This is a genomic window from Pseudomonas sp. Pf153 (assembly GCF_001269775.1).
Classification (GTDB): domain Bacteria; phylum Pseudomonadota; class Gammaproteobacteria; order Pseudomonadales; family Pseudomonadaceae; genus Aquipseudomonas; species Aquipseudomonas uvaldensis.
On the sequence record NZ_LHVL01000030.1, the window covers coordinates 230,686 to 1,020,403 of the forward strand.

The window sequence follows — 789,718 nt, forward strand, 5'->3', positions numbered from 1 at the left end:
AGGCGCCGCAAGGCGACACCGAGATCGCCATTGCCGAGATCTGGAAAAACCTGCTGCACCTGGATCAGGTCGGCCGTCACGACGGCTTCCTCGAACTGGGCGGCCATTCGCTGCTGACCGTGCAACTGCAAGCCCGCCTGCATCAGGACCTCGGGGTCGAGATCGACCTGCGCACGCTGTTCGCCCAGACCTCGTTGAGCGAACTGGCCCGGCAGGTGGAGCAGGCCGGCACCTCGCAGCTCCAGGCCATTGCCGTGGTCCCCCGCGACCAACCGCTGCCGCTGTCCCTGGCCCAGCAACGCCTGTGGTTCCTCGACCAGCTGGACCACGCCGCCAGCGTCGCCTACCACATGCCTGCCGCCCTGCGCCTGCGCGGCCATCTGGATCGCATCGCCCTGCAACGGGCCCTGGACCGCATCGTCGCCCGTCACGAAAGCCTGCGCACCACGTTCCAGCACATGGACGGTGAAGCCCGCCAACGCTTCGCCCCGGCCGACATCGGCTTCACCCTGATCGAACACGACCTGCGCGCGCTGGACATCGACGCCCGGACCCACGCCGTCGAGCAGCTGACCCAGGACGAAGCCCGCGAAGCCTTCGACCTGAGCCAGGGTCCGCTGATTCGCGGACGCCTGCTGCGCCTGGCCGACGACGAACACATCCTGTTGGTGACCCAGCACCACATCGTCTCCGACGGCTGGTCGGTGGCGGTGTTGATCGGGGAGTTCAACGCCCTGTACGCCGCGTTCTGCCAGGGCCTGGACGATCCGCTGCCGCCCCTGGCGCTGCAATACGCCGACTACGCCGCCTGGCAACAGCAGCACCTGCAAGGCGAACGCCTGCAAGCCCAGACCCGTTTCTGGAAAGATCACCTCGACGGGGCGCCGGCCCTGCTGGAACTGCCCGCCGACCATCCACGACCCCAGGTGCAGAGCTATCGGGGCGCCGCCCTGGCGCTGCAACTGCCCGCGCCGTTGAGCGCCAGGCTGCGCCGCTTCAGCCAGGAACAGGGCCTGACCCCGTTCATGACCTTGCTCGGCGCCTGGTCGATCCTGCTCTCGCGCCTGAGCAACCAGCCGCAGGTCGTGGTCGGCACTCCGGTCGCCAACCGCACCCGCCAGGAAACCGAGGCGTTGATCGGCTTCTTCGTCAACACCCTGGCCCTGCGCATCGACGTCCAGGCCCACCGCCGCGTCGATGAACTGCTGCAACGGATCAAGGCCACCACCCTCGACGCCTACAGCCATCAGGACCTGCCCTTCGAACAGGTCGTCGAAGCCCTGCAACCGGAGCGCAGCCTCGGCCACAGCCCGCTGTTCCAGGCCATGCTGGTGCTCGGCAACACCCCACACGACCAGGCCCTGGCCCTGCCGGGACTGAACCTTACCCCACTGGCCCAGCCCACCGGCACCACCCAGTTCGATGTGAGCCTGTCGCTCAACGACGACGGCGACGTCATCAGTGGCCAGTTCGAGTACGCCACCGACCTGTTCGAGGAATCCACCATCGTCCGTTGGGGCCGGCATCTGCTGCACCTGCTCGAAGCGATGCTGGACGACGCCAGCCAACCGCTGGCGACCCTGCCGTTGCTGGATGATGCGCAACGTCGACAGTTGCTGGAGACATTCAACCCAGCCCCTCTCGCCCTGGACGAAAGCCCGAGCCGCTTCCCCCATGCCGTCTTCGAAGCACAGGCAAGCCGTACGCCGGACGCCGTGGCGCTGGTCGGTGATGGACAGACCCTGAGCTACGCCGAGCTGAACGCCCAGGCCAACCGCGTGGCCCACGGCCTGATCGCCTTGGGCGTGCGGCCCGACGACACCGTCGGCCTCTGTGCGCGCCGCAGTCCGGAGATGGTCATCGGCCTGTTGGGTATCCTGAAAGCCGGTGCGGCCTACGTGCCCCTCGATCCTCAATACCCGGCGCAACGCCTGACCCACATGCTGGCCGACAGCGCACCCAAGGCGCTGGTCCATCAGCGAGGCCTCGACGCATTGCCGCTGCCCCTTGGCCTGTCGACCCTTGAGCTGGGCAGCTCGGCGTTGCCGCAAAGCCCCACCCACAACCCAGAGGTGACGGACCTGAACTTCGGCCATCTGGCCTATGTGATCTACACCTCCGGCTCCACCGGGCTGCCCAAGGGCGTGATGGTCGAACATCGCGGCCTGCGCAACCTGCTGGACTGGTACCTCGACGACCTGGCGTTCCATGCCGGCGATGCGGTACTGCTGGCTTCGTCCTATAACTTCGACCTGACCCAGAAAAACATCCTCGCGCCACTGATGGTCGGTGCGTCCCTGCACCTGGCCGAAGAACCGTTCAACCCGACCGCCATCGTCGCGCAAATCACCGAGGCGGGCATCACGCACCTGAACATGTCCCCCAGCGCTTTCCACGCGCTGGTGGACGCCGACCGGCACGGGGCGATGGCCTGCCTGAAACGGGCGGTACTGGGAGGCGAACCGATCCAGGTCGCGATGCTGCAAAAAATGCCCGAGCCGCGGCCGGCGATCATCAACAGCTATGGCCCGACGGAGTGCAGCGACGTGGTCGCCTGGCATGCGCTGGAGGTCGATCCGGACACCTATCGGAACCGCTCGATCCCCATCGGCCGCCCCATCCGCAACATGCAACTGCATGTACTCGACAACCTCGGCCAATTGCTGCCGGTGGGCGTGCCCGGCGAGATCCACATTGGTGGCGTCGGCGTGGCGCGGGGTTATCTCAACCTGCCGCAACTCAGCGCCGAGCGCTTCATCGCCGACCCGTTCAATACCCAAGTCGATGGGCGCTTGTACAAGACCGGCGATATCGGCCGCTGGCTGGCCGACGGCACCCTGCAATACCTGGGACGTAACGACGACCAGGTGAAGATCCGCGGCTTGCGCGTGGAACTGGGCGAAATCGAAGCCGCCCTCGCCGCCCTCGACGGGGTCCGCGAAGCCGCCGTCATCGCCCGCGATCACCAGGCCGGCGGCAAACGCCTGGTGGCGTACCTGTGCGGCGAACCGGCGGCCGCTGAACAACTGCGCACCGAACTCCTGCGCCGACTGCCCGAGCACATGGTGCCCAGCGCCTTCGTGGTGCTGGATGCATTGCCGCTCACGCCCAATGGCAAGCTCGACCGCCGCGCCCTGCCCGAACCGGGCCAGGACGCCTACGCCAGCCGGACCTACGAGGCGCCGCAAGGCTCGGTGGAAGTGACCATCGCCGGGATCTGGCAGCAACTGCTGGGGCACGAGCGCATCGGGCGTCACGATGGTTTCTTCGAGCTCGGCGGACACTCGCTGATGGCGGTCAGCCTGATCGAGCGCCTGCGCGAACAGGGCCTCAACGCCGATGTGCGCAGCGTATTCAGCGCACCAACCCTGCGGGAGTTGGCCGTGGCCTTGAGCGATGCGAAGGATTCGGTGTTCCAGGCCCCGGCCAACCGCATTCCGGCCGATTGTCAGGCCCTGTCCCCGGACATGTTGCCCCTGGTGCACCTGACGTCGGAGCAACTCGAACGCCTCGTCGCCGCCGTACCCGGCGGTGCGGCCAACATCCAGGACATCTACCCCCTGGCTCCGCTCCAACAAGGCATCCTGTTCCACCATCTGCTGGGGCACGAAGGCGATGCCTACCTGGTGCGCTCGATGCTCGAATTCGATGACCGCCAGCGCCTCGATGCCTTTATCGATGCCCTGCAACAGGTGATCGACCGCCACGACATCCTGCGTACCTGTGTGCACTGGGATGGCCTGCCCCAGGCCGTCCAGGTGGTGCAGCGCCAGGCGCGGCTGCCGGTACACAGTGTCACCCTGGACGATCACCAGGATCCCCTCAGCCAGCTCCAGGCCCTGAGCGACCCACGACAGCTGCGCCTGGATCTGCGCCAGGCCCCGCTGATGCGTGCCTGCATCGCCCGTGATCCACACTCCGAACGTTGGCTGCTGGCGTTGCTCAATCACCATATGGCGAGCGACCACGTGACCCTGGAGATCGTCCTCGAAGAAATCCACGCGATGCTTCACGGACAAGGCGAAAGCCTCGGCACGCCGCAACCTTATCGCGACTTCATCGCCCAGACCCAGGCCGTTCCGACCCAGGTCCACGAGGCGTATTTCCGCCGCCGACTGGCCGACGTCGATGCGCCAACCGCGCCCTTCGATCTGCTTGAAGTACAAGGGGATGGCAACCACATCGAAGAAGCCAGTGTGCAACTGAGCGTCGAACTCAACCTGCGCCTGCGGGCCCAGGCCAGGGAACGGGGCATTACCCCGGCGACGCTGTGCCATGTGGCCTGGGCGCAAGTGCTGGCCCGTTGCACCGGGCGCGACGACGTCGTGTTCGGCACCGTGGTCGCCGGTCGCCTGCAAGGCTCGGCGGGCGCCGAACGGGCCCTGGGTGTGTTCATCAATACCTTGCCGGTACGCGTCCAACTGAATGCAGGCGGTGCCAATGAACAGGTGCTGGCCACCCACCGTGATCTGGTCGAACTGCTGAGCCATGAACAGGCGTCCCTGGCCCTGGCCCAACGTTGCAGTGGCGTGCCCAGTGCCTTGCCATTGTTCACCAGCCTGCTCAATTACAGGCACCAACGCGATGACAGCCAGTTGCAATGGCCGGGCCTGCGTATCCTGGGCAGCGCCGAGCGGACCAACTACCCGCTGACGCTGTCGGTGAATGATTATGGCGATGCCCTCGGGTTGACGGTGCAGAGTGTCCGGACAGTGGACCCGCAGCGCATCTGTGCGTTGATGCAACGCGCCCTGGAGCAACTGGCCCAGGCCTTGATGTACACGCCGCAGATTCCCCTCACGCACCTGGATGTCCTGCCTTCTCAGGAGCGCACCCTGCTGCTGGAGACTTTCAACCAGACCCAAGTGCATTACCCGACGCACCTGTGCATCCAGCAGTTGTTCGAGGACCAGGTGCGCAGGACTCCAGACGCCTGTGCGCTGCTCGACGGCCATCGACATCTGAGTTATGCCGAACTCAACGCCCAGGCCAATCGCGTGGCCCATCATCTGATGGCAGCGGGTGTGCAGCCGGGCGACCTGGTGGCGATATGCGTCGAACGCGGCGCGGCGATGATCAGCGGTCTGCTGGGCATCCTCAAGGCCGGCGGCGCCTATGTGCCGCTGGATCCGACCTATCCGGCCGAGCGCCTGGCCTCGATTCTCGAGGACGCCCGGCCACGCTTGTTGCTGGCCGACCTGGTCGGTCGCGCCGCAGTGGGCAGGTTGCAGGAGGGCACCCGTTACCTGGCCCTGGAGCAGGCCCTGATCACGTCGAACAGCCGTGACCCGCAGCTGGACGGCTCGGGGCTGACCCCGACGCACCTGGCCTATGTGATCTACACCTCCGGCTCCACGGGCAAACCCAAAGGGGTGATGATCGAGCATCACAACCTGGTGGCTTCGACGCTGGCCCGTGTCACGGTGTACGGCCCGGCGACCGACAAGCGCTTCCTGCTGCTGTCCTCGATTGCCTTCGACAGCTCGGTCGCCGGCATTTTCGGCACCCTGGTCAGCGGCGGTGCATTGTGCATCCCGGATGCCGAAACCGCCCGCGACCCCGAAGCCATCGCCCGCTTCATCGACGCACAGGCCGTGACCTCGCTGCTGTGCGTGCCTTCGCTGGGACGCCTGGTGCTGGCAAGCCTCGCCGCCGGAAACGGACATGGCAGCCTGAGGGAAATGATCGTCGCCGGGGAAGCCTGCCCTGCGCAGTTGGTGCAGGAATGCGCCGGCCTGGAACCGGCGATTACCCTGTACAACGAATACGGCCCCACCGAAGCCACCGTCTGGGCCACGGTGCACCGCTGCACCGCCCAGGACACCGGGACCGTGCCGATCGGGCGCGCTATTCCCAACAGTCGGCTGTACGTGCTCGACGAACAACGTCAACCGGTGCCGCTCGGCGTACCGGGCGAACTGTACGTAGGCGGCGCGGGTGTTGCCCGAGGCTACCTGGACCGCGCGCAACTCAACGCCGAACACTTCCTCGCCGATCCGTTCGGCCCAGGCGAAGAGGCGCGGATGTACCGCACCGGCGATCTGGTGCGCCTGCGCGCCGATGGCGTGCTCGAATTCCTGGGGCGCAACGACCAGCAAGTCAAGATCCGCGGTTTCCGTATCGAACCCGGTGAAATCGAAGCCTTGATGCTGACGTTGCCAGGTGTGCGCGAGGCCGCCGTCATCGCTCGCGAAGACACACCGGGGGCGGTACGCCTGGTGGCTTACCTGAGTGTCGAACCGCATCTGGCCGGTCGCAATGCCAGCAGCACGCTGCGCCCCTACCTGACCTCGCAGTTGCCGGACTACATGGTGCCCGCGGCGTTCGTGGTGCTCGAACGGTTGCCATTGAGCCCCAACGGCAAACTGGACCGCCGCGCCCTGCCCGCGCCCCGCAGCGAAGACTTCGCCTTGCGCCAGTACGAAGCCCCCAACGGCGAGACCGAAGAACTGTTGGCGCAGATCTGGGCCGACCTGCTGGGCCTGGAGCGGATCGGCCGGCATGACGACTTCTTCGAACTCGGCGGTCATTCGCTGCTGGCGGTGCAAGTCACGCTGCGGGCACGGGAGACCTTCGCCGTAGAGCTACCGCTCAGGAGCGTCTTCGAACACCCGTCGCTGCTGGCATTGGCCGACCTGGTCACCACCTTGCAACTGGCGCAGTTCGAGTCGGATGAATTGATGGACCTGCAACAAGAAATGGCTTCGCTGTCTGAAAGCGAACTGCTCGCTATCGTCTCCAAGGATGCTTAACAATTGAACGAACATAACGATAGTCTCGACCAGTTGAAACGTGCCGCGCTCCTGCGTCTGCTCAAGCAACGCGGCGCCACACGGGTCATCGAAACGCCCCAGGACGACATCGCCCCCACGGACCGCGAGGGTCCGCTGGCGCTGTCCTTCGCCCAGCAACGGCTCTGGTTTCTCGATCAACTGGACCCGACGGCCAGCGCCGCCTATCACATACCCGCCTCCCTGGTACTGCGCGGCACCCTCGACCGGAGCGCGCTCAAGGCGGCCCTCGACCGTCTCGTGGCGCGGCATGAAAGCCTGCGCACCACCTTCCGTCGCGAGGGTGAGCACCCGGTGCAAGTCATAGCCGCGGCCGATTGCGGCTTCCACCTGGAAGAACATGACCTGCGCCACCTGCCCGTGGAACAGGCCGGGCATGAAGCACAGCGCCTGGCCGACAGCGAGGCGGCACGGCCATTCGACCTGCTGCATGGCCCCCTGATCCGCGGCAGCCTGTTGCGCCTGGCCGACGATGAGCACCGGTTGCTGATCACCCAGCACCACATCATCTCTGACGGCTGGTCCATCGGCCTGCTGGTCAAGGAATTCGCCGCGCTCTATGAAGCCTTCAGCAATGGGCAGGACGATCCGCTGCCACCGCTTGACCTGCAATATGCCGATTACGCCGCCTGGCAACGTCGCCATCTGGAAGGCGAGCGGCTCGAACAACAGGTGGAATTCTGGCGTGCCCAACTGGCAGGCGCCCCGGCCCTGCTGTCGCTGCCGACCGATCGGCCGCGCCCGGCGGTCCAGAGCTACCGGGGCGAAACCCTGGCATTCGACCTGTCTGCATCACTGTCCAGCGCTATCGTCCGGTTCGCCCAATCCCGCGCCGCGACCCCGTTCATGACCCTGATGGCTGCCTGGGCGATCTTGCTGGCGCGTGTGAGCGGCCAGCAGGATCTGGTGATCGGCACCGTCGCCGCCAACCGTGACCGCCAGGATGTGCAGTCGCTGATCGGCTTCTTCGTCAACACCCTGGCCCTGCGCATTCGCCTGGACGCCAACCCGACCCTCGACCAGGTGCTGCAACAGGTCAAGCAATTGATGCTGGATGCCTCCAGCCGCCAGGACACGCCGTTCGAACTGGTGGTCGAGGCCCTCAAGCCGCCGCGCAGCGCCAGCTACAGCCCGGTGTTCCAGACCATGCTCTACACCAACGCCGGGGGAGCCGGCGGCCAGTTGCACCTGCCGGGCCTGGACCTGGAGTTCCTGCCGTCGCGCAAGGACAACACCCAACACGATCTATCCCTGCACATCGACGAAGGCGGCCCTGGCCTGTCGTGCAGCCTGTCGTATTCCACCGCGCTGTTCGATGCCTCCACCGTCGAACGCCTGGCGGCGCGTTTCGAACGCCTGCTGCGCTGCTTCACCGAAGCACCGGACACCCGCATCGGCGCATTGGAACTGGACCCGGCGCTGGCCTTGCCGCCCGTCACCGCATTGAAGCCTGTGCCGCAGCCCATGCCACTGTCCTACCACCAGGAACGGCTCTGGTTCGTCGACACCTTCGAAACCGGTTACCTATACGACGCCAACCCGGTCTACCACAACATTCCGTTGCTGCTGGAGCTGACAGGCGAGCTCAATCAATCGGCCTTGCAGACCGCTCTCGACGGCCTACTGGCCCGTCATGAGATCCTGCGCTGTCGGGTGTCGAGCGATGACGGCGCCACGGCCTGGCAACGTTTCGACACCCAGGCTCGCCTGGCTCTGGAAGTGATCCAGGATACGTCGAGCGAGCCGGCAACCCGAGCCCTGGCCGAGACACGGCGGCCCTTGACCATGGACGCGCTGGTACGCGCCACACTGGTGCGAGCCGATGAGCGCCACGCCGCCCTGGCGATTGCGGTGCATCACTTGCTGGCCGACCGTACCTCGATGCAGTTGCTCAAGCGTGACCTGCTGGCCCTCTACGAAGCCGCCTGCGCCGAACGCAGTGCCGAGTTGCCGGCGTTGCCGCTGGGCTACGCCGATTTCGCCGCCTGGCAACGCCAACTGCCTGCCGCAGTGCTGGAAAACCTGCGGGCCTATTGGACCTATCAGTTACGCGGCAAACTGCAAGCCTTGGAGCTGCCCCTCAACCGTCCACGGATGGCCGTGCATGTGTTCGCCGAAGCGACTCACGACTTCAGGATCGAACCGGCGCTGGCACGCCGTCTCGAAGCCCTGGCCCGGGACGTCGGCGTGAGCGCCGACAGTCTCGCCCTGAGTGCCTTCACCGCCCTGCTGCGCCGTTACGCCGGGCACGACGAACTGGTGATCGGCACCACGGCGGCCTGCCGTGAACCGGCCTTGGATGACGTCGTCGGTCCGCTGGACAACCTGCTGGTCATGCGCGGCTTCTGCGCTGGCGACACCACCCTGCAACAGCTCTGGGAACAGACCGCCGACAACCTGACCCAGGGCCTGCGCCATCGCCATATGCAGTTCGACCAGTTGGTGCTGGCTCTCAATCCAGCCAAGGACATGAGCCGCACCGCGCTGTTCGATGTGCTGTTCAACTTCCAGCGCAGCAGCGACACCCAGCCTCCGGTCGCCGGGCTGGCGATCAACACGCTGGAAACCAACCTGGGTTACGGCAAGAATGACCTGCACCTGCTGGTGTCGGCCGGTGAACAGCATTGGTCCGGGCACCTGGTCTACAACGCCGAATTCTTCGATGCCGGCTTCATCCAGCAACTGATGCGTCATTACGTGCGCCTGCTGCAAGCCTTTGTCGAAGATGCTCACCAGCGCGTCGATGACGTCCAACTGCTGGACGCGACCGAGCGCCAGCGGCAGATCATCGATTTCAACGACAGCGAAGCGGCCTGGCCCGACACCCTGACGTTGCAACAGATATTCGAGGAGCAGGCCCGCCAGGCGCCTGACCGCATTGCCGTCAACCTCGGCCAGGAGCAACTGAGCTATCGCCAGCTCAACGAACAGGCCAACCGCCTCGCGCACCGTTTGCGCGCCGCAGGGGTGCGTCCTCAGGAACTGGTGGCCATCACTCTCGAGCGCTCGATGCAGATGATCGTCGCCACCCTGGCGGTGCTCAAGGCCGGCGGCGCCTATGTGCCCATCGACCCGGCCTCGCCCCAGGAGCGCATCGCCTATGTGCTGCGCGACTGCGGCGCACGCAAGGCCATCGCGCGCCCGGGCATGGCCCCGGCGTTGCAGGCACTGGATATCGAGGTCTTCGATCCGACCCTCGGCAACGTTGACGCCAGCATCGTCAACCCACCCAACGTCAACGCCCCGGACCACCTCTGCTATGTGATCTACACCTCCGGTTCCACCGGTGAACCCAAGGGTGCGCTGCTCGAACACCGCAACGTGGTGCGACTGCTGCACAACAGCCGGCCGGATTTCCAGTTCGGTGCCGACGACGTCTGGTCGCTGTTCCACTCTAACGCCTTCGACTTCTCGGTCTGGGAGATCTTCGGTGCGCTGCTCTTCGGTGCACGCCTGACCCTGGTTCCCGACGCTCTGCGCCGTGATCCGACAGCCTTGCTGGGTTTCTTTGAACGCGAACAGGTGACGGTGCTGAACCAGACCCCATCGGCGTTCCATCAGCTCAGCGCCGCCGCCCTGGCGACACCGGATGTGCGCCTGGAACGGCTGCGGTACGTGATCTTCGGTGGCGAAAGCCTGGAGCTGGGCAAGCTCGACGCCTTCCATCGCGCCTTCGGCCATGTGGTGCTGGTGAACATGTACGGCATCACCGAAACCTGTGTCCACGTCACCTACAAGGCCATCGACGCAGCGGACATCGCCGCCGGCATTTCCAACGTCGGCCGGCCGATTCCCACCACCGTGGCCTATGTGCTCGATGCTCGCCAGCGCCTGCTGCCGGTGGGTGTGGCCGGGGAGATTTGCGTCGGCGGGCTGGGGGTCGGCCGTGGCTACCTGAACCGTCCGGCACTGACCGCCGAACGCTTCATTGCCGACCCGTTCCGTCCCGGCGAGCGCTTGTATCGCTCCGGCGACCTGGGCAAATTGCTGGACAACGGCGAGATCGTGCACCTGGGCCGTATGGACGCCCAAGTGAAGATCCGCGGCTTCCGCATCGAGCTGGGTGAGATCGAAGCCAAACTGCTGGCGTGCGAAGGTGTGCGTGAAGCGCGGGTGCTGACCCGCGATGACGCCAGCCAGGGCAAGCGCCTGATTGCCTACCTCATTCCTCGCCCGGGCGTCGTCCTGGAAGTGGCGGCCCTGCGCAAACAATTGGGCGCCACCCTGCCCGACTACATGATCCCGATGGCCTTCGTCAGCCTTCACGCGTATCCGCTGACGGCCAACGGCAAACTGGATCAGGATGCCCTGCCCGCACCGGACCTGGATGCCATGTCCGAGCGCGGCTATGTCGCTCCCGAAGGCGCCACCGAAATCGCCCTGGCACAGATCTACCAGGAGTTGTTGGGTCTTGAGCGCGTCGGCCGCCGCGACAGTTTCTTCGAGCTGGGCGGGCATTCGCTGCTGGCGGCGCAATTGGTTTCCCGGGTGCGTCAGCAGTTGGGCGGTGACCTGATGCTGCGCGAGCTGTTCAGCCATCCCACCGTGGAGGAACTGGCGCGGGTCGTGGGCAACCTGCATGTCGCCGAGACCGACATCATCGGTCTGGCCGACCGTAACAAACCGCTGGCGCTGTCTTTCGCCCAGCAACGGCTGTGGTTCCTCGACCAGCTCGACACCGGCGCGGGCAGCGCTTATCACATGCCGGCGGCATTGCTGCTGCGGGGCGACCTCGACCGTGTCGCTCTCAAGGCGGCGCTGGATCGCCTGGTGGCGCGGCACGAAAGCCTGCGCACCACCTTCGAGCGCCGTGGCGAACAGCCTGTGCAGATCATTGCCCCGGCAGACTGCGGCTTCGTACTGGCCGAACAGGATTTGCGGTCGCTGCCCTACGAGCAGGCCAGCCTCAGCGCGTCGCGCATCGGCAACAGCGAGGCCCTGGCCCCGTTCGACCTCAGCCGGGGCCCACTGATTCGCGGCCGCCTGCTGCGCCTGTCCGATGACGAACACATCCTGCTGATCACCCAGCACCACATCATCTCCGACGGCTGGTCGGTCGGCGTCCTGGTCAGGGAACTGGCCGCCCTTTATCGGGCGTTCAGCCAGCAGCAGCCCGATCCCCTGCCGGCGCTGCCGATCCAATACGCCGATTACGCGGCCTGGCAGCACCAGGCCCTCAAGGGCGAGCGTCTCGACCGCCAGGCCGACTTCTGGCGTGAGCACCTCAAGGGGGCGCCGGCGCTATTGTCCTTGCCAACCGACCGTCCACGTCCGGCGACGCAAAGCTACCGGGGTGGCGACGTTCCGGTGGAGATCCCTGCAGCGTTGCGCGAACGCCTGGAGCGCTTCTGCCAGGCCCACAATGTCACCCTGTTCATGGCGCTGCTCAGCGCCTGGTCGGTGCTCATGGCCCGTCTGGGCAACGAGCGCGACGTGGTCATCGGCGTGCCGACGGCCAACCGCAGCCGCACCGAGACAGAGAACCTGATCGGCTTCTTCGTCAACACCCTGGCCCTGCGGGTCGACCTGACGCAGGACCCGAGCGTAGTCCAACTGCTGGAACAGGTCCGGCAGACCACCCTGGCTGCTCACGAACATCAGGACATTCCGTTCGAGCAAGTCATCGAAGCCGTGCAGCCGCCCCGTTCCCTGAGCCATAACCCGCTCTGCCAGGTGGCCCTGTCCCTGGACAACACCCCTGGCGGCGGCGAGTTGAGCCTGCCCGGCCTGACCCTGGCACCAGTGGCCCAGGCTCATGAAACCTCGCAATTCGACCTGATGCTGACACTGGGCAACGACGGCGGCACGCTGGCCGGGGTGATCGAATACGCCAGCGACCTCTTCGATCGCGCCACCGTGGAGCGCTTCGCCCAGCATTTCCTGACGCTGCTGCAAGCCATGGTGGCGGATGCCGAACAATCGGTGCTGAGCTTGCCCTTGCTCACTCCTGCGCAGTGTCTGGCGTCGCCGGCGGCACTGGCACCCAAGGCGGTATTCAAGCCCGAACGCCTGGTTCATCAGCGCTTCGAACAAATCGCCGCGGCCCACCCCCAGCGCACGGCCCTGGTCTTCGACGAAACGGAGCTGAGCTACCAGGCCCTCAACCGTCGGGCCAACCGCATCGCCCGGACGCTGATCGCCGAAGGCGTAAGACCCGATGACCGGGTGGCAATCCTGGCCCGTCGCGGCGTGGAAATGGTCTGCGCCGTGTTGGCGGTGCTCAAGGCGGGCGCGGCCTACGTACCGCTGGACCCGGCCTACCCTGCCGAACGCCTCGGCTACTTGCTGGACGATAGTGCCCCGGTGGCCCTGCTGGCCCAGCCCGCCTGCCTCGACGCCCTGCCCGAACACCAAGTCCCGGTGGTGAGCCTGGAGGACTACACCGCGGCCGATGACCTCGACGATGCCCTGGACCTGGATCCGCAAGCCGACGCCCTTGGCCTGACCTCCCGGCACCTGGCCTACGTCATCTACACCTCGGGTTCCACCGGGCTGCCCAAAGGCGTGTTGGTAGAGCATGGCAACGTCGCCCGGCTGTTCGACGCCACCGCCGAGCTGTTCAGCTTCGGCAGCGACGACGTGTGGACGCTGTTCCATTCCTTTGCGTTCGATTTCTCGGTCTGGGAGATCTGGGGCGCGCTGACCTACGGCGGCAAGTTGGTGGTGGTGCCCAGCGACATCGCCCGTTCGCCGGATGACTTCTATGCGTTGGTCTGCCAGCAGCAGGTCACCGTGCTGAATCAGACGCCGAGCGCCTTCCGCCAGCTCATCGAGGCCCGTGAGCGCAGCGACCGGGAGCACGGCCTGCGGGAGGTGATTTTCGGTGGCGAAGCCCTGGATTTCCGCAGCCTGCGCCCCTGGACGGCCCGCACGCCGCTGTCCCGGACCCGCCTGGTCAACATGTACGGGATCACTGAGATCACCGTGCACGCCACGTATTACCCGGTCAGCCAACAGGAAATCGATACCGGCGCGCCAAGCCTGATCGGACCGCCACTGCCGGACTTGTGCCTGCGTATTCTCGATGACCACGGGCAACCGGTGCCGGTAGGCGTCAATGGCGAGATCTACATCGGCGGCGCCGGTGTGGCCCGGCATTACCTCAATCGCGACGAGCTCAATACCGAGCGGTTCATCCAGGATCCGTTCGCCGTCGAGCCGGGCGCGCGCCTGTATCGCACCGGCGATATTGCCCGTTATCGCGCCGACGGTGGCGTGGTGTACGTGGGTCGTAACGACTCGCAGATCAAGATCCGCGGTTTCCGCATCGAGCTGGGGGAAATCGAAGCCCAATTGCTGGCCTGTGCCGAAGTCCGCGAGGCGCTGGTGATCGTCCGCGAAGACTCGCCGGGCGACAAGCGCCTGGTGGCGTACCTGATTGCCCATGAAGGCGTCATCCCCGAGTCGTCGGCCCTGCGCAGCCAATTGGCGAGCGTGCTGGCCGAGCATATGCTGCCCAGCGCCTTCGTGACCCTGGCCGCCTGGCCGCTGACCACCAACGGCAAACTGGATCGCAACGCCTTGCCGGCGCCTGATGCGTCCGCCACCGCAAGCCACCACTACGAGGCCCCGCTGGGAGCCGTCGAGATGACACTGGCGAATGCCTGGCAGGAGTTGCTGGGGGTTGAACGGGTCGGTCGCCAGGACCATTTCTTCGAACTGGGCGGCCACTCGTTCCTGGTCATCAGTCTGATCGAGCGCCTGCGCCAGGCCGGCCTGCAACTGGACGTGCGCACGGTATTCTCCGCCCCGACACTCAAGGCCATGGCCGCCGTGCTCGCCGGCGGCGATAGCGCCCAGCGGGTCGTCCCGGCGAACCTGATTCCCGCAGACTGCACGGCCATCGAGCCGCAGATGCTGCCGCTGGTGACCCTCAGCCAGCAGGAAATCGAGCAGATCGTCGCCGATGTCCCAGGTGGCGCCAGCAATGTACAGGACATCTACCCGCTGTCGTCGTTGCAGGAAGGCATCCTGTTCCACCACCTCTTGCAGTCCGAAGGCGACGCCTACCTGATGCGCACCGTGGTGACCTTCAAGCGTCGCCAGTTGCTCGATGACTTCCTGGCCGCCGTGCAGGTGGTGATCGATCGCCACGATATCCTGCGCACGGCCCTGCGCTGGCAGGGGCTGCCGCAGCCGGTGCAGGTGGTCCATCGCCAGGCGCAATTACCCGTGGTGACCCTGGAGTGCTTGCCTGGCGAAGATGCCTTGCAGATCTTGCGTGACCATACGGACACCCATCACCTGCGACTCGATCTGCAACGGGCACCGCTGATCGCGGCCTACATCATCCATGACGCGCCTCGGGAACAGTGGTTGCTGGCACTGCTCGACCATCACCTGGTCAGCGATAACGTGACCCTGCGCCTGATCATGCTGGAGATCCAGGCGGTCCTGGCCGGCCAGGCCGACAGCCTGCCGCCGTCCCAGCCTTACCGTAATTTCATTGCCCAGGCCGCCAGCGTGTCCCAGGCGGAGCATGAGGCCTACTTCCGCCGCCTGCTGGCCGACGTCGACTCCACCACCGCGCCCTACGGTGTGCTGGACGTACGGGGCAACGGCGCCGGGATCAAGCGTGCGGTCCAACACCTGGGCGACGAACTCAGTGCCCGGGTGCATCGTACCGCGCGCCAGCAAGGGGTACCGACGTCGGTGCTGTTCCATGCCGCCTGGGGCCTGGTGGTGGCCGCGACCAGTGGCCGCGACGACGGAATTTTCGGTACGGTGCTGTCGGGCCGTTCCCAAGGCACCGCCGGTGCCGACCACGCCCTGGGGATGTTCATCAATACCCTGCCGATGCGCATTCGCTTGCAGCAGAACACCATTCGCGACATTGTCCAGGATGCCTACCAGCAACTCAGTGAACTGCTGACCCACGAACAGGCCTCCCTGGCCCTGGCTCAGCGTTGCAGCGCGGTGGACGCCTCGCTGCCGCTGTTCACGGTGATCCTCAACTGCCGGCATGGCGACCTGGTGAATGCATCCGGGGAAAACGTCGAGGACATGGGCGAGCATGAAGGCATGCACTTCATCGCGTCGGAAACCCGGACCAACTACCCGATCGAAATTGCCGTGGCGAACGTGGGCAACGGGTTTTCCCTGACCGCCCAGTCCATTACCGGCATCGACCCACAACGCATTGCCGCCTACCTCGACCAGGCCGTGGCTGCCCTGGTGGAGGCCCTGGAGCAGGCGCCGGAACGCCTCGCCAGCAGCCTGGAAGTGCTGCCCGACGCCGAACGGCAATTGCTGCTCAAGGACTTCAACCGCACCGCCACGGATTTCGGACCGGCCCAGCCGATCCATGCCCTGTTCGAAACCCAGGTGCAGCTCAACCCCGACGCCGTCGCCCTGGTTTGCGAAGACCGTCAGTTGAGCTATCGCCAGCTCAATCGTCGCGCCAACCACCTGGCCCGCCAGTTGCTCGACCTGGGCGTGCAGCCCGACCAACGCATCGCCCTTTGCGTCGAGCGCAGTCTGGAGATGATCGTCGGCCTGCTCGGCGTGCTCAAGGCCGGCGCGGCCTACGTACCCATCGACCCGGCCCACCCCACCGACCGCATGGCCTTCATGCTCCAGGACAGCCAGCCGCAGGCATTGCTGACCCAATCAGCGCTGTCCCTGCCAGCCGGCGATCTGCCGCTGTTGCTGCTCGACACCGACGCCTCCTTGCAGGCGGCGGACGATGCCGCGTTCGACGCCAACCCGCAGGTACCTGGGCTGACGCCGGAACACCTGGCCTACGTGATCTACACCTCCGGCTCCACCGGCCAGTCCAAGGGCGTGATGGTCGAGCACCGTTCGGTGTTCAACTTCTGGCAGGTGATGACCCGTACTACCCACCGGCATTGCCCGACCCCGGCCACCGTGGCCCTCAATGCCGGCTTCTTCTTCGACATGTCGATCAAGGGCATCGCCCAGCTGTTCTCCGGCCATCGCCTGGTGATCATCCCGCAACTGATCCGCGCCAGCGGCCAAGAATTGTTGGACTTCCTCGAACAGCACCAGGTCCATGCCTTCGACTCCACCCCGTCGCAGCTCGACACCCTGCTCGCCGCCGGCCTGCTGGAGCGCCAGCGCTACCAGCCGGTCAGCGTGCTGCTCGGTGGCGAAGCGATCAATGCCGCGACCTGGGAGAAGCTGCGCAACTGCCAGACCATCCGTTTCTACAACATGTACGGCCCCACCGAATGCACGGTGGACGCGACCATCGACCTGATCCGCGACCTTGGCGAGCGCCCAAGCATCGGCCGGCCGTTTGCCAACGTGCAGGTTCATGTGCTGGATGCGCGGGGTGAACCGGCGCCGCTGGGCGTGGCCGGGGAAATCCACATCGGCGGTGTCGGCGTGGCCCGGGGTTACCTGAACCGACCGGAACTGAGCGCCGAACGTTTCATTGCCGACCCGTTCAGCAGTGACCCGAATGCACGCCTGTACAAGACCGGCGACCTGGGTCGCTGGCTGGCCGACGGCACGCTGGAGTACCTGGGCCGCAATGACTTCCAGGTGAAGATCCGTGGCTTCCGTATCGAATTGGGTGAGATCGAAAGCGCCCTGCTGGCCTGTCCGGGGATCCGGGAAGCCGTGGTCATCGCCCGCGAAGACAGCCAGGGCGATTCGGAGAACAAACGCCTGGTGGCCTATGTCTGCGGCGAGCCGGTCCCGGCCGAGCAACTGCGCAGTGCCTTGTTGAACGGATTGCCCGAGTACATGGTACCCAGCGCCTTCGTTCACCTGGACCGCCTGCCCCTGACCGCCAATGGCAAGCTCGACCGCCGCGCATTACCGGAACCGGGCCAGGATGCGCTCGCCAGCAAGGCCTACGAGGCGCCGCAGGGCGACACCGAGGTCGCCATTGCCGAAATCTGGAAAGGCTTGTTGCACCTGGACCAAGTCGGCCGTCATGACGGTTTCCTCGAACTGGGCGGGCACTCGCTGCTGGCTGTACAGCTGCTCTCGCGGCTGCGACGCAAGCTCGGCGCGCGGGTCACCCTGCGCGAGCTGTTCGACGCACCGACCGTGCGCGGCCTCGCCGCGCTGGTCCAAGCCGCGTCGCCCACCGAGGCGGCATCGATTCCCCTGGCCAATCGCTCGGGACGACTGCCCTTGTCCTTCTCCCAGCAACGGTTGTGGTTCCTCGACCACCTGGACCACGCGGCCGGCGCCGCCTACCACTTGCCATTGGCCTTGCGCCTGAAGGGGCCGCTGGACAAGACCGCCCTGCAGGCAACCCTCGATCGCCTGGTGGCGCGCCATGAAACCCTGCGTACCCGCTTCGAGCTTGTGGACGGCGAACCGGTGCAGAAAATCGCCCCGGCCGACTACCGCTTCCCGCTGGAACACCAGGACCTGCGCCAGATGTTCGCCGACGAACGCAGCGCCACGCTGGAACGCCTCGGCCAGGCCAACGCAACGCAGCTGTTCGATTTGAGCCGGGGTCCGCTGATGCGCGGTCATCTGGTGCAGTTGGCGGACGAAGAGCATGTGTTGTTCATGACGTTGCACCACATCGTCTCCGATGGCTGGTCCAACAGCGTACTCGCCCGTGAAGTCAGCGTGCTCTACAGCGCCTTCGCCCAAGGCGAGAAAGACCCGCTGCCACCGTTGGCGCTGCAATATGTGGACTACGCCGCCTGGCAGCGCAAGTCCCTGGAAGGCCCGGCGCTGCAAGCCCAGATCGACTTCTGGCGTCAGCATCTGGAGGGCGCCCCGGCCCTGCTGAACCTGCCGCTGGATCGCCCGCGCCCGGCGATACAAAGCTATGCCGGCGGGATCGTCGATTGTGTCTTCACCCCGTCCCTGAGCGCCGACCTGCGCGCATTCAGCCAGGCCCAGGGCACCACGTTGTTCATGGTGCTGTTGGCCGGCTGGTCGGTGTTGATGAGCCACCTGAGCGGACAGCACGATGTAGTGGTCGGTACGCCAGTGGCCAACCGTCAACGTCCGGAGCTGGAGGCCTTGATCGGTTTCTTCGCCAACACCCTGGCGTTGCGGGTCGACACCGGTCGCGACAGCCGCATCGAAACGCTGCTGGAGCGGATCAAGCATCTGACCCTGGCGGCATACAACCATCAGGACTTGCCCTTCGAGCAGGTGGTCAGCGCCTTGCAGCCGACCCGCAGCATGAGCCATAGCCCGTTGTTCCAAGTGATGTTGAGCCTGGACAATACGCCACCCTCACCGCTGCAATTACCGGGGCTGGAGGTACAGACCCTGGAAAGCCCCCACAACACCACGCAGTTCGATCTGTCGCTATCGCTGGTCGACAACGGCGAGCGCATCAGCGGCAGCCTGCAATACGCCAACGACCTCTTTGACACGGTGACCGTGCAAAACATTGCCCGACTGTTCGCCACGGTCCTGGAAAACCTGGTGGCCGACCCACAACAGTCTGTCGGACAGTTGTTGGAAAACACCCCGCCGCTGGTGCGCTCGGCCAACGCCGTGACGCAACCGGTCGATACCGCGGACACGGTCGAGGCCTTGCCGTACGAAGCGCCGCAGGGCGATACCGAACTCGCCATCGCTGCACTTTGGCAAGACTTGTTCAAACGGGAGCGAATCAGCCGACACGACGATTTCTTCAGTCTTGGCGGGATTTCGTTGATGGCCGTCCAGATGGCCTCGCGGCTGCGCAAAGTGCTGGGTAAACCCATTGCCGTGCGCGACCTGTTCGTCGAGCCTACCATCGCCGGTTTTGCCAGGACCCTCGACGGTCAAACCCGACCGGGCGCCCACGGCAACCTGGTACCGATCCGTCGTACCGGTTCCCAGCGGCCGCTGTTCCTCGTTCACCCCCTGGGCGGCGAAGTGCAATACGCCCGGGACCTGGCAACGGCGCTGGATCCCCAGACGCCCGTCTACGGTCTGGCCGCCAGCGGCCTGGTGGCCGGCGAGGCGCCGCTGTCGGACGTCGCGGCCATGGCGACGCGTTACCTGTCGGCCATCCGCCAGGTACAGCCGCAAGGACCGTACCGGATCGCCGGTTGGTCGGCCGGTGGCCTGATCGCCTATGAAATGGCCCGTCAGCTCCAGGCCAGTGGTGAAGCCTTGGAGTTCCTCGGCATCATCGATGCTTCGGCACGCCCTGATCCGGTATCGACCCCGGCGGTGAGCGAGGCGCAGTTTCTGATGGCCTGGCTCCCCGAGCAGATCGATCCGGACCTATCCCGGCAACTGACGGAGATGGCCCGGGACTCCGCCATCGAGGCAATGCTGGCGCTGTGCACGGCCCATCGCCTGCTGCCGGAGGAACTGCCTCATGACATCGACGCGGGCCTGCTGCGCACGCACCTGGCGGTGGCCTATGCCACACGACAAGCCATCGGCGCCTATGTCAGCCCACCGAGCCCACTCAAGGTGTCGCTGTTCACGGCCAGCGAACAGCAGCGCAGCGACCCGACTCTGGGCTGGCGCGCACTGCTCCAGGATCGGGTGAGCGTGACGGCCCTTCCCGGAACGCACAATACCGTGGTCAAGGCCCCCCATGTCGCCCGGCTGGGCGAGGCGATCAACCAGGAGCTGAGAACCGCCATGGCGTCATGAACCCACTGTCTCTGGGTGGAAGCGAAGCTTGCTCGCGGTCGTGGAAAGGCAGTCGGCGCAGAAGCGACTGTCCGGACGTCATCGCGAGCAGGCTCGCTCCCACAAGGATCAGTGGCGAACACAATCATCATGAACTCCAGGAAAACTGTGGGAGCGGGCCTGCTCGCGATAAAGCCCCAGATAGAGGGCGGGCCAGGTGTCCCTGTTTTCCGCCACAGACTTTTCCCACCCGGCACGGCTTAATACCTCCCTGGAAGCTGAATCGTTTTAGTGGATGGAGTCCACGGGCGATAGCCGGTTCATCACTCACCGCACGATCACTCTGGAGGGAACCTTATGCATGTGATCATTACGGCTGTCGGCTCAGCCGGCGATGTTCATCCTTTCGTTGGCATCGGTCGCACGCTCGCAGCCAGGGGGCACCGGATAACGTTTTGCGCCAGTGCCGCGTTCGCCCCGTTGATAGAGCGTTGTGGCTTCGAATTCCTGCCCCTGGGCACCCGCGAAGAGTATGACGAAGTCATGGCCGATCCCGCGCTATGGCATCCACGGACATCCCTTCCAACGCTATGGAAAACCATCGCCAGTACCCTGCACGAACAATACCGGCTGCTGGAACAGGCGTGTGATGATCAGACCGTCCTGCTGGGGTCCCTGTGGGCATTTTCTGCCCGGCTGCTACAGGAAAAAACCGGTATCCCACTGGTCACCGCACAGGTCTCGCCGTTCGGTTTCTGGTCCGCCGCCGCGCCCTCCACCCATCCACCGGGAACGAACCTGCCGGCGTTCGTGCCCTATCCGGTGAAACGGCTGCTGCTGGGGGTCATAGAACGCGCTTTCCTCGATCGGGTCATGGCGCCAGAGCTCAACAGCTTCCGCCGCGAACTGGGATTGCCGCCCATCAAACGCATTATCAGCCAATGGATTTCGTCCCCGGATCGGGTGCTGGGATTGTTTCCGGAGTGGTTCGCCCCCGTACAGCATGACTGGCCCGCCCAGACCGTGCTGACCGGCTTCCCGCTGTTCGATGAGTCGGGCTTCCAACCGATCGATACCGAACTGGACGACTTCCTGAACGAAACCTCGCCGGTGGTGTTTACCCCCGGCTCGACCATGGTCAACAGCGAGCAGTATTTCACGGCTGCCGTCCAGGCCTTGAAGTTGATCAATCGGCGTGGTGTGTTCCTGACCAGCCAACCCGTCGACCCGACGGTGTCCACCGAAGGCCGGATCCTGGTGCGCCGCTATGTGCCGATGAGTCGCATCCTGCCCCGGAGTTCGGCGCTGGTGCACCACGGAGGCGTCGGGACCACCGCCCTGGCGATGGCGGCTGGTGTGCCGCAGATCGCCACGCCATTTGCCCATGACCAATTCGACAACGCCGCACGAATGGAACGGTTGGGCTGCGGTGTGCGGGTGTTCCCGCCCGCCTCCGCCGAATCGTTGGCCACGGCACTGGACAACGTCCTGAACAGCCAGGAAATACGTGCCCATTGCGATCGCTATCGCGCGCTGATCCCGGACGGCGAGAGTGCCCGTGAAGCGGCGGCGTTGCAGATCGAAGCACTCGCCCGCACGGCCAGGCACCGTGCAGCATAAGCCCGCAGCCACGCGGCGGGTGCATGGATGAATCAGTCACCGACGGGAAGCGGCCATCCGTTTGCCGTCGGGCTTTGAAAAGGACGACGGACATGGACGTGCTTTACCCCCTTACTGCCCCACAACTGGACATCTGGCTGGACCAGGTCCTGCACGGAGATAGCCCGCTCTACAACATTGGCGGCTATGCACGCATCAACGGAGCGGTCGATGTCTCGCGGATGCGACTGGCCGTCCAGCAAGTGGTCGACCGTCATGACGCGTTGCGCATCCAGCTGGTACCCGGCTCGCCTGACCATCCCCTGCCGCGACAGCGCTTCCTGGCGTCTGTGAATGTTCCGCTGGCTCTGCACGATGTATCCGGACAGGCCGACCCTGAAGCCAGCGCACTGGCCTTGCTGCAAACCAACCTGCAAGCGCCGTTTTCCTTCGACAGTGGATTGCTGTTTCGCGCGGCCCTGCTCAAGGTGCGGGAAGACCTCTACTATTTTTTCGTCAACTGTCACCACCTGATCATCGATGGCTGGTCCTTCGCCATGATCGGCCGTGCCATCAGCCAGGCCTATACCGCCCTTTCGGACCCGGCACAAACGCGGCTGCCGGCGCCCACCTACCAGGCGTATGTCGAGCAGCAATCCGACACCGACAAGCACTCGCCGTCGGTGCGTCGCCAGCGCCAATACTGGCTGGATAAGTACCGCACCCTACCCGAGCCACTGCTCGCACCCCGCTATCAAGGTCGATTCGCCCAGCGCGTGGCCCCCAGCCGCAACCACGCCTGGCGCTTGCCCCGAGCGCTGTACGACCGCCTTGGTGAGCAGGCCAGGGCACGCGGCCAGGGGACGGTTTTTCACGCCATGGTGGGCCTGCTGTACACCTACTTTGTCCGCGTGACCCTGCGCGATGAAATCGTGATCGGCCTGCCGATCCTCAATCGCGCCAACGCCACGCACAAAGCCACGGTCGGCCTGTTCGTCGGCATGAGTCCGGTGCGCCTGAGCCTGGGCACCGACTTGGGCTTCAGTGAATTGGTTGCCAGGATTGCCCTGACGCTCAAGCAGGATTACCGCCATCAACGCTACCCGTTGAGCGAGCTGAACCGCGAGTTGGGCCTGCAGAACCTGGGCCGGCGGCAGTTGTTCGACCTGGTGGTGTCCTACGAGCAGGACCAGGACACCCGGTACGGTTCGGCCCTTGCACAACCGGTCAAGCTCAGCAACGGCTATGAACAGATGCCCTTGGCGATGCACATTCGTGAAGCCGCCCCAGAGGACGACGTGTGGATGCATTTCATCTACAACGAAGCCTACTTCGATGCGGCGCAGATCGAGGCATTGCAACAACGTTTCATGAGCCTCCTGGACCGGGTGCTCGCTGATTTCGACGCGCCGGTCAAGACGCTCGATCTCATGCCACCCGCGGAGCGTGAACAGGTATTGACCGGGTGGAACAGTACCCGCGTCGACTATCCCAGGGACGTGCTGCTACATCAGTTGATCGAAGCGCGGGTGGCCACACATCCCGAAGCGATAGCCGTCCGGTTCGAAGACCGGACGCTGACCTATGAGGAACTGAACCAACAGGCCAACCGGCTGGCCCATGCCTTGATAGAGATGGGTGTCCGCCCCGACGCCCGGATCGCCATCTGCCTGGAACGGAGCCTGGAGATGGTGGTGGGCCTGCTGGGGATCCTCAAGGCGGGCGGTGCCTATGTGCCCCTGGACCCTGGTTACCCGGCCGATCGCCTGGAACACATGCTGAGGGATTGCACCCCCAGCGCATTGATCACCACCCGTGCGCAACTGGCGAACCTGCCCGCCGTGATATCGCCAGTGCTGTGTCTGGACAGCGATTCCGAACACATGGTTCGTCAACCGGCGCACAACCCTGACGCCAGCGCACTGGGATTGACGCCGCGGCACCTGGCCTACGTGATCTACACCTCCGGTTCTACCGGTATGCCCAAGGGTGTCATGAACCAGCATGACGGGGTGGTGAACCGATTGCTCTGGGCTCGCGATACCTATCAGGTCGATGAGCACAGTCGCATCCTGCAGAAAACGCCGTTCAGCTTCGACGTCTCCGTCTGGGAGTTCTTCCTGCCGCTGCTGAGCGGCGCGCAACTGGTCGTGGCCGCCCCCGGTGGACATCAGGATCCTCGCTATCTGATGGAGATCATGGCGAGCACCGGCATCACCCTGCTGCATTTCGTACCGTCGATGCTGCAGGTCTTCCTCGATCAGGTCGTGCCACAGCGCTTGCCCGCACTCAAGCAGGTGCTGTGCAGTGGCGAAGCGTTGCCCCCTGCGTTGCAGGAGCGCTTTTTCCACCACCTGCCGCAGGTACAGTTGCATAACCTCTATGGCCCTACCGAGGCGGCCATCGACGTAACGGCCTGGCAATGCCGCCCCGATGTGCACCCGGGTATCGTTCCCATCGGTCATCCCATTGCCAATACCCGGCTCTATGTCCTTGATGAGCACCTGCAGCCGTTGCCGCCGGGTACCGCCGGCGAACTTCACATCGGCGGCATCGGCGTGGCGCGAGGCTATTTGAACCGTCCGCAGCTGACGGCCGAACGGTTCATCCGCGACCCGTTCCAGGCCGCCCCCGAAGCCCGCCTGTACAAAACCGGTGATCTCGGTCGCTGGCTGCCCGATGGCTGCCTCGAATACCTCGGACGCAACGACTTCCAGGTGAAGATCCGTGGCCTGCGTATCGAGCTCGGCGAGATCGAAGCGCACCTGGCGGCCTGCGAAGGGGTCAAGGAAGTGGCAGTGATCGCCCGCCAGGCAGTTGACGGGGACGCGTTCCTCAGCGCTTATCTGGTGAGCGAGACCGGCAGCACCCTTTGCCCACAAAGTCTGCGCGAGGCCTTGCGCAGGCAGGTGCCTGACTACATGGTGCCCCGCCACCTGATCCAGCTCGAGCAATTGCCCTTGAACGCCAATGGCAAGCTGGACCGAAAGGCCTTGCCCGAACCGGGGCACACCTCTGGCAGCACCGATACGACGGCGCCTCGCAATCCATTGGAACAGACGCTGGCCGAACTCTGGGCAGACAACCTGAATCGACCCGCGCCGGGCATTCACGACAACTACTTCATGTTGGGCGGCGACTCCCTGAAAGTCATCCACTTGCAGATCCAGGCCCGTGAACAAGGGATCGGGCTGACGCTGGCACAGGTCTACCAGCACCCGACCATCGCAGAGCTGGCGCAAAGCCTCCAGGCGCCGAACCTCACGCCGACGTCGCTGCTGCCCTCGACGCACGTCGTGCCTTTCGCCCAGGTTCCAGAGGCGATCCGCCAGGCCAGCGAGGGTGAATTCGATGATGTGTTCGCGGCCTCGCAGTTGCAGGTCGGGATGATTTACCACTCGATGATGCACCCGGACTCGGCGATCTATCACGACATCTTCCGCTACCGCCTGCGCTTGCATTGGGATCCGGTGGCCTGGGAACGTGCCTGCGACGCCTTGATCCGCCGCCACCCGGCATTGCGCATGTCGTTCGATATCGGACATGCCGAGATTCCCATGGCCCGCGTGCACGCCAGGGTCGAATCGCCTGTGCAGGTCATCGATACCCTGTCGCTGAGCGCGCAGGCCCGTGCACAGGTCATCGACGCCTACGTGGAGGAACGCAAGCGTCACCGCGAGGACTGGCAGCGAGCGCCGCTGTATCAGTTCTGCGTGTTCGTGGCGGCGGAGGAAATCGACCTGGTGTTGAGCTTCCACCATGCGATTCTCGACGGCTGGAGCGTTGCGACGCTCATGCGCGACCTGGTCACCCTCTACACCTCGGCGCCGGACACAGAGCCATTGCCCCGGCTGAGTACCACGCCCGCCGATTTCATCGTCCTGGAACGACAGGCCATGGCGAATGACGACCACCGCCGTTTCTGGGGTGCCTACCTCAGCAATGCACCCGCCGCGTCCATGACCAGCTGGGTGCCGGCGGTTGCGCCGGATCCGACGCCTCATCGCTCGGCCTACCGGGAAATTCCCGCGGCTGAACTGGCACGACTCGAAGCGTTCTGCCGCGACCACGACCTGCCGCTGCGTGCGGTATTACTGGCCGCCCACGGTTTCGCGCAAGCCATTCTGTCCAACCATAAAGAGGTATTGTGCGGCGTCATCAGTCATGGCCGGCCTGAGTTCGAAGACGCGGCCTCGGTCCTGGGCCTGTTCCTCAACACCCTGCCCGTACGCTTCAGTGCGCGGGGTTCGAGTTGGCTGGAGGTGATCCGCGCAACGGCCGCCGAGGAGCGAAAGGTCTTTGCACATCGACGCTATCCATTCGCCCTGATCCATCGCGATACCGCTGTCGCCCTGAATGTCGTGTTCAACTACGTCGATTTCTATGTGCTCAAGGACATGGTGGCCCGGGACGCAGAGATCCTCGTCGAATGGCAGACCACCGAAGCCAGCAACTACGACCTGCTGACCACCCTGGGTCGCCATCCTGGCAATGGTTCGCTGATGTTGAAGATGGATTACTGCACGGCGCGCGTCGCCACGTGTCAGGCCGAGGCTTACGCCGATTATCTGCTGCGCACCCTTGACCTGATGATCGCCGAGCCCGACGCCCCGCCTCGCATACCGGCCTGGCTCCCCGACCTCGGGCCAACCAACCCTGTGCCAGCGCCGTTGCCTCGGCACAATCTATCGACACTGCTGGAGCACAGCCTGTCGCGCCATGGCGAGCAAACGGCCCTGAGCTTCAACCAGACCCGCCTGTCCTATCGCCAATTGCGTGACCGTTGCGCACAGCTGGCCGATTGGCTGTCCCGGCACGGTATCGGCCAAGGGGATCGGGTAGCCATCATGATGCCCCGCTCCCCCGAGCTGATCGTTGCCCTGCTCGGTGTGGTCCAGGCCGGCGCGGCCTATGTGCCGATCGATCTGAGCTACCCCCATGACCGTATCAGGCTGATCCTGGAAGACTCACAGCCAGGCCTGGTGTTGTTCGCCGATGCGTCGCAAGATCTCGCGGCACTCGCCGGCAAGACGGTGCAGCGCCATTGGGATAGCGTGACGGCGGAGTTCGACGACGACCTGGCGCGCTGCCATGAACGGGTTGCCCTCGTGGCCGACACCATCGCCGGTGAAGATAACGCTTACGTGCTCTACACGTCGGGCTCCACAGGACGCCCCAAGGGCGTGGCGATGCCCCACCGTGCGCTGACCAACATGATCGTTTGGCAGATTCGCCAGCAGCCCCAGCACACCCCGGCGGCCGCACCGCTGAAGACTCTGCAGTATTCGCCCATTTCGTTCGATGTATCGTTCCAGGAAATTTTCTCCACGGTGTGCTGCGGCGGGGAACTGGTCTTGATCGACGAAGGGCTGCGCTATGACTTCATCCGGCTGCTGAAGTTGATTCGTGAACAGGGCATCAATCGCCTTTTCCTGCCCTACGTTGCCTTTCAGGGGTTGGCCGAAGTGGCGCTGCAACTCGGTATTCGACCTGTTTCGCTGCGCCAGATCAATGTGGCCGGCGAACAACTGAAAATCACCGGTGAAATCCGCAACCTGATCGATAGCCTCGAAGATTGCCGGGTTGAAAACCATTATGGTCCCACCGAAGCCCACGTGGTCACGAGCCTGACACTCGAAGATGCCGCGGCGGCCTGGCCGAGCATGCCGCCCATCGGCACGCCCATCGAAGGGGTGCGCATGCATGTGCTGGACGCAGCGGGCGAGGCCTGCCCTGTGGGCGTCATGGGAGATCTTTATATCGAAGGCACCTGCCTGGCGAACGGTTACTGGAACCGTCCCGACCTGACTGACGAACGCTTCGTCTATCGCCAGCTGGAAGGCAAGGCCCGTCGCCTGTACGAAACCGGCGACGTAGGGTTCTATCTGCCTTCGGGCGATCTGGTCTATCAGGGCCGCAGCGACGCCCAGGTCAAGATCCGCGGCTATCGCGTCGAGCTGGGTGAAATCGAACTGGCCATCCTCGGCTCCACCCGGTTCGGCGCGGAGATTCAACAGGTGGCCGTCATCGACAAGCCAGCGGCGGACGGCAGCCGTTACCTGGTGGGCTTCATCCAGGCCATCCCGGGCCGTCAGCCGGACCTGGACCAACTCAAGGCCGAAATGCGCCTGGCGCTGCCCGACTACATGGTACCGACCACGCTGGCCGGCATCGTCCGGATCCCACTGGGCCCGACCGGCAAGATCGACCGTCGACGCTTGCAGGAAGTCGAGGTCGAGAACACCTCGATACGCCCCTTTACCGGCCCGAGGAATGTCACCGAGGACCTGCTGCAGGCCTATTGGCAGGAAACCCTGGACCTGGAGAACATCAGCGTCCACGACAACTTCTTCGAGCTGGGCGGCAACTCCCTCAAGGCCGTGCAACTGGTTGCCATGCTGACCCGGCACCAGGGCTTCGAACCGTCGCTCTCCGACTTCATCCAGGCACCGACCATCGCCGAGTTTGCCCAGGTGCTGCAACGGACCGAAGCCATGCCCCGGGACACCGGCGCGCTGGTGGATTTCAAGAACGCCAGCCAGGCACCTGCGCTGTTCCTGGTTCATCCCATCGGCGGCCATGTCTTGTGTTACGCCGCATTGGCCCGCGTTCTCAAAGACCAGGTCCATCTCTATGCCTTGCAGGCACCGGGGACCTGGGATGAACGCGGACCGCTGCAATCCGTGCAGGCCCAGGCGATCCATTATGCCGATGCCATCGAACAGGTCGCGCCACGAGGTCCCCTGAATATCGGTGGCTGGTCATATGGCGGCGTCGTTGCGTACGAGCTGGCAAGCGAGCTGCGCCGCCGTGGGCGACGCCTGCACAACGTGTTCCTGCTGGACACCATCGTGCGCATCAAGCAGGGCGAGGTGCAGATAGAACGCAGTGAATTCATGAACTGGTTCATGTGGGAGCTGCTCAGCGGCGACGGTCAGAAGGATTACGACTACCAGGCACTCGACTTCTCGTCCCTGGACGACCCGGATGCCTTCGATGCCATCAGGCAACACGGGATCGACCGTGGCCTGTTCGACGAAACCCTGACCCGGGCCACCCTGAACCAACTGTTCCAGGTCTTCCACGCCAACTGGCAATCCTTGCTGGACTACCGCTTCCCGCCGTTGGACCTGCCCATCACGTTGTTCGCTGCGGATGTCCAGCTACCCGATGTGCTGCAAGCCCCCCATGAATTGGTGGGGACCGCCTTCGCCGATCCCTACCGAGGCTGGCGTTCGATTGCGCCGCAGGTGCAGCGCATCGCCGTAGAGGGTGACCACCTGACGATGATGCGCGAACCGCACATCCGGCGAGTGGCCGAATTCATCAGATTACGCATGGACGCCGCACGGGCTGAGAACGCCAGCGCCAGGACGGCGTTCGTTTGAATCACCCCCCATTCGAAAAAAGGTGAACGACATGACTGAACCCAGGAAAGCCATCGTGGCAGGCGCCGGCATCGGTGGGCTGACCGCGGCCATCGCCCTGCAACGAGCAGGTTGGCAGGTCAGGGTCTTCGAAGCGGCCCAGACGCTCCGAACCGGCGGCACCGGATTGTCCATCATGGCCAATGCGATGGCGGCGCTGCACGCCATCGATGCCCACCTGCCCGTGGAACAGGCTGGCCAGGCAATCCGCCAGTTCTGCTTCAAGAGACAAAACGGCACGCCCATCACCCGCATGCCGATCCATGAGATCGGCGAACAACTGGGCCACCCCAGCGTGAATATCCAGCGCCCACTGTTGCTGCGCGCCCTCGCCGCGCAGCTCGCACCCGACACGCTGATCACCGGATTGCGTTGTGTGGGCTACGCCCATCGCCCGGACGGCGTGACAGTGCGGTTCGAGGATGGCAGCAGCCACGAGGCGGACCTGCTGATCGGCGCCGACGGCCTCAATTCGGTTGTCCGCCAGCAGATGCTCGGCGAGACGCCCACACGCGCCTCTGGCTATATCGCGTGGCTGGCGGTAACGCCCTTCAGCCATCCAGTGATGAGCGAAGGCTATGTGGCGCATTACTGGGGCCGTGGCAAACGCTTCGGGTTGTGTGACGTAGGGGGCGGCCAGGCGTACTGGTGGGGAACCTGCAACCACGATAATGCCGCGCACGCCGCCTTGAACGTCAATAAACAAGAGGTCCGGGCGACTTATGCCGGCTGGGCGCCGGAAGTCATGGCAGCCATCGAGGCCACCCCCGAGAATGCATTACTGAAAATGCACGCCCGGGATCGTCCTCCGGTCAAACAGTTCTGCGACGGGCACGTGGTGCTGCTGGGCGATGCAGCCCATCCGATGTTGCCCAGCCTGGGCCAAGGCGCGGCACAAGCGATCGAAGACGCGGTGGTACTGGCCGACCGGCTGGCGCAAACGCCGGACTTGCGCACCGCGCTGGCCCTCTACCAGGCGTATCGACTGCCCCGGGCCAACGGGATCGTCAACGCCGCTCGCTTCATGAGCGGTATCGAACAGGCCGAATCGGCGGTTGCCTGCTGGGTCAGGGAACTGTATTTCCGCCTGGTCCCGCAAAGCAGCTGGCGCAAGAAAAACCTCGACATCCTGTCATTCAAGGGCGGCTTACAGCCGATCCCTGACTACGTCAATGACTGAAATTGACTCACGCATAGACAAAAAATGAAAAAAAAATTCAAAATCCGACGGAGCCCTCCATAATTGGAACTCAGATTCCGGCCCCTGCTGTCCGGAACGATCCGCCGCAACACCGCCAAAAAACGGACAGGACGTCACTCGAATGAGCCCGATAGCTGCGCAGTTCATTGGTTTAATAAGGATTTTCGAATCGCAAAAAGCCTCTGCCAAACCGCCAGTGCGGAAACTGATTTCCGCACTGGCGGAATCTGGTCTGGTGTCGTCGGTCAGACAACGCCCCTCCCGCTCCACACGATGTCCCTGTTTTCCCTTACAGATTTTTCCTACATGAGAATGCTTAATAGTCCCACCAGCTGAATCGTTTTTCATGCGAATGGATTCACAGGTGATATTGATCAACAGGTATTAATCCAGAAAGGCTTCAGCATTTTGGGAAGCGGTCGGATTTTCCTCCGTCAACGATCACTGAAATGCAAAGCAGTTTCGATATGCAGGATAAGCATATGAATCGACATGCGGTTTTTGGAGGTGCGCAAAACACGCACATCTACGCAGAGCTAGGAAGGCTGATTTCAAGTGTCGGACACGAGAGTTTCTTGACCAACATGCACCAGCTGATCGAAGCATCGGTGCCTGTCAGTCGACTCGAACTGAGCGAATGGACAGTTGACGATACTCAGACGAGCGTTCTCGATGTGCAGTTGCTAGGGGACGCGGGCCTGCAAAAAAGCCCCGAGATGCAATCCGTCTGTCCCACCACCGCGGTCCAGCGCAACGACCACCCCCTGGTGAAACGGGTGCTGGAAGTAGACGACGCCCTGCTGATCCACCTGGGCGCCAGGATGAAGGACGAAAGGGGTAACACCTGCCTCGGTACGTCCCACCAATGCAGCCTGATTTCCCGTAAAGGCAACCGCCGTTGCGTGATCTCGCTGCACCGACCGCAACTGCACCGTGACTTTTCCCTTCAGGAACTGTCCTTTCTGAAATACCTCTCCGAAACCTTGCTGCCACTGGCGGAGCGCCATGCCCATCTCAATCGCCAGTCAAGCGTCAAGGCCCCCGGCGGTGCTTCGGGTCACTCGCTCAATGCCGCGGAGCAAACGCAACTGCAGCGTGATTTCGATGAACGGTTGAGCCCGTGCGACGTCACCCTGTCGGTGCGGGAAAAAGAAGTCTGCCTGGGGCTTCTGGCCGGTGGCACGGTTCCGGAGATCGCGGAAAAACTCCAGGTCAAGAACAGCTCCATCGAAACCTACCTCAAGCGTGCCGCAGCCAAGCTTGGCGTCAGCGGGCGGCACGGGCTGGCGAAATGGATGATCGGATCATGACGAACCGGCGCGCAAGGCCGCTGCCCCGACAGACCCCGCCTGCCCGTGCCAACGGGGCTTGAGCAGGCACTATTGAGACAGGTCGATGCATAAATTCTTGAGCCCTCTGACAGCCGCCACCTTGCTGCTCGGCGGCTGTTCGCTGATTCCGGACTACCAGCGCCCCGCGGCCCCTGTCGCCGCGCAGTATCCGCAAACGTCGGCCTATGCTCCGGCACTATCAGGACCTGTCGCGGCCGACCAGGGCTGGCGCGACCTGTTTCGTGATCCGGCGCTGCAACAACTCATCGAGAGCGCACTGCGCAACAACCGCGACTTGCGCGTGGCGGCCCTGAACGTCCAGGCCTACCAGGCGCAATACCGGATCCAGCGTGCAGATCTGTTCCCGGCAGTCAGTGCCACCGGCGCCGGTTCGCGCCAGCGGGTGCCCGCCAGCATCACACAGACCGGCGATTCCGCAATCAGCAGTTCGTACTCCGCCACGCTGGGCATCAGCGCTTATGAACTCGACCTGTTCGGACGCATCCGCAGCCTCAGCGACCAGGCCTCGCTCGTCTACCTGTCCAGTGAAGAAGCCCGTCGCAGCACCCAGCTGAGCCTGGTAGCCAGTGTCGCCAGCGCCTACCTGACCTGGCGTGCCGATCAGGAATTGCTGGCGCTGACCCGCGACACCCTCCAATCCTTCGAACAGAGCCTGCGCCTGACAGAGCGCAGCAATCAGGTCGGCACCGCCTCGGCCCTGGACCTGAGCCAGTCGCGAACCTCGGTGGAAAGCGCCAGGGCCAGCCTCGCCAAGTTCCAGCGCCAGGTGGCCCAGGACTTCAACAACCTCACCCTGCTGGTCGGCGCATCGGTCGCCGATGACCTGCCTGCCCGGGCATTGTCGGAGGACTTGCTGGCCGAAGTCCCAGCGGGCCTGCCTTCGGACTTGCTGCAACGGCGACCGGATATCCTCGAGGCCGAATACCTGCTGCAATCGGCCAACGCCAACATCGGGGCCGCCCGTGCCGCGTTCTTCCCGAGCATCAGCCTGACCGCCAACGCCGGCAGTTCGAGCAACGAGTTGTCGGGATTGTTCAAGGGGGGATCGGGCACTTGGCTGTTCCAACCCCAGATCAACCTGCCGATTTTCAATGCGGGCAGCCTGCGGGCGAGCCTGGATTATTCGAAGATCCAGAAAGACATTCGTGTATCGCAGTATGAAAAATCGATCCAGACCGCCTTCCAGGAAGTATCCGATGGCCTGGCGGCCCGCAAGACCTATAAGGACCAGCTGATCGCACAGAACGATCTAGTACAGGCCAACCAGGACTATTACAGGCTGGCGGAGCGCCGGTACCGTATCGGCGTCGACAGCAGCCTGACGTTTCTCGATGCACAACGTTCGCTGTTCAGCGCCCGCCAGACGCTTATCGTCGATCGTTTGGCCCAGTTGCTCGCCGAAGTCAACCTGTACAAGGCGCTGGGTGGGGGTTGGCTCGAACGCACACAGACACTGACTGCGAGGTGACTGATGATGGGTACATTCGAACCCGGAACGCTGGTTCGCTTACGCTCGGGAGGCAAGACCATGGTGGTCAAGCACGCCTCGTCCATCTCCCAACTGCCCGACACCCTGCTACTCCTGTGCGAGTACCGGGCCAAGAAACGCCTGGTACAGGGATTCTATGCGATACGCGACCTGATCCCGGCCTCCGTGGACCCTGGCGGCGAAAACACCTGAGGGAATTAGAGACCCTCCCCCGCACGGCTTGTGGTCAGACCGTTCGCGAATACTGGACCGTCGGGGCCACCTCCAGATAGGCATCGAAGGCCATCGCGACGCTGCGCATCATCAACTGCCCCTGGGGCAGCAGCACCAGTGTGTCGGGATGGATCTGCACCAGTTGGTCGCGTACCTGCTCTTGAAGCCGGACCAGCGCATCGGCGAAGTAGTCGGTGAAACGAACGCCATGGACGGCCTCGATGCGGGCGAAGTCGATCCTCCCATGACACATCAACTCACTGATGACTTCGCGCCGCACACAGTCGTCGGCGCTCAGGCGATAGCCACGCTGCACCGGCAGCAGCCCCTGCTCCAGGCGCGCGTAGTATTGGGAAAGCTCCTTGACGTTCTGGTTATAGCTGTCGTCGACCTTGCCGATTGAAGAGACCCCGAGACCGATCAGGTCACAATCGGCATGGGTCGAGTAGCCCTGGAAATTGCGCTGCAAGGTGCCTTCGGCTCGTGCACGCACCAGTTCATCGTCCGGCAGGGCGAAGTGGTCCATGCCGATGTAGACGTAACCGGCCTCGGTCAGGCGATTGATGGTCAGCTCCAGCAGCTCCAGCTTGCGCTCCGGTGGCGGCATGTCTTCCGGCCGGATCATCCGTTGCGCCCTCACCCGCTGCGGCAGGTGCGCGTAGCTGTAGGCGGCGATCCGGTCGGGACGCAGCGCGATGATCTTGCTCAGGGTAACGTCGAAACTGGCGACGGTTTGCAATGGCAGGCCGTAGATCAAATCGACACTGACCGACTTGAAGCGCGCCAGACGGGCGGCCTCCACCAATTGCGCAACCTGCGCTTCGCTTTGCACCCGATTCACCGCGGCCTGCACCTGGGCATCGAAATCCTGAACACCGAAGCTCAGACGGTTGAACCCCAATTGCCGCAAGCCCCGCACCCGTTCGGCACCGATGGTGCGCGGGTCGACCTCGATGGAGAATTCATGGGCGTCGCTGTCATCCATGTCGAAGGCCTGGCGCAGGCAGCCCATCAGATCGGCCAGTTGTTCATGGGACAGGTAGGTCGGAGTACCACCGCCCAGGTGAAGTTGGGTCAGCTTGCGCGAGCGGTCGAACAACGCTGCCTGCAAGGCGATTTCCCGCTTGAGGTACGTCAGGTATTCGGCCGCGCGGTGGGTCTTGCGGGTAATGATCTTGTTGCACGCGCAGTAATAGCAAAGGCTTTGGCAGAACGGGATATGGATGTACACCGATAACGGCTTGGGGATCGGTGCCTGGTTGCTGCGCTGGGCCGCCTGGCGATACTCATCCATGGCAAATGCCTGATGGAACTGCGGCGCGGTGGGATAGGACGTGTAGCGTGGCCCCGGACGGTCGTATTTCTCGACCAGGGCGCGGTTGAAACCGGAGGGGGCATTCATGGTGGATTCAGTTCTCGAAAAGTCGGGTCAAGTATCGGGTCGAAGGGCGCCGTTCCGGCCTCGTCCGGACGGGGGTCGAACAGTTCGCAGATCGCGTCCACGTCCAGTCGTCCGGCCGGCAGGATGCCGATGAAGCGGCTCGACAATTCGATCGATCCCTTGGCATGCAAGGTTTGCAGTTGCGGCCAGATCGAGGCGAAGTGTTCGCGAAAATCCAGCCCGAAACGTGCCTCGATGGCGGGGATATCCAGCTCCAGGTCACAGGCCAGGTGTTCGGTCACCGTCGCGCGGATCCGGTCCTGGGCTTCGCAACGCCAGCCACGCCAGACCGGTAGCTGTCCGGCGTCCAGTTGCTGGCGGTACTGCAGCAGGTCCTCGGTGTTCTGTACGTAAAGATGTTCGATCTGAGAGACGGCCGCCAGCCCGAACCCCACATGATCGCAACAACCGTGTCGGGTAAACCCTTGGCAATTGCGATGCAGCCGTCCATGTTCCTGGGCAACCGCCAGGTCATCGTCGGCCCTGACGAACTGCCCTTGGCCGATGTAGTGATAACCCGCTTCGAGCAACTGTTCGCAGCAGATCCGCGCCATGGCGTCCTTGTCGGACTGGCTACAAAAGGCTTCCACCGCTCCGGCGTTGACCGAACGGTAGCGCCAGGGCGCTCTGGCGTAATCGAACACATGCAAGCGATCCGGCTCCAGTTCGATCAACGTCGCCAATTTCACGGCAAAACTGCGGGGCGTTTGCCAGGCATGACCATAGCCGAGGTCGATGTTGACCGAGCGAAAACCGAAGGTTCGCGCCGCGTCGATCAGCGAATGGATCGGGGCCGGGTTCTGATAGCAGTCCACCGCCATGTCCCGGTCGACGCCCATGTCGGGCACACCGATGCTGACATGGGTGAAACCCTGGTCGCGTATCAAACCCATGGTTGCCCAGTCGGTGTGGTGCAGGTCCACTTCGATGCTATGGTCGCCGCTCTCGGAAAAGTCAAAGCGCTTGCGCAGATCGCCCATCAGTTGCTGCAAATGAGCGATCACCGGCGTCCCTCCGGTCAGCCAGAACTGCTCGACCCTGCGGCCTGCCCCCAGATGACAGCCGACCAGGCCCATCTCGTACTTCAGGCGTTGCAGATAAACGTCGATTTCGGCGCATCGGCAGACGCTGGCCAGTGGCGAGCAGGACGCCAGCCTCAAACGCGACGGCAGGTGCACCGACAGCGACAACGGCCGGCACTTGCGACGACTGTCGCGCAACCCTCGGAGCAGGTCGAGGGAGCCGACACCTCCGTGGAATTTATGAAACAGGTCGAACATGACAATCTCCGAGTGGTTGCCGGGACATTGTCCGTCTTGAGCCAGCCCCTCACCTTGACCTGTATCAAGCGCCCGGAACCCCACACCATCGGCTTACCAGGCGACGTAGAACATGGCCTTGGCCAGCAGCACGATTGCCACCAGATGCAGGAACACGCGGGTATGGATGATCCGGACATAACGGGCATTCATCCGACCGCGCCTGAACAGCCACATGGCCCAGAGAAAATGTCCCAGTACGCTGCCTGCCAGAAGAATCTTCAGCCCCAGCAACAAACCGAACGATGAGTGCATGGGCGATATCAGCGCGGGCCAGTAGCGCAGCCAGACCATTGCAACGCCCGCCCCGAACAGCACCAGCAACACCCAAGGCATCAATTGCCGCGCTCGCTGGCTGATACCCTGTTCCAACAGCACCATGACCTTGGCGGGCAGTTGCTTGCGGATGCTCTCCAGGAACAGCACTTCGAAAAACACCGTGCCGACGAAGACCAGCGCGGCGAACAGGTGCAACGTCAGAAACAGCGGATAACTCATGGGGGATTCTTCACCGGCGGAGGGTTTATCCCGAGGCTACCGCGTGCCCCCGTCATCCCCATTTGATGCCAGTCAACAAAGTCCTGAATACCTGCTCCCACAGGTCATGCGTCAACAGAACGTTATTTTCCAATCCGTAGTTCCCGACCGCTGATCCGTTAGTTCAGCTTTTTGACACTTCTCCCGATGTGCGGTCACAACTTTCCCGCTCCGCCGGGTCCTAACTCCGTGGTCGCCGATGGAATATTGGCATTTACCGTGGTTCCAGCCCGATACGGAGATAAGCTCATGATTTTCAACGTACAAAATTTTGGCGCCAAAGGAGACGGTATTACCGATGACACCGCAGCCATCCAGGCTGCGATCGATGCGGCGGCCGCCGCCGGCGGGGGCCAGGTGTATATGCCCACCGGGACCTACATTGTTTCGGGAGGCGAGGAACCGTCCGACGGTTGCCTGATGCTCAAGAGCAACGTCTATCTGTACGGCGACGGCATGGGCGACACCACGGTCAAGCTGGCCGATGGCTCCGACACCAAGATCACCGGCATCATCCGCTCGGCCTATGGCGAGGAAACCCACGATTTCGGCGTCAGCAATCTCACCATCGACGGCAACCGCGACAGCACCACCGGCAAGGTCGACGGTTGGTTCAATGGATACATACCAGGCGAAGAAGGCTATGACTCCAACGTCACGATCGACAGCGTCGAGATCAAGGACTGCTCCGGATACGGCTTCGACCCCCACGAGCAGACCGTCAACATGGTCATCAAGAACAGCGTGTCCCATGGCAACGGCCTGGACGGCTTCGTGGCGGATTTCCTCAGCGACAGCACCTTCGAAAACAACGTCGCCTACAACAACGACCGCCACGGATTCAACGTCGTCACCAGCACCCATGATTTCACCCTGACCAACAACATCGCCTACGACAACGGCGGCAACGGCATCGTGGTCCAGCGCGGCAGCGAGGACATCCCCTCCCCCAGCAACATCACCATCACGGGGGGCGAGGTCTATGGCAACGGTGCCGAAGGCGTGCTGATCAAGCTGTCCAGCGAAGTCGACGTCACCGGCGTGGACATCCATGACAACGCCAGCGCCGGGATCCGCATATACGGCAGCAACCACGTCGACATTATCGACAACACCCTGAACAACAACGCCCTCGGCGGCGCCGTACCGGAAATCATCATCCAGTCCTACGACGACACCCTGGGCGTCTCCGGCAAATACTTCAACGGCAGCGACAACCTCATCCAGGGCAACCTCATCAGCGGCAGTGACCTGTCGACCTACGGGGTAGCCGAACGCAACGAGGACGGCACGGATCGCAACGCCATCATCGCCAACACCATCAGCCACACCAGCAAGGGCGCCACGCTGGTCTATGGTGATGGCAGCTACGTCAGCGCCACGGTGCCGATGACCACCGTGCAAGGCACGGCCGGCAACGATACCCTGCTGGGCAGCAGCGCCAGCGAGATTTTCTACGGCGGCGCGGGCAATGACACCATCAATGGCGGCGCCGGCGGCGACATCCTGGTGGGCGGCGCGGGCGTCGATAAACTCACCGGTGGTACCGGCGCCGATACCTTCCGCTTCGCCAGCCAGTCAGACAGCTACCGTAACGCCACGTCCAGCTTCGATGACACGATCACCGATTTCGACGTCACCCAGGACAAGATCGACCTCGCCGACCTGGGCTTCACCGGCCTGGGCAATGGCCGTGGCGGCACCCTGCAGGTCAGCTACAGCGCCACCAGCGACCGCACCTACATCAAGGACTACGATGCCGATGCCAGTGGCAATCGCTTCGAACTGATTCTGTCCGGCAACCTGGCCAGCACCCTGACCGCCAGCAATTTCATCTTCAATCGCGTGGTCACCGGCACCAGCGGCAACGACTCGCTGACGGGCAGCGATGCGGCCGACACCCTGCTCGGCCTGGCGGGCAACGACAGCCTCAGCGGCGTTGCGGGCGATGACAAGCTCGATGGCGGTGCCGGCATGGACACGTTGACTGGCGGTGCCGGAGCGGACACGTTCGTGTTCTCCAACCGCCTGGACAGCTACCGCAATTACAACACCGGAGGCGCCAACCTCGGCGACCTGATCACCGATTTCAACGTGGCCTCCGACAAGATCGACCTCTCTGCGATGGGCTTTACCGGGCTGGGTGACGGCAAGAACGACACCGTGTACCTGGTGCTCAACAGCGCCGGTACCAAAACCTATATCAAGTCCCTCACCGCCGATGCCAATGGCAACCGCTTCGAAGTGGCGTTGGACGGCAACTACCTCAACACGCTGACCAGCGCCAATTTCGTGTTCGCCACCTCGTCCCCGACCAACCAGGCCCCCGTGGTGGCGACGCCGCTGCTGGACCAGAACGCAACGGAAAAAACGCCATTCAGCTACGTGGTACCGGCTACCAGCTTCAGCGACCCGGACAACGACAGCCTCAGCTACACCGCCAAACTGGCCGATGGCAGCGCACTGCCCAGCTGGCTGGTGTTCGATGCGGCCACCCGCACTTTCAGCGGCACGCCCAGCGACACGGCATCGGGCACCTACGCCATCCAGGTCACCGCGACCGACGGCAGCAATGCCAGCGTCAGCGACAGTTTTACCCTGGCCGTGCAGGATGCGCCCGCCGCCCCCATCGTGATCAACGGCACGCCGAACAACGACACGCTTACCGGCACCGCGGCCAACGAGCAACTGTTCGGGGGCGCCGGCAACGACACGCTCAACGGCGGCGCTGGTAATGACATCCTGGTGGGTGGCACCGGCGTGGACAAACTCACCGGCGGCGCGGGCGCCGATGTATTCCGCTTCACCTCCAGACTCGACAGCTACCGCACCAGTTCGACCAGCGTCAGTGACCAGATCCTGGACTTCGATGTGGCCGCCGACAAGATCGACGTCTCGACACTTGGCTACACCGGTCTGGGCAACGGCCTCAATGGCACGTTGCAAGTGACCTACAGCTCCTCGACCAACCGGACCTACCTCAAGGACCTGACCGTCGATGCCAACGGCAACCGCTTCGAAGTCTCACTGGCGGGCAACCTGCTCAATAGCCTGACCGCCTCCCATTTCGTCTTCGCCGACCAGAACACGCCAAGCAACGTCGCGCCGGTGGTGACGATTCCATTGCTCGACCAGACGGCCAGTGAAAACACGCCGTTCAGCTACACCGTGGCCCATGACAGCTTCACCGACGCCAACCAGGATGTTCTGACCTACACCGCGACCCTCGCCGACGGCAGCGCCCTGCCCTCGTGGCTGAAATTCAACGCCACCAGCCTGAGCTTCAGCGGCACGCCCACCAGCACCGCCGCGGGCAGCTACGACGTGCTGGTGAAGGCCACCGACCCCTCGGGTGCCTCGGTCAGCGACAACTTCGCCCTGGTGGTGGCCGACGCCCCCGCCAACACCGTCACCGGAACCAACAACGCCGAAACCCTCAATGGCACGGCAGGCGCGGACTTGATACTCGGACTGGGTGGCAACGACACGATCAAGGCCGCTGCCGGCGCGGACATCGTCGATGGCGGTGCCGGACGGGATTCGCTGTACGGCGGCGATGGTGCCGACACCTTCCGCTACAGCAATGTGCTCGACAGCTACCGCGACTACGACACCGGCGGTGTCACGGCCACTGACACGGTCTATGACTTCACCGTGGGCATGGACAAGATCGACGTGTCCAGCCTGGGCTTCACCGGCCTCGGCGATGGCAGCAACGGCACGCTCTACATGACGTTGAACTCGGCGGGCGACAAAACCTACATCAAGTCCGCCGAGGCCGACGCCGACGGCAACCGCTTCGAAATCGCCCTCAACGGCAACTACCTCAACACCCTGACCGCCAACGACTTCGTCTTCGGCGAGCGCGCCCAGCAGGACATTCTCTATCTGCCGACCCTCGGCCAATCCAATGCGCGGCTACTGCGCATGACCGAGGACGACGATCAATCCGGCACGTCAATGCTGGTCAACGACCTGGACAGGTACACGACCTATGACGTGCGCAGCCAGTTCACCGATGCCGACGGCAATGGCATCGACATCGCGGTGGGTGGCAGCACAGTCAACGGCCTGTCGACCCTGGGCCCCGACGAACTGAAGCTGTGCTGGTGGCTGACCGATACCAACCAACCCGGACCGGCGCTGTTGCGTGCCGTGACGTTGTTGCGCGACCAGCTCACCGAACTCAAGGCCATCGACAACGTCACCATGGGCATCATCTGGGGCCAGGGCGAGGAAGCCGCCCAGGAAATCGCCCGCTCGACGGACAAAGCGGCAGCCGCCGCAGCCTACAAGGCGGCAACCCTGAAAGTGTTCGACTACTTGCATGCCCAGTTCGGCAATTTCAACGTGTACCTGATGGAGACCGGTCACTACGAGCAGGATGCGGCGCGTGCCCGGGGTTATTCCGAAGAGAAAATCGCCGCCATCGTCGACGGAGTGGGTTATGTCCGTGCCGCCCAGGAGGCCATCGCCGCCGAGCGCGCGGATGTCAAGCTGGCGGTGGACTACACCGACCTGCCCCTGCGCTACGAAGTCGATCCGCTGGTGTACCCGGATGATGTCTGGCATCTGCACGAGGAGTCGGCGGAAATCGTCGGCCAGCGCCTGGCGGACTACATTGCCGATGACCTGGGCTTCCAGGGCAACCCCAACGACAACAACAGTGTGCAGGACATTTTCGACAACGCCCAGAATGAAGGCGGGATGATTGTCGGCACCGACCAGGCGGATACCCTGGTGGGCAGTTCCGGCAACGATACGCTGGACGGTGACCTGGGTGCCGACACCCTGACCGGGGGCGATGGCAACGATATCTACATCGTCGATAACGCCTTCGACAGCGTGGTGGAGACCAACACTTCGACCTCGCAGATCGATACGGTACAGGCATCGGTCAGTTGGACCCTGGGCGCCAACCTCGAGAACCTGGTGCTCACCGGCGTCTCGGACATCGACGGCACCGGCAATGAGCGACGCAACTTCATCACCGGCAACGCCGCCAACAACGTGCTCGATGGCGCCGCCGGAGCCGACAGCACCAGTGGCGGCGACGGCGATGACACGTACTACGTGGACAATGCCAGCGACACCGTGATCGAGACCAACGCCAATGCGTTGACCGGCGGGGTCGATAGCGTCCACAGCAGCCTCGCGGCCTACACCCTCGCCAACAACGTCGAGAACCTGTACATCGCTGGCGCCGGCGCGGCCAATGGCACGGGCAACGCGCTGGACAACACCCTGTTCGCGGGTGCCGGCGACAATGTGCTGGACGGGCGTGACGGCAACGACACTGCATCATTCGAACGTGCCCTGGCGGGCGTCACCGTGACCCTTTCGACGTCCTCGCAACAGAACACCGTGGGCTCGGGCCTCGATACCTTGAAGTACATCGAGAACCTGACCGGCAGTGCCTACGCCGACACCCTGACCGGCAACAGCGCCGGGAACATCCTGAACGGTGGCGCGGGCAACGACGTGCTGGTGGGCGGCTCGGGGGATGACCGGCTGATCGGCGGCGCGGGCACCGACAACCTGAGCGGTGGCACCGGCGCCGATACCTATGCGTTTTCGGCGTTGTCGGAGATGGGCGTGGGTGCGTTGCGCGATGTGATCAGCGGCTTCAAGAGCACGGAGCTGGACCACCTGGACTTGACCGGCCTGGACGCCAACCCGCTGACCGCCACCGTCGACACTTTCACGTTCATCGGCAGCAATGCCTTCGACGCCACCAACGCCACCGGCCAACTGCGCTTTGTCGATGGCATCCTCTACGGCAGCGTCGACGCCGACGCCACGGCGGAGTTCGAGTTCGAACTGGTCGGCGTCAAGGAGTTGCATGCCAGTGACTTTACCGCCTGAGGAGGTTTGGACCGGCGAGGCCCGAGGCAGCTGACCCACCGCTATCGCGGGCGAGCCTTGCCCGCGATGGCGATAGCTGACTCAGAAAAGCGCTTGCACCTGTTCCAGTACAGCACGACTCATCTGCCCGGTGTGGGTGTGCAGGCTCACGTAGCTTTGCAGCATATCGAGCTTGGTGTTGAGCAGATCTCGACGGGCCTGGAAGACCCGTTGCTGAGCGTCGAGGATGTCGACAGTGGAGCGCACGCCACCCTGGAAGCCTTTTTCCGTCGAGGTCAGCGCCCGCTGGTTGGATTCCACCGCCCGTTGCATGGCCTTGCTCTTGGCAAACCCGGCCACCACGCCCTGGTAATCGGTTTCGATATCCTCCGCCAGTTGTTGGCGTTGCACGTCGTAGTCCGACTGGGCACCGGCCAGTTGCGCCTCGGCCTTGGCCACCGAAGCCCGTACCGCGCCGCCGCGGTACAGCGGAATATCCAGCTGCACTCCCACGTAGTAGGTATCCTGGCGTGGATCGAGCTCCTGGTACTGGCGGGTTTCCCGACGGGTCAATTGGGTGGTGAGGGACAAGGTCGGATAGTGCCCGGCACGCTGGCTGTCGGCCTGCGCCTCGGCCACTTTCACCGCCGCCAGCCGGGCTGCCAGCTCGGGGCTGGCTTCACGGGCGATGGCCGTCCAGTAACGCAGGTCCTGCTCCGGCGGGATCGGGCTGCTGGCGGCAAGCTCCTCGCGCATCGGCAGAATGTCATCGATAGGCACGCTGGCACGCCCCGACAACGCCCGCAACGCCGCCACCCGACGCGCCTGGGCCTCGGCTTCCTGGGCCTCCACCAGATCGAGCCGCGCCTGGGCCTCGTCGATGTCGGTGATCGCCCCCTGCCCTCCCTGGAACAGCTTTTTGCTCTGCGTGACCAATCCATTGATGGCGGCTTTCTGCTGGGCGATCAGCTTGATCTCGTTCTCGGCCCGGGCGACGTCGAAATAACCCTTGGCGACCCGGTCATACAGGGTCTGCCCGGCCACATCGAACACTTGGCTGCCCAGTCGCCCCCGTGCCTTGCCCTCCTGATAAGCGGCCCAGCGCCCCTTGTCATAGAGCGGTTGTTGCGCCACCAGGGACACGTTATTGGCCTGGTAGTCGTTGCTGTTGACATAACCGCTGTCGTCGCCGCCATCGGTACGTCCACCGTAGCCATAGCGTGAAGTCAGGGACACTTGCGGATAGAGCCCGCCTCGCCCGATGGCTTCTTCATGCCGGGAAGCCTCGAAAGCATGGGCCGCCGACTGCACGGTCGGATCGTTGAGCCGTGAAGCATCGTACGCGGCGGTCAGGCTCAGCCCTGCCTCGGCGCCCCAGGAGGGGCTGATCACCGCCCAACCGGTGCACAGACTCAACAACATCCGGGCGCGATAAAGACAACGGTGGGTCATGCTCATTCCTCTTTAAAAGCCGCCAGCAAGCGTTCGCGCAACGGTTTCATCAAGTAGTTCATCAGCGTGCGTTCCCCCGTCACCACCGTGACATCGGCCAGCATGCCGGGACGCACCAGCAACCCGGCGGACTGCAGCGCGGCAACGGTATCGGCGCCGATTTCCACCTTGGCCGAGAAATACGGCTGGTGCGTCTGCTCATCGATCAACTGATCCGCCGACACCGTACTCACCGTGCCCGTCACCGTTGGCGTATCGACACGTTGCAAGGCGGTGAAATGCACATGCACCGGCAGCCCCGGTCGCAACTTGTTGGCCATCAGCGGCTCGAAACGCGCCGTGATCGCCATGGGCGCATCCAGAGGCACCACTTGCATCAAGGTCTGGCCGGCCTGGACAACGCCGCCGACCGTGTGGATGTTCACGTCCATCACTTGCCCGGCCGCCGGCGCACGGATGGCACCGTTGTCGACTTCGAACTGCAAGGCGCGGATCTGCTCGGCATACCCCGCCGCCTCGGCGGACACCTCGCTGAGCTGGGTTTCGGCGTCACGCCGGAACTCCTGTTGTGCCTGCAACGCCTTGAGCCGGCTCTCGTTGATCGCCTGCCGGGTCCTGCCGATATCGCCGACCCCGGAGGCAATCTGGCCAGCCAGTTGCGCGGCATTGCGTTCAGCCTCGAAGAGTTTGTTGCGCGGTACATAACCCTCACGCGCCAGGTCCCGCAGTCCCTCCAGTTCCTGTTGCTGGAAGCGCATCTGCGCATCGTAGTTGCGCTTGACGCCTTCGTAGCCGAGCAACTGCTGCTGCAACGCCGCCACTTCATGCTCGATGATCTGCAAACGGCTGCCCAACTCAGCGCGGCGAGTCAGGAACAGTTGGCTCTGCAACGCCATGGCCGCCTTGACCCGCGGCTCGTCGGCGCGTTCGAGCAATTGCGCGGGCCACTGGATCTCGGCAGCGCCCAGGCGCTCGGCGATCAGTCGTGCCTCGATGCTACGGTCGTTGAGCAGCTTGCCCAGGGTCACGTCCAGCTGCGACTGCGCCTGCACGGTGTTGAGCTGCACCAGTAATTGCCCCTGGCTGACGCGGTCGCCATCGCTCACCAGCAGTTTCTCCACCACGCCGCCCACCAACGACTGCACCGCCTTGCGCTCGCCGGCCACCACCACGGTGCCGCTGCCGACGACGCCCTGGTCCAGCGGTGCCAGGCAGGCCCAAAGCAACGCACCGCCCAAAGCCAGGACCAGGAAGCCCACGCCATAACGGGCAGCCCCGCTCGCATCGGTGCTGGCGCCCGGCAGTGCCGCGACGTTGCGTACGCTCAGCCCCTGCTCGCTGAACGCTTGTGTATTCGGAGTCAAGTCACGCATCTTCGCCCGCTTCCCTCACTGCTGTCGGCCGCGGCCCAGGCATCAGCGCCTTGAGCACCCGGTCCCGGGGGCCGAACGCCTGTTGCATGCCGTCCTTGAGCACCAGGATGTGATCGACCACCGCCAGCACGGTCGGTCGATGGGTAATCAGCACCACGGTGCTGCCAGCGGCTTTCAGCGCATTGATGGCCTGCACCAGCGCCAGTTCGCCGGCTTCGTCGAGGTTGGAGTTGGGCTCGTCGAGCACGATCAGCGACGGGTGCCCATAAAGCGCGCGGGCCAGGCCGAGACGTTGTTTTTGCCCACCGGACAAACCAAGCCCGCCGGGACCCAGCGGCGTGTCATAACCCAGGGGGAACCTCAGGATCATTTCGTGGATACCGGCGTGACGGCTGGCGGCAATGATCTTGTCGGCGTCCTGCTCGCCGAAGCGGGCGATGTTGTCGGCCACGCTGCCATCGAACAGTTCGATGTCTTGAGGCAGGTAGCCCAGGTGCGGGCCGAGGGCATCGTGGGACCATTGGCTGATCTCGGCGTTGTCCAGGCGCACCGATCCCCCCAGGGGCGGCCATACGCCGACCAGCGCCCTGGCCAGGGTCGACTTGCCGCTGGCGCTGGGACCGACGACCGCCAGCACTTCACCCTTGTTCAGGCTGAAGTTGATCCCTCGCAATATCGGCTGTGTCGAACCGGGCGGGCCGACATACAGCTGCTCCAGGCGCACCGCGCCGGTGGGCGGCGGCAACGGCATGCGCAGGCGTTCGCGGGGATGCTGGGCCAGCAACTGGCTCAGACGCTGATAGCTCTGGCGGCCGGCATTGAATTGCTTCCACGAACCGATGGCGATTTCCACCGGCGCCAGGGCTCGTCCCAGCAGCAGCGACATGGCGATCATCATGCCCGCCGAAAGCTGGCCTTCGAGCACCAGCAACGCCCCCAGGCCCAGGGCCAGGGACTGCCCGGAGATACGTACGAAACGGGTTGTCGAGGTGATACGGGCACTGCGGTCGCTGGCATGGGCCTGGGCGGCAATGATGCGCTGCTGCAACAGGCTCCAGCGTTGGCGCAATGACCCGAGCATACCCAGGGCCTGGATGACCTCGGCATTGTGCAGCGTGCTGTTGACGTAAGCGGCCGACTGCACGCCCAGCCGGTTGGCTTCACCCAGGCGCCCCCGAGTCGCCAACTCACCCCACAACGCCAGACCGATGAGCACCAGCGCGAGCACCAGCGTCAACACACCGAACCAGGGATGGAAGATGAACGCCACCAACAGGAAAATCGGCAGCCACGGCGCATCGAGCAAGGCGATCAGGCCCTGGCCGGTAATCAATTGCCGCAGCGTGGCCAGATCCGTGAGCACCTGGGCCGGGTTGGCGTTGTGTTCGCGCAGGCTGCGGGCGAACGCGGCGTCGAAAATCCGCTCGCCCAAGGCCTCGTCCAACCCAGCGCTCATGCGGATCATCACCTCGCCGCGCACCCACTCGATCAGGGCACTGAACATGAACAGCCCCAGGGCGATCAGGGTCAGCATGAACAAGGTGGTTTCGTTGCGACTGGTCAGGACACGGTCATAGACCTGCATCATGTAGAGCGATGGCACCAGCACCAGCAGATTGATCACACCGCTGAACAGCGCCAGCGCCCAGAACACCTTGCGATAGCTCAACAAGGCGGCATCGATGTCATGACGCGGATCGAGTAGCAAAGCCATAGAGTGGCAACCCGCCAAAGGAATAGTCGGTCCAGGACGCAATCCATCGCGAGTTATTTGCCCGAAGGCGAGCACCACAGGCGCCCATTACTGACAACGCCGCCGCGAGTTAGTGCCGGTTCGACAGGTGGGGTTTCGAGGCGGGTGACAGGCGGATGCCAGACACCGGAGAAGCTGTTTCAGGCTTGAAACAGCAGGAAGGATCGAGACCCTGTCAGCACCTCGACAGGGCCCCTTGCAGCATGACTACGAACCCAGGGTAACCGCTCCCTTCACTGGGGAGTGCTGACGCGACGTCACCAGCCCGATGAAGGAAATGATCAGCGCCAGACCCAGGGTGGAACTCACTTCGCTACGGTGCTCGGGCGTGATCATCATGACCGCCAGAGCCGCCGAGATGAACGCGATCACCACCCAGGTCAACCAGGGAAACAGCCACATGCGAAAGGTCAGCTCAACGTTCTGGCGACGCAGCATCCGGCGCATGCGCAGTTGCGAGATAGCGATCACCAGATACACCAGCAAGGCGATGGCGCCGGAACTGGCGAGCAGAAACTGGAACAGCCCGGCGGGCATGAAATAGCTGAACAAGGTGATACCCGCCCCCAGCACAGTACTGGCGATCACGGCAGCCCTTGGCACGCCCGCCGACGATGTCACTTTCAACGATTTTGGTGCATCGCCACGTCGTGCGAGGGAATACAACATGCGCGAAGCAATGTAGATCGAGGAGTTCATGCAACTGGCCACTGCAATCAACACCACCGCATCCACCATGAACTTGGCGTGGGGAATGTTCATCAATTCCAGCGCACGCTGGTAGGAACCCACTGAAGCCAGGAGCGGATCGTTCCAGGGCACCACGGAAATGACCACGAAGATCGACAGCAGGTAGAACACGCCGATGCGCCAGATCACCGAGCGCGTTGCCTTGGCGATATTCTGGGCGGGGTTATCGGATTCCGCCGCCGCGATAGTCACGGCTTCTGTCCCGATGAAGCTGAACATGATGGTGATGAAGGCACCGACTACCGCCGACAAGCCATTGGGTGCGAAACCGCCATGCTCTTGCATCAGGCGACTCAGACCGCTGGCTTCCCGCTCGGGAATCCAGCCCATCAGGACCGCGAACCCCAGGGAAATGAAACCGATGATCGCCACGACCTTGGCCATGGCGAACCAGAATTCGAACTCACCGTACTTGGACACGCTGAACAGGTTGGTCACGGCCAGGGCAACAATCGATACCGAGGCGAAGAACCAGGCGTCGATGGAGGGAAACCATTGATTCAATACATGCCCGGCGGCCAGCGCCTCGATGGGTATCACCAGCACCCAGAACCACCAGTAGAGCCACCCGATGGTAAAGCCCGCCCAACGTCCGATGGCCTGGTCGGCGTAGGTGGAGAAAGAGCCGGTGTCCGGGCGGGCCACCGCCATTTCCCCGAGCATCCGCATCACCAGCACCACCAGCAGGCCGGAAAACAGATAGGCCAGCAGCACCGCCGGCCCCGCCGCCGCAATGGCATGCCCCGAGCCGACGAACAGACCGGCGCCGATAATCCCGGCGATGGACAACATGGTGACGTGTCGAGGCTTGAAGCCCTGTGCCAGATGGCCGTTCGAATCCTTGAAACTGGGGCTGGTCATTTTCTTATTCTCTTTTGTGATTGCTTGAAACGTACCGAGGCACCGACGCAGGGACGAAACCGTCCGCCACGTTACCCGCCTGACCGGTCGGTCGTGCTGCCTGTATGCGCTCTTTTTTTGCCTGATCTCGCCATTTCCGGCGTAGCATTTGGCCATGTGTGGGGCTGCCTCACCGCCATCGCGAGCAGGCGTGCTCCAACAGGTTATGTGAAAACGTTCAAGGCTTTAGTCGTGTCGCGCCCAAGGACTCGGCCATTCGCACCAGGTCCGCAAAAGACTTGGCATGCATTTTCTTCATTGCATGGGCTCGATGGATCTTCACGGTGATTTCGCTCAGGTTCATCTGCCCGGCAATCTGCTTGTTCATCAGGCCCTGGGCGGCGAACGCCATCACCTCTTTTTCGCGAGCGGTCAGTGTCTGGTAATGGGCGTGCAGGTCCGCCAATTGCTGCTCGGTTTCCCGACGCTTGATATCGGCCTGGAGCGCGGCGCTCACCGCATCCAACAGATCCTGTTCGCGGAACGGCTTGGCCAGGAAGTCCACGGCGCCAGCCTTCATCGCCTTGACGGACATTTCGATGTCACCGTGGCCGGTGATGAAAATAATGGGGATATTGGCGTCCGAGGCGGCCAATTGGTTCTGGAAATCCAGACCGCTGCTGCCTTGCAGCCGCACATCGAGAATCAGGCAACTGGCGCAGTCAGCCTTCGGTTGCCGGAGAAATTCCGCCGTGGAAGCAAACGTCTCGACGTGGTTCCCGACAGAGCGCAAGAGGTTACTCAGTGCATCGCGAATGGAGGCATCGTCATCCACCACGAACACAATGGAACCTTTGTTGCCCCGTTCATGGGATGAGACATTGCCGCTCATGCGCGATCCTCTTGGAATGGACAGGGAAAAAAGTGTAGCACAGGGGCCCGCCCGGAAAGCTTCATCCAAGACTACGCAATGAAGTAGGGCCGCAACGCCGCAATCAACGCCAACAATTCACCGGGACGATGGAACCAGGCGCTGACTTGCGCGCTGTAGCTTCTGCCACTGACGCACCAACTGCAGAAGTGCTCGCAGTTATTGGAAAACACGTGATAACGGTTTTCACCCAGCCTCGAGCGCGCCCGACGTGCCACCTCTTCGTTGGAATAGTTGCAGGGTTCCTGAAGGATCCAGACCGGCTTGCCGCTGGCGAAATGCTCAAGATCGATCACCTCGATCGGGCCCGACCTGAACGTACTGCTGAATCCCGAGTAATGGGCCACCTGTGCACCGCCCAGGTAGATCCCGTGGTGCAGGTAGAACCGCCGCGGGCTGACCAGGTGAGCGCCAATCGGCACCTGGTCTGCGGGCTGTTCGGGATTAACCGGTTTGAGTGAAACATCAGCCATGGAGGTCAAGTAATTCATGACAGGTACTCCGCAGTGCTTGCTACGGAATATATCGCCGGGTTCACCGCACTTCATTTGTACCTGCGCCTGTTTCGCATGATCGATTGATATGCGATTTTTAAACTTAAGTATTAAACAGGCATCCGGTACCTGTGGGAGCACATTCACCGTTGTGCGATAGGCAGCGTGAAGCGAACCGTGGCGCCGCGAGGTTGATTGGCGCCAGCACTCAGGCAGCCGCCGTGGGCCTCGATGATCGAGCGACAGATCGACAATCCCAACCCCAGGCCCGTGGGCTTGGTGGTGTAGAACGAGGTGAACACCAAATCGGTGCTTGGCGTCGCGAACCCAGGTCCCGAATCGCTGACGCTCACCAGGATACTGCCCTCCTCGCCTGGCATCGTACAGATGACCAGGTGCCGTTCGCCCTCGCCGACGCCAGCCATGGCTTCCAACGCGTTCATGATCAGGTTGAGCAGCACCTGTTGCAGCTCGACGCGGTCGCCCTCGATGAGGGGCAAACCTTCCATGAGTTGCACGTCGATGCGGGCGCCACTCTTGAGGATCTGACCCCGCGTGAACTCGATCATTTCAGCGATAGCTGCATTGATATCCACCGGCCCTTTTTCCGGCGGCGCCTTGCGAATATGGCCGCGAATCCGACCCAACACGTCCGCCGCCCGGTTGGCATCGTTGATTAGCCGGTCGAGCACCTGCCGGACCTCTTCGATTTCCGGCGGTTGGGCATTCAGCCAGCGCAACGCGGCGTTGGCATTGAGAATGGCCGCGGCAATCGGCTGGTTGACTTCATGGGCAATCGAAGCCACCAACTGGCCCATGGTCGCCACGCGGTTGGCATGGGCCAGTTCGGTTTGCACCTCGCGATACCGCCGTTCGCTCTCGCGGATTCTCTCTTCCGCCTGCCGGCGCTCGGTCAGATCCAGTACGAAAGCGACCCCTTCCCGGCTGCCGGCCTCGAACAGGGCCAAGCCCACGATGACCGGTAGGTGACTGCCGTCTTTCCTGAAATATTCCTTCTCATAGGGCCGGGCATGTCCGGTCAGCAGTGCCTGGGCCAGAGAGCGGTCGCTGAGTTCGCGGAACTCCGGCACCGTCAGGTCTCGCCAGCGCAGGCGGCCGCCGGCAAGGTCGGCGCGCTCGTAGCCCAACATGCGCAGGAATGCATCGTTGGCTTCGATGATGTCACCGTCGGCGCTCCAGACGAGGATCCCGATGATGTTGGCATCCACCAGGCGCCGAACCTTCGCTTCACGTTCGGCGACCTCGCGGTACAGCCGGGCGTTCTCCAGGGAAATGGCAGCCTGGGACGCCACCAGTTTCAGCACGGCGATCCGAGCCGGACTGAACACATGGGCGGCAAGATTGTTTTCAAGATAAAGCGCGCCCACCAGCTTGGCCTGGTTCATCAATGGCAGGCAGAGAATCGAACGGGCGCGCTGCTGACGGACATAGGGGTCCGTGGCGAACGCCTTTTCGGCCACGGCGTCATCAAGCACGACGCTCTCCCGGGTACGCAGGACATGGTAAAGAATCGACTCCGGCAGCCGCGCCGCGCTGATCGGCGTATCCCGCACTTGCGTTGCGTCGCCCCCCGAGCTCACCTGGGCGACGATCCGTGGTCCGCCGGCATCCGACAGGATCAACACCCCGCGCTCGGCACCGGCCTGTTCGATCGCCGTGCCCATGATGGTGTCGATGAGTCTGTCCAGCAGGATTTCCCCCGACACGGCCTGGGACACCTTCAGTACGGTCGCCAGGTCCAGGTGCTCGACCGGCGTCGTCATGGTGGTCGTCGGACCGAGCACCGGTTCCTCGGCCCTCAAGAACGGACACTCGTTCTCCAGCTGCCGTACCTTGCCGTCAGCGCCCCAACGCAGATAGCCATAACGGGCGTCCTGCATGTAGACGCGAGCGATCCTGGCAAAACCGCGCGCCGCGTAGAAACGAGAGGCGAGTTCATTGGCCAGCGCCTCGACATGAACAAAACCGCTCTGCCGGGCGCTATGCAAGGCTTCTTCATAGAGCATCTCAGCCTCGATGACCCGGCCCTCGACGCGAGCTATTTCAGCACCAACCAGAGCAGCGCGACAGGCGAAATTCTCGGGACATTGCTGCGCCCAGGTCTTGAGCCATTGGTGCGAAGCCGCCATTGCGCTCAAGTGCTGATCATGATCGCCCACCGGCAGGCCATCGCAGCGAGCAGCCCGTGCCAGCGCTCCATAAAAGTGATATTCGGCTTCTTCGCAGAAGGCCTGGCAGACCCAGAGCAACCCCTGGGCCCGAGTCGCTGCTTGCAGGGCCGCTTCAGGCTCACCGGCCAGGAAGCGCGCCTGCAACTTGCGAACCCAGTACAAGCATTCGGCCAGGACCAGATCCGGGTTGGCGGATAAATGCGCCTCGGTGGCCGACTCGTCAACCTCGCCGTCGTCCAGACGTCCAAAGGTGTGCGTCGTTCCCCGCAGCATACGGATCAGGGTCAATTGAGTGACGATGAAATCAGTCACCAACCCGAAGCGCACCTTCCTGGCATACGCCAGGCCGCGCTCGGCTTCCCCTTGAACATCGAGCAGAGGCTCGCCCGCCAGCAACAGGTCGGCGGTGAGGTTATTGCCCGCATAGGCGCCATAGGGCAGATCGCCGATCCGGTTCGCCGCCGCGAAGGAACGGCGTAACAAGTCGCGACATTGCGTCACCGGTTTCATCCAGCGCACGGCAAAACAGGAAAAACAAAGGTAGGTACTGGCCTCGAATCGTGTCAGGCCACGTTGTTCGACCAGGTCGCAACCGAGCTGGCCAAACCGGAACCCCATTTGGTAGTCGCCGAACCGCCGGCCGGCCACCCTGAAGAAATTGGCATAGAGCACACAGGAGGCATCGCAGTTACCCCGCTCCAGGCTCAGGTTGACCGCCTTGCAGATCAGCAAGTCCGCCAGGTTCGCGTCGCTCTGCAAGGCCGGTGCGAAAAGCTTGCCCAAGGCGTTGGCGGTCATGAGGGACGTCGGGTCCTCCATCAGCGGCAGATCGATGAGGTCTTCGATGGCCCGCCCGCCGAGCAACGAGCCGATGCGCTCGTATTCCTCGCGCACTTGGACGTCGCTCGGATGAGCCGACCACTCGATGCCCACGTGTCGCAGGTAATCCAGGCAAACCGCCACCGCGCCGTCGCTACGGTCCTGCAGCAGGTAGACATCCATCAACAGACAGGCAACGCTGGCCCGTTCGATCACGGTTTCGGCGCGATCCGCCAATACCGTCAGGCACTGGTCGGCGACGCTGAGCTGGCCGGTCAGGAGTTCGCACTCGGCCCGACTCAAGGCCAGCGCGAAGATCAGCCCATGCCGGCGGGTCCAGCAATCGTCGTCCAGCAAACGCATCCCGGCGGCAAGGTAGCTGAGCGCCGAAGCATAGGCCGTCGACGCCTTCGCCCGCTGGCCGGCAATCAGATTGAAGTGCGCCAGTTGCTCACGCTCGTCCGGGTCGCTGATCAAGGCGGCGCCGCGATTGAGCTGGCCGACGATTTCGAAGATCGCCTCCTCCCGCGCCTGCTCGGGCGTCTGCGCGGCGAGCAGGCGCCCGATACGCAGATGAGCCTCGGCGCGATCGTCCATGGGTATCAGCGAATAAGCCGCCTCATGGATACGGTCATGGACGAAGCGGTAGGTACCGTCCAACCGCTCGATCATTTCCTGGCGGATCGCCTCCCATAGCACCGCCTTGACCTCGGTCTTGAGGAGACCCAGCACCTTCGAAAGCGTTTTGGAACTGGCGACGTTTCCCAGGCACGCCAACTGCTGCAGGGCCTGTTGCGTCCGCGGCGGCAAGCGTACAAGTTTGCCGACCATCAGGTCGACGATGTTGTCGGTATAGCCCTTGGCGTGGATCCGATCCGGGTCCCACCACCATTGCCGAGCCCCATGATCGAAGGTCAGCAGTCGTTCCTCGGCGAGGGCCTGCAAGAACTGGATGACGAAGAACGGGTTGCCCGCGGTTTTATCCAGCACCAGCTGCGCCAGGGGTTCGATGCGGGCGAGGTCGTCGTGGAGCGCCTCGGCAATCAGTTGTTCGACATGCACCTTCGCCAGGGGCTTGAGGATGATTTCGCTGACCTTCCCTCCCGCGCTCCGGATGGCCCTGAGCTTGGAGGCCAACGGGTGACTGACGTCCACCTCGTTGCTGCGGTAGGCGCCGACCAGCATCAGGTGCCGCACGTCGGTGCTGGTCAACAGGTCTTCCAGCAGGTCGAGGGTCGCGGCGTCGAGCCATTGCAGGTCGTCGAGGAACAAGGCCAGCGGATGGTCTTCACGGGCGAACACGCCGATGAAACGGCGGAACACCAGCAGGAAGCGACGTTGCTCCTGTTGCGGGTCGAGTACCGGCACCACCGGCGGCTCGCCGATGATAAGTTTGAGCTCGGGAATAAGGTCGGTCATGAGCCGTGCGTTGGCGTCCAGCGCATGGAGCAGGGCCTCGCGCCAGCTCGCCAATTCTGTGTCACTTTTGCCCAGCAGGGTGCGAACCAGGCTCTGGAAGGCCTGTACCAGCGTCGAATACGGAACATCGCGGCGGTATTGATCGAACTTGCCACTGGCGAAGAGCCCGCGCGGCGGCACCAGCGATTTGTGCAGTTCGTTGACCACCGAAGACTTGCCGATGCCCGAATAACCGCTGACCAACACCAGCTCCGGTGCGCTGCTGTTGACGATCCGGGAAAACGCGCCGACCAGGGCCTCCACTTCCTGCTCACGGCCGTAGAGCTTTTCGGGGATCAGCAACCGGTCCGAGGTGCCCTGTTCGGCCAAGGCAAAGTCATTGATCTCGCAACGCTGCTGCCAGTCCTCCAGGCATCGGCGCAGATCATGCTCGACACTGGCGGCCGTCTGGTAGCGTTCCTCGGCGGTCTTGGCGAGCAGCTTCATGACCAGGCGTGACAGCACATCGGGCACGGTCCCGATCCGCTCGCGGGGCGACAGGGCCTTCTTGGCAATGTGGCAGTGCACCCACTCGATCGGGTCCGCCGCGTTGTACGGCAACGAGCCGGTCAGCATCTGGTAAAGCGTGACGCCGAAAGAATAAAGGTCGCTGCGTGAATCGATCGAGCGGTTCATCCTGCCGGTCTGCTCGGGCGCCATATAGGCGAGCGTGCCGGCCAGCGTCTCCGGCGCCTGGCGTTCCCGTGGCAACCGTGAAGCGAGGCCGAAACCGGTGAGCCGGGCCTGACCATCGCAACAATTCACCAGGATATGGCTGGGCTTGATGTCCTTGTGAACGAGACCGCTCTGATGCAGCTTGCCCAAGGCCACCGCGATGCTCACTGCAAGGCGCAGGAACGTGGCCGTTTCCATCGGCGCGATCAGTAACTGCGAAAGTGGGACGCCGCCGGGGTCCTCAAGCACCAACTGCACCTGGCCGCCTTCGCGCAACATTGCCACCGGCCGTACCGACCAGCTGCCGTCCAGTTCGTCCTTGAGGCCGAACTCGTGAGCCAGACGCCCGAGGCAGCCGGGGCGTGGTTGCTCGCCGGCAGGTCGGGCAACCAGGACCGGTCCCTGCCCGTCGGCACCCGAACGGGTTTGCCGACAGAAGATACGCTCGCCATCGTCCCAGAGTATTTGCATGTTGTTTCCACCGGTACGGTCGTGTGACCGCCTTGTAGATTATCCTTTGGTCAAAGCCCTTCCCAGCGATTTTATTGGGCGACCTCGAGCCCGAATCTTAGGTCTTAACAGGTTATACGCAGGTATACTTTTGCCTCTCGCGAGAGCGCGTATGGTGTAGTCACGACAGGCGCTGCCACGAGCGACCCCTATGCCAGGTACCCATATCCGCAAAACCAAGACCATTGCTGTCGTCGATGATGACGAATCCGTTCGGGCGGCCCTCAAGAGCTTGTTGCGGTCCAGCGGATATGAAGTGCTCACCTACTGCAACGCCTTGGAATTCCTCGACACACATTCTCCCGCCGTGACCCACTGCCTGGTGTCCGATGTGCAGATGCCGGGAATGAGCGGCGTGGAGCTGCATGAACATTTGGGTGCGATGGGCCTGCGCATCCCCACCATTCTCATCACCGCCTACCCGGGCAAAGTGGCTCACCTGGGCGCCGACACGCCAGGACTGGTCGCGTGCCTGCCCAAACCCTGTGACGCCGAACGGCTGTTGCGCTGCATCGAAACCGCCCTGGCCCAGGAACCTTGAGGCACTGTTTTTTCAGCCCCTCATACCTTCGTATAAATCCCCGCCACTGATGTATGGCTGCGCTGAACCGATGTAGAAGTGCGTACGAAAGGTCCCGCTCTTATCCTGAACCCATCGCCGAAACTGATGGGGAACGGGCTATGTCAGGCTGTTTCGAACGACCCCAGCGAGCCTGGAAAACCTTCAACCTGGTCATCATGGGCGTATTCTCCCTGGCCGGCTGCATGGTCGGACCCGACTTCACGGCTCCTGCAAGCGGTCTCGACGCGCTGCAACTGGCACCTCGGGCAGAACAGGTCAGTGCGATCCCCACATCCGACTCCTCGGTACCGGCCCACTGGTGGGCGTTATTCAACGACCCGACGCTGATCCAACTGCAATCGCGGGCGCAGAGCGGCAACCTCGATATTCAGATGGCTTCCGAGCGCATTGAGCAAAGCCGGGCGCAGTTGGGCATCGTAGCGTCACAACTACTGCCCACCGTGGGCGCCGAAGCCAGCTACACCCGTGAAGCCCTCAGCGAAAACGGCAAGTTTGCAGCGTTGGGCGCCCCCACGGCGCCGCAGAATTTCTGGCAATTCGGCTTTGACGCCAGTTGGGAGATCGACTTGTGGGGCCGCGCCCGACGTGAGCGCGAGGGCGCTGCCGCGGGCCTGGAAGCAACGGTGTATGACCGCGAAGCCGCACGGGTGGCGTTGTCGGCGGAGGTGGCGCGAACTTACCTGCAATTGCGCGGCACCCAGGCGCAACTGGACATTGCCCGACAAAATCTGGCGGTTGCCGAGCGCACCCTGGGCTTGGCCGAAAGTCGTGAACGCAACGGCGTGGCGACACGCTTCGAAACCGCCTCCGCTCGCGCACAACTGGCGACGGTCAAGGCCCTGCTGCCCGATTTGTCCCAGCGTCGCAACACCCGGATGAACGCGCTGGCATTGCTGCTGGGCGAACAGCCCCGTGCGCTCGACGCTCAACTGCGTGAAGTCCTGCCCTTGCCTTCGCTGCCCACTCGCGTGCCGCTCGGTGTCCCGTCCGAACTGGCACGCCGGCGTCCGGACATCCTGCGAGCCGAAGCACAACTGCATGCCGCCACGGCCGCCATCGGCGTTGCCAAGGCCGATTTTTACCCGCGCATCGGCCTGAAGGGACGCGTCGGTGTGGAGGCTTTCAACAGCGGCGACCTGAGCAGTTGGGATTCGCGTTTCTTTTCCATCGGCCCGACGGTTTACCTGCCGATTTTTCAGGGCGGTCGTTTGACCCAGCGCCTGGCCCTCAATGAGTCCCGGCAAAAGACCGCCGCGCTGGTCTATCGGCAAACGGTGCTGAGCGCCTGGCATGAAGTGGACAATGCCCTGGACGCCTGGGCCGCCCGACAGCGCGAGCATGAAGAATTGCAGGTGTCCTACGAACAGAATCAGCTGGCCCTGCGCGCGGCCGAGCGCGGCTACCAGCAAGGGGCAGCGGACTATCTGAGCGTGCTCACCGCCCAGCGCAACCTGTTGGCCAGCCAGACCCTTCTCAACAACAGTGCGACCGATGCCACGCTCACTGTGGTCAACCTCTACAAGTCCCTGGGTGGTGGCTGGGATCCGGAGATCCGGCGATGAACGTCGTCGCCGTGTCGCCAGCCGATGCAGCCGACCGTGTAGCGCCTCAGGCCCGGTCTGCGATCCGCCCACTGGTGGGCCTGCTCGGCATCTTCCTTGCGGCTATGATGGCGGGCTTGAACACCCGGGTCGGCGCCCTCGCGGCGGCGGATATCCGGGGCGCCATGGGGCTGGGTTTCGACGATGGCTCCTGGCTCAGCACCGCGTACAATGCCGGAGAGCTGATCGCCATGCCCTTTTCGGCCTGGTTCGCTATCACGCTCTCGGTGCGTCGCCTGGAACTGTGGATGCTCGCCGGTTGCAGTCTGCTCGCCTTGATCTTGCCCTTCATCCACATGCTGGAGCTGCTGCTGACGTTGCGCTTCGTACAGGGCATCGCCTGCGGCACGACCATTCCATTGCTGATGATGGCGGCATTGAAATTCCTGCCGCCGCCCATACGCCTTTACGGGCTGGCGCTGTATGCGATGACCGCAACGTTTGCCCCCAACCTGTCTATCTGGCTGGCCGGATACTGGACCGATGGGCTGCAGGATTGGCGCTGGGTCTATTGGCAAATCATCCCTCTTGCAACGCTGGCCGCCGGCTTGATCGCCTGGGGGCTGGAGCGGGAACCGATCCAGACACCACGTTTTAAGCAGGCAAATTGGACAGGCCTGTTTTTCGGGGTACCGGCGCTCGGCCTGATCACCGTCGCGCTGGATCAGGGCGTGCGGCTGGACTGGTTCCACTCGCCCTTGATCGCTTCGTCCCTGGTGGCGGGCCTGGCCCTGCTGGCGATCTATCTGCTGACCGAGTGGTATCACCCCACGCCGTTCATCAAGTTGCAGATTCTGAGACGCCGTAACCTGGGGCTGGGCTGCATCCTGTTCGTCTCGCTTTTGGTGGTGCTGATGTCCAGCTCGCTGTTGCCCGCCAGCTACCTCGCTCCGCTGCAGAACTACCGCCCTTTGCAGATGGCCTCCATCGGACTGATCGTGGCGCTGCCGCAGTTGCTGCTGGGGCCGTTGGTGGCACTGTTGCTCTACCGCAAATGGGTCGATGCGCGCCATGTGTTTTCGCTTGGTCTGGTGCTGATCGCCCTGGCGTGCCTTGGCGGTGCGCAGTTGACCGCCGACTGGAACCGCGACCAGTTCGTCATGGTGCAGACGCTACAGGCCTTCGGGCAGCCGATGGCCGTGGTGTCGATGCTGTTCCTGATCACCAGCGTGGTGCAGCCCCCCGAAGGCCCTTATGTGTCGGGCACCATCAACACCCTGCGCGCCTTCGGCTCGCTGCTCGGCGCAGCACTGGTCGGGCAGCTGATGACCATACGAGGCCGCTTCCAGGCAGAGATGTTGCTCGATCACGCGGCTCTGGCATCCGTACCCACGCCAGCAGGGCTGGCGGGCATCGTCAGCCAACAAGCGCTGGTGCTGTCCATTGCCGATGCCTATCGCGTGCTCGGCCTGCTCGCGCTGCTCCTGATCCCCCTCGTGCTGCGCCTGGCCTACATCCCAGCGCCCACGCCGCACGCGCCCTCCTCGTCCTCCCATGGGTGACCATCATGGCCTTACCGAAGAAAGCCCAGATCATCAGTGCCGTGCTGCTCGCAGTGGGCATCGGCGCCGTCGTCTATTTCAATCGCCCCGAATCCAGCGCGGCGGTCCAGTCCACGGACGATGCCTACGTCCTGGCGGACTTCACCACCGTAGCGCCGCAGGTGTCGGGCACGGTGCAGAACGTGCTGGTGGAAGATAACCAGCGAGTGCAGCAAGGCGACCTGCTCGCAACCCTCGATGATCGGGATTTCGTGGCGGCGGTGAACGCGGCGAAAGCCCAGGTCGCCAGCGCCCGGGCCAGCATCGCCAGCCTGCGAGCCCACCTCATCCAACAGAACACCGCCATCCGCCAGGCCCAGGCGGTGGTGGCCGCGGACGAGGCCGCGCTCAAGTTGGCCATGGTCAATCAGGCGCGCTATCGCAACCTCGCTGCCGACGGTTCAGGCACGGTGCAGGCTCGGCAACAGGCCGAAGCGCAGTTGAGCGTACAACTGGCCGGACGGGACCGGAGTCAGGCGGGTTTGCAAGCGGCCAGGCAGCACGTGGACATTCTCAAGGCCGATCTGGAAAAAGCCCAGGCGGGCCTGGCCCACGCCGAGGCCGCCCAAGCCATTGCCGAGCTGAAGCTCTCCTATACCCGCATCACGGCACCGATCAGCGGCACCGTCGGACAGAAAGCCGTGCGTGTCGGCGCGTTCGTCAACACCGGCAGCCCCTTGCTGGCGATCGTTCCCCTCGACGCGGTCTACGTCACCGCCAATTTCCGCGAAACCCAACTGGCGCGCGTAGCTGCCGGCCAACCCGTGAACATCGACGTCGACGCCCTGCCGGGTGCCACGTTCAAAGGCACCGTTCAAAGCCTCGGCCCGGCCAGCGGCGTAAGCTATTCCGCCATCGCTCCACACAACGCCACGGGCAACTTCACCAAGATCGTCCAGCGCCTGCCGGTGCGCATTCGCCTCGATGCTGATCAGCCGATGATGGAACGACTTCGGGTGGGCATGTCGGTAACGCCGCGGATTCGGGTGGGGGGATAACGACAGCAGGGCTTGCCCGCGATGGCATCCGTCCGTTGGATATTGATGCAAACTGACCCAACCGGCCCCTCCAAAGACTTAAGCAAATAACCCAAAGTTATTTGTTTTATGTTTTTTAGATCACTTAGATTAAACCTTAAGCCTGAGGGCTCTCACACCCAGCGAACTCATCCATAGGCCACCGTCATGCAGCTCCTTACCCTACCCCCATCTCCCGGCCTGGCCACTTCAATACGTGCAACGGCCCAGGTCTTCGAAGACGCATCGTCTCGTGCCCTGCTGGCCCATTTGCAACAAGTGGCGCCCAGCGATGCCAGCGTGCTGATTATCGGCCAGACCGGTACCGGAAAGGAATTGGTGGCGCGGCATGTGCACAACCTCAGCGCTCGCCGCGACAAACCGTTCATCGCGGTGAACTGCGGGGCGTTTTCCGAGACGCTGGTAGAGGCTGAGTTGTTCGGCCACGAGAAAGGCGCTTTCACAGGTGCGCTGACGGCCAAGGCTGGCTGGTTCGAGGAAGCCGACGGCGGCACGTTGTTCCTGGATGAAATCGGTGATTTGCCCCTGCCGATCCAGGTCAAACTGCTCAGGGTGTTGCAGGAACGTGAAGTGGTGCGACTGGGCTCGCGCAAGAGCATCAGGATCAACGTCCGCGTGCTGGCCGCCACCAACGTGCAACTGGAAAAAGCCATCAATGCCGGGCACTTTCGCGAAGACCTCTATTACCGTCTCAATGTGGTCAGCCTGGTGCTCAAGCCTCTTCGCGAGCGGCCCGGCGACATCCTGCCGCTGATCCGTCATTTCATCGCCGAATACAGCCGCAGGCTCGGCCACGGCGAAGTCACGCTGGATGCCCAGGCACAACGCAAATTGCTTGACTACTCCTGGCCGGGCAACATCCGCGAGCTGGAAAACGTCATCCATCACACCTTGCTGATCTGCCGCAACAACGTGATTGGCGTACAGGACCTGCACCTGTCCAACTTGCGCATCGACCGTCAACAGGATCCGCAATCCTGCGTCCCCCAGAACGCCGACGCCTTGCTGCAAAAAGCCTTCGAGCAGTTGCTCGAACGGGAGGACGGCGACTTGTATGAAAAAGTCGAGGCGCAGTTGCTGCGCGCCGCTTATCGCTACGCCAACTTCAACCAGGTGCACACCGCCAGCCTGCTGGGCCTGAGCCGCAATGTCACCCGCACGCTGCTGATCAGGATCGGCGAGCTGGTGGTGAACAAACGTCGGCCCGCGTTGAGCACACGGGACGGCCAGGTCATCAATCTTTCAACCTAGTCGCCACAGGGTTTAACCGCCCACCGCAACATTCTTCGCCCCCAGGTAAAAATCCTGGAGATCACCCCGGGCCGCCAGTTGCCCGGCGCTGCCCTCACTGACCACGCGACCGCTTTCCAACACATACCCGTAGTGGGCGTATCGCAGTGCAATGTTGATGTTCTGCTCGGCGATCAGGAAGCTGACGCCGTCGTGCCGATTGAGTTGGCGAACGATGTCGAAGATTTCCTCGACGATCTGCGGCGCCAAGCCCATCGACGGTTCGTCCAGCAATACCAAATGCGGCCGGGCCATCAGCGCACGGCCAATGGCGATCATCTGTTGTTCTCCCCCGGAGGTGTAGCCGGCCAGGCTCTTGCGCCGCAGTTTCAGGCGAGGGAAATACCCATAGACCACTTCCAGATCGGCCAATAGCTGACGCCGCGAAACCTGCCGTGCAAAGGCGCCAGTCAACAGGTTTTCCTCCACGGTCAACTGGGCGAAGCAGTGCCGGCCCTCCAGCACTTGCACCAACCCCCCGGCCGCCAAGGTATGGGGCGCACTGCGAGTAGCCTCCCTTCCCTGATAGAAAACCCGTCCCCTGACCACTTCACCCCGCTCGGCCCGAACGAGATTGGACGCCGCTTTTAACGTGGTGCTTTTGCCCGCGCCGTTGGCCCCCAACAGCACCACGACCTGCCCCCTCGCCACCTCCAGCGAAACGCCGCGTACAGCCAGGATTGTCTGCTCGTAGAGAACCTCGATATCGTCGATTTGCAGGATCGGCACATCCGTCATGCTGTCTCGCCTCTTAAGAGGGCGACCGGGACGCTTTCGCGCCCGGTTCACCCGGATGCCTCAGGATTCCCGGGTGCAGTCGCGCGGGACAATGCCTTTTTCCCGGGCGTACTGGTGGGAGGACGCTTCGATGATCGGTCGCAACAATGCGCGGTCGGCCTGTACCCAATCGCTGATCAGTTTCCACTGCGTGCCGTCCCATTGCTGGAAGCGCACCGCGCCACCGCCTTCATGGTCCGAGCATGATAACTGCAGCGGCTGCACCAGCCCCAAGGCGCCGAGCTCCTTGAGCCGGGCATCCTCGAGCTTGAGATGTTCGAAGCCCCAACGCACCTGCTCCCCGGTCAGCGGCTGTTTGCCGAACTTCTGCTGGGCAATGCGCACGGCTTCGACGTTGAGGATGCCGTTGACCACGCCGAGGTTGTAATACACGGTACCAAAGCGCTTGGGATCGGCCAGGTCGCCCTTGCCGGCATCGACCACCTGCTGCTTGATGCCTTGCAATACCGGGAAATCGGTGCCCGAAGGATGGGTGGTGATCGCGATGAATCCCTTGGCCGCCGCACCGGCCGGCGCGGCATCATCCTCGGAATTGCTCCAGATGTTGCCGATGATATGGTCTGCCGGGAAGCCGACTTTCTGTGCAGTCTTCAACGCCACCGGGTTCATTACGCCCCACCCTCGCAGGATGACCCAATCGGGTTTCTCCCGCCGGATATTCAACCATTGGGATTGCTGCTCGTTGCCCGGATGCGGGACCTCCAGCAAGGTCAGTGTGAAGCCGTACTTGTCGGCCAGGGTCTGCAGGACTTCATTGGTTTCCTTGCCATAGGGCGACCCATGATACAGGGTGACGATCTTCTGGCCCTTGAGCTTTTCCAGTCCGCCGGCGCGCTGGCCGATGTAGTTGATGATCGCCGACACCTCGGAATACGGGTTCAGTTGCAACGGGAAGACATAGGGAAACACGCTGCCGTCGGTGGAGTCGGTGCGACCGTGGTTGATGGTGATCAGCGGCAACTTGTCGGCCGTCGAACGCTCCAGCGTGGCGTAGGCGATACCTACCGACAACGGATTGGTGGCCGCTGCGGGGGCGCCGTTCAAACCTTTCTTCAGGCGCTCATAGCACTCGACGCCTTTTTCCACCACGTACTCGGTCTCGCACTCGCTCCAGGTCAGCTTGATGCCATTCACACCGCCATTGGCGTTGACGTACTTGAGATAGTCGATGAAACCACCGAAGAACCCCGTCCCGCCAGCTGCATAAGGGCCGACGCGATAGCTTTGCAAGGGGAAATACTGTTCATTGTCCGCCTGGACAGTAAAGGCTGCGACGGTCAGGCTGACCGCCAGCGCCAGACGGCTGGCGAATGATCGTTTAAACATCGGGTTTTTCCTTGTTCTGAAACCAGTGATAAGCCAACGCAATGGAAGTGCAACGCCGCATCGTGCGGTTCGCCCAGTAGCGCAGTGGCCATTGCCGTGCGCGCTCGCGAAATGTCTGCCAGAGGCGCGCCAGGCCCTCTGGCTCCTTGATCAGGAACAGAATGATCAGTGCGCCGAAAATGATCTTCTGCAGGTTCTCCACCTGGCCGGCGTCGAGTACCCCACCGGGCAGCAGGGACACCAGGTTCGAAAGCAGCACCGGAAACAGCACGATGAAAGCCGCCCCGAGGAAATTGCCCAGCAGACTGCCCAGGCCACCGATAATGATGATGAAGAGGATCTGGAACGACCGATTGAGATCGAAGCCATGGGGCTCCACCGTGCCCAGATAGGTAAAGGCCCACAGAGCGCCGGCCACACCGAGGAAAAAACCACTGATGGCGAAGGCCAGCAACTTGGTTTTCGCCAGCGGGATGCCGATGACCTCAGCCGCTGTGTCCATGTCGCGCACCGCCATCCAGTTGCGCCCCAACTCGCTGCGCACCAGATTCTTGCCCAGCCAGCACAACGCGGTGACCACCGTGAGCGTCAGCAGATAGCGCCCCACCGGCGAATCCAGGTTCACGCCGGCGATGTCCAGGCGCGGCGCACTGATCACGCCCGAAGCGCTGTCGTTTGAAAACCAGCTGAACCGGGTCAGCGTCCAAGTCACGAAGAACTGCGTCGCCAACGTGGACACCAGCAGATAGAAGCCCTTGATGCGCAGGCTTGGAAGGCCGGACAACAGCGACACCAGCGCCGCCGCCAGTCCGCCCAGGGTGATGCTGAGCAGCAGCGGCAACGCGGCAACCCGCACTTCGAGGTTGTAGGTGGCAAAAGCGCCCACCGCCATGAACGATGCCGAGCCGAGGGATAACTGCCCGGCATAACCGGTCAACAGATTCAGGCCCAATCCGGCTAGGGACAGCACCAGGAACGGGATCAGAATCGCACTGAACCAATAGTCGTTGCCCAGCCATGGGATCACGAAAAACGCCGCCACCCCTAGCGCCGTAAAGCCGTAGCGGTGCTGGCGCAGGGCGGAGATACGACGATCCTGAGCATGACGCGTAGTGAACTGATCCGCTTCACGATAAAACATGCCGGTCTCCCGAGTGGCTTGTACGATTGATTGAATGAGCCGAGGTCACTAGACGCGTTCGATGGCGCGCTCGCCAAACAGCCCTGCCGGACGCACCAGCAAAAACAGCAGTGCCAAGCCGTAGGGAAACCAGTTCTCGATACCACTGCCGATGACGGGGCCGAGATAGACCTCCGCCAGCTTCTCAGACGCGCCGATGATCAACCCGCCGACAATCGCCCCGCTGATGGAGGTGAAACCGCCGATAATCAGCACCGGCAATGCCTTGAGCACCACCAGCGACAGCGAGAACTGCACCCCCAGGCGTGCCCCCCAGAGCAAGCCGGCCACCAGCCCGACAAACCCCGCCACCGCCCATACCACCACCCACACCCGCTCCAAGCGGATGCCTACGGCCAGCGCCGCCAATGGATCATCGGCCACGGCGCGCAACGACAGTCCAAGCCGGGTCTTGTTGAACAGCCAGGACAACAGCAGTACCAGCGCAGCGGCCGTCAGTGCAGCAAAAATGTCGAACTGCGACAGCAGCATTCCGCCCAGTTCCAGCGGCTCGTCACTGATGCCCAGCTCCAGGCCGTGGACCTGGGCGCCCCACAGCGCCTGGGCGAAACCTTCGATCATGTAGGAAAGCCCCAGCGTTGCCATGAACAGGGTAATAGGTGAACGGTTGACCAACGGACGCAACACCATGCGCTCCACCGCCACGGCAATCAGCACCATCGCGGCAAGGCTGATGGCGAACGCCAGCCAGAACGGCACCCCGCGCTCAAGCAGGCTGACGAAGGTCAATGCCGAGAACAACACCATCGCCCCCTGGGCGAAATTGAACACACCCGAGGCTTTGTAGATCAGCACGAAACCAATGGCGACCAGGGCGTACATCACGCCGGCCAACAGTCCGCCTATCAATACTTCAAAGAAAAATGCCATGCCTGTTCCTGTTTTGCGGGCGCAACTTGCCTGCCTTCCCGGAGGGAAAAACGCGAATAATCGGGATCAGTGGCGGGTGCCGAGGTAGGCCGCAATGACCTCTGGATTTCGCCGTACCGCTTCGGGCGGGCCATCGCCAATCTTGCGACCGTAATCCAGCACCACCACATGGTTGCTGATGCCCATGACGACGCCGATGTCGTGCTCGATCAACACCACGGTGGTGTCCAGTTCGCGATTGACGTCCACGATGGAGCGGCTCATCTGCTGCTTCTCCTCGGCATTCATCCCGGCCATGGGTTCGTCCAGCAACAACAGTCGAGGCTCCGCCGCGAGGGCACGGGCCAGCTCCACCCGCTTCTGCAGGCCGTAGGGCAACTTGCCCACCAGCACGTCGCGCCAGGGCTGCAAGTGCAAGAATGCAATGACCCGTTCGGCGGCTTCGCGCTGACGGTCATCATCCCCCCGGGCCCGACCGATTTGCAGGGCTTGCTCGATCCAGCTGCTGCGGCGCTTGAGGTTGCGTCCGGTCAGCACGTTATCGAGCACGCTCATGCCCTTGAACAGCGCGATGTTCTGAAAGGTGCGAGCAATGCCGCCCACTGCGACGTCCCGGGCACGCATCCGGCGCCGCTCCTGCCGGTCGAAACGAATACGCCCCTCCTGCGGTTGGTACACGCCGCTGATGACATTCAACAGCGAGCTCTTGCCCGCACCGTTGGGGCCGATCAAGGCGCAAATCTCACCCGTCGCGACCGCAAAGCTGATATCCGTGATGGCCTTGACGCCTTTGAATGACAGCGAAATGTTGTCCAGTTCCAACAAATGGGCGGTGGGCTGTGTCATGGGCATTTCCTCTCAGGCAGGTAGCGACTGGCGCTCGAACCGGGCTACTTTGCCTTGCTCCAGCTCACGTACCAGCGGCAGGACCTTGCGGCCGAAGTATTCGACTTCTTCCTGAAAGTGCAGGAAGCCCGCCAGTATCAGGTCGACACCCACGGCCTTGAGCGCCACGATGCGTTCGGCGATCTGCTGAGGCGTGCCAATCAGGTTGGTCTTGAAGCCGTCGTTGTACTGCACCAGGTCTTCGAAGCTGGACTTGGCCCAGTTGCCCTCGCCCTCCGGGCTCGACTTGCCAGCCTGTTTCGCCGCGTCACCAAAGGCGTTGACGGCTTCGGGGTCGGCCTGATCGATGATCTGCGCCAGGACCGCACGAGCTTCTTCTTCCGTATCGCGGGCAATGACAAAGGCGTTGATGCCAACCTTGACCTTATGATTGTTGGCCGCCGCTTTCGCCCGGATATCATCGACCTGGGCCTTGACGCCTTCGACGGTATTGCCATTGGTGAAGTACCAGTCGGATACGCGAGCGGCCATGTCCCGGGCCACACGGGAACTGCCGCCCTGGAAGATTTCCGGGTGCTGTTGCAACGGTTTGGGTTTGAGGGTGTAGTCGTGGAAGCGGTAGAAGTCGCCGCGGAAAGTGAAGTTGTCGGTGGTCCAGATGCCCTTGAGCGCGGTGATGAATTCTTCGGAGCGGCGATAACGCTCATCATGCTCCAGCCACGGTTCGCCAATGGCCGTGAACTCCCCCTTGAACCACCCCGAGACGATGTTGACCGCCACGCGGCCACCCGTCAGTTGATCGATGGTTGCGATCTGCTTGGCCAGCACCGACGGTGTCCATGGTCCCGGCAACACCGCCGCGATGACCTTCAGGCGCGTGGTGGCGGCCAGCAAAGCGTGACTGAACGCCACCGATTCATGCTGGTACTCAGCACCGTAGCCGGCGGTAAAGCGGACCTGCGACAGGGCATAGTCGAAGCCCGCCGCCTCGGCGATCTGCGCCAGTTTGCGGTTGTAGTCAATGCCCCAATCGGTGCGCTGGGCAATCTTGCTGACCACCAGCCCGCCGCTGACGTTTGGCACCCAGTAGGCAAATTTGATCGTGTCCTGGCTCATTGCATATGCCCCGTGGCTCGTTGAAAAGTAAGTGGATCAAGCGGCGCTGGCGTTGCGCCGAGGGTCCGGGAAAAGGCTTTGCAGCGCCGACTCGACCGCGCGCTCGATGCGCTCCAAGACCTGGGCGCTGGAAATCCGGTAATCGGTGAAATCACTTTCGCTGGCGTAGACACCCACCGGCAGGCTCAGGGCCTGGAAGAATCCGAACAGCGGTCGCAGCTGGTGATCGATCACCAGGGCATGGCGTTCGGAGCCGCCTGTGGCGGCCAGCAGCACCGGCACGTCCTTGAGGGCGTCGTGATGCACAAAATCGAACAGGTGCTTGAACAGGCCGGTGTAGGACGCCCGATAAACCGGGGTGGCGGCAATCAGCAGGTCGGCGGTTTCGATGGCACGCAGGGACTGTTCCACGGCGGCAGGCAGTGCATGACGATGCAAGGTTCCGCCGAGTTGAGCACCGACCTGGGATAACTCGATCACCTGTACGTCGATCGGCACTTGCTGCCCGAGCCGCGCCACCAATGTCTTGAGCAGCACCAGCGTTCGCGAGGGTTGCTGCACGCTGCCTGACACCGCTACCACTTTGAGTTGCTTGCTCATCTCTCGCCCCATTCGATAGACGTCACGTCGGCGTCCGCACCAGGGGTAGAGCAGCAACCGTGCCACCTGAATATTTCCTTTGAATCCAATGAGTTACCGATTTTCATCGACGAACGATGTTGTCGTGCAACAAACAGGCTGTTGGTCCACTGTTGCCTGGGCAACACCTCGCGGATCGGCCTTCGCGGCCGCGACTGTTGCGCGCCACACAGTGACGCAACACATTGTCCGCAGGACGACAGCGCCTGCTTCGTAAAAACCGGCGCAGGCTCAGGTTTCATGGGCGTTTCGCCGCGGGCATGCTCCGTGCAACGACAGCCTGGACTGGCAGGCACACATTCCTGCCCATCCTCTCGTCACTCAGGAGCAGCATCCATGACCGCACAGCAACAACACCTGCCGCCAATCCTTTCCACCGGCACCGACTACGAAACCCTGGCCGAGCGTTTCCGTCCCCTCTTCGCCCGCATTCAGGCCGGTGCGCTGGAGCGTGAACAGAGCCGCAGCCTGCCCTTCGAGCAAGTGAAGTGGCTGAAGGAAGCCGGCTTCGGCGCCGTGCGTGTGCCGGTTGAATACGGAGGCGCTGGCGCCTCGCTACCGCAGTTGCTGCAACTGCTGATCGAACTGGCCGAAGCCGACTCCAACCTGCCCCAGGCCCTGCGCGGTCACTTCGCCTTTGTCGAGGATCGACTCAATGCTCACGCCACGCATCCGCAGGACGTCTGGTTCAAACGTTTCGTAGAGGGAGAACTGGTGGGCAATGCCTGGACCGAAATCGGCTCGGTGAAGATCGGCGAAGTCGGAACGCGAGTATCCCGTCAAGGCGAGCAATGGGTGGTCAATGGCACCAAGTACTACAGCACCGGCAGCATCTTCGCCGACTGGATCGACCTGTATGCCCAACGTGACGACAACGGCACCGATGTGATCGCCGCCGTCAACGTGCATCAGCCGGGCGTCCGGCAAAGCGATGATTGGGACGGATTCGGCCAGCGCACCACCGGCAGCGGCACGTCGGTGTTCGAGAATGCTGTGGTCGAGGCGGAAAACCTCATCGACTTTTCCACTCGGTTCAAATACCAGACCGCGTTCTACCAGCTGGTCCTGTTGGCCGTGCTGGCGGGCACTGGTCGTGCCGCTGTGCGCGACATAACCGAACAGGTACGGGCACGGACGCGAGTCTTCAGCACTGGCAACGCCGGTGAAGTGAGCCAGGATGTTCAGGTGCAGCAAGTGGTCGGCAAGGTTTCCGCCCAGGTCTACGCCGCCGAAGCCACCGCCTTGCGTGCCGCAAAGGCGTCCCAGCGCGCCTATGAAAGCCGCTTCGGCCAGGACGCCGAGACCGAACACACCGCCAACATCGCCGCGGAACTGGAGTCGGCCCAGGCGCAAGTGGTCATCTCGGACCTCGTGCTTCGCGCCACCAGCGATCTGTTCAACGCTCTCGGCGCCTCGGCCACCAGCACCGGCAAAGCCCTCGACCGCCACTGGCGCAACGCCCGCACCGCGGCGTCGCACAATCCGTTGATCTACAAGGAGCGCATCATTGGCGACTGGGAAATCAACGGAACGGAACCGCCCTATGTCTGGCAGATCGGCCGGGGTACTAAGAACGCCTAGCCGACCTGTGTAGGAGCGAGGCTTGCTCGCGGTGGGTTCTTCTGTTCGGCATCTGATGCAAGCTGTGCCGCCGCTTTCGCGAGCGAGCCCGTTCCCACACATTCGAGGTGTTGTCCGGGGAGATTTTCTCAAGCAGACTTCCGGCACAGGCTCAAGCCCTGCCCCACCGGAACCCGCGCCCCATGAACGAACGCCAGTCACTCATCAAAGCCAGGATCGAAGCGGCGATGATCGCCAGCCAATCCGACCGGATCGACTATCAGTCGGAGTGGCTTGGCTACATGCCCTTCGGGGTCTATCAGTGGGTGGAATGCCAGGGCGAAAACATTTCCAGCGACTTTCCCTTCGACTGGTCCCTGGAGGATCTTGCCGGCCTTGAGCAGATCGGGTTTCTGGAGACGCTTGAAACCTGCGAGAATCCCGAAGACCACTATGACCGACATATCCAGTACCGCGTGTGTGGCGCGGTGATGATCAGTTTCGACGCGTGAATCAGCGGATGTTACCCGCCCAGACAGCCGGACGACGCTCCGACCATGGCAATTCGCGCTCCAACTGCCCGGCCAGTTCGAACAACAGACCCTCCGTCCCAAACTTGCCCATGAACTGCATTCCCACGGGTAATCCAGTCAGCGGGTCGTGGCCCAGCGGCACCGACATGGCTGGGGCGCCGATGACGTTTGCCAACGCGGTGAACGGCGACTGATTGAACACCCGGTGCATCCAGCCCAATCCATCGAGTTGTTCCTGACCGGCGTTGTACGTGCCGATCTGTGGCGCCAGCCCTGGTAACGTCGGGGATAAAAGCACATCGTAACGCTCGAAGAAATCACCCAGTTTGCGGGCGACGATATTGCGCTCGAACAACGCGCCCAGCAGCTCGGTGGCGCGCAGGGCTTTCCCTTGCCGGTAGAGCGCCAGCGTAGCCGGCTCCAGGTTCTGGGCATCGATGGAGCGCCCGGTGGCGGCGGCGATGGCATCGATCCAGGCTGCGGTGTTGGATGACCAGAAGCAGCCATTGAGCGCGACGAACGCCTCCCAACTCAACCCGATATCAGGCTGCACTTCCTCGATCCGATGCCCGAGTCGTTCCAGATCGCGAGCCGTCTGCATGAGCGTTTGCGCCACGGCGGGGTCCACCGCCTTGCCGTTCAGAGGGCCGCCTTGCAAGCCGATCCGCAACGAGCGAGGTTGACGTTGCGCGTGTGCCAGGAAGCTGGTTTCAGGAGAAGGTATGCAGAACGGATCACCCACTGCAGCGCCGTGGATAGCATCGAGCAACGACGCGCTGTCGCGCACCGAGCGAGTCAGTACGCCATGAACGGCCAGGCCGCTCCAGACTTCATCGACCTGTGGCCCCATCGGCACTCGGCCGCGACTGGGTTTCAAACCGAACAGGCCGCACATCGAAGCTGGCACGCGAATGGAGCCACCACCATCGGTGGCATGGGCGACCGGCACCATCCCCGTCGCGACTGCGGCAGCCGAACCTCCGCTGGACCCGCCGGCACTGCGCTCGGTATCCCAAGGGTTACGGGTCGGCCCACACAAGCGACTTTCTGTGGTGGTGCTCGCGGCGAACTCGGGCGTGGTGGTCCGGCCCAACGGCAACAACCCGGCGAGGCGCAGGCGCTGCATCAGGTGCGAATCGCTGGGCGCCGCGCAGCCCAGCGCCAAAGCGCTGCCCAGTTCGTTGCGCCGTCCTGCCGCAGTGACACCCAGGTCCTTGAGCAATATCGGGACACCTTGAAAGGGGCCGGAGCCAGACAGCGGTTCATCCATCCAGGTTTCCACCACCGCATTGACCTGGGGGTCGAGGGTATCGACGGCCTGTAGGGCGGCGGCCCTGACTTCGTCGGCGCTGACCTGTCCGTCGCGGATCAGTTGAGCCAGGCCGGTTGCGTCCTGGATGGCATATTCGTAAAGGTGCATAGGATTCTCCAGATCGGTATGATCGATACCAGTGGGTATCAGGCGATACTCATTAGTATCATGCGATACCAACCAGTATTGCTGTCAAGTGGAGATTATTCATGCGCCCGGAACGTATCCCCCAACTGCCACCTCGGGAGCGTATCGTTGACGCCGCGCAGGCCCTGTTCACGGAACAGGGCATCACCCGCGTCAGCGTGGATGCCATCGCCGCGCGTGCGGCATCAACCAAGATGACCGTGTATCGCCATTTCGAGAACAAGGATTCGCTGGTGCTGGAATGGCTGGGCCGTTTGGCTGAAAGCTACAGCGATGTGCTCGACCGCTTGGCCGAGCAATATTCCGAATCCCCCCGTGAACAGTTACTGGGGTTCGTGACCTTTATCGTCGAGGACCTGGAGCAAGCCGGTTACCGCGGCTGTGCCTTCACCAACGCACTGGCCGAATTACCCGACGCCGACCACCCCGCTCGCGCATTGATACAGGCCCATAAGCAGCGACAGTTCCATCGATTGGCGACCCTATGCACCCGATTGCAACTCAACCAACCCGAGCAGGTTGCCGAGGAGCTGACCCTGTTGATGGAGGGCGCCCAGGTCGTGGCGCAGAACAAGGGTATCGAACGGGTCGGCGAACGCTTGATCCGGATCGCCCAGCGACTGTTGGAGGCCTGAATAATGTTCATCGAACCGTTCTGCATCGATGTGCCCGAATCCGCTCTAGATGACTTGCGCCGTCGCCTGCAACACACCCGACTGCCCGAGCCCCTGGCCGACCAGGGCTGGAGCGAAGGCATGGACATGAATGTGCTTCGGGAGCTGCTGGCTTATTGGTCGACCTCGTTCGATTGGCGAGCGCGGGAAGCGGAGCTCAATCGCTTGCCGCAGTTCGTCGCCCGCATCGGCGAGCAACGGATTCATTTCGTTCATCAGCGGGGTGTCGGGCCGGACCCGATGCCCCTGGTCCTGACTCACGGCTGGCCCGGCTCGTTCATCGAGATGCAGCGCATCATCCCGCTGCTGACGGACCCGGCCAGCCATGGCGGCGATCCGGCGGATGCCTTCGATGTGGTGGTGCCCTCGCTGCCGGGCTACACCTTTTCTGCGCCATTCCCGCAAACGGGCATGGGCCCTTATGAAATTGCCGGTCTGTGGCAGCAATTGATGGCCGGGCTGGGTTATGAGCGTTTCGCAGCGCAAGGCGGAGACATTGGCGCCGGCGTATCGACCTGGTTGGGCGTGCGCTTTCCCGAGCGGCTGACGGGTATTCATCTCAACTACATTCCCGGCTCTTATCGCCCTCCCCTTGGCGAAACCGAGCCGCCGCAGACGGAAGAAGAGAAGGCCTTCCTGCGACGCGCCGCTGCATTTGGCGAGGTCGAAGGCGCTTACGCGCACCTGCAACGGACCAAACCCCAGAGCCTGGCCGTGGGCCTGAATGACTCACCGGCCGGGTTGCTGGCCTGGATGGGTGAAAAGATCCTGTCCTGGTGCGACACCCGCCCGGCCATCGACCGCGACTGGCTGCTGACCAACGTGACACTGTATTGGCTGACGAACTGCATCGGCTCGTCGTTCCGGCAGTACGTGGAAGGCAGCAGGCGACCGCTGCAATTTGACAGCAAACAGCGCCTGAAGCCCCCCGTTGGGGTCGCGCTGTTCCCAAAGGAACTGCCCACGCCACCACGAAGCTGGGTCGAGCGTTGCTACAACGTGGAGCGCTGGACCCCCATGCCACGCGGTGGTCACTTTGCCGCGCTGGAGCAACCGGAGTTGCTGGCGCAAGACATCAGGGCATTCTTCCGGTCCCAGCGCCAGTCACTGTGGTGAACTGAAAATTGTATAGAGACTACAGCCTTTACCCAGAAAAGAGAGAGACCGCATGGAAGACCATAACCGGCTGCAACCCTCGGAATGCGCCAACATGCAAGACATCCGACGCGAGATCGATGCCCTCGATCAAGCCGTCATCAAGCTGCTCGGCAGACGTTTTCACTACGTACTGGCGGCTTCGAAATTCAAGACGTCCGCCACTTCGGTACGGGCGCCCGAGCGCTTCAAGGCGATGCTCGCCTCACGTCGCGAGTGGGCCGAGGCCGAAGGTCTTGATCCGGATGCAATCGAAAAAATGTATAGCGACCTGGTCACCCACTTCATTGCCGAAGAAATGAAACATTGGAAGGCTCACCCTTCCAAACCATGACGGTAGACATTGTCATTGGAATGCAAACAACCCCGGTCGGCTCACGTCATCATTGACGGGACGCCGGCCGGGGCTGTGTACAGGCTCTACAGGATTGCGCCCGTCATTACCGGGTGGTTTCTCCAGGTTCCGTCAATGCCGCCAGCACCAATGGGTGCAAGACCGCCCCCGAATGCTCTACCCGACAGGCTGCCAGTTGCCGGCGCATGACCGGGGTCCAGAAATTCTGGATGTGCTGGCGCACCCCCTTCACGGCCAGTTCGGTATCCGGTTCGCTAGCGAAGTACTGGCCGATCTGGTTGGCCATCTTGATCAGGCTTTCGGTGCTCATCGACGCACCTCGGCTTTCTCGGCATGACGGCGTTCGCGTAGCAGACGGCTCTGTTCATCGCTGAACGCCTGATAGCGTTTCTGCCATTCCGAAGGCTGGCTGACCCGCACGATTTCCACCGCCGTCACCTTGTATTCCGGGCAGTTGGTGGCCCAGTCGGAGTTGTCGGTAGTGATCACGTTAGCGCCCGATTCGGGGAAGTGGAAAGTGGTGTAGACCACCCCCGGCGCCACTCGCTCGGTGACTTTCGCCCGCAGTACCGTCTGCCCGGCGCGGCTGCCGATGCCGACCCAGTCGCCATCGACGATGCCGCGGTTCTCGGCGTCGGTCGGATGGATTTCCAGGCGGTCCTCCTCGTGCCAGGCCACGTTTTCGGTGCGTCGGGTCTGGGCGCCGACGTTGTATTGGCTCAGGATGCGCCCGGTGGTCAGCAATAGCGGATAGCGGTTGTTGACCTTCTCCTCGGTGGGCACGTAGCCGGTGAGCATGAAGCGCCCCTTGCCGCGCACGAACTTCTCGATGTGCATGATCGGCGTACCGTCCGGTGCGTCATCGTTGCAAGGCCATTGCAGGCTGCCATGGCGATCCAGTTCGGCATAGCTGACCCGGGTGAAGGTAGGCGTCAGACGGGCAATCTCATCCATGATTTCGGAAGGATGCTTGTAGTCCATTTTGTAGCCCAAGGCTTCGGACAGGGCCATGGTAGCCTCCCAGTCAGCCTTGCCGGCCAGGGGCTCCATCACCTTGCGTACCCGGGAAATGCGGCGCTCGGCATTGGTGAAAGTACCGTCCTTCTCCAGGAACGAACTGCCCGGCAGGAATACGTGGGCGAACTTGGCCGTCTCGTTGAGGAAGATGTCCTGCACCACGACACACTCCAGGGCACTCAGGGCCGCAGTCACGTGCTGGGTGTTCGGGTCACTCTGGGCAATGTCCTCACCCTGGCAATAAAGCGCCTTGAAGGAGCCATCCAGCGCCGCTTCAAACATGTTCGGAATGCGCAGCCCTGGATCGGGTTGCAGGGTCACGTTCCAGGCCTGTTCGAACTGGGCACGCACCGTTTCGTTGGAGACGTGTCGATAACCGGGCAACTCGTGGGGGAACGAGCCCATGTCGCAGGAGCCCTGCACGTTGTTCTGCCCGCGCAACGGGTTCACACCGACGCCTTCGCGACCGATGTTGCCGGTGGCCATGGCAAGGTTGGCGATCCCCATCACCGAGGTACTGCCCTGGCTGTGCTCGGTCACACCGAGACCGTAGTAGATGGCCGCGTTGCCGCCGGTGGCATAGAGCCGTGCGGCCGCGCGGATCTGCTCGGCGGGCACGCCGCAAACCGGGCCCAGGACCTCGGGAGCGTTTTCCGGCAGGCTGACAAAGTCACGCCAGCGGGCGAAATCCACCGCTTCGCAGCGTTCGTCGACGAAAGGCTGGTTGACCAACCCTTCGGTGACGATCACGTGGGCCAATGCGTTGAGCATCGCCACGTTGGTGCCTGGGCGAAGCTGCAGGTGCAAATCGGCGCGGGCGTGGGGCGAATCCACCAGGTCGATGCGCCGTGGGTCGATGACGATCAGCCGCGCGCCCTGGCGCAGACGACGCTTGAGCTGGGAACCGAACACCGGGTGGGCATCGGTAGGGTTGGCGCCCATCACCAGGATCACGTCGGCCAGCATCACCGAATCGAAGGTCTGGGTACCGGCGGACTCGCCCAGCGTCTGCTTGAGACCATAACCGGTCGGCGAATGGCAGACACGGGCGCAGGTGTCGACGTTGTTGTTGCCGAAGGCGGTGCGCACCAGTTTCTGCACCAGGTAGGTTTCTTCGTTGGTGCAACGGCTGGAGGTGATGCCGCCGATGGAATCGCGTCCATACTTCAATTGGATGCGCCGAAATTCACTGGCCGCGTAGTTGACGGCTTCATCCCAACTGACTTCCTGCCACGGATCGCTGATGTGCTTGCGGATCATCGGCTTGGTGATGCGATCCGGGTGGGTGGCGTAGCCCCAGGCGAAACGCCCCTTGACACAGGAGTGGCCGTGGTTGGCCTGGCCATTCTTGTCCGGGACCATGCGCACCAGTTGATCGCCTTTCATCTCGGCGCGGAAGGAGCATCCCACACCACAGTAGGCACAAGTAGTGACGACACTGCGTTCCGGCTGGCCGATCTCCACCACGCTTTTTTCCATCAGCGTGGCCGTCGGGCAAGCCTGCACACAGGCACCGCAGGAGACGCATTCGGAGTCGAGGAAGTTGTCACCGCCGGCAGCCGCCACCCGTGAGTCGAAACCGCGCCCGGTGATGGTCAACGCGAAGGTGCCCTGGGTTTCCTCACAGGCCCGTACGCAACGGTTGCAGACGATGCATTTGCTCGGGTCGTAGTCGAAATAAGGGTTGGAAACGTCCTTGGCCTCGGCCAAATGGTTGTCGCCCTCGTAGCCGTAGCGCACTTCACGCAAGCCGACCTGCCCCGCCACCGTCTGCAATTCACAGTTGCCGTTGGCCGAGCAGGTCAGGCAATCCAACGGGTGGTCGGAAATGTACAGTTCCATCACGTTACGCCGCAGACCGGCGAGCCGGGAGGTCTGGGTGCGCACCACCATACCTTCAGTGACCGGCGTGGTGCAGGAAGCCGGGTAGCCGCGCATGCCCTCGATCTCGACGAGACACATACGGCAGGAACCGAACGGCTCCAGGCTGTCGGTGGCACAAAGTTTGGGGATGGTCGTACCGAGCAGCGCCGCCGCGCGCATCACCGAGGTGCCGGACGGGACGCTGATTTCGCGGCCGTCGATGGTCAGGCTGACCTGCACCTCGCTTTCACGGGCCGGGGTGCCCAGGTCGATATCGCTGGCAGGGTCGAAGATAGTGATCATTGGTCGGCCTCCATGGTCGCCAGACCGAAATCGGCGGGAAAGTGCTTAAGGGCGCTGGCGACGGGGTAGGAGGTCATCCCACCGAGGGCACAGAGCGAACCGTATTGCAGGGTGTCGCACAAGTCTTGCAGCAGCAGAGCCTGTTCCTGTCGAGCATTGGCGTCGGTGCTGGCGATCAGACGGTCCACCACTTCCACGCCACGGGTCGAACCGATCCGGCACGGCGTGCATTTACCACAGGATTCCTCGGCGCAGAATTGCAAGGCGAACCGGGCCATGTGGGCCATGTCCAGGCTGTCATCCGCCACGACCACACCGCCGTGACCGAGCATCGCGCCCATGGCGGCGAACGCTTCGTAGTCCAGGGGCGTATCGAACTGCGAGGGCGGCACCCAGGCACCCAGCGGCCCGCCCACCTGCGCGGCCTTCAACGGCCGACCGCTGGCAGTGCCGCCGCCGTAGCCTTCCACCAATTCGCGCAGGCTCAGGCCAAAAGCACGCTCTACGAGGCCGCCCTGGCGGACATTGCCGGCCAGTTGGAACGGCATCGTGCCCATGGAACGGCCGATGCCGAAGTCGCGGTAGAACTGCGCGCCTTTCTCCAGAATCACCGGGACCGAGGCCAGGGTCACCACGTTGTGCACCAGGGTCGGCAAACCGAACAGACCTTGCAGCGCCGGCAACGGCGGTTTGGCGCGAACCTCGCCGCGCTTGCCTTCGAGCGATTGCAGCAGCGACGTTTCCTCGCCGCAAATGTAGGCTCCCGCCCCTACCCGGACTTCCAGCTCGAAGCGACGACCGCTACCGCCCACGTCCTCGCCGAGGTAACCGGCGCCACGGGCAATGCGCAGGGCTTCGTTCAGGGTGCTGACGGCGGCCGGGTATTCCGAGCGCACGTAGATGTAGCCCATGGTCGCGCCAACGGCGATGCCGGCAATGATCATGCCTTCGATCAGCAGGAACGGATCGCCTTCCATCAACATCCGGTCGGCGAACGTGCCGGAGTCGCCTTCATCGGCGTTGCACACCACATACTTCTGCGCCCCCACCGCGTCGCGCACGGTGCGCCACTTGATGCCCGCCGGAAACGCCGCGCCACCCCGACCACGCAGGCCGGAATCGAGGACGCTGGTGACCACATCCAGGCCATCCATCTGGATCGCCCGGGCCAGCCCCAGGAAGCCACCCTTGGCCCGGTATTCTTCCAGGGACAGCGGCTGAGTGATACCGGCACGGGCAAACAACAGGCGCTGCTGGCTCTTGAGATACGGGATCTCTTCCACCGGACCCAAGGCCAGCGGATGGCTGCCTGGGTCGCCCGCCAGGGCATCGAGCAGACTCGGCACGTCTTGCGGCGTGAGGGGACCGAAACCCAGGCGCACACCGGCGCTTTCAAATTCCAGCAGCGGTTCCAGCCAATAGAGGCCACGGGAACTGGTGCGACGCAGCTCCAGTGGCATTTGTCGACGTTCAGCTTCACTGACCAATGCCGCCGCCACTTTATCTGCGCCCACGGCACAGGCAACCGAATCACGGGGGATAAAGAGCGTCAGCATGAGCCCTCCTCCAGGCAATCATTGACCAATTGGCGCAGGCGCTCAGGGGTCAGCCGCGCATGCAGCTCACCGTCCAGCTCCAGGGCCGGCGAACACATGCAGGCCCCCAGGCAATACACCGGTCGCAGGCTGATGCTTCCATCGGCGCTGGTGCCGTGATCGTCCATGGACAGGTGTTCGCGCAACTGCGCAGCCAACGTCTCGGCCCCCCTGCTCTGGCAGGACTCGGCCCGGCACAGACGCAAGGTATGCCGCGCTGGCGGTGTGGTGCGGAAGTCGTGGTAGAAGCTGATCACCCCTCGCACTTCAGCCTGGCTGAGATTAAGGGCATGGGCGATTTCAGGGACGGCGGTGTCGGGCACATACCCGCAACCTTCCTGGATGGCATGCAGGATCGGCAGCAAGGCACCCGGGGTGGCCTTCTCGCGTTCCAGCACGCTGTGAATCAGAGGCAGGTGAAGCGTCTCATCGAGCATAAGTGACCTCGGCATCTCGAACACCACCGCCGCAAAGCGACAGCCGTCCGGAGTCTTGGCTGCGACGCCCGGCCCACGTCACGGTAGCGTGGTTGATCCAGACGCCATTCCTGCTCTCCGGCCAGGCGTCTTGGCGCGCCTGGTCCGGGGCATCTTTACAGCTTGCCACTCCCCCAAGGTGGCGATTGCACGTGGACGACAGAACGTGTTCTGAAAGCGACTTGGGGTGCGAGTCGCTCATGTCCGCAAGGCAGGACTTACAGGATTGTAGGCGACCCATGAACTAATGGCAGGAGTGGGTGCTGTGGGATGGTTGACTGATCTGAATTGCCCATAGCGGACGGCTCACTAAGGGAGGCCATTTGTCGAAGCCGGGACAAACACCAGTTCACGCCCTTTGCGCCCATCGGTCACGATGCGGTTCACCAGCTCATCCTGGATCTGGGCATATTCGGACAATGAAAGCCGCGGGCGAGCCGCGTTGATGAGCTGCGAGAAGATCCGGGTGCCGTTGAGCAGCACCTCCATGGTAATCAGGGTGCTGATCAATGTGCCGGAAAGGCAGTCTGCCTTGACGCTGTAGGTCAGGGGCCGTTTGCCATCGAATTGCTGGAGCACCATTTCAATGGCCGCCATTTCACTGTTGGCTCCGTGACTGCCGGCAACCAGATTACTGGGTTCTTCCCTGCCCCCGAGGCCATGGCCGCGCAAATGAAGCCATTCCTGGTCGTCACGGACGGCATATCGCGATGCCGACAGCGAGCCACCTTCGATCAATCCCACTGCTCTCCTCGCGTCCTCCACAGTGACATCGCTCAAGGGCGGTAGCAGTCCGGATGCCGTGCCGCTGGCGACAGCCGTAAAGAACTTCGCCATAACGCCGCCTTGGGATTTTCGCTTTGCAGCATTGCGGCCGGTACCCACCAGCGCTTGCTCCAGCGACATATTGCTGTATCCCGACTCATCGATCGACCATTGGCGATGGTTCCAGTCGGCAGCGATCTGGTGCATCGAAGGCTGTTCGCGCTCAAGGCGCATCGTCATGTGAAAGCCCCCGCCTTTCCTCTTGGCCCTGAAAATCTTGCGCCAATGGTAAAGGTTGGAATGAGGCCGATTTCTCATCAAATACCAGCCGCGTCCCCTCGAATCCACTAGCCGACCAAGTGCGCCAGTGCCGCCAGGTGACGGATCGAACCTGAACGGAGGGACTACGCCCTCCGGCGGGTCCATCTCGCCCACCCCTTCGATTCGGATCTTACCGATGGTGATTTTTGGCGTGGTACGTGCGACATGCTTGATCGTTGCGCTGCTGGGTGCAGAGGCGTCCGGCAGCGAGGCCGAGCCGTCGTCCAATAACGTATTGCAAAAAGGGCAGTACATGAAAAGATCACTGACCGAGTAACGGCACTTCTTGCAATTGGCCACGGCGCTCTCCTCCTTGGATACGTGGAAAAGGCTAGCATCTGAGTCGTCTTTAGGCAGATCAACCGGATGAACATGACATTCTTGATAGCAAACCGATGCAATCCACGGCGGTATTGGCTTTTGCTATGTCGCGCAGTCAACCTGGATAGGAAAGGAAAACTGAAAAAAGCTGCCCTGAGCAAACGCGGCTAGGCACGCCCATGCCGTTATAGGCGACTCTATTGCGACCGTACTTCCAAGAGCCCTTTCCTGATGCCCGACATACCGACCCACCGCGCCTATACCCGACGCTTCGACGCGGTGCTTGCCTACATCGAAGCCCATCTCGAAGAAGATCTGTCGGTGAGGAAGTTGAGTCAGGTGGCGAACTTTTCGGTGTACCACTTTCATCGCCAGTTCACCGCATTCGTTGGCGTGCCAGTCTCACGTTATGTGCAACTGATGCGGCTACGGCGCGCAGCCCATTGTCTGGCGTCTCGCACTGACCCCTCGATATTGGACGCCGCGCTCGGTGCCGGATTTGAAAGTCCCGAGTCATTCAGCCGGGCGTTCCGACGGGCATTGGGCATGACGCCGAGCGCGTTTCGCAAGGAGCCGAACTGGCAGGTCTGGAATGCGGCGTTCACCATCCCTCACTTTTCCAGGACTATTACCATGCAAGTACGAATTGTGGATTTCGCTGAAGTCAGGTTGGCAGCGCTGGAGCATTGCGGCCCGTCCAGCCTTGTCAACGAAAGTGTGCGCAGATTTATCGCGTGGCGCATACAGAGCGGGCAATCACCAGTGGCGTCGAGTCGCAGTTTCGGTATTCCCTATGGCAACCCCGATACGACGCCGTCGGAGGCATTTCGCTTCGCCATCTGTGGCGAGATACAGGAGGCCGTGGCGTCCAATAAATTCGGTGTGCGGGAGCTCGTTATTCCTGGTGGTCGGTGTGCCGTGGTGAGGCACACGGGATCACCGGATCATATTGGTGAAACGATCTACCCGGTCTACCGCGATTGGCTGCCTGCCAGCGGAGAAGAACTGCGTGACCATCCACTGTTCTTTCATTACCTGAGCGTCTATCCCGAGACACCGCAAGAACAGTGGCAGACGGATGTGTATGTTCCGCTGCGATAGTGGATCCTGGGGATGCTGCCCAGGATCGCGGCGAGGCAGTTTCGGTCAGGTTGAATGCCGCCGCCATCGCGAGCAAGCTTGCTCCCACAACGACTCTGCAGTGGTCTTGATACCCACAACTCCGCCAATCTTCTGTGGGCTTACCCTGCCCCCGCCACATCAAACCCTTGCTTCAGATCCGCGATCAACGCACCGGCATCCTCCAGTCCGATATGCAAGCGCACCACCGGATTCAAGGCTCGATCATCAGCACTGTCGCGGTCCTTTGTATCAGCAATGGTCACCAGACTTTCGTACCCACCCCATGAAGCACCCAGCCCGAACAACTGCAACGCATCGATGAATCGCTCCAGATAAGCATCGTCGGCGCGTTGAAGTTCGAAGGACAACAAGCCGTTGCTGCCTTGGAAGTCGCGCTTCCATAGGGCATGGCCCGGGTGATCGGTCAGTGCGGGGTGGAAGACTCGTTTGACCTGCGGCAGTGTCTGTAACCAACGGGCAATTTCCAACCCCTGGCGCGCGTGCACATCCAGGCGAGATGCCAGGGTGCGGGCGCCGCGCAGGACCAGATAAGCGTCGTCGGGACTGACGGTGGTGCCGAAGGTGTCGCTCATGGCCGCCAGCGCCGGCCAGACCTCCTCCCGGGTGCAGACACTGCCCATCATCACGTCGCTGTGGCCGCTGAGGTATTTGGTCAAAGCCATGATCGAGATGTCGGCGCCCAGGGCCAGCGGTCGATACAAAAGGCCCGAACCCCAGGTGTTGTCCACCGCCAGCAGAATTCCCCGCGGCCTGCACAGGGCGGCAATGGCAGGCAGGTCGCAAAGTTCGTACAACAGCGAACCGGGCACTTCCGCATAGACCATCCTGGTGTTGGCTTGCAACCGTGCAGGCAGGTCGCTGCCATCGGGGGCGAAGTAGCTGACTTCGATACCGAAGGCCTGAAGAAAGTCTCGCGCCACGCGGCGTACCGGAGAATAGACCGCATCGGTGATCAATACATGATCGCCGGGACGCAGGTAAGCCAGGAAGGTTTGCGCCACCGCAGCCAGCCCGGTGCCAAACAACCGGGTGCGATAGCCGCCCTCCAGTTCAGTAACAAGGTCTTCCAGGGCGAAGGCCGTAGGGTTGCCCTTGGCGCCATAACTCAGAAGCCGCTCGCTGTCGCGGCGCGAGCGGACGTCACGCATCTGCGCCAGATTGTCGAACAGCACCGTACTCAGGCGGCTGATGGGGACGTTGACCGCCCTGGCACCGCTGCCCTTCTCGGTCCGCGCAGCATGGACCAGACGGGTACGGACTCGCTCAATGACCGGCTGTGAGCGCAGCGGTTTCAGACTGGCGATTTCGTCTGCGCTCATCTGCGCCAACAGGCCGATTTCCCAAGCCAGGTACTGACGCGCCGCTTCCTTGTTGCCGGCATGACGGTCATGGGTGAAAAACAGGAAGTCGATGCACTGATCATCCGGTAGCGTCTCCACACCATGCTCCAGTGCCGGATCCGCCGAAGACCAGCCCTCGTCGAGCAAACGCACCTGCCCACGCTGCGCTTCAGGCAGTTCCAGCGCGGCCAGGGCAGCCAGCCGCGGATCATCGGCGACCAGCACCACCGGCCGCTTCTCACCGGCCACCGTGCCCGCCAACAACGGACGGATCGACCAGCGCGCCCCGGCGATATGACCTTTGCGGTAGGCCATGCTCGGGCGCAGATCGATCAACGCGACCGCATCATCCTTCAGCGCATCGACCAGGGCCTGCACGCTGATCGATGGCAGGGCTTCAGGCAGCACGACGTCCTGCGCCGGCAACGCCAAGCCACTGCTCAAGCCCTCGGCCAGCACGTAAGCCTCATGCCCCAACTGCCGCAGCCAAGCGGCGATGATCGGCGCGCGCACACCGTCGTTGTCGAACAGCAACACCCGCGCCCCTCGTACGCCCACATACAGGTCGGTGGATTGAATCAACTGCCCGCCCGGCGTGTGTTGCGCCCCCTTCAGCGTGCCGGCGGCAAATTCCTCGGCGGTGCGCACGTCACACAAAAACAGACTGCGGCCGCCCTCCTTCGCCCATTGCTGAACCTGCGCCGCCTCGACGGTCAGCGCACCGGCCCGTTCGGCCAGTCGTGCCGCCGCCAGCCGCCGGGCCGGCAGGGTCTCTGTCGACACCTCATCGGTATAGCGCCGGCCACTGCCATGCTCCAGGGGCAGGTCTGCCAGATCCCAGCCTTGAGTGCCGTTTTCCAAGGCGTAGACCGGATTTCTGATACCCAGGTCGATCAGCGTCTGGGTACCGATGATGCTGCGCGTCCGACCCGCGCAATTGACCACGATCGGCGTCCGCTCGTCCAGCACCAGATCTTGCACGCGGTAGCCCAGTTCGCCGTTCGGGCAACAGATCGAACCAGGAATGGTCATCTTGCGGTATTCCTCGAACGGACGGCCGTCCAGCACCACCAACGGTTCACCACGGGCCTGCCATTCGGCCAGTTGCCGGGCGCTGACATGCGGCGTGTGACGGGCCTCTTCGACCTTTTCGCCAAAGGCCTTGGAAGGCACATGCACCCCGGCGAACAGTTGGAACCCGGCACGCTGCCAGCCATCGGCGCCGCCTTCCAGAATGTGCACATTGGCGTAGCCCAGCGCGTGCAGACGTTGCGCCGAGCGTGCCGCCAATGTCCCGCCATCCTGGTCATAGATCACCAGCCGGACCTGAGAATTTGGCGCCAGACGCCGGGCTTCCAGCTCCAGGCGACTGTAGGGCAGGTTAACCCCGAAAAACAGATGAGCTTCGCCATACTGGCCGTGCTCGCGCACATCAAACAGGGCGGTTTCCTGCCCGTCGAACAACCATTGCTGCAATTGTCCGGAAGTTATGGTCTGGCTCATGAAAGTCCCGCTGGAGAAATATAGATGTCTGACATGCACGGAGATCAGTGGGCGTAGGCCTTGATCGACGGCGCCATTTGCGAGGCGTTGTAATTGAGGATGCGTCCGTCGGCTTCAACGCCATAACGCCCGTTGAGGGATTCCAGCGGCAAGCCATAGAGATGGAAGTGCAAGGTCGGTTGCTCACCCGCGACTCGGATACCGTGCAGGTCCTCACCGAGGAAGGCGATGGACGTGCCGGGCTGCACGATGATTTCTTTCTCCAGGTGCAACGTGGTGTAGCCCGGCTCGCGCCCTTCGTCATCGCGGCGGTAGACGTAGTTGATCTCCTGGCCTTGCACCGCGCTGATGATGGCCCAGGTCTCGTGGTTATGCGGGACCGTGCTTTTGCCCGGCAACAGCGAATTGAGGTACAGCGTCGGTGTATCGCCGTCGTCATTGAGGCGGTAGCGAAACGCGGTGCTGCCCTGCCCCGGCACTGGCGCCGGGAAGGCGTCGAAGTTGAACAGGTCGCGGCGCTCGGCCAACCCTTCCAACAGGGCAACGATTTCCACCAGGGCGGCACGGTCGACGCCACGCTGATGGACCACCCGCACTTTCTGCAGGAAGTCTTCGATGACATCGGGACGGCTAAAGATACTCATGAGGCAGGCTCCATTTTTGATCGATAGAAAATCAGACGGACAGGCTGTAACGACTGAGGTTTGTCAACAGGTACGGGTCGTTGGCAATCGACTGGCGACGCCCCGGATCGCCGAGGGCGTGCCGCAGGAACTCGCGGGTGCGTTCGCTGGTTGGGGCCTGGAAAATCTGCGCCGCGCTGCCGTGCTCGACGATCACGCCGTTCTCGGTGAAATAGACGACGTCGCTGATTTCTTCGGCGAAGCGCATTTCATGGGTGACCAGCACACAGGTCATGCCCTCCTCGGTCAGCTCACGGATCACCGTCAGCACCTCGCCGACCGTTTCCGGGTCCAGGGCCGAGGTCACTTCGTCGAACAGGATCAGCTCCGGGCGCATCGCCAAGGCACGGGCAATCGCCACCCGTTGCTGCTGCCCTCCGGACAGTTGGCCCGGATAGGCATCGGCCTTGTGTTTCATGCGCACCTTGGCCAGCAAGGCGCGGGCGTCCTTTTCAGCATCGACCCGGTTGCGCCCCAGCACCTTGCGCGGGGCGATCACCAGGTTTTCCAGCACCGACAGATGCGGGAACAGGTTGTACTGTTGGAACACGAACCCAACGCGTTTGCGCAACTCGATGCGCTGGGCTTCCCGGGCCAGGGCATGGACTTCGGTGGCACCGACGCGGATGCTGCCGCGTTGGGGCTGCAACAGGCCCGTAATGCAGCGCAGGATCGTCGACTTACCCGAGCCGGACGGGCCGATGATCGACACGGCCTGGCCTCGGAATACATCAAGATCAACGCCCTTGAGCACCGGGCTACTGCCAAACGACAGGTGCAGGTCACGCAGGCTGACCAGAGGCTCGGCGACGGTTTCAGTAGAAGGCATAGCGTCGCTCCAGGGATTGGGTCAGACGGGAAATCGGATAGCAGTAGGCAAAAAACAGCACCAGCAGGCTCAGGTAGATCACTACGGTGAAGCCGGTCAGGTTCACGGTGTTGCTGGCGATCTGCGCGGTGTCGATCACATCGTGCACACCCACCAGGGACGCCAGCGCCGTGCCCATGGTGATCACCGCATACAGGTTCATCCACGGCGGCAGCATGCGTTTGAAGCACTGCGGCAGGATGATCGAGCGAAAAATCTGCCCACGACTGAACGCCAGAGAGCGCGCGGCCTCCCACTGGGTGCTGGGGATGGAGGCGATGGCGCCACGGAAGATTTCCGCGACATTGGCGCTGGCCGGCAAGGCCAGGCCGAGGGTGACCTTGACCCAGTCGGGGAATGCGACGTAAGTGTTGCCAATCCGAATCTCGAACGGGAACACATAGGTGGTGAAATAGATCAGCACCAGCCAGGGCGCGTTACGGAACACCTGCACCCAGACCCGCGCCGGCCAGCGCAACAGGCGCAGCGGCGACACCACCATCGCACCGACCACCAGCCCCACCACAGAGCCCAGACCGATGGCCAGCAGACTGATGAGAATGTTCTGGCCGAAGCCTGCGATCAGCGCCGGCGACCACTGCAACAAGGCCTTGAACACTGGGCTATGAGGGGCGACATAGGCCAGCCAGACCAGCGCGATCGCCACCAGCAGCAATTTGCCGAGATGCCGACGCGGCCATGCCAGGGGCGCGCTTACCAACGAATCAATGGCCATAACCGGGCATCCTCAGGAGCGCTTCGAGGTAACGCCCCACACAGTTGACGGTAAAACTCAACAGGCCAAAAAACGACAGGATCAGGATCATCAGTTCCAGCACGTTATCGCTCTGGGTCCAGATCATGATCGCTGCGTAGGTGATATCCCCCACGGCGATGGCCGAGGCCACGGCAGTCATTTTCACCAGGTCGATCAGGTTGTTGATCAACGACGGCAAGGCAAAACGCAGGGCCAGGGGCAGTTGCACGTCCCATAGCAACTGGCGGCTGTTGAAGGCCAGGGAACTGGCCGCTTCCAGGGTCACCGCGGGCACCGCTTCGATCCCGGCTCGCAGCGCTTCGGCGTGAAACGCGCCCTTGTGCAGCGAGATCACGATCACCACCCAGGCAAACGGCGTCAGCGGATTGGCCGTGCCGACCGCCTGGGTCAGCAACATGTTCAGCACCAGGAATGCACAATAGAGCTGCACAAGCGTCGGTGTATTGCGCGTGACCTCGACGAATAGCCGCGCCGGCCTGGCCAGCCAGGGCCGGCCAGAGATCAACAACGCCGCCAGACCAACACCCGCGAGCAGGCTGCCGACAATAGTCAGCAGGCACAGCAGCACCGTAGTCAGCGCCCCCTGCTCCAGGGTGCCGCGCTGATACGCGTCCAGCAAAAAATTGTAGTTGAGGCCCAGTCCGGCGCTCCAATGGACGAATACTTCCAGCCAGTGGCTCATGGCTCGGTCCTCAGTTGGGCGCAGGCGTGTGCGATACGTCGCCCCGCTTCGCTGACGGTTTCGGTCGCGGCGGCAATGGACAAGCGAAACCACGGTGACAAGCCATAAGCGCTGCCAGCGACACCGGCGGCGCCCTCTTCCATCAGATAGGCAACGACATCGGCATCGCTGCTTAGGCGCTGTCCATCCGAACGATAACGTCCCAGCAATCCGGCGCAGCGCACGAACACGAAAAAACCGCCTTGCGGTTCAAGGACCTCAAGACCGTCAACATCGCGCAACGCACTCACCAACACATCGCGGCGCCGGCGATAGGCCGCGACCTGTTCCGGCAGGAAATCCAGGCCACCCTCGAATGCCGCCAATGCGGCCGCCTGACCGACCGAAGAAGCGCCGGAGGTCGATTGCGATTGCACCACACTCATGGCTTCGGTCAGCACTCGCGGGCCCGCCCCGAAACCGACGCGCCAGCCAGTCATGGCGTAGGTTTTCGACACCCCGCCCACCAGCAGGCAACGCGCCTGCAAATCCGGCGCAACGTTGAGCAGACTCTGGGTCGGGAAACCGTCGAAGCGAATGTGCTCATAGAGTTCATCCAGCAGGATCAGCACTTGGGGATGACACCGCAGAACCTCGGACAAGGCACGCAATTCGGCCTCGCTGTATACCGCGCCACTGGGGTTGCCCGGGCCGTTGAGAATCAGCCAGCGCGTGCGTTCGCCGATGTGTTGCGCCAGCTGCCCGGCAGTGAGTTTGCAACCCTGGGCCAATCCGCATTCGATGAACACCGGCTCGCCACCATTGAAGCGCACGCTGTCGGGGAAGGACGGCCAGTACGGTGTCGGTACCAGCACTTCATCGCCGTCATCCAGGGTCGCGGCGAAGGCGTTGAAGATGATCTGCTTGGCGCCGTTGGCGATCACGATGGATTCCAACGGATAGTTCAGGCGATTTTCGTTGTGCAGCTTGCGCTGGACGGCCACGCGCAGTGCCTTCACGCCGGGCGTCGGGGTGTACTTGGTGGCGCCGGCGGCAATGGCTGCATAAGCGGCCTGCTTGATGTGTTCAGGGGTGTCGAAATCCGGCTCGCCGGTGGTCAGGTCGAGAATATCCCGACCGCTATCGCGTAACGCAGTGACGCGGGATCTGGCGGCGGCGTTGGCAGACAGTGAGACACACTGCACGCGTTTGGAAAGGCGAAGACTCATGCTTGCCCTCCCGCCAGGACCTTGCCGGGATTGAGCAGATTGTGCGGATCCAGGGCTTGCTTGATGCGGCGCATCAGGTCCAGTTCCACCGGGCTTTTGTAGCGAGCCAGCACGTCTACCTTGCGCTGGCCGATCCCGTGCTCGGCGCTGATCGAACCGCCATGGGCATGGGCACTGTCATGCACCAGCTGACTGAGCTCAGCGTAATGGGCCATATGCGCCTCGACCGTGGAGCCCGGCGGATGGGCAACGTTGTAATGCAGGTTGCCGTCGCCCAAGTGACCGAAGGTGTAGTGCCGCACGCCTGGAAAATGCTGCTGCAACAGCGCATCGGTATCAGCCACGAACGCCACCACCCGGGAAATCGGCACCGAGATATCGTGTTTCATATTGCGCCCGGCGCGTTTCTGCGCCTCGCTCATGTTCTCGCGCAATTGCCAGAAGGCCTCGCTCTGGGACAGGCTTTCGGCGATCAGCGCATCGGCCAACAGGTTTTGCTCGAAGGCCTCCCCCAGCACGTGCTCGAAGGTTTCCCGGGCATGGGCTTCGCTGTGGTTGTCCGACAGTTCCAGAAGTGCGAACCAAGGCTGACGGGTACCTTTGAAGGGTCGCGGCCCCTCGGGAAACTGCTCCTGCAACAGCGCCAGGCACTCAGCGCTGAGCAACTCGAACGCCGTCAGCCCGGCGCCGAAACCGCTGCGGGCATGGGACAGCAACGCCACGGCTTGCGCCAGCGAGTCGAAAGCCAGCAGTGCAGTGACCTGCGCCCTGGGTCGAGGAAAGAGTTTCAGGGTCGCGGCGGTGATGATTCCCAGGGTGCCTTCGCTGCCAATGAACAGGTCTCGCAGGTCGTAGCCGGTGTTGTCCTTGCGCAAACCGCGCAGGCCGTCCCAGATTTCACCTTGGGCGGTGACGACTTCCAGGCCCAGGGTCAGTTCACGAGCATTGCCATAGCGCAGCACGGCGGTGCCGCCGGCGTTGGTCCCCAGGTTGCCGCCGAGGGTGCAACTGCCCTCGGCGCCGAGACTCAGGGGAAACAGCCGATCCGCCTCACGGGCCACCTGCTGTACGGTTTGCAGGATGCAACCCGCTTCGACGGTCAGGGTATCGTTATCGGTGTCCACTGCACGTATGCGGTTCATGCGGTCCAACAGCAACAATACGGCGCGGCCATCGGCGCTCGGGGTGGCACCGCCCATCAGTCCGGTGTTGCCGCCCTGCACCACCACCGGGGTTTGCGAGGCCGCGCAGGCTCGGACTACCGCGGCGACTTCCTCGGTATTGGCTGGATGTACGGCGGCGATCACTTGTCCGACATAGCGGCCCTGCCGATCGGTCAGGTACGCCACAGCCTCTTCGCTGTTCTGCACATGTTTCGCGCCGACCAAGGCCTGCAAGGTCAACCACAGCGCCTGGCTCATGGGAGCGCCGCCAACGGTTCGGCGTTGCGATATTTTTCATGCAGGTCGCGCAAGGCTTGAGACGGTGCCATGCCGGTGCGCTCGCCCAACTGGATCAGCCAACCACTGCGGTGCCAATCGCGCACCACGGCATCGAGCCTGGCCTGAAGGTCGTGCTCGCCCTTGCGCAGCCAGATCACCGAATTCGATGGAATCAGATCCCCCGGCAGCGGGATTTCATAACCTTCCCACTCCGCGTCGCTGAGCAACGCATGCAGGGTCGGGCTCACGTGCACCGCTGCGACACAACCGTTGCCGCGCAACGACAGTAACGATTCGGACTGGCTGCGAAACGCCTTGATCTGCGCGCCGTAGGTTTCCTGCAACGGCTTGATGAAGTTGCTGCCCTGGGACACGCACACCGGTTTGTCCTTCAGATCGGCCCATTGGGTCAGGCCCGAGCCCTTTCGAATCAACGCGGCGCCGCCGACTTCTTCATAAGGCGTCGGCACATAGTCGAGGATCTCGGCGCGCTCCTCGGTGAATTGCATGTTGGCGATCAGGATGTCGACTTTGCCCTGTTGTAGGAACTGCACGCGGTTCGGCGCCAACACCGAAACGGTTTGGGCCTCCACCCCCAACGCCTTACCGATGCCCTTGGCCAATTCAACGTTGTAGCCTTGGTGCTCGCCGGTCTTCGGATCGATGGTGCCGAAGGGCGCGCCACTGAGCATCACCCCGACACTGATGACATGGCGTTGCTGGATCTTATCCAGTGTTGCATCAGCCTGGACCAGGCTGGCAGCGCTCGCGGCGGACCACGCCAGGCATAGCGTGGTCAGGGTTCTGACGGAGAAAAACGAAATCATGGGCGGCTACCTTGAGCGACGGTCGAAGAAGAGGATGGAAAGTCCGGCAGCCGTCAGGCACCGCTGCCCTGGAACTTTTTCTGCAACTCCACCAAAGCCGGTGACGCAGGCGTGATGCGGTTGCGGGTCTGGGCTTCGATCAGCCAGCCGCTGCGGTGCAGTTGTTGAATGATCGGGTCGAGCCTGGCCTGGGTGTCGTTTTCACCCTTGCGGGTCCAGATCACCGACGGCGCGGGGTTGAGCTCCGGGCTTATGGCGCGATAGCCCTGCCATTCGGCGTTGTCGGTCACCAGCGGATTGATCAGCGTGGCGTCGTGTACCGCCGCCACGCAGTTGTTGCCACGCAGCGCCAGCAAGGACTCCGAGGAGCTTTTGAACGCCTTGATCTCGGCGCCCAGTTCGGTCAGCGGCTTGATGTAGCTGCTGCCCTGAGAGGTGCAGACCGGTTGATTCTTCAGGTCTTCCCAGCGGCCGATCTTGCTGTCCTTGAGCACTGCGGCAGTGCCGCCGACGCGGTAAAACGGTGTGGGCACGAAGCCGAGGAGTTCGCCACGCTCGGCGGTCCATTCCATGTTGGCGATCAGCAGATCCACCTTGCCCTGCTGTAGGAACTGCACGCGGTTGGCGGGCAACACCGGTACCAACTCCACCTTGGCGCCCAGTTGCCGGCCCAATTCTTCGGCCAGATCGACGTTCAAACCACGCGGTTTCTGCGTCGTAGGATCAATGCCGCCGAAAGGCCCGCCGGACAGCAGGACACCGACCACCAACTCATGGCGTTGCTCGATCTTGTCCAGGGTCGCATCGGCCTGGGCAACGGAGGCGCCCGCCAATGAAATCAAGGCGCCCAGCATCACAGGCAGTAATCGTTTTCTGGGTGAGCGCTTGAGCAACATGAATTTCCCCCTCATGAAATAGCCGGCGTCCCCCGGCCTGATGAGTGGGCATCCTAGGTATCGCGCGATGGCGAAGGAAATTCAAATATCGACTATCTTTATAACTCTTCAGGTTTGGTCGTCAGGCAAAAAATGAATAACCAAGTATTTACTGTTCTAAAACCCACGCCAACTTAAAATGCTCTACCTAATACATAAAAATACGTAATGTTTTGCATTGCACCCTTGATATGAGCACCGCCATGTCGACCCTCGATCTCGAATTGCTGCGCACCTTCATCGCCGTGGTCGACCACCACAGCTTTGCCGAGGCCGGCGCCCGGCTGGCCCGTACGCAATCGTCCGTCACCCAGCATATGCAGCGCCTGGAACAGCAGGTCGGCGTGAGCCTGTTTGAAAAGCGCGGCCGGCAAAAGCAACTCACCGAAGCCGGCCAACAGCTGCTGCGCCACGCACGGCAGATGCTCTCGCTCAACGATGACGTACTCAATTCCCTGCGCGAGAGCAGCCTGAGCGGTGTGTTGCGCATCGGTTCGCCCCATGACATCGCCGACACTATCCTGCCGCCGATCCTCAGCCACATCGCCCGCTCGGCGCCGCGCCTGCGTTTGGAAATCGACGTCGGTCGCAGCCCGTTCCTGATGGACGACCTGCACCGGGGCAAGGTCGACATGATCATCTCCACGCGCCAGGATCCGAACCTCGAAGGCTTCGCCCTGCGCACCTCGCCGGTGTGGTGGATCTGCTCGGCGCAATACCAGCACAACCCCGGCGAACCGTTACCGCTGATCCTGGTGGATGAGCCGAGTATCTATCGCCGCTACGCCTTGGAAGCCTTGGAACGCGCCAACATTCCCTGGCGCCAGGCCTACCTGGCATCGAACCTGATCGGTATCAAGGCCGCCACCCGCGCCGGCCTGGGGGTCACGGCGCGCAGCATGGAAATGCTCGGCCCGGACATGCGGGTGCTGGGGGAAAACGATGGTTTGCCACGAATGCCGGACGTGACTTATCACCTGTGGATTCGCGCCAATACGATCAATCCGCTGGTGCGTAGGACCTATGAATTGATCAGGACCAGCCAGGGCCATTAAGTATTTTTTTTCCAGCCGCCAACAGGACGTCAGCCATGCCCAGTATTCACTTCAGCCGGATCGTCGATCTCAGCCACCTGATCACCCCGGACATTCCTCTCTGGCCCAACGATCCACCCGTGGCGTTCAACACCGAGGCTTCGCTGGAAAAGGATGGCTACTACCTACGCAGCTTCAGCATGGGCGAGCACAGCGCTACCCACATGAATGCCCCGAATACTTTCGAGACTGGCGCCATGGGCATCGATGGTTATAGCCCCGACTCGTTGGTGCGCCCAGCGGTCGTCGTGGATCTGGCGAGCCGTGTTGGCGACAACGCTGACTACATCATCGACCTGCAAGACATCGAAAGTTGGGAGCAGGCGCACGGCCAGATTCCCGAAGGTTGCGTGGTGCTGTTCCACACGGGGTGGCAGTCGCGCTGGCCCGACCCGTGTCGATTCTTCAATCAGGATGAGAGAGGCCTGCGCTTCCCCGGTGTCGGTGCCGCCGCTACTCACTTCTTGCTGGAGCAGCGACATATCGCCGGGATCGGGATCGACACCCACGGCGTCGATCCGGGGCAGGAAACGTCCTTCGCGAGCAACCGACTGGTGCTGCAACGGCGCGGCATCATTCTCGAATGCTTGAATCAGCTCGATCAACTTCCCGCCACCGGCTGTACGCTGGTCATCGGCGTACTGCGCCTTCAGACCGGATCAGGTTCACCGGCCAGCGTGCTGGCCTTTATCCCTTGAGGCCCGCTCAGTAATTGAAATCGTGTCCCAGCTCCTTCGACATCCACTCCAGGAAACGTCGGACTCGGGGGAAGTTGGCGTGGGCCCGGGGAAACACCAGGTGGTGCGCGGTGATCGAGGCGCTCAAATCCGGTGCCACTTCAACCAGCGCCCCACGATCAAGGTAGTCCTGGGCCAACAACGTGCTTTCCAGGGCAAAGCCGAGGCCGTGGCTGGCAGCCTCCAGGGTCATGTAGGAACGGTCGAAGCTCAGGGTGTAAGGCTTCTCGGGCCGGGCCAGACCGTGCTGGGCGAACAACTGCGGCCATTTGATCAGGGTCGCCTCCGACAGAATCAGCTCGCGGTCGAGCAGATCCGCCACCGCTCGCACAGGCCGCTTCGCCAACAATTTCGGGGAGGCCATGACTGCAATCCGCTCGTTGCGCACGGTACGCACTTCGAAGCTGGGCCAATTGGGCATGCCGTGACGGATGTCGACGTCGATCTTGTCCCGACTGAAGTGCAACGATTCGTAGGAGCACGAGAGGTTGAGCTGGATATCCGGGTGACTCTCGCGAAACTGTTCCAGGCGCGGCATCAGCCACAACAGGCCGAAGCTGGGAGACGAGTGCAGGCGCAGGCAATCGAGGCTGACATCGCTGGTCGCACGTTCGGTGGCCACCGCCAGGCTGTGGAGGATGCCAGAGACTTCAGTCAGGTACTGCTCGCCCACCGGGGTGAGGGTCACGCCCCTGGCCGTGCGGAAAAACAGTTGGCGCCCGATCATCGCTTCGAGCTTGGCCAGTTGGTGACTCACCGCCGAGGGGGTCAGCTCCAGCAATTCGGCGGCGCGGGCGACATTGCCGAAACGCGCTGTCTGTTCAAAGGCCTGAATGGCTTTCAGGGGAGGCAGCACGGCAGGTGCATCGTCAGGTGAGCGCATGATTATTGTTATTCCGCTGCAAGTCATGTAATCCGGGCACCGGGCTATTCAACCACCCCGCTCACCGGCTGGCGAGTGCTGAATTTTTTTCAGCACCGAGTGACATTCGCGTTATTGCTCAGGTCATGGGCGCGGAACAAAGTGAGTCATCGGTTCATGGCCGAATGTCTCCCATAACAACAATCAGAGGTGCCCCATGCTTCTTCAAGGCAAAGTCGCGATTATCACCGGTGCTGCTTCGGCGCGCGGTATCGGTCGTGCCACTGCAACCACGTTTGCGCAGCACGGCGCACGGGTCGTGATACTCGACCTGGACGCATCCGCTGCCCGCGACGCCGCCGCCTCCCTGGGCGAAGGTCACCTGGGCCTGGCCGCGAACGTCGCGGATGAACGCCAGGTCCGCCAGGCCGTCGCCACCGTCCTCGAACAGTTCGGCCGCATCGATGTGCTGGTCAACAACGCCGGCATCACTCAACCGCTCAAGACCCTGGATATTCGCGGCTCGGACTATGACAAGGTGCTGGACGTCAGCCTGCGCGGCACCTTGCTCATGTCCCAGGCGGTGATTCCGGTAATGCGCGAGCAGCGCGCCGGAAGCATCGTCTGCATGTCGTCGGTTTCCGCCCAGCGCGGTGGCGGCATCTTCGGTGGCCCGCATTATAGCGCCGCCAAGGCGGGCGTGCTGGGCCTGGGCAAAGCCATGGCCCGGGAACTGGGGCCGGACAACGTGCGGGTCAACTCGATTGCTCCGGGGCTGATTCACACCGACATCACCGGCGGCCTGATGCAGGATGAACGCCGTCACACGATCATCGATGGCATTCCACTGGGGCGCCTGGGTGAAGCCCAGGATGTCGCCAACGCAGCGCTGTTCCTGGCCAGTGACCTGTCTTCCTATCTGACCGGCATCACCTTGGACGTGAACGGCGGGATGCTGATTCACTGATAACACTGGCGGGCCGCGAGGCCCGTACGGTTCTGGATCGAGACGCAGCCGGGCCCATGGCCTGGCGGTCAATAACAACAAGAGATCAGACCCCATGACCACTCTGTCGCTCGAAGCGGTTTCGACCGTGCGCACCAACGCCTATCGCAAGACTGCCTGGCGTCTGATGCCATTCCTGATGCTGTGCTACCTGTGCGCCTACCTTGACCGCGTCAATGTCGGCTTCGCCAAGCTACAGATGATGAACGACCTGGCCCTTAGCGAAACCGTCTACGGCCTGGGTGCCGGCATGTTCTTCATCGGCTATTTCCTCTGCGAAGTGCCCAGCAACATCATCCTGCACAAGGTCGGGGCGCGCGTCTGGATCGCTCGGATCATGATCACCTGGGGCATTATTTCCGCGCTGTTCGCCTTCGTCGAAACCGCGTGGCAGTTCTATGTCCTGCGCTTTCTGCTCGGCGTCGCCGAAGCCGGTCTGGCACCGGGCTTGTTGCTGTACCTGACCTACTGGTTCCCGTCCTATCGGCGCGCCCGCATGACGGTGTTGTGGTTCATCGCCATCCCACTGTCAGGCATGGTCGGCGGCCCGCTCTCCGGCTGGATCATGAATCACTTCGCCGGTCTGCACGGCTGGGCGGGATGGCAATGGATGTTCGTACTGGAAGCCATCCCTACCGTCGTGGTGGGCCTGCTGGTGCTGAGCTATCTCAAGGATGGCGTGCATCAGGCCAGTTGGCTGGACGAGGACGAAAAAGCCCTGATCAGCCGCGAATTGGCCGAAGACGAACAGAAAAAAGTGACCCACACCTCGGTGCGCGAATTCATCCATGACCGTCGGTTGTGGCTGTTGGCGGGGATCTATTTCTGCGTGGTGATGGGCCAGTACGCAATCACCTTCTGGCTGCCCACCCTGGTGCGTAACGCCGGGGTGACCGATCCGCTGCACATTGGCTTCCTGACCAGCCTGCCCTACCTCTGCGCCATTGCCGCCATGTTGCTGGTGGGACGCAGCGGCGACAAACATCGTGAGCGTCGCTGGCACTTGATCGGGCCGATGATCGCTGGCGCTCTGGGCCTGACCCTCGCCGCGCTGCTGGGCGGCAACGTTCTGCTGTCGATCCTGAGCCTGTGCCTGGCCGCCTCGGGGATTCTGTCCGCTTCGTCGATGTTCTGGATGTTGCCCACCACCTTGTTGGGTGGTGTCTCTGCCGCAGCCGGCATCGCCGCCGTCAACAGTTTCGCCAACCTCGCGGGCTTCTGCTCGCCCTACCTGATTGGCTGGATCACTACGCAGACCGGCTCCAGCGCCATCGGCATGTACCTGATCACCGGCGTGCTGTTGGGCGGTGCCTTGCTGGTGCTGCGCATCCCTGCCGCCCTGGTCAATCGTTGAGTTACCGGAGTCTTACCATGACTAACCTTGCTGCCCACACCGCGTCCACGTCGCTGGCTGAGCGCGCCCACAACATCCGTCATCATGCGTTGCGCATGGGACAAGTCCAGGGCCAGGGCTACGTTGGCCAGGCCCTCGGTGCCGCCGACCTGCTGGCGGTGTCGTACTTTCATGCCCTGAACTACCGACCCGACGAGCCTGAGTGGGAACAACGCGACCGCTTCTATCTGTCCATCGGTCACTACGCCATCGCACTGTACGCGGCGTTGATCGAAGCCCATGTCATCCCCCTGGATGAGCTGGAAACCTACGGCGCCGATGACAGCCGCTTGCCCATGTCGGGCATGGCCACCTACACCCCAGGCATGGAAATCACAGGCGGCTCGCTGGGTCAGGGGCTGGGTATTGCCGTCGGCGCCTGCCTGGGATTGAAACGCAAAGACTCGTCTTCCTTCGTCTACAACCTACTGTCCGACGGTGAGTTGAATGAAGGGTCGACCTGGGAAGCGGTGATGTCAGCCTCCCACTGGAAGCTCGACAACCTGATCGCCATCGTCGACGTCAACAACCAGCAGGCCGATGGCTATTCGAACGAAATCCTTTGCTTCGAACCCATTGTCGACCGCTGGCAGGCCTTCGGCTGGTTCACCCAGCGGGTCGATGGCAATGACCTGGACGCGCTGGTCGCCGCCTTCGATGCCGCCCGCAACCACCCCGGCGCGCAACCCAGGGTGATCATCTGCGACACCCGGATGGGCAAGGGCGTGCCGTTCCTGGAAAACCGCGAAAAAACCCATTTCATCCGCGTCGAAGAACATGAGTGGGACCTGGCGCTGAGCAATCTCGAAGAAGGAAAACAGCCATGAGCAACACCGCCAACACCTCGATTTCGACGAGCGAGCCGGCCAAGAAACGCCTCACCACCTCAGCGATGATTGCGTCGATTGCCGCCGAAGGCCAGGCCACGAAACCGGCGCCTTTCGGCCATGCGCTGGCGACGCTGGCCGAGCGGCGCAAGGACATCGTCGGGCTGTCCGCCGACCTGTCCAAATACACTGACCTGCACGTTTTCGCCAAGGCCCATCCCGATCGCTTCTATCAAATGGGCATGGCCGAACAATTGTTGATGAGCGCAGCGGCCGGCATGGCCCGCGAGGGTTTCGTACCGTTCGCCACGACTTATGCCGTGTTCGCCTCCCGGCGCGCCTATGACTTCATCTGCATGGCCATTGCCGAAGAGGACCTCAACGTCAAGATCGTCTGCGGCTTGCCGGGCCTGACTACTGGCTACGGTCCCAGCCACCAGGCCACCGATGACCTGGCGATCTTTCGCGCCATGCCTAACCTGATGGTCATCGACCCATGCGACGCCCTGGAGATCGAACAGGCCGTGCCGGCCATCGCCGCACACCAGGGCCCGGTCTACATGCGCCTGCTTCGCGGCAACGTGCCGTTGGTGCTGGACGAATACGGCTACCAATTCGAGATCGGCAAGGCCAAGACGCTGCGCACAGGCAACGATGTCCTGATCGTTTCCACCGGTCTGATGACCATGCGTGCGCTGGAAGCGGCCAAAGCGTTGCAGGCTGACGGTGTCGACGTTGCGGTGCTGCATGTACCGACAATCAAGCCACTGGACGAGCAGACCATTCTCGCCGAAGCCCGCAAGCCAGGACGGCTGGTGGTAACGGCGGAAAACAGCTCGGTGATCGGTGGGCTGGGCGAAGCCGTGGCCACGGTGCTGCTGCGCAATGGCGTGACGCCGACGTTCCGGCAGATCGGCCTGCCGGATGTCTTCCTCGACGCGGGCGCCCTGCCCACGTTGCATGACCGCTACGGTATTTCATCCCAGGCGGTTTGTACGCAGATCAAAACCTGGCTGTAATGAAAAAGCGCGGGGTGCCCTTGCCGGTGCCCCGTTGCCCGACGCATAGGACACAGCACTTTGAAACCAGAAGAACTGCTCGATCCAGCGTTTCACAGCTTCATGAGCCCGAGCCCGGAACGCTGGTCACTGGATACCCTGCCCGCTATTCGCACCCGTGTGCACTCGGCATTCAAACCAGCGCACCGCGTCCGGTGCACAGAGTCCTGGATTCCGGGCACGGACGGCGAGCGTTTGCGGCTGTGTTTCTACCGCCCCACGAACTGTGTCAGTAGAGCGCCCCCTCCGACAATTCTGTATGTCCATGGTGGCGGCTTCGTGCTCGGCAGGCCGGAAATGGCCGACGATTATCTGGCCGACCTGGCCGATGAGCTGCAGGTGCCGATCGTCGCGGTGGATTATCGGCTGGCGCCCGAATATGCCTTTCCTGCCCCGTTGGAGGATTGTTATACGGCCCTTGGCTGGATGCACGTCAACGCCAAGAGCCTGAACCTCGACCCACAGCGCATTGTGGTCATGGGTCATAGCGCCGGTGGTGGGTTGGCCGCGGCGTTGGCGATCATGGCGCGCGACAGGCAGCAATATCCGGTTGCCGCTCAGGTGCTGATTTACCCGATGCTCGACCATCGAACGGGTTCGTCGGATTCGCTTTACCTGAATCCCAGCACCGGTACGTTCAATTGGCTGCCGGCGCAGAATCAGTTCTGCTGGGAGTGTCTGCGCGGCGGCTATCGCCTGGACGATGGACGGGTTGGGTGGTTTTCTCCGGCGTTGGAGCAGGCGCTCGGTGGACTGCCACCCTGCTTCCTGTCAGTTGGGGCGTTGGATTTGTTTGTCGATGAGGATGTGGCTTACGCAATGGGGTTGTCACAGGCGGGCGTGGGGGTGGAGTTGCATGTCTACCCAGGCGCGCCGCATATGTTCGACCAAGTGCCCGGGCGCATCACGACGCAGTTGGCGATTGATGTTGTTCGAGCGCTAAGGCAGTTCCTGGGCTAAAGGTGCCCTGTGTCTCTCTCGGTTGTGCTCTGATCCCACAGGGGCAGGAGTGTTCTCAGGATCCAAGTCCACTACACATCGTTGTGCTTCCCTTCAACGCCAAGCCAATCTTGTGCTGCAACTCGCTTTCGGAAAACGGCTTGTGCAGGACCGGATAACCTGCGAACTCGGCCGGCACGCCGCTGGCGCCATAGCCGGTGCTGAACAGAAACGCGATGCCGCGATCGCGCAGGATCTGCGCCACCGGAAAAACCCGCTCGCCAGCCAGGTTGACATCGAGGATCGCCAAGTCGATGTGCGCCGTACTGGCCCGATCCTGGGCCGCCGTCAACCGGGCGACCGAGGCCACGACTTCGCAGCCAAGGTCTTCCAGTAACTCTTCGATCAACAGGGCGATTGCGCCTTCGTCCTCGACAACGAGCACCCTGACTCCGGCGAAGGGCGTCATGCCTAGGCTCCAATGAGGAACGAGAAGTGACAGGACACGCCCTGCGGGGCGAAGGTGAGGTCGAACGTGCCCCCCAGGTCACGCTCGATACAGCGCTTCATCAATCGCGACCCCAGCCCTTCCCGCTCCGGCCGGGACACCACCGGCCCTCCCGATTCGCGCCAGTCCAGGGTGAACAACGTTCCATGGGGTTGCGGCTGCAGTTCCCATTTGACCGACAGCGAGCCCGTTTCGACGGACATGGCGCCGTATTTAAGGGCGTTGATCGCCAATTCGTTGAGGGTCATCGTCAGGTTGAGCGCCACCCGAGTACCGACATCGATCGACGGTCCCTCGACGACCACGCGGTCAGGATCGCTGCCGAACACCGGCATCAATACTTCCTGGGCCAGGGAATCCAGCGGCGTATTGCCCCAGTGGCGCCGGGTCAGCAGATCATGCGCACGGGACAACGCCAAAAGCCTGGCTTCGAAGCGCTTGTAGCCGTCCTTCGCGTCCACCGCATCGCGCGCTGTCTGCACCGCCAGAGATTGCACGGTGGCCAGGGTGTTCTTGACCCGATGATTGAGCTCGTCGATCAGCGTTTTCTGTCTGTTCTCGGCCTGTTTGCGCTCGGTGATGTCCACCAGCATGTTGATCGCTCCCACCAGGTTGCCCTCGGCATCATGCAGAGGCGTGGGGTACGGGGTGAACGGCACGCGGCTGCCATCGGGTCGTTGGGCGATGGCCTCTACGCCGCGTATCGGCCGGTTTTCCTTCAGGGCCACCGCCATCGGGCACTGATCGTGAGGCAGCGGTGTTTCATCGGTGTTGAACAGCTTCCACGTCACGCACCACAGGTCACCCAACTGCGGCGTACGGCCCGACAGTTCCACCGCCGCCCGATTGTAAAAGGTGATACGGCCCTGCGCATCGGTGGTGTAGACCGCCGCGGGCAGCGCCTCGAGGAGATTGCGCATGTGCCGTTCGCTTTCACGGATCTGCTGCTCCATCCGCTGCGTCGCGGTGACGTCCTGAAGCACCCGCACGCCATAGCGAAAGCCACCGGCGGCGTCCCTGACCGATGAACTGTGCACATCCAGGTAAAGAATTTCGCCATCGGGTTTCACGGCGCGCTTACGAACCACATAGCTGTCCAGCTCGCCGGCCACCTGACGCGCATAAAGCGCCGCGTCCTCCCCGGCGCAGTCGCGATGGGTATAGTCCAGGAATGTCATGTCCAGGAGTTCTTCGCGAGAGCGGTCCAGCATGCGGCAAAGGGCATCGTTGACACGCAGCAGGTGCCCGTCGACGTCGGCCTCGGCAATACCGATGGTGGCCGCCTCGTAGGTGGCCGCCAGCCTCTCATCGCTCTCTTGGCGCGCCGCCTCGGCGGCATGCATGCAGGTCACATCGATGGTGAAGCAACGCGTGTTGAACAGCTTGCCTTCTTCGAACCGTCCGTTCGAGGTGATCGTCACATACTTGATCGAGCCATCCTTGGCCCGCAGGCGCGCCGGGTAGTCCTGCAGGCAATCACCACTGGCGAGTTTATGGAGGATTTCACCAATGACGGGGGCATCGACATGAAACTCGGTGATATGACGGCCGATGTATTCCTCCTCCGAATAGCCCAGGAGCGCCAGTTCTGCCTTGTTGGCGCGCAGGATGACCCCGTCGCCACTGACAATGTGCAGACCCACGGCGCTGTTTTCGAAGAAGTCTTCGAGGTCGGCACTTTTGCGCCGCAATTGCTCGGCCACGGCGTGGTGCGCCGAGATGTCCTGGAAGCAGTTGATCGCCCCCTGGATAACGCCCCGCCGGTCCCTCAGGGCCCGGATATTCACCAGTGCCACGAATCGCGAGCCATCCGGTCGTTGAATGATGACTTCCTGGTTGCGGGTCACGCTGCCTTCGTTGAGGGCCACGGCCATCGGGCAGTCCTCGGGCGCCAGGGGTGTTCCGTCAATCAGGAACAGCCGGTGGGAACCACAAAAGCGATCCCCGTTCTCACCCAGCACGGGCGTACGTCCCCAGAGTTCGGCGGCCTCGCTGTTGTACCTGACAAGCCATCCGTGCCGGTCGCACAGGTACACGGCACCAGGAATGGCTTCGAGCGCGTTTGCGCCAATCGAAACCAGGCTTTCGTATTCACTTGACGCCAGTGCTTCCCTGGAAAGCTCTTCAACATTCGACATCGGTCATCCTCGATCTTTTCGCACTGCCGCAATGGACTCTAGATTCCCATTGTTCTCACGAGTTCAGGAAAAACCGGGATCTATCGTCCTGGTCTCTCAAAAACCGAACAATACCCGAGGCGCCTGCACCATTAACACATGCATCAGCGGCGCTGGACACGCCAATGCGTTCAACTGCTCCAGCAGGGCCAGCGCGGCCCGGGCGAAGGCGATATTCTGCGGGTCCGTCCCCCATTCGATAGATGCCGGGCACCAGCACGCCGTGGCTAAGGCCAGGGACGTGCAATTGCGCCAGGTACTGTACCGGCGTGGCGTCGTAATCCGGTGTACCGCCGGCCAGGGACAAGCTGCAGTGAACGGCTGAACACATGGGCATGATGCTTGTCCTTATCCTTATAGGTGGAGCGAAAGGCAGCCGAGAGCGAACCGCGCCGCTGCGACTGGGGCCTCCTGTCAGCGTCGCCATCGAACATCCACACCCAAGGGGATGACGATATGACCACACCCTCGCAAGACGCACGGCAAGGCCCCCTCGGCTTCCCTTCTCCCGATGGGAAGACGATCATCGCCTCGGTCCTGCGGCGCTACGCCGAACCGCTGCCCGATCCGGACTCACCTGACTTCGCCCCGATGTTCGACCGTTACGCCGACGCACGGGTGGTGATGATCGGCGAGGCCAGCCATGGTACCAGCGACTTCTATCGACTCAGAGCGGCCATCACCCGACGCCTGATCGAGCGGCACGGCTTCAGCATCGTTGCCGTCGAAGCGGACTGGCCGGACGCGGGCCATCTGGACCGATACGTCCGGGGACAGGCACCCTCGGCGTGGAAACGGCACATCTTCAGCCGATTCCCGACCTGGATGTGGCGCAACACCGATGTCAAGACGTTTGCCCACTGGCTGCATCGCTACAACCAGCGACTGGCCCCGGACAACCGCGTCGAATTCCGCGGGCTGGATATCTATAGTCTGCGCAACTCCATCCATGAAGTGTTGGCCTATCTGGAACGGGTCGATCCCCGACTGGCCCAGGAAGCCCGACGGCGATATGGCTGCCTGACGCCCTGGCAGGATGAGCCTGCGTTGTACGGCCACTTCGTCGAACGCGATGGCTTGATGCCCTGTGAAAATGCGGTGGTCGAGCAACTCAATACCCTGTTGGCCGAACGGCTGGCGGGGCTGGTCAAGGACGACGAGGCGTTTTTCAATGCCGCGCAGAATGCACGGGTCGTCCAAGCGGCCGAGCATTATTACCGGGCGATTTATCGCGGATCGACCACCTCCTGGAACCTGCGCGACCAACACATGTTCGACACCTTGCAGGCTCTGCTGGAACATCGCGGCCCCCAAGCGAAAGCGGTGGTATGGGCACATAACTCCCACATCGGCAACGCGGCCGCCACGCAGATGGGTTGGAAGGGCCAATTCAATATCGGCCAGCTCTGCCGCAACACCCATGGCCACGACGCGGTGCTGATCGGCATGGGCACCGACCGCGGCCAGGTGGCAGCGGCCGACGACTGGGACGGCGACATGCTCATCAAGGACGTCCGCCCGTCCCGCCCTGACAGTTGGGAATATCAGTTCCTCAAGGCAGGCATCGCGGCGTCCCTGACCGACTGGCGAGACCCACGACGCACGGAGCTGCGCCACGCCCTCTCCAAGCCCCTGCTGGAAAGGGCCATCGGCGTGATCTACCGCCCCGAAACCGAACGCCACAGTCACTACTTCGAGGCCGTGCTGGCCGAGCAATTCGACGCCATGATCTGGGTCGAACAGACGCAACCGGTAACCGCACTGGCATTGCCCGAGGGCCAGGCAATCGAATCGGAAGACGAAACCTTTCCGTTCGGCGTGTAGCCGGCCGGCACAAGCCTGACCCTACGGATGGACGTCGCCCGTCGACTCTCGTTGCCAGGCACGCTGCAACAGATCGATGACGACTTCATCCGGGGTCTGGGAAAAGTCCTCGTACCAGTGACCGATCGAGATCATCCACTCAGGCACCAGCGGGCAAATCACCTCGTTTACCTCGCTGCGCAAGGCCTCCAAGGTTTCCAAGGGGGCAACCGGTACGGCGACGACGATGCGCGAAGGTGCCTGGGTCCGCACCGCGTGGATCGCCGCCATCATGGAAGCTCCCGTCGCCAGGCCATCGTCGATCAGAATCACCACCTGGTCCTTGAGCTGCAGCGGCGCGCGCGTCCCCCGGTACGCCTGTTCACGACGCATCAGCTCGCGTGACTCCTGCTCGACCACCGCGTCGAAGCGGTCCTGGTCGATCGGATGCGCACGCAGTACATCGTCATTGAGGATTCTGATCCCGCCACTGGCGATGGCGCCCATGGCGAACTCTGGATTCGACGCCATGCCAAGCTTGCGCACCAGCATCAGGTCCAGGCGCACTCGCAGGGCGGTGGCGACTTCATACGCCACAGGGACCCCGCCGCGAGGCAGGGCCAGCACGGCAACATCCGGTCGATGGGCGTACTTGAGCAAATGGTTCGCCAGCCCTTGTCCTGCGGCGCGCCGGTCCTTCAAGACGGTTTGCAGCGAGGGACTCTGACCCATTGGGAACCTCCCCAGGCGAAGACGCCTGCGTACGTGATGAATTTCAACGAAATCAACCCGCCGGGCGCGATCAATGCCCTGATAACGCCTCTACGGCATCATTAAGAATAGCCCGGTTCGACTGAGTGCCGGTTGGGTCACGAAGCCAGTTCGAGGCGATCAGGCGCTGGCCGCCGGATCGGCATGCCGAGGCAACCCCACCGACACCACGGCCGCCACCACCACGAACAGGCTGGAGATCCACAGGCACGCCTCCAGGCCATGCACCTGGTACACCCAACCGGACAGCAGCGTGCCGATCAACCGCCCCATGGCGTTGGACATGTAGTAGAACCCCACGTCCAACGAAACGCCGTCCTCCTTGGCGTAGGAAACAATCAGGTAGCTGTGCAGGGACGAGTTCACGGCGAACAGCACACCGAACACCATGAGCCCGCCGAGCAGCACCCCCTGCGACGGCCCGCCGCCCAGCCCCAGCGCGATGGCTGCCGGCAGGCCCGCCAGGGCAAGGGCCCAGAGAAACGCCGTGCGGCCATCCGGCACATGGCCCCGTTTCTTGCCGGTGATGCGCGGAGCGAAGGATTGCACGATGCCGTAGCCGATCACCCAGGCGGAGAGAAACCCGCCCACCTTCCAGAAGTCCCAGCCCAGGACGCTGCTCAGGTAGACCGGCAAGGCCACCACGAACCAGACGTCGCGTGCGCCGAACAGGAACATCCGCGCCGCCGAGAGCAGATTGATCGCCCGGCTCTTGGACAGCAGGTCGCGAAACCTGGGCTTGGCCCTGGACTTGCCCAGGTCCTTTTTCAGCAGGATCAGGCTACCCAGCCAGATCAGCCCCAGTACGCCAGCCATCGCCAGCAGCGAGCCCTTGAAACCGATCCATGCCAGCAAGGCCCCGCCGAGGAAGAAACCCACGCCCTTGAGGGCGTTTTTCGAACCGGTGAGGATCGCCACCCAACTGTAGAGCCGACCTTGCTGCCCATCCGGCACCAACAGTTTGATGGCGCTTTTGGCACTCATCTTGTTCAGGTCCTTGGCGACGCCGGACAGCGCCTGCGCGCTCATCACCCAGGGCACCGTCAGCCATGCGGCTGGAACGGTCAGCATCAGCAATGCAACGACCTGCATGCCCAGCCCGATGTTCATGGTCCGGTTCAACCCCAGCCGGGCGCCGAGATAGCCGCCCACGAGGTTGGTGACGACGCCAAAGAGTTCATAGAACAGAAACAACGCCGCGATCTGCAACGGGCTATAACCCAGTGCATGGAAATGCAGCACCACCAACATGCGCAAGGCACCATCGGTGAGGGTGAAGGCCCAGTAATTGCCCGTCACGAGCAGATATTGCCGCACCGGGCCGGGCAAGGTTTTCATGGTTGCTCCTCAGACCGCCAGGCCCACCATCCGGGCCAATTCGACGGTGCGATTGGCGTAGCCCCATTCGTTGTCGTACCAGGCGTAGAGCTTGACCTGGGTGCCATTGATGACCATGGTCGACAGCGCATCGATGATTGATGAGCGCGGGTCGGTACGATAGTCGATGGACACCAGCGGACGCTCTTCGAAACCGAGGATGTCCTTCAATTCGTTCTCGGAAGCGTCCTTGAGCAACCGGTTCACTTCCTCGACCGTGGTGGCTCGCTCGACCTCGAAGACGCAGTCAGTCAGCGAAGCGTTGGCCAGGGGCACGCGTACGGCGTGACCGTTCAGGCGCCCGCGCAATTCTGGAAAGATCTCCGCGATGGCCGTGGCCGAGCCGGTACTGGTGGGAATCAGGCTCATGCCCGAAGCACGGGCGCGGCGCAAGTCCTTGTGAGGTTGGTCGAGAATGCTCTGGGTGTTGGTCAGGTCATGGATAGTGGTGATCGAACCATGGCGGATGCCCAGTTTCTCGTGGATCACCTTGACCACCGGCGCCAGGCAATTGGTGGTACAGGATGCCGCCGTGACGATGGGGTGTTCGGCGGGCTTGAACAGCTGATGATTGACGCCCATGACGATGTTCAGCGCGCCCTTCTCCTTCACCGGGGCGCTGACCACTACACGCTTCACGCCTTGATCGAGGTATGCCTGGAGCACGGCGACCGTCTTCATCTTGCCGCTGGCCTCGATCACCAGATCGCAGGCCGACCAGTCGGTGTCGGCAATTGCCTTGTTGGCTGTGACCCTGATCTGTTTGCCGTCAATGACGATGCTGTCGCCCTGGGAATCGGCCCGATGATTCCAGCGGCCATGCACTGAATCGAAGTTCAGCAGGTGCGCGTGGGTGGCCGCGTCGCCGGCCGGATCGTTGATTTGCACGAACTCGAATTCCGGCCATTGCCACGCCGCCCGCAAAGCAAGACGACCGATACGCCCGAAACCGTTGATGCCCACTTTGATCGTCATGCTTGCCATCACCCATATGCGAAAAACCGAATATATGTTTTTCCGAATATAAAGAAAAGCCTTGCTCCGCTTGTCCCTGGTGGGGCGCTTGCGAGTGCTGCATGCAACGAGAACTCCTGCGCAGGTCGTTCAAATTTTGGCCCGACCTTGATTTGAAGAAACCTCAGCCTGCTTCCCGTAGTACAGTGCACGACATGAAAATCACCGGCCACTTCGAGGCATCTGAAATGGCCAGGATCCACCTACCGTCCCCAGCGATATCAGCATGATCGAAATCACCGAAGTTTCCATTGCCCAACTGCGCGCAGCGCTCGAATCCGGCCAGACGACGGCGGTTGAGCTTGTCCAGGCCTACCTCGCCAGGATCGATGCCTACGATGGCCCCGACACGCCCACCGCGCTCAACGCGGTCGTGGTTCGCAATCCCGAAGCGCTCGCCGAGGCGCAGGCATCGGATGCCCGTCGCGCCAGAGGCCAGACACTGGGGCCGCTCGACGGCATTCCCTACACGGCCAAGGACAGTTACCTGGTCAAGGGGCTCACCGCCGCTTCCGGCAGCCCGGCTTTCGCCAAGCTGATCGCCTATCGGGATGCGTTCACCATCGAACGGCTTCGTGCCGCCGGGGCGATCTGCCTGGGCAAGACCAACATGCCGCCCATGGCCAATGGCGGCATGCAGCGCGGGGTGTATGGCCGCGCGGAAAGCCCCTACAACCGCGACTATCTCACCGCCCCGTTCGCATCGGGCTCTTCCAATGGTGCGGGCACTGCAACGGCGGCCAGTTTCGCGGCGTTCGGCCTGGCTGAAGAAACCTGGTCGAGCGGGCGCGGCCCGGCATCGAACAATGGCTTGTGCGCCTATACCCCTTCCCGCGGGGTGATCTCGGTACGCGGCAACTGGCCACTGACGCCGACGATGGACGTGGTCGTGCCCTACGCCAGGACCATGGCCGATCTTCTGGAAGTGCTCGATGTCGTGGTGGCCAATGACCCGGACACCCGGGGAGACCTGTGGCGCCTGCAACCCTGGGTGCCGATCCCGAGTGTAGACGCCGTCCGGCCCGTTTCCTATCCGCAGCTGGCCGCCAACGCAAGCGCTCTGGCCGGCGTCCGCTTCGGCGTTCCCCGCATGTACATCAATGCCGATCCCGAAGCCGGTACGGCCGAAGCGCCGGGCATTGGCGGTCCGACAGGGCAACGCATCGTCACCCGTGCCTCAGTGATTGCCCTCTGGGAGCAGACTCGCCAGGCACTCGAAGCCTGCGGCGCGCAAGTGGTCGAGGTTGATTTCCCGCTGGTGTCCAACTGCGAAGGCGACCGCCCGGGCGCGCCGACCGTGTTCACCCGCGGCCTGGTGTCCAAGGCGTTCCTGCACCATGAGCTATGGGATCTGTCGGCCTGGGCGTTCGATGATTTCCTGCGGGCCAACGACGATCCGGCACTCAACCGCCTGGCCGACGTCGACGGCCCGCTGATTTTCCCTCACGATCCGGGCACCCTGCCCAACCGTGAGGACGACCTTGCCGCCGGCATGGACGAATACGTGAATATGGCCAAGCGCGGTATCACACCCTGGGACCAGATCCCCACCCTGCCCGATGGCCTGCGTGGGCTTGAAGCGACACGCAAGATCGATCTGGAAGACTGGATGGACCACCTCGGCCTCGATGCGGTGATCTTCCCCACCGTGGCCGATGTCGGGCCAGCGGACGCCGACGTCAACCCGGTGTCCGCCGATATCGCCTGGAGCAACGGGGTCTGGGTCGCCAACGGCAACCTGGCCATCCGGCACTTGGGCGTTCCCACTGTCACGGTGCCGATGGGCATCATGGCAGACATCGGCATGCCCGTCGGGCTGACATTTGCCGGCCGTGCCTATGACGATTCGACGCTGTTGCGCCTGGCCTCGGCGTATGAGTCCCTGGGATCGAAACGTCAGGTTCCACCCCGGACGCCGCCGCTGTCGGCCAGAGGGCGCTGAAACCCTCCCCGCCTACAATCGGAAGTGTCTCTGAAGGGTCCGCAAAAGCAGGCTCACCGCCTCATCGGCGTGTGAGGCCTGCGACCGCATGAACACCACCTCATGCTCTGCTATGACGGGCAGATCGTCGAGAATCTGCATGCGCTCCGTTACACGCGCCCGATCTATCAGACTGATCGCCAGCCCGGCCTCCACGCAGGCCTTCACCGCCTGGTTGGAGGGGCTTTCCAATACGATGCGCAACCGGCGGCCGCTCTGCCTGAGCGATTCCATCATGGCCTGCCGATAAGGGCACTGCGAAGCATGCACGGCCAACGGAAGCGGCTCCAACGCCGTCACCGCCGTGTTCATCGACGCGACCCAGACGGGCGTGGTGGTTTCCAGCACCGGGTCCTGCCCAACACCCTGACCTTTTGGCTGGGTCACGATTGCCGCCTGGATTTTCCCACGCTGTACCTGATCCCGTAGCGCATAGCTGGGTGCCGTCTTGAGCTCCAGTACGACGTTTGGCCACGCCCCGGCAAAGGTCGGGAGGACGTCACGGATGACATGGTCGGCATACTCATCCGGCACACCAAAGGTCACGCGCCCTGCCAGGCGGGTGCCCTGCAGGTCGGCCAGCACTCGATCATGGGTACTCAACAGCTCGCCCGTCGACATGAGCAAACGTTTGCCCAGCCCGGTCAGGGAGACGGATTGGTTATCCCGGTTGAGCAACCGTCCTCCGGCGATCGCTTCCAGCCGCTGTATATGGACGCTCACCGCCGCCGGGCTTTTGTGAAGCTGCTCGGCCGCTGCGCTGAATTTTTCCAGCCGTGCCACGGTGTGAAAGGTGCGGATCAATTCGATATCGAGAATGGAAGCCATGATTCAGTTTTCCTGAACGACTGCTACAGGACATTTTGATTTATTAGATTAGTCCGCTCTCGTAGTCTGTGGGCATGAACCGACCAAAAACACTGTCCCGCAGCCCCCTGACCAAGCCTGACTGGCGCTTGGCGATTCCATTGCCCATGCTCGAGGCTGCGCTGCTGCTGGCCTGGAGCTCGGGGTTTGTCGGTGCTCGGTTCTCGCTGGATTACGCACCCGTATGGCTGGTGGTGTTCTGGCGTTGCGTCCTGGTTTCGCTTGTCCTGTTTCCCTTCGTCATCAAAGCGTTGCTGCAGACCCCACGTACGGTGCTGCTGAAAAACGCAGGCATCGGGCTTCTGGCCATGGCGGGCTACCTGGCCGGTATTACTCAGGGAATCGCCCTCGGCGTACCCGCCGGCCTGGCTGCGCTGTTCGCCGACCTGCTGCCGATGGGCCTGGCATTGTTGAGCGCTGGCGTTCTCGGCCAGCGCCTGGCCTGGCCAGTCTGGGTCGGATTGGTGATCGGCCTGATCGGCGTTGCCCTGGTGACCCAGGGTGCACTGGCCTGGGGAAACGCCCCGATCTGGGCCTATGGCCTGCCGTTGTTGGGCATGTTTTCCCTCGCCGTCGCGACCCTCTGGCAAAAATCTCTGTGTCCTTCGCAGCGAATGGGCTTGCTGCCCAATCTCTGGTTGCAATGCGCGGTGTCGGGCCTTGCCTTCGCTATTGCCCAGGGCGCACAGGGTGGCCTTGCGCCGATACCCGGGACGGGATTCGCGCTCAGCGTGTTATGGACCGCGGGATTGTCGACGATAGGCGGCTATGGGCTCTATTGGATGTGCCTGCGTCGTGCGACCGCCACCCGCGTCACCAGCCTTTTGTACCTCAGCCCGCCCATTACGATGCTGTGGGCCTGGGCCATGTTCGACGAACCGCTGTCCTGGCAAATGGCAGTGGGCATGGCTGCATCCGGAATCGGCATCTGGATGGTGGTACGTACGGAAGCTCGGGACGCACTGCCAGGCGGTAGCCCTGCTACTTCGCCGCCGGGTACGTCAGCTTGAGCCCATGCACCTGCGCGACGGGATTCAACAAGGCCTTGCTCGCCTTGCCTTTGTCCATGATGTGAATGACTTCAACTTCCCGGACCAAAAGATAATCCGCAATGATCCTGCGATGGCAGCGCCACCAGACCGCTTCGGCACACATGATGGCGCAGCGTCGGGTTTCGCTCAGTGACAGAAGGCGTTCGAGGCCGACCTCGAACGTCTCCGTGAGTGCATGATCCGCGTAGTTATGAAAGCTCCGGTTGTTCCAAAAGCCGTTGGTTTGCTCGGGGATGGTCGTGGACTTCTTGCGCAACCCGCCGAGCTCCAGGATCCGGTCATGATGGATCCCGAACCCGGCCAACGAGTCGGGCAACGTATCCAGGTTGTACTGAGGATTTGTCCGGGATCGCGGGACCGTTCTGACATCGACAATCGTATCCACGCCGAAGCCCTGAACGATTTCCACGAACTGCTCGAGGGTCCGGGTCGAATGGCCGATCGTATAGACGGTGCCATGACTCATGGATGACCCTCGAGCAATTCTGTCATTGATCAACGGTTCCAGGACTTTGACCATATTTCTCCAGCAGCTTGAGTGTGACCCCGTTCGTCCAGCCGAAACCGTCCTGCAGCTCGTATTCGCCCCCACCCCCGCCTTGCCCGGCGCCAGATACATCGTACTTCTCCACCAGTTTGTCCTCGTCTCGGTAGAGATTCTGTACCTGCTGCAAGAAGCGCGTACCGATCTGCTGCGCGAGCTCGGTCTGCTGGTACCGGCTCAGCCCTTCCACCGCAACCCACTGCAACGGCGCCCAGCCATTGGGCTCGTCCCATTGCTGACCATTGCTGACCTGGGTGGTGGCAATTCCCCCGGGACGTACCAGGCCATCGCGTACCGCGTCAGCCGTGCGACGAGCACGCTCGGTGGAGGCAAGGCCGGTGTAGAGCGGGAACAGCGTCGCGGCGGTCAGTGCCGGGCGTTGCTGCTTCAGTTGCCAGTCGTAGTCCACGTAGTAGCCGCCCTCGGCGTTCCATAGATGCTTCTCGATGGCGCGCTGGCGCTGGTCCGCGCGCTGGCTGTACGCCTGGGTGCACGGCATGTTCCGGGTGGTGTCGCACGCCTTGGCGATGGTGCGCTCCAGGTGATACAGCAAACTGTTCAGGTCCACCGGCACGATGGCGGTGGTGCGTATGGTCGACAGGTTTTTCCCGTCACCCAGCCAGCGGGAGCTGAAGTCCCAGCCACTTTCGGCACCGGCCCGCAGGTCACGCCACACCTCCTGCCTGAGCCTGCCGGACGCCTGCTCAGCAGTCTTGACGTCCTGCAACCACGACTCCTGCCGAGGCGTCGGGCTGGCATCCCAATAACGATTGAGCACGCTGCCGTCGGCGAGCTTGACGACATGCTGGACGGCGGCTCCAGGCTCAAGCGTACGGGCACCTTCCATCCAATAGGCATATTCTCTTTGCAATTGTGGCAGGTACCGGCCGTAGGCCTGGTCCCCTTCAATGTGCGCCTGCAACTCCACCATATAGGCAAAGAACGGCGGCTGCGAGCGACTCAGGTAGTAAGTGCGGTTGCCATTGGGAATGTGGCCGTAGGTGTCGATCATGTAGGCAAAGTTATCGGTCATCTGGCGAACCTGGGCCCTGTCACCGCTTTGCTCCAGCCCCAGCATGGTGAAATAGGAATCCCAGTAATACATCTCGCGAAAGCGTCCGCCGGGCACTACATAGGGCTGCGGCAGTGGCAGCAGACTGCTGTACTGCGGCACTTCTCTGAATGTGCGGCTCAGTACGGGCCACAGATTGTCGATGTGTTCCTTGATCGGCGCGCCGGGTTTCGGCGCCGGGCTTTCGGCTTCGCCGGACTCGACGAAGTTATTCTTGACGAACGCTTTCAGGTCGAAGCCGGCGCTGCCACGACGGGCCAGATAATCGGCGCTGATCGTCGAGGGATCGCGGATGGGCAGCGCATCCACGAAGTGCTTCTGATCGGTGAACACCTGGTCGCGCTGCACCGCTTCGAACAGTTCGGGGTAGGCCTGGTCGGGCGGTAGCGGAGTGCGACCCTGGGCATCGCTGTAGCTCCAGGTTGCGGCGGGTTGGCTTGAACAGGCCGCGCACAGCACGGCGGCGAAGGACAGGCTGGTGAAATGCAATGGTCGCATCAGCGGCTCCGTGTATTGTCGTTCCTGACAAAACGAGTGACCTGACGCGATGGACCTCGGTTCATTTAAATGAACATCGGCCAAACCAGAGCGACCGAGCGCTTCGCCTCGACGAGTGACATTCAAGCCAGGATAGGCCCAGCCGATAACCATTGAGTAGATGGACTCCAAGGCCTCGCCGGGCCCTGCTGGTCATATAAGGTAAACAATCGATGGTCTTGCCGTTTAATCGCTTACTGGTGCTTGTCGTATTGATGTTTGTGACCGCAGGCGGGTTTTCGCCGAATGCTGCGGCAGAGTCTGCGTTGCGCATCGTCACGGAGGAGCTGCCTCCGTACAACATGACCCAGGATGGACGAGTGACCGGTATGAGCACCGAAGTGGTCGAGGCTGTCCTCAAGGAAGTCGGCGTGCACGCTTCGATCCAGCCCATGCCCTGGGCACGCGCCTACGAGCTGGCCCTCAATGAAAGCAACGTCCTGATCTATTCCATCGCCCGCACGCCTGCGCGTGAATCGTTGTTCCAGTGGGTAGGCGCCATCGCTCCGACCCGGTGGTACCTGTATTCGCTGGCTGAACGGCCGGTGAAGCTCAATTCGCTGGAGGATGCCAGAAGCTTCCAGATTGCCACCGTCAACCAGGACGTGGGCGAGCAATACCTGATCTCAAAGGGTTTCCGCATCGGCGAGCAATTGCAATCAAGCACCAAGTACGAACACAACTATCGCAAGCTCAAGGTCGACCATGTGGAGATGTGGATTTCCAACGAGCTCAACGCGCTGTACCTGACCCGTCAGAACGGCGAGGATCCGGAAAAGGTGTTGATTCGTTCGCTGCCGATTCCCGACCTGAGCAGCGATGAAGGCCTGAGCATGGCGTTCAGCCGCAATACGCCTGTCGAAACGGTGGAGAAATTCCGTGCGGGCCTGGCAACCATCCGTCGCAACGGCGTCTACGATGCCATACTGCGCAAATGGTTGTGATATGGCGCGTAATGGCGAGACGGCGTCCGCGCAACAGACAAAGATAAAGGTATTCAGGTCCCTTGGGCGACGCTTGGTACTGGCGACGCTGTTGTTCTGTTTGATCTTTACCCTGGCGATGGTCACCTTGCGGACCTGGCTCGCCTGGGAACACAACCTGGCGGAAATGAATTCGGAACTGGTCCTGATCGACCAGGTGTTCCAGAACACCCTGTCCCATGCCATCTGGGAAATGGACCGCGAATCATTGAACAAGCAGCTCGCCAGCGTCGCGAAGGCGGCACCGGTCGGACGCCTGTTACTCACGATCCCGCGTCCCGGCCAGTCGACCGAGGTCATCGAACTCAATCGATACAACACAGTGAACGCCGGCCCGGCGCCTGTGCTGCACCGCGAGCTGGTTGCCCAGCCCTATGCCGGCGCCCATGAAAAAGTCGGCGAACTGACGATCGAAGGCGATAACAATCTGCTCTGGGAACGCCTATGGGGCGAAGCTCGCAGCATCGTCATCACCCAGGTCATCCAGTCGCTGTTGCTGGCGGGCCTGGTCATGACCGTGTTCAACCGCCTGGTGACGGTGCACGTCGTCCACATTGCCCGGCACCTGGGGAACCTTACGCCGGGAACCCTCAAGCGACATTTCAAATTGCAGCGCACGGTGCATGGCCAGGACGAACTGAGCCTGCTCGAATCCCAGGTCAACGAGCTTCAGGACAACCTCCAGGCCCACCTGGAACGCCAGCACCAGGACGAACTGGCGATGGCCGCCAGCCGCGATCAATTGGCCGATCTGGTCGAGGCCCGGACCGCAGAACTCAAGGCCGCCAACCAGGCCCTTGAAGCGTTGTCACGCCACGATGCATTGACGGGTCTGCCCAACCGTCGCTATTTCGATGAGCTCAAGGAAGTCGAATTCCGTCGGGCAATCCGCCACAAGACGCCGCTGACAATACTTATGTGCGATGTCGACTTCTTCAAGGCCTACAACGACACCTACGGTCATCTCAAAGGCGATCAGTGCCTGCAACAAATTGCTGAAACCCTGCGTAGCGTCTTCGAACGTTCGGGCGAATTGACTGCTCGCGTGGGTGGCGAGGAATTCGTCGTGGTGCTGCCCAACGTCGACGCCAAACAAGCTCAAGAGGCGGCCCAACAAGTCCGTGCACGCCTGGCCGAACGCGAACTGCCCCACAGCGGTTCGGCGGTATCGACCTTCGTCACCTTGAGCATCGGCGTGGCCGAGCTGGACCCAATGACCATGAACCATTTCGATCAGTTGCTGCAACGCGCCGACCAGGCGCTTTACCGGGCCAAACACCAAGGGCGCAATCGCGTCGCCATCCAAGACCAGTGAGACCTGTATGCATTACTGCCTGACGTTCTGCCTGTATTGCATCCTCGTCTTGTTCCCTCAGGCGAGTCATGCCCTGGAGATCGAAGTGGTGACCGAGGACTCCCTGTATGCCTACCTCCGTGATGACAAACTCGTCGGACCAGGCACCCGCGTCGTCGAAGAAACCCTGAAAAAAGCAGGACTGACCGATCACCATATCCTGCTCTATCCCTGGGCCCGGGCTTATGAAAAGGCTCTGCACGAACCCAATGTACTGATCTATCCAATGGATCGCACCCCGCTGCGCGAGCCATTGTTCAAATGGGTGGGTGAACTGGAGCGGGTCACGATCAAGCTTTACAAGCTGCGCGAGCGCCACGACATCGTCCTGGCCAGCCTCGAAGACGCCAAGCGCTACAGCGTGGGGGTGGTGCGCAACGACTCCAAGCAGTTACTGCTGCAACAACAGGGATTCACCCGGCTGGTCGTCTCGGCCGATCGTCGCGACAACTTTCAAAAACTGCTCAACCACCAGGTCCAGCTGTTGCCGATGCCCGAGAATGCGGCGCGGGTGATCAGCGAAGACGAGCACGTGCCGTTTGACGCGCTTGAAGAAGCCTATTCCATCGACGAGCGCCCGGCCAGGGTCTCCATGGCCTTCAGCCTGGATACCTCGGATGAAATCGTCACCCGGGCACGGACCGCTTTCGAGCAGTTGAAGGCTTCTGGCGAAGTGGATCGGATCATGCGGGAGGAACGTTAGGCTTTGTACGAAAAGTCATCGAACGGCAATCAGGCAAGGCGAAAACAGGCGAGCAGGCACTGTTCTACAAAACCCAGGCTGAAAATGAAATAAGCTGCCCACGCCACGTTGGTACATCTCTGCTACGCTGGCCGGCTCGCAGGTAGCGTCATCGCGAGCAACCATCAAGTAAGGGAGGCTTAACGGACATGATTGTCGGCATTGACCTGGGCACCACCCATAGCCTGATCGCGGCATGGCGCGATGGCGCCGCGCAACGGGTGCCCAATGCGCTCGGCGAGTGGCTGACGCCCAGCGTGGTGGGGCTGGATGACGAAGGTCGAATGATGGTCGGCCGGCCCGCGCTGGAGCGCCTGCAAACCCATCCCCAGGCAACCGCCGCACTCTTCAAGCGCTACATGGGCAGCGCCCGCCTGACCACGCTGGGCAATCGTCAGTTCCGCGCCGAAGAGCTTTCGGCCATGGTCCTGCGCAGCCTGCGCGAGGATGCCGAGCGGCATTTCGGCGAACCGGTCGAGGAAGCCATCATCAGCGTGCCGGCCTATTTCAACGATGCCCAGCGCAAAGCCACGCGCATCGCCGGCGAACTGGCCGGCCTCAAGGTCGAACGGCTCATCAACGAACCCACTGCCGCCGCCCTCGCCTACGGCCTGCACCAGCACGATAACGCCAGCACCTTCCTGGTATTCGACCTCGGCGGCGGGACCTTCGACGTGTCGATCCTGGAGTTGTTCGAAGGTGTGATGGAGGTCCGGGCCAGCGCCGGCGACAACTACCTGGGCGGGGAAGACTTCGACACATTGCTGCTCCAGTCTTTCGTCGCCACCCAGGCCAAGGCTGCCGCTGGTCCCGTCCCCCTTGGTGACGCGCACCTGTTCAGCCGCTTGCGCCGTGAAGCCGAACGCGTTCGCAAATCGCTCGGTCATGACCCCAGCGCCACGTTTTCGGTGCGCCACGGCGACCGGGAATGGCACCATGAATACACCCAGGCGCAGATGGCCGAGCTCTATGGCCCGCTGTTCGCTCGCTTGCGCGCGCCCATCGAGACCGCCCTGCGCGATGCCCGCATCCGCGCCAGTGAACTTGACGAAGTGCTGCTGGTCGGTGGCACCACCCGAATGCCACTGGTACGCAAATTGACCGCCAGCCTGTTCGGGCGCTTCCCGTCCATCCAGCTCAACCCTGACGAAGCCGTGGCACTGGGTGCTGCCGTGCAGGCGGGATTGAAAAGCCGCGATGCGGCGCTTGAAGAAGTGGTGCTCACCGATGTCTGCCCTTATTCCATGGGCATCGAGATTTCGGTCGAGTACGGTGGCAGGCTCGAATCCGGCCATTACCTGCCGATCATCGAACGCAACTGCGTGGTGCCCGTGAGCAGGGTCAAGCGCGTGGTGACCCTGCGCGACCAGCAGAAAGTCGTTGTGCTGAAGGTCTATCAGGGCGAGAGCCGCCAGGTCAGCGAGAATATTCTCCTTGGCGAGCTGGAAATTCCCGTGCCGCCCATGCCAGCGGGGGAAGTGAGTATCGACGTACGTTTCACCTATGACACCAACGGCCTGCTGGAGGCCGATGCGCAAACTGTCCAGACCGGAGAACGGCACAATCTGGTGATTGCCAATAACGCCGGCGTGCTGGACGACGAAGAGATCGCCCAGCGCCTCAAAGCGCTGGAGGCGCTGAAGATCCACCCGCGCGACGAACAGCCCAATACCGTGCTGGTCGCACGGCTTGAACGCCTTTACCAGGAAAGCCGCGGTGAACTGCGTCAGCGGGTCGACGACCTGGCCACTCGTTTCGCCCAGATGCTCGAAACCCAGGAGCTTCATGATATCCGGGCGATGCGGATACAGATCTCGGAGCAGCTCGATGCGTTGGAACGGGATGTCTGGCGATGAGTTGCTGGGAAGTATTGGGTCTGTCGGAAGACGCAGACAAACGCAGCATCAAGCGCCAGTACGCCAGCCTGCTCAAGCGCCATCGGCCGGATGATGATCCCGAGGGTTTCCAGAAGTTGCGCCAAGCCTATGAACAGGCTTTGGAATGGGCGCAATGGCAACCTGAAGCACCCACCCTCAGCCAACTGCCTGCGCCTCTCGACGATGTTCAGGCACCACCGCCCGTTCCACCTCACCCACTCGAAAGGCCGTCCCCGGCCCAGCGCCTGGCCGAGCAATGCCTGGAGGGGGTCGACGCTGCCAACCTCGCTGACCGCCTGGCCCAGGCGCGCCTACAGGGTTGCGAGCGAGCGTTCGAGCACGGTCTGCTGCAACGCTGTCTGCCAGACGAGGACAACTACGCGCTGGCCGAAGCGGCTATCGAGCAGTTGCACTGGCTCACGCCTTGGCAGCGTGAAGACCTGCCCCATGCCGCCACCGAACACCTGCGCAGCAGGCTTATGGATCATGCCTGTTCCCGCTTGACCGAGGTCTTGCACGATACCCAGCGTTTCCTCGATCTGGCCCGACAGCTCGCAGCCAGTCCCTGGCTGCAAACACTGGATGCGCGCCAATGGCTGAACCAGAGCCTGGCGATGATCCTGTTGCAGGCACCGGACTGGTCGGAACGACTCTTCGAAGGCGTGTGTGCCCAACAGGGGTGGAGGCTGAGCGGCCACCACAGCGCCTGTCCCGAACCCTGGTGGAGCCAGCTGCTGGCTCAAAGTCAGTGCGCCACGTTCGTGCAAAACCAGGTCCGGCTCACGCAGTTCTACGACAGCAGCGCCTCCCAGGCAGCACGCATGTTGTTCGGATCCCTGGACGAAGACGCTCGCGTGCGCCTGAGCATTACGTTCAGCGCGGCCGACTGGGACGCCTGTGAGGAGCTGTATCGCACTGTCCAGCTTCGCCATCCGCAACTGTTGTACCAAATGCCCCAGCTGGCCCCCGACAACTGGCGCCCGTTGCGCCGGCGGCCTCCTGCGGTGGCCGTGCCCGCGGCCATCGTTGGCGCCAGCGCCTGCATGAGTTGGTTGCTGGAATATCGCCTCGGTGGCAGCTTCTACATCAGCGTGATCGATCTGCTCCTGCGCGCCCTGTTTCTGGGTGCTGTCGCCTGGGCACTCAACGCGGGCTGCAAGATGTTGAGCCGCGCATGGCGTCTCGACCAATGGCTCCACGAGCGATACGGGCATTGGCTCAGCTTTCGGCGTCCTGCCCCGCTACCGATCCGCGAGAGCCTGTGGGTCGGGCTGCTGGGTGGTGTCATCTACATGGCTGGGGGGCTTGCAGGGTCGGCGACGTATTTCGGCATCCTCGCCACGTCGGCCATCATGAGCCGGGGCGCGACTTCCAAACGCATCGCTTCACTGTATTCGCGGCTTTATGAACGATTGCCGGACGATGTCCTGGTCGGCCTTTTCCTGGGCATCCTCATTCCCCTGGTCCTGTTGGGCAATACCTTTGCAGGGAACGCGCCACTCGCCGCCAACGAGGGTCTGCAGGCCTGGCCGCAGCGAACCTGTGTCGCCCGCCAGCTCACCACTACGCCCTGCCCAGTGCAATTGTCCGCCCGCCAGTGGCATGTGCCCAAGACGTCCCAGGCAGATCAACCATGATCAGTAACCGAGCCTTTGCCATCGCCGTTATCGCACTGCTGGGCCTGACCTGGCTGGTCCTGCAATTGGAGGGCCCGAGGCACATCGATCAGCAAACCCGTTCGCGTTGGCTGGAAGTCCAACAGATCAACACTTGCCTTTTGAACGGCGCGGATCTTCTGGAACGTCGCTTTGCCGACTACCGCGACTTGATTGCGCCTGCCACCAAGACCAGCCCTTACCGCAGGTTGTTTTCCGGCTTCGGTATGGGCTCCGGCAACGTCATTCCTTCCGAGGACACCCAACCATCGCCCTGCTACCGATGGTTCGATGGAGAACCCGGCAGCTTGCAGTACTTCGCCAAAAACTACGTCAGAGCCTATGACAGCCTGCGACCGCACGCCGAAGCGACCGAGCGCTGGCTGACTATCCGGCCCAGCGATCGGGATCAATCGCGACTCGAACCACTCGACCGCGCCCTGCGCTCGGGTCTGCAAGAGGCTCGTGCCCAATCGATTCCCTTGCGCCAGGCCTTGGAACGGCCGCAACTGTTGGTTCGTGAGCAGCAGTTGGCATCCATCGAACAGCGCCTGGGGCAGGACCAGCATTGGCATACGCTGCGCTTCATGATCCATGCACGCGAAACCATCAACGCTCTGGACGCCATGACCAACGGGGCGGATTTGACGCCGCAACAGTTGCTCGACTTCTATCGACCGCTCACAACCAGCTGGACGGCCGCCCAAGCCTTCGTACAGGCGCGCCCCCGCTTACGCTCGTCAGACGGGAAGCAGCCCGTGTGGAGCTTGATCAGCCTGGCGGCCAAGCAATGGCTTGGTGCTGTCGAGCGCCTGCAGCAACACTGGGCATCGGGTGTTGACGCCATGACGTTGAACCAGGATCTCGCCGCGGTCCGAGCCGGCTACGATGAGTTACAGACGCGCTACAACGCTGCGGTGGTGCTGCAGTACTGAGGCACGTACGAGATGAAGAGCAGCCCGTCCACGCGCTCTCGGCCAGTCAAGCAAATCCGGGAACAAAGGAAGATTAGCGGTAGCCCTTTGGCTGCGATGGCAAGCGCCTGGGGAAACCCTACTCCTTGGCCGCATCCTTAGGAGGTTTCTCGCGCCGACTGGAAGCGCCCACCTTGTACTCTTCGGTAGTAGCCTCCGTCACTGCATGTGCGGCCAGAGGTTCACTGCGGGAATGATAATAAGCGGGGGCTTTCTTCACGGCGGGTCGAACCGTCTCAATGCCAGTCGCCTTGACCGGCGCCGTAGGCACGAAAGCACTTGGGTCCGTCGCGAACCGCTTTGCCAGTGCATAGGCCATCTTGTGACTGATAGGCCTGTCTCCACTGAGTACTTTCGACACCGCCGTCTTGTCACCGATCTCGGGAAGATCCGATCCGGTCAGCCCGAGGGTTTCCATCAGGTCCCTGATCAGTTGCACCGGGGTGCATGTCGCCTCGAAGGCGGCATTGGATTCGCGAAACTGGTCGGACTCGCGTTGGTAAGCGAGGATTTCATCCTCGAGCTCGATGAGAATCTTCTCCTCGACCTTGCTCAGTTCTCGTCCATCGGTGAGTTCATCGAGCAGGTCGGTCGCCCGTTCATAGTCGGCGGGCGTCTTGATTCCGTGCACGAACTCACCGCGCAGGCGCTCCAGTACTGCTTGCAGCTCACCGAGGGTTGCGATCACGGTCTGGAGGTGGTTTGGGGCTGCGCTCATCTCTTTGTCCCTTTGTTTCTTGCATACCAGACGTTCGCGACGTCGTAGTCGGCATGTGTGTAGATGTGTTTGACGTAAAACTTCTGCCGGATGTAGTTGATACCGCCTATCACCCTGAGGTTGTTGCCGCCTACGTCAATCACGACCCAGTTCACTGCGGCTCTCGGCTTGAACAGGTCGATACCGTGCGTACCGAAAAGTCTTTGCAGGTCCGCGAATGCTGTCGGACGGGCCATCTTCAAAAGGCGCAGGCAGCGATCGAGCCCGGCCTTATCGTTCGGGTATAGAACTGCTGCGTCGTCAAAACGTGATGGCTTGAGTATATCCATGGGCTTCCCTGTCCTTGAGCCGGATGCTACTCCAGTTGTGTTTTTTCACAACCTGAATTTATCGGCATCGGTAAAATTCAAAGCGCGCGCATTGGGGAATGGTCGCGCTCCCCTTGCTGATACTGCCTCGGCGTGCACCCAAACTCCCGACGAAATACTGTGTGCAGATATTGCGCCGACTTGAAGCCGCAGTTCCGGGCCACGTCCGCAATCGCCAGATCCGTCTTCTGCAACCCGCTGGCAGCCGCCGCCAATTTGAATCGCAGGATCTCGTCATGCACGCTTCGTCCTCGCTCTCTACGAAAATGCGCCTCCAGCGATGACCGCGAAACCCCGACATATCCCGCCACCTGGGCGGTCTTGATGCCCTGGCAAGCGTACTGGCGGATAAAGAGCAATGCTTGCATGACGTAAGGGTTACCCAGCGGCTGATGCAGGCTCGACGCCTGGACGTTGATTGCGTCCGGAGGGATCAGCACCTGAGTGCCCGAAGACGGCATGCCATGCAACATCTGGTGGAGCAGGCGCGCGGCGGTCCGCCCCATGGTTTCGGTGCCCTGGATGACTGAGCTCAGCGGCACCCGGGTCAAGCTTCGGGTCAGAGGGTCGTTGTCGATACCGATCAGCGCCACTTGCTCCGGTACGGCGATACCAGCCGTCAGGCAGGCTTGCAGCAATTGCCGGGCTCGCGCATCGCTGACGGCGATGATACCGATGGGTTTGGGCAAGCTCTGCAGCCAGGCGATCTGCTGTTCGACGGCGCTGTCCCAGAGCGGTGCGCTGGTACCCATGCCGCGATAGATCTCGGCCGGCAGGCCATCGCGTTGCACCAGCGAGCGAAAGGCCTTTTCCCGCTCCTGGGCCCAGCGATTGGCTTGCGATTCAGGCAGGCTGAAGCAAGCGAAGCGCGTCAACCCGGCTTCGATCAAGTGCTCGTACGCCAGCTTGATCAAGGCGAAGTTGTCGGTGGCGACATAGGGAATGCCCTTGGGATAAGCGCCCTCCTCCTGGTAGGACCCACCCACGGCCACCACGGGCATGCGGATCCCGGCCAGCGCCTCGCCGATCTGCGGATCATCGAAGTCGGCGATGATCCCGTCGCCCTGCCAGCGCTCGATGCCTCTCAATCGGCAGAGGAAATCCTCTTCCAGGAACAGGTCCCAGGAGGCGCGAGTACTGCTCAGGTAATTGCCGATACCGCTGATGATGCCGCGGTCATAGATCTTGCTGCCATTGAACAACAGCGCAATGCGGTGGACGGGAGGCACGTTTTTCATTGTCTGGACCCTGGGCCGGTAAACACCGAGACGTTCAGCGCAGATTACTACTCAAAATCGCACCACGCTTTGGTGATTTTCATAATCGGCAACCTCGGGGCCGTTGCTAGTATCGAGACACCGCCAAGAACAACAAGGAAATTGCAATGTCCTACTTTCCCGTTGTCGACAAGATTCGCTACGAGGGGCCTGCCAGCGACTCGCCCCTTGCCTTTCGCCACTACGACGCCAACAAACTCATCCTTGGCAAACCCATGCGCGAGCACCTGCGCATGGCGGTCTGCTACTGGCACTCGTTCGTCTGGCCGGGGTCGGACGTGTTCGGCGCCGGCACCTTCAAGCGCCCCTGGCACCAGGCCGGGGATCCGATGGCCGTGGCCATCGGGAAGGCCGAGGCAGCCTTCGAGTTTTTCTCCAAGCTGGGCATCGACTACTACTGCTTCCATGACACCGATGTCGCTCCGGAAGGCCATTCGTTGAAGGACTACCGCAACCACTTTGCCCAGATGATCGACCATCTGGAGCGCCATCAAGAGCAGACCGGGATCAAGTTGCTGTGGGGCACCGCCAACTGCTTCAGCCATCCGCGCTTTGCCGCTGGCGCCGCCACCAACCCGGACCCGGAAGTGTTCGCCTGCGCTGCCGCCCAGGTGTCCAGCGCCCTGAACGCCACCCAACGCCTCAAGGGCGCCAACTACGTGCTGTGGGGCGGGCGCGAAGGCTACGAGACCCTGCTCAACACCGACCTGAAACGCGAGCGCGAGCAGTTGGGTCGCTTCATGGGCATGGTGGTCGAGCACAAGCACAAGATCGGCTTCAAGGGCGACCTGCTGATCGAACCCAAGCCCCAGGAACCGACCAAGCACCAATACGACTATGACAGCGCCACGGTCTTCGGCTTCCTGCAACAGTTCGGCCTGGAGAAAGAAATCAAGGTCAACATCGAGGCCAACCACGCGACCCTGGCCGGTCACAGTTTCCATCACGAGATCGCCACGGCCGTTTCGCTGGGGATCTTCGGCAGCATCGACGCCAACCGCGGCGATCCGCAGAACGGATGGGACACCGACCAGTTTCCCAACAGCGTCGAGGAAATGACCCTGGCCGTTTATGAAATCCTCAAGGCCGGCGGCTTCAGCAATGGCGGCTTTAACTTCGACGCTAAGGTCCGGCGCCAGAGCGTGGACGAGATCGATCTGTTCTACGGCCACATCGCTGCCATGGACGTGCTTGCCCTATCCCTGGAACGCGCCGCCGCCATGGTGCGCAATGACCGGCTCCAGCAACTCAAGGATCAACGCTACGCCGGCTGGCAGCAGCCTTTCGGTCAGGCGGTACTGGCGGGCGAGTTCAGCCTTGCCTCGCTGGCCGAGCACGCCTTCGCCAACGAACTGAATCCCCAGGCCGTCAGCGGCCGGCAGGAGATGCTCGAAAACGTGGTCAACCGGTTCATCTACCCCTGACGACGAGAGGACCGGGGGCGCCGCGAGGCTGTTACATTCTCGCGACAATTCTCTGCTCGCGTCGCCCCGCGACTCTCTACAGTTCTACCGGCATCACGTTCATCGTCAGGCAGTGTCTTTCAAACAACAATAAAAGGACGCAACCCATGAAAACTTTCAAACGCACGTTGCTCGCCGGCGCCCTGGCCCTGCTGTCGCTTCCGGTCATGGCCGACGCCGCGCACCCGAAAATCGGCTTCTCCATCGATGACCTGCGACTGGAACGCTGGTCGCGAGACCGCGACTACTTCGTCGCGGCGGCGGAAAAACTCGACGCCAAGGTTTATGTGCAATCGGCCGATGCCAACGAGCAGAAGCAGATTTCGCAGATCGAAAACCTCATCTCCCGTGGCGTCGATGTGATCGTCATCGTGCCGTTCAACGCCACCGTACTGACCAACGCCGTCGCCGAAGCCAAGAAGGCCGGTATCAAGGTTGTGTCCTATGACCGATTGATCCTGAACGCCGATATCGACGCCTACATTTCCTTCGATAACGAAAAGGTCGGTGAAATGCAGGCCAGCGGCGTGTTGAAGGCGGCGCCCAAGGGCAACTATTTCCTGCTGGGTGGCGCGCCAACGGACAACAACGCCAAGGTCCTGCGCGAAGGCCAGATGAAGGTGCTGCAACCGGCCATCGACAAAGGCGACATCAAGATTGTCGGCCAGCAATGGGTAAAGGAATGGAACCCCACCGAGGCCTTGAGCATCGTTGAAAACGCCCTGACCCGGAACAACAATAAGATCGATGGCATCGTCGCCTCCAACGACGCCACCGCCGGCGGCGCCATCCAGGCCCTGGCCGCGCAGAAACTGGCCGGCAAGGTGCCGATCTCGGGCCAGGACGCCGACCTGGCGGCGGTCAAGCGGGTGATCGATGGCACCCAGACGATGACCGTCTACAAGCCACTGAAGCTGATCGCCTCGGAGGCCGCCAAACTCTCGGTGCAACTGGCGCGCAATGAGAAACCGGCCTTCAGCTCGCAGTACGACAATGGCAGCAAGAAAGTCGACACCATCCTGCTGACGCCTACACCGCTGACCAAGGACAACATCGACCTGCTGGAAAAGGATGGGTTCTATACCAAGGCGCAGCTCGCCGGGCAGTGACCGGGGCGCAATGCTATTGGACCTGTGGGAGCGGGCTTGCTCGCGAAGGCGGCGCAACATTCAGCCTTGATGTGCATGACACACCACTTTCGCGAGCAAGCCCGCTCCCACAGGACTGTCATACTCCTTCGAGTTCTCCCCATGTCCGACTACCTTCTGCAAATGAACGGCATCGTCAAGACTTTCGACGGCGTCAAGGCCCTCAACGGCATCGAGATCAAGGTCAGACCCGGTGAATGCGTTGGCCTGTGCGGCGAGAACGGTGCCGGCAAATCCACGCTGATGAAAGTGCTGTCGGCGGTCTACCCCTACGGCACCTGGGACGGTGAGATCCTCTGGGACGGCCAGCCGCTCCGGGCACAATCGATCAGCGAAACCGAAGCCGCCGGGATCGTCATCATTCACCAGGAACTGACGCTGGTGCCCGACCTGTCGGTGGCCGAGAACATCTTCATGGGCCACGAGCTGACGCTGCCCGGCGGACGCATGAACTACCCGGCGATGATCCATCGCGCCGAAGCCCTGATGCGCGAACTCAAGGTACCGGACATGAACGTCTCGCTGCCGGTGTCCCAGTACGGCGGTGGCTACCAGCAACTGGTGGAGATCGCCAAGGCGTTGAACAAACAGGCGCGTCTGCTGATTCTCGATGAGCCGTCATCGGCCCTGACCCGCTCGGAAATCGAAGTGCTGCTGGACATCATCCGCGACCTCAAGGCCAAGGGCGTGGCGTGTGTGTACATCTCTCACAAGCTCGATGAAGTCGCTGCCGTATGCGACACCATTTCAGTGATCCGCGATGGCAAACACATAGCCACCACCGCCATGGCCGAAATGGACATTCAGAAGATCATCACCCAGATGGTCGGGCGGGAAATGAGTAACCTCTACCCCACCGAACCCCATGACATCGGCGAGGTGATCTTCGAAGCGCGCCACATCACCTGTTACGACGTCGACAACCCCAGGCGAAAACGGGTTGACGACATTTCGTTCGTTCTCAAGCGCGGGGAAATCCTCGGTATCGCCGGGCTGGTGGGCGCTGGCCGCACCGAACTGGTGTCGGCACTGTTCGGCGCCTATCCCGGTCGCTACGAAGGCGAGGTCTGGCTCGACGGCCAACCGGTCGACACGGGCACGCCGCTCAAATCGATCCGCGCAGGCTTGTGCATGGTCCCCGAAGATCGCAAGCGCCAGGGCATCATTCCGGACCTGGGGGTGGGCCAGAACATCACTCTGGCCGTGCTGGAAAACTATTCGAAAATGACCCGCATCGACGCCGAAGCGGAGTTGGGCTGCGTCCACAGGGAAATCTCGCGCATGCACCTCAAGACGGCCAGTGCGTTCCTGCCGATCACCGGCCTTTCCGGCGGCAATCAACAGAAGGCCGTGCTGGCGAAGATGCTCCTGACCAAACCTCGCGTGCTGATTCTCGACGAGCCTACGCGAGGCGTCGACGTCGGGGCCAAGTACGAGATCTACAAACTGATGGGCGCGCTGGCGGCCGAAGGCGTGTCGATCATCATGGTGTCTTCGGAACTGGCCGAAGTGCTGGGCGTTTCCGATCGCGTGCTGGTGATTGGCGAAGGCCGGTTGCGTGGCGACTTCGTCAATCAGGGACTCACCCAGGAACAAGTGCTCGCCGCCGCGCTCAGCCATCCAGACAGTCATGACAACAAAGATCGGAAGTCCGCGTAGATGAATCAGGTCAAACAACTTTTCAGCCGCTACAAAATGCTCGCGCTGGTGATTGCCGTGGCTGTCATCTGGTTGTTCTTCAGTTGGCAGACCGACGGCGGGTTCCTGACGCCCCGCAACCTGTCCAACCTGCTGCGGCAAATGTCCATCACCGGCATCCTCGCCTGCGGCATGGTGCTGGTGATCATCAGCGGTGAGATTGACCTGTCGGTGGGCTCGTTGCTCGGGCTGCTGGGAGGCCTGGCGGCAATCCTCGATGTGGTCTATCACATCCCACTGCTGGCGAACCTGAGCCTGGTAGCTTTGTGCGGACTGATGATCGGCCTGGGCAACGGCTACATGACCGCCTACCTGCGAATTCCGTCGTTCATTGTCGGTCTGGGCGGCATGCTGGCCTTTCGCGGAATCCTGTTGGGCGTGACCGGCGGGACCACCATCGCCCCGGTATCACCGGAGCTGGTCTATGTCGGCCAGGGTTATTTACCCCACACCGTGGGGACCGGGCTGGGCGTGCTGTTGTTCGCCCTGACCCTGTTCCTGACCTGGAAACAGCGCCGCAACCGCGCCCTCCATGGCCTGGCTGCCCATTCATGGGTGCGTGACGTGTTGCGCGTGGTGCTGATCGGCGTGGTACTGGCCGGGTTCGTCTATACCCTGAACAGCTACGATGGTATCCCGGTGCCGGTGCTGCTCCTGCTGATCCTGCTAGGGCTATTCAGTTATGTCACCAGCCAGACCGTGTTCGGCCGACGGGTCTATTCAGTGGGCAGCAATATGGAAGCCACGCGGCTGTCCGGCATTAACGTGCAGGCGGTAAAACTGTGGATCTTCGGCATCATGGGCGTGATGTGCGCCCTCGCCGGCATGGTCAACACCGCCCGCCTCGCCGCGGGCTCGCCTTCGGCAGGCAACATGGGTGAACTCGACGCCATCGCTGCCTGCTTCATCGGCGGCACCTCCATGCGCGGCGGTTCCGGCACCGTCTACGGCGCCCTCCTCGGTGCGCTGGTGATCACCAGCCTGGACAATGGCATGTCCATGCTCGATGTCGACAGTTACTGGCAGATGATCGTCAAGGGCAGCATTCTGGTGTTGGCGGTGTGGGTGGATGTGAGTACGCGCACTGGACGGCGGTGATATCGCGGGCAGGCTGTGGGAGCTGAGCTTGCTCTCGATGACGGATGCTCAGCCATCTTCGCCTCAACTGCTCTGGCGAATTGTGACCATTGACTTTATTAGTCACCTGACTAAAACTGATTCTCCGTCGAATTGACTGGCGTATGAGCCGGGGCGATCCGACGGGCGCCGAATCAGTAGTGACGAGGGTCAAATGATTAATTCCAAAGGTCGCAAGCGAATTGTAGTCACGGGGGCCGGCATCGTCGGTCCCCTGGGGTGTGGCGTCGAAGAAGTATGGCGTCGTTTGCTTGACGGACGCTCGGGCATCCGTCGGCTTCCCGAGGAAATGGTCGAGGGTACGGGGATCGCGGTAGGCGGCCAGGTGCCGACGTTGGAGGAGGACGCCGTGGCCGGTTACACACCGGACCGGTTCATCCCGGCGAAAGAACGCAAGAAGATGGATCGCTTCATTGAATTCGCACTGGTCGCCGCCCACGAAGCGCTGGAGCAGGCAGGCTGGCATCCGACACAAGCGTCCCGGCAAGAGCGGACGGCTACGATCATCGCGTCGGGTGTCGGAGGTTTTGCAGCGATTGCCGAGGCCATTCGTATCACCGATACCCGCGGCCCTCGCCGGTTATCGCCGTTCACAGCCCCTTCCTTCCTGGCGAACATGGCGGCAGGACACGTCTCTATCCAGAACGGTTTCAAAGGCCCCCTCGGTGCGCCGGTGACGGCTTGCGCCGCCGGTGTCCAGGCCATTGGCGATGCGGCCCGTCTCATCGCCAACGATGAAGCAGACATCGCCATCTGCGGTGGCACGGAAGCGGCAATGGATCGTGTGACCTTGGGTTGCTTCGCCGCCGCCCGGGCGCTGTCCACGCATTCGGCCGAGCAACCTGAAACCGCCTCACGCCCGTTCGATCGCGACCGCGATGGTTTCGTCATGGCTGAAGGCGCCGGGCTGCTGGTCATCGAGTCACTGGAACATGCTCTTGCCCGAGGCGCCACGCCCCTGGCGGAACTGGTGGGTTATGGCACCAGCGCCGATGCCTACCACCTGACCGCCGGCCCCGAAGACGGCAACGGAGCACGACGCGCCATGGAACAGGCCCTGCGCCAGGCAGGCGTGGACGCCAGCGAGGTCCAGCACATCAATGCCCATGCCACGTCGACCCAGGTCGGCGACAAGGGCGAGCTGGCCGCGATCAAGTCGGTGTTCGGGCCCGGTTCAAACGTGGCGATCACCTCCACCAAGTCCGCCACTGGCCATTTACTCGGCGCCGCGGGAGGCATCGAGGCGATCTTTACGGTATTGGCGCTACGCGACCAGATCGTGCCTCCAACCCTGAACCTGTCCAGCCCCGATGAGGCTGCCGATGGATTGGACCTGGTTGGCCTCAGCGCCCGGAAAATGCCCATCACCTACGCCCTGTCCAATGGCTTTGGGTTTGGCGGGGTGAATGCCAGCGTATTGTTCCGTCGCTGGGAAGCTGCGTCGTGACGGCCGGACCGCAGGCACCTTCGCTGCAGCGAACCGAGGGCTTGAGCGCCGCTGCCCCCACTTCAGGGCAGTCGGCGCTGACCGGCAGGATCGTGGTGCTGTTGGCCGGCCTTGCCGCGATCAGCATTCTGTCCACCAACATCATCCTTCCGGCCTTTGCCGACATCGGGCGAGAGCTTGGCGTGCCGACGCGTGCGCTGGGCCTGACCCTTTCCAGTTTCTTTATCACGTTCGCCCTGGCCCAGCTTATCGTCGGCCCGCTGGCGGATCGGTATGGTCGCAAGAAACCGGTTCTCGGCGGCTTATCCATATTCGTGGTGGGCACGGCCGTCGCAGGCTTCGCCACCACCCTGGAAATGCTCCTGCTCGGACGGATTATCCAGGCATTGGGGGTCTGCGCGGCGGCGGTGCTTTCCCGCGCTATCGCTCGCGATCTATTCGAAGGCGAGAGTCTGGCCCGGGCCTTGTCGCTGACGATGATCGCCACGGCTGCCGCGCCGGGTTTTTCCCCGCTGATCGGTAGCCTGTTGACCTCGACGCTGGGTTGGCGGGCGATCTTCGGGCTGGTCGCCCTGGCGGCCTTCGCCATCGCGATCTTCTATGCCCGTGGGTTGGGGGAAACGCACCCGACCGAGCGCCGTGCCCCGCTTTCGCCACTGAGCGTTCTTTGGGCGTATGGCGGTTTGCTGCGCGACCGCCGCTTCGTGCTTCCAGCCGTGTCGGTGAGCCTGTTGATGAGCGGACTGTTCGCTTCTTTTGGCGCGGCTCCGGCCATCCTGATGAGCGGGATAGGCCTGACATCTCTGGAGGCCGGGTTGTATTTCGCCGCCACTGTCTTCGTCGTGTTCGCGGCGGGCATGGCGGCTCCACACCTGGCTCGACGCTATGGCAGTCGGCGGGTCGCCGCCTTGGGCTTCGCCACCGCACTGGCGGGCGGACTCGTGCTGATCGTCGGTCCCGCCGATCCGGGGCTGGCCTGGTATTCCCTGTCGATGGTCATTTTCCTGTGGGGCATGGGGCTTGCGAATCCGTTGGGAACGGCCATTACCCTGGGCCCCTTCGGTAAAGAAGCCGGTCTGGCGTCTGCGCTGCTTGGCTTTCTCACCATGGGTGCGGCAGCGATAACGACCTGGTTGGGCTCGGCATCGGACCTCGCACCGGCGACCACCCTGGGCGCCACACAGGCCAGCGTCTGCCTGGTGGCGATCATCCTGTTTCTGTTTACACGTCGTGCCTGAGCCACGGGAGGGCAATGTGGCGGCTCATTTATTCCAGTAGAGTCGAGCGCGACCCCGGCCTTTCCTCCCCCGGTTTTCGCCTTGCCTGACCTTCGTCTCAAGGCTTTTCAAACAGAGCCTAACGGCGCAGAGCCTGCTTGTGCGCATACATGGCCGCATCCGCGTCGGCCAACAGACTGTCGATCGACGCGTGGCGCTGCGGTTCATATTCGATCTGGCCCACGCTGAAGCGGATGTCATAGCCGCGCTGCAACGTTGCATTTCGTTCATCCAGGATTTCCTGGAGCCGTGCCATCACCGACGCTATCTCGACATGGGAAGCCCCCGTGAGCAACGCCACGAATTCATCCCCGCCCAAACGGCCAATCACGTCACTTTCGCGAAAGGCGATGCGCAGCACGTCGGCAAAGATTTTCAGCGCCTGGTCCCCCTCGGCGTGGCCAAAACGGTCGTTGACCGCCTTGAAACCGTTGAGGTCGAAGAACAGTAATGTCGCCGGGCGTCCCAAGCGATCACAGACGCCCAGCGCATGCTGAGCCAGGATCTTGAACCCACGCCGGTTGGACAGCAGTGTCAGTTCGTCCATGCTCGCCATCTGCACGGCAATCAGTTCCTGCTCGGCCATGCGCGCCAGATCGCGCAACAACTCGCGCTCCTCGCTGTCCAGTGTGCGGGGACGGGTGTCGATCAGGCACAGCGTGCCCAATTTGGTGCCGTCGTCCAGCCCGAGCGGCTGCCCGGCATAGAAGCGAATGCCCGGCTCGCTCACCACCAACGGATTGTCGCAGAACCGCTCGTCTTGCTCCGCATCGCAGATTTCCAGGATGTGATCCTGCAGAATCGCGTGCCCACAGAAAGAGGTATCGCGTGAAGATTCACTGGCGTCCAGGCCGGCATTGGATTTGAACCACTGTCGATCGGCGTCCACCAGGGACACCAACGCAATGGGCACGTCAAACAGGCGTCGGGCCAGCCGGGTCAGCCGATCAAAACGTTCCTCCGGCGCGGTGTCGAGCAGCTTGAGCGCTTGCAGATTCTTGAGGCGGGCCGCTTCATTGTCAGGTTTACCTGGCGCGAGCATCGTGAACTCCATTGACGGGACTTCTTGCAATCGGATCAGCTGGAGTCTAGCCCAGTGCTGCGCGCCTTCAACGCAGCATGATCGTCGCGCAGATACTTTTCGTACAAAGCCTAATACACTGCGACACAGGTTCAACATGAGGAAGCCACCCGATGAAGCCCGTCCACCAAGACGACGCGCCGCGCTTCTGGCGTGACGCCGCCCTGCCCTTCATCGAAGCCCGGGCCATCGCCGACGGGCGCAAGGTCTGTTATTCGCGTCACGCCCACGACCACTTCTCTATCGGAGCGATCACCGCCGGGTGCAGCACTTACCTTCACGAACAATCGACGTTCAAGGTTGAAAGCGGCACGGTCGTGTTGATGAACCCCGGCGACGTTCATGCCTGCAACCCCATCGACAATCAAGCCTGGTCCTATGTGATGTTGTATGTCGACACCCCGTGGCTAACGGACTTGCAACAGCGGATCGGCTTTGACGAAACCCCGGATTTCCAGGGCTTTGCCACCACCCATAGCCGCGACATCGAACTCTTCCGCGCCTTGCTGGAGCTGTATCGGCTCCTGGTGGATGAGCGGATCGACACCAGACGTAAACAGTCCGCCGCCGAGGCTTTCTTTACCGACCTGCAACAACGTCTCAACCCAGCGGGTCGTCCGGACCGAGGCAGCCATCCGGGCCTGATGCGAGCCGCGCAATTCATTCACGACCACTGCACCGAAGCCCTGAAGCTCGAAGACATCTGCGCCGCCGCGCAGCTCTCGCCGTCCTACCTGAGCCGGGCCTTCAAGCGCCATTACGGGATGACGCCGCATGCTTTTCTGGTCAATCGGCGGATCCAGTTCGCCCGCCGTCAACTGCGTGAAGGCAGGCTGATCGCCGATGTCGCGCTGAACAGTGGCTTTGCCGACCAGGCACATTTTCAACGAGCCTTCAAGCAGCACCTGGCGGCGACGCCTGGCCAGTATCGTGGTTGACGGCCTGGCAATCTCAAGGCAGTAGCAGATACACCGCGCTGGCAACCAGTAGTGCCGCCATGGTCCGATTGAACAGGCGCATGGTCGCCGGGTTGCCCAGCCAGGCCCGCAGAAAACTGCCGGCATAGGCCCAGCAACCCACCGAAACGTAGCAGATCACCAGGTAAATGGCCGCGAATTGCCAGACCAGCCGCGCTTCACCATCCGCCACGAATGCCCCCATCCCCGCCACGCAGGCCAACCAGGCCTTGGGGTTGAGCCATTGCATCAGTGCGCCATGGAACATCGAAGGCGCCCTTCCCGCCTCTGCGGCGCCGAGGTCTCCATCATCCAGCGCCAGTTTCCAGGCCATGAACAATAGAAACCCCACGCCCCCCAGCTGCACCACCCGCGTGAGGCCTGGCCAGTGCTGCAAGACTTCATGCAACCCCAGTCCCATCAGCACCAGTAACAATACAAATCCCAGGGTTGCACCGGCCACATGGCCCAGTGTGGCGCGAAAGCCGTAACGGGCTCCGGAACTGAGCGCCACGATATTGACCGGCCCCGGTGTAATGGAAGCGACCAGCGCAAAAGCCGCCATGGAAAATATCAGACTCATCGCCATTCCTTCTTCTTGTCTGTGAGGTGGCGATCAGGGTAAATGGCGTGCTACTTGAGGTATTGAACAAAACTGCCCAGCGAACGCCCGTGTTTCGGAAATACTGAGCGCTTCGTTCGCGAACGAATTCCCGGCCAAATAAAAAGCCGCGACACCTTGGCAAGAGGCATCACGGCTTTCTTATGGGCAATCAGCGGTCGTTCTTGGTCGACGAACTGGTCGCGTTGGTCAGGCCTTTGGTGTTGTGAGTACCGGGCGTTGTGGCGGAAATGGCCGACGCCTTGGTCAACCCGCGGGTATCACGATCCTTGGCGATGCTCGATGTCACGGAAGCATGGGCCTCGCGGGCGCGGTCGGTGCGCGTGGTGCCGGTGTGCTTGCCGCTCAAGCCGTGGTCGCGGGTACGGGTGCCGGAATGATCGCTGCTCAAGCCCAGACCATGACCGCTGGAATCGCCGGACTTGCCACTGCCATGGCCATTGCCGCCACCATGACCGCCGCCATTGCCGCCTCCGTTGCCACCTCCATTACCACCACCGCCGCCACCACCGTTACCGCCACCTGCGGCGTAACTTGCGCCAATGGGCGACAGGTCGGCCGGCAGCAAGGCAGAAGCACCGAGCATCAGGGCACAGACCGCAACGGCGATCATGGATTTCTTATGTTTGGACATGATGTCTCCGAAAGACAAAAACAACGGTTGAACCTCTAAGACTCGAAGGTTCAATTTTTGTTCGCGGCAATCCGATGGACGACTTACAAAATTCACTGTCGATTTTTCGGTGGAGCCCTTCCGAACTCGTCTTTATGCTCGACCCATGAACAGACAAGACTCGCTACTTCCGCCCCATGCCGAGATGGTCCGCGCCATGCTCGAACGAGACACCGCCTACGAAGGCGTGTTCTTCACTGCGGTCAAGACCACCGGCATTTTCTGTCGCCCCGCTTGCACGGCGCGCAAGCCGAAGCCAGAGAACGTGGAGTTCTTCGCCCATGCCGACGAAGCCATGTCGGCCGGCTACCGCGCCTGTCTGCGCTGCAAGCCCTTGGACGCCGCCGCTATCGCGCCGGATTGGATCCAGGCGCTGCTCAAGGCCGTGGACGCCGAACCCGACCTGCGTTGGACCGACGCCTTGTTGCTGGAGCAAGGCATCGAGCCGCTGAAACTGCGGCGCTGGTTCAAGCAGCATTTCGGCATGACCTTTCACGCGTATCTGCGTACCCGACGCCTGGGCATCGCCCTGGGAGGGATCAAGGAAGGTTCATCCATCGACAGCGCGGCATTCGATTCAGGTTATGAATCCCTGAGCGGGTTTCGCGATGCCTTCGTGAAGTCCTTCCACATCACCCCGGGCCGGGCCGCCCTCAGCGAGCCCTTGCTCTTTACCCGCCTGACCACGCCGCTGGGCCCCATGTTGGCGATGGCCGAGCGGCGCGGCCTGGTGCTGCTGGAGTTCCTGGATCGTCCGGCCCTGACCCGAGAAATCGAAGAGTTGCAACAATGCTATGGCTACACCGTTGCACCGGGGCATAACGCTCATCTGCAGCAAATCGAAGCCGAGCTGGCGGACTATTTCGCGGGTAATCTCACGGCATTCAAGGTCCCGCTGCATATGCCTGGCAGTGCATTCGCCATCCGTGTCTGGGCCGAACTGCAAAAGATCCCCTACGGTGAAACCCGTAGCTACGGCGCCATCGCGGCGATGCTCGGCAGCCCCGGCGCCAGCCGCGCCGTCGGCCTGGCCAATGGACAGAATCGGCTGGCAATCGTTATACCCTGCCATCGTGTGATCGGTGCGGACGGTTCGTTGACCGGCTATGGTGGCGGACAGCCGCGCAAAGCCTTTCTGCTGCGGCTGGAAAAAGCCGCGGTGCAGGTTTCGCTGCCCCTGGCGTTTTGACGGATCTGGAGAGACGAATCCCCGATGGCCGTGCCATACCGCGATGCCAGCGCCTTCCTGGCGAACCTCGACGAAGACTGGCGACGCCACGTCGAAACGGTCGGCCCGTGCCTGTTGCAACCCAAGCCGACCCGCGAGCCTTATGAAGCCCTGGTCCGGGCCATTGCCTACCAGCAATTGCATGCCAAGGCAGGCGATGCGATTTTTGGCCGGTTGTTGGCACTGTTTCCCGCGCAGGACTTTCCCACGCCCGAGCAGATCCTGGCGACGGACTTCGAACAGCTGCGTGCCTGCGGGTTCTCGGCCAGCAAAATCACGACTATCCAAGGCATCGCCCAAGCGGCCCTGAACGGCGTGGTGCCGGATTACCCGACAGCCCTGGCCATGGACGATGAAGCCTTGATCGAGCGCCTGGTCACCCTGCGTGGCGTCGGCCGCTGGACCGTGGAGATGCTGTTGATCTACAGCCTGCAACGGCCGGATATCCTGCCGGTCGACGATTTTGGCGTTCGCGAAGGATATCGTCGCCTCAAGCGGCTGGAACAACAGCCCAGTCGCAAGCAAATGATCGATATCGGCCTGGCGTGGAGCCCCCATCGGACCGTCGCGGCGTGGTATTTGTGGCGGGTGCCCAGCCGCAGCACGGCATAATCGCTCATCGTGAGCAGGCTCGCTCCTACAGGGATCGGCGGTGTCGCGCTTACTAATGAACACTCAAGATCTGCTGTGGGAGCGAGCCTGCTCGCGATGGCGCCCGCCCATTCAACGCAAATTCGCTTGAGCAACTCCCAAGCGTCTAAGCTGCCCCAAGTCCCCCATTTCCAACTGGAGATCCTCATGCACCTCGAAGGCTCCTGCCACTGCAGGGCGGTGTCGTTCAGTCTGGACTGCACCCATCCCTACCCTTACCAACGCTGCTATTGCTCGATCTGCCGCAAGACCCAGGGCGGTGGCGGTTATGCGATCAACCTGGGCGGGGATGCCCGCACCCTCAAGGTAAAAGGTCGCCAACACATCAGCATTTACCATGCGCGGCTCAAGGATGAAGGCGACAAACGTGCCCGCCGCAGCAGTGCCGAACGGCATTTCTGCTCGCTTTGCGGTTCGGGACTCTGGCTGTTCAGCCCCGAATGGCCGGAACTGATCCACCCCTTCGCCTCGGCGATCGACACACCGCTGCCCGTCCCGCCGGAACATACTCATCTAATGCTGGGGTCCAAGGCACCGTGGGTGGAAGTCGAAGCGCAGCCAGGCGACCAGCGGTTCGATGCCTACCCCGAGGAGTCGATTGCCCAGTGGCATGAACGCCTGGGCCTGGCCGATGGCTGATGCCCGCTCAGGAACTGCCGCTATAGCGTCGGCACGCCACTGTGGAAGCGAAATTCCACATCCGGCGATTCGATCAGCTCACGCTCAGCCTCGCGAACCTTGTCGATTACCCGTGCAATGTCATCGGCATCGCCGTACTGGTAGGCCAGCTTCAGGTAGCCCTGGAAATGCCGGGCCTCGCTTTTCAGCAGGCCGAAATAGAACTTGCCCAGTTCCTCGTCCAGATGTGGCACCAGGGCCTCGAAACGCTCGCAGCTACGGGCTTCGATGAAAGCGCCGACCACCAGGGTGTCCACCAACTTGACCGGCTCGTGGCTACGCACGACCTTGCGCAGGCCCGAGGCGTAACGCCCGGCGGAGAGCTGGCGCAAGCCGACCTTGCGCTTCTTCATCAGGCGCATGACTTGCTCATGGTGCACCAGCTCTTCCCGGGCCAGGCGCGACATCAGGTTGATCAGGTCGACGTGGGAATGGTACTTGGCGATCAGGCTCAGGGCAGTGCTGGCGGCCTTGAACTCACAGTTCTTGTGATCGATCAGCAGGGTTTCCTGATCGGCCAGCGCGGCCTGGACCCATGCATCGGGGGTACGGCAGCCAAGGAATTCATGGATTTCGGGAAGGATCATGGGGCTCACGGGAAAAGGTAGTCGAGCGAAGGGCGCCGATTATACCGGCCTGCCCCCAGACCACCAGCCACCGCCGTTGATATGCGTCAAGTCGACGACTCACCGCCAGCAACTATAGTTGAGCAACACCATGCCATTTATCGCTGGAGACGCCGATCATGCAAGCCATTCGCAGCATTCTGGTGGTCATCGAACCCGAACATTCGGAAAGCCTGGCGCTCAAGCGCGCCAAGCTGATCGCCGGGGTGACCCAGGCTCACCTGCACCTGCTGGTCTGCGACAAACGGCACGACCATGGCGGCATGCTCAGCGTACTCAAGGCCGGACTGGTGGCGGATGGGTACAGTGTCACCACGGAACAGGCCTGGAACGAAAGCCTCCACGAGACCATCATCGACGTGCAACAGGCCGAAGGTTGTGGCCTGGTCATCAAGCAACACTTTGCCGACAGCCCGCTGAAAAAAGCCTTGCTCACCCCGGCGGACTGGAAGCTGTTGCGCCATTGCCCGACCCCCGTGCTGCTGGTGAAAACTGCGGGCTCCTGGAAAGACAAGGTGATCCTGGCCGCCGTTGACGTGGGCAACACCGACGGGGAACACCGGCACCTGCACAACACCATCATCGATCATGGCTATGACATTGCCCTCCTGGCCAAGGCGCACCTTCACGTGATCAGCGCCCATCCCACCCCGATGCTGTCGTCAGCCGACCCGACGTTCCAGCTCAAGGAAACCATCGAGGCCCGTTATCGCGAACAATGCCGGGCATTCCAGGCCGAATTCGATATCGACGACCAGCACCTGCATATCGAGGAAGGGCCGGCGGATGTGCTGATTCCGTATATGGCGCGCAAGCTCCAGGCCGCCGTGACGGTGATCGGCACCGTGGCGCGTTCGGGTTTGTCGGGGGTCCTGATCGGCAACACCGCCGAAGCGGTGCTCGATACGCTGGAAAGCGATGTGCTGGTGCTCAAGCCTCAGGAGGTGGAGGACCACCTGGTGGAGCTGGCGGTCAAGGAATAGACAAGCTGTGGCGAGGGGATTTATCCCCTCGCCACGAAAGCACCCTGGCGCAAACGCTTCTTTGCACAAATGGCCGGGGATCAACGGCCCATCGCATCCTTCAGGAACCCCGGCGCGATGTAGCGCTGGTAATGCGCCTCGGACAGCAGGAAAAATTCCCGATCGATGGCATCGCGCAGGTCGGGCAGCTCCCAATCGCGAAACTCCGGCAGCAGCACCATGCCATAGGCTTCCAGATTATTGATCACCCGCGCCCCCCGGGCGATCAACTGGTAGGCCCAGCAATATTCCGACTGCTGGGGCACGAAACGGATCTGCCGGCTCACCAGTTGCTGGCGCAGCAGTTCGGGGTCGAAGACTTCCAGTTTGGCGACCATCACCTGCACCAACAGCTTTTCCAACCGCAGCCACACCGCCCGTTTCTCATCCTCGTTATAGCCGTTCCAGTGGATCACTTCATGGTGGAACCGCTTGCAGCCACGGCACACCAGGTCACCGTAGACAGTGGAGCAAAGGCCGACGCAAGGAGTCTTGATAAGCTGGTTGGGCATAAGAAACAAGGCACGTAAAAGCAGGACAGGCCGGCATGTTAGCCCTTTGTCTAAGATTGATCACCCCTCAAACCCCGCTCAAACTTCAGGAGCCAACTTACCTTTAATTTTTTTTTCCCGTAGAATCAGCCAGCCTTTTAAGGCGCCAAATGTCCGTTAGAAGCTGTTTTCAAAGCGTCACGAGCACAGTCGTTCCTTCAGAACGGTGTTGGCGAAGGGTCTTTCCAGCGGGGAAAGCCCGACGCCAACCCTCATCAGCTCCCGTTCTGCAGGCGTAAAACTTTGAAAGCAGCTTCTGTGAGGAACCCCGGTAACGCTGGCATGGTGGCTCAAAAAGCCTCCGACGCGCATGCGTACCGCGGGCTCCTGGATGAGCGTCCCGGACACCCATTTGGGACCACTGATGAGGGTAATACTGTGCTTGAAGCCTACCGCAAACATATCGAAGAGCGCGCAGCACTGGGTATCGTTCCCCAGCCGCTTAACGCCGAACAAACCGCAGGCCTGGTCGAGCTGCTGAAGAATCCCCCGGCTGGCGAAGAAGCTTTCCTCGTTGACCTGATCACCAATCGCGTTCCGCCTGGAGTCGACGAAGCCGCCTACGTCAAGGCCGGTTTCCTCTCCGCCCTGGCCAAGGGCCAGGCCCAATCCCCTCTGCTGGACAAGAAGCGTGCCGTCGAACTGCTTGGCACCATGCAGGGCGGCTACAACATCGTGACCCTGGTGGAACTGCTGGACGACGCCGAGCTGGCCCCGGTAGCCGCCCAAGAACTCAAGCACACCCTGCTGATGTTCGACGCCTTCCACGACGTGGCTGAAAAAGCCAAGAACGGCAATGTCCACGCCAAGGCCGTACTGCAATCCTGGGCCGACGGCGAGTGGTTCAAGAAGCGCCCTGTACTGGCCGACAAGATCAGCCTGCGCGTGTTCAAGGTCCCTGGCGAAACCAACACCGACGACCTGTCCCCTGCCCCGGACGCCTGGTCCCGCCCCGACATCCCGCTGCATGCCCTGGCCATGCTGAAAATGGCTCGCGACGGCATCGTGCCTGACGAGCAAGGCAAGACCGGCCCGATGAAGCAGATCGAAGAAATGCGCGGCCAGGGTTTCCCGATCGCCTACGTCGGTGACGTGGTCGGTACCGGTTCGTCGCGTAAATCGGCGACCAACTCGGTCCTGTGGTTCTTCGGCGACGACATTCCATACGTGCCGAACAAGCGTGCCGGCGGTTTCTGCTTCGGCAGCAAGATCGCTCCGATCTTCTACAACACCATGGAAGATGCCGGCGCCCTGCCGATCGAGTTCGACGTGTCGAACATGAACATGGGCGACGTGATCGACCTGTACCCGCATGCCGGCAAGGTCTGCAAGCACGGCACCGATGAAGTCCTGACCACCTTCGAAATGAAGACCCCGGTCCTGCTGGACGAAGTCCGCGCCGGCGGCCGTATCCCCCTGATCATCGGCCGTGGCCTGACCGAGAAGGCCCGCGCCGAACTCGGCCTGCCGCCGTCGGACCTGTTCAAGAAGCCTGAAGCACCGGCTGAAAGCACCAAGGGCTACACCCTGGCACAGAAAATGGTCGGCAAGGCCTGCGGCGTGAAGGGCGTGCGCCCTGGCACCTACTGCGAACCGAAGATGACCACCGTCGGCTCCCAGGACACCACTGGCCCAATGACCCGTGATGAACTGAAAGACCTGGCGTGCCTGGGCTTCTCCGCCGACCTGGTGATGCAGTCCTTCTGCCACACCGCGGCGTATCCGAAGCCGATCGACGTGACCACCCACCACACCCTGCCGGACTTCATCATGACCCGTGGCGGTGTGTCCCTGCGTCCGGGCGACGGCATCATCCACAGCTGGCTGAACCGCATGCTGCTGCCTGACACCGTCGGCACCGGTGGCGACTCCCACACCCGTTTCCCGATCGGCATCTCGTTCCCGGCCGGTTCCGGCCTGGTAGCCTTCGCTGCCGCCACCGGCGTCATGCCGCTGGACATGCCAGAGTCGATTCTGGTTCGTTTCAAGGGCAAGTTGCAACCAGGCGTCACCCTGCGTGACCTGGTTCATGCCATCCCTTACTACGCCATCCAGAAAGGCCTGCTGACGGTCGAGAAAAAAGGCAAGAAAAACGCCTTCTCCGGCCGCATCCTGGAAATCGAAGGCCTGGAAACCCTGACCGTCGAGCAAGCGTTCGAGCTGTCCGACGCCTCGGCCGAACGCTCGGCTGCCGGTTGCACCATCAAGCTGTCCAAGGAATCGATTGCCGAGTACCTGCAATCGAACATCACCCTGCTGCGCTGGATGATCGGCGAAGGCTACGGCGATGCCCGCACCCTGGAGCGTCGTGCCCAGGCGATGGAAGCCTGGCTGGCCAACCCTGAGCTGCTGGAAGCCGACAAGGACGCCGAGTACGCCGAAGTCATCGAGATCGACCTGGCCGACGTCAAGGAGCCTGTGCTCTGCGCACCGAACGACCCGGACGACGCTCGCCTGCTCTCCAGCGTTGCTGGCGAGAAGATCGACGAAGTGTTCATCGGTTCGTGCATGACCAACATCGGTCACTTCCGCGCGGCCGGCAAGTTGCTGGATCAGGTCAAGGGCCAGCTGCCAACTCGTCTGTGGCTGTCGCCGCCGACCAAGATGGACGCTCATCAGCTGACCGAGGAAGGCTACTACGGCATCTACGGCAAGGCCGGTGCACGGATGGAAATGCCAGGCTGCTCGCTGTGCATGGGTAATCAGGCACGCGTGGAGCCAAACTCCACCGTGGTTTCCACCTCGACCCGTAACTTCCCGAACCGTCTGGGTGACGGCGCGAACGTCTACCTGGCCTCGGCCGAGCTGGCATCCGTCGCGTCCATCCTGGGTCGCCTGCCGACCGTCGAGGAGTACATGGAATACGCCGGCAAGATCGACAGCATGGCAGCGGACGTGTACCGCTACCTGAGCTTCGACCAGATCGCCGAGTTCCGTGAAGCGGCTGCAAACGCCAACATCCCGGTCGTCCAGGCCTAAGGTTTCGACGCCCGACTAAAAACGCCGCCCTTCTTGCGAGGGGCGGCGTTTTTTTATGCCTGCCGTTTAGCTGCCGGGTACACCCGGAACCCGGTCAGGCCAGGAGGGAGTAGACCAGCGCCGTAATCGCCACCAACCCCACCATCACCACGAACACATTGGACGCCTGGCCACGGTAGCGGGCCATGGCCGGAACCTTGCGGATGGCATACATCGGCATCAGGAACAGGATCGCCGCGATCACCGGACCACCCAGGGTTTCGATCATGCCCAGGATGCTCGGGTTGAGCGTGGCGACGATCCAGCACACCACCAGCATGAACAGCGCCGTCAGACGATCCAGCGTCTTGGGGGCCGGACGACGACCGCTTTTGACGATCAGGCCCTTGAGACCTTCACTGGCACCGATGTAATGCCCCAAAAACGACTTGGAAATCGCCACGAACGCGATCAATGGCGCCGCAAAGGCAATGGTCGGGTTGCTGAAATGGTTGGCCAGGTACGACAGGATCGACAGATTCTGTGCCTTGGCTTCAACCAGTTGCGCCGGCGACAAGGTCAGCACGCAACTGAATACGAAGAACAGCACCATCACCACCATCAGCACATGAGCGCGGGACAGGACCTGCGAGCTGCGTTCCTCGGCATTGGCGCCGTAGCGACGTTTCTGATCCACCGCAAACGCCGAAATGATCGGGGAATGGTTGAAGGAGAACACCATCACCGGAATCGCCAGCCACAGGGTATGCAGCAACGCCGAAGGCTCCGGCACCGTGGACGCGGTGATCAGAATCCCACCGTTCCAGTGCGGGATCAGGAACACCGCCAGGAACAGCAACGCCACGATGAACGGATAGACCATCAGGCTCATCGCCTTGACGATCACCTGTTCGCCACACCGTACCACCGCCAGCAGCCCCAGAATCAATACCAGCGACAACACAGCCCGAGGCGGCGGCTGGATGTGCAACTGGTGCTCCAGGAAGCTGCCCACCGTGTTGGTCAGCGCCACGCTGTAGATCAGCAGGATCGGGAAGATGGCAAAGAAGTACAGCAAGGTAATCAGCGCGCCGGCCTTGATGCCGAAGTGCTCTTCCACCACCTCGGTAATGTCCGCACCGTCTCGACCGGACAACACGAAACGGGTCAGGCCCCGGTGCGCGTAGAACGTCATGGGAAACGCCAGCAGCGCCAGAATCAGCAACGGCCAGAAACCGCCCAGGCCAGCATTGATGGGTAGGAAGAGAGTGCCTGCACCGATGGCGGTGCCAAACAGGCCCAGCATCCAGGTAGTGTCATGGCGACTCCACTGGCCGAGGGTGGCTGGGACTGACGTTTCAAAGCGCTCTTCGACGCTATTGGCCTGATCATTCATCCGGTCGGATCTCCGTTTTCCGGTCACGTGCACCCGGCCAGGACGAGTCGGAAAAGCCCGACAGGCAGCGCCCTGGCCGAAACAGGGCCGCGATTGTCCGGGATTAGCGAGCAGAAGCAAAGACTTAGCTGAGGAACGGTTGCGCGGATCAGATCGGTCAATTGCATGTCCTGTGGGAGTGGTGCAAACCAGAAATGCGCATAAAAAGCCAAAACCCCCTGCCCTTGACTCCTACAATCAGGTTGAATACATGCGAACCGCCAAAGTGCCCACAGGAGCCCAGCATGACCGCCACCGTCCTGGTACTGGTTGAAACCGTCAACGACTACCTGCCGATTCTCGAGCGCCAGGGTTATCACCTGGAGCTGGCGCCCACACCCGCCGAACGCAAGGCGGCGATTTTCGAGCATGGCGAGCGGTTCAACGCGGTGCTGACCCGCGGCCCCCTGGGTCTGACGGCCGATGAGATCGCCGCCCTGCCCAACCTGCAAATCATTTGTGTGATCGGTGCCGGCTACGAGCAGGTGGACTTGTGCGCCGCCCGTGACCGCGGGATCGTGGTTACCAACGGTGCCGGAGTCAACGCGTCGTCGGTGGCCGACCATGCCATGGCGCTGCTGTTGGCGCTGGTACGTGATATCCCCCGGGCCGATGCCTGTGTGCGGCGGGGGGAATGGGCGAAGGTCATGCGCCCCTCCCTGGCCGGCAAGCGACTGGGAGTGCTGGGGCTTGGCGCGGTAGGCATGGCGATTGCCAAACGGGGGGCCCTGGGCTTTGACATGAACGTGAGCTACCACAGCCGCCGGGTGCGCAACGATGTGCCCTATACCTACTGCGCCACGCCCACGGAACTGGCCCGGGTGTCGGATTTCCTGATCATCGCCACACCCGGGGGTCTCGATACCCGGCAGTTGATCAACAAGCAGGCGCTCGACGCCCTGGGGCCGAACGGTTTTCTGGTGAACATCGCCCGGGCCAGCGTCGTCTCGACCGCCGAACTGATCAACGCCCTGGAACATCGGCGCATCGCCGGCGCGGCCCTGGACGTCTTCGACCACGAGCCTGAGGTGCCCGATGCGTTGAAGAACCTGCCCAACGTGGTCCTGACGCCCCACGTCGCCGGCCTTTCGCCGGAAGCGACCCGTGGCACGGTAGAGCTGGTGGGCCAGAACCTGAATGCCTTCTTTTCCGGCAAGCCGGTGCTGACGCCAGTGCCGTTACCCGTTCCACAACGTTAAAGCACACCCAGCAAGGTCCACACCCGACGGGATTCGGCATCGGCGTTGATCAACTCTCCCAGCAGCTCGCTCAACGGCTTGTTGCCCCATTCCACACCACGCCGGATCAAATAGGGCACCGGGCTATGGGGTTCGGTGCGTGCCAGGTATCCGGCGATGACCAGCAACTGTCGATAGGCTTCCTCTCGACTGGCCGGTTCCTGAAACACCGGGGACGATGCGACGGCCCCCTGGGGCTCCTGCGGCGCAGCCACGGAAAGCGCGGCCACTGGCGCGACGGTAGGTTGCTGTGGATGCATCGCGATGAACTCCTCTACCAATGCCAGCAGGGCCTGTATGACGTCTTGCAAAGCTTTGTAGCCCGGCGCCAGCGAGCCCAGGTAAGCGTCGCTCCAGGTGTCAAGCCGTTGCAGATGTTGCAGGCTCAGCATCAGACTGCCCTGACGATGCAGCCAGAACGACAACGGCGTGTTGCGGATCAGCTCGGTGAGTTTCTTTTGATCGTTGCGTGCGGTTTCCGCCGACGCCTTGGCGTTTTTGCTGTCGTTGGCCTGCACCTGCTGACGCTGCAAACGCTGCCAGTCATTCAGGCAAAAACTGTCGAAGGCCGGATCGCGGCCATCGAACAAGGCCACCCGCGTCAGCAGCACTTCGCTGTAGCGACGCGCCAACCATTCCAACGGAATCACACGCCATGACTGATCGCCCTCATCGGCCTGGGGATGCAGTTGCTCGGGGTAGCGCTCGCACAGGCCCACCACCAGCGCCAGGCTGCCCGGCAGGCCTTCCAGTCCACTCAAATGCAGCCAGGCCTCTCCCAGCCAGGCGCTGATCATCAGGTCCTTGCTGCGTTCGAGCAGCAGCGTCGTGGCGAGCCGTTCCAGCTCCGGCCACTGGGCTCGCTTGACCGACGCCTGCCACACCCCCGTTGGCAGACTGGTATCGTCTTCCCTGCGCAATTCGCGCAACTGGTCGTATTCCGGCTCATAGCGCAGGTCCAGGCCGCAGGGCGATTGAGCACTGATCGGCTCGAGCAATGCAGTGACCAGCTCAGGCAACGGGGATATCGGTACGCTCACAGGCCCTCCTCACGGGTCGCGATGGCGGGGCTCGATGAGGTCGCCATGAAAGGTGAACGGGGCGCCTGGGTTGGCAGCGGCGGGATCGACAAGGGCAGCTTCGACCCCTGACTCATCAGCGACAGACGCAGGAACATCAGGGTTTGCTGCGTCGTGCGCGCCTGGATCTGTGCCAGGGCCGGGGGCTGGGTAGCAATCTGGCCCGTGACCGGCAGTTGCAGGGTCAGCGGAAAATCGGTGTAGTCGACGTTCGGTTGGCGCTGCACCGACACCAGCGAGCGCATCAGGCGTAGCAACGACCACGGGCCCTCGTATTCCCAGCCAGCCTCCAGGTCGCGGACCACCAGGTTAGGTTGCAAGGGATCATTGGCCGGCCGCTGGTAACCGTTGCGGGCCCAGCGCAAGGTCAGCCGCACGGGTTGCCCGATCATCCAGCGCAGGTTCTGCCGGGCTTCGCCTGGATAACTGATCTGCTGGTTGCCGGCGTCGATTGCCCAAGCGATGACCTGGTCGGCACCACGCTCCTCATCGCGGTCGGTGCGCCAGCGTACATCCATCTCCACGCCGAGAATTCCGCTCTTGTCCCGCACGAACAACGGCCCCAGCCAGGCACCGGCCTGCTTCAAGCGATTGAGAAAATCCTCGGCTGCCAGCCGCTCCGGCGTCTGGCTCAACACGAGCCCCGCCTGGGCCAGGGGCAAGCGTGTATCGATCAACTCCAACAGCCGCTGAACCCGTGCCGGATCTGCATCACTGGCCCGCACGTCCTGGGAAAACGGAAAACGACCGGCCAGGTACTGATTGAAATAATTGGCCAAGTCGTTCCAGGCCGTCGCCGCCTGATGCTGTTGCAGATACAGGCAACGTTGCAAGGCGGTCTGCTGCAACGTGACGGCACGCTGCGCCAGGTCGCCGCGTCCGCCCGACAGATTGGAGGTCTGCAAAATCTGCGCACAGGACGCCGTGTCCATTTCGTTGAAGTCCCGGCTCACCAATTGCGCCAATTGCGCAGCCGAACTGGCCGGATTTTGATTCTTGTACTTGAGCAGCTCGTCGTTGATCGCCATGAACCGTGCCACCTGGTCGTGCTCCAGGGCCGACAGGTTGTCCTGCTGAACAATCAGCCACTCCAGTGCCGGCATGCGCTGCTCGGCGATTTGCAGCATGGCATCGAACTGCTGATTCAGACTCAGCTTCAAGCCCTGTGGATCGGCGGCACCGTACAGTTGCAAACCGAAGTTCTTCGAGCCGTCCCAGCGCTGGATGTCGGCTCGTTGGCTGAACAATGGCTGGGCATCGATTTCGCTGAGGCCGCTGCTGATCTGGGCCATTGCGCGACGATTGAGCAAACGCTGAAAACGCGTCGCCAGATCACTGCGATGCACGTCCATGAAGGCCTTTTGCAGCGCTACGGCCTGGGACGTCTGCACATTGAAGCCCATGCCCGGCAGTTGCTCATCGCTTTCATCCAGGCTTAGCCACATGGCCTGTGCAGCGGCGCTTTCTGCAGCCTGCATCAGCGCATCGCGGTAAGCCGGCGGAATGCGTGGCAGCTCTTCATTGGCGTAGCTCCTGTAGCTGGCGAAATAATTCAGGGCAACACTGAAATCATCGCTGCCATCGGCCTGCCCCATGGTGTCAGGCGCATTGACAGACGGTGCCTTTTGCAGGGCCAGGGCTACGAAATCGCGCTTGAACAGGGCCTGCACCGCATCGTCGAGGGCGGTGACATGTTCTTGTAGCACCAGCAAGCCACTGCCTTGCTGGACCAGCAGATTGTCCCGGGACCCGCTCTGCACGATCCACTGGTCGCGAAAGCTCTGCTGCAATTTCGCCGCCCGGCTTTCCAGGTCCTGTTCGAGTTCCGGCCCCAGCAGGGTGCTATGGCTGACCTTGTCCATCAACTGGGTGTAACCGGGAACCAGGTCCTGGCCCTTGCCCCGGCCCCAGGCTGCATTGGTCAGGCTGACCAGGCTCTGTAGATCATCGACCAGCGCCATCAGGTCTTCCAGCTCCCCCAACGAATTGCCACCGCCTGCCTCCAGCCTTTGCAGGTGCAACTTGAGGTAACCGGCCTGGCGCACGAAATTGTCGGCAAGGAAATAATGATCGAGCCAGCGCTGCATCAAGCCGGTGAAATTGTCGGAGACCAGTGGGCGCGCAGCGTTCAGGTCCAGCCCTTTGAGGTCGGTGTTCTGTGCGTCGAACAGCACCCGGTTGTAAAACCGTGCGCGGCTCAAGGTGCCGGCATTGAGGTTCAGTGAGAGCGCGTTGTTGCTCAATAGCACCAGTTCGTCCAGCGGCGCCTTGGGGTTACTGACCGCCTGGCTGAACATCTGGTTCTGCTGTTCGAGGCGCACCGCCCGCTCCACCAGGTCCCTAGCCTTCACGTAGCTTTGCCACTGGGCCGGGTCTTCGCTTTCCACGTTGCCGCGGCGTTCGGTGTTGCGGATGGCCTTGAGTTGTTCCAGATCCGATACCAGCAGGTCGCGCAGGGGCAGGATCCAATGATGCCGGGCAGTCTGGCGCAGCCCCTCCTCCAATTGCGTGTCCACCGAGGAAAACCACGAGGTGGGAAACACCACGGAAACGAAGCGCCAGCGCGGGGCTTGTTCCAGCACGCCCCAATAATTCTGCACGTTGTAGCGGGTCGGTTCCAGACGGGGTTGGTCAGGATCGACCACCAGATGATTCTTGTGAGCGCGCAGGACCAACTGTGACAGGCCCTCGGCTTGCTCCACCGAATCGTGCCAGACCCAGAGCATGCCTCCCAGCCAGATCAGCCCGACCACCAGCGCGGTGGCGCCGGCCAGTCGATGCCAACGCTGGCGCAGGCGCAACAGGCGCGGTACAGGCTGGGCCAGGCCCCGCTCGGCCACCAGCCGGCGTGACCACAACTGCCGGGCGAATACCATTTGCCGCAAAATGTTGTCATCGGCTGGAAAACCGTCCCCGTTGACAACAGGCGCCTGGCTCGCGGTGAAATACAAGCCGCGAAAGCGCGGTGCCTCGCCCTGGGCGTTGCCCTGGAATACCGGCTCCAGCAAAACCTGCAAGGCCCGTCGCAGCCCTTCGAAACGCTCAGGCAAACCATACAGGTCGCCGCTCAACTGCCCCGACAGTGCACCAATCTCGATGATCGACTGCGACAACGCCGCGTTGACCTGATCCAGCGCCTGATCGCTCCACTGCGATTGCCAGGCCGCCTCGGGTGCGTACGGCGATGACCAGCCCAACGTCGACTCACGGGCCTGGGCAGGCAGCGCGCTGACCAGCTCCTGGAAGCCGGGCAGTTCCTCCATCCCGGTGATGACCACGTACACCGGCAAGCTGAGACCAAAACGCTGCAACAAATCGATGAAGCAACGGCGGACCTTGAGGCTCAACTCGGTGGCGCGCTCGATATCATCGAGTTTGTCGAACGGCACGGTCCAGATCACCGCGTCCAACGGCCGCCGGCTGCGCAGGCGCAGAATCAAACCCAGCAAGCGCCACCAGTTGCCCCGTTGCCGGTTCATGCCTTCGCCGGGCAGGAACAGCGCCTGAGGCACCACCAGCACCGCGCCTTCGGCGTCCGACCACCAGCGCCCGAACCATGCCGCCTTGTCTGTTGGCTGCAAGCGCCATTGGCTGCACAGCTGGGCGCCTTCGGCTTCGTGGCCGAGCATCATCAGCCAGGGCATCTGGTAGCGGTCGCGGGTGCCCTGTTCCTGCTCCATGTGGCGAACCGCCCCATAGAAACTGCGAATGGCGGCGCCCCCCTGGGTCCGCAGCCACCAGACCAACGCTGCGACCAGCACCACCAGGACGACGGCCAACAGCACCAGGGCGAAGATGCTCAGGGGGTTCATGAATCCTGCTCCTGGACCACCGACTCGTTCAGTTGCAACACCGGCTCGAGTTCAGAGCGGATGTCACGCCAGAACACCTGCCCCAACCCCGTCAGCAGAAGGACCATCGCCAGGATCGCCAACCCCAGGCGAAAGCCGTCCGGCAACGAGGTCTGCGCCGGCATGCGTATCGGTGGCGCCGCCGCGGACATCGCCAGGCGCTGACTGACATCTTCGAAGTCCGGGTCGTGCTGCCAGGCAAACGCGAACAACGCCAGACGCCATTTTTCATGCTGGATCTGACCCGACTCGCCCCGCAGGCGCCCCTGAAAACCAAGAATCAGGCATTGCAGATAAACATTCGCCAGATCCCGAGTACCGGGCATCTGCTCGTCCAGCAGTTTCTTGATGGCCGCTGGCAGCCGTTCGCCGGCCTGGCGGCTGGAATACATGCGCGATTCCAGCGGGTGCTGTTGCCAGGCGAGTTGCCCCGGCCAGGGCGTGAACAACAGGGTTTCATCCACCAGCGCGACGAATGCGTAGACCAGCGCCTTGACCTGCTCGGTGGCAGAGTCCCCGACCGTGGCGAAGGCGGTCCGCCACAGGCGTTGGGCACTGCGTCCGGAAAACTCCACCACCCGGCTGACCAGTGCCGCACTGTCACTATCCTTGGGCAGGTCCTGCCACTCCTGGCACCACTTCAGCCAAGCTTGTCGGAAAGCGCTGCTCAGCGGCGCCTCATGCAGACCCCGAACCGCCCCGCCACTTCCGTCCGGCATACGACTCCCCTTCTGCGATCAGGCACTTTCACCGGTTTGCGCGACGAACAACACCACCTGCCAAGGACCGCTGGACTGGCCCGACGCCGGCGCGACAATGTACAACGGCAGTTGGCCGTCGAACCATTGTCCACTGGCACTCACCACGAACAATCGGGTGTCGTCGCCCACGCTATAGGCCACCTGTTCGTTGCGACTCATGGCTTGGTGAGGCAAGCCGCTCATGCGTTGGCGACTCAGCAACGGGACATGAGGCGCGGATGCGATGATTGCTCCGCGCAGCCAATCGGCAGCGGCCTGCTCACCGGCACCGTTGGGCATGCGCAGGCCGATGACCAGTCGCTGGCTTGGCTGGTCGTCGGGCAGTTGGATGGAAAAAACCGGGTCGTTGCGTTCGAAGGCCAGGGTGCGATATCCGGCACGGACCCGCTCCAGGGTGTCTTCCAGCCAGTCGAGCAGCGGTTCGTAGCCCCGTTGCAGCTCCACGAAATCCAGCGGGGCAAAAGCCGGGACGCCAGCCAAAGGATTAAGCGCCGACCAGGCTCCGGCCAGCCCCAGCAACAAACCGTAGAGCGCGTGGGGCGTGGCCACGCGCATGTTCAGAGCCCCTTCGACTTCGGGCAAGCGTGCCCATATCGCCGTCATTAGCCGGCGGATTTCCATCGCATCGTCCTGATTACCGGCCGCCTGGGCCTGACGCAACCGTCCGGCGAGGAACAGGCACTTCTCCCGCGCCCGTGCACACAGCCCGGCGATACGCCGCCCTAGCACCGACTCGGGTAACAACACGGGCGTGGGTGGTGTATAGGGCACGCGCAGAAAGCCGCCGCCTTCCTTGCGGATGCGCAGCAGCGGCAGGCAGATCGAGTCAGCTTTGCTCAGTTGCGTGCACAACCGTGGATTGGGTCGCCACACGGTGATGGATTCCGGGAATTCGCCGCTGGTGAGGTCCGGCAGGGCGTCGCCCACCACCGATTGCAACCGTCCCTTGAGCGGCAGCAACTGCCCGGCGCGCCAGAGTGGGCTGATCGCCAGGTAAACGGTCACGGTAGCGTCGTCGGTCTTGTCGACCGCCTCGGTGATATCCAGCTCCAGGGTCGGCCCGACGCCGGCTTGCAGATTGACGGGCAAGCCGTCCGGCAAGGTGCCTTGCAGTTGCAGCAGCCGGACCTGGCCGGCGCTGAGGGCCGAAGGGTCGACCTCCAACTGGCTGACACCCCAGAACCAGGGATTACAGGCGGCCGCGACATGCGCCGCCAGGGCCTCGGCGCGCAACCCTTGTAATTGAAAATGCTGGGGCAACAGTTGCATGCCCTCGTGCCAGCACACCGCGTCAGGTAACAGACTCATACGACTCCCTTCGACATTCCAGTGTCGCCGCACCTGGGCGGCCCGCGGTCATTCAAGGCTGACTGGCATCGAGCTGCCCATCGTTGACGAGGGTCATCTCGCGACTGTCGAACTTCAGCCAGGCCTTGCGTTGATCGTCCAGCCGAAGCCGGTGGGCTCCGGGAGTGTTATAGCTGGCGAAGACCAAAAGTCCAGCGGCGCGCCGGCCCTCCAGCGGGAAGGGTTGGCGGTCGATGAACTGTCCGGGGACCAGCTCCAGCCCCCATACCGACATGAGTTGACGATAGTCGCGCTGGAACTGTTCGCGCTCTGCAAACCACTGCCTGGCGGTAATTCCCGAGAGTTGCTTGAGCAGGTCCGGATCGTTCACGGCGACAAAATCCACGGCGATCGGAGTGTCGTCATTGGCACGGGGCGCGACGTCCAGGGTCAGGCTGTCCAGATCGACGCTGGGCGCAAACAGCGAGCAACCCGTTAGTGCCACGCTGAAAAAAAATCCTGAAAAAAACACACGCAAAATGAATCTTCCTTTTCGTCGCGGTCAAAAATTGTTTTTGCTTGCATTTTTATAGACCTGTTCTAGCGTCTTGGATAGTTCGGCCAACACGGTCGAATGGACCAGGTTCGTCAAGGGAATGACAGGTTTTCTGCCCTCCGTTTGCAACCTGCGGATCAGCAAGGGAATGCGATGAGCGGGCCTCCCGATGCATTGCTTCCACTCATGCATCGGAGTCGGCCGCCATGGCAGAAAGTACCCAGCACAAGCTCGACAGAGTCCGTCCTCCCCGCGTCCAGATCACCTATGACGTGGAAATCGGCAATGCCATCGAGAAGAAAGAACTGCCACTGGTGGTCGGCATTCTGGCCGACCTCTCGGGCAAGCCACTGGAGCCGCTGCCCAAGCTCAACGAGCGGCGCTTTACCGAAATCGATCGCGATAATTTCAACGAGGTGCTCGCCTCCATCGGCCCACGCGCCACGCTGCAGGTGAACAACACCCTCAGCGGCGACGACAGCAAACTCAATATCGCACTCAAGTTCCGTCACATCGATGACTTCGACCCGGTCAAGGTCGTGGAACAGATCACGCCACTGCGCAGGCTGTTCGAAGCCCGCCAGCGCCTGCGCGATCTTCTGACCAAGCTCGACGGTAACGATGACCTGGACAAACTGCTACGCGACGTGATCGCCAACACCGAGGGCTTGCAGGAGATCAAGTCGGCCCGACCACAGGATGTACCCATAGAGCTGCCGACCGTGGCCGCCAACGATGCCCCGGCCCCAACCGACGAACCACAGGCCTGATCGTGCTCATCACTCAAGGGAGATAAAGCCATGCCTGCTTCATCCAGCGCTCAAACCAGCGAGAGCACGACCCAGACCCTGTCCCTGCTGGACAAGATCATCGCCGAAGGCCGCATGGCCCATGACGACAGCCAGCAGGACTATGCCCGCGACATGCTCGCGGAATTCGCCACCCAGGTCCTCGACGAAGGCATGGCCATCGACAAGGACACCGTGGCGATGATCAACGACCGCATCAGCCAGATCGACCAGTTGATCAGCGCCCAGCTCAACGAAGTGCTGCACCACCCCGAGCTGCAGAAGCTCGAAGCGTCCTGGCGCGGCCTGCACCTGCTGGTGCAGAACACCGAGACTAGCACCCGGCTCAAGCTGCGCTTGCTCAACGTTACGCAGAAAGAGCTGCAGAGCGACTTGGAAAAAGCCGTCGAGTTCGACCAGAGCGCGCTGTTCAAGAAAATCTACGAGGAAGAATACGGTACCTTCGGCGGGCATCCGTTCAGCCTGTTGGTGGGCGACTACACCTTCGGCCGCCACCCGCAGGACATCGGTCTGCTGGAAAAACTGTCGAACGTGGCTGCCGCGGCCCACGCGCCGTTCATTGCTGCCGCCAGCCCGCGCCTGTTCGACATGACCAGCTTCACCGAGCTGGCAGTGCCCCGGGATCTGTCGAAGATTTTCGAAAGCCAGGAACTGATCAAGTGGCGCGCCTTCCGGGAGAGCGAAGACTCACGTTATGTGTCCCTGGTGCTGCCGCACTTCCTGCTGCGTCTGCCCTATGGCCCGGACACCCTGCCGGTGGAAGGTATTAACTACGTCGAGGACGTCAACGGCACCGACCACAGCAAATACCTATGGGGCAATGCCGCCTGGGCGCTGTCGCAACGCATTACCGAAGCCTTCGCCAAATATGGCTGGTGCGCCGCGATTCGCGGGGCCGAGGGTGGTGGCGCAGTCGAAGGCCTGCCGGCCCATACCTTCCGCACCAGCTCCGGGGACCTGTCGCTCAAATGCCCCACCGAAGTGGCGATCACCGACCGCCGCGAGAAGGAGCTCAACGACCTGGGCTTCATCGCTCTGTGCCACAAGAAAAACAGCGATATCGCCGTGTTCTTCGGTGGCCAGACCACCAACAAGGCCAAGGTCTACAACACCAACGAGGCCAACGCCAACGCGCGGATCTCGGCGATGTTGCCGTATGTCCTCGCGGCCTCGCGTTTTGCCCACTACCTGAAGGTGATCATGCGCGACAAGGTCGGCAGCTTCATGACCCGCGACAACGTACAGACCTACCTCAACAACTGGATCGCCGACTACGTACTGATCAACGACAACGCCCCCCAGGAGATCAAGGCGCAATACCCGCTGCGCGAAGCGCGGGTGGACGTGACCGAGGTGGCCGGCAAGCCCGGGGCCTACAAGGCCACGGTGTTCCTGCGGCCGCATTTCCAACTTGAGGAACTGACGGCGTCGATCCGGCTGGTGGCAACCCTGCCGCCACCGGTCGCTGCCTGACCCAAGAATCCTGTGGCGAGCGAGCTTTTGTGACGAGGGGATTTATCCCCTCGCCACAGGTTCGGCGTTCGTCTTAGCGGTATCGGGCACCACCCATTCGTCTTATTCAGGAGTTCCACACAATGGATGCGATCATTCTCGACCTCGGCGGCGACATCAAGGGCGACAGCCAGCTGGAGGGGTTCACGGACAAGATCGAGGTCATGTCCTACAGCCACAACGTGGCCATGCAAGTCACCAATGATGTCAGCAACTCGGAGCGTACTTCAGGCAAGCCCCATGTCGGCGAATTCACCCTGACCAAGTTCGTCGACAGTTCCACCCCTACCCTCAACGAGTACTGCTGCGCCGGCAAGCCGATCCCGGAAGCCATCATCACCATCGGGCGCAATGCCGCCGAAGGCAGCGGCCAGCTCATGCCTTTCATCGTCTACACCCTGAACAACGTCGTGCTGTCCAACGTCAGCGTCAGTGGTGGCACGGGGGGCAAGCCGGTGGAGACCCTTTCGCTGAACTTCACCAAGATCAAATGGGAACTCACCGCCCAGAAAGATGACGGCACCAAAGAAGGCACGGCGGGCACGACCTGGGACATGGCAGCCAACAAGATGACCAAGTGACGGAGCCGCGCCATGGCTGGCTTCGGGCTTCGACCTCCGCTGTTCGAACGCTTGGCCGACACGGCGGAGGACGCCAGTCGGGTGTTCGATCGGCAGGCATTGCAGGATTCGGTTCATGCCGAACTGCATCGCCTGTTCAATACCCGCCGCGGCCCCCTGGCGCTCACCGAACCGCCGAGCATCCTGGACTACGGCATCGCCGACTGGACCGCGTTGCAACAGCAGCGCAGCGATGACCGTCGTCAACTGATCCGCGAGATCCGCCAGGCCATCAATCATTTCGAGCCTCGCCTGCAACTGGGCGAGGTCCAGGTCGTTCCGGTTCCGGGTCATGCGCAACAACTGAGCATACGGCTGTCGGGTGTGCTGCGTGGGGACCCGCGCCCATGGCCCGTCGCATTTGTCATCGAGCACGCCGGCGACGGCCTTGAGGTACGCCATGAGCGACTCGATTGATCCGCAACTGCTGGATTATTATCAGCGCGAACTGACCTGGCTGCGACATGCCGGCAGCCAGTTCGCCGAGCGCTACCCCAAGGTCGCCCGACGCTTGGAGTTGTCTCCGGGAGAATGCCCCGATCCGCATGTCGAGCGCCTGCTGGAAGGATTCGCCCTGCTGGCGGCCCGATTGCAACGCCGGCTGGACGATGACTACGCCGAATTCAGCGACGCCCTGCTCGAACAACTCTACCCCTTGGCCATGCGCCCGTTACCTTCGTGCGCAATCGTGCAGTTCGAGCCCGACCCGGGCAAGGGCAACCTCGACGATGGCTATCCCCTCCCCAGGGATACGCCGCTGTTCGTCACCACGGACAAAGGCCAGAGCATCCACTTTCGCACCACGGCCGCGGTGCATTTGTGGCCGCTGCAAGTGGACGAAGCGGTATTGCTGGGCAGTGACGAAGCCCAGGCGCTGACCGGCGTGGTCCAAGCCCGCTCGGCCCTGCGCTTGAACCTGCGTTGCCTGGGCGAACGCCAGTGGTCGACATTGGGGATCGAGACGCTGCGGGTCCACCTGGCCGCCTCACCCATGATCAACGCCTGGCTGTACGACCTGCTCGGTGCCCATGCAATCAAGGTGCTGGCCGGCCCACCGGGCAGCGTACCGGAACCGCTCGCCGGCCTGCCCCGTGTCGTCGGTTTCGCCAGTGGCGAAGCCCTGTTGCCAGATGAGGACGGCGTGCACCCGGGCATGCGGTTGCTGGCGGAATATTTCGCCTTCCCCGACAAGTTCGACTTCTTCGACCTGCCCTTGGCGGGAGCAACCAGCGACAGCCCGTCGTTGTACCTCTACATCGTGTTCGACCGTGCCCCCGCCAGTCGCCTGCCCCTCCAGGCCAGCGACATCGCCCTGGGCTGTGCGCCAGTGATCAACCTGTTTCCCAGGACCAGCGAACCCCTGCGCCCGGACGGCACCCGTAGCGAGTACCGGCTGGTGGCCGACAGTCATCGGGAAAACAGCGTCGAGATCCATAGCATTCGCGGCATGCGAGCCAGTACCCGCGAGGGCGTGCGCCAGGTACCGGCTTATTACGGCAGCCAGCACGGCAGCGATCAGCCCTGTTATTGGTACGCACGACGGGTGAGCGGCATGAGCCCGAACCGCCTGGGTACCGACCTGATGGTCAGCCTGGTGGACACCCGGCTCGATCCCCTTGCCGATACTCGGGACTATAGCCTTACCGCCGAATTGCTCTGCACCAATCGGCACTTGGCCCAGAGCCTGCCTGCCGGCACGCCATTGGGCTTCGAGCGCCCGGGCCCGGTGGCCTGGGCCCGCCTGCGCAATCCGCCCAGCCCACAGAGCCTGCCGCGCCTGGACGGCGAATCGCGCTGGCGGCTTGTCTCACAGCTGACGCTCAATCACCTTTCGCTGGTGGAAGGTCCCCAGGCGCTGGACGCACTGCGCGAAATTCTCGAATTGCACAACCTGCGGGACGAAGCCAGTGCCCGGCGGCAGATCGAAGGCGTATCGGGCATGGGCTGCGAGCGAGTGATCGCCCATGTCGGCGAAGACGCCTGGCGCGGCTGGCGCAACGGCCTTGAAGTGCGCCTGCAACTGGATCCGCAGCACTTCGTCGGCAGCAGCGCCGTGCTGTTCTCCGGCGTGTTGGCACAATTCTTTTCGCTTTATGCCACCGCCAACCGTTTCGTGCGCACAGTGCTGGTTCAGTCCGACAAGGAGGTGAAGACATGGCAACCCCAAGCCGGCAAACCCCTGACGCTCTGAACCTGAGCCAACGACTGCGGCGCGATCCGCAGCGCTTCGAATGGCTCCAGGCACTGCTGTTGTTGGAGCGCGAACACCCACAGGCCGAACCCTTGGGCAGCGGTACCGCGCCCGACGCCGAAGCCCTGCGCCTGCGCGGCCCATTGACGCCGCTGTTTGCCGCCAGTGAAGTCGAAAGCCTGAGCCAGGAACCCGGCTCGCCGCCAGTGTTGACTACACCGATCTTCGGGCTCGGCGGCCCCGACGGTCCGCTGCCCTACGCCTATCAGGAATGGCTGCAACAACGGGCGCGGGCAAAGGATCATGCGCCGGCGGAATTTCTCGACCTGTTCCAGCATCGCCTGCTCAGCCTGCTCTACAAGGTCATGCGCAAGCATCGCATCGCCCTGGGCTTCACCGCCCCGGGGGCGTCCGCCGTACAAGCACAACTGCGGGCACTGACCGGCCTGCTGCCCAAGGCCCTGCAAGAACGCCAGGCTGTGCCCGACTCCGCCGTGCTCGCCTGCACCGCGCTGTACGCCGATGGCCGCCGCTCCCTGGCCGGGTTCGCGGCGGTTGTCCGCGAGCAGTTCGGATTGCCGGTGGAACTGACCGCCTATGAAGGTGGCTGGCGAGAAATCCCATCCGCCAGTCGCAGTCGTTTGCAACCGGGCGGCCGCAACCTGCGCCTGGGACGCAACGCGGTGGCCGGCACGCGGGTCTGGGATGAACATGCCGGCGTGCGCCTGACCCTGGGCCCGCTGAGCACCACCCAAGCCAGCGGATTGCTGCCCAACGGCGAGACCCATCCATTGCTCGCCAGTCTTTTTGCCCTGTATTTCGGTCCCGACCTGGACTGTACGCTGGTCCTGCTGATCCGCGGCGCCGGCCCGCTGCAACTGGGCCATCAGACACCGCCGCGGCTGAACTGGAACGGCGGTCTGCAACGCCAGTCCAGCTTGGCCGTACAACGGATCGAAACCCGCCTTCGTCAGCCGGAGATCGCCTGAAATGGAACTGGCCAGCCTGATCGGGCGCCTCAACCCGGACAACCGTCGTGCCCTGGAACGGGCCGCGCAACGTTGCATGCAGCGCAGCCACCACTACGTGGAAATCGAACACCTGTTGCTGGAACTGCTGGACATTGAAGGGGGCGACTTCGCCTGCCTGCTACCGCGTTTCGGGCTGGAGCGCGACGCGGTGGCGACAGAAACCAACAAGGCCCTGGACCTGTTCAAGTCCGGCAGCACCCGCACGCCCGCGCTGTCCGCGCAAACCATTGGCCTGTTGGAAGACGCTGTGGTCCAGGCCAGCGTGTTGGGGCTGGACAGCATCCGCTCCGGCCTGTTGCTGCTGGCCCTGCTGGACCGCGATGAGCGTCGCAGCCTGCTACTCAATAGCGCTTCGTCCCTGCTGCGCATTCCCCGGGACGCTTTGCGCGCGCATCTGCTGGAGTGGACCGAAAGTTCCCGGGAGCATGTCGGCGGCGCACGCCCGGTCAGATCCGGCGAGACGCCACAGAAACAGGACCCGGTACTCGACCAATACACCCAGGACCTGACCGCCGACGCCCGCAACGGCCGCATCGATCCTATCGTCGGGCGCGACGGTGAGATTCGCCAGTGCATCGATATCCTGCTCAGGCGTCGACAGAACAACCCGATCCTGGTGGGCGCACCCGGCGTCGGCAAGACCGCCGTGGTGGAGGGCCTGGCCCTGCGCATCGCCGCTGGGGATGTTCCGCCGTCGCTGCAGGAGGTCACGCTGCGGGTATTGGATCTGGGTCTGCTCCAGGCCGGCGCGGGGGTCAAGGGTGAGTTCGAGCAACGCCTCAAAGGGGTGATCGATGCGGTACGCAGCGCCGAAAAACCCATCATTCTGTTCATTGACGAAGCCCACACCCTGATCGGCGCTGGTGGCGCGGAAGGTGGCAGCGATGCCGCCAACCTGCTGAAACCGGCCCTGGCCCGGGGTGAACTGCGCACGCTGGCCGCCACCACCTGGCTGGAATACAAGAAATATTTCGAGAAAGACCCGGCCCTGGCTCGTCGCTTCCAACTGGTGCAGGTCGAGGAGCCGGATGAAGGGACCGCCGTGGAAATGCTCCGTGGCGTGGCCGCCAAGCTGGAACAGCACCACGGCGTGCAAGTACTCGATGCCGCCATTCACGAAGCCGTGAAACTGTCCCATCGTTATATTTCCGGACGGCAATTGCCGGACAAGGCCATCAGCGTGCTCGACACCGCGTGCGCCCGGGTCGCCCTCGGCCAGCATGACATACCGCCGCCCCTGGAAAGCCTGCGCCATCGGCAAAACAGCCTGAAGGACGAACTCGAACGCCTGCGCCGGGAACAGGCCACCGGACTGGACCACCGGGAACGCATTACGCTGCTGGAAAGCGAATCCACCGGCAACGTGCAGGCCATCCGCGAACTGGAGTCCCGCTGGGGCGAAGAGCGCGAAGCCGTGCGCGAACTGCTCGACACTCGCCGCGAACTGCTGGCCTTGAGCGAACGCGCCGACGCCGGAAAGCCCGACACCGAGATCGATAACCGCATCGACCACCTGGCCGCCGAGCTGCTGCGCCTGGAGGCTGGCCTGGATGCCATTCGCCAGGACGATCCCCTGGTTCCAGAACAGGTGGACAGCAAAACCGTCGCCGCCGTGATCGCCGGTTGGACCGGCATCCCGGTGGGCAAGATGCTCGCCGACGAAGCCCATGCCGTGCGTACCCTCGGCCAACGCATGGGCCTGCGGGTCATGGGCCAGGGCACGGCGCTGAATACCATCGCCCAGCGCCTGCAAGCCTACCGCGCCGGCCTCACCGACCCGCAGAAACCGGTCGGCGTATTCCTGCTGGTGGGCCCCACCGGCGTGGGCAAGACCGAAACCGCCTACGCCCTGGCCGATGCCTTGTACGGCGGCGAACGCAACCTGATCAGCATCAACCTCTCGGAGTACCAGGAAGCCCACACCGTCAGCCAACTCAAAGGCGCCCCGCCCGGTTACGTCGGCTATGGCAGTGGTGGTGTGCTCACTGAAGCAGTGCGACGCAAGCCCTACTCGGTGGTGTTGCTGGATGAAATCGAAAAAGCTCATCCCGATGTGCTCGAAGCGTTCTACAACGTCTTCGACAAAGGCCTGATGGAAGACGGCACCGGGCTGGTGGTGGATTTCAAGAACACTGTGATGCTCGCCACCAGCAACGTCGGCGCCGAACTGCTGCTCGACACCCCGACCGCGCAAGTGGGCAGCGACGGGTTCAACGAGGCCTTGCATAAGGTCCTGCTGAAGGCGTTTCGCCCGGCGTTCCTGGCGCGCATGACGGTGGTGGCGTACCGGCCGCTGGATGAAGCAACGCTGGAAGGGATTGTGCTGGCGAAGCTGGAAAAGTTGCGCGGACGCTATAAGGCCGCGACCGGCAAACAGTTCGAGTTCGATGCCGGAATCGTCAAGGCCGTGTTGGCCAAGTGCAGCGCGGCGGGCGCGCGGGATGTCGAGAATGTGTTGATGACGCAGGTGACGGGAAAGTTGGCAGAGTGGGTATTGGAGTGACCCTATCAATGGCATGAGGTGCAACATGAAACTAGCAAAGAACGTAATGCTATACGGGGCTCCAGAGACTCCCTACCTCGAGCCTGAAACCATCAACTGGGTGTATCAAAACACCCCCATAGTTCCCCAACAGAGTCTCAGTGGCCGGGTTCTTAATTATTACCGCTGCCCATACTGCGAAATGGATGCTCGAATCCAGACAAACTGGTCATGGGTATAGGCAACCTGCTTAACAAACAGTGACAAGGCCCCTTGATACGGGGGGAGTCGAATTCAATGAACGGCTGCGCAATGAGGGTGTTCAATGGCAAGAAGCGTCGACAGCAACACCACCTTCTCCCTCACCGCCACCGCATTGTCGGCGCTGTACCCTGATTCACTGTCCGGCGAAGAACGCCTCAATGCGCTGGGCTCGCACATCCTCAACGGCATCGTCGACGGCGCTCCGCTAACGCTTACCAGCGCCGTCGCCAGTCACGTCACCAACACACTGCATAAGGACGCTCTGCTGCGCCCAATGGACTGGCTCGTCGCCGAGATCCGCCAGCTCCCCGCCGACGCCACCGCCGAACGCTATCAGCTACTGCTCCGGCCCTGGCTCTGGTGGCTGAGCCTGGCCAGCAACAACCGGGTGTTCCAGAACCTCGCCACGTCGGACATCGTCACTTCGATCTTCCAGGCCCACGGTTTCACCGATTTCCAGCTCAAGCTCACTGGCAGCTACACGCCGAGGGAGTACTGCGTGCAGTACGGCGAAACCGATCTGGCCTTCGTTTCGCGCCTGATGGAAGAGGATGGGATCTTCTGGTTCTTCAGCCATGAAGACGGCAAGCACACCTTGGTCCTGGCTGACAGCAACGACGCCTTCCTCCCCATTCCCAATGGACCGACGGTGAATTACCTCGGGCAGAAACTGGGCGAGCGGGAACTGCACGGTATCCGCTCCGGACAGGTGTGCCTGCAAGCGGTAGCCGGGGTTTACCAGGCCACCGATTACGAGTTCACCACGCCGACGACTTCGCTCTTCAGCCAGGCCGAAGCCGTGGCCGGGCCGAGCTCGATGTACGAACATCCCGGTGGCTACACCGCCAAGGCCCGGGGCGATGCGCTGACCAAGCAGCGCGTGGATGGTTTGCGCAGCCAGCAGAAGCGTTTTGTCGGTGAAAGCGATTGCCGCTGGCTGATTCCGGGCTACTGGTTCACCCTCGCCGGCCATGAAGACTCGACGCTGAACATCGACTGGGTGGTGATTTCGGTCAGCCACGAAGCCAGCCACGACAGCTATCGCAACCGCTTCGAAGCCATCCCCAAGACCACGACGTATCGACCGGCACGCCTCACGCCGAAACCGCGCATGCACACCCAGACGGCGCTGGTGGTGGGCAAGGCCGGCGAAGAAATCTGGACCGATGAGTACGGTCGGATCAAGCTGCAATTCCCCTGGGACCGCACCGGCAAGAGCGACGAAACCTCGTCCTGCTGGGTGCGCGTCGTGCTGCCCTGGAGCGGCAAGGGGTTCGGCATGCAGTTCGTGCCGCGCATCGGCCAGGAAGTGATCGTGACCTTCATCGACGGCGATCCGGACCGTCCGCTGGTGACCGGTTGCGTCTACAACGGCGATAACACCTTGCCCTATGCGCTGCCGGCAAACCAGACCCAGTCCGGAATCAAGACCAACTCGTCCAAGGGTGGCGGCGGCTTCAACGAGTTGCGTTTCGAAGACAAGAAGGACGCCGAAGAGGTATTTCTCCAGGCCCAGAAAGACTTCAACATCAACGTGCTCAACGACACCACCGCCACCGTCGGCCATGACGAAACCCTCACGGTACAGAACGCCCGTACCCGCACCGTCAAGGATGGCGACGAGACCGTCACCCTGGAGAAAGGCAAGCGCAGCGTCACCATCCAGACCGGCAGCGACAGCCTGGATGTGAAGGACACCCGCACCGTGACCGTGGGCTCGGATCAGAACCACAGCACCGGCGGCAACTATGCACACAAGGTCACCGGGAATTACGACCTGACGGTGGACGGCAACCTGACCATCAAGGTCAGCGGCACCCTGACCCTGCAAAGCGGCGGCAGTTTCGCCATCAAGAGCGGCGCCGACCTGGCCGCCCAGGCCAGTACCTCCATCAGCCAGAAGGCCGGCACGGCCCTGAGCAACCAGGCCGGCACTTCGCTGGAAAACAAGGCCGGCACCACCCTGACCAACGACGCCGGCATCAGCCTGGTGAACAAGGCCGCCGCCGAACAGACCGTGGATGGCGGCGGCATGCTGACCATCAAGGGCGGCCTGGTGAAGGTCAACTGACGGGAGCGCAGCGATGGCCTCGAAGAAGCTCGACGTGGAACGCAACGACAGTCAGCTCAGTGGACAACTGGTGGACGGTCGGCTCGACGGCCCGTTGAAAATAGAGGACGCCGGGCGCCCGCAAGCGGTACTCAACTATCAGCACGGCGAGCTGCAAGGCAGCAGCACTTTGTATCATCCAAACGGAAAGGTCTCGGCGGTCTTGCCCTTCGTAGGCGGCAAGTTGCAGGGCGTGGCCAGCTTCTATGCCGCCGAAGGAGGATTGCAGCGCCAGGCCAGCTACCGCGCCGGATTGCTCCACGGCGAGGCGAACAACTACTTCCCGGACGGACAACTGGCCGAAGCCGAGTTCTATCGCAACGGCGTGCGCGACGGTCGCTACCGCCGCCTGCATCCCAACGGCAAGCCCGCGGTCGAGGCCCGCTACCTCAACGGCCAACTGCTGGAGCCTGCACAAGCCTATGCCGAAGACGGCCGGCCGCTGGATGCCGAAGGCAAACCCATCTCCCGGGTGCGCTGGTGGTTCAGGCGCTGGAACGACCCGGCGCAGGCCTGACTGCTTACCACAGATCCCCTGTGGGAGCGGGCTTGCTCGCGAATGCGGTGGGTCAGTTAACCTATCCTTCGCCTGATACACCGTTTTCGCGAGCAAGCCCGCTCCCACAGGGGGATGTGGACCCCGATTGGTCAGGGAATCAACATCTGCACCTGCCCCGGCACGACGATCTTGATCACTCCGGCCCAGGTGCACATCAAGGTGCTGTTGGCGTCGATGGCCGGCATGTTGCCCAGCAGCAGGGTCGGCGCGCCGCCGGGGATCCAGGGGGTTGCGGTGGCCGGGATGCAGGGCATGGGAGTCAGTACGCCCAGGGCTGCCGCGGTGGCTGCGGCCACGGTCGGGTTGGCCAGGCTCTGGCACATGCCGAACGTGGTGATGTTCACCAGCGGGATGTGATCCATGATGTTCGCCGCCGGCATCCCGCCGGTCAGCATTCGGTTGACCGGCAATACATTGAGTACCGCCGGAGCGACGCCGAAACTGCATTGCAGAGTGGCGGTACTGCAGACTTGCGGGCATCCCATCGCGACGACTCCTTTCAGGCGCTGCAGAAACCATAGCCCACCCAAGCACATCAGGCCCGCTGATTATCCGGCAACACGCTAACCTATAAGGCCCCGGCGTGCTTGTGACGCCTCCCACGCGCCATTAGATTAAGCAATGATCAATGGCCTCCAAAATAAGCAGAAGGGATAAGCATGGCGTTTACAGATCAGTCCAGCCGCGTACGCGACGGTGAAGAACTCGATGCCAGTCTGATCGACCCGTACCTCAAGGCCCATATTCCAGGCCTCACCGGCCTGCCCCGAATCAGCCAGTTTCCCGGGGGCGCGTCGAACCTGACCTACCTGCTGGAATACCCCGAACAGGAATTCGTCCTGCGTCGCCCGCCGTTCGGCCACAAGGCCAAGTCCGCCCATGACATGGGCCGTGAATTCCGCATTCTCAATCAATTGCGCGACGGATTCCCGTACTGCCCGAAAGCCTACGTGCATTGCACCGACGAAACGGTGATGGGCGCCGAGTTCTATGTCATGGAACGGGTCAAGGGCATCATCCTGCGCTCCGACCTGCCACCGGAACTGGGCTTTGACGCCGCCCGGACCGAGGCGTTGTGCAAAAGCTTCATCGACCGGCTGGTTGAACTGCACCGGGTCGATTACCGGGCCTGCGGCCTGGCCGACCTGGGCAAGCCCGAGGGCTATGTCGCCCGGCAGATTCGTGGCTGGAGCGACCGCTACGAAAAGGCCCTGACCCCCGACGCGCCAAAATGGGAAGCGGTCAAAGCCTGGCTTAATGACAAGATGCCCGCCGACCACCCCACGTCGAGCATCGTCCACAACGACTATCGCTTCGACAACGTGATCCTCGACCCCGACAACCCGATGCAGATCATCGGCGTGCTGGACTGGGAACTGACCACTATCGGCGACCCGTTGATGGACCTTGGCAACAGCCTCGCCTATTGGATCGAAGCCAACGACCCAGCCCCCGTCCAACTGATGCGCCGCCAACCGAGCCATGCCCCCGGCATGCTGACGCGTCGCGAGTTCGTGGATTACTACGCCGAGCGCGCCGGGATCCGCATCGACAATTTCGACTTCTACTACACCTACGGCCTGTTCCGCCTGGCCGGCATCGTCCAGCAGATCTACTACCGCTTCTTCCACGGTCAGACCCAGGACAAACGCTTCGCGCAGTTCGTTCAGATGAACAAACTGCTGGAGCAGATGAGCCTGCAGGTCATCGCCAAATCCACGCTCTGAACGCACCTACAACAAGGAAACAGCATGTCCAAGACCCAGTTGTTCGACCTCGACGGCAAAATCGCTTTCGTTTCCGGCGCCAGTCGCGGCATCGGCGAGGCCATCGCCAAACTGCTGGCCCAGCAAGGCGCCCATGTGATCGTTTCCAGTCGCAAGCTCGACGGCTGCCAGCACGTGGCCGACGCCATTATCGCCGCGGGCGGCAAAGCCACCGCGATCGCCTGCCACATCGGTGAAATGGAACAGATCAGCCAAGTGTTCGCTGGCATCCGCGAGCAGTTCGGACGGCTGGACATCCTGGTGAACAACGCGGCCACCAACCCGCAATTCTGCAACGTGCTGGACACCGACTTGGGCGCGTTCCAGAAAACCGTCGACGTGAACATTCGCGGCTACTTCTTCATGTCGGTGGAAGCCGGCAAGCTGATGCGCGAGCACGGCGGCGGCAGCATCATCAACGTGGCGTCGATCAATGGCATCTCGCCGGGGATTTTCCAGGGCATTTACTCGGTGACCAAGGCTGCCGTGATCAACATGACCAAGGTGTTCGCCAAAGAATGCGCGCAGTTCGGCATCCGCTGCAACGCCCTGCTGCCGGGCCTGACCGACACCAAGTTTGCCTCGGCCCTGGTCAAGAACGACGCCATCCTGAAAACCGCCCTGGCACAGATTCCGCTCAAGCGCGTGGCCGACCCGAGTGAAATGGCCGGCGCGGTGCTGTACCTGGCCAGCGATGCGTCGAGCTATACCACGGGTGTGGCCCTGAATGTGGATGGGGGCTTTCTCTCCTGATACCGCGCTCCCACAGGATTAGCGGCGCTCGCATAAATGAATTTTTATTCCACAATTTGCAATTAAGGAATTTTTATTCCATAAAGAGCCCTTCTGAACATAACCATTCAAAGGGCTTTTTCTCATGCAAGAACTCGGCATCGGCCTGATTGGCACCGGCTTCATGGGCCGTGCCCATGCCTTGGCATTCAATAATGCCAAAGCGGTGTTCGACCTTCCCCTGAATCTGAAACTGGCGGCTCTGGCCGATGCCGATCCGCAGCGCGCCCGGCAATGTGCCCAAAGCTGGGGCTTCGAGACGGCCCACACAGAATGGCAACAACTGGTCGACGACCCAAAGGTCAATCTGGTCGCCATCACCACTCCCAACCATCTGCATTACCCAATGGCCATGGCAGCGCTGGCGGCCGGCAAGGCGGTCTATTGCGAAAAACCCCTGGCGGTTTCCCTGGCGCAGGCCGAGCAAATGCGCCAGGCGGCCCGGATGGCTGGCGTAGTGACGCGGGTCGGCTACAACTACCAGCACAACCCGATCATCCAACTGGCGCGAGAGATGATCCGGCGCGGCGAACTGGGACAGGTCATCAGCTTCCAGGGTGAGTTCAGCGAAGACTTCATGGCCGATCCCGCTTCGCCGTGGTCATGGCGTTGCGAAGCGACCCACGCCGGTGGCGCACTGGCCGACCTGGGCAGCCATTTGTTGGCCATGGCCCGTCATCTGTTGGGGGATGTCGAAGCGGTATGTGCCGACATCCAGACCGTGCACCAGCAGCGTCCCGCCACCGTCGGCGCGACCGAGCAACGGAGCATCGCGGTGGACGATCAGGTCCACGCACTGCTGCGCTTTGCCAATGGCGCCCGGGGCACTGTGAGCAGCAGTTGGCTCAAGCATGGCTACAAGAATCACTTGAGTTTCGAAATCAGCGGCACTCTGGGCACATTGACGTTCGATCAGGAACGACTCAACGAACTGCGCCTGTGCCGCGCCGGCCAAGCCGGCTTCCAACGCCTGCTGGCCGGCCCGGAGCTGCCGGGGTACGCAGCGTTCAGCCCGGCGGCGGGTCACCAGCTCGGATACAACGAATTGAAAACCCTGGAAGTCCAGGAACTGGTCATGGCCCTCGCCGGCCAGGGTGGCACCGGGACGGACTTCGACGAGGCCTGGGAGGTGGAGCGGCTGGCGGGGGCGATTCGCATCGCCGCGCGGGAGGAGCGGTGGGTAAAGGTGAGTGAGCTATAACCGCTCACTTCAGCGAACCCCTTGTAGGAAAATATGCTTCATTTTCTTATTTCATTTAACGACTGGAGAACGAACACGAGTTGGCCATTTCATACCGATTATCGACACTGTCATTCCTGACAGTAGCCAGCGCTATGGATTGGGGAGTTACTGGACGGGAACCCCGCGAAGGCCTGAATCGTGTCGAGACTGACGGGCAGCATTCACACCCACACACCCACCCTGACGGTGGTGGACCCGCGCGGGCTCGATGTTCGTTCAGTCGCTTATTACCGTGCCGTCGAGACCGCAGCCCCCGAAGAACGAATCAACCGCAGCGCCTATGACGCAATGGGGCGTCTGATTGAACAATGGGACCCCAGACTATGGGCTCTCAGTGTGGAAAGTGCCGGAACTCCGGCCAACCTGAGCAATCGTCACTCGCTGTCAGGCAAGGTCCTGGGCTCGATGAGTGTCGATGCCGGTGAGCGGATCAGCTTGTTCGGTGATGGGGATCAACTGGTCCAGACCTGGGACAGCCGTGAGACTGAACGACGGGTTGAATACGACGATCTGCTGCGCCCGATGGCCGTTTTCGAACAAGGCAAAGGCGAAGCCGCTCGCTGCGCCGAGCGTTATGAATACGCTGATGGAGCCGCCGGCTTTGCCGCTCATAACCAGTGCGGACAATTGATCCGACACGACGATCCGGCGGGTACCCAGACGCTGGACGAGTATGCTTTGACCGACGGAGTACTTGAACAGACCCAGCGCTTTTTGCATGCGCTGGAATCACCGGATTGGCCGCAGGCACTACCTGAGCGCGAGACATTGTTGGAGCCCGTGGCGCAGGCGGCAACCAGTGCGACACGCTTCAACCCGCTGGGCGATGTGCTGGAGCAGATTGACGCCAAGGGCAATCGGCAGTTGTTCGATTACACCGTCGACGGCCAGTTGTTCGCGAGTCATCTGCAACTGAGCGGTCAAGCCACGCCTCAGACCCTGGTCAGCGCCCTCGCCTACAGCGCCTACGACCAGGTCGAGCAGGAAACCGCCGGCAATGGCGTGGTCAGTACGCTGGCGTACCGCCCTGAGGATGGACGCTTGACCCGGCTTGAAGCGCGGCGTGGATCGCAAACATTGCAGGATCAGCGCTACCACTACGATCCGGTAGGCAATGTGCTGAGCATCGAAGACGGCGCCCTGCCGATCCGCTACTTCGCCAACCAGCGGGTGGAGCCGATCAACCGCTATGACTATGACAGCCTCTATCAGTTGACCAAGGCAACCGGCTGGGAGGCCGGAAGTGCCGGTCGAGGTCCGGGCTTCAACCGCTTCGACGATCCGGGCGCAGTCGCCAACTATCAGCAAACGTACCAATACGACGCCGGTGGCAACTTGCTTGAACTGGTTCATGTCGGCCCACAAAACCACAGCCGCAAACTGACGGCGGCGCGCCACAGCAACCGTTGTCTAGCGGAACACAATGACCGGCCTCCGACTGAAGAGGACATCGCCGCCGCGTTTGATGGCAACGGCAATCTGCTGGCTTTGCAACCGGGACGAACGATGGCTTGGGATTTACGCAATCAACTGCGCGAGGTACGACCGGTTGAGCGTGAAAGCGCCGTGGATGATCGCGAGCAGTACCTCTACGGGGGTGATGGAATGCGACGGCGCAAGGTCCGCTCGACCCAAACCAATGCCCGCTCGCTGATTTCGGAAGTTCGTTATTTGCCGGGCCTGGAAATTCGTACCCACGCAGGCACGGGCGAAGTGTTGCAAGTGATCTGCGTGCAGGCCGGACGTAGCGCGATGCAGGTGCTGCACTGGGAAACGGCGCCGCCTGCCGGCATCGCCAACAACCAATACCGTTACAGCCTGACTGACCACCTGAGTTCCAGCAGCCTGGAATTGGATAACGAGGCCGAGGTGATTAGCCAGGAAACTTATCATCCGTATGGCGGTACGGCCTGGTTTGCCGGGCGCAGTGAGGTGGAGGCGAGTTACAAGACGGTGCGTTATTCGGGGAAAGAGCGGGATGCGACGGGGCTTTATTATTATGGGTTCAGGTATTACGCGACGTGGTTGCAGCGGTGGATTAATCCGGATCCGGCAGAAAGCGTAGACGGGCTCAATCGCTATCGGATGGTATCCAATAATCCACTCGCCCGGGTTGATGTCGAAGGGTTGATGGAGCGATCGCCGCCTATTCCTCCTCGACCCTCAGCAACATTGCACAACCCACCCAGTGTACCTCCTCGCCCCTCATCGGTAATGAGCCTCCCACCGGTCGCCCCTCCCAGGCCCTCCGTTGTTTCAGTCAGGGTCCCTCCAGAGCTAACGCGTCAATTACCAGAATTCACAGCGCCTGTTTCGGACACTGAGGTTGTATTGGTTAAGAAAACAACGGATGTCTACTTAGAAACCTTGGGAGCAAGTATCGAGGCTCTGCATGAAAAAGATATTAAGCCTTTATTTGACCCTTTGAGACGTTGGACATCGGCTCCGAGTATTTTTTCGCTATCGCAGGATAAGCAGCAGCCCATCAGCAACTATGACCTGATCGGCTTTCATGGTTCCAAAACGGAACACAGTGAGAGTCTGATGAAGGGGTTGGATAAGCGATATTTGGGTATTGCCAATGGTCTGGAAAATGGTCCCGGTTTCTACATCACGCCTAGCTACAATGACGCTGTCGCTTGGTCGAAAACCTCAAGAAGCAGCGATCCCACTACGCCGAGGGTCTATAGTGTCTATACGGAAAACGCTAGCGCTTTACAGCTGGGCAGAGACTACGTCTTCTCATCCGAACTAAACTCCGCAAGCGGAATATATAGAGACTACATAGAAATCAAAATAAATACGTCTGCTTATCAACAGATATTGATCAGGTACGCCAACGTGAGAAGCAATGTAGTTCTACCAAGAGCCAAAGAGGCGCCGTTTTAAAGCGGCTGCCCAACTCGGCGGGAGCAAGCTCCCTCGCCACAGGGAATGGTTTTTGTCGTCTCAATGTATGGTTTGCAATTCGACCAACCGCCCCGCCAACGCCTTGGCCTGACTCGCCACATCAGTCACGGCAGTACTTTCCCACCACATCCCCCGCAACGGCGGGCCCATGGCGAACAAGCGGTCGGCGGGTTCGCCTCGAGCATCCAGCACCGCACCATCGGCACGCGCGGCAATACCCAAGGCCAGCGGCCCCGGCTGGATCAGCCCTCGGGCCAACAGTTGTTGCGGCAACGGCCGTGCAACCCGACGCCAGTCATATTCAATGCCGCTGGAGTTGATCAACGCTGCGCCCTGCACCGCTGCCAGGCCGGCTTGTCCGCGGCGGCGGATGTGAATACCCACTGTGCCCTCGGGAGACGACGCCAGCCCCTTGAACGACGCCGCCTGGATCCGCAACCGCCCTTCCCCATGCAGACGCGCCACCAGCTCCGCGCTCAACGGTGGCGAGCGATGGTGATGACTCTCCCACCATGGACGCACATGCCGCACGAACTGTCGGCGCTGCACATCGCTGGCTTGGTTCCACAAGCGCCCGATGTGTGCGCGCACGGTGTCCAGCGGCGCTTGCCAATCGATCCCCAGGGCGTGGGCCTGGCGGCATTGCTCACGCAGGGCGCGCATCAGTTGGCGTGGCGAACGCAGGCTGTGATCTTCAGCGAGGAAATCCACCCAGGCCGGTGGCTGGCGGCGCACGTGGGGCAGCAGGCCATGGCGGGAAAACACTTCGATCGGCCCGCGGTGCCCGGCCTGCTCCAGGGACACCACGGCGTCGACCATGGTCAGTCCCGAGCCAATGATCAACACCGTGGACTGCGGGTCGAGCTGGCGCATCGCAGCCACATCCCAAGGGTCGAGGGCGGCGGCATTCAAGCCGCTGGATTCGGTCTGCGGGGTGCGCGCCGCCGGGAACATGCCGGTGGCGAGCACCGCGAAACGACCACGCAAGAGTTGGCCGTCGTCCAGCGTCACCATCACGGTATTGTCGGCAAGCCGCAGATCCACGGCCTCCCCGCGCACGTGCTCGGCGGTCGAACCGTTTTGTGCGCCCAACTCGCGAGCCTCGGCCAGACGTTGCTGCACATAGAGGCCGAATATCCCACGGGGTGGAAACAACTCGCTGACCGGCACGTGCTGCTGATCCGATTCGGGCCAGCCGCCGGCTTCGATGAACGCGGTGAGCCATTGGGTCAGGTCATCGGCATTGTCCGGATCGACACTCATCCGTGCGGCGTTGCCATTCAACGTATGGCCCAGTTCCACGGCGCTGTAGGCCTCGCCCCGGCCCAGCTCGCTGCGCGGTTCGACGATCAGGATTTCCCGTCTGCCGGGTAAACGCAGCAACTGCGCCGCCAGCATGGCACCGCTCAGGCCGCCGCCGATGATCAGGATATCCGCTGTGTCCATGCCGCTCTCCCGGTTCAAATCACCACGTTGCGTACGAATATCACCGCCACCGAGCCGTCGTTACGATAGGCATGGGGCTGGTTGCTGGCGAACATGAAAAACTCACCGGCGCCGATACGACGTTCTTCGTTGCCTAACAGTAGCGTCAGGCAGCCCTCGAACACATACAGTTGCTCGCTCCAGCCATCGGCATCGGGTTCGGAATGGTAATGCTCGCCGGGTTCGAGGCGCCATTCCCAGAGCTCGACCTCGCGGCTGGCCGTGGCCTTCGCCAGCAAGACGGCTTTGCTGCCGGGGATGGTCCCCGCCCAAGCCAGCTCGTTGATCCGGCTCGGGTCGCGTGCGTCAGAAGCCTGGATCAAGTCGCTGAAGGCCACGTTCAAAGCCTCCGCGATGCGGTCCAGGGTGGTCAGGCTCACGTTCGTCTCGCCCGCCTCGATCGCTACCAACATCCGCCGACTGACCCCGGACAGTTCCGCCAGCGCGCTTTGGCTGAGCTGCGCGGCATGACGCAGACGGCGGATGTTCTGGCTGACGTGTTGCAGGACGGAGGCCCGCGGGCCATTTTCTTTGTGCACTATATTGCTCATCTCATGGGGCTGCGCATTATACTGCCCAACTTCGGACGCATTGTGCGTCCGCCTCAAGTGACGCGCAAGGACATGGCATCCGTGAATTCTCCCCAGGCTTCTTCCCCTTTCCTGCGCCTCAGCAAAGCCGAGTGCGTGCTGGTGCTGATCACCATGATCTGGGGCGGGACCTTCCTGCTGGTTCAGCACGCCATGACGGTCAGCGGGCCTATGTTTTTCGTCGGCCTGCGCTTTGCTGCCGCGGCGGCGTTCGTGGCCTTGTTCTCCTGGCGCCATCTGCGGGACCTGACCCTGTTCGAGCTCAAGGCTGGGGCGTTCATCGGCGTGGCCATCATGCTCGGCTATGGCTTGCAGACCGTCGGCCTGCAGACCATCCCCAGCAGCCAGTCGGCGTTCATCACCGCGCTCTACGTCCCGTTCGTGCCATTATTGCAATGGCTGGTGCTGGGTCGTCGGCCAGGCTTGATGCCCAGCATTGGCATTATGCTGGCGTTCACTGGGTTGATGCTGCTGTCGGGACCTGCCGGCGCTTCGCTGAACTTCAGCGTCGGCGAAATCGCCACACTGATCAGCGCCATCGCGATTGCCGCCGAGATCATCCTGATCAGTACTTATGCCGGCCAGGTCGACGTGCGCCGGGTCACCGTGGTGCAGCTGGCAAGCACGGCGGTGCTGGCCTTCCTGATGGTGGTACCGACTCAGGAAACGATTCCGCACTTTTCCTGGTTCCTGCTGTTCAGCGCCGTGGGCCTGGGGGCCGCCAGCGCGGCGATCCAGGTGGCGATGAACTGGGCGCAGCGAAGCGTGTCGCCGACCCGCGCCACATTGATCTATGCCGGTGAGCCGGTGTGGGCCGGCATCGCCGGGCGCCTAGCTGGCGAACGCTTGCCGGCGATTGCCTTGTTCGGCGCGGCTCTGATCGTGGCGGCGGTGATTGTCAGTGAGTTGAAGATGCGGGGCAAAGAGATTGTCGAGGTGGATGGGGGGCTTGAGCGCGAGCAGTGACGCGGGTCACCTGCAATGATGATGGAACCTGTGGCGAGGGACCTAGCTTCCTCGCCAAGCGTCAGTATGTATGGCGTGCTATCTCCTGACTGGCCATTACCCAAGCGCCTTCAATCACGCGCTTCGACGTTCGTTGAACACAACATAGAGTGGCTCCAATCCCGAATCCTGGGGAAACACCACGACGTAATCATCGAATCGAACACCTTCGATGGAGTCAAAGGCTGCCAACATCGGCACCGGTGAAGCGTGAATAAAACCGGCAGAATCGAGTCGATTTCGCTCGGACGCAACCGGCGCCTCCAAGCTGTCCGCACCGGTCCACTCAATCACTCGGGGCTGCGGGCCGTCCGTAGTCAAGCGAAAAGCCCGTCCAGCCTCATCCCAAGCCGCGGGCCTTACGCGCACCTTGGACGGCAACATACCCGTAGCTGGCGTGATGTATATCTGAAAAAGCTCACGTATTTCTTTCAGGCCTCTGAAATGGCTGCCGGGTTTTGTCGCGACTGTTGCAGTGCTCATTCGCAACGGCAACGCCACCTCACCTTGCTGTGCGGCCAGGGTCTGCCAGTCCTGTTCAATGGCAGAGATCTCGGCCAACGCCACACACAGGCCGAAACGCACCTCTTTGGTTCGACTGACAAGATCAAAACTCAGAACCTCGGCATATTGCCCGGTGTGGCCCTGCTCCGAATGTGTCATCAACCAATTGAACTCGGCGACGGCTGAACGAATGGATTTTTGCAATTCCACCCGTTGACGGGTCTTGAGCGGCGGCGCGGCACTCAGCAACAGGTTCGGGTGCCTCATATCGTTGGCAGCGGACAAACGAAACAATGTCGGTCTGCCGGCCTGCCCACGCAACCGTATCAATTGCTCCATGGAACGCTCCAGTACAGCTTCAGCGGCAGCGTGAAGAACGGCATGCCGCTGGGCGATCGAGGAGAGACGCGCAAGATAACGACCATGATTGGCAGCGGCCTGCCGTGCATTCGCTTGCCAGAGCGCCTGATCGGATTTGTTATAAGCGAGATCACGTTGGGCTCCACTCAAAGCGAACTCGACACGCATTTTATGTCGCTCGAACGTACGAACGGCCATGACCACTTCGTGTTGTGCCTGCTCCAATCGCCGCATCCCCTGTTCGAGTGCGTCCAACGTCTGCTCTGCATCGTGCTGGTTTTGTCGTTGCCGCGTCGCAAGCTCCAGCTGGGTAAAGACTTTTTCAACCGTCTGCTCTGCGGCGGTGACATCCGAGGCCAACTGCTGTGCATTGGCAAGTTCGCGCTGGGCTCTTGCCGTCGCGTGTTGCGCCATGCTCAAGCGAGGCGCGGGCTTCGCCGGGGCAGGCAACACTCCGCCCTTGAAGGGAACAACGTTTTTGTTGAAATGCCACTGCTTTACGAAGTGGATAATCGTTTCCGGGGCATTGGTATACCCGGTGTCCTCAGGGTAAAACAGCAGGTCCGCACCTTCGGGGTGCCCGACGATTCGATCGAAGTGGTTGATTAGTCGGTCATGTTCTTCTTTGCCCATGCCGACATTCCAGATTCTCCCTACGAACGCCTGAAACTCGGTTTCAGTGTAATCCTGGAGTTTGGGTTTAAGTTCCATCTATGGTTTTCCTTGTTTGAGCATTCGTCCTCGGGAACGCACTTGCTTGGCAGATCGAACAGATGCGTTCGCCGGGGCTCATTTATTCGGGCTTGAAGCCGGGTTTGTCATTTCGGGCGCGCCATTCCTTGACTTCTTTCAGGATGCCGGCGGGGCTGTCTTCCTGGCCTTCCTTGGGATAATAAATCACATCGGACTTTGACGGATGTTGCGTAACACGTTCGAAGTGATCTGCCAGCAAGTCCCAATATTTACTCAGAGCACAACCTTGCAATTTGGTTTTATTGTCAAAAAACTCTTCAAGGAACAGCAGAAACTCCGCCTCAGTGTAATCTTCAATACTATTTTTCAAGTTGATCATTTTTCTTCGCTCCGTGTATTCCTATATGGCATCGAGGCGTCACCACCGAAAGATTGTCCATGCCGTACACGTCCCCACCATCCGTAACCCTAATGTGATGATGAAGTTCAAAGCTCTGTCGTCCTCCAGCAACGTCAGACGCTACTGCGCGTGGGGCCACTCCATTTCGCATTTTTACTAAATTCGAATTGTTAAATTGCCGGCTCAGTTCCGCATCCGCCGCCACCGCCATCCAAAACGCCTCCCTGAACCGATGAAAGTTCGCAAACTCTCTCCCCCTCAGTTGATCCGCAATCCGATCAGGAACAGGCACACCTGTCGTCCTGGCTGCCTCCCCCAACCAAAGACCCGACACTGGCTGCCCAAACCCGAGCGCCACGCCAGGATCATCCCGCCGGTCATAAAACAGCGCATCCGGCGAAGGCAACTCCATATCCGCCGGGAACCCCGGAATACTCGCACCGGTTGGCCCCGGATCAACAGCCGGAAACGTCTCGTTTTGCGGTAGGACGGGGATTACAGGGTTACCTGGATAAACCGGCGAAAGCGGCGGCGTAATCGGCGAGGTGGTCGGACCGAGCAGTTCAACACCCGGCGGCGCCAGGGGCGTTCGGGTGCCCGTGCCGATCGGTGGCGCCGGCCAAGGTATAACGGCCGGGACGATTCCCGGCCTGCCGTGCTCGCTGTCTGGCGTAGTGATGCTGATACGGTCGAGGTTGAACGGGTTTTCACCCCATTCCGCCCGCGCTTGATAACGCAGTTCGAACTCACGGCGTTCACCGACCCATGTGCTTTTCGGCGCATAGGGCGCAAAACCTCGTTCGATGCGCTTTTGGTTGATGTCGCCCGGGACTTTTAGGAAAAAGCCACCTATCTTGTACGATTCTGCGACACCCTCGCGGTTGGTGATCTGGAATACGCCACGTATGATCCCTGCTATCCACCCGCCGAATAGAAACCTATGTCCCTGATAGTTCTATTGCTTTTGCCCTTCCTCGGCAGTTGTGTCGCGGCGCTGTTGCCGCATAACGCCCGTAACGCCGAATCATTGCTGGCTGGCCTGGTCGCCTTGGCCGGCACGGTCCAGGTGGCCTTGCTGTACCCGCAGATCGCCGACGGCGGCGTGATCCGCGAGACCTATGCCTGGTTGCCCAGCCTGGGCCTGGATTTCGTGCTGCGCCTGGACGGCTTTGCCTGGCTGTTTTCGCTGCTGGTGCTGGGCATCGGCACGCTGGTTTCGCTGTATGCGCGCTACTACATGTCCCCGGATGATCCGGTGCCACGTTTCTTCGCATTTTTACTGGCGTTCATGGGCGCCATGCTGGGGCTGGTGATTTCCGGCAATCTGATCCAGATGGTGTTTTTCTGGGAGCTGACCAGCCTGTTCTCGTTCCTGCTGATCGGCTATTGGCACCACCGCGCCGATGCCCGACGCGGTGCCTATATGGCGTTGATGGTGACCGGGGCCGGTGGGCTGTGCCTGTTGGCCGGGGTGATGCTGCTCGGGCATGTGGTGGGCAGTTATGACTTGGATCGGGTCCTGGCCGCTGGCAATACCATTCGTGCCCACGCCCTCTACCCGGCCCTGCTTTCACTGATCCTGATCGGCGCGCTGAGCAAAAGCGCCCAGTTCCCTTTCCACTTCTGGCTGCCCCACGCCATGGCCGCGCCCACACCGGTATCGGCGTATCTGCACTCGGCCACCATGGTCAAGGCCGGGGTGTTCCTCCTGGCGCGGTTGTGGCCGTCGCTGTCGGGCAGCGAACAGTGGTTCTACATCGTTGGCGGCGCGGGTGCCTGTACGCTGATGCTGGGCGCCTACTGCGCGATGTTCCAGAACGACCTCAAGGGCCTGCTGGCCTACTCCACCATCAGCCACCTCGGCCTGATCACGCTGCTGTTGGGCCTCAACAGTCCGTTGGCGGCGGTGGCGGCGGTGTTCCATATCCTCAACCACGCCACCTTCAAGGCCTCGCTGTTCATGGCCGCCGGGATCATCGACCATGAGAGCGGCACCCGCGACATTCGCAAGCTCAGTGGACTGGTGCGGCTGATTCCGTTCACGGCAACGCTCGCCATGGTCGCCAGCGCGGCGATGGCCGGGGTGCCGTTGCTCAACGGCTTCCTGTCCAAGGAAATGTTTTTCGCCGAGACCGTCTTCATCTCCGCCACGACCTGGGTCGAACTGTCGCTGCCCATCATCGCCACCCTTGCCGGAACGTTCAGCGTCGCCTACTCCCTGCGCTTCACCGTGGACGTGTTCTTCGGCCCCACCGCCACCGACCTGCCCCTCACCCCCCACGAACCGCCGCGCTGGATGCGGGCACCGGTGGAGTTACTGGTGTTTGCCTGCCTGTTGGTGGGGATCTTCCCGGCCCAGGTAGTCGGTTCCCTGCTCGCCGCCGCTGCGTTGCCGGTAGTAGGCGGCCCCCTGCCTGATTACAGCCTGGCGATCTGGCATGGCCTGAACGCGCCGATGGTCATGAGCTTGGTGGCGATGTCCGGCGGCATCGTCCTGTACCTGCTGCTTCGCAAACGATTCAAGCGCGGGCAGATCTTGCAGCCACCGCTTATTGGCCGGCTCAGCGGCAAGCGGCTGTTCGAGCGCAGCCTGGTGTTGATGATGCGCCTGAGCCGTCGGCTGGAACGGCAAATCAGCACCCGACGTCTCCAGGCCCAACTGTTCCTGCTGGTGCTGGTCGCGGTCCTGGCCGGGCTGATTCCGATGTTGCACAGCACGCTGGTCTGGGGTGATCGACCGAAGATTCCTGGTTCCATCGTGTTCGTCATTCTCTGGCTGCTGGCAATCGCCTGCGCATTGGGCGCGGCCTGGCAGGCCAAGTATCACCGGCTCGCGGCCCTGACCATGGTCAGCGTCTGCGGCCTGATGACCTGCGTGACCTTCGTCTGGTTCTCCGCTCCCGACCTGGCCCTGACCCAGTTGGTGGTGGAAGTGGTGACCACTGTGCTGATCCTGCTGGGCCTGCGCTGGTTGCCACGGCGGATCGAGGACGCCTTGCCGCGCCCCAACAGCGAACGGCGTGCTCGCGTGCGTCGCCTGCGGGACTTGCTGCTGTCCTTCTCCGTGGGCGGCGGCATGGCGCTGCTGTCCTATGCGATGCTGACACGCCAGACCCCTAACGACATTTCCTCGTTCTACCTCAGCCGGGCCTTGCCCGAAGGCGGCGGTAGCAATGTGGTGAACGTGATGCTGGTGGACTTTCGCGGCTTCGACACCCTGGGAGAGATCACCGTGCTGGTCGCGGTCGCCCTGGCCGTGTTCGCCCTGTTGCGGCGTTTCCGGCCACCAAAGGAAAGCATGCAGCTCCCGGCGCAACAGCGACTGCTGGCACCTGACGTGGTCACTGACCTGGTCAACCCGCGTCACGCCAGTGACACAGCCCTGGGCTTCATGATGGTGCCGTCGGTGCTGGTGCGCCTGCTGTTGCCGATTGCCCTGGTGGTGTCGTTCTACCTGTTCATGCGCGGTCACAACCAACCGGGCGGCGGCTTCGTGGCCGGGCTGGTGATGTCGGTGGCGTTCATCCTGCAATACATGGTCGCCGGCACTCAGTGGGTCGAGGCGCAAATGAGCCTGCGTCCCCTGCGCTGGATGGGCACCGGGCTGCTCTTCGCCACGGTCACCGGTCTTGGCGCAATGGCCGTGGGTTATCCGTTCCTGACCACCCACACCTGGCACCTCGAGTTGCCGTTGCTGGGCGATATTCATGTGGCCAGTGCGCTGTTCTTCGACATCGGCGTGTATGCGGTAGTGGTCGGCTCGACCCTGCTGATCCTCACCGCCCTGGCCCACCAATCGGTGCGGGCCCACAAGCCGGGCCTGCAGGCCAAATCCACAGCCCCCGTCTCAGGAGCCGCCATCTGATGGAAGAAGTCATCGCAATTGCAATCGGTGTCCTGGCCGCCTCCGGTGTCTGGCTGGTGCTGCGGCCACGGACCTTCCAGGTGGTCATGGGCCTGTGCCTGCTGTCCTACGGCGTCAACCTGTTCATCTTCAGCATGGGCAGCCTGTTCATCGGCAAGGAACCGATCATCAAGGATGGCGTGCCCCAGAATCTGCTGCACTACACCGACCCGTTGCCCCAGGCCCTGGTGTTGACTGCCATCGTGATCAGCTTCGCCATGACCGCATTGTTCCTGGTGGTGCTGCTGGCCTCCCGGGGCTTGACCGGCACCGACCATGTGGACGGCCGGGAGCCCAAGGAATGATGTTGACGCCTCACCTGATCGCCGCCCCCATCCTGCTGCCGCTGCTGACCGCCGCCTTGATGCTGATGCTGGGCGAAAAGCACCGTACGCTCAAAGCACGGATCAACCTGTTCTCCACGCTACTGGGGCTGGGTATCGCGGTGTTGTTGCTGCGCTGGACCCAGGACCAGGCCTTGCCCGCCTCCATTGGCGTATACCTGCCGGGCAACTGGCAGGCGCCTTTCGGCATCGTGCTGGTGGTCGATCGCCTGTCGGCCCTGATGCTGGTACTGACCGGCATCATCGGTTTCAGCGCCCTGCTCTTCGCCACCGCCCGCTGGCACAGCGCCGGGGCGAGCTTCCATGCGCTGTTCCAGATCCAACTGATGGGTCTCTACGGTGCTTTCCTCACGGCGGACCTGTTCAACCTGTTCGTGTTTTTCGAGGTGCTGCTGGCGGCTTCCTACGGGTTGCTGCTGCATGGCTCGGGCCGGGCACGGGTGTCGTCGGGGCTGCATTACATTTCCATCAACCTGCTGGCCTCGTCGCTGTTCCTGATCGGCGCGGCGCTGATCTACGGGGTTACCGGCACCCTGAACATGGCCGACCTGGCATTGAAAGTGCCTCTCGTCCCCGAAGCCGACCGGGGCCTGCTGCACGCCGGAGCGGCCATTCTCGCCGTGGCGTTCCTGGCCAAGGCCGGCATGTGGCCGCTGAACTTCTGGCTGGTGCCGGCGTACAGCGCTGCCAGCGCGCCGGTGGCGGCATTGTTCGCGATCATGACCAAGGTGGGTGTCTACACGATCCTGCGCCTGTGGACGCTGCTGTTTTCCGGCCAGGCCGGTGCTTCGGCGTATTTCGGCGCAGACTGGCTGATCTATGGCGGCATGGCGACCATCGTCTGCGCCGCCATCGCCATCCTCGCGGCCCAGCGCCTGGAGCGTATGGCAAGCCTGAGCATCCTGGTATCCGCCGGTATCCTGTTGTCGGCCATCGGCTTCGCCCAGCCAAATCTTGTGGGCGCAGCGCTGTTTTACCTGGTGAGTTCAACCCTGGCGCTGTGTGCGCTGTTCCTGCTGGCGGAGTTGATCGAACGTTCACGCTCGGCCAACGAACTGCCACTGGATGACGATGTCGATGCGCTGCCCCGCCCTCTGGAATCCCTGGAACCGCCCAAGGGCACCAACCTCGATGATGAGCAGAAGGCCGTGGTCGGACAGGTCATCCCCTGGACACTGGCCTTTCTCGGCTTGAGTTTCATTGCCTGTTCGCTGCTGATTGTCGGTATGCCCCCCCTTTCCGGCTTCATCGGCAAGCTGGGCCTGTTGAATGCACTGCTCAACCCCCTGGGGCTTGGCGAGAGCGCTGGACAGTCCGTCTCCCCTCAGGCGTGGGGCCTGCTGGTCTTGCTGATCCTCTCCGGGCTGACCTCGCTGATCGCATTCTCGCGCTTGGGCATTCAACGCTTCTGGACCCCCAAGGAGCGACCATCGCCTTTGCTGCGATCGTTCGAATGCCTGCCGATCATCGTGTTGCTGGGCCTGGGTATCGTGCTGACCTTCAAGGCCGAGCCGCTGCTGCGCTACACCCAGGAGACCGCCGAGGCCCTGAACAACCCTGAGCATTACGTGATGTCGGTGCTCGCCACCGGCGCCATCCCAAGCCCCGATGCCCGCGCCGCGTTACAGGAGGTGCAGCCATGAAGCGCCTGTTCCCCGCACCGTGGCTGTCCCTGGCGCTCTGGATGCTATGGCTGGTCCTGAATCTGTCCGTCAGCGCAGGCCATGTGTTACTGGGGGCGGCGCTGGGCTTTCTGGCACCGTTGCTGATGCGCCCGCTGCGACCACGCCCCATTCGTATCCGTCGCCCATGGACGGTGCTTCGGCTGTTCCTGCGGGTGGGCTTTGACGTGTTGGTGTCCAACCTGGCCGTGGCCTGGGGCGTGGTGAGCGCCGGACGCCGCCCGCCTCGCTCGCGCTTCGTCAAAGTGCCGCTGGATCTGCACGACGCCAATGGCCTGGCGGCATTGTCGATGATCACTACGGTCATCCCCGGGACCGTGTGGTCGGAACTGGCGCTGGATCGCAGCATCCTTTTGATGCATGTGTTCGATCTGGACGACGAAGCTTCGTTCATCGCCCACTTCAAGGCTACCTACGAGCGCCCCTTGATGGAGATCTTCCAATGAGCCCGCTGCTGTCCAACGCGATCCTGTTGAGTCTGTTCCTGTTCTCCCTGGCGCTGGTACTGACCTTGTTGCGGCTGTTCAAGGGCCCCTCGGCACAGGATCGGGTATTGGCCCTGGACTATCTGTACATCGTGGCGATGCTGATGATGCTGGTGCTGGGTATTCGTTATGCCAGCGACACCTATTTCGAGGCGGCGTTGCTGATCGCCCTGTTTGGCTTTGTCGGCTCGTTCGCCCTGGCCAAGTTCCTGCTGCGTGGCGAGGTGATCGAATGAATGGGCAATTGTCGATGTGGATCGAAGGCGCAGTGGCAATCCTGCTGGTGCTCGGCAGCCTGCTCGCCCTGCTCGGGGCAATCGGTCTGGTACGGTTGAAAGACTACTTCCAGCGGATGCACCCGCCGGCCCTGGCCTCGACACTGGGCGCCTGGTGCGTGGCGCTGGCCTCGATCGTGTATTTTTCGGCGCTCAAGTCCGGGCCGGTACTGCACGCCTGGCTGATCCCGATCCTGCTGTCGATCACCGTACCGGTGACCACCCTGCTGCTGGCCCGGGCGGCGTTGTTTCGCAAGCGCATGGCAGGGGATGATGTGCCAGCGGAGGTCAGTAGTCGCAGGAGCGAATGAGGTATCTTCAGGCCCAGGCGACCGCCAGCAACCCCGCCCCGAGCACGACACACAACGGCGAATAAACCCAGGTGTCGAGCTTGGCAAACGTCGAGTCCTTGAACTCCTTGAAGAATCCCACCAGCTCCGATTCGCCGATGGCCCGGGCGAACATCAGCAAGGCAATCGCACTGATCACCCATTGCAAGGCCCGATGGGTGACCGGCGGTGCCAGCAGGCCGACCCGCAGGCATACCAGAACGGCAATCAACAGCAGCGCCAGGGCCACCAGCAAGGTCAACCAGCCCGACGGATCGAACGCCGGACGCAACGTGTCGCCCTGTCGCACCGGAACCTGGGGTACCACTGCCAGGACGGCCCATCGTCCGCCCAAGGCCCAATACAGATGAATCAAGCTGATGGCCGCGAACATCGCGACCAGCGACCGAGCCAATAACAGCGTCATTCGCCAGCCTCCTGGAAAAGGTTGAACATTCATCCTAGCTCGAATTTGATATTTCGCTGGACCGGCGCAGATTGCCAGCTTCCAGCGAAACACTCATTGCCCAGGATCAAGAGTTCAACCGACCGGCGGACGAACGCCTACAGCTGCGCAGACACTTTGTCCGCCACGTCCTTGGGCAGCCACGCCTGCCAGACTTGAGGATGGGCTTTGAGAAAGGCCTCGGCGGCTTCGCGCGGCGGCGTACGCTTTTCGCTCATGTCGGCCAGGGCCTTGTTCAACGGATCGATGGGCAAGTCGACCTTGCTGAAGAACTCGGCGATGTGCGGGTACTGCTTCTGGAACGGCGCTGATACGCCGATGGACAGTTTCGAGGCCAGTGACCGGGTCGGCTTCGGATTGGGGTTGTCGGCATCGGTCAGGGTTTTCCACGCCTGGGCATCAAATGGCGGTTCCTCCAGTTGCACCAGTTTGAAGCGCCCTAGCAAAGGCGTGGGCGACCAGTAATAAAACAGGATCGGTTTGCCCCGGCGGATCGACGAGGTGATTTCCGCATCCAGCGCGGCCCCCGAGCCGCTGCGGAAGTTCACGTAGCTGTCCGTCAGGCCATACGCCTTGAGTTTCTGCTTGTTGACCACCTCGGACGTCCAGCCAATCGGGCTGTTGAGGAAACGCCCCTTGTCGGGACTCTCCGGATCCTTGAACACGTGCTTGTAACGCGCCAGGTCGCTGACGCTGCGCAGGTCCGGCGCCAGAGGCTTGATTCCCTTGGCCGGGTCGCCCTTGATCACGTACTCCGGCACCCACCAGCCTTCGGTGGCGCCCTTGACCGTGTCACCCAGGGCAATCACCTTGCCCTCGGCTTCGGCCTTGACCCACACCGGACTGCGTCCGGCCCACTCTTCGCCGATGACCTGGATATCGTTATTGGCCAGAGCGGTTTCCAGGGTAATGGTGGTGCCTGGCAATGTATCGGTTTTCAGGCCATAACCCTTTTCGACGACGACCCGCAGGATCTCGGTAATCAGGCTGCCGCTTTCCCAGTTCAGATCGGCAAAGTGGATCGGCGCCGAAGCGGCCGCTGCCGGAAGTGGCGAAACCAACACCGCGAAGGCGGCCCAGGCAGCCAGCCACTGTCGAACTCGTTTCATCTGTTGTACCTCGTGCCAGACACAGCCATAGCTGAATGGCCCTGCGTAATTGAACGCGAGCCTACGAATAATTCAGTCAACTGACTGTAGCCGAGGTTCCAGCGAGTTCTGGTGAAAACTGTTGCCGGGTTTGGGGATTCGGAACGTGCGCGGCCTACTTCCTACATTTTTTCACGGAGCTTGCATCGATCATTCGCTGGCCTTGAACGTCACGAGTTCGCCCTTGCGCCACTTCGCGGCTTTAGCGGTAACGGCCTTCAGGGTTTTGGTGATGCCTTCCTGAAGTTGTTCGTTCGCCGCGAACACGGTGACCACGCTATGGCCTTCCTTGAAAAGGATCGCCTCGCCGCCCGACGTCGTTACAAACGCGTAATCCCCAAGGCCATAGGCCGTCAGCTTGATGTCGCGAAACCTGATTTCGAACTTGCCACCCTCGCGACTTGGCAATACCGCCGCACGAAAATGATCACCGACCTTGAGCTCGAGTCTGGGCTTGTCATCCACCACCAGCGCCGACTCGGTATCGATTTCAGCAACATAAATACCTTCGGCGGTCTGCTCGGTGATGTAGACGAAACGTGACTGAAAGAGCTTGACCAGCTTTGCCCGAAGGTCACCCAGTACAAATAACGCATGCATGTCGAGATTACTTACTGCCAAGGAAACATCCCCATCTTTTGAAATAAGGTCCGCTCTGCGCGATGGACGGACAACGAGAATCCGTGCCGACTGTATCGTCGCAATGAACCTGAAACTGAAATTCGAAGTGAACGGCGTACCCTGTCCCGGGCGAGAGAAGACTAAAGGATTGTCGCTCTCGCCGTCTTTCCCGGGGGTCGTCAGGGGCTGAAGGAAATCGCCACTCTGAACGCCGGAAAATGTCGGACTACTAACTTTAGGGAAATTTCACACTTAAAAAAGCATTTTTCTGACATCGAGCCTGAAAAAAATTGCTTTAGATAGGCACAACCGTCCATACGGTGCCGTCGATTCTAGAGCACCCGTACGCACGGAGACTACTCAAAACCCCCGGCAATTCGTCGGTAAGCCATAGAAAAGGAATTCACATGGACACCTTCACACCCTTGATCCAACCCGCCACGCCTTGCATCGTCGATACCCACGAACCCCCTGGCAGGGTCGAATGCCTCAAGGTTGCCCTGTTCCAACCGCGTTATCGGGTCGTCCTGGCCGGCAAGTGTTTTTTCCATATTGAAGAAACGTCGACTGGCCGTGTAAGGGGTTTCCGCGCAGATCATAACGAAGCCTGTTACCTCGCCAGGCACCTGGAACACAGCGCTTGAACATCGGCGTGCAAACAATAGAACTCTTGGCGTCCGCTTGCCTCAGATAAAGGAACGCAACCGAAGCGCCATGACGGCGCATGCCCCAAGGAGAATCCCATGGAACAGCCTTCCCACGAACTCAAGACCCTGTTCGACCAATTGGGCCTGCCCTCGGACGGCAAAGCCATCGACGACTTCATCATGGCGCATCCACTGGCGCCGGAAACCAAACTGGTGGAGGCCGACTTCTGGTCGGATCAGCAGAAAGACCTGCTTCGGGAATGGCTGCTCGCCGATGGCGAGGAGGCCGTGCTGGTGGATCAGTTGAATGTGCGATTGCACGACGGTAAATAGTGTCCGGGGGCATCCGTTGAACGTAAAACCGGCCTGTGTGGCAGGGAGATTGCTCCCTGGCCACAGGGTTCTGCGTTTTCCAGTGTTCGGTGCGTTATCGTGGTTTCTCGGGTTTGTAACCCAGTCGCAGCCCGCCCCAATGGCGTCCCTTGATCATGATCGGTACGGACAAATCGTGCATCAGCTCGCCGGTGTCACGGGTGTAGGTCTGCAATAAAACGGGCTGTTGGTGGCTGCCACACCGTATGCCGGTGCGGTCGGAAAACTTGCGCTTGGTGCGGTTGTTCAGCGTATCCACCTGGGGATCGCCGGTCAGCGGCTGGCTGAAAACCTTGTTGTGCGTCGGCACGTAGCCCTGTTGGGTGCAGGCGATGGCAAACACCAGGCCCTCGTGCCGTGCGAGCAGCGGCTCCTGGATGGCCGGCAGGACCTGATCGGTGTAACGGTCGAAACGGGTCTGGTATTTGGCCGGCTGGGTGTTGGGGATGGGCTGGTAATTACGATCGAACAGGTCGTCCAGGCTGATGCGGCCCTGGTCGATGTCCTCCTCGAATTGTGCGGCGATCTGGCCGGCTCCTTCCTTTGCCAGATCGTAGACCCGCTGGTGATAATCATCGAGCCCCACTTCGGCCAGGCGTTCGCTGATGGTTTCGGCCTGGCCTTCCATCTGCACCGCCGCCTCGGCCAGGCGCTGGGTTTGCTGGTCGCTGACGCAAAGGTCGCTGCGCATCTGCTCGATGGCATGGAACAGGCTGTCGAGTTGTTCGCGATTGGTGTCGGTGCCCTGGGCGATGGCGCCGACCTGATTCTCGACACCGGCGGCGAGCCGGGCGATGTTTTCCAGGTGCTGTCCGGTGTGCTCGACCTGCTGGACGCCACTGTCCAGATCACCGGCCAATTGACGGATCTGCTCGACCACCTGGGCGGTGCGTTGCTGGATATCCGCGACCATGACCCCGACTTCCCCGGTCGCCGCGGCTGTACGACCGGCAAGGCCCCGCACCTCATCGGCCACCACCGCGAATCCTCGGCCATGCTCGCCGGCCCGTGCGGCCTCGATGGCGGCGTTCAGCGCCAGCAGATTGGTCTGGCTGGCGATGGACTGGATCACCAGAGTAACTCGCTGGATCTCATCGCTGCGCACGCTCAACGCCTCGATTAGCTCGCGGCTGTCGTTTGCGCGCTGGCTGAGCTGGTGCATGCGGCTGATGGATTCCACCAACTCGCTACGACCCGCCACGCTGCTGCGATGGGCCTCGCTGGCGGCGCCCAGGGCCTGCTGACTGAGTTGCGAGGTGGCCTGCTCGGTGGCGATCATCGCTTCGGCGTTGCTGACAATTTGGGCGGCGGCATCGAGCTGCGACTGGACCCTGCCGGCCAGTTGCTTGACCGAATAGGCGACACCGGCCGCCGACAAGGCGTTGTGGCTGGTGGTATAGGACAGGTCACGGGTCAGCCCGGCCAGGGCATCGGCGTCAGCCACCGTTTCAGGCGCGGTGGTCAGACGCGAGCGCAGGCGCGGCAACCAGACGATCAGCATCACCAGCGGCAGGGCCAGGTACAGCGACCATCCGCCCAGCGCCATGCCGCACAGCAGCAGGGTCAACGCCAGACTTTGCAAGGTCGGCGTCAGCCAGCGCGCCGTACGTTGTGTCTCAGGCACCGAGGAAGGCACCGCACCCGCCAGAGATCCGTCTGTCGCCATGTTCGTCACCCACACTTCTCGTTGTTATGCCTGCATTAAACGCCACTACCGAGCCATTATCCATGGTCCATTAGTCGTGTTTTTTGCAGTAGATCAACGTTAGCCGGGAGAGAAAACACAAAAAGATCGCAATCTTGGGCAGCGGTTGCCCCAGGTTGCGATCTTTTTGCCGGAGAATCAGGCCTGACGCTGGTGCTTGTCGATCTGCTCGTGACGTTCCTGGGCTTCGATGCAGTACTTGGTGGTCGGGCTGATGAGCAGGCGCTTGAGGCCAATCGGCTCGCCGCTGTCGTCGCACCAGCCGAAGCTTTCGTCGTTGATGCGATCCAGGGCCTGCTCCAACTGGGGCAGCATGCGCTGGTCACGGTCGATGGCGTTGACCAGCCAGGTACGCTCTTCTTCTACGGATGCAGCGTCCGCGGGGTCGGCCGGGGAGTCCAGGCTTTCAATGGCGATTCGGTTCTGTTCGATGCGCTCGTGGGTTTCGACTTTCATGTTCTGCAACAGCTTGGTGAAGAAAGCCAGCTGCTCGGCGTTCATGTAGTCATCCGCCGGCATGGCCAGCAACTTTTCCTTTGTCATTGATTTCTCTATAAAAAACGTGCATTAAGGCGAATTATGGAGCGTCCCGCGACTTTTCATGCAAAGCCCAAGCTGCCACGCTCATCGGGAAAGGCGCCGTTTATTGCAGCGCCACCCGGCACTCAATTTACGAGGGGCGGCAGTCTAAGGCCGAGTGGAGGCCTCAGCAACTGAAAACATAGGGAAAATGTCCGACAACCCCTTTAAAAACCGTCTGACAGACGTCTGGCGATCATCGGAGTGCGTTTATAACAAGAAATTCGGTGCCGTGGCTGTATTAAGAAGACAAATGGCAACGCCACGCGGGTCAGGCGTGGCGCTTTGTCGCAACCCTTCGGGGATCAGCGCTTGAGTTTGCGTTTGTTGCGGTACTGGTCGATCACCACCGCCACGACAATGATCAGACCCTTGATGATGTCCTGGATGTAGGCATCGACACCGACGAAAGTGAAGCCGCTGGCCATGACGCCCAGGATCAGCGCCCCGATCACCGTACCGGTGATACGCCCCACCCCACCCGCCAGACTGGTGCCGCCGATAACCGCCGCGGCAATCGCATCCAGCTCATAGGACATGCCCATGCCAGCCTGTCCTGTGGCGGCCCGAGCCGAGGCGACCACACCGGCCAACCCCGCCAGCAGCCCGGCAATGCTGTAGACGATTACCAGGTGACGCTTGACGTTGATCCCCGAAGTCCGCGCCGCCTGCATGTTGCCGCCGATGGCGTAGGTGTATTTACCGTACTTGGTGTAGCGCAGGGCAATGTGAAAGATCACCGCCACCACCAGAAAGATGATCACCGGCATGGCGCCATGGCCGATGGCAGTGTAGGAATCCGACAGCATGCTCACCGGTTGGCCTTCGGTGTAGTAACGCGCCAGCCCGCGGGCCGAGACCATCATGCCAAGGGTGGCGATAAAAGGTGGAATGCCGGTGATCGCGATGATGCTGCCGTTGATTGCGCCAGCCAGCAACCCGACGCCCAACCCCGCCACAACCGGAATCCAGGCCGGCAGATCGGTCAGGGAAGGAAACACCGCCCGGGCAAAGTCCGACGTCTGGGCAAGGCTGGCGGCGATCATCGCCGACAGCGCCAGCACCGAGCCGGACGACAGGTCGATACCCGTGGTGATAATGACCTGGGTCACGCCGATGGCCAGCAGGCCGATGATCGACACTTGCAGGATCATCAATACCAGGCGCTGGGAATTCATCAGGAAGCTCTGGTCGCGCATGATCCAGCCAAACAGTTCGAACACCAGGCCGATGCCGATCAGCACCAGGAAGATACTCAGCTCCGTCGGCAACCGCCGGCGCGTCCTGGCCGGTGCCGCCGCAGGTTTGTTCTCCAGTATCGCGTTCATAGCCACTCACCTTTTTATTGCGTGTCGACGGCGCGGGGATCGCTGTCGATTCGTTTGATCGCGAGGGTTTGTACGAAAAGTCGCCGAGCGGCGATCAGGCAAGGCGAGCTGTTTTCAACGCAGCATGACCGTTGCGCAGGCACTTTTTGTACAAAGCCTAATGGACCACGGACAAACCCGAGGCCAGTTGCATGACCCGCTCCTGGGTCGCTTCGTCACGGTCGAGGATGCCCATCTGATCGCCTTCGTGCATGACCAGCACCCGATCGCTCATGCCCAGCACCTCGGGCAACTCCGAAGAAATCATGATGACCGCCATGCCCTCGCTGGCGAGGTAGGCAATGAGCCGATAGATCTCGGCCTTGGCGCCGACATCGATGCCGCGGGTCGGCTCATCGAGGATCAGAATGCGTGGGTTGGTCATCAGCCAGCGGGCCAGCAGCGCCTTCTGCTGGTTGCCGCCGGAGAGGGTATCGATGCATTGCTCCAGCGAGGGCGTCTTGACCCTCAACTTTTTGCACATGTCCTCGCACAGGGCGCGCAAGGCCTTCTGTTGGATGAAGCCGTTGCCGACGTAATGAGGCAACACCGCCATTTCCATGTTTTCCAGCACCGACAGGCACGGGAACAGGCCGCTGAGTTTGCGGTCCTCGGTCAACAGCGCGAACCCTTTCTCGATAGCCATGTGCGGGTCAGTAATGCGCACCGGTTGGCCGTCGAGCAGGATTTCACCACCGGTAGCGGGCGTCACACCGAAGATCGCCTCGGCCACGTTGGTCCGACCCGACCCCATCAACCCGGCGATCCCCAGGATTTCCCCGGCGTGCAAATCGAAGGACACGTCCTTGAAAACACCTTCCAGGCTCAGGTCGCGCACCGACAACAAGCGCTCGCCGATGGGTTTTTCCCGCTCCGGAAACAGTTGGCTCAGTTCACGCCCGACCATCATCGAGATCAGGCTGTCGCCGTCCATACTGTCGGCCCGTTGCAGGCCGATGTACGCGCCATCGCGGAACACCGCCACTTCATCGGCGATGGCGAACACTTCATTCATCTTGTGGGTGATGTAGATGATGCCCTTACCCTGGGCCTTGAGGTCGGCAATGATCGAGAACAAATGGGCGACTTCCGTTTCGGTGATGGCTGAGGTCGGTTCGTCCATGATCAGAATGTCGGAGTCGTAGGACACGGCCTTGGCAATTTCCACCATCTGCCGCTCGGCAATGCTCAGGTTGCCCACCTGTTCCTCGGGGTCGAGGTTGATGCGCAGGCGCTCCAGCAGCCTGGCAGTGCAGCGATGCATTTCCCTGTGATCGATCATGTGCAGGCCATTGAGCTGCTCGCGACCGATCCAGATGTTCTCGGCGATGCTCATGTGGGGCATGAGATTCAGTTCCTGGTGGATCATCGCGATGCCGGCCTGCAACGCGGCCAGGGGCGTGTCGAACGACACCGGCTTACCCCGCAGGCGCAACTCGCCGGCATCCGGCTGGTAAATACCGGCGATGATCTTCATCAGGGTGGATTTACCCGCGCCGTTTTCCCCCATCAAGGCCAGCACGGAGCCGGGACGCACCCGCAATTGCACGTCGGACAGGGCCACCACGCCGGGAAAGCCTTTGCTGACATTCACAACTTCCAACAGGTACGGCTCGTCGGGTGATGCGTCCGGTCGGGCTATCGGTGCCGGGGCGCTCGAAGCAGTCGCTGAGGCGAACATGATCAGGTACTCCCTCGGCAAGATCGGCGTGGCGACCTTGCCTGCTGATTATTGTGATTGGGCCTGGGCGTGGACGTTACTTGAACTGCTCGACGTTCTCCGGCGTGATCAAGCGATACGGCACCCAGACGGCCGGCTCCACCGGCTGCTTCTTGACCATTTTCACCGCTGTATCGATCGAGCCGTCGGCCTGGCCCTTGGCATCCTGAAACACCGAGACGGTCATGTCGCCCTTCTTGATCGCATTCAGGCCGTCCGGTGTGCCGTCAACACCAGCGATCAACACACTGCCCTTCTGGGTGCCCGCCTGTTTGAGGGCCATGGCCGCACCAATCGCCATCTCATCGTTATTAGCGACCACAGCCTGGAACTCACGTCCCTGGGTCAGCCAGTCGTTGACCAGGGTCATGCCCTTATCCCGCAACCAGGTGCCGGTCTGCTCCTGCTCGATCTTGATGTCGGGGTACTTGGCCAGCACCTCCTTGACGCCCTTGGTGCGGTTGGTGGTGGAGTTATTAGCCAGGTCGCCCAGCAGAATCACGATATCGCCCTTGCCGCCCATCTTGTCGGCCAGGTATTGCATCTGCATCCGGCCGGCTTCCAGGTCATCGGAGGCAACGGTCACCACGCCTGCGGGCAGTTTCAGGTCATCTGGCCGGCGGTTGACGTAGACCAGCGGAATACCGGCGGCCACGGCAGCCTTGGTTATGCGCGCAGTGGCGGCGGTGTCCACTGGGTTGACGATGATGGCGTCGACCTTCTGGCTGACGAAGCTTTCCACCTGACTCAGTTGCTTGACCACGTCGCTGCGGGCGTCCTCGAATTGCAGCGTGACACCATCCGGCATGGATTTGGCCTTCTTGTCCATGGATTCGCGCAGGTAGGTCAGCCAGGTGTCATCGAACTGGGACATGCTGACGCCGATCTTGAGGTCCGCCAGGGCTGCGCCGCTGGCAAGCATCAACGACAGGGCCAGCGAGGCGATACGGGTCTTGGTCTTCATGAACGGTCTTTCTCCACATTCTTGTTGGTTTTTATGGATAAGGCGTGGCGGTTCAGGAACGGGGCAAGCACACGATGGGCGCGCCGGGCATGCAACACACCACGGCACCCTTGCGTTGGATGCACAGGGACTCGAACAGAGGAAGGATCGCGGACAGGCGGAACAACTGAAAGGTAAAACGGCTGAAGGTTTTCATCGACGGTACCTGCAGTGTTTCTTGTTTTTGTTTAATTCCTTACCGTGGATGCAAGCTGGCACGGGAAGGAAAAGGATGTCGGTAACCTGGAAATGACTCTATTGGAAAATTTTTTCCATATCAACTTGTTTTAGAATTTTATTCGTTTTTCATTCCATGACCGACCGGTGCGGACAACACCACCACCTGGCCCTGTTCGGCGCTCTGTCGGGTGGCGTCGAGGATTCGGGTGGTCGCCAAAGCATCACGAGCCTCGACTGGCAGCGGGCCGGCGCCTTGCAATGCGGTTTGCAGGCGACGGTAGAACTCGATCCAGCAACCCCGCTCCGACGCCACTCGCTCACGCTCGGTGCCATGTTCGAACCAGCCCCAACGCCGATGTTCCTCAGCGCCCCAGCGTTCACCTTCCGTCGCCGGGCTCAACCCGGCCAACGCCTGGGCCTCCTGCCCGTCGAGACCTTCGACGGTATAGCAGCCCTCGCTGCCGCTGACCCGAAATCGCGGGCGCGGTGCGTTCTGCACGCAGCTGCCGCTCAAGTGGGACACCACACCGCTGACGTGGACCAATGACATGAAGAAGCCGTTGTCAAACACCTGGCCGGGTTCACGGTACTCCAGCTCGCCGTAAACCCGCACCACCGGTCCGAACAGTTGCAGCGCCTGATCCACCAAATGGCTGCCCAGATCGCGAAGGAATCCGCCACCGCTGCCCTTACCGACCGACGCGGGCGAATAGCGCTCGACGCTGGACTCGAATCGACTGATCTGCCCCAACACCCCGGAATCCAGGAGCTTGCGCACGGTCAGGAAGTCCGAGTCCCAGCGGCGATTCTGGTACACACTCAACGGAACATTGTTCCGCTCGGCCGCCACGACGAGGGCCTGGGCTTGCAGGGCATCGGCGGCGAACGGCTTGTCGCTGACCACCGCGACGCCACGTTCGATGGCCTCCATCACCACAGCCGGGCGCCCGTCCAAAGGGGTAGACACCACCACCGCATCGACGCCGGCCCCCACCAATTGTTCCAGTGTGTCAAACGCCTTTGCGCCCGGATGCTCCGCCGCCAATTGCCGGCGCCGCTCGACGGACCGGGTCACCACGCCCACGAACGTCGTCCCCGGCAAACTGCTGATCAGCGGCGCATGAAAAAACCGCCCGCCCTTGCCGTAGCCCACTAGTCCGATTCGCATGCAAGCTCCTTATGACTCACTGAATGAACACACCCCCTGTGGGCTAGTCGTAGAACCGCGGGCGTTCAGGCAGCTCGATCCTGACTATTTGCCCGCTCTGCTGTGCTTCAATGCAGGCATCGGCCGCCACCGCCGCGGCAAAGCCATCCCAGGCCGACGGGCCGCCTACCTGACCGGCGCGCACGCCGTCGATGAAGGCCTGCAACTCGACGTCATAGGCAGCGATGAACCGATCCTTCCAGTCCATCAGGATGGCGTTGGACAGCTTGGCACCGCTGCGCAGTTGGACCTGGGGAGGCTCCGGCAGCTTGGCGATGCCGGTTTCCCCCACCACTTCGCATTGGATGTCATAGCCGTACTGGCAGTTGACGAACACCTCGACGTCGATGCGCGTGCCCCTGGTGGTTTCCAGCAAGACGATCTGCGGGTCCCGCAGATGAGTCAGGGCCTTGCTGCTCTTGCGCGGGAACACCACTTGTACCGACACGTAGTCATCGGCCAGCAGCCAACGCAACACGTCCAGTTCATGGATCAAGGTGTCGGTGATCGCCATGTCGGTCTTGTAGTTTTCCCCTACGCGGGGATTGCGGTGGGCACAATGCAGCATCAACGGTTCGCCGATCTGGCCGCTGTCGATCACTGATTTGAGCGCCCGGTAGCCTTCATCGTACGGGCGCATGAAGCCGACCTGCACCAGCCGCTTGCCGTGAGCCACCTCAGCCTCGACGATCCGACGGCAGCCTTCGGCCGTAACCGCCAGGGGTTTTTCACAGAACACCGGTTTGCCGGCGGCGATCGCCGCCAGCACGAACGCCTCGTGGCTCGGCCCCCAGGACGTAACCAGAATCGCCTCCACCTCTGGCGCCTTGATCAAGGCGTGGCCGTCGGGATACACCTCGGCCGTCAGGTTCAGATCGGCCACCACCTTCGCCGCCTGAGCGAGGTTGATATCGGTCACTGCTACCACCTGGCTGTGGAGCAACGCCTGGCTGCAACGACGGATATGGTCCTGGCCAATGGCCCCGGTGCCAATGACGCCCAGCTTCAAAGACATGTGCAACTCCTTGTTCGTGTTGTTCGGTGGGGGCAATCAATACTGACGGGCCTGTGCCAGTCTTTCGTTCAGGGTTTTAGCGGCGGCATCGGTGCGAGCGCTGGTGGAGACTTGTGCCACGCCGACCCGCCACCACGACAGATAGCCGTGGATCATGGTTTTGGGCAGCACCTTGATGTCGATCAGGGTCGAGACCGTTTGCAGCCGCGCATCGGCCAGGGCCGCGTACAGTTCTTCCAGATTTTTCACCTTGTAGGTCTTGCAACCGTAGGCCGCCGCGCTCATGGCGAAATCCACCGGTACGAAAGCGCCATCCAGCTTGCCGCTGTCCGGGTTGCGGAAGCGGAACTCGGTGCCGAAGCTGTCCATGCCGTTGCCCATCTGCAGGTTGTTGATGCAGCCGAATGCCATGTTATCCAGCAGCACCACATTGATCTTGCGTCGCTCCTGGATCGAGGTCGCCAGCTCCGAGTGCAACATCATGTAGGAGCCATCGCCCACTAACGCATAGACCTCTTTGTCGGGCTCGGCGAGCTTCACGCCCAACGCTGCGTTCACCTCATAGCCCATGCACGAATAACCGTACTCCAGGTGATAGGTGTTCACGCCCTTGCTGCGCCAGCTACGTTGCAAGTCGCCGGGCAAGCTACCGGCGGCGGCGACGATGATCGCATCATCGGCCAGGACTTCATTGAGGGTACCCAGCACGCGGCTCTGGGTCAGGCATGAGCCGGTGAGCTCGATGAACTCACGGAACACCGCCGGGTCCATGCCGTCGTTGATTTCCGGAATGAAATCCTGGATTTGATAATCCGCCTGGAAGACCCGATCCACCTCGGCATCCAATTGCGCCTTGGCATCGGCGATCCCCCCGCCCCATTCGGCACGGTAGTCGCCCAGCGCGGCGGACAGCGCCTCCAGGCCCGCTCGGGCGTCGGCCAGCAGTTGCACGCCGTCCAGTTTCAAAGCATCGCACGGGCTGATATTCAGATTGAGAAACTGCACATCCGGATGCTGGAACAGCCACTTGGAACCGGTGGTGAAATCGCTGTAACGGGTGCCGATACCGATGATCAGGTCCGCTTCCTTGGCCAGCCGGTTCGCCGCCAGACAACCGGTTTCGCCGACGCCGCCCACGTTAAGCGGATGGCTGGACACCACCGCGCTCTTGCCGGCCTGGGTTTCGGCGAACGGAATGTCAAAACGCTCGGCAAAGGCTTGCAGCGCAGCATTGGCACCGGAGTAACGCACGCCGCCTCCACAGATGATCAAGGGCCGACGCTTGCCCTTGAGCAACGCCAGGGCATCACCGAGCATCGCTTCGGTGGCCGGACGTCGGTCGATGCGATGCACGCGTTTTTGCAAGAAGTAATCCGGGTAATCGTAGGCTTCGGCTTGCACATCCTGGGGCAGCGCCAGGGTCACCGCGCCGGTTTCGGCCGGATCGGTGAGCACGCGCATGGCATGGATCGCGGCGGTCATCAGTTGCTCGGGACGGTTGATGCGGTCCCAGTATTTGCTCACCGCCTTGAATGCGTCGTTGGTGCTGATGCTCAGGTCATGGAATTGCTCGATCTGTTGCAGCACCGGGTCCGGCTGGCGGCTGGCGTAGACATCGCCGGGCAACAGCAGCAAGGGGATGCGATTGGCCGTCGCGGTGGCCGCGGCAGTCAGCATGTTCGCCGCGCCAGGGCCGACCGATGAAGTACAGGCGTAAATCTTGCGGCGCAGGTGCTGCTTGGCGAAACCGATGGCCGCGTGGGCCATGCCCTGCTCGTTGCGGCCCTGATGCACCAACAGGTCGCCGCTGTCCTGCTCCAGCGCCTGTCCCAGGCCCAGCACATTGCCGTGGCCGAAAATGGTGAAGACCCCAGCGATAAACTTGCTCTGGACCCCATCGACCTCGACGTACTGGTTATCGAGGAATTTCACCAGGGCCTGGGCCATGGTCAGTCGTGTTGTGGACATGCGTGCACCTTGTCTGGAATGCAAATCTGGCTGCTGGCTGAATCCCACGGGGCCGTTCCCTCATCTTGATAGTGGTGTCATGCCTGCAGGTTCTGCAGGTGACTCATACTCGCCCCCAGCGCCTGGCGAATATCGGCCAGTTCATGAACGCTCTCGGCGAACGGTTCGAAGGACAAGTAGCCTTCATACCCACCGGCCCGCAACGCCTCGATCTGCTGGGCATTACCCAGGATGTCGCCCTCGCCCACCAGCACCCGATGGCCGTCGCGAATCGTTGCCAGGGGCGCCTGGGCATCTTCGACGCCGGAGATGTGCACCAGCCCGGTCAGTTCGGGAAAGAGCTCCCGCTCGCCCGCCAAGTGATGGTGAAAGGTGTCATGCACCAGGCGGAACACATCCAGCCCACCGATGGCCTCGATGGTGTCCACCGCTGTGCGCTTGAGCCGTAGCGAGCACTCCTCGAAACCCAGGGGCTCGATGAAACCATAGACACCAAAGGCCCGCAGAACAGGCGCCAGTTCACTGAGCGCCGTACGCAGCCCCGCCGCGCGCTCGGCCTCGCTGCGGGGATCGGCACGATCGTTGAGCGGACACATCACCACGGCCTCGGCACCGCATTCGCGGGCGTAGTCGGCCAGCCTCACGGCCTGGGCCCTGCGGTCTTCGTTCCACACATCGAAGGGGTACAGGGCGTTGATCGACAACACCTTGATGCCCCGGGCCCCGCACAATTCGCGCACGCGAGCGGGCGGCATGCCGTTCTCGATTTCCACGCCTTTGAGGTCGTTGCGGATTTCGATGGCATCGGTTTTCAAGGCCAGGGCCAGGTCGATGAAATCGGGCAGTGGCAAGCGTGGGGCAACCATTCGGTTCAGGGCAAAACGCAGGGGCTTGTTCATTGTTATTCCTCCGGCATTGTTGCAACAGGCTATGGAGCATCAGAGGTCCAGCAGCCAACTGTGCTGCGGGTCGTTATGGAACTGCCAGACGCGCTTCGGTCCGGCCATGACGTTCAGGTAATAGGACTCGTACCCATAGGGCACGCTGACCGGGTGATAGCCCTTGGGAACCACTACCAGATCGTTGTTCTCCACGGCCATGGCCTGGTCGATGCTGCGATCGTCGGTGTAGACCCGCTGGAACACGAAACCCTGGGACGGGTTGACCTGGTGATAATAGGTTTCTTCCAGGAAGCTCTGGTGCGGCAGGTCGTCGGTGTCGTGCTTGTGGGGCGGATAGCTTGAGGAATGGCCCGACGGGGTGCGCACCTCCACGACCAGCAGCGAATGGGCGGGCTCGCTGTCCGGCAAAATATCGCAGATGTATCGGGTGTTGGCGCCCTTGCCCCGCACGCTGCGCTTCATGCTGTCCGGGCGGATCAGCCGCGGGCCGTATTCGTTTTCACTGGAGCCCGGCGCCGCGCACACCGCCAGTTGCACGTCGCTCAAGGCGGTTACCTGGGCCTGGCTGCCGGGCGGAAGGTAAGCGGCGTACGGCGATTTGTCCTCGAACACCGACTGGCGATCACCAAGGTTGTCCCAATCGAAAGCTCCCTGCCCCGGCGCCTCCCCCTTGAGGCGGATGCGACCGCTGAGCAGCACCAGGCACAGCTCCTTGTCACCGGCCGCCACCGACAGGTTTTCACCGAGACTCAGGCGGTAGGCGCAAAATCCGACGTATTCCAGCTCTCCACGGGGCAGTTCGACCAGGGTCCGACCGCCGGATTGGCTCTTGATCAACAAGCTCATGCCATCGCCCTCTCTTGCAGCAAGGCACGCAGGGTGTCGTAGCCTTTCTTGGCGTAGACATAGCTCGGTGCGACGGCGGGATCCTGTTCGGCCTCCACCACCAGCCAGCCCTGATAATCAGCGGCCAGCAGGACGTCCAGCAACGCGGCGAAGTCGATATCGCCATCCCCCGGCACGGTGAAGGTGCCGTTGATGATGCAGTCCGGGAAACTCCAGAGATTGTTGCGCGCCAGTTGCACCACCGGTTTGCGCACGTCCTTGAAGTGCACATGGCAGACTCGCTCGATGTGCTTGCGCAACACCTGCAAGGGCTCGCCGCCCCCCATGTAGCAGTGGCCCGAATCGAACAGCAGGCCGACTTCGCTACCGGTCAGGGCCATGAGTTTGTCAATGTCCGAGGGCGATTCCACATAGGCCCCCATGTGGTGGTGATACGCCAGGCGCACGCCTCGGGACAACGTGAAGCGGGCCAGTTCGGTCAATTTGTCGGCGTAGGTCTGCCAGGCTTCGTCGGTGTGAAAACGCGGCCGCTCGACCAGAGCAATCCGCTGGCCCTGAATGGAATCGGCGACCTCGCCGTACACCAGCACGGTCGCCCCGTTCTGCGCCAGCAACTCGACATGGCTGGCGATGGCATCGATTTCCTCAGCCGCCGAACGCCGGGCCAGACGACTGGAATACCAGCCGGAAACGAGGGCAAGGTCGTAGGGCCGCAGCACATCGCCGACACCCTTGGCGTCCTTGGGAAACTTGCCGTTGAGTTCGAAACCTTCATAGCCGATGGCCTTGCCTTCGCTCAGCGCCGTGCTCAGGGGCGTCTCGCCACCCAACGATGGCAAGTCGTCATTGCTCCAGGAAATCGGGTTGATGCCAATTCGAATAGCGGGCATGGCTGCACCTTTTATTGTTTTTACAGATCAGTAAAACGACGCTGAGTCCTTGTGGGAGAGGGCTTGCTCGCGAAAGCGGTGTGTCAGGCGGTATCGAAGTTGACTGGTACCGCCGTCTTCGCGAGCAAGCCCGCTCCCACATCTGAATGTCATAGGCTGTCACGCCCGGGCCGCACGCCACGCATCGATCAACTCCACAAAAGTGCCCTGCACCTGCCCGATCAGCGTTTCGTCATCGATTTCCCCGGCGAGCCAAGCCCGGCTCGGTTCCTGGAAAATCGTGCGTCCGACCGCAAAACCCCGGCACGTCGTGCTCTGGCTGGCCTGGCGAAAACCTTCTGCCAGTGCCGCCGCCGGGGCATTGAGGCCCAGCAAGACCACGCCTCGGCAGTACGGGTCACGTTGCTGGATCAACTCATCGAGCTGCTTCCACTCCTGCGCGGTCTGGGCTTCGATTTTCCACCAGGCCGGGAAGATACCCAGGTTATAGAGGCGCTTGATGGCCCGATACAGCACATCCGGGTGCTGTGATGGATGATCCTTGGGTGGAATGACCTCCAGCAGCAATTCATGGCCGCTGACCTGGGATGCCTTGTACAGCCCCATCAACTGGGCCTCCTGCTCCAGGCGCAGCAGCGGTTCGTCGTCGGGGTGGTACTGCACCAGGCACTTGATGATCTGCTCGACAGGCCAGGCGATCAGGTTGCTGCCAATGGAACGCCCATGCTCGAACGCCAACGGTCGCGACCCCTGCACCTCCACCGGTCGCGCCACCCACCAGCCGCGGCCGGTGGCGGCATTGAGCGAGTCCTGGCCGAAACGCTGGTCGGCCAACAACCCGACATCGGCCTCGATGCCCTGGTGTCGCAGATCGGCTTCGACCCGCTCCACCGCCTGGATGAACAGTTGCTTGAGTTCGCCGATGCTGCTCAGGTCCCGATCACCCTTTTGAGCCAGCTCCACCAGTTGACCGCGATGGTCGAAGGCGAAGATGAACAGCTGCTTCCAGGTTTTGCGAGGCACGCTGACCTGATGCAAGCGCTGCAACGCAACGTCCTGGTCCGGCCGCGTGATCGGCACCGGACTGTTGAACAGGTAATCGAGCTCGGCCCGGGTCGGCATTGCCGGGGCACAGGCATGGCGCGACACCACCAGGCCCCCGCAGGCGTTGGCCAGTTGGCAGCAGCGCGCATCGTCAGCGTCCTCCAGCCAACCGGCGAGAAAGCCCGACATGAACGCGTCACCCGCGCCCAGGACGTTCAAGACTTCTACCCGGACCCCCGGATAAATCGCACCGTCTTCCAGTCGATCCGGGATGGCACCATGGATCACCGTACATCCCTGCGGGCCGAGCTTGACCACCAGGGTCGCGGTCGTCAGAGACCGTACGGTGCGCAGTGCTGCCAGCAGGTCCGTGCTGCCACCGGCAATCAGGAATTCTTCTTCGGTGCCGACGATCAGGTCGAAACGCGACAGGATGCCTTGCACATGGCGGCTGACGGTCTGGTCGGCGACGAAACGGGTTTGCCCATCGGCCTTGCCGGTCAGCCCCCAAAGCACTGGCCGATAGTCGATGTCCAGGATGCGTTTGACGTTGTGTTTTTCAGCATGGTCCAGCGCCTGGATGCTGGCCTTGTAGACGCTTTCGGTCGAGAAATGAGTGCCGGTGATCAACAGGGATTTGCTGGAGGCGATGAAGGCTTCGTCAATGTCTTCGGCGCGCAGCGCCATGTCGGCGCAGTTTTCCCGATAGAACACCAGGGGAAAGGTTTCGCGGTCCTTGATACCCAGCAGGACCATGGCGGTGAGACGTTCTGGGTCGACCTTGATGCCGCTGACATCGCAGCCCTCACGTGCCAGGGACTCCACCAGGAAGCGGCCCATGTGGTCGTCCCCCACGCGGCTCAGCATGGCTGACCTGAGCCCGAGCCGAGCGGTGCCGAACGCGATGTTGGCCGAAGACCCGCCCAGGTATTTGGCGAAGCTTGAGACATCTTCCAGCCGCGCCCCGACTTGCTGCGCGTACAGGTCGACACCCAGGCGTCCCAGACAAATCACATCCAATTGACGCCCACTGGCAAAACGAGTCTGGCCCATGCTGGCTCCTGTTATTTTTATCAGCCTGCGATCGCTGCCGAGAGCGGCGCCAACGCATTTGGTGAATGCAGACTAAAACGAGCCACGGGCTTGGATCAACAAATATTCTATAAATTTTTTATGTGGAATATTTTTTCCAATACACTGCGCGACGAACCGGGTCGGACGCAGTGCATCGTTTCAGCACGTAACGTGACTCGCCGCGCTCATTATTTTCCGTGCGCCTACGCTGTAGACTGCAACCAGCCAACCCGTTGCCGAGGGCCGGCCTGTTACCGGACCGCCCTACAAGAACAAGCCAGAAGGATTTCCTATGACCCGCCCCGATCTGACGGAGCCGTCCGAGCGCGCGTCCGCCCCCTCAAGCCCACCGATCAACGCCGAGCGTCTGTTGCAACTGATCACCGAAGAATACGAAAGCCTGCCGCGCCAACTCAAACGCATCGCCAGCTACATGAGCCAGCAGAGCGACCGGATCATGGTCGACCGCATCAGTGACATTGCCCGCGAGTGCGAAGTGCACCCCTCGGCCATCGTGCGCTTTTCCCAACGCTTCGGGTTCAGCGGTTTCAGTGAAATGCAGGCGTTGTTCCGCGAGGCCTACACCCACAAGGCCACTCCGGTACAGAACTACCAACAGCGCATCCGCAGCATGATCGCCAACAAGTCGCAAAAAGCCAGCGGCGGCGACCTGGCACGTGAATGCATCAGCGCCACGCTATCGGGCATCGAACGACTGGGGCTTGAACTGGATGACCAGGCGTTCGACAAGGCCGTGGACCTGGTGGTCAATGCCGACAACATTTATGTCGTGGGCGTACGGCGGTCTTTTGCGGTGGCCGATTATCTGGTCTACAACCTGCAACACACCAACAAACGCATTCACCTGGTGTCCGGGCTGGGGGGCAGTTATCGCGAGCAAATGCGCAGCGTACGGGCCAACGACCTGGTGATCGCCATCAGCTTTACGCCCTATGGCAAGGAAACCCAACACTGCCTGCGTATCGCCCAGCATTATCAGGCCAAGACGCTGATCATCACCGACAGCAACCTGTCCCCCCTGGCAAAACGGGCCAACACGGTGTTGCTGGTCAACGAAGGCAGCTCGTTCGCCTTCCGTTCGCTGAGCGCCACCCTTTGCCTGTGCCAGGCTCTGTTCATCGCCGTGGCCTACCGACTGGAGCTCAAGGTCGATGAGATCCATGAGCAAGCAGGATTCGAGGATTAATCTGCGCTTCATTAATTGCTGAAGGAAAAGCCATGAAACTGATCGGTATGCTGGACTCGCCTTATGTGCGACGCGTCGCCATTTCCGCCAAATGCCTGGGTATTTCTCTCGAACACGCGTCGGTTTCGGTGTTCAGGCATTTCGAGCAGTTCCACAGCATCAACCCGGTGGTCAAGGCGCCCACAATGGTGCTCGACGATGGCACGGTCCTGATGGATTCGACGTTGATCATCGACTATCTGGAGGCGCTGGCCGCACCGGGCAAAAGCCTGATGCCGAACGATCTCGGGCAACGGACACAGTCACTTCGCCTGATCGGACTGGCACTCGCGGCGTGCGAAAAATCGGTACAGATCTACTACGAACGCACTCTGCGGCCGGCGGACATTCAACACGCGCCGTGGCTCGAACGGGTTCAAGGCCAACTACTGGCGGCCTATACCGCGCTGGAGCAGGAACTACAGAAACAACCCCTGGCCTGCGATGGCTCGATCGATCAAGCCGGCATTACCGTAGCAGTGGCCTGGAGCTTCACAAATCTTGTGGTACCTGACCAGGTGCAGGGCAAGCCCTTCCCGTTGATCAGTGCGTTCACGGCGTATGCCGAGGGGCTGGAAGCGTTTGTCAGTACGCCGATGGAGTAGCGTTTGTTTCAGGATGACCGCAAACCTGTATTCACCATAGTCTCCCTGTGGGAGCAAGGCTTGCCCGCGATAGCGGTGGATCAGTTGGCGGTGTTGTTGTCCGCACCGCCGCTATCGCGGGCAAGCCTTGCTCCCACAGGTGTTCGAATGCCCCAGAAGGTGTAATCACCCCAAATCCCGGGACCGCTCAGGCCAACGCCATTTCCTTCGGTTCGTCAGCCGGCACCACCTCGAACCGATCCGCCAGGAACGGGGTGATGTCCAGCGGTAATGGCTCGTTGTTCACCAGTTTGTCCAGCAGCACCCCGGTGATCGCCGAGGTCAGGATGCCGGTGCGGAAATGTCCGCAGGCATTGAGGTATCCCTCCACGCCTCGCATCGGCCCCAGGATCGGCAACTCATCGGGAGAGCCAGAACGCAAACCGGCCCAGGTCCGCTTGAGATTGATGTCGGCCAGTTGCGGGATGCATCGCACGGCTCCCTGCACCAGCCCTTCGATCTCCGGGTAGGTGGTGGTCACGTCGAAGCCTTTGTCCTCGGTGGTGCTGCCGATCAGGATTTCGCCGTTGTCTTTCTGCGCCACATAGCAGTCGCTGGTGGTCAGGCAGCCGTTGAGAATTTTCGGCATGCGTTCGGTCAGCAGGATCTGGCCTTTGACCGGTTTGACCGGAATCCGCACGCCAGTAGCCTGCTCGCTCAGGTCTGCCGCCCAGGCGCCGGCGGCGTTGATCAGCGTCCTGCAGCCGAAAGTGCCCGCCTCGGCGGTTTTCACCCCCGTGACCCGCGCCCCCTTGCGCAGAACCTCGGTGACATTGGTATTGAAGAACATGTCGACGCCGTTCTGCCGGGCACCTTCGGTATAGGCATCCGCCAGGCGGAACGGACTGACCTGATGGTCGCACAGGAACTCCAACGCTCCCCTCGCCTCATGACTGACACTCGGTTCGGCCTCGCGCAGGGCGGCCTGGTCCAGCCAGCGCACTTGATCGGCCAGATGGGGAATACAGGCGACGATATGTTCGGCGTACAAGCGGTCCTCGTCGTCATAGATCACGAATTTGAGCCCGGTCTGCTCGAACTTGAAATCCATGCCGTGATTGTCGATCAGTTCCCTGTGCAGCTGGGGGTACATCGCGTTGGACTGCAAGGCGAAGTCGAAGAACGACTGGGGCAGGATGTGCGGCGTACTGGCGTCCACCGCCACGGCGGCGCCCTGGGCCTTACGCTTGCGATTGGCCGACATCATGCGAAAGAAAATCACCCCGCAACCCAGCCCCACGGATTCGCCGATGGCCCACAGGCCTCCGGCGGATGCCCGGGTGGCATTGCCCGGACGCTTGGCATCGATCAGGGCGATTTTCAGCTCCTTGCGCTTGGACAACTGATAGGCGCAGGAAGCCCCGATTACACCGCCGCCGGCGATGACGACGTCATATTCCTTGAGGTACTGATGCTCAATCATGCTGTACGCCCTCCTGGCCTACATTGACGAATGCGGAAAAAGGGACAGGATCGATGGGAAAGCGCGGTCGCAGCCAACCGACATCCGCGCGACCGGTGGCTTCGCGCAGCCGGTCGCTGCAATAACCGACGCACATCCGCCCCTGGCAGTCGCCCATGCTCACGCGGGTGCGCATTTTCAGGCTGGCCATGTCTTGCACGCCCTGCTCCAACGCCCGATCGATATCGGCACGGGTCGCATGCTCGCAACGGCAGATCACCGTATCGGCGGAGGGCAATGCGGTCTGCCCCGCACCGCGGCGGGTATAACGATCCACGGCGGCGCGGAAACGAACGATACGGTCCAACTGCGCCTGGTATCGCTCGCGGCGTTCGAGGGCGACGCGGGAATCGATCACGTTGCCCTGCATCAGAATCGACAGGGCGGCGATGCGTCCGCTCAGCATGGCGGCTTCACCGCCACGGATCCCGCCCATGTCGCCGGCCAGGTGGATATGGGCCTCGCTGCTCTGTTGCCAGGCGTCGGACACCGCCCTCAGATAGCCGTCGTCGCTGAAGCCATGCTCCAGGCCCATCTGCTGGCTCAACTGGGTGCGCGGAATGAAGCCGTAGCCGACCGCCAGTGTCTGGGCCGGTACCTGTTCGGCACGGGTCAGGTCGGGCTCCCAGTCGCTGGAATAGGGAGCGACGGTGACGCAGCTCAATTCATCCTCACCATCGGCCCGCACCACGCCCCAGCCATAATGCACGGCAATACGGTGCAGCTTGAGGTATCCCAGCATGCTCAAGCCGTCGAGAAACAGCTGTGGCTTGTTCAGCAGGGCCAGGCTTTCCCTGGCGATCCTGCCAAATGCACATGCCTCGTAGACGCCGGCCACCGCCACGCCCGCCGCATGCAGCTGACAGGCCACCAGCGGCAGCAACGGGCCGGTGCCCGCGATCACCACGGGGCTTGGCGGCTTGACTACACCACTCTTGATCTGCAGCTGCAGCCCCCCCAGCAGCATCACCCCGGGGAGTGTCCAGCCGGGAAACGGCACACTGCGCTCATGGCAACCGGCCGCCAGCACCAGGTGGGAATAGGTGATCTCCCGTACCCGCTCTTCGGCATCCAGCAGCATCAGCGCCCGAACCCCTTCGGTGCCAATGACCCGGCTCTCGAGCCGGACGTCGATCAGACCGGCATACCGATGGAACTCGCCATGGAGTTTACCCAAGGCTTCGCTATAGCGTGGCCCCAGGTAGTCCAGGCTCACGCCGTCGCGCAACGGCCCACGGTACACCACGCCACCCAGGCGCGGCGCCTCTTCGAGCAAGGTGCAGCGCACTCCATGGGCGGCCAGCTCGATGGCCGCGGCCATTCCCGCCGGTCCACCGCCAACGATCACGGGATCGAGACTCATGGCGCCTCCGTTTCGGCAATGCGGTTGGTCCGGGTTTCGATCTGCATGCCGGGACGCACCCGGGTCTGGCAGGCGCGGCGCTTGTGGCGCCCGTCGATCTTGACCAGGCAGCACTGGCACACACCCATGCCGCAATATGCGCCGCTGATCTGATGATGGTCGTTGCGAGCCACCTGGCGCTGGCCCAGGGACTGGATGACCGTGAGAACGGTTTCGCCATGGGCGGCGTCGACGGTCCGCCCATCCAGGCACACCGTCATGTCGGCCCTTGCCAACGGCTGGATATCGAATTTTCGACGTAGAGGGTCTTGAGGCTGCATGATGCTGCTCTTCCTTGATGTTTTCATTGAAGGACCCGTGAGGTCTCCGCTCCTTGCAGCACACCATCACCGGTGTGCGTCGGTGCCTGGATCAACGCGCCAAAGCAGGGCAACCGATGCAACATGATAGTGCGGGCGAAAATCATGTTATGGATTATTTGTGACCAAGTGTTGACCCAGGCCAGTGAAACCGCTTGCCGGCTCGATGAACTTTTTTTCAGAAAGCCGACAGGTAATATTTGGCAGAATGCTGCGCAATGGCATCAATTTCCAACCTGGTATCGCCCATGAACCGCATCCTGACCATCGAAGACGACGCCGTGACCGCCCGTGAAATCGTCGCCGAGCTGACCCGCAACGGCCTGAGTGTCGATTGGGTCGACAACGGCCGCGAGGGTCTGGAGCGTGCGGTAAGCGGCGACTACGACCTGATTACCCTTGACCGCATGCTGCCCGAGCTCGACGGCCTGGTCATCGTCACTACGTTGCGCGACATGGGCGTGGCGACGCCCATTCTCATGATCAGTGCCCTGTCCGATGTGGATGAGCGGGTACGTGGCCTGCGGGCCGGCGGTGACGACTACCTGACCAAACCCTTCGCCACCGACGAGATGGCTGCCCGTGTCGAAGTATTGCTGCGCCGTAGCAATAGCGCCCAGGAGACAGAAACCGCGTTGCGAGTGGCCGATCTGGAGCTGAACCTGATCAGCCGCGAAGCCAGTCGCAACGGGCAGTTGCTCAGCCTGTTGCCCACCGAATACAAGCTGTTGGAATTCCTGATGCGCAACAGCGGGCAGATCCTGTCGCGCATGATGATTTTCGAAGAAGTCTGGGGTTATCACTTCGATCCCGGCACCAATCTGATCGATGTCCACATCGGCCGTCTGCGCAAGAAAATCGACCCACCGGGCCTGGAACCCCTGATTCGCACGGTTCGAGGTTCCGGCTATGTCATTGCTGAACCCCGCTAAGGGCTGGCGCTCCTCCAGCAGTCGCCTGCTGGCGCTGTACAGTGCGCTGTTCGTGATATGGAGCGCCTTGCTGATGGGGGTGATGTACTACGAAGTGTTCGGCTACCTCGACAGCCTGGCCCGACATTCCATGATGCAGCGTCAGCATCTGTTCGCCCATATCCGAGCCGATCAGCTGGAAGATGCACTCATGGCCAGCCTGACCCTGGACGAGCGCGGGGTCGATGCCTATGGCCTGTTCGATCCGCAATTGCGGCATCTGAGCGGGCCGATCCAGCGGATTCCCGTCGACCTCCCCCTCGATGGCAAGATCCACATGCTGGGCAGCTGTGGCGACTACGATGCTCCGGACGTGCCTTCCGACAGTTGCGACGCAGTGGCGACCCGGACCCAGGACGGGCGCTGGCTAGTGTTGGCGCGGGACAACGGTTCGCTCTTCGCGGTCACGCACATCATTCTGCGTGCGCTGCTATGGGGGGTCTCGCTGACCATCCTGCCGGGTCTCGCCGGCTGGCATCTGTTGCGGCGCCGACCGCTGCAGCGTATCCGCAAGCTGCAAGCCAGTGCCGAGGCCATCGTGGCGGGCGACCTCACCCATCGTCTTCCGCTGTCGAGCCGACGCGATGAACTGGACATGCTGGCGGCGATCGTCAATGCCATGCTCGATCGCATCGAGCGCCTGATGAATGAGGTCAAGGGTGTATGCGACAACATCGCCCATGATCTGCGCACGCCGCTCACCCGTCTGCGCGCCCAGCTTTATCGCATACAGCAGGAAGCCGAGGAAGGCTCACCCGAAGCCATGCAGATGGATCAGGTGATTGCCGAGACCGATACCCTGATGGCTCGGTTTCGCGGGCTGCTGCGCATCTCCGAACTGGAAGACCAGCAGCGCCGCTCGGGATTCGTACGCCTCGATCCCTTGCAACTATTGCAGGAACTACACGATTTCTATTTGCCCGTGGCCGAAGAGCGGGAGTTGGCCTTCAGTCTAGAGGTGCCCGACAGCCTGCCCCTGCTCAATGGTGACCGAGCGTTGCTGTTCGAAGCCGTATCGAACCTGCTGAGCAACTCCATCAAGTTCACACCGCCAGGAGGTGTGGTGATCCTGCGCGGTGTCGACCAGGGCGACAGTACCCTCATCGAGGTACTCGACTCCGGCCCCGGTATCCCGGAGGCGGAGCGCCAGGCGGTGTTCCGTCGTTTCTACCGTGCCGAGGGCAGCAGCCAGCACGGTGGGTTCGGCCTGGGCCTGTCCATCGTCGCGGCGATTGTCAATTTGCATGGGTTTACACTGGAGGTGAACAGCAGCGAACAGGGCGGAGCGCGGTTGGCACTCGATTGCCGGGCTACGCTGCTGTAACGATCAGGCGGGATCGCCGCGATGCAGCGGAGTGTTCTCCAACTCATAACGCAACTCGTCGATGAGCTTTGCAATGCTCTCTTCCGATCGGACGCTATCGACACTCATCCCACTCACCACCAGGTCGACTTCACCGCTTTCCCGGTGGTAAAGGCGTACGGTGAGCGTGCCGTCGCCATTGAGACTGCATTCACAGGCCAGTGGCGAAAAGTTTTCTTCAAGGCGCAGGCGCAAGGGAGCCAGATGAGTCATGCGCTGCACCCTTCAGGCCTGGAGGCGTGACAGAACGGTATACAGAACTGGCCTTCCGCCCCCCTTGGACGTCCTGTCGATCCCGCTTTTGATTGGCTTGTTGCACATGTGCGTATTCCTTGACTGTTTCGTAGGGACGCGACGTCACCCGCGACGTCGCACGCAGAACAGCCTAAGGAACCCGGTGCACCGGTAAAACCCGTATTTGCACCAGCGCAACCGGTGCATTTGCACTGGCTATCATGGCGCCTTCATCCGCCATTCATTGGCAAACAGACCACGCTCCCGCGCCCAGACGATCGCCTCGCTGCGGCTGTGGACGTCCAGCTTCGAATATAGCGTCGCCACATGATTACGTACGGTATTGGGCGCCAATCTCAAGCGCGAGGCGATTTCCTTATCGGCCAGGCCCTGGCAGATCAACCCCAGCACATCACGCTCCCGAGCCGTCAGTTCGGTGAACGATACGCTGGGTACCGGTGCGTTAATGCTTTTCACATTCGCCAGTTTTTCAATCAGGGTCCGACTGAACCAGGAGGCGTCCTTCATGACCTCTTCAATGGCTGACACCAGTTCCAACTCCGAGCGCTTGCGTTCGGTGATATTCATCAGCACCAGCAGGTAGCAGGGCTTGTCCTGGATCTGCACCGTATCGGCGGCCACTTCACAATCGATGAGTTCACCGCCCTTCTTCTGCACCTTGACATCGAGCCTCGACACGGCAGCGGCGTCTTCCAGCCTGGCAAACAGCGTGGCGCTGGCTTCGTTGTCGATAAAGCCGATTTCCTCCACGGTCTTGCCCAGCAACTCCTCACTGGCGTAACCGGTGGTCCGTAGAAATGCCTCGTTGATTTCCAACAACTGTTGTTCAGCGCTGCATACCAGGGTAGGCACCGGGGACAGACGGAATGATTTGGCGAAGCGTTCTTCGCTCTGGCGTAACGCAGTCTCGGCCTTGCGGCGCGGCTCCATATCCATGAAGGAAAACAACATGCAGTTCTCGTCCTGCAAGTCCAATGGCTGGCCGGCGACGATCACCTGCTTGCTGCCGCCGTCGGGCAGCCTCAGTTCAGCCTGCATTTGCGGGATGGTCGCGCCCTGCCCCAGGCGCTCGATGGCCAGGTCACGTTTTTCCGCGGCTTCGAGCACGTCCAATTCGTACACGGAACGACCGATCACCTGGTCACGACTGTAGCCGGTCATCTCCAGGAAGCCCTGGTTGACCTTGATATAGCGCAGGTCACTGAGGCGGCAGATCACCGCCGGTGCCGGATTGGCAGCAAAGGTTTTTTCGAAACGTTGTTCGGCACTGGCCCAATCGGTGGCATCGCTGAGGATCAGCACCAGATATTCCGGCTCGCCGCCACGGTCGTTCAGGACCATGCTGCGGATGCGGTGGACCCAGGTGCGATCCGGCTCGGCCTCGGGCGTGACTTCAACCAGCACGTCGCTGAACTCATCGCCACGCGCCACCCGGGCGATGGGATAGTTGTCCTCGGGAAGCGGGTGGTTGTTGCGGTAGCGCAAGGCGAAGCGCCGGGCGTACTCCTTGGCATTGCCACCCAGTTCATCGAGTTCCTTGACCCCGTGCATAGTCAAAGCGGCCTCATTGGCCCAGGCAATCGTCTGGTCGACGCCGATCAGCATCACTCCGTCCGACAGCCCGGCGATGATCTGCAACAACTGACGACGATTGGTATCGGCGTTGGGGACTTCTTGGTTCATTGGGTCTCCATGTGATCAGCAACGCATGGTGGTTACGACCCTACCTGCCAGCGACGCGTTCCCTGCGGAGAACATCGGACGCGGTGTTCCAAAGTGACCTTCGACTAATGTATTAGACCGGTCATCGCATAACTTAAAAGCAATAGTTTCTTGTCCACCGTACCGGATGGCCTAAGCGCAGCGGCTTTACCGAGCCCCTCCCTCACGGCACTCGGGTAGCCTCCCGCTACCCGACGTAGCTATTCGTTTGAAAATCAAATAATGGCCAGTTGACAACGAGTCACCGGCCACAAATAATCTCGCCCATGTTGTACGACGACGTATGACAAATAAAAACAACAAAAAAGTAAGGGAGCGCCATAGTGAGTACACGTGTCCGTTTTTCGCCCGTCAACCGTCCACACCACCGTACTTTCTTCAAATCCACCCCCGCGCTGACCCTTCTCGGTTGCAGCAGTCTGGCTGCATTGCTGCCCCTGACCGCCCAGGCCGAAGGCTTCGTCGATGATGCCAAAGCTACGCTGAACTTGCGCAACGCTTACTTCAACCGCAACTTCACCAACCCGAACAATGCCCAGGGCAAGGCCGAGGAATGGACCCAGAGTTTCATCCTCGACGCCAAGTCCGGTTTCACCCAGGGCACGGTGGGTTTCGGCGTGGACGTGCTGGGCCTGTACTCGATCAAGCTCGACGGTGGTAAAGGCACGGCCGGCACTCAGTTGCTGCCAGTGCACGATGACGGCCGCCCGGCCGATGACTTCGGTCGCCTGGGCGTCGCCCTCAAGGCCAAGGTGTCGAAGACCGAACTGAAGGTCGGCGAATGGATGCCGGTACTGCCGATCCTGCGTTCCGACGATGGGCGCTCCCTGCCGCAGACCTTCCGCGGCGGCCAGATCACCTCCACCGAAATCAGCGGCCTGAGTCTGTATGGCGGTCAGTTCCGCGGCAACAGCCCGCGCAACGACGCGAGCATGGAAGACATGTTCATGAATGGCCGTCCGGCCGCCACCTCCGACCGCTTCAACTTCGGCGGCGGCGAATACGCCTTCAACGAGAAACGCACCCAGGTCGGCGTCTGGTACGCGGAACTGTCCGACATCTATCAACAGCAATATTTCAATCTGACCCACAGCCAGCCCATGGGCGACTGGACCCTGGGCGCCAACCTTGGCTACTTCATCGGCAAGGAAAACGGCAGCGCGCTGGCCGGTGACCTGGATAACAAAACCGCCTTCGCCATGCTCTCGGCCAAATACGGTGGCAACACCTTCTACGTCGGCCTGCAGAAAGTCGGTGGCGACGATGCCTGGATGCGCGTCAACGGCACCAGCGGCGGCACCCTGGCCAACGACAGCTACAACTCCAGCTACGACAACGCCAAGGAAAAATCCTGGCAGGTGCGCCACGACTTCAACTTCGCCGCCGTCGGCGTGCCGGGCCTGACCCTGATGAACCGCTACATCAGCGGCGACAACGTGCACACCGCCACGGTGGACGATGGCAAGGAATGGGGTCGCGAAAGCGAGCTGGCCTATACCGTGCAGAGCGGCGCGCTGAAGAACCTCAACGTGAAATGGCGCAACTCGTCACTACGTCGGGACTTCAGCACCAACGAGTTCGATGAGAACCGCATCTTTATCAGCTATCCGATTTCGCTTCTCTGAGCAAAAAGGGCTGGCGTCGTGACTGTCACATCGCGGTCATGACGCTGGCGTAACGAGTGGCAAGGAGGCCGGTTTAGAGCGATTCGTCGATCGGACGTTGACAAGGTAATGCAAGGATAAGGATATTCGCTCTCGGTCGTACGATAACCTATAACAAAACTGATACCTCTCACTGTTTGCTCAGGTAACTTCATGACTACGACAACCATTCGCCATCCCTTCAATCGCCTGCTGTTGACCGGCGCCGCCGGCGGCCTGGGCAAAGTGCTGCGCGAACGCCTCAAGCCTTACGCCCGGTGCATCCGGCTGTCGGACATCGCCAGCATGACCCCGGCCATCGACGAAAGCGAAGAAGTGGTGCTGTGCGACCTGGCCGACAAGCAGGCAGTGCATCAACTGGTCGAAGGCGTCGACGCCATCCTGCATTTCGGTGGCGTATCGGTGGAGCGCCCATTCGAAGAAATCCTCGGTCCCAACATCAGCGGCGTCTTCCACATTTATGAAGCGGCCCGCAAACATGGCGTCAAGCGCGTCATCTTCGCCAGCTCCAACCATGTCATCGGTTTCTACAAGCAGAACGAGCACCTCGATGCCCTCTCGCCTCGTCGCCCGGACGGTTACTACGGCCTGTCCAAGTCCTATGGCGAAGACGTCGCCAGCTTCTACTTCGATCGCTACGGCATCGAAACCGTGAGCATCCGTATTGGCTCATCGTTCCCCGAACCACAGAACCGCCGGATGATGAGCACCTGGCTGAGCTACGACGACCTTACCCAACTGATCGAGTGCTCGCTCTACACCGCGAACGTGGGGCACACCGTGGTGTACGGCATGTCTGCCAACCGCGACGTCTGGTGGAACAACAGCCAGGCCGCGCACTTGGGCTACCAGCCCAAGGACACCTCCGAAATCTTCCGCGCCAAGGTCGAGGCACAGCCGATGCCGGCTGCCGACGATCCGGCCAGGGTCTACCAGGGCGGTGCCTTTGTCGCCGCCGGCCCGTTCGACGACTGATTCGCCTGTCTTTTCATGGGATACGAACGCCACAAAGGAATCACCATGCAAGCCGAATTGATTGTCGATGCACGCAACGCCGTCGGGGAAAGCCCGGTCTGGGTTCCTGAAGAAAACGCCCTGTACTGGGTGGACATCCCCAGCGGCGGCCTGCAGTGCTGGAACGCAGGAACCGGGCAACTGAAGGGCTGGAACGCTCCGGAGATGCTCGCCTGTATTGCCCGTCACCAGGACGGCGGATGGGTGGCCGGCATGGAGAGCGGTTTCTTCCGCCTGCACCCCAACGACGATGGCACGCTGGACAGTGAGTTGTGCGCCAGCGTCGAGCACAGCCGCGTCGACATGCGCCTCAACGATGGCCGTTGCGACCGCCAGGGTCGCTTCTGGGCCGGCAGTATGGTGCTGAACATGGGCGCGAACGCCGTCGAAGGCCGGATGTACCGTTATCAGGCCGGGCAACGCAGCCCGGTCGAGGCGCAACTGAGCGGCTTCATCGTGCCCAACGGCCTGGGCTTCAGCCCGGACGGAAGCACGATGTACCTCTCCGACTCTCATCCGTTGGTGCAGCAGATCTGGGCCTTCGACTACGACATCGACAGCGGCACCCCGTCCAACCGGCGGCTGTTCGTCGACATGATGCCCCTGGCAGGACGCCCGGACGGCGCAGCGGTAGACGCCGATGGCTGCTACTGGATCTGCGCCAACGACGCCGGCCTCATTCACCGTTTCACCCCGGATGGCCGGCTGGATCGCTCGCTGCCAGTGCCCGTGAAGAAACCGACAATGTGCGCCTTTGGCGGCAGCCGCCTGGACACCCTCTTTGTCACCTCGATCCGCCCCGGCGACGACAACGACCCACAGTCCCTGGCCGGTGGGGTGTTCGCCCTCAAGCCCGGCGTCAAGGGTCTTGCTGAACCTGTATTCGGAGGATCGAACCACTTCGCGAGCTGAACCGCAGTGCCGCTTCACTGGATGAGCCCATAAAAAAAACAACACTGGAGATTGACCATGAACCTCAAACGCACGCTTCTGATCGCAGCCCTCCCCCTGGCCTTCCTGGCCCAGGCGGCCCATGCCCTTGAACTCAAGATCGCCGACATCCATCCCAAGGGCTACCCCACCGTGATGGCCGAAGAAAACATGGGCAAGACCCTGACCAAAGAGACCAACGGCGAACTGACCTTCAAATACTTCCCGGGGGGTGTACTGGGTTCCGAGAAAGAAGTCATCGAGCAGATGCAAGTCGGCGCGATCCAGATGTCTCGTGTCAGTCTGGGCATCGTCGGTCCTGTAGTGCCCGATGTGAACGTGTTCAACATGCCATTCATTTTCCGAGACCATGCTCACATGCGCGCCGTCATCGACGGAGAAGTGGGGGACGCGATTCTGGATCGAATCACCAATTCAGAGTTCGGCCTGGTAGCCCTGGCCTGGATGGACGGCGGTACGCGCAACATCTACACCAAGAAGCCGGTGCGCACGCTGGAAGACCTCAAGGGCATGAAGATCCGCGTACAAGGCAACCCGATGTTCATCGAGATGATGAATGCCATGGGCGCCAACGGTATCGCGATGGATACCGGTGAAATCTTCAGCGCCCTGCAGACCGGTGTGATCGACGGCGCGGAAAACAACCCGCCGACCCTGCTCGAACACAACCACTACCAAAACGCCAAGTACTACAGCCTCACCGGTCACCTGATCCTGCCAGAACCGATCGTGATGTCGAAAATCACTTGGGAAAAACTGACCCCGGATCAACAGGCGATGGTCAGAAAAGCCGCCAAGGCTGCCCAGGCTGAAGAACGCGTATTGTGGGACCAGAAATCCGCCGCCAGCGAAGAAAAACTCAAGGCTGCGGGTGTCGAGTTCATCACTGTCGACAAGAAACCTTTCTACGACGCCACCGCACCCGTTCGGGCCAAGTACGGCGAGCCCTATGCCGACCTGATCAAGCGTATCGAAGCCGTCCAGTAACGCCTCCCGTTCTGTATTCATGAAAAAGGCCCGGCGCGCCTGATGTCCAAGGCGTGCCCGGTTACGGTGGAACCCGATGAAGAATTTGCTGCTGCGTATCAACGATAAGATCTATATGACGTGCATCTGGGTCGCCGGCCTTTCCGTCCTGGCGATTTCCCTGATGATTCCCTGGGGTGTGTTCGCCCGCTACGTGCTGGGTTCCGGCTCGAGCTGGCCGGAGCCCACGGCGATCCTGCTGATGATGGTATTCACCTTCATTGGCGCCGCCGCCAGTTATCGCGCCGGTGCGCACATGGCCGTGGCCATGCTCACCGACCGTATGCCACCGCACCTGAAATCCGCGGCGTCGGTTTTTTCCCAGGTGCTCATGGGCCTGATCTGCATCTTCATGACGGTCTGGGGCTTCAAGCTGTGCATGTCCACCTGGAACCAGTTCATGGCTTCACTGCCCGGCCTGCGGGTTGGCATCACGTACTTGCCGATTCCCCTGGGGGGCTTGCTGACGCTGATTTTCGTCCTGGAAAAACTCTTGCTCGGTGACCAGAGCAAACGTCGGGTCGTGCAATTCGATCTGGTTGAAGAAAGTGAAGGTGCCGCTTAATGGACGCTCTGATTCTGCTGGGCAGTTTTATCGTGTTGATCCTGATCGGCATGCCGGTCGCCTACGCCTTGGGCGCTGCCGCCCTGATCGGTGCGTGGTGGATCGATATCCCGTTCCAGGCCGTGATGATCCAGGTGGCGGGTGGGGTGAACAAGTTCTCGCTGCTGGCCATTCCGTTCTTCGTGCTGGCCGGTGCGATCATGGCCGAGGGCGGCATGTCCCGCCGCTTGGTGGCGTGTGCCGGGGTGCTGGTGGGTTTCGTGCGTGGTGGCCTGTCACTGGTCAACATCGTCGCCTCGACCTTCTTCGGCGCGATCTCCGGCTCGTCGGTAGCCGACACCGCCTCGGTGGGCTCGGTGCTGATTCCGGAAATGGAACGCAAGGGCTATCCGCGGGACTTCTCCACCGCCGTAACGGTCAGCGGTTCGGTACAAGCCCTGCTCACCCCACCAAGCCATAACTCGGTGCTCTACTCCTTGGCCGCAGGCGGCACGGTCTCGATTGCCTCGCTGTTCATGGCGGGCATCGTACCGGGCTTGTTGATGAGCGCGTGCCTGATGGTGCTGTGCCTGATCTTCGCGAAAAAACGCAGCTACCCCAAGGGCGAAGTCATCCCCATGCGCCAGGCGTTGAAAATCGTCGGCGAAGCCCTTTGGGGTCTGATGGCGATGGTGATCATCCTTGGCGGTATCCTCTCGGGTATCTTCACCGCCACCGAATCGGCGGCCATCGCAGTGCTGTGGTCATTCTTCGTGACCATGTTCATCTACCGCGACTACAAGTGGCGTGAACTGCCGAAACTGATGCACCGCACCGTGCGCACCATCTCCATCGTGATGATCCTGATCGGCTTCGCCGCCAGCTTCGGCTACATCATGACGCTGATGCAGATTCCGGCGAAGATCACCACGATGTTCCTGACCCTGTCGGACAACCGCTACGTGATCCTGATGTGCATCAACGTAATGTTGCTGCTGCTGGGCACCGTGATGGACATGGCGCCGCTGATCCTGATCCTGACCCCCATCCTGATGCCAGTGATCGTAGGCATCGGAGTCGATCCGGTGCAGTTCGGCATGATCATGCTGGTGAACCTGGGTATCGGGCTGATAACGCCGCCAGTGGGTGCGGTGCTGTTCGTCGGTTCCGCCATCGGCAAGGTCAGCATCGAAAGCACCGTCAAGGCGCTGCTGCCGTTCTACGCCGTACTGTTCCTGGTGCTGATGCTGGTGACCTACGTTCCAGCGCTGTCGCTGTGGTTGCCGCATCTGGTGTTGTAAGAATGACAAGTCCCTGGTGATCAGGGGATTCACCTGGGGCAGAGAATGTTGTGGCGAGGGGATTTATCCCCTCGCCACAACAGCGTTCGCACAAAAAACTTCTGTCACACCATTTCCAGTTCAGCAGACCGACACCACCATGACCCCACCTCTTCTGCACCTCGAAGACGAACTGACCCACCTCACCCTCGCCCCCCATCTGGGCGCCAGCCTCGTCGAGTGGACCCTGCGCAGCAACGGTGCGCCGCTGCTTCGCCCGCCGGCCCCACAGGCCGTGGAGAACGGTCTGCCCGGCAAGCTTGGCGGATTTCCGTTGATCCCCTGGTCGAACCGGATCGCCAATGGCGGTTTCGACTGCCCGGCCGGTTGGCTTGCATTGGAAGCCAACAGCCCCAACGATCCGTTTCCGATCCATGGCAGCGCCTGGCAACAACCGTGGCAGGTGATCGAACAAAGTACGCAAGACGTGCTATTGCAACTCGACAGCCAACAACCCTTCGCCTACTGCGCCAGCCTGCGGATCCGCTTGAACGGCGGCCAGTTGCAAATCGCGATGCACGTCACCCACATGGCCGAACAGGCGGCGTGGCATGGGCTCGGTCTGCATCCGTACTTCCCGCGTACCGCCGGAACACGCCTGCAAACCCGTGCCCGTGAAGTGTGGCTGTGCAATGCCACGAAGCTGCCGACCGAACGGGTGGACGTTCCGATGCAATGGGATTTCCAGCAGCCCCGCTTGCTGCCGGATACGCTGGTGGACAATGGTTTCGGTGGTTGGGACGGACAGTGCCTGATCCAGCAACCGGACCTGGGTTATGAGCTGCATTGCCAGGCCAGCGGCAGCGATTACTTTTTACTGTACTGCCCGGTGGGCCTGGACTTTTTCTGCATCGAACCGGTCAGCCATCCGGTCAATGCGCACCACCTGCCAGGACGGCCAGGGTTGCGCCTGCTGGAGCAAGGCCAATCGGTGGCGTTGGGGTTTTCAATGCAATGCAGAAGGCGATAAAACCGCTCCCCCTATGGCGAGGGGATCGCCCGCACCACCATGAACACCGCCACCCCCAGGCACACCCCGGCAAATCCCACCTGCAACGCCCGGGCCGGGACCTTGGCGGACAATCGCCGGCCCAACACCATGCCGGCAATGCTCGCTGCGATGAATGTCGCCCCGCCCCGGTCGATGCTCACCCCGGCATGAAACGCACCCACCACGCCAATCAATGAAATCAGACTGATGACCATCAGCGACGTGGCGACGATCCCGCGCATCTGCACATCGGTCAGTTGCTTGAAGGCCGGCACGATCAGGAAACCACCACCCACGCCTAGCAGACCCGACACTAGGCCGGTCACCGCGCCCAGCGCCGACAGCGTGGCGGTGCAGCGAGCGGTCCAGGCCAGGCGCCCGGTCTTGTGGTCGAGCATGCAGTTTTTCTGCCCCCAGCTGGCCGCGCCATGGTCGCTGGGCCCAGGCTGCGGACGCTCCCCGCGCAACATGCGCGCCGCTACCAGCACCATCAGCAGGCTGAACAGAATCATCAGGATTTTCTCCGGCAACTGATGGGCGACGTAGATGCCCACCGGCGAAAACACTGCACCCAACAGCGCGATCAACATCGCCGCCCGGTAACGCACCAGACCGTGGCGCAACCCGTCGATAGCCCCCACCGCCGCCGCGCTGCCCACTGCGAACAACGCCACGGGAGCCGCCTGGGTCATGCTCCATCCCAACCCCAACACCAACGCCGGCACAGCCAGGATGCCGCCGCCGGCCCCGGTCAAACCCAGCACCAGGCCCATGATCACGCCAAAAAGACTTGCCAGTAACATAGAGCTCTCTCAAGCCGCGCACACCTGTTGGCAGGTGCGATCGCATTTGCAGGACGCCTTGGCCCTCACTAAGCTGCGGACCATATGTTGTAACCCTCAAGCGTTGCAACCGGTTCTTCCCGCACAGGTTCGTTGTCATGCCCGCGCAGATTCAAAGCTTTCTCGACCCCGCCTCCAAGACCTATACCTACGTCGTCTATGAACACGATGGCGGGCAATGCGCGGTGGTCGATCCGGTGCTCGACTACGACCCGGCCTCGGGACGCAGCGGCACCGCCCAGGCCAACCGGGTGATCGCCTTCGTGCGTGAACATCGGTTGACGGTGCAATGGCTGCTGGAAACCCACGCTCATGCCGATCACCTGTCCGCCGCGCCCTACTTGCGACGGGAACTGGGGGGCAAGATCGCCATCGGCCAATCCATCGGCCAGGTCCAGGGCGTCTTCAAGACACTGTTCAACCTTGAGCCGCAATTCGCGGTTGATGGTTCCCAGTTCGATCACCTGTTCGCGCCTGACGAATCGTTTTCCATCGGCAACCTCAAAGCCACGGCGCTACACGTGCCCGGCCATACGCCAGCGGACATGGCCTACCTGATCGATGGCGACGTGATCCTGGTGGGCGATACCCTGTTCATGCCGGACGTGGGCACCGCCCGTTGCGACTTCCCCGGCGGCAACGCCCATCACCTCTATGCCTCGATCCACAAATTGCTGGCCTTCCCCGCCGGGGTGCGACTCTATGTGTGCCACGATTACCCCCCCGATCATCGTGACCCTCAATGCATGAGCACCGTGGGCGAGCAACGCCAGCACAACATCCATATTCATGACGGCATCGACGAAGCCACATTTGTCGCCATGCGCACTCAGCGAGATTCGACGCTGGGCATGCCGACGCTGTTGCTGCCGGCGATCCAGGTGAATGTACGGGCGGGGAATCTGCCGCCGGCTGAAGACAATGGTGTGATCTATCTGAAGATTCCGATCAATAAACTTTAAGAAGCTTAGAAGCTCACTCCCACAGGAATTAATGGTGGCGGGCTATCAGGTGCCCAAGGTCAACCCATTGGCCGGCAACGGCAGCGCCGTCTTGTACCGCACCTGCTTGAGCGCAAAGCTGGAGCGAATGTTCGCCACGCCCGGGACCTTGGTCAGAAAGTCCATCATGAACCGCTCCAGGGCCTGGATCGTCGGCACCAGTACGCGGATGAGGTAATCCGGGTCGCCCGCCATCAGGTAGCATTCCATCACCTCGGGCCGGTCGGAAATGGCCTCCTCGAAATGCTGCAACGCCTCCTCCACCTGCTTCTCCAGGCTGACATGGATGAACACGTTGACATGCAGGCCTAGCAGGTCGGCATCCAGCAGCGTGACCTGCTCGCGGATGACCCCCAGCTCCTCCATGGCCCGGACCCGATTGAAGCACGGCGTCGGTGAAAGGTTGACCGAACGGGCCAGGTCGGCGTTGGTGATGCGGGCATTTTCCTGGAGGCTGTTCAGAATGCCGATGTCGGTGCGATCCAATTTACGCATGAGACAGATATTCCTGATTTTTATCGTTGTGCAGATTTTTTATCTGCAAATGACCTGAACAGCAACCCAACAGAGAAAAATATTCTTCTACGTCGAGCCTATGATTGTTGTAGGACAATTTTCCTTATCCAGGAGAGCTGTCAGCTAGCGCGCCCACTACAAGAAATTCACAAGATCGAGCGTAGAAAGCCATGAACCCAGCGTATGAACCGCTACGCCTGCACGTCCCCGAACCCTCGGGCCGTCCCGGCTGCAAGACCGACTTCTCCTATCTGCATCTGAGCGATGCCGGCACGGTGCGCAAACCGTCCATCGACGTAGAACCTTCCGACACTGCCGACCTGGCTCGCAGCCTCATCCGGGTGCTCGACGACCAGGGCAATGCCCATGGACCATGGGCCGAAGACGTGCCGCTGGAGATCCTGCGCAAGGGCATGCGCGCCATGCTCAAGACGCGGATCTACGACAACCGCATGGTGGTTGCCCAGCGTCAGAAGAAAATGTCCTTTTATATGCAGAGCCTCGGCGAAGAAGCCATCGGCAGCGGCCAGGCCCTGGCGCTGAACATCGATGACATGTGTTTCCCCACCTACCGCCAGCAAAGCATCCTGATGGCCCGTGAGGTACCGCTGGTGGGCATGATCTGCCAGTTGCTGTCCAACGAGCGCGATCCGCTCAAGGGCCGGCAATTGCCGATCATGTACTCGGTCAAGGACGCGGGCTTCTTCACCATCTCCGGCAACCTCGCCACCCAATTCATCCAGGGCGTGGGCTGGGGCATGGCGTCGGCGATCAAAGGCGACACCAAGATCGCCTCGGCCTGGATCGGCGACGGCGCTACCGCCGAGTCGGACTTCCACACCGCCCTCACCTTCGCCCATGTCTACCGGGCGCCGGTGATCCTCAACGTGGTCAACAACCAGTGGGCGATTTCCACTTTCCAGGCCATCGCCGGGGGTGAAGCCACGACTTTCGCCGGACGCGGCGTCGGTTGCGGCATCGCCTCTCTGCGGGTCGACGGCAACGACTTCATGGCCGTCTATGCCGCCTCGCGCTGGGCCGCCGAACGTGCCCGGCGCAACTGCGGCCCGGCGCTGATCGAATGGGTCACCTACCGCGCCGGTCCGCACTCCACCTCCGACGATCCGTCCAAGTACCGCCCCGCCGACGACTGGAGCCACTTCCCGCTGGGCGACCCGATTGCCCGCCTCAAGCAACACATGATCCGTATCGGCCAGTGGTCGGAGGAAGAACACGCCGCCGTCACCGCCGAGCTCGAAGCCGAGGTGATCGCCGCGCAGAAGGAAGCCGAGCAGTACGGCACCCTCGCCGGCGGGCAGATTCCAAGCGCCGCGACCATGTTCGAAGACGTCTACAAAGAGATGCCGGAGCACTTGAAGCGCCAGCGTCAGCAGTTGGGGATCTGACATGAACGATCACAACAACAATATTGCGTTGGATACCGCCATGACCACTACCACCATGACCATGATCCAGGCCCTGCGCTCGGCCATGGACGTGATGCTCGAACGTGACGATAACGTCGTGGTGTTCGGCCAGGACGTGGGCTACTTCGGCGGCGTGTTCCGCTGCACCGAAGGCCTGCAGAGCAAATACGGCACCTCGCGGGTGTTCGACGCGCCGATTTCCGAAAGCGGCATCGTCGGCGTGGCGGTGGGCATGGGCGCCTATGGCTTGCGTCCGGTGGCCGAGATCCAGTTCGCCGACTACGTCTACCCGGCCTCGGACCAGATCATTTCCGAAGCGGCGCGCCTGCGTTATCGCTCGGCCGGCGAGTTCACCGCGCCGATGACCCTGCGCATGCCCTGCGGCGGCGGCATCTATGGCGGCCAGACCCACAGCCAGAGCATCGAGGCAATGTTCACCCAGGTCTGCGGCTTGCGCACCGTCATGCCATCGAACCCCTACGACGCCAAGGGCCTGCTGATCGCCTCCATCGAAAACGATGACCCGGTGATCTTCCTCGAACCCAAGCGTCTCTATAACGGCCCGTTCGATGGCCACCACGACCGCCCGGTAACCCCGTGGTCGAAACACCCATCGGCCCAGGTCCCGGACGGTTACTACACCGTGCCGCTGGATGTGGCCGCCATCACCCGCCCTGGCAAGGACGTGACCATCCTCACCTACGGCACCACGGTCTATGTGTCCCTGGCCGCCGCCGAGGAAACCGGCATCGACGCCGAGGTCATCGACCTGCGCAGCCTCTGGCCGCTGGACCTGGAAACCATCACCAAATCGGTGAAGAAAACCGGCCGCTGCGTGATCGTCCACGAAGCCACCCGCACCTGCGGCTTCGGCGCCGAGTTGGTGTCGCTGGTGCAAGAGCACTGCTTCCACCACCTGGAAGCGCCTATCGAGCGTGTCACCGGTTGGGACACTCCCTACCCGCACGCGCAGGAGTGGGCGTATTTCCCAGGGCCGTCCCGTGTGGGCGCGGCGTTGAAACGGGTCATGGAGGTCTGAATGGGCACGCACGTTATCAAGATGCCGGACATCGGCGAAGGCATCGCGGAAGTCGAATTGTCGGTGTGGCACGTCAAGGTCGGCGACATGGTGGTCGAGGACCAGGTACTGGCCGATGTCATGACCGACAAAGCCATGGTGGATATTCCGTCGCCGGTGCATGGCCGGGTCATCGCCCTGGGCGGTGAGCCGGGCGAAGTCATGGCGGTGGGCAGCGAACTGATCCGCATCGAGGTGGAGGGTGCGGGCAACCTGAAAGAGTTGGCAGCACAACCCGCTGCACCGGTCCAGGCGCCGAAGCCTGAACCCGTCTCGGCGCCCGAGCCGGTCGTCGAGAAAGCCGCCGCGCCGCGTCCGGCGCCCGCCCCGCAAGCGCCGGTAGCCCGTGCGCCGGATGAGCGTCCGCTGGCCTCCCCGGCCGTGCGCAAACACGCCCTGGACCTGGGCATCCAATTGCGTCTGGTCCAGGGCACAGGCCCCGCCGGGCGGATCCTGCACGAAGACCTGGAAGCCTTTCTGACCCAAGGCCCGTCGACCCAGGCCAAGGGCGGCTCCAGCTACGCCGAACGCCACGACGAACAGCAAATACCGGTGATCGGTATGCGTCGCAAGATCGCCCAACGCATGCAGGAAGCGACCCAGCGCGCCGCGCATTTCAGCTACGTCGAGGAAATCGATGTCACCGCCTTGGAAGAGTTGCGGGTCCATCTGAATGAAAAACACGGCGCCACCCGCGGCAAGCTGACCTTGCTGCCGTTCCTGGTGCGGGCGCTGGTCGTGGCGCTGCGGGACTTTCCGCAGATGAACGCCCGTTACGACGACGAAGCCCAGGTCATCCACCGCTCGGGGGCGGTGCATGTGGGCGTCGCCACGCAAAGCGATGTCGGCCTGATGGTACCGGTGATGCGTCACGCCGAAGCCCGCAGCCTGTGGGACAGTGCGGCGGAAATCTCGCGCTTGGCAACCGCTGCCCGCAACGGTAAGGCCAGCCGCGATGAACTGTCCGGCTCGACCATCACCCTGACCAGCCTCGGCGCACTCGGCGGCATCGTCAGCACGCCGGTGTTGAACCTGCCGGAAGTAGCCATCGTCGGGGTCAACAAGATCGTCGAACGGCCCGTGGTGATCAAAGGCCAGATCGTCGTGCGCAAGATGATGAACCTCTCCAGCTCCTTCGATCACCGGGTGGTCGATGGCATGGATGCGGCGCAATTCATCCAGGCTCTGCGCGGCCTGCTCGAACAACCCGCTACGCTGTTTGTGGAGTAAGGAATGCAACAGACTCTGAACACCACGCTGCTGATCATCGGCGGCGGCCCTGGCGGTTACGTGGCAGCGATCCGCGCCGGTCAGCTAGGCATCCCGACCATCCTGGTGGAGGGCCAGGCACTGGGCGGGACCTGCCTGAACATCGGCTGCATTCCGTCCAAGGCATTGATCCATGTGGCCGAGCAGTTCCACCAGGCGCGCCACCACAGCCAGGGTTCGGCCCTGGGCATCACGGTATCGGCGCCGAGCCTGGACATCGGCAAGAGCGTGGAATGGAAGGACGGTATCGTCGACCGCCTGACCACTGGCGTCGCCGCGTTACTCAAGAAGCACAAGGTCCAGGTCATTCATGGTTGGGCCAAGGTGGTCGACGGCAAGACCGTGGAAGTCGGTGACACCCGCATTCAATGCGAACATCTGTTGCTGGCCACCGGTTCGAAAAGCGTCGACCTGCCGATGTTGCCGATTGGCGGGCCGATCATCTCCTCCACCGAAGCCCTCGCCCCCACCTCGGTGCCCAAGCATCTGGTAGTGGTCGGCGGCGGCTACATCGGCCTGGAATTGGGCATTGCCTATCGCAAGCTTGGCGCAGAGGTCAGCGTGGTCGAAGCCCAGGAACGGATCCTGCCGGCCTATGACGGCGAACTGACCCAACCGGTGCATGAGGCGCTCAAGCAACTGGGCGTGAAGCTCTACCTCAAGCACAGCGTCGAGGGTTTCGATGCCCAGGCCAGCACCTTGCAAGTGCGCACTCCGAATGGCGACACGCTCAACCTGGACACTGACCGGGTGCTGGTGGCGGTCGGGCGCAAGCCCAACACCCAAGGCTGGGGCCTCGAAGCGTTGAACCTGACGATGAACGGTTCGGCCGTGAAAATCGACAACCGCTGCCAGACCAGCATGCGCAACGTCTGGGCCATCGGCGACCTGAGCGGCGAGCCGATGCTTGCCCACCGGGCCATGGCCCAGGGTGAGATGGTCGCCGAACTGATCGCCGGCCAGCATCGCGAATTCAACCCGGCGGCCATTGCGGCGGTGTGCTTCACCGATCCGGAACTGGTAGTCGTCGGCAAGACGCCGGACGAAGCCAAGGCGGTCGGTCTGGACTGCATCGTGTCCAGTTTCCCGTTCGCGGCCAATGGCCGGGCGATGACCCTGGAGTCGAAAAGCGGTTTCGTGCGGGTCGTGGCGCGTCGTGACAATCACTTGATCGTGGGTTGGCAGGCAGTTGGCGTGGGTGTCTCGGAGTTGTCCACGGCGTTCGGCCAGTCCCTGGAAATGGGCGCGCGGCTGGAAGACATCGCCGGCACCATTCACGCCCACCCGACGTTGGGTGAGGCGGTGCAGGAAGCGGCGTTGCGTGCGCTGGGGCATGCGTTGCATGTGTGACAGTTGTGGGTGAATAACTTGTGGGAGCAAGGCTTGCCCGCGATGCAGGCGATGCGATCCTTCATAAACCGAGTCGCCTGTATCGCGGGCAAGCCTTGCTCCCACAATCCCTCACAACGACCGCAGGGCTATTTTCAGCTGCAGGAGCCATGTAACAGGCTGCGAAACACCCCTGGAATGAAGTATTGTTGTCCCCATCCAAAAAACGTCAGAAGCCTTGAACCGTTTCGACGGTTGTTAAGAAATAGAGGGTGTCATGGGTAACGAGAGCATCAATTGGGACAAACTGGGCTTTGACTACATCAAGACCGACAAACGCTACCTGTCGCACTGGCGCGATGGCGCCTGGGACGCCGGCACCCTGAGCGATGACAATGTGCTGCACATCAGCGAAGGCTCCACGGCGCTGCACTACGGCCAGCAATGTTTCGAAGGCCTGAAGGCCTATCGTTGCAAGGACGGCTCGATCAACCTGTTCCGCCCGGACCAGAACGCCGCCCGCATGCAGCGCAGCTGCGCCCGCCTGCTGATGCCGCAGGTCGAGACCGAGCAGTTCGTCGAAGCCTGCAAACAAGTGGTCCGCGCCAACGAGCGCTTCATTCCGCCTTATGGCACCGGCGGCGCGCTGTACCTGCGCCCATTCGTGATCGGCGTGGGTGACAACATCGGCGTGCGCACCGCCCCCGAGTTCATCTTCTCGATCTTCTGCATCCCGGTCGGCGCGTACTTCAAGGGCGGCCTGACCCCGCACAACTTCCTGATTTCCAGCTTCGACCGTGCGGCCCCGCAAGGCACCGGCGCAGCCAAGGTCGGTGGCAACTACGCCGCCAGCCTGATGCCGGGCTCCCAGGCCAAGAAAGCGAGCTTCGCCGACTGCATCTACCTCGACCCGCTGACCCATTCGAAAATCGAAGAAGTCGGCTCGGCGAACTTCTTTGGCATCACCCACGACAACAAATTCGTCACCCCCAACTCCCCTTCGGTCCTGCCGGGCATCACCCGCCTGTCGCTGATCGAGCTGGCGAAATCGCGCCTGGGCCTGGAAGTGGTCGAAGGCGACGTGTTCATCGACAAGCTGTCGGACTTCAAGGAAGCCGGCGCCTGCGGTACCGCCGCGGTGATCACGCCGATCGGCGGGATCAGCTACAAGGACAAGCTGCACGTCTTCCACAGCGAAACCGAAGTCGGCCCGATCACCCAGAAGCTCTACAAGGAACTGACGGGTGTGCAGACCGGCGACATCGAAGCGCCAGCGGGTTGGATCGTCAAGGTCTGATTCGGCTGTAGGCAGAGCTTGCTCTGCGATACGGGCGCCTCGGTCCCTGGTGAACCGAGGTGCACACATCGCGAGCAGGCTCGCTCCCACAAGGTTCTCGGTTGCTTCCGAATCTTGAGTTCACCGAAGATCCACTGTGGGAGCGAGCCGGCTCGCGATGGCGCCCGTAGGCTCCACCTCATTCTCGGCACTGACCCCGAACCGCCGCACTATCTCCTTGTGTCCAAGAGCCGTCACCGCCAACGCCCGGCTATCCAGGTCCTGAACCACCCACTTGCGCTTGATCGCCACCTGCAACAATGCCGCCCCCAACGCGCCTCCAAGATGCGGACGACGCATGCTCCAGTCCAGGCATGGACAGGCGAACCGGCGTCGCTGAGCGGCAAGAGTCTGGACATCGATGCCCAACCCCGCGAACAACACCTCGCCCAACTCGCTCAAGCGATAGCCCCGCCCTTCCACATCCTCTAGCAATCCGGCTTCGATCATACGGTCATGCAACCGCACCGCCAGCGTCCCAGCCATGTGGTCGTAGCAGGTACGGGCAAATTGCAGGCGATCCGGAGTACGTGGCGTAAAGGTCGGCGCGGCACTCTGGCCGATGACCATCAGCGCCTCGAGGGCCTGGGCCACGCGCTTGTCCGCCAGGCTGTAATAGCGATGACGGCCCTGGACATGCAGGCGCACCAGGGCCAGTTCCTTGAGCTTTGCCAGATGAGCGCTGGCGGTGGAGGCGCTGACGTCGGCGATGCTCGCCAGCTCGGTGCTGGTGCGCGCATGACCGTCCATCAACGAACAGAGCATGCGGGTGCGCGCCGGTTCGGCAATCGCCGCCGCCACCTGGGACACGCCAAGATCATGCTGCTCTGCACTCATATTTCGCTCCCGGACGAATCAAGCCATGACGCCGCAAGGGATATTAGCAGCACTTTCCCGATCATGAACAAGGCAGCGCTCCATGGACCCGATCACCGCCGCGACCCACTTTGATCCCTATCCTTACTATGCGAGCCTTCGAGCGGCTGGCGGAATGACCTTCGACGCGCACTTGAAGCTATGGATTGCCAGCAGCGCCGAAGCGGTGTGCGCCGTGCTCCGTCATGCCGACTGTCATGTGCGCCCACCCCACGAACCCGTGCCGCAAGCCATTGCCGAAGGTCCCGCCGGCCGGGTCTTCGGGCTGCTGATGCGCATGAACGAAGGCGAACGCCAGCGTTGCCCGAGGTCGGCGATTGCGCCGGGTTTGCAAGATGTCCCTCAACAACAGATCGAGGCCCTGGTCAGGGCCCGCTTTTTCAAGGACGGCGCCGAAGGCCTGCACCACGCTCAATTCATCGGACCGGCTGCCGTTGTGGCAGCCCTGCTGGGTTTCAGCCCGGCGGACAGCCGCCTGGTCAGCCAGCTGACAGGGGATTTCGTCGCCTGCCTGTCCCCCCTGAGCAATGCCACACAACTGCAGGCGGCGCACCGCGCCACCGAACAACTCGAGGCCCTGTTTCGCGAGCGGATCGAGACAAACGATCACGCCAGCCCCTTGCTCACCGGCATCTGCCAACGCTTCGAGGGCGCCAACCCGGACAACCTGATCGCCAACCTGGTTGGACTGCTTTCGCAGACTCATGACGCCACGGCGGGTCTGATCGGCAACGCGCTGCTGGCATTGCGGCACGACCCGGCACTGCTGCTCAGGCTCAAGGAAGATCCGACGCGCATCGGCCCGTTGCTGGCGGAAATCCAGCGCTTCGATCCTGGCGTGCAGAACACCCGCCGCTTCGTTGTCGCCCCCAGCGAGATCCTCGGCGTTTCGCTGGAACCCGGGGATGCCATCCTGGTATTGCTCGCCTCGGCCAACCGCGATCCGGCTCTCAACCCGCATCCGGACCTCTTGCTGATGGATCGCCCGAACCGTCGCAGCTTCACCTTCGGCGCAGGGCGCCACGAGTGTCCAGGACAGGCCCTGGCACTGGGTATCGGCCGTATCACGCTGGCGACACTCCTCGAGCGAGAGCCGCCGCTGGAGCGACTGGACTGGCGCTACCGCCCTTCGGTCAACGGTCGTATCCCGGTGTTCAGCAACCGACCCTGAAAGGCCCTGCCAAACAGGTTCAATCGTCGCGGGTCAGGACTTCCAGCAACTCGATTTCAAAGACCAGATTACTGTTGGGCTTGATATGCGCGCCCACAGAGCGCTCACCGTAGGCCAGGTGGGCCGGCACCAGCAGCTTGCGCTTGCCGCCGACCTGCATGTCCATCAGGCCGAGGTCCCAACCTTTGATGACACGACCGGTGCCGATCACGCATTGAAAGGGCTTGCCACGACTATAGGACGAATCGAATTCGGTGCCGTCTTCGAGCGTACCGCGATATTGGGTGGTGATCAGCGCGCCTTTGACTACGCTTTTACCGTCGCCCTGCTCCAGGTCGATAATCTGCAGTTCTTCGTTCATGGGTCATATCCGTGATTTCAAGGCGCGGTTTTTCGCAGAAATCGGTGCGCCTGGCAAACTTTTGTGGCAAGCGGTCTTCCAGTGGGAGGGAACCGCAATGGCCGCCTCGGTTCACATGGGTATCGACCCTGCATTTCAGATAAGGATGTTCTGATGATCGACTCTCGCCCACTCCACGGCTTCATTCCACCTTACATTCTCAATCGCATCATCGCCCACGGCTCCGAACAACAACGTTCCAGTGCCCTGGGCACACTGACCCACGTGCGCAACCTGCGACACAATCCTGGCCCACCCAACCATCCGCCCGCCGCAGCCGCCCTGCCCAAGCCTGGCAAGGCCGGCCGCCCACAGCGCAGCGTGCACGACGCCCAGAACACCATGGATCTGCCCGGCCAACCGGTGCGCCTCGAAGGTCAGCCGGCCAGCGGCGACCCGGCCGTCGACGAAGCCTACGACGCCCTGGGCGCCACTTACGATTTTTTCTGGAACATCCTGGGCCGTGACTCCATCGACAACAAGGGTTTCGCCCTGGTAGGCAGCGTGCATTATGGCCAAGGCTACGAGAACGCCTTCTGGAATGGCGCGCAAATGGTGTTCGGCGACGGCGATGGGGAAATTTTCCAGCGCTTCACCCGTTCCCTGGACGTGGTGGCCCACGAGCTTGCCCATGGCGTCACCGAAAGCGAAGCGGGTTTGATTTATGCCAACCAGTCCGGCGCGTTGAACGAGTCCATCTCCGATGTGTTCGGCGTTCTGGTCAAGCAGTTCGTCCTGGAGCAGACCGCCGACCAGGCAGACTGGTTGATCGGCGCCGACCTGCTCACCGACAAGATCAACGGCGACGGCCTGCGCAGCATGTCCAACCCGGGCACGGCCTACGACGACCCACTGTTGGGCAAGGACCCGCAACCGGCGCATATGCGCCAGTTCGTCATTACCCGCGAAGACAACGGCGGCGTGCACATCAACTCAGGCATTCCCAACCGCGCCTTTTATCTGGTCGCCACCGCGCTGGGCGGATTTGCCTGGGAAAAAGCCGGCCGGATCTGGTATGACACCTTATGCGATAGAAATCTGACCAACGACGCCACCTTCAGCGCCTTCGCCCACTTGACCGTCGAGCACGCCCGTCGGCGCTTTGGCGAACGAGAGGTTCGAGCGGTGCAGGACGGCTGGGCTCAAGTCGGCGTCAACCTGACCGAGGAGAGTTGATGAAGCACCTTCCAGACCTCGACGATAACGCCGTGGTACGCCTGTCCCGCCAGGGCGGCGTGGCGGCTATCCATGCCCTGACCCGGCCCCGGGAAATCGAGTTCGCCCAATGCGATATCGACCAGCGCACGCGCATCTGCTCGGTGCTGGAGGGCTGCGTGCCGCTGGCCTCGGCAGAATCGGGTCGTGGCGACCAGCGTTTTTTCCGTATCGAAGTACGCTATCGCGCCAATGACCAGGACGACGAAATGGTGCTGCAAGTGCCCGAGGACCGGGCACCTGGCGAGCTGGTTCATCTGTGGGACAAAGGTGAAGTGATCTGAGAGCCTGGGCTTTGTACGAGACGTCGCCCAGGCACTTTCCGTACAAAGCCTAACGCGTAGCTGGCACGATCTTGACGATGGCACCCGACACGGTTTCGATCAGCAGGTATTTGTCGTCGATTTGTACCCATTGCTGGTCGCTTGTCGGCTGCTCGAGTTGCTTCTGCTTCCAGTCCTTCACGGCCCTGTCGGCGCGCTGGTAGTCCGCTGGTACGCGGTCGTTCTCCACCAGCCTGCGGCCATTGCTCGGCGAGTGCTCCAAGGCATCGCCGGTCTTCTCGACTGCGTGCGTCGCAGGCCCAAGGACGGCGAGACCGGCGATCAGAAGCAGACTGGCGGTCAGGGTTGGTTTACGCATAGAAAAAACTCCAGTTTTCGAGGGACTGAAGCTGGGACTTCGCGGGCGGCGAATCATTCCGTTGACTGTGGCCGTGACGAGGGAAGCTTGCTCCCTCGCCACGGGATATAGTGAAACCCCCTTGGACGACGGCCCCCACCATGACAACCCCGACCACTGCCTCCCCTGCCCTCAAGGAAATCTTCAACACCGCACGCCTGGAACACATCGCCAGCGAAATGAGCGCGGTGTACCCGGCATTCGACGCCAAGGCCTTCCTGCGCATGGCCAACGACGGGCTGGCCGAGTTGTCGGTGATGCAACGCATGGCCCGGGTCAGCGAGTGCCTGCATGCCGTGCTGCCTCTGAGCTATGAAGCCTCGCTGGACGTGCTGCGCGATCTGGCCCCGCGACTGAACAGCATGTTCGTCAGCATGTTCCTGCCTCACTACGTTGCCTGCCATGGCCGGCACGCCTTCGACCTGTCCCTGGACGCGCTCAAGTATTTCACCCGGTTCGGTTCTTCGGAATTCGCGGTGCGGCACTTCCTGCGCGACGATCTGGAACGCAGCCTCAAGGTCATGCACACCTGGGCGCTGGATCCCGACGAGCACGTACGACGCCTGGCCAGCGAAGGCAGCCGTCCGCGGCTGCCGTGGTCGTTTCACCTGGAGCCGATCCAGGCCAACCCCGAACTCACCGCCACAATCCTGGAGACCCTAAAGGCCGACAGCAGCCTCTATGTGCGCAAGTCTGTGGCCAATCACCTCAACGATGTGACCAAGCAGCATCCCGACTGGGTGCTGGACCGGATCGAAGGCTGGCCGCTGCAAGACCGCCATACCGCCTGGATTGCCCGGCACGCGCTGCGCAGCCTGATCAAGCAGGGCGATCCCAGGGCGTTGGCCGTCATCGGGGTAGGCGGCAAGGCCCAGGTCCGGATTTCGGAATTGAAGGTGACACCTGCGGTGATTCGCCTCGGAGAGCAGATCACGCTGTCCTTCAAGGTGCAGTCCACCCTGGAAGAACCCCAGCGCCTGGTGGTCGACTATGCCATCGATTATGTGAAAGCCTCGGGCGGCACCTCGGCCAAGGTGTTCAAGCTAAAGACCTTCGATCTGCCGGCCCACGGCTGCATCGCCCTGAGTCGCTCCCAATCCATCCGCGAGCTGACCACTCGCCGGCACTACGCGGGCCGGCACGCGGTGCACCTGCTGGTCAATGGCGAGCGACTGGGGAGCACGGCGTTCGACATCCTTGCCTGACGCCCAATCAGACCGCCACCATCCGTGGCGCCTGGCGGATATTCTGCAGGAAACGCTCCGCCGGCAACGGATGCCCCAGCAGGTAGCCCTGTAAAGAATCGCAGCCCAGCTCGGTCAGGAAGCTCTGTTGCACATCCGTCTCCACACCTTCGGCGACAATGCGCAGACCAAGGGCCTGGCCGAGGGCGACAATGGCCGAGACGATGGCGGCGTCGTCGCTGTCATGCTCCAGGTCACGCACGAAACCACGATCGATCTTCAGTTCGTTGGCCGGTAGCCGCTTGAGGTACATCAGGCTCGAATAGCCGGTGCCGAAGTCGTCGATGGACAAGTCCACGCCCATGTCCGACAGCTGTTGCAGCACCGTCATGCTCGCATCCGCGTCGCTCATGGCCGTGGTTTCAGTGATTTCCAGGGTCAGGCTGTTGGCCGGCAGACAATGCGTCTCCAGCGCCTTGGCCACGCTTTGCACCAGGCCCGCGTGGCAGAACTGCAAGGCCGACAGGTTCACCGCGATGCGCCAGTCGGTATAGCCGAGCACGTACCATTCGCGCATCTGGCGGCAGGCCTCGTTCAGTACCCATTCACCGATGGCGATGATCAGGCCGGTCTTTTCCGCCAGGTCGATGAAAGTGTCGGGCATCAACAGGCCCTGGGTCGGATGGTTCCAGCGCAACAACGCCTCTGCGCCCACCGGACGGCCGTTGGCGGCGTCGAACTTGGGCTGGTAATGCAGGCTGAATTGCCGCTGTTCAACAGCGATACGCAAATCCTGGAGCAATTGCAGTTGCTTGCGAGCATTGCTGTTCATGGAGGCATCGAAGAAGCTGTAGCCGTTCTTGCCGGAACCCTTGGCGTGATACATCGCTGCATCGGCATTCATCAGCAACTCTTCGGCGTTCTGGCCATTTCCGGGGTACAGCGCGATGCCGACGCTGGCGGAGATCTGCAGGTCATGTTCGGCGACCCGGAACGTACGACCAATCAACCCGACCTGGCGTGCCGCCAGCCGCAAGGCGTCGTCGGGCTCGGCCAGTTGCACCAGCAGCACGAACTCATCGCCGCCAATCCGCGCCAGCGTGTCCTGGCTGCGCAGGTCTTCGCGCAGGCGCAGGGCCACGTCCCGCAACAACAAGTCACCCATGTGATGACCAAAGGCGTCGTTGACCGGTTTGAAGCCGTCCAGGTCGATGAACATCAAGGCGAAGCAGCCTCCCTGCTCCCGCACCCGGTGCATGGCCTGACCGATGCGGTCGGCCAGCAGTACACGGTTGGGCAACCCGGTGAGCGGGTCATGCAGGGCCAGTTGGGTCAGCTCACGGTTGGCCAGGGTCAACGATTGAGCCAGCTCTGCGGTACGGGCTTCCAGGCGTGCATCGAGAATCGACGTCAGCAGGGCAATGGCCAGCACCGCCAGGGTGGTGATCAACACGATGTTGTCCAACCCCTTGCCGCTGAGCCCATCCAGGGCGCCGCAAAAACTGCCTTCGCGAAACTGGGCCCCGGCCATGCCGGTGTAATGCATGCCAACAATGGCGCCCCCCATGATCACCGCTGCGCCGGCCCGGGCCAGTCGCACATGTGGGGTGTTCTGGCGCAGGCGAAAGGCTATCCACAAGGCCGCCGCAGAGGCTCCCACCGCGATCAGCAGCGAAGCACTGAACAGCGTCGGGTCATAGTCGATGCCCGGTTGCATCTGCAACGCCGCCATGCCGGTGTAATGCATGGCGCTGATGCCGGCGCCCATGATCAGTGCCCCAAACGCCAACTGCCACGCAGGCAACCGGGGCTGGCTGACCAGCCACAGGGCGAAACCGCAGGAAAGGACGGCGATGAGCAGCGACAGCGCGGTGATCGATACGTCGTAGCCCAGCTCCACCGGCAAGGTAAACGCCAACATGCCGATGAAGTGCATGGACCATACGCCCACCCCCATCGCCAGCGAGCCACCGGCCATCCATAAATACGCCGCGCGCCCGTGGGTGGTGGCGATACGTCCGGCCAAATCCAGCGCGGTGTAGGACGCCAGCACTGCAACCAACAGGGAAATCAAAACAAGGGCGGGGGAATAGCTGCCGATGAGCATGGAGTTTTCTCGTAACTGGAAAGCCGAACTGCCTCCATGCCCGGTTTAGGTAAGCGATTGTACACAACCGTATCGTGCGCGCACGAACCGAATATCAAAAAGCCATTATTTACGACGAAATACATGGGGCTTTCCACAAGGCTCCACCGATAAGGCAACATCAGGACCGGCATGCAGACGCCTTCATAAAAAACAGCTTCCTTGCAATGCGGGTTGGCTAAGCTGGGAAAAGCCACTTCAGGAGAAGCCATTCATGTCCCTTCCAGACACCAGGGCCACGACCACCGCGCTGCTGGTGATCGATGTTCAGAACGATTTCATCCCCGGCGGCCAACTGGCCGTTCCGGGGGGCGACGAGATTGTGCCGTTGATCAACCGCCTGGGCCGCTCCTTCGCACAGGTCGTCCTCGCACAGGACTGGCATCCGGCCGGACACGCCTCGTTTGCCTCCAGTCATCCCGGCAAACAGCCTTTCGACCTCATAGAGTTGCCGTACGGCGAGCAGAAGCTCTGGCCCGACCACTGCATACAAGGCACCCAGGGCGCCGCGCTGCACCCTGCACTGGACCTGCCCCACGCGCAACTGATCATTCGCAAGGGTTGCAATCCGGCCATCGACAGCTACTCGGCCTTCATGGAAGCCGACCGTCGAACCCCCACCGGGTTGGCGGGCTACCTCAAGGAGCGCGGCATCGATACCGTCTACCTGGTAGGCCTGGCGCTGGATTTCTGCGTCATGTTCTCGGCCCTGGATGCCCGGGCCGCCGGGTTCAACGCGTTCGTGGTGGTCGACGCCTGCCGTGGCATTGATATCGACGGTTCGATGACTACGGCGATCCGGCGCATGCAGGAAGCTAACGTGGCATTGATCCAATCCAGCGCCCTGGCGGGCTAGCGCCCATGTCTTTCCTCGCTCGCACCCATCCACGACTTTCCGCAGCCACGGTCCTTGGTTTGATCGCGGGATTTCTGCTGCCCGTGGACTCGGTCATCGGCAAGATCCTGGCCGGCTGGAACGTCGGGGTCTGGTCCTATCTGGCACTGATGTTCTGGCTGACGGTGCAAGCCAAGGCGCCCGATGTCAGGCGCATCGCCGAGATCGAAGACGAAAACGCGGGGCTGGTGTTGCTGATGGTCTGCATCGCGGCATTGGCCAGCCTGGCGACTATCACCTTCGAGCTGGCCGGCAGCCGTGAGTTGCAAACCGCCGGCAAGTTGCTGCATTACGGTTTCACCGCGCTCACGGTCATAGGGTCGTGGCTGCTGATCGGCGTGATCTTCAGCCTGCATTATGCGCGGCTGTTTTACACCTGGGACGGCAAGGAGCCGGCCCTGCGCTTCGCCGAGGGCTTGACTACCCCCAACTATTGGGACTTCCTTTACTTCTCGTTCACCATCGGAGTGGCGGTGCAGACATCGGACGTGGGCGTCGCCACCCGGCAGCTGCGCAAAATCGTACTGGCGCAATCGTTGATCGGGTTTGTGTTCAACACGGCGATCCTGGGGTTCTCGATCAATATCGCGGCGGGGTTGTTCGGCTGATCAGGGCGCCGGCAGCCACAACCTGAACCGCGCCCCACCCAGCGGCGAGGCCTCGACCGTCAACGTACCGCCCTGGGCCTCCAGAGCACGGCGGCTGATGGCCAGGCCGAGGCCGAAGCCGCCCGTGGCGCGGTCGCGGCTGCGGTCCAGACGGTAGAACGGCTCGAACACCCGCTCACGCTCGTCGTCGGGAATGCCGATACCGTCGTCGTCCACCCAGATCTCGCAACCTTGATCGCTGACCAGCACCCCGACCTGGATCCGCTTCTCGCAATAACGCATGGCGTTGCGCAACAGGTTCTGCAACGCCCGGGCGGTCAGGCGCGGGTCCAGCACGAAACGCTCCAGGGTGCCGTGCAGCAACACGTCGATCACCACGTCCGGCGCCGCCAGGTCCTCATCGACGCTGCCCAGGATGCTGTCGATGAACTCGTCCAGCGGCACTTCGACCCGCTCGGGCAGACGCGCCGGATTTTGCAAACGGCTATAGGACAGCAATTCCAGCACCAGCTCATCCAACTCGCGAATGTGCGCCACCAACCCCTGCAGGCGTTCGCGGCTGGCGGGTGGCAGGTCGTCGGACAACGCCAGGGCCAGGCCGAAATCGAGCCGGGTCAAGGGGGTGCGCAGTTCGTGGGAGACCGCGTTGAGCAAATCGCGCTGCTGGTTGAGCAACTTCTCGATGTCGCCGGCCATGGTATCGAACACATGGGCCAGGCTGCCGATGTTCGAGCTGGAGGCGATGTGGGTTCGTTCGCTCAAATGCCCCTTGCCGAAACGTTCGGCGGTGCGCTTGAGGCGCTCCAGATCGCGCCAGTGGGGGCGCAGCCAGAGCAACAGGCAGGCGAGCAGCGTCGCGCCGATCAGCACGTTGATGCTCCAGTACAACCAACTGACATCGGCCGGGTCCGGCGGGACAACCATCTTGACCGCCATCTGCCCATCCAACGGCGACACCGCCAGGGTCCGCCAACCCCATTCGCCGAGGCGCACCACGTTCTCACCGCGTTTGAGGCGCGCCTGCTCGTCGGTGCTGAAGCCATTGTCGTCGATGGGCACCAGTTCGATGCGCAACGGGTCGAATTCCTTATCCATTTGCGCCGCCAGCGCCGGCCACTGCGCCCCGGGCGCCGCATGGAACTGCTTGACCATCAGGGTTTGCAGGCCACGGGAATAGTCGAGGTTGTAGGTCAGGAAGCGCTCGTGGAACAGACGGATCACCAGTTCCGGCATCAGGTAGATCGCCGCGCTGTAGGACACAATGGTGACCAGGTAAAGACGGATCAGCAGCTTCCACATGGGCTCAGCATTCCCACTCGGAACGGCTGAACAGATACCCTTTGCCCCACACGGTCTTGATCTTGCGCGCCTCGCCAGCGTTGTCGTCGAACTTGCGCCGCAACTTGGAAATCGCCACGTCCACCGAACGGTCGGTGCCGTTGAACTCGATGCCCCGCAGGCGTTGCAGGATCTGGTCGCGACTCAGCACTTCGCCCGAATGCCGGGCCAGCACCACCAGCAGGTTGTACTCACCGCTGGACAGCTCCACCGGCTGGCCGCGCCAGGTCACGGTGCGCTCGGACAAGTCGATGCACAGGTTGCCCATCAGGATGCGGTCGTTGACCGTCTGGGGTTCGGTGAGGCTGCTGCGCCGCAGCAAGGTACGGACCCGCGCCAGCAAAACCCGGGGCTCGCACGGTTTGGTGACGTAGTCGTCGGCGCCCATCTCCAGGCCCAGCACCTGATCGTGACTGTCGTCCCGGGCAGTGAGCATCAGGATTGGCAAGGACGCCGAATCGGCCCGCAGCAAGCGGCAGACCTGCAAGCCGTCCAGGCCGGGCAGCATGAGGTCGAGGATCACCAGGTCCGGCGGATCGACCCGCGCCCGCTCACGCACATGATCACCACGGCTGAGCACGCTGACCTGATAACCATTGCGTTCCAGGTAACTGGCAATCAGTTCGCTGAGGGCGGTGTCGTCTTCCACCAGAAGGATGTTGGGCATGGGCGATTCCAGAAAAGTGCTGTGGCGCCTGATAGATCCTCTTCGCGAGCAAGCCCGCTCCCACAAGGTTCACGCAAACCCTGTGGGAGCGAGCCTGCTCGCGATGAGGCCCTGCCAGGCGCAGGAAATCTCAAGCTGCCAAGGATATACGCCCTCACCCACCCCCGAGCAAACCCCTTACACAATTTCACATACCGCCTACAAAGCTTTCCCGCTGTAGCCATTAGCAATCTTTGAGCGGTCAGTAAAAGCACAGGCGTATCGAGCGGCATACTGTCAACTCTTACAGTTTACAACCCCTCGGATAAGGCATTACATGAAGTCGATCTCACCTGTACCTCATTGGTGGGGCACCCTTTGTCACGACAATGGAGATTGATATCGATGAGCGCACTAATGAGAGAAATCACACAACCGGTCTTACTTGGATTTTGCCAGGGAGAGATCGGATCAGTGCCATTTAACGCCAACTTGGTGGAGCTGTCCGAGATTGACTATCCCAACTACCCCTCCCCCCATGACAAGGCCCGCGTCATGCTGGCAACGCAGCTGGCGCCAGGGCCAGATTACACTACCAAGGAACTGCAGGTTTCTTTTACCAAGGACTTGAATGGCGGCACATATCCGGTGGGTGAAGCAACCTTTCCTGTGGGGGTTACATTCATCGATCGCTCGGTTCCCAGTGCGCCTGTGATTTATAGACAACACAATGGCATCGCAAGGATTGAATACAATCCCACAAGCGCGTCACTCTCAGGTGAAATCAGTGTGGATCTCGAAAATCGTGATGATGGGACGATCACCCCGCTGAGCCTCAGAGTCATTTTTAGTGCCCATACCCCTGTACGCGTCCGAAGAAACCTGCGTCGCCCTTCACCCCGGGCAAGAAACTGCTGACCGGCCCTTACCGGACTCAGGCCAGTCCAATGCATAAAAAGGAGGCCGAAGCCTCCTTTTTAATTCAACAGGTTCTATTTATTAAAATGCGTAACGCAGACCCAACGTCAACCCAACCGGCTGCCGAAAGTTTTTCCCATCGCTGTATTCATAATCCGCGTGCAATTGCAGTTTCTCTGACATGGATGCAGCAATCCCCGCTCCCAGCCCCGTGCGTGAGCCGGACAGGTCATTATTGAACACATGATCATTGACTTGTACTTCATTGTTTTTTGCGAACTCATAAGCACCGGACACACGAACATAGGGTTGCAATTCAACATCATTGTTCACTTTAAAGTTTCGTCCGGCAGTCAGGCCAACCTCGCCCAGCAGGGATCGCGCACGGTCACCTTCAGCGTGCAGGCCGTTGTCCAGGGAGAAACTTTTTCCCTGAATGACCACCGCAGACCATTTGGTAAACGGCTCGATGAAATAGCCATCGTCGAGCTTGATATGCCGACCGAACTCGACAGATCCACCGACGCCGCTGTTGTCATAATCACCCTTGGCCCGGCTACCATCACTCAGGCTTGCCTTGGCTTTGTTACGAAACCGGTTAACTTTCAAGACAGCATCGGCGTAATACCCGCTGCTCGCATCGAGCCAGGTGGCATAAGTACCGAGGTAGTAACTGTCGACATCACCCGAGCTGCCCGCATCCAGATTCAGGTCGGAGGTACTATGGCCTCCCATTACACCCACCAGCCATTGACCATCCCCCAGCTCCAGTGCGGCGTCAGCACCAAGGGTAAATCCCTGTTGGCTTTGCCGATACGCCAGGCCGGAGCCGTTGGCAATTTCGTATTTATTGCCGTAAGTCCGTCCCCACGCTCCAGACTGGCCAGGGTTCATTCGCAACTCACCCATACGGGTGCGCAACGACGTCAACTCGCCATACCAGGTGGGCAATGGCGTGTTGAAAAGCGCCATCACCGAGCGGGTACCCGGACTGATGACACGAGTATCCGGGTCCAGAATCCAGTCATTGCCGCTCTTCGCCAGACTATACGAATAGGCACCTTGATCTACCACGTCATTGAACAGCGTGAACTGCGCGTCGCCCCCGCCGGTGGTCACGACCGTGATCGGCTGACCGGCGGCCGGTTCGGACCCGCTACTGGCGATCAGCAATTCATGCGTACCGCTAGCAGTACCGGTGACATTCAAAACATCCGTGCGACCCGTGGCGAAATCAGTGCCCATGATGAATCGCCCCTGGCCCGACAAACTCGCCACATCCAGCTGATAGAACGCACTGTCGGCGCCGAAACGGACTGAACCGCCATTGAGTACCAGGCTTTCAACCTGGCTATTGTCCACCAGCACCCACTCGGAGCTTCCATTGATAGTCGCACTGGCCACATTTTCCAATCGCCCGGTCAGTACGGAATTGTTCTGCAAGGTCAGATGGGTCGTGCTGCCGGACTCCGTCACGATATCCCCCGTCAATGAGCTGCCGTTTACCGTCATCGCCGTGGTGGCCCCACCCTTGACTTCCAGCAGCGTGCCATTGCCGGCTAACAGAATGGAGTTGGTCACGTTCAACGTGGCAGTTGCGGCCCCCTCATTATTGAAGTCGACCACGATCGCTGAGCCGTCCCTGCCCTGAACGGTGGTGTTTTCCAGGTTCAGGGTAGCCGGTGCAATACCCGTCACATCGAGCTCGATGAACACCCCATTTTGCCCGCCGACAATCGTACTGTTGTTGGCAACCGCAGTGGCGCTCTGAAGCCACAAGCCATAGCCGGTGGAGGCGGTACCTTCAAGCGTGGAGTCGGAAATGTTGAGCACGCTGTGGGACGAGGCAAATGCACCGGCGTCCGCTCCTGTAACAGTGCTGTTACCCGTTACATTGACGACAGAGCCATCCAGGCCGGTGGAAAACCGCACCGCCGATATCCCGAAAACATCACCGTTGATGTTGCTGTTGTTGATATTGCCCTGGCTGGAAACCAATTGAATACCCGCAAAGCCGGAACCCGAAACGTTGGCCCCGTTCACGTTGACAGTCGAACCGTTACTGCCTGTAATCGCCTGGGTACTGCTGCCCGCGTTGACATTGACCGTTGAAGCATCCGCGTCGATGCCAAGCGCTTGTGCATTATTGACATCCAACGTTGCGTTTTGACTCAAAAACCAACTTTCAGCCGTATCGCCACTATCTACAGTCGCACTTCCACCAATAAGCGACCCAGCCTCAGCACCAGCAGAAAGTAAAAATACAGGAAGGCACAGTATGGCCTTCAAAAAGGGCGGCGGAGACGCTATGGATTTGGAATGCATACTGGATACCTGCTTCGAGAAAATGGATTAAGTCCGGGGCCGGTCGCATAGAGATCCGCGACCACATTTTTCAAGGTCCGCAAGGCTATCGAGTAATGGCGAATTGTTATGTAGGACTTATCTATATGTATCATCAGAAAAATCCTGCAAATATTCATTGCAAAACATCCGAACCCTCACAGGCATGAGGACAACAAGCTCATGCCCAGCGCCGGATCGTTAATATGTCCTACGGTATTGGATTGGCAATCTCACAAAAATCGGCGTTATTATCCTTCAAAAATACAAAGTGGATAGCCGGATCAGACTCCGGTACGACATCGGTGACGGTATAGGTGAGCTTTCCAAAGCCGTCTGTCACCGGTTTGAAGTTAACGAAGTAATCGCCAATCTCCATCTCTATTCCTTCCGCAGGTACGGTACCGACAATCGTATGGGTGGCGGTGACCTCGGTTCCGGCGATAGGGATCGTCGCGTTCTCATCGCTGAACCCTCCCCATTTTAACGTCACGACTCGTGTATCGATAAGCGATGGGCTGAACGGGATCACGACTATTAAATTGCGACGAGACGTTCCATCATTTGGAGGTACAAAGTTCAAGGTTGGGCAAGCGATGGCATCATGCTCGAGCCCCTGTACTTCCGGCGGAGGCAAGTCGATTTTGGTGATGTCGACATTGACATCCTCATCCTCTGACCAGACCGGGTTATTACCCAACACCACCGACAGTTGATACTTTATTTTAATGATTTCATTCGGCTTTCTTGCAATCACATCCCACGGAACCGTCGCAGCCGGAATTTCCGTACCTTCTTCGCCCGGTGCCAGGAAATAAGCAGGGGTGAGCGGCACGTCATCGTACCAGACCGTTATACTTTGCCCGGACTCGGTGGCTGGAGCAGCCCACAATTGAATATAAATATCGGCAGGTTCACCATAGTCATTATCGTCCAGTACATTATTAACGTTCTGAGACGAAACCAGACGAGGTAAATTCAGAGCCGGATTCACTTCATCTGGATCGTCTGGATTTACAGGGCCAGGGTACGAAATATCGACTTGAATCGTTGTCTGATTTTGTGCAACGACATCGCCCGACCCCCGTAACATGACATAGCTGACCGTGGTATCGACCTCACCATCAGTCGCCCCATAAGCGGGTTTAATGATCGTCTCGTAGTCCACAGGGAGAACCAACAGGGTGTTGTTTTCCACGCGCACAGGAGGAAGATCCCTGCCCTGCCAAGTAGCCTGGATTATATCGTTATATACACTTGGCTGGGGCACTTCGATCTCTACCGTCACCCCCTGATTGCAATCTGCCAGATTAATCAATGTGTCACCATCCGTACCGTCCGCCAGCGGTACGACAGGCGGAACGGACACGGGCGGCGGCAAACGCCGGACAGTACGCTGTACCGCCTTGGACGGACGGCTGACGTTACCGGCCAGGTCCGTCATTATAAAGCGCAAGGTATTTACACCTTCCTGCGAGTTTTCAAAGATATCGATGGTCATTGTGATCTTGCCATCGGGCGGCACAGGAACATCGCTCATAATGGGTGTGGAAAAATAGGCCGGATCAGATACATCGCCCCAATAAATATCAACTTTGTCCGTCGCCTCTGCGTTGAATGGCGCTAATGTCAGCGTGATTTCAATTCCGTTGGGGTGATTGCTGATGTATTCGTCATCGATTTCTTGGGTCTGCGGTAGATCCGCGGGAAATGTGACGCCATCAGGAGAAAAATCAGAAGCTGGTGTTTTGACTTGATAAGGCTTCGTCTTGTCGATATGGAACTCAGCAACGGTCGGTGGAGTTGGATTGACGCCGGCGGCATACATTATATAAACCAGCTCGTACTGAGTAGGTGCTTCCGGCGTAGGCAACTCGACAAGATGGACGAGAGGGATACTCAATTCTTTCGGCCAAATACGATCAGCGACCGCCCCCAATGGCAAACGCGTTTCGAGGGGCGTCGTAGCTGTATCGCCTTTGACTCGCAAGAAAACGGTCAGCGTGTCCCGGTCATGTTGAGTGACGGGTTGGTTGATACGATATTTCAGCTCAGCGTTCAGAGCTGCCACTGGAATACGCAAGTCATTCGGCAAGGTTTGTTCGGGAAAGGTGGCTGGATCAAGCAGTATGCCACCGCCACTTGATAGGGAAACTTGCTTGCCTGCACCGATACGTCCAACTTTAGCATTCATGAAATAAACTCCATTTTTATACACGACGGCGCCGGATAATTAATGCTCTGAAAGTGGCGCGAATTTGACAATGCGTTGAATGACATCAATGAGCCTCAAGGACCGCAAGGTTGCGACTCTCCCGGAATAATTCGATCAATTTTCACTGCCCTCTTGACCGAAGCGCCTATCCTCCTGCTACCACGGTAGAGGGTGTAATTCGCCAAGGCGGACGCTTTGTCTATCATCGGTTCCAGATGCGGCCGGAAGGGCTCTATCGTTACCGAAAAACCCCGAGTTATCTCCAAAGCCGTTAACAGCGTATCGATTCTTTTGTAAGTAGCCGCGATGGGCGGGCCGCTGCCGTTCAGACTTTGATATCCAATCCATTCCACGGCACAAGTGTCTCCAGGTCGACAAAAACCAGGGAGCGGAGGAACCTTGACTTCCACGCCCTGCCAGATAGGCGGTTGCGTGGCGCAATTGAGATAACCGAATAAATTTGCCGCGGGAAACTCAACCTCAGTGAGATCCAACGGAATCGGCGTATGATCGATCGTCAGTGTTCTAGGAAACGATGGATGCGTATTTCCGAGATAATTTTTGGTCGTATAGGAAACCTCAACCACACCATCCGTAATGAGATACTGCGGACCAACAGAAATGAAAAATTCCGTTTCGCTGATCGGCGTTGGATGATAAGTCGTCGAGCTGAACTCCACGATACCATTACGTTTCATCTCAACAATGAGTGTATCGGTCTTACCAGGAGGAGATGGTAAAGGCCAGACAGGTATTCTGACCTCGATACCCGTCTGCAACAGATCGAGCGGGATATAGCCGTCCGGGTCGTTTTCGTCCACGCCGACGACAGTTGGCGAATCGTATTCCTGAACTTCAACAGGCGGCATGATGGGTTACCTCGACCTTTCACTGAAGCATCAAGTCGAAGCCAATTAAGCACCGTATCCACCTTATGAACTACTGTCAGATCTAACAGGTCTGACTACCGCTTGTCGGCTTTCATTGCGACATTGCTATCAGGCTCTGTCTGAAAAGTGCCTGCGCGACTCGCGCCAGGGCAACCTGCCCGTTACACAATTTCACACACCGCCTACAAAGCTTTACCGCTTCCGCCGATTGTCCCCCGTAGCATTGCCCCGTTCATTATTGGGGAAGCACCATGCCACAAAAAGCCTTCGCCACGCTCGGCCTGGTACTCGGCGTATCGCTACTGAGCGCCTGTGACACGTCATCGCCCCCCACGGATGAAGCCCCTTTGGCGACGGTTACCATCGAAACCATCGAAGCCAGGCCCCTTTCCATAAGCGCAGAACTGAGTGGGCGCATCGCCGCGCCCCGAACCGCCGAGGTCCGCGCCCGGGTGCCGGGGGTGGTGTTGCAACGGGTCTACCGCGAAGGCACTGACGTGAAGAAAGGTGATGTGCTGTTCCGCATCGACCCGGCACCGTTCAAGGCCGACCTGGACAGCGCCGAAGCCGCGCTACGCAAGGCCGAGGCCAACGCCTTCCAGGCCCGCTTGCAGGAACAGCGTTACGCCCGGTTGATCGAAGACAACGCCATCAGCGCCCAGGATTACGACAACGCCCGCGCCGCCGTGCGCCAAACCGCCGCCGACGTCTGCGCCAACAAGGCCGCCGTGGAACGGGCCAGGCTGAACCTCGGGTATGCCACCGTCACCGCGCCGATTGCCGGACGCATCGGCCGGGCGCTGGTGACCGAAGGCGCGCTGGTGGGCCAGAACGAAACCACGCCGTTGGCCCTTATCCAGCAACTGAACCCGATCCACGCCGACCTCATGCAATCGACCCGCGAACTCAACGAACTGCGCCGGGCCTTGCGCTCCGGGCAGTTGCAGCAGGTCGGCCAGGGCCAGGCCAAGGCCACGCTGATCCAGGACGACGGCAGCGCCTATCCGTTGCCGGGTAAGCTGCTGTTCACCGATATCAGCGTCGACCCGGGCACCGGCCAGATCACCCTGCGCAGCGAATTCCCCAATCCCGATCTCGACCTGTTGCCCGGCAGCTTCGTACGCGTGCGCCTTGAGCAAGCCTTCGACCGCCAGGGCATCAGCGTGCCGCAACGGGCCATCCAGCGGGACAGCGCTGGCGTCGCCCAGGTATTGCTGGTCGACGCCGAGCAGCAAGTCAGCCTGCAACCGGTGGAGTTGGGTGGCGTGCGGGACGACCGCTGGATCGTCACCCAGGGTCTGAAACCCGGTGACCGAATCGTGGTGCAAGGCCTGCAACATGCACGTCCCGGCGAAAAAGTCCGGGTCGAAGACTCTCCAATTGCCCAGCACCCGTAAGCAGGACATCGCTCATGCCGCAGTTCTTTATCGATCGTCCGGTGTTCGCCTGGGTGGTCGCCTTGTTCATTCTTCTGGCAGGCGCCCTCGCCATTCCTCAGTTGCCGGTGGCGCAATACCCGGATGTGGCGCCGCCGCAAATCGAGATCTCCATCACGTATCCGGGTGCTTCGGCGCAGGCCGTGGACGAAAGTGTGGTCAGCCTGATCGAGGAAGAGCTTAACGGCACCGATAACCTGCTGTATTTCGGCTCCCAGAGCAGCCTCGGCAGTGCCACCCTCACCGCGACCTTCAAGCCCGGCACGAACCCCGAGCTGGCCCAGGTCGACGTACAGAACCGCCTCAAGGCGGTGGAATCGCGACTGCCCCAGTCGGTCATCCAGCAAGGCTTGCAGGTGGAAAAGGTCTCGGCCGGTTTCCTGTTGCTGATCACCCTCACCTCCAATGACGGCAAGCTCGACGACGTCGCTCTCAGCGACTATCTGGCGCGCAACGTGATGAACGAGATCAAGCGCCTGGACGGTGTCGGCAAGGCGCAGCTGTACGGCGCCGAACGGGCAATGCGGATCTGGATCGACCCGCAGAAACTGCTGAGCTTCAACCTGACCCCGGCCGACGTCAACGCCGCCATCGTGGCACAGAACGCTCAGGTGTCGGCGGGCAGCATCGGTGACCTGCCGACCCGTACCACCCAGGAAATCACCGCGACGGTGTTGGTGAAAGGGCAACTGTCGACGCCCGAAGAATTCGCAGACATCGTCCTCAAGGCCAACTCCGACGGCTCCACCGTGCGCATCGCCGATGTGGCCCGAGTCGAGGTCGGCAGCCAGGAGTATCAATTTTCCACACGCTTGAACGGCAAGCCCTCCACCGCCGTCGGGGTACAGCTGTCACCGGGCGCCAATGCCTTGAACACGGCCACCCTGATACGGGAAAAAATGGACGAACTGGCGCGCTACTTCCCGGCCGGCGTGGAATACAAGATCCCCTACGACACCTCGCCCTTCGTCAAGGTCTCCATCACGAAAGTGGTCTACACCCTCGGCGAAGCCATGCTGCTGGTGTTTGCCGTGATGTTCCTGTTCCTGCAGAACATCCGCTACACCTTGATCCCGACGCTGGTGGTGCCGGTGGCGCTGATGGGAACGTTCGCCATCATGCTTGCCCTGGGTTTCTCCATCAATGTGCTGACCATGTTCGGCATGGTGCTCGCCATCGGCATCCTGGTGGACGACGCCATCGTCGTGGTGGAGAACGTCGAGCGGATCATGACCAGCGAAGGCTTGTCGCCCAAGGAAGCAACACGCAAGGCGATGCGGCAGATCACCGGTGCCATCGTCGGCATTACCCTGGTGCTGGTGGCAGTGTTCATCCCGATGGCGTTCATGCAGGGTTCGGTGGGGGTCATCTACCGACAGTTCTCGCTGTCCATGGCGACGTCGATCCTGTTCTCGGCGTTCCTCGCCTTGTCTCTGACACCGGCTCTGTGCAGCACTTTGCTGAAGCCGATCCGCCAGGGCGAGCACCACGCCAAGGGCGGGTTCTTCGGCTGGTTCAATCGGCGTTTCGATCAGCTGGGCGACCGCTACCAGGGCTGGGTCGGCTATGCCTTGAGGCGCAGCGGACGTTTCCTGCTGATCTATGGCGTGCTGCTGGTGGGCATGGGCCTGCTTTTCAGCCGTCTGCCCTCTTCGTTCCTGCCCGTGGAAGACCAGGGCTACACCATCACCGACATCCAGCTGCCGCCTGGCGCGAGCAAGCATCGCACGGTCCAGGTGGTCGAGCAGATCGAAGCCCATAACGCCGGCGAACCCGGGGTGGGCGACAGCACGGTGATCCTGGGTTTCAGCTTCTCCGGCAGCGGACAGAACGCTGCGCTGGCCTTCACCACCCTCAAGGACTGGTCAGAACGTGGTAGCGACGACTCAGCCAGCGCCATTGCCGACCGCGCCAACCTGGCCCTAGGCCAGATCAAGGACGCCATGGCCTTTGCCGTGCTACCTCCACCAGTGGATGGCCTCGGCACGTCCAGCGGGTTCGAATTCCGCTTGCAGGACCGTGGTGGCCTCGGCCACGCCACATTGATGCTGGCACGCGACGAACTGCTCGCCGCCGCCGAAAAAAGCCCAGTGCTGATGAACGTCCGTGAAAGTGCCTTGGCCGAAGCGCCGCAAGTGCAATTGGAAATCGACCGCAAGCAGGCCAATGCCCTGGGCGTTTCATTCGCCGATGTCGGCAGTGTGCTCGCCACGGCGGTGGGCTCTAGCTACATCAACGATTTCCCCAACCAGGGACGGATGCAGCGGGTGGTGGTCCAGGCCGAAGGCGATCAACGCAGCCAGGTGGCCGACCTGCTGAAGATCCATGTGCGCAACGACGCTGGAAAGATGGTGCCGCTGTCAGCCTTCGTCCAGGCCCGATGGACCCAGGGCCCGACACAACTGACCCGCTATAACGGCTACCCGGCCATCAGCATCTCCGGCGAACCGGCCCCCGGCCACAGCACAGGCGAAGCCATGGCGGAGATCGAACGCCTGGTCGCCCAGGGCCCCGCCGGCCTGGGCCAGGAATGGACCGGGCTGTCGTTGCAGGAGCGCCTGTCCGGCAGCCAGGCGCCAATTCTGCTGGGCCTGTCGCTGCTGGTGGTGTTTCTGTGCCTGGCGGCCCTGTACGAGAGCTGGTCGATCCCCACTTCGGTGCTGCTGGTGGTGCCATTGGGCGTACTCGGCGCGGTGCTGGCGGTGTCGTTGCGCGGCATGCCCAACGACGTCTTCTTCAAGGTCGGGCTGGTCACCATCATCGGCCTTTCGGCCAAGAACGCCATCCTGATCATCGAGTTCGCCAAGAGCCTGTACGACGAAGGTCATGACCTGGTCGACGCCACGCTTCAGGCCGCGCGCCTGCGCCTGCGGCCAATCATCATGACCTCTCTGGCGTTCATCCTTGGCGTGGTGCCATTGGCCATCGCCAGCGGCGCCAGCTCGGCGAGCCAGCAGGCCATCGGGACGGGGGTGATCGGGGGGATGATCACGGCGACATTGGCGGTCATATTTGTTCCGGTGTTTTTCGTCGGAGTGATGAGGCTTGTGGGCAGGACCAGCCAGCGAGACGCACACTGACACACCGCAATCATCGAATCGCCGCCCGAAACAGGCTCGCACCCATAGAATGCCTACGGTGAAACGCAGACATTGAAATCACCCAAATCATTGTGGGCGCGAGCCTGCTCGCGATGAAACCTTCAAGTCAGGCGCCGTCCCCTCAGGCTAGACGCTGCCGTAACACGCCCTTCGCGCACAAGACGATCCGCTGGCAGGCATCTGTCAGCTTCAGTCGATCGATCACCAACCCGATCCGAATATGCCCCGCCGCGCTGGGCCCGAACGCCTCGCCGGCCAACACCGACACCCCATAGCCGTCCAGCAGGCGCTCGGCAAAAGCCTGGGCGTCGAGCCCCGTCTGGCGCACGTCGGCCATCACGAACATGCCGCCGTCAGGCCGCACCGGCCTGAGGCCTGGACAGTCATCGAGCATGGCGCACACCAGATCCCTGCGCCGACGATACTCTTCGCGCATCTGCGTCACTTCAGGCAGATCCGCCTCCAGCGCGACCTGTGCGGCGCGCTGCACGAAATCCGGCAGACCGAACAGCATGCACAACGACAGATTCGCCAAGTGTTCTGCGAGAAGTTCGGGCCCGATAACCCAACCGATGCGCCAGCCGGTCATGGCGTGGGACTTGGACAGGCTGTTGATGGTCGCGGTGCGTTCGGCCATGCCCGGCAGGCTGGCCGGGCTGATGTGCGTGCCTTCGTACAACAGGTCGCTGTAGACCTCATCGCTGATCAGCCACAGATCATGTGCGATGCACAGCTGCGCCAGTTCTTGCCAAGTATGCAGCGGCAAGCTGGCGCCGGAGGGGTTGTTGGGGCTGTTGAGCAACAGCGCACGGGTTCGCGACGTGACCCGCCGGGCCACATCGGCCGGATCGACCCGAAAGCCGTTTTCCGGGCGCACCGGCACGGGCACGACCTTAGCCCCACAAGCGCCGAACACGGCTTCGTAGGTGACGTACATCGGCTCGGCGACGATGACTTCGTCGCCGGGATCGAGCAAGCATTGCGCGACCGCATACACGCCGCACTGCGCCCCTGGCAGCACCGTCACGTGGCCGGCCTCCACGGCCTGACCGCAGCGCTGGCGATGGCGCCGGGCAATGCTCTGGCGCAGCCCATGCAACCCGCGAATGTCGGAATAATGCGTGTCGCCGGCCCGCAGGCTATCCACGGCGGCGTCGACAATAGTGCGCGGCGTGTCGAAATCCGGGTCGCCCACCGACAACAGCAACACGTCCCTGCCCTGTTCACGCATGGCCAGCGCTCGATCGTGAATTTCCCAGGCGGCCGCACCGTCGCCGGTAATGCGTTGGGTCAAGGCTGAATAGCGCATGCACGTCTCCTGATTGCGCGGCGTCCAACCTCAACCCTATCTCAAATCACAAACCGCGCCACCATCGCATTCAACGCCACCGCCAGGCGCGACAGTTCATGGGTGGCGTCGCTGGTCTGCTGCGCGCCCGATGCCGATTGGGTGGCCAGGTCGCGGATGTTCACCAGGTTGCGATCCACTTCACGGGACACCTGGGCCTGTTCTTCCGAAGCGCTGGCGATCACCAGGTTGCGCTCGTTGATCTGGTGGATCGACTGGGTGATCTGCTCCAGGGCGACGCCGGCGGCACGGGCCATTTCCAGGGTGCTTTGGGTACGTTGATTGCTCTGTTGCATCGAGTGCACGGCCTCGCCGGTACCGTTCTGGATGCCGGCCACCATTTTTTCGATTTCCTGAGTCGATTGCGCGGTGCGATGGGCCAGGGCCCGGACTTCATCGGCCACCACCGCGAAACCGCGTCCGGCTTCCCCGGCGCGGGCGGCTTCGATGGCGGCGTTGAGGGCCAGCAGGTTGGTCTGCTCGGCAATGGCGCGAATCACGTCCAGCACCTTGCCGATGTCACGGCCCTGGATCGCCAGGCCTTCGATCATCGAGGCGGTGGCTTGTACATCCTGGGTCATGGTCTGGATCGCCTCGACCGTTTCCACCACCCGGCTGCGCCCTTCCTGGGCGGCCTGGGTCGACTGGTTCGAGGCCTCGGACGTGGACACGGCGTTGCGGGCGACCTCCTCCACGGCGGCGGTCATTTCGTTGACCGCCGTGGCGGCTTGTTCGATTTCGTTGTGTTGGCGTTGCAGGCCACGGGAAGACTCCTGGGTCACCGCGCTCAGCTCTTCGGCCGCCGTCCCCAGTTGGGTGGCTGAGCCGGCGATCTGCTCGATGGTCTTGCGCAAGCTGCCCTGCATGTCCGCCAGGGCCTTGAGCAAACGGGCGGGTTCATCCTTGCCATCGTCCGTGATGACCTGCACCAGATTCCCGCCGGCAATGGTCCGGGCGGCTTCCAGCGCACGATTGATCGGCGCGACGATGCTGCGGGTCAACAGCAACGCCAGCACCACAGTCGCCAGCGCAGCCACGATCGAGACGATGATGATGCCCATCAGCGCACTGTCATAGTGCTCGCCGGCCCTGGCCGAAGCCTCGCTGGCGCCCGCCACGTTGATCGCGATGAGTTTATTGAGTTGTTCGCCCATCAGATCGGTACCTTCCTTGATCCGCGTGTTGATGTGGGCGCGCAGCTCATCCATTTTGTTTTGCCGCGAGAGGTCGAGCATCTCTTTCTGCGCTTGCAGGTACTTTTCCAGCGTCGCGGAAAAGGTCTTGTACAGCTCGGTTTCCTCCGGCGTGGCCGGCAACGCAGCGTAGCTGTTGTTGGCCTTGTGCAGTTTTTCCACCAGCACGCCAATGCGGGTCTCGGCTTCCGCCAGGCTGGCCGGGTCCCGGTTCACCAGGATGCGAAACGAGAGGATGCGCATGCGCAAGGCGCTTTCCAGTACAGTGGCGAGGTGGGCAACACTGGGGACTTGGGTGTGCTCCATGTCCAGCGATGCCTGGCGGATCACGGACATGCGACTGGCGGCGAATACGCCGAGGAACACCACCAGCAATGCAATGAAAGCAAAGCCGAGAAAAGCACGGGGCGCGATATTCAGGCGACGTAAGGACATGGGAAGACCTCGAGGTTGGGTCGAGCGTCCATGCCGGAAAACGCATTGGTTAGCGTGTTTTGTAAATGCGCTTGATTCGTTATCGGCCGGGTTTGAGTCTCTTTACAGGGGAAACGCAAAAAAAATTCCGTAGAACATCCCTGGCCTGTGGCAGCAAGGTGATTATTGCGCGGCTACTCGCCAGAGCCGTGCAATATCCCGGGCACGCTCGCCCAGCAGACGCGGCGCGTCGGCGCAGGCCTCTTGCAACGTCATCGGCCCGCTGACCAGCGCAAAGGCCGCATCGATGCCATGTTCGTACAACGCCGGGTAGCCCTCCCCCAGCGTACCGGCAATGACCACCACCGGTACGCCGTGCCGGCGGGCGATACGCGCCACGCCAAACGGGGTCTTGCCACGTAGGGTCTGGGCGTCGAAACGGCCTTCGCCGGTGATCACCAGGTCGGCGCCTTCGATGGCTTCGGCCAGTCCGGTCAATTGGGCAACGACGTCCACGCCCGTGCGAAATTGTGCCCCCAGGAAGGCCTTGGCCGCGAAGCCCAGGCCACCGGCGGCGCCGCTGCCCGGTTCATCGCGCACATCTTTTTTCAACGCCTGGGCACAGTGCCCGGCGAAGTGCGCCAGCGCTCGGTCCAGTGCATGCACTTGCTCGGGGGAGGCACCCTTCTGCGGTCCGAAAATCGCTGAAGCGCCGTGGGGTCCGCACAGTGGATTATCAACATCGGCGGCGATTTCGAAACTGACCCGGGCCAGGCGCGGGTCCAGGCCGCCAAGGTCGATGCGCGAAAGGTTCGCCAAAGCCAGGCCTCCGGGGGCCACGGGTTGGTCTTGTTCGTCCAGCAACGCCACGCCCAGGGCTTGCATCGCACCGGCACCGCCATCATTGGTGGCACTGCCGCCGATCGCCAGGATGACCCGTACGGCCCCTTCATCCAGCGCCGCGCGGATCAGCTCGCCGGTGCCGTAGGTGCTGCTGGAACAGGCATCGCGCTGCCCCGGCGGAACGAGCTGTAAACCACTGGCCTCGGCCATCTCGATGATCGCGGTGCGGCTGTCGGCCAACCAGCCCCAACGAGCCTCGACGGCAGCGCCCATGGGGCCACGGACCGGGCTACGACGCCACTCGCCGTTGCAGGCGGCCAGTACCGACTCCACCGTCCCCTCGCCGCCATCGGCCATCGGGCACTTGACCAATTGGGCATCCGGCCAGACCTGGGCCAGCCCGAGCGCAATGGCGTCGGCCACGCCCTGGGCGCTGAGGCTGTCCTTGAACGAGTCGGGGGCGATGATTATTTTCATGTTGTTCTCCGGTTCCGATGCCCAGCATGCTGCCAGCTGACCGCAGACGTGACGCCGGTCCGCCGCACAAAAGACACCGGGCATTATTGTTCAAAACCACAAAGGCCGGTTTGCCGGAGGGGTTATTGTGGCTGGGGCCCTTCGCGAGCAGGCTCGCTCCCACAGGGTTATCCCTCTGCTTGAGGCAATAGCTGCACGCCAAGGTACAACGCCAGCATCCCATCCAGCCGCAGCGGGTCCACGCCGCTGAGTTCGGCGATGCGCTCCATGCGATAGCGCAGGCTGTTGCGGTGGATGCCCAGCGCGTCGGCGCAGGTCTGGCTCTGGCCGTCGTGTTCGCACCAGCAGCGCAAGGTGGCGAGCAGTTGGCCGTTGCCGTCCTTGGCCATCACCTTGCGCAGCGGGGTGAGCAGTTCGTCCAGGGCATCGTCGCTGCGATGCCGCCAGAGCATGACGGGCAGGCGATAGCGGTTGAGAACAAGCAGGCGATTGTGTGGCAACACATCCCGCCCGTAGGCCAGCAAATCCCCGACCCGCCGATAGCAGCGACGCAGGCCCGACAGCCCTTCGGCCTGGCCACCCACCGCCACCCGGAGGATGTTCCAGCCCAATCCGTCCAGCTTGCCCAGCAGCCGCTCGTTGTCCACTGACGCGCTGACCGGCCGGCACCAGAGCAACGACGATTTGGACGAGGTGAGACACCAACTGTCGGGATAGCGGGACATCAGCCAGGCACTCAGCGCCTCGACGGTCTGCCCGGGCCCATGCTCCAGACCCAACTCGAACAGATAAGGCACCCGCGACAATTGCGGCTTGAGCCCCATCTGCTGTGCCTCGTCCAACAAGCGCGGCGAATCCCCGCTGTCCCCCAGGAGCAATGCCAACAGGTCATCGCAACGCTGGCGGCGCCATTGCTGTTCGGCCTGCTGGTTGCGCTGGCCCAGCAGCATTTCGGCCGTCATGCGTACCAATTCGGCGTAGGTGCGCAACTGCTCCGGCTCACCGGTGATGCCCAGCACGCCGATCAGCCGCTGGTCGAGCATCAGCGGCAGGTTGATTCCCGGCTGTACGCCCTTGAGATGCACCGCCGTGTAGGCATCGATTTCCACCACCCGTCCATTGGCCAATACCAGTTGCGCGCCCTCGTGACGGGTATTGATCCGCTCGCGCTCGCCACTGCCGAGGATCAGGCCCTGGTTGTCCATGACATTGACGTTGTAGGGCAGGATCGCCATCGCCCGGTCGACGATGTCCTGCGCCAGGTCGTGATCGAGTTCGAACATGCACGGGGTTCCTTGCAAGGTGATTGGTCAGGCGCACAGGGTCCGCACTCAAACCCTGTGCTCAAGCACAAAGACACGGGGCCTTGGGCTGGCCGAGACTCAAGGGGCGGTCAACGTTACCCCTTGGCTCGCAAAAATCATAATAAAGAGAGACTCGCCATGTCCCAGAGCGCAGCAGCCGTCCTGGCTACTCCAGACGAAAAGAACATCGTCTACAAACGCATTACTCTGCGTTTGATTCCCTTCATCTTCATCTGCTACTTGTTCAATTACCTCGACCGGGTCAACGTCGGCTTCGCCAAGCTGCAGATGCTCGACGCGCTGAAGTTCAGCGAAAGCGTATATGGCCTCGGCGCCGGGATTTTTTTCATCGGCTATGTGCTGTGCGGCGTGCCAAGCAACCTGGCCCTGACCCGGTTCGGCCCGCGGCGCTGGATAGCGCTGATGATGATTACCTGGGGCACGCTGTCCACCTGCCTGTTGTTCGTCACGACGCCCACCCAGTTCTATACCTTGCGACTGTTCACCGGCGCGGCTGAAGCCGGCTTCTTCCCGGGCGTGGTGCTGTACCTCTCGCAATGGTTCCCGACGTTCCGGCGTGGCCGCATCATGGCGTTGTTCATGTCGGCCATCCCGGTGTCCGGCCTGCTGGGCAGCCCGTTCTCCGGCTGGATCCTCAACCACTTCGCTGCCGGCCAGGGTGGCCTCGCGGGCTGGCAATGGATGTTCCTGCTGCAGGGCATCCCCACGGTCGTCCTCGGCGCACTGGCGTTCTTCCTGCTCAGCGACACCTTCGCCAACGCCAAATGGCTGACCGTCGAGGAGCGCGCCGTGCTCGCCGCCGACCACGCCGAAGACCTGGCGAACAAACCGAAAACCACCAGCGACTCCTTGCTGGCCGTGTTCAGGAACCCGGCGATCTGGGCGTTCGGCCTGATCTACTTCTGCATCCAGAGCGGGGTCTATGCGATCAACTTCTGGCTGCCGTCGATCATCAAGAACCTGGGCTTCAGCGATAACCTGGTGATCGGCTGGCTGAGTGCGATTCCTTATCTACTGGCGGCGCTTTTCATGTTGCTGGTGGGTCGCTCGGCAGACCTGCGCAAGGAGCGCCGCTGGCACTTGGTAGTGCCGATGCTGATGGGCGCGGTCGGGCTGCTGATCGCGGTCAATTTCGCCGGCACCCCGGCCATTGCCATTATCGGCCTGTCCATCGCCACCATGGGCGCCCTCACCGGCCTGCCGATGTTCTGGCCGGTGCCCACCGCCCTGCTCAGCGCGGGCGCGGCGGCCGGCGGACTGGCGTTGATCAACTCCATGGGACAGATGGCGGGCTTCCTCAGCCCGTATCTGGTGGGCTGGGTGAAGGATGCCACCGGCTCGACCGATGCGGCGTTGTATGTGCTGGCCGGGGTGATTGTCGGCGGTAGCATGCTGGCGTTGCGTATGACGGTGCATTCCCACAGGAACGGCGGTATCTGATAAATCCGTTTGATCCACGCGGTGGTTCTGGGGTTTGATTGGGCCTTTCCCATCGATGAAAAGGATCTTGTCATGAGCTACCGCACGCTTGGCCATTCCGGGTTGCAAGTCTCGACCCTGACCTTGGGCACCATGATGTTCGGCGAACAGACCAGCACGGAGGATTCGCTGCGGATCATCGACAAGGCCTGGGACCAGGGCGTCAATTTCATTGACACCGCGGACGTCTACACCAATGGTCGCTCCGAAGAGATCGTTGGCGAGGCGATTGCCAGTCGCCGCCAGGAATGGGTACTCGCCACCAAGGTCGGTTTCGGCCCGGCGGACGGCGTGCCCAACCGCAGCGGCCTGAGCCGCAAGCACATCTTCAATGGCATCGACGCCAGCCTGACCCGCCTGGGCACCGATTACCTGGACATCTACTACCTGCATCGCGAGGATCACAACACGCCGCTGCACGTCACCGTGTCGGCCATTGGCGACCTGATTCGCCAGGGCAAGATCCGCTACTGGGGCCTGTCGAACTACCGTGGCTGGCGCATCGCCGAAGTCATCCGGATCGCCGACAGCCTGGGTATCGACCGGCCGGTGATCAGCCAGCCTTTGTACAACATCGTCAACCGCCAGGCGGAAACCGAGCAGATCACCGCCGCGCAGAACTACGGGCTGGGCGTGGTGCCCTTCAGCCCCCTCGCCCGCGGTGTCCTCAGCGGCAAATACGCACCGGACGTCGCGCCAGACGCCAACAGCCGCGCCGGTCGCCAGGACAAGCGCATCCTGGAAACCGAATGGCGGGTTGAATCCCTGCGCATTGCCCAGCAGATCCAGCAATACACCCAGGAGCGCGGCGTGGGCATCGTCGAGTTCGCCATCGCCTGGGTACTGAACAACCGCGCCGTCACTTCGGCCATTGTCGGGCCGCGCACCGAGGAACAGTGGGATGCGTACACCAAGGCACAGGCGGTAACGATCACGGCGGAAGATGAAGCCTTCATCGATTCACTGGTAACACCGGGGCATGCTTCGACACCCGGATTCAATGATGTGGGGCATTTCGTGTCAGGACGTGTGCCGCGTACGTCATAGCCAATATGAACTGAACCCCTGTGGCGAAGGGATTTATCCCCTCGCTACAACGTGCTAGTTGCTCGGCCCCCAGAGAATCCAAGTGTCCAAAGGCATCGCTCTATCGGTCACAGCCTCCGCGCTGTTCGCCGTCATGTACTACTACACCTCGCTACTCGCGCCATTGACTGGCGTGGAAATCTTCGGTTGGCGCATGCTGCTGACGATGCCATGCATGACGGTGTTCATGCTGGTGGCAAAAGAGTGGGGACTCGTCACCCGACTTGTCCGGCGACTGATCGCCACGCCGCGCCTGTTGCTCGGCGCAATGGTTTCCTCGTTGCTGATGGGGTTGCAGTTGTGGCTGTTCATGTGGGCGCCGCTCAACGGCTATAGCCTGGATGTGTCGCTGGGGTATTTCCTGTTGCCGCTGGCGATGGTCCTGACCGGCCGCGTCGTCTATGGCGAACGACTTTCTCGTTTCCAGAAAATCGCCGTCTCCTTCGCCACCCTTGGCGTGCTCAATGAGTTGTACCGCATGGGTGGCTTGTCCTGGGCGACGTTGCTGGTCGTGGTGGGTTATCCGATTTACTTCATCCTGCGCAAACGTCTTGGAACCGACAACCTGGGCGGACTCTGGATGGACATGACCCTGGTCCTGCCGGTGGCCCTGTGGTTCGTGCTCAGCGGCGGCCAGGGCCTTGCCGTTTTCGACCAGCAGCCGTGGTTGTCCCTGCTGATCCCGTTGCTCGGCGTAATCAGCACGTCGGCCCTGGTGACCTACATCATCGCCAGCCGGTTGTTGTCGTTCAGCCTGTTCGGGTTGTTGAGTTATGTCGAACCGGTGTTGCTGCTGGGGGTTGCTTTGCTATTGGGCGAAAGCATCCAGGCCGGCGAATGGTTGACCTACATCCCCATCTGGATGGCGGTAGCAGTGCTGGTGCTCGAAGGGTTCCGGCACCTGATGCGTCAACGGCGCCAATCCTGAAGCCATCCGTCCCGCAGGGGCTTGCATTGGCAGTAAAAAGCCCGCCCGACATCACTGCCGGGCGGGCTTTTTCAGGGTGCAAGCGTTATTCGGTAGCCAGCACTCCCCGACGCACCTGATCCCGCTCGATGGACTCGAACAAGGCCTTGAAATTGCCTTCGCCAAAGCCGTCATCGCCCTTGCGCTGGATAAATTCGAAGAACACCGGCCCCATCAGGGTTTCCGAGAAAATCTGCAGCAGCAGGCGCTTGTCGTCAGGGTTGGATGAGCCGTCCAGCAGAATGCCCCGCGATTGCAGCTCAGCGACCGGTTCGCCATGGTTCGGCAGGCGGCCTTCGAGCATTTCGTAGTAAGTGTCCGGCGGTGCGGTCATGAAACGCATGCCGATCTTCTTCAGTGCATCCCAGGTCTTGACCAGATCATCGGTCAGGAAGGCCACGTGCTGGATGCCCTCTCCGTTGAACTGCATCAGGAACTCTTCGATCTGCCCGGCACCCTTGGACGACTCTTCGTTCAACGGGATGCGGATCATACCGTCCGGGGCGGTCATCGCCTTGGACGTCAGGCCGGTGTATTCGCCCTTGATGTCGAAGTAGCGAATCTCGCGGAAGTTGAACAACTTCTCATAGAAGTTGGCCCAATAGGCCATGCGGCCGCGATATACGTTGTGGGTCAGGTGATCGATGATTTTCAGGCCCGCCCCCACCGGATGACGGTCGACCCCCTCGATGAACACAAAATCGATGTCGTAGATCGAGCTGCCTTCGCCAAACCGGTCGATCAGGTACAGCGGCGCACCGCCGATGCCCTTGATCGCCGGCAGGTTCAGCTCCATCGGACCGGTTTCGATGTGGATCGGCTGGGCGCCGAGCTCCAGGGCACGCTTGTAGGCCAGTTGCGAATCCTTGACGCGAAACGCCATGCCGCACACAGACGGGCCATGCTCGGCCGCGAAGTAGGACGCCACGCTGTGGGGTTCGTTGTTGAGGATCAGGTTGATCGCGCCCTGGCGATACAGGTGAACGTCCTTGGAACGGTGCGTGGCCACCTTGGTGAAGCCCATGATCTCGAAGATCGGCTCCAGGGTGTTGGGTGTCGGGGATGCGAACTCGATGAACTCGAAGCCCATCAGGCCCATCGGGTTTTCATATAGATCTGCCATGTCGGCGCCTCATCATGCTTATCAATTAACGGAACGTTAGTTGCTGGCGATGCTGAGGGCACAGGGTGGCGCGCAGGAGATACCGCGAACGCTGCGGGCGAGGAAATCGCCATAGATCAGTTGTAACCCGAGTATCTTCATTGTCGACCCAAGGCTCTTGCGGGCGAGGCTTCTGCTGCCAGAAGACGTTATTCTTATATGCGTAAACCGATTCTACACAGCGTAACCTGTTTTGTCCGCCTCCTGTATCAAATCGTCTTTTGCATCGATCGTGCAAGGGGCTTGTTGCACAGGAAAATGCCCGTCAGGATCAGCCCTCCCCCCAGCCCCATCAGCGTCGTGAGCCGTTCGTCCAGCAGCAGAGCCCCCGACAGCACCGCGGTCAGCGGATTGAGCGCAATGAATACTCCGCAACGGGTGGCGCCAATCCGACGAATCCCGTCGTACCAGGCTATGTAAGCCAGGGCCGAGCCCAATACACCGAGGTACAGCAGACTGAGCCATTGGCGGGTATCCAGTCCGCGCAGAGGTTCGAATTGGACCTCGCCTGCGATCATGCAAACCAACCACAACATCGCAGTGCCCAATAGAATCGACCAGGTAACGGTCTGTAACGGGCCGAGGCTGTCGTTCAGGCCCTTGGAAAACAGGGAATAAATCCCCCATCCCAGCACGCAGCCGAAAATCAACAGGTCGCCTCTCCACCCTTGCGCGGTGCTCTGAAGCAAGGATGGATCACGGCTTACGATCACCAGCGCGGCCCCGCCGATGCACAGCGCGATGCCCAGAACTTTCCACCGCCCCAGCCGCTCCTTGAACAAGCCCCAGGACGCCAGGCCGATGACTGCAGGGTTCAAGGCCACGATCAGCGAAGCACGCGACGCCTGGATGTATTGCAAGCCATAGAAAAAACACAGGTTATAGAAAAGGATGCCGAAGAACCCCAGAACGGCCAGTTGCAGCGCCTGTCTCAGGGAGGGCCTGACCAGGGGAATTCTGGCCAGGCCCAGAAACAGCAGCAACGCGATACTGGCCAACGAAAAGCGCAGGCTGGCGGCCAGCAAGGGTTCCAGAGCGCCGGACAGAATCCTGCCGGCCACAAACGTACCGCCCCAGACCATGGTGACCATGGACAGTTTCAGGTACACCGACACATCCGACGAGGTCGGGACAACATGTTCAAGGGTCTTCATGGTTCACCACATCCGTTCAATCGATACCGATATGGCGTATTCTCAGACTCATGTCTGATCATCGTAAAATGAGTAAATACTCATGACCCTCACCCAGCTCGAAATTTTCTCCCTGGTGGCCGAACTGCGAGGGTTCACCGCAGCGGCGATGCGACTGGGCATCAGCCAGTCAGCGGTATCCCATGCCATCAAATCGTTGGAGCAAGAGCTGGGTGTCGAACTGCTCAGGCGGCATCAATCGGCAGTGGAACTCAGTGACATCGGCCAACAACTGCTGTTACGGGCGCGGGCCATGCTCGGGCTGGCCAACACGTTGCGCCAGGAAGCCGCCGATGCCCAAGGCATGCGCCGAGGCACCTTGCGCATCGGCTCGTTTGGCCCGACTTCGTCAATGAAGTTGCTGCCGCCCCTCCTGCAGCGCTATCGCGCCCTGCATCCGGGGATCGAAGTACATATCGACGAAGGGCCGGACCGCCAGGTCATCCAATGGCTGGACGAGCGACGGATCGACGTCGGTTTCGTGGTATTGCCCGAAGAGCGTTTCGATACGGTCGCGCTGATGGAGGACCAAATGGTGGCCCTCCTTCCGGCCGCTCACCCTCTCGCCGCCCACCCAGGCCTGGCCCTCAAGGATCTGTGTCACGACCCTTTCGTACTCACCGAGGCCGGGTCATCGGAGCTGGTCACCCGCTTGTTCAACGCCGCGCAACTTACGCCCAACGTACGTTACCGCTGTTCGCAACTGCTCAGTACGCTGCATGTCGTCGGCCGGGGCGATGCTGTGTCCGTGGTCTCCGAAGGATCGCTGCCAGCGGGCGAGTATCCAGGTTTTGTGGTGCGGCCCCTGATGCCCCGGGTCCGGCGTCGGATCGGCCTGGCAGTGCTGGATAGCCGCCAGATTTCGCCCGCTACCCGGGCGTTCATCGACCTGGCTCGCCCGGCTTGAGTGCCTCTGCCGAGCGCAGGTGATAACGCAACGCAATTAAGAGACAGTCGGCCGGCAACTTCACAGCAAACTATCTATTGCCTGGTAGTTGCTCGCGCATTTGGCCCGGCGTGCCGGCCACGATTGAACTTGAGGAAAACGTTTGCCATTGTTACATGACGAAAAAGTTGCGATTTACACTGTCCGGTTTAACTACTACAATTTTTCTACCTGTGCTGATTGGCAAGGGGGAATCATTTATCACCGGGTCGCGTCAAGGCGCTTGGCTTATAGCTTTGTTTGCGGTTGGTATCAGCCACCTATTTGATTGGAGTAACGATAATTGTCCAGACTCGCTGAATTTCGTAAAGCCGAAAAGGACCTTCAAGCCCAGCTCAAACAGCTGGAAATGCTGAAGAACGACGCCGGGCTCAAGAAAGAAATCGAATTCGAAGAAAAGCTCCAGGGACTGATGAAAACCTATGGCAAGAGCTTGCGCGACATCATCGCGATTCTTGACCCGGGCCCGTCCAGGGCAGGTGTGGCATCGGCCAGGAAGACGCCCAAGACGCGCCGCGCCCGCGTGGTGAAGGTCTACCAGAACCCGCACACAGGCGAACTGATCGAAACCAAGGGCGGCAACCATCGCGGCCTGAAAGCCTGGAAAGAAAAGTACGGCGCCGAGACCGTTGACTCCTGGGTACGCACCTGACATCCAGCCTTGAATAAAAAAGCCCTGATCATCAGGGCTTTTTTATGGACTTGAACTTTTGGATTAAATCCTGAGTATCGGGCCGCCAGGCTTATAGTTTCAGACTATTTCGTACCGACTGTATTTCACCCTCGCTTTCGACAACCGCCTGCGCCTGCCCGGCATAGGACAATACATAAGCTCGCCCGGCATTTAGTGCGGCAACCAGTGTCTGAGACAACACATGCCGACCATTCTGCGTGATGGTGCAAGTGGTTTCCAGGGCGGTGACGCCACCCAAGCTGGAAGCATGGATCTTATTACAAACACTTTGATAACCGCCCTGGAAAAAGTCTTTCTGGACTGACTTGCGCATTTCCAGCAACACGCCTTGCAAGTTGACTTGATGATCCGGTTCCACGGGCGTTGCGGTCAGTTCCATGACCAATAATGCATTCCCCGCGGCATCGCTTTTGGTCCCACGCTGACGTGTGGTCCCCTGGCCGGCTGTCGTGGCGGAAGCATCGGAAGGCAGCGACTCGATGACCCAACCTTGGGGCCATACGACCTGCGGTTCGGCCGCCTGGACGCCGACACTCGCAACGAAGGCAAACGGCAGGACAAACAGCGAAAGGAGCGGTCGAATCATCAGGTTGCACTCAAGGACGGATTGGCAAGTCTGAAGCCGACCGCAAACCCAGGCAATAGCCACCTGCGGTTTGGCGTGGCCGCGTCCCTTGCGTATCATGCTGCAAGCCATTCAGCGCAGCCCGAGAACCGTCGCGACAAGCTCTGCGACGCCGTCTGCCTCATTTCTTTCCGGAGGGCCCATGAGCCTGCACGAACTCAATACTTTTCCGGGTGTCACCGCCCAACCCGATACCACCACTCACAACTTCGTGTTCAACCACACCATGCTGCGGGTCAAGGACATCACCAAGTCCCTGGATTTCTATACCCGTGTCCTGGGGTTCTCGCTGGTGGAAAAACGCGACTTCCCGGAAGCCGAATTCAGCCTGTATTTCCTGGCCCTGGTGGATAAGCGCCGGATTCCGGAAGACGCCGCGGCCCGCACCGAATGGATGAAATCGATCCCCGGCATCTTGGAGCTCACCCATAACCACGGCACCGAAAACGACCCGTCGTTCGCCTACCATAATGGCAACACCGACCCACGAGGATTCGGTCACATCTGCATCTCGGTACCGGACGTCGTCGCGGCCTGCGAACGCTTCGAAGCACTGGGCTGTGATTTCCAGAAACGCCTGAGCGACGGTCGCATGAAAAGCCTGGCGTTCATCAAGGACCCGGATGGCTACTGGGTGGAAATCATCCAGCCTGCGCCGCTCTGAAGACTGCCAGAGCCCATTGAGAGAGCTCCCCACAGGGTTCGACAGTGGATTGGAATCTCAATAAAAAAACCCCATGAGCCTGGCCCATGGGGTTTTGTTTTTGTGGCCTCCAGCGGCTTACGCCGGTGCAGTGGTGCGGATCAGGTGGTCGAAGGCACTCAGCGAGGCCTTGGCGCCCTCGCCTACGGCGATCACGATCTGTTTGTACGGCACGGTGGTCACGTCACCGGCGGCGAACACACCCGGGATCGAGGTTTCACCCCTGGCATCGACAATAATCTCGCCACGCGGCGACAGCTCGACGGTGCCCTTGAGCCAATCGGTGTTGGGCAACAGGCCGATCTGAACGAAAATACCTTCCAGCGCTACATCACGCACTTCACCGCTTGGACGGTCCTTGTAGCGCAAGCCATTGACCTTCTGACCGTCACCGGTCACTTCGGTGGTCTGGGCGTTGGTAATCACGGTCACGTTCGGCAAGCTGTGCAGCTTGCGCTGCAAGACCGCGTCGGCACGCAGTTGTACATCGAACTCCAGCAAGGTGACATGGGCCACGATACCAGCCAGGTCAATGGCCGCTTCGACACCCGAGTTGCCGCCGCCGATCACCGCTACGCGTTTGCCCTTGAACAGCGGGCCGTCGCAATGCGGGCAGTACGCCACGCCCTTGTTGCGGTACTGCTGCTCACCCGGCACGTTCATTTCGCGCCAGCGGGCACCGGTCGCCAGGATGACGGTCTTGGCCTTGAGGCTGGCACCACTGGCAAAGCGGACTTCGTGCAGCGCGCCGTCCTTGCCCGGCACCAAAGCATCGGCGCGTTGCAGGTTCATGATGTCAACGTCGTACTGCTTGACGTGCTCCTCCAGGGCGACGGCCAATTTGGGGCCTTCGGTTTCCTGTACCGAGATGAAGTTTTCAATGGCCATGGTGTCCAGCACCTGACCGCCGAAGCGCTCTGCCGCAACACCGGTACGGATGCCTTTACGGGCGGCGTAGATCGCCGCCGACGCACCGGCCGGGCCGCCGCCGACCACCAGCACATCGAAGGCATCCTTGGCGCTGATCTTCTCGGCCTGGCGCTCGATGCCGCTGGTGTCGATCTTGGCGAGGATTTCTTCCAGGCCCATGCGGCCCTGGCCGAAGTTCTCACCGTTCAAGTAGATGCTTGGCACCGCCATGATCTGGCGCTCGTCGACCTCGGCCTGGAACAGCGCGCCGTCAATGGCGACATGGCGGATGTTCGGGTTCAGCACCGCCATCAGGTTCAGCGCCTGGACCACGTCCGGGCAGTTCTGGCATGACAGCGAGAAATAAGTCTCGAAGTTGAACTCACCCTTGAGGGAGCGGATCTGTTCAATGACTTCGACACTGGCTTTCGATGGGTGGCCGCCGACTTGCAGCAAGGCCAGCACCAGCGAAGTGAATTCATGGCCCATGGGGATGCCGGCAAAACGCAGGCTGATATCGGCTCCCGGGCGATTCAACGAAAACGAAGGCTTGCGCGAATCGTTACCGTTGTCGAGCAAGGTGATCTGGTTGGAAAGACTGGCAACGTCTTTGAGTAAAGCGAGCATTTCCTGGGATTTCGCACCGTCGTCGAGGGATGCAACGATCTCGATCGGCTGGGTGACCCGTTCCAGATATGACTTCAACTGAGCTTTAAGATTGGCGTCCAACATACGGGCGATTTCCATTTTTGAATTTCAGAAAAAACAACGCCCGAGCGAATCTCGCCCGGGCGTTTTTTGTGGGCGGTGCGGCTTGCTTAAGTGCGGATGACCGCCCTCAAAGGACTCACGGTCTTAGATCTTGCCAACCAGGTCCAGGGACGGAGCCAGGGTGGCCTCGCCTTCTTTCCACTTGGCTGGGCAGACTTCGCCCGGGTGAGCGGCAACGTATTGAGCAGCCTTGACCTTGCGCAGCAGCTCGGAAGCGTCACGGCCTACACCGCCGTCGTTGATTTCAACGATCTTGATCTGGCCTTCAGGGTTGATCACGAAGGTGCCACGGTCAGCCAGGCCGACTTCTTCGATCAGTACGTCGAAGTTGCGGGAAATCACGTGGGTCGGGTCGCCGATCATGGTGTACTGGATCTTGCCGATGGCTGGCGAAGTGTTGTGCCAGGCAGCGTGGGCGAAATGAGTGTCGGTGGACACGCTATAGATCTCGACGCCCAGCTTCTGGAACTCGGCGTAGTTGTCGGCCAGGTCTTCCAGTTCGGTCGGGCAGACGAAGGTGAAGTCGGCTGGGTAGAAGAACACGACAGACCACTTGCCTTTCAGGTCGGCGTCCGAGACTTCAACGAAGTTGCCGTTTTTGTAAGCGGTAGCGGTGAACGGTTTGACTTGGCTGTTGATGATAGGCATCGATGTTTCTCCGTCAGGGTTGAAAAGTTGATGGAGTGAAGCTTACCCATTCATTCCCATGCTGGCTCATTGGCAAAGCTCATGCGAATAATTGGTTTTGGCTATCAGGAATCTCTATAGATAGAAGAATCCAAGCATAGATGCTGCCGATGGCCACGCTTGCCCAATCTCGCGTCAGACTGACGCGGGTCAAGAAAACGTGGCCTTCAGCCGTTGGAGCGTGCCATTGCCTCAGGCGGTGGGGGTACGCATGGTGACGAACTCTTCGGCAGCGGTCGGATGGACGCCGATGGTTTCGTCGAAATCGCGCTTGGTGGCGCCGGCCTTGAGGGCAATGGCCAGTCCCTGGACGATTTCCCCGGCATCCGGGCCAACCATGTGGCAACCCAGCACCTTGTCGGTGCGGGCATCCACCACCAGTTTCATCAGCGTGCGTTCCTGGCAGTCGGTAAGGCTCAGCTTCATCGGCCGGAAGCGGCTTTCGAAAATCTGCACCTCGTACCCCTCTTCCCGTGCCTGTTCTTCGGTCAGACCCACCGTGCCGATGTTGGGCAGGCTGAACACGGCGGTGGGAATCATCCGGTAATCCACCAGGCGGTACTGTTCGGGCTTGTACAGCCGTCGCGCCACTGCCATGCCTTCGGCCAAGGCCACGGGCGTGAGTTGCACACGACCGATCACGTCGCCGATGGCCAGAATGGACGATTCCTGGGTTTCATACTTTTCGTTGACCTGGACAAAGCCTTTCTCGTCCAGCGTGACCGCAGTGTTCTCCAGACCGAGGTTGTCGAGCATCGGTCGCCGGCCGGTGGCATAGAACACGCAATCGGTGAACAGGATGCGACCGTCCTTGAGGGTCACCTGCAGGCTGCCGTCAGCCTGTTTGTCGATACGCTGAATATCGGCATTGAACTGCAGCTCCAGCCCGCGCCGTGTCAGTTCCTCGGCCAAGTGTTTGCGGACCGCGCCGTCGAAGCCCCGCAGGAACAGCTCGCCGCGGTACAACAACGATGTCTGCGCGCCCATTCCATGGAAAATCCCCGCAAACTCCACGGCAATGTAGCCGCCGCCCACCACCAGCACGCGCTTGGGCAGTTCCTTGAGGAAAAAAGCCTCGTTGGAACTGATGGCATGCTCGCGCCCCGGTATATCCGGAATCACCGGCCAGCCCCCGGTGGCAATCAGAATATGTTCGGCGGTGTGACGCTGGCCGTTGATCTCGACTTCATGAGGACCGGTGACCTTCGCGTGGCCTTCATGCAGGGTCACCCCGCTGTTGACCAGCAAGTTGCGATAGATCCCGTTAAGACGATTGATCTCCCGGTTCTTGTTGGCGATCAGCGTAGCCCAGTCGAAACTCGCCTCGCCCGCCGACCAGCCATAGGCCGATGCCTGTTCGAAATCCTCGGCGTAATGAGCGCCATAGACCAGCAACTTCTTGGGCACGCAACCCACGTTAACGCACGTACCGCCCAGGTAGCGGCTTTCCGCCACAGCCACCCTGGCGCCAAAACCGGAAGCGAACCGCGCAGCCCGCACACCGCCAGAGCCGGCGCCAATCACATACAAGTCAAAATCGTAGGCCATCACTCTCTCCTTTGGCAGGCCATCAGCATACCCGCTGTTCTGCTGCGAGGCAGCGTTGCGATGGTTATGGTGGCAGAAAATGAAAAAGAAACACCGGGGGCAACATGGCTCTGGATTTCTGGCACAAATGAAAACGCCCCGAACCAGTCGGGGCGTTTTTCAAGGTACGGCGCGGGCTATCAGTAAGCCTTGCCAGTCTTGTAGAAGTTCTCGAAGCAGAAGTTGGTCGCGTCGATGTAGCCTTCGGCGCCACCGCAGTCGAAACGCTTGCCCTTGAACTTGTAGGCCATGACGCAGCCGTTCTGGGCCTGTTTCATCAGCGCGTCGGTGATCTGGATCTCACCGCCCTTGCCTGGCTCGGTCTGTTCGATCAGGTCGAAGATGTCCGGGGTCAGGATGTAGCGACCGATGATGGCCAGGTTCGACGGAGCATCTTCAGGCTTTGGCTTTTCAACCATGCTGTGGACGCGGTAGATGTCGTCGCGGATCATCTCGCCGGCGATCACACCGTACTTGTTGGTTTCCTGCGGATCGACTTCCTGGATCGCCACGATGGAGCAGCGGAACTGCTTGTACAGCTTGACCATCTGGGTCAGAACGCCGTCGCCTTCCAGGTTGACGCACAGGTCGTCCGCCAGGACCACGGCGAAAGGTTCGTCACCGATCAGTGGACGGCCGGTCAGAATGGCGTGGCCCAGGCCCTTCATTTCGGTCTGGCGGGTGTAGGAGAACGAACACTCGTCCAGCAGTTTGCGAATGCCGACCAGGTATTTTTCCTTATCGGTACCCTTGATCTGGTTTTCCAGCTCGTAGCTGATGTCGAAATGGTCTTCCAGCGCACGCTTGCCACGACCTGTGACGATGGAGATTTCATTCAGGCCCGCATCGAGGGCTTCTTCGACACCGTACTGGATCAGTGGCTTGTTCACCACCGGCAGCATTTCTTTGGGCATGGCTTTAGTCGCTGGCAGGAAGCGAGTACCGTAACCGGCTGCTGGGAACAAGCATTTCTTGATCATATGAATCCTTGTAAAGGCGGTGTGTACGACGAATTTCGGCGCAGTCTAATCAGGCTGCGGACACCTTACAATGCCCGCACTGGCTAACCGATGCCATCATAGAGAAATAAACCGGCGGATAGTTCAATCGCCCTTTCGTTTCGAGGGGCCGGCGGTCTCGTTAGAGGCCCGCAAGCCCTGTTTTCGTGCAGATGAAGTATCATGCGCCCCTTGATCACGCCAATGAGGCCACTCGATGTCTGCAACACGAAACGCAAACGGTTATTCGGTCAGCCAGGGAAAAGACGGACAGTGGTGGATCATCAACTACCACGGCGAGCAAGTGGCCGGCCCCCTGCCCAGCAAAGCGATGGCGGTGGAAGTCGCGGCAGTCTTCCACGACGAACGCCCAGCCCCGGCGGCCAAGACGCGTGAGCGGGCTCCCGCAGGTACCCCTCGCAAGAAGTGAGCGGACGGATCGCCTCGGTGCATCGAGGCCCTGGAGAAGCCGGCCGCTGGGCTCTCAACCGGAGATGCAGGCGTTGGCCGCGTCCTGCACATCGCCGGGCCGCACCGGGACATTGGACATACTTTCGTGCAGCTTGACGCTGCTGCCACTGGAACGTTCTTCAATGTCAAACACTGCTGCCGGAAGGGACGACAGCTTGCCGGGAATAATCAACCGGACCCCGCTCTTGTGCGGTTCCATCTGCAACGCACCACGGCTGCCGGCCAATTGATCGGCCACACACTTGGCATATTCGTGAGGTTTCTTTCCGGAGATGAAGCTCATGGTGGGCGGCGTCTGGTTGATGTCCGATACCGATGCACATCCACTCAAGGCCAACGCCAAAACCCACACACTGCGCTTCATATGTTTCCTCCAATAAAGACCCTCCGACAGTACAAACGGTGTTTTTCTCCGGCCCGCGTCGCTTTTTTTATCCGGCATCGTTGTGATAATGGACAAGGCACTGCAACACAGGTCGGCTATTCACCCACGGTGCTGATAAACTGCGCCTCTTATAGCAGTTCCTGCCGTTTTGTTTTGCCTAGAAATGCCCTTCTGGAGGCGCCATGAAATTCATCCACCAGCGCGAGCACCTCAACGAAGACGACATTGTTGTCATCGAGTGTTCCCAAATGTGCAACATCCGCCTGATGAGCGACGCCAACTTCCGCAGCTTCAAGAATGGCGGCCGACACACCTACCATGGCGGTGCGTTCGATAAGTTTCCGGCGAAAATCACCGCCCCGAGCACCGGTTTCTGGAACATCACCATCGACACCGTCAGTCGTCGCGCCATCAGCGTCACGCGCAAGCCCAACCTGACTCACAAAATCAAGATCATCCGACGCTCCAGCTCGAAGCTGGGCTGAGCATTACTCACTTTGAAGGCAGGTCGAACCGTGGCCCAGACGAGCAAATACGTCATCAAGTACAAACTCAACGGCGAGCGCCGCTTTGAATTCGCACAATTGCAAACCGGCACCGAGGAAGAAGCCCGGGCGGCGCTAGAGGCGTTGCATGGGCAGACCGATGATGTCATCAGCGAGGTCAGGGTCAGTAAGGCGCTGTAGCAGTCATCCCGACGATTGTCTGGTGAGATAGACCGCAAGATCCGGAGTGGCGCCCATCCAGGCGTTTGCCAGACTGACCAGTCCTTCTTCCAGGGATTGTATTCATGTCACCTGTCGCTCATCTGCCGTCGCTGCTCCTACCTATACAAACCCCCAACTGGCCGGACCTCGAACACAGTCTCGACCAGGACGGCAGTGCAATCATCCGCAACCTGTTGCCGTCTACTCTATGCCGGCGGCTCAGCAACCTGTACGCCGAGCCGGAGCATTTTCGCTCCCGGGTCATCATGGCCCGGCACGGCTTCGGACGTGGCGAATACCAGTATTTTCGTTACCCATTACCCGATATCGTTCAGCAGTTACGTCAGTCGTTGTACCCGGCGCTGGTGCCCATGGCCAACCGCTGGAACGAACGCATGGGCATCGAAATCCGATATCCCGATGATCATCGCGCTTTTCTTCAGCGCTGCCATGACGCCGGGCAATTGCGCCCCACTCCCCTGTTGCTGCAATACGGTCCGCAGGACTACAACTGCCTGCATCAGGATCTCTATGGGGAACAGGTCTTTCCCTTGCAGGTAGCGATCCTGTTGTCCGAGCCGGGCCTGGATTTCACCGGCGGCGAGTTCGTCCTCACCGAGCAACGCCCTCGTATGCAGTCGCGACCGCAGGTCATCGGTCTGAAACAGGGCGATGCGGTGGTGTTCGCCGTGCATCAGCGGCCCGTCAAGGGCGTTCGCGGCTATTATCGAGTGAACATGCGCCACGGTGTCAGCTGCGTGCACAGCGGCAGGCGACATACGTTAGGAATCATTTTTCATGATGCGCAGTGACAACACCCCGATCACGCTGGATCTGTTCGCCGACCAGGCACCCTCCACGCCCGGCCAGACCGAACGGATCGGCCAGCAGGCATTCGTGCTGCGCGGGTTCGCCCTGCCCTGGCTGGAGCGTTTGCTGCCGGACCTCGAATCGGTCTTGCAGGCCGCGCCGTTCCGGCAGATGGTTACGCCAGGCGGCTTTACCATGTCGGTGGCCTTGAGCAGTTGCGGGGCGCTGGGCTGGACCACCGACCGCAGCGGTTATCGCTATACGTCCCGTGACCCGCAGTCCGGCCAGCCCTGGCCAGAAATGCCGGCAGTGTTCCGGGAACTGGCCCAGACGGCCGCCCGAGCCGCGAACTTCGAGCATTTCGAGCCCGATGCCTGCCTGATCAACCGTTACGTGCCCGGCGCACGGATGTCGCTGCATCAGGACAAGAACGAGCGCTCACTCACCGCGCCCATCGTGTCGATATCCCTGGGCCTGCCGGCGGTGTTCCAGTTCGGTGGCTTCGAGCGCAGCGACAAGAGCCTGCGCATCCCATTGTTCCATGGCGACATTGTGGTCTGGGGTGGCGTGGACCGATTGCGTTATCACGGCGTGCTGCCGCTCAAGGATGGCGCGCATCCGCAACTGGGTGCCCAACGGATCAACCTGACATTCCGCACCGCCGGATAACGATGCACAATTCAACCGCAAGACCCGGAGTGTCGGCATTTTCCAGGCTGGCTACTGTAGCCAAAACGGGCCACCGGACATAACGACCATGAACAATCCTTCGAATACCCTTGCTCCTGAACTGGACCCACGCTGGGCCGCCGTGCTCGCCCGGGATCCGCGCGCCGACGGGCAATTCGTATACGGCGTGAAAACCACCGGTATCTATTGCCATCCCAGCAGCCTGTCGCGCCTGCCCAACCCGCGCAATGTCGAGTTCTTCGACACGCCGGAACAGGCCCAGGCGGCGGGGTATCGCCCCAGCAAGCGTACGGCCAGGGACCAGACCCAGATCGCCGCCCAACAAGCGGCACGGGTCGCGGCAGCCTGCCGGCAGATCGAGGCGGCTGACGAACTGCCAGGCCTGAATGAACTGGCGCGTCATGCCGGCTTGAGCCCTTTCCACTTTCATCGCGTATTCAAGGCGGTCACCGGACTGACCCCCAAGGGGTATGCCGCCGCCCACCGTTCACGCAAGGTACGCGAACGCCTGGCCGATGCCGGGACCATCACCGAAGCGCTGTACGACGCCGGTTTCAACTCCAACAGCCGTTTTTACGAAGCCGCCGATAAAGTGCTGGGTATGAAGCCCACTGACTACCGGGCCGCCGGGCAGAACACCGACATCCGCTTCGCCGTCGGGCAGTGCTCCCTCGGGGCGATCCTGGTGGCACAGAGCGAACGCGGCGTCTGCGCAATCCTGTTGGGGGACGACCCGGACGCGTTGGTGCGCGACCTGCAGGATAAATTCCGCCGCGCCAACCTCATCGGCGCCGACCGGGAATTCGAGCAACTGATTGCCCAGGTGATCGGCTTCATTGAAGCGCCGGCCTTGGGCCTGGACTTGCCGCTGGACCTGCGCGGTACGGCGTTCCAGGAACGGGTCTGGCAAGCCTTGCGGGACATCCCGCCGGGCAGCACTGCCAGCTATGCCGAAATCGCCCAGCGAATCGGCCTGCCCAAGGCCGTTCGCGCCGTCGCCCAGGCCTGCGGCGCCAACAGCCTGGCCGTGGCGATCCCCTGCCATCGGGTGGTGCGCAGCGACGGCAACCTGTCGGGCTATCGCTGGGGCGTAGAGCGAAAGCGTCAGTTGCTGGCGCTGGAACGCTCGTCCGAGGACTGAACGCCGATGTAGATCGCCACCGAATCGGGGCCACTATAGACCTCGAAATCGGTGGCGAAACGGCGCAGGGTCTGCGGGTTGTCGGCAAAGTACGCCCAGATCAGGCCCCAAGTCTGGATCACGCAGTCAGGCATAGGCCCGTTGGCCGAAAACACCAGGTAATCCCCGCCCTCGATGTCCACGGCGGGGTAGCCTGCGCTCGTTGCGTCCACCTGCACCCCGGCCGTCACGTCGAAATGCCCCGTGGCGTCGGACTCATAGTTGGAGTACACCCCATAGACAAACGATTCCGACTGCCGGGCCGGGATTTTGTCGAACAGTCCTTCGGTGAAAAACCGTTCCCACATCGGACCGATCCTGGCCGTGTCGGGTTGCTGCTCGTCGGAGTTGCGGGTGCGCACCTGCAAACCGGCCACGATGAAGGGTTCGACTGCCTTGAGTTTGACGTCCATGGGTGCAGACTCCTGAGAAAGTGAAGCACGCATGGTAATCCTCTCCACCGAAGGATCAAACGGTCGCTTTCGATTGAAAAACTCGACTGGCCCTGGCCGGGGCACACCTGTTAAAACGCTGTTTCCTTTCGCCTCCGGAGCTCCACACATGAGCCAATGGCCAGACACCCGCCTTCTCGATCTGCTTGGCATGGAACTTCCGATCATCCAGGGTCCCCTGGCCGGCGTGACTGGCCCGGCCATGGTGGTCGCCACCTGCAATGCCGGCGGATTGGGCTCGATGCCGGCGGCGATGCTGGATGTCGAGCAGTTGCGTCAGGCGCTGACAACCATCGGCGAACAGACCGACAAACCCTTCAACGTGAATTTTTTCAGCCACCAGCCGCCGGTGTTCGATGAGGAACGCGCCGAGGCCTGGAAGCACCGGCTCAAACCTTACTACGAGGAATTGGGTGCCGATTACGATGCGCCAACGCCCGTGTCCAATCGCACACCATTCGACGATGCGGCCTGCCGGGTGCTCGAGGAGCTGCGTCCGAAAGTGGTCAGCTTCCATTTCGGCCTGCCGGAGCAATCCCTGCTGGATCGGGTGAAAGCCACGGGGGCGAAGATTCTGTCGTCGGCGACCACGGTCGAGGAAGCCGTCTGGCTGGAGCAGCACGGTTGTGATGCGATCATCGCGATGGGCTACGAGGCCGGCGGCCATCGCGGGATGTTCCTCAGCGACGACATCAATACCCAGGTGGGTCTGTTCGCCTTGCTGCCCCAGGTCGTGGATGCAGTGAAGGTGCCGGTCATCGCTACCGGCGGCATTGGCGATGCGCGGGGTATCGTCGCCGCGTTTGCCCTTGGCGCATCGGCAGCGCAACTGGGCAGCGCCTATCTGTTCACGCCCGAGGCCAAGATCAGCGCGTCCCATCACCGGGCGTTGCGCACGGCCAAGGAAAGCCAGACCGCCGTCACCAACCTGTTCACTGGTCGGCCGGCCCGGGGCATCGTCAACCGGGTCATGCGCGAGGTGGGCCCGATGAGCCCGCTGGCCCCGGCCTTTCCTTTGGCCGGTGGCGCGTTGATGCCGTTGCGAGCCAAGGACGAAGCAGACTTCAGCAACCTCTGGGCCGGCCAGGCGTTTCCCATGGGCCGCGAGTTGCCCAGCGCCGAGTTGACCCGGCGACTGGCTGAGGAGGCGTTGGCGCTGCTGCGGGGGCGGGGTAAGGTCTGGGACAGTGATAGCTGATCCATCGCCATCGCCCCGACAAAATGCCGCGTTCCGTTTGTGGGGCATTCGCTATATATTTCCGTATATAGCGAACTTGCCCCTACGGAGCCTTGCCCATGCCCCCCCGTTTCTCGCTGTTGCCGCTTCCCTTTTTGATCATCGGCGCCGTCCAGGCCGATGAGGTGCAGGTGGCGGTCGCCGCCAATTTCACCGCGCCGATCCAGGCCATTGCCGCCGATTTCGAAAAAGACACCGGGCATAAATTGGTGGCAGCGTACGGCGCCACCGGGCAGTTCTACACGCAGATCAAGAACGGCGCGCCATTCGAGGTGTTCCTCGCCGCCGACGACACCACCCCGGCCAGACTCGAAAGCGAAGGCAACACCGTCAAGGGCTCGCGCTTCACCTACGCCATCGGCACGCTGGCGCTATGGTCGGCCAAGGACGGTTATGTCGACGACAAGGGTCAGGTACTCAAGGACAACGCCTACCACCACCTTTCCATCGCCAACCCGAAAGCAGCGCCCTACGGCCTGGCTGCAACCCAGGTGCTGGACAAGCTGGGGCTGACCTCGCAGGTCAAGAGCAAAATCGTTGAAGGCCAGAACATCACTCAGGCTTACCAGTTCGTCTCCACCGGCAACGCCGAGCTCGGCTTCGTCGCCTTGTCCCAGGTGTACAAGGACGGCAAGCTCAGCAGCGGTTCGGCATGGATCGTCCCGGCCGAACTGCACGACCCGATCAAGCAGGACGCGGTCGTCCTCGACAAAGGCCGGGACAACCCCGCCGCCATGGCATTGGTGGACTATCTCAAGGGCCCGAAAGCGGCTGCCATCATCCAGGCCTATGGGTATCAACGCTAAATGCCACTGACCAGCGCCGACTACGCCGCCATCTGGCTGACCCTGAAACTAGCCTCTGTAACCACAGTGATCCTGCTGCTCATCGGCACGCCCATCGCTCTGTGGCTGTCGCAGACCCGTTCCTGGCTACGCGGGCCGGTGGGTGCCGTGGTGGCGTTGCCGTTGGTGCTGCCGCCCACGGTCATCGGCTTCTATCTGTTGCTGGCGCTCGGGCCGAACGGCTGGCTCGGTCAGCTCACCCAGGGCCTCGGGTTAGGTAGCCTCACTTTCAGTTTCGCCGGGCTGGTGGTCGGCTCAGTGATCTATTCCATGCCGTTCGTGGTGCAACCGTTGCAAAACGCCTTCGCGGCCATCGGCAGCCGTCCGCTGGAGGTCGCCGCCACCTTGCGCGCTGACCCATGGGACACGTTTTTCAGTGTCATTGTGCCCCTGGCCCGGCCCGGCTTCATCACCGCCGCGATTCTTGGTTTCGCCCACACCGTCGGCGAGTTCGGCGTCGTGCTGATGATCGGCGGCAATATTCCGGAAAAAACGCGGGTCGTGTCGGTGCAGATCTACGACCATGTCGAAGCCTTGGAGTACGCCCAGGCTCACTGGCTGGCGGCGGCGATGCTGCTGTTCTCGTTTCTGGTGCTGCTGGCGCTGTATTCCAGTCGCAGAACCCGGTCCGGTTGGAGCTGACCGATGATTCAAGCGCGTTTTCAGCTCGACCGTGGAGATTTTTCCCTCGACCTGGATGTGCAGTTGCCGGGCCGTGGCGTGACCGCGTTATATGGTCAGTCCGGTTCCGGCAAGACCACCTGCCTGCGCTGCATGGCCGGACTGGAGCAGCCGAAGCAGGGTTTTATCGAGGTCAATGGCCAAATCTGGCAGGACACCGCGCGTGGCGTGTTCGTACCGCCTTATCAGCGGGCACTGGGCTATGTATTCCAGGAGGCGAGCCTGTTCGCCCACCTGTCGGTGCGGGCCAACCTGACGTTCGGCTTCAAGCGTATCGCGCCGGCACAACGGCGGGTGAGCCTGGATCAGGCGACCGAACTGCTGGGCATCGGGCACCTTCTGGCTCGACAGCCACACACCCTGTCCGGCGGCGAACGCCAACGGGTGGGTATCGCCCGAGCGCTGTTGACCAGCCCGCGGCTGCTGTTGATGGATGAACCCCTGGCCGCCCTCGATACCCGGCGCAAGAACGAAATCCTGCCCTACCTGCAACGTTTGCACGATGAACTGGATATCCCGGTGGTGTACGTCAGCCATTCCCAGGACGAAGTGGCGCGCCTGGCCGACCATATCGTGCTGCTCGATGCCGGTCGTGCCCTCGCCAGCGGACCGATTGGCGAAACCCTGGCCCGGCTCGACCTGCCGCTGGCGCTGGGGGACGACGCGGGCGTGGTCATCCAGGGTAAGGTCAGCGGTTACGACGCCGGCTATCAGTTGCTCACTCTCACACTCCCCGACAGTCGATTGGAGGTACGCGTCGCCCACACGCCGCTGGCCTGCGGACAATCACTGCGCTTCAAGGTGCAGGCACGGGACGTCAGCCTCAGCCTGGCGAACGACGCCCACACCAGCATACTCAACCGCCTGCCGGTCACGGTGATCAGCGAACTGGCCGCCGACAACGCCGCCCATGTGCTGATTCGCCTGGAAACGGCCGGTACCCCGCTGTTGGCGCGCATTACCCGATACTCGCGTGATCAGTTGCAATTGCATCCGGGGCAATCGTTGTGGGCACAGATCAAGGCAGTGGCAGTGTTGGCGTAAGCCCCAAGGCCTCTGTCCAACCCTGTGGGAGCCCAAAAAATCCGGCACGACCGCAACGGCCTGTGGTCAATGAATCCATAGGCTCCCCGGATCTGCAGCCAAGGATTCTTTCATGCCCGATAACCCGTCCCCGCAAGCATTGCCGCCCGACCTGCATTATGTCGACGACACCGGCCCCGGCATCACCCGCAAGAAGTTACGGGGCAAGTTCTGTTATTTCGACCCACAGGGCCAGCGCATCACCGACGCGGCTGCAATCCAGCGCATCAATGCCCTGGCGGTACCGCCGGCCTACACCGATGTCTGGATCTGTCCCGACCCGCGCGGCCATCTCCAGGCCACCGGTCGCGATGCCCGTGGGCGTAAGCAATATCGCTACCATGCGCGCTGGCGCGAGGTGCGCGACGCCGACAAATACTCGCGCATGCTGGAATTCGGCCGGGCCCTGCCACGCCTGCGCAAGCGCCTGGAAGCGATCCTCGCCACGCCCGGCTTCAGCCGCGACAAAGTCCTGGCCACAGTCATCACCTTGCTGGACGTGACGCTGATTCGCGTCGGCAATACTCAGTACGCCCGCGACAATCGCTCCTACGGCCTGACCACCCTGCGCAACAAGCATGTCGAGGTGAACGGTAGCGCCATCGCCTTCCAGTTCCGGGGCAAAAGCGGCGTCGAACACCAGATCACCGTCAAGGACCGGCGCCTGGCGCGGATCATCAAGCGCTGCCAGGAAATACCCGGCCAGAACCTGTTCCAGTACCTGGACGAGAACGGTGAGCGCCACAGCGTCACCTCATCGGACATCAACGCTTACCTCAAGACCCTCACCGGCGCTGACTTCACCGCCAAGGACTACCGCACCTGGGCCGGCAGCGCAGCGGCACTGGCCGGGCTGCGTACACTGAGCTGGGACACAGAGACGGAAGCCAGGAAACACGTCGTCGAAATGGTCCGCCAGGTCGCCCAGCAGTTGGGTAACACACCGACCGTCTGTCGTAAATGCTACATCCATCCCGCCGTCCTGGAGGGCTTTCTGCTCGGTGCTTTGAGGGAGTTACCCAAACCCCGGGTACGCAAGGGTCTCAGCGAAGAAGAAGTCGCGCTGGCGATGTTTTTGCAGAAGCTGGCGCAAGCCGCCGAAGCCTGTTGATCGAAGCGTTCGGCGCCCGAGACATCCGCCAATGCCCTGCTAGGCTATGTACGAAAGAGGAACATCCGACAGCCTGCGAACTCCCAACTGTACGGCACCGCCGATCCGCAGACACTTCAACGAATGAAGTCGACAGGAGCTTGAGATGTCCGAACATATCGTCCACTTTCATTGCCAGATCGATCAGGGAACCACGGAGCGCTTCCGGGACAATTGCCTGGAAGCCATCGAAAAAGGCGCAGATTCATTGATGCTCAACCTCTCTACGGTGGGCGGCAGCACCAATTTCGGCTTCACCCTCTACACCTTCATCAAGTCCCTGCCCGTGCCGGTGCGCGCCGTGAATGCCGGCAACATCGAGTCGATGGGCATCGTCATGTATCTGGCCGCCAGCGACCGCACCACCACGCCTCATTCGCGCTTTTTGATCCACCCGATGAACTGGTATTTCGGTCAGAAATCGGTGGACCATTCCCGCTTGCGCGAATACCTGTCCAGCCTGGACAACGACGTGGCGCGGTACGTGGAGATCTACGTCAAGGAAACCGCCGGCGCCGCCACTCAGTTGGATATTTTCAAATGCCTGTGCGCCGAGGAGCGGGTCATCCCGGCGGAAAACTCTCTGGCGTTCGGCATTGCGCATCGGGTCGAGCAGGTGGTGTTTTCAGCGGAGGCCAAGCATTGGAAAGTCAGCGGAGGCGACGATTGATCAGCGACAAGACATTGGCTCTTCAGACATCCTCTATATAGCCATTCAGTGCCCCGCAACTTTCAAGCGAAGCGGCTGTACAACTTCCAAGCGCAACGGCTGTATAACTTTTTTACCACTCGTCGCCAGCGAAACGATTTTTCTAAACTTCCGGTCGGCATTTTCTTTCACAGTAATGCGAGGCAGTTACTCGCTTAACCAAAATGAGGAATCTCGAAATGGCTAATAGCGGAAACAAGAACCCAGGTAACTTCGCAAACGACCGTGAGAAAGCTTCCGAAGCCGGTAAAAAAGGCGGACACGCTTCGGGCGGAAACTTTGCCAACGACCGGGAAAAAGCCTCCGAAGCCGGTAGGAAAGGTGGCGAACGCAGCCATGGCGGCGGCAGGAAATCGTAACCCGGAGGACCGTTGGGGCGCAGTCTGCTGCGCCCCGGCGCTTATTCTGTCGAGGTCAGCATGAGCCACCAGGACCGATTCATCGTCAGTTTTATCGCCAACGGCCAACCCGATAGCCGGGTGCTGGAGGCCGACACCGAGACGCTGAGCGTCAGCGAAGCCGAGGCCCTGCTGAGGATGTCTTTCAGCGAACTCAAGGCCGTCGAGCTCAGTGACATCCAAGTTCAGAAAAGAACTCGACCCTTAGAAGAAGAACATGGGGTGCCGGGGCATTTTAAACAGCCCTGACCCTTTACTTTTATCAGTGCATTAATTAAACCCAGCGCCCCTTCACTTCGCCTGGCTTACTCTTGCCGCGATAACGATCCGCTGGTGAGAGAACTTATACCCTCACCATGCGATTCCTTTCCAAACATCAATGGGCATGTTCACCTGTCGGATCCTTGATCTGCCACACCCGCCCTTTCTGCCAAGCATCCGCATCAGGATCCACCGCCGGGGTTTCGATACCGGACCGGGCGCGCTTCTTCGCTTCACTGTCCACCCCCATGCGGCTGTCGCGTTCGCGCACCCGTTGCGGGTCGATCTGCCCGTCCGCGGTAAACCCCATCATCAACTGCGGCACGCCGTAAGGCAGCGGGTTGCCCTGCTCGGGATGCCAGGTGTGCCAGGTCTTGCCGTAGGTGCCCACCAGCTTTTCCATTAGCCGGGTTTCCGCTACTTCAGGGATGCCGGGAGCGATCAGTTGTCCGGATTTCACTTCATGCACATGGCTGTGCCACAGTTGCTTCTCGCTGGCGGGCAAGCCTTCGAACAGCCGCTTGCTGATGATGTATTCCACGCCCATCAACTTGGCGCGGGAAGTGTTGCCGTCGAAGATGGCGCACTGGAAGACTTCCTCGTTCAGCGCCGTGCAGTAGTGATGGGCTTCCATTTGCCCGGACATCCGGCCGTTGTAGAAATGAAAGCCGTCGAGATACGTATTCAGTGCCTGCAGCGGGGGTTTGTCCTGCAGCACGCCGGCCCCTGCTTCCAGCGTGACGGTGCTCGGGGTCTTCACGGCCCCGGGTACGCTCACGGACGAATCGGTGTTGCCGCCCGCGCAACCGCTCAACCCCACCGCCGCAGCGCAAATCATCGCCCAACGGTCCTTACTGTTTTTTCCCTGCATGTCATCTCTCCTTTTTCCATGACTGTCCATGAGAAAGGGATCCTGCACAGCGGGTTTGATTTTCCTGCCAGCGAACCGACGGGCGGATCGTATCAGCGTGGGTCGTAAGCCCGTTTCACCGTCTCGATCCAGGCAGGGTCCAGGCGCGGCTGGTCGATGTCCAGCTGCAGCCGTTGCATGGCCGCCACATGCTCGGCAGCCTCTCGCTCCAGTGAACCCTGGGCGCTGGAGTTGGCGTCTAGTTGATGCATCTGGGCCAGCCCCAGGTGATAGAACCTCAGCACGTTCATGGCGACCGGATCCCGGACCTGCACGCCGGCTTTCACCTGATGCATCACGTTGGTGATACTCATCAGGCTGCGCTTGAGCTGCCAGCCGTACACCGCTGCGGCCATCCACGGCTGGGACCAGAAATACAGGCGCATCAGCACGACCATCGCCAGTACGGCTGCAATGACTCCCCCCAGGTTGAAACGAAAGTTATCGCCCCCAGGCGTGCCGAACAGCATCACGGCGAGGCTGGACAGCAACATCGCCAGCGCCAGGAACACCACCGCGACAATGAGCGTGCTGCGTCGTGTCTGCTGTCGGTAGAGAGCGGCGTCCCACGGTTTGATCTCGAACATCGCGGTGCTTTTTCCTCGTATGGGCGCAAAAAAGTGTCGCGCATTATCGCCTGATCGGTCGATTTAGCTATGCTGGGACTCATTTTGCGTTGCAACCGACCCGACGGGTCCGGATCAAAGTCCATGGCGGTACCGCAAGGATCATGCGATCTTCTGCGTGGACGGTTTTTACAAGATGCCGTCGTTGTGTGCATGGCATCGTTTTCAAGGAAAGCTGAATGACTCAAAGACATGTAATCAACGCCTCGGTCAGCCCCAAGGGTAGCCTGGAGACCCTGTCCCAGCGCGAAGTCCAGCAACTGAGCGAAGCCGGTTCCGGCAGTATCTATACCCTCTTCCGCCAGTGCGCCCTGGCCATCCTCAATACCGGCGCCCATGTCGATAACGCCAAGACCATCCTGGAAGCCTACAAGGACTTCGAGATCCGCATTCACCAGCAGGATCGGGGCGTGCGCCTGGAATTGCTGAACGCGCCGGCCGACGCCTTCGTCGACGGCGAGATGATCGCCAGCACCCGCGAAATGCTGTTCAGCGCCCTGCGCGACATCGTCTACACCGAAAACGAACTGGACAGCCAGCGCATCGACCTCAGCTCCTCCCAGGGCATCAGTGACTATGTGTTCCACCTGCTGCGCAACGCCCGTACGTTGCGTCCGGGCGTGGAGCCGAAGATCGTCGTGTGCTGGGGCGGTCATTCGATCAATACCGAAGAATACAAATACACCAAAAAGGTCGGCCACGAGCTGGGCCTGCGCAGCCTGGACATCTGCACCGGCTGCGGCCCGGGCGTGATGAAGGGCCCGATGAAAGGCGCCACCATTGCCCACGCCAAGCAGCGGATACATGGCGGTCGTTACCTGGGCCTGACGGAGCCGGGCATCATCGCCGCCGAGGCACCGAACCCGATCGTCAACGAGCTGGTGATCCTGCCGGACATCGAGAAACGCCTGGAAGCCTTCGTGCGCGTCGGCCACGGCATCATCATCTTCCCGGGCGGTGCCGGTACGGCGGAAGAGTTCTTGTACCTGCTGGGCATCCTGATGCACCCAGCCAACCAGGAACTGCCCTTCCCGGTGATCCTCACCGGGCCGAAAAGCGCCGCGCCGTACTTCGATCAACTGCATGCCTTTGTCGGCGCGACCCTGGGCGAGGCCGCCCAGAAACACTACCAGATCATCATCGACGACCCGGCCGAAGTGGCGCGCAAGATGACCCAGGGGCTCAAGGACGTGAAGCAGTTCCGCCGTGAGCGCAACGACGCCTTCCATTTCAACTGGCTGCTGAAAATCGACGAAGGCTTCCAGCGCCCCTTCGACCCGACGCACGCCAACATGGCCAGCCTGGGCCTGCGCCGCGACCTGCCCGCGCACGAACTGGCCGCCAATCTGCGCCGAGCGTTCTCGGGAATCGTGGCGGGTAACGTCAAGGACAAGGGCATCCGCCTGATCGAGGAACATGGTCCCTACGAAATCCACGGCGACGCCGCCATCATGGAGCCCCTCGACCGCCTGCTCCAGGCTTTCGTCGCCCAGCACCGCATGAAACTGCCGGGCGGCGCGGCGTATGTGCCCTGCTATCGCGTGGTGACCTGATTTACCGATCACCGCCACTGCCTGTGGGACTGAGGATCACCGCAGATCAAATGTGGGAGCGAGCCTGCTCGCTCCCACAGGGTCGGTGGTGGTTACGAAATGGTTTGAAGCCTCATCATCCCGACTTCATCTACCGTGACGCCAAGCCCACGGTAATCTTCGATCGAAGGGTGGCGGGTCAACAGCGGATGCGTATGGGTGGCCGTCACGACCATCACATCCGCTCCCGCCGCCTCACCGGCCTGGATACCGGCGTGGGCATCTTCGAACACCAGGCACGCCTGCGGCACCACCTGCAAGCGCTCGGCGGCCAGGCGATAGCAGGCGGGGTTGGGCTTGCCGTCGTTCACGTCTTCGGCGGTGACCATCACGTCAGGGCGCGGGATGCCGGCCGCTTCCATCCGACGCAAGGCCAATGCCATCGGCGCCGAGGTGACGATCGCCCATTGCTCGGGCGGCAGGCTTTGCAGCAATGCCCGCGCGCCGGCAACGGCTACCACCCCCTCTACGTCCTCGATTTCTTCGCGGGTAATCTGCCTGGCCTCGGCCTCGGCATCCACCCCCGGCAAATGCTGGCGAGCGATGGTGTCAACGGCACGCACGCCATGGATGGTCGGCAGGAATGTCGCCACGTCCACTCCGTGACGCAAGGCCCAACGTGTCCAGATGCGCTCGGCGGCGGCAATGGAATTGAGCAGCGTACCGTCCATGTCGAAGAGGAAGGCGCGGTAGGTGTTATTCGATGGAGGGCTGATCGGCATCGGATCCTCGGTGGCGGCGTGAGAATGCTGGTCACTGTAACATCACCCGACACCGCTCCCACAGGGATCTGTGGTGTGTCGCTGGGCTGCGATCTATACCAACCGCTCGATCGACTGATGCAGCCACACCCGTCGGTAATACACCGTCTGCAACAGCAGCATGCTCAGGTAAGCCACGGGAAACGCCATCCATACGCCTTGCAGGCCGAAGTGCGCGTCCAGTAGATACGCCGCGGGCACCTGGACACCCACGATGCAGAAAATGGAAATCGCCACCGTCGGGAGTACAGTGCCACTGGCGCGCATGATGCCGCTGACGATTGCCTGGAAGCCGAACACCAGCAAGCTCCAGAGCATGATATGCAGCAGGTGTTCGGCCTGGACCCGCGCCGCCGGGGCGGTGATGAATAAGCCCAACAGCCAGTGGGACAGCAGATAACCCAACAGCACCAGCCCACCGGTCAGGCAGACGTTGATCATCAGGCCCGTGTGCAGGATCGGCCCCAGGCGTTCCAGGCGTCCGGCGCCAATGGCCTGGGCGCCGAGGATCGACGCGGTAATGGCAATCGACAGCGCTGGAAATTGCACGTAATTGACGATCTGGCTCACCGCGCCATAGGCCGCCGTGGCCTCCGAACCGTGGCGATTGACCAGGCTGAGGATCACCAGTTCCGACAACGAAATCACCACCATCTGCAATCCCGTAGGCAGGCCGATGCGCAGGACCTTGGCGAGGATGTCCCTGTCCAGGCGCATCGCTGCGAAGAATGCCCGGTCCGGCGCCAGGGCATGCTCGCGGCGGTTGAGGCGCCAGACCAGCATCGCCATGGCCGCCGCCGTGCCCAGCAGCCCCGCCAGCGCCGCACTCTGAACCCCCATCTGCGGCAACCCCAGCCAACCACGAATCAACGCCGGCGTGAGCAGTAGCCCGACGCTGGTGGACACTAACAATGCCAACAGCGGCGAAAACGTATCACTCACTCCCCGCAGCAATTGGGTGAACAGCACAAACACCAGCAGTATCGGCAGGGTCCACATCATGACCCGGGCGTAGGACACGGCATCGTCCAGCACGTCCATCGGCGTGCCCAACCCTTGCAACGCCGGGCGGGCAAAGACGCTGCCAAGCACGGCCGCCGTCAGCCCGATGATCGCACCCAGAAGCAACGTAGTACCGGCAATGGCCTTCACCGTACCGGTTTCCCGTGCGCCGTAGGCCTGCCCGATCAACACCCCCGCCCCCGCACCCAAGCCGATCACCAGCGCGATGAAGAAGAACAGGATCGGAAACATCCCCGACACCGCCGCCAGTGCCTGAGTGCCCAGCATCTGGCCGATATAGATGCTGTTGAACGTGCCGGACATCGATTGCAGGAAATTGGACAAGACCATGGGGGCCAGGAACAGCAGATAGGTTTTCCAGAGAGGCTGGTCGGGCATGGGGGCTCTGATGGTGGATTCGACGATTCGGGTGTCAATAATCTAGCTCAATCAAGACACTTCATAGAATTGACTCGACCCGTTTTTGTGGCGAGGCGCGTGAACAATAGCTTCGTCAGTCCGATTCGACATTTCACGAACTGCGTCTAATCTGAAGTAGCACAGTGCCACTTACTGAGTCAGCTTCTGCCTACAGAGGTCGGAATCGGACGACCGGTCTTCAAGTCATATCCGGGATCGCAGATAACCAGTTATTCGCCAATAACCTGTTAGCAACACTGTTCAAGGACCGAACCATGACGTCGTACCCACACGGTCATTCTTTCGCCCCAACCCAACCCCGTATCCTCTGGAGCACCGTCCTCGTAGCCATTGTCGCCGCTGCCGGCGTGCTGCTGCTCAACGGCTCGAGTGCACAGAATCTGGGGTTGAGCGCAGTGCTGCTGGCCGTAGGCATCGGTGCCGGAGTCTGGGACGCACGCTCGCAACGTCGCCGGTTCGATAACGCTTTTGCCGCTGCCACTGCGCGCCACGACCTGCACAACATCGAGCAGGCCAACCACGCCGCCAGCGCACAGCTCAACGAAGTCATCCTCGGTGCCATGCCCATCTGGGCCAGGCAGGTGGAAAGCTCCCGTCAACAAACCGAAACCGCAATCGTCTCGCTGACCAGCCGTTTCACCGGCATTTCCTCGCGCCTGGAGGAAACCGTGCAGGCCTCGCAATTGGCCGCCGGCGAGTTGGCCGGACAAAGCAGCGGCGGTGCCGTGCAGGTGCTGGCTCAAAGTGAAGGCGAACTGGTACAGGTCATCAACTCCCTGAAGGCCACCCAGGCCAGCCGCGACGAAACCCTGGCCCAGGTGCGCAACCTCACCGCCTACACCGGCGAGCTGCGGACCATGGCCGCGGACGTCGCCGCGATTGCCGCGCAAACCAACCTGCTGGCCCTCAACGCCGCCATCGAAGCCGCCCGTGCGGGTGAAGCCGGGCGCGGATTCGCAGTGGTGGCCGACGCCGTGCGCAGCCTGTCGAGCAAGTCCAGCGAGACCGGCCAGCAGATGTCGGCCAAGGTCGACATCATCAATACCGCCATTACCCAACTGGTCCAGGCCGCCTCCAGCGGCGCGGACCAGGACAGCCATTCGGTCACCGCTTCCGAAGAGAGCATCCAGCGCGTGCTGGAGCGTTTCAAGAGCGTGACCGGACGGCTCGCCGAATCGGCGGACATGCTGCAGCAGGAAAGCTTCGGTATCCGTGACGAACTCACCGAAGTACTGGTCAGCCTGCAGTTCCAGGATCGGGTCAGCCAGATCCTCAGCCACGTGCGCGACAACATCGAGGACCTGCATGTGCACATGCAGCAGGCCAGCCAGTCGCCCGACCAGGCCGCCCCCATCGACGCCCGCCAATGGCTGGCGCGCATGGAAACCACTTATGCCACCGACGAGCAGCGCCGTAATCACCACGGCGACTCCGGTGCGCAACAGACTTCCCAGGAAATAACCTTCTTTTAGGAGAGCCGTTCATGGCTAAAAGTGTATTGGTTGTCGACGACTCCGCGAGCGTTCGGCAGGTCGTCGGCATCGCGTTGAAAAGTGCCGGCTACGACGTGATCGAGGCCAGCGATGGCAAGGATGCGTTGGGCAAGCTCACCGGCCAGAAGGTGCACCTGATCATCAGCGACGTGAACATGCCGAACATGGACGGCATCACCTTCGTCAAGGAGGTCAAGAAGCTGGCCAGCTACAAGTTCACGCCGATCATCATGCTCACCACCGAATCCCAGGAATCGAAAAAACAGGAAGGCCAGGCAGCAGGCGCCAAGGCGTGGGTGGTCAAGCCATTCCAGCCCGCGCAGATGCTCGCGGCGGTTTCCAAGCTGATTCTTCCTTGATCGATGGAGACTGCAATGCCGTTGCTGTACGAAACCCAGGATGACACCGCCCAGGTCAGCATCGACGGCGAACTGACGATCTACACCGCCGCCGAGCTGGCAGCTCAGTTGCTGCCTTGCCTGGGCAATATGCCGCGCATGACGCTGGACCTGTCGCAGGTCACCGAGATGGACGGCGCCGGGCTGCAACTGCTGTTGATGGCATTGCGCGAGGCGCCCAAGGCCGGTACCGAACTGACGCTGACCGGTCGCAGCAAAGCCGTCACCGAAACACTCGAGCTGTGCAATCTGCAGGCCTGAGCCTCTGCTGTATCGCGGCCCGACACGACAAAGGATATGAGCGTGAGCATCAATCTCGACCAGGCACAACAAACGTTCATCGTCGAGGCACGAGAACAGTTGCAAGCCATGGAGGAATCCCTGCTGCAATTGGAAAACGACCCAGGCGACGATGACGCCATCGGTGCGATCTTCCGTGCGGCCCACACCATCAAGGGGTCGGCAGGCCTGTTCGGCCTGGAGCCGATTGTCAGCTTCACCCATATCGTCGAAGACGTGCTCGATCGCCTGCGCAACGGCAGCGTCGAGGTGGATACAGGCTTGATCGCCGTGCTGCTCAAATCCAGCGACCACATGCTGGAACTGATCAATGTGGTCGCCAACCAGGGCGGCACGCTGACGCCACCGGCCCTCAAGCGCGAGATGGAACTGTGCCAGGTCCTGCAGGAGTACCAGGCGCCCCCGTCTGACGAGACGCCGAAGGCGGCAAACGAATCCGACAACGACGCCCCCTCCGAAACGCGCCTGTGGCACATCTCCCTGCGCTTCGGCCAGGACGTGTTCCGTAATGGCATGGACCCGCTGTCGTTCCTGCGCTACCTGCAAACCCTCGGGGAAATCATCCACATCGCCACACTGACGGACGCGATGCCATCGGTCGACCGCTGGGACGCCGAATCCTGCTACCTGGGGTTCGACATCGATTTCCGTTCGGACGCCAGCCATGCCGCCATCAATGAAGTATTCGATTTCGTCCGGGAAGATTGCCTGATCGAGATCGTTGCCACTGACGAAGCCGAAGCCCCGGTGAATACCGGTCTGGTTGCAACCGCAAAAGCGCAGCGCGACGAAAACACAGCGCTGGTGGCCACCGGCGAACTGCTGCCGGACCAGCGCAAGACCCCGCGGACACCTGCCCAGGCAACCCCCGACAGACAAGCCGTCACCACTGAAAGCAAAGCCAAGGACGGCGCCTATGTGCGGGTCAACGCCGACAAACTGGACGAGCTGATCAACCTGGTGGGCGAGTTGGTCATTGCCAGCGCCGGTACCAGCCTGCTGGCCCGTAACTGCCACGACGACTCATTGCAAGAATCCACCTCGCGGGTCTCCGGGCTGGTGGAGGAAATCCTCGACGGCGCCCTGCGACTGCGCATGATCCCCATCGGCGAAACCTTCAACCGGTTCCGGCGTGTGGTGCGCGATGTCAGCCAGGAACTGGGCAAGGACATCGACCTGATCATCAGCGGCGCGGAAACCGAGCTGGACAAGACCGTGGTGGAAAAAATCGGCGACCCGCTCATGCACCTGCTGCGCAACGCCATGGACCACGGCATCGAAACCGCCGAGGCACGACTGGCGGCCGGCAAGCCGGCCAAGGGACACCTGCACCTGAACGCGTACCACGACTCGGGCAGTATCGTGCTGGAGATCGCCGACGACGGCGCCGGCCTGAACCGCGACCGGATCCTGGAAAAAGCCCAGGAGCGTGGCCTCGTTGCTCCCGGTGCCAGCCCCACCGACCAGGAGATCTACAACCTGATCTTCGAGCCCGGCTTCTCCACCGCCCAGGCCGTTACCAGCCTGTCAGGGCGCGGCGTGGGTATGGACGTGGTCAAGCGCAACATCACCCTGCTGCGCGGCACGGTCGACCTGGATAGCCAACCGGGCCAGGGCACGGTGGTGCGCATTCGCCTGCCACTGACCCTGGCGATCATCAACGGTTTCCTGGTAGGTATCGATCAGTCCACCTACGTCATTCCGCTGGACATGGTCCAGGAATGCATCGAACTGAGCGAAGACGACGGCGTTGCCAGCCGTGAACAGGGCTATCTCGACCTGCGGGGCGAAGTGTTGCCCCTGGTGTACCTGCGCGACCACTTCAACCACGAAGGCCCTGCCGCACGCCGGCAGAACGTGGTGGTGGTGCGCTACGCCGACCTCAAGGCCGGGCTGGTGGTGGATGACCTGCTGGGGGAATTCCAAACCGTCATCAAGCCCCTGGGCAAGCTGTTCGGCGCGCTGCGCGGCATCAGTGGCTCGACCATCCTGGGCAGCGGCGCCGTGGCATTGATTCTCGACGTCCCGGCGTTGCTCACCCAGATCGCCCAGATCGAAAACCGCTACACCCCTACTCAATTACAAGCCAACGCTCGCTGATGCTTTAGCAATTCCATGGAGAGGTACTTCCCAATGAAATGGTTCTACGATCTTAGAATCGCCACCAAACTGATCACTTCATTTCTCGTGGTGTTGGCCCTCACTGCCATCATGGGGGTGTTCTCGATCATCCAACTGGGCCAGGTGAACGGCACCACCATCGAGATCCGCGAGAACTGGATGCCATCCATGCGGGCAGCCTCGGGGATGCGCTTCTTCGCGGCCAGCTATCGCCTGAAGGAAAACCGCCACATCGCGGCCGACTCCGAACAGGAGCGGACCACGCTGGAACAGGAAGCGGAAGAAGCCAAGAAGGCCTTTGAAACGCGCCTGGCAACCTATGAAAAACTGCTCTCCAATGCCGAGGATCGCCAACTGCTCGATGCCACTCGCACTGACTGGGTCGCTTACTTGGCAGTGAGCAAAGACCTGTTCGCGTTGTCCCGGCAGAACCTGACCCAGGAAGCCCAGGCGCTGCTCAAGGGTGAGTCCAAGCGCGTATTCGACCTGGTCACCGCCGATCTGCAGAAAATGGTTGAATTCAACGATGCTGGCGCCGCCAAGGCCAGTGAACACGGCACTGCACTGTTCGAAAAAGCGCGCCTGTCCATCATTGCCGTACTCGTCGCCGCCCTGCTGGTGGGCCTGGGCCTTGCGCTGTTCATTTCCCGGGTGATCTCCCGTCCGTTGAAGCAGGCCGCGTTGGTAGCCGAGCAACTGGCCGAAGGCAACCTGAACGCGAAGATCGAAGGCGGCGCCAAGGACGAAACCGGCCTGGTGCTCAACGCCATGAAGAACATGGTGGGCAAGCTGTCCCATATCATCGGCGAAGTGCGTAACGCGGCGGACAATCTGGCCAGTGCTTCCGAACAGGTCAGCGCCACCGCGCAATCCATGAGCCAGGCCACCAGCGAACAAGCGGCCAGCGTCGAGGAAACCAGCGCCTCCATCGAACAGATGAGTGCCAGCATCAACCAGAACACCGAGAACGCCAAGGTCACCGACGGCATGGCCAGCAAGGCCGCCAAGGAAGCCACCGATGGCGGCGAATCGGTACAGCAGACCGTAGTGGCGATGAAGAAAATCGCCCAGCGCATCAGCATCATCGACGACATCGCCTACCAGACCAACTTGCTGGCCCTCAACGCCGCCATCGAGGCCGCCCGTGCCGGCGAGCACGGCAAGGGCTTCGCCGTGGTCGCTGCCGAAGTGCGCAAGCTGGCCGAGCGCAGCCAGGTCGCGGCCCAGGAAATCGGCGAGCTGTCGTCCAGCAGCGTCGACATGGCCGAGAAGGCCGGCAACTTGCTCAACGAAATGGTGCCATCGATCAACAAGACCTCGGACCTGGTGCAGGAAATCAGCGCCGCCTCCGAAGAACAGGCCGCCGGCGTGGCACAGATCAACACCGCCATGACCCAGCTCAACCAGGTAACCCAACAGAACGCGTCCAGCAGCGAAGAACTGGCCGCCACTGCCGAGGAGATGAGCAGCCAGGCCGAACAACTGCAACAGGCCATGAGCTTCTTCACCCTGGACACGCCGCCCAAATCGGCCAGCCTGCCGGTAAAGATGGACAACACGCCTGGCCCCACCAGTCGCAAACCGGCCCGGGCCACGGTGACCGTGCTGCCCAAGGCCTTTGCCTACAACATGGCCAGCGCGCCGGACGAATCCGAGTTCACCCGGTTCTGACGGCTCGCCACACAGGCTCGATTAAAGGAGAACGGCATGGGCGCCATCGCGACCACACGTCAAACCGCCATGGCGGTCGAGGAAGAAGCACAATACCTGACATTCATGTTGGGCACGGAAATGTTCGCCATTGGCATCCTGTGCATCAAGGAAATCATCGAATACGGCAACCTGACCGTGGTACCGATGATGCCGTCGTTCGTGCGCGGCGTGATCAACCTGCGCGGCGCGGTCGTGCCGGTGGTGGATCTGTCGGCCCGTTTCGGCCGGCAGAACTCGTCGATCACCCGGCGCTCCTGCGTGGTGATCATCGAGGCCAACAACGCAGACGGCCTGGCCCAGGACATCGGCTTGCTGGTGGACACCGTGTCGGCGGTGCTGGAAATCCCGGCTTCGCAGATCGAGCCGCCACCGAGTTTCGGAGCGAAGATCCGCGCCGATTTCATCAGCGGCATGGCCAAGGTCGACGGTAAGTTCGTCATCGTGCTGGAAGTCGACCGGGTGCTGTCCATCGACGAGATGTCCCAACTCGCCGAGGCCGGCCCTGTCGCATTGGAGTTTGAAGGAAAGTGAACACCGACACCTGCAAGGAACGCACGGGGAATGCACAAGCGCTCAGTGACCGAGAGTTCAACCAGTTCCAGTCCTGGTTATACCAGGCCGCGGGCATCAACCTGTCACAGGCCAAGAAAGCCCTGGTGGCCGGGCGTTTGTTCAAGCGCCTCAAGCACTACGAGCTGAGCAGTTACGGCGAATATTTCAAGTTGATCATGAATGGCCAGCGCAGCGATGAATTGCAGGTGGCGCTGGACCTGCTCACCACCAACGAAACCTACTTTTTCCGGGAGCCCAAGCATTTCGACTTCCTGCGCCAGCACGTATTGCCCCATGCGACGCCGGGGAAAACCTTCCGCCTCTGGAGCGCGGCCAGTTCGTCGGGGGAAGAACCCTACAGCCTGGCCATGACCTTGGCCGAAGGCTTGGGCACCACGCCCTGGGAGGTCATCGGCTCGGACATCAGCACCCAGGTGCTGGCCAAGGCTCGCTCCGGACATTACCCGATGGAACGCGCCCGCACCCTGCCCCAGCCGTTGTTGGTGAAATACTGCCTCAAGGGCACCGGCAGCCAGCAAGGCACATTCCTGATCGACCGGGCATTGCGCAGCCGGGTCAACTTCATTCAGGTCAACCTCAACGACACGTTGCCGGATCTGGGGGAGTTCGATGTGATCTTCCTGCGCAATGTCATGATCTATTTCGACCAACCCACCAAAAGCAAAGTGGTCGCCCGCCTGGTCCCCCGGCTCAAGTCCGGCGGATATTTCATCGTGAGCCATTCCGAGAGCCTCAACGGGGTATCCGATGCGTTGAAGCTGGTGGCTCCTTCGATTTATCGCAAGCCATGAATACCGTGAGGAAAGCCGCGGCGGAAGTCTACCTGGCACCGGGGGATTTTCGCTTCGCCACCTGCCCGACCCGGCTGCGCACGATCCTCGGCTCCTGCGTGGCAATTACCTTGTGGCATCCCGAGCGCAAGATCGGCGCCATGTGTCACTTCATGTTGCCCAGTCGCCTGCGCTGCTCCACCGCGCTCAATGGCATGTACGCCGATGAAGCCATCGAACTCTTCGTGCGCGAGGCCCGGGCTCACCGTACCGACCCCGAGGATTATCAGCTCAAGCTGTTCGGCGGCGGCGAGATGTTCCCCGAGCTGCAACGGGAAGTCCCCTTCGGCGACGTGGCGCGCTTGAACATCAACGCAGCGCTGGAAATGGCCGCCCTCTATCGCCTCGATCTGATTGCCCAGGATCTGGGCAGCACGGGTTACCGAAGCATCATCTTCGACCTGTGCAACGGCGATGTATGGGTCAGGCACCAACCGATAAGGACCCGGCATTAACCATGTCAAAAAAGATCAATGTTTTACTGGTGGACGACTCCGCCGTGGTGCGCCAGGTGTTGCTGGCGATCCTCAGCGACACGCCGGATATCCACGTGATGGGCGCGGCTTCCGACCCTATTTTCGCCATGGACAAGCTGACCCGGGAGTGGCCGGACGTGATCGTGCTGGACGTGGAGATGCCCCGCATGGACGGCATCACCTTCCTGAAGAAAATCATGAGCGAGCGTCCCACGCCGGTAGTGATCTGTTCGTCACTGACCCCCAGGGGCGCGGAAACCACCTTGCAGGCCATGGCGGCCGGCGCGGTGGAAATCATCACCAAGCCCACTACCGGGCTGAAGAATTTTCTCCTGGAGTCGGCACCAGAACTGGTGGCGGCGATTCGCGCTGCGGCCCAGGTGAATGTCCGGAACCTGGGCAAGCGCCCGGCCCCGCTGGCACCGGCCATCAAACTCAGCGCCGACGCGATGCTGCCCGCCGCCAACGGCCATGCCATGGCGCAAACCACCGAGCGCATCGTCGCCCTGGGCACCTCCACCGGCGGCACCCAGGCCCTGGAAGCGGTGCTGACCGCCCTGCCGCGGGTCTCCCCGGGCATCGTCATCGTCCAGCACATGCCGGAAAAATTCACCGCCTCGTTCGCTGCCCGGCTCAACAGCCTGTGCCAGATCGAAGTGCGCGAAGCCCGCAACAACGATCGCATCCACCCCGGCCTGGCCCTGATCGCCCCCGGCGGCAAGCACATGATGGTGACCCGCAGCGGCGCGTTCTATCACGTACAAGTGGTGGACGGCCCGCTGGTCAACCGCCATCGCCCTTCCGTGGACGTGCTGTTCCGCTCGGTGGCCAAGTTCGCCGGTCGCAACGCCACCGGGGTCATCATGACCGGCATGGGTGACGACGGCGCCCGCGGCCTGAAGGAGATGCTCGACGCCGGCAGCGCCACCGTGGCCCAGGACGAAGCCAGCTGTGTGGTCTTCGGCATGCCCAAGGAAGCGATCAAGCTCAACGCCGCGCAACGGGTGATGGGGTTGCAGGAAATCGCGCAGGCGATCCTACACCGGTGAAATCGTCGCAAGAGCGCCGATCAGAAGCGTCAGCGCGAGAAAACCACCGAGAAAAATCGCCATCTTTGTCATGAGTCAGTCCTGATCGAGAATCTTGATCCTGTGGGAGCAAGGCTTGCCCGCGATGAACGATAACGCATACACCGCGTCGACCGCATCGCCAGCAAGCTGTGCTCCCACAGGGGTTGGGGTGATTTCATGTGCTCCCACAGAGGTTGGGGTGATTTCAGGTTTTTGTCGCCATTAATCCGCTGTGTAGTTTGGCCAGGGGATCGGGCTCATTACAGACGCACCTGACGGCGAAAAAAGCGGATCAGCGATATACCAACGTATATTTTCATGTCCCTAGTCTTTCTGGCCCTGTTCGGAGGCAATGCTTAATCTTGCCGGGCATTCAACCCAGCCCGTCAACGTGCTCCACAACCCATAGCGAGGTGATCGATGCGCTCTCCACTCCCCGCGCCGGCATTGACCACTTTCAACCCTGGCCAACAGACTTCCTGGCGGGCCGATCTCGTCCTGCTGGGTCTGATCGTCGGTCTGGCGGCCTTCATCGGCTACGGCCTGGAGCAGATGAACCAGCCACTCGGGGTCCTGGATGCATCACCACTGTCGCTGGATCTGGCTCGCTTGCCGGAGTATGCCTTGCGCACCACGCTGCGCATGTTCATCGCGCTGTTCGCTTCCTTTGTCTTTTCCCTGGTCATTGCCACGTTGGCAGCGAAGAGTCGCAAGGCCGCCATGGTCATACTGCCGGCACTGGATATCCTTCAATCCGTACCGGTACTGGGCTTTCTGACCTTCACTGTCGTGTTCTTCATGGGGCTTTTCCCGGGCAAGGAATCGGGCGTTGAATGCGCGGCCATCTTCGCCATCTTCACCAGCCAGGTCTGGAACATGACGTTCAGCGTCTATCAATCGCTGAGAACCGTGCCCAACGACCTCTACGACGTCAGCCGACAATTCGGCTTTTCGCCCTGGCAACGTTTCATCCGGCTGGAACTGCCGTTCGCCACGCCGGGCCTGGTGTGGAACATGATGATGTCGATGTCCGGCGGCTGGTTCTTCGTGGTGGCATGCGAGGCGATCACCGTCGGCGACACGACCGTGAGCCTGCCGGGCATCGGTTCCTGGCTGGCACTGGCCATCGAACAGAAGAACGTCGCCGCGACCGTGTGGGCAGTGCTGGCCATGGTCGCCGTGATCATACTTTACGACCTGCTGTTCTTCCGGCCCGTGGTGGCCTGGGCGGACAAGTTCCGCTTCGAACAGACCGCCGCCCAGAAACGCCCACGGTCGAGAATCTACGACCTGTTGCGCTCGACCCGCCTGGTGCCGTTGATGTTGACCGCGCTGGGTGACATCAAGGCCGCGCTGTACCTGCACAGGCTGCCCAGGCTCCCCCAGCTTCGCTTCAAGGTCAGCGAGGGTTTCAGTCGTGTCGCCGACCGGGTCTGGATCGCCCTGGTGGCCCTGGCCTGCCTGGCTGGCCTGCTTCAATTGGCAGGTTTCATCGCCAGCACGTTGGGCCTGGAGGATGTCGTCGGGGCCTTCAGCCTGGGACTTGTCACCCTGCTGCGGGTCGCGGTGCTCATCGTCCTCGCCAGCCTGGTCTGGGTGCCCATCGGCGTCTGGATCGGCCTGCATCCGCGCTGGGCCGAGCGTCTGCAGCCCGTTGCGCAGCTGCTGGCGGCCTTTCCGGCCAACGTGCTGTTTCCCTTTGCCGTGATCGCCATCGTCACCCTGAAACTCGATCCGGATATCTGGCTGTCGCCGCTGATGGTGCTGGGCACCCAGTGGTACATCCTGTTCAACGTGATCGCAGGCGCCAGCGCGCTGCCCAACGACTTGCGAGAAGCGGCGCGCAACTTTCGGATAGGCGGCTGGCAGTGGTGGCGCGTGGTCGCGCTGCCCGGGATCTTTCCGTATTACGTCACTGGCGCCCTCACCGCCGCCGGCGGTTCGTGGAACGCCAGCATCGTCGCCGAGGCCGTTTCCTGGGGCGACGAGCACCTTTACGCCTCAGGGCTGGGCGCCTTCATTGCCCAGGCCACGACCGCAGGAGACCTTCCGCGGGTGGCCCTGGGGGTGACGGTCATGTCGGTTTTCGTCGTGGGTTTCAACCGCCTGCTGTGGCGCCCGTTGTACGGTTTCGCCGAGCGTCGGCTTCGAATTGATTGAAGGAGGTGAGCCAATGCAAGCAGTCATGGGCAAACGCTGCCTGGTGGATGTGCAACAGCTTCGGCATGTCTACGGCACCACCGGCGGTGCCGAGCGACTGGTGCTGGACGACGTCTGCATGCGCTTGAACGATGGCGAGATCGTCGGCTTGCTGGGACGTTCGGGCTCCGGCAAGTCGACCTTGCTGCGGTCCATCGCTGGCCTGATCGCGCCCACGGCCGGCGTGGTCGATTTCCCTGCCGATGACCGCGGGCTGGCCAGTTCGGTGCGCATGGTCTTCCAGAGCTTCGCCCTCTTCCCCTGGCTGACGGTGCTGCAAAACGTGGAGGTCGGCTTGGAGGCGCTGGACGTGGCGGCGCCCGAGCGGCGCCGACGGGCCCTGGCCGCCATCGACATGATCGGCCTGGACGGTTTCGAAAGCGCTTTTCCCAAGGAACTGTCGGGCGGCATGCGCCAGCGCGTCGGCCTGGCCCGCGCGCTGGTGGTCGCTCCGGATGTGCTGCTGATGGACGAGCCGTTTTCCGCACTGGACGTGCTGACGGCCGAAACCCTGCGCACCGACCTGCTGGATCTGTGGTGCGAAGGCCGGATGCCGATCAAGTCGATCCTGATGGTCACCCACAACATCGAAGAAGCCGTGCTGATGTGCGACCGGATACTGATTTTCTCCTCCAATCCGGGACGGATCATGAAGGAAATCGTCGTCGACCTCAGCCAGCCGCGCAATCGCGCCGACCCGGCGTTCCAGGCGTTGGTGGAACATATCTATGTGCAGATGGCCGGCGGTGGCCGGGACGGTTCAGCCCATCCGAGTGCATTTGCAGGCACTGGCGTGGGCATGGTGTTGCCTTCGATTTCAACGAACGCCCTGGCCGGCCTGATCGAGGCGGTGCACGATCAGCCCTACGACGGTCAGGCGGACCTGCGCGAGCTGGCCGACACCTTGCGCTACAGCCCCAGCGATCTCTTCCCGGTGGCCGAGGTGCTGCAACTGATGCGCCTGGCCGACCTGCAGGATGGCCATATCGCGCTGCTGCCGGCCGGGCGACGCTATGCCCAATCGACGGTCGACGAGCGCAAGCAATTGTTCGCCCAGCAGCTGCTCAGGCACGTTCCCCTGGTGGGCCATGTGCGCAAGGTGCTGGATGACCGCCCGACCCGCACGGCACCCGCCAGGCGCTTCCGGGACCAACTGGAGGACTTCATGTCGGAGCACGACGCTGCGACTACCCTCGATTGCGTCACGCAATGGGGACGCTACGCGGAGCTGTTCGCCTACGACGAAGTGGCCGACCGGTTCAGCCTGGACAATCCTTCCTGAGCCAGGCGCACGGAGGCGATATACACTGCGTGCCTGGGCCGGCCATTTGTGCGATGCGAGATGATATCCAGTGAGAAGCACTCAATTGACCCTTCGCCTGCTGCTGTTGCTGGGATTGTCCCTCGGCATCGCGGCCATCGATACCGTCACCGACCTTGAAATCGCGGTGGGCGTCTTCCAGATTGCCGTGGTGCTGATCGCCGTGCGCATCCTGCCGACGCGCGCCGTCGCCGGCCTGGCGGTCGCCTGCATGCTCCTGACGATCCTCAGTTATCGGCTCACCCGCTTCGGCGATACGGAGGCCGGGCTGGTCAACGTCCTGATCAGCCTCGCCGCCATCGCCGGTACCACTTACCTGGCGCTGCGCCTGTCCGCCGCCATCGGCACGGTGCACAAAACCCGCGCGCACCTGGCGCACATCGCCCGCGTCAACATGCTGGGAGAGCTGGCCGCGTCCATCGCCCACGAAGTGAACCAGCCACTGGCCGCGATGGCCACCAGCAGCAGCGCGTGCCTGCGCTGGATGGCCAACGACCCGCCCAACCTGCCCAAGGCCCGCCAGGCCGTGGAGCGCATCATCGCCGACACCCATCGGGCCAGCGAAATCATCACCCGCCTGCGGGGCATGGCCCGACACCAGGCCCCCAGCAAGCGGTGGCTGAACGTCGCCGACACGCTCCATGCCGCGCTGCGGCTGCTGGCCGGCGAACTGAACGAACAAAACATCAATTTGCAGGTGCATGTGCAGGAAGGCCTGCCGCCGATGCTGGCGGATGAAGTACAGATCCAGCAGGTCATCCTGAACCTGGCGATGAACGGGATCGACGCGATGCGGCAGGTCGATGTCGAGCAGCGCAGCCTGGAGGTCAATGTCGTACTGGAATCGGCTCAGCGCTTGCTCTTTTCCGTGTCCGACCAGGGCAAGGGCCTCTGCGGCAACGACCACGAACGGATATTCGACGCGTTCTACAGCACCAAGCAAGACGGCATGGGCATGGGCCTGGCCATCAGTCGCTCCATCATCGAGGCCCATGACGGTCGGCTCTGGGTCTGCAGCAATCCACAGGCGGGCGTCACTTTCCACTTCACCCTGCCGGCCGTAACCCGAGAATCCGATGACTGCCCATGACCCCAACGAATCGATGATCTACATCGTCGATGACGACAGTTCCGTGCGCGCCTCACTGCAGGACCTCCTGGCCTCCGTCGGCCTGCCGAGCATGGCTTTCGGCTCGGCGCGGGAATTCATGGACGCCACGCTTGCCGATACCCCGGCGTGCCTGATCCTCGACGTGCGGATGCCGGGCTTGAGCGGCCTGGATTTCCAGCAGGAAATGGCCCGCTTGAACATTCAGATTCCGGTAGTCTTCATCACCGCCCATGGCGACATCCCCATGTCGGTGAAGGCCATGAAAGGCGGGGCACTGGAGTTCCTGACCAAACCGTTTCGTGAACAGGATTTGCTGGACGCCATCGGCCTGGGCTTGAGTCGTGATCGGGAGCGACGTCAGGTCGCGGAAAAGATGGATGAGCTGAAACGTCGTCACCTTACCCTCACCGACGGAGAGCGGGAGGTGATGGATCTGGTGGTCTCTGGTCTGCTGAACAAGCAGGTGGCCGGGCGGCTGGGGTTGAGCGAAGTGACGGTGAAGGTGCGACGCGGCGCCTTGATGCGCAAGATGGGCGCCGATTCGTTGGCCACGTTGGTGAAGATGTCGGAAAGACTCAAGGACGCAAGCTGATGCGCCGCTGAACGAAGCGCACCCTGTGGCAGTCGGAACAACAAATCCCTGCCAGAGAACACTGGTTCATGCCCGTACGATCCGCTGCCCTCGCCGCTTTGCTCACCCTGGCCACCCACACACTGGCTGCCGCGCAAGAGCCGCTGCGCCTGGAAACCCTGAAGCGCTGCGGCGACCTGCTGCAAAGCCAACGACAGGACTGGTGCCTGACCGTGCGCGGCCTGGGCCAGGAAACCCCGCAACTGAAGCTGGGTGACAAGGCGATACCGGCGCAGGCCGTCCAGCGCGACGGGGCCAACCTTCGGTTGAGCCTGGACAGCGCCGATTACCAGAGCGGACCGCTCTGGCTGCAGGAGGGGTCGCGCACCAGCAATGCAGCCTGGCTGACCCTGCGCAACAGTCACGTCCTGGCCGCCACAGCGGACGAAGTGGCGAAGAACATGGACGGCCTGACCACCTACGTCAATCTGGTCAGTGTGCTCATTGAGGAAGACCGCGAAGGCTTGCCGGAAGCCCAGCGTCTGGCCAGCAAGTACGGAGCGAAGGTGGTCGGCAGTATCGCGCCCCTGAACGTGTACCAGCTGCGCTTGCCCGCCGATGACCTCGTGCAGCGCGACGCACTGGTGCTGCGCCTGGGCAGCGAGACCAGCGTGGATGCCGTGGTGGTCGAAGAATCCGCCGCAGAAGAAACCGAGCAGGCCACCGCCCGCCCGGCAGAACCGAAGAAGCCCGCCCAGGACTCCGATGAATGGGCGGCGAACCGCTTTCTCGACGCGGTGAATTACTACCAGCGGCGCATCCCCGGCCAGCACGCGCCCATCCGACCGCAACCGGTGCGCATCGGTCTTATCGAGCGTGACGTGGACTTCGACACCGCGGATTTTGCCGATTACGTCGGGGCCTGCTCCGTGCCGCGCACGTGTGTCTATGCACGCGATGCGGATAAACCGGACAACCATGGCACCACCGTCGCCGGCATCCTCGCCGCGCGCTGGGACGACGGCGGCAACACTGGATTTCTCCGTGGCCTGGATAAAACCAGTGGTGGATTCGAGGTGATCGTCGAACGTAATTCCGATGCGGGGATCACGGCGAACATCGCTGCCTCGGTCAATCTCGTGGAAGACGGCGTTCGTGTGTTGAACTGGAGCTGGGGGATCCATCGCGTTGGTGCGAAGGACGTCAAAGGCGACGACGTGGATTCGTTGTTGCGCTCAGGGATCGCCATGGGGGGCTACGAGGAATTGCTGGAAGAGTTCTTCCTCTGGCTACGCAAGGCCCATCCCGACGTCGTGGTGGTGAACTCCGCCGGCAACGGGTCTTCGTTCTCGGGCACGGACGAATACCGTCTGCCCTCCTCCTTCATCACCGAGCAACTGCTGGTCGTTGGCGGCCACCAGCGCAGCGAACGCACCGGAGTCGCCGTCGAAGACCCGGCCTATGCGGTCAAGCGCGACTCCTCCAACATCGACATGCGTGTCGATATCACAGCCGCCGCCTGCGCCCACGCCTCGACGCCCCAGGCCGGCCAGGAAGGCGCGGTGCATTGTGGCACCTCCTATGCCACGCCCATGGTGGCGGGATTGGCGGCGGCGATGCTGTCCATCAATCCGCAACTGCAACCCGAACAGTTGCGCATGCTGCTGCGCCGCAGCGCCATGACCATTGGCGACAATCACGACTTCGAGGCCATGGACGGCGAGGATCTCACCGCGCCCATCCTGCCATCGGAGCGCCGTTATCAGCTCAACGACAAGGACGTGGGCCGCTCGGCGCGGCTGGACATGCAAAAGGCGCTGGATCTGGCGGCGCAGAGTCGCGATCGGGTGCGTTGAGTCTGGTGAGTTCGCGTCGTGACCAACCGCCGCAGGCCTCGTGCCGGGTCTATACTGATGTCACTTTTGCATTCAACCCTTGGACACCGGCCAGGCCATCAGGCAGGACACTTGAAACAATCCATATTCATTGTTGCGCTGCTCTGCCTACTGCTCGGCACGCCGGTCCGGGCGGAGTCGTATCTGGTCGTCACCGAAGAATGGGCGCCATACAACTACCTGGAAAACAATCGACTCACCGGCATGACCACGGAGATCGTCCAGGCCATCATGGCCTTGACCGGGGACGATTTTCCGATAGAGGTGCTTCCCAGCATGCGCAGTTCCCGGGTCTTGAAGACCCGGCCCAAGACCATTTTGTATTCCATGTTCCGCACAGCCGAGCGCGAACCGCTCTACAAGTGGGTCGGGCCGATCGTGGAAGAGTCCATTTACCCTTACCAGTTGGCCGATGCGCGACAACCGGTCAATTCGTTGGAGCAACTGATGCAGGTGCCCCAGATCACCACGCGAAATGCCGGTCTGATCCCCGATGTGCTGCAATCCCGTGGTTTCAAGAATCTGGATAAAAGCGCCACCGGAAGCCTGCAGCTTTATCGCATGCTCCTGGCCGGACGCACGGAGATCATCGTCGGTGATACTCCGGCGGGCATGGCTTACTACTGCCGCCAATTGAATATTGCGCCCGGCACGTTGCGCAAAGTACCCGTCGAACTCTATCGCTCATCGCTGTACATCGCCTTCAGCTCAGACTCGGAAGACCGCGTGATCGCCGCGTGGGCCCAAGCTCTGGAAAAACTGCGTCGCTCAGGCGAGCTGGAACGCATCCAGCGACGGTACGTCCAGCCGAAGCAATAGCCCACTTCATCCACACCATCGCGGGGACGCTGCAGTCCCATAGTAACCGGTCGCTGATCACGGCATCACCCTCGGCTTCAAGAGCAGCACCGACACCCAACTGCGCCTGATCAACCTTGGCCAGACCGGCGCCTTGCTCGCCATTGACCAGGCGGGCTACGCCAACCGGCTCACCGGATTCGAAAACCCGGATGAAGTCACCATCCCGCCGAAGACGGCCGTGCGGCAGAAGTTTGTGTTCGAGGGAATGAACGAGGCGATCAGTTCGGTACGGGTTTGGGGGCGGGATTATTCGGTTAAGAAGTAAGGTTACTTGATTATGGTGTTCGGAAGCCGCGTCATCGGGTAGTCGCGGCAGGGCCGATGGACGTGGGTGGGAAAGGTGAGCTGACGCTGAGTCCGGAGTCCACTCCTCGGTCAAGCACTCATTTAACCAATCGCGTATCCAGGCCAAACCGCTCCTGTGAGACAAGCCTGAACTGATTCGTCGCCAAATCGCAGCTTACCAACAGATTCCAAGAATGCTGGGTCACCGCAGAAGGAATCAGTATGAAGGGGTACTCAGCCAGCAGCTTGTCCGCAAACTGCTGTTGATTGGGTGAAGGTCTAGCCGGAATAAGCCAGTTCGGGTTCGGCAGGTCTTCGACCTGGACCACTTTGACGAGTGCCGGATCCAGCACTTCAAAACATGTCAGCAGATAAGGCATCATGTCCAACGCGTCGAACCCCAGATGGGACGCCACTTCCAAAATGGCCGTAGATGGGTCAGCGGAGGCGTAGATGACCCGCCGTCCAGGCGGATTCCAACGTCCACCGGTTCGTTGTGCCCCAATACCGCTGTCCCACGTATCTTTGTAGATCTCGCGGTCCAGTCGCCAAGCATGCCATCGACCGTCCCAGGGCAACGGAATCATTGATAAACCCCATACTCGATCCGAGTCAGGTAATCCTCCGCTACTTGAAAGCCCAGCGAGTTGTCGATCAGCTCCAATGGCACGTATCCATCCAGGTACTTACAGGGTTTTTTCAGCCAGTCCTCAGCCAATTGCTGACTGCCAAAGACATTGATTGCATGCTCCAGAATCTGGGCATACTGAAAAGCAACCGTGCTCTGTTGCTGGTTCAGACGTATGGGCTTGGTCTCTTTCGCCAGACGCTGGACGGTTCGGACGGATCTTCCTGTAATCCGCTGAACCAAGTCATGCTCCATGTACAGAGGGGACGTAGACAGCATGTCCTTGACGTCACTTAAGTAAAAGCCCTCCTGCGCGTACCGGATAATCAGCAAGCGCTCATCGCTTTTTCGACCCTGCAACAGAACCTCCGTGGGCTTTCTGGCAAGACTCCTCGCCCCCGCACCTGTTTTCCCTTTGGATTTGGTGACTCGCTTGTCTGCTTGCTTCACTGCGGACATAAGGCTAACCTCATTGCGACATTTGACGTAATCATAGCGCCAAATGTCGTTATGGCGGCAAGTCGGTTCGTCGGCCTTGACGCATAGGGTTTCAGGCATCGATTTGTCCTCACGATATGAAACGAAGCTGAGCGTGCTGGATGCCACGCGGGGCACCAAGGCAGTGCCAGATCGTAAGTGCAATACGTCCGAAGCCCAACCTTAAAAAGTTGTCGGACACTTCCTCAATTTTCCCCAAAGTGATCATTAGTCGTAGGACGCATTTCGTTGAGGGCTGGCTACGCCCGCTCGCCACAAGTTATCACCGGCCTCACCTGTAAGCGCACCGATTAAAAATGTTACAAAGTTAAAGAAATACACGACAGGGAGTCTGCTTTGAAATCAGCATCGCCGTTCATCGTCCATGAAACCAACCACTGGACAGTCAACCATCACATGGCGTCTTCCCTGCCCGGCTACGTCATGCTCGGCTCCAAGGCTCACGCTAACTCCTTGACCCAACTGCCCGCACCAGCGCTGGCGGAACTGGGTGGCTTGATGGCGGATATCCAGAGCGTTCTTGAAGCGCAACTGGACCCCAAATGGCTTTACATCAGCCGATTCGGCCACGATCCCCGCTACCCTATCCACTTCCATTTCATTCCAGTGTACGAATGGGTCGAGGAGCTGTTCTGGAACGATGCCCGGTACAGGCTGCTTGAAACTTTTGGCACTCAGGAAAATGCCCAGACACTGACCGATGGCGCGGAGCTGACGTTATTCATCTGGCGTGAATTCGGTGAAAGCCCGACGCCGCCCGCTATCCAGGGGCCATCGATTGACCATGTGATTGAACGATTGCGCCAGTCATTTGAAACGCGCGCTCGCCCCTGAACAAGGCCCACAACAAATGAAGATGCTGTACACCGCTTTGCTAGGGCTGTTGTCCATCGCTCCACCAACCCTGTCCTTCGCGGACAACGCCAATGGGAAGACTCTCTATCTTCAAAGATGCGCCGTTTGCCACGGGGCGGATATCAAGGGAACAGGGCCGTTGGCCAGGAAAAGCAATCCGCCAACCCCTGACCTCACGACGCCCGCCTTCAGAAAACGACTGGCTGATTACCCGGGCGTGATCGTGTCCTCGATCATCCTTCGTCCCAATGGAGACCTGATTCCGAGGACCTTGCAAGAGAACGGGGTGAAGATCCCGCCGCACGCCTGGAGCGTCAGGGATTTTCGCGACCTGCATCAATACATGAGTGGCGTCATTTCAAAAAAATGACCTTGTGCCCCAAGCAAGCGCGGAGCCCACGACGTATTCAGGTGACAGACCAGACCATTACACAGCGGCTGCCCGGAGCGTATCCGCGCTGGTATTCGCCACTCAATAGCGCCGCCAGTCGCGGCTCCAGGTGCTGGCTGGCTTGAACCTGGAAACCCATACGGGCATAAAACGGGGCGTTCCAGGGCACATCAATGAATGTCGTGAGGGTAACCTGACGCAGCCCGTTGGAGCGGGCATGGGCCTGCGCAACCTCGATCAGCCGCCGTCCCAAACCCTGGCCCTGCCAGAGAAGCGCGACGGACACCTCATGGATATGAAGAGCGTCACCGTAGCGCTCGGCACTGAGAAACCCTTGCGGCGCGCTTTCGTCATCGAGGGCAACCCAGCACGTCGATAGCGCAATGAGCTGGCGATGTCGCTCGACAGACATCGGCGGCGACTGCGCCACCCAGCTCAGCTCATCAATGCATCCGAACGCCAGGGCGGCGGACGCCTCGATGGCGGGCAGGTGTTGTGCATCGTCCGCAACGGCGACACGAACAGTCACAGGCATAGGTTCCCTCGGTTCTGTGAATGGACTGGCCCGATCAAGAGCCTGGCAGGCCGCGCCCATTCGATGGCGCAGCCTGCGCAAGCATCAGCGCAATGACCCTTGTGGTCAATGCGCCTCCCTCATCAACCCGGACACCGCTTTCTCCAGAAAGCCCAGGCAGTGCTCATCCAGCCAGGTGCCTTCGGCGAGGCTGGGCTCCTGTTGCATGGCATCGCGGATCTTCTGGTGGGTGCTCGGATCGTCCCCGGCATAACCCCGGAACAGGGCGAGCCAGCGCGCAGCCAGTGCCCGCCCCTGCTCTCCATCCGGCATGGCGCCGGCGTCCAGAGCATTGCGCAAGTCCATCAGCAACGGCGGCCACCCCTGCATCTGGCGTCCATAGTGCTGGCGCATGAAAGCGAACTCCTCGGCCGAGAGGTAACGGGCGAACACGCAAAGCTTGCTCTCGGCGAAGGCCTCCAGCAGATAAGCCACCACCTGCGGCGACACCCCCAATTGCTGCTGAAACAGAGGCTCCTGGGCGTGCATGCTGCTGAGCCTGAGCAGCCAGTCGGGATTGGCGTCGGTGTCACGCTCCAGGGTGCACATCCAGCGTCGGGCAAGCTGCTGGGCGGCTTCGCTGCTGGGCGGGGTACCAGCTTCATGAAACGCATTGGCCTCGGCGGCCAGTTCCAGCCACTGCGTGCGCAGGGCGCCATCGGCCTGATAGAACGGCAGGTGGTCGAGTTGGTCTTGGGTGAAATAGCGGTCGTACATGAACATCATCTCCAACGTGGTCAGCCAGTCGTCCAGCTCCGGCGCCTCCCCCGCCACGAGCCGCGTCTTGAGCAAGCTCAGCCGATTGCGCAAATGCGTCTGCTGCGCGATCAGGCGGTCGATGGCGCCGATCTGCCGCTCGAGGGTGGGAACGAGCGCGAGGTCCGGATCGTCGATTGCCGCGCCGATCTCTGCCAGCGACATGCCGAGCTCGCGCAGCGCCTGGATCTGGTGCAGGCGAGCAATGTCGTTACGGTTGTAGAGGCGGTAGCCGGCGTCGGTGCGGGTCGAAGGACGTAGCAGTCCGATGCTGTCGTAGTAATGAAGGGTCCGCACGGTCAATCCCGTGCGCCTGGCCAGTTCACCTACTCGAAGCAACATCGTTTCAACTCCTGTTTCCTTAGACGACGCCCATGCTGCGGCCTCACGTTGCGTGAGGGTCAAGCCCCGGGTGGACGACCCTCAGGGCTTGGAACGCATCCGGCCGCGGATCGCCATGTACGGGCAACCCCAGGCAATGAAGCCAATGACCACGCCTTCGACGATACCCACCAGCAGGTTCAAGGAAAAACTGAACGGCTGCTCAGCCCAGTGGAACGTCGTCGAGCCCGTTCGAAAACCACTGACGCGCAGCCGTCCGGTAAAAATGGCCGGCACCAAGGTCATGACGTTAGTCAGTTCTAGCACCGCAAAGAAGGCGCCCAACAGCATGAGCAAGGTTCGTGCGGGCAAGCCCAGTTTCTCGATTGGCTCAGGCGCACGACGGAAAACGGGACAGATTTATTATCAGAAAAATATATCCATCCCTTTTGTCCGGCAATAGTCTAGCTGGCTTGTGTCATGCGGTGTATGCGACGGCTTTTTTCAGACAGAGCCTAGTTATCATGTTTTATCCATGGTCCACTACCGTGGTCCACACGGGCTGCCCCAATGGCTTTATAACAAATGTTGTCAAAGTAACAGTGACGGGGTATTTGTTTTCATACATCCGTTTCACTGCTGCCACTGCCTCTTCTTTCGTTTCGCTTGTGATTTCTCCGAACTCGTTATTATGGCTGCCATCAGCCGCATGTGCGATATAACTATATTTAGTGCTCATTTTACTGGCCTGAATCATGGTTTAAGGGGTATCCAGAATGTCCGACGAATCGTGCCATGCCTACTGTCGAAACCGACAGCGCTTAAGATCCAAATGAAATAATTGCTACAGGGAATAGTATGCGGCATTATAAATCATGACGACGTCTAGTTCTGAAACAGGTATAAACCTAGACACTGCCGCCCATTCGCCGCAATGTGGTTGTTCAGAGAAAAGGGGACAGATTTATTATCAGAAAAAAAGTCTGTCCCGTTATTTCCTAGTGTAAGCGTCCGGGGAAGACACATTGCGATGCGCTAACCTGTAATCCTTTAGAATTGAGGTCTCAGCATGGAATGCCACGTTCGTCTCGCCACGAGCAGCGATGCAGCAGCGATAAGCCGCGTAGTTATAGCCGCCCTGCGTGAGTCAAATTCACAGGACTATCCGCCTGATGTGATCGCTCAGGTTGAGCAGAGCTTTTCTCCTGAAGCCATCAACACACAGCTTACAAAGCGTAGGGTTTTCGTAGCGTTGTTGGGCGAAAACATTATTGGCACTGCCGGTCTCGACGGTGATGTGGTCAGAAGTGTTTTCGTTGACCCGGCTCACCAGAAAGGCGGTATCGGGCGGCATTTGATGGATGTCATCCATACAACTGCTGCCAGCGTAGGAGTTGGAGCTGTACGTGTGCCCTCGTCGATTACAGCTGAAAGGTTTTATACCGCGTTGGGTTATCAGAAAATCCGAGACGAGTTTCATGGGGCGGAGCGCACCATCGTTATGGAGAAGCGGCTGTAGGATTCTCCCAGACTATTTACTCACTTATGCGGCAAGGGACGGACTTATTATCCGAAAAACAAGTCGAAAAATAAGTCTGTCCCGTTTTTCACCGTTTTTCAGTCCCGTTTTTCAAACTCAAACGTTTGAGTGGGCTGTCAAAATGCTCGTTCAGAGGTATTAACAACCGACCCACTGTGACCCGCGACTGCCGCTAAACCCCATACGCACTGTGGGCATGACCGTGCATGCTCGGGATGCCAAGCTTCTCAAAAAAGCTATCTACAAACGCAACCGCGCTTGCTATTGCCCAGCGAGCACAACCCGCCCCAAGCACCTTGTCCGGGTAAAAAGGATTGCCCGGACCGGTCAGCTTATTAGGCTCAAACCTTCCGCGTAGCTTCTTCTCGAACTTATGCTCCGCCCCTCTATTCTCATCGTCCTCGCTGAAGTTGAAGATGGTCTCGGGCTCATAGTGAACCAAAGCATTTCGGAGATCGACCAGCAGCTTCACGTCCTGATAGGGGCTAGCGTTTCTCGACAGTGCAGGCTTCCCGTTCAACTCAAGTGCCAGCTCAAATTTCTCAAGCATTGTTGATCGTTTGAGCGGTGACTTCCGCCATAAAGCGGCCATTACTTCACTGTTCTGAAGACCTTCGATCCGGGCTGGATCGAAACCTTCACTGCAGTCAGCCCATAGTTCGTTGATCGCCGCCTCTAAAAACGCAACTGACAGCATAACGCTGCTGACCACGCATGCCATGTGCTCACGAAGACCTTCATTCGAAGCAGAATCTCCAAGAGTCAGTACGGGCTCAAGCGCGGCCGCCCGCTGGGAGAAAAGTGCAGCCGCTGATAGATGCGATGTTGACAGATAGTGCCTAGAAGAAATGCTGATAGATGACGTGATGGCCACGACCACTTCCTTATGCTGAGACGTTGATTCAGGGACTTTTCCACGATGCCATTATGGCTTTGCGCTCTTCAAGATAATATGCCGAGTTACATCGGAAATCATGATGGCAAACAATGGCAATATGTTTGGTCCCTTCAAACATGACACTACTTTCGATGCCATGACCTAAGAGGAAAGTAAATCCTAGCTGTCCGCTTCTGGCCGACTCCTGCCTAGCAAAAGGCTCCAATCGATCAAGTCACAGCAATAACGACAGAGGCCGCAAATGCAGCCTCTCGGAGCGTCTGGCAAAACCGCCTTTCGCATAATCACACAACTTGCGACGGCGCCTCGTTAATCGCCGGCAACCTCAGAAATCCACAGTAGCCGACACCTTCAACGTACGCGGCGCCCCTTGGGTCAGATAACCACCATTGGCCGAGGCCCAGTAGTTTTCGTCGGCGACGTTCTCCAGCATCGCGTTGAAGGTCAGCGCGCGGCCATCCATCTTTGTTCGATAGCGTGCGCCCAGGTCGACACGGGTCCAGGCGGGGATGCTGTATTCGTTGGCGCTGTCTACGAACTGGCCGCCGGTGCGCAGTAGCAGGCCGTTCAGGCTCACCCCGGGCAAGCCGGGCACATCCCAGTCGGCGCCCAGATTGAACTGGAATTTCGGCACCCCCACCGCCTGGTTGCCATCGTCGCGCCCGCCAGCGGTGCCGCTGAGTTCGGCTTTGGTCCAGGTGGCGCCGCTCAGCAGGCGCAGGCCGTCCAGCGGCTCGCCGAACAGGCTCAGTTCCACGCCGCGATTGCGCTGCTCGGCATCCACCCGGTAGTAGCCGTCGCCGCCGAGCACGCCCTGCGGCTGCTCGATGCGGAACAGGCTGAGGCTGCCGCCGAAGGTGCCCCAGTCAAGCTTGGCACCCACCTCGGTCTGCTTGGAGCGATAAGGCGCGAACATCTCGCCGTTGTTGAGCGCGGCGGCCGGCGCGGTCGGGCCCTGTTGCAGAGACTCGACGCGGTTGGCATAGAGCGACAGGTACTCGGTGGGTTTGATCACCAGGCCATAGGCCGGCGTGGTGATACTTTCCTGATAGTTCGAAGTGCGGGCACCGCTGGCCGCGTTCCAGGCATCGGCGCCGATGGATTGGCGGCGCACGCCCAGGGTCAGCAGCACGCGGTCGTCGAGCAAGCCCAGGGTGTCGGACACCGCCAGGCTACGGTTCTGCACCTTGGCGGTGGTGTCCGGGTCGTGGATATCGCCGGAGACGCTGGTGGCCGGCGGCTCGGCCACGGGCTGGCCCTCATACAGGTTGCCGAAGCCACGACTGCCCGCCGCGGTGGTCTCGAACGCGTTGCGTTTCTCTTGCCAGATGCCGTTGGCGGCCAGGTTGATGCGATGGCTGACCGGCCCGGTGGCGAGTTCGCCGCGCAGCCCGGTGACAGCGCTGAGGGTTTCCTGGTCCAGCGGCGAATAGAGACGGCCGATACGGGCGTCCCCATTCGCGCCATAGACGTAGTTGGAGGCGTAGACCCCGTTCTCCCGCGTGTATTTGCCACCAGCGCTCAGGTAGGCGGTCCAACTGGGCGAGAGGTCATACTCGGCGCTGAACATGCCATAGGTGTCTTCGAGCTGCGACCAGCTCCAGGGTTGCGCGTAGTTGTGGTCGGAGTCCGGTGCCGACGGCGTCTTGCCATTGAGTGTGCTGGTAGGCCCCGTCGTGGTCAGGTAGACCACCGAGCGTCCCTCATTGACCCGTTGCTTCTGGTAACCGAGGTCCGCAGACAGGCGCAGACGGTCACCGCGGTAATCCAGACCGAGGGTGGCCAGGCTGAAGCGCGAGTGTTCATCGTCCACCGCGGTCTCGCCCTCGCGCTGGGCCAGGTTCACCCGCACGCCGAAGCGGTTGTCCTCGCCGAAGCGTTGGCCCAGATCGAGGTGCCCACCTACCCGGCTGTCGCTGGCATAGTCCAGGGTGGCGCTGCGCGTGGGGGTGTCCTCGGCACGCTTGGAAACCACGTTGATCGCCCCGCCGACACCGCTGCCCGACGGCGACACGCCATTGACGAAGGCGTTGGCCCCTTTGAACACCTCGACGCGCTCGACCGACTCGGTGGCGATGATCTGGCGCGGCAGAATGCCGTACAAGCCGTTGAAGGCAATGTCGTCGCTGAACAGCTGGAACCCACGCACGACGAACACCTGGGAGAAGTTGCCGAAGCCGAACGACTGACGCACGCCCGGATCGCTGGCCAGCACATCGGCCAGGGTCTGCGCCTGGCGCTTCTCGATCAGCTCGGAGGTGTAGCTGGAGAAAGCGAAGGGCACATCTTGCATGTCCTGGTTGCCCAGCACACCGATGCGCGCACCCCGCGCCGCCTCCCCGCCGGCGTACTCGGCCGGCAGGTCGACACGGCCTTCGGCGGCTCCATTGATGGTGGTCGAACCCAGCTCCAACACGCCCTGCTCGGGCACCGGCATCAGCGTGAAGGTGCCGTCATCGCCGCTCTGGAAGGTCAGGCCGCTGCCCTCCAGCAACCGCTGCAGGCCTTCGATCACCGAATAATCGCCCTTGAGTGCCGGCACCACGCCGCTGTCACGGGTCAGGCCGGCGTCATAGAGCAGACGCACATCAGCCTGCTCGGCGAAATCGATGAGCGCCGCGTCGAGGCGTTGGGCAGGCACGTCGAGCTCGACGGCTTGCGCCTGTGCGGCAGTAATGGCCAGAGGGAGAACGGCTAGCGCCGCGAGGAAGGAAGTCGACCGCATGCTGATGTCCTAGACTGTCAATACGAAGAAGTCGCATTTGCAGGAACGGAAGACGAAGGCGGCGATGATTTCTGAACCATCGCCGCCCAAATATTTTCTTTTTTTCTTGAAGGTACAGGCGCGGCGCGGCTCTCAGCGACGTGACGCGACCAGAATCAACCCCGGCAGGCGCACCAGGCGCACAGGCAAGGTGGTTTCCACAGCGCTCAACACCGCCTGCGGATCGTCAAGGGCGAACACGCCGGTCACCTGTAGGCGGCGAGCGGCGTCATCGACAAACAGCACCCGCGCAGACTGGCTGCGCTCGAGCTCGGCGAACACTTGCTCCAGCGGCTGGTCGCGGAACACCAGCTTGCCGCGCTGCCAGCCCAAGCGCTGGCGCGCATCCAGTGCTTGCGGCGCCTGCAGCGCCCCGCCGCGCCACTGCACTTGCTGCCCGCCGACCACGGGCAGCGGCTCGCCCCCCGCGCTGGAGGCCAGCACTCGACCCTCGCTGACTGCGAGGTCGACACCGCCCTCCTCCAGACGCACATCGAAGCGCGTGCCGGTGACGCGGATGCGCGCCTCGCCGGCACTGACCATGAACGGCCGGGCCGGGTCATGGGCCACCTGGAAATCCGCCTCGCCACGGTACAGCCTGACCTCGCGACGACCGTCGACAAACTGCCAGTCCAGCGCCGAATCGCCGTTGAGGGTCAACAACGAACCATCGGCCAGACGTACCTCGCGCACCTCGCCCGGTTGGGTGCTGATATCGGCATACAGGCCAATCCAGGTGCCGCGGGGCAACCACAGCGCGAGCAACAGCATCGCGGCGCAGGCCAGCGGAACCGCCCACAGTCGACGGCGACGCAGCACGCGCACCTGGGGCTGCTCGACCGGACGTTCAATCTGGCCGAGCAACGACCACAACCCTTCCACCTCCCGCAATGCCTGCTCGTGCTCGGGCGCCGCCTGGCGCCAGGCCTGTGCGGCAGCGTGATCGGCAGCGGTGGCGCGGCCAGAATGCAGCAAGACCTGCCATTGTCGGGCCTGATCGAGAAACGAAGAATGAGTCACGGCTGCGGGTCCATCTGCTGCTGGCAGTGTTCGAGGGCCTTCAGGATATAGCGTCCGGCCATGCTTTCCGAGACCCCCAGGCGCTCGCCGATCTCACGCTGGGTCAGCCCGTCCAGGCGATTCCACAACAACGCCTGGCGCAGGTGCGGGGGCAAACCCTCGACCACGCGCTGCAGTCGCTCCAGGCGCTGGGCGTCGCTTGCCGCTCGCTCCGGCCCCGGCTGGGCACTGACCAATTCGATGGATATCTCCTCCTCGACCGGGCGGGATTTTTGCTGGCGGCGGTAGTCGATGATCAGGTTGCGCGCGATGCGGTAGAGAAACGCGCGAAGATTGCCGATCTCCTCTGCGGACTCGCGCCGGCGAAAGCGCAGCCAAGTCTCCTGGCGCAGGTCGGCCGCCAGCTCTTCGCACTTCACCTGCCGGGTGAGGAAGCGCAGCAGCTCGCTCGAATGGCTCTCGAACTGGCCGTCGGCGGAATGAGGATCGGATGGCCTGGACACGCAAGCGACTCAAGCGAGGAAGAGTCGCGAGAATATATCAAATGATAATGACTTTCAATTAGTGAGGCGCTGCGCCATTTTGCCCTCGACATGATGTCGCCCGGGCCGCCCAAAAGCGGCCCAAGGCTAGAAATGAGCAGGCGCCCGCCAGCAGGATTTGCCGTCATCCTGAAAACGTCAGAATGCCTTTTCCTGCCTCGTCTCCATGACTTGGTTGATGACTTCATCCCAAGGCGGCGTTGAAGGGAACAGCTCGACCAGAAAGGCAACGAATGCCTTTACGTTCGGGCTACCTCGACGGCTCTCCGGCCATAAGGCGGTGATGGTGAACCGTTCTACGCTGAATTGTGGAAGGATCGGAACCAGTTCTGCCCGACGCACATACGGCGCGGCCACATAATGCGGCGAGATACCGATACCGCCTCCTGCAGCCAGAATCGCCGCTACCGCATCGCTGACATCAACGGTAAACGCTGAGTCTGGTGCCAGTTCAAGTTGCTTATCATCCGCTACATAAGGCCATCTCAAACTCTGCCCCGTGCTCTGATAGCGAAAATTCACGCATTCATGATCCGCAAGATCTTCAGCTGCTACCGGGATGCCTTTGCGCCGTAGGTAGTCAGGTGATGCAAACGCACCGATTCGGTGGGGCCCCAGAGGCCGTGAAACCAGACGCGTATCGGCAAGGTCGCCGACTCGGACTGCGACGTCGATTCCTTGCCCAATGATGTCCGAATACTGATCTCCGAGCCTCAGGTCGATTGCCAGATTCGGATATTGATCACGGAACCTGGGCAGCGCAGGCGCGAGAATGTTCAAACCGATCGGCAAAGGCGCAGTCACTTTCAGGACGCCGGAGGGCTCGGCTCGGGAAGCGACTGCTGCCTGATCGATGTCCTCGACTTCTCGCAGAATCCGCAGTGCACGTTCATACAGGTCGCGCCCCTCGGGTGTGAGGATCAACGACCGCGTCGTGCGGGTGAACAGCATTAGCCCAAAATGTTCCTCAAGCCTTTGCACACTTTTGCTGATCGCGGAAGGTGATACCGAGAGTGCTCGCGCAGCAGCCGTGTAGCTGCCCAGCGAGGCCGCTCGTGCAAAGGCGATAAGCCCGGTTAGACGATCCAATCCAATTTGTGCCTTCATGGCACTAGTAAAGCGACTTTTACCCTAATTATCAATCTTGATTCATAACAGTAGTCTTTCCCCATCGAACGCCACTCAGGTGTTCCAGACGGAGACTCATCATGAACATCAGCCAAACACTTCCCTCCTCCCTCGCCGACAAAATGGTGGTCATTTTCGGCGGCACCTCCGGCATCGGGCTGGCCGCTGCGGTACAAGCGAAAGCAGCTGGCGCCAAAGTCATCGTGGTCGGCTCAAACGCCCCGCGTGCCGAGCACGCAGCCATCGAGCATGGCCTGGACGGTTGGCGCGCCGCGGACGTGACCGACAGACAGGCTGTCGAAACCGCACTGGCGGATATTCCCCAGGTTGATCACCTCGTTCTGCTTGCCGGGACATTCGTTGCCGGCAGCGTGTTGACGGCTGATCTCGACTACCTGCACCGCGCTTTCGATGAACGCATCTGGGCATCGATCAATGCGATTCGTGTACTGGGTGACAAGTTGGCAAAAGATGGCTCGATCACGTTCATTTCCGGTTCCCTGGCAGATCGACCGAACGCTTACGGCACTGCCGTGCTTGCAGCTGCATCGGCGGCAATGGAAGCACTGGCTCGCGGTCTGTCGCTGGAACTGGCGCCGGTACGTGTCAACACGCTGTCTCCCGGCCCGATCAACACACCGATTCTCGGCAAGGCATTGGGCGAGGGGCGTGATGCATTCGTCGCGTCTCTGGAACAGATTCTACCGTTGCATCGCCTTGGCACATCCGATGAAGCAGGCGCGGCAGCAGTGTTCTTGATGAGCAACACCTTCATGAACGGCGCCGTACTCAACATCGATGGCGGCGCACGCCTGGTTTGATGCTACCCCCACCCGAGAGCTTAATCATGACCACATTATTTGATTCCCTGCGCCTCGGCGCGCTTGATCTGCCGAACCGAATCCTGATGGCGCCGATGACCCGGGCGCGTGGGACTCGCGAACACATTCCGACCGATATGATGGTTGAGTATTACCGACAGCGCGCCAGCGCCGGCCTGATCATCTCCGAAGCAATCGGCATCAGCCAACAAGGGCTGGGATGGCCCTACGCGACGGGGCTCTGGTTGGACGAACAGGTCGCCGGCTGGCGCAAGGTCACCGATGCGGTGCACGCAGCGGGTGGCCGAATCATTGCGCAGCTGTGGCACATGGGCCGGGTCGTGCATCCGAGTTTTCTTGGCGGAGGTCAGCCGGTCTCCGCATCTGTCACCACCGCGCCGGGACAGGCGCACACCTACGCCGGCAAGCAGCCGTATACCCCGGCGCGTGCTTTGCCCCTGGAGGAAATTCCCGCACTGCTGGAAGACTTTCGTCAGGCCACGCGTAATGCGATAAAGGCGGGTTTTGATGGTGTGCAAATCCACGCCGCCAACGGCTATCTGATCGACCAGTTTCTGCGTGACAGCGACAACTTTCGCACCGATGCCTATGGCGGCTCGGTTGATAACCGAATCCGCTTGTTGAAAGAAGTCACCCGGGCGGTGGCGCAGGTTATCGGCGCAGACCGTACCGGAGTGAGGTTGACCCCAAGCAGCTATGAACAGGGTGTGCGCGATAGTGACCCCGAGCGCTTGTTCAAGCGTGCGGCCGAGGTGCTGTCTTCGATTGGAATCGCCCATCTTGAAGTACGCGAGCCTCCGCTGGATGGCACATTCGGCAAGTCCGAGCGCCCCCCGCTTGCGGGAGTAATCCGCGAGGTATTCAGCGGTGTGCTGGTTCTCAATTCAGACTACGATTTCGCCCGGGCGCAAGCACAAGTAGAGGCTGGGCTCGCCGATGCGATTGCTTTTGGGCGGCCCTTTATTGCTAACCCAGATTTGCCTTTGAGATTAGCGAGGCAGGTGCCCCTTGCTCAAAGCGAGATGAGCACTTGGTTCACCCAAGGCAAGGAAGGTTATCTGGACTATCCGGCGTCAGGTAGCATTTGATGAGAAGCGGGCACAACCAGGCAAGTTGAGATAAGGGGAAACCCAGCAGTTAAAAACTGCAGGCCAAGTTGGCTTTCAGCCTTGAGATCGGCTAATGGGTGTCCCCTTTTTTCCAAGGCAAGGAATGATCAGGTTTGCGTCATACCCACAGGTCAGCCACTCCGATCAACTGAAAAACTTCATCTCCAGAAGGCTCGGCGAAGATGATGTCCAGGTTACGGTACCCGGAGTGGTCCCCTGCCAGGCTCAACTCGAATCGAGCTCCATTGGCGTCGGCTTCGTAGCTCTTCAAGTAGGTCAGGTTCTTGGCTTCATTGACAACCACGTCCAACGTGCCGTTGTAGCCATTTCCCAGTCGGGTAAAGCCCAAGGCGGACAAATCGATGGTGTCTTCACCCACGGTATAGTCGAGCAGGCGATCCGTGTGGTTTTCGGTGGCGGTACGGTAGCTGTCGCTCAGCGCGTCGAAGCGGAACACATCGTTATTACCACCACCCGCCAACAGATCCCGGCCTTCTCCGCCAACCAATACATCATTCCCCAGCGCGCCATAGAGGCGGTCATCGCCCGCGAACCCTTCGATGATTTCGCCTCGGGCGTTGCCCTGTAAACGATCGGCCTCTTCGGTGCCCGTCAACCTGGCTTGCTGGAACAGGATGTTGGTTTCATTCAGCGTTTGGCTCAAGTCACCGTCGAAGACCAATTCGAAGCGTTCCCCCTCCGCATTGGCATCGAAACTCTTGAGGTAGGTCCGCGTTCCGCTTTCATTGACTCGTATCGCCAGCGTTCCGTCATGTCCATTGCCCAGCCCGAGGAAGCCCAGGGATGAGAGATCGATCGTATCGGTGTTGGGGTCGAAGTCGGTGATTCGGTCGCTATAGGCGGTGGTTACGGTTCGGTAGCTGTCTGCGACTGACTCGTAACGGAACGTATCGGCCCCGACGCCGCCCGTCAGCAGGTCGCGACCTTGCTGGCCATCGAGCAGATCGTTACCGGCCCCGCCAACGATGGCATCGTCGAACGAGTCGGTACCCAGCAAGAAATCATCATTCTGGCTACCGTCAAGGTGGTAATAGCCGTCGTCGGGATTGCCAAAGCTGTGATCCAGGCTACCGTCGGGGTTCAACTGAACCAGGGCGGCCAGATAACCGTCCGCCTTCGTCCCCTGGCTTCCCCCAATCAACACCCTGCCGTCGGCCAACACCACCATGTCGGCGACTGCGAAAGGCGCACTTTGCGAGCCCCAGCTCACCTGCCCCTGATCACCGAACCCGGTGTCGAGCGAGCCGTCGGCGTTGAGCCGCATCACCGTCGCCACGCCGCCTGAGGCGCCCGCCAGCAGGATTTTGCCGTCCTCCTGGATAACGAGGGCATTTGCATGAACATCCAGGGCCAGGCTGCCGCCGTTGCCAAAGCCGCTATCCAGGGTACCGTCCTGGTTGAGGCGGGTCAGGGTATCTCGCCCGGTGACCAATACCTTCCCGTCCGCCTGCAGCGAAACGTCGATCGTGCCGCTGGGTTGAATGCCGACGGATGCTGGCAGGTGCAGGATCCCGCCCTCTGCGAAAGACGAAACCAGGGTCCCCGTCGCGTCGAAGCGGGCAATGTAGATCTCCCCGGTGGGATACGCAGCGCTCGCGAAAAAGCTGCCGTCGCGTTGCACGGAGAACGACGCTTGCTGGCCCAGGGACTCATTCCAGTAGAACGGCACGGTCGCGGTACCGCCGTTGCCGAAACTCGTATCGAGGCGGCCGTCAGCCAAGGTACGAGTTACGCCCGAAACCCAGGCATCGCCGACTTTCACATACTGAGTCACCAGGTAGCCCCCGCCCGGCTGCACCGCGGCATTACCGCCGTCCTCGATATCGAGCGACACCGGCAGGAGGGATTTGCCGTCTGCACTGTAGCTGCGGTCCAGGCTACCGTCGGCATTGAACCGGACGAGGCTGCCGGTAAAGCCCGAATCCTCTTCGCCTCCCAGGCCCAGGCGGCTGTAGGCGCCAAGCCAGATGGCACCGTCCGGATCGAACGTGATACCGCCGATCTTGTCCGAGCCCCATAAGGTCGTGGCGACCATGCCTGTGTTCCCCACAGCCGCAGCGGTGGGCGAAGTGCTATGACTCATGTCCATGCCTCCGATGGCAATCTATCGCCAAAGACAATAGACGCGGCTCGGTCTGGTTGCCACTTTACGGAACGAAGAGAACGGTAAGAGAAGTCCCTACTAACTCAACCTACTCAACCACCCCGTTATAGACAACAACCTCACCCCCCTCCTTTTTGACCCTCAATTCATTCCCCCGCGCCATCACGTCAACCGCCTCAGAACACCCGTCTACCGCCTTCGTCCCATCCACCCGCTCAGCCTTGGCATCAAAACTGAAAACATAAGTAGACGCTGGACAAGCATTGCCGCCTTCCCCGGTGGAAACGACCACCACATAGCGACTCGGGCCAAACGTGTAGACCCTTTCAATCGCCACATAACCCGTGTACTCAGGCTGCTCGACGATTGACTCCATGACGTTCATCAAGCCTGCGCGCGCCTGGTAATTCAGCGCGGTTCCCGTCTCCAGGGGTTGGGTCGTGAAAGGCCCTGCGCGCTCGGTGTCGACGGGCAAGGGTTCGTAGGCAACGCCCGGAGGCGCCGGAGGGGCTACTTTCGGGGTGGCGGCGGGCTTTGCGGCGGGGTTTTGCTGGGGCGTGGGCAGATCGCACAGGCCGTTCTTGCAGATCAAGTCACCTTGGCAGTCGATGTCTTGCGTGCATTGATTGGTTTCTTCGAAGGTGCTTTCTTCGGCGTTGACATAGCCGACGACCGCCAGTGCAAGGAGGGTACAGGCGAACAGACGCTTCATCGGTGAAGTCCTTTTCCGGATGGGGGCCTGATGATAACTGTCACACCGCGCAATTGTCCCATGGTGCGTGCGGTGATGTTGGATTTGCCGTGCGGGTGGCCCGGCTCGGGTTTGAAGGCTAGCCTTGCCGAAACCCTCACACTGAAGTCGAGACAACCATGACCGGCCGCGAGCAGCTCCAGCGCGATGGTTACGTACTGCTTCGTCAGGCGATCCCGACCGATTGGCTGGATGAGCTGCGGGCCGTGTTCGAGGCTGGGGTGAGGCCATCGGAGCAGTGGCCGGTGCCGCGCAATATGGATTGGCGTTATTCGATGCTGGACGATGCGGCGACGGTTCAGGCGGTGTGTCGTTTGCCCCAGGTGCTGGCGGCGGCAGGTGAGTTGATCGCTGAGCGGTTTTTCCTCTCGCAGGTGGAGGGACGCGAGCCGCTGGCCGGTGGCGGTCACCAACCGTTGCACCGGGACTTGTCGGCCCAGCGGCCCGGCGACGTCGCGGCTGCCCTGGCTTTTCTCGATGATTATGGCCCTTGGAACGGCGCGACTCGTCTCGTTCCAGGCAGCCATCGCCCCGGACCTGGCGAACCCGAATTCGACTTCCCTGACGAGTCACGCTCCGTACAGATTGCGGGCTGCGCCGGTGACATTCTGGTGTTCAATGTGGACTTGGTGCATGCAGGTAGTCTGAACGCCCTTGGCGCACGGCGGCGCTCCCTGTTGATCAGTTATTTTGCCGAGCCGCTGTACGCCTCACACCTGGAAACCGTGGGCCTGCGAAACGTACGCATGGACACCCGCGAGCGGTTCGAACCGTCGGACTTTGTCTTCGCAAGCCAGGCATTCAGCAACCCTGGCGCCTTGGTGTAGGATCTGCGCAGATCGGATCACGGCGTGCCTGCCCCGGCATACATCTCCACCCTTCCCCAGACGATCCCACCCTTATGAACCCAATCGATCTGCTGTCTTTTCAACGCATCACCACCGCTCACGGCGCACTCGAAGGTGCGGCGTATTTCGACGCTGAAGAAAGTCTTGTCCACGACGTATTTACGGACCGCATCCTGTTTCAGACCAATTATCTGGATCACACCAGCTACGAAGTCAGCTTCGCCGACGGCGCGGTACAGGTTCGCAAGACGCGGCTGGATAATTATCAGCGCGGCCACAAGGCACAGGTGATCGATGACGACATGGATGAAGAAGACTGGAGCGAGCTGGACAGCCTCTGGCAGCGCTTGAGCCAGGATCTGAACACTCAGGATCAAGGGCCGCGCCCCGATCTGGCCGATACGCTGGCCGACCTGTTCGATTGCCTGTTCGACGAGGCGCAGGCGCAAAAGCTCATTCAAGCCATTCCGGCCCCGACCGCGCAATGGGATTGGGCCTGGACGCAAGTCGAGTCCGCGCTCATCCAGGCCAATCAGTTGGCTGAGTTCGAATGGAAGGAATGGGCATCCTGTGGCGTCCATGCGGTAAATGCCCTGGCGCCGCTACAGCAGTTGGGCATCGAGATCGCGGTTCCTGATGCGAAAACCATCGCCGCCGTCAACAGCGCCAACGACTGGGAGCGAGCGCTTCTTCAGTACTTCAATACTCAGTTGGACGAGCGTGACCTGAAACTGCTGGCCATCGGCACCCATTTCGATGAGCACCAGGCGTTTGCCTGCCTGCCCATGAACGGCCTGAGCCTGGTGAATGCGTTGGAAATCATGGGTCGGCTGGGCATCGTCCATAAATACTGAGCGTCTTTATAAAAATTTGCGGAGAAACAGTGTGTGGCCAGGGGGGGTTATCTCCTCGCCACAAGGCCGTTATCCGCTCACCCATTCGCACGCAACCGAAGCGAAACGCAGCTATCCGATTTTCCCATAGTAGCTATCGATACCATGCAGTTCTCGGCGTCCGCCTCTCTCTCTAATCTGCCCACCAACGCGATCGATGACGGTCGCAGCCGTTCAAACCACCCTTATGGAGAGAGAACCGATGAACACCTTCAACCGCACCCTGGCTATCGCCACACTCGCCCTCGCCGCCCTCGGCGCTGAAGCCGCGACACCTGTCCAGACCGGCGCGGCCGTGTCCGCCGTTGGCAGCGTAATCCAGTCCGCCAGCTACATCACCACCAAGGATGGCGTACAGCTGTACTACAAGGATTGGGGCCCACGAAACGGCCAGGTCGTCACTTTCAGCCACGGCTGGCCGCTGGACTCCGACAGCTGGGAAGCGCAAATGATGTTCCTCGCCTCCAAAGGCTACCGGGTCGTGGCCCACGACCGTCGCGGTCACGGTCGCTCCAGCCAGCCGTGGGAAGGCAATGACATGGATCACTACGCCGACGATCTGGCAGCAGTGATCGAGGCGCTGGATCTCAAGAACGTGACGCTGGTGGGCTTCTCGACGGGAGGCGGTGAAGTGGCTCGCTACATCGGTCGTCACGGGACCGCGCGGGTGAGGAAAGCCGTGCTGGTGTCCTCGGTTCCACCGTTGATGCTCAAGACCGACACCAACCCCGGCGGCCTGCCGATCACAGTGTTCGACGGCCTGCGCAAGGCATCCCTGGAGAACCGTTCGCAGCTGTACCTGGACACCGCCTCGGGACCGTTCTATGGCTACAACCGCAAGGGCGCCAAGCCATCACAAGGGCTGATCCAGTCCTTCTGGGCACAGGGCATGCTGGGTGGTGCCAAGAACACTTATGACTCCATCGCGGCGTTTTCGGCCACCGACTTCCGCGGCGACCTGAAGAAGTTTGACGTGCCGACCCTGGTGATCCATGGCGACGACGATCAGATCGTGCCGATCGATGCCGCCGGCCGGGCTTCGGCTGCGCTGATCAAGGGCGCTCGGTTGATCGTCTACCCAGGCGCACCCCATGGCTTGACCGAAACGCACAAGGACCGTCTCAACCAGGACCTGCTGAAATTCCTCCAGGAATAAGGCAAGTCATTGTTCACACGAGCCCTTCATAGGAAGGGCTTTGGGGGATCGGGAGATAAACGAATCGCCCGATCCCCCCACACGTATCAGCGTGCGCAACGCGCCGACTGGCTCAAGTCTTCCTCTACTCCTCGACTCTCCCTTCGCCTTCACGATCACTCACGTAATGGCGCGCAAACGGAAACGGCGGCAACCAGGCTTCGCGACGCACCGTCCAGCATTCGTAGGTCGGCATCAACTGGTTGGGCGCATCCAGGATCCCCAGGTTCACCTCGACTTCGTCATCGGTACGGGCGAACACGGAGGAGCCGCATTGCGGGCAAAAATGCCGTCCGGCGTAATCCCGCGTCTCGCCCTCGATTTTCACCGCGTCCTGAGGAAACACCGCAGCCGCAAAGAACAACGCCCCGTGATGCTTGCGACAGTCGAGGCAGTGACAAAGGCCCACCCGGTAAGGGCGGCCCGAGGCTTCGATGCGGACGCTGCCGCACAGGCAACCGCCAATGAATCGGTCCATGTTGGCTCTCCTCTGTAGCACGCATTTGCGACATCTACCTTCGACCGCCTTGCCCTGCTCTTGGTTTAGTTCACGAATGCCCCACCATTGGCACGGCGATCAGCAATATCGCCGTCCCATGGGTGGCGGTCGACGCCACTACGCCGTAGCGCATGCGAACAAGACCGCATGCCAGGCCTTCAATCAAGGTGAAGAGCAAAACAGGCCAGCCAAGTTGGGTAACGCTCAGGGCCAGGAAACCGTGGCAGGCCGAGAACGCCGTCGCGCTGATCAATGCCGCCCGCAGCGCGCTGACGTGCTGTTCGAGGTAACCCTGCAGGAAGCCACGGAACAGCACCTCCTCCAGCGCGTTGGCGCCATACGCCAGCACCGCCATGCCGAACAACCATGTCCGGTAATCGGGGATCAGGATCGCTTCGGAATCCTGATAAAGCCGCAACGGCAAGCCAATCGCACATCCCGCGATAATACCTACCGCCAGACCACCCCATCGATTGCCCTTGAAGAAAATCACCAGTTGCCAAAGCTCTGGAAACAAGCGGGCGATCAGCACGACCAACGCCAGCGATGCAACACCCAACGTCGCCAGCACGAACGGGTTGTCCAGGAAGCCGATTTGCAAGTGTTCGTCGAGGGACCACATGTGCAAAGGCGTCATCGCGTCTCGCATCAGCACGAATGCCAACATCAGTATCAGGATACGCAGGCCCGGCAAGGACTTCGGCGTCAAGCCGAGCCAGACACCGAAGAGCCCGAGGCCTGGTAGCAAATAGGTGACGTAGTCCAGCAGAACACCCCATCCTTCGGCGATCATTCGGTTCCCTCGAGCATTGAAAGTGATGCGTAATGAAGCTGTGGAGTGCTATGGACCTGCAACCGGCGCATGCTGCGCCATCAGTTCGGCAACCCATTCGATGAACACTCTCAACCGCGCACTGATGTGCCGGTTGGGAGGATAGGCTACGTAGAGCGGCATCGGTTCGATACGCCATGTTTCGAAAAGCGGCACCAACTCGCCTGTCGCTTCGTGGGGCCTGGACATGTACTTGGGTAGCCACAGCACCCCCAGCCCCGCCAGCCCCGCCGCCAGGTAAGCGTTGCCGTCGTCGACCGCCAGGGCATAGCGCCCATTGATGTAGAGACGCTCGTTATCGTTGTACAGCGCATAGGGCACGGGCCTGCCGGTGCGTGCCCAGAGGAACGCGACGATGCGATGCAGGGAGCCTTCGAGTTCGCGCGGATGTGCCGGCATGCCGAGACGCGCCAGGTAGCTCGGCGCCGCGTAGACACCCAGGGCGAGATCGCCGATACGCCGGGCGATCAGCGATTGATCGGTCAACTCGCCGCCTCGCACCACGCAGTCGACGTTCTCGTCGATGATGTCGACGATGCGATCGCTGACGCCCAGGTCGATCTGGATGTCCGGGTATCGCTCGTAGAACGCCGGCAAGGCCGGTATCAGGATCAAGGCCGCCAGCGGGCTAGGGACATCGACTCGCAAACGGCCCCGGGGCAATGCCTGGGCGCCGGACAGGCTGGTTTCGGCATCGTCCATGTCGGCCAGCAGACGAAGCACCCGCTCGTAATAGACAGCCCCCTGAGCGGTGACATTGACTTTGCGCGTGGTGCGATTGAGCAACTTGACCCGCAACCGCGCCTCCAACTGTTGCACCAGTTGGGTCACGGTCGTCTTGCTCATGTGCAGGGTTTCCGCGGCCTTGGTAAAGCTGCCCGCTTCCACCACGCGTGCGAACGCGCGCATTGCATCAAACCGGTCCATGCTGCCCCACGTATCGATCGGATTGTTTGGATTTCACAAACAGTGTTCGCCAAGCTTGCCCGTTTATCGTCCGGACACAAGCCCCTAGAGTGTCTTCATCGTTGATTTCGGGTCAGTTCCGACCTTTTTGATGGAGGTATTTATGACACAGCGTGACGTCGTTTTCCCCCCAGGACGCCAGGCGCTTTACGAGCGCAACCGCTACTCTCCGGCCGTGCGCTCCAATGGTTTTCTGTTCGTGTCGGGACAAGTGGGCAGCCTGGAAGACGGTTCGCCGGAAGCCGACCTGCAAGCCCAGGTCCGGCGTGCCTTCAACAACCTGAACGCGATCCTGGCAGCCGCCGGTTGCACCTTTGACGATGTGGTGGACGTGACCGTTTTCATGGTCGATCCACAGTCGACATTCGAGACGATATGGGAAGTGGTGCCTGAGTTCTGGGGCAGCGCGCCGCACCCGACGGTGACGGCGGTTGGCGTGACCTGGTTGTATGGGTTTCAGTTCGAGATCAAGGTGATCGCTAAAGTGCCTGAAGCCGCTGGGGTGTAAGTGGTTCGGCGCAGGCCAGCGGTGGCGCCATCGCGAGCAGGCTCGCACAGGACTAGCAATATGCCCGGATGCTGGGGGTGCCACAGGTCCTATGTGGGAGCGGGCTTGCTCGCGAAAGCGGTGTATCAGTCAACATCAATATCAGCCGATCCATCGCTTTCGCGAGCAAGCCCGCTCCCACAGGTTCGGCGATGTGCCGGGCGTGTCAGCCTTTGACCGCCGCCTCGATCACCGCAATGTCGATCTTGCTCATCTGCATCATGGCTTCGAACGCGCGCTTGGCGGCGGCCCGGTCGGGGCTGGCGATCGCGTTACTCAGGACTCGCGGCGTGATCTGCCACGACAGCCCCCATTTATCCTTGCACCAGCCGCAGGCACTTTCCTGGCCGCCGTTATCGACAATGGCGCTCCACAAACGGTCCGTTTCGGCCTGGTCGTCGGTGGCGACCTGAAACGAGAACGACTCGTTGTGCTTGAACACCGGACCGCCGTTGAGCCCGATACAAGGGAGGCCCATCACCGTGAATTCAACGGTCAGTACATCGCCCTCCTTGCCCGACGGATAGTCGCCCGGGGCGTGATGCACGGCGTCGACCGTACTGTCCGGGAACGTCGCGGCGTAAAACCTGGCAGCGTCCAGCGCGGCGTATTCGTACCAGAGGCAGATCCTGTTCTTGTTATTCATCCGGGTTCTCCGAAAGGGATCGAGTCCGTGCAGTCTAACAGCGCTGTTTTCCTGCCCTCGACGGTGTGATGAACGGCCTTCTGCATCCGATCACCGCGCCGCCAGGCAGTCGCGATGATCGGGCCAGAACGCTCAGACCTCAGGTAAACAGATCGACGCCCAGCTGGAATGCAACCCACAACGCCAGACCCGTCGCAAAGGCCAAGGCGATGTTTTCAAACAGGTTGTTGCGATACTCCTTGCCCAGCAGAGATTTCTGGTTGGACATGATCAGTAGACCGAGGGAGATGACCGGCAAGCCGATGATATTCAAGGCGTTGACGCCGATGGTCAGCGTGACGAAGTCCGGCATGCCGGGCAACGACCACACCAATGGCGTCACCAGGATGAACAGCATGAACCACTTGTGCATCGGGTCGCGGTGGAACTCTTTGCCGTAACGCTCCCGGCGCTCGGGCCGCACGTGCTGGAAGGCGTCGGTGATGAGCATCGGGAACGCCGTGGTCTTACCCGAGATGCTGGCGAACAACGTGGCGAACACGCCGACGAAGAACACGTACCAGCCTATCGAGCCGAAGAACATTTCCAGCGCCTTGCCCAAATCGCCCAGGGTGTTCACCTCGATGCCATTGGGGCGCAGGATTTCCGCGCCGACGATCCAGATCGCCAGGTTGATGACAATCCCGACGAACACCGCAAACAGCAGATCGTTGCGCTGGATTCGCTTGTGTTCTGGTCCTGTCCAGCCCTTCTGGCGCATGACATAGGGATGCACGAAGTTGGCGATGGAGCCGGCGACCGCACCGATGACCGAAACCGCCACCAGCAACGCACCGTGGACACCTTCATCAGGTGGGATACTGAAGCCGATGGTGCCTCTGACGATTCCGGCGACATCCGGGCCGGACATGACAGCCAGCGCCAGAAATGCCAGTGTCATGATCGCCAAGAGCGCCTTCATCACCCCTTCGATCATCGAATAGATATTGCGGCCGACCAACAACCACACCGCCAGCACCACCGCCACCGAGCAGAGCAGCGGACGGTCGATCTTCAGCAACATGGCCAGGGCCTCGCCGGCGCCCTTGATCATGTAGGCATTCATCAGGTGCCCCATCAACAACGCGTACACCAGCAGGAACCAGGCGAAGAACGGGTTGAGCTGAGCATAGCCCTGCAGGATGGTCATGCCCTGGTTATTGCACAGCTGGAAGCGCGCGATGATGTTGACGATCAGGTATCGCAACAACAAGGACACCGCCAGCACCCACATCATGGCGTAGCCGTAATTGGCCCCGGCCACGGAAGAGGTGATCAGGTCACCTGCGCCCAGCCAGGACAGTACGGCAATGATGCCAGGCCCCAGAAGCTTGAGGATGCGCACGAAACGGCTCTGCGTGGACGCTGCGGCCTGACCTTCGACGGTAGGAATGCTCGTCATGGATGGAGTCTCCGTTATTTTTTTTGTAAGAAACGGAGACAGTCGAACACACTACATATGACATCGTACAACTGTTATTAGCGGGAAAATGTTTAAAAATGTTTCGAGTCGACTGGGCTACTGGCAAGGTCGGCACATGGAGGCTGGTTAAGCCCCCACCTGCTCCCCATGCTCCGTCATCCAGCGAATCAGGCGGGCCAACGACACCCGGTGATGCCGGCTGGCACATCCACTGTCCTGACCGTGGCGGTAGCGTTCAACGTAACGGCTGAGCAGTACATGGCAGCCATCCTCCGCCAGCCGCAGCTCGACTTCGCGGCATTGCATCGCCTCTTGACCGAGCCTCTTGAGGCGTCGCCGCAAAATCAATGCATCGTTATTCATCGTCGCCCTCTCCTTCCTGGCACTGCGGGGTGATCGCACCCAATTTGCCCTGCGCGACGAAATCGGCGCGCTGTTGCGCCACCGCATCGCGCAGCGCGGCGTAGTAATCCGGTTGGGTGCGCAACTCGTCTGTCAGCGGGAGCGCCTCTGCCCGACCATCGACGATGCCGCCCGCGGTATCGATCGTACCTAGGGTGTCGAGGGTGTCGCTGTCGCCTGCGAACGGATCAACGACAAAGCTCACCACCTTGCCCGTGGCATCCCTCAGGTTGGCGGTGCCCAGCAACGGCAACTCGACGGTCGGACCGGCGGCGATGTTCCAGACACCAAAAGTCTGGCCGAAATCCGCCTCGTGGCGCTCGATTCCCAGTTTGCCCGATACATCGATCAACCCGACGATACCCGCTGTCGAGTTGATGACGAAACGGCCCAGGGTGTTGACCGAACGTTGCGCGTTGCCTTGCAGCAAGTCGTTGATAAACACCTTGGGCTCGCCGAAGTTCGCCACGAAGTTGTGCACGCCGGTCTGCATGAAGGTCGGAAGCTTGCGATAACCACGGGCAACGGGGGTCAGTGCGTAGTCGTCGATAGTGCGGTTGAAAGCGAAGATGCCGCGGTTGACGGGCTCTGCTGGGTCAGCAACGGTATAGCTGGCGCTGGCGCAACTGCCTGGTGTCGCGGCGGGCGTGCTGGCACAGCCACTGGCGAGTGCCGCGAGCACAATGACCAGGGAGGATCGAACGCGGGGCAAAGCGGGATCGGTGAGCGACATACAGGCTATCTCGACAAGGAATGGGCGATGCCGATCAGTCAGGGGGAGGAAAACCCCGCACAATGGCTGGTGGTGTGCTCAATAGACCGGCAGTGGGCAATCCTGCCGCCGCTTTTTTGCCTGGAGATTTCCGTAACATTGCCGGACGGCAACTTTATTTCCAGAGTGAAATATATGACGCAGGCCGTGGATTGAACCTAGTATCGCTTCCTGTATTCATGACCCGACGTGCCCACCGTGAGCCACTTACTACTGGTGGACGATGACCTTGAAGTCCTCGCCCTCTTGCGCAAATTTCTCGAACAACACGGCTACAGCGTGGACGTGGCCGCCGACGGTCCCGCCCTGTGGCAGGCAGTGCAACGCCAGGTGCCGGACCTGATCATCCTGGACGTCATGCTCCCCGGCGACAGTGGCCTGGTGTTGTGCCAGAAGCTGCGGGCCACGCATACGGTCGGCATCATCATGCTGACCGCCATGGGCGAGTTGAGTGACCGGGTCGTTGGGCTGGAATTGGGAGCAGACGATTACCTGACCAAGCCTTTCGACGCGCGGGAACTCCTGGCCCGGGTGCGGGCCGTGCTCAGGCGCACCGGCGAAGCAAGAGGCGCACTGAGCGACTCCTCCAGCCCGGTTCTGGAGTTCGAGAATTGGCGACTGGATATCACCCGTCGCGAGCTACGCTCGCCGGAAAACGTCATGATTCCGCTGTCCACCGGCGAGTTCGAACTGTTGCTGGTCTTTGCTCAACACCCACGCCGGGTACTCAGCCGCCAGCAACTGCTGGACATGGCCCGCGGCGAGACTTACGACGCGTTCGACCGCAGCATCGACGTCCAGGTCAGTCGATTGCGACGCAAACTGGAAACGGATGTTTCGGGCACGTCCATGATCCGCACCGTTCGCAACAGCGGGTATCTCTTCAGTCCTCACGTGGTGAAACGATGAAACCGGGACACCCAGCCACTCCCCGCCCCAGGGATACCCTGGCGCGCTGGATCGCCCTGACCACCCTGGTCGCCATGTTGACGTTGCTGGCCCTTAACGCGCTGTTCAGCCAACTGGCCGGCGCCTGGGCCCGCCCTCCCCTGTTGGAGACCGGTTTGATCGAAAAGATCGCCGCCATCACCCGCATCATCGACTCCGTGGCACCCGAACAAAGGCCTGCCATCGCCAGCGCGGCCAGCGACCCGATTTTCAAGGCGCAGTGGCTACAGCGCTATGAAGACGCTCGTTTACCGGTGGTCAATGACCCGGAATACAGCGAAGGCGTGGCTCTGATGCGCCAACAGTTGGGCAGGCCCGACGCCAAAATGGAAGGCTATGAACCCAGTGACTGGCCCTTCGACCAACCTGGCGGCCACTACGCCGCGATGATCGAGCTGGCCGATCATTCGTGGGTGTTGTTTTCCCTGCCCTCGCGCAGTTGGGGGCTGGATGAATGGGAACGCAACCTGATCACCATCGCCCTCATGCTGCTATCGACCTTGATGGTGGCGCTGGTCGCCACGCGATACCTGGCCACGCCACTGGAGCGCTTCGCCGAAGGCGCCAGGCGTTTTGGCATGGATCACAAGGCGCCACCCATTCCTGTCATCGGCCCCTATGAAATCCGCCAGGCGATTCTCGCCTTCAACGCCATGCAGGCCCAGCTCAAACACTTCCTGCAGGATCGCACGCAAATGCTCGCCGCCATTTCCCATGACTTGCGTGCGCCCCTGACCCGCATGCGCCTGCGCGGCGAGTTCATCGAGGATCCCGAACAACAATCCCGATTGTTCAGAGACGTGGATGAGATGCAGACCATGGTCAATTCGGCCCTGGAATTCTTCCGTGATGATGCGCGGCTCGAGAACGCCACCGCGTTCGATCTGGCCGAGTTGCTGCACACCATCGTCGACGACCTCAAGGATGCCGGCTCCGAGGTGTCCTTTCAGGGTCCTCACCGCCTCGTCTACATGGGCCGGCCCATCGGTATCAAGCGCGCCTTGGTCAACCTGATCGACAACGCGATCAAATACGGCGGCGAAGCGTCCATCACACTCGAGACGGACGCCCATTGCGTGGAGATTCGCATCCTGGACCGGGGCCCGGGGATTGCCCCCGAATACATCGATCAGGTCTTTACGCCATTCTTTCGGATCGAAGGCTCACGCAACAAGAATACCGGTGGGGTCGGACTCGGGCTGCCGGCGGCGCGGGCGACCGTGCTCGAGCACGGTGGGATGTTGACGCTGAGCAATCGCCGTGATGGCGGCCTCGAGGCCAGGGTATCGTTGCCGTTGAGCTGAGCGCTACGGGCCGGCTGGCCAACAAAGCCTAAACATCCGGCGCCTTCCTCGGTAGGATGTGCGGCCTTCTGGCCCGGAACCGCCCTGGAACTACCGATGATCCTGATCGTTTACGCCCACCCCTACCCCGACCAGTCGCGGGTCAACCAGCAGATGCTCGAGCGGGTGTCCGGTCGCCCGGACGTGGCCGTGCGGTCCCTCTACGACCTGTACCCGAATTTTGACATTGATGTCGACGCTGAGCAGCGCGCCGTCGAGCAGGCAGAACTGGTCGTGCTCCAGCACCCGATGTACTGGTACAGCATGCCGCCCCTGCTGAAACTCTGGATCGACAAAGTATTTACCCATGGCTGGGCCTATGGCCGGGGCGCCACGGCCCTCAGCGGCAAAGGGCTGCTGTGGGCCGTCACGACGGGCGGGAATCAGGATCATTTCCAGATCGGCGCTCATCCTGGGTTTTCCGTGTTGGCCCAGCCCCTTCACGCGACGGCTGTCTATTGCCATATGCGCTGGCTGGACCCGGTCGTTGTCCACGGCGCCTACGCCGCCGACTCCGAAACCCAACGCGCACAAATCGAACATTACTGCGCCCGCCTGGCCTGCTGGAAGGAAGATTGATATGCAGACGCACAGCCTGATTGAACTGCTCATCTACCTGGGCTCGGCAGCGCTGATCGTGCCGATTGCCGTGAGGTTGGGGCTGGGCCCGGTGCTGGGCTACCTGCTGGCCGGGTGCGTCATCGGCCCTTGGGGGCTCAAGCTCATCACTGACGTGAAGGCCATTTTGGAGTTCGCCGAAATCGGCGTCGTGCTGATGCTGTTTATCATCGGGCTCGAGCTCGATCCCAAACGGCTGTGGGCACTGCGCCGGATGGTGTTCGGTGGCGGGGCCTTGCAGATGCTGGCCTGCGGTGCAGCGATCGCGGCTTTCTGCATGGTCCTGGACCTGAACTGGACGGCCGCTTTGTTGGTCGGCCTGACCCTGAGCCTTTCTTCCACGGCGATTGCCATGCAGGCGATGAGCGAACGCAACCTGACCGCCACCGCCGTAGGACGCAGCAGCTTTGCCGTCCTGCTGTTCCAGGACATTGCGGCCATTCCCCTGGTCGCCATGATTCCCTTGCTGTCGGCCCACGGTGAAACGCCGTCAGGCACGGCCCTGGTGCTGTCGATCGTCAAGATTGTCGCAGCCATCGGCATCGTCGTGCTGCTGGGGCGCTACGTGACACGACCGCTGCTGCGCTTCGCCGCACGCTCTGGTCTGCGGGAGATTTTCAGTGCTGTCGCCCTGTTCCTGGTGTTCGGCTTCGGTTTTCTCCTGGAGGAAGCCGGCCTGTCCATGGCCATGGGCGCCTTCCTCGCCGGGGTGCTGCTGGCCAGTTCCGAATACCGGCATGCCCTGGAAAGCGACATCGAACCGTTCAAAGGTTTGCTGCTCGGCCTGTTCTTCATTGGCGTAGGCATGTCGATCGATTTCGGCACCCTGATCAACGCCCCGCTGAAAGTCATCACACTGACCCTGGGTTTCATCCTGATCAAGCTGTTGGTGATCAAAGCCGTCAGCCGCTTCCTGAACGTACCCGCCGGCCAGCGTTCCTGGCAGGCGGTATTGCTCGGCCAGGGCAGCGAATTCGCCTTTGTGGTGTTCGGTGCCGCGACGCTGGCCGGCATCCTGACCGACCAGTGGGGCAAAAGCCTGACCCTGGCGGTGGCGCTGTCCATGTGCGTGACGCCCTTGCTGATCCTGCTGCTGGATCGACTGGAATCGGCGAGCAAAAAGGGCCGCCAGGAAACCGACCTGGTGGATCAGCAGAACCCACGCATCATCATTGCCGGGTTCGGGCGTTTCGGGCAGATCGCCGGACGCCTGCTGATGTCCTGTGGCGTCGAGGTGGTGGTGCTGGACCACGACCCCGACAACATCGAGACCTTGCGCAAATTCGGCGTGAAGGTGTTCTACGGCGACGCCACGCGCCTCGACCTGCTGCACGCCGCCGGCGCGGCCCAGGCCGCTGTGCTGATCAATGCGATTGACGATCAGCAGGACAACCTGACGCTGACCCGGCTGGTCCAGGAGCACTTCCCCACGCTGAAACTGATCGTACGGGCGCGGGACATGGGGCACCTGATCACCCTGCGCCAGATGGGCGTGGAGGTGGCCGAGCGGGAAACCTTCGAGAGCGCATTGTCGCTGGGCCGCCGGGCGCTGGTACAGATGGGCATCGGGGCGTACGAAGCGCGGGAGCGAGCGGATCAGTTCCGCCGCCTGAACCTGCAGATGCTGGAGGAGATCGTCGCCCAGCCGGAAGACGACCTCAAGTTCCGCCACGACGCCTACCGACGCGCCAACGCCCTGCTCACGGAAATGTTCAACGAAGACCGGGCCCACCCCGTCGACAGCTGGCCTGAACACCATCGAAACGAGACGGATGAGGCGCGCAGCTAAGCCATCTGCCGGCTCACACACGCCCGAACTGGCGCCGGTACTCCACCGGCGTCAGCCCCGTCAACGCCTTGAACATCCGTTGCAGATTGGAACTGCTGCTGAAACCCAGCTCGGCACCAATACTGGCAAGGGGCAACGACGTCAGCGTCAGGCGCTCGCCGACCTGGTTCAACTTGATGCAACGGGCGTAGGCGGCGACGGTCTGGCCCGTTTCGCCGCCGACCTTCCGAGCGAGGGTGCGCTCGGACATCGCGAGCCGATCCGCCAGCGCCTTGACCGTGATCTGCTCCGCCGGCATTCGCTCCACCAATCCATGCAACCGCCGCAACAACCCGTCGGGCTGCTGGATCAGCGCGATGCCCTGGAATGCCGCGTGGGGGACAGCCGGGCGCGGCAACACCATCAGCCGAGTGATGTCGCGCAGCGCATCGCGGCTGAGACTTTTCTCAATCAGGTTTTCCGCCAGCGGCAGATAGCCGTTCACCCCCGACGCAGTGGCGTTGCGCTCGTTGAACACGCAGTTGCGTTCGCTTTGCCAACGCACCTTGCGATACCGCGCTTGCATCGCCTGCGCCAGCCACCAGGTCACCGTGGCGTACTGCCCGTCCAGACGGCCGCACGCCGCCAGCAGGCAGACGCCGGTGCAGTAAGCCCAAAGCTGGCGATCCCGGGGCCCTTTCGACAGAGCCTTCACCAACAAGGCCTGCCCGGCAACGACCGCATTCACCTGTTCAGCCGATTCGGCCCAGAAGCCGGGAACCAGGACCGCGTCCAGATCGGTCTCGCCCAGGGCCGCCTGCGCCTGGAGGCTGACGCCATGGGCACAGTCCACCGGACCGGCCTGCAGCGCGACGTACGTCGCCTCGAACAGATCCCGGCCTTTGCGACGATTGGCCGCGTGCAGCAGATCGGCAAATGCGAACAGGCCGGCAGGCATGCAACCGGGGAACAGGAGTAGACCGACACGGATTGGCTGGGGCATGGCATGAAATGAATCAATGATGTCAGATCCGGCCATTATGCCCGTCCCCCCGGATCGGCACCATGAAGCGCTCGCCTTGAACAGGAAACCTTCATGAAAATCCAACAGATCCGCAACGCCACGCTCATCCTGGAGGCCGGCCCGTATCGCGTGCTCGTCGACCCGATGCTGGCCGGCAAGGGCACCCTGCCGCCGCTTCGCCTGTTCGGTACCACCCAGCGCAATCCGCTGGTGGAACTGCCGGCCTCTGCCGAGGAAGACCTCAAAAGCGTCACTCATTGCCTGATCACGCATTGTCAGAAAGGCCATTTCGATCATCTGGACCGAGCGGCGAAGCGCTGGCTGAGGGAGAAACAGATCCCGGTCATCTGTACCCCCCATGATGCCGGCTACCTCGCCAGGCGTGGCTTGAATGTCCAGCCGCTGGCCGAGGACCACGAGCGGCCCGTGCCCTTCCTGGGCGGCACTCTTCGCTCCGTCAGATGCACCCACGGCCGTGGCCTGGTGGGCAAACTGATGGAACATGGCTGCGGCTACCTGATCGAGCTGCCCGGCGAACCCAGCGTGTACCTCGCTGGCGACACCCTGCTCACCCCTACCGTGCGTGAGTTCGTCCTGCGCCATCAACCGCAGGTCAGCGTGATTCCGGCTGGCGGGGCACGGTTCGATTTAGGCGGCGATATCATCATGGGGATAGAGGAAGCCATCGAGTTCACCCGTTTGTCTCACACAGCCGTGATCGCCAATCACCTCGAAGCGATCAGCCACTGCCCGACCACGCGAAAGGCACTGCGCGACGCCGCCACGATGGCTGGGCTTGGAGCGCGATTGCACATCCCGGAAGATGGCCAGACGCTGGAGTTCCAGCCGGTCTAGTGGCCTGTAGGGCCACAGCCAAACAGACCATCAGGCCAGGGCGTCCAACTCGGCCAGCAACGGTGCCGGAATTTGCAGCTCGCTCGCCGAGAGGTTCTCCCGCAGGTGCGCCACCGACGACGTACCGGGAATCAGCAGGATATTCGGCGCACGTTGCAGCAGCCACGCCAGCGCCACGCACAGCGGTGAGGCGTCCAGGCGCGCCGCCACGGCCGAAAGGGTGTCCGATTGCAACGGCGTGAACCCACCCAACGGGAAGAACGGCACATAGGCGATACCCTGCCGGCCCAGATCGGCAATGAGTGACTCGTCACCGCGATGGGTCAGGTTGTAGTGGTTCTGCACGCAGACCACCTTGGCAATGCCCTGGGCCTGCTTGACCTGCGCCGCCGTGACGTTGCTCAACCCCAGGTGACGGATCAGGCCTTGACGCTGCAGTTCGGCCAGTGCGGTGAACGACTCTTCGATGGACGCCTCCGTGGGCGACTGCATGTCGCCCCAGGCCCGCAGGTTGACCACGTCCAATACGTCCACGTCCAGGTTGCGCAAATTGTCGTGGACGGCCTGGGTTAGCTCGGCCGGGCTCGCGGCGGGATTCCAGGAAGCGTCGGCGCCACGAACGGCACCCACCTTGGTGACGATCACCAGGTTCTCGGCGTAAGGGTGCAGCGCCTCACGGATCAGCCGGTTGGTGACGTGGGGCCCATAGAAGTCAGCGGTATCGATATGGTTGACCCCTGATGCGAGCGCCTCGCGCAGCACGGCGATGGCCGCCGCCGGATCTTTCGGCGGTCCGAACACGTGAGGCCCCGCCAGTTGCATGGCACCGTAGCCCATGCGGTTGACCGTACGGTCTCCCAGCGAAAAATGACCTGCCTTGTCTGCCTTGCTCATCTCGTACCCCTTGGATTGATTGCCTGGAGCCGACTATAGGCGTTGACCACTCCACTGATAATCAGGTGCAATCCGCACGGGCTGTACGGCGGAGAGAACAATGGCGACGGATATTCAGGACCTGCTGGCCTTCGTGGCCGTGGTCAATGCAGGAGGTTTCCGGGAAGGCTCGCGGGCCAGCGGCAAGTCCGCTTCCAGCCTCAGCGATGCCGTGCGCCGGATGGAAAGCCGGCTCGGCGTGCGCCTGCTCAACCGCACCACCCGCAGCGTGGTGCCGACCGAGGCCGGCGCCCGCTTGATGGAACGCATCGTGCCGGCCTTGGGCGAGGTCGAGTCCGCCCTGGATGTGGTCAACGATTTTCGCGACCGCCCTTCCGGCACCCTCAGGCTGAACGTACCGGTCAGTGCCGCACGCCTGGTGCTGCCGTCCATCATCACGCCGTTTCTGAAGAGTTATCCTGACATTCGCCTGGAAGTGATCACCGAAGAAAGCTTCGTCGACATGCTGGCGGCCGGGTGTGATGCGGGTATTCGCTACGACGAGCGCCTGGAACAGGACATGATCGCCCTGCCCATTGGCCCACGCTTGCAGCGCTTCGCGACCGCCGCCTCGCCGGCATACCTCGATGCCAGGGGGCGTCCCGAGCACCCAAGAGATTTGTTGGGACACGCCTGCCTGCGGGGCAAGTTCCCCAGCGGCGCCATGCCGTTGTGGGAGTACGAGCGTGACGGCGAAACCGTCAGCGTCGACCCGAGCGGCCCGTTGATCACCCGCATTGGCGGTGCGGTGGATCTGTCGGTGCAGGCGGCGGTAGACGGGCTGGGCATCGTCTATCTGTTCGAAGACTGGCTTCGACCGTACCTGGACAATGGCGTCCTGGAGCCGGTGCTCGAACCTTGGTGGCAGCGCTTTACCGGACCGTTTCTCTACTACCCCGGCCGCCGCTACCTGCCCTCGCCATTGCGGGCGTTCGTGGATTTCATCAATCAGAACCGGGGCCGCTGAGCGACCGCGAATAGAGCCGGTCGATCTCCGACCGGGCGTGACACACGAACGCCGCAACCTGCCGGGGTCGGCTGGCCAGGTCATCCCGGGCCTGCCCCCGGTAGACCGCACGGGCCGTTTCAAGTACAGGCCGATGGGCCACGGGCAAACGCTCGAGCAGCCATGTCGCTGCCTCGCCCTTGGGAACGATGTGGCCCGTGGCGAGGGTCAGCCAGATGCGAGCCAGGGCCAGTACCACATTGCATTGTTCATCCTGCCAATCGGCGTCTTCATTCCATTGCGTGGTGGTGTCATAGAGCGCCCGCAGCAAGTCGGCCTCGGGTATCGGCTGGATGATCGCGGTGGCCGCGGGCCCGAGCAGACAGACGCTGTGCTGCCTGGCCTTGGTCAGCAGGATCGCCAGATCGTGATCGGCCATGGGCGGTTCGAAACGCCCGGCCTGCAAGTCCTCGCGCAGCCATTCGCCGAACTGCAACTCGCGCACCGGCGGATAGCGCCACGGCACCAGCGCCGCTTGGGCGACCACCGTCACCTCCAGCGGCCGCAATGACTCGGTCGGCGGCCAGGCCGATACCGATAGCAGATCACTCATCAACCCATGCCGCAGCGATTGCGGCAGTGGCTGGTGGACGATCACCAGCAGGTCGATGTCGCTGCCGGGCTGCAACCCGCCGTCCACTGCGGAACCGAACAGGTAGACGGCTTGCAGTCCATCGCCGAGATGAGCCGCCAGCACCTGGAGAGCACGGGTGATTTGCTGGGAAATTTCAATTGGTGTGTCAGTCATGACTAGCTCGGTGGTTGGCAGAGACCTGCCAGTATTTTTCCATTGCCCGTGCCAGGGCAAGCCGTTACGCACTGAGACGGCGGGCATGCCCAGGAGGCACGGAACGCCGCTCGTCTCCCCGCGCCGAGGATTTTCGAACCAAGCACGGACCCCACGGCTCGGACCTACAGGGCACCACTGCAAGCAATGACGGCGCGCTTGGCCAATCGGGACTTGAACGGCAGGCGCATCGAGGGTCCTTTGCGTTTCACTTCAGGGAGTTTTCGCTATGTGTGATGGTTTTGTTCAGCACGTCTGCTCAAAGGACTCCCTGACGTATTTTGCCCAGCGAGACACTTCCGGAGGACGCATCGATCCCCACCTGACACGCATGGACCTGTTCAGGAGGACACCCGTCAGGCCACCAGAGCGCCACAGCCTGATCAAGCCGAACATGCAGGTCAGCGCCATTCGTCGTCGCGGCGGACACTTGGAGTCCATCAAGGTTCGCTGGGGCTGGTCACCCATCTGGTCAGTGGGAACGATGCCGCCCCTGACGCATCTGCCGCTGCACCTGGTGATGCGTTCCAAGGTCTTCGACGCGATCAAGCGCGAAGGCCGCGTGCTGGTTCCCGTGGAAGGCTGGTACGAGTCGCAGGTCCCCTCCTCAAACCAGGCACAACACCTCACGTACACGACGTCCCGGCATTCGGCCCCGATTTTCCTCGCGGCCCTGGCCCAGGCCAGTGAAACCTCCTTGGGCTGTGACGGCCTGACCCTGGTGACCTATGGCGATATCGCCAGCCAACAGCAGTGCGTACTGGCCTTGGGCGCCGAAGACGCGCTCGATTGGTTGGACCCGGAATTCGGTTGGGAGCACGCGCAACAATTGGCCGAGCGTCTGAACAGCGTGGAACCGCACCTTGAACCGCCGTTGACCACCCAGGTCCAGGGCAGCCTTTGACCCGGGCCGAAACGGTGGCGGTTCTCGAGATAAAGGAATCCGGGAACGACGCGGCATTGGACGGTAAACTGCGACGTCTATTTCTGTTCCCATGAGGCCCTGCATGACCCACCAAGACATCACGTTCACTCCCGACCCGGATGCAGATTCCATCTCTTCCGACGTCGCCGGCTTCGGCGGCCTGCTGGTGTCCACCCAGATTCCGACTCGCCCCGACGGCAGCCTGGAACTGGGGAGCATCACGCTGCAGAGCGAATGCACATTGCAGGCTCTCAAGGCCGCTCTGGAGCGCGCCGGCAGCTCCATGGACCGCGTGCTGCACCTGACCATCTACCTCACCGACATGGCCGACCGCGCGGCCTTCAACGAAGTCTACAAACGCTTTTTCGCCAAGCCATGGCCCGTTCGTGCGGCGGTGGGCGTGGCGGCGCTGGCGGTCGAGGGGATGCGGGTGGAAGTGACGGCGATGGCGGCCAAGGGCTGATTGCATCCGGCTGACAGGGACGTCGGCTGTACGGGCCTCATCGCGGGCAAGCCTTGCTCCCACAACGTGAGAGTCCATGTCCCAAATGCGCGACTTCAGGCAAAACAGTCATTTGCGCACCTAGCCCAGGCCCCACCGGCTGTTTAAAGTGCGCCGTTTCCCGCCTCGTGGAGTGTCCATGAATCTCTGGTTCCGACTGTTGCTGATGCTGTTTCGTCGTCCGTGGCGCAAACCCACGGCTCCCCTGGGCACCACGGTGGTGCGCATGCGCGTATGGCCGCTGGACCTGGACCTCAACCGCCACGTCACCAACGGACGTTACTTTACCCTGGCCGATGTGGGGCGCATGGATTACGTGCTGCGCAGCGGCGCCTACAAAGTGGCGTTGCGCAACCGGGCGGTGCCGATCGTGGGGGATGTCTGGGGCAAGTTCAGGCGGGAATTGAAACTGTTCGAGGCATTCGAGGTACACACCCGCATGCTCGGCTGGGACGAAAAATGGACCTTCATGGAGCACCGTTTCATCAGCCGGGGACGTGTGGTCGGAGTGGTGATCATGCGAGGCCTGTTCCGCTCGGCCAAGGGCACCCTGGCGCCGACAGAATTCGTCCGCGAGCTGGGCCTGGCCGAACAATCGCCGGCCCTGCCCGACTGGCTGGCCGCCTGGTCACAAAGCTGTGATGACTTAAGCCTCGGGCTTCGCCTGGAAGAAGGCGCACGCGCTGATCCACGCTAGCCCGCACACCATTGTTTGGCGAGGGTCTACCTGCCCCTCGCCATTGCGCCAATCCCCCCCGCCGGAACCCCTTCTATACTCTTCTGCCAATCCCCACGGGGCCTGCACTTCCAACAATAAAAAGCAGAGGTGGAACATGGTCTGGCAACAAGTCTACGATCCCTTCGGTAATGCAGTGCTGTCGACGCTTCTGGCGGCGGTTCCGGTGGTGGTGATGCTGGCGTCACTGGCGTTCTTTCGTATCAAGGCGCACCTGGCGGCGTTGTATGCCCTGGCCTCGGCCTTGCTGATCGCGATCTTTGCCTTCGGCATGCCGGCCGACATGGCCGGTTCGGCAGCGTTGTATGGGGCGGCCAACGGCCTGCTGCCCATTGGTTGGATCGTCCTCAACATCATCTTCCTGCACCGTCTGACCACCGAAAACGGGTCGTTCAAGGTCCTGCAGGATTCCCTGGCGCGCATTACCGACGACCGGCGCCTGCAACTGCTGCTGATCGCCTTTTGCTTCGGCGCGTTCTTCGAAGGCGCGGCGGGCTTCGGTACGCCGGTGGCGGTGACCGGGGCGATCCTGATCGGGCTGGGCTTCTCACCGTTGGCCGCGTCGGGCCTGGCGCTGATCGCCAACACCGCGCCGGTGGCCTTCGGTGCCCTGGGTACACCCATCATCACCCTGGCCAAAGTGACCGGTCTGGATGAAATGGAACTGTCGATGATGGTCGGTCGGCAGTTGCCCTTCTTTTCCGTGATCGTGCCGTTCTGGCTGATCTGGGCCTTTGCCGGATGGCGCAAGATGCTGGAGGTCTGGCCGGCGATCCTGGTGACCGGCATCAGCTTCGCCGTCCCGCAATTCGTGGTGTCGAACTACCACGGGCCGATGTTGGTGGATGTCATCGCCGCGCTGATTTCCATGGCCTGCCTCACCGGTTTTCTGAAAGTCTGGAAACCGGCGACGGTACACACCTCCGCCGCGTTATCCGGCCGGGTCGACGACTCGAAAATCGAAGCGAGCGAGGATGAAAAGCCGACCACCAGCAAGGTTTTTTCCAGCGACACCCGCCCCGCCGTGCTGCGGGCCTGGATGCCGTGGATCATCCTGACGGTATTCGTGTTCGCCTGGGGCACCCAGGGCTTCAAGAACCTGTTCGACACGCGCCCGGCGATAGACCCGCAAACCCAGTCGGCCAAGCTCGATCCCCAGGGCAAACCGATGCGCGAGGCGAACCCGATCTTCTCGCCCCTGGTGACCTTCACGACCTTGCATCAGCAGATCGAGAAGGTGCCGCCCGTGGTCCCTCAGCCTAAAACCGAGGAGGCGATCTACAAGTTCAACTGGTTCACCGCCACCGGCAGCGGCATTTTCCTGGCAGCCGTTCTCGGCGGGTTGCTGATGGGCTACTCCATCCCGCAACTGGTGCACCATTACTTGCGAACGTTGTGGGTGGTGCGGTATTCGCTGATCACCATCGTGGCGATGCTGGCGCTGGGGTTTCTCACGCGTTATTCGGGCCTGGACGCCACCATGGGCCTGGCCTTTGCCGCGACAGGCATCTTCTACCCGATGTTCGGCACGCTGTTGGGCTGGCTCGGTGTCGCGCTGACGGGCTCGGACACGGCGTCCAACGTGCTGTTCGGCGGCTTGCAACGGGTCACGTCCGAGCAGTTGGGGTTAAGCCCCGTGCTGATGGCCGCCGCCAACAGTTCCGGCGGGGTCATGGGCAAGATGGTCGATGCGCAGTCGATCGTGGTCGCCTCCACCGCAACCCGTTGGTACGGGCATGAAGGGGAAATCCTGCGTTATGTGTTTTTCCACTCGGTGGTGCTGGCGATTCTGGTGGGCGGGCTGGTGACGTTGCAAGCGTATGTGGCGCCGTTCAGTCATATGGTGGTGGGAGGACATTGAGCATCGAGCAGTGTGGCGAGGATAGCTCCTCGCCACAGCAACGCTTACTGAACGTTTTTCAGCTTGACCACGTCGCCGGATACCGAAGTGGTGTAACCGGTCAGGACCCAGGCCCAGAACCAGTTTTCCTGCACTTGGGTGTTGATCATGGCGTCGCCGCCCTTGGCCTTGATCGCCGCATCCTGGGCGCGCACGAAGCGGTTGTTCTGGCGAATCGGGATGAAACCGAACAACAGCAGGCCGGTGGCCTTGGCTTCACTGTGACCGACAACGGTGTACTGGCTGCTGTCGTACTGCTGGGTCTTCATTGCGGTACCGGTGCAACCCGCCAGGACCAGGCCCAACAATGCGCCGGCGATAACTTTGCTGAAATGCTTCATCAACTACTCCATGGGATAACGCCCGGGATCCATCTCTCGGGCGGCGCGTACTCTACCCCATCGACCTCAAATTGACATCAGTCACGCCAACCCGCAAAAACGCCGGCAAGGCTCGATGCAGAGCCATCCGTCAGGTGCCCCTCCAGCGAAACAGGCCTGGGTCGATAACATGGACACTGTGCCATGGAAGGCAAATTTGCCATTACGGTCGAGACCACGGCCGACTCCATGGGAGTACCCGATCATGATTGACCTGACTATCTGGAACATCACCCTTCCCGTGCAGACCCCGGCGCAAGTGGTGCACACCAAGGCCATGCCGAGCCTGCAGAACAAGTACTTCAACCGCAGCGGCGAACGCATCGTGTTCTGGGCGCCGGTGACCGGTTCCCATACCGGCAAGAGCGAATTCCCACGCTCCGAGCTGCGGGAAACCAGCAAGGATGGCAAGCTGCGCAACTGGCGCTACAACAGCGGCATCAATACCCTCAAGGGCACGCTGGCGGTGAACCAGGTGCCTTCCGAAGGGCGCGTGGTGGTGGCGCAGATCCACGCCAAGGATGCCCCTACGCCGCTCTTGAAACTGGTGTACCGCTACGCCAAGGGCAAAGGCAATGTCGATGTGGAATACCGGGTCAAACCCAAGGACAAGAAGAGCCCGGTGCTCTTCAGCGTGCCGAACGTGGCCCTGAACAAAGCCTTCAACTACTCGCTGCAGATGGACAAGCAAGGCAAGCTCACCGTACTGGTCAACAACGTCGGCAAGCAGGTGAAGCTGGACTCGTCCTGGCACCCCTATAACTTTTACTTCAAGGCCGGTGTCTACACCCTGGACAATGTCGGCAACTCCAATGAAGGCGGGAAAGTGACCTACACCAAGCTGGACGTCAGCCATAAATGACCGACGTCCCGCCCGGCCTCATGCCTTCGAGGTCGCCGTCAGCGCTTGCCGGCCACTGAAGGTCAGCAGGAAGAACACCAGCACCACCAGCGCAAAACCGGCCGGGAACAGCCAAATGCTGTTCCAATCGTGGCCCGCCTCCACGACGAAGCGATCGGTCACCTGCCCCGCCACCCAGAAGCCGATCAACATCCCCACCCCATAGGTCGCCAGGGTGATCAACCCCTGGGCCGAACTGCGCAGGTGCTTGGGCGCCTTGGCGTCGGTGTAGATCTGCCCCGAGACGAAAAAGAAGTCGTAGCAGATGCCATGCAGCGCGATGCCGGTGAACAGCATGAACGCCAGGTCCCCGTTGTTACCGTAGGCGAACAACACATAGCGCAACGTCCACGCCAGCATCCCCACCAACAGCGCCAGCTTGATGCCGAAACGTTGGATGAACAGCGGCAACAGCAGCATGAACAGCACTTCGGAGACCTGCCCGATGGCCATCTTCGCCGTCGGGTTGGACATGCCGGTTTCGGCCAGGAACGGATTGGCGTTCTGGTAGTAGAACGCCAGGGGAATGCAGATCAGGATCGAGGCGATGAAGAACACCAGGTAGCTGCGGTCCTTCAACAACCCCAACGCGTCCAGCCCCAGCAGTTGCCTGAAGCTGTCACCGCCGGTCTGCTTCTCCAGAGGCGCCGTGGCCGGCAGCGTGAAGCTGTAGAGTCCAAGGGCAAGCGATGCAACGGCCGCCATCAGGAAGGTGTTGCGCAAACCGCCCGCAGCGATGGATTCACGCGAGTCCCAGGCGAACACAAAGCTGATCACCACCCCCGCGACGATCCAGCCCAGGGTGCCCCAGACCCGGATACGCGAGAATTCCATCGCCGGGTCGCGCATCTGGCGGAACGCCACGGAATTGACCAGGGCCAGCGTTGGCATGTAGACCACCATGTAAGCCAGCACATACGGATAGAACGCGCTGAACTGCGCCGCCGAATACAGCTGGTACAACAACACCGCCCCGATCAGATGCAACACCGCCAGGATCCGCTCGGCATTGAAATAGCGGTCGGCGACCAGCCCGATCACCAACGGCGCGATGATCGCTCCCCAGGACTGGGTGGAAAATGCCATACCGATCTGCCCACCGTTGGCACCCAGGGTGCTGGACAGAAACGTTCCGAGGGTGACGAACCAACCACCCCAGATAAAAAACTGCAGGAACATCATCACGCTCAGGCGTGCATTCATCGTGGTCATGACCGTCACCGTTTTATTTGTTGTTCTTGTGATCCATTGGAAGCTGGCCTATCTGTGGAAGCGAAACCTGTGGGAGCAAAGCTTGCTCGCGATGAAGTCAATGCGGTTCTGCTGGAGACCAGGCTGCCCTTATCGCGAGCAAGCTTTGCTCCCACAGGTTCTGCTCCTACAGGTTTTGCTCCCATAAGCTTTGCTCGGTTACTGCGGCAACCCCAACAGCCGTCGATTGGAGGCCTCATCCGCCGTGACGCCGGCAAAATCGTCGAACGCCTTGCGGGTCTTGCTGATCATGTGCCGCTGGATGAATGCCGCGCCCTCTGCCGCACCCTGTTGCGAATCCTTCAGGCAGCACTCCCACTCCAGCACCGCCCAACCCTTGAAATCGTATTGCGTCAACTTGCTGAAGATCGATTTGAAATCGATCTGCCCATCACCCAGCGAACGGAACCGACCAGGGCGATCCACCCAGCCCTGATACCCGCCATACACGCCGGAACGGGCATCGGGACGGAACTCGGCGTCCTTGACGTGAAACATGCGGATGCGCGCATGGTAGCGATCGATGAATCCCAGATAGTCCATTTGTTGCAGCAACAGATGGCTCGGGTCATAGAGAATGGCCGCCCGTGGATGATGGTCCACCGCTTCCAGGAAGCGTTCGAACGAGGCGCCATCGTGCAGGTCTTCGCCGGGGTGGATCTCGTAGCACAGGTCGACGCCGGCCTCGTCGAAGCAGTCGAGAATCGGCAACCAGCGCCGGGCCAGTTCGGCAAAGCCTTGCTCCACCAGCCCTGATGGACGCTGTGGCCACGGGTACATATAGGGCCACAGCAGCGCACCGGAAAAAGTCGCGTGGGCCTGGAGGCCCAGGCGTTGGCTGGCGCGAGCGGCCAGCTTCAGTTGCTCGATGGCCCACTCGGTGCGCGCCTGGGGTTGGCCGCGCAAGTGAGCCGGGGCGAAGTCGTCGAACAGCGCGTCGAAAGCCGGGTGCACCGCCACCAATTGACCTTGCAGGTGCGTCGACAACTCGCTGATCTCGACGCCAGCCTGGGCGCAGATGGCTTTCAATTCATCGCAGTAATCCTGACTTTCGGCAGCCCGGGCCAAGTCGATATAACGCGAGCCCAGGGTCGGCAATTGAATGGCCCTGTAGCCCTGCGAGGCGGCCCACCCGGCGATGTTCGCCAACGTGTCGAACGGCGCCTCATCGGACATGAACTGGGCCAGGAAAATCGCCGGCCCGCGCAGGCCTTCCGGGGTTTGATCGACGATACTCACAACAGCGATTCTCCGGTGTTCAGCGCGGTCCACTTCGCCTCGCCACGATGGTTGATGACGGCGGCCTCGATAAACGCCATTGTGCGCAAACCCGTCTCGATGCCGGGTACTCCAGGCACGTCGGGCCCTTCGACATGTGCGCGAATGGCACGGGCGAAGTCACCATAGAGGTTGGCCATGGCTTCCAGGTAGCCCTCCGGGTGCCCGGCCGGCAGGCGCATGCGACGGGTCGCCGCTTCGCATAGCCAGGGCTGACCGACACCACTGCGCAGGATGCGCAGGGGCTGGTCGATGGCGCGATGGATCAGGCTTGTCGGCTCCTCCTGGCGCCATTCCAGGGCACCTTTATCGCCATAGACACGGACCTTCAGCGGGTTCTCTTCACCCGTGCAGACCTGGCTGGCAAGCAACACGCCGCTGGCGCCGTCCTGCATCCTGAACAGCATGGCGACGTCGTCATCGAGTTGCCGGCCCGGAACATGGGTGCCCAGCGTGGCGCAAAGCTCCTGGATCGGCTGGTCCGCGACGAACTCCGCCAGGGAAAACGCATGGGTGCCTATGTCACCGATGCATCCACCCAGCCCGGACCGTGCCGGATCGTCGCGCCACTGCGCCTGTTTGTTGCCTTGAGCGGCGAGGTCCTGGCTGAGCCAGCCTTGGGGATACTCGACGAATACTTTGCGCACCTTGCCGATCACGCCCGAGCGCACCATCTCACGGGCCTGCCAGACCATGGGATAGCCAAGGTAGGTGTGGGCCAGACCATAGAGGCAGCGGCTGCCTCGCAGATCGTCTTTGAGCGCCAGCAACTCCTTGAGGTCCAGCGCGGCGGGTTTCTCGCTGAAGACATGGAAGCCGGACTTCAATGCCTGGCTGGCAATCGGGGCATGGAGGTGATTGGGCGTGACGATCACCAGCAACTCCATGCGTTGATCCAGGGGCAACATCGCTTCGGCATCAAGCATCTGTTGCCAGTCCTGATAGCAACGGGACCCGGTCAACCCCAGGGAGGCGCCGGTCTGCCGGTTGTTATGGGCATCGCGGCTGAACGCACCGCACACCAGCTCGAAGCCGCCATCCAGGCCCGCGGCCTGGCGATGGGCCTGGCCAATGAATGCGCCCTCTCCACCGCCTACAAAGCCCATTCTTATTTTCCGTGCCACAGGGTTCATCGCGACGCGCTCATGTTGGAGTTGATGACATGTAACCGGTTACATCACGACGAATCTAGGCCCTGTTCTGCGCACTGTCAAACCCGATGCGTGCATGCATGGGCGTTTGTGAGGCGGGCAACCTGCGGTAAGCTCCTCAGCCGTGTGCCCCATTTGCGGCGCAGTATCGAGGTGCGATTGTCCAACATTCGTGAAGTGGCGCGGCTGGCCGGCGTTTCAGTGGCCACAGTGTCCAGAACGCTGAAATCCCCCGAGCGCGTCTTGCCCGAGACTCGGGAAAAGGTCAATGCGGCGGTGGAACAGGCCGGCTATCGACCGAACCTGATGGCCGTGCAGTTCCGTTCCCGGCGAACCGGAAACCTAGTGATCCTGGTGCCGAAGATCGCCAACACCTTTTTCGCCCGAGTGATCAGCGGTGCCCAACAGGCAGCGCAAGCGTCGGGTTATCGATTGCTGTTGTGCGACACCCAGGGTCGGGAAGATATCGAGCAGGAATTCGCCGCGCTGGTCTATGCACACCAGGCCGATGGGGTGATCCAGTTGCGGGCAAGCGACCCCTTCGTCTCGCTCCCTCCCGGCACCGATGCGCTGCCGCTGGTCAATGCCTGCGAGGTGGTCAAGGACGCCCCCTACCCGACCATCAGCCTGGACAATCGGGCCGCTGCCCGAGCCATGACCGAACACTTGCTCAGCCTGGGTCACCACCGTATCGGCATCATCAAGGGCCCACGTAGCAGTCCCCTGACCCTGGACCGCGTCGCCGGCTATGAAGACGCCTTGCGTCACGCCGGTATCGCCATCGACCCTGGCCTGATCTGCCACGGCGACTTCACCCTGAGTGCCGGTTACGAAGGCGCCGGGGTGATGCTGGGGCTGGCCGAGCGGCCCAGTGCGTTGTTTTGCGAGAACGATGAGATGGCCATCGGCGCCCTCAAGCGCATCAGGCAGATGGGCCTGCGAGTGCCCGAGGATATTTCGTTGGTGGGCTTCGATGACATCCCGTTCGCGGCCTATTGCGACCCGCCGTTGACCACCATTTCCCAACCGGCCGAGGCTTTTGGTCAGAAGGCGGTGGAGATGTTGATTGCGCGGATAGAGAACAAGCCTGTTGCGCAACGGCATGTGTTGTTGCCGTTCGAGTTGACGGTGAGGGGCAGCACGGCGCCAATGGCGAGCGAGCGAACTCCCCCGCCACCATGATCGGCGCAACCTGCAATCAGGCGAACGTCGCCCCTCGGGTATTCACGAACAGCGAATACAGCGAGTGACTGCCGGCCATAAACAACCGGTTACCCTCTCGCCCGCCGAAGCAGACGTTGGGGCAGCGCTCGGGCAGTGAGATGTGCCCGATGGCCTTGCCATCGGGGTTGAACACCCGCACACCATCGAGCTTTTCCAGGTCGGCCTTGGGGTCGCCGTTGCCGCCCCAGCCGCACCAGAGGTTGCCACTCTCGTCGCACTTGATCCCATCGATGGCGGCGTAATCCAGGCCTTCGATGTGCTTGCGCCGTTCGCCCAGGGAGCCGTCGTCCTTGACGGTAATCGCCCAGATCAAACGGTTGGGCTTGGCCCGCCCCTCCACCACATAAAGGGTCTTCTCGTCCGGAGAGAAACACAGGCCGTTCGGTCCCGCCAGGTCGTCGATCACCCGGCTGACCTTGCCGGTTTCGCCGTCGATGCGATACACCGCGTGGGGTTGGGCAGGCGTGACCTTGTGCCCTTCGTAATTGTTGCCGGTCTGGAACGGTGGGTCGGTGAACCAGACCGAACCGTCCCGCTTGCAGACGATGTCGTTGGGTGAGTTGAAGGGCTTGCCCTCGAAACTGTCCGCCAATACGGTGATGCTACCGTTGTGCTCGGTGCGGGTAACGCGCCGGCCCTCGCTCGACGTCGTAGAGCCCTCGCAAACCAACAGCCGCCCCTGGCGATCGCGGCACATGCCGTTGGAGAAATTGGCATGCTCGCGGTACACCGACAGGCCGCCGGTGACTTCATCCCAACGCACGATGCGGTTGTTGGGAATATCGCTGACCAGGAGATAGCGACCGTCGCCAATCCACACCGGCCCCTCCGCCCAGCGCAGGCCGGTGGCGAGTTTTTCCACGCTGGCGTTGAAAATGCGCAGGTCCATGAAGCTGGGGTCGAGGATGTTGACCAATGGATCCGGATAACGCTGGCTCAGCGGTTCTGCCTGGGCGAACCCCGGCAGATTGCCCAGAGTGGTGGCCGCCGCCGAAACCACCAGGGATTTTTTCAGGAATACCCGGCGGCCCTGATCGGCAGCGGTTGCAGTTTGCGAAGCATCCATCATGACTTTCTCCGTTAGTTATTATTGGACGGGGACGACAGTTTTACTCCGTGATAAGACATCGTACAAGAATATGTTTTCGGTACACTTTTGGAAGAAAGCGCACAGGACCAGTCCTGCCTTACGATCATGAAAAGCCCTTTATTCAGCGCTTTGCCTGACTTGTTCCTCTTCGCGGGATACGGTACAAACTCAGACAAGTTGTACGACCACAATATAAAAATATTTGATCGAAGCCCCTTTTGGCTTCGGCGACTTGTCTTGGGAACACTTGCCATGACCCGCTCCAGTGCCCTACCGGATACCCCCACTCCGCTTCCCCGCCATCTCGCGGTGCTTGTCCTGTTATGCATGGGCTGCGCCTTTGCCGGTAACCATGTCGCGGCACGGGTCGCATTCGACGACGGGGCCGGCGTGTTGCTGGCGATCCTGATGCGCTCGGGCGGAACGCTGTTGGTGCTGGCCATGATGGTGCTGTGGCAACGGCAGAACCTGCGTCTGCCAGCCGGAGCCTGGCGCTGGCAATTGACGCTGGGCCTGTTGATCGGCGCCCAGAGCCTGTGTCTTTATTCGGCGGTGGCGAGGGTGCCGGTGGCGCTGGCGCTGCTGGTGGCCAATGTCTTTCCGATCCTGCTGGCCTTATTGACTTGGGCACTGGGTGGGCCCCGCCCGACCGCACGCACCGCCGCGTTGATGGGGATGATCCTCGTGGGCCTGGTCTTCGTGCTGGAGGTGCCGACCCGGCTATCGTCCGAGCAAAGCGTCGGCCCGCAATGGCTGCTGGGGGTGTGCCTGGCGTTCTGCGCCGCCTGCGTATTCGCCTGCGCGCTGTGGATCACCGATCACAAGTTGTCCCAAGCGCACGGTTCCGTGCGCAGCCTGCTGACGATTGCCATCGTATTCAGCAGCGTCAACCTTGCCGGCCTGACCGGCGCCCTTCCCGGTGGTTTCGACCTGCCGGCCACCAGCACCGGTTGGTTCGCCCTGGCGACCCTGGTCGTACTCTATGGCACCGGCTTCATCGTGCTGTTCATCTCCATCCCCCGTCTGGACATGCCGCGCAATGCCCCGGTGATGAACATCGAACCGCTGGCGACCCTGCTGATCGGCTGGCTGGTGCTGGATCAGATGCTCAACCCGGGCCAGGTGCTCGGTGGCGCTATTGTGGTGACTGGAATCGTGATGTTGACTTATCGCAAGACCAAGCGTGTCGAGGCCGCGGTGGCTGATGCCACGGACTGAAGGCTGAAGCTGAATCCGTAGGAGCAAGGCTTGCCCGCGATGCTGACGAGGGGATTTCCCGGGAGACCGAGGTGTCTTCATCGCGGGCAAGCCTTGCTCCCACAGAGCCTTGTTCCAGCAGAGCCTTGCGCTTACAGGACCTTGTTCTCACAGTACTTTCAGCTCAGCAGCCTCTGCCGCTTTGAAACTTGTTTTCAAACCCAAAGTCCTAGCTCAGCCCTGAAACCTCGCCTGTCGATAGCGATGCGTTTTCCGGTGGGTCGGCGCCAGTCCTGGCGCCCAGGCATTTTCCTCCTGAGCCGTTCGCATCATGCGCCACACTGTTCGCTCCTGCCGTTTCGTTTCGCTCTGCTTCATCCCCTTGTTTGCGCTGTTCACCAACCCGGCCCATGCCCGAGGCGAAGGGCAATTGGTGGACGCCATCAATGACTACCGCAGCCAATCCCGTCGTTGTGAATGGCGCACCGTGCGTGCTTCCAGGCCACTGGTGCTGCGCTCGCGCCTGGCCTTGCCTATCGGCTTTCGCGGCGGCCTGCGCGAAGCCCTCAAGGACGCCGGCTATCAGGCCCAGACTGTGCGCAGCATCCGCCTGACCGATGCGCGGGATGCCGATGAAGCGTTCGAGATGCTGGCGGAAGAACATTGCTCGACGCTGCTGGACAGCCAGTATGCGGACATCGGCGTCAATCGGGTCGGCGATGAGTGGCGAGTGGTCCTGGCGCAGCCCATGGGTGGCGCTCCGGTAAGCGACGCCTCCTCGACGGGCAAGTCGTTGCTGGCCCAGGTCAATGCGGCGAGGGCCCAGTCCCGCTTGTGCGGGCGCCAACGCTTCGCCGCCGCCCGGCCCCTGAGTTGGAACGCGGCACTGGGAACCGCAGCCCAGGGACACAGCCGGGCAATGGCCCGCGGCAATTATTTCGCCCACCGCGACCCGGACGGCCGCTCCGTCGCCGACCGTGCCAAGAGTGCCGGTTATCGTGGTCGAAAATTTGGCGAAAACATCGCCGCCGGCCAAGGCTCACCGAACCAGGCCATGCGGGATTGGCTGGCGAGCCCAGGACATTGCGCCAACCTCATGAACCCGATGTTCACTCAGATGGGCGCCGCATACGCCACCGAGTCAGACAGCGACGCAGGGATCTACTGGACGATGGTGTTTGGCGCGCCGTGAAATGGTCTCCTCACAGTCCCGGGCTGGATCAGAAGTGAATCTCTCCCGCCGGCACCACATCGACCCGTGACACCGCGCCGCTGAGGCGGCCCAGACGGTTGTTGTGGTTGGCGATGATCTGCTCCGCCGCCAGGCTACCGTTGTCCACGGTGGAGTGGGCATCGGCAGCCAGGACCACGTCGTACCCCAAGGCATGGGCCTGGCGCACCGTCGCGTTGACGCAGTAGTCGGTCTGTAGGCCGCAGATCACCAGGCGATCGATACCCCGGGCTTGCAGCAACGGTTGCAGGTCGGTCTGGTAGAAGGCATCCGGCGTGGTCTTGCGCACGTTCAGGTCATCCGCCGCGGTCAGCAGGCCGTCGGCCAGTTGCCAGGCGGCGGAGCCATACAGCAGCGAGCCTTGCAGCTCCTCGTGCTGGATCAGGATCACCGGCACGCCAACGGCCCTGGCTTTGGCGCTGAGGTCGTTGATGGTCCGGATCACCCGTTGGCTTTCGAAGCATTCCTCCTCGCCGGCGCACAGTGCGCTCTGGACGTCGATGATCAGCAATGCGCTATTCATGGTGCTCCCTCTGCAACTCAATATCCCAACGATAACCCGGTGTTGCGGCGTGGGTCGTTGGCACCGTAGAAACGGTTCTTGCCCACCGGCTTGCCGCCCAGCGACGGAGCCCCCACCAGGATCGCGGCAATGTGGTTCGGATCCTGGGGACCGGCGAACTTATGCCCCCAGCTCTCAAGGATTTTACGAGTGTCGGGGCTCGCCGCGAAGGTTTCCAGATTGGTCTCCTCGGGCATCCACTGTTGATGGAAACGCGGGGCGTCAACCGCTTCCTGCAAGTTCATGCCGTAGTCGATCACGTTGAGGATGGTCAGCAATGTCGCAGTGATGATGCGGCTGCCGCCCGGTGTTCCCACCACCATCACGGTCTTGCCGTCCTTGGTGACGATGGTCGGGCTCATGGACGACAACGGCGCCTTGCCTGGGGCGATGGCGTTGGCTTCGCCTTGCACAAGACCGTACATGTTCGGCACGCCGACCTTGGCGGTGAAGTCGTCCATTTCGTCGTTGAGGATCACACCGGTCTTGCTCGCCATCACACCGGCGCCGAACCAGTCGTTGAGGGTGTAGGTGACCGAAACCGCGTTGCCCCACTGGTCGACGATGGAATAGTGAGTGGTATTGCTGCCCTCATGAGGCGCCACGCCGGGTTTGATCTTCTGCGAGTCCCCGGCCTTTTGCGGTTCGATGGCGGCGCGCAGTTTGGCGGCGTATTGCTTGTCCAGCAGATGATCGATGGGGTTCTGCACGAAGTCCGGGTCACCCAGGTAGCTGTTGCGATCCACGTAGGCGTGGCGCATGGCTTCGATCTGGTAGTGCATGGCCTGGGCCGAATGGAAGCCCAGGTCCTTCATCGGATAGCCGTCGAGGATATTCATGATCTGGCACAGCACCACCCCGCCGGAACTGGGAGGCGGGGCCGAAACGATGTGGTAGCCACGATAATCGCATTCCACTGGCGCCAGCTCGCGGGTCTTGTATTTGTCCAGGTCGGCCTGGGTAATGATGCCTTTGTTGGCCTGGCTGGAGGTGACCAGCGCATCGGCGACCCAGCCTTTGTAGAAGCCATCGGCGCCCTTGGCCGAGATCTCCCGAAGGGTCCGGGCGAGGTCCTTTTGCACCAGTTTCTGGCCGACCTGCATCGGCTCGCCGTTGTGCAGGAAGATCGCGCCGGAGTCGCGCATGTCTTTCTTGAACACATCGGTGGCGGTTTCCAGCAGGTCCACATCGCCCTGTTCCAGGGTGAAGCCTTCCTCGGCCAGACGGATCGCCGGGGCGATGAGTTCGGCGCGGGGCTTGCTGCCGTACTTCTTCAACGCCAGTTCCATGCCGGAAACGGTGCCGGGCACCCCGACCGCCAAGTGTCCGCGAGTGCTCAGATCAGGGATGACATTGCCATCCTTGTCCAGGTACATGTCGGCCGTGGCCGCCAGCGGCGCTTTTTCGCGGAAATCCAGGAATGTCTTGCGCCCATCGGCCAGTTGCAGGGTCATGAAACCACCACCGCCCAGGTTACCCGCGGCCGGATACACCACTGCCAGGGCATACCCCACCGCCACCGCCGCATCCACGGCATTGCCACCGTTCTTGAGCACGTCGACGCCCACGTGGGTGGCCAGATGCTGAGCCGTGACCACCATGCCGTTTTCGGCGGCGACCGGCGCCTGGGAGGCGGCTTGCACGTAGAAACAGCTGAGGGTCAGGGAGGTGGCCAGAAGGGTTCGGGCAAGGCATTCGAACTTCATGAGTCGGTCTCTTCTTGTTTTTAATAGGTCACGGATCGCATCAAGAGCATCAGGCAGTATGGCTTGGTTTACGTAATCCGCCCGTTCGCGGTTGATCGCATGACGCCACCCTAACCTTTGGGATAGGCTCTGGCGGATCACTTTCACGTATAAGGACATCACCGATGACGCTGCGAATCGAACGCACGGACGCCCCCACCGACGAGGAGCGCCAGGCCATCCTCGCCCCGCTACGGGCCTACAACACGGCAAAGACCGGGGGAACGTCACCGGAACTCGTCGCCTGGCTGGTGCGGGACGAACACAGCAACGACATCGTCGGCGGGCTCTACGGCCGGGTGTTTTTCAGTTGGCTGTATATCGAGCTGTTGGTGGTGCCGGAACAGGCACGCGGCCATGGCACGGGCTCGACCTTGATGCGAATGGCCGAAGAGCTGGCCAGGGAGAAAGGCTGCGTGGGTATCTGGTTGGACACCTTCGACTTCCAGGCGCCGGAATTCTACAAAAAGCACGGTTTCACCGAGTGCGGTCGGATCGACGATTACCCGTCGGGGCATCAGCGCTTCTTCTTCCAGAAGCGCCTGGCGCCCGCCGATTGAAACCGGCTCCCAAAGGGTTGATGTCAGCCTGGATATTCCAGCTGCAGATCAATCCTTGTGGGAGCGAGCCCTGCTCGCGATAGCGGGCGACCCGGTCATCCGCCTAGAGACAAGTCGCCAACGCCGCCAACCGGCGCTTGGCCACGAAATCATCGTGCCGTGCGTAATAGTTCAGCGTCGTGCCCTGCGCCCCGCTCTCCAGGTCGACAAACGATTCGGCGGAGCGGGTATACACCGTCGAGCCGCCTTTCTTGCCCGGTTGCAGGTAAGCTCCGGCATCCACGCCAAACACCGCTTCGTCCTGCCAGGAAAACTGCACACACTGGGCCACGACCTGTTCCGGTTTGTCCGAGGTCATCGTCTTGTAAGGGGCTTGAGTCCGGGCGTGTTCCATCGCCGAACCCGCGCAGCCGGCCAGCAGGGTGGTGGCCAGGACCACCGTCAACATTCGCATTGCGTTCACTCATCGAGAAAAAGCGGAATGTAGCACTTTGGCCCCCCTGCAATCGCCCCTGCGCCCATAAAGCTTTATCATGGCCGCAGTTTTGCTGATCGGGTCTGTCATGAAGTTCGCCATTGCGCTGTTTTCCGCCGCCCATGCGCCCTCCTCGCGCCGCGCCCTTCTGTTCGCCCAGGCCGCGTTGGCCGGCGGGCATGAAATCGTCCGACTGTTTTTCTATCAGGACGGCGTCCATAACGCCGACAGCGGCGTCGTCACGCCTCAGGACGAGGCAGACCTGCCCCGGCAATGGCGCACCTTTGTCACCGACAACCAGCTCGACGGCGTAGTCTGCATTGCGGCAGCCTTGCGACGCGGGGTACTCAACGATGAAGAAGCCCAGCGCTACCAGCGTTCAGCGGTCAGCGTCGAGGCCCCCTGGACACTGTCCGGGCTGGGCCAGTTGCACGATGCGATCCAGGACGCCGACCGCTTGATCTGTTTTGGAGGCGCATAATGGCCAAATCTCTATTGCTGATCAGCCGCCAGGCGCCCTGGTCGGGACCGGGCGCACGGGAAGCCCTGGACATCGTGCTGGCCGGCGGCGCATTCGACCTGCCCATCGGCCTGCTGTTTCTCGACGACGGGGTGTTCCAACTGCTCGCGGGCCAGAACGCCAAGGTTGTCCAGCAAAAAGACCTGAGCGCGAACTTGCAGGCGTTGCCGATGTTCGGTGTCGAAGCGCTTTTCGTCTGCGCCGACAGCGCCACCCAACGGGGCGTCGACACCGAGACCCTGGCCCTGGATGATCTGAAGGTGCTGACCGCTCAGGACATCACCGCCCTCATTGACCGTTACGACCAGGTGATCACCCTCTGATGTCGACTTTGCATGTGTTGTCTCATTCGCCCTTTGGCGACCAGCGCTTCACCAGTTGCCTGCGGATCCTGGGGGCGCAGGATGCACTGCTGCTATGCGGCGACGCGACCTATGCGTTGCAAGCTGGCAGCGCACCGTTCGAAAAGCTGCAAGGCAGCAACTTGAATCTGTTCGTGCTGGCCGAAGACCTCCAGGCCCGAGGCCTGCACCTTCCAGACTGGGCCGAAGCCGTTGATTACCCTGCCTTCGTCGAGCTGTCGATCCGGCATGACAAGGTCAACACGTGGTTATGAATGTACTGAACGTGGGCGACCGCGCCATCACGCTGGACAAAGACGGCTACCTGGCCGACCTGAACGACTGGTCGGCCGATGTTGCCAGTGCGCTGGCTACCGCCGAAGGCATCGAGTTGAGTCCCGAACACTGGGAGATTCTCGAACTGTTGCGCGGCTTCTACGACGAATTCCAGCTCTCCCCCGCGACCCGGCCCCTGATCAAGTACACCGCCCTGAAACTGGGGGCGGACAAAGGCAACAGCCTGCACCTGAACCGACTGTTCAAAGGCACCCCCGCCAAACTCGCCGCCAAGCTGGCGGGCCTGCCAAAACCGACGAACTGCCTATGACCGACTTCCCATCGCTGACCCTCCAGACCCCGGCCGAACATCCTTTCGCCCAGTTCGTACGCATCCTTGGCAAAGGCAAGCGCGGCGCCCGCAACCTGACACGTGAAGAAGCCCGCGAGGCCATGGGCATGGTGCTGGACGAGCAGGTCGAGGACACCCAACTGGGCGCCTTCCTGATGCTGTTGCGGCACAAGGAAGAAAGCGCCGAGGAAATGGCCGGTTTTACCGAAGCCCTGCGCGAGCGCCTGGTCGTCCCGGCACTGACGGTGGACCTCGACTGGCCCACCTATGCCGGCAAGAAGCGCCACTTGCCGTGGTACCTGCTGGCCGCCAAGTGCCTTGGGCAAAACGGCGTGCGGATTTTCATGCACGGCGGCGGCGCTCATACGGCGGGCCGTCTTTATACAGAACAGCTGTTGGGACTTCTGCAAATCCCCCTGTGCCGCGACTGGCAACAGGTGAGCGCCGCCCTGGACCACGGCGGCCTGGCCTTCATGCCCCTGTTGGACTGGGCGCCGCAAATGCAGCGCATGATCGACCTGCGCAACACCCTTGGCCTGCGTTCACCGATCCACTCCCTGGCGCGGATTCTCAACCCGCTGGGGGCTCGTTGCGGGCTGCAAAGTATCTTCCACCCTGGCTACCAGGCGGTGCATCGCGAGGCCAGCGGCTTGCTCGGCGACACCGCCATCGTCATCAAGGGCGACGGCGGCGAGATCGAAATCAACCCGGACGCCGACAGCTATCTGTACGGCACCACGGGCGGCGTGAGCTGGGACGAAGAATGGCCACGGCTTTCGGAGCAGCGCCACGTCAAGCCGGAAAGTCTTGATCCCGACCATTTGAAGGCGATCTGGCGTGGAGACGTTGAAGACAGCTACCCGCAACTGGCACTGATCGCCACGATGGCTTTGGCCCTGCGCGGCCTGGCCCTGACCCGCGAAGAAGCCTTCGACCGCGCCCGCCTGTACTGGAGTGCCCGCGATAGATCGATTTAATCGATCATCAACGCCCAACCTTTGCGCTTTTTGTTCGAACCTATCGGAATAGACTCGTCTCCAATGTTTATAGGTCGAGGAGATCGAGATGGGTTTGTTAGTCAAAGGTCGCTGGCAGGATCAGTGGTATGAAAGCAAGGACGGCACTTTCCAGCGCGAACAGGCGCAACGTCGCAACTGGATCACCGTCGATGGCAGCGCCGGCCCCACAGGGGACAGCGGGTTTGCCGCCGAATCGGGACGCTACCACCTGTATGTGTCTCTGGCCTGCCCCTGGGCCCACCGCACGCTGATTTATCGCAAGCTCAAGGGCCTGGAAGACTTGATCGATGTCTCGGTGGTCAGCTACCTGATGCTGGAAAACGGTTGGACCTTCGACAAGGCCCACGGCTCCACCGGCGACAAACTGGACGACCTGAGTTTCCTGCACCAGCGCTATACCAGCGACACGCCGGACTACACCGGCCGCGTCACCGTGCCCGCCCTGTGGGACACGCAGCGCAAACGCATCGTCAACAACGAATCGGCGGAAATCATCCGCATGTTCAACAGCGCCTTCGACGGCCTGACCGGCAACGATCTGGATTTCTACCCCGAACACCTGCGCAGCGATATCGATGCCCTGAACGAGCGCATCTACCCAGCCGTGAACAACGGTGTCTATCGCGCCGGGTTCGCCACCACCCAGCAAGCCTATGAAGACGCCTTCGATCACTTGTTTACCGAACTGGACCGACTGGACGGGTTACTGGGATCGAAACGCTACCTGACCGGTGAATACCTTACCGAAGCCGATATCCGCCTGTTCACGACACTGATCCGTTTCGATGCGGTGTATTTCGGCCATTTCAAATGCAACCTGCGCCGCATCGCCGACTACCCGAACCTGTCGAACTGGCTGCGGGAGCTGTACCAGTGGCCGGGCATTGCCGAGACCGTGGATTTCACTCATATCCAGCGTCATTACTACGGCAGCCACAAGACCATCAACCCGAATGGGATCGTGCCCAAGGGGCCGTTGCAGGATTTCACGGTTGCCCATGATCGGGGGCGGTTGAGTGGGAAAGGGATTTGGCGGGGTTGAGAACTGTTCCTGAAAATTTGTTGTAGCTGAGAGCCCTTTCGCGAGCAAGCCCGCTCCCACATTGGATTTCGTTCAGCCGGAATATCAAGGCCGACATCAATCCCCTGTGGGAGCGGGCTTGCTCGCGAAAAGCGCGACGCGGTCTTTCTAGACCTGCCCCTGCGCCCCCTCAAACCACGCCAGCTTCTCCCGCAACTGCACCACTTCCCCGACGATCACCAGTGTTGGCGCATGAACCTCATGCTCCGCCACCAGTTGTGGCAGGTTCGCCAGGGTGCCGGTGAAGACCCGCTGGTTGGACGTGGTGCCTTGCTGGATCAACGCCGCCGGCGTATCCGCCGCGCGACCGTGCTTGATCAGCTCGTTGCAGATCATCGGCAGGCCGACCAGGCCCATGTAGAACACCAGGGTCTGGGCCGGGGACACCAGGTCTGCCCACGGCAAGTCGCTGCTACCGTCCTTGAGATGGCCGGTGATGAAGCGCACCGATTGGGCATAGTCACGATGGGTCAGTGGAATCCCGGCATACGCCGCGCAGCCACTGGCGGCGGTAATGCCCGGAACGACCTGGAACGCGATGCCATGGGCCGCCAGCTCCTCGATCTCTTCGCCGCCCCGACCGAAAATGAACGGATCGCCGCCCTTGAGCCGCACCACGCGCTTGCCCTGGCGGGCCAGGTCCACCAGTTGCTGGTTGATCTGATCCTGGGGCACCGCGTGCTCGGAGCGGCGCTTGCCGACATAGACCCGCTCGGCGTCACGTCGGCACAACTCCAGGATCGCCGGCGCTACCAGGCGGTCGTAAAGCACCACGTCCGCCTGTTGCATCAGGCGCAAGGCGCGAAAGGTCAGCAGATCAGGGTCACCGGGCCCGGCACCCACCAGATAGACTTCGCCTCGGGCCTCCGGTGCCTGGCCGTCGATTTTCTCGCGCAACAAGCGTTCGGCCTCGGCGCCCTGCCCGGCCAGTTGCCGGTCGGCAATGGGACCCTGAAACACGTCTTCCCAGAATGCCCGTCGTTGCTGCACATCCGGAAACAACCGTTTGACCTGACTGCGAAAACGCGCCGCCAGCCCGGCCAGCTGACCATAGGTAGAGGGAATCCAGGTCTCCAGCTTGGCCCGGATCAACCGGGCCAGCACTGGCGCATCGCCGCCGCTGGATACCGCGATCACCAGGGGCGAGCGGTCGACAATGGCGGGGAAGATCACGCTGCACAGGGCCGGCGCGTCCACCACGTTGACGGGCACGCAACGCTTATGGGCATCGGCCGACACCTGGGCATTGAGCGGTTCGTCGTCGGTGGCGGCAATGATCAGGGCGCAGCCGTCCAGGTCCGTTTCGAGGTATCCACGCAGGACGCATTCACCCCCGCTGCCACGGACCAGCTCCTGCAACTGCGGCTCGATTTCGGGTGCGACCACCCGCAGCAACGCGCCGGCATCGGCCAGCAGCCGGGATTTGCGCAAGGCAATTTCCCCGCCGCCCACCACCAGCACGCGGTTACCGCGCAGGTTATGGAACAGTGGCAGATAATCCATTTAACCGATGACCTCGATGCCGCCCATGTAGGGCTTCAACACCTCAGGCACGCGGATCGAACCGTCGGCCTGCTGGTAGTTCTCCAGTACGGCCACCAGGGTGCGGCCCACCGCCAGGCCCGAGCCATTGAGGGTGTGGACCAGTTCCGGCTTACCGGTCTCCGGGTTACGGAAACGCGCCTGCATGCGGCGGGCCTGGAAATCCCCACAGTTGGAGCACGAGGAAATCTCGCGGTACTTGTCCTGGCTCGGGATCCACACTTCCAGATCGTAGGTCTTCACCGCGCTGAAGCCCATGTCGCCGGTGCACAGCGCCAGGGTGCGATACGGCAGTTCCAGCAGTTGCAGGACCTTCTCGGCGTTGGCGGTCAGGCTTTCCAGTGCTTCCATGGACTTCGAAGGTTCGACGATCTGCACCATCTCGACCTTGTCGAACTGGTGCTGGCGGATCATGCCGCGAGTATCACGACCTGACGCCCCGGCCTCGCTGCGGAAGCACGGCGTGTGGGCGACGAACTTGATCGGCAACTGCTTGGCGTCGATGATCTCGCCAGCAACGATGTTGGTCAGCGACACTTCGGCGGTCGGGATCAGGTACAGATCGGCTTCGCCATCGCGGCCGATCTTGAACAGGTCTTCTTCGAATTTCGGCAACTGACCAGTGCCCTGCAGGGCCGGCGCCTGGACCAGATAGGGCGTGTACGTCTCTTCGTAGCCGTGCTCGGTGACGTGCAGGTTGATCATGAACTGGGCCAGGGCGCGATGCAGGCGGGCAATCGGTCCGCGCAGCAACGCGAAACGGGCGCCGGACAGCTTGGCGGCGGTTTCGAAGTCCAGCCAGCCGAACTTCTCACCCAGGGCCACGTGTTCCTGCACCGGGAAATCGAAAGTCTTCGGCGTGCCCCAGCGACGCACTTCGACGTTGCCGTCTTCATCTTCGCCGACCGGCACAGACTCGTGAGGCAGGTTCGGAATGCCCAGCAGGATCGCATCCAGCTCGGTCTGGATCCGGTCCAGCTCGATCTTGCCGTTGTTGAGTTCGGTGCCCATGTTCTCGACGTTCGCCATCAACGGCGCAATGTCTTCGCCGCGTTGCTTGGCCTGGCCGATGCTCTTGGAGATCGCATTACGCTCGGCTTGCAGCCTTTCGGTCAGGGTCTGGACGCTCTTGCGCTGCTCTTCCAGCGCTTCGATGCGCGCGACGTCGAGGGCGAAGCCACGGGATGCCAGGCGGTCCGCTACGTCCTGAAGGTTGCTACGTAACAGTTTGGAATCGAGCATGTCGGTCTCTCGTTTAGATTAGTTTGGTCAGGGACAGGCCAGCCCAGGTCGCGAGCAGCCCGCCGAATACGCTGGCAGCCGCATAGCCCAGGGCCAGCGGCACCTGCCCGCTTTCCAGCAGGCGCACCGTATCCAGTGAAAAGGACGAAAAGGTCGTCAGGCCGCCAAGGAAGCCGACGATAAGCCCCGCGCGCACTTCGACAGGCACTTCGGGACGAATCAGAAACAGACCGTATAGAACGCCGATCAGCAGACAGCCCACGATATTAACGGTCAGCGTCGCGGTATAGAAGTGCCGTGGCCAATTTGCGTTGACCCAATTACCGGCGGCAAAGCGCGCCAAGGTGCCGACAATGCCACCAGCGGAAACTGCAAGTATCAGAGGGATCAAGGCTTTCTCCGCTGCCGTGGGCTCAGGCGATCCAATTGCGCCAGGTGGTTGAGTTTTTCACCGATCTTCAGCTCGAGGCCACGGGGCACCGGTTGATAGAACGACTGGGGTTCGAGTTCTTCGGGGAAATAGTCTTCGCCGGCGGCGTAGGCGTCCGGCTCGTCGTGGGCATAACGGTATTCTTCGCCATAGCCCAATTGCTTCATGAGCTTGGTTGGCGCGTTGCGCAGGTGCAGCGGTACCTCGAGGGAACCATGCTCGGTGGCGCTGCGCATCGCCGCCTTGAAGCCCATGTACACTGCGTTGCTTTTTGGCGCGCAGGCCAGGTAGGTGATGGCCTGGGCCACGGCGAGCTCACCTTCGGGGCTGCCGAGGCGCTCCTGCACGTCCCAGGCCGCCAGACAGAGGCTCAGGGCTCGCGGGTCGGCATTGCCGATGTCCTCGCTGGCCATGCGCACCACCCGTCGCGCCAGATACAACGGGTCGCAACCGCCGTCGATCATTCGCGCGAACCAGTACAGCGCTGCGTCGGGGTTGGAACCCCGTATGGATTTGTGCAGCGCGGAAATCTGGTCGTAGAACGCCTCGCCCCCCTTGTCGAAGCGCCGACGGGTATCGCCCAGCAGGCTTTGCAGCAGCTCGATACCGATCTCGCTGTCGTCTTCGGCCAGGTCCGAAGCGTTCTCCAACAAGTTGAGCAACCGACGGCCATCGCCATCGGCGGCGGACAGCAGCATCTGGAAACCTTCATCGCTCAAGCGCAGCTTGCGCTTGCCCAGGCCCCGCTCCTCGGTCAGCGCTCGCTGCACCAGCTTGCGCATGGCCGCCTCGTCGAGGCTCTTGAGGACATAGACCCGTGCTCGGGACAGCAAGGCGTTATTGAGCTCGAAAGAAGGGTTTTCAGTGGTGGCGCCAATGAAGATCAGCGTGCCATCCTCGACGTATGGCAGGAAGGCATCCTGTTGTGACTTGTTGAAACGGTGCACTTCGTCAACGAACAAAATGGTGCGCTTGCCGTACTGCCCGGCCTGTTGCTTGGCCACTTCCACCGCCTGGCGGATTTCCTTGACCCCAGCCAGCACCGCCGACACCGTTTCGAAATGAGCATCCGAGACTTCCGCCAGCAGCCGCGCCAGCGTGGTCTTGCCAACGCCCGGCGGCCCCCAGAAGATCATCGAATGCAAGGCCCCCTGCTCCAGCGCTTCGCGCAAGGGCTTGCCGCGAGCGAGCACATGCTCCTGGCCGACATACTCATCCAGATTGGTCGCCCGCAAGCGGGCGGCCAATGGCTGGGCAATCGGGGCGCTTCGAAACAGGTCCATCACTACCTACCAAACCTCCGCTGAATCCTGCTGCCAATCCTCTATGTCAGAGCAGATCTGTGGGAGCAAGGCTTGCCCGCGATTGCATCGCCTCGGTCTCCCAGATGCACCGAGGTGTCCGTATCGCGGGCAAGCCTTGCTCCCACAGGCCATCTCCCACAGGGGGCCGGTGTTTATTCCTGGATGACGTCGGCACCCTTCGGGATGTCGAACTTGAACTTGGACGCAGGAATACTCTCGTTGGCCTTGACCCCGGTGAACAGAATGTTGGTGCGCTGGCCGACACTGTCGATCAACTGCATGTCATTGACCAGGCCATTGCGGAACGACAGGCGCAGGCTGTCGAACAGGCTGTCCTTGGTCTTGGGCTTGAGGGTGAAGTCAATCACGCCGCCCGCTTCCCTGGCACTGATGTCGAAGCTCTGGCTGATCTTGGAAATGTCGCCCGAAAGCAGCAACGCCGGGGTCTGGGTCAGGCGTTGGTCGAGCGTCTTGATGGTGACCTGCTCCAGGTCCGGGTCCCACAGGGAGACTTTCTGGCCATCGGAGACCATCAGTTGCTCGGCCGGTGCATCGGTGTGCCAGTAGAACAGCCCCGGACGCTGCAGGGCCATGTCACCGGCAGTTTCCTGCAACTGAGTACCGCTGCCGTCGAGGGTCAACTGGGAGAAACGCGCGGTCAGGGTCTTGGACCCTTCCAGTAACTGGGTCAGGCGAGCTACATCCTTTTCAGCGGCATGAGCCGACAAGGTGGTCAGGGCCAGTACGGGCAACAGCAACATGCGAATCAGGCGCATGGGAGTCCTCATGAAGTCGTGGGGGGCGAGTGGCCTGCTGCCAGGCCGCTCAGGTCGTTAGTCGCGCATCGGGCCCGGCGCCAGTACTTCGCGCGAACCGTTGGTGTTCATGGCCGTCACGACCCCGGCCATTTCCATGGCTTCGATCATGCGCGCGGCGCGGTTGTAGCCGATCTTGAGTTTGCGCTGGACGGCAGAAATCGACGCCCGACGGCTTTCCAGGACGAACTGTACCGCTTCGTCATAGAGCGCATCGGTTTCCGCGTCCTCGTCACCACCGCCACCGCCGCCTTCGAAGCCGCTGCCAGCCTCTTCGACGCCGTTGAGGATGTCGTCGTTGTATTCAGGGGCGCCACGCAGCTTCCAGGCTTCCACCACCCGATGAACTTCATCATCGGACACGAACGCACCGTGCACCCGGATCGGCAGGCTGGTGCCCGGCGGCATGTAGAGCATGTCACCGTGACCGAGCAATTGCTCGGCGCCACCCTGATCGATGATGGTCCGTGAGTCGATCTTGCTCGACACCTGGAACGCCATGCGGGTCGGGATGTTGGCCTTGATCAGGCCGGTAATCACATCCACCGACGGCCGCTGGGTGGCGAGAATCAGGTGAATACCGGCCGCACGTGCCTTCTGGGCAATACGGGCGATCAGTTCTTCGACCTTCTTGCCGACGATCATCATCATGTCGGCAAATTCGTCCACCACTACCACGATGGTCGGCAACTTATGCAGCAACGGCGCTTCGTCGTGGATGCTTTCGCGGTGGTACAGCGGATCGGTCAGAGGCGTACCCGCCTCTTCGGCTTCCTTGACCTTGGCGTTGAAGCCCGACAGGTTACGCACGCCCAGCTTCGCCATCAGTTTGTAGCGCCGCTCCATCTCGGCGACGCTCCAACGCAAGGCGTTGGCGGCGTCCTTCATGTCGGTGACCACCGGGCACAGCAGGTGCGGGATGCCTTCGTAGATCGACAATTCGAGCATTTTCGGGTCGATCATGATCAGCTTGGCGTCTTCCGGGCCGGACTTGAACAGGATCGACAGGATCATGGCGTTCACGCCCACCGATTTACCGGAACCGGTAGTACCGGCCACCAGCAGGTGGGGCATCTTCGCCAGGTCGGTAATGACCGGTTTGCCGCCGATGTCGTGGCCCAGGGCCAGGGTGACCGGTGACTTGTGGTTGTCATACTCGGGCGTCGACAGCACTTCGGAGAACCGTACGATCTGGCGGTCTTCGTTGGGGATCTCGATACCGACGGTGGTCTTGCCCGGAATCACTTCCACCACCCGCACGCTGGTCACGGCCAAGGAGCGCGCCAGGTCCTTCGCCAGGTTGGCGATGCGGCTGACCTTCACGCCCGCGGCCGGCTGGATTTCGTAACGGGTGATGACCGGGCCCGGATGGATCGAATCCACCGACACCTCGACACCGAACTCCTTGAGCTTGATCTCCAGCAGGTGACCGACGGCGGCCAGGGACTCGGGGGAATAGTTGAGCTGCTTCTTCTCGGCGGGGTCCAGGATCGAAATCGGCGGCAAGGTGCCTTCCACCGCGCTGTCGACGAACAGCGGCACCTGTTTTTCCTTCTGCACGCGCTTGCTCGGCTCCGGGGCCTTGGCCGGCGCCGGGGTGATGACTGGCGGCACCTGTTTCTCGCGCTCGGACATGTGCTTGCTCAGGGCTTGCTCGCGCTCGATCAGACGTTCCTTGACCTTGGCCTGCTCGCGCTTGTCGGGCACGACCGGCGCCACGACGTCATGGACCCGATCATCCACTTCACGCAGTTGCGCCACCAGTTGCTTGCGCTCTGTACGCGCCGCCCACCAGCGGTTCACGGCGCCCTGGATCAGTTCGATCAGGTCGAGAGTGATCTTGCCGGTCACGTCCATGACCTTGAACCAGGAAAGATCGGTGAACACCGTCAGGCCGAACAGGAACAGGGCGATGAACAGCAGCGTGCTGCCCTGGATATTCAGTGCGTTCCTGGCCAGGTCGCCGAGGCTTTCCCCCAGCGCACCGCCCGCCCCGGCTGGCAGGCCGGTAGGGGCATGGAAATGGATATGGGCCAGCGCGGCCCCCGACAGCACCAGGAACACCAGGCCGATGAGGCGCCAGGAAAACAGCCAGCCGCTCCACTGCCATGGCTCGTGACGCTGGCGAAAGATCTGGTAGGCCTTGATCGCCAGCAGCAAGGGGAAGATATAGGCGAAATAGCCCAGCACCATGAACAGGATGTCGGCGCTGTAGGAACCGGCCGGCCCGCCAAAGTTCTGCACGTCCTCGATCTTGCTGTTGTGGCTCCAGCCCGGATCGTCCTTGCCATAGGTCAGCAGGGCCATCATCAGGAACAGGCACAAGGCTCCGATGGCGATCAATGCACCTTCCTTGAGCCGGTAGTGCAACTGCTGGCGCCAGAGCGGAACGACTGTCTTGGGTGCTGCGGTGGATTTCTTCAAAACGCTTCTTTTCCTGCGCCAATGGCGCGTCCATCTGTTGAATGACTGCAAAAAACTGCTCGAAACGAGCAGGTAAAAAAGTGAATGTGCACAATCGGTACTATTTTTACCACTGAGACGTGCATCCGGAAAACCGCAGGTGTTGCCGAAGATGTGGACCTTTGGCTCATCCTGCGTTCAAAACATGTGCATTGTACGGTTTTATCGGCCCCGAGGCATCGCATCGCCTCAGTTACAAGCATAGCCAGAATCAGGGGTATACCGGAGCCAATTTGAGCATGCATTCTCTTTTGTGACAAAGGCTTATGAAGTGTTTTTTATGAACGAAGCGAAGCATTCACGCCTGATCATTCTCGGCTCCGGCCCCGCCGGCTACAGCGCAGCCGTATACGCCGCCCGTGCCAACCTCAAGCCTGTTGTCATCACCGGCCTGCAGGCCGGAGGCCAGCTCACCACCACCGTCGAAGTCGATAACTGGCCCGGCGATGTCGAAGGCTTGACCGGCCCGGTGCTCATGGAACGCATGCAGCGGCACGCCGAGCGCTTCGATACACAGATTGTCTACGACCATATCCACACCGCCAAGTTGCAGCAGCGCCCGTTCGAGCTCGTCGGCGACAGCGGCACCTACACCTGCGATGCCTTGATCATCGCCACCGGCGCTTCGGCTCAATACCTGGGCTTGCCCTCGGAGGAAACCTTCGCCGGCAAGGGCGTTTCCGCCTGCGCCACCTGCGACGGGTTCTTTTACCGTAACCAGGTGGTGGCGGTGGTCGGCGGAGGGAACACAGCGGTGGAGGAAGCCCTGTACCTGTCCAACATCGCCAGGGAAGTGCACCTGATTCATCGCCGGGACAAGCTGCGCTCGGAAAAAATACTCCAGGACAAACTCTTCGAGAAAGCCGCCAACGGCAATATCCGCCTGCACTGGAACCAGAACCTGGACGAAGTGCTGGGCGACGCCAGTGGCGTGACCGGCGCCCGTCTGCGCAACAGCCAGAGCGGCGAGACCAGCACATTGCAATTGGCCGGCGTGTTCATCGCCATCGGCCATAAACCCAATACCGAACTGTTCCAGGGCCAGTTGAGCATGCGCGACGGCTATCTGCTGGTGCGCGGCGGCAGCGAAGGCAATGCCACCGCCACCGATATCGAAGGCGTGTTCGCGGCCGGCGACGTGGCCGATCATGTGTATCGCCAGGCCATTACCTCTGCCGGCGCCGGCTGCATGGCCGCGCTCGATGCGGAAAAGTATCTCGATGACATCCCTGCCGTTTGACGGTTAATCTCCTGTGGCGAGGCGTTGCCCCCTCCTCGCCCCCCTCCCCTTCCGCAATCCCGGACCACCATGCTGACTTGGTTACAACGCAACACCTTCGACTTTCCTCCTCTGGAAAAAGCCATGCGCGACCCCAACGGCTTGCTGGCCGCTGGCGGCGATCTGTCTGCCGACCGATTGATCCAGGCCTACCGCCATGGGTGCTTCCCATGGTTCTCCGAAGGCCAACCGATCCTGTGGTGGTCGCCTGACCCGCGCACCGTTCTGTTTCCCGACGAGCTGCACATCTCCCGCAGCCTGGGCAAGCTTTTGCGCAAGCAACGTTACCAAGTGACGTTCGACAAGGATTTCGCAGCCGTCATCAAGGCCTGCGCCGAGCCCCGCGCCTACGCCGACGGCACCTGGATCACCGAAGCCATGCAAACCGCCTACCTGCAATTGCATCGGCGCGGCTTCGCCCATTCGGTGGAGGTCTGGGACGAGGGCCAGTTGGTGGGCGGCCTGTACGGCCTGGCCATGGGGCAGCTGTTTTTTGGCGAGTCCATGTTCAGCCGGGCTGACAATGCCTCGAAATTCGGCTTTGCGACGCTGGTCAACCATCTCAAGACCGCAGATTTCGTGCTGATAGACTGTCAGATGCCCACCGAGCACCTGCACAGCCTGGGCGCCCGCTCAATTCCGCGGGCAATGTTTGCCGGTTATCTCAAGGCACATCTGGACCGCCCCAACCGGGCAACCTGGGTTTGCTGAGCGACATCGGCGCGCGTGGCTTACACTTAACCAAAGCTTATCCCCGAGGGTTGATCATGACCGAGTTGGCGCGTTTGAAGTTTTATGCCACTCAGCCCCACTCTTGCAGCTATCTGCCTGAGGAGCAGGCCACGACGCTGTTCCTCGACCCTAGCCAGCCCATGGACGTGCATGTCTACGCAGACCTGTCGGAGATGGGCTTTCGTCGTAGCGGCGATCACCTCTACAGGCCCCATTGCCAGCATTGCAATGCATGCGTGCCGGCGCGCATCCCCGTGGTGCAATTTGCACCCAATCGTCAGCAAAAACGTATTTTCAAGCGTAACGCCGACATCCAGGTCCGGCCTGCCAAGCCACAGTTCACCGAAGAGTATTTCGACCTGTACCAACGCTATATCGAGCAACGCCATGCCGACGGCGACATGTACCCGCCCAGCCGCGATCAGTTCTCCACCTTTCTGGTTCGCGACCTGCCCTTCTCCCGTTTTTATGAGTTCCGCCTCGAAGGACGACTGGTGGCCATTGCCGTGACGGACCTGCTGCCCAACGGCCTTTCCGCGGTGTACACCTTCTACGAGCCCAACGAGGAGCGCCGCAGCCTGGGACGGTTTGCCATTCTCTGGCAGATCGCCGAAGCCCGGCGCCTGGGCCTGGAAGCGGTATACCTGGGCTACTGGATCAAGAACTGCAAAAAAATGAACTACAAGACCCAATATCGGCCTATCGAATTGCTGATCAACCAGCGTTGGGTGGTTCTCAACTAGAGGACGCTCTCGATTGGCTTCCCCTCCGCGATAAAGAACAACAGAGAACGCCCCCAAGAACCCCTTGGCTTGCCCCCCCTTTTTCGGGCACAATGCACGCCGCTTTTGCCTGGCGCAGTTGCACCGGGCCATTCACTGGATACCGAGGGCTTTACTGCATGTCGAAAGAAGACAGCTTCGAAATGGAAGGCACTGTCGTCGACACCCTGCCCAACACCATGTTTCGTGTGGAGTTGGAAAATGGGCACGTCGTTACCGCGCATATCTCCGGCAAGATGCGCAAGAACTACATTCGTATTCTGACCGGTGACAAAGTGCGCGTCGAGCTGACGCCCTATGACTTGAGCAAAGGGCGCATCACCTACCGCGCTCGCTAACAGGTCGACACAAAACGCCCGGCTCATGCCGGGCGTTTTTGTTTGCCTGCGACTAAGCCTCACAAGTGCTGGCAATAACACCCAGTATTGAGGCCAACCCCATACCCTGTGGGAGCGGGCTTGCTCGCGAATGCGGTCGATCAGCTTGCATAGATGCCGAATGTGAAATCGCATTCGCGAGCAAGCCCGCTCCCACAGGGTTCGATGCGCTTCTCGAAAAAAGCAAAAAGGCGCCTCTCGGCGCCTTTTGCATTGTTGCGTATAAAGATCAAGCCATTTCGGCCGTGGTTTCGAACTCGAAGGTCAGTTCGCCATCCTTGATGTCGATATGGACCACACCGCCATGCTCGGCCAGTTCGCCAAAGAGAATCTCCTCCGCCAGCGGACGCTTGATCTTGTCCTGGATCAGGCGAGCCATCGGCCGCGCCCCCATGGTCACGTCGTAGCCACCCTCCGCCAGCCAGCTGCGGGCCGCGTCGGTGACTTCCAGCAACACACGCTTGTCTTCGAGCTGCGCCTGAAGTTCGGTAAGGAACTTGTCCACCACGCTCTTGATGACCTCATGGCTGAGGCGACCAAACTGGATGATGGTGTCCAGACGGTTGCGGAATTCAGGCGTGAAGCTCTTCTTGATCACTTCCATCGCATCGGACGAATGGTCCTGATGGGTGAAACCGATCGAAGCACGAGCCGCTGTCTCGGCACCGGCGTTCGTGGTCATGATAATGATCACGTTGCGGAAATCCGCTTTGCGCCCGTTGTTGTCGGTCAACGTACCGTGATCCATGACCTGCAGCAGCAGGTTGAAGACTTCCGGATGCGCCTTCTCGATTTCATCGAGCAACAATACGCAGTGTGGCTGCTTGGTAATGGCTTCGGTGAGCAGGCCGCCCTGGTCGAAACCGACATAACCCGGAGGCGCACCGATCAGACGCGAAACGGTATGGCGCTCCATGTACTCGGACATGTCGAAACGAACCAGTTCGATGCCCATCGCCTTGGCCAGTTGCCGCGCCGCTTCGGTCTTGCCCACCCCGGTGGGACCTGCGAACAGGAACGAACCCACCGGCTTGTCCGGAGATTTCAGGCCGGCACGAGACAGCTTGATGGCCGTGGACAGCGAATCGATGGCCGCATCCTGGCCAAACACCGTCAGCTTCAGGTCGCGCTCCAGGTTACGCAGCAGTTCCTTGTCGGAGCTGGTGACATGCTTGGGCGGAATCCGTGCGATTTTCGCGACGATGTCCTCGACCTGCGGTACGTCGATGCGCTTGACGCGGCTTTCGGCCGGTTGCAGGCGCTGGTAGGCACCCGCCTCGTCGATAACGTCGATGGCTTTGTCCGGCATATGCCGGTCATTGATATAGCGTGAAGCCAGCTCGGCGGCGGCGCGCAGCGCTTCATCGCTGTACTCGATGCTGTGGTGCAGCTCGAAACGCCCTTTCAGGCCGCGCAGGATGCCAATGGTGTCTTCCACCGACGGCTCCGATACGTCGACCTTCTGGAAACGCCGGGCCAAGGCACGATCCTTCTCGAAGATCCCGCGGAACTCCTGGAAGGTGGTCGAACCGATGCAGCGGATATCGCCCGACGAAAGCAGCGGTTTGAGCAGGTTCGAGGCATCCATGACACCACCGGATGCGGCGCCCGCACCAATGATGGTGTGGATCTCGTCAATGAACAGGATCGCCTGGGGACGCTTTTTAAGCTCGCCGAGCAACGCCTTGAAGCGCTTCTCGAAGTCGCCCCGGTACTTGGTACCGGCCAGCAAGGCACCCAGATCGAGGGAATAGACCACACTGTTGGCCAGCAGATCCGGCACCTGGCTGTCGACGATGCGCTTGGCCAGGCCCTCGGCGATGGCCGTTTTACCGACACCCGCCTCACCCACCAGCAGCGGGTTGTTCTTGCGACGCCGGGCCAGGATCTGAGCGACGCGCTCGACTTCGGCCTCGCGTCCCACCAACGGATCGATGCGCCCCTGGCGCGCCAGTTCGTTCAGGTTGCTGGCATAGGCATCCAATGGATTGCCCGAGGAAGAAGACTCACCGCCCTCGTCATCCTGCATATCCTGCTCACCTTCGGAGTGGTCGCCGTGCCCTGGCACCTTGGAAATGCCATGGGCGATGTAGTTGACGACATCGATACGCGCAACGCTCTGTTGCTTGAGCAGGAAAACCGCCTGGCTTTCCTGTTCGCTGAAAATGGCAACCAGCACATTGGCGCCGGTGACTTCGCGCTTGCCCGAGCTCTGTACATGAAAGACAGCACGCTGCAGAACGCGCTGGAAGCCCAGGGTTGGCTGGGTTTCGCGATCCTCGTCATGAACGGGGATCAATGGCGTGGTGGAGTCGATGAACTCCTGCAGATCGTGCTTGAGTTTATCGAGGTTCGCGCCGCAGGCACGCAAAACGGTGGCGGCAGCCTCGTTATCCAATAGGGCCAGCAGCAGGTGCTCGACCGTCATGAATTCATGACGCTTCGAACGGGCCTCCTTGAAGGCAAGATTGAGGGTGACTTCGAGCTCGCGGTTTAACATGGCTTCACCTCATACCCAAGTGGTCGGCGTTAACCGTCCTTCTCGATTTCACAGAGTAGCGGATGCTGGCTTTCCCGGGCGTACTGGTTGACCTGCATAGCCTTTGTCTCGGCGATGTCGCGGGTAAACACTCCGCACACTGCCCGTCCCTCTGTATGGACGGCCAGCATGACCTTGGTCGCCAGCTCGCGGTTCAGGTTAAAAAACACCTCGAGCACTTCGACGACGAAATCCATCGGTGTGTAGTCATCGTTGAACAAAACCACCTTGTACATCGGTGGCGCCTGTAACGCGGGCTTTGCTTCCTGGACAGCAATGCCGGCGGAATCGTCGTCATGCTGATCCGGGCGATCCTGATTGAATGTTAGTCGAATCTGGCTGATTGCATGCATGGAAAGAAAGGTTCGTTTAGTTGGCATTTACACTAATGGGGGTGCCGGCTGGCGATTTCAACCACGACCGCCGGGTCACCTTGACTATCGGCAAAACGGTGTTACAACCAATAGAGCCCATCGCGGGTTAAAAAGGTCCGCGGCATTGATCCTGACAACAAGATTAGACTGCGGATGAACCGGATGATACTCCAGTGATGGAGTGCGTTGCAGAGGGATATGGTTTATGTCGGTCGTCAAGATGAGTGGCAAGGTGAAATGGTTCAACAATGCCAAAGGCTACGGGTTCATCCTAGCGACTGGCAGGGAGGAAGACCTTTTCGCCCACTACTCGGCAATCAATATGGAAGGCTATAAAACCCTGAAAGCCGGGCAGCCTGTAAAATTCGATGTCATCCAGGGGCCCAAAGGCCTGCACGCAGTCAACATTACGCCCATCGAAGTTCAAAACACACCTGCCTCCGTGGAAATCAAGGTCACCGAGACCCATTGACCTGCGATAGCTTGCGGGCATGAAAAAAGCCCGGCTCGATCACTCGAGCCGGGCTTTTTCATGCCGATTGTCTTACATATGGGCGATCAGCGCATCGCCAAAGCCCGAAGACGACACCAGCTTCGCGCCCTCCATCAGGCGTTCGAAGTCATAGGTCACGGTCTTGGCCGAAATCGCGCCATTGGTGCCCTTGATGATCAGGTCGGCCGCTTCGGTCCAACCCATGTGGCGCAACATCATTTCAGCCGACAGGATCAGCGAGCCCGGGTTGACCTGGTCCTTGCCCGCGTACTTGGGCGCGGTGCCGTGGGTGGCTTCGAACATGGCGACGGTGTCCGACAGGTTGGCACCCGGGGCAATGCCGATGCCGCCCACTTCCGCCGCCAGGGCGTCGGAGAGATAGTCACCGTTGAGGTTCAGGGTCGCGATCACGTCATATTCAGCCGGACGCAGCAGGATCTGCTGGAGCATGGCGTCGGCGATGGCGTCCTTGACCACGACGTTCTTGCCGGTCTTGGGGTTCTTGAACTGCATCCAAGGCCCACCATCGAGCAGGGTCGCGCCGAATTCCTCGGCCGCCACTTCGTAGGCCCATTCCTTGAAGGCACCTTCGGTGAACTTCATGATGTTGCCTTTGTGTACGATGGTCAGCGAATCGCGGTCGTTATCGACTACATATTGCAATGCCTTGCGGGCCAGGCGCTTGGTGCCCTGCTTGGACACGGGCTTGACGCCGATACCACAGTCCTCGTCGAAACGGATCTTGGTAACGCCCATTTCCTCCTTGAGGAACTTGATCACCTTGGTGGCTTCGGCCGAGCCGGCCTTCCACTCGATGCCGGCATAGATGTCTTCGGAGTTCTCGCGGAAAATCGTCATGTCCACATCGCCAGGCTTCTTGACCGGGCTCGGCACACCTTCGAACCAGCGCACCGGACGCAGGCAGACATACAGGTCGAGCTGTTGACGCAGGGCCACGTTCAGCGAACGGATACCGCCACCGACCGGCGTGGTCAGGGGGCCCTTGATGGACACCACGTAATCCTTGACCGCATCCAGGGTTTCCTGGGGCAGCCATGTGTCCTGGTCGTAGACCTGGGTGGCTTTTTCACCGGCATAGACCTCCATCCAGGAAATCTTGCGCTTGCCGCCGTAGGCCTTCTGCACGGCAGCGTCCACGACCTTGATCATGACCGGGCTGATGTCGACACCAATGCCATCCCCTTCGATGAAAGGAATGATCGGATTGTCAGGAACATTAAGAGAATGGTCTGCATTGACGGTGATTTTGTCACCGACGGCCGGAACCTGAATCTTTTGATACCCCATGCTGAACTCCATTGCTTGGATTAAACATCTGGCTGCGTTCGAGCGTACCCCAGTTGAATCGGCGCGCAAACCCTACCAAGACCAAAGAGATACAGTTCGCCGCGTACAACCCTGAAAACCAAGGGAAAAGCGCCAAACATGAGCATAGACGCGTTCCGCCCACTGCGACGTTTAGACCAATGGACGAGCACTAAAGTCTATGAACCATCGGCAGATCGCCAGCTACCTATGTATAATGCCGCCGCTGACCACAGGGTCACGATGGCTGACTGCTCTGCGACAGGACTTTCCGCCCGTTAAAAGCCGGTCCGTTACCACGGCCCGACCGCTTGACGCTCGACTGATGCACCCAACATCACCGCGAAGAAACCTCGACATTCGGTTCACGGATGACTTTGAACGAACGCGCTTACCCGGCGCCCTCGAGTTTCTGCGCATGCTTTAGCAAAGAAGAGAGTTAATCCGAATATGCCCACCCGCTCGAAGATCATCTATACCTTCACCGACGAAGCGCCCGCCCTCGCCACCTATTCGCTGCTGCCGATCGTCGAAGCCTTTACCGCTTCGGCCGATATCGCCGTGGAAACCCGCGATATCTCTCTGGCAGGGCGCATCCTGGCCAGCTTCCCCGAGCAACTGGGTGACAAAGCCGTAGCCGACCACCTCGCCGAACTGGGCGAGCTGGCCGTGACACCTGAAGCCAACATCATCAAGCTGCCGAACATCAGCGCTTCGGTCCCGCAATTGCAGGCCGCGATCAAGGAACTGCAGGCCCAGGGCTATGCATTGCCGGACTACCCGGAAACCGTGACCACCGAGGCCGAGAAAGACGCTCGCGCCCGTTACGACAAGGTCAAGGGCAGCGCCGTGAACCCGGTGCTGCGCGAAGGCAACTCCGACCGCCGCGCACCGCTGTCGGTCAAGAACTATGCCCGCAAGCACCCACACAAGATGGGCGCCTGGGCTGCGGACTCCAAGTCCCATGTAGCCCACATGAGCTCCGGCGATTTCTACGGCAGCGAGAAAGCTGCCCTGATCGACGCCGCTGACGCCGTGAAAATCGAGTTTATTGCCCAGGACGGCACCACCACCGTCCTGAAAGAAAAAACCAGCGTCCAGGCCGGCGAGATCCTCGACTGCGCCGTGATGAGCAAGAACGCCCTGCGCGCCTTCATTGCCGCTGAAATCGAAAGCGCCAAGCAACAAGGCGTACTGTTGTCGGTCCACCTCAAAGCCACCATGATGAAGGTTTCCGACCCGATCATGTTCGGCCAGATCGTCGCCGAGTTCTATAAAGATGCCCTGGCCAAGCACGCTGACGTGCTGGCGCAGATCGGCTTCAACCTGAACAACGGCATCGGCGACCTGTACACTCGCATCAAGGCCCTGCCGGCCGAGCAGCAGGCGCAGATCGAAGCCGATATCCAGGCGGTCTATGCGTCGCGCCCTGCCCTGGCGATGGTCAACTCCGACAAAGGCATCACCAACCTGCACGTGCCGAGCGACGTCATCGTCGACGCCTCCATGCCGGCCATGATCCGTGACTCCGGCAAGATGTGGGGCACCGATGGCCAACTGCACGACACCAAGGCCGTGATCCCGGACCGCTGCTACGCCACCATCTACCAGGCGGTGATCGAAGATTGCAAGGCCAACGGTGCGTTCGATCCGACCACCATGGGCAGTGTGCCGAACGTAGGCTTGATGGCCAAGAAAGCCGAAGAGTACGGCTCCCACGACAAGACCTTCCAGATCAAGGCCGACGGCGTGGTGCGCGTCACCGACAGCAAGGGCACCCTGCTGATGGAACAGACTGTCGAAGCCGGCGACATCTTCCGCATGTGCCAGACCAAGGACGCGCCGATCCAGGATTGGGTCAAGCTGGCCGTCAACCGTGCCCGTGCAAGCAGCACCCCGGCCATTTTCTGGCTGGACCCGATGCGCGCCCACGACGGCGTGGTGATCGAGAAGGTCCAGGCTTACCTGAAGGACCACGACACCAACAGCCTGGACATCCAGATCATGTCGCCAGTCGACGCGATGAAATACACCCTGGCCCGCACCCGCGAAGGCAAGGACACCATCTCGGTGACCGGCAACGTGCTGCGCGACTACCTGACCGACCTGTTCCCGATCATGGAACTGGGCACCAGCGCCAAGATGCTGTCGATCGTGCCGCTGATGAACGGTGGCGGCCTGTTCGAAACCGGCGCTGGCGGTTCGGCACCCAAGCACGTCCAACAACTGCTGGAAGAAAACTTCCTGCGCTGGGATTCCCTGGGCGAATTCCTGGCCCTGGCCGCATCCCTCGAACACCTGGGCGTGACCTACAACAATCCGAAGGCACTGGTTCTGTCCAAGACCCTCGACCAGGCCACTGGTGAGTTCCTGGACCGCAACAAATCGCCTTCGCGCAAAGTCGGCGGCATCGACAACCGTGGCAGCCACTTCTACCTGACCCTGTTCTGGGCCCAGGCACTGGCCGCTCAAAACGACGACGCTGCCCTCAAGGCTCAGTTCGCGCCCCTGGCCAAGACCCTGACCGACAACGAAGAGAAGATCGTTGCCGAGCTCAACGCCGTCCAAGGCAAGCCAGTGGACATTGGCGGTTACTACTTCGCCAACCCAGAGCTGACCAGCAAGGCCATGCGCCCGAGCGCTACCTTCAATGCGGCGATTGCTGCGCTGGTGTAAGGTTGTAAGGGAACATCACAAACCCCGGCCTTGTGCCGGGGTTTGTGTTTCCAAACCCACCATCCCTATGGGAATCAGGATGAACGCCAGACTTGTGAACGCCCTAGCCCTTGTGGGAGCGAGCCTGCTCGCGATGGCGGTATAACATTCAATACTGATGCCGCCTGACACACCGCTATCGCGAGCAGGCTCGCACATAGACCGAATGCAGCTACTGGAATCGAGGAGACATCATGGACTGGCAACCCCACATTACCGTCGCCACCATCGTCGAAGACAACGGCCGCTTCCTGATGGTGGAAGAATCCAAGGGCGGACGATCGGTGCTCAACCAGCCGGCCGGCCACCTGGATCCAGACGAAACACTGATTGAAGCCGCTGTACGCGAAACCCTGGAAGAAACCGGCTGGGACGTCGAACCCACCGACGTGGTGGGCATTTACCTGTACACCGCGCCCAGCAACGGCGTGACTTACCAGCGCGTCTGTTTCGCCGCCAAGGTCTTGAACCATCGCCCCGACTATCAACTGGATGACGGCATCCTCGGCGCCAAATGGCTAAGCCGCGACGAACTGCTCGAACAGCGCGAGCACTGGCGCAGCGAGTTGATCATTCGTTGCATCGACGATTATCTGGCCGGCCATCGCCACAGCCTGTCATTGATCCGCCCTTCTCTTTAGCCTTGCGCGCCCGGGCCTGATAGAATCGCGTCCTTTTTCAAGACACTCATTGAATTCCTATGCGTGATCCAGCTCGTTCCGACACCACCAAACAGCGCGTCATTGTCGGCATGTCCGGCGGCGTTGACTCTTCCGTTTCCGCCCTTCTGCTGATGGAGCAGGGTTATGAAGTGGAAGGCCTGTTCATGAAGAACTGGGAAGAAGACGACGGAACCGAATATTGCACCGCCATGGATGACCTGGCGGACGCCCAGGCCGTGTGCGACAAGATCGGCATCAAGCTGCACACCGCCAATTTCGCCGCCGAGTACTGGGACAACGTGTTCGAGCATTTCCTGGCCGAGTACAAGGCCGGCCGCACGCCGAACCCGGACATCCTCTGCAACCGCGAGATCAAGTTCAAGGCATTCCTCGACTACGCCATGATGCTCGGCGCCGACCTGATCGCCACCGGCCACTACGTGCGTCGCCGTGATATCGACGGTCGAACCGAACTGCTCAAGGGCCTGGATCCGAACAAGGATCAAAGCTACTTCCTGCATGCCGTCGGCGGCGAGCAGATCGCCAAAACCCTGTTCCCGGTGGGGGAACTGGAAAAGCCGGAAGTACGGGCGATTGCCGAGAAGCACGCCCTTGCCACCGCCAAGAAAAAGGATTCCACCGGCATCTGCTTCATCGGCGAACGGCGTTTCAGTGATTTCCTCAAGCAATACCTGCCGGCCCAACCGGGCGAGATCAAAACCACCGAGGGCGAGGTCATCGGTCGCCACCATGGTTTGATGTACCACACCATCGGTCAGCGCCAGGGCCTGGGCATCGGCGGCCTGAAAGATGCCGGCGAAGAACCGTGGTACGTGCTGGTCAAGGACCTGGAGCACAACGAACTCATTGTCGGCCAGGGCAACGATCACCCATGGTTGTTCTCCGGCGCCCTGCTCGCCTCGGACATCTATTGGGTCAACCCGATCGACCTCAGCAAGCCACGTCGCCTGACAGCCAAGGTTCGCTATCGCCAGAGCGACCAGCCTTGCACCCTTGAAAAAACCGCCAACGGCTACCGCGCCACCTTCGATGATCCGCAACGTGCGGTCACCCCCGGCCAGTCCGTGGTGTTCTATGACGGCGAAATCTGCCTGGGCGGCGGCGTGATCGAAGTCGCAGAGCCATGGAGCAGCAAGGCATGAGCCCGATACAGGAGCAACTGACGGCATTGGGCGGCGTGTTTCTGGCCGCCGTGCTGGTGGACCGCATCGCCAAGACCGGCCAGGCCACCGAAGCGGGCCTGGCCTGCATGCTCGGCAGCCTGCTGGTTCGCGACCCCAAGGACACCCTGGAAGTCTATGGCGGCGATGACCTTAACCTGCGCGAAGGCTACCGGGCATTGATCGGCGCTCTGGAACGCGACCCCAGCGCCTTGCAACGCGAGCCGCTGCGCTATGCCCTGTCGATGCTGGGCCTGGAACGTCAACTGGCCAAGCGCGACGACCTGCTGGACACCATCGGCAAGCGTCTGCCGCAAATCCAGTCCCAGGTCGAGCACTTCGGCCCGTCCCATGAAAACGTGATCGCCGCTTGCGGTGCGTTGTATCAGGACACCCTCAGCACACTGCGTCAGCGCATCCAGGTGCATGGCGACATGCGCAACCTGCAGCAACCGAGCAACGCCTCGAAGATCCGCGCCCTGCTGTTGGCCGGCATCCGTTCGGCCCGGTTGTGGCGGCAGTTGGGCGGCCACCGCTGGCAACTGGTGATCAGCCGACGCAAATTGCTGAAAGAGCTTTACCCATTGATGCGCCACGAATAAATCGCCTCGACCCGTTTTGTACCTCGTTACGCGTAACACGCCGGTCAGTTGGCGACGGACCGGCGCTGGTTTTCATGTATGATACGCGCCCCATTTCGTTGCCCGACTGTCCGAGAACACCCCATGCAGCTCTCTTCGCTCACTGCGGTTTCCCCTGTTGACGGCCGCTACGCCGGCAAAACCCAGGCCCTGCGCCCGATTTTCAGCGAGTACGGCCTGATCCGTGCCCGCGTCCTGGTTGAAGTGCGCTGGCTCCAGCGCCTGGCCGCCCACCCCGCCATCGGCGAAGTCCCGGCGTTCTCCGCCGAAGCCAATGCGGTACTCAATGCCCTGGCCGATAACTTTGCGCTGGAGCACGCCGAGCGCGTCAAGGAAATCGAGCGCACCACCAACCACGACGTGAAGGCCATCGAATACCTGCTCAAGGAGCAGGCGGCCAAACTGCCGGAACTGGCCAAGGTCAGCGAGTTCATTCACTTCGCCTGCACCAGCGAGGACATCAACAACCTGTCCCACGCCCTGATGCTGCGCGAAGGCCGCGACGATGTGATGCTGCCGCTGATGCGCCAGGTCGCCCAGGCCATCCGCGAACTGGCGATCCGCTTCGCCGACGTACCGATGCTGTCGCGCACCCATGGTCAACCGGCTTCGCCGACCACCCTGGGCAAAGAGCTGGCCAACGTGGTGTATCGCCTGGAACGCCAGATCGCCCAGGTTGCCGCCGTGCCACTGCTGGGCAAGATCAACGGTGCCGTGGGCAACTACAACGCCCACCTGTCGGCCTACCCGGACATCGACTGGGAAGCCAACGCCCGCGCCTTCATCGAAGATGAGCTGGGCCTGAGCTTCAACCCGTACACCACCCAGATCGAACCGCACGACTACATCGCCGAACTGTTCGACGCCATTGCGCGCTTCAACACCATCCTGATCGATTTCGACCGTGACATCTGGGGCTACATCTCCCTGGGTTACTTCAAGCAGCGCACCATTGCCGGCGAAATCGGTTCTTCGACCATGCCGCACAAGGTCAACCCGATCGACTTCGAAAACTCCGAAGGCAACCTGGGCATCGCCAACGCGCTGTTCCAGCACCTGGCGAGCAAGCTGCCGATTTCCCGCTGGCAGCGCGACCTGACCGACTCCACCGTACTGCGCAACCTGGGCGTGGGCTTCGCCCATAGCGTCATCGCCTACGAAGCCAGCCTCAAGGGCATCGGCAAGCTGGAGTTGAACGAGCAGAAAATCGCCGCCGACCTGGACGCCTGCTGGGAAGTCCTGGCCGAGCCGATCCAGACCGTGATGCGTCGCTACAACATCGAAAACCCGTACGAAAAGCTGAAAGAACTGACCCGTGGCAAGGGCATCAGCCCTGAAGCGCTGCAGACTTTCATCGATAGCCTGGACATGCCCGCCGAGGCCCGCACCGAGCTGAAGAAGCTCACGCCGGCCAGCTACATCGGCAATGCGGCGGCACAAGCCAAGCGCATCTGATCATCGCTTTGCCCTGAGACGCCCGGCCGAGCGCCGGGCGTTTTTATTCGCGTCTGAAAAATACTTTTTTTCAATAGGTTACACATGAATCCTGATATTCCTCTGCAACTCCTGGGCGGCATCACGGCACGGGAGTTCATGCGCGACTACTGGCAGAAAAAACCACTGCTGATCCGCCAGGCGATCCCTGACTTCGAAAGCCCGATCGATGCCGACGAACTGGCCGGTCTGGCCCTGGAAGAAGAAGTCGAATCGCGCCTGGTGATCGAGCACGGCGAGCGCCCGTGGGAACTGCGTCGTGGCCCGTTTGCCGAAGACGAGTTCAGCAAGCTGCCGGAGCGCGAGTGGACGCTGCTGGTCCAAGCTGTCGATCAGTTCGTGCCGGAAGTCAGCGAGCTGCTGGAGCACTTCCGCTTCCTGCCGAGCTGGCGTATCGACGACGTGATGATCAGCTTTGCCGCCCCGGGTGGCAGCGTCGGTCCGCACTTCGACAACTACGATGTCTTCCTGCTGCAAGGTCATGGCAAGCGCAACTGGAAGATCGGCCAGATGTGCGACTCCGAAAGCCCACTGCTGCAACACGCCGACCTGCGCATCCTCGCCGAATTCGAAGCCACCGACGAATGGACCCTGGAACCGGGCGACATGCTCTACCTGCCGCCGCGCCTGGCCCACTGCGGCGTGGCCGTTGACGATTGCATGACCTACTCGGTGGGCTTCCGCGCGCCGAGCGCCGCTGAAGTGCTGACCCACTTCACCGACTTCCTCAGCCAGTTCCTGCCGGACGAAGAGCGCTACACCGACGCCGATGCGCGCCCCGTGAGCGATCCACACCAGATCCAGCACGACGCCCTCGACCGCCTCAAAGGCCTGCTGGCCGAGCACATGAGCGACGAGCGCCTGCTGCTGACCTGGTTCGGCCAGTTCATGACCGAGCCTCGCTACCCGGAGCTGGTGGCAGGTCCGGAACTGGAAGAAGAAGACCTGCTGGCCAGCCTGGAACAAGGCGCAGTGATCATCCGCAATCCGAGCGCCCGCCTGGCCTGGTCGGAAGTGGATGATGACCTGCTGTTGTTCGCCAGCGGCCAGAGTCGATATCTGCCGGGCAAGTTGCGCGAGCTGCTGAAAATGATCTGCGCCGCCGACGCACTGCACATCGAGAACCTCAGCCCGTGGCTGGCGGACGAAGACGGTCGCGGCCTGATCCACGAGTTGGTCAAACAAGGCAGCCTGGGGTTCGCCGATGAATAAAATTCACGTTCGTGTCGCAGACTGGCAAAAGGATAACGCCGAGATCCGGCGCATTCGTGAAAGCGTATTCATTGTCGAGCAGTCGGTTCCGCCGGAGCTGGAATGGGATGCCGACGACCAGGGCGCGGTGCATTTCCTGGCGTACGAAGGCGACTTCCCCATCGGCACCGCCCGTCTGCTGACTGACGGCCACATCGGCCGGGTTTCGGTGCTCAAGGACTGGCGCGGCTTGAAAGTGGGCGACGCATTGATGCATGCGGTAATCGCCGAGGCCGAGAAGCGCGAACTCAAGCAGCAGATGCTCAGCGCCCAGGTGCATGCCACGCCGTTCTATGAGCGACTGGGCTTTGCCGTGGTCAGCGAGGAATTCCTGGAAGCCGGGATTCCCCACGTGGACATGGTGCGGCGTTCGGCCTGAGACCGTGCCGCCGCCATCGCGAGCAGGCTCGCTCCCACAGGGTCCTGGGCCAAGCACGAACGCCGTGTGCTACACAGGCCTCATGTGGGAGCGAGCCTGCTTGCGATGAGGCCCTCCGAGCCCCCCCAAAACGCCCCGCCATCTACCGATGCCGGGGCGTTTTGCCGTCTATCATTCAACTTGCCCCACCCGGAGCCGACAAACTGGCAATATCAAGCCTTTGTCTCGCGGAGAAATGGAATGTCCTTACGCACCCTCCTGGCTACCCTGCTGCTTGGCTGCAGTCTGTCGGTGATGGCCGACACGCAGATCGTGCCACTGAACTACCGCACCAGCGCCGACCTGCTGCCAGTGGCGCAGAATTTCATCGGCAAGGACGGCCAGGTCAGCGCCTACGGCAACCAACTGATCGTTAACGCCGACCCGGGCAAAATCGAAGAACTGCGGCAATTCCTCGCCCAGTTGGACACCGCGCCCAAGCGCCTGCTGATTACCGTCGACACCAACGAAAACAACCTGCAGGGCGACCAGGGCTATTCCATCAACGGCGCCGCCCCGAGCCAGACCCGCATCATCAATCGCAGCACGGCCAGTCGTGACGGTGGCGTGCAACAGGTTCAAGCCAGTGAAGGCCAGCCGGCGCTGATCCAGGTCGGCCAGAGCGTGCCGTTCACCAGCAGCCAGACCGACAATTACGGGCGCATGCAAAGCCAGACCGAATACCGCAACGTCACCCAGGGTTTTTATGTCACCGCCAGCGTCACCGGCGAGACCGTTCATCTCAGTATCAGTACCAACCGTAACCGCATGAGCCAGGAACGTCCCGATGTAGTGAACGTGCAAAGTACCGACACAACTGTCAGCGGCCGGCTGGGCGAATGGATCACCCTGGCCGGCGTGAATCGCCAGACCCAAGCCGACAAACAGGGCCTGACCCGCAGCTACTCGACCCAAGGCCGCGATGACATGATTCTGCGGGTCAAGGTCGATACCCTGAACTGAAGCATCAAAAACTGACTGATGAGTCGTATTAGACCAAAGATGTAGTGCTTGAAAAATAGCACTACAAAATGTTTGACGAGCCAAAAAACCGAAGGCATGATGGCCTCGCTCCCGCTAATCAGGGGCCCTGGCAAGGGCCTTCGGGTCGACGCTTGCACCTACCCCGCGAGCCGATTCGTGTCTGTACCGCCCACAAGGTGTGTTTGACGAGGTTGCGACTGGAACGAAGTTGTCCCGAGGGACGGAAGCGTAACTAGGTAACCCGGCATCACTCTGAGTTCACATGAAGGCCCACGACGCCCGAATGCGCCCGCAGTTCGCCTGTACCTGCTCACTTTCTCCTCGAGCCCATCGTTCATCCCGTCGCCTCCCCGCCTGAACCGACTTGTGCGCCCGGCCCCCTGGCCAGCGAGCAGCCTTTTTCGCCAATGACTGGCGAAGCGGCAGGAGCAGGAATTTTTCCACCCCAGACCTATGCGACGAGGTTTATCTCCATGGCACTGACACGCGAACAGCAAATTGCAGCCCTTGAAAAAGACTGGGCTGAGAACCCACGCTGGAAAGGCGTGAAGCGCAATTATTCCGCTGCTGACGTCGTCCGTCTGCGTGGCTCGGTCCAACCCGAGCACACCTTTGCGAAGATGGGCGCCGAGAAGCTCTGGAACCTGGTGACCCAGGGCGCCAAGCCAGCCTTCCGTCCCGAGAAAGATTTCGTCAACTGCATGGGCGCCCTGACCGGCGGCCAGGCTGTACAGCAAGTCAAGGCCGGCATCCAGGCGATCTACCTGTCGGGCTGGCAAGTGGCCGCGGACAACAACTCCGCCGAGTCGATGTACCCCGACCAGTCGCTGTACCCGGTGGATTCGGTTCCTACCGTGGTCAAGCGCATCAACAACGCGTTCCGTCGCGCCGACCAGATCCAATGGAAAGCCGGCAAGAACCCGGGCGATGAAGGCTACATCGACTACTTCGCACCAATCGTGGCTGACGCCGAAGCCGGTTTCGGCGGCGTGCTGAACGCCTACGAACTGATGAAAAGCATGATCGAAGCAGGCGCCGCCGGCGTTCACTTCGAAGACCAACTGGCTTCGGTGAAGAAATGCGGTCACATGGGTGGCAAGGTATTGGTACCGACCCAGGAAGCCGTGCAGAAGCTGACCGCTGCCCGCCTGGCGGCCGACGTCGCTGGCGTTCCGACCATCATCCTGGCCCGCACCGACGCCAACGCCGCCGACCTGCTGACCTCCGACTGCGATCCGTACGACCAGCCGTTCGTGACCGGCACCCGCACCCAGGAAGGCTTCTATAAAGTGCGCGCCGGCCTCGACCAGGCCATCGCCCGCGGCCTGGCCTACGCGCCATACGCCGACCTGATCTGGTGCGAAACCGCCAAGCCGGACCTGGAGGAGGCGCGTCGCTTCGCCGAAGCGATCAAGAAGGAATACCCGGACCAGATCCTGTCGTACAACTGCTCGCCTTCCTTCAACTGGAAGAAAAACCTGGACGACGCGACCATCGCCAAGTTCCAGCGCGAACTGTCCGCCATGGGCTACAAGCATCAGTTCATCACCCTGGCTGGCATCCACAACATGTGGCACAGCATGTTCAACCTGGCGCACGACTACGCCCGCAACGACATGACCGCCTACGTGAAGCTGCAAGAGCAGGAATTCGCCGACGCCGCCAAAGGCTACACCTTCGTGGCTCACCAGCAGGAAGTGGGCACCGGTTACTTCGACGACATGACCACTGTGATCCAGGGTGGCGCTTCGTCGGTGACCGCGCTGACCGGCTCCACCGAAGAAGAGCAGTTCCACTGATCCATGGATAAACGGCTCTTGCGGACCGAATGAAAAAAGCTGACTGCAAGGCCGACGATCTGAAGCCCCGACTGGTTCGGGGCTTTTTTTCGCCTAGGCTTTGAAGGGCAACCTGAATCCTCTATGGGGGGCGGGCAAGCCTGCTCGCACCAGAATCGAAAGACCTTGAGAAAAATTGATCGAACGCAGTATCGGGTAGTCTGAAAAAGAGTAAAAAGGCCGGCGCTGACAACTGCAGCCTTTGTCATGTAAGGCAAGTTTCCGACTGTCGAAGGAAACAATCGGGAAAATGCCCTACAAACAATAATAATTATCATTTGAAAGGCATTTTCATTATTACCCGTCGCCTGGATATACCGATCAACAAATGGCCGGCGCCCCACAGGAGCAGGCCTTCGAGGCCCTTGGAGAGGTGTGATGTCCTTATTCCAATAAATAATTTCGCTATCGAATTTTACTTGCCCGGTGTTTAGCCATAAAATCACCGCGATTGATTGCTGCGACATATCGTCACTGCGTTATTTCTTTTCAAGCTCAGAGACCTTTGCTCTCTGTTAAGGATTTCCAGCATGCCCGAAGCGACAGGACTCATGGCCCACAACTGGGGCTTTGCCATTTTCCTTCTGGGTGTCGTCGGCCTGTGTGCCTTCATGCTCGGCGTCTCCAGCCTCCTCGGGTCACGAGCCTGGGGCCGCAGCAAAAACGAACCGTTCGAGTCCGGCATGCTACCTACCGGTGGCGCCCGCTTGCGGCTCTCAGCCAAATTCTATCTGGTCGCGATGCTTTTCGTGATCTTCGATATCGAAGCCCTCTTTCTCTTTGCCTGGTCTGTGTCCGTCCGCGAAAGCGGCTGGACCGGATTTGTCGAAGCTCTCGTTTTCATAGCAATTCTGTTGGCAGGTCTTGTCTACCTTTACCGGGTGGGGGCACTTGATTGGGCTCCGGAAGCTCGGCGCAAGCGGCAAGCGAAGCTGAAACAATGAGGCTTTGGCAATGCAATACAATCTCACCAGGATCGACCCGGATGCTCCTAACGAGCAGTACCCGATTGGCGAAAGGGAAACCGTCGCCGATCCGTTAGAGGATCAAGTCCACAAGAATATCTTCATGGGCAAGCTCGAAGACGTGCTGAACAGCACGGTCAACTGGGGTCGCAAGAACTCCCTGTGGCCGTACAACTTCGGCCTTTCGTGCTGCTACGTGGAAATGACCACCGCCTTCACGGCGCCCCACGACATCGCGCGCTTCGGCGCCGAAGTCATCCGGGCATCGCCGCGCCAGGCGGACTTCATGGTTATCGCCGGTACGCCGTTCCTGAAGATGGCCCCCATCATCCAGCGCCTGTATGAGCAGATGCTGGAACCCAAGTGGGTCATTTCCATGGGCGCCTGTGCCAACTCCGGTGGCATGTATGACATCTATTCCGTGGTCCAGGGCGTCGACAAGTTCCTGCCCGTGGATGTCTACGTGCCCGGCTGCCCACCTCGTCCCGAAGCGTTCCTGCAAGGCTTGATGCTGTTGCAGGAATCCATCGGACAGGAACGTCGCCCGCTTTCCTGGGTCGTCGGTGACCAAGGCGTCTATCGCGCCGACATGCCGTCGACAAAAGCCGAGCGCCGCGAACAGCGAATCGCAGTCACCAACCTGCGCAGCCCCGACGAAGTCTGATCCAGCTCTGTTCCGTCAAGAAACGAGAAACTGGCTTCATTCTTTACGTTGACCGAAAGCGATAAATAACCATGACTACAGGCAGTGCTCTGTACATCCCGCCTTACAAGGCAGACGACCAGGATGTGGTCGTCGAACTGAATAACCGTTTTGGCCCCGAGGCGTTCACCGCCCAGGCAACCCGCACCGGCATGCCGGTGCTTTGGGTCGCCCGCGAGAAGCTTGTCGAAGTCCTGACCTTCCTGCGCAACCTGCCCAAGCCCTACGTCATGCTCTATGACCTGCACGGCGTGGACGAGCGTTTGCGAACCAAGCGTCACGGGCTGCCAAGCGGCGTCGATTTCACCGTGTTCTACCACCTGCTGTCGGTGGAACGTAATAGTGACGTAATGATCAAGGTCGCCTTGTCCGAGAACGACCTCAGCGTGCCGTCCGTGACCAGCATCTGGCCGAACGCCAACTGGTACGAGCGTGAAGTCTGGGACATGTTCGGCATCGACTTCCCCGGCCACCCGCACCTGACGCGCATCATGATGCCGCCGACCTGGGAAGGTCACCCGCTGCGCAAGGACTTCCCTGCCCGCGCCACTGAATTCGACCCGTTCAGCCTGTCCCTGGCCAAGCAACAGCTCGAAGAGGAAGCCGCGCGCTTCAAGCCCGAAGACTGGGGCATGAAGCGCTCCGGAGCGAACGAGGACTACATGTTCCTCAACCTCGGCCCGAACCACCCTTCTGCCCACGGTGCGTTCCGGATCATCCTGCAACTGGACGGCGAAGAGATCGTCGACTGCGTCCCGGACATCGGCTACCACCACCGTGGCGCCGAGAAGATGGGCGAGCGTCAGTCCTGGCACAGCTACATCCCGTACACCGACCGTATCGACTACCTCGGCGGGGTGATGAACAACCTGCCGTACGTACTCTCGGTCGAGAAGCTGGCCGGTATCACCGTACCGGACCGGGTCAACGTGATCCGCATCATGATGGCCGAGTTCTTCCGTATCACCAGCCACCTGCTGTTCCTGGGTACCTATATCCAGGACGTCGGCGCCATGACCCCGGTGTTCTTCACGTTCACCGACCGCCAGCGGGCCTACACGGTGATCGAAGCCATTACCGGTTTCCGTCTGCATCCGGCCTGGTACCGCATCGGCGGCGTCGCCCACGACCTGCCACGCGGCTGGGAAAAACTGGTCAAGGACTTCGTCGAGTGGATGCCCAAGCGCCTGGACGAATATACCAAGGCTGCCCTGCAGAACAGCATCCTCAAGGGCCGGACCATCGGCGTGGCCGCCTACAACACCAAGGAAGCCCTGGAATGGGGCGTCACAGGTGCAGGCCTGCGTTCCACCGGCTGCGATTTCGACCTGCGCAAGGCGCGTCCTTACTCCGGCTACGAAAACTTCGAATTCGAAGTACCGCTGGCGGCCAACGGCGATGCCTATGACCGCTGCATGGTTCGCGTCGAGGAAATGCGCCAGAGCGTCAAGATCATCGAGCAGTGCATGCGCAACATGCCGGAAGGCCCGTACAAGGCGGACCACCCGCTGACCACGCCGCCGCCCAAGGAACGCACGCTGCAACACATCGAGACCCTGATCACGCACTTCCTGCAGGTTTCGTGGGGCCCGGTCATGCCGGCCAACGAATCCTTCCAGATGATCGAAGCGACCAAGGGCATCAACAGTTATTACCTGACGAGCGACGGCGGCACCATGAGCTACCGCACCCGGATCCGTACTCCAAGCTATCCGCACCTGCAGCAGATCCCTTCGGTGATCAAAGGCAGCATGGTCGCGGACTTGATTGCGTACCTGGGTAGTATCGATTTCGTTATGGCCGACGTGGACCGCTAAGCATGAACAGCACGCTTATCCAGACAGACCGTTTCGCCCTGAGCGAAACCGAGCGCTCGGCCATCGAGCACGAGCTGCATCACTACGAAGACCCGCGCGCGGCGTCGATCGAAGCCTTGAAAATCGTTCAGAAGGAACGTGGCTGGGTGCCAGATGGCGCGCTCTACGCCATCGGCGAAATTCTCGGCATCCCGGCGAGCGACGTCGAAGGCGTCGCAACCTTCTACAGCCAGATTTTCCGCCAACCAGTGGGCCGCCACATCATTCGCGTCTGCGACAGCATGGTCTGCTACATCGGTGGCCACGAGTCCGTGGTCAGTGAGATCCAGAGCAAGCTGGGCATCGGCCTCGGCCAGACCACCGCCGACGGCCGCTTCACCCTGCTGCCGGTGTGCTGCCTGGGCAACTGCGACAAGGCCCCGGCGCTGATGATCGACGACGACACCTTTGGTGACGTCAAGCCGGATGGCGTCGCCAAACTGCTGGAGGGCTACGTATGACCCTGACTTCCTTCGGGCCCGCCAACCGCATCCAGCGCTCGGCCGAAACCCATCCCCTGACCTGGCGTCTGCGTGACGACGGCGAACCGGTGTGGCTGGACGAGTACCAGGCCAAGAATGGCTACGCCGCTGCGCGCAAGGCGTTCACCCAGATGGCCCAGGACGATATCGTCCAGACCGTGAAGGACTCCGGCCTCAAGGGTCGCGGCGGTGCGGGCTTCCCCACTGGCGTGAAATGGGGCCTGATGCCCAAGGACGAGTCCATCAACATCCGCTATCTGCTGTGCAACGCGGACGAAATGGAGCCCAACACCTGGAAAGACCGGATGCTGATGGAGCAACTGCCCCATCTGCTGATCGAAGGCATGCTCATCAGTGCCCGTGCGCTGAAGACCTACCGTGGCTACATCTTCCTGCGCGGCGAATACACCACCGCTGCCCGGCACCTGAACCGTGCCGTGGAAGAAGCCAAGGCCGCCGGCCTTTTGGGCAAGAACATCCTCGGTTCGGGTTTTGATTTCGAACTGTTCGTGCACACCGGCGCCGGACGTTATATCTGCGGTGAAGAAACCGCACTGATCAACTCCCTGGAAGGCCGTCGCGCCAACCCGCGCTCCAAGCCGCCCTTCCCCGCTGCCGTCGGCGTGTGGGGCAAGCCGACTTGCGTGAACAACGTCGAGACCCTGTGCAACGTGCCGGCGATCATCGCCGACGGTGTTGACTGGTACAAATCCCTGGCCCGCGACGGCAGTGAAGACATGGGCACCAAGCTCATGGGCTTCTCCGGCAAGGTCAAGAATCCAGGCCTGTGGGAGCTGCCTTTCGGCGTCACCGGTCGCGAGCTGTTCGAAGACTATGCCGGCGGCATGCGCGACGGCTACAAGCTCAAGTGCTGGCAGCCTGGCGGCGCCGGTACCGGCTTCCTGTTGCCCGAACACCTCGACGCCCAGATGTACGCCGGCGGCATCGCCAAGGTCGGCACCCGTATGGGGACCGGCCTGGCGATGGCGGTGGACGACAGCATCAGCATGGTCTCGCTGCTGCGCAACATGGAAGAGTTTTTCGCCCGTGAGTCGTGTGGTTTCTGCACCCCTTGCCGCGATGGCCTGCCCTGGAGCGTCAAGCTGCTGCGGGCCCTCGAAAAAGGCGAAGGCCAGGCCGGCGACATCGAGACCCTGCTGGGTCTGGTGGGTTTCCTCGGCCCAGGCAAGACCTTCTGTGCTCACGCACCGGGTGCCGTGGAGCCATTGGGCAGCGCAATCAAATACTTCCGCCCTGAATTCGAGGCCGGCATCGCGCCCACCCGCGCGGGCGACCTCAATCAGGTGGTCACGCCGACCATGGTCGGCGCGTAACAACGCTTAAAAAAGGCGAAGGGTCCGTGCCCTTCGCCTTTCGTCCGATGACGCCTCAGAGGCTGTTTGGATTCGGACGAACCACAAGATTCCATTAGCCACGCCCGCTGACACCGGGCCAACGAAGAACTTTGAACCATGGCCACTATCCACGTAGACGGCAAAGCGCTCGAAGTCGATGGGGCAGACAACCTGTTACAGGCATGTCTGTCGCTAGGCCTCGACATTCCTTATTTCTGCTGGCACCCCGCGCTGGGTAGCGTCGGGGCCTGCCGCCAGTGCGCAGTCAAGCAATACACCGACGAGAACGACACCCGTGGTCGCATCGTCATGTCCTGCATGACCCCTGCCACCGACAACACCTGGATCTCCATCGACGATGAAGAGTCCAAGGCCTTCCGTGCCAGTGTCGTCGAATGGCTGATGACCAACCACCCGCACGACTGCCCGGTCTGCGAGGAAGGCGGTCACTGCCATCTGCAAGACATGACGGTGATGACCGGCCACAACGAGCGCCGTTATCGCTTCAAGAAGCGCACCCACCAGAACCAGCACCTGGGCCCGTTCATTTCCCACGAAATGAACCGCTGCATCGCCTGCTACCGCTGCGTGCGTTTCTACAAGGACTACGCCGGCGGCACCGACCTGGGCGTGTTCGGCGCCCACGACAACGTGTACTTCGGTCGCGTTGAAGACGGCACCCTGGAAAGCGAATTCTCCGGCAACCTCACCGAGGTCTGCCCGACCGGTGTGTTCACCGACAAGACCCACTCCGAGCGCTACAACCGCAAGTGGGACATGCAGTTTGCGCCAAGCATCTGCCATGGCTGCTCCAGCGGTTGCAACATTTCCCCAGGCGAGCGCTACGGTGAACTGCGTCGCATCGAAAACCGCTACAACGGCTCGGTCAACCAGTATTTCCTCTGCGACCGTGGCCGTTTCGGCTATGGCTACGTCAACCGCAAGGATCGCCCTCGCCAGCCGCTGCTGGCCAACGGCACCAAGTTGAGCCTGGACGAAGCCCTGGACAAGGCCGCAGATCTGCTGCGCGGTCGCAACATCGTCGGCATCGGCTCGCCCCGGGCCAGCCTGGAAAGCAACTACGCACTGCGTGAACTGGTGGGCGCCGAGCACTTCTACAGTGGCATCGAAGCCGGTGAGCTGGAACGCATCCGCCTGGTGCTGGACGTGCTCAATAACAGCCCGCTGCCCGTACCGACGATGCGTGACATCGAAGACCACGACGCGGTGTTCGTCCTTGGCGAAGACCTGACCCAGACCGCCGCCCGCATGGCCTTGGCCCTGCGCCAGTCGGTCAAGGGCAAGGCCGAAGACATGGCCGACGCGATGCGGGTCCAGCCGTGGCTCGACGCCGCCGTGAAAAACATCGGTCAACATGAGCTGAACCCGCTGTTCATCGCCAGCCTCGCCGAAACCAAGCTCGACGACGTGGCCGAGGAATGCGTCCACGCCGCTCCGGACGACCTGGCCCGTATCGGCTTTGCCGTGGCTCACGCCCTTGACGCCAGCGCCCCGGCCGTCGACGGCCTGGACAGCGAAGCGGCCGCCCTGGTGCAACGCATCGCCGACGCCCTGCTGGCGGCCAAGCGCCCATTGATCATCGCAGGCACCTCGTTGGGTTCCAAGGCGCTGATCGAAGCCGCCGCCAACATCGCCAAGGCCTTGAAGCTACGCGAGAAGAACGGTTCCATCAGCCTGGTCGTGCCGGAAGCCAACAGCCTTGGCCTGGCCATGCTCGGTGGCGAATCGGTCGATGCCGCGCTGCAAGCGGTGATCGACGGTAGCGCCGACGCCATCGTGGTACTGGAAAACGACCTGTACACCCGCACCGACAAGGCCCGCGTCGACGCGGCCCTGAGCGCGGCGAAAACCGTGATCGTCGCCGACCATCAGAAAACCGCTACCACCGACCGCGCCCACTTGGTGCTGCCAGCGGCGAGCTTCGCCGAAGGCGACGGTACCCTGGTCAGCCAGGAAGGTCGCGCCCAGCGCTTCTTCCAGGTCTTCGACCCGCAATATCTGGACGCCAGCATCCTGGTCCACGAAGGCTGGCGCTGGTTGCACGCCCTGCGCGCCACCCTGCTGAACCAGCCGATCGACTGGACGCAACTGGACCATGTCACCGCTGCCGTGGCCTCGAGCACCGCGCAACTGGCCGGCATCGTCGACGCGGCACCGTCCGCCGCGTTCCGCATCAAGGGCTTGAAGCTGGCCCGTGAACCGCTGCGCTACTCCGGTCGCACCGCGATGCGCGCCAACATCAGCGTTCACGAACCGCGCACCCCGCAAGACCAGGACACCGCGTTCGCCTTCTCCATGGAAGGCTACTCGGGCTCCGCCGAACCGCGCTCGCAAGTGCCGTTCGCCTGGTCGCCGGGCTGGAACTCGCCCCAGGCCTGGAACAAGTTCCAGGACGAAGTCGGTGGTCACCTGCGTGCTGGCGATCCGGGCACCCGTCTGATCGAAAGCCAGGGCGATGGCCTGAGCTGGTTCGCCAGCGTGCCGCGCGCCTTCAACCCGGCGCCGGGCACCTGGCAGGTCGTGCCGTTCCATCACCTGTTCGGCAGCGAAGAGAACTCTTCCAAGGCCGCGCCGGTACAGGAACGCATTCCGGCCGCCTATGTGTCGCTGGCCAAATCCGAAGCCGATCGCCTGGGCGTCAACGACGGTGCCCTGCTGAGCCTGAACGTGGCCGGCCAGACCCTGCGTCTGCCGCTGCGCATCAATGAGCAGTTGGGCGCTGGCCTGGTGGCCCTGCCGGCCGGCCTGGCGGGTATCCCGCCGGCGGTGTTCGGCAAAACCGTCGACGGTCTGCAGGAGGCAGCGCAATGAGTTGGTTCACCCCTGAAGTGATCGACGTGATCCTGACGGTCCTCAAGGCCATCGTGATCCTGCTGGCCGTGGTGGTCACAGGCGCCTTGCTGAGCTTCGTCGAACGGCGCCTGCTGGGCTGGTGGCAGGACCGCTACGGTCCGAACCGCGTGGGCCCGTACGGCATGTTCCAGATCGCCGCCGACATGGTCAAAATGTTCTTCAAGGAAGACTGGACGCCGCCGTTTGCCGACAAGGTGATCTTCACCCTGGCACCGGTCGTGGCCATGAGCGCCTTGCTGATCGCCTTCGCGATCATCCCGATCACCCCGACCTGGGGTGTGGCGGACCTGAACATCGGCCTACTGTTCTTCTTCGCCATGGCCGGCCTTTCGGTGTACGCGGTGCTGTTCGCCGGTTGGTCGAGCAACAACAAGTTCGCCCTGCTGGGCAGCCTGCGGGCCTCGGCCCAGACCGTGTCCTACGAAGTGTTCATGGGCCTGGCCCTGATGGGCGTCGTGATCCAGGCCGGTTCGTTCAACATGCGCGACATCGTCGAGTACCAGGCCCAGAACCTGTGGTTCATCATTCCGCAGTTCTTCGGCTTTTGTACCTTCTTCATCGCTGGCGTGGCCGTGACACACCGTCACCCCTTCGACCAGCCGGAAGCGGAGCAGGAACTGGCCGACGGCTACCACATCGAATATGCCGGCATGAAATGGGGCATGTTCTTCGTCGGTGAGTACATCGGTATCGTCCTGATCTCGGCACTGCTAGTCACGCTGTTCTTCGGCGGCTGGCACGGTCCGTTCGACATCCTGCCGCAACTGTCCTTCGTGTGGTTCGCCCTGAAAACCGCGTTCTTCATCATGCTGTTCGTCCTGCTGCGCGCTTCGATCCCGCGCCCACGCTACGACCAGGTGATGGACTTCAGTTGGAAATTCTGCCTGCCGCTGACCCTGATCAACATGCTGGTGACCGCTGCGATCGTGTTGTTGAACACGCCTGCGGCCGCGGTTCAGTGAGGATTTGACCCATGTTCAAATATATTGGCGACATCGTTAAGGGTACCGGTACCCAACTGCGAAGCCTGGTCATGATCTTCGGCCATGGCTTTCGCAAGCGCGACACCCTGCAATACCCGGAAGAGCCGGTCTACCTGGCGCCACGCTACCGCGGCCGCATCGTCCTGACCCGTGACCCCGACGGCGAAGAGCGCTGCGTGGCCTGCAACCTGTGCGCCGTGGCGTGCCCGGTGGGCTGCATCTCGCTGCAGAAAGCTGAAACCGAAGACGGTCGCTGGTACCCGGACTTCTTCCGCATCAACTTCTCGCGCTGCATTTTCTGCGGCCTCTGCGAGGAAGCCTGCCCGACCACCGCGATCCAGCTCACGCCGGATTTCGAAATGGCGGATTTCAAACGTCAGGACCTGGTGTACGAGAAAGAAGACTTGCTGATTTCCGGTCCCGGTAAAAACCCTGATTACAACTTCTATCGTGTTGCAGGTATGGCCATTGCCGGGAAGCCGAAAGGTGCCGCGCAAAACGAAGCCGAGCCGATCAACGTGAAGAGCTTGCTGCCTTAAGGAAGAAAGATGGAATTCGCTTTCTATTTCGCATCGGGTATTGCTGTGGTCTCCACGCTTCGCGTGGTCACCAACACCAACCCCATCCATGCCCTGCTCTACCTGATCATTTCGCTCATCGCCGTGGCCATGACCTTCTTCGCTCTCGGCGCGCCGTTTGCCGGTGCCCTGGAAGTGATCGCCTACGCTGGCGCCATCATGGTGCTGTTCGTGTTCGTGGTGATGATGCTGAACCTGGGCCCGGCCTCGGTCCAGCAGGAGCGCAACTGGCTCAAGCCCGGCATCTGGGCGGGACCGGTGATTCTCGCCGCCCTGCTGCTGGGTGAACTGCTGTATGTGCTGTTCGCTCACCAGAGCGGCCAGGGCATCGGCCAAACCACCGTAGGCGCCAAGGCCGTGGGCATCAGCCTGTTCGGTCCGTACCTGTTGGTGGTCGAACTCGCCTCGATGCTGCTGCTTGCCGCAGCCGTCACGGCGTTCCATTTGGGCCGTAACGAGGCGAAGGAGTAATCACATGCCTGCTATCCCTCTCGAGCATGGTCTGGCGGTTGCCGGCATCCTGTTCTGCCTCGGTCTGGTCGGCCTGATGGTCCGCCGCAACATTCTGTTCGTGCTGATGAGCCTGGAGGTCATGATGAATGCCTCCGCCCTGGCGTTCATCGTTGCGGGCGCCCGCTGGGCCCAGCCGGATGGACAGATCATGTTCATCCTGGTGATCAGCCTGGCAGCCGCCGAGGCCAGTATCGGCCTGGCGATCCTGTTGCAGCTGTATCGCCGCTTCCACACTCTCGATATCGACGCTGCCAGCGAGATGCGCGGATGAACCTACTCTTTCTGACTTTCGTATTTCCTCTCATCGGTTTCCTGCTGCTGTCGTTCTCCCGTGGACGCTGGTCGGAAAACCTCTCGGCGCTGGTTGGCGTCGGTTCCATCGGTCTGTCCGCCATTGTCGCGGCCTACGTGATCTGGCAATTCAACGTCGCGCCACCTGAAGGCGGCGCGTATGCCCAGGTGCTGTGGCAGTGGATGGCGGTGGAAGGCTTCAAGCCGAGCTTCACCCTGTACCTGGACGGCCTGTCGGTCACCATGCTGGGCGTGGTGGTCGGCGTGGGTTTCCTGATCCACCTGTTCGCTTCCTGGTACATGCGCGGCGAAGCCGGTTACTCGCGTTTCTTCGCCTACACCAACCTGTTCATCGCCAGCATGCTGTTCCTGGTGCTCGGCGATAACCTGTTGTTCGTGTACTTCGGCTGGGAAGGCGTGGGCCTGTGCTCGTACCTGTTGATCGGTTTCTACTACAGCAACCGCAACAACGGTAACGCGGCACTGAAAGCGTTCATCGTGACCCGGATCGGCGACGTGTTCATGGCCATCGGCCTGTTCATCCTGTTCCAGCAACTGGGCACGCTGAACATCCAGGAACTGCTGGTGCGTGCGCCCGAGCACTTCAAGGCCGGTGACTTCTGGATCGTCCTGGCGACCCTGATGCTGCTGGGCGGTGCCGTCGGTAAATCCGCGCAACTGCCGCTGCAGACCTGGTTGGCGGACGCAATGGCCGGTCCTACGCCGGTTTCGGCGCTGATCCACGCGGCCACCATGGTCACCGCGGGCGTCTACCTGATCGCCCGTACCCATGGCCTGTTCGCCCTGGCGCCGGACATCCTGCACCTGGTGGGCATCGTCGGTGGCGTGACCCTGGTACTGGCCGGCTTTGCCGCCCTGGTGCAGACCGACATCAAGCGGATCCTCGCCTACTCGACCATGAGCCAGATCGGCTACATGTTCCTGGCCTTGGGCGTCGGCGCCTGGGAAGGCGCGATCTTCCACCTGATGACCCACGCGTTCTTCAAGGCCCTGCTGTTCCTTGCCTCCGGTGCAGTGATCGTGGCCTGCCACCACGAACAGAACATCTTCAAGATGGGCGGCCTGTGGAAGAAGCTGCCACTGGCCTACGCCAGCTTCATCGTCGGCGGCGCGGCCCTGGCGGCCCTGCCACTGGTGACCGCCGGCTTCTACTCCAAGGACGAAATCCTCTGGGAAGCGTTTGCCAGCGGCAACCAGGGCCTGCTGTACGCCGGCCTGGTGGGTGCCTTCATGACTTCGCTGTACACCTTCCGCCTGATCTTCATCGCGTTCCATGGTGAAGCCAAGACCGAAGCCCACGCCGGCCACGGAATCGCCCATTGGCTGCCACTGTCGGTGCTGATCGTGCTGTCGACTTTCGTCGGCGCAATGATCACCCCACCGCTGCACGGCGTGCTGCCGCAAAGCGTCGGCCATGCCGGCGGCGAAGCCAAGCACAGCCTGGAAATCGCCTCGGGCGCCATCGCCCTGGCCGGTATCCTGCTGTCCGCCCTGCTGTTCCTGGGCAAGCGTCGTTTCGTCACCGCCATCGCCAACAGCGGCCTCGGCCGTGTCCTTTCGGCCTGGTGGTTCGCCGCCTGGGGCTTCGACTGGATCTACGACAAACTGTTCGTCAAGCCATACCTTGCGATCAGCCACATTCTGCGCAAAGACCCGCTCGACCAGACCATTGGCCTGATCCCGCGCATGGCCAAGGGCGGCCACACTGCCCTGAGCCGTACCGAGACCGGTCAATTGCGTTGGTATGCGGCTTCCATGGCGGCTGGCGCCGTGCTGGTTATCGGCGCCATCGTGCTGGTAGCGGTCTGATATGAACCTTGCGAACTTGCGAAAGGAAACGAGCCCGTCATGATTCTGCCCTGGCTAATCCTGATCCCCTTTATCGGCGGCCTGTTGTGCTGGATCGCGGAGCGCTCCAGCTCCACGCTCCCGCGCTGGATTGCGCTGCTGACCATGTCCCTGGAACTCGCACTCGGCCTCTGGCTGTGGGCGACCGGCGACTATTCGTTGGCCCCTGCCCCGGGTGCCAATCCGACCTGGGCGCTTGAATTCAAGCACCTGTGGATCGAGCGCTTCGGCATCAGCGTGCACCTGGCCCTCGACGGCCTATCGCTGCTGATGATCCTGCTGACCGGCCTGCTGGGTATCCTCTCGGTCCTCTGCTCCTGGAAAGAGATCCAGCGCCACGTCGGCTTCTTCCACCTGAACCTGATGTGGATCCTGGGCGGTGTCGTCGGCGTGTTCCTGGCGCTGGACCTGTTCATGTTCTTCTTCTTCTGGGAAATGATGCTGGTGCCGATGTACTTCCTCATCGCGCTCTGGGGTCACAGCTCGGCGGACGGCAAGAAAACCCGGATCTACGCGGCGACCAAGTTCTTCATCTTCACCCAGGCTTCCGGCCTGATCATGCTGGTGGCGATCCTCGGTCTGGTACTGGTCAACTTCAACAACACCGGCGTGATTACCTTCAACTACGCCGACCTGTTGAAAGTGCAGATGTCGCGCACCACCGAGTACGTGCTGATGCTGGGCTTCTTCATCGCCTTCGCGGTGAAGCTGCCGGTCGTGCCGCTGCACTCCTGGCTGCCGGACGCCCACGCCCAGGCACCGACCGCGGGTTCCGTGGACCTGGCCGGTATCCTGCTCAAGACCGCGGCCTATGGCCTGCTGCGCTTCGCCTTGCCGATGTTCCCCAACGCCTCGGCCGAGTTCGCGCCGATCGCCATGACCCTGGGCCTGATCGGGATCTTCTACGGTGCCTTCCTGGCGTTCGCCCAGACCGACATCAAGCGTCTGATCGCCTTCTCCAGCGTCTCGCACATGGGCTTCGTGCTGATCGGCATCTACTCCGGCAGCCAGTTGGCCCTGCAAGGCGCGGTGATCCAGATGCTGGCCCACGGCCTGTCGGCAGCGGCGCTGTTTATCCTCAGTGGCCAGTTGTACGAACGCCTGCACACCCGCGACATGCGTGAGATGGGTGGCGTGTGGTCGCGCATCGCTTACCTGCCGGCCATCAGCCTGTTCTTCGCAGCCGCTTCCCTGGGCTTGCCGGGTACCGGCAACTTCGTCGGCGAGTTCCTGATCCTGATCGGTACCTTCGTCAGTTCGCCATGGATCATCGCTATCGCCACCTCTGGCCTGGTGTTTGGTTCGGTCTACTCGCTGATCATGATCCACCGCGCCTACTTCGGCCCGTCCAAGTCGGACGAAGTGCTGCGTGGCATGGACGGTCGCGAACTGATCATGGTGCTCGGCCTTGCGGTGCTGCTGATTTACCTCGGCGTTTACCCGCAACCGTTCCTCGACACCTCTGCCGCCACGATGCATGGCGTGCAGCAGTGGCTCGGCACCGCCTTCTCTCAACTCGCTTCGGCCCGGTAAGAGCGCTATGGAATTCACGATTCAACACTTTATCGCGCTTGCGCCGCTGTTGATCACCAGCGCCACGATCCTCGTGGTGATGCTGGCGATCGCCTGGCGCCGCAATCACTCCCAGACTTTCCTGCTGTCGGTGGCGGGGTTGAACCTGGCCTTACTGTCAATCCTGCCGGCCCTGAAAGTCGCTCCATTGGCGGTCACCCCGCTGATCCAGATCGACAGTTTCGCCTGCCTGTACATGGCGCTGATCCTCGTCGCCACCCTCGCCTGCGTCACCCTCGCCCATGCCTACCTCGGTGATGGCGGTTCGGGTTACCCGGGCAACCGCGAAGAACTGTACCTGCTGATCCTGATGGCTGCCGCCGGTGGCCTGGTCCTGGTCGGCGCCCAGCACCTGGCGAGCCTGTTCATCGGTCTGGAACTGCTGTCGGTGCCGGTCTATGGCTTGGTGGCCTACGCCTTCTTCAACAAGCGCTCCCTGGAAGCCGGCATCAAATACATGGTGTTGTCGGCGGCCGGTTCCGCGTTCCTGTTGTTCGGTATGGCGTTGCTGTACGCAGAGGCCGGCACCCTGAACTTCGTCGGCATTGGCCAGGCCCTGGCGGCCACTGGCCTGCCTAGCCCGATTGCGCAACTGGGCCTGGGCATGATGCTGATCGGCCTGGCGTTCAAACTGTCGCTGGTGCCCTTCCACCTCTGGACCCCGGACGTCTACGAAGGCGCCCCGGCGCCGGTGGCGGCATTCCTCGCCACCGCGTCGAAAGTGGCAGTGTTCGCGGTGATGGTGCGACTGTTCCAGATCTCGCCAGTGGCCAGCAGCGGTGTGTTGAGCAACGTACTGACCCTCATCGCCATTGCGTCGATCCTGTTCGGTAACCTGCTGGCACTGACCCAGAGCAACCTCAAGCGTCTGTTGGGTTATTCGTCCATCGCCCACTTCGGTTACCTGCTGATTGCCCTGATCGCCAGCAAAGGCCTGGCCGTGGAAGCCATCGGCGTGTACCTGGTCACCTACGTGATCACCAGCCTCGGCGCCTTCGGCGTGATCACCCTGATGTCCTCGCCGTACAACGGCCGCGACGCCGATGCCCTGTATGAGTACCGTGGTCTGTTCTGGCGCCGTCCGTACCTGACTGCTGTGCTGACCGTGATGATGCTGTCCCTGGCCGGCATCCCGCTGACCGCCGGCTTCATCGGTAAGTTCTACATCATCGCCACCGGCGTCGAGGCCCACCAATGGTGGCTGGTCGGCTCCCTGGTGCTGGGCAGTGCCATCGGCGTGTTCTACTACCTGCGTGTCATGGTCACCCTGTACCTGATGGAACCGAACCTGCGTCGTCACGATGCCGAGCTGCACTGGGAACAAAAGGCAGGCGGCGTGATGCTGCTGGCCATCGCCGTACTGGCGTTCTTCCTCGGTGTGTATCCGCAGCCGTTGCTGACCCTGGTCCAACAGGCTGGCCTGACGGGCTGATTGCCCAAACGGTGTAGTTGAAAAACCCGTATCGCGAGATGCGGGTTTTTTTATGGCTGGATGTTTGGTCGTTCGCACATGAATTGCTGAGGGGCGAGAGTCCACTTGCTCCGGGTGGCGATCCGATGGAGGCTGCGGGTCAATTACATCCACTTGGTTGACACTCCGTCTTCGCGAGCAAGCCCGCTCCCACATAGGGGTCGGTGTATTCTTTCGAGAGCTGTTTGGGAGATCCGAGGAGAATGAGTTGAACGTCGATGTGGAATGCGTAGTGGTCGGCGCGGGCGTTGTCGGCCTTGCCGTGGCGCGGGAAATGGCCCTCGCCGGTCATGAAGTGCTGCTGATCGAAGCCGGCGCGGCCATTGGCACAGGGATCAGTTCACGTAACTCCGAGGTGATCCACGCGGGCATCTACTACCCACCGGGCAGCCTCAAGGCGCAGTTGTGCGTCGAGGGGCGGCGTAGGCTGTACGCTTATTGTGAAATCCACGGCGTAGAGACCCGCCGCCTCGGCAAGTTGATCGTCGCCCGGGATCAGGCACAAGTGGCAGGCCTGAAGGCATTGCTTGAACGCGGCTTGGCCAATGGAGTGGACGACCTGCGCCTGCTCGACCAGAAACAGGCGCAGGCTCTGGAACCGGCGCTGGCCTGCGTCGCCGCCGTGTATTCGCCCTCCACCGGGATCGTGGACTCTCATGCCCTGATGCTGGCCTTGCAGGGCGATGCCGAAGCGGCCGGAGCGAATGTCGCGTTCCACGCACCGTTGTTGCGGGCCAGCATCCACGTCGGGTACTTCATGCTGGAAGTGGGTGGCGCGGCACCGATGAGCTTGACCTGCCACCAACTGATCAACGCGACAGGCCTCCAGGCCCCGGCCCTTGCCCGCTGCATGGAAGGGTTGCCACCCTCATCGGTGCCCGATGACTATTTATGCAAGGGTAATTACTTCAGCCTTGCCGGACGCGCGCCCTTCCGGCACTTGATTTACCCTGCCCCGGAAGCCGCCGGCCTGGGCATTCACATGACGCTGGACCTGGCGGGCCAGGCTCGCTTCGGCCCTGACGTGGAATGGGTCGAGCGGGAGGATTACCGGGTTGATCCGGCCCGGGCCGAGTCTTTTTACCCGGCGATCCGCGACTACTGGCCCGGCCTGCCGGACCAGTGCCTGCAACCGGCCTATAGTGGAATCCGTCCGAAAATATCCGGCCCCGGCGATCCCGCCCGCGACTTCCTCATCAGCGCAGAAACCGAGCACCGGGTGCCCGGTCTGATCAACCTGTTCGGCATCGAATCGCCGGGGCTGACGTCTTGCCTGGCGATGGCTGGACGGGTGCGGCAATTACTCGACAACTGACACGGGGTCTTCACGAGCCTGCACACACCCTGAATCCTCTGTGGGAGCGGGCTTGCTCGCGAATGCAGACGGACATCCAACATCTTCGTCGACTGACACACCGCTTTCGCGAGCAAGCCCGCTCCCACAAAGGGGGTTGGTCGGGGCAGCGCAAAGTGCAAGGCGCTTTACCCCCTCTTCATGCAGGCTGCACGATGATGAAAATGGCATAGCTTTCAACTCATTGTTTTAAAAGGATTTAATAGCTCCGCCTGGCTGGCACGACCGATGCAATCCTTGGTTAACGCGACGTCGGCGCTTGAAGCCGGCTCGTAACCGTGAATTGCCGAGGAGCTGTATATGAACGCCATCGATCTGTTGAAAGCCGACCACGAACGCGTCAAGGGCATCCTTGCCCAGTTGAGCGAATCCACTGAACGCGGCATCAAGAAACGCACTGACCTGTTGGCGAAACTGGAAATGGAAGTGTCCATCCATACCCGTCTGGAGGAAGAAATCCTCTATCCGGCCTTCAAGCAGGTGGGTGGCAAGGATGAGGCCGAGATGTACTACGAGGCCAAGGAAGAGCATCGCACCGTCGATTCGCTGGTGCTGCCGGACCTGAAGGCCACCGACCCTTCCCAACCGGAATTCGCAGGTCGGGTGAAAGTGGTCAAGGAACTGCTTGAACACCATATCGAAGAAGAAGAAAAAGAAATGTTCCCTCAAGCGAAAAAACTGTTGGGCAAAGCCAGGCTGGACGCCTTGGGTGAACAGATGGAAACCATGAAAGCGCAGTACAAGAAAGAACTGAGCAGCGCAAACCTCGCTGCCTGATCGAGTACTGAGAATGCTTCAGCCGTCATTTGGACGGCTGAATGCGTTCCGGCTTGCTACTGCTGCATGTGTTCGCGCAGGAACTCAATCAACGCCTGCACAGGACGCGAACTTTGCCGATGCTGCGGATAAACCGCCGAGAGTGTCAGCGGCGCAGTTTCGAAGCCCTCGAGTACCTGGACCAATCGTCCCTCCTTCAATGCATCCCCCAGGATAAACGTCGGCAGGTAGGTAATGCCCATGCCGGCGATGGCCGCATCCCGGAGCAGTTCACCGTTGTTGGCACGCATACGGCCGCCGACTTCCAGCACCAGCGGCTTGCCCCCTCCTGCGAATCGCCACTGCACCTGACGGCCGTGACCGTAAGGCAGGCAATCGTGCCCGCCCAGGTCTTCGGGCCGTGTGGGGTGGCCGTGTTGGGCGAGGTACGCCGGGCTGGCGCAGAATATCCGCTCGATACTGGCAATGCGTCGGGCGATCAGCGTTGAGTCCTCCAGCACGCCGATTCGCAGCGCGAGGTCATAACCCTCGCCCAGCAAATCCACGGAGCGGTCGCTCAAGTCGACCTCCACGCTGACGTCCCGGTAGCGTTGCAGAAACAACGGCAACAGGCTCCCCAGGTGCGCCACGGCGAATGACAGTGGTGCGCTGAGGCGAAGGGTGCCACGGGGTTCGCTGGTCTGGCCGCTGATGCCCTGCTCCACTTGCTCGATCTCACTGAGCAGGCGCAATGCCGCTTCGTAATAGCGCTGGCCGAGGGGCGTCACGTCCAGTCGCCGCGTCGAGCGATTGAGCAGGCGTACACCGAGTCGTTGCTCCAACTCCATGAGCTTGCGGCTGACGAACTGCTTGGACAGCCCCAACTTGTCCGCTGCGGCCGTGAAACTGCCCGATTCCATGACCTGGGCAAAAATGCGCATTTCTTCGAAGGGATTCATTGGAGATCCGCGGGTGGACAGTCAGGAATTCTATAAATAGATTCAGGTTTTTCGCCAGGCAAAAAGATGCCCGCACAAAAGGCGGGCATCCATTCAGCCAGGCAGCACAGCTTACTTGGCAGTCAGTGCCGCATAGCTGTTCATCAGGTTGCGGTAGTTCGGAATGCGCTGGGACAGCAGGTTGCCCAGGCCTTCGATGTCGTTGCGCCAGTCGCGGTGCAGCTCACAGGCCACCGAGAACCAGTTCATCATCTGCGCGCCGGCAGCGGTCATCCGTACCCAGGCGGCTTGCTGCACGGTTTCGTTGAAGGTGCCCGAGGCATCGGTGACAACGAACACATCGAAACCTTCGGCCAGGGCCGACAGGGTCGGGAATGCCACGCAGACGTCTGTCACCACGCCAGCAATGATCAGTTGCTTGCGACCGGTAGCCTTGATCGCCTTGACGAAGTCTTCGTTGTCCCAGGCATTGATCTGGCCTGGACGCGGGATATACGGCGCGTCCGGGAACATTTCCTTGAGTTCCGGCACGATCGGGCCGTTGGGGCCTTGTTCGAAGCTGGTGGTCAGGATGGTCGGCAGTTCGAAGAACTTCGCCAGGTCGGCCAGGGCCAGCACGTTGTTCTTGAACTCGTTGGGCGAGAAGTCCTGGACCAGGGAAATCAGGCCAGTCTGGTGATCGACCAGCAGGACGACTGCATCATCTTTGTTCAGGCGGTTGTAGACAGGGGCGTTGCTCATGGGATGACTCCTCAGTGTGGACGTTGTAAAACTTTGTGGGAGCGAGCCTGCTCGCGATGGCGGCGTGTCAGGCGACGGCGAAGCTGAATGTTCAGCCGCTTTCGCGAGCAAGCCCGCTCCCACAGGGGGAAATGTGTGTGTTAGTTAAAAGGCAAAGCAGGAACAGCCAAACGCGCCCCAGAAGCCCTGGAAATCACTGACCGGGACATTCGACAGCCGCGCTCGCTCATGGCTGTGGGAGTGCACGGCGCAAGGGCCGCTGCACTGGTGAACCTGGGCCTGCAGCGGTGAGGTCGGGCGCCAGTGCCCCGGGACCTTGACCACCGGCGACCAGTCCGGCAACACGGGAACGCTGGCCGGGCCGAGTTTTTCGAAGTCGCCGGCGGCGTACACCACTTTGCCGTCGACCACCGTCAGCACGGACTCGATCCACTTGATGGCTTCTTCCTCGACGCTGAAGAAGTCCGCGCTCAGGGCGGCCAGGTCCGCCAGTTGGCCGACCTTGATCTGGCCCTTCTTGCCCTGCTCGGAGGAGAACCAGGCGCTGCCATGGGTGAACAGTTCCAGCGCGGTCAGGCGCGGCAGGCCTTCTTCGTACAGCGACAGGCCGCCGACGGTGCGTCCGCTGACCATCCAGTACAGCGAGGTCCACGGGTTGTAGCTCGACACGCGGGTGGCGTCGGTGCCGGCGCCCACCGGCACGCCCTCGGCCAGCATGCGCTTGATCGGCGGCGTGGCTTCGGCAGCCTTGGCGCCGTAGCGGTCGACGAAATACTCGCCCTGGAACGCCATGCGGTCCTGGATTGCGATGCCGCCGCCCAGGGCCCGGACTCGCTCGATGTTCTTGGGCGTGATGGTCTCGGCGTGATCGAAGAACCAGGGCAGGCCGTTGAACGGAATGTCCCGGTTGACCTTCTCGAACACATCGAGCATGCGGCTGATGGATTCGTCATAGGTGGCATGCAGGCGGAACGGCCAGCGTTGCTCCACCAGATGGCGCACCACCGGCTCCAGGTCCTGTTCCATGCCGGGCGGCAGGTCCGGACGTGGTTCGAGGAAGTCCTCGAAATCCGCCGCCGAAAACACCAGCATTTCACCGGCGCCGTTGTGCCGCAGGAAGTCATCGCCCTGGTGCAGCTTGACGCTGCCGGTCCAGTTCTTGAAGTCGGTGAGTTCTTCCTTGGGCTTCTGGGTGAACAGGTTGTAGGCGATGCGCACCGTCAGTTGCTGTTCACGGGCCAACTGCTCGATGACCGCGTAATCGTCCGGATAATTCTGGAAACCACCGCCGGCGTCGATGGCGCTGGTCAGGCCCAGGCGATTGAGTTCACGCATGAATTGGCGTGTGGAATTGACCTGGTACTCCAGTGGCAGCTTCGGCCCCTTGGCGAGGGTCGAATACAGGATCATCGCGTTGGGCCGCGCCACCAGCATGCCGGTCGGCTCGCCGTTGCTGTCGCGCACGATTTCGCCGCCCGGCGGGTTCGGGGTGTCGCGGGTATATCCGGCCACCCGCAGCGCGGCGCGATTGAGCAAGGCGCGGTCATACAAGTGCAGCACGAACACCGGGGTATCGGGGGCAGCCTGGTTGAGTTCTTCCAGGGTCGGCATGCGTTTTTCGGCAAACTGGAATTCGTTCCAGCCGCCCACCACCCGCACCCATTGCGGCGTCGGGGTGCGGTCGGCCTGGTCCTTGAGCATGCGCAAGGCATCGGCCAGGGACGGCACGCCTTCCCAGCGCAGTTCCAGGTTGTAGTTCAAACCACCACGGATCAGATGCAGGTGCGAGTCATTGAGGCCAGGGATGACCGTGCGGCCCTTGAGATCGATGACCTGGGTGCCGCTGCCACGCAACGCCATGGCCTCGGCATCGGTGCCCACGGCGACGAATTTGCCCTGGCTGATGGCAACGGCGCTGGCGCGAGGTTTCTCGCGGTCGACCGTATGGAATTGGCCATTGAACAGAATCAGATCGGCATTCATCGGATTTCCTTTTGAATGAGAAGAAGCAAGGGACAGGCGCGGCCAGAAAGCCGCCGCGGCACTGAGCAAGGACCCGGCGGCCAGTAACTGGCGGCGCAGCGGATCGGTCGGATCATCGTTATTGGCCATGGCCGGGCTCCAGGTGTTCATGGGCCTTCGACGCTTCCAGCCACGGCGCGAACAAACGGGTCGCCAGCGGCATGCACACGTAACAGACCGAGAGCACGATGGTCAGGGTGATCAGGAACGTGGCGACCACGTAGTTGGAGAGAAACGCATTGAGTTGCAGGACCGGCCCCCAGATCAGCGGCACCAGCAAGGTGTGGGGCAAGATCACCAGCAGCGTCACCACGGCCTGCTTCCAGCGCGGCGGTGGCGTGGAGGCATCGGCCAGCGGGGCGAACCAGAACTCCTTGTGGGCCCCGACTTCAGTCTGGTCACCGTCGGCCAGCAACGGCGCGGCTTCGTCGATCAGTTCACGGCGCACAGGCGAATCCAGCCAGCGTTGCATGGCCTCGGTGGAACGGAATCGCAGCACACAGGTGAACAGTGACAGCCCGCCCTGCTTGCCCCGGACCACATCCACGCCCAGATGTCCCGGCCAGCCACCCGCCACGGTCACGGTGCGACGCAACCAGGCCTCGTAGGCCGCGTCCTGACCGGCCTTGACCCGGTGCTTGACCACCAGGGTGACGACTTCATCGGCACCGGGTCTGGCGGTGGTTTCGAGGGTTTGAGATTCAGACATGGCGAAGCACTCCAGCAAAACGCGTGTTGATCGCCAGGCGCCCAGGCCCGGCAATGAATACGCTGGTAAACAGAATCAACAGCAGCCAGCCGAACTGCCCTTCTTCCAGGCTCCACTGTGGGTGAACCACCAGCAGCGCAACGGCCAGCAGGAACAGGATGGGCAGACAGGCCAGGCGCACCAGGACGCCGGCCATGATCAGCAACGGACAGAGCACCTCGGCGAAAATCGCCAGCACCAAGGTCGGTGCGGCGCCGAGGTGAAACGGGTCTTCGATACGGGTCAGCTCGACGCTGTAGTTCAACAGCTTCGGCAGCCCATGGACCCAGAGCAGGAACAGCGCGCCGCTCAAGCGCAGGAACAGCAAGCCCAGGTCCTGCAACGGACGTTCATCGGTGAGGTTCATCGGTGGTCTCCGACCGACTGCGCCGAAGCGGCCGCCGGCAACGGTTGGGACATATGTGTGGCGATGCGCGAGCGCAGCCAGCGCTCGGCGGGGTCGTTGTCGTGGACACCGCTCCAGACCATCGACAACTCGGCCGGGTTGATCTCGAACGGCGGGTCTTCTGCACGTAACCCGCAACCTTCCACCAGCGCACAGGCTGCGTAATCGGGCACGGTGGCGATCAGTTCAGTGCCGGCGAGCAATGCGCGCAACCCGCTGAACTGCGGCACCGCCAGCACCACTTTGCGGGTCCGGCCGATGCGAGCCAGATCCAGGTCGATGTTGCCGCTCAGATCACCCGAGAACGACACCATGGCATGGGGCCGCGAACAGTATTCGTCCAGGGTCAGCGGGCCCGGACGCTTGTCGCCACGCAACACCTTGCAGGGGATATCCCGTAGTTTCTTGCGCTTGGCATTGGCCGGCAGATCGGTGGTATAGCTGACCCCGACACTGATTTCGCCACTGGCCAGCAGCGACGACATCAGCAGGAAATTGGCCCGGCGCACCACCACGATGATGCCCGGCGCTTCTTCCCGCAGTTGGCTCAGCAGCGGCGGAAACAGGCCGAACTCGGCGTCGTCCGACAAGCCGATGCGAAACACGTCGCAACTGGTGGACGGATCGAACGCCTTGGCCCGGCTGACCGCGCCGGAAATAGTGTCCATGGCCGGTTGCAGCTCTTTGAGGATGGCCATCGCCCGCGGGGTCGGCTCCATGCCGCGCCCGTGGCGGATCAACAGCGGATCGTCGAACAGATCCCGCAACCGTCCCAGCGCCGCGCTCACCGCTGGCTGGCCCATGAACAGCTTTTCAGCGACGCGGGTCAGGTTCTTCTCGAACATCAACGCCTCGAAGATCACCAGCAGGTTCATGTCGAGGCGGCGTAAATCATTGCGGTTCATCGGCTAAGGTCCTGTTGAATACCGATCCCTGTGGGGGCGAGCTTGCTCCCACAGGGTTTGTAGCTTGATCAGCCCTGGATAAACGCCAGCAAATCAGCATTCAACCGGTCCTTGTGGGTATCGGTCAGGCCATGAGGCGCGCCGGGGTAGACCAGCAGTTGCGAGTTCTTGAGCAGTTTGGCGGCTGCGATACCGGCGGTTTCGATGGGGACCACCTGGTCGTCATCGCCATGGACCACCAGGGTCGGCACGTCGATGTTGCGCAGGTCTTCGGACAGATCGGTTTCCGAAAACGCCTTGATGCAGTCATAGGTGTTCTTGTGACCGGCGAGCATGCCCTGCATCCAGAACCAGTCGATCATGCCTTGGGACACCTTGGCGCCTGGACGGTTGGCGCCAAAAAATGCACTGGCCACATCTTTGTATAGCTGAGAACGGTCCGCGAGGGAGGCTTGGCGGAAACCGTCGAATACCGCGATCGGCAAGCCGCCAGGGTTGGACGCGGTCCGCACCATCAAGGGCGTCACTGCCGAGATCAGGCCTAGCTTGGCTACGCGGGCGGCACCATGCCGGCCGATGTAGCGCGCCACTTCGCCACCGCCCGTGGAAAAGCCCAGCAACACCGCGTCCTTGAGGTCCAATCGTTCGATCAATTGCGCCAGGTCATCGGCGTAGGTGTCCATGTCGTTGCCATTCCAGGGCTGGCTTGAGCGCCCATGTCCGCGACGGTCATGGGCAATCACCCGATAGCCGTTGGAGGCCAGGAACATCATCTGCGCTTCCCAACTGTCCGAGTTCAACGGCCAGCCGTGACTGAAGACCACCGGTTGACCACTGCCCCAATCCTTGTAGTAGATCTCGGTGCCATCGCGGGTGATGAAGGTGCTCATGACATGATTTCCTTGCAGTGGATGAAGGGCTACATGGTCGGTTCAGAAACGGCTCCTGCGTGAGTTAAACGTTGTTAATTTTTCCCTCTTTTTTGACGAGCAGATGTCTAGGTCGAGGGATCCGTAGCTCCTCGCCGTTGCGTTCAAAGCCAAACCTGAGGAATATAGTCGGATAAATCCCACATACCGGGACCCCGACATCGAGAACACCATGAACCACCCCCTCGACCTCGCCGTCGAACAGACCGTGCATTTCGGCCCCTATCAGGTCCACCCCCGCCAACGCTTGGTACTGGAAGCCGGGCAACCGTTGCGCCTGGGCCGGCGGGCGGTGGAGATCCTGCTGGTGCTGCTCGAACACGCCGGGCAGGTGGTCAGCAAACACCAGTTGATCGCCCGGGTCTGGCCCAAAAGCGTGGTGGAAGACACCAACCTGCGGGTGCACGTCGCCGCTCTGCGCAAGGCCCTGGGGGACGGTCAGGCCGGCCAGCGCTACATCGTCACCGTGGCCCAGCGGGGCTATAGTTTCGTGGCGCCGATTTCGTTCGCGCCGCTCGAAGAACAGACGCCCATCGCCCCTGCGTCAGTGGTCCATAACCTGCCACTGCCGAACACCCGGATGATCGGGCGCCAGGCAATCCTGGATGAGCTGGTGGCTCAACTGCCGCGCAAACGCTTCATCACCCTGGTGGGCGCGGGGGGCATCGGCAAGACCACCGTCGCCCTGCGCGTCGCCGAGCGGTTGATCGGCCGCTACCGCGACGGCACGTACCTGCTCGACCTGGCCTCGCTCAACGACCCGGCCATGATCGCGCCGAACCTGTCTGCCTTGCTGAAGCTGCCGCCTTATAACGGTGAACCGCTGGATGTCATCGTGCGCCAACTCAAGGACCAGCATCTGCTGCTGGTGATCGACAATTGCGAGCATCTGATCGATGCCGTCGCGCAATTCAGCGAAACCCTGTTGCGCGGTGCGCCCCACCTGCACATCCTGGCCACCAGTCGCGAAGACCTGCGAGCCGAAGGCGAACATATACAACGCCTGGATGCCTTGGCGTTTCCGCCCAGGGGAATGGCCATCGAAGGCTACCCCGCCCTGGAATACCCGGCACTGCAACTGTTCGCCGAACGGGCGATGGCCAGCCAGGAAAGCTTCGAGTTGACCGACCGCGAGGTTCCCCTCGTGCTCGATATCTGCCAGCGACTGGACGGCATTCCCCTGGCAATCGAGCTGGCCGCTGCGCAAATCGGCCGCTTCGGGCTTGAAGCCCTGCACCAGCAACTTCAGGACAGCGTCACCCTCCTCCACCAAGACTGCCGGGCCAGCGCACCGCGCCAACAGACCCTACAGGCCACCCTGGACTGGAGCTTCGCTCTGCTGACGCCCTGTGAGCAGGCCTGTCTGCGGCGGGTGGCGGTATTCATGGGCAGCTTCAACCTGGCATCGGCCGCGGCGGTGATCGTCGGCCCGCATATCGCGCCGGATCAGGTGCTGGTGTCTATCAGCCAGTTAGTCGCCAAATCATTGCTCAACGTGGAGCTTGGCGACGAAGAAGTGCGCTATCGCCTGTTGGACACGACCCGTAGCTATGCCCTGGAGAAACTGACCGAGGCCGGTGAGCTGTCCGCCAGCCAGGCGCGCCATGCCGAGCGCTGTCTGACACTGATGGAGCAAGCCGAGAGCGACTGGGAAAACACTCCCACTCAGCTCTGGACCGCCCGCTACGCCGACTATCGCGACGACATCCGCGCCGCGCTTGACCGGGGCCTGGCCCCACACGGCGCGCACGCCGTCGCCATTCGCCTGACCGCCCGGACTCTGCCTCTCTGGCAGGAGCTGTCCCTGCTCAAGGAGCACGGCCTGTACGTCAACAAAGCCCTGGCATTGCTGCGGGCCAGTCCCACGCCCTGCCCAAGGCTGACCCTTGCCCTGGAACTGGCCCGCGGCAGTTTCAGCTACCACACCGTAGGTGGCACATCGGCGACCATCAACGCATTCATCACCGCCCGCCAGCTTGCGCAGCAGTGCAAGGACCTGAACAGCGAGCTCCGGGCGGTCTCGGGCCACATGGCCGTCAATCTGAGTTGCGGTCATTACCAACAGGCTCTGGAGCAAAGCCGGGACTTCGACCGGTTGGGCACGCATGGCGACCCGACCCTGTCTCTGAGCACTCAGCGGCTGCGGGTACTGGCGCTGCATTTCGCCGGCAACCAGGACGCGGCCCGCCGTGACGCCGAGGAGGTGATCCAGCGCATGTCCCAAAGCGGCCATCTCAGCCGATTCACCCATGGCTTCGGCGTGCAGTACGACCAAAGCGTCGCCGCACTGACGATCCTGGCGCGAATTCTCTGGCTGCAGGGTTTTGCCGAGAAAGCCCGTCGCACTGCCAGCCTCGCGTTGCAAATCGCCTTGCAGATCAACCACGGCACCTCGATCTGCTACACCCTGGCCCTGGCCGGTTGTGTGATCGAGCATTACAACGGCAACCGTGCGATCGCCCATGAACGGCTCCAGATGCTGCGGCACCAGGCCAAGAAACATTCGGTGCTGCTGTTCGATGATTGGGCCGCTTGCTACGCCTGTGCCTTTGAGGGGGGCCCCTCGGGGGCGGATCAACTCACCACCGGTCTGATCCACGATATCGTCGTCACCCTGCGGGCTGATCTGGTCAGCCCGGAACAGATCGAACGGGCCCACCAGGGTCTGGCGGGCTGGTGCTCGGCGGAAATCCTGCGGGCCGAAGCCGAAGCACTGCTGGCAGGCAATGACCCGATACTCGAAACACGGGCTGAAGAACTACTGCACATGGCCTTGAGCATGGCCCGCGACCAGGGAGCCCTGGCCTGGGAGCTGCGCAGCGCCATGTCCCTGGCTCGGCTATGGCAACATCGGGGTCAGGAACAGGCGGCGCGGAACCTGCTCGAACCGGTTTTTCGCCGGTTCACGGAGGGCTTCGATACACCCGACCTAGTGGAGGCCGATGCGCTGCTCCAGTCCATGTCTCGGCGGCACGGGCCTTGACTGGGGCGCCCAGGCGTCCTGCAACACATAACGCCGATGATAAAGATGCCATTGGCCATTACGCTGCAGTTTTTCCAGGGCATAAGCCCGCGTGGTATGGAGCAGATAGAACCGAACCTCTTCGCCGCACGGGTCGCGCATCACCAAAGACTGCTTTACCAGTTGCGCCAACAGCGCAGGCAACTGCCCTGGGGTCAGTTCGGGACAACTGATCACCGCCATCGCCGCGTCCAGGCTGAAAGGCCCCTCGAACACCGCGAGGCGTGACAACACTGTCTGCCCGGCGGCCCCCAGGCGCTCGAAACTCCAATCCAGCGACGCTTCCAGGCTGCGGTGGCGAGCCAATGCGGTGCGCCGGCCATGGCTCAAGAGCGCCAGCCCGTCATCCAGTTGTTCAAGCACCCCCGCGACCCCTAGGACGCCCACCTGAACCGCGGCCAGCTCCAGGGCCAAAGGCAGACCATCAAGACGCTGGCACACCTGTGCAAGAGTTGCCCGCTCCCGGTCGTTGGGCTTGAACCCGTGCTGACGAGCACTCACCCGGTCAATCAGCAACTGCACCGCCGGACAGGCCAATAGCGCCTGCTGGGGCTCCAGGTCTTCGGCCACCGCCAGGCCGGGCAACTGCACGACATATTCATCGGCCAAGTCCAGGCATTCGCGACTGGTCACCAGTACCGACACTTCGGGTGCGGTCGTACGAAGCGCCAGAATCAGTTCCCGGCAGGCGTCGAGCAACCGGTCGCAGCCGTCGAGCACCAAGAGCATCCGACAGGATCCGGGCTGCAATGTCAGGGCGTCTGGCTCCAGGCCCAGCGTCTGAGCGACGTGCGCCCGCACCTGACCCGGATCCACGAGCGCATCCAGGTCAACCAACCAGACGCCGTCATGGAAATACCCCAGCAATAACTCCGCCGCCCGCAGCACGACGGTGGTCTTGCCGACACCGCCTGGCCCGATCACGGTGGTCAGGCCGTGGCGCGGCACGTCGACCAACAGCTGACCCAGTACTCTGTCCCGCCCCAGCACCGGGCTCAGGCGCGCAGGCAGGTTATGCCGTTCGCTGCGTGACGCTGAAACCGGCGAGGAAACAAAACAATAGCCACGCCGGGGATCGTTGCGAATGTACCGGCACCCGCCCGTGGTATCACGAAATGCCCGGCGCAGCGCCGCGATATGCACGCGCAGGTTGATGGCTTCGACGACACTGTCCGGCCAGACACGCGCAATCAGGGTCTGCTTGTCGACGTAGCTGCCGGCGTGTTCAGCCAAAACGTGGAGAATATCCAGGGCCCGTCCGCCCAGCGACAAGGGCCTGCCCTTGCAGGTGACCAGGCGCTGCTGCGGATGGAAGGTAAACGGACCGAAAACCACCGTCGTTTCGGTACCCGGCGTGGCGAAATTGTTCATGGGCGTTCCAGCGCCAGCAGCCAGTTTAGACATGACGCTGCACTCGACAACGTCTCCGCCCCGGCTCGAGCGCATCCTTTAAAGGGTTCACCGATTATCTTGGCAGCCACGAGCGACAGGACAATGCTGGCAAAGGACGCATCACGGACATCACGATGCCCAGGACGGACACCGTCGGCTCAACTGAACTGTTGGCGATACTGTGCCGGGGTCAAGCCAAGCTTTTCGCTGAATTGGGCGCGCATGTGCCGCACGCTGCCGAAGCCACTGCGAAAGGCCACGGTCTTGAGGGGCAAATCCGTGGCTTCCAATAGCTGACGCGCCCGGTCGATACGCGCGCCCTGGAGGAACTCCATGGGCGTCATCTTGACTTCACGGGCAAATACCCGGGCGAAGTGCCGCACACTCATGGCAGCCAGCTCGGCCATGCGCTCGACGGTGAAGGGCTCCTCCAAGTGCTCGATCACGTGGTGCTGTACCCGGGTGATGGCCGACTCCTGGGTCGCCACCGCCGCCACCAACGGGCTGAACTGCGCCTGCCCGCCCTGGCGCTTCATCACCACCAACAACACCTTGGCCACATCCAGGGCCACCTTGCGTCCGTAGTCTTGGGCGACGATAAACAAGGCCAGGTCGATACCGGCGGTGACGCCGCCGGAAGTCATCAGGCGCCGGTCCTGCAGGAAAATTCTGTCGGTTTCCACCAAGGCCTTGGGAAAACGCTGGATCAGGCGTTCGGTGTAGTGCCAGTGAGTGGTAACCCGGTACCCATCGAGCAATCCTGCGTTGCCGAGTACAAAGGCGCCGGTGCAGATGGAGCCATAGCGCGTGGCCCGTTGTGTCGCGGCCTTCAACCACGTCTGCAGCCCCGGATGCTGTTGGTTATAGGCGCCCGGCCCCCCCGGTACCAGCAACACGTCATAGGCCGCCCAGGCCTGGTCGATGTGGATATCGGCCTGCACCATCACGCCGTTTGACGCCCGCAGCGCGCCGCGCTCGGTACCCAGGGTCAGCAATTGATAACGCTGGTCCGGTTCGAGATAACGATTGGCGATGGAGAAGACTTCAAGCGGCCCCGCCATATCGAGCAGCAGAAAGTCCGGGAACAGCACCATTGCAACGGTTTTCATCAGAAAGAACGCCAGAGGATCGAAGGAAAAGCGGTAAGTTCAAATCGCTGTGATCAGAGCCTGAACACAGCGGAACCGTCGCATTATGGCGAAGCGAGGCGTAGGCTGGCGAGCTTACTTGATTGTCCACTGTAATGGGACAGTCTTTCGTTTTTGATCTACTTATTGGATTATCCGTTAACCATTAATCTTTTCCTGAACCCGGCGAACGGCCACGACCGCTCCGCCCAGAATCAGGAGAACCACCATGCTGACCCTTCGCAAAGCTTCGGACCGCGGCATCGCCCGTCACGGCTGGCTGACCTCGTTCCATACTTTTTCCTTCGCCAACTACCGTAACCTAAACGAACAGGGCTTCTCCGACCTTCTCGTCATCAACGACGACCGGGTTGCCGCAGCCAAAGGCTTTGGCCAGCATCCGCATCGGGACATGGAGATCTTTTCCTATGTGCTCGAAGGTGCGCTTGAGCACAAGGACACCCTGGGCACAGGCTCGGTCATCCGCCCGGGCGATGTGCAACTGATGAGCGCTGGCAGCGGCGTGGCCCACAGCGAGTTCAACCACAGCGATAGCGAACCGGTGCACTTCCTGCAAATCTGGATCGTGCCCGACGTCGCTGGCGCCACGCCGCGTTATCAGCAACAGCACTTCAGTACTGAGCAGAAATGCGGACGGCTGCAATTGATCATTTCGCCGGATGGAACCGACGGCTCGCTGCAGATTCGCCAGGATGCACGGGTGTATGCCGGACTGTTCGACGGCAAGCAAAGCGCCAGCCTGACACTGGCGCCCGACCGCTACGCCTATGTGCACGTGGCCCGGGGCAAGGTCGAGCTCAATGGCGTATCCCTGCAGGAAGGCGATGGCGTACGGGTTCGCGAGGAGCAGGTGCTGACATTGACCAATGGCGAGAACGCCGAGGTGTTGGTGTTCGATCTGCAACCCAGGGAATTGCCGCAGATGCCGTGACTACGGGTATAAGCCCTGGCCTTCATAATGATCAAAACATCTGAAAAAAGTCAGGCGGCCCGCTAAATTCCGGCTTTGCTAAGAGAAACATGGCGCATGGTCCAGCTTCCAGAAGCTGGACCATGCGCTTTGTCGCTTGTGCGGAGCAAGCGGGTATCCGAAGGTAGGCCAGGATTTCAGGAAAGTTCCAGGGAATTGAGTATTTCCGACCAGTGGTCAAATGTGACATCATTCTGTAGTGGTAACTTGATGTTGCAAACCACGCAAAACGATATCATTTAACTATCAGCCATCCTGTTCATTTCATGGAAGAAAACATGAAGACGGTTATGTCTCTCATTACCCTGTCCGTAGCGTGCTGCGCGACGGCGGATCCGCAACAAATCACTTATAGCTACGATGATTCGCAAGCTCAATATTTCATCGTTTCTTATGTCGAAAACGGTTCCGCCTTACGGGCCACCGTTCAGAGGCAGGGCACCTATTTCACCAACTACACCAAACTGGAACTTGATTGCGCCGAGCGCAATGTTCGCCACACAGGCATGTACAGCAGCCTTGAGGAGCTTGAAAAAGCCCAGTTTGACGAGATGCAGGGGCGGGTCGTCGATGGCTCGATCGCCGATGAGGTCGGTAAGGTGCTTTGCAAGGGCACAACCCTGACCGCCTCGCAGAGTGACGAACTGCCCGCTGCCGAACAGTCTGACGATAAAACCTGACCCCGACGCCAATAGCCTGCGGCGCTTCCCCTTCGCATTTGTTGCGGGAAGCTTCCTGACATGAATGCGGGGCCGAGACTTACCGCATCGCCTGTTTCCGCTCGAAGGTTGAACGATAACTGCCGGGCGGAACCCCGAAGAAATCCCGAAAACGTCGCTGGAAATGCGGAGAGCTGACGAAGCCCGTCGCAACGGCAATTTCCGTCACCGACCTGTTGGTTTGCTGGATCAACTGGCGAGCGCGCGTCAGGCGCAATTCCAGATAATAACGCGTCGGAGTCGCCCCGAGAAAACGACAGAAGCGCCGTTCGAGCTGGCGCTTCGAAATCTTCACACACGCAGCCAGCTCATCGATGGTCAAAGGCTCCTCGATGTTTTGCCACATCAACTCCAACGCCAGTTTCAGGCTCTCCGGCAGCGTCGGGTCGGTTTCGACGAACACCGGCGGCAAGTCGCTTTCATCGCCGGATTCATCGCAACGCAGGATCTCTTCGATGGCCCCCACCAACGCCTGCCCACCTGTCTGGCGGATCAACTGAAGCATCATGCGCAGGGAACTGTTCGCGCCCGCGCAACTGACTCGCTCCCGGTCGACGACGTAGGCCCGGCTGGACACTTTCACGCGGGGAAAGACTTCCAGCATCATCGCACGGCTTTCCGGGTGGACGGCGCACTCGAAATCATCCAATAGATTGGCGTCGGCGACGAAGAAAACGCCATTCCACAGTCCGCCCATGATCGCGCCTGACGCCGCGTTGGCCCGCAGTTTGCGCCGCAATAGGGGCACGCCTTGCAGCTTGACGCGAAAGCCCCCGGCGACGATCAGGATATCCAGGTCCTCCGGCAGTTGCGCCAGTTCGACATCGGTAGAAATGACGATGCCCAGGTCACTGGGCACCTGCCCGCCCGAAACCCCGACGGTCAGGACCTCGTAGAGGGGCCTGTCGCTCATCAGGTTGGCGGTGACCAGCGCGTCTACCGCACCGGTGAAGGACATCATCGAGAAGTTGTCCATCAAGACAAACGCGACACGAATCGGAGCCTGGTCGGTACCCGGTGAACCGAGTGGTCGATAGGCCATGTTCTTGTTTTTGAGTACGCTCTCGAATGCGCTTGGCATAGGGCCTCGTTAATGGAAGACAATCGGGCTTGCTTGACATTTGCGCCCTGGCACAGCAGTCGCAGCCGTCTTCCATACAGGAACACTGGCCACAATTACCCTGCTATTTTCCTGTGATGATGAGCAAAATCGCACCGCCGAGTAGCCCCAATGCGTCATTTTCAACACCTTCTGCGACATGACCTCGCCATACAGGAAAACCTCCCGTCCGCAAAGCCGGAGCCTGCCTAAAGTGCCTACCACTTTGGTCGATACGCTCCAGGTAGGCTCGGCGATTCCCTTGCGGGTAACTCGCGACACAGCCCATTGGTTCCGCCGAAACAACATCTATAAATACCCGCGGGAGAAGTCATGAATATCAAACAGAAGCTGACATGGGCGTTCGCGGCCATCGCCTGCCTCCCGGTCATTCTGGTAGCCGTGCTCGTCGTGCTGAACCTGCGCGACGCGGCGCAGACCAATTTCCTGGACAGCAGCAGTCGGGAAATCCGGCAGATCGATAATGGCATGAAGACTTTCTTCGATGGCATCAGCCAGAACGTGGAGTTCTTCGCCAAGGATCCGCGGATCGTCGGCGCCAAGGACCTGAAGAACTATTCCGGTGCCGACGCTGCGCAGATCCCCCTGACCGAGACCAACAAGCAGCTACTGGATATCTTCGACAGATTCGCCAAGAGCCACCCAACCACGGCTTATCTTTCCGTGGGGCTGGCCGACGGCGGCTATGCCAGTTGGCCTGACGATCCCAAGATTTCCAACTATGACCCCCGCGTGCGCCCTTGGTACAAGGCCGCCGTGGCCGCTCCAGGCACCACCGTGCGTACGGATGCCTATTACTGGGCGCCGGATGATGTGTCGCTGATCGGCATCGTGCACACCATCGCCGACGCCAGCGGCAAGCTGGTGGGCGTCGTCGGCCTGGACGTGTCGCTCAAGCAACTGACCGAACTGGTCAAGAACATCAAGCTGGGGGAAAGCGGCTATCTGATGCTGGTCGAGGCCAATGGCAACGTCCTGGTGGACGCTGGCGATGCCAAGCACAACTTCAAGCCGCTGGCCGACCTTGGCCCCAACTATGCTGCACTGGCCAAGAGCAGCGACGGCGTCACCCAGATCGAGATCGATGGCGTGCCTTACATGGCCAACGTAGTCAGCTCCAAAGGCTTGGGCTGGCGCTTCATCGGCCTGATCAAGCGTGATGAGGTGATGGCCCAGGCTTCTAGCCTGACCTGGTTGATCGCGCTCATTGCTGCCGTATTGGCCGTAGTCTTTGCTCTCGTGGGTGCAAGCTTCGCCCGCGTGATCGTGCGGCCGATTCGCGGCGTCGCCGATGGCCTGCAGGAAATCGCCGAAGGTGAAGGCGACCTCACCCGTCAGCTCAAAGTGCAAGGCAAGGATGAAACGGCCACCCTGGCGAGCTGGTTCAACCAATTCCTGGGCATGATCGCGCAGCTGGTGCAGCGCATCGGCAGCGCCTCGTCCGATTTGCAGAGTGCCGCCGCCGACACCAGCGAAGTGGCTTCGAACATGAACGAAGCCGCCGGGCGCCAGCGTCAGGCGGTGGAACTGGTGAGCACCGCCTTCAACGAGATGGTCGCGACCGCCAACGAAGTGGCCCGATCCTGCAGCCAGGCAGCCTCCAGCGCGGACACGGGCTACCGGGATGTACATGACGGCCAGCACCATATCGGCGAAGCCACTGGCAGCGTCCTGAAACTGAGCGAAGACTTGCAGCAGTCGACCCAGACCATGCAGGCACTCGAGCAAGACAGCAAGAATATCAACACGATTCTCGACACCATCCGCTCCATCGCCGAGCAGACCAACCTGCTGGCTCTCAACGCCGCCATCGAAGCCGCGCGTGCTGGGGACCAAGGGCGCGGGTTCGCCGTGGTGGCTGATGAGGTCCGGGCCCTGGCACGGCGCACCGCTGACTCCACCGGCGAGATCGACAGCCTGCTCGGCAACCTCGCCCGACGCACCCAGGAAGTGACCCAGCAGATGCAGACCAGCCTGCAAGTGTCGCAAACCAGTGTCGAGCGCATCCAACAGGCCCGCGACAGCTTCGACAAGATCCGCAACTCGGTGGACTCGATCCGCGACCAGAACACCCAGATCGCCACGGCGGCGGAGCAACAACACCAAGTGGCGGAGGACATCAACCGGCACATCGCACAGATCCATGCCGATGCACAACTGGTCGAAGAATTTGCCCACACCGCCCAAACCGGCTCCGGCCGCCTGACAGACATTTCCAGTCAGCTCAAGGGATTGGTAGGTCGGTTCAAGTTCTAAATACAGAGCCTGGAACAAGCCTGTGGGAGCCAAGCCTTCCTCCCACAGGACCGGGTCAATCCGCATGTTCTATCCTTGAACTCAAGCCCTCACGCTTGAGACTGCCAATGCCCGCCTCCGAATCCGCCCTCCTCCAGAGTTGGCAGCACAACGCGCAAGCCTGGATCGAAGCCGTCCGCACCGGCGCCATTGAAAGTCGTCGCGAAGTCACTGACCAAGCCATCCTGCTGGCGATACTCAGCCGCCAGCCCGAACGAGTGCTCGACCTCGGATGCGGTGAGGGCTGGCTATTGCGCGCCCTGGCCAAACGGGCCATCGAAGCCGTCGGCGTGGATGGCGACGCAACCTTGGTGGAGGCCTCACGGGCAGCCGGTTCTTCCCTCGTGTATCTGGCCAGCTATGACGCGCTGGTGCACACGCAGGTGGATATCGGCAGCGATTACGACCTGATCTGCGCCAACTTCGCCCTGCTGCACCAGGACATCATCCCCCTGCTCAGCGCCCTGAAAGCCCTGCTCGCTCCAAGTGGCGCCCTGGTGATCCAGACCTTGCATCCCTGGGCTACGGCAGCAGGCGATTATCAGGATGGCTGGCGGCAGGAAACCTTCAGCGGATTCAAAGGACAATGGCAACCCATGCCGTGGTATTTCCGCACGCTTTCCAGCTGGCTCAATGCGCTGGACATGGCAGGCTTTCGCTTGACTGGGTTGCAGGAGCCACAGCATCCGCAGAGCGCGGCGCCGCAGTCATTGTTGATCGTGGCCGAATAACGAACGGAAACTGAAATTGAACGGGCGTTGGCGTTGCTCCAGCAATCCGCCCCCTTGACCAGATGATTGACAATCCTGATCTCAAAAACTCAAACCTCCTGCCGATACCCATGACAAGAGTAACGATTGGACTACAGCATTGAGGCGGCAGTCATGACAGAGATTTATTTGCTGATAGCACACAGCACAGACCAAGGCGAACCTTATGTCCTCGGTTGGTTCGACGACCGACACAAAGCCAGGGAAGTCGCCGAGCAGAAAGAATGGGAGGCCTATCGCGCCAGCCTGAAGGCCGGGCATCTATGGTCAACCCAAAAACCGCTGGCACCCGATCAGACCGACTATCGCCGCTACTGGATCAAGACCATTTCGAAGTTTGATCATGTTCCAGTGCCGAGATCCTTGGCGCTGCATTGATCTTCCCTGGCGATAATTCAACGAAACGGGTTGTTTATTGCAGACATGAAAAAGCCCAATCTTTGCAGATTGGGCTAAGTCATTGAAAAATATGGTCGGGACGGAGTGATTCGAACACTCGACCCCTAGCACCCCATCTCGTTTTTCATACTTCTTGAAAGACTCCAAAATTTTACTCTGGATTTTTCTAAGCTAGTATTTACTTGAGCTCCAGCGGTGTTCTGCTCTACGAGAGTCCAGTAACGTCCATCAAGAGCCGACGTTTTTGTGGGGGCAAAAGTAGGGGGAACCCATCTTATGGCCAAAATCACCATCAAAGAACTCGAGTCGCTGACCGCCAATGATGCCGGCCGGATCCTCAGGGAGGATGGCAATCTCGCCGGTCGAATTTCAGTCCGTAAGGACGGCGTGTCGGTCAGCTTTTTCTATCGGTATCGCTGGGGCGACCAAAAAAAAGAGTACGCCTGCGGAACCTGGCCGCGCAAATCCCTGACGGACATCCGCAAGGCCCGTAACCAGGCCAGGGCGCTCATTGATGAGCAGATCAATCCCAATGAACACAAGAAAGCTGCCAAGGCACAAGCATACGCCGCGGCTAACATAGAGGCCGAACAAGCAAAAACCGCGAAGGTGAAAATGCTGACCGTCCAAGATCTGGCCCAGGCCTGGCTGTTGGATGGCGTGGCGCGAAAAGACGGCAATGCCGAGTTACAGCGTCGTTTTAACAAGGACCTTTTGCCAGCACTCGGCAAGACCGCAGTGAGCAGTGTCTCCGAACACGATGTTCGGGCTCTGATCCGGGCCGTGATCAACCGCGGCGCTCACCGGCAAGCCATCAGTTTCTTCGCCGACCTTACTCAGATGTTCGGTTGGGCCAGAAAGCGCCAACCTTGGCGGGCCTTATTGATCGAGGGTGATCCAACTGAGCTAGTCGACATCTCCCCCTTGATCCCGGCCGACTACGAGGCCGAAAGAAGCCGCGTCCTTTCATCGGCAGAGCTGTTGGAACTGCACAACCGTTTCCAACAAATGACAGCCGATTACAACGCCCTCCCCGCCGGTCAGAAATACGACGGCATTCGACCATTAAAAAAGGAAACCCAACTGGCGCTCTGGATTAGCCTGGGCACGCTGTGCCGGATTGGCGAGTTGCTGCAGGCCGAATGGAAAAATGTCGATCTGGACCGGCAGACTTGGTTCCTTCCCAGTGAAAACGTCAAAGGCACACGGGGCAAGAAGCAGGACCACCATGTCTTCCTCTCTCCCTTTGCCCTGCATTTTTTTCAGGAACTCAAGACCCTGACGGGGCATTCCCAGTGGTGCTTCCCCAACAAGCAGGATGATGGGCATGTGGACGTGAAAGTGGTGAGCAAACAGGTCGGCGATCGCCAGGCCCGATTCAAAAACCGCAAGGCCCTCTCACGACGGCGTCACGACGATACCCTGGTGCTCGCCGACGGCCAGAACGGCGACTGGACGCCACATGACCTGCGCCGTACCGGGGCGACCATGATGCAAGCCTTAGGCGTTAGTCTGGATGTCATCGATCGCTGCCAAAATCATGTCCTGGCCGGCTCTCGGGTGAGACGTCATTACTTGCATCACGACTATGCCGAAGAGAAGAAAAACGCCTGGAACCTGTTGGGCGATCGGCTCAGTGCGGTGTTGTCCTCGAACTACGAGCACACGCCAAACGAGTCGATGTTGTCTTTTCCAGTGTACGCGGCGCCAGAGACGCGAACACCGTCATAGGCAATTGCGTCCATAGCCTCCCGGAATTTAACATCCGCGACACACCGTGTTATGGCCTTAAATTCGCGACGAGCAAAGGTGACAGACCGCATGTACACATTCGTGAGCTTCACCGTCGCGGAACTGTTCGAAAAAGTATGGCAAACACCCATGGTCAAATTGGCCCACGAAATTGGTGTTTCCGACGTCGCCGTCGCCAAGGCTTGTCGCAAAGCCGGCATCCCTCTCCCGTGGCCACTGGGCCAAATCGGAAAAGCAGCGACAACGCAAACCCAAACCTCCTCGGGTCGAAGGCAATGTCCAGTTCCAAGTGCTCGACCGTGACAGTTCGCTCGTCACGGCTGGCACTGATTTGAAGTCACCTATAGTCCGGCGAACGATTGAAGCCTCCTACCAATTAACCGAGCCTCACGCGCTAGTAAGTCAATGGCTAAAGAGCGCAAAAACATCGAAGGTCAAGGGCGGCTAAATGATCTTTGGAGTCCAAAAGCAGGAGAACACTGGCCTTTTTTAAGATTTCGATATCCCGGTCTTTCTGCCTGAGCAGGGCCTTGAGTTCCTGGATGTGTCTTTGGTCAGCGGTAATGGCCTTTGTGCCAACTAGCGTCGAACCGGCGCGCTCTTTTCTGACTTGCTCAACCCAGCGGCGCAGGGCAGTCGGGCCGATATCGAAGTTGGCACAGACTCCAAGAATGGGCTGTTCTTCATCAAGCACCATGCTTGCAGCTTTGAGTTTGAACTCACTCGAATAGGACTTTCACATCATCATGCACACCTTAGATTTGGGCCCCATCATAGCGCCCTATTGATGTGTCCAAATTCATTAGGCCAGTTCAAACGGGCTCCTGAAAGGAATCGGGAGCACAGCATCCGACATCAGCTCAGTGCTTTGAATGTGGGGTTTATGGAGCGCTTACAAATTTTTCTTAGGATAGCAATCTGATTTCGTGTTGTGAGGATCATAACGAAGAGTCGATGGGGTCAGAAACCTCATTTGACCGTGATTGATGGTGTCGACGCGCAGACCGAAGGCCTCGACAGCGATACTCCTCTAAGAATGGAGGAGGCTGAGCTGGTGCTAGAGCTTGCTCCGATACGATGGCGCCGCCTTAGGCAAACGTTATGCTTAGGGGCGGGCCTGCACCTTTGTCATAGTGTGGATAACGTTGATCATCACATTCTCCTCGTGCAACCGCCGCTAGCAGCAGGCTCTTCTAGGATGAGATAACTGGGAAGATTGACTGTAGGTGAGTTCGCCGAGCGCTTACAATACAGCGTAACGCTTACAGAGCATCATCCCACATGCAAGCTTATGCCGAAACGGAGTCTGGAAGCTCTGCTCTGCATTAGAGAGTCCGCTGCGTAAGTCGTTTCCAACGCTACACTAATCAGCGTCGACCACTCATCTTGCCGAAGAATGGTCGACGCGTCACAATGCCCGGAGTGGATTGTTTAAATCAACACCATAGACGTGACGGTGTGCAATTACGTGTGCTTTATCATCACATGACGCACAGCGGTGTAGTCTTCCAATCCATAAATCGACAAATCCTTGCCATAACCAGATTGTTTCTGCCCGCCGTGTGGCATTTCATAGGTCAGGGTGAAATGGGTATTAACCCAGGTGCAACCGTATTGAAGGCGCGCGGACAAACGATGTGCACGGCCTACGTCGCCAGTCCAAACAGATGATGCCAAACCGTACTTAGAGTCGTTAGCCCAGTTCAAGACCTCGTCCTCGTGACTGAATTTGGTTACAGAGACAACTGGGCCAAATACTTCGCACTGGACAATTTCATCGTCTTGCTTGGCATCCGCGATTACGGTCGGTTGGAAGAAGAAACCAGGGCCTTCAACTGCTTTACCACCCGTCGTGATACGGATGTGTGGTTGCGCCGCCGCTCGCTCCACAAAACCTCTCACGTGATCGCGATGATGAGCAGTGATCAGTGGGCCTAACTCAACTCCCTCTTCGTCCTGAAGTCCCATACGGATCGTGCTAACAGCCTCAGTCAGCTTCTCCACGAATTGATCATAAACTCCCTCTTGGACATAAAGCCGCGTGGCAGCACAACAATCCTGGCCCGCGTTGTAGAAACCAAAAGTACGGATTCCCTCCACGACAGCATCGATGTCTGCATCGTCAAAAACAATAACAGGTGCTTTACCGCCCAGCTCCATGTGCATGCGCTTAACGTCGTTACTCGTATCCGAGATGATGCGGGAGCCTGTCGCGACTGAGCCCGTTAGAGAAACCATTCTCACCAAAGGGTGTGTGGTTAGAGGGGAGCCTACCGAAGCGCCACGACCAAAAACGACGTTTAAGACGCCCGCAGGAAGAATTTTGCAAACAAGCTCAGCCAACCGGAGGGCTGTCAGTGGGGTCTGCTCTGACGGCTTGAGCACTACAGTATTACCGGCCACCAATGCTGGAGCAATCTTCCAAGCCACCATCATCAACGGATAGTTCCAGGGAGCAATGGAAGCAATGACGCCAATCGCGTCACGACGAATCATCGATGTGTGGCCAGGCACATACTCACCTGCAGCGATACCCGTTAAACAACGTGCCGCGCCCGCGAAGTAACGGAAGACATCCGAAACGCCAGGGAGCTCATCGTTGAGCACCGTTTGATATGGCTTACCACAATTGATAGATTCAAGACGCGCCAGTTCTTCAGCGTTTTGATCAATCACGTCAGCTATCTGCAGTAATAGCGCCGAGCGATCTTTTGGGGACACCTGTGACCACTGACCAAAAGCCTGATTAGCCGCAACGACTGCGCTATTTACCTGCTCGGAAGTAGCTTCATGAATCATCACAACGAGCTCCCCGGTCGCAGGGTTCAACACCTTTTGCGAATCGCCTTGACCGGAAATCAATTCACCATTTACAAGAAGTTTAGTTTGCATTGTTCTCACCAATTTTAATGTTGTTTTTGCACACCTCAAACATCTTATTCACCGCCCCCTATAACAGCCTAGATGAGTTATATCATCAAAGAAAAGCGTCACCCCATAGCGAGATGTAGCAACTCTCTACGAGCTACCTGGCGTTCAAAATGTCAACCGCTTAGCAGTGAGGATACTCAGCCGAACCTCACTTTACCTCTGATTAACCTAGCAGAACCACCGAGACATAAAGTCGAGCTTTAATGGGTAGTCCAGCCTAAGAAACTCGATGATTCTCTACACTGTCGCTATGGCTCTATTATTCAGAGAAGTGGGCTGCCCCTTAACTGAAACTTGTCCCTCAGTTAGAGCTTTTCGGATTGCAATCTGTCGCGCGCGCTCCGCACGCCAACCGAAGTACCAGATCAATACGGTTACCATCGACACAGAAAGCAAAATCAAGCTGGCTACCGCGTTGATTTCAGGCTTCACACCCATACGCACAGCGGAAAATACTTCCATTGGCAGCGTCGTCGAGCCTGGGCCAGACACGAAGCTAGCAAGCACCAAGTCATCCAGCGACAGTGCGAAAGACATCATGCCCCCCGCCGCAAGTGACGGCGCAATCATCGGGATAGTGATCAGGAAAAATACCTTCCATGGCTTTGCTCCCAAGTCCATAGCGGCCTCCTCAATCGACAGATCTAGCTCACGTAGACGGGCCGACACCACTACCGCCACATAAGCCGCGCAGAACGTGGTGTGCGCGATCCAGATAGTGACGATGCCACGTTCTTGGGGCCAACCAATCAACTGAGCCATAGCGACGAAGAGGAGCAGCAGCGATAAACCAGTGATGACTTCGGGCATCACCAGAGGCGCGGTGACCAAACCACCAAATAGGGTTCGCCCCTTGAAGCGGGTGACCCGGGTCAGCACGAACGCCGCCAGGGTACCAAGCGCTACTGCCGCCACAGCCGTGTAGCAGGCGATTTCCAGCGAGCGCATCACCGACCCCATCAGTTGGGTGTTATCGAGCAGGCCAACGTACCACTTGATCGACCAGCCGCCCCAGACCGTCACCAGCTTGGAGGCGTTGAAAGAATAGATCACCAGGATCAGCATGGGCAGGTAAATGAACAACAAGCCAAATACCAGCACTAGCTTGGAAAATCCGAAACGTTTCATGCCCTGCCCTCCATCTCTTTTGCCTGGCTGCGGTTGAACAGCAGGATTGGCACGATCAGAATTGCCAGCATTACCACCGCGAGGGCAGACGCCACTGGCCAGTCACGGTTATTGAAGAACTCCTGCCACAGTACTTTACCGATCATCAGGGTTTCCGGGCCGCCCAGCAGCTCAGGAATTACGAACTCACCCACCACCGGGATGAACACCAGCATGCAGCCGGCGATGATGCCGTTCTTCGACAGCGGCACGGTGATCCTCCAGAAGCTGTTAACGGTGCTCGAACCTAGATCAGATGCGGCTTCGAGCAGACTCTGGTCGTGTTTCACCAAGTTAGCGAACAGCGGCAAGATCATAAATGGCAGGTACGAATAGACCACGCCGATGTACACCGCCAGGTTCGTGTTGAGGATCTGCAGCGGCTGTTCGATCAGCCCCAGCCACAGCAAGAAGCTGTTGAGCAGCCCGTTGTTGCTGAGGATGCCCATCCAGGCATACACCCGAATCAGAATCGCAGTCCAAGTCGGCATCATGATCAGCAACAGCAAAACTGTTTGGGTCTCTTTTTTGGCGTTGGCGATGGCGTAGGCCATCGGGTAGCCGATAAGCAAGCAAAGCAGGGTGCTGAAGAAGGCCATCTTCAGCGAGCCCAGATAGGCCGAGATGTAAAGCTCATCCTCGGTCAACAGGCCGTAGTTGGCGAGGTTGAGCACCAACTGGATCTTGTCTTCGACGTATGTGTAGATTTCGGTATACGGCGGGATCGTCACGGCGGCTTCGGCGAAGCTGATTTTCAACACAATGAAGAACGGCAGCATGAAGAACAGGAACAGCCAGATGAAAGGAACTCCGATCACCAGGTGCCGCCCCTCAGGGGTAATGCGCTGGAAGGCTCGCTTGAGCTTACGGATTTTCATGACCGCAGTACCACGCCGCTGTCGTCTTCCCACCACACGTACACCTGATCACCCCACGTCGGACGCGCGCCTTGGCGTTCGGCGTTAGCGACGAACGACTGGACGATTTTGCCGCTAGGCAGTTCGACGTAGAAAACTGAGTGGCCACCAAGGTAGGCAATATCATGGATTTTTCCGCGTGACCAATTGTGCTCGAACTCCGGCTGACGGGTCGTAACCATCAGCTTTTCGGGGCGGAGTGCGTAGGTAATGCGTTTATCCTCGACGGAGGTTGAAATACCATGACCGACATAGACTTTGCGCTCCAATTCCGAAGACGCAATCAGCGCATGCCCCTCGGCGTCGTCTACCACATCACCTTCAAAAAGGTTAACGTTACCGATGAACTCACAGACCAAGCGACTGGTGGGGGTCTCGTAAATGTCCACCGGCGAACCGATCTGGGCGATCCAGCCTAGGTGCATGATGGCGATGCGCTGGGCCATGGTCATGGCCTCTTCTTGATCGTGAGTCACCATCACGCAGGTCACGCCGACTCGCTCAATGATTTCCACCAGTTCCAGCTGCATCTGCGAACGCAGTTTCTTGTCCAGTGCGCCCATAGGCTCGTCAAGCAGCAGCAGCTTGGGACGTTTGGCGAGGGAGCGGGCCAGGGCCACGCGCTGACGCTGGCCACCAGAAAGCTGATGCGGCTTGCGCTTGGCGTACTGGGTCATATGAACCAGCTTGAGCATCTCGCCAACACGAGCTTCGATCTCCGCCTTAGACATCTTGTCCTGCTGCAGACCAAAGGCAATGTTCTGCGCCACGGTCATGTGCGGGAATAATGCGTAGGACTGGAACATCATGTTGATAGGTCGTTCGTACGGCGGGATGTCTGTGATATCGACGCCATCGAGGAAAATACGCCCTTCAGTCGGACGCTCGAAACCGGCCAGCATGCGAAGCAAGGTCGATTTACCCGAGCCAGACCCCCCAAGCAAAGCGAAGATTTCACCCTTCCGGATTTCCAGAGAAACATCATCTACAGCGATCGTCTCATCGAATTTCTTTGACACGCGATCCACTCTTACAAGAACACTTTTGCTCTGTAGAGGTGTTCCAAAATCTTCGCTAGGTTTATCGCAAGCAACATTCATATTATTATACTCCTGCATCACCGGCGGCACGCACTCTGACATACCTTAATTCGGCATCAGCCTAATGAAACTCAAAAACCATACTCGATAAGATGTGTTCCAGTGAGAAAACGAACACTAATTCCTGTCGTCGGAGACCACCGTTCAGATAGCCAAACCGACAACACACCTCGAACCCCAGGACTTTTCTGCATTAGAGCTTAGTCAGCAATTGTGATGTAATACTTTTTGATAGCCTTCTCAATCGCCCAAACAATATTTGACCCTTTGCACAGCAAGAACCCCTCCCCCGCTTCAAACCGCTCTATTCTCCCGGTTTTCTCGTCAGTAATAGACGCCACACCTTCTATCAGTACGCAAATTTCATTTGTGGTTTGACTGACCTTCAGGGTGCACGGGTCGCACTGCCATACGCCAGATCGGACACTAGCCTCCCCTTGGATGGCGTATTCAAAAACAAGCGAACCAGCATGAATTGGATTATCGCTAGTAACATCAGCTTCAAAATCGGGCCAGCGAACCAGGTCTTTGTTTTTGTCGATTCTAATTACGGCACTCATGGAAACCTCAACTAATATTTAGAATTTAAAGCCACATCACTCACACCAAGACTTTAAAGATACCAACGATACTCGCGCACACTGATGTCGTGCAAAAACGCAAGCGTATCCTGTCGTTTATTTTCACAATACACATCAACAAACTCTCCACCCAGAGCAGAACGCAGCGGAGCAGACTGCTGCATTTCCTTCAGTGAGGAGAAAATATCTAATGCAAATGGAATTCCGCTGTTACGATCTTCAGTCACAGGAGCGATCGGATCTCGTCCGCATTCAAGGCCGTACTCAATTCCCGACAGAATTGCTGCTAACACAAGATATGGATTTGCATCCGCGCCGGCGATACGATGCTCTATGCGCAAGTTTTTGGGGTCTGAGCTAGGAATTCTAAGAGAGGCATTTCGGCTCTCTAGCCCCCAACTAGCTTGGTTGGTGATGTTGACACTCCCGCCGAATCGCCGCAGCGCGTTAACATTGGGCGCGAACATCGGCATAGATGCTGGAAGAAGCTCCAAACAGCCCGCAACAGCGTGCTTCAGTAACCGAGCGTTGTCAGCGGCGAGAATATTATTGCCTGACTCATCATAAACGCTTACATGGACATGCATTCCGCTACCTGGGTGCTCCAAGTAAGGCTTAGCCATAAAGCTCGCACGGTAACCATGGTGGCGCGCTACACCCTGCGTGCTTCGGCAAAAAAGCGCAGCCCAATCAGCTGCAACCAATCCGTCATCAACATGCTCGAAATTAATCTCGAACTGACCAGGTCCATGCTCTGCTGTGATAACGGTGGCATCAACTCCCTGAGCGCGCGCAGCGTCCACCATGTCGGTCAAAACGGGTGCAAACCGGGAAATCCGATCAATGTGCATATTTGGTTGATCATCAGGATCGTCGCATAGCTTGCCTTGGGGAGGACGAGGCACCCCATCTTTTGAAGATTTGTCGAAAAGATAAAACTCCAGCTCAAATGCGACCGTTGGGTAAAACCCTTTGTCCTTGAGTCTTTTCAACACCAATGCGAGCACATTTCTCGGCTCAAACGGTATGGGCGATGGTGTGTCATCAGAAGTGATGAGCATCTGACCGACAGGTTGAGATTCCCACGTAACAAGCTTCAGCGTGCCCGGAACCAAGCGGCGTTCTGCATCTGGATCACCATCGTTAAAGAAATAATCCCCAATCTCATACACTCCACCTTGAAGTCCAAGCTGCACACAGTTTTGGGGAAGTTTTAGAGGTGAGCCTTTAGCAACTTTCTGGAGCAAGTCGATGGGGTAACGCTTGCCGTAAAACCTCCCAGGAATGTCAAGAGAGATCAAATCAACATAGCGAACCTCTGGATTAGCCAGCCTAAACTCACTGATTTCAGCCAACAACTTAAGATCTTCAGACATGATCATCTTCGCTTTGTTATTTAAATAGTCTACTGGTAAAACCAGAGCGCGCGAGTTACATATTTCGTAAGATTTCTATATATGAAGCACACACCAGGAACAAGCCGCAAGCAATCTCCAACATTCAACACTACCGATTTCTCACAAGCTTTAAGAGTGTTTTCCAACTTGCCCTAGAGAATATACCCCGCTTGTGGACTACTATCGCACAATGGTTGATCACCGCTGCTAGCACCGGGCTGAAGGGTGGTTTCGAGCATATTAAAATTCAGACGTGTACTCGATCTCAGTAGATGATCAATGATTCCATTTGCGTAGCTTAAACTACGTCGCTCATTAGGTTTCACGACCCAAGGCACACGCTGGGGGCATCGATCTTAAAAAAAGCCACGGAACCCACCGAAAACATACCACTCAATGACACCAGTTCTTGCAGTGTCGGTTTGGCCAAGCCAGCCTCTATGAGGCTTATGAAACCAGCGGGCTTTGATATCCGCCTGCCAAGGCTGGAAGGGGACAGGTTATTTTCCCGGCGTAGATCGCTAATGCACTGCTCCAAAGAGGAAGTGCAAGATGTACTAGTCATGATGACCGCTCCTACATCTCATACTAGATCTCTGAGTCGGTACCAAGTTTTTCCAACCGCCTCAATTGGCGCCGCACACAACTTTCCTCCAGGGAAATTTTTATTCTTAATACCCTCGTAAAGTTTCAGATCCTCCTCATCACCTAGAATTGAATTTGAGACGGCTCTCGCTGCCGCGAGTGTTGGAAGCACACCATGTCCAGAGTACCCTAACATCCAATAGAGCTGCCCCTTCCTAGATATGTCAGGCGTTCGATTAAGCGTGATATCGAGATGCCCGCCCCACGCGTAGTCAATCCCGACGCCTTCCAACTGAGGAAATACTCGTTCCAAATAAGGGCGAGTAGTCGCAGCGATATCCTTAGGCAGCCCCCCCATATAAGTAGTTCCGCCTCCAAACAGTAGACGATGATCCGGAGTCAATCTAAAGTAATCAAGAATAAATTGATTATCAGTAACGCATACGTTGGATGGAATGAGCGATTTAGCCACGTGTGGGCGCAACGGCGCTGTTGCGACTTGATAACTTCCTGCAGATAGCACTTTTCTTGACAATGGAGCGTATAAATCGTCTATATAAGCGTTGCAAGCGAGTACTAAAACGTCCGCGCGGACTTGACCTTTCTCTGTAACTACAGTAAAGCCGCTACCGCTCTCCCTGAAGCTAACGACCTTGGATTTTTCATAAATTTTACCTCCGGCCTTCTCGATTGAGTCAGCAAGGCCAAGAGATAACTTCAGCGGATTTAAATGCCCACCCTCTGGATCCAGTAACCCTGCCTTGTAGCGACCAGTGCCGACCCAATTTGGAAGCTCCTGTTCGGAGATAAATTGCAGCCCATGATGCCCCCAACGGTGACTAGCTTCGGCCTGCCATTCAGTTAGGGTTTTGATCCGGCGTTCCAAGACTGAAGTCCACAGGTGACCAGGCTTGTAGTCAATATCGAAGCCATGACGGATGGGCAACTGCCAGATTTCCTTTGCCGCCCACCGCATCGTCTCCCACAGCTGCCGGGCACGTTCATACCCCAACGCGGCCTCCAATGGCGGCATATCGCATGACCAGCCAAGAATTGCTTGCCCCCCGTTTCGACCAGAAGCGGCCCAAGCGACCCGACTCGCCTCCAACACCGTAACGCGCTTTCCCGCGAGGGCGAGCCTTAACGCCGTATGAAGGCCACTGAATCCAGCGCCCACCACCACAACCTCAGTGGCCTCTGAACCTTGAAGCTCTTCTCGGCTGGAGATTTGATCAGCGCAACTGTAGGAGTAGTAGCTAGGGACGTAATCACTCGAACGAAGAAACATTTTTGGCACCTGGAAGGCTCGTTTTCATGAAAATTTAGCCACTTTTGTTCATGAAAACAAGATATTTTTTTCACGATAACTGCGCTCGATTGCCTCTGCTTACGGACGGCGTAGGCCCACGACAGACAGGCTTTACCGAGCCGGCCGCGTAAAGTGACGCCAAAATATTGCTGAGCCTGGGGGTGCTTTTCCCTCCCCAATGGGTGAAAATCCTGGCGATCCGTCCCGCTCGAAAGACCGTCCGCTTCACTAGCCAAAGCCCGGGCTCTCGACTATTCAACAGCTGCTGCGGTCAGACTCGTCGGCACGAATAAATAAGCTATAAGTCTGGCTGTCGCCTTAAATTCTCGAATTCAAACAATATGGATAGTGGAAAAATTGTTATGACGGTAATGCCCTCACAAACCATGCCAAATATAATTCTTGAACTGCGAAAGAGGCGCAAAATGACAGTTCGCCAACTAGCTGATGCAATAGGCAGATCGGTTGGTTTTATCTCTCAAATCGAGCGTGGTCTATCTCAACCAACAGTGGAAGACCTAACAGCAATCGCCAATGCAGTAGGCGTTCCAATCGAAATATTTAGTCAACCTGCAGCCCCGCCGCTACAGCCGAACGTAACGAATCCTGGTGAACGTCGGTCGCTCAAATACGCTCGTGGTGTAACCGATTATGTCATTTCTCCGAACCTATCCGGGAAGATGATCATGTTCGAGACAATACTTGAGCCTGGAGCCACTTTCGGGGAGCGCGGAATCACTGAAGATTCTGAGCATTGTGGATATGTACTGGAAGGAGAGCTGACGATTTGGCTTGATGAAACACAACTTACAATTCCTACGGCAAGCGGGTTCCAAATTCCAATGGGTGTAGCATGTAAATACGCTAACTGCACTCGAAGTAGAACAAGAGTACTGCTAGTATATAGCTGATAAATCTGCTAGTGCGCCTTGCAAGCTTTCTTGACCAAGCACAACTTCCGGCCCTAAAGTGGTAATGCTGCTTGTTATGAAGCGGCCCTTCAGCTGGTAATGCGTACAAGGCAAAGCAAAAACCAGGAACATTAATTAAATTAATGATAGTTAATTGCAATAAGGTTACTTGAGCTAACGCTCGGGACTCTAAAGACATCAGTGCATAATTCGGCAGGCTGTGTTTCAAAGCGCCCGGAGTAACCAAGAAACGGATTTTTGATGTACTTCCGCCCGGAGGTCAGAGTGGAAACAGCAGGTGATGGTCACTGCCGAAGCGCTCTCCCTCGGTATGGGTTGATAGCAACGATCATCATGCTACTGCCTGCCCTTAGGGGTCATATCAATTTCTCCGGCCAGATACTAACTGGTGAATCTGGAAGCCGTGCGGAAGTAGACTTCGACGACCAGAGACCAGAAGGTGGCACCTGTTAGTGTAAGCCTACGCAAAAGGCTACCGTTCCAATGGCTAACGCCCTTAGCGGACGCATGCTCGAAGTTAAGCCAATGATGTGATCGTCGACAGGCCCGTGGAGCCGAGCCTTCGCTCTTGGGCCTTCTGAGGCCACCACCACCCCGATCTGGTTCGCAGTCATAAGAATGAAATGGCTATGAATCACATCTGGGCCCCAATAGCCACGCCACGCGCGACTAGCTGACACGCGGAAAACACGTGGCCACCGTCCCGCGTCTCGCCTTGTCTCAATCAAATCGTTCGGTGGCCAGCTTTCCCAAATTATGGAGGGGAGCTATGAGCGCCGCGATTCCTTGCCGCTACAAAACGCCTCCATCGAGCGCGTCCACGCTCAGCCAGACCAAGTTCTCGGGCAGCGCGAGAAGGAAACACCCGAGCGATGTCCGAGTGTTTCCACACCACCCAACCCTCCGCCCCCTGTCAGAGCAAAGGCCCTGCCAGACAGGCATGATCCAGCCAACCAGCAGAGGGCCGTCCAGGTAGGCAGAAAAAAATTTGCACCATGAACAAGAAGCGGATAATGTTCACGAAAGTGGATTTTTCCACACCCCTCAGACCATGCCAGCGAGACGTGGTTAAAAAAAATTGAGCTTGGGAAACCAAGTGCTCAGCTACTTACCTGTGCTTCGCTTATGAAAGTGAAACTGCGGCGTATCGCGATCAGCCGTGACCGATTTAATCACTTGAAAAAAGCTAAATAGATAGAGAAATCCGCATGACTGCTTTTTTTAATTACTATGAAACCACTGTAACGCGACAGGTCTTTCCTAAGGCACGGGGCATTCATGAAGCTGATGTTTGCATAGTCGGCGGGGGCATAGCCGGGATAACAACTGCCCTAGAGCTCAGTAAAGCTGGCATCTCTTGTGTAGTCCTCGAAGCTCGAAAATTTGGGGGGTGTGCCTCCGGAATGAATGGAGGCCAAGTCATAAGAGGCTTTGCCCCTCCAATCTCAGATGTGGAAAAGAACTACGGGATTGATCTTACCCGCCAATTATTTGAGCTGGCAACTAAAGGCGTGGATAAGGTATTTGAAAATATTCAAAAATATAGTATCTCATGCCAAATGGGACGAGGACAGATTACAGCCGCTGTACACCCTACCCACTTTGATGCTATGCGCCAAGAAGCTGAGACCCTCACTAAAGTTTATGGCTATAGCGAAGTGAAACCTCTGGAAAGAGAGGAGCTGTTGAAATATGTGACCTCGACTAAATACGCAGGCGGACTACGAGACCCTAGAGGCGGACAAATCAACCCACTCGCTTATACCCTCGGGATCGCAAGTGCCGCAACCGCCTGCGGCGCACGGCTATTCGAGTTGAGCCCGGTTGTAAAGATGCAGAAACAGGCAGAACGTTGGCAGGTTGAAACACCAGGTGGGAGCGTTCTCGCCAGTCGAGTAGTGGTGGCGTGTAATGCCTTTAACGGCGACTTAGAACGCCAGCTGGCACCAGGCGTGCTCAAGATAGGTACTTATCAACTTGCGACTCGCCCCCTTGAGTCTGACGAAACGATTCTTATTGGAAGCGAGCCTATTTTCGATACACACACATTCAATCACTATTTCCGTAAAACTGAAGATAACAGGCTACTCTTTGGTTGTTCAGTCGGGACTAGTCAGAACCCTAGTCAATCTGACCTTAGACATATCAAACTTGAAATTGCTAAAGTTTTTCCAAAGCTTGAAAACATAGAAATCGATTACGTCTGGGGCGGATGGCTAGACGTAACCGCAAACCAAATGCCTGATATTCGAGAAGTCAAAGACGGCAGAATAATCCTACAGGGTTTTAACGGACATGGAGTCAACTGTGCCAGCATGGCTGGCAGCCTTGCAGCGGAAAAGTTGCTGGGCATCAACCACTCATTTGATCTCTTCGCCAACATAAAACACCAGCGCCTGCCAGGACTACCGTGGACTAGATTACCATTGGCAATGGCGGGAAAATTCAAATACTACCTAGCCTCCAAACTAACAGGGCACTAGTAAACGCCTAGCCGGTCTGGCGTCGCGTCCGCCATAACATATAAGGGTAAAAACAATGATAACAAAAGAATTGATGTTGAGAACACTTTCCGCAGTGATGATTTCGGCGAGCATTCTTCAGCCAGTGCACGCGGAGTCTGTAATACACGTCTATAACTGGACTGACTACATTGGCGAGAAAACAATCGCAGAGTTCAGCAAAACGACCAAGACCAAAGTCGTGTACGACGTATTTGATTCTAATGACACTCTTGAGGCCAAGCTTCTCGCGGGCAACACCGGATACGATGTAGTAGTGCCATCAAACCATGTTCTAGAGAAACTGACGAACGCCGGATCATTCCAAAAGCTCGACAAGTCTCTCCTCCCAAACTTTGCGAACTTGGATCCCGCCCTCCTCAAGCGTCTAGAAGCAAACGATCCTGGCAATGAGTATGCGGTACCTTATCTTTGGGGAACCAGTGGTATTGCTTACAATGCCAAGAAGGTCAAAGCTGCACTCGGTGTAGATCACATCGATTCGTGGGCCGCCATTTTCGAGCCCGAGAATATGAAGAAGCTATCTCAGTGCGGCGTTGCCTTCTTGGACTCGGCTGATGAAATGATTCCATCCATGCTTCTATACCTCGGAATGAATCCTAACAGCAACAGTTCAGCTGACTACAAGAAGGCAGAGACCAAGTTTCTTTCCGTGCGCCCTTACATTACCTACTTCCACTCATCGAAAATCATCTCCGATCTCGCTAATGGAAACATATGCGTTGCGGCGGCCTTCTCCGGGGATGCCATTCAAGCTAAAGCCAGAGCTACTGAGGCTGGATTAGATACTGATATTGAATACGTGGTACCAAAAGAAGGTAGCAGTATTTGGTTTGACATGCTGGCGATTCCTTCTGATGCGAAAAATGTTAAGGATGCACACGCTTTTATCAATTACCTGATGAAGCCAAACGTAATCGCAGATGTAAGTAACTATGTCGGATATGCCAATTCAAACCCAGGTGCCGATGAATTTATGGATCCAGCCATCAGAAATAACCTGGCGGCATATCCCTCAGAGGCGACTCAGAAAAATCTCTTTGTAACGGCGGTACATCCGATGAAAGCTCAGCGCCAACTGACAAGGATTTGGAGCAATATTAAGTCGTCTAAGTGAAAACTCACGCCGACTCATTAACTCTTATGACGGCAGCGCTAATGCCCGAAGGTTAGATTGCGCTTGAGCGCTGAACGCAGATTACGCGTCACGTCAGTTTTTAGAACCTAGCTGACGTGACCCCTTGCACCTGCAGGCTGAAAGCACGCACCAGGCACCATCAATTCGAATATAAGGGTATTCCGGATGTTTCCGAAGCCACTCATCGGCGTCACTGCCTGCCGCCAAATGCTCGGCAGTCACTCATCGCACACTGTTGGCCATAAGTACCTAGAGGCAGCGTCTCATGCCGGCGCAGCTCTGGTGATACCAGCACTACCAGCTTCTGCAGACCTAGATACACTCTTGGAAAAATTAGATGGCATCCTGTTTACCGGTTCGCCATCTAACATTGAGCCACACCATTACGGTGAGAGCTCCAAAAATCTAGAGCAGAAACACGATCCAGACAGAGATGCTCTGACTCTAGCGCTAATTAAAAAAACCCTGGAAAAGGGAATACCAATTTTTTGCATTTGTCGGGGATTTCAAGAGCTGAATGTAGCTCTCGGTGGAACTCTGCACCAACTGGTGCATGAGGTTGAAGGCTTCGCTGATCATCGTGAGCCAGTGAACAGATCTGTAGCCGAGACATATGAACTGAGCCACAGCGTGTCCATCACATCTGGTGGTCAGTTGGAGAAATGGGGTTTCCCGGCACAGTTTGAAGTCAACTCGCTGCACGGGCAGGGAATCAATCGTCTTGCCGCGCCGCTACGTGTCGAAGCTTTTTCCCCAGATGGCTTAGTTGAAGCAGTATCTGCCATAGGCACAGAGGGCTTCGCATTTGGGGCTCAGTGGCACCCGGAATGGAAGTTTAAGGAAAACCCAATCTCTTTGCTTCTTTTCAACAAATTCAAAGCCGCGTGCGAAAAATATGCGAGACATAGAAACAACTTAGCTCTGATTCAAGCCAGCTTGTGAAAGCTTAACTATCGAGATTTGCAACCCAAGCAAGTAGCGGCGCACAAAAGCACCATCAACTCACCGTATTGGAGCAGAAAATGATAAAACTAAAATCTGTACCCACTGCCGCCATGGCCTTGCTCGGCGTATTAGCTGCGACCCCAGCACATGCAGCTGATGACTGCGAGACGTGCGCTAAAGTTGAGAGCGGAACTGTAAAAGGATTTCGTGAAGGTGACGTTGTTGCATTCAAAGGCATACCGTATGCGTCGGCGCCTGTTGGAGATCTTCGGTTCCAACCGCCACGCCCCGCTAAGCCTTGGAGTAATATACTAGAGACTAATGAATATAAGTCATCGTGCGCGCAGTTCAAAGACCCACTAGAAGAATACTCCACGCCAGCGCGTAAAGTAACATCCCGTACTGGAGACGAAATCGAAATTTATGACAACGAGGACTGTCTCTATCTGAACGTTTGGACACCCAAAGTAGACTCCAAAAAGCGCCCGGTAATGGTATTTATTCACGGCGGTGCGTTTGTCGTCGGTAGCTCTTCAAGTGATTTTTACAATGGTAAGAATCTCGCTAGTCACGACGCTGTGATTGTCAATTTTAATTACCGCTTGGGGCTATTTGGCTTCATGGAATTGGGAGAACTGGACAGCGCTTACAAGGGTAGCGGTAACAATGGCCTGAGGGATCAGATTGCTGCCATTTCTTGGGTTAAGAGAAACGCCTCAGCCTTTGGTGGTGACCCCGATAACATCACCGTCTTTGGCGAATCAGCTGGTAGTGCTTCTATCAATGCACTGATGGCAACTAAGCGTCCTGAAAATCTTTTCAAACGTGCAATCGCCCAGAGTGGTGGCGCTCAGATCATTCACTCTCCAAAGGTCGCCAGCCAAGCTGCTAAAGACATTTTTAAGGCCAGCGACATGAAGACATTCTCGGAATTCCGAGATGCGTCCACTCAAGCGCTATTGGAAATTCAGACTCTCGCATATGCACAGTCTGAAATCGGCGACCTTTTGTTTGCCCCCTTCATCGATGGAGACATAATCATTGGTGAGCCCAATAAGGTGATCAAGGCAGGGAACGCTAAAGCAATCGATTTGATGGCCGGCGCAACTCAAAACGAAATGAACTATTGGTCACTATACGATAGCGAACATCGAAACATGTTCACTGACGCTACCGACTTCGGCGACGCCAGCCCTCTAATGCCCGAAAAGTACCGAAAAGACCTTGAGCACAGGATTAAAGGCTCGCTGGATGACAAATATAAGGCCATCCTGAAAGAAGCAGATCTGTCAAAGGTTCGCCAGGCGCAGAACGATGACTTTGCGATGATTCAACCAATGCGAAAGATGGTCGAAAATCAGCAAACTAATAATCCAAATGTATACCTGTACCGCTTTAAATGGGCAGTGCCGGACAGCTACATTCCTAAGGGACAGAAAAACCTAGGATCGGTTCACGCAATGGAGCTTCCCTTTGTGTTTGGATCGCTCGATCTTGCCTGGGTGCCTGGTGGCGTTGAATTTAGCGCCGAGCCAAGCAATGAAGCGAAAGAACTCAGCAAACAGATGATGGCCGCGTGGACTAACTTTGCACGTACCGGCAATCCGAACGACAAGAATGTGCCTGAGTGGCAGACTTATGATGTATCGGCGAGGCAAACTATGATTTGGGACGATCAATCCTCCTCCAAGTCAGATCCCGAGCCTCAGCGTCGTGCTATTTGGCAAAATGAAGAGTTTACGTCGACTGAGCACGACTGAGCTCGACTGTGCATGCAACACCTGAAAAAATTAATAACAAGGGTGGCATATGAATAATCTTTCTCCAGCACTCGTCGTGGCAACACTTGCTATATCGGTACTCAGTGAAGCCCAAGCTCTACCTCTCGGACATGGATTCGATGCGGAAATCGAACTTAGTGCCGTGAGCGACTATCGATACCACGGTATATCGCAAACACTCGGGGATCCTGCTGTTCAGGGGGGAGTCACTTTAGCCTCCCCTATTGGTGCGTACATCGGCACATGGATGTCTAATGTCGACTACGGCCCCTCGACAGCAACCCGATTTGAGCAGGATTACTATGCCGGCTGGTACATCCCGATTGGCGAAGATTTCACCCTCGACGTGGGCTGGTGGAAGTATACCTATCAAAAGAACAGCGAGCTAAACGAACCTTCGTACTATGTCGTTGCCACATACAAAGCTATTGAGCTCACCCATCAGTGGGCGTCAGGAAGCCAAGCTGGTTCATACACATCCCTGGCTTATACATATCCCTTTACTGCTACAACAAGGGTCAAAGTTCGTTACGGATTAAATGACTTTAAAGATCCAGTCATTTTTTCAGCCGATGGGAACACCCGAGAACATTACCGGGAATGGGAGGCTAGAATTGATCATGATTTATTGGGAGCAACATTCAGTGCTAGTCTAGTAGATACAGACCTCTCCTCATCTGAGTGCGTCAGCGTATCTGGCTACGATGACCTTTGTAGTGCAAATCTAGTTGTAGGTGTTTCCAAAAAGTTCTAGTTAACTAGGGGCGATATCGCTGAGGATCTTTTACCCACCTTGGCGGTATTATTAAATCGCCGCATAGAATGCATCGTTAATAAGAATTATTTGGGGACAATACATAAAACCCAGTAGAAGCTAACTCCTTGCAAGAGCTAGATTCTGTAATGCACTGCCCCCCCCTACAAATCAGACTGTTATCACAAGCGCACTTAGCTTTTCAAAAACCTAATGAGAGTTAACGTTATGAGTAATAAATCGGTAAATGACGTAGTAGGTTTTTCACGTTCCGATGTCGAACCAACTGAAGACAAAATCAACCACCCCGATGTATTATCGGGGGAGTACACAGCAAAAACATGGCTGCACTTTTCTGACGAATCCCGAAGTTTCATCTCGGGGGTATGGGAAGCTGAGGCATGTGAAGAAAATTTTACTTCAGAGCAAACAGAGTTCTGCCACATACTTGATGGATATGTACGTTTAACTGATCGACGAGGAAGATCTGTTAATTACGGCCCAGGCGAATCTTTCGTTATACCAGCAGGGTTCAGTGGAACTTGGCAGAATGTCGGAACAGTTAGAAAACTGTTCGTCATCGCTTAATCGTAACGGGTCGCTCGGAGCGACCTCTCCAGGTCTGCTAAAGCCTAGCCAGCACCCTCATGCAAATCGCGACGGAGACTCAAATGATTCCAAACTTTGTAACTGAGCTTGCTCATCTCCACAAACTTATCAGTTTCCATTTAAGATCAGTCGCACCTGATTTTGAGGATCGATTTCAAGCTGCTGAATCCAACATAATGATCAGAAAACCAGTTCCGTTCAACACCAATGATCGAAGCTTTGAACTAGTAACGTCCTGCATTAGCAATGCAAAAAAAAATCTAGCATCTTTTCCTCTTAATCTTAAAGCAATGTCTGAGTGCATTTTCAACATTGCTCCGGCACTGAGGTGGTATACGATACCTGCAAGAACCACTCCCCCCGAGTTCCAAGAGGGCCATTTGAATGCAATGATATTTGGGCCTAATGGTTTAGCAACGTTTGGCAACCTGATGCTCGGTGTTACCGTTATGCGTCCGGGTCTCACGTATCCTGAACATCGACATCGCCCCGAAGAGCTCTATATCGCGTTGTCAGATAGCGAATGGTGGCGAGAGTCTGCTTTTTGGCATAGGCCTGGCATCGGTGGAACTGTTCACAACCCGGGAAATCATTTCCACTCGATGAGATCGGGTAACACACATCACCTCTCGTTATGGCTACTATTTGGCGATGAAAAATTCGTCCCTGGTGCAGAATAATCAAGCTGCACAACCGGAGCTATAATGAAAATAAGATCAATCCAGCATTCAATAGTTATTTTTGCAGGAATTAGTTTATTCCTGATTACGGCCACACTTGTAACTTATTCCCTTTATGCAAGCTTTAAAACTCAGAGTTTTGTACACTCCCAAACCGAGCATCTTTTAGAAAATACTCTTGAAGGCCGCTTAATGGCTCTGGCCTCATCAAAGGCCGCTAAGATTCAAGCTGAATTGGCTCAACCAATGCTTATTGCTAAAGCGATTGCGCTAACAAATACGACACTAGCGAGTTCGGAAGATCTTCCGGCCCATGAAATTCTTCTGCTAAGGAATGACATTCAAAATCTCACCAAAGCTTTTTTAGTCGAGAACTCTACCCTTGTAGACGTATATACAGCTTGGGAGCCTGAGGCATTCGCTTCAAAAGCTGAGTCAAAAACGGCCGCACCATCCGATGAATCAGGCAGGTTTACCCCATGGTGGTATCGAGATACCTCTAGTCAAGCGGTGCTCTCCACTTTAGGTGATGAACTTGAGAGTCAAACACTGCTTGCTACGGGAGTTCGAGAAGGAGAATACTATCTTTGCCCCAGAGAGAAAGGTAAACCGTGCACCGTTGACCCCGCGTCTTACGATGTTGATGGCACAATTGAATTGATATCCAGCTTTAATGCTCCTTTGATAAAAAACGGTCGCTTTCTTGGCGTTTCCGGAGTTAGTTTGTCACTAGATTTCATACAGAGCCTAGCTATCCAGGCGAATCAAGAGCTCTATGATGGTGCTGGACAAGTGGCATTATTATCGGCTAATGGCAGCATCGTGGGGTTTAGCAGTGATGAAAAGAAGCTTGGGGCCAAAAGCAAAGATACGCTTAGTGCCGAATTGCAAAGTCTTGTTGACAAAGTTACCGACTCACAACCTGTATTTCAAATCGACCATGACCACGGCAGGGTTTATTTGACATACCCCTTCACCGTTGAGGGGAGCATGCCATGGATGCTTACACTTGACCTGCCGATTGATGTAGCGATGGCTGAACTGCGAGATCTTGAGCAACAGCTTTCGGGTCGGCGTAACCAAGATATCTGGGGCATGCTACTGGTGGGGCTCATTGCCTCATTGGCCGGCCTCACAGGTATCTGGCTGATTAGCGTTCGAATTGCGCGACCGATGCGCCAGATGGTCTCCATGCTGGATGACATAGCGAAAGGTGAAGGCGATTTAACACAACGGCTGGTCTCGGACAGGAACGATGAAATCGGAGCCATGGCGACAGGCTTCAACGCCTTTCTCTCCAAGCTTCAAGCTACGATCCAGCAAGCGGTATCCTCAGTCGGTGGTCTGGCGAACTCATCTCAAAGAACTGCTGAAATCGCCTCGCACACCAGTATTGAAGTTAATCGGCAATTGGCAGAGATTGAGATGGTCGCTACGGCAGTTCAGCAGATGACCGCCACCGCGCAGGACGTTGCACGAAATGCTGCGCTTGCTGCAGATGCCGCCAGCCATGCCGACTCAGCCACCGAGGATGGCAAGCGAATTGTTCAAACTGCAGCGTCTGCAAGCCTGCACCTCACCCAGGAAATACAGCGGGCTGCGACTTCGGTTAGGTCATTGGCTGAAGAAAGCGAGGGAATCAGTGCCATTCTCGTCACCATCAGCGGGATCGCTCAACAAACGAACCTGCTTGCGCTGAATGCGGCAATTGAGGCCGCCCGAGCAGGAGAACAGGGGCGAGGATTTGCTGTGGTAGCAGATGAGGTAAGGCAGCTCGCCCAGCGCACCCAACAAGCGACTGACGAGATTCAGGTCATGATCTCTCAGCTACAGCATGGAACACAGCTGGTAGTCCGCGCCATGTTTCAAAGCGAAGAACGAACTCACGAAAGCTTCCGTCAATCTGAGGAAGCTCAAAAAGCCCTGGAAACCATTGCTCAAGCTGTAGCTGTCATCAGCGACATGAATACGCAAATCGCAAGCGCAGCAGAGGAACAAAGTTCAGTAGCAGAGGAAATAAGCAGTAATGTCAACAACATCGGATCAGCTTCTAATTATGTTGCCAAAAGAGCTGTAGATGTCTCTCAAGCCAGCATTGAACTATCGAACATGGCTGAAAATCAACATAGTTTGATGAGCACATTCAAAGTATGAATATCCAAATCATCAAACTACTATTCGAGCCTTATCGACTAACGCCATAAGCCTGGGCCTTGATGAAGAAGAATCTTTTCCAGTCACCCGCAACCTGATCTCCTTTACGAAAAACCCTAACAACGCCCAGCGCCTGAAATTGAAGTTTAGGTGCTGGGTATAGTGAATATCTAGCCGCCTGGATCATTGAGGGGGCCATCTAAGGCAATTTCCATAGAGCGCAGGGCAATCCAGAGAGCCACTACCCCTTCTGTGTCATCCAGAGACCGCCCTGTAATCTCCTCAATCCAGCGAATGCGGTAAACCAAAGTCTGCTTGTGCACACTCAGAACCTGCGCTGACTTTTGCCAAGAGCGATTTTGCTCCAGGAAGATATTCAGGGTACGAATCAGGTTACTACCATGCTGCGCATCGTAGTCAGCCAGACTCCCAATCACCCGGCGATACATCATCTTCGCCTGATCCAGATCGCTCGGCAACCAGAATGCTTCGTCCAAGGCATTCTCATAGTTCACGACCTTACGAGCCTTCGTCGAATGAGCCAACGCAAGGCGATCCTCTCGTAGCGCCTCAGGTACCCTCAGCCCCACGCCAAGCTGCGCGCTGACTCCGAGTGAACACCCTAGCGCGGTTTGAAGCGAAGTATAGGACGGCTGACTGGACACAAGAATCACCAGCTCCGCCCCTGCCTGCCTGGCCAGCACCTTTATGCTCTGACGCTCAAACTCCAGCTGCCAATTTTCTGGAGCCTCACGATCTAATCGAGCGACTATTAGGTGGGTCGCTCCAGGCGGGAATCCCATTTGCTGCAGACGCTCCATAGCAGCTTTATCAGTCAGTCTCTGGTTTAGCAGATCATCGACCAATTCAGAGCCTATGCGAAGCCTACGCTCGTGCTCACCCATGAGACGCTCAAGCTCGATTGCGAGCACGGAAGCGATATGGTGAAGGATGCCGTAATCCAGGAGCTGCCCCCCAGTGGCGAGGATGGCGCACTCTGGCGACCCGGGAAGTGCCATCACCCACGCTTCGCTTTCACCGTCATGACAACGAGCGAGATCAAAGGTGAGGCGCCCGCGCGAAGCAATTACCTCTTGCCAGCGCCGTGGTAGAGGCGCAAGCCCTTGCTGCCAAGGACACAAGCTACGCGTTTCAAAGAGGTAAAGTTCAGCTGCGACGTCTGCAGAAAGTCTGAGCAATAACGCGCTCAAACCGAGATGCCGCAGTCCAATCCGCGCACTCTCGTAGAGCCTTACCACGGCAAGTCGTCGTTGATCCTCCGCATGCTGCCGGGCATCGACAATTGCCCTCGTGACTGCAGAAAAAGGAACGGAGTAATGGGTGATTAAGACAGGAAATCCGAGCAACGATGCTTGATCGTTCAGGCCAGAGAGATCACTCGGCGCTTGCATGTTTTCGCCAATCATCATGCCGGCTACTTGCACATCGCATAAACGGGATACGTATGCCCGCTGCATCTTTATGTCTTGGGGGATGCCAATACCGGTGGTCATTAGCAGGTCGCCTTCCCCTAGCCATTCGCTGGGGTCGGCTAGTTCGCATACATGCGTCCAGCGCAAAGCCCGCTGTGCGCCTTGTACCCCGGTCAGTAACCGCGTACGTAGGGATGCATCATCGAGGATGTCCTGAATGGAAAAAGACATGGGTTTCATTGCCAGGCTTGAGATCCCAAAATACCCAACGGCTTTGGTGACTGATGGCCACTAACGTCGCTGGGTTTCACCCCCACCCTAGCAGCGACGCTTTAGAGGCGTCGAGCTAGACAGGCAGAAAAGGGCTTCAATTAGGTGGCCAAGCCAAGCGAGGCAGATTGTTGCAGAGACTTACCTTTGGTTTCCGGAGCCCAAGCGAGGCATACGAAGAACGCTACAAGGGTAATGCCGGCACCAATCAGCAAGGTCGCTTGCAGGCCAATGGATGCGATGCCGATCGGCATGAGGTAAGTGCCTGTTGCAGCACCGATACGGCTGATGCCAACAGCTACGCCCACGGCAGTCGCACGCACGGAAGTCGGGAACAATTCGTTGGGATAGATCCACTCCAGAATGCTCGGCCCGCCAGATACAAAAGCGTAGAACGCAAACGCACTGATGATGAACCATGCAGGTGCATCGGCCCACAGGCCCAGAGCGAACAACGGTATGGCCATGAGTGCAAATGGTACCAACACCATCGGCCGGCGCCCCCACGTTTCCACCAGCTTTAGGGCCGGAATCACACCAATCGCGAACAGCGTGGCGATCAGCAGCTCTCCTAATGTCGATGCGTTTACGCCTTCAATTCCCGCTGTGATCAGGATCATCCCACCAAACGTGTAGAGCACGTACTGTGGTGTGATCTGGGCGAAATAAAGCACGCCACACATGATCGTACGCTTGAGGTAGCCGCCCGACGAAATCATCTTCAGGTCTGCCATCATGGAGCGTGGACGCCCACCATCATGAAGCTGATTGATGTCGGCCTGGGTGATCTTAACCGACTTGCCATAGACCTTAAGGATGACCTCTTCTGCTTCCTTGATCCGTCCCTTACTGGCCAGCCAACGTGGCGACTCAGGAATGCCGCGACGCATGATAACGACGATCAGGCCGACAACGGCGCCGCTGAACAACATCCAACGCCACAGCGAATGGTCACCACTGAACTTGACGACCAGATAGCCAACAACAAATGCCGTCATCGCGCCTACAGACCAAGCCAGTCCAGAGAGGCCAATCATGAACCCACGTCGCTTGGAAGGAGTGAATTCAGTAAGCAGAGACGTCGCAATCGGATAATCCGCACCGACCGCTAGACCGATGATGAACCGCAGCAGGATCAGTTGCCAGGCATCAGTCACAAAGGCACTCAGGCCGCACGCGACGATGAGTACTGTCAGATCTAGCGCGTACATGGTTTCACGACCTATCCGGTCAGTGACCGCTCCGAACACAGTCGCGCCGAAGAAAATGCCCAGCAACGAAGCGGCACCGATGAGACCAGTCTCAACTGGCGATGCCGGAATGTCGTGGGCGAAACCGATAAGAGCAATACCGATCAAACTGAGGATGTAGCCATCCAAAAATGGGCCACCGCAGCAGGCAAGTAATAGTTTTCTATGAAATTTTGATACAGGCGAATTTTCGATGATATCGAAGACGCTCATATAATTACCCTTATTATTTAAATTGTGAGAGGTATTTAAGCTAGTCAGCCAACAATGAAGTAATGTTTGGTTACCGTATCCTTAATAGTCCACACTCCCGTCGTATTGGGTGCGAAATAGACGGCGTCACCTGCCTGGAAATGGATGACCTCGCCTTCATCTGGGCTAAAGGTGCCTTTGCCGCTGATGAAGTAGCTGTACTCAGCCTGTACAACTTGACGTCGCCAAGTACCTGGCGTGCACTCCCATACACCAAACGAGAAGCGAGGATCATCCACCACCTCTTCGAGGGCAAGGCGAGTCTGCGAAACGAGATCACCTAGCGGCTGGGCTACCGGTGTCAAAGCGGAAAAAGTTGTATCGGCAGTTAATCTTTTGATAATTGGGGTCACGTTGTTGGCTCCTGTATGGTCAGGCTTTGTCTTCAAGTCCAGCCGGAGCAAGCCCGGCTAGCATTCGGTCAATTGCAGATGGTCGAATACCACTCATTTCGGCTCGCTCTTTGCGAATGACGGCATTTCGAACGAGAGTGCCCCCCAGGTAGCGAAATGGCTCTGGAGAAAAAGTTTTGCAATTACGGCCGACCAGTGGGCAGGTGCTCCATTCATCCAAGCTGCCAAGTGCAAGACTGGCGAGAATTCGGCCACCAAGGCGGCTTGGGCCCACGCCATTTCCGCTCCAACCAATGCCGTAATGGATGTTTTGACTACCTGACAGCGTGCCGAAAACTGGGAGGCTGTCGTAGGTGCGATCAATCGGGCCCGACCAAGCATTGGTAAGCTGAGTCGACGCCAGCTCAGGATAGGTACGACGGAAATCAGCCTCGGTCAGCTCAATGCTCTGCGCATGCTCACTGAAAGTGCTGTTGATTTGAGAGTTGTAGGCCAGTGCCCCAGTCCCCTTACCGAAGGCAATCCGACCGTCCCGGGTGGTGCGGTAGTAATCCACCATAAGCTGCGAATCGGTGATCGACTCCTGCCCAGTCCAGCCCATTTTCTTCAGCTTTTCAGAAATCGGTTCAGTAATCACGATGGAGCTGTTTACAGGGACGATAAGCTTGGACAGTTCGGGGACCAATGCAGCCCAAGCATTGCTGGCGAGCACCACTGAAGTGGCGTTGACGTGCCCTTTAATGGAGGTCAGGCGTACCGATTTTCCTGGATCAATGGTGGTCACAGGCGTTTGCTCGAAGATCCGAATGCCTGCCTTCAGGGCCACGTCTCTCATGCCCCGAACCAGAGCGCCTGGCTGCACTGTTGCATTGCTGCGCTCATAAACACCCGCAAGGTGGACATCGGAACCGGTAGCTCTCGCCACCTCTTCCTGCGAGACACGAATGAAGAGCTCCACCCCCAGACGTGCACACATAGCTAACGTGCTATTCCAGCTGTCAATATGCGCCGGGGTGGTCGCTGTCCAGAACCAACCTTTACAGGCGTAATGCGCATCGATCTGATGCTGTTCACAGAATTCGCCCAACTCGCCGATGGCACACTCAGCGGCGTGGGCCAAGAACAGCGCTTGCTCCTTGGTACAAAAGCTCAACAATGAACCGATCTTCGGCCACCAGGACATCACGAAACCGCCATTGCGCCCCGATGCTCCACCACCGCAGATGTCCTGCTCCAATACAACCACGTTGATGTCGGGGTCACGCTCCTTGAGCGTGAGCGCCGTCCACAGGCCAACAAAACCACCACCGACGATTGCCACGTCAGCGTTGTACTCACCCTCAAGAGGCAGTGTGGGCTGAAGGTTTTCCTCCAGGCTCTGTAGCCAGTAGCTACGTGTCAGGGGGCGAGAAGAGGCCAGGCGCATTGGATTGTTTCCACTATGTTGTTTTCCATAGTTTCGCGTTCCTAAAGGCACGCAACTATTGGACAATCTTAAGAATATGGTTTGATATCTCCATATGATCGAACGACGCCAAATCATTGGAGACGTCAGTCAGCACCTGTTGGGGGCACAACCAAACGTCCCTGAGCCTTATTCAACGCCCACGAAACGGAGCTTCACACCGTACAACGACCAATGAGAACGGCTAGATCACGCAACACCTGCACCAAGGTGAATCAGCGTGGCATCGCAGATGCACGGATCTTTGCACACATGGAATACTGGATACCAAGAAGCCTAAAAATAAAATACTTACATTCGGCTATTGTCTTGAAAGAATGACTGGACAAGCCTATAAAGCCGCCAAAAACAAATTCCATCGCGCTTATAGTTGACTTTCTATCAAAACAATCAAACTCATTTAGCTCCAGCCCTCGCAAGAGAATGGAGTTAAGAGTCGAGGTGCGCCAAGAACGTAACCCTAATATCTCCTGCTTATGTAGCTCGCTTAAACTCCTAAACTCTGAGCGTGCTAGCTGAGCCGCCAGATGCTCAGCAAGCGCGAGATTCATATACGAATCCACGTAGTCTCCAAGCATCCGAACTGCGCTGCCCTCTTTAATCGAACCAAGGGCTAGATTCAAATCGGATTCGTAGTTCTCGATGATCTCATAAAGAATTTCCTCCTTACTAGCAAAGTGATAATAAATAGACCCAGGCTGAATCTCTAGCTCGTCCGCGAGATTCCTGATACTAACCCCATGAAAACCTTTGGACGAAAAAAAATGCCGAGCAACCTCAACAATTAGGCCACATCTACTCATGCCACTAGCTTGCGAATTGCAGGACGACTTCTTCATAGAGAAAATGACACATAGCACGGCTTGCAAAAATTTGACGCCGCGCCCAGAAGGGTAGACTTTTGGAAACAAAAGCTCTACCGAGCCAGGCGTAGCATGTTAATTTCTTAACCAAAACAGCTAAATTGACTAATAGACCTGCAGGCTAAATCTCCCAGCCAACCTTCATGCCCTCATATATCGCTTCTTCCACTGTACGAGCTGCGAGGCAATCACCAGCGCGCATGATGCGAATGCTTTTATCAAGATCAGCCGCAAGGGAGTCGACAGGTGTATGTCCACTGCAAAGCACAAGCGTGTCGACGTCTTCAAATATAATCGGTTCACCGCTTGCGGTATGCTGCATGTAGACGGTTTTGTCATCGCAACCATAGAGCCTTGCATAGGTTGTAATCGGTATTCCGAGCTTATGCATCTCGCCTACCATATTATCCCGAACATACAGTGGAAGAATTTCTCCTGCGTTCAGCCCGTTAACAGCAAGCTGGACACTGTGGCCTTCTCGCATCAAGATCTCAGCGATGCCAGGGCCAATCCAATCGCAGCGCCAATCGACGACTAGAGCGGAACGCCCAATGCGCACCTCTTTTCGGAGCACCTGCCAGGCATCCACCACTTGAATGTCACCACCGCCCTCATAAGCAGGTATATAGGGTTTGGCTCCCGTTGCGATCACAACGACGTCCGGCTTTTCCTGGTTGATCATCTCCGAAGTGACAACGACGCCTTTGCGGACGTTAACCCCGAAAATTTCCAGTTCTCTCTGCAGATTGGTACTAGCTCCGCCAAATTCGCTCCGGCGCGGCAGAAGCTGCGCCAGTAAAACTTGTCCACCTAACTGAGAGTTAGACTCGTAAAGCGTAACGTCGTGCCCCCGCTGCACAGCGGTAACAGCAGCCTTCATACCCGCTGGCCCGCCCCCGACAACCATGACCTTTCTGCGCGTTGCAGCAGGAACCATCTGGCCAAACTTCAGCTCGCGACCAGTTTCTGGTCGCTGAATGCAGGATATGGGGAAACCTTTGTGAAAGTGCCCAATACATGCTTGGTTGCAAGCGATGCAGGCCCGAACATCTTCGGCCTTTCCGTCATGAGTTTTGTTAGGCATCTCTGGGTCGCAGATCAATGCCCGGGTCATCCCACAAACATCTGCCTGGTTGCGCTCAATAATCAGCTCTGCTTCCTGAGGAGCATTAATTCGCCCGGTGACAAGGACGGGAATGGTCAACTGATCTTTGAACTTACCTGCCTCTTTTGCTAGGTAGGCTGGCTCGACAGCCATTGGCGGGACAATGTGGACTGAACCGCCGAGAGAGGCTGAGGTACCTGCGACTAGGTGCACGTAGTCGAGACGTTGCTGGAGAAGCTTCGCAGCTTCTAAGGACTCTTCTTCAGTAAGACCATGGATGTCGCGCTCGTCAGCGGATATTCGCATACCTACCACGAAGTTTTCTGAGGTTTTCGAGCGCACCGAGTCGATGATTTCATTGATGAATCGCAGCCGTCCCGTCACATCACCATTGTAATGGTCTGTGCGATGGTTGACCCTTGGGTTGAGGAACTGCGAGGGAAGGTAACCATGGCTCGCCACAATTTCTACACCGTCGAGACCTGCCGCTTCTAAACGTCGCGCCGCGTCGCCATACCCAGAAACGATTTCATCGATCATCTCCTGATCGAGTTCACGAGGCATTACATGGAATCGCTCGTTGGGCGTTGCAGATGCCGAATATGCGACGGCCAAAGGCCCATCGCTGGACTCCATGATCTCCCGCCCAGGATGGAAAATTTGCGAGAAGACCACCGTCTCGTTTCTATGGCACACATCCGCGATGCGACGGTACCCAGCGATACATTCGTCATCTGTGGCCATCAATACATGGGACGTATACCTCGCGCTTTCATGAACACCGGCGACCTGGAGAATGATCAAGCCGGCGCCACCTTCGGCTCGGGCTTGGTGATAAGCCACAAGTTGGTCATTTACGAGATTATCAGTGGGCATCGACGTGTCATGCCCGGTAGACATAATACGATTCTTGAGCTTCTTTCCGCCGATTTCAAAGGGCGAAAATAGATTCTTATAAGATTTATCTACATCAGGCATGGCACGGAATTCCTAGCATTTTTAAATTATTTTATTTTTGTGCCCAGTCAACCGGATAAAGCGCATAGAAAACCTTGGCCTTGTTGCCGGCGTAGATCAGAGGAGTTTTTTCGGGAATCCAAATCACATCACCTGGACGAGCAATGATTTTTTGGTCAGGCACTGTGAGATGAAATTCACCTTCAAGAACAACGATCAATTCGTCATACAACACGGCCCACTCAATTTCGGCGCCATCGAAGTAAGCGATGCCAGCACCCATTGTTTGACTCTCGCCAGTGCCAATAAGGCGACAAATAGCCGCTCTATCAATGGGTTCGCCACCATACGACTGAAGCTGGACAGTTGACTTTGCAAAGTGCAGAGTTTTAGACATGCAGGCACCCTCAACGCGAAATACACGTTATAAAAATTAGAACCTAAAGCATATATAAGCCGCCGACCTCAGCGACATTGCACCAGAGTCAAGCAAGAGGACGGCCAACCCACTTTCTTTTTGTCTTCAGTCAAATATGATTTTCCAACTCAGGCAGCACTTCGAAGAGGTCACCCACCAAACCGTAGTCGGCCACCTGGAAGATCGGCGCTTCTTCATCCTTGTTGATCGCAACGATCACCTTGGAGTCCTTCATGCCTGCCAGGTGCTGGATCGCGCCGGAGATACCGACGGCGATGTACAGCTGCGGGGCGACGATCTTGCCGGTCTGGCCAACCTGCATGTCGTTCGGCACGAAGCCTGCGTCGACCGCAGCGCGCGAGGCACCGACGGCAGCGTCGAGCTTGTCGGCCAGGCTGTACAGATGCTTGAAGTTGTCACCGTTGCCCATGCCACGGCCGCCGGAAACGACGACCTTGGCAGCGGTCAGCTCTGGGCGGTCGGACTTGGCCAGCTCTTCGCCAACGAAGGCTGAGATACCTGCATTGTACGCAGCAGCTACCCCTTCAACGGCAGCCGAGCCACCTTCGGCGGCCACGGCATCGAAGCCGGTGGTACGCACGGTAATGACTTTGACTGCAGCGCTCGATTGCACGGTGGCGATGGCGTTGCCAGCGTAGATCGGGCGTTTGAAGGTGTCGGAAGATTCCACCGAGATGATCTCGGAGATCTGATCAACGTCCAGCAACGCAGCAACGCGCGGCAGGATGTTCTTGCCGTTGGTGGTGGCCGGGGCCAGCACGTGGCTGTAGCTTTTGGCCAGCTCGACGATCAGCGGCGCGACGTTCTCCGGCAGGGCGTGAGCATAGGCCGCGTTATCGGCCACCAGCACCTTGGCCACGCAGGCAATCTTGGCGGCGGCTTCGGCCACGCCACCGACGTTAGCGCCTGCAACCAGCACGTGAATATCACCACCGATCTTGGCAGCAGCGGCGACAGTGTTCAGGGTGGCCGGGGCTACGGCACCGTTCTCGTGTTCAGCGACAATCAGGATAGTCATTTAGATTACCTTCGCTTCGCTCTTCAGCTTCTCGACCAGTTCGGCCACCGATTTGACCTTGATGCCAGCGCTGCGGGCAGCCGGGGCTTCAACCTTTACGGTCTTGCTGGTGGAGGCGAGGGAAACGCCCAGCGCGTCTGGGGTGACGGTTGCCAACAGCTTTTTCTTGGCCTTCATGATGTTCGGCAGCGACGCGTAGCGTGGCTCGTTCAGGCGCAGGTCGGTGGTGATGATCGCCGGCAGGTTCAGCGCGACGGTCTGCAGGCCGCCGTCGATTTCACGGGTGACGTTGACCTTGTCGCCGGCCAGCTCCACCTTGGAGGCGAAGGTACCTTGGGCGTAGCCGGTGAGCGCAGCCAGCATCTGGCCGGTTTGGTTGTTGTCGCTGTCGATCGCCTGCTTGCCGAGGATGACCAACTGCGGCTGCTCTTTATCGACAACGGCCTTGAGCGCCTTGGCCACGGCCAGGGAATTCAGCTCATCGGCGGCTTCGACCAGGATGGCGCGGTCGGCACCCAAGGCCAGGGCGGTACGCAATTGCTCCTGGGCAGTGGTCGGGCCGACGGAGACTACAACGATCTCGGTCGCGACGCCCTTTTCCTTCAGGCGCACGGCTTCCTCCACGGCGATTTCGCAGAAGGGGTTCATGGACATCTTGACGTTAGCAAGGTCGACGCCAGAGTTGTCCGCCTTGACGCGAACCTTGACGTTGTAGTCGACCACTCGTTTGACGGCTACCAGTATTTTCATTTTTGTTCCTGACTACCAACCGGAGGGACGGGATGGGTCGTGATTTGTTATGCGCCACGTTCCTCGCTCGCTGCGATGTCAGATGACGATTCAGCAGCGACGGAAGGCGTGTGAAAATTTACGCATTTTTTCACGAGCTTAGCAAGAGGAATAAAATGCCAACGAACAAAGAAAAATAACTCTTTAAAAATCAATTGTTTATATTGATTTAACGACAAGCGGGACTGAGGTAGGAGGGGCGTCCGTTGTAAAAGCGACGCCTTGAAGAGGCTGTTATGGACGAACGGTTATCTGACCGATACAATCCATACGAGCTTCGTGGGCTTGTTGGTCTTATTTTCGTAGCGGTGGGGGGTTGCTGAGGGAAACTGGAAGCTATCCCCCTTTCTGACGGTGAATACCTCATCGTTGATCGTCAGCTCAAGCTCGCCCTCCAACACGACCCCACCCTGCTCGCCGAACTCGTCCTTCAACTGATCGCTAGAACTGGCACCGGGCTCGATTTCTGTGTAAAGCATGTGGAAATTTCCAGCGATGCTGGGCGAAATCAGCTGGTCGTTGATGCCTGGCCTGTAGTCGAGCGACGCCCGATCCTCTAGCCGAACGATGATAGGGTGAGAAACAGCAGGCTTGGTGTCTGTGTAGAGCACTTCAAGATCAACATCGAGTAACACCGCTATGGCGGCAAGATCCTCGTCAGCGGGACTGGAGATGTTCCGTTCAATTTGGGAAATGAACCCCACGGAACGCCCCATGTGGTCAGCAACCTGCTGCAAGCTCAGCCCCTTTTTTTTCCTAAGATAGCGAATCCTTAGTCCAGCTACGCGATCACTCATTTGCTCCCCCTTCACACTTAAGCCCCGGAGTATGGGAGATGCGAAGCGGAAAAGAAACGCCTAGCTGGCCGTCCAACATTCGCGCACAGATCCCGACGTAGGAGCTGCCCTTCATTAATGCCCTATTTAAGCGCGCACCTCAGGATGCTGCGAACTCGCAAACCAAAACTAATACCCTCCTAAAAAACACTTGGCAATCGCAACACAATGAAATACCAAGATACGTAATCCGAGCCATCTAAAATAAAATACGAATCTATTGATGATTCTAATTATTTTATTCAGCCGCTCCTTTCAACACCACTTTACGAGAGCCCTCCATCAACAAAGATTTTCTTGAATTAGGGCGACTTACCCTCATAGCGATACTCAGGTTGTTTAGATCCGCTAAGTCTGCACACCAAAATTGGAAAATCAGCTCTACGCATCAGTACTTATTCATACCAAAAACCGGAACCTGGACAAGAGTTCAATAATGAAAATATGAATCGCCCTGGGTTTCATAGACACCTCCACGCCTTAAACTGAGACCAATCAGGAGGTGCCATGAGCAACCCACGTTAACCCAAAGAATTCAAAATCCAAGCGGTCAATCAAGTGACCGAAAAGAAGCTGCCTGTCGCTGATGTGGCGGCGCGTCTTGGCGTGTCGACGCATAGCCTTTATGCCTGGATAAAGCGCTACAGGAAGCCTCAGACAGAACGGCAGCAAGACGATGATCAGCACGTTGAACTGCGTCGTCTGCGAGCCGAACTCAAGCGGGTCACCGAAGAGCGAGACATCTTAAAAAGGCCGCCGCGTACTTTTCTAAGGAGTGCGGTTGAAGTACGCCTCTATTAAGCAGCGAGCGGGCAACTATTCCATTCGACGGCTTTGCCTGACGCTGAAAAGACCATCCCAGCGGTTATTACGCCTGGCTGGCTGAGCCGCAATCTGTACGCGCCAAAGACGCCCAGCGACTGCGGGGTTTGATCAAGCATGCATAGGTAGGTTTGAGTGGAGCACACCATGCCGTCAATCAGCACGGTGACTCTGGGACGAAAAGCCTAAGGATACGACCTTGGTCTTCAGTTATGCGAGCGAGCTCAAGACCAGTAATGGTGGACCGAGAGTTAGCATAACCCAGTTCAGCACTGCTTGAATTCCCAGCGGCCCACGACGTCAGATCGGGCGGTCTCGTCCCTACCCCCCTAGGGCTGAATATCTGCATCACATTGTCCAAAGAAGGTGTTTTCTCGACCAACAGTTTGGCATCGCGCTCAAGGCGTCGCTGGTCGCGGGGATCGATACCCTTTGCGACCTGCGCCCTGGCGATATCACGCAGAACGCGAGCATCGCGTAAACCAATTTCAGGATAGGTGCCGAGCGAAATACGGGACTGCTTGCCCGCCCAAGAAAAGCGAAAGTGCCAGCTCTTGGTGCCGTTCGTATTCACAAAAAGCGCGAGACCATCAAAATCAGGAAGGGTGTAGTGGCGCGAGGCTTGGCGTGTCGGACCGCCGTAATGGTAAGGACCATCGTACTAACTCCACCCATAAGAATGAAGGGGTGTTGTACGGTTTTCAGAGGGCCAAGCAGCTCTAAAAACTGATTTAGCAAGCGTCGATTTGATGTACTAAATAATGTACTAAAAAATCGTGGCTGTTGATGTATCAGAATGGACTTTACTGGAACGAAAAAAAAGGCCGAAGCCTCTTTTTTTGGATTTCTACCTACTTCAATGGAAGTCTATAGAAAATAATTGGAGCGGGAAACGAGACTCGCACCTGGCGTCCGACTCATTGAAATCTAAGGGGTTTCTTTTCTTGCCAGAGCAGGAAAAGACTTGATTCTGGACTTGTTTTTCGGGTGCATCAAGAGCAATTCCAAGGCGAGCTACCGACTTCCTTACCCTCTTCTGGAATCGCGCCCGCCCCAAAGGGTTATTAACCAGGCCTTGCTCGTATTTAGTGACCAGGGCCTGCCCAATCAGCATTCGCTGTTGCTAAAAATGTGACAACCAAAAGCGAGCCCCCATTAGCTACTTCGCTGCCCAGGCGTTGAAACGTTGCTCCAGCTGATCGCCATGGTCGGCCCAGAACGTCGCATCCATTGCCACTTGCCTGGCCAGGTTGGTCTCGTCGGTGGGCATGTTGCTACGGCGGACGGCATCCACCAACGGCACGGCGGCGCGGTTCACCGGCCCGTAGGCGATCTGTTGCGCGTAGGCTTTTTGCGCGTCGGTCTGCAAGATGAACTGAATAAAGCGCAGGCCCTCCTGGGCGTTGGTCGCGCCTTTAGGAATGGCAAAGGCATCCATGTCGTAGATACCGCCATTCCAGACCACGCGCAGGCTGCTCTCGTTCTGCACCGCCGCGATGCGACCATTGTAGGCCGAGCTCATCACGACATCGCCGGATGCCAGGTATTGCGGCGGCTGAGCGCCTGCTTCCCACCATTGAATGTTCGGCTTCAACTGGTCGAGTTTATGGAAGGCGCGATCCTGCCCTTCTCGAGTGCCGAGCACTTTGTAGACATCCTGAGGGGCGACACCATCAGCCATCAAGGCGAACTCCAGGGTGTACATAGCGCCCTTGCGCAAGCCACGCTTACCGGGAAACTTTTCGGTATCCCAGAAATCCACCCAGCCGGTCGGTGCTGTCTTGAGTTTTTCAGCGTTGTAGGCGAGCACTGTCGACCACACGAAGAAGCCCACCCCACACGGCTGCACAGCACCTTCCAGAAGATCAGGGACGAGTTTGGCGATCTCCGGTCGGGTGCCGATTTCCTCCAGCATGCCTTGGTCACAAGCGCGAGCCAGCTCGGGCATTTCCATCTCGACAACATCCCAGGAGACGCTGCCAGTATCGACCTGCACCTTGATTTTCGCCATTTCACCGTTGAATTCATCGGCGACGATACGGCTGCCGGTCTTCTGCATGTAAGGCTCGTAGAACGCCTTGACCTGCGCCATCTTGTTGGCACCACCGTGGGACGCAACGGTCAGGTCGGCATGCGCTTGTATGGCGGCAGCACAGCCCAGGGCAAGAATGAGTGTGGTACTCAGGATTTTCTGCATTGTTATTGTCTCCGATGAGCTTGGAAAGCCTCCCACGCAAGGAGGCAGCGCCGGGTGCGAGCCTGGTCGCTGACCCGGTACGCCGATGTCCAGTTTTGAAGACCTGGGCAGTGCCCGACAATTAGGCTGAACAATGATTTGAACGCCAACGCTCATACGTCCGTACAAGAGCCTCCACCAAACGGATGAAGGCATCCCGGCCGTCGTCTCACGGCATGATCACGAAACTCTTGCGCACGGTTTCGCGGATGTCCCAGACGCCGTGACAGTTCGCCGGGAACAACACCGCATCGCCAGCCCGAAGTTCAATGGGCTCGCCTTCGTCCGGAATGAAAACACAGTGACCGGCAACGAAATGACTGAACTCACGCGCCAGCACCTGGCGGCGCCAGCGCCCCGGTGAACACTCCCAGACACCGGTCAGCAGGCCGTCCGGTCCCTCCACGGCATGGGTGGCGGTGCTCGCCACGGGACTGTCGATGGGTTCGCGTACCGGGACAGCGGCAGGCAGGGCAAGATCGGCGGTACTCGCCAAGACAATCGGTTGCGGCATAACGGTCTCCATGGTTTATAGGTTCTTGTCTTCCAATCCCGCCGGCGCCAGGCCAGCGAGTGCACAGTCCAGCCAGGCAGGGCTGCGATTGTCCGCTTCGGCCGCTTCCTTACGCTGCACCGCACTGCGCACCATCAACCCGCCGACATATCGAAACGGCTCCGGGGGAAATAGCTTCGGCTTGCGCCCGACCAACCCACAGTGGCTCCATTCGTCATCCAGCCCCAGCGCCATGCTGGCGAGAATGCGGCCGCCCAGACGACTCGGCCCCACGCCATTACCGCTCCAGCCAATGCCGTACACGATGTTCGGAGCGTCCTCCAAGTGACCAAACACCGGAAGGCTATCGAACGTCCGGTCGATGGGACCGCACCAGGCATGCGTAACCGGTACGTCACTAAGATGCGGATAAGTGCGTCGGAAATCCTGCTCGGTGTCCTGGCTGAGTTGCGGGTTATCGTCGTAGCTGGCATCCACCCGGCTGCCGTAGCTGATCATCCCGGTGCCCTTGCCGAATGCGATGCGCCCGTCCTGGGTGGTGCGGTAGTAGTCGACCATCAATTGCGAATCAGTAATGGCCTCGCCGCCTGTCCAGCCAATCGACTCGAGGCGATCGGGAATCGGCGCGGTCGCGACAATCGTGCTGGTGACCGGCAAGATCGTGCGGCGTAGCTCCGGGATCGCCGCCGCCCATGCGTTGTTGGCCAGCACGACGCTCTGCGCAGCAATCCGCCCCTTCGGCACCTGCAACACCGCAGGCTTGCCACGCTCCAGGCCAATCATGGGGGTGTTCTCGAAGATCTTGATGCCCTTCTCCAACGCCACACGCCGCAGGCCGCGCACCAAGCGTGCCGGTTGCACGGTGGCGTTGCTGATCTCCAGCACGCCTTCCAGATGCATCGGCGAGCCGGTTCTACGGGCGACTTCGCGATTGGACAACGGCATGTACACCGCTTCGCCAAGTCGCTGGCAGGTCTGCAGGACATCGTTCCACGCACCCCGCTGAGCATCGCTGGTGGCCGTCCACAACCAACCGGCGCGGCGAAAATGAGCGTCGATCCCGTGGGCCTCGCAGAAGGCCTCGATCTCACCGATGGCCGCCGCCGAGGCTCGCGCCAGGCGCACCGCCTCATCCTTGCCACACTGGGCCGACAGCGAACTGATCTTCGGCCACCAGGACATGACGAAGCCCCCATTGCGACCGGAGGCGCCGCCACCACAGATATCCTGCTCGATGATCGCAATCCGGCAAACCGGATCTTTTTCCAGCAACTGCAAGGCTGTCCAAAGCCCAACGAAGCCACCGCCGACGATGGCGACATCCACGGACAGATTGCCTTCCAAGGCAGGCAGCGGAGTCAGCTCGGAGGCAATTTCCTCCAACCATAAGGAACGTTTCATTTACGAATTCCATTGACAGCGATTGATAGAGCTACATTCAGCCCTCGAACAGACGGAAACAATCGTCTGTTCAATTCAAATGTATGAGCTGCCTCGTACAAAGATATGAGTCAGCCGAAATGACCCGCTGTTGCGCCACCATCAATGGAATAGAGCGCACCATTGGTGTATGACGCCTCGTCCGAAGCCAAGTGGAAAATTGCCTTTGCTACTTCCGACGGCAGCGCAAAGCGGCCCAGCGGCACCTCTTTCGCATAAGCCTGCATTTCGGCCACCGGGTCTTCGGCTTCGGCAAACAAACTGTCCATCATCGGTGTCTGGACGAACCCCGGGCACACCAGGTTCGAACGAATGCCGTATGAGCCGTAGTCCAGGGCCAGACAGCGCACCAGGCCCAGCACGCCATGTTTGGAGGCGCAGTAAGCCGCATACCCGGAAGCCCCCCCGCACCGAAGCATCCGAGCCGACGGCAACAAAAGCGCCCTTGCGCTGTTCAAGGAAAATCGGCATGGCGTACTTCGCCGTCAGCCAGACTCCGGTGAGATTGATGCCAAGGGTGAAGTCCCATCCTTCCTGTTCCAGGTCATTTACCAACCCCGTGCGCGCGACACCTGCGCAGGCGGCGACGGCATGCAAGGGAATGCTCTTCTTTGCGACGAGTTCGAACGCATTGCGTACCTGCGCTTCATCGCGTACATCCACAACCTGGCCCTGGAATTTTTCAGCCCCTATCAGCGTTGCCGTGCCAACCAGACCTGCCTCGGAAACATCACAACCCACCACGTAGTAACCCTGGCGCGCGAACTCGGCAGCGGTGGCTTGGCCGATTCCTGAACCAGCACCGGTGACCAGAACAGCTGCAATAAAATTGCTCATCATCATCTCCTCGAAACCAACGGCGGCTCCAGGCCTTACGTGAGAGACCTCACCAGCACTGGAGCCTATGGGCATATTTACTTCCTGACGGCGTCCACTACGCTGAAGACGAGAAAGGCCAGGACGGTGAACAGCACCATGATGTAAGGCAGTGCGCCAAACACCCCGCCGGGATTGGCCGCGAAGTTGTAGATCAGCAACGCGATGAACACCGCGACACCCAGCCCGATGGCGACGACCGTACCTGGCCTGGAATGACCGTCGATCCTGATTTCCCTGATGGCGCCAAAGCCGAGCAGCACGTAGGGCGCAATCCAGAACAGCGAATAGAGGGTCGACAAATAGGCGGTCGATTGCAGCGGCGGCGTTGCAGCCAGAAACTGCAACGCGACGGGAATGCAGGCAGCCGCCAGCGTCATCAGCACCGTTGAACCGGTAGGTGAACCGAACCGGGGATGAATCCTGGAGAAAATCTGCGGGATGAAGCGGTCGACCGATGCCGTCGCGAACACTCGACTGCCGTAGTTCATGAAGGCCACGAGGCTTGCGAACGTAGCGGCGCCCAACAGGAAGTCGATGGGCAGTTGCAGGAACTCCATGCCGGCGGCCGTGGCCAGGATTTGCGTGGGTGACTCGCCGTTACTAAGTGCTTCAAGGTTTTGCCCCATCAAAGGTGCACTCAAAACCAGGATAGCGACGAATGCCAGACCGGTGATCAGCAACACGTTGCGCAGCAGCAGCGGTACATTCTTTTTCGGGTCGACCGTTTCGGCCGCGAGCGCTGCCAGGGCATCGCAGCCCACGAAATAGGCCAACGCAACAATGGTTCCCTCGGCCAGGCTCGACAGGGATGTTCCCTGCAAAGTCAGCTGCGCTTGCAGGTCTATTCCGGTTTTCGATGCAGCCATGACGGTCACGATGGCGAGCAGCGGCACCGGGAGAAACGACAACCAGGCCGTGATCGAAATCGAAGCGTCCAGCCCCCGCCAGGTCAAGACGCCGGCCAGGATCGAGATGACGATAGCCGTCGCAGCCTGGAACCAGCCTGACAGCGCAAACGTCACGCCGAGGCTGTGCAGAAAGCTGCTGCTGAACGTCACGAAGCAAGCGGACAGCGCCGCGCAGACCACCAGGAACCCCACCAGATAGGATGCCGCAACCACCCGCTGAGGTACCCGTCCCAGGGAGATCCCCACATAGGACAGCAGTGAGCCGGTCACCACGTATTTGCGGGCGAATACGTTCACCGCTGCCGTCATGCAAAGTGCGGCCAGCAACGCGAGCGCCATCGCCAGCCATGAGGCGTTGCCCGCATACAATGGCATCGATCCCGCCGCGATGGCGGCGCTTGGTCCCAGCTGTTGTCCGGAGAGTCCCAGGAGGGTCACGCGGGTTAACGATACCTTCTGTTCAGTGCCGGGCAGGCTCTCCCCGATAACGGGGTCGCCAGTGCCGAATGAAGTATCTGCCTGAGTCATTATTATTGTCCCGTCAGGTGAACGCCTGGGCTGATGCCCGTTGTGTGGCTAAACGATCGGAGCGGCATCGCGGTCAAGGTTGTCGTCGGCGGCGCTGATCACTTCAAACTCTGTCTTCAGGTCCAGGTTCAAACAGAACAGCCAATAGAGCATCGCGCCGACAGGAATGCCGACGAAAAAGGCGTAGTCGACACCACCGAAATATCGGGCGATGGGGCCTTGGTAGAACGACAGATACATGAATGGAATCATCGCGAGGAAAGACAGGACATAAGCGGCGATGCCCCGCCAGTTCCACTTTCCATAGATGCCCCGCACGTTGAAGATTTCCCTGACCGAGTAGCGGCCTTTTCGGACGATGAAATAGTCCACCAGGTTGATCGCCGTCCAGGGCGCCATCAGATAGGCCAACACCGCCAGGACCGTATAGAAGGTGGTATTCAGGAAGTCTGCGGGCAGCAGGACCCCGACTAATGTCGCAGTCACCCCGATCAGCGCAATGGCCTTGATTCTCAGCGCTCTGCTGGGAGACGTCGGCAGCACACTGTCCAACGCAGTGATCAACGTCAGCGCCCCTCCGTAGGCGCACATGCCATTGAAGATCAGCAGTGCAATACCACCGACCGTCAGCACAACGGCACCAAAGCCGGGATAGACCAGATCGCCCGATAGCTGTAAACCCAAGGTAATGGCTTCCTTCGGATACAACGCGGCGCTCATGGCACCGACCGCTTCCATGCCGAACACACCCAGCCCGGCGCCCAGGCCGGTGTAGGCAATAATGGATCGATGGCTGGTGGTGGGCGGCATGTAGCGCGAATAGTCAGAGACAAAGAACGCCCATGAAAGTTGATAGGCCAGCGCGGCGGAGGTAACCATCAGAAAGGGAGTGAACTGGAAACTGCCGGCAAGGCTGAACAGGCCATCTGGAATATGACCGCCGTACAAAAGCCCCGCAACGTAGATCAGCAATACCACGACCAGGACAAAGGTCGTGTAGCGTTGCCCCACGTGCAACAGGTTGTAGCCGAAGATCGCCACTGCAATCGATATCAGACCCAATACAACGCCGCCGATAGTCGCTGAGCTCAAACTCAATTGTTCCGCCGTGGCGCCCATCAGGTTCACGTTCAAGACGATGTAGCCCCAATAGACCAACACCGCCACGAGCCATATGAACAATGCGCCATAGCGACCGAATTGAGGTCGGGTCTGCACCATCTGCGGCAGCCCCAGGTGCGGACCCTGGCTCGCATGCGCGGCGACAGGCAGCGTGCCGAGGAAGGTCCCCAGGGCCAGGCCGAACAAGGTCCAGGCCAGGTTGAGTCCTAGGGCAATCCCGATGGCGCCGGTTGCCAGGCTGAGTAGCTGGGCACTGCCGGCGAACCAGATGGTGGCCTGATCTCCCAGGCGACCGTGCCGCTCACTCAAGGGTACATAATCGATGGATCTTGACTCCACCAGCGTCGCTCGGCTTTCAAGGCCGGTCGCACGCTCAGTCCCGATATTCTTGTTCATGATGCCAACGCTCCGCGATTTGCTTGCGCATAAAGTTCTTGTTGTTCGTGTGAGTTCACACGGGAAGGGAATTGCGCCAGACGTCAGGAACAGCGCAGCTCCCGTGCGCAGGGAAGGAAGGCTTCGATACCCTCCTCCCACCGCACAGCACTAATGAAACGTGGCTGACTCAGATGTCCGGGCGGGTGTACGGAAACCACCAACCCTGCGCGCTTGGCTTGAACTGCATATGCACGTGTTTCACGTCCGTGAAGGCATTGATGCCATCCAGGCCAAGCTCTCGGCCCAACCCCGACATTTTCTTGCCGCCGAATGGCGCGGCAACGTTGTCCTTCAACGGATCATTGATCCATACGTGGCCGCTGTCGATTTCGGTGGCGGCACGCATCGCCGACTCCAGGCTGGACGTGAAGATGCTCGAACCCAGACCAAAATCACTGTTGTTGGCGTGCTCGATGGCTTCATCCAGCGAACGGATCCTGCAGAACGTCGCCTGCGGCCCGAACAGTTCATGGCGCGGCTGCTGCTTGTTCGGGTCGGTGATTTCAACAATCGTTGGCTGGAAGAAATGACCCCGTGGGAAATCGACGCGCTTGCCGCCATGGCGAATTCTCGCGCCCAGACTCTGGAGGTGAGCCAAACCGCTTTCGACGCCATTGAGCGCGGCCTTGTTGATCAGCGGACCAATGTCCACATCGCCCATCGGATCACCAATGCGCAGCCTGGAAACCGACTGGACGAGTGCCTCCATGAAGTCATCGTAGATTTTTTCATGGATGAAGAAGCGCTCGGAGCCCGTGCACACCTGGCCGCAGTTCAGGAACGCCGCGAAAGTTGCGGCCTGCACGGCCATATCGAAATCGGCATCATCCAGGACGATGAACGGATCGGAGCTGCCCAATTCCAGCAGCAGCGGCTTCATCCGCGCGGTAGCGCCCTGCATGATTTTCTGACCGGTTGGCACCGAACCGGTGAATGCGATCATGTGCGTATCGGGGTGGGAAACCAGGTAAGCAGAGCCCTTGGCGCCGCAGGTCACGACGTTGAAAATGCCGGGTGGCAAATGGTCGAAGATCTTCGCCAACAGCAGCGCGGTCATCGGCGTGACTTCGGAAGGCTTGATGATGCAGGTGTTGCCGGCCGCCAACGCCGCCGCCACCTGCCACGTCATCAGCAGAACCGGGAAGTTGAATGGCAGGATGCTGACGATGACGCCCAGGGGCTCACGTAATACCAGGTTCATCTGGCCCGCCATGTTCGGCTGGACAACCTGACCGCCCTGGGTACGCGCAACCTCGGCCAGATGGCGGTAGGCATCGACACTCCACTCGACCTCATCTAGGCTTTCGCGCAAGGGCTTGCCACTTTCCTGGGTGAGCAGGCGCGCCAGCTCCGGTGCATGTTCCCTGAGGCGAACCGCGCAGGTGTGCAGCAGTTCGGCGCGTTCGCCCGCCCCTATGCGAGCCCATTTGCGTTGTGCAGACTTGGCAGAAGCAACGACGGCATCCAGTTCGCCGGTGGTTGCCTCGGCGACTTCGGCAAATATCTCCTCCGTCGCCGGGTTCTCTACTTGAATGGCGGCGCCTTGGCTTTTTACAAATTTGCCATCGTAATAAATGTTCATCTTCAACTCCTGCTTCTTTTCTAAGTTTTATTGCACTTGAATGTCGATTTACGAATACGCGGGGCGCACAGTGGCCACATGTTCACGGGCGAACAGAATGGCCATGATGTTCAATACGACCAGCGACACGGATGCGGCGATGAAGCCGTCGGTGTATTGCCCCGTTACGTCCTTGATCACCCCCAGGACCATCGGGTACACGACGCCACCGAGCAAAAAGCCCAGGCTCATGATGATGCCGTTCGCGGTGGCAGCCAGCTTGATGCCCACCGAGTCGGCGGCAAGGCAGTAGGCCAACGGGATGCCGCCATAAGCGAACAGGCCGGAGATGGGCAGCATGGCGGCGAGCAAGGGGTAATTTTTCATCGACAGCGCCGCAGCGCAGCCGAAGAAGGCTACGGTCATGCCCACGCCGGAAATCAGCATCAGGGGTTTGCGCCGACCCAGCCGGTCGGACATCAAGCCGAACGTCACCGCGCAAATCATGCCCACCAGTGGGTACAGGGCCCCGATCAGGCCGGCATCACTCTCGCTCCAGCCATTCTCTTCCATGAGGATGGTCGGGACCCAATAAATGGCCACCGCGTAGGAACCCCAGACGCCCACCAGAAATACCGCGGCAACCAGCACGTTGCGGTGAGTCAGGGCCGCAATGAAGACCCGGATGACAGATGACTTGCCGACCTCGGCCTGAGTCGCAGATGTCGCGAAATGCTTGGGTTCCTTCAGGAAGAACAGGCTGACGAGCATCGTCGCCACTAGCGCGATGGCCCCCAGGGCAGAACCGTCACGCCATCCATAGGCATTCAGCACATGGGAATAGGCATAGAGGGCGAGCAATGTGCCTATCCCGTCCGTTGCCAGCATGGCGCCCATGGCCGCGCCGGTTTTGCCGGACTGCTCGAACCAGCGCAGCGCGAGGGTGTAAGGCCCGATGAACAAGAGTGGGATGCCGGCACCGAGAAAGATGCGAGACATCAACATCGCTTCGAATGAAGGAACGTAGGCGAAGGCGACCTGCCCGATTGCTGAAATGAGCAGACCCAGAACGGTGATTTTCTTGGCACCCCAGCGGTCGACCAGAATGCCGGCAAATGGAAGGATGATCCCGCCGGCCACTGCAGAAGCCGAAGCCAGCGTCCCCACCATCGTATAAGTCATGTTCAGATCGGTCATCATGATGACGATCTGGGTTGAATAACCGACGTAAGGTATGAAAATGGCAACGGTGGCGAGGAAGCACAGGAACAGTGCCAGCCATTTTCCCTGATCATTGACGGGACTGTAGCGAGACATGGTTTTCTCCTTTATCTGAAGGGGCTGGGAGACACTCAAGGTCGAACTCCAATCCTTTGGGGCACGGCCCCAAAGGATCCACCTGAGCGTCTTGCTGTCCTTCGTTTTTTATTATGAGAAGCGCTGAATAAAATCTTACTCAGCGAACCGTTTTGGCTTTGCAAAGAAACGGAAATCGTCGTACTTCTGGCCGTAGATGTACGGCACATACGCATCACGGTTTGGCAATTCATCAAACCAGGGCACGGTCCAGGAAGAGGCGCCTTCGGCATAGAATGCTTCACCGACGGAAATCACCGGGATGGTGTCCAGAGGGTCCATGGTGGAGCCGGTCAGTTTGAGCGTGCCTTTACCCACGCGCGTTACGCGATAGGACTCTTCGGTCTTCATGCAGTTGAGAACGACGTCGTTCTGCAAGCCGATACCGGTAACGTGAGGTTGAGCCTTGATTTCAAAGTCGTAGTTGCTGGTATCGAGTGGCCCCAGGTCCGGGCCGAACTCAGCGCTGATCTCGATCAGGCGTACACCGTTGCGCTCGGTGTAGCCGTAGGCATCTTTACCGTCGAAGTACAATTGCGACGAGGCAAGTTTTTTACCCTCGCCCCACATCTCGCGCCCGATCGTGACCGGCATATCACCGCTGACGAAGAGGGTCAGCATGGTGGTGCCGGTGAATTCCTTGTAACGGCAATTCAGGTAGATAACGCCACAATCAAACTCGCCGCACAGGGCGCTCTGCCAGCGAGAGACATTGGCGATTGCAATCGGTTTTTCAGGGAGTTCGAAGCAAGGTGGGAGCACTGAGCGCAAGAATTCAAACGTGGTTTCGAATTCGATGGATACGGACTCTACTGTAAAGCGGCCCTTGGACAGCAAAGCCTGGATTTCTTTTACTTCTTCAGAAGTTTTAACAAAGCCCATGATTATTATCCTTGTGCAGTGGTCTGGTTATAGCGTCCGGGACTCTCGATCCAAGCCCGAACCCTGTAACTAGAGTTGCTCACTGACCAGCGCACCAACAATGGTGCGAACATAATAAATTGCAAAAATCAGCTGTATGATCGTATAGGTTTCAAAGTTGGCACGGACGCGTCCGTGTCATTTGTTACGAACAGCGATACATCCGCTCGATGACAGCGCAGGATTTATTATTCAGGGCTTGGAATTATAACAAGTACGCGACAGCCTACCCGCTGCCGGCATAAAAATATCTGCAAGACAAACACTCACTCATCTTGAATCAGTCACCTCCGAGGGCAACTTGCGGATATGGGGTTCTTTCTCTGTACTCGCGGCGCATGGATTTGAAATACCAGCGATATCCGCCGACTTGAGCGCAAACCATAATATGGCGACGTCATCCGTCGAATCCAAAGACCTGGCGGTAATCTCCTCGATCCTGCGCACTCGATAGACCAATGTTTGTTTATGTATATGCAGTTTGTTAGCTGTATTTATCCAGGATCGGTTGTTTTCCAGAAACGTACGCAGGGTATGCAACAGTTGGGCGCCTTGAACGGCGTCATAATCAGTCAACGGTCCCAGGACCCGGCGAAACGCCTCGGTTGCATCATGCAAGCTCTGTGGCAGCCAAGGAGAATTAACCCCAGTGTCCGAGTAGAAACTGAGCGGGCTATTCTCGGTGGCATGGGCCAGCGCCAGGCGTGCTTCGCGCAGCGCATTGGCACAATCGTCTACATGTTCAAGGAAATCGCTCACGCCCACTTTGATTAATAGATTGGACTGAAAATCGCGGACAGTTTCATCAGCCCAGAACAGCACAAAAACCTCCTCGCCCTGCACTCTTAATATGAGGTCGATGCCATGCCGCACCAGCGCCTCGTCAATCTCCTCGATCGACAGCACGCCCAAACGGGCGACTGCGAGCCTCAAGCGTGAAACATCCGCGCCACATGCTTCTAGCCGTTCTTCTACCTGCCGAGGCAACACACGCTTGTGCAGGAGGTCGTCGATCAGTTCGCTCCCTTGGCGCAACTTGGTTTCCCGATCGACCCTGAGTCGTTCGAGTTCAATGCCGATAACGGCGACGATGTGATGCAGCAGACCGTAGTCCAACGCTTGCGCACTGTGGGCAGCCAACAGGCAACCACGGTGAGAGGGCACGGACACCAGTACGGTCTCTCCGTCCGCCACCGCGCACCGCTGGACAATGGGTGTGCCGTGGGCGGCTCTCGGTCGTCGAAGTATGGCCTCGCGATGGAGCGCAGGAAGCTCAGCCAATCCGGCCATCCACGGGTTCAAGGAGCGTGGGTCGACCAGATGCAGCACCGCTCCTACGTCGGCCTCCAGGCGTTTGAGCAGCCCCGGCAGCCCCAAGCCCTGGATGCTGATGCGGGCGGTCTCATACACGTGGGTGATGGCGTTGCGCCGATTGTTCTCCAACTGCTTGTAGGCATTCACCACCGCCTTGGTAACGGCTGAAAACGGAACACCATACTCGGTCATCAACACCGGGAAATCCAACGCCTTGGCCGCCGCGAACAGTTCGTCAATATCCGCAGGCGCCTGCATGTTGTCACCAATCATCAGCCCTACGAGCCCACCGAGGTGCAGGCGCTCAACATACAACCGCTGTTCGCCTGGATCAGCCGGAATACCAATGCCGGTGGTCATCAGCAAATCCCCCTTCCCCAGCCATTCGGATGGGTCAGCGAGCTCGCAGACGTGTGCCCAGCTCACTGCTTCGTCACACCGCTGCGCACCGCATATGACACGGGTGCGCAGTTCTGGCGTCAGGATCAGATCGTTCAAGGTCAGGGGCATTGTCAGTACATAGAAGTGAGTGATAGGGCTGGCCCAGCGGGCCGGATCCGGTGAAAGTCTTCCAACGCAATAACCTTGCCATGAATAACAATGGCGCTGATAGGCGCATGGCCAGCGCCAATCGTGAGCCGCAACGGCTGGCCAGCTCTTCCTTGTTGAGTCAAATGTACCCAGATCATAGATCATTGGTGTGTAGAAAAGCACCAACATAGGTCGCATGACCTAATTTTAGGTTCATGACATGAATGTGCTTGCCTCACCCCGTGGGCGAGGTAGGCTAGCGGGGATAAATGGATAATTGGATAGGATCAGATATGCCCTCGCCTGCTGCCACCGAAGACCAAGAGATAGAGAGCCAGGTCAAATATGGTCGCACACAGAAAAGGTCGAGAAAGATCGAGGAAATAAATGATGCGGCAGCACAAGTGTTCATCCGTGACGGCTACGCGGAGTTTTCTGCTCGCAAGGTCGCGAAGGAAATGGGCATCAGCCTGAGCACCCTGCAGCATTACTGCGGGAATACCGAAAATCTTTGCTTGCAGATGATCAAGGCCAAACTTGAGTCTTTTGTGTTCCGCTTCCAGGAGATCTACACCGACAGCCATACGCCCTCCATGGAAAAGCTGGCCCTGGCGATTCGGGAAAATGTGGCGGCGACCCAGGATCATTACACGGGCAGGTTGTTTTTCCAGATGGGTGCACTGGCGACCCAGGATGAACGCATCAAGGAGGTCATGATCGAGCAGTATGAGTATTTTCTGACAGGCCTGAGATACCTCGTCCGCGAGATCAATCCCCAACTGAATCCGGAAGCTGTCGAAACCTACAGCGGGCTCATCGCAACGATGATTGAAGGTAACTTCTTTTACCAGTGGCAACCGAGCCTCACCCCTGAGATCCGGGCGCAGATGCTCGACACCTCGATAGCACTCTGGAGCAACACGCTGGTGAATCCACCTCGCCCGATGCTACTTACAGACGAGGTGTAGACGCCGGTTGTTATAGCTGCCCTTATCGACGGACATCCGGCCAGTCGTCGTACAGTCGCCCCATCAGATAGGGCGCGTAATCAACGCCATCCTTCGACAGATCCACCACCTGCTCGACAATGTAGGACGTCTCCCCGCCGAGATGGCCACCCTCTATAAAGTCTCCAACCGGCACCGTACCTACGCCGGTGTCGAATGGCGAGCCGATGAGCTCCAGTTGCGAGCGAGTGATCGGACGAAAGCGCTTGATCAATGTGGAATTCTTGAAGATCACCAGTTCGGGGTTGCGGATTGAGCGTGCATTCACTTCATAACCACAGCGCAGGTCGAAATAATACTCGGGCATTTCACGCATGCCGCCCTGTTCTTCACCCAAGGAAGCATTGAGCTGGATCAAGTCATGATTCTTCCTGCCGGCAATGCCATGAAAGTTTTCGCCGTCTTCGAAGTAATCAATGGTCCCCTGCTTTTTTGGCATCCCCCAGAACTCACGCCCGGTTACAATGTTCACTTCCTCTGTTTCGAGAACGGTCAAATAGTAACTACCTTCAACACCTTTATATTCGGCATTGACGCCAATAATGGCGGCACGGTCGCGTCCCATGCGATTCGGTACGCCATTCACCCACTCCATGAACGACAGGAACCCGACCGAGACTATCGGTTTCTCGCAAACACTCAGGCACGGAGGAAGCACGCTCCGCACGAACGCAGCGGTGGTGCAATAATTGACATAACTGTAACTGTGGTGAGTGCGGATATTATCGTAATAGCCCCGGTATTCATCCAACTGCTGTCGAGTCCAAACATAACTCATTACATTCCCCTTGTTTTTATCGTACGGTTTTTTATCGTACGGTGAGCCGTAATACAAATATCAGGCTGTTCCGAGAATGACCTGCATGCTGTACAAGCAGCAATTGTACGATCGAAAACAATGCCTATAGGCTTTTGTACGATACGACACGCACCGACGCCCTTCATAACTTCGAACAACCCGACTCGTGTAGGTCCGTACATGGGTCTGATTGAAAACAACATGAATCCATCGATACTGACGATTGCCATAAAAGAGCCTGCTTATGCCCCTCCACAATTTCTTTCCGAGACCTCACGATGACCTTCGATAGCTTTGACGCTGCCCTCTTTATCAACCCTGCCAACGGCGAACAGATCGGTCGTTACCCATGAGTCTGTCAGCGAAATGGAGGCGACCTTGGTTCGCATACAAGCTGGCTTTGAGAGATGGCGGGAGGTTGAGGTAGAAGTCAGGGCCGGAGTCTTGCTCAACCTCGCCTCGCAGCTTCGCACCCAGGCTGAAGGGATGGCTCAGCTGGCTGCGAACGAAATGGGCAAACCTGGCGTTCAGGGGCGTGCCGAGGTAGAAAAATGCGCCGCGTTATGTGAATGGTACGCCCAACATGGGCTACGAATGTAGAGCCTGAGCCTACGTTGGTTGAGGACGATAAAGCCTATGTCGCTTATCGACCGCTCGGGGCCGTCCTTGCGGTCATGCCCTGGAATTTTCCGTTCTGGCAGGTGATGAGGGGCGCGGTTCTTTCCGGCAACCCGTATGTCCTCAAGCATGCGCCCAACGTCATGGGCTGCGCTTACAAGCTTCAACAAGCCTGGCGGGATGCCGGGATACCCGACGGCGCTTTGAAATCATCAACGTTGTTCCATCAACGGTATCTAAGGCCATCGAAGATCCGCGCATCGCTACGGTGACTGTCACTGGCAGCGTCCGGACGGGTTCAGCCATTGCTGCACAAGCCGGCGCGTTGCTGAAAAAATGTGTCCTGGAACTGGGCGGGTCCGACCCGTTCGTGGTCCTGGCTGATGCGGATATTGATGAGGCCGTTAGCGCTGCCGTTGTCGGACGCTTTCAAAATAGCGGCCAGGTATGCATTGCCGCCAAACGCATCATCGTCGAACAAAGCATGGCTGAAGCATTTGAGAGCAAGTTCGTTGACGCGGTCACTGCACTCAAGCTCGGAGATCCACTTGAAAACAGCACTTACATTGGCCCAATGGCTCGTGCCGATCTGCTGGACGAGCTGGACGAGCAAGTCAAGGCAACCGTCGCCCAAGGCGCGGAGCTGCTGTTGGGTGGTAAAAAAAATAGAAGGGATCGGCAATTACTACGAGCCGACGATTCTGGCGGATGTCCGCCCCGGGATGACCTCGTTCGAGGAGGAACTGCTTGGTCCGGTCGCCTCGCTGATCGTTGCCAGGGACGCGATACAAGCACTGGAACTGGCAAACGACAGCGAGTTCGACCTGGCGGATAGTATCTGGACAGCTGATGTCGAAATGGCCAGGCGTTTTGCCGCACGCATGATTACGGGCGGCGTCTTTATCAATGGGTACGTCGCAACCGATCCGCGCGTCCCCATCGGCGGTATCAAGAAAAGCGGCTTCGGGCGGGGGCTCTCTCACTATGGACTCAGAGAGTTCTGTAACGCCCAAACGGTCTGGCTGACTTCAACCGTTACGCCGCGCCGCTCGAGCAGACGTATGGCTGGACGGTCAATCCAGAATTGATCCCGCACACCCTCGAAGTCTCTGTTACAGGGAATCGGAGACTCAGGAAGGGTACCGCGACCAGCCACACTGTATGCGGGCCGCAGCGGCTATAAATTCGAGACAACAGCATCCATCCCGGTTACATCATGACGCCCATGGTTGGGAATGATCTTGCTGAGCTGGAGCGTTTGGTAAAACCGCCCGCCATCGTTTTTTGGGCGAAGCCGTCGACATCGCCCATATAGCGTCTTTGCTGGCATCGGATGAGTCCAGGCTTGCCAGAGTTTTTGTTGACGGTGCATTCCTTGCACAGTAATCCTGCGTTCTGATGTAGTTGAAGAAGCCGACACCGGTTTCGGCGAGTTTTCGACGAAACCGGTTACTACCGGTGCCGGCATTTTAAGCGCTTTTTGAAAATGCCCAGGTACGGCGGTTATGATTTCTTCATCGCTAGACCAATCGCTTTCTGTGCCTGCTGAGGTGACAGGGTTCCATTTTTTGACAGCTTGTCCAACGAATTACTGGCCGTCATCAGGCTGGAGGTAAGCGTGGCAAGCTCGGACTGCAGTGACCCGACCTGAGCTTGCTTGGCTTCTGGGCTTAAGCTCTGGTTAGCCATGACTTCCTGCATTTCTTGCTGCTTTTCTTCAATCTTCTGCTTCAACTCACGGATCATCTTCAGAAGCTTTTGCGCCTGATCAGGTAGACCGCTTTCTTCAATATCCTGATTAGGATTAGAGCTTTTTTCATCTGAGGCCTTCCTAAGTCCCTCGCCGGACAGCGATACCTTGACACCTTCGACGGGTGTTGAAGTACCCGGAGCTGGGGGGGCTGCCTGCACGTCATCCGTGATTTTTCTTTCCGTGACCTGCGTCGGCGAATGACTGATAGCGGTGCTGAGTGTTCCTAGCGTAATCATATGCACTCCAAAAAATAGACAGACCGATGTATATCGGCTAGCGGATGAATTTCTTTAGTCTCCATAGACGCTCACCTGCTTAAAAAGGCCGCCCAAGAGGCGGCCAATGACGCCACATAGAGATACTGTTATCGCTTAACCGTCCAAGCATTAATGAGTTGCTCCAACTGCTCGTAATGATCAATCTCGAAAAAGGCGTTCACTGCCATCTGACCAGCCAAGCTAGCATCGTCCGCGGGGATGTCACTGCGATGGGTAGCCTCCATCAGCGACAACGCCGCCCTTGACCGGCTCTTAAACTATCTGTGGAGTTCAAGCAGTGTGAGCCCCCTTTGCAGGACAGATTGGATGCGAATCCCCTCCTATTTTCTTCAGATGCAACGAGCCTTGATCTAACCACAATTTCCCTATGTGCCATCAATATGCTTGACCCACTACTGATCGGCACCGTCATCGGCAGCGAGAATGATCGAGTGTATCACTAGGTAACATCTATAAAAATTTCCAAAAGCGCTGCTTCCGCTGTACACAAATTTTACATGCTTCTAAGTTAATCGCTTGAAAAAACGCACCAATGCAGTGCGAAATTTTATTGAAATAGGAAAAGGTGATGCCATTTCCAGCTGAAGCCTCGCCTTCTCATTTGAATTTTGGGTAACATCAGCGATCTCGGTATTTAAAATGACCGGAATTTCGTCGTGGATACGATATTTTCTAATTCCGGCCATCGAGTTGAGTGAGTGCATAACTCCTCCAGCGCTCCAACTATCAAAAGGACAAGACTTACAAAGCAAATACTGTACCAACCACCTCAGCTTTCCCTGCCGATGCGCAAAGGTCGATTAGGTATATAGACTTCAAATAAGTTTCTTTACACAGAGGCACTTTTATTCATAGAGATGCTTTGTCATCCGGACGCAGCAATAACTTAGCAACGACCATATCGAATCCCCCAAGCCCAAAATAGACCCGGCGGTAGTAGCTTGATGACTGGCCATGCTTGGACTACTGACTTATAGGCTAGCTCGCCTCCTAGGAGCATAACCATAGCCTTAAACTATAACCATTTTATCTAGTTTGCACTCACAAGCATGGCATCGATGTTTTCAAGACTTGCACAAGAAATTTAACTAGCACTGTGTAATTTTATTTTTCCTCAAATGCACCGATTACTTTTGCACCGTCGGCTTGATGAAAGTCACCAAAGGAAGAAATAAGAAATCTCAGAGACTCCTTTCGAACCCCAAGTTCAAGAAATTCTGCAACAACAAGCACTTCAATAAACAACCTATCGACCACCAATACTGAACCAGCGTTTATAGAGAAGTGTGTATTAGCAATTTTTCCACGAATTGAAGACGCCCTAGGAGAGCTGGGTTCCATCGCAAAAGAAGCAGGATAGAGTTGCTCCCCTAGAGTTCGCCAATGTGCTACGTAGCTATCGAAGGTATCCCAGACTCGCACGCAGTCGCGATTGCTATTGACCATAAAATCCGAATCTTGTGCTATATTTTGCGCGCTTAACATTTTGATCCCTCCTGCCTAAACAATAGTTCACTTCAACTGTAAGCTTTATCTACACCTAGCGTGAAAAACCAAGCTTTACAAGTCGAAACAATAGTCATATTGTACACTTTATTTTTTAGTCTAGTCATTCCCTTCGCGCTCAGCAATGAAAACTGACATGGTTTTGCCATGATTTTTCCGAGGCTTTGCCCCGCATACAACTGAAAGTAGACAAATGAAATTTGAGCTAGATAAATTCAATGGTGTGATCATCGACCCAACTTCGTTACCAACAACCACAGGGGAATTGAAAACCGACCTCGAGGATCTATTGGTGTATCTGAAGTTTCATGATAAATCCCTTTCTTGGATTTCCCTTCCTATCACCCTTGCCGAGAGCATCCCACTGTTTATCAAGGCTGGCTTTACATTCCACAGTTGTCTGCGTGAAGAATTAACTCTGGTTCGCCAACCATCAGTGAACGCGTTCATACCTTTCATCCCTACGCATACAATTGGGGCAGGCGCTATTGTTTTGAATGAGACGAACGAAATTCTTTTGATAAAAGAGCGAGGCACAACTGGCTTCAAGCTTCCGGGAGGATATGTAGAATTAGGAGAGCGAATTCAACATTCAATCCAACGAGAGGTATTTGAAGAGACCGGAATTGAATCAGTTTTCGAATCAATTGTCGGATTCACAACAAGGCACCCCCACCAGCTCGGTAAATCCAATTTGCACTTCATTTGTAGAATGAAAGCATTGACTCAAAAAATAAATATTTTGGATACCGCAGAGATTGAGGATGCTAAATGGATACCTTTGATTACATATATTTCGGAACCAAGCAACAGCCTCACAGATAGGCAAATGGTCGATGCAGTTGCTTACAGAGCTGGTCTAATAGCGACAGACTTCTCCGGAAATATAGAGCCCTATAAAAGAATGGAAATATTCATCCCAGCCTCAGAGCCAGACGGATACTGATCTTTCAGGCGAGCTAATTAGATTATCGACGGATGGCTCATTTTTTAGTTTGATAGAAGGACCAGCTCTGCTGCCTCGCGAAAATTGAACGACGATAGACGCCTGAAACATAATTCAAACAACCTAATCAATAATTACGCGATATTTATTTTCTTTATTTTCCAGATGTTGAGCTAGCCAGTAGATCAAGCATCCTACAAAAGCCATTGCAGCACCCACATAACCTGTCGATGTCCAGCCCCAGCCGGCATTAATCGCAAGCCCACCCAACCATGGACCAAGCGCATTAGCGAGGTTCAACGCAGCGTGATTGGAAGCTGCTACAAGGGACTGGCCACGTTTACTGACATCCATTAGTCGCATTTGTAATGCTGGCGCCAATGCAACCATACATCCAAGTAACACTGTAGCAAAAGAAATCCCGAGTAATGTCTGTGACAAAACTGGGAATGCGAATAAAGCAACAGAACTGAACAGCATTATAAACTTTACAGCTGAAAATTTTACCCGATCGTAAAGCCACCCGCCTGCAAGATTTCCAATCATTGTACCTACACCGAACAGTACAAGCATAGGTGCAATCCAGTAATCCGCCAATTTAGTCACATTCAAAACAATTGGGGCAAGATAACTATAAACTCCGAACATTCCACAAAAGCCGAATGCGCCGATAGCAAGAGCCAGCCATATTTGTAGATAAGTGAAAGCCCCCAACTCATCCTTAACGTTAAGGCGACGTTCATTCTCGACCTCAGGCGCATTGCGATAGAGAAGAATCAAACTCATCAGGCTAAATATAGTGATACCAGCAAAAACAGAGCGCCAGCCGCAAAGTTGACCAAGGTAAGTTGCACCTGGCGCCCCAATCAAAATCGCCGCCGTTACCCCCAGTAGAATCCTGCTAACCGCCTTGCCTCGCTTATTGAAGGGCGCCATAGATGCCGCAACCATTGCGGCGACACCAAAATAGGCTGCATGGGGAAACCCGGCCAGGAACCTAGATAACAAAAGTGCTTCGTAATTTGGGGCCAGCAAGCTTAGAGCATTCGCACAAGTATACAATCCGAGCAAAAAAAGAATAAGCTTTCTTTTTTTTAAATAAACGCCCACTAAAACCATCACAGGTGCACCGACTACAACACCAATCGCATATGCGCTGATTAGATGAGCGACACTCGTTTCTGGCTTCTGAAATGCGGCCGACAGATTCGAGATAAGTCCCATCATTGCAAACTCACCGGTGCAGAAGGAGAACACACCTACGATCAAGGCGAACTCAACGAGGAAACGCTTATCTCGAAAAAAAACCAAAGTAATGCCCTCATGATGAGCAAAAAAACACTCAGCACGATTTTCATACTGAGTGTAAAGCACGCGTTGTTCGGTCAAGGAGTTTTGAATCTTTTCTGTTCATCCACAGCCATCGTCTCCTACCTGGCCTGCGCGGGAGAAACACGCATATTGCTACCCTCCTCACGCGCCGATTGGAGGAAGATATAGTTACCCTCAGCACAACTAGCACAGATAGCTTGTTGCTCTGCCGAAGGGTCTCGATCCATCTCGATGGCGCTGTAGGATCGATTGCACACATGGCACTCGATGTGTGCAAGCCACACATCGACAACTTCGTCACGCGGGTCGGAGGATCGCGCAATCACTTCTCCGGCGACGCACTTGACGATCACCCAGTAGCTAAGCGCAGCCAAGCCCGAGATCAGGATTGACGCGATTTCCACGTACCAGCTGCCTTTGGTTCCACCTTCGACGACCGCGATGCCTACGACCGTTGAAATGATCATCGCCCAGGCGCCGGGCATGATGGCTTTTACCCTGCCCGGCCGAAACTCCAGCCCATGCTCAGCGTCCCGGTTCAACGCATAGTGAGTCATCAGGATCGCCACCCAGGACGTCACCGCAACGCCCTGCCATGCCAACGCCTTGAGCAGATAGCTGAACACGTTGGTGAGCATCAACAGATACACGCAGCAGCCTACGAACAGCACCCACACCCAGCGTGGCCAAGAGATACGCAAGCCTCGCGCGGCAAACCCGGCGAAGTTCAGCGACGCCACATAGTAGTTGGCCGTATTGATGCGTGTCTGGCTGATCAGAATGAAGATCAGCCCGAGCAAACCGGCTGCATTCAAAATGGCTTCGGCCACGCCGCGCTCGCTAGCCTGCAGGCCCGGAAAGACCGTATTCATGATGAAGACGCCTGCCAATCCGTTAACCACAAACAGCGCAAAGTAGAACACCGGACCAAAGGTGATCAGACTATGAAACCTTGCATCTGCCGGCTTGCCGAACCGTGAGAATTCGGCAGTGACCATCATGTTAACGCAGATGCCCATGTACACGATGAACGCCCACATCCATCCGGGAACCGCCGGATCAGTTGAAGCCGGGATGGACAGGAACGAAGTGGTGAAGCCATATTTGCTGCCGGCCATGAAAACGACCAGCACCAGGCCAATGATATACAGCGGCAACAGTGCACCGTTGAGCTTATCGAGCCACACCTGGACGCTGCCCATTACCAAGGGCAACGCATACAGCACCACCAGCAGATACCACCAGCGCATGTCGCTGTGCGGAGCAAAGTACTGCTGGAACGCGACGGCGATGATCGATCCCTCGAACACGGCGTAATAGGTCGCCGTCACCGCAAATAGCAGCGACGAAATGGTTGCCCCGGCGCCGCCGAAGATGCCTCGCGACAGCAACGCGACGGTCAATCCGTTTTTGATCGAACGCTGTGCAATCACATAGTTGATGCCGCCGTAGAACAACGCTGAGAGCGCGATACCGATCATCGCATTCTGGCTGCCCACGGACTGGGCGACGGCCACGCTGATGTACAAGTAGAACATCGCGCTGAGCACTGACCAAGAGGCCATCGCCAGGCTCCAGCGATTCGTTCTCGCTGACAGGGGTACCACATGCCTCGAGTAATCTTCCACTGATTGTTCAGCCAGCACTCGCGGGTCATCTGCATACGTGACTTTAAGTCTACTCAGTTCCGACATAACGGTTCTCTTTCTATACGCAATACCGGGCACACAGATAACAACGCCCGAGAACAGGCCCGGGCGTTGCAGGTCATATCCTTCGCATCACTTCACACTGGCAAAAAATGCAAGCAGTTCATTAACCAGACCGACAGGTTGCTCCTCTGGAATGTAATGACCGCTCTTGACCATGGTGCCCGAGACGTTGTCGGCTACTTTCTTCAACTCACTGACCAGATCAGGCATAGACCCCTGGTCTGCGCGAACCGCCAGGACCGGCATCTTCAGTGGTGTTTTAGCAAACTCACGATTCTGTTCAGCCGACTGCGTTATCGCCCGGTAGTACGCCAGGCCGCCCTTCCACCCGTTGAGACGGAACCCGCGCAGGTACTCGGCAAAATCCTCCTCGGTGAAGATCTGAGGATTGGCCGCCTTGCGTTGCAAGTACCACTCCAGGTAGATGTGCTCGCGACCTTCGAGCAACGCTTCCGGCAAGTCTGGAATGTTGTGGAACGCGACGTGCCATGTCCGCCACGCGACCTCGGACGTCCATGGCAGATTGTCTGGCAAGCTGATACCGGGAATGCCCGTGTCCAGAATAGCCAGCCCCGTGACGTTATCGCCATACTGCGCACAGTACGGGTAACCGACCCAGGCACCGATGTCGTGAACCACCAAGGAGTGCTTCTCAACACCGACCTGGGTCAGGAACTTCTTCAGCAAGCGCGACACATGACCTGTATCGCAATGCGATGGGCGATCCGAATCGCCCTGCCCCGGAAGATCCGGCGCTATCACATGGTAGTGCTTTCCCAGCAGGGGAAGCACTTTACGCCATGCATACCAACTCTGCGGAAATCCGCACACCAGCACCATGACCTCACCGTCCGGTATACCGCCGCTCACATAGTGAATACGCGAGCCGTCCACCGTTTCAAAACCGCGCTCGAACCCTTCAACACCACTGTCCGGCCATTCACGTGCACTAAACATTTTGTCCGTTACCTTTGCACAGAAAGAAAGATTGAGTTCATGGCTCTACAGCCTCGTCTTTAGAAGGGATCGCGCGCAGCGGCCAGCCAGCCACCGTCCATTACGTATTCGCTGCCATGGACAAAGTCTGCTTCATCGCCGCCAAGGAATGCAGCCAGCTTGGCGATTTCGCTAGGCTGACACCAACGTTGGGCAGGAAACTTCTTGATGGCCGCTTCCATATCTGGCGAGCTTGCAGTAACGGGGTCGGCCAGGGCCAGCGGCGTTGCCGTCGCGCCAGGGCAGATAGTGTTGACACGAATACCGCGCGCGCCGTATTCGAACGTCAACTGACGGGTCAGGCCGATAACGCCGTGCTTGGAAGCGGTATAGGCAGTGCCGCCGCCTGCGGCGCTGAAGCCGGAGGTCGACGAAGTGTTGATGATTGCACCTTTACCTTGCTTAAGCATTTGCGGGATAACGGCTCGGGCCATCAGGAAGGGGCCGGTCAGGTTGACGGCAATGACCTTGTCCCACTCTTCCAGGCTGACTTCATGGGCTGTGGCATGACCATCCAGGATGCCCGCGTTGTTGCACAGCAGGTCGATACGGCCCCAACGCTGGATAACGGCGTCAATGGCCGATTGGACACTTTTGGGGTTACTGACATCGACAGCGAGGGCTAGGGCGAGATCCGGTTGAGCGAGTTCGGAAACCGTTTCCTCCGCACGCTTGGGGTTGATATCCAACACCGCCACATTAGCGCCGCGAGCGGTAAACTCATGCACCATCGCGCGGCCCATGCCCGAGCCGCCTCCCGTTACTACCACTACGCGACCGTTATAATTATTCACGTCATCGACCTCGCCAAATCAGTATTGCCGGACAACGAACCGTGCTTCAGGCCAACGCCCCGTGAAAGCGGTTCGTAAAAAGAGGTTAGGTACTCAACAACAGGAACCGGTATCAAGCCCATGCCTTGGGCTCGATATTCCCCTGCCCCCCTGATAGGGTCAAATCCTCATTTATGATTGTCATCGATAGGTGTTGCTTATCAGTTAAAACCTGACGGCTGAGCGCCCGGGGCAACGAACAACGCTTGACGTTTCGACATGGGAGTCCCTTGGTCGCGCCTTCTGGCTGGTTCAAGTTGCAACTTTGGGCTCGATCATACGAACCGAAGAAGCATCGGGGCCATGTCGATAAACCTGCGGTTCCAGGGAGACCGGCAAGCCTGTCAAAGCTGAACGGTCGATGGCCAACAGAACCCTGAGATCCGCCAGCCCCTCTTGGCCATCATCAACAGGTCGGGCTCCATCGGCTATGCATTTGGAAAAGTAGGCGATTTGCCCTGCAAAATGATCGTAGTGGGCAAAGTCAGTTCGTTGCGGCCCCGTGGAATTCTCGATCGTCATGGACATTGGCGTCTCGAAGCGAAACCCCGGCTGCATGTTCAGAACACCTTCAGTCCCCACCACTTGGTAGGTGTCGGACGGATATGCGGCGAAACTGCAAAAAAATTGCGCGAGGCGCTGACCAGGAAAACGCAACGTCACGGCGATCGAGTCCGATATGTCCCTAAAGCGCGGGTCGTTATCATTCCTGCAACTGGCAGCGAACACTTCCACGGGCTCCGCAGCAAAAACGTGACGTGCCGCGTTGATGCAATAGATACCGATGTCTTGGAGCGGCCCCCCCCAGTGCTCCGGATTCAGGCGGTGATTATCCGCATCGGATTGGAACGTAAAGGTTGCGCCGAAGAATCGAGGATCACCAATAGCCCCAGAACGGATCGATTGCAGAGCCTCAATGGTACCGACGTCGTGATGCAGGCGGTAACTGGTCATCAACAAGGCACCACGGTGTTGCGCCACAGCGATCATGGCCTCAGCGTCGGCCTGTGAGGTGGCAATGGGCTTTTCAACCATCACATGTTTGCCGTGCTCTAAAGCCTTGAGGGCGAAGACGGCGTGAAGCGAATTCGGTACTGCTATGTACACCGCGTCAATCAGGTCACTGCTGACCAGTTCGTCATAGTCTTCGTAGGAGACAACTCGCTCGACGCCGTACCGCGCCGCAATCGCGCCTGCCTTCTCGATTGTTCCGCTCACAAGGGCGGTGACGACGGAGTTACCCGTCAGAAGCACCGCCGGTAAAAATGCTTGTCGAGAAATCCAACCCAGCCCTACCACGGCATATCTGATCATCAACTGCCTCCTCATTACTCACGGTTGAGTATTGGAATAATCGCGCGGTAAACCTTGGGCCGAGCAACCACTTCTATGCATAGAACGATGGGCACGAGAGCAAAGTCAGTTGGATCTCTCCAGTCTCCTTGCCTTCAATGATTTGTTCGGCCACTGCGGTAGTGACGTAACCGTCCCAGGCGCTTGCACCTTCGTAGGCTTGCCTTGTCTGGATCGTTTTTATCCACGACTTTGTCTGGGCCTTATAGGCCTCCATAAAGCGTGGCACCCAGTAAGTGGGATAGGCCAAGACTTGCTGCCCGGCTCTATGAATTACGGTCGATGGCATAGCAGGCAGGGACGCAACGCCGTTCTCGCCGACAATCTCGGAATGAACGTAATAGCCATATTGGCAGTTCATGTTGATTTCGTTCGTGATGACAGTGCCGCTTCGGGTGGTCATTTCGATAACCAGTGGATCGCCCTTCTGCAACGAGGTGACCCTTACCGTCGCAAGGTCCGTATCCAACAGCCAGCGCACCACGTCGATCTCATGGACGAAAGCGTTACTGATGGACATCGATCCCGTCATCCATTCCGGCGCCACCAGGTTGCGGTGAACATTGTGGACGATCAGCGGTTTGCCGATTTCACCGCTGTCGAAGCTCTGCTTGAGCAATCTGTAGGCTGGGTCGAACCTGCGCATATAGCCCACCTGCACCAGGCGTCGCCCCTTCGACATTTCCAATTCCACTATCGCGAGGGCTTGCGCGGCGGTGATCGCCAACGGCTTTTCGCAAAGCACAGGTTTCTCTGCCGCCATGCAGGCCATGACCAAGTCTGCATGGGTTGAGTCAGGCGAGGCGATCACTACTGCGTCAATCTCTCGAGAGTGAATCATTTCCAAGGGGTCGGAATAGACTTGCGCTCCGCAGCCTGCTATCGCTGCTTTTCGCGGATCCGCATCACACACGCCCGCGAGCCGAGCCCCCGGAGTATCCTCCCGCAGGATCCTCGCGTGTTCGCTACCCATGACTCCCGTACCCACCAATCCAACTGCGATACTCATTGTTTAGTCTCCTGGGAAACGAATGCGCTTTGTCAGATGTAAAAATGGGTGTGAACCTCACACCCATTTGTAGGACTAGCTATCAGGAGGCAGGTTGCTCGATTTGCTCCCAATTGCCACTTTCACCCGAGTTCAGGATCGCTTCGGCGATGCGCTCGATCTGCAAGCCGTCGTCGAAGTTGGGTGAAGCGGGCGCATTCTCAGCAATGGCCTTGAGGAAGTTGTACCACTCGATGGATTTCACATCGATGTAGCCTTGCCCCATACCGGCTACCGGCCACAGCTTGTCACCGAATGGTTGGTGCGGCCCCGAGTAAATAGTACGGAAGCCGAAGGTGTCAGCCGGGTCATCTGCGAAAGCCACGCGCAGTTCGTTCAAACGCTGGTAATCGAAAGCGATCGAGCCCTTGGTGCCGTGGATCTCAAAGCCCAGTTGGTTGTGATGCCCCCAGGCATTGCGAGTTACTTCGATAGTGCCATAGACGCCATTGGTGAAATGGATCATGGTCAGCGCGGCGTCATCGACATCCACCTGCCCCTTCTCCGATGAGGCCTGGCCAGCTGGTCCGAAAAATCGACCGGCAGGCAACGGACGCTCGGGAATGAATGTCTTCACGATGGAGTTTACGGAAGCGAATTCCCCCACCAGCAGGCGCGCCGCGTCGATCACGTGAGTGCCGATATCACCCAGTGTTCCAGAACCTGCTTTGGCCTTGTTGAAGCGCCACGACAAAGGCGTCGACGGATCTGCCCCCCAGTCCTGGAGGTAATAACCGCGAAAGCTCAGGATCTTGCCGATGCGACCTTCGTCGATCAGCTTCTTGGCCATCTGGATGGCGGGCGTATGACGATAATTGTAGGAAACCATGGTTACCACGCCGGTCTTCTGCGCGGCCTCCTGCATCTTTTCGGCATCGGCGACGGTCATGGCCATAGGTTTCTCGCACATGACGTGCTTGCCGGCCAGTGCGGCCGCAATGGCGATTTCAGCGTGAGTGTCGTTAGGGGTACAGATATCGACGATATCGACATCGGGACGATTGATCACATCGCGCCAATCGGTGGTGTACTCGGCAAAGCCATACTGCTTCGCAGCATCGCGGGCCAGTTCTTCATCGATGTCGACGATGACTTTGCGCTCGATTTCAACAGGGGCACCGAACAGGATCGGCACAACAGCGGTTGCGATCGAGTGCGCCTTGCCCATGAAGCCCGTACCGATTAATGCAACATTGTATTTTTTCACGATCAGCACTCCCTCCAGCCTGTATTGGCCGTTAATCAACAGTTGTTATCTATTTACTACCCAAAACCTGAACGGCAAGCTGCAGCGCAAACCCCACATGACGGGCTATCTCGATTACGGGAGAGCAATGTCCGCCAGGAGCTGACCGATGGACACCATGGTGCCCGCTGTCACCTTCTGCGTAATCACGCCATCGCTGGCGGCGACGACCCGCGTTTCCATCTTCATGGCTTCAATCAATGCAATCCCGTCACCCTTTTTGACGGCCTCACCGTCGCTCACCAGCCACTGCTGCAATGTGCCTGGAATCGGCGCGGTGACCGCGCCTTCGCTGTTGACGGCAGGCGAAACACTCGATGAAGAAGGCGCCGCCACTCCGTTGAACAATGACGACGGAATGCCCAGCTCGTGGCGCTTACCGTCGATCTCGATGAAGCATCGGTGCAAGCCCGCGTCCACCGCCTCGATGCGAGGACTGAGCGGTACGCCGTTGAATTCGGTTTCGATCCAATTGGTGTAGACGCCGAACAGCGCTTCACCGTTGAAACAGGGCTCTTCCAGCACTGCACGGTGAAATGGCAATACCGACGCCACCCCCTCAATGGTGAACTCCTTCAGCGCACGACGTGCGCGAGTGATCGCCTGCTCACGGGTAGCACCCGTGACGATCAGCTTCGCCATCATCGAGTCGTAAAGACCGGGAATGACAGAGCCCGACTCCACCCCCGAGTCGACGCGTACGCCGGGGCCCGATGGAACACGAAACACATTGATTCGCCCCGGCGTCGGCAAGAATCCCCTTCCTGGATCTTCAGCGTTGATACGAAACTCAAGTGCATGTCCACGCAGTTCCGGCGCCTGGCGGATCGACAAGGGTAAACCGTCTGCAATGCGCAGTTGCTCGACAACGATGTCCACGCCGGTGGTTTCTTCCGTGACTGGGTGTTCGACCTGCAGTCGGGTGTTCACTTCCAGGAAGGAAAGAGTGCCGTTCCGCGACAGCAAAAATTCGACGGTGCCGGCCCCCGTGTAGCCGGCATGGGCACAGATCGCTTGGGCCGCTTCATGGATCCGACGGTTCTGGTCGGCTGTTATGAACGGGGCGGGTGCCTCTTCCACCAGTTTCTGGTTACGGCGTTGTAATGAGCAATCGCGGGTTCCCAGCACCACGGTGTTGCCATGCTGGTCAGCGATGACCTGTGCTTCGATATGCCGCGGACGTTCAAGAAACTGCTCGGCGTAGCATTCGCCGCGACCGAATGCCTCGATGGCTTCGCGCACCGCCGAAGTGAACAGGTCACCCACCTCCTCCAGCTTATGGGCGACTTTCATTCCGCGCCCTCCGCCACCAAACGCAGCCTTGATTGCCAGCGGCAAACCCGACTCCTTCGCGAAAGCTACGGCCTCCGCAGCATTCGCCAATGGCCCTGGCGTCCCTTTGACCAAGGGTGCGCCGACAGCCTGGGCAATGCGTCGGGCCTCCACCTTGTCACCCAGCGCCATGATCACCGAAGGGGAAGGCCCGACCCAGATCAGTCCCGCATCGATAACGGCCTGGGCAAACTCGGCGCGCTCAGATAAAAAACCGTACCCCGGGTGAACAGCATCGGCACCGGCACGCCTGGCGACGGCGATGATCTTGGCAATGTCGAGATAAGTGTCAGCAGGCTTGCCCGGACCGAGACCATAGGCCTCTTCCGCCAGCTGGACGTGCAGGGACTCAGCATCCGCATCAGAGTAGATGGCCACCGATGCAACGCCATAATCGCGTGCGGCACGCATGATGCGAATGGCAATTTCACCGCGGTTGGCGATCAATAACTTTTTCATTGTTCTGGGTCCTTAGCAAAAACCTGGTGGTCCACTATTGCGTTGAAGCGGATCTTGCAGCCGATGGGTATCTGCGCAGCCAGACTCAGGTGGTGAGCGGCGACCACGGCGATGACTGGATAACCACCTGTCAACGGGTGATCCGCAAGGAACAACACCGGCTGGCCGCTCGCCGGCACCTGGATCGATCCGACACATGTCCCTTCAGAAGGCAGTTCGTCCTGACGAGCACGAACAAGTGCCTGCTCGCCCAGCAGCCGTACACCCACGCGGCTAGATTCGGCAGTGACGGCCCATGGCTGGTTAAAGAAAATCGAAAGGGATTGCGGGGTAAACCAATCCGTACGCGGCCCCATCACCACGTCGATGGTTACAAGGTCGCCCCCGCGCGGCAGCGCAGGGCCGGCCAGCGAATAAGGATAAATTGAGGCAATGGCCTTGTCGGCGGGAACCAGCGCATCGCCCACCCCGATCGGTGCAGGCCCGAGCTTTGCCAATGTGTCAGTGGATGCCGAACCCAACACGCGCTCGACATCGAATCCGCCCCGTATGGTCAGGTAGCTGCGCACGCCCGAAATCGGTGCACCCAACGTCAGGGTGTCACCGGCATCGAGCGCGAATGCAGTACCTATAGGCACGTCAAGGGTATGCCCTCGCTCCGTTTCGATACGGATGGAAACATCAGCCCCAGTTACGGCGCAGGTCGCGGATTCATCTGCTTGTAGCGTAAGCCCGCCATAGGTGATTTCGACAGCCGCCTCACCCGATTGATTGCCCACCAGCTCATTGACAGCACGCAGCGCAGCGAGATCGGCGGCCCCCGACCGAGAGACACCCTGGTTGCTGCACCCCTGGCGCCCTGTATCTTGATACAAAGCAGGTCGGTCGCTGGAAATGACACGCAAACCGCTGGCACCTGTGGCGTGTTGCCTGGAGAATGGCAGTGTCGACGGCACGGCAGTCACGCTGTCTCGCTTGTCGATTTCTCGAAAACGCACACGATCGCCCGGGGCAAGCAGCGCAGCCCGTTCGCGAGTCAAGTCCCACATCGTTGAAGGCGTTGTGCCCAGCAGTTGCCAACCACCAGGACTGTCTGTGGGATAAACACCGCAGAACGCTCCTGCCATGGCGACCGAGCCGGCGGGGATTCGCACTCGCGGAGTCTCTCGGCGCGGCACATTCAATTGCGGATCGTCGCAGGTCATGTAGGCAAAGCCTGGCGCAAATCCAGTGAACGCCACAGTAAACGTTGCCGCACTATGGCGACGGATAAGCTGATCAACCGAGCAGCCCAGGTAAGCAGCCACAAAACCGAGGTCTTCGCCGTCGTAGACAATGGGGATCTCGATCAACTGTCCTACGGATTGGGCGCCACAACTCGGCGTCAAACCAGCAATTTTTCCGACTAACTCGTCATGGCTTACCATCAGGGCGTCGAAATGAACAAGTAATGTCCTGGCGCCCGGGATGGTCTCCTCTATTCCGTCAAATGCAGCAGTAGTAATGGCTTCAAACCAGGCTACGGTGGCGTTCAGGTCCGGCAGTTCAATTAACAGCCCGTTGTCCCCAGCGCGTCGGAACTGCAAGACATTACTCACGGTGACCTCCGCTCGCTGCGCCGATAAAACTGACAATCTGCACGCCATTGGCGATCAACGCTTCTCTCAAAGCACGGGCCGTGACGACAGACGTCGCGTTGTCCCCATGTACGCAGATCGAGTCGGCCTCAATGGTGACGTCCAACCCGTCGATCGATTCGATGACGCCTTCGCTAACCAGCCGCAGCATGCGCCGTGCGATAAGTTCAGGATCGTGAATCACGGCACCTGCAAGGCGCCGATTCACCAACGAACCGTCTGCGTTGTAGGCCCTGTCGGCAAAGGCCTCGCAAACCACGCGAAGCCCTGCTTCGCGCGCCTGTTGAACAATCGGCGCGCCCGCCAAAGCAAGCAGGGTGAGACCGGAATCGATCGCTTTGATCGCCTCGATCACATCCGCCGCCTGCCGTGTATCGTTGGCGATCGTGTTATACAGCGCGCCATGGGGTTTTACGTAATGGATTGAAGTCCCCGCGGCTTTGGCTAAACCTTGAAGCGCCCCAATCTGATAGATCACATCCCCAATCAGCTCGGCACTTGAAGGCTCCATGGCCCGGCGACCGAAGCCGACAAGATCACGGTAGCCCACGTGAGCGCCGATAACCACGCCTCGATCAACTGCTTTGTGGATCACAGACAAAATTCCTGCGGGATCACCGGCGTGGAATCCACAGGCGATGTTGGCACTGGAGACCAGATCCAGCATTGCCGCGTCATCCCCCATCGGCCATGGGCCGAAGCTTTCACCGAGGTCGCTGTTGAGGTCGATACTCGCCATATTGTTTTTGTCTCAACGTTAGCCACAAAGCGCGGGAATCAATCGCTACAACTTATGAAACGCGCGTGAATTTGGTCAGGGTGGAGTTCTTGATCAGATGACCGTACTTTTCGCCAAAGGCCTTCGAGAACTCGCTGCTCGAATGCAGCTGCAAAGCCGCCTCATCGTCCCAGATCTCGTAAAACAGGAACTCCCCAGCATCGTCATTGGAAACATGCAGGTCATATTGCACAAACCCCTGTTCGGTTTTGGCGACGGGCACCAACGTTTGCAGCGCAGCCTTGAGTTCTACTGCCTTGCCCGGTTGGGCGGTAACCGTTGCAACCACCACCAATTTATTGCTCATGCGTCACCTCATAGATTGTTTGAGTAGCTATCGACTTCAACCTACTCGAATCGAAACCTTGGTTTTGATCGAGTTGGCAATGAAACATCCCTTGTGGGCGCGGTGATGCAGCCGCTCAAGCGCCTGCGCATCAGGGCGCTTTTCCGAGCTGAACACCACTTGTGGATTGAGGGTAATCTCCGATATCCAGAAACCGCCTTCATCACGCTTGCTAACCGTGCCCGCTGCATTGTCGGTGTAGGCGCCGACCTCATAACCCTGCCCCTCTGCGAGGGCCAGGAAATACAACATGTGGCAGCTGGCAAGCGCGCTGACCAGAAGCTGCTCGGGATCGGCTTTTTCGGCCGAGCCCAAATAATCCACCGCCGCCGACGCCGGGATCGTTACCTCGGGACTCACGCGCACCACCAGGTCGCGAGTGTAGGTTTGCGGTGTGGTCGGATGCGCCGCAGCGCGCCATTCCAGTTTTACGACATGCTCGGACATACAGCCTCCTTTGGTTCTCAACGGCTATGGATCTGGCCGCTTGGTATCAGGCCACAGATAATTGGTTGGCGTCGGCGGGCAGGTCTGTCACCAACATGTAGCCGGGCTCGTGGGTGATGGCGATGTCCACGTTGGCCTGTTGAATAGCCATCTGCGGCGTTACGCCGCACGCCCAAAATCCAAGAATGTCACCGTCTTGAATGACCGGGACATCACCAAAATCGGGTTTGTAGACGTCAGTGATGCCTATTTCGGAGGGATCGCCGATATGCACCGGGGCACCATGGGCGAGCGGGAAGCGCGCTGATAGCACGATCGCCTGGACCAGGTCGCTCGGGCTGAAGGCACGCATGGACACGACCATGTTTCCCTTGAACGGCCCATTCTGTACCGTTGGCAAATTCGTCTTGTACATCGGCACGTTGCGTTTGGCGGTGATGTGCCTGATCTCGATGCCGGCATTCAGGATTGCGTTTTCAAACGAGAAGGAGCAGCCGAGCGCGAAGATAACGAGGTCGTCTCGCCAGATCTCCAGGAGGTTGTCTACCGTGTCGACATGCACACCCTGGCGGTACACTCGATAACGCGCCACATCCGTCCTGATGTCGATATCGCCCGCCAATGGCAAGGACGGATCGCCTGGACTGCCCATGGCCACCAGTGGGCAGCTTTTTTGATTTTTTTCGCAAAAGCCCTTGAAATCCGCTGCATATTGCGCCGGCAGGATCATCAGATTTGCCTGCATGAACCCGTCAGCGTACCCGCTGGTTGGGGCGCGCAGTTCTCCATTACGGATCATCTGCCGCACTTGCTGCGCAGACCTCGCTTGCATCGCTTTAATCGGTTCCATCGACAGTCACCTGCTCGGCAGTATCAAGTTACGCACATTTATTGTTCTTGGATCGCCGAAACGATCGCGCTGGCAATCGCCTCATCCGCCTCGACCGGCCCGCCGGATACACCAACGCCGCCAATGACCGAGTGACCTTCAAAGACGGGCAAGCCGCCTCCAAACACCACGAACGGGCGAGCACAGGAGCGCTCGAGTCCGTATAACGCAGCACCGGGCTGAACGGCTTCCATCCATGCGGCAGTGGAGCGCCGGAATGCAGCGGCGGTGTAGGCCTTATTGTGGGCAATTTCGATGGTGCCGAAGGCGGCATCATCCACGCGCACAGAAGCGATCAGGTGACCACCGTCGTCGACGATGGAGAGCGTGGAGCGCTGGTTGAGTTCTTTCGCTTTGCGTACGCCGGCAGCCAACCCGAGAAGCGCTATCTCATGTGAAATTCTGTTAGCCATGAAGACCTACCTCACATCAGTTGTAAGCACCGCCACACACATTGATAGCCTGTGCAGTGACATAAGAGGACTCGTCGGACGCCAGATACACGAACAGCGGTGCGACTTCATCCGGCGTCGCCTGGCGACCCAATGGGATATTCGCCTGGACGACCGATTCCTGCTTACCCTTGCCGCCCATGAAATCAATGATCGGTTGATTGAACGGGGTATCGATCCATCCCGGACATACCGCGTTGACCCGCACCCCATCCTTGGCTAGTTCAATGGCAAGCGAGTTGGTCAGGCCGATGGTGGCAGCCTTCGATGCGGAGTAACAACTCAGGCCTGGGCCGCCGCGTTTACCCGCCAACGACGACATGAGAACGACCGACGACTTCCTGGCTTCACGTAAATAAGGCAGGGACTCCTTTATGAATAAGAAGTTGGCTCGCACATTGATGGAAAAAACTTTATCCCAAGCCTCAACGGCAAAGTCTTCGACGTTACCGGAGAGCTGAATACCGGCATTCAGGCACAAGGTGTTAATTCCACCCAGCCAACTTGCGGCGTTCTTTACAACTTCATGGATTTCGTCTTCCCGAGCCAAGTCAGCACGGAAAAACCTGACCGCCCCCAGATAACGATCTTGCACTTCCAAGCCGCGCTTCTCGTCAATATCAACGACTGCAACAGTGGCACCTTCAGCGACAAAAGAGTCGAGAATTGCCAACCCGATATTGGCGACTCCGCCTGTCAAAAGGACGTACTTATCCGTCAATCGATTGGCCATTTTATTTGCCTATACGAAAGTTATATTTCAAAAGCTCCTGAGGGCGTCCGTTGTTGGCAAGACGCCCAATCAGAGGTGAGCGTTATTTTGCTTTTGCGATGTTTTCCAGCACCAGACGGTTGACCTCTGTGGTCGACTCCATTTGCGGCATATGGCCAACGTCCGGCAGCGTGGTCAACGTGGCGTTCTGCGGAACTTCTGAGGACGTAGGCACAGGCACGACCTGATCGCGCTCGCCCCAGATCAGTTGCACCGGGCCGTGGAACTCACGCAACGTCGCACCAATCGATTGCACCTGCCCCTGCTCGTTGGCGATCAAGTCCTTGATGGCCTCAAGGGCCTGTGGGACACCTTCCAATCGCTTGAACTGCAATGTTGCCTCGACCATGTCGTTGCTGATTTTCGACGGATCGGCGAACAGTCGCTCCAACACTTCTTTCAGCGGACGGCGGCGTTCGGCTGCAACGAAATCATCGAGGAACGACTTGTTCATGCTCGCGCTCAAGCCCACAGGCGCCAACAGGCTGATCGACGCTACGGCGTGCCCCTTGCGTAGGGCAAGGGCAGCAGCCACAGCGCCTCCAAAGGAATGCGCAACAAGGTGCAGCTTGCCTTTGGCTAGGCTATCGATCGCCTTCTCGACCGCGTCAACCAAGGCATCCAGCACGTTCCCCTGACTGATGGGGGTAGATGCGCCATGTCCTGGAAGATCCAACACCACCACGCGATAATCGTTGGCAAACGCATCCTGGTTGAACATCCAGGTGGACAAATCCCCTCCAAAACCATGCAGCAAAACAACGGTACTGTCACTTTCCGGGCCGATAGCCAACGCGTTGACGACCTTGCCATCACCGACGTCGATTTTTCTGGACACCACGGCACCGGACTCTTCACCATCTTCCTGCTTGTTCGCGCTGGCAAATTGAGCAATGAACGCGTCGATTTCCTCGTCAGAAACACTGTCATCTGCAACGACAGCCACCAGCGCACCAACTGCAGCGGTATCCCCTTCGGGTACCACGATCCTGCGCACGATGCCGCTGACCGGAGACTCCACCGCGTTGGCCGTTTTGGTCGACTCGACTTCCATGATTTCCTGGCCACGCTCGATCCGATCACCGACCGCCACCAGCCATTCGGCCAACAGCCCCTCGGTCATGGTCATTCCCCACTTGGGAATGGTGATTGCTTCGATAGACATACACCCAACCTCTAAATGATGGACTTGACCGCTTTGATGACAGCGTCGGCATTCGGAACATAGGCATCTTCCAGGTTCGGCGCATACGGAACCGGCGTATGTGGGGCCGTCACCATCTTGATAGGCGCCTTGAGAGCGTGGAAGCATTTGTCGGCCAGCAGCGCCGAGATATCGGCAGCCATGCCGCAGCGTGGATTGGCTTCATCGATGATGACAACCCGGCCGATCTCTTCGGTGAACTCCAGCAGCGTGTCTTCGTCCAGCGGCGAAGTGGTACGCGGGTCGATCACGCAAGCGGACACACCTTCGGAGGCAAGCTTGCGGGCAGCTTCCTCGGCGACCTGGACCATCCGACCGAACGCAATCAGCAAGACATCGTTGCCATCACGCACTACGCGAGCCTCACCAAACGGTACGGTGTATGCGCCATCCGGCACTTCACCCACCATGTCGTACAGCATCTTGTTTTCCAGGAAGATCACCGGATCATCATCCCGGATCGCTTGCAGCAACAGCCCCTTGGCATCGTAAGGGTTCGAAGGAATCACCACCTTCAAACCCGGGAAATGGGTGAACACCGGATAGAAAGCCTGGGTGTGCTGCGCAGCCGAACGAGTACCGGCGCCGAAGGTTGCCCGAATCACCAACGGCGTACGGGCATGGCCGCCGAACATGTAGCGAAACTTCGCGATCTGGTTGACGATCTGGTCGAGACAGACCCCTGCGAAATCCACGAACATCAGTTCGGCAATCGGCCGCATACCCGTCAATGCGGCACCGGCGGCCGCACCGACAAAGGCGGTTTCACTGATCGGGGTGTCGCGTATGCGCTCCGGGCCAAAGGCCCCCAACAGACCGCGCGTCACCCCGAAAGGCCCGCCCCAGGCGTCCTTGACGCCGTTAGCACCGGCGCCGCCGGTCAGGTCCTCACCCATCATGATCACTTTCGGATCACGTGCCATTTCCAGGTGAAGGGCATCGTTAAGCGCCTGACGATAAGAAATTTTAGCCATTACGATGCTCCTTACAGATACTTCACGTAGACGTCAGAGGTGAGTGCCGAAAGCGGCGGGAACGGTGCAGCGCGAGCAGCCGAAACGGCTTCGTTCACCGCCTGCTCGACCTCCCCATCGACGGCTTTCAGTTCGTCCTGGAGCGAATACGACTCTACCGCTGCACGGAACTTGACCAGGCAATCCTGCTCAAGGCGCATCGTTTTCTTTTCATCAGGGGTACGGTAGCTATCCGGGTCCCCACTGTAGTGGCCGTAATAGCGTGGAACATGGATATGAAGCAGGGTAGGACCACCACCATTACGGGCGCGCTCAATCGCCTCCCCCGCTGCGGTGTAAACCTTGAACAGATCGGTGCCATCCACCTCAGCAGCTGGAATACCATAGCCTTCGGCACGGCCGGTGAACGTACCGGCCGAGACGAACTCATTCGCGGTCGCCTCACCGAACCCGTTGTCTTCAATGACGAAGACAATGGGGAGCATCCAGATCTTCGCCAGGTTGAGGCTCTCGGCCATTGCGCCTTCGTTCATTGCACCGTCGCCAGCGAACGCGATTGCCACTTGATTGGTGCCATTAAGCTTGGCTGTCAGCGCCGCACCGCAGGTGATGGGTGCCCCGCCGGCAACGATACCGTTGGCGCCGAGCATGCCTTTGCGTAAATCGGCGATATGCTGCGAGCCACCCTTGCCACCACAGGTGCCAGTGGCCTTACCGAAGATCTCCGCCATCATGCCGACGATATCGACGCCTTTCGCGATACAGTGCCCGTGGCCACGGTGCGTGGAGGAGATATAGTCCTCGTCGGAAAGGTGCAGGCAAACACCCACCGCGCTGGCTTCTTGACCGGCATACAGGTGAGTGTTGCCGGGAATATCACCGGTCCCCATTTCGATCATGATGCGCTCTTCGAAAACACGGATGGTCTGCATGGCCCGGTAGGCCTCGATCAACCGCTCACGGGGCAAATGTTGCGAGAACATTCCACTTCTCCTCATTCGAAACTTTGCTTTCGGATTTCTTGTAGTTAGCAAGTTGTGCTTCGGCCCGCGCTTGATGCTCAAGGGAAACGCTTCACCGCGTCGGGGTGGGACCTTGTCCTTGACTCATCCTCGCGCGTAGGACTGATAACGTCCAATTGCGATTCTGGATTGCTTCAGATAACGTCTGCTTATCGAAACAACGCATTCTGGCGACAACCTGGGCCCATTTGGCGAGATGTCGAATCGATAAACCCGTGACAAGAGAGACCGTGAATGATCGACTTGAGAAGCCTCCAGACCTTTTATGCAGTCGCTCAATCCGGGGGCTTCCACAAGGCTGCGGAAAAGCTCCACACCTCTCAACCCGCGGTATCGGCGCGTATCGCCCAACTGGAACTGCAACTCAAGTGTCGACTCCTGGAGCGAGACAAACGCGGTTGCTTCCTAACCCCTCAAGGCCGGGAACTGCTTACTTATGCAGAACGGATGTTTGCTCTTGAAAGCGAGATGATTGAGGCCGTGGCCGGGCGCGAAGGACTCAGGGGCACGGTGAGCCTGGGAGCCTCGGATACCATCGTGCATACCTGGCTGTCCGACCTGCTCAAGCACTTGAACCGGGAGTATCCGGAAATCACTCTGGAGGTCGTGGTGGACAGCACCGTCAACATGACCGCTGGCCTGGCCGACTTCAACCTCGATGTCGCACTCTTAATGGGACCAGTGAACATCGGCAACGCGGAAAACCTGCCGCTGTGCCAATATCCGATCTCCTGGATCAAATCACCTGACCTGGACCTCGGCGACGAAAACCCGAGCCTGGCGAAGCTGGCCGAATTTCCCATCATTACATTTGCACGTGCCACCCGCCCCTACTGGCAGTTCAAGGAAATGTTCGAGCGGGAAAACCTGCATCGCGTGAAAATCTTCGCCAACTCCTCGCTCTCGTCTATCGTGCGCATGACGCTCGACAGTATCGGCGTCGCAGCAATCCCCCAACACGTCGTTGTAGAAGAACTGGCAGCCGGTAAACTTGAAATCGTCAACACGCCACACGAAATGCCAATCATGTCATTTACCGCCAGCTTCATCGAGCGACCGGATATGCCGCTGAACCGTATCGTCGCCCAACTCGCGCAGAAGGTGGCGGCCAACTACTGGCGAGTCTGACCTAGCCCAGCATAAAAAAAAATGCCAGTCAGCTTGTCTGACTGGCATCCGGATTAGGTCCCGCGTCTTCGCTTTCCGTACTAAGCGTGGTGGGTACGACCCAGTCGCTCGAAGATCTCTGGACGCTTGAATTTATAGAACTGGGCAAGCGCCATTCCGGCCAACAGGATCGCGACCAGGCAATACAGCATCCAACGCCGCTCACCCGGCTCCCCGCCTACTAGCAAGTCGAAGTGATACGTGACGAGACCGACCAGCGCGACGAAAAACACCGTCGATATGGCTGGCGCTAGGCACGCTTTGAAGAAGCTCACACCTTCACGCTTGCCATGACGCACATACCAGACCAATGCAGACAGGTTGACGATGGTCATCAGGATGATGACGCCGGACGTACCCACCCCCGACAGCTGCCCATACAGGAACTCCGGGCGAACCCCCAAGACAATGAAGGGCAGCAGAATGAACAACACCATGATTGACACCGCCATCGATGCGGCAAACGGAGAGGAATGACGAGTATGGATGTTACTCAAAAAGCGCGGGATCGCACCGTCTGTACCGAGGTTGAACAGATAACGCGACAGCACGTTGTGGGTGGATAGACTTGCAGCGAACGCCGAGCTGAGCACCAGAACCGTGATGATTGTCTGGATGCGATTATCCACAAAAAGACCGAAAGCATTAGGGAACATGGTGGCCGGGCTATCGGTTGCTACCGCCTGCGCGACAGGACCGTAAGCCATGATCAATGCATAGGCACATAGGGTATAGAGCACGCCGATGAAGAGAATCGAACCGTAAGTCGCACGAGGGATTGTTCGATCCGGGTCCTTGCACTCGTCACGGAACAGCGCGGTTGCTTCAAAGCCCATGAAAAAGGACACCGCAAACAACATCCCGAACGGTATGTTTACACCATCCTTCGCCAACTCGCTCGGTGTGAAAGGAGCACTGGCCGCCAGCTCACCATTACCGCCGGCATTGAGTACGCCAAACGCAAACGCGAGACAGATGACAATTTCGGTCAGCATCACCCAAAAGAGAACCTTTGCCGACAATTCAACGTGCAAATAACCCAGGATCGCCACGACAGCCCAGCAACCCAAGGTAAACACATACCAGGGCAAGGCTGTTCCGGTCAGGCTTTTCTGCAGCTCGGCACAGGAAACGCCGAAGTAGGAGGTCACGCCAGCCAGCAACATGAAATAGGACACCGCCGCCGCGATACCCGAACCCAAACCGGCGGACTTACCCAAGCCGTAGCTGATGAAAGAGTAAAAATCCCCGGGGCGCTTGACTGCATTATTCAAGGTCACATAGCCGGTACCAAATAGCAGCATCATGATCCCGACAATGATAAACAACAGCGGCGAGCCTATACCACCGAACATCAAGGAAACAGGAATGTAGCCTGCCACCGTCGTCAACGGTGCCGAAAATGCCAAGACCGTCATGGCCAAACTTAACGCACCCATATTTCCTGACAGCTTGATCGGTGCATTTTTTGCACTTACTACGCTTTCAGCCTCTAGACTTACTGCCATTTCCTTTCTCCTTCGAAATTGTAGACGTGCAACTTTCGTAATAGACAGATTCAAGTATTACGCTTAGCTATACGCCACTTTTTTGTTATAGGGATACTCGGCTTAGTGCACACAACGCTGGATGTCCGTTCGTCCTTGATTTTGAACGTTAGATCCAGGTTCCGACATCGTGTGGAGCGTGCTCATCGCGCTAGGGCAATCGTTGCGCTCCGGACCGATAACGTCAAATTCTTATTGACGATTAAATCTGATCATAAAAAATGATCGAGATCGCGCTTTTAGGGAGAATGCGCGGCTACCGGTCGCTACCAATAGTCAGGTTGCTGATAAACAGCCTTCAGGTAATCAATGAAATGGCGGACTTTGGCAGGCAAATAACGCTGCTGCGGATAGACGGCCTGGATGTCATAGTCAGGCAGGGCAAATTCATCCAGCGCCGTCACGAGTTCCCCACTCTGTAGTTCACTGTGGATCTCCCATGTCGACCGCCAGCCGATGCCTACCCCCTGGCGCATCCACGCGAATAGTAGCTCCCCATCGTTACATGCCAGATTGCCGCCAACGCGCACGGCAACTGGCCGTCCATCGCGCTGGAAAGTCCACCCTCGCTGCTGGCCACCCTGGGCAGTGAACGCCAGACAGTTGTGCTCAGCCAACTGCTCAAGCCGCGTCGGTTTTCCATGCACCGCGAAGTAAGCGGGTGTCCCGCACACGACCCGGCGATTGGACCAGAGCTTGACGGCGACATAATTCGGATCTGTGACAGGACCGATTCGAATACTCATGTCGTAGCCCTCCCCCACCAGGTCCACCAAGCTGTCGGTGAGATTGAAGGATAGTTTTAAGTGGGGAAACAGCTGGTGAAAACCCAGAGCATGCGGCGCGACGTGCAGGCGTCCGAAGCCGGCGGGTGCGGAGATGAGTAAATGGCCGGTCACCTTTCTGGCACCGCTGCTGATATCCGCTTCCATGTCATCGAACTCTCGTATCAGCGACCTAGCCCTCTCAAGCAATTGCTCGCCCAGTTCAGTCAGGTGCAAGCCGCGCGTGGATCGATGCATCAACTTCACACCCAGGCGTTTTTCAAGAGCATCCAGCCGGCGTCCCAGCATGGCGGGCGTCACGCCCTCTTCGAGCGCGGCCGCCGCAAAGCTGCCCTTCTGGGCGATCTGGATGAAACTGCGAAGTTCTGAGTAGCGGGCCATTCGATACCTTTTATATCGACAGAAAGCAGTTCTGTGAGTGTTCTTCCCGCGCACAGGCTAATCCAGACTGTAGTCCTTCAACAAAAATATTGGATCAGCCGAGGACTACATCATGGCAAAAATGAGAGCAATCGAAGCCGCCGTTCTGGTGATGCGCCGTGAAGGCGTGGACACGGCCTTCGGCATCCCGGGCGCTGCGATCAACCCGCTGTACTCGGCCTTGCAGAAGGTGGGTGGCATCGATCACGTCCTCGCTCGCCACGTTGAAGGTGCCTCGCATATGGCCGAGGGCTACACCCGCACCAAGGCCGGCAACATCGGCGTGTGCATTGGCACCTCGGGGCCGGCCGGCACCGACATGGTCACCGGACTCTACAGTGCCTCGGCCGATTCGATCCCGATCCTGTGCATCACCGGCCAAGCGCCCCGCGCCCGTCTGCACAAGGAAGATTTCCAGGCTGTGGATATCACCAGCATCGTCAAACCGGTGACCAAATGGGCGACCACCGTCCTGGAGCCGGGCCAGGTGCCCTATGCGTTCCAGAAGGCGTTCTTTGAGATGCGCTCCGGCCGTCCAGGCCCGGTGCTGATCGACCTGCCCTTCGATGTGCAGATGGCCGAGATCGAATTCGACATCGAGGCCTACCAGCCATTGCCGCTGGCCAAGCCCGCCGCCAACCGCGTGCAGATCGAGAAAGCCCTGGCGCTGCTCAATCAGGCTGAACGCCCCTTGCTGGTGGCCGGCGGCGGGATCATCAACGCCGATGCGAGCGAACTTCTGGTGGAGTTCGCCGAACTCACCGGTATCCCGGTGATCCCCACATTGATGGGCTGGGGCACGATCCCGGACGATCATCCGCAGATGGTCGGCATGGTCGGCCTGCAAACCTCCCACCGCTACGGCAACGCCACGCTGCTCAAGTCGGACGTGGTGCTGGGTATCGGCAACCGTTGGGCCAACCGGCACACCGGTTCGGTGGAGGTCTACACCGAAGGCCGCACGTTCATTCACGTCGACATCGAACCGACCCAGATCGGCCGCGTGTTCACCCCCCACCTGGGCATCGTTTCCGACGCCGCCTCGGCCCTGACCGTGTTCATCGAAGTGGCCCGTGAATGGCAAGCCACCGGTAAGCTGAAGAATCGCAGCGCCTGGTTGCAGGACTGCCAGCAGCGCAAGGCCAGCTTGCAGCGCAAGACCCATTTCGACAACGTGCCGGTCAAGCCGCAACGCGTGTACGAAGAAATGAACCAGGTGTTCGGCAAGGACACCTGCTACGTCAGCACCATCGGCCTGTCGCAGATCGCCGGGGCGCAGTTCCTGCACGTCTACAAACCGCGCCACTGGATCAACTGCGGCCAGGCCGGCCCCTTGGGCTGGACCATCCCGGCGGCGCTGGGAGTGGTCAAGGCCGATCCGAGCCGCAAGGTCGTGGCGTTGTCGGGCGACTATGACTTCCAGTTCATGATCGAAGAACTGGCGGTGGGTGCACAGTTCAAGCTGCCGTACATCCATGTGGTGGTGAACAACTCTTACCTGGGGCTGATCCGCCAGGCCCAGCGCGGGTTCGACATGGATTACTGCGTGCAATTGTCCTTCGACAACCTCAACGCGCCGGAGCTCAACGGTTACGGCGTGGACCACATCGCCGTGGCCGAAGGCCTGGGGTGCAAGGCGCTGCGGGTGTTCGAACCGGCCGGCATCCAACCGGCGCTGCGCCAGGCCCAAGCGATGATCGAGGAGTTCAAGGTGCCGGTGATCGTCGAGATCATCCTGGAGCGGGTGACCAACATCTCCATGGGCACCGAGATCAATGCAGTGAATGAATTCGAAGAGCTAGCATTTGTCGCCAGTGACGCACCAACTTCGATTTTGTTGCTCGATTAATAGCCGTTATGGAGCGATCTTCTGGCTCCATATGAACCTCCCAAATTACGGAGACCACCATGCCGCGTTTCGCAGCCAACCTGTCCATGCTGTTCACCGAGCAGGATTTCCTCGCCCGTTTCGAAGCCGCCGCCAAGGCCGGTTTCAGGGGTGTCGAATACCTGTTCCCCTATGACTATAGCTCCGCCGAACTCAAGGCCTTGCTCGACGCCAACGGCCTGACCCAGGTGCTTTTCAACCTGCCGGCCGGCGACTGGGCCAAGGGCGAGCGGGGCATTGCCTGCCTGCCGGACCGGGTCGAGGAGTTCCGCGCCGGTGTCGACCTGGCCATCGCCTACGCCCAAGTGCTGGGCAACACGCAGGTCAACTGCCTGTCGGGGATTCGTCCGCAGAACTGCAGTGAAACCCTGGTGGAGAAAACCTTCGTCGCCAACCTGAAATACGCCGCCGAGAAGTTGCAGGCCAAAGGCATCAAGCTGGTGATGGAAGCCATCAATACCCGCGACATTCCTGGCTTCTACCTGAACAACACCGCCCAGGCCCTGTCGATCCGCGAGCAGGTAGGCAGCGCCAACCTGTTCCTGCAATACGACATCTACCACATGCAGATCATGGAAGGTGACCTGGCCCGGACCCTGTCGGCGCACCTGGGCGAAATCAACCATGTGCAATTGGCGGACAACCCGGGGCGCAACGAGCCAGGTACGGGCGAAATCAACTACCGCTTCGTGTTCGAACACCTGGACCGCATCGGCTATCAGGGTTGGGTCGGCTGTGAATACAAGCCGTTGACCACCACCGAAGCGGGCCTGAACTGGCTGAAGACCCATAACGCTATCTGAAATGCACTCCTGTGGGAGCGGGCCCGTGTAGGAGCAAGGCCTGCCCGCGATGCAGGCACCTCGGTTCATCCTGGTACCGAGGCGATGTTATCGCGGGCAAGCTTGCACCCACAGAAGCTCGCTCCCACCTAAAGCAGTTCTCCATATGCCTGAAGCAGCAACAAAACAAGAGGTTTTTCCCATGGCTAAAATCGGATTCATCGGCACCGGCATCATGGGCCACCCCATGGCACTGAACCTGCAAAAGGCCGGTCACGGCCTGTTCCTGTCCCAGCACCACGACGCGGCTCCGACCGACCTGCTGGCCGGCGGCGCGGTGGCGTTGGCCAACCCCAAGGAAGTGGCCCAGGAAGCCGAGTTCATCATCGTCATGGTCCCGGACACACCGCAGGTCGACGACGTACTGTTCCGCGCCGATGGCGTGGCGGCGGGCGTGGGCGGGGGCAAGGTGGTGATCGACATGAGTTCGATCTCCCCCACCGCCACCAAGGCGTTCGCGGCGAAGATCAATGAAAAAGGCGCGCAGTACCTCGATGCCCCGGTCTCCGGTGGTGAAGTCGGAGCCAAGGCTGCGACCCTGAGCATCATGGTCGGTGGCGACAGCGCCGCCTTCGAGCGCGCCCTGCCGCTGTTCCAGGCCATGGGCAAGAACATCACCCTGGTGGGCGGCAACGGCGATGGCCAGACCGCCAAAGTGGCGAACCAGATCATCGTCGCCCTGAACATCCAAGCGGTGGCCGAAGCGTTGTTGTTCGCCGCGAAAAACGGTGCCGACCCGGCCAAGGTCCGTGAAGCACTGATGGGCGGTTTCGCGTCGTCGAAGATCCTCGAAGTGCACGGCGAACGCATGATCAAGGGCACCTTCGACCCGGGCTTCCGCATCAGCCTGCACCAGAAGGACCTGAACCTGGCCCTGCAAGGCGCCAAGGAACTGAACATCAACCTGCCCAATACCGCCAACGCCCAACAAGTGTTCAGCACCTGCGCGGCCATTGGCGGCAGCAACTGGGATCACTCGGCGCTGATCAAGGGGTTGGAGCATATGGCCAATTTCTCGATTCGCGACAAATAAACCCTGCACCTTGTGGGAGCGAGCTTGCTCGCGATAACGGTAGCCCAGCCAACATCCTTGTTGAATGTAAAACCGCTATCGCGAGCAAGCTCGCTCCCACAGGGTCCGCGTCAACACCCATAATAAAAGCCGAGAGCCCGCCATGTCGGTCGATCCGCAACAACTGCTGCGCGAGCTGTTTGCCACAGCCATCGACGCGGCCCATCCGCACCACGTCCTTGAACACTACCTGCCCAGCGACCGCAGCGGCCGGGTGATCGTCATTGGTGCCGGCAAGGCTGCGGCGGCCATGGCGCAAGTGGTCGAACGCAGCTGGCAGGGTGAAGTGTCTGGCCTGGTGGTGACCCGCTACGGCCATGGCGCGCCCTGCCAGAAAATCGAAGTGGTGGAAGCCGCCCACCCGGTGCCTGACGCCGCAGGCCTGGCCGTGGCCCAGCGAGTCCTGGGGCTGGTGAGCAATCTCAGCGAAGACGACCGGGTGATCTTCCTCTTGTCCGGCGGCGGCTCCGCCCTGCTCGCCTTGCCCGCCGAAGGCATCACCCTGGCCGACAAGCAATCGATCAACAAAGCCTTGCTCAAGTCCGGCGCGACCATCGGCGAGATGAATTGCGTGCGCAAGCACCTCTCGGCGATCAAGGGCGGGCGCCTGGGCAAGGCCTGCTGGCCGGCGACGGTGTACACCTACGCGATTTCCGACGTACCGGGTGACCTGGCCACGGTCATCGCATCCGGCCCCACGGTGGCCGACCCCAGCACATCGGCCGAAGCCCTGGCGATTCTCCAGCGCTACCGCATCGATGTGCCAGCGTCGGTGCGCGACTGGCTGCACAATCCAGCCTCGGAAACCGTCAAGCCCGGCGACCCGAGCCTGGCCCGCAGCCACTTTCAATTGATCGCCCGTCCCCAACAATCCCTGGAAGCCGCAGCGGTCAAGGCTCGCCAAGCCGGTTTCAGCCCGTTGATTCTCGGCGACCTTGAAGGCGAATCCCGGGAGGTGGCGAAAGTCCACGCCGGCATCGCCCGGCAAATCGCCTTGCACGGCCAGCCACTGCCGGCACCGTGCGTGATTCTCTCCGGCGGAGAAACCACCGTTACCGTGCGCGGCGATGGCCGGGGCGGGCGCAATGCCGAATTCCTGCTGAGCCTGACCGACAGCCTCAAGGGCCACCCCGGCATTTATGCACTGGCTGGCGACACCGACGGCATCGACGGTTCCGAAGAAAATGCCGGCGCCTTCATGACCCCGGACAGCTATCGCCGCGCCGCCGAACGGGGCCTGTGCGCCAGCGACGAGTTGGATAACAACAATGGCTACGGCTACTTCGCCGCCCTGGATGCGCTGATCGTCACCGAACCGACCCGCACCAACGTCAACGACTTTCGCGCCATCCTGATCCTCGAGAACCCCAAACATGACGCCTAAAAAGGTCAAGATCCTCGCGACCTGCGGCACGGATGACATCCACGCGCTTATGGACGGGCCGGTATCGAGGCGTTCATAGAAGCATGACTGTATACATGCTAAGCCGAGGATTGAAACTCTTCCTCTCGCAACCTTCAAAGCCGCTCGCTATACAAATTAGAGCCTGTCAGTAATGCTGACTCATTACCACTCAATTCCATTGGACTTCAGTAATTTTCCGCACTAAGGAAGCAGCCCTCAAAAACATCTGTGCAGCGCCTATTATGCTGAGACATTTTGTACTGTACCAAGCTCAGTGTTCCACATAGGCAAAACGAAGTGATCCAAACAGGGTCATGCCCACCCTTCAAGTCGCAACGTCGCCCGAACCAAGCGTTGTTCTTCGCTTTCGATTTCCTTGAGGTTCTCGCAGATGCTCTGGATGTGGGCAATAGCTGCCCTGCGTGCCTGCTCCGGCAAGCGGCCGGTGACAGCGTTGTAGAGCCGCGCATGTTGACGGTCGATCTGTCGCTTTTGCGGTTCACGGTGATAAAGGTTATTGACCGAGGCAAACACCGAACTGAGCAGCAGATCCGTTAGCGAACGCAACGTTTGCACCAGCACCGGATTGTGCGAAGCCTCGCAAATCGCCAGGTGAAACGCATGATCGAGCCGGGCATGTTCGCTCGCCTCTAGAGCACGACTGTGGGCATCGAGCAACGCCTCGTAGCTACGGGTGACGAGGACGAAATCAGCCTCGGTCCCGCGCAAGGCCGCCAGGCGCGCGGACTCACCCTCCAGCAGGCTGCGGACCTCGAATAGATCATAGAGCGTGCGTGGCTGCGAGCTGAACAGGTGCATCAGGGGGGAGGCCAAGCCATGCCCCGACAGGTCCGCCACGAATGATCCCTTGCCTTGCTCGGTCTTGATAATCCCGCGCGCGCGCAGCACCTTCAGCCCCTCGCGAAGTGCAGTGCGGGAAACGCCAAGTTTTTCCGTCAGCCGCCGTTCCGAAGGCAACAGCTGCCCGGTCTTGAGCACACCATCGACGATAAGGCGCTCAATGCGCTCACACACCACGTCGGCAACGTGCGGGGGACGGCTCGTTTCTGCGTAATCCATCACATCTCCACTGGTATGACCAGATAAGTAATAGGAGTAAGAACCACCAAGGCACAGAAATAACTTGTTGTTTTAAAATCAATTTACCTAGCAGATAAAAAAATCAACATGAAAAAACTGGTTCGACCACTCCGCCAACCCATAGACAGTAGAACGCCTCAAGCCAATGATACAAGTCAGCTGTAGTTGAATAGACCTCTAATAAAAACAACTGAGCGTCGTCCACCGACTATGAACATTTTCTATGATGAACGCGTTGACGGTGTCCTGCCCGACGTCGACAAAAACGCCCTGCTGCAGGCCCTGCAAAGCCAGTGGCCCGATCTGGAAATCCTGCACCAGCGCGAAGCACTCAAACCGTACGAATGCGACGGGCTCTCCGCTTACCGCACCACGCCGATGCTGGTGGTGCTGCCGCGCCACATCGACCAGGTCCAGGGTGTGCTCCGACTCTGCCATGAACGGCAGGTGCCGGTCGTCGCCCGTGGTGCGGGCACGGGTTTGTCCGGCGGTGCATTGCCGCTGGAAAAAGGCGTGCTGCTGGTGATGGCGCGCTTCAACCACATCCTCCACATCGACCCCGCCGCCCGCACGGCCCGGGTCCAACCGGGCGTTCGTAACCTGGCGATTTCCCAGGCCGCCGCGCCGTTTGGCCTGTACTACGCGCCGGACCCCTCCTCCCAGATCGCCTGTTCGATCGGCGGTAACGTGGCGGAAAACGCCGGTGGCGTGCATTGCCTCAAGTACGGGCTGACCGTGCACAACCTGCTCAAAGTCGACATCCTCACCGTCGACGGCGAGCACCTGACGCTGGGGTCCCAGGCCCTCGACTCACCCGGTTTCGATCTGTTGGCCTTGTTCACCGGTTCCGAAGGCATGCTCGGGGTGATCACCGAAGTCACGGTCAAACTGCTGCCCAAGCCGCAAACCGCCAAAGTGCTGCTGGCGGCCTTCGATTCCGTCGAAAAGGCGGGGCGCGCGGTGGGAGACATCATTGCCGCGGGCATCATTCCGGGCGGCCTGGAGATGATGGACAACCTGGCCATTCGCGCCGCCGAAGACTTCATCCACGCCGGCTACCCGGTCGACGCCGAAGCGATTCTGTTGTGCGAACTCGATGGTGTAGAAGCCGACGTCCATGATGACTGCGACCGCGTACGCCAAGTGCTGGAACAGGCCGGCGCCACCGAAGTGCGCCAGGCTCGCGATGAGGCCGAGCGCGTGCGTTTCTGGGCCGGGCGCAAGAATGCCTTTCCAGCGGTGGGCCGTCTTTCACCGGATTATTACTGCATGGACGGGACGATCCCGCGCCGGGAACTGCCCGGAGTGCTGCAGGCGATCGCGGCGTTATCCGCCGAGTACGACCTGCGCGTGGCCAACGTTTTCCACGCCGGCGACGGCAACATGCATCCACTGATTCTGTTCGATGCCAATCAACCGGGTGAACTCGACCGCGCCGAAGCCCTGGGCGGCAAGATCCTCGAATTGTGCGTGAAGGTCGGCGGCAGCATTACCGGTGAACACGGTGTGGGCCGCGAGAAGATCAACCAGATGTGCGCGCAGTTCAATAGTGATGAGCTGACCGTGTTCCATGCCATCAAGGCTGCGTTCGATCCGAGCGGGTTGCTCAACCCGGGCAAGAACATTCCGACACTGCATCGCTGCGCCGAGTTTGGCGCCATGCACGTGCACATGGGTCAGATGCCCTTTCTTGAATTGGAGCGTTTCTGATGCGCAGCGAACACGATATGGATGACAGCGCGGCGCTGCTGGAGCAGGTCAACCAGGCGCTGCAAAACGCCACTCCGCTGCGCATCCAGGGTTCCAACAGCAAAGCGTTCCTGGGGCGCAGCGTGGCGGGTGAAGTCCTCGACACCCGCTCCCACCGGGGCATCGTCAGCTACGACCCGACCGAACTGGTGATCACCGCGCGCTGCGGTACGCCATTGGCACACGTGTCTGAAGTGCTGGACGCGGCGCAGCAGATGCTGCCTTGCGAACCGCCCTCCTTCGGCGAAGACGCCACGGTGGGCGGCATGATTGCCTGTGGACTCTCGGGACCGCGACGCCCCTGGTCAGGATCGGTCCGCGACTTCGTCCTCGGGACACGGGTCATCACCGGCCAGGGCAAGCATTTGCGCTTTGGCGGCGAGGTCCTGAAGAACGTCGCCGGCTACGATCTGTCGCGCTTGATGGCCGGCAGTTACGGCTCGCTGGGCGTGGTGACCGAAGTGTCCCTCAAGGTCCTGCCGAAACCTCGGCAAGCGTTAAGTATCAGCCTGGAGATGGACAGCGATCGCGCCTTGCTACGCTTGGCGGAATGGGGGCAACAACCGCTGCCGATCAGCGCCGCCTGTCACGACGGCCAGCGCCTGCACCTGCGGCTCGAGGGCGGTGAAGGCTCAGTGGCGGCGGCCCATGACCGTTTGGGCGGGGAGTTACTGGACGCTTCGTACTGGCAAGACCTGAACGAACATCGATTGGATTTCTTCGATGAGAGTCAACCGCTCTGGCGCCTTTCCCTGCCGCAGAACGCGCCCCCCCTGTCGCTGCCGGGCGTTCAATTGATCGATTGGGCCGGCGCCCAGCGCTGGCTCAAATCCGACGCCGAAGTGCCCCTCATTCGCGCGGTCGTCGAAGCGGTCGGCGGACATGCGACCTGCTACAGCCACGGCCTGATCGACAGTCCATTCCAACCGCTGCCCGACGCGCTGATGCGCTATCACCAGAACTTGAAACAACAACTCGATCCACGGGGCCTCTTCAACCCCGGTCGCCTGTACGCGGAGCTTTAAACCATGCAGACCACCTTGAGCGAAGAGGCCCGCCGACTGCCCCGTGCCGCAGAAGCCGAACGCATTCTGCGCAGTTGCGTGCACTGCGGTTTCTGCAACGCCACCTGCCCGACCTATCAACTGCTGGGCGATGAACTGGATGGCCCGAGGGGGCGCATCTACCTGATCAAGCAGGTGCTCGAAGGCAATGAAGTGACCCGCAAGACCCAGGAACACCTGGATCGTTGCCTGTCGTGCCGCAATTGTGAAACCACCTGCCCCTCCGGCGTCGACTATCACAACTTGCTGGACATCGGCCGGGCGGTGGTCGATGCGGCCGTCCCGCGCCCAGTCGGCCAACGCCTCTTGCGCGAGGGATTGCGCGGCGTCCTGCCCAATCCGGGGCTGTTCAAAGGGTTGCTGAGCAGTGGCCAGGTTTTCCGCGCCTTGCTGCCCAACACGCTGCAAGTCAAATTACCGCGCAACGTGTATCCGGCAAAACCACGCCCGACCACCCGCCATACCCGGCAAGTGCTCATGCTCGAAGGCTGCGTGCAACCAAGCCTGTCGCCCAATACCAACGCGGCCGCCGCCCGCGTACTGGATCGACTCGGGATCAGTGTCACCCCGATTCGCGAGGCCGGTTGCTGCGGTGCGCTGGACTATCACCTGGACGCCCAGGCCGCCGGCCTCGCTCGTGCCCGCCGCAACATCGACGCATGGTGGCCGAGCATTGAAAGCGGTGCCGAGGCCATTGTGCAAACCGCCAGCGGCTGCGGAGCCTTCATCAAAGACTATGGGCACCTGCTCAGCACCGACCCGGCGTATGCCGACAAGGCAAAAAGGGTCAGTGCCCTGGCCAAGGACCTGGTTGAAGTCCTGCGCGACGAGCCGCTGGATAAACTCGGCGTGCACAGCGACCAGCGCCTGGCGTTCCACTGCCCTTGCACTTTGCAGCATGCGCAAAAACTCGGCGGTGCCGTTGAAGCCATTCTGACAAGCCTGGGATTCAACCTCACCGCTGTTCCCGACAGCCACCTGTGCTGCGGCTCGGCGGGCACTTATTCGCTGACCCAACCCGAACTGTCTCGGCAACTGCGCGACAACAAGCTCAATGCCCTGGAAAGCGAGCACCCCGAAGTCATTGTCACCGCCAATATCGGCTGCCAGACCCACCTCGACGGCGCAGGCCGAACCCCTGTCAGGCATTGGATTGAACTGGTCGAAGCCGCGTTGCCTTGACCGAGCACTGGAGAATCCCCATGAAAAGCAAAGCCGTACTGAGCCAGACCGAAGTCAGCCAAATTCTCACAGCCGCACGCACCGAAGCACAAAACAATCAATGGGCCGTAACCATCGTGATTGTCGATGACGGCGGCCATCCCCTGGCCCTCGAACGCCTCGACGGTTGCGCCCCGATTGGCGCCTACATCGCCACTGAAAAAGCCCGCACCTCGGCACTGGGTCGGCGTGAGTCCAAAGAGTATGAAGAGATGGTCAATAGCGGACGCCACGCGTTTTTATCAGCCCCCTTGCTGACATCCCTTGAAGGGGGTGTGCCGATCATCGTCGACGGCCAGGTGATCGGTGCGGTCGGCGTATCCGGGGTCAAAGCCGAACAGGATGCACAAGTGGCCAAAGCCGGCGCGCAAAGCCTGAAATGAACTGAACGTGGAGCTATCAGAGCTCGACAAACACCGAGTAATAGAAAGACGAGGTCGCACCTGTCCTGCAACGCGTCGTTAATTTGGATGTGTCGCCGGGAGTTAGCGTGCTTCATAAACGCTGTGAACTAGTGTCGCCACGCGGGGTACGCGAACTGGCGCCGCGAAACCAGGCGCGGCTGGATGACTGTGATCGCCTGCAACCCTAGCTGCACTTTTTCCAAGCGATATGCAGCACCTAGTGACCTCGATAGCTATTAATCCATCCCATGCCGTCAAGGGTTCCGACAATGTGGCGTCGGCGCCTACGCATGCATAGACTTTCAGTCCACTTAAAAGCCCAAACCAGCGATGTCATCGATTATCTTTATGGAAATTCATCATTTCCAATGATCCATTGAGGAATTTAGTATCAGGTTACACAGCAGTTCCATGACCTACTAATAATAAAAGAGTCAAAAAATGAGCACCACGTCGAGTTCGCAGCATCATGCAGCGATTCCATCCCCCTCTGTTACAAGCCGGCTGGCACTGATTCTTTTGCCTGGAATGATATGTGATTCGGCAGCATGGGGGCCACAAGTCAAAGCTCTCTCAAAACTCGTCAACATCATAATCGCCGATTACAAAGGCGAAACTAATTTGGCCCGCATGGCTGAGGCCGTGCTGAAAATCGCACCAGCGACAGCACTGGTAGCGGGTCATTCAATGGGCGGTCGAGTTGCACTTGAACTTTATCGGATGGCGCCAGAGCGTGTTCTTGGTTTGTGCCTACTGGGAACAGAGTGCCATGCACGTCCTGAGGGTGAGGACGGCGAACGTGAAGATCAAACGCGCGCAGGGCTGTTAAACGTAGCTCGTAGCCAAGGTATGGATGCAGTAGCGAGAGCCTGGATACCAAACCTTCTCTCCTCCCATCACCTTGGGGACACGTCCTTAACTGATGCATTGACGTCAATGTTCCTGCGCCACTCCCCAGAGGTACTAAGCAATCATATCGAAGCGGGCCGCCATCGACCCGATTCAAGTGAAATGCTAGGGGATATTCAATGCCCCGTGCTGGTGATCGCAGGAGAGAATGACTCAATTCGTCCTGTGCCACCGCTTCTGGAAATGGCCAATAATATTAAAAACTCTAATTTTCATGTGATTAAAAATTGTGGCCACATGATGACAATGGAGGCTCCTGACACGGTAAACAGTCTCATGATGGAGTGGGTGTTGAGCGTAACGTCCACGCGAACTGATTAGACTGATGCATCACATATTAAAACAAAAAGGTGAACATGATGAGCAATAACACAGTGCCATTAATCCCCGCATCCATTCTGGAACGGCGCGCAAAAAACCGTGTAGGCCAGCTCCATCACCACGCTTTCATGGCGAAAAATATGGGAGAAACCAGACACTTCTACGAGGATATTTTGCAGTTGCCTCTTATCGGCACCTGGGTAGAACGAGTCAATCCCGTTACTGGCGCGGCAGATAACTATATCCATACATTCTTCGAACTTTCGGACGGCAGTTGCCTAGCGTTTTTTCAGTTCAAATCGCCAACCTCAAGCTTTGATCAGTCTGTTAATCGGTTTGAAAATATCAATCCTTTTTCGCATCATATAGCCCTGACTGTAGAGGGAAAAGAAACCATCATGTATTTCAAAGAGCGCCTTGCTCAAGAGGGCATTCAGGCGTTTGAAACGGATCATGGTTACTGTTACTCAATCTACTTCCATGACCCTAACGGAATGCAGGTGGAGCTCACGACTCTTGTACCAGCCACTCGGGAACTAATGGATGGGGCGATTGACACCGCGCGTGAAACTTTAGAAAGATGGCTGAAGGAAGATGATGTCTCGGGCAATAACAAAAAACGTGGCGCCGGCTGGGTACCTGCCAACCAGCAATAACCGCAACACAGCAAGATTATCAATTTATAATCCGGATTTTTAGAAGATTCGAGTGGAGCTAAACAATGAACACTCATGCTGATGTAATTATTGTCGGAGCTGGTCCAGTCGGCCTACTTACAGCTGTCGCTTTGGCACAAGAAAAAATTTCTGTTTTGGTGCTTGAAGCCGATGCTGTAATTTCGAATGCTCCACGGGCAGCAGTGTACTTTCCATCTACTTTGGCCGTCCTAGATGAGCTAGGAATGCTTGAAGATGTGGCAGCCCAATCAGTAAAGGGCATCAGTTTCGCCACTCGCGTACCGGAATTCAACTTCATTTCCGAAATTCGACACGAGGTTATGCGGGGCATCACTTATGACTACCAGTTACACTGTGGGCAAGATGAAATAGCAAAGATTGCTATGAGGCACGCTGAAGCTCTGGGTGTTGAAGTACGATTCAATAACAAAGTAACTGATTTACAACAAAGCCCTTCAGGCGTGACCCTCACTGTGGAAACACCTGAAGGCAGCAGTGACCTACGTGGCAGTTGGGTTATCGGTGCCGATGGCGCCCGCAGTACAGTGCGCCGGCTGCTAGGGCAGACTTTCGATGGACACACGTGGGAAAATCGATTCGTTGCAACCAACGTGTATTGCGATTTTACAAAACACGGTTACTGCCCCGCGAATATAATTGCAGATCCCTTGGATGCAGGCGTGGTAATGGCCATTGATAAGAAGGGCCTATGGCGGGTTACATACCAAGAGGATGCATCATTTCCTGCTGAGACCCATCGTGATCGCATTCCTGGCCGCTACGCCAATATCCTGCCGCCAGGAGAACCTTACGAAATCGTCTCATCGAACCCTTATACAATTCACCAACGAGCGGCCTCATCGTTTCGAGTGGGACGTACATTCCTTGCTGGCGACTCGGCTCATGCAACCAACCCACTAGGCGGACTAGGTCTGACTGGAGGAATTTGGGATGGAATGATCCTGGCAGACCTAATTGCAGCAGTCATGCGTAACGAGGCAAAAGATGAGGTATTCGACAGGTGGGCAGCAGAAAGACGTAGGGTTTTCTGGGAAGTCGCGTCCGCTGGTGCTTCCGAGAACAAAAGGATGGTGGAAGAAAAAGATCTGGCTAAGCGAAAAATCGATATGGAGAACATGCGCGCCACTGCTGAAAACCCTGAACTCAGCAGGCTGATGATGCTCTATCCATTCCGCTTGATCGGTGATGTCATCAGACCCGATTCGCGATGGGCTGATGCGGATCCGACGGGGAGAATCGGCCTCGACTTCTCTGAACGACGTTCTCAGTTCCTCTAATAAAGAAGCCAGATAGGACTGAACCGACTGAATGTTGATTCTCATTGGATCAGCATTCACTCCTTCCAGCGACTGGTGAAACTCAGCATTACGAAAAAATAGCCATCTACGTGTTCCCAAAAACAAAGGAAATCTAAATGAGCCATCTTTTGTTAGATCGCAGGATTCGCACTGACGGTTTCGAACGACTGGAAATAGACGTAAACGGAACTAAAACAGTGGTATACACTGCGGGCAGCGGCGCTCCTCTGGTCTACTTCCATGGAGCCTCAACATTTCATGGTTTTGAGTTCGCGCGCAACTGGACCAATAGCTTTCGTGTTTACCTCCCCTATCATCCAGGTTTCGGCGAGTCTCCTTACAGCAAAGAGATCACCTCGACCACTGACTACATCAATCATTACAATAACTTATTTGAAATGCTTGATCTTAGCACTTTAAATCTTGCTGGATGCTCCTTGGGCGGGAGATTAGCAGCAGAGTTTGCATTAACCCATCCTGAGAGACTCAGCAGCCTTACGTTAATCTGCCCAGCAGGTCTACACTGCCGCGAATACCCGATGACTGAGCTAAGCAATATTGCACCAGAAAACATCCCTAATTATCTTGTAAAAGATCTTAATATACTGACACCTTATCTGCCGAGCGAGTACGACGAAGATTTTGTATCAAAACGAAACTGGGAAAACTTCACGCTCGAAAGTATTTTGGACGGCGGCTCTTTTGAAAGCCCTTTGATTAACTCAAAACTATCAACACTACGTACTCGCACCTTGATTGTCTGGGGTGATAACGATAATTTGATTCCAATGCAGCAGGCTTACAGATGGCAAGGTAAAATAACCAACTCTCAACTAAAAATCATTAAAAATGTCGGCCATTTGGTACTGGATGAATCCATTGAAGCCCGAGATGTCATTCGAGATTTTCTGAAAAGCTGAAGCCCCCCTGCACTGCACCACCATTCATATCATCAGAACACCAACCACAATCAACTGTTTGCTCAATATAGAGCAGGAACCATCATGAAATCTATAAAAATAAAATCATTCATATTCCTCGCCCTGCTGACGCCACTGACTGGGCATGCATCTGAAAATGGGACTATAGTTTTTCCACTCGGTGTTCACACGGTGCTCAATGGCTTCACCGTAGAGCCTGGTCAAAATCGATTCTACAACTACACTATGTTTTACACCGCAAATCGGTTGAACGATAGCGACGGCAAGAAGATTCCTGTTGATGCTAAACTTGCAATTTTGGTAGACGCGATTCGAATTGACCATGGTTGGCAAGCTAAACTTGGTGACTTTACGTTATCTTCCGGCATTGTCGGAACTTTTGTAGATGCATCAGTTAAAATTAATGGCGACAAAAGCAAAACCGACGGATTCGGCAACTTGACTTTTAAACCCATAATTTTGGGTTCAGCTAACGAGAGCGGCACATTCTTTCAAGGCATTTATCCACTTGACTTCGAGATCCCGACTGGCTCCTATGACAAGAACCGTGGGGTTAACGCTGCCGTTCACTATTATTCTTGGGAACCTTCATATGGTTACACATGGTTCCCAAATAGCAAGATAGAAGTCAGCGGGACCTTATCTGCGTCTATCAGCTCAACAAATCGAGACACTGATTACCGATCGGGCAACAATATTCACTACGAGCAAATAGTTGGATATTCTTTGACACCCGATATTCAAATTGGCTTACAAGGCTATTATTTCAAACAAATAACCGATGACGAACTTGATGGTAGAAAATTTCAGGATGGCAACAGAGGTCAAGCAGCGGCATTTGGTCCTCAGATCCGCTATACAATTAAGCCAGGAACTGTGGTAGCCGCCAAGTATCAACATGAAGTAGCCGTCCAGAACCGCAGCGAAGGAGACAAATTCTGGGTCCAATTCTCCTTCCCATTCTGAGGATAAACCTTTTGGCGCAGCCGACACCGGATGCGCCTACAGTTAATCTTCCGCTCCGTTTGTCAGCTGTCTTTTCAATATTTTGGCGAAGTTGGCCCCCACCAAAGTTGACTGACTGCCCCTTAACCAAAGCAGCCCTGGTGTCCGAATAGGCGTTGGATGTTCTAACGCTACAAAGCTCAGTCCCCTAGTATCAAGAATACCTGTTTTGCCGACGATTCCAGCCAGTTGAGACTGACGTATCAACTCGACTATAGGGGTAATCGAGTTCATTTCAACTATAACTTGTGGTTCGGCACCTGCAGCCTGAAAGCACTCATCCAACATCAATCGAGTCGAGTAGACCGAGGACAATAAGACCATGCTGACACCGTGGAGCTCCACCATCCGAACTCGTTTCCGGCCTGCTAAAGGGTGTCGCTCAGACACCACTAACAACAGCTCTTCGTTGTAAAGAGGTTCGAACCATAGATCGTTTCGATCAAGAGGCCTGTAGGCAATACCCAGATCTAGGTGACCCGCCTCCAATTGCTGGACGATTAGAGCTTGGGAAAGCTCCTGCACGAAAATCTTTGTATCGGGAAAGCGCTCGTGAAAGAGCCCTACACATTGAGGTACCAATTGGCTGTTGAACGTATGAGTCGCACCAATCCGAAGCTCCCCGGAAACTGAACCTGGAGAAGCCTGTAGCCCCTTGATCGCCTTATCGATCTGGCGAAGAGCTGGTTGCAGCTCCATCAGCAAGGCGTCACCCGCTTCAGTGATAACCACCTTCTTGCCAATGCGCTCGAACAGACGTATCCCCAGCTCATCCTCCAATTGCTTGATCTGGTGAGAGAGCGTCGATTGTGTGACGTGGGATTTTTCCGCCGCTCTGGTGAAGCTCAGCGTCTCAGCGAGCGTTGAAAAATAGCGTAGATGCCTTAGTTCCATCGCACTGCTCCAGTGATGCCATCGATGATTTTTATATAAATTAATCACTTTTATCGACGCTTGTCACGTTTTACGCTGGAGACACTTCCAGCTGGGGGCTCATCCAATTTTTTGCGATTACTCCTGATTATCTAAAACTACAAAAACTGAAGGTGATCCAATGAAGATCGGAAAAGAAACACAGCCACGCACTTCAATCTGTACTTCCAACGCCGACGCTATCGTGGTCCGCGGACTGGATCTGTGCCAAGACGTGATCGGGAAGCTTTCCTTCACGGAGTATTTTTTCCTTTTGCTGACAGGGAAAAGGCCTGATGGCCCTACCTTGTCGGTGCTTGACGCTACTCTTGTTGCCATTACAGAGCACGGCCTGGTTCCCAGCGTTCAAGCTGCGCGCATGACTTACGCAGCATCTCCTGAGGCACTGCAGGGAGCAGTGGCAGCAGGCTTACTGGGTTGCGGTTCCGTAATTCTCGGAGCATCGGCTCAAGCGGGTGAGATGTATATCGAAATTGAGGCTGAGCAAAAAAATGAGGGGCTAACACTCAAGCAAGCAGCCGCATCCGTTTTACGCAAGTACAAGGATCTAAATAAACCAATTCCTGGGTATGGCCACCCCTTGCACAAGGCCAGGGATCCACGAGTAGCTGCGCTTTTCGACGTGTCACGTGCATCCGGAGCGGGCCAGTCCTATATCGAGATCGCAGAGGCCGTTGAACAGGTCATTCCTGAGGTCATAGGTAAGCATCTGAGCCTGAACGTTTCTGCAGCCATTCCATCAGTTCTACTTGGCGTCGGATTTCCGGTTGGAGCCCTCAGGGGCATTCCGATTCTCGCACGCAGTGCAGGTCTTATCGCTCATCTTCACGAAGAACGCGAAAATCCCATTGGTTTCGCCTTGTCGTATCAAGCGACCCGGGAACTTATATATGAAGGCGAAACACCGCCAAGTTTCAAATCTGAGTAACAACGGCGAATTCCAATTCAAATTTCAAGGTAAAAACGATGGCTAAGGTTCTAGCTGGTATTCGGGTTATTGAGCAGGGCACATTCATAACTGGTCCTAACGCAGGCATGCTCCTAGCTGATTTAGGAGCAGAAGTTATTAAGATTGAGCAACCGGAAACGGGTGACCCATTTCGTGCTTTTCAAGGCGGACTTTACAGCCCTCACTTTCAAACATACAACCGCAACAAACGAAGTGCGACACTTAACACCCGTGACTCTGACGACCAAGCGATATTCGATGAGCTCATCAAGACCGCAGATGTTTATATTCAGAACTTTCGGCCTGGCACTGCGGACAAGCTTGGCGTCGGCGAGAAACGGTTGCGCGCACTGAATCCACGCTTGATTTATTGCTCGATAAGCGGATTCGGGCCGGATGGACCAGCGGCTGGACGTCCCGCCTATGACACCGTCGCACAAGCAGCAAGCGGCTTTTTGAATCTGCTGATTAACCCGGCTAATCCACGAGTAGTGGGTCCAGCCATTGCTGATGCCTTGACAGGATTTTATGCAGCATATGGAATTTTGGGAGCACTTTTCGAGCGCAGCCAGGGTGGAAAAGGCAAAACTGTTGAAGTGTCAATGTTGGAATCCATGTGCCATTTCAACCTTGATGCCTTTACCCATTACTTTGCTGAAAACCAAGTGATGACTCCATACAGCAGACCTAGCGTATCTCAGTCCTACGTACTCGAATGTGCTGACGGTAAATGGGTCGCCCTACACATGTCATCGCCTGAAAAATTCTGGCAAGGACTTGCAGATGCCATTGAGCAGCCAGACATTTTCAACGACCCAAGATTCGCCACTCGCCAAGCGCGCATCCACAATCAAGAAGCGCTAATAGATTTTCTTGGCGAGCAGTTTAAATCACATACTAGGCAATATTGGTGTCTCAAACTAGAAAAAGCCGATGTACCTTACGCTCCAATGTACGACAGCAGTGAAGCTCTTCAGGACCCTCAAGCCAAACACTTGCAGCTACAGATCAGTACCAAACACCCTGAGAAAGGTGAATGGTTAACGGTCCGCTCCCCGGTTAGCTATGATGGACAGCGGTCACTTGATGTAACCGCCCCCCCCCTACTGGGAGAATTCAACAATGAACTTCGTGCCATGTTCCCGCTCGCATCAAAAACTTTCGCCTGAATAAATTATTTAGGATTTGAGGTAATCAACCATGATGCCAGAAACCCTATACGACAAGCTCTGGAGCAGCCACGCGCTAAAAACAAAAAGCGACGGAACGACGCTCCTATACATTGACCGACACTTAATTAATGAAGTAACCAGTCCGCAAGCTTTCAGTAGCTTGGAACAAGACAATCGCAGTGTTTGGCGGGCAAACAGTATAATTGCAACGGACGATCATAATGTTCCCACAGATGGGTTGCTGGTTCGTGACCAACTCGCAGCCAAACAATTAGCGAGACTAAAATCGAATATTGCGAACACTGGCGCTCTCGCATATTTCCCCCATGGAGATCCACAACAAGGCATCGTTCATGTAGTAGCGCCGGAAATGGGCGCTACCCAGCCAGGCATGGCGATTGTTTGCGGTGATTCACATACCTCTACACATGGAGCATTTGCTGCGCTCGCATTTGGAATCGGCACCTCAGAAATCGAACACGTACTTGCAACGCAGACATTGTTAATGTCGAAATCGAAAACACTGGAGGTGCGCCTAATAGGCCAATTGTCTAAGGGCGTCTACGCGAAAGATATAGCACTTAGTGTCATTGCAGCATTGGGTGCTTCTGGAGCCTCAGGTCATGTGCTCGAGTTTACCGGCAGCACACTGAAATTTCTGTCGATGGAAGCACGCATGACCCTGTGCAACATGGCAATAGAAGCAGGAGCCAGAGCAGGCCTTATTGGTGTGGATGATACAACAATCAGTTACCTCAAAGGCCGAACCTTCTCACCCCCGCCGCACCAAAGGGATTCGGCTGAAGCCTACTGGAGAACATTCACATCTGATACCGGCGCGAAATACGACAAACGTATTTCTATTTCCGTTGAAAAAATAAAACCGTGTGTGACGTGGGGGACGTCGCCAGACATGATGTCGGCAATTGATGGTTGCGTACCTTCGCCTTCCATGGAGACCGATTTCGGCCGACGTAGGGCTCTAGAACAGTCGTTAGTCTATATGGGCTTAGAACCGGGCCGCCGTCTTGATACTGTTGTTATTGACAAAGTGTTCATCGGGTCATGCACCAATGCCCGGATCGAAGACTTGCGAGAGGCGGCTAGTATCTTGCGTGGTCGTAAGATTTCGCGAACGATCAAGCTTGCTCTGGCAGTTCCCGGTTCCGGGGCAGTCAAACGTCAAGCTGAGACTGAGGGTATAGATAAAATTTTTATAGAGGCAGGCTTTCAGTGGCGACAACCTGGTTGTTCGATGTGCTTGGGTATGAACGAAGATAGACTCTCACCAGGGGAACGCTGCGCGTCTACTTCCAACAGAAATTTCGAAGGCCGACAGGGTGCAGGTGGCAGAAGTCACCTCCTCAGCCCAGCAATGGCCGCCGCGGCAAGCTTAACCGGCTATCTCTGTGATGTTAGGGAATTTCTTCAATGAAAATTTTTACACGTCATACTGGCACAATCGCAATACTCGATAAAAACAATGTTGATACAGACGCCATCATACCTAAGCAATTCATGCAATCATTGGAACGAACTGGGTATGGTCGCTTCATATTTGACGAATGGAGATATTTGGATCGCGGGAATCTCAACTCCTTACAGAAAAATAGAAAGCCTAATCCTTTATTTGAACTCAATGATCCACGTTACCAAGGTGCAACTGTGCTGTTAACACGTAAGAATTTTGGGTGCGGCTCTTCGCGTGAACATGCAGTTTGGGGGCTCCATGAATACGGCTTCAAGGTCATAATCGCTGAAGGCTTTGCAGATATTTTTTACAACAACTGTATAAAAAACGGCTTACTCCCAATCATCTTACAAACTAAAACCATAGACAAATTAATAAACGCAGTAAAATACAACACAACCAGCACCTCATTAAAAATAGACCTAAAACTTCAGGTGATAACAATTAAGAAATATCAAATAAAATTCTTCCTCCCTAGCTCTCACAAGAAGAAACTATTAACCGGAGCCGATGATATAACCGAAACCCTAGAACACAGAAAAGAAATTTCAAAGTTCGAGAACGTTCGCAGGACTAGCTATCCATGGCTATATCAGCAAGAAAAGCTTTAGTATCTTGCACTAAATAGGGAGATATATATGCACAAATCTCACTCACAACTTCTCCTCCTGACTTTTGCCGCAACCCTGCGCATAGACATACGTTAACGCCAATACAGCTTCAGGTTTGCTTTAGGCACCGGAGAGCAATTCATTTATTTAGAACGGAGTGACAAAAACTTTAGTTAAAGGTGTAAATATCGCAAGGAATGATACGGACCTCACCGTGCAGAAAAATCAGCAACCATCGTCATGATTGGTTTCATATTTATTTGAAAAAGACACTGCGGAGGGGCCTGTTTATTTGAATATGGAGGTCGTCGGCAGATGTTTGCTTTCAATCGTCACAGCAAAATTTTTTATCGACCTATAGAGGTAGCGCTGCGTTGGTGCCATCTGACAGAGTACGAAGCACAAATTCTCAAGGTAGAGTGGAGCGATCCAGCAATTCTTAGAAAGGCCTTCCCCCAATGGCCCTGTCTGCATGCGAATACCGAGAGAATTATCGATGCCGTCCAGCATGGTGAACTGACGTACGGCTGTCTCGGTGTGACAGTTTCTCGTGGTACTCCTGTCGATATAACCCAGCTAACCGTGCGCCACACCGATCTTAGAATGTGGATATCACGATACTACCCTGAACAAAAACCGCCCTTCCTTTTCGCCCGGCAACTCAATCAATCGGGCGATATAAATATTGGTACTTACCTAGCACTGCAAGCTGACAGAGAAGCCCTACAATTGCAGGTGAAAAATATAGAAACTGCTTATCAAAAGCTAATCTCTGAGCTTGAGGCTATCGGATTGGAAAAAGAGAATATACGGCTTTTGCTCAAAAGCAACAGTAAGGTCAGCGACCGCAGCGAAACTGTTTATCTTCACATAATTGGTGCGATGATCAGTCTATTTCTAGATCACTCACCCTCGGGGAAACCTCACTCAGTTTTCCGATCCCAAGCCGCCATTGTCGACGCACTGACCGCTTACCATAAAAACCTGCCTGGCATTTCCAAGCGTACCTTGGATGAAAAGTTTGCTGCCGCCAAACGCAGCCTGTCGAAGCGCTGAGTCGCATTGCACTGCAATCGCCCCAATTGCAGTGCAATGACGCTTCCCTCTTTTTTGCTATTCAATTTAGGTCACTTCCCACTACGCGCCAATCGGCGCCAGGAGTGACCATCATGTCCAGTCAATCCTTACCCACCGCTGAAGCACCTCAACCACAGGTCGAACGTCACATCATGCGACGCGAAGAAGTCGAACGAAAAACCGGCTTCAAGCGTGCGCACATCTACAACTTGATGAAAGAAGGGAAATTTCCTCAGGCTAAACGCATTGGATTACGGGCAGTCGGCTGGGACTCGCTGGAAATCGAGCAGTGGGTCGCGCAACGCTTAGACCAGCTGGTCTGATGTGATGCGTGTGGTATCGGTGGTTTCCACTAAAGGTGGGGTAGGCAAAACTACAGTAGCTGCCAACCTCGGTGGTCTGCTGGCGGATGCTGGTCTGCGCGTCCTGTTGCTCGATCTAGATAGCCAACCCACCCTCTCCAGCTATTACGCCCTGAGCCAGAAGGCTGAGGCAGGTGCGTACGAGTTCATCGCACTCAATCTAACAACTCCTGCACAGATTGTTTCCAAGACAGTGATCGCAGGGCTCGACCTGATCCTCTCCAACGACGATCAAGGCCGACTGAGCACCTTGCTGCTTCACGCTCCTGACGGGCGATTACGTCTGCTCAATTTGCTCGGCAATTTCCTTCCCAACTATGACGTGCTTTTGATCGACACCCAGGGCGCACGTAGCGTGCTGCTGGAGATGGCCATTCTGGCCTCCGATCTCGCCCTCTCTCCGATTACGCCGGAAATGCTCGCTGCCCGCGAGCTGCGGCGTGGCACCTTGAAGCTGCTCAGTGAGCTCGAACCGTTTCGCCACCTAGGCATTGCACCGCCGCCGTTGCGACTGCTACTGAACCAGGTGAATGCCATTCGGGTAGACACCCGGATGATCATCCGTGGACTGCGCGAGACCTTCGCTGGGGCGACCAACATCTCGGTTCTAGAAACCGTAGTTCCAGACCGAGTGGCGTATCTCAATGCCGCCTCCCTCGGTCTGCCAGTACACCGAATAGAGACGCGCAGGGCAAGTGAACGATGCTCGCCATCAGCGCTAGAAACCATGCAAGCGCTGGCCATCGAGTTATTTCCGGAATGGCGCGAGGCGATCTCTTCGGTGAGCCGATGCGCGGAGGTTCAATGAGACGTAACACCCAACCAGCATTTCTCGCCAAGTCATTTTTTATCGACCTTGATGTCAACAGCGTTTGGCAAGGAGTCTTTTGATGTTGGATCAGCTTCCCATCATCGTTCCACCCTCCATTCGACCACACCACTCACCTTGCGAGGAGTACTGCACCGTGGTCTTTCGCCTGCAGGGTGGGCGCTCGGCCATGGGGTGGTTCCTCGCAGAACTCTCCCGACATTTCGAAGGATCGGGCACTGCCGAGATCGTCAAGTTCAAGGTCGGTGACCATTTGCGTAACCGGCGTTAACTGAGGTTGTTCCGATGAAGAAGCTCAGTCAGCAAGAGATCACCGACAAGCTGCACCAGGACCACTTCCCTCGAGGGCCAGAACTGGAGCGGTTGTCCGATCCAGCTACTGACACGCCGATGTTGGTCACGCTGGAGCAGTTGCGGCCCTACGAACATAACCCGCGCTTCATCCGTAATCCGCTATACGACGATATCAAGGCTTCGATCCGTGAACGCGGATTGGACCAACCGCCACCGATTACCCGCCGCCCGGGTGAAACCTATTTCATCATCCGCAACGGCGGTAATACGCGTTTGGCAATTCTCGGCGAGCTGTGGCAGGAAACCCGCGACGAGCGCTTTTTTCGCATTCATTGCCTGTTCCGACCTTGGAGCAATGAAATCACTGCCCTGCTCGGCCATCTGGCCGAAAGCGATCTGCACGGCCAACTCACCTTCATCGAACGGGCTCTGGCGGTGGCCAAACTCAAAACCATGCTCGAAGCAGAGGGAGCTGTGCTCTCGCAACGTGAACTGGCACGACGTCTTGCCGCTGGGGGTTACCCTATTTCACAGTCGCACATCAGCCGGATGCTCGACACCCTCGAACACTTGTTGCCCGCCATTCCACAAACCCTGTATGCCGGTTTGGGCAAGCCCCAGATCGAACGCCTGATCGCTCTACGTAGTCAGGCTGAACGTACCTGGAACCGTTATCCAACCGCCCCCATCGCGTTCGCCGATTTTTGGCTCGACACCCTGGGCTACTTTGATGCCGAACCCGAGTCATTCGATCTTGAGCAGATCCAAGATGAACTACTCGAACGCATGAGCTGCTTACTCGGACAGTCCTACCGCATGCTGGCCCTGGAGCTGAGCGATACCCAACGGGTCATCTCGACGCCTGGTGTTGTCGTCACCACGCTCCCAGAGAACACCCCTCTGCCGAGCGTTGCTGAAGCCGCGGCAGGACCTCTCTCCTCCGAGTCCCGTCCCAAATCAACTGAGACCAGAACCCAGACTGAAACAGCACCAGAGGAACCGCTCACACCGCCCGAAACGAATGCCGTATCAGCGCTCAGCCCTCCCTCACGTGTTCAACAGATTCGCGAACAGATCGATCGTGAGACATCCGCCGAAGCAGCATCGACCATCGAAACCTGCACGATCGACGACATCTGGACCATCGCACCAGCACTGGATAGCCCCGAAGAACTGCGTTCGGCTATAGCCACACTCGCGCGGGAAATGGCGACCTATGCCGGATATCCTGAGAGCATCATCGATCAGCAGCTTGGCTTGGGCTTCGCCCTGAGTATCGAGCAAGTTGGTCTAACGACACCTCGCGCGACCGGCGTTCACCTAGTGCTCCTGGCCCTGTTGCGCGCTCAAGACGACGTGAACTGGGAGGATCGCAAGCAACTGCCCTCAGCCCTGTTCGGCCAGCTGTTGCTGGGGATCTATCAACTCCCTCTGACAGATCGTCCTGCCGTGGACGTAGGGCTGGAGCGACTGCCCGACAGTCTGTTAATCAAACTGTATCGTCTCATCCGCTTGGCCCGCCGCCTGATCGACTTAACGCTTACCCCTGAAGACAACTTACCGAAGGAGCTGCCATGAGCCTGTCCTTCAATGTGCTCAATCAGGCCATGCTGACTCAGGTGCTGCATGAGCTGCGCCTGGGTAACCTGCAACGCTGCAAGGCACTCGGACTGAGTGAGGAAGACATCTACTTGTTGCAATCCTTACCGCCCACCACGCTGTCGCGCCTGGCACATGCCACAGTGTCTTGGGTCGAGGTCAAGATTGACTCGCCGGTGCTGCATCGGTTGATCGAGCAAGCCGAACGCGACGAGCAGAACGAGCGCTTGATCAACCGAGCGCTCAAGCTGGGCGCCAGCAGCACCATCATGTACCAGTGCTTCGGCTTGGCGCATTCGGAAACCGCCCTGCGCCGACGTCTGCTCAAGATAGAAACCCGTAAGGGCCGCCCCCAGCATTTGAGCGAAGCGCAGGAACATGCGCTCTGGCAGCGTTGGTGCCAGCTACGCGTTCAGGACGGTACCGAGGATCAGCTCGACGCCATGATGATGCTGGCCGAGGAGCAACAGATCAGCTTGACCATCGTTTGGCAGCAGATCGACCAGTACAGCAACGGAACATGAACACTGCCCCGTCCAGTCGCTGGCAGCGTGTCCTGCAGCAATGCACCCAGCAGCTAAGTGAACGCTGGCCCGCACACCCCGCCACTGAACAACCCTCCAACCAGGCTCTGCAGGCGGGCTTACTGTTCAGTGGCCAATCACACGAAGTCGTGCCGCGGCGGCTGCTGTTGGATAATCGTCTGACGCCATTGGAACGCAATGCCTGGCAGGTGTTTCGACTCATGCTGCAAGGCCAGGGCGTGGTCACACCGCGTTATGAGGATTTGCAGCCTTACCTATCAAGCGTGCCCTACGGGGCGTCCGCCTCCCGTGAAACCATTGCTCGCGTCTTGACCATGCTCAGGCTCACGCGCTGGCTCAGCTTGGTGAGTCGCGGACGCGATCAGCTCAGCGGGCGTCTTCAAGGTTCTCTGTACGTTCTGCACGATGAGCCGTTAACCCCCGCCGAAGCCATGGAGCTGGATCAAGACTACCTAGAACTGGTCGGACATTGCCTCAGTCATAACACCAAGTCTGTGCGTATTGTCGCACAGCACATTTGGGAAGAAATCCGCCAAGACACGGATATAGATCAGGGTCGACTACCGACGCGGCTCGACAGCTGGGGCGAGCACTGGACGCAGCAAGGATTGGATCAGGCAACCGATGACGCTTTACACGATTCCGAACCGGGAGAAAATGCCCTCGTTCGGAATCGTGCAGGCCCTCGTTCGGATTCCGAACCGAGTCTGAACGCCAGTCTTTCCGGCACCGTTCGGAATCCGAACGCCGCCTGTACTGTATTAAAAGAAAGTATTTGTACAGTACCGCGCGCGACCCCAGCGGTGGATAACCTGCGCTGGCCCGCTGCGCTGCACCTGAGTCCAAACGAGCGTCAGGCCGTCGCCGTGGCGCTGAACAAGCTCAAACCAGTGGATCGGCAGGCGGTGCTCAACGAAGCGGGGGCACGCTGTGCGGCCGGTGGAATCCGCAAGCCAGCGGCGTATCTGATGGGCCTAATCCAGCGCGCACTGAATGGCGACTTTCGTCCTTGGGCAGGTCAGGCCGAACCGTCACCCATTGCAGAACCGCCCCCACCCCCACCCTCGCGGCCATCTCGACAACAGGGCGAACCAGCTTCTGCCCTGGCCCAAGCGTGCCTGAATGAGCTGCGCCAACTGCGCGGCAAACGCGGTGGGCGTCAGTAGATTTGATGCCACTGGCATCAAATCCATGGAGTTCCACTCTACGAACACGTCGGACCAAACTATGAAACTCTTAGGGAAAAGCCGGGGCACCCTTCCCACTGACGTCTCCATAGTTAGCCCTCTTAAACCAAACCGAACAGACTGCATTCAGCTTTTTGGCTGTCCTTGACCCTCATCTGTCGCAACGTTCCCGTCCAAGCTTATGCGAGGACAACACCGTGGCCGATCACTATCAACTCAACCTGGGTTCATTGCGTAGCAGCATCACTCTGACCCTGCACACTCACCACGCCGCCCGTATCTGGCAAGGTCGGACGGCACGCGAAGGCGTCCACTCGATCATGGGCATGGCCGGCTATATCAGTGTCACCAACCTGATCAAACAAACCGCGGCCCAGGACGACCCCTATGCCGACTGGGCCATCGTGCAACTCGAAGAAAAACTGACGAAGGCCAAGACCGGAATGCTGGAACTGACCCAGCAGCTGGACCGAATCAGACAGGACCTGCCGACACAGATCGACATGGGCGACAACCTCAACATCCACCCCGTCACCTTGCCGTTGTACATCGGCAGCCAGCTGGGTTTTCTGGCGGTTTACCTGCTGACCGACTACGACACCCTGGTGCGCCGGACCCTGTTGGCCCATCACACCGCCTTGATCGGCCGCATCGACATGGAAGCCTGGATCGACGACGGCGCCCATCTGCTGCGCAGCCTGTTCGGCCAGGCCCAGCGCTATCGGCATGCCGGCGTCACACGCGATGACATGGCGGCGAACAACGCCCGTGCAATAGCGGCCATCGAGAAGATGGGGTTACCCCCCATGGACATCCTTGAGGGTCATCGCCGCTCCCAGTTCGCGCCGCCAATCATTCGTCGTGGTGCTGTGCCAGTGGATGACGCTGACGCGTTGGCAGAGGAAGCGAGAGAGCCATCTGCGACGGTGGATGAGCCGGAGGACGAAGCATGAATCTCATGATCCCTGCTCAACCAATGCCCTTCGACGCGTTGACACAGGATGCCTATCGACAGCTCGAACACGCAGCCTCCCTAAAAGGCCTTTTAAAACCTTTTAAGGGTAAGGGGGAGTTGGAGCACCTGGCGCAGGTGGCGAGGGAAATCGAGGCGCAGTTATGTCACCTGATGGAGGCTGTGGTGCAGCAGGCCGGACAGCCTCCTTACTCAATGCTGGATATCCGATTGGTGTTGCAGAACACCAGCGCGGGCAGCACCTTTTTGCGTTGGCGCACCCGTGACTTTGTCCGTATGGGGGTTGCAGTCTGGGAACGCCAGATGAGCAACAAAACCCTGCCGCAGGTCGTGCGCGATGGACTGCACCAATTCGAATGCGATCGCATTGCACTGAACCTGCAGATGAGCGTGGTGCATTCGCTTTACCGCCAGGCCACGACCTGCGCGATCAAAATGGCCAGTGCCGAACGGCTGCTGCGCCAGTTCACACCAGCAGTGGAGATATCACGATGAGTACTTTTTTCGTCGGCGAAGGCAATATCGGCAGTGCGCCAGAGTTCCAGGAATTCGCCTCAGGCAATGACGAGCCACGGCGTTTACTGCGGCTGAATGTGTACTTCGACAACCCCGTGCCACGCGAAGGCAGCTATGAAGATCGAGGCGGCTATTGGGCGCCGGTAGAGCTCTGGCACCGCGAGGCTGAACACTGGAGCACGCTGTACCAGAAAGGCATGCGTGTACTGGTTGAGGGCCGCACAGTACGAGATGAGTGGGAAGACAGCGAAGACAACGCACGGGTCACCTTCAAGATCGAGGCCCGCCGCGTCGGCATCCTGCCTCATCGCGTGCACAGCGTGGTCATGCGGGAACGCTCCAGTGAACCGGCAGCATCTGCGACACCCGTCGGGCAAAACACAGAGCGCGCCAGTTCGCCTGCGTCGAAACCCAGAAAAAGCAGAAGGCAACCACCTACAGACTGACAGACTTCAGGCATAAAAATTGAGCCTTTGCGCGAAGTTGCTGAGCCGTTTTTTACTCTCTGCTCGTGAATATGCACACTGTCATCGGGCTGCGACGGGGTACTACCTCGTCCCATTCCCGGTTGCCCCGACTGACTAATATGAGGATCGTTCGATTCAGGTTTCTCATATCCACCACCTGCGGTTTCCAACAACGTTGCTCCGAACTCAATCCGGAGCAGTTCTATGCGTCTCTTTCTCTGCGAGAAACCCTCCCAAGGTAGGGACATCGCCAAGGTGCTCGGAGCCAGCCGACGTGGCGACGGTTGCCTGATCGGACCTGAAACAACCGTCACCTGGTGTATCGGCCACCTGCTGGAGACAGCAGCGCCTGAAGCTTATAGCGAGCAGTACAAGAACTGGTCGTTGGATCATCTGCCGATCATTCCTGCAAAGTGGCAGGTCGAGGTCAAACCCAAGACCGCGGCACAATTCAACGTCATAAAACGCCTGCTCAGCGAAGCCTCCACCGTCGTCATCGCGACCGACGCTGATCGAGAAGGTGAAATGATTGCCCGCGAACTGCTGGAGCGCTGCAACTACCTAGGCCCTGTTCTGCGCCTCTGGTTGTCCGCACTCAACGAGGCATCGATTCACAAGGCACTGTCCTCGCTAAAGTCTGATCAAGAAACCTTTCTGCTCTACCACTCCGCCCTCGCCCGCAGCCGCGCCGATTGGCTGATTGGCATGAACCTCAGCCGTTTGTTTACCCTTCTAGGACGGCGGGCGGGCTATGACGGCGTACTGTCGGTTGGACGCGTCCAAACGCCCACTTTGCGCTTGGTGGTTGATCGAGATCGCGCAATTGCCAGCTTCGTCTCAGTGCCGTACTGGGCGGTGGATGTGCACCTGTCCTCAATGGAGCAACCATTCATCACATCGTGGATACCACCAAACTCAGGACGTGACGAAGCTGGCCGCTGCCTGCAGCAAGCGCTTGCCAGTCAAGCCCTCCAAGCGATTTCTAGCAGCAAGACCGCCACCGTAGTCTCGCTGCAAACTGAGCATTGCCGCGAAGCGCCACCCCTTCCCGTCGACCTGAGCACACTGCAAGAAGTCTGTTCACGCAAGCTGGGAATCGGCGTTCAGGAAACCCTGAACATCGCCCAAGCCTTGTATGAAACCCACAAAGCCACCAGCTATCCGCGCAGCGATTGCCGTTATTTGCCAGAGAGTATGTTCAACGAGGTAGCCGCGGTATTCGATGCCCTGCTCAGAATGGATCCCGCGTTACGCCCAGCGCTCGCAAGCGTCGATCAATCATTGCGCTCACGAGCATGGAACGATGCCAAGATCACCGCGCACCACGCCATCATACCCACCACCGAAGCGGCGAACCTTGGGCGGATGTCTGAACAAGAGCGTCAAGTCTACGAACTGATTCGTAGCCACTACCTCGCGCAATTCCTGCCGCATCACGAATTTGATCGAACCGAGGTCGAACTGGAGTGCGGCGCCGAGCGTTTGACTGCGGTTGGCAAACAGATCGTCGTCCAAGGCTGGAAAGGCTTACTCTCCGACAACGCCGAAGACGATGAACCCAGTCAAAAGTCCCAGGTGTTGCCCGTCCTACAACAGGGTACGCAGTGCGCAGTGGACGACGTCGAACTCAAGTCCATGCGCACCGCCGCGCCCCAACCGCTCACCGAGGGCGATCTAATCAAGGCGATGAAAAACGTGGCCAAGCTGGTCAACGATCCACGCCTGAAACAAAAACTGCGAGACACCACCGGAATCGGTACCGAAGCCACGCGTGCCGGCATCATCAAGGGGTTGATTGATCGCGGTTACTTGCTGAAGAAAAAACGTGCCTTAATGGCCTCCGCCGCGGCCCATACCCTGATCGAGGCGGTACCCGCTGCAGTTGCAGATCCGGGTATGACAGCGATCTGGGAGCAAGCTCTGGATGAAATCGAAGCGGGACGCCTGACCCTGGATGCATTCGTTGCCAAGCAGGCGCACTGGATTACGCAGCTGATCGCAAACTGCGGAGCGCTTACCTTGTCGGTACCGGTCGAAGCCGGGCCTGTCTGCCCCATTTGCAACGCCTCAATGCGCAGGCGTAATGGTAAATCAGGGCCGTTCTGGTCATGCTCCCACTACCCGGACTGCAAAGGCACTCTGCCGATCAGCAAAGGTACGCGACACCCATGACGCGCCATTGGTGATCACCACAATCTTGGAGTGGATGTACAGGGTCAGTGCGTCATCAATGGAGGCTGATCTTTCTCCAAGTCACTTAGCGGTTGTCCGATTTCACGGGCCAAAGCGATGCCTGTCGCGATCCATATCTGCCCCAGTTCGTTGAACGCTTTCAGGTGAGCAGGATCTTCGTTGAGCCAATGAACAAGGCTGTCGAGGTGTGCGGGGTTATCAGGGCAATCATGGATCTTGATGAACAACTCCAGTGTTCGATCCCAGATCAGGTCCATGACGTCCTCGCGCTGCTCATCCATGCTCAACCTTGCCTCCGTTTGGCCCTATCAGACCGCTCAGTCTCACTGGTCACTTCGGGCTCTGATCCTTGGAGGAATAGATGTCACGTCGCGACAAACAGCAATTTCAGTCAATATAACAACCCCTTAAGTCGATACTCAACCGTTAAGGATGTTCATGTCAATGGGTCTTTGCTCAACCATTCGGGTTGAATCGGAGAACTCATCACTTGGCATATAAACATCCTACCCAAGCCCAAATCGGACGCATGATCGCGAAGCACCGCACTCAGCGTAATCTGACCCAGGAAGAAGTGGCTGAACGCTTGGGGATCGGCAGCGAAGCCATTTCGCGCCTTGAGCGGGGTGTGGTGGAGCTTTCCGTGGTCAAGCTGATGCAACTGGCGGACATCTTCGACTGCCGGATGGATGAACTGCTGACGGAGTCGAGCAATCGTCCCAACGACCAGGGCCAGATGATCGCGGGACTACTGAGCAGCCTTCAAGAAAGCGACCGTGCCTTCATCCTGTCGACCGTCGAACAGCTGGCCGCTCACCTCAGTAGCAAATAACCTCTGCGTCCACTGGCTTGACGCCGTCACACCCGCTCTGCTGTAGTGCCTCAGGATCATCGCTTACGGCGACCCAAGACCGATTCGCTCCGGGTAGCTCGGTCGGACTCCTTGAGTTCGGAGCCTTCTCTTCTGCGGAATTCCGTTCCCGTTTTGTGCTCGACCTGATCGTGGTGGCGGATGACCACTGTTGCCTCTGCCAGGCATCAGCGGTCATCCGCTACGGCGATCGCATTCAGTCCCGGAGCCCGCCGGGGAAACACTGGGCACCCTTTGTGCGCGGATGCGTGCCAGCGTGTTCCGACCCAGGCCACGACAAGGGTCGGTTGGCGGATCATGGCGCAGTTAAATCAAGTTTTGCGAGGAGCTTGTCGACTGCGTCAGACTGCCTAAGGTGGCTTTTCTATTCCTCGCCTGGCCCCCCGGCCGGGCCCACTCTTCACTTTCTGCAGTCCAGTAACTTCCACTGTATTCCGGCCATAAAAAACCGGCTTGCGGCGTCTTGACGCCCCCCCTATGACAGGCTTATACAAAGGGTGTGGTTCGCTGTCGTTGACAGCCCAGCCCAGGTAGCTTGAACCTTCAAGGCTACGCCACGCTTGTGGTGGTTTACCCAAGTGCGATCAGCGTTCGGAGGCTCGCACGATTGCCGCTTCAGCGGTGATGAATGCCTACTACCCCACGTCCGCAGACCGCTGCTGCGGATTCTCTTTTGCTGCACCGCTATTCCCACACTGCATTGTTCTGTTTGTCATTGGCTTGCCGGTGGCGTGTGGTCATCGCTTGCCTTCACCTTACCCACCCTGACGGGGCTCACTTCCCCGTCAGGGGTCGTGCGTCGCCGTTTTCCCCTGAAAGGAGAACCACCATGGCCCACGCCAACCAATCCCAAGAAGCGACCTCTTACTTCAATCTGCACACCATCGGTATCGGCTACCTGAACCGTGTTCGTGAAGTACAAGTCCGCCGTGGCCAGCCGTTCATGGCCTGCGATATCGCCGCCCTGCACGGTGCCACAGATGCGGTCGAGTACACTCGCTTCGACTGCAAAGTCGCTGGAGGCCAAGCTGAACGCTTGATTCGTCTCTATATGGACGCCGTCAAAGCCGAGAAAAAGGTCTTGCTGTCGTTCCGTATCGGCGACCTGTGGATCGACCCATTTCTCTATGAGAAAGGCGATAAACAAGGCCAACCGGGCGCTAGCCTGAAAGGTCGTCTGCTGTACATCGACTGGATCAAGGTCAACGGCACGTTCGAATACAAAGCGCCCGCCAGGCAGGAAGCAACAGCACCTGCTGAGCCAGCGTCAAACAGTGAGCCATCCCCAACGTCGGCTGATGCCAATGCTGAGGATACCGAAACCCCAACAGAGTCCAGGATTGAACCTGAATCTGCACCCACTCCCCGCACGGCTCGCCGTATCGCCACCCGTACTGTTCAGCCCGCCTGAACAATCCACGATGTTTACATCAAGGCGCTCAATCGAGCGCCTTTTTTTCAATCAGCACAGGAGAACCGATATGGAATCCTTCTGGCTTTGCGACGATTGCCTGTTCGCTGCGGCTTACGAGGACTACAGCACGTTATCGCTCTATTACACGATGGATGAGGTCGAGGAACGCATCGCCGGTCTCCATCGTAGACTGGCTCGGCTAATGCCCATCAGTGCCGATTTCGATCCCGAAACAGGCCGGGGGATAAGAACCTTCTCCCCAATACACTGCGACGGTTGTGGCTCACACCTGCACGGACAACGCCACCGATTCACTCGACTGTAAACAGCGCGTCATCGGCTAATAGCCGCGACTCTATATCCACCTTGGGGACACCACTCCTCTCGGGCGGGTGCCCCTGATTGTCCCTTCGGAGGTACTACCATGAGCACCCAACTCACACTGATTGAAAGCTCGGATATCGAGGCTGATCGTATCGCCCAAGAAAACCAGCTAATCGACGAAGCGCTACATATTCTAGATCGTCGACTGTTCACCCGCGGCCCCAACCTGACGTCACCTGACGCCGTGGCCTCATATCTAAAACTGCATGTTGCACCCCAAGAGCATGAGGTTTTCGGTGTGATTTTTCTCGATGTCCGCCATCGCGTTCTGGCATTCGAGATCCTCTTTCACGGGAGCATCGATGGCGCCAGTGTTTATCCCCGCCAAGTCGTCAAGCGCTCCCTAGCACATAACGCAGCAGCTGCCATTGTCGTTCACAACTACCCCTCAGGGTGTACAGAACCCAGCCTGGCGGATCGCGCCTTGACTGCACGCCTGACGGAGGCCTTGGCCTTGGTTGAAGTACGCGTACTGGATCATTTCATCGTGGGTGAAGGTCGTCCTCTCTCCCTTGCCGAGCATGGTTGGCTTTAACCCCCCCCATAGGCGTCTTCGGACGCCTTGTTCATCTCTTTTTGGAGCCCCCTCATGAACCCCACACCCCAAGCCCCAGCACCGCTGGAGGCCCCAAACCCATTTGTTCGCGGCTACGATAACTTGCATATCGAACGACTGCTTCTGATCACCTACGCAAATGACTGCCCTCCCTGCTTTCGCCCCGTTCACGACTCACAAGCCCGTTTGCCCGACGATGCGCTAGAACTGTTCCCCTGCTTGTTCAATGACGATTTCGCCTTGATCAGCGAGGGCCAATCCATTCCGGATGAATTAGACGAACGCTGCCAGTCCACTGGGCTGGTACGCCAAGTGATCTACGCCGTGATTGGCGAAATGCTAAATGAGCGGCATCACGTCGGAGACCTGTACTCCCTGGAAGAAGCCCAAGCCATGGTCAATCGCTTGAACTTCGAAACGGGACATTACAGTCGAGCCTGGGAGATCAGTACCGCACACCTCACTGAAGAAGCATTGCGCTACTTGGAAAGCCGGGCTGGCAATTTCGACTCAAGACCAACCGGTCTGCTGTTCGAACCCTTTGCCCTGACAGACTGCAATGGCACCGGATATAAGCTGATCGGGACGCCGTGGACCGACGATAACCTGATGAAGATCGAGGGCCGTTCTTACGCATCGCTGAGGCAGGAGCAACTCGACATTGGCACACCGGAATCCCTGGTCAACGTGCTGTATCTGGCGGCATTAGCGGACGTGCGATTGTTGATCTTCGACCCCGACGCTGCTGTCTTGGATGGACTCGCTATTTATGATGCATAGCAGCGCATGTAGCGTTAACACGACCCTCCATAAATCGACTTTCTCACTGAATCGCTCCTTCGCCTCATGTCAGGTTCTGCACTGAATCTGACATGAGGTTTTTTCCATGGAGCGTTTTTTCACACCTGTCTGCCTGCTGGGTTTGTTGAGCGCCTGCACCGCGCAAGTCCTCAACCCTTTGCCGCCCCATCCAGAGATCGACAGTGGCTCCAATCGCGCCCAGCACTCGAGGGGCATAGCCGAAGAAAGCCATCCGGCAGAGCTTCGTTATGGCCGCTACACGCTGGTCAGCACCGAGCCCACCACGGAACAACGCGATCTTCTTGCCCAAATCATTGACGTGAGCATCCCGTCCAGCCTGACCCCTTCGGTACAGGATGCGTTGCAGTACGTATTGCAGCGCTCGGGCTATTCGCTCTGTCCAGTTTCCGCGTCGGTGAAGGTGCTTTTTACCCGGCCCCTGCCGGCGGCCCATTACCGGCTTGGTCCAATCCCTTTGCGCAGCGCGCTGCAAGTGCTGGCTGGCCCCGCCTGGCAACTCACGACCGATGAAGTCAGTCGTTCGGTCTGCTTCGAACAGCAGAAAACGGCTGTCGGCGTCACGCTGATCGCACCCGTCTCGTCCTATCAGTCGGAGGCACGACCATGAAAGCCTCGACGTTTCAAACTCTGATTGTCGGCTTACTTTTCCTAGTGGTCGCCGGCCTGAGCGGTGGATTGTATAACCAGTATCAGCGCGTGGCTGAGCTACAGAGCACGAACACCCAACACCGACAAACCCTGGACACCCTGAAACGTGATTCAAACGTCCTCAAGGACGCCCAGGAAAAACTGCAGTACGCGCTGAAAGACCTGAAGCAGATGGTCGATTCCGGTGAGCAACAGGCCAATACCCTCGATCCGATGTTGGATCAATGGGCGCAAGAGATACAGGAACTACGCGATGGTCTCGCAGTCCGTGCCACCGTGGCAGACATGACAGCGCTACGCGCACGCCTTGAACAGGTGGAACAGCAACTCCTGAACCTCAGGCCCCAGCCATCACCGCCACCACCGACGCCTTCCGCAACCAAACCGAAAAAAGCCGCTCGCCCCAAGCCCGCCCCGCTCTCGCCGCCGTTCTCTGTGTTGGGGGTCGAATCCCGTGGTGGTGAGCGCTTTTTGGCAGTCGCACCTCATGACAGTCACGCTCTCGTGGATGTTCGGCTGCTGCACAGCGGCGAGCAGCTCGGCGCCTGGCACCTGAAAGTGCTGGAGCCGAACTCCGCCATCTTCGCGGTGGCCGCTCAGCCAGACCAGACCGTGCAACTCCCTTGAGAAGCGATCATGAACAGAGCGCCACTACTCCCCGTCGTGTGTCTGTTTTCGCTACTGACCACAAGTGCTGCGATGGGTAACCCCATCACGACACAGTCACAGGTCCAGGGCACGCAGTCCGCTCCGCTGGGGCGCTCTCACTCTGAACAGGCGGCGAGCTGGGGGCTGACGGAGCAGGAGTGGATGCGCTTCGAACAGATCCAAACCGGCCCGCGCGGGTTCTGGAGTCCGAACCTCGATCCGTTGACCGCACTCGGGGTTGAGGCCCAGACCGACCAAGAGCGCCAGCGCTATGCCGAATTACAGGTAGCGCTGGAAGCCAAGCGCGCCGAGCGCGAGTTGGCCTACCAAAACGCTTACACCGAGGCCTGGGCCAAGCTGTTTCCCGGGCTGCTGCCGATCCAGGGCATGGCATCCCCATCTCCTGCCAGCTCTTCGGCCATGCCGCGCCCGGCTTTGTTTGTGGAGGACCACTGCCCAGCATGTACCGCCGAAGCGCAACGTCTGCAAAACGGCGATACGGCGTTCGATATCTACCTGGTGGGCAGCCAAGGCGAGGATGAACGCGTCCGTCGCTGGGCCCGGCAAGCAGTTATTGATCCGGCCAAGGTCCAACGTCGGCAGATCACCTTGAACCATGATCGTGGACGCTGGTTCAGCCTGGGTGCCCCGGCGCCACTGCCTGCCACATTTCAACAGGTGAATGGACAATGGCAACGCCTCGACTGAGTGGTCTTGTACTTCTGCTGGCGGTGCTCGCCGTCAGGGCTGACGAACTTCCGCCTCCGGCCTACCAACTGGCGGCGCATGACGCCGACATCCCTTCTACGGTGCTGTTCGCGATTGCCCTGCAGGAGAGCGGTATCCGCGTCCGTGGTCGACTGCTGCCCTGGCCTTGGACCCTGAACATCGCCGGAACACCCTACCGCTTCGCCACTCACCAGGCCGCCTGTCACGCCTTGCTCCAGGCCCTCGCCCGCCATAACGCCAAGCGGGTCGATGCCGGGCTCGGACAAACCAACCTGGGTTACCACGGGCAACGTTTTTCCAGCCCTTGCGAAGCCCTTGATCCCTACCGAAATCTCGCTGTCACCGCCGCGCTGCTGCGGGAGCATCACGTCGCCGCCGGTAATTGGGTGCTGGCTGCCGGACGCTATCACCGCCCGGCAGGAGGAGCGCCGGCTGCGCGTTACCGAGCCGACTTTTCCCGGCAACTTGAACGGTTGCTGGTTTCCTTCAAACAGGGCACACCACCATGACGCGAATATTCCTTACCTGCTATTTCATCCTGTTCTTGGCACCTGTCGCCCAGGCGAAACCAACAGTAAGCAGGGATCCGGTTGGCGATGTCACCCAACCCCATTTCCAAGCCACGGGCCTGCCCATAAATAACAGAGCTCAGACTGATCGGGCCATGCATGCGGACCTGTCCACCTCTACCGACGTGGCCTGGATACTGCCGATCCGTAGTTCTCGGTTGAGCCCCGGCTCGGTCAAGCCTCGCTCCCTGAGTATGCCTGGTCTGCAACCCTTCTTTCTGGTGGGCGACGATCCCCAGTCGCTGGCTTGGCTGCGTCAACGTGCGGCTGAACTGAAGGAAATGGGCGCGGCTGGCCTAGCCGTCGAAGTGGCCGACAATGACGCCCTGGCCCGGATTCGAGCAGCCGCTCCGGACATCACCATCCTGCCGGTCAACGGCAACGACATCGCCACCCGCCTGCAGATTGAGCACTACCCCGTCTTGATCACCGCCAGCTCACTGGAACAGTGAGTCCACGTCATGGCCGAGCATGCGATGGAGTCCAAGCTCCGGCCAGCAGTGGAGCTGTACACCGTAGCGATCTGCATCGCCGCCGCGGTGTTGTGCGTGTACTCGCCCTGGGCTGTCGCCCTGTCACCCGAGATCGGTCTGGTTGCAGCGCTGGCCTATGCCCTGTTCGGCCTGATCCGGCTGCGACAAGCCTGGGAGGTGCTGCGCTATCGGCGAAATATCCGTCGGCTGCCCCGCTACGAGCTGACCAGTCGGCAGATTCCGGTCAGTCGCAGACGTCTGTTCATGGGGCGCGGCTTTCGCTGGAGCCGCCTGCACACCCAGCGCTTGGTCGAGGCGCAGGATTCGGCGGTCGCCCACTATGTCGACCAACCGACCAGCTACCGCCTGGTCCGTGGTCTCGAACGGCGCCTGGAGCATGCACCATTTCCGCTCTCGATACTGGCCGGTGTCACGGCCTGGGATAGCGCCTTCAATCCGTTGCGCCCTTTACCCCCAGTAGGTGGGTCGCCACTGTTGCATGGGGTCGAGCCCGATGAAACGGAAGTCAGTCTGCCGCTGGGCGAACGGGTCGGACACACCCTGGTGCTCGGCACTACCCGTGTCGGCAAAACGCGACTCGCCGAGGTATACATCACCCAGGACATTCATCGCATCGAACATGAGGTCGTCATCGTCTTCGACCCGAAGGGCGATGCCGACTTGCTTAAACGGATGTACGTCGAAGCCAAACGCGCCGGTCGGGAAAAGGAGTTTTATGTTTTCCATCTAGGCTGGCCGGAGATCTCCGCTCGCTACAACGCCGTGGGACGTTTCGGACGCATTTCTGAGGTGGCGTCTCGCATTGCTGGGCAGCTCAGCGGTGAAGGTAACTCTGCGGCCTTCCGTGAGTTCGCCTGGCGCTTCGTCAACATCATTGCCCGGGCTTTGATCGAGCTGGGTCGGCGTCCGGACTATCTGCAGATCCAACGCCATGTGGTCAACATCGACGCGCTGTTCATCGAATACGCCCAGCAGTTTTTCGCCAAAACCGATCCGAAAGCGTGGGAAGTGATCGTCCAGCTTGAAGGCAAGCTCACCGAGAAGAACATTCCCCGGCATATGGTGGGGCGCGAAAAGCGTGTGGTGGCCATCGAGCAGTACCTGGCGATGAAGCGGGTATTTGATCCTGTAATGGACGGACTGCGTTCGGCGGTACGATATGACCGTACTTACTTCGACAAAATCGTTGCCTCGCTACTGCCGCTGCTGGAGAAACTCACCACCGGCAAGACCGCCCAGTTACTGGCCCCCAGCTACACCGATTTAGATGACCCGCGGCCCATCTTCGACTGGATGCAGATCATCCGAAAACGCGGCATCGTCTACGTCGGTCTGGATGCGCTGACCGACGCCGAGGTGGCCGCCGCTGTGGGCAACTCCATGTTCGCGGATCTAGTTTCGGTGGCTGGACATATCTACAAGCATGGCATCGACCATGGCCTGCCCCAACCGGGTAACAACAGTGACAAATTGCCGATCAACCTGCACGCCGATGAGTTCAACGAATTGATGGGCGATGAGTTCATCCCGCTGATCAATAAGGGTGGCGGTGCCGGTATCCAGGTGACGGCCTACACCCAGACCCTGAGCGATATCGAAGCGCGAATCGGCAGCCGCGCCAAGGCCGGACAGGTGATCGGCAATTTCAACACCCTGCAGATGCTGCGGGTGCGAGAAACCGCCACCGCTGAACTGCTCACCCAACAGTTGCCCAAGGTTAACGTGCTGACCAAGACCCTAGTCTCGGGGGCCACCGACACCTCCGATCCAGAGGCCAATACAGACTTCACCTCGTCCTCACAGGACCGTGTCAGCAGCACCAGTGTGCCGCTGATCGAGCCTGCTCATATCGTCAGTTTGCCCAAGGGGCAAATGTTCTCCTTCCAGGCCGGTGGACAGCTCTGGAAAGTCCGCATGCCATTGCCTAAGCCCTCCAACGACGATGCCATGCCCAAGGACCTGCAGGAGCTTACCCAGCGGATGCGGGCCGCTTACAACGAACAGGCGGGCCAATGGTGGAGTGCGAGCGGTGGCGGCCCAACAACAAACTTCGATCTGGATCAGGTGGGGTAGCCCTACCCCACCACAGGTTTCGATTCAGCAGAGAACGATCTAGAAGACTTAGTGCCCACATCAACTCTGCAGCGCGCAATGGAGTGAACTATGGCGACTTCCGCCCAGAACACGCCGTCACTACCGATCCAACGTCCGGGATTGATCATCTCGGCGATCAGTCTAGTCCTGCGCATCATCGGTTTGCTGATTGCCTCGTTGCTGCTCTCGATTCTGATTGAGTTTGCTGGCCTGCTGCTGTTCTGGGGTGATCAGGGCTGGCGGCATAGTCAGGCCATGCTAACCAGTGAGTTAGGTTGGCTCAGCGACCACTTCAAATCCTCACTCATCATTCAACAACCCGGGCAAACGATGGTCCAGCTGCTGGATTTCCTCAATCAGTGGCTGCTGGTCAACACTGGCTTTGCGGACTTTGCCCAGCAGGCGCGGGTATCGAGCCAGGGTAATGGCTTCTGGAGCGGGATCAATCAGCTCTACGTAAGCATTGAGGATTTCGTGCTGGCGGCGGTGTATGTAACATTTACCTTCGTGGTGCGCCTGTTCATTCTGGTCCTGGCTACCCCCTTGTTTCTGCTCGCCACGCTCACCGGTTTTGTCGATGGATTAATGCGCCGCGACCTACGCAAATTTGGGGCTGGGCGGGAAAGCAGCTTTGTCTATCACAGGGCTAAACGGGCAGTTATGCCGCTACTGGTCGTGCCCTGGATCATTTACCTATCCCTCCCCATCACGCTCAATCCAATGGCCGTTTTTATACCCTGCGCCGTATTGCTTGGTGCGGTCATGACTATTACAGCAACAACATTTAAAAAGTATATTTAAAACAACAAGCACCACTATTATTTAAGCGAGAAGCTCACGTCACTTTTAGCTAAAGATGCGGCAAACCTGGTCTAATACCACCATTCATCTACCCCTTAATCTTAAAAAAAACCACAAATTAAAATACATCACTCTCGCCGCACCTAACAGCCAAGATCGGGACTTCATGTTACCCTCCCCAATTAATGATAGCGACGCAGTTGCTGCCTTACCTCCAGCAAGAAAAGAAATAATACAAAAGAGAAAATACTTCAAATTTTCATGCTCATGCGCCAATTTAACTTTATCAACCAGCTTTCCCAGCCTGTCATACAACCTACCTACACGCTCCCTGTGATCAGGTAGCGGAATGTAATCCTTACGCCCAAACTCCTGACTATTTACCATTAAATGCGAAGGTGTCTCACGACACGCTCCATTTAAATCAGCACGAGAGCAAAAATATGTATTTATTCTGGCGATATCACTGGGTTCTGGTAACGATTGCAACCAGGAACCCCCATATCGTCTTAACTCAGGCTCATCCCCTACAATGTTAAATGAGAGTATTGAAAATACCTTTGCGGCGGATTTACAGACCGCCTTTTCGTCCTTGGAAAACGAGGCATCAACCAGACAGTACTCTTTCAAATTCTGATAACGCCCTTTATAAAACTGCAAGTAATCCCCTAGCAGTTTATTCGTTTCTAACATTTGCTCTCGATCAGACTTCGCTTGAGAGTCAACAACCAAATACAAGCACCCCACGAGACTTAACATGCACCACAAATGGTCATACCCGTGTTTAAATTTTGGACTTTTAAAGCAATTAGCCAGTATCAATACAGCCGACCACCCAAAAACGAAGGCGATCAGAAAGTTTATTCCACTACTCCAGAAACCGCCTATGTATCCTGCCCCCAAATGAAATTCTTCAGGTATGAGCAACCACCAACTCGGAGAAAAACCGATTAAGGATAAAAACCCAGGTAAAAATACGACTAATAGGCTCGCCAGACCAGGCCTACGCCCCAGGACGAATGCTCCCCTAACAAACATCAAACTCATAAAAACAAAAGAAATGAAAAACAACAAAGAGATTGCTTTCACACCAGCGACGGGACTGAGATTCAACAACGGGTATGGTATACCCGGCTCATATATACTATTAAAATAACCAAACCACCCTATCCCTTCAAGATTCTGCGCCACACCGTAAGAGGCGATGAAAGACACCCAGTAATACGGTTTTATAAATACATAAAACCACTGCATCAAGCCACTCCCCAAAAAAGCCAGGCTCACGTTTAAAACTGAAAGGGTAGCCCCACCAGTTCGTCTTTCCCGTCAAAGCGGATGTAGGCCATACCAAACCAAAATACTCGACAAGGTCAATCGCCATTAAAAGCGATTGCCTCCGCCTCAGTTTACCTGCGGCTTTAGCTGGTCATTTTTACAATCCTACACGTATGAATCCAGAGCCAATCGCTATGCTTACGCCTTTCATCCATCGCCCTCTGATTTCCATATTGTTCCTAGCATCTGGTTGTGTCAGTGCAGCGCCCAGCCATGAGCAAATTGCGATGAGCCTAATCCAAAATCAACTTGAAATTACGGAGCGTCTTGCTGATCGCGAGAGTTTAACAAACACAACCGATGCACAAGAGCGCTATCGGTTCGATTATCACCAATTGATCCAAGACATCCAACGCATTCGCCAAGGTATACAGGGCTATCTATCCCCGTCCCGCGCTCAACCTAGGGATCCCGCCGAACTCGTCGGTGATTACCGCCTCGACACCCCGCCCACGGAGCCGTCGCCATGAGCATGACTGACGCTCAGACCGCTGCGTTCCAAAACGCCTCCGGCTTCTCACCGCAAAGCAGTTCGACGCTCTGGCTGTCCCTGGTTCTCGTCCTGGCACTGCTCTGGTGCGCCTGGGTGATGTGGACGGCTTACCGAGGGTGGGCGACTGGCAGTGTGCGCTTTGGAGCCTTCGGCGGCAGTGCCGCGCGCGTTTTGCTCGCCCTACTCGTCCTGATGTTCTTCACCTTGTCCTAATCCAGGAGATCGCCGTCATGCTCAAGTGCCTTGCCCCCCTGAAAAACAACCTGCGTGATAATGCGAGCCAGCGCTTGATCGGACTGATGCTGGTGCTCGGTCCAAGCCTGGCTTTTGCCGAACTCCCGACCATGGAAGCTCCTTCACGTGGCGAAGGTTCCGGGTTGATCGAGACGATCAAAAACTACGCCTACGACGGCGGCATCCTGCTCGGTCTGCTGATCGCTCTGCTCGCTTTTCTCGGCGTGGCCTGGCACTCCCTGACTGTCTACGCCGACGTGCAGAACCAGCGCAAGACTTGGAAGGATCTGGGCGCGGTGGTCGGTATCGGAGCTCTGCTGGTGGTGATCATCATCTGGTTCCTGACCAAGGCTGCCGCCATTCTGTGAGGTTGGCATGAACGACGCTATCGAACGCCTTGCCGACGGCACCCTGGTCTTTCTACCAGAGCGACTCAATCGTGATCCCGCCGTATTGCGCGGGTTAACCAATGATGAGATGTGGGTGGCGCTCGGCACCGGTGCCATCATTGGTCTGCTGCTGGGCGTTCCTCTGGCGATCGCCATCGCCTCCATTGCCGTGGCGCCGACCAGCATGATCGCAGGCATGACCGTGGTGTTATTTGCCAGTGGCACGCTACTGCGCCGGGCCAAACGGGCTCGCCCCGAGACCTGGTTGTACCGCAAGCTCGAATGGATACTCGCCAGCCGTTGGCGCCTAGGGCGCGGAAGTTTGATCCTGCACTCCGGCGCCTGGGCGGTTCGCCGTTCGCGTCGACTACGCCCTGCCCTGTCCCGGTGGCAACCATGAGTCGATTTCGGAACAAGGTCGATGCCCAACAGGCCCATATATTCAGCCTGCGTCTGGCGGTAATTATCCTTGCTCTAGTCTGTGCCGGGCTCTGGTACGGCTGGCGCTCGGCACCGACCGATCTGACCGTACATGTGCCACCGGATCTGCGCTCAGGCAGTACTCGTAAGTGGTGGGATATTCCCTCAGAGAATGTGTATGCCTTTGCCCTCTACATCTTTGGTCAACTCAACCGCTGGCCTTCGGATGGCGAGCAGGATTATCGCCGCGCTATCTATGGCTTGCAGTCCTACCTGACACCCGCCTGCAAGGCCTTCCTCGACGGCGACTACGAGTACCGCAAGGCCGCTGGTGAACTGCGCCAGCGGGTGCGTGGCGTCTACGAAATTCTGGGCCGAGGCTATAGCGAAGATCCGGAACTCAGGGTGAAGCAACTCGATCGCGACAGCTGGCTGGTCAAGCTCGACCTCAACGCCGATGAGTATTACGCCGCGGAACCGGTGAAACGGGTGGTGGTGCGATATCCATTACGCGTGGTGCGTTTTGATCTGGATCCCGAGCGCAACAAGTGGGGGCTGGCACTGGATTGTTATCAGGGCACTCCGCAAAAAATCGCCCTGCCTGGAGGTGAGCCATGAAGCGGATGTTTAATCTGGGACTCACCGTCGAACTGATGCTATGGGGAGCGACAGCGCAGGCTGTCGAGCTGATGCGCTGGGAACGCCTACCCCTCGCGGTCCCACTGGTGATCAATCAGGAGCGGGTGGTCTTTGTCGATGAGGATGTGCGAGTTGGCGTCCCCTCAACCCTGACGGGCAAGCTGCGCGTGCAATCCACCGGAGGCACACTGTACCTGCGCGCGTCGGAAGCCATTGCCCCGACCCGCCTGCAACTGCAATCGGTCGCGACGGGCGAGATCATCCTACTGGATATCGCGGCCACGCCTGGTGATCTACCGCTGGAGCCCGTGCGTATTCTCAAGAATGCTCCGGTGCAGGCTACCGAAACGGAATCTAGCACCGCCCTTGTTCCAGATCGTACGCCGATCCCAGTCGCCTTAACGCGCTACGCCGCACAGTGCCTGTACGCGCCGCTGCGCACTGTGGAGTCTCTGCCCGGTGTACGCCGCACCCCGCTGAAACTTCGCACCGAACTGTCGACTCTGCTGCCCACCGAAAACGTGTCCAGCACGCCCATCGCCGCCTGGCGACTCGGTGATTACTGGGTGACGGCGGTGAAGTTGCGCAATCGTGGTCCAGAAACGGTGCAACTCGATCCGCGTCGGCTTCAGGCCAAGCTATTCGCCGCGACCTTCCAGCACGCTTTCCTCGGACCTGCCGGCAGCGCTGAAGACACCACGATTGCCTACCTTGTCACCCGCGGTGGCGGCCTTGAACAAGCCGTGCTACTCCCGCCCGTTGCGCGAGGTGCTGACGATGAAGGCTAACGCCTTGCTCAAATGGCTGGTACCGGCGGCGCTACTGGCCGTGGTGTTGATCATCCTGAAAACTTGGGTCGCGGGTGGCAGCACGCCCTCTCCAGAGAACCCAGTTGATCAGGGCAACATTCAGTTATCCGCCGAGCAAGCCAAGTCGCTCGGCATTGCTGGCGATACCCCACGCGACACGGTTGCCACCCTGGTCGGGCAGGTGAAGGCCATGCGCAGCGACATGCTCGGATTGAAGAAACAAAACGATTCACTGCAGACGGAGAACTACCGCCTGCGCGAGCGGGAAAACAACGTCGATTCGCGTATCCAGACGGCGCTTGGCAGCGTGACCCAGCAGGTCGACGAAGGCCGCCGCCAATCCAACGAGGCCCGACTCAAAGCGGAACAGGACAGTCGTCAGGCTCGCGGTCTGCTGACGCAATTGCAGGAGCAGTTGTCGGGGTTGACCGGCAAAGGCAAGGATATGCCAATCGGATTGGGGCTTGAGCCGGGCGACGGTGCGCAGTTCGAAGGGCAGCATTCTGCCAATGATGCACTGCAGTGGATTGAACCTTCGGATGCTTCGCCCACCGACGCCCGAGGCAACACCAAGACCTCCTCTGCACTGAGTCTGCCTACCGCCTTCAACTCACTGGAAGGCTTGAAAGATAATGCTATTGATCGCAGCCAGAAACAGCTACATGCAGTCACCAAGGGGGAGCGTGACCTGACGCGATCCGTTGACCGTACTGAAGGCGCGAAGCCGGTCTACACCATTCCTGAAAACGCCACGCTGATGGGCTCGGTCGCCATGACCGCGCTGATCGGCCGAGTCCCGGTGGACGGCACAGTGAATGATCCCTACCCCTTCAAGGTGTTGGTCGGCCCCGAGAACCTGACCGCCAACGGCATCGACCTGCCGGACGTCGCGGGAGCCGTGATGAGCGGCACGGCGTCCGGTGACTGGACCCTGTCTTGCGTACGCGGACAGGTCGAGTCGATCACCTTTGTGTTTACCGATGGCACCATCCGCACGGTGCCTCAGCCGAAGGCGGTAGCCAGCCGCAATGCCTCCACCACCCAGAGCACGAACACCGACAAGATCCGCGGTGGACTCGGTTACTTGTCCGATCCGTATGGCATTCCGTGCATTGCCGGCGAGCGCCGCTCGAACGCCCAACAGTACCTCGGCAGCCAGAGCCTGATCACTGCGGCCGGCGCGGGTGTCGCCGCCTTGCTCGGGGATGAGCAGAACAACAGCAGCGTGATCAGTTCGGGCGGTAGTACGCTCGGGGTTACCAACAGCACGGGCAACAGCGCGCTGAATTCAATTCTCAGTGGTGGGGTCAGCGACATCCGCGAGTGGGTCAACAAACTGTATGGCGAGGCCTTTGCTGCCGTGTACGTGCCACCGGCCGCACAGGTCGCACTGCACCTCGACCAAGAGATCACCATCGACTACGAGCCCAAGGGCCGGAGCGTTCGCCATGAAAAAGACCATGCCTCCCTGCCTGATCTGGATTAGCGTGCTTTGCTTGCTCCTGACGGGGTGCGCCACCGACAAGGACACGCTTCTGCCCCATGGCGAGCAAACCATGCTGGACATCTGGAACGGCGCCGGTTCGCAAGGCACTCAGCAGCAACTGCTGGATGCTCGGCAGCAGTTACGCCGTCCGCTGGCCCAGGCGAATTTATCCGCCGCTCTCCAAGAACCGTACACGCGTACAGCGACGAACGAGATCCACAACTTGTTCCCTCGTCTGCCCAATCCCGATCTAGTGCTGTACGTGTATCCGCATTTGAGTGGTACCGAGCAGGCACCAGTGCCGGGTTACTCGACTGTCTTTCCGTTCTACCAACGTGTGCAGTACGCATTGCCGGGTGAACGTCAGGAAGACTTGTAGTGCGTAGCGGCGATTCGGGCAACCACACTTCTACGTGGAAAGCCTGGCGCAACCCATTACGCCCTCGTGCCACGTTGGCCGATGAAGCCGCACTCTATGCGCACCATCCCAGCTTCACCGATCATCTGCCTTGGGTCGAATACCTCGACACCGAGCAGTGTTTTCTGCTCGATGATAATCGCTCGGTGGGCGCGGTATTCGAGTTGCTGCCCATCGGCACTGAAGGGCGCGAACCTAATTGGCTGATGGCGGCCCGTGATGCCCTCGAAGATGCCCTGCAGGATAGCTTTGACGAGCTGCATCAAACGCCTTGGGTCGCGCAGTTTTTCTGCCAGGACGACAGCGACTTCACCCCCTACCTGACCCGGCTCACCGATTATATTCAGAACAGCGCGCGAGGCACGGTATTCACCGAAGCGTACCTGGAACTTACTCGCCGACATCTGAAGGCCATCGCCAAGCCCAGCGGTCTGTTCGAGGACAAGGCCGTCACGCGCCTGCCTTGGCGCGGAAACAACCGCCGGGTGCGCCTGGTGATCTATCGCTGGCTTGAGTCTGACGGCGAGGAGACGGGACTCACCCCGGTGCAATCCCTGCAACAGGCTTGCGAACGTATCGCGGCTTCGTTGCAGGCGTGCGGGGTGCAATCGACGCGAGTCGATGGCCGAGGTCTGTATGCCTGGCTGCTGCCCTGGTTCAATCCTGCGCCCACACTAACCAATGAGGCGCCCGAGGAGTTCTACCGCCGCGCGGCCTATCTGGAGTCGGGCGACGGTGAATCGCTGGAACTGCCCTTTGATCATGACTTCGCCGAGCGGCTGTTCTTCAACGAACCGCGTTCGGATGTGCAGCGCGGACTCTGGTTTTTCGACGATCAGCCCCACCGGGTGATTGTGGTGGACAAGCTGCGCCGGGCGCCCTTGATTGGTCAACTCACCGGAGAAACCCGCAAGGGCGACGCAGTGAATGCCCTGTTTGACCAGTTACCCGAAGGCACGGTGATGAGTCTGACCCTGGTGGTCAAACCTCAGGATGTGCTCGAAGACCAGTTGAACCGCCTGGCGCGCAAAGCCATCGGTGAAAACCTGGCCTCGACCCAGACCCGTCAGGATGTCGAAGAAGCTCGCGCGATCATCGGCCGCCAGCACAAGCTATACCGAGGTACCCTGGCGTTCTACGTACGCGGTCACGATGAACAGCAATTACACCAGCGCTCGGTCAGCCTGGCCAACGCGCTGTTGGGCGCGGGGCTGCAACCGGTACGCGAAGGCGATGAAGTCGCCGCCTGCAACAGCTACCTGCGTTGGTTGCCGATGGCTTATAACCCGGCCCGTGACACGCGCAACTGGTACACCCGCCTGATGTTCGCCCAGCACCTGGCGAACCTCGTTCCGGTGTGGGGCCGTAGCACCGGCACGGGGCATCCGGGTATCACCCTGTTCAACCGCGGCGGTTCGCCACTGAGCTTCGACCCTCTGTCACGCCTGGACCGGGCCATGAACGGTCATCTGCTGTTGTTTGGCCCCACCGGTGCTGGCAAGTCGGCCACCCTGGTCACCCTGCTGATGCAGGTCATGGCGGTGTACCGCCCTCGTCTGTTTATCGTCGAGGCCGGCAACTCATTCGGCTTGCAGGGCGACTACTTCGCGACACAGGGCCTGTCGGTCAACAAGGTCCAACTGAAACCTGGTGCCGCGGTCAGTCTCGCTCCCTTCGCCGATGCCTGGCGCCTGGTCGAGCAACCGGATCAGGTGGCGAGTCTGTCGATTGATGAGCTGGACGATGAGTCGGTAGCCAATCGCGAAGACCAGCGCGATGTTCTCGGTGAACTGGAAATCACCGCCCGGCTGATGATCACCGGCGGCGAGGCCAAGGAAGAAGCGCGCCTGAGTCGAGCTGATCGCAGCTTGATCCGCGAGTGCATTCTCGATGCGGCGCAGACCTGCGTCACGGCGGGCCGTCAGGTGCTGACCCGCGATGTGCGCGACGCCTTGCTGCGCGTCGCTGCCGATCCGCACTTGCCGGAAAAGCGTCGTGAGCGCGCCCAAGAAATGGGCGAGTCTATCGACCTGTTTTGCCAGGGTTTCGAGGGTGAACTGTTCGATCGCGAAGGCACACCTTGGCCCGAGAGCGATGTGACCATTGTCGATCTAGCCACTTACGCTCGCGAAGGTTACGAGGCCCAGATGTCCATCAGCTACATCAGCCTGATGAACGCCGTGAACAACCTCGCTGAGCGCGACCAGTACCTGGGCCGACCGATCATCATGGTCACCGACGAAGGCCATATCATCACCAAAAACCCGTTACTGGCGCCGTTTGTGGTCAAGGGCACGAAGATGTGGCGCAAGCTCGGCGCGTGGTTCTGGCTGGCGACGCAAAACCTTGCCGACTTCCCCACCGCGGCGCAGACCATGCTCAACATGATCGAGTGGTGGATTTGTTTGAATATGCCGCCGGCGGAAATCGAAGAAATCGCACGGTTCAAGAAACTCACGCCGGCACAGAAAGCCTTGCTGCTGTCCGCCAGTAAGGAACTAGGCAAATACACGGAAGGAGTGGTGCTGTCGAAGAAACTCGAAACATTGTTTCGAGCCGTGACGCCCAGTCTTTACCTTGCCCTGGCCATGACGGAGCCCGAGGAAAAAGCCGAGCGCTGGACACTGATGCAGAGCACTGGCTGCTCGGAATTGGAGGCGGCTTACCGGGTAGCTGAACGGATCGATAGGATGCGAGGAATTAAGTCAAACGGAACTGACTCTAGGTTTCGATCAGTCCGGTAACGAATCCTTGAACACCTTCTCCACGTAGGCCTGCATAAACCAGTCAGGGACCTCATCAGCCCTGAACTCAAGGTCAGTTCCGTCCGTTACTTCAGCGAGCAGCACCAGATCAGCACCGGAGTTATCAAAAATATAAGCCCGGTTCGAGGCCGCGACGGCCGATGGCAATAGGTTCAGGCAACGACCGTATCGCTGGACAATTTTCTCGGTGGGTACCGGGTGCCCACCTGCCGCGACACGGTTCTTGACCCGGTTGATATTGATATCTGGGTCTTCAGTGGCCACAAAATAGAGGTAGGTTCGATATCCCGACGCTTTTGCCTTAAGCATAAAAGCGACTTTGTCCTCGCTAGACATCACCGTTTCGAAGGTGAAAGACAACTGGGCTTCAAGGAGCTTGTGCCGCATGAAATCAGAGAGCACGGAAGCAAAATAGGAGTTCATCGCGACGGACTGGAAATTCAGGCCGTTATTGCTGAAGCCTATTTTGGATGCCTCTTCAACGAGCTGGGTCGACCGAATCAGTCGGTGCGCCTTGATAAAGCCGAGAACCTCGTCACCTTCGACTTCCAGTTGAAAATCGCTGAACTCCAGGCGTCCGCCCTCTTTGGCAGCCTTTTCGATTTCATCCGGGTTGATGTAGATCCCGATCAGGTGGGAAGGGACCGCGCTTTTCATTGTGCTTTTACCGGAACCATTAGGGCCGGCAAACACCCTCAGCCGAGGGACGGTCATGAGCAGCGATGCACCTTGATAATCCCGCCCAAGGTCACTTTATGCTTGGGCTTGGCCACTCGAATAACCTTGTGCTTACCGTCGGCAGTCGTCTCAACTAGCTTGCCGTCCATGATTTCCATTACGCTGCGTCCGGCCGCCAGCGCGTTGATATAGGCCGTATTGATCGCACCTTCAGCCATGGCTGGGATTTTACCCTCCAGTCGGCTCACCAGATCGTCACTCAACACTTGGTCGGCTTTCATATCGCGCTCCACGTTCTCAGAGCGTGCAGAATCTGCACTTATCAGAATCCTAGCTACGTAAATCTGTTTATCACAGACCAACGCCACTTCTGTCAGATCTCCATTCTAGAGGAATGGAACCTGGAACCATACCTTCCAGTAAATTTTCCCGTGTAGGCCATATCGTCAGGGTTGGAGCCGCACGGCTACGGTGAAACGCCTTGAAGCCGTTGCTGAATTCTCAATAAAAATCCTGCTTCGAAAGCATCCTGAGATTCTCCTGCCGGACAAGTCTTACGTGCCTGCGCCAGTTCCCACCACAGCGGTACGTCACCAGGTGTATTAAGCCAGGCCTGGGCGCATTGCACGCCACGTTCGATCATAGGCGCAAATTCGCTGCCCCACGGTGTCAGAAGACTCGGGCAGCCGTCCGCCGCCGGAATTGAAACGTAATTTTCGTCCATAGACACCTTAGCTTTCGATTATTTATTAATGCTCGGTCTGTTCTAAGCAGCATAGAAACAAAATTGACACTCGGCTTAAGCATCAAAAAAGCCCGAATCAGAGCCAATGTAGACTATATCCCGTGGATTGAGAGTCCCTCAAGGCGCAGTTTGCGCGCATGACTCAAGACTACGAACAGCTTCGTCTGCAACTGGCGGAAAACATCCGCTCTATGCGGCGTGTGAAGAACCTTACCCAGGAGCAATTGGCGCTCATGGCCGAGGTGGATCGTACCTATGTGAGTCAAATCGAACGGGGGGTAGGCAATCCGTCGTTATTGGTCCTCTGCAAACTCGCCAACATTTTCGAGATCAAAACGGATCAGCTGCTCATTGAGTCTGACGTGCTTGCTCGTACACTGAGCGCTGAATGACCATCTGCTGATCTAGAAGATCGTTATAAACCGACAATCCTGCGTTCGGCTTTCTCACTGACACCCCTCTCTCGATTATTGAACCTGTCCAGGCCATACACCCAGAGCCTGGATCATGTCTGCTGCCCGCCCGCACATTTCGCCCCAGAAACTACATCCGTTGGTGCTGAGCATTCTGCTGGCATCCGGGTCAAGCGTAGCGCTGGATACCGGCAACATTACCGCCTCCGTACTTTCTCCAGACTGCCTCGAGTACAGAGTCGTCGGCATCTGCTTTTGGTTGCTCTGCACACCCTTCGGCTGCACCGTAAAAACCTCAACCAAAGTTCGTCACTTCATTCCTGAGCTGGTGGTCTCCAGCTATGCCACCACCGGTGCCAATCCTTGGACCGAGATGGCCGCACTCTCCTCTCCCATCAGCGGTGCGGAAGGTGGTGGTAACCTGATCACGCCGAACACGCAACGCGACAACCTACCTCGTTTCAAAAATGTTGATGGCATCGGCCACCCCGGAGGCTGGGCCGCCACGCAACTGGCCTCGCAATCTGGTTACGCATGCGTCAGCGGCGCCACGGCATTCTTGCCCTACTACCTGAGCACTTGGGACTCACTGGCCTGGCGTCATGGCATCCCGGAAAGCCTCTACCCCGAGTCACTCGTGCCGGGAATCCGTGAAATCGGTCGTCAGCTCGCGGGAAACATGTGGGGCAACGTCTATCCCCGGCAAGGATTTTTGGTGCAACCCGACGACTTCAAAGCCGCTGCGGTGATGGCGCAGCGAGCGGGTGATGTTATTACCCGCAACTGGCAACCGCACGTGTATGTCCCGCTCACACCCGTACCACGCGATGGTTATTGGCCGCCTGGCCCAATCGTTGAAAACGACGCTTCGACCCACAAATGGCAATTGCTCTCCCCCGTGGTTCAACCCACATGTGCCATCTTCCCCAGCGATTCGGTGCAGAGCTCGGATGGCGGCTACGCGTGGTCGCTGTGGCGTCCCTACAGCTGCTGCAAGCGTGAGGGACAGACCTTCCTGTTCAGCATCGACTTCGAAGGTGGTGCTTCATGAGTCGGCTTCTTGCAGGACCATGGTTGGGCCCGATGAGTTTGTTGCTCTGCGGACTGCTCGCCGTGGCCACGCATGCCCACGCCGCCGAGGACGATTACCGTCTAGGCACTCAAGGCGAAGTGCTCGACGACCGGGTGATGTACACCATCGGTGGCGGCTCGGCAGCGGGCTCGCCGAGCTCGCTCTATCGCCCCAACGGGCTCGGTGTCGGCGGATCCTGGCAAGCGAACATGATGTGCGGAAACATGAGCCTCACCAATACCTTGCAAAACCAGTTGAATGGCGTCACCGAAGGGTTCCAGCAGATAATGGGCAACATTGTGCAGAACGCGACCCAAGCGGTGATGTCGCTGCCGGCGGTGATCATCCAGCGCGCCAACCCCGGGCTTTATGAGTTGTTGAGTAACGGAGTGATGCAAGGGCGCATCGACTTCGACCGTTCCAAGCTGACCTGCCAAGCCATGGCCGAGAAGATGGCGGACAAGGTCGGTCAAGCCGGCTGGGGCGCATTGGCCAAGAACCAGGAGATGCAGGGCAACCTCGAAAAAACCGGTGGTGATGCGGTGGCCGCGGTGAAAAACACCGAGGCCCGTAACGGCAACAATGGGGTGTCTTGGGTCGGCGGGCAGAAGGCTGGAGGTAGCGGACAAACACCCATCCGGGCAACCTCCGATGTGGTGCGCGCGGGCTACAACCTGCTACATAACCGGTCGGTGGATGACAGCGCCTCGATCAGTAGCAGTGATTGCCTGGGCGGCGCTATTTGCGAGACATGGAGCTCCCCCCAAGAGGAATCCGAATGGGCTGTTCGAGTGTTGGGCGAGACCGAAGTCGCGACCTGCGACACCTGTGAGACTCTGCGGGCTACCGCTGGCAGCGGACTGACGCCGCTGATCCAGGAGGCCTACAGTGAACACCTCAAGACCCTGCAAGGATTGCTGTCCGGCTCTCTGCCGCCTACCCCTGACAATCTGAGCAAAGCCTCCAGCCCGATGCTGCCGGTGACCCGTGGTGTGATCGAAGCCCTGCGCGACGATCCTGATCAGGAACTCCTGGCGCGGCGCCTGGCCAGTGAGACGGCCCTGTCCAGCGTGCTCGACAAAGCGCTCCTTCTATTGCGCACGCTGCTGGCAGGCAGCCACGAACCTAACATCGCTTCCGCCGAACCGGCCCAAACGGCCTTGACGAAAAACATCGACACGCTGGAGCGCGAAATACGCCTGCTGCAGACCGAGCTGCAAGTCCGGCAAATGTTGGCTACCAATACCGCCAGCCTGGTACTCGATCGACATACCGGAGGTGCCGATGCTTCGCGTACCGTCGAGCAAGGCGACCCTGAGCCGGGTCGATTCAATGACGCTGACGCCAGGCGCAAGTGAAGCCATGAAACGCTCACAGCTATTCACTCTGCTTTCAGGTCTGGGGATTGCCGCGGTGATGATTCTGACCGCCGCACTGGTCGCCTGGATCGGCCGCACTGCGCTGGTTAGTCTCGAGGTCTGGCAGCAGGCATTGGAATCCGTACGGCCTTATCTGCGGTGGTGGCGCGCCCTGCTCTACACCGCCCTCTTTGCGCTCTGGTGGGATCTGCTTCGGCGCTACCGACATCGACCACAGGATCGACTGCGCGTGAAGCACATCGGGGCATTAGGGCTCGTGCTCTTTACCTGCGTCGAACTCACCCGGTTGTGAGGTCGCCACTATGCTCATGAGCACCAACAGCTACCTGGAATTTTACCTATCCCTGCTGGCTTGGATCATCAACAACGGCCTCTGGAGCGTCCTGTCCGACACCGGACTGTTCGCCGCGCCCTTTGGTGCAATCATCGTGCAAGAGTGGTTGTCGGCCCGTCAGCAAGGCGCGGACGAAGGCAACAAAGGCCTGCTCTCGGTGCCTCGGATCGAGAACCGGTTGTGGCTGGCGTACATAGTCGTGTTGTTCGGTTGCGCGCCGGTCTTTCCGTTGAGCCTCGCCTCAATGGCGTTCGATGATGCGGCGAGTCAGCGCTGCGGCGTGAGTGTGGCCAAACCGACGGAAACCGCCTGGGGGACGACCTTCAATACTATCGGCGAACGCTCCGCCAACGTGCCGATCTGGTGGTTTCTGGTGCATGCCTTGAGCAAAGGTGTGACCGCGGCGGCCACCGCCTCCATCCCCTGCGCACCGGATATCCGGCAGATGCGCATGGAGATCGATAGCTCGCGCATCGACAGTCAGGTACTGCTGCAGGAAGTCGCCGACTTCACTCGCGACTGCTATGGCTATTCCCGTTCTCGGCTGTTCACCAACCGCCCGCAGTTGGACAAGGCACAAAGTCACGACGCGTCCTGGATCGGCTCAAGCTATTTCCTCGACACTCCGGGCTACTACAACACCGATCGCTCACGTACACCGCGGGTCAGCTGGCCGTATGACGAAAGCCGCGATGTTTCCTTACCGCGGCTGGAGAATGGCGCGGGCTACCCCACCTGCAAGCAGTGGTGGAGTGATAGCGGAGTCGGGCTGCGAGAGCGTTTGATCGAGCAAGTCGATCCTTCGCTACTGACTCAGTTGAAAGGTTGGTTGACTGGCCGCTCAAGCACCGAGATCGAAGATGCCACCCTTCGCGAACTGGTCAGCCCTCGCCAACAATCGATGTCCATGTCGCCCGGACAGGTGTACCAAGACTATGGCTCCAGTGCTCGCGGTGGGTCGATCAATCAGGGACTCAATAACTTGGCGACCAACACTGGGCTGGCCCTCGGCTCCTTCAGCAACTTTCCGGCAATGAATGCGCTACGCGCCGCCCTGCCCATGGTGCAGGCTTTCCTGATCATGGGCGTCATCATCAGCTTGCCGCTGATCCTGCTGGTCAGTACCTACCAGCTAAAGACTGTCATGACGGTGACGTTCGCACTGTTTACGTTGCACATGCTGACCTTCTGGTGGGAGTTGGCCCGCTGGGTCGACTCCAGCATGCTCGATACTTTGTACAACCAAGTGTCGGCCTCCAGTCAGATGCTTTTGTCGCTGCCGACATCCGGATTTATGGATGGGACCGTCACAGCGCAGGTGATTGAGTATGTGATGGGGGCGATGTTCTTGGTCCTGCCAGGTCTATTTCTAGTTGCTATGAGCTGGGCAGGCTATTCAATTGGCAGCGGCCTTGAAGGGATGCTAGGAAGTGCGAGCAAGGCCGCGCATGGTGCGGCAGGCAAAGGCACAGATCAGTTGATGGGAGCTACGAAAAGGATCATCTGACGTCACTACTCGATAATTTGGAATGCCCGATGTAATGGCCGTTGTCGTCGTAATTGCCTAGATAGGAGTTGGCCCCTAAAAAGTCTGGACCTGGATCATTGCCTTCAAGCTTCGCATCAATGACAGCCTTGGACACCAGAAGCCCAACTACAGCAATCATCGTCACCACAGAAGCGACCAACCAGAAACCGATAAAGAGCAACCCGAGGATGAGTGCCAGCTTCGTAACCAAAAAGCTCCCACGAACCAATAGCCCGCCAGCAGGCATACCTGTCGCCACTGCACGTTTAACCACACGAGATTCAAATCCTTTTAACCTGCGATAAACACGTTTTACCGACATACCGCAGGCATATGCCCAGCGATGCGCGCGGGAGATTTGAACTGGCTGCTGAGCCGGCATGATTGCGCCCTCTTCTGAGCGTATTCCTGTGGAAATCGTGATTACAGCCTACTACTGAAAACCGCCCATGCTTAACCGTTTATCAGCTTATTCGGTCGAAAACTCTTCACTGGAAGACAGAAGACACTCCTCGTACAACAGCGCCTCTAAGGCCGTTGACCCATCCAAATCATCCAGCTACATAGAGGACACGGATCGCTGTTTTCGACAGCACCTTCCCAGGTAGCCAGAGCCTTTAAGGCTACGTCACTCCGGTGATGGTTCCCCCAAGTGCGATTAGCGTTCGGTGGCTCGCACGGTCACGTTTCACAGTGATGAACGCCTACTTCTCTCCCGAGCGCCTTTCCGGTTCTGCTCGTCCCAACCCTCTTGTTTTTCTTAAACCCACTGCGGGGAATTCTTTTCCCTATGGGACAGGTTTCTTCGCTCTCAACGGAGGTACACCATGTCCGACTCACTCACTTCCGAAACACTGAATAGCCTGCGCTTGCCCGTTGTGTTTACTCCAGACGCATGGCAACGCGCAGTACTGCTCGACGGTTCAAATCATCCTGAAAAACTGCAACTCGATAGGCTGAGCAACGTGGTCCGCGCAGCCTTAAAAGCTCACCTGGCCGATCCAAATGCACCCTACGTGGTGTTCGAGGTAACCAAAATTGCCTCAGCGGGTGACACGAGTCATGAACCGTTGCTGCAACTGAGCCTCAGCCTGCTTCAGGCGCCGGACCAGCCTGATGCCTTATTGATAGCGCTTGCGGAAGAGCATCAACGCTGAACGCATACACACTCAGACTGCACGTAATCCTGCATCAATCCAACCCAACGCCCACCGGGGAACCCTTCCCCGACGGGCAAGGCGTTCCTCCGATTTCTCTCGAGGAAAATGCCATGCGTAATATCTACCAAGACGTGACTGACAAAATTGTTGCCGCGTTAGACCAAGGCGTAGCCCCCTGGATCAAACCGTGGTCCTCAAGTGACTCAGCTGCCGTCGATCATCACCAACCCTATCCCATTAACGCCATCACACAGCGCCCCTATTCGGGCATTAATTTACCGTTGCTCTGGGCCGAGGCCAGGCTGCAGGGGTTCGTTCAAGATCGCTGGTTGACCTTCAACCAAGCCAAAAAAGCCGGAGGGCACATCCGTAAGGGTGAGCACAGCACCCTGGCAGTGCTCTACAAGCCGATGGAGCGCGAGGAACAGACCGAGTCGGGTCAAGCCGTACTCGATGAAAACGGCCAGCCCAAGGTCATCCACTTTGGCATTCTCAGAACGCACTTCCTGTTCAACATCGAGCAAACAGAGGGGCTCGAAACGCTCAACGAAAACGTTCTTGAGATGGAACCGAGCGATCCCTTCTTCCCAAACAGCGCGGCGGAGGAACTGTTGTTAAGTTCAGGCGCAAACATCATTCATCGAGCTGCTGACGAAGCTTTTTATCACCCGATCAGGGACCTCATCCAACTGCCGACAAAAGCGCAATTTCACGATCAAGGTGGGTACTACGCCACCGCATTGCACGAGCTGACGCACTGGACCGGACATCACTCTCGATTAAAGCGCGAGGGCGTGACCTCTCCTTGCCCATTCGGCTCGCCAGGCTACGCATTTGAGGAATTGATCGCCGAAATGGGTGCCGCTTTTTTATGTGCCTACGCGGGTATACAGGGAGAGTTGCGCCACGAGGGCTACATCGACTCTTGGCTCGGCCTGCTCAAGGCTGATAATCGCGCGGTCTTCCGAGCCAGTGGTCAAGCCCGATATGCTTCGGAGTATGTGCTCGACCTGGGGCTGCAACGGAAACAGATGGTCATGGATCGCCCGCAACGCACGAACGACAGAGCTTGATCGTTACCTCACTGCAGCAAACTCTTCAAAGGGTCCAACATAAGTTGGGCCCTTTTTTTGTCCAGAAAAAGCCTCATGCCATAGGGCTCTGATGCAGAGAGCAGGCAAGTAAATACGCCCGCAGCATGTCATTCCGCATCTAGATTCTGTGCCAGATAATTAACCAGATCCAGCGGACTACGGCTGTCGATCACCTTGTAGATAAGATCGCGTTTGCTACGCGGAAGCTTCTTGACCACGCTCTTCGCCGAGGCCCTGACGGCTTCGTCTGTTCCATGGATACGCGCCGCGAGTAGCAGCACGAGCGTGGCGTCAGTGAGGTTCATAGCAAGACCCGATAAAATTCGCACCGCAGTGTAACGACACTTTCCGTTTTTTCACCAGCACACGCATCCAACAAAACGGTACCAGGACAAATCGATATTCCGATTGCCGCACAAAGGGACACCCGGCAAAAGGACGGGCAAGGGTTAGAAGGGGAATGGGGATTCAAGGGTAAGAGCCCTATCCGAAAAGGCTAAAAGGCCATTGACCCTACCATTTCTTGGGAGGCCACGATGCTCAGTCTGTTTCGCCGCAAAAGGCAGAAGCCCCCTCCGCAATCAACCATAAACGTCGCTGAAGGTTACCTGCCCGTCGAGCCGTCCCGTAACTTGTTAGCCGCGGAGCACCGCCGCCAGATGCTCGATCGCATCTGGCAGTACACCGCCCTCTCCTATTCGCAGTTCAGCCAGCTCTATTTAAATCCGATCCATCGCTACGCCGAGCTGGTCCAGCAGTTTCCAGCCAGCGAGACTCACCATCATGCTTATCTTGGCGGCATGCTCGACCATGGACTGGAATTGGTCGCCTGTAGCCTGAAACTGCGTCAGTCATATCTGCTTCCCTCCGGCGCCGCGCCCGAAGACCAAGCCGCCCAGACCGATGCCTGGTCGGCTGGCATCGCCTATGGCGCCCTGCTGCATGACATCGGCAAGATCGCCGTGGACCTGCTAGTAGAGCGCCAAGATGGCCATGTTTGGCATCCTTGGCAGGGTTCCTTGGATCAGCCGTATCGTTTTCGCTACCTCAAGGGTCGCGACTATCACCTGCACGGCGCGGCCGCAGGCTTGCTCTACGCGCAGATTCTTGACCAACCTATCCTGGACTGGCTCAGTGATTTTCCGCCGCTGTGGGCGAGTCTGCTGTATGTCCTTGCGGGTCAGTACGAACGCGCCGGCGTGCTCGGTGAGTTGGTGATGCAGGCCGACCGTGTTTCCGTCGCACAGAACATCGGCGGTAACCCGAGCAAGGCGCTGCAAGCGCCGGTTCATTCGCTGCAACATCACTTGATCAGCGGACTGCGTCATCTGGTTCAACACGAGCTGAAACTCAACCAGCCGGGTGCCGCGGGATGGCTGACCCAGGACGCACTCTGGCTGGTCAGCAAGACGGTCACGGACAAGCTGCGAGCCTATCTGCTGTCGCAATCGATTGAAGGCATTCCCTCGTCTAACCTCGCGGTGTTCGACGAGCTGCAATCGCATGGATTGGTTGAGTCCACTCCGGAAGGCAAAGCCATCTGGACCGCGCTCGTCGCCCAGGAGAACTGGGAGCAAATCTTTTCCTTTCTGCGCCTTCAACCAGCGTTGATTTGGGGGAGCGAAGAGCGCCCCGAGGCTTTCAACGGAACGGTAAGCGTTGCACGCGATGACAATCAGCCCAACACTCCGGCATCACCTGCAGCGCCCGAGACTGTCAGTACAGAATCTCGTCAAAGCCCATCGCAGCCCGAGCCACCGCAAATGGAGGATGCCGACTATCTCGGCACGCTGCTGGATATGTTCGAGTTGGAAGAGCCTGAGGCCAGTTATGCGCCATTAGAAAGCGCTCTCGAAACGTCAACCCCTCCTTCGGATAACGCTGGCCAGGCATTCTTGGATTGGGTCAAGGAAGGCATTCTCAGCCACAAGCTGATCATCAACGACAGCAAGGCTAAAATCCACACGGTGGGTGGGAGTGTGTTTCTCGTCACGCCTGGTCTCTTCCAACGCTACGCGCAGGAGTTTCCCGGTATCTCTCAGGGCGCCTGCCAAGAGATCGAAGAATGGCGTTGGGTGCAGAAGCAGTTTGAGAAACTGAAGATTCACAGAAAACGTGACGATGGCTTGAACATATGGATCTGTCAGATCGAGGGTCCTCGGAAGAAAGCAAATCTCAAAGGCTATTTGCTGGATACTCCAGCGTTGTTGTTCAACATTGTGCCTTCCGACAATCCCTTTCTTAAAATCGAAAAAAAATAATTTCAATGACATCCCGTGTTGGGAATCAGATCGCAGAGTTGGCTTTGGAGTTCACACACGCTGCGTTATCGTTCTATTAGCTATCCCGAGGCACTCCTCCTCTTTTCGTCAACAGCAACCTCGGATCGACCGCAGCCTTCGCAACAGGTAACAATCAGCCAAGAGCGACGTCTGGTTTGCCTCCTAATTGCAACTAGCCCACCAAGTTACGATGAATCTGATCATAAAAAATGCGGCGCAGTGTGCAGCCTTGCCTCTAAGTCGAGTATCAGTGCACTTGCAAGCGCTTTGGCTCCAAAACGCCATCGTGTGCCATTGCGTCGGCTTTATCGATACAGGACACCGATGATGGAAACAGCATCGAGCACCCTTCTCAGCCCAATATGTTCAGCGTCGACAGCAAGAACATCCGCTAAGCCCAGCCCACCAATAGATTCAAATTGGCGAAGATGTTGCAGCGGTGCAGGGAGCTTGGCCCCTACCCGCTTAAATAGGCTGCTGCCATCGTCGAGGTGCAACGCAACATATTCGTCGAGATGCGCATCGAACTCGTCCATGGCAATGGCTGCACCACCCAGTGCGATTTGATCAGGGAGTGCGAGGGGTACGGCGCTATCCTCTTTGATACGGTACGCAGACTGGATTTTCTGAATCTGAGGAACTGCAGGTACCTGCACGGCTTCATTTTTGGAGCTGGGCACGAAGTCTAGGCTACCGAAGAACATTCCCACAATCGGATGCAGCAGCAACTGGTTTTCGTGTAGCAACTGTGTCGGCGGGCTTTTGCGTGGATCAGGCGTTTCGGCGGCCAGAGCGACAAATTCTGAGTGCTGGGGCTTCAGCAACCGGCGAGCAAAAACATCTTTCCCCGTGCGTGCAATGACAATTTGTCGATCCGTTGGGGCAGAAGCCGCTATCTCTACAATCGCCACGCTGCCCTGTGGCCCCGCGAACCCTAATGCGTTCGACCTGATGTAGAAGAACGCTTTGGACTGGAACCAGTCGGAGGTAATTTCCTCAAACTCAACTTCCTGAGAGTCGCCCACCGTGGCACCTCGCACAAACGCTTTCAGAGAGGCTCTGATGGAAACTCGAAACTCTGATACTTCAGCAGGACATAAAGAGGCCATAGTGGTGGAAGGTATGGCTAATGGCTCGCGGCGGTTGAAGGTTCGAAACTCCTCATGCGCACGTTCTACGCCTTTACGTAGTCGCTCAAGATGCTCCTTGATATCAGACACATCCTGTGGGCGGATTCTTTCTTTATCTCTGTGATGGGATTTGTTGAGCAGCCCTAGAGTTGCAGAACCATCGTTCAGCGCGTGATCGTTGACAAAGCCCTTGATGATCGGGCTCTTGAACAACTCATTAGGCGGGTTCTTGATCAGGCCGCGCAGTCGGCTTAGATGGTCACCGAGTGTAGGCGCAAAGCTGACCGTCGCGGCTGCGGGGTACGCACGGTCATCAAACAGGTCCCCCATACGCCCCTCCAGAAATACACGACATTCTGCTAGATAGTCCTGCGCCGCCCCAGGATCGTCGGGGTGAGCCTTGAACTGTTCAAACGCCGTCTGAACTCTGGAAACGCTGGGTGTCAGGAAGATAGTGCCTCGGGTGGCTGTAGCAGGGTGTACATACTGATGGTTAAAGGGAACTGACTTGCCCTGCAGACGTCTGGCTACTGCTAGGGCGAAGCGCGTGTCATGTGTGGTGATGATCAATTGCGCACTAGCTTTGTATATTTCATATAAAGCTTCAGCAAGCCTATCGCGGTTATCCCCATCAAGCAGTTCTTGGGGGTCATCCAGCAGGAGCAACTGCAAGCCTCCGCGCTCGCTGAGCATGTACTGCCAGTAAGCAAGATAAAAGCCCAGAAGGCTTGCGCGTAGAGCTGACGCGTTCGACACGTGCTGCGCTGGTGCGGCGAGCCTGTTAGCACCGACTAGCAGTTGCAGTTCACCGTTGCTGCTCATTCGGGTGTCGACAAGCTCCAAGCTGGTTGAGGGAAAGGCACTGGAGTAAATCTTCTGGCGCCAAGCGGTAGCGCTGCTACGTAACCTCCGTTGCAGCAGCAGAACTTGCTGCTCCGCCAAATCACCTACCGTGACACACTCTTTCAGCGCCAAGCTTGCTTCGCCATAGGCTTTCAGCCGTTGTTCAAAACTCCGACGTTTCTTGAGCTCAGCCACCAGCCGCTTTTGCTTCACGGCGGCCTCGTCGACAGGGGCTATCGCTGCGACCACGGCTTGCAACTTTTGCAGTAGTCCCATGAGTGAACTTGGTACTGTCTCGCGCTCGGCAGTCGCCTCTTGGCCAACGACCTCCGACATGAAGCTGTTCCTCGCCAACGTGGCATGTTTGCGCCATGCGGGGTAGGCCAACGCGCGCTCAACCCGATAGATAAGTTGATTGAGCGTTTTGAGTTCAGCGCGTCCCCCTCCCAGTTCCGGCGAAGCAGTAAAATTAAATTTAGGAAAAGACGCTAAGCTATGATCGCAGGCTTCGGCAACGCTCTGTTTAAGCAGCGCTAGACTTCCGATAAAGGCTGTATCAAGAAACAGCTCGTCCACAACTGCTTGACGTAGTAGTGAAGTCGGACTTGCTGAAAGGTCGCGTCTTACCTCTGCTGCGATAGCAACCGGGAGTCGCGTCGTGATTTGACCGATGGCGTGATTCGCCCAAGCAGTGAAGGTTTGCCCTGCATAGTCCCCCTCCTTGGCCGCCCCATTTATGTGGTCTTTAATCTTTAGCCCTGTGATCTCATCCACGACGTCGATTAAACTGTGGCCACAGATCGCACAACTGTTCTCGTCCTGCAGGCCGGGGTGTTCCCGTATCCAAGTTGCAACCCGCGCATAGAGTCGTACACGCGCTGCCTTGTTTGGCTCGGCATCAATCTCAACAAGCTCCTCTGCTTCTTTACGCACTGCTGCGATGAAATCCCTAACGGGCGCCGCTTCATCATCCGATAGCTTGGTCAATCCACCCAGCCGCGCAATTGAGGGAAGCGTGCCGAGTTTGCCAACTGCATTCAGTGCCGGTGCGATGCTCTTCATCAAGTCGCTCCGTTGTCTCTCATCCTGAGCATCGAATGTGTCGCCTAATACCTGTTTCGCGTGATCAAGGCCGGACGTCTTGAGCATTTCGAGCTCAGAGGCAAGTTGATCGAGCTTGGTCTCAAGGCACGCATCGTCTGAAGGTAGTGGAACGGCTTCTTCGTCAATGGCCAACGTGTGTTGATGGATCAAATCCAATAGGTCGCTACGGGTGACGATATAGGCCTCATCAGAACCCTCTAGCTCGCTGCGTTTAATTTTTGTCAGGTCGCCATCAATTTTCTTTTTGGCTTTATTAGCGTGGTTAGCCAATTGTACCAGAGGTGCCATACCCGTGAGCTCTGATACCGCCTTGCCCAATGCGGAGGTAGAGCCAACCTGCACATAGGGAAGGATGCCGGGAATCGTCGTACCAACCCGCGTGCTGATTGGGTCGAGACCCATCTCGTCCAGACCAGAGACTTCTTCCTTCAAGGTATTGCGCGCGACGCGCCTCAGGCTCCTACGAACTCGGTAACGCTGCTTATCTTGATCTTCAAACACCAATTCCACCCAGGTATTGACCGGAATCGCCTGCGCGGTAAGCGACTCCAGCGTCGGGTCAGGCAGCGGTACTACTGGTGGAGCTGCATGAGTGGCGACTTCATCAACTTCAAAATCAAAATCCTTGCTGCCGGACTCTGGTGGTCGCTGTGGTCGTAACACCTCCCCCGTCAACGCCCAGATGATGGAATTGATCAGGGATGTCTTACCGCAGCCGTTGTAGCCTTCGAAGAGCGTCACACCACTTTCGATGTTAAAGGCGAAGTCGTTTGGTTTGGCTTGGGTGGTTCCAGCATGATGGAGACCGGCGAACTGATGCGCTTGGATCGAGGCGAGCGAAAATATGCGGGGAGAGTCTGGTCGGCTGACATGCGCAGCTGGGTGGTGGGAAGCGGGCAAAGCTAGAGCGGCGTCGACTATCGCCTCCACGTCGGTGGTTTGAACGTTGGCCGCCCATCGCGTTTTATTTTTGGTGTACCAAAAAAGCACGCCACGCGCCGTGCTGGATTTAAGCTGGAAGGTACTTCCATCATCGCCCACACCGACAGATAAACCTGCTATTAGGTCTGCGCAAAGGCTATCCAGGGTATGTAGGTGAAGTGGGCGAGTCGCCGTGGTGGTCATGTCCTATTCCCATTTTTTGGTGCGCTGAGAATAGACCTGATAGTAGCTATACGCCACTTCCTAATCCATCCGTGCAGGTGCAGTCGTCTGCCGCAACAGGGTCTTACCGGAGTAGCGCGGTCTATAGCACTCACACCTCAAAATATCGGTAGGAAGTTCGTCTGTCATTGAAGAAGGCGAACTTACAGTACCAACGGCTGTTTCTGCTCAACTTCTGCCGGTCAAGGTCAGCCAATGCTGATCAAATCCGACGCAAACGCCTCGTCAGTTCGAATGAAATTGACTGAGTGGCAATGCAAACGGGTGGTCAAGTGGAGTGCAGTTGCGCACCTGCGCTCAGTCGGTGTGGCGATACGGCCAATGAGCTAATCGGAGATTGCTGACAATGTACTGTTTGAGGTGCGCCCCCACCACCACTCAGGCTTGATCCAAGGTATCCTGCCCAATATTGCGGGCAGCTTGAGGGGAGCATCCGCCCTGACCGGAGAGAAACATGTACCTCCCAGAGATAGAGCTGTGGCTGGATCAATTCAACAAAGACCCTGCTGACCGCCCGCTGGCAGAACTATTGCTCTCTAAAGTCAATTACATGAATCACACCGACGTAAGAGTGACCTTGAAGAAAAGGATCACTCGTGTGTGCAAAAACAGCCCCTCCTCCGCTATCTACGTAGAGCGAGAGCTTCAGCGCACAAGACATAAAAAGGGTCTACCGCCTCCCATGTACAGGGAGGAGAAAGTACCGAGCAAGAAACCTAGAAGGCGAGTTGCCCTGAGAGCCGTAGGCGCGGCAAAACCTGCAGTACAGTCATTGAAGAACAAGCGCCAGGTGATTGGCAGCGAAGGTGTGTTGGCACAGGCCCTTTCTTCCTTGTGCGTCCAGCATGCTCATAAACTTATGTTCCATCCGTCAGCGGATGAGATACGGGACAATGGTGTGAGGAAGCTCATCATCGTGACTGATTTCATTGGCAGCGGTGACCGGGTCAAAAGGATGTTGAGTTCTTTCTGGCGAGTCAGGAGCATCCGTAGCTGGAGGTCGTATGGGCTTGCTGAGCTAGTCGTAGTCGCCGTCAGCGGCTCGAAGCCCGGCATTGAAGCGGTGAAGCGCCACCCCAGCAAGCCAACCGTCATAACTTGTTACCCTTGCCCCACGATTTTCGATTCATTCGACCCGAGTGAAAGCGATCAGATACTGACGCTCTGCGCTGACTACGGAAGCTTCTCTGGAGATCCTCTCGGTTACGGGGAGGTAGGGGCGCTGATGGCCTTTGAACATTCCGCTCCGAACAATATGCCCGCGATCTTTACGGAGCAAAACATTAGCAATGTCAGACCTTGGAGTCCTTTGTTTATCAATCGCTCTACAGAAGCGTTTTGGTTGAACCCACCGTACGATGAGAAATCAGTCGATCTGAAATTTGAGACACTGGGGTTGCCCACCATCCCCCAGTCAATGACTTACAGACAATTCAACAACGCACAACGCGCAGCTGTCTTGATTACTGCTGCGGTTTCTAAGGGCAGAAGAAGTCACATTGAATTGATTGCCGTCACAGATTTCCCCGTGAAAGTTCTGTTCCAGTCAATGGAGATGGCTGAAGAGCTCGGCTTGATCAACCACAGAGCACGCCTCACACAAAAAGGGCGTGCATTGCTCGACAGTTTGAGTCCACGCCGAAACAAGACGACCCTAGTCTATGGATCGAAAACCCACTACTATCCAACTCAGCTGAGAGCTCCGATTTAGCGGAATCTAGAATCCTCTGCAATTGGTAGAGGCTGTAGGAAGCAGGCTATGCTGTCCGATGGAAGAACATTCGCATTACAGGAGGTTGGGTACCTCGCATCTTCGCCGGCGGAGTCTTGCGGGCTTCGAGGCACCCATCCGCCAGAGCGGAATCTAAGGTAGATGAATCGCTGGAGCTCTCAGCACTACATTCGAATTGGCAACGATCAAGGCGTTGCCCCTGCCATCCTCAAAACGGCAGCCGAAACAGCTAAGCATTTGCATAAATGCAACCCGAATTTCCCCCCGGTTTTTACACTACGGCATTTGGCGCATTACACAGGTGTACCTTACGGTTTCCTGCGAATGGTAGTGGCGAGAAACAAGCAGGTAGAGCCTTACCGGGTCTTCAAGCTGAAGAAGCAGGTGAGGAGTTTTGGCCGTGAACGGTTTCGCTTCGTGTGCGCCCCTCACCCCTACCTCCTGAAAGCTCAGCGGTGGATTAACAGGGAGATCCTGGCAAAGATCCCTGGCCACGAAGCAAGCTATGCTTACAGCCCAGGGAGCAGTGTCTACGACGCTGCCAGCATGCACGCCGGCTGTAGATGGCTTATCAAGCTGGACGCCACGAACTTTTTTGAGTCAATTCTAGAGCCAAAGATTTACGAGATATTTAGAACCATTGGGTACCAGCCTTTAGTGGCTTTCGAACTGGCTAGGGTTTGCACGCGTACACGTCCTTCTGGCAATCCGGTGTACTCGAACCGGGCAGATCCAAACAAAAAAGGCTTGCCATACAACACTGTGCAGATAGGCCACCTGCCCCAGGGCGCGGCCACAAGCCCCCACCTGTCCAACCTGGCAGCCCGTGACCTAGATGAGAGTCTTAAAAACTTCGCGCTTCTCAACCAGCTCATATACACCAGGTATGCTGATGACCTTACGTTCTCTTCAACTGAAGAGTTTGTCAGAGAGGATGTTGTAAAAAAAATCCATGAGATCTATGGATTCATGCGGGCTAATGGCTTGTGGCCGAACAAAAGCAAAACGCAGATCGTGCCGCCAGGTGCACGGAAGATCGTTTTAGGACTCTTGGTCGACGGCGCCCAACCCAGGCTAACCAAGGAGTTCAAACAAGAAATTCGTACCCACCTCCATTTCCTACAAAGATCCGATATAGGTGTCCGAAAACATCTGAAAGCCCGAGGCTTCGATTCCTTTTGGGGATTGCGCAACTTCTTGGTCGGCAAACTCTCGTATGCAAAATCGGTTGAGCCGGAATGGGAATCTAAAATGAATAGGCTGTTCGTTAAAATCAACTGGGACACTTGAAGCATTCAGCGACCGCCTTTAGCGACCGATAAAAATGTTATGGCACAGCCACTCATGGTGGGCTGCAACGTGTCCTTTACCGACCTTAAGCATAGGCAGCAAGCGGCCAACAACTGCCGCGTATGGAGGTGACGCCCTTGTTGAATGGCGTCGGTCAGTCATTTGATACCTCCCGAAGTCTTCCGGCTTACACACCACCTTCAACAATGCGCCAAGGTTAGGGTGGCCCAAAGAAAATCCAGGTTCTGACCAGTTTCCTGCGAGAAGTTGACAAACCTAAAAACTCGGTCCATCTGATAACGAGTCATCGCGAGTTAGAAATCTCAATGCTCCTCGGATTTGGTTTGACCATGGATCGGGGATGAGTAATAGATCGCGTTTAATCTCTAAAATTCGCTGCCCTCCCCCAGCTTGTTCAGCGATGCGATGAAGTATCTTGTCGAGATCTCCTGCACGTGCGGCAGCCAGCGCTATGTCCGTAGCGCGCCAATTTGAATGCATAAACGCATCTACCAAATGATGGCGCGCAGTTTTGCACTTGTCCCAATCAACGAAAAGAAAAAACTTCAGGATGTCAGGTGCGTTATTTTCTTTCATCAACAACTTGTAAACTGGTGGAAATGCAGCCGCTATCAGTGGCGAAACAGGATCGTGTCTCGCTTGCAATAGGAATGGCATTAACGCCGCAGATGCGTCGAGAAATCCGCGCTGGTGGCGGGCACCAGAATCCCAAAGCAAGTTGGCCGCATCCAAGACCGCCGACTCCGGATAATCAATTCGTCCTCTCGCGATAATAGCTGTAGCAAGTTCGGGGATTGCAGACATTATTTGCTGGCGAACTTCACTAGATGAATGATTAAAGGCTGATAAATGCCCTGCAAATACATTAGCCGATGTCTTCTTGTTCAATCCAATGAAGATAGCCCTGCGCCCGTCCAAGCAATCACCGGCGGTCTGAAGTAACAATGCTAATGCAGTACTGTCAACCTCACCCGCTTCGCGCCCCAGAATGACCTCCACCGCGCGCGAAGCCAGCCTTGCGACATCATCACCAGCTGCATATGGCAGCAGATGCAGCGTCATATTGATCGTTGAAGACGCAGAAAGAACATTGGCGTTCAGGATCCGTTTAACAATATCGACGTTTTCACTAAGATCCTTCATCAATAGTTCTAACACGTCAGCTTCGTTCACACCTCCGAGCATAGATTTTAGTTGACCTAAACTGGCTGACTGCAACAATCGGGATACATGTTGAAGCCGTCGCTGATCCGTGATCAGACTAAGAGTCATTATCCATTCGAGGTCTTCCCTGACTGGCGCTATAAGATGAGTAAGGAGCGCATCTGCTCCCGCACTCTCTGGAAAACTAGCGGTCAGGGTGCGTAAAGGAGATAGTGCGCCTATTTCCTTTGCCCTTTCGGCCAAAGGTCGGTGCAGGCTCTCAGCAGCGAGACGGTTTGCCTCAAAGAGTAAGCTGGTTTCCGCCAACAGTTCTTCTTTATCAAGTTCAGCGATCAAGGACCGCGCGGCCGGAGCATATAGTTCTTCGACTAAGTATTTCAGAATACGCCGCGTCGCTAAATCACGAGTTGATTTCGATGCGTTAGCAATGGCCGTCGCAAGCGGTTCTGAGAGGCTCGGAAATTTTTTTAGGGCCACTTTAGAGAGCGGGGAGCTTAGCAATAAGAGTTGAAGTACATTCGCCGGCTGAAGCGCGGCTATCCCTTCAGCAACATCAGTGTCAAACCGCTGGGACAATCCGTCTCCAATCGCACCAATGAGCAGCTTACGACCTCGACTAGAAGCAAGCATTTCGACACTGCGAATAGCATCGTTTGGGGACTTCGCGGCTAAGTTCATCGCCGCATTGCGGATAGCCTTGGCCGATGAAAGCTTTAGCCGTACGCCATTCAGCTTTTCCGTAAGTGCTAATAAAAAGCGCCAAGCGTCGGTGGACGGGAGCGATTCAGCGGCACGTGTTGCCGCAATACCGAGTTCCGGCTCAAGTCGCTTAATTGCCCTGATATTACGAGGAGATCGGCTATTTGCAATGTCCAACAGTCCCAATGCTGCGTTGGGTGAAACTTCCAGCTTTTCGTACAGCTCGTTCCAAAGAAGAGATATCCTCAAATCCGCCTCGGTTCCACCTTGGGCTGTCGATAGCTCACCCAACACATCGTCGCTCAGCAGAACAGGCGGCTGATCCTGAAATACGCTCTGCACAATTTTTCGAGACCATCGGTGACGGCCTTCAGCAAAATTGCGCCCATCAATGCGACGACCCGGCCAATCACTGAAGCGAGACCTGGCATTCTTGGGCGCGAACACTAGGTCAAAGCTAATGCTGCCGATGGATCGAGGTGATAGAGCAAAAGTGGAGACAGCAAATCTTGTTCGCAAAGACGGCCATAGCGCTGTCAGAAGCCGAAGCGTAATTCCTTCCGGCTTAGAGGCATCGAAAACGACAATCGGTTTACGATCCTCAAGGAACAACGCTTCGACCAATTCGATGCATTCAGCGGCGTCAACTGACGCAAACGTACCAGTTTCTCGAGCAAGATGAATCCGCTTAGCGGGAGCGGTGGGTCCTTCGAGAGTAAGCGATTTAACCAATGCCAGAATGTCAACATTAGTGGTCCAATCCGGCACCGGAATGAAATAACTTCGGGTTCGAACACAACCCGCTCTCGGCGCATCCAAGTCCTGCCACGTTCGTGCAATGACGTAGTACGATCCCGATGGAAGTGGGTAGCAGGTGAGGTAGGAATCAAAATGCTCGCCAGGTCGAAGCGGTCCGGCCACGTCAGATAGGCGGTCAACCAAATCCTGATCGGCCTTGGACAGCTTGGCCGAAGAAGAGAGGAGCTGATGCCCATTACGGTAGCCATGTAGCTGCTGATCTAAAATTGTCATGATTTCATTGGGCGCCAATCGCCCAAGCTACAGGTATTGTGACATCAGCATCTTGATACCATGCGCCATCACGCTCGAGAGTAACGGAACCACTCTCAGCCATGATCATACTCTGATATTTTTCCTGAAAGTCAGGGTCGTACTGCAGATCTCCGCCCACGATGCTGACCCCGTAGACTCGCGCCTCGACTCGCCGAGCATCCTCCAGCGCCCCAGCAAATAATGGAAATTGCTTACGTAAATAGGCCTGCGGACCAGCTTCTTGGCTAGCAGCGTCTAACTTATCCCAAGCAGTCACAACAATGGCCACTCGTGGTTTTTTACCATCTGGTCTCACAGAGAGACGCTGCTGCAAGAGACGTAAGAGCTCACAAAGAATCACTTGAGTAGGCAGCTCCACCTCCTCGTTCCCCTCTCCGATGAAGCTAAGGACACTTCGTGTGGCCACCCAGTCGAGCGGTTGCACGTTCAGGGGTGAAAGTACTCGCACAAAGAGCAGCGCACCCTCAGCGCTCTCCAACGTGTCCAACCATTCACGTGGGATGTCTGAGTTTTTCACCGCGTCTCGCCAAAGCTCACCAGTGAAATCCGGGACGATTAATTCAGTCGGATTATTACTCTGCTCAAGTTTGAGCGGTACACAAAAATCCTGCCGCTCAGTATTGGTGTCCGTTCGACCAGCGAATTCGCCTTGCAGCAAGTTTTCGCAGATGCTCTCGACATACTCAATATTTTGCGGCATACCTGCGCGTTGCAGTTGCCCTTTTCCAGCTTTCAGCGCGGCCCAAAGCCTCCCTACGTAATTGCTCTTACCAGAGTCAGGCCCGCCTACAAGAATTATAGACTTCCGATTCATAAATTCTTTCCGAAGTTGAGAAACGCCCGATGCGAATTCGACGCTTGATCCATAGGCCATGGATCTGGAGCTTTCTCTGAGAGCTTAAGCGACAGACTAATTAGCTCAGCAAAACCAGAACCCGGTGCTACTTCGTGACTTTCAGAAAAAGATGCGATCGAAGCAAGCTCAATCTTGAAACCAAATTCTCCGCCCGAGTCCTGCACGCGCTTTAATACCTGCTCAGGGATGCTTCCGCTGTCTCGCCAACTGGCGACGAGAATAATTTTTGGCCGTGAGACTGGAAGCAGCAAAGAAAGACGCTCGAGGAGATTCGTCGTCCTATGGATTGCCAGTTCGCGAGTTTTAACGTCAAGAAAGTCTCGGCCGTTCACCATAATCCAAATAACCTCGGCGGCCTGGAGAAAGGTGAATCTCTCTGAATCGCCAGTATGAATCAGGCTCCGAGACCATTCGCCTGGGAGGTCAGGCATCAAAACATCGAATTTGTGAGCGTCTGAATGGCGTCGCAACCTCAGATGTAAAAAGCCCGCCTGCCTGTCATCGGGCAGTTCTGTATGGACCGTCATCTGTCTAGGAGGACGGCCATCATTCCAGCGTCGTGAACCGCGGGAAATCTCCTCCAACGCCATGAGCGTCATGCTATCTGCATAGCTGAAGCCCTCGAGGGAGTCATGAGCCAGTTGTAGATAAAGGCTTGCAATACAGGCTGTCTTACCGGCATCGGGTAGACCAACAATGCCGATCAGGTTGACGTATCTCTCGCTCATCAGTAGATCAGCCTCTGCTAATCCAAGTGTGCCACTGCGTGGCAACTGAGCCTTGTGCATGGGCGCATTTAGGACGGCCTCACCTAGACCAAGGTCTGCCTTAATTTCAGAGACCGTCTTCCCCTCATAATCGGTGCTCGTCTCATCCCTCAAGAGGTCCAAATCGTCAGTCACGGACAACAATGCGTGATGAGCAGGGCACTCCTCAAGCGTGGCATAGCTCTGCATGCATACCCCAGTCTGTGAGTATGTGCATTCCGGGACTGTACACACTGGCTCGGTCATAGTCCGTTGGCCGTCCCTTTACGCAAATGCTGAATTGCCCCCTCCAGTAACGCGCGGGCCCCCCATTCCCAAGCGGTCCTCTTTTCCTCCGATGCGCAAGCATCAGTACTCCCGGTTTTAATCGCCGCCATAAGCGGAAATACCGCAGATTCATCAGCCTTAATCGAATCAAAATTCGTGGCTAATTTAGTACGGCGTTCACCTAAAAGCTCGATAAGCTCCATGAGTGACAACGGTTCGCCATTCTCAATATTACGCAGAACGATGTTGCGGTGAGCGTCTGCTGGAAGTCTTCTCAATTTGAGCGCCCCATCCAATCCGGCGGCGACGGCGCGAACTGCACCCGGCAAGCTATCGAGCGGCTCGTCCAGCAACTCGCTCCGCCCGGAGAGGAGCCACCACATAAAGTCCAGCTCTTCACGGTCGAGTACAGCATTTTCACGCATCGCCGAGATCATTGGCTCTACGGCCTGGCTAAAGGCTTTATTGACCCTAGACGGCTGTGTTGAATCCTGGCTGATGGACACGAGACCGATTGATGGTACCGTCTGCCGCGCCCGCGCGGCATCGGCAATTTTCAGCACATGTGTGCGGCTGGCTGCCAGCAAGTCTTGACGAAGGCGTTCAACCTTCCCCAATTCAAGAGGGCGCTGAAACGCAAGGGCTGACCAGAAGGCCGCCGCCAGAGCATCCACCGAAGTTCCACCGCTTTTAGCAGTGACACTTTGAAAAACGTCGATTGCGGCGACTGCCAAAACCACCTTGATTTGCAGATCATCTGGATTAGCGGACCGAACAAATGAGACAGCATGCCGCTGAATTTTTTCTTCACCAATGACTGCAATTTCATCGGGAAGACATGCGCTGGTGCCGAATGAGGAAGAAATACGACTCGCGGTACTAATGGCCAAATCCGGGGTGAGACTTTCAAACCACGCTTTGATTTCGGCCACAGCTTTTAATCGTTTCTCCACCAATCCGTCGTCAGTACCAGTATCAAAAATACGAGCATATTCGGCCATGTTGCTCATTGATTGTCCTTGTTGGTTTTACGCTTGGTGAGGGCTTCTTCCACCTTTTCGCGCAGTTGATCGAAACGATTCATTTTAGCGATATTTCGGAGAAGTTTACTTTCCGTCTCGTGAGTAAAATGATCCATATTTTCATTAGGTACGGCGTCAAGCTCCACCAAAATACGAAGTCGTTCGCCCTCTGTAAGATCGCGGAAGAAACGCAAATGGAGATTCTGATACTCCGTCTCATCAACGCGCGAGTTGCCGCCCATCTCTTCCTCCGGCGGTAAGATAATCTCGACCGGCGCCGGCTCCATATCCTGGCCTGTTTTGACCCTGGTGCCGATGGAAGGCCTTGTTGCCTTAAGGAAATTGGGTGAACCTAAAACGGTTCGTTGCCCATGCCCACCAAGACGCACATCGTCCGACTCGAACCGTTTCATGTCGTCGTTCCATGCTCGGGCGTACAGTGTCACGGCAAGAGCATCGTCGTTCTCATCCCAGTCAAACTGGATAATGTTGTAAGCATAAGTGTAGGTGTCATCGAAGCTATCAGGTGTCGTAGCTCCAGCGGCAAGCATCATGAGGTCGCGCCCAGGTTCTACGTTTTGGACATCTACTGCTGCCAGGTGCTCATGGCCGGAAATGAAAACTCGAGCTCGGCTTCTTAAGAACCTCTTGGTCTCAGCCGAGTCGGCGTACCAATCAAGTGGATGATGAGTTAGCACCACCAGCTCTTCGCCGATCGCCTCATTCATAACTCGCTGGCGGGCTCCCAGAAGCAAATTTCCCTTTTCGTCTTTACGCCTCGAACAAATCAGAGCGGAGTTAAGTCGGACAAAGCGAATCGCTCGTCCATCGGCGAGCTCCACCCTACGCTCTGCACTGCTATTGCCGCTGCAGTCGAGCGGACACTGGTAAGCGTCGGCGAAGCGTCGGTACTCTTCAAAGCGAAGATAAAGGACCTCTCTTGCCACCGCCTCTTCAAGAAAATCATCCAGCTTCGCTTCACCTTCGTTACCGATCGCCGCGAGCATCATTTCAGTCAATCCTTTGATCTGATCTCGATCGACATCGTGATTTCCTGGGACCATTTGAATATCAGCTGCCGTACAACCAACGCGGGAGGCAAGTTCATCAAGCCACAATCCAGCTGCGTCATACTCATGACGTTTGCCAGCATATGCGATGTCTCCCGTCACTAAGATGCCCGAAGCTGTTCTGGTAGGTAGTGTAGCCACGTGTGCGGCCGCATCTTCGATTAACTGCCTGCGAGCGTCCTCGTTGACTATTCGAATGCTGCTAGCTTTTTCTTGTCCGAAGTGAATATCGGAGAGGTGGATAAATACGGCCGCCAAACTGAACTCCTTGTTTGCCTCATGCAACTGATGTGAAAGGGACTGGAAGACTGTCCTTGCGCGCGACCTCAACCCTAGGCGGTACTTGGTTGTACCCAACAGAGCTGTAAAACGGGTCAGTCGACGCCGAACAGGTCACCTAGGGAGTAACGGGCAATGAATCGAAGCTAGCAAAATGCTATACCCACGTCCACCCGTGGTTGCTGCTGATGGTTGCGGCTCGCTGAGTGGGACCATGCTTGATCAGCCCTCTCCACGTCACGCCGCTGAAACTGCGTGATACCTAATGCCTCTGCCGGCCTGAGAGATTGTCTGAATGGCCTCAGCAGCAACCGAGACTATCCGTCAATACCCATCCCCGGTGCTCGCCTCGCGGATCTCCGATATAGGCAATGCAGTAGACGAACGCACTTGCCACTTCAGAGCATTGCCTTGGCACGGAGAGCCTCCGGACACGAGATCAGAACACAATTGCGCCTTCGGGATGGCAACGCTATCCAGATCCAAAATATCCGTGGGAGTAAATGTGGGAGTATTTTTTAGACATGAAAAAGCCCAACCGGTGAAGATTGGGCTAAGTCATTGAATAATATGGTCGGGACGGAGTGATTCGAACACTCGACCCCTAGCACCCCATGCTAGTGCGCTACCGGACTGCGCTACGCCCCGACTAGGCGTGAATCTTGTTTCGCTTCTCAGCGGAACGCTCAGGAATATAACGCAAGCTTTTGAAAACTGGAAGTATTTAAAGCAGAATTTTATTTCTTGAGCACCACCAGCACATCTTCAAGCTCAGCGATCATCTGGCGGATCATCTGTTTGTACTGGGTTGTGTCGTCCTTGGCCTCGTCACCGGAGAGGCGCAGGCGTGCGCCACCGATGGTAAACCCCTGGTCATACAGCAGCGCGCGGATCTGCCGGATCATCAGCACGTCCTGGCGCTGATAATACCGGCGGTTTCCGCGGCGCTTGACCGGGTTGAGCTGAGGAAACTCCTGCTCCCAATAGCGCAGCACGTGCGGCTTGACCGCACACAGCTCGCTGACTTCACCAATGGTGAAGTAGCGTTTGCCCGGGATGACGGGTAGCTCGTCGTTATGACTTGGTTCCAGCATAAGCCTCAACTCGGGCCTTCAACTTCTGCCCTGGACGAAAGGTGACCACGCGGCGAGCGGTGATCGGGATTTCTTCACCCGTTTTCGGATTGCGGCCAGGCCGCTGGCGTTTGTCCCGAAGGTCAAAATTGCCGAAACCGGACAATTTGACCTGCTCGTTGTCTTCGAGAGCGTGGCGGATTTCCTCGAAAAACAGTTCCACCAATTCTTTGGCTTCCCGTTTATTCAGGCCCAGCTCTTCATACAGACGTTCCGCCATCTCAGCTTTCGTCAGAGCCCCCATACGTCACTTCCTTAACGTGGCGTTTAACCTGGTTTCTAGCGAGGTGAGGATATTCTGCGTTGCGGTATTCACCTCATCGTCATTAAGAGTGCGCGATGGATGCTGCCAGGTCAAGCCGACTGCAAGGCTTTTTCTATGCGGATCAATACCTTTACCCTGATACACGTCAAATAGCCTGAGGTCCGTCAGCCACTCGCCTGCATTTTCACGGATTACGTCCAGTACGGCGCTGGCGGCAACCTCGCGATCAGCCAGCAAGGCAAGGTCACGACGCACTTCAGGAAAGCGCGATAACTCCTGGAATTTCGGCATTTTCCCTTGGGCCACTTCGCTCAGAACCAGCTCGAAAACGAAGACCGGACGATCCAGCCCCAATGCTTTCGCCAGTTCCGGGTGAATCGCACCGACATAACCGACTTCACGCCCGTCTCGTTCGATACGCGCGGTTTGCCCCGGGTGCAGGGCAGGATGCTTGCCCGGCACGAAGGTGAACGCGTCGAGCGCACCGGCAAAGCCCAGCACTGCCTCCACGTCAGCCTTGACGTCGAAGAAGTCCACGCCATCGCGACCTTGCGCCCAACCTTCCGGAAGACGGCTGCCGCAGACGACGCCGGCCAGCATTGGCTCCTGCTTCAGGCCTTCCAGTTGACCGACAAAACGCAGGCCACTTTCGAACAGACGCACGCGATCCTGCTGGCGGTTCAGGTTGTGCTGGAGCACCTTGACCAGCCCTGGCCACAGGGACGAGCGCATGGCCGCCATGTCGTTGGAAATCGGGTTGGCCAGCAGCAGCGGCTCGACGCCCGGGTTGAACAGCTCGAACTGACGCGGATCGATGAAGCTATAGGTGATTGCTTCCTGGTAGCCACGAGCCACCAGCAAGCGACGCAGCTCGGGCAGCTCGCTACGGGCTTCGGCCTTGGCTTGCGGGGCCAGGCGAGCTTGCGGGTAGCGAACCGGCAGGCGGTTGTAGCCGTACAGACGGGCCAGTTCTTCGATCAGGTCGACTTCCAGGCTGATATCGAAGCGATGACTTGGCACTTCGACACGCCACTGCCCTGCCCCATCGGCGCTGATGTTCAGGCCCAGGGCGCCCAGCAGGCGTTCGACTTCGGCAGCGTCCATGTCCATGCCGAGCATCTGGGAAATACGTTGGGCACGCAGGGTGATCGGCTTCACCTTGGGCAGATGCTGCTCGTTGACGGTTTCGATGATCGGACCGGCTTCGCCACCGGTGATGTCCAGCAGCAGGCCAGTGGCGCGCTCCATGGCTTCACGGGCCAGTTGCCAGTCCACGCCACGCTCGTAGCGATGCGAAGCGTCGGTGTGCAGGCCGTACGAACGGGCCTTGCCTGCCACGGCGATCTGGTCGAAGAAGGCACTTTCAAGGAACACGTCGCGAGTCGAATCGGAGACACCGCTGTGCTCGCCACCCATCACGCCGGCAATGGCCAGTGCGCGGGAATGATCGGCGATCACCAGCGTATCGCTGCGCAGGGTGACTTCCTGCCCGTCGAGCAGGACCAGCTTCTCGCCCTCTTCGGCCATGCGTACGCGGATACCGCCGTTGATTTCGGCAAGGTCGAACGCGTGCAGCGGCTGACCCAACTCCAGCATGACGTAGTTGGTGATGTCGACGGCGGCATCGATGCTGCGTACGTCGGCGCGACGCAGGCGCTCGACCATCCACAGCGGCGTCGGCTTCGACAGATCGACATTACGGATCACCCGACCCAGGTACCGCGGGCATGCTGCTGGCGCCAACACTTCAACCGACCGTACCTCATCGTGCACGGCCGGGACCGGCGCGACCACAGGACGGCTTACCGGGGCGTCATACAGGGCGCCGACTTCACGGGCCAGACCGGCCAGGGACAGGCAGTCGCCACGGTTCGGTGTCAGGTCGACCTCGATGCTGGCGTCATTCAGGTTCAGGTATTCACGAATGTCCTGACCAACCGGCGCATCAGCCGGAAGCTCCATCAGGCCGTCGTTGCCTTCGCCGATCTGCAGTTCGGCCTGGGAGCACAACATACCGTTGGACTCGACGCCACGCAGCTTGGCTTTCTTGATCTTGAAGTCGCCCGGCAGCTCGGCGCCGATCATGGCGAACGGGATCTTCAGGCCCGGGCGCACGTTTGGCGCGCCGCACACCACCTGGAAGGTTTCCGTGCCATTGCTGACCTGGCAGACCCGCAGTTTATCGGCATCCGGATGCTGCTCGGTGCTCAGCACCTCGCCCACCACCACGCCGCTGAATTCACCCGCGACCGGCGTTACGCTATCGACCTCGAGACCGGCCATCGACAAGCGAGCCACCAGCTCGTCCTGGCTTACCTGCGGGCTTACCCAGCCGCGCAGCCATTGTTCACTGAATTTCATCCTGTTCTCCTAAAAAGTTCGTGACGGCTAGCGAAATTGCGCAAGGAACCGCAAGTCGTTGTCGAAGAACAGGCGCAAGTCATTCACACCGTAACGCAGCATCGCCAGGCGCTCGACGCCCATGCCGAAGGCAAAGCCCGAGAACTCTTCCGGATCGATCCCGGACATGCGCAGCACGTTCGGATGAACCATGCCGCAGCCCATGACTTCCAGCCAGCCGGTCTGCTTGCAGACGCGGCAGCCCTTGCCACTGCACATCACGCATTCCATGTCGACTTCCGCCGAAGGCTCGGTGAACGGGAAGTACGAAGGACGGAAACGCACCGCCAGCTCTTTCTCGAAGAACACCCGCAGGAACTCTTCGATGGTGCCTTTCAGGTCGGCGAAATTGATGTCGCGATCCACCAGCAGGCCCTCGACCTGGTGGAACATCGGCGAGTGAGTGATATCCGAGTCGCTACGGTACACACGGCCAGGGCAGACAATGCGTATCGGCGGCCGCTTCGACTCCATGGTGCGGACCTGTACCGGCGAGGTATGGGTGCGCAACAGCATGTTGGCGTTGAAATAGAAGGTGTCGTGCATCGACCGGGCCGGGTGATGGCCAGGGATGTTGAGCGCCTCGAAGTTGTGATAGTCGTCTTCGACCTCAGGGCCCTCGGCGATGCCGTAGCCAATGTGGGTGAAGAATTGCTCGATGCGTTCCAGGGTCCGGGTAACCGGATGCAGGCCGCCGGAAGTCTGGCCACGGCCAGGCAGGGTCACGTCAATGGACTCGGCGGCGAGCTTGGCGGCCAGATCCGCCTCCTCGAACAACGCCTTGCGCGCATTAAGGACCTCTGTGACACGCTCCTTGGCAACGTTGATCAGCGCACCGACCTGCGGACGCTCTTCGGCCGGCAGGTTCCCCAGGGTCTTCATCACCTGAGTCAACTCGCCCTTCTTGCCAAGGTAGTGAACCCGGATTTGCTCCAGGGCATTGATATCTTCAGCGCTTTGCACAGCCTCTAGTGCTTGAGAGACCAGCGCATCCAGGTTTTCCATGTACAGACTCCAGATACAAAATAGGGGAAGAGCTTTAAGGCTCTTCCCCTATTTAAGACGTTTGGCACCAGAGCCCACAGAGGTGGACCCAGGTGACTGTCGGGGGTACTTAAGCCAGGATGGCTTTAGCTTTCTCGACAATCGCAGCAAACGCCGCTTTTTCGTTCACTGCCAGATCAGCCAGAACCTTACGGTCGATCTCGATCGACGCTTTTTTCAGGCCAGCGATCAGACGGCTGTAGGACAGACCGTTGGTACGCGCACCAGCGTTGATACGAGCGATCCACAGAGCGCGGAACTGACGTTTTTTCTGACGACGGTCACGGTAGGCGTATTGGCCTGCCTTGATTACGGCTTGCTTGGCAACACGGAATACGCGGGAACGCGCACCGTAGTAGCCTTTAGCAAGTTTCATAATTTTCTTGTGACGCTTACGGGCAATGACGCCACGCTTTACACGAGCCATGAGTTACTTCCTCTATTCTTGATCCAAAAATTAACGAAGGCGCAGCATGCGCTCGACTTTTGCCACGTCAGACGGATGCAGCAAGCTGCTACCGCGCAGTTGACGCTTACGCTTGGTCGACATTTTGGTCAGGATGTGGCTCTTGAAAGCGTGCTTGTGCTTGATGCCGTTAGCAGTTTTCAGAAACCGCTTGGCAGCACCACTTTTGGTTTTCATCTTTGGCATGTTCGGATACTCCGCATTCAGTTGATAAACATAATCGCAAGGCCTGCCGTGCCCTGGTGATTACTTCTTCTTTTTCGGGGCGATGACCATGATCAGCTGGCGTCCTTCCATCTTAGGATGCTGTTCGACCGAACCGTACTCGAGCAGGTCTTGTTCAACCCGCTTGAGGAGTTCCATCCCCAGCTCCTGGTGGGCCATCTCACGGCCGCGGAATCGCAAGGATACCTTGGCCCTGTCCCCGTCACTCAGGAAACGTACCAGGTTGCGCAGTTTTACCTGGTAATCCCCTTCCTCCGTCCCTGGACGAAACTTGATTTCTTTTACCTGAATCTGCTTCTGGTTTTTCTTCGCCGCGGCAATCTGCTTCTTCTTCTCGAAGATCGACTTGCCGTAGTCCATCACCCGGCAAACCGGTGGGACCGCGTCTGCGGAAATTTCTACCAGATCAAGCTTGGCTTCTTCAGCAATTCGAAGCGCTTCATCAATCGAGACGATGCCAATCTGCTCGCCGTCAGCGCCAATTAACCGAACCTCGCGTGCCGAGATATTCTCGTTGATCGGGGCTTTCGGTGCAGCTCGTTTATCTTGTCTCATATCACGCTTAATAATAATTACTCCGAATCTGGGCGACCACGCCGGGAAACCGCTTGCGCGAGAAACTCGGCGAATTGGGCGACAGGCATCGAGCCCAGGTCAGCACCTTCACGAGTACGCACAGCGACAGTCTGCATCTCGACTTCCCGATCTCCAATAACCAGAAGATAGGGAACCTTGAGCAAGGTATGCTCGCGGATTTTAAAGCCGATCTTTTCATTTCTCAAGTCGGACTTGGCACGAAATCCGCTTTGGTTGAGAGTTTTTTCGACTTCAGCCGCAAAATCTGCCTGTTTATCAGTGATATTCATGATCACTGCCTGGGTCGGCGCCAGCCATGCGGGGAACGCGCCCTCGTAATGCTCGATCAGAATTCCGACGAAACGCTCGAAGGAACCGAGGATCGCACGGTGAAGCATGACCGGGTGCTTGCGGCTGTTGTCTTCGGACACGTATTCGGCGCCCAGACGGATCGGCAGGTTGAAATCGAGCTGCAAGGTACCACACTGCCAGACCCGACCGAGACAATCCTTCAACGAGAACTCGATCTTCGGACCGTAGAAAGCCCCTTCGCCTGGCTGCAAGTCGTACGCAAGGCCCGCGCTGTCAAGGGCAGCGGCCAACGCAGCTTCGGCGCGATCCCACAGCTCGTCGGAACCGACGCGTTTTTCCGGACGAGTGGACAGCTTCATCTCGACCTCGGTGAAGCCAAAGTCGCGATAGACGTCCATGGTCAGCTTGATGAACGCGGCGGATTCGGCCTGCATCTGCTCTTCGGTGCAGAAGATATGCGCGTCATCCTGGGTGAACGCACGCACGCGCATGATGCCATGCAAGGCCCCCGACGGCTCGTTACGATGGCATGCACCGAACTCGGCCAGGCGCATTGGCAGCTCGCGGTAGCTTTTCAAGCCCTGGTTGAACACCTGCACGTGGCAAGGGCAGTTCATGGGCTTGATGGCGTAGTCGCGGTTTTCCGACTGGGTGGTGAACATGTTGTCGGCGTAGTTGGCCCAGTGCCCGGATTTCTCCCACAGGCTGCGGTCCACCACTTGCGGTGTCTTGATTTCCAGGTAGCCGTTTTCACGCTGGACCTGACGCATGTACTGCTCGAGCACCTGGTACATCGTCCAGCCGTTCGGGTGCCAGAACACCATGCCCGGCGACTCTTCCTGGGTGTGGAACAGGCCCAGGCGCTTGCCGATCTTGCGGTGATCGCGCTTCTCGGCTTCTTCGATGCGCTGGATGTAAGCTGCCAGTTGCTTCTTGTCAGCCCAGGCGGTGCCGTAGACCCGCTGAAGCTGCTCGTTCTTCGCATCGCCACGCCAGTAGGCGCCGGACAGCTTGGTCAGCTTGAAGGACTTCAGGAAGCGGGTGTTCGGCACGTGCGGACCGCGGCACATGTCGACGTATTCTTCGTGATAATACAGGCCCATGGCCTGCTCGTCCGGCATGTCTTCCACCAGACGCAGCTTGTAATCTTCGCCACGGGCCTTGAAAACTTCGATGACTTCGGCGCGCGGGGTCACTTTCTTGATGACGTCGTAGTCTTTATCGATCAACTGCTGCATGCGCTGCTCGATGGCAGCCATGTCGTCCGGCGTGAAAGGACGCTCGAAGGCGATATCGTAATAGAAGCCTTCATCGATGACCGGCCCGATGACCATTTTCGCGCTCGGGTACAACTGTTTGACCGCGTGGCCGACCAGGTGCGCGCAAGAGTGGCGAATGATTTCCAGCCCCTCTTCGTCCTTGGGCGTGATGATTTGCAGCGTAGCATCGCCGTCGATGACATCGCTGGCGTCAACCAGCTTGCCGTTGACCTTGCCAGCCAGGGTGGCTTTCGCCAGGCCTGCGCCGATGGATGCGGCGACCTCGGCAACGGAGACCGGATGATCGAATGAGCGTTGACTGCCGTCGGGAAGAGTAATAGTTGGCATGGCGCCTCCTCTCCTAGTGGTGACCCCTACCAAAGGTCACGTGGGTTGGGATGAGCCAGTACAAGATCCAGTCCAGGCCATTCAACGATGAACGCCTGCCTTACAGCGGCAGGAGCCTTTCGGCCAACCGGGAAACCGAACCAGAGTGACTGGGATTCAAATCAGGGTTATTCGAACATTTGCCGCCACCGGAAGCTGCTGCCATCCGGCGCCTGAAAATACCCGAGCCCGGCATGCTAGCACAGATGAACGGTCGCCGCCGCGCCGGATTGCGGCGGGCGTAAATTCGGCGATTTTATGCCAGAGTGCTGAACTGAAGCGCTCAAAAACGCCTCAGATGACACGTTATCGACCGTAAAAGGAGCATCCCAGCATGCGTCTGAATACTTTATTCGCAGTAGTCGCCCCCCTCGCCCTTCTGCTTCCGTTGACCGCCCATGCCGACTGGCCCAAGGGTGAGCGTGAGAAATACATGGCCCAGTGCACCCAGGCCGCAACGCCACAGATCGGCGCGGCGGCAGCCAAATCCCACTGCGCCTGTGGCGCCGACGCTATCAAATCCTATCCGGCGAGAGACATCCAGGCACTGATGGACAACAAGGCGACTCCGGAACTGCAACAGAAAGCCCTTGGCCAGATCGCAAAATGCAAGGCCAATACGCCAGCAAAAAAATGACTGAACGAGTCCTTTGAAGCGTCCCGGCGACGTTAAAAAAGCTGGAAAACTCCCTTTTTCCGACGTTTTTTTCAGGTTTTACAGCTTTTTTTGTCGTCTTTACTTTCGGCTGAAAGCCTTTAAAACCGGGGCCTCCAGTCAATTCAAGGGAGAGTGAAAACGCGACTGATTGGCAAACCGTACGTCCGGGGGGCTCCCAAACCGAACATTTCGACTATGATACTCCGGTGTGCCCAGTTGGCCTGAGCAGCACAGCACTACTGAAAATATATGTTTCTTGGAGATACACCATGTCTAATCGCCAAACCGGCACCGTTAAATGGTTCAACGATGAAAAAGGCTTCGGCTTCATCACTCCTCAAGGTGGCGGTGACGACCTGTTCGTACACTTCAAAGCTATCGAAGCTGACGGTTTCAAAAGCCTGAAAGAAGGCCAGTCCGTTTCCTTCGTGGCTGAGAAAGGCCAAAAGGGTATGCAAGCTGCACAGGTTCGCCCAGAGTAATTTCTCGGCGCGCTAAAAAACCCCGTCCATGTGACGGGGTTTTTTATGGACAGTCGAAACCTGCCGCTCAGCCGCAATTCACCCGATTGACCACCAGGTTGGCGTCGGTATTGAGATTCAGCCGATCAGAGCGGTACTCGAGCGTTACCATGTCGTTGGGCTTGAGGATCCGGGCAATCTGCGCGCCGGAACGGGTGCGAGCCTGTTCCAGCAACTGCGGCGAGGCCTGTTTGCCAATGGCGAACTCGGCAGCCTTCGCTTCGCAGCGCCCATCCCCCGCCTCGCTTGCCACTGGTCCTGAGGTAGTTTCAGCGGTGCTGCTGCAACCACTCAACGATACGACAGCCAGTACAATGCACAATGAAGCGAGCTTCCAAGGCATGAAGCCTCCTTTTTTATGTTGAAGAGAGAGCGTGCGACAACCCAAACGAAACTTGGTTTCGCACGAGGAAGTTATCAGCATGCCTTCATCCGGGAACCGCAGTTTGCCTGAGCCGAAGGCCGCTGTTCAGAGATCAATCGTGACTGAATATGAACGGGTTCGGTCACGTCAATAGAGTCCAAGGGTGCCTGGGGCAAGTGTGGCACAGCCCTTTCCTGATGCCTAAGTCGCAGTGCAAAACCCGGCGTAAAAATGGTTAACTCAGTCTACCTGTCTCCCACCTCGCGGGCCCCATCATGAGCATCGTCAGCATCGAAGCCACCATCAATGCCAAATGGCTGGAGGGCCACAGCTCCTATAGCCCCGGCAGCCCCGAGGAACTGGCAATCATCGGCATCGAGTTACTGGTACGGGAACTGGGGACAGAGGTCGCCCGGAACTTCATCCAGCAGGCATTCGAGCGCTATCCGAGTCTTGTCGACAAGGTAGATTGAAGCGACGCAACGAATTGTAGGAGCCGGACTTGCTCGCGATAGCGGAGGCCCCGCCAGCATCATCGTTGACTGATGCTCTACCATCGCGAGCAAGCTCGATCCCCACATTGAATTATTTGAGGCGTGCCAGGCGCTCGGTCAGCAGGTCGAAGAAGCCCTGGGCATCGCCGTTTTCCACCCAGAATGCATTCTTGGGTGCCTTCAAGCCGTCATACCAGTCGACGATGGTCTGCCCGAACGTCGGGCCTTCGCGACTGTCCACCACCACATTGACCGAGCGGCCGGTAAATAACTGCGGCTTGAGCAGGTAGGCAATCACCGTAGCGTCATGCACCGGCCCGCCTGTCATGCCATAGTGCTCCATGTCGCCCTTGACGTACTCATTGAGAATATCGCCCACCAGCTTGCTGGCATTGTTGTTCACAGCCGCGATCTGCTTGAGTCGCGCTTCGCTGGTGAGGATCTTGTGGGTGACGTCCAGCGGCAGGTAAGTCAGCTTCACACCGCTTTTGGCCACTACCTCGGCCGCTTGCGGATCGGCGAACAGGTTGAATTCGGCCACCGGTGTGATGTTGCCGCCGTTGAAGTGCGCGCCACCCATGATCACCACTTCCTTGATGCCCTGGACGATGTCCGGCTCCTGGATCAGCGCCAGGGCCAGGTTGGTCTGCGGGCCCAGCATGGCGATGGTAATGCTGTGGGGCTTGGCGGCCTTGAGGGTATCGATCAGGTAGTTGACCGCATTGCCCTTGGCCAGCCCTTTCTTCGGCTCATGCACGGTGACACCCGACAGGCCTTCCTTGCCATGGATGTTTTCCGCATAGATGGGCGTGCGCATCATTGGCTTGGGCGCACCGGCGTAAACCGGCACGTCCTCGCGCCCTGCCCACTCCCGGGCCAGGCGAGCGTTGCGGGAGGTCTTGTCCAGGCGCACATTGCCCGCCACGGTGGTCAGGGCGCGGATGTTCAGCTCATCGGGGGACGCCAGGGCGAACAACAGGGCAACCACATCATCGGCCCCCGGATCGGTGTCGATGATCAGATCGATCTTTTCCGCCGCCTGGGCGCTCGTAGCAGTGATCAGTGACAACAGCAGCAGACTCCGAAGCAGTTGATGCATTTTTTGAGCATAGCGGTGCATGGCGCACTCCTTGTGCAGGGTTGACAGGTTAGAAGGTGACTCCAGCAATGAGCACAATGTTGCAGTACGGAGAACATTCTCCTGTGCGAATGATCGCCCGAGCCTGTCGGCTGAGGACTTTGAATTGTTCATGGCTGACCAACTCCCGCGCCCCCAGCGCATTCCGGGCATGAAGCGTCTCAAGGCTCGTCAGGGCCGACGGCTGTTTATCGAATATCTCCTCGGCCAGCACATGACTTTCCACCTGCATTTCACTGAGCACCGCGTTGAGCGTGCTGACGAAATCGGGGATGCCAGGGGTCAGGGCCAGGTCGATCAGTTCGACCTGTGGCGGTACGGGCAGGCCGGCATCGCCAATGACCACTTTGTCGCCATGACCAAGGGAAGCGATCAGTCGCGACAGGGCGATATTCAACAACGGAGTCTTCTTCATGATTTGAACGCCTGTACTTCAAGCAACGTGGGAATGGACGGCTGCGCCCCGACACGGGTGACCGACAACGCGGCAGCCACCTGACCGAAACGAATTGCCTCGACCTCGCTTTTTCCATTGGCCAGGGCCGCGGCAAACCCACCGACGAAGGTGTCCCCTGCCGCCGTGGTATCCACGGCCTTGACTCTGGGCGCCGGGAAATGCTCGAAGCTCGATCCGTTGGCGAACATCAACCCTTGGCTGCCCAACGTCACGATCACCTTGCCAGCGCCCGCGGCCATCAACTGTGCGGCAGCCGCTTCGGCGCTTTCCAGGGAGTCGACCGCCAGCCCGCTCAGCATCGCAGCTTCGCTTTCGTTGGGGATCAGGTAGTCGACGCTGGCGTACCAATCGGTCGGCAAGGCATGGGAAGCCGGCGCCGGATTCAGTATGACGGTTTTGCCCAGCTCGCGACCGCGCTTGAGCGCATGGCCGACGGTGGCATCCGGCACTTCGAGCTGGCAGATGATGACATCGGCGCTCTGCAGCACCTCGTCGACTCCGTCCAGGACATCAGGGGTGAGCACGCCATTGGCACCGGCCACGATAACGATCGCATTCTGGCTGTTGTCATCGACCACGATCAGGGCCACGCCGCTGGAGCCTTCCACGACGCTGACGGCCCGGCAATCGATGCCTTCGGCGAGCAGCGCGCCTCGCAACTGTTGACCATAGGCATCATTGCCCACGCACCCGACCATGGACACCTGCGCCCCGAGGCGTGCGACGGCCACGGCCTGGTTGGCTCCCTTGCCGCCCGGGATGGTGGAAAACGACTCACCGATCAGCGTTTCGCCGCCCCGGGGCAGGCGCGGTGCGCGAGTCACCAAGTCCATGTTCAGGCTGCCTATTACCACTACTTTTGCAGACATACGTCACTACTCATTCCATTCGGTTCAGCGGTATTGGGCGAAGGTACCGGACAGCGGCGCAGTCGACTCTCGCAGGACAATGCTCGGCGTGACGATCCGCTGGTCGGTGGCCAGCGTGGGCGTGGCGATCCGCCGCAACAACACCTCGGCCGCCATTTCACCAAGCTGCAGGATCGACTGCCCCACGGTGGTCAACGCCGGATAGACATACCGACTCATCTGGATATCGTCGAAGCCGATCACCGACAGCTCGCCGGGTACCCGCACATTGCGTTCGGCGGCGGCCCGCAGTACACCGATGCCGATCATATCGTTGGCCGCGAAGATCGCACTGGGTGGCTGATGCTCAAGCAGCGTGGCCGCAGCACGATAGCCACCGGTGCTGGTGAAATCGCTTTCGAGCATGCGCTCCACCGGCAGCTCGACACCCGCCTCCTCCAGCGCCCGGCAGTAACCGGCCAGACGCATCTGGGCCACGCTGGTGTCTGCAGGACCACCGATAAACGCAATGTCCCGATGCCCCAGCTCCAACAGGTGCCGGGTCGCCAGGTACGCGCCGTATTCGTGATCGATGCGCACCAGGTCCGCATCGACGCCGTCCAGGCCACGGTCGACGATGACCATGGGCGTACGCACGCCGGCCAACCCCTCGACCAGGCCGACGTCACCGCCGGCGGAAGCGACGATCAATCCATCGATGCGTTTTTCCAGCAGCACTCGCAGGTAGCTGCGCTGCTTGTCCGGGTTGTCGTCGGAGTTGCACAGGATCACGCAATAACCATTGCGTTCACAATAATCCTCGATTCCCCGGGCCAACTCGGCGAAGTACGGGTTGAGGCTGTTGGGCACCAACAGGCCGATGGTGGCCGTGGTCTTGGCCTTGAGCGAACGGGCCACGGCGCTGGGCACATAGTCGAGGCGTTCGATGGCTGCCTCGACCTTGCGCCGTACCTCTTCGCTGACCGGCCGGGTCTTGTTCACGACATGGGACACAGTGGTGTAGGAAATCCCCGCGAGCGCCGCGACATCTTTGATCGTCGCCATGGATCAGGTCCGCCGGCTGGCGCGCTGGCTGCGATAGGTATCCAGCACCACCGCAATCACGATCACCGCGCCAGTAATGATCCGCTTGGTCGGCTCGGTGGCGCCGATCTGCGCCAGGCCGGCGGCCAGCACGGAGATGATCAGCACGCCGAAGAACGTACTGATGACCGAACCGCGTCCGCCCATCAGGCTGGTGCCACCGATCACCACGGCGGCAATGACCTGCAATTCAAGGCCGGAGCCGGCGTTCGGATCGGCTGCTTCCAGGCGGGAAATCTGGAACAGCGCCGCCACACCGGCCAGCAACCCCATCAGGCTGAGCACCAGAATCTTGTAGGGTTTCGGATTGATCCCCGCCAGGCGCACCGCTTCCTCATTGGTGCCGATGCCGATCAGGTAACGACCGAACACAGTGCGGGTCAGCACGGCCTGGGCAATGAAGATCACCAGCAAGGCAATAATGAACGATGGTGAGATACCGAAGGCAATCGGATTGGACAACCAGGCGAAGGAGTCGCCGATGTAGGCCGTCCGGGAACCGGTCATCTGGTAGGCCAGGCCCCGGGCCATTTCCAGCACGCCCAGTGAGACGATGAACGATGGAATCCGCCAAGCCACGGTAATCGAACCCGTCACGCTCCCCGCCAGTGCCGCCACGGCCATGCCCAGCAATGCCGATGGCCAGACGCTCCAGCCCCAACCAAGCACCGCCACGCTTACCGTCGACGCCGCCAGCGCCAGCACTGAGCCCACCGACAGGTCGATGCCGCCGATGATCAGGATGAACGTCATGCCGACCGCCAGCACCATGAGGTCCGGAATCTGGTTCGCCAGGGTGCTGAAGGTGTCGTAGGAAAGGAAATGGCTGCTCAGGACCGAGAACAGCGCGATCATGGCCAGCAGCGCGCCAGCCAAGCCCAGGTAGGTGCCGAGCCCGAAGAAGTGTCCACTCGGTTTACCGACGGCAGATGCGGTTTTCATGAAAATTCCCTAGGCGCTGCTTCGTTGAGCAACGCATCACGTTTTTGATAGCCGGCGAATGCGGCAGCAAGCAAGTCATCCTGGGTCCAACTGTCGCGCTCGAATGTGTCGATCAGGCGCCCGGCGGACAACACACCGATCCGGTCACAGATCAGCATCAATTCCCGCAGATCGCTGGAGACCACCACCAGCGCCTTGCCTTGGCGGGTCAGCTCGCCAAGCAGCGCATAGATGTCGAACTTGGCGCCCACGTCGATGCCACGGGTCGGCTCATCGAACAGCAACACCGAACAATCGCGTTCGAGCCAGCGCCCGATCACGACCTTCTGCTGATTGCCGCCCGAAAGCTCGGACACCAACTGCGTCGGGCTGGAGCTACGAATTCGCATGGCGTCGATTTGTCGACGGGCCAGCGCATGTTCCTCTTTGCCATTGACGATGCCGGCACTGGAAATCTCAGGCATGTTGCCCAGGGCAATGTTGGCGGCGATCGACTGAGTCAGCAGCAGGCCTTCGCCCTTGCGGTCCTCGGTGATCAGCGCAATGCCATTGGCCACTGCATCGGCGGGTGAACGGATGTGAACAACCTTGGCCGGCGACCCCAGCGCCACGGTGCCGCTGTCGGGCGTATCGGCGCCGAAGATCAAGCGCATCAGCTCGGTGCGCCCTGCCCCGATCAGTCCGGAGATACCGAATATCTCGCCAGCGCGCACTTCGAAGGAAACGTCGCGAACCTTGTCGGAACGGGTCAGGCCCTTGACCGTCAACGCCGGCGCGCCGATCTGGCGCGGGCCCAGGTCGATGTGCTCGCCCAGCTCCCGGCCGACCATCAACGTCACCAGCTGGTCGCTGTTGTAGTTGGCCATCGGCTCGACGCAGACCAGATTGCCGTCGCGCAGTACCGCAATGCGCTGGGCCACCCGTGCCAGTTCTTCGAGGCGATGGGAAATGTAGATGATCGACACGCCCCGAGCCTGCAAGCGGGTGATCTGTTCGAAAAGCATCTCGACTTCACGAGCCGTCAGCATGGCGGTCGGCTCATCGAGGATCAGCACATGGCAATCGCCGATCAGGTTGCGGGCGATCTCGACCATCTGCTGGTGACCGATGCCCAGCTCGCCCACCAACGTGTCGGGATCAATCGCATCGAGCCCCACCTGGGCCATGGCTTCGATCGCCGCCTTGCGCAGTTGCTTGCGGTCGATCCAGCCGCAGCGGTTGGGCAGGTTGTCGAGAAACAGGTTCTCGGCCACGGACAGGGTCGGCAACAGGTTGAGTTCCTGCATCACCATGCGCACGCCAAGCTCTTCGGCCTGGGTACGGCTACCGGGGCGATAATCCTGCCCTTGGAACTGCATCTGTCCGGTGGTGGGCGTCACCAGCCCACCGATGATCTTGGACAGGGTGCTCTTACCGGCGCCATTCTCACCGGTCAGCGCCAACACTTCGCCGCGCATCAGCGTCAGGTCGATGCCGGCCAGCACCGGCTGGGCATAAGTCTTGCCGATACCGCTGACGGAAAGGACAGCGTTCGGGTCGAAAACGGACATAAAAAACTCTCCATGCGCCCGCCCGGATGGGCGAGCGCCGTTGTGTCGCCAGGATTACTGCTTGGTCACCAGCTCGACTGGAGTTTCGATAACGCCGTTGTCGCCGATCTCGACTTTTTCCTTCTTGAGGATTTTCAACGCAGTCTCGATGCCGAAGACTGCCTGCCTGGCCGCAAACTGGTCGGCGGTCGCCAGGACGCGGCCGTCCTTGAGCATCGGCTTGATGGCATTGATGTTGTCGTAGCCGACGACCTGCACTTTGCCTGCCTTGCCGGCTGCCCGTACCGCCGACACCGCTCCGACCGCCATGCTGTCGTTGCCGGCCAGCAGCGCCTTGATGTTCGGGTATTCGCTGAGCATCGACGCGGCAACCTGGTTGCCCTTGTTGATTTCCCAGTCACCGGACTGCAGAGACACCACCTTGATCTGCGCCGCCTCCATGGCATCCTTGAAACCGGCTGTACGGGCCTGGGCGTTGGTGGTGGTGGATACGCCTTCGATGATGCCGACTTCGTCACCGGCCTTGAGCTGCTTGGCCAGGTATTCACCTACCAGTCGCGCACCCTTGCGGTTGTCGGGACCTACGAACGGTACGTTGATGTTCTTGCTCTTGACCACAGCCGGATCGAGCTGGTTGTCGATGTTGACCACGGTGATGCCGGCATCGACGGCCTTCTTGATCACCGGCACCATGGCCTTGGAGTCGGCTGGCGCAATGATGAGGGCGTCGACCTTGGAGACGATCATCTGCTCGACGATACGGATCTGGTTGGCGGTGTCGGTTTCATCCTTGATTCCGTTGGAGATCAGGTCGAAATCGGCGGAGTGTTCCTTCTGATAGGCCTTGGCACCGTCTTCCATGGTCAGGAAGAACTCATTGGCCAGGGATTTCATCACCAGGGCGACCTTGGGTTTTTCGGCAGCCTGGGCGAGTGTCGAGGAGAAAGGCAGCGCAGCGGACGTGGCTGCGAGCATGGCGACAGCGAGAAAGCGTCCAGCAAAGGGCAGCTTCATGGATTCACTCCGATCTTATGATTATTGTGAGCAAAAGCATCGCGCGAAGGTCGCGCAAACGTTTGCGTGAAGTGAACTATGGTAATGCTTCGATGATTTGTCAACGTCCCGAATCACGGACTACCGCTCTTTTACACGGGTCGACAAAAAAGATCTTTTTTCCTACACCAAATTTGAAAAAGCGCTGTCAGACGATTTTCTTGAATTTTAAGCAGTTGCGTAAATGCCTACGGTTAAATACTGTATGCACGTACAGCTTAATAAGGATAATCCTGTGGCTACGCCTTCCGCTGCAACTACCCCCTTAGATTCCTATACGCGACTCGGCCTGCGGGTCTCGAAAATCATCAATTCCCCCATCGCGCAAAAAGCCAAGGCAGCGCTGATCTTTCGTCTTCCCGACGAACCCGTGGAGGAATGGGAGCGCCTGCTGGAAGAAATCGACGAGAACGACAACGTCACCCTCGCCTATCGCGACGACGGTGGCGTGCAGGTTTTCTGGGTTGTGCCAAAGGAAGATTGAGCCTGATGATCGTTCGCTGTCTTGCATTACTGCTTGTATTCATCGCCACAGGTGCCCAGGCCGCCGCCCCTCGCACCTTCAACGAAGCCAAGAAAATCGCCTGGAAACTCTACGCTCCGCAATCCACGGAGTTTTATTGCGGCTGCAAGTACACCGGCAATCGCGTGAATCTGTCGGCTTGCGGCTACGTACCTCGCAAGAATGCCAGTCGCGCCGCCCGGATCGAGTGGGAGCATATCGTTCCAGCGTGGCAGATCGGTCATCAACGCCAATGCTGGCAACAAGGCGGTCGCAAGAACTGCACCCGTTATGACCCGGTCTATCAGCGCGCCGAGGCCGACCTTCACAACCTGGTGCCCAGCATCGGGGAAGTGAACGGTGATCGGAGCAATTTCAGCTTCGGCTGGCTGCCTGTGCAGAAGGGCCAGTACGGCTCATGCCTGACCCAGGTGGACTTCCAGGCCAAGAAAGTCATGCCCCGCCCATCCATCCGAGGGATGATCGCCCGAACGTATTTCTACATGAGCAAACAATACGGCCTGCGCCTTTCGAAGCAGGACCGCCGCCTGTTCGAAGCCTGGGACAAGACCTACCCGGTAGAGAACTGGGAACGCCAGCGAAACCAGAGCGTGGCCTGTGTCATGGGGCGTGGCAACGAGTTCGTGGGACCGGTGGATCTGAAAGCCTGCGGCTGACCTCGCATTTGTGAGCAGCACAAATCAACTGTGGGAGCGAGCCCGCTCGCTTCCACAGGCTTTGCCCTACCGATCATTGAGCCGTTGGAAAATCCACCACCTGCGTCTCGATGTTGCGCTTTTTTGCACGGACCAGGGCGGCGGTAATTTTTTCCTGCCCGGCTTCGGCGTCGGCCTTGGAGCTGAAAGGTCCCACCAGGACCCGGTCCTTGCCACCCTCTTTGGTCACAGTGGACATGAAGCTGTGCTCGATGAGCCAGCCAGTCAGGTCGCTGACAGCCTGCGGCGTCTCACCTCGAACCTCCACACCCCACTGTGGCGCGGTGGCTGCTGCCGGTACGGAGGCCGCGGGCGGCTTTGGCTTCGGCGCTTGCGCGTCACGTCCCTCACCGCATCCTGCCAGCATCAATACCGCAATAACCCAAGCCAATTTGCGCACAACGTTTCCTCTGGAAGACATGAGGCGCGGATTTTAGCACCCGTGCGCACCAAGAACCCCGCAAACAGCACTCAAAACACGAGAATCCTGCCCGGCGTCTCTGTATAGTCGCACCCTGGGAATTAATGCAGCGTCTGCACGTCAGAAAGAGGCACCCACATTGTGACACTTAGCACTAATCTATAAGCAGTACCGACATCTGCACTGTCAATCAGGTGCCCTATAAAGCAATCAAGGAGAACACCATGCTGATACTCACCCGCAAAGTCGGTGAAAGCATAAACATTGGTGACGACATCACGATCACCATTCTGGGCGTTAGCGGCCAACAGGTCCGGATCGGCATCAATGCCCCGAAAAACGTTGCGGTGCATCGCGAAGAGATTTACCAGCGCATTCAGGCTGGCCTGACCGCCCCTGACAAGCCGCAAACTCCCTGAGCCTTGCAGCAGTCCGCAGCCAGCCCGTTTGCATCGCCGCAGTGGCTGGCTAAAGATTCACGCCCCCTGCTCCACCCCGCTTCTGATTTCCGTCCCGCCCCCTGAAAACCGATATTAATGCCATGACTCGTCGCATGGCTGTCGGACATTTCGTTTTAATGGCGACGAAGCGGGTGTTCGTGCCGGTCAGCTCCAGCTCAGCCCACGGGCCATGCCTGTGGCAGCGATCACCATCAACATCAATAACAAGGCTTCGATGTGGCTGATCCGGGCGAACCGGCCGGCTTTGGAAGGATCGATCGCAACCCCTTTGCCCAGTGCCATTCGCCATTTGATCAACGTGATCATGGGCGCGAGCTCAAGCAACAGGATCAGCAGGAACAAGGTCATCTTGAGATGAAACAGAGGCTGGTGCAGGTAATAGTCCGAGCCTTTTTCGTACCCGCCGAAAGCCCGCATCCCACCAGTCACCAGCAGGACCAGGGCCGACAGGCCCCACACATTATCGGCGATCAACACCCCGCGAACCGCATCCACACCGCCCGCCAACCGCCGCAAGGCCGAGCCCCGCGCCAGCACCGCCCAAAAACCGAGGGCAAAGGCCAGGAGATGAATTGCTGCCAGAGACCAATGAGCCAACATGGAAGATACCTGCCAGAGAGAACGTCGAATCGACCTGACAGTACTAGCTCATAAAAGAAGGATCGGTAGGATTGGAGTGTAAAAAACTGTGGGAGCGGGCTTGCCCGCTCCCACAGGGTGTTGTGCGTTGCTGGATCAGTCAGCCAAACGCCATGTCGTCCCGCCCTTGCCGTCTTCCAGCACCACGCCCATGGCGGTGAGCTGGTCGCGGATGCGGTCGGACTCGGCCCAGTCCTTGTTGGCGCGAGCTGTCAACCGCGCCTGGATCAGCGCTTCGACCTCGGCGGCGTCCACGCGACCTTCGGCACCGGCCTGAAGAAACTCATCCGCCTCGAGCTGCAATACTCCGAGCACTCCGGCCAGTTCCTTCAGGCGCGCCGCCAGGCCCGCCGCTGCATTGAGATCGCTCTCGCGCAGGCGGTTGATTTCGCGCACCATCTCGAACAGCACCGCGCATGCCTCAGGCGTGCCGAAGTCGTCGTTCATCACTTCGGTGAAGCGCGCCACGAACGCTTCGTCACCGGCGGCCGGTACAGTCGGTAACCCTTTCAACGCATGGTAGAAGCGCTCCAGGGCACCCTTGGCGTCCTTGAGGTTGTCTTCCGAATAGTTGATCGCGCTGCGATAGTGGCTCGACACCAACAGATAACGCACCACCTCGGGATGATATTTATCCAGCACGTCACGGATGGTGAAGAAGTTGTTCAAGGACTTGGACATCTTCTCGCCGTTGATCCGGATCATGCCGCAATGCATCCACGCATTGGCGTAGGTCTTGCCGGTGGCGGCTTCGCTCTGGGCGATTTCGTTTTCGTGGTGCGGGAATTCCAGGTCGCTACCGCCACCATGAATGTCGAAGGTCTCGCCCAGGCAGCAGGTGGACATCACCGAGCACTCGATGTGCCAGCCCGGACGGCCCTTGCCCCACGGCGAATCCCAGCTCGGCTCGCCCGGTTTGGCGGCTTTCCACAGGACGAAATCCAGCGGGTCCTGCTTCGATTCGCCGACCTCGATGCGCGCACCGATGCGCAGGTCTTCGATCTTCTTGCGCGACAGCTTGCCGTACCCCATGAACTTGCCGACGCGGTAATAAACATCGCCATTGCCTGGCGCGTAGGCATAGCCCTTGTCGATCAGGGTCTGAATCATCGCATGCATGCCGGGGATATGGTCGGTGGCCCGTGGCTCCATGTCCGGCTTGAGGATATTGAGGCGCGCCTCGTCCTCGTGCATCGCCGCGATCATGCGCTCGGTCAGGGCCTCGAACGACTCGCCGTTCTCGTTGGCGCGGTTGATGATCTTGTCGTCGATGTCGGTGATGTTGCGCACGTAGGTCAGGTCATAACCACTGAAACGCAACCAGCGGGTCACCAGGTCGAAGGCGACCATGCTGCGGCCATGACCCAGGTGGCAGTAGTCGTACACGGTCATGCCGCAGACGTACATGCGTACCTTGTTGCCATCCAGCGGCTTGAAGACTTCTTTGCTCTTGGTGAGCGTGTTGTAGATCGTAAGCACAGGGTTTCCCTTAAGACTTGATCACTGACCCCAGGAATCACGCAAGGTCACGGTACGGTTGAACACCGGAGCACCGGGTTTCGAGTCCTTGATATCCGCGCAGAAGTAGCCTTCGCGCTCGAACTGGAAACGGTCTTCCGGTTGTGCGTTGCCCAGCGAGGGTTCGGCACGACAACCAGTGAGCACTTGCAGGGAGTCAGGGTTGATGTTGTCCAGGAAGCTGGCGCTGTCTTCGGCCTTCTCCGGGTTCGGCGAACGGAACAGGCGATCGTACAGGCGCACTTCGCACTCGACGCTGGCGGCGGCCGGCACCCAGTGGATCACGCCCTTGACCTTGCGACCTTCCGGGTTCTTGCCCAAAGTGTCGGGGTCGTACGAGCAACGCAGCTCGACGATGTTGCCATCGGCGTCCTTGATGGCTTCGTCGGCGCGGATCACGTAACTGCCGCGCAGGCGCACTTCACCGGCAGGCTCCAGGCGCTTGTAGCCTTTGGGCGGCTCTTCCATGAAGTCGTCGCGGTCGATATAGATTTCCCGGGCGAATGGCAGGACGCGCACGCCCATGTCTTCCTTCGGGTGACGCGGCAGCTCAAGGTTCTCGACCTGCCCTTCCGGGTAGTTGGTGATGACCACTTTCAGCGGACGCAGCACGCACATGGCACGCGGGGCGCTCTGGTCGAGGTCGTCCCGGATGCTGAACTCCAGCATGCCGAAGTCCACCACGCCGTCGGAACGGTTGGTGCCGACCATCTCGCAGAAGTTGCGGATCGACTTAGGCGTGTAGCCACGGCGGCGGAAGCCCGACAGGGTCGACATGCGCGGGTCGTCCCAGCCATTGACGTGCTTCTCGTCCACCAGCTGCTTAAGCTTGCGCTTGCTGGTGATGGTGTAGTTCAGGTTCAGGCGGCTGAATTCGTACTGGCGCGGCCTGGCCGGTACCGGCAGGTGCTCCAGGAACCACTCATACAACGGACGGTGGCTTTCGAATTCCAGGGTGCAGATCGAGTGGGTGATGCCCTCGATGGCGTCCGACTGGCCGTGGGTGAAGTCATAGTTGGGGTAGATGCACCACTTGTCACCGGTCTGGTGGTGATGGGCGTGACGGATGCGGTACATGATCGGGTCGCGCAGGTTCATGTTCGGCGAGGCCATGTCGATCTTGGCCCGCAGCACCCGTGCGCCGTCCGGGAACTCACCGGCACGCATGCGGGCGAACAGGTCCAGGTTTTCCTCGACGCTGCGGTCACGGAACGGGCTGTTGCGACCTGGCTCGGTCAGGCTGCCGCGGTATTCCTTGGCTTGCTCGGGGGTCAGGTCGCAGACGTAGGCCTTGCCCGCCTTGATCAGTTCCACCGCCCAGTCGTGCAACTGGTCGAAATACTGCGAGGCGTAGCGCACCTCACCGGACCACTGGAAACCCAGCCACTTGACGTCGCTTTCGATCGCGTCGATGTATTCCTGGTCTTCCTTGGCCGGGTTGGTGTCGTCGAAACGCAGGTGCGTGACGCCGCCGAACTCCTCGGCCAGGCCGAAGTTCACACAGATCGACTTGGCATGGCCGATGTGCAGGTAGCCGTTGGGCTCTGGCGGGAAACGGGTGACGATCTGCGTGTGCTTACCCGAATCCAGGTCCGCCTGGATGATCGGGCGCAGGAAATTGACCGGCACGGCCGGGCCGGTCTTGGAATTCGAGGTAGGGTCGACAGTGGGCTTGCTCATAGGATCCTTGAACAGACAAGTGCGCGGCCGGGTGCGGCCTGATAAATCAAAACCCGTATCATAGCCGATGCTGTCAAGCACCTGACAGGCCAGGTCCGGCAAACGATTGAATTTAATCGACTGTCAGACGAAAAACAGCCTCGAATTTCGTGCCCGGCACGCTAAACTGCCCAGCCTGGCCGCTTGCAGCCAGATTGGTTGCGGGCCTCGCGCCCCGAAACCCACGAATTCCTTGAAAGAGTAGTAATCATGACCAAAGTCAAACTGACCACCAACCACGGTGAAATCGTTCTGCAACTGGACGACGCGAAAGCGCCGGGAACGGTAGAAAATTTCAAGAAGTACGTCCAAGACGGTCACTACACCAACACCATTTTCCACCGCGTCATCGGCAACTTCATGATCCAGGGCGGCGGTTTCGAGCCGGGCATGAAGGAAAAGAAAGACAAGCGCCCAAGCATCCAGAACGAAGCCGACAACGGCCTGCCGAACAAAAAGTACAGCATCGCCATGGCCCGCACCATGGAACCACATTCGGCTTCCGCGCAGTTCTTCATCAACGTGGCCGATAACAGCTTCCTGAACCACAGCGCCAAGACAGTCCAGGGCTGGGGCTACGCCGTGTTCGGTGAAGTGATCGAGGGCACCGATGTGGTCGACAGCATCAAAGGCGTCTCCACCACCTCCAAGGCCGGCCACCAGGACGTCCCGGCGGAAGACGTGATCATCGAGAAAGCCGAGATCGTTGAGTGATCCTACTGATTTCAGATTTGCATCTGGAAGAAGAGCGCCCGGACATCACCCGGGCGTTTCTGGATCTGCTCGCCACCCGCGCCCGTTCGGCGCAAGCGCTGTACATCCTGGGGGACTTTTTCGAAGCCTGGATCGGCGACGATGCCATGACCCCGTTCCAACGCTCCATCTGCCAGGCCCTGCGCGCCTTGAGCGACAGCGGCACGGCTATATTCCTGATGCACGGCAATCGCGACTTCATGTTGGGCCAGGCCTTCTGTAAAGCGGCCGGCTGCACCCTGATCAAGGACCCGAGCGTCGTGCAATTCAATGGCGAGCCGGTGCTGCTGATGCACGGCGACAGCCTCTGCACCCGCGATGAAGGCTACATGAAGCTTCGCCGTTGGCTGCGCAACCCGATCACGCTGTTCATCCTGCGCCACCTGCCATTGGGCAGCCGCCAGAAGCTGGCGCGCAAGCTGCGCAGCGAAAGCCGTGCGCAAACGCGGATGAAAGCCAACGACATCGTCGACGTCACCCCCGAGGAAGTGCCGCGGGTCATGCAACAGTACGGTGTAAAAACCCTGATCCACGGCCACACCCACCGCCCCGCCATCCACAAGCTGCAACTGGGCGATCACGCCGCCCGACGCATCGTGCTGGGGGATTGGGACAAGCAGGGATGGGCGTTGCAGGTGGATGAGCAAGGGTTTGCGCTGGCGCCGTTTGGGTTTGGCAATTCGCAATTAGCATTGCCAAGCACTTAAAGCATACGCCGCCCCTGTGGGAGCGGGCTTGCTCGCGAAGGCGGCCTGACAGTCACTTCGATATCGACTGACACACTGCTTTCGCGAGCAAGCCCGCTCCCACAGGGGATTGCATTTCAATGCTTGATCAGTGGCCGCTCGCCGCCGGCCCCGCCTTCGCCGCGAACGGCGGTTTGGCCAGCCACACCAACAGAATCAAGCCCATGAATGCCCATCCCAGCAGCGTGAAGTAATCCACGGTGGAGAGCATGTACGCCTGGCTGGTCAGAATATGGTCGAGCTGCGCATAGGCCGGCGCACTTGGACCGCCGAGTTGGTTGAGCGCTTCACGGGTGGCCGGGTCGAATGTGCTGATGTTTTCGCTCAGGTACGCATGGTGCTGGTCGGCCCGGCGGATCCAGATCCAGGTGGTCAGGGACGCGGCGAAGCTGCCGCCCAGGGTCCGCAGGAACGTTGCCAGCCCGGCGCCGTCAGCGATCTGCTGCGGCGGCAGGTCCGACATCAGGATGCTCAAGGTCGGCATGAAGAACAGCGCCACACCAATACCCATGAACAGCTGCACCAGGGCAATGTGCTGGAAATCCACTTCATTGGTGAACCCGGCGCGCATGAAGCAGCTCAGGCCGATGGCCAGGAACGCCAGCCCGGCCAGCAGGCGCAGGTCGAACTTGTGGGCGTATTTGCCGACGAAGGGCGACATCAGCACCGGCAGGATGCCGATGGGTGCCACGGCCAGCCCGGCCCAGGTGGCGGTGTAGCCCATCTGGGTCTGCAACCACTGCGGCAGGATCAGGTTGATGCCGAAGAACCCGGCGTAACCGCCCACCAGCACGATGGTGCCGATGCGAAAGTTGCGGTAGGCGAACAATCGCAGATTCACCACCGGATGCCGGTCGGTCATTTCCCAGATCACGAACACCGCCAGGGCGATGACGGAAATCAGCGCGCCAATGATGATGAAGTTGGATTCGAACCAGTCCAGGTCATTACCCTTGTCGAGGATCACCTGGAGCGCGCCGACGCCGATGATCAGCGTGATCAGACCGACGTAATCCATCGGCTGGTGGCTGGTCACTACCGGTCGTGCCTTGAGTTGCTGGCGCACCACCATCACCGCGAACACGCCAATGGGTACGTTGATGAAGAAGATCCACGGCCAGCTATAGCTGTCGGTGATCCAGCCGCCGAGGATCGGCCCGGCAATCGGCGCCACCACCGTGACCATCGCCAGCAACGCCAGGGCCATGCCTCGCCTCGCGGGTGGATACACGGCGATCAATAACGTCTGGGTCATCGGGTACAACGGTCCGGCCACCAGCCCCTGGAGCACGCGAAAACCGATCAGTTCCGGCATCGAGGTAGAGATGCCGCAGAGAAACGAAGCGAGCACGAACAGCATCGTCGCCCACAAGAACAGCTTCACCTCACCAAACCGACGGCTCAACCAGCCGGTCAGCGGGAGCGCGATGGCGTTGCTCACCGCGAATGAAGTAATGACCCAGGTGCCCTGCTCCGAACTGACCCCCAGGTTGCCGGAGATGGTCGGCAAGGCGACGTTGGCGATGGTGGTGTCGAGTACCTGCATGAACGTCGCCAGGGACAGCCCGATGGTGCTGAGCAACAGGCTGGGCGGCGTGAAGGACGCGTTATTGCTCATTGCGAAATCCTATGAAGCGAAGGAGGCAGAATCGTCCAGGTCAGGACACAAAACCTGTGGGAGCGAGCCTGCTCGCGATGGCGGTGTGTCAGGCGCCATCGATGCCGGCTTATCGCGAGCAGGCTCGCTCCCACAGGTTCACGCTGCAGCGGGCTAACGCTGTGCAGTCTTGCTGGTGGCGGCGCTGTTCTCATGGATCAGCCGGGTGATCATCGCGTCGGCATCAGCCAGTTGCCGGTCGTAGACCTGGGTGCTGAACGTAGCTTTCTGCGGTGGCTGCTGGGCCAGGACCGGGCCGCTCTGGTCCCGCAGGTTGACATTGACCTCGGTGGACAGCCCGACTCGCAGCGGATGCCTGACCAATTCCTCGGCGTTGACATGAATACGCACGGGCACCCGTTGGACGATCTTGATCCAGTTACCGGTGGCGTTCTGCGCCGGCAGCAAGGCAAACGCGCTGCCCGTGCCCGCGCCGAGGCTATCGACGGTGCCGCTGTATTTCACATCGCTGCCATAGAGGTCGGTCTCGATCTCCACCGGCTGGCCGATGCGCATGTCACGCAGTTGGGTTTCCTTGAAGTTGGCGTCGATCCACAGCTGATCCAGCGGGATCACCGCCATCAGCGCCGTGCCCGGTTGTACTCGCTGGCCCAACTGGACGGTGCGCTTGGCGACGTAACCGGTGACCGGCGCAATCAAAGTGCTGCGAGCATTGGCCAGGTAAGCCTGGCGCAGTTGCGCGGCCGCGGCCTGCACGTCGGGATGGGACGACACCACCGTATCGTCCACCAGGGCGCTGGTGGTCTTGAGCTGTTGGCGGGCGTTGGCGAGTGCGTTCTGTGCCGAGGTCAGGTCATCCCGGGCGTGGGACAGTTCTTCCTGGGAAATCGCCCCACCGGCGGCCAGGTTCCGGCGCCGGTTGTAGTTTTCCTGGGCTTTCTGCACCTCGGCCTCCTGGGCATTGACCTGCGCCCGCATACCGTCGACGTTGCTGTATAAGCCACGTACCTGGCGCACGGTACGCGCCAGATTGGCCTGGGCACTTTGCAAGCCGACTTCGGCATCGTTCGGGTCGAATTGCACCAGCACTTGGCCTTCGCGCACCAGATCGCCGTCATCAGCACCGATGCTCACCACCGTGCCGGTGACCTGCGGAGTGATTTCCACCACGTTGCCGTTCACATAGGCATCGTCGGTGCTCTCGTTCCACCGGCCATACAACTCGTGCCAGCCCCAGACGCCCAGGCCGCCGAGAATGACGATCACCGTCAGCGCCAGCAGCATCACCTTGCGCTTGCGCGGGTTGTTGTTCTGTGAATGTTCGGACGCTTGAGTATTTTCTGCAGTGGCCATGACAAATACCTCGAATCAGTTATTCAGCGTGGTGGAGGCCGGCGTGGCCGAAGCCAGGGTCTGGGCCTCGAAACCACCGCCCAGTGCCTGCATCAGCTGGATCGACAAGTCGATCTGCTCGGCATTCAGGTTCGCCAGTTGACGCTGGGCCTGGAGCAATTGCTGCTCGATGCTCAGCACGTCCAGGTAATTCCCGATGCCGGAGCCGTAGCGCTGGACCACGGTGTCGTAGGAGCTTTGCGCAATGTCGGTGGCATGTTGCTGGGCACCGATCTGCCGTGCGATGTCACGCAATTGATTGATGGTGTCGCTGACATCCCCAAGGGCCTTGACCAGGCTTTTGTTGTATTGCGCCACCGCCAGGTCGTAGTCAGCGTCGCGGGCGTCCAGGTCTGCCCGCAACCGCCCACCGTCGAAGATCGGCAGAGAAACCGTCGGCGCCACGTTGAAGAAGCGACTGGCCGAACCGAACATCGCGTCCCCCAGCAACGACTGCACCCCGGCCGCCGCGCTCAGGTTGAGGTTGGGGTAGAAGTTGGTCTTGCCGGCCTCGATGTCCTTGCTGGCCGCCTCCACTCGCCAACGTGCCGCCACCAGGTCCGGACGACGACCCAGCAGCTCCGCCGGCAGGTTCGACGGCAAGGCCACCGCGCTGGCTTTCAGCACATTGGGTCGGGCGATTTCATTGCCACGGTCCGGGCCCTTGCCCAGCAGTACCGCCAGGGCGATCCTGGCGCTTTGCAGGCGTTTCTCCGCATCGATCAGGGTGGCGTCGGCACTGGCTTCCAGGCTTTCGGTCTGCTGGAACTGATACTCGCTGTCGATCCCGGCGCTGAGACGGCGCTTGCTCAAGTCGAGCATTTGTCGGGTGCGCTTGAGGTCTTCCGAGGCCAGGTCATAAATGATGTGGGCCTGGCCGAGGTCGCTATAGGCCCGGGCCACATCGGCGGCCAGGGTCAGCTGCGCGGCCTGACGGTCGATTTCGGCCGCGCGGGCCTGGCCCAGGGCCGCTTCCCAGGCAGCACGCTGACCACCCCAGAGGTCGAAGTTGTAATTGAAATCGACGCTCAGCGAACGCAAGGTGCTGTAGGCACCGCCCTGCCCCGCCGGGTCCTGATCACGGGCCAGCCGCGAGCGACTGACGCTGCCGCTGGCATCCAGGGTGGGCATACGCGCCGCGTTGGCGGCGTAGGCGGCGGCGCTGGCCTGATGAACACGGGCACTGGCGATCTGCATGTCCGGGCTGTCACGCAAGGCCTCACGGATCAGACCGTCGAGTTGCGGATCACCCAGGCTTTTCCACCAGTCGCTTTTCGGCCACGCGGCGGGCGACAAGGTCACGCCGTTCAACGACTGCCCGACCTTGAGGCTCTGGGCATCGAGGCTGACGCCTTCGGTCTTGAGGCCGCTGTAGCTGGCACAACCGGCGATACTCATCGCCAGCAGCACCAGGCTCAGTCGGGTACGCAAGGTTTTACGCTTCATTTGTCCCCCAATCGCAGCACGGTGATGGGGTCACCGGCAGCGAGCAGAATTTTCTTGAGGATGTGTTCGAGGGTTTCCAGCTCCTCGCGGCTGATGGCGCCGGCCAACTGGTTCATGGCGTCGGCGCCGATATACGGCAGGCGATCGGCGAGGGCCTGGCCGGCTTCGGTGAGCACCAGTTGCACTTGCCTGCGGTCCTGCGCCGAACGTTGGCGGACCAGAAAGCCTTTCTGTTCCAGGCGATCGAGCATGCGTGTCATCGAACCGCTGTCCAGGGACAGGTAGCGACACAGCTCGGCCGGCGTGTCGATACCGTGCTGGGCCATGATGATCAACACCTTGAACTGCGCGGCGGTAATGCCGACGGGCTCCATGTGGGTGTCGATGATCCGGTCCTTGAGCAGCGCGGCACGGCCGAGCAGCATGCCGAGATGGCAGTTGTGGAAATCGTCAGGGGTGAAATGCTTCATCTGGACACCGATTGCTGCCTAGGCAGGGAATGTATGTCGAGATATTACTGCTTAGGCAGCTAATGTCAAACAAATAGTTAGTCAACTACACATAAGCGGACGAACGCGGATAAAAATGTGGGAGCGGGCTTGCTCGCGAAGGCGTTGGATCAGTCAACTTATCTGTTGAATGACACACAGCATTCGCGAGCAAGCCCGCTCCCACAATGATTGGGGGAAGGGTTAGAAATCGCGCTTGTAGAAGATATCCAGCGAACTGGCGACGCCGCTGGCGGCTTCGAGGTAGACCTTCTTGCTGAGTTTGTAGCGCAAGGCAATGGTATTGGCCGGTTCGAACACACCGACGCCGTAGCGCAGGCTGAGTTTTTCCGACAGATTGCCGCTGGCGACCACACTGGTCTCGTTGCCACTGCCCTGGGTGTCGAGCTGGAAGTCCTCGATGCCCAGGTTACTGGCAAGGCTGGTGGTCACCCCCGAGCTGCCCATCAAGCCCAGGCCCAGCGCCGCCTGGGCGAGCATGTTGTTGTCCTCGCCGGTGGTGCTCAGCGGACGGCCCAGCACCAGATACGACAGGGCCTGTTCCTGGCTCATGGCCGGCTCGGAGAAGATTTGCGTGGTCGGCTGTTCGGCACTGCCACTCAAGCGAATACCGGCGATGACGTCGTCGGTCTGGCGGATCGCCTCGATGTCCAGGTAAGGCTGGTCGATGGGGCCGGCGAACAACAGCCGCGCCCGGCGCACCGTCAGCCGTTGCCCGTAGGCCCGGTAACGGCCGTCGTTGAGCCAGAGTTCGCCCCGGGTGTCCATGTTGTCGCCGATGTGCACCTGGCCCTGCACATTGGCCGTCAGCCCGAACCCGGAGAACGCGAGTTTTTCCTGGCCCACGACCACGTCGATGTCCATCGTCATGGCAATCGGCGCTTTGCCCTCTTCGGTCTGGTGGCCGACGATCACCGTGTCATCCGACACCTTGACGGTGGACGGCGGCAATTCACGAATGGTGATTTCGCCCTTGGGCACCAGCACCTTGCCCGCTACGGAAAACCGCTCCCCTTGCAGGGTAATGTCGAGGTCCGGTGCCATCTCCAGCTGCGCATAGGGTTCGACGGTGACCGGCAATTGCGAGCCCTTGAGGGCCAGGTTCATGCTCAAGGCCTCTCCCCAGCCGATATCACCGCTGAGGCTGCCCCGGCCGTTCTTGCCACTTTTCCAATGGCCGTCCAGGCGCACCGTGTCACCGGCAATCATGGCCCGGACCTGCAAGGCCTCAAGGCTGACCGGCAGTTCCGGGCCGGACACTTCACCCTCGCTGAGCACCAGGTTGCCGTTCACCTGGGGCGCCAGCAAACCGCCCGACAACGTGCCGCTGCCGTTCAGGTGCCCGGTGAGCGTTTCGACCATTGGCACGAACGGTCGGGCCACCGACAGGTCCAGGCCGGTCAGGCGGAACGAGCCGCTGAGGGGCTTGTTGGCGGGCAACGGGTTGATCTGCGCCTGGAGCATCAGCTCACCGAGCCGGGCACCGGCGAAATTAAGCTCGGTGTCGATGCGCTTGGGGGTCAGGCGACTGTTCAGGCTCAAGGTCTGGTAGGGAAAATCAAGCCACTGTCCGTTGTCGCGGTCCTTGTCACGGATTCGCAGCGTGCCGCCACCGGCGTCGACTTGAATACGGCCGTTCGGGCCAGTGGCAGGCAAGTCCAACTGCAGGTCTGCGTTGAGCTGGCCCTGCCAAGCAAAGTCCTTGGGCATCCATTGGGCCAGACTTTCGATGGGGAATTGCTTGAGGTGATAGCGCAACTTCGGGTCCGGCATCAGGCGTTGGTCTTCGCCACACAGGCTGGCCTGCCCGGACCGCCAGCAATGGGCGCCGAAGTTGAGGGTGCCGTCGGCCAGTCGCTCCAGCTTCGCCGGGGCTTGCAGGCGCCAGGCCTGACCGCCGGCCTGAATGTCGCCGCTGAGCAGACGCCCACGCCAGTTGCCCTGGTCGAGCGCGCCGCTGAACGCCAGGGTCGTGTCGAGCTGCGGCCCTTGCAGGTCCAGATCGAGTTTCTGTTGCTTAATGTCGCCCTGGCCGCTGATCGTCAGCGCGCCCAGGGATGTCTCGCCAGCCCGGATGCCGCCGGCCTTGAGGTCGATCTTGCCCCGTTGCGCACTGTCCAGGGTCGCGTCCAGGCTCAGGCTTTGCAGGCGGTTGTCCTGAAAGGCCAGTTGTGTGCCTTGCAAACCAAGCTTGCCTTGAGGCGCCTTGAGGGTCCCCGCCACATCGACACGCCCCACGACCTCGCCGCGCAGGTGGGGCCAGAGCTGGGCCAGGCGCGACAGTTTGATGTCGATCTTGCCAACAAGTGTCTGTTGCAGGCTGCCACTGCCGTTGATGCGGTTGTCACCCAGGCGGATATCCAGCGCACTGAGGTTCCACTGCTCGCCACCGCCGCTGGCCTTGGCCTGGAATATCGCCGCTTGGCCGCGCAATTTGCCCTTGAGGTCCAGGTCTGCATCGAGGCTGAGATTGCCGTTGTTCATCGCGCCTTTGCTGCGCAACGGCCCGGCCAGGGTGCCGGGCAACTCGCCAAGCCAGTACGCCGGGTCGATAGCCGACAGTTCCAACGCCGTGTCCCATGCGATGCCCTCGGCAAACTGCAAGTCCAGGTGCCCTTCGGCCTTGCCCTGTCCGGCGGCGAGTTTGAGTTCGGGTAGATGGATTTGCGTCAGGTCGCCACTGAAGGGACTGCCCAGACTGAAGGCACCGGCGGGCCCATCCAGCGCCGCCTGGAAATTGCCCAGGTACTGGCCATCTGTGTAGGAGACTTCGCCATTGAAACTGCGCAGCGTCACCTGTGGTTCGTCGATCAGCGGATAGAGGCGATGCCAGGGGAAGTCCAGCCAGGCGACTTTCGCGTCGGCGCTCAGGCCTTCACGCCAGTCCAGTTGACCGGTGAGTGTCAGGCTTTGCTGTTCGCCGGCCTCCAGGTCCAGGGCGGCGATCTTCGCTCCGCGGGCATCGACGGTGCCTTGCAGTCGCAGCGCCACCGGGCCTTTCTCGGCGGGTAGCGTTGCATTGCCGAGCAGTTGATAACCGTTTTTCAGATCACCTTCGCCGGTCAGTTCCAGCTGGTTGAGCAACAGGGTGTCCGGCAGATCAGCGCTGGCCCGGAAGCCATCGGCAGTGATGCGCACCTTGGCCGGCAGGTTGTCGGCCAGAGGTTGCAACTCGCCGACCAACCGACCTTGCAGGTAACCGCTGCTGTCGGCGCTGAGGTTGAGGGTCTTGAGCAAATCGCCGTCGATGTTCAGGTCCAATGCCCAGGGCGTGGCGCCCGGCGCGGGCAGCGTCAGTCGGCCTTGGGCCTTCAACGGCCAGTCGCCGCCCGGCTTGAGCAGGCCGGACAGCTTCAGGCTCAGTTCGTCACGCTGCAATTGCACCGAATCGATCTGCAAGCCCTGGGCGGTCCAGTGGGCGGCCAGTTGCAGCCCCTTGAGCTGCTCACTGCCGTTGAACAGCAGACGACCGACCTGGACGTCGCCCAGCTCAATGGCAAACGGCACGTCCAGGTCCGGCAACGTCACCGGGCCATCGCTCGGCGCATCGGTGGAGGGTGGCAATTGCAGGCTGACCGTGTCGGCCTTGAGCTGTTCGATGCACAGGGTCATGCGCAGCAGGCAGGCGGGCGACCAACCGAAGATCACCCCATCGGCCTCCAACCGGCTGCTGTCCTGCTGCCACAGCAGATGATCGGCGCTCCACTGCCCCCCCAGGCGACCCTGGAAATTCTCCACGGTCAGCCCTGGCACCAGGCCCAGGGCCCAACGACTGCCGAACGCGGTACCCAGCACCGTACTCAACGCCAGCACGATCACCACCAGCAACCCGGCGAGCGTCAGCAGCGTTTTCTTCAAACCACGATTCACAGCTCGGGCCCCATGGAAAAGTGCAATCGAATACCGCCCTCGTCGTCCATGGCATGGGCCAGGTCGAGGCGGATCGGACCTACTGGCGACACCCAACGCACGCCGACGCCGACGCCCGTCTTGAGGCTGGGCAATTCAAGGTTGTTAAAGGCGTTGCCCTGGTCGACGAAGGTCGCCACCCGCCATTTCTCGGCAATGGAATACTGATACTCCAGACTGCCCGCCACCATGTAACGCCCACCGATGCGATCACCCTCGGAGTTTTCCGGCGACAGGCTCTGGTAGTCGTAGCCGCGCACACTCTGGTCGCCACCGGCAAAAAAGCGCAGGGACGGCGGAATGGATTTGTAGCCGTTGGTGGCGCTGCCGCCGACTTGGGCCCGGGCCAGGAAACGGTGCTTGTCGAACACGGTGGTCAGGCCTTTGACCATGGCAGTGCCATATAAAAGGTTGTTGTCCGAGCCCAGCCCCTCCTTCGCGACTCTGGTCTCGAACTGCAAGCGATAACCGTTGTGCGGATCGATGCGGTTGTCGCTGCGCAGGAAGGAATAACTGACCCCGGGCATCAGCAGCGTACTGAGGCCTTCATCGTCGCCGAGGCGATACTCCTCGCGCTGCCATTTGAGCGACACCACCCGCTGCCAGCCGCTGGGCAACTTGCTGTGCCATTCCGGGCCAACGGTCAGCAGTTTACTGAGGGTGTCGGTGCCCGCCAGTTCTTCGTATTGATAGCCGCCGGCATAACGCAACTTGTCGGTCAGCGGCGGATCCAGCGGCACGTCATACCACAAGCCGACGTTCTGCCGTGGCGCGGAGACTTCGGCTTCCCAACCGTAGCTGTGCCCCTGTGGGTTGACCCAGTGGCGCGTCCAGTTGGCCTTGGCCCGTGGGCCGACGTCCGTGGAAAACCCCAGGCCCAGACCCATGGTGCGCGGCTTGCGGGTGTCGAGCTTGACCGCCACCGGGATCACGTTGTCGATGGCTGCGGTGGGCGCGGCATCCACCCGAACGCCTTCGAAATAGCCACTCGATTGCAGGGCCTGGTTCAATTCGGCAATCAGTTCGGAATCGTAGGCGGTGCCGGCCTTGAACGGCACCATGCGCCGCAACAGGTCTTCGTCGAACGGCGTGTCGCCTTCAAAACTCACCGGACCCAGGCTGTAACGCGGGCCGCTGTCGTAGACCAACTCGATGTCGGCGACACCGGCCTGTGGGTCCACCGACAGTTTCTGACGGGTGAAACGTCCGCTGAAGAAACCATAGCGCGAAGCCTGGTTCTGGATCAGCCGCTTGGCATCCTCGTAGTGACCATGGTTGAGCACCGCACCCGGCTTGAGGGCATCGTCGGCCGGTACGCGAAAACGCTTGAGGGAGGCCGCCGGGCCATCGACGCGCACGGTGACATTGCGCAGATGCACGGGTTCGCCGGGGTCGATGGTCAGGATCAGGCGCGGGTCCTTGCCACCCTTGACCTCGCTGTCGATCTGCGGCTGGTAATAACCCAGCGCCTGGGCCGCCTTGCGGGCCTGCTCCTCGGCGCCACGACTGAAGCGCAGCAACGCCTCTTCGTCACGATCGCCCAGCCCACCGATATAACCTTCCACGTTGGCCTTGAGTGCGTCATTGGACGGTTTGATCCGTACATCCAATTCGCTTTGTGCCAGGGCCACGCAGCTGAGAGACAGCAAGAGCGCGCCGCTGGTCATTCTTCCTGGGAGTTTCATGGCGCGGATGCTATCACGAGCGTAGGTGCTTGATAGAGCCGGACATTTCCCAAAAGTTCGTCGGGCTACGCCGTTGCGCTTTGCAGGACCTGCGGGTTGGGGTGGAAAAACACATGCTCGCGGATCGGCCCTACCGCCACCTCGCCAATTTCCTGGTAGCCCTGGCGCTTGTAGAACTCGAGGTAACGTGGGTTGCCCGTATCCAGCACCACGCCCTGGGAATGTTCATCCACCGCGCACCAGTTATGCACGGCGGTCAGCAACTGTTCGCCAAAATGCTGGCCCTGGAACTGCGGGTGAATACCCAACAGCGGCAAAACATGCACCGAATCCGACGGCAGGCAGGCCGTCACCGCTGCGTGGTATTCCAGATACCGCCGGGTGCAACGAAACCCGGTACTCAGGACCATGCGCAGGCGCCAGGCCCAGCTTTCGGTGATTCCCAACCGTCGCTGAGGCGGAGCGACCAGAGCGATACCGATCAACCGGTCGTTGACCAACAGCCCGATGGCGGGCAACTCCTGGAGAAAATGCTGTTTGACCAATTCCCGCACTGTCGCCCGCACCCGTTGTTCATAACCGGGACGCTCGGACTCGAACAGGTAGCTGAACGTCGGTTCATGACGATATGCCTGGTACAACAATGAACGGGCTTCGCGGGAATAACCGCTGTCGAGCATATGGATATCGGCGATGGCGGTTTCAGGCATGGCGGAAAATCTCCTGGGCGGGCTTGGGAGGCCCTGCTCTTATTGAGTACGAACCCAATAGGGTTACGATCGTTCCTACATGCACAGGACATTAGCAGCGCATTTGTCCTACTGCCACGCTGGCCCGCGCCCTACATGTCAGCTAGCATCGCTGTTTTGCCAGGAAAGCCGACCATGAAGATCGTCTCCTTCAACATCAACGGGCTGCGCGCCCGCCCCCATCAGCTGGCGGCGCTGATCGAGAAGCATCAGCCGGACGTGATCGGCCTGCAGGAAACCAAGGTCCACGACGAACAGTTCCCGGTGGACGAAGTGCAAGCCTTGGGTTACCACGTGCATTACCACGGACAAAAAGGTCACTACGGTGTCGCCCTGCTCTCCCGCCAGGCGCCGTTGAGCTTGTACAAAGGCTTCGAAGGTGACGACGAAGACGCTCAGCGACGTTTTATCTGGGGCACTTTCGCCGATACCAACGGCGTGCCGGTGACCATCATGAACGGCTATTTCCCACAAGGTGAAAGCCGCGATCACCCGACCAAATTCCCGGCCAAGGAACGTTTCTACAGCGATTTGCAGCAACTGCTGGAAAGCCGCTTCAGCAACGATCAGCCTGTGGTGGTCATGGGCGACGTGAACATTTCCCCGGAAGACTGTGACATCGGCATCGGCCCGGACAACATGAAGCGCTGGCTGAAAACCGGCAAATGCAGCTTCCTGCCGGAAGAACGCGAATGGATGGCCCGCCTGAAGAACTGGGGCCTGGTGGACAGCTTCCGTCACCTGAACCCGCACGTCACCGACCGTTTCAGCTGGTTCGACTACCGCAGCCGCGGCTTCGAGGACGAACCCAAGCGCGGCCTGCGCATCGACCTGATCCTTACCTCCCATGGCCTGTTGCCACGGGTCAAGGATGCGGGGGTGGACTATGACCTGCGGGGTATGGAAAAACCGTCGGACCATGCGCCAATCTGGCTGGAACTGGCCTGATCGCTCCCACAGTTTCCCGAGTTGTTCGCCGATGCGGCATGCACCCTCAATCCTTTGCGGGAGCGGTGTCAGGTAGCACCCCTGTCATCTATCAGTCATCTGACTGACTTAATCTCCACGCACTTTCCTGGGTTCCAAAGGTGCCGCATGCGGCTGAGCGTTGGTTTATTCATAGGCCTCTGGCTGCCCCTCGCCGCCTGGGCCGGCACGCTGCCCCTGCCCGAACAGGGCCCGGCCCTGCGCCTGCAAGGCTCCAATACCATCGGTGCGGCGCTCGGCCCTGCCCTGGTCAAAGGGCTGCTGGAAGAACAGGGCTTGCTCAAGGTCAGCACTGAAATCACCGGGCGTGACAACGAGCAACGTGTCATCGGTCAGACCAGCGATGGACGGCGCGTGGAAATCGACATCGCGGCCCACGGCTCCAGCACCGGGTTTACCGCCCTCAAGCAGGCCGGCGCCGACCTGGCCGCCTCATCCCGACCGATCAAAGACAACGAGCTGAAGGAATTATCGTCCCTCGGTGATCTGAAAAGTCCCGCCGCCGAGCAGGTCATCGCCATCGATGGCCTAGCGATTATTCTTCATCCCCAGAACCCGTTGCGTCAGCTCGACACCGTGCAGCTCGCACGAATATTCAGCGGCGAGGCGAAAACCTGGGAAGCGCTGGGGGGCGTTGGCGGTCCGATTCATCTGTACGCCCGGGATGAACAATCCGGCACCTACGATACCTTCAAGGAATTGGTACTCAGCCGACAGGGCAAACGGCTGGATCCTGCAGCCCGGCGCTTCGAATCCAGCGAACAGTTGTCCGACGCCGTCAGCCAGGACCCGCAAGGCATCGGCTTCATTGGTTTGCCCTACGTTCGCCAGGCCAAGCCTGTGGCGATTGTCGATGGCGACTCCCAGCCCATGTTGCCGTTGAACAGCCTGATTGCCACCGAGGACTACCCCTTGTCGCGCCGGTTGTTCTTTTATCTTCCGCCCCGACAGGACAACCCTTGGGCCGAAGCGTTGGTGGCGTTTGCCCAAAGCGACAAGGGCCAAACCATCGTCGCCGCCAGCGGGTTCATCTCGCAAACGGTCCAGGCCATGGCCGTCACGCCCAATGCGCTGATGCCGGAGGGTTATCAGTCCCTGAGTCGCCATGCCCAGCGCCTGAGCGTGAATTTCCGCTTCGAAGAAGGCAGTGCAAACCTGGACAGCAAGGCCCATCAGGACCTGGGCCGTGTGCTCGCCTACATCAAGCAACACGGCAAGACCGACCGCCGCGTGACACTGGTAGGTTTCGGCGACGCCAAGGATGACCCGGCGCGGGCGGATCTGCTGTCCAAATTGCGGGCCATGGCGGTGCGGCGCGAGCTGGTCAAATACGGAGTCACGCTGCGGGAAGTGCGCGGCTTCGGCGCCCTGATGCCCGTGGCGGCCAACAGTGAGGATGAAGGACGGATCAAGAATCGGCGGGTAGAGGTTTGGGTGTACTGAAATCCGTTGGACGACACTCCCCTGTGGCGAGAGGATTTATCCCCGCTGGGCTGCGTAGCAGCCCCACCTGGCGTTCGGCCTGGAAGGCTCCAGGCGACATGTGTCGCCGGGCATCCAGCAACTGATCGAACTGGGCGGTTTGCTGGCGAACCGGGCACTGGATAACGTCGAAGTACGCTAGCCGACGCGCCACATACCCCTTGTGGGAGCGGGCTTGCTCGCGAAAGTTTTGTATCAATCAACCCTTGTTTAATTGACCCACCGCAATCGCGAGCAGGCTCGCTCCCACAGTTTGAACTGAGTTGTTCGCCGATCGAGCGTACACCCTCAATCCCTTGTGGGAGCGAGCCTGCTCGCGATTGCGGTGGGTCAGCCGACTCTTGTTTGGCTGACAGTCCGCCTTCGCGAGCAAGCCCGCTCCCACAGGGTATAGGGCCGATCATGCCATCGGGCGCAACCTAACGCCCTGCCAACTCCATGATCATCCGCGACAGCAGATAGATCCTGGGCACGACGCTCTCCACCTCGGCATATTCCTCTGGCGTGTGGATATTGCCGCCGACGATGCCGAAGCCATCCAGCGTCGGCGTGCCGACGCCGGCGGACAGGCTGGCGTCCGCCGCGCCGCCGCTGCCTTCTTCGGTCAGTTTGCGGCCCAGCTCGCCATAGATACCTTGGGCCATTGCCATCAAGCGATCCGACTCGGCCGTCTGCGGCATCGGCGGCAGGCCGCGTTTGAGGCTGGTGGTGACTTCGGTGTCGGCGATCAGTTTGTCCTGGGAGACGCGGGCCAGGTCTTTTTCGATACGGTCGAACTCTTCCGGCACCGCCGCCCGAACGTCGGCCTTGGCACTGGCCTTGTCGGGAATGACATTGGTCCGATCACCCGCGTTGAGCACCGTGAAATTGATGGTGGTCTTCTTTTCCGTATCGCCCAGCTTGCCCAATTGCAGAATCTGGTGCGCCGCTTCCATTGCCGCATTGCGCCCCAACTCCGGCGCTACGCCGGCGTGGGAGGCCTTGCCCTTGACCTCCACCAGCGCTGTGGCACTGCCCTTGCGCCATACCACCAGGCCATCTGCCGGGCGCCCCGGTTCAAGGTTCAGCGTCACGTCGTGGGCCTTGGCGGTTTTCTTGATCAGGTCGGTGGCGGCGTCCGAGCCGGTCTCTTCGCTGGCATCAAGCAGGAAAGTGATCTGCGCGTAGTTCTTGAAGTCGAGATTCTTCAGCACTTTCAGCGCATAAATCCCGGCGACGATGCCGCCCTTGTCATCCATCACCCCCGGCCCATAGGCGCGCCCGTCCTTGATGTGAAAAGGCCGCTCGGCGGCGGAGCCTTCCTTGAACACCGTGTCCATGTGAGCCATCAGCAGAATCTTCGCCTTGCCGGTGCCCTTGAGGGTTGCCAGAACATGCTGGGTGCCATCCGAATTCGGCACCTTTTCGACGCTGAAGCCGAGCTTCTTCAGCTCATCGATGGCGATGTCACCGACCTGAGTCAACCCTGGTACATAGCCGGAACCGGAATCGATGTTCACCAACCGTTCGAGCAATTTCAGGGCCTCGCCCTTGTACTGTTCGGCTTGAGTCAATACCGGTTGATGAGGCTGCGCGAAGGCAACGGGGGCGAAGGCGCCGAGGGCCAGGCTCAAGCCGAGACTGACGGCCAGACGGGAGCGAAGCGAGGTAATCGTCATGATTTCATCCTTGTTCCGTATCGAAAGCGTGCCCAGGCACCCTACCCGACTCTGCGCCGAGGCTCCAGACCGAAGGCTCCCAAGGTGCCGATAGTATTTATTCCTGCCTGACTGCGTAGATTGGCTATACATGACAAAGCAAACATCACCATGAAGGAGCCCCATGGGCAGTTATCGCGTGTTGATCATCGGCACTTGGTGCCGGGGTTCAGCTTCACTTATCACTTTCTGACCCGTCGGCTCAGGCTGGCCGATCACATTCTGTCGTGACTCATGGAGAGAAGACATGCTGTTGTTGTGGGTGATCCTTGCCGTATTTATCGTCTGGAGCTGGCTGACCTATCCCGGCATCGGTCAAGTGCTGTTCGACTTGAGCATGGCCCTGGAAACGCGTTTCTCCCGGTTGCGCAAGATCACGGTTCCCATCAGCGAGATGACGGTATCGACGCTGCAGGGCGGGCCCTACGAAGCGTCCAGCAGCATATTGATGCTGCATGGCTACAGTGCCGACAAGGGCCTCTGGCTGCGCATGGCCCGCCCCTTTGTCAATGATTACCGGGTGGTGATCCCGGACCTGGCCGGCCATGGCGAAACCGGTTTCAAGGCCGGTGGCGGCTACGACATCCCGACCCAGGCCCGACGGGTGATCGAGTTGCTCGACGCCTGCGGCCTGGACAAGGTCCATGTGATCGGCAATTCCATGGGCGGCTATCTTGCCGCATGGTTGGCGGCCACTTCGCCCGAGCGCGTCTTGACCCTGGCACTGCTCAATCCGGCCGGCGTCACCTCCCCCCAGCCCAGCGATATGGATCGCCTGGTGGCCGCGGGCAGGAATCCTTCCCTCATGCATTCACGCAGTGATTTCGCACCGTTCTATGCGTTGACCATGGCCTCGCCGCCCTGGGTGCCGGGGGTAGTATTGGCGGCGGTGGCGCAACAGTATGTACAGCGCCGCGATGAACTGGCGGAGATCTACAAAGACTTCACCAGCAGCCCGCCGATGGAGCCACGCCTGGTCGATATCCGTGCGCCATCCTTACTGCTCTGGGGCCGTCAGGACCGAATGATCGACGTCAGCAGCGTGCCGGTGTGGAGTAAGGGCATCGCGGATCTGCGGGTGGAAATCTGGGAAGGGGTCGGGCATCTGCCGCCGCTTGAAAAACCAGGAAAAACCGCGGCGCTGTATCGGGATTTCCTGAAGGGATTGGGACAGTGACCATCCTGCACGGAGTACTCCCTCGCCACGGCTTATCATCTGCCGAGGAACACATATGAACATCCTCTACGACGAACACCTCGACGGCCCCCTGCCCAAGGTGGACAAACAGGCCCTGCTCACGGCCATGCGGGCCGAGATCCCGAATCTGGAGATTCTCCATCGCCAGGAAGACCTCAAGCCCTACGAATGCGACGGGCTCTCGGCCTATCGCACCACGCCGATGCTGGTGGTGTTGCCACGGCGGGTCGAACAGGTCCAGGCGTTGCTCAAGCTGTGCCATGAGCGCCACGTTCCGGTGGTGGCCCGGGGCGCCGGGACCGGTTTGTCCGGCGGTGCCCTGCCCTTGGAAAGCGGCGTGCTGCTGGTCATGGCGCGTTTCAACCAGATCCTGCGCATCGACCCCGACGCCCGCACCGCGCGCCTGCAACCCGGCGTGCGCAACCTGGCGATCTCCCAGGCGGCGGCGCCGTTCGGGCTGTATTACGCGCCGGATCCGTCCTCGCAGATCGCTTGCTCCATCGGTGGAAACGTCGCGGAAAATGCCGGTGGCGTGCATTGCCTGAAATATGGTCTGACGGTGCACAACGTGCTACGGCTGGAAGTGCTCACCATGGAGGGCGAACGCCTCGTCTTGGGCAGCGAGGCGCTGGACTCGCCGGGCCTGGACCTGCTGGCTCTGTTCACCGGTTCCGAAGGCCTGCTCGGCGTGATCACCGAAGTCACGGTCAAACTGCTGCCACGGCCCCAGGTCGCCAGGGTGCTGCTGGCCAGTTTCGATTCGGTGGACAAGGCCGGGCGGGCAGTGGCCGAGATCATCGGCGCCGGCATCATCCCCGGCGGCCTGGAAATGATGGACAACCTGGCGATCCGCGCCGCCGAGGATTTCATCCACGCCGGTTACCCGGTGGACGCCGAGGCCATCCTGTTATGCGAACTGGACGGGGTCGAGGCCGATGTCCAGGACGACTGCGAACGGGTCCGCCAGGTGTTGCAACAGGCTGGCGCCATCGAGGTGCGCCAGGCGCAGGACGAAGCCGAACGCCTGCGGTTCTGGGCAGGCCGCAAGAACGCCTTTCCGGCGGTGGGTCGCCTGGCGCCGGACTATTACTGCATGGACGGCACTATTCCCCGTCGCGCCCTGCCCGAAGTGTTGCAACGCATTGCCAGTCTTGGCGCCGAATATGGCCTGCGCGTCGCCAACGTGTTTCATGCCGGCGATGGCAACATGCATCCGCTGATCCTGTTTGACGCCAACCAGCCCGGCGAGCTGGAGCGCGCCGAATCCCTGGGGGGCAAGATCCTGGAACTGTGTGTCCAGGTGGGTGGCAGCATCACCGGTGAACATGGCGTGGGCCGGGAAAAGATCAACCAGATGTGTGCCCAGTTCAACAGCGATGAGCTGAACTTGTTCCACGCCGTAAAAACAGCTTTCGATCCGGAGGGGCTACTGAACCCCGGCAAGAACATCCCCACCCTGCACCGCTGCGCCGAGTTCGGTGCGATGCACATCCATGGCGGGCAATTGCCTTTTCCTGAACTGGAGCGTTTCTGATGGGCGGCAGCCTCGATCTCGACCGCGACGCCAGCGACCGGCTCCTGGAACAGGTCAACCGCGCCCGGGCCAACGCCACGCCGCTGCGCATCCAGGGTTCCAATAGCAAGGCCTTCCTGGGGCGGGAAGTGGCCGGCGAGGTGCTGGATACCCGCGAACACCGCGGCATCGTCCACTACGACCCCACCGAACTGGTCATCACCGCCCGCGCCGGCACGCCGCTGCGGGAACTGCTCGCGACCCTGGACGCCGCCGGGCAGCATTTGCCGTGCGAACCACCGGCGTTCGGCGAGGACGCCACCGTCGGCGGGATGATCGCCGCTGGGCTGTCGGGCCCACGCCGCCCCTGGGCCGGCTCGGTGCGCGACTTCGTCCTCGGCACCCGCATGATCAGCGGCCACGGCACGCTGTTGCGGTTTGGCGGCGAGGTGATGAAAAACGTTGCCGGGTACGACCTGTCACGCCTGCTGGCCGGCAGCTTCGGGTGCCTTGGGGTGATCACCGAAGTGTCCCTCGGGGTGCTGCCCAAGCCCCGTCACAGCCTGAGCATCCGCCTGGAAATGACCAGCGCCGAAGCATTGGAGAAACTCGCCGAATGGGGGCGCCAGCCTTTGCCCATCAGTGCCGCCTGCCATGACGGCGATTGCCTTGGTTTGCGCCTCGAAGGTGGCGAAGGCTCCGTCAACGCGGCTCGACAGCGGTTCGGCGGCGAAGTGATCGACGGCCAGTATTGGTCGGATCTGAATGAACATCGCTTGGCGTTCTTCGATGAAGGCCAGCCCCTGTGGCGTCTGTCACTGCCCAACCACATCGGCCCGCTCGACCTGCCGGGTACGCAACTGATCGATTGGGCCGGCGCGCAACGCTGGTTGAAAACCGACGCCAAGACCCTGCAAGCCTTGGCCCATGAAGTGGGCGGCCATGCCACCTGCTACAGTCATGGCGTCATCGACACGCCGTTCCAGCCGCTGGCGCCGGCGCTGCTGCGCTACCATCGCCGGCTCAAGGCCCAGCTCGATCCACTCGGGCTGTTCAACCCCGGCCGGATGTACCCGGAGTTCTAATGCAAACCCGTTTCAGCGACGAAGCCAGACAACTGCCACGCGCCGAAGAAGCCGAACGGATCCTGCGCAGTTGCGTGCATTGCGGCTTTTGCAATGCCACCTGCCCCACCTACCAATTGCTGGGTGATGAATTGGATGGCCCACGCGGGCGCATCTACTTGATCAAGCAAGTGCTCGAAGGCCAACCGGCCACCGCCAGCACCCAATTGCACCTGGATCGCTGCCTGTCGTGTCGCAATTGCGAGAGCACCTGCCCGTCCGGCGTCGATTATCACAACCTGCTGGACATCGGTCGATCAGTGGTGGATCGAGCCGTACCGCGCCCGGCCAGCCAGCGCGCACTGCGCCTGGGGCTGCGAAGCCTGGCCGCCAGCCCCGAGCGTTTCAAGGCCTTGCTGAGCCTGGGCACGGTGTTCCGGCCATGGTTGCCGACGAACCTGGCCGCCAAGTTGCCCCGGGCATCAGCGGCGATCACCGTGCGCCCCGCCCCGCGTCACGCCCGCAAGGTACTGATGCTCGAAGGCTGCGTACAACCGGGTCTGTCGCCCAACACCAATGCGGCCGCCGCCCGCGTGCTGGACCGTCTTGGCATCAGTGTCATCCCTTGCGCCGAGGCCGGCTGCTGCGGCGCGCTGGATTACCACCTGGATGCACAGGCAGCCGGACTGGAGCGCGCCCGGCGCAACATCGATGCCTGGTGGCCGCACCTGGATAACGGCGTCGAAGCCATCGTCCAGACTGCCAGCGGCTGTGGTGCCTTCATCAAGGATTACGGACACCTGTTGGCACACGACCCCGCCTACGCTGCCAAGGCGAAGCGGGTGAGCGAACGGGCCCTGGACCTGGTACAAGTGCTCGGCAACGAACCACTGGAGCGCATCTGCGCCGCCAGGAACCAACGCATTGCGGTTCATTGCCCCTGCACGTTGCAGCATGGGCAGAAACTCGGCGGCGCCGTAGAGGCCCTGCTGACGCGGCTGGGTTTCAATCTCACCGAGGTGCCCGACGGCCATCTGTGCTGCGGCTCGGCCGGCACTTATTCCCTGACCCAACCGGCCCTGGCGCGACAACTGCGGGACAACCGCCTCAATGCGCTGGAAAGCGGCCAGCCGGAATTGATCGTCACTGCCAACGTCGGGTGCCAAAGCCACCTCGATAGCGCTGGTCGCACACCCGTGCGGCACTGGATCGAACTGGTGGATCAGTCGCTGGCAGAATGAAGTCCTGAAGATTCTTCGTTTGCGAGGGCCGATGAAGGCTGCGATCTTTCATTGCACTTCCCCTCCTCATTTTCACAGCCGAACCAGGAACTTTCACATGAGCTTCGTCAGTCCCGACCTGATCCGCCAACGCTTCTCCAGGGCGATGTCCGACATGTACCGCGACGAGGTGCCGTTGTACGGCGCGCTGATGAACCTGGTGGAGCAGACCAATGCCCAGGTGTTGCTCAACGATCCGCAGCTGGCCGAGCATTTGGACAGCACCGGCGAGCGCCAGCGCCTGGACCTGGAGCGCCATGGTGCGATCCGCGTCGGCACCGCCGCGGAGCTGGCGACCCTGTGCCGGCTTTTCGCGGTCATGGGTATGCAGCCGGTGGGCTATTACGACCTGACGCCAGCCGGGGTACCGGTGCACTCCACCGCGTTCCGCGCCGTGCATGAAGCCGCGTTGCAAGTCAGCCCGTTCCGGGTGTTCACCTCGTTGCTGCGCCTGGAACTGATCGAAGATTCCGAGCTGCGGGCCTTTGCCCAGGCGGTGCTGGATAAACGGCAGATTTTCACCCCGCAGGCGCTTCAACTCATCGACCTCGCCGAACGCCAGGGTGGCCTGACGGAACCACAGGCCGAAGATTTCGTCTCGCAGGCCCTGGAAACGTTTCGCTGGCACCACAACGCGACCGTCACGGCAGACCAATACCGACAACTCAGCGCCCAACATCGCTTGGTCGCCGACGTAGTCGCGTTCAAGGGCCCACACATCAACCACCTGACACCCCGTACCCTGGACATCGACATCGTCCAGGCACAGATGCCCGTCCACGGCATCACCCCCAAGGCCGTTATCGAAGGTCCACCCCGTCGCCAGTGTCCGATCCTGTTGCGCCAGACCAGTTTCAAGGCGCTGGACGAACCGGTTGCCTTCACCGACCAGCCCCAGGGCAGCCACAGCGCCCGCTTCGGTGAGATCGAACAACGGGGCGCCGCCCTCACACCCATGGGTCGTGCGCTCTATGACCAGTTGCTGAACGCGGCGCGGGACGCCCTGGGGGCGTTTCCCAATGAGGCCAATGCCGAGCGCTACAACACGCTGATGGCCGAACACTTTGTCCAGTTCCCGGACACTCAGGAGGAGCTGCGTCGGCAGGCACTGGCGTACTTCCGCTATTTCGTGACGCCAAAAGGCCTGGCCACCAAGGGTATGCTTGAGGAGTCGACGCCACTTGAACACTTGGTCGAGCAGCAATACCTGCGCGCCGAGCCGTTGGTGTACGAAGATTTCCTGCCGGTCAGCGCCGCCGGCATCTTCCAGTCGAACCTCGGCGACGATGCTCAGAGCCACTATGCCGGCCAGTCCAATCGCCAGGCCTTCGAGCAGGCCCTGGGACGCGCGACGATCGATGAGCTGCGCCTGTATGCCGAGACGCAACAGCGTTCCATCGACGAGTGCAAGGCTGCACTGGGCGTATGAAAAAATTGGCGGGGCGAACAATCGGCGCGGGCAAAAAGCTGCGCACTTCTTTGGCCACGGAACAGCTCAACTCGCAGGTCCGGCCCGTCCGCCGTGGCCTGCGCAACGAACTGCGCGGCACTGCGCAAGCCGTTGCGCATGCCACGGCCTGATTGGGTGAAAAAACCGCTCACGGCCTCTCAACAGAACCATAAATTATTGAAATATAAGGATTTTATTTATATGGCATAGCTCTTGATAACGCTCAGGCCACCTCGGAAAGATTTCTTACCGAGGCCCTTTCGTTATCCAGCAAGGAGAGCATCCATTGGCTACCCCCGCGTATATGTCCATCGAAGGCACCAAGCAAGGCCTGATCACCGCCGGCGCGTTTACTGCCGATTCGGTGGGCAACACCTATCAGGAAGGTCATGAAGACCAAGTCATGGTGCAGGGCTTCCAGCACCAGGTCATCATCCCGCGTGACCCTCAGTCCGGTCAGCCCACCGGCCAGCGCGTACACAAGCCCCTGGTCATCACCAAGGTCTTCGACAAGGCCTCGCCATTGCTGCTGGCAGCCCTGACCTGCGGCGAACGCCTGACCAAAGTCGAAATCCAGTGGTATCGCACGTCCGCGGCCGGTACCCAGGAGCACTACTACACCACCACACTGGAAGACGCGATCATCGTCGACATCAAGGACTACATGCTCAACTGCCAGGACCCGGCGAACGCGCACTTCACTCACTTGGAGGATGTGCACTTTACCTACCGCAAGATAACCTGGACCCACGAAGTCAGCGGTACTTCGGGCTCCGATGACTGGCGCTCGCCGGTGGCCGGTTAAACAACCGGCCCCGCATCGGCCAGTCACGCTGGCCGATGTGCGATAACAATAAACAAAAAGAAATCCGGACGGTGTTCGCCCAGTGCGACGGCCTCGGCATTCCATGCACTGGTAAAGAGCCAGACACTGGGCGAACGGGCGTAATAATAGAGGAACTGCGGAAAGATGTCCGGACGTTCGCTTAAATAATTATTTAACTTGTTTACTCATTCACAGACTTCCACTCTTTTTGTTATACAAACAGTTATACAAATAACCAGACTCAGTACAAATTCATTCGACTATTGCCCGATCCTGCCAAGTTGGAGCCGCAACTAGCGAATCAAATTTATTACGGGCGATGCCCTGGATCGTGCCGTCCGGTTTTCTGAGCATCGGTGTCTCCCGCGCCGGGCTCGCCCTGTTGCTCTTTGCGTTTGGCCGGGTCATTGGGGCGTAACGCGTCGTTATCGCGCTCCACTTCACCAGGCATCGCCGGTTCGTCGGGGTTCTGTGTCGTGTGGTTCATGGGATCTCCTATCTGCTCAGGCTTCGGGATCGGCGACTTCTTCGGCAACATTGGCATCTGGCGAGCGTTGGTGCAGTTGCTCGGCGCGGGCCTTGAGGTCTTGCCACTGCGCCAGGTCGATAGCCCCTTGGCCGAACAAGTCATTGGCCACTCGCATCAACTCGCTGAAATGCGCATCGGGGGACTGCTGCCAGTAGGCCTTGTCGTCGAACAGTCGCTGCCAATCAGCCACAGAAGGCGGTTTGAGGTCATCGCTCATGACGGGCTCCCGAGGGTGTCGTGTCTGCCACTCATAAGGGTATGAGGGCTGGCCTTCGCGAGGAGTTCCGGTGATTCTCAGTAACCGGTCATTTCCAGATAACCGTTGCCGCCATGGCTGCCGCTCAATTGAATCGGCCCCTCCCAGTAGGGAATGCGCAGGTTCATCCAGCCGTTGGGGTTCAGGGCGTGGGTGATGAGGTCGAGCTGCTTGCCGGGAATCCTGATCGACCAGCGCACCGGCATCGAACGCCCGGCGACCTTGGCGGTGTCCAGGGGCACCAGCTCGATTTCCCCGGCGTGCAGGGTTTGCGACTGGCCCCGGGCGTCGATCCAACTGCCCGTGAGGTACGGTGCCCCGTTTTTGTGGCGCATGCGATAAAGCATCACATGCTCGCCGCTGTCCAGGTGCAGGGAAAACCAGTCCCATCCGGTCTGGTTGGCGGTCAGCGGCTGGCTGCTCCACTCACGGTCGAGCCAGGCCGGGCCGCTGACCTGATAGCGCTGGCCATCGATTTCGAGCTGCCCGCTGGCCTGGAAAAAGGGCTGGCTGTAGTAATAGGACGCCTGGCCTTGTTCGGATTTCTGACTGAAACCCTGGTCGCCCTGCAACACCAGTGGGCGGGTCGATGTGAGCCGTAGCGCATAACCGAAGTTCGGCCCGCGGGCTGTCAATTGCATATCCGCCAATGGATCGGCTTGCGGAGCCTGGGTGCCGAAGCGCCAATCGTCGATCCAGGCCTCGAACGGTACGGTCCGAACGCCGGCCTGCCCTACTCCGCCTCGCGCATAGCGCTCCGCAGCATGATGCACAGTCGCCGATGTGACCGCCGCATGCCCGAGCCAGATGGTCTGGTTACGCCAGCCGCCGGCTTGGGACCCGGCGTCCAGGGCGCTACGAAACAACGTCCACTGCACACCGAAATCGCGGCCCTGGGCATCCTTGAGGTTGGCGGTGACGTACCACCATTCGATGCGAAACCCCTCATGGGCGCCATGGTCGGCCGGGAAACTGAATACCCGTCCCGGCACGACCGGCGTGAAGGCGACAGCCTGGTCGCCGAGGCCTGCAAAACCTTTTTGCGGCGGCTGGGCGTTATCGCAACCCGTGAGCACGGCCAGTAGCAACAGACCGGCTCCGATGTCTGTACGAAACATGCCTGCGCGACGTTTCGTACAAGACTTAGTCTTCATGGGCAAAGCTCCTGAGCAAATCCGCCGGTTGCGTGCGATGCAGCGCATACAACGGCCAGGCCGATGCGAGCAGCGTGGCGAACATCGCCAGGGCCAGCAACTGTGCCAGTTGCAGCGGAAACACCCGCAACGGCAGCCGCCAGCCGAACGCCTGCACGTTGATCACCGCGTCCAGGCACCAGGCCAGGGCGACGCCCAACGGCAAGGCCAGCACCAGTGTCAGCAACGCCAGCAGCCAGGTCTGGCCGAGGTTGAGCAACATCAGTTGCCGACGTGTGACGCCCAATGCCCACAGCGGCGCCAACTGACCCAGGCGACTCTGGCTCTGGGTCAGCAGGCTGATGAACAACGCCACCCCGGCCACGGCCAGCGTCAGGCCATTCAGCGCGGCAGTGGCGGCGAAGGTGCGTTCGAAAACCTGGGACGACCAGCCCTTGAGCCGCGCCTGGTCGACGATCCGACTCTCATCCAGGTTGAACCGACCTTGCAAGGCCGTCAGAAACACCCCAATCGCCGCCGGCTCGATGCGCAGGTTGAAGCGGTACGGTGTCAGCTGCGGCCAGTGCGCCAGCAAGTGCTCGGCATTGACCAGCATATGCCCCTTGGGATTGCCATAGTCAGCGTAGATACCGACGATTCTGGGCGTCCACGGCCCTTGTGGCGTTGCAAGCGTCAACCGGTCGCCTATGCTCACCTTGAGGCGTCGGGCCAATTGTTCACTGAGCATCAGCGTGTCGCCGGCCGCCAGTTGCTCCCAGGGTTTATCGCCGGCGGACGCCAGCAACGGCCAATGCTGGCGATAGGTGGGGTGATCGATAATGCCGAAAAGGTCCGCCGGCCAGCCTTGCAACGGAATCGATACCTGCCAGTTCGGCAGAACGGCGGTGATGGCCGGTTGCTGCTTGAGCCAGGCCTGCATCTCACCGGCCTGGGCCGGGGTCTGGGGACTGATGTACAGCTCGGCGGTCAGCCGCTGTTCGAGCCAGTCGCTGAACGTCTGGCGGAAACCGGAGGTCATGCTGCCGGCACCGATGTTCGCCGCAAGCGCCAACAGCAAGGCCATCAGCGCCAGGCTCAACGTCGGCAGTTGCTGGCGGCAATCCGCGAGAAACCACTGGCCGAGCACCGAGCGACTGCGCTGCAACAGCAGGTTCAATGCGCCGTTGAGCAACACTGGCAGGGCCAGGGCAGCGCCCAATAACAGGCCCGCCATCAGCACGAAACCGCTGGCCAGGCTGTCGCCCCAGATCAGCGCCGACACCGCCAGCAGCGCAGCCAATGTCGCCACGCCGCCTTGGCGCCTGAGCCATCGCGCATGAGCCTGGTGCCAGGCCTGGGGGTTGGCCAGGGCCAACAGCGGCAGGCGCGCCGCCCGCAGCAAACTGTCGGCTCCGGCCAACAACGCACCGAGCAGGCTCAGGCCCACACCGCTAAGCCACCACGCCGGGCTGAGGTTCAGTTGTCCGGCCACTTCGGCACCGTACAAGCCTCGCAGGCTCGCCGCGACGTCAGGCAACAAAAGGCTCGCCAGCCAATAGCCACTGAGTACGCCGGCGACTCCACCCAACAAGGCCAGCGCGCCCAACTCCAGGGCCAGGCCGGTGATCAGCAGGCGGGCGCTGACTCCGCAGGCCCGCAGGGTTCTCAGCAAGCCACGGCGCTGCTCCAGGGCCAGGCCGATGGCGGCGTGGACGATAAACAGTCCCACCACGAAGGAAAGGAAACCCAGGGCATCGAGGTTCAGGTGGAAGCTCTCGGTCAGGCGCGACAGGTTGTTTTCTTCATCGGCGTGCTTGAGCTGCAACCGGCCAATGAAAGCTTGCGGCAGCTCGACGCGGAACGTGGCGGGCAGCAGCAACCGCGACAGCTGGTCTGGCAAACCCAACACTTGCTGGGCAAACCCGATGTCCATCAGCAATACACCCGGCGCCATGTTCTCCTGGGTGTGCAGCGGGGGGAGCAGGCGTCCGTCAGTGGTTCGAGGCCGGTCACCTTCCGCCAATCCAAGGCTCTGCAGGGTTTGTGGAGCGATCCAGGTACGACCGGGCTCGGTAATGAACGCCACCACTTCGCTCATGTCCCGGGCCTGTCCCGCCACGGCTGCACCGGGCGGCAACGACACCGGATCGATGCCCATCAATTGCAGGCGCTGGTCCTCATGGCCGTCGAGCACGACCCGGCCTTGCAATACCGGCGACACCGGCCAGCCGTCACGACGCAAGTCGACGAACCATTGCTGGGGAAAGGTCCCGCCACCGGGAGCACTGAGGCTGGCCTGGGGCTCGCCGCCAATGAGCTGGCTGGCCCGCGCATAGCTGTCCCGCGCCTGACTGTTAAGGGCCTGGACACCGGTAAGCAGGCTGGTGGCGAGCCAGAGCCCGGTCAGCACGCTGAAGAACTGTACCGGATGCTGGCGCCAGTGGCTGAGCAAGGCCTTGAGGGTCTGGCGCAGAATCATCACCCTTGGGCCGCCTGCGCCAACCGCCCGCCCTGCAACACCACCCGATGAGCCAGCCGCGCCGCCACCCGGGGGCTGTGGGTGACCATCAGCAGGCTGGTGGAGCTGCCTTCCAGCAGTTCCAGGAGCAAGTGCAACACCTCATCGCTGGTGGCTTCGTCGAGGCTGCCAGTGGGTTCGTCGGCCAGCAACAGTGGTGGTCGCGAAGCCAGTGCCCTCCCCAGCGCGACGCGCTGTTGCTGCCCGCCGGACAGCTGCTCGGGGTAACGCCGCAGCAAATCCTGCAAACCCAGTCGTTGTACCAGATGCGCCTGCCAGCTCACGTCATGACGCCCGCACAGCCGCGCCTGGAATGCCAGGTTGTCCTCCACCGACAAACTGCTGATGAGGTTGAACTGCTGGAATACCAGACCGATTTCCGTGCGGCGCCAGTTCGCCAACTGGCTTTCGTTCATGCCATCCAGGCGATAGTCGCCGCTGCGAATGCTGCCACCATCCACTTTGTCCAGCCCGGCCACCAAGTGCAGCAAGGTGCTTTTGCCGCTGCCCGATTCTCCCATGAGCGCCAGGCTGCTGCCGGCGGGCAGCGTCAGGTCGACGCCCTGCAACACCGGCAGTGGCCCCTGAGGCGTTGCGTAGCTTTTGAATACATCGCGGACTTCAAGCATGAAGAAGCTCAATGGATAAACGTGGGGTCAGGATAGCGGAGTCGGGGAAGAGGCGTCGGCACATTCGGCGTCGATGTAAGCTGGCCCACCGCTATCGCGAGCAGGCTCGCTCCCACAGGGGATTGGTGGTGGACACAACAGCGATGAACACCCAGGGAGCAAGCGTTGCTCCTGTGTCGTTCAAGGCCCCGCCGCCATTTCAGTCCGGGCCGGCCTTGGTGTGACAATGCTGCCCAGATCGATGTGCTTCCACGCCGGTTTCGCGCCCAATCGTGCGTTGAAGCGGTAGTTGAAAGTGAAATCGTCTTCGGTCGGTTGGCTCAAAGGTTTTCCATACATCGCCTCGATCCCAGCCAGGTCATAACCCATCAACTGCAGCAGCGTCGGGAAGAGGTTGTAATGGCTTGAGCGGTCCTTGTTCTGCGCCAGCGTCCGACGCCAATCGAGGGTGTCCAACTGACTGCCCTGGATCACCACCAGCGGCACCAGGCCCTCCTCCTCCACCGGGTCGCCGCCGCAGTGGGTGTTGAGGCCAGGGTTGCCACGCTCATGCAGGTCCTGGCCGTGGTCGGAGGTGTAGATCAGCACGGCGCTGTCCAGGTTGGCCTTTTGGAAAATCCGTCGGAAAAACTCGCCGACATTCCACAGCAAGGTGTTCTGGTAGGCATTGCGATACAGCACCCAGTCATTCTCCTGACCGTTGAAGCCGTCACGCCGCCCCGTATCCGCCACCTCTTGGAACTGCCCCCGTGGCAACGCCGGTCGGTAGTTCATGAAGTCGTCGGGGTATTTGTCATGCACTGGAAAGTGCGCCCCCACCTTGTTGATCAAAATCAGTTCGGGCCGATCATTGCCCAGCAACCCGATCAATTTATCCGCGGCCGCCATGTCGCGGTCTCGCACCCGGGTCTGGTCGAACTGGACAAATTCATCGATGTCCTTTTTCTCAAGATCGGTCATCAGATTCTGCAGGTGCCCACCGGTGCGCTGGGCATCGACGTAGACGGTGCGCAGCCCTGCGGCCTTGGCGTACTGCCAGATCGATGGCTGTGTGCTGTTGATGCGCATGTAGTCGGCGCGGGTGCCGCCGTAGCGCAGGGTGACATTGGTGTCGGCACTGCAATTGGCGATGGAGGCCGCGTAGCCGTAATTGAAAATGTCGACGCCGGGAGGCGGCATTTTCAGTCCGGTGCGTACGCCCGACGGGGTGTTGATGTCCAGGTAGTTGCCTGAAACGCTTTCGTCGATGATCAGCACGATGTCATAGGCGATCTCCGGCGTTCGTCGCACCAGACGTACCGGTTCCCTGGGGCCGACGGTGTTGTGCAGAGTCTCGTAGACGAACAGGTTCAGATAGGCCAATGGCGTGTACATCGTCGGCAAGCCACGGGCGCCTTCGCCCGCCCGCATGAACAGCACCGCACTGAGCAGCAGCACGCCCGATACGGGTGCGGTGATGGGCAGGTAGCCGGGCAGCGAGAGCGGATGTCGCGGCTTGAGACCGATGCCCAGCAATAGCAACAAGCCCGCCGCCACCGAACTGACAATCACCTGGCGATACTGCCAGGCCGCTTCCTGGATGAAGCCACCGGAATACACCAGTGACACGAACTGGCTGTAGGTGAGGTAACTGTCGGTCACCCGCACGTACACCTCGAAGAACACCGCCGAAACGAACATCGCCAACGCGAACAGATGCCGCACCAGGGTCTGGCGGATGTACGCAGTCATCCACAGCGCCACCAACAACGCCACGAACATCAAGGCGAACAGCACCGTCGCCAGGCCAATGCCCAGCGCCGCCAGACGGTCCAGGTAATAGTCATACCCCCGGATCAGGTACAGCACCAGCAACAGCTCCTTGAGGTATCGCGCCATGTCTTCCTCGGCCTCGGAAAGGGGGTCCGTTCCTGCACACTAGCAGCGGTGCTTCAAAGCGCAAGAAAGGTGACGAACGGCGATCGCGTCAAAAAATAGTTACCCCAAAAATGACACCTAGAGACGCTAAAAAACATGAAAAACTATGGATAAATACCGTTCATCGCTTTCTTAAAACCCAATATCGGCCTTTAAAACCGGCACTTTCTCAAGACAGTCAATAACTTGATATCAAAAGGCCCGACTCTTTCGAGTTTTGCCAACAGTGACAACTGTCATTTTGCTGACACGCTTTTCTGAGGCTGCGCTATACCCCCTCTAACAGTTTCATCCGAGTTACATCATCCGGGTTACGAGGCGCGCCAAAGATGGACGTGAGCGTATTTGGAACGGGGTACGTTGGGCTGATTCAGGCGGCAGCGCTGGCCGACGTCGGGCACCGTGTGTTGTGCATCGACATTGACCCGAACAAGATCCGGCAACTGCAACAAGCAGTGCCTCCCATCAGCGAACCGGGGCTGTCCGGGTTGCTCGAGGACACCATCAAGGCCGGTCGCTTGTCGTTCAGTTCCCAGGCCAGCGACGCGGTCAATCACGGCGAACTGATTTTCATCGCCGTGGGTACCCCCGCCGATGAAGACGGCTCGGCCGACCTGAGCCATGTGCTGGCGGTTACCCGGCAAATCGCCGATTTCATGGACAGCGACCGCACCCTGATCATCAAGTCCACGGTACCGGTGGGCACGGCCGACAAAGTCGCCGAATGCGCCCGCCAGGCCCTGGCCCGACGCGGCCTGAAAACGCTCAACGTGCGCGTGGTGTCCAATCCCGAATTTCTCAAGGAAGGCAGCGCCCTGGCTGATTGCATGCGACCGGATCGCATCATCATCGGCACCGCCGACCCGCTGGCCCGCGATCAGATGAGCGAACTCTACGCGCCCTTCTGCCGCAACCACGAAAAGCTGATGTTCATGGACAACCGCAGCGCGGAGCTGACCAAGTACGCCGCCAACGCCATGCTTGCCACGCGTATCAGTTTCATGAATGAACTGGCCAACCTCACCGAGCGGCTGGGCGCCGACATCGAAGCGGTGCGCAAAGGCATCGGTTCGGACCCACGCATCGGCTATCACTTCATTTATCCCGGTTGCGGTTTCGGCGGCTCCTGCTTCCCCAAGGACCTGCGCGCCCTGCTGCACACTGCCGAGCAGAGCGGCATGCCCCTGCGTCTGCTGCGCAGTGTTACGGACGTCAATGACCGCCAGCGGCACATCCTGTTCGAGAAACTCGCCCAGCAGTTCCCCGACGGACTGGCGGGCAAGTCGATTGCCATTTGGGGACTGGCGTTCAAACCCAACACCGATGATATGCGTGAGGCGCCCAGCCGCTACCTGATGGAAGCGCTGTGGCGCGAAGGTGCCCGGGTCCAGGCCTATGACCCGGAAGCCATGGCCGAATGCCGGCGTCTCTACGGCTATCGCAAGGACCTGAACCTGTGCGCGACCCGTGACGATACCCTGGAAGACGCCGACGCCCTGGTGATCTGCACCGAATGGAAGAACTTCCGCGTGGTGGATTTCGACCTGCTGGCCAGCAAGTTGCGCGCCCGCGTCATCATCGACGGTCGCAACCTGTACAACCCGGAACAACTGGCCGCCGCCGGGCTGCTGTATCGCGGCATCGGCCTCAGGCACGCAGCGCCGATCACGGGGCCGCAAGCATGAATATCCTGGTGACCGGCGCGGCCGGTTTCATCGGTGCCCATTGCGTGCTGCGGCTGATGCGCGACGGCCATCGGGTGTGCGGGCTGGACAACTTCAATGACTACTACGACCCGCAGCTCAAGCATGACCGCGTGGCCTGGATAAAAGACGAGGCCGGCGAGTTTCCCCTGGCCCGGGTGGACCTGACGGACGCCGCCGGCATCGACGCATTGTTCCAGCACCGCCGCCCCGAGGTGGTCATCCACCTCGCCGCCCAGGCCGGCGTGCGTTATTCCCTGGAGCACCCCCAGGCGTACGTCGACAGCAACATCACCGGCTTCCTCAACATCCTTGAAAACTGCCGGCGCTACCCGGTCAAGCACCTGATCTACGCCTCGTCCAGTTCGGTATACGGCGCCAACGAGCGCACGCCTTATTCGGTGCAGGACGGCGTGGACCATCCGCTGTCGCTGTACGCGGCGAGCAAAAAGGCCAACGAGCTGATGGCCCACAGCTACAGCCACCTGTTCGGCATTCCCTGCACGGGCCTGCGCTTTTTTACCGTCTATGGTCCCTGGGGGCGGCCCGACATGTCGCCCATCCAGTTCGCCCGCGCCATTGCCGAGGGCCAGGTGCTGAAGCTGTTCAACCACGGTGAGCATCAGCGCGATTTCACCTACATCGACGACATCATCGAAAGCATCTCCCGGCTCATTGCACGTCCCCCTCACGTCACTCCCCAGTGGGATCACGCGCAGCCGGACCCGGCCACCAGCCGGGCTCCCTGGCGGATCTACAACATTGGCGGGCAGCACCCGGTGACGCTGCGCACCTATGTCGCGCTGCTGGAAAAACACCTGGGCCGAACCGCCCGCATCGAACTGCTGCCCTTGCAGGCGGGGGATGTGCTCAACACCTGCGCCGATGCCAGCGACCTGGCGCAAGCCACCGGTTTTCAGCCTGGCATCGAACTGGACGAAGGCCTGGGCCGCTTCGTCCGGTGGTTCCTCGATTACTACGCGCTGCCTGTTGCCCATGCGCCCGTTGTGGCCGAACTTCAGCGGAGGAGTCTATGACCCGACATGAGCAAGCCATTCTCATCACCCCCGATGACAAACGTGTCGACCCCGAGCATCGCCGGCGAATGGACGCCGCCATCCACCGGCAGGGCCGTGGCTGGCTGACCGGCCGCCCCGGCGGGCGGCCCTGGACCGTCTCGCGGACCAATCGGGTGGTGGCCTGCCTCGGCGCGCTGACCCTGCTGGTACTGTTATGCCCGTTGCTGCTTGGCCTGGCGGTGCTGGTCAAGGTTTCCAGTCCCGGCCCGGTGCTGTTCGTGCAAAAACGCACCGGCTACCGCGGCCGTGTCTTCGGCATGTACAAGTTTCGCACCATGATCGCTGACGCCGAGGCCCTCAAGGAGTCGCTGCGCCACCTCAACAAGCACGGTGCCGACGCCATCGACTTCAAGATCGACAACGATCCGCGCGTCACCCCCATCGGCCGGTTCCTGCGTCGCAGCAGCCTCGACGAACTGCCGAACCTGATCAATGTAGTGACCGGCGACATGCGTCTGGTGGGCCCACGGCCGACCTCGTTCAATGCCTATCGCTACAAGGACAACCATCTCGCTCGTCTGAGCATCTACCCCGGCCTCACTGGCCTCTGGCAGATCTCCGGACGCAGCAATATCGACTTCGACCAGCGCGTGGAACTGGACCTCAGCTACATCGCCGAGCAGAGCCTGTTGCTGGATTTGAAGATCCTGATGATTACCCCCTTCAAAGTGTTCAGCGGCCACGGAGCGAGTTAAATGGACGGTTCAACGAATATCCTGACCATCGCAAGCCCGAGCGAGACCAACCTGACCTCGACCGTGCTCGATCCTTCCTTGCGGATCCTGCTTCTGACGGCCGCCAACACCGGCACCGGAACCAGCACCAGTGCCATGGCGCTGGCGGCTCAACTGGCGCAGATGAGCAGCGGGCGCGTGCTGCTGGTGGATGCCAGCCAGTCCCCTCGCAACCTCAGCCAGCAACTGTCGCTGCACAAAGAGCGCGGCTTCAGCGACCTGCTGTTCAACACCCTCGCCCCGCCCTTGTTACAGGACTGCGTGGTGCAGGTGTCCAGCCTGCCGTTCGACGTGCTGCCCCTCGGCCGCCTCGGACGCAGTGCCGAACGCCTGAACCCCGAGCAACTGCGCCATTTGTTCAGGCACCTGGCGGCGCAGTACCGCTTCGTGGTGATCGACACCGACGCGGTGTATTCGGCCACCGACACCCTGGTCATGAGTGCCCAGGTCGACGGCGTGGTGCTGGTGGTCCGCGGCGAGGACACCCGCTGGGAGGTGGCCCAGGCCGCCCGCCAGCGCCTGGCCCAGGCCGGCGCGAAAGTGGTGGGCAGCGTCTTCAACCGCCGCAAGTACTACATGCCCAAGTGGCTCTACAACAACCTTTAAGCGTGCAGAAGGATGACGAGATGAACGCCAAGATGCTTGTCCTGCTGTTGCTGCCGCTGGCCGGTTGCTCCAGTACTTCCGATACCCGATCGATGCCGGTGCAGATCCTCACGGCCCCGCCGGCCAATGCCCAGGCCACCGACATGCCCAAGGTCGAACAGACCCTGCGGCCCCAGGACGTGCTGGATGTGATTTTCCACATCGGCACCACCGGCACCCAGGCCTATCGCGTACAACCGGGCGACCAGGTTGCGCTGAACTTCACCGCCGCCAGCCAGCTCAATGGTTCGCAACTGGTGATGCCCGACGGCACTATCGAACTGCCGGGAGCCAACACCTCGGTGAAGATCGCCGGACTGACCACCGACGAAGCCCGCCTGGCGGTGCAGCGTGCCTATGACCAGAAAATGCTGTTCCAGCCCAATCGCAACCAGTTGACCGTGATGGTGACCAACCCGCTGACCAGCGAGGTCAACCTCAAGAACACCCTGACCCACCCCGGTACCGGCATGAGCCGGGAAATCACCGTGGGCAGGGACGGCTATGCAAGCTTTCCGGAAATCGGCTCGGTGCCTCTGCAGGGCATGACGGTCAATCAACTGGAGACCTTTCTCAATGAGCGTTACGCCCAACTGCCGGGGCACATGACCGTCGATGTGCTGCTCAAGTCCACCGCCGGCAACGAGATCTACGTCCTCGGTGAAGTGGCCCAGCCCGGCTCCTACCCGATTCGCCGTCCGATCTCGGTGCTCGAGGCGCTGACCCTGGCCCGCGGAACGAACGTCAAGGCACGTCTCGATTCGGTGGTGATCATGCGCCGTAACGGTAATCAGGTCGAAGCCCGCCACTACGACGTGGAAAGAGCCCTGAGCGGGGATGCGACGCAAATCGCCTACCTGCAACCGGAGGACATGCTCTACGTGCCCAAGACCAAGCTGGCCAGCGCCGGCGAACTGGCCAGGCAACTGGCCGACGTGGTGCTGTTCCAGGGCGTGGGGTTCAGCTTCGGCTACCGCGTCGACAACAAAGGCAGCGACAACTGAATCGCAGGTGACCGATCATGAATCCCAAGGAAAACTATCTGCACGAGTTCTTCAGGATCTTCTTCGCCAACAAGCAGTGGGTGAAGCGCATTTTCCTGATTTTCGCCGTGATCGCCCTGGCGCTGCCACTGATGCTCAAGCAGAGCTTCGATATCACCGCTCAGGTGATTGTGCAGTCGAAAAAACTCTCCCAGGGCGATGCGACCACATCGCTGAACCAGGAAAACGCTACGTTCATTCCACCGTCCCTGGCGGACATGGAAACCGAGAGCAATATCCTGCGCTCGCCGGCCCTGATCCGGCAGACCATCAGCACCCTGCGCGACCGTGGCGAGTACACCCCCAGCCCAGGCATTTTCAACAAATGGGTGAGCGAGCCGTTCAAACGCTACATCACCACGCCACTGCGCGAACTCGTGGTCAACCCGTTGCGTGATGGCTTGGGTCTGGAAGTCGACCCGGTGCGCGACACCGTGCTCGACACGCTTACCGACGACGCCATCGAAAACCTGAAGATCGAAACCCTGCCCGGCTCCAACGTGATCTCCATCACTTACAGCTTCGGCGATCCGGCCGAGGGCACCCGGTTCGTCGCGCAACTGCTGCAAAACTACCTCAGCAGCCGCCAGGACCTGCAGTCGATCGAGCTGCCGCAAACCTTTTATGAACAGAAGAGAACTCAATACCAGACACGCCTCGACGGCCTGGAAGGCAACCGGTTGGCATTGCTGGAGAAAATCGGCTCGGCCGATCCCAAGGAGGAAATTACTTTCCGCCTGAACGCCATCAACACCGAAGAGCAGGCCCTGAACCTGTACCAGGACCGCTTGCTGCAAAGCCAACGCTGGCTCGATTACCTCAAGACCAGCCTGGCATCGGCCAACAGTTCGCGGTTCAACGACTACACGTTCCCGTTCACCTTCACCACCACCGTGGACAACATTGCCTTCGAAGACCGGGAAATCAAGCAACTGGGTGAGCAACTGACCGGCCAGGTCAGCCGCTACATGAATGACCTGGCGATCTTCCAGCCCGGCAGCGAACCGATGCTGCTGGCCCGGGAGCAGATCGTGCGGACCCGCCAGCAATTCCTGAAAGTGGTGAGCAACCGGATCCAGGAACGTACCACCGACCTGGCGGTGGTCAGCTCAGTGATCGACCAGAAGCAGGAGCGTATCGCCGCCTTCAAGGAGCGCATCCATCAGTTGCAGACAACCCAGACCAAGCTGCAGCAAATGGACACCGAGATCAACGCCCTGCATGCGGCGTTCTCCACCTACGCCCAGCGGTTTGCCGAGGCCAGCACCGCCCGCTCGCTGGACAACGACCTGTCCAACGCCCGGGTGCTGAGCCCACCGTTCGAACCGACCGCCCCGGCCTTCCCGAAACCGGCGCTGATCATTACCTTCGGCCTGTTCAGTGGACTGCTGCTGGCCATCGCCCTGGTCTATGTGCGTGAGTTCTTCGACCATCGGTTCAAACATCCGGCACAGATCAGCCAGCAACTGGACGTGCCCGTGCTGCTGGTGATCAACGAGCAATCCCCCGACCCGATCAATCCGCATCGCAACTGGAGCCTGCCCAGCCTCGTCCATTGGGTGCGCAATTGAACGCGCCCTTTGCACCGGCCCACCGCAGCGGCCCCCTGCCGATCATTCATTTGCTCGACAGCGGCGGCTTCTACGGGGCCGAGCGGATGCTGCTCGATCATTGCCTGGCCACGCCTGGGCAGCACCAGGTCGTGTTCCTGGCGGCGCCGCCGACCTTGATCACGCGCTTTCGCCAGGCCGGTGTCGATTGCCTCCAGTGCGGCTCCTGGGGCGAGCTGCTGCAGCATCTGCGTCAACGGCGCAGCGAACAGCCGCTGCTCAACACCCACAATTTCAAGGGGTTGTTGTTCGGCTGGGCCGCCGCCACGCTGTTGCGCCTGCCACTGGTGATCACCCAGCACGGGTTCACGCCGCGCAGTCCCAAGCAGCGCTTTTACACCTGGTTGAGTTTGCAACTGTGTCGCACCGCCTCGGTCAAGCGAGTGGTCTGCGTGGCCGAAAGCATCGCCACGCTGCACCGCGAGGCCAGCGTTCGGGCGGAAAAGCTCGACGTGATTCCCAACGGATTGCCGGCCGTCAGCGCGCCGCTGGCTCACCGCGACGACAGGCAGCGCTGGCGGGTCGGCTATGTGGGCCGCTTGAGCATCGAGAAAGGCCCGGACCTGTTCCTCGACGCCATGATCCCTCTGTGCCAGCGACATCCGTCATTGCACGCAGTGATGCTCGGCGACGGCCCGGAACGTCAGGCCCTGCTCAGGCGCATCACCGACGCCGGCCTGCCCAAACGCATCGAGCTGCCGGGCTATCAGACTGACATGAATACCTGGTGGAGTCGCCTCGACGCCCTGGTGATCAGTTCACGCACCGAAGGCACACCGATGATTCTGCTCGAAGCGATGCAGGCCGGTGTGCCAGTGGTGGCCTTCAGCGTTGGCGGCATTCCCGATGTACTGCAGGACCGCCACAACGGCCTGCTCGCCACACCCGCCGACAGCGCCGAACTGGCCCGACAGATCGAAACGTTGTACAGCGAGCCGCCATTGGCCCGGATTCTTGCTGACAACGCCCGTCGTACCCAACAGGACCGCTATGACCTGCGCACGCTGGCCGAACGCTGGTCACAGCTCTACGTCCGCACGGCACGGGAGGCTCGCTCATGATTGTCCCGCTTTCGATTGTCAGCCTGCTGGCCCTGGTTTGCCTGGCGTTGCTGGCCAGTCCCTATCCGTTCCTGGCGCCCGGCGCCGTGCTGGGTCTGGTGGGTGTCGCCGTGCTGTACCGCAGGCCCGTCTGGGGTTTGCTGGGCATCGCCGCACTGGTGCCGTTCGAAGGGCTGTTCAAGGACAACGCCTTTTCCGGCACCAAGTTCCTCGGCCTGGCGCTGGTGTTGATTCTGATGCTGCAATTGGCCCTGCGTCAGATTCCGGAGACGCGCCTGCGCAGCAATATCTGGCGGCCATTGGTCGGTTTCATGATGCTGTACGGCCTGAGCCTGTTGCTGTCGGAAAACATGGACCTGTCCCTGACGCATTTTCGCGACCTGGGGGTGGGTCTGGTCCTGTTCGTGATAACACTGTTGATTGGCCGCGAACTGAACCTGGACCTGTTCTGCCGGGTGGTGACCCTGAGCGTTGCCACGACCTGCGTGATGGCGATGTTTTCCGCCCGGTACCAGGAACAGGGTCGCGCCTCGGGGCTGCTGGCAGACCCGAACGTCTTTGCTCTGCTGATCGCCTTCACCGTGCCCCTGGCGTTGCTGCTGGTGATGCGCGGCCCGAGCCTGCTACATCGCTTGTTCTGGGGCGGCTGCTTCATCCTGTTACTGGGGGGCATGACCAAGACCGAGTCGCGCTCGGGGCTGGTGGTGTTGATGCTCAGCCTGATGATCGGCCTCTACCACTATCGCGCACAATTGCCACGCGTCCGCCCACGACACCTGGGGTTCGCCATGCTCGGGCTGGCCATTCTGATACCCGTGGCAATCGCCGTGATGCCGGACGGTTACGTGGCACGCATCCAGTCATTGAGCATCCTCAGTAACGGCGCCCGCGCCCACCAGGACGAATCCCTGGGGCGCCGCGCCTCGTACATCGTCGTCGGCAGTCAGATGATCCGGGAGAACCCCGTGCTGGGCTCGGGCCCCGGCACCTTCCCGCTGCATTACGCACCCACCGGCTACGCCAAGGCGTTCTCGGCCAACCGCAAGCTCGGTGACCTGTATCGCCGGGCCCATAACACCTATCTGGAGATCTTCAGCGAAATCGGCATTCCGGGCGGGTTGATGTTCGTCGGCATGCTCGGCCTGGGCCTGTACAACCTGTGGCACGCCCGCCGGCTCTGGCTGGCGCGCCGGGACTGGGCGCAGGCGGACTTGCTGACGCACCTGGGCACGAGCTTCCTGTCGCTGATGCTGTTCCTGATGTTCCTCAGCGCCCCGAACCATAAATTGCTGTGGATCATGCTCGCCCTCACCAGCGTGCTGCGCTACGACGCTGAACAGGCCCCGTCACGAGAGGCTCGCCCATGAGCCGGGTCAGCATCGTGATTCCGATGTACAACGAAGCCCGGCACATCGGGCGCACGCTATTGGCAGCCCGGGAAGCGGCTCGCCAGGCAGCGCTGGAGTGCGAATTGATCGTGGTGGACAACGGCTCCGACGACCATGGCCCGCGCATCGCCAACGAGCTGGGCGCGCGCGTGTTGATCGTGCCCGGCGTACACATCGGCGCGCTACGTAATCGCGGTGCCGCTGTTGCCAGCGGCGAGTGGCTGGCGTTCATCGACGCTGACATCGAGATGCCCGCCAACTGGCTCACGTCGTTGCTGGAACTGGAAAGCCGCCAGGGCGATGTGCTGGGACTGGACCTGGACACCCCACGCCAGGCGCCATGGTTTGCCGAAGCCTGGCAACGCCGCAGCCAGCGCCCCGGCGCCCATCGCCTGCATCGAGTGCAGTGGCTGCCCAGTGCCAACCTGTTGATGCGTCGTTCATGGTTCGAACGGGTCGATGGTTTCGATGAAACACTGCGCACCGGCGAGGACAAGGATTTCTCCTTGCGCCTGCGCCAGGCCGGCGCGCAGTTGTTACTGGTCAACGAAAGCGTGGCCCTGCACTGGGGCTATGAAGGCAGTTGGCGCGAGTGGATGAGCAAGGAACTCTGGCGCCAGGGCAGTCACGTGCAGCTGCTGCGCAGCCATGGCCCGAGTCTGCGCCTGCTGCGTTTCCCGGCCCTGTCCATCGGCATCTGGGGGCTGGATCTGCTGGCACTGGTCGCGCTGCTACAGGGCCAGCTGCGTCTGGCACTGATGATCCTGCTGGTTTCCTCGTTGCCGGCGCTGCTGCTCAGCCTGCGCCAGAGCCGCCGCGATCTGCGCCTGACGCTGCAGTTATGGGCCCTGCATGGCATACGCCTGCACCTCACCGGCGCCGCATTGCTGCTCAACCTGTGTCATTGGAACGCCAGGAGACCTGCCCGTGGCTGAACTCATTTACTGGACTTGTCTGTTGCTGCCGGTGTACGCCTACCTCGGCTATCCGCTGATGTTGAGCCTGCTGGTGCCACTGTTTCCTGTCCGCCACTACGGCCGGGCATTGCCGATGGATGTCAGCATCGTCATCGCCGCTCACAACGAAGCACGGCACATCGAAGACAAACTGCGCACCTTGCTGGCCCAGGATTATCGGGCGCATTCGCTGCGAATCATCCTCGTCAGCGACGGCTCCACCGACGACACCGTGGCCCGCGCGCATCGGGTCGTCGATCCGCGCATCAGCGTGCTCGACCTGCCACGCCAGGGCAAGGCCGCCGCCCTCAATGCCGGCGTGGCCCACAGCAGCGGCGAGATCCTGGTGTTCACCGATGCCGACAACCAATGGTCCTACGACACTCTCCGCCATTTGCTGGCGCCGCTGGGCGATCCGGAAGTCGGCGCCTGCGCCGGCCACATGGAAATCCCGATACCGGGCGCAGGCCTGAGCCTGGGCGACAGTCTGTACCGTCATTACGAAGGCTGGCTGCGCCGGGTGGAAAGTCGCACCGACTGCATGGTCTCGGCCGACGGCGCGCTGTTGGCCTTGCGTCGGGAACTGTTCGAGCCCATACCGGCCCAGGTCAACGACGATTTCTTCCTCAGTACCTGCGCACCGGCAGCCGGCAAGTCCATCGTCTACGTGCCCCAGGCGCGGGTGACCGACCAGGGCGTGGACGAGGCCGACAAGCAGTTTCGTCGGCGCCAGCGGGTCACCGTCGGCGGCCTGCTGAGCCTGGTCCATCGCCGGGCGTTGCTCAACCCGCTGCGTCATGGGCTCTACGCCATCGCACTGGTCAGCCACAAACTGATCCGACGCCTGGCCCCCGTGCTACTGCTGCCGCTGTTGCTCAGCAACGCCTGGCTGTGGGACGACCATCTGTTCTATCGCCTGACACTGGCGGGACAACTGTTCGGCTATGCCATGGCGATGATCGGCCTGTTGGACCGGCGTCATCGCTTGCCCCGGCCCTTTCGTCTGGCCGCGTTCGTGCTGGTGACAATGACGGGCATGAGCCTGGGCCTGTGGCAGTTCCTGCGAGGCCAACGCTATAGCCAATGGAACCCCGAGCAGAACCGCTGAGGAGCATGGCCGATGTCGATCAAACAAGTCTTCAAGCGCACCGGCGGCTGGCTGTACCTGAACACGTCCCTGGGACGCGGCCCGCTGCGGGGCGCCGGCGTGATCCTGATGCTGCACCGCGTGCTAAGCAATGATCGCGCCGCCGAACTGCCCCATCGCAACGAACTGTGCGTGGGACCGGAAGCCTTCGAACACCTGTTGATCTGGCTGCAACGATACTTCGAATGCGTGCCGCTGATGACTCTGCTACTGGCCGATCCCGCCAGCGTACCGGACCGTCCACGGGTCGCCCTGACCTTCGACGATGGCTGGCGCGACAACGCCATGAACGCCTTTCCCCTACTGCGCCAGTATCAGGTGCCGGCGAGTATTTTCCTGTCCACCGATTTCATCGGCAGTCGCCAGCATTTCTGGTGGGAAAGCATCGGCGAAACCTTGTGGGGCAGTCATGGGCAGGTGGCGCGGCATGTGCTGATTGAACACCTGCAGGATGTCGGCCGGCCCTTGCCGGTGATGCTCGATGACCTGGATGACGAACGCCGCAGCCTGTCGCTCATGCATTACCTGCAAAGCCTGAAGACCCTCGCCCCACGCGAACTGGACGCCCTTACCCAGGCCTGCCCGCAGGGTGCCCTGCCCCAGGCACTGGACTGGACGCAGGTGCGAATGCTCGAAGACTCCGGCCTGATCCGCTTCGGCCCCCATGGCGCCAGCCACGCGATCCTCACCGGACTGGACGACCAGCGCCTGCACGAAGAACTGTGCCGTAGCCGCATAGCCCTGGAAAACGGGTGTGCCCAGCCATTGCCGGTGTACTGCTATCCCAATGGCGATAACGATGAGCGAGTGCGCCGGCAGGTGGCGGCCCACGGCTTTGCATTCGGCCTGGGCACCGAGACCGGGCTGTATCGCCACGATGGCGATCCGTTGAATCTGCCGCGTTTTGGCGTCAGTCAGCGTAACGCTCATCATCCCGAACTGCTGGCCTGGCGTATCCGTCGAGGGGCTCGCTCATGAGCCGCGGCCATTACCTCAAGCATCTGGCGCTGAGCATGGGCACGCGCCTGGCGATGATCGGCCTGCGCCTGCTGCGCAACGTGTTGTTGGCCCGGATTCTGGGGCCCAGCGAACGCGGGCTGTTCGCCCTGCTCAGTACCCTGCCCGACCTGATCAGTGCAATCACCAGCGGTGGCTTGAATTCCGCCGTGGGCTATCAGGCGGCCCAGCAACGCTCGATAGGACTGCTGCTCAGTCAGGTGCTGGTATTCGGTTGCCTGCTGGCCGGGTTACTGACATTGCTGGTGGTGGCGCTGGTGCGCGAATTCGGCGGCGAACTGGACATCACCACGCAGTTGGGGCTGCTGGCATGGTTGCTGTTGCTGGCCGTGCCGTTGACCGTTCTGAAAAGCGGTTTGCTGACGTTGCACAACGCATCCGGTGGCGTGGGTGCCTTCAATGCCCTGCGCCTGACGGAATCCCTGGCGCCGCTGGTGCTGTTCTTGGTGTTGTTCTGGATGTGGCAGGACGCTGCCCTGGAAGCAGCCCTGATCAGCTGGCTGACGGGTCTGGGCCTGGTAGTGCTGGCTGGCTGGGTGTGGCTGCGACGGGATCACGACGTGTCGTTGCAATGGGACCGCGCCAGCCAGCACGAACTGTTGCGCTACGGCGCCCGCAGCCACCCGGACCTGCTGTTCCAGCAGGTGGTGTTGCGCTCGGATTTCCTGTTCATCGGCGCCCTGCTGGGCAGCACGGCCCTGGGGCATTACGCAATGGCCAGCGCTGCCGCCGAACTGCTGCTGATCGTGCCGGAAGCGGTGACCACGCCACTGATGAAACGCCTGCTGCAGCAGGACACCGACATGCAGCGCCTGACCCCCTTCGCCCTGCGCCTGACCGCCACCGTCATGCTCGGCGCCTGCCTGGGCATGGCATTGATTGGCCAATGGTTGATCGTCACCCTGTTCGGCGTCGCTTATCAGCCAGCTTATCCAGCCTTGCTGGCATTGCTGCCGGGGCTGTTCGGGCTGTGCTATGCGAGCATCCTGCGCCTGGACCTGCTGGGCAAGGACCGGCCTGGTACGGTTTCGCTGCTGATGGGGTTGGGCGCGGTGTTGAACCTGGCGCTGAACGTGGTGCTGATTCCGCACTATGGCATCGTCGGCGCGGCCGCCGCGTCGTCAATCGCCTACCTGGGCGTGACCTTGGCCCTGCTGGCGATGTACTGCCGCCTCAGCGGAGTAGCGTTGTGGCAGACCTTGCTCATCCTGCCCAGCGATTTGCTGCCGATGCGCCAGATGCTGATGGGGAAATCGGCATGAAATTCTTCGTCGCCTGCCAGTCCGCCATCGCGAGCAGGCTCGCGATGGGTTCGACACGGTGGTGGACGATCGGCCTCTGGGCCATGGCGCTATCGGCCCAGGGTGGATCCATGGAGTGGACCGGTATCCGCGACGGTAGCCTCTATTTGCAAACCGACCGCCCAACCCAGGTGACCGTCCGCTGGGTACCGGCGTGGCAGGCCGATGCCAACGAAGAACGTCTGTATCTGCTGGACGGCCAGGGCCGCCTGGCGGGCGAGCGACTGATCGAAGCGGCCCAGGAGCGTGGCGAGCAACAGTGGCCGTTGCGGCCGGGCGCCGCCAGTTATCGATTGGAAATCCCTGGCTACAGTTTTCGCCGTTATAACGTTGAACTCGATGGGCGCACACAGGCCCTGTTCGCCCCGGCCAAGGTGCATTTCAGCGCCGAAACCCACGATGGCGACGAGCTGTATTTCAAAGTCGCAGCCGGCGAGCAGGCAGTTCTGGCAGGCAAGTTCCACGGCGGCGTTCGTGGGCTGCAAGCCCGCCGCGCCGCAGACGGCAAGCAGCTGCAATTGAACCTCAAGCCGTACCGCGCCTATTGGCAGTTCGACCAGGTGGCACTGCCGATTGCCGATGTCGAACAGGTCTGGCGCCTGCACTTACAAGGCAACGGCAAGGCTGCGTTCTGGCTGGATGGCACCGCCAACCTGTTCGCCCAGAATCCGACGCACTTACAGCCGCTGCGTCAGAGTCCTGGGCAAACCCATCTGATGCTGCACCACGAAGCGCTCGGCCCAACCCCCAAGCTGGGCATGTATCTGCCCTACGTGTTGCCACCGCCGTCCAGCTACCCCTTGCTCAATGCGATCAAACCCCAAGCGGCCAGCTTCTACAGCCTGGTCGATGTCATGGCGGCCAAGGCCAGTCATGAAGACGCATTCCGGCGCCTGTATCAGGATCGCTTCGGCATCGACCGGGACATCACCTTGCTGGCCGGCAGCCAACGTCGGGCCGACCTGCAGGCCGACCGGACCAGTCAAAGCGGCTTGCAAGCCTGGCTCACCGCAACCCGCGCTTTGGGCGGCAAAGGCCTCCATTACCTCAGCTTTGCCGATGAGCCGAACCTCAACTACCCAGACTTCGCCAGCTTCCAGCAAGTTTTCCAGAGCATGGCGGCCCAGGTCCGCGCCGACCCCGCCAACGCACGCGCCGGTGTTCGCATCGCCATACCGGCCAGTTCACGCTTCACCAACGGTCCGCTGGCCGAGAACGCTGCCGACAAGCGTGGTCTCGACTGGGCACGACGCTTGCTGGATAAGTACGGCGACCAGGTAGATGCCCTGGCCTGGCACGAATGGATGATCCGCGACCTGCTGGCGACGCGGGCCTATCGCAACAGCGTACGCCAGGCTGCTCGTCTGGTGGGATTGGATAGCCAGGGGCGCCCGCGCAAAGCCTTGCTGTTGGACCAGACCAACATGTCCAGCGGCTCGAGCCTGAGCCCTTATGACCAGGAAACCCATTACGCCGCCCTGTGGTGGACATCCGTGGTCATCAACGCCTCGGCCGACGGCTGGCTGGACATGCTCAACTGGTTCATGCTCGCTGATGAACCCGAGTACCCCAAAGGCATGGTGCGGGTGCTGGACAACCAGCGCTTCGAACTCAAGCCAGTGGGGCTGGCCCAGCAGTTCATTCAGCAGCACTGGCTCGATCAGGTGCTGCGCCTGGATAACGACGCCTTCGAAGTCGACGCCCTGGCCATGGCCACAGGGAAGCAACGCAGCCTGCTGGGCGTGAACAAAAGCACACGCGCTCATCAGGTCAGCCTGGACGGCGTTACCTGTTCCCAGGCTAAAGCAGAACTGGCGTATTTCGGCCCCGACAGTCATATCCGCAGCGCCCCGTTCAATTGCGAGGCCGAGCAGATCCGGTTTCTCCTGCCAGCAGAAACCCTGTTCGCCCTGGGCTGGACTGCTTCCGCTCCCCCACCACCGGCCATCCATCAGGAGGCACCATGAGCGTTCTACAGAAATGTCGTCGTCACGTTCAGCAAAAGGGCCTGCGCGCAGTCTTTAAAAAACTGATCAAGCACTACGTGTATTTCCACACTCGGCTGGTGTGGCTGGAGCACGATGTGCGGACCCCGCTTCCTGCGCATAACCTCAAGCCCTACCCACCCATGCGCCTGGAGTTCATCACGGTCAGCAATGCCGATGCCTTTGCCCGGCACTTCGGCGACCGCGTCGAAACCATGCGCGAGCTGGCGGCCGAAGGCTACACCGGCTTGATGTACCTGGATGCTCAGGGCGACACCGTGGGTTTCGCCTGGGCCAGCACAAAAGACTATTTCGACCGCCATTTCTATCGGTGCAACTTTCCGATCAAGCCTGGCGAGTACTTTCAGTTCGGTGGCGAGATGATCCGCGCCTACTGGGGTTCCAATATGTCGGCGGACATGCAGTTGGAGGTATGGAAAGTCATGGCAGGCAAAGGTTGCCAAACGATGGTCGATGTCTGCGACTTGCAAAACATTCCGGCGATCAAGATGCACCTGCGCATGGGCTTTCAGGAGCGCGGCAAGATCACCCACGTGTATCGCCTGTTCGGTCGCTGGCGTTTTTTCCGCGACACGTTCTACCGCGGCTCGGCACTGGACGCCTTTCGTAAACCGGCCCCACCGCTTGCATCGACCGCGCCGGCCTGATGCCCATGGCGCTTCCCCCCATCGCGAGCAAGCTCGCGATGGGATTTACCCAAACCGGCTCCTCGCCAGGAGGCACCATGAACGTTCTGCAAAAACTGCGTGATCGCATTCGGACAAAAGGTCTGCGCGCCGTTCTGAAACAACTATGCAAACACTACGTGTACTTCCATGAACAACTGGTGTGGATGGAACGCGATCTGGTCAGCCCGATACGGCCCAACAACCTCAGGCCCTATGCACCGTTGCGCCGGGAAATCATTACTACCGTTAATGCCGATGCCTTCGCCACGTACTTTGGCGACCGTGTCGAGACCATGCGCGAACTGGCCGCCGAAGGCCACACCGGACTCATGTACCTGGACGACAAGGGCGACACCGTCGCTTTCATCTGGGGCAGTACACGGGACTATTTCGACCGCCATTTCTTTCGCTGCTGGTTCCCGGTCAAACCCGGTGAGTTTTTTCAGTTCTGCGGCGAGCTGTACCGCGCCTACTGGGGGACCCGGCTATCGGTGGATCTGCAACTGAGTCTGTGGAAAGTCATGGCCGGGCTGGGTTGTAGCAAAGCAGTTGCCGTCTTCGAACTGAGCAACGTTCCCGCCGCCAGGCTGCACCTGCGCATGGACTATCAAGAGCGCGGCCAGATCACTCATATGCATTGTTTGTTCGGCCGCTGGCGGTTTTTCCATGACACGTTCTACACCGGTTCGATCCTGGACTCTTTTCGTAAACCGGCCAAGCCGGTTGCATCCACTGCGGCGGCCTGACTTCCATGACGATCCGGTTCCAATGGTGTCGCTCCCTGGGCGCAGCGGATTTCCCCGCGACAGCTTATGAACAGCTGCGAACCCAGGTGGCCGACGCGACACCGTTCAATACCCTGGCCTGGCTGCAAGCGGCGGAATTCGCCCTATCGCCCGAGCAGCAACTGCATGTGCTGCTGGGCTGGCAGGATCAGACCTTGTGCCTTTGCCTGCCACTGATATCAGGGCTTGAGCGTATCGGCGGGCTGCGGTTCCGGGTGTTGCATCATTTGGGATATCCATTGGCTGACCGCATTGCGGTGCTGGTGCGCCTGGACGCCGAGGGCATGGGCCAGGCGCTGATGCAGATCCGTCAGCACTTACCTCATGCGTTGCTGCAGCTCAATGAAGTGATCGAGCCGGTCGGCGAACAAAGCGTCCTCAGTGCCTGGATGGCGCTGAGTTCCACCGGGGAGCGGCGGCTCAGTTGCCGGGTTCCGGTGCACCTGATCAGCGACAGTGATCATCAGGAAATCTCCGGTGATCCACGCTACAAGTTGCGCCGGGCGCGCAAGCGGATCGCCGCTTGCGGTGCCCAAATCCGTCGAGTGACACCGGATGCCATCAGCATGGGGCAGGTGTTGCGGGCAATTGCCAGTGTCGAGGATGCCAGTTGGAAAGGCGAGGAAGGTGTCGGCATCTTCGCTGACGCCATGGGTCGGCAATGGATGAATCATGCTTTCACCGCCCTTGCCGCCCAGGGCCTGGTGCGAGTGGTGATGCTGGAGCTGAACGGCGAGTGCATCAGCTATCGCCTCGGTCTGTTGGATCAAGGCCGGCTGTACGATTACAACCTGGCATTCCTGCCACAGTACTCGGACTTGGGCAGTGGCCGGGTATTGCTTGAAGAATGGATCCGCTGGGGGCTGGAGGAGAACTGGCGGTGGATCGATGCGTCACGGGTCAGTCTCGATAATTCAAGCCATCAACTGCACGAACGCATGACCGGACAACTGGAGCATTGGCGTTGGAGTTTTTATTCCTGGCAACCCGATGGCCTGATCCTCGGGCTGGCCTTGCGTCTCTGGAAAAGCCTCAAACCCTGGCTTCGTAAACACTCACCCCAAAAAACCAAAGCGACAGGTTCACCTTCCATTCCCAAGGAAAAGGAGATTCCCCATGCCCCGCCAAGTGATCGTCAACGCTGACGACTTCGGACTGTGCGCCAGCGAAAACGCGATAATCGTTCGAGCCTTCCAGGCAGGTCTGGTCAGTTCCGCTACCGTAATGGCCAATACGCCAGGCTTCAAACAGGCCTGTGTCATGTCCCGACAGCCCCGGCTCAAAGGACGCATCGGCCTGCACTTCAATCTCAGCCATGGGTGGCCGTTGAGCGAGGCCATAAAGTCGCGGCGGGCATTTTGCAATGTGCACGGCCAGTTCGATTTCAGCCTGTCCCGCTACTGCCTGCGCCTGCGCTCGAAAGACCTTGCCGCAATCGAGGACGAACTTCAGGCGCAATGGCAACGCTGCCTGGATCACGGCTTGCATCCAAGCCACCTGGACTCCCATCAGCACGTACACAACATTTGGCCCATCGGCGAATTGGTGGCGCGCTTCGCTGCGCGGCAAGAGGTGCCCATTCGCCTGGCGCGCAACCTCGGAGCAAACCTGAATGTACCCAAGCGCATCTTCAAGACCTTACTCAACCGCCGCCTGCGTCGTTTATGCGCAGCGACGGCTGACTATGTGTGCACACCAGCTGACTTGCAATACGCCGCGGCACCGGAACACGGCTTGTTGGAAGTGATCGCGCATCCGACGCAACTGGATGGGGATTTCGGCGATAGCTACCTGCCTCCTGGTTGCTCGTTGACCCAGGTGCTGCATCAGCGCCTGGCGGGGGTACCCAAGGTAGGGTATGGCAGAACTGAACGGTCGTTCGAACGGGTTCAGCTCGAAGATGCGTAGTGACACCTGCATACCCTTGTTATCGGTCGAGCTTTTTCTCTACGTCCGTGACCTTGTCTTGCAGTTTTTCAGCATCCTGCTCATGACTCTTGATCGACTTGGGGGTAATGACCTTATCGACCTTGTCAGTGTCCGGATCGGGCCGGCGGACATCCCGCTCCACCACCGGGACCGGCTCACCGCTCGCATCCTTGGCAGGCATGGCCCCCGCCTTTTTATCCGAATGTTGAGTCGTCATGAAATCGCCCTCGCTGTCTGTGGTATTGAGTTTTCGAGTAGGCGTGCGACGCAGGAGTTCGATTGGATTGAAAAGCTTCGACCTCTGAGCCAAAAGACCCTCCATCCCGTGGAGGAATCTGCTAAAACGCATCTTCTGTTCCCGGTAGCGAATCGCGTCGATGTCTTTATTTTCCCTTTCTGTTCTTAAACGGCGCTGGCTGGCATTTTCTTTCATGGCCGCGATGCTGATCGGTCTACCGGTGGGCTGCGGTGTGCTGCAGCACAAGGAACGCGAGCTGGTGTTTCGCATCGAACCGGGGACCGCGACCTGGTTCAGAGGCATTCCCAACGGCCTGCAAGAGTTCGATCTCAAGCCCGCGAATTTCAAGGCCGGGGAAAACATCCATGGGTGGTGGTGGCCGGCCACACGCAAAAACGCGCCAGCGATCCTGTATCTGCACGGGGTGCGCTGGAACCTGACCGGGCAGTTGTTTCGTATCCAGCAATTGAACGCGATGGGGTTTTCGGTGCTGGCCATCGATTACCGGGGCTTTGGCAAGAGTCATGGCGATCTACCCTCGGAGGCCAGCGTCTACGAAGATGCAAGAATCGCCTGGGAACGCCTTGAAGTGTTGCAACCGGACCCGGCGCTGCGGTTGATCTACGGGCATTCATTGGGTGGTGCCATCGCGGTGGATCTTGCGGCCGAGTTGGGGCAAAAGGCCGTCAGGGAAGGCCTTGTCGTGCCGGCCCGGGGCTTGATCATCGAGTCCACCTTCACCTCGCTGGGTGATGTGGCAACCGCCATGGCGGACACCTCCTTGCCGGTACGCTGGTTGCTGTCGCAGAAGTTCGACTCCATCGACAAGATTTCCGAGATCAACATGCCGTTGCTGGTCGTCCACGGCGCAGCCGACCGTTACGTGCCACCGCGCTTCAGCGAACAACTGTTCAACGCAGCCCGAGAGCCCAAGCGCCTGCTGATGGTGCCGGGGGCCACTCATAACAACAGCATGAGCCTGGCGGGCCGAAGCTATCGCCAGGCACTTGATGCACTGATGATTGCCAAACCGGCGCCCGTGGCGGTACAACCCCGAGCGACCTCAGCCAAGGCTGGCTAGTTCGCTCCCACAGTGCCCGCGCCAGCCGCGAGTCTCAAATCCCCCCCAAATCAACTGTGGGAGCGAGCCTGCTCGCGATGGCGGTGGGTCAGATTGCATGGATGTTGAATGTGCCGCCGTCATCGCGAGCAGGCTCGCTCCCACAGGGTTCTCGCCAGCTGCACGTCTCGCTGGATGAAAAAAAAACGGCACCTTTCGGTGCCGTTCGTATTTCGCTGCCAGAGGTTTACTTGCGGGCCGCCTCCCAGGACTTCAGCAGTTCGCTGTAGCTCACCGTTTCGCCTTTTGGCTTCTCGTTCGCCAGTTTCGGCTTCGGTGCGCCCGGCTGGTCGAACCAGTATTGCGCGTCGCGCTCGGGGTTCATTTTCGGGGCGCAGGTAGCTTGGGCCTTGGAGCGTTCCAGACGGGTCATGATCGCGTCCTGATCCTTGGCCAGACCGTCGAGTGCCTGCTGCGGAGTCTTCTCGCCACTGGCCGCTTCGGCGATGTGGCTCCACCACAGTTGCGCCAGACGCGGATAATCCGGCACGTTGGTCCCGGTCGGGGTCCACTGCACACGGGCCGGGCTGCGGTAGAACTCCACAAGGCCACCCAGCTTCGGCGCCAGGTCGGTCATCGCCTGGGAGTTGATGTCCGACTCACGAATCGGCGTCAGACCGACGATGGTCTTCTTCAGCGACACGGTTTTCGAAGTTACGAACTGCGCATACAGCCAGGCAGCGAGGCGCTGCTTCTCAGGCGTGGACTTCATGAAGGTCCAGGAACCCACGTCCTGATACCCCAGCTTCATGCCCTCTTCCCAGTACGGACCGCGCGGCGAAGGTGCCATGCGCCATTTCGGCGTGCCATCGGCATTCATCACCGGCAGGCCCGGCTTGGTCATGTCGGCGGTAAAAGCGGTGTACCAGAAAATCTGCTGGGCGATGTTGCCTTGGGACGGCACCGGGCCGGATTCGGAGAAGGTCATGCCCGCCGCTTCCGGTGGTGCGTATTTCTTCATCCAGTCCACGTACTTGGTCGTCGCGAACACGGCCGCCGGGCCGTTGGTATCACCGCCGCGGGTCACGCTGGAGCCGACCGGATGGCAGTTTTCGACGCGGATGCCCCACTCGTCCACCGGCAAGCCGTTGGGCAAGCCCTTGTCGCCGCCACCGGCCATGGAGAACCAGGCATCGGTGAAGCGCCAGCCCAGGGACGGGTCTTTCTTGCCGTAGTCCATGTGGCCGTAGACACGCTTGCCGTCGATTTCCTTGACGTCTTCGGAGAAGAACTTGGCAATGTCTTCATAAGCTGACCAGTTCACCGGTACGCCCAGCTCGTAGCCGTATATTTCCTTGAACTTGGCTTTCAGGTCCGGCCGCTCGAACCAGTCGGCGCGGAACCAGTACAGGTTGGCGAATTGCTGGTCGGGCAGTTGATAAAGCTTGCCGTCCGGCGCGGTGGTGAACGAGGTCCCGATGAAATCCTTCAGGTCCAGGGTCGGCGAGGTGAAGTTCTTGCCTTCGTTGGCCATCATGTCGGTGATCGCTTCGGTCTTGCCGTAGCGAAAGTGCGTACCGATCAGGTCCGAGTCGTTGACCCAGCCATCGTAGATGTTCTTGTCCGACTGCATCTGGGTCTGCAGCTTCTCCACCACGTCGCCTTCCTGCAGCAGGTCGTGGGTCAGCTGGATCCCGGTGATCTCGCTGAAGGCCTTGGCCAGTACCTTGGATTCATACTCGTGGGTGGCGATGGTTTCCGACACCACGTTGATCTTCATGCCACGAAACGGCTCGGACGCCTTGATGAACCACTTGAGCTCTTCAAGTTGTTGCTCGGCTGTCAGGGTTGACGGCTTGAATTCGCTGCCGATCCATTTTTTTGCGGCGTCTTCATAGGCGTCGGCCCAGGCCGCAGCACTCAGCCCGCTGAGTGCCAGCATGGCTGCCAATGAAACGCTATGTCGCAGCTTATTGTTTTTATCGAACATAGAGACCTCCTGTTTGGGTTTAAGAGCCACTTCAGCCCCACCGCATCACTGCCAACAGCCACACCAAAGACAACGCGAACGCTATCCAGATGCTCCAGTCGGTCGCGCCGATCACCATCAGGTGCAGGTAGGCGCTACCGAGAAGACCGATAAACAACCGATCGCCACGGGTGGTGGCAATCGGCAGGAAACCACGCCGGGGTACACTCGGCGAACGCATTTCCCACGTGGTCATGCCTGCCAGCAGCAAGGCAATGACACCAAAGAAGGCCGCCGTGGGGACGGTCCAGTTCATCCATTCCATCATCGACTCCTCAGACCCGGCCCAGGGCAAAGCCCTTGGCCACGTGGTTGCGAACGAACCAGATCACCAGCATGCCCGGCAGGATGGTCAACACCCCCGCCGCCGCCAGCACGCCCCAGTCAATACCGGAGGCCGACACCGTGCGGGTCATCACCGCCGCGATGGGCTTGGCATTCACCGAAGTCAGCGTACGGGCCAGCAACAGTTCGACCCAGGAAAACATGAAGCAGAAGAACGCCGTGACGCCGATGCCGGAGCCGATCAACGGAATGAAGATCTTGGCGAAGAACTTGGGGAAACTGTAGCCGTCAATGTAGGCCGTCTCGTCAATTTCTTTCGGCACCCCGGACATGAAGCCTTCGAGGATCCATACCGCCAGCGGCACGTTGAACAGGCAATGGGCCAAGGCCACCGCAATGTGGGTGTCGAACAGGCCGATGGACGAATACAGCTGGAAGAACGGCAACAGGAACACCGCCGGTGGCGCCATGCGGTTGGTGAGCAGCCAGAAAAACAGGTGCTTGTCCCCCAGAAACCGGTAGCGCGAGAACGCATAGGCGGCCGGCAACGCCACGCTCAGGGAGATCACCGTGTTCAGGCTAACGTAGTAGAGCGAGTTCAGGTAACCGGTGTACCAGCTCGGGTCGGTGAAGATCACCTTGTAGTTATGGAACGTGAAGTCCTGCGGCCAGAGGGTCAGGCTGCCGAGGATCTCGGTGTTGCTCTTGAACGACATGTTCAGCAGCCAGTAAATGGGCACCAGCAGGAACAGGATGTAGATCAGCAGTGCAATCAGCTTTCTCTTGTTCATGGAGCGGGCCTCAACGGTTGGCGTCGGAGTGAGTCATGGCGGTATAGAACAGCCACGACACCAACAGAATGATCAGGAAGTAGACCAGGGAAAACGCCGCCGCCGGGCCCAGGTCGAATTGGCCGATGGCCATTTGCGTCAAGGTCTGGCTGAGGAACGTGGTGGCGTTGCCCGGCCCGCCGCCAGTCAGCACGAAGGGCTCGGTGTAGATCATGAAGCTGTCCATGAAGCGCAGCATCACCGCGATCAGCAGCACGCTCTTCATCTTCGGCAACTGGATGTGCCGGAAGACCGCCCAGTTGGACGCCCGGTCGATCCGTGCGGCCTGGTAATACACGTCCGGAATCGCCCGCAACCCCGAATAGCACAGCAGCGCCACCAACGAGGTCCAGTGCCACACGTCCATCACCAGCACCGTGACCCAGGCGTCCATGGTGTTGGCCGCGTAGTTGTAGTTGATGCCCAGGTTATTGAGAGCGGAGCCCAGCAGACCGATGTCGGCCCGGCCGAAAATCTGCCAGATGGTGCCGACCACGTTCCACGGGATCAGCAACGGAATCGCCAGGATGATCAACACCAGCGAAGACCATTTGCCCTTGGTCGGCATCGTCAACGCGATGGCGATGCCCAGGGGAATTTCGATCAACAACACGCACGCCGAATAGATGAACTGGCGCAGCAGCGAGTCGTGCAGCCGAGGATCCATCAGCACCTGCTTGTACCAGTCGGCGCCGACGAAGTAGCGACTGGACTGGTCGAAGATGTCCTGCACCGAATAGTTGACCACGGTCATCATCGGGATCACGGCACTGAACGCCACCAGCAGGAACACCGGCAACACCAGCCACCAGGCCTTGTTGTTCTGCACCTTGTTCATGGCTGCACCTCGCTCATCGGTTCCAGCAGGTATTCATCGGCATAGACCATCAGCCATTGCGCCGGGAAACTGATGTACGCCGTGCCTTCCGGCACCGGTTTGTCTTCGGCCAGGCGCACTTTCAGCGGCGCGCCATCGAGGTTGAGGGTCAGGATCTTGTAGGTGCCGAGGTCTTCGACATGGACCACCTCGGCGCGCATGGCGTCGTCGTAGGGTCCGTCCCAGACATGGACGAATTCCGGGCGGATGCCGACTTTCAGGGATTTGCCTTGCGCCTCGGCGACACGTTGCTGCAGGGTGTCGGAGAGCGGCAAGTGGGTCGACGCGAACCCGACGCCACCGGGCTGCGCCGTGACGTCGATCAGGTTCATCCCCGGACTGCCTATGAAGTAGCCGACAAAGGTATGGCCGGGACGCTCGAACAACTCCCGAGGCGTGCCGAACTGCACGATCTGGCCGCCGTACATCACCGCGATCTTGTCGGCGAAGGTGGACGCCTCCAACTGATCGTGGGTGACGTAGACCATAGTGATGTTGAACTGCTCATGGATCTGCTTGAGCTTGCGCCGCAGCTTCCATTTCAGGTGCGGGTCGATCACCGTCAATGGTTCATCGAACAGGATCGCCGATACGTCGTCGCGCACCAGTCCGCGGCCCATGGAAACTTTCTGTTTCTCGTCGGCGGTGAGGTTGCGGGCCTTCTTGTTCAGCAGGTTCTGCAGATCGAGGACCTCGGCGATTTCCTGCACCTTGGTGTGGACTTTCGGCTCGGCCATGCCTTGGTTGCGCAGCGGGAACGCCAGGTTGTCGAACACCGTCATGGTGTCGTACACCACCGGGAACTGGAACACCTGGGCGATGTTGCGACGCTCAGGGCTCAGGTCGTTGACGACTTTGCCATCGAATTTCACCTGGCCCTCGGAGGGGCTGAGCAGTCCGGAAATGATGTTGAGCAAGGTGGATTTACCGCAACCCGATGGCCCCAGCAACGCATAGGCGCCGCCCTGCTCCCAGATGTGGTTCATCTCGCGGATCGCGTAGTCCTCGGGGCCCGCCGGGGTGCTGGTGTAGCTGTGGGCGAGGTTCTGCAAATGTATTTCAGCCATCAGGCAACCCTCGCAATACGCTGGCCCGGAGCCTGGACCAACTTGCCCTGGGCATCGAAGACAAACAGTTTGTGGGTCGGGATGTAGATGCGGATCGGCGCGTCCACGTCGTACTCGTGCACGCCGGGCAGGTGCAGCACTAACAGGAAGTGCTCGTTGCGCACATGCAGGAAGGTTTCCGAGCCACTGATCTCGGCCACCTCGACGGTCACCGCCAGTTCCAGGTCGTCGTCGTTGCTCGGCACCAGGGAAATGTGGCTAGGGCGCACGCCGAAGCGGAACTCGCCCTCGCCCACCGGACGTAGGTCGACGTTCAGCGGGAAGTGCACAAAATTGGCGAAGCTCACTTCATTGCCGGCAATGCGACCCGGCATGAGGTTGATCGGCGGTTCGGAGAACAGCTCGGCGGCCAGTACGCTTTGTGGTTGGTGATAGACCGAGGACGACTTGCCGCTCTGGATCACCCGCCCTTCGTGGAGAATCGTGGTCGTGCCCCCCAGGGCCAACGCTTCGTTGGGCTCGGTGGTGGCGTAGACGGCGATGGTGTGACGGGCCTGGAACAGTTCGCGCATCTCCTGGCGAAGCTCTTCGCGCAGCTTGTAGTCCAGGTTCACCAGGGGCTCGTCGAACAGGATCAGTTCGGCGTCCTTGACCAACGCGCGGGCCATGGCGGTGCGCTGCTGCTGGCCGCCGGACAACTCCAACGGATGGCGCTTGAGAAACTTCTCGATGCGCAACATCCTGGCGGTTTCCAGCACCTTCGCCTGGATCACTTCATCGGACACACCGGCCTGGCGCAGGGGCGAAGCGATGTTTTCGAAAACGGTCATGGTCGGGTAGTTGATGAACTGCTGATAAACCATCGACACATTGCGCAAGCGCACCGGGCGGTTGGTCACGTCGACGCCGTTCATCAGAATGCGACCGCTGTCGGGCTTGTCCAGGCCAGCCATCAAGCGCATGAGGCTGGTCTTGCCGGACAGCGTACGGCCCAACAGAACGTTGAAGGATCCGGGTTCGAAATTCAGGTTGGCATCGTCGATCCAGGTCTGGCCCTCGACGGTGCGACAGATGTGCTCAAGCGTTAATGACATGGCTCGGCCTTTTTTATTTTTGGAGTCAAGCGACTGGAGTTTAAAAGCGAAAGCCGTGCCAGAAATCGCAAGCCCTTGATCTGACTATGTTTGCTTGAAATTTTTCAGAAAAAGTGTTCGTTGATGAACGAAAGTGAACAATTCAGGTTGAACAACTGAACAGTCCGAGCGTTGACAATGAACAAATCTGAACAACACTGAAGGAATGCTATAACCGGGCCGGACGCGAATCTCCTGTGGTAGCAAGCAAGCCCGCTACCACAAATGGATGTGTATTAAGTGTCATCCAGACCTGCCCCAGCACAAGGAGGATGTGCGAGACTCACCCCAACAATAAAAACAGCTCCTGCGAGAGTGCCCCATGGCCGCACCTGCCCCAGCCTTGTCCCATGACGCCATCATCCAGGCCTCCTGGTCCCGTTGCCGCGCCTTTGGCCTTGACCATCAGAGCGTGCCCTCCTTCGACCCGCTGCCCGCCGAAGGCGTCGCCCAGTTACTGGAGAGCCAGCATTCACTGGTGCAGACCACCCACCAGGAAGTCCTGCCGTATTACGAGAACATCCTGAGCAATTCCAATTGCCTGATCATGCTGGCCGACAACCAGGGCCAGGTGCTCACTTCGTGGGGGACCCAGCGCTTCATCGAGCCGAAACTGGCCCACGGCTTCAGCGCCGGGGCGAGCTGGATGGAACGCTGCACCGGCACCAACGCCATCGGCACGGCGTTGGCCTGTGAACAGGCAGTACACATCGAGCACGATGAACATTTTCTCAAGGCCAACCGCTTCATGACCGGCTCCGCCGCCCCGATCTTCGACGCCGAGCGCAAGGTCATCGCCGTACTGGATGTCTCCAGTGACAGCTACCTGCCACCCTCCCACACGCTGGGCATGGTCAAGATGATGAGCCAGACCGTGGAGAACCGGTTGATCCTCAACCTGTTTCGCGGTGAACACTTCCAGCTGACCTTCAATACCGGATTGAACAACCTCGACAGCCAGTGGGCCGGACTGTTGATCTTCGATGAAACCGGCCAGGTATTGTCCGCCAATCGCCGGGCCGACAATCTGTTGGGCCTGAGCCTGTCGCGGGTCAGCATCGAAAGCCTGTTCAAGGTTTCGTTACTGGACCTTTTGAACCAACCCGATGGCTTGCCGTTCTCGTTGCAAGCAGCAGGACGCAACCGCTTCCAGTGCATGCTCAAGCGCCCCAGCCAGGTGTCGATCAAGCCTCGCGTGTTTGCCGAGCCGACACCCGCGCCAGCGCCGCCCCCCGCCAGTAGCGCCATTAGCCTCGATACCCTGCACTTCGGCGACAGCCGCGTGGAAAAAGCGGTACGCCAGGCCGAGCGTTTGCTGGAGAAAGACATCCCGCTGCTGATCCACGGCGAGACCGGCGTCGGCAAGGAGGTGTTCGTCAAAGCCTTGCACCAGGCCAGTTCCCGCAGCAAACAACCGTTCATTGCCGTGAACTGCGCGGCGATCCCCGCCGAGCTGGTGGAGTCGGAATTGTTCGGTTACGAAAAAGGCGCCTTTACCGGCGCCAACCAGAAGGGCAGCATCGGCCTGATCCGCAAAGCCGACCGCGGCACGCTGTTCCTCGACGAAATCGGCGACATGCCCCTGCCAACCCAGGCCCGCCTGCTACGGGTACTGCAAGAGCGTTGCGTTCAACCGGTGGGCAGCGCCGAGCTGTTCCCGGTGGACATCCGCATCATCTCCGCCACCAACCGCTCGCTGCGCGAACAGGTGCAACTGGGGCGCTTCCGCGAAGACCTTTATTACCGCATTGGCGGCCTGACCCTGGAACTGCCACCCCTGCGCGAACGCAGCGACAAACAAACGCTGTTCAAACGGATCTGGGAACACCACCGCGAGCCCGCCCAATGGGCCGGCTTGAGCCGCGAAGTCCTGGAACTGTTCGAGCGCCATCCCTGGCCGGGCAACCTGCGGCAGGTCAGCAGCGTGCTGCAAGTGGCGCTTGCCATGGCCGAAGAACAGCCCATCCGCCCGGAACACCTGCCGGATGACTTCTTCGTGGACTTGGAAATGGAACCGGTGGAAGCACCGGAGCCGCTGATGGTGGACTTGAACGATGCGGAGGACCTGAACAGACAGCTGCAAGCAGTGGGCGGCAATATCTCCCATCTGGCGCGACGGCTGGGGGTCAGCCGCAACACGTTATACAAGCGTCTGAGGCAATTGGAAAACTGATAAGCCAGCAGCCTGCGCGGAGGCTCAGGCTTTGTACGAATGCATACCTTTAGAACATCTTTGCTTGTTTTGAAGATTAATACGCTGACAAACCCACACCGCTCTTCAAATGGCTGAGTTTGTCACGACACGGTGACAAAAACCCTGCATCGGCCAGCACTCGCCAGCTTGACACTCAAACTTCAGGATGGAACTATCAGGGCAACTTCACGCTTAAGCTTCACCAGGGATTGCAATAAAAACAACAAGGAGATCAAGCTTATGTCGTTCTATTCTTTCTTGAAACGTCCCTCAGCCCTTCACAGGCGCGTCCTTCTTCTCGCCCGTTTCCCGCTCATATAGATGTCACCGCTCCGGTGAATTAACGATCTAACCGAAACATTAGGCAGTTAACGCAAGGGAACGCTGATGCCTCTTTTTCATCAATTCATTGAGAACAATGCCCGTCGTACGCCTGACAAGTCAGCGCTGGTCATCGACGGTGTCCACACACCGTATGATGTCCTGGAGACGCGTGCGACACAGATCGCCGCTTTGTTAATCAAGTGCGGCGTCAAATGTGGCGACCGTGTGGCCTTGTATTCCGGTATCAGCGCGGACTTGATCGCGGCTTTTCTGGCAGTATTGAAAGTCGGTGCAATCACTGCAGCGACGCACCCCACCTACAGCCGAAGCAAACTGCTTTATCAACTCAAGCACACCGATGCCCGGGTGTTATTCACCGATCGCTACGAGGATCCGGAGGCGCTGGTCTCGCAGACCAGTCTGGAGACGATCCTGGTCTTCAGCACAAAGCAAGACCTTCCGGCAGAAGCACCCAGCCTTGGAAAAGCCCTGGATACCCTGACGCCGCAAGACCTGGAAAGAGCCCTTCCCGACATCGACGAACACCTGCCAACTTCAATCTTCTACACCTCCGGATCCACCTTCAACCCCAAAGGCGTGGTGGTGAATCACCCCATCATGATTGCGGCCGCGACCAGCGTGATCGATTACCTGGGCAATACCGCCAGTGATGTCATCCTCAGCTATTCCACCCTGGCCTCCGATTACGGCGTCTACAACATCATGATGCCGTTGTTCTTTGGCGGTACTGCGGTGATCGAAAGCCGAACCGCAAATTGTGCCGACGATGTACTCGAAGTCATCAAGCGAGAACACGTGACCGGCCTGCATGTTTTTCCACCGGTATTTTTCCTCTTGGCAAGCATGGGCGAGCATTGGCAAGGACAATTACCTTCACTTCGTTATATATCCAGCAGTGGCCAACCGCTTTATCCACGGCACATCCAACAAATAAGAGAAGCACTGCCCAATGTCGATATCTTTTCCAACTACGGCCTTACCGAGTGCAAGCGAGTCAGTTATCTGCCGCCATCCGACATTGCACTGCGCCCGGGCTCGGTAGGAAAGCCACTCAAAGGCGTACACGCCTTGATTGTTAACGAACAGGACGAACCCATTACAGAACCGGAAGTCGTCGGCGAACTACTGGTGAGCAGCAACTATCTGATGCTGGAATATTGGAAGATGCCTGAAGAGACAACCAGGGCGTTCAAATACAACAGTTTCGGTCGCGACAGGTTTTACCGCACCGGCGACTTCTTTCGAAGGGATGCTCAAGGTTATCTCTATTACGTCTGCCGGAAAGACGATCTGTTTGCCCGTCATCTCTGGAAAGTGAATCCTCGAGAAATCGAACAATGCCTGGCCTCCCATCCTTCGGTAGCTCAGGTCGTGGTGGTCCCCGTTGCGGACGAGGCCGCCGGCTTCGTCCCCAAGGCCTGCGTCGTACTGGAAGCCGATTGCCAGGACACAACGGAGCAGATGCTGCTGGATCACTGCCAGGCCTTGCTGGATTGGCATATGGTGCCTGCCCAGTGGGCATTCATGGATACGTTGCCGAAAACCGACTCGGGAAAGATCACGGCCAAAGGACTGATTTGATATCAGGGAGCGATAAAATGGACACCGCACAACCGATCTCCTCGTTCAGCCCGGAACAGGACCTGAAAAGCAGCTCAATGCTGCAGCTCGCCGATCACTTCCACCGTTTGGCCACTGGCGCGACCCAGGTGCCGGCGCAATCGCTGACCAGCCATCTCAGGCACTCCATTGCCGATGCCGACGTAGTGGCCTATCACGACCGTCTGGTGGAGGACGCCGGCCCATTGTTCCTGCACTTCCTGGCCAGTGTCCCGTATATCCTCGAGGAGATGGCAAGAGTCGGCGTTGCCCTCTCACGACTCTCCCAGGCCCGGCAGGCCACCGAACCCCGAACCTTCGGTTTTTTCGAGATCGACGCGTTTGACGGCAGCAACGGACGCGCACTCGCCGCGCATTCGCAGGGCTTGATCAGCACCTTCACCACCTCACCCAACCAGGCGAATCAACCTCACTTCGACCGGCATGCCGACCCGGCGCGCTCGCTGTTCTACCCCCAGTCGTTCCTGACCCTGCACCCCAGACTGTTCGCTGAGGAGCCCTACGAACGGTTCAAGGAGGGGTTCGATTACGTCTATGAAACGGCGGCCTTCCAGTTTTATACCCGTGACCGCAAAGCTCAGATCAATCACATAAAGCCCTTGCTGAAACCCGGCGCCCTGGTGTTCTTTCTTGAAAAGCTCAACCACGAGGATCTCGGGCAATACCTGGAGCGTGAGCGGGTAAAGGACAGCGGCTTCAAGACACGCTATTTCTCTGAAGAGGAAATTGACTGGAAACGTCAACAGATGCTGGAGCAAATGCAAAACGGCCAAGTGTTGATGCACGAGCTCGTCGACGCGTTGTCCAGTCATTTCAAATACGTCTACCTGCTGTGGAACAGCACGAATTTTTACGAGTTCGTTGCCACGGACGATGGGCCCCGACTTGAGCAGTTCCTCAGCTTATTGGGCCCGATCAACCAGCCGGAAGGGTTCTGTTTCGAGGCTCGCGCCATCGGCTATGTGAGTCGCCCGCAACCGTGCGAAGAGGAACGCGCCAATGGGTGAAAACCACACGCATAGCCTCGATGCAGCGTTCCGGCCAACGCCAGTGGAACGGGTCCGGCAACGCTTGGCAGGCTGGCACCAGCGCGCGGCCGACGCCGAGAAGAACCGAAAGTTGAGCCAAGCCACCTTTGACGAATTATTCAGCGATGGGTTGCTTGAACTGGTCTCCCCTCGTCGTAAGCCCTTGGACGCTCCCGGCTGGCCCACGTTGATGGAAGCTTCACGACTTGCCGCCACTGCATGCGCCTCGACGGCCTGGATGATCAGCCTGGTGGGCGGACATGCTGCGATTGCGGGTCGTTTGAGCCACGCCTGCCAACACAGGTTGTATCAGGATGATCGGCCACAATTGTTTGCCTCCGCATCGGTCGGTCCCCACAGCCGGCTATGGGCTGACTCGGACGGTATTCGGGTTAACGGCACCTGGCGCTTCAGTTCAGGGATCGAGCAAGGCACCTGGCTATTGCTCAACGGCCCTGTGACCGATCACAGCGGTACTCCCGGCACAGAACGGATGCTGCTGGTGGTGTCGACCCGCGACGTGGAGATATTGGACACGTGGGACACCTGCGGCATGGCGGCCACGGGTTCGCACGATGTGTTGTTGCAGGATGTCCTGGTGCCCGCCGAACAGGTGTTCCGCCTGGAAGATGTTTTCGCGCATCGGGCGAACGAGTTGTCCGGCGACTATCTGTACAGCGTGCCCATCGTTCCTTTCATAACAACCTCCATTCTCGGGCCTGTGCTGGGCTGCGCCGAAGGGGCTTATGCCGCGTATGTCGAATCGCTGAGACAGCAGAAAGTGCCTGCGTCCGCCCCGGCAAAGGAACGGCTGGCTCACAGCGCCGCGCAACTGTCGGCGGCAACGACCTTGTACACGACACTGGTGACCCTGCTGCATGAATCCGGTCAGGCACGACGGTCGTTATCCATGGATGAGCTGCTGCGACTCAAGCGCGATCGCGCCTATGTGGCAAGGCTTTGCCTTCAAGCGATCCAGCGCCTGGTCGAACATGCGGGCGCCTCGTCCATGACCCGTGACAACACGCTCCATCGCCATTGGCGCGACCTGCAGGCCATGGTGGCACACCGAGACCTCCATTGGGACAGCGCCATGCAGGCCTTCGCCGATTTTGCCGTCGATACGCCGGCCTGTGCCCAGCCACTGAACACGCCGTAACACTCACCAAGGAGACAGGTATGTTTGTTCGCAATAAATCCGATATCGAAAAAACCGCTCACTTTGTCGAGTGGGGCGCCGGCACCAGCCATCGGTTGCTGACCGAAAAAGACGGCATGGGCTACACCGTGTGCCATACCGTCGTGCGCGCCGGGACAGAATCGTTGCTCCAGTATCGTAACCATCTCGAAGCGTGCTACTGCATTGCCGGTGAGGGTGAAGTCGAAGACATGGAGGGCAACGTGTACCCGATTCGCCCAGGCGACATCTACGTACTCGACCAGCATGACCGCCATTACCTGCGTGGCGGCAAAGACCAGGATCTGATCCTGGTCAGCGTCTTCAATCCGCCTCTCAAGGGCGACGAGCGACATAATCTCAATGACGCGTCCGGCTCTGCCTATTGAGCTGCAACCAGCTCCCCCGCTCCTCGACACGAGAACACCATGCGCAAGGATTACCTGGCCTTTTTCACCTCGATGTTCCTCTCCCGGCTGGCCGACCAGATACTGCTCTTCATCGTCCCGCTGATTGTGTTTCAGACCACCAACAGCGTCTCCTGGGCAGGCCTGGCTTTCTTTGTCGAATCCCTGCCGCGGTATCTGTCGTTCCCGATCTGCGGTGCCCTGTGCGACAAATTCCCACCCATCCGAATCCTGCACATCAGCCAGGTCTACCGCGCCGTGGCGTGTGTCGCGGCAGTGATTCTGTATGCGCTGTTGGGTGGCATCTACTGGATCGTGGCGCTTTCGGCGCTGTGCGGTGTACTCACGACCCAGGGCATCATGGCCCGCGAAGTGGTGATGCCCTACATATTCAAGCACTACACCTACACCAAGACCCTGTCCTATTCGCAAATCGCCGACCAGACGGGGCTGGTGCTGGGCCCGTTGCTCGCCGCGCTGATGCTTGAAGTGTGGGCATGGCACTGGGTGGTGCTGGCGATTGCCGGGCTGTTCCTGCTGGCGGACCTTGCCATGCTGTATTGGCAACGCAGCAGCTCGGTCACCCTGGAAACGTTCGAACAACATCACGATCTCTGGTGGAACCCGTTGCGCATCGCTTTCGGTCATATCCGCGATTTGGCGGAATTGAAGAAGGTCATCAGCCTCGCCGTGGGCGTCAACCTGATCATAGGCGTGACCCTCGCTACATCGGCGGCCATGGTCATCGGCCAGTACGATGCCGGCAAGGATTATTACGCCGGTGTGCAAGCGGCCGGTGCCCTGACCACCATCGTTATCCTGTTCTTTCTGGCACGGGTTACGCTGCCCTTGAAGGTACTGGGAGCCCTGTCGTACACGCTCATCGCCGCAGGCGCATTCGTCACGGCATTCAGCCCCAGCGCATGGGGCTATGTGGTGGGTTTCCTGCTAGTCGTCGGCTTCGACAAGATGTTCAACGTGTACATGCGCAGCATCCGCCAACAAGTCATTCCGCCCCAGGATTTCGGCAAGACCGTTGGCGTCATCACGCTGCTCAACAACCTGTCCCAACCGCTGGCGGGATTGTTGGTCGCCGTGCTGGCCGCCCCCATCGGTACACAACATGTGATCCTGCTACTGGCCTTCGCCACCAGCCTGATCGGCATGGCCGTGGTGGTCGCGTTTAAAAAAACGACACCCGCACCAGCGGCCTACGGCGTCGATCCGGAGTGACCGACGCCGGCCCACAGCGTATCAATCGAACGCGCCGTTGAGTACCTCGTAGATAATGCCGGTGGCGATCGCTACCAGGATCAGGTCAGTGCCCGCCTGCCGCCATTCGTAACCATCGTAATGCGGCAGGCGCCCCAGCAGCCGCCCGTCCAGCTTCTTGGCAATCCCCGGAGGCAGCGGCTTGCCCCGGGCGAGGTTTTTCTGGATACCCGGCGGCAGTGCCGGACCGGGGCTCCAATAATCACGGTAACCGCCGATCACGCCGATAATGCCGCTCCGGTCAATGCTGGGGCCGTTATGCCAATCGCCGCCCCCACCGCCACCACCTTTGCCGCCCTGGTTACCCTTGTTGCCGGGGTTACCCTGGCCACCCTTGTTGCCCGGTCCGCCCTTGCCTTGTCCTTGACCCGGCCCTTGGTCGAACTGAGCGTTTCCTTTGCCGTTACCCGGATCCGCTACAACCGTCTCGGCACCCACCACCAGGGCGAAGCAGGTAACCGCTGCAATCAACGAGCGCGATTTGAGCATGATGGTTCTCACTTAAAAAGGGGATATCCCCTGCTCATATAGAGGTCAAGAGTGATATTAGTTCCATATCACACTGCGCGCCGTGGGTGCATTTCAAGTCATGCACAAAGCGGCCGACACCACGACGGCCATGGACGGGTCGGTCTGTATTATCAGTGACTTATTGTTGAGGCATGGTTGACACGTTGCCGACGTCACGGACGCCGAATGAACGCCACGCGGACTTCGTTTCGCCATTCGTCACCTGCAGAACGTGGTGTTCATGGCGGCGCCACGCCTGGCTCAGGGTTTGCACCATTGATCCCTGTAGCCTCAGGACGACGTGATCCTGACGCGGCGGCACAATTATCAATGCTTGGTCAGCCACTGGAGATGTACCGTGTCAACCCTCAACGAAATCGCAGCGAACCACGCGAGACTGGCAAAGGCAAAGGAAGAGGAGTCGATTCGGTTGAGCGAGCTTCATGGACAAATTGTGGGTGGCTTTGAAATGCCGGCCAGTGAAGCGAGACAGGACCTATCGCTGCACTTCGACTTCATAGGATTGGTCGACGTCAGGGGAAGCCACCCAGCCCTCGCTCAAGAATTATGAACGTAGTGAACGCAGTCATCTGACGAAGCAACAACGATAATCATCGCCCCACTACAGCGGACAAGTGCCGATGACGGCGTAGTCGGGGCGGGATGAGACGATCTCGACCGCCCAGCCTTCGGTAAAAGCCAAGTCGTTCTGCTCGACAAGCGCGTTGATTTCCGGGCAGAGCTTTTCGGCATCCGTTGGCGCCCCGTCGATGACAATGTTGACGGTCCGGTTCTTTGTCGAAAACTCGCAAGCCTGGGTCAAGGCATCCAGGCCATCCAGTATTTTGCAGAGCGTCGAGGCACTCTCCTCGGACTCATCCGCTGCGCTGCCATAGGCGAATGGGGCAGCCAGGGCGATCAACAGACAACATGTACCCGCGACCACTTTACCTTTCACGTTCAGGCTCCTCGGATTTTCGAGTAAGGGTGTTCGCGCATGGGCATGTCAAGGATCAGTCCCGAACAGGCTCTGCGGCAAACGCGGTATAGGGCAGCAATAACGTATCGGCAACCAGACTGAATGGCAGGTCAATCACGGCTACAGGCACCAGGGCTCGCAAGATCCCGGCGTCTTCCTCCGTTGCCGCCTTGATCAGCTCAATGTCGCTGGCGGACCCACAATAGGGATGTGGGCCACAGCGCGGGTGATCGTCGAAGGTTTCGGAAAGCGTCGAACACCCTGTCAGCAGCACAACGGCCGATGCACCCAGGAAAAATTTCATGCAGTCACTCCAACACTACGGACAGGGGTCACGCAACGTTCGGCAAATTTACCCCAGCGCAACGAAACGGGCGACTCATCAGTCGCCCGTTTTCTACTCTGCCGCTTGTGTTCGAAATACTTCTTCACGCCTCAATGAAGTACCCTGCGGCTCTCCCCGATCCTGATTCTGTCGAGGGCTCTGTTCAACGCATCCAGGGCATCCAGCAAAGCTTTTGCCTCAGCTTCCCGACCGTCGCCCCAGAGGCGTTCAGCCATTTTGTTGAGTGCCAGGATAGAGCGCTCGATGTCAGCAGCCGTCACCGGTGCGCTTTCCTGGGGTTTGCTTGGCATTGACTGATCCAATTTCGATAGAGGCGCCGCAAGAGCGTGCACTACTCGGCTTTTGCGCGCTTGATATCACTGATGATTTGCTGAGAAATCGCCTGGACCTGCTTTTGGGTCATCGGCCGACAAGCCCCCCAGCGTACAGGTCAAACGCGAAGAATCTAGCATCATTCCTTTGCCACTACGAGCCGCGGATCAGGGGTCGCAACGACATGCCGGGTTGGGCGCAGAATTGGCAAAATGAGGCGTTCTGATCCTGGATAGCTTCCTTCGCGAGTAAGCTTCGCCCCCGCAATGAACAGAGAAGACACGCATTCTTTTGCGAATCCCGGGTTTTACCGTACCCTGCCGTGACACCGATAAAGCACCTGAATCACACACGGCCGCTGACTGTTTTCCTTATGCGCAAAGTTCTGTACCTGCTGTTTTCACTGGCCCTGATTGCCGCCCTGACCACCTACGCACTGTGGACGGCGGATCGTCCCGCAGGCCATTACCTGTCGGACCTGCGCATCAACCTGGCAGTTGACCAGGGCACGCCCGCCGACCAAGGCAACTTGCTGGGCATCCAGCCAGAATTGTTCCCCACTGACTACCAGAACGCGGACCGCCTGCATCGTAAACTGGCTGCCTACCTGCAAGCCGCCCGCGACCAGGGCTTTCTCAGTGATAAGACTGTCGTGGTCCTGCCCGAGCACATCGGCACCTGGTTGATGATCAGTGGTGAAAAAGATGAGCTGTATCAGGCCGGTACGCTGAAGGAGGCCATGAACTGGCTGGTCGTCAGCAACCCGCTGGCGTTTATTCGCGCCTTGGTCAGCGCACGGGGCGATAATCGACTGGACGATGCGTACCTGCGCATGAAAGCCGACACAATGGCCCATGACTACCAGGCTTTGTTCGGCGGGCTGGCAAAGGAGTTCGGCGTGACCCTGGTGGCCGGGTCCATCGTATTGCCCGAACCCAGCGTCAGCGAAGGCGAACTGAAGGTGGGCCCTGGCGCGCTGTACAACAGCAGCCTGGTATTCGGCCGTGATGGCCTCCCCCTCGGGCAGCCCCAGCGTCAACAGCACCCGGTATTCGGCCAGCACGACGTACTGGGGGCCGATCGCACTGGCACAACCCACGTCTTCGATACCCCGGCCGGACGCCTGGGCATCCTGATCGGCAGCGACAGCTGGTACCCGCTCTACTACCGCCAACTCAACGAACAGGGCGCGCAACTGATCGCCGTCCCCGCCTTCGTCCTCGGTCGAAACACCTGGAACGAACCCTGGGGCGGGTATAAAGGCCTGTCCACCCCCAGCGAGGTGAGTCTCAAGCCAGGTGAAGTGAGTGAAGGCCAGGCCTGGCATCGGCTGACACTGACGAGCCGGGCTCCCGTCAGCCAGGCCAAGGGCGGCGTCAGCGTGTTCTTGCGTGGACAGTTCTGGGATAACGGCAGCGCCGGCCAGAGTTTCATCAGCCACGACGGCCAGCACTACCCTGACGGCGAAGCCCGTGGTGCGCGCCTGCTGAACCTGTGGTTGTGACATGAAACCGCAGCCGATGCGCCTGGGCGATCTGTCCGTGGGCTTCGTCCATAGCCTGGCCGATGCGATTGCCAGCCACGGACAGGACCCCCAACCCTTGCTCGAACAATACGGCCTCGATGCCGCACGCCTGGCCGAACCCGGCGCCCGGTTGTCGATTCCACGCTACATGCGCCTGGGTCACGCAGCGATCCAACAGACCGGAGATCCGGCCCTGGGGTTGCGCATGGGGCGACTCAGCCGCCTGAGCCAGGCCGGACTAGCCGGCATCACCGCAGCCCAGGCACCGACCGTGCGCGAAGCCGCACGCTGCCTGGTTCGCTTCGAACCACTCTATGGCTCCAACTACCGAGGTCAATCGAGTTTTCACGAAGACGCCCAGGGGGCGTGGCTACGGTTCTATTCCATCAGCCCGTATAACGCCTATAACCGCTTCGTCGTGGATTCGATCATTGCCGGCTGGCTCCATCAATTATCCAGCGTAAGCGGCACCGTACTGCGAGCCGAGCGCATAGACATCGAGTTCGAGGAACCGGCCTACCCGGAAGACTACCGGACCCTGGGTGATTGCCCGATCCTGTTCGGCGCCGAACAGAATCAACTGCGCCTGGGACTGGGAAGCCTCGCCCAACGTAACCCGCAGCATTGTCCCAGCACCTGGCGGCACCTGCTGCAATTGTGTGAGCGGGAGCTGGAGCAACTCACCCGCACCCGTAGCCTGCGCGAGCGCATTATTCAGTTGCTGGGGCCATTGCTCAGCGGTGGCCGGGAGCCTGGCCTGGAGGAAGTAGCGGCACGCCTGAAACTACCGAGCTGGACGCTGCGGCGAAAACTGGCGGAAGAAGGCACGCAATTTCGCGCCATCCTGAACGACACTCGCCGCGACCTGGCGATGACCTACATTCGCGACACTGAACTGGCCTTCGGTGAAATAGCCTACTTGCTGGGGTTCGCTTCAGCCGAAGCGTTCCAACGTGCTTTCAAGCGGTGGAACGGCCAGACGCCGGGGGAGTTCCGTCGCGGTCACAGACACAAATGAGCCTCGAGCCCACCGCTGCCGCCCGCCCCTACAACTCGGTTGCGTCCTCGGCGGGTTCCAGCGGGTCCAGCTCGTATGCCTGGTATTCCAGCAGCTCTTCCTGATAATCATCCATTGCGAGTCCTTCCCCTATCGTTGAAACCGATGCCTGATGGCGCTGGTATCAGCATAAAGCTGCTTTATGAATAAAACATGAAGTAAAGACTTCATGTTTTAAACGTAGCACAGGGGCGGAAAATTAAAGACTGATCTGTGGCAAGGTATTTCCACCTCACCACACGATGCTCAGGAGGCAGGCAGTGGCTGGATGGGCGCAGTCGGGGCTGGCAGATCGCTGGGCGGAGGTGGCGTAATGATTTCCTGCACCGGTTCAGCCGTCGGCTCGGTCTCCCCTGACGGTGCCGGCTCACTGGGCGCAATCGGTGCCGGCTCCGCCGGTGGCACGACCGGCTCCGAGGCGGCGGGGGCAGTTTCGGCAGGCACTGGCGCCGTTTCCTGAGTGGGCGCGACAGGTGCAGGTGCCACGGGCTCCGGCGTTTGCATGGGCGTCAGCGTGGCCGGCTCGCCCTTGGTGTCCGGAACGCCCAGTTCAGTCTTGGGTTTATCGGCGCTCTCGGTGCCCGTCTTCGCTGGGGCTGGCAGGAATGCCTCCACCAAGGCGAAGAAACGCTCATAGAACTTGGCAGCCGACACGGTTTCGCTGGCGACCTTGACCATGGAATCGTCCGACGAACCGATCGGCATCGACACCGACCCCAACACGCCCACGCCAAGGCTGGCGGAGTTGTTGATTTTCTTCAGCGCATAACGGTCCTGAAGAGCGTTGGCGAACATCGTCGAACGGTGTCCGGTGCCGCTGTCCTCGGCGCAGACCAGATTGAAGCTGATCTCCATGTGGGTATCACCGGCCTGCTGGAAACTCTTGTGGCCACTGACCAGCTTCGGATCGCTACTGGTAATGATGTAGCCCTGGCTGAGCAAGGCACGGCGGCCGGCTTCGCAGGTCGCCACATCGCTCACGGGATACGTACGGGAAAACGTCCCGGAGTCGTCGAAGTTCTCATGCTCGTAAATGGCGGCTTTCTTCGACGAGCAACCGGCTGCGACGGCCAGCATCAGTACCAGCCCGACGGTGCGCATGTGAAATGATCTGAACATTGAACATCCTGAAGAAAACGGTCCGGGGCGCGTTGTGCAGCAGAACGCATTCCGGCAACGTAGGGATTGCTGTCTCAAAGGGGTTACAAGTCTACCGGGGGATGGTTGCCGGAAAAAGACGCAAACCAGGCAGATCGATGAACATCCTGTTAATCGCAATGCCCAGAAACAAAAGACCCCGACTTTGCGGTCGGGGTCCTTTGTTCGGCAAACGTCAAACCATCAATAACGCTTGATGTCCGCCGCGCTTTCCAGTTGTTTGCGATAGGCGGCGAAGTCCTGTTGCCCGGCACGGGACGCCAGGTAGCGACGGTATTCGGCCTTCTCTTCCTCAGTCGGCGCCGCACCTTCGTTCACACCGTTCAGGCGCACTACCATCAGGCTTCCGTCTGGCAAGGTCACACTGGTGAAGGTCGGTTTGTCTTTGGACTCTGGCTTGGGCATGCGGAAAATCGCCTGCAATACCGCCGGCTCGACACCTTCCTGGCTGCGCGTCGCCGCCTCGGTGGCCTTCCAGCTCTGGCCGTCGACAGGCTTGTCCAATTCAGTCTTGCCCTCGCGCAGGCTGGCGATCAACTCTTCGGCCCGGGTCTTGGCAGCCGCACTGGCGTGCTCCTTCGTCAACTGGGCACGAATGGCCGCAGACACGCTTTCCAGCGGCAATTGCTCAGGCTTGCGGTGTTCCTTGGCGCGCAGCACCACGACAGTTTCCGGATCCAGCTCGATGGCGGTGCTGTTGGCGCCTTCGTCCAGTACTTCCGGGCTGAACGCAGCCGTGACAACGGCACGGTTGGCCGCGATGCCCTCTCCACCCTCGCGACCGAACGGAGCCGACGTATGGACGGTCAGTTTCAGGTCCTGGGCAGGTTGTGCCAGGTCGGAAGCTTCGAAAGAGGCATCTTCCAGTTGCTTGGTCGCTTCTACGAAACGCTGTTCCACTTGCTGGGTCTTCAGCTCACGGGTCAGCTTGTCCTTGAGGCTGGCAAAAGTAGGCACCTCCGGCGCCTCGACACCCAGCAGCTTGATCAGGTGGAAGCCGAAATCGGTACGCACCGGTGTCGACACCTGATCCTTGTTCAAGGCGTACAGTGCCTTTTCGAAAGCCGGATCATAGACGCCTGGACCGGCGAAGCCGAGGTCACCGCCATTGTTCGCCGAACCTGGGTCCTGGGAAAACTCCTTCGCCAGGGCTTCGAACGACTCGCCCTTGGCCAGGCGAGCCTGGACTTCCTCGATCCTGGCCTTGGCCTGGGCCTCGGAGACCTTGTCGTTTACCTCGATCAGGATATGCGCTGCCCGTCGTTGTTCGGACAGGTTGGCGATTTCTTTCTGATACGCCGCCTGCAAGTCCTCATCCTTGACGCTGACCTGATCAAAGAAAGAGGCTTTTTTCAGCTCAAGGTAATCGATCACCACCTGATCCGGCGTCATGAACTCCTTGGCGTGCTTGTCGTAATAAGCCTTGACCTCGTCATCGGTCAGTTTCACTGCCGACGCATCGCTCTTGATGGTGAGGGTGGCAAAATCACGGGTCTGTTTTTCCAGGCGAGCAAACGCCAGGACCTGAGAATCGGTGACAAAGCCACTGCCGGCCAGGCCAGCGCGCAATTGGCCGATCAGCATTTCCTGGGCCAGCATCTGGCGGAACTGCATACGGCTGTAGCCCAGCTGGCGGATCACCTGGTCGAAGCGCTCGGGGCTGAACTTGCCATCGACCTGAAACTCAGGGGTTTGCAGGATGACCTGGTCCAGCGCGGCATCAGAAAAGGCGAACTTCGCATCCTGTGCGCCCTGCAACAGCAACTTGCGATCGATCAGGCCCTTGAGCGCCGAATCACGCAGCATCTTTTCGTCCAGCAAGGAGGCGTCGAAATCCTTGCCCAGCTGTTGCATGAGCTGGCGACGTTGCATATCGACTGCCTGACTCAGCTCGTTCTGGCTGATCTTCTCGCCGTTCACCTTGGCCGCTTCGTCGCTGTTCCTGGTGGCTTGAAAAATGGCATCGAAACCGGTCAACGCCATCAGTGCGACGATGACTCCGATGATGGTCTTGGCAATCCAGCCCTGTGAATTGTCCCTGATATTCTGCAGCATGCGTCCCCCAGAAACGGTTGAACTTCAAAAATTAGGCAACCGTGGAGCGTGGGTAGAATCCGGATAGAAGAAAGGCGCATCCGAGGATGCGCCTTCTCGTAACTGGCAGAGCGGACCGGGCTCGAACCCGCGAGCCCTGGCACGACAGGCCGGCTACAACCGGCCGTACTACCGCTCCGCTGCCAAGCCAGGCATGACCCCGACCCGGATAAACTCGATGAAACCTTAGTTGACGGCGTCTTTCAGTGCTTTACCGGCCTTGAAGTTCGGCTTCTTGGCGGCCTTGATTTGCAGCGCCTCGCCAGTTTGCGGGTTGCGACCGGTACGAGCCGGACGATCAGTCACGGAGAAGGTGCCGAAACCAACCAGAACAACGGAGTCGCCAGCCTTGAGAGCGCCAGTGACGGATTCGATTACAGCGTCCAGCGCACGGCCAGCAGCAGCTTTCGGGATATCAGCGGATGCAGCGATAGCATCAATCAGTTCCGACTTGTTCACTCTAAGTCCCCTTATATCTATTTGAGATGATTCTAAGTTTTTTTTGGTGAAAGCAAAAAACGAGTGCTGAATGGCCTACAGACACTTAAGAGCCGCTTTATAACAAGGGCTCTAAAAAACTGTCAAGGAAGCCCCCCAGGCAAATGCGTATTAATGCGTGCTAATTCTTTCCTTAGAGTCAGACTCTCGCTTTTCATCCTTCGCGACGATCTCCGGAGCCACATCCGGCAAGGGCTCCGGCGCGTATTGCAGCGCAATTTGCAGGACTTCGTCAATCCATTTAACCGGTTTGATCTGAAGATCCTGCTTAATGTTGTCGGGAATTTCCTTCAGGTCGCGCACATTCTCTTCGGGAATGATCACGATCTTGATCCCGCCACGATGAGCCGCCAGCAGTTTTTCCTTCAACCCACCGATGGCCAGTACCTGACCACGCAGGGTGATTTCGCCGGTCATGGCAACATCGGCTCGAACCGGGATGCCGGTCAATGCCGAAACCAGGGCCGTGCACATGCCTACGCCGGCGCTAGGGCCGTCCTTGGGCGTGGCCCCTTCCGGCATGTGGATATGCGTGTCGCGCTTCTCATGAAAGTCGGCGGGAATACCCAGGCTGCGGGCGCGGCTGCGCACGACCGTCTGGGCCGCGGTGATCGATTCGACCATCACATCGCCCAGCGAACCGGTCTTGATCAATTGCCCCTTACCCGGTACCACGGCGGCTTCGATGGTCAGCAGCTCGCCGCCGACCTGAGTCCATGCCAGACCAGTCACCTGGCCGATCTGATCCTGCTGCTCGGCCAGGCCATAGCGGAACTTGCGCACGCCCAGGAAGTGCTCCAGCAGGTCCGAAGTGACCTTGACCGAGAAGCGTTTTTCCAGCGCATGTTCCTTGACCGCTTTACGGCAGACCTTGGCAATCTGCCGCTCCAGGCCACGCACACCGGCTTCGCGGGTGTAGTAACGAATGATGTCGCGAATCGCTTCCTCGTCAAATTCCAGCTCGCCTTTTTTCAGGCCGTTGGCCTGGATCTGCTTGGGCGAAAGGTATTTCACGGCGATGTTGATCTTCTCGTCCTCGGTGTAACCGGGCAGACGAATCACCTCCATCCGATCCAGCAAGGCCGGTGGAATGTTCATGGAGTTGGAGGTGCACAGGAACATCACGTCCGAGAGGTCGTAGTCGACTTCCAGGTAGTGATCGTTGAAATTATGATTCTGCTCGGGATCGAGAACTTCGAGCAATGCGGAAGCTGGATCGCCTCGCATATCGCTGCCCATCTTGTCGATTTCGTCCAAAAGGAACAGTGGGTTGCGCACGCCAACTTTTGTCATCTTTTGAATCAATCTTCCTGGCATCGACCCGATGTAAGTACGGCGATGGCCACGGATTTCCGCCTCGTCACGCACGCCACCCAGCGCCATCCGGACGAACTTGCGATTGGTCGCATGGGCGATCGATTCAGCCAGAGACGTTTTACCGACACCAGGAGGCCCCACGAGGCACAACACCGGTCCACGGATTTTTTTCACGCGCTTCTGCACGGCGAGGTATTCGAGGATGCGCTCCTTGACCTCTTCCAGACCGTAATGGTCGGCATCGAGAATGTCTTCGGCACGAGCCAGGTCCAGACGCACCTTGCTCTGGGCTTTCCATGGCACCTGGACCAGCCAATCGATATAGGAACGCACCACGGTGGCCTCGGCGGACATCGGCGACATCTGCTTGAGCTTGTTGAGCTCGGCCTGAGCCTTGGCAAGCGCATCCTTCGGCAGGCCTGCGGCATCGATGCGCTTCTTCAGCTCTTCGATCTCGTTGTGGCCTTCGTCGCCGTCGCCCAGCTCTTTCTGAATGGCCTTCATTTGCTCATTCAGGTAGTACTCGCGCTGGCTGCGCTCCATCTGTTTCTTGACGCGGCCGCGGATGCGTTTTTCGACCTGCAGCAGGTCGATTTCGCCGTCGAGCAACGCCAACACGTGCTCGACACGGGCAGACAGGTCAATGATCTCGAGGATCTCCTGCTTCTGCTCGATCTTCAGCGCCATGTGCGCCGCCATGGTATCCACCAGGCGTCCAGGTTCATCGATGCTGTTAAGCGACGACAGGACCTCTGCGGGTACCTTTTTGCCCAATTGCACGTACTGCTCGAACTGAGACAGCAGACTGCGGACAAATACTTCGGATTCACGTTCGGGTACGTCGGCTTCGTCGATCAGCGATACCTCGGCCCGGCAATGACCGTTCACTTCGCTGAAGCGCTCGACCGCTCCGCGCTGCTCGCCTTCGACCAGAACCTTCACCGTGCCGTCAGGCAGCTTGAGCAGTTGCAGAACAGTTGCAATCGTACCTACGCGATAAAGTGCGTCTTCGCCGGGATCATCGTCAGCAGGATTTCTCTGAGCCAGCAGAAGGATCTGCTTGTCACCCGTCATCGCAGCCTCGAGGGCTTCGATGGACTTCTCGCGCCCCACGAACAGCGGGATAACCATGTGCGGATACACCACGACATCGCGCAATGGCAGGAGAGGCAATTCGATGGTTGTCTTCATGATTTCGCCTCTACGGCGGCACTAAGGCCGGAAACAGATGAATGTAAGCTTGAAACCAAGATGGGGGCAGCCTTGAAAAAAAACAAGCGCTAAGACACGTCTAAATCACGCTAAAAGCAAAGGGGCCCGAAGGCCCCTCCTTTATTCCGGCGACCGGACGCTCAGGCGTCCGGGGCAGCCTTGGCAGCCGGCTCACTGTTTTCGTAGATATACAGTGGCTTGGACTTGCCTTCTATAACGCTTTCATCGATCACGACTTTACTCACATCGGACTGCGAGGGAATCTCATACATCGTGTCGAGCAATACGCCTTCGAGAATCGAACGCAACCCACGAGCCCCCGTCTTACGCTCCAGGGCACGCTTGGCGACCGATTTCAGCGCGTCGGAACGGAACTCCAGGTCTACACCTTCCATTTCGAACAGCTTGGCATACTGCTTGGTCAGGGCGTTCTTCGGCTCGGTCAGGATCTGCACCAGTGCAGCCTCATCCAGTTCGTCAAGTGTCGCCAGAACCGGCAAACGACCGACGAATTCCGGGATCAGACCGAACTTGACCAGATCGTCAGGCTCGACTTCACGCAGGGATTCACCGACCTTCTTGCCCTCTTCCTTGCTGCGGACCTCGGCGTTGAAGCCGATGCCCCCGCGGGTAGAGCGATTCTGGATGACCTTTTCCAGGCCCGAGAACGCACCGCCACAGATGAACAGGATGTTACGGGTGTCGACCTGCAGGAATTCCTGCTGCGGATGCTTGCGACCACCCTGGGGTGGAACCGAAGCGACCGTGCCTTCGATCAACTTGAGCAAGGCCTGCTGCACGCCCTCGCCGGAAACATCCCGGGTGATGGACGGGTTGTCGGACTTGCGGGAAATCTTGTCGATTTCGTCGATGTAGACAATGCCCATCTGGGCCTTTTCCACATCGTAGTCGCACTTCTGCAACAACTTCTGAATAATGTTCTCGACATCCTCACCGACATAACCTGCCTCGGTCAGCGTGGTTGCGTCGGCGATGGTGAACGGAACGTTCAGCAAACGAGCCAGGGTTTCGGCAAGCAGGGTCTTACCCGAGCCTGTCGGGCCGATCAGCAGGATGTTGCTCTTGCCGAGTTCGACCTCGTCATTCTTTTTGTCACGCTGGTTCAGGCGCTTGTAGTGGTTGTATACCGCTACGGCCAGTACCTTTTTCGCACGCTCCTGACCAATTACATACTGGTCGAGGATGCCGCTGATTTCTTTAGGCGAAGGCAACTTATGCGCGCTGCTTTCGGCCTGGGCTTCCTGCACCTCCTCGCGGATGATGTCATTGCACAGGTCGACGCACTCGTCGCAAATGAAGACCGAGGGGCCGGCAATCAATTTGCGTACTTCATGCTGGCTTTTGCCACAGAAGGAGCAATAAAGCAGTTTGCCGTTGTCCTCGCCGTTGCGGGTGTCAGTCATTCGATCGATCCAAATCCGATAGGCTTGCAACACAAGATGAAGGCAATTGCGGGCTTTTTCAAGCCCGCAGGCGGCCGGTCATCCCAACCACCTGCATTTTGAGGGCCTCAGGCAGGCATTTGACGCTTGTTGATCACGGAGTCGATCAGGCCGTATTCGGCCGCACGCTCGGCGCTCATGAAGTTGTCACGCTCGGTGTCTCGCTCAATGGTTTCGAGGCTTTGACCGGTGTGATGGGCCAGCAGCGAGTTCAGGCGCGAACGAATATGCAGGATTTCCTTGGCATGGATGTCGATGTCCGACGCCTGGCCCTGGAAGCCGCCCAATGGCTGGTGGATCATCATGCGCGAGTTAGGCAGGCAGTGACGCTTGCCTGCGGCGCCACCGGCGAGCAGGAAGGCGCCCATGCTGCAGGCCTGGCCGATGCAGATGGTGGAAACGTCCGGCTTGATGAATTGCATGGTGTCGTAGATCGACATGCCTGCAGTCACCGAACCGCCAGGTGAGTTGATGTAAAGATGGATATCCTTGTCCGGGTTTTCCGCTTCAAGGAACAGCAGTTGTGCCGCCACGAGATTGGCCATGTAGTCTTCAACGGGGCCGATCAGGAAAATGACGCGTTCCTTGAGCAGACGCGAGTAGATGTCATAGGCACGCTCGCCACGAGCGGACTGCTCGATAACCATCGGGACCAGGCCGCCTGCGGCCTGGATGTCAGAGCTCTGCTGATAAAAAGAATTGCGGGACATGTCTCGCAGTCACTCCCAAATAGTTATGTCTTGAATACGCATAAGCCAGCGCGAAGGCTGGCTTATGGTGTGTATTTCTTACCGCAGAACAATCAATCGGCTTGTGGAGCTTCCACCGGCTTGACCGCTTCTTCGTAAGAGACCGCTTTATCGGTCACGCTAGCTTTCTGCAGAACAGTATCCACAACTTGTTCTTCAAGCACAACCGAACGGACTTCGTTCAGTTGCTGCTCGTTCTTGTAGTACCAGGACACGACTTGCTCGGGCTCCTGATAGGCCGAGGCCATTTCCTGGATCAGTTCGCGGACGCGGGCATCATCAGGCTTGAGCTCATACTGCTTGACCACTTCAGCCACGATCAGACCCAGCACGACACGGCGCTTGGCTTGCTCTTCGAACAGCTCGGCTGGCAGCTGGTCCGGCTTGATGTTACCGCCGAACTGCTGGACAGCCTGCACGCGCAGACGGTTCACTTCGTTGTCCAGCAGGGCCTTTGGCACTTCGATCGGGTTGGAGGCCAGCAGACCGTCCATGACCTGATTCTTGATCTTGGACTTGATGGCCTGACGCAGCTCGCGCTCCATGTTCTTGCGAACTTCGGCGCGGAAGCCTTCGAGACCGGTTTCCTTGATACCGAACTGGGCAAAGAACTCTTCGTTCAGCTCAGGCAGCTTCGGCTCGGAAACGCTGTTGACGGTCACGGTGAACTCGGCAGGCTTACCGGCCAGGTCCAGGTTCTGATAGTCCTCCGGGAAGGTCACGTTCAGGACGCGCTCTTCGCCGGCCTTGGCGCCGACCAGGCCATCTTCGAAACCTGGAATCATGCGACCGGAGCCCAGCACCAGCTGGGTAGCCTTGGCGGAACCGCCGGCGAACACTTCACCGTCAACCTTGCCAACGAAGTCGATGTTCAGTTGATCTTCGTTCTGGGCGGCGCGATCGGCCACTTCGAAACGGGTGTTCTGCTTGCGCAGGATGTCCAGCATCTTGTCCAGGTCGGCATCCGACACCTCGGCGCTCAGGCGCTCGACGGCGATGGACTCGAAGCCGGCAACGGTGAACTCAGGGAACACTTCGAACGTGGCGACGTATTCCAGGTCCTTGCCTTTTTCAAGTACTTTAGGCTCGACGGACGGTGCGCCGGCCGGGTTCAGTTTCTGCTCGACCACAGCTTCGTAGAACGAAGACTGGATAACGTCGCCCACGGCTTCCTGACGTGCGTCAGCCTCGTAACGCTGACGGATCACGCTCATTGGCACTTTGCCTGGGCGGAAACCTGGGATTTTGGCCTTCTGGGCAGTCTGCTGCAGACGCTTGTTGACCTGGGTCTCGATGAGCTCAGCCGGCACGGTGATGCTCATGCGGCGCTCAAGAGCAGAAGTATTTTCAACAGAAACTTGCATGGATATTCCTCGTTGCACAGACGTTGGCCGGCGTTTCCGACCCCAGAATCAAGGGCATGCATTCTAGTAGGTCAAACTCAAGAAGTCACCCTACTGAAAACAGCCGGAAAATAAGCGCCGAATTCAAAGGCAGGGCACATGGACCCGCCCCGTACCGGATTGCAAAAACAGTCGATCAACCCCAAGGCTCTGCATCAACGCTTCCTTATATAAGAAGCATCGTTTCCGAGCGCAGGACAGACGCACCCGCCAGGGGACAGACGGCATATCGCGCATCATCAAGAAACACAATGACGACGAAGCAACCGCCGCACCCCCTCCCACAAACGGAACGGGCAATTGCCGATCAAATAAAAACCTTGAAAACAAAAACGGCGCAGCCCCTTTCAGGTACTGCGCCGTTTTCTGCTATTTAAATAGCGACTTGTTTGGTGCGGACGGAGAGACTCGAACTCTCACACCTTGCGGCGCTGGAACCTAAATCCAGTGTGTCTACCAATTCCACCACATCCGCCAAGCTTTTAAAGCAAAGGCGCCAGACCGTTAAATCTGGCGCCTTTCTAGAATATGGGGTGGACGATGGGGATCGAACCCACGACAACGGGAGTCACAATCCCGTGCTCTACCAACTGAGCTACGCCCACCATATTGCCTTACTGCGTTACTTGTGCCAAAGCTGCCTAATGGCGCACCCGGCAGGACTCGAACCTGCGACCATCCGCTTAGAAGGCGGATGCTCTATCCAGCTGAGCTACGGGCGCCTTTTTAATCTGTATTCTTTGACGATTACAAACTAAGTGCTTTCAGTTTTGCCGAATTGAAACTGCCAACTCCGCTCAACCTTCTTAACCAGTGCTAGGCTGTGCCCGACAAGTGCGACGAATCTTATAGACGACCCGAAAGGCCGTCAACTCTTTTCTAAAAAAAATTCATTTAATTAAAGGGGTTAGGGGAATTTGCAGACCAAGCGCCTTTGCCCTCACGCCCTGGCATGCGAGAATGCGCTCTCTTTTTTTCCCCTCTCGATGGTTAACCACGCGCAATGACTGCACAACTTATCGACGGCAAATCGATCGCCGCCAGCCTGCGCCAGCAGATCGCCCAACGCGTCACCGAGCGTCGCCAGCAAGGCTTGCGCACGCCTGGTCTCGCGGTGATCCTGGTCGGCAGCGATCCTGCCTCTCAGGTTTATGTCTCGCACAAGCGTAAAGACTGTGAAGAGGTCGGCTTCCTCTCCCAAGCCTACGACCTGCCTTCCGAAACCACCCAGCAAGCGTTGGCCGATCTGATCGATCGCCTTAACGATGACCCGAACATCGACGGGGTCCTGCTTCAGTTACCCCTGCCTGAACACCTCGACGCCTCCCGCCTGCTGGAGCGCATCCGCCCGGACAAGGACGTCGACGGTTTCCACCCTTATAACGTCGGTCGCCTGGCCCAGCGCATCCCGCTGCTGCGCCCCTGCACGCCCAAAGGGATCATGACACTGCTGGAAAGCACTGGCGTTGACCTTTATGGCCTCGACGCGGTGGTGGTGGGTGCATCCAACATCGTTGGTCGGCCGATGGCCATGGAGCTGCTGCTGGCAGGCTGCACGGTCACTGTGACCCACCGGTTCACCAAGGACCTGGCTGGCCATGTCGGGCGCGCCGACCTGGTGGTTGTGGCTGCCGGCAAGCCCGGGCTGGTGAAGGGCGAATGGATCAAGGAAGGCGCAATCGTCATTGACGTGGGCATCAACCGCCAGGACGACGGCAAGCTGGTGGGCGATGTGGTGTACGAGACCGCCCTGCCCCGCGCGAGCTGGATCACTCCGGTACCAGGCGGTGTGGGCCCGATGACCCGCGCCTGCCTGCTGGAGAACACGCTGTACGCCGCAGAGACGCTGCATAGCTGATACGTTCACCCGCACCGCAAGTCATGCAAGCCCTGTGGGAGCGATCCTGCTCGCTCCCACAGGTGCATTTATCCCCCTGCATTAAACTTTATTTATGCACCCGTCCCCACGGCACAGGCATGTAGCGCCGTTGTCACCCATACTCCTAAAATGCAGCGCTTTTTTTAAAACCGTTGCTCAACGGTACCTTCAATACTATCGAGTCTACTCGCGTGAAAATCCGTCTTTCGATCCTCAGCCTGTTCTTCGCTTTCTCGGGCGCTCTTATCACGCAGGATGTCAACGCACAGGAAACCATCGCGACCCCACGAGACACGTCAAAACTGCAGGTGGCCTCGGGCAGCGCGATGCTGTTGGACCTGCAGACGGATAAAGTCGTTTATTCCAGCAACCCGGACGTCGTAGTGCCGATCGCTTCGGTCACGAAACTCATGACCGGGCTGATCGTGCTGGATGCCAAGCAGAACCTGAATGAGTACATCCCGATCACCATCGCCAATACGCCGGAGATGAAAGGTGTGTTTTCCAGGGTCAAGCTCAACAGCGAGCTGTCGCGCCGCGACGTGCTGCTGATTGCCCTGATGTCTTCGGAGAACCGCGCCGCCGCCACCCTCGCCCATCATTACCCGGGCGGTTACGCGGCCTTTATCGCCGCGATGAACGCCAAGGCCAAGGCGCTGGGGATGACCAGCACCCATTACGTCGAGCCTACCGGCCTGTCGATCCATAACGTGTCCACTGCCAGGGACCTGACGAAACTGCTGATCGCCGCGCGCAAGTACCCGTTGCTCAGTGAGCTGAGCACTACCAAGGAAAAGACCGTCACGTTCCGCAAACCGGTCTACAGCCTGGGCTTTCGCAATACCGATCATCTGATCCACAGGGGCAACTGGGATATTCAGCTGACCAAGACCGGCTTCACCAACCAGGCCGGACATTGCCTGGTGCTGGTAACCCGGATGGGCAATCGTCCGATGGCGCTGGTCATCCTGGACGCCTTCGGCAAATACACACATTTCGCTGATGCCAGCCGAATTCGCAGCTGGGTTGAAACCGGCAAGAGTACCCGTGCTCCGGCCGTGGCCCTGCAGTACAAGGCCGCGAAAAATCTCAAGAGCCGCCAGAGCGGCGTGGTGGAAGCCTCTCAATAAGCGCTCGTTAAATAAATCGACAGCCCCGATCATTCGGGGCTGTTTGCGTTCAGGGCTTGAGCTTGCCCAGCGGATCATAGGCCTTGGAAGATGGCGGATCCTGCTCGCGTTTCTCGTCCCGTGGGGCCTTGGCCGGCCCTATCGGGTCAACTTGCGGGTCATCGAGGTCCGGCGAATCCGGATCGAATCCCAAGTCGTCATCGGCGGACGAGTGCTCGGATGAATGGGGCCCCGTGGGTGTTTTCGACTGTGCCATACCTGCCTCCTCGAATCAGGGCCCGGACAATGGACCCTGACGATAAGAGCCTCGGGAGAGTCAGGTCGTGCCCGGCAAGTGACGAACGGGGCAGATCATCAATGCGCCGTATCCAGGGCCTTGATGGCCCGCGCCGCCGCCTGCTCCCGTCCTGCCCCGGCCAGTTCGTCGGCGGCCTTCAGCCAACGCTGCGAGTCGACGTTGGCAGGAAGCTGCGTCGGGCGCTGGAGCAATACGGCCCAGCCCCCCGCATCCTTGAAAGCCGATTCGAACCCACTGAAGCTCATCGACAGCCGCCGGTTCATGCCCGAGCGCAGCAAGACCGTCTGCTTCTGCCGGTCATAACCGGCAAGAATCGCGTATCGGGGCCCGGACCAGAAGGCGGCGCCTTCGGTGTAACGCAGCAACACCGGGTTACCCGCCCCGACCTGCGTCAGCAGCGCGTCCAGCCGGCTGTCGAGCGGATACACCACCAACCCGTATTCACGCGCCGCCGTCTGCATATTCTGCTGCAGTTTGGCTTCGCCGCCCGGTAGATGCAGTGGCTTCTCCAGCAACCCCGGCGTGATCACCGTACCTTGCAACGTCAGCAGGGCGGCCAGTGACTGCGGAGCGCCCTGGTAGAGATCTCCCCGATAGAACGGCACGCCGTTGAGCTCCACCCGTTCGGGCAGGCGCTGGATCTGCGGCGACACGCTGCCTGCGCAACCGACCAGGGCGACAAGGCAAGCAGTGGCCAATACCAGTGATCGAAAAGAGGGAATGACCGGCAACATGATGACTCTCTATTTCAGATACCCGATGTTCGGGTCGGGTTGGGGCCGTCGATCATAAAGCGCCCACCGGTCCGGGTATAGCCTGAACTGCAGTTGCGACGCCGCGATAGAACCAACTGTTGCGTGGCCGAGCGCCTCGATCGACTGCCTGCAACACTTGAACGACTAGACTGTCAATTGAACTGAGTGTGTTGCCCCGGACCGGGGCAGAGGGAGGCCCTGATGAGCCTGACGACGACTATTGTGATGCTGATATTCGGCTGGCTGAGTGTAGCGACCGCCATGCTCTGGGGGGTGCTGCGGATCACCCGCCGCCATCATCATGTGACACCGGCGCAAACGCAGAAAAACACAAAAACCACAAGGCGCCCCGCCACCGCGCACTGATTCCCCACCAAAAAAACCGCCCGGGCCTGAACCCGGGCGGCTTCTTCCTGCCTGTTATCAGGCCTCGTGACCCAACGCCTTTTGCCGGGCGCGACGGGCCATCATGTTCAGCACTTCAATCGCGGCAGAGAACGCCATGGCGGCGTAGACGTAGCCCTTGGGCACATGGGCACCGAAACCTTCAGCAATCAGCGTCATGCCGATCATGATCAGGAAGCCCAGGGCCAGCATGACCACCGTCGGGTTGTCATGGATGAACTTGGCCAGCGGCTCGGCTGCCAGCAGCATCACCAGTACCGAGACCACCACGGCAATGATCATGATCGGCAAGTGCTCGGTCATGCCCACAGCCGTGATAATGCTGTCGATGGAGAACACCAGGTCCAGCATCAGGATCTGACCGATCGCGGCGGCAAATCCGAGGGTCACGCCAGATGTGGCTGTCTTGGGATCATCCGGCGCGGGGTCCATGCTGTGATGGATCTCGGTCGTCGCCTTCCACAGCAGGAACAGACCACCGGCGATCAGGATCATGTCCTTCCAGGAGAACGCCTGGCCCAGGATCTCGATGACCGGCTCGGTCAACTGCACAATGAACGCGATAGTGCTCAGCAAGCCCAGGCGCAGGATCAACGCCATGCCGATACCGATCCGACGTGCCTTGGCACGATGTTGTTCGGGCAGCTTGTTGGTCAGGATCGAAATGAAGATCAGGTTATCGATGCCGAGCACGATTTCCATGACGACGAGGGTCGCCAGGGCGATCCAGGCGGTGGGGCTGGCGACAAGTTGTAAAAGATAATCCATGGGTCAGTCCTGACTCGATATGACGGGGTTAGAGGGTTTGGGTGGAAGGCTTGGATTCGTCGGCGTCGGGCGCCGGTTCTTTCTCGGGGCTGATCAAACCGCCCGTTGCCTCGCTCAACGCTTTCTCGGCAGCCTTGTGGGTGTCATCGATCGCTTTTTTGGCGGTTTCGACCGCTTGTTCCTTCAATTGCTCGGCCAAGTGCTGAGCGCTTTTTTCGGCCTGTTCGCAACCTGACAATGTCAGGACCGACACAGCCAGCAAGGCAGCAAGCCCCAAGGTTTTGTATGTCATGGATAAAATGCCTCTCGAAATGGACAGAGCGCGAAGATGGCTCACCAATGGCTCAGCATTCTAGGGACGTGGATACTTCAGGAAAATTCGTATTTTCAGCGGTTATACTTCGTTTTTTACGAACCGAAGTCATTCCATGCTCAATTACCGACAACTGCATTACTTTTGGGTAGTGGCCAAGACCGGCAGCATCGTGCGGGCCTGCGAGCAACTGAACCTGACCCCACAAACCATCAGCGGGCAGATCTCCCTGTTCGAGCAGACGTATAACATCAAATTGTTTCGTCGCGTCGGACGCCAACTGGAGCTGACGGAAGCCGGACGCCAGACGCTGCCCTACGCCGAACATATGTTTCAGTTGGGTGGCGAACTGGAGCTCATGCTGCGGGCCCAACCCAATGAACAACAGACACTGTTCCGGGTCGGCGTGGCAGATGTGGTGCCCAAATCCATCGTCTATCGGTTGCTGGCGCCCACCATGGAGCTGAGCGAGCCCCTGCGCATCACCTGCCGCGAAGACAAACTCGAACGGCTGCTGGCCGACCTGGCGATCCAACGCCTGGACCTGGTGATTTCCGACAGCCCGATGCCGACTCACCTGGACATCAAGGGCTACAGTCAGAAGCTGGGAGAATGCGGTATCAGTTTCTTCGCCACCGCCGCGCTGGCCGAGCATTACGGGCAGGATTTCCCCCGCAGCCTGCATGACGCGCCGCTGCTGATTCCCGGCCCGGAAACCGTGGTGCGCAGTCGCCTGCAACGCTGGTTCGCCGAACAGCAGATCCAGCCACGCATCGTCGGCGAGTTCGACGACAGCGCATTGATGCAGGCCTTCGGTCAGTCAGGCAGCGGGATCTTCATCGGCCCGAGCGTGATTGCCGATGAGGTCAAACGCCAGTACGGCGTGCGGGAAATCGGCCAGACCGACGCGGTGAGCGAGTCGTTCTATGCCATTTCCGTGGAACGCAAAGTCAGCCATCCGGGGATTGTCGCCATTGCCGAAGGGGCGCGGCGCGAGCTGTTCAGCGCTTAGGCTCTGTTTGAAAAGTCTTGAGACGAAGGTCAGGCAAGGCGAAAACCGGCGAGGAAGCGGAGTTTACTGGAGTAAATGAGCATTCCGAGCCGGTTTTCAACGCAGCATGAACGAGTATCAAGGCTTTTCAGACAGAGCCTAACGGCCTGCGCAAGTGGTGCGAGGCTTAAACGTCATCAACAGCATCGCCAGCAGGATCGACACCAGGATGAATCCGGCCGCCGCGAATCCGACACTGCCCAGGCCCAGGGTGTCGATGACCCGCCCGCCAATCATCGCCCCCAGGCCAATCCCCAGGTTGGCACCCGCGATGTTCAAAGAGGCAGCGAAAGCCGGCGCCTCGGGGGCGGCCTTCATCAGGCGCACATGGCTGACCAGGAACAGGGCAGCCTGGGTCACGCCCCAGATCCCCATCGCCGCAGCTAGGCCCAGGGCTGAATGAATGCTCGGCACCAGCGCCACCATGCCGCCGATCATGAACAGGCAGAACACCATCGACGCGATCAGCGGATGCCGGTCCACCGCACGACCACCCAGCGAGTTGCCCACCAATCCCACAGCGCCGAAGCCCATGAGGCACCAACCTACCAACGTGCCATCGAACCCGGCCAGACGCTCGAGGATATCGGCCAGATAGGTGTAGGCGGTGAACATGCCACTGAACACCAGGATCGACAACAGCACGTGTCCCTGCATCAACGGGCTGCGCAGGATCTTGAACTGCGAACGCAAACTCACCTGCTGCAGGTGCAGGGCGGTCTTTGGCAAGTAGATGAACAGTAACAACGCCTTGGCAAACGCAATGACTGCCAGGATCGCAAAAGCGCTGCGCCAGCCGAACGCATCAGAAATCAGCGTGCCCACCGGAATGCCGAACACCGTGGCGCAGACGATGCCGAAGCCGATCCGGGCAATGGCGCGCCCGGCGTATTGTGGCCCGACAATGTTCACCGCCGTTTCACTCGCCAACGCCCAGAACACTGGCAAGCCCAGCGCCGGAATCAACCGGGCAATGGCCATGACCCAGATATCCGGGGCAACGGCCGCCAATGTGTTGGCCAGGCCGAACATCATCAGTACGCTGATGAACAGCCTGCGCCGCTCGAAACGGGCGAACCAGGCTGTCAGGAACGGCCCGAACGCTGCCACCGTAAACGCGAACAACGTCACCAGTAACCCGGCTTGGGGGATGCTGACGTCCAGGTCACGGGCGATGGAAGGCAGCAAGCCGACGATGATGAATTCCGTGGTCAGTACCGTGAAGCCGGCGGCCGACAACAGGAAAATGGGTAACAACATGCATGACTCCGGCAAAACAACGACACCAGCGTGAACCCAAGGGCCCGCTGGAGGAATAGAGAAGTGAGAGGTTCAAAGCCTAACAGAATGTACGTGGCAGACAAACGCCGATTGAAACATGGGTGGCGGATCGTCACAGGTCCGTCAGATTCTTCAGCGGGCTGTGCTAAAGTCCGCGCCCCGCAACTGTTGTACCGCTTCCGGTCCCGCTCATGTGGCCTGCCCGCTTGTCGCCCTGATCGTCGACCGTTACTCAAAAAAACAAACGGATGGTCGTTATGACTGCTTTATCCCCTTCCCTGTTGCAACGCTTGAAACGCACCAGCCTGGTGACACAGATCATCATTGGTCTGATTGCCGGTATTGCCCTGGCCTGGCTCGCGCCCGACGTGGCGAAGTCCACGGCCTTCATTGGCAAGGTCTTCGTGTCCGCTCTCAAGGCGGTGGCTCCCATCCTAGTGTTCGTGCTGGTCATGGCGTCGATCGCCAACCACAAGCACGGCCAGGAAACCCATATCCGCCCGATCCTGTTCCTGTACCTGCTGGGGACCTTTGCGGCAGCCGTGGTGGCGGTCGTGGCCAGCACACTGTTTCCGTCCAGCCTGGTGCTGTCCACCCAGGACGTCGCTGTCACTGCTCCCGGCGGCATCGGCGAAGTGTTGCAGAGCCTGCTGCTCAGCGTCGTGGACAATCCCGTCCGGGCACTGATGGAGGGCAACTTCATCGGTATCCTGGCCTGGGCCATTGGCATGGGCATCGCCATTCGCCATGCCGGCCAGACCACCCGCAACGTGCTGGAGGATCTCTCCAATGGCGTAACGGTAATCGTGCGTCTGGTAATCAGCTTCGCACCGCTGGGGATCTTCGGCCTAGTGGCCTCGACCCTCGCCACCTCCGGCTTCAGTGCCCTGCTCGGCTACCTGCAACTGCTGACTGTGCTGATCGGTTGCATGTTGTTCGTCGCCCTGGTGGTCAACCCGCTCATCGTGTTCTGGAAACTGCGTCGCAACCCCTTCCCCCTGGTGTTTACCTGCCTGCGCGAGAGCGGCATCACCGCATTCTTCACCCGCAGCTCGGCGGCGAATATCCCGGTGAACCTGGAACTGAGCAAACGCCTGGGTCTGCACGAAGACACGTACTCGGTCTCGATCCCGCTGGGCGCCACCATCAACATGGCCGGCGCCGCCATCACCATTACCGTACTGACCCTGGCGGCGGTACATACCCTGGGTATCGTCGTGGACGTGCCGACTGCGGTACTGCTGAGCGTCGTCGCGGCCATTTGCGCCTGTGGCGCGTCTGGAGTGGCCGGCGGATCGCTGCTGCTGATTCCTCTGGCGTGCAGCCTGTTCGGCATTCCCAGCGAGATCGCCATGCAGGTGGTAGCCGTAGGCTTCATCATTGGCGTATTGCAGGACTCGGCGGAAACGGCGCTGAACTCGTCCACTGACGTGCTGTTCACGGCGGCGGCTTGTCTGGGTGAGGAAGAGAAGCTCGCGCGTACGGCATAAGACGCGGTCGGCTGTACGGGCCTCATCGCGAGCAGGCTCGCTCCCACATGGCTCTGGAGTGGTCCCAGGACATACATCCACCCTGGATCTTTGGGAGCGAGCCTGCTCGCGATAGCGGCGGCACGTTCAGCAACGATCCAACAGGCAAAAAAAGCCCGGAACGGCCCACACCGTCCCGGGCTTTTTTACATCGGCAGGTTTAGAACGCGCCCATGTAGTCGCGCTTGCCGATTTCCACGCCGTTGTGGCGCAGCAGCGCATAAGTGGTAGTGACATGGAAGAAGAACTGCGGCAGGCCGTAGGTCAGCAGGTAGTTCTGGCCGGTGAAACGCTTTTCCTTGGGCGTGCCCGGACGGGTCACGATTTCGATGTTTTCCTTGCCGTCGATCTGCTCGGGACGAATGCCGTCGATAAAGGCGAGGACCTTGGTGATCAAGGCTTGCAACTCGGCGAAAGTGGTTTCGCTGTCGTCATATTTCGGCACATCGATTTCGGCCAGCCGCGCGGAAACGCCTTTGGCGAAATCCACGGCGATCTGCACCTGGCGCACCAGCGGGAACATGTCTGGGTACAAGCGAGCTTGCAGGAAGGCGTTCGGGTCGATGCTTTTCGCGCTGGCGTGGGCTTCGGCCTTGTTCAGCACATCGCTCAGGGCGTTGAGCATCTGCTTGAAAACCGGGATGGAAGCGGCGTACAGGGAAATAGTCATGGCGATCTCATGCAGGTGATGGAAAAGAGGTTCATCGAACGTGGGCGATTATAGACACGGCGTTGAGCGGCTTGTCTTTTATCACGCAAGGATTACGCTAGGCGGCTTCATAGCATAGGGGACGCGCGATGGGCATCGAAGAACAAGGCCAGGCTGAAGAAGCACGGCTCAACAGCACGGAAATCCGCATCCTGGGATCACTGGTTGAAAAACAGGCGACCAACCCGGAAACCTATCCCCTGACACTCAACGCCCTGGTTCTGGCCTGCAATCAGAAGACCAGCCGCGAACCGGTGATGAACCTGACGCCCGGCCAGGTTGGTCAAAGCCTGCGGGCCCTTGAAGGCCGCGGTTTTACCCGGTTGGTGATGGGCAGCCGCGCCGACCGCTGGGAACACCGGGTCGACAAGGCTCTTGAACTGGTGCCGGCCCAGGTGGTCCTGATGGGGCTACTGTTCCTGCGTGGCCCTCAAACGATCAATGAGCTGCTGACCCGCAGCGGCCGGATGCACGACTTCGAAGACACCGAACAGGTGCTGCATCAACTGGAACGCCTGATCGCCCGCGGTCTGGCCCTGCTGGTGCCGCGTCAGGCCGGTCAGCGGGAAGACCGCTACGTCCATGCCCTGGGCGATCCGGCGGACATCGAGGCGATCCTCGCTGCCCGACAGCATCCGGTGGAACGCGGCACCGGCAGCGGCGTGTCGCTGGAGCGTATCGAAGAGCTCGAAGCCCGCATCGCGGCGCTGGAAGAGCGGCTGGCCCGATTGGAATAGCGCCCCTACACGGCCCGGGCGAAGGCCACGGCTTTCTCGAACTGTTCCAGGCTCGGTCGTACACCGGTGTAGAGCACGAATTGCTCCAGGGCCTGGATCGCAACGACTTCCAGCCCGGTGATGACACGCTTGCCTTCAGCCCGAGCCCGCACGATCAGTGGCGTTTCCGACGGGATCGCCACGACATCGAACACCGTCTGCGCCGCCTCGATGGCGTCCGGCGCGAACGCCAGCTCGCTGGCCTCCGGGCCGCCGGTCATGCCAATGGGCGTGACATTGATCAACATCCGGGGCCGTTGTTCGCCCAGTTCGCTTTGCCACTCATAGCCCAGGGACTCGGCCAGGGCGCGACCGGCGGCTTCATTGCGAGCGACGATCAGGCCCTTCTTGTAGCCGCCATCGCGCAGGGCGCTGGCCACTGCCTTGGCCATGCCCCCGCTGCCACGCAGTGCGAAGGTCGAGTCCTTCGGCACGGCATGGGTTTGCAGCAACTGGGCGATGGCAATGTAGTCGGTGTTATAGGCCTTCAGGTGACCGTCGGTGTTGACGATGGTGTTGATGGACTGGATCGCGGCAGCGGAAGCGTCCAGCTCATCGACCAAGGGAATACAGGCCTCTTTGAAAGGCATCGACACCCCGCACCCGCGAATGCCCAGCGCGCGGATTCCCCTGACCGCACCGGGCAGGTCCTGGCTGCTGAAAGCCTTGTAGTAAAAGTTCAGGCCCAACTGCTCGTACAGGTGATTATGAAAGCGCAGGCCGAAGTTTCCGGGACGTCCCGACAGGGACATGCATAGCTGGGTGTCTTTGTTGTGTTTGAATTGCATGTTGGTTCCTTGCGTTCACTTTCGGACAAACGGATGACCGTCTCGTTGGACCTTACACAATATTTACCCAACGGCGTTGCAGATCCTGAGAAAATCGTTGTCAGAGCAAGTATCCCGGCGACCAATCATCGGGTCTGCTACAGACCACAGTTGCCGGGGCCGAAACGAGGAACCACCATGAATCGTAAACTCCCCATCATCGCCCTGCTCATGGGGGCACTCGCGGTCACCGGCCAGGCATCCGCCCATGGTCGCGGTGGTTGGGAGGGGCCCGCAGTGTTTGGTGCAATCGTCGGCTCGGCGATTGTCGGCTCGGCGATCATCAACCGTGACCGGCCGGTCTATGTGCAGCAACCGGTCTACGTGCAGCCACAACCGGTCTATGTACAACAACCTCCGCCGGTTTATTACGCGCCACCGCCGGTGTACATCGAGCGACCTGTCTACTATCGCCCGGCGCCCGTGTATTACGGGCCACCACGGGGCTATTACTATGGCCCGCCCCGTGGTCACTACGGTCGCTGGTAAGCGATCCGGAACAAAAAACAGCCTGCCGTCAGTGACCGCAGGCTGTTTTTTTATGGGGCAAGCAACCGATATCAGACATGCTCGCTGCTTTTGAGCCTTGCTGTGCCATGTTCCGCAGTCGGATGGGCAGGCTCCGCCACCACCGGAATCTCGTTGCCATCGCAGTCATGCAACTTGCCGTCGCTGAAATAGTCCCCTTCGCGCAACGCCGCCAGGTCCTGGTAGCGCAACACCCGCTCGGTGCCGGCGGCGAAGACTGACTGCTGGTCGGAATTACCGGCGGTAAGGTGGTTGAACGCCAGGTTCAATACGATCGCCATGATGGCCGAGGAACTGATCCCTGAATGGAAAATGGTGGCGAACCAGCTCGGGAAGTGATCGTAGAAGTTTGGCGCGGCGATGGGAATCATGCCAAAGCCGATGGAGGTGGCGACAATGATCAGGTTCACGTTGTTGCGGTAATCGACCTTCGACAGGGTACGAATGCCACTGGCGGCGACGGTGCCGAACAGCACGATACCGGCACCGCCCAGCACCGAGGTCGGCACTGCAGCGATCACCCGTCCCATGAACGGCAACAGCCCGAGCACCACCAGAAACAGCCCGCCGGTCGCCACCACATAGCGGCTCTTGATTCCGGTGACTGCCACCAGCCCGACGTTCTGGGCAAAGGCGCTTTGGGTGAACGAGCCGAAAATCGGCGCGATCATGCTCGACAGCATGTCCGCCCTCAGGCCATTGCCCAGGCGCCGGGAATCGACCTTGGTGTCAATGATCTCGCCCACCGCCAGGATATCGGCGGAAGTTTCCACCAAAGTCACCATGATTACGATGCACATCGACAGAATCGCCGCGATGTGGAAGGTTGGCATGCCAAAGTGGAACGGCGTGGGGAAGCCAAACATCGGCCCTTCGTTGACGGCGGAAAAATCAGCCATGCCAAGGAACACCGCTATCACCGTACCAATCACCATGGCCAGCAGGATCGACAACCGGGAAATGGTCGCGCTGCCCATCTTGCTGAGCAACAGCACCAGCACCAGCGTGACGGCGGCCAGGCCGATGTTCGCCATGCTGCCGAAATCAGCCGCGTGACTGTTGCCGCCCATCGCCCAGCGTGCCGCCACCGGCATCAGTGTCAGGCCGATGGTGGTAATCACGATGCCTGTGACCAACGGCGGAAAGAACCGGGTGATTCGCGAAAATACCGGAGTAATCAGCAAGCCAATCAAGGATGCGGCGATCACCGCGCCCAGGATGGCCTGGAATCCGCCCTCCCCGCCGGTCCCGACGATCGCCACCATGGTCGCGACGCCGGAGAACGACACGCCTTGTACCAAGGGTAACTGGCAGCCAAAAAACGGCAGGCCCAGGGTCTGCAGCAAGGTCGCCAGCCCTCCCGCGAACAATGACGCCGCAATCAACAGACCGATGTCCGCCGACGACAGCCCGGCCGCCTGCCCGATGATCAAAGGCACGGCGACGATGCCACCGTACATGGTCAACACATGTTGCAGGCCATAAGCCATATTCGCGCCGACGCCAAGGTTTTCGTCCTCGGGCCGTGGGAGTGAAACATGGGGCGTTTTCATGATTCGGGGGTTCCCTGTTTTTTGTTATGGGCACACTGTATTCAAAACTCAGGACAAATGTCCAGATAGTTGTATACAACTTTTAAGCCGCATCATGACCAAAGGGTCATCGCATCCGCAAAAAACATCCACTCCGTTTTCAGAGAAGCCCCGCCAGTACAGGGCGCAACAGTTCTCGTGGCGGCACGCGCAGCCCGAATTCACTTTCCAGCACATCGATCAGTTCATCGGCATCGGTGATCTCCCGCCGCTCGCTCTCCTGCCCCAACCGATGCAAGGCGTAGCTGTTGCCATTGAGGGTCTTGCGCAGGCCATCACCGGTGCGGGACACCATTAATCGCCCCATGAATGGAGAGTCGGGGTGGCTACTGACATACCAATTGCCCACGATGTAGTCGATGTCTTCCTGGCGTTGCAGGTCGAACAGGTACATCGGTCGCCATTCCCCCGTCACGTTGGCCCGCAGGAGGTAGCCGTCTGGATGATCTTCAATACGGTACGGCTCGTGGGGAGTGGCCTGGATGTCGCGACTGTCCAGTAGCAAAGGGCCGGTAGGCACCATGCCGCCAAAGCCGACATCAGTGATATAGCGCACGCCATCCAGCGTCACCAGGCTGAGACGATGGGTGCGGGCGGGCCAGGCCCCTTCGGGAGCGGTCATCACCACCCGTCCGGTGATGCCGCGGGCATCGAAGCCCAGTGCCTGCAACAACGCCAGGAATAATTGATTGAGTTCGTAACAGTAACCGCCACGTCCTTGATCGAGGATTTTTCGCTCCACCGATTCGAGATCGATAGGCACCGGCTGACGCAGTAGCGTCGAGAGTGTTTCGAAGGGGAATTCGGCCGTGTGGCGCCATTGAAGCTTGCGCAAGGTGTCGAGGGTCGGCGCCGGGGGCGCGTCGAAGCCCAGGCGTTTGAGATAACGGCCCGTATCGCTCAGTCGTGGGGTGTCCATGAGGGTGTCCTTTCCTGGTCCAGCGCAGGCCTACAGTAAGCCAGCTGCTGTCGGCAGCAGGTATAAGGCATTGTTCCGGCGACGACAATAACCCGTTCAGCGCCGCTTGCGCGAAGCCAGCCGGATCCAGGTAGGCGCATGATCGCTGGGATGAGGCTGGTTCCTGACCCAGGCGTCCACGCCCGCCTCGCTCAAATAAGGGCTCGCCGCCGGGTTGAGCAGCAGGTGATCGATACGCAGCCCCGAATTTTTCTGCCAATGCTGACGGAAATAGTCCCAGAAGGTGTAGATCCGCTCCTGCGGATACAGATGACGCAACGCATCCGTCCATCCCTGATCGAGCAGCCGTTGATAGCACTCGCGGCTTTCGGGCTGCAACAGCGCATCCTTGAGCCAGGAGCGCGGGTTGTAAATGTCCATGTCGGTGGGCACCACATTGTAATCACCGGCGAGTACCACCGGATGTTCGCTGGCCTGTAAATCTTGGGCGTAGTCGATCAGCCGTTCGAACCATGCCAGCTTGTAGTCGAACTTCGGGCCTGGCTGCGGGTTGCCGTTGGGCAGGTAGAGGCACCCCACCAGGACGCCATGCACAGCGGCCTCCAGATAACGGCTGTGACTGTCGTCATCTGCGCCGGGCAGGCCACGACGGCTCTCCAGCGGCTGCGCATCACGGGCCAGGATCGCGACGCCATTCCACGACGCCTGGCCATGCCAGATCGATCCGTACCCCACCGACTCCAGCTCCGCCGCCGGGAAATCCTTGTCGGCTGCCTTGAGCTCCTGCAGACAGACAATGTCTGGGCCCTCTCGCTCCAGCCATTCCAGCAGGTTGGGCAACCGGGCCCGGATGCCGTTGATATTAAAGGTCGCGATACGCAGATTTTTCATGGACCGGAACTCGAAATGCCAGGACACTCACCTGTGACCGATAAAAAACCGCAGTGGTTGCAACGGCTTTCAGGAGCTCGATGAAGGTCGATCGCTATCCAGCAGGCGCGCGAACGCGGCCTTATCGATTGGACGACTGAGGAAATAACCCTGAACCTCATGGCATTGGTCCGATCCCAGCGAACCGAGCTGGGCCAGGGTTTCCACCCCTTCGGCCGTGACGGTCAGGCCCATCGCCTTGCCCAGATTGATGATCGCCTGCACCACCGCCCGATCGTTGCTGCTGTTGCTCATGGATGCAATGAAGCGCTTGTCGATCTTGATGCCGTCGAACGGATAAGTTCGCAGGTAACCGAGCGACGAATAACCGGTGCCGAAATCGTCCATGTTCAAACGTACGCCCAGTTCCTTCAGGGCGTTCATGACCTGGAGGGCTCCGTCCACATCGTTGAGCATCACGTTCTCGGTAATTTCGAGTTCCAGGCGACTGGCCGGGAAATGGGTTTCGATCAGCACCTGGCGCACGTCCTCGACGACGTTGCTGCGCTCGAATTGCGCGGGCGAGAGATTGACCGAGACCATCAGATCCCCCGGCCAGGTCAGCGCGGTTTCGCAAGCCTCGCGCAGCACCCAGCGCGAAAGCGGAACGATGAGGTCGGTTTGTTCGGCCAAGGGAATGAAGGCATCCGGGCCCAGCAAGCCCTGGGTCGGATGCTGCCAACGCACCAGCGACTCGACGGCAACGATTTCGCGACCATCGACCTTGTAGCGAGGCTGGAAATGCAGGACGAATTCGTTTTTCCTGAGAGCCTGGCGCAGATCGCTTTCCAACTGGCGTCGGTGCTGGATCTGATCGTTCATTTGTGGCGCAAAGTAGCACCAGGTTTTCTTGCCCTCGGACTTTGCCTGATACATGGCAATGTCAGCGCAACGGATCAATTCTCCGGGAATATAGCCTTGGCGACGGCTCACCGCGATGCCGATGCTGGCGCCGATGTGCAGGGCGTGGGTCTCGTAGTGGATCGGTTGCTGCAAGCTGTTGATCAGTCGCTCGCAGAATCGGTCGATCTCGGTGGTGTTTTCCATTCCGCTGAGCACCACGACGAACTCATCGCCTCCCAACCGTGCCACCAGGTCCTGGTCACGGGTGCTGTCGCGCAGCCGTTGCGCCACCTCCAGCAGCACCGCATCGCCCGCCGGGTGGCCGAGGGAGTCGTTGATCGGCTTGAAATTGTCCAGGTCCACCACCAGCAGGGTCAAGGGTGCGGAATGCTCCTTGGCGAGCAGCGCATCATCCAGGTACCGCGCCAGTTTGTTGCGGTTCGGCAGGCCGGTCAGCGCATCGTGCAATGACAAATGCTGGACCTGGGCATGAGCTGCCACCTCATCGGTGATGTCGCTGGCAGTACCTCGATACCCTGCCGTCTCTCCCTTGTCCAGGATCGGTCGCGCCGATACCCGACAAAAGCGCAATTGCCCGGAATGGTCGCGGTAGGAGCAACGCAGGTTGCTGACGTTATGTTCCTCCGTCAGATTGCTCAGCCATAGGGCAATCGGTGTCGTGTCGCAGAACAACAGCTGTTCGATGTCTTGCCCCAGCCACTGCCGGTCGGAAAACCCCGTGACCGCATTGAAGCGTCCCGATAAGTAAGTGATGCGGCGCTGGCTGTCGATCTCCCAAATCCAATCGGATGCCGCCTCGGCCACAGCGCGGAAACGTTCTTCACTGGCTTCCAGAGCCCGGGTCGACTTTTCCAGGCTGTCATGGCTGGCATCCACATGCCGGGCCGCGCGCATGGCATAGCGGAAAAACCAGGCGGTAAGCAGCGCCAGGATCAACAGTGCCCCACCCAGCGGCGGGATCAGGGACCAGAGCAATTGCCGGCCCGGCCGTTCGAGCCGGGACACCAGGCTGTAGCCGGTACTGTCCAGCGGCACCGCCGGCTGGCCTGGTTCAAGTGCCGTGTCCTGTTTGAGATTCAGATCGATGAGGCCATAGCTCTTGCCCAGTTTGCGCAGCTTGACGGGCGTCAGTTGATCGACAAATAACAGGATCGACGCTCCCCTGGGATCGATCCGTGGACGCTCGTCGTTGGGCACGATCACCGCCGCGGTGACGATGGCTGGCCAGCCTTCGAACAAGGTATAGCGGATCTGGGGCATGGTCAGGTCGGCTTGCCCCTGGAGCTGTTCCACCAGCTCCTTCAATGGCATTTCCATGTAAGCCGACACGTCGGCCTGGAGAGGCTGCCCTCGTATCAAGGCGTACTTGGTGCGCTCGCGATCAATGACGAACACGCCTTCGTATTCGTCATTGGTAAACAGTGTCCTGCCCATGTTCTGGTCGGCGTAGGCCCATTGCACATCCACCTCGCCATTGAGATGTTCATAGGCTGTGGTCCAAAAGGCATAGCTGGTGATGTAGTTTTTGGAGGCGGTGATGCGGTTCTGGACGGCGCGCTCGGTGTAGAAATGTGTTTTGCGCACATCCTCGGTGTCCAGATCGCCCGCGATCTCGAATAACGCCGCTGCCGTCAGCAGCACGCCGAGGACAAACAGTCCTGCCACCGCGGCCACCAGGCGACGGGTAATGGGGGTATGGCGCGTGGTGTTTGAAAGCGTATCGGCAGAAGTGTCCATTCATCTGTTCCTGGGCTTCGACGCTTGCTTCGATGTGCAGTTGACCGTTGCCCGCCGTCGATGACTCCCACGAACTCAACGATCGGAGCGCTCCAGCACATCTCGCCCGTCTTCCGTCGGCCACACCGCCACGCGATTGCGACCGCTGTGCTTGGCCTGGTAAAGGGCGGCATCCGCCCTCTGGATGAAGACCTCGGTGCTGTCGAGGCTGCTCGGCACAAAAGCATAGCAGCCCAGGCTCACCGTCAGGTAACCGGTCGGGGAACCAGCGTGTGTGATGTGCTTTTCGATCAGGTTGCTGCGGATTTGCTCGGCCAGCGTCACGGCGCCCTGCAGGTTGGTATCGGGAAGCAATACCGCGAACTCCTCTCCACCGTAGCGCACCGCCAGGTCCGCCTTGCGATGACAGCAACCCTTGAGCACTTGCGCCACCTCCGCCAGACAATGATCCCCGGCCACGTGCCCATAGGTATCGTTGTAACGTTTGAAGAAGTCGATATCGAGCAAAATCAGGCTGAGCGAACTGCGCTGGCGGGCGCCCCGGCCGAACTCGATGTCCAGGGCCCGCTCGAACAACCGCCGATTCGCCAGCCCCGTCAAGCTGTCGTGAGTAGCGATCAATCGCAAGGTTTCCTGGGCCTTGCGCAGATCGGCCTCAATCCGCTCGCTGTTACGCACCTGTCGTACGAAGACCCAACCGAACAGACAAATGCCGATCACCACCAGGGCCACGATCAGAGTGGATTGAAAGGCCTTGGCATACCAGCCCGCCAGGATCGACTGCTTGGACATCGCCACGGAGACCATCAACGGATAGGCCTGCAAATGTTGATGATCGTATAGCCGGACGACACCGTCGGTGGTGGAGCGGATCATCGCCCGGTGAGGCTCCTTTTCCTGCGGGTCATGCCGGAAAAGACGTTCCTGGGCCAGGAAACGGCCGATCATCGCCTCATCGAATGGCCGGCGGGCCAACAGCGTTCCATCGGACAAGGTGAGGACCATCTCGCCCTTGTCGTCGAGGTTGAAGCTTTTGAAGAATCTATCGAAGTACGACATCTTGATCCCAGCCATCAGCACGCCCTGGAAGTTGCCGTCCTGATCATTCAGGCGTCGGGATATGGGGATGATCCAATCGCCATTTTGCCGGCTGCGGATCGCCGGCCCGATATGGGCGATCAGGGAGGCATTCTGCTGATGGAAGGTGAAGTATTCCCGGTCCGCCACACCGTTTCCCCTCTTCAGATGATCGAAGGAGGTAACGACCCAGTGTCCGTGCTTGTCGAACAGAAACAGGCCATGCAACTGTTCCAGCGATAGCGCGCGCCGGGCAAAGACTTTCTGCAGACGCGGTTGCGTCGCCGGTCCGAATCCCTCGGCCTGGATCCAGTCCGTCAGGCTGTCCAACACCAGGTCGGCCTGCCGAAACGTATCCTGGGCCTGCTGGGCCATGGCCCAGGTCAGGTTGGCCGAGGCGATGCTTGCCGCTTCGAGGTCGTGCCGACGAGACTGCTCCAGTTGCAGGTACAGCAAACCGCACAGGCACAAGCAGACGGCCGCGATAAAGGCCACCGCTGCCTTTAGCAGCGGCAGACGCTTCAGGGCACCGCCAGGAGCATGGAGCGGATCATGGATGGGGATTGGCAAGCGAAGTCCTGGGGAGGGCAAAAACATGAGCAAATCGCTCAAAGCCCTCAATATCCGTGAGCTTAGCCTACCGCTTGTAGGGCGGCAATTTGCCGTCGTGACGAAGACGATGGATGGCCTGATTGGATCCAAACCAGACCCCGCGTCGACACGCAGCCCCCGCGGGAATCACCGTACCGGCGGTACGCGGATCTCCCCTGCCCGACATTGCGTCCTGACACCCTTGCCGCATGCGCTGAAACTCAGGTCCTTGTCCATGCACACCCGCACTTCCGACAATTGCGGGCCACTGCAAATAACGGCGATTCCTTTATCCGGGATACCTGGATTGCTCTGTCGAAACAACCGGGCAATCTCCTCGGCTTCAAAATAATAGGAGGAATTGAGTGGCTGCAATTGCGGTGGAATCTTCACCGCATCGAGTGCCTTGTCGGAGGCTTGCAGATAGCCCATGGCGCCCAGACCACTGCACGTGCCGTGCTTGGACCATTCATGCTCCAGCAGCTTTGGCGTAGGGAACAGTGTCAGTCCCTTTGCCCTCTCGGCGGCCGTCAACGACACCCTCGGCTCGCAGGATTGCGGCCATCCCCCCTTGGCATATTGCGGCCAGAGACCGTGGAGCACGAAGCCGTAGCCTTTGCCGGAGCATTGCGTATCGTTTTGGTGAGTCAGGCAGAAGGTCGGTGACCAGGACAACGACAGGACGTAGTAATCGAACACGCCCGCGACGGATTCCGCCCGTGCGTTGCGCGACTCACGGGCATTGCCCGTACCGATGAAACCTGACGTAAGCGCAAGTAATACAACAATCATTAAACGGTGTTTCATTGACCCACTCCTTGGGCTGCATTGGAAATAACCATGACGACGTTCCGGGCGGTGATTGTTCCAGGGCTGTGTTTCAACCCCATGAAGGGACGTGTTATTTACAGGTAAACCTCGCCTGGGGCTATCCAAATTGCGTTACGCCCCATAACGTAGTTCGTCCTTGGCCCTCAGGCATCCCAACGCCCATGAATAAACTGCCTAACCCCGTCGATGGTCCCTCGGCTGTCAGCCTGCGCGAAGCTTTCCGGTTCTGGCTCAAGCTGGGCTTTATCAGTTTTGGTGGGCCGGCGGGGCAGATTTCGATCATGCATCAGGAACTGGTGGAACGTCGGCGCTGGATTTCCGAGCGGCGTTTCCTGCATGCCCTGAATTACTGCATGCTGCTGCCGGGACCCGAGGCGCAACAATTGGCGACCTATCTGGGTTGGCTGATGCACCGCGGCTGGGGTGGGGTCATCGCCGGGGCACTGTTCGTGTTGCCTTCGCTGTTCATCCTCATCACCTTGTCCTGGTTGTATGTCGCCTTTGGCGAAGTCCCGGTGGTGGCGGGAATCTTCTACGGCATCAAGCCGGCCGTGACGGCGATCGTGGTGCATGCTGCCCACCGCATAGGCTCCCGCGCGCTCAAGAACAATTGGCTGTGGGCAATCGCCGCGGCGTCGTTTACCGCCATATTCGCGTTCAATCTGCCCTTCCCGCTGATTGTTCTGAGTGCCGCTGTGATCGGTTACCTGGGCGGTCGCTGGGTCCCGGAAAAATTCAGCCTGGGCGGTCACGACACGAGCCATCGCTCCTATGGCCCGGCCTTGATCGACGACGACACTCCGACCCCGGACCATGCACGGTTCAGCGCCCTCAGGCTCATTCGCCTGGCGGTCATCGGCGCCCTGCTATGGGCGTTACCGATGGGCCTGCTGACCGTGGTGTTCGGCTGGGAAGGCACGTTTACACAAATGGCCTGGTTCTTCACCAAGGCCGCGCTGCTAACCTTCGGCGGCGCCTACGCGGTTTTGCCCTATGTGTATCAGGGCGCTGTCGCACACTTCGGCTGGCTGACGCCGACCCAGATGATCGACGGCCTGGCGCTCGGGGAAACCACGCCCGGCCCGTTGATCATGGTGGTGGCGTTCGTCGGTTTCGTCGGTGGATACGTGATGCAGGTGTTTGGCCCCGAGCAGGCTTTCCTCGCCGGCGCCGTCGCGGCCACCCTGGTGACCTGGTTCACCTTCCTGCCTTCCTTCCTGTTTATCCTGGCCGGCGGTCCGCTGGTAGAGTCGACTCACAACGCGTTGAAATTTACCGCACCGCTGACGGCCATTACCGCGGCCGTGGTCGGCGTGATCCTTAACCTCGCCTGTTTCTTCGGTTATCACGTACTGTGGCCCAATGGATTTGCGGGGGCACTGGATTGGCCATCGGCAGTCATCGCCCTGGCGGCGGCCGTTGCCCTGTTTCGCTACAAGCGTGGGGTGATTCAGGTGTTGGTGGCGTGCGGGTTGGCCGGGATGGCGGTGCATTTGTTGCGCTAGGCCCTGCAGACGAGTTGGGGCCGCCGCCAATAAAATTGAACACCCTATCCTACCTGCGACCTAATCAGGTTCATGGCCCTGCCACGCCCTCTCGCAAAACGGCAAGGGCCCGAACCAGAACAGCAATGGCGCAACCGGACGAGCACAACGCCGCGCACGGTTCCATTGCCTGGCGCAGGTGAACGACCCCATGGATTCAAACGCCCTCCCGTTCTTTACCGACACCCAACTGCTGGGAATCTCCGTTGCCAACTGGCTGCTCGCCTTCGGGGTGATGACGGCGAGTTTCATCATCGCCAGGGCAGGCGTCGGCTTTCTGCTCAGAAACGTGCGGACCCGGGCGCAAAAGCCCAACGCCCACGTCAGTCACATTGCTGTCGAGGTGCTGTCCAGCACCAGTAATACCTTGTTGCTGTTGGCTTCGATACTCATCGGGGTCGGCGTCCTGGACCTGCCGGAGCGTTGGCTGGGCCGGGTCAGCAGCCTTTGGTTCGTGGTGGCGGCCCTACAGGTGGGGCTGTGGGCGAACCGCGCCATTGCGCTCACTCTGCTGCACTATTTCGCCCGCCACAGTCACAGCGAAATTCATCAGAAAAGTGCCTTGGCAACCCTGAGCCTGTGGGGCGCGAAAGTGTTTCTCTGGGCCGTGGTGCTGCTGGCCATGCTCTCCAACCTGGGCGTGAACATCACCGCGTTCGTCGCCAGCCTCGGGGTCGGCGGTATCGCGGTAGCGCTCGCCGTGCAAAACATCCTCGGCGACCTGTTCGCCTCGCTGTCGATTGCCGTGGACAAACCGTTCGAAGTCGGTGACTTCATCGTCGTCGGCACGCTGGCCGGCACCGTCGAGCATGTTGGTCTTAAAACCACCCGGATCCGCAGCCTGAGCGGCGAGCAGATCGTGATGGCCAACGCGCAGATGATCAATGTCACCATCCAGAACTACAAACGGCTTCAGGAACGACGCATCGTCTTCGAATTCGCCCTGCCCCACGACTGCTCCATCGACCAGATCAAGCAAGTGCCGGCCATTGTGGAACGCATCATCAAGGCCCAGGACAAAACCCGCTTCGACCGCTCTCACTTCCGCGGTTTTGGCGAAAGCGCACTGGAATTCGAAACGGTGTACATCGTGCTGGACCCCAGCTACAACGTCTACATGGACGTCCAGCAGGCGATCAACCTGGGCATGATGGAAGCCTTTGCCAAGATCGGCGTACGGTTTGCGCTGCCGGCGCGGACGGTGCATGTGGCTTCGTTGCCGGAGATGTCCGAGCGACTGCCTGGGAAAAACACCGACAGGACATCCATGCGAGCTGAACCTTCCTATCAGGCGCAACATTGATCTTGTCGGGCTCTCCATGATCCAGCGCAACGCGAGTTCAATCACTCATCAGCTAAGCTCACCCCATCACCACGACAGGGAATCGACATGAGCAAGGCAGACGAGCTAGCGGCCAAACTGAGGCAGACCCAGAGAACCCGCGCCGACACCGACACCTGCGCCGACCTGGCCATCGAGCACTGGCCCGCCCAGGTCTATGAGCTGTATCGCCAGATCGAAACCTGGCTGGCGCCGGTCTGCGAGGCCGGGCTGCATATCCGGCGCAACCCCACCCATGTGTTCGAAAGTCATCCCAACGGTTCGACGTACAACTACGCCATCGACCAACTGGTGATGGAAGGCAACCGACGTCGTATCGAACTCGACCCGATCGCCCGCTTTTCCAGCCGAGGCGAAGGTTGTATCGAGGTGCATATGAAGGGACAGGCTCGCTGCATCCTGCGAACCATCGGCGAGCATGGCGAATCGCTTTGGCACATGCAGATGACTCAACCGACCGGACAGCCACTCCCCGAGCCCCTGAAGCTGGATGAAGACGCCCTGCTCGCATTGGTAGAGGAAGGCTTGGGGCTTTAACGCACGAGGCGATCCGTCGAGGCCGCCTGCGTGGCACCGACCACCGATTCGAGCGGTTGCTCCATCTCTGGCGGCCTCAGATCCAACGCTCTCCGCCCCACCAGCAGGTTCAAGGCATTGTCGATTTCATCGGCAGCGCCTTGTGCGTGCTGGGCATGTGCCCAGCCCCAGTAGCGTTCAGACATCAAACCGCCAATTGCTTCGGCGCACAGCTTGTCGCTGCCAATACCCAACTTTCCGGCAGCGGCGATAACGGCCATGAGGGCTTGTTCCAGCTGGGCAATACGTTCGGTAGACACAACAGACAGCCTGAAGGTAGGGAGCCTGAGCTTAGCAAGATATCAATAGGCCACCAACCATAGGCGCTGAACGGTCGCTTCAGCCCCCTTGTTAACCCGTGTCAGGTCGTCTCCTTCGACGGTCAGGGCCCTGGCCTGGTCATTGAAGTCGAACGCAGCTCTGGAAGACGTTGTAGGGAGGCTTCAATGGGTAAGTCGACTATCGAGGCCCTCAGGACTTATCCCGGTAATACTCCGCCATGTAATCCACGAACACCCGGACCTTGGCCGGCAGGTTCCGGGCATGAGGGTACAGCGCATAGTAATGCCTCGAACCCAAAGTGTAGTCGGGCAGGATCCGGACGAGTCTTCCAGCCAGCAGGTCATCCTGCACCGTCGCCAGGGTAAACGCGGCAATGCCTCCGCCCGCCAAAGCGCAGGCGTGCAAGGCCGTGATGGTGTCGGTGTTGAATGAGCTGGCGCAATCCCAGGCCATCGACCCTCCTTCCTCACTGACCATCGTCCATTGGGTGGCCGATGCGTAAGTCAGGAGCCGATGCTCGTTGAGTTCAGCGACCTTTCGAGGCAGACCGTGTTTGAACACATAGGCCGGCGATGCAACCAACACCATCGCAGACACGCTGAGCAAGCGGGCCACCAGGCTGCTGTCGGCCAGCGGCCCGCAGATCCGTAAAGCCACGTCGACTCCCTCGGCCACCAGATCGACAAGCGGATCCGAGCAGGACAGGTCAACCTGGATGTCCGGATAACGCTGCTGGAAAGCCGGCAACCAGCGGGCCAGTTCCAGCGTGCCGATCACCAGCGGAGCGCTGATGCGAAGCAGTCCTGAAGGACGTTCCTGCTCCTGTGTAGCAACGCGGGACGCGGCCTCGACCCGGTCCAGGATATCCACGCATGCGGTGTAGTACCGTTCCCCGGCAGCGGTAAGACTCATGCGCCGGGTATTGCGATTGATCAGGCGCACGCCCAGCGCGGATTCCAATTGCTGCAACTGGCGCGACACCGAGGAATGCGTGGTGTCCAGCCGCTGGGCCGCCGCAGAAAACCCCCGGGCCTCCACAATGCAGCGGAAAACGCGCATGGCGAGCATCTGATTCATGGCTTTCAGCGCACCGGGAGCTGAAGAATCTGAGCGGTGGTCATGACATCACCGAATGTGTCTTCGACTTCGGCCAGTGCGGCCTTGTGCAAGGCATCCTTGTCGATGACATCGCCATTGGCCCGGGTAATGGCGCGGGTGGCCGATGCATCGGAAGCGACCAGCACGTTGAAATCCTGAGGCGCCGCGTCGCGGGCGGCCCCCGCTACACAGGCGTGGGTCATGAGGCCCGAGATGATCAGGCTTTTAATGCCGGCGTGCTTCAAACGCTTGTCCAGGTCGGTACTGCCAAAGACGCTGACAGTGGTTTTCTGCAACACCCCATCCTTGGCTCGGGGTTGCATGTCCGGGTGGAATTTCACGGTTTCGCCGTCCACGGCAAACACCGCCGAACCTGCGGGCGCGATGTGCTGGATGTGATAGACCGGCATTTTGTGTTCATCGGCGAATTCGATCAGCTCACGGGCTTTGCCCAGCGCCGCGGCGCCATCAGGAATCGGCATCTTACCGGTGAAGTATTCGTTCTGAAAATCGATGACCAGTAACGCGGTTTTACCGGCAGGCAACTGGCTGACCGGCCCCGCACCCGACATGGCACGGAGGGTGGGGTGGACTTCAGCCAGCGCACCGGCGCTGGCGACAATCCCGGAAAATGCACAGGCGCAGAGGAAAAGGCGGGTGAAACGTTGCATGGGGAATTCCTTCTGAATAGGTGAATGAAGGAATGCTAGGGGGTTGGTTCGTGGGGGAACACAGCGCGGACGGAACATAACTTGTTTGATATTCGCACAAACAAGTCATCAGATAGAGTCAAGAAGTCTGCGGCTTGATTGCCCGCCCACCAACGACCACCCGTTTACCAACCCTTTCCCCCACCTCCAACGCCTGCCCATCCCGCTGCTTTCCCTGCCGTGCCAAGCCCACCAGCCGGGGAATCAAATCCCCCTCCGGCAGGTGCTGCCAGAAGCGTCCTGGCATGTGCTGGCGCAGCGCCTGGGGATTGAGCCTCGCCGGGTTGAAGGTGTGCCGATAATAGGTGCGCCACAACTCGGCGCCCGGGTCTTCGGCGTGGCACGCCCATTGTTGCCACTGCTCAGGACAACGGCGCCGGTAGTCCAGCGCCTGGCCGTCGAAGCGGATGCCATCGCGTGGCGTTGCGATCAGCCAGCGCTGCTTGCCCAATCGCTCGGCAAAATGGCCGCTCGCGCTTTCGAGGATGTCATGGGCCGGCTCATGAAAGGACACCAGGTCCAGTTGCAAGTGCTCAGCCACGTCCTGCGGCAAGGGTATGAAGCGCACGAAGGCATGCAGGTGATGAGCCTCACGACTGACCTGCCTGATCCGCCTTTGCAGTTCGCTGCCCAAGCGGTCGCCAGCGAGCATGGCCGTGCGGTCGCCATGGGCGACACGCCAAAGCACTTCGTACAGCAAGCTCCAGCGTTGCTCGCCCCGGTAACGACCGGCTTGTTCGAGCTGGCTCAACAAGGCCGCGGGCACTCGCGTGCGGAACGGTCCGGGGCTCGACGGAAGCGGCGTCGGCACGGCCAGCAGGTCGGTGACGGGGCCTTGGGTCCAGCTTACTTCAGCGGGATCGATCCCATGGCCGAGCAGCGTCCGCGCCTGATCGCGCCACGTGCGAAAATCGTCGTCGCAATCCAGCGCGATCATGCCCACAACCCCATCTGCACGGGTCGCTGCGGTTCACGCAAACGTGCTCGCAGCAGGCCGCTGCGCATACTTGCTTCGGCAGGCCGGTAGTCGCTGGTGACAATGAACGGCCGCGCCTTTTCCAGTATGCAACGCAGTTGAACCAGGTCGTCATAGCGGACTCGTCTTTCTCGGCGAAGGGCCACCAATCGTTGCACGCTGCGCAGACCGATACCCGGAATTCGCGCCAACAGGGCTGGCTCGGCGCGGTTGATGTCCAGCGGGAAGACCTCGCGATTGGCCAGCGCCCAGGCCAGCTTGGGGTCGATGTCCAAGTCCAGATTGCCGGCGTCCCTCAGCAGTTCGCCGGCCTTGTAGCCATAACCGCGCATCAGGAAATCGGCCTGATAGAGCCTATGTTCACGCAGCAACGGAGGTGCGGCCAAAGGTACACTCGCCGGGCTGTCGGGGATCGGGCTGAACGCCGAATAATAGACCCGACGCAAGCCGTAGCCCTGGTAAAGCGACTCGGCATTGCTCAGGATGGCGCGGTCGTCAGTTGAATCGGCTCCGACAATCACTTGGGTACTCTGCCCGGCCGGGGCAAATCGAGGCGCCCGTGGCTCGTCGGCTACGGCCTGATGCCCCAAATGGATGGTGCCCATGGCCTGCCGGATCGTCTTCAATTGCTTTTCAGGCGCAAGGCGCTTGAGGCTCACCTCGGACGACAATTCGATGTTCACACTCAATCGATCGGCCAACCGCCCCGCCTCCTCGATCAACAGCGGATCGGCGTCGGGAATGGTCTTGAGATGGATATAACCTCGGAACTGGTGCTCTTCGCGCAACAAGCGCGCCACACGTACCAACTGCTCCATGGTGTAGTCGGCCGAACGGATGATGCCGGAACTCAGGAACAGGCCGCTGATGCAGTTGCGCCGATAGAAGTCCAAGGTCAGGCGCACCACCTCCTCCGGCGAAAAACGCGCCCTTGGTACATTGCTGGAACGGCGGTTGACGCAATACTGACAGTCGTACAGGCAGAAATTGGTCAGCAGCACTTTCAACAAGGAGACACAGCGCCCATCGGGCGTGTAGCTGTGACAAATGCCCATCCCGTCCGTGGCGCCCAGCCCATCACGGCCTCGCGAACTACGCTTGGGGGCACCGCTGCTGGCGCAGGAGGCATCATACTTGGCAGCATCAGCCAGAATGCCGAGCTTGGCGATCAGTTGCATGGGGAAACCTCTATACTGGATATAAACACAGTATTTGGCGCCGCACCGCAATGCAAGCGCCACCGATCACCTCAGCGCTCTGATTCGTTTTTGGGCCCCGCTTTCGGATGGGTTATAATCGGCTCATCCACGCGATTTGAGGTCCAGCCCAATGGGCGATATCAGCCTTGAAACCAAGAAGGCCTACGCGGCCAGAACCCGCAGGTCGAACTATGCGGCCAGCCTGCGCCTGGAAGGCTTCAAAGTGACCTTCACCGAAGGCGAGTACAAGATGCCAACCCGTGAAGAAGTCCTGAAGACCTACACCAAGACCCGCACCTGATGCCTGACAAATATGGAGTCGGCGAAGACGCCTACTGCTACCCCGGCTCCACTGTCCTGCGCAACAAACTCGATATCCGCGACGAAACCACCCTGAGCGAAGCCGAACAACAACTCACGGCCATCGCGGCGGACGATGTCGAATTCAACCCGCCCCCTTACGACCTCGCTTATCTTCAAAACATCCATCGACGACTGTTCTCGGACTTGTACGAATGGGCCGGGGAGTTACGGACCGTTGGGATGGCCAAGCAGGACACGCGCTTCTGCCAACCCGCCTTCATGGCCCAGGAGGCCAGCAAGATATTCAAGAGAATGGCCACGGCAAATTGGTTCGAAGGCATGAACCGAGCGGATCTGATCGTCGCCGTCGCCGATGCCTATTCCGATATCAATGTTATCCACCCCTTCCGCGAAGGCAACGGTCGCAGCCAGCGCATCCTTTTTGAACACCTGATCATGAACGCCGGATTTGAAATCAGTTGGTGGAACATTGAGAAGGACGAATGGCTCCTTGCAAATATCGCTGCTTACAACTGCGTGCTCGAGCCGATGGAAAAAGTGTTCAAAAAGTGCATTGGTCATGCAATCGTATGAATCGGGATCGCGTAGCCGCCTTCAGAAGCTCTTTCGAAGCGCAGCACAGTCCTTCGGCCCACAGCATGCGGAGCCGGGATGATCCGTTGAAAAAATAATGATTCTGAATCCAGGCTGGCGCCTATGAGGCAGGAAATAAAGGATGAGGAGCCAGCCCTAAATTGGCTACGCAACTGCTTTGTTGAGGCCATTCAGTGCATGCCTCAATGACCAAAAGTCAGCCTGAAAGGGATGGGCCTTTTAGTTCGACCTGATTGCCATCGGGGTCGAAGCAATAGATTGATGGTCCATTCCCCTCAGCGCCGTATCGGGTGACCGCCTTATCAGCCTTGATTCCAGCCGCATGCAAGAAACCAAGAATGCGGTCTTCATCGAACGGAGCAATTCGCAGACAGAAGTGATCAACGTTCCGGTGTTGGGGGTCTGCAAGACCGCCACCTTGAAGGCCCAGCACGCCTCGTGCATCCACCAAATCAATCATCGATGCGCCAGCGCCCAGATGGATCATGCCGAGGTCGTCCCGTCGCTTTTTAATCTGGCACCCCAACATTTGGCTATAAAAGTGCAGGCTCGCTTGCATGTCCTGGACACGCAAGACGATATGATCCAAGTGCTTTATTTCAAACGGAAGCATAGTCCTACCTCCTTTGGAGTGTTGGCCTCTTGTCGGCGAATTCGTAGGAAATCGATTGTTCTCACGAAGCTTATTCGTCAGACGAATTATGCAAATCTTAAGATATCAATTCTTGCCTTCCATGCGGTGCAGCAGCCCGGTGCCCATTACTGAGGCTGTCCCAGGTGTTTGATCCATGCCAGCTTACGGTCGAAGGTCTGGCTTTCCTGATAAACTGTCCTCCCGTCCGGAAACCCAGTAAAGCCCGTGAACATTAGTCCATCTCGTTCTGAACTATCTCGCCGCTTCAGTGTGGCCCCGATGATGGATTGGACCGACGCCCACTGTCGCTTCTTCCTACGCATCCTGTCCAAAAACGCCCTGCTCTACACCGAAATGGTCACCACCGGTGCGCTGCTCAACGGCGACCACGAGCGTTTTTTGCGTCACCATGAATCCGAGCACCCGTTAGCGCTTCAGTTGGGAGGCAGCGTTCCCGCCGATCTGGCGGCCTGCGCACGCATGGCCCAGGACCATGGCTATGACGAAGTGAACCTCAACGTCGGCTGTCCCAGCGACCGGGTGCAGAACAACATGATCGGCGCGTGCCTGATGGGGCATCCGGGGTTGGTGGCCGATTGCGTGAAGGCGATGCGCGATGCGGTGTCGATTCCGGTGACGGTCAAGCATCGGATCGGGATCAATGGGCGTGACAGCTATGAGCAGTTGTGCGAGTTCGTGGCAACGGTGCGTGACGCCGGCTGCACGAGCTTCACGGTGCATGCCCGGATCGCAATTCTGGAGGGGCTTTCACCGAAGGAGAACCGCGACATCCCGCCTTTGCGATACGACGTGGTGGCGCGACTGAAGGCGGACTTTCCAGAGTTGGAGATTGTGCTCAATGGCGGCATCAAGACGCTGGAGGCGTGTCATGAGCATTTGCAGACCTTCGACGGTGTGATGCTCGGGCGCGAGGCGTATCACAACCCTTATCTGTTGGCCGAGGTGGACAGCCAGCTGTTCGGCAGCACCGCGCCGATCATCAGCCGCGCCGAGGCATTGGCGCAGTTGCGACCCTACATCGCCAATCACTTGTCCCGCGGGGGGGCGATGCATCACGTCACCCGCCATGTACTGGGTCTGGGCACCGGTTTTCCGGGCGCACGGCGCTTCCGGCAGCTATTGTCGGTGGATATTCATAAGACCAAGGATCCGCTGGCGTTGCTGGATCAGGCGGGGCAGTTACTGGAAGGCCGTTAATACGCGCATCTGAGACGAATCGTTCCGAAAATCCCCTGAATTGCAGTTGCATTAATCGCCCGGCTCATCGCCTGCCGCAAGATATTGGATCCATTTGCTCGCGCCTGGCTTCGACAGTATGTAAAACTATTGTGCCATCACCGTTCAAGGACGAATATCACCATGCAAGGGCAGCATCCGCTTATTGAAAAGCTTTTTGAATTTGTCCATGCCGAGCGCGATGCGAACCTTCAGCAACTCTTGCAAACCTGGCAGCGCCCATTACATGAGAAGCTTGAAAAGGGTTTGACCCAAGGTTTCCTATGCCTTGAAAAAGCCGACAAATCCACCTGTCTCTGGGCTTACTTGGATGAGAGCGAATCGCGCTTTCGTGAAGGGGATATGCTGCGCTTGCACCTGGGTGATCCGTCTACCGGATTGTTATGCGCCCGGATGACCTTTGAACGCGAAGAAGAAGGTCGATGGTTACTGAGCGAGAAACTGGCTAATACGGTATGGGATAACTATCAGGGCGGACCTTGCTATGCGGATATGGACGCGCTGGACCTGACGCCTCGCTATGAAAAAGCCCTGGAAGACATCGCCGATTCAATCGATACCGACAATCTGATTATCCCGCTGCTCAGCGATACGCCAGTCATCACCTTCAACGACTCGGATCTGGATTACGCCGAAGATTTCGCCATCAAAAACAAGTGTAACGAGCTTCAAGTCCGGGCGGTTGCCATGGCGTTTGCCACCGAGCAAATTGCTTGCATTCAAGGCCCGCCGGGCACCGGCAAGACTCGGGCGCTGGCTCTGATTGCCCAACTACTGGTCGAGCGTCAGGAGCGGGTATTCGTCACCTCTCACACGCACATGGCCATTAACAATGCCCTGGCAAAAATTGCCGAGCGCAAGATACCGACAGTGAAGATTGGTGGCCGTCCTGAGGATGTAAGCAAAAACGTTGATTGGGCAAGAACACCCGCCGACTGGGAAAAGCTGCCTGTGGACGGAAGCGGCTATGTGATCGGCGCAACGCCGTTCGCCACCTACAGTCAGCTCGAACATTTCAAGTTCGATACAGTGATCTTCGACGAAGCCAGTCAAATCACCCTTCCCCTCGCGCTGATGGCCATGCGCAAAGGCAGACGGTTTATCTTCATTGGAGACCAGAAACAACTGCCACCGGTGCTGTTGTCCCAGTCGATTCTCTCTGGCGAATCGATGTCGATCTTCGGCCGCCTCACTTCGCAGACAGCCGACCATACGATCATGCTGGAAGAGACCTATCGGATGAACCAGTGGCTGACCGAATGGCCGAGCCACAGCTACTACAAAGGCAAGTTACGCGCAGCGGGCCCCAATAAAGAGCGACGCTTCAACTGTGTCGATATCGCGCCCCCGATGGATCGCGTATTTGATCCAGACGCAAGTGCCGTATTTATTCCCACCACTGACAGAACGGCAAAAACCCGCAATTATCGGGACGCCCAGCAGGTACTTGAACTCTGCAAAACCGCCCATGCCATGGGCGTCGAGCTATCGGATATTGGTATTGTCACACCTTACCGGGCTCAGGGCCGAGCGATTCGAACGTTGTTGACGCGTCATTTCGGACGCGAACTCGCCCGTACCATTGTCGCCGATACCGTTGAACGCATGCAGGGACAGGAACGCGAACTGATCATCGTATCATTGGCCACCGGCGACGAGGCGTTCCTGGGTGCTGTCGCAGAGTTTTTTTTCCAGCCTGAGCGCCTGAACGTGTCCATCACCCGGGCCATGACCAAACTGATCATTATCGGGCCCGAGCTGGCTCAGGGAATTGAATGCAGTAACAGCATCACGCAGCGGTGGGCCGATGAGTATTTGGATCTGATTGGTCGATGCCGCAAGGTGGCGCTGCCTCTATGACTCTTTTTATCCCTGAATGGCAGCGCAGCACTGGCGCATATGTTCACGTAAAACGTACGTTGCGCAAACTGGACGATAGCCACGTGGTACGCCAATGCCTCGCTCGCGAAGCCTGGGCACCCGACCTCTTCCTCCAGCATGCGCAACATCAATGGCTGGCCATTGTGTTGTGTGAAATCTCTTTTGAAGCACTGGACCCCGATCAACTGTTCGCTACTACCGAACAGCAGTCTTTTGCAGAGCTGGTTTCACGCCTCGAAGCGACCGAGCCCAACGAGATGCCGACCGGGCAGCGAATCGGCAAACTGATCATCATGTGGAACTGCACGCCCGAACAGACCAAACGCCTGTGGGAGCACTACTCAAGGTCAGGCGGCCCGCGGCTCATGTCCAAAAGCACTTTTCTGGAGTGCGGCCATGAACAACTGGCCAAGTTATTCGGCTCGCTGAGCCACGATGCCAGCGATACGCTCATGGGACATTACTTTCCAGAAGCCGAAATAGCCGGGATCTGCACAACTCGCCGGCATCGCTTGCGAGATAACTCAGCGAAGACCACACGTTATTTCCTGGACACTCAACAAGAATGGGCCAGTAAGTTGGATCTGGAACTGCCTGAGGAGCAAACGCAGACCTTGAATGACTTCTCGGTGCGGCTGGTCAACGGCGTTGCGGGAAGCGGCAAGACGCTGATTGCCGCTAACCGGGCGTTGATCCTGGCGAAGAAATTTCCAGATCAGAAGATATTGATGCTGATCCACAATGTGCCAGTGGTCAAAGACCTCAAGCACCGCCTGAAAAAGGCGAGTCCGGAGGGTTTGCCACGCAACCTGACCATCATGACCGCGCTGGCCTGGATACGGCAGCAATGGGTGAACCATTTCGAACCGCAACCAGAGATGGCATTCCCCAAAACGGTAACCAGCCAAATTGCCCATTATCGAACGTTTTTTCCGAACTTGAAGTCCGCAGATGAGCAACTGCTGGACGAGTTCGATTTCATCAATGAGTCGCTGATTTGCGACGAGCAAGGTTATCTGGATGCCGAACGCGCCGGTCAAGGGTTTGCCTTGCGCAAGGAAGAACGGGTACAAGTGTGGGCGCTCTACACGCAGGTCACTGATGCGCTGCGCAAGCAAGGCTCTCGCCTATGGAGCTCATTGTCCCGGGATTTGTGTCTGACGAAGCTCGACAAACTCGATAAATATCAGCACATCCTCATAGACGAAGCTCAGTTCTTCGCGCCGACCTGGTTCCAACTGGTCAAAAGCACCTTGCTCGACTCCGAGGGCAGCCTGTTTTTATGTGCCGACCCCAATCAGGGCTTTTTGAAAAGCCGACTCAGTTGGAAGCGTGTAGGCCTGGATGTGGCGGGTAAAACCAAGAAGCTTCATCATTCCTATCGAACCACCCAGGCGCTATTGCGGGCAGCAGGTCTTGTCCTGGCCGAATTTACTCAAACCGACCCGGACGATTATCTGCAGCCAGACTTCAATGGCATGGATGAAGGCATCGCCCCGCTATTGATCCAATCAGACACCCCCCAGGATGCGGTTATACAGGCCTGTAACGAAATAACGGAGTACTTGCAAACTGAGCAGATCAATCTTTCGAACATGCTTGTTCTATATGGCCGGGACACCAATAAGAAGCTGCTGTTCAAAGCGCTGAGCGATCGATTCGGCCCGCGTAAAGTCTGGGATCTGAACAGCATGGAGGCTGTCCATGTGGACGCCGATAACCTGCGTGTTTCCACTCTGGACACCGCTACCGGGCTTGAAGCCAGCGTGGTGTTGCTGTTGGGTCTGGAGAAACTCATGAAAGAGACGGCCCAGGCGGGCTTGCTGTCTGCCCAGGAGCGCGAACAGAACTCACGCAAACTCTATATGGCAATGACAAGAGCGGGTCAGCGATTGATCCTGATCTCGACGACGCGGCTGCCAACAAGTATCGCCAGCCTGTTCCTGAACACACAACAAGCATGACCGTCAGGCAATCGTGTTGAACCTGAGGACGGTTTTGGCATCGTATCTACCGGTACTTGCCCCGCCCTTTCAAACAGCCGTTTTTCAGGTTGTTGCCATCGGGGCTTTCGATACTCCTTCATGCCCTTGAGTGGCTGCCGGCCCTCGGGTAATGTCAACAGACCCATAGGACAGAGCACGCACATGACTTCCAAGCTGGAACAACTCAAGCAATTCACTACCGTCGTGGCCGATACCGGTGATTTCGAAGCTATTGCACGTATCAAGCCGGTGGATGCCACTACCAACCCTTCCCTGCTGCTCAAGGCTTCGGCGATGCACGGTTATGCCGAGCTGTTGAACGCCTGTGTGGCGGACTGCAAGGGCGATGTCGGCCTTGCCAGCGACCGTTTTGGCGTGGCGGTTGGCAAAGAGATCCTGAAAGTGATTCCTGGACGTATTTCCACTGAGGTGGACGCACGCCTGTCGTTCGATACCGATGCCATGTTGAAACGCGCCCATCGATTGGTCGATCTCTATGAAAAAGCCGGCGTTGGCCGTGATCGCGTCCTGATCAAGATCGCCTCCACATGGGAAGGCATCCGCGCAGCCGAACAATTGGAGCGCGAAGGCATCCAGTGCAACCTGACCCTGCTGTTTTCCTTCGCTCAGGCCGCTGCCTGCGCCGATGCCGGGGTGTTCCTGATTTCACCGTTCGTGGGTCGCATCTACGACTGGTACAAGAAGGCCAATGGCAACGACTACACCGGCGCCGATGACCCTGGCGTGCAGTCGGTAACCCGCATCTACAACTACTACAAGGCCAATGACTACAAGACCGTGGTCATGGGCGCCAGCTTCCGCAACCTCAACCAGATCGAGCAGTTGGCCGGTTGCGATCGCTTGACCGTCAGCCCGGAGTTGCTGGAAAAGCTGGCCACCGACGAGGGCAAGCTGGAACGCAAACTGGCGCCAGGACAAACCGGCGAAGCGCGCTTGAGCCTCAACGAAGCGCAGTTCCGTTGGCTGTCCAACGAAGACGCCATGGCGACCGAGAAACTGGCTGAAGGTATCCGCCAGTTTGCCCGGGACCAGGAGAAGCTGGAGGCGTTGTTGCAAGCCAAGCTTTGAGCTGATCCGGCGGCATGCAAAAGGGGCGAATCCTGAGGGATTCGCCCCTTTTGCTTTTTGTGGGAGTGGGCTTGCCCGCGAAGAGCCCATCACTCCAATGGATGATTGAGGATCGTCAGCCTCCAGGTCGCTCCAGCGCATTCACCAGATCATGGAAAGCTTCACGATTGGACTCGTTCAGCCCCATCAGGATCTTGTGGGCTTCGAGCACCTTGATCCGCACATCTTCCTCGGATTGGTCCTGATCTGGCAGATCGTCCAGGCACTCGGGGCATGGTATTGGGTCGCCGACGATGTTGAACACCTGATCGAAACCCATCGACTGCAGCAGGCGGGTAATGTCGCTGTGGGTGGTGACGACGGTCGGCAGCAGGCCGACCTTTTGCCGCGACAGGATCGACAATTTGGCCAGCAGGCCGAGGGTGGTGCTGTCGATACTGCGGGTTTCAGTCAGGTCGATCACGATGGCATTGAAGTTCAATGCAGTGAAGATCCGCTCAATAGTCGCATCCAGCGCCGAACACAGGGTCAGACGCACTTCACCGACGAACTTCAGGACAAATGTGCCGTCCTGCTCGGCGAACTGGATTCTACCGGTACTCATCAAAGGTTCCTGCTCAACACTAACAGGGCGATATCATCCGGCATCTCCCCTAGCGTAGCTAATCCAAACACTTGCCGCAGACCTTCCAGGCTGCCGCCCGCAGCACTTACCCGCTCGGGCAAGGCTGCTTCTTTCTCTTTGAGTGTAGGCTCAGACAAAAGATCCAGAATGCCATCAGACATCAGCGTCAAACTGAACACAGGTGGCAACTCCAGTACGTGATCCTCGTAGGTCGCCTCGTTGAACAGGCCTACCGGCAAACCACGTCCTTCCAGATAACGAACACTGTCGGGGGTGTACAACACAGGCAACGGCAGATGGCCGCCGATGCTATAAGTCAACAAACCCGTTTCCTCGTCGATGACTCCACCGACCATGGTGACATGTTTACCCAGCTTACAGCTGATCAGGCCCCGGTTGATATGCCCCAGGACCTCTGACGGCTTGAACTCCGGCAGCGTGCCATTGCGCTTGGACTCGAACAGCAGGCGCGTGGTCATGAACTTCAACAGCACTGTCACGAACGCCGACGAGGCGCCATGGCCGGAGACATCCGCCAGGTAGAACGCCACTCGTCGCTCATCGACCCGGAAATAATCCACGAAATCGCCCGACAGGTATAACGACGGGATGATTTGATGGGCGAAACGGAAGCCGTCCACGGCCCAGGGACTGACCGGCAACATGTTCATCTGCACCTGCCGCCCGGCGTTCTGGTCCTCCTGCAGCAGGTTCAAGCTGGCTTCCAACTCACGGTTGGCGGTTTCCAGTTTCTCGCGGTAGCGCTGGTTTTCCACCAACAGGCGCGAACGGTCCAGGGCCCGGCGCACGGAATGTTCGAGCACAGCCAGGTCTTCGAGGGGCTTGATCAAGTAATCCGCCGCGCCCAGGCGCAAGGCCTCGACCGCGTCGTTCATCACGCCCGCGCCCGAGACCACGATGACCGGTGTCTGTGCGGAAATCTCGGTAACCTGACGAATGAGTTCGAGTCCGCCCATCTGCGGCATACGTAGATCGCAGATGACCAGGTCGGGCTTGTCTTGCTCGAACACCTGGAGACCCTGTTGGCCGTTACTGGCCTGCAGGACGCTGAAACCACTGTCTTCCAAGTAGGCAGCGAGGCTGGCTCGCACCACTTCGTCATCATCGATTATCAGCAGCGTGGCACTGGTTTTTGGCATGTGGGCAAACGGCGCCAGAATTGGGTTGGCGTAGCAGGCTGGGCTGTCGGGCCGGGCACACACTACTGGATTCGCTTTCTAGCCTCTCTGTCGTACAGGTTTCAGGCCTTTGGCCTACACACCATTACATCAGAGGTGCCCTTCTAAGGCGCAGACGGTACTCCCATCCGCGGGGCGTTTCAAGCTCATGCAGATCGCCGCTCGCCCTCTTTATTTGTCAAAGTACAGAGAGTTATAAGAACCGAGCGAAGCGTAACTCAATGGAAGGACAAATCCCCAAAAACACGAAGGGCGGCCCGTCAAGCCGCCCTCAAACAGAGTCGAAGATCAGAAATCGTCTTCGACTTGGCCGTCCTTGACCTTGAATTCGCGGTTTTGCAAGAAAGCGTTGCGGATGAACACGTATTTGTCGCCGCTCACCAATTTTTCGGCCGACAGCAGGCTCGCGCGGGTGTCGACAATGTTCAGGCCGAAAATCGAATTACGCACCGAGACGTTATCGATATAGGGATAGGGGGTGGTGTAGCTGTCCACGAACCTGGCCGGCGCATCACGCAAGGTGCTGGGGCCCAGCAGCGGCAGCATCACGTATGGACCGCTACCAACGCCCCAGTAGCCCAGGGTCTGGCCGAAGTCTTCGTCATTGCGCTGCAGGCCCATCTTGGTGCCCACGTCGAAGAAGCCCAACAGGCCGAAGGTGGTGTTGAAGATCAATCGGGCAGTGTCGACTCCGGCGGCGGCCGGCTTGCCTTGCAGCACATCGTTGGCCAGGTTGCCCACGTCACCGATGTTGCGGAACATGTTATGGATGCCGTCTTCCAGGAATTGCGGCGTCACGTATTGATACCCCTGCGCCAGCGGCTTGAGCGCATAAGTATCGACAGTGTCGTTGAAGGTGAAGATCGGACGGTTGATGCTTTCCCAAGGGTCGTCTTCCGTAGCGGCCTGGGAGGCGAACGGTACCAGCAGGACACTCGCGGAAAGACACAGCTGAGCTAGACGATGGCTCCAGCGCATAGGGGAAAACTCCTTGGATGATTCAGGCTAGGGCGCCAAGCCCAGGCGGTGAGGCCGCTAGTATAAAGCGGAACGTGCCGATAGGCAGCATAGGAATAAGAACCTGCCCGTAGGACATTTCCTGCATCAAACGCGTTCATTTCAATGTCACCGGACTGTCATGGAGGGCCGGTAGGCTCCCGGTTATTTCAAGGACGTTCCCATGCCTCGCGCCGAAGCTCTGCCCCTCCCCGTCCTCGACCTCACCGCCGTATTGTTTGGCCTGAGCGGGTGCCTGGTAGATTTCGGGGCACGCGCTCGCCAGCCTGGAGCAACGTCGGCCGAGCATGCGCAACCGACACCCGGTGCGCTCGAAAGCCTGCATCGCTTGCAGCTTCAGGAGATCCCCTGCGCCTGGCTCGATGAACTGCCCCCCAGCGTCAGTCATGGCCTGGCGGCTTCGTTGCCAGCATGGATCAAGCCTCCGCAACTTCCTGCAACAAATAATCCGTGGCCTGCTCCTCACGCCTGCTGGCAAGCATTGATGGCGCTGAATGTCCAGCAATTGGACGGATGCGTACTGGTCAGCGGTGAACCCGGATTATTGCAGTCGGGGCTCAACGCCGGCTTGTGGACCATCGGACTCGCCTCCTGTGGCTCGCTGTGCGGCCTGACGCCCGGCGAGTGGCAAGCCCTGAGCGAGCAACAACGAGAAGCCAGGCGAGCCAAGGCAACGGTTCAGATGTTCAGCCTGGGTGTACATTCAGTGATCGACCATCTGGGAGAACTCGACACCTGCCTGGCCGATATCTGCCAACGTCGATTCAAAGGCGAGAAGCCCTGACCCTGATCATGCAGCAGGCGTGAGGGTGGATTACTCTTAAGGCAAGCCACGGACTTTTGACGCACCGTCGCGGTCCATGGCTGTGCCGATCAATAAGGAGTACGCCATGCCTGGCCGCGAAGAACTGCTAGAAAAGCTCAACAACCTGCGCGTTCAATTGGATCAGGACCCGCCACTTTCTGAACCGGACCGCGAGCACCTGCAACAGCTGATGAGCCAGATCGAGGCCGAAATTCCGCTGGAAAATACCCTTCAGGACACCAGCCTGGTCGACGGCGTGAACCTGGCCGTGGAACGATTCGAAATCAGTCACCCTGCCGTTGCCGGAACGCTGCGCAATATCATGCTGACGCTGGGCAATATGGGTATCTGATCAGTCTCACCAGCGGGACACGAACCTGCAATGACCTCTTGTGGGAGCAAGCCTGCTCGCGATTGCTCCCACACATTCAACATCGAGGCAAGCTGATCCGGCGCTTTCGCGGGCTGGCTCGCTCCCGCAGAATTCTTATTGACGAACCAGGCGATGGTTCGGCAACTGCACCGTTTCTGTGCTGCGATAGGGATTGATGTCCAGCCCACCCCGGCGTACATACCGCGCATACACCGTCAATTTCTCCGGCTTGAGCAAGCGCTGCAGGTCGAGAAAGATCCGCTCAACGCATTGTTCATGGAAATCCGAATGCTGGCGAAAGCTGACGATGTAGGCCAACAAGCTGGCGTGATCCAGAGCCGCGCCGCGATATTCCACCGCCACGCTGCCCCAGTCCGGCTGGCTGGTGACTGGGCAGTTGGATTTGAGCAAGTGGCTGTACAGGCTTTCCTCGACGATGCGCGACGCGTCGCAACGCAGCAATTCCGGACGCGGATGCGCGTAAGAATCGACGCTGATGTCCAGGTCATCGATGCACGTGCCGGGCAGTGCCACCACACCTTCACTTTCCACGTCCTCGAGGCTGCGAATCCGCACCTCCACCGGTTTGCCGGCCGCGGCCGACAAGTCCTCGCGCAAGGTCGCTTCCAGGCTTGCGTTATCGGCGAACGGAGTCTGGTTCAAGGAATTGAGGTACAGCTTGAAGGACTTGGACTCAATGATGTTGGGAGAGTCCGCCGGGATCGCGAATTCACCGATCGCCACCACTGGTTTGCCGGAGGGTAATAACCACGACAGCTCGAAACAGTTCCAGAAATCCACGCCCTTGTACGGCAGGGTTTCGGCCGTCAGGCCCAGCTCTGCCCATTTCGCGGTGCGCGGGATCGGGAACAACAGTGACGGCGTGTACGTGGCGATGTATTCGCTGGACTTGCCCAGCGGCGAGTGTTCGGCTGCGGGATGCATGACGGAAACCTGACTGAAGAATCAGCGGATTCTATCAGCCTTTACCGCAGCCTTTGAGTGCTTACTGTCTGACGGTCAGGCCCCCTTTCATTCCAGCCTGGTAATGGCCGGGGATATTGCAGGCAAACTCCAGGCGGGTGGCCTGGCTGAACGTCCATGTCAGTTCAGCCGTCTTGCCCGGCTCCACCAATACGCTGTTGGGGTCATCGTGGCGCATACCGGCCTGATCGTGTCCCATCGAGCCGTGAGTCATTGAGCCATGATCCATGGCCGGCGCCATCGCGGTGGGCGTCAATTGCCCGCTTTGTTGCATCTTCAGCATTTCTTGCTGGTGCTCGGCGTGCATCGTCACATCGCCCAGATTGAATTCATGCAACAACTGTCCTTTATTGATCAGCACGAACCGCACGGTTTCGCCAGTCTTGATGTCGAGTTCGCGGGGGTTGAAGGTCATGTCTCCCATGACCACCTCAATGCTGCGGCTCGCCTCGGCAGCCGATGCCGGACGGCCAAATTCAAAATGTCGGCCCGGTGACGCCCACGACGACGCACTGAAGGCCAGCGCACAAGCAGCCACGATCAAACGTTTCCCCATCAACATGTCCATACTCCAATCGGATTAGGTTCAGCCTGTGGGAAACTCTATCCTTACAGCGCTGCCAGTCGGCTGACAGCTCGATTACAACTTTGTCAGCTTGCGTCGCGACGGTACCTGCTGCGGTATAAAGCTGCGTCCAACAATGTCTGGGGCTGTGCATGAAACTGCTGATCGTCGAAGACCAAACGAAAACCGGTCAATACCTGCGCCAGGGCCTGAGCGAAGCCGGGTTCAATGCCGACCTGGTGGCCGATGGCATCACGGGCCAGCAACTGGCCCTGAGCGGCGATTACGCTCTGTTGATTCTCGATGTGATGCTGCCCGGCCGTGACGGCTGGCAGATTCTGCAGGCGGTCCGCGGCGCCGGGCTGGATACACCCGTGCTGTTTCTCACGGCACGAGACGCGGTTCAGGACCGGGTGCATGGCCTGGAGCTGGGCGCCGACGACTATCTGGTCAAGCCCTTCGCCTTTTCCGAATTGCTGGCGCGCGTGCGAAGCCTGTTGCGTCGGGGCAGTTCGACGCCTCTGGAAACCAGCCTGCAACTGGCGGATCTGCGTCTGGACCTGATCCGTCGCCGCGTCGAACGCAGTGGTCGGCGCATCGACCTTACCGCCAAGGAGTTCGCCTTGCTGGAAATGCTCCTGCGTCGACAGGGCGAAGTGCTGCCCAAGTCGCTGATCGCTTCGCAAGTCTGGGACATGAATTTCGACAGTGATACCAACGTCATCGAAGTCGCGATCCGGCGACTGAGGATCAAGATTGACGACGACTTTCCCTGCAAGCTCATTCACACCGTACGCGGCATGGGCTATGTGCTTGAAGAGCGCAGCCTGTGAAAAGCCAGTGGTCATTGAGCAGTCGCCTCGCGCTGTTGTTTGCCGCGTGTACCGCCGTGGTCTCGTTGTTTGCCGGATTGCTGTTCAGCCGCGGCAGCGAGGCGCACTTCATCGAGCTCGATCAACAGCTGCTGGAAGGCAGGCTGATCGGCCTGCGCCGAACCGTACAAGGTCTCGACGCCGAGCAGCTGCGCAGGCGCTTGGAGGACGAACTGAGTCGCCAGTCCGATCTGGCGTTGCGTATCAAGGACAGCAACGGCGTACGCTGGTATGACAGTTCGATCCGGATTCCGGCGCAACTACCGGAAAGACCCGGCCTGTCGACCCTCAGCGACGCGGACAGCGATTATCGGGTGCTCAATGCACCGCTCGATCCCGGTCGTCCAGGCTCGCCGCAACTGACACTGCTGCTGGACATCACGCATCATCAGCACTTCCTGCAACGCATGCAGCGCCTGATCTGGCTGACAGTAGGACTTTCCGCCCTGGCCACCGCCCTGCTCGGTGCCTGGGCCGCACGACGCGCCCTGCGACCTTTACGCCGCATGGGGACAATCGCCGGTAATGTCTCGGCCCGCTCCCTCAACGCCCGCCTGCCCCAGGAACAAATGCCTGCCGAACTGGCCGAACTGGCCCACAGCATCAACGCCATGCTCGCACGCCTCGACGACGCCTTTCAGCGGCTCTCGGCATTCTCCGCAGACATCGCTCATGAGCTGCGCACGCCACTGTCGAACCTGCTGACCCATACCCAGGTCACCCTCACCCGCGAACGCTCCCTGGAGGATTACCGCGAGGCGCTGCACAGCAACCTTGAAGAATTGCAATGGATGGCGCAAATGGTCAACGACATGCTATTCCTGGCCAAGGCCGACCACGGCCTGCTGGCACCCAACCGTGAGCGATTGGCCCTGGCAGAAGAAATCGATGTGCTGCTGGAATTCTTCGCGCCCTTGGCCGAGGACGTCGGTGTCCGGTTGAACCGGGAAGGCGATGGTCGTGTCGAGGGAGACCGCAGCATGCTCCGCCGGGCCTTTTCCAACCTGCTGGACAATGCCTTGCGCTTCACCCCCGCCGACGGCGAAGTGCGAATACGGATCATCGACGGCCCGCATGTGCTGAAAATCCATGTGGAGAACAGCGGCGAAGGCATCCCGGCGGACTTGCTGCCGCGCCTGTTCGATCGTTTCTACCGCGCCGACCCGGCCCGCCAGGAAGGCAGCAGCGAACACGCCGGGCTGGGCCTGGCCATCACCCGCTCGATCATTCGTGCTCACGGTGGGGACATCCATTGTGAATCAGTCGATGGCTGGACGCGGTTCATGATTGAGTTGCCAAAGGCTGATTGAGCACCCACCAACCTGTGGCGAGGGGATTCGTTCCTTCGCCACAGAAAGCTACGTCGACGTCAGGAATACCGCAACGCCTGCGCCGGCTCGGTCTTTGCCGCACGCCAGGCCGGGTAGATCGTGGCGAGGAAGCTCAGGATGAAACCTGCCGAACAGATCAACACCACGTCGCCACGCTGAAGCTCCGACGGCAGGTTGCTGACGAAATAAACGTCGGAACTGAAGATGTGCTGACCACTGACGCGCTCCAGCCAGCCCACCAGCTCACTGACATTCAACGCCGCGATCACACCCAGTACGCCGCCGATCACCGTGCCGACGATACCGATCACTGTGCCCTGGACCATGAAGATCGCCATGATCTGCCGTGGCGTGGCACCGATGGTTCGCAGGATCGCGATGTCCGCGCCCTTTTCGTTCACCACCATGATCAGGGTCGCGATGATGTTGAACGCCGCCACCGCGACGATCATCAGCAACAGCAGTCCGATCATGGTCTTTTCCATTTTCATTGCGCTGAACAGGCTGCCCTGGGTGTGGGTCCAGTCGTCGGCCTTGAACCCGGCGCCCAGACTCGCGGCGATGTCACCGGAAACCTTCGGCGCGGCGTACAGATCCTTCACCGCCAGGCGCACGCTCTGCACCTGGTCCGGCTGCCAGTGCTGCATTTGCGCGGCATCGGCCAGGTGAATCAGCGCCATGGAGCCATCCAGCTCGGCGCCCACCTTGAACACACCCACCACGTTCAGTCGCTGCATGCGTGGAGTGATTCCCCCCGGCGCGGTGCTGACTTCCGGCACGATCAAGGTCAGTTTGTCGCCGACGTTCAAACGGAAGCGCCGAGCCGTGATTTCACCGATCACCACACCATATTCGCCCGGCTTCAGGGCATCGAGACGCCCCTGGACGATATGCTGGGCCACGATGGAGACCTTGCCTTCCTGCGCAGGATCGATACCGCTGATCTGGATCGGCTGCATCGAACCTTTATGACTCAACATGCCTTCCATCTCGGTGAACGGCACGGCGGCCGTTACCTCGGGATTTTTCAGCGCCGCGGCGGCCACCGGCTGCCAATCGTCAATGGGATTGACCCCGACAATGGTGGCGTGGGGCACCATGCCCAGGATGCGCGAGCTCATTTCACGCTGAAAGCCGTTCATCACCGAGAGCACCACGATCATCGCCAGCACACCCAGGGCGAGGCCGATCATCGACGTCATGGAGATGAACGAAACGAAGCGATTGCGGCGCTTGGCACGGGTATAGCGCGTGCCGATAAAGATCGATAACGGTCTGAACATTCGGGGCACCGTAAAAGAATGAATGACCCGGTGCATGCATCCAGCGCCGGGTTCCGGTCGGTCAGATAGGCGTCAGGCAACCTTCCTGCAGATGCAGGACACGATCCATCTGCCGGGCCAGGTTCATGTCGTGGGTGACCACCAGGAAGGCGGTGCGCAACGAGGTACTGAGCTCCAGCATCAGATCCTGAATGCCTTGGGCAGTGTGGGAGTCGAGGTTGCCGGTCGGCTCATCGAGCATCACCAGCCCTGGCTTGTTGACCAGGGCCCGGGCAATCGCCACCCGCTGGCGCTCGCCGCCGGACAGTTCGGCCGGCTTGTGTTCCAGGCGATGCCCGAGACCGACCCTCTCCAGCAACGCGGTGGCGCGCTGACGGGCTTCGGGGATCGCGGTGCGACCGATCAACAGCGGCATGCAGACGTTTTCCAGCGCAGTGAATTCAGGCAGCAAATGGTGGAACTGGTAGACGAAGCCCAGGGAGCGGTTTCGCAGCAAGCCTCGGCCCTTCTCGTTCAACGCGGAAAGCTCCTCGCCCGCCAGCCAGACACTGCCGGCGGTCGGCGTGTCGAGCCCCCCCAACAAGTTGAGCAAGGTACTCTTGCCCGACCCGGAAGTACCGACAATCGCCACGCGCTCGCCGGGATGCAGCTCCAGTTGCAGGCCCGACAACACCACCACCGACTCCGGCCCTTCCTCGTAGGATTTGCTCAGATTGCGGCAGCTCAAGATTGCTTTTTCACTCATGCCCGACTCACTCATAACGTAACGCCTCCGCCGGCTGGGTGCGCGCGGCACGCCAGGCTGGATACAGGGTGGCGAGGAAACTCAGGACCAACGCGGCGCCGCACACCATCAACACATCATCGGCCTGCAATTGTGAAGGCAGGTAGTCGATGAAATAGACGTCGGCGTTGAGAAATTTGTGCCCGATCAGGCTTTCGAGGCCAGCAATCGCGGCGCTGACATTCAATGCCGCGAACATGCCGACCAGGGCGCCGACGAGCGTACCGATCACGCCGATGACCGTGCCCTGGACCATGAAGATCCGCATGATCTGACCCGGCGTGGCGCCCAATGTGCGCAGGATGGCGATGTCGCCCTTCTTGTCGTTCACCACCATCACCAGCGTGGAAATGATGTTGAACGCCGCAACGGCGACGATCAGCAGCAACAGCAGCCCGATCATGGCCTTTTCCATCCGGATCGCCTGGTACAGATTACCGTGGGTACGGGTCCAGTCACGGGCGTAGTAGCGGTCTTCGCCGAGTTGCTGGGCAATGGTCCACGCGACACGCGGCGCCTGGAACAGATCGTCGAACTTCAATCGCAGCCCCTGAACCTGATCCGGCTTCCAGCGATGCAGACGCGCCAGGTCCTGAAGGTTGGTGACGCCCAGGTAGCCGTCGAGTTCACCGGCGCCGACATGGAAAATGCCGACCACAGTAAAGCGCTTCATGCGCGGGAACATGCCGCCCGGGGTCACGGTGACTTCCGGGGCGACAAAGGTCAGCTTGTCGCCAATGGCTACGCCGAGCTTGGCCGCGGCCTTGTCGCCGATGACGATGCCGAAGCCGCCCGGCGCCAGGTCATCGAGTTTCCCCTGTTTCATGAAGTTGTCGATGATCGACACATTCCGCTCGAGCCCGGGGTCGATGCCGTTGAGCAAGACCTTGGACACCTTGCCATCGTTGGTCAGCAGCCCCTGCATCTGGGTGAACGGCGCCACGGCCAGCACCTGCGGGTTCCGCTTGACCTTGTCGGCCAGGGTCGGCCAGTCGCTGATGGCTTCGCCGGATTCCAGCGTCGCATGGGGCACCATGCCGAGCACGCGGGTGCGCATCTCATGGTCGAAGCCGTTCATCACCGACAGCACGACGATCATCACGACCACGCCAAGGGCCAGCCCGATGATGGACGTCAGGGAAATGAACGATACGAAATGATTACGACGTTTTGCACGGGTATAACGCGTGCCGATAAATACGAAGAGAGGTCTGAACATGTCGGGGCTTGTTCGGAGGGAAAAGAAACGTCCTTGTGGCGGGGGTCACAAACCAGCTTTACACTCAGACCACCGCCGCTACCATGGGTTCGCCATGTCGACATTAGATGAAGAAGATCGCCGCGAATACTACCGTATCGAGGACACGATCGCACTGGAAATTCGGCCCTTGTCCATTCCGGAAGCTGCCGGCCTGGATGTGTTGCAGGATGCGTCTCCATTATTCAACCTGCTCAGCGAACTGCACCTGAGCGAATTCGAGTCGCAACACCTGCTACGCCAGATCAGCGAGCGTGAACGCAGCATCGCGGCGTACCTCAAGGTGATGAACAAGCGCATCGACCTTCTCAGCCAGGTCATTGCCCTGACAGTACTGGGGGAAATCGGCGAACCGCAGCCGGTGATCATTTCCGAAGGCGGCATTGACTTCCAGCACCCCACCCCCATCGCCATCGGCGCGCACCTGTCGATCAAGATGGTGCTGATGCCCCAGGCCCTGGGCCTGTTGCTGCGGGCGCGGGTCACCCATTGCGATCCCAAGGGTGGGGGCTACGACGTCGGCACCGAATTCGAGCGCCCCACCGATGCCCAACGCCAGTTGCTGGCCCGCTACATCCTGCAGAAACAGGCACAAGAACGTCGCCTGGCGCGGGAACTGAACGAATCAGGTACCAATAAGGAACAACCGTGACCCTCATTTATGGCCACCGCGGCGCCAAGGGCGAAGCGCCGGAAAATACCCTGACCGGTTTTCAGGAATGTCTCAAGCACGGCGTGCGCCGTTGCGAACTGGACCTGCATCTGTCCATGGATGGCGAGTTGATGGTCATTCACGACCCGACCCTCAAGCGCACCACGGATCGCCGAGGCAAGGTGGTCGAACATACCGCCGCCGAGCTGGTGACCTACGATGCGCGCAAAGGCGGCCCGGGCTGGATCACACCCTGCCCGATTCCGCGCCTGGAAGAGCTGTTCGAGAAATGTGATTTCGAACATTGGCAACTGGAGGTCAAAAGCGCATCACGCACCCGTGCGGCAGCCACGGTGCTGGGTATTCGTGAAATGGCGCAGCGGTTCGGGCTACTGGACAAGATCACCATCACCTCCAGCTCCCGCGAAGTGCTCAAGGCCGCCCTGGAGCTGACACCGGATATTTCCCGTGGTCTGGTGGCGGAATACGCCTGGCTCGACCCACTGAAAGTCGCGCAGAGCTATGGCTGTGAGATTCTGGCGCTGAACTGGACGCTCTGTACGCCGGAACGCCTGATCAAGGCGCAGCGTCAAGGCCTGCATGTCTCGGTGTGGACCGTCAACGAGCCCGCGCTCATGCGCAGGCTCGCCGACTTTGGCGCTGACAGCCTGATTACAGACTTTCCCGGTTTGGCCACTGCCACGCTCGAGAATTGCTGAAATCGGTCTCCCCGGCCGGCTCAGGCCACCGGCCGGAGCCGCTCAAAAAAGCCGGTTGAGCCCGTCGTAGGCCGCTACCCGATAGGCTTCGGCCATGGTCGGGTAGTTGAACGTGGTGTTGACGAAGTACTTCAGCGTGTTCAACTCGCCCGGCTGGTTCATGATGGCCTGACCAATGTGGACGATCTCCGAAGCCTGGTAGCCGAAGCAGTGCACACCCAGCACTTCCAGTGTCTCGCGGTGGAAGAGAATCTTCAGCATGCCTTGCGGCTCGCCGGCGATCTGCGCCCGCGCCATGCTCTTGAAGAACGCCTTGCCCACTTCATACGGCACCTTGGCCTGGGTCAGTTCCTGCTCGTTCTTGCCGATCGAGCTGATCTCGGGAATGGTGTAGATGCCGGTCGGCACGTCGTTCACAAAGCGCCAGCTGCCGTTGTCGACGATGCTACCGGCGGCGGAACGCCCCTGGTCGTGGGCAGCGCTGGCCAGGCTCGGCCAGCCGATCACGTCACCGGCGCCGTAGATGTTCGGCACGCAGGTGCGATAGTTCTCGTCTACTTCGATCTGGCCGCGACTGTTGACCTTCACACCGATATTTTCCAGGCCCAGGGCGTCGGTGTTGCCGGTGCGACCGTTGCACCAGAGCAAGGCGTCGGCCTTGATCTTCTTGCCGGACTTGAGGTGCAGGATCACGCCGTTGTCCACGCCCTCGACGCGGTCGTACTCTTCGTTGTGGCGCACGGTGATGTTGTTGTTGCTGAAGTGATAGCTCAGGGCCTGGGAGATTTCCGAATCCAGGAAGCTGAGCAACTGACCGCGGTTGTCCACCAGTTCCACCAGCACACCCAGGCCGCTGAAGATCGAGGCATATTCGCATCCGATCACGCCGGCACCGTAGACAATCAGCTTACGCGGGGTATGGCCGAGGCTCAGGATGGTGTCGCTGTCGTAGATACGCGCATGGTTGAAGTCGATATCGGCCGGGCGATACGGGCGCGAGCCGGTGGCGATGATGATGTGCTTGGCCACCAGCTTTTCCACGACGCCGTTGCCACAGACCACTTCGACAGTCTGCTCATCGGCGAAGCTGCCGGTGCCGAAGAACACGTCCACGCGATTGCGGGCGTAGTAGCCCGTACGCGAAGCCACCTGCTTGGAAATGACTTTCTCGGCGCTCTTGAGTACGTCCGGGAAGGAGAACCAGCGCGGTTCGCCAATGGCCCGGAACATCGGGTTGGTGTTGAACTGCATGATCTGCCGGACCGAGTGACGCAAGGCCTTGGACGGGATGGTACCCAGGTGGGTGCAGTTGCCGCCGACCTGGCGACGGCTGTCGACCATTGCCACCTTGCGTCCTGCCTTGGCGGCGTTCATTGCCGCGCCTTCTCCCGCCGGGCCGGAACCCAGTACCACCACGTCGTAGTTGTAGACAGCCATGCGTACTCCTCAGAACAGGCCGCGGTACCCGGTATGGTACCGACGGCTAAATCACGTCGGGTTGCGACATGAAGGAACAATTTTGAGCCGGTTCACGGATCCGGCCGCAGTCTATAGAAGCTTCAACGCCGCGCACATTACCCCTTGGTCGCGTCAGAGGCTAGGGGGCGTTCTCAATTAGCTTCCCCACCGCGTTGTGCCTTAAAGCGGGCCAGGCAAGGCGCAGGCCGCTGGGAATGGTACTCCCTTTCCAAGGCCTGCAACGCAGCCTGGCCCGCTTTAAGGCACAACCCGGAGGGCCGGGCCTGCTGTTGTGCAGGGCCGCGTTGCTCGAAGCTTATTTGGAATAACCAAACCACGCTTCTCGCGCCTTGCCCTGCACAACAGCAGGCCCGGCGCGGAGGGGAAACTAATTGAGAACGCCCCCTTTGCCTGCGCTATTTCGCCACAGGTAAGCTTTCACAGCGCTGTCATCATTGGTTTTTTCCGCTGCTGATCCGTTCAAACGCATCATTGGTGCGCGTGACAAAACGCTCGCCGTCACGCATCACGAAAAATACCCCGATGCCATGCTTCTCGGCATAGTCCCAACCCCGTTCGGGACCGAGAATCAGCAACAGCGTCGATAGTCCATCGGCCATCAACGCCGAAGGATGAATCACCGTGACTGACGCCAGCTTATGTAGGACCGGAGCACCGGTACGCGCATCGAAGGTGTGGGAGTACCGCACTCCGTCCCGCTCGAAGTATCGGCGGTAGTCGCCGGAAGTTGAAACCCCGTAGCCATCCACCACTATCACACGCTCGGCCACTTGCCGGTCATCACGGGGCTCTTCCAGGGCCACTCGCCAGGCCGAGCCGTCAGGCTTGCGTCCGACGGCCTTCAGCTCGCCGGTGACTTCGGCCAGGTAACTGTCGATGCCCGACGCCTGAAGCCTCGCGGCGATCCGGTCGACGGCGTAGCCGGCGGCGATGCTGTTGAAGTCGACTTCCACCGCGGCATCCTTGCACAGCCGGTCGCCATCGATGCGCAAATGAGCGTGACCGACGCGCTGCCGTGCCGACGCCAGCGCTGCTGCACTCGGCACGTTCTCCTCTCGGGACTGCGGACCGAAGCCCCACAGATTCAGCAAGGGCTCCACCGTCAGATCGAAGGCGCCATCGCTTTGCAAGGACAATTGCTCGCCCACCCGGACCAGTTCAAGGACCGGGCCAGGCATGACCTGGCATGCACCTGCCGGCAGCGCATTGAAACGCTCGATGTCCGAATCGCTTCGATAGGTCGAGAACTGCCTGTCCACTTCGGCGAGAATGTTTTCCACCTCGGCTTGTACCGCTTTCGGACGCGGCGTGGCGGATTGCCTGACGTACTGGATAGAATAACGGCTGCCCATGGTCGGGCCATCGAAACGTTCGAGGGTGTCACCATTGCCGCAGCCGGACAACACACCGACCAGCATCACAAGCAGCCCCCATCGTCCAGTTAACAAATCTTCATCCCCCCTCAAAACCGCGCCCGCCATTATGGGTGTTAGAGCGACCCTGCGCTCCCACATCAGGGTGCCGCGCTTCCACATAAGGTTTACAGAGTGAGTACTCCAAATGCCCTCCAACACAAGCAATGGCAAGGCGATCTTTCGCGTTGTCAGCGGCAACTTCCTGGAGATGTTCGATTTCATGGTCTACGGCTTTTATGCCACGGCCATCGCCAAGACGTTCTTTCCCACCGACAGCGCCTTCGCCTCGCTGATGCTGTCCCTGGCCACCTTTGGTGCCGGGTTCCTGATGCGCCCCCTGGGGGCGATCTTCCTGGGCGCCTATATTGACCGCCACGGTCGTCGCAAGGGCCTGATCATCACTCTGGCAATGATGGCCGCCGGCACCCTGCTGATCGCCTGCGTGCCGGGCTATGCCACCCTGGGGGTGGTGGCGCCGCTGCTGGTGCTGCTGGGCCGCTTGCTGCAAGGCTTCTCCGCCGGTGTCGAGCTGGGCGGCGTCTCGGTGTACCTGGCGGAAATTTCCACGCCGGGCCGTAAGGGCTTCTTCGTCAGTTGGCAATCCGCCAGCCAGCAGGCTGCCGTGGTATTCGCCGGACTGCTGGGGGTTGGCCTCAATCATTGGCTGAGCCCTCAGGAGATGGGCGAATGGGGTTGGCGCGTACCTTTCCTGGTGGGCTGCATGATCGTGCCGGCCATTTTCGTGATCCGTCGCTCTCTGGAGGAGACGCCTGAATTCCAAGCAAGAAAACACCGCCCTACCCTGTCGGAAATCATCCGCTCCATCGGTCAGAACTTCGGCATCGTCCTGGCCGGCATGGCGATGGTGGTCATGACCACGGTGTCGTTCTACCTGATCACCGCCTATACCCCGACCTTCGGCAAGGCCGAATTGAACCTGTCGGATCTGGATGCCTTGCTGGTCACGGTATGCATCGGCCTGTCGAACTTCTTCTGGTTACCGGTGATGGGTGCGTTTTCCGACAAGATCGGACGCAAGCCCTTGCTGCTGGGAGCGACAATCCTGGCGATCCTAACGGCATATCCAGCGCTGTCATGGCTGGTGACGAACCCTAGCTTCAGCCACCTGCTGATGGTCGAACTGTGGTTTTCGTTTCTGTACGGATCCTACAACGGCGCCATGGTGGTGGCCTTGACGGAAATCATGCCGGTTGAGGTGCGCACCACCGGCTTTTCCCTGGCCTACAGCCTTGCCACCGCCACTTTCGGCGGCTTTACCCCGGCGGCCTGTACTTATCTGATCCATGAGCTGGGGAACAAGGCAGCGCCCGGCATATGGCTCAGTGGCGCGGCGGTGTTGGGGTTGGTGGCTACCCTGGTGCTGTTCAGAGGCAATCGTCATGAGTTGCGCACTGCACAGGCTTCGGTGGCGGGCGGCGCCAGATAAGTCCTGTCGCGAGCAGGCTTGTGAAGAGGCCTTGCGCAGGACATAAAGCCCAGACACAAAAACGCCCCGACAAGTCGGGGCGTTTTCATGAGCAGCTAAGGCTTAGCGCGGAAACGCTGGCGGGTTCACACCGGCCATGTCTTCCATCACGCGAACCACCTGGCAGCTGTAACCGAACTCGTTGTCGTACCACACATATAGGACAACGCGGTTGTCGTTGCAGATGGTGGCTTCAGCGTCGACCACACCGGCGTGGCGCGAGCCAACGAAGTCGGTAGACACCACTTCCTGCGAGTTAACGAAGTCGATCTGCTTGTGCAGTTCCGAGTGCAGCGCCACGTAGCGCAGGTACTCGTTCATCTCTTCGCGGCTGGTGGCTTTCTCCAGGTTCAGGTTGAGAATAGCCATCGACACGTTCGGCGTCGGTACACGGATCGCGTTACCGGTCAGCTTGCCGGCCAGTTCAGGCAGGGCCTTGGCAGCGGCGGTGGCGGCACCGGTCTCGGTGATGACCATGTTCAACGCGGCGCTGCGGCCACGGCGATCGCCCTTGTGGAAGTTGTCGATCAGGTTCTGGTCGTTGGTGTACGAGTGAACCGTTTCGACGTGACCGTTGACGATGCCAAACTTGTCGTTAACAGCCTTGAGCACCGGCACGATGGCGTTGGTGGTGCAGGAGGCAGCGGAAACGATCTTGTCGTCAGCGGTGATTTCGCCGTGGTTGATGCCGTGAACGATGTTCTTCAGCTTGCCCTTGCCGGGCGCGGTCAGCACGACGCGGTCGATACCCGGGCACGCCAGGTGCTGGCCCAGACCGTCCGCATCACGCCATACGCCGGTGTTGTCCACCAGCAGAGCGTCCTTGATGCCGTACTGGGTGTAGTCCACCTCGGTCGGGTTCTTCGCGTAGATCACCTGGATCAGGTTACCGTTGGCGCAGATGGTGTTGTTTTCTTCATCGATGATGATGGTGCCGTTGAACGAACCGTGGACCGAATCGCGGCGCAGCAGGCTGGCACGCTTGGTCAGGTCGTTTTCGGCGCCCTTGCGCACTACGATGGCCCGCAGGCGCAGGCCGTCGCCGCCACCGGTCTTCTCGATCAGGATGCGTGCCAGCAAGCGACCGATCCGACCGAAACCGTACAGCACTACGTCGGTGCCTTTACGGGCCGATGCGTTCTGTTGACCGACGACATCGGCCAGCTCTTCGCGAACGAATTGCTCGGCGGTGCGACCATTGCCCTGTGCCTTGAACTTGACGGCCAGCTTGCCCAGGTCCACCGAAGCGGCGCCGAGCTTGAGCTCGCTCATGGCTTTGAGCAGTGGGAAAGTTTCGTGCACGGACAATTCGCTGTCGTCGGACTGACGGTGGCGAGCAAAGCGGTGAGCCTTGAGAATCGCGATGACAGACTGGTTGATCAGGCTGCGGCCATAGATCGAGCTCACCACGTTGTTATTGCGGTAGAGCTGACCGATGAGAGGGATCATCGCTTCGGCGAGTGCTTCACGATCGATCCATTCACCAAGACACTGGTCGGGCTTCTGAGTCACGGGAACCTTCCACATGTAGGGGCTGAAAAAAGGGGCTACATTATGCCGCCGACTCCACTGCGGAGCAATGCGCGCCTGTCGCGCCGTGGTTTTCCCCTCTGCCGGGGTAGTCTGCGACTGACAGCCGCCCCTTTACCCCGCTACAATTGTCGACTTTGTCGCAACGCTTGGAGCTCAACCTTCCGTGCCCGTTCTGCGTCTCCCGCATCTCCCTGCCACCGCAGGTAAACAGCACTGGGGCAATCTGCCCGGTGCCGCCCTGAGCCTGGCCATCGCCGAGGCCGCCAGCGCTGCCAAGCGCTTCACCCTGTTGCTGACCGCCGACAGCCAGAGCGCCGAGCGGCTGGAACAGGCGCTGAGTTTCTTCGCCCCGGATTTGCCGGTGCTGCATTTTCCGGATTGGGAAACCCTGCCCTACGACCTGTTCTCCCCGCACCAGGACATTGTTTCCCAGCGGATCGCCAGCCTGTATCGACTGCCGGAGCTCAGTCATGGCGTTTTGGTAGTGCCAATCACCACGGCCCTACATCGCCTGGCACCGACGCAGTTCCTGCTCGGCAGCAGCCTGGTGCTGGACATCGGCCAGAAGCTCGACGTCGAGCAGATGCGTAGTCGTCTGGAAGCCAGTGGCTATCGTTGCGTCGATACGGTGTACGAGCACGGCGAGTTTGCGGTACGCGGGGCGTTGATCGACCTGTTCCCGATGGGTAGCAAGCTGCCTTACCGCATCGACCTGTTCGATGACGAAATCGAGACACTGCGCACGTTCGACCCGGAAAACCAACGCTCCATCGACAAGGTGCAATCTGTCCGCCTGCTGCCGGCCAAGGAGTTCCCGCTGCAGAAAGAAGCGGTGACCCGCTTCAAGGCACGCTTTCGCGAGCGTTTCGACGTGGATTTCCGTCGTTGCCCGATCTTCCAGGACCTGAGCAGCGGGATTACCCCGGCCGGTATCGAGTATTACCTGCCGCTGTTCTTCGAAGAAACCTCCACCCTGTTCGATTACCTGCCCCAGGACACCCAGGTCTTCTCCTTGCCGGGCATCGAACAGGCGGCGGAAAACTTTTGGAACGACGTACGCAACCGCTACGAAGAACGACGTGTCGACCCTTCTCGCCCCCTGCTGCCACCGGCCGAGCTGTTCCTGCCAGTGGAAGACTGTTTTGCCCGCCTCAAGAGCTGGCCACGGGTAGTGGCGAGCCAGCAGGACGTGGAAAGCGGCGCCGGCCGCGAACGCTTCCCCGCCAAGCCCCTGCCGGACCTGGCGATCGAAGCCAAGGCCCCGCAACCGCTGTGGGCGCTGGCGGGCTTTCTCGACGAATTCCCCGGACGTGTGCTGTTCACCGCCGAGTCCGCCGGGCGTCGCGAAGTGCTGCTGGAACTGCTCGAACGCCTGAAGCTGCGACCGAAGACCGTGGACAGCTGGCCGGACTTCGTCGCCGGCAAGGATCGCCTGGCCATCACCATCGCCCCGCTGGACGAAGGCCTGGTGCTCGACGATCCGGCGCTGGCACTGGTCGCCGAAAGCCCATTGTTCGGGCAACGCGTGATGCAACGCCGTCGCCGCGAAAAACGCGCCGACGCCAGCAATGAAGCCGTCATCAAGAACCTCACCGAGCTGCGCGAAGGCGCACCGGTGGTGCACATCGACCACGGTGTGGGCCGCTACCTGGGCCTGGCGACGCTGGAAGTGGACAACCAGACGGCCGAATTTCTGGCCCTGGAGTATGCCGAAGGCGCCAAGCTCTACGTGCCGGTGGCGAACCTGCACCTGATCGCCCGCTACACCGGCAGCGACGACGCACTGGCGCCGCTGCACCGCCTGGGCTCGGAAACCTGGCAGAAAGCCAAGCGCAAGGCCGCCGAACAAGTGCGTGACGTCGCCGCCGAGCTGCTGGACATCTATGCCCGCCGGGCCGCACGCGAAGGTTTTGCCTTCACCGATCCGAAGGCCGACTACGAAACCTTCAGCGCCGGTTTCCCGTTCGAAGAAACCGTCGACCAGCAGACCACCATCGAAGCCGTGCGCGCCGACATGCTCGCGCCCAAGCCGATGGACCGGCTGGTGTGCGGTGATGTGGGCTTCGGCAAGACCGAAGTGGCGATGCGCGCCGCGTTCATTGCGGTGCACAGCGGCAAGCAGGTGGCGATCCTGGTGCCAACCACCCTGCTCGCCCAACAGCACTACAACAGTTTCCGCGACCGCTTCGCCGACTGGCCGGTGACCGTAGAAGTGATGAGCCGCTTCAAGTCCGCCAAGGAAGTGAACGCTGCGGTGCAGGACCTGGCCGAAGGCAAGATCGACATCGTCATCGGCACGCATAAATTGCTGCAGGACGACGTAAAGATCAAAAACCTCGGGCTGGTGATCATCGATGAAGAGCACCGCTTCGGCGTACGCCAGAAAGAACAGCTCAAAGCCCTGCGCAGCGAGGTCGACATCCTCACCCTGACCGCCACGCCGATCCCTCGCACGTTGAACATGGCCGTGTCGGGCATGCGCGACCTGTCGATCATCGCCACGCCGCCAGCCCGTCGGCTGTCTGTGCGCACCTTCGTCATGGAGCAGAACAAAAGCACGGTCAAGGAAGCCTTGCTGCGGGAGCTGCTGCGCGGCGGCCAGGTCTACTACCTGCATAACGACGTCAAGACCATCGAGAAATGCGCCGCCGACCTGGCTGAGCTGGTACCGGAAGCACGGATCGGCATCGGCCACGGACAGATGCGCGAGCGCGAACTCGAACAGGTGATGAGCGACTTCTACCACAAGCGCTTCAACGTGCTGATCGCCTCGACCATCATCGAGACCGGCATCGACGTGCCCAGCGCCAACACCATCATCATCGAGCGCGCCGACAAGTTCGGTCTGGCCCAGTTGCATCAATTGCGCGGTCGGGTCGGACGCAGCCACCACCAGGCCTATGCCTACCTGCTGACGCCACCTCGGCAGCAGATCACCCCGGATGCGGAGAAACGCCTGGAAGCTATCGCCAATACCCAGGACCTGGGTGCGGGCTTCGTGCTGGCCACCAACGACCTGGAAATCCGCGGCGCCGGCGAATTGCTGGGCGATGGTCAGAGTGGCCAGATCCAGGCCGTCGGCTTTACCTTGTACATGGAAATGCTCGAACGTGCCGTCAAGTCGATCCGCAAGGGCGAACAGCCGAACCTCGACCAGCCTCTGGGCGGCGGGCCGGAAATCAACCTGCGAGTTCCGGCGCTGATTCCGGAAGATTACCTGCCGGATGTCCACGCGCGACTGATCCTCTACAAACGCATCGCTTCGGCCACCGATGAGGAAGGCCTCAAAGACTTGCAGGTGGAGATGATCGACCGTTTCGGCCTGTTGCCGGAGCCGACCAAGAACCTGGTGCGCACCACGCTGCTCAAGCTCAAGGCCGAGCAACTGGGCATCAAGAAAGTCGACGGCGGGCCCAACGGCGGTCGTATCGAATTCGAAGCCCAGACACCGGTCGATCCGCTGGTACTGATCAAGCTGATCCAGGGCCAGCCCAAGCGTTACAAATTCGAAGGCGCCACGATGTTCAAATTCATGGTGCCGATGGAACGCCCGGAAGAGCGTTTCAATACCGTAGAAGCGCTGTTCGAGCGCCTCACTCCGACCACTGCTTGAAGGACGCCCAATGCGCCTGTTTCGCTCACTGACCTTGTTGATGACCCTGGTCGCCCCCCTGGCATTTGCCGACGACCTGTATCAGGTTGAAATGATTCTGGTACGCCAGAATGCCGAGCCGGCGATTATCAGCCGAGCCGCGCCGGAAGACTGGGATGCCGGCGCCCAACGCCTGGCCGCCGATAGCCAGCGCACGCCGGCGATGGGCAACATCGTGGAAAAACTCAACACCAGCGGCCAGTACACGGTATTGATGCACAAAGCCTGGCAACAGACCCTCGGTGAACAAGGCAACAAGATCGCCATCAGCGACGGCGCCGAACAGTTCGGTCAGTTCCCCATCGAAGGCACATTGGAATTGAAGCTGGGTCGCTTCACCGATGTAGACGCCGACTTCTGGGTCAACCAGATCGACGGCAATGGCCTGGTCACCGCCAGCGAACGCCTGAAACAGAAAAGCCACACCAAGAATGGCCAGCTCAACTACCTGGACAATGGTCATCTTGCCTTGCTGATCAAGATCACCTCGCTCACCGCGCCCGCTCCACGGCAGGCACCTGACGTCATTCCGGACTGATCGGCGCGCCTATGCCCTCGCCCCTGAGCAAACCGTTGGCACCTTCCTGGGTCAATCGATTCAAGGAACAGAGCCTGGAGCGTGGGCGCCGCTACGCGCAGGAAAACCGCGTCAGGATTGTCGAGACCGGCGAAAGCATTATCACCGCCAGTTGCGAAGGTTCCGGCGGCAGCGTTTACCGTCAGACCATTCGCCTGAAAGAGTCAGCCAAGGGCACGCTCCTGTTGCTTGAAGCCGCCTGTTCCTGCCCGGTGCGCATCAACTGCAAGCACTGCGCCGCGGTGTTGCTGCAAGTCCAGGAAACCCTGGCCTACCCGGCTGCCGAAAAAGACGCACAGTTGCTGGAGAAACTCCAGGCGGTGCTGGACAACCGCAGCCCCAAGGCTCCTCCGCAGGTGCTGGTGGACAACGTTCAACCCGTCCCGCGCTTATGGCTGGCCAGCATCGAGTTCAGCGCCTTCGAGCCACGCAACGGCAAAATGCAACGCTACATCCAGCACCGCGCCGCTCTTTCGTTCAACTATCTGGACGAATACGTCAGCGGCCAGCGCAACACGGATGTGCTGATTCGCCAGGAAACCCAGACGCTACGGATAAAACGCCACACCGAGGTGGAACAGTCCTACCGCGAACAACTGCGAATTCTCGGCTTCAAGATCGCGACCAGACAAAGCAAGGCCCTGCCGGAAAGTGCCGGCGAGCTGTATGAAATGGTCAACGACAGCGCCTGGCTGACCTTCACTCTCAATGATCTGCCAAAACTGCGAGGCCAGGGCTGGGAATTGCAGATTGACGAGGATTTCGGCTTCGACCTGACCGCCGTGGATGACTGGTACGCCACCGTCGAGGAGACACCAGAGCGGGACTGGTTCGACCTGGAGCTGGGAATCATCGTCAACGGCGAACGACTGAGCCTGTTGCCAATCCTGTTGAACCTGATGCGCTCGCACATCGAACTGTTCAACCCGGAACGCCTGGCAAGGCGTCGCGATGACGAACTCATCCTGGTCAACTTGCCGAACCGCCCGAATTCGGAGTTCGGTCCGCAACAGGTGGCCCTGCCCTATGGTCGGTTGAAACCGGTACTGGCGACTCTGGGCGAGTTCTATCTGCAGGAACCCGGCACCACCAAGCTGCGTCTGAACACCGCGGACGCCCTGCGCCTCAACCCGCTGCAGGACCTGCCTCTGCGCTGGGAAGGTGGCGAGCACATTCGCAGCCTGGCCCAACGCCTGCGGGACATCAAGGACTACACCGCGACAGCGCCAGAGGGCCTTAACGCGACACTGCGGCCCTACCAGCTCGAAGGCTTGAGCTGGATGCAATCGCTGCGACAGCTGGAGGTCGGCGGCATCCTTGCGGATGACATGGGCCTGGGCAAGACCCTACAAACCCTGGCGCATATTCTCAGCGAAAAAAACGCCGGCCGCCTCGACCGGCCTTGCATGGTAGTGATGCCCACCAGCCTGATTCCCAACTGGCTCGACGAGGCTGCTCACTTCACACCGCAACTGAAGGTGCTCGCGCTGTATGGCGCCGGGCGCAAGAAGTATTTTGACCGGCTGGCCGATTACGATCTGGTACTGACGACATACGCGCTGTTGCCCAAGGATGTGGAGCGCCTGAAAAACCAGCCCCTGCATGTATTGATCCTCGATGAAGCTCAGTACATCAAGAACCCCACCAGCAAAGCCGCCCAGGCCGCACGGGAACTCGACGCCCGACAGCGCCTGTGCCTGTCCGGCACGCCGCTGGAGAATCATCTGGGCGAATTGTGGTCGTTGTTTCACTTCTTGCTGCCGGGTTGGCTTGGAGACGTTAAAAGCTTCAACCGCGATTACCGCGTGCCGATTGAGAAGCGCGGCAGCGATGCAAGACTCAAGCACCTCAATGGTCGGGTAAAACCCTTTTTGCTGCGCAGGACGAAAGAGCAAGTGGCGACGGAATTACCGCCCAAGACCGAGATCGTCCACTGGGTTGAACTCAGCGATGCGCAGCGAGATGTCTACGAAACCATGCGCCTGGCCATGGACAAGAAAGTTCGCGATGAAATCACCCGCAAAGGCGTCGCCCGTAGCCAGATCATCATCCTCGAGGCCTTGCTCAAGCTTCGCCAGGTCTGTTGCGACTTGCGCCTGATCAATGATGCTGCGTTGCCTGTCCGGGGCAGCACCTCGGGCAAACTCGACAGCCTGATGGAAATGCTCGAAGAACTGTTTGAAGAAGGTCGTAGGGTCCTGCTGTTTTCCCAGTTCACCTCGATGTTGTCGCTGATCGAGGATGAACTGAAAAAACGCAGTGTCGACTACGCCATCCTGACCGGCCAGACCCGGGATCGCCGCACGCCCGTCAAAGAGTTCCAGAATGGCAAGCGCCAGATCTTCCTGATCAGTCTGAAAGCAGGAGGCGTGGGGTTGAACCTGACTGAAGCCGATACCGTGATTCACTACGACCCATGGTGGAACCCCGCCACCGAAAACCAGGCAACCGACCGCGCCTATCGCATCGGTCAGGAAAAACCAGTGTTCGTCTACAAACTGATTGCCCGAGGCACGGTGGAAGAGAAGATCCAGCTACTGCAAAAGGAGAAATCCGACCTGGCGGCCGGCGTACTGGACGGCCGCGTGACAGGCGATTGGCAGTTGCAGAGCGATGATATCGAAGCACTGTTTGCGCCCCTGCCGGACAAGCTGGAAAAGCGCTGACAGGGTCCGCGCCCTCCTGGATCGCCAGTCAGTCCGTTATCGGCACTCGCGGCCTGCTTGTGCAACAGCCATCGAACAGCGCCCTAATCGATCAACTGCGCAGCTTTCAACGCACCGACGGCCTTTAGCCAGCGCGGATCCTGGCGGTACTCGGTGGTGGCGAACGCCTGGCCGCGCATTCGTGCGATCCGGGCCGACGGCTTGACCTTCAGGCGCTGGGCAGCGCTCAAGGCCAACTCCGCGGCAGCACGGTCGTTGCAGACCAGGCCCATGTCGCAACCAGCCGACAATGCAGCCTCGATACGACTGGCGGCATCGCCGACCACATGGGCACCGGCCATCGACAGGTCGTCACTGAAGATCACGCCGTCGAATTGCAATTCGCCCCGCAGGATGTCCTGCAACCAACGCCGGGAAAATCCCGCCGGATTCGCATCTACCTGCGGATAAATGACATGGGCAGGCATCACCGCAGCCAACTGCTTGCTCAACCTGGCGAAGGGCACCAGGTCATTGGCGCGAATCTGTTCGAGGCTGCGCTCGTCGTTGGGAATAGCCACATGGGAGTCGGCCTCTGCCCAGCCATGACCAGGAAAATGCTTGCCGGTCGCCGCCATACCAGCCCCGTTCATCCCGCGAATGAACGCGCCAGCCAACAACGCGGCGCGTTGCGGATCACTTTCGAAGGCACGGCTGCCCACCACTGCACTGCGCTGATAATCGAGGTCCAGCACCGGGGCAAAACTCAAGTCGAGACCAACGGCCAGCACCTCGGTCGCCATGATCCAGCCGCACTGCTCGGCCAGGTACTCGGCATTCGGATTGTCAGCAATAGCCCGCATGGCCGGCAAGCGGACAAACCCTTGGCGCAAGCGCTGGACACGTCCGCCCTCCTGGTCGACCGCCAGCAAAAGGTCGGGACGAATGGCGCGGATCGACGCGCTCAATTCGCGCACTTGCCGCGGATGCTCGATATTGCGAGCGAAAATGATCAGGCCGCCCACTTCCGGCTGACGCAACAGGTGGCGATCTTCGGCCGTCAGCCAGGTACCGGCGACGTCCACCATCAACGAGCCTTGCAGGCCAGCAGTCATAGCATTTCCTTAATAACGATGAACCCACGCGACCACGGTTGCACGGACCGGACTGACGGCTGTCGCGGTCGTGCGATGAAGGATGGAGTGGATTCGGAAGAAAGTGGGCATGGGCGGCTAGCTTAGCGGATGTAGACCGCCACGCCCACCCTCAGGCCTTGGCGAGCGCCGGGGCCGTTTTGCTGCGCGGACGCAACTGTGCGGCGGCCATGGCATCGTCGGTGACACCGCTTTCGGCACGCATGCCAGCGGCCAGGAACGGCACCATCAGGCGCATCACCTGCTCAATCGAGGTGTTTACGCCGAAATCGGTTTCAGCGATCGCCCTCAACGCCTTGATGCCGGACATGCTGAACGCGGCGGCGCCGAGCATGAAGTGCACGCGCCAGAACAGCTCGATCGGCGGGATACGCGGCGCCGCTTCGTTGACCAGCAACATATAGCGACGGAATACCTTGCCGTACATGTCTTCGAGGTAACGCCGCAGGTGGCCCTGGCTCTGGCTGAAAGCCAGACCCAGCAGGCGCATGAAAATGGAAAGATCGTTACCACTGCGGGGCTGCACGGCAAGCGCTTGCTCGACCAGCATCTCCAGTAGCTCTTCGAGGGTAGGCTTGACGTCGGGCTTGGCCTGGCGACGCTCCAGCTCGCGGTCGAGGCTGAGACAGAAAGGTCCGAGGAATCGCGAAAAGACCGCCTGGATCAGCGCTTTTTTCGAGCCGAAATGATAGTTCACCGCCGCCAGGTTTACCCCGGCCTTGCTGGTAATCAGACGCAACGAGGTTTCGGCGAAACCTTTTTCCGCGAACAACTGCTCGGCAGCATCGAGAATACGTTCAACGGTTTCCGACTGGGCCATGACTACTCCGCCTGACAAACACTTGTTTGAAACATACGTTTCGAGCCCTGGGGTTGTCAAGCCTGGCGGGACGTTTTGCGAACGACCGGTCAGCTATTTAACCACACCTTCGGCGGGCTGTAGCCATGCAGCAAGCAACCGTCCGATCGACCGTCCAGCGGCTCGCGAAAAAAGGAGGATTGCCAAGCGACGCCCACTGTATATAATCCCAGTCACTGTATAAAAAGACAGAGCGATCAATATGCTAAAGCTGACGCCACGCCAAGCCGAGATTCTGGCCTTCATCAAACGCTGCCTGGAAGACAACGGCTATCCACCGACCCGCGCGGAAATCGCTCAGGAACTGGGTTTCAAGTCGCCCAACGCGGCTGAAGAACACCTCAAGGCACTCGCTCGCAAGGGCGCAATCGAAATGACGCCGGGGGCCTCCCGCGGCATTCGCATCCCGGGCTTCGAAGCCAAAGCCGACGAAACCACCCTGCCGATCATCGGCCGCGTGGCGGCTGGAGCGCCGATTCTTGCCCAACAGCATGTTGAAGAATCCTGCAATATCAATCCTTCGTTTTTCCATCCACGAGCAGACTACCTCCTTCGCGTCCACGGCATGAGCATGAAGGACATCGGCATCTTCGATGGCGACCTGCTGGCTGTTCACACCACCCGTGAAGCCCGTAATGGCCAGATCGTCGTGGCGCGTATCGGTGACGAAGTCACCGTCAAACGTTTCAAGCGCGATGGCAGCAAGGTCTGGCTGATCGCCGAAAACCCCGAATTCGCCCCCATCGAAGTGAACCTGAAAGAACAGGACCTCGTCATCGAAGGCTTGAGCGTCGGCGTCATTCGCCGCTAAAAGGAGGCTTTATGCATTTCCCTCTCACACCACAGCACACGCAACTCCCGCTGTTCGAGGCATTCATGGCCCAGCCTTTGGCTCCAGTCCTGAAGGACGTGATCGAGTCCCCTTGGGGCGTTGAGCCCGAGGCCTTCAGTGAATTGTCGCTGCGTGGTGCGGCCGGGAACTGCCTGAATCTGCTGGCACCGATCCTACGAGAACTGAGCCAGGACCAGGACGCTCGCTGGCTGACGCTGATCGCGCCTCCGGCCAGCGTTACCCAAGCTTGGCTGCGGGACGCGGGCCTTAATCGCGAACGCATCCTGCTGCTGCAACCACGGGGCACCCAGAGCGCTCATCAATTGACGTGCGAAGCGTTGCGCCTGGGCCGCAGCCATACGGTGGTCAGCTGGCTCAACCCGTTAAGCGCGACAGCGCGGCAACAGCTGATCAGCGCCGCCCGCACCGGGGACGCACAAAGCTTGAATATTCGTTTGGGCTGAGACAAGCGCGGGCTTCTCGAGGATTGAGAAGCCGACCGAAAGCAATATTTATCAAAAAAACCGACAGACGGGATCAATGAAGAACCCGTGGTCCTTCTTCCTTGTTGAATTCGCCTTCAACCAGGCGGCCTGCCATCTGGACACCCACGCTTAACATCGCCTTGGCGACCTCGACATGCTGGCCTTGCAGGAACGCCTTGGCATCTTCGGAGAAACTCAGGGTAACCAGGGAACCCTCGTCCTCAGCCCTGCGCAGCTCGATGCGGCCATCAGGAAGTTCGACAATTTCTAGAAAGGACGTAGGCATAAAAGTCTGTTCTCCACGAAAGGCGAGGATTATATAGTCATCGGCCAGGCTTCGCTCAGGATCTTGACCAAGCGCTGTCGGTGAACGTGACGGCCGCAAGCGGTATTCAGCATTCGTTCAAGCTTTCACGGAAGCGAATCGCCAGGCTCTTGAGGTTCTGGCGCCAGCTCTCCAGCTCCTCCCGACTCAGCTCCTCCTCGGGCTCCTGTTCGTCCAGGTTGACCGCCATGATCAACGGCTGGGTCACGTCGCCCTTGGGCTTGCGCGGGGCCCGTGGAGGCTGGAACAGCGCCCCGTGCGCCGCCAGCAACTTGGCCAGCCAGGTTTCCGGGTTTTGAGCCAGCTCGATCATCTCGGCCAGTTCAGGAATGGCAATGTCTTGCAGCACTTCCCGAGTCAGCAGCAACTCTGCCCGCGAGGCATTAGCCTGCGGCAGTCGATAGAAGCCTGCAATTTCATGGCACAACCCCAATAACGCCCCATACAGATGAAATAATGCGGACTCGCGCCCGGCCTGAAGCAACGCCGGGGAATTGATTGCGCGCCCATCCTCTGCCCTGGCAAGCGCTTCAAGGGACAAGCCGGCGAAATAGATTTTCTGGTTGGTGCGGGTGTAGAGCTCGTGGGCCATGACGGCATCTCCCAACGACATGAAAGCTTCACGCAAGTGCGACAGTGTCGTGGATCAACCAAGACCTCTGCAAGCCAAATACGGCCAAAGGAACAAGCGGTGTGCTGTGGGAGCGAGCCTGCTCGCGATAACGGTGCAAACAGTCAGCATTGAGGTTGACTGACCCACCGCTTCGCGAGCAGGCTCGCTCCCACAGTTCTTTGTCTGGCTGACAGGCGCTGAACAAGCCCTGCCACCCTCGATCAACGCTTGTCTTCCACCGTCCATTTACCGCCATCGTAGTACGCCTTCCAACCGGTAGGCTTGCCATCGACTTCGGTCTGCACGTATTGCTCCTTGGTCTTGCGGCTGTAGCGAATCACCGCCGGACGCCCATCCGGATCCTTCTGCGGCGCTTCGCAGAGGAAATGGTACTTCGGATCGATTTCGTCCTTGTGGGGCAGCAGTTCCATCACCAGGGGCGCGCGGGTTTCGCGATTCTTCGGGAATTGGCTGGCCGCCAGGAACAGGCCAGATGCACCGTCACGCAGGATATAGGTGTCGTTGACCTTCTCGCACTTGAGCTCCGGCATCTTCACCGGATCCATTTTCGGTGGTGCGGCATCGCCGCTCCTGAGCAGCTTGCGGGTATTCTTGCAGGTCGGGTTGGTGCAACCGAAGAACTTGCCGAAACGGCCGGTCTTGAGCTGCATCTCGCTACCGCACTTATCGCATTCCAGGCTCGGGCCCTCATAACCTTTGATGCGATAAGTGCCCTCCTCAATCTCATACCCCGCGCAATCCGGGTTGTTACCGCAGATATGCAGCTTGCGCTTTTCGTCCAGCAGGTAGGCATCCATCGCAGTGCTGCAGATCGGGCAGCGATGCTTGCCGCGCAGCACCAGAGACTCCGACTCGCCCTCGTCGTCCGCCGCGATTTCATCGCCCGGCACCAGGTTGACCGTCGCCTTGCAGCGCTCCTTGGGCGGCAGGCTATAGCCCGAGCAGCCAAGGAAAACACCGGTCGATGCCGTGCGGATCTGCATTGGACGGCCGCAGGTCTGACACGGAATGTCGGTCATGACCGGCTGGTTGGCCCGCATGCCATTGTCAGCGCTTTCAGCCACCTCGAGCTTTTTCTTGAAGTCGCCGTAAAACTCGTCGAGCACGCTCTTCCAGTCCCGCTCGCCCTGGGCCACATCGTCGAGATTCTCTTCCATACCGGCGGTAAAGCCGTAGTCCATCAGGTTCGAGAAGCTTTCGGACAGACGCTCGGTCACGATGTCGCCCATTTTTTCCGAATAGAACCGACGGTTGTGCAACGCCACGTAGCCGCGATCCTGGATGGTGGAAATGATCGCCGCGTAAGTCGAAGGGCGACCGATACCGCGCTTTTCCATTTCCTTGACCAGACTGGCTTCCGAGTAACGGGCCGGCGGCTTGGTGAAGTGCTGCGTAGGATCGAGTTTGATGAGCTTAAGCACATCGCCCTGGGCCATGTCCGGCAAGACATCGTCATCCCCTGGCTTGGTAATTTGCGGCATGACGCGAGTGTAGCCGTCGAACTTGAGGATGCGGCCCTTGGCGCGCAGCTCGAAGTCACCGGCCCCCACACTGACGGTAGTCGACAGGTATTGCGCCGGCAGCATCTGGCAGGCCAGGAACTGGCGCCAGATCAGCTCATAGAGACGCTCCGCATCACGCTCCATGCCCGACAACTTGCTCGGCTCGGTGTTGGCATCGGACGGACGAATCGCTTCGTGAGCCTCTTGCGCGCCTTCCTTGCTGCTGTAGACATTTGGCGTGTCCGGCAGGTACTTCTTGCCGAACTCGCTTTCGATGTAAGTGCGCGCCATCGCCACGGCATCGGCCGACAGGTTGGTCGAGTCGGTACGCATGTAAGTGATGTAGCCCGCTTCGTACAGACGCTGGGCCATCATCATGGTTTTCTTCACGCCGAAGCCCAGGCGGTTGCTCGCGGCTTGTTGCAGCGTGGACGTAATGAACGGGGCCGAAGGCTTGCTGCTGGTCGGTTTGTCTTCACGCTTGACGATGCTGTAGGAAGAAGCCTTGAGCTTCTCCAGTGCGGCCATGGCCTGGGCTTCGTTGAGCGGCTTGAAGGCTTCGCCCTTTTCGCGAGCCACTTCGAAACGCACGGTCGCCCCCTTGGCAGTGCCAAGGTCCGCATGGACTTCCCAGTACTCTTCGGGGATGAACGCCCGGATCTCGCGCTCGCGCTCCACCACCAGCTTCACCGCAACCGACTGCACACGACCGGCCGACAGGCCACGGGCGATTTTTGCCCACAGCAGGGGCGAGACCATGTAACCCACCACGCGGTCGAGAAAGCGACGCGCCTGCTGAGCGTTGACACGAGCGATGTCCAGCTCGCCCGGCTCGGAGAACGCTTCCTGGATGGCCTTCTTGGTGATTTCGTTGAACACCACGCGCTTGTAGCGGCTGTCATCGCCACCGATGGCTTCGCGCAGGTGCCAGGCAATGGCTTCCCCTTCGCGGTCCAAGTCCGTTGCGAGATAGATGGTGTCGGCGTCCTTGGCGAGCCGACGCAGTTCTTCGATAACCTTTTCCTTGCCCGGAAGGATCTCGTACTTGGCTTTCCAACCGTGTTCCGGATCCACGCCCATGCGTGAGACCAGCTGCTTGCGCGCCTTTTCTTTCGGCGACAATGCCGGCGCTTCACCAGCCGTCTTGCCGCGCTTGGCGGCCGGCTCCTTGCTGGCGCTGGCCGAACCGCTGGTGGGCAGGTCTCGGATATGGCCGATACTCGACTTCACCACGTATTGGTTGCCCAGATACTTGTTGATGGTCTTGGCCTTAGCCGGGGATTCCACAATGACCAGCGATTTGCCCATGGATCGGAAAATTCCTGAATTCTAAAAAGTGAAAGGCGGTAGGCGCCTGACGCGGCACCGCTATATATAGTGGCTGCAAGGTGAGGTCAAGCGCAGGGTTTCCTGCATGCAGGCCTCATGGCTTTGAAAAAATGCTCTCCTCGGCCTGGACCAAAGCAAAGCGCGGCACCCGTTCGCCGTCAACCTCGACGGACTCCTGAAACATGCTCAAGGGGCGCACCCAAAAGCCGTAATCGCCATACAGGGCCTGGTAAAAGACCACTTCTTCCTCGGTCTCGGAATGCCGCGCAATGCTGAACACGCGGTACTGCGGACCTTTGTAATGCTGGTAGAGCCCTGGTTGTATCGGCATGCTTCGGCCCTCACTCAAGTCGTTTCAAAATAAAAACAAAATAAATCCACAAAAACAAAAACCGGGGCACTCGGCCCCGGCTTCCATCACCGCAACGCTTAGACGCGTTCGAAGACAGTGGCGATGCCTTGGCCGAGACCAATGCACATGGTGGACACCCCGAAAGTGCCGCCGTTCTGTTTCATGACGTTCAGCAACGTACCGGAGATACGCGCACCGGAACAACCGAACGGGTGACCCAGGGCGATCGCGCCGCCGTGAAGGTTAACCTTCTCGTCCATCTTGTCGAGCACTTTCAAATCTTTCAGCACGGGCAGGGCCTGTGCAGCGAACGCTTCGTTGAGCTCGATGAAGTCGATATCGGCCATGCTCAGGCCGGCACGCTTCAAGGCTTTTTGCGTGGCCGGTACTGGACCATAGCCCATGATCGCCGGGTCCACACCCGCCACCGCCATCGACCGGATCACCGCCATCGGCTGGATACCCAGGTCCTGGGCACGCTGGGCCGACATCACGATCATGCACGAAGCACCGTCGGTGATCTGCGACGAAGTACCGGCCGTCACGGTACCACCTTTGGGGTTGAAGGCCGGCTTGAGGGTCGCCAGGCTTTCGAGGGTGGTTTCCGGTCGGATGGTTTCGTCATAGTCGAACAGCTTCAGGAAGCCGTTCTCGTCGTAACCCTGCATCGGGATGATCTCGTCCTTGAATTTGCCTTCCACCGTCGCCTTGTGGGCGAGCTGGTGGGAACGCACCCCAAAGGCGTCCTGCTGCTCACGGGTGATGCCGTGCATCTTGCCCAGCATTTCCGCGGTGAGGCCCATCATGCCGGATGCTTTCGCCGCATACAGAGACATGTGCGGGTTCGGATCGACACCGTGCATCATGCTCACGTGGCCCATGTGCTCTACGCCGCCGACGACGAAAACGTCGCCGTTGCCGGTCATGATTGCCTGGGCGGCGGTGTGCAGCGCGCTCATCGACGAACCGCACAGGCGGCTGACGGTCTGGCCGGCCGACGTGTGGGGAATCTGGGTCATCAGCGAGGCCATGCGGGCAATGTTCCAGCCCTGCTCCAGGGTCTGGTTGACACAGCCCCAGATCACGTCCTCGACTTCATTCGGATCGACCTTGACGTTGCGCTCCAGCAGCTTGCTGATCAGGTGCGCCGACATGTCTTCGGCGCGGGTGTTGCGGTGCATGCCGCCCTTGGAGCGGCCCATCGGCGTACGACCGAAGTCGACGATCACGACGTCTCTAGGATTCAAGCTCATAAATGTTCTCTCGCTCTAGTCGTTGGGCGCTTAACCGAAGAAGCTCTGGCCGTTCTTGGCCATTTCACGCAGCTTCTCGGTGGGGTGGTACAGCGCGCCCAGATCAGCGTACTGGTCAGCCAGGGCAACGAACTGGGCAACACCGATCGAATCGATGTAGCGCAGCGCACCGCCACGGAATGGAGGGAAACCGATACCGTAGACCAGACCCATGTCCGCTTCAGCGGCGGTTTCGACAATGCCGTCTTCCAGGCAACGCACGGTTTCCAGGCACAACGGGATCATCATCCAGTTGATGATGTCCTCATCGGTGACTTCGCGCTGCTCGTAGACGATCGGCTTGAGCACTTCCAGTACCGACGGGTCGGCCACTTTCTTCTGCTTGCCGCGCTTATCGGTTTCGTAGGCGTAGAAGCCCTTGCCGTTCTTCTGGCCCAGGCGCTTGGCTTCGTAGAGCACGTCGACGGCCGAGCGACGGTCGTCCTTCATGCGGTCCGGGAAACCTTCGGCCATGACATCGCGACCATGGTGACCGGTGTCGATACCGACCACGTCCATCAGGTAGGCCGGCCCCATCGGCCAACCGAATTTTTCCATGATCTTGTCGATACGCACGAAGTCAACGCCAGCGCTGACCAACTTGGCGAAACCGCCGAAGTACGGGAACAGCACGCGATTGACCAAAAAGCCCGGGCAATCGTTGACGACGATCGGGTTCTTGCCCATTTTCTTGGCGTAGGCCACGGTGGTAGCGATGGCCTGTTCGCTGGACTTCTCGCCACGGATCACTTCCACCAGCGGCATCATGTGCACGGGGTTGAAGAAGTGCATGCCGACGAAGTTTTCCGGACGCTTGAGGGCCTTGGCCAGCAGCGAAATGGAAATGGTCGAGGTGTTGGAGGCCAGAATGGTGTCTTCCTTCACCTTGTCTTCGACTTCAGCCAATACCGCCTGCTTGACCTTCGGATTCTCGACGACCGCTTCGACCACCAGGTCGACATGGCCAAAGTCGCCATAGGACAGGGTCGGGCGAATGCCGTTGAGCACTTCGGCCATCTTCGCCGCGGTCATGCGACCTTTCTCGACGCGCCCCACCAGCAGCTTGGCGGCTTCGGCCAGCCCCTGCTCGATACCGTGTTCATTGATGTCTTTCATCAGGATCGGCGTGCCTTTGGACGCCGACTGATAAGCGATACCACCGCCCATGATGCCCGCGCCCAACACGGCGGCCTGCTTCACGTCACGGGCGATTTCGTCGTAGGCCTTGGCCTTTTTCTTCAGTTCCTGGTCATTGAGGAACAGACCGATCAGGCTTTGTGCCGCAGAGGTCTTGGCCAACTTGACGAAGCCGGCGGCCTCGGCTTCCAGGGCCTTGTCGCGACCAAAGTTCGCGGCTTTCTGGATAGTCTTGATCGCTTCGACCGGCGCCGGGTAGTTCGGGCCCGCCTGACCGGCCACGAAACCTTTGGCGGTTTCGAAGGCCATCATCTGTTCGATGGCGTTGAGCTTGAGCTTTTCCAGTTTTGGCTGGCGCTTGGCCTTGTGATCGAACTCACCGCTGATGGCACGCTTGATCAGTTCGAGGGCGGCGTCCTGGAGTTTGCCAGGCTCGACCACGGCATCCACGGCACCCACTTTGAGCGCGTCTTCGGCACGGTTTTCCTTGCCGGCGGCAATCCACTCAATGGCATTGTCGACACCAATCAGGCGTGGCAGGCGCACGGTGCCGCCGAAGCCGGGGTAGATCCCCAATTTGACTTCGGGCAGACCAATCTTGGCCGACGTCGACATGACGCGATAATCCGCCGCCAGGCACATTTCCAGCCCGCCCCCCAGGGCGATACCGTTGATGGCCGCCACGGTCGGAACGTTGAGGTCTTCGAAGTCGCTGAAGATACGGTTGGCTTCGAGGTTGCCAGCGATCAGTTCGGCATCGGGCAGCTTGAAGTTGTCGACGAACTCGGTGATGTCGGCGCCGACGATGAACACGTCCTTGCCACTGCTGACGATCACACCTTTGATCGAAGCATCTGCCTTGATAGTGTCCACGGCCTGACGCAATTCATTCAGGGTTAGACGGTTGAACTTGTTGACGGACTCACCCTTGAGGTCGAATTTCAGTTCGACGATGCCGCTTTCAAGAGCCTTAACCGTGATGGCTTTACCTTCGTAAATCATCAACTGATCTCCACGATATGGAAGCTGAACAGTACACGTTGGACGCTGACCACTGGTTCGGCATTGACGTTTACCGTCGATGCTACGCCAATCCGCCAGGCACACCCGTCAACGCGATAGTCGGGTTTCTGTAGGACCGTTCGGAAAATACAAACGCTCAATTCATACGCCCGTTTGATTTGGGTACGTCACCTTCACGGAAATTCCGACAATTGTCAATCGCCCTAAACAAGGGCTTGAGCGCGACTTTACGGTCATTTCCGTACCGCACGGATCCGCAACACGGCGCCGCATGAAAGGCCATTCATAAGATCAATAATTAGAAAAGTCGCCCTAATTCCGGGCGCAATGAATTCAACCGGCTATGCTGGCGACAGTGCTTTTGAAAAATCTTCGAGAAAGGCGTTACGAACGAACGCCCAAATAGCCCCTGGTTACCGGCCTGCCTGGCCAACCCGCCCGATGAGACTGTCGGGCTTTTTTATGGTTCGGATCAGGGTTCAGGCGCAAGCCTTGAGCACGTCGGAAATGTCCTGCAATACAGTGGCTTCGCCTTTTTCACCCCAGAACAAGGCAATCATCTGCCCGTCAGCCTCGATTTTGTAGACGTTGGCCGGCAACTTGCTCAGATGAACGAGCAGCGACTCATCCTGGCAGGCTTCCCGCCATTGGTTGACCCAGACCCCCGGTGCGCTTTGCCAGTAACTCCAGGTGTCCGGTTGCTTGCCACGCCGGGGCCGATAGTACTGCGCACAGGGGTTCGGCGGTTGCGGATCGAGCCAGTGCGGCCATTGCTGTGGAGCCAATTGCATGGCCAGGCCAAGGCGACGCGCCTCCATGCGCAAGGCCATGCGACCATTTTGTACACGGGACGGGCGCAACCATGCCAAGGGGCTCAACACCACCAGAATGATTGACACCACTATCCAGACCGTCATATCTGTACTCCCGAATTCTGATGGGCCATTGACCCATGTCGCCGTCAATGCGCTTGAAACCAGCCATACTTAACCGTATCGCAATTCTCTGGAGTGCTTTTCATGTACTACGAACACATCCTGGTCGCCGTCGACCTCACTGAAGAATGCGATCCCGTCATCAAACGCGCTCGCGCCCTGTGCGACGGTCGAAACACCAAGCTGTCGCTGGTGCATATCGTCGAGCCGATGGCCATGGCGTTTGGCGGTGATGTGCCAATGGACCTTTCCCAGCTGCAGCAGCAACAGTTCGACCAAGCCAAGGAACGTCTTGACCGCCTGATCGTGAAATACCCGGACCTGAAACGTGAAAACAGCCACCTGACCTACGGCCAGCCGCGCCAGGAAATTCATCACCTGGCCAAGGAACAGGGTTGCGACCTGATCGTCGTCGGCAGCCATGGCCGCCACGGCCTGGCGCTGCTGTTGGGCTCCACTGCCAATGACGTGCTGCATGGCGCGCCTTGCGACGTGCTGGCGGTCCACCTGGTCAAACGCGCATAAAAAACTTGTGCTAGCGGGCTTGCTCGCGAATGCGGTGTATCAGTTACACAACTATTGACTGACGCACTGCATTCGCGAGCAAGCCCGCTCCCACAGGAGATTGCGTTTCAGAACATCCTGGCGCGAACGATCAAGCGTCCAGCTCAGCCCAGCGCTCGACCAGGGCATCCAGCTCCGCCTGCAACTGCTCCAGATGGGCGATCACCCTGGCGGTTTCAGCAGGAGGACGCTGGTAGAAGCCGGCCTCGGCCATTTCGGCCTCCACCGCAGCGATTTGCGCTTCCTTGGCATCGATATCGCCTGGCAGGGCTTCCAGCTCGCGCTGCAACTTGTAGCTCAGTTTCTTCTTGGCCGGTGCGGGAGCCGCTGCCGCCACAACCGGAGCGGGCTCGGCCTTGACCACGGCCGAGTTCAGGTCGGCTTTGCCGGACTTGCTCTCGGTCACGCCCAGCAGACGCGGTGAACCGCCCTGGCGCAACCAGTCCTGATACCCACCGACGTATTCGCGGACACGCCCCTCACCTTCGAACACCAGCGTGCTGGTGACTACGTTGTCGAGGAAAGCCCGGTCGTGGCTGACCATCAGCACGGTGCCGCTGAACGTCAGCAGGACCTCTTCCAGCAACTCGAGGGTTTCTACGTCCAGGTCGTTGGTTGGCTCGTCGAGTACCAGCAGGTTCGCCGGCTTGCTGAACAGTTTCGCCAGCAACAGGCGGGCACGCTCGCCGCCAGACAAGGCCTTGACCGGGGTCCGGGCACGCTGGGGGCTGAACAGGAAATCGCCCAGGTAACTCAACACATGACGGCTCTGACCGTCGATCTCGATAAAATCACGACCTTCGGCGACGTTATCGATCACAGTCTTTTCCAGATCCAGTTGATGGCGCAACTGGTCGAAGTAGGCGACATCGATTTTCGTCCCTTCCTCCACCTTGCCGCTGGTCGGCGTCAAGCCGCCTAGCATCAGCTTGAGCAACGTGGTCTTGCCCGTACCGTTTGCCCCCAGCAAGCCGATGCGGTCGCCCCGCTGCAGGACCATGGAGAAATCCTTGATCAGGAACGGGCCATCCGGGTGAGCGAAGCTGACGTTTTCCAGCACCATCACCTGCTTTCCGGATTTTTCGGCGGTTTCCAGCTGGATGTTGGCCTTGCCGGTACGCTCGCGACGCTCGCTGCGCTCGACACGCAAGGCCTTGAGGGCGCGTACGCGGCCTTCGTTACGGGTACGACGGGCTTTGATTCCCTGGCGGATCCAGACTTCTTCCTGGGCCAGGCGCTTGTCGAACAGGGCATTGGCGGTTTCTTCCGCCGCCAGCGCTGCTTCCTTGTGCACCAGGAAACTGGCGTAGTCGCCGTTCCAGTCGATCAGGCCACCACGGTCCAGCTCCAGGATCCGGGTCGCGAGGTTTTGCAGGAACGAGCGGTCGTGGGTAATGAACAGCACGGCCCCCTGGAAGTCCTTCAAGGCTTCTTCAAGCCAGGCGATGGCGCCGATGTCCAAGTGGTTGGTCGGTTCGTCGAGCAGCAGCAGGTCTGGCTCGGACACCAGGGCCTGGGCCAGCAGGACACGGCGCCGCCAGCCACCGGACAAGTCGGCGAGGGTCTTGTCGGCCGGCAATTGCAGGCGACTCAGGGTGCTGTCCACCAGTTGCTGCAGGCGCCAGCCATCGCGGGCCTCCAGGTCATGCTGCACATGCATCAGTTTTTCCAGGTCGGCATCGGTAACGATGTTCTGGCTCAGATGATGATATTCAGCCAACAACGCGCCGACGCCATCCAGGCCCTCGGCGACCACATCGAACACCGTCCGCTCGTCGGCCACCGGCAGTTCCTGGGGCAATTCGCCGATCTTCAGGCCCGGTGCACGCCAGACCGAGCCGTCGTCGGGCTTCTGGTCGCCCTTGACGAGCTTCATCATGCTGGACTTGCCGGTGCCGTTGCGGCCGATGATGCACACCCGCTCGCCACGGGCGATCTGCCAGGACACCTTGTCCAACAACGGCATGGCGCCGAACGCAAGGGACACATCGCTGAATTTGAGCAGAGTCATGAGCTTCTCCAAAAACCGGGCGCGCATTCTACCTGAGATGGGACCTCGCAGGGCCGCCAATTTCGTCACCCAAAGGCTCTTTACATGTTCTGCACAACAAATACCGTGAACTTGCGTCGACAACCTTGCAAAGCTTTCGCCGCCTGCTGGCAAAAGGCTAAGCTACAGACAGTTACCCTGGGTTTTCCCTTGGGCTTGTCATGTTTTTTCTGCCCGGACGTATCATGCGCAGTCGCCTTTTTAGTGTCTTGTCTTGTCTTTTCGTGTGTGCCACTGCCGTCCAAACCGCCCAGGCGGTGGATATCTCCACTCAACGCCAGTATTACGATGAGGCCAAGCGTGCCCTGGCCAAGGGCGACTCCGGCCCGTATTTTCGCTACAGCCAGGCTCTGCGCGATTATCCGCTGGAACCGTACCTGGCCTATGACGAACTGACCGCACGCCTCAAGAGTGCCAGCAACGCCGAAATCGAGAAATTCCTCGCCGAACACGGTGACCTGCCCCAGGCCAACTGGATGAAGTTGCGCTGGTTGCGTTGGCTTAGCGAACGCGGTGACTGGCAGACCTTCGTCAAATACTACGATCCCAAGCTTAACTTCACCGAGCTGGATTGCCTCAATGCTCAGTACCAGCTCACCCATGGCCTGAAAGCCGAAGGCTACGCCAACACCGAGAAACTCTGGCTTACCGGCAAATCCCAGCCCCAGGCGTGCGATGCGCTGTTCGGCCTGTGGGCCTCACAGGGTCAGTTGACGGAACAGAGACGCTGGGAGCGGGCCAAGCTGGCCGCCCAGGCCCGCAATTATCCGCTGGCCAACAGCCTGGTCAGCGGTCTGACCACGCTCGCCTCCCGCGGCAAATTGCTGGTGGACGTGGCGCAGAAACCCGAGCTGCTCAACCAGCCATCGCGCTTCAGCCCGGCCGACGAGCCGATGTCCGATATCGTCAGCCTCGGCCTTCGCCGCCTCGCCCGCCAGGATCCAGACAAAGCCATGGCGTTGCTGGACGGCTACGCCAGCACCATGCATTTTTCCCGGGATGAAAAGGTCGCCATTGCCCGGGAAATCGGCCTGACCCTGGCCAAGCGTTTCGACAGCCGTGCCCTGGACGTAATGACCAAATATGATCCGGAGCTGCGCGACGATACCGTCTCGGAATGGCGCTTACGCCTGCTGCTGCGCCTGGGGCGTTGGAACGAGGCCTATGAATTGACCCGTCGCTTGCCCGAATCGCTGGCCAGCACCAACCGCTGGCGTTACTGGCAGGCACGCAGTCTGGAACTGGCGCAACCGCAAAACCCGGAAGTGCAGAATCTCTACAAGCATCTGGCGCGGGAGCGGGACTTCTATGGCTTCCTGGCCGCCGACCGCTCCCAGGCGCCCTACTCCCTTGTCAACAAGCCGCTGGTCATGAGCCAGGCGCTGATCAACAAAGTACGCAATACCCCGGGGGTACGCCGGGCGCTGGAGTTTCATGCCCGCGGGCAAATCGTCGATGGGCGCCGGGAGTGGTACCACGTCAGTCGGCATTTCAACCGCGACGAAATGGTCGCCCAGGCGAAGCTCGCCTATGACCTCAAATGGTATTTCCCGGCCATCCGCACCATCAGTCAGGCCAAGTATTGGGACGATCTGGACATCCGGTTCCCAATGGCCCACCGCGATACCCTCGTGCGCGAGGCCAAGGTCCGTGGCTTGCATTCAAGCTGGGTCTTCGCGATTACCCGCCAGGAAAGCGCCTTCATGGATGACGCCCGCTCCAGCGTCGGTGCCGCCGGCCTGATGCAATTGATGCCCGGCACCGCCAAGGAAACAGCGCGCAAGTTCAGCATCCCCCTGGCCTCGCCACAGCAGGTATTGAACCCGGACAAGAATATCCAGCTCGGCGCGGCCTACCTGAGCCAGGTCCACAGTCAGTTCAACGGCAACCGTGTACTGGCTTCGGCCGCCTACAATGCCGGCCCCGGGCGCGTGCGCCAGTGGCTGCGTGGCGCCGATCACCTGAGCTTCGACGTCTGGGTCGAGAGCATCCCGTTCGATGAAACCCGCCAATACGTGCAGAACGTGCTGTCCTACTCGGTGATCTACGGCCAGAAACTCAATTCACCACAGCCGCTGGTTGACTGGCATGAGCGGTATTTTGATGATCAGTGAGGGTTAGCGGCAGGCGTCGAGCTTCAAGCGGCAAGCTGTTCCTCAAAAGCAAAAAAATGCCCGTATCGAAAGCTACGGGCATTTTTTGTCGGTTACTGGACCTTACGAGAGCAGTTCTCAGTCAGTTGCCGACTCCCGACCAGCATTGAATTGCAATGCCGCCAACCGCGCATACAACGCATTGCTGACAACCAATTCCTGATGCGTGCCCACCGCAACCACCCTGCCCTGGTCCATCACCGCGATCCGGTCGGCGTTTTTCACCGTGGCCAGGCGGTGGGCAATGACCAGGGTGGTGCGGTTCTTCATCAGGCTGGGCAGGGCTTGCTGGATCAAGTGTTCACTTTGGGCATCGAGGGCGCTGGTGGCTTCGTCCAGCAGCAGGATTGGCGCGTCTACCAGCAACGCCCGTGCGATCGCAAGGCGCTGGCGCTGGCCGCCGGACAGCCCCAGGCCACCGTCGCCCAGATGGGTCTGATAGCCGTCGGGCATCCTTTCGATGAAGTCGTGGGCATGGGCGATCCGCGCCGCGTTGCGCACTTGCTCCAACGTCGCTTCAGGATTGCCATAGCGGATGTTTTCTTCGACGGTGCCGAAGAACAGCGCGGGACTTTGCGAAACCAGGGCGAAGTGCCGGCGCAGGTCCAGCGGGTCGAGCCGGGTGAGCGGTACCTCATCTATGAAAATCTGCCCTTGCGCCGGATCGTAGAAACGCAGCAACAAATCGTACACCGTCGATTTTCCTGCCCCGGACGGGCCGACCAAAGCGAGGGTTTCGCCGGCCTGGACAGTCAGATCCAAGCCGTCGAGGGCATAGCTTTCAGGTCGGGAGGGATAGGAGAAACGCACGCCTTCAAGGCGCAGATCCCCCCGCACCCGAGCAGGCAACTTCACCTGGCCAGAGATCGGTGGCTGGATGATGTTTTCCGAACGCAGCAGTTCGGCAATGCGCTCGGCCGCGCCAGCCGCCCGTTGAAGCTCACCGATTACCTCGCTCAGGGTGCCAAAGGCGCTGCCGACGATCAGGCTGTAGAACACGAAAGCCGCCAGCTCACCGCCGGATATCCGCCCCGCGATCACATCCATGCCACCGACCCAGAGCATCACCCCCACCGCCCCCAGCACCAGCACGATCACCAGGGTGATCAGCCAGGCCCGCTGGGCGATGCGCTTGCGCGCGGTGTTGAAGGCCTGCTCCACGGTGAGGGCGAAACGTCGCTCGTCCTGGACCTGATGATTGTAGGCCTGCACGGTCTTTATCTGGCCCAGGGTTTCGGAAACATAACTGCCGACATCGGCGATGCGGTCCTGACTTTCGCGGGACAAGCTGCGTACCCGCCGACCGAACACCAGGATCGGCGCCAACACCAGCGGCAACGCAATCACCACGATGCTGGTGAGCTTGGGGTTGGTAATGAACAGCAGCACGATGCCGCCGACCACCATCAAGGCATTACGCAAGAACAGCGACAGCGAAGAACCGATCACCGATTGCAGCAACGTGGTATCGGCTGTAAGCCGCGACTGGATTTCCGAACTGCGGTTGTTCTCGTAGAACCCCGGGTGCAGATACACCAGATGGTTGAACACCTGGCGGCGGATGTCGGCCACCACCCGCTCGCCAATCCACGACACCAGATAGAAACGGGAAAAGGTCCCGATTGCCAATCCGACCACCAGGACCATGAACAGCCCGATGGACTGGTTGAGCAAATGGGGAGATCGGGTCATGAAGCCTTGGTCCACGAGCAACCGGATCCCTTGGCCCATGGACAATGTGATGGCTGCCGTGACTATGAGGGCCAGCAAGGCGCCGGCGACCTGCTTGCGGTAGGGGGCGATAAAACCACTGGCCAAGCCAATGGCACGACGATGTCGGGAAGTAAGCATCAATGAATATCCGATAATGCGGAACCACGTTGAATCGGAATGAGTCAGGTTAAATATGACCACAACGACGAATGGCTAGATGTTATCGGTCTAAAGTCCGGGTGGAAACGCAACGATGTTTCTGTTTGAGTAATGGTGTCGCCATGGACCTACAAGGAGTGTCATGGCTCGGTCACCTGGCGACACTAAACTAGGCACACAACCTGATGAGGAGACAGGCCATGTCCTTGCAACACAGCAGCGACGACAAGATTCAAGTGATCCGAACGCAACCAGACCAGTCCCTGGGCTGCTCGTTCATCGATGCCCAAGGGCGCGAAGTACCGATCACTGAAGCGATGATCCAGAAAGCTTGCAGCGAGCTGGAAAAACGACTGGTCAAGCCTGCCGAACAAAAGTGATACAGCCCGTCTTCAACTGAACCCGACCTTGATGTCGGGTTTTTTGTGCGTGGCCGGATAGGCAGCTTATACAGCGATGGCGCCCAGCGCAGTGACGATCCGCTGCAGAGCCGGGGACTGCCCTTCGATACGCACCTTCAGGCTGTCGATCTCCCGACGAGGCGGGTAATGCTTGCGCAGAGCGTCGAAGGCCGCACGTTGCTCAGTGACCGTGCCCACCAGACTGCGACGAAAATCCGCATCATCGCGACGTGGGTCGTAGACGCTGCGACACAACGCCGCCAGCGCCCAGGCAGGATCGGTTGCGGCATCCAGGGTTACACCGCCCAACCAGGGCCTGGGCAGCAGGTCGGCAAGGCTGACTTGAGCCGGTCGTTGCAGGAAATCGCACAAGGCTTCGTAAATCTGCGCGGTGCCGCGTTGCCGACCGTCCAAGCTGTAGCCGGCAATGTGCGGCGTAGCGATCACGCATAAATCGGCCAGGTCTACATCCACCGTCGGCTCCTGCTCCCAGACATCCAGTACCGTTTGCAGGTCCTCGCGCTCCAGCAACACATTGCGTAGCGCAACGTTATCGATGACAGGCCCCCGTGCGGCGTTGATCAGCCAGGTGCCGGGCCGGAGGCGATTCAAGCGTTGCTCGTCGAACAAATGCCAGGTCGGCAGCTCCCCATCGCGGGTCAGCGGCGTGTGCAGGCTGATCACATCGCACTGTTCGATGATCTGCTCCAGGCTGAAATAATCTCCGCCTTCGGCGACCTGGCGAGGTGGATCGCAGACCTTCACGGCCCAGCCCAGCCCCTTGAGCACGTTGATCAAGCGCCCACCTACCTGACCTGCGCCAACGACACCAAAAGTACGTTGGCCGAGATCCGCACCTTCGATTTCGGCCAGGGTCATCAGGCTGCCCAGTACATAATCCACCACACCCCGGGCATTACAGCCCGGCGCGCTGGCCCAGCGGATCCCGGCCTGCGCAAGGTACTCCAGGTCCAGGTGATCGGTGCCGATGGTGCAGGTGCCGACAAAGCGCACACTGCTGCCTTCCAGCAGCGCCCGATTGACCTGACTGACGGAGCGCACCAACAACACGTCGGCCTGGGCGACCATCGCCCGATCGATGCCTCGCCCCGGTACCCGGCGAATTTCGCCGAAGCCGGCAAAGAATGCATCGAGCAGGGGAATATTTTCATCGGCGACTATCAGCATGGCGCGGCTCCTTTGGCGGGGTGGGCAGTGTAGGCGTTCCGGTGGGTCAGTGCATTACTCGAAGAGCAAGAGAATGCGGTTGTAGGAGCAAGGCTTGCCCGCGATTACAAATCCACTACACAGGTTTTTTCCTGACCGTTGTGTCAAGGCGTAGAATTCGCCGCCTTGCGCTTACCTTTCGGACGTTTTACCTGTGAATCCTGTCATCGACACCCCTGCCTCTCTTTCCCGCCCGGCCCGGCTTCGCCTGGAGCTCAAGACCCTGCTGGCCCTGGCGCTGCCCATCATGGTGGCGCAACTGGCGACCACAGCGATGGGCTTCGTCGATGCAGTGATGGCGGGACGCGTCGGTCCTCGGGACCTGGCGGCGGTGGCACTGGGCAATTCGATCTGGGTGCCGGTGTTCCTGTTGATGACCGGTACGTTGCTGGCCACCACCCCAAAAGTTGCCCAGCGCTTCGGGGCCGGGACCTTTGACGAGATCGGTCCCCTTGTGCGCCAGGCGCTGTGGCTGGCGCTGGCGGTAGGGTTGCTCGCAACGCTGGCATTGTTCAGCGCCGAACCGGTCCTGCACATCATGAAAGTGGACCCTGAGCTGATCGGACCGTGTATGGAGTATCTGCGGGGCATTGGCACGGGCCTGCCTGCAGTGGCGCTTTATCATGTGCTGCGCTGCTTCAGCGACGGCCTGGGCCGTACGCGACCGGCGATGGTATTAGGGTTGTGCGGGCTGGCTCTGAACATTCCGTTCAACTACATCTTTATCTATGGTCATTTGGGCGTACCGGCCATGGGCGGCGTCGGCTGCGGCTGGGCCACGGCCATCGTGATGTGGGCCATGGCCCTGGGCATGGCCGGTTGGGCGCGCTGGGCACCGGCCTATCAGTCGAGCCATTTGTTCAGTCGCTTCGATTGGCCACATTGGCCGGTGATCAAGCGACTGCTGGGCATCGGCCTGCCCATCGGTATTGCGGTGTTTGCCGAGTCGAGTATTTTTGCGGTGATTGCCCTGCTGATCGGCAGTCTGGGCGCCACGGTGGTGGCCGGGCACCAGATCGCGCTGAATTTCAGCTCCCTGGTGTTCATGATCCCCTATTCTCTGGGCATGGCCGTGACGGTTCGGGTCGGCCAGGCTCTCGGGCGACGCCAGCCCCGGGAGGCGCGGTTTGCCGCCGGCGTCGGCATGGGCACCGCCCTGGCTTACGCCTGCCTGTCAGCGAGCCTGATGTTCGGGTTGCGCGGCCCGATCGCCTCGATCTACACCGCCGATCCGGTGGTGATCGAAGTGGCATCCATGCTGATCGTGTACGCGGCATTGTTCCAGTTTTCAGACGGGATCCAGGTAACGGCCGCGGGCGCGTTGCGCGGCTATCAGGACACCCGGGTGACGATGATCCTGACGCTGTTCGCCTATTGGGGCATTGGCTTGCCGGTGGGTTACGCCCTGGGCCTGACCGACTGGCTGGGCGCGGCCAGCGGCCCGAGCGGATTGTGGCAAGGGTTGATCGTGGGCTTGAGCTGCGCAGCGCTGATGCTGTCGATCCGACTGGCCCGCAGCGCACGCAGGCAGATCCGCATCAGCCGCTCGATGGATTAAGCGAGCTTCTTGCGGATCCAGTAGCGGTAGGTGCCGTTCTCTTCGTCCTGGGCCACCAACTGGTGGTCGAGGAACACACAGAACTTGGGAATATCACGGCGGGTCGAGGGGTCGGTGGCAATCACCTTCAACAGCCCGCCAGGCACCAGGTCGCGGATGTGCTGGTGCAACATCATCACCGGCTCCGGGCAATTGAGACCGGAGGCATCCAGTGTGCCGTCGACCGGCGTATCGTTCATTTCACTCATGATCTACTCCTGAAACCGGGCGGTATTGTCGCGCAATGTCGGCGTGCGGTCACCTTTCGCTTAACGTGCCTGTAGGAGGCCTTGTGGGAGCAAGGCCTATTTGAGCAAGGCCTGTGGGAGCAAGGCTTGCCCGCGATGCAGGCGACTCGATCTGCACAAGGACCGCGTTATCGTTTATCGCGAGCAAGCTTTGCTCCCACAGGCTTCTTGCTCTCCAGCCGCCGCAGATGACACGTCACCTCTTCGCGATCGTGGTACAGCTGCTTGCAACCGATCTCGACCTTGATCCCCCTGGCCTTGAAGCCTTCTGCGATACGCTCGAGCAAGCGCTTCACTTCGGCGTATCGCTGCTTCATCGGCAGCTTGAGGTTGACTACCGCCTCGCGACAGTGCCCTTCGCCGATCCACTCTTCCAGCATCGCTGCGTTGCGTGCCGGCTTCTCGACGATGTCGCAGACCATCCAGTCCACCGGTTGTTTCGGCTTGAAGGTAAAGCCATCCGCCATGAGATGTTGCACCAGGCCGGTGTCCATCAGACTTTCGGCCATCGGGCCGTTGTCGATGGCGGTCACCAGCATCCCGCGGTTGACCAACTGCCAGGTCCAGCCACCCGGTGCGGCCCCGAGGTCGACGCCAGTCATATCGCTGTGCAGGCGCTCGTCCCACTGATCCCGAGGGATGAAGTGGTGCCAGGCTTCTTCAAGTTTGAGGGTGGAGCGACTTGGCGCTTCGCGAGGAAACTTCAGCCGTGGAATGCCCATCGGCCACATGGCGGAGTTCCCCGCCTCCGCCATCCCGAGGAACACTTCACGGCCGCTTTTGAAGGTCAGCAGCAGGCGCGGCTTATCCTTGTCATCGACGAGCTTGCCGGCACCGGTCAACGCCTTGCGCAACGGCCCTTCGAATTTTTTGCAGAAGTTCGACAGCTCCTTGCCATCATTGGTGTCCAGCACTTCCAGCCACAGGCTGCCGCAGGTCGGGAACGCGGCCAGATGAGACAGGATAACGCTGATGCGATCGGTTTCCGGCAGATCGATGAACAAGCCGCGTGCCCACTGGCGTGGAAAAATCAGCTCGGCGAAACGCTGGCCGCGCATCAGCCGTTCGGCACCGCCCTCTTCAGTGCAGACAAACTCGGCGCAGGCGCTGGCCGGCTTGGCCTTGGCGTATCCGGCCACATCGAGCCGGGCGGCGTGTTCGGCAATCTCCGAACAGACCTCGCCTTCGAAGCCCGGCCGGCAGTGCATGAAAAGCGTGTTCATTGAAACTCCGTAGCAAAGCCTGTCACGAAAATCGGCGCATGATAGCGGAGTTCGGAACCCCGAACCTGCCCGCACAGTCCAGTGATTGGTCAGAAGCTTAAAACAGGGCTAGGTTAAAGGCTCTGTCCGTCCCGTCAGTCCGTAGCCGTGCGGACCCAAAGGAGTGATTTCAATGCCCTCCCTCGATAGCCTGAAAACCCTCAAGACGCTGCAAATCGACGCCAGGACCTACCACTATTTCAGCCTGCCGGATGCCGCCCGAAGCCTGGGCGACCTGGACCGGCTGCCCATGTCCCTCAAGGTGTTGCTGGAAAACCTGTTGCGCTGGGAAGACGAAAAAACCGTTACCGGCGCCGATCTCAAGGCCTTGGCCGGTTGGCTCAAGGAACGCCGTTCCGACCGAGAGATCCAGTACCGCCCGGCACGCGTGCTGATGCAGGATTTTACCGGCGTCCCCGCCGTGGTCGACCTGGCCGCCATGCGCGCCGCCGTGGAGCAGGCCGGCGGCGACCCCCAGCGGATCAACCCGCTGTCGCCGGTGGACCTGGTGATCGACCACTCGGTGATGGTGGACAGGTTCGCCAGCCGTCAGGCGTTCGAACAGAACGTCGATATCGAAATGCAACGCAACGGTGAACGCTACGCCTTCCTGCGCTGGGGCCAGAGTGCCTTCGACAATTTCAGCGTGGTCCCGCCGGGCACCGGCATCTGCCATCAAGTCAACCTCGAATACCTGGGACGCACCGTGTGGACCCGCGAAGAAGACGGCCGCACCTATGCGTTCCCGGACACCCTCGTGGGTACGGACTCCCATACCACCATGATCAATGGCCTTGGCGTGTTGGGCTGGGGCGTAGGCGGGATCGAAGCAGAAGCGGCCATGCTCGGCCAGCCGGTGTCGATGCTGATTCCCGAAGTCATCGGCTTCAAGCTCACCGGTAAACTGCGCGAAGGCATCACCGCCACCGACCTGGTGCTGACCGTCACCCAGATGCTGCGCAAGAAAGGCGTGGTGGGAAAATTCGTCGAGTTCTATGGCGATGGCCTCGCCGACCTGCCCCTGGCCGACCGAGCCACTATCGCCAACATGGCCCCGGAATACGGCGCCACCTGCGGCTTCTTCCCGGTGGACGAGGTGACACTGGACTATCTGCGCCTGTCGGGACGACCGATAGAAACCGTGAAACTGGTAGAAGCCTATTGCAAGGCCCAGGGCTTGTGGCGACTGCCCGGCCAGGAACCGGTATTCACCGACGCCCTGGAGTTGGACATGGGCAGCGTCGAAGCCAGCCTGGCGGGACCGAAGCGTCCCCAGGACCGAGTCGCGTTGCCCAACGTCGGCCAGGCTTTCAGCGACTTCCTGGGCCTGCAGGTCAAACCTACCAGCAAGGAAGAAGGCCGCCTGGAAAGCGAAGGCGGCGGAGGCGTCGCGGTGGGTAATGCCGATCAGGTGGGGGAAGCCGAATATGAATTCGAAGGCCATACCTATCGCCTGAAGAACGGTGCGGTCGTCATCGCCGCCATCACTTCCTGTACCAACACCTCCAACCCGAGCGTGATGATGGCGGCCGGTCTGCTGGCGAAAAAAGCGGTGGAGAAAGGCCTGACGCGCAAGCCATGGGTCAAGAGTTCCCTGGCGCCAGGCTCCAAGGTCGTCACCGATTACTATCAGGCTGCCGGCCTGACTGAATACCTGGATCAACTGGGTTTTGCCCTGGTGGGCTACGGTTGCACGACCTGCATCGGTAACTCCGGGCCGTTGCCGGACCCGATCGAAAAGACTATCCAGAAAGCCGATCTGACTGTGGCATCGGTATTGTCCGGCAACCGCAACTTCGAAGGCCGCGTACACCCATTGGTCAAGACTAACTGGCTGGCCTCACCGCCGCTGGTAGTGGCCTATGCCCTGGCCGGCACGGTGCGCATCGACATCAGCAGTGAACCGTTGGGCAACGACCGGGACGGCAAGCCCGTGTATCTACGGGACATCTGGCCCAGCAGCCAGGAAGTGGCCGATGCCGTGGCGAAGGTGGACACCGGGATGTTCCACAAGGAATACGCCGCCGTGTTTGCCGGTGACGAGCAATGGCAGGCCATCGAGGTGCCGCAAGCGGCGACCTATGTCTGGCAGCCGGACTCGACCTACATCCAGCATCCGCCGTTCTTCGACGGCATCGGTGGCCCGCCTCCGACCATCCGGAACGTCGAAGGCGCCCGGGTACTGGCTCTGCTCGGAGACTCAGTCACCACCGACCACATCTCTCCCGCCGGCAACATCAAGGCCGACAGCCCGGCCGGCCGCTACCTGCGCGAACAGGGCGTGGAGCCTCGGGACTTCAACTCCTACGGCTCACGGCGCGGCAATCATGAGGTGATGATGCGCGGTACCTTCGCCAACATCCGCATCCGCAACGAGATGCTCGGTGGTGAAGAAGGCGGCAACACGATCTACATTCCCAGCGGCGAAAAGATGCCGATCTACGACGCCGCGATGCTGTACCAGGCCATGGGCACGCCGCTGGTGGTCATTGCCGGCCAGGAATATGGCACCGGCTCGAGTCGGGACTGGGCCGCCAAAGGCACCAATCTGCTGGGCGTCAAGGCTGTGATTGCCGAAAGTTTCGAGCGCATCCACCGTTCCAACCTGGTGGGCATGGGTGTGCTGCCGTTACAGTTCAAGCTCGATCAGAATCGCAAGAGCCTGAACCTGACCGGCCGGGAAACCCTCGACATCCTCGGCCTCAGCGACGTTGAACTGACGCCGCGGATGAATCTGCCACTGGTGATCACCCGCGAAGACGGTCGCCAGGAGCGCATCGAAGTGTTGTGCCGGATCGATACTTTGAACGAGGTGGAATATTTCAAGGCGGGAGGCATTCTTCACTATGTCCTACGGCAATTGATTGCAGCCTGAAAGGACCTGTCCTACCAAAACACCGCCTTTTTCGGGCGGTGTTTTCGTTTGGATCCTCTTATAATCCCCCCGCGGCCGGCGCTCAAGGACCTGAGTCCGGCAGCGACTTTTCCATTCCTACGCATAAATCCGTATGGATACAAATGTGCTCTTTGCACGAGATGGCAGCGTCGTAGACGCGGCGGCCATTCTCGCCGAAGCTTCACAGCCTAAAAGGACGTTTTATGCCCGCTCTACCCTGGCCCTATCTGGCCCTGCTTTCCATCGGTTACTGCCTGGCGCTGGCTTACGGCCAATTGGCCTGGACAGCCGCCATCTCGGTCGCGCTGCTGCTGTTCGCCGGGTATGCAGCTCGCCAGCAGCTGACGCCTGTGGGCCGGTTTCTGGGGCACGCCCTGTTCCTGATCATGGCCCTGGCGCTGGCACTGCATTGGATGCCCGGTTTTTTCAACGGTCGGGCCATCCCGGCGCAACGCCTGACCGATGACGCGGTGCCGTTCGCCATGTATTTCAATCAGGACAAGCCCTTGATTGGCTTCTGGTTGTTGCTGGCCTGCCCGTGGATCGTCGGACGACCTACGTTTCGCCTGTCTGTTTATGCAACCGCCCTCGGCCTGACGCTGAGCGCGGTATTGGCCCTGGGCGGAGCGATCCTGCTGGGGATGATCCAATGGGCGCCGAAGTGGCCGGATCACGCCTGGCTGTGGATGCTGAACAATCTTTTGTTGGTCACGGTGGTGGAGGAAGCGCTGTTTCGTGGCTACATTCAGGGAGGTCTGAGCCGTCGCTTCAGCCAGCTGGCCCATGGCGACAACCTGGCGTTGCTCCTGGCTTCGTTGCTGTTCGGCCTGGTACACGTCGGCGCGGGTTGGCAATGGGTACTGCTATCGGGCCTGGCGGGGGTCGGCTACGGCCTTGCGTATCGGTTCGGCGGCCTCGGCGCGGCGATTGCCACTCATTTCGGTCTGAACCTACTGCATTTCGCCCTGTTTACCTATCCGATGCTGGCTTAGGCTCTGTTTGAAAAGTCTTGAGACGAAGGTCAGGCAAGGCGAAAATCGGCGAGGGAGCGGAGTTTACTGGAGTAAATGAGCATTCCGAGCCGGTTTTCAACGCAGCATGAACGAGTATCAAGGCTTTTCAGACAGAGCCTAGGACCGCAGGGTAAAAATTACCTCAATTTAAAGCTGACTGCGCCGACAACCTCTCAAAGCCTTGCGGATCTACACACCATGCGTAACAACCAACCCATTACACAACGCGAAAGGACCTTCCCGGCCCAGCAACGATTGATCTCCACCACCAATGCCAAGGGAGTGATCACCTACTGCAACGATGCATTCGTCGAAATCAGTGGGTTTTCCAGGGAAGAACTGATCGGTTCGCCCCACAACCTGGTGCGCCACCCCGACGTCCCGTCGGCCGTGTTCGCCCATATGTGGAACACCCTGAAACAGGGCTTGCCATGGATGGGCATCGTCAAGAATCGCTGCAAGAGCGGAGACCATTACTGGGTCAACGCTTACGTCACGCCCGTATTCGAAGCCAACCAGGTGGTCGGTTACGAATCGGTGCGGGTCAAGCCCACCGCCGAACAGATCGCGCGGGCCGAAGCGCTTTATCGACGCATCAACCAGGGCAAGCCGGCGGTACCGCGCACCGATAAGTGGGTACCCGTGCTGCAGGACTGGCTGCCGTTCATCCTGGTCAGCCAATTGAGCTTCGTCGTGGGCGCGTTCCTCAATTCCTCCTGGGGCTTTGCCTTGGCCGCCCTGTTGTCGGTGCCCCTGGGCCTGATGGGCCTGCAATGGCAGCAACGCGGGATCAAACGCCTGCTCCGCCTGGCGGAACAGACCACTTCTGATCCGCTGATTGCCCAGATGTACACGGACAGCCGTGGCGTCCAGGCACGCCTGGAAATGTCGATCCTCAGCCAGGAAGCGCGCCTCAAGACCTGTCTGACCCGCCTTCAGGATACCGCCGAACACCTCAACGACCAGGCACGGCAGTCCAACACCCTGGCCCATGACAGCTCCAGCGGCCTTGAGCGTCAGCGGGTAGAGACCGAACAGGTAGCCACCGCGGTCAATCAGATGGCCGCCACCACCCAGGAAGTCGCCAGCCACGTGCAGCGCACCGCCGACGCCACCCAGGAAGCCAATCGCCTCACTGGCCGCGGACGTGACATCGCCGGGGAAACCCGCGAGGCCATCGAACGCCTGTCGAAGGTTGTCGGAGAAACTGGCGAGACCGTGACCCAGCTCGCCAAGGACAGCGACGAGATCGGGGGCGTGGTGGACGTGATCAAGGGCATTGCCGACCAGACCAACCTGCTGGCCCTCAATGCCGCCATCGAAGCCGCCCGTGCCGGCGAAATGGGCCGTGGCTTCGCCGTGGTGGCCGATGAAGTGCGGCAACTGGCACAACGTACCAGCGAATCCACTGGGCAAATCCACGCCTTGATCGCCAAGCTCCAGCAGACCGCCAACAATGCGGTACAGACCATGGACGCAGGTCACCGCCAGGCTGAAGAAGGCGTGGCGCGGGTCATGGAAGCAGACGAAGCGCTGGTGGGCATCAGTGAAGCGGTGGCCAACATTACCGACATGACTACCCAGATCGCCGCCGCCACCGAGGAGCAAAGCTCGGTAGCCGAGGAGATCAGTCGTAACATCAGCAATATTTCGGAACTGGCCGACCAGACCTCGGGACAGGCGCACAGCTCGGCGCTGCTGAGCGAAGAACTGACCCGCACGGCCAATACGCAGTATTCGTTGGTGGAGCGGTTTAACCGCTGACGTCAGTTGGCTTGCTAAAACCCGGACAGCGAGAGCCTCCGGGTTTTCTACTGTCAGGGATACCGCTATCGCGAGCAGGCTCGCTCCCACATTGGAATGCATTTCCCTGTGGGTGCGAGCCTGCTCGCGATGAGTGTGGTACAGACACCCTCAATTGCGCTGAAGAAACCCGGCCACTGCCTGGGCCGCCGTCTCCAGATGCTGCCCATGAGTAAACCCCGAAGCCTTCAGCGGCTTCAGATCATGATCCCCCGCTGCCAGCCACAACACTTCGATACTCGATGACAGTGCATAACCCTGCACCGCTTCACGATTGCCCAACGCATCGCGTTCGCCCTGGACGACCAAGGCCCGGGTCTTCAACCCCGCCAGATGCTCGACCCGCGGTTTCTCCGGCTTGCCCGCCGCGTAGAACGGATAGCCCAGGCATACCAGCGCGTCACAGCCCAGCTCATCGGCGACCAGGCTTGCCATGCGCCCGCCCATGGACTTGCCGCCAATGGCCAGTCGCCCCGCGACATAGGGCCGCACCATGGCGTACACCTCACGCCAGCACTCGAGCAGTTTCGGTGCTGGATTGGGCGGGCGCTTGCCCCCGTCCGCGCGTCGCTGGGCCATGTAGGGAAACTCGAAGCGCAACACGTTCACCCCATGTGCGGCAAGGCGCGTAGCCATCTCACCCATGAAACCGCTGTCCATCGGCGCGCCGGCGCCGTGGGCCAGGATCAGGGTCGGGGGCTCGACGCTGAAGCCCGGTTGCGCAACCGTCCATAGCCAGCCGTGTCGAGTCACACACTCCGCCCATTGATCCCCGTCAATACTGGCCTTGTGCTGTTTGTCCATGCTTGCCTCGCTTTCAGTCTGCCTATAACTCCAGGCGAAGAATGCCGTACTGCCTTGCGCGGGCGCGTTCTTCGGCTGAACCGTGGATGGGGAACCATGAACACTTCTATCAGTACCGCCTACAACTACAAGGTGGTCCGCCAATTCGCCATTATGACGGTGGTGTGGGGCATCGTCGGCATGGGGCTCGGGGTTTTTCTCGCTGCCCAATTGGTCTGGCCACAGCTCAACTTCGATCTACCGTGGACCAGCTTCGGCCGCCTGCGCCCGTTGCACACCAACGCGGTGATCTTCGCCTTCGGTGGCTGCGCCCTGTTCGCCAGCTCGTTCTATTCGGTGCAGCGCACCTGCCAGACCCAGCTGTTTGCGCCAAAGCTCGCTGCATTCTGCTTCTGGGGCTGGCAACTGGTGATCCTGCTGGCGGCCATCAGCCTGCCGCTGGGCTACACCAGCTCCAAGGAATATGCCGAACTGGAATGGCCGATCGACATCCTGATCACCATCGTCTGGGTCGCCTACGCCATCGTGTTTTTCGGCACCGTGGCCAAGCGCAACACCAAGCACATCTACGTGGGCAACTGGTTTTTCGGCGGCTTCATCCTGACCGTGGCGATCCTGCACATCGTCAATAACCTGGAACTGCCGGTGAGCCTCACCAAGTCCTACTCGGTATACGCCGGGGCCACTGACGCGATGGTGCAATGGTGGTACGGCCACAACGCCGTGGGCTTTTTCCTCACCGCGGGTTTCCTGGGAATGATGTACTACTTCGTGCCGAAACAGGCCGAGCGTCCGGTGTATTCCTATCGCTTGTCCATCGTGCACTTCTGGGCGCTGATCACTCTGTACATCTGGGCCGGTCCGCACCACCTGCACTACACCGCGCTGCCGGACTGGGCGCAGTCCCTGGGCATGGTGATGTCGCTGATCCTACTGGCACCGAGCTGGGGCGGCATGATCAACGGCATGATGACCCTCTCCGGCGCCTGGCATAAGCTGCGCAGCGACCCGATCTTGCGTTTCCTGGTGGTGTCCCTGGCGTTCTACGGCATGTCGACCTTCGAAGGCCCGATGATGGCGATCAAGACCGTCAACGCCCTCTCCCACTACACCGACTGGACCATCGGCCACGTACACGCCGGCGCCCTCGGCTGGGTGGCAATGATCTCCATCGGCGCGCTGTACCACATGATCCCGAAAGTCTTCGGCCGCACGCAGATGCACAGCATCGGCCTGATCAACGCGCACTTCTGGCTCGCCACCATCGGCACCGTGCTCTACATCGCCTCGATGTGGGTCAACGGGATCGCCCAGGGCCTGATGTGGCGCGCAGTGAACGAGGACGGCACCCTGACCTACTCCTTCGTCGAAACCCTGGTGGCCAGCCACCCAGGCTTCGTCGTGCGACTGGCGGGCGGTGCCATCTTCCTCGCCGGCATGTTGCTGATGGCCTACAACACCTGGCGCACCGTGCGGGCCTACCAGCCTGCCGAAGCTGCCGCTGCCGCGCAGATGGCCTGAGGAGTCCACCATGAAACACGAAACAATTGAAAAGAACGTCGGCCTGCTGATGCTGCTGATGGTCCTGGCCGTGAGCATCGGTGGCCTGACCCAGATCGTCCCCCTGTTCTTCCAGGACGTGACCAACAAGCCGGTGGACGGCATGAAGCCCTACACCGCCCTGCAACTGGAAGGCCGCGACATCTATATCCGTGAAGGCTGCGTCGGTTGCCATTCGCAGATGATCCGTCCGTTCCGCGCCGAGACCGAGCGCTACGGCCACTACTCGGTGGCCGGTGAAAGTGTCTGGGACCATCCGTTCCTGTGGGGCTCCAAGCGTACCGGACCGGATCTGGCCCGGGTCGGCGCGCGTTACTCCGACGATTGGCACCGCGCCCACTTGTACAACCCGCGCAACGTCGTGCCCGAGTCGAAAATGCCGGCCTATCCGTGGCTGGTGAACCAGGCGGTCGACAGCAGCCACACCGAAGGCAAGCTGCGCGCCATGCGCACCCTCGGCGTGCCGTACACCGACGACGACATCGCCAGCAGCGTGGCCTCCCTCAAGGGCAAGACCGAAATGGATGCACTGGTGGCCTACCTGCAAGTGCTCGGCACTGCCATCAAGAGCAAGAGGTGAGTCCCATGTTTCTTGAAATGAGCACTGGAATGATCCGAGGCCTGGGCACGGTCGTGGTCTTCGTCGCCTTCGTCGGCCTGATCCTGTGGGTCTTCAGCAGCAAGCGCGGCCCGGAATTCGCCCAGGCGCGCCTGCTGCCGTTCGCCGACGAGCCGTCAGCCGATATCGTCAATCCTCAAGACCCTGCAACAAGGAGTACCCGGCCATGACCACCTTCTGGAGTACGTGGATCTGCGTACTGACCCTTGGCAGCCTTATCGGCCTGACCTGGCTGCTGATCGGCACCCGTAAGGGCGAGACCAAGGGCAGCGTCGACCAGACCATGGGCCACAGCTTCGATGGCATCGAGGAATACGACAACCCATTGCCACAATGGTGGTTCCTGTTGTTTGCCGGCACCCTGGTATTTTCTGTTGGTTATCTGATCCTGTATCCGGGCCTGGGCAACTGGAAAGGCGTTCTGCCCGGCTACGAGAACGGCTGGACCGGCGCCCATGAATGGGAAAAGGAAATGGCCAAGGCCGATGCCAAATTCGGACCGATCTTCGCCAAATTTGCCGCGATGCCCGTTGAAGAAGTCGCCAAGGACCCGCAGGCCTTGAAAATGGGCGGTCGCCTGTTCGCTTCCAACTGCTCGGTCTGCCATGGTTCGGACGCCAAGGGGGCATTCGGCTTCCCGAACCTGGCCGACAGCAACTGGCGCTGGGGCGGCAATGCCGAAACCATCAAGGCCACCATCATGGGTGGTCGCATGGCGGCAATGCCGGCCTGGGGCGAGGTGCTGGGCGATGCCGGGGTCAAGAACGTAGCCGCCTATGTGCGTCATGACCTGGCCGGCCTGCCGTTGCCAGCGGACAGCGGCGCCGACCTGGAAGCCGGCAAGCAGGCCTTCAATAACACCTGTGTCGCCTGCCACGGCGCCAATGGCCAGGGTACCGAAGCCATGGGCGCGCCAAACCTGACGCAACCGGCGGGCTTCATCTACGGCACCAGCCTGGCGCAATTGCAGCAAACCATCCGCCACGGTCGTCAGGGTCACATGCCGGCCCAGAACGAACTGCTCGGCAACGACAAAGTGCAGTTGCTCGCAGCGTACGTCTACAGCCTGTCCCACCCTTCAGGTGCCGAGCGCCTGGCTGAACGCAAAAGCGAATAAATCCTGACCACACGAACAACCGCATTCACTCGGATGCGGTTGTTCGCTTGCCTGCGCGACCCATTGTCGCACCCTCCCATGGTCTTCCTTTCGGTTCACCGGAATCGGGTCTAAGCTTCCCTCTGCGTGTACTGGCGACTGCCGGTTTCAGGTCGACCCGACCCGATGTGTTCGACAATCGTTCGATAAAAATGCCGCAAAGACAGGCAGATACCGGCTATTTCCGAGATCGCCTCGTATCACCCGAACGCCTTGTGTAAACACACCCCGTTACAACCGACCCGACCCCCTCGCCTCTTTCCTTTGCAGCGACCGTTTGCCGGGACCGTATTTTGTCCCTACGCAAAACATGGAAAGGCCGCAGAATCAGCTTTTGAAAGCATTGACCCAGGTCATGGCGCGTTGCAATGACCCCCCGCTTTCTCCATACTTGCGGCCGATTTTTATCCTAATAAAACACCCAAACCGTGGAACCTTAGAATGAGCACAGCAATCAGTCCGACTGCTTATAACTATAAGGTAGTCCGCCAGTTCGCCATCATGACGGTGGTCTGGGGGATCCTTGGCATGGGGCTCGGTGTCTTCATCGCCTCGCAACTGGTCTGGCCGGAGTTGAACTTCGATCTGCCATGGACGACGTTTGGACGCCTGCGCCCGCTGCACACCAACCTGGTGATCTTCGCCTTCGGTGGTTGTGCATTGTTCGCCACTTCCTACTACGTCGTGCAGCGAACCTGCCAGACGCGACTGATCTCCGACAGCCTCGCTGCCTTCACCTTCTGGGGTTGGCAAGCCGTCATCGTCGGCGCGATCGTGACCTTGCCAATGGGTTTCACCACCACCAAGGAATACGCGGAACTGGAATGGCCCCTGGCTATCCTGCTGGCCATCGTCTGGGTGACCTACGGTCTGGTGTTCTTCGGCACTATCGTCAAGCGCAAGACCAAGCACATCTATGTCGGTAACTGGTTCTACGGCGCCTTCATCGTCGTAACGGCGATGCTGCACATCGTCAACCACATGTCGCTGCCGGTCAGTCTGTTCAAGTCGTACTCGGCCTACTCGGGCGCGACCGACGCGATGATCCAATGGTGGTACGGCCACAACGCCGTGGGTTTCTTCCTGACCACCGGCTTCTTGGGAATGATGTACTACTTCGTGCCGAAACAGGCCGAGCGTCCGATCTATTCCTATCGTCTGTCCATCGTACACTTCTGGGCGCTGATCACCCTGTACATCTGGGCCGGTCCGCACCACCTGCACTATACCGCGCTGCCAGACTGGGCGCAGTCCCTGGGCATGGCGATGTCGATCATCCTGCTGGCCCCAAGCTGGGGTGGCATGATCAACGGCATGATGACCCTGTCCGGCGCCTGGCATAAGCTGCGCACCGACCCGATCCTGCGCTTCCTCGTGGTGTCTCTGGCGTTCTACGGCATGTCGACCTTCGAAGGCCCGATGATGGCCATCAAGACCGTCAACTCCCTGAGCCACTACACCGACTGGACCATCGGCCACGTACACGCCGGCGCGCTGGGCTGGGTCGCGATGATCTCCATCGGCGCCATTTACCACATGATCCCGAAACTGTTCGGTCGTGCGCAGATGCACAGCACCGGCCTGATCAACGCGCACTTCTGGCTCGCGACCATCGGTACCGTGCTCTACATCGCCTCGATGTGGGTCAACGGCATCACCCAGGGCCTGATGTGGCGCGCAATCAACGACGACGGCACCCTGACCTACTCGTTCGTCGAAGCGCTGCAAGCCAGCCATCCTGGTTTCATCGTGCGTGCCCTGGGCGGCGCGTTCTTCGCCAGCGGCATGCTGCTCATGGCCTACAACGTGTACCGCACCGTTCGTGCTTCTGACCCGGCTGAAGCTGAAGCCGCCGCCAAGATCGCCGTAGTTGGAGCTCACTGATGAAGCACGAAGCAGTAGAGAAGAATATCGGCCTGCTGGCCTTCTTCATGGTCATCGCCGTCAGCGTCGGCGGCCTGACCCAGATCGTTCCGCTGTTTTTCCAGGACGTGACCAACAAGCCGGTCGAAGGCATGAAGCCGCGCACCGCCCTTGAACTGGAAGGCCGCGACGTCTATATCGCCAACGGCTGTGTCGGCTGCCATTCGCAGATGATCCGTCCGTTCCGCGCCGAGACCGAACGCTACGGCCACTACTCGGTTGCCGGCGAAAGCGTCTGGGACCACCCGTTCCTGTGGGGTTCCAAGCGCACCGGTCCGGACCTGGCCCGTGTTGGCGGTCGCTACTCCGACGATTGGCAGCGTGCGCACCTGTACAACCCGCGCAACGTGGTGCCGGAGTCGAAAATGCCGGCCTACCCGTTCCTCGTAGAAAACAAGCTCGACGGCAAAGACACCGCGAAAAAAATGGAAGTCCTGCGCAGCCTGGGCGTGCCTTACACCGACGAAGACATCGCCGGTGCCAGGGACGCCGTGAAAGGCAAGACTGAAATGGACGCGCTGGTGGCCTATCTGCAAGGCCTGGGCACCATCATCAAAAGCAAACGGTGATTTAGATGGATATCGGGATGATTCGTGGCCTGGGCACCGTCGTCGTGATGGTGGCCTTTATCGGTCTGGCCCTGTGGGTGTTCAGCCCCAAGCGCAAGTCGGAGTTTGACGACGCGACCTTGCTGCCGTTCGCGGATGATCCCGAAGCCATCAAGCACGTCGAGCAAGCTTCTAGGAGTAACAAAGAATGACTACGTTCTGGAGTCTGTACGTCACAGTCCTCAGTCTGGGAACGATCTTCTCCCTGACCTGGCTGTTGCTGTCGACCCGCAAGGGCCAGCGCGCCGAACAAACGGACGAGACCGTTGGCCACTCGTTCGATGGCATCGAGGAATATGACAACCCTCTGCCAAAGTGGTGGTTCATGCTGTTCGTGGGCACCATCGTGTTCGCCCTCGGTTACCTGGTGCTCTACCCGGGCCTGGGCAACTGGAAAGGCCTGCTGCCGGGCTATAACTACCTGGACACCGAAAAGCAGACCCCTTTCGCCAATGGCCAGACCGGCTGGACCGGCGTGCACGAATGGGAAAAGGAAATGGCTCGTTCGGACGCCAAGTTCGGTCCGATCTTCGCCAAATTCGCGTCCATGCCCATCGAAGAAGTCGCCAAGGACCCGCAAGCCCTGAAGATGGGTGGTCGCCTGTTCGCCTCCAACTGCTCGGTTTGCCACGGTTCCGACGCCAAGGGTGCCTACGGTTTCCCGAACCTGACCGACGCCGACTGGCGCTGGGGCGGTGAGCCGGAAACCATCAAGACCACCATCATGGGCGGTCGTCACGCGGTCATGCCGGGGTGGGCTGCCGTGGTGGGCGAGCAAGGCGTAGCCGACGTGGCCTCCTACGTGGTGACCAGCCTGCACGGTCGCAAGCTACCGGAAGGTGCCAAGGCTGATCCGGCCAACGGCCAGAAGCTGTTTGCAGCCAACTGCGTGGCGTGCCACGGCCCAGCCGGCAAAGGCACGCCTGCCATGGGCGCACCTGACCTGACGCATCCAGCCGGTTTCATCTACGGTTCGAGCTTCGCCCAACTGCAGCAGACCATCCGCTATGGTCGCCAGGGCCAGATGCCTGCCCAGGCTGACCTGCAAGGCAACGACAAGGTCCACCTGTTGGCCGCCTACGTCTACAGCCTGTCCCACGGCGAAAAGGCTCCGGCCGCTGACGCCCAGTAAGACAAGCACCTGATACACCGAAGGCCCCGTCAATGAATATTGGCGGGGCCTTTTGTTTGGCCCGATGGCTGGCTCATTTGTTTTACCTTGCGCGCTTCACATCCAGGTAGTAACGTGCCTACATTCAAGTTTCAGCGAGGGCAATTCCATGTCCATCACCACTATTTCCAGCCGCGAATTCAATCACGACACAAGTGGTGCCAAAAAAGCCACTCTTGAGGGGCCGGTGATCATCACCGACCGTGGCAAGCCGGCCCATGTGCTGCTAAGCATTGAGGAGTACCAAAAACTCACCGGCATCGGCACCAGCATTGTCGAGTTGCTGGTGATGCCCGATGCGCCGGATATCGATTTCGACACCGAGCGTGCCGTCATCTCTCCTCGATCGGTAGACCTGTCCTGATGTTTTTACTCGACACCAACGTCATCTCGGAACTGCGCAAACCGCAGGCAGACAAGAATGTACAATCCTGGGCGCGCAGCGTGCCCGCCCCCAGCCTTTACGTTTCGGCGATTACCGTATTGGAACTGGAAACCGGTGTGTTGCGCTTCGAACGCAAGGACCCGGTCCAAGGCAGCCGTTTGCGTGCATGGCTGGATAACCATGTCATGCCCGCGTTTGCAGGTAGAATCCTGACGGTCGACCGCGCCGTCGCCCTGCGCTGCGCCCGCCTGCACGTACCGGACCGCAGCAATGAATGTGATGCGCTGATTGCCGCAACCGCATTGGTCCATGGATTGACCGTGGTCACCCGCAACGTGAACGATTTCCAGAGCAGTGGCGTGGCGCTGCTCAACCCCTGGTCAAGCTGAAATAACGTTACAACGGACCCTCAATTCACCGCCAAGGAGACAGGCACAGTGGCAGGTATCAACCCCTTCAAGCAGATGGCCGGCAAACGTCCGGGGCTCCTGCATGTCTGACGCACTCTGGGCTGCCCGCCTGGGCGATGCGCTCGACCACACCTCGATGATGGCCGATATTCTTGGCGGCGTGCTGGAGGTAGCGGCCAACATCGCGATCACCGCGTTGGCGACCGCCGCCGTGGTCGCAGCCACGGGCATCACCGTGGCCACGGGCGGCCTGGGTTGCTTCCTGCTCGGCGCGGTGGTGGGCGCCGTGGTCGGCATCGCCATGAGCAAGACCGGGGCCGACAAGGGCCTGAGCAATATCTGCGAGGGCATTGGCAATGCCCTATTCCCCCCCACGGTGCAAGCCAACATCCTCACCGGCTCCACCGACACCCTGACCAACAACATTCCCGCCGCTCGTGCCGCCGGGGCCATCGAGTCCCATGTCGCGCCAGCCGGGACCGAACTCGAGACACCCGAGGCCGAGCCCGGCTACCTGGACATGGCCGAGAGCTTCTTCTCGCAGATGTGGCGCCCCACCGTCGCCACCCCCGCCCCCGGCGCCGTGCCCAAGCCGCTGGACATGATCACCTGCCTGAAGCACCCGCCGATGCCGCCGCAGTTTTTGGCCGAAGGCTCGGACAAGGTCACCATCAACGGCCAGCCCGCTGTGCGCAGCGGCGACCGCAGCACCTGCGACGGTAAGGTCGTCTCGTCCGGGCTGATTTCGTCCAATGTCACCATCGGTGGCGGTTCGGTGGTGGTGCGCGAGATTCGCAGCGGCAAGACACCGGGCGTGGGCCTGGCAGTGACCGCGCTGCTGATGCTCAAGGGCGGCAAGGGGAAGTTCTTCAGCAAATTGCCGTGCATGCTGGCTGGCGCTGCGGCGTCGATGGCGGTCAGCAGTGCGATGGGCGCGGCGGCCAATGCGGCCATGGGTTCGTCGAATCCGGTGCATGCCGCCACCGGGGCCAAGGTATTGGGCGGTGATCAAGAGCTGGACTTCGTCCTGCCCGGCATCCTGCCGATTGACTGGCAGCGCTTCTACAACAGCCGCGACGAGCGTGGCGACGGCTTGTTCGGCGTCGGCTGGAGCGTGAGCTACGAGGTACAGGTCGAGATTCGTCCCCATCCCGAAGGCGGCGAAACCCTGGTCTACACCGACGAACAGGGCCGCCCCATCGACATGGGCTCGATCCCCTTGGGCGGCGCGGTGTTCAGCGCCGGTGAAGGCCTAGCCGTGCGCCGGCACGTCAACGGCCAGTTGCTGATCGAAAGCGACGACGGCCTGTACCGCCTGTTCGAACCGACGCCGGGAAGTGCCTCGTTGCTGCGCCTGAGCCAATTGGGCGACCGCAACGACAACCGCATCCACCTCGACTACGACGAAGCCGGGCGTCTGGTGCGCCTGCGCGACACCTTCGATCTGGTGCAGGTGGAGCTGATTCGCGAACATGAGCGCGTCGTCCGGCTCGAGCGCCTCTACCCCGACCAACAGCGTGAAGTGCTGGTCAGCTACGCCTACGACGCCGCCAACAACCTCGCCGAAGTTCGCGACGCCACCGGCCAGGTGCAACGGCGCTTCAACTACGACGCCGGGCGGCGCATGGTGGAACACCAATTGCCCACCGGTCTGCGCTGCTTCTACGAATGGGCCTCGATCGAAAACCAGGAATGGCGCGTGACCCGCCACTGGACCGACGAAGGCGACGCCTACCAGTTCGACTATGACCTGATCGCCGGGACGACGCGCATCACCGACAGCTTGCAGCGCACCAGCACCCGCCACTGGAACGCCCAGCACCAGATCATCCGCTCCACCGACAACCTCGGTCAGACCTGGCTGTTCGAATGGAACGACGAGCGCCAGTTGCTCGGCGCCACCGACCCGCAAGGTGGTGGCTACACATTCAACTACGACGAAGCCGGCAACCTGATCAGCGAAACCGACCCGCTGGGCCGTAGCGATTCCACCCAGTGGCTCGAACACTGGGCCCTGCCATTGGTGGACACGGACGCCGCCGGCCAAAGCTGGCAGTATCGCTACGACCCACGGGGCAACTGCATCGCCGAGACCAATCCGCTGGGCCACGTCACCCGCTACCGCTACGACAGCCACGGGCAGGTCGTCGAAATCATCGATGCCACCGGCAAGAGCAAGAAGCTGCGCTGGAACCCGTTCGGGCAACTCGTCGAGCACATCGATTGCTCGGGTTACCCCACCCGCTTCAACTACGACTCGCGTGGCTATTTGCAGACCATCACCGATGCCCTCGGCGAGCGCATCCAGTTCAGCTACGACGCCCAAGGTCGCTTGCTCGGCAGCCAGTTGCCGGACGGCCGCAGCGAGCACTACCAGCGCGACGCCGCCGGCCAGCTCACCGGCTACACCGACCCGGCCGGGCACACCACGCGCTACCAGCACAACCGTCGCGGCCAGGTGCGCCAGCGCACCGACGCTCTGGGCCGGCAGGTGCAATTTGCCTATGACGGCTTTGGCCGGCTGCAAGCGCTGGTCAATGAGAATGGCGAGAGCTATCGGTTTGCCTGGGACGCCGGGGATCGATTGGTCGAGCAACGGGACCTGGATGGCAGCGCCAAACGCTACAGCTATGACGTGCTCGATAACGTCTCGGCCGTAACAGCCATTCCAGCGGCCTATGGCAACGGTCTCGCCGTGGTGCCCGAAACCCCACCGCAGCCCATCGTCCATCGCTTGGAACGCGACGCCGCAGGCCGGCTGATCGCCAAGAACACCGACGATGGCCGTACCGACTACAACTACGACCCGCTGGACCAGCTCACCGCCGTCACCTTCACCGACCGACAAGGCAACGTCCAGAACCTGAGCTTCGTCTACGACGCCCTCGGCCAGTTGCTGGAAGAACACAGCGCGGCCGGTCGCCTGCAGCACCACTACGACGAACTCGGCAACCTGATCCAGACCCAACTGCCCGATGGCCGCTGGGTCAATCGCCTGTACTACGGCAGCGGCCACCTGCACCAGATCAACCTCGACGGCCAGGTCATCAGCGACTTCGAGCGCGACCGCCTGCACCGCGAAGTGCTACGCACCCAGGGGCAGATCAGCACCCGCAGCGAATACGACCGCAGCGGCCGCCTGCGCGCGCGGCAACGCCGCCACAGCAGCCAGCCCACGTTGTCGCCGACGGCGGTGCAAAAGCACTTCGAGTACGACCCCGCCGATCACCTGATTGGCAAACACGACCAGCAACCCGCCGCGCAACACCACCAGTTGCTGCACTACGACGCCACCGGCCGCATCATCGCCAGCCAGGACAGCCTGCACGGCCAGCGCGAAACCTTCGCCTACGACGCCGCCGCCAATCTACTGGACGGCCCGCAGGCAGGCGCCGGGCTGGTGGTGCATAACAAACTGCTGACCTACCAGGACAAGCGCTACCGTTACGACGCCTTCGGCCGCATGATCGAAAAACGCAGCGCCGCCCGCGGCCTGCAACGCTTTGCCTACGACGCCGAAAGCCGCCTGATCGAGGTGCGCGATGAAAACGGTAGCGTCGTCAACATGATCTACGACCCGTTGGGCCGACGCATCGCCAAGACCGAACACGACACCAGCGGCTACCCGCTGGGCGAAACCCGCTTCACCTGGGACGGTCTGCGCCTGTTGCAGGAACACCGCCACCAACAGACCAGCCTCTACCTCTACGAAAACGACGGCTACGACCCTCTGGCCCGCGTCGACGGCAGCGGCGCGCTGCAAAAAGTGCGCTACTACCACAACGACCTCAACGGCCTGCCCGAACAACTCACCGAAACCGACGGGCACAGCGTCTGGCGGGCGACGTACCGGGTGTGGGGCAATACGCTGCAAGAAGTGCGCGAGCCATATTACATCGAAGAGCAGAACCTAAGGTTCCAGGGGCAGTACCTGGATCGAGAGACGGGGCTGCATTTCAATACGTTCAGGTTTTATGATCCGGATGTGGGGCGGTTTACGACGCCGGATCCGATTGGGTTGGCGGGAGGACTGAATACCTACGCTTACTCGCCCAATCCATTTATGTGGTCCGACCCATTGGGGCTGGCAGCCTGTTCGAAGAAAGTGGATGCCTTGCGCAACGGGCCGCAAAAAACAGTCGTAACGGTAAAAACCAAAAAAGAAGCCAATGAGTTGTTGGCCGAGGCGTTCCCCAAGGCTCAGAAAGTCAGGGGCATTGGATCGCAGGACGCTCAAGGCATCAGAAAGAAAAATAAAATGGATCAATTTAAAAAGCGGGATGGAAAAGTCCGATACAGAAAGGATTACCCTATCAACAAGGAAACAGGACGAGTTTATGGTCACGACGACCCGAAAGGTACAGGTCACGGAGAACTACCACACGTCAACATCAAGCGGGCCGACGGAACAATGGTTCGTATCGACATCACAGGCTAAAACATGAAAAAACTTACAGATGCACTTAACGAAGGAAAAAGACGTGGTTACGAAGAAACACGCTTGATTAACGGCATCCCACATCTCATCCAGTACGCCATAAAAAAACAAGAAAATTTCTACTACACTTATTACTTCTCGATCGAAGAGTCTCGCATGGATTTACTTGAAGATGACGAAAACGAAGAAATCAAGAAGTTTCCCGACCTGGATACCGCTCTCAACCATTTACTTACAAAAGGTGCCGAAATAGAAAAACTCTCGACCATAAAAAAAACCTTGCCTTTTTAATTTTAAAAATCGAGCCAGGCATTGAGCTCTTGTCGCTCAACGAGCAGAGCCAGCAATTCCAAGTCAGTACCGAGGCTGGTAATGCCGCCGCATTTCAGCACGTTCAGATTCCAGAATCCGGGACGTAGCGAGTTCGAGACTTGGAGACCCCATCTATCTTCAGACTATTACGTAGCTCATAAACTCCAAGGCGTCCTGAAGGGCTCGCGGAATGAGTCAGCAGACCGTTTCGTTTTTCCTCCAGCGCCATGAAATGTCTATAGTCAATTGATCTGGATCATGACTTGTTACATCTGCTACACCATTCAGACCTCGCGCCCAACGCGACCAAAGGTCGCACCCTTGGGCTAGAGCGACAGGCGTATCATTGCGCCACTGCAACACCCTTTCTGACCGTGGTCGGCACGCACTGGCCTCGGCATTTTCCACTGCCGTGGGATGCATTTGATGAGCAACCAGATTCCGGTACATGACGTTACCCCGCCTGCCAAGGACGCCAGTAAAAGCGTCGACCTGTATGCCTCTCGGGAAAAAATCTACACCCGTGCCTTCACTGGCCTGTTCCGCAACCTGCGGATGGTGGGCGGTGCGGTGCTGTTCCTGTTGTATTTCGGTACGGTCTGGTTGAACTGGGGCGGCCACCAGGCCGTCTGGTGGAACCTGCCGGAGCGCAAGTTCTTTATTTTCGGTGCGACTTTCTGGCCCCAGGATTTCATCCTGTTGTCCGGGCTGCTGATCATCGCGGCCTTTGGCCTGTTTTTCATTACGGTCTACGCCGGGCGGGTCTGGTGTGGTTACACCTGTCCGCAAAGCGTGTGGACCTGGATCTTCATGTGGTGTGAAAAAGTCACCGAAGGCGACCGCAACCAGCGCATCAAGTTGGACAAGGCGCCCATGAGCGCCAACAAGTTCCTGCGCAAGTTTGCCAAGCACAGCCTGTGGCTGTTGATCGGCTTCGTCACCGGCATGACCTTCGTGGGTTATTTCACGCCGATCCGCGAACTGGTGTTCGAATTCTTCACCGGCCAGGCCGATGGCTGGTCTTATTTCTGGGTCGGTTTCTTCACGCTTGCCACTTATGGCAACGCCGGCTGGCTACGGGAACAGGTGTGCATCTATATGTGCCCTTACGCCCGTTTCCAGAGCGTGATGTTCGACAAGGACACCCTGATCGTTTCCTACGATCCACGTCGCGGCGAAAGCCGTGGCCCACGCAAGAAAGGCATCGACTACAAGGCATTGGGCCTGGGGGATTGCATCGACTGCACCATGTGCGTCCAGGTCTGCCCCACCGGCATCGATATCCGCGACGGTTTGCAGATCGAGTGCATCGGCTGCGCCGCCTGTATCGACGCCTGCGACAACATCATGGACAAGATGGACTACCCGCGCGGCCTGATCAGCTACACCACTGAACACAACCTGTCGGGGCAGAAAACCCATAAACTGCGCCCACGCCTGATCGGCTATGCCCTGGTGTTGCTGGCGATGATCAGCTTGCTGGTGACAGCGTTCTTCATGCGCTCGCTGGTGGGCTTCGACGTCAGCAAGGACCGCGTGCTGTACCGTGAAAACGCCGAAGGCCGGATCGAGAACGTCTACAGCCTGAAGATCATGAACAAGGACCAGCGCGACCATACGTACGTCCTGCAAGCCACTGGCCTGCCCGATCTCAAGCTGCAAGGCCGGCGGGAATTCAAGGTCGCGGCGGGCGATATCGTCAGCCAGCCGGTCGAACTGTCCAGCGCACCGGAACAACTGCCGTCGAGCACCAACGAGGTGACCTTCATCCTCAAGGATGCCGATGACGACAGCGTACATGTCGAAGCCAAGAGCCGGTTCATCGGCCCACAAACCCGTTGAGAGAAATGCACATGCCTGCAGCAACCGCCACCAGCCCCTGGTACAAGCACCTCTGGCCGTGGATCATCATCGGGATCCTGGCCTGCTCGGTGACCCTGAGCCTGACGATGGTGACCATCGCCGTCAAAAACCCGGACAATCTGGTCAACGACAACTATTACGAAGCCGGCAAGGGCATCAACCGTTCGCTCGAGCGCGAACTGCTGGCCCAGACGCTGCAACTGCATGCCAACGTGCAGCTGGACGACGTCACCGGCGAGGTGAACCTGCGTCTGAACGGCAACAGTCGTCCCCAGACCGTGGAATTGAGCCTGATTTCGCCGACTCAGCCGGAGAAAGACCGCAAGATTGTCCTGACCCGCAACGACAGCGAGCCGGGACGGTACGTGGGCCAGTTGACGGACAAGATCGAAGGCCGGCGCTTTGTCGAATTGCTGGGGGTCGAGGGCGACAAGACCTGGCGCCTGTTCGAGGAGGAGCAGGTCAATCATGACCAGGCCATCTTGCTCGGGGATGAGCCCTTGCAAGGTGCTGAGGATCTGAGAAAGTAAACAACTGCGCTTCGCGCATTCGCGAGCAAGCCCGCTCCCACAGGGGATTGCGGTGGTTTGGCCGCCCGCGATCAACTGTGGGAGCGAGCCTGCTCGCGATGAGGCCCTCCCTGACAATACGGATTCAGCGGTACCAGTGAATACCTGATGACAACTCCCCAGCCCTGCTACCACTGCGCCCTGCCCGTCCCTCCCGGCAGTCGCTTCACCGCCGTCGTCCTCGGTGAAACCCGCGAGCTGTGCTGCCCGGGTTGCCAGGCGGTGGCCGAGGCCATCGTGGCTGGGGGGCTGGAGAGTTATTACCAGCATCGCAGCGAAGCATCGGCCAACCCGGAAACCCTGCCCGTTCAGTTGACCGACGAACTGACGCTTTATGACCGCCAGGACGTGCAGCAATCGTTCGTCCGCCACGAAGGCGAGTTGGCTGAAACCACTCTGCTGATGGAGGGCATCAGCTGTGCCGCCTGCGGCTGGCTGATCGAAAAACAACTGCGCAGCCTGCCTGCCGTGGCTGAGGCGCGACTGAATCTTTCCAATCATCGCCTGCATGTACGCTGGGCCGATGGAAAGTTGCCGCTGAGTACGTTGCTGGCCGAACTGCGCCGGATCGGCTACGCCGCCCACCCGTACCAGGCCGATCAGGCCAGCGAGCAACTCGCCGCGCAAAACCGCCTGGCCCTGCGCCAGCTCGGCGTCGCGGGACTGCTGTGGTTCCAGGCGATGATGGCAACCATGGCCACCTGGCCGGAATTCAACATCGACCTCAGCCCCGAGATGCACACCATCCTGCGCTGGGTGGCGCTGTTTCTCACCACGCCGATTGTGTTCTACAGCTGCGCGCCGTTCTTCAAGGGCGCAATGCGCGACCTGCGCACCCGCCACCTGACCATGGACGTTTCCGTGTCCCTGGCCATCGGCAGCGCCTACGTCGCCGGAATCTGGACCTCCATCACCGGCGTGGGAGAACTGTATTTCGATGCGGTGGGCATGTTCGCCCTGTTCCTGCTGGCGGGGCGTTACCTGGAGCGCCGTGCGCGAGAACGCACTGCAGCGGCTACCGCGCAACTGGTTAACCTGCTGCCCGCCTCGTGCCTGCGCCTGGAAGAAAACGGCCAGAGCGAACGCATCCTGCTCAGTGAATTGCGCACCGGCGACCGTGTGCTGGTGCATCCAGGCGCCGTCCTGCCGGCCGATGGCAGGATCCTCGATGGACAATCCAGCATCGACGAATCGCTGCTGACCGGCGAGTACCTGCCGCAACCTCGGCAAGCGGGCGACGCGGTCACCGCCGGCACACTCAACGTCGAAGGCGCCCTGACGGTGGAGGTGCTGGCTCTGGGGCAAGATACGCGATTGTCAGCCATCGTCCGGCTGCTGGAACGGGCCCAGGGCGAGAAGCCGCGACTGGCGGAAATCGCCGACCGGGCCGCGCAATGGTTCCTGCTGCTCTCTCTGGTTGCCGCTGCGGCCATCGGCCTGTTGTGGTGGCAACTGGACGCCTCCCGGGCATTCTGGATCGTGCTGGCAATGCTGGTCGCGACCTGTCCTTGCGCGCTGTCGCTGGCAACGCCCACGGCGCTCACCGCCGCTACTGGCACCCTGCACAAACTTGGGCTGCTGCTGACCCGTGGGCACGTGCTGGAAGGGTTGAATCAGATCGACACCGTCATCTTCGACAAGACCGGTACCCTGACCGAAGGGCGTCTGGCCTTGCGTGCCATTCGGCCATTGGCGGCACTCGACAGCGATCACTGCCTGAGCCTGGCCGCCGCCCTGGAAAACCGCTCCGAACACCCCATCGCCCGCGCCTTCGGCCGTGCCCCGCTGGCTGCCGAGCAGGTACAAAGCTTCCCAGGCCTGGGGCTGGAGGGTCTGGTGGGCACCCGGCGCCTGCGCATCGGTCAGCCCGGCTTTGCGTGTGAACTGAGCAGCGCGCCGGTTCCGCCGATGCCTGACGAACCCGGTCAATGGCTGCTGCTGAGTGACACCGACGGGCCATTGGCCTGGTTTGTCCTCGACGACCGCCTGCGCACCGATGCCCCGGCGCTGCTTGCAGCCTGTAAGGCGCGGGGTTGGCGCACGCTGCTGTTGTCGGGCGATAGTTCACCGATGGTTGCCAGCGTCGCCGCTGAACTGGGCATCGATGAAGCCCGGGGCGGTTTGCGCCCGGACGATAAACTGGTGGTGTTGCAACAGCTGCATCAACAAGGCCGCAAAGTACTTATGCTTGGGGATGGCGTAAACGACGTGCCGGTACTGGCGGCGGCGGACATCAGCGTCGCCATGGGCTCGGCCACCGACCTGGCCAAGACCAGCGCCGACGCGGTGCTGCTGTCCAACCGCCTCGATGCCCTGGTCCACGCTTTCACCCTGGCCCGACGCACCCGACGGGTGATCATCGAGAACCTGATATGGGCAGCGCTGTACAATGGCCTCATGTTGCCGTTCGCCGCCCTCGGCTGGATTACGCCGGTGTGGGCCGCGGTCGGCATGTCCATCAGTTCGTTGACCGTGGTGTTGAATGCGCTGAGGCTGACTCGCCAGCCCGGGGAGCACATTCACAACACCTCGCCCGACACCCGTCCGCTGCCGGCCTGAGCCGGGCGGTCATGGAGTTCCGACAATGCCAGCTCTTTACGTGATGATCCCGGCGGCGCTGCTGATCGTCGCCATTGCCGTCTACATTTTCTTCTGGGCCGTGGACAGCGGGCAGTACGACGACCTCGACGGTCCGGCCCACAGCATCCTGTTCGACGACCAGGACCCTAACCACAAAGCCGCGGTGGACGAAGCCGACGGACAACCCCGCGAGCCGGACGACAAGGCCCCGCCCCATGCTTGATCTGGTGCCACTCCTGGTCTCGGCGGTCATTCTCGGTTTATTGGGGGGTGGACACTGCCTGGGCATGTGCGGCGGTCTCATGGGGGCTCTTACCCTGGCAATTCCCAAGGAACAGCGCAGCCGGCGGTTTCGGCTGTTGCTGGCCTACAACCTGGGACGCATCCTGAGTTATGCCACCGCCGGCTTGCTGATCGGCCTGGCCGGCTGGGCCGTTGCCAACAGCCCGGCGGCCATGTTCATGCGCGTGCTGGCCGGTGTGCTGCTGATTGTCATGGGTCTGTACCTGGCTGGCTGGTGGAGCGGTCTGACCCGTATCGAAAGCGTCGGTCGCGGACTGTGGCGGCACATCCAGCCTGCTGCCAATCGCTTGCTGCCGGTGTCGAGCCTGCCTCGGGCGCTCCTGTTGGGCGCGTTATGGGGCTGGCTGCCGTGCGGCCTGGTCTACAGCACCCTGCTGTGGTCCGCCAGCCAGGGCAATGCGCTGGACAGCGCGATGCTGATGCTGGCCTTCGGACTCGGCACCTGGCCGGTGCTGCTCGCCACCGGCCTGGCAGCCGAGCGTATCACCGCCCTGCTGCGTAAACGCAGCGTGCGCGTGGCCGGTGGGTTGGTGGTCATCGTTTTTGGGATCTGGACACTGCCGGGGCCGCATCAGCATTGGTTGATGGGCCATTGACCGGGTCGTCCGCCATCGCGAGCAGGCTCGCTCCCACAAGGGTTTTGTGCCGGACATAGATTTGTCATCGCTGAAGATCCACT

The 789,718-nt window shown here is 60.0% G+C and carries 691 protein-coding genes, 4 tRNA genes and 9 pseudogenes (1 of these 704 cut by a window edge); 373 read left to right on the plus strand and 331 right to left on the minus strand.

Going from position 1 to position 789,718, the window contains the following annotated elements:
- From AD666_RS22300 to AD666_RS22320, 5 genes are all read left to right on the plus strand, one after another.
- On the plus strand, window positions 1–6,752 hold the 3' portion of the coding sequence (locus AD666_RS22300; RefSeq protein ID WP_053156907.1) for a non-ribosomal peptide synthetase. 9,361 nt of this gene lie to the left of the window's left edge; the window shows 6,752 of its 16,113 coding nt (coding positions 9,362–16,113); its start codon lies beyond the left edge, outside the window; its stop codon occupies window positions 6,750–6,752.
- Between the two features lie 3 nt (window positions 6,753–6,755).
- Complete coding sequence (locus AD666_RS22305) at window positions 6,756–20,336, plus strand: non-ribosomal peptide synthetase (RefSeq protein WP_053156910.1); 13,581 nt, start codon at window positions 6,756–6,758, stop codon at window positions 20,334–20,336.
- Window positions 20,337–20,672: 336 nt separating this feature from the next.
- The gene (locus AD666_RS22310; RefSeq protein ID WP_053156913.1) at window positions 20,673–21,935 is read left to right on the plus strand and encodes a glycosyltransferase; all 1,263 of its coding nucleotides are present in this window, start codon (window positions 20,673–20,675) and stop codon (window positions 21,933–21,935) included.
- A gap of 92 nt (window positions 21,936–22,027) precedes the next feature.
- On the plus strand, window positions 22,028–29,302 hold the full coding sequence (locus AD666_RS22315; protein WP_053156916.1) for a non-ribosomal peptide synthetase: 7,275 nt from the start codon (window positions 22,028–22,030) through the stop codon (window positions 29,300–29,302).
- 31 nt (window positions 29,303–29,333) lie between these two features.
- Window positions 29,334–30,521 (plus strand): FAD-dependent monooxygenase, encoded by a 1,188-nt coding sequence (locus tag AD666_RS22320; protein WP_053156919.1) that lies wholly within the window; start codon window positions 29,334–29,336, stop codon window positions 30,519–30,521.
- On the opposite strand, the gene AD666_RS26510 is transcribed toward AD666_RS22320, so the two are convergent.
- Entirely contained in the window at window positions 30,489–30,920 is a 432-nt protein-coding gene (locus AD666_RS26510; RefSeq protein ID WP_156315977.1) for a hypothetical protein, read from the minus strand. The genes AD666_RS22320 and AD666_RS26510 overlap by 33 nt on opposite strands.
- 104 nt (window positions 30,921–31,024) lie before the next feature.
- On the opposite strand from AD666_RS26510, the gene AD666_RS22325 reads away from it, so the two are divergent.
- The 3 genes from AD666_RS22325 to AD666_RS22335 all read left to right on the plus strand — a co-directional run bounded on the left by AD666_RS22325 (window position 31,025) and on the right by AD666_RS22335 (window position 33,575).
- Window positions 31,025–31,852, plus strand: coding sequence for a helix-turn-helix transcriptional regulator (locus AD666_RS22325; protein WP_053158812.1), 828 nt, complete (start codon window positions 31,025–31,027; stop codon window positions 31,850–31,852).
- A gap of 85 nt (window positions 31,853–31,937) precedes the next feature.
- A complete protein-coding gene (gene adeC / locus AD666_RS22330; RefSeq protein ID WP_053156922.1) occupies window positions 31,938–33,362 on the plus strand; it encodes an AdeC/AdeK/OprM family multidrug efflux complex outer membrane factor in 1,425 nt (474 codons plus the stop codon).
- A 6-nt stretch (window positions 33,363–33,368) separates the two neighbouring features.
- On the plus strand, window positions 33,369–33,575 hold the full coding sequence (locus AD666_RS22335; RefSeq protein ID WP_053156925.1) for a hypothetical protein: 207 nt from the start codon (window positions 33,369–33,371) through the stop codon (window positions 33,573–33,575).
- Between the two features lie 34 nt (window positions 33,576–33,609).
- On the opposite strand, the gene hemN is transcribed toward AD666_RS22335, so the two are convergent.
- From hemN to AD666_RS22350, 3 genes are all read right to left on the minus strand, one after another.
- Window positions 33,610–34,998, minus strand: a complete 1,389-nt coding sequence (gene hemN / locus AD666_RS22340) for an oxygen-independent coproporphyrinogen III oxidase (protein ID WP_053156927.1) — start codon at window positions 34,996–34,998, stop codon at window positions 33,610–33,612.
- Window positions 34,995–36,317 carry a coproporphyrinogen III oxidase gene (locus tag AD666_RS22345; RefSeq protein WP_156315978.1) on the minus strand — a complete coding sequence of 441 codons (1,323 nt, stop codon included), beginning with the start codon at window positions 36,315–36,317 and terminating at the stop codon, window positions 34,995–34,997. The genes hemN and AD666_RS22345 overlap by 4 nt, the downstream gene beginning before the upstream one ends.
- A 93-nt stretch (window positions 36,318–36,410) precedes the next feature.
- On the minus strand, window positions 36,411–36,854 hold the full coding sequence (locus tag AD666_RS22350; protein WP_053156931.1) for a CopD family copper resistance protein: 444 nt from the start codon (window positions 36,852–36,854) through the stop codon (window positions 36,411–36,413).
- A gap of 288 nt (window positions 36,855–37,142) precedes the next feature.
- Between AD666_RS22350 and AD666_RS22355 the strand changes: the two genes are divergently transcribed.
- Complete coding sequence (locus AD666_RS22355; protein WP_053156933.1) at window positions 37,143–42,758, plus strand: putative Ig domain-containing protein; 5,616 nt, start codon at window positions 37,143–37,145, stop codon at window positions 42,756–42,758.
- 81 nt (window positions 42,759–42,839) lie between these two features.
- On the opposite strand, the gene AD666_RS22360 is transcribed toward AD666_RS22355, so the two are convergent.
- The 7 genes from AD666_RS22360 to AD666_RS22390 form a co-directional block, all read right to left on the minus strand.
- A complete protein-coding gene (locus AD666_RS22360; RefSeq protein WP_053156937.1) occupies window positions 42,840–44,189 on the minus strand; it encodes a TolC family outer membrane protein in 1,350 nt (449 codons plus the stop codon).
- Between the two features lie 2 nt (window positions 44,190–44,191).
- On the minus strand, window positions 44,192–45,562 hold the full coding sequence (locus AD666_RS22365; protein ID WP_053156947.1) for an HlyD family type I secretion periplasmic adaptor subunit: 1,371 nt from the start codon (window positions 45,560–45,562) through the stop codon (window positions 44,192–44,194).
- A complete protein-coding gene (locus tag AD666_RS22370; protein WP_053156950.1) occupies window positions 45,555–47,276 on the minus strand; it encodes a type I secretion system permease/ATPase in 1,722 nt (573 codons plus the stop codon). The genes AD666_RS22365 and AD666_RS22370 overlap by 8 nt, the downstream gene beginning before the upstream one ends.
- Window positions 47,277–47,522: 246 nt before the next feature.
- Window positions 47,523–48,926: a GABA permease gene (gene gabP, locus AD666_RS22375; protein WP_053156953.1), complete on the minus strand. Its 1,404-nt coding sequence runs from the start codon at window positions 48,924–48,926 to the stop codon at window positions 47,523–47,525.
- Between the two features lie 217 nt (window positions 48,927–49,143).
- Window positions 49,144–49,797 (minus strand): response regulator transcription factor, encoded by a 654-nt coding sequence (locus tag AD666_RS22380; protein ID WP_053156956.1) that lies wholly within the window; start codon window positions 49,795–49,797, stop codon window positions 49,144–49,146.
- A gap of 71 nt (window positions 49,798–49,868) precedes the next feature.
- Window positions 49,869–50,327 (minus strand): lecithin retinol acyltransferase family protein, encoded by a 459-nt coding sequence (locus AD666_RS22385; RefSeq protein ID WP_371259617.1) that lies wholly within the window; start codon window positions 50,325–50,327, stop codon window positions 49,869–49,871.
- Window positions 50,328–50,473: 146 nt separating this feature from the next.
- Entirely contained in the window at window positions 50,474–55,945 is a 5,472-nt protein-coding gene (locus AD666_RS22390) for a trifunctional serine/threonine-protein kinase/ATP-binding protein/sensor histidine kinase (RefSeq protein ID WP_053156959.1), read from the minus strand.
- A gap of 190 nt (window positions 55,946–56,135) precedes the next feature.
- On the opposite strand from AD666_RS22390, the gene AD666_RS22395 reads away from it, so the two are divergent.
- The 5 genes from AD666_RS22395 to AD666_RS22415 all read left to right on the plus strand — a co-directional run bounded on the left by AD666_RS22395 (window position 56,136) and on the right by AD666_RS22415 (window position 61,997).
- Window positions 56,136–56,525: a response regulator transcription factor gene (locus AD666_RS22395; RefSeq protein ID WP_053156961.1), complete on the plus strand. Its 390-nt coding sequence runs from the start codon at window positions 56,136–56,138 to the stop codon at window positions 56,523–56,525.
- Window positions 56,526–56,665: 140 nt separating this feature from the next.
- On the plus strand, window positions 56,666–58,129 hold the full coding sequence (locus tag AD666_RS22400) for an efflux transporter outer membrane subunit (RefSeq protein WP_082339905.1): 1,464 nt from the start codon (window positions 56,666–56,668) through the stop codon (window positions 58,127–58,129).
- Window positions 58,126–59,670: an MFS transporter gene (locus AD666_RS22405; RefSeq protein WP_082339907.1), complete on the plus strand. Its 1,545-nt coding sequence runs from the start codon at window positions 58,126–58,128 to the stop codon at window positions 59,668–59,670. Before AD666_RS22400 ends, AD666_RS22405 begins: the two co-directional genes overlap by 4 nt.
- Before the next feature lie 5 nt (window positions 59,671–59,675).
- Window positions 59,676–60,707, plus strand: a complete 1,032-nt coding sequence (locus AD666_RS22410) for an HlyD family secretion protein (protein WP_053156966.1) — start codon at window positions 59,676–59,678, stop codon at window positions 60,705–60,707.
- Between the two features lie 186 nt (window positions 60,708–60,893).
- Window positions 60,894–61,997 (plus strand): sigma-54-dependent Fis family transcriptional regulator, encoded by a 1,104-nt coding sequence (locus tag AD666_RS22415; RefSeq protein ID WP_053156969.1) that lies wholly within the window; start codon window positions 60,894–60,896, stop codon window positions 61,995–61,997.
- A gap of 12 nt (window positions 61,998–62,009) precedes the next feature.
- On the opposite strand, the gene AD666_RS22420 is transcribed toward AD666_RS22415, so the two are convergent.
- The 7 genes and pseudogenes from AD666_RS22420 to msuE form a co-directional block, all read right to left on the minus strand.
- Window positions 62,010–62,774: an ABC transporter ATP-binding protein gene (locus AD666_RS22420; RefSeq protein WP_053156972.1), complete on the minus strand. Its 765-nt coding sequence runs from the start codon at window positions 62,772–62,774 to the stop codon at window positions 62,010–62,012.
- Between the two features lie 60 nt (window positions 62,775–62,834).
- A complete protein-coding gene (locus AD666_RS22425) occupies window positions 62,835–64,160 on the minus strand; it encodes an ABC transporter substrate-binding protein (protein ID WP_053156975.1) in 1,326 nt (441 codons plus the stop codon).
- A gap of 76 nt (window positions 64,161–64,236) precedes the next feature.
- Window positions 64,237–65,301 (minus strand): annotated as a pseudogene (locus AD666_RS22430) (branched-chain amino acid ABC transporter permease); the annotation flags it as partial.
- Window positions 65,302–65,349: 48 nt separating this feature from the next.
- Window positions 65,350–66,231 carry a branched-chain amino acid ABC transporter permease gene (locus AD666_RS22435; protein ID WP_053156976.1) on the minus strand — a complete coding sequence of 294 codons (882 nt, stop codon included), beginning with the start codon at window positions 66,229–66,231 and terminating at the stop codon, window positions 65,350–65,352.
- Between the two features lie 66 nt (window positions 66,232–66,297).
- Window positions 66,298–67,083 carry an ABC transporter ATP-binding protein gene (locus tag AD666_RS22440; RefSeq protein ID WP_371259618.1) on the minus strand — a complete coding sequence of 262 codons (786 nt, stop codon included), beginning with the start codon at window positions 67,081–67,083 and terminating at the stop codon, window positions 66,298–66,300.
- Window positions 67,084–67,089: 6 nt separating this feature from the next.
- Window positions 67,090–68,193 (minus strand): dimethylsulfone monooxygenase SfnG, encoded by a 1,104-nt coding sequence (gene sfnG / locus AD666_RS22445; protein ID WP_053156978.1) that lies wholly within the window; start codon window positions 68,191–68,193, stop codon window positions 67,090–67,092.
- 36 nt (window positions 68,194–68,229) lie between these two features.
- Window positions 68,230–68,793 (minus strand): FMN reductase, encoded by a 564-nt coding sequence (msuE, locus tag AD666_RS22450; RefSeq protein WP_053156981.1) that lies wholly within the window; start codon window positions 68,791–68,793, stop codon window positions 68,230–68,232.
- Between the two features lie 375 nt (window positions 68,794–69,168).
- On the opposite strand from msuE, the gene AD666_RS22455 reads away from it, so the two are divergent.
- The gene (locus tag AD666_RS22455) at window positions 69,169–70,413 is read left to right on the plus strand and encodes an acyl-CoA dehydrogenase family protein (protein WP_053156983.1); all 1,245 of its coding nucleotides are present in this window, start codon (window positions 69,169–69,171) and stop codon (window positions 70,411–70,413) included.
- Window positions 70,414–70,595: 182 nt separating this feature from the next.
- Window positions 70,596–70,904: a hypothetical protein gene (locus tag AD666_RS22460; RefSeq protein WP_053156986.1), complete on the plus strand. Its 309-nt coding sequence runs from the start codon at window positions 70,596–70,598 to the stop codon at window positions 70,902–70,904.
- 1 nt (window position 70,905) lies between these two features.
- Here the strand turns inward: AD666_RS22460 and AD666_RS22465 are convergent, their stop codons facing one another.
- Window positions 70,906–72,345, minus strand: a complete 1,440-nt coding sequence (locus AD666_RS22465; RefSeq protein WP_053156989.1) for an amidase — start codon at window positions 72,343–72,345, stop codon at window positions 70,906–70,908.
- Window positions 72,346–72,446: 101 nt separating this feature from the next.
- Between AD666_RS22465 and AD666_RS22470 the strand changes: the two genes are divergently transcribed.
- From AD666_RS22470 to AD666_RS22480, 3 genes are read left to right on the plus strand one after another with little or no spacing between them, the layout of a single operon-like run.
- Window positions 72,447–73,019 carry a TetR/AcrR family transcriptional regulator gene (locus AD666_RS22470; protein WP_053156992.1) on the plus strand — a complete coding sequence of 191 codons (573 nt, stop codon included), beginning with the start codon at window positions 72,447–72,449 and terminating at the stop codon, window positions 73,017–73,019.
- Window positions 73,020–73,022: 3 nt separating this feature from the next.
- On the plus strand, window positions 73,023–74,174 hold the full coding sequence (locus AD666_RS22475; RefSeq protein WP_053156995.1) for an epoxide hydrolase family protein: 1,152 nt from the start codon (window positions 73,023–73,025) through the stop codon (window positions 74,172–74,174).
- Window positions 74,175–74,226: 52 nt separating this feature from the next.
- The gene (locus AD666_RS22480) at window positions 74,227–74,547 is read left to right on the plus strand and encodes an isochorismate lyase (protein WP_053156998.1); all 321 of its coding nucleotides are present in this window, start codon (window positions 74,227–74,229) and stop codon (window positions 74,545–74,547) included.
- Between the two features lie 106 nt (window positions 74,548–74,653).
- Here AD666_RS22480 and AD666_RS22485 read toward each other — a convergent pair whose 3' ends face one another.
- From AD666_RS22485 to AD666_RS26515, 5 genes are all read right to left on the minus strand, one after another.
- Window positions 74,654–74,878, minus strand: coding sequence for a formate dehydrogenase subunit delta (locus AD666_RS22485; RefSeq protein WP_053157001.1), 225 nt, complete (start codon window positions 74,876–74,878; stop codon window positions 74,654–74,656).
- Window positions 74,875–77,751, minus strand: coding sequence for a formate dehydrogenase subunit alpha (fdhF, locus tag AD666_RS22490; protein ID WP_053157004.1), 2,877 nt, complete (start codon window positions 77,749–77,751; stop codon window positions 74,875–74,877). The genes AD666_RS22485 and fdhF overlap by 4 nt, the downstream gene beginning before the upstream one ends.
- A complete protein-coding gene (locus tag AD666_RS22495; protein ID WP_053157007.1) occupies window positions 77,748–79,307 on the minus strand; it encodes an NADH-quinone oxidoreductase subunit NuoF in 1,560 nt (519 codons plus the stop codon). Before AD666_RS22495 ends, fdhF begins: the two co-directional genes overlap by 4 nt.
- The gene (locus tag AD666_RS22500; protein ID WP_053157009.1) at window positions 79,301–79,783 is read right to left on the minus strand and encodes a formate dehydrogenase subunit gamma; all 483 of its coding nucleotides are present in this window, start codon (window positions 79,781–79,783) and stop codon (window positions 79,301–79,303) included. Before AD666_RS22500 ends, AD666_RS22495 begins: the two co-directional genes overlap by 7 nt.
- Window positions 79,784–80,131: 348 nt before the next feature.
- On the minus strand, window positions 80,132–81,208 hold the full coding sequence (locus AD666_RS26515) for a hypothetical protein (protein WP_156315979.1): 1,077 nt from the start codon (window positions 81,206–81,208) through the stop codon (window positions 80,132–80,134).
- A 252-nt stretch (window positions 81,209–81,460) separates the two neighbouring features.
- Here AD666_RS26515 and AD666_RS22510 point away from each other — a divergent pair, with 252 nt between their 5' ends.
- Entirely contained in the window at window positions 81,461–82,330 is an 870-nt protein-coding gene (locus tag AD666_RS22510; RefSeq protein ID WP_053157015.1) for a GyrI-like domain-containing protein, read from the plus strand.
- A gap of 140 nt (window positions 82,331–82,470) precedes the next feature.
- Here the strand turns inward: AD666_RS22510 and metC are convergent, their stop codons facing one another.
- Genes metC through AD666_RS22555 form a run of 9 tightly spaced genes read right to left on the minus strand, consistent with a single transcriptional unit; the run spans window position 82,471 to window position 92,599 of the window.
- On the minus strand, window positions 82,471–85,215 hold the full coding sequence (gene metC / locus AD666_RS22515; protein WP_053157018.1) for a cystathionine beta-lyase: 2,745 nt from the start codon (window positions 85,213–85,215) through the stop codon (window positions 82,471–82,473).
- A gap of 44 nt (window positions 85,216–85,259) precedes the next feature.
- Window positions 85,260–85,859: a cysteine dioxygenase gene (locus AD666_RS22520; protein WP_053157020.1), complete on the minus strand. Its 600-nt coding sequence runs from the start codon at window positions 85,857–85,859 to the stop codon at window positions 85,260–85,262.
- A 31-nt stretch (window positions 85,860–85,890) separates the two neighbouring features.
- Window positions 85,891–86,727 carry an amino acid ABC transporter ATP-binding protein gene (locus AD666_RS22525; RefSeq protein ID WP_053157023.1) on the minus strand — a complete coding sequence of 279 codons (837 nt, stop codon included), beginning with the start codon at window positions 86,725–86,727 and terminating at the stop codon, window positions 85,891–85,893.
- Window positions 86,714–87,502 carry an amino acid ABC transporter permease gene (locus AD666_RS22530; protein WP_053157026.1) on the minus strand — a complete coding sequence of 263 codons (789 nt, stop codon included), beginning with the start codon at window positions 87,500–87,502 and terminating at the stop codon, window positions 86,714–86,716. The genes AD666_RS22525 and AD666_RS22530 overlap by 14 nt, the downstream gene beginning before the upstream one ends.
- On the minus strand, window positions 87,492–88,226 hold the full coding sequence (locus tag AD666_RS22535; RefSeq protein WP_053157029.1) for an amino acid ABC transporter permease: 735 nt from the start codon (window positions 88,224–88,226) through the stop codon (window positions 87,492–87,494). The genes AD666_RS22530 and AD666_RS22535 overlap by 11 nt, the downstream gene beginning before the upstream one ends.
- Entirely contained in the window at window positions 88,223–89,434 is a 1,212-nt protein-coding gene (locus tag AD666_RS22540; RefSeq protein ID WP_053157032.1) for an aminotransferase class I/II-fold pyridoxal phosphate-dependent enzyme, read from the minus strand. The genes AD666_RS22535 and AD666_RS22540 overlap by 4 nt, the downstream gene beginning before the upstream one ends.
- Window positions 89,431–90,855, minus strand: coding sequence for an FAD-binding oxidoreductase (locus AD666_RS22545; protein ID WP_053157035.1), 1,425 nt, complete (start codon window positions 90,853–90,855; stop codon window positions 89,431–89,433). The genes AD666_RS22540 and AD666_RS22545 overlap by 4 nt, the downstream gene beginning before the upstream one ends.
- On the minus strand, window positions 90,852–91,703 hold the full coding sequence (locus AD666_RS22550; RefSeq protein WP_053157038.1) for a transporter substrate-binding domain-containing protein: 852 nt from the start codon (window positions 91,701–91,703) through the stop codon (window positions 90,852–90,854). The genes AD666_RS22545 and AD666_RS22550 overlap by 4 nt, the downstream gene beginning before the upstream one ends.
- 53 nt (window positions 91,704–91,756) lie before the next feature.
- The gene (locus AD666_RS22555) at window positions 91,757–92,599 is read right to left on the minus strand and encodes a transporter substrate-binding domain-containing protein (RefSeq protein WP_053157041.1); all 843 of its coding nucleotides are present in this window, start codon (window positions 92,597–92,599) and stop codon (window positions 91,757–91,759) included.
- 230 nt (window positions 92,600–92,829) lie between these two features.
- Here AD666_RS22555 and AD666_RS22560 point away from each other — a divergent pair, with 230 nt between their 5' ends.
- A complete protein-coding gene (locus AD666_RS22560) occupies window positions 92,830–93,693 on the plus strand; it encodes a LysR substrate-binding domain-containing protein (protein WP_053157043.1) in 864 nt (287 codons plus the stop codon).
- Window positions 93,694–93,728: 35 nt separating this feature from the next.
- Entirely contained in the window at window positions 93,729–94,430 is a 702-nt protein-coding gene (locus AD666_RS22565) for a cyclase family protein (RefSeq protein ID WP_053157044.1), read from the plus strand.
- A 7-nt stretch (window positions 94,431–94,437) separates the two neighbouring features.
- Here the strand turns inward: AD666_RS22565 and AD666_RS22570 are convergent, their stop codons facing one another.
- The gene (locus tag AD666_RS22570; RefSeq protein WP_053157047.1) at window positions 94,438–95,352 is read right to left on the minus strand and encodes a LysR substrate-binding domain-containing protein; all 915 of its coding nucleotides are present in this window, start codon (window positions 95,350–95,352) and stop codon (window positions 94,438–94,440) included.
- Between the two features lie 196 nt (window positions 95,353–95,548).
- On the opposite strand from AD666_RS22570, the gene AD666_RS22575 reads away from it, so the two are divergent.
- The 5 genes from AD666_RS22575 to AD666_RS22595 all read left to right on the plus strand — a co-directional run bounded on the left by AD666_RS22575 (window position 95,549) and on the right by AD666_RS22595 (window position 100,575).
- Window positions 95,549–96,298, plus strand: a complete 750-nt coding sequence (locus tag AD666_RS22575) for an SDR family NAD(P)-dependent oxidoreductase (RefSeq protein WP_053157050.1) — start codon at window positions 95,549–95,551, stop codon at window positions 96,296–96,298.
- Window positions 96,299–96,392: 94 nt separating this feature from the next.
- On the plus strand, window positions 96,393–97,691 hold the full coding sequence (locus tag AD666_RS22580; RefSeq protein WP_053157053.1) for an MFS transporter: 1,299 nt from the start codon (window positions 96,393–96,395) through the stop codon (window positions 97,689–97,691).
- Between the two features lie 17 nt (window positions 97,692–97,708).
- Complete coding sequence (locus AD666_RS22585) at window positions 97,709–98,557, plus strand: transketolase (protein WP_053157056.1); 849 nt, start codon at window positions 97,709–97,711, stop codon at window positions 98,555–98,557.
- On the plus strand, window positions 98,554–99,576 hold the full coding sequence (locus tag AD666_RS22590) for a transketolase family protein (RefSeq protein ID WP_053157059.1): 1,023 nt from the start codon (window positions 98,554–98,556) through the stop codon (window positions 99,574–99,576). Before AD666_RS22585 ends, AD666_RS22590 begins: the two co-directional genes overlap by 4 nt.
- 60 nt (window positions 99,577–99,636) lie before the next feature.
- A complete protein-coding gene (locus tag AD666_RS22595) occupies window positions 99,637–100,575 on the plus strand; it encodes an alpha/beta hydrolase (protein WP_156315980.1) in 939 nt (312 codons plus the stop codon).
- Between the two features lie 55 nt (window positions 100,576–100,630).
- Here AD666_RS22595 and AD666_RS22600 read toward each other — a convergent pair whose 3' ends face one another.
- Complete coding sequence (locus tag AD666_RS22600) at window positions 100,631–101,023, minus strand: response regulator (protein ID WP_053157062.1); 393 nt, start codon at window positions 101,021–101,023, stop codon at window positions 100,631–100,633.
- 2 nt (window positions 101,024–101,025) lie between these two features.
- Window positions 101,026–103,200, minus strand: coding sequence for a PAS domain S-box protein (locus tag AD666_RS22605; RefSeq protein ID WP_053157065.1), 2,175 nt, complete (start codon window positions 103,198–103,200; stop codon window positions 101,026–101,028).
- Window positions 103,201–103,695: 495 nt separating this feature from the next.
- Here AD666_RS22605 and AD666_RS22610 point away from each other — a divergent pair, with 495 nt between their 5' ends.
- Window positions 103,696–105,063: an erythromycin esterase family protein gene (locus AD666_RS22610; RefSeq protein WP_053157067.1), complete on the plus strand. Its 1,368-nt coding sequence runs from the start codon at window positions 103,696–103,698 to the stop codon at window positions 105,061–105,063.
- Between the two features lie 21 nt (window positions 105,064–105,084).
- Here the strand turns inward: AD666_RS22610 and AD666_RS22615 are convergent, their stop codons facing one another.
- The 3 genes from AD666_RS22615 to AD666_RS22625 form a co-directional block, all read right to left on the minus strand.
- Window positions 105,085–105,774 (minus strand): phosphoribosyltransferase, encoded by a 690-nt coding sequence (locus AD666_RS22615; protein WP_053157080.1) that lies wholly within the window; start codon window positions 105,772–105,774, stop codon window positions 105,085–105,087.
- A 159-nt stretch (window positions 105,775–105,933) separates the two neighbouring features.
- Window positions 105,934–107,151: an organoarsenical effux MFS transporter ArsJ gene (gene arsJ, locus AD666_RS22620; RefSeq protein WP_053157083.1), complete on the minus strand. Its 1,218-nt coding sequence runs from the start codon at window positions 107,149–107,151 to the stop codon at window positions 105,934–105,936.
- Between the two features lie 9 nt (window positions 107,152–107,160).
- Window positions 107,161–108,165 carry an ArsJ-associated glyceraldehyde-3-phosphate dehydrogenase gene (locus AD666_RS22625; RefSeq protein WP_053158828.1) on the minus strand — a complete coding sequence of 335 codons (1,005 nt, stop codon included), beginning with the start codon at window positions 108,163–108,165 and terminating at the stop codon, window positions 107,161–107,163.
- A gap of 265 nt (window positions 108,166–108,430) precedes the next feature.
- Between AD666_RS22625 and AD666_RS22630 the strand changes: the two genes are divergently transcribed.
- Window positions 108,431–110,146: an amidase gene (locus AD666_RS22630; RefSeq protein ID WP_053157086.1), complete on the plus strand. Its 1,716-nt coding sequence runs from the start codon at window positions 108,431–108,433 to the stop codon at window positions 110,144–110,146.
- A gap of 12 nt (window positions 110,147–110,158) precedes the next feature.
- Here AD666_RS22630 and AD666_RS22635 read toward each other — a convergent pair whose 3' ends face one another.
- Window positions 110,159–111,013, minus strand: a complete 855-nt coding sequence (locus AD666_RS22635) for a LysR family transcriptional regulator (RefSeq protein ID WP_053157089.1) — start codon at window positions 111,011–111,013, stop codon at window positions 110,159–110,161.
- A 74-nt stretch (window positions 111,014–111,087) separates the two neighbouring features.
- On the opposite strand from AD666_RS22635, the gene AD666_RS22640 reads away from it, so the two are divergent.
- Complete coding sequence (locus AD666_RS22640) at window positions 111,088–112,062, plus strand: DMT family transporter (RefSeq protein WP_053157092.1); 975 nt, start codon at window positions 111,088–111,090, stop codon at window positions 112,060–112,062.
- Here AD666_RS22640 and AD666_RS22645 read toward each other — a convergent pair.
- Both AD666_RS22645 and treA read right to left on the minus strand, forming a co-directional pair.
- Window positions 112,034–112,570, minus strand: coding sequence for a DUF488 family protein (locus AD666_RS22645; protein ID WP_053157095.1), 537 nt, complete (start codon window positions 112,568–112,570; stop codon window positions 112,034–112,036). The genes AD666_RS22640 and AD666_RS22645 overlap by 29 nt on opposite strands.
- Before the next feature lie 22 nt (window positions 112,571–112,592).
- A complete protein-coding gene (gene treA / locus AD666_RS22650; protein WP_053157097.1) occupies window positions 112,593–114,218 on the minus strand; it encodes an alpha,alpha-trehalase TreA in 1,626 nt (541 codons plus the stop codon).
- A gap of 212 nt (window positions 114,219–114,430) precedes the next feature.
- Here treA and AD666_RS22655 point away from each other — a divergent pair, with 212 nt between their 5' ends.
- The 6 genes from AD666_RS22655 to AD666_RS22680 all read left to right on the plus strand — a co-directional run bounded on the left by AD666_RS22655 (window position 114,431) and on the right by AD666_RS22680 (window position 121,803).
- The gene (locus tag AD666_RS22655) at window positions 114,431–115,201 is read left to right on the plus strand and encodes an ABC transporter substrate-binding protein (protein WP_053157099.1); all 771 of its coding nucleotides are present in this window, start codon (window positions 114,431–114,433) and stop codon (window positions 115,199–115,201) included.
- Between the two features lies 1 nt (window position 115,202).
- Window positions 115,203–116,555, plus strand: a complete 1,353-nt coding sequence (locus AD666_RS22660) for a diguanylate cyclase (protein ID WP_053157102.1) — start codon at window positions 115,203–115,205, stop codon at window positions 116,553–116,555.
- A gap of 7 nt (window positions 116,556–116,562) precedes the next feature.
- Window positions 116,563–117,297 carry an ABC transporter substrate-binding protein gene (locus tag AD666_RS22665; RefSeq protein ID WP_053157105.1) on the plus strand — a complete coding sequence of 245 codons (735 nt, stop codon included), beginning with the start codon at window positions 116,563–116,565 and terminating at the stop codon, window positions 117,295–117,297.
- 188 nt (window positions 117,298–117,485) lie between these two features.
- Entirely contained in the window at window positions 117,486–119,192 is a 1,707-nt protein-coding gene (locus AD666_RS22670) for a molecular chaperone HscC (RefSeq protein WP_053157110.1), read from the plus strand.
- Window positions 119,189–120,850: a J domain-containing protein gene (locus tag AD666_RS22675; protein ID WP_053157114.1), complete on the plus strand. Its 1,662-nt coding sequence runs from the start codon at window positions 119,189–119,191 to the stop codon at window positions 120,848–120,850. Before AD666_RS22670 ends, AD666_RS22675 begins: the two co-directional genes overlap by 4 nt.
- A complete protein-coding gene (locus AD666_RS22680) occupies window positions 120,847–121,803 on the plus strand; it encodes a DUF3829 domain-containing protein (protein ID WP_053157117.1) in 957 nt (318 codons plus the stop codon). Before AD666_RS22675 ends, AD666_RS22680 begins: the two co-directional genes overlap by 4 nt.
- Window positions 121,804–121,921: 118 nt before the next feature.
- Here AD666_RS22680 and AD666_RS22685 read toward each other — a convergent pair whose 3' ends face one another.
- From AD666_RS22685 to AD666_RS22695, 3 genes are all read right to left on the minus strand, one after another.
- Entirely contained in the window at window positions 121,922–122,560 is a 639-nt protein-coding gene (locus AD666_RS22685; protein ID WP_053157119.1) for a type II toxin-antitoxin system HigA family antitoxin, read from the minus strand.
- Entirely contained in the window at window positions 122,557–122,889 is a 333-nt protein-coding gene (locus AD666_RS22690) for a type II toxin-antitoxin system HigB family toxin (protein WP_053157129.1), read from the minus strand. Before AD666_RS22690 ends, AD666_RS22685 begins: the two co-directional genes overlap by 4 nt.
- 77 nt (window positions 122,890–122,966) lie before the next feature.
- Window positions 122,967–124,166 carry a XylR family transcriptional regulator gene (locus AD666_RS22695; RefSeq protein ID WP_053157132.1) on the minus strand — a complete coding sequence of 400 codons (1,200 nt, stop codon included), beginning with the start codon at window positions 124,164–124,166 and terminating at the stop codon, window positions 122,967–122,969.
- A gap of 146 nt (window positions 124,167–124,312) precedes the next feature.
- Here AD666_RS22695 and xylA point away from each other — a divergent pair, with 146 nt between their 5' ends.
- The 6 genes from xylA (at window position 124,313) to AD666_RS22725 (ending at window position 132,336) form a co-directional block, all read left to right on the plus strand.
- A complete protein-coding gene (gene xylA / locus AD666_RS22700) occupies window positions 124,313–125,629 on the plus strand; it encodes a xylose isomerase (RefSeq protein ID WP_053157135.1) in 1,317 nt (438 codons plus the stop codon).
- Between the two features lie 146 nt (window positions 125,630–125,775).
- Window positions 125,776–126,777, plus strand: coding sequence for a D-xylose ABC transporter substrate-binding protein (gene xylF, locus AD666_RS22705; protein ID WP_053157138.1), 1,002 nt, complete (start codon window positions 125,776–125,778; stop codon window positions 126,775–126,777).
- 141 nt (window positions 126,778–126,918) lie between these two features.
- A complete protein-coding gene (gene xylG, locus AD666_RS22710; RefSeq protein ID WP_053157141.1) occupies window positions 126,919–128,475 on the plus strand; it encodes a D-xylose ABC transporter ATP-binding protein in 1,557 nt (518 codons plus the stop codon).
- Window positions 128,476–129,612 carry a sugar ABC transporter permease gene (locus tag AD666_RS22715; RefSeq protein WP_053157144.1) on the plus strand — a complete coding sequence of 379 codons (1,137 nt, stop codon included), beginning with the start codon at window positions 128,476–128,478 and terminating at the stop codon, window positions 129,610–129,612.
- Between the two features lie 193 nt (window positions 129,613–129,805).
- The gene (gene fabF / locus AD666_RS22720) at window positions 129,806–131,098 is read left to right on the plus strand and encodes a beta-ketoacyl-ACP synthase II (RefSeq protein ID WP_053157147.1); all 1,293 of its coding nucleotides are present in this window, start codon (window positions 129,806–129,808) and stop codon (window positions 131,096–131,098) included.
- Window positions 131,099–131,121: 23 nt separating this feature from the next.
- Entirely contained in the window at window positions 131,122–132,336 is a 1,215-nt protein-coding gene (locus AD666_RS22725) for a multidrug effflux MFS transporter (RefSeq protein WP_053158831.1), read from the plus strand.
- Between the two features lie 118 nt (window positions 132,337–132,454).
- Here AD666_RS22725 and AD666_RS22730 read toward each other — a convergent pair whose 3' ends face one another.
- Window positions 132,455–133,417, minus strand: coding sequence for a sensor domain-containing diguanylate cyclase (locus AD666_RS22730; RefSeq protein WP_053157150.1), 963 nt, complete (start codon window positions 133,415–133,417; stop codon window positions 132,455–132,457).
- A gap of 152 nt (window positions 133,418–133,569) precedes the next feature.
- Between AD666_RS22730 and AD666_RS22735 the strand changes: the two genes are divergently transcribed.
- The gene (locus AD666_RS22735) at window positions 133,570–134,394 is read left to right on the plus strand and encodes an AraC family transcriptional regulator (RefSeq protein WP_053157153.1); all 825 of its coding nucleotides are present in this window, start codon (window positions 133,570–133,572) and stop codon (window positions 134,392–134,394) included.
- Window positions 134,395–134,407: 13 nt separating this feature from the next.
- Here the strand turns inward: AD666_RS22735 and AD666_RS22740 are convergent, their stop codons facing one another.
- Both AD666_RS22740 and AD666_RS26685 read right to left on the minus strand, forming a co-directional pair.
- A complete protein-coding gene (locus AD666_RS22740) occupies window positions 134,408–134,995 on the minus strand; it encodes a LysE family translocator (RefSeq protein ID WP_053157156.1) in 588 nt (195 codons plus the stop codon).
- 190 nt (window positions 134,996–135,185) lie between these two features.
- A complete protein-coding gene (locus AD666_RS26685; RefSeq protein ID WP_053157159.1) occupies window positions 135,186–135,668 on the minus strand; it encodes a hypothetical protein in 483 nt (160 codons plus the stop codon).
- Window positions 135,669–135,813: 145 nt separating this feature from the next.
- Between AD666_RS26685 and AD666_RS26900 the strand changes: the two genes are divergently transcribed.
- The 3 genes from AD666_RS26900 (at window position 135,814) to AD666_RS22760 (ending at window position 138,225) form a co-directional block, all read left to right on the plus strand.
- The gene (locus tag AD666_RS26900) at window positions 135,814–136,896 is read left to right on the plus strand and encodes a bifunctional transcriptional activator/DNA repair enzyme AdaA (RefSeq protein ID WP_053157163.1); all 1,083 of its coding nucleotides are present in this window, start codon (window positions 135,814–135,816) and stop codon (window positions 136,894–136,896) included.
- A gap of 24 nt (window positions 136,897–136,920) precedes the next feature.
- Window positions 136,921–137,547 carry a DNA-3-methyladenine glycosylase gene (locus tag AD666_RS22755; protein ID WP_053157166.1) on the plus strand — a complete coding sequence of 209 codons (627 nt, stop codon included), beginning with the start codon at window positions 136,921–136,923 and terminating at the stop codon, window positions 137,545–137,547.
- A gap of 186 nt (window positions 137,548–137,733) precedes the next feature.
- The gene (locus tag AD666_RS22760; RefSeq protein ID WP_053157168.1) at window positions 137,734–138,225 is read left to right on the plus strand and encodes a GFA family protein; all 492 of its coding nucleotides are present in this window, start codon (window positions 137,734–137,736) and stop codon (window positions 138,223–138,225) included.
- Between the two features lie 20 nt (window positions 138,226–138,245).
- On the opposite strand, the gene AD666_RS22765 is transcribed toward AD666_RS22760, so the two are convergent.
- On the minus strand, window positions 138,246–138,851 hold the full coding sequence (locus AD666_RS22765) for a tRNA-(ms[2]io[6]A)-hydroxylase (RefSeq protein ID WP_053157172.1): 606 nt from the start codon (window positions 138,849–138,851) through the stop codon (window positions 138,246–138,248).
- 158 nt (window positions 138,852–139,009) lie between these two features.
- Here AD666_RS22765 and AD666_RS22770 point away from each other — a divergent pair, with 158 nt between their 5' ends.
- On the plus strand, window positions 139,010–139,873 hold the full coding sequence (locus AD666_RS22770; protein ID WP_053157175.1) for a universal stress protein: 864 nt from the start codon (window positions 139,010–139,012) through the stop codon (window positions 139,871–139,873).
- A gap of 80 nt (window positions 139,874–139,953) precedes the next feature.
- Here the strand turns inward: AD666_RS22770 and AD666_RS22775 are convergent, their stop codons facing one another.
- Entirely contained in the window at window positions 139,954–140,424 is a 471-nt protein-coding gene (locus AD666_RS22775) for a DUF1289 domain-containing protein (RefSeq protein ID WP_053157179.1), read from the minus strand.
- A gap of 417 nt (window positions 140,425–140,841) precedes the next feature.
- On the opposite strand from AD666_RS22775, the gene acnB reads away from it, so the two are divergent.
- Window positions 140,842–143,442: a bifunctional aconitate hydratase 2/2-methylisocitrate dehydratase gene (acnB, locus tag AD666_RS22780; RefSeq protein WP_053158834.1), complete on the plus strand. Its 2,601-nt coding sequence runs from the start codon at window positions 140,842–140,844 to the stop codon at window positions 143,440–143,442.
- 94 nt (window positions 143,443–143,536) lie between these two features.
- Here acnB and AD666_RS22785 read toward each other — a convergent pair whose 3' ends face one another.
- On the minus strand, window positions 143,537–144,817 hold the full coding sequence (locus AD666_RS22785) for a serine/threonine transporter (RefSeq protein WP_053157182.1): 1,281 nt from the start codon (window positions 144,815–144,817) through the stop codon (window positions 143,537–143,539).
- 284 nt (window positions 144,818–145,101) lie between these two features.
- Between AD666_RS22785 and AD666_RS22790 the strand changes: the two genes are divergently transcribed.
- Entirely contained in the window at window positions 145,102–146,055 is a 954-nt protein-coding gene (locus AD666_RS22790; protein WP_053157187.1) for a 2-hydroxyacid dehydrogenase, read from the plus strand.
- On the opposite strand, the gene tssA is transcribed toward AD666_RS22790, so the two are convergent.
- From tssA to AD666_RS22815, 5 genes are read right to left on the minus strand one after another with little or no spacing between them, the layout of a single operon-like run.
- Window positions 146,052–147,134, minus strand: coding sequence for a type VI secretion system protein TssA (gene tssA / locus AD666_RS22795; RefSeq protein ID WP_053157189.1), 1,083 nt, complete (start codon window positions 147,132–147,134; stop codon window positions 146,052–146,054). The two genes, AD666_RS22790 and tssA, sit on opposite strands and share 4 nt — an antisense overlap.
- On the minus strand, window positions 147,131–150,985 hold the full coding sequence (locus tag AD666_RS22800; RefSeq protein WP_053157192.1) for a type VI secretion protein IcmF/TssM N-terminal domain-containing protein: 3,855 nt from the start codon (window positions 150,983–150,985) through the stop codon (window positions 147,131–147,133). The genes tssA and AD666_RS22800 overlap by 4 nt, the downstream gene beginning before the upstream one ends.
- On the minus strand, window positions 150,982–151,743 hold the full coding sequence (locus AD666_RS22805; protein ID WP_053157194.1) for a DotU family type IV/VI secretion system protein: 762 nt from the start codon (window positions 151,741–151,743) through the stop codon (window positions 150,982–150,984). The genes AD666_RS22800 and AD666_RS22805 overlap by 4 nt, the downstream gene beginning before the upstream one ends.
- 18 nt (window positions 151,744–151,761) lie before the next feature.
- Window positions 151,762–153,093, minus strand: a complete 1,332-nt coding sequence (gene tssK / locus AD666_RS22810) for a type VI secretion system baseplate subunit TssK (RefSeq protein WP_053157197.1) — start codon at window positions 153,091–153,093, stop codon at window positions 151,762–151,764.
- A 52-nt stretch (window positions 153,094–153,145) separates the two neighbouring features.
- Window positions 153,146–153,610 (minus strand): hypothetical protein, encoded by a 465-nt coding sequence (locus tag AD666_RS22815; protein ID WP_053157200.1) that lies wholly within the window; start codon window positions 153,608–153,610, stop codon window positions 153,146–153,148.
- A 224-nt stretch (window positions 153,611–153,834) separates the two neighbouring features.
- On the opposite strand from AD666_RS22815, the gene tssB reads away from it, so the two are divergent.
- The 9 genes from tssB (at window position 153,835) to AD666_RS22860 (ending at window position 165,164) form a co-directional block, all read left to right on the plus strand.
- Entirely contained in the window at window positions 153,835–154,398 is a 564-nt protein-coding gene (gene tssB, locus AD666_RS22820; RefSeq protein WP_053157203.1) for a type VI secretion system contractile sheath small subunit, read from the plus strand.
- A gap of 30 nt (window positions 154,399–154,428) precedes the next feature.
- The gene (gene tssC / locus AD666_RS22825) at window positions 154,429–155,910 is read left to right on the plus strand and encodes a type VI secretion system contractile sheath large subunit (RefSeq protein WP_053157206.1); all 1,482 of its coding nucleotides are present in this window, start codon (window positions 154,429–154,431) and stop codon (window positions 155,908–155,910) included.
- Between the two features lie 122 nt (window positions 155,911–156,032).
- Window positions 156,033–156,530 carry an Hcp family type VI secretion system effector gene (locus AD666_RS22830; RefSeq protein WP_053157209.1) on the plus strand — a complete coding sequence of 166 codons (498 nt, stop codon included), beginning with the start codon at window positions 156,033–156,035 and terminating at the stop codon, window positions 156,528–156,530.
- A gap of 12 nt (window positions 156,531–156,542) precedes the next feature.
- Entirely contained in the window at window positions 156,543–156,986 is a 444-nt protein-coding gene (gene tssE / locus AD666_RS22835; RefSeq protein ID WP_053157213.1) for a type VI secretion system baseplate subunit TssE, read from the plus strand.
- On the plus strand, window positions 156,970–158,760 hold the full coding sequence (gene tssF, locus AD666_RS22840; RefSeq protein WP_053157216.1) for a type VI secretion system baseplate subunit TssF: 1,791 nt from the start codon (window positions 156,970–156,972) through the stop codon (window positions 158,758–158,760). Before tssE ends, tssF begins: the two co-directional genes overlap by 17 nt.
- A complete protein-coding gene (gene tssG, locus AD666_RS22845; protein WP_053157220.1) occupies window positions 158,724–159,749 on the plus strand; it encodes a type VI secretion system baseplate subunit TssG in 1,026 nt (341 codons plus the stop codon). The genes tssF and tssG overlap by 37 nt, the downstream gene beginning before the upstream one ends.
- 1 nt (window position 159,750) lies before the next feature.
- Complete coding sequence (gene tssH, locus AD666_RS22850; protein WP_053157223.1) at window positions 159,751–162,294, plus strand: type VI secretion system ATPase TssH; 2,544 nt, start codon at window positions 159,751–159,753, stop codon at window positions 162,292–162,294.
- Window positions 162,295–162,598: 304 nt separating this feature from the next.
- Window positions 162,599–164,608, plus strand: a complete 2,010-nt coding sequence (gene tssI, locus AD666_RS22855) for a type VI secretion system tip protein TssI/VgrG (protein ID WP_053157226.1) — start codon at window positions 162,599–162,601, stop codon at window positions 164,606–164,608.
- Between the two features lie 13 nt (window positions 164,609–164,621).
- On the plus strand, window positions 164,622–165,164 hold the full coding sequence (locus tag AD666_RS22860; RefSeq protein WP_053157230.1) for a toxin-antitoxin system YwqK family antitoxin: 543 nt from the start codon (window positions 164,622–164,624) through the stop codon (window positions 165,162–165,164).
- Between the two features lie 131 nt (window positions 165,165–165,295).
- On the opposite strand, the gene AD666_RS22865 is transcribed toward AD666_RS22860, so the two are convergent.
- Complete coding sequence (locus tag AD666_RS22865) at window positions 165,296–165,691, minus strand: DUF4280 domain-containing protein (RefSeq protein WP_053157233.1); 396 nt, start codon at window positions 165,689–165,691, stop codon at window positions 165,296–165,298.
- Between the two features lie 174 nt (window positions 165,692–165,865).
- Here AD666_RS22865 and AD666_RS22870 point away from each other — a divergent pair, with 174 nt between their 5' ends.
- The 4 genes from AD666_RS22870 (at window position 165,866) to AD666_RS22885 (ending at window position 171,896) form a co-directional block, all read left to right on the plus strand.
- Complete coding sequence (locus AD666_RS22870) at window positions 165,866–166,933, plus strand: phosphotransferase family protein (protein ID WP_053157236.1); 1,068 nt, start codon at window positions 165,866–165,868, stop codon at window positions 166,931–166,933.
- Window positions 166,934–166,957: 24 nt separating this feature from the next.
- Window positions 166,958–167,725 (plus strand): SDR family oxidoreductase, encoded by a 768-nt coding sequence (locus tag AD666_RS22875; RefSeq protein WP_024780032.1) that lies wholly within the window; start codon window positions 166,958–166,960, stop codon window positions 167,723–167,725.
- A gap of 124 nt (window positions 167,726–167,849) precedes the next feature.
- Window positions 167,850–168,965, plus strand: coding sequence for a Gfo/Idh/MocA family protein (locus tag AD666_RS22880; protein ID WP_053157239.1), 1,116 nt, complete (start codon window positions 167,850–167,852; stop codon window positions 168,963–168,965).
- A 180-nt stretch (window positions 168,966–169,145) separates the two neighbouring features.
- Complete coding sequence (locus AD666_RS22885) at window positions 169,146–171,896, plus strand: RHS repeat-associated core domain-containing protein (protein ID WP_256222765.1); 2,751 nt, start codon at window positions 169,146–169,148, stop codon at window positions 171,894–171,896.
- Window positions 171,897–171,956: 60 nt separating this feature from the next.
- On the opposite strand, the gene AD666_RS22890 is transcribed toward AD666_RS22885, so the two are convergent.
- Together AD666_RS22890 and AD666_RS22895 are read right to left on the minus strand one after the other, a co-directional pair.
- A complete protein-coding gene (locus AD666_RS22890; protein WP_053157242.1) occupies window positions 171,957–173,363 on the minus strand; it encodes an FAD/NAD(P)-binding protein in 1,407 nt (468 codons plus the stop codon).
- Window positions 173,364–173,377: 14 nt separating this feature from the next.
- Window positions 173,378–173,941 (minus strand): helix-turn-helix domain-containing protein, encoded by a 564-nt coding sequence (locus tag AD666_RS22895; protein ID WP_053158837.1) that lies wholly within the window; start codon window positions 173,939–173,941, stop codon window positions 173,378–173,380.
- A gap of 15 nt (window positions 173,942–173,956) precedes the next feature.
- Between AD666_RS22895 and AD666_RS22900 the strand changes: the two genes are divergently transcribed.
- The gene (locus tag AD666_RS22900; protein ID WP_053157245.1) at window positions 173,957–174,958 is read left to right on the plus strand and encodes a DMT family transporter; all 1,002 of its coding nucleotides are present in this window, start codon (window positions 173,957–173,959) and stop codon (window positions 174,956–174,958) included.
- A gap of 114 nt (window positions 174,959–175,072) precedes the next feature.
- Here the strand turns inward: AD666_RS22900 and AD666_RS22905 are convergent, their stop codons facing one another.
- The 3 genes from AD666_RS22905 to AD666_RS27075 all read right to left on the minus strand — a co-directional run bounded on the left by AD666_RS22905 (window position 175,073) and on the right by AD666_RS27075 (window position 177,366).
- The gene (locus tag AD666_RS22905; RefSeq protein ID WP_053157247.1) at window positions 175,073–176,572 is read right to left on the minus strand and encodes a bacteriocin immunity protein; all 1,500 of its coding nucleotides are present in this window, start codon (window positions 176,570–176,572) and stop codon (window positions 175,073–175,075) included.
- 82 nt (window positions 176,573–176,654) lie between these two features.
- Complete coding sequence (locus AD666_RS22910; protein WP_053157251.1) at window positions 176,655–176,933, minus strand: bacteriocin immunity protein; 279 nt, start codon at window positions 176,931–176,933, stop codon at window positions 176,655–176,657.
- Window positions 176,914–177,366, minus strand: a complete 453-nt coding sequence (locus AD666_RS27075) for an HNH endonuclease signature motif containing protein (RefSeq protein WP_371259620.1) — start codon at window positions 177,364–177,366, stop codon at window positions 176,914–176,916. The genes AD666_RS22910 and AD666_RS27075 overlap by 20 nt, the downstream gene beginning before the upstream one ends.
- Before the next feature lie 528 nt (window positions 177,367–177,894).
- On the opposite strand from AD666_RS27075, the gene AD666_RS22915 reads away from it, so the two are divergent.
- Genes AD666_RS22915 through AD666_RS22940 form a run of 6 tightly spaced genes read left to right on the plus strand, consistent with a single transcriptional unit; the run spans window position 177,895 to window position 183,955 of the window.
- Window positions 177,895–180,819, plus strand: coding sequence for a monovalent cation/H+ antiporter subunit A (locus AD666_RS22915; RefSeq protein ID WP_053157254.1), 2,925 nt, complete (start codon window positions 177,895–177,897; stop codon window positions 180,817–180,819).
- Window positions 180,819–181,163: a Na+/H+ antiporter subunit C gene (locus AD666_RS22920; protein ID WP_053157256.1), complete on the plus strand. Its 345-nt coding sequence runs from the start codon at window positions 180,819–180,821 to the stop codon at window positions 181,161–181,163. Before AD666_RS22915 ends, AD666_RS22920 begins: the two co-directional genes overlap by 1 nt.
- Window positions 181,160–182,845 carry a monovalent cation/H+ antiporter subunit D gene (locus AD666_RS22925; RefSeq protein ID WP_053157259.1) on the plus strand — a complete coding sequence of 562 codons (1,686 nt, stop codon included), beginning with the start codon at window positions 181,160–181,162 and terminating at the stop codon, window positions 182,843–182,845. Before AD666_RS22920 ends, AD666_RS22925 begins: the two co-directional genes overlap by 4 nt.
- Entirely contained in the window at window positions 182,842–183,330 is a 489-nt protein-coding gene (locus AD666_RS22930) for a Na+/H+ antiporter subunit E (RefSeq protein WP_053157261.1), read from the plus strand. The genes AD666_RS22925 and AD666_RS22930 overlap by 4 nt, the downstream gene beginning before the upstream one ends.
- Entirely contained in the window at window positions 183,327–183,605 is a 279-nt protein-coding gene (locus AD666_RS22935; RefSeq protein WP_047700910.1) for a K+/H+ antiporter subunit F, read from the plus strand. The genes AD666_RS22930 and AD666_RS22935 overlap by 4 nt, the downstream gene beginning before the upstream one ends.
- Window positions 183,602–183,955: a Na+/H+ antiporter subunit G gene (locus AD666_RS22940; protein ID WP_053157264.1), complete on the plus strand. Its 354-nt coding sequence runs from the start codon at window positions 183,602–183,604 to the stop codon at window positions 183,953–183,955. Before AD666_RS22935 ends, AD666_RS22940 begins: the two co-directional genes overlap by 4 nt.
- 7 nt (window positions 183,956–183,962) lie before the next feature.
- Here the strand turns inward: AD666_RS22940 and AD666_RS22945 are convergent, their stop codons facing one another.
- The 3 genes from AD666_RS22945 to AD666_RS22955 all read right to left on the minus strand — a co-directional run bounded on the left by AD666_RS22945 (window position 183,963) and on the right by AD666_RS22955 (window position 186,187).
- The gene (locus AD666_RS22945; protein ID WP_053157268.1) at window positions 183,963–184,400 is read right to left on the minus strand and encodes a DUF3995 domain-containing protein; all 438 of its coding nucleotides are present in this window, start codon (window positions 184,398–184,400) and stop codon (window positions 183,963–183,965) included.
- Window positions 184,401–184,537: 137 nt separating this feature from the next.
- On the minus strand, window positions 184,538–185,548 hold the full coding sequence (locus AD666_RS22950) for an ABC transporter substrate-binding protein (RefSeq protein ID WP_053157271.1): 1,011 nt from the start codon (window positions 185,546–185,548) through the stop codon (window positions 184,538–184,540).
- Between the two features lie 189 nt (window positions 185,549–185,737).
- On the minus strand, window positions 185,738–186,187 hold the full coding sequence (locus AD666_RS22955; protein WP_053157274.1) for a hypothetical protein: 450 nt from the start codon (window positions 186,185–186,187) through the stop codon (window positions 185,738–185,740).
- A 428-nt stretch (window positions 186,188–186,615) separates the two neighbouring features.
- Between AD666_RS22955 and AD666_RS22960 the strand changes: the two genes are divergently transcribed.
- Entirely contained in the window at window positions 186,616–186,852 is a 237-nt protein-coding gene (locus AD666_RS22960) for a hypothetical protein (RefSeq protein WP_053157277.1), read from the plus strand.
- 99 nt (window positions 186,853–186,951) lie between these two features.
- A complete protein-coding gene (locus AD666_RS22965) occupies window positions 186,952–187,188 on the plus strand; it encodes a DUF2789 family protein (protein ID WP_053157280.1) in 237 nt (78 codons plus the stop codon).
- A 94-nt stretch (window positions 187,189–187,282) separates the two neighbouring features.
- On the opposite strand, the gene AD666_RS22970 is transcribed toward AD666_RS22965, so the two are convergent.
- From AD666_RS22970 to iolC, 13 genes are all read right to left on the minus strand, one after another.
- Complete coding sequence (locus AD666_RS22970) at window positions 187,283–188,893, minus strand: methyl-accepting chemotaxis protein (RefSeq protein ID WP_053157282.1); 1,611 nt, start codon at window positions 188,891–188,893, stop codon at window positions 187,283–187,285.
- 177 nt (window positions 188,894–189,070) lie between these two features.
- Window positions 189,071–189,475, minus strand: a complete 405-nt coding sequence (locus tag AD666_RS22975; protein ID WP_024780047.1) for a TraR/DksA family transcriptional regulator — start codon at window positions 189,473–189,475, stop codon at window positions 189,071–189,073.
- A 341-nt stretch (window positions 189,476–189,816) separates the two neighbouring features.
- Window positions 189,817–190,839 (minus strand): ABC transporter permease, encoded by a 1,023-nt coding sequence (locus AD666_RS22980; RefSeq protein ID WP_042731369.1) that lies wholly within the window; start codon window positions 190,837–190,839, stop codon window positions 189,817–189,819.
- Between the two features lie 157 nt (window positions 190,840–190,996).
- A complete protein-coding gene (locus tag AD666_RS22985; protein ID WP_053157285.1) occupies window positions 190,997–192,559 on the minus strand; it encodes a sugar ABC transporter ATP-binding protein in 1,563 nt (520 codons plus the stop codon).
- A 76-nt stretch (window positions 192,560–192,635) separates the two neighbouring features.
- Entirely contained in the window at window positions 192,636–193,562 is a 927-nt protein-coding gene (locus AD666_RS22990; protein WP_053157287.1) for a sugar ABC transporter substrate-binding protein, read from the minus strand.
- Window positions 193,563–193,614: 52 nt separating this feature from the next.
- On the minus strand, window positions 193,615–193,758 hold the full coding sequence (locus AD666_RS26655; protein ID WP_172679662.1) for a hypothetical protein: 144 nt from the start codon (window positions 193,756–193,758) through the stop codon (window positions 193,615–193,617).
- A gap of 138 nt (window positions 193,759–193,896) precedes the next feature.
- Window positions 193,897–194,949 (minus strand): Gfo/Idh/MocA family oxidoreductase, encoded by a 1,053-nt coding sequence (locus tag AD666_RS22995; RefSeq protein WP_053157290.1) that lies wholly within the window; start codon window positions 194,947–194,949, stop codon window positions 193,897–193,899.
- A gap of 43 nt (window positions 194,950–194,992) precedes the next feature.
- Window positions 194,993–196,003, minus strand: coding sequence for a Gfo/Idh/MocA family protein (locus AD666_RS23000; protein ID WP_053157293.1), 1,011 nt, complete (start codon window positions 196,001–196,003; stop codon window positions 194,993–194,995).
- A gap of 36 nt (window positions 196,004–196,039) precedes the next feature.
- Window positions 196,040–197,971: a 3D-(3,5/4)-trihydroxycyclohexane-1,2-dione acylhydrolase (decyclizing) gene (gene iolD, locus AD666_RS23005; protein ID WP_053157296.1), complete on the minus strand. Its 1,932-nt coding sequence runs from the start codon at window positions 197,969–197,971 to the stop codon at window positions 196,040–196,042.
- Between the two features lie 77 nt (window positions 197,972–198,048).
- Window positions 198,049–198,870, minus strand: a complete 822-nt coding sequence (locus AD666_RS23010; RefSeq protein WP_053157299.1) for a TIM barrel protein — start codon at window positions 198,868–198,870, stop codon at window positions 198,049–198,051.
- 39 nt (window positions 198,871–198,909) lie between these two features.
- The gene (iolB, locus tag AD666_RS23015) at window positions 198,910–199,719 is read right to left on the minus strand and encodes a 5-deoxy-glucuronate isomerase (RefSeq protein WP_053157302.1); all 810 of its coding nucleotides are present in this window, start codon (window positions 199,717–199,719) and stop codon (window positions 198,910–198,912) included.
- Window positions 199,716–200,609, minus strand: a complete 894-nt coding sequence (iolE, locus tag AD666_RS23020; protein WP_053157304.1) for a myo-inosose-2 dehydratase — start codon at window positions 200,607–200,609, stop codon at window positions 199,716–199,718. Before iolE ends, iolB begins: the two co-directional genes overlap by 4 nt.
- 159 nt (window positions 200,610–200,768) lie before the next feature.
- The gene (gene iolC, locus AD666_RS23025) at window positions 200,769–202,706 is read right to left on the minus strand and encodes a 5-dehydro-2-deoxygluconokinase (RefSeq protein WP_053157308.1); all 1,938 of its coding nucleotides are present in this window, start codon (window positions 202,704–202,706) and stop codon (window positions 200,769–200,771) included.
- Between the two features lie 313 nt (window positions 202,707–203,019).
- Between iolC and AD666_RS23030 the strand changes: the two genes are divergently transcribed.
- Entirely contained in the window at window positions 203,020–203,934 is a 915-nt protein-coding gene (locus AD666_RS23030; protein ID WP_053157310.1) for a MurR/RpiR family transcriptional regulator, read from the plus strand.
- A gap of 32 nt (window positions 203,935–203,966) precedes the next feature.
- The gene (locus AD666_RS23035) at window positions 203,967–204,578 is read left to right on the plus strand and encodes a glutathione S-transferase (RefSeq protein WP_053157313.1); all 612 of its coding nucleotides are present in this window, start codon (window positions 203,967–203,969) and stop codon (window positions 204,576–204,578) included.
- A gap of 187 nt (window positions 204,579–204,765) precedes the next feature.
- Here AD666_RS23035 and hcnC read toward each other — a convergent pair whose 3' ends face one another.
- Genes hcnC through hcnA form a run of 3 tightly spaced genes read right to left on the minus strand, consistent with a single transcriptional unit; the run spans window position 204,766 to window position 207,762 of the window.
- Entirely contained in the window at window positions 204,766–206,040 is a 1,275-nt protein-coding gene (hcnC, locus tag AD666_RS23040; RefSeq protein WP_053157316.1) for a cyanide-forming glycine dehydrogenase subunit HcnC, read from the minus strand.
- On the minus strand, window positions 206,033–207,442 hold the full coding sequence (gene hcnB, locus AD666_RS23045; RefSeq protein WP_053157319.1) for a cyanide-forming glycine dehydrogenase subunit HcnB: 1,410 nt from the start codon (window positions 207,440–207,442) through the stop codon (window positions 206,033–206,035). Before hcnB ends, hcnC begins: the two co-directional genes overlap by 8 nt.
- Window positions 207,439–207,762 carry a cyanide-forming glycine dehydrogenase subunit HcnA gene (hcnA, locus tag AD666_RS23050; protein WP_053157323.1) on the minus strand — a complete coding sequence of 108 codons (324 nt, stop codon included), beginning with the start codon at window positions 207,760–207,762 and terminating at the stop codon, window positions 207,439–207,441. The genes hcnB and hcnA overlap by 4 nt, the downstream gene beginning before the upstream one ends.
- A 287-nt stretch (window positions 207,763–208,049) precedes the next feature.
- Here hcnA and AD666_RS23055 point away from each other — a divergent pair, with 287 nt between their 5' ends.
- Both AD666_RS23055 and AD666_RS23060 read left to right on the plus strand, forming a co-directional pair.
- The gene (locus AD666_RS23055; RefSeq protein ID WP_053157325.1) at window positions 208,050–208,733 is read left to right on the plus strand and encodes a response regulator transcription factor; all 684 of its coding nucleotides are present in this window, start codon (window positions 208,050–208,052) and stop codon (window positions 208,731–208,733) included.
- Window positions 208,711–210,096 carry a HAMP domain-containing sensor histidine kinase gene (locus tag AD666_RS23060; protein ID WP_053157328.1) on the plus strand — a complete coding sequence of 462 codons (1,386 nt, stop codon included), beginning with the start codon at window positions 208,711–208,713 and terminating at the stop codon, window positions 210,094–210,096. Before AD666_RS23055 ends, AD666_RS23060 begins: the two co-directional genes overlap by 23 nt.
- 3 nt (window positions 210,097–210,099) lie before the next feature.
- On the opposite strand, the gene AD666_RS23065 is transcribed toward AD666_RS23060, so the two are convergent.
- Together AD666_RS23065 and AD666_RS23070 are read right to left on the minus strand one after the other, a co-directional pair.
- On the minus strand, window positions 210,100–210,348 hold the full coding sequence (locus AD666_RS23065) for a DUF1652 domain-containing protein (RefSeq protein ID WP_053157332.1): 249 nt from the start codon (window positions 210,346–210,348) through the stop codon (window positions 210,100–210,102).
- Window positions 210,349–210,588: 240 nt separating this feature from the next.
- Window positions 210,589–212,073, minus strand: coding sequence for a helix-turn-helix transcriptional regulator (locus tag AD666_RS23070; protein ID WP_053157335.1), 1,485 nt, complete (start codon window positions 212,071–212,073; stop codon window positions 210,589–210,591).
- A 434-nt stretch (window positions 212,074–212,507) separates the two neighbouring features.
- On the opposite strand from AD666_RS23070, the gene AD666_RS23075 reads away from it, so the two are divergent.
- From AD666_RS23075 to AD666_RS23105, 7 genes are all read left to right on the plus strand, one after another.
- Complete coding sequence (locus AD666_RS23075) at window positions 212,508–213,737, plus strand: OprD family porin (protein WP_256222839.1); 1,230 nt, start codon at window positions 212,508–212,510, stop codon at window positions 213,735–213,737.
- A gap of 192 nt (window positions 213,738–213,929) precedes the next feature.
- Window positions 213,930–214,751 carry an NAD(P)-dependent oxidoreductase gene (locus AD666_RS23080; protein WP_053157342.1) on the plus strand — a complete coding sequence of 274 codons (822 nt, stop codon included), beginning with the start codon at window positions 213,930–213,932 and terminating at the stop codon, window positions 214,749–214,751.
- A 45-nt stretch (window positions 214,752–214,796) separates the two neighbouring features.
- Window positions 214,797–215,702 (plus strand): SMP-30/gluconolactonase/LRE family protein, encoded by a 906-nt coding sequence (locus tag AD666_RS23085; protein WP_053157345.1) that lies wholly within the window; start codon window positions 214,797–214,799, stop codon window positions 215,700–215,702.
- Between the two features lie 57 nt (window positions 215,703–215,759).
- Entirely contained in the window at window positions 215,760–216,728 is a 969-nt protein-coding gene (locus tag AD666_RS23090) for a TRAP transporter substrate-binding protein (protein WP_053157348.1), read from the plus strand.
- 76 nt (window positions 216,729–216,804) lie between these two features.
- Entirely contained in the window at window positions 216,805–217,332 is a 528-nt protein-coding gene (locus AD666_RS23095) for a TRAP transporter small permease (protein ID WP_053157351.1), read from the plus strand.
- Window positions 217,332–218,612 carry a TRAP transporter large permease gene (locus tag AD666_RS23100; RefSeq protein WP_053157354.1) on the plus strand — a complete coding sequence of 427 codons (1,281 nt, stop codon included), beginning with the start codon at window positions 217,332–217,334 and terminating at the stop codon, window positions 218,610–218,612. The genes AD666_RS23095 and AD666_RS23100 overlap by 1 nt, the downstream gene beginning before the upstream one ends.
- Before the next feature lie 139 nt (window positions 218,613–218,751).
- The gene (locus tag AD666_RS23105) at window positions 218,752–219,621 is read left to right on the plus strand and encodes an aldose 1-epimerase (RefSeq protein WP_053157357.1); all 870 of its coding nucleotides are present in this window, start codon (window positions 218,752–218,754) and stop codon (window positions 219,619–219,621) included.
- 11 nt (window positions 219,622–219,632) lie between these two features.
- On the opposite strand, the gene AD666_RS23110 is transcribed toward AD666_RS23105, so the two are convergent.
- Complete coding sequence (locus AD666_RS23110; protein ID WP_053157360.1) at window positions 219,633–220,445, minus strand: sulfite exporter TauE/SafE family protein; 813 nt, start codon at window positions 220,443–220,445, stop codon at window positions 219,633–219,635.
- A gap of 137 nt (window positions 220,446–220,582) precedes the next feature.
- On the opposite strand from AD666_RS23110, the gene AD666_RS23115 reads away from it, so the two are divergent.
- On the plus strand, window positions 220,583–221,446 hold the full coding sequence (locus AD666_RS23115) for an MBL fold metallo-hydrolase (RefSeq protein ID WP_053157363.1): 864 nt from the start codon (window positions 220,583–220,585) through the stop codon (window positions 221,444–221,446).
- A 45-nt stretch (window positions 221,447–221,491) separates the two neighbouring features.
- Here AD666_RS23115 and bkdR read toward each other — a convergent pair whose 3' ends face one another.
- Window positions 221,492–221,980 (minus strand): Bkd operon transcriptional regulator BkdR, encoded by a 489-nt coding sequence (bkdR, locus tag AD666_RS23120; RefSeq protein ID WP_053157366.1) that lies wholly within the window; start codon window positions 221,978–221,980, stop codon window positions 221,492–221,494.
- Between the two features lie 191 nt (window positions 221,981–222,171).
- Here bkdR and AD666_RS23125 point away from each other — a divergent pair, with 191 nt between their 5' ends.
- The 5 genes from AD666_RS23125 to AD666_RS23145 all read left to right on the plus strand — a co-directional run bounded on the left by AD666_RS23125 (window position 222,172) and on the right by AD666_RS23145 (window position 228,401).
- The gene (locus AD666_RS23125) at window positions 222,172–223,407 is read left to right on the plus strand and encodes a 3-methyl-2-oxobutanoate dehydrogenase (2-methylpropanoyl-transferring) subunit alpha (protein ID WP_053157370.1); all 1,236 of its coding nucleotides are present in this window, start codon (window positions 222,172–222,174) and stop codon (window positions 223,405–223,407) included.
- Window position 223,408: 1 nt separating this feature from the next.
- Window positions 223,409–224,467 (plus strand): alpha-ketoacid dehydrogenase subunit beta, encoded by a 1,059-nt coding sequence (locus AD666_RS23130; RefSeq protein WP_053157373.1) that lies wholly within the window; start codon window positions 223,409–223,411, stop codon window positions 224,465–224,467.
- The gene (locus AD666_RS23135; RefSeq protein WP_053157376.1) at window positions 224,468–225,736 is read left to right on the plus strand and encodes a dihydrolipoamide acetyltransferase family protein; all 1,269 of its coding nucleotides are present in this window, start codon (window positions 224,468–224,470) and stop codon (window positions 225,734–225,736) included. It begins immediately after the preceding gene.
- 3 nt (window positions 225,737–225,739) lie between these two features.
- A complete protein-coding gene (lpdA, locus tag AD666_RS23140; RefSeq protein WP_053157379.1) occupies window positions 225,740–227,125 on the plus strand; it encodes a dihydrolipoyl dehydrogenase in 1,386 nt (461 codons plus the stop codon).
- 256 nt (window positions 227,126–227,381) lie between these two features.
- Complete coding sequence (locus tag AD666_RS23145; RefSeq protein ID WP_053157382.1) at window positions 227,382–228,401, plus strand: branched-chain amino acid aminotransferase; 1,020 nt, start codon at window positions 227,382–227,384, stop codon at window positions 228,399–228,401.
- Window positions 228,402–228,521: 120 nt separating this feature from the next.
- On the opposite strand, the gene AD666_RS23150 is transcribed toward AD666_RS23145, so the two are convergent.
- Complete coding sequence (locus AD666_RS23150; RefSeq protein ID WP_053157385.1) at window positions 228,522–229,277, minus strand: helix-turn-helix transcriptional regulator; 756 nt, start codon at window positions 229,275–229,277, stop codon at window positions 228,522–228,524.
- Between the two features lie 82 nt (window positions 229,278–229,359).
- Here AD666_RS23150 and AD666_RS23155 point away from each other — a divergent pair, with 82 nt between their 5' ends.
- Window positions 229,360–230,487, plus strand: coding sequence for a cytochrome P450 (locus tag AD666_RS23155; protein ID WP_053157388.1), 1,128 nt, complete (start codon window positions 229,360–229,362; stop codon window positions 230,485–230,487).
- A gap of 19 nt (window positions 230,488–230,506) precedes the next feature.
- On the opposite strand, the gene AD666_RS23160 is transcribed toward AD666_RS23155, so the two are convergent.
- Entirely contained in the window at window positions 230,507–230,848 is a 342-nt protein-coding gene (locus AD666_RS23160; RefSeq protein WP_053157391.1) for an FKBP-type peptidyl-prolyl cis-trans isomerase, read from the minus strand.
- A gap of 153 nt (window positions 230,849–231,001) precedes the next feature.
- Here AD666_RS23160 and AD666_RS23165 point away from each other — a divergent pair, with 153 nt between their 5' ends.
- Entirely contained in the window at window positions 231,002–232,063 is a 1,062-nt protein-coding gene (locus tag AD666_RS23165) for a M4 family metallopeptidase (protein WP_053157394.1), read from the plus strand.
- On the plus strand, window positions 232,063–232,386 hold the full coding sequence (locus AD666_RS23170) for a protealysin inhibitor emfourin (protein WP_053157396.1): 324 nt from the start codon (window positions 232,063–232,065) through the stop codon (window positions 232,384–232,386). Before AD666_RS23165 ends, AD666_RS23170 begins: the two co-directional genes overlap by 1 nt.
- Window positions 232,387–232,435: 49 nt before the next feature.
- Here AD666_RS23170 and AD666_RS23175 read toward each other — a convergent pair whose 3' ends face one another.
- On the minus strand, window positions 232,436–232,744 hold the full coding sequence (locus AD666_RS23175; protein ID WP_053157401.1) for an RcnB family protein: 309 nt from the start codon (window positions 232,742–232,744) through the stop codon (window positions 232,436–232,438).
- A gap of 140 nt (window positions 232,745–232,884) precedes the next feature.
- On the opposite strand from AD666_RS23175, the gene AD666_RS23180 reads away from it, so the two are divergent.
- The gene (locus AD666_RS23180; RefSeq protein WP_053157403.1) at window positions 232,885–233,988 is read left to right on the plus strand and encodes a DNA alkylation repair protein; all 1,104 of its coding nucleotides are present in this window, start codon (window positions 232,885–232,887) and stop codon (window positions 233,986–233,988) included.
- A gap of 7 nt (window positions 233,989–233,995) precedes the next feature.
- Here AD666_RS23180 and AD666_RS23185 read toward each other — a convergent pair whose 3' ends face one another.
- Together AD666_RS23185 and AD666_RS26660 are read right to left on the minus strand one after the other, a co-directional pair.
- Window positions 233,996–236,074: a bifunctional diguanylate cyclase/phosphodiesterase gene (locus AD666_RS23185; RefSeq protein WP_053157406.1), complete on the minus strand. Its 2,079-nt coding sequence runs from the start codon at window positions 236,072–236,074 to the stop codon at window positions 233,996–233,998.
- Window positions 236,038–236,325: a hypothetical protein gene (locus tag AD666_RS26660; protein WP_172679663.1), complete on the minus strand. Its 288-nt coding sequence runs from the start codon at window positions 236,323–236,325 to the stop codon at window positions 236,038–236,040. Before AD666_RS26660 ends, AD666_RS23185 begins: the two co-directional genes overlap by 37 nt.
- A 2-nt stretch (window positions 236,326–236,327) precedes the next feature.
- On the opposite strand from AD666_RS26660, the gene pncA reads away from it, so the two are divergent.
- Together pncA and AD666_RS23195 are read left to right on the plus strand one after the other, a co-directional pair.
- Entirely contained in the window at window positions 236,328–236,969 is a 642-nt protein-coding gene (gene pncA, locus AD666_RS23190) for a bifunctional nicotinamidase/pyrazinamidase (RefSeq protein ID WP_053157410.1), read from the plus strand.
- A 5-nt stretch (window positions 236,970–236,974) separates the two neighbouring features.
- A complete protein-coding gene (locus AD666_RS23195) occupies window positions 236,975–237,616 on the plus strand; it encodes a DUF1345 domain-containing protein (RefSeq protein ID WP_053157414.1) in 642 nt (213 codons plus the stop codon).
- Here the strand turns inward: AD666_RS23195 and AD666_RS23200 are convergent, their stop codons facing one another.
- Window positions 237,617–238,915 (minus strand): ATP-binding protein, encoded by a 1,299-nt coding sequence (locus AD666_RS23200; RefSeq protein ID WP_053157418.1) that lies wholly within the window; start codon window positions 238,913–238,915, stop codon window positions 237,617–237,619. It lies immediately after the preceding gene.
- 4 nt (window positions 238,916–238,919) lie between these two features.
- Entirely contained in the window at window positions 238,920–239,621 is a 702-nt protein-coding gene (locus AD666_RS23205; protein WP_053157422.1) for a response regulator transcription factor, read from the minus strand.
- Between the two features lie 384 nt (window positions 239,622–240,005).
- On the opposite strand from AD666_RS23205, the gene AD666_RS26530 reads away from it, so the two are divergent.
- Window positions 240,006–240,518 (plus strand): hypothetical protein, encoded by a 513-nt coding sequence (locus tag AD666_RS26530; RefSeq protein WP_156315982.1) that lies wholly within the window; start codon window positions 240,006–240,008, stop codon window positions 240,516–240,518.
- Window positions 240,519–240,599: 81 nt separating this feature from the next.
- On the opposite strand, the gene AD666_RS23210 is transcribed toward AD666_RS26530, so the two are convergent.
- The 3 genes from AD666_RS23210 to AD666_RS23220 form a co-directional block, all read right to left on the minus strand.
- The gene (locus AD666_RS23210; RefSeq protein WP_053157425.1) at window positions 240,600–242,843 is read right to left on the minus strand and encodes an autotransporter outer membrane beta-barrel domain-containing protein; all 2,244 of its coding nucleotides are present in this window, start codon (window positions 242,841–242,843) and stop codon (window positions 240,600–240,602) included.
- Between the two features lie 229 nt (window positions 242,844–243,072).
- On the minus strand, window positions 243,073–245,055 hold the full coding sequence (locus AD666_RS23215; protein WP_053157427.1) for a hypothetical protein: 1,983 nt from the start codon (window positions 245,053–245,055) through the stop codon (window positions 243,073–243,075).
- A 95-nt stretch (window positions 245,056–245,150) separates the two neighbouring features.
- The gene (locus AD666_RS23220) at window positions 245,151–245,945 is read right to left on the minus strand and encodes a hypothetical protein (RefSeq protein WP_053157430.1); all 795 of its coding nucleotides are present in this window, start codon (window positions 245,943–245,945) and stop codon (window positions 245,151–245,153) included.
- A gap of 272 nt (window positions 245,946–246,217) precedes the next feature.
- Here AD666_RS23220 and AD666_RS23225 point away from each other — a divergent pair, with 272 nt between their 5' ends.
- Both AD666_RS23225 and AD666_RS23230 read left to right on the plus strand, forming a co-directional pair.
- Window positions 246,218–247,363: an efflux RND transporter periplasmic adaptor subunit gene (locus AD666_RS23225; protein ID WP_053157433.1), complete on the plus strand. Its 1,146-nt coding sequence runs from the start codon at window positions 246,218–246,220 to the stop codon at window positions 247,361–247,363.
- A gap of 14 nt (window positions 247,364–247,377) precedes the next feature.
- Window positions 247,378–250,482, plus strand: coding sequence for an efflux RND transporter permease subunit (locus tag AD666_RS23230; RefSeq protein WP_053157436.1), 3,105 nt, complete (start codon window positions 247,378–247,380; stop codon window positions 250,480–250,482).
- A gap of 142 nt (window positions 250,483–250,624) precedes the next feature.
- Here the strand turns inward: AD666_RS23230 and AD666_RS23235 are convergent, their stop codons facing one another.
- The 4 genes from AD666_RS23235 to AD666_RS23250 form a co-directional block, all read right to left on the minus strand.
- Window positions 250,625–251,812 (minus strand): pyridoxal phosphate-dependent aminotransferase, encoded by a 1,188-nt coding sequence (locus AD666_RS23235; protein WP_053157439.1) that lies wholly within the window; start codon window positions 251,810–251,812, stop codon window positions 250,625–250,627.
- 41 nt (window positions 251,813–251,853) lie between these two features.
- Complete coding sequence (locus tag AD666_RS23240; protein WP_053157442.1) at window positions 251,854–253,479, minus strand: methyl-accepting chemotaxis protein; 1,626 nt, start codon at window positions 253,477–253,479, stop codon at window positions 251,854–251,856.
- A 162-nt stretch (window positions 253,480–253,641) separates the two neighbouring features.
- Window positions 253,642–254,778, minus strand: a complete 1,137-nt coding sequence (locus tag AD666_RS23245) for a glycerate kinase (RefSeq protein ID WP_053157445.1) — start codon at window positions 254,776–254,778, stop codon at window positions 253,642–253,644.
- A 167-nt stretch (window positions 254,779–254,945) separates the two neighbouring features.
- The gene (locus AD666_RS23250; RefSeq protein WP_053157448.1) at window positions 254,946–256,061 is read right to left on the minus strand and encodes a sugar diacid recognition domain-containing protein; all 1,116 of its coding nucleotides are present in this window, start codon (window positions 256,059–256,061) and stop codon (window positions 254,946–254,948) included.
- Between the two features lie 159 nt (window positions 256,062–256,220).
- On the opposite strand from AD666_RS23250, the gene AD666_RS23255 reads away from it, so the two are divergent.
- The 3 genes from AD666_RS23255 (at window position 256,221) to rarD (ending at window position 259,596) form a co-directional block, all read left to right on the plus strand.
- Window positions 256,221–257,543 (plus strand): MFS transporter, encoded by a 1,323-nt coding sequence (locus tag AD666_RS23255; protein WP_053157452.1) that lies wholly within the window; start codon window positions 256,221–256,223, stop codon window positions 257,541–257,543.
- Window positions 257,544–257,615: 72 nt separating this feature from the next.
- A complete protein-coding gene (locus AD666_RS23260; protein WP_053157455.1) occupies window positions 257,616–258,629 on the plus strand; it encodes an aldo/keto reductase in 1,014 nt (337 codons plus the stop codon).
- 82 nt (window positions 258,630–258,711) lie between these two features.
- The gene (gene rarD / locus AD666_RS23265; protein WP_053157458.1) at window positions 258,712–259,596 is read left to right on the plus strand and encodes an EamA family transporter RarD; all 885 of its coding nucleotides are present in this window, start codon (window positions 258,712–258,714) and stop codon (window positions 259,594–259,596) included.
- Window positions 259,597–259,681: 85 nt separating this feature from the next.
- Here rarD and hppD read toward each other — a convergent pair whose 3' ends face one another.
- Together hppD and AD666_RS23275 are read right to left on the minus strand one after the other, a co-directional pair.
- A complete protein-coding gene (hppD, locus tag AD666_RS23270; RefSeq protein WP_053157461.1) occupies window positions 259,682–260,758 on the minus strand; it encodes a 4-hydroxyphenylpyruvate dioxygenase in 1,077 nt (358 codons plus the stop codon).
- A gap of 248 nt (window positions 260,759–261,006) precedes the next feature.
- Entirely contained in the window at window positions 261,007–261,951 is a 945-nt protein-coding gene (locus tag AD666_RS23275; RefSeq protein WP_053157466.1) for a DMT family transporter, read from the minus strand.
- An 82-nt stretch (window positions 261,952–262,033) separates the two neighbouring features.
- Here AD666_RS23275 and AD666_RS23280 point away from each other — a divergent pair, with 82 nt between their 5' ends.
- Together AD666_RS23280 and AD666_RS23285 are read left to right on the plus strand one after the other, a co-directional pair.
- Window positions 262,034–262,897 carry a LysR family transcriptional regulator gene (locus tag AD666_RS23280; protein ID WP_053157470.1) on the plus strand — a complete coding sequence of 288 codons (864 nt, stop codon included), beginning with the start codon at window positions 262,034–262,036 and terminating at the stop codon, window positions 262,895–262,897.
- A 322-nt stretch (window positions 262,898–263,219) separates the two neighbouring features.
- Window positions 263,220–263,588, plus strand: a complete 369-nt coding sequence (locus tag AD666_RS23285) for a histone-like nucleoid-structuring protein, MvaT/MvaU family (protein ID WP_053157472.1) — start codon at window positions 263,220–263,222, stop codon at window positions 263,586–263,588.
- A 91-nt stretch (window positions 263,589–263,679) separates the two neighbouring features.
- Here the strand turns inward: AD666_RS23285 and AD666_RS23290 are convergent, their stop codons facing one another.
- A complete protein-coding gene (locus tag AD666_RS23290; RefSeq protein ID WP_053157475.1) occupies window positions 263,680–264,216 on the minus strand; it encodes a DUF4946 domain-containing protein in 537 nt (178 codons plus the stop codon).
- Between the two features lie 181 nt (window positions 264,217–264,397).
- On the opposite strand from AD666_RS23290, the gene gloA reads away from it, so the two are divergent.
- Window positions 264,398–264,919 (plus strand): lactoylglutathione lyase, encoded by a 522-nt coding sequence (gene gloA, locus AD666_RS23295; RefSeq protein ID WP_053157478.1) that lies wholly within the window; start codon window positions 264,398–264,400, stop codon window positions 264,917–264,919.
- Between the two features lie 117 nt (window positions 264,920–265,036).
- Here gloA and ahpF read toward each other — a convergent pair whose 3' ends face one another.
- The 4 genes from ahpF to galU all read right to left on the minus strand — a co-directional run bounded on the left by ahpF (window position 265,037) and on the right by galU (window position 269,892).
- A complete protein-coding gene (gene ahpF, locus AD666_RS23300; protein ID WP_053157481.1) occupies window positions 265,037–266,599 on the minus strand; it encodes an alkyl hydroperoxide reductase subunit F in 1,563 nt (520 codons plus the stop codon).
- A gap of 123 nt (window positions 266,600–266,722) precedes the next feature.
- A complete protein-coding gene (ahpC, locus tag AD666_RS23305; RefSeq protein ID WP_053157484.1) occupies window positions 266,723–267,286 on the minus strand; it encodes an alkyl hydroperoxide reductase subunit C in 564 nt (187 codons plus the stop codon).
- A 231-nt stretch (window positions 267,287–267,517) separates the two neighbouring features.
- Complete coding sequence (gene gorA, locus AD666_RS23310) at window positions 267,518–268,873, minus strand: glutathione-disulfide reductase (RefSeq protein WP_053157487.1); 1,356 nt, start codon at window positions 268,871–268,873, stop codon at window positions 267,518–267,520.
- 179 nt (window positions 268,874–269,052) lie between these two features.
- Window positions 269,053–269,892, minus strand: coding sequence for a UTP--glucose-1-phosphate uridylyltransferase GalU (galU, locus tag AD666_RS23315; protein ID WP_011061681.1), 840 nt, complete (start codon window positions 269,890–269,892; stop codon window positions 269,053–269,055).
- Window positions 269,893–270,127: 235 nt separating this feature from the next.
- Here galU and AD666_RS23320 point away from each other — a divergent pair, with 235 nt between their 5' ends.
- Window positions 270,128–270,340: a hypothetical protein gene (locus AD666_RS23320; RefSeq protein WP_053157491.1), complete on the plus strand. Its 213-nt coding sequence runs from the start codon at window positions 270,128–270,130 to the stop codon at window positions 270,338–270,340.
- Window positions 270,341–270,394: 54 nt separating this feature from the next.
- Here the strand turns inward: AD666_RS23320 and AD666_RS23325 are convergent, their stop codons facing one another.
- Window positions 270,395–270,745, minus strand: coding sequence for a hypothetical protein (locus tag AD666_RS23325; protein WP_053157495.1), 351 nt, complete (start codon window positions 270,743–270,745; stop codon window positions 270,395–270,397).
- A gap of 203 nt (window positions 270,746–270,948) precedes the next feature.
- Here AD666_RS23325 and AD666_RS23330 point away from each other — a divergent pair, with 203 nt between their 5' ends.
- The 5 genes from AD666_RS23330 (at window position 270,949) to ada (ending at window position 274,114) form a co-directional block, all read left to right on the plus strand.
- Window positions 270,949–271,251, plus strand: coding sequence for a DUF1883 domain-containing protein (locus AD666_RS23330; RefSeq protein WP_053157497.1), 303 nt, complete (start codon window positions 270,949–270,951; stop codon window positions 271,249–271,251).
- Window positions 271,252–271,281: 30 nt separating this feature from the next.
- On the plus strand, window positions 271,282–271,452 hold the full coding sequence (locus tag AD666_RS26665; RefSeq protein WP_172679664.1) for a hypothetical protein: 171 nt from the start codon (window positions 271,282–271,284) through the stop codon (window positions 271,450–271,452).
- A gap of 104 nt (window positions 271,453–271,556) precedes the next feature.
- On the plus strand, window positions 271,557–272,285 hold the full coding sequence (locus AD666_RS23335; RefSeq protein ID WP_053157500.1) for a 2OG-Fe(II) oxygenase: 729 nt from the start codon (window positions 271,557–271,559) through the stop codon (window positions 272,283–272,285).
- The gene (gene alkB / locus AD666_RS23340; RefSeq protein ID WP_082339915.1) at window positions 272,272–272,952 is read left to right on the plus strand and encodes a DNA oxidative demethylase AlkB; all 681 of its coding nucleotides are present in this window, start codon (window positions 272,272–272,274) and stop codon (window positions 272,950–272,952) included. Before AD666_RS23335 ends, alkB begins: the two co-directional genes overlap by 14 nt.
- 88 nt (window positions 272,953–273,040) lie before the next feature.
- Complete coding sequence (ada, locus tag AD666_RS23345) at window positions 273,041–274,114, plus strand: bifunctional DNA-binding transcriptional regulator/O6-methylguanine-DNA methyltransferase Ada (RefSeq protein ID WP_053157503.1); 1,074 nt, start codon at window positions 273,041–273,043, stop codon at window positions 274,112–274,114.
- Here ada and AD666_RS23350 read toward each other — a convergent pair.
- Window positions 274,078–274,566 (minus strand): GyrI-like domain-containing protein, encoded by a 489-nt coding sequence (locus AD666_RS23350; protein ID WP_053157505.1) that lies wholly within the window; start codon window positions 274,564–274,566, stop codon window positions 274,078–274,080. The genes ada and AD666_RS23350 overlap by 37 nt on opposite strands.
- A gap of 148 nt (window positions 274,567–274,714) precedes the next feature.
- On the opposite strand from AD666_RS23350, the gene AD666_RS23355 reads away from it, so the two are divergent.
- The 8 genes from AD666_RS23355 to AD666_RS23385 all read left to right on the plus strand — a co-directional run bounded on the left by AD666_RS23355 (window position 274,715) and on the right by AD666_RS23385 (window position 280,957).
- Window positions 274,715–275,803: a nitronate monooxygenase family protein gene (locus AD666_RS23355; protein WP_053157508.1), complete on the plus strand. Its 1,089-nt coding sequence runs from the start codon at window positions 274,715–274,717 to the stop codon at window positions 275,801–275,803.
- 98 nt (window positions 275,804–275,901) lie between these two features.
- The gene (modA, locus tag AD666_RS23360) at window positions 275,902–276,648 is read left to right on the plus strand and encodes a molybdate ABC transporter substrate-binding protein (protein ID WP_053157511.1); all 747 of its coding nucleotides are present in this window, start codon (window positions 275,902–275,904) and stop codon (window positions 276,646–276,648) included.
- Window positions 276,649–277,329 (plus strand): molybdate ABC transporter permease subunit, encoded by a 681-nt coding sequence (gene modB, locus AD666_RS23365; protein WP_053157514.1) that lies wholly within the window; start codon window positions 276,649–276,651, stop codon window positions 277,327–277,329. It abuts the gene before it with no gap.
- 3 nt (window positions 277,330–277,332) lie between these two features.
- On the plus strand, window positions 277,333–278,412 hold the full coding sequence (modC, locus tag AD666_RS23370; RefSeq protein WP_053157516.1) for a molybdenum ABC transporter ATP-binding protein: 1,080 nt from the start codon (window positions 277,333–277,335) through the stop codon (window positions 278,410–278,412).
- A gap of 112 nt (window positions 278,413–278,524) precedes the next feature.
- Entirely contained in the window at window positions 278,525–279,562 is a 1,038-nt protein-coding gene (locus AD666_RS23375) for a DNA topoisomerase IB (protein ID WP_053157519.1), read from the plus strand.
- 145 nt (window positions 279,563–279,707) lie between these two features.
- The gene (locus AD666_RS23380; RefSeq protein ID WP_053157522.1) at window positions 279,708–280,271 is read left to right on the plus strand and encodes an ATP-dependent Clp protease proteolytic subunit; all 564 of its coding nucleotides are present in this window, start codon (window positions 279,708–279,710) and stop codon (window positions 280,269–280,271) included.
- A gap of 218 nt (window positions 280,272–280,489) precedes the next feature.
- Window positions 280,490–280,669 carry a general stress protein gene (locus AD666_RS26270; protein ID WP_003182983.1) on the plus strand — a complete coding sequence of 60 codons (180 nt, stop codon included), beginning with the start codon at window positions 280,490–280,492 and terminating at the stop codon, window positions 280,667–280,669.
- A gap of 12 nt (window positions 280,670–280,681) precedes the next feature.
- Window positions 280,682–280,957, plus strand: a complete 276-nt coding sequence (locus tag AD666_RS23385) for a hypothetical protein (protein ID WP_232777676.1) — start codon at window positions 280,682–280,684, stop codon at window positions 280,955–280,957.
- Window positions 280,958–281,084: 127 nt separating this feature from the next.
- Here the strand turns inward: AD666_RS23385 and AD666_RS23390 are convergent, their stop codons facing one another.
- Together AD666_RS23390 and AD666_RS23395 are read right to left on the minus strand one after the other, a co-directional pair.
- Window positions 281,085–281,840: an OBAP family protein gene (locus tag AD666_RS23390; protein WP_053157525.1), complete on the minus strand. Its 756-nt coding sequence runs from the start codon at window positions 281,838–281,840 to the stop codon at window positions 281,085–281,087.
- 92 nt (window positions 281,841–281,932) lie between these two features.
- The gene (locus AD666_RS23395; protein WP_053157528.1) at window positions 281,933–282,466 is read right to left on the minus strand and encodes a DUF3087 family protein; all 534 of its coding nucleotides are present in this window, start codon (window positions 282,464–282,466) and stop codon (window positions 281,933–281,935) included.
- Between the two features lie 218 nt (window positions 282,467–282,684).
- Here AD666_RS23395 and ppnN point away from each other — a divergent pair, with 218 nt between their 5' ends.
- Window positions 282,685–284,058, plus strand: coding sequence for a nucleotide 5'-monophosphate nucleosidase PpnN (ppnN, locus tag AD666_RS23400; RefSeq protein ID WP_053157531.1), 1,374 nt, complete (start codon window positions 282,685–282,687; stop codon window positions 284,056–284,058).
- A gap of 92 nt (window positions 284,059–284,150) precedes the next feature.
- On the opposite strand, the gene AD666_RS23405 is transcribed toward ppnN, so the two are convergent.
- On the minus strand, window positions 284,151–284,819 hold the full coding sequence (locus AD666_RS23405; protein ID WP_053157534.1) for an HAD family hydrolase: 669 nt from the start codon (window positions 284,817–284,819) through the stop codon (window positions 284,151–284,153).
- A 93-nt stretch (window positions 284,820–284,912) separates the two neighbouring features.
- Entirely contained in the window at window positions 284,913–286,259 is a 1,347-nt protein-coding gene (locus tag AD666_RS23410; protein WP_156315984.1) for an MATE family efflux transporter, read from the minus strand.
- A gap of 296 nt (window positions 286,260–286,555) precedes the next feature.
- Between AD666_RS23410 and AD666_RS23415 the strand changes: the two genes are divergently transcribed.
- The 16 genes and pseudogenes from AD666_RS23415 to AD666_RS23490 all read left to right on the plus strand — a co-directional run.
- Window positions 286,556–287,773 (plus strand): methyl-accepting chemotaxis protein, encoded by a 1,218-nt coding sequence (locus AD666_RS23415; RefSeq protein WP_053157540.1) that lies wholly within the window; start codon window positions 286,556–286,558, stop codon window positions 287,771–287,773.
- Between the two features lie 11 nt (window positions 287,774–287,784).
- Window positions 287,785–288,153: a response regulator gene (locus AD666_RS23420; protein WP_042730627.1), complete on the plus strand. Its 369-nt coding sequence runs from the start codon at window positions 287,785–287,787 to the stop codon at window positions 288,151–288,153.
- A 15-nt stretch (window positions 288,154–288,168) separates the two neighbouring features.
- On the plus strand, window positions 288,169–288,453 hold the full coding sequence (locus tag AD666_RS23425) for a lipid asymmetry maintenance protein MlaB (protein WP_053157543.1): 285 nt from the start codon (window positions 288,169–288,171) through the stop codon (window positions 288,451–288,453).
- A 42-nt stretch (window positions 288,454–288,495) separates the two neighbouring features.
- The gene (locus tag AD666_RS23430) at window positions 288,496–290,592 is read left to right on the plus strand and encodes a chemotaxis protein CheA (protein WP_053158846.1); all 2,097 of its coding nucleotides are present in this window, start codon (window positions 288,496–288,498) and stop codon (window positions 290,590–290,592) included.
- A gap of 33 nt (window positions 290,593–290,625) precedes the next feature.
- Entirely contained in the window at window positions 290,626–292,284 is a 1,659-nt protein-coding gene (locus tag AD666_RS23435) for a methyl-accepting chemotaxis protein (RefSeq protein WP_053157546.1), read from the plus strand.
- Window positions 292,285–292,320: 36 nt separating this feature from the next.
- On the plus strand, window positions 292,321–292,857 hold the full coding sequence (locus AD666_RS23440) for a chemotaxis protein CheW (protein ID WP_053157549.1): 537 nt from the start codon (window positions 292,321–292,323) through the stop codon (window positions 292,855–292,857).
- Window positions 292,854–293,690, plus strand: coding sequence for a protein-glutamate O-methyltransferase CheR (locus AD666_RS23445; RefSeq protein WP_053157552.1), 837 nt, complete (start codon window positions 292,854–292,856; stop codon window positions 293,688–293,690). Before AD666_RS23440 ends, AD666_RS23445 begins: the two co-directional genes overlap by 4 nt.
- Window positions 293,687–294,184, plus strand: a complete 498-nt coding sequence (gene cheD / locus AD666_RS23450; RefSeq protein ID WP_053157555.1) for a chemoreceptor glutamine deamidase CheD — start codon at window positions 293,687–293,689, stop codon at window positions 294,182–294,184. Before AD666_RS23445 ends, cheD begins: the two co-directional genes overlap by 4 nt.
- 2 nt (window positions 294,185–294,186) lie before the next feature.
- On the plus strand, window positions 294,187–295,254 hold the full coding sequence (locus AD666_RS23455) for a chemotaxis response regulator protein-glutamate methylesterase (protein ID WP_053157558.1): 1,068 nt from the start codon (window positions 294,187–294,189) through the stop codon (window positions 295,252–295,254).
- 441 nt (window positions 295,255–295,695) lie between these two features.
- Complete coding sequence (locus AD666_RS23460; protein WP_053157562.1) at window positions 295,696–297,435, plus strand: ABC transporter permease subunit; 1,740 nt, start codon at window positions 295,696–295,698, stop codon at window positions 297,433–297,435.
- Window positions 297,436–297,448: 13 nt separating this feature from the next.
- Window positions 297,449–298,756 carry an AAA-associated domain-containing protein gene (locus AD666_RS23465; RefSeq protein ID WP_053157565.1) on the plus strand — a complete coding sequence of 436 codons (1,308 nt, stop codon included), beginning with the start codon at window positions 297,449–297,451 and terminating at the stop codon, window positions 298,754–298,756.
- A gap of 85 nt (window positions 298,757–298,841) precedes the next feature.
- The gene (locus tag AD666_RS23470; protein WP_053157568.1) at window positions 298,842–299,885 is read left to right on the plus strand and encodes a sensor histidine kinase; all 1,044 of its coding nucleotides are present in this window, start codon (window positions 298,842–298,844) and stop codon (window positions 299,883–299,885) included.
- Window positions 299,872–300,498, plus strand: a complete 627-nt coding sequence (locus AD666_RS23475) for a response regulator transcription factor (protein WP_053157571.1) — start codon at window positions 299,872–299,874, stop codon at window positions 300,496–300,498. The genes AD666_RS23470 and AD666_RS23475 overlap by 14 nt, the downstream gene beginning before the upstream one ends.
- A gap of 68 nt (window positions 300,499–300,566) precedes the next feature.
- Window positions 300,567–302,333 carry a S8/S53 family peptidase gene (locus AD666_RS23480; protein ID WP_053157573.1) on the plus strand — a complete coding sequence of 589 codons (1,767 nt, stop codon included), beginning with the start codon at window positions 300,567–300,569 and terminating at the stop codon, window positions 302,331–302,333.
- Window positions 302,334–302,444: 111 nt separating this feature from the next.
- On the plus strand, window positions 302,445–303,191 hold the full coding sequence (locus AD666_RS23485; RefSeq protein WP_053157575.1) for an ABC transporter substrate-binding protein: 747 nt from the start codon (window positions 302,445–302,447) through the stop codon (window positions 303,189–303,191).
- 64 nt (window positions 303,192–303,255) lie between these two features.
- Window positions 303,256–303,498, plus strand: a pseudogene (locus tag AD666_RS23490) (hypothetical protein); the annotation flags it as partial.
- Window positions 303,499–303,616: 118 nt separating this feature from the next.
- Here the strand turns inward: AD666_RS23490 and AD666_RS23495 are convergent.
- Window positions 303,617–304,105: an RES family NAD+ phosphorylase gene (locus AD666_RS23495; protein WP_053157578.1), complete on the minus strand. Its 489-nt coding sequence runs from the start codon at window positions 304,103–304,105 to the stop codon at window positions 303,617–303,619.
- Window positions 304,102–304,605, minus strand: coding sequence for an antitoxin Xre/MbcA/ParS toxin-binding domain-containing protein (locus AD666_RS23500; RefSeq protein ID WP_053157580.1), 504 nt, complete (start codon window positions 304,603–304,605; stop codon window positions 304,102–304,104). The genes AD666_RS23495 and AD666_RS23500 overlap by 4 nt, the downstream gene beginning before the upstream one ends.
- 435 nt (window positions 304,606–305,040) lie before the next feature.
- On the opposite strand from AD666_RS23500, the gene AD666_RS23505 reads away from it, so the two are divergent.
- On the plus strand, window positions 305,041–305,478 hold the full coding sequence (locus AD666_RS23505; protein WP_172679673.1) for an HIT family protein: 438 nt from the start codon (window positions 305,041–305,043) through the stop codon (window positions 305,476–305,478).
- A 16-nt stretch (window positions 305,479–305,494) separates the two neighbouring features.
- Complete coding sequence (locus AD666_RS23510) at window positions 305,495–305,869, plus strand: c-type cytochrome (protein ID WP_053157586.1); 375 nt, start codon at window positions 305,495–305,497, stop codon at window positions 305,867–305,869.
- Between the two features lie 37 nt (window positions 305,870–305,906).
- On the opposite strand, the gene AD666_RS23515 is transcribed toward AD666_RS23510, so the two are convergent.
- From AD666_RS23515 to AD666_RS23530, 4 genes are all read right to left on the minus strand, one after another.
- Window positions 305,907–306,425: a GNAT family N-acetyltransferase gene (locus AD666_RS23515; RefSeq protein WP_053157588.1), complete on the minus strand. Its 519-nt coding sequence runs from the start codon at window positions 306,423–306,425 to the stop codon at window positions 305,907–305,909.
- 105 nt (window positions 306,426–306,530) lie between these two features.
- On the minus strand, window positions 306,531–307,562 hold the full coding sequence (locus AD666_RS23520) for a MerR family transcriptional regulator (protein WP_053157590.1): 1,032 nt from the start codon (window positions 307,560–307,562) through the stop codon (window positions 306,531–306,533).
- Window positions 307,563–307,643: 81 nt separating this feature from the next.
- Window positions 307,644–307,913, minus strand: coding sequence for a hypothetical protein (locus AD666_RS23525; RefSeq protein ID WP_156315985.1), 270 nt, complete (start codon window positions 307,911–307,913; stop codon window positions 307,644–307,646).
- Between the two features lie 157 nt (window positions 307,914–308,070).
- Window positions 308,071–308,298, minus strand: coding sequence for a hypothetical protein (locus tag AD666_RS23530; RefSeq protein ID WP_053157596.1), 228 nt, complete (start codon window positions 308,296–308,298; stop codon window positions 308,071–308,073).
- A gap of 312 nt (window positions 308,299–308,610) precedes the next feature.
- On the opposite strand from AD666_RS23530, the gene AD666_RS23535 reads away from it, so the two are divergent.
- Complete coding sequence (locus AD666_RS23535) at window positions 308,611–309,060, plus strand: GNAT family N-acetyltransferase (RefSeq protein WP_053157599.1); 450 nt, start codon at window positions 308,611–308,613, stop codon at window positions 309,058–309,060.
- Between the two features lie 193 nt (window positions 309,061–309,253).
- Here the strand turns inward: AD666_RS23535 and AD666_RS23540 are convergent, their stop codons facing one another.
- The 5 genes from AD666_RS23540 to AD666_RS23560 form a co-directional block, all read right to left on the minus strand.
- Window positions 309,254–309,955, minus strand: coding sequence for a hypothetical protein (locus AD666_RS23540; RefSeq protein WP_232777692.1), 702 nt, complete (start codon window positions 309,953–309,955; stop codon window positions 309,254–309,256).
- A 349-nt stretch (window positions 309,956–310,304) separates the two neighbouring features.
- Window positions 310,305–312,704 (minus strand): TonB-dependent receptor, encoded by a 2,400-nt coding sequence (locus AD666_RS23545; protein ID WP_053157605.1) that lies wholly within the window; start codon window positions 312,702–312,704, stop codon window positions 310,305–310,307.
- 132 nt (window positions 312,705–312,836) lie between these two features.
- Complete coding sequence (locus AD666_RS23550; protein WP_053157608.1) at window positions 312,837–313,763, minus strand: FecR family protein; 927 nt, start codon at window positions 313,761–313,763, stop codon at window positions 312,837–312,839.
- Window positions 313,760–314,266, minus strand: a complete 507-nt coding sequence (locus tag AD666_RS23555) for an RNA polymerase sigma factor (protein ID WP_053157611.1) — start codon at window positions 314,264–314,266, stop codon at window positions 313,760–313,762. Before AD666_RS23555 ends, AD666_RS23550 begins: the two co-directional genes overlap by 4 nt.
- Before the next feature lie 177 nt (window positions 314,267–314,443).
- Window positions 314,444–315,394, minus strand: coding sequence for a LysR family transcriptional regulator (locus tag AD666_RS23560; protein ID WP_232777694.1), 951 nt, complete (start codon window positions 315,392–315,394; stop codon window positions 314,444–314,446).
- A 119-nt stretch (window positions 315,395–315,513) separates the two neighbouring features.
- Between AD666_RS23560 and AD666_RS23565 the strand changes: the two genes are divergently transcribed.
- Both AD666_RS23565 and AD666_RS23570 read left to right on the plus strand, forming a co-directional pair.
- Window positions 315,514–316,254, plus strand: a complete 741-nt coding sequence (locus AD666_RS23565; RefSeq protein ID WP_053157616.1) for an SDR family oxidoreductase — start codon at window positions 315,514–315,516, stop codon at window positions 316,252–316,254.
- A gap of 26 nt (window positions 316,255–316,280) precedes the next feature.
- Window positions 316,281–317,363 (plus strand): alkene reductase, encoded by a 1,083-nt coding sequence (locus AD666_RS23570; protein WP_053157619.1) that lies wholly within the window; start codon window positions 316,281–316,283, stop codon window positions 317,361–317,363.
- A 139-nt stretch (window positions 317,364–317,502) separates the two neighbouring features.
- Here the strand turns inward: AD666_RS23570 and AD666_RS23575 are convergent, their stop codons facing one another.
- The gene (locus AD666_RS23575) at window positions 317,503–319,488 is read right to left on the minus strand and encodes a M10 family metallopeptidase C-terminal domain-containing protein (RefSeq protein ID WP_053157622.1); all 1,986 of its coding nucleotides are present in this window, start codon (window positions 319,486–319,488) and stop codon (window positions 317,503–317,505) included.
- A 109-nt stretch (window positions 319,489–319,597) separates the two neighbouring features.
- Entirely contained in the window at window positions 319,598–320,221 is a 624-nt protein-coding gene (locus AD666_RS23580) for a hypothetical protein (protein WP_053157625.1), read from the minus strand.
- A gap of 158 nt (window positions 320,222–320,379) precedes the next feature.
- Here AD666_RS23580 and AD666_RS23585 point away from each other — a divergent pair, with 158 nt between their 5' ends.
- The 3 genes from AD666_RS23585 (at window position 320,380) to AD666_RS23595 (ending at window position 323,157) form a co-directional block, all read left to right on the plus strand.
- Complete coding sequence (locus AD666_RS23585) at window positions 320,380–321,087, plus strand: phytanoyl-CoA dioxygenase family protein (protein WP_053157628.1); 708 nt, start codon at window positions 320,380–320,382, stop codon at window positions 321,085–321,087.
- A gap of 74 nt (window positions 321,088–321,161) precedes the next feature.
- Window positions 321,162–321,962 (plus strand): hypothetical protein, encoded by an 801-nt coding sequence (locus AD666_RS23590; RefSeq protein ID WP_053157631.1) that lies wholly within the window; start codon window positions 321,162–321,164, stop codon window positions 321,960–321,962.
- Window positions 321,963–322,203: 241 nt separating this feature from the next.
- Window positions 322,204–323,157, plus strand: coding sequence for an alpha/beta fold hydrolase (locus AD666_RS23595; protein WP_053157634.1), 954 nt, complete (start codon window positions 322,204–322,206; stop codon window positions 323,155–323,157).
- A 124-nt stretch (window positions 323,158–323,281) separates the two neighbouring features.
- On the opposite strand, the gene AD666_RS23600 is transcribed toward AD666_RS23595, so the two are convergent.
- The 3 genes from AD666_RS23600 to AD666_RS23610 all read right to left on the minus strand — a co-directional run bounded on the left by AD666_RS23600 (window position 323,282) and on the right by AD666_RS23610 (window position 325,454).
- A complete protein-coding gene (locus tag AD666_RS23600) occupies window positions 323,282–323,674 on the minus strand; it encodes a GFA family protein (protein WP_053157637.1) in 393 nt (130 codons plus the stop codon).
- Between the two features lie 70 nt (window positions 323,675–323,744).
- Window positions 323,745–324,488 (minus strand): CPBP family intramembrane glutamic endopeptidase, encoded by a 744-nt coding sequence (locus AD666_RS23605; RefSeq protein WP_053157640.1) that lies wholly within the window; start codon window positions 324,486–324,488, stop codon window positions 323,745–323,747.
- Window positions 324,489–324,536: 48 nt separating this feature from the next.
- Entirely contained in the window at window positions 324,537–325,454 is a 918-nt protein-coding gene (locus tag AD666_RS23610; RefSeq protein WP_053157643.1) for a LysR family transcriptional regulator, read from the minus strand.
- A gap of 142 nt (window positions 325,455–325,596) precedes the next feature.
- Between AD666_RS23610 and AD666_RS23615 the strand changes: the two genes are divergently transcribed.
- Window positions 325,597–326,001, plus strand: a complete 405-nt coding sequence (locus tag AD666_RS23615; RefSeq protein WP_053157645.1) for a RidA family protein — start codon at window positions 325,597–325,599, stop codon at window positions 325,999–326,001.
- Window positions 326,002–326,206: 205 nt separating this feature from the next.
- Here AD666_RS23615 and AD666_RS23620 read toward each other — a convergent pair whose 3' ends face one another.
- From AD666_RS23620 to AD666_RS23635, 4 genes are all read right to left on the minus strand, one after another.
- Window positions 326,207–326,686, minus strand: a complete 480-nt coding sequence (locus AD666_RS23620) for a VOC family protein (protein WP_053157648.1) — start codon at window positions 326,684–326,686, stop codon at window positions 326,207–326,209.
- A 139-nt stretch (window positions 326,687–326,825) separates the two neighbouring features.
- Window positions 326,826–328,127, minus strand: coding sequence for an Nramp family divalent metal transporter (locus tag AD666_RS23625; protein ID WP_053157651.1), 1,302 nt, complete (start codon window positions 328,125–328,127; stop codon window positions 326,826–326,828).
- A gap of 147 nt (window positions 328,128–328,274) precedes the next feature.
- On the minus strand, window positions 328,275–328,511 hold the full coding sequence (locus AD666_RS23630; RefSeq protein WP_053157654.1) for a hypothetical protein: 237 nt from the start codon (window positions 328,509–328,511) through the stop codon (window positions 328,275–328,277).
- Window positions 328,504–329,283: a VacJ family lipoprotein gene (locus AD666_RS23635; RefSeq protein WP_053157657.1), complete on the minus strand. Its 780-nt coding sequence runs from the start codon at window positions 329,281–329,283 to the stop codon at window positions 328,504–328,506. The genes AD666_RS23630 and AD666_RS23635 overlap by 8 nt, the downstream gene beginning before the upstream one ends.
- Window positions 329,284–329,310: 27 nt before the next feature.
- Here AD666_RS23635 and AD666_RS26535 point away from each other — a divergent pair, with 27 nt between their 5' ends.
- The 5 genes from AD666_RS26535 (at window position 329,311) to kefC (ending at window position 334,020) form a co-directional block, all read left to right on the plus strand.
- Window positions 329,311–329,478 carry a hypothetical protein gene (locus AD666_RS26535; RefSeq protein WP_156315986.1) on the plus strand — a complete coding sequence of 56 codons (168 nt, stop codon included), beginning with the start codon at window positions 329,311–329,313 and terminating at the stop codon, window positions 329,476–329,478.
- Between the two features lie 42 nt (window positions 329,479–329,520).
- Window positions 329,521–330,231 carry a response regulator gene (locus tag AD666_RS23640; protein ID WP_053158849.1) on the plus strand — a complete coding sequence of 237 codons (711 nt, stop codon included), beginning with the start codon at window positions 329,521–329,523 and terminating at the stop codon, window positions 330,229–330,231.
- Window positions 330,228–331,574, plus strand: a complete 1,347-nt coding sequence (locus tag AD666_RS23645; protein ID WP_053157660.1) for an ATP-binding protein — start codon at window positions 330,228–330,230, stop codon at window positions 331,572–331,574. The genes AD666_RS23640 and AD666_RS23645 overlap by 4 nt, the downstream gene beginning before the upstream one ends.
- Before the next feature lie 96 nt (window positions 331,575–331,670).
- Window positions 331,671–332,192 carry a glutathione-regulated potassium-efflux system oxidoreductase KefF gene (gene kefF / locus AD666_RS23650; RefSeq protein WP_053157663.1) on the plus strand — a complete coding sequence of 174 codons (522 nt, stop codon included), beginning with the start codon at window positions 331,671–331,673 and terminating at the stop codon, window positions 332,190–332,192.
- 1 nt (window position 332,193) lies between these two features.
- Window positions 332,194–334,020: a glutathione-regulated potassium-efflux system protein KefC gene (gene kefC, locus AD666_RS23655; protein WP_053157666.1), complete on the plus strand. Its 1,827-nt coding sequence runs from the start codon at window positions 332,194–332,196 to the stop codon at window positions 334,018–334,020.
- A 13-nt stretch (window positions 334,021–334,033) separates the two neighbouring features.
- Here the strand turns inward: kefC and AD666_RS23660 are convergent, their stop codons facing one another.
- The gene (locus tag AD666_RS23660; RefSeq protein ID WP_256222783.1) at window positions 334,034–335,038 is read right to left on the minus strand and encodes a GlxA family transcriptional regulator; all 1,005 of its coding nucleotides are present in this window, start codon (window positions 335,036–335,038) and stop codon (window positions 334,034–334,036) included.
- Between the two features lie 57 nt (window positions 335,039–335,095).
- Between AD666_RS23660 and AD666_RS23665 the strand changes: the two genes are divergently transcribed.
- The gene (locus tag AD666_RS23665) at window positions 335,096–335,878 is read left to right on the plus strand and encodes an MBL fold metallo-hydrolase (RefSeq protein ID WP_053157669.1); all 783 of its coding nucleotides are present in this window, start codon (window positions 335,096–335,098) and stop codon (window positions 335,876–335,878) included.
- 30 nt (window positions 335,879–335,908) lie between these two features.
- Here AD666_RS23665 and AD666_RS23670 read toward each other — a convergent pair whose 3' ends face one another.
- Window positions 335,909–336,772: an aldo/keto reductase family oxidoreductase gene (locus AD666_RS23670; protein ID WP_053157672.1), complete on the minus strand. Its 864-nt coding sequence runs from the start codon at window positions 336,770–336,772 to the stop codon at window positions 335,909–335,911.
- Between the two features lie 100 nt (window positions 336,773–336,872).
- Here AD666_RS23670 and AD666_RS23675 point away from each other — a divergent pair, with 100 nt between their 5' ends.
- Entirely contained in the window at window positions 336,873–337,778 is a 906-nt protein-coding gene (locus tag AD666_RS23675; RefSeq protein ID WP_053157675.1) for a LysR family transcriptional regulator, read from the plus strand.
- Here the strand turns inward: AD666_RS23675 and AD666_RS23680 are convergent.
- Window positions 337,756–338,565 (minus strand): aminoglycoside adenylyltransferase family protein, encoded by an 810-nt coding sequence (locus tag AD666_RS23680; RefSeq protein ID WP_053157677.1) that lies wholly within the window; start codon window positions 338,563–338,565, stop codon window positions 337,756–337,758. The genes AD666_RS23675 and AD666_RS23680 overlap by 23 nt on opposite strands.
- A gap of 268 nt (window positions 338,566–338,833) precedes the next feature.
- On the opposite strand from AD666_RS23680, the gene AD666_RS23685 reads away from it, so the two are divergent.
- The 4 genes from AD666_RS23685 (at window position 338,834) to AD666_RS23700 (ending at window position 342,628) form a co-directional block, all read left to right on the plus strand.
- A complete protein-coding gene (locus AD666_RS23685; RefSeq protein WP_053157680.1) occupies window positions 338,834–339,508 on the plus strand; it encodes an SOS response-associated peptidase family protein in 675 nt (224 codons plus the stop codon).
- Window positions 339,509–339,611: 103 nt separating this feature from the next.
- Complete coding sequence (locus tag AD666_RS23690; protein ID WP_053157683.1) at window positions 339,612–339,992, plus strand: RidA family protein; 381 nt, start codon at window positions 339,612–339,614, stop codon at window positions 339,990–339,992.
- Between the two features lie 178 nt (window positions 339,993–340,170).
- On the plus strand, window positions 340,171–340,728 hold the full coding sequence (locus AD666_RS23695; protein WP_053157687.1) for a thioesterase family protein: 558 nt from the start codon (window positions 340,171–340,173) through the stop codon (window positions 340,726–340,728).
- A 136-nt stretch (window positions 340,729–340,864) separates the two neighbouring features.
- Window positions 340,865–342,628 carry an L-lactate permease gene (locus AD666_RS23700; protein ID WP_053157690.1) on the plus strand — a complete coding sequence of 588 codons (1,764 nt, stop codon included), beginning with the start codon at window positions 340,865–340,867 and terminating at the stop codon, window positions 342,626–342,628.
- 44 nt (window positions 342,629–342,672) lie between these two features.
- Here the strand turns inward: AD666_RS23700 and AD666_RS23705 are convergent, their stop codons facing one another.
- Window positions 342,673–343,008 carry a hypothetical protein gene (locus tag AD666_RS23705; protein ID WP_053157693.1) on the minus strand — a complete coding sequence of 112 codons (336 nt, stop codon included), beginning with the start codon at window positions 343,006–343,008 and terminating at the stop codon, window positions 342,673–342,675.
- A 244-nt stretch (window positions 343,009–343,252) separates the two neighbouring features.
- Between AD666_RS23705 and AD666_RS23710 the strand changes: the two genes are divergently transcribed.
- Window positions 343,253–343,909, plus strand: a complete 657-nt coding sequence (locus AD666_RS23710; protein ID WP_053157696.1) for a polysaccharide lyase family 7 protein — start codon at window positions 343,253–343,255, stop codon at window positions 343,907–343,909.
- An 18-nt stretch (window positions 343,910–343,927) separates the two neighbouring features.
- Here the strand turns inward: AD666_RS23710 and AD666_RS23715 are convergent, their stop codons facing one another.
- From AD666_RS23715 to AD666_RS23730, 3 genes are all read right to left on the minus strand, one after another.
- Window positions 343,928–345,160, minus strand: coding sequence for a nucleoside permease (locus AD666_RS23715; protein WP_053157699.1), 1,233 nt, complete (start codon window positions 345,158–345,160; stop codon window positions 343,928–343,930).
- Between the two features lie 198 nt (window positions 345,161–345,358).
- Window positions 345,359–346,375, minus strand: a complete 1,017-nt coding sequence (locus tag AD666_RS23725; protein ID WP_371259629.1) for a sugar phosphate isomerase/epimerase family protein — start codon at window positions 346,373–346,375, stop codon at window positions 345,359–345,361.
- Between the two features lie 59 nt (window positions 346,376–346,434).
- A complete protein-coding gene (locus tag AD666_RS23730; RefSeq protein ID WP_053157708.1) occupies window positions 346,435–347,610 on the minus strand; it encodes a Gfo/Idh/MocA family protein in 1,176 nt (391 codons plus the stop codon).
- A gap of 177 nt (window positions 347,611–347,787) precedes the next feature.
- Between AD666_RS23730 and AD666_RS23735 the strand changes: the two genes are divergently transcribed.
- A complete protein-coding gene (locus tag AD666_RS23735; RefSeq protein ID WP_053157711.1) occupies window positions 347,788–348,810 on the plus strand; it encodes a LacI family DNA-binding transcriptional regulator in 1,023 nt (340 codons plus the stop codon).
- A 16-nt stretch (window positions 348,811–348,826) separates the two neighbouring features.
- Here AD666_RS23735 and AD666_RS23740 read toward each other — a convergent pair whose 3' ends face one another.
- Window positions 348,827–349,918 (minus strand): SMP-30/gluconolactonase/LRE family protein, encoded by a 1,092-nt coding sequence (locus tag AD666_RS23740; protein WP_053158854.1) that lies wholly within the window; start codon window positions 349,916–349,918, stop codon window positions 348,827–348,829.
- A 276-nt stretch (window positions 349,919–350,194) separates the two neighbouring features.
- On the opposite strand from AD666_RS23740, the gene AD666_RS23745 reads away from it, so the two are divergent.
- Together AD666_RS23745 and AD666_RS23750 are read left to right on the plus strand one after the other, a co-directional pair.
- Complete coding sequence (locus AD666_RS23745) at window positions 350,195–351,160, plus strand: DMT family transporter (RefSeq protein WP_053157714.1); 966 nt, start codon at window positions 350,195–350,197, stop codon at window positions 351,158–351,160.
- 310 nt (window positions 351,161–351,470) lie between these two features.
- Window positions 351,471–352,331 carry a CAP domain-containing protein gene (locus AD666_RS23750; RefSeq protein ID WP_053157717.1) on the plus strand — a complete coding sequence of 287 codons (861 nt, stop codon included), beginning with the start codon at window positions 351,471–351,473 and terminating at the stop codon, window positions 352,329–352,331.
- A gap of 28 nt (window positions 352,332–352,359) precedes the next feature.
- Here the strand turns inward: AD666_RS23750 and AD666_RS23755 are convergent, their stop codons facing one another.
- Window positions 352,360–352,893, minus strand: a complete 534-nt coding sequence (locus tag AD666_RS23755) for a cysteine hydrolase family protein (protein WP_053157720.1) — start codon at window positions 352,891–352,893, stop codon at window positions 352,360–352,362.
- Between the two features lie 17 nt (window positions 352,894–352,910).
- Complete coding sequence (ggt, locus tag AD666_RS23760; protein ID WP_053157723.1) at window positions 352,911–354,638, minus strand: gamma-glutamyltransferase; 1,728 nt, start codon at window positions 354,636–354,638, stop codon at window positions 352,911–352,913.
- A 164-nt stretch (window positions 354,639–354,802) separates the two neighbouring features.
- On the opposite strand from ggt, the gene AD666_RS23765 reads away from it, so the two are divergent.
- Entirely contained in the window at window positions 354,803–355,237 is a 435-nt protein-coding gene (locus tag AD666_RS23765; protein WP_053157726.1) for an N-acetyltransferase, read from the plus strand.
- 103 nt (window positions 355,238–355,340) lie between these two features.
- On the opposite strand, the gene AD666_RS23770 is transcribed toward AD666_RS23765, so the two are convergent.
- On the minus strand, window positions 355,341–355,691 hold the full coding sequence (locus tag AD666_RS23770; RefSeq protein WP_053157728.1) for a hypothetical protein: 351 nt from the start codon (window positions 355,689–355,691) through the stop codon (window positions 355,341–355,343).
- A gap of 109 nt (window positions 355,692–355,800) precedes the next feature.
- Here AD666_RS23770 and tusD point away from each other — a divergent pair, with 109 nt between their 5' ends.
- The 6 genes from tusD to AD666_RS23800 all read left to right on the plus strand — a co-directional run bounded on the left by tusD (window position 355,801) and on the right by AD666_RS23800 (window position 359,262).
- A complete protein-coding gene (gene tusD / locus AD666_RS23775) occupies window positions 355,801–356,193 on the plus strand; it encodes a sulfurtransferase complex subunit TusD (protein WP_053158857.1) in 393 nt (130 codons plus the stop codon).
- The gene (gene tusC, locus AD666_RS23780; RefSeq protein ID WP_053157731.1) at window positions 356,193–356,555 is read left to right on the plus strand and encodes a sulfurtransferase complex subunit TusC; all 363 of its coding nucleotides are present in this window, start codon (window positions 356,193–356,195) and stop codon (window positions 356,553–356,555) included. Before tusD ends, tusC begins: the two co-directional genes overlap by 1 nt.
- Window positions 356,555–356,848: a sulfurtransferase complex subunit TusB gene (gene tusB, locus AD666_RS23785; RefSeq protein WP_053157734.1), complete on the plus strand. Its 294-nt coding sequence runs from the start codon at window positions 356,555–356,557 to the stop codon at window positions 356,846–356,848. Before tusC ends, tusB begins: the two co-directional genes overlap by 1 nt.
- Complete coding sequence (locus tag AD666_RS23790; RefSeq protein ID WP_053157737.1) at window positions 356,845–357,180, plus strand: TusE/DsrC/DsvC family sulfur relay protein; 336 nt, start codon at window positions 356,845–356,847, stop codon at window positions 357,178–357,180. The genes tusB and AD666_RS23790 overlap by 4 nt, the downstream gene beginning before the upstream one ends.
- The gene (locus AD666_RS23795; RefSeq protein ID WP_053157740.1) at window positions 357,177–358,178 is read left to right on the plus strand and encodes a glycosyl transferase family protein; all 1,002 of its coding nucleotides are present in this window, start codon (window positions 357,177–357,179) and stop codon (window positions 358,176–358,178) included. Before AD666_RS23790 ends, AD666_RS23795 begins: the two co-directional genes overlap by 4 nt.
- An 88-nt stretch (window positions 358,179–358,266) precedes the next feature.
- A complete protein-coding gene (locus tag AD666_RS23800) occupies window positions 358,267–359,262 on the plus strand; it encodes a glutathione S-transferase family protein (RefSeq protein WP_053157743.1) in 996 nt (331 codons plus the stop codon).
- Between the two features lie 147 nt (window positions 359,263–359,409).
- Here AD666_RS23800 and cysG read toward each other — a convergent pair whose 3' ends face one another.
- The 6 genes from cysG to ftsK all read right to left on the minus strand — a co-directional run bounded on the left by cysG (window position 359,410) and on the right by ftsK (window position 367,058).
- Window positions 359,410–360,804: a siroheme synthase CysG gene (cysG, locus tag AD666_RS23805; protein ID WP_053157746.1), complete on the minus strand. Its 1,395-nt coding sequence runs from the start codon at window positions 360,802–360,804 to the stop codon at window positions 359,410–359,412.
- Window positions 360,805–362,085, minus strand: a complete 1,281-nt coding sequence (gene serS / locus AD666_RS23810) for a serine--tRNA ligase (protein ID WP_053157749.1) — start codon at window positions 362,083–362,085, stop codon at window positions 360,805–360,807. It abuts the gene before it with no gap.
- A gap of 13 nt (window positions 362,086–362,098) precedes the next feature.
- Complete coding sequence (gene crcB / locus AD666_RS23815; protein ID WP_053157752.1) at window positions 362,099–362,476, minus strand: fluoride efflux transporter CrcB; 378 nt, start codon at window positions 362,474–362,476, stop codon at window positions 362,099–362,101.
- On the minus strand, window positions 362,473–363,798 hold the full coding sequence (locus AD666_RS23820) for a replication-associated recombination protein A (RefSeq protein ID WP_053157754.1): 1,326 nt from the start codon (window positions 363,796–363,798) through the stop codon (window positions 362,473–362,475). The genes crcB and AD666_RS23820 overlap by 4 nt, the downstream gene beginning before the upstream one ends.
- 173 nt (window positions 363,799–363,971) lie before the next feature.
- A complete protein-coding gene (lolA, locus tag AD666_RS23825; protein WP_053157757.1) occupies window positions 363,972–364,595 on the minus strand; it encodes an outer membrane lipoprotein chaperone LolA in 624 nt (207 codons plus the stop codon).
- A 57-nt stretch (window positions 364,596–364,652) separates the two neighbouring features.
- Window positions 364,653–367,058: a DNA translocase FtsK gene (gene ftsK / locus AD666_RS23830; protein WP_053157760.1), complete on the minus strand. Its 2,406-nt coding sequence runs from the start codon at window positions 367,056–367,058 to the stop codon at window positions 364,653–364,655.
- 319 nt (window positions 367,059–367,377) lie between these two features.
- On the opposite strand from ftsK, the gene trxB reads away from it, so the two are divergent.
- The 4 genes from trxB (at window position 367,378) to infA (ending at window position 370,228) form a co-directional block, all read left to right on the plus strand.
- Window positions 367,378–368,337, plus strand: coding sequence for a thioredoxin-disulfide reductase (gene trxB / locus AD666_RS23835; RefSeq protein WP_053157763.1), 960 nt, complete (start codon window positions 367,378–367,380; stop codon window positions 368,335–368,337).
- A gap of 69 nt (window positions 368,338–368,406) precedes the next feature.
- Window positions 368,407–369,087: a leucyl/phenylalanyl-tRNA--protein transferase gene (aat, locus tag AD666_RS23840; protein WP_053157766.1), complete on the plus strand. Its 681-nt coding sequence runs from the start codon at window positions 368,407–368,409 to the stop codon at window positions 369,085–369,087.
- A gap of 56 nt (window positions 369,088–369,143) precedes the next feature.
- On the plus strand, window positions 369,144–369,851 hold the full coding sequence (locus AD666_RS23845; protein WP_053157769.1) for an arginyltransferase: 708 nt from the start codon (window positions 369,144–369,146) through the stop codon (window positions 369,849–369,851).
- A gap of 158 nt (window positions 369,852–370,009) precedes the next feature.
- Window positions 370,010–370,228, plus strand: coding sequence for a translation initiation factor IF-1 (gene infA, locus AD666_RS23850; RefSeq protein WP_002553999.1), 219 nt, complete (start codon window positions 370,010–370,012; stop codon window positions 370,226–370,228).
- A gap of 268 nt (window positions 370,229–370,496) precedes the next feature.
- Here the strand turns inward: infA and clpA are convergent, their stop codons facing one another.
- Window positions 370,497–372,767: an ATP-dependent Clp protease ATP-binding subunit ClpA gene (gene clpA / locus AD666_RS23855; RefSeq protein ID WP_053157772.1), complete on the minus strand. Its 2,271-nt coding sequence runs from the start codon at window positions 372,765–372,767 to the stop codon at window positions 370,497–370,499.
- Window positions 372,768–372,796: 29 nt separating this feature from the next.
- Window positions 372,797–373,159: an ATP-dependent Clp protease adapter ClpS gene (gene clpS / locus AD666_RS23860; RefSeq protein WP_053157775.1), complete on the minus strand. Its 363-nt coding sequence runs from the start codon at window positions 373,157–373,159 to the stop codon at window positions 372,797–372,799.
- Between the two features lie 241 nt (window positions 373,160–373,400).
- Between clpS and cspD the strand changes: the two genes are divergently transcribed.
- Window positions 373,401–373,652, plus strand: coding sequence for a cold shock domain-containing protein CspD (gene cspD / locus AD666_RS23865; protein ID WP_172679674.1), 252 nt, complete (start codon window positions 373,401–373,403; stop codon window positions 373,650–373,652).
- 72 nt (window positions 373,653–373,724) lie between these two features.
- Here cspD and icd read toward each other — a convergent pair whose 3' ends face one another.
- Window positions 373,725–374,981 carry an NADP-dependent isocitrate dehydrogenase gene (gene icd, locus AD666_RS23870; RefSeq protein ID WP_053157781.1) on the minus strand — a complete coding sequence of 419 codons (1,257 nt, stop codon included), beginning with the start codon at window positions 374,979–374,981 and terminating at the stop codon, window positions 373,725–373,727.
- Window positions 374,982–375,449: 468 nt separating this feature from the next.
- On the opposite strand from icd, the gene AD666_RS23875 reads away from it, so the two are divergent.
- From AD666_RS23875 to AD666_RS23990, 24 genes are all read left to right on the plus strand, one after another.
- Window positions 375,450–377,675 carry an NADP-dependent isocitrate dehydrogenase gene (locus AD666_RS23875; protein WP_053157784.1) on the plus strand — a complete coding sequence of 742 codons (2,226 nt, stop codon included), beginning with the start codon at window positions 375,450–375,452 and terminating at the stop codon, window positions 377,673–377,675.
- A 233-nt stretch (window positions 377,676–377,908) separates the two neighbouring features.
- Window positions 377,909–378,355 carry an NUDIX hydrolase gene (locus AD666_RS23880; RefSeq protein WP_053157788.1) on the plus strand — a complete coding sequence of 149 codons (447 nt, stop codon included), beginning with the start codon at window positions 377,909–377,911 and terminating at the stop codon, window positions 378,353–378,355.
- 59 nt (window positions 378,356–378,414) lie between these two features.
- Window positions 378,415–379,539, plus strand: coding sequence for a tRNA 2-thiouridine(34) synthase MnmA (mnmA, locus tag AD666_RS23885; RefSeq protein ID WP_053157791.1), 1,125 nt, complete (start codon window positions 378,415–378,417; stop codon window positions 379,537–379,539).
- Window positions 379,536–380,159 carry a high frequency lysogenization protein HflD gene (hflD, locus tag AD666_RS23890; RefSeq protein WP_053157794.1) on the plus strand — a complete coding sequence of 208 codons (624 nt, stop codon included), beginning with the start codon at window positions 379,536–379,538 and terminating at the stop codon, window positions 380,157–380,159. Before mnmA ends, hflD begins: the two co-directional genes overlap by 4 nt.
- 123 nt (window positions 380,160–380,282) lie before the next feature.
- Entirely contained in the window at window positions 380,283–381,653 is a 1,371-nt protein-coding gene (gene purB / locus AD666_RS23895) for an adenylosuccinate lyase (protein ID WP_053157797.1), read from the plus strand.
- An 84-nt stretch (window positions 381,654–381,737) separates the two neighbouring features.
- Complete coding sequence (locus AD666_RS23900; protein WP_053157801.1) at window positions 381,738–382,904, plus strand: cupin domain-containing protein; 1,167 nt, start codon at window positions 381,738–381,740, stop codon at window positions 382,902–382,904.
- On the plus strand, window positions 382,897–383,322 hold the full coding sequence (locus AD666_RS23905) for a GNAT family N-acetyltransferase (RefSeq protein WP_053157811.1): 426 nt from the start codon (window positions 382,897–382,899) through the stop codon (window positions 383,320–383,322). Before AD666_RS23900 ends, AD666_RS23905 begins: the two co-directional genes overlap by 8 nt.
- A gap of 240 nt (window positions 383,323–383,562) precedes the next feature.
- Window positions 383,563–384,324, plus strand: coding sequence for a secretin N-terminal domain-containing protein (locus AD666_RS23910; protein ID WP_053157814.1), 762 nt, complete (start codon window positions 383,563–383,565; stop codon window positions 384,322–384,324).
- 494 nt (window positions 384,325–384,818) lie between these two features.
- A complete protein-coding gene (aceA, locus tag AD666_RS23915; protein ID WP_053157817.1) occupies window positions 384,819–386,144 on the plus strand; it encodes an isocitrate lyase in 1,326 nt (441 codons plus the stop codon).
- 569 nt (window positions 386,145–386,713) lie between these two features.
- A complete protein-coding gene (locus AD666_RS23920) occupies window positions 386,714–387,127 on the plus strand; it encodes an NADH-quinone oxidoreductase subunit A (protein WP_003180067.1) in 414 nt (137 codons plus the stop codon).
- 10 nt (window positions 387,128–387,137) lie between these two features.
- Entirely contained in the window at window positions 387,138–387,812 is a 675-nt protein-coding gene (locus AD666_RS23925; RefSeq protein ID WP_053157820.1) for an NADH-quinone oxidoreductase subunit B family protein, read from the plus strand.
- A 71-nt stretch (window positions 387,813–387,883) separates the two neighbouring features.
- Window positions 387,884–389,668, plus strand: a complete 1,785-nt coding sequence (gene nuoC, locus AD666_RS23930; RefSeq protein ID WP_053157823.1) for an NADH-quinone oxidoreductase subunit C/D — start codon at window positions 387,884–387,886, stop codon at window positions 389,666–389,668.
- A 2-nt stretch (window positions 389,669–389,670) separates the two neighbouring features.
- Window positions 389,671–390,168, plus strand: a complete 498-nt coding sequence (nuoE, locus tag AD666_RS23935; protein ID WP_053157826.1) for an NADH-quinone oxidoreductase subunit NuoE — start codon at window positions 389,671–389,673, stop codon at window positions 390,166–390,168.
- Window positions 390,165–391,523, plus strand: a complete 1,359-nt coding sequence (gene nuoF / locus AD666_RS23940; RefSeq protein ID WP_053157829.1) for an NADH-quinone oxidoreductase subunit NuoF — start codon at window positions 390,165–390,167, stop codon at window positions 391,521–391,523. Before nuoE ends, nuoF begins: the two co-directional genes overlap by 4 nt.
- A 138-nt stretch (window positions 391,524–391,661) precedes the next feature.
- Window positions 391,662–394,376, plus strand: coding sequence for an NADH-quinone oxidoreductase subunit NuoG (gene nuoG, locus AD666_RS23945; protein ID WP_053157832.1), 2,715 nt, complete (start codon window positions 391,662–391,664; stop codon window positions 394,374–394,376).
- A complete protein-coding gene (gene nuoH, locus AD666_RS23950) occupies window positions 394,373–395,380 on the plus strand; it encodes an NADH-quinone oxidoreductase subunit NuoH (RefSeq protein ID WP_053157834.1) in 1,008 nt (335 codons plus the stop codon). Before nuoG ends, nuoH begins: the two co-directional genes overlap by 4 nt.
- 11 nt (window positions 395,381–395,391) lie before the next feature.
- Window positions 395,392–395,940, plus strand: coding sequence for an NADH-quinone oxidoreductase subunit NuoI (nuoI, locus tag AD666_RS23955; protein WP_024779320.1), 549 nt, complete (start codon window positions 395,392–395,394; stop codon window positions 395,938–395,940).
- Between the two features lie 9 nt (window positions 395,941–395,949).
- Window positions 395,950–396,450, plus strand: coding sequence for an NADH-quinone oxidoreductase subunit J (gene nuoJ, locus AD666_RS23960; RefSeq protein WP_053157837.1), 501 nt, complete (start codon window positions 395,950–395,952; stop codon window positions 396,448–396,450).
- Between the two features lie 4 nt (window positions 396,451–396,454).
- Window positions 396,455–396,763 carry an NADH-quinone oxidoreductase subunit NuoK gene (gene nuoK, locus AD666_RS23965; protein WP_003180046.1) on the plus strand — a complete coding sequence of 103 codons (309 nt, stop codon included), beginning with the start codon at window positions 396,455–396,457 and terminating at the stop codon, window positions 396,761–396,763.
- Window positions 396,760–398,613, plus strand: a complete 1,854-nt coding sequence (gene nuoL, locus AD666_RS23970; RefSeq protein WP_053157840.1) for an NADH-quinone oxidoreductase subunit L — start codon at window positions 396,760–396,762, stop codon at window positions 398,611–398,613. The genes nuoK and nuoL overlap by 4 nt, the downstream gene beginning before the upstream one ends.
- A 39-nt stretch (window positions 398,614–398,652) precedes the next feature.
- The gene (gene nuoM / locus AD666_RS23975) at window positions 398,653–400,185 is read left to right on the plus strand and encodes an NADH-quinone oxidoreductase subunit M (RefSeq protein ID WP_053157843.1); all 1,533 of its coding nucleotides are present in this window, start codon (window positions 398,653–398,655) and stop codon (window positions 400,183–400,185) included.
- A 7-nt stretch (window positions 400,186–400,192) separates the two neighbouring features.
- Complete coding sequence (gene nuoN, locus AD666_RS23980) at window positions 400,193–401,656, plus strand: NADH-quinone oxidoreductase subunit NuoN (RefSeq protein WP_053157846.1); 1,464 nt, start codon at window positions 400,193–400,195, stop codon at window positions 401,654–401,656.
- A gap of 247 nt (window positions 401,657–401,903) precedes the next feature.
- The gene (locus AD666_RS23985) at window positions 401,904–403,010 is read left to right on the plus strand and encodes an NAD(P)/FAD-dependent oxidoreductase (protein WP_053157849.1); all 1,107 of its coding nucleotides are present in this window, start codon (window positions 401,904–401,906) and stop codon (window positions 403,008–403,010) included.
- Between the two features lie 339 nt (window positions 403,011–403,349).
- A complete protein-coding gene (locus AD666_RS23990) occupies window positions 403,350–403,826 on the plus strand; it encodes a hemerythrin domain-containing protein (RefSeq protein ID WP_053157852.1) in 477 nt (158 codons plus the stop codon).
- 56 nt (window positions 403,827–403,882) lie between these two features.
- Here the strand turns inward: AD666_RS23990 and AD666_RS23995 are convergent, their stop codons facing one another.
- The 7 genes from AD666_RS23995 to AD666_RS24025 form a co-directional block, all read right to left on the minus strand.
- Window positions 403,883–404,764 (minus strand): LysR family transcriptional regulator, encoded by an 882-nt coding sequence (locus tag AD666_RS23995; protein WP_053157855.1) that lies wholly within the window; start codon window positions 404,762–404,764, stop codon window positions 403,883–403,885.
- 111 nt (window positions 404,765–404,875) lie between these two features.
- Entirely contained in the window at window positions 404,876–405,505 is a 630-nt protein-coding gene (ycaC, locus tag AD666_RS24000; protein WP_053157858.1) for an isochorismate family cysteine hydrolase YcaC, read from the minus strand.
- A gap of 144 nt (window positions 405,506–405,649) precedes the next feature.
- Window positions 405,650–407,488, minus strand: coding sequence for an amidohydrolase (locus AD666_RS24005; RefSeq protein ID WP_053158860.1), 1,839 nt, complete (start codon window positions 407,486–407,488; stop codon window positions 405,650–405,652).
- A 118-nt stretch (window positions 407,489–407,606) separates the two neighbouring features.
- Entirely contained in the window at window positions 407,607–408,236 is a 630-nt protein-coding gene (locus AD666_RS24010; protein ID WP_053157861.1) for an antibiotic biosynthesis monooxygenase, read from the minus strand.
- Entirely contained in the window at window positions 408,229–408,642 is a 414-nt protein-coding gene (locus AD666_RS24015) for a DoxX family protein (RefSeq protein WP_053157864.1), read from the minus strand. The genes AD666_RS24010 and AD666_RS24015 overlap by 8 nt, the downstream gene beginning before the upstream one ends.
- Window positions 408,639–409,586 (minus strand): LysR family transcriptional regulator, encoded by a 948-nt coding sequence (locus tag AD666_RS24020; RefSeq protein ID WP_053157867.1) that lies wholly within the window; start codon window positions 409,584–409,586, stop codon window positions 408,639–408,641. Before AD666_RS24020 ends, AD666_RS24015 begins: the two co-directional genes overlap by 4 nt.
- 68 nt (window positions 409,587–409,654) lie before the next feature.
- On the minus strand, window positions 409,655–410,476 hold the full coding sequence (locus AD666_RS24025) for an alpha/beta fold hydrolase (protein ID WP_053157869.1): 822 nt from the start codon (window positions 410,474–410,476) through the stop codon (window positions 409,655–409,657).
- Between the two features lie 211 nt (window positions 410,477–410,687).
- Between AD666_RS24025 and AD666_RS24030 the strand changes: the two genes are divergently transcribed.
- On the plus strand, window positions 410,688–413,498 hold the full coding sequence (locus tag AD666_RS24030; RefSeq protein WP_053157873.1) for a winged helix-turn-helix domain-containing protein: 2,811 nt from the start codon (window positions 410,688–410,690) through the stop codon (window positions 413,496–413,498).
- Here AD666_RS24030 and AD666_RS24035 read toward each other — a convergent pair.
- Both AD666_RS24035 and AD666_RS24040 read right to left on the minus strand, forming a co-directional pair.
- Window positions 413,445–414,908, minus strand: coding sequence for a winged helix-turn-helix domain-containing protein (locus AD666_RS24035; protein ID WP_053157877.1), 1,464 nt, complete (start codon window positions 414,906–414,908; stop codon window positions 413,445–413,447). The two genes, AD666_RS24030 and AD666_RS24035, sit on opposite strands and share 54 nt — an antisense overlap.
- A 179-nt stretch (window positions 414,909–415,087) precedes the next feature.
- Window positions 415,088–416,038, minus strand: coding sequence for a GlxA family transcriptional regulator (locus tag AD666_RS24040; RefSeq protein WP_053157882.1), 951 nt, complete (start codon window positions 416,036–416,038; stop codon window positions 415,088–415,090).
- Window positions 416,039–416,285: 247 nt separating this feature from the next.
- Between AD666_RS24040 and AD666_RS24045 the strand changes: the two genes are divergently transcribed.
- Window positions 416,286–417,008, plus strand: coding sequence for a pirin family protein (locus AD666_RS24045; RefSeq protein ID WP_053157885.1), 723 nt, complete (start codon window positions 416,286–416,288; stop codon window positions 417,006–417,008).
- A 317-nt stretch (window positions 417,009–417,325) separates the two neighbouring features.
- Window positions 417,326–417,727 carry a hypothetical protein gene (locus AD666_RS24050; RefSeq protein ID WP_053157888.1) on the plus strand — a complete coding sequence of 134 codons (402 nt, stop codon included), beginning with the start codon at window positions 417,326–417,328 and terminating at the stop codon, window positions 417,725–417,727.
- A gap of 79 nt (window positions 417,728–417,806) precedes the next feature.
- Here the strand turns inward: AD666_RS24050 and AD666_RS24055 are convergent, their stop codons facing one another.
- Window positions 417,807–418,847 (minus strand): GlxA family transcriptional regulator, encoded by a 1,041-nt coding sequence (locus AD666_RS24055; RefSeq protein ID WP_053157890.1) that lies wholly within the window; start codon window positions 418,845–418,847, stop codon window positions 417,807–417,809.
- A gap of 351 nt (window positions 418,848–419,198) precedes the next feature.
- On the opposite strand from AD666_RS24055, the pseudogene AD666_RS27080 reads away from it, so the two are divergent.
- The 5 genes and pseudogenes from AD666_RS27080 to AD666_RS24075 all read left to right on the plus strand — a co-directional run.
- Window positions 419,199–420,281, plus strand: a pseudogene (locus AD666_RS27080) (cache domain-containing protein); the annotation flags it as partial.
- Between the two features lie 93 nt (window positions 420,282–420,374).
- Complete coding sequence (locus tag AD666_RS27085) at window positions 420,375–421,142, plus strand: methyl-accepting chemotaxis protein (protein ID WP_371259630.1); 768 nt, start codon at window positions 420,375–420,377, stop codon at window positions 421,140–421,142.
- Between the two features lie 107 nt (window positions 421,143–421,249).
- Window positions 421,250–421,912, plus strand: a complete 663-nt coding sequence (locus AD666_RS24065; protein ID WP_053157896.1) for a trans-aconitate 2-methyltransferase — start codon at window positions 421,250–421,252, stop codon at window positions 421,910–421,912.
- A gap of 153 nt (window positions 421,913–422,065) precedes the next feature.
- A complete protein-coding gene (locus AD666_RS24070; RefSeq protein ID WP_053158862.1) occupies window positions 422,066–422,329 on the plus strand; it encodes a hypothetical protein in 264 nt (87 codons plus the stop codon).
- A gap of 297 nt (window positions 422,330–422,626) precedes the next feature.
- Window positions 422,627–424,081: a site-specific integrase gene (locus AD666_RS24075; protein ID WP_053157898.1), complete on the plus strand. Its 1,455-nt coding sequence runs from the start codon at window positions 422,627–422,629 to the stop codon at window positions 424,079–424,081.
- Window positions 424,082–424,511: 430 nt separating this feature from the next.
- Here the strand turns inward: AD666_RS24075 and AD666_RS24080 are convergent, their stop codons facing one another.
- The 8 genes from AD666_RS24080 to AD666_RS24115 all read right to left on the minus strand — a co-directional run bounded on the left by AD666_RS24080 (window position 424,512) and on the right by AD666_RS24115 (window position 434,068).
- Window positions 424,512–424,799, minus strand: coding sequence for a hypothetical protein (locus tag AD666_RS24080; RefSeq protein ID WP_256222795.1), 288 nt, complete (start codon window positions 424,797–424,799; stop codon window positions 424,512–424,514).
- A gap of 767 nt (window positions 424,800–425,566) precedes the next feature.
- Entirely contained in the window at window positions 425,567–426,994 is a 1,428-nt protein-coding gene (locus AD666_RS24085) for a gamma-aminobutyraldehyde dehydrogenase (protein ID WP_053157901.1), read from the minus strand.
- Window positions 426,995–427,270: 276 nt separating this feature from the next.
- Window positions 427,271–428,161 (minus strand): ABC transporter permease subunit, encoded by an 891-nt coding sequence (locus tag AD666_RS24090; RefSeq protein WP_053157904.1) that lies wholly within the window; start codon window positions 428,159–428,161, stop codon window positions 427,271–427,273.
- On the minus strand, window positions 428,158–429,078 hold the full coding sequence (locus AD666_RS24095) for an ABC transporter permease subunit (RefSeq protein WP_053157907.1): 921 nt from the start codon (window positions 429,076–429,078) through the stop codon (window positions 428,158–428,160). Before AD666_RS24095 ends, AD666_RS24090 begins: the two co-directional genes overlap by 4 nt.
- Window positions 429,075–430,217, minus strand: a complete 1,143-nt coding sequence (locus AD666_RS24100; RefSeq protein ID WP_053157910.1) for an ABC transporter ATP-binding protein — start codon at window positions 430,215–430,217, stop codon at window positions 429,075–429,077. The genes AD666_RS24095 and AD666_RS24100 overlap by 4 nt, the downstream gene beginning before the upstream one ends.
- Window positions 430,218–430,417: 200 nt before the next feature.
- Window positions 430,418–430,777, minus strand: coding sequence for a cupin domain-containing protein (locus tag AD666_RS24105; RefSeq protein WP_053157912.1), 360 nt, complete (start codon window positions 430,775–430,777; stop codon window positions 430,418–430,420).
- A gap of 53 nt (window positions 430,778–430,830) precedes the next feature.
- A complete protein-coding gene (locus AD666_RS24110) occupies window positions 430,831–432,174 on the minus strand; it encodes a glutamine synthetase family protein (protein WP_156315987.1) in 1,344 nt (447 codons plus the stop codon).
- A 604-nt stretch (window positions 432,175–432,778) separates the two neighbouring features.
- Window positions 432,779–434,068: an FAD-binding oxidoreductase gene (locus AD666_RS24115; RefSeq protein WP_053157918.1), complete on the minus strand. Its 1,290-nt coding sequence runs from the start codon at window positions 434,066–434,068 to the stop codon at window positions 432,779–432,781.
- A 383-nt stretch (window positions 434,069–434,451) separates the two neighbouring features.
- Between AD666_RS24115 and AD666_RS26295 the strand changes: the two genes are divergently transcribed.
- The 10 genes and pseudogenes from AD666_RS26295 (at window position 434,452) to AD666_RS27095 (ending at window position 445,604) form a co-directional block, all read left to right on the plus strand.
- On the plus strand, window positions 434,452–435,000 hold the full coding sequence (locus AD666_RS26295; protein WP_082339921.1) for a helix-turn-helix domain-containing protein: 549 nt from the start codon (window positions 434,452–434,454) through the stop codon (window positions 434,998–435,000).
- A gap of 1,229 nt (window positions 435,001–436,229) precedes the next feature.
- Window positions 436,230–437,504, plus strand: coding sequence for an FAD-binding oxidoreductase (locus AD666_RS24120; protein ID WP_053157921.1), 1,275 nt, complete (start codon window positions 436,230–436,232; stop codon window positions 437,502–437,504).
- A 73-nt stretch (window positions 437,505–437,577) separates the two neighbouring features.
- Window positions 437,578–438,660: a polyamine ABC transporter substrate-binding protein gene (locus AD666_RS24125; RefSeq protein WP_053158867.1), complete on the plus strand. Its 1,083-nt coding sequence runs from the start codon at window positions 437,578–437,580 to the stop codon at window positions 438,658–438,660.
- Window positions 438,661–438,846: 186 nt separating this feature from the next.
- Window positions 438,847–439,623, plus strand: coding sequence for a gamma-glutamyl-gamma-aminobutyrate hydrolase family protein (locus AD666_RS26300; protein ID WP_082339923.1), 777 nt, complete (start codon window positions 438,847–438,849; stop codon window positions 439,621–439,623).
- Window positions 439,624–439,703: 80 nt separating this feature from the next.
- Complete coding sequence (locus AD666_RS24130) at window positions 439,704–441,386, plus strand: carboxylesterase/lipase family protein (RefSeq protein ID WP_082339925.1); 1,683 nt, start codon at window positions 439,704–439,706, stop codon at window positions 441,384–441,386.
- 49 nt (window positions 441,387–441,435) lie between these two features.
- Window positions 441,436–442,161, plus strand: a complete 726-nt coding sequence (locus AD666_RS26305) for a TorF family putative porin (RefSeq protein ID WP_082339927.1) — start codon at window positions 441,436–441,438, stop codon at window positions 442,159–442,161.
- A 228-nt stretch (window positions 442,162–442,389) separates the two neighbouring features.
- Entirely contained in the window at window positions 442,390–442,749 is a 360-nt protein-coding gene (locus AD666_RS26310; RefSeq protein WP_156315988.1) for a cupin domain-containing protein, read from the plus strand.
- 83 nt (window positions 442,750–442,832) lie between these two features.
- Window positions 442,833–443,450 (plus strand): dimethylsulfonioproprionate lyase family protein, encoded by a 618-nt coding sequence (locus AD666_RS26315; RefSeq protein ID WP_172679666.1) that lies wholly within the window; start codon window positions 442,833–442,835, stop codon window positions 443,448–443,450.
- A 1,095-nt stretch (window positions 443,451–444,545) separates the two neighbouring features.
- Window positions 444,546–444,749 (plus strand): annotated as a pseudogene (locus AD666_RS27090) (HAMP domain-containing protein); the annotation flags it as partial.
- Between the two features lie 126 nt (window positions 444,750–444,875).
- The gene (locus tag AD666_RS27095; protein ID WP_371259631.1) at window positions 444,876–445,604 is read left to right on the plus strand and encodes a methyl-accepting chemotaxis protein; all 729 of its coding nucleotides are present in this window, start codon (window positions 444,876–444,878) and stop codon (window positions 445,602–445,604) included.
- A gap of 170 nt (window positions 445,605–445,774) precedes the next feature.
- Here the strand turns inward: AD666_RS27095 and AD666_RS24140 are convergent, their stop codons facing one another.
- The 10 genes from AD666_RS24140 to AD666_RS24185 form a co-directional block, all read right to left on the minus strand.
- Entirely contained in the window at window positions 445,775–447,277 is a 1,503-nt protein-coding gene (locus AD666_RS24140) for a PucR family transcriptional regulator (RefSeq protein WP_256222798.1), read from the minus strand.
- Between the two features lie 131 nt (window positions 447,278–447,408).
- Window positions 447,409–448,770, minus strand: coding sequence for an MFS transporter (locus tag AD666_RS24145; protein ID WP_053157932.1), 1,362 nt, complete (start codon window positions 448,768–448,770; stop codon window positions 447,409–447,411).
- A 44-nt stretch (window positions 448,771–448,814) separates the two neighbouring features.
- Window positions 448,815–449,162: a cupin domain-containing protein gene (locus tag AD666_RS26320; RefSeq protein ID WP_082339932.1), complete on the minus strand. Its 348-nt coding sequence runs from the start codon at window positions 449,160–449,162 to the stop codon at window positions 448,815–448,817.
- 19 nt (window positions 449,163–449,181) lie between these two features.
- Window positions 449,182–450,588, minus strand: coding sequence for an FAD-binding oxidoreductase (locus tag AD666_RS24155; protein WP_053157939.1), 1,407 nt, complete (start codon window positions 450,586–450,588; stop codon window positions 449,182–449,184).
- Between the two features lie 254 nt (window positions 450,589–450,842).
- Entirely contained in the window at window positions 450,843–451,466 is a 624-nt protein-coding gene (locus AD666_RS24160; protein ID WP_082339935.1) for a TetR/AcrR family transcriptional regulator, read from the minus strand.
- Window positions 451,467–451,611: 145 nt separating this feature from the next.
- A complete protein-coding gene (locus tag AD666_RS24165; RefSeq protein ID WP_053157944.1) occupies window positions 451,612–453,573 on the minus strand; it encodes an FAD-dependent oxidoreductase in 1,962 nt (653 codons plus the stop codon).
- Window positions 453,574–453,604: 31 nt separating this feature from the next.
- Entirely contained in the window at window positions 453,605–453,949 is a 345-nt protein-coding gene (locus AD666_RS24170) for a cupin domain-containing protein (RefSeq protein WP_053157947.1), read from the minus strand.
- 130 nt (window positions 453,950–454,079) lie between these two features.
- Window positions 454,080–455,009 (minus strand): electron transfer flavoprotein subunit alpha/FixB family protein, encoded by a 930-nt coding sequence (locus AD666_RS24175; RefSeq protein WP_053157950.1) that lies wholly within the window; start codon window positions 455,007–455,009, stop codon window positions 454,080–454,082.
- The gene (locus AD666_RS24180) at window positions 455,010–455,759 is read right to left on the minus strand and encodes an electron transfer flavoprotein subunit beta/FixA family protein (protein ID WP_053157954.1); all 750 of its coding nucleotides are present in this window, start codon (window positions 455,757–455,759) and stop codon (window positions 455,010–455,012) included.
- Window positions 455,760–456,046: 287 nt separating this feature from the next.
- The gene (locus AD666_RS24185) at window positions 456,047–456,595 is read right to left on the minus strand and encodes a helix-turn-helix domain-containing protein (RefSeq protein ID WP_053157956.1); all 549 of its coding nucleotides are present in this window, start codon (window positions 456,593–456,595) and stop codon (window positions 456,047–456,049) included.
- Window positions 456,596–457,174: 579 nt separating this feature from the next.
- Here AD666_RS24185 and AD666_RS26325 point away from each other — a divergent pair.
- Window positions 457,175–457,578 (plus strand): annotated as a pseudogene (locus tag AD666_RS26325) (transposase); the annotation flags it as partial.
- 245 nt (window positions 457,579–457,823) lie between these two features.
- Here AD666_RS26325 and AD666_RS26330 read toward each other — a convergent pair.
- From AD666_RS26330 to AD666_RS24240, 12 genes and pseudogenes are all read right to left on the minus strand, one after another.
- Window positions 457,824–458,113, minus strand: a pseudogene (locus AD666_RS26330) (Arm DNA-binding domain-containing protein); the annotation flags it as partial.
- A 502-nt stretch (window positions 458,114–458,615) separates the two neighbouring features.
- Window positions 458,616–459,653 (minus strand): ABC transporter substrate-binding protein, encoded by a 1,038-nt coding sequence (locus tag AD666_RS24190; protein WP_053157957.1) that lies wholly within the window; start codon window positions 459,651–459,653, stop codon window positions 458,616–458,618.
- Window positions 459,654–459,861: 208 nt separating this feature from the next.
- Window positions 459,862–460,206, minus strand: a complete 345-nt coding sequence (locus AD666_RS24195) for a cupin domain-containing protein (RefSeq protein ID WP_053157960.1) — start codon at window positions 460,204–460,206, stop codon at window positions 459,862–459,864.
- Window positions 460,207–460,221: 15 nt separating this feature from the next.
- Window positions 460,222–461,607, minus strand: coding sequence for an FAD-binding oxidoreductase (locus AD666_RS24200; protein ID WP_053157963.1), 1,386 nt, complete (start codon window positions 461,605–461,607; stop codon window positions 460,222–460,224).
- A gap of 110 nt (window positions 461,608–461,717) precedes the next feature.
- The gene (locus AD666_RS26870) at window positions 461,718–462,065 is read right to left on the minus strand and encodes an SDR family oxidoreductase (RefSeq protein WP_053157966.1); all 348 of its coding nucleotides are present in this window, start codon (window positions 462,063–462,065) and stop codon (window positions 461,718–461,720) included.
- Window positions 462,066–462,102: 37 nt separating this feature from the next.
- Window positions 462,103–462,558, minus strand: a pseudogene (locus AD666_RS27100) (SDR family NAD(P)-dependent oxidoreductase); the annotation flags it as partial.
- Between the two features lie 2 nt (window positions 462,559–462,560).
- Window positions 462,561–463,961, minus strand: coding sequence for an APC family permease (locus AD666_RS24215; protein WP_053157972.1), 1,401 nt, complete (start codon window positions 463,959–463,961; stop codon window positions 462,561–462,563).
- A 48-nt stretch (window positions 463,962–464,009) separates the two neighbouring features.
- Window positions 464,010–465,479 (minus strand): cytosine permease, encoded by a 1,470-nt coding sequence (locus tag AD666_RS24220; RefSeq protein ID WP_053157975.1) that lies wholly within the window; start codon window positions 465,477–465,479, stop codon window positions 464,010–464,012.
- Window positions 465,480–465,648: 169 nt separating this feature from the next.
- Entirely contained in the window at window positions 465,649–467,103 is a 1,455-nt protein-coding gene (locus tag AD666_RS24225) for an aldehyde dehydrogenase (protein ID WP_053157979.1), read from the minus strand.
- 48 nt (window positions 467,104–467,151) lie between these two features.
- Entirely contained in the window at window positions 467,152–468,399 is a 1,248-nt protein-coding gene (locus AD666_RS24230) for a nitrate/nitrite transporter (protein WP_053157983.1), read from the minus strand.
- Between the two features lie 135 nt (window positions 468,400–468,534).
- Complete coding sequence (locus AD666_RS24235; RefSeq protein WP_053157987.1) at window positions 468,535–469,320, minus strand: acetoacetate decarboxylase family protein; 786 nt, start codon at window positions 469,318–469,320, stop codon at window positions 468,535–468,537.
- A gap of 309 nt (window positions 469,321–469,629) precedes the next feature.
- On the minus strand, window positions 469,630–471,171 hold the full coding sequence (locus AD666_RS24240) for a PucR family transcriptional regulator ligand-binding domain-containing protein (RefSeq protein WP_256222807.1): 1,542 nt from the start codon (window positions 471,169–471,171) through the stop codon (window positions 469,630–469,632).
- A gap of 326 nt (window positions 471,172–471,497) precedes the next feature.
- On the opposite strand from AD666_RS24240, the gene AD666_RS24245 reads away from it, so the two are divergent.
- Window positions 471,498–472,172: a TetR/AcrR family transcriptional regulator gene (locus AD666_RS24245; RefSeq protein WP_053157990.1), complete on the plus strand. Its 675-nt coding sequence runs from the start codon at window positions 471,498–471,500 to the stop codon at window positions 472,170–472,172.
- Between the two features lie 22 nt (window positions 472,173–472,194).
- Here the strand turns inward: AD666_RS24245 and AD666_RS24250 are convergent, their stop codons facing one another.
- Window positions 472,195–472,989, minus strand: coding sequence for an acetoacetate decarboxylase family protein (locus AD666_RS24250; RefSeq protein ID WP_082339942.1), 795 nt, complete (start codon window positions 472,987–472,989; stop codon window positions 472,195–472,197).
- Between the two features lie 299 nt (window positions 472,990–473,288).
- Between AD666_RS24250 and AD666_RS24255 the strand changes: the two are divergent.
- Window positions 473,289–474,716: pseudogene (locus tag AD666_RS24255) on the plus strand (aldehyde dehydrogenase family protein).
- A gap of 415 nt (window positions 474,717–475,131) precedes the next feature.
- Here the strand turns inward: AD666_RS24255 and AD666_RS24260 are convergent.
- Both AD666_RS24260 and AD666_RS26540 read right to left on the minus strand, forming a co-directional pair.
- Entirely contained in the window at window positions 475,132–475,617 is a 486-nt protein-coding gene (locus AD666_RS24260; protein WP_256222812.1) for a coiled-coil domain-containing protein 60, read from the minus strand.
- Window positions 475,618–476,763: 1,146 nt separating this feature from the next.
- Window positions 476,764–477,144, minus strand: coding sequence for a hypothetical protein (locus AD666_RS26540; protein WP_156315989.1), 381 nt, complete (start codon window positions 477,142–477,144; stop codon window positions 476,764–476,766).
- A gap of 214 nt (window positions 477,145–477,358) precedes the next feature.
- On the opposite strand from AD666_RS26540, the gene AD666_RS24265 reads away from it, so the two are divergent.
- A complete protein-coding gene (locus AD666_RS24265; protein ID WP_053157996.1) occupies window positions 477,359–478,111 on the plus strand; it encodes an NUDIX domain-containing protein in 753 nt (250 codons plus the stop codon).
- Window positions 478,112–478,234: 123 nt separating this feature from the next.
- Here AD666_RS24265 and AD666_RS24270 read toward each other — a convergent pair whose 3' ends face one another.
- The 18 genes from AD666_RS24270 to AD666_RS24355 form a co-directional block, all read right to left on the minus strand.
- Complete coding sequence (locus AD666_RS24270) at window positions 478,235–479,500, minus strand: MFS transporter (RefSeq protein ID WP_256222814.1); 1,266 nt, start codon at window positions 479,498–479,500, stop codon at window positions 478,235–478,237.
- A 41-nt stretch (window positions 479,501–479,541) separates the two neighbouring features.
- Entirely contained in the window at window positions 479,542–481,008 is a 1,467-nt protein-coding gene (locus AD666_RS24275; RefSeq protein WP_053157999.1) for a cytosine permease, read from the minus strand.
- Window positions 481,009–481,224: 216 nt separating this feature from the next.
- Complete coding sequence (locus tag AD666_RS24280; protein WP_053158001.1) at window positions 481,225–482,112, minus strand: alpha/beta fold hydrolase; 888 nt, start codon at window positions 482,110–482,112, stop codon at window positions 481,225–481,227.
- A 59-nt stretch (window positions 482,113–482,171) separates the two neighbouring features.
- The gene (locus AD666_RS24285) at window positions 482,172–482,945 is read right to left on the minus strand and encodes an SDR family NAD(P)-dependent oxidoreductase (RefSeq protein ID WP_053158004.1); all 774 of its coding nucleotides are present in this window, start codon (window positions 482,943–482,945) and stop codon (window positions 482,172–482,174) included.
- Between the two features lie 291 nt (window positions 482,946–483,236).
- Window positions 483,237–484,298 (minus strand): Gfo/Idh/MocA family protein, encoded by a 1,062-nt coding sequence (locus tag AD666_RS24290; RefSeq protein WP_053158007.1) that lies wholly within the window; start codon window positions 484,296–484,298, stop codon window positions 483,237–483,239.
- Between the two features lie 73 nt (window positions 484,299–484,371).
- Window positions 484,372–485,346 carry a Gfo/Idh/MocA family protein gene (locus AD666_RS24295; protein ID WP_053158011.1) on the minus strand — a complete coding sequence of 325 codons (975 nt, stop codon included), beginning with the start codon at window positions 485,344–485,346 and terminating at the stop codon, window positions 484,372–484,374.
- Between the two features lie 82 nt (window positions 485,347–485,428).
- On the minus strand, window positions 485,429–486,601 hold the full coding sequence (locus AD666_RS24300; RefSeq protein ID WP_218186711.1) for a Gfo/Idh/MocA family protein: 1,173 nt from the start codon (window positions 486,599–486,601) through the stop codon (window positions 485,429–485,431).
- Between the two features lie 105 nt (window positions 486,602–486,706).
- Window positions 486,707–488,422, minus strand: coding sequence for a biotin carboxylase N-terminal domain-containing protein (locus tag AD666_RS24305; RefSeq protein ID WP_053158014.1), 1,716 nt, complete (start codon window positions 488,420–488,422; stop codon window positions 486,707–486,709).
- The gene (locus tag AD666_RS24310; protein WP_053158017.1) at window positions 488,419–490,020 is read right to left on the minus strand and encodes an urea amidolyase family protein; all 1,602 of its coding nucleotides are present in this window, start codon (window positions 490,018–490,020) and stop codon (window positions 488,419–488,421) included. Before AD666_RS24310 ends, AD666_RS24305 begins: the two co-directional genes overlap by 4 nt.
- Complete coding sequence (locus AD666_RS24315; RefSeq protein ID WP_053158020.1) at window positions 490,013–490,798, minus strand: LamB/YcsF family protein; 786 nt, start codon at window positions 490,796–490,798, stop codon at window positions 490,013–490,015. The genes AD666_RS24310 and AD666_RS24315 overlap by 8 nt, the downstream gene beginning before the upstream one ends.
- A 52-nt stretch (window positions 490,799–490,850) precedes the next feature.
- On the minus strand, window positions 490,851–491,144 hold the full coding sequence (locus AD666_RS24320; RefSeq protein WP_053158024.1) for a putative quinol monooxygenase: 294 nt from the start codon (window positions 491,142–491,144) through the stop codon (window positions 490,851–490,853).
- A 36-nt stretch (window positions 491,145–491,180) separates the two neighbouring features.
- Complete coding sequence (locus AD666_RS24325; RefSeq protein ID WP_053158027.1) at window positions 491,181–491,630, minus strand: OsmC family protein; 450 nt, start codon at window positions 491,628–491,630, stop codon at window positions 491,181–491,183.
- A gap of 46 nt (window positions 491,631–491,676) precedes the next feature.
- Entirely contained in the window at window positions 491,677–492,480 is an 804-nt protein-coding gene (locus AD666_RS24330) for a putative hydro-lyase (protein ID WP_218186713.1), read from the minus strand.
- 38 nt (window positions 492,481–492,518) lie between these two features.
- Entirely contained in the window at window positions 492,519–492,932 is a 414-nt protein-coding gene (locus tag AD666_RS24335) for a heme-binding protein (RefSeq protein WP_053158029.1), read from the minus strand.
- 16 nt (window positions 492,933–492,948) lie between these two features.
- Window positions 492,949–493,704 carry an SDR family NAD(P)-dependent oxidoreductase gene (locus tag AD666_RS24340; protein WP_053158032.1) on the minus strand — a complete coding sequence of 252 codons (756 nt, stop codon included), beginning with the start codon at window positions 493,702–493,704 and terminating at the stop codon, window positions 492,949–492,951.
- 82 nt (window positions 493,705–493,786) lie between these two features.
- Window positions 493,787–494,908, minus strand: coding sequence for an acetoin dehydrogenase dihydrolipoyllysine-residue acetyltransferase subunit (locus AD666_RS24345; RefSeq protein WP_053158035.1), 1,122 nt, complete (start codon window positions 494,906–494,908; stop codon window positions 493,787–493,789).
- A gap of 11 nt (window positions 494,909–494,919) precedes the next feature.
- A complete protein-coding gene (locus tag AD666_RS24350; protein WP_053158038.1) occupies window positions 494,920–495,921 on the minus strand; it encodes an alpha-ketoacid dehydrogenase subunit beta in 1,002 nt (333 codons plus the stop codon).
- Between the two features lie 11 nt (window positions 495,922–495,932).
- Window positions 495,933–496,904 carry a thiamine pyrophosphate-dependent dehydrogenase E1 component subunit alpha gene (locus AD666_RS24355; protein ID WP_053158045.1) on the minus strand — a complete coding sequence of 324 codons (972 nt, stop codon included), beginning with the start codon at window positions 496,902–496,904 and terminating at the stop codon, window positions 495,933–495,935.
- A 273-nt stretch (window positions 496,905–497,177) separates the two neighbouring features.
- On the opposite strand from AD666_RS24355, the gene AD666_RS24360 reads away from it, so the two are divergent.
- A complete protein-coding gene (locus tag AD666_RS24360; RefSeq protein ID WP_038859204.1) occupies window positions 497,178–498,071 on the plus strand; it encodes a LysR family transcriptional regulator in 894 nt (297 codons plus the stop codon).
- An 80-nt stretch (window positions 498,072–498,151) separates the two neighbouring features.
- Here AD666_RS24360 and AD666_RS24365 read toward each other — a convergent pair whose 3' ends face one another.
- Both AD666_RS24365 and AD666_RS24370 read right to left on the minus strand, forming a co-directional pair.
- Window positions 498,152–499,618: an APC family permease gene (locus tag AD666_RS24365; RefSeq protein WP_082339944.1), complete on the minus strand. Its 1,467-nt coding sequence runs from the start codon at window positions 499,616–499,618 to the stop codon at window positions 498,152–498,154.
- Between the two features lie 305 nt (window positions 499,619–499,923).
- A complete protein-coding gene (locus AD666_RS24370; protein WP_053158060.1) occupies window positions 499,924–500,823 on the minus strand; it encodes a LysR family transcriptional regulator in 900 nt (299 codons plus the stop codon).
- A 112-nt stretch (window positions 500,824–500,935) separates the two neighbouring features.
- On the opposite strand from AD666_RS24370, the gene gcl reads away from it, so the two are divergent.
- The 4 genes from gcl to AD666_RS24390 all read left to right on the plus strand — a co-directional run bounded on the left by gcl (window position 500,936) and on the right by AD666_RS24390 (window position 506,048).
- Window positions 500,936–502,711, plus strand: coding sequence for a glyoxylate carboligase (gcl, locus tag AD666_RS24375; RefSeq protein WP_053158063.1), 1,776 nt, complete (start codon window positions 500,936–500,938; stop codon window positions 502,709–502,711).
- A 59-nt stretch (window positions 502,712–502,770) separates the two neighbouring features.
- Window positions 502,771–503,553 carry a hydroxypyruvate isomerase gene (gene hyi, locus AD666_RS24380; RefSeq protein ID WP_053158067.1) on the plus strand — a complete coding sequence of 261 codons (783 nt, stop codon included), beginning with the start codon at window positions 502,771–502,773 and terminating at the stop codon, window positions 503,551–503,553.
- A gap of 181 nt (window positions 503,554–503,734) precedes the next feature.
- Window positions 503,735–504,625, plus strand: a complete 891-nt coding sequence (locus AD666_RS24385; protein WP_053158070.1) for a 2-hydroxy-3-oxopropionate reductase — start codon at window positions 503,735–503,737, stop codon at window positions 504,623–504,625.
- A 142-nt stretch (window positions 504,626–504,767) separates the two neighbouring features.
- Window positions 504,768–506,048, plus strand: a complete 1,281-nt coding sequence (locus AD666_RS24390; RefSeq protein ID WP_053158072.1) for a glycerate kinase — start codon at window positions 504,768–504,770, stop codon at window positions 506,046–506,048.
- Between the two features lie 333 nt (window positions 506,049–506,381).
- On the opposite strand, the gene glcC is transcribed toward AD666_RS24390, so the two are convergent.
- Window positions 506,382–507,149, minus strand: coding sequence for a transcriptional regulator GlcC (glcC, locus tag AD666_RS24395; RefSeq protein WP_053158075.1), 768 nt, complete (start codon window positions 507,147–507,149; stop codon window positions 506,382–506,384).
- Window positions 507,150–507,380: 231 nt separating this feature from the next.
- On the opposite strand from glcC, the gene glcD (AD666_RS24400) reads away from it, so the two are divergent.
- The 9 genes from glcD (AD666_RS24400) (at window position 507,381) to AD666_RS24430 (ending at window position 516,741) form a co-directional block, all read left to right on the plus strand.
- Entirely contained in the window at window positions 507,381–508,880 is a 1,500-nt protein-coding gene (glcD, locus tag AD666_RS24400) for a glycolate oxidase subunit GlcD (protein WP_053158078.1), read from the plus strand.
- The gene (gene glcE, locus AD666_RS24405; RefSeq protein ID WP_053158081.1) at window positions 508,880–509,944 is read left to right on the plus strand and encodes a glycolate oxidase subunit GlcE; all 1,065 of its coding nucleotides are present in this window, start codon (window positions 508,880–508,882) and stop codon (window positions 509,942–509,944) included. Before glcD (AD666_RS24400) ends, glcE (AD666_RS24405) begins: the two co-directional genes overlap by 1 nt.
- 3 nt (window positions 509,945–509,947) lie before the next feature.
- A complete protein-coding gene (gene glcF, locus AD666_RS24410; protein ID WP_053158084.1) occupies window positions 509,948–511,165 on the plus strand; it encodes a glycolate oxidase subunit GlcF in 1,218 nt (405 codons plus the stop codon).
- A 20-nt stretch (window positions 511,166–511,185) separates the two neighbouring features.
- Window positions 511,186–511,587: a heme-binding protein gene (locus AD666_RS24415; protein ID WP_053158087.1), complete on the plus strand. Its 402-nt coding sequence runs from the start codon at window positions 511,186–511,188 to the stop codon at window positions 511,585–511,587.
- A gap of 462 nt (window positions 511,588–512,049) precedes the next feature.
- Window positions 512,050–512,838, plus strand: coding sequence for an alpha/beta fold hydrolase (locus AD666_RS26340; protein ID WP_082339946.1), 789 nt, complete (start codon window positions 512,050–512,052; stop codon window positions 512,836–512,838).
- A 38-nt stretch (window positions 512,839–512,876) separates the two neighbouring features.
- Window positions 512,877–513,494: a VOC family protein gene (locus AD666_RS24420; protein WP_256222817.1), complete on the plus strand. Its 618-nt coding sequence runs from the start codon at window positions 512,877–512,879 to the stop codon at window positions 513,492–513,494.
- A gap of 65 nt (window positions 513,495–513,559) precedes the next feature.
- Window positions 513,560–514,813 (plus strand): NAD(P)/FAD-dependent oxidoreductase, encoded by a 1,254-nt coding sequence (locus AD666_RS26345; RefSeq protein ID WP_082339948.1) that lies wholly within the window; start codon window positions 513,560–513,562, stop codon window positions 514,811–514,813.
- 137 nt (window positions 514,814–514,950) lie between these two features.
- On the plus strand, window positions 514,951–515,754 hold the full coding sequence (locus AD666_RS26350; RefSeq protein WP_082339950.1) for an alpha/beta fold hydrolase: 804 nt from the start codon (window positions 514,951–514,953) through the stop codon (window positions 515,752–515,754).
- A gap of 84 nt (window positions 515,755–515,838) precedes the next feature.
- Window positions 515,839–516,741 (plus strand): transporter, encoded by a 903-nt coding sequence (locus tag AD666_RS24430; RefSeq protein ID WP_053158097.1) that lies wholly within the window; start codon window positions 515,839–515,841, stop codon window positions 516,739–516,741.
- A gap of 42 nt (window positions 516,742–516,783) precedes the next feature.
- On the opposite strand, the gene AD666_RS24435 is transcribed toward AD666_RS24430, so the two are convergent.
- Window positions 516,784–517,674 (minus strand): LysR substrate-binding domain-containing protein, encoded by an 891-nt coding sequence (locus tag AD666_RS24435; RefSeq protein ID WP_053158100.1) that lies wholly within the window; start codon window positions 517,672–517,674, stop codon window positions 516,784–516,786.
- A gap of 160 nt (window positions 517,675–517,834) precedes the next feature.
- Between AD666_RS24435 and AD666_RS24440 the strand changes: the two genes are divergently transcribed.
- The 15 genes from AD666_RS24440 to AD666_RS24505 all read left to right on the plus strand — a co-directional run bounded on the left by AD666_RS24440 (window position 517,835) and on the right by AD666_RS24505 (window position 531,937).
- A complete protein-coding gene (locus AD666_RS24440) occupies window positions 517,835–518,641 on the plus strand; it encodes a citryl-CoA lyase (RefSeq protein WP_053158103.1) in 807 nt (268 codons plus the stop codon).
- 38 nt (window positions 518,642–518,679) lie between these two features.
- Complete coding sequence (locus tag AD666_RS24445; protein ID WP_053158106.1) at window positions 518,680–519,831, plus strand: CaiB/BaiF CoA-transferase family protein; 1,152 nt, start codon at window positions 518,680–518,682, stop codon at window positions 519,829–519,831.
- Between the two features lie 31 nt (window positions 519,832–519,862).
- Window positions 519,863–521,269, plus strand: a complete 1,407-nt coding sequence (gene leuC / locus AD666_RS26355) for a 3-isopropylmalate dehydratase large subunit (RefSeq protein WP_082339952.1) — start codon at window positions 519,863–519,865, stop codon at window positions 521,267–521,269.
- Window positions 521,266–521,916 (plus strand): 3-isopropylmalate dehydratase small subunit, encoded by a 651-nt coding sequence (gene leuD, locus AD666_RS24450; protein WP_053158109.1) that lies wholly within the window; start codon window positions 521,266–521,268, stop codon window positions 521,914–521,916. The genes leuC and leuD overlap by 4 nt, the downstream gene beginning before the upstream one ends.
- A gap of 315 nt (window positions 521,917–522,231) precedes the next feature.
- Window positions 522,232–522,972, plus strand: a complete 741-nt coding sequence (locus AD666_RS24455; protein ID WP_053158112.1) for a hypothetical protein — start codon at window positions 522,232–522,234, stop codon at window positions 522,970–522,972.
- Window positions 522,973–523,085: 113 nt separating this feature from the next.
- Window positions 523,086–523,316: an AlpA family transcriptional regulator gene (locus AD666_RS24460; RefSeq protein WP_053158114.1), complete on the plus strand. Its 231-nt coding sequence runs from the start codon at window positions 523,086–523,088 to the stop codon at window positions 523,314–523,316.
- 4 nt (window positions 523,317–523,320) lie between these two features.
- Window positions 523,321–524,163, plus strand: coding sequence for a ParA family protein (locus tag AD666_RS24465; protein WP_053158117.1), 843 nt, complete (start codon window positions 523,321–523,323; stop codon window positions 524,161–524,163).
- Window positions 524,164–524,245: 82 nt separating this feature from the next.
- The gene (locus tag AD666_RS24470) at window positions 524,246–524,455 is read left to right on the plus strand and encodes a hypothetical protein (RefSeq protein ID WP_053158120.1); all 210 of its coding nucleotides are present in this window, start codon (window positions 524,246–524,248) and stop codon (window positions 524,453–524,455) included.
- Window positions 524,456–524,469: 14 nt separating this feature from the next.
- On the plus strand, window positions 524,470–526,056 hold the full coding sequence (locus AD666_RS24475) for a ParB family protein (protein WP_053158123.1): 1,587 nt from the start codon (window positions 524,470–524,472) through the stop codon (window positions 526,054–526,056).
- Entirely contained in the window at window positions 526,053–526,601 is a 549-nt protein-coding gene (locus tag AD666_RS24480) for a DUF2857 domain-containing protein (RefSeq protein WP_053158126.1), read from the plus strand. The genes AD666_RS24475 and AD666_RS24480 overlap by 4 nt, the downstream gene beginning before the upstream one ends.
- A complete protein-coding gene (locus AD666_RS24485) occupies window positions 526,598–527,788 on the plus strand; it encodes an STY4528 family pathogenicity island replication protein (RefSeq protein WP_053158130.1) in 1,191 nt (396 codons plus the stop codon). Before AD666_RS24480 ends, AD666_RS24485 begins: the two co-directional genes overlap by 4 nt.
- 218 nt (window positions 527,789–528,006) lie before the next feature.
- Window positions 528,007–528,762 (plus strand): PFL_4669 family integrating conjugative element protein, encoded by a 756-nt coding sequence (locus AD666_RS24490; RefSeq protein WP_053158133.1) that lies wholly within the window; start codon window positions 528,007–528,009, stop codon window positions 528,760–528,762.
- Entirely contained in the window at window positions 528,759–529,277 is a 519-nt protein-coding gene (locus tag AD666_RS24495; RefSeq protein WP_053158137.1) for a DUF3158 family protein, read from the plus strand. Before AD666_RS24490 ends, AD666_RS24495 begins: the two co-directional genes overlap by 4 nt.
- On the plus strand, window positions 529,274–529,744 hold the full coding sequence (locus AD666_RS24500) for a single-stranded DNA-binding protein (protein WP_053158140.1): 471 nt from the start codon (window positions 529,274–529,276) through the stop codon (window positions 529,742–529,744). The genes AD666_RS24495 and AD666_RS24500 overlap by 4 nt, the downstream gene beginning before the upstream one ends.
- A 225-nt stretch (window positions 529,745–529,969) precedes the next feature.
- Complete coding sequence (locus tag AD666_RS24505; protein ID WP_053158141.1) at window positions 529,970–531,937, plus strand: DNA topoisomerase III; 1,968 nt, start codon at window positions 529,970–529,972, stop codon at window positions 531,935–531,937.
- A 44-nt stretch (window positions 531,938–531,981) separates the two neighbouring features.
- Here the strand turns inward: AD666_RS24505 and AD666_RS24510 are convergent, their stop codons facing one another.
- Window positions 531,982–532,239, minus strand: coding sequence for a hypothetical protein (locus AD666_RS24510; protein ID WP_053158143.1), 258 nt, complete (start codon window positions 532,237–532,239; stop codon window positions 531,982–531,984).
- 209 nt (window positions 532,240–532,448) lie between these two features.
- Here AD666_RS24510 and AD666_RS24515 point away from each other — a divergent pair, with 209 nt between their 5' ends.
- The 12 genes from AD666_RS24515 to AD666_RS24570 all read left to right on the plus strand — a co-directional run bounded on the left by AD666_RS24515 (window position 532,449) and on the right by AD666_RS24570 (window position 541,988).
- Window positions 532,449–532,790: a helix-turn-helix domain-containing protein gene (locus AD666_RS24515; protein ID WP_053158146.1), complete on the plus strand. Its 342-nt coding sequence runs from the start codon at window positions 532,449–532,451 to the stop codon at window positions 532,788–532,790.
- An 868-nt stretch (window positions 532,791–533,658) separates the two neighbouring features.
- Window positions 533,659–534,240 (plus strand): STY4534 family ICE replication protein, encoded by a 582-nt coding sequence (locus AD666_RS24520; protein ID WP_053158149.1) that lies wholly within the window; start codon window positions 533,659–533,661, stop codon window positions 534,238–534,240.
- A 70-nt stretch (window positions 534,241–534,310) separates the two neighbouring features.
- Complete coding sequence (locus tag AD666_RS26880; protein WP_053158152.1) at window positions 534,311–534,568, plus strand: hypothetical protein; 258 nt, start codon at window positions 534,311–534,313, stop codon at window positions 534,566–534,568.
- A 99-nt stretch (window positions 534,569–534,667) separates the two neighbouring features.
- Window positions 534,668–535,162 carry a JAB domain-containing protein gene (locus AD666_RS24530; RefSeq protein ID WP_053158155.1) on the plus strand — a complete coding sequence of 165 codons (495 nt, stop codon included), beginning with the start codon at window positions 534,668–534,670 and terminating at the stop codon, window positions 535,160–535,162.
- A gap of 54 nt (window positions 535,163–535,216) precedes the next feature.
- Window positions 535,217–535,963: a hypothetical protein gene (locus AD666_RS24535; RefSeq protein WP_053158157.1), complete on the plus strand. Its 747-nt coding sequence runs from the start codon at window positions 535,217–535,219 to the stop codon at window positions 535,961–535,963.
- A 106-nt stretch (window positions 535,964–536,069) separates the two neighbouring features.
- Complete coding sequence (locus AD666_RS24540) at window positions 536,070–536,612, plus strand: PilL N-terminal domain-containing protein (protein ID WP_053158159.1); 543 nt, start codon at window positions 536,070–536,072, stop codon at window positions 536,610–536,612.
- Window positions 536,609–537,280: a hypothetical protein gene (locus AD666_RS24545; protein WP_053158162.1), complete on the plus strand. Its 672-nt coding sequence runs from the start codon at window positions 536,609–536,611 to the stop codon at window positions 537,278–537,280. Before AD666_RS24540 ends, AD666_RS24545 begins: the two co-directional genes overlap by 4 nt.
- 9 nt (window positions 537,281–537,289) lie before the next feature.
- Complete coding sequence (locus AD666_RS24550; protein WP_053158166.1) at window positions 537,290–538,009, plus strand: TIGR03759 family integrating conjugative element protein; 720 nt, start codon at window positions 537,290–537,292, stop codon at window positions 538,007–538,009.
- Window positions 537,991–538,539, plus strand: a complete 549-nt coding sequence (locus tag AD666_RS24555) for a hypothetical protein (RefSeq protein ID WP_053158169.1) — start codon at window positions 537,991–537,993, stop codon at window positions 538,537–538,539. The genes AD666_RS24550 and AD666_RS24555 overlap by 19 nt, the downstream gene beginning before the upstream one ends.
- Entirely contained in the window at window positions 538,536–539,051 is a 516-nt protein-coding gene (locus AD666_RS24560; RefSeq protein WP_053158172.1) for an integrating conjugative element protein, read from the plus strand. Before AD666_RS24555 ends, AD666_RS24560 begins: the two co-directional genes overlap by 4 nt.
- 9 nt (window positions 539,052–539,060) lie before the next feature.
- On the plus strand, window positions 539,061–541,166 hold the full coding sequence (traD, locus tag AD666_RS24565) for a type IV conjugative transfer system coupling protein TraD (RefSeq protein WP_053158175.1): 2,106 nt from the start codon (window positions 539,061–539,063) through the stop codon (window positions 541,164–541,166).
- A gap of 90 nt (window positions 541,167–541,256) precedes the next feature.
- Window positions 541,257–541,988, plus strand: coding sequence for a TIGR03747 family integrating conjugative element membrane protein (locus AD666_RS24570; RefSeq protein ID WP_053158178.1), 732 nt, complete (start codon window positions 541,257–541,259; stop codon window positions 541,986–541,988).
- 84 nt (window positions 541,989–542,072) lie between these two features.
- On the opposite strand, the gene AD666_RS26545 is transcribed toward AD666_RS24570, so the two are convergent.
- On the minus strand, window positions 542,073–543,242 hold the full coding sequence (locus tag AD666_RS26545) for a hypothetical protein (protein ID WP_156315991.1): 1,170 nt from the start codon (window positions 543,240–543,242) through the stop codon (window positions 542,073–542,075).
- Window positions 543,243–543,457: 215 nt separating this feature from the next.
- On the opposite strand from AD666_RS26545, the gene AD666_RS24575 reads away from it, so the two are divergent.
- The 9 genes from AD666_RS24575 to AD666_RS24615 are packed head-to-tail and all read left to right on the plus strand — an operon-like array spanning window position 543,458 to window position 550,955.
- Window positions 543,458–543,793: an RAQPRD family integrative conjugative element protein gene (locus tag AD666_RS24575; RefSeq protein ID WP_053158181.1), complete on the plus strand. Its 336-nt coding sequence runs from the start codon at window positions 543,458–543,460 to the stop codon at window positions 543,791–543,793.
- Window positions 543,790–544,029: a TIGR03758 family integrating conjugative element protein gene (locus AD666_RS24580; protein ID WP_053158184.1), complete on the plus strand. Its 240-nt coding sequence runs from the start codon at window positions 543,790–543,792 to the stop codon at window positions 544,027–544,029. The genes AD666_RS24575 and AD666_RS24580 overlap by 4 nt, the downstream gene beginning before the upstream one ends.
- A gap of 17 nt (window positions 544,030–544,046) precedes the next feature.
- Entirely contained in the window at window positions 544,047–544,418 is a 372-nt protein-coding gene (locus AD666_RS24585; RefSeq protein WP_053158188.1) for a TIGR03745 family integrating conjugative element membrane protein, read from the plus strand.
- 7 nt (window positions 544,419–544,425) lie between these two features.
- The gene (locus AD666_RS24590; protein ID WP_053158191.1) at window positions 544,426–544,839 is read left to right on the plus strand and encodes a TIGR03750 family conjugal transfer protein; all 414 of its coding nucleotides are present in this window, start codon (window positions 544,426–544,428) and stop codon (window positions 544,837–544,839) included.
- On the plus strand, window positions 544,836–545,477 hold the full coding sequence (locus tag AD666_RS24595) for a PFL_4703 family integrating conjugative element protein (RefSeq protein WP_053158193.1): 642 nt from the start codon (window positions 544,836–544,838) through the stop codon (window positions 545,475–545,477). Before AD666_RS24590 ends, AD666_RS24595 begins: the two co-directional genes overlap by 4 nt.
- Window positions 545,474–546,286 (plus strand): TIGR03749 family integrating conjugative element protein, encoded by an 813-nt coding sequence (locus tag AD666_RS24600; RefSeq protein ID WP_053158196.1) that lies wholly within the window; start codon window positions 545,474–545,476, stop codon window positions 546,284–546,286. The genes AD666_RS24595 and AD666_RS24600 overlap by 4 nt, the downstream gene beginning before the upstream one ends.
- On the plus strand, window positions 546,276–547,793 hold the full coding sequence (locus tag AD666_RS24605) for a TIGR03752 family integrating conjugative element protein (RefSeq protein WP_053158199.1): 1,518 nt from the start codon (window positions 546,276–546,278) through the stop codon (window positions 547,791–547,793). Before AD666_RS24600 ends, AD666_RS24605 begins: the two co-directional genes overlap by 11 nt.
- A complete protein-coding gene (locus AD666_RS24610) occupies window positions 547,756–548,172 on the plus strand; it encodes a TIGR03751 family conjugal transfer lipoprotein (protein WP_053158202.1) in 417 nt (138 codons plus the stop codon). The genes AD666_RS24605 and AD666_RS24610 overlap by 38 nt, the downstream gene beginning before the upstream one ends.
- Entirely contained in the window at window positions 548,172–550,955 is a 2,784-nt protein-coding gene (locus AD666_RS24615) for a conjugative transfer ATPase (RefSeq protein ID WP_053158205.1), read from the plus strand. The genes AD666_RS24610 and AD666_RS24615 overlap by 1 nt, the downstream gene beginning before the upstream one ends.
- Here the strand turns inward: AD666_RS24615 and AD666_RS24620 are convergent.
- The 3 genes from AD666_RS24620 to AD666_RS26360 form a co-directional block, all read right to left on the minus strand.
- The gene (locus tag AD666_RS24620) at window positions 550,944–551,690 is read right to left on the minus strand and encodes a zeta toxin family protein (RefSeq protein WP_053158208.1); all 747 of its coding nucleotides are present in this window, start codon (window positions 551,688–551,690) and stop codon (window positions 550,944–550,946) included. The genes AD666_RS24615 and AD666_RS24620 overlap by 12 nt on opposite strands.
- Entirely contained in the window at window positions 551,687–551,935 is a 249-nt protein-coding gene (locus AD666_RS24625) for a hypothetical protein (RefSeq protein WP_053158211.1), read from the minus strand. Before AD666_RS24625 ends, AD666_RS24620 begins: the two co-directional genes overlap by 4 nt.
- Before the next feature lie 185 nt (window positions 551,936–552,120).
- Window positions 552,121–552,378 carry a LasR-specific antiactivator QslA gene (locus tag AD666_RS26360; protein ID WP_082339956.1) on the minus strand — a complete coding sequence of 86 codons (258 nt, stop codon included), beginning with the start codon at window positions 552,376–552,378 and terminating at the stop codon, window positions 552,121–552,123.
- Window positions 552,379–552,536: 158 nt separating this feature from the next.
- Between AD666_RS26360 and AD666_RS24630 the strand changes: the two genes are divergently transcribed.
- From AD666_RS24630 to AD666_RS24650, 5 genes are all read left to right on the plus strand, one after another.
- The gene (locus tag AD666_RS24630; protein ID WP_047703579.1) at window positions 552,537–552,791 is read left to right on the plus strand and encodes a helix-turn-helix domain-containing protein; all 255 of its coding nucleotides are present in this window, start codon (window positions 552,537–552,539) and stop codon (window positions 552,789–552,791) included.
- Between the two features lie 115 nt (window positions 552,792–552,906).
- The gene (locus tag AD666_RS24635) at window positions 552,907–553,863 is read left to right on the plus strand and encodes a TIGR03756 family integrating conjugative element protein (protein ID WP_053158215.1); all 957 of its coding nucleotides are present in this window, start codon (window positions 552,907–552,909) and stop codon (window positions 553,861–553,863) included.
- Window positions 553,860–555,242 (plus strand): integrating conjugative element protein, encoded by a 1,383-nt coding sequence (locus AD666_RS24640; protein ID WP_053158219.1) that lies wholly within the window; start codon window positions 553,860–553,862, stop codon window positions 555,240–555,242. The genes AD666_RS24635 and AD666_RS24640 overlap by 4 nt, the downstream gene beginning before the upstream one ends.
- Before the next feature lie 4 nt (window positions 555,243–555,246).
- Complete coding sequence (locus AD666_RS24645; RefSeq protein ID WP_053158222.1) at window positions 555,247–555,555, plus strand: hypothetical protein; 309 nt, start codon at window positions 555,247–555,249, stop codon at window positions 555,553–555,555.
- A 10-nt stretch (window positions 555,556–555,565) separates the two neighbouring features.
- Entirely contained in the window at window positions 555,566–557,104 is a 1,539-nt protein-coding gene (locus tag AD666_RS24650) for a conjugal transfer protein TraG N-terminal domain-containing protein (protein ID WP_053158225.1), read from the plus strand.
- On the opposite strand, the gene AD666_RS24655 is transcribed toward AD666_RS24650, so the two are convergent.
- Window positions 557,097–557,507, minus strand: a complete 411-nt coding sequence (locus AD666_RS24655) for a DUF3742 family protein (protein WP_053158229.1) — start codon at window positions 557,505–557,507, stop codon at window positions 557,097–557,099. The genes AD666_RS24650 and AD666_RS24655 overlap by 8 nt on opposite strands.
- Window positions 557,508–557,952: 445 nt before the next feature.
- Between AD666_RS24655 and AD666_RS24660 the strand changes: the two genes are divergently transcribed.
- Window positions 557,953–558,282, plus strand: coding sequence for a hypothetical protein (locus AD666_RS24660; RefSeq protein ID WP_047542309.1), 330 nt, complete (start codon window positions 557,953–557,955; stop codon window positions 558,280–558,282).
- A 113-nt stretch (window positions 558,283–558,395) separates the two neighbouring features.
- On the plus strand, window positions 558,396–559,358 hold the full coding sequence (locus AD666_RS24665) for an ArdC family protein (RefSeq protein ID WP_053158232.1): 963 nt from the start codon (window positions 558,396–558,398) through the stop codon (window positions 559,356–559,358).
- A 128-nt stretch (window positions 559,359–559,486) separates the two neighbouring features.
- Here AD666_RS24665 and AD666_RS24670 read toward each other — a convergent pair whose 3' ends face one another.
- Window positions 559,487–559,684: a hypothetical protein gene (locus tag AD666_RS24670; RefSeq protein ID WP_053158235.1), complete on the minus strand. Its 198-nt coding sequence runs from the start codon at window positions 559,682–559,684 to the stop codon at window positions 559,487–559,489.
- Window positions 559,685–559,915: 231 nt separating this feature from the next.
- Between AD666_RS24670 and mobH the strand changes: the two genes are divergently transcribed.
- Window positions 559,916–561,640, plus strand: coding sequence for a MobH family relaxase (gene mobH / locus AD666_RS24675; protein ID WP_053158238.1), 1,725 nt, complete (start codon window positions 559,916–559,918; stop codon window positions 561,638–561,640).
- A 326-nt stretch (window positions 561,641–561,966) separates the two neighbouring features.
- Here the strand turns inward: mobH and AD666_RS24680 are convergent, their stop codons facing one another.
- A complete protein-coding gene (locus AD666_RS24680) occupies window positions 561,967–565,863 on the minus strand; it encodes an ATP-binding protein (protein ID WP_053158240.1) in 3,897 nt (1,298 codons plus the stop codon).
- Window positions 565,864–566,356: 493 nt separating this feature from the next.
- Between AD666_RS24680 and AD666_RS24685 the strand changes: the two genes are divergently transcribed.
- Together AD666_RS24685 and AD666_RS26365 are read left to right on the plus strand one after the other, a co-directional pair.
- The gene (locus tag AD666_RS24685) at window positions 566,357–567,613 is read left to right on the plus strand and encodes a hypothetical protein (RefSeq protein WP_053158243.1); all 1,257 of its coding nucleotides are present in this window, start codon (window positions 566,357–566,359) and stop codon (window positions 567,611–567,613) included.
- A 162-nt stretch (window positions 567,614–567,775) separates the two neighbouring features.
- Window positions 567,776–568,924: a reverse transcriptase family protein gene (locus AD666_RS26365; RefSeq protein WP_082339959.1), complete on the plus strand. Its 1,149-nt coding sequence runs from the start codon at window positions 567,776–567,778 to the stop codon at window positions 568,922–568,924.
- A 276-nt stretch (window positions 568,925–569,200) separates the two neighbouring features.
- Here AD666_RS26365 and AD666_RS24695 read toward each other — a convergent pair whose 3' ends face one another.
- The 14 genes from AD666_RS24695 to thrS form a co-directional block, all read right to left on the minus strand.
- Window positions 569,201–571,840 (minus strand): hypothetical protein, encoded by a 2,640-nt coding sequence (locus AD666_RS24695; protein WP_256222829.1) that lies wholly within the window; start codon window positions 571,838–571,840, stop codon window positions 569,201–569,203.
- Between the two features lie 4 nt (window positions 571,841–571,844).
- The gene (locus AD666_RS24700; protein ID WP_053158249.1) at window positions 571,845–572,696 is read right to left on the minus strand and encodes a hypothetical protein; all 852 of its coding nucleotides are present in this window, start codon (window positions 572,694–572,696) and stop codon (window positions 571,845–571,847) included.
- On the minus strand, window positions 572,693–573,694 hold the full coding sequence (locus AD666_RS24705) for a hypothetical protein (RefSeq protein ID WP_047542318.1): 1,002 nt from the start codon (window positions 573,692–573,694) through the stop codon (window positions 572,693–572,695). The genes AD666_RS24700 and AD666_RS24705 overlap by 4 nt, the downstream gene beginning before the upstream one ends.
- Before the next feature lie 53 nt (window positions 573,695–573,747).
- Window positions 573,748–574,782: a GTPase-associated system all-helical protein GASH gene (locus tag AD666_RS24710; RefSeq protein WP_053158252.1), complete on the minus strand. Its 1,035-nt coding sequence runs from the start codon at window positions 574,780–574,782 to the stop codon at window positions 573,748–573,750.
- A complete protein-coding gene (locus AD666_RS24715) occupies window positions 574,779–576,122 on the minus strand; it encodes a metallophosphoesterase (RefSeq protein WP_172679668.1) in 1,344 nt (447 codons plus the stop codon). The genes AD666_RS24710 and AD666_RS24715 overlap by 4 nt, the downstream gene beginning before the upstream one ends.
- Window positions 576,123–576,714: 592 nt before the next feature.
- A tRNA-Pro gene (locus tag AD666_RS24720) sits at window positions 576,715–576,791 on the minus strand.
- An 89-nt stretch (window positions 576,792–576,880) separates the two neighbouring features.
- Window positions 576,881–577,237 carry a MerR family transcriptional regulator gene (locus AD666_RS24725; protein WP_003179985.1) on the minus strand — a complete coding sequence of 119 codons (357 nt, stop codon included), beginning with the start codon at window positions 577,235–577,237 and terminating at the stop codon, window positions 576,881–576,883.
- Window positions 577,218–577,520 carry an integration host factor subunit alpha gene (ihfA, locus tag AD666_RS24730; RefSeq protein WP_002553164.1) on the minus strand — a complete coding sequence of 101 codons (303 nt, stop codon included), beginning with the start codon at window positions 577,518–577,520 and terminating at the stop codon, window positions 577,218–577,220. The genes AD666_RS24725 and ihfA overlap by 20 nt, the downstream gene beginning before the upstream one ends.
- A gap of 3 nt (window positions 577,521–577,523) precedes the next feature.
- The gene (gene pheT, locus AD666_RS24735; RefSeq protein WP_053158258.1) at window positions 577,524–579,902 is read right to left on the minus strand and encodes a phenylalanine--tRNA ligase subunit beta; all 2,379 of its coding nucleotides are present in this window, start codon (window positions 579,900–579,902) and stop codon (window positions 577,524–577,526) included.
- 27 nt (window positions 579,903–579,929) lie between these two features.
- A complete protein-coding gene (gene pheS, locus AD666_RS24740; RefSeq protein ID WP_053158261.1) occupies window positions 579,930–580,946 on the minus strand; it encodes a phenylalanine--tRNA ligase subunit alpha in 1,017 nt (338 codons plus the stop codon).
- A 109-nt stretch (window positions 580,947–581,055) separates the two neighbouring features.
- Window positions 581,056–581,412, minus strand: a complete 357-nt coding sequence (rplT, locus tag AD666_RS24745) for a 50S ribosomal protein L20 (RefSeq protein WP_053158263.1) — start codon at window positions 581,410–581,412, stop codon at window positions 581,056–581,058.
- A gap of 30 nt (window positions 581,413–581,442) precedes the next feature.
- Window positions 581,443–581,637 carry a 50S ribosomal protein L35 gene (rpmI, locus tag AD666_RS24750; RefSeq protein ID WP_002553160.1) on the minus strand — a complete coding sequence of 65 codons (195 nt, stop codon included), beginning with the start codon at window positions 581,635–581,637 and terminating at the stop codon, window positions 581,443–581,445.
- 60 nt (window positions 581,638–581,697) lie between these two features.
- Entirely contained in the window at window positions 581,698–582,249 is a 552-nt protein-coding gene (infC, locus tag AD666_RS24755; RefSeq protein ID WP_172679675.1) for a translation initiation factor IF-3, read from the minus strand.
- Window positions 582,249–584,171: a threonine--tRNA ligase gene (thrS, locus tag AD666_RS24760; RefSeq protein WP_053158265.1), complete on the minus strand. Its 1,923-nt coding sequence runs from the start codon at window positions 584,169–584,171 to the stop codon at window positions 582,249–582,251. Before thrS ends, infC begins: the two co-directional genes overlap by 1 nt.
- 373 nt (window positions 584,172–584,544) lie before the next feature.
- Here thrS and AD666_RS24765 point away from each other — a divergent pair, with 373 nt between their 5' ends.
- Window positions 584,545–584,847: a hypothetical protein gene (locus AD666_RS24765; protein WP_053158268.1), complete on the plus strand. Its 303-nt coding sequence runs from the start codon at window positions 584,545–584,547 to the stop codon at window positions 584,845–584,847.
- 290 nt (window positions 584,848–585,137) lie between these two features.
- The gene (locus AD666_RS24770; protein ID WP_053158271.1) at window positions 585,138–585,350 is read left to right on the plus strand and encodes a cold-shock protein; all 213 of its coding nucleotides are present in this window, start codon (window positions 585,138–585,140) and stop codon (window positions 585,348–585,350) included.
- Window positions 585,351–585,417: 67 nt separating this feature from the next.
- Here the strand turns inward: AD666_RS24770 and AD666_RS24775 are convergent, their stop codons facing one another.
- Window positions 585,418–585,732 carry an I78 family peptidase inhibitor gene (locus AD666_RS24775; protein ID WP_053158274.1) on the minus strand — a complete coding sequence of 105 codons (315 nt, stop codon included), beginning with the start codon at window positions 585,730–585,732 and terminating at the stop codon, window positions 585,418–585,420.
- A gap of 296 nt (window positions 585,733–586,028) precedes the next feature.
- On the opposite strand from AD666_RS24775, the gene AD666_RS24780 reads away from it, so the two are divergent.
- Complete coding sequence (locus tag AD666_RS24780) at window positions 586,029–586,226, plus strand: hypothetical protein (RefSeq protein ID WP_053158277.1); 198 nt, start codon at window positions 586,029–586,031, stop codon at window positions 586,224–586,226.
- A gap of 112 nt (window positions 586,227–586,338) precedes the next feature.
- Here AD666_RS24780 and AD666_RS24785 read toward each other — a convergent pair whose 3' ends face one another.
- From AD666_RS24785 to AD666_RS24815, 7 genes are read right to left on the minus strand one after another with little or no spacing between them, the layout of a single operon-like run.
- Window positions 586,339–587,367, minus strand: a complete 1,029-nt coding sequence (locus AD666_RS24785) for a nucleoside hydrolase (RefSeq protein WP_053158279.1) — start codon at window positions 587,365–587,367, stop codon at window positions 586,339–586,341.
- A gap of 28 nt (window positions 587,368–587,395) precedes the next feature.
- Window positions 587,396–587,800 carry a D-ribose pyranase gene (gene rbsD / locus AD666_RS24790; protein ID WP_053158282.1) on the minus strand — a complete coding sequence of 135 codons (405 nt, stop codon included), beginning with the start codon at window positions 587,798–587,800 and terminating at the stop codon, window positions 587,396–587,398.
- Window positions 587,797–588,711: a ribokinase gene (gene rbsK, locus AD666_RS24795; RefSeq protein WP_053158285.1), complete on the minus strand. Its 915-nt coding sequence runs from the start codon at window positions 588,709–588,711 to the stop codon at window positions 587,797–587,799. Before rbsK ends, rbsD begins: the two co-directional genes overlap by 4 nt.
- Window positions 588,712–588,735: 24 nt before the next feature.
- Complete coding sequence (locus AD666_RS24800; RefSeq protein ID WP_053158288.1) at window positions 588,736–589,755, minus strand: LacI family DNA-binding transcriptional regulator; 1,020 nt, start codon at window positions 589,753–589,755, stop codon at window positions 588,736–588,738.
- A 3-nt stretch (window positions 589,756–589,758) separates the two neighbouring features.
- On the minus strand, window positions 589,759–590,736 hold the full coding sequence (locus tag AD666_RS24805; protein WP_053158291.1) for an ABC transporter permease: 978 nt from the start codon (window positions 590,734–590,736) through the stop codon (window positions 589,759–589,761).
- Window positions 590,733–592,286 (minus strand): sugar ABC transporter ATP-binding protein, encoded by a 1,554-nt coding sequence (locus tag AD666_RS24810; RefSeq protein ID WP_053158293.1) that lies wholly within the window; start codon window positions 592,284–592,286, stop codon window positions 590,733–590,735. Before AD666_RS24810 ends, AD666_RS24805 begins: the two co-directional genes overlap by 4 nt.
- Before the next feature lie 54 nt (window positions 592,287–592,340).
- Window positions 592,341–593,300 (minus strand): sugar ABC transporter substrate-binding protein, encoded by a 960-nt coding sequence (locus AD666_RS24815; RefSeq protein WP_053158296.1) that lies wholly within the window; start codon window positions 593,298–593,300, stop codon window positions 592,341–592,343.
- A gap of 223 nt (window positions 593,301–593,523) precedes the next feature.
- Here AD666_RS24815 and AD666_RS24820 point away from each other — a divergent pair, with 223 nt between their 5' ends.
- Both AD666_RS24820 and AD666_RS24825 read left to right on the plus strand, forming a co-directional pair.
- A complete protein-coding gene (locus AD666_RS24820) occupies window positions 593,524–593,823 on the plus strand; it encodes a DUF1654 domain-containing protein (protein WP_053158299.1) in 300 nt (99 codons plus the stop codon).
- Window positions 593,824–593,828: 5 nt separating this feature from the next.
- Window positions 593,829–594,518 carry an endonuclease gene (locus AD666_RS24825; protein ID WP_053158302.1) on the plus strand — a complete coding sequence of 230 codons (690 nt, stop codon included), beginning with the start codon at window positions 593,829–593,831 and terminating at the stop codon, window positions 594,516–594,518.
- A gap of 73 nt (window positions 594,519–594,591) precedes the next feature.
- Here the strand turns inward: AD666_RS24825 and AD666_RS24830 are convergent, their stop codons facing one another.
- Entirely contained in the window at window positions 594,592–594,957 is a 366-nt protein-coding gene (locus AD666_RS24830) for an SPOR domain-containing protein (protein WP_053158305.1), read from the minus strand.
- Window positions 594,958–595,202: 245 nt separating this feature from the next.
- Here AD666_RS24830 and csrA point away from each other — a divergent pair, with 245 nt between their 5' ends.
- Window positions 595,203–595,397, plus strand: a complete 195-nt coding sequence (gene csrA, locus AD666_RS24835; RefSeq protein WP_003179932.1) for a carbon storage regulator CsrA — start codon at window positions 595,203–595,205, stop codon at window positions 595,395–595,397.
- 186 nt (window positions 595,398–595,583) lie between these two features.
- On the opposite strand, the gene AD666_RS24840 is transcribed toward csrA, so the two are convergent.
- The 3 genes from AD666_RS24840 to AD666_RS24850 form a co-directional block, all read right to left on the minus strand.
- A complete protein-coding gene (locus AD666_RS24840) occupies window positions 595,584–596,039 on the minus strand; it encodes a DUF2214 family protein (RefSeq protein ID WP_053158307.1) in 456 nt (151 codons plus the stop codon).
- A gap of 135 nt (window positions 596,040–596,174) precedes the next feature.
- Complete coding sequence (gene cysS / locus AD666_RS24845; protein WP_053158310.1) at window positions 596,175–597,557, minus strand: cysteine--tRNA ligase; 1,383 nt, start codon at window positions 597,555–597,557, stop codon at window positions 596,175–596,177.
- A gap of 21 nt (window positions 597,558–597,578) precedes the next feature.
- Window positions 597,579–599,276 carry a glutamine--tRNA ligase/YqeY domain fusion protein gene (locus tag AD666_RS24850; RefSeq protein ID WP_053158313.1) on the minus strand — a complete coding sequence of 566 codons (1,698 nt, stop codon included), beginning with the start codon at window positions 599,274–599,276 and terminating at the stop codon, window positions 597,579–597,581.
- A 249-nt stretch (window positions 599,277–599,525) separates the two neighbouring features.
- Here AD666_RS24850 and AD666_RS24855 point away from each other — a divergent pair, with 249 nt between their 5' ends.
- Both AD666_RS24855 and lpxH read left to right on the plus strand, forming a co-directional pair.
- Window positions 599,526–600,029: a peptidylprolyl isomerase gene (locus AD666_RS24855; RefSeq protein ID WP_053158316.1), complete on the plus strand. Its 504-nt coding sequence runs from the start codon at window positions 599,526–599,528 to the stop codon at window positions 600,027–600,029.
- Window positions 600,026–600,775 (plus strand): UDP-2,3-diacylglucosamine diphosphatase, encoded by a 750-nt coding sequence (gene lpxH / locus AD666_RS24860; RefSeq protein WP_053158319.1) that lies wholly within the window; start codon window positions 600,026–600,028, stop codon window positions 600,773–600,775. The genes AD666_RS24855 and lpxH overlap by 4 nt, the downstream gene beginning before the upstream one ends.
- 127 nt (window positions 600,776–600,902) lie before the next feature.
- Here the strand turns inward: lpxH and AD666_RS24865 are convergent, their stop codons facing one another.
- The 7 genes from AD666_RS24865 to AD666_RS24895 form a co-directional block, all read right to left on the minus strand.
- Window positions 600,903–602,432 (minus strand): DHA2 family efflux MFS transporter permease subunit, encoded by a 1,530-nt coding sequence (locus AD666_RS24865; RefSeq protein ID WP_053158321.1) that lies wholly within the window; start codon window positions 602,430–602,432, stop codon window positions 600,903–600,905.
- A gap of 153 nt (window positions 602,433–602,585) precedes the next feature.
- Entirely contained in the window at window positions 602,586–603,785 is a 1,200-nt protein-coding gene (locus AD666_RS24870; RefSeq protein WP_053158324.1) for an efflux RND transporter periplasmic adaptor subunit, read from the minus strand.
- A 15-nt stretch (window positions 603,786–603,800) separates the two neighbouring features.
- Window positions 603,801–605,270, minus strand: a complete 1,470-nt coding sequence (locus tag AD666_RS24875) for an efflux transporter outer membrane subunit (protein ID WP_053158327.1) — start codon at window positions 605,268–605,270, stop codon at window positions 603,801–603,803.
- A complete protein-coding gene (locus AD666_RS24880) occupies window positions 605,267–605,740 on the minus strand; it encodes a MarR family winged helix-turn-helix transcriptional regulator (RefSeq protein ID WP_053158330.1) in 474 nt (157 codons plus the stop codon). Before AD666_RS24880 ends, AD666_RS24875 begins: the two co-directional genes overlap by 4 nt.
- 222 nt (window positions 605,741–605,962) lie before the next feature.
- Window positions 605,963–609,649, minus strand: a complete 3,687-nt coding sequence (locus AD666_RS24885) for a translocation/assembly module TamB domain-containing protein (RefSeq protein ID WP_053158337.1) — start codon at window positions 609,647–609,649, stop codon at window positions 605,963–605,965.
- Window positions 609,646–611,373: an autotransporter assembly complex family protein gene (locus tag AD666_RS24890; RefSeq protein WP_053158341.1), complete on the minus strand. Its 1,728-nt coding sequence runs from the start codon at window positions 611,371–611,373 to the stop codon at window positions 609,646–609,648. The genes AD666_RS24885 and AD666_RS24890 overlap by 4 nt, the downstream gene beginning before the upstream one ends.
- Before the next feature lie 65 nt (window positions 611,374–611,438).
- Window positions 611,439–612,083: an N-acetyltransferase gene (locus AD666_RS24895; RefSeq protein WP_053158344.1), complete on the minus strand. Its 645-nt coding sequence runs from the start codon at window positions 612,081–612,083 to the stop codon at window positions 611,439–611,441.
- Window positions 612,084–612,257: 174 nt separating this feature from the next.
- Here AD666_RS24895 and xthA point away from each other — a divergent pair, with 174 nt between their 5' ends.
- The 3 genes and pseudogenes from xthA to AD666_RS27105 form a co-directional block, all read left to right on the plus strand.
- A complete protein-coding gene (gene xthA, locus AD666_RS24900) occupies window positions 612,258–613,070 on the plus strand; it encodes an exodeoxyribonuclease III (RefSeq protein WP_053158347.1) in 813 nt (270 codons plus the stop codon).
- Between the two features lie 147 nt (window positions 613,071–613,217).
- On the plus strand, window positions 613,218–614,552 hold the full coding sequence (locus AD666_RS24905; RefSeq protein ID WP_053158351.1) for a substrate-binding domain-containing protein: 1,335 nt from the start codon (window positions 613,218–613,220) through the stop codon (window positions 614,550–614,552).
- A gap of 67 nt (window positions 614,553–614,619) precedes the next feature.
- Window positions 614,620–614,733 (plus strand): annotated as a pseudogene (locus AD666_RS27105) (DUF6124 family protein); the annotation flags it as partial.
- Between the two features lie 277 nt (window positions 614,734–615,010).
- Here AD666_RS27105 and AD666_RS24910 read toward each other — a convergent pair.
- The gene (locus tag AD666_RS24910) at window positions 615,011–616,249 is read right to left on the minus strand and encodes a M20/M25/M40 family metallo-hydrolase (RefSeq protein WP_053158353.1); all 1,239 of its coding nucleotides are present in this window, start codon (window positions 616,247–616,249) and stop codon (window positions 615,011–615,013) included.
- Window positions 616,250–616,535: 286 nt separating this feature from the next.
- Between AD666_RS24910 and AD666_RS24915 the strand changes: the two genes are divergently transcribed.
- From AD666_RS24915 to AD666_RS24940, 7 genes are all read left to right on the plus strand, one after another.
- Complete coding sequence (locus tag AD666_RS24915) at window positions 616,536–617,465, plus strand: alpha/beta fold hydrolase (RefSeq protein WP_053158356.1); 930 nt, start codon at window positions 616,536–616,538, stop codon at window positions 617,463–617,465.
- Between the two features lie 55 nt (window positions 617,466–617,520).
- Window positions 617,521–619,020, plus strand: coding sequence for a glycolate oxidase subunit GlcD (gene glcD, locus AD666_RS24920; protein WP_053158358.1), 1,500 nt, complete (start codon window positions 617,521–617,523; stop codon window positions 619,018–619,020).
- Window positions 619,020–620,084: a glycolate oxidase subunit GlcE gene (gene glcE / locus AD666_RS24925; RefSeq protein WP_053158361.1), complete on the plus strand. Its 1,065-nt coding sequence runs from the start codon at window positions 619,020–619,022 to the stop codon at window positions 620,082–620,084. Before glcD (AD666_RS24920) ends, glcE (AD666_RS24925) begins: the two co-directional genes overlap by 1 nt.
- Window positions 620,084–621,304, plus strand: a complete 1,221-nt coding sequence (gene glcF / locus AD666_RS24930) for a glycolate oxidase subunit GlcF (RefSeq protein ID WP_053158364.1) — start codon at window positions 620,084–620,086, stop codon at window positions 621,302–621,304. Before glcE (AD666_RS24925) ends, glcF (AD666_RS24930) begins: the two co-directional genes overlap by 1 nt.
- Window positions 621,305–621,401: 97 nt before the next feature.
- Window positions 621,402–622,772, plus strand: a complete 1,371-nt coding sequence (locus AD666_RS24935) for a VOC family protein (RefSeq protein WP_053158367.1) — start codon at window positions 621,402–621,404, stop codon at window positions 622,770–622,772.
- On the plus strand, window positions 622,769–622,924 hold the full coding sequence (locus AD666_RS26550) for a hypothetical protein (protein ID WP_156315992.1): 156 nt from the start codon (window positions 622,769–622,771) through the stop codon (window positions 622,922–622,924). Before AD666_RS24935 ends, AD666_RS26550 begins: the two co-directional genes overlap by 4 nt.
- 155 nt (window positions 622,925–623,079) lie before the next feature.
- Entirely contained in the window at window positions 623,080–623,598 is a 519-nt protein-coding gene (locus AD666_RS24940) for an Hcp family type VI secretion system effector (protein WP_041022074.1), read from the plus strand.
- A 331-nt stretch (window positions 623,599–623,929) separates the two neighbouring features.
- Here the strand turns inward: AD666_RS24940 and AD666_RS26670 are convergent, their stop codons facing one another.
- From AD666_RS26670 to AD666_RS24965, 6 genes are all read right to left on the minus strand, one after another.
- Window positions 623,930–624,106, minus strand: coding sequence for a hypothetical protein (locus AD666_RS26670; RefSeq protein WP_172679669.1), 177 nt, complete (start codon window positions 624,104–624,106; stop codon window positions 623,930–623,932).
- Between the two features lie 16 nt (window positions 624,107–624,122).
- The gene (locus AD666_RS24945) at window positions 624,123–624,365 is read right to left on the minus strand and encodes a hypothetical protein (RefSeq protein WP_053158370.1); all 243 of its coding nucleotides are present in this window, start codon (window positions 624,363–624,365) and stop codon (window positions 624,123–624,125) included.
- Window positions 624,366–624,442: 77 nt separating this feature from the next.
- Entirely contained in the window at window positions 624,443–625,522 is a 1,080-nt protein-coding gene (locus AD666_RS24950) for a lipocalin-like domain-containing protein (RefSeq protein ID WP_053158374.1), read from the minus strand.
- A gap of 25 nt (window positions 625,523–625,547) precedes the next feature.
- On the minus strand, window positions 625,548–628,016 hold the full coding sequence (locus tag AD666_RS24955) for an ABC transporter permease (RefSeq protein WP_371259625.1): 2,469 nt from the start codon (window positions 628,014–628,016) through the stop codon (window positions 625,548–625,550).
- Window positions 628,016–628,684 (minus strand): ABC transporter ATP-binding protein, encoded by a 669-nt coding sequence (locus tag AD666_RS24960; RefSeq protein ID WP_053158379.1) that lies wholly within the window; start codon window positions 628,682–628,684, stop codon window positions 628,016–628,018. The genes AD666_RS24955 and AD666_RS24960 overlap by 1 nt, the downstream gene beginning before the upstream one ends.
- A 180-nt stretch (window positions 628,685–628,864) precedes the next feature.
- Window positions 628,865–630,562, minus strand: coding sequence for a sulfatase-like hydrolase/transferase (locus AD666_RS24965; RefSeq protein WP_053158382.1), 1,698 nt, complete (start codon window positions 630,560–630,562; stop codon window positions 628,865–628,867).
- Window positions 630,563–630,930: 368 nt separating this feature from the next.
- Between AD666_RS24965 and AD666_RS24970 the strand changes: the two genes are divergently transcribed.
- The 17 genes from AD666_RS24970 (at window position 630,931) to AD666_RS25050 (ending at window position 649,652) form a co-directional block, all read left to right on the plus strand.
- The gene (locus AD666_RS24970; protein ID WP_053158386.1) at window positions 630,931–632,286 is read left to right on the plus strand and encodes a UDP-glucose/GDP-mannose dehydrogenase family protein; all 1,356 of its coding nucleotides are present in this window, start codon (window positions 630,931–630,933) and stop codon (window positions 632,284–632,286) included.
- The gene (locus AD666_RS24975; RefSeq protein ID WP_053158388.1) at window positions 632,283–633,341 is read left to right on the plus strand and encodes an NAD-dependent epimerase; all 1,059 of its coding nucleotides are present in this window, start codon (window positions 632,283–632,285) and stop codon (window positions 633,339–633,341) included. Before AD666_RS24970 ends, AD666_RS24975 begins: the two co-directional genes overlap by 4 nt.
- The gene (locus tag AD666_RS24980) at window positions 633,338–634,078 is read left to right on the plus strand and encodes a sugar transferase (RefSeq protein WP_053158393.1); all 741 of its coding nucleotides are present in this window, start codon (window positions 633,338–633,340) and stop codon (window positions 634,076–634,078) included. Before AD666_RS24975 ends, AD666_RS24980 begins: the two co-directional genes overlap by 4 nt.
- Entirely contained in the window at window positions 634,079–634,723 is a 645-nt protein-coding gene (locus AD666_RS24985; RefSeq protein ID WP_053158396.1) for a CpsD/CapB family tyrosine-protein kinase, read from the plus strand. It abuts the gene before it with no gap.
- A 20-nt stretch (window positions 634,724–634,743) separates the two neighbouring features.
- A complete protein-coding gene (locus tag AD666_RS24990) occupies window positions 634,744–635,766 on the plus strand; it encodes a polysaccharide biosynthesis/export family protein (protein WP_053158399.1) in 1,023 nt (340 codons plus the stop codon).
- A gap of 17 nt (window positions 635,767–635,783) precedes the next feature.
- Window positions 635,784–637,376 carry a Wzz/FepE/Etk N-terminal domain-containing protein gene (locus AD666_RS24995; RefSeq protein ID WP_053158402.1) on the plus strand — a complete coding sequence of 531 codons (1,593 nt, stop codon included), beginning with the start codon at window positions 635,784–635,786 and terminating at the stop codon, window positions 637,374–637,376.
- Window positions 637,373–638,476 (plus strand): glycosyltransferase family 4 protein, encoded by a 1,104-nt coding sequence (locus AD666_RS25000; RefSeq protein ID WP_053158885.1) that lies wholly within the window; start codon window positions 637,373–637,375, stop codon window positions 638,474–638,476. Before AD666_RS24995 ends, AD666_RS25000 begins: the two co-directional genes overlap by 4 nt.
- Window positions 638,473–639,843 (plus strand): O-antigen ligase, encoded by a 1,371-nt coding sequence (locus AD666_RS25005; protein ID WP_053158405.1) that lies wholly within the window; start codon window positions 638,473–638,475, stop codon window positions 639,841–639,843. The genes AD666_RS25000 and AD666_RS25005 overlap by 4 nt, the downstream gene beginning before the upstream one ends.
- The gene (locus tag AD666_RS25010; RefSeq protein ID WP_053158408.1) at window positions 639,840–640,799 is read left to right on the plus strand and encodes a glycosyltransferase; all 960 of its coding nucleotides are present in this window, start codon (window positions 639,840–639,842) and stop codon (window positions 640,797–640,799) included. The genes AD666_RS25005 and AD666_RS25010 overlap by 4 nt, the downstream gene beginning before the upstream one ends.
- Window positions 640,792–641,928, plus strand: a complete 1,137-nt coding sequence (locus AD666_RS25015; protein WP_053158411.1) for a glycosyltransferase family 2 protein — start codon at window positions 640,792–640,794, stop codon at window positions 641,926–641,928. Before AD666_RS25010 ends, AD666_RS25015 begins: the two co-directional genes overlap by 8 nt.
- Before the next feature lie 12 nt (window positions 641,929–641,940).
- Window positions 641,941–642,945 (plus strand): polysaccharide deacetylase family protein, encoded by a 1,005-nt coding sequence (locus AD666_RS25020; RefSeq protein WP_053158415.1) that lies wholly within the window; start codon window positions 641,941–641,943, stop codon window positions 642,943–642,945.
- Window positions 642,942–644,246, plus strand: coding sequence for an oligosaccharide flippase family protein (locus AD666_RS25025; RefSeq protein WP_053158418.1), 1,305 nt, complete (start codon window positions 642,942–642,944; stop codon window positions 644,244–644,246). The genes AD666_RS25020 and AD666_RS25025 overlap by 4 nt, the downstream gene beginning before the upstream one ends.
- Before the next feature lie 44 nt (window positions 644,247–644,290).
- Window positions 644,291–646,252 (plus strand): hypothetical protein, encoded by a 1,962-nt coding sequence (locus AD666_RS25030; RefSeq protein ID WP_053158889.1) that lies wholly within the window; start codon window positions 644,291–644,293, stop codon window positions 646,250–646,252.
- Complete coding sequence (locus AD666_RS25035) at window positions 646,249–646,938, plus strand: GNAT family N-acetyltransferase (RefSeq protein WP_053158421.1); 690 nt, start codon at window positions 646,249–646,251, stop codon at window positions 646,936–646,938. Before AD666_RS25030 ends, AD666_RS25035 begins: the two co-directional genes overlap by 4 nt.
- Before the next feature lie 77 nt (window positions 646,939–647,015).
- Window positions 647,016–647,705, plus strand: coding sequence for a hypothetical protein (locus tag AD666_RS25040; RefSeq protein ID WP_053158424.1), 690 nt, complete (start codon window positions 647,016–647,018; stop codon window positions 647,703–647,705).
- Between the two features lie 5 nt (window positions 647,706–647,710).
- Window positions 647,711–648,889, plus strand: a complete 1,179-nt coding sequence (locus tag AD666_RS25045; RefSeq protein ID WP_053158437.1) for a GNAT family N-acetyltransferase — start codon at window positions 647,711–647,713, stop codon at window positions 648,887–648,889.
- Window positions 648,861–649,652, plus strand: coding sequence for a carbohydrate deacetylase (locus tag AD666_RS25050; RefSeq protein ID WP_053158441.1), 792 nt, complete (start codon window positions 648,861–648,863; stop codon window positions 649,650–649,652). The genes AD666_RS25045 and AD666_RS25050 overlap by 29 nt, the downstream gene beginning before the upstream one ends.
- A gap of 19 nt (window positions 649,653–649,671) precedes the next feature.
- Here AD666_RS25050 and AD666_RS27110 read toward each other — a convergent pair whose 3' ends face one another.
- The gene (locus tag AD666_RS27110; protein WP_371259632.1) at window positions 649,672–650,106 is read right to left on the minus strand and encodes a hypothetical protein; all 435 of its coding nucleotides are present in this window, start codon (window positions 650,104–650,106) and stop codon (window positions 649,672–649,674) included.
- Here AD666_RS27110 and AD666_RS25060 point away from each other — a divergent pair.
- A complete protein-coding gene (locus tag AD666_RS25060; protein WP_053158444.1) occupies window positions 650,051–650,992 on the plus strand; it encodes an alpha/beta hydrolase in 942 nt (313 codons plus the stop codon). The two genes, AD666_RS27110 and AD666_RS25060, sit on opposite strands and share 56 nt — an antisense overlap.
- A 226-nt stretch (window positions 650,993–651,218) precedes the next feature.
- Here the strand turns inward: AD666_RS25060 and AD666_RS25065 are convergent, their stop codons facing one another.
- Genes AD666_RS25065 through AD666_RS25090 form a run of 6 tightly spaced genes read right to left on the minus strand, consistent with a single transcriptional unit; the run spans window position 651,219 to window position 657,153 of the window.
- A complete protein-coding gene (locus AD666_RS25065; protein ID WP_053158447.1) occupies window positions 651,219–652,961 on the minus strand; it encodes an ABC transporter substrate-binding protein in 1,743 nt (580 codons plus the stop codon).
- 31 nt (window positions 652,962–652,992) lie between these two features.
- Complete coding sequence (locus AD666_RS25070; protein ID WP_053158450.1) at window positions 652,993–653,265, minus strand: DUF2160 domain-containing protein; 273 nt, start codon at window positions 653,263–653,265, stop codon at window positions 652,993–652,995.
- 10 nt (window positions 653,266–653,275) lie between these two features.
- Window positions 653,276–654,076, minus strand: a complete 801-nt coding sequence (locus AD666_RS25075) for a carbohydrate ABC transporter permease (protein WP_053158453.1) — start codon at window positions 654,074–654,076, stop codon at window positions 653,276–653,278.
- Between the two features lie 10 nt (window positions 654,077–654,086).
- On the minus strand, window positions 654,087–654,953 hold the full coding sequence (locus AD666_RS25080; RefSeq protein WP_053158456.1) for a carbohydrate ABC transporter permease: 867 nt from the start codon (window positions 654,951–654,953) through the stop codon (window positions 654,087–654,089).
- Window positions 654,950–656,059 carry an ABC transporter ATP-binding protein gene (locus AD666_RS25085; protein WP_053158459.1) on the minus strand — a complete coding sequence of 370 codons (1,110 nt, stop codon included), beginning with the start codon at window positions 656,057–656,059 and terminating at the stop codon, window positions 654,950–654,952. Before AD666_RS25085 ends, AD666_RS25080 begins: the two co-directional genes overlap by 4 nt.
- Window positions 656,059–657,153 (minus strand): ABC transporter ATP-binding protein, encoded by a 1,095-nt coding sequence (locus AD666_RS25090; protein WP_053158462.1) that lies wholly within the window; start codon window positions 657,151–657,153, stop codon window positions 656,059–656,061. Before AD666_RS25090 ends, AD666_RS25085 begins: the two co-directional genes overlap by 1 nt.
- A 361-nt stretch (window positions 657,154–657,514) precedes the next feature.
- Here AD666_RS25090 and AD666_RS25095 point away from each other — a divergent pair, with 361 nt between their 5' ends.
- The 6 genes from AD666_RS25095 (at window position 657,515) to AD666_RS25120 (ending at window position 665,196) form a co-directional block, all read left to right on the plus strand.
- Window positions 657,515–659,365, plus strand: a complete 1,851-nt coding sequence (locus tag AD666_RS25095; protein ID WP_053158464.1) for a sigma-54-dependent Fis family transcriptional regulator — start codon at window positions 657,515–657,517, stop codon at window positions 659,363–659,365.
- A 408-nt stretch (window positions 659,366–659,773) separates the two neighbouring features.
- Window positions 659,774–661,312 carry a class I adenylate-forming enzyme family protein gene (locus AD666_RS26715; protein WP_218186715.1) on the plus strand — a complete coding sequence of 513 codons (1,539 nt, stop codon included), beginning with the start codon at window positions 659,774–659,776 and terminating at the stop codon, window positions 661,310–661,312.
- Between the two features lie 17 nt (window positions 661,313–661,329).
- Entirely contained in the window at window positions 661,330–662,358 is a 1,029-nt protein-coding gene (locus AD666_RS26720; protein WP_053158467.1) for a hypothetical protein, read from the plus strand.
- Window positions 662,351–663,538: a hypothetical protein gene (locus AD666_RS25110; RefSeq protein ID WP_053158470.1), complete on the plus strand. Its 1,188-nt coding sequence runs from the start codon at window positions 662,351–662,353 to the stop codon at window positions 663,536–663,538. Before AD666_RS26720 ends, AD666_RS25110 begins: the two co-directional genes overlap by 8 nt.
- A 20-nt stretch (window positions 663,539–663,558) precedes the next feature.
- Window positions 663,559–663,945: an ectoine synthase gene (locus AD666_RS25115; protein WP_053158473.1), complete on the plus strand. Its 387-nt coding sequence runs from the start codon at window positions 663,559–663,561 to the stop codon at window positions 663,943–663,945.
- 39 nt (window positions 663,946–663,984) lie between these two features.
- On the plus strand, window positions 663,985–665,196 hold the full coding sequence (locus AD666_RS25120; protein WP_053158476.1) for an MFS transporter: 1,212 nt from the start codon (window positions 663,985–663,987) through the stop codon (window positions 665,194–665,196).
- A 21-nt stretch (window positions 665,197–665,217) separates the two neighbouring features.
- Here the strand turns inward: AD666_RS25120 and AD666_RS25125 are convergent, their stop codons facing one another.
- Window positions 665,218–665,724 carry an anti-virulence regulator CigR family protein gene (locus AD666_RS25125; RefSeq protein WP_053158479.1) on the minus strand — a complete coding sequence of 169 codons (507 nt, stop codon included), beginning with the start codon at window positions 665,722–665,724 and terminating at the stop codon, window positions 665,218–665,220.
- A gap of 379 nt (window positions 665,725–666,103) precedes the next feature.
- Between AD666_RS25125 and AD666_RS25130 the strand changes: the two genes are divergently transcribed.
- Complete coding sequence (locus AD666_RS25130; protein ID WP_053158482.1) at window positions 666,104–666,316, plus strand: hypothetical protein; 213 nt, start codon at window positions 666,104–666,106, stop codon at window positions 666,314–666,316.
- A 51-nt stretch (window positions 666,317–666,367) separates the two neighbouring features.
- Here AD666_RS25130 and AD666_RS25135 read toward each other — a convergent pair whose 3' ends face one another.
- From AD666_RS25135 to AD666_RS25145, 3 genes are all read right to left on the minus strand, one after another.
- Window positions 666,368–666,703, minus strand: coding sequence for a hypothetical protein (locus AD666_RS25135; RefSeq protein WP_232775288.1), 336 nt, complete (start codon window positions 666,701–666,703; stop codon window positions 666,368–666,370).
- Between the two features lie 55 nt (window positions 666,704–666,758).
- Complete coding sequence (locus AD666_RS25140; RefSeq protein WP_053158487.1) at window positions 666,759–667,028, minus strand: YceK/YidQ family lipoprotein; 270 nt, start codon at window positions 667,026–667,028, stop codon at window positions 666,759–666,761.
- A 131-nt stretch (window positions 667,029–667,159) separates the two neighbouring features.
- Window positions 667,160–667,360, minus strand: a complete 201-nt coding sequence (locus AD666_RS25145; RefSeq protein WP_053158490.1) for a hypothetical protein — start codon at window positions 667,358–667,360, stop codon at window positions 667,160–667,162.
- A 395-nt stretch (window positions 667,361–667,755) separates the two neighbouring features.
- Between AD666_RS25145 and AD666_RS25150 the strand changes: the two genes are divergently transcribed.
- Both AD666_RS25150 and AD666_RS25155 read left to right on the plus strand, forming a co-directional pair.
- Window positions 667,756–668,886 (plus strand): carbon-nitrogen hydrolase family protein, encoded by a 1,131-nt coding sequence (locus AD666_RS25150; RefSeq protein WP_053158493.1) that lies wholly within the window; start codon window positions 667,756–667,758, stop codon window positions 668,884–668,886.
- 1 nt (window position 668,887) lies between these two features.
- On the plus strand, window positions 668,888–669,925 hold the full coding sequence (locus tag AD666_RS25155) for an AraC family transcriptional regulator (protein WP_053158496.1): 1,038 nt from the start codon (window positions 668,888–668,890) through the stop codon (window positions 669,923–669,925).
- Between the two features lie 285 nt (window positions 669,926–670,210).
- Here the strand turns inward: AD666_RS25155 and AD666_RS25160 are convergent, their stop codons facing one another.
- From AD666_RS25160 to AD666_RS25205, 10 genes are all read right to left on the minus strand, one after another.
- Window positions 670,211–671,083, minus strand: a complete 873-nt coding sequence (locus AD666_RS25160; RefSeq protein WP_053158499.1) for a DUF2242 domain-containing protein — start codon at window positions 671,081–671,083, stop codon at window positions 670,211–670,213.
- Between the two features lie 222 nt (window positions 671,084–671,305).
- Entirely contained in the window at window positions 671,306–673,177 is a 1,872-nt protein-coding gene (locus AD666_RS25165) for a SurA N-terminal domain-containing protein (RefSeq protein WP_053158503.1), read from the minus strand.
- A 225-nt stretch (window positions 673,178–673,402) separates the two neighbouring features.
- Entirely contained in the window at window positions 673,403–673,675 is a 273-nt protein-coding gene (locus AD666_RS25170; protein ID WP_053158505.1) for an HU family DNA-binding protein, read from the minus strand.
- Between the two features lie 150 nt (window positions 673,676–673,825).
- Window positions 673,826–676,222, minus strand: a complete 2,397-nt coding sequence (lon, locus tag AD666_RS25175) for an endopeptidase La (RefSeq protein ID WP_053158508.1) — start codon at window positions 676,220–676,222, stop codon at window positions 673,826–673,828.
- Window positions 676,223–676,383: 161 nt separating this feature from the next.
- On the minus strand, window positions 676,384–677,667 hold the full coding sequence (gene clpX, locus AD666_RS25180; RefSeq protein WP_053158511.1) for an ATP-dependent Clp protease ATP-binding subunit ClpX: 1,284 nt from the start codon (window positions 677,665–677,667) through the stop codon (window positions 676,384–676,386).
- Between the two features lie 107 nt (window positions 677,668–677,774).
- Window positions 677,775–678,416 carry an ATP-dependent Clp endopeptidase proteolytic subunit ClpP gene (gene clpP / locus AD666_RS25185; RefSeq protein ID WP_003183177.1) on the minus strand — a complete coding sequence of 214 codons (642 nt, stop codon included), beginning with the start codon at window positions 678,414–678,416 and terminating at the stop codon, window positions 677,775–677,777.
- A gap of 92 nt (window positions 678,417–678,508) precedes the next feature.
- Window positions 678,509–679,819, minus strand: a complete 1,311-nt coding sequence (tig, locus tag AD666_RS25190) for a trigger factor (RefSeq protein WP_053158514.1) — start codon at window positions 679,817–679,819, stop codon at window positions 678,509–678,511.
- A gap of 429 nt (window positions 679,820–680,248) precedes the next feature.
- A tRNA-Leu gene (locus tag AD666_RS25195) sits at window positions 680,249–680,333 on the minus strand.
- Between the two features lie 54 nt (window positions 680,334–680,387).
- Window positions 680,388–680,463: transfer RNA gene (locus AD666_RS25200), tRNA-His, on the minus strand.
- Between the two features lie 40 nt (window positions 680,464–680,503).
- Window positions 680,504–680,580, minus strand: a tRNA-Arg gene (locus tag AD666_RS25205).
- 281 nt (window positions 680,581–680,861) lie between these two features.
- Here AD666_RS25205 and folD point away from each other — a divergent pair.
- Both folD and pbpG read left to right on the plus strand, forming a co-directional pair.
- A complete protein-coding gene (folD, locus tag AD666_RS25210) occupies window positions 680,862–681,716 on the plus strand; it encodes a bifunctional methylenetetrahydrofolate dehydrogenase/methenyltetrahydrofolate cyclohydrolase FolD (RefSeq protein WP_053158517.1) in 855 nt (284 codons plus the stop codon).
- 212 nt (window positions 681,717–681,928) lie between these two features.
- The gene (gene pbpG, locus AD666_RS25215) at window positions 681,929–682,867 is read left to right on the plus strand and encodes a D-alanyl-D-alanine endopeptidase (protein WP_053158519.1); all 939 of its coding nucleotides are present in this window, start codon (window positions 681,929–681,931) and stop codon (window positions 682,865–682,867) included.
- A gap of 49 nt (window positions 682,868–682,916) precedes the next feature.
- On the opposite strand, the gene AD666_RS25220 is transcribed toward pbpG, so the two are convergent.
- Window positions 682,917–683,123: a DUF6021 family protein gene (locus AD666_RS25220; RefSeq protein ID WP_053158522.1), complete on the minus strand. Its 207-nt coding sequence runs from the start codon at window positions 683,121–683,123 to the stop codon at window positions 682,917–682,919.
- A gap of 98 nt (window positions 683,124–683,221) precedes the next feature.
- Complete coding sequence (locus AD666_RS25225; protein WP_053158525.1) at window positions 683,222–683,899, minus strand: peptidase C39 family protein; 678 nt, start codon at window positions 683,897–683,899, stop codon at window positions 683,222–683,224.
- A gap of 222 nt (window positions 683,900–684,121) precedes the next feature.
- Between AD666_RS25225 and AD666_RS26675 the strand changes: the two genes are divergently transcribed.
- Window positions 684,122–684,286, plus strand: a complete 165-nt coding sequence (locus tag AD666_RS26675; protein WP_172679670.1) for a hypothetical protein — start codon at window positions 684,122–684,124, stop codon at window positions 684,284–684,286.
- Between the two features lie 57 nt (window positions 684,287–684,343).
- Here the strand turns inward: AD666_RS26675 and AD666_RS25230 are convergent, their stop codons facing one another.
- Together AD666_RS25230 and AD666_RS25235 are read right to left on the minus strand one after the other, a co-directional pair.
- Window positions 684,344–685,093: a TerC family protein gene (locus AD666_RS25230; RefSeq protein WP_053158528.1), complete on the minus strand. Its 750-nt coding sequence runs from the start codon at window positions 685,091–685,093 to the stop codon at window positions 684,344–684,346.
- Window positions 685,094–685,121: 28 nt separating this feature from the next.
- Window positions 685,122–685,385, minus strand: a complete 264-nt coding sequence (locus tag AD666_RS25235) for a hypothetical protein (RefSeq protein WP_053158531.1) — start codon at window positions 685,383–685,385, stop codon at window positions 685,122–685,124.
- A gap of 136 nt (window positions 685,386–685,521) precedes the next feature.
- On the opposite strand from AD666_RS25235, the gene nhaR reads away from it, so the two are divergent.
- Complete coding sequence (nhaR, locus tag AD666_RS25240) at window positions 685,522–686,418, plus strand: transcriptional activator NhaR (RefSeq protein WP_053158534.1); 897 nt, start codon at window positions 685,522–685,524, stop codon at window positions 686,416–686,418.
- 138 nt (window positions 686,419–686,556) lie between these two features.
- On the opposite strand, the gene AD666_RS25245 is transcribed toward nhaR, so the two are convergent.
- Entirely contained in the window at window positions 686,557–687,717 is a 1,161-nt protein-coding gene (locus tag AD666_RS25245) for an MFS transporter (protein ID WP_053158537.1), read from the minus strand.
- Window positions 687,718–687,995: 278 nt separating this feature from the next.
- On the opposite strand from AD666_RS25245, the gene sstT reads away from it, so the two are divergent.
- Entirely contained in the window at window positions 687,996–689,228 is a 1,233-nt protein-coding gene (sstT, locus tag AD666_RS25250; RefSeq protein ID WP_053158540.1) for a serine/threonine transporter SstT, read from the plus strand.
- A gap of 199 nt (window positions 689,229–689,427) precedes the next feature.
- Here sstT and AD666_RS25255 read toward each other — a convergent pair whose 3' ends face one another.
- A complete protein-coding gene (locus tag AD666_RS25255; RefSeq protein ID WP_053158544.1) occupies window positions 689,428–689,937 on the minus strand; it encodes a DUF1993 family protein in 510 nt (169 codons plus the stop codon).
- A gap of 128 nt (window positions 689,938–690,065) precedes the next feature.
- Here AD666_RS25255 and AD666_RS25260 point away from each other — a divergent pair, with 128 nt between their 5' ends.
- The gene (locus AD666_RS25260; RefSeq protein WP_053158547.1) at window positions 690,066–690,713 is read left to right on the plus strand and encodes a YceH family protein; all 648 of its coding nucleotides are present in this window, start codon (window positions 690,066–690,068) and stop codon (window positions 690,711–690,713) included.
- Between the two features lie 5 nt (window positions 690,714–690,718).
- Here the strand turns inward: AD666_RS25260 and AD666_RS25265 are convergent, their stop codons facing one another.
- Window positions 690,719–691,540, minus strand: coding sequence for a shikimate 5-dehydrogenase (locus tag AD666_RS25265; RefSeq protein WP_053158550.1), 822 nt, complete (start codon window positions 691,538–691,540; stop codon window positions 690,719–690,721).
- 177 nt (window positions 691,541–691,717) lie between these two features.
- Between AD666_RS25265 and AD666_RS25270 the strand changes: the two genes are divergently transcribed.
- A complete protein-coding gene (locus tag AD666_RS25270; protein ID WP_053158553.1) occupies window positions 691,718–692,068 on the plus strand; it encodes a hypothetical protein in 351 nt (116 codons plus the stop codon).
- A gap of 71 nt (window positions 692,069–692,139) precedes the next feature.
- Here the strand turns inward: AD666_RS25270 and AD666_RS25275 are convergent, their stop codons facing one another.
- From AD666_RS25275 to AD666_RS25300, 6 genes are all read right to left on the minus strand, one after another.
- Window positions 692,140–693,660 (minus strand): nucleobase:cation symporter-2 family protein, encoded by a 1,521-nt coding sequence (locus tag AD666_RS25275; protein ID WP_053158556.1) that lies wholly within the window; start codon window positions 693,658–693,660, stop codon window positions 692,140–692,142.
- Between the two features lie 139 nt (window positions 693,661–693,799).
- Window positions 693,800–694,618 carry an arylamine N-acetyltransferase gene (locus AD666_RS25280; protein ID WP_053158559.1) on the minus strand — a complete coding sequence of 273 codons (819 nt, stop codon included), beginning with the start codon at window positions 694,616–694,618 and terminating at the stop codon, window positions 693,800–693,802.
- A 96-nt stretch (window positions 694,619–694,714) separates the two neighbouring features.
- Window positions 694,715–695,509 (minus strand): exodeoxyribonuclease III, encoded by a 795-nt coding sequence (gene xth, locus AD666_RS25285; RefSeq protein WP_053158562.1) that lies wholly within the window; start codon window positions 695,507–695,509, stop codon window positions 694,715–694,717.
- A 69-nt stretch (window positions 695,510–695,578) separates the two neighbouring features.
- Window positions 695,579–698,149: an EAL domain-containing protein gene (locus tag AD666_RS25290; RefSeq protein ID WP_053158565.1), complete on the minus strand. Its 2,571-nt coding sequence runs from the start codon at window positions 698,147–698,149 to the stop codon at window positions 695,579–695,581.
- Between the two features lie 75 nt (window positions 698,150–698,224).
- Entirely contained in the window at window positions 698,225–699,796 is a 1,572-nt protein-coding gene (locus AD666_RS25295; protein WP_053158568.1) for a GGDEF domain-containing protein, read from the minus strand.
- A gap of 168 nt (window positions 699,797–699,964) precedes the next feature.
- On the minus strand, window positions 699,965–700,624 hold the full coding sequence (locus tag AD666_RS25300; protein WP_053158571.1) for a ribonuclease T2: 660 nt from the start codon (window positions 700,622–700,624) through the stop codon (window positions 699,965–699,967).
- 185 nt (window positions 700,625–700,809) lie between these two features.
- On the opposite strand from AD666_RS25300, the gene chrA reads away from it, so the two are divergent.
- From chrA to AD666_RS25315, 3 genes are all read left to right on the plus strand, one after another.
- A complete protein-coding gene (gene chrA / locus AD666_RS25305; RefSeq protein WP_053158574.1) occupies window positions 700,810–702,153 on the plus strand; it encodes a chromate efflux transporter in 1,344 nt (447 codons plus the stop codon).
- 190 nt (window positions 702,154–702,343) lie between these two features.
- Complete coding sequence (locus AD666_RS25310; RefSeq protein WP_053158577.1) at window positions 702,344–703,495, plus strand: mechanosensitive ion channel family protein; 1,152 nt, start codon at window positions 702,344–702,346, stop codon at window positions 703,493–703,495.
- Window positions 703,496–703,582: 87 nt separating this feature from the next.
- Window positions 703,583–704,071, plus strand: a complete 489-nt coding sequence (locus AD666_RS25315; protein WP_053158580.1) for a hypothetical protein — start codon at window positions 703,583–703,585, stop codon at window positions 704,069–704,071.
- Here AD666_RS25315 and AD666_RS26690 read toward each other — a convergent pair.
- From AD666_RS26690 to AD666_RS25340, 5 genes are all read right to left on the minus strand, one after another.
- Window positions 704,068–704,331 carry a hypothetical protein gene (locus AD666_RS26690; protein ID WP_053158583.1) on the minus strand — a complete coding sequence of 88 codons (264 nt, stop codon included), beginning with the start codon at window positions 704,329–704,331 and terminating at the stop codon, window positions 704,068–704,070. The two genes, AD666_RS25315 and AD666_RS26690, sit on opposite strands and share 4 nt — an antisense overlap.
- A 250-nt stretch (window positions 704,332–704,581) precedes the next feature.
- On the minus strand, window positions 704,582–705,469 hold the full coding sequence (locus tag AD666_RS25325; protein WP_053158586.1) for a LysR family transcriptional regulator: 888 nt from the start codon (window positions 705,467–705,469) through the stop codon (window positions 704,582–704,584).
- 5 nt (window positions 705,470–705,474) lie between these two features.
- Window positions 705,475–706,161, minus strand: a complete 687-nt coding sequence (locus AD666_RS25330; RefSeq protein ID WP_053158589.1) for a cysteine hydrolase family protein — start codon at window positions 706,159–706,161, stop codon at window positions 705,475–705,477.
- A 118-nt stretch (window positions 706,162–706,279) separates the two neighbouring features.
- Window positions 706,280–707,143, minus strand: coding sequence for a TIGR03915 family putative DNA repair protein (locus tag AD666_RS25335; RefSeq protein WP_053158592.1), 864 nt, complete (start codon window positions 707,141–707,143; stop codon window positions 706,280–706,282).
- Window positions 707,134–708,354 carry a putative DNA modification/repair radical SAM protein gene (locus tag AD666_RS25340; protein ID WP_053158596.1) on the minus strand — a complete coding sequence of 407 codons (1,221 nt, stop codon included), beginning with the start codon at window positions 708,352–708,354 and terminating at the stop codon, window positions 707,134–707,136. The genes AD666_RS25335 and AD666_RS25340 overlap by 10 nt, the downstream gene beginning before the upstream one ends.
- 151 nt (window positions 708,355–708,505) lie before the next feature.
- Here AD666_RS25340 and AD666_RS26555 point away from each other — a divergent pair, with 151 nt between their 5' ends.
- Both AD666_RS26555 and AD666_RS25345 read left to right on the plus strand, forming a co-directional pair.
- Window positions 708,506–708,676, plus strand: coding sequence for a YhfG family protein (locus AD666_RS26555; protein ID WP_156315993.1), 171 nt, complete (start codon window positions 708,506–708,508; stop codon window positions 708,674–708,676).
- Window positions 708,676–709,272: a putative adenosine monophosphate-protein transferase Fic gene (locus tag AD666_RS25345; RefSeq protein WP_053158599.1), complete on the plus strand. Its 597-nt coding sequence runs from the start codon at window positions 708,676–708,678 to the stop codon at window positions 709,270–709,272. Before AD666_RS26555 ends, AD666_RS25345 begins: the two co-directional genes overlap by 1 nt.
- A 217-nt stretch (window positions 709,273–709,489) precedes the next feature.
- Here the strand turns inward: AD666_RS25345 and AD666_RS25350 are convergent, their stop codons facing one another.
- Complete coding sequence (locus AD666_RS25350; protein ID WP_053158602.1) at window positions 709,490–709,906, minus strand: VOC family protein; 417 nt, start codon at window positions 709,904–709,906, stop codon at window positions 709,490–709,492.
- Window positions 709,907–710,152: 246 nt separating this feature from the next.
- Between AD666_RS25350 and dusA the strand changes: the two genes are divergently transcribed.
- The 4 genes from dusA (at window position 710,153) to tal (ending at window position 716,139) form a co-directional block, all read left to right on the plus strand.
- Window positions 710,153–711,145 (plus strand): tRNA dihydrouridine(20/20a) synthase DusA, encoded by a 993-nt coding sequence (gene dusA, locus AD666_RS25355; protein ID WP_053158605.1) that lies wholly within the window; start codon window positions 710,153–710,155, stop codon window positions 711,143–711,145.
- A 162-nt stretch (window positions 711,146–711,307) separates the two neighbouring features.
- The gene (locus AD666_RS25360; RefSeq protein WP_053158607.1) at window positions 711,308–713,044 is read left to right on the plus strand and encodes an ATP-binding protein; all 1,737 of its coding nucleotides are present in this window, start codon (window positions 711,308–711,310) and stop codon (window positions 713,042–713,044) included.
- Window positions 713,041–715,029 (plus strand): UvrD-helicase domain-containing protein, encoded by a 1,989-nt coding sequence (locus AD666_RS25365; RefSeq protein ID WP_053158609.1) that lies wholly within the window; start codon window positions 713,041–713,043, stop codon window positions 715,027–715,029. Before AD666_RS25360 ends, AD666_RS25365 begins: the two co-directional genes overlap by 4 nt.
- A gap of 183 nt (window positions 715,030–715,212) precedes the next feature.
- Complete coding sequence (gene tal, locus AD666_RS25370) at window positions 715,213–716,139, plus strand: transaldolase (protein WP_053158612.1); 927 nt, start codon at window positions 715,213–715,215, stop codon at window positions 716,137–716,139.
- 115 nt (window positions 716,140–716,254) lie between these two features.
- Here the strand turns inward: tal and rssC are convergent, their stop codons facing one another.
- The 3 genes from rssC to AD666_RS25385 form a co-directional block, all read right to left on the minus strand.
- Window positions 716,255–716,743 carry an anti-sigma factor antagonist RssC gene (gene rssC, locus AD666_RS25375; protein WP_053158614.1) on the minus strand — a complete coding sequence of 163 codons (489 nt, stop codon included), beginning with the start codon at window positions 716,741–716,743 and terminating at the stop codon, window positions 716,255–716,257.
- Window positions 716,743–717,924, minus strand: a complete 1,182-nt coding sequence (rssB, locus tag AD666_RS25380) for a two-component system response regulator RssB (protein ID WP_053158617.1) — start codon at window positions 717,922–717,924, stop codon at window positions 716,743–716,745. The genes rssC and rssB overlap by 1 nt, the downstream gene beginning before the upstream one ends.
- Before the next feature lie 327 nt (window positions 717,925–718,251).
- The gene (locus AD666_RS25385) at window positions 718,252–718,941 is read right to left on the minus strand and encodes a VacJ family lipoprotein (protein ID WP_053158619.1); all 690 of its coding nucleotides are present in this window, start codon (window positions 718,939–718,941) and stop codon (window positions 718,252–718,254) included.
- Window positions 718,942–719,143: 202 nt separating this feature from the next.
- Between AD666_RS25385 and AD666_RS25390 the strand changes: the two genes are divergently transcribed.
- Complete coding sequence (locus AD666_RS25390) at window positions 719,144–719,764, plus strand: hypothetical protein (RefSeq protein WP_053158622.1); 621 nt, start codon at window positions 719,144–719,146, stop codon at window positions 719,762–719,764.
- Window positions 719,765–719,870: 106 nt separating this feature from the next.
- Window positions 719,871–720,137, plus strand: a complete 267-nt coding sequence (locus tag AD666_RS25395) for a DUF4404 family protein (protein WP_053158624.1) — start codon at window positions 719,871–719,873, stop codon at window positions 720,135–720,137.
- Window positions 720,138–720,272: 135 nt separating this feature from the next.
- Here AD666_RS25395 and queF read toward each other — a convergent pair whose 3' ends face one another.
- Window positions 720,273–721,103, minus strand: a complete 831-nt coding sequence (queF, locus tag AD666_RS25400; protein ID WP_053158627.1) for an NADPH-dependent 7-cyano-7-deazaguanine reductase QueF — start codon at window positions 721,101–721,103, stop codon at window positions 720,273–720,275.
- A gap of 61 nt (window positions 721,104–721,164) precedes the next feature.
- Window positions 721,165–721,704: a plastocyanin/azurin family copper-binding protein gene (locus AD666_RS25405; protein ID WP_053158630.1), complete on the minus strand. Its 540-nt coding sequence runs from the start codon at window positions 721,702–721,704 to the stop codon at window positions 721,165–721,167.
- Window positions 721,705–721,859: 155 nt separating this feature from the next.
- On the opposite strand from AD666_RS25405, the gene AD666_RS25410 reads away from it, so the two are divergent.
- Window positions 721,860–722,540 (plus strand): heavy metal response regulator transcription factor, encoded by a 681-nt coding sequence (locus AD666_RS25410; RefSeq protein WP_053158633.1) that lies wholly within the window; start codon window positions 721,860–721,862, stop codon window positions 722,538–722,540.
- Window positions 722,537–723,889, plus strand: coding sequence for a heavy metal sensor histidine kinase (locus AD666_RS25415; RefSeq protein ID WP_053158636.1), 1,353 nt, complete (start codon window positions 722,537–722,539; stop codon window positions 723,887–723,889). The genes AD666_RS25410 and AD666_RS25415 overlap by 4 nt, the downstream gene beginning before the upstream one ends.
- Before the next feature lie 59 nt (window positions 723,890–723,948).
- Here the strand turns inward: AD666_RS25415 and AD666_RS25420 are convergent, their stop codons facing one another.
- From AD666_RS25420 to AD666_RS25430, 3 genes are all read right to left on the minus strand, one after another.
- Window positions 723,949–725,193 (minus strand): lipoprotein-releasing ABC transporter permease subunit, encoded by a 1,245-nt coding sequence (locus AD666_RS25420; RefSeq protein ID WP_053158639.1) that lies wholly within the window; start codon window positions 725,191–725,193, stop codon window positions 723,949–723,951.
- A 61-nt stretch (window positions 725,194–725,254) separates the two neighbouring features.
- The gene (gene lolD / locus AD666_RS25425) at window positions 725,255–725,938 is read right to left on the minus strand and encodes a lipoprotein-releasing ABC transporter ATP-binding protein LolD (RefSeq protein ID WP_172679671.1); all 684 of its coding nucleotides are present in this window, start codon (window positions 725,936–725,938) and stop codon (window positions 725,255–725,257) included.
- A 7-nt stretch (window positions 725,939–725,945) separates the two neighbouring features.
- On the minus strand, window positions 725,946–727,196 hold the full coding sequence (locus AD666_RS25430) for a lipoprotein-releasing ABC transporter permease subunit (protein WP_053158644.1): 1,251 nt from the start codon (window positions 727,194–727,196) through the stop codon (window positions 725,946–725,948).
- Between the two features lie 94 nt (window positions 727,197–727,290).
- Between AD666_RS25430 and AD666_RS25435 the strand changes: the two genes are divergently transcribed.
- Together AD666_RS25435 and AD666_RS25440 are read left to right on the plus strand one after the other, a co-directional pair.
- On the plus strand, window positions 727,291–727,887 hold the full coding sequence (locus AD666_RS25435) for a PilZ domain-containing protein (protein WP_053158647.1): 597 nt from the start codon (window positions 727,291–727,293) through the stop codon (window positions 727,885–727,887).
- Window positions 727,884–728,606, plus strand: coding sequence for a glycerophosphodiester phosphodiesterase family protein (locus AD666_RS25440; RefSeq protein ID WP_053158650.1), 723 nt, complete (start codon window positions 727,884–727,886; stop codon window positions 728,604–728,606). Before AD666_RS25435 ends, AD666_RS25440 begins: the two co-directional genes overlap by 4 nt.
- Before the next feature lie 42 nt (window positions 728,607–728,648).
- Here the strand turns inward: AD666_RS25440 and sthA are convergent, their stop codons facing one another.
- Both sthA and AD666_RS25450 read right to left on the minus strand, forming a co-directional pair.
- Window positions 728,649–730,043: a Si-specific NAD(P)(+) transhydrogenase gene (sthA, locus tag AD666_RS25445; protein ID WP_053158653.1), complete on the minus strand. Its 1,395-nt coding sequence runs from the start codon at window positions 730,041–730,043 to the stop codon at window positions 728,649–728,651.
- Window positions 730,044–730,516: 473 nt separating this feature from the next.
- Window positions 730,517–731,503, minus strand: a complete 987-nt coding sequence (locus tag AD666_RS25450; RefSeq protein ID WP_053158656.1) for an FAD:protein FMN transferase — start codon at window positions 731,501–731,503, stop codon at window positions 730,517–730,519.
- Between the two features lie 142 nt (window positions 731,504–731,645).
- On the opposite strand from AD666_RS25450, the gene AD666_RS25455 reads away from it, so the two are divergent.
- Window positions 731,646–732,947: an MFS transporter gene (locus tag AD666_RS25455; RefSeq protein WP_053158659.1), complete on the plus strand. Its 1,302-nt coding sequence runs from the start codon at window positions 731,646–731,648 to the stop codon at window positions 732,945–732,947.
- Between the two features lie 102 nt (window positions 732,948–733,049).
- On the opposite strand, the gene AD666_RS25460 is transcribed toward AD666_RS25455, so the two are convergent.
- A complete protein-coding gene (locus tag AD666_RS25460) occupies window positions 733,050–734,513 on the minus strand; it encodes a glyceraldehyde-3-phosphate dehydrogenase (protein WP_053158662.1) in 1,464 nt (487 codons plus the stop codon).
- Window positions 734,514–734,682: 169 nt separating this feature from the next.
- Here AD666_RS25460 and mfd point away from each other — a divergent pair, with 169 nt between their 5' ends.
- Genes mfd through AD666_RS25475 form a run of 3 tightly spaced genes read left to right on the plus strand, consistent with a single transcriptional unit; the run spans window position 734,683 to window position 741,414 of the window.
- The gene (gene mfd / locus AD666_RS25465; RefSeq protein WP_053158665.1) at window positions 734,683–738,132 is read left to right on the plus strand and encodes a transcription-repair coupling factor; all 3,450 of its coding nucleotides are present in this window, start codon (window positions 734,683–734,685) and stop codon (window positions 738,130–738,132) included.
- Window positions 738,133–738,142: 10 nt separating this feature from the next.
- Window positions 738,143–738,709 carry a CsiV family protein gene (locus AD666_RS25470; RefSeq protein ID WP_053158668.1) on the plus strand — a complete coding sequence of 189 codons (567 nt, stop codon included), beginning with the start codon at window positions 738,143–738,145 and terminating at the stop codon, window positions 738,707–738,709.
- 11 nt (window positions 738,710–738,720) lie between these two features.
- Entirely contained in the window at window positions 738,721–741,414 is a 2,694-nt protein-coding gene (locus tag AD666_RS25475; RefSeq protein WP_053158671.1) for a DEAD/DEAH box helicase, read from the plus strand.
- Between the two features lie 83 nt (window positions 741,415–741,497).
- On the opposite strand, the gene nagZ is transcribed toward AD666_RS25475, so the two are convergent.
- On the minus strand, window positions 741,498–742,496 hold the full coding sequence (gene nagZ / locus AD666_RS25480) for a beta-N-acetylhexosaminidase (RefSeq protein WP_172679676.1): 999 nt from the start codon (window positions 742,494–742,496) through the stop codon (window positions 741,498–741,500).
- A gap of 163 nt (window positions 742,497–742,659) precedes the next feature.
- Window positions 742,660–743,367, minus strand: a complete 708-nt coding sequence (locus AD666_RS25485) for a TetR/AcrR family transcriptional regulator (RefSeq protein WP_053158676.1) — start codon at window positions 743,365–743,367, stop codon at window positions 742,660–742,662.
- A 241-nt stretch (window positions 743,368–743,608) separates the two neighbouring features.
- On the opposite strand from AD666_RS25485, the gene lexA reads away from it, so the two are divergent.
- Window positions 743,609–744,217: a transcriptional repressor LexA gene (gene lexA, locus AD666_RS25490; RefSeq protein ID WP_053158679.1), complete on the plus strand. Its 609-nt coding sequence runs from the start codon at window positions 743,609–743,611 to the stop codon at window positions 744,215–744,217.
- Between the two features lie 11 nt (window positions 744,218–744,228).
- Window positions 744,229–744,702 (plus strand): SOS-induced cell division inhibitor SulA, encoded by a 474-nt coding sequence (gene sulA, locus AD666_RS25495; protein ID WP_053158686.1) that lies wholly within the window; start codon window positions 744,229–744,231, stop codon window positions 744,700–744,702.
- A 73-nt stretch (window positions 744,703–744,775) separates the two neighbouring features.
- On the opposite strand, the gene AD666_RS25500 is transcribed toward sulA, so the two are convergent.
- From AD666_RS25500 to AD666_RS25530, 7 genes are all read right to left on the minus strand, one after another.
- Window positions 744,776–745,009 carry a hypothetical protein gene (locus tag AD666_RS25500; protein WP_053158690.1) on the minus strand — a complete coding sequence of 78 codons (234 nt, stop codon included), beginning with the start codon at window positions 745,007–745,009 and terminating at the stop codon, window positions 744,776–744,778.
- Between the two features lie 106 nt (window positions 745,010–745,115).
- Window positions 745,116–745,640 carry a DUF6586 family protein gene (locus tag AD666_RS25505; protein WP_053158895.1) on the minus strand — a complete coding sequence of 175 codons (525 nt, stop codon included), beginning with the start codon at window positions 745,638–745,640 and terminating at the stop codon, window positions 745,116–745,118.
- Between the two features lie 242 nt (window positions 745,641–745,882).
- Window positions 745,883–748,492 (minus strand): type I DNA topoisomerase, encoded by a 2,610-nt coding sequence (gene topA, locus AD666_RS25510; protein WP_053158694.1) that lies wholly within the window; start codon window positions 748,490–748,492, stop codon window positions 745,883–745,885.
- 115 nt (window positions 748,493–748,607) lie between these two features.
- The gene (locus AD666_RS25515) at window positions 748,608–748,844 is read right to left on the minus strand and encodes a DUF1653 domain-containing protein (protein WP_053158697.1); all 237 of its coding nucleotides are present in this window, start codon (window positions 748,842–748,844) and stop codon (window positions 748,608–748,610) included.
- A gap of 98 nt (window positions 748,845–748,942) precedes the next feature.
- Window positions 748,943–750,118 (minus strand): acetyl-CoA C-acyltransferase FadA, encoded by a 1,176-nt coding sequence (fadA, locus tag AD666_RS25520; protein ID WP_053158700.1) that lies wholly within the window; start codon window positions 750,116–750,118, stop codon window positions 748,943–748,945.
- A 30-nt stretch (window positions 750,119–750,148) separates the two neighbouring features.
- Window positions 750,149–752,296, minus strand: a complete 2,148-nt coding sequence (fadB, locus tag AD666_RS25525) for a fatty acid oxidation complex subunit alpha FadB (RefSeq protein ID WP_053158702.1) — start codon at window positions 752,294–752,296, stop codon at window positions 750,149–750,151.
- Between the two features lie 500 nt (window positions 752,297–752,796).
- Window positions 752,797–753,234, minus strand: a complete 438-nt coding sequence (locus AD666_RS25530) for a hypothetical protein (protein ID WP_053158705.1) — start codon at window positions 753,232–753,234, stop codon at window positions 752,797–752,799.
- 102 nt (window positions 753,235–753,336) lie between these two features.
- On the opposite strand from AD666_RS25530, the gene AD666_RS25535 reads away from it, so the two are divergent.
- Window positions 753,337–753,777, plus strand: coding sequence for a universal stress protein (locus tag AD666_RS25535; protein ID WP_053158708.1), 441 nt, complete (start codon window positions 753,337–753,339; stop codon window positions 753,775–753,777).
- A gap of 130 nt (window positions 753,778–753,907) precedes the next feature.
- Here AD666_RS25535 and AD666_RS25540 read toward each other — a convergent pair whose 3' ends face one another.
- Entirely contained in the window at window positions 753,908–755,827 is a 1,920-nt protein-coding gene (locus AD666_RS25540; RefSeq protein WP_053158711.1) for an ATP-binding cassette domain-containing protein, read from the minus strand.
- 224 nt (window positions 755,828–756,051) lie between these two features.
- On the opposite strand from AD666_RS25540, the gene AD666_RS25545 reads away from it, so the two are divergent.
- The gene (locus tag AD666_RS25545) at window positions 756,052–757,980 is read left to right on the plus strand and encodes a transglycosylase SLT domain-containing protein (RefSeq protein WP_053158714.1); all 1,929 of its coding nucleotides are present in this window, start codon (window positions 756,052–756,054) and stop codon (window positions 757,978–757,980) included.
- Between the two features lie 117 nt (window positions 757,981–758,097).
- On the opposite strand, the gene AD666_RS25550 is transcribed toward AD666_RS25545, so the two are convergent.
- Window positions 758,098–759,870 carry an ABC transporter transmembrane domain-containing protein gene (locus AD666_RS25550; RefSeq protein WP_053158717.1) on the minus strand — a complete coding sequence of 591 codons (1,773 nt, stop codon included), beginning with the start codon at window positions 759,868–759,870 and terminating at the stop codon, window positions 758,098–758,100.
- Between the two features lie 221 nt (window positions 759,871–760,091).
- Here AD666_RS25550 and AD666_RS25555 point away from each other — a divergent pair, with 221 nt between their 5' ends.
- A complete protein-coding gene (locus tag AD666_RS25555; protein ID WP_053158721.1) occupies window positions 760,092–760,271 on the plus strand; it encodes a PA1571 family protein in 180 nt (59 codons plus the stop codon).
- Window positions 760,272–760,337: 66 nt separating this feature from the next.
- Here AD666_RS25555 and pdxB read toward each other — a convergent pair whose 3' ends face one another.
- Entirely contained in the window at window positions 760,338–761,480 is a 1,143-nt protein-coding gene (gene pdxB / locus AD666_RS25560) for a 4-phosphoerythronate dehydrogenase PdxB (RefSeq protein WP_053158723.1), read from the minus strand.
- Window positions 761,481–761,673: 193 nt separating this feature from the next.
- Between pdxB and AD666_RS25565 the strand changes: the two genes are divergently transcribed.
- Window positions 761,674–763,077 (plus strand): MATE family efflux transporter, encoded by a 1,404-nt coding sequence (locus AD666_RS25565; RefSeq protein WP_053158726.1) that lies wholly within the window; start codon window positions 761,674–761,676, stop codon window positions 763,075–763,077.
- On the opposite strand, the gene tusA is transcribed toward AD666_RS25565, so the two are convergent.
- Together tusA and rlmM are read right to left on the minus strand one after the other, a co-directional pair.
- Complete coding sequence (tusA, locus tag AD666_RS25570) at window positions 763,074–763,325, minus strand: sulfurtransferase TusA (RefSeq protein ID WP_053158731.1); 252 nt, start codon at window positions 763,323–763,325, stop codon at window positions 763,074–763,076. The two genes, AD666_RS25565 and tusA, sit on opposite strands and share 4 nt — an antisense overlap.
- Before the next feature lie 167 nt (window positions 763,326–763,492).
- Window positions 763,493–764,587, minus strand: coding sequence for a 23S rRNA (cytidine(2498)-2'-O)-methyltransferase RlmM (gene rlmM, locus AD666_RS25575; RefSeq protein ID WP_053158734.1), 1,095 nt, complete (start codon window positions 764,585–764,587; stop codon window positions 763,493–763,495).
- Between the two features lie 172 nt (window positions 764,588–764,759).
- Between rlmM and acnA the strand changes: the two genes are divergently transcribed.
- From acnA to AD666_RS25590, 3 genes are all read left to right on the plus strand, one after another.
- Window positions 764,760–767,501 (plus strand): aconitate hydratase AcnA, encoded by a 2,742-nt coding sequence (gene acnA, locus AD666_RS25580; protein WP_053158736.1) that lies wholly within the window; start codon window positions 764,760–764,762, stop codon window positions 767,499–767,501.
- A 224-nt stretch (window positions 767,502–767,725) separates the two neighbouring features.
- Window positions 767,726–768,514, plus strand: a complete 789-nt coding sequence (locus AD666_RS25585) for a CPBP family intramembrane glutamic endopeptidase (RefSeq protein WP_053158739.1) — start codon at window positions 767,726–767,728, stop codon at window positions 768,512–768,514.
- A gap of 219 nt (window positions 768,515–768,733) precedes the next feature.
- The gene (locus AD666_RS25590; protein WP_053158742.1) at window positions 768,734–770,299 is read left to right on the plus strand and encodes a PAS domain-containing methyl-accepting chemotaxis protein; all 1,566 of its coding nucleotides are present in this window, start codon (window positions 768,734–768,736) and stop codon (window positions 770,297–770,299) included.
- Between the two features lie 150 nt (window positions 770,300–770,449).
- Here AD666_RS25590 and AD666_RS25595 read toward each other — a convergent pair whose 3' ends face one another.
- Complete coding sequence (locus tag AD666_RS25595) at window positions 770,450–771,142, minus strand: alpha/beta family hydrolase (protein ID WP_053158745.1); 693 nt, start codon at window positions 771,140–771,142, stop codon at window positions 770,450–770,452.
- A 96-nt stretch (window positions 771,143–771,238) separates the two neighbouring features.
- Here AD666_RS25595 and ccoN (AD666_RS25600) point away from each other — a divergent pair, with 96 nt between their 5' ends.
- From ccoN (AD666_RS25600) to AD666_RS25680, 17 genes are all read left to right on the plus strand, one after another.
- The gene (ccoN, locus tag AD666_RS25600; protein ID WP_053158748.1) at window positions 771,239–772,663 is read left to right on the plus strand and encodes a cytochrome-c oxidase, cbb3-type subunit I; all 1,425 of its coding nucleotides are present in this window, start codon (window positions 771,239–771,241) and stop codon (window positions 772,661–772,663) included.
- Between the two features lie 10 nt (window positions 772,664–772,673).
- On the plus strand, window positions 772,674–773,282 hold the full coding sequence (gene ccoO, locus AD666_RS25605) for a cytochrome-c oxidase, cbb3-type subunit II (protein WP_053158751.1): 609 nt from the start codon (window positions 772,674–772,676) through the stop codon (window positions 773,280–773,282).
- A 5-nt stretch (window positions 773,283–773,287) separates the two neighbouring features.
- Window positions 773,288–773,491 (plus strand): cbb3-type cytochrome c oxidase subunit 3, encoded by a 204-nt coding sequence (locus AD666_RS25610; RefSeq protein WP_053158754.1) that lies wholly within the window; start codon window positions 773,288–773,290, stop codon window positions 773,489–773,491.
- A complete protein-coding gene (gene ccoP, locus AD666_RS25615; protein WP_053158757.1) occupies window positions 773,488–774,438 on the plus strand; it encodes a cytochrome-c oxidase, cbb3-type subunit III in 951 nt (316 codons plus the stop codon). The genes AD666_RS25610 and ccoP (AD666_RS25615) overlap by 4 nt, the downstream gene beginning before the upstream one ends.
- A gap of 480 nt (window positions 774,439–774,918) precedes the next feature.
- Window positions 774,919–776,361 (plus strand): cytochrome-c oxidase, cbb3-type subunit I, encoded by a 1,443-nt coding sequence (ccoN, locus tag AD666_RS25620; protein ID WP_053158760.1) that lies wholly within the window; start codon window positions 774,919–774,921, stop codon window positions 776,359–776,361.
- Window positions 776,361–776,969 carry a cytochrome-c oxidase, cbb3-type subunit II gene (gene ccoO, locus AD666_RS25625; protein ID WP_053158763.1) on the plus strand — a complete coding sequence of 203 codons (609 nt, stop codon included), beginning with the start codon at window positions 776,361–776,363 and terminating at the stop codon, window positions 776,967–776,969. Before ccoN (AD666_RS25620) ends, ccoO (AD666_RS25625) begins: the two co-directional genes overlap by 1 nt.
- A gap of 5 nt (window positions 776,970–776,974) precedes the next feature.
- Window positions 776,975–777,160, plus strand: coding sequence for a CcoQ/FixQ family Cbb3-type cytochrome c oxidase assembly chaperone (locus AD666_RS25630; protein ID WP_003183474.1), 186 nt, complete (start codon window positions 776,975–776,977; stop codon window positions 777,158–777,160).
- Complete coding sequence (gene ccoP / locus AD666_RS25635; RefSeq protein ID WP_053158766.1) at window positions 777,157–778,140, plus strand: cytochrome-c oxidase, cbb3-type subunit III; 984 nt, start codon at window positions 777,157–777,159, stop codon at window positions 778,138–778,140. The genes AD666_RS25630 and ccoP (AD666_RS25635) overlap by 4 nt, the downstream gene beginning before the upstream one ends.
- A 148-nt stretch (window positions 778,141–778,288) precedes the next feature.
- Window positions 778,289–778,543: a type II toxin-antitoxin system Phd/YefM family antitoxin gene (locus AD666_RS25640; protein WP_053158769.1), complete on the plus strand. Its 255-nt coding sequence runs from the start codon at window positions 778,289–778,291 to the stop codon at window positions 778,541–778,543.
- Window positions 778,543–778,953, plus strand: a complete 411-nt coding sequence (locus AD666_RS25645) for a type II toxin-antitoxin system VapC family toxin (RefSeq protein ID WP_053158772.1) — start codon at window positions 778,543–778,545, stop codon at window positions 778,951–778,953. Before AD666_RS25640 ends, AD666_RS25645 begins: the two co-directional genes overlap by 1 nt.
- Before the next feature lie 103 nt (window positions 778,954–779,056).
- On the plus strand, window positions 779,057–783,412 hold the full coding sequence (locus AD666_RS25650; RefSeq protein ID WP_082339971.1) for an RHS repeat-associated core domain-containing protein: 4,356 nt from the start codon (window positions 779,057–779,059) through the stop codon (window positions 783,410–783,412).
- Window positions 783,413–783,415: 3 nt separating this feature from the next.
- The gene (locus tag AD666_RS25655; RefSeq protein WP_156315994.1) at window positions 783,416–783,703 is read left to right on the plus strand and encodes a hypothetical protein; all 288 of its coding nucleotides are present in this window, start codon (window positions 783,416–783,418) and stop codon (window positions 783,701–783,703) included.
- A 447-nt stretch (window positions 783,704–784,150) separates the two neighbouring features.
- Window positions 784,151–785,566 carry a cytochrome c oxidase accessory protein CcoG gene (ccoG, locus tag AD666_RS25660; RefSeq protein ID WP_053158778.1) on the plus strand — a complete coding sequence of 472 codons (1,416 nt, stop codon included), beginning with the start codon at window positions 784,151–784,153 and terminating at the stop codon, window positions 785,564–785,566.
- 11 nt (window positions 785,567–785,577) lie between these two features.
- Window positions 785,578–786,117, plus strand: coding sequence for a FixH family protein (locus AD666_RS25665; RefSeq protein ID WP_053158898.1), 540 nt, complete (start codon window positions 785,578–785,580; stop codon window positions 786,115–786,117).
- A gap of 147 nt (window positions 786,118–786,264) precedes the next feature.
- Window positions 786,265–788,715 (plus strand): heavy metal translocating P-type ATPase, encoded by a 2,451-nt coding sequence (locus AD666_RS25670; protein ID WP_053158781.1) that lies wholly within the window; start codon window positions 786,265–786,267, stop codon window positions 788,713–788,715.
- Window positions 788,716–788,740: 25 nt separating this feature from the next.
- Window positions 788,741–788,959, plus strand: coding sequence for a cbb3-type cytochrome oxidase assembly protein CcoS (gene ccoS / locus AD666_RS25675; protein ID WP_053158784.1), 219 nt, complete (start codon window positions 788,741–788,743; stop codon window positions 788,957–788,959).
- The gene (locus AD666_RS25680; RefSeq protein WP_053158787.1) at window positions 788,952–789,635 is read left to right on the plus strand and encodes a sulfite exporter TauE/SafE family protein; all 684 of its coding nucleotides are present in this window, start codon (window positions 788,952–788,954) and stop codon (window positions 789,633–789,635) included. Before ccoS ends, AD666_RS25680 begins: the two co-directional genes overlap by 8 nt.
- Window positions 789,636–789,718: the final 83 nt, after the last annotated feature.

Bases quoted from the DNA above. Each gene is read 5' to 3' on its own strand.
- AD666_RS22645 (WP_053157095.1), bottom strand. From the start codon at position 112,570: ATGAGTCATGGCACCGTCTATACGATCGGCCATTCGACCCGGACCCTC.
- tssC (WP_053157206.1), top strand. From the start codon at position 154,429: ATGCCTGCTTCATCCAGCGCTCAAACCAGCGAGAGCACGACCCAGACC.
- clpS (WP_053157775.1), bottom strand. From the start codon at position 373,159: ATGCATGCAATCAGCCAGATTCGACTAACATTCAATCAGGATCGCCCG.
- AD666_RS24085 (WP_053157901.1), bottom strand. From the start codon at position 426,994: ATGCAAACTAAACTTCTTGTAAATGGTGAATTGATTTCCGGTCAAGGC.
- AD666_RS24325 (WP_053158027.1), bottom strand. From the start codon at position 491,630: ATGTCCGAGCATGTCGTAAAACTGGAATGGCGCGCTGCGGCGCATCCG.
- AD666_RS24435 (WP_053158100.1), bottom strand. From the start codon at position 517,674: ATGGAACTAAGGCATCTACGCTATTTTTCAACGCTCGCTGAGACGCTG.
- fabF (WP_053157147.1), top strand. From the start codon at position 129,806: ATGATTAATTCCAAAGGTCGCAAGCGAATTGTAGTCACGGGGGCCGGC.
- AD666_RS22735 (WP_053157153.1), top strand. From the start codon at position 133,570: ATGAAGCCCGTCCACCAAGACGACGCGCCGCGCTTCTGGCGTGACGCC.
- AD666_RS22890 (WP_053157242.1), bottom strand. From the start codon at position 173,363: ATGGACACAGCGGATATCCTGATCATCGGCGGCGGCCTGAGCGGTGCC.
- AD666_RS22910 (WP_053157251.1), bottom strand. From the start codon at position 176,933: ATGATCAACTTGAAAAATAGTATTGAAGATTACACTGAGGCGGAGTTT.
- AD666_RS22675 (WP_053157114.1), top strand. From the start codon at position 119,189: ATGAGTTGCTGGGAAGTATTGGGTCTGTCGGAAGACGCAGACAAACGC.
- AD666_RS22865 (WP_053157233.1), bottom strand. From the start codon at position 165,691: ATGGGATGCCCGCAAGTCTGCAGTACCGCCACTCTGCAATGCAGTTTC.
- hcnA (WP_053157323.1), bottom strand. From the start codon at position 207,762: ATGCAGCCTCAAGACCCTCTACGTCGAAAATTCGATATCCAGCCGTTG.
- AD666_RS24280 (WP_053158001.1), bottom strand. From the start codon at position 482,112: ATGTTTAGTGCACGTGAATGGCCGGACAGTGGTGTTGAAGGGTTCGAG.
- AD666_RS25470 (WP_053158668.1), top strand. From the start codon at position 738,143: ATGCGCCTGTTTCGCTCACTGACCTTGTTGATGACCCTGGTCGCCCCC.
- AD666_RS22635 (WP_053157089.1), bottom strand. From the start codon at position 111,013: ATGGCTTCCATTCTCGATATCGAATTGATCCGCACCTTTCACACCGTG.
- AD666_RS24075 (WP_053157898.1), top strand. From the start codon at position 422,627: ATGGCCAAAATCACCATCAAAGAACTCGAGTCGCTGACCGCCAATGAT.
- AD666_RS24440 (WP_053158103.1), top strand. From the start codon at position 517,835: ATGAAGATCGGAAAAGAAACACAGCCACGCACTTCAATCTGTACTTCC.
- AD666_RS23080 (WP_053157342.1), top strand. From the start codon at position 213,930: ATGACTACGACAACCATTCGCCATCCCTTCAATCGCCTGCTGTTGACC.
- AD666_RS23170 (WP_053157396.1), top strand. From the start codon at position 232,063: ATGAAGCACCTTCCAGACCTCGACGATAACGCCGTGGTACGCCTGTCC.
- AD666_RS24680 (WP_053158240.1), bottom strand. From the start codon at position 565,863: ATGACCACCACGGCGACTCGCCCACTTCACCTACATACCCTGGATAGC.
- hflD (WP_053157794.1), top strand. From the start codon at position 379,536: ATGAGCCCGATACAGGAGCAACTGACGGCATTGGGCGGCGTGTTTCTG.
- nuoN (WP_053157846.1), top strand. From the start codon at position 400,193: ATGGAATTCACGATTCAACACTTTATCGCGCTTGCGCCGCTGTTGATC.
- AD666_RS22665 (WP_053157105.1), top strand. From the start codon at position 116,563: ATGCATTACTGCCTGACGTTCTGCCTGTATTGCATCCTCGTCTTGTTC.
- glcF (WP_053158084.1), top strand. From the start codon at position 509,948: ATGCAGACCACCTTGAGCGAAGAGGCCCGCCGACTGCCCCGTGCCGCA.
- AD666_RS23060 (WP_053157328.1), top strand. From the start codon at position 208,711: ATGTCATTGCTGAACCCCGCTAAGGGCTGGCGCTCCTCCAGCAGTCGC.
- AD666_RS22585 (WP_053157056.1), top strand. From the start codon at position 97,709: ATGACTAACCTTGCTGCCCACACCGCGTCCACGTCGCTGGCTGAGCGC.
- AD666_RS24385 (WP_053158070.1), top strand. From the start codon at position 503,735: ATGGCTAAAATCGGATTCATCGGCACCGGCATCATGGGCCACCCCATG.
- glcC (WP_053158075.1), bottom strand. From the start codon at position 507,149: ATGGATTACGCAGAAACGAGCCGTCCCCCGCACGTTGCCGACGTGGTG.
- AD666_RS22310 (WP_053156913.1), top strand. From the start codon at position 20,673: ATGCATGTGATCATTACGGCTGTCGGCTCAGCCGGCGATGTTCATCCT.
- AD666_RS22805 (WP_053157194.1), bottom strand. From the start codon at position 151,743: ATGCCGGACGGAAGTGGCGGGGCGGTTCGGGGTCTGCATGAGGCGCCG.
- folD (WP_053158517.1), top strand. From the start codon at position 680,862: ATGACTGCACAACTTATCGACGGCAAATCGATCGCCGCCAGCCTGCGC.
- AD666_RS26900 (WP_053157163.1), top strand. From the start codon at position 135,814: ATGAACAGACAAGACTCGCTACTTCCGCCCCATGCCGAGATGGTCCGC.
- AD666_RS24890 (WP_053158341.1), bottom strand. From the start codon at position 611,373: ATGAAACTCCCAGGAAGAATGACCAGCGGCGCGCTCTTGCTGTCTCTC.
- AD666_RS25655 (WP_156315994.1), top strand. From the start codon at position 783,416: ATGAAAAAACTTACAGATGCACTTAACGAAGGAAAAAGACGTGGTTAC.
- AD666_RS24185 (WP_053157956.1), bottom strand. From the start codon at position 456,595: ATGAGTGATCGCGTAGCTGGACTAAGGATTCGCTATCTTAGGAAAAAA.
- AD666_RS25430 (WP_053158644.1), bottom strand. From the start codon at position 727,196: ATGTTCAGACCTCTCTTCGTATTTATCGGCACGCGTTATACCCGTGCA.
- traD (WP_053158175.1), top strand. From the start codon at position 539,061: ATGGCCGAGCATGCGATGGAGTCCAAGCTCCGGCCAGCAGTGGAGCTG.
- AD666_RS24035 (WP_053157877.1), bottom strand. From the start codon at position 414,908: ATGAACAATTTCGCCACGCCGGGTACCGAAACGACGGTGGTTTTCGGT.
- AD666_RS23530 (WP_053157596.1), bottom strand. From the start codon at position 308,298: ATGATTCAGGCCAGTAAAATGAGCACTAAATATAGTTATATCGCACAT.
- nuoC (WP_053157823.1), top strand. From the start codon at position 387,884: ATGACTACAGGCAGTGCTCTGTACATCCCGCCTTACAAGGCAGACGAC.
- fdhF (WP_053157004.1), bottom strand. From the start codon at position 77,751: ATGATCACTATCTTCGACCCTGCCAGCGATATCGACCTGGGCACCCCG.
- AD666_RS25595 (WP_053158745.1), bottom strand. From the start codon at position 771,142: ATGGACAAACAGCACAAGGCCAGTATTGACGGGGATCAATGGGCGGAG.
- AD666_RS23500 (WP_053157580.1), bottom strand. From the start codon at position 304,605: ATGTCCGCAGTGAAGCAAGCAGACAAGCGAGTCACCAAATCCAAAGGG.
- AD666_RS26555 (WP_156315993.1), top strand. From the start codon at position 708,506: ATGGGCGATATCAGCCTTGAAACCAAGAAGGCCTACGCGGCCAGAACC.
- AD666_RS24545 (WP_053158162.1), top strand. From the start codon at position 536,609: ATGAAAGCCTCGACGTTTCAAACTCTGATTGTCGGCTTACTTTTCCTA.
- AD666_RS24555 (WP_053158169.1), top strand. From the start codon at position 537,991: ATGGCAACGCCTCGACTGAGTGGTCTTGTACTTCTGCTGGCGGTGCTC.
- AD666_RS22980 (WP_042731369.1), bottom strand. From the start codon at position 190,839: ATGAACGCGATACTGGAGAACAAACCTGCGGCGGCACCGGCCAGGACG.
- AD666_RS24815 (WP_053158296.1), bottom strand. From the start codon at position 593,300: ATGAAGCTGCCCTTTGCTGGACGCTTTCTCGCTGTCGCCATGCTCGCA.
- treA (WP_053157097.1), bottom strand. From the start codon at position 114,218: ATGCGACCATTGCATTTCACCAGCCTGTCCTTCGCCGCCGTGCTGTGC.
- AD666_RS22860 (WP_053157230.1), top strand. From the start codon at position 164,622: ATGGCCTCGAAGAAGCTCGACGTGGAACGCAACGACAGTCAGCTCAGT.
- AD666_RS22775 (WP_053157179.1), bottom strand. From the start codon at position 140,424: ATGCCCAACCAGCTTATCAAGACTCCTTGCGTCGGCCTTTGCTCCACT.
- hppD (WP_053157461.1), bottom strand. From the start codon at position 260,758: ATGGCAGATCTATATGAAAACCCGATGGGCCTGATGGGCTTCGAGTTC.
- AD666_RS25120 (WP_053158476.1), top strand. From the start codon at position 663,985: ATGCGCAAGGATTACCTGGCCTTTTTCACCTCGATGTTCCTCTCCCGG.
- ahpC (WP_053157484.1), bottom strand. From the start codon at position 267,286: ATGCCTATCATCAACAGCCAAGTCAAACCGTTCACCGCTACCGCTTAC.
- msuE (WP_053156981.1), bottom strand. From the start codon at position 68,793: ATGAGCAAGCAACTCAAAGTGGTAGCGGTGTCAGGCAGCGTGCAGCAA.
- AD666_RS23820 (WP_053157754.1), bottom strand. From the start codon at position 363,798: ATGGACCTGTTTCGAAGCGCCCCGATTGCCCAGCCATTGGCCGCCCGC.
- AD666_RS25140 (WP_053158487.1), bottom strand. From the start codon at position 667,028: ATGAAATTTTTCCTGGGTGCATCGGCCGTTGTGCTGCTGACAGGGTGT.
- AD666_RS23580 (WP_053157625.1), bottom strand. From the start codon at position 320,221: ATGAAGCGTCTGTTCGCCTGTACCCTCCTTGCACTGGCGGTCGTCGGC.
- AD666_RS24100 (WP_053157910.1), bottom strand. From the start codon at position 430,217: ATGAATGTTGCTTGCGATAAACCTAGCGAAGATTTTGGAACACCTCTA.
- AD666_RS25060 (WP_053158444.1), top strand. From the start codon at position 650,051: ATGTCTTTATTTTCCCTTTCTGTTCTTAAACGGCGCTGGCTGGCATTT.
- AD666_RS24315 (WP_053158020.1), bottom strand. From the start codon at position 490,798: ATGGCGAGTATCGACCTCAACAGCGACCTCGGTGAAAGCTTCGGCCCA.
- AD666_RS23210 (WP_053157425.1), bottom strand. From the start codon at position 242,843: ATGCATTCCAAATCCATAGCGTCTCCGCCGCCCTTTTTGAAGGCCATA.
- AD666_RS25070 (WP_053158450.1), bottom strand. From the start codon at position 653,265: ATGGAATGGATGAACTGGACCGTCCCCACGGCGGCCTTCTTTGGTGTC.
- AD666_RS24995 (WP_053158402.1), top strand. From the start codon at position 635,784: ATGAATCCCAAGGAAAACTATCTGCACGAGTTCTTCAGGATCTTCTTC.
- gorA (WP_053157487.1), bottom strand. From the start codon at position 268,873: ATGGCCTACGATTTTGACTTGTATGTGATTGGCGCCGGCTCTGGCGGT.
- AD666_RS23600 (WP_053157637.1), bottom strand. From the start codon at position 323,674: ATGGACCGATTCATTGGCGGTTGCCTGTGCGGCAGCGTCCGCATCGAA.
- AD666_RS22605 (WP_053157065.1), bottom strand. From the start codon at position 103,200: ATGTCGAATGTTGAAGAGCTTTCCAGGGAAGCACTGGCGTCAAGTGAA.
- nuoK (WP_003180046.1), top strand. From the start codon at position 396,455: ATGCCTGCTATCCCTCTCGAGCATGGTCTGGCGGTTGCCGGCATCCTG.
- AD666_RS26295 (WP_082339921.1), top strand. From the start codon at position 434,452: ATGACGGTAATGCCCTCACAAACCATGCCAAATATAATTCTTGAACTG.
- tig (WP_053158514.1), bottom strand. From the start codon at position 679,819: ATGCAAGTTTCTGTTGAAAATACTTCTGCTCTTGAGCGCCGCATGAGC.
- AD666_RS24610 (WP_053158202.1), top strand. From the start codon at position 547,756: ATGAAAAAGACCATGCCTCCCTGCCTGATCTGGATTAGCGTGCTTTGC.
- lpdA (WP_053157379.1), top strand. From the start codon at position 225,740: ATGCAACAGACTCTGAACACCACGCTGCTGATCATCGGCGGCGGCCCT.
- AD666_RS22640 (WP_053157092.1), top strand. From the start codon at position 111,088: ATGAACCGACCAAAAACACTGTCCCGCAGCCCCCTGACCAAGCCTGAC.
- AD666_RS22345 (WP_156315978.1), bottom strand. From the start codon at position 36,317: ATGTTCGACCTGTTTCATAAATTCCACGGAGGTGTCGGCTCCCTCGAC.
- AD666_RS22975 (WP_024780047.1), bottom strand. From the start codon at position 189,475: ATGACAAAGGAAAAGTTGCTGGCCATGCCGGCGGATGACTACATGAAC.
- tssE (WP_053157213.1), top strand. From the start codon at position 156,543: ATGGCTGGCTTCGGGCTTCGACCTCCGCTGTTCGAACGCTTGGCCGAC.
- AD666_RS23000 (WP_053157293.1), bottom strand. From the start codon at position 196,003: ATGTCTTTGAAGCTGGGCGTCATTGGCACCGGGGCCATTGGCCAGGAC.
- AD666_RS22565 (WP_053157044.1), top strand. From the start codon at position 93,729: ATGCCCAGTATTCACTTCAGCCGGATCGTCGATCTCAGCCACCTGATC.
- AD666_RS23380 (WP_053157522.1), top strand. From the start codon at position 279,708: ATGTCCGAACATATCGTCCACTTTCATTGCCAGATCGATCAGGGAACC.
- AD666_RS24965 (WP_053158382.1), bottom strand. From the start codon at position 630,562: ATGGCGCGATACCTCAAGGAGCTGTTGCTGGTGCTGTACCTGATCCGG.
- AD666_RS25530 (WP_053158705.1), bottom strand. From the start codon at position 753,234: ATGACGGTCTGGATAGTGGTGTCAATCATTCTGGTGGTGTTGAGCCCC.
- AD666_RS24105 (WP_053157912.1), bottom strand. From the start codon at position 430,777: ATGAGTGCCGTAATTAGAATCGACAAAAACAAAGACCTGGTTCGCTGG.
- tusD (WP_053158857.1), top strand. From the start codon at position 355,801: ATGAAGTTCGCCATTGCGCTGTTTTCCGCCGCCCATGCGCCCTCCTCG.
- AD666_RS24660 (WP_047542309.1), top strand. From the start codon at position 557,953: ATGTCCGACTCACTCACTTCCGAAACACTGAATAGCCTGCGCTTGCCC.
- AD666_RS23725 (WP_371259629.1), bottom strand. From the start codon at position 346,375: ATGTCCGATGAGGCGCCGTTCGACACGTTGGCGAACATCGCCGGGTGG.
- AD666_RS22350 (WP_053156931.1), bottom strand. From the start codon at position 36,854: ATGAGTTATCCGCTGTTTCTGACGTTGCACCTGTTCGCCGCGCTGGTC.
- AD666_RS24010 (WP_053157861.1), bottom strand. From the start codon at position 408,236: ATGTCTGAATCTCAAACCCTCGAAACCACCGCCAGACCCGGTGCCGAT.
- AD666_RS22995 (WP_053157290.1), bottom strand. From the start codon at position 194,949: ATGCGAATCGGACTAGTGGGCTACGGCAAGGGCGGGCGGTTTTTTCAT.
- AD666_RS25090 (WP_053158462.1), bottom strand. From the start codon at position 657,153: ATGTCATTAACGCTTGAGCACATCTGTCGCACCGTCGAGGGCCAGACC.
- AD666_RS23185 (WP_053157406.1), bottom strand. From the start codon at position 236,074: ATGCTCATCGGCAGCTATTCCCCCGCCCTTGTTTTGATTTCCCTGTTG.
- tssH (WP_053157223.1), top strand. From the start codon at position 159,751: ATGGAACTGGCCAGCCTGATCGGGCGCCTCAACCCGGACAACCGTCGT.
- tssK (WP_053157197.1), bottom strand. From the start codon at position 153,093: ATGAGTCTGTTACCTGACGCGGTGTGCTGGCACGAGGGCATGCAACTG.
- AD666_RS23740 (WP_053158854.1), bottom strand. From the start codon at position 349,918: ATGGATGCTTCGCAAACTGCAACCGCTGCCGATCAGGGCCGCCGGGTA.
- AD666_RS23590 (WP_053157631.1), top strand. From the start codon at position 321,162: ATGAACCCAATCGATCTGCTGTCTTTTCAACGCATCACCACCGCTCAC.
- AD666_RS24460 (WP_053158114.1), top strand. From the start codon at position 523,086: ATGTCCAGTCAATCCTTACCCACCGCTGAAGCACCTCAACCACAGGTC.
- AD666_RS24320 (WP_053158024.1), bottom strand. From the start codon at position 491,144: ATGAGCAATAAATTGGTGGTGGTTGCAACGGTTACCGCCCAACCGGGC.
- AD666_RS26660 (WP_172679663.1), bottom strand. From the start codon at position 236,325: ATGGCTTCTCCTGAAGTGGCTTTTCCCAGCTTAGCCAACCCGCATTGC.
- AD666_RS24370 (WP_053158060.1), bottom strand. From the start codon at position 500,823: ATGGCCCGCTACTCAGAACTTCGCAGTTTCATCCAGATCGCCCAGAAG.
- AD666_RS22590 (WP_053157059.1), top strand. From the start codon at position 98,554: ATGAGCAACACCGCCAACACCTCGATTTCGACGAGCGAGCCGGCCAAG.
- AD666_RS23995 (WP_053157855.1), bottom strand. From the start codon at position 404,764: ATGAATCCCTTCGAAGAAATGCGCATTTTTGCCCAGGTCATGGAATCG.
- AD666_RS24985 (WP_053158396.1), top strand. From the start codon at position 634,079: ATGGACGGTTCAACGAATATCCTGACCATCGCAAGCCCGAGCGAGACC.
- AD666_RS23280 (WP_053157470.1), top strand. From the start codon at position 262,034: ATGACCCTCACCCAGCTCGAAATTTTCTCCCTGGTGGCCGAACTGCGA.
- AD666_RS25085 (WP_053158459.1), bottom strand. From the start codon at position 656,059: ATGGCTGAAATACATTTGCAGAACCTCGCCCACAGCTACACCAGCACC.
- AD666_RS24130 (WP_082339925.1), top strand. From the start codon at position 439,704: ATGATAAAACTAAAATCTGTACCCACTGCCGCCATGGCCTTGCTCGGC.
- AD666_RS23245 (WP_053157445.1), bottom strand. From the start codon at position 254,778: ATGAAAATAATCATCGCCCCCGACTCGTTCAAGGACAGCCTCAGCGCC.
- AD666_RS24655 (WP_053158229.1), bottom strand. From the start codon at position 557,507: ATGCCGGCTCAGCAGCCAGTTCAAATCTCCCGCGCGCATCGCTGGGCA.
- AD666_RS23800 (WP_053157743.1), top strand. From the start codon at position 358,267: ATGGGTTTGTTAGTCAAAGGTCGCTGGCAGGATCAGTGGTATGAAAGC.
- AD666_RS23220 (WP_053157430.1), bottom strand. From the start codon at position 245,945: ATGCCGCCTGTTGAAGTTCAGGAATACGATTCGCCAACTGTCGTCGGC.
- AD666_RS23335 (WP_053157500.1), top strand. From the start codon at position 271,557: ATGTCACCTGTCGCTCATCTGCCGTCGCTGCTCCTACCTATACAAACC.
- AD666_RS22915 (WP_053157254.1), top strand. From the start codon at position 177,895: ATGTCCCTGATAGTTCTATTGCTTTTGCCCTTCCTCGGCAGTTGTGTC.
- AD666_RS22920 (WP_053157256.1), top strand. From the start codon at position 180,819: ATGGAAGAAGTCATCGCAATTGCAATCGGTGTCCTGGCCGCCTCCGGT.
- queF (WP_053158627.1), bottom strand. From the start codon at position 721,103: ATGCATCCCGCAGCCGAACACTCGCCGCTGGGCAAGTCCAGCGAATAC.
- AD666_RS22880 (WP_053157239.1), top strand. From the start codon at position 167,850: ATGCAAGAACTCGGCATCGGCCTGATTGGCACCGGCTTCATGGGCCGT.
- AD666_RS25030 (WP_053158889.1), top strand. From the start codon at position 644,291: ATGGGTTCGACACGGTGGTGGACGATCGGCCTCTGGGCCATGGCGCTA.
- lexA (WP_053158679.1), top strand. From the start codon at position 743,609: ATGCTAAAGCTGACGCCACGCCAAGCCGAGATTCTGGCCTTCATCAAA.
- AD666_RS22755 (WP_053157166.1), top strand. From the start codon at position 136,921: ATGGCCGTGCCATACCGCGATGCCAGCGCCTTCCTGGCGAACCTCGAC.
- AD666_RS25395 (WP_053158624.1), top strand. From the start codon at position 719,871: ATGCCTGGCCGCGAAGAACTGCTAGAAAAGCTCAACAACCTGCGCGTT.
- AD666_RS22950 (WP_053157271.1), bottom strand. From the start codon at position 185,548: ATGAAACGAGTTCGACAGTGGCTGGCTGCCTGGGCCGCCTTCGCGGTG.
- AD666_RS24345 (WP_053158035.1), bottom strand. From the start codon at position 494,908: ATGTCTATCGAAGCAATCACCATTCCCAAGTGGGGAATGACCATGACC.
- AD666_RS24090 (WP_053157904.1), bottom strand. From the start codon at position 428,161: ATGAAACGTTTCGGATTTTCCAAGCTAGTGCTGGTATTTGGCTTGTTG.
- AD666_RS26530 (WP_156315982.1), top strand. From the start codon at position 240,006: ATGAGCGCACTAATGAGAGAAATCACACAACCGGTCTTACTTGGATTT.
- AD666_RS24630 (WP_047703579.1), top strand. From the start codon at position 552,537: ATGACTCAAGACTACGAACAGCTTCGTCTGCAACTGGCGGAAAACATC.
- AD666_RS25365 (WP_053158609.1), top strand. From the start codon at position 713,041: ATGACTCTTTTTATCCCTGAATGGCAGCGCAGCACTGGCGCATATGTT.
- ggt (WP_053157723.1), bottom strand. From the start codon at position 354,638: ATGAAGTTCGAATGCCTTGCCCGAACCCTTCTGGCCACCTCCCTGACC.
- AD666_RS26350 (WP_082339950.1), top strand. From the start codon at position 514,951: ATGAGCCATCTTTTGTTAGATCGCAGGATTCGCACTGACGGTTTCGAA.
- AD666_RS25080 (WP_053158456.1), bottom strand. From the start codon at position 654,953: ATGAACAAGGTGCAGAACAACAAGGCCTGGTGGCTGGTGTTGCCGGTG.
- AD666_RS25045 (WP_053158437.1), top strand. From the start codon at position 647,711: ATGACGATCCGGTTCCAATGGTGTCGCTCCCTGGGCGCAGCGGATTTC.
- AD666_RS25405 (WP_053158630.1), bottom strand. From the start codon at position 721,704: ATGTTGATGGGGAAACGTTTGATCGTGGCTGCTTGTGCGCTGGCCTTC.
- AD666_RS25385 (WP_053158619.1), bottom strand. From the start codon at position 718,941: ATGCGCTGGAGCCATCGTCTAGCTCAGCTGTGTCTTTCCGCGAGTGTC.
- AD666_RS24935 (WP_053158367.1), top strand. From the start codon at position 621,402: ATGAGCTTCGTCAGTCCCGACCTGATCCGCCAACGCTTCTCCAGGGCG.
- AD666_RS24590 (WP_053158191.1), top strand. From the start codon at position 544,426: ATGAACGACGCTATCGAACGCCTTGCCGACGGCACCCTGGTCTTTCTA.
- AD666_RS25095 (WP_053158464.1), top strand. From the start codon at position 657,515: ATGGCCGCACCTGCCCCAGCCTTGTCCCATGACGCCATCATCCAGGCC.
- AD666_RS22765 (WP_053157172.1), bottom strand. From the start codon at position 138,851: ATGATCCTTCCCGAAATCCATGAATTCCTTGGCTGCCGTACCCCCGAT.
- AD666_RS24275 (WP_053157999.1), bottom strand. From the start codon at position 481,008: ATGGCCTCTTGGTCAGTGCTCAGCGCGATGTTCTACTTGTACATCAGC.
- rplT (WP_053158263.1), bottom strand. From the start codon at position 581,412: ATGGCTCGTGTAAAGCGTGGCGTCATTGCCCGTAAGCGTCACAAGAAA.
- ccoP (WP_053158757.1), top strand. From the start codon at position 773,488: ATGACCACCTTCTGGAGTACGTGGATCTGCGTACTGACCCTTGGCAGC.
- AD666_RS22600 (WP_053157062.1), bottom strand. From the start codon at position 101,023: ATGACGCCCTTCGCCGGAGTCAGGGTGCTCGTTGTCGAGGACGAAGGC.
- AD666_RS24050 (WP_053157888.1), top strand. From the start codon at position 417,326: ATGAAGACGGTTATGTCTCTCATTACCCTGTCCGTAGCGTGCTGCGCG.
- AD666_RS25270 (WP_053158553.1), top strand. From the start codon at position 691,718: ATGAATCGTAAACTCCCCATCATCGCCCTGCTCATGGGGGCACTCGCG.
- AD666_RS22905 (WP_053157247.1), bottom strand. From the start codon at position 176,572: ATGGAACTTAAACCCAAACTCCAGGATTACACTGAAACCGAGTTTCAG.
- nuoF (WP_053157829.1), top strand. From the start codon at position 390,165: ATGACCCTGACTTCCTTCGGGCCCGCCAACCGCATCCAGCGCTCGGCC.
- AD666_RS26300 (WP_082339923.1), top strand. From the start codon at position 438,847: ATGTTTCCGAAGCCACTCATCGGCGTCACTGCCTGCCGCCAAATGCTC.
- AD666_RS24465 (WP_053158117.1), top strand. From the start codon at position 523,321: ATGCGTGTGGTATCGGTGGTTTCCACTAAAGGTGGGGTAGGCAAAACT.
- AD666_RS23260 (WP_053157455.1), top strand. From the start codon at position 257,616: ATGAGCTACCGCACGCTTGGCCATTCCGGGTTGCAAGTCTCGACCCTG.
- AD666_RS23665 (WP_053157669.1), top strand. From the start codon at position 335,096: ATGAAAATCCAACAGATCCGCAACGCCACGCTCATCCTGGAGGCCGGC.
- AD666_RS24165 (WP_053157944.1), bottom strand. From the start codon at position 453,573: ATGCCTGATGTAGATAAATCTTATAAGAATCTATTTTCGCCCTTTGAA.
- AD666_RS23645 (WP_053157660.1), top strand. From the start codon at position 330,228: ATGAAACCGGGACACCCAGCCACTCCCCGCCCCAGGGATACCCTGGCG.
- AD666_RS23085 (WP_053157345.1), top strand. From the start codon at position 214,797: ATGCAAGCCGAATTGATTGTCGATGCACGCAACGCCGTCGGGGAAAGC.
- nuoJ (WP_053157837.1), top strand. From the start codon at position 395,950: ATGGAATTCGCTTTCTATTTCGCATCGGGTATTGCTGTGGTCTCCACG.
- AD666_RS24245 (WP_053157990.1), top strand. From the start codon at position 471,498: ATGCCCTCGCCTGCTGCCACCGAAGACCAAGAGATAGAGAGCCAGGTC.
- clpX (WP_053158511.1), bottom strand. From the start codon at position 677,667: ATGACTGACACCCGCAACGGCGAGGACAACGGCAAACTGCTTTATTGC.
- AD666_RS22320 (WP_053156919.1), top strand. From the start codon at position 29,334: ATGACTGAACCCAGGAAAGCCATCGTGGCAGGCGCCGGCATCGGTGGG.
- AD666_RS23175 (WP_053157401.1), bottom strand. From the start codon at position 232,744: ATGCGTAAACCAACCCTGACCGCCAGTCTGCTTCTGATCGCCGGTCTC.
- AD666_RS25235 (WP_053158531.1), bottom strand. From the start codon at position 685,385: ATGACATACAAAACCTTGGGGCTTGCTGCCTTGCTGGCTGTGTCGGTC.
- AD666_RS22630 (WP_053157086.1), top strand. From the start codon at position 108,431: ATGATCGAAATCACCGAAGTTTCCATTGCCCAACTGCGCGCAGCGCTC.
- AD666_RS22410 (WP_053156966.1), top strand. From the start codon at position 59,676: ATGGCCTTACCGAAGAAAGCCCAGATCATCAGTGCCGTGCTGCTCGCA.
- iolD (WP_053157296.1), bottom strand. From the start codon at position 197,971: ATGTCCACAACACGACTGACCATGGCCCAGGCCCTGGTGAAATTCCTC.
- fadB (WP_053158702.1), bottom strand. From the start codon at position 752,296: ATGATTTACGAAGGTAAAGCCATCACGGTTAAGGCTCTTGAAAGCGGC.
- rbsD (WP_053158282.1), bottom strand. From the start codon at position 587,800: ATGAAGAAGACTCCGTTGTTGAATATCGCCCTGTCGCGACTGATCGCT.
- AD666_RS25125 (WP_053158479.1), bottom strand. From the start codon at position 665,724: ATGCTCAAATCGCGCTCGTTGATTGCAGCGGTTACCTGCTTCGCCCTG.
- AD666_RS25550 (WP_053158717.1), bottom strand. From the start codon at position 759,870: ATGCTTACTTCCCGACATCGTCGTGCCATTGGCTTGGCCAGTGGTTTT.
- nuoH (WP_053157834.1), top strand. From the start codon at position 394,373: ATGAGTTGGTTCACCCCTGAAGTGATCGACGTGATCCTGACGGTCCTC.
- AD666_RS22420 (WP_053156972.1), bottom strand. From the start codon at position 62,774: ATGACGGATGTGCCGATCCTGCAAATCGACGATATCGAGGTTCTCTAC.
- AD666_RS25390 (WP_053158622.1), top strand. From the start codon at position 719,144: ATGCCTCGCGCCGAAGCTCTGCCCCTCCCCGTCCTCGACCTCACCGCC.
- AD666_RS25245 (WP_053158537.1), bottom strand. From the start codon at position 687,717: ATGTTGTTACCCATTTTCCTGTTGTCGGCCGCCGGCTTCACGGTACTG.
- tal (WP_053158612.1), top strand. From the start codon at position 715,213: ATGACTTCCAAGCTGGAACAACTCAAGCAATTCACTACCGTCGTGGCC.
- topA (WP_053158694.1), bottom strand. From the start codon at position 748,492: ATGGGCAAATCGCTGGTCATTGTGGAATCCCCGGCTAAGGCCAAGACC.
- AD666_RS23255 (WP_053157452.1), top strand. From the start codon at position 256,221: ATGTCCCAGAGCGCAGCAGCCGTCCTGGCTACTCCAGACGAAAAGAAC.
- AD666_RS24915 (WP_053158356.1), top strand. From the start codon at position 616,536: ATGCTGTTGTTGTGGGTGATCCTTGCCGTATTTATCGTCTGGAGCTGG.
- tssF (WP_053157216.1), top strand. From the start codon at position 156,970: ATGAGCGACTCGATTGATCCGCAACTGCTGGATTATTATCAGCGCGAA.
- AD666_RS23700 (WP_053157690.1), top strand. From the start codon at position 340,865: ATGGTCTGGCAACAAGTCTACGATCCCTTCGGTAATGCAGTGCTGTCG.
- cspD (WP_172679674.1), top strand. From the start codon at position 373,401: ATGAGTGGCAAGGTGAAATGGTTCAACAATGCCAAAGGCTACGGGTTC.
- AD666_RS22685 (WP_053157119.1), bottom strand. From the start codon at position 122,560: ATGAGCGCAGCCCCAAACCACCTCCAGACCGTGATCGCAACCCTCGGT.
- AD666_RS22660 (WP_053157102.1), top strand. From the start codon at position 115,203: ATGGCGCGTAATGGCGAGACGGCGTCCGCGCAACAGACAAAGATAAAG.
- AD666_RS24080 (WP_256222795.1), bottom strand. From the start codon at position 424,799: ATGGTGCTTGATGAAGAACAGCCCATTCTTGGAGTCTGTGCCAACTTC.
- AD666_RS24665 (WP_053158232.1), top strand. From the start codon at position 558,396: ATGCGTAATATCTACCAAGACGTGACTGACAAAATTGTTGCCGCGTTA.
- AD666_RS22325 (WP_053158812.1), top strand. From the start codon at position 31,025: ATGAATCGACATGCGGTTTTTGGAGGTGCGCAAAACACGCACATCTAC.
- AD666_RS24770 (WP_053158271.1), top strand. From the start codon at position 585,138: ATGTCTAATCGCCAAACCGGCACCGTTAAATGGTTCAACGATGAAAAA.
- AD666_RS27075 (WP_371259620.1), bottom strand. From the start codon at position 177,366: ATGGAGTTGCCTTCGCCGGATGCGCTGTTTTATGACCGGCGGGATGAT.
- AD666_RS22460 (WP_053156986.1), top strand. From the start codon at position 70,596: ATGAACGAACGCCAGTCACTCATCAAAGCCAGGATCGAAGCGGCGATG.
- gcl (WP_053158063.1), top strand. From the start codon at position 500,936: ATGGCAAAAATGAGAGCAATCGAAGCCGCCGTTCTGGTGATGCGCCGT.
- AD666_RS22500 (WP_053157009.1), bottom strand. From the start codon at position 79,783: ATGCTCGATGAGACGCTTCACCTGCCTCTGATTCACAGCGTGCTGGAA.
- AD666_RS24705 (WP_047542318.1), bottom strand. From the start codon at position 573,694: ATGCAGAGCTATGCCACGCTTGAGGAGTGCCCTGCTCATCACGCATTG.
- clpP (WP_003183177.1), bottom strand. From the start codon at position 678,416: ATGTCCCGCAATTCTTTTTATCAGCAGAGCTCTGACATCCAGGCCGCA.
- AD666_RS23515 (WP_053157588.1), bottom strand. From the start codon at position 306,425: ATGCCTGTGACTGTTCGTGTCGCCGTTGCGGACGATGCACAACACCTG.
- AD666_RS22550 (WP_053157038.1), bottom strand. From the start codon at position 91,703: ATGATTTCGTTTTTCTCCGTCAGAACCCTGACCACGCTATGCCTGGCG.
- modC (WP_053157516.1), top strand. From the start codon at position 277,333: ATGATTCAAGCGCGTTTTCAGCTCGACCGTGGAGATTTTTCCCTCGAC.
- AD666_RS26315 (WP_172679666.1), top strand. From the start codon at position 442,833: ATGATTCCAAACTTTGTAACTGAGCTTGCTCATCTCCACAAACTTATC.
- AD666_RS23240 (WP_053157442.1), bottom strand. From the start codon at position 253,479: ATGTCCTTACGTCGCCTGAATATCGCGCCCCGTGCTTTTCTCGGCTTT.
- AD666_RS25585 (WP_053158739.1), top strand. From the start codon at position 767,726: ATGCCCGCTCTACCCTGGCCCTATCTGGCCCTGCTTTCCATCGGTTAC.
- nhaR (WP_053158534.1), top strand. From the start codon at position 685,522: ATGCTCAATTACCGACAACTGCATTACTTTTGGGTAGTGGCCAAGACC.
- hcnB (WP_053157319.1), bottom strand. From the start codon at position 207,442: ATGAGTCTCGATCCCGTGATCGTTGGCGGTGGACCGGCGGGAATGGCC.
- AD666_RS26550 (WP_156315992.1), top strand. From the start codon at position 622,769: ATGAAAAAATTGGCGGGGCGAACAATCGGCGCGGGCAAAAAGCTGCGC.
- tssI (WP_053157226.1), top strand. From the start codon at position 162,599: ATGGCAAGAAGCGTCGACAGCAACACCACCTTCTCCCTCACCGCCACC.
- AD666_RS22875 (WP_024780032.1), top strand. From the start codon at position 166,958: ATGTCCAAGACCCAGTTGTTCGACCTCGACGGCAAAATCGCTTTCGTT.
- AD666_RS22760 (WP_053157168.1), top strand. From the start codon at position 137,734: ATGCACCTCGAAGGCTCCTGCCACTGCAGGGCGGTGTCGTTCAGTCTG.
- AD666_RS25155 (WP_053158496.1), top strand. From the start codon at position 668,888: ATGAAACCGCAGCCGATGCGCCTGGGCGATCTGTCCGTGGGCTTCGTC.
- AD666_RS24065 (WP_053157896.1), top strand. From the start codon at position 421,250: ATGCCCGCCTCCGAATCCGCCCTCCTCCAGAGTTGGCAGCACAACGCG.
- AD666_RS24620 (WP_053158208.1), bottom strand. From the start codon at position 551,690: ATGACCGTCCCTCGGCTGAGGGTGTTTGCCGGCCCTAATGGTTCCGGT.
- AD666_RS26670 (WP_172679669.1), bottom strand. From the start codon at position 624,106: ATGAACCACACGACACAGAACCCCGACGAACCGGCGATGCCTGGTGAA.
- AD666_RS23765 (WP_053157726.1), top strand. From the start codon at position 354,803: ATGACGCTGCGAATCGAACGCACGGACGCCCCCACCGACGAGGAGCGC.
- AD666_RS23575 (WP_053157622.1), bottom strand. From the start codon at position 319,488: ATGAGTCATAGCACTTCGCCCACCGCTGCGGCTGTGGGGAACACAGGC.
- AD666_RS23030 (WP_053157310.1), top strand. From the start codon at position 203,020: ATGACCCGCCCCGATCTGACGGAGCCGTCCGAGCGCGCGTCCGCCCCC.
- AD666_RS24820 (WP_053158299.1), top strand. From the start codon at position 593,524: ATGCCTACGGTTAAATACTGTATGCACGTACAGCTTAATAAGGATAAT.
- AD666_RS25350 (WP_053158602.1), bottom strand. From the start codon at position 709,906: ATGCTTCCGTTTGAAATAAAGCACTTGGATCATATCGTCTTGCGTGTC.
- AD666_RS24695 (WP_256222829.1), bottom strand. From the start codon at position 571,840: ATGACAATTTTAGATCAGCAGCTACATGGCTACCGTAATGGGCATCAG.
- AD666_RS24360 (WP_038859204.1), top strand. From the start codon at position 497,178: ATGATCGACTTGAGAAGCCTCCAGACCTTTTATGCAGTCGCTCAATCC.
- AD666_RS23545 (WP_053157605.1), bottom strand. From the start codon at position 312,704: ATGCGGTCGACTTCCTTCCTCGCGGCGCTAGCCGTTCTCCCTCTGGCC.
- AD666_RS24540 (WP_053158159.1), top strand. From the start codon at position 536,070: ATGGAGCGTTTTTTCACACCTGTCTGCCTGCTGGGTTTGTTGAGCGCC.
- nuoM (WP_053157843.1), top strand. From the start codon at position 398,653: ATGATTCTGCCCTGGCTAATCCTGATCCCCTTTATCGGCGGCCTGTTG.
- AD666_RS22525 (WP_053157023.1), bottom strand. From the start codon at position 86,727: ATGCCTTCTACTGAAACCGTCGCCGAGCCTCTGGTCAGCCTGCGTGAC.
- AD666_RS23570 (WP_053157619.1), top strand. From the start codon at position 316,281: ATGACCACATTATTTGATTCCCTGCGCCTCGGCGCGCTTGATCTGCCG.
- AD666_RS23195 (WP_053157414.1), top strand. From the start codon at position 236,975: ATGTCTTTCCTCGCTCGCACCCATCCACGACTTTCCGCAGCCACGGTC.
- ccoG (WP_053158778.1), top strand. From the start codon at position 784,151: ATGAGCAACCAGATTCCGGTACATGACGTTACCCCGCCTGCCAAGGAC.
- AD666_RS22965 (WP_053157280.1), top strand. From the start codon at position 186,952: ATGGAACAGCCTTCCCACGAACTCAAGACCCTGTTCGACCAATTGGGC.
- AD666_RS25555 (WP_053158721.1), top strand. From the start codon at position 760,092: ATGTCCTTGCAACACAGCAGCGACGACAAGATTCAAGTGATCCGAACG.
- AD666_RS24200 (WP_053157963.1), bottom strand. From the start codon at position 461,607: ATGAAACGTTCCTTATGGTTGGAGGAAATTGCCTCCGAGCTGACTCCG.
- AD666_RS25345 (WP_053158599.1), top strand. From the start codon at position 708,676: ATGCCTGACAAATATGGAGTCGGCGAAGACGCCTACTGCTACCCCGGC.
- AD666_RS23225 (WP_053157433.1), top strand. From the start codon at position 246,218: ATGCCACAAAAAGCCTTCGCCACGCTCGGCCTGGTACTCGGCGTATCG.
- AD666_RS25275 (WP_053158556.1), bottom strand. From the start codon at position 693,660: ATGAAAACGCCCCATGTTTCACTCCCACGGCCCGAGGACGAAAACCTT.
- AD666_RS24950 (WP_053158374.1), bottom strand. From the start codon at position 625,522: ATGTTTCGTACAGACATCGGAGCCGGTCTGTTGCTACTGGCCGTGCTC.
- AD666_RS23480 (WP_053157573.1), top strand. From the start codon at position 300,567: ATGCCCGTACGATCCGCTGCCCTCGCCGCTTTGCTCACCCTGGCCACC.
- AD666_RS23090 (WP_053157348.1), top strand. From the start codon at position 215,760: ATGAACCTCAAACGCACGCTTCTGATCGCAGCCCTCCCCCTGGCCTTC.
- AD666_RS25325 (WP_053158586.1), bottom strand. From the start codon at position 705,469: ATGAATCAGATGCTCGCCATGCGCGTTTTCCGCTGCATTGTGGAGGCC.
- AD666_RS24600 (WP_053158196.1), top strand. From the start codon at position 545,474: ATGAAGCGGATGTTTAATCTGGGACTCACCGTCGAACTGATGCTATGG.
- AD666_RS25450 (WP_053158656.1), bottom strand. From the start codon at position 731,503: ATGCTGGTCGGTGTGTTGTCCGGCTGCGGCAATGGTGACACCCTCGAA.
- AD666_RS22955 (WP_053157274.1), bottom strand. From the start codon at position 186,187: ATGCATGCGTTATTTGTACTGGGTGACCTTCGGGCAAAGCTGGTCAAG.
- AD666_RS24625 (WP_053158211.1), bottom strand. From the start codon at position 551,935: ATGAAAGCCGACCAAGTGTTGAGTGACGATCTGGTGAGCCGACTGGAG.
- AD666_RS24870 (WP_053158324.1), bottom strand. From the start codon at position 603,785: ATGGCCACTGCAGAAAATACTCAAGCGTCCGAACATTCACAGAACAAC.
- AD666_RS24780 (WP_053158277.1), top strand. From the start codon at position 586,029: ATGAGCATCGTCAGCATCGAAGCCACCATCAATGCCAAATGGCTGGAG.
- AD666_RS22830 (WP_053157209.1), top strand. From the start codon at position 156,033: ATGGATGCGATCATTCTCGACCTCGGCGGCGACATCAAGGGCGACAGC.
- AD666_RS24455 (WP_053158112.1), top strand. From the start codon at position 522,232: ATGTTTGCTTTCAATCGTCACAGCAAAATTTTTTATCGACCTATAGAG.
- AD666_RS25040 (WP_053158424.1), top strand. From the start codon at position 647,016: ATGAACGTTCTGCAAAAACTGCGTGATCGCATTCGGACAAAAGGTCTG.
- AD666_RS23535 (WP_053157599.1), top strand. From the start codon at position 308,611: ATGGAATGCCACGTTCGTCTCGCCACGAGCAGCGATGCAGCAGCGATA.
- AD666_RS25460 (WP_053158662.1), bottom strand. From the start codon at position 734,513: ATGTGGAAGGTTCCCGTGACTCAGAAGCCCGACCAGTGTCTTGGTGAA.
- AD666_RS23620 (WP_053157648.1), bottom strand. From the start codon at position 326,686: ATGAATAACAAGAACAGGATCTGCCTCTGGTACGAATACGCCGCGCTG.
- AD666_RS25485 (WP_053158676.1), bottom strand. From the start codon at position 743,367: ATGGCCCAGTCGGAAACCGTTGAACGTATTCTCGATGCTGCCGAGCAG.
- AD666_RS24350 (WP_053158038.1), bottom strand. From the start codon at position 495,921: ATGGCTAAAATTTCTTATCGTCAGGCGCTTAACGATGCCCTTCACCTG.
- AD666_RS27085 (WP_371259630.1), top strand. From the start codon at position 420,375: ATGAACGAAGCCGCCGGGCGCCAGCGTCAGGCGGTGGAACTGGTGAGC.
- ccoS (WP_053158784.1), top strand. From the start codon at position 788,741: ATGCCAGCTCTTTACGTGATGATCCCGGCGGCGCTGCTGATCGTCGCC.
- AD666_RS24725 (WP_003179985.1), bottom strand. From the start codon at position 577,237: ATGCTGGAACCAAGTCATAACGACGAGCTACCCGTCATCCCGGGCAAA.
- AD666_RS22475 (WP_053156995.1), top strand. From the start codon at position 73,023: ATGTTCATCGAACCGTTCTGCATCGATGTGCCCGAATCCGCTCTAGAT.
- AD666_RS25255 (WP_053158544.1), bottom strand. From the start codon at position 689,937: ATGACTATTTCCCTGTACGCCGCTTCCATCCCGGTTTTCAAGCAGATG.
- tssB (WP_053157203.1), top strand. From the start codon at position 153,835: ATGGCAGAAAGTACCCAGCACAAGCTCGACAGAGTCCGTCCTCCCCGC.
- AD666_RS26690 (WP_053158583.1), bottom strand. From the start codon at position 704,331: ATGGCCGTTATCGCCGCTGCCGGAAAGTTGGGTATTGGCAGCGACAAG.
- AD666_RS26870 (WP_053157966.1), bottom strand. From the start codon at position 462,065: ATGCTTCGGTGCGGGGGGGCTTCCGGGTATGCGGCTTACTGCGCCTCC.
- AD666_RS22960 (WP_053157277.1), top strand. From the start codon at position 186,616: ATGGACACCTTCACACCCTTGATCCAACCCGCCACGCCTTGCATCGTC.
- ahpF (WP_053157481.1), bottom strand. From the start codon at position 266,599: ATGTTGGACGCCAATCTTAAAGCTCAGTTGAAGTCATATCTGGAACGG.
- AD666_RS24220 (WP_053157975.1), bottom strand. From the start codon at position 465,479: ATGAACAAGAATATCGGGACTGAGCGTGCGACCGGCCTTGAAAGCCGA.
- sfnG (WP_053156978.1), bottom strand. From the start codon at position 68,193: ATGAGCCAGGACACGATCAAATTTGCCTACTGGGTGCCAAACGTCAGC.
- AD666_RS24535 (WP_053158157.1), top strand. From the start codon at position 535,217: ATGAACCCCACACCCCAAGCCCCAGCACCGCTGGAGGCCCCAAACCCA.
- arsJ (WP_053157083.1), bottom strand. From the start codon at position 107,151: ATGAAAACCTTGCCCGGCCCGGTGCGGCAATATCTGCTCGTGACGGGC.
- AD666_RS23465 (WP_053157565.1), top strand. From the start codon at position 297,449: ATGCAAGCAGTCATGGGCAAACGCTGCCTGGTGGATGTGCAACAGCTT.
- nuoE (WP_053157826.1), top strand. From the start codon at position 389,671: ATGAACAGCACGCTTATCCAGACAGACCGTTTCGCCCTGAGCGAAACC.
- AD666_RS24765 (WP_053158268.1), top strand. From the start codon at position 584,545: ATGCGTCTGAATACTTTATTCGCAGTAGTCGCCCCCCTCGCCCTTCTG.
- AD666_RS24045 (WP_053157885.1), top strand. From the start codon at position 416,286: ATGCTGACCCTTCGCAAAGCTTCGGACCGCGGCATCGCCCGTCACGGC.
- AD666_RS24775 (WP_053158274.1), bottom strand. From the start codon at position 585,732: ATGCCTTGGAAGCTCGCTTCATTGTGCATTGTACTGGCTGTCGTATCG.
- AD666_RS23510 (WP_053157586.1), top strand. From the start codon at position 305,495: ATGAAGATGCTGTACACCGCTTTGCTAGGGCTGTTGTCCATCGCTCCA.
- AD666_RS23770 (WP_053157728.1), bottom strand. From the start codon at position 355,691: ATGCGAATGTTGACGGTGGTCCTGGCCACCACCCTGCTGGCCGGCTGC.
- AD666_RS22455 (WP_053156983.1), top strand. From the start codon at position 69,169: ATGACCGCACAGCAACAACACCTGCCGCCAATCCTTTCCACCGGCACC.
- AD666_RS24975 (WP_053158388.1), top strand. From the start codon at position 632,283: ATGAATATCCTGGTGACCGGCGCGGCCGGTTTCATCGGTGCCCATTGC.
- xylA (WP_053157135.1), top strand. From the start codon at position 124,313: ATGTCCTACTTTCCCGTTGTCGACAAGATTCGCTACGAGGGGCCTGCC.
- AD666_RS25515 (WP_053158697.1), bottom strand. From the start codon at position 748,844: ATGCCGATACAACCAGGGCTCTACCAGCATTACAAAGGTCCGCAGTAC.
- AD666_RS25500 (WP_053158690.1), bottom strand. From the start codon at position 745,009: ATGCCTACGTCCTTTCTAGAAATTGTCGAACTTCCTGATGGCCGCATC.
- AD666_RS24700 (WP_053158249.1), bottom strand. From the start codon at position 572,696: ATGAATCGGAAGTCTATAATTCTTGTAGGCGGGCCTGACTCTGGTAAG.
- AD666_RS22435 (WP_053156976.1), bottom strand. From the start codon at position 66,231: ATGGCATTTTTCTTTGAAGTATTGATAGGCGGACTGTTGGCCGGCGTG.
- AD666_RS23125 (WP_053157370.1), top strand. From the start codon at position 222,172: ATGAACCCAGCGTATGAACCGCTACGCCTGCACGTCCCCGAACCCTCG.
- cheD (WP_053157555.1), top strand. From the start codon at position 293,687: ATGAATACCGTGAGGAAAGCCGCGGCGGAAGTCTACCTGGCACCGGGG.
- AD666_RS22945 (WP_053157268.1), bottom strand. From the start codon at position 184,400: ATGACGCTGTTATTGGCTCGGTCGCTGGTCGCGATGTTCGCGGCCATC.
- AD666_RS25020 (WP_053158415.1), top strand. From the start codon at position 641,941: ATGTCGATCAAACAAGTCTTCAAGCGCACCGGCGGCTGGCTGTACCTG.
- AD666_RS25265 (WP_053158550.1), bottom strand. From the start codon at position 691,540: ATGCAATTCAAACACAACAAAGACACCCAGCTATGCATGTCCCTGTCG.
- AD666_RS24390 (WP_053158072.1), top strand. From the start codon at position 504,768: ATGTCGGTCGATCCGCAACAACTGCTGCGCGAGCTGTTTGCCACAGCC.
- ppnN (WP_053157531.1), top strand. From the start codon at position 282,685: ATGACTCAAAGACATGTAATCAACGCCTCGGTCAGCCCCAAGGGTAGC.
- lolA (WP_053157757.1), bottom strand. From the start codon at position 364,595: ATGCGCCTGATTCGCATGTTGCTGTTGCCCGTACTGGCCCTGACCACC.
- AD666_RS22800 (WP_053157192.1), bottom strand. From the start codon at position 150,985: ATGAACCCCCTGAGCATCTTCGCCCTGGTGCTGTTGGCCGTCGTCCTG.
- AD666_RS24865 (WP_053158321.1), bottom strand. From the start codon at position 602,432: ATGAGCAATAACGCGTCCTTCACGCCGCCCAGCCTGTTGCTCAGCACC.
- AD666_RS25435 (WP_053158647.1), top strand. From the start codon at position 727,291: ATGTCGACATTAGATGAAGAAGATCGCCGCGAATACTACCGTATCGAG.
- AD666_RS22870 (WP_053157236.1), top strand. From the start codon at position 165,866: ATGGCGTTTACAGATCAGTCCAGCCGCGTACGCGACGGTGAAGAACTC.
- AD666_RS26305 (WP_082339927.1), top strand. From the start codon at position 441,436: ATGAATAATCTTTCTCCAGCACTCGTCGTGGCAACACTTGCTATATCG.
- AD666_RS24290 (WP_053158007.1), bottom strand. From the start codon at position 484,298: ATGATCAGATATGCCGTGGTAGGGCTGGGTTGGATTTCTCGACAAGCA.
- AD666_RS22480 (WP_053156998.1), top strand. From the start codon at position 74,227: ATGGAAGACCATAACCGGCTGCAACCCTCGGAATGCGCCAACATGCAA.
- AD666_RS25420 (WP_053158639.1), bottom strand. From the start codon at position 725,193: ATGTTCAGACCGTTATCGATCTTTATCGGCACGCGCTATACCCGTGCC.
- AD666_RS23330 (WP_053157497.1), top strand. From the start codon at position 270,949: ATGAAATTCATCCACCAGCGCGAGCACCTCAACGAAGACGACATTGTT.
- AD666_RS24265 (WP_053157996.1), top strand. From the start codon at position 477,359: ATGAAATTTGAGCTAGATAAATTCAATGGTGTGATCATCGACCCAACT.
- AD666_RS26365 (WP_082339959.1), top strand. From the start codon at position 567,776: ATGAATCGCTGGAGCTCTCAGCACTACATTCGAATTGGCAACGATCAA.
- AD666_RS24640 (WP_053158219.1), top strand. From the start codon at position 553,860: ATGAGTCGGCTTCTTGCAGGACCATGGTTGGGCCCGATGAGTTTGTTG.
- AD666_RS26685 (WP_053157159.1), bottom strand. From the start codon at position 135,668: ATGTCCAAACATAAGAAATCCATGATCGCCGTTGCGGTCTGTGCCCTG.
- AD666_RS22530 (WP_053157026.1), bottom strand. From the start codon at position 87,502: ATGGCCATTGATTCGTTGGTAAGCGCGCCCCTGGCATGGCCGCGTCGG.
- AD666_RS25630 (WP_003183474.1), top strand. From the start codon at position 776,975: ATGGATATCGGGATGATTCGTGGCCTGGGCACCGTCGTCGTGATGGTG.
- ccoN (WP_053158748.1), top strand. From the start codon at position 771,239: ATGAACACTTCTATCAGTACCGCCTACAACTACAAGGTGGTCCGCCAA.
- AD666_RS22365 (WP_053156947.1), bottom strand. From the start codon at position 45,562: ATGCGTGACTTGACTCCGAATACACAAGCGTTCAGCGAGCAGGGGCTG.
- glcE (WP_053158361.1), top strand. From the start codon at position 619,020: ATGGGCGGCAGCCTCGATCTCGACCGCGACGCCAGCGACCGGCTCCTG.
- AD666_RS23750 (WP_053157717.1), top strand. From the start codon at position 351,471: ATGCGCCACACTGTTCGCTCCTGCCGTTTCGTTTCGCTCTGCTTCATC.
- AD666_RS23440 (WP_053157549.1), top strand. From the start codon at position 292,321: ATGGGCGCCATCGCGACCACACGTCAAACCGCCATGGCGGTCGAGGAA.
- AD666_RS22610 (WP_053157067.1), top strand. From the start codon at position 103,696: ATGACCACACCCTCGCAAGACGCACGGCAAGGCCCCCTCGGCTTCCCT.
- AD666_RS23795 (WP_053157740.1), top strand. From the start codon at position 357,177: ATGACCGACTTCCCATCGCTGACCCTCCAGACCCCGGCCGAACATCCT.
- AD666_RS22555 (WP_053157041.1), bottom strand. From the start codon at position 92,599: ATGTTGCTCAAGCGCTCACCCAGAAAACGATTACTGCCTGTGATGCTG.
- AD666_RS23435 (WP_053157546.1), top strand. From the start codon at position 290,626: ATGAAATGGTTCTACGATCTTAGAATCGCCACCAAACTGATCACTTCA.
- AD666_RS22545 (WP_053157035.1), bottom strand. From the start codon at position 90,855: ATGAGCCAGGCGCTGTGGTTGACCTTGCAGGCCTTGGTCGGCGCGAAA.
- AD666_RS23065 (WP_053157332.1), bottom strand. From the start codon at position 210,348: ATGACTCATCTGGCTCCCTTGCGCCTGCGCCTTGAAGAAAACTTTTCG.
- AD666_RS23455 (WP_053157558.1), top strand. From the start codon at position 294,187: ATGTCAAAAAAGATCAATGTTTTACTGGTGGACGACTCCGCCGTGGTG.
- AD666_RS26345 (WP_082339948.1), top strand. From the start codon at position 513,560: ATGAACACTCATGCTGATGTAATTATTGTCGGAGCTGGTCCAGTCGGC.
- AD666_RS25145 (WP_053158490.1), bottom strand. From the start codon at position 667,360: ATGCCAAGCAAACCCCAGGAAAGCGCACCGGTGACGGCTGCTGACATC.
- AD666_RS23705 (WP_053157693.1), bottom strand. From the start codon at position 343,008: ATGAAGCATTTCAGCAAAGTTATCGCCGGCGCATTGTTGGGCCTGGTC.
- AD666_RS24645 (WP_053158222.1), top strand. From the start codon at position 555,247: ATGAAACGCTCACAGCTATTCACTCTGCTTTCAGGTCTGGGGATTGCC.
- AD666_RS22335 (WP_053156925.1), top strand. From the start codon at position 33,369: ATGGGTACATTCGAACCCGGAACGCTGGTTCGCTTACGCTCGGGAGGC.
- AD666_RS23095 (WP_053157351.1), top strand. From the start codon at position 216,805: ATGAAGAATTTGCTGCTGCGTATCAACGATAAGATCTATATGACGTGC.
- AD666_RS23900 (WP_053157801.1), top strand. From the start codon at position 381,738: ATGAATCCTGATATTCCTCTGCAACTCCTGGGCGGCATCACGGCACGG.
- AD666_RS24980 (WP_053158393.1), top strand. From the start codon at position 633,338: ATGACCCGACATGAGCAAGCCATTCTCATCACCCCCGATGACAAACGT.
- AD666_RS23325 (WP_053157495.1), bottom strand. From the start codon at position 270,745: ATGAAGCGCAGTGTGTGGGTTTTGGCGTTGGCCTTGAGTGGATGTGCA.
- AD666_RS23755 (WP_053157720.1), bottom strand. From the start codon at position 352,893: ATGAATAGCGCATTGCTGATCATCGACGTCCAGAGCGCACTGTGCGCC.
- AD666_RS24475 (WP_053158123.1), top strand. From the start codon at position 524,470: ATGAAGAAGCTCAGTCAGCAAGAGATCACCGACAAGCTGCACCAGGAC.
- AD666_RS26715 (WP_218186715.1), top strand. From the start codon at position 659,774: ATGCCTCTTTTTCATCAATTCATTGAGAACAATGCCCGTCGTACGCCT.
- AD666_RS23105 (WP_053157357.1), top strand. From the start codon at position 218,752: ATGACCCCACCTCTTCTGCACCTCGAAGACGAACTGACCCACCTCACC.
- tusA (WP_053158731.1), bottom strand. From the start codon at position 763,325: ATGAGTGAAATGAACGATACGCCGGTCGACGGCACACTGGATGCCTCC.
- AD666_RS26535 (WP_156315986.1), top strand. From the start codon at position 329,311: ATGCCGATCAGTCAGGGGGAGGAAAACCCCGCACAATGGCTGGTGGTG.
- AD666_RS23875 (WP_053157784.1), top strand. From the start codon at position 375,450: ATGCCCACCCGCTCGAAGATCATCTATACCTTCACCGACGAAGCGCCC.
- AD666_RS22790 (WP_053157187.1), top strand. From the start codon at position 145,102: ATGACCGCCACCGTCCTGGTACTGGTTGAAACCGTCAACGACTACCTG.
- AD666_RS26675 (WP_172679670.1), top strand. From the start codon at position 684,122: ATGAGCCTGACGACGACTATTGTGATGCTGATATTCGGCTGGCTGAGT.
- AD666_RS26880 (WP_053158152.1), top strand. From the start codon at position 534,311: ATGGAATCCTTCTGGCTTTGCGACGATTGCCTGTTCGCTGCGGCTTAC.
- AD666_RS24520 (WP_053158149.1), top strand. From the start codon at position 533,659: ATGGCCCACGCCAACCAATCCCAAGAAGCGACCTCTTACTTCAATCTG.
- AD666_RS24115 (WP_053157918.1), bottom strand. From the start codon at position 434,068: ATGTTTCTTCGTTCGAGTGATTACGTCCCTAGCTACTACTCCTACAGT.
- AD666_RS22625 (WP_053158828.1), bottom strand. From the start codon at position 108,165: ATGACGATCAAAGTGGGCATCAACGGTTTCGGGCGTATCGGTCGTCTT.
- AD666_RS23165 (WP_053157394.1), top strand. From the start codon at position 231,002: ATGATCGACTCTCGCCCACTCCACGGCTTCATTCCACCTTACATTCTC.
- AD666_RS25300 (WP_053158571.1), bottom strand. From the start codon at position 700,624: ATGAAACACCGTTTAATGATTGTTGTATTACTTGCGCTTACGTCAGGT.
- AD666_RS24125 (WP_053158867.1), top strand. From the start codon at position 437,578: ATGTTGAGAACACTTTCCGCAGTGATGATTTCGGCGAGCATTCTTCAG.
- AD666_RS23235 (WP_053157439.1), bottom strand. From the start codon at position 251,812: ATGCGCTATTCAGCCTTGACCCAACGCATTACCGGCGACGGTGCGGCC.
- AD666_RS22485 (WP_053157001.1), bottom strand. From the start codon at position 74,878: ATGAGCACCGAAAGCCTGATCAAGATGGCCAACCAGATCGGCCAGTAC.
- serS (WP_053157749.1), bottom strand. From the start codon at position 362,085: ATGCTCGATTCCAAACTGTTACGTAGCAACCTTCAGGACGTAGCGGAC.
- AD666_RS23680 (WP_053157677.1), bottom strand. From the start codon at position 338,565: ATGACTGACACACCAATTGAAATTTCCCAGCAAATCACCCGTGCTCTC.
- iolB (WP_053157302.1), bottom strand. From the start codon at position 199,719: ATGAGCTTGTTGATCAAGAGCCAATCCGGCGGTCGGACCCTGGTCGAA.
- AD666_RS23160 (WP_053157391.1), bottom strand. From the start codon at position 230,848: ATGAACGAAGAACTGCAGATTATCGACCTGGAGCAGGGCGACGGTAAA.
- AD666_RS22315 (WP_053156916.1), top strand. From the start codon at position 22,028: ATGGACGTGCTTTACCCCCTTACTGCCCCACAACTGGACATCTGGCTG.
- hcnC (WP_053157316.1), bottom strand. From the start codon at position 206,040: ATGATTGAGCATCAGTACCTCAAGGAATATGACGTCGTCATCGCCGGC.
- sulA (WP_053158686.1), top strand. From the start codon at position 744,229: ATGCATTTCCCTCTCACACCACAGCACACGCAACTCCCGCTGTTCGAG.
- AD666_RS25065 (WP_053158447.1), bottom strand. From the start codon at position 652,961: ATGTTCGATAAAAACAATAAGCTGCGACATAGCGTTTCATTGGCAGCC.
- AD666_RS22785 (WP_053157182.1), bottom strand. From the start codon at position 144,817: ATGAATGATCAGGCCAATAGCGTCGAAGAGCGCTTTGAAACGTCAGTC.
- AD666_RS23115 (WP_053157363.1), top strand. From the start codon at position 220,583: ATGCCCGCGCAGATTCAAAGCTTTCTCGACCCCGCCTCCAAGACCTAT.
- modA (WP_053157511.1), top strand. From the start codon at position 275,902: ATGCCCCCCCGTTTCTCGCTGTTGCCGCTTCCCTTTTTGATCATCGGC.
- AD666_RS23625 (WP_053157651.1), bottom strand. From the start codon at position 328,127: ATGACGAGCATTCCTACCGTCGAAGGTCAGGCCGCAGCGTCCACGCAG.
- ccoO (WP_053158763.1), top strand. From the start codon at position 776,361: ATGAAGCACGAAGCAGTAGAGAAGAATATCGGCCTGCTGGCCTTCTTC.
- AD666_RS22465 (WP_053156989.1), bottom strand. From the start codon at position 72,345: ATGCACCTTTACGAATATGCCATCCAGGACGCAACCGGCCTGGCTCAA.
- AD666_RS23010 (WP_053157299.1), bottom strand. From the start codon at position 198,870: ATGAACAAGCCCCTGCGTTTTGCCCTGAACCGAATGGTTGCCCCACGC.
- AD666_RS24355 (WP_053158045.1), bottom strand. From the start codon at position 496,904: ATGTTCTCGCAACATTTGCCCCGTGAGCGGTTGATCGAGGCCTACCGG.
- AD666_RS25025 (WP_053158418.1), top strand. From the start codon at position 642,942: ATGAGCCGCGGCCATTACCTCAAGCATCTGGCGCTGAGCATGGGCACG.
- AD666_RS25545 (WP_053158714.1), top strand. From the start codon at position 756,052: ATGCGCAGTCGCCTTTTTAGTGTCTTGTCTTGTCTTTTCGTGTGTGCC.
- AD666_RS24875 (WP_053158327.1), bottom strand. From the start codon at position 605,270: ATGAAGCGTAAAACCTTGCGTACCCGACTGAGCCTGGTGCTGCTGGCG.
- AD666_RS25610 (WP_053158754.1), top strand. From the start codon at position 773,288: ATGTTTCTTGAAATGAGCACTGGAATGATCCGAGGCCTGGGCACGGTC.
- AD666_RS26360 (WP_082339956.1), bottom strand. From the start codon at position 552,378: ATGGACGAAAATTACGTTTCAATTCCGGCGGCGGACGGCTGCCCGAGT.
- AD666_RS23200 (WP_053157418.1), bottom strand. From the start codon at position 238,915: ATGTGGAAGCTGCTGATCCGTCTTTACCTGGTCACCATTGTGTCCTAC.
- AD666_RS23460 (WP_053157562.1), top strand. From the start codon at position 295,696: ATGCGCTCTCCACTCCCCGCGCCGGCATTGACCACTTTCAACCCTGGC.
- hemN (WP_053156927.1), bottom strand. From the start codon at position 34,998: ATGAATGCCCCCTCCGGTTTCAACCGCGCCCTGGTCGAGAAATACGAC.
- AD666_RS24955 (WP_371259625.1), bottom strand. From the start codon at position 628,016: ATGATTCTGCGCCAGACCCTCAAGGCCTTGCTCAGCCACTGGCGCCAG.
- kefC (WP_053157666.1), top strand. From the start codon at position 332,194: ATGCAGACGCACAGCCTGATTGAACTGCTCATCTACCTGGGCTCGGCA.
- AD666_RS23730 (WP_053157708.1), bottom strand. From the start codon at position 347,610: ATGAACCCTGTGGCACGGAAAATAAGAATGGGCTTTGTAGGCGGTGGA.
- AD666_RS22425 (WP_053156975.1), bottom strand. From the start codon at position 64,160: ATGTTTAAACGATCATTCGCCAGCCGTCTGGCGCTGGCGGTCAGCCTG.
- AD666_RS23925 (WP_053157820.1), top strand. From the start codon at position 387,138: ATGCAATACAATCTCACCAGGATCGACCCGGATGCTCCTAACGAGCAG.
- AD666_RS23405 (WP_053157534.1), bottom strand. From the start codon at position 284,819: ATGCCGATCAGCCCTCCATCGAATAACACCTACCGCGCCTTCCTCTTC.
- AD666_RS23585 (WP_053157628.1), top strand. From the start codon at position 320,380: ATGACCGGCCGCGAGCAGCTCCAGCGCGATGGTTACGTACTGCTTCGT.
- AD666_RS25075 (WP_053158453.1), bottom strand. From the start codon at position 654,076: ATGAACAAGAGAAAGCTGATTGCACTGCTGATCTACATCCTGTTCCTG.
- AD666_RS25535 (WP_053158708.1), top strand. From the start codon at position 753,337: ATGTACTACGAACACATCCTGGTCGCCGTCGACCTCACTGAAGAATGC.
- AD666_RS26655 (WP_172679662.1), bottom strand. From the start codon at position 193,758: ATGAAAACCTTCAGCCGTTTTACCTTTCAGTTGTTCCGCCTGTCCGCG.
- AD666_RS23660 (WP_256222783.1), bottom strand. From the start codon at position 335,038: ATGGCCGGATCTGACATCATTGATTCATTTCATGCCATGCCCCAGCCA.
- AD666_RS22390 (WP_053156959.1), bottom strand. From the start codon at position 55,945: ATGCAAATACTCTGGGACGATGGCGAGCGTATCTTCTGTCGGCAAACC.
- aat (WP_053157766.1), top strand. From the start codon at position 368,407: ATGCTGACTTGGTTACAACGCAACACCTTCGACTTTCCTCCTCTGGAA.
- AD666_RS25670 (WP_053158781.1), top strand. From the start codon at position 786,265: ATGACAACTCCCCAGCCCTGCTACCACTGCGCCCTGCCCGTCCCTCCC.
- AD666_RS23275 (WP_053157466.1), bottom strand. From the start codon at position 261,951: ATGAAGACCCTTGAACATGTTGTCCCGACCTCGTCGGATGTGTCGGTG.
- AD666_RS25290 (WP_053158565.1), bottom strand. From the start codon at position 698,149: ATGGACACTTCTGCCGATACGCTTTCAAACACCACGCGCCATACCCCC.
- rssB (WP_053158617.1), bottom strand. From the start codon at position 717,924: ATGCCAAAAACCAGTGCCACGCTGCTGATAATCGATGATGACGAAGTG.
- AD666_RS22385 (WP_371259617.1), bottom strand. From the start codon at position 50,327: ATGAATTACTTGACCTCCATGGCTGATGTTTCACTCAAACCGGTTAAT.
- AD666_RS23035 (WP_053157313.1), top strand. From the start codon at position 203,967: ATGAAACTGATCGGTATGCTGGACTCGCCTTATGTGCGACGCGTCGCC.
- leuC (WP_082339952.1), top strand. From the start codon at position 519,863: ATGATGCCAGAAACCCTATACGACAAGCTCTGGAGCAGCCACGCGCTA.
- AD666_RS24215 (WP_053157972.1), bottom strand. From the start codon at position 463,961: ATGACTCAGGCAGATACTTCATTCGGCACTGGCGACCCCGTTATCGGG.
- AD666_RS24415 (WP_053158087.1), top strand. From the start codon at position 511,186: ATGAAAAGCAAAGCCGTACTGAGCCAGACCGAAGTCAGCCAAATTCTC.
- AD666_RS24550 (WP_053158166.1), top strand. From the start codon at position 537,290: ATGAACAGAGCGCCACTACTCCCCGTCGTGTGTCTGTTTTCGCTACTG.
- AD666_RS24905 (WP_053158351.1), top strand. From the start codon at position 613,218: ATGCGGCTGAGCGTTGGTTTATTCATAGGCCTCTGGCTGCCCCTCGCC.
- AD666_RS22990 (WP_053157287.1), bottom strand. From the start codon at position 193,562: ATGAAGACCAAGACCCGTATCGCCTCGCTGGCCCTGTCGTTGATGCTT.
- hyi (WP_053158067.1), top strand. From the start codon at position 502,771: ATGCCGCGTTTCGCAGCCAACCTGTCCATGCTGTTCACCGAGCAGGAT.
- AD666_RS24230 (WP_053157983.1), bottom strand. From the start codon at position 468,399: ATGTCTCGCTACAGTCCCGTCAATGATCAGGGAAAATGGCTGGCACTG.
- AD666_RS24800 (WP_053158288.1), bottom strand. From the start codon at position 589,755: ATGGCGACGATCAAAGATGTCGCGGCGCTCGCGGGGATTTCCTACACC.
- pdxB (WP_053158723.1), bottom strand. From the start codon at position 761,480: ATGCTGATAGTCGCCGATGAAAATATTCCCCTGCTCGATGCATTCTTT.
- csrA (WP_003179932.1), top strand. From the start codon at position 595,203: ATGCTGATACTCACCCGCAAAGTCGGTGAAAGCATAAACATTGGTGAC.
- AD666_RS24510 (WP_053158143.1), bottom strand. From the start codon at position 532,239: ATGGATGAGCAGCGCGAGGACGTCATGGACCTGATCTGGGATCGAACA.
- AD666_RS22360 (WP_053156937.1), bottom strand. From the start codon at position 44,189: ATGACCCACCGTTGTCTTTATCGCGCCCGGATGTTGTTGAGTCTGTGC.
- iolE (WP_053157304.1), bottom strand. From the start codon at position 200,609: ATGCCCGCTATTCGAATTGGCATCAACCCGATTTCCTGGAGCAATGAC.
- AD666_RS24190 (WP_053157957.1), bottom strand. From the start codon at position 459,653: ATGCAGAAAATCCTGAGTACCACACTCATTCTTGCCCTGGGCTGTGCT.
- AD666_RS24305 (WP_053158014.1), bottom strand. From the start codon at position 488,422: ATGAAAAAGTTATTGATCGCCAACCGCGGTGAAATTGCCATTCGCATC.
- AD666_RS23410 (WP_156315984.1), bottom strand. From the start codon at position 286,259: ATGCCCGACCAGCCTCTCTGGAAAACCTATCTGCTGTTCCTGGCCCCC.
- gabP (WP_053156953.1), bottom strand. From the start codon at position 48,926: ATGACCAGCCCCAGTTTCAAGGATTCGAACGGCCATCTGGCACAGGGC.
- AD666_RS24785 (WP_053158279.1), bottom strand. From the start codon at position 587,367: ATGCACCGCTATGCTCAAAAAATGCATCAACTGCTTCGGAGTCTGCTG.
- xylG (WP_053157141.1), top strand. From the start codon at position 126,919: ATGTCCGACTACCTTCTGCAAATGAACGGCATCGTCAAGACTTTCGAC.
- kefF (WP_053157663.1), top strand. From the start codon at position 331,671: ATGATCCTGATCGTTTACGCCCACCCCTACCCCGACCAGTCGCGGGTC.
- AD666_RS23355 (WP_053157508.1), top strand. From the start codon at position 274,715: ATGAGCCAATGGCCAGACACCCGCCTTCTCGATCTGCTTGGCATGGAA.
- AD666_RS24945 (WP_053158370.1), bottom strand. From the start codon at position 624,365: ATGAGCGATGACCTCAAACCGCCTTCTGTGGCTGATTGGCAGCGACTG.
- AD666_RS25665 (WP_053158898.1), top strand. From the start codon at position 785,578: ATGCCTGCAGCAACCGCCACCAGCCCCTGGTACAAGCACCTCTGGCCG.
- AD666_RS24155 (WP_053157939.1), bottom strand. From the start codon at position 450,588: ATGCGCCTGGCCTCTTCTCGCCCCCTGACACGTAGCTACTGGCTACAG.
- bkdR (WP_053157366.1), bottom strand. From the start codon at position 221,980: ATGCGTAAATTGGATCGCACCGACATCGGCATTCTGAACAGCCTCCAG.
- AD666_RS25455 (WP_053158659.1), top strand. From the start codon at position 731,646: ATGCCCTCCAACACAAGCAATGGCAAGGCGATCTTTCGCGTTGTCAGC.
- AD666_RS22925 (WP_053157259.1), top strand. From the start codon at position 181,160: ATGATGTTGACGCCTCACCTGATCGCCGCCCCCATCCTGCTGCCGCTG.
- AD666_RS22570 (WP_053157047.1), bottom strand. From the start codon at position 95,352: ATGCGCTCACCTGACGATGCACCTGCCGTGCTGCCTCCCCTGAAAGCC.
- xth (WP_053158562.1), bottom strand. From the start codon at position 695,509: ATGAAAAATCTGCGTATCGCGACCTTTAATATCAACGGCATCCGGGCC.
- AD666_RS24195 (WP_053157960.1), bottom strand. From the start codon at position 460,206: ATGCCGCAACCGATTGTCTTGGCGAGTACCGCCGATCTTGCCCTGCCT.
- AD666_RS24040 (WP_053157882.1), bottom strand. From the start codon at position 416,038: ATGAAAACCGTTGCAATGGTGCTGTTCCCGGACTTTCTGCTGCTCGAT.
- AD666_RS22575 (WP_053157050.1), top strand. From the start codon at position 95,549: ATGCTTCTTCAAGGCAAAGTCGCGATTATCACCGGTGCTGCTTCGGCG.
- AD666_RS22380 (WP_053156956.1), bottom strand. From the start codon at position 49,797: ATGAGCGGCAATGTCTCATCCCATGAACGGGGCAACAAAGGTTCCATT.
- glcE (WP_053158081.1), top strand. From the start codon at position 508,880: ATGCGCAGCGAACACGATATGGATGACAGCGCGGCGCTGCTGGAGCAG.
- xylF (WP_053157138.1), top strand. From the start codon at position 125,776: ATGAAAACTTTCAAACGCACGTTGCTCGCCGGCGCCCTGGCCCTGCTG.
- AD666_RS25650 (WP_082339971.1), top strand. From the start codon at position 779,057: ATGTCTGACGCACTCTGGGCTGCCCGCCTGGGCGATGCGCTCGACCAC.
- AD666_RS24710 (WP_053158252.1), bottom strand. From the start codon at position 574,782: ATGAGCAACATGGCCGAATATGCTCGTATTTTTGATACTGGTACTGAC.
- AD666_RS23615 (WP_053157645.1), top strand. From the start codon at position 325,597: ATGACACAGCGTGACGTCGTTTTCCCCCCAGGACGCCAGGCGCTTTAC.
- AD666_RS25010 (WP_053158408.1), top strand. From the start codon at position 639,840: ATGAGCCGGGTCAGCATCGTGATTCCGATGTACAACGAAGCCCGGCAC.
- AD666_RS25590 (WP_053158742.1), top strand. From the start codon at position 768,734: ATGCGTAACAACCAACCCATTACACAACGCGAAAGGACCTTCCCGGCC.
- AD666_RS25505 (WP_053158895.1), bottom strand. From the start codon at position 745,640: ATGGCCCACGAGCTCTACACCCGCACCAACCAGAAAATCTATTTCGCC.
- AD666_RS23495 (WP_053157578.1), bottom strand. From the start codon at position 304,105: ATGATTCCGTTGCCCTGGGACGGTCGATGGCATGCTTGGCGACTGGAC.
- AD666_RS24015 (WP_053157864.1), bottom strand. From the start codon at position 408,642: ATGAACCTCACCGATGAACGTCCGTTGCAGGACCTGGGCTTGCTGTTC.
- AD666_RS23595 (WP_053157634.1), top strand. From the start codon at position 322,204: ATGAACACCTTCAACCGCACCCTGGCTATCGCCACACTCGCCCTCGCC.
- nuoL (WP_053157840.1), top strand. From the start codon at position 396,760: ATGAACCTACTCTTTCTGACTTTCGTATTTCCTCTCATCGGTTTCCTG.
- AD666_RS24575 (WP_053158181.1), top strand. From the start codon at position 543,458: ATGCTTACGCCTTTCATCCATCGCCCTCTGATTTCCATATTGTTCCTA.
- AD666_RS25360 (WP_053158607.1), top strand. From the start codon at position 711,308: ATGCAAGGGCAGCATCCGCTTATTGAAAAGCTTTTTGAATTTGTCCAT.
- aceA (WP_053157817.1), top strand. From the start codon at position 384,819: ATGGCACTGACACGCGAACAGCAAATTGCAGCCCTTGAAAAAGACTGG.
- AD666_RS24585 (WP_053158188.1), top strand. From the start codon at position 544,047: ATGCTCAAGTGCCTTGCCCCCCTGAAAAACAACCTGCGTGATAATGCG.
- AD666_RS24340 (WP_053158032.1), bottom strand. From the start codon at position 493,704: ATGGCCAATCGATTGACGGATAAGTACGTCCTTTTGACAGGCGGAGTC.
- AD666_RS22440 (WP_371259618.1), bottom strand. From the start codon at position 67,083: ATGCCCATGACACAGCCCACCGCCCATTTGTTGGAACTGGACAACATT.
- AD666_RS23920 (WP_003180067.1), top strand. From the start codon at position 386,714: ATGCCCGAAGCGACAGGACTCATGGCCCACAACTGGGGCTTTGCCATT.
- modB (WP_053157514.1), top strand. From the start codon at position 276,649: ATGCCACTGACCAGCGCCGACTACGCCGCCATCTGGCTGACCCTGAAA.
- AD666_RS26310 (WP_156315988.1), top strand. From the start codon at position 442,390: ATGAGTAATAAATCGGTAAATGACGTAGTAGGTTTTTCACGTTCCGAT.
- AD666_RS24145 (WP_053157932.1), bottom strand. From the start codon at position 448,770: ATGAGCGTCTTCGATATCATCGAAAATTCGCCTGTATCAAAATTTCAT.
- AD666_RS25165 (WP_053158503.1), bottom strand. From the start codon at position 673,177: ATGCTGCAGAATATCAGGGACAATTCACAGGGCTGGATTGCCAAGACC.
- AD666_RS23910 (WP_053157814.1), top strand. From the start codon at position 383,563: ATGTCCTTACGCACCCTCCTGGCTACCCTGCTGCTTGGCTGCAGTCTG.
- AD666_RS25225 (WP_053158525.1), bottom strand. From the start codon at position 683,899: ATGTTGCCGGTCATTCCCTCTTTTCGATCACTGGTATTGGCCACTGCT.
- AD666_RS24880 (WP_053158330.1), bottom strand. From the start codon at position 605,740: ATGAAGCATTTCACCCCTGACGATTTCCACAACTGCCATCTCGGCATG.
- mnmA (WP_053157791.1), top strand. From the start codon at position 378,415: ATGCGTGATCCAGCTCGTTCCGACACCACCAAACAGCGCGTCATTGTC.
- AD666_RS25315 (WP_053158580.1), top strand. From the start codon at position 703,583: ATGAGCAAGGCAGACGAGCTAGCGGCCAAACTGAGGCAGACCCAGAGA.
- AD666_RS22615 (WP_053157080.1), bottom strand. From the start codon at position 105,774: ATGGGTCAGAGTCCCTCGCTGCAAACCGTCTTGAAGGACCGGCGCGCC.
- AD666_RS24110 (WP_156315987.1), bottom strand. From the start codon at position 432,174: ATGTCTGAAGATCTTAAGTTGTTGGCTGAAATCAGTGAGTTTAGGCTG.
- AD666_RS22560 (WP_053157043.1), top strand. From the start codon at position 92,830: ATGAGCACCGCCATGTCGACCCTCGATCTCGAATTGCTGCGCACCTTC.
- xthA (WP_053158347.1), top strand. From the start codon at position 612,258: ATGAAGATCGTCTCCTTCAACATCAACGGGCTGCGCGCCCGCCCCCAT.
- AD666_RS24505 (WP_053158141.1), top strand. From the start codon at position 529,970: ATGCGTCTCTTTCTCTGCGAGAAACCCTCCCAAGGTAGGGACATCGCC.
- AD666_RS23395 (WP_053157528.1), bottom strand. From the start codon at position 282,466: ATGTTCGAGATCAAACCGTGGGACGCCGCTCTCTACCGACAGCAGACA.
- AD666_RS24095 (WP_053157907.1), bottom strand. From the start codon at position 429,078: ATGAAAATCCGTAAGCTCAAGCGAGCCTTCCAGCGCATTACCCCTGAG.
- AD666_RS22770 (WP_053157175.1), top strand. From the start codon at position 139,010: ATGCAAGCCATTCGCAGCATTCTGGTGGTCATCGAACCCGAACATTCG.
- galU (WP_011061681.1), bottom strand. From the start codon at position 269,892: ATGATCAAGAAATGCTTGTTCCCAGCAGCCGGTTACGGTACTCGCTTC.
- AD666_RS23100 (WP_053157354.1), top strand. From the start codon at position 217,332: ATGGACGCTCTGATTCTGCTGGGCAGTTTTATCGTGTTGATCCTGATC.
- AD666_RS26720 (WP_053158467.1), top strand. From the start codon at position 661,330: ATGGACACCGCACAACCGATCTCCTCGTTCAGCCCGGAACAGGACCTG.
- rpmI (WP_002553160.1), bottom strand. From the start codon at position 581,637: ATGCCAAAGATGAAAACCAAAAGTGGTGCTGCCAAGCGGTTTCTGAAA.
- AD666_RS22510 (WP_053157015.1), top strand. From the start codon at position 81,461: ATGCCCGACATACCGACCCACCGCGCCTATACCCGACGCTTCGACGCG.
- AD666_RS22680 (WP_053157117.1), top strand. From the start codon at position 120,847: ATGATCAGTAACCGAGCCTTTGCCATCGCCGTTATCGCACTGCTGGGC.
- AD666_RS26545 (WP_156315991.1), bottom strand. From the start codon at position 543,242: ATGCAGTGGTTTTATGTATTTATAAAACCGTATTACTGGGTGTCTTTC.
- AD666_RS23745 (WP_053157714.1), top strand. From the start codon at position 350,195: ATGACCCGCTCCAGTGCCCTACCGGATACCCCCACTCCGCTTCCCCGC.
- fadA (WP_053158700.1), bottom strand. From the start codon at position 750,118: ATGAGCTTGAATCCTAGAGACGTCGTGATCGTCGACTTCGGTCGTACG.
- AD666_RS22535 (WP_053157029.1), bottom strand. From the start codon at position 88,226: ATGAGCCACTGGCTGGAAGTATTCGTCCATTGGAGCGCCGGACTGGGC.
- AD666_RS24805 (WP_053158291.1), bottom strand. From the start codon at position 590,736: ATGAAAACCGCATCTGCCGTCGGTAAACCGAGTGGACACTTCTTCGGG.
- AD666_RS23520 (WP_053157590.1), bottom strand. From the start codon at position 307,562: ATGTTGCTTCGAGTAGGTGAACTGGCCAGGCGCACGGGATTGACCGTG.
- AD666_RS23205 (WP_053157422.1), bottom strand. From the start codon at position 239,621: ATGCCCAACATCCTTCTGGTGGAAGACGACACCGCCCTCAGCGAACTG.
- AD666_RS23180 (WP_053157403.1), top strand. From the start codon at position 232,885: ATGACAACCCCGACCACTGCCTCCCCTGCCCTCAAGGAAATCTTCAAC.
- AD666_RS24970 (WP_053158386.1), top strand. From the start codon at position 630,931: ATGGACGTGAGCGTATTTGGAACGGGGTACGTTGGGCTGATTCAGGCG.
- AD666_RS24480 (WP_053158126.1), top strand. From the start codon at position 526,053: ATGAGCCTGTCCTTCAATGTGCTCAATCAGGCCATGCTGACTCAGGTG.
- AD666_RS25035 (WP_053158421.1), top strand. From the start codon at position 646,249: ATGAGCGTTCTACAGAAATGTCGTCGTCACGTTCAGCAAAAGGGCCTG.
- AD666_RS23790 (WP_053157737.1), top strand. From the start codon at position 356,845: ATGAATGTACTGAACGTGGGCGACCGCGCCATCACGCTGGACAAAGAC.
- AD666_RS24895 (WP_053158344.1), bottom strand. From the start codon at position 612,083: ATGCCTGAAACCGCCATCGCCGATATCCATATGCTCGACAGCGGTTAT.
- AD666_RS25110 (WP_053158470.1), top strand. From the start codon at position 662,351: ATGGGTGAAAACCACACGCATAGCCTCGATGCAGCGTTCCGGCCAACG.
- AD666_RS23350 (WP_053157505.1), bottom strand. From the start codon at position 274,566: ATGGACGTCAAACTCAAGGCAGTCGAACCCTTCATCGTGGCCGGTTTG.
- AD666_RS25160 (WP_053158499.1), bottom strand. From the start codon at position 671,083: ATGTTCAGATCATTTCACATGCGCACCGTCGGGCTGGTACTGATGCTG.
- AD666_RS23150 (WP_053157385.1), bottom strand. From the start codon at position 229,277: ATGAGTGCAGAGCAGCATGATCTTGGCGTGTCCCAGGTGGCGGCGGCG.
- AD666_RS25230 (WP_053158528.1), bottom strand. From the start codon at position 685,093: ATGGATTATCTTTTACAACTTGTCGCCAGCCCCACCGCCTGGATCGCC.
- AD666_RS22415 (WP_053156969.1), top strand. From the start codon at position 60,894: ATGCAGCTCCTTACCCTACCCCCATCTCCCGGCCTGGCCACTTCAATA.
- tusC (WP_053157731.1), top strand. From the start codon at position 356,193: ATGGCCAAATCTCTATTGCTGATCAGCCGCCAGGCGCCCTGGTCGGGA.
- AD666_RS24470 (WP_053158120.1), top strand. From the start codon at position 524,246: ATGTTGGATCAGCTTCCCATCATCGTTCCACCCTCCATTCGACCACAC.
- AD666_RS24850 (WP_053158313.1), bottom strand. From the start codon at position 599,276: ATGAGCAAGCCCACTGTCGACCCTACCTCGAATTCCAAGACCGGCCCG.
- AD666_RS23375 (WP_053157519.1), top strand. From the start codon at position 278,525: ATGCCCGATAACCCGTCCCCGCAAGCATTGCCGCCCGACCTGCATTAT.
- AD666_RS24855 (WP_053158316.1), top strand. From the start codon at position 599,526: ATGACCAAAGTCAAACTGACCACCAACCACGGTGAAATCGTTCTGCAA.
- alkB (WP_082339915.1), top strand. From the start codon at position 272,272: ATGATGCGCAGTGACAACACCCCGATCACGCTGGATCTGTTCGCCGAC.
- AD666_RS24020 (WP_053157867.1), bottom strand. From the start codon at position 409,586: ATGAACCGCAATGATTTACGCCGCCTCGACATGAACCTGCTGGTGATC.
- glcD (WP_053158078.1), top strand. From the start codon at position 507,381: ATGAACATTTTCTATGATGAACGCGTTGACGGTGTCCTGCCCGACGTC.
- AD666_RS24330 (WP_218186713.1), bottom strand. From the start codon at position 492,480: ATGGAACCGATTAAAGCGATGCAAGCGAGGTCTGCGCAGCAAGTGCGG.
- AD666_RS24840 (WP_053158307.1), bottom strand. From the start codon at position 596,039: ATGTTGGCTCATTGGTCTCTGGCAGCAATTCATCTCCTGGCCTTTGCC.
- AD666_RS25150 (WP_053158493.1), top strand. From the start codon at position 667,756: ATGCGCAAAGTTCTGTACCTGCTGTTTTCACTGGCCCTGATTGCCGCC.
- AD666_RS26340 (WP_082339946.1), top strand. From the start codon at position 512,050: ATGAGCACCACGTCGAGTTCGCAGCATCATGCAGCGATTCCATCCCCC.
- AD666_RS23505 (WP_172679673.1), top strand. From the start codon at position 305,041: ATGGCGTCTTCCCTGCCCGGCTACGTCATGCTCGGCTCCAAGGCTCAC.
- clpA (WP_053157772.1), bottom strand. From the start codon at position 372,767: ATGTTAAACCGCGAGCTCGAAGTCACCCTCAATCTTGCCTTCAAGGAG.
- sstT (WP_053158540.1), top strand. From the start codon at position 687,996: ATGACTGCTTTATCCCCTTCCCTGTTGCAACGCTTGAAACGCACCAGC.
- ycaC (WP_053157858.1), bottom strand. From the start codon at position 405,505: ATGAGCAACGCCCCTGTCTACAACCGCCTGAACAAAGATGATGCAGTC.
- AD666_RS24570 (WP_053158178.1), top strand. From the start codon at position 541,257: ATGGCGACTTCCGCCCAGAACACGCCGTCACTACCGATCCAACGTCCG.
- AD666_RS22580 (WP_053157053.1), top strand. From the start codon at position 96,393: ATGACCACTCTGTCGCTCGAAGCGGTTTCGACCGTGCGCACCAACGCC.
- AD666_RS24430 (WP_053158097.1), top strand. From the start codon at position 515,839: ATGAAATCTATAAAAATAAAATCATTCATATTCCTCGCCCTGCTGACG.
- AD666_RS23670 (WP_053157672.1), bottom strand. From the start codon at position 336,772: ATGAGCAAGGCAGACAAGGCAGGTCATTTTTCGCTGGGAGACCGTACG.
- AD666_RS24030 (WP_053157873.1), top strand. From the start codon at position 410,688: ATGAACCACCCCCTCGACCTCGCCGTCGAACAGACCGTGCATTTCGGC.
- AD666_RS25310 (WP_053158577.1), top strand. From the start codon at position 702,344: ATGGATTCAAACGCCCTCCCGTTCTTTACCGACACCCAACTGCTGGGA.
- gloA (WP_053157478.1), top strand. From the start codon at position 264,398: ATGAGCCTGCACGAACTCAATACTTTTCCGGGTGTCACCGCCCAACCC.
- AD666_RS22730 (WP_053157150.1), bottom strand. From the start codon at position 133,417: ATGCTCGCGCCAGGTAAACCTGACAATGAAGCGGCCCGCCTCAAGAAT.
- AD666_RS24530 (WP_053158155.1), top strand. From the start codon at position 534,668: ATGAGCACCCAACTCACACTGATTGAAAGCTCGGATATCGAGGCTGAT.
- rlmM (WP_053158734.1), bottom strand. From the start codon at position 764,587: ATGAACACGCTTTTCATGCACTGCCGGCCGGGCTTCGAAGGCGAGGTC.
- AD666_RS23250 (WP_053157448.1), bottom strand. From the start codon at position 256,061: ATGTTCGAACTCGATCACGACCTGGCGCAGGACATCGTCGACCGGGCG.
- AD666_RS24560 (WP_053158172.1), top strand. From the start codon at position 538,536: ATGACGCGAATATTCCTTACCTGCTATTTCATCCTGTTCTTGGCACCT.
- AD666_RS23415 (WP_053157540.1), top strand. From the start codon at position 286,556: ATGACGTCGTACCCACACGGTCATTCTTTCGCCCCAACCCAACCCCGT.
- ccoP (WP_053158766.1), top strand. From the start codon at position 777,157: ATGACTACGTTCTGGAGTCTGTACGTCACAGTCCTCAGTCTGGGAACG.
- AD666_RS24160 (WP_082339935.1), bottom strand. From the start codon at position 451,466: ATGAAGAAGTCGTCCTGCAATTCGCAAGCTAGTGGCATGAGTAGATGT.
- AD666_RS24055 (WP_053157890.1), bottom strand. From the start codon at position 418,847: ATGCCAAGCGCATTCGAGAGCGTACTCAAAAACAAGAACATGGCCTAT.
- AD666_RS26540 (WP_156315989.1), bottom strand. From the start codon at position 477,144: ATGTTAAGCGCGCAAAATATAGCACAAGATTCGGATTTTATGGTCAAT.
- AD666_RS22690 (WP_053157129.1), bottom strand. From the start codon at position 122,889: ATGGATATACTCAAGCCATCACGTTTTGACGACGCAGCAGTTCTATAC.
- AD666_RS22935 (WP_047700910.1), top strand. From the start codon at position 183,327: ATGAGCCCGCTGCTGTCCAACGCGATCCTGTTGAGTCTGTTCCTGTTC.
- AD666_RS24445 (WP_053158106.1), top strand. From the start codon at position 518,680: ATGGCTAAGGTTCTAGCTGGTATTCGGGTTATTGAGCAGGGCACATTC.
- AD666_RS23425 (WP_053157543.1), top strand. From the start codon at position 288,169: ATGCCGTTGCTGTACGAAACCCAGGATGACACCGCCCAGGTCAGCATC.
- ccoN (WP_053158760.1), top strand. From the start codon at position 774,919: ATGAGCACAGCAATCAGTCCGACTGCTTATAACTATAAGGTAGTCCGC.
- AD666_RS22400 (WP_082339905.1), top strand. From the start codon at position 56,666: ATGTCAGGCTGTTTCGAACGACCCCAGCGAGCCTGGAAAACCTTCAAC.
- AD666_RS22930 (WP_053157261.1), top strand. From the start codon at position 182,842: ATGAAGCGCCTGTTCCCCGCACCGTGGCTGTCCCTGGCGCTCTGGATG.
- sthA (WP_053158653.1), bottom strand. From the start codon at position 730,043: ATGGCTGTCTACAACTACGACGTGGTGGTACTGGGTTCCGGCCCGGCG.
- AD666_RS22370 (WP_053156950.1), bottom strand. From the start codon at position 47,276: ATGGCTTTGCTACTCGATCCGCGTCATGACATCGATGCCGCCTTGTTG.
- AD666_RS23420 (WP_042730627.1), top strand. From the start codon at position 287,785: ATGGCTAAAAGTGTATTGGTTGTCGACGACTCCGCGAGCGTTCGGCAG.
- nuoI (WP_024779320.1), top strand. From the start codon at position 395,392: ATGTTCAAATATATTGGCGACATCGTTAAGGGTACCGGTACCCAACTG.
- AD666_RS24260 (WP_256222812.1), bottom strand. From the start codon at position 475,617: ATGATTACGCTAGGAACACTCAGCACCGCTATCAGTCATTCGCCGACG.
- tusB (WP_053157734.1), top strand. From the start codon at position 356,555: ATGTCGACTTTGCATGTGTTGTCTCATTCGCCCTTTGGCGACCAGCGC.
- AD666_RS22695 (WP_053157132.1), bottom strand. From the start codon at position 124,166: ATGAAAAACGTGCCTCCCGTCCACCGCATTGCGCTGTTGTTCAATGGC.
- iolC (WP_053157308.1), bottom strand. From the start codon at position 202,706: ATGGGCCAGACTCGTTTTGCCAGTGGGCGTCAATTGGATGTGATTTGT.
- rssC (WP_053158614.1), bottom strand. From the start codon at position 716,743: ATGAGTACCGGTAGAATCCAGTTCGCCGAGCAGGACGGCACATTTGTC.
- icd (WP_053157781.1), bottom strand. From the start codon at position 374,981: ATGGGGTATCAAAAGATTCAGGTTCCGGCCGTCGGTGACAAAATCACC.
- AD666_RS25280 (WP_053158559.1), bottom strand. From the start codon at position 694,618: ATGGACACCCCACGACTGAGCGATACGGGCCGTTATCTCAAACGCCTG.
- AD666_RS22655 (WP_053157099.1), top strand. From the start codon at position 114,431: ATGGTCTTGCCGTTTAATCGCTTACTGGTGCTTGTCGTATTGATGTTT.
- AD666_RS23320 (WP_053157491.1), top strand. From the start codon at position 270,128: ATGTCTGCAACACGAAACGCAAACGGTTATTCGGTCAGCCAGGGAAAA.
- AD666_RS23905 (WP_053157811.1), top strand. From the start codon at position 382,897: ATGAATAAAATTCACGTTCGTGTCGCAGACTGGCAAAAGGATAACGCC.
- AD666_RS23685 (WP_053157680.1), top strand. From the start codon at position 338,834: ATGTGTGATGGTTTTGTTCAGCACGTCTGCTCAAAGGACTCCCTGACG.
- AD666_RS23110 (WP_053157360.1), bottom strand. From the start codon at position 220,445: ATGTTACTGGCAAGTCTTTTTGGCGTGATCATGGGCCTGGTGCTGGGT.
- AD666_RS22900 (WP_053157245.1), top strand. From the start codon at position 173,957: ATGGGGCTGCGCATTATACTGCCCAACTTCGGACGCATTGTGCGTCCG.
- AD666_RS23630 (WP_053157654.1), bottom strand. From the start codon at position 328,511: ATGAATAACGATGCATTGATTTTGCGGCGACGCCTCAAGAGGCTCGGT.
- purB (WP_053157797.1), top strand. From the start codon at position 380,283: ATGCAGCTCTCTTCGCTCACTGCGGTTTCCCCTGTTGACGGCCGCTAC.
- AD666_RS22495 (WP_053157007.1), bottom strand. From the start codon at position 79,307: ATGCTGACGCTCTTTATCCCCCGTGATTCGGTTGCCTGTGCCGTGGGC.
- pheT (WP_053158258.1), bottom strand. From the start codon at position 579,902: ATGAAATTCAGTGAACAATGGCTGCGCGGCTGGGTAAGCCCGCAGGTA.
- AD666_RS24670 (WP_053158235.1), bottom strand. From the start codon at position 559,684: ATGAACCTCACTGACGCCACGCTCGTGCTGCTACTCGCGGCGCGTATC.
- AD666_RS25115 (WP_053158473.1), top strand. From the start codon at position 663,559: ATGTTTGTTCGCAATAAATCCGATATCGAAAAAACCGCTCACTTTGTC.
- AD666_RS23695 (WP_053157687.1), top strand. From the start codon at position 340,171: ATGAATCTCTGGTTCCGACTGTTGCTGATGCTGTTTCGTCGTCCGTGG.
- AD666_RS25050 (WP_053158441.1), top strand. From the start codon at position 648,861: ATGCCCCGCCAAGTGATCGTCAACGCTGACGACTTCGGACTGTGCGCC.
- AD666_RS25645 (WP_053158772.1), top strand. From the start codon at position 778,543: ATGTTTTTACTCGACACCAACGTCATCTCGGAACTGCGCAAACCGCAG.
- pncA (WP_053157410.1), top strand. From the start codon at position 236,328: ATGTCCCTTCCAGACACCAGGGCCACGACCACCGCGCTGCTGGTGATC.
- AD666_RS22520 (WP_053157020.1), bottom strand. From the start codon at position 85,859: ATGAGTATCTTTAGCCGTCCCGATGTCATCGAAGACTTCCTGCAGAAA.
- infA (WP_002553999.1), top strand. From the start codon at position 370,010: ATGTCGAAAGAAGACAGCTTCGAAATGGAAGGCACTGTCGTCGACACC.
- AD666_RS24365 (WP_082339944.1), bottom strand. From the start codon at position 499,618: ATGGCAGTAAGTCTAGAGGCTGAAAGCGTAGTAAGTGCAAAAAATGCA.
- AD666_RS24825 (WP_053158302.1), top strand. From the start codon at position 593,829: ATGATCGTTCGCTGTCTTGCATTACTGCTTGTATTCATCGCCACAGGT.
- AD666_RS23690 (WP_053157683.1), top strand. From the start codon at position 339,612: ATGACCCACCAAGACATCACGTTCACTCCCGACCCGGATGCAGATTCC.
- AD666_RS23155 (WP_053157388.1), top strand. From the start codon at position 229,360: ATGGACCCGATCACCGCCGCGACCCACTTTGATCCCTATCCTTACTAT.
- AD666_RS22395 (WP_053156961.1), top strand. From the start codon at position 56,136: ATGCCAGGTACCCATATCCGCAAAACCAAGACCATTGCTGTCGTCGAT.
- AD666_RS25260 (WP_053158547.1), top strand. From the start codon at position 690,066: ATGGGCATCGAAGAACAAGGCCAGGCTGAAGAAGCACGGCTCAACAGC.
- AD666_RS27095 (WP_371259631.1), top strand. From the start codon at position 444,876: ATGGTCGCTACGGCAGTTCAGCAGATGACCGCCACCGCGCAGGACGTT.
- acnA (WP_053158736.1), top strand. From the start codon at position 764,760: ATGCCCTCCCTCGATAGCCTGAAAACCCTCAAGACGCTGCAAATCGAC.
- AD666_RS24175 (WP_053157950.1), bottom strand. From the start codon at position 455,009: ATGACTATCCTGATTGTCGCTGAACACGAGAACGGTGCCGTAGCCCCG.
- AD666_RS22540 (WP_053157032.1), bottom strand. From the start codon at position 89,434: ATGAGTCTTCGCCTTTCCAAACGCGTGCAGTGTGTCTCACTGTCTGCC.
- nuoG (WP_053157832.1), top strand. From the start codon at position 391,662: ATGGCCACTATCCACGTAGACGGCAAAGCGCTCGAAGTCGATGGGGCA.
- AD666_RS24810 (WP_053158293.1), bottom strand. From the start codon at position 592,286: ATGTCCGTTTTCGACCCGAACGCTGTCCTTTCCGTCAGCGGTATCGGC.
- thrS (WP_053158265.1), bottom strand. From the start codon at position 584,171: ATGCCAACTATTACTCTTCCCGACGGCAGTCAACGCTCATTCGATCAT.
- AD666_RS25680 (WP_053158787.1), top strand. From the start codon at position 788,952: ATGCTTGATCTGGTGCCACTCCTGGTCTCGGCGGTCATTCTCGGTTTA.
- AD666_RS23605 (WP_053157640.1), bottom strand. From the start codon at position 324,488: ATGATCGCCGAAGGATGGGGTGTTCTGCTGGACTACGTCACCTATTTG.
- ccoO (WP_053158751.1), top strand. From the start codon at position 772,674: ATGAAACACGAAACAATTGAAAAGAACGTCGGCCTGCTGATGCTGCTG.
- AD666_RS23565 (WP_053157616.1), top strand. From the start codon at position 315,514: ATGAACATCAGCCAAACACTTCCCTCCTCCCTCGCCGACAAAATGGTG.
- AD666_RS24180 (WP_053157954.1), bottom strand. From the start codon at position 455,759: ATGAAAATACTGGTAGCCGTCAAACGAGTGGTCGACTACAACGTCAAG.
- AD666_RS22405 (WP_082339907.1), top strand. From the start codon at position 58,126: ATGAACGTCGTCGCCGTGTCGCCAGCCGATGCAGCCGACCGTGTAGCG.
- ada (WP_053157503.1), top strand. From the start codon at position 273,041: ATGAACAATCCTTCGAATACCCTTGCTCCTGAACTGGACCCACGCTGG.
- AD666_RS23610 (WP_053157643.1), bottom strand. From the start codon at position 325,454: ATGGACCGGTTTGATGCAATGCGCGCGTTCGCACGCGTGGTGGAAGCG.
- AD666_RS25410 (WP_053158633.1), top strand. From the start codon at position 721,860: ATGAAACTGCTGATCGTCGAAGACCAAACGAAAACCGGTCAATACCTG.
- AD666_RS23710 (WP_053157696.1), top strand. From the start codon at position 343,253: ATGATTGACCTGACTATCTGGAACATCACCCTTCCCGTGCAGACCCCG.
- AD666_RS24605 (WP_053158199.1), top strand. From the start codon at position 546,276: ATGAAGGCTAACGCCTTGCTCAAATGGCTGGTACCGGCGGCGCTACTG.
- AD666_RS24595 (WP_053158193.1), top strand. From the start codon at position 544,836: ATGAGTCGATTTCGGAACAAGGTCGATGCCCAACAGGCCCATATATTC.
- AD666_RS24120 (WP_053157921.1), top strand. From the start codon at position 436,230: ATGACTGCTTTTTTTAATTACTATGAAACCACTGTAACGCGACAGGTC.
- AD666_RS24005 (WP_053158860.1), bottom strand. From the start codon at position 407,488: ATGAATGCCGATCTGATTCTGTTCAATGGCCAATTCCATACGGTCGAC.
- AD666_RS22470 (WP_053156992.1), top strand. From the start codon at position 72,447: ATGCGCCCGGAACGTATCCCCCAACTGCCACCTCGGGAGCGTATCGTT.
- AD666_RS23675 (WP_053157675.1), top strand. From the start codon at position 336,873: ATGGCGACGGATATTCAGGACCTGCTGGCCTTCGTGGCCGTGGTCAAT.
- AD666_RS24960 (WP_053158379.1), bottom strand. From the start codon at position 628,684: ATGCTTGAAGTCCGCGATGTATTCAAAAGCTACGCAACGCCTCAGGGG.
- AD666_RS24635 (WP_053158215.1), top strand. From the start codon at position 552,907: ATGTCTGCTGCCCGCCCGCACATTTCGCCCCAGAAACTACATCCGTTG.
- metC (WP_053157018.1), bottom strand. From the start codon at position 85,215: ATGAGCCAGACCATAACTTCCGGACAATTGCAGCAATGGTTGTTCGAC.
- AD666_RS25640 (WP_053158769.1), top strand. From the start codon at position 778,289: ATGTCCATCACCACTATTTCCAGCCGCGAATTCAATCACGACACAAGT.
- AD666_RS22740 (WP_053157156.1), bottom strand. From the start codon at position 134,995: ATGAGTCTGATATTTTCCATGGCGGCTTTTGCGCTGGTCGCTTCCATT.
- AD666_RS22355 (WP_053156933.1), top strand. From the start codon at position 37,143: ATGATTTTCAACGTACAAAATTTTGGCGCCAAAGGAGACGGTATTACC.
- AD666_RS22985 (WP_053157285.1), bottom strand. From the start codon at position 192,559: ATGTTCGCCTCAGCGACTGCTTCGAGCGCCCCGGCACCGATAGCCCGA.
- AD666_RS22940 (WP_053157264.1), top strand. From the start codon at position 183,602: ATGAATGGGCAATTGTCGATGTGGATCGAAGGCGCAGTGGCAATCCTG.
- AD666_RS25220 (WP_053158522.1), bottom strand. From the start codon at position 683,123: ATGGCACAGTCGAAAACACCCACGGGGCCCCATTCATCCGAGCACTCG.
- AD666_RS26270 (WP_003182983.1), top strand. From the start codon at position 280,490: ATGGCTAATAGCGGAAACAAGAACCCAGGTAACTTCGCAAACGACCGT.
- AD666_RS23990 (WP_053157852.1), top strand. From the start codon at position 403,350: ATGAACGCCATCGATCTGTTGAAAGCCGACCACGAACGCGTCAAGGGC.
- AD666_RS24250 (WP_082339942.1), bottom strand. From the start codon at position 472,989: ATGAGTTATGTTTGGACTCGACAGCAGTTGGATGAATACCGGGGCTAT.
- trxB (WP_053157763.1), top strand. From the start codon at position 367,378: ATGAACGAAGCGAAGCATTCACGCCTGATCATTCTCGGCTCCGGCCCC.
- AD666_RS23635 (WP_053157657.1), bottom strand. From the start codon at position 329,283: ATGTCGCTCACCGATCCCGCTTTGCCCCGCGTTCGATCCTCCCTGGTC.
- cysG (WP_053157746.1), bottom strand. From the start codon at position 360,804: ATGGATTATCTGCCACTGTTCCATAACCTGCGCGGTAACCGCGTGCTG.
- AD666_RS24235 (WP_053157987.1), bottom strand. From the start codon at position 469,320: ATGGGCTTTGTTAAAACTTCTGAAGAAGTAAAAGAAATCCAGGCTTTG.
- AD666_RS24485 (WP_053158130.1), top strand. From the start codon at position 526,598: ATGAACACTGCCCCGTCCAGTCGCTGGCAGCGTGTCCTGCAGCAATGC.
- AD666_RS23070 (WP_053157335.1), bottom strand. From the start codon at position 212,073: ATGAACCAAGAAGTCCCCAACGCCGATACCAATCGTCGTCAGTTGTTG.
- AD666_RS24170 (WP_053157947.1), bottom strand. From the start codon at position 453,949: ATGTCTAAAACTCTGCACTTTGCAAAGTCAACTGTCCAGCTTCAGTCG.
- AD666_RS23135 (WP_053157376.1), top strand. From the start codon at position 224,468: ATGGGCACGCACGTTATCAAGATGCCGGACATCGGCGAAGGCATCGCG.
- AD666_RS22670 (WP_053157110.1), top strand. From the start codon at position 117,486: ATGATTGTCGGCATTGACCTGGGCACCACCCATAGCCTGATCGCGGCA.
- glcD (WP_053158358.1), top strand. From the start codon at position 617,521: ATGAACATCCTCTACGACGAACACCTCGACGGCCCCCTGCCCAAGGTG.
- AD666_RS23055 (WP_053157325.1), top strand. From the start codon at position 208,050: ATGAACCGCATCCTGACCATCGAAGACGACGCCGTGACCGCCCGTGAA.
- AD666_RS25475 (WP_053158671.1), top strand. From the start codon at position 738,721: ATGCCCTCGCCCCTGAGCAAACCGTTGGCACCTTCCTGGGTCAATCGA.
- AD666_RS22970 (WP_053157282.1), bottom strand. From the start codon at position 188,893: ATGGCGACAGACGGATCTCTGGCGGGTGCGGTGCCTTCCTCGGTGCCT.
- AD666_RS27110 (WP_371259632.1), bottom strand. From the start codon at position 650,106: ATGAAAGAAAATGCCAGCCAGCGCCGTTTAAGAACAGAAAGGGAAAAT.
- chrA (WP_053158574.1), top strand. From the start codon at position 700,810: ATGAATAAACTGCCTAACCCCGTCGATGGTCCCTCGGCTGTCAGCCTG.
- AD666_RS23230 (WP_053157436.1), top strand. From the start codon at position 247,378: ATGCCGCAGTTCTTTATCGATCGTCCGGTGTTCGCCTGGGTGGTCGCC.
- AD666_RS25340 (WP_053158596.1), bottom strand. From the start codon at position 708,354: ATGCAACTGATCGCCAAGCTCGGCATTCTGGCTGATGCTGCCAAGTAT.
- leuD (WP_053158109.1), top strand. From the start codon at position 521,266: ATGAAAATTTTTACACGTCATACTGGCACAATCGCAATACTCGATAAA.
- AD666_RS24495 (WP_053158137.1), top strand. From the start codon at position 528,759: ATGAATCTCATGATCCCTGCTCAACCAATGCCCTTCGACGCGTTGACA.
- AD666_RS24295 (WP_053158011.1), bottom strand. From the start codon at position 485,346: ATGAGTATCGCAGTTGGATTGGTGGGTACGGGAGTCATGGGTAGCGAA.
- AD666_RS24685 (WP_053158243.1), top strand. From the start codon at position 566,357: ATGTACCTCCCAGAGATAGAGCTGTGGCTGGATCAATTCAACAAAGAC.
- AD666_RS23880 (WP_053157788.1), top strand. From the start codon at position 377,909: ATGGACTGGCAACCCCACATTACCGTCGCCACCATCGTCGAAGACAAC.
- tssG (WP_053157220.1), top strand. From the start codon at position 158,724: ATGGCAACCCCAAGCCGGCAAACCCCTGACGCTCTGAACCTGAGCCAA.
- AD666_RS24500 (WP_053158140.1), top strand. From the start codon at position 529,274: ATGAGTACTTTTTTCGTCGGCGAAGGCAATATCGGCAGTGCGCCAGAG.
- ihfA (WP_002553164.1), bottom strand. From the start codon at position 577,520: ATGGGGGCTCTGACGAAAGCTGAGATGGCGGAACGTCTGTATGAAGAG.
- AD666_RS24990 (WP_053158399.1), top strand. From the start codon at position 634,744: ATGAACGCCAAGATGCTTGTCCTGCTGTTGCTGCCGCTGGCCGGTTGC.
- AD666_RS23475 (WP_053157571.1), top strand. From the start codon at position 299,872: ATGACTGCCCATGACCCCAACGAATCGATGATCTACATCGTCGATGAC.
- AD666_RS23145 (WP_053157382.1), top strand. From the start codon at position 227,382: ATGGGTAACGAGAGCATCAATTGGGACAAACTGGGCTTTGACTACATC.
- AD666_RS24070 (WP_053158862.1), top strand. From the start codon at position 422,066: ATGACAGAGATTTATTTGCTGATAGCACACAGCACAGACCAAGGCGAA.
- rbsK (WP_053158285.1), bottom strand. From the start codon at position 588,711: ATGTCTGCAAAAGTAGTGGTAATAGGCAGCCTGAACATGGACTTGGTG.
- AD666_RS23130 (WP_053157373.1), top strand. From the start codon at position 223,409: ATGAACGATCACAACAACAATATTGCGTTGGATACCGCCATGACCACT.
- AD666_RS24335 (WP_053158029.1), bottom strand. From the start codon at position 492,932: ATGGCTAACAGAATTTCACATGAGATAGCGCTTCTCGGGTTGGCTGCC.
- mobH (WP_053158238.1), top strand. From the start codon at position 559,916: ATGCTCAGTCTGTTTCGCCGCAAAAGGCAGAAGCCCCCTCCGCAATCA.
- AD666_RS23290 (WP_053157475.1), bottom strand. From the start codon at position 264,216: ATGATTCGACCGCTCCTTTCGCTGTTTGTCCTGCCGTTTGCCTTCGTT.
- AD666_RS24650 (WP_053158225.1), top strand. From the start codon at position 555,566: ATGCTCATGAGCACCAACAGCTACCTGGAATTTTACCTATCCCTGCTG.
- lon (WP_053158508.1), bottom strand. From the start codon at position 676,222: ATGAAGACAACCATCGAATTGCCTCTCCTGCCATTGCGCGATGTCGTG.
- AD666_RS24140 (WP_256222798.1), bottom strand. From the start codon at position 447,277: ATGAAACCCATGTCTTTTTCCATTCAGGACATCCTCGATGATGCATCC.
- AD666_RS22715 (WP_053157144.1), top strand. From the start codon at position 128,476: ATGAATCAGGTCAAACAACTTTTCAGCCGCTACAAAATGCTCGCGCTG.
- AD666_RS24910 (WP_053158353.1), bottom strand. From the start codon at position 616,249: ATGACGATTACCTCGCTTCGCTCCCGTCTGGCCGTCAGTCTCGGCTTG.
- pheS (WP_053158261.1), bottom strand. From the start codon at position 580,946: ATGGAAAACCTGGATGCGCTGGTCTCTCAAGCACTAGAGGCTGTGCAA.
- AD666_RS25005 (WP_053158405.1), top strand. From the start codon at position 638,473: ATGATTGTCCCGCTTTCGATTGTCAGCCTGCTGGCCCTGGTTTGCCTG.
- AD666_RS23215 (WP_053157427.1), bottom strand. From the start codon at position 245,055: ATGAATGCTAAAGTTGGACGTATCGGTGCAGGCAAGCAAGTTTCCCTA.
- AD666_RS23390 (WP_053157525.1), bottom strand. From the start codon at position 281,840: ATGCAGGGAAAAAACAGTAAGGACCGTTGGGCGATGATTTGCGCTGCG.
- lolD (WP_172679671.1), bottom strand. From the start codon at position 725,938: ATGAGTGAAAAAGCAATCTTGAGCTGCCGCAATCTGAGCAAATCCTAC.
- AD666_RS24225 (WP_053157979.1), bottom strand. From the start codon at position 467,103: ATGAACATTTATTACGATGGCAAATTTGTAAAAAGCCAAGGCGCCGCC.
- AD666_RS23715 (WP_053157699.1), bottom strand. From the start codon at position 345,160: ATGACCACGATGAATGCACGCCTGAGCGTGATGATGTTCCTGCAGTTT.
- adeC (WP_053156922.1), top strand. From the start codon at position 31,938: ATGCATAAATTCTTGAGCCCTCTGACAGCCGCCACCTTGCTGCTCGGC.
- AD666_RS24420 (WP_256222817.1), top strand. From the start codon at position 512,877: ATGAGCAATAACACAGTGCCATTAATCCCCGCATCCATTCTGGAACGG.
- AD666_RS24025 (WP_053157869.1), bottom strand. From the start codon at position 410,476: ATGAGCACCTTCATCACCCGCGATGGCACCGAGATCTACTACAAGGAT.
- AD666_RS23845 (WP_053157769.1), top strand. From the start codon at position 369,144: ATGACCGAGTTGGCGCGTTTGAAGTTTTATGCCACTCAGCCCCACTCT.
- glcF (WP_053158364.1), top strand. From the start codon at position 620,084: ATGCAAACCCGTTTCAGCGACGAAGCCAGACAACTGCCACGCGCCGAA.
- AD666_RS25540 (WP_053158711.1), bottom strand. From the start codon at position 755,827: ATGACTCTGCTCAAATTCAGCGATGTGTCCCTTGCGTTCGGCGCCATG.
- AD666_RS25330 (WP_053158589.1), bottom strand. From the start codon at position 706,161: ATGCAACGTTTCACCCGCCTTTTCCTCTGCGCCTGTGCATTTTCCGGG.
- AD666_RS24580 (WP_053158184.1), top strand. From the start codon at position 543,790: ATGAGCATGACTGACGCTCAGACCGCTGCGTTCCAAAACGCCTCCGGC.